The following is a 912,066-nucleotide window of genomic DNA, read 5'->3' on the forward strand; positions in this document are numbered from 1 at the left end:
AGCACGGCATGGAGTCCGGTTTCGAGCTGGCGGCGCGGGACTTCGCGAGTCGCCAGGGGCACCCGCTGCACCGGGTGCTGGCGCCCCGGCCGGCGGCGCTGAGCGCCGGGGTCGCCGACCTGTACCGGAGGTGGCTGCGGACCGCGGGCAAGACGGGTGACCGGTTGGTGGTGGAGTGCGGCCGGCTGCTCGATCCGTGGCAGGTGATACGGGCGGGGCTGGTGCCGTACTGGTGTGAGAACGCCACCCGGCGAAGCGTCGACGAGGCCGAGTGGTGGCTGGCCGGCAGCGAGGCGTTCAGCTCGGTGGACGTCCTGCCCGAGCCGCCCGGGATGCGCTCACCCGCCCTGGCCGGGCTGCCGCAGTGGTTGGCCGTCGCGGGCTTCGGCAGGCGGCGGCGGGCGCTGGACCGGACCTCCGCCCGGGGCTATCCGGTGACGTCCGTGCCGACCCGCCGGGCCACCGAGGTCCTGCGCGCCCAGCCGTACGACCTGCCCGCTCCGCCCCCGCTGGGGGCCGCTGAGGCCCTGTCGGTGCTCCGCGACAGTGGCGGCCACCAGGGGTTGCTCGTCTCCTGAGGGGAGCACGCCGAAACTTCCTCGCGAACCCGGGGTCCCGTGATTGAGTACCTACGGAGCGGGAACATCGCTGGCTGCGACGGCTTGATTGCGCCGCGTAGAGGCGTTGTCGCCCGCTGGCATCCCAGTCACTGACCCACTTTCCGGCCCGGTGCGTGGCCCGACCACGCGCACGACCGGTTTCCCGATCCGGGCGGGGGACCTTCCTGAGGGAGGCGCGGATGTTCGGACAGACGAGCACGACCACGACCACACCACCACCCACCGAGCGCGGTCTGGAGGACCTGGACGCGGCGGCTCTGGCGTACGCGGCCCGGATCGCGGGGCTGCCGCCGGAGCGGCGGGGGGAGGCCCGGGACGACCTGGTGCGCTTCGCGCTGCCGTTCGCCGGGCGACTGGCCCGCCGCTACCGGGGCCGTGGGGAGCCGCTGGAGGACCTGGAGCAGGTGGCCCGCCTCGGGCTGGTCAACGCCGTCGACAGGTACGACCCGGAACGGGGCTCGTTCACCGCGTACGCGGCGATCACCATCGTCGGCGAGATCAAACGGCACTTCCGGGACCGTACCTGGGGCGTGCACGTGCCCCGGCGGCTGCGCGACCTGATCCTCGAAGTGGGGCAGGCCACCGCCGCGCTGACGAGCGAGCTGTCCCGGGCGCCGTCGGTGGCCGAGCTGTCGGCCCGCCTGGAGACGCCGCAGGAGGAGATCCTCGCGGCGCTTGAGTCGGCGGCCGGCTACAGCCCGGCGTCCCTGAACGCGCCGGTCGGCGGGGAGAGCTCCGCCGAGTTCGGTGACCTGGTCGGCGAGTCGGACAACGCACTCGAATCGGTCGACGACCGGGTGACGGTGAGCGGCCTGCTGCACCGGCTGCCCTGGCGCGAACGCCGCATCCTCGCCATGCGCTTCTACGGCAACCAGACCCAGGCGGAGATCGCCGCCCGGTTCGGCATCTCGCAGATGCACGTGTCCCGGCTGCTGTCGCGGGCGCTGACCTGGCTGCGGCAGGCAATGCTCGCCGACGCGCCGCCGCCGTGGCAGAACGGGGCCGCCGAACCGGACCCGGGCAAGACCCGCATCTCGGTGCGGCAGAACGGCGACGGGGTCGTCGTCGAGGTCGGCGGCGAGGTGGACCGGGACGGCGCGGACCAACTGCGCCGCGCGATGCTGGAGGCCGTCAACTGCCAGCCGAGCGAGGTCGTCGTCGACCTGGTCGGCGCGGGCGGCTTCGACGCCGGCGGAATCGCCGCGCTGATGGCGGGGCGGGACGCGGCGGAGCGTACCGGCGTGCCCTTGCGGCTGACCCGGGTGCAGCCCGCGGTGCGCCGCTCGCTCACCGCCGCCGGCCTGGCGCCGGCGCGGGACTGACCGCACACGGACGAACGAAGGGCCGACACCCCGCGGGGTGCCGGCCCTTGCGCGCGTACCGCAGGTCAGTGCTCTTCGGTCTCGCCGTCGCTGTGCGGGTGCCGCCAGCGTTCGTGCGGCTTCGGCGCGTCCTCGGCGTCCTTCGGCGCGTCGCTCTGCTCGAAGCTGGGCCGGCGGACGCCCTCGGGCTCCGGCACGTCGACCGGACGGGCGCCGGACTCCGGCGCCGGCTGGTACGCGACCGCGTCCCGGGCGCCGTGCGCGCCTTCGGCGGCCGGTGACTCCGGCGCGTGGTGCTCCATGTGTATCTCGTCGCCGAAGTGCTGCGGCGGCTTCGTGGTGCGCTGCGGCAGATCCCGGCCCAGGTCGGCGACGAGGGGGCCGTACTTCAGGTCGAACGCCGGGCGCTCCGAGCGGATGCGGGGCATCTTGTCGAAGTTGCGCAGCGGCGGCGGGCAGGTGGTAGCCCATTCGAGGGAGTTGCCGAAGCCCCACGGGTCGTCGACCGTGACGATCGCCCCGTACCGCCAGGACTTCCACGCGTTGTAGATGAAGAAGAGCGTGGACAGGCCGAGGATGAAGGCGAAGATGCTGGAGATGGTGTTCAGCGTGGTGAAGCCGTCGGAGGGCAGATAGTCGGCGTACCGGCGGGGCATGCCCTCGGCGCCCAGCCAGTGGTGCACGAGGAAGGTGCCGTGGAAGCCGATGAACATCGTCCAGAAGTGCGCCTTGCCGAGCCGCTCGTCGAGCAGTCGGCCGGTCATCTTCGGCCACCAGAAGTAGTAGCCGCCGAAGAGCGCGAAGACCACGGTGCCGAACACGACGTAGTGGAAGTGCGCCACCACGAAGTAGCTGTCGTGGGTGTGCCAGTCGACCGGAGGGCTGGCCAGCAGCACGCCGGTGAGGCCGCCGAGCAGGAAGGTGACCAGGAAGCCGATGGCGAACAGCATCGGCGTCTCGAAGGTGAGCTGCCCCTTCCACATGGTGCCGATCCAGTTGAAGAACTTCACTCCGGTGGGCACCGCGATCAGGTAGCTCAGGATGCTGAAGAACGGCAGCAGCACCTGGCCGGTGGCGAACATGTGGTGCGCCCAGACCGTCATGGACAGCACGGTGATCGCGATGGTGGCCAGCACGATTCCGGTGTAGCCGAACAGTGGCTTGCGGGAGAACACCGGGATGATCTCGGTGATGATGCCGAAGAACGGCAACGCGATGATGTAGACCTCGGGATGGCCGAAGAACCAGAACAGGTGTTGCCAGAGCATCGGTCCGCCGGTGGCGGCGTCGTAGACGTGCGCGTTGAGCAGGCGGTCGGCCGAGAGGGCCAGCAGCGCGGCGGCCAGCAGCGGGAACACCAGGATCACCAGCACGCTTGTGAACAGCATGTTCCAGGTGAAGATCGGCATCCGGAACATGGTCATGCCTGGCGCGCGCAGGGTGAGGATCGTGGTGATCAGGTTGACCGCGCCGAGGATGGTGCCCAGTCCGGAGAGGACCAGGCCGACGACCCACATGTTCGCGCCCACGCCGGGGCTGTTCTCGACACTGCTCAACGGGTTGTACGCGGTCCAGCCGAAGTCCGCCGAGCCGCCTGGCGCGAGGAACCCGCCGACCACCATGAGGCCGCCGAACAGGTACAGCCAGTAGGCAAGCGCGTTGAGCCGGGGGAACGACACGTCCGGCGCGCCGATCTGGATCGGCACGATGAAGTTGGCGAACCCGAAGGCCGCGGGCGTGGCGAACAGCAGCAGCATCACCGCGCCGTGCGAGGTGAAGAGCTGGTTGTACTGCTCGGAGGAGAGGAACTGCAGGCCCGGTCGGGCCAGCTCGGCGCGCATCACCATCGCCTGCAGGCCGGCCACCAGGAAGAACCCGAAGGACGTCAGCAGGTACAGCAGGCCGATCTGCTTGTGGTCGGTCGTGGCGAGGAACTTGATCAGGGAGTTGCCGGGGACCGGTGCCCGCAGGGCTCCGGGGAAGCCCCCGAAGCGGGCCGGTGCCAGGATCGCCGGGCCCCGATCGCGACCGGGTTCCGTGGTTACCCGCTTGGGCATGGCTGCTCACCCCGTCGTTACGGCAGAAAGGACGGGCGTGCCTACCCGACCCTCGCACCATGTAACCAGGCTGAAGCGGTAATTTCGGTCAGATCGCCGGTACCGGTCGAAGCCGCCCCGCGCGCTCAGGTCGCCGGCAGCATCGCCCAGACGGCCTTGCCCTGCCCCGCGGGCACGCTGCCCCACCGCTGCGCCAGCTCGCGGACCAGCAGCAGCCCCCGGCCGCCCTCGGCCCGCAGATCCAGTCCGGCGGGCTGGGCGGCCTCCCGGCTGCCGTCCACCACCGCCAGGTGCAGGTACGGCCTGCGCAGCGTCACAGTCACCTGCATGGGGGTTCCGGCGTGCCGGACCACGTTGCCGACCAGTTCGCTGAGCACCAGCGCGGCCGGGCCGGCCGCGTCGGGCAGGTTCCACCTGGCGCACGCGTCGCCGACAAGCTCCCGGGCCCGCCTGCAGGCCCCGGCCACCGGCTCCAGCCGGGCCCGCATCCGCAGCGCCCCGGCCGCGCCTGCCACCCGGGTCGCCTCCGCGCAGTCCTGCGACACAGGCACCACCCGGCAGGTCGTCGACTCGGCCAGCCAGCGCGCCGCGGCCGGCGGCGGCGCGCACAGCACCACAGGCACGGCAGGCCACTCCTCGGCCCGCCGGGCCGTCGCCGCGAACACCGACAGCGCCAGCCGGTCGCGCACGGTCACCCGCGCGAGGTCGACCACAAGCGCCTCCGGCTGGGCGGCCAGGGCCCCGTCAAGCGCCTGGTGCACCGAGCGCATCGTGCCCAGGTCGAGGGCGCCGGTGAGCTGGACGACCGCCACCGGTGCGGCCTCGCGCACCTCGCAGGTGATCCGGCTGGCCATCGGCGTGCCCTCGATTCGCTGGTCGGTCGGGATCTGCCCACTACCCGGGGCCCCGCGACACCAAACCGGACCGGTCCGCCGGGGGACGCAGGTCACGCCTCGAGGCGCAGGTCAGCGGCGTGCCCGCCCGGTCAGCAGACCCAGCGCGATCAGGCCCAGCCCGAGGCCGAGGTGCAGCCAGCCGTCGGCGACGTTCACCGGCAGGACGTTCGCCCCGGTGTCGTGGTCGACCGCCAGCCCGTACAGCCAGAGCACCAGGTAGACGGCGCCGCCGCCGATGAGGAAGGTCCGCGCGCCGCTCACCGTCCGCGCCAGCGCCAGGCCGACCACCCCGAACAGCAGGTGTACGAGGTTGTGCAGCACCGAGACCTGGAAGACGCCGAACAGGAACGCGCCCGAGCCGTGCCCGGCGAAGCGCAGACTGTCCGTACCGCTGGTGATCCCCGGGACGAAGCCGAGCACACCGACCAGCAGGAACAGCACGGACGCGGCGCTCGCCGCTCGGCGTACCGGCGGCTTGCCGTCGGCCGGGTTGGCCCGGGCCCGGGAGTGCGCCATCGGTCCGACCATCACCGGCTCCTCGCTGCGCGACGGGCGTGAGCGGTGCGCCTACCCGTTGCCGCCGACGGCAAACGCGCCGGCGGCAACGGGTGGGCGCTCAGACCGGTTGCAGGCGGGGCGTGGTGGCCAGCTCGCGGACCCGCTGGTACAGCTCGACGTAGCGCTGGGCCATCACCGCGGGCGTGAACCGCTGCGCGGCCACCCGCCGGCACTCGTCCGGGTCGAGCAGGTCGGCGGCGAGCACGAGGTCGTCCAGCTCGGCCTCGTCGGCGGTCAACAGGCCGGTGCGGCCGTGCTCGATCAACTCCGGCAGGCAGCCCCGGGACGTGGCCACCACAGGCGTGCCCAGGGCCAGCGACTCGACCACCGCCGTGCCGCCCGGCTCCTCCCAGCGCAGCGGGAACAGCGACGCGCGGGCGCCTGCCAGCAGGTCGTCACGCTTCTGGCCGGCCACGGTGCCGATCCAGCGCACCAGGTCACCGTCGACGTGCGGCGCCACCTCGTCGAGGAAGAACCGCACGTCCGGGTTCTGCCGGGCCTCGTCGCCGGCAGCGGCCAGGTCGGCCGGGCGATGGTACGGGCCCACCGGCCCGGCCAGCACCAGTGGCACCCCGATCCGCTGCGCGAGCCGCGCGCCCACGTCCTGCCCCTTGCCCGGGTTGATCCGCCCGAGGATGAGCAGGTGCTCGCCCTTCTCCGGGCGGGGCCTGCGGTCGGCGTCCACGGCCAGGGGAGTGGACAGGTGCACGTGACCCACTGAGTGCTCGCGCAACGCCAGCGGCGCCCGGGCCAGCTGCGACGCCGAGACGCCGTTGACCCGGACCCGGTCGCCGCCGTCCAGGCTGCCGTACAGCGCGGGGTGCTTGGCCAGGTCCCAGTGCAGGGTGTGCAGGGTCGGCGGCCCGGACGGCCCCATCGCGGTGAGGGTGGCCAGCCCGACGGCCTCCACGTGGTCGTGGACCAGGTCGATGTCGTCGCGGGAGTGCAGCTCGCGGACCACCCCGGCCAGGTGCGCCTGGGCGATCCCGCAGACCTGGTTGTACGGCCGTTGCAGCGCCGCGAACTGCCCGTCGGCGAACACCGACACCTTCTCGTCCACCGGCAGGCTGCTGCTCTCCACCGAGGCGAGCACCACCCGCACGCCGAGTCGCCGCAGCTCCGGCACCAGGGTGGCGATCACGTTCTCGATGCCGCCGTAGCCGGGCGGGGGCACCGACAGCCACGGGCCGGCGTTCATCAGCACGGTGAGGCTCATCGGCTGCCCTCCCGCGCCGTGGCGGTCCGCGGCCGTGCCTCGGCGCTCACGCGGCGGCCACCCGTCGGCGGGGGACCCGGTGGCGCAGCTCGGCCAGCGGCGGGCGCTCCTCGATGGACACGTCGCTGACCACGATCTCCCGGTCCAGGTGCGGCAGCGTGTCCGACCCGCCCCGGCGGAACTGCGTGAGCAGCGTCTCCGGCATCATGCCGGGGCTGGCCCAGCCGCGTCGTTGCAGCCGGGACCAGGCGGTCAGCATGATCTGCGCGGACATCCGGCCGAGCGCCGCCGTGTCCTGGTGGCGGTGCTTGCGCTCGCCCAGGTCGACCTGCGCCAACGCGTCCAGGCCGACCAGGTCCAGCAGGTCGATCATCATCGCCGTCTCCACGCCGTACCCGGAGACGAACGGCACCTGGGACAGCACGTCGCGGCGGCCGGCGTACTCACCGGCGAGCGGCTGCACGAAGCCGGCCAGCTCGGGCCAGAAGAGGTTGAGCAGCGGTCGGGCCATCAACTCGGTCACCCGGCCACCGCCGTCCTGCTCCACGCTGGCGGTGCCCACCAGGGGCCGGTGATAGAAGCCCTTCACGAAGTCCACCGACGGGTCGGTGAGCAGCGGCCCGAGCAGACCGGTGACGAAGTGCGGGCGGAACTCCCGCAGGTCGGCGTCGATGAACGCCACCACGTCGCCCTCCGCGGCGGCGAGCCCGGCCCAGAGCGCGTCGCCCTTTCCGGTGAGTCGGGGCAGGCCCCGGGTCATCGCGTCCTGGCTGACCACCTCCGCGCCGGCGGCGCGGGCCACCTGGGCGGTGCGGTCGGTCGACCGTGAATCCACCACGATCAGTTCGTCGACGAGAGCGACCCGATCCATCAGGTGTTCCCGGATGGTCGACACGATCGCGCCGACAGTCGCCTCCTCGTTGCGTGCCGGCAGCACCACGCTCACCCGGTTGTCTCCCTTGGCGCGCAGCAGCCGGCGTGCCGGCCAGTCCGCCGCCGAGGTGGTCCGGTACGTGGCCCACGCCTCCACCACCGGTGACACGGTCGTATCCCGCACGGGCACCCCTCCGTTTCGTGCGTGGAACAAGCGGGGTCTCTAGTTCCCACTCGCCACCTCGCGCTAACCGTTCCCAGCGCAACAGCTTGATCACGATGGTGACATCGCCGCGTTCCCAGGTGATGAACGTTTGATTGCGCACACCCCAGGGGACTGCTCCCACCGAAGTCGAAACGTTCTCGAAAGAGGTTGTCGAATGGTTGGATGCCGGGTGGGTCTCGTGGGCGCCGGCGGGGTGGCACAACGTCATGCGCGGGTGCTGTCCGGGTTCGACGACGTCGAACTGGTCGGTGTGACCGACGTGGTGCCGGAGGCGGCGTCCGCGCTCGCCGCCCAGCACGGCGGGCAAGCCTTCCGTGACGTCGCCGAGCTGCTGGCCGCCGCCCCGGACGCGGTGTACGTCTGCGTGCCGCCCTTCGCCCACGGCCCCGCCGAGGAGACGGTGATCGACGCCGGGGTGCCGATGTTCGTGGAGAAGCCCGTCGCCGTCGACCTGGTCACCGCCGAGCGCGTCGCCGACCTCGTCGCCAGGCGCGGGCTGCGCACCGCTGTCGGGCACCACTGGCGCTACCTGAGCGTGCTCGACCAGGCCCGCGAGCTGCTCGCCGACCGTCCGGTGCGGATGGTCAGCGGCGCCTGGCTGGACAAGGTGCCGCCGGTCGCCTGGTGGTCGCGCCGCGACCGCTCCGGAGGCCCCGTGGTCGAGCAGGCCGCCCACGTGCTGGACCTGATCCGGGTGCTGGCCGGCGAGGTGACCGAGGTCACCGCGTACGGCAACGGCACGCCCCCGCCTGTCGACGGCGCCGACATCGACTCGGTGACCACCGCCACGCTGCGCTTCGCCGACGGAGCGGTCGGCACGCTCAGCGCGGCCTGCGTGCTGGGCTGGAAGCACCGGGCCGGGCTGGAGATCCTCGCCGACGGGCTGGCCCTGGCGCTGACCGAGGACGGTCTGCTGATCCGCGACGCCGACGGCGAGCGACACGTCCCCGCCGATCCGGAGGCCGCCCGGGTGGCAGTGGACCGCGCCTTCGTCGACGCGGTACGCGGCGTCGGCGACGACGTCCGCGTTCCGTACGCCGAGGCGCTGCTGACCCAGCGACTGGCCCTCGCGGTGGCCGACTCGGCCCGCACCGGCCAGACGGTGCGGCTCGCCACGCCGGCCGAGCCGGTCGCGCTGGTCAGCGGGGTGAGCGTCGATGCGTGATCGGGTGGTCACGGTCGCCGCCCCCGGCCGGGTGGAGCTGGTCGAGCAGGAGGCCGCGGCGCTGCGCCCCGGCACCTTCCGCGTCGAGACCCTCTACAGCGGCGTCTCGGCCGGCACCGAACTGAGTTACGTCAAGGGCACGAATCCCTACCTGAATGTCACCTGGAACGCCGACCTGGGGCTCTTCCAGCCCGGGGAGGCCAGCACCCCGTACCCGGTGACCCGACTGGGTTACATGCAGGTCGGCCGGGTGGTGGAGAGCGCCACGCAGGCGGTCCCGGTCGGCGCCGTCGGCGCGATGACCTACGGGCACCGCACCGGCTGGCTGGCCGACCCGGTCGCCGAGCGGTTCGTGCCGCTGCCCGACAACCTGGATCCGCTGCTCGGCGTCTACGTCGCGCACATGGGCCCGATCTGCGCCAACGGCCTGCTGCACGCTGCCGCCGACCTGCACGGCGCGGACGTCCGCTCGCTCGGCGACGGCGTACGCGGCCGGCGGGTCGCCGTGGTCGGCGCCGGCGTGGTGGGTCTGCTGACCGCCCTGCTGGCCCGGCGACACGGGGCCGCCTCGGTGGTGGTCCTCGACCCCACCCCGCGCCGCCGCGAGGTCGCCGAGGCGCTCGGCCTGGAAACCCTCGACCCGGACGCGGACGACCCGGCCGTGGTGCTCAAGACCCGGTGGGCCCACACCGCCGGCGACCGGGGCGCCGATGTGGTGTTCCAGTGCCGGGGGCAGGCGTGGGCGTTGCAACTCGCCCTGCGGACGCTGCGTCCGCAGGCCACCGTGATCGACCTGGCGTTCTACCAGGGCGGCGCGGACGCGGTCCGTCTCGGTGAGGAGTTCCACCACAACGGGCTGGCGCTGCGCTGCGCGCAGATCGGGCGGGTGCCGCGCGGGCTCGCGCCCACCTGGGACCGGGAACGGCTCTCCGCCGAGACCATCGACCTGCTGGGGGCGTACGGAGATGTGATCCGCAAGCACCTCGTCTCGGCGGTGGTGCCGTTCGACGAGGCGCCCACCCTGCTCACCGACCTGGCCGAGCGCCGCCGCCAGGAGTTGCAGGTGGTCCTGGCAGTGTGACCTGCCGGAGCGCGCTCGCCGGGTGACACGGCGGGTTACCGTTCCCGGCATGAGCACCCCGAAGGACGGGCCGGTCGGCGACGCCTCCGCGAGCCGGCCGGTCGGTCTGGCCGCTCTGCTGCCGTACCTGCGGGAGCACCGCGGCACCCTCGTCGCGGTGGGCGCGCTGTCGCTGCTCGGCTCGGCGACGTCGCTGGCCCAGCCGCTGCTCACCCGATCGGTGCTCGACCGGATCGGCGCGCAGCACCCGGTGTCCGCGCTGGTGGCGGTGCTGGTGGCGCTCGTGGTGCTCGGGGCGGCGATCGGCGGGCTGCGCGACTACCTGCTGCAACGCACCGCCGAGGGGCTGGTTCTGAGCACCCGGCGGCGGCTGGCCGGTCACCTGCTGCGGCTGCCCATCGCCGAGTACGACAAGCGGCGCACCGGCGACCTGCTCTCCCGGGTGGGGTCGGACACCACCCTGCTGCGGGCGGTCGTCACCTCCGGGCTGTTCGAGACGGTCACCGGGGCGGTGATGGTGCTCGGCGCCGGCACCGCGATGGTGCTGCTCGACCCGCTGCTGTTCGGCGTCACCCTGCTCGGGGTGGCGCTGGGGCTCGGCTTCGCCGCCACCTTCGCCCGCCGGGTCCGGGCGCTGGCCCGCCTTGCCCAGGAGCGGATCGGCGAGATGACCTCGGCGGTGGAGCGGGCCATCTCGGCGTCCCGGACCATCCGGGCCAGCCGCGCCGAGAGCCGGGAGACGGAGACCGTCACCGGCAGCGCCCGGCAGGCGTACGCGGCGGGGCTGCGGGTGGCCCGGGTGCAGGCGCTGATCGGCCCGATCGGCTCGGTCACCGTGCAGGGGGCGTTCCTGCTGGTGCTGGGGATCGGCGGGGCGCGGGTCGCCGCCGGGGCGATCTCCGTCGGCGACCTGGTCGCCTTCGTCATGTACCTGTTCCTCCTGGCCGTGCCGCTGGGCCAGGTGCTGCGCGCGTACACCCAGTTGCAGTCCGGTCTGGGCGCGTTGCAGCGGATCGAGGAGATCCTGGCCGTACCGGCGGAGGGCGCGGTGGACCGGCCGGCGGCCCCGACCGCCACGACGGCCCCACGCCGGCCCGCCCCGATGATCGAGTTCGACCGGGTCGGGTTCGGCTATCCGGGCGGCGCGCCGGTGCTGCACGACGTCAGCTTCGCGGTGCCGGCCGGCACCCGTACCGCACTGGTCGGCCCCTCGGGCGCCGGCAAGTCGACGCTGCTGGCCCTGGTCGAGCGCTTCTACGAGGTGAGCGCCGGCGCGGTCCGCGTCGACGGGGCCGACGTGCGGGAGGTGCCCCGCGACGCGCTGCGCGCCCGGCTCGGGTACGTCGAGCAGGAGGCTCCCGTGCTGGCCGGCACGCTGCGCGAGAACCTGCTGATCACCGCGCCGGACGCCACCGACGACCGGCTCCGGGAGGTCCTCGCCGAGGTGAACCTGAGCCACCTGGTCGAGCGCACCGCGCAGGGCCTGGACGTGCAGGTGGGGGAGGGCGGGGTGCTGCTCTCCGGTGGTGAGCGGCAGCGGCTGGCCATCGGGCGGGCGCTGCTGGCCGGCCCGCCGGTGCTGCTGCTCGACGAGCCGACAAGCAACCTCGACGCCCGCAACGAGGCCGCGCTACGCCGGGCCATCGACGCGGTGGCCGTCCGCCGGACACTGCTGATCGTGGCGCATCGACTCGCCACCGTGGTGGACGCCGACCAGATCGTGGTGCTCGACGGCGGCCGGGTGGTGGCGGTGGGAACCCACTCCGAGCTGACCGCCACCGACCCTCTCTACCGGGAGCTGGCCACCCACCAACTGCTTGTCGCCTGAGCCGACGACGAGGCGGAATCGACATGCCGGCGGATACCCGACCGGCCGGGCCGCGCAAGGCGGCCGGAATCGCGTACCGTTGCCGCTCATGGGTGTGTCGCAACGGTTCAAGAGCAAGTTCCGGCGGTTCCTCCAGCGCCCGGGATCAACCGTGGATCTTGCTCCGCTGGAGAAGCTGCTGCCGGCGATCGAGGCGCGCGAGGATGACCTCGCCGCGCTCGACGACGCCGAGCTGACCGAGGCCGCCGGCGCCGCCTCCGGCTACGAGGAGATCTGCGCCGTCGGCCGCGAGGCCGCCCGTCGGGGCCTCGACCAGCGACCGTACGACGTGCAGCTGCTCGGAGCGATGGCGCTGCTGTCCGGCAAGGTCGCCGAGATGGCCACCGGTGAGGGCAAGACGCTTACCGCGGCCGTCGCCGCGTACGGGCACGTCCGACTCGGCAACGGGCCGGTGCACGTGCTCACCGTCAACGACTACCTGGCCCGCCGCGACGCCCAGTGGATGGAGCCCATCTACACGCTGCTCGGCCTGACCGTCGGTTGGGTCAACGAGGCGTCCACGCCGCAGGAGCGGCGCGACGCCTACGGCTGCGACGTCACCTACGTCTCGGTCAGCGAGGCGGGCTTCGACTACCTGCGCGACCAGCTCGTCACCGACGTGGCCGACCGGGTGCAGCCCGCGCTGACCACCGCGATCATCGACGAGGCCGACTCGATCATGATCGACGAGGCCCGGGTGCCGATGGTCCTGGCCGGCGCGGTGCCGGGCGAGCAGGACCCGGTGCACGCCGCCGCCGCGCTTGTGCGCGGCCTGCGCAAGGGCAAGCACTACACGGTCGCCGAGGACGGGCGCAGCGTCGCCTTCACCTCCGCCGGCCTGGTCGCCGTCGAGGCCAAGCTCGGCATCGACCTGTACGACGAGGAGCACGTCGAGCAGCTCTCCGCGGTCCACGTGGCGCTGCACGCCCAGGCCCTGTTGCACCGCGACGTGGACTACATCGTCCGGGACGGCTCGGTCGAGCTGATCGACGAGATGCGCGGCCGGGTGGCCCAGCGCCGCCGCTGGCCCGACGGGCTCCAGGCGGCGGTCGAGGCCAAGGAGGGCCTGGACGCCACCGCCGAGGGCGAGGTGCTGGGCACGATCGCCGTGCAGGCGTTCATCGCGCTCTACCCGAAGGTGTGCGGCATGACCGCCACCGCGGTGCTTGTCGGCGACCAGTTGCGGGAGTTCTTCGGCCTGGAGGTCGCGGTGATCCCGCCGAACACCCCGTGTGTCCGCGAGGACGAGCCCGACCGGATCTACGCGACCCGCGCCGAGAAGGACGAGGCGCTTATCGACGAGATTCAGCGCTGGCACGCCAAGGGGCGTCCGGTGCTGGTCGGCACCCTGGACGTCAAGGAGTCCGAGGGGCTGGCGGCCGGGCTCAACGCGGCAGGCGTGGCCTGCGTCGTGCTGAACGCCAAGAACGACGACGAGGAAGCGGCGATCATCGCCGAGGCCGGCGCGCAGGGCGCGGTGACCGTCTCCACCCAGATGGCCGGCCGGGGCGTCGACATCAGGCTCGGCGGCAGCGACCAGACCGACCAGGAGCGGGTTGCCGAGCTGGGTGGCCTCTACGTGATCGGCAGCGGCCGGCACGACAGCCGCCGCGTCGACGACCAGCTGCGCGGCCGCGCCGGCCGGCAGGGCGACCCGGGTGGCTCGGTCTTCTTCGTCAGCCTGGAGGACGACCTGGTCGTCAGGCACGCCGCCGACGCGGTGCCGGCGTCGCCGCGGATGAACGCGGACGGCCTCGTCACCGACGAGCAGGTCGACTACGCGGTCGAGCACGCCCAGCGCGTCGCCGAGGGCGTCAACCACGAGATCCACCGCAACACCTGGCGCTACAGCGTGGTGATCGAGCAGCAGCGCATCGCCCTCGCCGCCCGCCGGGAGCGGCTGCTGACAAGCGACGTGGCCGCGCTGATGCTGCTGGACAAGGTGCCCGATAAGGCCGGCGAGATGGACGAGGACCTGCTCGCCCGGGTGGCCCGCTCGATCGCGCTCTTCCACCTGGACCGGCTCTGGGCCGAGCACCTCGCCGAGCTGTCGGAGGTCCGCGAGGGCGTGCACCTGCGCGCGCTGGGCCGGCTCGACCCGCTGGACGAGTTCCACCGGGCGGCGGTGCCGGCGTTCAACAACCTCGTCCCGGAGATCGAGGCCCGCACCATCGCCACGTTCACCGAGACCGAGTTCGACGAGGACTGGACGCCCGAGGACGGCACCCTGATCCGGCCGACCGCCACCTGGACGTACCTGGTGCACGACAACCCGTTCGGCTCCGAGCTCGACCGGCTGATCGCCTCGATCGGGCGGCGGCTCAGCGGCGCGTCGCGCTGACCTGGCCTTCGGGGCCTCTGTCACACCTCTGCGGTGTGGCAGAGGCCCCGCCTTACGCCGTTTCGATCCCGGTTTGCGAGGGTAGTAGGGCGGGTCGGTCACGGCGGAGAAGAGAGCAGACCATGGCACAGGTGACGATGTCGGCGGGATGCGCGCGAGGGCGTACGAGGGCAGTGGAACGGTGAACGTGGACACGCGGGAACCGGTGGTCGAACGACTCGGTGTGCTGGAGACCGCCGCGCTGTTGCGGGAGTTGACCGCCGGCCTGATCGCGTTGACCGACTTCGACGAGGCGCTGCTGGCGCTGGTCCGGGTCACCCGCGACGCGGTGGCCGGGGTGCGCTGGTGTGGCTTCACCGCCCTGCGGGCCGGCGAACCGGCAGGCGTGGCCGCCTCCGACGAGCGGCTGGCAAGCCTCGACGACCTGCGCCACGGCCCCGACTCGCCGGCGATGAGCGCGATCCGACGTCGCGAGATGATCCTCGCGGTGGACCTGGCCGGCGAGTCACGCTGGCCGGCCTGGACGCCCCACGCCCGCGACCTGGGCGTGCGTGGGGTCATCTCCGCGCCGGTGGACATCGACGACCACGTCATCGGGGCGATCAACCTGTACGCCGCCGCTCCCGACGTCCTCACCCCGCAGCACCAGTTGACGGCGATGCTGCTCGCCGAGCACGCCGGCCTGCTGTTGGCCGCCGTCCGCGACCGACGCCGCCAGCAGGCGCTCGTCGGTGAGCGGGACGCCTCGCTCCTGCACGACGGTGTCGTCGGGCAGGCCATCGGCGTGATCATGACGCAGCGCGGGTGCCCACCAGCCGAGGCCCTCGACGTGCTGCGGACCGCCGCCTCGTCCCTGGACATCCCGCTTCGCGAGGTGGCCGAACGCCTCGTCCGAACGGTCTCCCGCCCCCGCGAGTCCTGACCGGCCCGTCGCCGTGGCGCGCGCGGTGATCAACGGCAGACCGCCGCGAGTGCGGTCCGCTCCCCGCACACCGCCACCTCGGCGAAACGGTGTCGATCTCGCGGGAGCACTCCCCGCCGGGCCTCGATGGCGCGGCCGGGGTGCCCGTTCTCCCGGTCGGCGGCGAGTCGGGCGGCGTCGTTTCGTGCGACGGGGGGTCGGGTAGCACCCTGGTACTGGTGAGCTGCGCCGACCCTGGGGAGGACCGATGCAGAGCCGGCTGCGCGTGCAGGGGCATCCCATCCAACCGATGCTTGTGACGTTCCCGCTCGGGCTCTTCGTCAGCGCCACCGTCTTCGACCTCACCGACCTCGCCGGCGGGCCTACCTTCCTCGGCGAGGTCGGCTACTGGACCGGCGTCGCCGCCCTGTTCGCCGCCGCGATGACGGCGGTCGCCGGCATGGTCGACCTGTGGGACGTGCCCGTCGACGGCACCCGCCGTACCGCAATCGCCTTCAACCTCGTCAACGCGGCCATGGCCGGCCTGTTCCTGGTCACCTGCCTGGTGCGCGCCCACTCACCGCACCGCGGCGCGACAGTCGCGATCCTTGCCACCGAACTGGTCGCGCTCACCGCCGGTGGCGTGGGTGTGCACCTGGGCGCGCGGCTCATGCGCCAGTTCGACCCCGGCCGGGCCGAGACCGGCAGCCTGGACGCCCTCGCCGGCGGCACCGTCGAGATCGCCCGCCCCCGCCCCTGACGGCCCGGCGCACGCACCGGCAAATCGGTTGCCCACCGACCGGCCAGCCGGCGAAGCTGACCGCCATGACCGCCGAACGGAACGTCGAGGAGTTGATCAGGGAGGCGGCCGCCGCGCCTGTCGACGGCTGGGGCTTCGACTGGCTGGCCGGCCGGGCCACCGAGGAACGCCCACCCTGGGGGTACGCCCGACTTGTCGCCGAACGGATGGCGCGCGCCGACGCCGCCCTGGACGTGGACACCGGCGGCGGTGAGGTGCTCGCCGAGATCCCGTACCCGCCGAAGGTGTTGACGGCCACCGAGGCGTGGCCGCCGAACGTCGAGGTCGCCCGGCGGACCCTGCGCCGGATCGGCGCGACTGTCGTGGCGGTCGCCCCCGACTCGGCGCTGCCGTTTCGGGACGGGTCGTTCGACCTGGTGGTCAGCCGGCATCCGGTGCGCACCGACTGGGCCCAGACGGCCCGGGTGCTGCGCCCCGGCGGCACGTACCTGTCCCAGCAGATCGGGCCGGGCACCATGCGCGAGCTGAGCGAGGCGATCCTCGGCCCGCTGCCCCCGCCGGACGGGCGGCACCCCGAGGCCGCGGTCGCCGCCGCCGAGGCCGCCGGGCTGCGGGTGGTCGACCTGCGCAGGGCCACGCTGCGCGCGGTCTTTCACGACATCGGCGCTGTTGTCTGGTTCCTGCGCAAGGTGGTGTGGACGGTGCCCGGCTTCACGGTGGACCGCTACCGTCGCGAACTGCTCGCCCTGCACCGCCACATCGCCGCCGAGGGTCCCTTCGTCGCCCACGCTCGACGGTTTCTCATCGAGGCCACCCGCCCCACCTCGTGAGCCGCACCGACCGTCGCGGTGGTGTCAGTGCCTGTGGGCCTGGCGGTGGGTTGCCAGGATGTCGGCGCCGAAGTCGCTGGCGGGGCGGCGGAGCACGGTGTGCGCGTGGTTGCCGTCGTCGCTCGTGTTGTCGTACTCGATCAGCAGGTCGTCGCCCTGCACCCGGTAGTAGTGCCGCTGGCCGGGCCTCGTCGGGCCGGCCCAGGCGAAGTGGAGCTGGCCGCCCTCGACGCGGGCCGCCTCGGCGACCGCCAGCTCGGGAGGCAGCCGGTCCAGGTAGAGCGCGACGACCTGGTGGAGCAGCGCGCGGCCGGTCGGGCCGAGCCGGTCGGCCGGCACGCCGAGCGGTTCGAGGGGTCCGTCGACCCGCCCGCGGGTGGCGCTGACGATGTCCGCCGGCGCCTCGTCGGCGATGATCGCGGCGGCCCGGCCGGCCGGGCCGAGCGCGTCGAGCAGGGCGCGGGCCAGGTCCTCCTCGACGCCGAGTGGCCGGGAGACGGCGTGCCCGGCGTAGCGCACCGCAGCCGGGTTGGCGCCGAAGAAGATCGGCGCGGGGGAGACCCGGTCGTCGACCACGGTCATGGTCACCGACAGGTGGTGTCCTTCGAGCCGCCACGCCCAGCGGTCGTCGCGCGCCGGGTCACCGAACACGGCGATCCAGTAGTCGCCGCTGTGCCGTCCGCGGTGCCAGTCCTCGGCCCGGTCCAGCACCTCCTCCAGCGCGATGATCGCCATGGCCTGCGCGTACGCCGATGGGCTGAGCGCGGTGGCCAGCAGCCGGTGCGCGGCCTTGCGTCCGGCGACGTCCAGCTCGGCGAGGCAGACGCCGGGGCGGGGGCGGGGCCGGTACTCCAGCCAGCGTCGGGCCGACTCGTCGTCGAACGGGTACACGGCGCCGATGCGGGTCGCGGGATCGAGCGCGGCCAGCAGCGCGGTGCCGGCGGCACGCATCTGTTCGGGCAGGGGATCTTCCACGGACCCTGTATACCGGCCCGTCGGGGGTCGCGTCAGCCGGCCCGCAGCAGCTCGGCCATCTCCGGCAGGTCGAAGAACTGCGCGGTCTCGGCCGCCGACGGTGTGCCGTGCGCCGGGTCGGCCCCGGCGGCGAGAAGCGCGCGGACGGCGTCGGCGCTGCTGCGGAAGACCGCGGCGGCGAGCGCGGTCTGCCCCCGGTCGTTGGCGCGGGTGTGGTCCGCGCCGCGCGCCAGCAGGGCGGCCACCGTGTCCGGGTGGGCGTGGTAGGCGGCCAGGATCAGCAGCGTGTCGCCCCTGTCGTTGGTCAGGTTGACCGGCAGGCCGGCGTCGACCTGGGCGACCAGCTCCTCGGTGGAGCCGGCGCGGGCCAGGTCGAACATCCGGTGCGCGAACGCCAGCGTCTCGGCGTCAAGGTCATCGGTCACCGGTCCAGGGTAGTCGCCGAGGTCCTGATAGGTTGCTCGGCCGGCGTGGGGGAGGGGGAGGGCTCCGATGGGTGAGACGGTCTACGTGGGCAACGCGGGCGTCGACGGCGTCGGCAACGGCGGCTGGCTGCTCGGGCACTTCGCGCCGCCGGACGAGATCCGGCACAGCACCGACGTCGAGGTGAAGTGGGGCGTGCACCCGCCCGGGGAGGCCCGCTCGCGGTGGGCGACAGGTGAGCGCCGGACCACCCTGCTGGTGCTCGTCGACGGGTGCTTCCGGGTGGAGCTGCCGGACCGGACGGTGCGGCTGGCCGCCCCCGGTGACTACGTGGTGTGGGCGCGGGGAGTGGATCACTCCTGGTACGCGGAGCGGGCCTCGGTGGTGCTGACCGTGCGGTGGCCGTCGCTGCCCGGCTACCGGGTGGATCCACCGGTCCTGCGCTGAGCCCGAGCGGGCCGCGGAATCGCCTCCCGGCATGTGGAATTACCTACTAAACCTATAGGGTTTGCCGGCTAGAGTACGGGGGCACCCCGCCGAACGACCCGCTGAGGAACCACCGATGACCCACGATCGCCCGGCCACCGACCTGCGCGCCGTCGCCGCCCGGTGGACCGACCCGGCCGTCTGGCCTGTCACGCTGCGCTTCGATCCCACCGAGCGGTGGTACGCCCGGCTCGCCACCGCCGACGACCACGAGGTGTGGGCCCTGAGCTGGCTGCCCGGCCAGGGCACCGACCTGCACGACCACGGCGGCTCGGCGGGCGCGTTCCGGGTGGTCGCCGGCGCCCTCACCGAGGAGACGGTCAGCCGGGGAGAGCTGCGCCCCCGTCTGCTGCCCGCCGGCGCCGCCCGCAGCTTCGGCCCCCGCCACGTCCACCAGGTCACCAACCGTGGCCCGGCGCCTGCGGTCAGCGTGCACGTCTACCGCCCGGCGCTGCGCCGGATGACCCGCTACGACCTCCTCGACGGGCGCCTGCGGGTCGCCGAGGTCGCCGAGGCCGGGCGGTCCTGGTGAGCCTCTCGTTCGCACCGCCCTCTCGTCACCGGAAGGAATCGATAATGCAGGTCACCGCCGAGCACTGTCCGGCACCCGTGCCACCGCCGGGCTCCCGGGGCATCGACGACATCCTGGCCGCCGCGCGCGCCCGTCTCGACCGGCTCGACCCGGAGCGGGCGCACCTCGCGGTCCGGGCCGGCGCGTTGCTCGTCGACATCCGGCCGGCCGCCCAGCGCGCCGCGCACGGCGTCGTGCCCGGCTCGCTCACGATCGAGCGCAACGTGCTGGAGTGGCGCTTCGACCCGCGTTGCCCGGCCCGGCTGCCCGAGGCCGTCGACTACGACGTGCCCGTGGTGATCATCTGCCAGGAGGGCTACACCTCGTCGCTCGCCGCCGCCGCGTTGCAGGACATCGGCCTGCGGAGGGCCACCGACGTCGACGGCGGGTTCGCCGCCTGGCGCATCGCCGGCCTGCCGGCGCTCGGCCCCACCCCGCTGCACCGCGCATCCCCCCTCGCGCCCCCGGTCACCGCCGGGTGGGCGCGCCGCTGACCCCCACGCCGCACCCGGCGTGGCGGGCGTACCGCCATCTCAGGAGGCACGATGTCCGTCGTCGCGATCCCCACCCGTCCCTACTCGCCGGGTCACCCGGGCCGGGCCGCCGTCCGCCCCCGCACCGGCCCGACCCTGACCATCACCCTCGACCTGGCCCCCGGGCCGATGAGCCCCCGGCTGGCTCGGCTCGTGCAGCTGCTCGGCGAGCTGGCCGAGTCCGGGGAGGGTCGACTGCGCCCCGCCGACGACGTGCCGCCGACGCCGCTTCCGCTGCCCCGCCCCGCCATCGCGGAGGCGCCCGCCGTCGACGCCGACGGGGCCGACGTGCGCATCCTGGCCGGCACCCGGGTGGTCCGCCGCGGCGACCGGGTGGTCGCGCTGACCCGCATCGAGTACGACCTGCTGCTCTTCCTCGCCGAGCGCCCGCACCGGGTCTTCACCCGTCTCCAGCTGCTGTCGAACGTCTGGGGCTACGAACACGCCGTGGCCCGCACCGTGGACGTGCACGTGCGACGCCTGCGCGCCAAGCTGCCCGGGGCGGAGGTGGTCACGACCGTCTACGGGGTGGGTTACCGGCTGGGCGACGAGGCGCGGATCAGCGTCGACCACACCCGCTGAGCGGCGCTCCGGCGGCGGTCCGCAGGCGATGCGCGACGGCATGGTGAACAGGACGGGGACCCCCGTAACGGGCCATCCCGGCGGCTCTGCTGTAATCATCTGGCTTCGTACGCAGAGCGAGCGTCTGGCTCCGATGTGTTCGTCAATTGTCACATTCATGCAACGCAGCCGCCTCTTGACCCTCGCCCGGGCGCCCGGAAGCATCGATGAAGCGGCGTCCCGGGCCGTGGGGAGATACCCGGACCAGCCCAAGGAGGACCATGTCGGTCAGCCCCGCCTCGTCGCGCGCCGGATGGCATACGTCCCAACCCGCGGTGCCCGGTCGACCCCCCGGCGGTCAACGCCGCCCGGCGAACACCGCCGCGCCCATGCTCACCGTGACGCTGTCCATCCCGCTGGCGTGTGAGGAGTCGCTGACCCCGCCGGCCCGACGGCTGCTCGAAGCCGCCCGGGAGATGCTTGAGGGGGGCGAGGGCGTGATCACCAGCTCCGTTCCGGCCGAGCGTCGCGCCGACGGGGTGCCTGCCAACCGGGCGCCCGCCCGGGCCCTCACCCCGACGATCCCCGCCCTGCACATCCTCGCGTCGTCCCGCTCGGTGCTGCGCGACGACGAGCCGCTGCCGCTGACCCGGCTGGAGTTCGACCTCCTGCTGCACCTGGTCGCCCACCCCCGTCGGGTGTTCACCCGGCTGCAACTGCTCAACGCGGTCTGGGGCTACGAGCACGCAGGCGTCCGCACCGTCGACGTGCACGTGCGCCGGCTGCGCGGCAAGGTCGGCGTGGACGTCCCCCTGGTCACCACCGTATACGGCGTCGGCTACCGGCTGGCCGACGACGCCCGCGTCACGGTCGACCGCACCGGCTGACCGTCCGACGACCGCCCGCCCGCGCGGGGCAGGATGGTTCGGTGCGCATCCGTCCCATCTCGCCCGACCTGCTCGTCGCCGAACTGACCGGCCGGCTCGACGACGCCTCCCGCACCGTCGAGCCCGCCCGGCTGCGCGTGGCGGTCGACGGCGCTCCCGCCGCCGGCCCGGACGAGCTGGCCGCCGCGCTTGTCGATCCGCTGCGCGCCCGCGGCCGCCCGGTCCTGCACGTCCGCGCCGCCGACTTCCTCCGCCCCGCGTCGCTGCGCTTCGAACTCGGCCGCACCAACCCGGACGCCTACTACGAGGGCTGGAACGACGAGGCCGGCCTGCGCCGTGAGGTGCTCGACCCGGCCGGCGCCGGCGGTGACGGGCGGGTGCTGCCGTCGCTGTGGGACGCCGCCGCCGACCGGGCCAGCCGCGCCCGGTACGTCGACCTGCCACCCGGCGGCGTGGTCCTGGTCAGCGGCACGCTCCTGCTCGGTGGGGCGCTGCCCTTCGACGTGACAGTCCACCTTCAGCTCTCCCCGGCGGCGCTGCGCCGCCGCACCGACCCGGCCGACGAGTGGACCCTGCCGGCCTTCGACCGTTACGCGCAGGAGGTCGTCCCCGCCAGCTTCGCCGACGTGGTGGTACGCGCCGACGACCCCCGTCACCCCGCGCTCGTGGAGGCCGGCGACAGCTGAGAAATCGCCGGTTTGCGTGACGCATCCGACGGGTACTCGCCCGGCTCACAGAGCGCGGGTGACCGCCCGCGTACCGGATGCGACCGTTGACCGGGGCCCACGCCGCCGGCACCCGGTTCACCTTGAGCCACCAGGCCAGGAAGGCAGGCAGCGATGCTCGTCCACGACACGGTCGGTACGGGCCGATCCCAGACGGAGATCGACCAGATCCGGCACTCCCTGCAGGCGCGCTACGACGAGCTGACCGCCGAGTACGAGCAGGCCGTGCTGCAGAGTCAGGTGCTGCGTCTGGTGGAGGTCGGCGACACCGCCGGCGACGACCAGGCCGACAGCGGCACCAAGACCGCCGAGCGGGACACCGCGCAGTCCCTGCTGCGGACCATCCTCGACCGGCGCACCCAGTACGAGCACGCCCTGGGCCGCCTCGCCGAGGGCACGTACGGCTGGTGCGAGGGCTGCTCGGCGGCGATCCCGGTGGAACGGCTGGAGATCTTCCCGGCCGCCACCACGTGCGTGACCTGCAAGCAGACCCGCGAGCGGCGGGCGGCCTGAGCGACGGCAGCGGTTGCCGGTCGGTCCACGACACGATGGACTTTCCCCATGGGTGACATTCTGGTGGGCACCGCGTCGTGGACCGACCGCACACTGCTCGACTCGGGCTGGTACCCGCAGACCGCGGACAACCCGGAGAAGCGCCTGGCGTACTACGCCCGGCAGTTTCCGCTGGTCGAGGTGGACGCGACCTACTACTCACCGCCCGCCGAGGCGACCGCGCGGCTCTGGGCCGAACGCACCCCGGCCGGCTTCACGTTCAACATCAAGGCGTTCAGCCTGCTCACCGGGCATCCCACCCGGGTCAGCGCGCTCTACAAGGACCTGCGCCCGGAGACGGACAAGAAGAACGTCTACCCCGACGACCTGCCCGCGCAGGCGTACGAGGAGGTGTGGACGCGCTTCCTGTCCGCGCTGGACCCGCTTGTCGAGGCGGACAAGCTCGGGGCGCTGCTGTTCCAGTTCCCGCCCTGGTTCACGATCAAGCGGGCCAACAAGCAGTACCTGCTGGAGGTGGCGAAGCGCTGCGCGCCGCTGCGCCCGGTCTACGAGTTTCGCCACGCGTCCTGGTTCGACGGCGACAACGCCGACGAGACCCTCGCCTTCCTCCGCGAGCACCGGCTGCCGTACGTCTGCGTGGACATGCCGCAGGGCCACCGCTCGTCGGTGCCGCCGGTGCTGGCCGCCACCGGGGACCTCGCGGTCATGCGCTTCCACGGCCACAGTGACAAGTGGACAAGCAAGGACATCCACGAGAAGTTCGGCTACCACTACTCGAAGCGGGAGCTTGCCGACTGGGCGCCGAAGCTGCGCGAGCTGGCCGACTCCGCCGGGCAGACCCACGTCCTCATGAACAACTGCTACCGCGACTACGCCCAGACGAACGCGAAGACCCTCGTTGGCTTGCTGAACAGGTAAGACCTATCCGATCCGCCGTGCTGGGCGTCTAGCATGTCGCTCCTAGTTCCGATAACGCACGCCTCACGACCTCACCCCCGCGACCGCGCGTGGAATGTGATGTCCGGGCAGGGCGGGGCGTCGCAGCTACAGCAGGGCGCCACTGGTGGGCCTGTTCGTGTGTCGGCCCGGCAGCGGGGAAGCGTGACGGGTGGGCACACCGGCGGTACCGTCGGTGATGGCGGCCCGTCGGTGTAGAAGCCAGCGGTGCCGCCGCCCAGTCCTCTACCTGGGGTGGCAGCTGTGACCGAACCATCGTTTCCTGGCCGGATGCTCAAGCTCCGCAGGGAGCGAGGTCTGTCCCTGCGCGACCTGGCCAAGCTCACCTACCACGGCAAGACGTACTTGCACGAGCTGGAGACAGGCACCAAGATCCCCACCCCGCAGGCCGCCCAACGCGTCGACGATGCTCTTCAAGCCGGCGGCGAGTTGGCCGCGCTCGCCGCCGTACGTCCGGGTGTCCGACGCCGCGAGTTCGTCGCTGCCGCCGGATTGGCCGCTGCTCTCCCACACACCTTGCTCGCCCACGGCCGCCACGTCGGCACTGCCATTCCCGGACGGCTCGCTGATCGCACTGCCCGTCTGCGGCGGCTCGACAACTATCTCGGCGGTGCCGACACCCACCAGATGTACACAGCTGAGGTTGCTTCCACGACACGGCTGCTTCACGACGGTTCTTACAGCGAGGCCACCGGCCGGCAGCTGCTGGCGATTCTTGCCGAACAGGCGCAGTTGGCCGGGTGGGCGGCGTTCGATGCTGGTGATCATTCGGACGCCGAGCGGCTCTACCGGGTCAGCCTCGCCGCAGCCCGCGACGCCGAGGACCAGGCACTCACGGGCAACGGACTGGCGTTCCTGGCCTATCAGCAGCTTGGCAGCGGTGGCAAGGCGACCGACACCGCCAGCGCGGCCTGCGCTGCTGCTGGTACCACCGCTACTCCGGGAGTACAGGCACTTCTGCATCTGCGGGCCGCGTGGGCATTCGCTGTCACGGGTGACGCGACGGCTGCGGACCGGCACCTCGGCATCGGCATGACCTTCCTCGCCGAGCACGACGACCGGCCAGAGCCAGATTGGGTGTACTGGGTCGATGGCCTCGAAGGCGAGATCATGACGGGTCGGTGCTGGACGGTACTTCGCCGGCCGATTCGCGCGATTCCCGTACTGGAGCGCGCTCTGGGCACCTATTGCGACACGCAGGCCCGCGACAAGGCGCTCTACCTGTCGTGGCTTGCCGACGCCTACCTCGACGCGAACGAGATCGAGCAGGCCTGCGAAGCTGCCGGTAGCGCGGTTCGCCTCGCCGGCGGTGTCGGGTCCATCCGGCCGGGCCAACGCCTCGACGCGTTCCTGCACCGCCTGGAGCCGCACGCCGCGATGCCTTGCGTCGTCGAACTGCAGGCCCTCGCGGCAGCCGCGTCTAGACGTCCTCGACTGAGCGGCTCAACCACGTCAGGTACGTCGTAGAGCCCCGCACGATTGGCACTGCGCTGAGTTGCGGGTTCGTCCAAGGATGCTCATCGAGAACGAACCGCTCTAGCTGCGGATACCGCTCTGCCGTGGTGTAGAGCAGTACCTGCCACTCTTCGCCCGAACCCTGTTTTCCGTGGTGCCAGAACACGCTCGTGACCGGTCCGATGACTTGCGCGCTGGCGGCGAGCCGGGCGCTGACCGCCCGTTCAGCAAGCCGGACGCCGATGTCGCGCGTCTCGGTGGCCGTTGACACCTGCAGGTAGTCGCTCACGTGCCACACCCTAGCGGCGTGGTTGTCCGCGGACAGCGCGGACAACAGGCGGACACCGCGCGTCTGGATCACCCCGGCCGCCGGGGAGACGCTGTCTGCGCAGGCAACCTGCGTTTCGGCACGGCGTGGGGTGCCTGTTGAACGGGGGTTGCTCGCACAGCCCGTCCCAGGGCCTTGACCGCCGCTAGGAGGCGTACCCAGTGAACGAAGCTACGCGGCCCGCGGCTGGGCCAACACCTCGCGCGTACCCGGTGCCCCGCGCCGAGGAATTCTGCGAGCAGCCCTACCTGACGTATGGCTGCCTTCGCACCATCGCCGAGGTGCTAATCGACCACGGCTTCCCACGTCCGCAGGGCCACGACTTCGTGGCGCTGCGCAACGCGGCGGAATGGTTCCTGTACGACTCGTGGGACTCCGACAGCGGGGTGCGCGACCAGGTGACGGCCGAAGGTCCGCCGCCGCTTCCGCCGGGCCGCGACGGCTACCCGGTGGGCGTCCGGCAACCGCGCAAACGGGGCAGGGGGTGCGGCGATGCCCGGAAGTGATGAGGGTGGCACCGGGCCTGCCAGCATCGCGATGGTGACGCCAGAGGAGCGCACAGCGATGATCGACGCCCTGCAAGGCGCCCTCGACGCGTACGCCGAGACGGGCGACCACGGCGCAGCGTCGGCGTCACCTACCGAGCGGGAGGTCGGCCGCTGGGCCGACGCCCGCGCGCAGGTAATCCGCGACCTACTGATCAAACTAGGTGTGCCCGACGAGGAGTACTACCCGAAGGCACCAGACCGGCTACCCGACAGCGTCTAGCCCTCGGGGTACCTGCTGCCCTCACGATCCCCCTCCTGGCCGACTCACCCGATCCGGGTGGGGCCGGCTCACCCGCCCGACCGGCACGGTGGACACGGTGGGTACGGCCGCGTGGAGGCGGTCGACGCCGGAGACGACACGGAGGTGACGGGCGATGACGGTTCGAGTGGTGACGGATCGACGGCGGGGCGCCGTCCTGCACGTGGTCGGCACGGCCGACAACACCAGGCGGGCGCCGCAGGGCACCCCGGTACGGGCTCGGCGCGGCCCGGTGGGACCGCCGCGACGCGCCGACGACCGACGGTGGGACACCGCGGAACGGGGGTCGACCGATGGCTGACGCGATGATCTCCGCCTTCGAGAGCTCGCTGGACAAGACGAACCTGATCCTCAAGGACATCGAGGCCGCCTACGGGTGGCCGAAGGAGCGGCGCAACCAGTCGTACGCGGCGCTGCGCACGGTGCTGCACCTGCTGCGCGACCGGTTGGCTGTCAACGAGAGCGTCGAGTTCGCCCAGCAGTTGCCGGTGCTGGTCCGGGGGATCTACTTCGACGGCTGGAACCCGTCGGACGTGCCGATCAAGCTCAACCGCGACGACTTCCTCTACGAGGTCCGGCAGGGCTTCCCGTACGACGCCGAGGGTGGCGCGGAGCGGGTGACCCAGGTGGTGCTGGACACGCTGCGTCGGCACGTCACCCAGGGCGAGTGGCAGGACGTGAAGGCGACCATGCCGAAGGATCTCGCCACGTTCATGCCGTGAGACCGTGAGCCCGTCCGGCGACGTCGTCGGGCGGGCTCAGCGCTGGGACGCGTCGGCCTCGGCCGGGGACGGCACCCGCGACACCTGACGACCGGCCCCACGGGCCAGCGCCGCGAAGGCGACCGCGTCGGTGACGGCCGCGCCGCCGGGGTCGTTGTTGAAATAGACGTACGCCGGCTCGTCCGCGCCGAACGCGTCAGCGAGCCGGCGGACCCACGAGCCGAGCGCGGTACGCCCGTAGTGCGGCCACGGTCGGGCCCGGCCCTCGTGCAGCCGCAGGTAGCCGAAATCGGTCGTACGCCAGCGGGGCGCCACCGGACGACCGAGACGATCCGCCCAGACCAGCGCCGCCCGCCGCCGTTCCAGGACGGCACGGGTGGCGTCGGTCCACCACGACGGGTGCCGCGGCTCGACCGCCACCCGCACCTCGGCCGGGAACAGCCGCAGCGTCGCGTCGAGCGCGTCGACGTCCGCCCGCAGGTTCGGTGGCAGTTGCAGCAGCACCGGCCCGAGCCGGTCACCGAGGGCCGTGGCCCGGCCGAGGAACCGCGCCACCGGCTCGGCCGGATCCCGCAGACGCTTGATGTGGGTGAGGTAGCGGCTCATCTTCACCGCCACGCAGAAGTCCGCAGGTGTCCGCGCCCGCCACGCCGCGAACGTCTCCCGCTCCGGCAGCCGGTAGAACGCGTTGTTGACCTCGACGGTGGCGAAGCCCGCCGCGAAGTGCTCCAACCAGAGTCGCTGCGGCAGCCGCTGCGGGTAGAACCGGCCCCGCCAGTCCCGATACTGCCAACCGGAGGTGCCCACCAGGATCACCTCCCCATCCTGACACCGACCGCCACCGCCCGCGAACCGCCCGTGTCGCCCCGGTTCGGCGTCTACGGTGTGGGTTAGAGAAGATCGCGCGTGGGGTACCACCCGCAGCACGACGGACCCCGGCGTACGGCGGGGCGGCACACCCGAGGGAGTACCGATGGCACTCAACGACGATGACATGCAGACCACTGGCGGCGGCGGCCTGGAGGGTCCGGCCGATGGTGGCGCGACCCCGGGTCACCAGGACGGCGGCGCCGATGGCGGCGCGGAGGGTCCGGCCGACGGCGGCGCGACCCCGGGTCACCAGGACGGCGGCGCCGATGGCGGCGCGGAGGGTCCGGCCGACGGCGGCGCGACCCCGGGTCACCAGGACGGCGGCGCGGACGGTGGCGCGGAGGGTCCGGCCGACGGCGGCGCGACCCCCGGCCAGCAGGACGGCGGCGCCGACGGCAGCGCCCGGTAACGGACCGTCATGACGCACCTCGACCCGCCGGGCGGCCACGGCCGCCCGGCGGTTCCGTCCGCGAGCGCCGCCGCCGCGCTGGCCCGCTGTGTCTCGGTCGAGCCGGCCAAGTTCGCCGCCGCGCACTGGGGGCACACACCGCTGCTGTCCCGCGCCGCCGAGCTGCCCGATCCGACCGGCTTCACTGACCTGTTCAGCCCCGCCGACGCCGACGAGCTGCTCAGTCGGCGCGGTCTGCGTACCCCGTTCCTGCGGGTCGCCAAGGACGGCCAGCTCGTCCCGGCGGCGCGCTGGACCGGCGGCGGCGGCGCGGGCGCGGAGATCGGCGACCAGGTGCTCGACGAGCGGGTCCTGGAGCAGTACGCCGCCGGCGCCACCCTGGTCCTGCAGGGCCTGCACCGGATCTGGCCGCCGCTCGTCGACTTCGCCCGTGACCTGGGCCTAGCGCTGAACCAGCCGCTGCAGATCAACGCCTACCTCACCCCGGCGGGCAGCCAGGGCTTCGCCACCCACTACGACACGCACGACGTGTTCGTGCTCCAGGTCGACGGGCGCAAGCACTGGCGGATCCACCCACCGGTGCTGCCCGACCCGCTGGAGAAGCAGACGTGGGGCGGTCGGGCCGACGAGGTCTCCGCCACCGCGCAGGGTCCCGCCGCGCTGGACGTGGTGCTCGCCCCCGGCGACGCCCTCTACCTGCCACGAGGCTGGCTGCACAGCGCGCAGGCCCAGGACGCCAGCTCGCTGCACCTGACCGTGGGCATCCGCGCGTTGACCCGCTACGCCCTGGTCGAGGAGCTGCTCGCGCTGGCCGCCGAGGACCGGCGGCTGCGTGCCAGCCTGCCGTTCGGCACCGACGTGGCCGACCCGGACGCGATCGAGCCGGAGCTGACCGAGACGGTAGAGGCGCTGCGGGACTGGCTGCTGCGCGCCGACCCGGCCGCCGTCGCGGCGCGACTGCGTCAGCGCGTCTGGCCGGCCGCCCGACCGGCGCCGATCCGGCCGCTCGCCCAGGCCGGCGCCGTGGCCGCGCTGGACGCCGACTCCCGGGTCATCCTGCGGCCGGGCCTGCGCTGGCAGCTCGTGCCGCACGGGTCGGCCCAGGTGGCGCTGCGCCTGTTCGACCGCACCATCACCCTGCCGGCGGAGTGCGAGCCGGCGGCCCGCGCCCTGCTGAGCGGCACGGTCACCCGGGTCGGTGACCTGCCCGGCCTGCCCGACGACGCCGACCGGGTCACCCTGGCCCGCCGCCTGCTGCGCGAGGCCGTCCTGGTCCCGGCCTGAAGCTGCCCGCCGGTGTGCGCCAGCGGGGCGTGCGCTCGTCGGCGTTGATCGACTCGGTTTTCAGGAAGTCGCGGCGTCTCAAGGGCTCGGATACCGCGGTTTCCTGGAAACCGAGTCGACCACGCTGCCGGTGCGCCCCGTCTGGCGGGGGCGGCGGGAGCGCCCGGCCTGGCGTGAACCGCCAGGCGGAGGGGTCAGCGGCCGAGGACCAGTAGCAGCGCGGTGGCCACCAGGCCGGCGCCGAGCACCACTGTGATCGGGCGCGGGCCGAGCAGCGCGTGCCGGCGGTCGGCCAGCACCCGTGCCGGCACGAGGCCGATCAAGGGTCCGAGCAGTGTCACCACCAGCGCCAGCACCGGCAGTCCGACCGCCAGGTCCCCGCCGTACCCGACGCCGAGCGCCCGCGCGCCGGAGCCCAGCGCGTACGCCACCACCGCGCCGACCACCCCGCAGAGCGCCAACAGCGGGTTGACCGAGCCCGGCAGCTCACCCGGTTGCCCGGCCCGGTCGAGCAGGTCCCGGGCCCGGCCGAGCAGCGCCACCGGCTCGCCTGCCGCACTGCCGTTGGTAGGCGTCGGCGGGGCGCCGAGACGGCGGACGCCGAGGCGGGCCCGCACCTGCTGCCACAGGTGCGCCACCTCGGCGTCGACGTGTTCCTGCTCCTCGCGAGCCGCGACCAGCTCCTCCTCGGCGCGACGTACCTCGTCGGCGGCGTCGGTGACGGCCCGCTCGGCCGCCGCGCACTGCCGCTCGTACCACGTCTGCGCCTCGGCGCGCTGCTCGCGGACCCGGGCGGTCAGCTCGGCCAGTCGCCGCAGCTGCGCCGTGTACGTCTCACTGCTCACCGGCTGGTTCATCGCGACGGTCCATAGGGGATGAGCACCTGGCCGGTGCGGTGCACCGCCCGGTCGAAGAAGAGCCCGCGCCACGGTCGGGGATACCAGTCCGGGCCGCCGGTGCCCGGGTAGAGCGAGGCGCCCAGCTCGCCGCCGTGCGCGTCGAGCGCCACCCAGGCGCCGATCTGGTCGGTGCGGGCGGCCGGGCCGCCCAGGTCCGCGCGCATCCGCGCCACGCCCCGCCACCAGGCCAGCACGTGGGTACGCCGCTCCGGCCCGTCGTGCAGGATCCGACGAAGCTGCTCCAGGCCGGTACGCCCACTCGTCCGCGCGGCGAGGGCGCCGGCCGCCGCGTCGACAGCGAACAGCAGCAGGTAGTGCGGGGTGCCGGGGCCGGACAGTCCGTTGACCGTCTCGCTCATCAACTCGCCGACGGTCTCCTCGTCGTACCAGGCGGCGTCGTCGGCCAGGTCGTCGTAGAGCGCGCGGGCGATCGGATCGGCGTCCGGGTCGAGGCACGCGATGGAGAACCGGGCGGTGCCCGGCGGGTGCTGGCGGGCCAGCGACCGGGCGGCGGAGTCGAGCACCGCGCACGCCTCGTCCACCCGCGTGCCCAGCACCGCCAGGTTGCGGCCGGGCGCGCGCGGCAGCCGCAGCGCCGCCGAGCGGGACTGCACGTCGATGATCTCGCCGAGCAGGGCCACCGGGTTGCGCGGCGCGCGGCCGTCCGTCGGGGCGGCGAGCGCCCGGAAGTCCGGGGCCTCGTCGAGCCGGGGGATCGCGTCACCGTCGAAGAGCCGGGCCGGCGCGGCGTCCGGCGGGCGCATCCGCCACAGCCGGTGTTGCAGGCCGCTCCACGTCTCCCAGTCGCTGGCCGACGGGATCCGGGCGACCTCGTTGCCCTCCACCATGCCCGACTCGGCGTTGACCACCGCGTGCCAGCGGGGCAGCGACTGCGCGGCGTCGTTGCGCTCGGCCAGGATCCGCAGCGCCTTGGGCAGCGCGATCCGCAACGTGAACTGGGCGACAAGCGCCGGACGGCCCCACAGCGCCTCGATGCCCCGCACGTCCTGCGAGGCGAGCACCAGGTGGATGCCCTGCGACCGGCCGCGGCGGGCCAGGTCCTCCAGCAGGTCGGCGGCCTCCCGGGCGACCACGTCCCGGCCGGCCAGCAGCATCTGGAACTCGTCGACCACGGCGACGATCCGGGGCCAGTGCCCGGTCGGGTCGACCGCGCGCAGCTCGGCCAGCTTGGTCACCTCGTGCTTCTTGGCGGCGTCGGCGCGGCGACGCAGCTCGTCGGTGAGGAACCGCAGCAGCGCCAACCCGAACTCCCGGTCGGTGTTGACGTTGATGCCGACCAGGCGCATGTGCGGCAGCCAGCTCGGGTCGCGTCGGCCCTGCGCGAACCGGGCGAAGGACACCCCCTCCTTGAAGTCCAGGAGATAGAACTCCAGTTCGGCGGGGGAGTAGCGGGCGGCGAGGGCGCCGATCCACGCGAAGATCAGGTTGGTCTTGCCGGTGCCGGACGGGCCGCCGATAAGCGCGTGCGGTGGATAGTCGCCAAGGGTCAGGCGCACCGGTCGGCCCTGCGGCCCCTCGCCGATCGGGGCGGTCAGGCCGCTTGCCGAGTCCTCCCGCCACATCTGCTCCGGTGGGGGCAGCAGGTCGGCGAACGGGGTCGGTGGCGGGCCGGCGTTGACCTGGGCCGCGATGTCCCGGCAGGTCTCGGTGACAAGCGTCGCCGGTGGCGGCGGATCCAGTCGGACCGACAGGCCGGACGGGCCGCCGATCCACGCTCCGGACGACTCGGTCACCACCCGCGTCACCGTCGGGTCGTCCGGCAGGGGGATGCCCCGGACCACCAGGTGCACCCCGCAGGCGGCGCCGGCGCGGACCACCCGTTCGAGCTGTCCGCGCTCGTGCCGGTTCAGCTCGTCGCCGCCGAGTAGTACCGCCACCCGCCAGGGCTCGGGCCGACGGCCGGTCGCCGAGGCCAGCTCCCGCAGTGAGCCGTGTTCGCCGGCCAGCACCGTCTCGTTGATGCGGCGGATCTGCTCGACCAGGTCGTCGAGCAGCGGACCCAACCCGCCGGGGCCGACGAAGGTGAGCAGCCCCGCGGTGCCCAGGGGCGCGAAACCGGCCAGGCCGCCGCCGAGGTGCTCCGGGTCGTACCCGACGAGTCGTACCCCACCCGGGTCGGCGCGACCGACGGCCCGCAACAGCAACGCGGACACGACCGCGTCGCAGCCGGCGCGGTCGTCCCCGGACAGGTGAACGTGCCCGGCGTCGAGTAGCGGCACCAGCGCGGGCACCGGGTCGACGTCGTCGATCCGGACCGTGCCGACCCGCAGCGCGCCGGGCGGCTCGGCCCGGCGGGTGGGCGTCGGCGTCCAGCCTTGCCAGTCGGCGCCGGCGCAGCCGGGCGCCTCCCGGCGGGCGGCGTCGGCGGCGTGGCGGGCCAGCTCGGCGATCCGGGTGGCGTGCCGGGCGTCGATCTCGGCGAGGCGACGGTCGCGTTGGACGCCCACCCGCTGCGGTACGACGGCTGCCGCTCGCCGGACCCGGGTCAGCCGTTCGCGGCCCGTGGTCAGCTCGGCCTGGGCTGCCGACAGCCGGGTACGCGTGGCGCCCAGCGCCTCCCCGAGGGTGTCCCGGATCCTGGTGGCCAACTGGCCGCGCCGGTCAGCCATCGGAACCCCGCCGGGCCGGCGCGTCTCGCCACGGGCTGCCCGTTCGCGGCGGCGGCCCGGCGCTCCGCTGCGGCACGGCGCCGCCGGACGCCTGCCCGGTGCGACCGCGCGCACCCGCGCCGCCGGAGGGTGTGTCGGCGGCCGCTTTCCCGGAGCGTTGCTCGGCGGGGCGCGGACTCGCGCCGGCGGAGTCCTGGCCACCGGTGGCCTGCGGCGTGCCGGTGGCGACGGTCAGGTCCCGGCCGAGGCGGGCGAGCAGCAGCCCGGTCGCCACGCCGGCGGTGACCGCGGAGTCGGCGGCGTGTGTCGGCTCCCCCGACGCGCGGGGTGGCGGCATCCGGCACACCCGGGTCAGCAGCGTCTCCAGCACCGGCGGCGGCAACCCGGGCAGCAGGTCCCGGACCCGCCCGTCCAGTTCGCCGCGCAGCCGGCCGAGGTCGGCGGCGCGGGGCGGATGCCCCAGCAGCTCGCCGGCCAGCTCCCGCAGCAGCGGCGGCGCGAGCGCGGCCATTCCGAGCCCCACGTCGGCCGACGCCCGGCGCAGCTCGCTGCGCAGCCGGTCCCGGTCACCGGCGCGTACCCCGCCGACGACCCGGCGCAGCAGCTCCTGCGAGTCGCGCAGCCGCTCGTCGGGCTCGTCGGGGCCGCCGTCGCGTCCGCCTGTCAACTCCGCCACCCGCACCGACCACCAGCGGCGCATCCGCACCTGCTCGGCCTGCTCCGGCGCCACGGTGGTCGGCCCGTCCGGCGGGGCCGCGTCGTGGCGCGGGTCGCGTTGCTGGGGACGCGGCGCCGGGGCGCCGTCGCCGGCCAGCCCGATCGCGGCCAGGTACGCCGACAGCTGCTCCTGCGCCACCCGCAGCGCGAAGTTGGCGCTCTCGGCGTGCTCGGTCGCGGCGGACAGCTCGGGCACCCCCATCGGGTTGGCCGACTCCTGTCGGACCCAGCGCAGCCGTTCGGCGGCCAGGCCGAACTTCTCCAGGGCCTGCCCGAGCAGGCCGACCGGGAACTCCTCGCTGGCCGCGCGGACCTGGCCGCCGATGTCCTCGATGATGGACACGGTGGCCTACAGGGTGGAGACGTAGAGCTGCGCCTGCTCGACCGCGACAAGTGTCGCGGCGAGACACTCCTCCAGCTCCTGGCTGGCCTGGGTCAGCGACGCCTGGGCCGCCTCGACAGTCTCGTGGCCGCTGCCCTCCAGCGCGCCGGCCAGGGTCTGCTGCGCCTCGGCGAGCTTCTCACCGGCCGCCTGGACGGCTGTCTGCCCGTCGCCGATCTGTTGGAGGGCGACATCGATGGCAGCCTTCAGCTCGGCGACGCTCGCCACGGCGGAACCTCCTGGGGGCGGGGAGATCTCCATTAGAGCCTACTGGCGTCCGTGGGAGAACATCCGCCCTGTCGGTGTTCCTGCCCGGCTGACCGTTAACCCCCCGGAAGTGCTGGGAGTCCGTTCTGTGGGATCTCCCGGCATGAGAATGTCTCAACTATCGCGGAGCCAGCGCGGGCCGTACACCTCGGCGCCCAGGGCGGTGACCCGCTCGCGCAGCTCCCGGTCGGCGGTGACCACCAGCCGACGGCGCTGCGGCGCCGCCTGCACCAGCTCGACCACCGTGTCGTCGCCCGAGCCGGGGGCGGAGACCACGCGGACGTCGTCGGTGCCGGGCACGTCCCGGGCGGCGCCCTCGACCACGAGCACCACCTCGACCGGGGCGGTCAGACGGGCGGGCAGACCGGTGGCGGCCACCGGGGCCAGGGAGTCCCGCAGCCGCGCGGCGGCCCCGGCCCGGTCCCGCCACCACCCGTTCGGGCGGGAGCCCACCACGTTGGCGCCGTCCACGATCAGCAGCGGGTTCTCAGTCATGCCGCAAGCCTGCCACCCGGGGCCGGCGTCGGCCGGACGCCACTCCACAACGCGGGGTGCGCCGCCCCGTGCGGCGTTTGTCGGGCCGAGCGCCGGGTAGCCCCTGGCGACCGTGCCGCGCCCGACTGCGGAGGACAGACATGATGGGACCCGGTGACATCGGCTCCGACCCGTGGGACGAATTCCTGGCCCGGTACTTCGGCCGGGGTGAGGGAGGACGCCGACCGCCGCACCGGGTCGACATCACCCGACTGATGACCGCCGACGCCCGGGAGATGCTTGCCGACGCGGCCCGCCGCGCCGCGCAACGGCAGAGCAACGACCTGGACACCGACCACCTGCTCTGGGCGGCCCTGCAACGTGAACCCCTGCGCGACCTGGTACGCCGGGCCGGCGCCGACCCGGACACGCTGCTCAACGCGTTGGGCGGCAAGGGCGACGGCGCTCCGCGCGGGGAGGTGCCACCCAACCTGTCGCTGACCCCGGCGGCCAAGCGGGCGCTGCTCGACGCCCACCAGCTGTCGCGGGCGATGGGTGCCAACTACATCGGCCCCGAGCACATCCTGATGGCCCTGCCGCTCAACCCGGAGTCGCCGGCCGGGCGGATGCTGGCCGCCGGCCGGATCCAACCCGAGTCGTTGCAGGCCGCCAATGCCGAACGTGGCCCGATGACCGGGCCGAAACCGGACCGCGGCACCCCGACCCTGGACCAGTACGGGCAGGACCTCACCGACCTGGCCCGCGCCGACCAGATCGACCCGGTGATCGGTCGGGCGGACGAGATCGAGCAGGCCGTGGAGATCCTGTCCCGGCGGACCAAGAACAACCCGGTGCTGATCGGCGAGGCCGGTGTCGGCAAGACAGCCATCGTCGAGGGCCTGGCCGAGCGGATCTGCGACGGCGACGTGCCGCAGACCCTGCTCGGCAAGCGCGTGGTGCAGCTCGACCTCGCCGGCCTGGTCGCGGGCACTCGCTACCGGGGCGACTTCGAGGAGCGCCTCAAGAAGGTGATCGACGAGATCCGGGCGCACCGGGACGAGCTGATCATCTTCCTGGACGAGATCCACACCCTGGTCGGCGCCGGCGGGGCCGGCAGTGAGGGCGGAATGGACGCGTCCAACATGCTCAAGCCCGCCCTCGCACGCGGCGAGCTGCGGGTGATCGGCGCTACCACGCTCGACGAGTACCGCAAGAGCATCGAGAAGGACGCCGCCCTGGCCCGGCGGTTCCAGCCGGTGCTGGTGCCCGAGCCCAGCGTCGACGACACGATCGCCATCCTGCGCGGCCTGCGCGACAGGTACGAGGCCCACCACCAGGTGCGCTTCGCCGACGAGGCGCTGGTCGCCGCCGCCGAGCTGTCCGACCGGTACGTCACCGACCGGTTCCTGCCGGACAAGGCCATCGACCTGATCGACCAGGCCGGCGCCCGGGTCCGGCTGCGCACCCGCACCCCGGCCTCCGACGTGCGGGAGCTGGAACAGCAGCTCGACGACGTACGCCGGGACAAGGAGCAGGCCGTCACCGACGAGCAGTACGAGCGGGCGTCGGCGCTGCGCGACCGCATCTCCGAGCTGGAGGAGGAGATGCGCCGCGCGAACGGGGCCGACGGCCCGACCTCCCAGGTGCCCGAGGTGGGCCCGCAGGAGATCGCCGAGGTGGTCTCCCGAGCTACCGGCATCCCGGTCAGCCAGCTCACCGAGGAGGAACGCGACCGGCTGCTGCGTCTGGAGGGCCACCTGCACGAGAAGGTGGTCGGGCAGGACGACGCGGTCACCGCGGTGGCCGAGGCGGTGCGTCGCTCCCGCGCCGGGCTGGCCGACCCGGAACGGCCGATGGGCAGCTTCCTGTTCCTCGGGCCCACCGGCGTCGGCAAGACCGAGCTGGCCCGGGCCCTGGCCGAGGCGTTGTTCGGCGAGGCGGACCGGATGGTCCGGGTGGACATGAGCGAGTTCCAGGAGCGGCACACGGTCAGCCGGCTGGTCGGCGCCCCACCCGGGTACGTCGGCTACGAGGAGGCCGGTCAGCTCACCGAGGCGGTGCGCCGTCGCCCGTACGCGGTGGTGCTGCTCGACGAGATCGAGAAGGCGCACCCGGACGTGTTCAACATCCTGCTCCAGGTGCTCGACGACGGGCGGCTCACCGACAGTCAGGGCCGCACGGTGAACTTCAAGAACACCGTGCTGATCATGACGAGCAACCTCGGCTCCGAGTTGATCACCGGCGCGCAGCGGGCCGTCGGTTTCGGCACCGGGGACGTGGGCAGCGAGCAGGAGAACGACGAGCTGCGCGAACGGCTGATGCGCCGCCTCCAGGAGAACTTCCGGCCGGAGTTCCTCAACCGCATCGACGAGGTCATCATCTTCCGCCGCCTGGAGGCCGAGCAGTTGCGCGACATCACCGCGCTGCTGTTGGAGGAGACCCGCCGTCGGCTGCACGCCCAGGACATCCAGGTGGAGTTCACCACCGCAGGCATCGACTGGCTCGCCGAGCACGGCTACCAGCCGGAGTTCGGCGCCCGCCCGCTGCGCCGGGTCATCCAACGGGAGGTGGACAACCACCTGTCGCGGATGCTGCTGGAGTCGGCGATCTCGCCCGGACAGAAGGTCACCGTGGACGCCCGCGACGGGCAGCTCACCTTCGACGTGACCGCGGGCGAGCGGGGGTACACCGCCGCCACGACAACACACCCGCGATGACTCCGCCCGCGCGACGAGACGACCACGAGAACCCGCACGAGGACGCGGAGTCCGCGAAACACCGGGACGAGGACGACGACCATCCCGACCCGATCCTGGCGCCCCCGACCGCGAACCCGCGCCGCACGCGGGTGCCCGCCGAGGGCCTGCATCCGAAGACCGACCAGGACGACCCGGAGACGTCGGGTCACCATCGTCGAGAGGAGACCTGATGGTACGCGACACGCGGCTCGACCCCGAGGTGGAAGTGCTCTGGGAGGACTTCCACGCCGAGGTCAACGTCCCGTCGGAGCAGCTGCGTACCTGGCTGCTGACCCGGGGCTCCGGCGAGGAGTCGTTCAGCCCGAACCCGGACCTCGACCTGCCCCAGCCGGGACGGGAGATCCTCAAGGTGCTCAACAAGCGCAAGGTCGACCTGACCCCGGAGGACATCGAGGTGATGCGGGAGGCGGTCGAGCGCATCCGCGAGCTGACGGACGCCAAGCCCCGGCGCGGCAACGCCGACGACGAGTGGCGGCACTCCCTGCTCGACCTCGGCCACGACCCTCTCGTCGAACGCTGAGCGCTGCCGTACGCGACGGTGCCGTCCCGGTCCGGGGCGGCACCGTCGCCTGTCGCTACTGGCCCTGGTCGGGTTCCAGGCTGCCGATGGTCAGCCCCGCCGCGTCGGCGGCGGCGTCGCGCTCGCCCCGGGTCTGGTCCTCCCGGGTGAGCAGGTTGGCGTACTCGGTGACGTCGGCCGGGTCGGGCACCTCCGGCAGCCGGCGCAGGAACGCCTCCACCTGGCGGGTGGCGGCGGTGTGCGCGGCGGCGGCCTGGCGGAGCAGCTCCCGGTCGTCGGCGGGCGGGTAGAGATCGGTCATGTCCGCCAGATACCCGGACAGCGGCCGTTCGCACCGCCACCGAGCAGCCAGAAGCCCTCGTCCCGGTCGCGGCCCGGCAGACCCTGCGCGGCTCGCCGGGGGTCAGACCCCGCTGGGCTGCCGGACGCCGAAGCCCGGGTTGCGCACCAGCCAGTCCAGGTAGGTGGGGTGCGGGGCCAACGAGTCGGTGTACGCCGCCTTCGCCGTCGCCAGCAGCAGCTCCGCGTCCCCGGCGGCGGGCGAGTCCGGGTGCCACCCCAGCAGCAGCCGCCAGCGTAGCGGGACACCGGCCAGCCGTCGGGTGACCAGGCCGGCGACCGGGCGGAACGTCGCCTGGCAGAGGGCCACCGCAACGCCCGCCTCCACCAGGTCGACGCAGCCGCGGATGTCGGTCTCGTACACCTTGCGCGGGGTGAAGCCGGCGCGGGCGCACGCGGCGGCGAAACAGTCGCCGAAGCAGCCGTCGCCCGGCGCGGCCACCCACTGCTCGTGACCCAGGTCCGCCAGGCGCACCTCGGCCCGCTCCGCGAGCGGGTGGCTCTCCGGCAGCAGCACCAGCACCGGGTCGATGGCCACCTCGCGCCAGCTCAACCCGAACGCGGCCGACGGGGTGGCGTCGCCGCACACGCCGGTGAGGGCGAAGTCCAACCGCCCGCCGGCCACCAGCTGCGCCAGCTCGTCCACCGACCACGAGGCGTACGTGGTGATCTGGGCGGGGGGCTGCTCGGCGGCCAGCCGGTGCACCAACCGGCCCAGGATCGGGCTGTTCACGCCGCCGAGGCGGTAGCAGCGGGGCGCCGCGCCCGCGCCGGCGAGCCGTGCCGCCTCGTCCTGCAGGCCCTTCATCGCCGGCAGCAGCACCCGGGCTCGGGCGAGCACCAGCTCACCGAGCGCGGTGGGCCGGGCGCCGCGCCGGTCCCGGTCGAACAGCGGCCCGCCAAGCGTCCGCTCGATCCGCTGGAGCTGGGCGGTGAGCGCCGGCTGGGCGAGCCCGAGCGTCGACGCCGCCTTGGTCACACTCCCTGTCTCCGCGATCGCGCAGACCACCCGCAGGTGTCGCAGCTCCAGGTTCATACGGTGACGGTAGGACTACGCCGCAGCCTGCGGAAGGGGCCGAGCGGATCGGTGACATTGAATGCATTACGGGGCGCGGCCCGCGCTCTCAGTCGCGCGGCGGCTCCGGCAGGTCCGCCAGGTACGTCGGCCGTCGCGTCACCGCGTCGCGGACCTTGTCCACCACACCCACCGCCGGCTCGACGATCCGGTTCCACGGCGGCGTCGCCGGAGTGCCCGGGTGTGGTCGGGTCGGCGCGGCCTCCTCGGCGATCTCCAACCGGTTGCCCAGCCGGATCAGCTCCTCGGAGGTGGCCACCGCGCGCAACTCGGTCACGAGCGCGCCCACCCCGTCGACGTGGCGGCGGACTCGCTCCGCGACCTCGGTCAGGGTCTCGTCGGACAGCCCCTGCAGAGCGGCCAGCAGCGCCGCGTCGGCGTCGATCTCGGCGTCCACCCGGGCGGACTCCGCCGGCAGCGCCGCCCGCACCGCCGGCAGCAGGTACTGCTCCTCGGCGGAGACGTGCCGCGACAGCGCGGCGGTGAGCACCGCCAGCCCCTCCTGCGGCGTGGCGTCCGGGCCGGTCAGCTGGTCCACGAGAGCCAGCAACTGCCGGTGTTCCCGGTCCACGATGTCGGCGACGCTGCGGCCGCCGGGCCGGTAACCCGCCTCGGGCGCGGGCGCGGGCGGCAACGGGGGCAGGGGAACGGCGGACATGATGCCCTCCTCGACTGGCGGGCGGAAGCGCCGGCAGGGGGATGTGCGGTCGTTGGCGGCGGTACCCGAACGCGGACGCCGCGAAACCGGCAGGGGGATCCGCCGACCTGTTCGCCCGGCCCCGTCACGTCGGTGCGCCGGCTCGCCGGTCACCCCGGGCTGGTATGAAGGGGCGATGACGAGCGACGCCTCCTCCGCCCGACCGGACCCCACCGCGGAGGTCGTGGACCTCTGCCGCGACCTGCTGCGCATCGACACCACGAACACGGGGGACAACGACACAAGCGTCGGCGAGCGCCGGGCAGCCGAGTACGTGGCGGAGAAACTCGCCGAGGTGGGCGTCGAATCGGTCCTGCACGAGTCCGCGCCCGGCCGGGCCAACGTGGTGGCCCGCATCCCCGGCGCCGACCCGAGCCGGGGCGCGCTGCTGGTGCACGGCCACCTGGACGTGGTGCCCGCCGACGCCGACGAGTGGTCAGTACACCCGTTCTCCGGCGAGGAGCGCGACGGCTACCTGTGGGGCCGCGGCGCCATCGACATGAAGGACTTCGACGCGATGGTGCTCGCCGTGGTGCGGCACTGGCAGCGCACCGGCGTACGGCCCCCGCGCGACATCGTGCTCGCGTACACCGCCGACGAGGAGGCGGGCAGCGACTACGGCGCGCGTTTCCTGGTGGACAACCACCGTGACCTCTTCGACGGCTGCACCGAGGCGATCGGCGAGGTCGGCGGCTTCTCCTACTCGGTCAACGACAGCCAGCGGCTCTACCTCATCGAGACCGCCGAGAAGGGCATCGACTGGCTGCGCCTGCACGCCAAGGGTCGCCCCGGGCACGGGTCGATGGTGCACGACGACAACGCGGTAACCGCCCTCGCCGAGGCCGTGGCCCGCATCGGCCGGCACCGCTTCCCGGTGGTGGTCACCGACACCGTACGGGCGTTCCTCGAGGAGGTCTCCGACCTGCTCGGCATCGAGCTGGACCCGAACGACCCGGAGACGGCCATCGCCAAGCTCGGCCCGATCGCCAACATCATCGGGGCGACCATCCGCAACACGGCCAACCCGACCCGCCTCAGCGCCGGCTACAAGGACAACGTCATCCCCGGCCGCGCCACCGCCACCATCGACTGCCGCAGCCTGCCCGGCCAGTCCGAGCTGCTGGAACGACAGCTGCGCGAGCTGGTCGGCCCGGACATCACCATCGAGTACGTCCAGCGACAGCCGGCGCTGGAGACGACCTTCGACGGTGACCTGGTCGAGGCCATGTCGGCGGCGCTGCGCGCCGAGGACCCGGGCGCCCGGCCGGTGCCGTACATGCTCTCCGGCGGCACCGACGCCAAGGCGTTCTCGCAGCTCGGCATCCGCTGCTTCGGGTTCGCGCCGCTGCGGCTGCCCGCCGACCTGAACTTCTCGGCGTTGTTCCATGGCATCGACGAGCGCGTTCCGGTCGACGGACTACAGTTCGGCGTGCGGGTTCTCGACCGGTTCCTCCGCAGCTGCTAGCCGTTCTCCATCGTGAAGGGACTGCCCCACATGACCGACCAGCACGGTGAGCTGGACGCCGCTCTCGAGCGGGTGATCGAAGCGGCCCGCCACCACCTGGCCGCCGTTCGCGCCGCCCAGGGCCGCGTCGACGACGACGACGTCTGGCAGGCGTACGTGGCGTTGAACAACGCGTCCTTCGCCTACGACGAGCAACTGCTCGACGCCTTCGGCGAGGTGACCCCGTGGGACGTCGACTCGATCGACCCGGACGAGGCCGACGAGCGCTTCGGCGGCGAGGGCGCCGAGGCCAGCGACCCCCATCCGCGAGTGATCTCGGTGCGTCAACGCCGCGACTACCGGGTGCCGAGCATCTCCGCGCTGCTGCGGGCGGCCGAGGCCGCTCGGCGCGAGGGCACCCCGGAGGACGACGAGCCGGCGCCGGTGGAGGGTGTCGGCGAGGCGGTGCTGGAGCTGCTGCAGAGCGGCGACGGCTCGCTCGGCGCGCTTGACGTGCCCGAGCTGGAGCCCCTCGACGGGGTTGTCATGGTCAGCGAGGTGGGCACACCAGTGGATCTGGAGTCGTTCGACGACGACGACGCGGTCGGCCCGTTCCAGCCGGCGAGCGACGACAGGCTCGTCGGTCGACTCGACGAGCATCCGTTCCTGGAGCTCGACGACGACCACGACCACGCCGGACACCAGCACTAGAGCCGGCGTCCCCGGCACCACGCCACGCGAGGCCGGGGCCCGAACCGTTCGCGGTTCGGGCCCCGGGCGTGTCACCGCCCGTCCGGCCCGGCGTCAGTACGACAGGCCCGGCTGCGGCTGGTTGACCCGCCGACGGCGCAGCATGACCTGCCGCGTTCCGTCGCGGAACAGCCGCACCCGGGCCAACTCCCATCCGGAGAACTCCGCCTGGATCGCCAACTGCGCCGCGGCGGTCAACCGGTCGACGTTCGGCGGCAGCCGTAGCGGCGCGTACTCGTAGTCCATGCCCTCCATGCTGCCCAGCCCAGCGGCCGTTCGCCACCCCCTCCGGGGTGACCAACGCCGCTGCCGTGCGTGGTTCCTGCCGTCCCGGGCGCCCGCGGGTGGTCTTCGCCGCGCGGAGGCCGCCCACGATTCGGAAGACGCCCCGGTCAGCGCGATCCGATGAGCGCCCCGGTCAGCGCCGCCCCGGACAGGGCCCGGGGTCAGCCGTCGCGCTCGGGGTAGCCGATCGGCACCGACGAGACGTCGTCAAGCGCGGTGGTGATCTCCTCGGGCAGTGTGATCCGCTCCACCTGCAGCGCGCCGAGCAGCTGCCCGACGGTCCGGGCGCCGAGGATCGGCGCTGTCACCCCCGGCCGGTCCCGGATCCACGCCAGCGCCACCTCCAGCGGCGACACCCCCAGGCCGCCGGCCGCGGTCGCCACCGCCTCCACGATGCTGGAGCAGCGCGGCTCCAGGTACGTGGAGACGAACCGCTCGAAGTGCGGCGAGGCGGCCCGCGAGTCCGCCGGCCGGCCGTGCCGGTACTTGCCGGTGAGCACGCCCCGACCCAGCGGCGACCAGGGCAGCACGCCGAGGCCCAGCGCGTCGCACGCCGGCAGCACCTCCCGCTCCACGCCCCGCTCCAGCAGCGAGTACTCCACCTGGGCGGCGACCACAGGCGCCCGGCCCGGCCAGGCCGTCTGCCACGCGGCGGCACGCGCGGTCTGCCAGCCGGAGAAGTTCGACACCCCCACGTAGCGGACCTTCCCGCTGGCCACCGCGTGGTCAAGCGCCGCGAGGGTCTCTTCGAGGGGGGTGTCCGGGTCGTACCCGTGCACCTGGAACAGGTCGACGTGGTCCGTGCCGAGCCGGCGCAGCGACGCCTCCAGGGTGCGCAGCAGGTGGCCCCGGGAGCCGTCGCGACGCCTGCCGCTGCCCGGGCGCAATCCCGCCTTCGTGGCGATCAACAGCTCGTCGCGCGGTACGAGGCCGCCCAGCAGCGACCCGATCACCGACTCGGCGTCGCCGTCGCCGTACACGTCGGCGGTGTCGATCAGGTTGCCGCCCGCGTCCAGGTAACTCTTCAGCTGGGCGGCCGCATCGTCGGCGTCGGTGTCCCGGCCCCAGGTCATGGTGCCGAGCGCGAGCCGCGAAACCGCCAGCCCGCTTCGGCCGAGCGGTCGCTGTTGCATGGGTGAACCTTATTTCGAACCCGCCGCCACCGATATCCTCGCTCCCGTCATCTCTGCCGGTTCTGCCGGTTCCGCCTCCGCCGGACACCGCGACGGACGGGGGATCATTGGCGGTGAGCCGGTGATCGAGTCCGTTTTCGGCATTGCGTAACCTGGTGCGACCTGTGCCACGGATGGGGGAGGACCAGTGCGACTCGGGCTCAACCTTGGATACCAGACGGCGTGGAGCACACCGGCCGACCACCTGGCGCTGGCCCAGGAGGCGGATCGCCTCGGCTACTCGGTGGTGTGGGCGGCGGAAGCCTACGGCTCCGACTCGCCCAGCATGCTCGCCTGGATGGCCGGCCAGACGCAACGGATCGACGTGGGTGCCGCGGTGATGCAGATCCCCGCCCGTACGCCGGCGGCCACCGCGATGACCGCCGCCACCATCGACGCGCTCTCCGGCGGCCGGTTCCGGCTGGGCCTCGGCGTCTCCGGCCCGCAGGTCTCCGAGGGGTGGCACGGTGTGCGGTTCGCCAAGCCCCTCGGCCGGACGCGCGAGTTCGTCGACATCGTCAAGCTGGCCGTCGCCCGTAAGGAGGTGGCGTACGACGGCGAGCACTACACACTGCCGCTGCCCGACGGCCCCGGCAAGGCGCTCCGGTTGAGCTTCCACCCACCCCGCGAGCACATCCCGATCTACCTGGCCGCGGTCGGTCCGAAGAACCTGGAGCTGGCGGGCGAGATCGCCGACGGCTGGCTGGCCGTGTTCTACGCCCCGGAGTTCGCCGACGAGCACCTCGCCGCCGTGGCCGCCGGGCGGGCCACGGCCGGCAAGGAGCTGGCCGGCTTCGACGTGGTGCCCTCCGTGCCTGTCGTCATCGGCGACGACGTGGCCTCCTGCGCCGAGCTGGTGCGCTGGTACGCCGCGCTCTACGTCGGCGGGATGGGCAGCCGGACGCAGAACTTCTACAACCAGCTCGCCACCCGGATGGGTTACGGCGATGCCGCCCGCGAGGTCCAGGACCTGTACCTGGCCAAGCGGCAGCGCGACGCGGCCGCCGCGGTGCCGATGGAGTTCATCGACCGCACCTCACTGCTCGGCCCGAAGGAGCGCATCGCCGAACGGATGCGGGAGTACGCCGCCTCCGGCGTCACCACGCTGTCGGTGACCCTGTTCGTGGCCGACCGGGACAGCGGCGTGCAGACCCTGCGTACCGTCGCCGAGGCGCTCGACCTCTCCGGAGTCGGCGAGTGACCTGGATCGAGGCCATCGTCCTGGGCATCGTCCAGGGGCTTACCGAGTTCCTGCCGGTCAGCTCGTCGGGGCATCTGCGGATCACCTCGGCGATCTTTTTCGAGCGCGACGCCGGCGCGTCGTTCACCGCCGTCACCCAGCTCGGCACCGAGGCGGCCGTGCTGATCTACTTCGCGAAGGACATCTGGCGGATCACCCGTACCTGGCTGGTGGGTCTGCGCGACCGTTCGGTGCGCTCCAGCCTCGACTACCGGATGGGCTGGTACGTGATCGTCGGCTCGATCCCGATCGGGCTGTTCGGGTTCCTCTTCAAGGACCAGATCAAGACCGCCGGGCGCAACCTGTGGGTGGTGGCGACGACCCTGATCGTGTTCGCGTTCGTGCTGGCGTTCGCCGAGTACTGGGGCCGGCAGACGCGCACGCTTGAGAACTTCCGCATGAAAGACGGCGTGGTCATGGGCTTCGCCCAGGCCATGGCGCTGGTCCCCGGAGTGTCCCGCTCCGGCGGCACGCTCACCGCCGGCCTGCTGCTCAACCTGACCCGGGAGGCGGCGGCGCGCTACTCGTTCCTGCTGGCCATCCCGGCGGTGGTGATGTCCGGGGTCTTCAGCCTCGGCGACGTCTTCGAACCGTCCGCCCCGGGCACGTCCGTGCCCACCGTGGCCCAGACGATCGTGGCCACCGCCATCGCCTTCGGCATCGGGTACGCGGCAATCGCCTGGCTGCTGCGCTACGTCGCCCACCACACCCTGTACGTCTTCGTGCTGTACCGGGTCGCGCTTGGCACCCTGGTCCTGGCCCTCCTGCTGACCGGCACGATCACCGCCACCTGACCACCCGGAACACGCCGATGGCCGGCACCCGGGTTCGGGTGCCGGCCATCCGTGCTGTGCGGGTCAGCTGTTCCAGTGCTGGGTGACGAGGTCGGTGGCCTGCTGCTCCCACTGGGCGTAGGCGTCGGGGTAGGCGGAGACCTGGACGGTCTGCGCGGCGTCGGTCAGGGGCATGTCCTGCCAGCCGTCGACCTGACGCAGGCCCTTGAGGAACGCTGTGGTGGAGTACTCCGGGTTGGTGATCTGCTCGGGGGTGCCCCAACCACTGGACGGGCGCTGCTGGAACAGGCCCAGCGAGTCGTGGTCGTTGGCGTCGCCGAGGTGACCCAGGTTGTCGAGCTTCGACTCCTGCAGGCTCGTCGCGATGGAGATGACCGCGGCGCGTTCGGGCAGGCCGGCCTTCTTCGTGGCGGCGATGATCGCCTTGGCGTTGGCCGTCTGCTCACCGTTGAGGTCGATGTGCGACTGGTCGCCCTGCGGCTTCGGCGCCGCGGTGTGCACGGCGACCGCGACCGGCTTGCCGTCGACGGGGTTGGCGTGGGCGGCGATCGGGCCGGCGAAGACACCACCGGCGAACGCGAGACCAGCAACCGACAGCATGCTCTTACGGAAGATCGTGTTCATCAGGGGTAGCTCCTTCGGGGGTAGGAACACCCACGCGACCGACGGGGGTCGGCACGGCGGGGGTGTGAGCACCTCGTCCGGCGCTGCAGATTCAGAGGGGGGAAAGTCTCAGGGTCGGCGGCCTGCGAGCGGGGGCTCGTGGCGCCGGGACCGTGTGTAACGACCGTCGGGCCGGGGTGATTCCCGGAGCCGGGCTGCCGGGCTGCCGGGGTGCCGGATCGGGCCGGTGCGCTCGGCGGCCTGTGGTCGTTCGGGGATCGGCAACGGCCCGAACCGGCCGGCCATTCCCGCCCTCACGACGGGGGCGGGCGGCGGTGGCCGTGGTCGTGGTCCTGCGATCGTCAGGGTGTGTAACGACCCCAGGCCCGCCACGATTCCGGCCCACGAGTGCCGCCGGTCACACCTTGGCGGCCCCAGAAACGGACATCCGACCCAGCCGGCCCCGAACCTAGCAGGTCCCGCAGAACACCCCGGGATGATCGACTCCGGATCGGCGATATCGCGGCATCCGGTTAGCGGGACAGCCCCACATCGCCGATATCGTGTCGATCACCCCCCTCCGACCCGTGATACCTCAGCAATCGGGACATCGGACCCGAGGGTGGTGCGGAGCCCGTGGCGATCGGGGGCGTGGCGCAGGCCCTAGGGTGGTCGGTGTGGCGACCCTTCTGCTTCTGCGACACGGCCGTACCACGGCGAACGCCGACGGCGGCCTGGCCGGTCGGCAACCGGTCGAGCTGGACGACACCGGGCGCGCCCAGGCCGCCGCGGTGGGCGAACGGCTGCGCGCGGTGCCACTGGCCGCGGTCGTCACCAGTCCGTTGATCCGCTGCCGGCAGACCCTGGAGCTGGCGTTGCCGCAGGCCACGCCAGTGGTCGAGGACGGGCTGATCGAGTGCGACTACGGCAGCTGGGAGGGGCAGCCGCTGAAGAAGCTCGCCAAGGAGCCCCTCTGGCCGGTGGTCCAGCAGCACCCGAGCGCGGCGGTCTTCCCGCAGGGGGAGGCGATGGCGGCGATGGCGGCCCGTGCGGTGGCGGCGGTCCGCGCGTGGGACGCCCGGGTGAGCGCGGAGCACGGGTCCGAGGCGGTCTGGTTGGCGTGCAGCCACGGTGATGTGATCAAGGCCATCGTGGCGGACGCGCTCGGCGTACACCTGGATGCCTTTCAGCGGATCGTGGCCGACCCGGCGTCGGTGACGGCGATCCGGTTCACGCCGCTGCGACCGTTCCTGGTCCGGCTCAATGACACAGGCGGTGACCTCGCCGCGCTGGTTCCGGCGCCGCGAAAGCGGCGGCGGCGGACGGCCCGGGCGGCCGACTCGGACGCCGCCGTCGGTGGCGGGGCGGGTGCGTCGCGGTGAGACGCACGCGGACAGCGTCCCCGGTCACGGCGGCGTCGGCGGACGTCCGGAAGGCCGCCACGCCCGGGTGTGGCGCCCGCTACACCGGGCGCGCCGCCCCTGCGGCGATTCGGGTCGGTGGGGTGCGCGACGCCATGGTGGGCCGGATAGGGTCGTGGGTATGACCCACCAGGTGCACGCCTTCGAACCGCCGGAGCGGTTCGTCGCCGGGACTGTCGGGGCGCCGGGGGAGCGCACGTTCTTCCTGCAGGCCCGCGGCGGCGGCAGGCTCGTCAGCGTCGCGCTGGAGAAGGTCCAGGTGTCCCTGCTCGCCGAGAAGCTGGAGGAGCTGCTCACCGAGGCGCAGCGTCGCTTCGGGGTGGACCTGCCCGAGCTGGCGCCGGTGGTCGGCGACAACGAGCCGCTTGACACTCCGGTCGACGAGGAGTTCCGGGTCGGCACCCTCGGGCTGGCCTTCGACGTGGACACCGCGACCGTGGTGATCGAGGCGATCGCCGCCGGCGAGGTGGAGCCCGAGGTCGAGCTGGGCGACGAGGACGACGAAGACGACGAGGACGAGGACGAGGAGCCGGACGAGGACCTGGACCGGCTGCGGGTCCGGCTCACCCCGCAGGCCACCCGCCAGTTCATCGAGCGGGCCCGGCGCGTCGTCAACGCGGGCCGGCCGCCGTGCCCCCTGTGCGGCCAGCCGTTGGATCCCGCCGGGCACCTGTGCCCGCGGCACAACGGTTACCACAGGTGACCTTGCCCGGCATCGAGCCCCTGCGCGACGGTGACGCCGCGCTGCGGCTGCTGCGCGACGGCACGCTCGACCTGGAGGGTCGGCTGGTCGACGCGTCGAACACCACCCTGCGGGGCATCCTGACCCTCGACGGCGTCACGGCCCGCTGCGTCTACAAGCCGGTGCGGGGCGAGCGCCCGCTGTGGGACTTCCCGGACGGCACCCTCGCCGGGCGGGAGGTGTCGGCGTTCCTGGTCTCCGCTGCCACCGGTTGGGGTCTGGTGCCACCTACCGTGCTGCGCGACGGGCCGTTCGGTCCCGGCTCCTGCCAGCTCTGGATCGACGAGCCGGACGACGCCGAGCCGCTCGTCGGGTTCGTGCCGGCCGACGAGCTGCCGCCACGCTGGTTCCCGATCGCCGCCGCGCGGGACGACGACGGCGTCGCGTACGCCCTCGCGCACGCCGATGACCCCCGGCTGGCCCGTCTCGCGGTGCTCGACGCAGTGATCAACAACGCGGACCGCAAGGGCGGCCACGTGCTGGTCGGCGCGGACGACCGGATCTACGGCGTGGACCACGGGGTGAGCTTCCACGTCGAGGGCAAGCTGCGGACGGTGCTCTGGGGTTGGGCTGGCAAGCAGTTGCCGCCGGACGCCGTGGAGATGCTCGACGGGCTCGCCGGGCAGGTCTCCGGTGCGCTCGGCGACGAGCTGGCCGATCACCTGACGATCAGCGAGGTCGCCGAGCTGGCCGCCCGCATCGACGTCCTGCGGCAGACCTGTCGCTTCCCGCAGCCGCCGGAGGACTGGCCGGCGGTGCCCTGGCCGCCCATGTGAGCGCTGTCATCTTGATCACCCGTGGGGCGGCCCGGTGCCGCCTGAGGGCTGGTTAGGCTGAGGTCATGGAGTCTTGGGCGGGACACGAGGTGCCACGGCTGCCGGGCAGGGGCGAGCCGTTGGCGTTGTACGACTCGGCGCGGCAAAGTGTCCACCCGAGCGAGCCGGATGACGCGGGAAGCATGTACGTCTGCGGCATCACCCCGTACGACGCGACCCACCTCGGCCACGCCGCCACCATGATCACGTTCGACCTGGTGCAGCGGATGTGGCGTGACGCCGGCCGCCCGGTGCGCTATGTGCAGAACGTCACCGACATCGACGACCCGCTGCTGGAGCGGGCCGCCCGCGACGGCGAGGACTGGGTGGTCCTGGCCATGCGGGAGACGGCGCTGTTCCGCGAGGACATGGAGGCGCTGCGGATCATCCCGCCGGAGCACTACGTGGGCGCCGTCGAGTCGATCCCGGACATCGCCGACAAGGTCGAGGTGCTGCTCAAGGACGGTGCCGCGTACCGGCTCGACGACGGCACCGGCGACGTCTACTTCGACATCTCCGCCACCGGCCGGTTCGGCTACGAGTCGAACCTGACCCGCGAGCAGATGCTGGAGATCTTCCCCGAGCGCGGCGGCGACCCGGACCGGGCCGGCAAGCGGGACCCTCTCGATCCGCTGCTGTGGCGCGGCGCCCGCGAGGGCGAGCCGTCCTGGCCGGGCGGGGAGCTGGGTCCCGGCCGCCCGGGTTGGCACATCGAGTGCGCGGTCATCGCGCTGAACCTGCTCGGCGACCGGATCGACGTGCAGGGCGGCGGCAACGACCTGCTGTTCCCGCACCACGAGGCGTCCGCGGCGCACGCCGAGAGGTTGACCGGGCAGGCGCCGTTCGCCGAGCACTACGTGCACGCCGGGATGATCGGCCTGGACGGCGAGAAGATGTCCAAGTCCCGCGGAAACCTGGTCTTCGTGTCCCGGCTGCGCGCCGACAAGGTCGACCCGATGGCGATTCGGCTGGCGTTGATCTCCGGGCACTACCGCGGTGACCGCACGTGGACCGACGAGCTGCTCACGGCCGCGCAGGAGCGCCTGGACCGCTGGCGGCGGGCCGCCGCCGCGCCCGCCGGGCCGTCCGGAGCCGAGCTGCTGGCCGGGGTACGCGAACGCCTGGCCGACGACCTGGACACCCCGGGCGCCCTGGCCGTGGCGGACCGTTGGGCCGACGCGGCGCTGTCGGGCGCTGCCGATGACGCCGACGCCCCGGCGCTCTTCGCCCGGACGGTGGACGCCCTCCTGGGCATCCGCCTCTGACCCGGGCGCGTTGATCGACTCGGTTTCCCGGAAGTCGCGGTGTCCGGACGCCTGCGACGCACCGCTTTCCAGGAAGCCGAGTTGACCAATCGCTCAGCCCGGAACCAGGCCGGGGTCGGGGGTCGCGGCGCGCGCCCTCGCGGCGTCGACGATCGGGCTACGGAATGATCCTCACCTCGGGGAAGGCCCGGCTCGGCCCGCTCAGGAGGTGGCCGCCCCGGTGCCGCAGGTGCAGGTCGAAGAAGGCCAGCGGGTACGCCTGCCCGATGCGGACCGCGCGGGCGGGGTCGAGATTGCCGATCCAGCCGACGAGTTCCTCGTCGCTCATTCCGATGACCCGTGCCAGTTGCGGAATCAGCCACTGGTTGTCGCCGTAGGACGAGTGGACCGCCCCGGCGGCTTGGACGTTGAGTCGCCACCCGCGTAGGTGTGTGAAGAACTCGGCGACGGCGGGCTCCGTGGCCCGGGTGAACTCCGCCGTCATCAGCATGAACGGCCGGTACAGGTCGGTGGTGGGCAGCGGCTGCGACTGCATCGGGCCGTCCAGGCTCAGCCCCGCTCGGATCCGCCGGTCGGTGCCCATGGTCAGGGCCGTCGCCGTGCCGCCCTTCGACCAGCCGAACATGCCGATCCGGCTCAGGTCGAGGGCGGCGCCCAGCCCGGCCGGCAGCGGTGCGTGGTCGACGTCGGGGTTGCCCCCGGCCGCGAGTTCGGCGATCTGTTCGAGGACGAACCGGACGTCCCGCGTGTAGGTCCACGGGGTGGCGTGGAAGTCTCCCTCCTCGACGGTGACGCGGCCGTCGGGAAATTCGCTGAACCCGTCATAGGTGTGGTCCACCGTGACGACCACGTAACCGTGGCTGGCGAGTTCCTGCACCACGATTGTGGTGTCCGAGCGGTGGCTGCCGGCGCCGTGCGAGTACAGGATCACCGGCAGTCGCCGGCCCGGGTGCCGCAACACCGGAGCGCCCTCGTGCCCGGCGGTCAGGGGCGCCAGCGCGGCGTCGGGGTCGAATCCGGCGGAGTCCAGCAGCACGCGCATCGACCCGGGGGTCATCCACGGGGCGAGCGGGTGCCGCCGCACGTCCCGGGCGGGGTACCACAGGCTGACCATCAGTTCCCGGTACCGTTCCGGCCCGGCCAGCGGGTCCGGCTGCGACCGGTCGAGCAGGTGCAGCGGCACCGTGCCCACGCGGTACGGCCCGGTCGGCGCGGGCAGGGTGAGCCGGACCAGACCCGGGTCGGCGGTGGCTGCCGTGGCCCGGCCGGCGATGCCCAGCGGCACGCTGACCCCGGTCGCCAGCGCCGCTCCGACAAGGCCGCGGCGCGTTATTACCCGTCCACCCACCGGCTGCACGGTTTCCATTCGTCCTCCCCTGGGTTTCTCGACGGTCACCGGTCACCGGTCACCGGTCACCGGTCACCGGTCACCGGTCGACGGTCGGTGCCGTCTCCGCTTGTTCGACCTGCTGGATGAGTTGCTTGAGGTGGGCGATCTCATCGCGCATGGCTGCCTGACCGGCAGCGGTGAGAGTCACCCAGGTACGTGGGCGCTTGCCCTCGTAGCCCTTCTCGATCTGGATCAGCTCGGCCTTCTCCAGGACGGTCAGGTGCTGCCCGAGGTTGCCTGCGGTCAGCTGCAGGGTCGTGCGCAGGAAGCCGAACTCGACCTGGCGGGCCTGGTGAGCGATGGCCAGGATGCCCAGTCGGACGCGCTGGTGGACCACGTCGTCGAGGCCGTTGGTGGGATGGTCGGTCATCGCCCCGGAACCTCGGTGGTCGGCCGGAACAGGGCGAAGGCGGCACTGCCGAGCAGCAGCAGCGCCGCCGGGACGAGCAGGTGCGGCAGGAAGAACCACGGCGAGGTCGAGTGGATGACCTGGCCGCCCTGCACCATCACGATCGCCAGGTAGACGAGGCTGTACGCCAGCAGCGCCCAGTTGCGTTCGACCCGCGCGAGCACCAGCAGCGCCAGTGCGATGACCGCTGTGGGACTGGCCAGCCCGTTGATGAGCCACGCCGCCGGCCCGACCTCGATCTCGACCGGGTCGGTGGAGAAGGGGTCGGCGGGGACGGGAAGGAGCGGGTGGAACGTCAGCCAGATCGACACGGCCGCCATCAGAACGGCCAATGCGACGCCGACGACGACGTAGGGGCGGATCGGGGTGCCCACGCCACGCCGTCGGGACTGCCGTACGTAGAAGCCTGCGATCGCCACATAGGCGAGGACCAGCGCGACCGTCCAGTACCCGAGCTGCGTCGGGTTGGGCCCCGTGCAGACCGTTTGCTGCGGGCGGGATCGGCAGGTGTCGAACAGGTCGAGGTAGGGGGCGTACCGGTAGACGGGTATCGCGACCACAGTGATCACCGCGAAGACCAGCAGCGGAAACCAGGTGCCGCGCTGGGCGACGAGGACCTGGCGTGTCAGGTCGCGCACGGTCGTCAACAGCTCGTGCGGCCCGTCTGCCTGGGGAACGGACTCGTGTGTCATGAAGTTAGCTTTGCATTACAGACCTTTCTTCGCAAGAGATTCTGACCGCCTGTCACGGGCCGTGCCAACTGTGACCGTGCCGCCTACCGCGAACGCAGGACCGAGCCGCCCTCCACCGCGTCGTGGCGCTGGACTGGCTACGCGCCATGCCCGACGGACATGATCGGCGGGGGCGGGGTCAGCCCAGGACCAGGCCGGGGTCGGGTTCCGGGTCGGGGGTCGGCCCGGGGATCTTGTACTCCTCGGTGAGGGTGGTCATCGGGCCGGGCCAGGTTGCCTGGGCCACCTCGATGGGCTTGCGGTTCGCGTCGTACGCCACGTGCAGCAGGTGCAGCACGGGGGTGTCCGGCCGGATCTGGAGGGTCTCGGCCTCCTCCCGGCTGGGCTGGCGGGCGCTTATCGTGTCGGTGGCCGAGACGTACCGCCGGCCGGTGGCCTCCTCGGCCTCCTGGTAGAGCGGCCGGCCGAACGCCTCGGCGCGCTCCAGCGAGGTGCCGGCGGTGTCGGCGGGCAGGAACCAGGAGGCGCCCACCTCGACGGGGGAATCGTCGGTGCGGACGAGGTGGCGGCGGCAGAGCAGGTCGGTGCCGTCGGAGACACCGAACGCGTCGGCGACCTCGGCGGGGGCGGGGGAGCGGCCGACCGAGACGAGCTGCTGGCGGTACCGGGCGGCCAGGTCGGTGTGGTAACCGCGGAAGCCGCCGTACCGGCCCCGGGAGAGCCGGTTGAGTCGGCGTCGGGTGCCCCGGACGTACGTACCGGAGCCGGGTTTGGTGATCAGGATGCCCTCGACCCGCAGCTGGTCGACGGCGCGCTGCACGGTCTGCTTGGCGACGCCGAACATCTCGGCGATGGCCGGGATGGACGGCAGTCGCTCGCCGGGACCCCAGTCGCCGCGGCGGACCTGGGCCTTGAGCTGCGTGGCGATCTGCCGGTGAGGGAACTCGGCCGCGCCGGGGTTGATCTGCACACCCGCCTCCTTGATCACATCTAGGTTCCTAGGATGCCCCAGAGGGTGTGACGGCGCCACCCCTGACACGCGAAAACGGGCCCCCGCAACCGAAAAGGTCCGGAGGCCCGTGGCGGAACAGTGTTACCAGGAGCCGGCGGTGGGGCCGGCCGAGCCGCCCCGACGCCGTAGGTACTTCTCGAACTCCTGGGCGATCTCGTCGCCGGTCAACGGGGTGATGCCCTCGTCGCCGACTCGTTCCTCCAGCTCGCGGACGTACTCACCCAGCTCGGCGTCCTGCTCGGCGGCGCTGCGCACCCGCTGCTCCCACTCGGCGGACTCCTCGGCCAGGTCTGCCATCGGCACCGGCAGGTCGACGACCTCCTCGACCCGGTGCAGCAGCGCGAGGGTGGCCTTGGGGCAGGGCGGGTTGTTGGCGTAGTGCGGCACGTGCACCCAGAACGACACGGCGTCGACCTCGGCGCGGGCGCAGGCGTCGTGAAGCACGCCGACGATGCCTGTCGGCCCGTCGTAGCGGGTCGGGGTGAGCTGGTAGCGCTCCGCTGCCTGCGCGTCGGAGGCGCTGCCGCTGATCGGCAACGGCCGGGTGTACGGCACGTCGGCCAGCAACGCGCCGAGCAGCACCACCCGTTCCACCTCCAGGCTGTGGCAGATCTCCAGAACCTGCTCGCAGAACGTCCGCCACCGCATGCTCGGTTCGATGCCCCGGATCAGCACCACGTCGCGCTCGGTGCCCTCGGGGCTCGCCACCATGAACCGGGTCGTCGGCCACTCCACCCGGCGGGTCTCCCCGTCGGCCATCGTGATGGTGGGCCGGCTGACCTGGAAGTCGTAGAAGTCCTCCGGATCCAGCTCGGCGATCTGCCGCGCGTTCCAGACCTGCTCCAGGTGCTCGACTGCCGCTGTGGACGCGTCGGCGGCGTCGTTCCAGCCCTCGAATGCGGCAATGGCCACGGGGGACCGCAGTACCGGCAGTCCGTCGAACTCGGTCACGCCGTCACCTCACCCTGCTCGTCGCGGCCGACACCGGGACCGCGCCCGGTCGTCGGGCCGTGGTGCGCGGTGGCGTCCCTGTTGTCCTTCACGTCCGCCAGCCTACGTGCCAGGCAGGGATGCGGCCCGTCGGCCGCGCCGGTCCGCTCGGTCCACGACCGGGCATACGGCAGCGAACCGGACAGCGTGATCCGCCCGACACAATATGGGATCGGGCGCGGAGGGCGCTCGGGTTCACGCAGGACCGCACTAACCTGAACGGGTGCGGACTTCGTTGCTGGATGTGCTGGCCGATCGGATCCTCATCGCCGACGGGGCGATGGGCACGATGTTGCAGGCCGCTGACCTCACGCTCGACGACTTCGACGGGCTCGAAGGGTGCAACGAGATCCTCAACGTGACCCGTCCCGACGTGGTGCGGGGGGTGCACGACGCCTACCTGGCCGCCGGCGCGGACTGCGTGGAGACCAACACCTTCGGCGCCAACCTGGCCAACCTCGCCGAGTACGACATCCCGCAGCGCATCCGGGAGTTGTCCGAGGCGGGCGCGCGGATCGCCAGGGAGGCGGCCGACGCGGCCAGCACGGCGGAGCGGCCCCGCTTCGTGCTGGGCTCGATCGGCCCGGGAACCAAGCTGCCCACCCTCGGCCACGCCGCCTACTCGACCCTGCGCGACGCCTACCAGGAGAACGCCGCCGGTCTGATCGCCGGTGGCGCGGACGCGTTGATCATCGAGACCTCCCAGGACCTGCTCCAGGTCAAGGCGGCGGTGGTCGGGTCGCGGCGGGCGATGACCGAGCTGGGCCAGTCGGTGCCGATCATCTGTCACGTGGCGGTGGAGACCACGGGCACGATGCTGGTGGGCAGCGAGATCGGCGCGGCCCTCGCCGCCATCGAGCCGCTCGGGGTGGACCTGATCGGGCTCAACTGCTCCACCGGCCCGGCCGAGATGAGCGAGCACCTGCGCTACCTGTCGCAGCACTCCCGCATCCCGCTGTCGGTGATGCCGAACGCCGGCCTGCCGGTGCTGACCGCCGACGGGGCGTACTTCCCGCTGACTCCCGTGGAGCTGGCCGAGGCCCTGGAACGGTTTATCACCGAGTACGGCGTGGGGCTCGTCGGCGGCTGTTGCGGCACCACGCCGGAGCACATCCGGGTGCTGTCCGAGCGGCTGCACGGCCGCACCGCCCCGGCCCGCGAGCCGCGGCACGAGGCGGGTGTCTCGTCGGTCTACCACCCGGTGCCGTTCGCCCAGGACGCGTCGGTGCTGATGGTGGGTGAGCGGACCAACGCCAACGGCTCCAAGGCGTTCCGGGAGGCGATGCTCGCCGGTGACTTCCGCGCCTGCGTGGAGATCGCCCGCAGTCAGGCCCGCGACGGCTCGCACCTGCTCGACCTCTGCGTGGACTACGTCGGCCGGGACGGCACGCGCGACATGCGGGAGCTGGCCGGCCGGTTCGCCACCGCGTCGACGCTGCCGATCATGTTGGACTCCACCGAGCCGAACGTGGTGGAGGCCGGGCTGGAGATGCTCGGTGGTCGGTGCGTGGTCAACTCGGTGAACTTCGAGGACGGCGACGGCCCCGACTCCCGGTACGCGCGGGTGATGCCCGTTGTCCGCGAGCACGGTGCCGCCGTGGTGGCGCTGCTCATCGACGAGGAGGGGCAGGCGCGTACCCAGGAGTGGAAGGTGCGGGTCGCGGCGCGTCTGATCGACGACCTGACCGGCCGCTGGGGGATGGACCGCGCGGACATCCTGATCGACGCGCTGACCTTCCCCATCGCCACCGGTCAGGAGGAGACCCGCCGCGACGGCATCGAGACGATCGAGGCGATCCGTGAGATCTCCCGCCGCTATCCGGGGGTCAACTTCACCCTGGGCATCTCGAACATCTCCTTCGGGCTCAACCCGGCGGCCCGCCAGGTGCTCAACTCGGTGTTCCTGCACGAGTGCGTGCAGGCCGGCCTGACCTCGGCCATCGTGCACGCCAGCAAGATCCTGCCGATGTCGAAGATCCCCGACGAGCAGCGCGAGGTCGCGCTCGATCTGGTCTACGACAGGCGTCGCGAGGGCTACGACCCGGTGCAGCGCTTCCTGGAGCTCTTCGAGGGCGTCGACGTGACGAGCGCGCGGGCCACCCGCGCGCAGGAGCTGGCGGCGCTGCCCCTGGACGAGCGGCTCAAGCGGCGCATCGTCGACGGCGAGCGCAACGGCCTGGAGGCCGACCTGGACGAGGCGATGGCCGGCGGCCGGTCCCCGCTGTCGATCATCAACGACATCCTGCTGGACGGCATGAAGGTCGTCGGCGAGCTGTTCGGCTCCGGGCAGATGCAGTTGCCGTTCGTGCTCCAGTCCGCCGAGGTGATGAAGACCGCGGTGGCCTACCTGGAGCCGCACATGGAGACCACCGACGACGGTGGCAAGGGTCGCATCGTGCTGGCCACCGTGCGCGGCGACGTGCACGATATCGGCAAGAACCTCGTCGACATCATCCTTTCCAACAACGGCTACGAGGTCGTCAACATCGGCATCAAGCAGCCGATCAGCGCCATCCTGGACGCCGCCGAGCAGCACCGCGCCGACGCGATCGGGATGTCCGGGCTGCTGGTCAAGAGCACTGTCATCATGAAGGAAAACCTGGCCGAGATGGCCACGCGCGGCGTCGCGGAGCGCTGGCCCGTGCTGCTGGGTGGGGCGGCGCTGACCCGGGCGTACGTCGAGGACGACCTGCGGTCGATGTTCCCCGGCCAGGTGCACTACGCGCGGGACGCGTTCGAGGGGCTGTCCCTCATGGACAAGGTGATGACCGCCAAGCGCGGTGGCGCCCCGGTCATCGACCCGGAGCGGGAGGCGGCCCTCGCGACCCGGCGAGCGCGCCGCGAGCGGCAGCGTTCGGTGGTCACCGAGTCGCTGCCGGAGCTGCACGACTCGTCGGTGCGCTCCGACGTGGCCGCCGACGTGGCCGTGCCCACTCCGCCGTTCTTCGGCACCCGCGTGGTCAAGGGCGTGCCGATGGCCGACTACGCGGCGCTGCTCGACGAGCGGGCCACCTTCCGCGGGCAGTGGGGGTTGAACGGCGCCCGGGGCGGCAACGGCCCGTCCTACGACGAGCTTGTCGAGACCGAGGGTCGGCCGCGCCTGCGCTACTGGCTGGACCGGCTGATCGCCGACCAGGTCCTTGAGGCAGCCGTGGTGTACGGCTACTTCCCGGCGTACTCCGAAGGCAATGACCTGGTGGTGCTCGACGAGAACGGGCACGCGGAGCGCGCCCGGTTCTCGTTCCCCCGCCAGCGCCAGGAGCGACGGCTCTGCCTGGCCGACTTCTTCCGGCCCAAGGGCGACCAGCTCGATGTGGTCGCGCTGCAACTGGTCACCGTCGGCCAACCCGTCAGCGAGTACGCGGCGAAGCTGTTCGCCCGCAACGAGTACCGCGACTACCTGGAGGTGCACGGTCTGTCCGTGCAGCTCACCGAGGCCCTCGCCGAGTACTGGCACCGGCGCATCCGCGCCGAGCTGACGCTGCCCGACGGGCGTCCGCTGGGCCACGACGACCCGACGGACCTGGCCGGCATCCTGCGCAACGACTACCGGGGCTGCCGGTACGCGTTCGGCTACCCGGCGTGCCCCGACCTGGAGGACCGGGCCAAGATCGTGGACCTGCTGGGGTCGGAGCGGATCGGTGTGGAGCTGTCCGAGGAGTTCCAGTTGATGCCGGAGCAGGCCACCGACGCCATCGTGGTCCACCACCCCGAGGCGAGCTACTTCAACGCCAAGTAACTGGCGCAGCGTCGTTGGCCTGCCGTGACGGCCGTCCGTAGGCCACCGCGACATGATCATGCCGTCAGCGGGTCCGGGCCGTCATCTGCGGTCGTAGAACTCGGTCTTCGGCCAGGGCGGCGTCTCGGATGCGCCTTTCCAGGTGAGATGGATGAGTGCGAAGCGTCCCGCTGGCAGTCCGACGACGATGTCGTCCGAGACCTCGGACTTGGCGATGACCGTGATGGGTTGGCCGTGCAGAGGATGACCCGCGGCCAACTCGGTGAGGAGTTCGGCGAGCAGGGCCTGCTGTAGCTGGCGTTCGGCGGCGCCGCCTCGGCGTAGGTCCCACCATCTGTCGCCGAATACGGGTTGCTCATCCACGGCCTCATCCTCGCTCAGGTCGTGGGGGTGAGGGTTTGACGGTCGACAGGGACCCGGGGCCGTCCCGTCGGGCAGGGTTCCGGCGGGTGTAGAACGGGAGCGTGGAGATCGCGCAGCTCAGCCAGGCGTTGGAGGACATCTTCGACGGTGCTGTCGTGCATCACGGGTACACCGACTACATCCGCGACTACGAAGTCATCGTCTACGTCACCGCAGACCCGCGTACCGGCATCCCACCGGTCCACCTCCGCTACCTCTTCACGTACTGCGTCTTCTCCGAAGTGCGGACGGTGGTGAGTCCCGACATCTGGCGTCGTTCGCTCGACGAGCGGCTGACGGATCGGGAGATCGGTCCGGACCTGGACGGCTTCGTGTGGGCAGTGCGCTGGCAGCCGCTCTACCCAGGAGCGGAGGTGGTGGCCGACTCCGAGCGTGCGCGGTCGTGGGCTGACAAGATCGGCGTCCCCTTTCACGAGGTTCGCTTCGAGATGAACGCCCATGCCATCACTCTCGTCTTCAGCGAGCTTGAGGTGACGGAGGTGGGGGAGGGCTACGCGCCCTTCACCGTCACCGAGGACTGATGCAGAGGTCCTGCCGCTGTTCTTCATCGACGGGACACTTCAGTCCGAGTTCGGCCTGGTCAGCTGGAGTGGCCTGTTGTTCACGCTCAGCGTCTTCCCGATGGCACTACTCACCGGCTACGCCTACGAACTCGCCGGGGTCGCGGCATCGGTCGCGGTCCACTTCGGTGTGAACACCACAATCGCGCTGCTCACCGTCACGGCACCCGCCGCCCAGGCGCTCGTCCTGGTGGTACAGATCATCGTGGCGGCCGCGCTCCTCGCCCCACAACGCAACCGTGGGCAGGACCGACCGGCGCCGGACCACCGCGAAATGGCCGATCTGCGGTGAACGGGTGGCTGATCGCGGGTGACGTCCAGCGGTAAGACGGGCCGTGGACGGTGCTGGTGCAGCACCACAACCTGGGACTGCGGTGGCCCCTGGTCCTCGCTGTTGTGCCGGCCCTCCTTCGGATCGCCGGTCTCGTCGATGACCAGCACCGCTCCGGTGTCGTCACCCAACGTGTCGGCTCCCCCAAGGTCAACATCCCCGGCTGGAGCACTAGACTCGGGGAATGTTCGAGCACCGCCCCCTTCCGTTGTGGGCGGGGCGCACGGCGGCGCTGCTGGGCATCGTGCTCGTCGCATTCACCCTGCGTCAGGCGGTTGCGACGATATCGCCGATCCTCGGCGACATCCGGGCGGACATCGCGATATCGAACATCGGCGTCGGGCTGCTCGGCACGTTGCCACCGATCCTGTTGGCGGCATCCGGGTTCATCGCGCCGCGCGTCGCCCGTGGCTTCGGCCTCGACGGCGGCATCGTGCTCGCGCTGCTGCTCATGACCCTCGGCCATCTCGTGCGCGCGTCTGCCCCGGGCTTCGCGGTGCTGCTCGTCGGCAGTGTCGTCGCGCTCGCCGGCACGGGCATCGGCAATGTGCTGCTGCCGCCGATCGTGCGGCGCTACTTCCCCGACCGGGTAGCGCTGCTGACCGCCGTCTACGTCTGCATCGTGGGCGTGGGCACGGCCGTGCCCGCCGCGGTCGCCGCACCGGTCGCCGAGCAGATCGGCTGGCGGTTCCTGCTCGGCATCTGGTCGGTGAACTCGGCAGTCGCGCTCGTCCCCTGGTTCATCATCATCGCGCGGGAGCGCCGCCAACGACTCGCGGATGCCGTCCCCGTCGAGGCCCCGCCCTCCACCCGCGTCACGCGACTGTGGCGGTCACGGGTGGCCCTGTCGATCACCGTCGTATTCTCGACCAGCACGATCTGCACCTACGCGGCTTTCGCGTGGCTGCCCGAGATCCTCGGCGACATCGCCGGCTCGACGCCGACCGAGGCAGGTGTGCTGCTCGCCGTCACCGGCATCATCAGCGTCCCCGGCGCATTCATCGCGCCCCTACTCGTCGCGCGGCTGCGCAATGTCGGCTGGCTGATCGCCGCCGGTGTCGCGAGCTTCTTGTTCGGCTACCTCGGCCTGCTGTTCACGCCCGCGACACTCACACTGCTCTGGGTGCTGCTCATCGGCTCGGGGTCGATCCTGTTCCCGGTCTGCCTCGTGCTCATCAACGTTCGCACCCGGACCCACGGCGGCACCGTCGCGCTGAGCGGCTTCGCCCAGGGGGTCGCGTACGCGCTCGGCGCGCTCGGTCCGCTGCTCGTCGGGCTGCTGCACGACGCGAGCGGCGGGTGGACCCTGCCGCTGCTGTTCCTGCTCGCCGTCGCGCTCGTGGCGACCATCCCGGCGATCACGCTTGCACGGCCCGCGTTCGTCGAGGACGAACTCGCCCGCTGACGTACCGCTGGACCACCCTGGCGATCCTCGCCCACACCTTCCTCGCCGCCGCCCACCGCGACCAGCCCGAACCGGCCGGGCTGATCGCGCCTACAGGTGCTACTCGGTTCGGTGAGAGGCGACGGGCGACGTGTCGGTTCCGGTCACGGGCCGTGAACCGGGCCACCTGCGCGGCTGTGGTGCGTGTGGTCTCGGTGAGGAGCGGGTCGCCGTCGTCAAACCCGGAAGGTGGTGTCGGCTTGCTCAGTGACGGAGCGACCGGGTGGCCGATGCCGACATGGATGTGTTGACCGACGGAAACCAGGGTTACTCGATGTCCGGCGAGCATTCTCGGATGCCTTCGCCTGGCCCGAATGTCAGACTGCGGTGGTGGATGGCTTTCGGTGCGCGAGCTGCGGGAACACGCTGAGCGTCCCGGTCCGGTTGGTGGAGCTGCCGGTGGGACCGCACTTGTCGCTCCTGGATTGTCATCACGTGAACCCGCCGCTCCTGGACCCGGGCACCTATGCGATCGACGGGGCGGCGTATGGGCGTGATCAGGTCGTGGCAACCTTCGTCCTCTCGCCCGGCGACGTACGTGGGACTCGCTTCGTGCATGAGCTTGTTCAGACGGGCTGCTGGTCGATGGTGGGGTGGAACCCGTCCGTGGCGTGCGAAGACTGTGGTGCCCTGGTCGCCTCCCGAACGGATGACTGCGGAGTGGCTCAGGAGACGCGCTTCTACCCAGCGACGGTTGTCCGGGAGCCGCGTGACGATGAGCCTGGGCGCGACACGGATCCTTTTTCGATGATCGCGGACTGGGACAGCCCTGCGCCCGACACCAGACGACACGGCTGGGTCCCCAAGCCGACCCGCCCTCGTCCCGAACTCGTTGCAACCCGCTGGGGGCCAGGTGTGAAAGGGCACCTCTTTCGGGATGATCCGCCAGCCTGACCAGGCGCCCACGGGCCGCTGGCTGGCACGCCGACACTGCCACGCTCGCGTCTCTGCCGGACCCTCCGTAAGGACTCGCAGAACGACAAGCGGTGCGTGTTCGGATCTGCCGCGCAGCGGGTAGCGGCAGCGGGTAGCGGCAGCGGGTAGCTACCTACCGCGAACCGAGCGCAACGCAGTGTCGCCGCCGGGTGCGTTGGTGTGTGTCCCCAGTGTCACGTCCCGGCCCGGACTGTCAGAATCGTCTATCAGGGTTGGTTCGCGGAGGCGAGGAGAAGGCATGAGCGACTGGAACGTTAAGATCATCGAAGAGTTTCGCGCCAATGGTGGGCAGGTCGGCGGTCAGTTCGCTGGCGCGCCGCTGCTGCTGTTGCACACGGTCGGCGCCAAGAGCGGCGAGCCTCGTGTGCACCCGATGATGTACCAGAAGGTGGACGGCGGCTACGCCGTGTTCGCGTCCAAGGGCGGCGCGCCCACCAACCCCGACTGGTATCACAACCTGCTGGCTCACCCACAGACCCACGCGGAGATCGGTACGGACAAGGTCGAGTTGGTAGCCCGAGTTGCCACCGGGAACGAGCGGGAACGGATCTGGAGCGCGCAGAAGGCCGCATATCCAGGCTTTGCCGACTACGAGCGGAAGACCAGCCGCCAGATCCCGGTCGTCGTACTGGAACCTGCGCCGTAGGCATTTGTCGGCGAGGTCGAGCGACAACTGCCGACCCGGCCGCCCGTCAGTGATCGTGTCTCTGCCTGGTTCGGCGACAAGCCGAACCAGGCGGCGGAAGTGGGCGGGCTGAAACCCGGTGAACGGGAAGATCCACTCCGGTCGGGCCGCCGAGATCACCCGCACCCCGACGCGATCCACAATGGACCGACCAGGAGTTCTCCAGGGCCCGGTCCTGCCGGCGATCGCGCTGCTGCGCCGTGGCCGCGCCCTGCGCGGCCTGCAGCGGTCCAGCTTGGCCGTCGGCCTCGGCGGCGGCCTCGTCTCTCTCCTCGCGTACGGGCTGGTGCTGGTCGCGCAGACGAGCGGCGCGACGGCCGCGGTAGCGGCGTTGCGGGAGACCAGCGTTGTCTTCGCTGCGGTGATCGGCGCGGTGTTCTTCAAGGAAAGCCTCGGGGTGCACCGGGTCGTGAAGGCCGGCATCGCCGCCGCCGGCATCGTCCTGGTGAGCCTGTGAAGGTGGCGAGCGCGCCACGTCGCCAAGCGGCGCGACTCACCATGATTGCTTGACGAGTCAGCTGACGGACCTACCCGAGCAGCGCCGCCGCCGCGGCCAGGGTGGCCAGCGACAGCGTCGTGGTCACCACCACCGCCCGGTTGGCCACCGCCTCGCCGACGCCGTACTCCTGGCCGAAGATGAACGTGTTCTGCGCTGTCGGCAGGCCCGCGCACACCACCACGGCGAGCAACTGCGGCGCGGACAGGTGCAAGGCCAGCCCGGCCGCGTACGCGATGACAGGTTGGGCGACGAGCTTCAGCGCGGTGATCACGGCCAGCTCGCCCAGCGTGGCCGGTTCGGCCCGCGACGGCGTCGTGGCGTGCAGCGACGCGCCGAGCGCGACCAGGGCGGCCGGGACCGCGGCGCCCGACAGCAGGGTGAGTGACGCGCCGGCCGCCGACGGCAGATGCAGGCCGGCAGCCGAGCACGCGACACCGAGCAGCGACGCCAGGATCACAGGGTTGCGTACCGGCAGGGTGGCGATACGGCCGACCCGTACCCGCCCGGCCGGATCGCTGTGCCGGTCCAGGGCGACCAGGATCACGGGCGTCACCACCAGCACCTGCAGCAGCACCACCTCCGCCAGGAACGCAACGTTGCCGATAACCTGGGTTGCGATCGGAATGCCGAGGTTCGCCGAGTTCACGTACCCGGCGGCCATGCCCCAGATCGGCCGTTCGCCTGGCCTACGACCGAACAGCCAGCTCGCGCCAACCCACCCGAACCCGACGACCGCGGCCGTGCTCACCCCGAAGGCGAGCAGCGAGCGGCCGGCGAACCCGGAAAGTGGCATTCGGGACAGGACTAGGAACAGGGCAGACGGCATCGCAAGATGGAACACGAATCGGCCGAGCACCGACGCCACCGCCTCGCCAAGCAGGCCCGTACGACAGGCCGCGTAGCCGACCGCGGTAAGGATCCAGATCGGTGCGAACGCCGACACCAAGCTCATACGGGCGTCACCGGCCGGCGGGCGTCGCGTCGGCCCAGGGGCTGGCGGGCGTCGGGGCGTACGAGTCGAGAAACCCGGCGACAATCTCCACCTGGGCGAGGACGTCATCGACCTGCGCAGGATGAGCCCAGGTCCGCAACACCCCGCCGTTGATCAATACAATGCCAACGGGCACGGCGGCGAGGGGCGCTCGGCACGATCGCTGCGCGGGCCATCACTCGTAGCGATACTTCAGCGAGTCAACCTCCGCCTGTTCGATGTCGGCGATCGTCAGCTCCGGCATCCGTAGCTGGGCCAGCGTCACCTCGGCGGAGGTGGGCTGGGCGTCCGCCGGCAGCCACCGCTCCGGGTCCCAGACGCCGGTGCGCAGGAGCGACTTGGGGCAGTGCGGGTAGACCTCCTCGATTCCCACCACAAGCGCGCTGGCCGGTGGCTTGCCCACGGCGGTGAGCTGCGACAGCAGGTCGGGGCGTGTGGAGACGCAGGCCCGACCGTTCACCCTGAGTGTCGTGGTGCGCCCCGGGATGATGAACAGCAGCCCGGCCCGTCCGGTGGCGATGACGTTCTGCAGGGTGTCCAGGCGCTTGTTGCCGGTCGCGTCCGGTATCGCCACCGTCCGCGCGTCCAGGACAGCCACGAACCCGGCGGGGCCACCGCGTGGGGAGACGTCGCAGTTGCCGTCGGCATCGACGCTGGCGACCAGGACCAACGACGAGCAGCCGATCAACCGTCGGGCCTGTTCGGTGAGTTCGGTCATCTGTTTGCGCACGGCCGCCTCGCTGGGGAGTTCGTAGGCCCGGCGCAGCGTTTCCTGGTCCGGCACGGCGTCGAGGCGCAGCGAGTCGAATGCGGTGGCAGCAGGGGCTGGCGTCATGCCGCCGACCCTATGGGGCGCACCGCAGCCGTGGGGGACCATGATGGCGGCGGGTGCGCGGAGCCGCGGCTCAGACCGTCCCGGCTGCTCCGACATCGCGGCCTACCCAGGTGGCGACGCACACCTCGTTGCCCTCGGCGTCGGCCAGAACCCACCACATCGGCGCGTGCGTGTCGGACACCAACCGGCCGCCGGCGGCCAGGGCGGCGGCGATGCGCGCCTCGGCCTGGTCGTGCGGGACGGCGACATCGAGATGCATGCGGTTGCGTTGCGAGCGCGGCACCTCCATCTGCTGCAACCCGAAGCCGGGACCGCGGCGCGACGGGTCGTAGAGGTAGTCGTCGCCGATCTGGGAGTAGCCGAGCACCGCACGCCAGAACGGCAGCACGTCCGCGCTGACGTGCGCGTCGAGGGTGAGGTTGATGACCTGCACGGCGGTCGGGTCGGCGGTAAGTCCCCGCTCCGTGGCGGCGGCCGAGATCCGCCGGGCCAGCCCGGCGTCGCGGCGGGACAGGGACACCGTGACGCCGGCGCCGCGCAGGTCGATGGTCAGAATCTGCTGCTCGGTCTCGTCGGCGAGTCGGCCGATCTCATCGACGAGAGCAATGCCGTCGGTGAGCGAACCGGTGGGGAAGTGGGCGGAGACCAGGTGATACAGAGAGCGCCAGTCCTCGACACCCTCGGCTGCGTGAAACTCCCTCGCCGTGATCTGCCGACTCATGCCGCGAACCTAACATCGGACGCCCCACCGGTGAGCGTGGACGGCCAGGCCCTGTGTCCACCCAGCGGTTAGACAAGCAGGGGTGATGGTCAAGTCCGAGGGGGCGCGGGCTGGAGAATTTTGTCGGGTGTGCCTGGGACATCAGGGGGCCTGGAACCACGGCATGACATCCGCAGCAGGTGGGCGTCGGGGTGCCGCCAGAGGCCCTGCTTCGACAAGGCGACAAGCGTCGGGGGTAGTGGAAGCCCGCGAACCGTCCAATCCTGGGGGTCGACGGTTCCGTCGGCTTCGTGCATCCTCACTGCACCGCCGCAGCCAGCAGCTCGTACGTCTCGTCGTCGAAGGCGACCAGGCGGACGTGCTCGACTTCGGTGGGGGTTGCTCTGATGGTCGAGATCGCGATCTTCGCTGCTTCCGTGGGCGGGAAGCCGTACACGCCGGTGGCGATAGCGGGGAAGGCGACGCTGCGGGCCCCGACCTCGTCGGCGACGCCGAGGCTGCGCCGATAGCACGACGCGAGGATGTCCGCCTCGCCGTGGCCACCGCCTTCCCATACGGGGCCGACGGTATGGATGACATGGCGTACCGGCGGGTTGAGGTCGAACGCCGGTGTGGCGACCGCGTCGCCGGCCGCGCAGGGGGCGAGCCCGGCACCCGCCTGGGCCAGGCGCGGTCCTGCCGCACGATGAATCGCCCCGTCGACACCGCCGCCACCCAACAAAGACTCGTTTGCCGCGGTGACGATGGCGTCGACGTCCTCGCTGGTGATGTCACCGAGCACAACCTCAATCGCGGGCATTGCCCGATGATGTCACTCCGGCAGTCCGAGCCGGCGGAGCCTGCGTCGGCGATCGGTGAGGTTCGAATCATGGCTGTCCGGATGGTGGAGCTGATCGCCTTGAGCGACGGGCACCTCCGTGGTGTGGGCGACCACCCGGGTCAGTCCGTGATCGGCCGCGACGTTCAGCAGGGCCACGAGTGCCTCCGCCGGGTAGTCGTGACCACGGGTCGCGTCGAACAACCACCGCGTCACGGTCTCCTTCGAGAAGATGATCCGGACAATGTCGAGAACCCGCCGGCGGCTCCGTCTCAGGGAAGGATGCGACCACGGTGGCCGCAGCAGAGCGAGGAGATCCGGTATGGCGATCCAACGGATGGACAACGTCCTCATTGTTGTCAACGACCTTGACGCGGTCATCGCGTTCTTCGTCGAACTCGGCATGGAGCTGGAGGGCAGAGGGCCTGTCGAGGGACGGTGGGTGGAGCGTGTCATCGGCCTCGACGACGTCCGCCAGGAGGTCGCGATGCTGCGGACCCCGGACGGTCACGGCAAGGTCGAGCTGGCGATGTTCCACACGCCGAAGGCGATCCGTCACGAACCGGAGAACGCGCCGACGAACACCCTGGGGATTCGTCGGATCATGTTCGCCGTCGACGACATCGAGGACGTCATCGCCAGGTTGCGTGCCCGTGGGGCTGAGCTGGTCGGGGAGGTGGAGCGGTACGAGGACATCTTCCGGCTCTGCTACCTGCGCGGCCCGGAGGGCATCATCGTCGGGCTTGCCGAACAGCTCACCTGAGTGTCAGGGACCGATCTCGGCGACCATCGTGTCCGCGTCCGTGAACGACTCGACGGTGCGGAACCCTTCGGACGCGTAGAGGCGGGCGGCGACGTTGGCCCGCTCGACGCTCAGCGACACCGTATGGATGCCGCCGTTCCGTGCGGCGTCCAGGACAGCGCGCAGCAGCGCCCGGCCCACACCCCGGCCCCGCCAGGCGTCCACGACGCCTATGGTCAGCTCCGGCACGTCGTCGGCGACGTACCCGTAGCCGGGATCATCGGCGCCCAGGTGTCGGAACCAGGCGGCCCCGACCGGTCGGTCGGCCGGGTCCACCGCGACCACGCCGACGTCGTCCCGCCGCATCCACCCCGCCACGTAGTGCGCCAGCGCGGGGTCGGCCAGGATCCGCTCGCGAGGCCAGTCGCGCTCGGGCAGCCAGTTCACGGCTTCGACGAGCATGTCCACCAGGAAGTCGGCGTCGGCCGGGGTGGCCGCGCGGATGCCGAAGTCGGTCACCGCGCAAGCCTCGCACGCGAGCGGATGCGGGAGCCGGCCGGCGCCACCACAACGGTAACCCCTTCTGCGTGTTCGGCGGCTGAGCGACGTTGCCTGCGCCGGGTCGATCGGCCCGGAGAGGCGTATACCTCTGAGTCATCCTTGTGACTCAGAGGTATACCGCTCAAGGGCGATACGCCCCCGGCTCACGGCGGTGGTGACGGTCGCTGCGGGAGCGAGCCGACAGGCATGAACGTGCCGCCGAGAGCGAACATGCGGTACGCCGGAGCGTGCGGTCCCTACGATGTCCGAAGAGGTGACCGCTGTGGACGGGGATGAACATGCCGGAACCGCGCGCTTTCTGGATCGACGAGCACTTCGACCGGGAACACGACGTCGACGGCCGTGGCCGGTACGAGGCCGAGGTGCTGACGCGGATCGACGAGTTCGCCCCCAGTTGGGACGACATCGCGCCGGTGAGCTTCGCGGCGACCGCGTGGCGCATCGCGTGTGAGCTGTCGCCCGGCTACGTCCGCTGGCACCGGCGGATCCTGTCGGCGTCCTGCACGCGCAGTCCGTGGGACGGGGGAATGGTCTGCGCGGTGACGGTGATCTCGCGCTGGCCGGCGGAGCTGACCTGGACGAAGCAGTGGCAACGCGACAGGGGCTGGCAGGACTGGCCGCAGATGTTCGGTCAGTACACGACCCCGTCGGAGCAGGACGTGACGCGCCGTCCACACCTGCGTGCGCTGCTTCAGGTCGAGGCGCCGGTCCCGCTCGGTGAGCTGCCGCCGGCGCCCGCCGGGCCGCAGGACCAGGTGGCGTCCGCGGCGCGCAGGGCGGTCGCGGTGCTGACTCGGGAGCTCAACGACCTCCTCGCCCCGATGATCGGCCAGCTCGAGGCCGGAGTGCCGGCCGACTCCTGAAAGCCGCCCACCCCGCCGGCAGCCACCCCGCCGGCAGCCACGCCGCCGAGGGCGACGCCGCCGACCCGTCGGCAGCGAACGCGAGGGCCGGCGGCACGACCAGGGAGTCCGGGGCGACGGTGGCCGCCCCGGACTCCGCAGGTCACGCGGTCCGGTAGGCCCGCAGCACCGTCTGCGTCACCGTGTTGCCGGCGGTGTCGGTGGCCGTCACGCGCAGCGACACGAAACCGGCTCGCCGTGGGTGCGCGATGAGCGCGACGCCGCGCACCACGGGCAGCGCGATCCACGTCCTGCCGTCGTCGAACGACGCGGCGACGCCGAGCTTCCGGTTGGGCGCGGCCGACGAGCCGGCCTGCCGGTCCAGGCCGACCGGGATCGCCATGATCCGGCCCGCCCGGGCGGTGTTGGTGTCGTCGAGCGTCGGCGTCGTGCGGGCCGTCGTCAGGGGCAGCCGCTGCGGCGACGACGTGTGCGCCGAGCTGAACGTCCAGGCCACCGAGACCGACGTCGACAGGGTGTCCGGGGCGCCGCGCCTGACGGTGGCCTCCAGCCGGTAGTCGGCCCTGTCGGCGGGCACCGTGAACTCCGCCCACGAGCTGTCCGAGGTGCCGATCCGCGTGCCGTTGCGGAACAGCCGGAACTCGACAGGCAGATCGTCGCGGCTGGCGGGACGGCCGGTGGCGTCACCGAACAGCGGCAGCGCCGCGATCGAGATGGTGTCGCCGTCGCGGCCCGCGTACCCCAGGGGGTTCAGGGTTGGCGCCTGGGCCACCGACGGGCCGAACGGGGCCGCGTTCCAGGTCTGGGTGTACGCCCGCCCCGGCTGGAAGGTCGACTCCTGGATGGTGGAGTTGTCGCCCTCGACGAACGTGGACGTCCAGGTGAGGCCGCCGTCGGTGTTGTAGTACTCGGTGCCGTGAAACGGCAGGTCGATGGGCGTGTTCGACCCGATCGAGCCGGACCCGCCGGCCGCCGCCGCGCGGTGGAACCGGACGGCCGTCGCCGTGGTGGACTGGCGGCGGTACGTCGCGGTGACGGTGGCGAGGTTCTTCGGCGTCAGCTTCGTCGACAGGCCGGTGAACATGTCGCCCTGGCGGACGTAGGCGAGGTCGTACGTGTAGGGACTGTTGCGGAAGGTTCCGTCCCGGCCGGGGCGGGCGAGCCCGACGCCGAGCGTCGCGGCGAACTCCGGGGCGGCGACGGCGGGCCCGATCCGGCCGAAGAACACGTCCGCGAACGACACGCCGCTGAGCTGCACTCCCGGGTAGCGGAAGCCGTCGTTCCAGTTCGCGCTCACGTTGATCGCGGTGGGCGCGGCGTCGCGCTGCGGCACGGTCAGCGCGACGGGCTTGGCGGTACGGGCGTCGACGGCCTCGGTGACCGGGCCGTGGACGTCAAGGACCGGCTGGACGAGCAGCGTCGAGGCGCTGCCCTCGTGGATGGTGCTGTAGAGCGCGTAGCGACCCGTGGGCAGCCGCAGGGTGCCGCCGCCCGGCGCGGAGGTGAGGGTGCTGAACTCGCCGGTGGCGAGGTTCGCCGCGACTGTCGTGTACTCGGTGGCCGGCTTCCCGTCCCGGCCGGTGTGGGGGAGCGCGACGTCGTAGCTCTCGATCTCGCGGTTGAGGGCGAACGGCGTGCGTACCCGCAGGTCGCCCGCGCCGGTGGCGACGACCGCGCCCTGGTAGACGCCGTCGGCGGCGTCCACCCGGGTGTCCACGGTGATCGTGGCCTCGGCCCGGCCGCCGGCCGGCACGACGAGCGTGCTCGGGCTGACGGTGAGCATGCCGGCCGGCGCGGGGGCGACGGTCAGCGACAGGGTGACCGGCGACGTGCCGGTGTTGCGGTAGCCGACGACCCGGGTGACGGGGGTGTCGTCGGCGTGCGGCCAACGCTGGACCGGGAAGTCGATGGCGGCCACGTCGGCGGCGACCGGCTGGGCGACCGCGCGGGCGATGTCGACCCGGCCCGCGCCCTGCTCGTAGAGGGTGTCCGCGCCTGTCGGCTTGGCCGAGTCCATCAGCGCGGCCTTGAGCTGCGCTCCGGTCCAGTCCGGGTGCTGGCCGGCGAGGATCGCGGCGCTGCCCGCCACGTGTGGGGTGGCCATCGACGTGCCCGCCATGGTGGCGTAGTCGCCGCCGGGGGCGGCCGCGACGATGTCGACGCCCGGCGCGCTGATCTCGGGCTTGATGTGGTTGTCGCCGACGCGGGGGCCCCGACTGGAGAAGTACGCCCGCTGGTCGTCGGCGTCGACGGCCGCGACGGCGAGCGCGTCGTCGGCGGACGCCGGGGAGGACACGGACTTCGGCTTGCCCTCGTTGCCGGCGGCGACCACGAACAGCGTGCCGTACTCCCGGCTGAGGTCCTGGACCGCCGTCTCCAGGGGGTCGAGTCCGGGCGCGTCGTCGCCGCCCACGCTCAGGTTGACCACCCGGGTCTGCGGGGCGAGCCACTGCATGCCTGTGATGATGTCCGAGTCCTGGCACTCGGTGGTGGCGCAGACCTTGCCGACGAGCAGCTTCGCGCCCGGAGCGACACCCCGGTACCGGCCACCGGAGGCGGCGCCGCTCCCCATGATCGTCGACGCCACGTGGGTGCCGTGACCAACCGCGTCGGAGGGGTCGCCGCCGCCGGTGAAGTCCCGGACCTCGGTGAGGTGCCCGGCGAAGTCGGGGTGGGCGGCGTCGATGCCGGTGTCCAGCACGCCGACGGTGACGCCGGTGCCGTCGAAGCCGGCCTGCCAGGCCGCCGGGGCGCCGATCTGCGGCACGCTGCGGTCAAGCGTCACCCGCCGCTTGCCGTCGAGCCAGACGGCGCTGACCCCGTCGGCGAGGGTGCGCGCCATCGACGTGCCCCGGGTGAGCGACGACCACAGCGTCACCCGCTCGTCGCGGCCCGCCCGCACCGCAAGGGCGTGGGCGGCGGGCAGGTCGGCCCGCACGCGCCCGTCGCCCCCGACCGTCGCGGTCCGCGCCCCCGCCGCGTTCTTTCCGGGGTACGCGACCAGCAGCGGCAGGTCGGCCGCCCGGTCGTCGTAGCCGAACCCGGCCAGCGTGGTGAGGTCGAACAGTCGCCGGTCGAGCCGCCCGTCGCGCAGCAGCGGCAGGGCGTCCACCGGAACGACGAACTGGTGGCCACCCTCCCGGCTGATCACGAAGCGCATCGCGGTCCGTCCCGGCCCCCGCTCGATCGCCGGGCGGCCGGCCCCGTCGATGGACACCCGGTCGCCGGTGATCAGCGTGAAGGTGCCGGGCGTGCCGGGCCTGCCGGAGACGGTGGCCGCCGGCCGCACCTGCGCGCTCGCCGGGTTGGCCGCCAGCCCCGCCGCGACAAGTGCTGTCGCGAGCACCCCGGCCGTCAGGGCGCGTCGTTGACGTCGTCGCACATCGTCCTCTCCGCCACGGGCGTCTCCCGGGACGGCACGATGACGTCTGGGCTCGCCACCCGGTTGATCTTTGGCAGTGTGACCGTGATCACAAACTGACCGGGTGCGGGGAGGCAAGGTCGGCGCGGCGAGTTCGATGCGCGGTGACCAGGGGGACGAGGCTCGAAAGGCGCAGGTCGGATGCGTGACGCTGAGGAGTTCGACGCCCTCTACGCCGCCTGCGCCGGGCGGATCGTGGGTCACGTCTACGCGCTGACAGGCAACCGCAGCGAGGCCGAGGACGCGGTCGCGGAGGCGTTCATGCGGGCGTGGCAGCGCTGGCACACCGTCCGGGAGGCGGACAGCCCGGAGGCGTGGGTCCGCGCGGTCGCCTCCCGAGCGGCGGTGAGCAGCTGGCGCAAGACGTTCAACCGGATTCGCGCCCACCACCGGGCCGCCGTCGACCAGAGTGTGCCCGGCCTCAGCGAGGACCACGTCGCGCTGATCCAGGCGCTGCAACGGCTCGGCGCCAACGAGCGCCGTGCCGTCGTGCTGCACCACCTGAACGATCTCAGCGTCGCCGAGGTGGCAGCCGAGATGCGGGCCCCCGTCGGGACCGTCAAGACGTACCTCGCCCGTGGTCGTCGGGCGATGGCCGGGCTGCTGACCGAGGTGAACCAGGAGGGGACCTCCCATGCCTGATCCGCACGACGACCTGCGGGCGATCGTCGACGAGGTCCGACGCGTCACGACCCTGCCCCCGGCGGGGGCGCTGCGGGGGCGCAGCGACCGGCGGCGGCGACGCCGTGCGGCAGTCACCGGCGTGGGGCTGGCCGTGCTGGTCGCGGCCGTCGGCGCCACAGTGCTGCGGGCACGCGTCGACGACACGACGCCGACCGCGGGCCCGGCGGGCGTGACCTCCCCGCCGGCCGTCCCGTCGTCGCTCGCCCCGACCCAGACCTCCCCGAGCCAGACCTCCCCGGCGGGGCCGCAGGACATTCTCGGCGGTCGCCGGCAGGTCCGGATCGTGGTTCCCGGCCTGGCCGGGGCGGCGTTGGCGAGCGGCCCCGACGACGACCGGGTACGGGCCACCGCCGGGCCGGGCGTCGACGACCGGGCGCTGTGGGTCCTGCGGCCGGCGGGCAAGGCGTTCCGGATCGTGGCGGCCAACCCCGCCGGCGCCGGCCAGGTCTGCATGACAGTTGTGCACGACGCCGCGCCGGGCAGCGTCCGTGCCCGCGCCTGCGACCCGACCGCGGCGACGCAGCTCTTCATCATCGACCGGGTCGCCGACGGCAGCTACTCGATCCTGCAGGGCAGGCGCTACGTGCAGGTCGTCGACGGCACGTTCGCCCTCGTCCCCGACCTGCCGGAGGCCCTGACCACCACCTACGAGTTCGAGGACCGAGGCCCGTCGGGCCCCTGACCGCCACAGTCGTGCACCACCGCCACACCGATCCCTGGCTACGCTCGAGGCATGTTCCGTGCGGCCCGGCCCGACGACTTCGCGCAGATCATCGACCTCTACCGGCAACTCAACCCGGACGATCCGGTGCTTGACGACGGCGCCGACGAGGCGGCCTTCCAGCGGATCCTGGGCTCGCCGGGGCTGCATCTGTTCGTCCTCGAATCCGACGGGATCGTCGTCGCCACGACGTACCTCAACGTGATCCCGAACATCAGCCGGTCGGCTTCGCCGTACGCCGTCATCGAGAACGTCGTCGTCGAGCGCGCGCGACGCGGCACCGGTCTGGGTCGGCAGATCATGGCCGGCACGCTCCAGGCCGCGTGGGACGCCGGCTGCTACAAGGCGATGCTGATGACGGGCTCGCGCGACGCGGCAACCCACGGCTTCTACCGCGCCTGCGGTTTCTCGGCCGACGTCAAGACCGCGTACCACGCGCGCCCCACCAACGCTCGGTCGAACACTCAGGACAGCTGAGTACCCGCCATCAAGTGGCCGGCTCGACAGGCCAATAGTGTTGCCGCGTGGTGACATTCCTCCGTCGGTGGACCCTGCGGGCCGCAAGTTTCGCCCTGACCTGGCTCTACACCCTCTACCGGATCCATCCGGCGGTGTGGCGACTCACGGCACGTCAGTACCGTCCCCACCTGGGGCGCTTCGCCCGGCTGCACGCCTGGATGACCTGCCAGTTCGCCGCGATCGACGTGCCCGCGTACGGCGATTTCCTCCGCCGCCACAATTGGCGGTTCCGCTGGTTCGATCTGTCGTCCTACCCGCCCACCGACAAGCGGTCGTACGTGCAGGCGTACCCGGAGGCACAGCGTTGTCGGCACGGGGAGATCGAGATCGCCGGCAGCGTGGTCGACGAGTCGTCGGGCTCGTCCGGCCAGCCGTTCAACTGGATCCGCAGCCGCCGCGAGCTGCGCTCGGTGCACAAGAACCTGGCCGGCTACGCGACAATGGTGTTCCCGTCGAAGCGGCGGTTCGTCATCAACGCGTACTCGATGGGCGCCTGGGCGACCGGGACCAACACCGGCATCGCCATGTCGGCGATCGCGATGGTCAAGAACACGGGGCCCGACCTGCGGAAGATCGCCGACACGCTGTCGTACTTCGGCCCCGGGTTCGACTACATCGTCACCGCCTACCCACCGTTTCTGAAGCACCTGCGCGACAAGCTCGACGCCGAGGACTTCCCCTGGGCCGAGTACCGCATCAGCGGACTTGTCGGCGGTGAGGGAATGACCGAGGCGCTGCGCGACTACCTGGAGGAGCGCTTCGTCAAGGTGCGCTCCGGCTACGGGGCCAGCGACCTCACCATCGGGATGGCCGGGGAGAGCGACTTCAGCGTCTGGGTCCGCCGACGACTGCGGACCGACGTCGCACTGCGGACCGCCCTGCTCGGCGCCGACGAGCACCGGCTGCCGATGGTCTTCCAGTACAACCCGCTGGAGACGTACCTGGAGACCACTCCGGACCACGAGGTGCTCTGCACGATCAACTCGACGGCGGTGCTCAATCCGCGGGTCCGCTACAACATCGGCGACGAGGGCCTGCTGATCTCGTACCCGGATGTCCTGGCCGCGATCGCCGACCCCGCGGCGCGGGCCGCCGCGGACCGCGCCTGGCAGGTCGACCGGATGCGTCTACCACTGCTGTTCCTGTACGGCCGCAAGGACAGCACGATCTCGTACATGGGCGCCAACATCTACCCGCAGGACGTCGAGTACGGCCTCTATGCCGGCAATCCCCAGGCGCACCTGCTGCAGAGCTTCTGCCTCGCGGTGACCGAACAGGCCGACCTGGAGAGCCGGCCGGTCGTCAACCTGCAACTCCGCGAGGGCCTGACGCTCGACCCGGCGCAGCGGCGAACCCTTACCGACACCTGCCGCGCGGGAGTGGTGCGCCACCTCGCCGAGGTCAGCAGGGACTTCGCCGAGTCCCTCGCCGAGGACCCGTCCGCGGCGGACCTGCGGGTGGCGGTCCACGAGTACGGCACCGGCCCGTTCGCCGACGCGGCATCCACGATCAAGAACGTGTACCTGGTGAAGGGCATCCCGGCATGAGGACCACCGACTTCTCCGCCGCGCCCCCGGTGGGCCAGGCGTCAGCCATGTTCGTCGGCGCCACCCGTTACCGGGGGCCGCGCTCGATCCTCACGCTCACCAGGACCTGGTTCCGAATGGTCCGGCAGATGAGACGAATGGACGGATACCTGTGGCACACCGTCTACTACCAGTTCCCGTTCACACTCGGCACCATCGCCTTCTTCAGCGACCGTGACGCGCTGTTGACGTTCGCCCGCAGCCGCCATCACCGTGACCTCATGTGCTGGGTGACCGATCACGGCACGAAGAACGCGACAGGCGGCTACATCCGCCTCTACAACGCCGAGCCCGAGGGCTACAGCAACGGCATCTGGCGTGCCGAGTCCGACGGGATGGCGCACATACCGACCTTCACCCCGCTCTCGCGTGAGACGTCCGGCCCGCCGGTGCACCGCGCATGAGACTGGATCCCGTGCAGTCGCGGGCCGACCTGCGGGCATTCGTCGACTTTCCGCTCCGGCTCCACCCGACCGACAGGTACGTACCCCTGGTGTCATCGGTCATCGCGGCCCACCGCGGCGCCGCCGAGCTGTTCGTGGTCCGCGACCGACGCGGCGAGGTCGTGGGACGCACAAGCATGCACCGCAGTGCGGCCTTCGACGCCAAGGTCGGCCCGCGGCAGCTGTTCGGGCACACCGAGTTCGTCGATGACGACGCCGTCTTCGCCGCGATCATGGATGCGGTCGGTAGCCGGGCCGACGGTCGACACCTGTTCGGGCCGGTGGCCCTGCTGCCCAACCAGACCGGCGGGGTGATCACCTCCGGCTTCGCCGACCGTGGGTTCGTGGACTCGGCGTGGAACCCGGCCTACTACCCGGACATGTACGAGCGGCACGGCTTCCACAGTCGCTTCGAGGCCGACACCTGGCGCGTCGACCTCGCCGCTACGGCGACGGGTGCGCCGCCGGCCGCGGACGTCGACCACGGGTTCGCCTTCGACGATGCCCGGATGGCCGCCGAACGGCTCGTCATCCGGCACGGCTCCCGGTGGCGCCTGCGCAGTCAACTGCCGATCCTGCGCCGGATGCTCAACGCCAGCTTCGCGCAGCTCGGCTACTACACCGACATCTCCGCCGAGCAGTTGGCGGAGCAGACCGACGGTCTGGCGTTCCTGCTCGACGAGGGGCTGCTCCTCTGGCTGGAGAAGGCCGGCCGTCCCGTCGCGTTCGTCGTCACCGTGCCGGACATCTCCGAATACCTCATGAGCGTCGGCGGTCGGCTCGGCGTCCTCAATCAGCTCCGGCTTCTCGCCACCCGCGGCCGGTACCGGCGGGACGCGGTCCTCATCATCAAGGGCACCGTTCCCGATGAGCAGGGCAACGGGTACCTGACGTTGCTGTCCCGGGAGTTGCACCGCAACCTCGCCCGCAACGGCTACCGGACGTTGCGCAGCACCTTCGTCGAGCGGACGAACGTCGCCTCGGCCGCCCAGTACCGGCGCGCGGGTGGGCGGCCACTGCACGGGTACACCTTCTACGAGCGAGGAGCCGCGTGAGCTGGGTCGAGCAGTTGCGGGCCACCGAGGCGATCTGCCGCCGGGCGCCGAGCGCACACAACACGCAGCCGTGGCGACCGGGCTACCACGCCGACGAGATCACCATCGACGTCGATCCCGCCTGCCGCCTGCCCGACTCCGACCCGACCGGGCGCGACCTGACCCTCGGCATCGGCGCGTTCGTCGAGACCTGCCTCATCGTCTCCGCCGAACTCGGCCTCACCGTCACCGTGGCGCCCGGTCCACGACTGGTCCCCGCGGCACATCGGTACGCGACTCCGTTCACGATCGCCGACATCGAGGCCCGCCGGGTCGCCCGTGGCCCATACGCACCCGGGTACGTCGACGACGCCGTCCTCGCCGATCTCGAGCCGGGTGTCGCACACGTCCCGACCCGGGAACTCGTATCGGACCTGGTCGTCGCCGACAGGTGGATGTTCGGCACACCCGCCGTCGCTGTCGAGTTGCGGGACTGGCTGCGCCTGAGCCCACGCCATCCTCGCTATCATCTCGACGGACTCACGGACCGAGCGCTCGGCCTGTCCCGGATCGAAGCGGGCGTCCTGTCCGCCGCGCTGCGCGCGTACCCGGTCACCCGCCGCCTGGGCCTGCCGGCGCTGCTGGCCGCCAGCGGCCGCGGCCTGTTGCGCTACGACGGCAGCGTCCTGGTCCTCCTCGCCGCCGACGACGACGACCGGATCAGCGCGGGCCGACGTCTGCTGCGTACGTGGCTGGCTCTGGCCCGGCACGGCCTGGCGGTCCATCCGCTCAGCCAGCTCATCGACTGCCCCACGACCGCCGGGCGGCTCGCCGAACGGGTCGCAGGCCTTCCGCTCGCGGTGTTTCGGGTCGGCCGACCCCGCATCGCCCCGGTCCGGTCAGCCCGACGCGGCGGCCAGCGGCCGGAATAGCCCCTCCTTCGCTCCGGCGCAGCTACTCAGGTCAGGCGGGGAAGGTCTCGCGCAGCGCGGAGTCCAGCGACCGGCCGGTCGTCGGCTCGACGAACAGCTCGGCGAGCAGCAGGTCCGCGAGGTGGGTGGGATTGATGCCCGACTCCTTGCCGCCGAGACCCTGCGCCGCGCCGCCGAGTCGCAGGGCGGCCTTCGCCACGCCGGTCGGCAGTCGGCCGACCCGGCGGCGTCGGCCCACCGCCTCGGCGATGCGCCCGAGCATGTCGTGCCAGGTGAGGTTCTCGTCGGCGACCGGGATGTCCGCGCCGCTGGCCTGCTCCAAAGCGTCCGCCGTCATCTCGGCGACGCTGCGCGCCGAGGCCGCGGCGCTCCCGCCGGTCGGGGCCACCAGAGGGGTACGGGAGCGCGCCCACCGGTCCAGCGGCCCGGCCCAGTTCGGCAGCCGGTCGCCGGAACGACCGAAGACGAACGGCAGTTCGAGGACGGCGATCGGCAGATCCGGGCCGGCCGCCGCGCGTCCCTCCCGGGCCTGCTCGACCCGGCACCTGATGTACGTGTGGCGCTCGGCGAGCCGCCACTGCGGATGCCGCCTGTCGAAGTAGGTGTAGTACGAGCCCATCACGACGCCGCGGGTGAGGCCCTCCAGGCGGGCGGCCGTGAACAGGCGCACCACCGGCTCGACGTTGTCGTCGCGGAACTGCGGATAGATCGGCTTGGGCAGCGGCCGCTGCTCGTCGGTGCGGGTGGCGTACACGACACCGTCGTGACCGGCGAGCAGCGGCCGCAGTTGCTCGATCGAGGCGGACCCGACGTCGAGCAGGTGGTCGACGCCCGGCTGGGCGGTCCGCGCCACAGTGGTGGTGGCATGGCCGCGCTCGCGCAGCACGTCCACGACATGAGCGCCGATCAGGCCACTGCCACCCACCACGAGAATCCGCACGCTGCATCGTCCACTCTGGAACCCGGTGCTTGTCAAGCCACGGCGCCTGTCACTGCTTGTTCTTCGCCACGTTGTAGATGTCCAGCACGTCGTCGTCGAAGTAGGGGCCGTACATGTTGCCGGAGTACTTGTACGACATCACCGAGTTGACGTACCCGAACCGGAGGTCGTTGTCCCAGGCGCGCAGGAACGGGCCTCCGCTGGAGCCGTGGTTGAGCGGGCAGTCCTTCAGCTTGACCCGCTGCGCCCCGGCGGCCTTGATGCCACCCTGGGCGTAGTACTGCGACTGACCGTCGTACGGGGCCTCGCCGGGGTAGCCGAGCAGCATCGCCGTCAGTGTCTTGGACTTGTTGACGCTGAGCCCCTGCCCGCCGGTGACGTGCACGAGCCGGTCGCCGTTGCGGGGGTGCATGGTGACGAACGCGAAGTCCCACCAGAGGTAACCCCAGTCGACCCAGCCCTGCACCGAGGTGAACTCCTTGGCGAACCAGAGGCCGTGCAGCGCGACACCGTCGGTGAACTCCGGGGCGTACGCCCAGTTGTCGAACCAGACCGACCCGCCGTCACCGGGATGGACGCAGTGCCCGGCGGTGGACACCATGTTGGCCTGCGGGTTGTTGATGGTCGCGCCGGAGCAGAAGAAGTCCTCGTCGTTGTGGGTGAAGAAGACGCGCCCGACTCCGGGTGAGGCGTTCACCGACTGGGTGCCCTGGCTGGCGCCGCCCGCGAACGCGCGCACACCGGCCGTCGACGATCGTGGGGCCGCAGGGTTCGCCACGTCACGGGCCGCGCCGATGCGGCCGGGACGGTCGGCGGCCTCCCCGTCGAAGGTGTCGACCCCGTCGGGCATGGGGGCGGGGCGGGCAGCGCGCATGCGCTCCGGTGTCCAGTAGGCGTTTCCCGCCGACGCCGCGGTGTCCGCCTCGGTGGACGGCCGACCGTGGATGGTGGCGCGTGCCTCGGCCACTGTCGCCGAGGCGCTTGGCGCGTCCGCCGCCGCGGCGCCCGCCGCAGCCGGCGTCTGTGCGACGGCGAGAGTGGCCACCAGCATGACGCCCACCGGGACGAATCCGAGTTTCCTGCGCACGAGACCCCCTGAGGTTGACTGTCGAAGTCACTACGCTCCGACGTCGCACCGCCCACGCTAGGCGCGGGCGGCCGATCCACAGTGGTCCTGTCGCGTACGGTCGGTGACGGTTGCCTGACTGCGGAACCCGCCCCGCCATGTCTGAGAATCCTTCACCAAACTGTCCCGGGCTCCTGGGTCGCGCCGCTCCGGGACGACTGCCAGAAAGAAGCCGGGGCGGACGGTTTGCACCGTCCGCCCCGGACTCCCGCCGTTTCACGGCCCGGCCGCCGACCAGGCCGGGTAGCGCCGCCTAGCTGCTGGTCAGGACGAACTTCTCCCAGGACCCGACGGACGTGCGGTTGGCGATCAACGAGCCCGCCCCGGCGTTCTCGGCGGCCACGATCTGGTTGTTGGCCAGCGCCCGCAGGCCGACAGTCCCGTCCGAGTTGGTGATGATCTGGAAGGTCTCCCACGGGCCGATCGTCGTACGGTTCGCGATCAACGGACTCGCGCCCGCGTTGTCAGCGCAGACGTACAGCCCGTTGGCGCGCGAACGCAGGGCGATGTTGCCGTTGCCGGCGTCCACCCGGTCGAACTGCTCGGTCGTCGACACGCTCGCCTTGTTGGCGATCAGCGGGTTGGTGCCGACGGCCGACACGTACTGGCTGTTGACCTGCGCCCGCAGCGTGATCCCACCGCTGGGGGTGGTGGTGCCTGTGGTGAAGGTGAACGCGTCGACGTCGAACAGGTTGCCCGAGCCGCCCTTGAACACCAGGTACAGCGTGGTCGACGCGGTCGGCGGGTTGCTGATGGCGGTGGAGACGTCGACGAAGGTCTCCCAGTCACCGGTCACCGGCACCGTGGCGGTGCCGAGCAGGGTGCCGGTGGCGGACCCGGTACGGACCTCGATGGTGCCGCCGGCGCCTGCCGACGAGACCCGCGCGGTGAACCGGGTCGCGTTGGCCAGGTTGTACGGCTGGTACGAGATCCAGTCGTTGTTCTCGATGAACCCGGCCGTCCGGCCACCCTCGGCGTTGGTGTGGTCGGTCGCCTGCACACCGGACTGGGCGGTGAAGTGCTCACCCTGTCGGTGCTTCGGCTGAAGGGTCCTGATGCTGTGCGTGGTGAGCCCACCGTTGTCGGTGTAGGCCGCGTCGAAGACTCCGTAGATGTTGGCCGCGGAGTCGTGCTCCCCGTCGGTCGGGACGGCGATGGAGCCACTGCACCCGGTCTTCGAGGTGATCTGGTGCGCGTGGCTGTCGTGGCCCAGCGCGTAGGTCAGGCTCACCTTGGAGCAGTCGATCGTGCCGTCCTGCGGGTCGCTCACCGAGATCTGGTAGGACACCGTGTCACCGAAGCTGAACAGCTGCCCGTCGACGGGCGAGGTCAGCGTCACCGTCGGCGCGGTGTTCCCCACGGTGACGACCAGGCTCGCCGTGCCGGACAGGCCGGTCGGGTCGGTGACCTTCAGCGTGGGGGCGTAGGTGCCGTTGGTGGTGTACGTCTTGGTGGGGTTGGCCGCCGTCGACGTGGTGCCGTCGCCGAACGTCCACAGGTAGCTCAGCGTCCCACCCTCCGGGTCGGAACTGCCGGCCGACGAGAAGTTGACGGTCAGCGGGTTCGACCCCGAGGTCGGGTTGGCCGAGGCCACGGCGATCGGGTTGCGGTTGCCGCCACCGATGTACTCGATCCGGAAGAGCGCCTGGTTGTTCGAGCCGGTGCCGTAGTCAAGCACGTAGAGCGCGCCGTCCGGACCGAAGGCCATGTCCATGACCTGCGTGCCGCTCCACGGGAAGCTGGAGATCTCCCCGCGCGAGCCGTCGGAGTTGATCGCGATCGGCTTGATCCAGCGACGGCCGTACTCGCCGGCGAAGAACTGGCCGTTGAGCGACGACGGGAACTTGACGCTGGAGTTGAGCGACGCGTCGTACCGGTAGACCGGCCCGGCCATCGGCGACTCGGAGCCGCTGCCGAACTCCGACGGGGAACCGGAGTCACCGGCGTACTTGATCCAGGCCGGCTTCGCCGCGGGCAGCGTGCCGAGACCGGTGTTGCGGAACGAGTTGTTCGTCGGCCCGCCCGAGCAGTTGTACTTCGACTGCGACGGCCCGGACGGGAAGGTGTATTCATTGTATGTTTCCGTGCTGGTGTTGCTGCCGGTGCAGTACGGCCAGCCGAAGTTGCCGGGTGCCGTGATCCGGTTGAACTCCACCTGACCGGAGGGGCCGCGGCTGGAGTTCGTGGACCCGGAGTCGGGGCCGTAGTCGCCGACGTAGACCACGCCCGTCGCCTTGTCGACGCTCATCCGGAACGGGTTGCGCAGACCCATCGCGTAGATCTCCGGACGGGTGTTGGCCGTACCGGGCGCGAACAGGTTGCCGGACGGGATCGTGTACGTCCCGTCCGACTGCGGCTTGATCCGCAGCACCTTGCCCCGCAGGTCGTTGGTGTTGCCCGCCGAGCGCTGGGCGTCGAACTGCGGGTTGCGGTTGGTCTGCTCGTCAAGCGGCGCGTACCCGGAGGACTCGAACGGGTTGGTGTCGTCACCGGTGGTCAGGTACAGGTTGCCGGCGCCGTCGAAGTCCAGGTCACCGCCGACGTGGCAGCACTGCCCGCGGTCGTTGTTGACCTGGAGCACGACCTTCTCGCTGCTCAGGTTCACCGTGTCGTCGCTGTTGAGGGTGAACCGGGACAGGTTGAGGTGCCCCTTCCACCGGTCCCAGTCCGACTGCGACCCGGTGGTCGGGGCGTCCCCGGACGGCGTGCTCAACGTGGGCGAGTAGTACAGGTAGATCCACCTGTTGGTGGCGAAGTTGGGGTCCACGGCGACGCCCTGCAACCCCTCCTCGTCGTGGGTGTAGACGGACAGGGTGCCGGAGGTCTTGGTGTTGCCGGCCACGTCGGTGACCCGCAGGACGCCGTTGCGGGCGGTGTGCAGCACCGATCGGTTGGGCAGGACGGCCAGGGACATGGCCTCGCCCAGCTCGGCCGAGCCGGTGGCGAGTTTGATCTGTTGATAGTCGGAGGCCGGGATGACCACCGCCTGAGCGGTGGAGGGCGCGGCCACGGCCAGGCTCACGCTCGCGACGGTGGTGACCGCCGCGACGAGTGCCCGGGACCAGCGCCGGGGGTTCGAAAGCATGATCGTCCTTTCTCGACGACCAGGGCCGGGCGTGCGAGGGCGCACCACGGCCGGGTGGGGGTGGCGAAGGGCGCGTCGAGACGCGATCAGTTGGTGGTGACGAGGTCGAACTTCTCCCACTGACCGATGGCGGTCCGGTTGGCGATCAGCGGCGAGGCGCCCCCGTTGTCGGCAGCCACGTAGCGGCTGTTGACGGTGGCCCGCAGGCTGACCGTGCCGTCGGAGTTACGGATCAGCTGGAACGTCTCCCAGGCGCCGGCGCTGGCCCGGTTGGCGATCAGAGCGGCGGCCCCGGCGTTCTCCGCCGCGACGTACTGCCCGTTGCTCTTGGCGCGCAACGCGACGTTGCCGTTGGCGAGGTTGACCAGCTCGAACCGCTCGCTCGTCCCGGCAGTGCTCTTGTTCGCGATCAGCGGGGTGGTGGAGTTGGGCGCGCTGACGTACTGGTTGTTGGCGCGGGCCCGCAGGGTGGAACCGGTGGCGGCGGGCGGCGGGGTGGTCGGCGGAGCCGTCGTCGGCGGGGCCGTGGTCGGCGGGGCCGTGGTAGGCGGGGCCGTCGTCGGCGGCGGGGTCGTCGGGTTCGTCGTCCCCGGCGAGCAGTTGGCGCTGACCGAACCCGCGGCGACCTGGAGGCCACCGAGCAGCATCTTGGTGAAGTTCGGGTCGGTGTACGACGCCTCGGTGTGCCCGAGGCCCGTGTACCAGGCCCGACCGCCGCCGAACGCCTTGCACCAGGTGATCGGGTGGTCGCCGTTCATGTTGCCGCCGCTGTAGGACGACTCGTCGAGGCTGGCCAGGACCCGCGCGGTGGACCGGGGGTTGGTGCGGTAGTTGTACCACTCGTCGGAGCGGACCCAGGTGGCGCCGAGGTGCGCGGTCGACGGGTTGGTCCGGTCCTCGATCTTCACGGTCGCGGTCTGGATCGCCGGGTGCGAGTCGAACCACGCGCCGACCAACTGGCCGTACCACGGCCAGCTGTACTCGGTGTCGGCGGCGGCGTGCACGCCGACGTACCCGCCGCCGGAGCCGATGTACGACTCGAAGGCCGCCTGCTGGCTGGAGTCGAGGACGTCGCCGGTCGTCGACATGAAGACCACCGCCTGGTACTGGGCCAGGTTGGAGGTGGTGAACTGGCTGGCATCCTCGGTCGCGGTCACGCTGAAGCCGTTGGCGGAGCCGAGCTGCTGGATCGCGGCGATGCCGTTGGGGATGGCCGAGTGGCGGAAGCCGGCGGTCTTGCTGAACACCAGGACCTTGGTCAGCGGTGCTGCCGAGGCCTGCGTGGGGATTGCTATCAGGCCGGCCATCAACACGGCCAGGCCGGTGACGAGCGCCAAGAGGCGGGGACGGGAACGCATGGTCTTGCTCCTCTGCTGAGCGTCGACCCCGAGAGGGTGCACGAGGGCACGCCCGGGGCCATGGTGGCGGTGGTGCGGAAGCCGGGCCGCCGATGCTCGGCTGAGATGGTGCGGTGATGTGGAGCGGTGATGTGGAGCGGTGGTGAGCGTGCGATTGGCCAGCCGATGACCCCGACCAACCTCAGTGGACGGTCGGCGCGCATCGACTCGCATCGCTGACGCAGTAAACCTCCGATGTCTGGGCCCCGTCAAGCCCACCCGCTCCGGCCAGGGACGCACCGTGGCACGGTCAGCGCCGGCGTCGGCGCGGCACGTAGGGTCGGCCGTATGTCCACCGACGAAGATCGCGAGCGCCTCGCCGGGCACCTCGCGGCGCTGCCGGTCCGTGAGCTGGTCGACGTCCTGCGGCGTGTCCTACCGCAGTTCGAGCAGGAGGCGTACGGCATGCGAACGGTGCTGACCCTGGCCAACGTCACCTGGTACGAGGACGATGTCGACCCCGGCCTCGACGTCGAGCTGGTCGCCTGGCCCGATCGCGACCACTACGGCGGGGAACTCGGCATCGACCAGGGCCTGTGGGAGAACGGCAGGTGCCCACGCTGCGACGTCGAGGTCACCTCGAACGCCAAGCGGGCGCACTGCCCGTACTGCGGCACCGCGTGCAGGCTGACCTGACGGTGGGCGCGGGCGTCGTGGTGGTCAGCCCCGGCTGTCCGCGACGGGACCGCGAGTGCCCCTGGTCGCCATGAGGATGAGGTCGGCGATCGTCTCGGGGTGCGTGACCATGGCGAGGTGCGAGGAGTCGACCTCGATCGTCGTCGCGTTCATCCGCTCGGCCAGGAACCGCTCCAGCTCGGGCGCGGTGGTCCGGTCGGCCGTGGAGACGGAGTAGTAGCAGGGGCGGTTCCGCCAGGCCGCGACTGTCGTCCGGCCCGCGAACAGGTCCCCTGCGATCGGCCCCTGTACGGCGTAGAGGGAACGCGCACGGGTCGCCTCGACGCCGCCCGCGAAGTCGTCGAGGAAGGCCTGCTCGCTGAGTTGCGCGAAGCCGTCGCTGTGGACGAGCCCGGCGTTCGCCGGCGGGGTGGGGAACCGCGCCGCGAGGGCCGTGAAGTCCTCTCCGGCGTCCGGCGCGCGGGCGGCGACGTACACCAGGGCGGCGACCGCGGGATGGTTGCCGGCCTCGCTGATGACCGTGCCCGCCCAGGAATGTCCCACCAGCACCGTCGGCCCGTCCTGCCGGTCGAGAGCGCGGTTGGTGGCCGCCACGTCGTCGGCCAGGGAGGTAAGCGGGTTCTGCACCGCGGTGACCGTGATTCCGGCCCGGTGCAGGAGGGGAATGACGTCGGACCAGGAGGAGCCGTCGGCGTACGCGCCGTGCACCAGGACGACGTTGCTGACGGGCCCGGTCGGGGTCGTGCCGCTCATCCGCACCTCCGCACGTCACGACGCCGTGCCACCGCCCGGCCGTCGACGACAGTTCTCGTCAGCACTCTTCCCCATCGGTGTGGGGTCGGTGGGCCGAACGGGCGGGCTTCCGCCGGAGGCGTCAGCGACCGAGAACGAGGTACGCGAGGCCGAGGACGCCGCGGTAGCCGCCCACGTACTGGCGCAGCCGGTCGTCGAGCTCCGCGCGGACGTCGGCCGCGCGGGGATCCTCGGGGTACGTCAGCAGCCACTCCTGCCGCCCGGCGAGCCAGGTGGACTCGAAGTCGTCCCACTCCCGCTGGTCGGCGGTGCTCAGGTGCAGCAGCCGCCAGCCCCGCTCGCGGGCGGCCTCGACGAGGCCCGCGAGATCGGTGACCTCCGTGCCGAAGATCCGCGTGGCCTCGGTGGTCGGGTCGGACTGCCAGTACCCCTCGCCGAACAGCAGCCGTCCACCGGGACGGACCACGCCGGCGAGCGCGTCGAGAGCCGCCCCGGTGTCACCGAAGGCGTGCGCGGAGCCGACGCACAGGACCCGGTCGGCCGGCTCCTGCCAGGCCGCCGCCTCGCCCATCACGAACGCGACGTGCCTGTTCAGCGACCTCTCGGCGGCGAGCCTGCGCCCGCGGGCGAGGGCGGTCTCGTCGGTGTCCACACCGACGCCCCTCGTCGCGACCGGGCCCGCCACGCCGCCCGCGGCGACGGCGCGGAGCAGCAGCTCGCCCCAGCCGCAGCCCAGGTCGAGCACGCGCGCGCCGGGGCGCACGTCGAGTCGTCGCAGCAGCAGGTCCGCGTGCTCCTCCGACAGCGGCGTGTTCCAGCGCATCCGCGCGGAGCGGCTGGCGGCGAGGTGGTCGGCGCTGTCCATCCGTTCAGGGTGTCAAGGCGTGATCATCGGCGCGCATCGGGTGGGGTGCGTTCGGGTTGCGCGCAGGTCGGGACGGGCGGCGGGGCGTACGGCAGGATCGGTGGAATGGACGCGGGCGCGGCGCAGCCCTGGCGGCCGCCGACCCGGCAGGAGGTCGCGGCCGCGGCCGGTCGCGGCCTGGTGGACGTGATCGGCCCCGGCCTGCGGGTGCTCTTCTGCGGCTTCAACCCGGGCCTCTACTCGGCGGCGGTGGGGGCGCACTTCGCCCGCCGGGGCAGCCGCTTCTGGCCGGCCCTGCACGGCGCCGGCTTCACCGACCGGGAGCTGCGCCCGTGGGAGCGCGCCGAGCTGCTGCGCCAGGGGTTGGGCCTCACCAGCCTGAGCAACCGGGCCACCGCCCGCGCCGACGAGCTGACCTCCGCCGAGCTGGTGGCCGGCGTGACCGGGCTGGCGGTCAAGGCCGAGCGGCACCTGCCGCGGTGGGTGGCGGTTCTCGGGGTGACGGCGTACCGGATCGCGTTCGTCCGGCCGAAGGCCGGGCTGGGCCCGCAGCCGGAGCGGCTGGGCCCCGCCCGCGTGTGGGTGCTGCCCAACCCCAGCGGCCTGAACGCGCACTTCCCGCTGCCGGCGCTGACCGCCGAGTTCGCCAAGCTGCGCCGGGAGACCGGCCCCCTGGGCGGAGCCGCCAGGGGCGCCTTCGGCGCCGGCGGGGATGAGCGCTGACGCAACCCCGCAGGCCGCCGGCTCGTTGGTAGCACCGGGCGGACGGAGGCTGACGATGGCGGCGGGGCGGGGCGCCGAGCTGCTGCGCCCTCCAAGGAGTTCGGGTCGGGCGACGTTCCTGGAGCTGTTCTTCGATCTGGCCTTCGTCGTGGCCCTCACCCGGGTCTCGCAACGATTCGCCGGGTTGGGCGACGACACCGGCTGGACGCTCGTCACGGGGTTCGGGCGTACCCTGCTGCTCTTTCTGGCGCTCTGGTTGATCTGGTCGCACACCGCCTGGATCACCAGTCGGTACGAACCAGAGCACCCGATCATCCAGGCCGTCGTGGTCGGCACGATGTTCGCCGGCCTGATCATGGCGGTGACGCTGCCCCGCGCCATGGAGGAGCGGGCGCTGCCATTCACTGTCGCGTACCTGATGGTGATGGTGCTGCGGCCGCTGGTGGTCGCCGCCGCGTTGCGTGGGCACCCGCGACGGCTGGTGCCGCTCCGGCTTGTCGTGTGGGCTCTGGCGAGCGCGCCGCTGTGGTTGGCCGGCGCGTTGGGTCCGGATGACCTCCGCCTGCCGCTGTGGGTCGTCGCCCTCGCTGTCGACTACCTCGCCTGGGCGTTGGGTTGGCCGCTGCCATGGCTCGGGGTCTCGAAGGTAGGTCGGTGGCGGATCGCGGGGGCCCATCTCGCGGACCGTTATCAGCAGATGTTTCTCATCGCACTCGGTGAGTCGATTCTGGTTATCGGCGTGGTCTTCAGCGGCGCGGACTATTCCGCGGAGCGGGCAGCCGCTTTCGCTGTCGCGTTCGCCACCAGCGCGCTGCTCTGGCGGATCTACTTCTACCACGCCGGTCTGCTGTTGTCGGAGGCGTTCGGCCGGGTGGGTATGCCCGGCCGGTTGGGCACCGCGTCGGAACGGACGCATCTGGTGATCGTGCTCAGCGTGCTCGTCACGGCGGTCGGCTACGAGTTGGTCATCGACCACCCGTTCGGGCAGCCGCGGCCCAGTTGGCTGCTGTTCGTGGTGGGCGGCCCGATGCTGTTCCTCGTCGCCCGCATCCGGTTGGAGTACGAGATTCTCGGGCAGGTCTCCCGAGCGCAGATCATCGGCCTGGCGGCCCTGGTGCTGTGCACGCCGGTGTTGGCCCGTTCGGCGCCGATGGCCGGGTTGACCGCGGTGGCCGGAGTGCTGGCAGTGGTCGCGCTCCTCGGCGCCCTGCGAAGGCGGGGCCAACCGTCGGAGGTTTCCGCCTCGCCGATCGGACGGGGAGAGTCCGGAGATCGCGACTCCGAGGCGTGACGTCGCGGCCGTGCGTGGTGTTGACGGGGCACTCCATCTTCTTCGATCTCGCTGACAGTCGCCTCATCGGGGCGGGATTCTGGATGGTGCAACCCACCGGAGCCGCGATCACAGGTTGACGCGTGCTGCCAGGGAATGCTCCGCGACCGTCCTCGTCGATCCGGTCTGCGCACCGCAGCCAGCGGGCGGCGAGGCCCCTCGAAAGGAACTCCGATGAGCACTGCTCCGGACATGTCTGCCCAGGAGATGCCGACAATCGTGCTGGTCCATGGGGCGTTCGCCGGCTCGTCGAGTTGGAACGGCGTGATCGCCAATCTCAAACATCGGGGTTTTCCGGTCATTGCCGTCGCCAACCCGCTGCGCGGTGTGCAGAAGGACGCCGCCTACGTTCGGGCGCTTCTGGACAGCTTGCCCGGACCGGTCGTGATGGCCGCCCACTCCTACGGCGGGCTGGTCATGACCGAGGCCGCGGCTGGTGCCTCCAACGTCAAGGCCCTGGTGTACGTCGCAAGCGTGAGCCCGGACGTCGGCGAAAGTGTGGTCGGGTTGCTCACCAAGTACCCCGGAAGTCAGCTCACCTCCAGCATCACCATGGTCCCGATCCCCTCCGACGACGGCGGCATGACCATGGATCAGTACATCGTGCAGGAAAAGTTCCACGAGGTGTTCGCCGCCGACGTCGACCCCGGCACCGCCGAACTCATGGCGGCAACGCAGCGGCCCGCCTCCGCGAGCGCCCAGGAGGAGAGCGTGACCAAGGCCGCCTGGAAGACGATTCCCTCCTGGACCCTGATCAGCGCCCAGGACCAGGGCATTCCCCCAGACCTGCAGCGCTTCCTGGCCGAGAGGGCGGGGTCCACGACAATGGAGATCGCCGCCTCCCACGCGGTGGCGGTCTCGCAACCCGGCCCGGTCGCGGACTTCATCGAGAGCGCCGCCCGCGCCACCGCACCCTCGTCGCAGATGTCCAAGAGTCGTCAGAGGTGACGAGGGCTCGCCGGGGGCGGGCGACTCTCCGAGGCGACAGACGCCCTAACCCCTGAGGCCCTGGTAGTAGGACTGCATGGCGGGGTGGTACTCGTCGAACTCGGGCCGGGCCGAACCGTCCCGCGAGGCGACAAGCATGTCCAGGTAGTACTCCCAGCCGGCACCCACCTCGGCGATGCCCTCCACGCTGCCGAGGTGCTGTACGAACCGCAGCTCGGTGGAGCCGTCGGTCTCGGTCAGCGCGAACTCCAGCAGCCAGGCGCCGTAGCTGTCGATCATCGATACGGCGAGCCGCTGCAACGGTTCGCAGGCGTCGATGCGTACCTCGCACCAGGGCTGCTGCTCCTCGTACGCCATCTGGACCCGGATGGTCCGTCCGGGCCCGGCGTCGCCCTCCCACGGGCCGAACCAGCGGGCCGTGCGCTCCGACTCGGTCAGGCTCGCCCACACGTCCGCCGCCGGGGCGCGGAACGTGCGGGTGAGGACGAGATCGTGGCCGGTGGCGGTGCGGAACAGCCGTCCGGCGGGTGTACGCGTCATGCGATGTGCTCCGTTCGATGCTCTGCCGGGCCGCGGGCGCGGCGTTCCCGGCGGGTGCGGTGGACCTCGGTCTCCAGCGCGTCGAGGCGCTGCTCCCACCTCTGCGGTGCGCTGAACTCGGCGAGCCAGTCGGCAAGCGCGACGAGTGGGCCGCTGTCGAGCCGGTAGATCCTGCGGCGGCCGACCAGCTCGTCGCGGACCAGTCCGCTCTCCCGCAGCACCCGCAGGTGGCGGCTGACGGCGGGTCGGCTGATGGCGAACCGCTCGGCGATCTCGCCGGCGGCCAGCGGCGCGTCGCGCAGCATGGTCAGGATGCGCCGCCGCACCGGGTCCGCGATCGCGGTGGCCACCTCGTCCACACCGGAAGCGTAACCTACGGGTTACGGGTTCCGGTGCCCGCGCTGCGTCGATGGTGGGCACATGATCACGTGACCTGGCACTCTTGACGGCATGCCAGCCCAGCTTCGATCCCGCCTGCTCGATTGGACCGTCGCCGTACCCGTGCTCGCCGTGCTGGTGTTGCTCGTGACGTGGGGGCGAGACCTTCCCGCCCCCGTCGTCGTGGTGGTCGCCGCGTTGCTGGGCGGCGCCGTGCTCGCCGCCGTGCACCACGCCGAGGTGGTCGCCCACCGGGTGGGGGAGCCGTACGGCTCGCTGGTGCTCGCCGTCGCGGTCACCGTCATCGAGGTGGCCCTGATCGTCACGCTGATGATCAGCGGGCCGGAGAAGACCCAGTCGCTCGCCCGCGACACCGTCTTCGCCGCCGTCATGATCACCTGCAACGGGATTCTCGGCCTGTCCCTGCTGCTCGGGGCGCTGCGCCGACGCGTGGCCGTGTTCAATCCCGAGGGCACCGGCGGGGCCCTCGCGACCGTGGTCACCCTGGCCACGTTGAGTCTGGTCATCCCGACCTTCACCACGGCCCGCCCCGGGCCGGAGTTCAGCCCGCCGCAACTCGCCTTCGCCGCGGTCGCGTCGCTCGCCCTGTACGGGCTGTTCGTGCTGGTGCAGACCGGCCGGCACCGCGACTACTTCCTGCCCGTCGACACCGAGGGTCGGGTCATCGACGCCGAGGAGCACGCCAGGCCGCCGACCACCCGCGCGGCGCTGATCAGCCTCGGGCTGCTGCTGGTGGCGCTTGTCGCGGTGGTCGGCGACGCCAAGACCGTCTCACCGACCATCGAGGCCGGCGTGGCGGCGGCGAACCTGCCGCACGCCTTCGTCGGCGTGATCATCGCCCTGCTGGTCCTGCTTCCGGAGACCCTGGCCGCCGCCCGCGCCGCCCGCCGTGACCGGGTACAGATCAGCCTCAACCTCGCCCTCGGCTCGGCGATGGCCAGCATCGGCCTGACCATCCCGGCCATCGCCATCGCCTCGATCTGGCTGGACGGCCCGCTGCTGCTCGGCCTCGGCGGCACCCAGCTCGCGCTGCTCGCCCTCACCGCAGTGACCGCCGTGCTGACGGTGGTGCCGGGCCGGGCCAACGTGTTGCAGGGCGGCGTGCACCTGGTGCTGCTTGCCGCGTTCGTCTTCCTGGCCGCCAGCCCCTGACAACGTCTCCGTGCGCCGGCGCGTGGCCGCGATCTGCTCGACGAGGTGGGGCGGGGATCGCGCGCGCCGATGTGCAACTCGCGGACGGGATCGGGCTGCCGGGGTCTGATCAACTCCGTTACGCCGAAATCGCGGTATCCCGGCGTTCGGACACCCCGATATCGCCGACCTGGAGTGGTGGTTCTTCGGTCCTAGGGTGGCGGACATGACGGTGGTGTGGGTGGTTGCCGGCGTTTTCGTTGCGGTGGCGGGGCTGGCGGTCGGAGTCGTGGCGCGGCGGGGACGGGGACGGCTGGGCGCGGGTGACGACCGCGCGGCTGGGCGGGACGCTCGCGCACGGCAGCAGCGGTACGAGGCTGAGCGGCAGGGGGACCAGGGCGCGACGTGGCAGCGTGGCCGCGAGTCGGGCGGGTGACGGGTTACTGGCCGTAGGAGAGGCGGAGACGGTTGTTGATCAGGTAGTTGAGGCGGTGGCGCAGGTAGCCGACTGTGCTCTCGCTCGGCAGGTCGGCCTCGGTGGTCAGGGTCCAGCGCAGCGCGCACTCCCCGCCGGGCAACACGGGTGTCACGTCGAAGCGGATCCGGTCCAGCGGCCGGTGCGGCCACAGCGACGACCACACCAGCAGCACCGGCGCGTAGCCCGCCACCACCCGGGGCGGCGCCTCGTCGTCGCGCAACTCCAGCCAGGGGCGAGCGCCCACCGCGTACGGGTCACGCAGCGATCGCCACACGACGTGCGCCGGGGCCGGCTGGCTTCGTCGGCGGCTGCCCAACACGTGCACGTCGCGCCTCCTCGCCGGACGGCCACATCCGCCCCCGGGCCATTGTGGCGGCCCCGCACCGGCCCCGTGAACCGCCCGTCCGGCCCGAGGATGCGCGAGTCCGCGCGCGTGAACCGTCCGGCCCGGTCGTGCGTGAATCCGGTGGGCGTGGCGGTCGTACCGTCGGGGTAACGCACAGCGCGAGCGCCGATGTCTGGGGAGGCACCGTGGGGGCATGGTCAGGACGCGACGCCCGAGGGCCACTGGCGGGCCTGGTGGTCGCCGCGCTGGTGTCGCTCGCCTGTGCCGGTGGTGGGCTGGCCGAGCCGGAGGGCGAACGCCCGGGCGCGAACCCGTCGGCCGCCTCGCCGGGGCCGAGCACCACCCGCGCCGACAGCACCACGAGCGTTGCCGAGTTCAAGCAGGACGTCGCCGACGCGCAGGCGGTCGCCGAGCGCTACTGGGCGGCCCAGTTCAAGGCGTCCGGGAAACGCTTCCAACCCGTCCGGCGGGTCACCCCGTACCAGCGGGACGGCGAGGTCTCCTGCGGCGGGCAGCCGCTGCCCCGCAACAACGCCGTCTACTGCTCGCAGGGCGACTTCATCGCGTACGACGTCGCCTGGTCGGTCGCGGCGTTCCGCGAGGTCGGTGACGCGTTCGTGTTCTACCTGCTCGGCCACGAGTACGCCCACGGCATCCAGGTGCGTCTCGGCATCAACTACAGCTTCACCATCCAGCAGGAGTTGCAGGCCGACTGCATGGCCGGGGCGTACCTCGGCGATTCGGTGCGCTCCGGCGACCTGAGCCTCGCCGAGGGCGACCTGGACGAGTTCCGGGAGGGGGTGGCGGCCGTCGGCGACGACCCCGACCAGCCGTGGTTCGCCGAGGGCGCGCACGGCACCGCCGAGCAGCGCACCGACATGTTCTTCCGGGGCTACGAGCGTTCGCTGAAGGAGTGTGACCTGGGCTGAGCGGGGTTGCCCGGATCACCCTGGCGCCCGTTGCCGCCACCGGCGACAGCCCGTGCTGGCAGGATCGCCGGTGTCGGCCACGACCCTGGAGGATCCGCTGAGCAGCCATCACCCCGCCGCCGTGCTCTTCGACATGGACGGCACCCTGGTCGACAGCGAGAAGCTGTGGGACGTCGCGTTGCAGGAGCTGGCGCGCGAGTACGGCGGTGACCTCTCCGCCGACGCCCGCCGGGCGATCATCGGCACCGCCATGGCCGAGTCGATGCGCATCCTGCACGACGATCTGGGGCAGCCGGAACGGGATCCGGCCCTCAGCGCGGCGTGGATCAACGCCCGGATCCTGGAGCTGTTCCGCACCGGTCTGCGCTGGCGGCCGGGGGCGTTCGACCTGTTGCGCGCGGTCCGCGCGGCGGGAACCCCCACCGCGCTTGTCACCTCCAGCCCGCGGGCGCTCGTCGAGATCGCCCTGGACACCCTGGGGCGGGACAACTTCGACGTGGTGGTAGCCGGTGACGAGGTGGTCGCCGCGAAGCCCCATCCGGAGCCCTACCTGACCGCCGCGCGGCTGCTCGGCGTGGCGATCGAGCGGTGTGTGGCGATCGAGGACTCACCGACCGGGGTGGCCAGCGCGCGTGCCTCCGGCGCGGCCGTGCTGGCCGTACCCGCCGAGGTGCCGCTGCCCAGCCTGACCGGCGTACACCAGGTGGAGAGCCTGACCGGTGTGGGCCTGGAGCTGCTCGCGGCCCTGGCGGCCGAGCGAGCCGGCGCGACCGGCTGAGCGCGGCCGACGGCGTCCGACCTCGACGGACGCGACCCCCGGCGCCGCGAGTGGCGCCGGGGGTCGCTGCGTGAGCCGGTCAGTCGTGGGCGATCGCGCCCAGGACGTTGATCCGGGCCGCCCGCACGGCGGGGAGCACCGCGGCGACCACCCCGATGATCGCGGCGAGACCGAGGAAGACGCCCATCTGCCCCCAGGGCAGGATCAGGTCGGTGATGCCCTCGTCCTTGAGCGCCTCGACCACTGCGGCGCCGAGGCCGCTGCCGACCGCCACGCCCAGCAGCGCGCCGAACACGGAGATCACCACCGCCTCGACCGTGATCATGCCCATGGTCTGCCCACGGCGCAGACCGATGGCCCGCAGCAGGCCCAGTTCCCGGGTCCGCTCCAGCACCGACAGCGCCAGGGTGTTGATGATGCCCAGGACGGCGATCACGATGGCCAGGGCCAACAGGATCTGGATCATCGTGAGCAGCCCGTCGAGCGAACTCGTCTGCTGCTTGATGAACGCGTCCCGGTCGGCCACCGACACCTCGGGGCTGTCCGCGAGCAGCGCCTCCACCTGCGGCTGCACGTCTGCCACCTGAGTGCCGGGCGCCAGTTGGATGAAACCCTGGATGGGCTGCGGGATGGCGAAGTCCTTCGCCGCTGTCGCCGGCAGCGTCACCGGGTTGGTCAGCTGCGACGACTCGTAGATGCCGCTGATCGTGTACGTCAGGGCCTCGCCCCGGGTCAGCTGCACCTTCACTGTCGAGCCCACCGACCAGCCCCGGCCCTTGGCCGTGTCGGAGCTGGCGAGCATCTGGGTCGGCCCGAGCCGGTCGATGTCACCGGCGGTGGCCTTCGCGCCGAAGATCTGCCGCAGCGACGCGATGTCGCTGCTCGCCGCCGCCCACGTGCTCTCGCCGTCGATCCTGGCCATGTCGCCGTACTCGCCGTCGACCATCCGCACGCCGGGCAGGGCCTTGGCCTTGTCCAGGACGCCCGGGTCGAAGCTCGGCGGACGCGGCCCACCCTGCTGGCCGGAGATCACCAGCTCGGCCTTGATGGTGTCCTGGGCGAGGGCGCTGATGCTGCCCTTGGCCGAGTCGAGGATCACCGTGACGCCAGTGACCAGCGCGATGCCGACCATCAGCGCGGCCGCGGTGATCGCGGTGCGGCGGGGGTTGCGCCCCGAGTTCAGCCGCCCCAGCTTGCCCGGCACCGACCAGGAGAAGATCGCCCCGAGCAGGCTCACCACCGGCCGACTGATAAGCGGCGTGAGCAGCGCCACGCCGATGAAGGCGAACAGCACCCCGCCCAGGATGGTGGCCAGGGTCTGACCATGGGCGTTGCCGCTGAGCCCCAGGAAGAGCAGCACCGCGCCGATGCCGGTGACCACCGCCCCGGCCACCGTGACCTTGGTCAGCGGCCTGTCCGGGGTGGCCACGTCCTGCATGGCGGCGATCGGCGGGATCCGGGACGCCCGCAGCGCCGGCAGCAACGCCGCCACCACGGTGATCACCAGACCGACGCCGAACGACCCGATCACCGCGGCCGCCGGCACGCCGATCCCGGCCAGGGTCAGCCCACCGGCCAGCTTGCCGAACAGGAACGCCAGCAGCGCCCCCACCCCGATGCCGGCCGCCAGGCCGAGCACCGACGCGATCAACCCGACCGCGATGGCCTCCAGCACCACCGAACCGATGATCTGCCGACCGCTGGCCCCGATGGCGCGCATCAGCGCCAACTCGCGGGTGCGCTGCGCCACGATGATCGAGAAGGTGTTGAGGATCAGGAAGGTGCCCACCAGCAGCGCCACCGCGGCGAAGCCGAGCAGGATCTTGTTGAAGAAGGACAGGCCCTCCTTCAGGCTGGCCGAGGCGTCCGCAGCCACCTGTTCGCCGGTCTTCACGTCGAAGTCCGCGCCCAGGGTACGGGCCACGTCGTCGCGCAGCGTCTCGTCCGAGACGCCGTCGGCGGCGCGCAGCGTGATGCTGCTGAACGTGTCCGGCTGACCCAACATCAGCCGCTGCGCCACAGGCGTGGTGAAGAAGACCTCGTTGACACCACCGATCGAGTCCCGGTCACCGCTGTAGCCCATGATGCCGACAAGCGTGAAGTCCCGCTTCTTCGACTCGAACGCGGTGAGCACGCCTACCTTCTGACCGACCTGCACCTTCGCCGTGGTGGCCAACGCCTTGTTGAGGACGATCTCGTCCTCGGTCTGCGGCGCGCGCCCCTCCCGCAGCTGCATCAGGTCGCTCTCGCCGATCCAGTTCTCGCCCAGCTGCGGCGGACCGAACGACGTGACCACCTTGCCGTTGCTGCCGATCACCCGGGCGCCGTCGGCGTTGACGATGCCGGTCGCCCCGGCCACCCCCGGCACCTGCTTGACCCGGTCCACCACTGCGGCCGGCAGCGGAGAGGCGGTCTGCTCGCCCTCCATCTCGTTGACCTCGAGCTTCGGCTTCGCCGCGACGTTCACGTCGATCTCGGAGAAGCCGTCGGCGAAGACCGAGTCGAAGGAGCGGCCCAGCGTGTCGGTCAACACGAACGCGCCGGAGACGAACATGACCCCGAGCACGACCGCCAGCCCCGACAGGATCAGCCGGACCTTGCGGGCCAGCAGACTCTTGAGTGTCGCCCGGAACATCAGTTGCCCACCTCGGCCGGAGTGTCCAGCTTCTTCATGGTGTCCAGCACCGTCTCGGCGGTCGGCTCGATCAACTCCGAGACGATCTGCCCGTCGGCGAGGAAGACCACCCGGTCGGCGTACGCCGCGGCGGTCGGGTCGTGGGTGACCATGACGATGGTCTGTCCGTGCTCACGTACCGAGTTGCGCAGGAAGCCGAGCACCTCCGCGCCGGAGCGCGAGTCCAGGTTGCCTGTCGGCTCGTCCGCGAAGATCACCTCGGGGCGGGAGACGAGCGCCCGCGCGCACGCCACCCGCTGCTGCTGACCGCCGGAGAGCTGCGCCGGCCGGTGATCCAACCGGTCCTGCAGGCCCACCGTCTTGATCACCGTGTCGTACCAGGCCGGGTCCGGCTTGCGCCCGGCGATCGACAACGGCAGCAGGATGTTCTCCTTCGCGGTGAGCGTCGGCAGCAGGTTGAACTGCTGGAAGATGAAGCCCACCTTGTCCCGGCGCAGCTTCGTCAGCCCCGAGTCGCCCAGCCCGGTGACAGTCGTCGCACCGATCGACACCGTCCCGCGGGTCACCGAGTCCAGCCCGGCCAGGCAGTGCATGAGCGTCGACTTGCCGGAACCCGACGGGCCCATGATCGCGGTGAAGCGGCCACGTTCGAACTCCGCGCTGACCCCCCGCAGCGCGATGACCTGAGCCTCGCCGCTGCCGTACACCTTCCACACGTCGTTCGCCCGGGCCGCGGCCTGCGCCTGCTGGCCTACCGTCGCGGTCACGTCATCTACCTCTTCCGTCTGTCCGAATCTCACGCCGCCCCCCGATGGTCCGGCGCGACTGTTCCATCATCGGCGCTGCTCGCGCCCGCCCCGTCCGCCCACGGGGGGACCCGGCGCGGATTTCCCGCTGCGGGTGCACCCCCATGCCGCATCAGGGTTGCCCCTGACCCGACGGCCGATCGACAGGTTTCCCGACCGGCGAAACACCGCCGGGCACGACACTTCCCCCTCACGCCACAGGAGGGTCAACCGCGCCGAGCCACCTACGGTCACGGTAGGTGACCGCGGCAACAGGGCCGTCCCCCCACGGAGGGATCTTCGAGTACGCCAGGTGGGGTACCCGCCGCGCGGCCACTACGCCCGGGGGCGGACCAGACCCGACTCGTACGCCAGCACGACCGCCTGCACCCGGTCGCGCAGCCGCAGCTTGGTCAGCAGGTGCCCGACGTGGGTCTTGACCGTGGTCTCGCTCACCGAGAGCACCGCGGCGATCTCGGCGTTGGACAACCCCCGGGCCACCTGCACCAGCACCTCGCGTTCCCGGTCGGTGAGCGCGCTGAGCGCCTGCGACGGCGTCGCCGCCGGGTCCGGCAGCAGGTCGGCGAAGCGCTCCAGCAGCCGCCGCAGGATCCGCGGCGCGACCACCGCGTCCCCACCGGCCACCGTGCGGATCGCCGCGATCAGCTCCTCGGCCGGCACGTCCTTGGCCAGGAACCCGCTGGCGCCCGCCCGCAGCGCCCCCACCACGTACTCGTCGAGGTCGAACGTGGTGAGCACCAGCACCCGCACCGGCAGTCGGGCGTCGACGATCGCCCGGGTCGCGGCCACCCCGTCCATGCGGGGCATCCGGATGTCCATCAGCACGACGTCGGGCAGCAGCCGGCGGGACAGCTCCACCGCCTCCACGCCGTCGCCGGCCTCCGCCACCACGTCCAGGTCGCCCTCGGCGCCCAGCACCATCCGGAAGCCCGTGCGCAGCAGCGGCTGGTCGTCGGCGAGCAGGATCCGCACCGGCCGCGCCGAGGGCGCCTGATCGCTCATCTCGTCTCCCGTCCCGCCGACGTCGTGGCGCGCACCGGTCATCCTCGCGTACCGGAGCCGGTGCGTCGCGGATCACCGTAGAGGCCGGCCCGTCGCCCTGTCCCGACCGCGGCGGCACCGCTGCGGTCGGGCCCCCGGCGCCGGCACGCGATCCGGGCGGCCCGGGTCGCCGCGCCGGGCGGACGCGTCGCTCAGGTCGGGTCAGTCGTCGGCGCCGGGCACCACCGGAGCGGATCGGGCGTCGCGCAGCGGGTCGGCGTTCGCCGCCGCGACCGGGAACGGCGGCGGGGTCCCGCCGAAGGTGGGGCAGAGGGCCTGGTGACTGCACCAGTCGCACAGCTTGCTCGGACGGGGCCGGAAGTCCTGCCGGGCGGTGGCCTGCTCGATCGCCCGCCACAGCGCCACCACCGTGCGCTCGAAGCGGACCAGCTCGTCGGCGTCGGGGGTGTAATCCAACACCTCGGCGTCGCGCAGGTAGAGCAGGCGCAACACCCGGGGCACCACCCCCCGGGTGCGCCACAGCACCAGCGCGTAGAACTTCAGCTGGAACAGCGCACGCGCCTCGAACGCCTCCCGGGGAGCGCCGCCGGTCTTGTAGTCGACCACCCGCAGCGCGCCGTCCGGGGCGACGTCGAGCCGGTCGAGATAGCCCCGGATCAGCAGCTCCTCGTCGACGACCGCGGAGATCAGGCTCTCCCGCTCGGCCGGCTCCAGCCGGGTCGGATCCTCCACGGCGAAGTAGCCCTCCAGCAGCCCCGCCGCGGAGCGCAGGAACTCCACCGGGCCGGCCGGCTCGGCGCCGTCGAAGATCCCGGCCAGCTCCGGCTGCTCGGTGACCAGCCGGTCCCACTGGGGGGCCACCAGGTCACCGGCCGCGGTCGGTGTGCGGCCCTGCGCGGGCAGGTCGAACAGCCGCTCCAGCACCGCGTGCACAAGCGTGCCCCGCGCCTGCTCGACTGTCGTCCGCTCCGGCAGCCGGTCGATGCTGCGGAACCGGTAGAGCAGCGGGCAGGTCTTGAAATCCGCCGCCCGCGACGGGGACAGCGAGGCCCGCACCGTCGGCGGCGTGTGCGCCGGGGAGGAGGACTGGGGGGTGGTGACCGGTTCCGCCGTCATGTCCGCAAAGGTTAGGGCACCGGTGTGACACCGCCCGCCGCCCGCCCCACGCCGGGCCGGTCCGTAGCATCGGTGCGATGGAGCAGAGATCCCGGCCGCCACGTCGGTCCGACCGGCGACCCGGTCTGAGCGTGGGTCGGGTGCTCGGCGTGCCGCTGCACCTCAACGCCTCGATGCTCCTGCTCGCCGTGCTTGTCGCCGTGCTCTACGCCGAGTTCGCCCGCCGGCAACTGGACCTGCCACAGGTCAGCGGCTACCTGATCGGTTTCGGGTTCGTGGTGTCACTGCTCGGCTCGGTGCTGCTGCACGAGCTGGGTCACGCGCTCACCGCCCGCCGCTACGGCATCGGTGTGCGCGGGATCACCCTGGAACTGCTCGGCGGGTACACCGAGATGGACCGGGACGCCCCGACGCCCAAGGTCGACCTGCTGGTGTCGCTCGCCGGCCCGGCGGTCTCCGCGGTGCTCGGCGTCCTCGCGGTCGCCGCCACCCTGGCCCTGCCCCAGGGCACCGTGGCCCACCAGCTCGCCTTCCAGCTCGCGCTGAGCAACGTCATCGTCGCGGTGTTCAACATCCTCCCCGGGCTGCCGCTGGACGGTGGGCGTGCCCTGCGCGCCGCCGTGTGGGGGCTCACCCGCGACCGGCACCGCGGCACCGAGGTCGCCGGCTGGGCGGGCCGCGTCGTCGCCGTGGGCACCGCCGCCCTGGTCGGACTGCTGACCCTGGCCGACCACCTGGCGCCTGTGGCGCTGCCGTTGATGCTGCTGGTCGCCGTCACGCTCTGGCGCGGCGCCGGGCAGTCGATCCGGGCCGCGCGGGTCAGCCGCCGGTTCCCGCTCATCGACCTGTCCCGGCTGGCGCGGCCGATCTGGCCGGTGCCCACCGGCACACCACTGTCCGAGGCCCAGCGCCGCCGCGCCGAGGGCGGGCAACCCGCCGCCGCGCTGCTGGTCACCGACTCCACAGGTCACCCCGTGGCGCTCGTCGACCCGGCCGCCGCCGCGGCCGTCCCCGCCGAGCGTCGACCCTGGCTGGCGGTGGACGCCGTCGCCCGTGCGCTGGCCGGGCTCCCCACCCTGCCGGTCGGGCTCGACGGCGAACGGGTGATGGAGGCCGTGCAGACCCACCCGGGCGCGCAGTACGTGGTGACGTCAGGCGAAGATGTCGTCGGCATTCTGCACATCGGGGACCTGGCACAGCTCCTCGAACCCAACCGGAAGATGACATCGTGACCGCAACTCCCTCCACCGTCGCCGCCGACACCGCCCCCGGAGCGTTGACACCCGTGCACCGTGGCCCGTTCCGGCCCGGCGACCGGGTGCAGCTGACCGACCCCAAGGGGCGGATGCACACAGTGACGCTGGAGCCCGGCAAGGAGTTCCACACCCACCGCGGCATCCTGGCGCACGACGCGCTGATCGGGCTGCCCGACGGCAGCGTGGTGACCACCTCCGGCGGCGGCACCGCCTTCCTGGCGCTGCGCCCGCTGCTCTCGGACTACGTGCTGTCCATGCCGCGCGGCGCCCAGGTGATCTACCCGAAGGACTCGGCGCAGATCGTCGCGATGGGCGACATCTTCCCCGGCGCGAAGGTCCTCGAGGCCGGCGCCGGCTCCGGCGCGCTCAGCTGCTCGCTGCTGCGCGCCGTCGGCACCGAGGGGGAACTGCACTCGTTCGAGCTGCGCGACGACTTCGCCCAGATCGCCAGGCGCAACGTCGAGGCGTTCTTCAACGGGCCGCACCCCTCCTGGAACCTGCACGTCGGCGACGTCGCGCAGTGCCAGGAGACCGGCTTCGACCGGATCATCCTGGACATGCTCACACCCTGGGAGACCCTCGACATGGTCGAGCGGGCGCTGGTGCCCGGCGGCGTGTTCATCGGCTACGTCGCCACCACGCCCCAACTCTCCGAGCTCGTCGAGGCGCTGCGCGAGCGCGGCGGCTGGACCGAGCCCCGCGCCTGGGAGTCGCTGGTGCGCGACTGGCACGCCGAGGGCCTCGCCGTCCGTCCCGACCACCGGATGATCGCGCACACCGCGTTCCTGGTCTCCGCGCGCAAGCTCGCCCCGGGCGTCACCGCCCCACCGCGCCGTCGCAAGCCCAGCAAGGGCACCGAGGCGTACGTGCAGCGCCGGCAGGACCTGCGCGACGCCGAGGCGGCCCGGCAGGCGGCCGCCGCCAGGGCCGCCGGCGCGCAGCCCGACGCGACGGGGGAGATGGACAGGCCGTGACCATCGGCGAGCGGGGGGAGGCGGCGGCATGAGCCGACCGGGTTACGGCGGCGGCGACCTGCCCGCCGTGTTTCCGGACTGGTCGCCCTATCAGGACCTGGAGTCGGCGGCGCGCGCCTATCTCCGCGACCCGGACGTCGCCCTGGAGGCGCTCGGCGGGGTGCTGCGCGGGGCCTCGGTGCTCGGCTTCACCCTGGAACGCTTCGTCAACGAGGTGAACGGCGTGTGGCAGGAGGTCGTCGTCTGCGACGGCAGCCGGCTGATCCTCTGGCACGGTGAGGACGTGCCGCCGGGGGAGGGGCCGCCGGGCTCGATGACGTCGTCACTGCGGGTCGTGCCGGTCTCCACGGTCACCGAGGTGGGCTGCCGGCGGCGGCTCAACCGCCTGGACAGCGGCGAGATCCGGGTCGACAGCATCGACGTCTACCTGCTGCTCACCTCGCTGGACGAGGCCCCGCCGAGCGAGGAGATGGTCGGTACGCCCCGGCACGACGCGCTGCGCTTCGGCAAGACCCTCGACGACGGCGGCGCCGGGCAGATCGCCCGGCTGGAGGAGTTCGCCCGGCTCGTGGCGTCGGTGGTCGGCCGCCCGATGCTCTGAGGCGTACACCGGACGGGTGGAGCCGGCGCCGCGCGGACAGCGCGGCGTCGGCGCCCGTCGGGCTCAGTCGTCCTCGGCGTCCGGCCCGGCGACCTCGACACCGTCGCCGCGCACCACGTGGATGCAGTCGCCCGGGCACTCCTTCGCGGAGTCGATCACCTCGAGGCGCAGGTGCGCGGGCACGTCCACCCGGCTGCCCGGCGCCATCCGCAGCTCACCGTCGACGCCCTTGACGTACGCCAGGCCGTCGATGTCGAACTCGAAAACCTCAGGCGCGTACTGCACGCAGAGCCCGTCACCCGTGCAGAGATCCTGGTCCACCCAGACCTGCAGCTCGTCGGTCGCGACCTCGGCCACCGGTGCACCCCCCATGTTCTCCCGTACCAGCCTCCGACGGTACCCGAACGCCCGTACCGGCCCGCCAGGCCACCCGTAGCGATCAAGGTTCGGTGACGAGGGTGTTGCGTGGGACCGAATCGGGCTCATAGCGGCTAGTGTTAGCTCAGAACGTTCAAGCCCCCCGGGGAGGTGGGACGTGGCAGCACGCAGCGACGACGCGGACTCGCGCGCCGCACGGTGGGAGAAGGAAGCCCACGATCTCTCCACGCAGGTCGCGTTCCTTCAGGAGGAACTCGCCCTGGTGCGGCGCAAGTTGACCGAAAGCCCCCGACACGTCCGGCAGCTCGAAGAGCGGCTGGCGGCCACCCAGGCACAGTTGGCGCGGCTGACCGAGAACAACGACCGGCTGGTGAGCACCCTCAAGGAGGCTCGCACGCAGATCGTCACGCTCAAGGAGGAGATCGACCGGCTCGCGCAGCCGCCGAGTGGCTACGGAGTCTTCCTGGCCAAGCACGACGACGGGACGGTGGACGTCTTCACCGGCGGCCGCAAGCTGCGGGTAGCCGTCTCGCCCTCACTGGACGTGGACGAGTTGCGCCGTGGCCAGGAGGTCCTGCTCAACGACGCGCTCAACATCGTCGACGCGTTCGGGTACGAGCGGGTCGGTGAGGTCGTGATGCTCAAGGAGATCCTGGAGGGACCCAACGGCGGGCCGGGCGACCGGGCGCTCGTGGTCTCCCACTCCGACGAGGAGCGCATCGTGCACCTCGCCGAGACGCTCATCGGCTCGGCGATCAGGGCCGGCGACTCGCTCATGATCGAGCCCCGCTCGGCGTACGCGTACGAGCGGATCCCGAAGAGCGAGGTCGAGGAGCTTGTCCTGGAGGAGGTGCCCGACGTCGACTACGGCGACATCGGTGGCCTCCAGTCGCAGATCGAGCAGATCCGCGACGCGGTGGAGTTGCCGTTCCTGCACGCGGACCTGTTCCGCGAGCACCAGCTCCGCCCGCCCAAGGGCATCCTGCTCTACGGCCCGCCCGGCTGCGGCAAGACGCTCATCGCCAAGGCGGTGGCCAACTCGCTGGCCAAGAAGATCGCCGAGCGGCAGGGCAAGGAGAAGCACACAAGCTTCTTCCTCAACATCAAGGGTCCGGAGCTGCTCAACAAGTACGTCGGCGAGACCGAGCGGCACATCCGGCTGATCTTCCAGCGGGCTCGGGAGAAGGCCGGCGAGGGCACCCCGGTGATCGTGTTCTTCGACGAGATGGACTCGATCTTCCGGACCCGCGGCTCCGGCGTCTCCTCCGACGTGGAGAACACGATCGTCCCGCAGCTGCTCAGCGAGATCGACGGCGTGGAGGGCCTGGAGAACGTCATCGTCATCGGCGCCTCCAACCGGGAAGACATGATCGACCCGGCGATCCTGCGCCCCGGCCGGCTCGACGTGAAAATCAAGATCGAGCGACCGGACGCCGAAGCGGCGAAGGACATCTTCTCCAAGTACATCCTCTCCGGGCTACCGCTGCACCCGGACGACCTCGCCGAACACGGAGCCGACCCCCAGGCCACCGTCGCCGCGATGATCGACGCCGTGGTGCTGCGGATGTACTCCGAAACCGAGGAGAACCGCTTCCTCGAAGTCACCTACGCCAACGGTGACAAGGAAGTCCTCTACTTCAAGGACTTCAACTCCGGCGCGATGATCCAGAACATCGTCGACCGGAGCAAGAAGATGGCCATCAAGGAATTCCTCACCTCCGGTCGCAAGGGCCTGCGCCTGCAGCACCTGCTCGACGCCTGCGTCGACGAGTTCCGCGAGAACGAGGACCTCCCCAACACCACAAACCCCGACGACTGGGCCCGCATCTCCGGCAAGAAGGGCGAGCGGATCGTCTACATCCGCACGCTCGTCTCCGGCGGCAAGGGCGCCGAGGCCGGCCGGTCCATCGAGACCGCCAGCAACACCGGCCAGTACCTCTGAGCAAACGGTGACACCAGCGGGCCCGGGACGCGACGCGTCCCGGGCCCCACCCGTCACGCCGGCCCCCCACACGCTCGACCGCACCGGTACGCTGTGGCGCCCCCCTCAATCGACCCGTCGAGGATCCGCGTGCCGTCCGAGCTCACCGTCACCGTCCCGCCGGCACGCGCCGCGGTCGACCCGGGCACCCCGCCGCCCGCCCGCACCTACCGTTCGCTGCTCATCGCACTCGCGGCAGCCTGGCTGATCCCCGCCGCGGCGTACCCCCTGCACCTGGCCTGGCTGCTGCCCCCGCTCGTGCTGCTGGCCACAGCCAGCCTGCTGCGCGGCGGCCGGACCCTGCTCGACCGCCTCCTGCTCGGCGCCCTGCTGCTCGTCGGCGCCACCACAGTCGCCGGTCTGCTCTTCACGCTCTGGCCGTGGGGGCTGCACCCGGTCGCGGTCAGCGGCGCCGCGCTGACAGCGCTCACAGTCGTCGCGGCGGCCACCGGTCGACGCCCCACCCTGCCGCGTCCGGCTTGGACCGACCTGTTGCCGATCGCCGCCACCGCCGCCACCGTCGGCTATCTCGCCCAGCCCTGGCTGCGCGCCGGCACCCTCGCCGGGCGTCTCAGCCTGCTCGCCCTCGGCGAGGACAACTTTCGCCACGTCGCCCTCGTCGACGCCATCGGCCGGCTCGGCGGGTACGTCTTCCTCGACCCGGCCGGCTCCCGCGACCACATCGTCTCGTTGCTCGTCCGCTACCCGCAGGGCTGGCACCTCACCACGGCGCTCCTCGACACGCACCTGCGCTCGGCCACCGGCACGCCCAGCGGAGTCAGCAGCCTCACCCACTACGGATGGTGGTGCCTCGCCACCTTCGGCCTGCTCACGCTCACCCTGTTCTGGGCCGCCCAACGACTGCCCGGCCCCCTGCACCCCTTGCACCGCGGCGTCCTGACCATCGTCGTCGGGGCGCTCGTCCTCGGCAGCCAGATGCCCCGCCTGCTGATCGCCGGCTACCCCAGCGAGGTGCTCGGCCTCGCCCTCGCCGTCGCGCTGGCCGCACTTGTCGTCCGCCCCCTCGCGGGCAACCGCGAACAACTCGTGCTGCTGGCCGCCCTGCTCATCGGCATCGGCTTCACCTACTACCTCTTCCTCCCACCGGCCGGGCTGCTCGTCCTCGGCTGGCTCATCGCCCACCGCCGCGAGCTGACCCAGAACCGCCGGGCACTGCTCGCCGTCGGCCTGGTCACCGCACTGCTCGCCCCGCTGCCTCTGCTGCTCGGCGTGCTCGGCGACAGCCAGACCGAGGCGCTCGACGCCAAGGCCGGCCCCGAACTCGCCGAGGCGTGGCGTGCGCTGCTCGGCCTCACCCCGATCGTGCTGATCGCCCTCGTGATCCAGGCCCGCCGCGCCGACCGGGCCTGGCGCCGCCACCTCGCCGCCGTGCTGGTGGCGGTCGGGTTCGCCCTCGCCATCGCCCTCGCCAACATCCTCGCCGGCGTCCAGCCCGCCTACTACTTCATGAAGGGCACCCACCTCGCCACCGGCCTGCTCATCGTCGGCACCGCCGCCCTGGTCCGGCTGCTGCCCGTGCCGTCCGGCGCCGACAGTCGCGACCGGATCCGCGCCGCCGCGGCACCCGTGCTCGCCGCCGCCGTGGCCGTGCTCACCGTCGTGACGCTCTGCGGACTGACCGGCTGGCGCAGCAGCCTGCTCGTGGTCGACAAGCAGAGCTGGACCCAGCTCTGGGTCCGGCACAGCGTCGACAAGCCGTCCAGGGTGGCGCAGGTCTGCGCGGCCGCGTACCACCGTCACCCCGCCCAGCAGGGCACCATCACCGTCGTGCTGGACCGCACCGCCTACCGCGGCTACGTCGAATCCATCTGCCTGTCCGCGCTGCAGGCCAGCACCGCGCAGACCGAACCGGCCATCTACCTGCCCGTGTTCGAGGAACCCGAGCGCACCCGCAAGATGCTGCGCGAAACGTCCGGCCCGATCCGGCTGCTGATCAGCGACCCGGCCGCGCAGCGACGCGTCGACGGTCTGCTCACCAGGTACCCCGAACTGCGCTCCCGGGTCACCACCGTGCCAATGATCATCAAGTACTGAGCGCGCCGCCACCGGCACGACACCCGTAACCCGCCCGCACCGGCGTGCCCCCGTCCCCGAACAGTCGGACTACGCTCGACATGACGGGGGACCGGGTCGGGCGAGCGAAGCGGGTAGGTCGATGAGCGTAAGACGGATCATGGGCACCGAGGTCGAGTACGGCATCTCCGTTCCCGGCCAGGCCGGAGCCAACCCGATGGTCACCTCGTCCCAGGTGGTCAACGCCTACGGGGCCCGGCCGGAGCTCAACCGGGGCGGACGCGCCCGCTGGGACTACGAGGAGGAGTCGCCGCTGCGCGACGCCCGCGGCTTCACCTACTCCGGGGCCGCCTACGACCCCGCCGAAGCCCTCGCCGACGAGGACCTGGGCCTGGCCAACGTGATACTCACCAACGGCGCACGCCTCTACGTGGACCACGCCCACCCCGAATACTCCACCCCCGAGGTCACCACACCCCGCGACATCGTCCGTTGGGACAAGGCCGGCGAGCGGGTCATGGCCGAGGCGTCCCGCCGCGCCGCCACCATCCCCGGCAGCCAGCCGATCCACCTCTACAAGAACAACACCGACAACAAGGGCGCCAGCTACGGCGCCCACGAGAACTACCTGATGCGCCGGCAGACCCCGTTCGCCGACATCGTGGCGTACCTGACGCCGTTCTTCGTGACCCGCCAGATCGTCTGCGGCGCCGGCCGCGTCGGCATCGGGCAGGACGGCGGGCAGAGCGGCTTCCAGATCTCCCAGCGCGCCGACTTCTTCGAGGTCGAGGTCGGCCTGGAGACCACCCTCAAGCGGCCGATCATCAACACCCGCGACGAGCCGCACGCCGACGCCGACAAGTACCGCCGGCTGCACGTCATCATCGGCGACGCCAACCTCTCCGAGATCTCCACCTACCTCAAGGTGGGCACCACCGCGCTGATCCTCACCATGATCGAGGAGAAGGCGCTCGGCGCCGACCTCGGCATCGCCGACCCGGTCAGCGAACTCCGCGCGGTCAGCCACGACCCGTCCCTGTCGCACCTCATGAGGCTGCGCGACGGCCGCCGACTGACAGCCCTCGACGTGCAGTGGGCGTACCTGGAGCGGGTGCGGTCCTTTGTCGACGACCGCTACGGCACCGACGTCGACGAGCAGACCGCCGACGTGTTGGACCGGTGGGAGGACGTGCTGGATCGGCTCGGCCGCGACCCGATGCTCTGCGCCGACGAGCTGGACTGGGTGGCCAAGCTGCGGCTGCTGGAGGGCTACCGGGATCGGGAGAAGCTCGGCTGGGGCTCGCACAAGCTCCAACTCGTCGACCTGCAGTACTCCGACGTACGCCCGGAGAAGGGCCTCTACAACCGGCTGGTCTCCCGGGGGGCGATGAAGACACTGCTCACCGACGAGGAGACCCGCAGCGCCATGACCGAGCCCCCGGAGGACACCCGGGCCTACTTCCGTGGCCGCTGCCTCGCCCAGTACGCCTCGGAGGTGGTCGCCGCGAGCTGGGACTCGGTGATCTTCGACGTGGGTCGGGAGTCGCTGGTCCGGGTGCCGATGATGGAGCCGGAGCGGGGCACCCGCGCCCACGTCGGCGCCCTGTTCGACCGCTGCGCCAGCGCCAAGGACCTGTTGGAGACGCTTACCGGCGGCTGAACGCGCCCCCGGATGCCCGCTGTGCGCCGCAAGCCGGCGCGCGGCGGGCTTTTCGTCGTCCGAGCGAGGTAAGTTCATCGCAGACGATCGTGGAGGAGGCAGCAATGGCCACTCATGACAGCGGCGGCCAGTCGCAGTCCGGCAAGTCCCGCCAGGGCGAGGAGATCGAGGACGTCACCACGGAGGCCAACCCCGAGGTGGCCGAGCGGCACGCCGAGATCACCGAGGACGTCGACGACCTGCTCGACGAGATCGACTCCGTCCTGGAAGAAAACGCGGAGGAGTTCGTGAGGGGTTACGTGCAAAAAGGGGGCGAGTAGGGTATAGCGGTCAAACCGGGCATGCCTCGACCTCTGGACGACCGGGATGGCCACCGCCGCTGCCGCGACTGCGGCGAGTGGCTGCCCCTCGAGCAGTTCTGCGCCAGCAGCAAGCGGCCGGACTGTCGCGGCAGCTACTGCAAGCCGTGCTTCAACAAGCGGTCGAAGGCCAGCTACGCCAAACGCGTGCGGGAGCAACACGGCCGCGAGGTCCGGAAGGCGCGCGAGGTCCCGGAGGGACATCGGTTCTGCGCGGACTGCCACGCGGCCAAGCCCCTGGCCGACTTCCCCCGTAACCGCTCGGACAGCACGGGCTACGGCACATACTGCAAGCCGTGCCACAACGTCCGAACCCGCGAAACAAAGCAACGGCTCTACGGCGGGACGCGCGAGTACCACCTGCGGCGGCGGTACGGCGTTGGTGAGAAGGAGTTTCAGGAGCTCCTCGCCGAGCAGGGCGGGGTCTGCGCGATCTGCGGCGGCGCGGACCCGCAACATCTGGACCACGATCATCGCACCGGATGGGTGCGCGGGATACTCTGCTTCAACTGCAACGGTGGTCCTGGCCAGTTCCGTGACAGTCCTACGAGGCTGGCCAGGGCGATCACGTACCTGAGAGGAACCACGTGGCAGCGGGCTTTGATCCATCCGGGCGTCTACCAGATGTGTTCACCAACGCGGGGACGTCCTCCTTCACCACGTTTCTGAGCCGGGTGGCGCCCGAGATGCTGCCCGGTCGTCGGCCGTTGCCGCCGGGCATGGCCGCCGATCTGGCGCCGCACGCGACCACCATCGTGGCGATCTCGGCCGCCGGCGGTGTGGTGATGGCCGGCGACCGACGGGCCACCATGGGCAACCTGATCGCGCAGCGCGACATCGAGAAGGTGCACCCCGCCGACGCGTACTCGCTTGTCGGCATCGCGGGCACCGCGGGCATCGGCATCGAGCTGATGCGACTGTTCCAGGTGGAGCTTGAGCACTACGAGAAGATCGAGGGCGCGATGCTCTCGCTCGACGGCAAGGCCAACCGGTTGGCGTCGATGATCCGGGGCAACCTGGGCGCGGCGATGCAGGGCCTGGCCGTGGTGCCGCTGTTCGCCGGCTTCGACCTGGCCGCCGCCGACCCGTCGCGGGCGGGGCGGATCTTCAGCTTCGACGTGACAGGTGGCCCGTACGAGGAGACCGGGTACGACGCGATCGGCTCCGGCTCGCTCTTCGCGAAGTCGGCGCTGAAGAAGCGTTTCCGGACCGGCGTGTCCCTCGACGACGCGACCCGGCTCGCGGTCGAGGCGCTCTACGACGCGGCCGACGACGACACCGCGACCGGTGGGCCGGACCTGACCCGCCGGATCTATCCGGTGGTGATGACCGCTACCGCCGAGGGCACCCGCCGGTTGACCGACACCGAGACGGCGGCGATCGCCGAGGGTGTGGTCGCCGGCCGGATGGAGAATCCGGGCGGTTGAGCCCCGTCCACCCCCACCAGTCAGCAGTCGTCAGCACAGTGCCGTAAGGAGAACCGCCGCCGTGGCCATGCAGTTCTACGCCTCGCCCGAACAGATCATGCGCGACCGCTCCGAGCTGGCCCGCAAGGGCATCGCCCGGGGTCGCAGCGCGGTGGTCCTGAGCTACTCCGGCGGGGTGCTCTTCGTCGCGGAGAACCTCTCCAGCGCCCTGCACAAGGTCAGTGAGATCTACGACCGGATCGGCTTCGCCGCCGTCGGTCGCTACAACGAGTTCGAGAATCTGCGCCGGGCCGGCGTGCGGATGGCCGACCTGAACGGCCTGAGCTACGACAGGCGTGACGTCACCGGGCGGGCGCTCGCCAACGCGTTCGCGCAGACGCTCGGTGCGATCTTCACCGAGCAGTCGAAGCCGTTCGAGGTGGAGATCTGCGTGGCCGAGGTCGGGGCGACTCCGGACGACGACGAGCTGTACCGGCTCACCTATGACGGGTCGGTCAACGACGAGCCGGGGCGGATGGCCATGGGTGGTCAGGCCGAGGCGATCACCGGTGTGTTGAAGTCGCAGCATCGGGCGGACATGTCCCTGGGCGAGGCGGCCCGGGTGGCGGTGCAGGCGTTGAGCACCGTCGGCGGTGAGGGCGGCGCGGCCCGCACGATCGCCGCCAACCAGCTCGAGGTGGCGGTGCTGGACCGCCAGCGGGTGGGTCGGACGTTCCGCCGGATCACGGGCGCGGCGCTGACGTCGCTGCTCGACGGTGATGTCGCGGACGCGGAGCAGCCGGCCGAGGCGGGTGGCCCGGACACGCCGGCGCAGCCGACCACGGAGGCGCACAAGCCGACGACGTCGGCGGGTTCCGCCGACCTGGAGGACAAGCCGGCGGACGGCAAGTAGCACCGAACATGTCGGCGGGCGGCCCGGTTTCCCGGGCCGCCCGCCGTTTCGTGTCTGCCGGATCCCCGCCGCATGTCTCCTGCGAGGGGTCCCTCCGGTCACCCCTGGGTGACGGCCTCGCGGTGCGGGGCGGCAACGGGTGTGGTGCCGGCGGTGCGGGTGCCGCGCAGCAGGGCGGCCATGGTGGCGGCGACCACCACCGAGCCGATGGCGTAGCCGAGCTCGACCCGTAGCGCGGTGGCGACCGGGGCGAGGGTGGCGACGACGAGCGCGGCCACGCCGACGGCCCAGGCCATGGCCTGCGCCCGGTGCCGGTCGAGGGCGAGCAGCGCCTGGCCGAGGACCATCGCCCAGAGGTAGGCGAGGGTGGCCGCGGCGAGCCAGGCGAAGTCGCCGTGGCCGAGGACGTCGGGCGCGTCGAACAGGGTCTGCACCAGCCACGGGCCGAGCAGGACGGCGAGCACTGCGCCGGTGAGGCCGAGCGCCGTGACGACGCCCAGGGCCCGGCGTAGGAGGCCGTTGAAGGCGGCGCGGTCGCCTGTGGTGGCGGAGGTGGCGAGGCCGGGAAGCAGGGACGCCTGCAGCGACGCGAAGACGAACAGCGGGATGCGGACCAGCACCAGAGCGGAGAGCAGGGCGCCGGCGGTGGCCACGTCGGACGGGTCCAGCACCTTGACGTTGATCACGCCGATGTTGACGACGACCTGGGAGAGCAGGCTGGACGCGGTGAGCAGGCCGAGGCCGCGCAGCAGCGGTGCCCAGGCGGCGGCGACGCCGCCGCCGACGGCCCGCAGGATCGGCGGGGCGGTGACGGCCACGCTGATCAGCGGCGCGACGATGAGCACCGCGCCGAACCAGACGGGATTGGTGACGCCGGTCAGGCCCAGCAGGGCGACGAGGGCGATGCGCAGGCCGCCGTCGACGCCGAGCTGGGTGCCGTACCAGGGGAACAGTTGCAGGCCGGAGAGGAGGCCGCGGGTGGTGTGCGCGACGGCGAGTGCGGCGAGCGACCCGATGAGGACGGTGACCATGGTGCCGTCGCCGCCGAAGAACCTGTCGGCGAGCGGGCCTCGGGCAGCGATGATCAGCGCGACCACGGCGGCGAGCAGGCCGGCCGCCAGGGCCGCCCCGCGGGCCAGTACCGGCCCCGGGGGTAGGCCCTGGCTGTGCCGGCCGGCGACGAGGCGGGCGACCTCCTGCTCGACGGGCATGAACAGGCCGATGCCGAGCGTGAAGACGATCGTCCAGAGCACCGAGAGGGAGCCGTAGTCCGCCACGCTGAGGCTGTGTCCGGCGACGGCCAGGTGGACGTAGGAGGCGAGCCCCAGCAGGGCCAGGCCGGCGCCGACGGCGACGGTGCCCGGTGGGACCAGACTCAGGAGCCGGCGGATCACCGGCGAATGAGCGCCAACGTGAGCACGGCGAAGGCGCGGCCGAGGTAGATCATGGCCTTGGCCGGGGAGTGGCTGGGGGTGCCGGCCATCCGCTTGCGCATGGCCACCGGCACCTGGCGGATGGTGTATCCGCGTCGGGCCGTGTGCACGAGCGTCTCGACCGTGTCGCCCAGGTACTCCACCGGGTACCAGGTGGCGAACATGTCGATGACCCGGCGGTTGGCGGCCCGGAACCCGGAGGTGGTGTCGGTGAGCTTGGTGCGGGCGACGCGGGAGAGGACGCCGGAGAGCATGACCATGGCCCAGCGGCGGGGGCCGCGGACGCTGTAGTCGCCCTCGCCGGCGAACCGGGCGCCGATCACCAGGTCGGTCTCGTCGAGCAGGTCGACGAGCTTCGGCACGTACCGGGGGTCGTGCTGCCCGTCGGCGTCGATCTGGATGGCCACGTCGTAGTCGTGGTCGCGGGCGTACCGGTAGCCGAGGCGCATGGCGCCGCCGACGCCGAGGTTGTACGGCAGTTTGGCGACCCGGGCGCCGGCCGCGGCGGCGACGGCGGCGGTGCGGTCGGTGGAGCCGTCGTCGACGACGAGCACGTCGACGCCGGGCAGTTCACCGCGGACCTCTCCGACGACGTCGGCGATCGAGCCGGACTCGTTGAGCGCGGGGATGATGATCAGGACCCGCTTGCCGTTAACCATCGTGCGACACCAGTTCGTCTCGGGCCGCCCGGTCCGCGTCGATCTCGGCGCGCAGCAGGGCGAAGTCTTCTGCCAGGGTGCGGGTCTCTTCCTCCAAGGCGCTGACCTCCCAGCTGAGGTGCACACAGACCAGCAGCAGGAAGACGATGCCGAGGAAGAGCACGAGGCTCACGCCGGACTGGACGCCGAGCAGTTCGGCGACGTTGTCCAGCAGGCGGGGGAAGAGCGACAGCGGGATGACGATCACCAGGACGCAGAGCCAGAGCATGCCGTACTTCTCGCGGAGCTGCCGGCGGCGCAGCAGCTCGACGATCGTGGCCAGCAATATCAGGCCGGTCAAGCCGGTGACGAGGGTGAGCTTCATGCGACCTTCCACGGGGCGGGTGGAGCGGCGGAGGCGAACGCGGCGGCCAGGGTGGTGTGCCAGCCGGTGAGGGGTGGCAGACCCGCGGCGGCCCAACGGCCGTGCCCTAGCACACTGTACGCCGGTCGGGGGATGGAACGGGGGGACCGAACGGTGGGATCGCCCGGGGTCATGCGGTCGGCGCCGCCTTCAGCGGCTCCCACCAGGCGCGGTTGTCGCGGTACCACTGCACGGTCTGCGCCAGACCGTCGGTGAGGTCGATGCTCGGGGCGTACCCCAGCTCTCGGTTGATCTTGGTGATGTCCAGCGAGTAGCGGCGGTCGTGGCCCTTGCGGTCGGTCACCGGGACGACCCGGTCCCAGCCGGCGCCGCAGGCCTCCAGGAGCAGGCCGGTCAGCTCCTTGTTGGTCAGCTCGGTGCCGCCGCCGATGTTGTAGACCTCGCCGGCGCGGCCCTTCTGCGCAACAAGCGCGATGCCCCGGCAGTGGTCGTGCACGTGCAGCCAGTCGCGGATGTTGCCGCCGTCGCCGTAGAGCGGAACCGTCCCGCCGTCGAGCAGGTTGGAGACGAACAGCGGGATGACCTTCTCGGGGAACTGGTACGGCCCGTAGTTGTTGGAGCAGCGGGTGACCACCACGTCCATGCCGTGGGTGCGGTGGTAGGACAGGGCGAGCAGGTCGGAGCCCGCCTTCGAGGCCGAGTACGGCGAGTTCGGCGCGAGGGGCCAGGTCTCCGTCCACGAGCCCTCGTCGATCGACCCGTACACCTCGTCGGTCGACACGTGCACGAAGCGGCCGGTGCCGTGGCGCAGCGCGGCGTCCAGCAGCGTCTGGGTGCCGAGCACGTTCGTGGTGACGAACGGCGCGGCGCCGGCGATCGAGCGGTCGACGTGCGACTCGGCCGCGAAGTGCACGATCACGTCGTGCCCGGCAACCACCTCGTCGACCACTTCGGGGTCGCAGATGTCGCCCTGCACGAAGCGCAGCCGGGGGTCGTCGCGCACCGGGTCGAGGTTCGCCAGGTTGCCCGAGTAGGTGAGCTTGTCGAGCACGGTCACGCCCGCGGGGTCGACCGCGGGCACGCCCGAGGCGGTGCCACCAGGCACGCCCAGCAGCATGCGGACGTACTCTGAACCGATAAATCCGGCACCGCCGGTGACGAGGATCCTCACGGGTCCAGGAGTGTACGCGAAGCGACGGGCCGACCGTCGGCGGCGACCACCGACATGCCGGCCGGGTGGTTGCGGCTAAACTCCCACGGTGCGCGGAATCCTACTCGCCGGCGGCACCGGCTCCCGGCTCTGGCCGATCACCCGGGCAGTGTCCAAGCAGCTGATGCCGGTCTTCGACAAGCCGATGATCTACTACCCCCTCTCCACCCTGGTGATGTCCGGGGTGCGGGAGATCCTGATGATCACCACTCCGGAGGACCAGGACCAGTTCCGCCGGTTGCTCGGCGACGGCAGCCAGTTCGGGCTGCGGCTGGAGTACGTGACGCAGGCCCGGCCGGAGGGCATCGCCCAGGCGTTCATCCTCGGCGCGGACTTCATCGGCGACGAGTCGGTGGCGCTGATCCTCGGCGACAACATCTTCCACGGCGTCGGCCTGGGTCGGCAGCTGGCCGCCCACAGCGACCTGGTCGGCGGCCGGGTGTTCGCGTACCCGGTGGCCAACCCGCAGGAGTACGGCGTGGTGGACTTCGACGCCGCGGGTCGGGTGCTCTCGATCGAGGAGAAGCCGGCCCGGCCGAAGTCGCGCTACGCGGTGCCGGGCCTGTACTTCTACGACAACCGCGTGGTGGACATCGCCGCCAAGATCACCCCCAGCGCCCGGGGCGAGCTGGAGATCACGGCTGTCAACGAGGTGTACCGGGAGACCGGTGAGCTGTCCGTCACCCTGCTGGACCGGGGCACGGCCTGGCTGGACACCGGCACGTTCGCCTCGATGATGCAGGCCGGCGAGTTCGTCCGGGTGATCGAGGAGCGGCAGGGGCTGAAGATCGGCTGTGTCGAGGAGGTGGCCTGGCGGGCCGGCCTGATCGACGACGACCAGCTGCGTGCCCTCGCCGAGCCGCTGGTCAAGAGCGGCTACGGCGACTACCTGTTCGGTCTGCTGGCCGAGAAGAACGACGCGCAGGTGACTCGATGAAGATCCGCGAGCTGGGCATCGAGGGCGCCTGGGAGATCTCGCCGCAGCAGCACGGCGACCCGCGCGGCATGTTCATGGAGTGGTACCGCTTCGACAAGCTCGCCGAGGTGGTGGGGCACCCGCTGCGGCTGGCCCAGGCCAACCTGTCGGTCTCCGCGCGCGGCGTGGTGCGCGGCGTGCACTTCGCCGACGTCCCGCCCGGGCAGGCCAAGTACGTCACCTGTGTACGCGGCGCGGTCCTCGACGTGATCGTGGACCTGCGGGTGGGCTCGCCGACCTTCGGCCGCTGGGAGGGCGTCCGCCTCGACGACACCGACCGGCGGGCGGTCTACCTCAGCGAGGGCCTGGGGCACGGGTTCTGCGCGCTTACCGACGACGCGACGCTGAGCTACCTCTGCTCGGCCACGTACAACCCGACGGGCGAGCACGCGGTGCACCCGCTGGACGAGGAGCTGGGCATCGAGTGGCCCGCCGACGTTCCGCTGCTGTCCGCCCGCGACGACGCCGCGCCGACCCTGGCGCAGGCGCGCGAGCGCGGTCTGCTGCCGGAGTACGACGCCTGCCGGCGGTTCGTGGCGAGCCTCGGGCCGGACGGAATGTCGCACTCAACCGGTATGTGACCACCCCCGGGGCACGACCTGTGGTGTGACAGTGACGAACCGGGCCTCCGGGCGGCTAATGTCACACCATGGAGCGGCGAATCTTCGGCCTCGAGACCGAGTACGGCGTCACCTGCACCTATCGCGGGCAGCGGCGGCTGTCCCCGGACGAGGTCGCGCGGTATCTGTTCCGTCGCGTCGTGTCCTGGGGTCGGTCGAGCAACGTGTTCCTGCGCAACGGGGCCCGACTCTATCTGGACGTCGGGTCGCATCCGGAGTACGCGACGCCGGAGTGCGACTCGGTGACCGACCTGGTGGCCCACGACCGGGCCGGCGAGCGGATCCTGGAGGGGCTGCTCGTCGACGCGGAGAAGCGGCTGCACGACGAGGGCATCGCAGGTGAGATCTACCTGTTCAAGAACAACACCGACTCGGCCGGCAACTCGTACGGCTGCCACGAGAACTACCTGGTCTCGCGGCACGGCGAGTTCGGCCGGCTCGCTGACGTGCTCATCCCGTTCCTGGTCACCAGGCAGTTGATCTGTGGGGCCGGCAAGGTCCTGCAGACCCCGCGCGGCGCGGTCTACTGCCTGTCGCAGCGGGCCGAGCACATCTGGGAGGGCGTCTCCTCGGCGACGACCCGCAGCCGACCGATCATCAACACCCGCGACGAGCCGCACGCCGACGCCGAGCGCTACAGGCGCCTGCACGTCATCGTCGGCGACTCGAACATGAACGAGGTCACCACGCTGCTCAAGGTCGGCACCGCCGACATCGTGCTGCGGATGATCGAGGCCGGGGTCGTCATGCGGGACCTGTCGCTGGAGAACCCGATCCGGGCGATCCGCGAGGTCTCGCACGACATCACCGGCCGCCGCAAGGTGCGACTGGCCTCCGGCAAGGAGGTCAGCGCTCTCGACATCCAGCAGGAATACCTGGCCAAGGCCACCGAGTTCGTCGAGCGCCGCGGCGGCGACCAGGCCGCCAAGCGGGTCGTCGAGTTGTGGGGGCGGGTGCTCAACGCGGTGGAGAGCGGTGACCTGGAACCGGTCTCGCGCGAGATCGACTGGGTCAGCAAGCTGCGGCTGATCGAGCGCTACCAGCGCAAGCACGACCTTCCCCTGTCGCACCCCCGGGTGGCGCAGATGGACCTGGCGTACCACGACGTGCGCCGTGGGCGTGGCCTCTACGGGCTGCTGGAGCGTCGCGGCGAGGTGGACCGGGTGGCCACCGACCCGGAGATCTTCGAGGCCAAGGAGACCCCGCCGCAGACCACGCGGGCGCGGCTGCGCGGCGAGTTCATCAGGCACGCCCAGGAGAAGCGGCGCGACTTCACAGTCGACTGGGTGCACCTGAAGCTCAACGACCAGGCGCAGCGCACCGTGCTCTGCAAGGACCCGTTCCGGGCGTACGACGAGCGGGTGGAGCGGTTGATCGCCAGCATGTGACGGGTGTGCCGGCCCCGGCGGTGGTGTGCGCCGACGGGGCCGGCCGGCCCGGTAGGCTGGGCGCGCCATGACGACTTCTGGACCATCCGACCGCTCCGAGCGCTCCGAGCGCGGCACCGAGCGGCAGAACTGGGTCGAACGCCGGCGGGAGAAGATCCGCGCCGAGATCGACCGCAACCGGCGCGGTGACTACACCGTGCCGACGTGGGTGCTGGCCCTGGCGCTGGTGCTCATCGTGGGCGGCTGGCTCGCCCTGATCTTCCTCTCCTGACCCCGCCGGCTGACCCCGCCGTCCCCGCCGGCTGACCCCGTTGGTGACCCACCGGGGCCAGAGGTTGGCCCGGCCGGGTCGCGTCGACGGGTACCCGTTCGCCGTCGCCGACGCGGGCGGGGTTCGCCCGCCCACCACGTCGACGACACCGGGAAGCCGACGACGCGGGAGGCGATCATGGACGACGACCGGACGGTGCCGCAGCCGGAACGTGGCGGGGGAGGCTGGGAGGACCCCGGGCCGCGCGACGTGGTCCGGGACCGGCAGAACCCCGACCTGCTGACCCCGCCGAGCACGGACGCGGGGACGCTGCCCAACCTGCGGTTCTCCTTCTCCGACGCGCACAACCGGGTGCAGCGCGGCGGTTGGACCCGCGAGGTGACAGTACGCGAGCTGCCGATCGCCACCGAGCTCAGCGGCGTGGACATGGCGCTGGAACCGGGCGGCTACCGGGAGATGCACTGGCACAAGCAGTCCGAGTGGGCGTACGTGTCGCGCGGCAGCGCCCGGATCAGCGCGGTCGACCAGGAGGGCCGCAACTTCCTCGACGACGTACGCGCCGGAGACCTGTGGTTCTTTCCGCAGGGGGTGCCGCACCACATCCAGGCGCTCGACGAGGGCGTGGAGTTCCTGCTGGTCTTCGACGACGGGGCGTTCACCGAGAACGGCACGTTCCTGATCAGCGACTTCTTCGCGCACACCCCGAAGGACGTGCTGGCCAAGAACTTCGGGTGGCGACCCGAGCAGCTCGACTCCATCCCGGAGCGGGAGAAGTACATCTTCGCGGGGCAGGTGCCGCCGCCGCTGGACCGCGACCGGGTGGTCAGCCCTACCGGGGACGTGCCCCGCAGCCTGAGCCACCGGCTGCTCGCGCAGAAGCCGCAGCGGTTCGCGGGCGGCCAGGTCCGCATCGCCGACATCACCCAGTTCCCGGCGGCCACCACGATCTGCGCCGCGCTTGTCGAGGTCGACCCGGGCGGTATGCGCGAGCTGCACTGGCACCCGACCGACGACGAGTGGCAGTACTACCTCTCCGGCCACGGCCGGATGGGCGTGTTCGCCAGTCAGGGCGTGGCCGGCACCTTCGACATGCGCTCGGGTGACGTCGGGTACGTGCCGTTCGCCTACGGCCACTACATCGAGAACCTCGGCACCGAGCCGCTGGTCTTCCTGGAGATGTTCCGCAAGCCCCGGTTCGAGTCCGTCTCGCTGACCCAGTGGATGGCGAACACCCCGGCCCAGGTCAGCGCGGACACCCTCAACCTGCCCCGAGAGTTGATCGAGGCCCTGCCCCGCGACCAACGCCCGGTGATCCGCTGACCCCGATCCTCAAGAGGTGATCAAGAGATTTGCGTCAATGTCAGGCCGCATTCTGACCCCAACCTCTTGATCACGGGGGTGGGGTGGCGCGGGTCAGGGGGTGAGGAGGGTTGTGGCGTGGCGGCCGGCTGCGGCGGCGGCCAGGAAGTAGGCGTGGTCGGCGTCGAGGTTGCGGCCCATCGTGGACAGCGGCACGGCGCTGGCGCGCAACGCGGCGTCGAGGCCGGCGGTGGGCACCCGCACGATCCGGTGCCGGGCCGTCAGCGGCGCCAGCGCCGTGTCGACCTCGGTGGCCAGCGCCGGGTCCAGGTCGTCGGGCACCACCAGCTCCGCCGGTGCGAGCGCCACCCGGCCGTACGCGGTGAGGCTGTGATGCGACACGCCGCGGTGCCGGGGGCGGGGGTCGGCGTCGGAGATGCGCAGTGAGCCGACCGGCCGGCCGCCGAGCGTGGCGACCGCGTTGACGGCCTCGCCGACGGCGACGCCGGAGAAGCCCCACCGGGTGCCGGTGCCCAGGTTGCCGGGCCCCTGGGCCACGATCGCCACGTCCGCGTCCAGCACGTGGCGGGCGGCGAGGAGGCCGCCGTGCAGGGTGGTGGCCTCCAGGTCGCCGCCGAACGCCTGCCCGACGGTGATCGTCCCGGCCAGCTCGTCCCGCAGCCCGGCGAGGGTGCGGGAGAACCAGGCGGGCAACGCCCCGCCGTCGGTGAGCAGGTACGCCACGCGGGCGTGTGGGGCGTCGGCCCGGACGCCGGCCAGGATCGCCGGCAGCGCCGAGTGCAGGTCGGCGGTGACCACGGGCATCCCGCCCAGGTCGTCGGCGTCGGCGAGGACGGCGCGGTGTGGGCTGGCCTCCTCGTCGACGCCGAGCAGGATCGGCTGCAACGGGGTGTAGCGGGCCTTGACGAGGTGCCCGGCGTCGCGCGTGTCGGCGGCGTCCGGCGGGTCCGGGGGCAGCCGGTCCGGCAGGGCCACCACGAGGGCGTACCCGCCGGTGCCCAGCCCCATCAGCAGCGCGCCGGCGTTGAGCAGCACCCGGTCACCCGGCTCGGGCGTGCCGACCAGCTCGGGGTAGGCCAGCGCCCGCATGCGCGTGCCGTCGGGCAGGTCGACGTCGAGTTCCACCGCCCCGGTCCACTGCCGCCGCAGCGCCGCCACCGTCCCCGCCCGCCATCGCACCATGACGGGCACGCTAGCCGCGCGGACCGGCCGGCCCGCGCCCGGGTCGGCCCGCCCCTCAGCGGGCGTCGGGTTCGCCGCCGGCGTCGACGTTGGGCCGGGCCTGGGTGGGGTCGGCATCGCCGCCGGCGCCGGGCCGGTCCCGGGTGGGCTCGGGTTCGCCGCCGACGTCGATGTTGGGCCGGGCCTGGGTGGGGTCGGGTGTACTCCCGGCGTTGGGCCGGGCCTGGCCGGCGTCGGGTTCGCCGCCGGCGTCGGCGTTGGGCCGGGCCTGGGTGTGGCGGGCCCTTCCGGCGGCCCCGGGCACCGAACGGGTGGGGTCGAGGAAGACGTAGCGGATCTCCGGGTACCGGTCGGTGAGCCGCCGCTCGGCCTCGTCGGCGGTCGCCTCGATGGCCGCCCCGGTGGCCTCGTCGCGGAAGTCGACCTTCGCGGCCACGAGGATGTCGTCCGGGCCGAGCTGCATCGTCAGCAGGGTGTCGATCCGCTCCACCTCCGGCAGCCCGGCCAGGTCGTGCTCGATCTCGCGGCGCAGCCGCTCCGGGACGGCCCGGCCGACCAGCAGCGACAGGTTGTTACCGGCCAGGACCCCGGCGACGGCCAGCAGCAGCAGCCCGATCAGGATCGACGCGACGCCGTCCCACACCTCGTCGCCGGTGGCCTGGGACAGGCCGACGCCGAGCGCGGCCAGCAGCAGGCCGATCAGGGCCGCGCTGTCCTCCAGGAAGACCGCCTTGACCGTGGTGTCGGCGGTCAGTCGCAGGAACCGGCGAGGTGTCGTCTGCCAGCGCGCGGACTCGCGGCGGACCTGCCGCACGGCCCGGGCCAGCGAGATCGACTCGATGACGAACGACACCGCCAGCACGACGTACGAGATCAGGTACTCGCCGCTGTGCTCGTGCACCAGGATGGTGGTGACGCCGTGGGTGACGGCGAAGCCGGCGCCGGCCACGAAGGTGAACATGGCGGCGAAGAACGCCCAGACGTAGCTCTCCTTGCCGTACCCGAAGGGGTGTCGTTTGTCGGCCGGGCGGGCCCCGCGGCGCAGCGCCTGGAACAGCAGCACCTCGGTGGTCGTGTCGGCGACCGAGTGCGCCGCCTCGGAGAGCATCGCGGCCGACCCGGAGATCAGCCCGGCGACCAGCTTGGCGATCGCGATGGCGAGGTTGGCGGCGCCCGCGACGACCACCGTGCCGACGCTCTCGCTCTCGGTCTTCATCCCGGCTTCCGACATGAGGGCAACCCTATGACCGGCGCCGTCGCCGTGCCCGGCGGGTGGCGCGACACCCCGGATCCGAACAGATGTGCGGCACGCCCGCGTGGGTGCACGCCTGCGGCGCGTCGGCTGCTAGCGTCTACACGTGTCGCGGACCCGCACCGAACGCCTGGTCAACCTGGTGATCTGCCTCCTGTCCACGCGACGGTTCCTGACCGCCGCGCAGATCGCCGCGACCGTGCCCGGCTACGAGCACGACCCTGACGACGCGCGCGACCACGAGGCGTTCCAGCGCAAGTTCGAACGGGACAAGGCCGAGCTGCGCGAGCTGGGCGTTCCGCTGGAGACCGGCACCGCGAGCGTCTTCGACGCCGAGCCCGGCTACCGCATCGCCCACCGTGAGTACGCGCTGCCCGACATCCCCCTGGAGCCGGACGAGGCCGCCGCGGTCGGCATCGCCGCCCGCCTGTGGCAGCACGCCGGGCTGGCCGCCGCCGCGTCGTCCGGGCTGGCCAAGCTGCGCGCCGCAGGGGTGGACGTCGACCCGCAGGCCACCCTCGGCCTGGAACCGATGGTCACCGTCGATCCCGCGTTCGCGCCGCTGACCGCCGCCGCGCGGGACCGCCGCGAGGTCGGATTCGACTACCGGGTGCCCGACCGGGACGCGCCCACCCGCCGCCGGCTCCAACCGTGGGGCGTGGTCTGCTGGCGAGGTCGGTGGTACGTGGTCGGCCACGACCTGGACCGTTCGGCGACCCGCTGCTTCCGCCTGTCCCGGGTGGTCGGCGCGGTCCGGGTGACAGGGGCGCCCGGCGCGTACGAGCCGCCGGCCGGCGTCGACCTGATCAGCCACGTGGCCCGCTGGTCCGGGCCTGTGGAGCGCACCGGCCGGGCCACCGTGCTGGCCGCGCCCGGGCGGGCCGCCGGCCTGCGCCGCTGGGCGGTGGAGGTGACCGCCGGGCCGGACGGCGACCACCTCGTCCTGCCGTACGCCGACCCGGACGGGCTGGCCGGCCAACTCGTCGGGTACGGCCCGGACGTGCGGGTGCTCGACCCGCCGGAGGTCCGCGAGGCGGTCATCCAGCGGCTCAAGGAGATCGCCGTCCGGCACGACGAGCTGGCCGTCTCCGGGGGTGCCCGGTGACCCGCCCGGCCGCCCGCGGCGGTTCCCGGGCCTCGGCCGACCGACTGGCGCGGCTGCTCAACCTGGTGCCCTACCTGCTGGCCCGACCCGGCATCGAGATCGCCGAGGCGGCCGGTGACCTGGGCATCACCGAACGGCAGCTCCGGGAGGACCTGGAGCTGCTGTGGGTGTGCGGGCTGCCCGGTTACGGCCCCGGTGACCTGATCGACATGGCGTTCGACGGCGACCGGGTGACAATCACCTACGACGCCGGGATCGACAGGCCGCTGCGGCTCACCCCCGACGAGGCCCTCGCGCTCGTGGTGGCGCTGCGGATGCTCGCCGAGACCCCGGGCGTGGCCAACCGGGAGGCCATCGAGCGGGCCCTCGCCAAGATCGAGGACGCCGCCGGTGACCTGGTGGGCGCACCGGTCGCGGTCCGGCTGCCCGGCGACACCCGACAGGTCGAGGCGCTGCGCGCCGCCGTGGAGGGCGGCAGGGCGCTGCGGATCACCTACTACACGGCTGCCCGGGACGAGACGACCGAGCGCGTCGTCGACCCGCTGCGGATGCTGATGGTCGGCGGTCGGGCGTACGTGGAGGCGTGGTGCCGGCGTGCGGAGGCGGTCCGGCTGTTCCGGGCCGACCGGATCGACGCGATCACCGAACTGGACGAGCCGGCAGCCGTTCCGCCGCAGGCCGTCCCGCACGACCGCACCGAGGGTGTCTTCCGGCCGTCGTCCGACCTGCCGCTGATCACCCTGCGGGTCGGTCGGAGCGAGCGGTGGATCACCGAGTACTACCCGTGCGAGCGGGTCGAGGCCGGCGACGGCGACCAGTGGCTCGTCTCGCTGCGGGTGACCGACCTGGGGTGGGCGCGGCGGTTCGTGCTGGGCCTCGGCGCGGATGTCACAGTTGTCGCCCCGGTCGAGCTTGCCGAACAGGTCCGGGCGACAGCCGCCGCCGCGCTCGACGCGTACGCCGTGCCCGTGGCCACTGTCCGGCGGGCCCCTGCCGATTCCGTGCCGCCCGGGGTGCCGTCGGGCGATCCGGCGGTGGCCGCCGGCACCCAGTAGGCTGACCGGCGTGCTGATCTGGATCGTGCTCGCGGTGGTGCTGCTCCCGCTCGTGGCGCTCGCGCTTGCCGTACGCCCGGTGCTGAGCCGGCTGCCCCAGCTGCGCCGCGCCGCCGTGGCGTTGCAGCGACGGGCCACCGAGGCGGAGGCGCTGCGGGAGACCGCCGAGGCGTTGCAGCAGCGCGCCGAGGGTGTCCAACGCCAGCTCGACACCGCCCAGCAGCGACTCGCCGTGATCCAGGCCAAGCGGGGCTGACCGGCAGCCGCCGGCAACCGCCGTCACCCGGCCGGGTGGCGATGGTTGACTGATCATCGCGGTTGGTCAAGACTTCACCGGCCGGGCGCTGACCGTCATCCCCGGCCTGTGGCATTCGGCCCATCCGCACGTACGATGGGCTGCGTACCACCCCCGGACACAGAGCGACTGGAGCTTCTCATGGGTGCCCTCAAGCCGTGGCACATCGCCGTTCTCGTGGTTGTGCTGATCCTGCTCTTCGGTGCGAAGCGGCTCCCCGACGCGGCCCGCTCGCTGGGCCGCTCGCTGCGGATCATCAAGGCCGAGACCAAGAGCCTGCAGGACGACGACCGCGACCTCGCCGAGAAGGCCGACGCGCAGGCCGGCTACCAGCCGCTGCCGCCGCACGCCGGCCAGCAGGCGCCGTACGCCGGGCAGCCGCAGCAGGCGCCGTACGCCGGGCAGCCGCAGCAGGCGCCGTACCAGCAGGCGCCGGCGCAGCAGCCGGTCGTCGACCCGGTGCACCGCGTCCGCGACAACTGACCGAAGGGCCCCACCACCGTGGCCTTCGCACTGCGTAAGCGCGGCCCGAGCACATTCGAACGGGCCGCCGACGGCTCGATGACGCTCATCGAGCACGTCCGTGAGCTGCGCAATCGTCTCTTCCGCGCCTCGCTGGCGATCATGATCGGCTTCGGCTTCGGCATCTGGCTGGCCGAGCCGGTCCGGCACCTGCTGTCGCAGCCGTACTGCGACCTGCCGGGGTCGAAGGACGCGTCCGGCAAGTGCCTGTTCGTCCAGCTCGGCCCGGCGGACCTCTTCCTGTTGAACCTGAAGATCGGCCTGTGGGTGGGCCTGATCATCGCGGCGCCGATCTGGCTCTACCAGCTCTGGGCGTTCATCGCGCCCGGGCTGCACAGGCACGAGCGGCGCTACGCGTACGCCTTCACGGCCCTGGCGGCGCCGCTCTTCGCCGCAGGCGCGGTGCTGGCGTTCTTCGTCACCGCCAAGGGCCTCGAGTTCCTGATGAACGTGTCGGGCGACGACATCTCGACCACCCTTGAGGTCACCCGGTACATCTCGTTCGTCACCAACCTGATCCTGCTGTTCGGGGTGGCGTTCGAGTTCCCGCTGATCGTGCTGATGCTCAACTTCGTGGGCATCGCCAGCGCGAAGCGGTTGCTCAGTTGGTGGCGGGTGGCGATCTTCGTGTTCTTCGCGTTCTCCGCGGTGGTCACCCCCACGCCGGATCCGTTCGGGATGACCGCCCTGGCGGCCTGCCTGTCCACGCTCTACTTCGCGGCGGTCGGGGTGGCGTTCATCAACGACAGGCGGCGCGGGCGGGGCAAGGAGGTCTACGCCGGTCTCGACGACGACGAGGTCTCACCGTTGGAGTTCGACACGGACCCGGTCGTGGCCGGGCAGCGGGTCGACGCGACCGCCCCGGTGGGCGCTCCCGAGCCGATCGCCAGGCCGGCGCCCATCGAACGCCGCTACGACGACATGACCTGACGGCCCCGCGCCGTCGGAGTTCACCGACGCCGTCCCCGCCTGCCGGGGGCGGCGTCGTCGCGTCAGCGGGCCACCCCTGAGGCGTTCACCCGACGCGTCGACGGCGGGACTGATCGTGACGTCGTCCGCCCCGGGTGAACGGCGGGTGTCCGACAGGTACGGTGCTGCCCGTGACCGCAGACGATCACCTGCCCGGCCCTGTCGACAGTGCCCCGCTCGCCGATGGCCCCGTGGCCGTGCTCGCCAACCCGACCGCCGGCCGGGGCCGGCACCGGGCCCTGCTTCCTCGGCTGCTGGACGGGCTGGCCGCCGCCGGCCGGCCGCTCCGACTGCTGTCGGCGTCCACCCCGGGCGAGGCGGAGGCGGCGTGCCGGAGCGCGGTCGCCGAGGGCGTCGGCGCGCTGATCGCGGTCGGCGGCGACGGCACCGTGCACCGGGCGATGCAGGCCGTCGCCGGCACCGACGTGCCGTTCGGTCCGGTACCGGCGGGAACCGGCAACGACTTCGCCCTCGACACGGGCTTCCCGGCCGATCCCGTCGCCGCCGTGGCGGTGATCGCCGAGGCGCTGCGCGCGGGCCGGACCCGCGTCGTCGACCTGGCCCGGATGACAGGCGCCGACGGGGCCGCGCGCTGGTACGGGGCGGTCCTCGCGGCGGGCTTCGACGCGATAGTCAACGAGCGCGCCAACCGGATGCGCTGGCCGCGCGGCCCCCGCCGGTACGACCTGGCGATCGTGGTCGAGCTGGCCCGGCTCCGGCCACGCCGCTACACGATGCGCCTCGACGGGGTGCCCCACGAGCTGGACGCGGTGCTGGTGGCGGTGGGCAACTGCCCCACGTACGGCGGTGGGATGCGGATCTGCCCCGACGCCGACCCGACCGACGGGCTGCTCGACGTGGTGGTCGCCGGCCGGGTCGACAGGCGGACGCTCATCCGGGTCAAGCCGCGCATCTACCAGGGCACCCACGTGAGCCACCCCCTGGTGAGCAGCTACCGGGCGCGCACTGTGGAGCTGGCCGCCGACGACATCGTCACGTACGCCGACGGGGAACGCTCGCTGCGCCTGCCGGTGACGATCACTGCCGTGCCGGGCGCTCTGCGGCTGCTGCTCTGACCCGTACCGCGCCGATGCTGGCCGCGATGACAAGCACGATGGCGGCGCACTCCAGCAGCGTCAGCGCCTGCCGGAGCACCAGCCAGCCGGCGAGGGTGGCGATGGCCGGGCCGAGGCTCATCAGCACCGCGAAGGTCGCCGTGGGCATCCGGCGCAGAGCCAGCAGCTCCAGGGTGTACGGCAGTCCGGAGGCCAGCACCGCGAGGGCCGTGCCGAGCGCCAGGATCGTCGGGTCGAGCAGGACGGCGCCGCCGTCGACGATGCCCAGCGGCAGGGTGACGAGCGCGGCGAGGGTCAGGGCCAGGGCCAGGCCGTCCGCGCCCGGGAACCGTCCGCCGACCCGCGCGCTGAGCACGATGTACGCCGCCCACATGGCGCCCGCGCCGAACGCGAAGGCCACTCCGGCCGGGTTGAGCCTGTCGAAGCCGCCCTGCCCGAGCAGCGCCACCCCGGCCAGCGCCAGCCCCGCCCAGCACCAGCTCGCCAGCCGGCGGGCGGTGAAGACGGACAGCGCGAGCGGGCCGAGCACCTCCAGGGTCACCGTCGGGCCGAGCGGGATCCGTTCGATGGCCTGGTAGAACAGCGAGTTCATGCCGGCCAGCGCCAGCCCGAACGCGCCGGCCGCGAGCCAGGCCGACCGGTCGTGCCCGCGCAGCCGAGGCCGGCACACGACGAGCAGCAGCACCGCCGAGATCGTCAACCGCAGGGTGACCGCCCCGGCCACCCCGGTACGCGGAAAGAGCAGCGCGGCCAGGGCGGAGCCGAACTGCACCGACAGCGCCCCGCCGAGCACCAGCCCCACGGCGACGACGCCACCACGGCGTTCCGGGGGCGCGTCGGCCGGGCGCGGGGCGGGCAGCAGGGTCTCCGTCACGAGCACGACGCTAGGCGGTCGCCCGAGGCAACCCTGCGGCGGTGTCCACGAGAGGGTCCGCCCGCGAGTGTGGGGGTCAGGCGGGCAGGGCCAGGTCCAGGACCGCGCCGAGACCGTTCTCCCGGCCCGGGTCGGCCGCCGGGAGCACCAGCACCGCGCAGCCGGCGGCGACGGCGCCCGCGTCCGCAGGTGTGTCGCCGACCATCAGCGTCTGCTCGGGGTCGACGCCGAGCATCCCGCAGGCACGCCAGAAGATCGCCGGGTCGGGCTTGCAGCGCCCCACCTCGTACGACAGCACGAACGCGTCGACGAGGTCGGTCAACCCCCAGGCGTCGAAGTGCGGGCGCAGGTCGAAGCCGATGTTGCTCACCACCGCCACCCGCACACCGGCGTCGCGCAGCGCGGCGAGGGTGGGGGCGGTGTCCGGGTACGGCAGCCAGCCCTCGGCGACGAGCAGCCGCTCGTAGAGCGCGTCGGCGAAGCCCTCGATGCCCGCGTCGACGGTCTCGGCGAGCCCCGTGTACGCCCCCCGGTGCGCGTGCGCGTAGAGGTCCCGGTCGGCCCACAGCTCGGCCAGCCGGGGCGGCACCCGGGCCGGCAGCGGGCCGCCTGCACGCCCGGCGGTCAGCAGCCGGTCGGCAAGGGAGGTGGCGCGAACCCGGTCGAGGGTGACCCCGCACCTGGCGGCGGCCTCCATGACCCACTGCCGGGGCTCCTCCACCTGGGCCAGGGTGCCGTGGAAGTCGAAGAGCACCGCCTTGACGGGCCGTCGGGACGCCCGCGGGGCGCTGGCGTCCGCGACGCTGCCCGGCGGACTGGTCTGGGGCGGTTCGGCATGGTCCGGCACGCCGTGCACCCTACCGACCGCCGCCGACGGCCCCTCCGGACGGCCTTGTCGGGTGTCGTGTCCCGGCACGCACTAATCTTGGTGCCATGTCGAGCCCCGCCGAGCGGTATGCAGCGGCGCGCCGCCGGGCCGCGCAGGTCGCACAGTTCCCGGCGCTGGACGAGTTCGCCCTCGACCTGGGGTTCGATCTCGACGACTTCCAGCGGGAGGCGTGTCAGTCGTTGGAGCGGGGCAGCGGCGTGCTGGTCTGTGCCCCCACCGGCGCCGGCAAGACAGTTGTCGGCGAGTTCGCCGTACACCTGGCGTTGCGGGGGCGGCCCGACGACCCGGCGGCGGCCGACGACGCCGCGACGCCACCGACCCGGCGCAAGTGCTTCTACACGACGCCGATCAAGGCGTTGTCCAACCAGAAGTACCACGATCTGGTCGCCCGGTACGGCGCCGAGCAGGTCGGCCTGCTCACCGGCGACAACGCGATAAACGGTGACGCGCCCGTGATCGTGATGACCACCGAGGTGCTGCGCAACATGCTGTACGCGGGGTCCAGCACCCTGCAGGGGCTGGCGTACGTGGTGATGGACGAGGTGCACTACCTCGCCGACAGGTTCCGCGGCGGCGTGTGGGAAGAGGTGATCATCCACCTGCCCGCCTCGGTCACCCTGGTCTCGCTGTCGGCGACCGTGTCCAACGCCGAGGAGTTCGCCGACTGGCTGGTCACCGTGCGCGGCGAGACCGCCGTGGTGGTCAGCGAGCACCGGCCGGTCCCGCTGTGGCAGCACATGCTTGTCGGCAAGCGGATGTTCGACCTGTTCCACGACGCCGACGCCGCCCGCAAGCACGACGTGCACCCGGAGCTGCTGCGCTACACCCGCGACCAGATGCGCCGTCTGGAGTTGGGGGAGGGGCGCAGCGCGGGGCCGGGCTCCGGTCGGCGCGGCCCCCGCTGGCGTGGGCCGATGCGCCCGGACATCGTCGACCGGCTCGACCGCGAGGGGCTGCTGCCGGCGATCCTGTTCATCTTCAGCCGGGCCGGCTGCGCCGCGGCGGTGCAGCAGTGCCTGGCCGCCGGGCTGCGGCTCACCTCACCAGAGGAGCGGGCCGAGATCCGCCGCGTCGTCGAGTCCCGGGTCACCGCAATCCCCGGCGAGGACCTGACGGTGCTCGGCTACTGGGAGTGGCTCGACGGCCTCGAACGTGGCCTCGCGGCCCACCACGCCGGAATGCTTCCGGTGTTCAAGGAGATCGTCGAGGAGCTGTTCGTCCGAGGGCTGGTCAAGGCGGTCTTCGCCACCGAGACCCTGGCGTTGGGCATCAACATGCCGGCCCGCTGCGTCGTCCTGGAACGCCTCGTCAAGTACAACGGCGAGGCGCACGTCGACCTGACCCCGGGGGAGTACACCCAGCTCACCGGGCGGGCCGGCCGGCGCGGCATCGACGTCGAGGGGCACGCCGTCGTGGTGTGGTCCCCGGAGACCGACCCGCGGCACGTGGCCGGGCTCGCCTCCACCCGCACGTATCCGCTGCGGTCCAGCTTCCGGCCCTCGTACAACATGGCGGTGAACCTCGTCGGTACGGTCGGCGCGGAGCCCGCCCGGGCGTTGCTGGAGTCCTCGTTCGCCCAGTTCCAGGCCGACCGGTCGGTGGTCGGCCTGGCCCGGCAGGTGCAGCGCAACACCGAGACCATCGAGGCGTACGGCGCTGAGGCCGCCTGCCACCACGGCGACTTCGACGAGTACTTCGCGCTGCGGGTGGCGATCGCCGACCGGGAGAAGGCAATCGCCCGGCAGGGGCAGACCCAGCGCAAGGCCGCCGCCGTGGCGTCGCTGGAGCGCCTGCGGGTCGGTGACGTGATCCGCGTGCCGTCGGGTCGGCGGGCCGGCCTGGCGGTCGTGCTGGACCCGGCGACAGGCGGTTTCGGCGAACCCCGTCCGCTTGTGCTCACGCAGGACCGCTGGGCGGGGCGGGTCAGCCCCGGCGACTTCACCACCCCGGCCGAGGTGCTGGCCCGCATCCGCGTGCCCAAGCACTTCAACCACCGCTCGCCGGGTGCCCGGCGGGATCTGGCCGCCGAGGTCAGCGGCACCGGCCTGGACCGGCACGGCGGCCGGCGCGGTGGCCGCTCCCGGCAGACGCCCGGTGAGGACCACCGGCTCAGCCAGCTCCGCACCGAGCTACGCAACCATCCCTGCCACGCCTGCCCCGAGCGCGAGGACCACGCCCGGTGGGCGGAGCGTCGCCGTCGCCTGGAGCGGGACACCGAGGAGCTGCGCGAGCGGGTGTCCGGGCGCACCGGGTCCCTCGCGCGGACCTTCGACCGGATCGTCGCCCTGCTGACCGACCGTGGCTACCTCGCCCGCGACGGCGCGGTCACCGACGCCGGTCGGATGCTCGGCCGGATCTGGACCGAGGCCGACCTGCTGGTCGCCGAGTGTCTGCGCCGACGTGTGTGGGACGGTCTCTCCCCGGCCGAGTTGGCCGCCGCGGTGTCCGTGGTGGTCTTCGAGGCGCGTCGCGACGTCGACGAGCGGGCGTCGCTGCCGCGTGGCCCGGTGGCCGACGCGGTGGACGAGACGTTGAAGCTGTGGGGTGAGATCGAGGCCGACGAAGCGGCGCGCGGTCTGTCCGCGACCCGGGAGCCGGATCTGGGCTTCGCCTGGCCGGTCTACCGGTGGGCGCGGGGTGAGGCCCTGGCCAAGGTGCTCGGCAGCGGGCACGAGATCGACGGGGAGATGCCCGCCGGTGACTTCGTCCGGTGGGCGCGGCAGGTGGTCGACCTGCTCGGTCAACTTGCCGACTCCGGTGGCGCCTCGCCGGAGCTGCGCTCCACCGCCCGGCAGGCGATAGCGGCCATCAACCGGGGTGTGCTGGCGTACCACACCTCCGCCTGATCATCACTTTCGGTCAGCACCACCCCGGACCGACGCATCGGACGGTCACCGCGACGGCACCCCCCGCATCCTCCGGGGGGCGCTGTCGCGCCTGGTCGGGGCACCCCTGATCATTGCCCGAGCGTCGTGTTTACGCGCCGGTAACGAATGGGGAGAGAACCGCCGTGGCGGACATCAATCACTTTGAGTACGGGTGGATCACGCCCGCGCTGAGCTACGCGCTGTCCGTACTCGGTTCGGTCCTCGGGCTCGTCTGTGCCGGCCGCATCCGGACCGCCCGCACCGCCGGTCAGCGCGCCTGGTGGGGTCTGTTGGCCGCCTGGGCGCTCGGTGGCACCGCCATCTGGGCGATGCACTTCATGGCCATGCTCGGCTTCGCCGTCGACGGCGCCCGCATCCGGTACGACGTGCCCCTCACCGCCGCCAGCACCGCCATCGCGGTGGTCGCGGTCGGCATCGGCCTGGCCATCGTCGGCACCGGCCGGCTGAATCCGGTACGCCTCGTCGCCGGCGGCGTCTTCACCGGCGCCGGCGTCGCCGCGATGCACTACACAGGCATGGCGGCGATGCGCCTCAACGGCAGCCTCGGCTACGACAGCACGCGCGTCATCCTCTCGGTGGTCATCGCGGTGGTCGCCGCGACCGTCGCCCTGTGGCTCGCGATGACAGTCCGGCGCGGCCTGGCGATCTTCGCGTCCGCGCTGGTCATGGGCGTCGCCGTGAACGGCATGCACTTCACCGGCATGAGCGCGCTGTCGGTGCACCTGCACGAACGCGCGGGAGGGGTGAGTGGCGCCGGAGTGAGCGCGCTTCTGGTGCCGATCGTCGTTGCGGTGATCTTCGGCGTGGTGGGGCTGCTCTACGCCCTGCTCGCCGCGCCCACCGACGACGACCTGGCCGCCGCCGCGTACCTCGACGCGCGCCGGGGACCGGAGCCGGCCCCGGCCGCGCCGGTGGCCGCCCCGGACCCGGTCGGGTTGCGCGCCCGGTCCACCCTCGGACAGCCCGGCACCCCGTTCCCGTCGCGCCGGGAAACCCCTACGCGCCGGGACACCCCGTCGCGCTGACGCCGAGAGTCCGGGGGCCGATCAGGCCCCCGGGACCCGGTCCAGGAAGCCGAGCACCTGGCTCAACCGCCCGTTGCCGTCCAGCACGGCGACGTCGAAGCCCACGATCGGCGCCTCGACGCCGTCGGGCCCCAGCTCCCAGGTGAACCGGACCTGGTCGTGGTGGCCGTCGACCGGGCCGTCCAGCCGGAACGTCATGCCGGGGAACTGGCCCTGCACGGCCGCGATCGTCGCGTCGACCGCCTCCCGGCCCTCGGCGACCGCCAGCGGGTCGACGTAGCGGGCGTCGGGGGCCCACACGTCGTCGATCGCCGCGCGGCGACGGGCCGGGTCGGTCTCGTTCCAGATCGCGATGTACCGCTCGGCCAGCGCGTCGAAGCTCGTACCCATGGCTCTCTCCTCATCCTCGGGCGACGGGCGGCGGTGTGCGCCGCCCTCGGGAGAGATGCTCGCAACCGGCCCGGGACGCTGTCGATTACGTCGGAGGTAATGGTCCGTGCGCCGACGCGGTCACTAGGGTCGGTCGCGTGACGACGACGACCAGGCCGGTGCGACGGGTCGGAGAGCTGCTGCGCGACTGGCGCCAGAGCCGCCGGATGAGCCAACTGGACCTGTCGATCGAGACGGGGATCTCCGCCCGACACCTGAGCTTCGTGGAGACCGGCCGGTCCCGGCCGAGCCCCGAGCTGATCCTGCGCCTGGCCGAGCAGCTCGACGTACCGCTGGCGGACCGCAACACGATCCTGCTCGCCGGCGGGTACGCGCCCGCCTACCCCCGCCACGAGCTGGACGACCCGGAGCTGGCGCCGGTGCGTGCCGCCGTACGGCGGATCCTCGACGGCCACGGACCGTTCCCGGCGGTGCTCATCGACGGGCGCTGGCAGCTCGTCGAGGCCAACCCCGCGGTGGCGTTGTTCACAGACGGCGCGGCGCCGCACCTGCTCGCCCCTCCGGTCAACGTCCTGCGGCTCAGCCTGCACCCCGACGGCATGGCCCCGCGCATCGGCAACCTGCCCGAGTGGCGTACGCACCTGCTCGCCCGGCTGCGCCAGACGGCCGTCACCACCGGCGACGCGGCCCTGCACGACCTGCACGAGGAGCTGTGCGGCTATCCCGGCGACAACGGCCACCTGCCGGCAACTGACGACCCCGTCTCGCGGGTCGCCGTCGCACTCCGGTACCGCCACCACGGCCGGGAGTTGTCCTTCCTCAGCACCACCACCGTGTTCGGCACCCCGCTCGACGTCACAGTCGCCGGACTGGCCGTCGAGTCGTTCTTCCCCGCCGACGCGGCGACGCTGCGCGCCCTCGGCGTACCTGGCGGCGGCGCGGTCCCACCGAGCTGACCGAGGTGATCCCGCCGTGCCGGGCGCGGGACGTGTCGGTGTTGAATGCGGGGGTGTCCGCCACCCCCGGTCAGCCCGGACACGGAGGAGAGTGAGATGAACTTCCAGCGCCTCGGCCCGAGCGGCCAGGAGATCCCTGTCGTCCAGCGCGACGGTACGACCTTCGACCTGCGGCCGCTCACCGCCGATCTGGACGGGGCGTTCTGGGCGTCGGACGGGATCGCGCGGACGCGGGTCGCGCTCGACGGTGGCGAGCTGGCCGAGTTGCCCGACGCGGACAACCTGCGGGTGGGCGCGCCCGTCGCCCGGCCCAACAAGATCGTCTGCATTGGACTCAACTACCGCGACCACGCGGCGGAGACGGGTGCGGCGCTGCCCGCCGAGCCGGTGGTCTTCATGAAGGACCCGATGACAGTCGTCGGGCCGTACGACGACGTTCTCGTTCCGCGCGGCTCGACGCAGACCGACTGGGAGGTCGAACTCGCTGTCGTCGTCGGCACGACAGTCCGCTACGCCGACTCCCCGGACGAGGCCATGCGGCACATCGCGGGGTACGCGGTGTCGCACGACGTCTCCGAGCGCGGGTTCCAGTTGGAGCGCGGGGGCCAGTGGGACAAGGGCAAGAGCTGCGAGACCTTCAACCCGCTGGGGCCGAGCCTCGTGCCCGCCGACGAGGTCGACGACCCGCAGTCGCTGCCGCTGCGGTTGTGGGTGAACGGGGTTCTGCGTCAGGACGGGTCCACCAAGGACATGATCTTCCCGGTCGCGCACGTCGTCTGGTACCTCAGCCAGTTCATGGTCCTGTACCCCGGCGACGTCATCAACACGGGCACCCCGGCCGGGGTGGCCCTGGGCCTGCCGGATCACCCGTACCTGCGCGCCGGCGACGTGGTGGAGTTGGAGGTCGCCGGCCTGGGCCGGGCACGCCAGACGCTGGTGCCGGCGTGAGCGCGGAGTTCGCCGGGCTGGCCGCGCTCGTCACTGGTGGCTCCTCCGGGATCGGCCGCGCCACCGCCGTGGAGTTGCATGAGCGGGGTGCCCGGGTGGCCGTCCTCGACCTCGACCCGAGCGGTCTGCCGGAGGGCGTCGCCGGCTTCGCCGCCGACGTGTCGAGCCGCCCGTCGGTGCAGGAGGCGGTCACCGCTGCCGCCGACGCGCTCGGCGGCATCGACGTGGTGGTCAACAACGCCGGGATCGGCGCGACCGGAACAGTCGCCGACCAGACCGACGACGAGTGGCACCGCGTGCTCGACGTCAACGTGGTCGGCATGGCGCGCGTCGTCAGCGCGGCCCTGCCCTGGCTGCGCCGCTCGGCGCACGCGTCGGTCGTCAACATCTCGTCCATCGCCGCGCTCAACGGTCTGCCCGGCCGGGCGCTCTACTCGGCCAGCAAGGGCGCCGTGCTGTCGCTGACCCTCGCCATGGCCACCGACCACGTCCGCGAGGGCATCAGGTTCAACTGCGTCTGCCCCGGCACGGCCGACACGCCCTGGGTGGGACGGCTGCTGGCGCAGGCGGACGACCCGGCCGCCGAACGCGTGGCGCTACAGGCCCGCCAGCCCATCGGACGACTTGTCACACCGAAGGAGGTCGCGAACGCGATCGTCTACCTCGCGTCGCCGCTCTCGGCGTCGACCACGGGTACGGTGTTGGACGTCGACGGTGGGGTCACCCATCTGCGGGTCCGACCGTGACGACGGGCGGGGGTGTGCGGTGCGGATCGCGCTGTTCGTGACCTGCCTGGCCGACACCATGTTCCCGCAGGCGGCCACCGCGACCGTGCGGCTGCTGGAACGGCTCGGCCACGAGGTGGTCTTCCCGACCGAGCAGACCTGCTGCGGGCAGATGCACGTCAACACCGGCTACCAGCGCGAGGCCGTTCCCCTGGTACGCCGGCACGTGCGGGTCTTCGACCCCTACGACGTGATCGTCGCGCCGTCGGGCTCCTGCGTCGGGTCGGTGCGCCACCAGCACGCGACGGTGGCCCGGCGGGCGGGCGACGTACGGCTGGCCAGCCGGGCCGAGTCGGTGGCCGAGCGGACGTACGAGCTGTCCGAGCTGCTCGTCGACGTGCTCGGGGTGACCGACGTGGGCGCGTACTACCCGCACCGGGTCACCTACCATCCGACCTGCCACTCCCTGCGGATGCTGCGGGTGGGGGACCGGCCGCGACAGTTGCTGGGCGCGGTGCGCGGGCTCGACCTGGTCGAGTTGCCGGCGGCGGAGCAGTGCTGCGGGTTCGGCGGCACGTTCGCCGTGAAGAACCCGGAGACGTCCACGGCGATGCTTGCGGACAAGATGCGCCACGTGCTCTCCACCGGGGCCGACGTGTGCGCCGCCGGAGACGTCTCGTGTCTCATGCACATCGGCGGCGGGCTGTCGCGGCTGCGGACCGGGGTGCGCACCGTGCACCTCGCCGAGATCCTGGCCTCGACCGAGCAGAGCGGCACGGTCAGCGTCGCGTCGGCGGGCCGGTCGTGACCCGCCGGACGTTCCTCGGCATGCCGACGACCACGCCACCGGTGACCGCCCCGACGGGAGTGGGGCACCTGCGCGGCGACGAGTCGTTCCCGACCGCCGCGCGGCGCAGCCTGGCCGACCCGCAACTGCGGCGCAACCTCCGCCACGCCACGACGACGATCCGCGCCAAGTCCGCGGGGGTGATCGCCGAACAGTCGGACTGGGAGCAGTTGCGCACGGCGGGCGCGGCCATCAAGGCCGACACCCTGCGCCGCCTGCCGGACCTGCTGGAACAGCTCGAAGAGAAGGTCACCGGGGCCGGCGGGGTCGTGCACTGGGCCGCGGACGCCGTCGAGGCCAACCGCGTCGTCACCGACCTCGTCCGGGCGACCGGCGCGGACCGGGTCATCAAGGTCAAGTCCATGGCGACCCAGGAGATCGGCCTCAACGAGGCCCTCGAAGCGGCCGGGATCACCGCCGTCGAGACCGACCTCGCGGAGCTGATCGTGCAGCTCGGCGACGACCGGCCGAGCCACATCCTGGTGCCCGCGATCCACCGCAACCGGGCCGAGATCCGGGAGATCTTCCTCCGCGAGATGCCCGGCGTCGACCCCGCGCTCACCGACGACCCGACGGCCCTCGCGGCCGCCGCGCGCCGGTTCCTGCGCGAAACCTTCCTGAGTACGCCTGTGGCCGTGTCCGGCGCGAACTTCGCCGTCGCCGAGACGGGCACCCTGGCCGTGGTGGAGTCCGAGGGCAACGGCCGGATGTGCCTGACCCTGCCGGAAACCCTCATCACCGTGATGGGCGTGGAGAAGGTGGTGCCGACCTGGCGCGACCTGGAGGTCTTCCTCCAACTACTGCCCCGGGCGTCGACCGGGGAGCGAATGAACCCGTACACCTCGATGTGGACGGGCGTGACCCCGGGCGACGGGCCGCAGACGTTCCACCTCGTGCTGCTCGACAACGGGCGCAGCGCGGTCCTCGCCGACGAGGTCGGCCGGCAGGCGCTGCGGTGCATCCGCTGCTCGGCGTGCCTCAACGTGTGCCCGGTCTACGAGCGCGCCGGCGGCCACGCCTACGGGTCGGTGTACCCGGGGCCCATCGGGGCGGTGCTGTCGCCCCAGCTCACCGGCATCGAGGACAACGCGTCCCTGCCGTACGCGTCGACGCTCTGCGGCGCCTGCTACGACGCCTGCCCGGTCAAAATCAACATCCCGGAGCTGCTGGTGCACCTGCGTGCCGAGGCCGTCGAGTCGCGACCGCGGCCCACCGCCGAGTCGATCGCGATGGCGGCGGCCGCGTACACGATGGACCGTCCCCGGCTGTACGCGGCCGGACAGCGCGCCGCCCGGCTGAGCCGGCTCGCCGGCCGGCGTGGTCGAGGGCTGCCCCCACCGCTGAACGGCTGGACCGCCAGCCGGGACCTGCCGGAGCCGCCGGCGCAGACGTTCCGCGAATGGTGGGCCGGGCGGTGACCTCCCGGGACCTCGTCCTCGGCCGGCTGCGGGCCGCGCTCGCCGCCGACACCGCCGCGCCTGTCGACGTGCCCCGCGACTACCGCCAGGCCGCCGCCGTGGACCTCGACCAGTTGGCGCAGCGGCTTGCCGACTACCGGGCCCACGTGCACCGGGTCGCCGAGGGCGCCGTGGCCGACACGATCGCCGACCTCCTGCCGGCGGGCGGCACCGTCGTCGTACCGCCGGGTCTGCCGCCGGCCTGGCTGCCGCCGACGGTGACCGCGCTGCCCGACGACGGCCTCGACCACGCGCGGATCGGCGCCGCCGACGCCGTCGTCACCGCAGCGGCCGTCGCCATCGCCCAGACCGGAACTGTCGTCCTCGACGCCTCGCCCGACCAGGGACGCCGGGTGCTCAGCCTCCTGCCGGACCGGCACGTGTGCGTGGTCCGCGCCGACCAGGTGGTGGCCACCGTGCCCGAGGCCCTCGCCCGACTGACGCCACACCGCCCGCTGACCTGGATCAGCGGGCCGTCGGCGACAAGCGACATCGAGCTGATCCGCGTCGAGGGAGTGCACGGCCCGCGCCAACTGCACATCATCCTGCTGCCCTGACCAGCGTCTCCTACTCGGTCATTCGCCGACCCGTCCGAGCGCGCCGCCCTGGACGGGTAGGTCCTGACTCGGGCTGGGGCTGGGGCTGGGGTGGGGTTGCGGCGAAGGGCGCTGGCCATCCGCTGTGGCTGCCCGCCGTGTCGATGTGCTGGTGAGCGGTATACCTCAGAGGTATGAATATGACTCTGAGGTATACCGCTCACGCCCGCGTCCGCCCCCACTGAGGTGACCGACGGTCACCCGCCGGCCCCGCGCGACGCCACCGCCTCAGCTTTCCGGCACCGGGGGTCGCAGCGACGATTGCCGTGCGCGGCGCGTGGGGATATCCGGACGCCTGGCGTGGCGCCGTCGCCGCAGTGGCGGTGGCCCGCGCCAGCAGGTCCGTCGCCTCCTCGTCGTCTTCCCGCGACAACGCCCAGACCAGCCCGCGCAGAAGGCGGTCCGAGTCGTCGTGGACCGTATGGTGGATCAGTGATCACCTGCGTCGTGCACTACACCATCGACCCCGCGCAGATCGATGCGTTCGAACGGTTCGCCCGCGCGTGGATGCGGCTCGTGGCCCGGCACGGCGGCGTGCACCACGGCTACTTCCTGCCCGCCGAGGGCGCCAGCGACCGGGCCGAGGCGCTGTTCAGCTTCGAGAGCCTTGCCTCCTACGAGCGGTACCGGACCCGGTTCGGCACCGACCCGGAGTTCGTCGCGGCCGACCGCATCCGCGACGAGTCGGGTTGTGTGGTGCGCTACGAGCGGACGTTCATGCGCCCGCTCCTGCCCACCGACTGAGCACACGCGCCGCGCTGAACACGGGCCGTGCGGGGAGGGTGGACCCCGCACGACCCGTGCCCGTTCAGCGGTGCGGCCTGGGCGCGACGCGCGGCAGGACGTACGGCGGGCCAGCGAAGATCAGGTCGGACTTCAATTCCTGGTACGCCCGCTTGGGCTGGTAGTTCTCGTCGTAGATGGTGGCCAGGCCCTCGGGCGGGTCGTTGAACCACTCCGGCACCCAGGAGTACTTGTCGCTGAAACCCCAGACGGTGTACGACAGGCAGGTGCGTACGGCGAGGCACGCCTTCATCAGCACGCTGAAGTTGGCGGCCGATGCCTGCAACCGGGGGTTGATCTCGGCGGAGTTGCCGGCCCGGACGGCCTCGGTCATCTCGCTGCGGACGTCGACCTCGGTGAACGCGGTGGCCAGACCGAGCCCGGCGAACCGCTTCAGGGCGGCGGTCACCTGGAGGGTGTCGAAGTTGCCGTACTGGGTGCCCAGGTGGCCCTGCGAGCCGACGCCGTCGATCGGGACGCCCTGCGCGCGTAGCCCCTTGGCCATGTCGTAGACGAACTGCGTCTTGTCGTCGGCGGGGTTGCCGGAGCCGAACGCCTCGATGTTGTAGTCGTTGTAGAACAGCAGCGCCTTGGGATCGGCGGCGCGGGCCCAGCGGAACGCGTCGGCGATGTAGTCGGGGCCGAGGTTCTGCGCCCAGAACCCCTTGTAGTGCAGCGTGGAAGGGGTGTCCCAGGGGTCGCTGACGGCCTCGTTGACGACGTCCCACTGCCAGATCCTGCCCTGGTAGCGCTTGACGACTGTGGTGATGTGCTTGCGCAGCAGCTCGCGCAGCTCCTGCTTGCTGATGCTGCCGTCGGCGACGCCGCTGGTCAGCCAGGCGGGCAGCTGGCTGTGCCAGACCAGCACGTGGCCGCGTACGGCCTGCCTGTTGCGCGCGGCGAACTCGACGAGCTGGTCGGCGGCCGCCCAGTCGTAGGTGCCCCGGGTGGGCTCCAGGCTCTCCCACTTCATCGCGTTCTCGGCGGTGACCGAGGAGAACTCGGAGGCGGCGAGCCGGCGGTACTGCGGGTCGCTGGCGTCGTTGAGGGCTGTCGCGTTCACCGCGGTGCCGATCTTCAGCCCGTGGCGCTGGCCGAGGGTCGCGAGGCTCTGCGCGGTCGGGTCGTACGGCCGGCTGGCGGTGGCCGGTAGCGCGTTCAACGCCGCAGCGGTCGCGACGGCGACGACGCCGGCGCTGATCCACCGTCTTGGCTTCATCTGCCTTCCTTTCGGTGATGATCGACAAATGTCGATCAATGAAGGGAGGGTGCGGCCCGGGATGAGGACCGGAAACTCGTTCGAAACGTTATGGCCGTCGATGGGCACCGTCAACTCTGAAAACTTCCGGAAAAGAGTCGGGTGAGCTGCACGACTGTGGACAGTCATCGGATGAAAGTTTCGACGGCGGGCCCGCTCACGACAGGGGGGACGGCACCGACCGCGATGAGTCGGTGCCGTCCCCCTGCCCGGACGAGGGCCCTACCGCAGACGCGCCTCGATGGCCTCGATGACGCGCGGACGCAGCTCGGCGGCGCGGATGACGGCGTCCACCGAGCCGACCTCGACGGCACGTTGGATGTTGTGCACGCGGTCGAACTCCGTGGCCACCTCGCCGAGCTTCTCCGCCCGCACCGACGAACGCAGCTCGTCGAGTTCGGCGGCCAGCGCCGCGCGCTCGGTGCCGGCCGCGGCGGCGACGCGGGCCTCCATGGCCCGCACCCGCTCGTCGGCGGCCGTACGGGCGTTGACGTCGGCGGAGAACACCACCGCCGCGGCGGGAGCGCCGCCGAGCACCGAGGCGAACGACCCCTCCAGCGCGAGCACGGTCATGCTGGGGTTCAGCGCCTTCGAGAACACCACGAACGCGCCGCCGTGGTAGCGCGAGATCACGCAGAAGACGATGGGACCGCTGAAGTTCACGATCGCCCGGCCGATCTCCGCGCCGTACTCCAGTTGCAGCTTTCGCATCGACTCGGGCGAGCCGTCGAAGCCGGACAGGTTCGCCAGCACGACCAGGGGCCTGTTGCCGCTTGCCGCGTTGATGGCCCGCGCGGCCTTCTTCGACGAGCGGGGGAACAGCGTGCCCGCCGTGTAGGTGTCCGGGCCGTCGGTGGGCGGGAAGCCGCGCCGCGGCACCGACCGGGACTCGATGCCCAGCAGGCACACCGGGATGCCGCCGAGGTGGGCGTCCTGCACGACAGCCGTGTCGGCGTCGGCCATGCCCGCCCACCGCTCCAGCACCGGGTGGTCCTGGTCGGCGAGGGCCCGCAGCACCGTCCGGATGTCGAACGGCTTCTTGCGGTCCGGGTTGGCCTCGGCGGAGAAGATCTCACCGACCGTGCGGAAGGGGCTGCCCGCCACGTCGTGCGGGAACGCCGAGACGTCACGGTCCACCGGGTCGGTGGTGGTCGCCCGCCGCGGCGCGTCCTCGCCGGGCGCGACGTACGTGTGCTCGTAGTGGGCCATCAGCACGTCCCGCGCGGCGGTCAGGTTCGGCGCCCAGTACTGCGCCTGCCCGTTCGGCCCCATCACCCGGTCGTAGCCGCCGATGCCGAAGTTGTCCTCGGCGGACACTCCGCCGGAGAAGTCGAGCGACTGCTTGCCGGTGAGCACCATCGCCGAGTCGGGCGTCATCACCAGGACGCCCTTGGTGTGCATGAGCATCGTGGCCTCGGCGTTCCAGTACGGCTGCGCGCCGACGTTGATACCCGCCACCACGATGTTGATCTCGCCGCCGGCCTGGGTGAACTCGACGATCCGCTTGAGCGCGGCGGCCACCCAGTCCATGTTCTCCGTACCCGAGGTCATCGAGATCCGGGCTCCGGCGGACAGCGCCCACCACTCCAGCGGCACCCGCATCTGCTCCGCCAGGTCCAGCGCGGCGATCACGCGCCGGCACTCCGGCTCGGACAGGGCGCCCAACGACTTCGTCGGGTCGCCGAGCAGCACGACCCGGGTGACACCGTCCGGGTGCAGGGCGGCAGGCGTGGTGACGACACCTGCGACGATCGCGGCACGGTTGCGCCCCTTCGGCCGGTCCACCGGCACCAGCGCGTGCGTGTCGTCGAGGTCGTGCTCGACGAAGTCACCGAGCCGGCCGGTCAACTCGTACGGGTACACCGTGTTGCGGCTGCTGGCCCTCAGCACCTTGAGCCGGTACTCGTCAAGCGGCTCCACCGGCTCGACCGGCGGCTCGCCCACGGTCAGCTCGGCGCCGCCCGCGGCGTCGAACGAGATCCGTACGGCGATCTTGGTCAGCTCGCCGGTGCGACGGTCGCGCTGCCGCGCGATGAACAGGATCTCCTCCAGGCCGGCGCCCACTGTCGTCGGGCGCACGCGCCCGGCGATCATCTCCATCTCCTCGCGGGTCAGCTCGCTGGGCGGCCAGACGTAGACCACGATCCGGTTGGTGGTGAAGCGCGTCTTCGACGGCCGCCGCGACTGCGCCCGGCGGATCGAGTCGAGGCACGCCGCGACCGCGTCCTCGGCGGTCGGCAGCGCCACCAGCCGGCCGTCCTGCTCGCGCAGCTCGGTCAGGTCACGGACCTGGGCGAACGCGACGAGGCGATCGTCGGCCGGGTTCTCCCGCGCCACGCACTGGAAGAGGTAGACCTCCTCGTCGGACGACGGCAGCCGGGTCAGGTCGAACTTGTGCAGCCGCTCCAACTGCATCCGCTGCGCGATGTACGGGTGCAGACCGCGGATCAGCCGGTCCTCCACCATTCCGCCGTCCGACGGGCGGAAGGTGAAGTGGTGGTGCATGACCGCCCCGCCGCGACCCGCGACCGTGGCGGTGAGCCGACGGACCTGCGCCGGCAACGGATGTGCGGCGATCACCTGGAGCAGCGCGGCGGCCATGGCGTCGAAGTCCTCCGGCTGGTTCTCCCAGCCGAGGTAGATGTCGGCGTCGACGGAGTCCTCGTCGCCGGCCAGCTCGGCGAGCCCACGCAACGCGCCACCCAGCGCGTCGAAGCTCACCGCCGCGGAGACCACACTGGAGTCCGCGCGTTCGGCGACCACGAAGGCGCAGCCGGCGACCTCGCGGGTCCGCACCCGGGTGAGGGCCTTGTTGCCGTAGTAGCGGCGGGTGAGCACCTCCAGCATGACCGTGTTGTCCAGGTGGTCACGGACCAGGCGCTGGCCGAGCAGACGTACCAGCGGCTCGGTGCTGCGGACCATCTCGGCGACGCGCTCGGCACGGTCGGAGGCGTCCGGGTGCGCGTCCAGGTGCCGCAGGTGCGCCCGGACCTGGGCGTAGACACGGGCCCGGTTACGGCGCAGCAGCGGCTGCGCGAACCAGGCGAACACCACGCCCCGGGCCAGGTCGGCGATGGCGGGGAAGCGGACCTGCGTCGCGGCGATCAGCCGCTCCAACGCCAGACCGGCGGGCTCGCGCAGCGACTCGTCCGGAGGGGTCTCCCGCAGCCACTCGCGCAGCAGCGACGCCACGACTGTGGCGTCGGCGGACGCGCGCTGCTGGGCCAGGAAGATCCGGAAGACGGCGGCTTCCAGGCCGGGGGAGCGCTCCAGGTCGGTGACGCCGTAGTGGCTGAGCGCCTTGGCGAGCCTGGCCTGGAAGGCGTCGGGCAGTCCGGCCCGCTCCACGTCGAGGCTCTGCAGGTAGGTGTGGAAGTACTCCCGGGCGCTGCGGACGTGGGCGCCGCCGTCCTCGCCTGTCGGCCTGTTGCGGCTCAACTCGGCCAGGTCGGCGAACACCTCGACGAGGTCCACCTCCGCGGCCAGCGGCCGCTGCCCGTCCTCGGCGGCCAACCGCCGCACCACGAGGTAGTCGTCGAGCACCCGGCGGTCGTCGTGCGGGTCGACGTCGAAACCGAGCAGCAGGCCGCGCAGATCCTCCTGGCCGCGCCTGCTGCGCTCGTACGCCCCCGCGTTGTCGTCGGCGGTCGGCAGGTCGAGCTCGACGCTGGCGACGCTCGGGCCGGCGGCGGCCTCGGTGGCCTCGTCGGCGAGCGGCTCCAGCCGCAGCAGCGGGGCACCCGCCTCCACCTGGCTGCCCACCGAGACGGCGCACTCCTTGAGCCGGGCCCGGAACGGCGCGCGCAGCACCGTCTCCATCTTCATGGCCTCCAGCACCAGCACCGGCGCGCCCGCCTCCACCTCGGCGCCGACCTCCAGCGGAGTGGCGACGACAAGCGCGGGCATGGGGGAGCGCAGGACGCCGCCCTCGTCGCGGCTGACCCGGTGCGTCACGCCGTCCACCTCGACGAGGTGGGTCGGCCCGTGCGTGCCGGTGAGCAGGCGGTACCGGATGCCGTTGACGACGATCTGGCCGGTGTGCCTGTCGAAGCGGTCCAGCTCGACGTCGGCGGTGCGCACGGCGCCGCCCGCCTCGATGCCGACGCGGAACCGGTGCGCCCCGATCCGCGCCACCCGCATCCGGTAGGTGGCGCCGCGCAGCTTGAGGTCCAGCGGCCGGCCGCTGGCGTGCTGCACCTGCGGGCGGCCACCGGCGGCGGTCGACAGCAGCCGCTGCCGCTCGGCGCGCTCCTCCTCCTCGTACGACTCGATGGCGGCGGCGGCCAGGGCGACCGCGGAGTGCCGGTGCGTCACGAGTCGGCCCTCGCCCCGGACCCGGTCGATCCAGCCCGTGTCGGCGCTGGCGTCGATGATCTCGGGCTGGTCGAGCAGATCGAGCACGAAGCTCTTGTTCGTCGCGCCACCCTCGATGATCACCGTGGTGTTGGCCATCGCCCGCCGCAGCTTGCCGAGCGCCTCGTCGCGGTCCCGCCCGTACGCGATGATCTTCGCGATCATCGAGTCGAAGTCGGCCGGGATGGTGTCGCCCTCGCTGACGCCGGTGTCCACCCGGATGCCCGGGCCGGCGGGCAGGTCCAGCCGCGCGATGCGCCCCGGTGACGGTGCGAAGTCGCGGTCGGGGTCCTCGGCGTTGAGCCGGGCCTCGATGGCGTGCCCGCGCTCGGCCGGCGGCTCACCGACCAGCCGGCCGCCGGAGGCGACGTGCAGCTGCGCCTTGACCAGGTCGAATCCGGTGGTCAGCTCGGTGATCGGGTGCTCGACCTGGAGGCGGGTGTTGACCTCCAGGAAGGCGAACAGCCGGTCGCCGGGGTGGTAGAGGAACTCGACAGTCGCCGCGCCCCGGTAGCCGACCGCCACGGCGAGCCGCTCCGCCGAGGTCTTCAGCTCGGCGGCCTGGGACGCGTCGAGCACCGGCGAGGCCGACTCCTCGATGACCTTCTGGTTGCGCCGCTGCACCGAGCAGTCGCGTACGCCGAGCGCCCACGCGGTGCCCTGGCCGTCGGCGATCACCTGGACCTCGACGTGCCGGGCGCCGGTGACCAGGCGCTCCAGGAACACGATGCCGCTGCCGAACGCCCGCGCCGCCTCCTGGCTGGTGCGCTCGTACGCGTCGGCGAGTTCGGCCTCGTTCGTGATCACGCGGATGCCGCGCCCGCCGCCGCCGGCCGTCGCCTTCAGCATCAGCGGGTAGCCGATCTCGGTCGCCGCCGTCCGGGCGGCGTCCAGGGTCTCGACGGCGCCGCGGCTCCACGGCGCGACAGGCACGCCCACCTCCTCGGCGATCAGCTTCGCGCCGATCTTGTCGCCGAGCTGCCGCATGGCCTCGGGGCTCGGCCCGACGAACGTGACGCCGATCTTCTCGCACAGCTCCGCGAACGCCGGATCCTCGGCGACGAAGCCCCAGCCGACCCACGCCGCGTCGGCACCGGTCTCGGTCAGGGCGCGCTCAAGCGTCGCCAGGTTCAGGTACGGGCGGGCGGACGCCGGACCCAGGTCGTACGCGATGTCCGCCTCGCGCACGAAGGTGGCAGTGCGGTCGACGTCGGTGTGGAGGGCGACCGTCTCGATCCGGCTGCCCGTCTCCGCGGCCAGCTCTCGGACCGCGTGGATGAGCCGCATGGCGGCTTCACCACGGTTGACGATGGCGACACGGTTGAACACCCGACTGACCCCTTTGGTAGACCATATGTGCGTGCCGCGAGACGACGGCTCCCGGCAGCGATCACTTTTCCGTCTGCAGGCGGGCAGCGCCATGGCGCAACCGCCGAACCCGCCGCCGCTCAGTTGTAGAAACTGAACAAAACTTTTTGGCTGTCGCGCCCCGAACGCCCGGATCTCCGCCCGATCCTCGGCCTGGATGCCCGGATGTCATCGTCCGCCCCTTTTTCCGGGAACGGGTGACGAGCGGCCCCGCCACCCGAGATGAAGAGGTCAACTCCGGTACGCGGGCTGTCCGTCAGGTATTCACATGTCTCGTACCGATCGTCCCTACGCTGTCGCATGCCCAGCTCAACGGGCCTGCGGCGTCGAGAGGATGAGCGTGGTTTGCAGAGGATCCAGATCCGTGTTCGTCGGGATGGTCGTGGCGACTGTGGTCGCGGCGGCGGGCGGAGCGCTTGCCGCCGGTACGGCAAGCGCCGCCGAGCCCTCCCCGTTCACAGTCGTCGACGGCGCGATCCGCACGGCGACCGGCACCCCGACACCCCCCTCCGGCACGCACGCCTCGCTCTGGGGCAACTCCAGCTACGCGCAGACAAGCGTCACCGGCGCGGGGCGGGTGCTGATCGGCGCCATCGGTGACAACTGCCAGGGGTGGCCTACCGTACGGGTGACTGTCGACGGCGTCAGCGTCGGCCAGACCACGATCGTCAGCGCGACCGCCTACGGCACCTATCCCGTCGGCGCGGCGGTGGGCGCCGGTCAGCACACCGTACGGATCCAGTTCGTCAACGACTTCCGGGACGAGTCCTGCGACCGCAACGTCCACATCGGGTACGCGCGGATGGAGACCCCGGGCGCCACCGACACGACGTTCAGCTTCGCGATCCTGCCGGACACCCAGCAGGAGGTGCTCAACAGCGGCGACACCCGGTTCCGCAACCGCACCGACTGGCTGGTGCGCAACCGGTCCGCGTTGGACCTGCGCTTCGTGGCCTCGTCCGGTGACGTCGTCAACTGGGACACTCCCGACCACTCGCAGTACGTCGTCGCCCGCGAGGCGATGCGCCCGATCGAGACCGCCGGCATCCCGTACGCCCTGGCGATCGGCAACCACGACACCCAGGCGACAGGTGTCGGCGGCTCGGCCCGCGACCCCGCGCACACAAGGGAACTCGTCCGGGACACGACCGTGTTCAACCAGTTCTTCACAGTCGGCCAGTACGGCGCGGTGCAGGGGCAGTTCGAGAGCGGCAAGGTCGACAACTCGTACTCGACCTTCGCGGCCGGCGGCACGCAGTGGCTGGTGCTGACCCTCGAACTCTGGCCCCGGGCCGAGGCCGTCGCCTGGGCCCGCAGCGTCGTCGCCGCCCATCCCCGGCACACGGTCATCGTCGTCACCCACGACTACATCGACGGCAACGGCGCCATCGAGCAGAGCGCCTCGTACGGGGCGACCAGCCCGCAGTACCTCTTCGACAACCTGGTCAAGCAGTACGCCAACATCCGGTTCGTCTTCTCCGGGCACGTCGGCGTCGCCGCCAACCGGGTCGACACCGGCGTCAACGGGAACAAGATCTACTCGTTCCTCCAGACGTTCCACTCCAACACCACGAACCCGGTACGCCTCGTCGAGATCGACACGGCCGCCAACTCGCTGCGTACCTGGATCCACGCGCCGTACACCAACCAGTCGTTCCCCGAGTACGACAGGTCGTTCACAGGCATCGGCGTGGTCCGCTGATCCGGACACCGTCCATCCGGGGGCGCGCGACAGCTGTCGCGCGCCCCCGGTCGTCGGCAGTTGATCAAGAAGGTGCGGGCGGTTCACGTCGAACGTCTTCGGCGTTCACCCCCGGGTGATCGGCTGGCCCGGGAACCGCACACGACGAAAGGAGCGGCGATGAGGGCATCGCACCTCGTACGCCCCAGTCTGGCGCTGCTGCTCGCCGCGGGGCTGAGCACGCTCGCGACCCCGGCCGGCGCCGCCCAGGCCGCCTCCGCGACGACGTCCGCGTCGGCGGCGGACTCCGCGCTCACCGTCACCTCGACCGAGCAGCTCGCCCCCGGCGTCACGTACGACTCGTTCCGGGTGGACACCCCGCGCGGCGCCACCGTCGGCTACCTGCTCACCGCCGACCTGCGCAGGAACAAGGTATCGCTTGACCTCCTGCACCCGGACACCGTGGCGCAGCGCCAGGTCGTCTCGGCGATGACCAACGCGCAGGGCGCCATCGCCGGCGTGAACGGGGACTTCTTCAACATCAGCGAGACGCACGCCGGGGTCGCGCCGACCGGCTCGTCCTCCGGCCCGGAGATCGCCGACGGGGAGCAGCTCAAGTTCGCCGTACCGACCGCCCAGCGTTTCGGCCCCGGCCTCGCCCCCGGCACCTCGACCCGGGACGTGTTCGGCGTGGGCGCGAACGGCAGGGCCCGCGTCGACACCCTGAGCCTGGCCGGCGAGGTCCGCAGCCGCAAGGGCACTGTCACCCTCAGTGGCCTCAACCAGTACGCGCTCCCGGTCGGCGGCGTCGGGCTGTTCACCGCCGCGTGGGGCGCGGCCTCCCGGGTACGGTCGACCTGCGGCAGCGACACCAACCGCAACGACCCGTGCAGCACCCACACCTATGAGGTGACGGTCCGCCGCGGTGTGGTGACCGCTGTGGGCCAGACGCCCGGCGCGGGCGCGATCCCCGCCGACACCGAGGTGCTCGTCGGCCGCGAGGGTGGCGCCGACGCGCTCGACGACCTGGCCGTCGGCGACCGGGTGCAGGTGCGCGAGAGGCTCGCCTCCGCCGGCGCGCCCAAGCTGACGTTCGCGGTCGGCGGCGCGCCGATCCTGCGCGACGGCGCGCCCCTCGCGGGCCTCGACGCCACGACCGCCGCCGTGCGCAGCGCGGCCGGCGTCAGCCCGGACGGCAGGACTGTGTACCTCGTCGCGCTGGCCGGCCGTGCCCCCGCCAGCGTCGGCCTCACCATCGCCGAACTCGCCGATCTGATGCGGACGCTCGGCGCGCACGCCGCCGTCAACCTCGACGGCGGAGGCTCGACCACTGTCGCCGTCCGTGAGCCGGGCCAGGCCGCGGCCACCGCCCGCAACAGTCCCTCCGACGGTACGGAGCGCGCGGTCGCCAACGGCATCGGCATCTTCGTCGGCCGCCACTGATCGATCCGTCGAGTCCCGCCCCGCCCGGTCAGCACACCGGGGGGGCGGGTGCCGTTGTGGTGACCGCGCACCGACGGTGAGCGAAGGGGTCTCGGCGCAGCGACACATGTGCAACTCTGGCTACGCTCCGCATCTCGCGTACCCCGTCAGGCGCCGGCACACCGCGCGACGCCGGTCTGCCGTCGTCCCCTCGGAGGAACCCGTGCCGCATCCATCTCCCCCACGACGCCTGTTGGCCGGGATCGCCGTGGTCGGCCTGCTCGCCACCGCGTCCGCCGGCGTCCGACCCGTCGCGGCCGTCGGCGCCCCCGCCCCACCCGTCGCGGCCCTCGGCCTCTACGCCAACAGCGCGATCGTGGCCCCGGGCGGCCCGCAGAAGTGGGTGGCGCTGCACTCGCTGGCCCCGCAGTCCCTCGGCACCTACACGGTGCGGGTGGACCGCAGCGCGGTCACCGCGTTCGCCGACGTCCGCGAGGGCGAGGGGCGCAGCACCTGCACGACCCAGGGCCCCGTCATCACCTGCACCGTGGACGGCGCCAACGAGCCGGATCAGGACCTGCTCACCCTGGGTGTGACCGCGCGCGCCGGCGCTGAGGTGGGCCGAAGCGGCGAGCTGGCGTTGACTGTCACCGCCCCGGGGGTGGGCACCGCGACCTACCGCTCGACGGTCAGCATCGGCGAGGGGGTGGACCTCGCCACCGCGTCCGACCTGGAGCTGAACGGCACTCTCGGGTCCACCGTCGGCGTGCCGCTCTCGGTGACGAACCGGGGCGCGACGACGGCGCGGGGCCTGGTGCTCTACCTGTACGGCTTCAACGGGATGGCCCCGGGCAAACGCTACGAGAACTGTGAGTACACCGACCTCGACCTGGACAACAGCGCCTTCGCCTGCACGTTCGACAACTCGCTCGCGCCCGGCGAGACGCTCGGCGTCGACCCCACGTTCGCCGGCACTGTCGGCGCCGACACGTGGGCGCCCAACCTGTACTACAACTTCGCCTACTGGTTCACCCCGGCCGACTGGGCGGAGTTCCAGTCGCAGTACCGGCCGGCCGCGCCGCTGGGCCCCAAGGGCTCCGACCCGGCGCTGACGCTGGTGCCGGCCACCGGCACGTCTGCCCGCGCGCTCGGGCAGACCGACACCCGCTTCGTGAACAACGACACCACGATCACGCTGAGCGTGGCCGGTGACCAGCGCGCAGACGTCGCCGCCGTCGGCGCCACCGTCACCGGCGCCGTCGGCGCCACCGCCGCGATGACTGTCGGCTTCGCCAACAACGGCCCGGCCCGTGCCGGGGACCCCGGCCAGCAGGGGCTCGTGGTCGTGACCACTGTGACCCTGCCCGCCGGCGTCACCGCGGTCAGCGTGTCGACGTCCTGTGTCGACCCGACTGACGAGCAGTGGCGTCCGGGCAAGCCCGGCGCGCGGCTCTACGAGTGCTCCGCCCTCGGTGGCGTCGCCCGGGGCGAGCGGATGGGCTTCGAATTCGGGCTACGGATCGACCGGGCCGGCAGCCAGACCGGCGGCGTCGCGCTGGGGACCCGCTCCGGGTCGGGCCCGATCGCGGACCTGAAGCCCGCCAACGACACCGCCAAGATCCTGATCAATCCGCGCGGCAACGGTGGTGGTAGCGGCAACGGCAACGGCGGCGGCGGTGGGGGAGACGGCGGTTCGCTGCCGATCACCGGGGCCTCCACCGGCGTGATCGCGGGCCTCGGCGTTCTCCTGGTAGTCCTCGGGATGGCCGGCTACCTGCTGGCCCGCCGCACCCGCTTCGACGCCTGAGGTCGGCGCGGCCGGCGCCCTGCTCGGGCACCGGCCGCGCCACACTTTCTTCCTAGGATGCTGTAGGGGGTGTGCGACCCCCCACCGACACCCACCACGGCCCGGGGAGTGGCCTACCTGGCCCGCCGACCCCGTGTCGACACGAAGTGGTACGACATGACGGCGAACGAAGGGTCGCGCACCAGTCGCCGGAAGGCGGTGAGCTGCTGGGGCGACAGCCCCGCCGCCAGCAGGTCCGGCTCCAGCTGACGGGAGTTCGTCTCGTAGAGCGACGTGCCTGTCGACCCGCCGGCCCAGCTCTGCGAGTGGGTGCAGGTGTCCACGTCGGTGAGGCCGGCGAGGATCATCTCGGTGTGCACGTCCTGCGCCCACCCCAGGTCGGCGCCGTGGTCCTGCAGCACACCCATCATGGTGTCCATCACCTGCGCGAACAGCTTCGCGGCGTCGTCGCTCGGCGCGTGCAGCACCCGCACCGGCGTCGTGCAGTCGAACTCCTCGACGAGCAGCCAGCCGCCGGGCGTCAGCGCGCCGGCGAGGGTGCGCAGGACCCGTCGGCGCTCGGGCAGGTGCAGCAGCACGAGACGGGCGTGGACCAGGTCGAACGCGTCCCCGGGCGGCAGGTCGGTGCGGACGTCGTGTCGGCGTACTGTCACGTTGCCGTCCGCCCGCAGGTGCGTGGGGTCGATGTCGGTGGCCAGCACGCCGCCGTCCGGGCCGACCGCGCGGGCGATCCGCCGGGCCATCGAGCCGCCACCGGCCCCGACCTCCCAGCAGGTCGACCCGAGGCGCAGCACCGGGCGAGCCAGGCGACGCATCGTGATCGGGTCCAGGAAGGACTCCAGCGCCCGCATCTGCGGGACCGCGTCCGGTGCGCCGTTGTCGAAGGTGTACGCGCCATCGCTTGTGGGAGTCGCCATCGTCTTCTGCCTCTCCGTGGGGAAACGGGGGACCTACGGGGTGTCGGCCCAGAGCCGAGGGGTCGATCGGTGGGCCGGGGGCGGCGGCGTGGCGGCGATGCTGACGATCGCCTCCAGCGAGCCCGGGTCGCTGCGCGCCTCGGCGGTCGGCCTGTCGTAGACGACCCGGCCGTACTCCAGCACCGCCACCCGGTCGGCGATCTCGATCGCGTGGCGGAGCTGCTGTTCGACGAGCAGCACTGTCAACCCGCCGGCGGCCAGGTGCCCGATGAGGTCGCGGACCCGCGCGGCCAGGTCGGGGGCGAGCCCCTCACAGGGCTCGTCGAGCAGCAGCACCAGTGGTTGTCCGAGCAGCGCGCGGGCGATGGCCAGCATCTGCTGCTCACCGCCGGAGAGTTCGCAGCCGCGGTGCCGCAGCCGTGCCGCGAGCCGGGGCAGCAGTTCGAGGATCCGGGGCACCGTCCAGCCCTCACCGCCGGGTGTCGCGGCCCGCCACGGCGACGCCGCCAGGACGAGGTGCTCGGCCACCGTCAACCGGGAGAAGACCCGCCGGCCCTGCGGGACGAGTCCGACACCGGACTGGGCGACCCGGTGGGGTTGCCGCCCGGCCACGTGGACGCCGCCGATCTCGATGCGTCCACTGGAGGCGCGTACCAGCCCGGCGATCGTGTGCACGAGGGTGCTCTTGCCAGCCCCGTTGCGGCCCACCACGGCCTGGATGCTGCCCGGGTGCACCCGGAGGTCCACCTCGTGCAGCACGATCCCTCCGGCGTAGCCGGCGCAGAGCCGCTCGACGTACAGCATCAGGACACCCCGTCGGCGTAGGCCCGCCGCACCAGGGGCGAGGTACGGATCTCGTCAGGTGTGCCGGCGGCCACCGTCCGGCCGTCGCGCAGCACGGTGACGGTGTCGCAGAGGGCGTACACCAGGTCCAGGTGGTGCTCGACGAGCAGCACGGCGACCTGCCGGGGCAGCGCCGCCAGCAGCTCGGCCAGCCGGGCGACCTCGGTGGCCGACAGCCCGGCCGCGGGTTCGTCGAGCAGCAGCAGGCGGGGACGGCCGGCGAGGGCCATCGCGATCTCCAACTGCCGGCGCTGCCCGTGCGCGAGGTGACCGGCGGGCACCGTCGCGAGATCGGACAGGCCCAGTTGGTCGAGCAGCCCGGCGGCGAGCCGGCGGGCCGCGCCCCGGGTTCCACCGGGCCACCACCTGCGGTGTCGGACGGTTCGGGGCAGGGCGGCGACCTCGACGTTCTCGATCGCGGTGAGGGTCGCGAAGACCGCCGGTCGCTGGTGGGTCCGGTTGATGCCGCGCCGCGCCCGTGCCGCCGGGCCGAGCCGGCTGACATCGCGTCCGGCGAAGCGGACCGTGCCGCGCTGCGGCCGTGTCGTCGCGCCGAGCACGTTGAGCAGAGTGGTCTTGCCGGCCCCGTTGGGCCCGATCAGGGCGTGTCGCTGACCGTCGTGCACGCACAGGTCGACGTCGGTGAGCGCGGCGAGCGAGCCGTACCGCACGCTGATCTTCTCGGCGCTCAGCAGGCAGTTCATACGCGCAGCTCCGGCGTCACGTCGCGGTCGCGGGTGGGCGTCGCGTCCGGTGGGCGCGGCGCGGGGATCGGTCGCGGACGGCGGGCCCGGGTGACGCCTGTGGGCAGCAGGTAGACAGTCGCCACGAACAGCGCGCCCAGCACCAGCGGCGCGTGACCGGGCAGCACCCCGAACAACCAGTCGCGTACGGCGATGACGAGGACCGCGCCGACCAGCGCGCCGCCGACCGAGGCGGTGCCGCCGATGACGACGCCGAGCAGGAGCAGCGCGGAGGTGTCGAAGCCGAAGTCGGCGGGGGAGATGTACTGCTGGGCGACGACGAGCAGGGAGCCGGCGGCGCCGGCGATCGCCCCGGCGGCGACGTGCGCGCCGGACAGGTACAACGGCACACGGTGCCCGCTGGCCCGCAGCCGCATCTCGTCGTCCCGGCCGGCGCGCAGCAGCACCCCCGCCCGGGTCCGCAGCAGAAGCAGGACCGCGCCGACGAGTGTCGCCACGACGACGAGCGTGTAGAGATAGCGGGCCTGGTCGGTGACCAGTACCGGCAGTCCCCAGAAGGGACGGACCCCGGCGATGCCGGCCAGGCCGTCCGTGCCGCCGGTCACCGACCGCCAGCGCCCGAGGACTGTCACGGCGAGTTCGCCGACGGCCAGGGTGATCATCAGGACGATGACGCCCCGGGCCGGGACGACAAGCGGCAGGGTCACGGCGGCGAGCGTCGCGCCGGCCAGGGCCGCCACGGCGACCTGCACGACGCCGACGTCGGAGACCTGGCTGCCGAGCACCGCGCTGGCGTACGCGCCGGCCGCGTACGGCGCGGTCTGGCCCAGGGTGGGCATGCCGGCGACGCCGGTGAGCAGCGCCACGCTCACCCCGACCAGGCCCAGCGCCAGCGTCCGGGCCAGGATCGCCGCGGTGTAGTCGTCCACCACCCACGGCGCCACCAGCAGGCCGGCCAGGACGAGCGTCGCGACGGCGGCGCGTACCCGGCGCAGCACCTCGTCCCTCACGTCGCCACCCAGCGCAGGGCCAGACCGCGTGCCCGCACGGCGAGCACGGCGGCCATGGCGGCGAACAGCAGGAACGGGGCGGCGGACGGCAGCAGCGCCACGCCCAGGGTCTGGATCTCGCCGATCGCCAGCGCCGCGAGCAGGGTGCCCACCATGGACCCGAGGCCGCCGAGGACGACGACCACGAGCGACAGCAGCAGCACCGTGTCCGCGGTGTCCGCGCCGGGGCCGATGATGGGCGCGCCCAGGACCCCGGCCGCGCCGGCCAGCGCGCCACCCGCGGCGAGCACACCCACCCTGATCCGCGTCGGGCTCACGCCCAGGCACGCGACCATCTCCGGGTCGTCCACGGCGGCGCGGACAAGCATCCCGGCCCGGGTCCGCCGCACCGTCAGGTAGAGCCCGGCGGCGAGCGCGGCGGCCACCACGATGAACACCAGCCGGTACGCGGCGTAGCGGTGCCCGGCGACCTGCACCGACCCGTCGAGGGCGGCGGGCACCAGGACCTGCGGATCGTCGGGGCCGAAGCCGGCGACGAGCAGGCTGCCGCCGGCCAGCGCCACCCCGAAGGTCAGCAGCGCCTGGGTGAGATGGTTGCCGGTGGCGACAGGCGTGAGCAGGCCGGCGAGCAGCACACCCGCCGCGGCGGCGGCCAGCACGCCGACGCCCAGCGCCAGGGCCAGGCTCGTCCAGCCGCCGTCGAGCACCGCCGCGGCGGTGTAGCCGCCGATCGCGTAGAGCATGCCGTGCGCCAGGTTGAGGATGTTGGCGACGCCGAAACAGAAGACCAGGCCCGCCGCCGCCACGAAGACGAGCAGCCCGTAGGCGACACCGTCCAGCGCCGGGATGACGTACGGGTCGATCCGGTTCGGGCCGGCCGCCACCGCGATCACCGGCCGATGGTCGCGAGGTCACCCACGACTGTGTTGGACAGCGCCCGGCCGTCCTGACGGACCTGACGCAGGTACCACTTCTGCACGGGCGAGTGCGTGACGGTGGAGAACTGCCACGCGCCGCGCGGGCTGGCGATCTGCCCGAGCGTGCCGATCTGCGCGTTGATCGCCTCCGGCGTCGGGTCGCTCCCGGCGGCCTCGATGGCCCGGTCGAGCACCGCGGCCGCGTCGTACGACGCCAGGGCGTACGTGGTCGGCGACCCGTCGTGCTTGGCCTTCCACGCCGCGACGAAGCCACGGTTCTCGGCGTTGTCGAGGTCGGGGGAGTAGTTGAGCACCGAGAAGATGTCCCGGGCCGCCTCGCCCTGCGCGTTGAGCACGCCGCCCTCGGTGAGGAACCCCGCCGCGTACAGGGGAATGTCCTTGATCTCGGACTGCGCGTACTGCTTGACGAAGTCGACGGCGGCGCTGCCGGCGTAGAAGGTGTAGACCGCCTGCGCGCCGGACGCCTTGATCCGGGCGAAGTACGGCGTGAAGTTGGTGGTGGCCGGGAACGGGGTGAAGGTGGTCTTGCCGTCGGGGTTGGCGAGCGTCCCGCCGGCCTTGGCGAACGCCTCGGTGAAGCCGCGCAGCTCGTCCCAGCCGCCCTGGTAGTCGGGGCCGATGGCGTACACCGAGCCCTTGACGTTGTCGCGGACGTGCTGGGCGATGGCGGCGCCCGGCTCGTCGGAGAGGTACGAGGTGTGCCAGACCCGGGAGACGTCCTTGATCTCCGGCCGGCCGTTGGAGCCGACGAGCGGGACCTTGGTCTCCTGGAGCAGGGGGTAGACGCCGGCGACCGAGCCGCCGCCGACGATGCCGGTGAGCGCGGCCACCCGGTCCTGTTTGAGCAGCTTGGTCGCCGCGGGCACGGCGGTCGCGGCGCCGTTGCCCTCGTCGGCGACGACCAGGTCGACCTGTCGGCCGCCGAGCTTGCCGTCGTGCGTGTCCAGGTACAGCTCGAAGCCGTCGCGGATCTCCTTGCCGACGGACTGGTACGTCCCGGACAGCGAGGCGAGCAGACCGATCTTGATGGTTCCGCCGCCGGTCGTGCCGGGCTCGTCGGCGGCGCAGGCTGTGCTCGCGGTGAGCACGAGCGCCAGCAGCCCGGCGGCGAGGGCACGGCTGCGCGCGGGGGTGGTGAGGGACATGTCGTCTCCAGGGGAAGGGGAGGGTCTGTCGGTGGGGGTCAACGGCTGCGGGCGAGCGCCGCACGGGCCGCGGGGGTCAGGGCGTCGCCGATCCGGTTGGCAAGCTCGGTCATCTCGTAGGAGACCTTGCCCACGTCGCACTCGGGCGCGGCGAGCACCAGCAGCGACGCCCCGTCGTTGAAGGCCATGGAGAACATGAAACCGCCTTCGAGCTGGGTGACGTTGGAGATCACCGCCCCGGCGTCGAAGAACGCCGCCGCGCCCCGCAGCAGGCTGACCAGGCCGCTGCCGGTCGCGGCGAGCTGGTCGGCCCGGTCCGGTGGCAGGTCGCGGGTGGCGGCCACCATCAGGCCGTCGCTGGAGATGGCGATCGCATGGCTGACCTCGGTCGCGCGTTCGGCGAAGCTGTCCAGCAGCCAGCCGAGATCCTGGTGGTCGGTCACGTGCTCTCCCTGTCGGTCATGAGTTGCCGAGGTTGATCGGGGTACGCCGGCGGGCCGCCACTCCCCGGGCGTACGCGGCCATCGCGGTGGCGACCTGGGCCGGGTCCCGGTATTCGGAGCGTTGCTGTTGCTGGGGAACGGTCACGCCGCCGGGCACCAGGTGCCGCTGCGGCTGTCGTTTGGGCAGGCCGGAGTTGGTGGTCGCGGCCACGTCGGGCGTGTGCGCCTGCGCTGCGGTACGCCAGGCGTCGTCGGCGGGGCTGGACCACTGCCGGCCGTCGGAGGCGTCGACGACATCGGCGTGGAACCAGTGGTTGACCTGTTCGAAGATGAGCAGCTCCTCGGTCGGCGCGTCACCGGGGTCCACGCTGGGCGTCGGGCGGAACACGGGCGCCGCCGGCAGGGTCCGCGCCGCGGGGGCGTGCCCGGCGGTCGGCTCCGGCCGCGGCCGGTACGGCGGGGGCGTGGACGTGCGGGCGGCCCGGCGTGAGAGCCGGCCGGGTGCCAGCAGGTACTCCTCCGGCGGCAACGACCGGATGATCGCCGCGGGCAGCGTCGCCTCGGCGAGGGTGCCGCGGCGGGGGCCGCGACGCAGTTGGACGCTGGCGCCCAGGCGGGCCGCGAGCTGTCCCACGACGACCAGCCCCATCGCCCGCACGGCGGCGACGTCGATGGCGGGTGGCCGGGCCAGCAACTCGTTGAGCTGCTGCAACCGCTGTGGGGGCAGGCCCACGCCCTCGTCGCTGATCTGGATGATGACCCGGTCGCCGAGGCTGCGGCCGCTCACCCAGGTCTCGCTGCCCGGCGGCGAGTACGCGGTCGCGTTGTCCATGAGTTCGGCGAGCAGGTGCACGACCTCGTCGACGGACTTGGCGGCCACGGCGACGTCGCCGTCGACCATGCCGAGGCGGATCCGCGCGTAGTGCTCGATCTGGGACAGGGCCGCCTGGAGCACCTGCTGCAGCGGCACGTCGTGTTGGCGTACCCGGCCCACGCCGACGCCGCCGAGCACGAGCAGGCTGGCGTTGATGCGGCCCATCCGGGTCGCCAGGTTGTCCAGGGTGTAGAGCTGGTGCAGGCGGTCGGGGTCGGTCTCGTCCCGTTCGACCCGGTCGACCTGGGCGAGGACGGCGTCGACAAGCCGCTGTTCGCGCCGGCTGAGGTGGATGAAGATGTCGGCGGTGTTGGCGCGCATGACGGCCTGTTCGGCGGCGGTTCGCACGGCGGCCTGGTGCACGGCGCTGAACGCCTGACCCAGCTCGCCGATCTCGTCGTCGCTGGAGGGTTCGAGGGCGGCCGTGGACTGTTGACGGGCCAGCTCGTCGGGATCGACGCTGGCGCTGTCGGGGCGTTGCAGCCGGGCCACCACGGCGGGCAGCTGTTCGAACGCGACGGCGTTTGCGGCGTCGCGAAGGCGTCGCAGCCGGCGGGTGATCTGCCGGGCGACAGCCCAGGTCACAAGCGCGGTCAGCAGCAGCGCCAGCAGCACGCCTACCGCCTCGGCCACGGCCCTGCGGCGCTGGTCGGCGTGGGCGGCCCGAACGTCGTCGAGCACCGCGACGTCGACGCGCCCCCGCAGGTCGGCGAGGCGGGAGGCGCGCTGCTGTGTCGTGGACACCCAGTCGGTGGTCTCCAGGCGCAGTCGCGCGCCCGGCTGGGCGCGGGACACCTCGTCCTGCATCCGTTGCAGGGCGAGCGCCTCCTTGCCGGTGCCGGCCTGCTCCCACCAGATGCTCCACTCGGCCGGGGCGAGGGCCAGGAACGACAGGCTGGCCTCGGTGTAGCTGGTGCGGGCCGCGGTGATGTCCTGTTGGGTGGCGGGGGTCAACTCGCCGGCCGCGACGGCGCGGAGCACGGCGACCTGCTGTTGGCCGATCGCCTCGGCGGTCTTCGACAGCGCGGCCGAGGCCCGGATCCCGTCGGCGAGCTGGGCGTTGACGACGCCGTGCGAGACGTTCTCCCGGAAGGTGATCAGATCGGCGATCGCGATGCGGTAGCTGAAGGTCATCGCGGACACCGAGGCGTGCTCGGCCGTGCGGACCTGGGTGCGCAGCGGGGACAGGCCGTCCAACGCCGCGTCGACACGGCGCAGGAGCGCCGCGTTGGCGTCGGTGGGCACCCGGTCGCGCTGTCGGCGGTACCGCTCGACGGCGGCGTCGGTGGCGGCCAGCTCCACGCCGAAGGCGTCCTGCTGCTGTCCGTCGGGGTGGGTGAGCAGGTCGGCGGCGGCGACCCGTTCGCGTTGCAGCCGGTACGCCAGGTCACCGGCCTCGGCGCCGAGGCGTGCCACGACCTCCAGGTCGCTGGCTCGGGTCGTCTGACGCGCGCTCTCGGTAAGCGCGAGGCCGGCGAACCCGATGACGGCCACCAGGGGCGCCGCCACGATGAGCCGCATCCGCCCGGCGATCTTCCAGGCGCGTCGACTCCTCGGGTAGGGTCGGGCCGCGTGGGACCTCGTGCTCGACGCCAAGATTGACTCCCACGACTCGTCGATGACGGTCTATACGCACCTTGCCGAATGCAAGTCCCATTCCGCCGGAACCCGCGCTCGGAGGCCAGACCTGGCCGTGGTACAAACTGGCCGTACCAGCATCTGTACCCAGAGTCAGCGGCCGGTGGCGCACCACCGTCGGTCGTGGACGCCCGCGCTCAGCGCTTGTCGTCGAGGTGCTCGGGCGCGTGGCGCGGCCCGGAGTCGTCCGCTTCGGGTTGGCTGCTGAGCACCTGGCCGATCAGCTCGCGCAGCTCGTCGATGGCGTCCACCACTGCGCCCGGGTCGCGCGCGTCGCGCCGACCCCGCTGGCGTGGCACGGGCGGATCGAGTCGTGCCTGCTCCGCCGATCGGGGGCCACGCCGGCCGTCGGCGGCCAACTGCTCGGCCGCGACCTGCGGCCACAGGGAGGCCAGCAGGCCGCCGGTGTCGAGCACGTCGTCGCAGCGCACCGCGAACTCGTGGCTGCCGAAGCGGCGGCCCGACTCCACCGCGGCGACCGTCTCACGGCTGAACCGCACCAGGTCCGCCAGGGCCCGCTGGGTCAGTCCCCGTCGGATACGGCAGCTGCGCAGCTCCCAGCGGAACTGTTGACTGGCCGCGGAGTGAGCGGCGCTCGGCGGGGGCGTGTGCTCCATGCGCTCACCTTCGTGGCACCGGTGAAATCAGCAGCAGGTGCCAGATCGAGATTGGCCGATGGGCTGAACATTCATAGGGGGCAATTCTTAACCCTGGACACGATGGGTGTGAAGACGTGCGCCGCGATGGATCGCCGCGCAATGCGCACGAGGCCACGTGCCCGACGCGCCCCGAGGCGCCGGGGGCACGTCGCGCCGGGTCCACAGGGGTCGCGTCGGTCGGCCCGCAGGTCAGCGCCACCGACCTCCTCGTCGTCAGGCGGCCCGCGCCTCGGTGGCGGCGGCCGGGGCTGCCGTCGGGCCGTCGGCGGGCGCGAGAACATCGATTGTCGCGACGAGTGTGTGGTGTGCGCGAAACGAAACACTGGGCTTGAACGAACGACGATTCTCGGATTCCAGTCGGAGGCCGGGAATGGCCTCGGCGAGTCGGGCGAGAGCCACGCCGGCCTCCAGTCGCGCCAATGCCGCGCCGATGCAGAAATGCGGGCCGTGGCCGAACGACAGGTGGTCGGCGGCGTCGAGGCGGCGCGGGTCGAACCGGTCCGGGTGGGCGAACACCGCGGGGTCCCGGTTCGCCGCCCCGATCATCAGCAGACACCGCGCGCCCGCCGGAATGGTGGCCCCGCCCACTGTGACGTCGCGGCGCGTCACCCGCAGCCAGCCGTCGATGGCGGGCGCGAACCGGAGGGTCTCGGTCACGAAGTCGGGCACGGATCGCGGGTCGGCGACGAGCGCGCGCCATCGCTGCGGGCGGGACAGGGCCTGGTCGAGCGCGTGGGCGAGCAGGCCGGCGGTCGTCTCGTGCCCGGCGACCAGGAGGTTGAAGGCGAGGCTCGCCACCTCGGTCACCGTCAGCACCGTGTCGTCGTCGTCGCGGTAGGCCAGCGCCCGGCTGATGAAGTCGGCGCCGTCGCGTCCACCGTCGAGCCGCTGCCGCACCAGGTTCTGGCAGTAGTGCCAGAACTCCAGCAGACCCCGGGCCAGGCGTACCTGCTCGGCCGGGTCGGGCTGACCCCAGATCAGGGCGACCTGACCGTCCGCCCACCGCCGGATCTGGTCGACGTCGGCATCGGGCACTCCCAGGATGTCCAGGATGACAAGCAGCGGAAGCTCGGTGGTGAACGCACCGACCAGATCCGCCCGCTGGCCCGCTCGGGCGACGAGCCGGGACACCAGTTCGTCGACGCGGCGACGGATGATCGCGCCGTACTCGGCCTCGGCCCGGTCGGCGGTGTTGGCGAAGGTGGCCCGCAGGGCGCGGCGGGTACGGGGGTGCGTCGGCGGGTCGGCCGCGGCAGTCGTGGGTGGCGCGTCGATCTGCATGATGACGCTCATCGCCTCCGGGCAGACCTCGTAGATCGGGGCGAGGGTGAGGGCGTTGCCGAACGTCGCGGCGTCGGCGAGGGCGTGCCGGACGTCGGCGTGCCGGCTGATCAGCCACAGGTCCAGATCCTCGGCGTAGGGCACCCGGTCGGGATCGTCGAGAATGCGTCGCCAGGCGCTGGCGGGGTCGGTGAGATAGACCCCGGAGAACGGATTCAACTGCATGGAACGCCTCCTGTCACACCGCGCGAAACCAGCGGCGCTCGCATTCCGTACGTCGCCGAAGGCGGGCCGACAATGGTGCGCATCTGCCGGGTTCTCCTCACGGTGCGCCGACCCGATGCGCAAGTCAAGATTGGTCACTATCTATTTGCGGGTCGCGACAATTGCCTATTGCGGACCCGTTCCGGCTCTGGCCGGCTGCACCTTGCACCCGGGTGCTTGCCGGATCCATCGCCTCCGGGCAAGGCCGATCGCGACACTCGCGATCCCGGTCGGACGTTGGGATTGCCCGCTTGCGCTCTTCTCATTCCGAGGCAACGATTCCGTGGAACGCAGGTGACGCCGCGGCGCCTGTCACACCGCCGGTGCCGGCTCAGGCGCCGACGCGGCGGCCTCCGTTGCTACCGTGACCACATGGGACCGGAGGCACAGCTGACCCTCGATGCGATGGCTGCGGACTTCGTGGTCGACCTGTCAAACGTCATGCGCGACGACCGACTCTGCGGCGCCCGCCCGGTGGATCTGCGACGCTTCCTCGACCTGCTCGCCGCGCTCGTCACGTACACGGGCGACGAGGCGGTGCAGGTCTACGCCGTGGCGGACTGGTCACTGCTGCGCCAGCCGGGTCTGACCGCGGACGAGAAGGCGACGCTGCACAAGTGGTATCACCGCGGCCGGATCGAGGTCAGGCCGGGCGCCGACGACCGGCTCATCGAGCTGGCCGAGACCGCCGAGCTGCGGGTGATCAGTCGGGACAACTTCGAGGACGCCTACCGCGCCCATCCGTGGATCCCCGGCAACCGCGACCGGTTCCTGCATGCCGCGCCCGGCCCGGGCGGCGCGAACGTCGTGGTCGTGCCCCGCATCATGCCGACACCGCCGGAGTGGCACATCTCCCGTAAGGAAGAGGAGAGTCTCCTGCTGCGGGCGGGGATGTACGACAGGCGCCGCGGCACGGGCGCTCGGCGCGACCTGCTGACCCGGCAGTGGCGCTGCCCCCGCCACGACTGCCCGATGTTCGGCGACACCGCCGCCGTCGACCAGCCGGTTCCCGTCCACCGCCAGGGAGTCGTGCGCTGCCCCACGCATCACGAGCCGATGGTCGACATCGGGCCGAGCACTCCACGGGTCCAGCTGAAGGTGCGCATCGACGGCGTGCCGCAGGCCCGCTTCATGGTCCGCGCGGGCGCGGCAGTCGTGGTGGGTCGGGCCCCGGTCGAGCCGGGTGGGGTGGCTCTCGCCCCCTGGTTGACGCCGGCGGCCCGCCACTGGATCAGCCGCAGACACGTGGATTTGAGCTGGGACGGGACCGCGCTCACGGTCCGCGACCTGAGCGCCAACGGCACCCGGATCCGTCGCGAGGGCACCTCTGAGACCGGTCGGCGGATCGGGGCGGGGCGTCCGTGGCGCCTGCGCAAGGGCGAGGTCATCGTGCTGCACGACGGTGTGGAGTTGGTCGTGAGCGGGCGCGCGTTCGTGTTCGACACGCCGGCGCAGCCGCCGACACCGCGCGGCACGGTGGCCGAGGAGGCGGCGACCCCCACCATGATCCACCGGCCGAAACCGCGATGAGCATCGAGGGAACCCGGCTCGCCGGCCGGTACCGGGTCACCGCACGGCTCGGCGCGGGTGGCCACGGGACGGTGTACGCGGCCCAGGACGAGCGGTTGCGCCGGCTCGTCGCGGTCAAGCTGCTGACCGAGAACGCTGATCCCGAGTTGCTGGCCCGGTTCCAGCGTGAGGCCGAGATCCTCGCCATGATCAAACACCCGAACGTCGTGGCGATCTTCGACGTGGGGCGGCATGACGACGGCGCGGCGTTCGTGGTCATGGAACACCTGGCCGGGCCGAACCTCGCACACGTCCAGTTCGACGCCGGCTGCCTGAGCGTCGCGCAGACGCTGCGATACGCCGTCCCGGTCGCCGACGCGCTGGTCTGTCTGCACGAGCATCCGACGCCGGTGATCCACCGTGACCTCAAACCGCAGAACCTCGTGCTCGACGCCGACGGGACGGTCAAAATCTGCGACTTCGGTGTCTCCACAGTGCCGGAGGCGATGCTGACCCGGCTCACCCGACCGGGCATGGTGCTGGGCACCGCCGCGTACATGTCGCCGGAGCAGTGGCGGGGCGACGACCCGGACCGCGCCACGGACATCTACTCCCTCGGCGCCGTGCTGTACGCGTTGCTCGCCGGCGGACCACCGCTGCGCATGCAGGGCGGCCCCGCCACCTGCGCGCGGCGCGTCGAGCGGGAGGCCCCGGAGCCGATCGTCGACCGTTGCCCCTCGGTGCCGCCGGCACTGGCCGACCTGATCCACGCCATGCTCGCCAAGTCAGCCGCCGCTAGGCCGACCGCGCGAGCCGTGCGCGACGCCCTGCGCGCGACCGCGACCGCCGACGCGGCCCGGTCTCCGGCCGGCGACGTCGACCCCGCCGTGCAGGAGGGTGACCTGCTGCTCGCCGCGGGCCGGTACGCCGAGGCCGCCCGGCACTTCACCGACCTGGCCCACCGGCTGCGCGACGTCGGCGACGTCGACCCGGTGACGCGTGTCGCCGCCGAGTTCGGCCGGGTGCGCAGCAGGTTCGGCCTCGGCGAGGAGGCCGTCGCGTCGCTGCGCCTGGTCCGGCTCGCGGCCCGCGCCCGGGCCGCGCTGGGCGACGACCACCCGTTGGTCCGCCAGATCGACGCCTACCTGGACGTCAAGAGTCGCTAGCGCGGTCCCACACGGTGGCCGTGGCCCCGATCCCGACCGCTCTGTCGCTGCCGACCGAGTCGATGACGAGCAGCACCATCCGGGCCTGGTCGGTCTTCAGGCAGACGACGTCCTTCCTGGCCACTCGCAGCTCGGTCGTGCCCTGGGTCGAGACCAGTTCCCGGCACTGCTGGAAGGTCGGCGGGGCGCCGCCGGTCCACCTCGCCATCGTGCTCGTGTCGCCATATTGGATCACCGGGCCGGGCAGTGGCATCGTGGCGTCCATCTCGGCCGCTTCCGGATCGACGGCCGGCGGCACCGGATCCAGGTCGATACCACGTCCGCTGATCCGGACGGGACCCGTCCACTGGATCGCTGGTGTTCTCGGTGCGGTGGCCACCGGGGCGGTCGGTGTCGGCGAGCCACCTGTGGTGGGGGCGCTGGCCGACGGACCGGCGGCCGGGGCGCTGGTGGACGCGCCGGTGTCCGCCGAGCCGGTGCGGTCCCCGGTCGAGTCGGGCCGCGTCGCGATGCCGATCGCCACCCCGCCGGCGAGCAGGACGACGCCGAGCGTCGCGGCGAGCAGGACGCGGCGTGCGTTTCGTGGACGGGACGGGCCGGGCACGGCGGCCGACGGCGGGGCAGTGGACACCTGCGGGCGGCCGCCCGGAGGGTCGGCGACGATCGAGGCCAGCGCCGCGCCGTGGGCCGCGACCGTCGCGGCGACCGGCTTCGGCAGCCAGTTCGCGCGGAAACGGGGAATGCCGCCGCACGCCTCGATGATGTGGGCCGTGGTCGGTCGGGCCGCGGGGTCCCGCACCAGGCAGGTCTCGAACAGCGCCCGCAGCTCCGACGGGCAGTCGGTCAGGTCCGCCTCGGCCTCGGAGACGCGCCGTAGCACGCTCAGGTAGTTGCCGTCGCCGAAGGCGGTTCGGCCGGTGGCGGCGAAGAAGCCGACCGCGGCGAGCGTGAAGACGTCGGAGGCCGGCGTCACCGGAGTGCCGTTCGCCTGCTCGGGCGACATGAAGGAGGGCGTGCCGATGGGCGTCTGACTCATCGTGAGGTGGGTCGCGTCGACGGCGCGGGCGATGCCGAAGTCGATGACCCGTGGCCCGTCGGCGGCGAGCAGGATGTTGCGGGGGGTCAGGTCCCGGTGCACCACGTCGGCGGCGTGGATCGCCTGCAGTGACTGCGCGACGCCGGCGAGCATCGCCCGCACCGTGCCGACCGGCAGCGGACCGTTGTCCCGGACGGCCGCGAGCAGCGTGGGCCCGGGCACGTAGGCGCTGGCCAGCCAGGGCGTACCGGCATCGATGCCGGCATCGATCACCTGGGCGGTATGGACGCCGTGGACACGCTGTGCGGCCTGGACCTCCTGGGCGAAGCGCTGCCGGAACCCGGCGTCCTCGGCGTACTCCCGGCGCACGACCTTGAGTGCGACGGCCCGGCCACCGGGGGTGAACGACAGGTACACCTGGCCCATCCCGCCGGCGCCCAGTCGCGCACGCAGCAGATAGCCGCTGATCTGGCGGGGATCGTCGCTCGTCAGGGGTGTGAACACGGATGATCCCCTCCTCGGGTGGTGCCGCGGGGCCACCGCCATGAGCGCCGCACCGAGCGCGCCCATGGTAGCGCCGACTGCGCGCCACGCGGGGGCACGACCCTGGGGAGGCCGTTTCAGCCGTCGGCGTTCTGGCTCGCCGGCGTGGTCAGGTGGGCCAGCCAGCCGCGCAGGCGCCGCAGCGTGCCCGCCGATTCGAGCAACGAGAGTCCGCCGCCCACCATCGCCACGCCGGCCGTGGCGGCGACCATCCCGACCGGGTACTCCCGGGCCTGGAACGCCAGCAGGCCCAGCACGGTGACCGCCGCACCACTGAGCGCCAGCAGCGCCCCGGCGAGGGCGTCGAGCCGCTCGGCGAACACGAAGACGAGCGTCACGCCCAGCCAGCACAGGCCGGCCACCGCGACCACGACGGCGGTCACCACCGAGCCTTCGCGGGCCAGGCTGACGCTTGCGGGAACGCTGAGCACGCCCAGCGCGCCGGCCCGGGACCACGACACGCGGGCCTGGCGCAGCAGGGCGAGGCCGGCGCTGTCCGCGCCGAAGAGGTGCCGGCGCAGGCGCAGAACGAGAAGGCCCAGCAGCACGGCGAAGGTCCCCAGGACGACCCCGAGGAACCGGCCGCCGGTCCGCTCGACGCGCACGGCATCGGTGACGACGAACAGACCCGCGGTGCAGACGCTGATCCCCGCGAGCGAGGTCAGGGCTGTCGCCCGCTCCCGCGCGACAAGCGCGGCGCAGGCGATCGCCACGACCGCCGCCAGGGTGAGCGGCCCCGCCCACGACGACGGTGTCGTCACGGCCAGCGCGACACCGGCGACCGCGACGGCGAGCAGGATCCGGGGCAGCGCCTCGGCCAGCGGGGCGCGCTCGTCGAGTCGGTTGTGGCCGTACACCACCGCCACCACCAGGATCATCGCGCCGACGGCGACCGGTGGGAGGACTGTGGCCAGCTGGTTCAGGGCCACGGCCGCGCCCGCCGGGCCGAGCCACCCGACCAACCGCAGCCGCCACCGCCCCGTCCCGGCCCGCGGCGGGGAGGGCTGCGGTTCGCGTACGGACGACATGCCGCAAGCCTCGCACCCGGGCACCAGTCCGCGGCGAGTGCTCGCCGCCGGCCGGAGCGCGGTCGGCGGCGAGCGTGGAGCCACGGATCAGGAGTACGGAAGGCGCAGCACGGACTGGTTGCCGACGCCCAGCGTGGTCGGGTTGTTGCCGATGGCCGACCAGACCTCCACCCGGACCGTGCCGTTGCTCAACGTGCCCAACGAACCGGTCGCCGAGGCGAGGCCGGCGGCCTGGGTGTAGTGCTCGTAGCCGGCGACCGGGTCGGTGGCGAAGTAGCGCCACGTCTCCGTCCGGTCCCAGCTGCCGTTGCCGGTCAGGTCGTAGGACACGCGCACCTGCACGCCGTTGCCGACTGCCGCGCCGGCGTCGAGGAACAGGTCGAACGTGGTCTGCGCCCCGGAGTAGGCGAGGTTGAGGCCTGTCGCCGTGAAGACCTGCGGGTTGGTCGGCGTACCGTCGTGGTTTCCGTTGGCGGCCGCGACGGTGGTCGTGGCCGCGCTGCCGGCGGCGCCCAGCCCGCCGCCGGCCAGCAGGTAGCGCGTCGGCGAGCCCGAGTTCGGTGGCGGCGTGGTCGGTGCGGCAGTGGTGGGCGGGGGAGTCGTCGGCGGGGCCGTGGTGGGCGGGGCCGTGGTGGGTGGCGCGGTGGTCGGCGGGGTCGTGCTCGGCGGCACGCCGCCGGAGGCGTTGCCACCGCTCCAGGTGTACGCCCCGGTGGTGGCCGTCCGGCCGGCCGCCACGGTGAGTCGGGTGCCTGTGGAGAACGTGACGGTGATCGGGCTCGCCGTCGGGTTCGACGCCACGTAGGTGCGTGCCCCGTTGCGGGAGAAGACCGCGCTCAGTGGGTGGTTGGCGGTGACAGTCGTGTCGACGGTGCCCAGCGCCGCCAGGTTGCGGATCCAGTGGAAGGTGTGCGCGCGGCTCTCCCCCTCCTCGGGCGTGTAGCCGGGGTTGGCGCGCAGGTTCGCCAGGGCCGCGTCCGGATCGCCGAGGGCCTGGAACTGCCAGAGGATGTCCTGCCACACCGTCGGCGGTCCACCGTTGTTGCGGACCAGCTCGGCGTAGTTGGTGCGCATGTACGCCGGGTTGTTGCCCAGGTAGAGGTGCCCACCGGTGACCGGCAGCAGGTTGATGCCCTGGATCATCTCCGGCTCGCCGCTGAACCAGGTGGCGTACGCGCCGCCGTCGCCCCAGACCATCCCGACGGTCGAGTGCCCGAAGGCGGCGGGGAAGTTCTGGTCGCTGGCGTCGAACCAGTACTCCTGGATGGCGGCGGCCTGCGTCGTGTACAGGAAGATGCCGGCGTCGCGCACGGCGGTGTCCCCGGTGACCTGTCCCCACTGGATGAGGGCGTTGGCGAAGTTCATCCCCTCGGAGGACGACTCCTGGTTGTTGCCGGAGCCGAACGAGCCGTGCCCGGAGGCCCAGTCGTGGCCGGCGTAGATGTCGAAGTCGCGCAGGTAGGGAAAGCGGGTGTCGTCGCGGCGGTAGTTGTTGGCGTCGCGGATCAGCAGGTCCACCATGCCGCCGTAGCGGCTGGTCGCGGCCCACGACGGGTCGAACTTGGCGAGCGTCGCGGCGGCGGCGATGAAGTAGCCGTAGTGGAAGTGGTGGTCGTTGAGTTCCTGGTCGGAGCCGTACGACGCCGGGTAGCCGATCAGGGTGCCCCAGTTGGCGTCGTAGTAGAAGAGCCTCTGGGTCTTGCCACTGGAGGCGGTGAACCAGTCGGTGAGGGTGCTGCGGATCGCGTTCAGGGCGCTGTCGCGGGTGGCCGTGTCGTTGACCAGGTCGGCGACCTCGGCGAGCCGGGCGGCCCGGCCGAGCCCCTTGCCGGTCCAGTACGTGTCGTTGCCCCGCTGGTCCATCGGGTTGCTGCGGGTGGCGGCCAGTTGGCTGGTGAGCGTGGCCAGGTCCGTGCCGCTGCCGTCGCCGACGGCCGGCAGTTCGGGCAGGACCCCCTGGAACGCCATGGCGGTCCGGAACTGGTTGACGCCGGTGAGGACCTTCATCCGGCCCCGCGCCGACGGGTAGGTGGGCGTGATCGGCGTCGAGCCGGCAAGCGACTTCCACTGGTGCGGGTAGAGGCTGACCACTGTCTGCGTGGCGGTGCCCTCCCGGGCGGTGGTGGTGAACGCGTACGTCGTGCTCAGGCCGTTGGTCGTCGGGTCGTAGGCGTAGGAGACCCGGGTGCCGGTGACGTGGGCGTGCGCGTACCTGCCGTAGGTGGTGGCCAGGTCGGCGCGCTCGGTGGCGTTGGCCGTCGGGGGCAGCAGGGCGACGGAGAAGTAGCCGCGACCGGCGAGGGTGGAGGAGATGCGGCCACCGCTGACGGTCCAGGTCGCGCCGCTGGGGGCGTACGCCACGTAGTCGTGGCCGTTGACCCGGAAGCCGATGGTGGCGCCGCCTGTGGACCAGACGTCGGGGGTGCCGGACGTGCCGATCACCGCGTCGCCGCCGCTGGCCTGGAAGTACGCGAACGGTAGGCCGTGGCCGATGGTGGCGCGCAGGGTGCGGGTCCCGTCGCTCCAGTACGGACTGACCGTCCAGTCGGTCCAGCCGTCCACAGTGACCTGGGGCGCGGCGAGCCCGGCCACGCCGACGCGGATGTCCTGCACGTACGGGTAGTGGTACTCCCCGACGCCGGTGGCCGTGCCGCTGATGGCGGGCGTGGAGTTGGCCGAGAAACCGAGACCGTCGGTGAACGTGTCGTACGAGGTCGGGTGGGCGTGCAGGGGCTCGCTGAAGGCGCAGTCGGTGCGCTTCCACAGCAGCGAGGACCACCAGTCGTTGGTGGGCACGGCGCCGGCGGGCGCGTTGGCGGTGGCGTACTGCCGGGGGTTGCCCGACATCGCGCCGCAGCCGGTGGGGAGCGCGCCGACGGGAGTGGTGGTGTAGCTGCCGGCGCCCACGGGCGCGGCCTCGGCGGCGCGGGTGACGGGGATCGTGAGGCCACCGACGACCAGGGCCAGGGCGGTGGCGGCTGCCAGGGCCCAGCGGCGGTGGGGGACGGGAGGTTTCATGGTGCCTCCATCGCGCGTCCCGGTACGGACCGTGCCGACCCGGGCGCGTAGCGTCTGAATTGTGGAAAACGTCGATCGAGAGAGCGCTCTCTCAGCCGGCACGGTAATCGACCGTCGAGATCCCCGTCAATGTGTCGGTCCGGTTGCGTGCTGATGTCGCAAACTGATCGCCCGCCGCGCGGCGGCTAGCCCTCCACCGCGCCGATCCCGTCCAGCTCGGCGTGCAGCGCGTCCGGCGCACGCATCCGCCACGCGTCGGTCACGAGTTCGCTCAGGCGGTCGACGTCGACTGCCGCCAGGCGCAGCAACACCAGCGGGAGCCCCTCGTACCCGGAGGTCGTGAAGAAGACCTCGGGTTCGCCGAGCAGGAGGGCCTGCTTCTCCGCCTCGTCACCGACGAACAGCACCGCGATGTCGCGCCGGATCACCCGCGACCTGCCCGGACTGCGCTCGGGATAGGACCAGACGAAACCCTTGTCGGCCACCCGGAAGTCGAAGCCGTCGCTCTCGATCTCGACAGTGTGGGGCAGGGCCAGGGCCAGGCGGCGTACGTCGTCGGCGTCAGCCACCGAAACCCCGCACCGCGCGTGCCGTAAGCATGTGCCGAGGTTACGCACCGGGACCGACAGCCGTCGGGCGGGCCGCCCGACGTGGCGTCAGCCCGCCGCGACGGACAGGTCGACGGCCGTCGCGCCGAGGACCGCCCGGTCGCCCTCGCGCTGGACGTAGCCGATCACCGTCGCTCGGCGGGGGTCGAGATCCGGCGGAGTGGTCAGCTCCACCCGGCCCTGCTCGGCGTCCAGGGGCACCGACGCGAAGGCGCGCACCACGTTGTCCTGCCGCAGCGTCCGGCCGGCGTTCTCGCCGCGGGCGATCGCGCTGTCCAGGCCGCGCTGCACGACAGCCACGTTCACCACGGCGCGCTGCGGCGGCCGCCGCACGCGAAAGTCCAGCGCCACCCCCTGTCCGCCGTCCGCGACCTCCGACACGGAAAGCGTGAGGGGCGCGGTGACGGCCGAGGTCAGGGCCGACGCGATGGCGCTCGCCGCCCGACGCCTGTCCGAGCCGACGAACTCCAGGGTGCCGTTGACGATCATCTGCGGCGTGTAGAGCCCTCCGGTGCCGAACCTCCGCGCGTACGCCTCCTGCCGCGCCGTGTGCGACGCGTCCGCGAACTGGTCGGGCCAGCCCAGGTCGTCCCAGTAGTCGACGTGGAAGCCGAGGGCGAAGACCGGCTCGCCCCGCGTCCGGGCGTCGTGGTCGATCTCGGTCAGCAGCTCCTCGGCCGGAGGGCAGCTGTTGCAGCCCTGCGAGGTGAACAGCTCCACGACGGCGACGCCGCCGCCCGTCGCCGAGGGCGGCGGATCCGGCGAACGGGCAGGGTCCGACCCGTGGGGCGACGGGTTCGTCATGGCGTCTCCTCCCAGAGCTGCTGACGCCCCTGCGATTCCCGTTACCGCACCGACAACGCCTGGTCACCGGGGTCGCGAGGGCCGATGGGTGCGTCCACGGCCGGCAGGTGCCGCACTACCACGAATCCGCCGTTGCGCCCGCCAGTGTCACTTACGGGTAAACGCCATCTAAACGGCGTCATCCTTCGATAGCTTGCCAATGAGAGGAAACCTCGTATTTCTTCCACAATGCGGCTAAGGAGTCAGTAATGAAGCGCAGCGTAGCGCTAGCGGCGGCCCTCCTGGTGGGTCTGACAAGTGCCGGAACGCTCCCCGGAGCTGCCTTCGCCGACGGCGGCGGCCCAGCGGGCAACCACGAAGAGCGCGGGGGAGGTGGAAACCACCACGACAGCGAGGGCGCGGTCTTCGTCCAGACCAACAAGGCCGAGGGCAACACCATCAAGGTGTACGACCGTGACGAGGACGGCCGCCTCACCAAGGCGGGTGAGTACGAGACCGGCGGGCTGGGCGGCTTCACCATCGGCGCGCCGCTGGACGCGCTGGCCTCGCAGGGCTCCCTGGTCTACCACAAGGGGCTGCTCTTCGCCGTCAACGCCGGCAGCAACACGGTGACCGTCTTCCGCGTCGACGGCACCCGGCTGCACAAGCTCCAGGTCATCTGGTCCGGCGGTCTGCTGCCGGTCAGCATCGCGGCCCGCGGTGACCTCGTCTACGTCCTCAACGCCGCCGGCGAGGGCTCGGTGCAGGGCTTCGAGCTGCACAAGGGACGCCTGTCGCGGATCGAGGACGCCAACCGGTCGCTCGGCCTGCACAACGGCAACCCGCCCGCGTTCGGGACGGCCCCGGCCCAGGTCAAGATCGACCCGGACAGCGAGTTCGTCCTGGTGTCGACGAAGATGGCCAACGTCATGTTCAGCTACGAGATCGGTCGCCACGGCGAGCTGGCCCGTAACCCCGTCGTCAGCGACGCGGGGAACACGCCGTTCGGCTTCACGTTCGACACCAGGGACTCGCTGCTGGTCACCGAGTCGGGTGCGAACGCGGTGAGCCGGTTCGAGCTGGAGGACGACGGCGCGCTCGACCAGGTCGGGCCGTCGGTGCCCAACGGTCAGCAGGCGCCCTGCTGGATCCAGCGCGTGGGCGACTACTTCTTCGTCGCGAACGCCGGTAGCTCCACCATCAGCTCCTACCGGGTCGACGACGACGGCAAACTCCAAATCGTCAAGGAGGTGGCCGCCGACACCGGTGGCGGGTCGATCGACATGACCACAAGCGACGGCTTCCTGTACGTCCAGAACGCCACCGCCGGCAACGTGCAGGGCTACGAGGTGCACGACGACGGCTCCCTGAGCCTCGTCACCACAGTCGAGGGCCTGCCGAAGTTCACCGACGGCATCGGCATGGAGGGCATCGCCGCCTCCTGACTGTCGGCACACCGCTGGTCCCGGTCGATCCCGACCGGGACCAGCGCGCGTTCCCTCCCCGGACCGGCTGGTTTCGGCGGTGCCCCGTCCGGGGCAGAAGAGCGTCGCTGACGACAACACCTTCGAAGGGACGGCCCCCGTGGAAATCCAGGGCTTCTTCACCGCGATCATCATCGGCCTGGTCATCGGCGCCCTCGGCAGGCTCGTGGTGCCCGGCAAGCAGAACATCTCGATCGTGCTCACCCTGGCGATCGGCGTGCTCGCCGCGATCCTCGGCACCCTCGTGGCCGGTGGGCTCGGCGTCGACGAGACCGGCGGCATCGACTGGATCGAACTGCTCCTGCAGGTCGTGTTCGCCGCGATCGGCGTGGCCGTCACCGCCGCCGCGTACGGCCGCCGACGCCTCTGACGTCCCCGTGCCGGCCCGCTCCGCCCGGCGCGGAGCGGGCCCGCCCCCGTACGGTGCCGACCGCGGGTGGCTGCCACGGGCGCTGTGCTTGGATGGTCCGGTGCAGTTCACAGTGACAGAAGCGCCGACGCGGGAGCGGTTCGAGGCGCGCGACGAGACGGGCGCGGTCGCCGGGGTCGTCACCTACCAGCTGACCGGCGCCATCATCGCCTACACCCACACCGAGGTCGATCCCGCGTACGAGGGTCGCGGTGTCGGGTCGACCCTGGCCCGCGCCGTCATGGACGACGCGCGGGCCAGGGGACGCACAGTGGTGCCGATCTGCCCGTTCCTCGCCGAGTGGCTGGTCAAACACCCGGAGTACGAGGACATCGTCGTGCGGTCCACCCGAAAGGTGAAGTAGCGCCGGGCTCAGTGCCAGTCGCTGATCGCGACGTCGTCCGGCGCCGGCCTGCCGCGCCCGGTCTCCACCAGCTCCTTGAGGCTCATCAGGAACGTCGCCCACTTGGTGCTGCAGTGGTGCATGAACTCGCCCGGCTCGCGCCAGCCCTCGTGGGTGAACAGGACGACTGTGTAATCGCCCCGCTGGTCGAGGCGCCAGTCGACCTCGGTGCCGACCCATTCCTCGGGGCCCTCGACGACCCGCCAGCGGATGTGGCCGGAGGGGTCCAGCGTCAGGACCTCCATGTCGAAGCCACCGGCGGCGCCGAACCGGAAGGCCACCTGCTCGCCGACCGCGCTCTTGCCGACGGTGTCGGTAGTCCACCAACCGGCGAGGCCCTCCGGGGTGGCCACCGCGCGGTAGACGTCGTCGAGCGGGGCGACCACGCCGACCCGGTGCAGGATGTCGACCATCTCATTCTCCCTGATTGTCGGTGCGGTGGCGTTCGATCGTCTCGGCGATCCGCTTGATCCGGCGGAGTCGGGCGTCCCAGGCGTCGCCGACGGCGGTCAGTTGGGCTACCGCGCGGGCGAGCTGCGCCTCGTCGACCCGGTAGTGACGCTCACGACCGGCCGGCGCGGAGTGGATCAGGCCGACCCGGTCCAGGACGGCAAGGTGCTTCGAGACGGCCTGGCGGGTGACGGGCAGCCGCTCGCTCAGCGACGTGGCGGTGCCGGGCCCACCGGCGAGCAGCAGGTCGATCATGCTGCGCCGGATCGGGTCGCCGATCGCCGACCACAGGGCGTCGTCGACTGCCGTGGTCATGACGCGGCGACCAGCTTCGCGACGTACGCGCCCAGGGTGGGGATGTAGTGGTTCCACCCGCTGACGTGGTCCTGGTACTGCTTCTCCAGGACGGCGACCTCCCAGCCCATCTCGCGGAAACCGGTCTCCGTCATGCGGATGCGGGTCCCCGCTGCGATCGGGACCAGGTCGAACGTGACGAACAGCGACTGCCCGCCACGGTCGGGCTCGGTGAAGCACCACCGGAACGAGAACCGCTTCGGCGGGTCGACGTCCACGACGGCGAGGTCGACTGTCGTCGTCTCGCCGGTCTGCGCGTCGCGCCACACCAGCTCGCCGGGGGCGCCCTCGACCGGTTCGAACCGGGCGTCGTCGGGCCACCACTCCCGCACGTGCTCGGGCTGGCTGATCACCTCGAAGACCACCTCGGGTGAGGCGTCCACGTCGATGTCACGTTCGATGACTCCGTACTCCATGCGTACCACCCTTTCGCAACCTTTGGTTGCGTCAGGCTATGGCACCCCGGCGCCTCGCGCAACCCTTTGTTGCGCTTTCGGGGGCGGTTCCGGTCCGACGCACAGGGAGTGCGACGACGGTACGGTCCATGATGAGTAGCCTGTCCGGCCCACAACGTCCCACGGGGAGATCCGAACGATGACAGCGTCCTCCTTCCGCGCCCTGCACCACGACCGCGCTGCCGGTGATCCGCTCGTCCTGCCCGGGCCCTGGGACGCGGGCAGCGCCCGGGTCTTCGCCGACGCGGGCTTCCCGGCGCTCGCCACCCCGAGCGCCGGTGTCGCCGCCTCCCTCGGCTACCAGGACGGCGCCACCCCGCCCGCCGAGATGTTCGCCGCGGTGGCGCGCATCGTGCGGGCCGTCTCCGTGCCGGTGTCCGCCGACGTGGAGGGCGGCTACGGGCTCGCGCCCAGCGAGCTGGTCGAGCGGCTGCTGGAGGCGGGCGTCGTCGGCTGCAACCTGGAGGACTCCGAGGGACAGGCCACGCTCAAGGACCCGCAGCGGCACGCGGACTGGCTGGCCGAGGTGCGAGCGGCGGCGGGTGACGCGCTTGTCATCAACGCGCGCGTCGACACCTTCCTGTTCGGCTCGGGCGACCCGGCCGACGCCATCGCCCGGGCGAAGCGGTACGTCGCGGCGGGCGCCGACTGCGTGTACCCGATCCGGGTGCCCACCGAGGTCCTCCCGACCCTGCGCGAAGGCATCACCGGCCCCCTCAACATGGCCGCCGGCCCGAGTCCGGAGTCCGTGGCCGAGCTGGCCCGGCACGGCGCCACCCGCATCACGTTCGGCCCGGGCATGCAGCGGTACGCGATGGGCGCGGTCGGGGACCTCGCGGCCACCCTGCGCGCCTGAGGTCGCGCCCAACGTGCGCGCCGCCTGGCCGCGCGGTCGCCGCGCCCAAAGCGCTGTCGGCCGCGCGTCTCGCGTGTGCGCCGCGCCCCGCGCCTGCGGCCGCGCGTGCACCCCACGCCTGCGCACCGCGCGTGCACCCCACGCGTGCGCCCCACGCCTGCGGCCCGCGCGTGCGGCCCACGCCTAAGCACCGCGCGTGCGGCCCGCGCGTGCGCGTCCCGGGTCGGCGGTCAGGCGTCGGCGCGGGCGGCCAGGGCGTCGACGAGGCGACGGGCGGAGCCGGCCAGGTTCCACCGGCCGGCCAGTTCGAGCAGCCGCTCCGGGTCGGCGGGGGCGGTCGGCAGCGCGGTGGGTAGCTCCGGCAGGGCCACATCCAGGGCGACCCGGACGACTGTCGGCGCGACGGCCAGGTAGTCGCGGGCACCTGCCAGCTTGGTGCGCAGCCCCGGTGCGAAGGACGAGTCGGAGTCGTCAAGCGCGGCAAGGATGCCGTCGATGCTGCCGTACCGCTCGATGAGCCGCGCGGCGGTCTTCTCGCCGACCCCCGGCACCCCGGGCAGGCCGTCGCTGGGGTCGCCGCGCAGGGCGGCGAAGTCGGCGTACCGGTCGGCCGGCACGCCGTAGCGGGCGCGCACCGCAGCGTCGTCGCAGTCGTCGAGCTTGGCCACGCCGCGCCCGACGTAGAGCAGCCGCACGTCGCGGGTGTCGTCGATGAGCTGGAACAGGTCTCGGTCGCCGGAGACCACCTCGACCGGGCCGGGCTGGGTCACCGAGAGCGTGCCGAGCACGTCGTCGGCCTCGTAGCCGGTCGCGCCGACGGCGGAGATGCCGACGGCGTCGAGGACCTCCAGGATCATCGGCACCTGCGGGGAGAGCGTGTCGGGCACGACCTCGCCCCCCTGCGGGGCCACCCGGTGCGCCTTGTACGACGGCAGCAGGTCGACGCGCCACGCCGGCCGCCAGTCGTAGTCCAGTGCGCACACCATCCGGTCGGCGCCGCGACCGCGGATGAGCGTGGCGAGCATGTCGAGGAAGCCGCGCACCGCGTTGACGGGCGTGCCGTCCTCGGCCCGCGCGGCGGACTCGGGGATGCCGAAGTAGGCCCGGAAGTAGAGGCTGGGTGCGTCGATCAGCAGGATCGGGGATCGGTGTGCCACGCCCGACAGCCTGGCACAGCCCCCCGACGATCAGCGGTACGCCCGGCCGCCCGGCGGCGGCGGTTCGCCGCCGCAGATCTTGGACAGTTTCCGTCATCGGCTGACGGAAACTGTCCAAGATCTGCATGGCTCTGGCGGTCGAGGTCAGGTTCAGGCGGGGAGGGTCCAGCGCTGGTTGGCGCCGGCGAAGCAGTCCCAGATCTGGAGCCGGGCGCCGTCGGCGGAGCTGTTGTCGGTGACGTCCAGGCACTTGTTGGACTGCGGGTTGCGCAGCGTGCCGTTGGACTGTGCCTGCCAGACCTGGGCGCCGCTGCCGTTGCAGTCGTACAGCTGCACCTTGGCGCCGTTGGCGGTGGAGCCGCTGGCGATGTCGGCGCACTTGCCGAGGGCGCGCAGCGTGCCGTCGCTGGCGACGGTCCAGGTCTGCGCGTTGGTGCCGTTGCAGCCCCAGAGCTGGATGGCGGCGCCGTTGGCGGTGCTCGCCGACGCCACATCGATGCACTTGCCGCCGAGGCCGGTGATCTGGCCGGTACGACCGGACGGCGGCGGGGTGGTGCCGCCCATGATGGTGTCGTACATGGCGCTGACGAGCGAGGTGGAGCCGGTGGTGTCCTGCGACAGCTCCCAGTTCATGACGCCGCCGGCGTTGTCAAGCGCCCACTGCGTCTTGCGCTTGACGGTCGGGACGCCGTTGTAGCACTGCTGCGCGCCGCCGGCGGTGGTGCAGTCCCGGTTGGCGTTGGCCGGGTCCAGGGCGACGAGCGCCGAGTACGTGTAGTAGCCGGGGCGGCTGTAGAACGGGATGCCGAGGACTGCCTTGCTGGCCGGCAGGCCGCGGGACTTCCACAGGTTGATGCTGTTGATCGACCAGTCGTAGTTGGAGTGCGGGCTGCCGCCGTCGTACGCCATGATGTTGAGCCAGTCGACCTGGCCGAACACGGCCGTCGGCACGCCGTCGAGGTAGTAGCCCTCGGAGACGACGGCCGCGGTGAGCAGCTTGCCGCGGCTGTGCATGGCGCTGCCGAGCTGCGTCATGAGCTGGCTGTAGTTGTTCGCCGAGGCGCCCGGGTCCGGGTACTCCCAGTCGATGTCGACGCCGTCGAGGTTGTACTGGTTGACGAAGTTGACCAGGTTGTTGACGAAGGCGCTCCGGCTGCCGGAGTTGGCCGCGAGGGCCTCGAAGGCCGAGTCGTTGCCGTCGTTCCAGCCGCCGACGGCGATCGAGACCCTGACGTTGTTGGCGTGTGCCTGGGAGACCAGCGAGGAGAGCTTGCTCGGGTTCTCCACCGCGCGCAGGCTGCCGTCGTTGTTGGGCAGTACGAAGGCGTAGTTGATGTGGGTGAGCTTGTTGTACTGGATGGTGTTGACGTTGCCAGCCCACGAGGGCATGTAGCCGACGCTCTTGAAGTTGTTCGGCAGCACCACCGCCTGCGCGGCGGTGGGGACGAGGGTGACGGTGGCGGCTGCGGAAGCCAGGGCGAGCAGGCCGGCGGCGAGGGCGCGGCGCAGGGGTGAGGACATCGGGGGCCTTCCCGTGGGCGGGGGACGACGCCCGCCCGCGCAGGGTTGTCGCGGGCGGGGAATTGCGGGTGCAGGAACGGGTGGGCCTCGAGGCAGCCAAATCTTAAAGAGTGTTAACTGTCGGCGTCAATCAACGCCTGTAGATTTCCTTCCCCGGTCGGATGCGGGCTTCTGGGGATGCCCAAACGACCGTTAAGCTGACGGTGTGGGAATCGATGAGCTGTACCCGCCGGACCGGCTGATCGCCGCGCAGCGCGCCACCGCCGCCGCCGGCCTGGACGCGCTGCTGCTCACGCCCGGCTCCGACCTGCGCTACCTGACCGGGTACGACGCCCACGTGGGGGAGCGGCTGACCTGCCTGGTGCTGCCCGCCGAGGGTGCGCCCACGCTCATCGTGCCCAGGCTGGAACGTCCGGCCGCGGAGGCGGCGCCGAACACAGGCGTGCGCATCGTCGACCATCCCGACGGCGTCGATCCGTACCCCCTGGTCGTCGCCGCCCTCGACGGCCCGCCGGCGGCGGTGGGGCTCGCCGACCGGATGTGGGCCGAACAGGTCCTCGCCCTGCGCGCGGCGCTGCCCGGCGCCGCGCAGCGGCTCGCCGGCGAGGTGCTGCGCGAGCTGCGGATCCGCAAGTCCCCGGCGGAGGTGGCGGCACTGGCGGAGGCCGGCGCGGCCATCGACGAGGTGCACAGGCGGATGGACCGGTGGCTGCGGCCCGGCCGCACCGAGGCCGAGGTGGCCGCCGACATCGCGGCGGCGATCCGCGACGCCGGACACGTCAGCGTCGACTTCGTCATCGTGGCCGCCGGCCCCAACGGGGCCAGCCCGCACCACGGCACCTCGGACCGGCCGATCGGCGTCGGCGAGCCGGTGGTGGTCGACATCGGCGGCACGATGCCGTCGGGCTACCGCTCGGACTGCACCCGCACCTACGTGGCGGGCGGGCCGGCGCCTGCCGACTTCGTCGACTACTACGCGGTGCTGCACGCCGCCCAACAGGCGGCGGTGGCGGCGGTACGCCCCGGGATCACCGGCGCGGCGGCCGACGCGGCGGCCCGGGAGCCGATCGCCGCCGCCGGTTACGGCGACGCGTTCCTGCACCGCACCGGGCACGGCATCGGCCTGGACGGTCACGAGGAGCCCTACCTGGTGGCCGGCAACGACCGGCCCCTGGAGGCCGGCATGGCGTTCTCCATCGAACCGGGCATCTACCTGGCGGGCCGGCACGGCGCCCGCATCGAGGACATCGTCGTCTGCACGACGGACGGCGTGCAGCGGCTCAACACCACCCCCACGGAGCTCATCGCGCTATGACTGTCGACCGGATCCTCCCCACCGACGAGGCCCACGACCTGCTGGACCTGGCCACCGAGCTGGCCGACCGCGAGCTGGCGCCGAAGGCCGCCGGCTTCGAGGAGCGCGCCGAGTTCCCCCGCGAGGTGCTGCGCACCATCGGCCGCGCCGGCCTGCTCGGCCTGCCCTACCCGGAGGAGCACGGCGGCGCGGCGCAGCCGTACGAGGTGTACCTGCAGGTGCTGGAGATCCTGGCCAGCCGGTGGCTCGCGGTCGCCGAGGCGGTAAGCGTGCACACCCTGAGCTGCTACCCGGTCGCCGCGTTCGGCACCGCCGAGCAGCGCAAACTCCTTCCGGACATGCTCGGCGGGGAGCTGCTCGGCGCGTACTGCCTCTCCGAGCCGCAGGGCGGCTCCGACGCGGCGGCGCTGAGCACCCGCGCGGTCCGCGACGGCGACGCGTACGTCGTCTCCGGCACCAAGGCGTGGATCACCCACGCCCAGGTGGCCGACTTCTACAACGTCTTCTGCCGGACCGGCGGGCCCGGCCCGAAGGGCATCTCCTGCCTGGTCGCCGACGCGGGCACCGCAGGCATCGCGCCGCAGGCCGCCGAGCGGACCATGGGACTGCGCTCCTCGCCGGTGGCGCAGATCGCCTTCGAGGAGGCGCGGGTGCCTGCCGACCGGCTGGTCGGCGGCGAGGGCGCGGGCTTCACCATCGCGATGTCCGCGCTGGACTCGGGCCGACTGGGCATCGCGGCGTGTGCGGTCGGGCTGGCCCAGGCCGCGCTCGACTACGCGGTCGGCTACGCCCGGGAGCGTCAGCAGTTCGGGCGGTCCATCATCGACTTCCAGGGACTCGGCTTCCTCCTCGCCGACGCGGCCACCCAGATCTCCGCCGCCCGCGCGTTGACGCTCGCGGCGGCCCGGCTGCGCGACGCCGGGCGGCCGTACTCGATCGAGGCGGCGAAGGCGAAGCTCTTCGCCACCGACATGGCGATGCGGGTGACCACCGACGCCGTCCAGGTGCTCGGCGGCGCGGGCTACGTCAGTGACCACCCGGTCGAGCGGTACATGCGGGAGGCGAAGGTGCTCCAGATCGTGGAGGGCACCAACCAGATCCAGCGATTGGTGATCTCCCGCGCGCTCGCCAACAGCTGAGACGGCGGGCCAGCGCGGCTTCGTCGTCGCCGTCGCGCCGATTTCCCGGTAGGTTGCACGCCGTGGAGGAGATCGACCGCGCCATCGTCGCCGCGCTGACCGCTGACGGCCGTCTGTCGTACACCGACCTGGCCGAGAAGGTGGGGCTGTCGGTGTCCGCCGTGCACCAGCGGGTGCGCCGGCTGGAGCAACGCGGGGTGCTCAAGGGGTACGCCGCCCGGGTGTCGTTCGAGGCGCTGGACCTGCCGTTGACGGCGTTCGTGGCGATCCGGCCGTTCGACCCGTCGCAGCCGGACGACGCGCCGGAGCGGCTGGCCCACCTGCCGGAGATCGACTCGTGCTACTCGGTCGCGGGGGAGGACTTCTACCTGCTGCTGGTGCGGGTGGCCAGCCCGGCGGACCTGGAGCGGGTGCTCCAGGAGATCCGCACCTCGGCGAACGTGACCACCCGGACGACTGTGGTGCTGTCCACGCCGTACGAGAACCGTCCGCCGAAGATCAGTGCCGGGGCGCCGAGTCGGTCGCGGTCCCGGGCGCCGGAGGAGCCGGCTGGTTCCACCGCAGGATGACCTGTCGGCCGTGCTCGTGACCGAGCACGCTGACGGTGGCGGTGTCCAGGCGCAGCCGTCCCCCGGCGGACGGGGGCAGCCCGATCCAGCGGGCGCCGAGCACCCGCAGGCTGTGGGCGTGGCCGACAAGCGCCACGGTGCCTCGGTCGAGCAGTGGGGTGACGCGGGCCAGCACGCGGTCGAGCCGGTCGCCCACCTGCGCGGGTGACTCCCCGCCGGGGCAGCCGTCGGTCCAGATGTTCCAGTGCGGATCGTCGTCGTGGATGTCGACAGTGGTGCGGCCCTCGTACTCGCCGTAGTTCCACTCGCTGAGATCCTCGTCGACCGCGTCGACGGCGAGCCCGGCGAGCTGCGCGGTGTGCAGCGCCCGGGAGCGGGGGCTGGTCAGCACGGTGACGAACCGCCGGCCGGCCAGGAACGCGGCGAGGGTGCGGGCCTGTCGCTCGCCGTCGGGGGTCAGCTCCAGGTCGGTGTACGAGGTGTGCCGCAGGCTGGCGCTCCAGGTGGTCTCGCCGTGCCTGATCAGCAGGAGCTCTCCCATGCGGCCAGTTAACCATCGCGGCGGGGCCGGCAGTGCCGCCCTCCCTCAACCTATCTTCCTAGGATGCCTTAGCGGGTGTGCGCCGCCCGGCACCACCGGTTTCGGCACCGGGAGAGCGGGCAAGCGAGCGGCGACAACCGCCAGACCGAGGAGGCGCGATGAGCTTCACCGAGAAGGCAAAGAACAAGGTCGAGCAGATGGCCGGCGCCGCGAAGGAGCGGGTCGGTGACATGACCGACAACGAGCGGATGCGTGGCGATGGCGCCAGTGAGCAGGGTGACGCGCGCGCCAAGCAGGCCGGTCAGAACATGAAGGACGCGGGCCGCAACGCGAAGGACTCGTTCACGAAGTGACCTGAGCGGTCTGCGGGTCCCCGGGCGCACCGTCGCCCGGGGATTCGCCGTCTGTGGCGGTTAGGGTCGCGGCGTGACAGTGCTCCGTTCCCTGGTGTTGTTCGTGCTGGCTGCCCTGGCCGAGATCGGTGGCGCCTGGCTGGTCTGGCAGGGGTGGCGGGAGCAGCGCGGACTGTGGTGGATCGCCGCCGGAGTGGTCGCGCTGGGCTGTTACGGCTTCGTGGCCACGTTCCAGCCGGACGCGAACTTCGGCCGGATCCTGGCCGCGTACGGCGGGGTGTTCGTGGCGGGCTCGTTGGGCTGGGCGATGGTGGTGGACGGCTTCCGGCCGGACCGCTGGGACCTCGCCGGCGCCGCGCTCTGCCTGCTGGGCGTCGCGGTCATCATGTACGCCCCGCGCGGAGGACTCGAGGGGCAGTGAGCGTTCCTCGCGTCTGCGATGATTCGCGGCGTGATCCGACCCCGGCTCCGCCCGTTGTGGTGTGGCGTACTGGTTGTGGCGGCCGTCGTCGTCGGTGCCGGGTGCACGGCCTCCCGGGTGCCACCGCCGGAGCAACCGGTGTTCGTCGGCTCGTCCGCCTCGCCGGCAGTGCCGTCGGCCAACGCCACCGCATCGCCGGCGACGCCGACGGTCTCCGGCAGGCCGCAGGGCGCCCCGACGTCGACGGGCCCGCGCACGCCGCCGGTGGTGCCGACGCCGACCGTCCCCGGGGCGTCGCGGGTGGGGACCAGGGCTCCGGTGGTCGACCACGGGCCGCGTACGGGTGACAGGGTCGCGTTGACGTTCGACGCGGACATGACCGACGGGATGCTGGCCAACCTGCGCGCCGGTCGGGTGCGGTCGTACGCGAACCTGCGCATCCTGGACCTGCTGGAGCGGGAGCAGGTGCCCGCGACGTTCTTCCTGACCGGCAAGTGGGTGCAGCGGTATCCGGAGGTGACCCGGCGGATCGCCGGCAACCCGCGCTTCGAGCTGGCCAACCACACGTACGGACACGCGGCGTTCACCGCCGACTGTTACGACCTGCCGCGGTTGCCGGTCGACGAGTTGGCCGCCGACGTGGCGAAGACGTTCGAGGTGATCGCGCCGTACGGTGGCCGGCAGACCCGGTACTTCCGCTTTCCGGGGCTCTGCCACGACGCGGCGGCGCTGGACGCGCTGGCGCCGCTGGGCGTGACTGTCGTCGACGGGGACGTGGTGAGCGGTGATCCGTTCGCGAAGGCGTGGAAGCCGTTGGTGCGCGCGGTGCTGGACCACGTACGCCCGGGGTCGGTGGTGATCATGCATGTGACCGAGGCGAACGCGGCGATGACGGATGAGGCGTTGCCGCACATCCTGGCCGGGCTACGCGAGCGCGGGCTGACGCCTGCCCCGCTGTCCGAGGTGCTGGCCGAGAGCTGAGGTTCAGCTTTCCCGCACGTCGTCGACGGTCAGGACGATCTTGCCGCGGCGGGATCCGCGCTCGGTCGTCCGGTGCGCGTCGGCCGCCTTCGCAAGGGGGAAGGCGGCTTCGATCGGCACCCTGAACCGGCCCTCGGTGAACAGTTCGGCTGCGGCGGGCAGTCCGTGGCGGCCGTCGGGTTCGCCGGCCAGTTGCCCCATGGAGAGGCGGACGCCGTGGGTGGGGGCGGTGAAGTCGGCCAGGGTGAGCACCGCTGTCGGGTCGCCGGTGAGGTGGAGCAGTTCGGTCAGGGATCCGGCGCCGGCGACGTCGAGGGCGCGGTCGATCCGGGTCGCTCCCACGGCGTCGAGGCGGTTCGCGAGGTCGGGGCCGTAGGTGACGGGTGTCGCCCCGATCTGGCGGAGGAGGTCGTGGTTGTCGGCGCGGGCGGTGCCGATGACGTGGACGCCGCGGGCGGCGGCGAGTTGGACGGCGATGCTGCCGACACCGCCGGCGGCACCGTCGACGAGGAGTGTCATGCCGGGCCGTAGGTCCAGCAGGTCGAGGGCCCGGGTGGCGGTTTCGATGCTGGTGCCGGCCGCGCCTGCCTGGGTCCACGGCATGGTGGTGGGCTTGTGCGTCCAGAGCTGCAGGACCGCGAACTGTGCGCTCGCGCCGCCGAGTCTGGACAGCTCGACGATGCCGAAGACGTGGTCGCCGAGGCGCACGCCGTCGACGTTGTCGCCGATCTCGTCGACGGTGCCGGCGGCGTCGACGCCGGGGATGTGTGGCAGCGGCAGGTGGGCGCTCATCGGGGTGCGGCCGGAGCGGAGGCCGATGTCGACGGGGGAGACGCCGGCGGCGTGGACGCGGATGCGGATCTGGCCGGCCCGGGGGCGTGGCGCGTCGGTGGTGCCGAGGTGGAGTACCTCGGGACCGCCGAACCGGTCGTACTGCACGGCGAACATCAGGGGCTCCTCTGCCTGGGTGACGGGGTGGTGGTCGTACCGTAGGCAGGAAATGGAGCAGCTGTTCCGCTGTGGGGTCAAGTGAGAGGGAGGCCGGCCAAAGATGTCTCAGATGCGGCGTGCCGATGCCCGGTCCAACCGTGATCGGGTGGTGGCGGCGGCACGGGAGGCGTTCGCGTCGGCGGGGCTCGAGGTGCCCATGCGGGAGGTGGCGCGACGGGCGGGGGTGGGTGTGGCGACCCTGTACCGGCATTTCCCGACGCGTACGGAGTTGGTGGCGACGGTCCTGGCCGAGCGTGTGGAGGATTGCAGTGTGCAGGTGCGCCGCGCGCTCGACGACCCGGACCCGTGGCGGGCGCTGTCCGGCGTGGTGCGCGAGTTCGCCGAGCGGCAGAGCCATGACCGGGCGCTCAACGAGGCGTTGTTGGGGCCGGGTGAGGTGAGTGCGGCGTTTCAGCGGGAGCGGCGGGAGCACGCGCAGGCGTTGAACGTGCTGGTGGTGCGGGCCCGGGCGGCGGGGGTGCTGCGCGACGGCGTCGACGCGGACGACGTCCGGGCCGGCCTGTTGGCCATCGCGTCGCTTCGGCGGTTGCCGGCGGCGACGAGCGCCCGGGTGATCGGTAGGGTCGCCGATCTGGTGCTCGCCGGTATCCGCGCCTGACCGGTGCGGGCTGTCACGGTTGTGGTCGCACCGGACATGGACTGGACGTGAGCTCAGGGATAGAGCATGGCGAGGACCGCTTCCGGCGGGTCTACGCCGAGACCTTCGAGTCGTTGTTGGCGTACGCGCTGCGGCGGGTCGCGCACCCGGAGGACGCGGCGGACGTCGTCGCGGAGACCTTCTTGGTGGCGTGGCGGCGCCGTCGGGACCTTCCGGCCGACGGGGAGGCGCGGTTGTGGCTGTACGGGGTGGCCCGGCGGGTGTTGGCCAACCAGCACCGTGGGGGTGTTCGCCGGCAGCGTCTTGGTGAGCGGTTGCGTCAGCAGATCGTCGCGTCGGTCGTCGATCCGGGGAGTGAGGTGCCGGAGCGGCTTGCCGTTCGGGCGGCGTTGGCAGGCCTGGCCGAGGTGGACCGGGAGGTGCTGATGCTCAATGTGTGGGAGGGTCTGCGGCCGCACGAGGTGGCTGCGGTGCTGGGGGTGACTCCTGCCGCGGTCCGGACCCGGCTGTCGCGGGCGAGGGCGAGGTTGCGGGGGCTGGTCGGTGACGATCCGGGGCCGCCCGGACATGTGCTCGACGTGCTGACCGCATTCATCGGGAAGGGGGACTGATGAGCGTCGAGGAGCAGTTTGACCGGCTGGTTCGGGATGCCGACCCGGGTCGGCTCGGTGTGCTGGGAGAACTCGGCGGGGTGAAGCAGGACCTGCTGGAGGAGATCATGTCCGAGTCGAAGCTCGATCGTGTCGTCGAGGTGCCGCGGCAGCGGTTGCGGGTGCGTGGTTTCGCCGGCGTCGTCGCGGCGGCAGCCGTCCTCGTCAGCGTCGTGCCGGTGTCCATCGTGGTGCGTGGGCAGTCCGAGGACCGAGGGGTCTCGCCGATAGCCACTGTCGACCCGGGTGTGGTCTTTTCGCCTGTGGCGATGGCGGCGGCGCAGCGGAACCCGCGGCTGCTGATCGACCGGTCTGGTTGGAGGGTGACGGAGCTGTCGGGGTTCACCGAGGAGCTGGGCATGATCCGTTTTCGCCGGGGTGGGCGGGAGTTGGAGATGAACTGGTATCCGGCGTCCGGTTATGCGGGTCGTTATGCCGATCGGCTCCAGGTGAATCGGCCGAAGTCGGTGCGGGTCGATGGCTGGCCGGGTGACCTGTTCGAGTATTCCGGCAGTGATTTTGCGGTGCTGACGCGTCCCCGCGAGGACGTGTTCGTGGAGATGAGGACCGACGGGGACTGGTCGCGTAAGGAATTCGCTCGGGTTCTCGCGGACATCGTCCGGGTGGACGCGCGGACGTGGTTGGCCGCGCTTCCGGCGGAGATGGTCATGCCGGTGGGGGAGAGGGCGGCGAAGGTGCTCGTCGATGTGCCGCTGCCGCCCGGGTTCGACGTCGTGGCGCTGGAGGACATCGGCGTGAGTGACTCATACCATTTCGGTGTGGATGTCACGTCCCGGGTCGGCTGCGGGTGGATCGCGGAGTGGCAGCGGGCGCGGGCGAGCGGCGACGAGGCCGCGGTGCGGCGGGCCGCGGACGCGTTGCGGGGCAGCCACGGGTGGCGGGTGCTGCGGGATCTGGACCGGGCCGGTGACTGGGCGGAGGTTTTCTGGGAGTACGCCGACGAGGTCGCGGCGGGGACGGTGCGGACCGGGTACGTGGGGGCCCTGGGCTGCCGGTGATGGGGGACGGCGGCACCCCGGGGGGATCCGGGGCGCCGCCGTCGGTGGGTCAGTCGTCGCGGTGGTCGTGCCACCACTGCTGGCCGTCGGCGGGGAGGGTGTCGATCGGGTCGTAGTAGGCGTAGCGCTTGTTGAGCGCCTCCAGGTCGGCGGACTCGATGGAGGTGCGGTAGTTCTTGGTCCAGTAGGAGATGCCGCGCTCACGGTCGTAGTCGGTGAGCATGTGCACCCAGCGTTTGCCGACGAAGGGCACGTCGCAGACGATGCGGGGGGTGGCGTAGCCGGGGAGGTAGCCCATGATGTCGTGCTGGAGCTGCTGGGCGTGCCAGACGGGGACGCGCCAGTGTTCGGCGTTGGGGATCATGTCGCACATGTAGAAGTAGTACGGCAGGATCCCGGCTTCGCCCTGCAGCGCGAAGCAGAGGTCGAGCAGTTCCGGGGTGGTGGCGTTGACGCCGCGCATGAGGACGCCCTGGTTGCGGACGTCGCGGACGCCGACGTCGAGGGCGGTCTGGGCGGCCTTGGCGACAAGTGGGGTGAGTGACTGGGCGTGGTTGACGTGGGTGTGGATGGCGAGGTTGACGCCTCGTCGTCCGGCGCTGCGGGCGACGCGTTCCAGGCCTTCGACGACGTCGGGTTGCAGCCAGTGCTGGGGGAGGCCCATGAGGGCCTTGGTGGCGAGGCGGATGTCGCGGACCGTCTCCAGTTCCAGCAGGCGCATGAGGTACGACTCGAGGTTGCGCCAGGGGACGTTGGCGACGTCACCGCCGGAGACGACGACGTCGCGGACGCCGGGGTGGGCCTTGAGGTAGGCGATGTGCGCGTCGTAGCGGTCGACGGGTTTGAGGGTGAGTTTGAGTTTGTCGACGGCGGGGGTGGAGTTGCCGACGAGGTCCATGCGGGTGCAGTGGCCGCAGTACTGGGGGCAGGTGGAGAGCAGTTCGGCGAGGACCTTGGTGGGGTAGCGGTGGGTGAGGCCTTCGGCGACCCACATGTCGTGTTCGTGGAGGCTGTCGCGGCTGGCGTAGGGGTGTGAGGGCCAGTCGGTGCGGCGGTCGGAGGCGACCGGGATCATGTAGCGGCGGATGGGGTCGGCGAGCAGCGCCTCGGTGGTCAGCGGCGCGAACGGCACCATCGTGTTGATCATTTGTGGCGGCACCAGCATGGACATGGTGGCCAGGGCCGACTGGTCGGCCTCGAGGTCGGCGTAGAAGGTGTCGTCGATGAGGTCGCCGAAGACGGCGCGGAGCTGCTTGACGTTCTTGACGCAGTTGACGCGTTGCCACTGGGCGGATTCCCACTGGTCGCGGGTGACGTGGCGCCAGCCGGGGAAGCGGGTCCAGTCCGGTTCGACCAGGGGGCGGCGGTGGTATTCGTAGGGCTGCCCGGCGGTCGGTGCGGCGACCGGGGCGTGACTGGGGTGCGGGATGGTGTGGGTCACGGCCCCTCCTCGGTGGTGCGGTGGATCGAAGCCCGAAGGCTACTGGAAAATATTCGGTACAGAAACTAGTCTGCCGTAAGTTTTCCCGTTACGCGAGCCCTGGCCGGGGCTTCGGGCGGCTGGACAGGGGAGGTCGGCGTGACGTCACCGGTGGGACTGCACCGCGTCGTGCAACCGGCGGGGGTGCTGCCGCAGGCGGCGTGGCGGCTGGACGCGTCCGCCGCGATCGCGCCGAACGAGGTGCGGATCCGGTTGCAGCGGCTGAACCTGGACGCGGCGAGTTTCCGGCAGTTGTCGGAGAAGCACGGCGGCGACGGGGATGCCGTGCGCGCCGAGGTGCTGGAGATCATCTCCACGCGGGGGAAGATGCAGAACCCGGTGACCGGCTCCGGTGGGATGTTGATCGGCACTGTGGAGGAGGCCGGTCGGCGGTCTCCGCTGGGGCTCAAGGCCGGGGAGCGGGTCGCCACGCTCGTGTCGTTGACGTTGACGCCGCTGGTGATCACCGATGGGCTGGCCCGCTGGGACGGGCGCAGCGAGCAGGTGCCGTGCGACGGGTGGGCGATCCTGTTCGCGCGGTCCATCGCCGCGGTGCTGCCCGACGACGAGGACCCGCAGTTGTCCCTCGCCGTGCTGGACGTGTGCGGGGCACCCGCGCTGACCGCCCGGGTGGTGTCGCGCTACGTCGCGGAGCGCGGGCGTGTGGGTGATCCGACGCCGGTGCGGGTCGCGGTGATCGGTGGGGCCGGCAAGAGCGGGTCGCTGTCCCTGGCGGCGGCGCGACGCGCTGGCGCCGCCCGTACCGTCGGGGTGGTTCCGGTGGCGGCGGAGCGCGACGCGCTGACGGCCGCCGGGCTGGCGTCGGTGGTGGCGTTGGCCGACGCGCGCGACCCGGTGGGGTTGTCGACGGCGGTGACCACGGCGCTCGGCGCGCCGGCGGACGTGACAGTGGTGTGCGTGGACGTGCCGGGGTGCGAGCACGGGGCGGTGCTGGCCACCGCGGACGGCGGCACGGTGATCTTCTTTTCGATGGCGACGAGCTTCTCCGCGGCGGCGTTGGGCGCGGAGGGGTTGGCGGCGGACGTGACGATGCTCGTGGGCAACGGGTACGTGCCGGGGCACGCGGAGTTGGCGTTGGGGCTGCTGCGGGCCGAGCCGGGGGTGCGTCGGCTGTTCGCGGCGCGGATCGCGGCAGACTGAGGTCATGACGAACCCCTCGACGTTGTACCGCGGCGGCGTGCTGCACTGCCCCGCCGACCCGAGCGCCACCGCGCTGCTGGTGTCCGGTGGGCGGATTGCCTGGTTGGGGACCGACGGTGACGCGCCGCCGGCTGACCGGGTGGTGGACCTGGGCGGGGCGCTGGTGACGCCGGCGTTCGTCGACGCGCACGTACACGCCACCGACACCGGGTTGGCGTTGTCCGGGCTGGAGTTGTCCGGGGTGCGCTCGGCGGGTCAGTTGCTCGATGCGGTGGCCGGGTTCGCGGCGGGGTTGCCGGCGGACGCGGTGGTGCTGGGGCACGGCTGGGACGAGTCGGGTTGGGCGGATGCGACGTTGCCGGACGCGGCGGCGTTGGACCGGGCGGCAGGTGGTCGGCGGGTGTACCTGTCGCAGGCGTCGATCCACTCGGCGTTGGTGTCGTCGGCGTTGCTGGCGGCGTGTCCGCAGGCGGAGCAGGCGGCCGGGTACGACGCGTCGGGTTGGTTGCGGCGCGACGCGCACCACGTGGTGCGGGCGGCGGCGCAGGGGTCGGTGACGCGGGCGCAGCGGGTCGCCGCGCAGCGGGTGGCCCTGGCGCACGCGGCGTCGTTGGGTATCGCGGCGGTGCACGAGTGCGGCGGTCCGGAGATCTCCGACGAGGAGGACTTCACCGGCCTGCTGGGCATCTCCGGGGCGGGCCTGCCGGAGGTGTACGGGTACTGGGGTGAGCTGGGTGGCGCCGCCCGTGCCCGGGAGTTGGGCGCGGTGGGCGCCGGTGGTGACCTGTTCGCCGACGGGGCGTTGGGGTCGCGTACGGCGCACGTGTCGCAGCCGTACGGCGACGGTGACGACTGCGGGCACGGGTACCTCAGCGCGGAGCAGGTGCGTGATCACCTGGTGGACTGTGCGGCGCACGGCCTGCAGGGCGGGTTCCACGCGATCGGGGACGCGGCGATCGGCACGGTCCTGGACGGGTTCGCGGCGGCGGCGTCGACGCTGGGTGTGGAGCGGCTGCGCGCGGCGCGGCACCGCATCGAACACGCGGAGATCATCAACAAGCGGATGATCGCGCGGTTCGTGGAGTACGGGATCGTGGCGAGCATGCAGCCGGCGTTCGACAGGTTGTGGGGCGGCGCGGGCCGGATGTACGAGGCGCGGCTGGGGTTGGACCGCTCGTTGGAGTCGAATCCGATGGGCGCGATGCACTCGGTGGGTGTGGCGTTGGCGTTCGGGTCGGATTCGCCGGTGACGCCCCTGGACCCGTGGGGGTCGGTGCGGGCGGCGGCGTCGCACCACAACCCGGCGCAGCGCATGGGGGTGCGTTCGGCGTTCGCGGCGCACACCCGGGGTGGGTGGCGGGCGGTGCACCTGGACGTCGAGGGTGTCCTGGCCCTGGGCGCCCCGGCGACGTTCGCGGTGTGGTCGACGCCCGCAGGGGTGGAGCGGGGCCTGCCGGTGCTGCTGGCCGAGGACCCGGAGGCGCGGGGTCCGGACGACCCGACGCCGCTGCCGGTGTGCCGGCGGCTGGTGCTGCGCGGTGAGGTCATCTACGAGGAAGGGTCGCCGTGAGCGAGCGTTTCAATGATGTGGCGGGGGCGACGGCGTGACCGGGAAACTTGACCTTGATCCGGTGTTGGTGGCGCGGGCGCGGGAGTTGGCGCGTCGCGCCGGGCAGCCGGTGGTCGACCTGGCCCGCAGCCACACGACGGTGTCGGTGGAGCGGGCGGTGCTGCGGTTGGCCGGGGTGAGCGGCGCCGACCCGGATGGCATTCCGTGGGTGAACCGGCTCGTGGACGCGGTCGTCGCGGACGTGGGGTTGGGGCACGGGGTGGCGGTGCCGGTGTTCGACGCCCTCGCCCGCGAGGGGATCACGGATGTGACGTTGCTGGCGCAGAAGGCCGCCGCCGGGTCGGTGCGGTTCGCGCTGCCCGGCGGTCGGTCGGCGACGGCGGCCCGGTCGGCGGCGCGCAGGGCGGTCGGCGCGGGTATCCGGCGCATCGACAGGCGGCGCGCGGAGCGGGACCGGCTCGTCAAGCGGCACGGTGACCCGGTGCAGCGGCCGTGGATCTACCTGATCGTGGCGACGGGGGACATCTACGAGGACATTCCGCAGGCGCAGGCCGCGGCGCGGGCCGGCGCGGACGTCATCGCGGTGATCCGCTCGACCGGGCAGTCGCTGCTGGACTACGTGCCCGAGGGCGCGACACGTGAGGGCTTCGCCGGGACGTACGCCACGCAGGAGAACTTCCGGCTGATGCGGGCGGCCCTCGACGAGTCGTCGAAGGAGTTGGGCCGCTACGTGCGGTTGACCAACTACGCGTCCGGGCTGTGCATGCCGGAGATGGCGACCCTGGCCGGGTTGGAACGTCTCGACATGATGCTCAACGACTCGATGTACGGGATCCTGTTCCGCGACATCAACCCGGTGCGCACGTTCGTCGACCAGCGGTTCTCCCGGCAGGTCCACGCCCGCGCGGGGATCATCATCAACACCGGTGAGGACAACTACCTGACCACCGCCGACGCGGTCGACGAGGCGCACACGGTGACGGTGTCGCAGCTGCTCAACGAGTTCTTCGCGCACGAGGCGGGTCTGGCGGACTGGCAGCTGGGCCTGGGGCACGCGTTCGAGATCAACCCGGAGGTGCCGGAGTCGTTCCGCCTGGAGTTGGCGCACGCCCTGCTGGCGCGGGAGTTGTTCCCCGACGCGCCGTTGAAGTGGATGCCGCCGACGAAACACATGACCGGTGACGTGTTCCGGGGCAACCTGCTCGACGGGTTCTTCAACCTGGCCGGAGCGCTGACCGGGCAGGGCATCCTGCTGGTGGGGATGATGACCGAGGCCGTGGTGACGCCGTGGCTGTCGGACCGCGACATCGCGCTGCAGAACGTGCGCTACGTCCTCGGCGCGGCCGGTGGGCTGCACGAGGACTTCGTGCCCGCGCCGGGCGGGTTCATCCGCCGCCGCGCCAACCAGGTCCTCGGCGAGGCCCTGGACCTGTTGGAGCGCATCGGGGAGCAGACGCTGCTCACGGCCATCGCGCAGGGCACCTTCGGGATCATGAAGCGGCCCGCGGACCGCGGCAAGGGCCTGTCCGGGGTCGCCGCGCACGAGGCCGACTACTGCAACCCGGCCACCGACATCCTGGAGGCAGGGGCGTGAGTACGCAGATCGTGCGGCCGTACGGGGACACCACCGGCGACGGGATGGTGCAGGTGTCGTTCACCCTGCCCGTGGCGCACGACAAGCGGGCCGAGGGCGCGGCGGTGCAGTTGGCCAACAAGATGGGCATCGACCCGGCGATGGTGGTGCACGCCAAGCCAATGGGTGACGGGTTCACGTTCTTCGTCGTGTACGGGCGGGTCAACCACCTCATCGACGTGGGCGCGGTGCAGGTGGTGGAGCGGGACTTCGCGCTGCTGTCGGCCAAGGAGGTCAACACGGTGGTCAAGCAGCGGCTGCGGCGCAAGCTGTCGGTGGTCGGGGCGTGCATCGGCACCGACGCGCACACCGTGGGCATCGACGCGATCCTCAACGTCAAGGGCATCGCGGGGGAGAAGGGCCTGGAGTACTACCGGGAGTTGAAGGTCACCAACCTGGGCGCGCAGGTGAGCGTGCCGGAGCTGGTGGAGGCAGCCCGGGTGGAGAAGGCCGACGCGGTGCTCGTGTCGCAGGTCGTCACCCAACGTGACGCGCACCTGCACAACACGCGGGAGATGTCCGCGGCGTTCCGGGAGGCGATGCCGGCGGGCCGCCGGCCCCTGTTGATCGTCGGCGGTCCCCGGTTCGACGAGTCGATGACCGACGAGTTGGGCGTGGACCGCATCTTCGGTCGCGGGACCACGCCCGGCGAGGTGGCCAGCTACCTCGTGCACGCCCTGATCACGCAGCGGAAGGCGAACGCATGACCGACACCAGGCTCGGGTTGACGGTGACGCACCGGCGGTACGTGCCGTACTCGCACGCCCACTACGCCGGCAACCTCGTCGACGGGGCGTACGCCCTGGCGTTGTTCGGCGACGTCGCCACTGAGGTGTGCATCCGCACCGACGGCGACGAGGGCCTGTTCGCCGGCTACTCCGACGTGCGGTTCACCGCGCCGATCCGCGCCGGTGACGTGGTGGAGGTGACCGCCCAGGTGTCGCGGGTGGGCAGCCGCAGCCGGACCCTGGAGTTGAGCTGCGCGGTGGTGTGCCGGGGCCGCCCGGACCGGTCCGCGTCCGCCGCCGAGGTCCTCGACCCGCCGATCGTGGCGGTCACGGCGACCGGCACCGTGGTCGTACCCGCCGCCAGAGTGAGTCGCGAGGAGTAGGCCGGTGACCCTGGCGGTCTGCGCGGACGTCGGCTCCACGTACACCAAGGCGGCGGTGGTGGACCTGGCCGCGGGTGTCCTCGTCGGCGCGGCGGCCGCGCCCACCACTGTGGGCAGCGACGTGCTGCACGGCCTGGACGCCGCCGTCGCGGCGGCCACCGCCGGGCTCGGGGTGCGCGACGTGCCGTGGTACGTCTGCTCGTCCGCCGGTGGTGGGCTGCGGCTGGCAGTGCTCGGCTACGAGGCCCTCGTCACCGCGCAGGCGGGCCGGCGGGTCGGGTTGTCCGCCGGCGCGCACGTGGTGCACGTGGCGGCCGGGCGGCTCGGCGCGGCGGACCTGACGGCGTTGCGGGCGGCCCGGCCGGACGTGGTGCTGCTCGTCGGCGGCACCGACGGCGGTGACGCCGACACGATCACCCACAACGCGACCCGCCTGGCCCGTGCCCGCTGGCGGATACCTGTCGTCCTGGCCGGCAACACCGACGTACGCGTGGAGCTGACCGGGCTGCTGGAGGCCGCCGGGGTGCCGGTGACCGGCGCGGACAACGTGTTGCCGCGCATCGGGGTGCTCGCCCCGGCGTCGGCGCGCGCGGCGATCCGCGCGGTGTTCCTGCGCCACGTCATCGGCGGCAAACGACTGTCGAGGGGCGCCCGGTTCGCGCGGCTGGTGCGGGCCGCCACGCCCGACGCGGTCCTCACCGGCGTGGAGGTGCTCGCCGACACCCTCGGTGGGGACCTCGCCGTCGTCGACGTGGGTGGGGCCACCACCGACGTGTACTCGGTGCTCACGCCCGACGAGCGGGCCACCGGGCCGGGTCGGGAGGTCGCGGGCAGCCTGTGGCGGGCCCGCACCGTCGAAGGTGACCTGGGTATGCGGTGGAGCGCCCCCGGTGTCGTGCGCGCCGCCGCCGAGGAGCGGCTGCTCAGCCCCGACGAGGCCGGCGACCTGGGCGCCGCCGCCGACAGGCGGGCCGCCGACCCCGCGTTCCTGGCCGCCGACGACGGCGAGCGGGCCGTGGACCGGCGCATCGCCACGCTCGCGGCGACTGTCGCGCTGCGCCGGCACGCCCGGGGGGCCGCCACCGGCGAGCGGGCCGGGCGGGACCTGCGCGACGTGCGGCTGCTGGTGGGCTCCGGTGGGGTGCTGCGGCACGCCCCCGGGGCCGCGTCCGGGCAGGTCCTGGCGGCGGTCCTGGCCGATCACGCGGGCGGGTGGGCGCTGCCGCGCGCCGCCCGCGCGGTCGTCGACGTCGACTACGTGCTGGCCGCCGGTGGGCTGCTCGCCGAGGAGCACCGGACGGCGGCGGCGGCGCTGCTGCGCCACCATCTGGGCACGCAGTGAGACACGCCGACCCGACACGCCGTGGCGCAACACACGACAGGCCGGGGGTGGGTTGACAGGAGACGGGGTGCAGCACGTACCGTCTTTGAGTCCTACCACGGGAAGCGGCTGTTGTTCGCTTCGTCCCTTCGTCCGCTGGCCGAGCGACATTTTTGAGCGTCATCGTCGCGGCGGCCAGGTCCAGCGGGCGGGGGTCGGCGGGGCGGCGCGAACCGGTCGCGGTTACCGGTGTACGGGCAGGGTGAGGTGCACGGCCAGTAGACAACGGCCCGGCGGGGGCAGCCAGTCCACCGCCTGGTCGGTCCGAAGGTCGGCGTGCTTCATCCTCGCCGCACCGGCCGGGGAGGGCCTGGGAGCATCGGGGCGCGGCGCGAGCCGCGCCCCGATTTCATGCCCGCCGGGCGCTTCATCCCCGGCCAGCCCGATGGGGTCGCCGGGCTCGCCGGCCAGGTAGCCTTCGCCAGGTGATCGAGGGGACGCTGCGGTGACGACGCTGGACCGGGACGAGACCCACACCCCGGCGGCGCCGCCGAACCCGGCCGCCGCCGGGCGGCCGCTGCCGCTGCGGGTCGCCGCGCCGATGGCCGTCGCCGCCGGGCTGGCCCTGCTGCTGGCGTTCCCGCCGTACGGGGTGTGGCCACTCGCGCCCGTCGGTGTGGCGCTGCTGGCCGCCGCCGCGCACCGGCGACGGTTGCGCGCCGGCGCCGGCGTGGGCTTCCTCACCGGGGTGGCCCTGTTCGCGCCGCTGCTGGCCTGGACGAACCTGCACACCGGCTACCTGCCGTGGGTGCTGCTGTCGCTGTTGCAGGCCGGCTACCTGGCGCTGCTCGGCGCCGCCACCGCCTGGGTGTCACCGCTGGCCGACCGTGGCCGCTGGCAGTGGCCGGCGCTGACCGGCCTGCTGTGGGTCGGGCAGGAGGCGCTGCGCGACCGCGCCCCCTTCGGCGGGTTCCCGTGGGGCCGGCTCGCGTTCACCCAGGACGACTCGCCGCTGCTGCGCCTGGCCGCGCTCGGCGGCGCACCGCTTGTCACCTTCGCCGTGGCCCTCGTCGGTGGTCTGCTCGTCACCGCCGTCTGGCGGGGCTGGGCGGCCCGCCGCGCCGGCCGCCCCGAGTGGTGGACGGCCGCGGCCGTGCCGGCCGCCGTGGCCGTGGCGGTGGGCGCGGTGAGCCTGCTGACGCCCGTCGCCTCCGCAGGCGGCGGCTCGGCCGTCACCGTGGCGATCGTGCAGGGCAACGTGCCGCGCCTCGGGCTGGACTTCAACGCCCAACGCCAGGCGGTGCTCAACAACCACGTCGACGCCACCCTGGAGCTGGCCGCGCGGGTCGCCTCCGGCGCGCAACGCCAACCCGACATGGTGGTGTGGCCGGAGAACTCCAGTGACATCGACCCGCTGCGCAACCCCACCGCCGGCGCCCGCATCTCGCAGGCCGCCGACGCGATCCGCGCCCCGATCCTGGTCGGCGCGGTGCTGCTCGGCCCCGGCCCCGGGCAGGTCCGCAACGCGGGCATCCTGTGGCGACCCGGCACCGGCGCGGACATGGCGCAGCTGTACACCAAACGCCACCCGGTGCCGTTCGCCGAGTACGTGCCGCTGCGCGACATCGCCCGCATGGTCAGCGACCAGGTCGACCTGATCCGCAACGACTTCGTGCCCGGCAGCACCCCGGGCGTGGTACGCGCCGGCCCGGCCGTGCTCGGCGACGTCATCTGCTTCGAGGTCGCCTACGACGGGCTGGTCCGCGACACCGTCACCGGCGGCGCGCAGCTGCTCGTGGTGCAGACCAACAACGCGACCTTCAACGCGGCGGAGGCCCGCCAGCAACTGGCCATGGTGCGGCTGCGGGCGGTCGAGCACGGCCGGCCGGCGTTGATGGCCTCCACGGTCGGGGTGTCCGGGTTCGTCGCCCCCGACGGGCGGGTAAGCGACGCCACCGGGTTCAACACCCGGGAGGTCGTGGTGCGGCAGCTCCGGCTCGACAGCGGGCGCACCCTCGCCACCCGCCTCGGCTGGTGGCCGGAGGTCGCCCTCGCCGGGTTGGCCGTGGCCGCCCTGGTCGGCGCGGGCGTTCTGCGCCGCCGCCAGCGGGTGGTCCCCGGATAGCAGCAGCCGGTACGCCGGCGGGAGCGGAGGAACCGTGATCCAGGCGACCGATACGATCCGGCGTCCGGACGAGGTGCCCGGCGTGGGCCGGGTGCTGGTGGTGATCCCCACCTACAACGAGGCCGACAACATCGCGGCGATCGTGGGCCGGGTCCGGCGGGCCGCCCCCGCCGTGCAGATCCTCGTCGCCGACGACAACAGCCCCGACGGCACCGGCGCGATCGCCGACGCCCTCGCCGACGGCGACGCGCACGTGCAGGTGCTGCACCGCGAGGGCAAGCAGGGCCTCGGCGCGGCGTACCTGGCCGGGTTCGGGTGGGCGCGTGAGCGCGGCTACCACGCGGTGGTGGAGATGGACGCCGACGGCTCACACGCCCCGGAGGACCTGCCGGCGCTGCTCACCGCCGCCCGCGACGCCGACGTGGTCATCGGGTCCCGGTGGACCAGCGGCGCGCGTGTCGTGAACTGGCCGCTGCGGCGGCTGCTGCTGTCGCGCTGCGGCAACCTGTACGCGCGCCTGGCGCTGGGCATGCCCGTGTCCGACGCCACCGGCGGGTACCGGGTGTACCGGATCAGCGCCCTGGACGCCATCGACCTGGGCTCGGTGTGCTCGCAGGGCTACTCGTTCCAGGTGGAGCTGTCGCGGCTCGCCCACCGGGCCGGGGTGCGGATCGTGGAGGTGCCGATCACGTTCGCCGAGCGGGAACACGGGGACAGCAAGATGAGCCCGCGCATCGTCGCCGAGGCGCTGTGGCGGATCACCCGCTGGGGTGTGCAGGACCGGCGGCAGGCCGTACGCCGTGGCCTGCACGGCACCCCCACGGGTCAGGTGCGGTGGCCGTGAGCGCGGCCGTGTCATGCTGGATGTGCGGTACGTGTCGGTGTGCCGCGGGATGGCGATGAGGTGAGATGCGCCGAGGACTGAGGTTCGTGCCGGTCGCCCTGCTGCTGGCGGTGCTGCTGGAGTTGGCGGTGTTCGTCGGTGTCGGGCGGGCCGTGGGGTTCGGCGCGGCGGTGCTGCTGGTGTTCGCCGCGTCGCTGCTGGGGCTGGTGCTGCTGCGCCGCGAGGGGATGCGCGCGTGGCGGGGGTTCCGTACCGCCGCGCAGGCCGGGCAGCCACCGGGGCAGCAGGTGACCGACGGGCTCGTCGGGTTGGCCGGTGCGCTGCTGCTGGCGGCGCCCGGTCTGGTCAGCGGGCTGGTCGGGTTGTTGCTGATGGTGCCGCCGGTGCGTCGTCTGGCCCGCTCCGGGGTGCAACGCACCGCCGAGCGGCGGGTGTCGTCGATGGTCGCCGGTGACCTGTTCGGGCCGCGTACGGTGCGGGTGCGCCAGGGCGCGCCGCAGCCGCCGCCGCGTCCGGAGCCGGAGCAGCCGGTGGTCGTCGACGGTGGCCGGGCCATCGAGGGTGAGATCGTCGAGCCGGGCCGCAACTGAACCGCACGCACACACGACGGCGCCCCCGGGAAGACCCGGGGGCGCCGTGTCGTGCGATGCGGCTCAGGCGCGGCCGCGGCGGGTCCGAACCTCCTGGAGGCGTTCGGCGAGGATGTCCTCGAGCTCGGCGATCGAGCGCCGCTCCAGCAGCATGTCCCAGTGGGTACGCGGCGGCTTGGCCTTCTTCTGCTCCGGCTCGCTGCCGTCGACGAGTCGGGCGACGCTGCCGTCGAACTTGCATTCCCAGGTCGTCGGGACCTCGGCGTCGACGGCGAACGGCACCTCGAACTGGTGGCCCTTGGCGCAGAGGTACTCGCGGGTCTGACGCGGCGCGAGCTCCGTGTTGCGGTCGGATTCGTAGCTGACCGCGCCGAGTCGGCTTCCGCGCAGCATACGCTCGCCCATGATCGACTTCCCCTCGTTCGTGGTGCTGGTCTTCTGGGTGTAACGGTGCGTTCCCGTCGCCCCATTCCCGCCCGAGGGCGCGAGGCGTCCACGGGTGAGCCGGACCCAAGGGTAGCCGGCCGGAACGATGACGCCACGTCGGTGGCGTGTTGCGACCGCCACCGGGGATGTTAACCGCCCGAACGCGGTCAAGGTTGCGCCGGCGTCGCACCCGGTTCGGAAGCGCCCGCCGCGGCGGGGGCCGCGGCGCCCAGCCGCGCCAGCGCCAACGCCAGGTCGCTGACCTGGTCGCCGAGCTGCGCCACCCGCCGCTGCGCCACGTCACGGTCGGCCTCGGCGGCGTCGAGACGTACCGTCAGGGCGGTGAGCCGGCCCTCGGCGGTGGCCGCGGCCTGCCGGGCGGCGGTCAGGTCGGCGGCGAGGGAGTCGCGCTGCGTGGCCGTGGCGGTCAGCTCCGCCCGCAGCCGGACGGCAAGCTCGGCGGCCTGCTGCCGGGCATCGTCGGCTTCGGCGGCGGCGACCTGGGCGCGGTCGCGGGCCCGGTCGGCCTGTTCCCGGGCCCGGGCCGCGTCGGCGGCCTCGGCGCGGGTCCGGGAGGCGTCGGCGCGTGCCTGGTCGATCTGGCGGCGCACGTCCTGCACCTCGGTCTGCCACCGCCCGGCCCGCTCGGTCGCCTCCGCGGCGGCCCGGGTGGCCCGCTCGGCGTCGGCGCGCGCCGCGTCCCGCTCGACGGTCAGGTCGGCCCCGCGCTGCCGCTCGACGTCCCGCTGCGAACGCAGGTCCCGCACCTCGGCGCGGGCCTGGTCCCGGTCCCGCTCGGCCTGGGCGCGCAGCGCCTCGGCGGCGCTGACGTCGTGGCGGGCCTGGTCGGCGGCGGTCTCGGCGCGCTGCGCCCGCTCGTCGGCCGCGGCGGCCTGACCCACCGCCTGCTCGGCGCGCTGGCGGGCATCGTCGGCCTCCGCGCGGGCGGCGCGGGCCTGCTCCCGGGCGCGCGCCGCGTCGGCCGCCGCGGACTCGGCATCGTCGCGGGCCTCGTCGCGTTCGGTCTGCGCGGCCGCGACCTCGGTGGCGGCCTCCGCGCGGGCCTGCGCGAGCTGCCGCTGCACACCCACCGGGGACAGTTCGGCGTGCAACGCCTCGGTCAACGTCTCGACGATCTGGTCGAGGCGGTCCACCGCCTCCCAGGTGCGGGCCACCTGGCCGGGCAGGCCGGGCGCGTTGCGGTGGCGCATCCGGCTGTTGCGCGAGGCGCGCTGGCAGGCGCCGTCGTTGTCGCGGCAGTAGCGAAACGGGCGGCCCGCGCCGACACGCTGCGGCACCGGCGCTCCACAGTGGGCGCACGGGCGGGTTTCGGTGGGGGTGAGCGGGGCGTCCATCGAGGGCGAAGTCTAGTGCCGGCCGCTCAGCTCGCGGCCCGGGCGGTCGTGTCCAGGGTGTAGCGGCGTTGCAGCAGCAGCGCGGCGAGCATCGCCACCGCCGGCAGCAGTCCGAAGCCGTAGCGGACCGCCGCGAGCGCCGCGTCGGGCTGCGTCGGCGACTCGCCGGCCGTCGAGGCCACGAAACCGCCGACGGTCAGGCACAGGGCGTACGCGTACGGGCCCAGGGCCGCGCCGAGGGCCTCGGTGGCCGTCCACACCCCGGTGTAGGTGCCCGCGCCCGTCGCGCGGGCCGCGCGGATGACGTCGGGCAGCATCGAGAACGGCAGCAGCTGCATGCCGGCGAACGCCACCCCGAGCACCGCCACCGCGGCCACCAGCAGCGGCAGGCCGGCCGGGCGGCCCACCGCCAGCACCAGCGAGCCGAGCGCGAACGCGCCCTGCGCGCCGAGCAGCGCCCGCTGCTTGCCGACGCGGCGGGCCAGCAGCAGCCACCCCGGGGTGACCAGCAGCGCGGGCGCGACGAACGCGGCCACCAGCACCGTGGTCAGGCCGGGGGCGCGCAGCTCGTACTCGGCGTAGTAGGGCACCCCGGCGAGGACCAGGTGGGTGCTCGTGGACATGGCCAGGTACGCGGCGACCAGCCAGCGGAACTGCCTGTCGCGCAGGGCGGTGCGCAGCGCCCGCCACCCGCCGTGCCCCGCCGTCGGGGCGCCCGCCGCGACGCCGCGCAGGCGGGCGGTCCCGGCGACGCCGACGAGCATGGCGGCCAGCATTCCGACGGCCAGGACCACGCCCATCCGCTGGTAGCCGCCGCGGCTCGCCGCGTCGCCGCCGGTCAGCAGCGGGGCCACCAGCCCGGAGGCCAGGATGCCGAGGGTCAGCACCACCATCCGGAACGCCATCAGCCGGGTGCGTTCGTCGTAGCCGATGCGCAGATCGGCCGGGGTGGCCAGGTAGGGGACCTGGTAGGCGGCGAAGAGCAGGTTGCCGGCGACGAAGAACACCGCCACCCACGCGGCGGCCGGCGCGCCGGTCAGACCGCCGGGCACCGCGAACAGCGCGGCGAACGCCACCGGCAGGGCGCAGCCGAGCAGCAGCAGCCGGCGCCTGTCGCCCCGGCGGGCCTGCTCGACGTCGGCGCGGTGCCCCACCCACGGGTGCAGCAGCACGTCGGCGACCTTCGGCAGCAGCAGCGCGAGGCCGGCCAGCCACGGCCCGACGGCCAGCACGTCGGTGAGGAAGTAGAGCAGCAGCAGGCCGGGCACCGTCACCCAGACACCCATGCCGAGCGAGCCGGCCGCGAAGCCGGCGAGGGGGCCGCGGGGCAGTGTCGCGTCGCTGGCGGCCGCGGGCCGCCGGTCGAGCCCGGTCATCGCCGCATCCTCTCCGCAATCCAACAGTTGCTGGATTCTAGGGGCACAATGGCGGCCATGACCATGCCCCGACGCCGTCCGGGTCGGCCCCGGCGCGACGAGACCCGACCGACGCGGGAGGTGGTGCTCACCGCCGCCACCGCGCTGTTCGCCGAGCGCGGCTTCGACGCCGTCGGGCTGCGGGAGGTCGCCGCCGCCGCCGGGGTGGACGTCGCCACGGTCGCCCACCACACGGGTACGAAGGCGGCGCTCTACGAGGCCTGTTTCGCGCGGGTGTTCGCCGTCGAGCGGGAGGTCCTCACCGCCGCCGCCGAGCGGGCCCGGGTCGCCCTCGACGCCGGCCCGGACGCGGCGCGGCGGGCGCTGCACGACCTGGTCGACGTGTTCGTCGACTTCCTTGAGGACCACCCGGAGACCACCGCGCTGTGGCTGCGGCGCTGGTTGGAGCCGCAGCGGCACGCCGAGCTGGACCAGCGCTACGCCGAGCCGCTCTACCGGCTGGTGGCGGAGTTGCTGACCGCCGCCGCGGCGACCGGCGCCCTGGCCGAGCCGACACCGCACATCACCGTGCGCAGCCTGGTCTGGGCGACACACGGGCACGTCGTGGCGTTGGCCGCGGGGGGCGCGCCGGGCGCCCGGGAGCGGCGCGAGTTCCGGGCGTTCGTCCACCGCCTCCTGGACGGGCTGTACGGACCGGCGGCCCCTTGACGGGCCGCCGTCACCCGACGATTATCCATCGGACGTTGGATTAATGGGGGCAGTGATGCAGGCACGACCCAGGGTGGCGGTGATCGGCGCCGGCGCGGCCGGACTCGCCGCCGTCAAGGCACTGCGCGACGAGGCCGTCGCCGTGGTCTGCTTCGAGGCGGCCGACCAGGTCGGCGGCCTGTGGGTGTACGGGGCGCCCGACTCGCCCGCGTACCGCACGCTGCACCTGAACACCAGCCGTGGCCGCACCGAGTTCGCCGACCATCCGATGCCCGCCGACTGGCCCGACTACCCGGACCACACACGCGTCGCCGGCTACCTGGGCGAGTACGCCGACCGGTTCGGGCTGCGCGACGACATCCGCCTGCGGCACACGGTCGAGCGGGTCACCAGGGAACCCGACGGCACCTGGACGGTCGCCGCCAGCGGGCCGGACGGCCCGGTCGAGGTCGCCGTCGACGCCGTGGTGGTCGCCAACGGCCACAACCGGGTGCCCCGGCTGCCCAGCCCGCCGTATCCGGGCGCCAGCACCGCCGAGCAGCTGCACAGCCACGACTACCGGGGCCCGGAGCAGTTGGCCGGCAAACGCGTCCTGGTCGTCGGGGGCGGCAACTCCGCGATGGACATCGCTGTGGACGCGTCGTACGCCGCCGAGCACACCCTGCTGTCGCTGCGTCGGGGCGTGTGGGTGGTGCCCAAGTACCTGCTGGGCCGCCCGTCGGACACCCTCAACGGCGCGTTGGCCCGCCGGCTGCCGTGGCGGCTGCGTCAGCGCATCAGCCAGACGATGCTCACCGCCACCGTCGGCAGCCCCGCCCGCTACGGGCTTCCCGCGCCGACGCACGGCTTCCTGCAGGACCATCCGACGCTCTCCGACGGGCTGCTGTCCCGGCTGACCCACGGCGACATCGAGGCGCGCCCCGGCGTCGCCGCCCTCGACGGCGACCGGGTCGCGTTCACTGACGGCCGCGCCGACCACGTCGACCTGATCGTCTGGTGCACCGGCTACCGGGTGGAGATCGGCTTTCTCGACCCCGAGCTGCTCGGCGGCGGCGCGGACACCCTGCCGCTGTACCGGCACGTCTTCCACCCCGAGGCCCCCGGCCTGACGTTCGTCGGGCTGATGCAGTCCACCGGCTCCGCGTTCCCCCTGGTCGAGGCGCAGGCCAAGCTGATCGCCGCGCAGCTTGCCGGCCGGTACACGCTGCCCGACCCGCAACGGCAGCGGGCCGCCTGCCGGGCCGAACTGCGGGCGGCGACGGCCCGCTGGGGTCAGCGCCGCCCGGCGATGCGTGTGGACTTCGACGCCTACCTGGCCGAGCTGACCCGGGAGCTGACCTCGGTCGCCCGCCGCGCCACGCCGGCCGGAGCGGGCCGGTGACGCTTACCGGCCGGCGGGTCCTCGTCACCGGCGCCAACGGGACCTTCGGCCGGCACCTCGGCGCCGCGCTGCACGCCGCCGGCGCCCGGGTGGTCGGGCTCGACCTGCACGCGCGAGGAGACGTCGACCTGCCGGTGCTCGGCTGCGACCTGACCGACCCGGCGGCCGTCCCGACGGCGGTACGGGCCGCCGTCGACCACCTCGGCGGTCTCGACCTGCTGATCAACAACGCCGGGGTCGGTGGCCCCGCCCCGGCCGAGCTGCCGCCCGACGAGGTGGTCCGCCAGCAACTGGAGGTCAACCTGCTCGCCGCGTGGCGGACCACCGCCGCCGCGCTGCCCCCGCTGCTCACCGCGCGTGGCCGGGTGATCTTCGTGGCCAGCCGGATGGCGGTGCTGCCACTGCCGCTCGCCGCCGCGTACGGGGTCAGCAAGCGGGCCCTCGTCGCGTACGCCGACGCGCTGCGCCACGAGGTGGGCAGCCACGTCGGGGTGAGCGTCGTCTACCCGAGCATGGTGGCCTCACCGATCCACGACAGCACCGCCGAGGCCGGGCTGTCCCTGCGGGGAGTGTCCCGCCCGGAGCCCGTCGAGGGTGTCGTCGCCGCGATCCTGCGCGCCGCCACCGCCCGGCGGGCGCCCCGGGACGTGGCGACCACCCGACGCGGCCGGCTGGAGATGGCCGTCGGCAGGCACGCGCCCGCGCTTGCCGACCGGCTGGTACGCCGTACCCTCGCCGCCCGGCTCGCCGCCGGCGACCTGGACGCCGCGCCGCTGGCCGCGGCGATGCTCCGCCGCCACCGGGAGCGCTGACCGGCCGGGTCAGGGCCCGGCGACCGCCGCGCGGGACCTGTCGGTGGCGATGCGGACGGCAAGCGCGGCCAGAGCCGTCCCCGCCACCCACCGCTGCACCCGCAGCCACACCGGCCGGCGGGCGAAGAACCCGGCCAGCGCCCCGGCGCTGAGCACGATCAGCGCGTTGACGCTCAGCGCGACGGCGATCTGGGTCAGGCCGAGCAGCAGGCTCTGCGCGGCCACGTGCCCGCGCGCCGGGTCGACGAACTGCGGCAGCAGCGACACGTACAGGATGGCGATCTTCGGGTTGAGCAGGTTGGTGACCAGACCCATGGTGAACAGCCGCCGCGGCGGGTCCGGTGGCAGCGGCGCGGGCGTGAACGGTGAGCCGCCGCCCGGCCGCAGCGTGCGCCACGCCAACCACAGCAGGTAGCCGGCGCCGGCCAGTTTCACCACCGCGTACAGCGTCGGGACCAGGACGAACACGGCGGCCAGGCCGGCGGCCGCCGTGGCCAGGTAGACGCCGAAGCCGGCGGCCACCCCGAGCAGTGAGATCAGCCCGGCGCGGCGGCCCTGCGCCACCGAGCGGGAGACCAGGTAGACCATGTTCGGGCCGGGCGTGAGCACCAGCCCCAACGCCACAAGCGCGACACCCACAAGCGCACCCGTGCCGATCATGACGTTCGCCCCCGTTCGCCGTCCCGTGCACCGAACCTAGACCGACAGACGACCCCGGCCCAGGACCACCCGAGCGATGGTGGCCTGGAATGCGGTCACCCGGGCGGAAACCACCTCGGCGGGAATGGTCAGCGGTGTGGAGGCGCTGACCCGGTGCGAGCGCGTGTCGTCGGCCGGAGGCGGCGCGTTACGGTGGCCAGGGGAGGTGCCGCAGGGTGACCGAGGCGTGGGACGCGGCCGTGGAGGCGCAGATCCGGGGAGCCGTGCAACGCGGCGAGTTCGACAACCTGCCCGGCATGGGCAAGCCGATCCCCGGGCGCGGAATGCCGTACGACGAGTCGTGGTGGATCAAGAGTTTCCTGGAGCGCGAGAAGCTGCCCAGCGACCTGCTGCTGCCCACCCCGCTGCAACTGCGCCGGCGCATCGAGCAGGTCCCCGACGAGGTCCGCGACCTGCCCACCGAGCAGGCCGTGCGGGACTTCGTGGGGCAGCTCAACACGCAGATCGTCGCCTGGCTGCGCAACCCCGAGGGACCCCGGGTGGCCGTCCGGCCGGTGAACGCCGACGAGGTCGTCCGTCGCTGGCGTACCGAGCGCGCCCGACCCGAGGTCCGGGCCGCCGCCACCGAGCCCGCCACCGCCGGCGAGGCGGGCCGGCGCGTCCGCCGGGGCTGGTGGCTGCGCTGGCGTCGCCGGGGCTGACCCCCGCAGGTAGCCGGCCGTTCGAACGGATCCGAACCGTTCCGAACGCCCGGTCGCGTCCCCGCAGACGGCCGCGTCGCTACGGTCGGGACCCAGCGCCCTGAGGATCAGGCGCGGGGACGGGACGGGGGCGACGTGAGCGAGCGCGCCGCGACGTACGCCGAGGTGTTCGCGGTGCGCGAGTACCGCCACCTGTTCGCCGCGTACCTGCTGTCCCTGGCCGGCGACCAGCTCACGGCGGTCACCGTGGCGTACCTCGTCTACACCGCGACCGGCTCGGCGGCGCTGGCGGCCACGGCGTACGCCAGCTCCTATCTGGCCTGGCTCACCGGCGGACCGTTGCTGTCCGGCCTCGCCGACCGGTTCCCCCGGCGGCGGGTCCTGATCGTGTGCGACCTGGCCCGCGCGGCGCTCGTGCCGGTGGCGGCGCTGCCGGGCCTGCCCGCGCCCGCCCTGGTGGCGCTGCTCTTCGCGGTCAACCTGATGCGGCCGCCGTTCGTGGCCGCGCGGGCGGCGTTGCTGCCGGACGTGCTCGACGGCGACCGCTACGCGGTGTCCAACGGGGTGGACAACATCTGCGCCCAGGTCGTGCAGGTGGTCGGCTTCGCCGTCGGCGGCAGTCTGGTGGCGGTGTTGTCGCTGCGCGGGGCGCTGTTGGTGGACGCCGGTACGTTCGGTGTCTCCGCGCTGCTGATCGCCGTCGGCGTGCGGGCCCGCCCCGCGCCCCGGGCGCCGCTGAGCCCGGCCGGCCGCGGCCGGGCGACAGGTCTGCGGGTGATCGTCGCCGACCCCCGGCTGCGCGCCTACGTCCTCGTCCTGTGGACGGCGAGCGCCTTCACCTATGCCGCCGAGGGGTTGATGGCGCCGCTGGCCCGGCAGTACGGCGGCGGCGCCGCCACCGTGGGACTGTTGCTGGCTGCCGCGCCGACGGGAATGGCCCTCGGCGGGGTGGCCCTCACCCGGTTCTGCCCGCCGACGGCCCGCCCGCGACTGATCCTGCCCCTTGCCGCGTTGGCGGCCGGGGTGCTGACGGCGGCGTGGCTCGTCCCCGCGCTGTGGGTGGTGCTCCTGCTGCTGGGACTGGCCGGCGCCGCGAGCGCCTTCGCCATTCCGCTGAACGCGTTGTTCGGGCGGGCGGTGCCGGCGGAATACCGGGGACGCGCGTTCGGGGTGGCCATCACCGGCCTGAGTGGGTCGCAGGGCGCCGCGATGGTCGTGGCGGGTCTGGCCGCCGACCGTTGGCCGGCCACCACTGTCATCGGGTTCAGCGGACTGGCGGGCGCGGTGGCAGTGCTCGCCCTCGGACCGCTGTGGCGGCGTGCCACCGCGCCGGTGACGTTCGCCGGACCCGTCGAACAAGGCCGAACGACTCCGAACGCCCACAGCCCTACCGCAGACGTGGGCGGCGACCGACGCTGAGGTCACCGGGCGGGCACGGGGCCGCCTCCAGGGGGAGAGGAGAAGCGTATGCGCAACGTCGGCACGCGTGGCATCAGCTGGACCTGACGGTGACGCTCCACCCGTCGGCGTCGCTCCGTCGCGGAGGGACGCCGGCGGCGCACGGGGGGAGGCGCGGGCGGTGGGTGGTCGCCGGGGCGACGACCACCCACCGCCGCGATCGGCTGAGTGACGGATCAGTCCACCGCGGCATGCCACCTCCAGGAGGTACGCCGTGCCCGACCGGGCAGCTCGCCGCGACCGGTCATCCACCGCAGCACGTCGGGCGCGGGGCCGGCCGGGGCGTCCGGAAAGAGCCGCCGCAGCACCAGCGCGCTCAGCCGGTCCGGTGGCTGCCACGGCACGCCGAGGCCGACTGTGATGTCGTGGGTGTGCAGCAGCGTCTCGGCCACCCCCATCGCGGCGAAGCCGGTCGGGTCGCAGGGCCCGAAGTGCCAGGCCCGCGCGTCCGGTGCGGCGCTGTCGACCGCGACGGCGAGCAGTCCGGCGCAGGCCCGCACCACGGTGAGGGTCTGCGCCGGGCTCGCGGTGGGGGAGACCCGCAGGTCGTACGGCAGGTAGCCGTCCCGCGGCAGGCCACTGACCTGGCCGGCGTACGCCAGCAGGTCGTGTGCGATGTGCGCGACGGTGGTCCAGCAGCTCCAGGTGAGCGTGCCGGCGGGCACCGACCAGTCGCGGTCGCGGTGCGGATGCAGCACCCGTGTCGTCTCGTCGGCCGCCTGGAGCAGGTCGGCGCCGGTCACCGTCGACATTGCTCGACCCTCGCAGGGGTGATCGGCGGACGCAACCGGCCACGGTGGGCTATGGCGACCAGCGCACGGAAAATTACAATGCCCTGTTAATTTCTTGCAGTTGCCTGTTAAAATTCCGTAGGCTGCCGTGGTGATCGAAGATCCCCTGGTTCAGGCGCGAAAGCTGACGAAGATTTATCCGCCGCGAGGGTCCAGTGCGGAGTTCCACGCGGTCGACGGCATCGACTTCGACGTCCAGCGGGGGGAATCGTTCGGGCTTCTCGGCCCCAACGGCGCCGGCAAGTCCACCACCATGCGGATGATCGCCGCGACGTCACCGATCAGCGGCGGCAGTCTGCGCGTGCTCGGCCTGGACCCGATGAGGCAGGGGCCGGAGATCCGTGCCCGGCTGGGTGTCGTGACGCAGGACGACCACCTGGACAACGAACTCACCGTCCGGGAGAACCTGCACATCTACGGGCGGTACTTCAGCCTGCCCCGGGCCCTCATCCGGGAGCGCACGACCCGGCTGCTGGACTTCGCCCAGCTTCAGGACAAGGCCGGCGACCAGGTCGAGACGCTCTCCGGCGGTATGCGTCGACGGCTGACCATCGCCCGCTCCCTGATCAACGAGCCCGACATCCTGCTCCTCGACGAGCCGACCACGGGCCTCGACCCGCAGGCCCGGCACGTCCTGTGGGACCGCCTCTTCCAGCTCAAGCAGGAGGGCGTCACGCTCATCCTCACCACCCACTACATGGACGAGGCCGAACAGCTCTGCGACCGGCTCATCGTCGTCGACCACGGCCGGATCGTCGCGCAGGGATCGCCTCGGGAACTGATCACCAGGTACGCCACGCGCGAGGTCCTGGAACTGCGTTTTCGCCTCGACGAGCGGGACACCGTCGCGGAGAAGCTGCGCACCTCGGCACTGGCCACCGGCGGCAACGACACTGACGGCCGCGTCGAGCTGCTTCCCGACCGGGTGCTCGTCTACACCGCCGACGGCGAGGCCGCCCTCGCCGCGGTGCACGCCATGGCGCTCACGCCGCTCACCGCACTGGTCCGCCGCGCCACGTTGGAGGACGTGTTCCTCACGCTCACCGGCCGATCGCTCATCGAGTAGCAGGAGAGGAGACCACTGATGCTGCGCGCATTCGGATACTGGGTCACGCGCTACCGGCGCACCTGGCGTGGCTCGATCGTGATCAACGTACTGAACCCGTTGCTGTTCCTCATCGGTATCGGCGCCGGCCTCGGGACTCTCGTCGACGGCAACGCGCCGGCCCAGATCGCCGGCGTCTCCTACGCGGCGTTCTTCGCCCCGGGCATGCTCGCCGCGGCCGCGATGCAGAACGCGTTTCTGGAGGGTGCCGCGGGAGTTGCCCGGGCAGCGGGTTTCGGGGCCTACCGGGGCGCCACCCCGACGCCACTCGACCCGGAGCAGCTCGCCGCCGGGCACCTGCTGTTCATCGCTTTCCGGGTGCTCATCGCCAGCGGCGCCTTCATCGTGGTGATGGCCGCGTTCGGGTTGATCCGAGGTTGGGGGGCGCTCGGCGCCCTGCTCGGCGCCACGTTGACCGGGGTCGCGTTCGCGGCGCCGGCCGCGGCGTGGGCGGTCGGTGTGCGCAAGATGCGCCAGATCGACACGGTGTTCCGCTTCGTCATCATGCCGCTCTACCTGTTCTCCGGCACCTTCTTCGCGGTCTCGCAGCTACCCGAGTGGATCCGACCGGTGTCCTATCTGCTGCCGCTGTGGCACGGGGTGGAGCTGTGCCGCACCCTCAGCCTCGGCACGGCGACGATCACCGGCAGCTCCGTCCATATCGCTTACCTGTTGGTGCTCGCAGTTGGCGGCTTCCTGGTCGCCCGGGTCACCTATCGCCGGCGGTTGCACCCGTGACGGCCCACGTTCGGAGTCCAGGCATGACCACCGTCGTCGTACCCGCCTGGACGAGACGCCGAGCCTTCGCGCTCATCGAACGCAATTTCATGATCTACCGTCGGTCGGTCACGCCGCTGCTCAACGCGCTCGTCGAACCGATCCTGTACCTGGTGTCGATCGGTGTCGGCGTCGGGATGCTCGTCGGCACGGTCCCCGGGGTCGATGTCCCGTACGCCGCCTACGTGGCCCCGGCGATCCTGGCCACGACCGCGATGAACACCGCGTTCAACCAGACCAGCTTCGGCGTCTTCATCCGCATGAGGGTCGACAAGACCTACCAGGCGATCCTGCCGACACCGCTCTCCGTCACCGACATCGCCGTCGGCGAGGTCACCAGCGCAATGATCAACGCGTTGCTGACGTCGATCGGGTTCCTCGCCCTCATGGCGGTCGGCGGGCTGGTCACCTCGCCCTGGGCGCTGCTGGCCCTGCCGGCCTCGGTGCTGATCTCGTTCGCGTTCGCCGCGGGCGGGCTGGCCGTCACGACGTACCTGCGTGACTTCCCCGACTTCCAGTACATCCAGCTGTTCATGCTGCCGATGTACCTGTTCGCGACGACGTTCTATCCCCTGTCGATCTACCCGGAGGCCGTGCAGCCCCTGATCCGGGCGCTGCCGCTCTACCACAGCATCGAGCTGGTTCGGGAGCCGGCGTTGGGCCGCCTCCACTGGGACCTGCTGATCCCGGTGGTCTACCTCGTCGCGTTCGGCTCGATCGCGATGTACGTCGCCACCCGTCGAATGACCCGGGCGATGCTGAACTGAAAGCGTCTCCGCGCTGCCCGTGCGTGGGGGAGCGGACGCCGCCGCCGTCGGCCCCCCACGCACGCGACGCTGCCGCCGCAGGTCGGCTCGATCGTCGACGGCGAAGTCGCGGACGGAGGTGCGGACGGCTCGGCCGACCTGCACCGCCTCGCCGATGCGGGTCATGGTCGGGGCGGGCGACGTCTGGTCGTTCATGGCGCAGATGCTCGGGCCTTGACCCGGTCGACGGTCAACTCGCCGTGGCGGGTCCGGCGGCGGCGAGCCCGACGAGGTGTCCTTCCGGGTCGGTGAAGAAGCCGACGACCAACGTACCCGCGGGGTTGGGGTGCGGCCCCGACACCCGGGCGCCGCCGAGGCGTTCGGCCTGCCGCAACGCCTCCTCCACGTCCGGTACGCCGACGTAGAACAACGTCCGAGGGGCATACTCCGTGCCACCACCGACGCCGCCGGGGACACCGCCGCCGTCGGGCTGGACGAATCCGTACTGTCCCGGCGCCGAAACCACCTCGGCGGCGTCGCTCGTGACGTCGAACCGCCAGTCGAAGAGGTCGCCGTAGTAGCTGCGCAACCGCTGCGGGTCGGTGCCGATGATCTCGAAGTGCACCACTGGGCTTTCCATGACTGTGCTCCCTCCCGCAGCCCACCGACGCCAGTGGGCCTGGTCAATCTGTCTGCCGAGACGGTAGTCCTCGTGGTTGTTTAAAACAACCAACGAGGAGCGATTAGCATCTAGCATGTCCGAGGAAGGGGTACCGACATGCCGACCAGTCGCACCTACGGCGACGCCTGCGGGATCGCCCGAGCCCTCGACGTCGTCGGGGAACGCTGGGCGCTGCTCGTCGTCCGCGAACTCCTCCTCGGGCCGCAGCGCTTCTCCGACCTGCGCCGGGCACTGCCGGCGGTCAGCTCCAACATGCTCACCGACCGGTTGCGCGAGCTGGAGAGCCACGGCGTGGTCCGCCAGCGCCGGCTTCCGCCGCCGGCGGCCTCGATGGTGTACGACCTCACCGACTCCGGCCGCGAGCTGGAGCCGATCGTGCTGGCCCTCGGCGGGTGGGGCCTGCGTGTACCGCTGCCCCCGGCGCCCGTCCACCTGAACGCGACCTCGGTGCTGCTGTTCCTGCGTGGCGCACTGCACCCGAGCCCGCAGGCGCCGCCGGCCAGGTACCGGATCGAACTCGCCGGCCAGATCTGGACGATCCATACCCGCGACGGCCGGGTGCACATCGAACCCGGCGAGCCGGACCAGGTGGACGCCGGCCTCCGCACCGATCCCGCGACCCTCAACGCCCTGCTCGACGGCTCCGCCTCGCTGACCGCCGCTCGGGCCTCCGGCCTGGCCGACGTCAGCGGAGACGAGGCCGCGCTGCGCCGGCTCCTGGAAACCGCCACGTCGGGCGCGCCGTAAGAAGATCGGCCGTTCGAGAGCGTCAGCCCCGGGCGACGATGGCCTCGAGCACCGAGCGGGCGGACGTCGGGGGGTGACCGATGACGCCCCCCAGGGTCGGGTCGGTGACGGCGAACTCTCCCCGTCGCGCCGCCCGGTAGAGGCCGAGGGTGAAGTCGGCGGCCGGGGCCAGCATGCCTCCTTCGATGGCGGACGCCCGCCACTCCTCGTCGGTGACGACGACGCGTCTGATGCTGCGGCCCGTGATGTCGGTCAGCACGGCGGCCACCGCCTCGAGGTCGAGAGCCTCGGACGCGGTCAGGGCGGGCGTGATGCCGTCGAGGACGCCGTCGTCGGTAACGGCGATCGCCGCCGCCTCGGCCAGGTCGGTGTGTGCGGTCCACGACACGGGGCCGTCCACGGGCGCGACGAGCTGGCCGGTCTCCAGCGCCGCGCCGACGGAGTAGCTGAGCGTGCTCGCGTAGAAGCCGTTGCGCAGGGCGGTGAAGGGGACGCCCAGCCCGGCCAGGTACTCCTCGGTCTCGGCGTGCGTGAGTTGGGCGGGGAACAGCGAGTGCCGGGAGGCGGCCTGGTGGCTGGTGTAGAGGATGCGCGTGGCCCCCGCGGCGTGGGCGGCGTCGATGGCGACGCGGTTGGCGACGACGGCACCGGGGCCGCGGATGGCGGCGGAGACGATGAGGATCGTGTCGCCGCCCTCGAAGGCGTGCGCCAACGTGGTGGCGTCGGTGAAGTCGCCGGCGCGGACGCGTACGCCACGCTGGGCGAGGCCGGTGGCCTTGTCGACATCGCGCACACTCACGGCCACGGTGCTGGCGGGGACCCGCTCGAGCAGCCGGTCGACGATCAGGGATCCGAGCTGACCTGTGGCGCCGGTTACGACGATCATGAAGAACTCCCTCGTTATCAACGATATAGCCGATACGTTAGCAGCGATAATTCGGAGTTAACAAGATGCTGTTAGCATTGGTTCATGGTGGGGGCGCAGGAGGCGGCATCGCGAGACGACGTCCGGGCCGGCATCGTCGCGGCAGCCGCAAAGGTGCTGCGCGAGCAGGGGGCGGGCGCGGTGACGACGCGCGCCGTCGCCCAGGCGGCCAGCGTGCAGGCGCCGACCATCTACCGCCTGTTCGGTGACAAGGACGGCCTCATCGACGCCGTCGCCGAACACGTCATGGCCGTCTACGTCGGCGGCAAGTCGGCAAGCGCGGACGAGGCGACGGGTGACCCCATCGCGGACCTGCGCTCCGGATGGCGTACGCACATCGGGTTCGGCCTGGCGAACCCGGAGCTGTACGCGCTCATGGCCACGCGTGGACGCGGCAGGCCCTCACCGGCGACGCTCGCGGGGATCGAGGTGCTGCGCGCCCGGGTACGGCGGCTCGCCGCGGCCGGCCTCCTGCGTGTCGACGAGCAGCGGGCCCTCATGATGATCCACGCCGCGGGCAACGGAACCATCCTCGCCCTGCTGGGAACACCCGACGACGAGCGCGACAACGGTCTGGCCGACGCCATGTTCGACACCGTGCTCAGCGGCATCGTCGCGGACGCTCCGGCGGCGCCCGACACGGCCACGAACGCGGTGACGGTGACGTTCGCGACGGTCCTGCCCGAACTCCCGGGACTCACCGACGCCGAACGCGCGCTGATGTCCGAGTGGCTGCACAGGTCGTTGACTCACCCCCCGCACCCCGGCGGATAAAGGACTGGACGGGTTGCTCGGCGGGCTTGTAGCGTCCTGCTGACCGTGACACCGCCCGAGGAGGTGAGACCCATGACCGTCGTATCGAAGTGGGTGCTCCCCCCTGCCGTCACGGCCGGGCGACTGACGTAGGTGTCGCCGGGAGCGCCTCGCCACCGTGGCACTCCCGAAGGGCAACACCTGTGCACTCTCCACGACACACCACCGCGCAGCCGTCGTACGACGCCGCCGAACCCCCGGCCACCGGCGTGGCCCGCACGCCCCCCGTGTTCGATGTCATCATCGCCGGCGGCGGGCCGACCGGCGCGATGCTCGCCGCCGAGCTGCGGCTGCACGACGTGCGGGTACTCGTACTCGAGAAGGAGACCGAGCCCGTCTCGTTCGTCCGGATCGTCGGTCTGCACATCCGCAGTCTCGAGCTGATGGCGATGCGCGGACTGTTGGATCGCATCCTCGCGGTGGGAAGGCGGCGTCCGGCGGCCGGATTCTTCGCCGCCATCGCCAAACCCGCGCCCAAGAACCTGGACTCCGCGTACGCCTATCTGCTGGGCATCCCGCAGCCGGTCATCGTCCGCCTGCTCGAAGAGCATGCGATCGAGCGGGGCGCGCAGGTCCGGCGCGGTCGCACAGTCGTCGGCGTCGAGCAGGACGAGGAGGGTGTGACAGTCGAGCTGGCCGACGGGGAACGGCTGCGGGCGCGCTACCTCGTCGGCTGTGACGGCGGGCGCAGCACGGTACGCAAGCTCCTCGGCGTCGACTTCCCCGGCGAGCCCACGCGGACCCAGACGCTCATGGGCGAGATGGAAGCGGGTGTGCCGCCCGAGGAGATCGCCGCCACCGTCGCCGGGATCCGCGATGCCCCGCACCCCTTCTGGCTGCGTCCGTTCGGGGGCGGCGTCTACAGCGTCGTGGTCCCGGCGGCGGGAGTCCGGGACCGCGCGGCACCGCCGACGATCGAGGATTTCCGCGAACAACTGCGGGCCGTCGCCGGGACCGACTTCGGCGTGCACTCTCCGCGCTGGATGTCCCGCTTCGGAGACGCCACCCGGCTGGCCGAACGGTATCGGGTCGGGCGGGTGTTGCTGGCCGGCGACGCGGCGCACATTCATCCACCCATCGGCGGGCAGGGCCTCAACCTGGGTGTTCAGGACGCGTTCAACCTCGGCTGGAAACTGGCCGCGCAGGTCCGCGGCTGGGCGCCGGAGACACTGCTGGACACCTACCAGGCCGAACGTCACCCGGTCGCCGCGGACGTGCTGGACAACACCCGCGCCCAGGCCGTACTGCTGTCCACCGAGGCGGGCCCGCGGGCGCTGCGCCGGCTGTTCGCCGAACTGATGGACGTCGACGAGGTGAACCGCCACCTGATCGAGAAGATCGCCGGGCTCGGCATCCGCTACGACGTCGGCGCCGGCCCGGACCTGCTCGGCCGCCGCCTGCGCGACGTCAACGTGCGCCAGGGCCACCTCTACGACCTGCTGCATCGCGGGCGCGGCCTGCTGCTGGACCGCACCGAACGCCTGAGCGTCGGCGGCTGGTCGGATCGGGTCGACCACCTCGCGGACCCCACGGCGGAACTGGACGTCCCGTGCGTCCTGGTACGCCCCGACGGCCACGTCGCCTGGATCGGCGACGACCAGCGGGACCTGGACGACCACCTCTCCCGCTGGTTCGGCGAGCCCGCCCACTGAACCGCGTACACCTCGGGCCTGTCACGTAAGGACGGGCGGAGTCCGGGCGGCGATCGGGCGCGGCAACGCCGCTGATCGTCGTCCGGGCCCGCCGCAGGCCGGCCAGTTCCTGTTGCCCTAGCCGTGGACCTGTTCGAAGAGGGCGAGGGCTTCGGCCGGGTCCGGGCTCACGAGACGTTCCAGACCGGCCGTCGTGATCGCCGCCCACCTGCCGGCCCGCACCCACATCCGTTCCTCGAAGGCGCGGACGGCCTCGTCCAGATCTTCCGGGTCGGCAGCGATTGACTCCGCGAGCTCGGCGCCGTCGAGCATCGCGAGGTTCGCGCCCGCCCCCAACGGCGGCATCAGGTGGGCGGCGTCGCCCAGCAGCGTCACACCGCGCACGTGGGCCCAGGTGTGGGACACGGGCAGGACATGAATGGGACGGCGGACGAAAGCGGTGCCGTGGCCGAGCAGGTCCAGGACAGGAGTGGCCCATCCGTCGAACAGAGCCCGCAGGTGCGATCGTGTGGCCTCGACGTCGGTCAGGTCCAGGTCCGCGTGCCAGTCCAGCGGCGCGCGGAACGTGGTGTAGACCTTGACATGACCGCCGCTGTTGCGCTGGGCGACGAGGGATCGGTTCACGCCGTAGACGGCCACCGAGCCGTCGCCGACCAACTGGGCGAGGTTGGGGTGGCGGCTGTCGATGTCGTCGATGGCGGTCTCGACCGAGGTGACGCCTGCGTACTGCGGCGTCACCGGCGAGACCGCCGGGCGGACCCGCGACCAGGCGCCGTCTGCGCCCACCACGAGATCGAACGTCTCCTGCCGCCCGTCCGCGAAATGGACCAGTACGCCCTCCCCGGTCCCCGGCACCACCTGGGCCACCTCGCGCCCCCACTGCACGTCGAGAGAGCCGAGCAGCAGGTCACGGAGCTGTCCGCGGTCGATCTCCGGATTGGCCTGCTCATCCGGACGGGGTCGCCAGTCCCGGAGAACGGTCCCTGCGGTGTCCAGGATGCGCATGGCCTGCCCCTCGGGACGAGACAGCGCCTGGAACTCGGCCAGCAGCCCCGCCTTGTCCAGTGCGAGCTGGCCCAGCCCCTGGTGCAGGTCCAGCGTGCCGCCCGGGGGACGGGCGTCGGGCGCGGAATCGCGTTCGAGGACGGTGACGGGACAGCCGTGGTGGTGCAGGACACGGGCGAAGGCGAGGCCGCCGGGGCCGCCCCCGACGACGGCGATACGGTGTCTCATGGCGAGACACTGTATCGCCGCCGTACAATGCACCGCAACAGCAGGGAGTGACCATGACCGTGTGGGACCGGCCGGAGCCGCGGAATCCCCCCGTGCCGCTCGACCGGGAGCAGATCATCGCCGCCGCCATCGCGCTTGCCGACGAGGGCGGGCTGGAGGCGGTGTCGTTGCGCAAGGTCGCCGCCCGGCTGAACGCCGGCCCGATGCGGCTGTACGGGTACATCTCCACAAAGGACGAGTTGTTCGACCTCATGGTGGACGAGGTCCACGCCGAGATCCTCCCCGGGGAGCAGCCCGGTGACTGGCGGGAGGCGCTGCGCGTCCTCGCCCAGCGCACCAGGCAGGCCGCTCTGCGCCACGTTTGGCTGGCTGACCTGCTCGGCGGCCGTCCGACCCTCGGCCCGAACGGCATGGCCGTGACCGAGGCCAAGCTGGCCGCCCTCGACGGCCTCGCCGACATCGACACCGTCCTGCGGGCAGCGGAAACCGTCAGCTCCTACCTCATCGGCGCGATCAGGCGCGAGATCGCGAACCTGCGCGCCGAGCGCGCCACGGGCCTGTCCAAACGCGAGTGGCAGCGCGCCTCCGGCCCGCACGTGACGAAGATGTTGGCCACCGGCCGCTTCCCGACGCTTGCCAAGGCCGTGTACGACGGCAGCGAAACGAACGCCGAGGCGTCCTTCGCGACCGGCCTGGACTGGGTCCTCGACGCCGTGGCCGCCAAACTCACCCGACCGCCGGCGTAACGCCGCACGGTCGTCGGGTCCTTCGCCCGCGTCGCGCCGCCTCGGCGATGCGCGTCATGGTCGGGTCAGGTGTGGGCCGGTCCGGATCAGCGGCGGGGGCCGGCTGCCCCCGTTGACGGAGCGCCGAACTCCGGCTCGTCCACAGCGTTTGTGACACGAGACCTCTGCAGACGCGGTGGCGCAGCAGTGGGACGCCTCTTCACGAATTAATGCGTTACCGGTAACGATAATCCGCTAATTAGCCACCACAAACCGAGCATATCGGTCAAGCACCATAATGACAGTTATTGTGCGTAAGGCTTCAGGATGGTGTGTCGCTTCATCAACAGCGCTGTCCTGGACCCGAGAACCTGATGCGGCCCGCAGAACTTGATGCAGCGTTCCGATGAACCTGATTCCGGCCTAGCGAATCTGATGCAGCAAGCCCCGAACCATCGCCATCAGGGGGTGCCTGCAGCTTCCAGCGAAATCAGCATCTTTCGTGGGAGGTCGAGGCTCGCACCGTTGCCAGCTCGCCCTCCGGTCTCAGTGTTCATCCCGAAGTTCTGTCGTCGACGTCCGAGTCACCCAGCTCGGCGTCCAGGTTCCGGGGCTGTCGTGGCTGGCCGTCGTGCCGGCGAGGTGGTCGCGGAGGGCAGCCAGCGCTGGGTGGAGATTGTCGCGGTGCCAGAGGAGCGAGTGCGGGTAGACCGGGGTAGGGCCGACCACCGGGATGCGGCGCAGGCCGTGACTGGCAGGCCAGACAAGGCGGGTCTGCTCACCTATGAAGGTGGCAAGTGCCGGGATGTCGGCGACAGTGTCGAGGAGCGCGTCGGCGCCGAGGTTAGGGCCGGTTGCCTCGATGGTGAGACCGAACTCGGCGATGAGGTCGTCGTAGTAGGCGGCCCACTCGGTGCCGGGGGTGATGCCGGGCATCCAAATCCGGTGCCCGACGAGCTGTGCCACGGTTACCGACCGGGCCGACGCCAGCGTGTGGGCGGGGCCGGTGAGCAGTTGGAGCGGCTCGTCGAGCACCCGGACGGTCTCGATGTCCTCGGGCAAGGGCCGGCCGGGCATGGCGACCGCGCGGAAGGACGCGTCGATCGCGCCGGACCGGAGGGCGGCGACGGCCGTCTCGACGTCGAACAGTTTCATCACGTCGAGATCGATCTCGGGGTGTGCCTGGTGGAAGCCGCGGATCAGGCCGGACGTGGCGAGGCGTGAGGCGATCACGTCGACGCGCAACGGACGGCTGCCGGGGCGCACCGCCGCGGCCGCGCGCTCGGCGGCGCGTAGCAGTTCCCGGGCATGGGGCAGGAATGCCTGCCCGTCGATGGTGAGTTCAGCGCCGCGCGGCGTGCGGGTGAACAGCCGTACGTCGAGGTTGCGCTCCAGCGCGGCGATGCGTTTGGAGACGGCCTGCTGGGTGATCGACAGCTCGGCGGCGGTCTCCTGGAACTGGCCCGCCTCGGCGACGGCGACGAAGGTGCGCACGGCATCAAAGTCCATGCCGACAGACCCTACAGACACAACTCTAGGTTGTGCAGGCTCGGCGTGGCGGTTGTTTGATACGCAGTTGGACTGCCTGATTGGATCTCAGCCATCAACTACAGGTTGTTCTTCTGAGATTGCGAGGCCACTGGGGTGGTGACTGAAAGATCGCTGGGGCGGCAGTTCAGGTGGCTCTGGACGGCGTACACGGCGAGCACGTTCGGCACGTGGCTCGGGTTCGGCGCGTTCCCCCTGATCGCGATCCTGGTGCTACACGTCGGCCCGATCGAGGTGTCGCTGCTGTCGGCGGCGGGACTGGCCATCGGTGCGGTCGTCGCGGTGCCGCTCGGCCCGTGGGTGGAGTTTCGCCGGAAGCGGCCGGTGATGGTGACGATGGACCTGATCCGGTTCGCCGCACTGATGAGCGTTCCCGCCGCGTTCGCGCTCGGCTGGTTGACCTTCACTCAACTCGTGGTCGTATCGATTGTTGCCGCCGCGTCCGACATCACCTTCAAAGCGGCCAGCGGCGCCTACCTGAAGACCCTGATCCCGCGGGCGGACCTGCTCGTCGCGAACGGCCGGTTCGAGGCCACCACCTGGACCGCCACTGTGGTGGGGCCGCCGCTCGGCAATGCCGCGATCGGGCTGTTCGGTCCGGTGACAACCGTGGCGGTTGATGCGGTCAGCTACCTGCTCTCGGCACTGAGTATCCGGGCGATCGGAGGACGGGAGCCGCGTCCCGACCGATCCGGCGGCCCACGGCTGCGAGCCGGCGATCTGCTCGACGGATGGCGCTACATCCTGACCCACCCGGCGCTGCGCCCGCTGTTCTTCAACACGGTCCTGGTCAACGGCCTGATCATGGCGACCTCACCGCTGCTTGCCATCCTCATGCTCGACCGGCTCGGGTTCGCGCCCTGGCAGTACGGCCTCGCCTTCGGCGCACCGTGCATCGGCGGGCTGATCGGCTCACGCCTGGCCCAGCCGCTCGTCAGCCGGTTCGGCCAACACAAGATCCTGCTCACCGCCGGCGCACTACGCGCCTGCTGGCCGCTCGGGCTCACCTTCGTCGGCCCCGGCACCGCCGGGCTTGTTCTCGTCATCGCCGTCCAGTTCGGTCTGGTCGCCTGCATGGGCGTGTTCAACCCGGTGTTCGCCACCTACCGACTTGAGCAGACCCGAACGGACAGAGTCGCCCGCGCCCTGTCCGCGTGGTCGGTCACCAGCAACGCCACCATCGCCGCCCTGACTGCCATGTGGGGCTTGCTGGCCACCGTCACCAGCCCGCGCACCGCGATCGCGATCGCCGGTCTTCTGATGCTGACCACTCCACTCCTGCTTCCCCGACGCGACCGCACCAAAAAGCACCAGCCGGAACCGGCCCCGAGCCACGCATGAGACTCCACAGTTGAGTCGCCCGACCCAGAAAGGTGCCGTTCATGCCCGTCACTGCCTTCGACTCGTCCTGCGCACTTGTCATCATCGACTTGCAAAACGCCCTCGTCAGTGCTCCTACGACCCCATACTCCGGCACCGAAGTGGTGGGCCGTGCTGTCGAACTGGCCCGCGCTTTCCACGAACACGGCGCCCCGGTCGCCCTGGTACGCGTCACAGCCCGTGCGGACGGATCGGATGCCGCTCCAGGCCGGACCGAGGCACCCAATCACCGCGGCTCGTTGCCCGAAGGCTGGGATGACATCGTCGATGACCTGGCCGGCCACCCAGACGACATCACAGTCACCAAGCGCACGTGGAGCGCCTTCCACGGAACCGACCTCGACCTGCAACTCCGCCGCCGCGGCGTCACACAAATCGTGCTGGCCGGGCTCACCACCAGCATCGGCGTGGAATCAACAGCCCGTGCCGCCTACGAACACGGTTACCACGTCACGCTGGCGACCGACGCCATGGCCGATCTTGCTATAGAGGCGCACCGCAACAGCGTCGAACGCATCTTCCCGCTCCTCGGCCAGACCGGCTCCACCACCGCAATCGTCGAGATGCTCGCCAAAGGTCGAACCTGATGGTTCGACAGGATCAACAACTACGGTCGGACGCCAAGGTCGGCCTTCGGGGGCCTTGACTAACGATCTTGGGAAAACTAGCGGCAAGGCTGGTCAGAGGGCCAGTCGCGGCGTCGGCGGGCGGCGCGGATCTCGGCGTCGGCTACCTTGTCGTCGAGCAGGGTGTACAGCTGGGTGGTCTCGGTGGAGGCGTGCCGAGGCGGCGGCGGACGGCCTCGATGGACACTCCGGCGCTGGTCACTTCGGTGGTGTGGGCGTGGCGCAGCTGGTGGATGTCGAGGTCGACACCGGCGGCGGTGCAGTAGCCGGTCCAGCGGTGCTGGGCGGCGTCGTAGGACAGCGGCCCGCTTGCGCTTACGGGGGGCCGGAGCCAGCCCGGCGGTCTCGGCCAGGTACGCGCGCACCGGTGCGGTGGTCAGCTCGCCGGGGCCGGCGTCGTGGTGGGCGGCGAACGCGAGCAGGTCGCCCCGGTAGGCGCTGCTGTTGCGCAGGGAGCGGAACAAAGCCGGAGCAGCCAGGTCCTGTCGACCGTTCAGGGGTGCCGGTAACGGCACCTTGAGCCCCGATGGATCGGTGATCCGGGCGTTGACGGGCCCGGCGGCGATAAGTGTCTCGATGACGGTGGTCCCGGCTCCCCGCCACACCGCAGAGTGCAGGGGCGTCACCCCCGCCGTTGTGCGCGGGTCGGGGTCGTCGGCGCTACCGTCCGCTACGCCGGAGGTGGGGGCTGTGGTGTGGCCCGCCGGGAATATCGGCCCGGCTCGTAGAGCAGAATGACTGCCATGCCAAGCCTTCGCATCGCGCTCGCCAACGTCGAGATTCCGGAGAGCCCAGAGGACTCGGTGGTGCAGGCCGAACGCACGGTGCGGGCCGCCGCCGAGGCGGGCGCGCGCATCGTGTGCTTTCCGGAGGCGTACGTGCCGGGTTACCCCTGGCCGCCGCAGATGCGTAAGCCGGTGACCGCCGAGTTCCTGGCGGCCGCGCACGGGCGCATCGCCCGGGTTGCGGGCGAGAGCCGGATCCACGTGGTGCTCGGCACCGAGCGGTACGTGTCGGACAAGCGGCGGCTGACCGTGCTCGTGCTGGGGCCGGATGGCAATGTGGTGGGGCACCAGGACAAGGAGCAGCTTGATCCGGACGAGGATGCCACCTACGAACCGGGCAACGGGCGGCGGGTGTTCGACGTCGACGGCGTCCGCTTCGGCATCACGATCTGCCACGAAGGCTTCCGCTACCCGGAGACCGTGCGCTGGGCGGTACGCAACGGAGCGCAGTTGGTGTTCCACCCGCACTACAGCGAAGCCGAGCCCGGATCGTTCCAGCCCACCGAGTTCGCCGACCCGAGGAACTCCTTCCACGAGAAGGCATTCCTCTGTCGCGCCGCGGAGAACGGCTGTTACTTCGCCGCTGTCAACTGCGCGAGCCCCGGCTCACCCACGACATCCGCCGTCGTACGGCCGGACGGCACGCTGCTCGACTTCCAGCCGTACGGCAAGCCCGGTCTGTTGGTCTGCGACATCGATCCCGCCGCAGCCAGCCCACTGCTCGCACAGCGGCTGCGAACCGGTCTTTGAAGCCCGAACCCCAACCGGTTGACCGCGCCGCGTCCCGCCCGCACCAGCTTGCGGTCTACGTCGTCGAGAAAGAAGAATCGCTCCAGGCTCTCGACGGCAGGCGGGCCGATGAAACGGCCGTACGCCCCGACCCTCGCTACACTCTCCACCCCGGCAATCGCTTCCACAGGCCCTCTGACCAGCCTTACCGCTAGTTTTCGCAAGATCGTCAGTCAAGAGCCGTCTTCTGAAGGTCTGGTAGCTGTTCGGGGCAGGACCAGGAGGTCCAGGGCGTCAACCACCGGCCCGGTTTCGGTGTGCGCTACCCCGTGCAATCGGGCGAGGGCGGCCGCTGTGGCGAAGCCAAATCAGCCTGGGACGCACGCCGAGCGGGCCTGCGCCACCTCGACGGCCTGGCGCTCGCGCCACCGGCGCTGGCTGTCCCGGTTGCAGGCGCGACACGTCCGGCGGTAGCGACCCGTCGACTCGTCGATCTCGCGGTCGTGCCCGTTGCGGCAGGTCGACCCCTGCGCCCGGTCGCAGCAGTTCTCGGCGTGGCTGACCTGGCGCAGGTGGGTGGGCTCCACGCAGTCCTTCGCCGGGCAGAGGTGGTCGACCTCCAGACCGGGGTCGTACCCGCCGACGAAGACTGCGTACGCCGCGATGTGCGCCCAGGCCCTGCCCGCGACCTTCTGGTGGACGCCGCGCCGCGTGCCGTAGCCGCGGATGATGAGGCAGCCGTCGTCCTGCCGGACGGAACGTCGCAGGAGATAGTCGCGCAGGCTGTCCTCAGTGAAGTGTCGGGACAGCCCGGTGACCCTGCTGAGCACGAGGTCACCCTAGCCGGGCAGGCGGGCCGCCTGTTCGGGCAGGTCGACGTCGCTGTCGTCGGCGACGTCGGCGCAGGGGACCAGCCGTACGGTTTCGCCGTGGGCTCGCAGGTAGTCGCGTGCGCCCCGGTCCCCGACCGCCGCTGCGGTCACGCCGGTCCAGTGGTCCCGGCCGAGCAGCACCGGATGCCCGCGTCGACCGTCCTCGTAGGTGGCCATGGCGAGGGCGTCGGCGGTGGCGTCGCGGGCGACCCGGCGTACCGCAGCGGGGGTGAGGCCGGGCATGTCGACAAGGGTGACCACGACTGCCACGGCCGCGCTGGACGTCAGGGCGGCCAGCCCGGCCCGCAGGGAGGAGCCCATCCCCGTCGCCCAGTCCTCGTTGAGCACCACGTCGGGTAGCCGCGACCGGGCGCGGACCTGGTCGGCCTGCGCGCCGAGCACCACCACGACCGGCTGGCAGCCGGCGGCCGTGAGGATCGCCGCCGCGTGCTCCACCAGGAGCCGCCCCCGGTAGGGCAGGAGTGCCTTCGGCCTGCCGAGCCGGCGGCCGGCCCCGGCCGCGAGCAGCAGTCCCGCCGTCACCATGGGCCCGAGCGTAACCCGATCTCGTTTTCGGTTCCGGGCTTCTCCGGGCTGGTCGGGCGCGTTCGAACGCCGATAGGGCGTGCTTCGGGGGGTGATCCGGCCGGCCCCGACCGCTAACATGCATCTCGTATCTGCTGTCACGTATTTACGGTGAGGTGCCGGATGACACCGGACGAGACGTCGGCGTGGCAACGACTCTGCCCACGGCCGATGGCCCAGATCCACCCGCTGCCGGCCATCGCCCGGCACCTGGAGCGCCCCGACACCGCGCGCCGGCTCGCGGCGGCCGACGCCAGCCGCACCCCACCGGACGATGTCCTGGCCGACCTGCGGGAGATCGGCGTGGCCTGCGTGTACGACCCGGACAGTGCCACCGCCGTGCACGTCAACGCCCTCAACGCGGTGGCCGCGGGGCACAGCGGCAGCCTCGCCATCACCCTTGGCGTCAACGCGCTGGCCCTGCTGCCGCTCTGCATCGCCGGCACCCGCGAGCAGCGCGAGCGGGCCGGCACGGTGCTGCGCGGCGGAGGCGCTGCCGCCATGCTGCTCACCGAGCTGGAACACGGCAGCAACCTGGCTCGCACGAACACCCGCGCCGACCCCGACGGCGAGGGGTACCGGCTGACCGGGGAGAAACACCTGATCAACGGTGGCAGCCGGCACGACCTGCTGGTCACCCTGGCCCGGCTCGGCGACAGCGACCGCTTCGGCCTGTTCCTCGCCGAGCGGGACGACACGGTGACGGCCCTGCCCCGGTGGCGGACGCTGCCCGCAGCCGCCGCGGACATCTCCGGCGTACGGTTCGCCGGAACGCCGGCCCAGCCGGTCGGCGCGCCCGGCGACGGTCTGACCATCCTGCAGCTGACCCTGGCGCTGTCGCGGGGCGGCATCGGTTCGCTCGCCTCCGGCGCCGCCAGCGGCGCGCTCGCCCAGGCCCTGCGGTACGCCCGCGAGCGCGACGTCTACGGCCAGCCGATCGTCCACCTCGGGGCGATAGCCGAACACCTCGCGCGGGCGGCGGCCCTCGACGTGCTGGTCGCGGCGACCGCAGTGAAGGCCACCTTCCTCATCAACGCGCTCGGGCCGGCCGCCGCGTACGCCGCAGCCGTGGCCAAGTACGCCTGCTGCGAGCTGGCCGAGCAGGCCGTCAGCGAGGGGCGCGCGGTGCTGGGATCCCGGGCGTTGGTCGAGGAGTTCGGCTACGCCGCGCGGGTACGTGACGTGCTGCTCTACGGCGTGTTCGACGGCACCCGGCACATCCTGCTCGACCAGTTGCAGTGGCGGCTTGAACGCTTCGCCGCCGGCGGCGACCGCTCCGGCGACGGCTATCCGGTGCTGGCCGAGGCGTACTCCCGTCCACCGCAACCGTTGGTGCGCATCGCCCGGCTGCGGCTGCGTCCGTACGCCCCGGCCCCGGCGGCCCGCGCCGCGACGCTTGCCGCCCGCACCGACCGTCCGGCGGTGGCCGCGCTCGGCACGCTCCTCACCCGCCTCGTCGACCTGGTCGGCGCGGCTCGCCGGCACGGTCGGTGGGCCGCCGACCAGGCCTGGCGGTTCGCCGCCGCCGCCATTCTCGCCGAGGTCGAGGCGCTGCTCGCCACCGTCGAGCTGATCGACAGACGTTGCCGTGTCGTCGCCGGTCTGCCCGGGCGGGCGAGCGCCGCGGACGAGGCGGCGCTCGGCTACGCGCTGGGCTGGCGTGGCGCCGAGCTGGCCACCCGGGTGGAGGTGCTCGCCGCCGACCTGCGCGCCGACGGCGGGGCCGCCCCTGCGTCCGGCCGGCCGGAGCACTGTGACCTGGTCGCCGCCTTCGCAGGCGAGCTGCCACCGGCCCGTGCCGCACTACGCCACTGGCTGACAACACCGCCGAACGACGGCGCGGACCGCGACAGCTCGGGCCACGACAGCGTGGGCCGCGACGGCGTGGACCGCGACGGCGTGGACCGCGACGGCGTGGGCCGCGACGGTTCGGGCCGTGACGGTTCGGGCCGCGACGGTTCGGTCGTGGACGCTGCTGCCGGGGCGTCCGTGGCGGGGGACCGGCTCGGCGTCGGGACGCGGTGATGACGCGCCAGGGTGAGTCACCGGACCGGCGGCTGCGGGTGGCCGTCGACGTGGCCGGCGCGGACCTCGGGCCGGAGCCCGTCGTCGCCGGCGCGCTGGCCGCGGCCACCACGGTGGACATCGCGCTGGTCGGCCCGCAGGCGCTCATCAGGTCGCTGCTGCCCGGCGGCGTCGCGCCGGCGGGCGTACGACTGGTGCACGCCCCGGACGTGGTCGGGATGGGCGAGGATCCGGTGGCCGCGACGTACGCCAAGCGGCGCTCCTCGCTCCTGGTCGCCGCCGGGGAGGTCGCGGCGGGCCGGGCCGATGCCATGGTGACACCGGGCAACACCGGGGCGGCGGTGCTCGCGGCCGCCGTCCGGCTGGGTCGGGTGCCGGGGGTGAGCAACCCGGCCCTGGCCACGGTGCTGCCGGTGCCGGGCGCCGGCCCGACAGTGCTGCTGGACATCGGCGCGACGGCGGCTGCCGTACCGGAGTGGCTTGTCGAGTTCGCGGTGCTGGGCGCGGAGTACGCGCGTGGGCGGCTGGGGCTGCTCCGACCGCGGATCGGCCTGCTGTCCAACGGGCACGAGGCGGTCAAGGGCGGGCCGGTACGCCGCGACGCGCACCTCCTGCTGGCCACGATGCCCGGTTACAGCGGCCAGATCGAGGCGTACGACGTGCTCGGAGGCCGGGTCGACGTGGCGGTGACCGACGGGTTCACCGGCGACGTGGCGTTGAAGATGTACGAGCGGACGTTGGACGCCACGGTCGGCCTGGCGCTGGACGCGGTACGCGAGTTCTCGCCCATCGGCGCGCTGGCCCGTGAGCGGCGGCGGCGGGTGACCCGGGCGGTGCGCGACGGGCTCGCGGCCGAGCCGGGGGGAGCGCTGCTCGGGGTACGCGGTGTGTGCGTGATCTGCCACGGGACGGCCACGGCGGCCGACGTCGAGGCGAGCGTGCGCATCGCCGGGGAGTGTGTCGGATCGGGTGTGGTCGGGCGGATCTCCGCCGCCTTCGCGGCATCGTCGCGCCAGCGGCTGCGCAGCAGGCGCAGCGCCGTCGAGGGGTGAGATATCCGTTCTCGTATCTGGCTTTACCAAGACAAGCGTTGATATGGTTCCGGGATTCCTGGCATGAGGGTGGTGCGATGTCACAACAGTTGATCCAGGTCAGCGATCTGCGCCGGTCGTTCGGCGCGACGGCGGCGGTCGACGGGGTGAGCTTCGAGGTGGCCGCGGGTGAGGTGGTCGGCCTGCTCGGACCCAACGGCGCGGGCAAGACCACCACGATCCACTGTCTCACCACGCTGCTGAAGCCGGATTCCGGCACCGCCCGCGTCGCCGGCTTCGACGTCGTGACCCAGGGCGCCGAGGTACGCCGCAGCATCGCTGTCACCGGGCAGTTCGCGGCACTCGACGAGTTGCTGACCGGCCGGGAGAACCTGGTGCTGTTCGGCAGGCTGCTCGGGCTGGGCCGGCAACCGGCCGCCGCCCGGGCGGACGAACTGATCGACCGCTTCGACCTGGGCGAGGTGGCGGGCAAGGCGGTGCGGACGTACTCCGGTGGTCTGCGCCGGCGCCTCGACCTGGCCGCGAGCCTGGTGGTCGACAGGCCCGTGCTGATCCTCGACGAGCCGACCACAGGCCTGGACCCGCGCAGCCGGCGGGCCCTGTGGGAGGTCGTCCGGGAGTTGCGCGACGGCGGCACTGCCGTGCTGCTCACCACGCAGTATCTGGAGGAGGCCGACCAGTTGGCCGGGCGGGTCCTGCTCATCGACCGCGGCCGGGTCGCCGCCGAGGGCACCCCCGACCAGCTCAAGCGTCAGCTCGGTGGCGCGGTCTGCGAGGTGCGTGTCGAGGACCCGCGGGCGCGGGCGGTCGCGGCGGAGCAGCTACGGGCGGCGTTCGAGGGGCTGACCGAGGACGAGGACGTGCTGCGGCTGGCCGCCGGCTCCGGCACGCTGACCGAGGTGGTGCGGCGGTTGGAGTCGGCGGGTGTGGAGGCCGACGACGTCACCGTGCGGCGGCCCACCCTGGACGAGGTGTTCCTCTCCCTGACCGGGTCCGTCGACGCGGAAAAGGCCGTCGACGCGGACGCGGACGCGGCGGGGGCCGGCCGGTGAGCACCACCACGGCGGTGGCGGCCAGCGGGCTGCGGCAGTTCGCCGTCCTGGCCGCCCGCAACCTGCGGCAGGCGCGCGCGGGCAGGTCGGTCGGCCTCACCGTCGTGTTCCCGCTGACGTTCTTCGCCGGCTTCATGGTGGTCTTTCATCGGCTGATGTCCGACTACGGGATCGCCTACGAGCAGTTCCTCCCGCCCGCGATCGTCGTACAGACCACCGCCCTGGTCGCCATGTCGGCCTGCTACATGATCGCCGGCGACGCCCGCAGCGGCCTGATCTCCCGGTACCGGACACTGCCGATGAGCGCGGTCGTGGTGCCGCTGGCCCGGCTCGTCGTGGACGCGGCCCGCGCCGCCGTCGCGGTGGTGGTGATCCTCGTCGCCGCGGTGCTCGTCGGTTTCCGGTTCACCGCCGGTGCGGCGGGCGCCGCGGGCTTCGTCGCGCTGGCCGTCGGGTTCGCGGTGGTGCTCGCGGCCGGCTGCGCGGCCCTGGGGCTGGGCGCCCGCGACCCCGAGCAGGTGTACTCGGCGCTGACCCTGCCGTACCTGGTGCTCACCACGGTCTCCACCGCCTTCGTGCCTGTCGACGCGTTTCCGGGCTGGCTGCAACCGGTGGTCGAGCTGTCGCCGTTCTCCGCCCAGGTCGACGCGTTGCGCGCGCTGTCCACCGAGGGCGCCGACGAGAGGGTGTGGCCGGCCCTCGTCTGGCTGCTGGTCCTGGGGCTGCTGTTCGGGTTGGCGGCGGCACGTTCGTTTCGGAGGAGCCGATGAGTACCGTCACGCAGGCCTCGCTGTTCGCTGGGCGTAACCTTCGCCGGTTCTTCCGGACGCCGCCCGCGCTCGTCTACGCGTTCGCGTTCCCGGTGCTGCTCCTGCTCACCCAGTACGTGGTCTTCGGCCGGATCGTCGGTGACGGCGACCGGCAGCACTACCTGGAGCGGTTGGCCCCGCTTGTGGTGCTGTCCACCGCCGCGTTCGGCTCGCCGTCGAGCGCCGTCGGTTTCCTGCGCGACCTGCGCGGCGGGCTTGTCGACAGGCTGCGCACCATGCCTGTGGCGCCGGGGGCGCTGCTGGCCGGTCGGGTCGCCGGTGACGTGCTGCGCATCGTGGCGATCGGAGCGCTCACCACGGGTGTGGCGATGCTGTTGGGCTTCCGGTTCCGGGAGGGGCCGCTCGCTGTCGTCGGCTTCTTCGCGGTGATCGCGCTGTTCGGCCTGCTGTGGGCGGCGATCGCGCTGTGGCGTGGCTCCGGTCCCGGTGACGAGGAGTCGCTGCCGCCGTCGCTTACCGGCCCGGCGACCCTGCTGTTCATCTTCTCCTCGGGGTTCGTGCCGGTGTCGGCGTTCCCCTCGGTGGTGCAGCCGGTGGTGCGGGCCAACCCGTTCTCGGTCGCCACCGAGGCGCTTGTCGGCCTGTCCAGCGGCGGGCCGGTGCTGTGGCCGGTGGTGCAGACCCTCGCGTGGGTGCTCGGGTTGGGCACGATCTGCCTGCTGGTGGCGGTGCGCCGCTTCGGCCGCCGCGCTGACCGCTGACGGGCGGCGCGGGTTGCTGACGGGCCGCGCCGATCGCTGAGGGGCGGCGCGGGTTGCTGACGGGCCGCGCGATTCGCTGACGGGTCGGTCAGACCGGGCTGGCCATCCGGTAGAGCATCTGCTGCCCGCCGGTGGCCAGCAACAGCCCGCTGTCGGACCAGACGCGGGCGCGCGCGCCGAGCACCCCACCGGTGGCGGCTGCGGCCTCGCCCTCCACCAGCAGCCAGCCGACGCCGTCGTCGCCGCCCTGGAAGCCCACGTACAGGTCCATGCTCGGCGCCATGAACGTGGTTCGCTCGAACGCCTGCACCACGGCCGGGAACTGCACCACGTCGACGGCGAAGACCAGTCGGGCCGCCGCCAGCCAGGGGCCCGCGTCGGCGGGCAGCTCCTCGTGCAGCCGCAGCCAGCCCCGGATGGTCGGCACGCCGTCGCGTTGCGGCTGCCAGCCGTCGGCGGGCCAACCGGCCAGCCGTACCTCGTAGCACCGCTCCCAGATGGGCAGCACCGGCAGGCCGTCGCGGCGCATCAACTCGACAAGGGTGGGCAGCTCGTCGGGCTTGGGCAGGTCCGGTGGCGGCATCCAGCGCCGTTCGGGGCCGAGCAGGCCGGCGGCGATGGTCCAGACCTGCGCGGTGAGCAGGATCCGGCCGCGCTGGCGCAGTGTGACGTGCAGCGCGGCCGCGCGGCGGGTGCCGTGTACCCGGGCGACCTCGACGTCGACGTCGCCGTAGCGCGGCGGTGCGAGGAACTGGCAGCTCAGGCTCACCGGCAGCATGGTCCCGGCCTCCTCGCCCGCCGCGCGCAGCGCGATCGCCGCCAGGTAACCGCCGTTGGGCCCCCAGACCGACCAGTCCTCGGACAGGTGGGCCCGGTACTGGCCGGGCGCGGTCTGCCGTACGGCGGCGTCGTCCGCGAGACTGGCCATCGAGGACCCCTTCCGGCGTTGGGACGCGTGAAAACAAGATACTGCAGATCAAAACCAGATACGAGTACGATGCGGCGCATGGATCTGCGTGACAGCGCCGAGGAGGCCGAGTTCCGGGCGGGCCTGCGCGCCTGGTTGGCGGGCGCGGTGCCGGTGAGCACCGGCCCGGACGGAGCGCCGCCGCAGGGGCGGTGGGGCGACATCGAGGCGGTGCGGTCGTACACCCACGCACTGCACGCCGCCGGGTACGCGGGCCTGACCTGGCCGGCCGAGCACGGCGGGCGCGGCCTGTCCCCGGCCTACCAGGCGATCTACCTGGAGGAGACGGCCCGGGCCGAGGCCACCGAGCACATCGGAGTCATCGGCCTGGGCATGGTCGGGCCGACCATCATCGCCTGCGGGTCGCCCGACCAGCGTGCCTGGTACCTGCCCCGCATCCTCACCGGGGAGATCATCTTCTGTCAGGGCTTCTCCGAGCCGGAGGCCGGCAGCGACCTGTCCGCCGTGCGGACCGTCGCACGACGCGACGGCGACGAGCTGGTGGTGACCGGGCGCAAGGTGTGGTCGTCGTACGCGCACCTCGCCGACCACTGCCTGCTGCTGGCGCGCACCGACCCCGAGCAACGCCGCCACCGAGGGCTGTCCTGCTTGCTGGTGGACCTGCGCTCGGCAGGCGTCACGGTACGCCCGATCCGCCAGCTGACCGGCGAGGCGGAGTTCGCCGAGATCGAGTTCGACGAGGTGCGGGTGCCGCTCGACGCGGTGGTCGGCGCGGTCGACGACGGATGGCGGGTCGCGATGACCACCCTCGCCCACGAGCGGGGCACCTTCGGGTTCACCCTCACCGCCCGGCTGGACGTGGCGTTCCGCCGGCTCGTCGCGACCGCGAAGGCCCGAGGCCGGGACACCGACCCTCTGGTACGCGACCAGATCGCCGCCCGCTACGTCGAGCTTGAGGGTCTGCGCTGGACCAACCGGCGGGGGCTGGCCGCGCTGGCGCGTACCGGGGTGCCCGGCCCGGAGACGTCGGTGATCAAACTGCGGTGGTCGCAGGCGCACCAGCGGCTCACCACCCTCGCGGTGCAGTTGCTGGGCGGCGACGCCGAACCCGACGGCTGGGACCCCTACTGGCGGCACCAGATGCTGCGCAGCCGGGCCAACAGCATCGAGGGCGGCACCTCCGAGGTGCTGCGCAACCTGGTAGCCGAGCGCGTACTGGGCCTGCCCCGGTCGTACTGACCGCCGACTCGCCCACGACGAGGGGAGACCTGATGGACTTCGCACTGACAGGTGAGCAGGAGGCGCTGCGGGACACCGCGGCGAAGTACCTCGCCGACGACCGGGGCGTCGACGACAGGCGACCCTGGACCGAGGTCACCAACCTGGGCTGGCTCGACGAGGAACTCGGCACTGTCGAGTTGGCGTTGCTCGCCGAGCAGCTCGGCTGGGCGCGCAGCCCGTCACCCTGGTGGGCCACAGTGGCGCTGGCCGGCCCGGCGCTGCGGGCGGCGGGCCGGCCGGTCGCCGCTCCCGCGACGCTGGTCTGGGCCTGGGAGAACGGCCCCGACACCCTCGCCGAGGCGGTGGCCGCCGCCCGTCGCCCGTCGGGCATCGACCCCGCCGCGACGGCAGCTCGCCCGTCGGGTGACGGCGCTCGCGGCGGGACGACGTCGACGGGCGCCCCCGGTGTCGGCTGCGCCGTCGCCGCCGACGGGACGCTTACCGGACGCGCCATCCGCGTGCCGCACGCGGTCGACGCGGTGGACCTTGTGGTGGCCGTGCCCGGGCCGTACGGCGTGGAGTTGCGCCTGGTCGACGCGTCCGCCGTGCGGGCGACACCGGCCGGTGCCGGCGGGCAGGCGCTCGACCCGAGCCGCCCCGTCTCGACAGTTGACCTGACTGGCGTACCCTCGACGATCCTCGTGGCCGCGGACGCCGCCGCCGACGTGCTGGCGCTGACCCGGCGGCGGGCCCTGGCGCTGCTCGCCGCCGAGGCCGTCGGGGTGGCGGCGAGGGCCCTGGCCTGGGCCAGCGGGTACGCAGCCACTCGCACCCAGTTCGGAGCGCCGATCGGCGCCAACCAGGCGGTCGCGCACCCCCTCGCGGAGTGCTACGGCCAGGTCGAGACGGCCCGGTCACTTGCCTACCGGGCGGCGTGGACGGTCGACGAGGAGACGGGCCGGGTCGCCGACCAGGCGGTGCTCACGGCCAACGTCGCCGCCCGGGAGGCCGCGCTGGCCGCCTGCGAGGTGGCCATCCAGACCTACGGAGGCAGCGGCTTCACCTGGGAGCAGCCGCTGCACCACTGGTACCGCAGGGCATGGTGGCTGGCGACCTTCGACGGCACGGTCGGCGACGCCCGGGCCGAACTGGCCGGTCTGTTGCTGGACGACTGACCCCGCCGAACGCGCGGGCTGAGCCGGCTGCACGCGGCGGGCGGGCGTGGGTTCGGCCCAGCGCGCGCGGACGCCGACCGTGTGGCGGGTCAGCCGTCGGCGGTCAGGACGAGCCGGGTCGGTAGGAGCCGAAGCTCCACAGGTTGCCCTCGGCGTCGCGGACCGAGTAGCCCTGGCCGCCGTAGTCCTCGTCGCGGAGCTTCTGCACGACCTCGGCGCCCGCGGCGACGACCCGTTCGTAGTGTGCCGCCACGTCGTCGAGCACCACATAGGTCGCGGCGGGCCCGGTGTCCAGAACGAGCCGACCGTCGCTGCCGTCCGTCTGGGAGGCGAGCATGACCATGCCGTTGCCCCAGGTCAGTTGCGCGTGACTGATGGAGTCGTCCGGGCCGGGGACGACCAGCTCCGCGCGGAAACCGACGACGTCGACAAGCCACTTGACGGCGGCCGGCGCGTCGCGGTAGCGCAGGGTGGGGATGACTTCCGGGCCTCTGCTCATACACGAGAGTCTAATGAAGAATCGCGGATAGCACATGTGATGCGTCCTGGCATGTCGCGTATTCGGCTACGCTGAGCCCATGCTTCGCTACGATTTCGTGGTCGTCGGCGCGGGCGCGGCCGGCGCGGTGCTCGCGGCCCGCCTGAGCGAGGATCCGGGCCGTTCCGTGTTGCTTGTGGAGGCCGGTCCCGACCTCGTCGGGGCGGCGGCGCCCGAGGCGCTGCGGACCGGCTCGGTGGAGGCCGAGGACGGTTTCGACTGGGACCTGCGGGCGACAGTCGTCGCCGGTCGGGAGGCGCCGCTGCGCCGCGGTCGGGTGGTCGGCGGTTCGACGCAGATCAACGACCGGGGCGCGATGCGGGCGCCGGCCGCCGACTTCGTCTCCTGGGGCGCGCGCGGCCTGCCGGAGTGGGACTGGCCGGCGGTGCTTCCCGCGTTTCGCCTCCTCGAGGCCGACCAGCAGTTCGGCGACCGGGACCACCACGGTGCCGACGGGCCCGTCCCGATCACCAGGTGGCCGCGCGGTGAGCTGACACCCGCGATGGACGGCTTCCTGCAGGCCACGCTCGGCCTGGGCCACGACTACCAGGAGGACATGAACGCCCCCGACGCCGTAGGCATCGGGATGTATCCGCAGAACCGGCGCGATCGGCTGCGGATGTCCACAGCACTCACCCACCTCGACCCCGCCCGCTCGCGGTCCAATCTGGTCGTTCGCGGCGACGCCGAGGTCGAGCGCGTGCTGCTCGACGGCGGGCGGGCGGTGGGTGTGCAGGTCGCGGGGGAGCGGATCGACGCGGGCGAGGTGATCCTCTGCGCCGGCTCGCCGTACAGCCCGGCCCTGCTGCTGCGCTCGGGGATCGGCCCGGCCGACGAGCTGCGCGCCGCAGGCGTCACGCCGCTCGTCGACCTGCCCGGCGTGGGCGCGGACGTGATCGACCAGCCCGGCGCGATCATCCTGGTCGTTCCCGAGCCGGAGACGATCGGCGGCGACTGGCCGCGTACGCAACTCATCGCGCGGCTCGCCGGCATTCCGGGTCACGAGGTCGACCAGGCGTTCTACCTGAGCCTGTTCACAGGCATGAGCACGTCGCGGGGCCCCGGCGCGGGTCTGGACCGGATCATCGGCGTCGACCAGGTCAACACCGTGATGATCGGCGACATGGCGATGGCCTCGCGCGGACGGATCTCGGTGCGGGACGCCGACGGGGCGAGTCCACCCGTGGTCGACCTCGGGTTCTACACCGCCGAGGGTGACCTCGCCCGGATGCGTGACGCGTACCGGCACGCGTGGGAGATCGCCAACCAGGCCGCGTTCACCAAGACTGTTGCCCGGTTCGCGCTCGTCGACGACACGGTCGTGGGCGACGACGAGCAGCTCGACCACCTGCTGCGCGCCACCACGTACAGCCGGTTGAACCTGGTCGGCGGCGCGCGGATGGGCGCGGCGGACGACAGGGGCGCGGTCGTCGACGGGCGGTGCCGGGTGCGTGGGGTGGCCAACCTGCGGGTCGTCGACGCCAGCATCGTTCCGGTGCCCCTGCGCGCGCCGGCCGCGTTGACCAGCATCATGATCGGCGAACGCGGGGCCGAGCTGATCGCGGGCTAGCGCGGCGAAGGGCGCTGGTCATCCGCCCCACCGAGGTGACCGACGGTCACCGCCGGCCCAGCCAGGGTCAGGGATTACTCGTCTGGCGGCGCAGCAGCGCCGACAGCGACGCGGAGGGGTTGCCCACGATCGTCCGCGCCACGGCGACGTAGCCGTCGAGCAGGCGTACGGCGTCGGCCGGTGCCAGCCGTGGCGTGTGGAACAGCACCACCCGCAGGCCGTCGCCGCGCGGGGCTATCGCCAGCTCGGTGCCGAAGCGACTGCCGATCGCCTCGGGGACGAGCAACTCGAACTCGGTGTCGCCGACGCGTACGCGGTGGGACAGTTCGGCCATCATCTGGAACACCACGTCGTCGACCCGGCCGCCGAGGTTGGCGCTGCCGGTGGCGACGGCCTGGTAGGGCTGCTCCTGGTTGGCGAAGGCGGCGGCTGTCGTCGTGTGGGTCGCCTGGAGCAGGGCCGCGAAGGTGGCGAACGGCGGCAGCCGGGTGCGCAGCACCACCATGTTGGCGCAGAACCCGACGGTGCGTTGACTCTCCGGCCGGGCGCGGTTGGCGAACAGCGAGGCGACGGCGAGGTCGCCCTGCCCGGTGACGCGGTGCAGGACGGCGTAGTAGACGGCCAGGGCCACTGTGAACAGCGTCGTGCGGTGTCGCCGCGCCAGGGCGCGCAGCCCGTCGGCGACAGTGGCGTCGAGGTCGCGGGCCAGCACGCCCGGGGCGGCGTCCGGGGGTGGCTCGCGGTACGGCAGGCGCGGCAGCCGCAGCCCGGTCAGCTGATCGCGCCAGAACTCGCGTTGCCGGTCCAGCTCGGTGCCGGCCAGCCGGTCCTCCTGCCAGGCCACGAACTGCGGGTACTGCCAACCCACCGGGGGCAGCTCGGCCGACGCGTCGGCGTAGAGGGCGCGTAGCTCCTCGAACAGCAGCCCGCACGACCACGCGTCGGTGACCAGGTGGTGCATGGTGAAGCACACGATCACCTCGTGGTCGCCGAGCCGCCAGGCGGTGGCTCGGGTCGGCCATTGTGTGACGTCCACCCGGGTGGCCAGCTCGGTGGTGACGGCGGCGTCGGCGGCGGCGTGTGGATCCGGTTCGCCGCGCAGGTCGACCACCCGCAGCTCGACGGGTCGCGGATCGTGCACGAGCTGGGACACCCGTGGTCCGCGTCCCACGACTGTGGTCCGCAGCGCCTCGTGTCGCGCGGTCAGGGCGGTGAGCGCCCGCTCCAGCGCGCGCAGGTCGACAGTGCCGGTGAGGCGGCACAGCAGCGGGCAGTTCAACGCGCCGTGGTCCGCCCGGTAGTGCTCGATGATGCCGAGCAGCCGCTGTCCCACGGAGGCCGGTACGGGTCGGGGGGCCACGCCACGACGGTACCGCTCGTCGTTGTATCTGTCATCAAGGGTCTGGCATCTTGTGTTCTCTCTCGGTACCTTGGGCGCATGTCTGGTCTGTCGGTGACCACCCCCGTGCACGCGCAGCTGACGTGGCACTACGAGTCCGAGATGCCCCGGGTGCTGTCCCTCTACGAGCGGGCCAAGAGCGCGCAGTGGAACGCCAGCACCGACGTCGACTGGTCGATCGAGGTGCCGTTCGGTGAGCCGTTGCCCGACGACTCCGCGTTCGCCATGGCGTCGTTCGAGGCATCCCCGCTGGCGCGGCGCGGCCGTCCGATGTGGGACACGTTCCGCTGGGAGCTGCAGTCGTGGATGGTGAGCCAGTTCCTGCACGGTGAGCAGGGCGCGCTCGTCGTCGCCGCGCGCCTGGTCGAGGTCGTGCCCGACATCGACAGCAAGTACTACGCCGCGAGTCAGGCCGCCGACGAGGCCCGACACGTCGAGGCGTTCTCCCGCTACCTGCGCGAGAAGGTGCCCCACCCGTACCCGATCAACCCGGCGCTGTCCGAACTGATCGAGGATCTGCTCTCCGACTCCCGGTGGGACATCACCGCGCTGGGCATGCAGATCGTGGTCGAGGCCCTGGCGATGGCGGCGTTCCGGCTGGCCAACAGCACCTTCCACGACCGCCTCATCTGCGACATCACCCGCCTCGTCGCCCGCGACGAGGCCCGGCACGTGTCGTTCGGGATCCTGTCGCTGGAGGGCATCTACCGGGAGATGACAAGCGCCGAGCTGGCCGACCGCGAGGACATGGTGCTCGACTCGGCGAGCCTCATGCGACGCCGGTTCCTGCTGGAGGACGTCTGGGACCGCATCGAGGTGGACCGGAGCGAGGGCGTCGACTTCGCTGCGCACAACGAGCTGATGATCAAGTATCGGCAGGCCATCTTCGCCCGCGTGGTCACCGCGCTGTCCAACATCGGCCTGCTGACTCCCCGGGTCCGCGAGGGCCTGGAGCGGCTGGACCTCATCGGGTTCGCCGACCGCTCGATCCGCGTTCCGCGCGCCTGAGGAGTCGGGAGGAGACATGCCAGTGCTCACCACGCTGACCCTCGACGGCATGTGCGACGACGTCGCGTCGCTGCTCGACGAGCAGGTGTCACCCGACGAGGATCTGCTGGAGCGCGGCCTCGACTCGATCGGGCTCATGCGGCTCGCCGCCCGCTGGGCCGGCGCGGGTCTCACCTTCGCCCAGCTCATCGAGCTGCGCACCGTCCGGCAGTGGCACGCGCTGGCCCACCCGCAGGGCGCGGCGACGACCCCCGCCGCCGGGCCCGCCGTAGACGAGGACGAGGCGACTGTCGACCCGGACGAGCCGTTCGCCCTGGCGACCATGCAGCACGCGTACTGGGTCGGGCGGGCCGGGGAGCAGGCCCTCGGTGGCGTGGGGGCGCACTTCTACAACGAGTTCGACGGCCGGCAGGTGGACCCCGACCGGCTGGAGGGGGCCATCCGGGCCCTGGTGCGCCGCCACGACATGCTGCGGGCCCGCTTCCTCGACGACGGCCGGCAGCAGATCACCCCGGACGGCGCCTGGGCCGGCCTGACCGTGCACGACCTGCGGGACCTGCCGGCGCACGAGCGGGACCGGCGGCTGGCCGACCTGCGCGCCACCCTGTCGCACCGCACCCTGCGGGTGGACCGGGGTGAGGTGTTCGACGTCCAGCTCTGCCTGCTGCCCGACGGGGCGAGCCGGGTGCACGTGGAGATCGAGATGCTGGTCGCCGACGCGCACAGCTTTCGGGTGCTCCTCGCCGACCTCGCCCACCTCTACCGCCGGCCCGACGAGCCGCTGCCGCCCATCGACTACAGCTATCCCCGCTACCTGGCCACCCACGAGCGGCGGCGGGCCGACGCCCGCGAGGCCGCCGCCGGCTACTGGCGTCAGCGGGTGCCCGACCTGCCCGGCGGGCCCGACCTGCCGGTGGCCGTGGCCCCCGAGCGGGTCAGCGGGCACCGGGTCATCCGTCACCACCACTGGCTCTCCGGCGCCGACCGGGACCGGCTCGCCGTCCGCGCGCGCGAGCACGGCGTCACCCTGTCGATGGTGTTCCTGACGGCCTTCGCCGAGGTCCTGGCCGCCTGGAGCAGCCGGCAACGCTTCCTGCTCAACCTGCCGCTGTACGACCGGACGCCGTACCACCCGGACGTGCCGTCGCTCAGCGGGGACTTCACCAACCTGCTGCTGCTGGAGGTCGACGCCACCGACGAGGTGCCGTTCGTCGACCGCGCCCGCCGCCTGGGCGAGCAGTTCGCCCGGGACGTGGCGCACAGCGCGTACTCCGGAGTGGACGTGCTGCGCGACCTGGCCCGCGCCCGCTCCGACCGGGCCGTGCTCGCGCCTGTGGTGTTCACCAGCGCGCTCAGCCTCGGCGACCTCTTCGGCGCCGACGTGCGGGAGTGCTTCGGCGACCCGGTGTGGACGTCGTCGCAGACCCCGCAGGTGTGGCTGGACAACCAGGTCACCGAGCGCGAGGGCGGTCTGTACCTCAACTGGGACGTGGTGGCGGAGCTGTTTCCGCCGGGTGTGTCGGAGGCGATGTTCGCCGCGTACGTCCGGCTGCTCGCCGGGCTGGTCGACGGCGACTGGACCGCGTCGCCGGGTGACCTGCTGCCGCGGAAGCAGCGGGCGGTCCGGCGGCGGGCCAACGACACCGTGGCGACGCTGCCGGTGGGTCGACTGCACGACGGGTTCTTCGACCGGGCGGCCCGGGATCCCGCTCGGGTGGCGCTGCTCGGCGACGAGGTGTCGGTGTCCTACGGCGAGCTGGCGGGAAAGGCGTTGACGCTTGCCGGCGCGCTGGCGCGGGCCGGGGTCGCGCCGGGGGACGCGGTGGGGGTGTGCCTGCCCAAGGGCGTCGACCAGGTCGTCGCGGTGCTGGGTGTGCTCGCCGTCGGTGGCGTGTACGTGCCGGTGGGCGTGGACCAGCCGGCCGCCCGACGCGACCGGATCTGGCAACGGGCCGGCGTGCGGACGGTGATCGGCGCGGACGGGCTCGACCCGGCCGGCGACGGGGGCCCGGCCCTGGACGGCTGCGTGCCAGGCGACCCGGCGTCGGTGGCGTACGTCATCTTCACCTCGGGCTCCACGGGTGAGCCCAAGGGCGTCGAGGTGCCGCACTCGGCCGCCGGCACCACGATCGAGGCCATTCGCCGGCGGTTCGACATCGACGCGGACGACCGGGTCCTCGCCGTGTCGGCGCTGGACTTCGATCTGTCGGTGTTCGACATCTTCGCGCTGCTCGGCGTCGGCGGGGCGGTGGTGCTGATCGGCGAGGAGCAGCGACGCGACGCGAGCGCCTGGCGTCGGCTCGTCGACGCGCACCGGGTCACGGTCTGGCAGTCGGTCCCCGCGCTGCTGGACATGCTGCTGACCGCCGCCGAGGCCGAGGGCGGCCTGGACCATCTGCGACTGGCGCTGCTCGGCGGCGACTGGGTCGGCCTGGACCTGCGCGACCGCCTGGTGGCGCTGCGCCCCGACGCCCGGCTCGTCGCCCTGGGCGGCACCACAGAGACCGCCATCCACTCGACGGTCTTCGAGGTGGGTGAGGTGCCGGCGCACTGGCGGTCCATCCCGTACGGGCTTCCACTGCCGAACCAGCGCTGTCGCGTGGTGGACGGGCGGGGACGGGACTGCCCCGACTGGGTGGTCGGCGAGCTGTGGATCGGCGGGGCGGGGGTGGCGGCCGGCTACCGGGGGGATCCGGAGCGCACCGCGCAGCGGTTCGTGACACACGACGGGATGCGCTGGTACCGCACCGGTGACCTGGGCCGCTACTGGCCGGACGGCACGCTGGAATTCTTGGGGCGGGCGGATTTCCAGGTGAAAATCCGCGGGCACCGCATCGAGCTGGGCGAGGTCGAGGCCGCTCTGACCGACTGCCCAGGCGTGCGGGAGGGCGTGGTGGTGGCAGTGGGTACCAGCGCGCGCCGGCTCGCCGCCGCCGTCGTACCGTCGGTGTCCGGGGTGGACCCGGAGACCGTACGGGCGTTCGTCGGCGAGCGGCTGCCCGCGTACATGGTGCCCGAGCACGTCGCCGTGCTCGACGCGTTGCCGCTGAGCGGCAACGGCAAGATCGACCGGCCGGCGCTGGCACGACGGCTCGCCGAGGGCGCCGGCCGCTCCACCGAGGTCGAGCCACCCGCCGGACCGGTCGAGACGGCGCTGGCCACCCTGTGGGCCGACCTGCTCGGCGTGCCTACCGTCGGCCGCGCCGACAGCTTCTTCACCCTCGGCGGGGACAGCCTGCTCGCCACCCGCCTGCTCGGGCGGATGCGCTCGGCCGGGCTGGCCGGCGGGCAACTGCGCCACCTCTTCGCCGAGCCGACCCTCGCCGGGTTCGCCGCCGGCGTACGCATCGACACCGGCGCCGCGCTGACCGGGACCTTCGTCGCCGACCCGGCGAACCGCCACGAGCCGTTCCCCGCGACCGACGTGCAGCGGGCGTACTGGATGGGCCGCAGCGGCGACTTCGCCCTCGGTGAGGTCGGCTCCCACTGGTACTGGGAGTTCGACGGCCAGGACGTGGACCTCGACCGGCTCACCACGGCCTGGAACCGGCTGGTCCGCCGGCACGAGATGCTGCGGGCCGTCTTCGACACCGACGGCCGTCAACGCGTCCAACCCGAGGTGCCCGAGGTGGCCATTGCGGTCGGCGAGGGTGAGGCCGCGCTCGTCGACCTGCGCGACCGGCTGTCACACCGGGTCGCCGACCCGACCCGCTGGCCGTTGGTGGCCATCGAGGCCGTCCGGTACGGCGAGCGTCGCGTCCGGCTGGCGTTCAGCTTCGACTACATCGTGCTCGACGCGCTCAGCATCGTGACCGTCTTCGCCGAACTGTCCGCCCTCTACGTCGATCTCGACGCGCCGCTGCGCCCGATCGGAGTGTCGTTTCGCGACTACGTGCTCACCGCCCGGCCGGACGAGGCGACAGTCGAGGGCGACGAGCGCTACTGGTCGGCGCAGGCCGCGGAGATGCCCCCCGCGCCGCAGTTGCCGCTCGCCGTCGACCCCGACCGCGTACGCGCCCCCCGCTTCGTCCGCCACGCGGCGCGGCTCGACCCCGCCGAGTGGACCGCCCTCGTCGACGCCGCCCGCGCCCACGGGGTGAGCCCGGCCGCCGTGCTCGCCACCGCGTACGCCGAGGTGCTCTCGGCCTTCAGCGCGCGGCCGGACCTCACCCTCAACCTGACCCTCTTCGACCGCCGCGAGGTGCACCCCGACATCGACCACGTGCTCGGCGACTTCACCTCGCTGCTGCTCGTCGGCCACCGCCCCGGCGCGGGCGACGACTTCCTGACCCTGGTGCGTCGCCTTCAGGAGCGCATGTGGGACGGCATGGAGCACAACGCCGTCTCCGCCATCTGGGTGCTGCGGGAGATCGCGCGGCGCACCGGCGCCCCCGCCGCCGCGATGCCTGTGGTCTTCACCAGCGCGCTGGGCATCAGCGACGAACTGGTGAGCATGTCCCTGCCGTTCGGCGAGCAGATCTGGGGCGCCTCGCAGACCCCGCAGGTGTGGCTGGACAACCAGGTCATGGAACGCGACGGTGGCCTGAGCATCAACTGGGACGTGGTGGCGGAGCTGTTCCCGCCCGACGTGGTGCAGACGATGTTCGCCGCGTACGTCGAGCTGCTGACCACCCTCGCGGCCGGCAACTGGGCGCGGACCGTGCCGGTCGGGCTCCCCGCCGGGCAGCGGGCCGTGCGCGAGCGGGTCAACGCGACAGCCGCGCCGATCCCGCCCGGCCTGTTGCACGAGGGGTTCTTCGGGTGGGCGGCGCGGGAGCCCGCTCGGGTGGCGCTGCTCGGCGACGGGGTGTCGGTGTCCTACGGGGACCTGGCCGAGAGGGCGTTGACGCTTGCCGGGGCGCTGGCGCGGGCCGGGGTCGCGCCGGGGGACGCGGTGGGGGTGTGCCTGCCCAAGGGCGTCGACCAGGTCGTCGCGGTGCTGGGTGTGCTCGCCGCCGGTGGCGTGTACGTGCCGGTAGGCGTGGACCAGCCGGTGGTGCGCCGGGAGCGGATCCTCACCCGGGCCGACGTGAAGACTGTCGTCGGCGCGGACGGGCTCGATCCCGCCGGCGACGGCGGCCCGGCCCTGGACGAGTGCGTGCCGGTGGACCCGGGTTCGTTGGCGTACGTCATCTTCACCTCCGGCTCCACGGGCGAGCCCAAGGGCGTCGAGGTGTCCCACGCGGCGGCCGGAAACACCATCGCGGCGGTCAACGACCGGCTGCGTCTCGGCCCGGACGACCGGGTCCTCGCCGTGTCGGCGCTGGACTTCGACCTGTCGGTGTACGACATCTTCGCCCTGCTCGGCGTCGGCGGCGCGGTGGTGCTCGTCGAGGAGGGGCAGCGCCGCGACGCCCGCACCTGGCTGCGGCTCGTGCGCGAGCACGACGTCACCATCTGGAACACCGTGCCCGCCCTGCTCGACATGCTGCTCACCGCGGCCGGCGACGAACCGCTCGGCGCGTTGCGGCACGCAGTGGTCTCCGGCGACTGGGTCGGCCTGGACCTGCGCGACAGGCTTGTCGCCCGCCGACCCGACGCCCGGCTCACCGCACTCGGCGGCGCCACCGAGGCGGGCATCTGGTCCAACGCGTTCGAGGTGGGCGAGGTGCCGGCGCACTGGCGGTCCATCCCGTACGGCTTCCCGCTGCCCAACCAGCGCTACCGCGTGGTGGACGGGCGGGGACGGGACTGCCCCGACTGGGTGATCGGCGAGCTGTGGATCGGCGGGGCGGGGGTGGCGGCCGGCTACCGGGGGGATCCGGAGCGCACCGCGCAGCGGTTCGTGACACACGACGGGATGCGCTGGTACCGCACCGGTGACCTGGGCCGCTACTGGCCGGACGGCACGCTGGAATTCTTGGGGCGGGCGGACTTCCAGGTCAAGATCCGCGGGCACCGCATCGAGCTGGGCGAGGTCGAGGCCGCCCTGACCGACTGCCCAGGCGTGCGGGAGGCCGTGGTGGTGGCAGTGGGCGCCAGCACGCGCCGGCTCGCCGCCGCCGTCGTACCGGAGGCGGGCGTCACCCTCGACCCGGACGCCACAGGCGCGTTCGTCGTCGACAGGCTGCCCGCGTACATGGTGCCCGAGCACGTCGCAGTGCTCGACGCGCTGCCGCTGAGCGGCAACGGCAAGATCGACCGGGGCGCGGTGGCCGCCCTGCTCGCCAGCGGAGACAGCGCACCGGCCGACGAGCCACCCCACGCCGGCCTGGAGAGCGACCTCGGCGCCCTCTGGGCGGAGTTGCTGAACGGCCCCGTCCCCGGCCGCACCCGCAACTTCTTCAGCCTCGGCGGGGACAGCCTGCTCGCCACCCGGCTGCTGGCCGTGCTGCGGGAACGCTACGGCGTCGACCTGCCGATGCGGGGGCTGCTCGACCGACCGACCATCGCGGACCTGGCCACCGCCGTGCAGCACGCCGTTGGCACGTACGAGGAGGGAAGCGTATGAACGGGCAGGACCTCATCGCCGAGCTGGCGCAGGTAGGCGTCCACCTCTGGGAGGAGGACGGCCAGCTCCGCTTCCGGGCGCCCACAGGCGTTCTCACCGACAAGCGCCGCGCCGCCCTACGCCAGCACAAGGAGCAGGTGCTTGCCGTGCTGCGCGACGCCGCCGCGCCCACCGCGGTGGCGCACCCCGAGCAGCGGTACGAGCCGTTCCCGCTCACCGACGTGCAGAGCGCGTACCTGCTCGGGCGTGGCGACAGCTTCGCCTACGGCGGGGTCGGCTGCCACGGCTACGGCGAGCTGACCTTTCCCGAGCTGGACGTGGACCGGCTGGAACGCGCCTGGCACCAGATCGTCGCCCGGCACGACATGCTGCGGGCCGTCGTCAACCGCGACGGCTCCCAGCAGGTACGACCCGACGTGCCGGCGTACCGCGTCGAGGTGCGCGACGCCGACGCGGCCGGCTTCGCCGACGCGGTGGCCGCCACCCGGGAGGAGCTGGACCACCGTCGCTACGACCCGCAGCAGTGGCCGCTGTTCGCGCTGCGGGTCACCCGTGGCCCGCACCAGTGCGTCCTGCACTTCTCGATCGACTTCCTGATCTGCGACTTCGTCAGCATCAACATCCTGCTCGACGAGCTGGGCCGCCGCTACGCAGGCGACCCGCCCCGCGACGAGCTGACGCTGACGTTCCGTGACCACCTGCTGGCCACCGAACCGCTGCGCGGCGGACCCCGCCACGACGCCGACCGGGACTGGTGGCTGGCCCGGCTCGACGACCTGCCCCCGGCGCCTGAGCTGCCCCTGCGCGGTGACGCCACGGCCGCGCCGCCCCGCTTCCGCCGCCTCGACCTGCGGCTCGACCCGACCGAGTGGGCCGGGTTGCGCCAACGCGCCGGGCAGCACGGCATCAGCCCGTCGGGGGCGGTGCTCGCCGCGTACGTCGAGGTGATCGCCGCGTGGAGCGTGCACCCGCGCTTCACAGTCGACGTCACGCTGCTCAACCGGACGCCTACGCACCCGCAGGTGGACCGGATCGTCGGCGACTTCACCTCGGTCAGCCTGCTCGCCGTGGAGCAGAGCCCGGACGCGCCGGTGCAGGAGCGGGCCAAGCGCATCCAGGCGCAGCTCTGGTCCGACCTGGACCACCGCCGGTTCTCCGGCGTCGACGTCGTCCGCGAGCTGGCCCGTCGTCGGGGCGCCGACGCCGCGCTGATGCCCATCGTCTTCACAAGCGCCATCGGGCTGGGCGGCGACACAGGCGTGGAGGGCTTCGGTGAGCTGGGCTACGGCATCAGCCAGACCCCGCAGGTGTGGATCGACTGTCAGAACATCGAGCGCTCCGGTGGGCTGGCCACCAACTGGGACGTCCGCGAGGGCGTCCTCCCCGACGGTGTCATCGACGAGATGTTCGCCGCGTACGCCACGCTGCTGCGCCGGCTGGCGGGCACCGACGAGGCGTGGGAGGAACTGGCCCCGGTGACGTTGCCGGAGGCGAGCGCCCGCCGCCGCGCCGAGGTCAACGACACCGCCGCGCCGCTGCCCGACGGGCTGCTGCACGAGGGGGTGCTCGCCCAGGCGCTGCGGACCCCGGACCGGGTGGCAGTGGTCGCCGACGACGGCACCCTCACCTACCGGCAGCTCACCGGCCGTGCCACGGCGGTGGCCGCGCGACTCGCCGAGGCCGGCTGCCGGCCCGGGGACCTGGTCGCGGTGGTCGCCGAGAAGGGCTGGCGGCAGGTGGTCGCGGTGTTCGGTGTCCTGCTGGCCGGTGGGGCGTACGTGCCTGTCGACACCAACCAGCCGCCCGTTCGCCGTGACCTGATCCTCGACGGCGCGGGGATCCGGCACGTCCTCACCGAGGCCGACCGGGTGGCCGGCGACTGGCCGGAGCGGGTGACGCCGATCGCGGTGGACGACTGCGACGGACCGGCGCCGACGGCCCTGCCGACCCGGGCGGTCAGCCCGGACGACCGCGCGTACGTCATCCACACCTCCGGGTCGACGGGCACCCCGAAGGGGGTGGTGATCACCCACCGGGCGGCCCTGAACACCGTGGCGGACATCAACGCACGGTTCGACGTGACGCCCGACGACCGCGTCCTCGGCCTGGCCAGTCTGGGCTTCGACCTGTCCGTCTACGACCTGTTCGGCCCGCCGGCGGTCGGCGCGGCGCTGGTGCTGCCCGCGCCGCAGCGGCGTGGCGACCCCACCCACTGGGCGGAGCTGGTCGCCGACAACGAGGTGACCCTCTGGAACTCGGTGCCGGCGCAGGTGCAGATGCTCGCCGACTACCTCGCGGCCGCGCCGATGGTCCGGATCCCCTCGCTGCGGCTGGCCCTGCTCAGCGGCGACTGGATCCCGGTCACCCTGCCGGACCAGATCCGCGATCTCGTCCCCGGTCTGGCCGTGGTCAGCCTCGGCGGCGCGACCGAGGCCGCCATCTGGTCGATCATCCACCCGATCGGGCCTGTCGATCCGTCCTGGCGCAGCATCCCGTACGGGGTGCCGCTGACCAACCAGAGCTGGCACGTCCGCGACGCGGCGCTGCGGCCCCGCCCGGACTGGGTCGCCGGGGAGCTGTACATCGGCGGCGCCGGACTGGCGCTCGGCTACCTCGGCGACGAGGCCCGCACCGCCGAGCGGTTCGTCACCGACCCGTCCACCGGTGAGCGGTTGTACCGCACCGGTGACCTGGGCCGCTACCGGCCCGACGGCACCATCGAGTTCCTCGGCCGGGAGGACTTCCAGGTCAAGATCCGCGGCCATCGGATCGAGCTGGCCGAGGTCGAGTCGGCGCTGCTGGCGCACCCGGCGGTGGGCGGGGCGACAGCGGTGGTCGACGGGGACCGTCCACTGGAGAGGCGGCTGGCCGCCGTCGTGCAGCCCGCCGCGGTCGAGCCCGGCCCCGGGCAGCCGGTCGACCCGGCCGGACCCACAGCGGCCGGGGCCGCGCTGGTGGCCGGCACCGATCTGGGCGCGTACGAGGCGTACCTGCACGAGCTGGACTCTCTCGGTCTCGCCGCCATGCTGGACACCCTGCGCGCCGCGGGCCTCGCGCTCGACGACCGCCCGCACAGCCTCGCCGAGGTGTACGCCGCCACCCGCGTCGCGCCCCGGCACCGCCGGCTGCTGCGCCGCTGGCTGCGGGCGCTCACCGACAGCGGGGTGCTGCGCCACGACGACGACGGCTACCGGCTGGCCGGTGCGCCACCACCTGCCGCGCGGGCCTGGGACGCGGTGGCCGAGCGGGCGGCCGCGGTCGGCGAGTCCCCCGAGCTGGTCCGCTACTTCCAGGCCAGCGCCACCGCGCTGCCGGCGCTGCTGCGCGGCGACGAGGACCCCCTCGCGCTGCTGTTCCCCGGCGGTGAGCTGGCCGTGTCGGACAACCTTTACGCCGACGCCCTGTTCAACAGGTGGGCCAACGCGGTCGCGGCGGCGACCGTCAGGTCGCTGGCCGAGCGGCTCGACGGGCCGGTGCGCATCGTCGAGGTCGGCGCCGGGTCCGGCGGTACGACAGCGGCGGTGCTCGACGCGCTTGACGGCCTCGACGTCGACTACCTCTACACCGACCTGTCCGCGTTCTTCCTCGGCGCCGGCCGGCAGCGCTTCGCCGACCGGCCGGGGCTGCGTTTCGCGCAGCTCGACCTCGACGCCGACCTGGCCGGGCAGGGCATGGCCCCGAACAGCGCCGACATCGTGATCGCCGGCGACGTCCTGCACGCCACCCGGGACGTGCCGGCCACGCTGGCCCGGCTGCGCGGCCTGCTCGCCCCCGGTGGGCACCTGGTGCTGCTGGAGATGACCCGGGAGCACTACCAGATCATGACGTCGCTTGAGCTGTTGGTGCGGCTAGACGACGACCTCGGTGACTTCGCCGACCTGCGCCAGGGCACCGACCGTACGTTCCTCACCGCTGACGAGTGGCGGGGCCTGCTCGGTGCCGCCGGTGCGTCGCCCGTGCTCGACCTGCCGCCTGCCGCCGACCCGATGGCCGGGCTCGGCATGCGGATCATCGCCGCGCGGGTGAAGGCCGACCGGCGGCGGGTGGTGCCCGACGAGGTGCGGGCGCACCTGGCCGACCGGCTGCCCGACTACATGATCCCGGGCGTGTTGCAGGTCGTCGACGACCTGCCCCGCACGGCCAACGGCAAACTGGACCGGGCGGCCGTACGCCGGCTGGTGGCGGCCACGACCGCCGGTCCCGAGGCGAGCGCCACGGCCCCGCTCACCGAGCTTGAGGAGCAGATCGCTGCCGTCTGGGCCGACGTGCTGCGGGTGGAGCGGGTCGGTCGGGACGCGGACTTCTTCGCCCTCGGCGGTGACTCGCTGCTCGCCGCGAAACTCGCCGGCCAACTCGCCGAGCGGGTGCCGGCCGCCGCCGACGTCTTCTTCGACGAGCTGCTGCGCCGGATCCTGGAGCACCCGACGGTCGCGGACCTGGCCGATCACCTGGCCGCCGTGGGCAGCGTCCGACCCGACGAGGAGCCGGCCGTCAGCGACACCGGCGAGGTGGTGGCGCTGGCCGGTGAGGGCCCGCCCCGCTACGTGCTTGTGCACGACGGCAGCGGCAGCCTCGACGGGTACGCCGGGCTGGCCGAGCGGCTGGCCGCCACCGGGGCGGTGTGCGGGATCGTGGACGGTGGGCTGCACCGCTACGCGGGTCTCGACCCGGCGCCGCTTGTGCAACGCCTCGCCGCCGACTACACGGCCGCGCTTGCCGCGCACGTGTCGGCGGGGGAGTTGGTGCTTGTGGGCCGGGGCGCGGCCGGCGTGCTGGCGTTGGAGCTGGCCCGGCAGCTCACCGAGTCCGGGGTGGACGTCGCCAACCTGGTGATCGCCGACCCGGTCGACGGCGACGGCTACGGCAGTTCCCCGTACGCGGGCGACGTCACGCTGCTGTGCCCGGACGAGCCGGACCCGACGAGCGTCGACTGGTGGCGTGACGTGTGCCTGGGCGAGCTGACCGTGCGACGGGTGCCCGACGATCCGGGCGAGTGGGCCGGCCCGGTCGCCGAGGACCGTTGACATGGCAGCGACTGTCGCCCTGGTCGGCGCCAGCGGCGGGGTGGGCCGGCACGCCCTGGCGCACCTGCTGGCCTGGGGCGTGGACGACGTACGCGCCGGCGCCCGTGACCCGGCCCGACTCGGGCCGGACCACCCGCGGGTCCAGGCGCGCGCCGTGGACGTCACCGACCCGGCGAGCCTGGACGCGTTCTGCGCCGGCTGCCACACAGTCGTCAACTGCGCCGGGCCGGCGGCCTCGATCGGCGACACGGTGGCCCGCGCGGCCGCCCGCAGCGGCGCCGGCTACGTCGACGCGGCCGGCGACGACCCGCTGCACGCGGTGGTGTCCGCCCTGCCCGGGGCCGCCGACCGGGTCGCGGTGCTCTCCGCCGGGCTGATGCCCGGCCTGTCCGGGCTGCTCCCCGCCCACCTCGCGGCGCAGACGCCGGGGGCTCGGCGGATGACCGGGTACGTCGGCGGTCGCGACGGGTTCACGCCCGGCGCCGCCCTGGACTTCCTCGCCGTCGGCACCGCCGAGTACGGCGAGCCGTCGGCCGCGTGGCGTGACGGCGCGCGACGCAGCCGCGCCCTCGCGGCCAGGGCGGAGGCGCCGGTGCCGTTCTTCGACGAGCCGGTGCTGTTGCAGCCGTACCTCAGCACCGAGACCGAGCGACTCGCCCGCCGGCTGGGCCTGACCGACGTCGACTGGTGGTCGGCGTTCGCCGGCAGCCGGTTGCCGGCGGCGCTCGCCGCGGGGGCCCGCCGAGCGGGCGACGGCGCGACGGCGGCGCAACTCGCCGACGCGGCCGCGCAGGTGTGCCGGGCGGCCGAGCTGGACACCTTCGGGCGGCCCCGCTACCAGCTGCTGGTCGTCGAGCTGACCGGCCCGGCGGGCGCCCGTGTGCTGGTCTGTCGGGGGACCGGCGCGAACGCGCTCACCGGCGCGGCGGTAGCCCTCGGCGCCCTCGCGGTCGCCGCCGGCGACGTGCCACCCGGTGTGCACCACCTGGCCGACGCGGTGGATCCCGGGTGGGCGGTGGACCTGCTGCGCACCAGCCCGGCGGTCACGTCACTGCGCGTCGAGGACGGCCCGTTGGGGTCGTACGACCTGATCGAGGAGGGGGTGGCGTGAAACCGAGAGTGCTTGTCGCCGGCACCAAGTTCGGCCAGGTGTACCTGCAGGCGTTCCGGCAGCCGGACTTCCCGTTCGAGCTGGCCGGGATCCTCGCCGGGGGCAGCGCCCGGTCCGCGGCCTGCGCCCGGCACTACGGGGTGCCGCTGTGGACCGACGTCGCCGAGGTGCCCGAGGACGTGACGCTCGCCTGCGTGGTCATCCGTGGTGGCCTGCTGGGCGGGCAGGGCGGCGAGGTGGCCCGGGCGCTGATGCAGCGCGGCCTGCACGTGTTGCAGGAGCATCCGCTGCACCACGACGAACTGGTCGAGTGCCTGCGCACCGCCGGCCGGGCCGGGGTCGTCTACCACCTGAACTCGTTCTACGTGCACACCGCCCCGGTACGCCGGTTCCTCGCCGCCGCCCGGGCGCTGCTGGCTCGACAGCCGGCCCGCTACGTCGACGCGGCCTGCGGGTTCCAGGTCGCGTACGCGCTGCTGGACATCCTCGGCCAGGCCCTCGGCGGCGTCCGACCGTGGGGTCTGGCCCCGGCGGTCGAGCTTCCCGAACAGGTACGCCGGCTGTCCCGGGTGGACGTGCCGTTCCGCAGCCTCGACGGGGTGCTCGCCGGTGTGCCGTTGACGCTGCGGGTGCAGAACCAGATGGACCCGGCGGACCCGGACAACTACGCGCACCTGCTGCACCGGGTGACAATCGGCACCGAGGCCGGCAACCTGACCCTGGTCAGCACGCACGGGCCCACGGTGTGGAGCCCTCGGCCGGACTTCCCGCAGCAGGTGCAGGACCGGGGGGTGGGCCGACCGCACTTCGCCGGCGGCGAGAGCGACGACGCGGACCACCTGGACGTGCCGAGCGCGCAGCCGCTGGCCGACACGGTCGCGCCCAGCTACCGCAAGGTGTTCGACGAGGTCTGGCCGGCCGGTGTCGGGTATGCGCTGGGCAATCTGCACGCCGCGGCGCTGGGTGGGCGGAAGCTGGCCCGCCACGGCCAGTACCACCTGAGCCTGTGCCAACTGTGGCAGGACGTCACCGCCCGGCTCGGGCCACCCGAGCTGGTGCACTCCGTACCGCCGCGGATGTTCGGGGCGTCCGACGTGGCCGACCTGGCCGACGCGGCGGCGAGGGCTGTCGATCCGCCGGCCGGCCCGTCGCCGGCGGGGTCGTCGCAGGTCGGCTCGTCGCAGGTCGGCTCGTCGCCGGCCGCCGAACAGCAGGCCGCCGAACAGCCGGCCGCCGAACAGCCGGCCGGCGATCCGCCGGGCGGCGTGCGGCCGCAGCGGATCGGAGCGCGCTCGTGAACCCCCTCGCGCGGACATGGCTGCGCTGCTTCCGGCCGCTGCGCTGGCCCGCGCTGCGGCTCGTCTGCTTCCCGCACGCCGGAGGCAACGCCGCGTTCTACCGGACCTGGTCGGCGCAGGTGCCCGACGACGTCGAGGTGCACGGCGTGCAGTATCCGGGCCGGATGGACCGGTCGGCGGAGCCGTTCGCGGCCGACCTGCCGAGCCTCGCCGAGGGCGTCGCGCAGGCGGTGCGGGCGCTGCCTGCCGACGCGCCCGTCGTCCTGTTCGGGCACAGCCTCGGCGCGTCGGTGGCGTACGAAACGGCACGCCTGTTGGACGGGCCGGGCAGCGTGCTGCGGGCGCTCGTCGTCTCCGGTCGCCCCGGGCCGGGCCGGCTGCGCGCCACAAGCGTGCACCTGGCCGACGACGACACGCTGTGGGCGGAGACCGGACGCCTCGGCGGCACCGGCCGCGAGGCCCTCGACCACGAGGGGGTACGCGCCATCGCCCTGCCGGTGCTGCGCGCCGACTACCGGATCGCCGAGACGTACCGCCCGGGGCCACCCGTGCCGCTGCGCGCGCCGGTGCTGGCCTGCGTCGGCGCGGACGACCCCGAGGTCACCGCCGACGAGGCCGGCGACTGGGCGCTGCGCACACGCGGCGGATTCACGGTGCACACCTTCCCCGGCGGGCACTTCTACCTGCTGGCACGCCGCAACCAGCTCATCGACACCATCCTGCGGACCACGCACCGCAGCCCGGTGCCCACCTGGTCGGCGGCCGGCCCGTGATCCCGGCGAGCCTGCACTACCACCGGGCCCGGGACCTCACCGAGGCGCTGGAGCTGCGCCAGGCGTACGGGGACCAGCTGCGGCCACTTGCCGGCGGGCAGTCGCTGCTGCCGGCGCTCAAGCTGCGCCGGGACCGGGTCGACACAGTGCTCGACCTCGGCCGGGTCACCGAACTGTCGTACGTGGCGCACCGCGACGACCACCTGGCCGTCGGCGCGCTGACCCGCTACCACCGGCTGCTCGGCGACCCCCTGATCGACAGGTACGCCCCGCTGCTGGCGGTCGCGGCCGCGGCTGTCGGTGATCCGCAGGTGCGGCGCCTCGGCACCGTCGGCGGGGCGCTCGCCCAGGCCGATCCGGCCGCCGACCTGCCCCTGGCCCTGGTCGCGTTGGACGCCGTGGTGGTGTTCCGCAGCGCTACCGGAGCACGACAGGTGCCCGCCGCCGAGCTGGCAGTCGCGCCTGGCGTGACGGTGTGCCGGCCCGACGAGCTGGTCACCGAGGTACGGGTGCCGCTGCCCGGCCCGGCGCGGTGGCGCTACCGGACGTTCGCCCGCCCGGCGTTGGAGTGGTCGGTGGTGGCCGTGGCCGTCGCCGACTCCCGGGTGGCGCTGGCCGGGATGGGTCCGACCATCCGGCGGGCGTACGGGGTCGAGGCGGCACTCGCCGAGGGCGCCGGTGTCACGGTCGCGGCGGCGCGCGCCGACGAGGGGTGCGACCCGCCCGACGACGTACGGGCCTCGGCGGCGTACCGGCGGCACCTCAGCCGGGTGCTTGTGGCCCGCGCCCTGACCGATTCCGGCGCCACCGCGGAGGAACCACGATGAGCATCGACGCCCGGCCCGGTACGACGACAGTCGCCGTCACCGCCACTGTCAACGGCCGCCCGGAGAGCCGTCGGGTGTCGGCGCGCACCCTGCTGGTCCACCTGCTGCGCGAGGAGTTGGGGCTCACCGCCGCGACGGTGGGCTGTGACACCAGCTCCTGTGGCGCCTGCACGGTGCTGCTCGACGGGCGGTCGGTCAAGTCGTGCACCCTGCTTGCCGCGCAGGCCGACGGCGCCGACATCCGCACCGCCGAGGGGCTCGCCGACGGCGACCGGCTGCACCCGGTGCAGGAGGCGTTCCGGGAGCACCACGCGCTGCAGTGCGGCTTCTGCACCCCGGGGATGGTCCTCGCGGTGGTGAGCCTGTTGGAGGAGAACCCGGGGCCGCTCACCGAGCACGACGTGCGGCACGCCCTCAAGGGCAACCTGTGCCGCTGCACCGGCTACCACAACATCGTCCGTGCCGTGCTCGCCCTCGACGGGGCCCGACAGGCCGGATGACCGCCAGACACCGGAAGGGAGGCCGACCATGTCGGCGCGTTACGTACTCGGGGTGAACATCGGCTTCCACGACTCCAGCGCAGCTCTGGTCCGCGACGGCGCGCTGTGCGCTCTGGTCGAGCAGGAGCGGGTCAGCCGCCGCAAGCACGCGGTGGGCCAGCCGCCCGCCGAGGCGATCGCCGCGTGCCTGGCGATGGCGGGCATCGGCGCGCGGGAGGTGGACACCGTCGCCATCGGCTGGGACTTCCGGGACATCCCGCTGGGCCGCAACCGACGGTTCACCACCGAGGGGCTGCGGGCCATGCTCTTCCCCGACGACGAGGACCTGACCATGCCCGCGGTCCGCTGGGTGCCGCACCACGTCGCGCACGCGGCCAGCGCCGTGTACAGCTACGACTGCGACGAGGCCGCCGTCCTGGTCCTCGACGGTGCCGGCGAGACGCAGTCGACCTCGTTCGGCAGGTACGCCGACGGCGAGATCGAGATCCTGCGGGAGTGGCCCGTGGAGCAGTCCCTGGGCTTCTACTACAACGCCGCCGCCGAGTGGGCCGGGCTGGGCTACTGGGGCACCGGCAAGCTGATGGGCCTCGCCGCCTACGGCAGACCGGGTCCGGGAGCGCCTGTGCGACCGGTTCAGGGCGGGTACGAGCTGGTCCGCGGCACGCCCACCGCCGAGGTCCCCAGCCGACGGGCCGCGACGCTCGGCCCGCTGATGGCGTACTACCCGGCCGTCGCCGAGTCGCTCAAACCCGAGTTCGGCAAGCTGTTCCCGTACGCGCCGCGCACCGGCGAGGAGCCCATCGCGTACGCGGACTTCGCCGCGACGATCCAGCAGGGGCTGGAGGAGACGGTGCTGTCCCTGGCGGCCGAGCTGCGTCGGCGGGTCGACACCCCGGTGCTGGCGCTCGCCGGCGGGGTGGCGATGAACTGCACCATGATCGGTGTGCTGGTCCGCAGTGGACTCTTCGATCAGGTATACGTTCCGCCGGTGCCCACCGACGCGGGGGTGTCCCTGGGGGCGGCGCTCGTCGCGGCGCGCGAGTGCGGGGAGTTCACGCCCACCCGCATCGACCACGCGTACTGGGGTCAGCCGATCACCACTGAGGCCGGTGAGGCGGCCGCCGCGCGCGCCGGCATGGTGCACCGCCGCCTCGGCGACGACGAGTTGGCCCGCTCCGTGGCAGGTGAACTCGCCCGCGGCCGGATCGTGGGCTGGGCGCGCGGCCGGGCGGAGATCGGGCAACGGGCGCTCGGCGCACGCAGTCTGCTTGCCGATCCGCGGTCCCGACGCAACCTGGAGCGCCTCAACGTGCTCAAGGGCCGGGAGATGTGGCGTCCGGTCGCGCCGAGCATTCTCGCCGAGCACGTGTCGGAGCTGATCGAGGGGCCGGTCGGCGAACCGTCGCGGTTCATGCTGGCCGCCGCGTCGCTGCGCCCGGACGCCCGGCTGCGGGTCCCGGCGGTGGCCCACGTGGACGGCTCGGCCCGCCCGCAGACCGTGCACCGCGACACCAACCCCGGCTACTGGGCGCTCATCGAGCAGTTCCGGCAGCTCACCGGCGTCCCGGCGGTGGTCAACACGTCGTTCAACCTGGCCGGTGACCCGATCGTGAACTCGGCCGCCGACGCGGTCGACACCTTCGTACGCGCCAAGGAGATCGACCTGCTGGTGCTCGGCGACGCGGTGGTGGCCCGCAGCGAGGCGGACCTGCCGGCCTGACGTGCGACGGGGCCGCCCGACCGGGCGGCCCCAACGGGTCGAGCGGGCTCAGACGCGGGTCGACTGGCGTTTGTTGCGCCACACCTGGCGGAGCCGGTCGACGAAGAAGTCCCGGTTCACCCAGTAGAACTCCAGCCAGATGTTGTCCGGGTCGCGCAGCCAGATCTGCGACCCCGCCTCGTGCTTCGACGTCGTGATGCCGGAGTGCGCGACGCCGACGGTGTCCAGGTGGGCCACCCACTCGTCCAGGTCGCCGCGTTCGGGCACGTGGTAGGCCAGGTGGTGCAGCCCGGGGCGCCGCTCGTCGAAACGGTCGCCATTGGCGCCGGTGGGGCCGTCGGCGCCGGTCTCGGGTGGGTCCTCGACGCAGCCCAGCACCACCGAGGCGAACGACGCCGTGTGCAGCAGGGTGCGGAAGCGGAAGCCGGACTCCTGTGGGGTGACGTCGTTGACCACCACCATCTCGAACACCGAGCAGTAGAACGCGGTGCTGCGCTCCAGGTCGACGACTGTGAGGTTGATGTGGTTACGACCGTCCAGGCGTGGCATCGCCGGCCTCCTCAGGCCGTCCGGCCGGCCGCCGCGACGGCCGGTCTGCCGGTGGTCCCGTCGCCGGCTGGCGCGGGCACCGCCGGCACGGCCTCCAGGACCGACATCGACGACGTCGGCGTGATCCGCGCCAGCCGGAACCCGGCGTCGTCGAGCAGCGCGCGGAACTCCGGCTCGGTGCGGGTCCGCCCGCCGAAGAGGGCGAGCGCCTTGACGTCCATCACCTTGCCGGTGTCGTCGTGGTTGCCGTAGCGGCTCACCGACTCGACGATCACCACTCGGCTGTCGGGCCGGGCGGCGGCGCGTACGTTGCGCAGGATCGTGGCGGCCCGCTCGTCCGGCCAGTCGTGGATGATCGTCTTGAGCAGGTACACGTCGGCGCCCTCGGGAAGCCTGTCGAAGAAGCTGCCGCCGCGCACCTCGCACCGCTCGGCGACACCCGCGCCTGCCAGCACGTCCGGCGCCTCGGCGACCACGTGCGGAAGGTCGAGCAGGATCGCGCGCAACTCGCGGTGGCGGGCGAGCAGGCCGGCGACGAAGGTGCCGTGGCCGCTGCCCACGTCCACAAGGGTCCGGGCCGTGCCCAGGTCCAGCGCCGGCGCCACGGTTCGCAGCACGAACGGGTTGACGCTCTCGGCCGACCGCTCGAACCGGACGCACTCGTACGGGTGGTCGGCGAAGTGGTCGTAGTAGCGGGTCCCGCCGTGCACGTGCCCGAACGCGGTCTCGCCGGTGCGCAGGCTGTGCGTCAGGCGGGCCCACGAGTAGATGTCAGGTGGCATGAGGGGGAAGCACTCGCGTACCGAGAACGGGTGGTCGCTGCGCAGCGGCTCGGCCAGCGGGGTGAGGCCGAAGACCTCGGGCGTGACCTCGGTGAAGATGCCCCGGCCGGCGAGCGCCCGCAGGCCACGGGTCAACGCGGCGGGGTCGGCGCCGACGCGCCCGGCCAGCACGTCCACAGGCATCGGACCCTCGACGAGCTGGTCGGCGACCGCGAGGTCACACATGACCCGGATGGTGAACGGAACGATGTAGTCGGCCAGTTCGGTGAGGCGGGTGACCGACGCGAGGTCGATGCGAGGCGTCACGGGCATGTCCGTACCGTATCCGGTCGAGCGTTGCGATACCAGATAGCATACGAGACACTTGATACGTGCATCTGAACCTGTTCACCCAGTGCTCGCCGTCGCCGCAGTTCAAGGGGTTCTGGCGGCACCCCGCCGACCGCAGCGCCACCGGCTACCGCGATCTCGGCTACTGGGTCGAGCTGGGTCGCCGGCTGGAGGCCGCCTGCCTGGACGCGCTCTTCTTCGCCGACGTGCACGGCACGTACGACGTCTACCAGGGCTCCTGGCGGGCAGCCGTCCGGCATGCCGTGCAGATCCCGTCGATCGACCCGCTGCTCGTGTTGCCGGCGATCGCGGCCACCACCTCCCGGCTGGGCCTCGCCGTCACCTACTCCACGACGTACCACGCCCCGTACGAGTGCGCCCGGGTGTTCAGCTCGCTGGACCACCTCACCGGCGGGCGGGTCGCCTGGAACATCGTCACCTCGTATCTGCGGTCCGCGTCGGCGAACGGGCTGGGGTCGTACCTGGACCACGACGAGCGCTACGACCGGGCCGACGAGTACGTCGAGGTGGCCCGCCGGCTCTGGGAGGAGAGCTGGGACGACGACGCGGTCCTGCGCGACGCCGCCGCGAACGTCTTCACCGACCCGGACCGGGTGCGCGAGATCGGCCACGACGGCCGCTGGTTCTCCGTACGAGGCCCGCACCAGTGCGAGCCGTCGCCGCAGCGCACCCCGGTGCTCTACCAGGCCGGCGCGTCCGGACGGGGAATGACGTTCGCGGCCCGGCACGCCGAGGTCGTCTTCCTGACCATGGCCGACCCGGCCAGCGGCGCGTCGCAGGTGGCCCGGCTGCGCGCCGAGGTTGCCGCTCACGGGCGCGACCCTCGCGCGGTCAAGGCGTTGCAGGGCAGCATGGTCATGGTCGCCCCGACCAAGGCGGAGGCACGCCGGCGGGCCGAGGAGTACGTGGCGCTGTGGAGCGGCGAGGGCCAGCTCGCCAAGTGGTGCGGCTGGATGGACGTGGACCTCGCGGCGTACCCGGACGAGACGCCGGTGGCGGAGATCGCCGGGCAGGGCAGCCAGAGCTTCGTGGGCTTCCTGCGCCGACTCGGACCCGAGCGCACCTGGACTGTCGGCGACGTGCGCTACCTGGTGGCGACAGCCCGCCGGCCCCGCACCGGAGCGCCGGTGACCCTCTTCGGCACTGTCGAGCAGGTCGCCGACCGGATGGAGGAGTGGTGCGCGGTGGCCGACGTGGACGGTTTCAACCTCATCCCCTGCCCGACGACCCAGGGCATCGACGACATCTGCGACCTGCTGGTGCCGGAGTTGCAGCGGCGCGGCCTGTTCCGCACCGCGTACGACCCGGCCGAGCGGACCCTGCGGGAGCGCTACTTCGGCGCCGGCGCGACAGTGCCGGCCCGGGTGCCGGCACGGGACACGCAGGCGCCGGCCGAACCCGCCACGACCCGCGGCTGACCGTCGAGCGAGCCGCCTGGGCCGCTCGCTGCTCGCGCGCCGCGGCCTGAACAGCGCCGCGCTCAGAACATCTGCGCTCAGAGCGGCGCCGCGGCCTGCACAGCGCCGCGCTCAGAACATCTGCGCTCAGAGCGGGGCCGCGGCCTGCACAGCGCCGCGCTCGGAACAATGCCGTACTCAGAGCGGCGCCGGGTCAGAACATCGTCGTGTCGACGTCCGCGCCGGAGAGCAGGGCGCCGACGGTGGCGTAGCTGTCGCGGCTGTTGACGAAGTGCTGCGTCGCGGTGTTGATGTCGCGCAGCCGACGTTGCAGCGGCGAGGAGTCGAACACTGTCGACGCGCCGGCCAGCGCGTACGCCGTCTGCACGGCCTGGAGCGCGGTGGCCGTGACCTGCGTGGCGGTGGCGCGCAGGCAGGCGCGGTCCAGCGCGCTGAGCACCTCGCCGCGCCGCGCGGTCTCCCAGGCCCCGGCCGCCTCGCGGTGCAGCAACGCCCGGGCCGCGCGCAGGGCCACGTGGGCCTCGCCGAGGCGGTCGTGGAAAACCGGGGAGTCGGCAAGCGACCGGGTGCTGAACGTCCGGCGGCGGCCGGCGGCGGCGTGCGCCGCCGCGTCGTGCACGGCCCCCTGCGCGATGCCGAGGTCGACAGCCGCGATGAGCAGCCCGGCCTGGGCGATCCGGAAGACGGTACGGCGCACGTCGTCGCCGTCGCCGACGAGGCTGAAGCCGCGGTGCTCGGGGCAGGTGCGGCCGGCCGCCCGCACGTCCTGGCTGGCCGTGCCGCGCAGGCCCAGCACCTGCCAGGTGTCGACAGGCTCCAGCTCCCCTGCGGGGAAGAGCACCATCCGGGTCAGCGGTGCCCCGTTGGGCAGGGTCCGGGGGGTCCGCCCGTCGAGCACGATGCAGTTCAGGTAGATCCAGCTCGCCTGCGGGCTGCCGGTCACGAACGGCCACTGGCCGCTGACCCGCCAGCCGCCCGCCCCGTCCGGGGCCGCCCGGCCCTTGGGCGCCACCGCGCCGGCGCCCAACACGTCCGGGCCGTGCGCGTAGATCTCGTCGCGGGCGGCGTCGGGAAAGCAGGCGAACAGCAGGTGCGCCAGGCCGACCTGGCCGATCAGCCAGCCGGTGGAGGCGTCCGCCGTGGACAGCTGCTCGATGACGCGCAGCGCCTCGACCAGCGGCAGGTCGGCGCCACCGTACGCGGCAGGCACCAGCATCCGCAGGCAGCCCGCCGCGCTCAGCTCGGCGAGAACGTCCTCGGGGACCCGACCCGCCCGGTCAATCTCCGCCGCGCGCTCGGCGAGCGCGGGGAGCAGTCCGTCGACGCGGGGAAGCGTACTGGTCACGGTTGGACTCTATCGCCTTCCTCGTATCTTGTTTAGCCTTGTATCTGCTATCAATCTCGGATAGACGTACTGGGGGAGGAGGTGACGGGCCGATGACCGTACGCGCCGTGTCGGAATCGCCGCTGCTGAGCTGGCTGGAGCGTCCCCGGCAGGACCGGGGTGTGCACTTCGCCGCCGGCGGCGACGACTGGACCTTCCTGTCGTACGCCGAGCTGGCCGACCGGACCCGGGTGATCCTGGCCGGCCTGCGGGCGGTCGGGGTGACGCCTGGCGACGTGGTGTCCATCGTCGAGCCCGCCGGCCCCGACTTCGTCGCCACGCTGTTCGCCGCGATGGCCGCCGGTGCGGCGCCCTCGCCGATCGCCCCACCGCTGAACTTCCAGGACCGCGCGGTCTACGGGGAGCACGTGTCGGGTCTCCTGCGCGCCGCCGCGCCGCGGGTGGTGGTCTGCGCGGCCACCCTCACCGCAGCCATCGCGCCGCTTGCCGAAAGCGCCGGGGTCCCGCGCGTGCTGAGCGCCGACGAGCTGGCCGACGCCGCCGGCGGATCCCGGGGGGCGGTCGCGGATCCCGGCCCGCTGGCCCTGCTGCAGTTCACGTCCGGCTCCAGCGGCCGCGCCCGCGGCGTGCAGGTGCCGCACGCCGCGCTTGCCGCGAACGTCGCGGCGATCCGGCGGTGGCTCGCGATGACCCCCGACGACCCGACCGCGTCCTGGCTGCCGGTGCACCACGACATGGGTCTCATCGGCTGCCTGGTCACTCCGGTGGTCAACACCAGCGACCTGTGGCTGATGCCGCCGGAGGAGTTCGTCCGCAACCCCGGGCGCTACCTGCGCTGCTTCGGGGCGCACGGCGCGCGGCTGACCTCGATGCCGAACTTCGGGCTGGAGTACATCGCCCGCCGCGTTCGTCCCGAGGCGCTCACCGGGCTGGACTTCTCCGCCTGGCGCGCGGTCATCATCGGCGCCGAACGCGTCGACGCCGAGGCGCTGCGCCGCTTCTGCGCGCTGCTCGGCCCGCACGGCTTCGACACGCGCGCGCTGCTGCCCGCGTACGGGCTGGCCGAGGCGACCCTTGCCGTCACCGGGCTGCCGCTCGACGAGCTGTACCACGCCGTCGAGCTGCGCCCCGACCGGCTGCGGCTGGGCGCGCGGGCCGTCGATGACCCGGCCGAACCGGTCGACGGCGGCGTCGAGGCGTACCCGGTGGTGGGTTGCGGACGACCGCTGACCGGGGTGCGGGTGCGGATCGTGGACGAGGCGGGCACGCCGCTGCCGGACGGGGTGGTCGGCGAGATCGAGGTGCACGGTCCGTCGGTCGCCCAGGGGTACGTCAACGAGGCCGACTCGGCGTCGCAGACCGCGCTGGGCGGCGGGGTGCTGCGCACCGCCGACGCCGGGTTCCTGCACGACGGGCAGTTGCACGTGCTGGGCCGGCTCGGCGACAGCATGAAGGTACGCGGCCGGGCGGTCTTCGCCGAGGATCTCGAGTGGGCCATCTGCCGCCCCGGGGTGCCGGCGCAGCGGATGGCCGCGCTGCTTGGCCACCGCGCCGGCACCGCGACAGTGGTGGCCGTCTTCGAACAGGCCCAGCCGGAGTGGCTGGCGCAGGCGGAGCGCGAGCTGCGCCGCCGGGCGGAGGGCGCGCAGGTGGTCATCGTGGACGCGCCACGCGGCACCATCACCCGCACCTCAAGCGGCAAACCCAAACGACGCCAGCTGTGGCAGGCGTTCGTCGATGACCGGCTGCCCGGCACCGTGGTCACCACGGGACCGGGAGGTCAGCGGGACCAGACCGAGCAGAAGACGACGGCGTCCTGAGGGACGTTCGGACAGGAGGCGGGAATGACCGACGCGACCAGGTCGACGACAGCCGAGGTGCGGACCGAGGCGGAGGTGCGGGACTCGGTGACGGCGATCGTCACCGAACTGGCGCCCAACCCGGAGCAGACCGAGGGGGCGGGTGACTCGCGGCTGGTCGAGGACCTCGGCTTCCACTCCCTCGCGCTGCTTGAGTTGGCCTTCACCCTTGAGGACGAGTTCGAGCTGCCGCCCATCGACGAGACGACGGCCCGCAAGATCGTCACGATCGACGCGGTGGTGGAGCACGTGAAGGACATCCTGCGCTCGCGCGGCGAGCTGGCCAGTTGACCGGCCGCCCGGGGCACGCGCCGGGCACGGCGACACTGCGCCCGCCGGTGCCCGGCGAGCCGGACCAGCGGGCCCGGGCGTTGTCGCTGCGGCTGTTCCTGGCCATGCTGCACACCCAGGAGCTGCTGGCCGGCTACCTGGGCGCCCGGCTGGGGCTGTACGAGGCGCTGGACCGTGGCCCGGCCGACGTGGCCGAGCTGTGCGCGCGTACCGGGATCGACAGCCGGTACGCGCGCGAGTGGCTGGAACAGCAGGCGGTCGCCGGGTTCGTCGACGTGGACGACGTGACGGCCGCCCCCGAGCGGCGGGTCTACCGGCTGCCGCCGGGGCACGCCGAGGTGCTGCTCGCCTCGGACAGCCCGCTGTCACTTGTGTCGCTGACCATGCTGCCGCTGGGCGGGGTGGCCGCCGCGTTGCCGGCGCTGCTGGAGGCGTACCGCACCGGCGGCGGTGTGCCCGACGAGGTGTACGGCGACGACTGGCGGCACGGGCACTCGGGCGCCAACCGCGCGCTGTTCACGTACTCCCTGCCGGGGTGGCTCTCCTCGGCGCTGCCGCAGCTCCACGAGCGGCTCGCCGCCGCGCCGAGCCGGATCGCCGACATCGGCTGCGGCGCGGGCTGGGCGGCGGTCGCGCTGGCCCGGGCGTACCCCCTCGCCGAGGTCGACGGCTACGACCTGGACGCGCCGACGGTGGCCGCGGCGCAGGCGAACGCCGCGTCCGCAGGCGTCGCCGACCGCGTGCGGTTCCATCGGCGCGACGCCGCGGATCCGGAGCTGGCCGGCCGGTACGACCTGGTCTGCGTCTTCGACGCGCTGCACGAGATGAGCCAGCCGGTGTCGGTGCTGGCGGCCTGTCGGCGGCTGCGCGCCGACGGTGGCGCGGTGGTGGTGCTCGACGCCAAGGTGGCGCACCGGTTCGTCGCGCCCGGCGACGAGGTCGAGCGTTTCCAGTACGCCACGAGCGTGCTGCACTGTCTGCCGGCCGGTCTGGCCGCGCCCGGCTCGACGGCCAGCGGCACGGTCCTGCGGCCCGCGCAGGTCCGCCGGTTCGCCACCGAGGCCGGCTTCGCCGACATGCAGATCGTGCCCGTGGACGACCGGTTCCACAGGCTGTACCACCTGACCGGCTGAAGCGGGCGGGGGAGGGCGGCGACGCCTTCCCCCGCGTCGGCTTCAGCCCGCCAGCTCGACGCCGAGCGCCCGCTTGTCCACCTTGCCCACAGCGGTGTGCGGCAGCGCCGTGCGCAGCTCCAACCGGTCGGGCAGCTTGTACGCGGCGAGCCCCCGGTCGGTGAGGAAGTCACGCAGTTGCCCAAGCGTGGGGGCGTCGGCGCGGGGGACGACCACCGCGCAGGTCTTCTCGCCCAGGACCCGGTCGGGGACGGCGAGCACGGCGACCTCGCGGACCGCCGGGTGGGCGAGCAGATGCTCCTCGACCTCGCCGGCCGGGACCTTCTCGCCGCCCCGGTTGACGACCTCCTTGATCCGGCCGACCACGACCAGCTCACCCGTCGGCGTCCACCGGACCAGGTCCCCGGTGCGCAGGAAGCCGTCCGGGGTGAAGGTGTGCGCGTTGTACTCCGGCACCCGGTAGTAGCCGCGCAGGGTGGTCGGCCCGCGCACGGTCAGCTCACCCACCTCGCCGGCCGCGACCTGCCGGCCGTCCTCGTCGACGATCCGGAACTCGTCGGCGGCCGACAGCGGACGGCCCTGGGTGTGCGCGGCCAGCTCCGGCGGGTCGTCCGGGCGGGTGCAGCAGATCGGGCCCTCGGCCATGCCGAAGAAGTGCGCCAGGCGGATCCCCAGCTCCCGGGTCACCCGGTCGGCCACCGCGGGACTGAGGTTGGCGCCGCCGACCTCCACCACCAGGCCGCTCAGGTCGGCGCCGAGCACCGGCGCGAGGTCGGCCCACAGCGGCAGGAAGGGCGGCATCAGCGTGGTCAGGGTGACCCGCTCGCGGGCGATCAGCCGGAACGCCTCGTCGGGGCTGGGACTGCCGGCCAGCACGGCCGTGGCGCCGACCCGCAGCGCGCCGAGGACGCCGGGGCAGCCGAGCGCCGCGTTGTGGGCGACCGGCAGCGCCGCGAGATAGACCCCGTCCGGCCCGAAACCCATCGCCGCCGCCGTCGCCCGAAGCTGGTACGCGTAGTCGTCGTGGGTGCGGGGGATCAGCTTCGGCAGACCTGTCGAGCCGCCGGAGAGCAGGAAGAACGCGACGTCCGACGGGTCCGGGGCGGGCAGCGGCACCGGCTCGGCGTCCACCTCGGACAGGGCGGTGAACTCGCCGGGGTCGCCGACGACGAACACCTCCCGCAGCGACGGCGTCTCGGCGCGTACGTCGGCGGCGAGCTTGCGCAGGTCGTACCCCTGGACCTGGTCGACGGTCACGTACGCGACCGCCTCGGTGTGCGCGCACAGGTGACCGATCTCGGCACGCCGGTGCGCCGGCAGGGCCAGCACGGGCAGCGCACCCAGGCGGAACAGCGCCAGGCACAGCACCACGAACTCGACGCTGTTGGGCAGTTGGACCACCACCCGGTCGTGCCGGCCGATGCCGTGGGCCCGCAGCCCGGCGGCCATCCGTTCGGCCCGGCGGTCGAGGTCGCCGTAGGACACCCGCCGGTCGCCGGTGACAAGCGCGACGCGCTCCGGGTCTGTCCGCGCCCAATCCCGGCCCAGGTCGGCGAGGGACTCGCCGCGCCAGTAGCCCTGCGCGCGGTAACGCTCGGCCAGCTCCCGCGGCCAGCTCACACATCCGTCCAGCATCCCGTGCCTCCCGTGACGACGGTGACAGCGACCCGCTCACAAGCTAGTGTGCAGATACACGAGATACAAGACACGTGATAGTGGAGGCGGTTGATGCTGGCGGCGCGGCCCCGTACCGACCTCGGTGCGCTGACCCGGCTCACCGAACTCGCCGACTACATCGTGCCGTTCACCATCCGGGTGATCGCCCACCTGGGCGTCGCCGACCAGCTCGTCGACGGGCCACGGCCGGTCACCGAGCTGGCCGAGGCCACCGGCGCGCACGCCCCGTCGCTGCTGCGCGCCCTGCGCGCACTCGCCGGCAAGGGCATCTTCACCGAGGTCGAACCCGAGGTGTTCGGCCTGACGAAACTCGCCGAGCCGCTGCGCACCGACCACCCACTGTCGCTGCGCGACGCGTACCCCCTGATGGCCGCGGACGTGCGCGCCTGGGCCGGGCTCGGCGAGTGCCTGCGCACCGGCGAGGCCGCCTTTCCCCGGATCCACCGCGCCGACTACTGGTCCTACCTGGCCGGGCATCCCGCCGACAGCCTCGCCGTCGACCGCTGGATGTCAAGCCTGACCCGGCTGCACCTGCGGACCGTACTGCCCGCGTGGCCGTGGGCGCGGGCCCGGCAGCTCGTCGACGTGGGCGGCGGCGACGGCGCGTTCCTTGCCGGCCTGCTGCGCCGCTGCCCGCACCTGCACGGCACCCTGCTCGACCTGCCCCACGTGGTGGCCGCCGCGCCGGCGCTGCTCGCCGAGGCCGGGGTGGCCGACAGGTGCCGGATCGTGGCGGGCAGCTTCTTCGACCCGCTGCCGGCCGACGCCGACCTGTACGTGCTCAAGACGATCCTGCCCGGCTGGGACGACGCCGACGCCACGGCCATCCTGCGCCGGATCGCCGCGGCCATGGGTCCGCAGAGCCGGCTGTTGCTGCTGGAAGCGATCATCCCCACCGGCGACGTCTTCGACGTCGCCAAACTCGTCGACCTGCACACCCTGGTGCTCACCGGCGGTCGGCACCGCACCCGTGACGACCTCGTCGACCTGTTGGCCGGCGCCGGCCTGCGGCTGGACCGGGTCGTCGCCACGCCCACCCTCACCGTGATCGCCGCCGGTCCCGCCGGGCCGCAGCTGACATCCCCCTAGGAGGAATCGATGGCCCCGAGCCGACCCCGGATCGACATCGAGTCGGTGTTCCGACTGACCGAGCTGGCCGACTACATCGTGCCGTTCACCGTGCGCGCGGTCGCCGAGTTGGGTGTCGCCGACCAGCTCGTCGACGGGCCACGGCCGGTCACCGAGCTGGCCGAGGCCACCGGCGCGCACGCCCCGTCGCTGCTGCGCGCCCTGCGCGCGCTCGCCGGCAAGGGCATCTTCACCGAGGTCGAACCCGAGGTGTTCGGCCTGACGAAACTCGCCGAGCCGCTGCGCACCGACCACCCGCTGTCCCTGCGCGACGCGTACCCGCTGCTGGAGCCGGACATCGAGGCGTGGGCCCACTTCGACCACAGCATCCGCACCGGGCAGGCGTCGTTCGACCAGGTCCACCCCGAGGGCTACTGGCCGTACATGGCCGCCCACCCGCACGACAGTGCCCGCTTCGACGCCTCCCAACAGGCGGCCACCCGGCTGGAGCTGCGGGCAGCGCTGCCCGCGTACCCCTGGGGTGAGCTGACAACAGTTGTCGACGTCGGCGGCGGCAACGGCGCCTTCCTCGGCGGCATCATGGCCCGCTTCCCGCAGCTGCAAGGCACCCTGTTCGACCTGCCGCACGTCGTCGCCGAGGCCGAACCGGTGCTGCAGAAGCTCGGCGTGGCGCAGCGGTGCACGGTGACCGGCGGCAGCTTCTTCGAGACCATCCCGGCCGGCGCGGACGCGTACCTGCTCAAGCGGATCCTCTACGGCTGGGACGACGACAACGCCGTACGGCTGTTGACGGCCGTGCGGGCGGCGATGCGGCCGGACAGCCGGCTGCTCGTGCTGGAGCCCGTGGTCGAGGCCGGCGACCGCTTCGACGTGGGACGCCTCTACGACCTGCTCCTGCTGGCCATGGTCGGCGGCGGCGCCCGCTCGCGCGAGCACATCGAACGGCTGCTGGACGCCGCCGACCTGCGGTTGGGGCGCAGCGTGCCCACCATGATGTTCCCCATCCTCGAGATCGTCCCGAAGGAGGCGTGAGCGATGCGACTGGTCGTGGACTTCTCCCGCTGTGAGAGCAACGCGGTCTGCGTGGGGCAGGCGCCGGAGGTGTTCGACGTCGCCGACGACGACCGGCTGCACATCACCGAACAGCCGCTGGAAGGGTCGCTTGCCAACCGGGTACGCGAGGCCGCGCGCCGCTGCCCCAAGCAGGCGCTGTCCGTGGTGGACGACTGACGGGGGACCCGCTCCCCGGATGGACGGGGAGCGGGTGCGAGCCGGGCTACTCGTAGTACTCGACGTACGTGATCAGTGAACACCGGTCCTCGGACCCGTACCCCGGACGTGCGTTACCGAGGCACACCCACACCTCCGCCTGGTCCACGTCCTCGACGGGCCATCCGTAGTTCGGAATCTCGGCGCCGGTCGAGGTGGAGGTGTCATCGGCCACGAACGGCCCGCTCGTGGCCCAGTAGCCGCCGGCGCCTCCGGTGGCGCTGCCGGTGCTGCACCTGCTGGCGGCCTGGGCCGGGGCAGGGGCGACGAGCGTCACCGTGGCCAACGTGAGGACGCCGACGAGGATTCCGAGCAGTCTCGGATACCGCACGGGTTGCCTTCCGACACGGTGGCCCGGCTGGCCACCCACATCGGGCTTACTCGCTGACCCAGGGCCGTGGGTGCGGACAGATCCACTCCAGGTCGCCGATATCGCTGCATCACAGCGCCCGGATAACGCGACATCGGCGATCTGGAGTGGATCAACCCACCGTCGCCGCCTGGATGGCCGTCCAGACCCGTTCCGCGGTCACCGGCATGTCGATGTGCCGCACGCCCAGGTGGCGGACGGCGTCGACCACCGCGTTCTGCACCGCCGGCGGGAACCCGACCGCCCCCGACTCGCCCAGGCCCTTGGCGCCCAGCGCGTTCACCGGAGTCGGGGTCTGCATCGCGACAGTCTCGAAGGAGGGCAGCTCCGCCGCGCCCACCATGGCGTAGCGGTGCAGGTCACCGTGCAGGGGCGTGCCGTCGGCGGCGAAGCGGACCTCCTCCACCAGCGCCTGACCGGCGCCCTGCGCGAGGCCGCCGTGCACCTGCCCCTCGGCCAGCAGCGGGTTGAGCAGCACGCCCGCGTCGTCCACGGCCACCACCCGCCGCAGCGTCACCTGCCCGGTCTCGGTGTCCACGAGCACCACCGCCAGGTGCGCGCCGAACGGGCAGGTCGCCGCCGTCGGCTGGAAGTTCGCCTCCGCGGACAACCCGTCGGCGGCGGCCAGCTCGGTCCAGTAGACGACGTGCCCGGCGGTCGAGCGGAACCGCCCCGACGCGTACTCCACGTCGTCGCGGGGCACACCCAGGTGGACGGCCGCCGCGTCCCGCCCCCGCTCCACCAGGGCCAGGGCCGCCTCACGGACCGCCATGCCGCCGGTCTGCAACGACCGGGACCCGCCGGTGCCGCCGCCCGCGGCGACCGTCGCGGTGTCGGAGTGGCGTACGTCGACGCGGTCCAGCGCCACGGCGAGCACGTCGGCGGCGAGCATCGCCCACGCGGTGACGTGCCCTTGCCCGTGCGGGCAGGTGCCCGAGTGAACGGTGAACCGGCCGGTGTCGTCGACGCGGATCGAGGCGTACTCGCTGCGGGTGTCCGCGCCGGTGATCTCCACGAAGGTGGACAGTCCGATGCCGAGCTGTTCGACGTCGCCGCGCTCGCGGCGGGCCGCCTGCTCGGCGCGCAACGCCTGGTAGTCGGCCTCGGCGAGCACCCGCTCGAGCGCCGCCGGGTAGTCGCCGGTGTCGTAGCGGGCACGCGTCACGGTCGTCACCGGGAAGCTCTCCGGGGGCAGCAGGTTGCGCCGGCGTACCTCGGCCGGGTCCAGGCCGATCTCCGCCGCGTACAGGTCGACCATCCGCTCCAGCGCGGCGACGGCCTCCGGCTGCCCGGCGCCCCGGTACGACACCACGGGCGTGGTCGTGGTGGTGACGCTTGACGAGCTGAACTTCGCCCGGCTGATCGCGTAGGGGCCGGTGAGCATCGTGCGGGTCCAGAACGGCAGGATCGCGCCGATGCGCGGGTACGCCCCGGCGTCCTGCACGATCTCCAGCGCGTACGACACGATCCGCCCGTCGCGGGTGCCGCCCAGCTCGGCGCTCTGGTGCTGGGCCCGGCCGTGCCCGGCGGCGGTCATGCTCTCGCTGCGGGTCTCCGCCCAGCGCACCGGGCGACCGAGTCGACGGCTGGCCCAGGCGACGAGGACGTCCTCCCGGCTGGCGAACGCCTTGGAGCCGAACGCCCCACCGACGTCGCCGTTGACCACCTGGACCCGGTCCTCCGGCTCACCGAGGGCTGCCGCGAGCTGGTTGCGCCACAGGTGCACGGCCTGGCTGCCGGCGCGGTAGCGCAGCCCGCCCGGTCCCCACTCGGCCTGCCCGGCGCGGGCTTCCAGGGGGCACGGCGCGACCCGGGGGTTGCGCATCCGCTGCCGAACGATCACCTCGGCGCCCTCGTGCAGCTCGGCACGCCCGGCCGGCCGCCGGAAGCCCAGCTTGAGCACCATGTTCGTGCCGGCCTCGGGGTGCAGCACCAGGTCGTCGGCGAGCGCCTCCTCGACGTCGACAAGCACCGGCAGTGCCTCGATGTCGGTTTCGACGAGCGCGGCGGCGTCGACGGCCTCGGCGCGGCTGGTCGCCAGCACCGCGGCGACGGGTTCGCCGACGAAGCGCACCACGCCGTCGGCGAGCACCGGGGTGGTCATCTTCTGGTTGAGCACCCCGGCCTCGGGCGGCAGCGGCGGCAGGTCCACGTCCGCCGCCGTGAACACCGCGACCACTCCTGGCGCCCGGCGGGCGGCGTCGGTGTCCACGCCCCGCAGCCGGCCGTGGGCCACCGTCGAGCGGACCACGACCAGCTCCAGCGAGCCGGGCACCCGTACGTCGTCGACGTAGGTGCCGCCGGTGGTGAGCAGGGCGCGGTCCTCGGTGCGCCGGACCGGTCGGCCGATCAATGACATCTGCGACTCCTGGTTGCTGCGGCCCGGCGCCCGCTCAGGCGGGGGCGACGGCGAGCGGGATCGACGCGTACGACCGGAAGAGGGCGCTGGGCTCGCGCACCGGATCCGCGGCCAGGTCGAGGCCGGTGAGCCGCCGCGCGAGCCGCTCGAAGACCACCGCTCCCTCGATGCGGGCCAGCGCGGCGCCGAGGCAGCCGCGCACGCCGCCGCCGAAGCCGACGTGCGGGTTGGGATGGCGGCCGATGTCGACGCGACCCGGGTCTGGAAAGACGTCCTCGTCGTGGTTGGCGCAGCCGAGCAGGAGGAAGACCGACCGACCGGGACGGATCACCCGGTCGCCGACCGGGATCGGCTCCAGTGCCAGCCGCGCCGTGTACTGGATCGGGGAGTCGAACCTGACGAACTCCTCGGCCGCGGTGGCGGAGAGCGACGGGTCGGCGCGCAGCCGACGCCACTCGTCGGGCCGGTCGGCCAGGGCGATGCTGCCGGTGCAGACCATGTTCATCGTCGTCTCGTAGCCGGTGAAGCAGAGGAAGACGATGTTGTCGACGACCTCCTCGATCCCCTCGGCCGGGTCGGCCACGGCGAGCATCCGGTCGAGCAGGTCGCCGCCGAGGTCGGCGTGCCGGTCGGCGAGCAGGTCGCGGACGTACCCGCGCAGCCACGCGAGGGCCTCGTCGGCCGCCGCGCGGTCGGCCTCGGGAAGGAACGGGGTGAAGGCCCGGCCCAGCGCCGCCGAGCGGGGCCAGACCTCGGCCCGGGTCCGCGCCGCCGGCAGGCCGATGAGTTCGCACACGACTGTCGCGGCGACCGGGAACGCCAGGTCGGCCACGGCGTCCATTCGGCGGGTGTCCAGCGCCGGGGTGAGCAGCTCGTCGACGAGGTCGCCGACGCGGCTCGCGGTGCGTCGGGCCACGCCGGGGCTGAACGCGCGAACGACCTGCTGGTGCAGGCGGCTGTGGTCGTCCGGGTCGCGGGTGGGGATGATGCGGCGGAAGACCTCGCGGGAGAGGTCCTGTGCCATCCGGAACTGCGGGTCGTCCTGCGGGAAGGTGTTGCTCAGCCGGCGGTCGCGCAGCAGCGCGGCCACGTCCCGGTGCCGGGTCACACCCCAGCTCGCCGGCCCGAAGCGACACAGCGGGCCGGCCGCCCGCATCCGCGCGTACGTCGGGTAGGGGTCGGCGACGACCTCGGGCGCGAGCGGGTCCATCCGCGCCGGCAGGACGCGGCCGGGGGGGCTCACGGCCGCACCGCCACGGGCACACTGGCGTACGAGCGCAGCGTCCCGTCGGTCTGCCGACGGGCCGGGCCGGCCGGGGTCAGCGTGCCGAACGTGCGCAGCAGGGTCTCGAACGCGACCTGCGCCTCCACCCGGGCCAGGTAGCCGCCGAGGCAGTGGTGGATGCCGCCGCCGAAGGACAGGTGCGGGTTCTCCGCCCGGGTGATGTCGAGGCGGTCCGGCGCGGCGAACTGGTCGGGGTCGCGGTTGGCGCTGCCGAGCAGCAGGATCAGCACCCGCCCGGCGCGGATGGTGCGGTCGCCGACGTCCAGGTCCTCCCGGGCGAGGCGGGCGACGCCCTGGATCGGGGCGTCGTAGCGCAGGAACTCCTCCACCGCCTGTGGGGTCAGGGTCGGGTCCGACCGGAGCAGGGCGAGCTGGTCGGGGTGGTCGAGCAGGGCGGCCACCCCGGTGGCGATGAGGTTGGTGGTGGTCTCGAAGCCGGCGAAGAAGGCGAAGACCGCGTTGTCCACGATCTCGTCGTGGTCGAGCACGGCGCCGTCGTCGTCGGTCGCGGCGAGCATCCGCGACAGCAGGTCCTCGCCGGGTTCGGCGCGACGCCTGTCGAGGATGTCGCCGAGGTAGCCGCGCAGCCACTCGACGGCCCGGTCGGCGGCCGGGCGGTCGTCGTCGGGCACGATCGCGGCGAACGCCTTGCTCAAATCCAGCGCGTACGGGCGGATGCGCTCGTGGTCGGCCGGTGGGATGCCCATCAGGGCGCAGACCACCATCACCGGCAGGGGAAAAGCGAGATCCGAGACCGCGTCGAAGCCTCCGGTGCGGGTCGCCGGGGCGAGCAGCTCGGTGACCATCTGCTCGATCCGGGGGCGTAGCCGGCGGACCAGGGCGGGGCTGAACGCCTTGGCCATCAGTCGGCGCAGTCGGCCGTGCTCGGGCGGGTCGCGGTAGAGGATGATGCTGCCGAAGAAGTCGCCGGCCGCGCCGTCGCCTGCCGACATCCGGTGGTAGGTAGCGGGGAACTCGCTGCCCAGGCGCGGGTCGCGGACCAGCCGGGCGACGTCGGCGTAGCGGGTGACGCCCCAGCTTCCCGGGCCCATCCGGCACAACGGGCCGGCCGCCCGCAGCGCCGCGTAGGTGGGGTAGGGGTCGGCCAGCACGGCCGGGTCACGGGCGTCGAATCTCGGCGGCAAGCCGGTACGGGCCGAGGTCATGCCCGCCAGTATGCTCAACCAAAGATACAAGAAACAAGTACTTCCGAGATACGCGAAACACTATTAGGCTTCCGAGCCATGACCGAGACCGTGGTGAGCGCTGACCCCCGGATCATCGCGATGGAGTTGCTGATGAAGGCTCCGGCCACCGTCAGCAGCCCGTACCCGCACTACCACGCGCTGCGAACCGCGGCGGCGAAGTACCGGATGGAACAGCCCGGTCAGGGTGTGGGTTGGGTGCTCACCGCGTACGACGACTGCAGGGCCGCGCTGCGCAACCCGTCGCTGGACAAGTCGGCCCAGCGCCCCCGGATGGGCGACTCCCGCGGCCGCGAGGGCGCCCGCACCCTGCTGTTCCTCGACGGGCCGGAGCACACCCGGCTGCGTGGGCTGGTCAGCCGGGTGTTCACCCCGCGCCGCACCGAGACCCTGCGTCCCCGACTGGCCGCCTTCGTCGACGGCCTGCTCGACGACATCACCGCCCGCATCGGCCCCGGTGGCGGCGAGGTCGACATCGTCGGCTCGTTCGGCTTCCCGCTGCCGGTCATGGTGATCGGTGAGCTGGTCGGCGTGCCGCCGGAGGACTGGCCGCTGCTGCGCCGGCTCACCCGCGCCGCGTCCGGCGGGCTGGAGATCTTCGCCCCGGAGGAGGTGCTCAAGGCATCCGACCAGGCGCTCGGCGAGATGGAGGAGTACTTCGCCGACCTGGTCCGCAAGCGCCGCGAGGACCCCCGCGACGACCTCGCGTCCGCGCTCGGCCAGGTCGAGATCGACGGCGACCGGCTGTCGGTCGACGAGCTGATCCAGGTGATCGTGCTGCTGTTCGGCGCGGGATTCCAGACCATGACCGACCTGATCGGCCTCGGCACGCACGCGCTGTGCCGCAACCCGGACCAGTTGCAGCGGCTGCGCGCCGAACCGGAGCTGACCCGCTCCGCGGTCGAGGAGCTGCTGCGCTTCGACTCCCCGGTGCACGTGCTGGGGCGTGCCGCGTTCGAGGACACCACATTCGTCGACGGCACCCCGCTCAGAAGCGGCGAACACGTGATCACCCTGATCGGCGCGGCCAACCGTGACCCGGCCCGCTACGCCGACCCGGACCGGCTCGACATCGCCCGTTTCGCCGGCGCCGAACCGCCGGAGACGCCGCTGTCGTTCGCCTGGGGCCCCCACCACTGCCTCGGCGCGCAGCTCGCCCGCGCCGAGGGGCAGATCGCCTTCCGCCGCCTGCTCGACCGGTTCGCGGTGATCGAGCTGGCCGACCCGGACGCCGACGAGATCGACCTCGAGTGGCGGCACAGCAGCACGTTCCGGGGCCTGGAGGAGCTGCGCGTCCGGCTCGTCCCGGCCTGAGCACCCGCGAACCACCACGCGTCGACCAGGAGGGGGAGTCCATGCCGGAGGCGGTGATCGTCGAGGCGGTGCGGACGCCGATCGGCCGGCGCGACGGTGTGCTGTCCGGCCTGAAGGCCGTGCAGTTACTGCGACACGTCCAGGTCGAGGTGCTCCACCGGGCCGGCGTCGAACCCGGCGAGGTGGAGCAGATCATCGGCGGTTGCGTCACGCAGGTCGGCGAACAGAGTCTCAACGTCACCCGCAACGCCTGGCTCGACAGTGGGCTCGACTACGAGGTCGGGGCGAGCACCGTCGACACCTCGTGCGGCTCCGCGCAGCAGGCCAACCACCTGATCGCGGCGCTCATCACCGCAGGCGCCATCGACGTGGGCATCGCCTGCGGCGTGGAGTCGATGAGCCGGGTGCCCGTCGGCACCAACCTCTACCAGGGGCCGGGGCACTACAAGACACCCGACTACCCGTACGACGATCCGCCGAAGGCGCAGTTCGGCGGCGCCGAGCGGATCGCGGCCCGGCAGGGGCTGACCCGCGCGGACGCCGACGCCTACGGGCTGCGCTCGCAGCAGCGCGCGGCGCGGGCCCGTGACGAGGGCCGCTTCGGGCGGGAGATCACAGCGGTGCCGCTGCCCGACGGCACGTGCGTCGACACCGACCAGGGCATCCGCGAGACCACAGCGGAAGGGCTGGCGGCGCTGCGTCCGGTGCTCCCGGACGGCATCCACACCGCCGGCACCACCTCGCAGATCTCCGACGGCGCCGCGGCGATCCTGTGGATGTCGCGGGAGCGGGCCACCGCGCACGGCCTACGGCCCCGGGCCCGGCTCGCGCAGCAGGTCGTCACCGGCGCCGACCCCTACTACCTGCTCGACGGTCCGACGGTGGCCACCCGCAAGCTGCTCAAGCGCGCGGGCATGACCCTCGCCGACATCGACGTCGTCGAGGTCAACGAGGCGTTCGCCGCGGTCGTGCTGTCCTGGGCGGCGCACCACGACGCCGACCTGGACCGGGTGAACGTCAACGGCGGCGCCATCTCGCTCGGGCATCCGCTGGGCAGCAGCGGCACCCGGTTGCTGGTGACCGCCCTGCACGAGCTGGAACGCGCCGACGGCGAGGCGGCAATGGTCACCATGTGCTGCGGCGGCTCGCTCGGCACGGCGTCGCTGCTGGTGCGGGAGTAGGCGGCATGGACACCGAGACGCGTACCGCGCCCACCCGCGACGCCGCGGACTTCTACGCCGACGCCCGGCACGACCTGACCGGGCCGTTGCACGGCGTACGGGTCCTGGACGTCACGAAGGTCTGGTCCGGCCCGATCGCCAGTTGCGTCCTGGCCGACCTCGGCGCGGACGTCCTGCGGGTGGAGATGCCCGGCAACCGGGAGGGGTTGATGCCCCCGGACATCCCCGGCACCGGCCTGTCCTGGTTCCGGCAGAGCGTGCACCGCAACAAACGCAGCATCGGGCTGGACCTGCGCCGCCCCGGCGCGGCCGAGGTGTTCCTGCGACTCGTCGCCACTGCCGACGTGGTGGTGGAGAACTACAAGCCCGGGACGCTCGACGCCTGGGGCGTCGGCTACGCGCAGTGCCGGGAGGTCCGGCCGGACGTGGTGCTGGTCTCCGTCTCCGGCTACGGCCAGTACGGCCCCGACGCGCAGCGACCCGGGTACGACCCGACCACCCAGGCCGCAGCCGGCTGGATGGCCCTCAACGGCGAACCCGACGGCGCGCCGCTGAAGTCGCCCACCTTCCTCGCCGACGACCTCGCCGGCCTGCACGCGGTGATCGGTGCGCTCGCCGCGCTGCGCCACCGCGACCGCACCGGCGAGGGTCAGCACGTCGACGTGAGCATGCTCGACTCGCTGCTGTTCTCCAGCAACGGCTACCTGACCCTCGGCGCGACCGGGGTGCCGTTGCGCCGCTGGGGCGACCAGGCCGACTTCGTGGTGCCGGCCGGCTGCTTCCGCTGCGCCGACGGCCACGTCTACGTGGCAGTCGCCCTGGACCGCTCCTGGCGTCGACTGGCCGAGGTCGTCGGCCGCCCGGAACTGGCCCGCGCACCCGGGTACGCGACGAACGAGGAACGCCGCGGCAACCGCCCCACCGTCAACGCGGTACTCGCCGACTGGTGCGCCGGGCGGACCTGCGCCGAGGTGGTCGACACCCTCGACGCCAACGGGATCACCGCCGAGCGGGTGCGGACCTTCGCCGAGGCAGCGACCGACCCGCAGGTCCACGCGCGCGCCATGGTGCAGGAGACGGTGCTGTCCAACGGCAGCACCGCGCCGCTGACCGGGCCGGCGGTCAAGTTCTCCCGGACACCGACAGCCGTCCGCTCCGGCGCCCCCGAGCCCGGCGCGGACACCGACCGGGTTCTCGACGAGGTGGGCGTCGACGCGGCCACGCGGGAACGGCTGCGCGCGCAACGGGCCATCGGATGAGCAGGGGGTGACATGACAACGGCAGGTGACGCGCCGCGTTGCGCGCTGGTGACCGGGGTGTCCCGCGGAATCGGCCGGGCCGTCGCGCTGCGGCTCGCCGCGCAGGGGTACGCGGTGGCGGGCTGCTACAGCGCGCCCAGCGAGGCCGCCGAGAAGACCCGGGCGGAGGTCGAGGCGTACGGGGTCGGGTCGTGGTTCGGGCCGTGCGACGTGACCGACCCGACCGCCGTCGACGCGTTCGTCACCGCCGCCGAGCGGCACCTCGGGCCGCTCACCGCGCTTGTCAACAACGCCGGCATCACCCGGGACCGACCGCTGGTGCTGATGGCCCCGGACGAGTGGCACGACGTGATCGGCACCAACCTCACCGGCACCTGGAACACCTGCCGGACCGTCGCGTTCCGCTTCCTCAAGCGACGCCGCGGCGCGATCGTCAACCTGTCCTCGGTCGCCGGGGTCACCGGCAACACCGGGCAGACCAACTACGCCGCCAGCAAGGCCGGCATCATCGGACTCAGCCTGTCGCTGGCAAAGGAGGTCGCCGGCTACGGCGTACGGGTGAACGTGGTTGCCCCCGGCTTCATCGAGACCGACATGACCGCCGCGCTGCCGGCCAAGCTGCGCGAACAGGCGCTGGGACAGATCCCGCTGGGCCGCTTCGGCGCACCCGCCGACGTCGCCGACCTGGTCGAGTTCCTGCTCTCCGAACGCGCCACCTACATCACCGGCCAGGTGATCCGCGTGGACGGGGGGATCGTGCTGTGACCGCCGCACCCGCGTTCAGCGCCGCGACCCGCCCCGTCGACACGTACGAGGCCGCGGCGGCGCCCCTGCCGGCGATCGAGTGGGTCGAGGTGTCGGCCGGGCCGCGCGGCGGGATCGGCCTGCGCGCCGGCACCACAGTCGACGCCACAGACGTCTACCTGGCCGGGCACTTCCCCGAGCTGACCGTCTATCCGGGGGTGTTCACCCTGGAGACGATCGGGCAGGCCGTGACGGCGGCCGTCGGCTACTGCGCCGGGCGGCTGCCCGACCTGCACCTGCTGCGCTCCGCCCGGTTCCTGGCGCCGCTGCTGGCCGGCGACACGCTCACCGTCGAGGCGTCGGTCGGCCCGGTCGGCGAGGACCAGTCCTTCGACGTCACCGCCAGGTGCGTACGCGGCGACGGGGTCCACGCGGCCACGGTGCGTGCCGTCTACCGCTGGCCGGGCGCGGACGGCGGAAACGCCTGATGAGACTCGGCCACGGCGAGCTACGGGCCCTGCTGCCGCACCGGTACCCGATGCTGCTGCTCGACCGGGTCGACAGCGTCGAGCCGGGAGTGAGCCTGGAGGCGGTCAAGGCGGTCACCGGCTGCGAGCCCTGCTACCGGGGGATCGCCGAGGGACAGGGCCCCGACAGGTACGCGTACCCGGCGTCGCTGCTGATCGAGTCGTTCGGTCAGGGCGCTGCGGTGCTCTGGCTGCTGTCGCGGGGACCGGGCACGACCGGGCTGCCGATGTTCACCGCGGCCCGTGACTGCGCGCTGCTGCGCCCGGTGTACCCGGGCGACGTGATCCGGCACCGGGTGCGACTGGAACAGGTCGTGCACGGCGCCGCGTTCGCCACCGGATCCAGCTGGGTCGGGACCGACCAGGTGGCGGAGTTCGGCTCGATGATGGCGGTCGTCCGACCGGCCGACGCCGTCGCGGAGCGGAAACGATGAGAGGAAGAGGGAACCGGAATGAGTGAACGCGACACGCACGTGGCGGAGCTGCGGGAGATCGTGGCGGAGGTGCTCGAGTTGGAGCCCGAGGAGGTCGCCGACACCGCCGACTTCGTCGAGGAGTACGAGGCGGACTCGTTGCGGGCGATCGAGATCCTGGCCCGGATCGAGAAGAAGTACAAGGTGGAGATCCCGCAGGCCGAGTTGAACGAGATGCGCAGCCTCAAGGCCGTCCACGAGGTCGTGGCGCGACACGCCGGCTGGCAGGACTGACCGTGCACCGCGTGGTCGTCACCGGGCTCGGGCCGGTGTCCGGCATCGGCATCGGCGTGAACGAGTTCACGGCCGGGCTGCGGTCCGGCCGGTCGGCCGCCGCGCCCATCACGAGCTTCGACGCGAGCGGGTTCCCGCACCACTGGGCAGGCGAGGTGCCCGCGTTCCGACCGGAGGCGCTGCTGCGCCGGCTGCGGGTCGCCGACTGGGGCCGCTCGGCGCTGTTCGCGGCGGCCGCTGCCCGGCTGGCGGCGATGGACGCGGGTCTGTCGCTGCCGGCCACCGACCCGGCGCGTGTCGGCGCGGTCGTCGGCACCACGAGTGGCGAGTCCACGGTGGTGGAACAGCTCACCGCCGAACTGGTGGCCGGCGGCTACCCGGCCATGTCCGCCGAGGCGCTGCGGCAGGCGCCGGCCGAGCGGCTGTCCTACGCGGTGAGCGCGGAGCTGGGGCTGGCCGGGGAGTCGGTCACCCTCACCACCGCCTGCTCGGCGAGCAACTACGCCATCGGGTACGCGTACGACCTGTTGTGCTGGGGTGAGGCGGACGTGATGGTGGCCGGCGGCGCCGACTCGGTGTGCCGGTGGGCGCACGCGGGCTTCTACCGCCTCGGCGCGCTCACCGAGCGTGCCTGCCGGCCGTTCGACCGGGACCGGTCCGGCATCCTCACCGGCGAGGGCGGCGCGGCCCTGGTGCTGGAGACCCTAAAGCACGCGCAGGACCGGGGCGCCCGGATCTACGCCGAGGTGCTCGGGTACGGCGTCAACTGCGACGCCCACCACATGGTCGCGCCCAACGAGGAGAGCGTCGCGGCGTGCATGCGACTGGCCCAGGAGAACGCCGGGGTCAAACCGGAGGACATCGACTACATCAGCACCCACGGCACCGGCACGCCCGCCAACGACCTGTGCGAGGCGCGGGCCATCCGGGCGGTGTTCGGCGACCGGGTGCCGCCGGTCAGCTCGATCAAGTCGATGCTCGGCCACACGATGGGCGCGGCGAGCGGGTTCGGCGCGATCGCCACCACGCTTGGCATCCGGCACGGGTTCCTGCCCCCCACCATCAACTGGGCCAACCCCGACCCGGAGCTGTCGTGGATCGACCCGGTGCCGAACACGGCCCGACCGGCCACGGTGCGGGTGGCGCAGAACAACGGCTTCGCGTTCGGCGGCAACAACGCCATCACGATCTTCGGAGCGATCCGGTGACCGGCCTGGTGACCGGTTGGGGAGTGCTCAGCGCGGCCGGGGACTCGGTCACCGAGCTGCTGGCCGCCGTACGCGCCGGCGCCGTCGTCGGTGTCGACGTGCGTGACCGTTTCGACGAGCCGCTGCCCACGGCGCAGGCGCCGGCGATAGCCGACTTCGACGTACGCCGGCTGCTGGGCCGCAAGGGCACCAGTTTCCTGGACCGGGCGACAGCGCTGGCGATGGTGGCCTGCGGGCGGGCGCTGGCCGACGGCGGGCTCACCCCCGACGACGACAACCGGCACCGCGTCGGCGTGGTGCTGGGCACCACCACCGGCAGCCTGAAGTCCACGATGGACTTCTCGCGGGAGACGCTCGTGCAGGACAAGCCGTACCTGGTCAACCCGGTGTTGTTCCCGAACACGGTGATGAACTGCGCCAGCGGCCAGGCCGCGATCCGCTACGGGCTGCGCGGCGTCAACGCCACAGTGGCCGGCGGCCCGCTCGCGTTCCTGTACGCGCTGCGTTACGCGCTCAACGCCCTGCGCCGGGGCTACGTCGACGCCCTGCTGGTCGGCGGGGTGGAGGAGTACACGCCGAACACGGCCTGGGCGGCGGAGCTGACCGGCGCCGGCCCGGCCGGTGAGGCCGCCGCGGTCTACCTGCTGCGCCGACCGACGCCCGGCCTCACCGAGGCGCCACGCGCCCAGGTGCTCGCGGTGGCCACCGGATTCCAGCCGGAGCCCAGCGCCGACGGGCTCGCCGGCTGCGTCCGTCGGGCGCTGGCCACGGCGAAGGTCCGCCCGGCCGACGTGTGGGCCGTCGCGAGCGGCGATCTCGACGCCGACAGCCTGTCCGAGGTGGTGCCGGCGGCCGCGCAGCGGTGGTCGGTGCGGCCGGCGCTCGGCGACTGCCAGTCCGTCACCGGCGCGCTGGCGTTGGGCGTGCTGCTGGGCCGCTACGCCGAGGACCCGGACGCACGCGGCCGGCCCGCGCTCATCGTCGGGCGGTCGCGCGACGGCGCCGTCGCCGCGGCAGTGGTGCGGGGGTAGGACATGTCCGCGACCATCACCGCCACCGCGGTCCGTACCTGCTTCGGCGACGGCGCGGCCACAGTCGCGGCCCTGCTGCGGGGCGCGTGCGGCGTCGCCGGGCTGCGCAGGTCGGACCCGGCCCGGGTGGGGGTCGGTCATGGCTACCCGATCGACGACGACAGGCCGTTCGGCCCGAGCCGCTGGCTGAGCGACTGCGTGGCCGAGGCCCTCGCCGCCGCCGACCTCGACCCACGTCGACAGCGGGTGGTCAGTCTCGTCGGCACCGGGCTGCGCGAGTCGGCCGAGGTGGAACGGGCGGCCCTCGCCGGCTCGGTGGACTTCCCCGCCGAGCGGCTGCACTTCGCCGACGCCGTCGCCGGCGCGGCGCCAGGTGTGCAGCGGGTGGTCACCCTTGCCAACGCGTGCAGCGCCGGCGGTTCCGCCCTCGCCCTGGCGCAGGACCTGGTGGAGACCGGCGAGGCGGACGCCGTGCTTGTCGGCGGCACCGACGGCAGCAGCGCCTCCATGCTGGCGATGATCGGCCGGGTGGCCAGCCGCCCGACCAGCCGGGTGCAGCCCTTCGACGCCGACCGGGCCGGCGTGCTGCTCGGCGACGGCGCGGCAGTCCTGGTGGTCCAGCCGGAACGACCCGACGGGCTGGCCCGGCTGCTCGCCACAGGGCTGTCCTGCGACGCCGGGCACGAGACGGCACCCGACCCGGCGGGCATCCTGCGGGCGGTCCACGACGCCCACCACCGCGCCGACCGCCGGCCCGACCAGGTCGACCTGGTGCTGGCGCACGGCACCGGCACGACGCTCAACGACGAGACCGAGGCGCGCGTCATCGCCCAGGTGTTCGCCGGTTGCGAGCCCGGCCCCCTGGTCACCGCCCTGAAGGGCGCCGTGGGCCACACGTCGGGAGGGTCGGCGCTGCTCAGCGTCGCAGTCGCCGTCGAGATCCTGCGCGCCGGCCGGGTGCCGCCGGTGGTCGGGCTGACCCGGCCGGCGCCCGAGGCGGCCACGCTGCGGCTGGTCCGCGACGAGGCCGTACGGGCCGACGTGCGGGTGGCGCAGGTGGACGCGTTCGGCTTCGGCGGTCTCAACGCCGTCACCCTCCTGGAGGCGCTGTAATGGCCGGCCGCGTCCACGCCGGACACCTCGCGGCGACACCGGACCGCACCGTGCCGCCGGCCGCGTCCCGCCGTCCGGGCGAGGTGACCCGCCCGGGTCGGTCCGCGGCGGACGACCCGACCGCGACCGATCCGTGTCGCACCGCCGGGGCCGACCCGGATCGCCCGGTGGCAGCCGTCCTCGCGGCGGCACTGCACCTGCCGGGACTCGACAGGCGCGGAGTCGACGGGCGCGGACTCGACGGGCGTGGAGTCGACGGGCGCGGACTCGACGGGCGTGGAGTCGACGGGCGCGGAGTCGACGGGCCGGCCGGTGTCGCCGGGGCGTGGACCGCCGACGAGGAACCCGACTGCCCGCCGGAGCGTGCCGCCGACCTGCTCGGCCGCAAGGGTCTGCTGGCCAAGGAGCCGGCCACCCGGCTCGCCCTCTGCGCCGTGCACCGGGCGCTGGGCCTCGCGCCGAAGGCGCCCCGCCCGAGCGGGCCCGCGGATCCGCGTACCGCAGTGGTGGTCAGCTCCAACCTGGGCAACGTCGCCACCGTCGGCGACATCGCCCGCCGGCTGCGTGAAGGCGGCCCGCGCGAGGTCGGCCCGCTGGAGGCGCCGAACGCGTCAAGCAACGTCATCGCCGGCGCGGTCGCCATCTGGTTCCGCTTCGGCGGACCCAACCTCACCGTCTGCTCCGGGGCCACCGCCGGCCTGGACGCGATCTGGCTCGCCTGCCTGCTGCTACGCGCCGGCCGCGCCGACCGGGTCGTCGTGGTCGGCGCCGAACCGGACGACCCGCAGGCCCAGGCCCTGCACTCCGCCCGGGACGGCGCCACCGCCGGTGTGCCGCTGCGCGCCGGGGCGGCCTGCCTGCTGCTCGGCCGGGCCGACGCCGCGCCGCACCCGTTGGCCCTGCTGGGACCGGTCCGGGCGGGCGTGCCCGTCGACGGCGCACCGCGCGGCCCGCTTGTCGACGAGGCCGCCGTGGCGGCTGACCACTACGGCGCCGCAGGCGTCGTGCACACGGCGCTTGCCGTACGCCTGGTCGGCGCCACCCCGACCGTCACGGTCCGCTGCGGCGATGCCGTCGACGGCGTGCGCGAACTCGACGTCCGGGCGGCGCGGCGATGAACGGCACGCCACCCCCGGTCGCCGTGCACCGGCTCGCCGGCCCGGACACCGGGACGCCCACCGTGCTGCTCGCGCACGGCATGTCCGACACCTGGCGCAGTTGGCGGCCCCTGGCCCAGCGGCTGCCCACCGGCTGGCGGCTGCTCGCGGCCGAGCTGCCCTGGAAGGCCGGCACCGACCACCGCTGGCGGCGTCGGGGCACCCCCGGCGCCTGGCTCGCCGCCGCCGTCCGCGCCCTGGCCACGCCACCGGACGTCGTGGTCGGCCACTCGCTCGGCGCGAACGCGGTGCTGGAGATGCTCGCCACCGAACCGGACGTCGCGCCGCGCGCGGCGATGCTCATCGCGCCGTTCTACTGCCCGCCCGACCTGTCGATCACCTGGGCCGTGCACGAGCGGGCGCAGGCCAACTTCGTGCAGATCATCGACGAGGGGCTGCGCCACCGTCTCGGCTCCCGCCTGGCCGACCTGGACCCGGAGACCCTGGCCGCGATGCGCGACATCATGGTGGACCGGATCGGACCGGTCGGCTTCACCACGCTGTTCGACCACTTCACCGCGACCGCCGGCCTGCCGCTGCACGCGGTGACCGTGCCGACCATGGTCCTCACCGGTGGCCGCGACCCCGGCCTCGACGGCCCGCGCGTCGGCGCGCTGCGGGCCGAACTGCCCGACGCGCACGTCGTCGTGGAGCCGGACTTCCACCACTTCTGTCATCTCGACCGGGCGGCCGAGGTGGCCCGACACGTCGCGGGCTTCGTCGAGAAGGTCTGCCCCGATCCCGCGATCCGAGGAGGTACGCCGTGACCACGGCTGTGGAGAACGCATCAGTGACGCTGTCCGCCCGACCCGGGTTCGAGGGCGCGAACATCCGCACCTGGATCGGGTTCAAACACTTCGCGTACCTGGTGGACGAGGGCGTGCTGCAGTGGTTCCGGGAGCGGGGCCACGGCCCCGGCCGGCTCTACCACGAGCACGGGGTGGGGCTGTCGATCCGGGACTGCTCGCTGCTGCTGCCCGCCGTCCTCGACGTCGACGACACCGCGACTGTGGTGGCGACCCCCGCCGCCAACGGACGGTTCGCGGTGCGGATGGGCGTACGCCGCGACGCCGACGTCACCGTGTGCCGGGCCCGGGTGCGGGTGGCCCTGGTGCGGGAGGCGGACGTACCGCAGGCGACGCCGCTGCCGGTGGAGCTGGCGGGCCTCGCGGAGGAGCCGGCCCTCGGCGAGCCTGGGCCGGCGGTGGGCGATGACCCGGTCGACTCGTTGCGCGCCGCCGGCGCGGGCTTCGTGTGGCCGTGGCGGGTGCCCTACTTCTACTGCCAGTACTCGCAGCGGATGCAGCACTCCGGGTACGTCCGGCTGCTGGAGGAGGTGGTGGACCGCTACCTCGCCGACCGGGGCGTGTCGGTGGGCCGGATGCTGCGTGAGCGGGGCTGGATCCCGGTGGTCTCCCGCGCCCGCATCGAGGTGCTCGGCGACGCCCACCTCGACGAGCAGATGTGGGTCAGCTTCACCGTCACCGACGTGCTCAAGGACGTCACGTACGACGCGCGCATGGACTGCCACGTCGTCCGCGACGGCCGCCTGGTCCGAGTGGCGACGGCAGGCATCCTGCACGGGTACGCCGTCAGCCGCGGCCCCGAGGCGGGCCGGCTCGCCACCCTCGACGAGGACACCGTGGCGGCGCTGACCGGCGGGCAGCGGTGATGGCCGCCAAGCAGCCCCGGCTGTACTTCTCCTTCCGCAGCCCGTACAGCTGGCTGGCCGTGGAGCGGCTGACCCGGGCGCTGGGCCGGCCGCAGGAGACGCTTGAGTTCATCCCCTACTGGGATCCGGACGCGCGGACCGAGGCGGCGTTGACAGCCCGCGGCGGCACCTTCCACTACGTGCAGATGAGCAAGCCAAAGCACCTGTACCTGCTCCAGGACGCCAAGCGCCAGGCCCAGCGGCTGGGCCTGGCGATGCGCTGGCCGATCGACATCGACCCCTGGTGGGAGGTCCCGCACCTGGGCTGGCTGGCCGCCCGGGAACAGGGCGCGGGGGAGGCGTTCTACCGGGAGGTGATCGCCGCCCGCTGGCAGCGCGGCGAGGACGTGTGCACCCCGCGGGTGATCTCCGAGGTGGCCGAGCGGGCCGGGGTGGACCCGGCGGTGGTGCTCGGCGCGGTGGACGACGAGACGGTCCGGGCCGCCGGGGCGCACTGCCTGCTGCGGGCGTACGAGGAGGACATCTTCGGCATCCCCTACCTGCGGCTGGGCCCGCACCGGTTCTGGGGCGTGGACCGGGTCGACGACTTCCTCGCCGCGTACGCCCAACGGACCGGCACGCCCGTCGCGCCCCCGGCGGTGCCGGCGGGCGTGGGCGGGTACGACACCGACACCGGAGGCGGCTGTGGCTGAGCGACGAAACCCCGAGCAGGAGCGTGCCCACCGCCGTCGGCAGTTGGTCCTCACGCTGCGCGCCTTCGCCCTCGCGGGATTCGATGAGGGCGCGGGTGGCCACGTCACGGCCCGGGATCCGATCGACCCGGACACCTTCTGGATCAACCCGTTCGGCAGGCACTTCGCCCACGTGCGCGACGACGACCTGCTGCGCGTCGACCACACCGGCGACGTGGTCGACGGCGCCGGCCGGATCAACCCCGCCGGGTACGCCATCCACTCGGCCATCCACAAGGCCCGACCGGATGTGGTGGCCGCCGCGCACACCCACTCGATCAACGGTCGGGCGTTCTCGGCGCTCGACCGGCCGCTCGCGCCGATCACCCAGGACGCGTGCGCCTTCTTCGAGGACCACGAGGTCCACGACGAGTACGGCGGCGTCGTCCTCGACGGCGCGGAGGGCGACCGCATCGCGGCGACGCTGGGCACCGGCAAGGCAGTCGTCCTGCGCAACCACGGGCTGCTCACGGTCGGCGGCTCGGTGGCCGAGGCGGCGTGGTGGTTCCTGGCGATGGACCGCTGCTGCCAGGTGCAGTTGCTCGCCCAGGCGGCGGGCGACCTGGTGGTGATCCCCGCCGACGCGGCCCGGGCCGCGCGGGCGGACATCGGCACCGCGCAGATCGCCCGACTGAACTTCCGGCCGGTCGCGGAGCACGTCCTGGCCGTCAGCCCCGACCTCACGCACGGCACGACGCCCAGACAGGAGTGACGAGTGGCCGAGCTGCTGAAGACGATGGTCCGGGACCGGGCCGGCGACGTCGCGCTGACCGACGAGCGGACCACCCGGACGTGGGCGGAGCTGGACCGGTCGGTGGACCGGTGGATCGGTGTGCTGCGCGGGGCCGGCCTGGACGTCGGTGACCGGGTGGCGTTCGTGCTCGGCAACCGGCACGAGACCTTCGAGGCGCTGCTCGCCTGCGTGCACGCGGGACTTGTGGCGGTGCCCGTCAACTGGCACCTCACCGCGCCGGAGATCGCCCACATCCTGGCCGACTGCGGCGCCCGGGCGGTGCTCACCGAGGCGGCGTACGCGCCGGCGGTGCGCGACGCGGTGGCGCGTACACCGGACGGCCCCGACCTGCTGGTGACAGTCGACGGCGGGGACGGGTGCACGGCGGTGGACGACCTGCCGGCGGGCCCGCCCGTCGCGGCGCTCTCCGGTGGTGTGCTGCTCTACACCTCGGGCACCAGCGGACGCCCCAAGGGCGTGGTCAACCCGCTGCTCAAGGTCGGCGCGCCGATCGATCGGGTGGCCGCCACCACCGAGGCGCTCGGCGGGGGGCTGGGCATCCCGACGCAGGGGCAGGCGTTGCTTGTCGGTCCCTGGTACCACTCGGCGCAGTTGTTCTTCGCCCAGTTCCCGCTGCTGCGCGGCTGTGGGCTGGTGCTGCGCCGCGGGTTCGACCCGGTCGAGGTGCTGCGGGTGATCGACGACGAGAAGATCACGATCAGTCATCTGGTGCCGACCCAGTTCATCCGCCTGCTCCGGGTCGACGCGGCGACCCGGGCGGCGTTCTCCGGCGCCAGCCTGGCCCGGATCTGGCACGGCGGGGGCCCCTGTCCGCCGGAGACCAAGCGGGCGATGATCGAATGGTGGGGGCCGGTGTTCGTGGAGTACTACGCCGCGACCGAGGCCGGCATCGTCACCCTCGCCGACTCGCACACCTGGCTGGCCCGGCCGGGCACTGTGGGCCGGCCGGCGCCGCCGACCGAGGTGGTGGTGGTCGACGACGAGGGCCGGCCGGTGCCCGCCGGGCAGGAGGGCCGGGTGGCCGTGCGGCGGCCCCCGGGCCGGGGTTTCCACTACCACAACGCCCCGGAGCAGACCGAGCAGGCGCACGTCGCCCCGGACACCTTCACCGTCGGCGACCTGGGCCACCTGGACGCCGACGGCTACCTGTTCCTCACCGGCCGCTCGGCGGAGCTGATCGTCACCGGCGGCGTCAACGTCTATCCCGCCGAGGTGGAGGCGGTGCTGTCGACGCACCCCGCGGTGCAGGACAGCGTGGTCATCGGTGTGCCGGACGAGGAGTTCGGCGAGCAGGTCCGGGCGGTGGTGCAACTCGACCCGGCGTGGCAGGCCCGGGGCGTCGAGCAGGTCCTCGACGCGCACTGCCGGACCAGCCTGGCAGGCTTCAAGGTGCCGCGCTCGTACGAGGTGGTCGACCGGATCCCCCGCGAGCCCACCGGCAAGCTGCCCCGCGGGGCGTTGCGGGACCGCTACCGGCCGGCCTCGGTGTCGCCGGGTCTGCTCGCCGACCCGGCGAGCTACCTGAGCGGCGTGCCGCACGACGAGTTCGCCCGTCGCCGGCGGGACGCGCCGGTGGCGTGGGTCGAGGAGGTCGAGCTGACCCGTACCGACCAGGACCGTTCGGTGCGGTCCCGGGGCCGGGGTTTTTGGGCCGTCACCCGCCACGCCGCGGTGTCCGAGGTGTCCCGTGACGCGGCGACGTTCTCGTCGGCGGCCGGCGGGGCGTTCCTCGCCGACCCCCGGACACCTGAGGATCTGCACCGCAACCGGCAGCTTCTGATCAACATGGACGCCCCGGAGCACGCCTGGGTGCGGCGGCTGGTGGCGGGGGCGTTCACGCCCCGCGCGGTGGGCCGGCTGGGCGAGCTGGTGACCCGGCACGCCGAGGAGGTGGTCGCCCGGGCGGTGGCCGCGCGCGACATCGACGTGGTGGCGGACCTCGCGGCCGAGCTGCCGCTGCTCGTCCTCACCGACCTGCTCGGCGTGCCACGGGAGGACCGCCGGTTGCTGTTCGACTGGAGCAACAACCTGGTCGGGTTCGACGATCCCCGCTACGGCGGCGGCAGCGTGCAGCGCTACCGGGACACCTTCGCGGCGGCGTTCTCCTACGTCCGGGAGCTGGCGGCCCAGCGACGGGCCGCGCCCACCGACGACCTGCTCAGCCTCCTCGTGCACGCCGAGGCCGACGGTCGGGGCCTGACCGACGCGCAGCTGTGCCAGTTGTGGCTGCTGCTTGTCATCGCCGGCAACGAGACCACCCGGCACCTGATCTCCAACGGGGTGCAGGCGTTGCTGGAGCACCCCGAGCAGCGGGACCGGCTGATCGCCGAGCCCGACCTGACCGCGAGCGCGGTCGAGGAGCTGCTGCGCTGGGTCACGCCGATCATGCAGTTCCGGCGTACCGCCACCCGCGACACAGTCCTCGACGGCACCCGCATCGCCGCCGGGGACAAGGTCGTCATCTACTACGCCTCGGCCAACCGGGACCCGGCCGCGTTCACCGACCCCGATCGGCTGGACCTCGCCCGCGATCCGAACCCGCACCTGGCGTTCGGTGTCGGCCCGCACTTCTGCCTGGGCGCGCACCTGGCCCGGCTGGAGATGGCGGCCTTCCTCACCGCGATCCGTCCGCAGCTGGCCCGGCTCCGACTGACCGGGCCGGTACTCCGGATGCGGACCAACTTCATGAACGCCGTCACCGCGATGCCCGCGCGCTTCGACGTCGCGCCGGAAGGGGAGTGACCCCATGCCACTGGACCTGCACTGGTTCCTGCCGACGCACGGAGACGGCCGTGACCTGGCCGAGCCTGCCCGCGGTCGCGGGGCCCGGCCGGCCCGGATCACCCGTCGCCCGCCGGACATCGGCTATCTGGCGCAGGTGGCGCGCGCCGCCGACCGGTTGGGTTTCGCAAGTGTGCTCACGCCCGCCGGGCTGTTCTGCGAGGACCCGTGGGTGGTGGCGTCCGCGCTCGCCGCGCAGACCGAACGACTGAAGTTCATGATCGCGTTACGGCCGGGGCTGGCCTCGCCCACGCTCGTCGCCCAGATGGCCGCGTCGCTGCAACGCGTCTCGGGGGGCCGGGTGCTGCTCAACATCGTGGCCGGCAGCGATCCGGACGAGCAGCGCCGCTACGGCGACTGGCTGGACCACGACGCCCGATACGCCCGCGCCGAGGAGTTCCTCACCATCCTGGGTGGACTGTGGGCCGGCGAACCGGTCGACCACAGCGGCGAGCACTACCGGGTGAAGGCCGCTCTGCTGGCCCGGCCGCCGGCCACCGCGCCGGCCGTGTTCCTGGGCGGATCCTCGCCGGCGGCGCAGCGGGCGGCCGCCCGGCACGCGGACGTGTATCTGGCCTGGGGTGAGACGCCTGCCCAGCTCGGCGAGCTGCTGGGTCGAGCACGCGACCAGGCGGCGGAGGTCGGCCGCACACTGCGCACCGGGAGTCGGCTGCACGTGATCACCAGGGACACCGCGCGGGAGGCGTGGGCGGAGGCGGACCGGCTCCTGGCCGGCGTCGACGAGGCGCGGATCGCCGCCGCTCGGCAGCGCTTCGGCCGTACCGACTCGGAGGGCCAGCGGCGGGCGGCGGCGCTGCACGCCGACGGCAACGCCCGGATGGAGGTGTACCCGAACGTCTGGGCGGGCTACTCGCTGATCCGGCCCGGCGCCGGCGCGGCGCTGGTGGGCAGCCACGAGGAGGTCGCCGAGCGGATCGCCGAGTACCACGCCGCCGGGGTGGACCATCTGATCCTGTCCGGGCAGCCGCACCTCGAAGAGGCGTACTGGTTCGGCGAGGGAGTGGTGCCGCTGCTGCGCCACGACGGGCTCCTCGATCCCGCGACCGACGCGCACGCCGGCCCTCGCCGGACCCCGGAGCTGGCGGTGGGCCGATGACCCGGCCCGCCGCGGAGTTGCCGATGACCGCGCTGATCGGCAACCCCAAACCCCATTCCCGTACGCGGACAGTCGCGCTTGCCACCGCGGCGGCCCTGCACTCCCGACTGACCCACTGCCCGACCCCGGTCGCGGCGCCCACGGTGATCGACCTGGCCGAGCTGACGGCCGAGCTGGTCGGTCAGGGCAGCCGGCCGGAGACCCTCGACGAGGTGCTGGAGGCGGTACGCCGGCCCGGGTTGCTGCTGGTTGCCAGCCCCACGTTCAAGGCGGCGTACAGCGGCCTGTTGAAGCTCTTCGTCGACGTGCTGCCCCGGGGCGCGCTCACCGGGGTGGTGGCGCTGCCGTTGATGACCGCCGCCCGGTCCGGTCACCGGCACGTCGTGGACACCTACCTGGGCGCCCTGCTGGCCGAGGTGGGCGCGTGCGTGCCCACGGCCGGCCTGTGCCTGCTGGAGCGCGAGTTCGACACGGCGGAGGTCGGCATCGGGCGCTGGCTGGACCGGGCGGCGCCGGCGGTGGTGGATGCCCTCGCCGTGGTGCCCGGCGTGCCGGCCGAGCCCGGAGTCAGCCGGCGTTGACCTCGGTGTCGTGCTTGCGGCGCATACGGCTGATCCAGCCCTGTGCCGTGTGCACCGGGACGTCGAAGTGCTCGGCGACGCGGCTGATCGTGCCGACCTGCTCGTAGACTGCCTCCAGGTCCGCCGGGTCGGGCGCCCGGCGGTACGCGCGACCGGCCTTGAGCCGGCTGAGCCGGTCCGGCTCGCCGGCGCGGCGTGCCGGTCGAGGCGGCTGCGGCCGGGGCGCGGTGGCGGTGGTCGCGGGGACCGGCCCGACAGTCACGGCCGGACGGGGTGCGACCTCGGCGCGACTTCTGTCCCGGTCCTGTGGGGGGATGAAGGCGCGCAGCAGGGCATCGAAGTCGACGTACGGCAGCTCTCCGGTCAGACCGGCGCTCTGCGGCGCGCGGACGGTCAACTCCCGCACGACCGGGTGGCCGTTGCCGGTCTCCAGACGCACGACGGTCTGGGCCACCGGGCCAGTGATCTCCTCACCGTCGTCCTCAACGGGCACGATGGTGATGATGTATTGACTCACGACGATGCCTTTCCTGCGCATCTCCGGGCGAGCCAGTGCGGCTTCCGGCCCCCCGGTCAACCCTGTCGGGTTTGACCTGTGGTGGGAGACAAGATATCAGATTCCCGCAGGCAGAAGGCGAGATATCCGACACTCGCCACGGGACGCCTATCCTTCATCTCCGTTTGATTGTGGGCATCAACGATCAAATCGGGCTCTCCGGGTCGCAGACCCGCGATCCTCTGTCGAGGTTCGCGGGTCGACAGCCCGGGACACCAGCAACGCGGCCAGCCCGGCCCGTGACGACACCCCCGTCTTGCGGAAGATGCGGGTCAGGTGAGCCTCCACCGTCTTGACTGTCACGTACACCTGGTCCGCCGCCTCGGCGTTGCTCGCGCCGGCCGCCACCAGCCGGGCGATGTCCCACTCCCGCCGCGTCAGGGTCAGCTCCCCGCCCGCCGCCGCGGCCGGCAGACGGCCCGCGGCCCCGGCGGCGCGGCTCTGCTCGCCTGCCACCGAGCGTCGCAGCGGCGGGGAGTCGACAAGCTCCGCGATGCGGCGGGTCTCGGCGAGTTCGACCTCCGCCGCCGACCACTCCCGGGCCTCGCACAGAGCGCGCGCCCGCACCAACCGCGCCGACGCCTCCTCCAGTCTCCACCCCAGACTCGCGAACGAGTCCGCCGCCGCGGCGGCCAGCTCCGCGGCACAGCGCGGATCGACCTCCAGGGTCAGCCGCGCCCGGGTGGTCCGGGTCAACGCGCTCTGCCCCCGCAGCCCCAACCGCTCGGCGTACCCCTCCGCCACTGCCAACCAGCGCGCGGCCTCGTCGCACCGACCGGCCTTGTGGGCCATCTCGGCCAGGGCCGAGGCCCAGCAGGCCCGGTTGGTCACCTCGACCTGGTCGAGACCGTCACCGCCGCAGGCGCGCAGCAACGTCGACGTCGAGCCGGCCCGGTCCCCGGCGAGGAACCGCAGACGCACCGACACCCGCTGACTCGCCCCGTCGTACCAGTTCTCGCGGCGGGTGCCGGCGTCCAGCACGGCGGCGTCGGCCAGGTGGCGGGCCGCCGCCGGGCCGCTGCGCCACGCCACCGCGATGGCCCGGTACGCCCGTGCCAGCGCCACCATCGGGTCGATGCCCATGGCGACGGCCACCTCCTCGGCGTCCTCACCCTCGATCCGGGCCCGGTCCAGGCTGCCCAGTCGGGCGGTCACCGCGCTCCGGCCGAGCAGCAGCCAGGGGGTCAGCGCCACGAGACCCGCGCGGCAGCAGATGTCCAGCGCACGGTCGAAGTGGTGCAGGGCCGAGCGCTCCCGCTCGTGGAAGTACTCGGCCCAACCCAGCAGGGCCAACAGGTCCGGATACCGAGCGAGGTCGGTGTCGGCGAACGCGTCCACCTCGGACGACGCCCGGTCCAGCGTCTCCTGCACCCGGATCCCGCAGTCGGTGTACGCGGCCACGAACGACTGCACCACCGCCGCTGTGGTCGCGCAGACCGCCGAGCCGGTGCGCTCGGCCAACGCGCTCAGAGTCCGGGCGTGCTCCGCCGTGTCCGGCGCTCCGCAGAGGGCGCCGGCGATCGCCGCCTCGACTGTCAGCAGGAACCCACCGTGCGGCTCCTCCGGCCCGTCCCGGTACGGCAGCAGCAGCGCGTACGCGTCGAACGGGCGGCCCAGCAACCGCTCCACCCGCGCCCGTGCGGCAACCGCCCGCAGCCGCTGGTCGCGGGTGGCGAGCGGACGGCGGGTCAGCTCCTGGAGCAGGGTGCGGGCCTGGCGCAGTTGACCCGCGCCGACAAGCGCGTCAGCCATCGCGAACTCCAGCCGCGTACGGCGTGGCTCGGTGACCTCGGCGGCGGGCAGCAGCCGCTGGACGTTTGTCATCCACCGGATCGCGGCGAGCCGGGGCACGAGACCGCTCTCCGCGGCCTCGATGAGCGCGTCGGCGGTCGCCGGTTCGGCGCACTGCCCGCTCGCCGACAGGTGCTCGGCGTACCGGCTGACCGGATGCCCCAGCTCGCGCAGCACGCGGGCCGCCGTCGCGTGCAGGCGTCGCCGTCGGCCGGGGGACAGCGCGCGGTACACCACCGTGCGGTCCACCTCGTGGCGGAACCGCAGCGTCGACGCCTCGGTGGGGTCGGTCCGCAGCAGGTCCGCGGCCACCAGCGCGTCGAGCAGGTCGCTGGTGACCTCCGGGCCACGATCGGCGAGCGCCGCGGCGAGCGCGGGCTCGAATCCGTCCGGGCGCACCGAGACGGCCTCCAGCATCTCCCGCTGCTCGTCGGTGAGCGCGTCGAGGTCGAGCTGGACCGCGCCCGTGACATCGACGGGCAGCTCGGCGGGCAGGCCACGCAGGGCGGCGACCGGGCCGTCCAGGGCGCCCGGGCGATAGGCCAGGACGTAGCGGGGCACGCCGCCGGAGAGCACGTGGACCCGCTGCGCCGCGCGTCCCTCCGTCAGGCCGAGCAGCGTGGCGACGCTGGCCCGGTCCAACGGTGTCAGGGTGACCGCCCGCCGGCTCAGGTAGGTGCCCGCGGCGAGCGCGGTGGTCACGCGCGAGGGCATCTGCCGCGGCCGGTACGCGCTGACCCACAGCAGACCCGGGGGCGGGGCCTGCGCGAGCCGACGCAGCAGCGTGGCCGTCTCGGGTGACGCGCTGTGCAGGTCGTCCAGGAGCAGCAGCGGCGGCCCACCGGCGCGTACCGCAGCGCAGGACTCGTCCGTCAGCGCGGTGATCACCTGCCCGACCTGCTGGCCGTCGCGGCCGGCCGCGGCGAGCACCGGCACCCCGGCTCGTCGGGCTCGCGCGGCGACCTCACGCAGCAGCCGCGTCTTGCCGGTGCCGGGGTCACCCACGAACTCGATCATTGCGGGTTGGCCGTCGCGGACCCCGGCCAGGGCGCGGTCGAACAGGTCGAGCGCACAGTTACGCCCGACCAGGGGGTCGAGAGGGTCGCCCGACGGTGGCGGGGCGAACTCCTCCTCGCTGATGTTCATCGGCCCCCCACGACGGACATCCGCGCGGCGCGGCCCATCGGCGTACGCCATCGGGTCGGACGCCTGTTGTGCGGTGCGCCGACGGCCTGACGGCCTGGTCGGACGCGGTGGTGCGGCGCGCGTTGGCCCAGCTTCAACTGCCACCCCCAGGATCTGTCCCGTTCGGGCCTCTCGGCGTGCCCGATACCGGCGGTGCCAATTGCCGGCGCTCGGGCGAGCGGCAGATGCAACTCTAGGTCCGCGTGCCAAGAACTGCGATGGCGGGACAGGTTGGTCCTATCGCCGAAGAGAGCAAATGTTGATGCCCATAAACCGAAATAGCGGACTTGGTTCTTGACACAGCGCACACTGGCGGTTGCGGTGAGTTCACGACAATGTGGGGTTTCCCCTACTGTCGCATCGTTCCCCGTCGCTTAATGTCGACCCCGGCGGTGCGACGCCTTCTGGGGGGACTTCGGATGACCGTTCATTATCGATCCTATCTGGACAATTCGTCAGATGCGGAGGTGATGCCGAGCGAGTCGGAACGATGGCACGCATTTCAGTGTCTTTTGCCGCCACGCGCCGCAGTGGCCGACGCGTTCCTCACCCGGGGCATCAGCCCGCTGCTGCACGGCCTTCAGGCCACCGGCGAGCTGTCCGCCTGGTCGTTCACCCGGCAGTCGCCACGGGTGGTCTGTCTGCACCTGCTCGGCAGCGCGCCTCGACTGCTGGCGGCGCGACTGGCGGGGCTCTGCGCGGCGGTCGGGGCGGAGGGGCCCGTGCACGTGCCGCACCTCGCCGCTCCGCCGGCGCGCGATCCACGGCTCGTCGACGTGGCGGTCGACCTGATCGGGATGACCCCGGGGCGGCAGGCCCGTCTCGGCGCCGCCGTGGACCTGGCGATGGTGGCGGCCATGCGCAGCTGCCCCGCCCTGCGTGGCGACAGCGAGTTCGTCACGTCCGAGGCCGCGCTGCCGAGCGTGCGCTGGCGGCGGATCGCCACCGCACTCAAGACCGAACGTCACCCGCTGACCTGCTGGTCACACCTGCTGGAGGCGTTCCGCCGCGCACCCGGCTACGAGAGCACGATGACGTTCGACCTGGTGCACCTGCTGCACAATCAGCTCGGGCTCAGCACCCGTGACGAGCAGCGGGTGCACGCCGGCCTGATCCGTTCGCTGTCGCGGCGTCGGGCCGGCGCGCGCCGGTCGCCCCGCTCGCACCTGAGCGTTCCGCATCCCGGGCCGGTCCGTCCGAAGAGGTGACCGGCACGCGCGGCGCCCCGCCGACAGGTGAGGAATCGACGTGGTCGCGCAGCGGCTGCGGGTCGCCGCAGCGCGACCTGCCGCCCGGCGGCCACGTGCCGCCGATCGTGACGCAGCTTCTGCGGCGCCGAGGTGGGTGTGGTGTTCCGGCGCGGAGGCTATGCGCCGGAACACCACTGGTGAGGGTCAGCGCGCCAGCCACTCCCGGTAGGACGTCGGCGCGTTGACGGCGTCCTCCTTGGCGATCAGCACGTCGCCCGGGACGGCGGCGAACATGCCGGCGCTGTCGTCGGTGGTGACGGTGCGCTGGTCGCCGTGCGCGGCGAGTGTGATCCGGCCCAGTTCGTCGAGCGGGAACACGTCGGGGCCGGCGACGTTGCGTACGCCCCGCAGGGGTGCGCCCACGCTGACGTCGGCGACGGCCTGGGCCACGTCGGCCGCGGCCATCGGCTGCACGGGGGTGCGGGGCAGGCGGACGGTGTTCTCGTCGGCGGTCCAGGAAAGGACCGCGTCGACGAACTCGAAGAACTGGGTGGCGCGGACGATCGAGTACGGCACCGCGCTGGCCTTGAGGATGTCCTCCTGGAGCACCTTCGCGCGGTAGTAGGCCAGGTCGGGCACCTGGTCGACGCCGACGATGGACAGGATCACCGCGTGGCCGACGCCGGCCCGCTCGGCGGCCGTCAGGAGGTTGTCCATGGTCGTCTGGAAGAAGGCGGGGGAGGCGTCGTCGAAGGTCGGCGAGTTCGTCAGGTTGACGACGACCTCGGCGTCCTTGAGCGCCTCGGGCAGACCCTGTCCGCTGAGGAGGTCGACCCCGGTCGACTGCGAGTGCGCAACCGCGTCGTGCCCGGCCGCCTGCAGGATCCGGACGACCTGGGACCCGATCAGTCCGGTCCCGCCCATCACGGCGATCCTCATGTCCGTACCACCTTTCCTGTCCGTTTTGTCCGCCATGCCGCTACGACACTTAACTCGGACTTCCTATGTCCGAGAACTATACTCGGACAGGTAGGGTCCGAGTATCGGGGTGGCTAGGGTGAGACGATGAAGATGTCCGGCGGGGTCGAGTGGGCGCTGCACTGCTGTGTCGTGCTCACGGCCAGCAGCAGGCCCGTCCCGGCCGCCCGGCTCGCGGAGCTGCACGACGTCTCCGGCAGCTACCTCGCCAAACAGCTCCAGGCGCTTGCCCGCGCCGGGCTCATTCATTCCGTGCAGGGCAAGGCGGGCGGCTACGCGCTGACCCGCGCTCCGGAGAGCATCAGCCTGCTCGACGTGGTCCACGCCGTCGACGGGCCGGGGCCCGCCTTCGTCTGCACCGAGATCCGTCAGCGCGGCCCCCTGGCCACCCCACCCGACGCCTGCACCCGCGCGTGCCCGATAGCGCGTGCCATGGCGAGCGCCGAGAAGGCGTGGCGCGCGGCCCTGGCCGAGGTCACGATCGCCGACCTCGCCCGCGACGTCGACGTCGACTCCGGCCCCGAGGCCCTGGCCGGCGTCAGCGCCTGGCTCACCGGCGGCAGCGCCGGCTGACCGCGCTCAGCCGGCGCGGCGGACCTCGGTGTCCCAGATCTGCGCCCACGGACGCCGCAGCCCTCGACACACGAAGATCGGGCCGCCGTTCTCGTCGTTGTCCACCTCGACCCGCTGATCCACCCGCCCGGCGAGCACGCAGTCGTCGAACCAGGCGTTCAGCGCGTCGGGACGCTCCCAGCCGACCGCGACGACCACGTCCGCCTCGGCGGGTGGACGACCGAAATCGATCATGCTGTTGTGCCCGGAGTACGCCCGGGGGAGCCCACGGGCCGGCCCGTAGCGGGCGAGTGCCCCGGCCTCCCCGTAGTTGCCGGTGAGGATGACCGCCCGTGCGCGCTCCTGCGGCGGCAGGCCACGATGGACGGCGGCGACCGAGTCGGCGAACGCCGGCCAGCCGATGGTCTCGCCGGCGTCGTAGTTGACGTCGACCACGAAAGCGGGCAGCCGCTCGGCAGGCAGCACCGGCAGCAGCAGCACCACGGTGGGCAGGAGGAACGGCACCGCGCCCGCCGCGAGCACCCCCCGCCGCAGCCACACCGACCCCCGCGACGCCCAGGCGACTGTCACCACCGCGCCCGCGGCGGCGAGCACGAGCAGCAGAGGCGCGTCGTAGTAACCCTTGCCGCCGGCGACAAGGACGATGCCGACCACGACGACCCAGGCCCAACCCACCGCGCGGTACGCCCGCCACGCCGGCCGGCGCAGCAACGCGACGAGGCCGGCGATCCAGATCGGCACGGCGTACGGGCTGATGATGAGGAACTGCAGAGTGAAGGCGTCGATGCGCCCGCTGTAGGAGCCGTCACCGTCGGCGATGGAGGCGGCGACGCCGAGCTGCGGAAAACCGTGCGCGGCCTGCCAGATCAGGTTCGGGGCGGCCAGCAGTACGGCGATCCCGGCGGCGGCGAGCACCCCTCTGTCGCGGAGCAGTCGACGCGGCCCGGCGATCAGCACCCCGGCGAGCAGACCCACGGCCAGCAGCGCGGGCAGCAGCTTGTTGAGCATGCCCACGCCGAGCACCAGCCCGAGCGCGAGCGCCCACCGGCTGTCCCCGGTGCGCAGCAACCGCACCGCGCACCACGCCACGGCGAGCCAGACCAGCAGGTCGACGGTCGTGGTGCTGAGCAGGTGCCCGCCGGCGAGCACGATGCCGGACAGCGCGGCCAGCACCGCCGCGAAGCTCTGCCCGCTGCGGCCACCGCCCAGCTCGCGGGCGATGGCGGCGACGAGCAGGACGGCGACGCCGGCCAGCAGCGCCGACGGCGTCCGCAGCACCACCAGGTTGCCCGGCGCGATCGTGTCGAGCAGCCGGGCCAACGCCGGGACGAGCGGGCCCTGGTCGACGTAGCCCCAGGCCAGGTGCCGGCCGCAGAGCAAGAAGTAGAGCTCGTCGCGGTGGTAGCCGTAACGGCCGGAGAGCAGCAGCAGCGTCACGCTCGTCGCCGCGGCCAGCAGCCACGGGCCCCGTGCACGTGGACCGGGCTGCGGCAGGTGCTCCGGCTCGGACGACGGCCCCGGCCGGTGCGGTCGATCGGTGTCGATGACGGGCTCGGTCACCGACCCATCATCGCCGGTGCGGCCGCCGAGTGGGTGCCCGTACGCCTGCGGGTGCGGGTGCCCTGAGCAGGTGCGAAGATCAGCTTGGTAACTCGGACCGAGAGGACGACATGCGATACCGCACTCTGGGCGCCACCGGCACGGTGGTGTCGACCCTGTGTCTGGGCACGATGACCTTCGGCGCGGAGACCGACGAGGAGGGCAGCTTCGCGCAGCTGGACCGGTTCGTCGAGGCCGGCGGCACCTTCCTCGACACCGCCGACGTCTACTCCACAGGCATCTCCGAGGAGATCGTCGGCCGTTGGCTGCGGGCACGCCCCGACGTGCGTGACCGCCTCGTCATCGCCACCAAGGGCCGGTTCCCGATGGGCCCGGGGGCGAACGACGCCGGCCTGTCCCGGGTGCACCTCACCCGGGCCCTGGACGCCAGCCTCCGGCGGCTCGGCGTCGAGGCCGTCGACCTGTACCAGGCGCACGCCTGGGATCCGCTGACCCCGCTGCCGGAGACCCTGCGCTTCTTCGACGACGCCGTCCGCGCCGGCAAGATCCGCTACGCGGGGGTCAGCAACTTCACCGGGTGGCAGTTGCAGAAGGCAGCCCTGCTCACCCAGCACCTCAACCTGACCCCGATCGTGACCCTCCAGCCGCAGTACAACCTGCTGGCGCGGGAGATCGAGTTCGAGCTGGTGCCGGTCTGCGAGAACGAGGGCATCGGCATCCTGCCGTGGTCGCCGCTGGGTGGCGGCTGGCTGACCGGCAAGTACCAGCGCGACAGCGCGCCCACCGGCGCCACCCGGCTCGGCGAGAACCCGCAGCGCGGCGTCGAGGCGTACGCGGGTCGCAACGCCGAGGAGCGCACCTGGCGGGTGCTCGACGCCGTCGGCCAGGTCGCCCGGGAGCGTGGCGTGTCCATGTCGGCGGTGTCGTTGGCCTGGCTGGCGGCCCGACCGGCGGTCACCTCGGTGATCCTCGGCGCGCGGACCACCGAGCAGCTCGACGACAACCTGACCGCCGCCGACCTGGTCCTCGACGCCGAGCAGATGCGGCTACTGGACGAGGCGAGCGCCCCGCTGGTAGGCGACTACCCGTACGGCGGCGCCGGCGTGCGTCAGCGTGGCCGCGACCTGCCGACCGGGTCATGATTCCCTTTCCCGAGCCCACCAGCCCGGCCGGCAGCCGCTCCGAGGTGTTCCTGCGCTACCTCGACTACTTCCGGGAGTCCGCGGTGACCAAGGTGTCGGCGCTGGCGGAGCCGGAGCTGCGGCAGAGTCGCCTGCCGTCCGGGTGGACCCCGTTGGAGCTGCTCAAACACCTGCGCCACGTCGAGCTGCGCTGGATCGAGTGGGGTTTCCAGGGCCGGGCGGTCGCCGAGCCGTGGGGCGACCGTCGCGACGACCGCTGGTACGTCGCTCCCGACGAGACCCGCTCCGACCTGGTGGCGGCGCTGCGGGCGCAGGGCGCGCACACCACCGCCGTGGTCTCGGCGCACGACCTGGCGGACATCGGCGCGCCGGGCCCGCGCTGGAACGACGCCGATCCGGCGTCGCTGGAGCGGGTGCTGTTCCACCTCGTCCAGGAGTACGCCCGCCACGTCGGCCACCTCGACGTGGTCGCCGAGCTGGCGGGCGGCCCGACCGGAGAGTGACGCCGTCCAGTCGATAATGGCCCGATGCCGCTGCTCGTCGCGCCCGCGCTGCCCGTGGGCACCCTCGCCGCCCAGGAGCAACCCCACCTTCCGGTACGCCCCGGACTGACGCTGCGGCCGTGGCACGACGGGGACGCTCCGGTCGTCCGGGCGGCGTTCGACTGTCCGGCGATCCAGCGCTGGCATGTGCTCCGGTTGGACGACGAGGCCGAGGCCAGGGCGTGGACTGCGCAGTGGATCGGCCGTTGGCGTGCCGAGACGGCCGCCAGTTGGGCGATCGTCGACGCCGACGACCGACCGGTCGGTCAGGTGGGCCTGCGGCAGGTGTCGCTTGTGGAGGCGTCGGCGGACGCGTCGTACTGGGTGCTGCCCACCGCGCGGGGCAGGGGGATCGCCGCCGCGGCGCTGCGGGCGCTGACCCGGTGGAGCTTCGCGGCGGGGTTGCACCGGCTGGCCGTGGAGCACTCGACAGCCAACGCGGCGTCGTGCCGGGTGGCCACAGGTGCGGGCTTCACCCCGGAGGGTGTGGTACGGGGATCGGCGCGGCACGCCGACGGCTGGCACGACATGCACCTGCACGCACGGCTGCGCACCGACGGTCCTCGTACGTACAACCCGTGAGGTCGGCATCGACGTCACGGCCGCGATAATCCTCTGCGCCGGACGCCGGCTTCGTTGATCATGAGTAGGTGACACGCGCCGTGAGCTACGTGCTGGCCGGGTTCGTTGCCGGCTTTCGCTGGACTCCCGCCAGCGAGGACTGGACCGCCGACCTGCCGCGCGCCGTGCCCACTGTCAGCGACTGCCTCACCGATTTTCTCCCCGCCGACCAGGACATCGAGCCGTGGCAACAGCCGCTTTTCGCGCCCTGGCACCGGTCCTTGCACCAGGCCGCCACCGCCGTCAGGCACGCGCCTCCGGAACCTCGCACCGCTCACGTGCTCAGCATGAGCGTGCCGGCGACAGGGGCCACCGGGTTGGCGACACTGATCGAGGAGTGGATCGGCGACCTCCCGCATCCCATCCGGATGAACCTCGCGCGACCCACGGCCGCCCCACCAGGTACGGTCCACGGATTCGAGGTGCTCGGTTTCGATATCGGCCTCCGCCTGCACAGCTGGCTCTGCTACCGCCTGGACACCCAGGCCCTCGCCAAGCTCGGCATCCGGCCGGGAGATTCAGCGCTGCTGACCACCCTCGACGATGCACAGCGAGTCGCGGACATGGCAAACGACAATCACGGCACCCACGACGGCACCCCCGAAGACATCACCTGGATTCCCGCGCTCATCACCGAGCACGACATCGACGAGGTTCCATCAGCGGGCTTGCGCCCAGCCGACGAAACGCGGTGTCAGGTCGGGTAGCGCCACACCGGGGTGGAGCACGGTGAGGTCGGCTTCGGCCTGCTTCCGGACTGTCTCCAGGTGGGTCAACAGACCCGGGCGATCCTCGCGGTACTCGCCGAGCAGACGCAGCTTCGCGGTCGAGCACGGCCAGAGGAGGCCGCAGACCGGGCAGCGCCACGACGGGCGCAACGGGGAGTGCGTCGACTTCCTGGCCTTTCCTTCGGCGTGTGGCACGGGTTCTCCTCCTGGGTCGGCTGCTGGAAGCGGGGCCGTTTCTGGTCGCGGAAGCGGCCCCGCCACGAACGCGTCCGCCGGGCTCGGATCCCTGCCGGCCGCGCCGTCTATACCGCACTTTCCCGGGAGTCTCTGGACAAGCAAACAGCGTTACGAAAGATCGCGACGGCGCGACGCTCACGATCAGCCCGCAGGCGTGGCGGAGCTTCGTCGCCATGGCACTCGACGCCCGCTGACCGTCCACATCACGCGCACCGCACGGCCGGCCCGAGGTGATCAGCGCACGCCGGCGGGTTCGGCCGGTTGCGGTGGCACGCCCGTCGGCCAGGTGAGCCGACGTACGCCGGGCACCAGCGAGGTGCCGGCGCAGGAGGCCAGGACCAGCAGGCCGGCGACCGCCAGGGGTACGGGCGCACCGAACGCCTCGGCGGCCAGGGGCGCCAGCGCGTAGCCCAGCGGCATCGCGCCCAGCGACACCAGCCAGTCGTACGAGGTGACCCGGGCCAGGACCTCGGGGGGAAACTGGTGCTGCACCACTGTCTCCCAGACCGGGTTGAGATAGCCGAGGGCGGTCAGCGCCACGGCGTACGTGACGATCACGGCCGGGGCGGGCGCGGCGGCGGCGAGCAGGAACAGCGGCACGGCGTAGGTGGCGAGCCCGAGGTTGGCCAGCAGCACCGGTCGGCGCAGTCGGACCCGCCCGGCCAGCAGTGAGCCGGCGAGCATGCCGACCGCGCCGGCCTGTAACAACAGGACCCAGGTCGCCTCGCCGCCGAGACGGTCGATGGCGATGGCCGGCCCGAGGGTCATCAGCACGGCGGCGGCGCCGTTCCACACGCCGTGCCCGAGCAGGCTGGTCCAGAACCAGTCGCGAGCGCGGACCTCGCCGAAGCCGTGGCGCAGGTCGGTGAGGATCGAGCGGCGGGGCGCCGGCACGTGGCGGACCCGGACCAGCGCGAGCAGGACGGCGCTGAGCGCGAACGACGCGCTGTCGATGACGAACGCCCAGCCGGGCCCGGCGGCCCAGATCAGCACGCCCGCAAGCGCCGGGCCGAGCAGCCGGCTGGTGTTGGCGGTGACTCCCATCAGGGCGTTGGCCCGCTGCCGGTCGGCCGGCTCGACGGTCCCGGCGACCAGGGGCGCCGCTGTCGGGATGGCGAACGCCGACGCGGTGCCGCCGAGCGCGGAGGCCACCACGACTGTGGTCAGCGACGGGTCGCCGCCGAGCAGCTGGACGCCTACCGCCAGTTGGGTCGCGCAGCGGACCAGGTCGGCCAGCAGGGCGACGCGGCGGGCGGCGAACCGGTCGGCGACGACGCCGCCGAGCGGCAGGAGAAGCAGCCGGGGCACCATCGCCGCGGCGAGGACGACTGCCAACGCCCCGGTCGACCCGGTCGCGCGCAGCACGGCCAGGGCGAGCGCGGCGGGCACCACCGCGTCCCCGACGGCCGAGACGGTGCGGCCGAGGAACAGCAGCCGGAAGGGGCGGGTGCGCAGGGGGTGAGCCATGCCGGCAATGTACTTCGACGCTGAACCTTTCGGCAATGAATATTTCGTTGGTGAGCTAAGCTGGCCGCGTGACCGACACTCCGGACGCCGTCGACAGGCACGTCGAACGCTGGCTGCCCGTGGTGCCCGACCTCGATGTGGACGTCGAGGGCGCGGTGACCCGGATGATCCACCTGACCCGGCACCTGCGGGCGGTCAAGGAGCGGGTCCTGGCCGACTTCGACCTGCCGCCACACGAGTACGACACCCTGCACGCCCTAGCCGGCAGGCGTGGCCGGGCGGCTCCCTCGGATCTAGCCTCGGACATGTCCGTGGCGCCCGCCTCCATCACCGCCCGCGTCGACACCCTGCTTCGGCGGGGCTTCGTGCGCCGCATTCCGTCCACGGTCGACCGTCGTCGGGTGGACGTGGAACTCACCGACGAGGGCGAGGCCGCGTGGCGCGGGGCGATGGAGGTCCAGGGCGCCGAGGAGCACCGGTTGCTCGGCGCCCTGACGCCGGCCGAGCGGCGGGTGCTGTCCGACCTGCTGCGTCGCGTGCTCCTCGTCAGCGAGCAACCCGTCGACGCGCCGTAGACCTGCCACCGAGCGGGCGCGCCCGAGTACGGGGTCAACCAGCGGATCGCTGCGGAAAAGCCGTTGACCGGGCACTGATGATCGACAGGTGACCACCACCGTTCGGCCCGCCTGGGTAACCGCCACCGTCCGTCCCGACCATCCCGACGCGACAGAGCTGCTGCGTGAGTACATGACGGAGATGGTGGTGCGCTACCACTGCCGCCCGGCGCGAGCGGGCGAGGTCGACGAGGCGCTGGCCGAGCTGCCCAGCGACGACCTGGCGCACCCCGGGGGTCTGCTCCTGCTGGCCTACCGCGACGGGGCCCTGGCCGGCTGCGCCGGGCTGCGGTGGCATCCCGACTGGGCCGAGCTGACGCGCGTGTTCGTTCGCCCCACGTACCGGGGCGCGGGTGGGGGCGCCGCCCTGCTGGCCGCCGTCGAGCAGCGGGCGCGGGCAGCCGGGGCGGACCGCATCCGCCTCGACACCCGCTCCGACCTGGTCGAGGCCCGCGCCCTGTACACCCGGCACGGCTACGCCGAGATCCCGGCGTACTCGCAGGGCCCGTACGCCGAGCACTGGTTCGAGAAACGACTGAGCTGACCGCTTGACGGCCGCCGCGGCAGCCGACGGGGTGCTGACGCCGCGCATCCCCGTCGCCGAGCGGGCCAAGCCCCGCCGCGCCACCATCACCGCCAACGGCGACGCGCGCCGGCAGATCAACGCCTGATCGTGACGACGGCCTCGACGGCCGGCACCTGCACCGAGGTGCCGGCCGTCGGCGTTTCGGGCGCCGCGACGCCAGCTTGCGGCTCCGAGAGCGGCGCCGCGACGCCGGCTTGCGTGCCGCCCGACGGCGCGGCGTCCCCGGGCGGTGGGTAGAGCGCGGCGAGGGCGTGGGCGGTGCCGGCGAGCAGCTCCCGCAACTCGGGCGGGGCGAGCACCTCCGCCTGCGCGCCGAGCTTGAGCAATTCGACGCAGCCGTGTCGGATCGACTCGATCGGCACGGTCGTCGTGACCCAGCCGTCCGCGTCCGGGGCGTCGGCGCGGTCCTGCGCGGCCCGGCTCATCGCGGGCGGAAACAGGTAGGTCGTCTGCGCCAGCGCCGCCACGGTCATCCGCACCCGAGCCTCGGCGCGATACACCCCCCGCTCGTAGCGGGCGGCGTGCTCCTGCCAGCAGCCCGCCAGGTCGAAACCGGCCGGCCGCCCGGCGGGTTCGTCGAGCACGGTCAGGTCCAGGATCGCCCCCACCCGGTAGGTGCGCACCTGCCCGGACGCGGCGGCGACCAGGTACCAACGGCCGGCCTTGAGCACCACCCCGAGCGGGTCGAGGGTTCGGGTCACCTCGCGGGGCGCCTGCCACCGCCGGTAGCGCACGTTGACCCGACGGTCCTCCCACACCGCCGTCGCCAGCGCGGCCAGGTGTGGTGTCGGCTCGGGTTCGCGAAACCAGCTCGGCGCGTCCAGGTGGAACCGCTGGCGGATCCGGGCGCCCCGGTCGGCGAGGTCCGTCGGCAGCGCGGCGCTCAGCTTCAGCTCCGCTGTGGCCAGCACCGAGCCCAGGCCCAGCTCGGCGGCCGGGCCGGGCATGCCGGCCAGGAACAACGCCTCGGCCTCACCGGCGGTCAGGCCGGTGAGCCGGGTGCGGTAGCCGTCGAGCAGGCGGTAACCACCGGCCGGGCCACGCTCGGCGTACACGGGCACACCGGCGGCCCCCAGCGACTCCACGTCGCGGTACACCGTGCGAACCGACACCTCCAGGGCGTCGGCCAGTTCGGTGGCGGTCATCCGCCCCCGGGCCTGCAGGAGCAGCAGCAGGGAGACCAGCCGGCTGGCACGCACCGTGCGACCGTAGCCGACACCGTCCGCGCCGCCGCGCGCGCCGGCGTCGGCGCGCCTGCGTGGCAATCCCATCCGCTGCTGAGAACCTTTTTCACATGGTGTCCTCCGACGCTCCCGTGCTCGCCCGCCCCACCGCCCGACCGGCCCTGCCGAGCGGGCCGGTCGACGTCACCGAGGCGTGGCTGCGTAACCGTCGGTTGTCCGACCACACCCGCGACGCCTACCGCCGCGACGTCACCGCGTGGCTCGGCTGGTGCGCCGGCCGTGACCTGGACCCGCTGCGGGCCACCTTCCTGCACGTCAACGAGTACGCCCGCACGCTGGAGTCCACTCTCGTCGCCCGCAGCGGACGACCGTTGACCCCGGCGACCGTGGCACGTCGGTTGTCGGCGCTGTCCAGCTGGTACGACTTCCTCGTCAAGCTCGGCGGCGTGCCCGCCAACCCGGTCTCCGGCGCGGACCGGCCCCGCGTCGACCGGGACCACTCCGCCACCGTCGGGCTCACCCCGGAGGAGGTGGACGCGCTGCTCACCGCCGCCGACGCGGAGACCGGCCCGACGGCGGCCCGCAACCGCGCGGCGATCGCGCTGCTTGCCGATCTGGGCCTGCGGGTCGGGGAGCTGGTCTCGCTGAACCTGGCCGATCTCGGCACCGAACGCGGCCACCGTAGCGTGCGCTTCGTCGGCAAGGGCGGCAAACAGCGTCGCCGCGCCCTCACCCCGGGCACCGCGTACGCGGTGGACGCGTACCTGGCCCAGCGGGCCGCCACCGCCGGCGTGCCGGTGACACACCTGACCGGACCCCTGCTGGTCACCGCCAGCGGCGCCCGGCTCGACAGGCACTCGGTGTTCCGGATGGTCCGCCGACTGGCCCGGGCCGCCGGCATCCCGGCCTGGGCGCGACTGTCCCCGCACTCGCTGCGACACGCGTTCGCCACCACCGCCCGCTCCGAGGGTGTTCCCCTCGAAGACGTGCAGGACGCCATGGGGCACGCCGACCCGCGGACCACCCGCCGCTACGACCGGGACCGGCACAACCTCGACCGCGACCCGGCGTACGCGGTGTGGGCCGCCCGGTCCCGCCGCCGCGGCTGACTGTCTGACCCCCGGCCTACGGTCGGCGGATGCGATACGGACTGGAGATTCCCTGCGGTGGCGGCACCGTTGCGGTGTCCACCCTGGTCGAGCTGGGTGAGCTTGCCGAGAGCGCCGGGTGGGACGGGGTGTTCCTGGAGGATTACGTGATCCACTACTCCGGCGACGACCCGTTCACCTACGACCCGTGGTTGGTGCTCACCGCGATCGCCGGGCGCACCGACCGGGTGCGCCTGGGCACCACTGTCACCGCGCTGCCCCGCCGCCGCCCCGCGAAGCTGGCCCGCGAGGTGCTGACCCTCGACCACCTGAGCGCGGGCCGGGCCACCGTGGCGGTCGGTGTCGGCGACCCCGGCGACCGGGGCCTGGCCGCGTTCGGTGAGCCGACCGAGGTGGCCGTGCGCGCCGCGATGCTCGACGAGGGCCTCGACCTGCTCACCGGCCTGCTCGCCGGTGAGCAGGTCGACCATCGCGGCACCCACTACCGCGCCGAGAAGGTGGCGCTGCGGCCACCGCCCGTGCAGTCACCTCGCGTGCCGGTCTGGGTCGGCGGCAGCACCCAGGCCGGGGCGGTGCGACGTCGTGCGGCCCGCGCCGACGGCATCGTGCCGTACAAGCTCACCGACACCGACGGCTGGGCCGACTTCACCCCCGACGAGGTCCGCGACCTCGTCGCCGCCCTGCCCCCGACCCGGGCCGACGGCCAGCCGTTCGACGTGGCGATCGGCGGGCGACGCCGCCGCCCGGACGAGCGCGCCGAGCGGACCTACCACCGTGAGCTGGCCGCCGCCGGGGCAACCTGGTGGTTGGAGTACGTCCCGGTCGGCGACCCGGCCGCGATGCGCGCCGCGGTGGCCCGAGGCCCGCTGCGCTGAGCGTCGCGCCCGCGGGTCAGCCCTGCGGCCGGGGGCAGATGCAGAACGGCTGCCCGATCGGGTCTAGCAGCACCACCCACCGGTCGCCGCCAGGTTGGAACTCCGGCTTCGACGCGCCGACGGCGACGAACTCCTTCGTGGCCACGGCCAGGTCGTCGACGTAGAGGTCGAGGTGGTAGCGCTTCTGCCCGGCCGGGTCCGGCCAGGACGGCGGCTGGTAGCCCTCGACCAGACCGAAGCCGATGGACGCGCCACCGCCGCTGATCATCGCGTACTCGGCTTCGCTGTGGGTGATCTCCCAGCCCAGCGCCCGGTGGTAGAAGGCGGCGTGTGCGGCGGGGTCGGAGCTGTCCAGGTTGACCATCGCGAGGTCGGCGGTTGTCGTCATGTGGGCAGTCTGCCCCGGCGTACCTGCCAACCGATGTCAGGTACGCCGGGTTTTCTCGACACTCGTCACGGTGTCGCCTCAGCGCCAGGCCCCGGCAGCAGCTCGATGTCCGTAGCTCGCATGGGTCTGTCGCAAACGGAGCACCGCAGCTCCACATGGCTGATCTTGCCGCAGGCCGGAGGGTTGGCCGCAGACCCAGCCCTACCAATGGTGGCGGCTGCGCGACGAGTACGACACGTCGGAGGATCCGTCACGGTGAGCCCGGGTGTCGCCCCTGCTCGTGCCGACTGGTCAGCAGAGCAGGTCCAGGTGGTGGTGGGCGTCCTCGGCGATGTCCTCGTGCCGCAGCCACCGTCGCGCCCACAGTCGAGCGGCCAGCTCCGCCTGCTCGTCACCCCATGCGGCGTGCTCCACGAGCAGGGCGGCGGTCAACGCGTACGCCAGGCGCAGCGCCAGGCCGCGGGCGCCCGCGACCACCGCCGCCGCGCCCGGTTCGGCCGTCACCGACGTGATGGTGTCGCCCAACTGCGCGGCAGCGGCGGCCAGGGTGTCGGCCAGCGCGGGCGACAGCGGCCGGGCCAGGTCGACGGCGGCGGCGAGCCGGCTCAGTAGTGGCGCCCCGGCGTCCTCCCGGGTCAGCGCGCGCAGCACGTCGAGGGCCAGCACGTTTGTGGTGCCCTCCCAGATCGGCAGCACCTGCGCGTCGCGCAGCAGACGGGGCACGCCGGTGTCCTCCACGTAGCCGGCGCCGCCGAAGCTCTCCACGTACTCGCTGGCGGAGCTGACGGCGAGCCGCCCGGTGGCCAGCTTCGCCAGCGGCGCCACGATGCGCAGCTCCGCCGCGGCCTCCGGGTCGGCGCCGACCTCGACCCGCCCGAGCAGCGCGAACGCGTGCCCGGCGAGGGCGAACGCGCCCGCCGCGTCGACCGCGAGGGTGCCCAGCGTGGCACGGTGCAACGGCGAGGACGCCAACGCGCCACCCGCCACGTGCCGTGCGTCGGCGTACGCGCGGGCGTAGGCGAGCCCCCGTCGCATTCCGCCGGCCGCGGCGGAGGCGTTGTGCACCCGGGTCACCACGACCAGGGTCATCGCCCGGACCAGACCGGGCACCGCCGGGTCACCCAGCGGCATCGCGTACGCGTCGCGCAGGCCGATCTCGGCGGTCGGCAACGCCCGGGTGCCGAGCTTGTCCTTGAGCCGGTGCACGATGACACCGGGGGCGGGCGCGTCCGGTGCCGAGCCGGTGGTCAGCGGCGAGTCGACCGCGTAACGGGGAACGAGGAACGGGGCGAGCACCCGGCTGCCCCGTCCGGCACCCTCGGGGCGGGCCAGCGCCACCGCCATCGCGGCGTCGGCGGCGGAGCAGAACCACTTCTCCCCGGTCAGTCGCCACGAACCGTCGGCGGCGGGACGGCCGACGGTGCCGGAGCGGCCCAGGTCGGAGCCGCCCTGCGACTCGGTCATCCACTGCCCGCTGGTGATCGCCGTGGCCGGGTCGGTGGAGGTCAGCCGGGGCAGCCACGCGTCGCGGACACCGGCGTCGACGTCGGGGAGGCTGAGTAGCGCCGCCGCCCCGTCGGCCATCGCCACCGGGCAGGAGAACGTCGCCGACTCCGGCCCGTACACATGCAGCAGCGCGTGTTGCACGACCCGCGCGGCGGCCCCCCAGGTGCCGCGCGCGTCGGGCAGGTAGGGCAGCGCGACCACTGCGTGGCGGGCGGCGGCGGCACGCTGCGCCTGCCAGCCGGCGGACGTCTCGATGCGGTCGATCCGGGCGCCCCACGGGTCGTAGCGGACAAGCGTCGGCGGGTGCGCCTCGGCATCGGCGTGCGCCGCGCGCAGCGGCCCGGTGACGTCGGCGGCCAGCTCGGCGAGGCGACCCTTGGCGGCCGCGTGTCCGGCCGGGCCGAGGTGACGCTCCAGCCAGGACCGCAGCAGGGCATCACCGGTGTACGGGTCGGCGGGCGGTGGTACCGGCTGCACGAAGCGGCTCATCGATCGACTCCCTGGCGCTGCGGGGGGATGTGCGCCGACGGTAGACGATGCGTGGCCGCACCGAAAAGGGGCCCAGTTTCCGGCTTGTCACGCCTGGGTGCGACGGTCTTCTCTACGGTCGGTAGTCGTGGGTGCCGGCCAGTCGTGGAGCCGACCGGCCCGGCGGCACCGCCCGATGCGCACCGGGCTGGCCTTCGCCGGGTTCGGCATGGCGCTGTGCTGCGTCGGGGTGGCCGGCCTGGGGGCGTGGAACCTGCAGACGGTGCGGCAGGCCGCCGGCCCGATCCGGGAGACCGCCGACGGTTTCCTCAGCGAGGTGACCCTCGGCGACAGCGACCAGGCGTACGAGCGGCTCTGCGCGGACGCGCGTACCCGGTGGAGCACGATCGGCTTCACCAGTTGGGTGCGGACCCCACCGATGGTGACCGACTACGAGATCACCGACGTGTCGGTGTCCACCAAGGGCGGGCGTCCGCGCGGCACGGTGACGGTGAAGGTGACACGCGACGGCGGCATCAGCGAGGAACGCCGCCTGCCGGTGGTCCGCGAGGACGGCGACTGGCGGGTGTGCGGTGACCCGTTCTGAGCCGCCGGCCGTCGCCGCGACGCGTCCCGGGTTGCTGCGCAAGCGTCAGGGGGTCGAGCCGACGACCTCGACCGAGCTGTTCTTCGACCTGGTCTTCATCTTCACGATCACCCAGTTGTCGCACTACCTGATCGAGCACCCGGACTGGCGCGGCGCCGGACGCACCGCGCTGCTGCTGGCGCTGGTCTGGTTCGTCTGGGTCTACACCACGTGGCTCACCAACTGGCTGCACCCGGACCGGGGTCCGGTGCGCGCGATGCTGATCGCGGTGGCGCTGGGCAGTCTGCTGTTGTCGGCGGCGATCCCGCAGGCGTTCGCCGACACCGGCCTGCTCTTCGCGGTGGTCTACGTGACCGTCCAGGTGGGCCGCACCGTGTTCTCGTTGTGGGCGGTGCAGGGCACCCCGTGGCTGGTCGACGGCTTTCAGAAGTCGCTGCCGTGGATAGCCGGGACGTCGGGGCTCCTGGTGGTCGGCGGCCTGGTCGGCGGGGCCGCCCGGGAGGTGGTGTGGTCGGCGGCGGTCGTGCTCGACGTGGTCGGCCTGCTGATCGGCTACCCGCTGCCCGGGCGGGGGCGTAGTCGCCCCGAGCGGTGGATGGTGGAGGGCGGACACCTGGCCGAGCGGTGCGGGGCGTTCGTGCTGATCGCGTTGGGCGAGTCGATCCTGGTCACCGGCACGACCCTCACGTCGCACGTCGACCGGGTGACGTCCGGGGCGTTCCTGCTGGCGTTCGCCGGATCGGTGGCCCTGTGGTGGGTGTACTTCGCCCGTTCGGCCCCGGCCGCGACGGAGGTCATCGCCCGCGCCGGCGAACGCACCGGCGCGTTGAGCCGGCTGGCGTTCAACTACCTGCACCCGGTGATCGTCGCCGGCGTCATCGTGACCTCGGCGGGCGACGAGCAACTCCTGCGCGAGCCCGGCGCACCCGCCACCATGACCGCCGCGCTGTTCACCCTGGTCGGCCCGGCGCTGTTCCTCGCCGGGCACGGGGCCTACATGGCGGTGCTGTGGCGGACCGTGCCGACCAGCCGGATCGTCGCGGTGGTGGTGCTGCTGGCGCTCGTGCCGATCGGTGTGTGGCTCGGGGCGACAGTCGCGGCGTGCTCCGTCATGGCGCTTGCGGTGATCGTCGGGGTCATCGTCACCGACCGGTTCCGGGTGCGGCGGGGCGCGCGGTGACCGGGCCCGGACCGGACGGTGGGCCGGTCCACCCGCAGTTGCTGCGCCCGCGGCGCGGTGTGGAGCGGACCACCTCCACCGAGCTGTTCTTCGACCTGGTCTACGTCTTCACGATCACCCAGCTGTCGCACTACCTGAGCGAGGATCTGAGCTGGCGGGGCGCCGGGCGGACCGCGGTGCTGCTGGGCCTGGTCTGGCTGGTCTGGATCTACACCGTCTGGATGGGCAACTGGCTGCACCCGGACCGGGCGCCGGTGCGCGCCACGTTGCTGGTGGTGACGCTGGGCAGCCTGCTGCTGGCCGCCGCGTTGCCGACCGCGTTCGGCGACGACGGCCTGCTCTTCGCCGGGGCGTACGCGGCGGTGCAGGTGGGGCGCACGCTCTTCGTCCTGTGGGCGATCCGTGGGCAGCCCTGGCTCGGTGACAGTTTCCGCCAGTGCGTCGTCTGGATCTCGGGCACCGGGGCGCTGGCGGTGGTTGGTGGGCTTGTGGACAGCCCGGTCCGGGAGCTGATCTGGATCGGGGTGATCGTCGTCGACGCCGTCGGGCTGGCGACCGGGTTTCCGGTGCCCGGCATGGGGCGCAGCAAGCCGGAGCACTGGAGGGTGGAGGGTGGACACCTGGCCGAACGGTGTCAGGCGTTCATCCTCATCGCGCTGGGGGAGTCGATCCTGATCACCGGGGGGACGCTGACGCAGCGGCTGGACCGGGTGACGATCGGGGCGTTTCTGCTCGCCTTCGCGGGCTCGGTGGCCCTGTGGTGGGTGTACTTCGACCGGGCGCAGGCCGGCACGGCGGTGTTGGCCGGCGCGGGTGAGCGGGCCGGCGGGCTCTCGCGGCTGCTGTTCAACTATCTGCACCCGGTGATGGTGGCCGGCATCGTCGTCACCGCGGTCGGCGACGAGCGGCTGCTGCACGCGCCGGGTGAATCGGTCGATCGGGCGAGCGCGCTTGTCGTGCTTGGCGGTCCCGCGCTGTTCCTCGCCGGGCACGCCGCGTACCAGATGGTGCTCGGTTACGCCGGGGTGACCGCTCGGGTCGCGGCGGCGCTGCTGCTGCTCGCGCTGTCCCCGGCGGCGGTCGCGGTGCGGGTTCCGGTCGCGGTGGCCGCCGGCGGGGCGCTGCTGATCACGGTCGCGGTGATCGCGGCCGACTGGGTGTCGGGCCGGCGGGCGCCGTCGCGGGGGCCTCAGTCGCGGGGGCCGAGGTCGCCGCTGCGGTAGTGCCGGCGGCACAGCACCTGGTAGCGCACGTCGGCGGTGTCGACGGTGTCGCCGATGACGACCTGCGCGCCCTCGCGGACCACCCGACCGTCGACGACCCGCGCGTTGAGCAGGCCCTCACGGCCGCACCAGCAGAGCACCTCGACCTGGATGCGTGCCACCTCGTCGGCCAACTCGAACAGGCGCTGCGCGGCGGGGAACAGGCAGGACCGGAAGTCGGTGGCGAGGCCGAACGCGAACACGTCCACGTCGTAGCTGTCGACCAGCTCGGCCATCTGCTCGACGTGCTCGACGGTGTAGAAGCACGCCTCGTCGCAGATCAGGTAGTCGACGCGGACCCCGTCGGCCCACCGGCCCCGGACCAGGGCTCGCAGGTCCAGGTCGTCGGTGACCTCGATGGCCTCGTGGGCCAGGCCGATGCGGGTGGTGACCTGCGGGCCGAGCGACCTGTCGATGCGTGTGGTGACCAGCCCGCGCCGGCCCTGCCGGGCGTGGTTGTAGTTCATCTGCAACGCCATCGTGGACTTGCCGCAGTCCATCGGCCCCCAGAAGAACTTCAACGCCGCGGCGTGCACCGGCCGCCCGTCGAGCCCGCGTGCGGCCACGCAGCCGGCCGGTGCGTGCGGCTGGCCGGGGAAGGGGTGGGCCAGGCAGGTCGGGGCGGCAGTGGCGTCGTCGGTCACGGTCGGGCAGCCTAGCCGATCGGCCGGCCCCGATCTGTCGGGTGCGGGATGCGTGCTCAGAGCACCCGGGGTGGGGTGTTGCCGGCGGCGACGATGGCCCGGCGGATCGGCACGGCGGCGAGGAGCAGGAACCCGACCACGAAGAAGATCAGCAGTGAGACCAGGCCCACCCGGTAGGAGGCGGTGAGTTGGAACACGAGGCCGAACGCGAGCGGGCCGAGCCAGCTGGTGCCCTTGTCGCTGATCTCGTAGAAGCCGTAGTACTCGCCCTCCTTGCCGGCGGGGATGAGCTGGCTGAACAGGGACCGGCTCAGCGCCTGGCTGCCGCCGAGGACCAGTCCGATGGCGGCGCCGAGCACCATGAACGGCACCGGCGCCTCGGCGGGCAGCCGGAACGCGCCGAGGATCACACCAGTCCACAGCACCAGGCTGAGCAGCACCGTCTTCCACGCGCCGATACGCCGAGCGAGAGCGCCGAGACTCAGCGCGCCTCCGAAGGCGAGGAACTGCACCAGCAGGATGGTGACGATCAGGGTGCTCTGCTCCAGCCGCAGCTCCTCCGTGCCGTACTGGCTGGCGAGGGTGATGACGGTCTGGATGCCGTCGTTGTAGACCAGGAACGCGAGCAGGAAGAACAACGTCAGCGGGTACGCCTTGACCTCGCGCAGGGTGTGGCCGAGCTGCCGGAACCCGTCGGTGAGCACGTTGCCGCGCGCCGCCAGGGCCGCCGCGGCGGGCCGTTCGCGCAGCCAGCGCAGTGGCACCAGCGTGAACGCGGCCCACCACACCCCGGCGGAGACGATCGACCAGCGGGCCAGGTCAAGGGTGCGTTGCGGGTTGTCGTCCTCGCTGAGCAGAGTGACCGCGACCAGGTTCAGCGCCAGCAGCACGCCACCGCCGAGGTAGCCCAGCGCCCAGCCACGGCTGGAGATGCCGTCGCGTTCGTCGGGGCCGCCGAGCTGCGGCAGGAACGAGTTGTAGACCACGATCGCGGCGCCGAACGAGATGTTGGCGATCAGGAACAGCGCCCCGCCGAGCAGGTAACGGTCGCCGGTCACGAAGGCCATCGCGATGGTCGCGGCCGCGCCGGTGAACGCGGCCCCGCCGAGCAACCGCTTCTTGTGCGCCGACCGGTCGGCGATCGCCCCGATGACCGGCAGCACGAACACGGTGAGGAACACCGACAGCGAGATGAGGTACGGGTAGTACGAGCCGGCCGCGACGCGGATGCCCAGCGGGTGCACGTACCCGTCGCAGGTGTCGGCGCCCAGCTCGCAGCCGGCGGCCAGTTCGGCGACGGTGGTCAGGAACGGGCCGAGGAACACGGTGATCACCGTGGTCTGGAACGCGGAGTTCGCCCAGTCGTAGATGTACCAGCCGCTGCGCTCGCGGCGGGTGCTCGCCGGGGGCGGGGTGTCGTCCACCGTGGGGGTCACGGTCTCGGCCATCGGGGGTCCTTCGATGATGGTCAGGCGGCCCAGTGGCCGCGGCTGCGGTAGACGTCGCGCAGCACGCCGACGTGATCGGTCATGATGCCATCCACACCACGATCAAGTAAGTCGTGCATCTGGGCCGGTTCGTCGATCGTCCAGACGTGCACCTGCAACCCCAGGCGGTGGCAGTAGTCGAGGAACCGCCGGTCGACCACGGGCACCCGCCCGTAGCGGGGCGGCACCTGCGCGGCGACCACCGACGGCGGCAGCCGCAGCGGGCGTCCGTGCAGGGAGGCGAGCCGCAGCCGGGCGACCCCCCGCATGCCCAGGCTGGTGGCGACGCGCCCCTGCGTGAGCGCCCGCAGTCGGGTCAGCCGGGCGTCGCTGAACGAGGCGAGCAGCACCCGGTCGGCGGCGCCGGCCCGGGTCACCGTCGCGACCGTCGGCGCGACGCCGCCGTCGGCCTTCACGTCGATGTTGAAGCGGACCTGCGGCCAGGCGTCCAACACCTCGTCGAGCCGGGGTACGACGGCGGCGCCGCCGACGCGTACCGAGGCGAGGTCGGCCCAGCGCAGGTCGGCGATGCGCCCCGCCTCGCCGGTGACCCGCGCGAGCGTCGGGTCGTGGAAGATCACCGCCACCCCGTCGGCGGTGGCGTGCACGTCGGTCTCCACGTACCGGTAGCCGAGGCCGACGGCCCGGGCGAACGCCTCGGTGGTGTTCTCGTCGCCCTCGGCGGCGCCGCCCCGGTGGGCAAACGCCAGGGGCGCGGGCGCGTCCAGGTAGCCGAATCGGTTCAGCACGCAGGGCAGTATGCCCGCCGTCGGTGGCGTGTGGGTGGCCTGCCGGCGAAGATCATGCTCGTGACGCCGACGCGCTGCCGAGCTCGTCGCGCACCCGCTGTTCGTCGACCGGCGGGTGCGGTTCCGGTCCGGGTCGGTGACCCAGCCCGCAGTGACGGCAGGCGCCGCGCCGACGCAGGTGGTAGGCGATCGTGGCGGCGCCGAGCGCCACTCCCCAGACCGGCCAGAAGAGGCTCGGGACATACAGGGCCCAGGTGCCGCGCGCTTCGCTGGTCCAGAGGAACATCAGACCAGCCGGGATGATCGTCACCGCGACGATCGACGCCGGGACGACGGCCAGGGCGGGCGGGACGCGTTTGCCGGCGGAGAACCAGATCCAGCGGGGGTAGACCTCTCCCCACCGGGCTACCAGGCCGTGGGTGAGCACACCTCCCAGCGTCGACGCGATCGCGCAGCCCAGCCCGACCTCGAGCATTCCCGGCGTGTCCTGCATCATCCGCAGGAAGTCGCGGCTGATGCCGAGTGGCCAGCCGAGGTACCAGGCGATCCTGGTGACCTCGTAGGGCAGAGGCGCGAGGCAGGCGATCGCGACTGCCCACCTGCCGCGGCGCAGCAGCGTCTGCCGGGCCGGACCGGGATCAGCGCCGTGGCGGCGGCCGCAGTACGCGCAGGCGCCCCGGACCCGCCGGCGGTAGGCGACTGTGGCGGCGGCCCAGAGCAGACCGACGAGGAACAAAATGATCAAATTTGTCCGGTGCCAGTACAGGATGTCGCCGACACCGCCCTGGTCGCCCGGTACGCCGGTGACGGCGAAGACCAGCAGCAGCGGCGCGAACGCCACCAGCATGATCAGGGTGTAGTCGGGGATGATCAGGGTCAACCCGACCGCCACCGCCCCTCCGACGACCACAAGCGCCGTCGACAGGCGACCGGGCCGAGTACGCCGCGTCATCACCCACGCGACGACCGCGCCGAGTAGCCCGAGCACGGCGATGATCGGGGCGACGACCTCGGCGCGGCTGCCCTCCAGGATCGACCCCGACGCGCGTGCCGGGTCGACAGGCGCGAACGGGAACCCGTCCCCACCGGCCGTCCAGTACACACCCAGCCCGCCGTAGATCAGCGCGAGGCCCGCGGCCGCGTACCCGGTCCAGGTTGGCCAGTGCCCCCACCAACGCCGCAGCGTGCTCACGACCCGGCCTGGTGTCCGGCGACGGCTCGGCTCGGTCCGGCGCTGCGCACGAGGTATCCGCCGGCAAGAATCGGGTACCGGGGCCGCGGGGGGACGTCCGCGGGAACCTCCGTCTCGGGGTCGATGCAGCGGGTGGGCGGCCGGGTGGCGCCGTTCTGCGCCTGGGCGTCGACGATCACGTCAGGCTCCGGTCCACCGTCGATGATCTTCACGTAGAAGCCGTGGTTCTGCGCCGTCCCCTCGCCCACCGGCACGATCGCGGTGAAGACCGCGACGTTTCCGGTGACCTTCAGACATGTCACGTCGGCCCGTCCCTGCGCGACCAGGGTGCCGTCCGGCCACTCGTGCCGGTAGAGGAACTGGCCGCGCGCCGTCCCGTCGGGGGTCGACACCGCCGAGACACCGAACCAGATCCGGTGCCCCACCACGTTGGGCTCGTCGTAGACGAAATGGCCCATCCCGGCGAGGGCCGAGAGGCCGGCGGCGGGCCTCGTCTCGGGCTGTTGCGCCCAGGCCGCCGAGGGCCCGGCCGCGACCACCACGGCCGCCACTACGCCCCACGTCGTCGCCCGCGAACCAGAGATGAACATGTCACTCCTTCGACCGATGGCCTGCTGACGTGTCCCAGCATCACCAGCGGTGCAGGTGACCTCATCCCCCTTCCGAGCCAGTCGCGCCCCCCGGCCAGGGGAAACCACGCCTCGCCCGCCGGTCGGGGTCGGCGCGCGGGCGGGTGGTCGTCGCGGCTCGTGCCCGCTGTCAGGCCAGCCAGCCGCCCGTCATCCGGGCGACGGCGTTCCCGTCGAGGTCGGCGAGCTTGACTCCGACGAACTGCCGGGCCCCGTCGGAGGTCTGTACCCGCACCGGCGGCGTCGGGTCGGCCAGCACGGCGAGCACCGCCGCCGCGGCGTCGGCGGGGGACTGCGCGGCGGCGAACGCCTGCCCGGTGCGGGCCAGGTACGCGCGCAGCGCCGGCCCGTACACCCCGGCGGCGTCGATGGCGGCGTCGGCGTCGATGGCGATGTTGGTGACGAACTCGCTGGCCACCGCGCCCGGCTCGACGACTGTGACCCGTACGCCTGTGGTCGCGGCGAGCGGGGCGAGGGATTCCAGGTACCCCTCGACGGCGAACTTCGCCGCGCAGTACGCCTCGTTGAACGGCTGTCCGACGATCCCGCCGACGCTGGAGACGGTGACCAGCCGGCCCCGGCTGGCCCGCAGGTGGGGAAGGGCGGCGCGGCTGACGTGCAGGACGCCGAAGAAGTTGACCTCCATGACGGCCCGGACGTCGTCGATGCTGTCCTGTTCGAGGGTGCCCACGTGCCCGGCGCCGGCGTTGTTGACCACCGCGTCCAGCCGCCCGTACGCGCCGATCACGTCCTCGACGCAGCCGTCGACCGCGTCCGGGTCGGTGACGTCGAGGGGGCGTACGTCGATCAGGTCACTGACGCCCGCGCTGTCGGCGGCGGCGCGCAGCCGGTCGGCGCGGGCGACGTCGCGCATGGTGGCGACGGTCCGCCAGCCGGCCCCCGCGCAGCCCAGCGCGATCTCCAGGCCGATGCCTGTGGACGTTCCGGTGATCAGCACGGTCTGCTCGCTCATGATCTCCTCTTTCGTGGTGGTCGCTGGGTGATCGACTCGGTTTCCGGCCGGGGCGCGGGTATACCCCGCTTTCCAGGAAACCGACTTGATCTCGGTGTCGGCGTCAGGCTGAGCGCCGGCGGTGGGCGCGGCTGGTGTCGGCGGGGCGGCCGGGGTCGACGTGCCGGGGCCCGTCCGGTTCGTCGGGGCGCAGCGGGGCGAGGGTGTCGGTGAGCGCGTCGACGATCCGGTCGGTGGCCCGGCGGGCGGCGCCGGGGGTGGCGGCCGCGGTCTCACCCAGGTCGACGGGCGTGCCGAAGCGCACCCGGATCACCGGGCGGCGCCACAGGGCGCGGGCGATGCCGCGCAGCATCCCCCTGGGCGCCCGGTAGGGGAGCACCTCGTGCGCGCCCCACTGGGCGACCGGGATGACGGGGGCGCCGCAGGCCAGGGCGAGTCGGGCGGCGCCGGTCTTGCCGCGTTCGGGCCACATGCCGGGGTCCAGGCCGATGCGTCCCTCGGGGTAGATGAGGATCACCGAGCCCGCGGCGACGGCGGTGGCGGCGTCGTCGAGGGCCCGGTGTACGGCGCTGGTGCCCCGGTCGACACGGATGTGCCCGGCGTGACGCATGGCGGCGCCGAGCACCGGGACGCGGAACAGCCCGGCGGTCGCCATGATCCGCGGGGCGATGCCGCGGGTCTGGCAGGCGGCGATCATCACCACGGGGTCGAAGGGGCTGATGTGGTTGGCGGCAAGCACCAGCGGGCCGCGGCGCAGGTGCGCGGGGACGTCGCCGGTGACCTCGATGCGGGCGAGCAGCCCGACCAGGGCCCGGGCCAGCAGGAGGGCGGCGCGCCAGATCAGGGGCGGTTGCCAGGTCGTCGTGTCCATCAGCGCGCCATCGTCGCACGACGTGGCGGGGCCGGCCCCCGGATGCCCAGGGTGATCAGGGTCATTGGTCCCGGGCCGGTTCGGGTCGCCCGACCCTGCCGCATTCTCTACGACGAGCAGTAGTATTTACTACGTCTCGTAGTACGGATGGCAGGGGGTTCTCAGGTGGACGCGTTGGACGTTGCCCGCTGGCAGTTCGGTGTCACCACCGTCTACCACTTTCTCTTCGTGCCGCTGACGATCGGCCTGTCGGTGCTGGTGGCCATCCTGCAGACGATGTGGCACCGCACCGGCAACGAGCGCTACCTCAAGCTCACCAAGTTCTACGGCAAGCTCTTCCTGATCAACTTCGCCATGGGAGTGGTCACCGGCATCGTGCAGGAGTTCCAGTTCGGCATGAACTGGAGCGACTACTCCCGCTTCGTCGGCGACATCTTCGGCGCGCCCCTGGCCATCGAGGCGCTCGTCGCGTTCTTCCTCGAATCCACATTCATCGGCCTGTGGATCTTCGGCTGGGACCGGCTGCCCAAGCGGGCCCACCTGGCCAGCATCTGGGCCGCCGCGATCGGCACCAACCTGTCCGCGTACTTCATCCTCGCGGCCAACTCGTTCATGCAGAACCCGGTCGGCTTCCGGATCAACCCGGACAGCGGGCGCGCCGAGTTGACCGACTTCCCGGCCGTGCTGACCAACAAGGTCGCCCTGATCACCTTCCCGCACACCCTGGCCGGCTCGTTCCTGGTCGCCGGGTCGCTGATCGTCGCGGTCGGCCTGTGGCACGTCATCCGCAACCGCGACTCCGCCGACGCCGGCGCGTACCGCTTCGCCACGAAGTTCGGCTCCTGGGTGGTCCTTGTCGCCTCCGCGGCCGTGCTGTTCACCGGCGACATCCAAGGCAAGATCATGACGGATGTGCAGCCGATGAAGATGGCCGCCGCCGAGGGCCTCTACACCACCGAGAGCCCCGCGTCGTTCTCCGTGCTGACCATCGGCAGCCTCGACGGCAGTCGCGAGGTGTTCGCCCTCAAGATCCCGTACCTGTTGTCGTACCTGGGCACCGGCGACCCACACGGCACCGTGCGCGGCATCAACGACCTGCAGGCCCAGTACGCCACCCAGTACGGCGCGGGCAGCTACACCCCGATCATCCCGGTCACCTACTGGAGCTTCCGGTTCATGGTCGCCTTCGGGATGGCCGCGGGCGCGATCGCCCTGCTGGTCCTCTGGAGCCAGCGCAAGGGCCGCACCCCGAGCAGCAGGTGGCTGCTGCGCGCCGGGCTGGCCATGCCGGTGCTGCCGTTGCTTGCCAACTCCTTCGGCTGGATCTTCACCGAGATGGGCCGCCAGCCGTGGATCGTCTTCGGCGAGATGCTCACCCGCAACGGCGTGTCCCGCAGCGTCTCGCTGGCCGAGGTGCTCACCTCGTTCACCGCCTTCACGCTGATCTACGCCACCCTCGCCGTGATCGAGGTCAAGCTCCTGCTGCGCTACGCCAGAGCCGGCGTGCCCGACGTCAGCGAGGAGCACCCCATCGACGACACCCTCGACGACGCCGAGCGCCCGCTCGCCTTCGCCTACTGATCCCGGAGCCCATCGTGGACCTGACCACCATCTGGTTTCTCCTCGTCGCCGTGCTGTTCACCGGGTACTTCATCCTGGAGGGCTTCGACTTCGGCGTCGGCATGCTGCTGCCCGTCCTGGGCCGCGACGACCGGGAACGCCGCGTTCTGATCAACACCATCGGCCCGGTCTGGGACGGCAACGAGGTGTGGCTGATCACCGCCGGCGGCGCCATGTTCGCCGCGTTCCCCGAGTGGTACGCCACCCTGTTCTCCGGCTTCTACCTGCCGCTGCTGCTGATCCTGCTGGCCCTGATCGCCCGGGGCGTCGCCTTCGAGTACCGGCACAAGCGTCCCGAGGCGTCCTGGAAGCGCCGCTGGGACACCGCGATCGTGGTCGGCTCGGTGGTGCCGGCGATCCTGTGGGGCGTCGCCTTCGCCAACATCCTGCGCGGTGTGCCGCTGGACGCCGACCACGAGTACGTCGGCGGCCTGCTGGACCTGCTCAACCCGTACGCCCTGCTGGGTGGCGCGACCACCCTCGCGCTGTTCGCCACCCACGGCGCGGTGTTCCTGGCCCTGAAGACCACAGGCGACATCCGCGAACGCGCGGGCGCCCTCGCGGTGCGTCTGGGCGTCGGCGCCGCAGTGCTCGCGGTCGGGTTCCTCACCTGGACGTTGAGCATCCGCTCCAGCGCGGGCGCCGTCGTGCTCGCCGTCGGCGCGGCCCTCGCCCTGCTCGGCGCGCTGGCCGCCGCCCGGGTACGCCGGGAGGGCTGGGCGTTCACCGGCACCGCCGTGGCGATCGGCCTGGCCGTGGCGACCCTGTTCGCGGCGCTGTTCCCGAATGTGCTGCCGTCCACCCTGGACGCGGCGGGCACGCTCACGGCGACCAACGCCGCCTCCACCCCGTACACCCTGAAGATCATGACCTGGGTGGCGGTGATCTTCACTCCGGTCGTGTTGGGCTACCAGGCCTGGACGTACTGGGTGTTCCGCAAGCGCATCGGCGTGGCCAACATCCCGCAGCACTGACCGGGGGCGTCACATCGCCGACGTCGCGGTATCCGCCCCCGGGGATACCGCAACGTCGGCGATATTGCGTCGATCACCCCGCCGCGTTCTCGCTAGGGTGTGCCGATGCCCGCCCCCGTACACGTTCGTGAACTCCACCTCGCCGACCTCGATGCCGCCTGGGAGTTGGGCCGGTTCGCGTTCGGCTCGACCTCCGAACGCCCGGCGTCGACGACAGTCGAGGTGCCCGGCATGACCCGCTACGGCGCGTTCGACGACGCCGGTCGGCTCGTCGGCAAGGCCGTCGACCTGAGCCACGACCAGTGGTGGTCGGGCCGGGCGGTGCCGGCCGCCGACGTCGCCGGGGTGGCGGTCGCCCCCGAGGCCCGTGGTCGGGGCGTGGCCCGTGCCCTGCTCACCGCCCTGCTGCGAGGCGCCCAAGAGCGCGGCGCGGCGGTCAGCGCCCTCTACCCGACCGTCGCCGCCCCGTACCGCGCCTGCGGGTGGGAGACCGCCGGTGTGCTGCGTACCGTCGACCTGGCCACCGCCGCGCTGCCCCGGCACCGACCCTCGCCGGACCTGACCGTGCGGGCCGGCGCACCCGCCGACCTGCCCGTCGTCGCCGCCCTCTACGAGCGGGTCGCCCGGCACCGCAACGGCATGCTGACGCGCCGGGGTGAGCTGTTCGACCACTTCGCCGCCGACGGGGGCCTGCCCGGCGACGGGCTCACGCTCGTCGAGGCCGACGGTGACCTGGTCGGCTACGCCACCTGGCAGCGGGGCCGCGGCTACGGCGCCGACTCGGTGCTCACCGTCGACGAGGCCCTGGCCACCACCGCCGAGGCGGCCCGGGAACTCGTCGGGGTGCTCGCCAGCTGGGCAAGCGTCGCGCCGACGGTACGGCTGTGCCCCCTCGACGGCGACGCCGTCAGCACCGTCCTGCCGCTGGAGGCGGCGCGCGACCACGAGCGGGACCTGTGGATGCACCGGCCGGTGGACGTGGTCGCGGCGGTGGCCGCGCGCGGGTGGCCCGCCCACGCCCGGGGCGTCGTCGACTTCACCCTCAGCGACACGCTCGCCGAGTGGAACACCGGCACGTGGCGGTTGACAGTCGCCGACGGCGCCGCCGAGCTGACCCGGATCGACGGCGAGACGGACCTGCGCCTGGACGTACGCGGGTTCGCCCTGCTCTACGCCGGAGCGGCGCGCGCCCGGTCGGTCGCGCAGGCCGGGCTGCTGCACCACGGCGCCGGTGTGGATCCGGCCGCCCTCGACCTTCTGGGCGTCGGCGGCCCGGCGCAGCTGCTCGACTACTTCTGACCGGCCGCCACCCGGGCCCGCCGCCGGGTGCGGTGCGCCCGGCCCGGAGGTGGCGTGCGGTCAGGCCGGTGTCGCCGCCAGTTCGGCGTCGACGACGCTGGCGATCACCTCGCGCACGGCCGGCTCGTCGACCTTGCGGGTGCCGGTGATCCGGCGCACGAGGTGAGCTGGCTCGACGGGGCCGGAGGCGAGGACGTTGAGCGCGAGGACCTGGCCCAAGCTGACGCCGAGGGATTCGCCGCCCACGACCTGCGCGGCTACCACTACCGACCGCTCGCCGCGCTGGCCGAGGTCGGCCCCGCCAGCCAGGCCGACCTCGGCCGCCGCTGCGGCGTCGACCGCAGCGGCGTCGTGGCCGCCGTCAACGACCTGGCCGGTCGGGGACTCGTCGTCCGCGCCCCCGACCCGGCCGACCGCCGCCGCACCGTCATAAGCCTCGCCGCCGCCGGCGCCGACGAGGCCCATCGGATGGCCGAGACCCTCACCCGCGTACAGGACGACCTGCTCGCCCCCTGTCCACCGCCGAACGCGCCGAGCTGACCCGACTGCTCACCCGGCTGCTGGACCATCACACCCGGGGCTGAACACCGCTCAGCGGGCCTCGCGCAGCTCCGCCAGCCGGGCCTCGATCTCGGCCAACTCCGCGCGCAGCTTGTCGGCCTGCTGCTCCGCCTCGGCCCGCTCGGTGCCGAGGATCTGCTCCACCGCCTCCTGCACACCGGGCACGTCGACGAGCGCCACCATCTTCAACGCCTCCGCCGGCTTCACCACGTACGGCTTCGCCAGGGCCTTGCTGCCCTGCTGCGCGGCGACCGTCCACTCGCCGTCGGCGTACGCCAGCGTCACCGTCAGGCCGGCGGGGCTCTTCGGCTTGACGGCCTTGACCGCCCGCCGCGCCGGCGGCTTCTCGGTCTGCTCCACCTTCGGCTCCTCCTGTCGCTGCGCCGGCACCCGCGGCGTGTCCAACACGAACTCCGGCTCCGCCACCACCGGCAGCGCCGGCGGCTCGGGCTCCGCTTTCGGCTCCGCCACCCGACGACCCGCGCCCTTGGGCGCCACCGCCAGATCGGCGGGGGAGAACGGCAACTCGTCGCGGCCGAAACGCACCACCACGAACTCGTCGGACACCTCGGGGTCGGTCAGCTCGACGACCTGACCGACCTGACCGGCGATCTGACCCGCCGACGCGGTGAACACCACCCGCGGCTTACGACCGGCCGCCAACGCCTCCCGGATGCTCTGCACCTCGTCAGTGGACAAACCCTGGCCGGCATCCATCACAACCCTCTTCCGTACACCTGTTTGATTGCTGTCTTGATACCAGTCCACTGCGACACCCGCCGCAAGGGGGTCAGGCCCTAGCCGCCCAGCGCCCGCAGCGCCCGGTCCGCGTGGTCGTTCATGCTGACCTCACTGTGGATCACCTCGATGACCCGCCGGTCGGCGCCGATGACGAACGTCATCCGCTTCGTGCTCAGCGGCCCCAGCGGCACCCGCCGCTTGACCCCGAACGCCTGCGCCACGGACCCGTCGGGATCCGACAGCAACGGATAGTCGAAACCGTGCAGCGTCGAGAACTCCGCCTGCTTCGCCACCGGATCACGGCTGATGCCCACCCGCGACGCGCCCAACGCCGTGAACTCCGCGCCCAGGTCCCGGAAGTGACAGCTCTCCGCCGTGCACCCCCGGGTCATCGCCGCCGGATAGAAGAACAGCACCACCGGACCCGCCGCCAGGAACTCCGACAGCCGCCGCGGCGTACCCGTCTCATCCGGCAGCTCGAAATCCTCCACGACATCGCCGACACCCACACCCGCCACCGCGCACCTCCGTTGTCCGATCGAACGCGCGGTGAGCGTAAGCGATCACACCCAGAGCGCCAGCACCTCGTCGGCCACCGTCGCCGCCTGCGCCCACCCGGCCCGCGCCGCGCCGGCACGCCGCGCCGGGTCCAGCACGTTGCGGCCGATCACGGCACGCGCCGCCGCATCCGGCGTCACCACCACCACCCGCGACCCGCCCGCCCGCAGCTCGGCCACCTGCGCCGCCAGCCGCGGCATCGGCCCGAACGACGCCGACGTCGGCGCGAGGACCAGCACCCGCTGCGCGCCCGCCGCCAGATCCGCGTTCACGCTCGAGCGCATCCCACCGTCGACGAAACGACGCGCCCCGATCGTCACCGGCGGCCACACCCCGGGCACCGCGCAGCTCGCACCCACCGCGTCCACCAACGACACCCCGTCGGCGCCGTCGAACACCACGAACTCACCCGACGCCGCGTCGACAGCCGTCACCAGCAGCCGCCGCGCCGGCCAGTCCCGGACCGGCAACCGGGCCTCGATCACCGCCCGCTGCGACGCCTCCGACGGAGTACGCGCCGCCACCGCCATCGCCCCGATCCGCGCCCTCGACCGCACCTCGTCCCGCGTACGGCCACCGGCCCACAGCAGCCGCGCCACCGCCCACCACCCCAACCGCGCCGCCACCGCACCCGTCGGCGGCGCCAACTGCTCCTCGTACAACCCCCGCAGCGGCACCCCGGAGCGCACCTGCGCGCCGACCACCGAACCCGCCGACGTGCCCACCACCAGGTCAGCCTCGGTGACCGCCACACCCCGCTCGGCCAACGCGGCAAGCATCCCCAGCTCCCACGCCACCCCGGTCACCCCGCCACCACCGAGCACCAACGCTCGCCGCATGTGACCCTCCTCTCGACGACCGACCCGCGCCGGTCACGGTAACGTCGGCTCACCCCACCCGACAGCCCCGGAGGCATCGTGGCACCCGTCACCGTCATCACCGGCGGCGGTCGCGGCATCGGCGCGGCCACCGCCCGCCGACTCGCCACCACCGGGCACCACCTCGCCCTGTGCTACCGCCGCGACGACGCCGCCGCCGCAACGGTCCTGGCCGAGCTGCACGACACCGGCGCGCAGGCCATCGCCGTCCGCGCCGACACCACCGACCCCGACCAGGTCACCGCCCTGTTCGACGCCGCCGCGCAGCTCGGCCCACTCACCGGGCTGGTCAACAACGCCGGCGTCACCAGCCTCATCGGCCCGTTCACCGAACTGCGCGTCGACGACCTGCGCCGCGTCGTCGACGTCAACCTCATCGGGTACGTCCTCTGCGCCCAACAGGCCGCCCGCCGCCTCACCGACGGCGGCGCCATCGTCAACGTGTCCTCGGCCGCCGCGACCCTCGGCAGCCCGGGGGAGTACGTGCACTACGCCGCAGTGAAGGCCGCCACCGACACCCTCACCGTCGGCCTGGCCAAGGAACTCGCCCCGCGCGGCATCCGGGTCAACGCCGTCGCCCCCGGCCTCGTGCGCACCGACATCCACGCCGACTCCGGCGTACCCGACCGCGCCGACAGCGCCGCCGGCCGCATCCCGATGGGCCGCGCCGGCGAACCCGACGAGATCGCCGCCGCCATCGCCTGGCTGCTCGGCCCGGACGCCTCCTACGCCACCGGCACCGTCCTGCGCGTCTCCGGCGGCCTGTGAGCCGGGACGCGCACCACGCCCCGGCTCACACCCCCCTCAGTGCGTGAACAGCTTCGCCGCCGTGATCACCGTCTGCACGACCCCATAGCCGAGCAGCACCGCCACCACCAGCCAGGACATCCACAACCGGGCCTGCTGCCCGTGCCGACCGTCGTCACTCATCGCGTACCACTCCTCTGCGCCACCTCGTCCTCGTCCACGCCCTGCTGCTCCGCCGGCTCGTGGTAACGCTCGGGCACCGGCCGCACCAGCAGATTCGCCACGAACCCCACCGCGAGCACACCCACCATCGTGAACAGCGCCGGCCGGTACGCCGCCGCCGTCAACGTGCCCGGCTTACCCTGCGCGTCGAGGAACCCGTTCACGATCAGCGGCCCGGCGACCCCCGCCGCCGACCACGCGGTCAGCAACCGCCCGTGGATCGCACCCACCTGGTACGTGCCGAACAGGTCCCGCAGATACGCCGGCACCGTGGCGAACCCACCACCGTAGAACGACAGGATCACGCAGGCGAACAACACGAACAACGCCGTCGCCGTCTGCCCGAACACGGCCAGCAACGCGTACAACACCATGCCCACACCCAAGTACACCAGGTAGATCGGCTTGCGACCGATGACGTCCGACGTCGACGACCAGACGAACCGGCCCGCCATGTTGAACAGCGACAGCAGACCCACGAACCCGCCGGCCGCCGCGACCGACACCGCCGACGTGCCGTTGTCCCGGAAGAAATCCTGGATCATCGGACTTGCCTGCTCCAGGATGCCGATACCTGCCGTCACGTTGCAGAACAGCACCACCCACAGCAGCCAGAACGAGCGCGTCCTCACCGCGTTGGCCGCCGACACGTTCGCCGTCGTGACAAGCGGCTTCGCCGCCACCGCCGCCGGGTCGAAGCCCGCCGGACGCCACCCGTCGGCCGGCACCCGCACGTTCGCCACCCCGAACATCATGATCACGAAGTAGCCCAGGCCGAGCGTCACGAACAGCCACACCAGCGCGCTGCCCGACGCCGTCGAACCCGCGTTGGACGGGTCGTAACCGCTGTCGTAGAACGACAGAAGCTGGCGCGACAGGGGAGAGGCCACCATCGCGCCACCACCGAACCCCATGATCGCCAGACCGGTGGCCAGACCCGGCCGGTCCGGGAACCACTTGATCAGCGTCGAGACGGGGGAGATGTACCCGATGCCCAGACCGATGCCGCCGAGCAGGCCGTAGCCCACGTACAACAGCCACAACTGCTTCGTGGCGATGCCCAGCGAACCGACCAGGAAACCCACCGCCCAGAAACACGCCGAGACGAACATGGCCTTACGCGGCCCGTTCGCCTCCACCCAGGTCCCCGCCACCGCGGCGGACAACCCCAGCATCACTATCGCGATGCTGAAGATCACCCCGATCGCCGTCTGACCGGTGTCGAAATGCGCGATCAACGAGTTCTTGTAGACGCTTGTGGCGTACACCTGGCCGATGCAGAGATGGATGGCCAACGCCGCCGGGGGAATGAGCCACCGGCTGTAGCCGGGCGGCGCGACGGTGTGCCGACGATCGAGTGCGGAAAGCATGCGCTGCTTCCTCTCCGACGAGGACGTGAGACACACCCACATGCCCACACCTCCCGCACGCGACAAACCCCACCGTCGCCGGACGGTCCCTCCGGTGAGCTGAGCGGTCACTCAGCCCACCCCCGCCGCCTACCCCAGGTCGGGCACGTGCCAACCGCCGGCCAACGCGTCGGCCTCCGCCGGACCCCAACTACCCCTGTCGTACGCCCGCACCGGCGTCGACAGATCCAGGATCGGCTCCACGATCCGCCACTCCTGCCGAATCGTCTCCGCGCGGGCGAAACGCAGATGCTGCCCGTCCATCGCGTCGTCGAGCAACCGCTCGTACGCCTCCTGACGGCGACCCAACGCCGCCCCGAAGTCCACCGACAGGTCAACCGGACGACTCGCCACCTCCGCACCCGGACTCTTCGCCTGGATCGACATCGTGATGCCGTCCCCACGACCCAACCGGAACCGCAGCAGATTCGCCGACGCCGCCGCCCCACCCGCGGCAGGGATCAACGGACGCTGCGGCTGCTTGAACTCGACCACCACCTCCGTCGCCGTCCCCGGCAACGACTTGCCCGTCCGCAGATAGAACGGCACACCCGCCCACCGCGCAGAATCGACAGTCAACCGGGTCGCCACGAACGTCTCCGTGTTCGAATCCGACGCGACACCCGGCTCGTCGCGGTAGCCCGCGTACTGCCCCCGCACCGTGGACTCCGGCGACAACGGCTCGATCTGCCGCAACACCGCCGCCTCCGCCTCCCGAAACGCGTCCGTGTCGTCACCCTCCGGCGCGTCCATCGCGATCAACGCCACCACCTGAAGAATGTGGTTCTGCAACACGTCACGAGTAGCGCCCACCGTGTCGTAGAACCCGGCACGGCCCTGCGTACCGAACCCCTCGGCGAGAGTGACCTGCACATTGTCGATGTGCTCGCTGTTCCACAATGGCTCGAACAACCGATTCGCGAACCGGAACGCGTACAGGCCCTCCACGGCCTCCTTGCCCAGGTAGTGATCGATCCGGAACACCCGCGCCGGATCGAAGGCCCCCTGCAACGTCCGATCCAACTCCGCAGACGACGCCAGGTCCCGCCCGAACGGCTTCTCCACGATCACCCGACCACGATCGGCCAGCCCGACCGCCGCCAACCCCTGCACCACCGAACCGAACACCATCGGCGGAATCGCCAGATAGAACACCGGCCGCTCGGCGTCGCGCAGACGCTCCGCCAGCCGCTGATACGTCACCGGATCCGCGTAGTCGCCGGAGATCATCGACAGGTTGCCCGCCAGGGCGTCGAACGCCTCGTCATCCACCTCGTCAGTCGCCTCGGCCACCGACTTACGGGCCGTCGCGACCAACTGCTGATCATCCCAGGGGGAGCGGGCCACCCCGATCACCGGGACATCGAGACGCCCACGCCGGGTCAACTCGAACAGCGCCGGAAAGAGCTTCTTCGAGACGAGATCACCTGTCACGCCGAACAGCACTACCGCGTCTGAGCGCACGTGCATGGCACTTCCATCCGATCATGTGGAAACCTGATCTTCCGAACGGACAACCGCGCGCGCCACTTGAGGAATTCCCCGGCAACGACGCACGTGAGGTCGGCGACAGCGACGGCGCATACCTTGAAGAAGGCTCGCCGATCAGGCGTGACGCGGGCAACACCCCCACCTGATCGACTAATCTCGATCATCCTAAGGCCCGCAAACCCCGCTGCTCCACCCCGTCCCGCCGATACGCCACGACCGAAGACGCACAGCGACGCTCCACCCGACAGGGGAGAACCCCGCAATGAACCTGGCAGCCGACCGATCCACCGCAGCCGGCCCCGAGGTGGTGTGCCTGCCGATGTTCGCCACGACCCGCGCCGCCACGGCCACCGCCTTCGGCCCCGCCCTCGCCGGCGCCGACCTGCGCGAGACATACCTGGACCTACCCGGGCACGGCGACAGCCCGCCCACCTGCCCGCCCACCTCCCAGGCGCTGCTGGACACCGTCTGCGCCTGGCTCGACCATCACGTCGACGCACCAGTCCTGCTCGCCGGCGCCTCCTACGGCGCCTACCTCGCCGCCGGCATCGCGCGCCAACGACCCGACCTGGTCCGCGGCCTGCTCCTCGTCTGCCCGGGCATCACCATCGCACCGGCCAGCCGCACCCTGCCCGACCACCGCCCACCCCCCGGACCCGCCGGCTGGCTGGACGACGCCCCTACCGACCTGCGCACCCATCTCGACACCGCGCTCGGCCATCGCACCCCGAGCGTCGTCGCCACAGTGCTCGCCGCCCTGCGCTCCGGCGGCCCCGGCGACGACACCTTCCAACAGGCCCTGCGCACCGGCCCCGGATACGCGCTCCCCGACGAGATGACCGACACCCCCTACGACGGCCCCGTCAGCGTGCTCACCGGCCGACAGGACCACATCGTCGGCTACACCGACCAGTTCCACGCCATGCGCCGCTACCCCCGGGGCGCCTACACCGCGCTCGACCAGGCCGGGCACTACCTGCCCTACGAACAACCGGCGCTGCTGCGCGCGCTCACCCAGGACTGGCTGCGCCGGGCGCTGACCTCGCCGCCACGGCACGCGACGGCACGGCGCCCGCGCGACAATGGCGGGCATGACTGACCTGGGCGACACGAAAGCCGCGCTGCACCACTACCTCCGAAGGGCGCGCAACGGCCTGCTCTGGAAGCTCGACGGCCTCAGCGAACGCGAGGCCAGAACGCCGCGCACCGCGACCGGCAACAACCTGCTCGGAGTCGTCAAACACTGCCTCAACGTCGAAGCCGGCTACTTCGGGCCTACCTTCGGCCGGCAGTTCCCGACCCCTGCGGAACTGGTTCCCCTGGAGGCGTTCGACGACGACCCGCAGGCCGACTGGTACGCCCGCGAGGACGAGACGAAGGACGGCCTGATCGACCTGTACCGCCGCGTCGCGGTGTTCGCCGACGAGACGATCGACAAGCTCCCGCTCGACGCCCCCGGGCAGGTGCCCTGGTGGCGGCCGGGCCACCAGGACGCGACGCTGGCCCGGATCATCATCCACGTGACCTACGACCTCGCCCGACACGCCGGTCACGCCGACATCATGCGCGAGCAGTACGACGGCGCGATCGGTTGGCAGCAGGACAGCACCGCCGTCCCCGACGGGCAGGACTGGCCGGGGTACGTCAGCAAGCTGCGAAAGCTGGCCGACCACTTCGGATGACCACCCGCGTACCGCCCCCGAAACGGCGATCATGGCCTTCCGTACAGGTTCGATAATGTACATTATGTAAAGTAGCCTGGGTAGGAGGGTCCCCTCGCCGTCCCTGGCACGGCCACCGTCCGTGATGCCGCCGGCGAAGCGGGATGGACGCTCAGGAGGCCAACAGGTCGAAGTGCATACCCGCGAGGAAAAGCAAGAGCGCCATCCAGCGGAACACGTGTCCCGGCGACATCTCGACCAGCCTGCTGTTTCGAGCCGGCGCGCGGCTGCGGCGCCGTACTAGTCGCGCGTCAGGCCCGGCGGGCAGGCATCCTCGTCGGGTCGGACGAGGCGCACGTTGAGAAGCGGATTGAGGCGCAGGCCCGCGAGCACGAGCGCGCTGCCGCCGACGTCGGTCCAGGTGTCGTCCCAGAGGGCAGAGACGAGCCAGGAGTGATCCGCCGGAAAGAAGAGGTCGGGCAGCGCTCCGTCACCGCGCAGGTGACCGGTCCGCCAGGTGAGGGCCTGCTCGGGTCCGGCTTCGACGAGCACGTAGGACCAGCCTCCGTAGAGGCTGACCTTCGCCGCGCGCGGGAAGACGATGTCGTGGGCGCCGGTGTCGAGATAGCCAAGCCACCAGGGCTGGTCGGGAGTGGTCGCGGCGAGTTCACGGACGACGGCGTGTTCGTGGGCCTCCAGGCTGACGCCGTCGGGTGGATGGAACGTGGCGTACGCGCCGAAGACCGGCGGGATCGCCGCGGTGACCGCGAGGCCAGGTGTGGTGTGGCCGGCGATCCAGTCGACGTCGCGGGTCGTGCCGATCCGCCAGGTGCGCCCGTCGCCGGTACGTACGGAGTCCACGCCGGTCGCCGGGGCGCGTTCGTCGTGACCGTCGGGGACGACACCTGGTACCGCTTCTGGATCCCCGCCGGCCCGCCACTCGTGTCGCTCCGAGCAGCGTTCGGTGTAGGTGATCGGCAGGTGGGGCCGACCGCAGGTGGGGCAGTTCGCGGCTGGCGACGTCACGGTGGCCACGATACGTGCCTCTCGATCACCGCGACCCGTTTCCACGGCGGTCCGGCCGGCACGTCCACGAGATGGTGTCCGTACTCTTCGTACACCTGCTTGTGCACCTGCGCGAAGGTCAACGCATCGGCGCAGCTGAGCCGGCGTGCGGCGGTGTCGGATGAAGCCCGGCGGACCGATGACGTAGCGCCTGGGTTCGGGCATCGCTCCCCTCCTCCACTCTTCCCGGAAACGTGAAAATGCTGCATAATATCCCTTATGCATGACAAAAAGGACGAATCGCTCATGGTGTTGATCGAGGAGTTCCTGACCGCTCGGGCGACCCGCAAGCCCTCCCCGCACACCCTGGCGGCCTACCGGCGGGATCTGCACGCGGTGGCCGCGCTGGTGGCCGGGGACGACACCACTCCCCTCCCCCTCGACGCGCTGTCGATCAGCGACCTCTCCCCCCGTGTGCTGCGGGCGGCCTTCGCCCGGTTCGCCGCACCCCGGGCGCCCGCGTCGGTGCACCGCGCCTGGTCCACCTGGAACAGCTTCTTCACGTTCCTGGTCGCCGATCAGGTGGTGGCGGGCAATCCGATGCCGGCGGTCGGCCGGCCCCGGGCGCTGCTCCCCCAGCCGAAGCCGCTGCGCGGTGCGGACACTCCCGAGATGCTGCTCGCGTCGGTTGCCCGCGACGACGGTCGGCAGCGTGATCCGTGGCCGGAGCGGGACGTGGCGGTGGTGGCGGTGGCGTTGTGCGCGGGGTTGCGCCTGTCGGAGTTGTTGGCGCTGCGGGTCGGTTCGTTGGCGGGTCGACCGGGTGAGCGGCGGATCGAGGTCGCCGGCAAGGGCGGGCGTCCGCGGGTGGTGCCGATCGAGGCTGATCTGGACCGGGTGGTGGCGGACTACCTGGACAGTCGCCGTCGGCGTTTCGGGTCGCGGTCGGTACGCCCCGACTCGGCGTTGCTGGTGGACCGGCACGGTGAGCCGCTGCGCCGCGGTGGTCTGCAGTATCTGGTGGAGTCGTGTTATCGGCGGGCGGGGATCGGTGACCGGGTGCCGCGTGGGGCGCGGTTGCACGCGCTGCGGCACACGTTCGCGACGCGGTTGGCGGAGGACGGGGCGAGCGCCGCGGAGATCATGCGGTTGTTGGGGCACGCGTCGTTGGCGTCGTCGCAGACGTACATCGAGGTGACGGCCGGGCAGCAGCGGGATGCGATCCGTGCCAGCCGGACCAACCGGGCGTTGGCGGCTCTGCCCCCGGTGCGGGGCGCCACAGGGTGACCGGAAGTCAGCTGGCGCAGGCCCGCGGGTCAGCCGAGGTCGACGAGCAGGGGGCGGTGGTCGGAGATGGTGGACGGTGGGGCGGTGACGGCCCGTACGGGTGGGAGCTGGGTGAGGGCGTGCCGGTCGGCGAGGATGTGGTCGAGTTGGACGCGGGGTTGCCCGGAGGGGTAGGTGGGGCGTCGGCCCAGGGGTTGCCAGCGGGAGATGAGGCGGGCGGGGCCGGCGGGCAGGTTGAGGTCGCCGAGCAGGATGCGGGGGCCGGGTAGCGCGCGGAGGGCGCGCACGGTCTGGCGGAGTTGGCGGGCGTTCCAGCCGGGCACGAACGACAGGTGGGTCGCTGCGGCGGTGAGGGGGCCGTGTGGGGTGTCGAGGACGGCGGCGAGGACGACGCGGGGTTCGTCGTGCAGCAGGATGAGGCCGCCGCCGGGGCCGGGGACGTAGACAGGTGAGCGGACGGGCGCGGGTGTGAGTCGGGTGATGTGCCAGCTGCGGACGGGGTGTCGGCTGATGAGGCCGATGCCGTAGCAGGGTTCGCCGTGGCCGTCGTCGTCGTGGCGCAGGGGGCGGAACTGTTCGCCGGGGGTGCCGACGACGGCGGCCGCGAAGCGGTGGTGTGGCGCGTCGAGGGCGTGGGCGGCGATGGCGGTGAGGTCGTGGTTGCCGCTGCGGCGTTGGTCGCGGTCGACTTCCTGTAGGGCGAGTACGTCGGCGTCGAGGGCGGCTATGGCGGCGGCGAGTCGGTCGGGGTCGACGAGTCCGTCGGTGAGGGATCGTCCGTGCAGCAGGTTGAAGGTGGCCAGGCGCACTCCTGCACCCTACGTCCCCGTGGCAGGGTTGCCGTGTGGTGAAGGTGCTGCTGTGTTCGATGCTGGTGTTCGTGGCGGTCGGCGCGTTGGGGGTGTGGTTGCGGCGTTCGCGGGGCCGTTGAGGTGAGGCTTGCCACTTGGGGTCGGTCGGCCCTGACCCGGTAGGGAGAATTGCCGGCCGTGGACGCCGTATCGCTGAGTACGTTGCTTGTCGCCGCCGCGGCGGCCGGGTGGGTGGACGCTGTGGTCGGCGGCGGCGGGTTGCTGTTGTTGCCGGCGTTGCTGGTGGCCGCGCCGGGGTTGCCGGTGGCCACGGCGTTGGGCACGAACAAGTTGGCGGCGATCTTCGGTACGGCGACGGCGGCGGCGACGTATGCGCGGCGTACGACTGTCGACTGGCGGGTGGCGGGGCCGGCGGCGGGGTTGGCGGTGTGCGGCGCGGGGGTGGGTGCGGCGTTGGCCGGTGCGGTGCCGGCGTCGGCGTACCGGCCGGTGGTGTTGGTGGTGTTGGTGTCGGTGGCGGTGTTCGTGCTGCTGCGGCCGCGCCTGGGGGTGGTGGCGGCGCCGGAGCGGCGGACGCCGGTGCGGGTGGCGACGGTGGTGGCGGTGGCCGGGGTGGGCATCGCGTTGTACGACGGGTTGATCGGTCCGGGTACGGGGACGTTCCTGGTGGTGGCGTTCACGGCCCTGGTGGGTGCGGATTTCGTGCACGGGTCGGCGATGGCGAAGGTGGTCAACGCGGGGACGAACCTGGGTGCGTTGGTGGTGTTCGGGGTGACCGGGCACGTGTGGTGGTTGCTGGGCGCGGGGATGGCGGTGTGCAACATCGCGGGCGCGGTGGTGGGGGCGCGGATGGCGTTGCGTCGTGGTTCGGGGTTCGTGCGGGTGGTGCTGCTGGTGGTGGTGCTGGCGTTGGTCGCGAAGTTGGGTTACGACCAGTGGGTGGCCCGCTGACGCAGGCCCTAGGGCCTGTTTCATAAGAACTGGCCGGCCTGCGGCGGGCCCGGACGACGACCGGCGGCGTTGCGGTTTCGTCCGGATACAACACCGGTATCCGAACGAAACCGCGCCTTGCCGGATCGCCGCCCGGACTCCGCCTCGGCTCGACCGCCCTTATGAAACAGGCCCTAGGCGCGGCGGCTGGGTGAGTCGAAGCGGCCGGCGCGGATTTCGCGTAGGGCCCGGCGGCGGGTGTCTCCGCGCAGGGTGTCGACGTAGAGGGTGCCGCGCAGGTGGTCGGTTTCGTGTTGCAGGGCGCGGGCGAGGAAACCGGTGCCGGTGATGGTGAGGGGTTCGCCGTGCTGGTCGACGCCGTGGGCGGTGGCGTGCAGGGCGCGGGGGGTCGGGAAGTACAGCCCGGGGATGGACAGGCAGCCTTCCTCGTCGTCGGAGAGCTCGTCGGAGAGTTCGAGTGTGGGGTTGACGAGGTGGCCGCGGTGTCCGTCGGCGTCGTAGACGAAGACCTGGGCGTTGACGCCGATCTGTGGTGCGGCGACGCCGGCGCGGCCGGGTTCGCCGAGCAGGGTGTCCATCAGGTCGGTGACCAGGGCGCGCAGGTCGGCGTCGAAGGTGGTGACCGGGTCGCATTCGGTGCGCAGGACGGGGTCGCCGATGATCCGGATGGGCCGCATGGTCATGGGGGTCAGCGTATCGCCGTCGGTGGTGGGGTCAGTGTCCGGCCAGGGTGGCGCGGACGGGTGTGGTCTTCGCGGCGGCTTCGGCGACTTCGGCGTGGGCGTCGCTGTCCCAGGTGATGCCGCCGCCGGCCCAGGTGTGCAGGTGCTCGCCGTCGGCGGCGGCGGTGCGGATGGTCAGGCCGAGGTCGATGTGGCCGGGGGTGACCCAGCCGAGGGCGCCCATGCTGGCGCCGCGGCCGACGGGTTCTGCGGCGGCGATGTGGGTGAGGGCGGCGAGTTTGGGTGCGCCGGTGACGGAGCCGCCGGGGCAGGTGGCGCGTAGCAGGTCGGCGAGGCCGAGGCCGTCGGCGGGGGTGGCGCGGACTGTGGATTCGGCCTGCCAGAGGTCGCACCAGCGGCGCACGGCGAACAGGTCGTCGACGGTGACGGTGCCGGTGCGGGCGATGCGGGCGAGGTCGTTGCGTTCCAGGTCGACGATCATGATGTGTTCGGCGCGTTCCTTGGCGCTGGTGAGCAGTTCGGCGCGGCCGGTGGGGGTGGCGGGGCGGGTGCCTTTGATGGGTCGGGTGATGAGGTGTCCGTCGCGGAGCGCGATGAGGGTTTCCGGGGAGGCGCAGCCGATGGCCCAGTCGTCGCCGGTGAGGACGCCGCCGTAGCGGGCGCCGGGGAGCGCGCCGAGGCGGCGCAGGGCGGGCAGCGGGTCGCCGGTGTAGGGGGCGGCGGCGTGGCCGACGAGGTTGGCCTGGTAGAGGTCGCCGCGGGCGATGGCGTCGCGGACGGCGTCGACGGCGGTGGCGTGTTGCCGCGGTGTCCAGCTCTCGGTCCATTCGCCGAGCCACCAGGGTGTGGGTGGGGCGGGTGGTGTGGCGTGGGTGGGGCGGTGGTCGTAGACGACGACGGCGAGGTCGGGCAGGGTCGGTGCGGGTTCGGGCGCGGCGGTGGGGGCGCCGGCGAGGTGTGCTCCGGCGGCGGCGGAGAGGTAGAGGGCGGCGCCGCAGGGCCCGGTGGTGTCGTGGTGGTCGGTGGTGGGTCGGGTGAGGTCGCGCAGGTTCAGGCCGTGTGCGGCGAGGAACTCCTCGGCGAGCGCGGCGGGGTCGCCGCCGTCGGTGCGGCGCCAGTGCAGGCGTGCGCGTTCGGCGAGCGTGTCGCGACAGGCGGTGGGTGCTGCCGGCACATCGACCAGCACCTGTGGGAGCGTTTCCACGCCGTATGGTCCGACCTTCCTCATCCGTTCAGTGGATTTCCCGTACGCCAGGCCGACACCTGCTCGATGCTGGACACTTTCGCTTGGTACTGTGCGTCACTGGTCATGTGAACCATGACACAGTGCCCCCACAGTCCGGAGAACCCGATGTGCCAGCACCAACCGACCTGCCCCTCCGCTGAAGCCACCGACCGGGAAGCCGCACGAGTCCTCGCCTGCTTCCGTGAGCAGGGCTGGAGCCTGCTCTGCAACGGTGTCATAGTCTTCGAGGACACCGGCGAGCTACTCCCCGACGGCAGCAGCATCGCACCGCACCGCGGCCCCGCCCGCCACGCTCTCGTGGCCTGAACGACCACCCAGCGTCACCAATCGCCGCCGTCGACCCAGGCTGGTCCCCCGGTACGGGACATCGGAGCCCAGGTCGGCGCGGCTACCGGGGCGGCAGGACAACCGCCCCGGCGACACCGTCGTCAGTCCTCGAACGCCTCGGGCGACGGACACGAGCAGACCAGGTTCCGGTCGCCGTACGCGCCGTCGATGCGCCGCACCGGCGGCCAGTACTTCCCGGCCCGGTCCACCCCGGCCGGGTACGCGCCCACCGACCGCGGGTACGGGTGCGGCCACTCGTCGCCGCTGACCATCGCCGCGGTGTGCGGCGCGTTGGCCAGGGGGTTGTCCCCCGCCGGCCACTGCCCCGAACCCACCTGCTCGATCTCCGCCCGGATCGCGATCATCGCGTCGCAGAACCGGTCCAGCTCGGCCAGGTCCTCGCTCTCGGTCGGCTCCACCATCAGCGTCCCGGCGACGGGGAACGACATCGTCGGCGCGTGGAAGCCGTAGTCGATCAGCCGCTTCGCCACGTCGTCGACGCTCACGCCTGTCGCCTTCGTCAACGGCCGCAGGTCGAGGATGCACTCGTGCGCGACCAGGCCCTTGTTGCCGGCGTACAGCACCGGGAAGTGTCCCCGCAGCCGCGCGGCCACGTAGTTCGCCGCGAGGACTGCCACGCCTGTCGCCCGGGTCAGGCCCTCCGCGCCCATCATCCGCAGGTACGCCCACGGGATCGGCAGGATGCCCGCCGACCCGTACTTCGCCGCCGAGATCGCCGGCGTCGCGTCGGCGTGCGCGCCCAGCGGGTCGCCGGGCAGGAACGGCGCGAGGTGCGCGCGGACCGCCACCGGGCCGACGCCGGGGCCGCCGCCGCCGTGCGGGATGCAGAACGTCTTGTGCAGGTTCAGGTGCGACACGTCCGCGCCGAACTTCCCGGGCTTGGCGAACCCGACGAGGGCGTTGAGGTTCGCGCCGTCGACGTACACCTGCCCGCCGGCGTCGTGGACCTTCGCGCACAGCGACGCGATGCCCGTCTCGTAGACGCCGTGCGTCGACGGGTACGTCACCATGATCGCGGCGAGCGCGTCGCGGTGCTTGTCGATCTTCGCGTCCAGGTCGACGAGGTCGACGTTGCCGTCGTCGTCGCAGGCCACCACGACGACCCGCATGCCGGCCATCACGGCCGACGCGGCGTTCGTGCCGTGCGCCGACGACGGGATCAGGCACACGTCGCGGTGCGTGTCACCCCGCGACGCGTGGTACGAGCGGATGGCCAGCAGGCCGGCCAGTTCACCCTGCGACCCGGCGTTGGGTTGCACGCTCACCGCGTCGTAGCCGGTCACCTCGGCCAGCCACGACTCCAGCTGCCCGATCATCTCCCGGTACCCGGCGGTCTGCGCGTCCGGCGCGAACGGGTGGATGTTTGCGAACTCCGCCCAACTGACCGGCTCCATCTCGGTGGTCGCGTTCAGCTTCATCGTGCACGACCCCAGCGGGATCATGCCCCGGTCCAGGGCGTAGTCGAAGTCCGACAGCCGCCGCAGGTAGCGCAGCATCGCCGTCTCCGAGTGGTGGCTGCGGAACACCGGGTGGGTGAGGAAGTCACTCGTGCGGGTCAACGCCGCGGGCAGGGCCCGGTCGCCGTCGCCGTCGAGGGCGTCCACGCCGAACGCCGCCCACACCGCGCGCAGGTGCGCCACGGTGGTCGTCTCGTCGCAGGACATCCCCACCCGGTCGGCGTCGACCAGCCGCAGGTTCACGCCACGCTCGGCGGCGGCCGCGACGACCTGCGCCGCCGCGCCCGGCACGGTCGCGGTGACGGTGTCGAAGAACGCGACGTCCGCGACGTCGACGCCGCCGGCGCGCAGCCCGGCCGCGAGCCGCGCCGCCATGGCATGGGTACGCGTCGCGATGTCCCGCAGCCCGTCCGGGCCGTGGTAGACGGCGTACATGCCGGCCATCACGGCGAGGAGCACCTGCGCGGTGCAGATGTTGCTTGTCGCCTTCTCCCGCCGGATGTGCTGCTCGCGGGTCTGCAACGCCAACCGGTACGCCGGGTTGCCGTCGGCGTCGCGGGACACCCCGACGAGACGGCCGGGCAGCATCCGCTCCAGGCCGGCGCGTACCGCCAGGTAGCCGGCGTGCGGCCCACCGAAGCCCATGGGTACGCCGAAGCGTTGGGTGGTGCCCGCGGCGATGTCCGCGCCGATCTCCCCCGGCGCGCGCAGCAGCGTCAACGCCAGCAGGTCCGCCGCGACGGTGACCAGGGCCCCGACGGTGTGCGCCGCCTCGACGAGACCCGTGTGGTCGCGCACCGCCCCGGACGCCCCCGGGTACTGCAGGTGCAGGCCGAAGAACTCGGCGGGCAGCTCGTCGCCCTCGACGTCGACGACCCGCACGTCGATGCCGAGCGGCTCGGCCCGGCTGGTGATCACCGCGATGGTCTGCGGCAGGGCGTCGGCGTCGACGACGTACACCGGGCTCTTGCTCTTCGACGCGCGGCGGGCGAGGGTCATGGCCTCCGCGGCGGCGGTGCCCTCGTCGAGCATCGAGGCGTTCGCGGTGGTCAGGCCGGTCAGGTCGGTGACCATCGTCTGGAAGTTCAGCAGCGCCTCCAGGCGGCCCTGGCTGATCTCCGGCTGGTACGGCGTGTACGCCGTGTACCAGGCCGGGTCCTCCAGCACGTTGCGGCGGATCACCGCCGGGGTGTGCGTGCCGTGGTAGCCCATGCCGATCATCGACACGGCGACGCTGTTACGCGCGGCGAGGGCCCGCAGCTCGGCGAGCGCCTCGGCCTCGGTGGCCGCCTCCGGCAGGTCGAGGGTGCCGTGCCAGCGGATCACCTCGGGGATCGCGGCGTCCATCAACTCGTCGATCGAGTCGTGGCCGACGACCTCCAGCATGCGGCGCTCGTCGTCCGCTCCGGGACCGATGTGACGGGTGGCGAACTGCTCTACGGACATCAGGGGCGCTCCCGGGCGAGGTCGACGGATCGGCCTCCCCCTCTGTCGCGCCCGCACAGCGCTCCACAGTGCCTGCCCACGAGGTCCTTTTGCCTGAGAGGTTCCGGGGAGGATTTGCCCCTTCGGCGCCGCCCCTGGTGCTGTCGGGCGGTCTCTCCCACGTGGGTGGTACCGGCATGGTCAACGCTACCAGCGCCGGTGTTTCCGGCAGATGTCCTACCCCTGTGACGTCACACGCCGGCCGGCGCGGCCAGCGGCGCGGCCCCACCGGCCACCCGGTCGGCCAGCGCCGGCAGCACCGCCCCCAGCGGCGCGTCGACGCACACCGTGGCGTACCCGTCACCCCGGGTCGGCCCCTGGTTGACGATCGCCACCGCAATGCCCCGTTTCGCCGCCCGGATCACGAACCGCCGCCCCGACATGACAGTCAACGACGACCCGAGCACCACCACCGCCCGCGCCTGCTCCACAAGCGTGAAACACCGCGCCACCCGCTGCGGTGGCACCGTCTCGCCGAAGAACACCACGTCCGGTTTCAGCATCCCCGTCCCGCAGATCCCGCAGTCCACCGGCCGGAAACCGGCCACCTGCCCGTCGGGGAGATCCACATCACCGTCCGGGTTGACCGCGGCCACGCGAGCCACGAAATCCGGGTTGGCCTCGCGCAGCCGCCGGTCCACCTCCTCCCGGGAGGTCAGGTTGCCGCAGTCCAGGCACACCACCTCGTCGAGACGGCCGTGCAACTCGACCACCCGGTCGCTGCCGGCGGCGCCGTGCAGCCCGTCGACGTTCTGCGTGATCACCGCGTCGACCAGACCGGCGCGTTGCAGCCGCGCCACCGCCCGGTGCCCGTCGTTCGGCGCCGCCCGCGCGATCAACCGCCACCCCAGGTGGCTACGCGCCCAGTACCGCCGCCGCGCGAGGGGATCCCTGGTGAACGCCTGGAACGTCATCGGCGTGTGCCGGCGGGCCACCCCGCTGGGCCCCCGATAGTCCGGAATACCCGATTCGGTGGACAGGCCCGCACCGCTGAGCACCACCACCCCACCACCGGCCACCAGCGAGGTCAACGCCTCCAGGCTGTTCGTCACCCCTCCATGCTGCCTCAGCGCACCCGCCGACGCCGAACACCCGCCGCCGACTACACCGCGACGACGTCCGCGACGACGCAGGCGATGTTGTCCGGCGCCCCCGCGGCCCGCGCCGCGGCGATCAGGTCCCGCACCGCCCGCTCCGGATCGGCCGCCGCGCGCAGCGTCGCGAACAGGTCACCCCGGTCCACGACAGCCCACAGCCCGTCGGAGCACAACAGGTACCGGTCACCGGGCAACGCCGTGCGCAGCGCCAGGTCGGCCTCGACCTGCGTACCGCCGCCGAGCGCGCGCACCAGCAACGCCCGCTGCGGATGCGCGCCCGCCTCGTCGCGGTCGAGCCGACCCTGATCCACCTGGGCCTGCACCCACGTGTGGTCCTGCGTCAGCAGGGACAGCTCACCGTCGCGCAGCAGGTACGCCCGGGTGTCACCGACGTGCACCACCGCCAGGTGGGTGCCGCTGCGCAGCAGCGCGGTGAGCGTCGTCGCCGGCTGGTGCTCGTCGGTAGCCAGCCGCCGCACCACACGGTCGGCGTCGGTGACCGCCCCCGCCAGCATCGTCAACAGGTCGACGGCCGACCCGTCGACGAGATCCACAACTGTGAGGGCATCGACGGCGGCGGCGCTGGCGACCGCGCCCCCGGGCCCCCGCACCCCGTCGGCGACCGCCAGCAACCGGTCACTGGCGTACGCGACGTCCTCGTTGCTGTCCCGCACGATCCCGCTGTCACAGCCGGCGGCACAGCGGACGGCGACGGCACTGTTCGTTCTCGACGACATGGTGGCGCTCCCTTCGGACAGGTGATCCACGAGAAGGCCCGCGAGCCGCGCCCGCGCCGCCGTGTCGACCGACACCTGCCGCCAGTACGCGGTGACCGCCTCCGCCGCCGCCGCTGGCTCCAGGTCGCACACGGCGCGGATCCGCGCCAGCGGCATGCCGATGCGCCGCAACTGGGCCACCAGCCGCGCCAGCGGCACCTGCCGCGGGTCATAGAGCCGGTAGCCCGACTCGGGATCCACCGCTGCCGGCGCCAGCACCCCCACCCGCGCGTACAGGCGCAACGCCTTCGGCGTCAGGCCCGCCGCCCGGGCGAAAGCCCCGATGGTCAGCAACCCCACGACGGCAACCTCCTCGCACCGGCCACCGTGACCGGCAGACACCACCCTGGGGGTTGCCCGCAGGTCAAGGTCAAGCCCGCCGGCCACGCCGGTAGGTTGAGCACATGCGTGTCGTCATCGCCGGAGGCCACGGCAAGATCGCCCTGCTGCTGGAACGTCACCTCACCGACCGCGGCGACACCGCCGTCGGCCTCATCCGCAACCCCGACCAAGCCGACGCCCTACGCGCCGTCGGCGCCACCCCTGTCGTCTGCGACCTGGAACACGCCGACGTCGACGAGGTCGCCGCGCACCTGCGCCACGCCGACGCGGTCATCTTCGCCGCAGGCGCCGGCCCCGGCAGCGGCGCCGACCGCAAGGACACCGTCGACCGGGCCGCCGCCGCGCTGCTCGCCGACGCCGCCACCCGCGCCGGCGTCCACCGCTACCTGCTGGTCTCCTCCATGGGCGTCGACACGCCACCCGCCGCCGGCACCGACGACGTGTGGGCCGCCTACCTGCGCGCCAAACGAGCCGCCGAGGACGACCTACGCGCCCGCGACCTGACCTGGACGGTGCTGCGCCCCGGCCGGCTCACCGACGACGAACCCACCGGGCAGGTCACCCTCACCCGACACGCCGACCGGGGCGCCGTCAGCCGCGCCGACGTCGCCCTGGTCCTCGCCGCGCTCCTCGACGAACCCCGCACCGCCGGCGCGACCCTCGAACTCGTGAACGGACCGACACCGATCGCCGACGCCGTCCGCGCCACCACGACCTGACCCGGGGTTGGGGGACGCCCCAACCCCGGGTCGGTCACCGCTGGTGGTGACGCGGCAACGCCGCCTGCCCCGCCGCACCACCCACGAAGGGCGCCCCCGGCGTCTCCTTCGCGATCCGGTCCATCGTGCGGGCCAACTGCTCACTGCCGTCGTCGAGATGCCGCGCCGCCGCCTGCATGTGCGACACCATCATCTCCCCGAAGATCCGCAACGCCTCCCGGGTCGCGACCGTGTCGTCGAAGCTCGACCCGGCCGAACTGCGGTACTCCGCCACCGCCCGCTCAGCCTCCTGCTTCGCCTCCTCCGCCGCCGCCCGCATGTAACTCTCGTACTGCACCCGGGCGTACTCGGCGACCCGCCGCGCATAGTCGTGCGCTTGCGCGATGATCTGCTCGGCCTCCCGCTGCGCCGCCGACAGCAGATTCACCTCCTTCGCCGCCGGCACCTTCGCCGCCGCCGGAGTGCTCGGGATCACCCCATGCCTGTGCAACTCCACCCGATCGGTGAGCCGCTCGTTCTCCGCCCGCAAATTCGCGATCTGCGTCGCCAACAGATCCAACTCGTCGGCGACCTGCACCCGGAACCGGTCCACGTCCGCGTTGTCGTAGCCACGCCGCGCGAACGGCGCCGACCCGAACTCCCACCGCCGAACCCGGTCGGAGGTCATCCGCACCTGCACACCGCCGGTCACCTGCATCCCGTCGTACCGGCTGATCGGGGTCGCGCTCACCGCTCACGCCTCTCGTTCGCGACTACGGGGCCCGCGAGGCCCTCACTCGACTGCTGGACCGCCGTACGCCACGCCGGGCCGTACCACTGCTTGCCCAGACCCTCGTGATGCACCTGACCCTCGTGGTAACCCGCCCGCGCCAACGTCTGCACCGCGTGCGACACCATCTCGTCCGACCCGCACACGTACACGTGCCGCGAACGCCAGTCACCATCGGCCAACGCCCGGTCCACCGCGTACACGAACTCACCCGGCCGGTTCACGTCCGCGCCCACCACGTACGTCACCGTCAACCACGGAAACGACGACGCCACCTTGTCGATCGCGTCGCTGTCGTAGAACTCGCTTGGCGACCGCGCACCCACATACAGATCCACGCGACGACGGGAACCCTCCGCGGCGACCTGCTCCACCAACGCCTTCACCGGCGCCCAGCCGGTACCCGACGCCAACAGCAACAGATCACTTGAACCCGCCGACCACAACGCCAGGCGCTCCCCCACCGGCGCGGCCAGATGCACACGGTCCCCCACCGCCGACCCGTACACCAACCGCGACGACACCGCGCCACCCGGAGCGGCCCGCACATGCAACTCCAGCGTGCCGTCCGCCCGCGGCGCGTTCGCCGGCGAGTAGTACCGCCACGACCGCACCGACGGATGCGACACCCCGATCGACTGACCCGGAGTGAACGGCAAGAGGTACTGCGGGCGCACCGTCAACACCGCCACGTCGAACGCCCGCCGCTCATGGGCCACGATCTCCGCCACCCACCACGGCGGGTTCACCGCCTCCGCGGCCTGCGCCGCCTCCACCATCACCTGCGCGATCAGCCCGTACGCCGCCGCCCAGTCCTGAGCCAGCTCATCGGTCCACTGGTCGCCGAGGAAATGCTGCAACGTCGCCAACAGCGCCTCACCGACCGCCGGATAGTGCTCCGCGCGGACCGCGAACTTCCGGTGATCCGCGCCCAGGTCCTGCAGGAAACCCACAAGCCGATCGACCTGATCCACATGGGACACGATGTGCCCCAACGCGGTGACCAGACGGTCACGCTGCCCCGCCATGTTCGTGGGGAACATCTGCCGCGTCTCGGGATGCGACAGAAACAACGTCGAATAGAAGTAGAGCGGCACCTCGTCGCCGTGACCGGCGACGAGAGACCAACTCTGCTTGAGCCGGGCCTCGTCCACGCTCAGACGCCCGGACGCTCTCCGGCGGCCACCACCTGGTCCTGCACCTGCGCCAGCACCGCCCGCACGTCGTCCTGCACGTCGGCCGGAACACCCAACTCGCCAAGCGTCGCGATCAGGTACTCACCCACCTTGGCGTAGTGCGCCACCGGAATGCCCAACGGCTGATGCGCCTCGGCCAACCCGCGACCCGTGTACTCGTTCGGACCGCCCAACACCACAGTCAACATCAACGCCAGGTGCCGACGCTGACCCGCCATGTCCACAGTGGCGAAATAACCCGCCAACTCCGGATCGGCGAGCACCTTGTCGTAGAACAGCTCCACGGCCGCCTTCACCGAACTCGCGCCGCCGATGCGGTCGTAATTCGAGGGGGGAGCGGTCTCTTCCGTAACCGTCACGGTCGTTCCTTCCGGGGTGACAGGTCGCGCGCGCGGTGACGCGCAGGGGCAACGGCCACCGACGTCACACCGCCAAGCCACGGCGCCGCACCGGGGACCGTGACGGACCATAGCGTGCCCGCGACCTCCGGTCAGGGCCCCCCTATCGGTTTCCCGACAGTTGACGCACACACACCGTCACCACAGTCGACCCCGAAGATCCACCGTCGGCGACCAGGAGAACACCCACCGTATCCACTGTGGAATCGACCACCCGGGGAATCGTCACCCGGACCCCACGACCTGACCCACAGTCACCAGACGGCCGCAGCCAAAAAAGTCACAAGAGTTGACGGGACGCGCACCAGCAGACGCGCAGCGCGACTCAGCCGGCCCGCCGCCGTGCCCGCCGCGCCGCCAACTCGTCACCCACCGGATCCGACGCGGACCCCACCACCGGCTCCACTGGGCCGCTCACCGCCGGCTCCGCCGGCAGATGCGACAACGACCCCTGAATCTCCTTGAACGCCCCGCCGATCGCGATCCCGAAGACGCCCTGCCCACCCTGCAACAGGTCGACCACCTCCTCCGGCGACCGACACTCGTACACGGTCGTCCCGTCGGAGATCAGCGTGATACCCGCCAGATCCTCCACACCACGCGACCGCAACGCCTCGATCGCCTTACGGATGTTCTGCAGGGACACCCCCGCGTCCAACAACCGCTTCACGACCTTCAACACCACCAGATCCCGGAACGAGTACAACCGCTGCGTCCCCGAACCCGACGCGTCCCGCACGCTCGGCACCACAAGCGTCGTCCGCGCCCAGTAATCCAACTGCCGATAACTGATGCCCACCGCGTGGCAGGCCGTCACACCCCGGTAGCCAACCGCACCCTCACCCTCAGCCACCCCATGAGGCGACGAGGCACCAGGCTCGTCGAACTGTCCACCCGGATCGGAATCCCGCGGCTCGTGCATCCGGACAACCTCCCCGTCAGTGTGGCGACGCGCCGTTTCCTCCGACGCGCACCCCTCGACACGGCAACCCTAACGCCACCGTCAGGGGTTACCACGGAGGAACCGACGCGACACGCCGCGCAGCCACCGAGAAAGATCACCCACCACGCGACGACGTCACCCACCGTGACACCAGCGCGGGAACCACGCCACTCAGCCCGCGAAATCCTCCGGACGCACCTGCTCCAGGAACTCGCGGAACTTCTCCACCTCGTCCTCCTGCTCATCGGGGATAACGATCCCCGCCTCGCTGAGGACCTGCTCCGCACAACGAATCGGCGCACCGACCCGCAACGCCAACGCGATCGAATCGCTCGGCCGCGCCGACACCCGCACCCCATCGCCGATCAACAGATCCGCGTAGAACACGTTCTCCTTCAGCTCGGTGATCTCCACCGCCTGCAACGGCGCCTGCAACGCCGCCAACACATCCCGCAAAAGATCATGCGTCAACGGACGGGCCGGCTTGACCCCCTGCTGCTCATAAGCGATAGCCGTAGCCTCGACCGCGCCGATCCAGATCGGCAGATAGCGGTCGCCCTCGACCTCCCTGAGCAGGACGATCGGCTGGTTGCTGGGCAGCTCCACCCGAACTCCGACCACGCTCAGCTCGCGCACCGCCGCCTCCGTGTCGTTGTCACCTATGCCGCACCGCGCCCTTCCCTGCACGGTACACGGACCGCAACACGGCCGTCCGATGCGCTTCAGCACCACGCCCGCGCCAGAAAGGGGTTACCCCGGCAAGCCTACGGCACGCTTCGGAGAAGAGATCTTTCCGCTCCACCGCCACCTGCCGGGCACCCTCACCGACCCAACGTCGACCGCAGCCCCACCCGCACCAACGCCGCGTGCAACTGCTCCGACAACGCCACCAACTCCCGCGCCGTCTCCGCCGCCCGCGCCCGCGCCGCCGGATCACTCTGCCGCGCCAACGGCGCCACCAACTGCGCGAACAACCCGACCTCACGATCGGCCGCACTCCGGTAACCCCGCAGATGCCGCGGCTCCAACCCGTACGCCGCCAAACCCGCCACCGCCGACGCGATGATCAACGCATCCGCGTCATACCACCCCGGCGGATCCGACACCAGCACACCGAGCCGCTCCAACTCCACCAGAGTCGACTCGTCGATCCCACTACGGGCCACCAGCTCAGCCCGGCCGAGCCGCACCTGCGACGACTCGGCCGGCTCCGCCGACTCCCGACCCGGCACCGCACCATCGGGCCCCACCGCGACCAACGCCGGCCGTGACCGCTCCGGCTGCTCGCCTGACGAATCCCACTGGGCCAACTGCTCACGGATCACCCGCAACGGCAGGTACCGGTCCCGCTGCGCGGTCAACACGAACCGCAGCCGCGCCACATCGTCCCAGCTGTACTTCCGGTAACCCGCCGCCGTCCGCTGCGGCTCCACAAGCCCCTCGGCCTCGAGGAACCGCAGCTTCGAAATGGTCGTGTCCGGGAAATCCACCCGCAACTGCCCCAGCACCTCACCGATGCTCATCAGCGGCTGGGACCGGGCCGCCCCGGGTGGCGTGGAGGCCGCAGGCTCGTTCACCCCCGGCCGGCCTCCTCCTCCGGGCGCGGACCGGCGATGAACACCACCCGGAACTTACCGATCTGAACCTCGTCACCATTGCTCAACGTGGCCGCCTCGACCCGCTCACGATTCACGTACGTGCCGTTCAGGCTACCCACGTCCCGCACCGTGAACGTCCCACCATCCCGGTGGAACTCCGCGTGCCGGCGCGACACCGTCACATCGTCGAGGAAGATGTCACTGTCCGGATGCCGGCCACTCGTCGTCACATCGTGGTCCAACAGGAACCGGGCACCCGCATTCGGGCCGCGACGAACCACCAGCAGCGCCATGCCCGGCGGCAACGAACCGGACATCCGGCTCGGCACCACATCGGTGTCCGGCCCTTCCAGCACTTCGTCGAGCGAGCCGAGATTGAGCGTCGAGGTGACGTCGAGTGGGGGGAACTCGTCGTCTGGGCGCGTCATGGGACCACCTCACGGATCTGTTCGGTCGGCGTCGGGTAATGGCGGGTCTGGCCGCCGGGCGTTCGTTCACCCGGCGGCTGGCTCCCCGTGCCCGGGAAGGCAATTCCACAACGCTCAACTAATGGGTTCTTCTCGGTCGACTGGGCGAGCCTAGCCAGCGCCGAAATGCAGGGCAACCGGACGCGCGCAGACATCTCGCACACCGGATCGAGCACACTCAGCCTTCGGTGATCTTCTGGTACGCGCCCGCCGTCAGCAACCCGTCCGTCGCCGTCGGATCGTTCGGCGTGATCTCCACCAACCAACCCGCACCGTACGGATCCGTGTTGATCAGCTCAGGAGTGTCACCAAGCGCGTCATTGCGCGCCGCCACCGTGCCCGCGACCGGCGCGTAGATCTCCGACACACTCTTGGTCGACTCGATCTCACCAAGCGAATCACCGGCCGCGACGACCGCACCCGCCTCCGGCAACTGCACGTACACGATGTCACCCAACGCGTCCTGCGCGAAGTGCGTAATGCCGACCCGGACCGAGCCGGTACCGTCACCCGCCACCCACTCATGCTCGGCGGTGTATCGCAGATCCTCGGGAATCACCAGACGCGTCCTCATCCATCGGTGCCCCGGACCACCCGGGCCCGGCGCGGCCGCGCCGGTCAGGAGACCGGACGGGCGTGTTCCTACTTGGTCGGCACGTGCAGCGCCGAAACCTCGGCAACCTCACGCTCCCCAAACGTCACGTTACCGCCGTCACCCCGGACCGACGCGACCACCCCACCAGGAATGTTCAACGCCGTACGCATCGTCGCCGGATCACCGATCACCGTGATCGTGAACGGCCCCGTCAACCGACGCCCCTCCACCATCAACGACCCGTTGTCCCCATCCAGGAAGTACGTCGATGCGATCACCCGCACCGTCGCCCGGTCACCGCCGGAGATCTGCATCGCCTCCGCGCCCGCGCCCCGCAACTCCTGCACCGCGTCCAACACCCGGTCCGCCGTGATCGGCTTGACCCCGTTGCTGGTGAACTGCACAGTCAACCCCGGCCCCACCGCCGGCAACGTACCCGCCAGAATCCCCAGCTCGTCCGCCCGACGAGTCGCCTCGTCCAACGCCGCCTGCCGACCCTGCGCACCCGACGCCAACTGCCGCTGACTGTCCTCCAACCCCCGAATGTCCTGCTGCAGACGATTCTCACGCGCATCCAGATCCGACAGGATCCGCACCAGGTCCTCCTGACGCGTCGCCCCCAACGTCGGATCCGTCGACGTCGTCCGCAACTGCACCACCAGGGTGAACCCCAGCAACGCCAACAACACCGCGATCATCACCCCGGCCGCGCTGAACCGCGACCGACCCGCCGCCACCGGCGCCGCCGACTCCACCACCGGCTCGTCCACGGCCTCGCCCACCGGCTCACCCGCCCGCGACACCGCGCTCAGATCCACAGTCGCGCCATCATCGGCAGGCGTCACCCCGGGCTCCGCAGCCGGTGACTCCGGCTCCTCCGTCGGACCCTGCGGCGCCAACGGACTCAACTCGTCCGGATCCGGCGCGTCCGGCCGAGGATCCGGCTCACCCGCCGGACCACCCGGCCGCCCCGGCCCCGCCGGCTGCGGCCAACCCGTCCCCGTCTCCGCCTGCTCGTCGCTCATCGCCCTCAAACCTACGCCCGGAACAGGTGCCGACGGATCGCCGCCACATTCCCGAAGATCCGCACGCCCAGAACGACCACCACACCTGTGGACAACTGCCCGCCCACCCCCAACTGGTCACCCAGATACACGATCAGACCCGCCACCAGCACGTTCGAGATGAACGACACCACGAACTGCTTGTCGTCGAAAATGCGGTCCAACTTCGCCCGGACCCCACCGAACACCGCGTCCAACGCGGCAACCACCGCGATCGGCAGGTACGGCTGCAACGCCGCCGGCACCGTGGGATCAAGCAACACACCCAGCGCCACACCGGCGAGCAACGCCAGCACCGCGATCATCCGCCACCTCCGGAAGGGCTAGCGGTCCCCGGTGAACCCGACGACCCAGGACTGCCGGACCGGACACCCGACCCGGAAGGGCTCGGACTGACCGACGGCTTGGCGTAGCGTAGCTGCGGCTCCGGAGCCGCCGGCAGAGTGAGGTCCTCCGCCTTACGCACACCGAACGACAGACCCGTCTTCTGCGCGACCTCCCGCATCACCGCCGCGTTCCGACTGTCCTCGAACTTGCGCCGCATCGACCCCGGCCCGATCGCCGACACCTCGTACGGCCCCGTCACCGGCCGGAAATCCACCAGGATCGCCTCACCCGCCGTACGGATCGTCGACGTCGACGTCAACCGCTGACCGTTGATCGAGATCGCCTCCGCGCCGGCGCTCCACAACGCGTTCGCCACACCCTGCAGATCGCTGTACAGCACCTGCGACGGCCCCGCGCCCTTACCGGTCACCGCATCCGCGTTGCCCGGAGCGTCCGCCAGGCGCACCACCACACCGTCACCCCGCACCCGACCCAACCCGGTGACCGCCTCCAGGTCCCGCAGACGCGCCGCCGTCGACCCGCTCAACGCCGCGTCCCGCTGCCGGCTGACCTCCTCACGCAACTGGTCCGCGCGCGTCGACAACCTGTCGGTCTGGCTCTCCCGCTCCTTGATCTGCGCCACCAACCCGGAGCGGGCCTGGGCACGCCCCGGCTCGTCCGCCATCGTCTGGCGATACGCCACCGCGAACAGGAAACCCAGCACCACCACTACGACCAGGCCGACCGACCGCGCCAGCCAACCCCGCGACGCGTCAGGCGACGACGCCACCCGCCGACGCGCGGCCGCCGCATCGGCGTACCCCGGATCCAGGGGGTTGCGGAACAGTTCGGTCAGGAAGTCCGGGGCGTACACCCGATCCGGCCGGGGGCGCTCCGGCGGCGTCGCGCTCACGTGGCCGCTCCCGAGCCGCGCGTCGCGCGCACCAACCGCGACGCCTGCACCACGTACATCGCGCCGGCCACCCAGTAGAGCACCAGCCCCCACCAGGCCAACCCCCAGCCGATCGCGGCCGTCGCCGTCGCCGCGCCGCTCCACTCGGTGGCCAACAGCAGCACCGGGAACGCCGCGAGCAGCAGGAAGGTGGCGGTCTTGCCCACGTAGTGCACAGGCGGCGGCCCGTACCCGTAGCGGCGCAACACCGCCAGCGAGCCGAGCAGCAGCGCCTCCCGGGCCAGCAGCGCCGCCGTGAACTGCCACGGCACCACCTCCCGGGCGGTGAACGCGAGCAGCGTGGCGAGGATGTACAGCCGGTCGGCGAGGGGGTCGAGCAGCTCCCCGAGCCGGCTCACCTGACGCAGCCGGCGGGCGATCCAGCCGTCGACCCAGTCGGTGGTGCCGCCGATGGCCAGCACCACCACCGCCGCCACGTCCGCGCGGGCCACCAGGAACAGATAGAGGAACAGGGGTACGCCCAGCAGGCGCCCGAAGCTGATGAGGTTGGGCAGGGTGAGCACCTGGTCGCCGGGGGTCTGGTCACCGGTGTCCCGCGGATGCTCTGCCCGAGCCGGCCGACGCGACACCGAACCTCCTCCACCGCACGCCCCGACGCCAGACCGAGATCGGGCGCGGCGGAGGTCGTACGCGCTGTCGGGCCGGCAACCGCCGGCTCCCCTGCGGCCCCGGGATGGGACCTCTGCCCTGATGCGGCCCGTGATCATCGAGATCACGGGCCGGGTGAGTGCGCTGCCACTATATCGGGCCCCGCCGCCGGCCTCGGCCGCCGCCGCGCGTCGTTGGCGCGGTAGTGCCGCACTGTGGTGTGGATCACCACGCGTAGAGCGTCCTAGGATACTGGTGGAAAGGGAGACGGCGGCTCAGGCCGTCTGGACCGCCTGATCGGTCTGCTGCTCCGGCACCGTCTGCGTCGCCGCCCGACCGAAGGCGAGCAACGACACCAACAGATCGTGCTGCATCCGTGGCGGCATCCTGTCCAGCACGGCCTGCACCGCGCGCTGCCGCCGCTCCGCCAACTCCCCCAGCAGGGTCAGGGCGGCGGCGGTCGGCACCAGCCGCACCTCCCGCCGGTCGCGCGGGTCGGCCACCCGGCGCAACAGACCTGTCGCCTCCAGCCGGTCGCAGAGGCGGCTCGCCGAGGAGGGCACCACGTCCAGCAGCTCCGCGAGGCCGTTGACGTTTGTCTCCCGCCGAGCGCTGATCAGCATCAGCACCCGCAGCTGGGTCGGCGGCACCTGGTGCCGCGACGCCGCCGAGTCGAGCACGGCGATCAGCGTCTCGGCGGCCGCGTCGATCGCCGAGGCGAGATCCGCAGGTCGCTCCACCCGATGTCCCCTGCCGTCGTCGCGCTGGTGCCCGCCCGGCACGGCGGCGGCGACCCTCATCCGCCGTCCCGCTCACGCGGACCATGCCAGTCGAGGCAGACGACGACGGCGTCGTCGCGCAAATCGGAATCCGCGTGGTAGGCGTGCAGTTCGCGCATCACCGTACCAACCGCCTCGGTCGCCGGCTGCAACCGCGTGGCCCGCAGGGATCGGGCCATCATCCGCTGCCCGTACGGCTCCCGCCCCGCCGGCTCGGCCGCCCACACGCCGTCGCTGACGACGAAGACGCGGTCACCCGGGGCGAGCGGGAACTCCTGCAGCTCGTAGCGGGTCTCGGCGAACATGCCCAGCGGCAGCTGCTGCTCCAGCTTCATCGGCTCGACAGTCGCGCCCCGCATCCGCAGCAGGTGCGGCGAACCGGCGTCGACAGCCCGCACCCGCCCGGTGCGGATGTCCAGCTCAAGCAGCAGCGTGGCCACGTGCCGGCGACCCCGGTGCTGGTAGTAGACCGTGTCCGAGGCCAGCTCCGCCTGCTCCACGAGGCCACCGCCGGAACGGCGGGCGTTGCGCATCGCGTTCACGGTGACCGCCGTCAGCAGCGACGCGGCCAGACCACTGCCCTCGCCGTTGAGCACCGTCAGGGTGAGCCGGTCACCGTCCAACGACCAGTCGAAGTGGTCCCCACCGACCGTGTACGCCGGTTCCAACTGCCCGGCCAGGTGAAAGGCGTGGTGCGCCACGCTTCGACCGGGCAGCAGGTCCCACTGCATCTCGGCGGCCATGCTGAGCCGCTCCCGGCGACGTGCCCGCCGGTAACGGTCGGTCTCCCGGTCCGCGGCACGCATCGCCACCGCCAGGTCCCCGGCCATGTCCGTGGCACGGCCGGTGACGGCCGCGCCCGGCACCGTCGGCAGCTCGATGAGCAGCACACCCAGCCGCTCCCCCCACACCGTCAGCGGCAGGTAGAGCCGGCACGCGCCGTCCTCGAGCCCGTCGCGCACCGGCTGCTGGCTGGAGAAGCAGCGCTGCGCCACGGTGTGCTGGGCCAGGGCGCCGGCCGCCGGCAGGTCCGGATCCAGCACCGGCCAGAGCCCGCTGATGCGGTAGTCGGCGACGAACACGTCGGTGCGCAACGCGCCCAACGCCGACCGGATCGCCCGGTCCGCCGCCTCCGCCAACTGGTCGGGCGCGGCCTCACGCAGCGCGCGCGACACCCCGTCCGGCGCGTCCACCATGGTTGGTCGTCCCTCCAGAAACTTGCTACAGGGCAAGCATCATACGGACGCCGCCGGAGCACCGGTCGCCGCGGGTCAGTCGGCGCCCCGCGTCGCCAGTACGCCATGGAAGGCGTCCGGCACGTCGGCGGGCGGGCCTGCGGGCCGCCACCGGTGGACTCCGACGATCCCGTCCGACGTCGGCGTCCACCGGCCCAGCAGCGGAGCGAACGCGGCCGGGGGACGCATCCGAAACGCCGGGCCCATCATCGCCAACGCCTGCGGATGCGCGGCCAACTCCTCGGTGTCGAAGTCCACCGCCAACAGGCTGCCCGGGGCCGCGGCCGCGTACACCTCGTCGAGGGTGCGCGTGAGCGTGACGTCGTCGAGGAACGCGGCAAGCCCGAGGAAGACCACCCCCACCGGCCGCCGCCCCCACCCGGGGACGAATCGGTGCAGCTGAGCCGGGTCGATCGTGCCGATGTCGGTGGCGTCGCCGTAGCCGTAGCCCGCGCGGTCGCTGTCGGCGAGGATCCGCTGCCCCAGCCGGATGGTGACCGGGTCGACGTCGGTGTAGAGCACTGTGGCCTCGGCGGCGACCTCGTGCACGTTGCCCCTCGTGGGCACGCCCGCGCCGAACACCAGGAACCCGTCCACGCCCTGCTCGACCATCGCCCGCACCGCCCGGCCGAGAAAAGCCCGCAGCTCCCGGAAGACCGGCGCGCACGGCCCGTACGCCTGCTCGAAGGCGCCCGCGGCGGCCACGTCGACGTCGAAGTGGTGCTCCCCGCCGAGCCAAAAGTCGATCATGCGAGCGGTGCTCGGCTCGTCCGGTTCACCCATCGACGACGCTCCTCCCGTCCGGTCGCCGCCAGCGTACCGACCGGGGCCCGACCGGCGGTATCGCTCCGCCGCGCCGCCACGCCCGCGATACTGGCCCGGCGGGAGGTGGGCGGTGAACTCGGCGGACAGCGCGGCGGTGGTGGTCGGCGTGGACGGCTCGGAGCCGTCCCTGCGCGCGGTGCGCCTGGCCGCCACCGAAGCCGTCCGTCGCCATCGGCCGCTGCGGGTGGTGCACGGGTTCATCTGGCCGCTGCTGCACGTGCCCGTCTCCCCCGCGCCCGACGCGCTGCCCGGCGCCGGACTGCGCCCGCAGGCCCAGGAGCTCGTCGACGCCGCGGTGGCCGAGGCCGAGGCGACCGCGCCCGGGCTGACGGTCTCCGGCGAGATCATCGACGGTGCGGCGGCCGCGGTGCTGATCGGTGAGTCCCCCACCGCCGCTCTCGTCGTCCTCGGCGACCGCGGACTGGGCGGCTTCTCCGCACTTGTCGTCGGCTCGGTGGCGGTGCAGGTCTGCGCGTACGCCGACTGCCCGGTGCTGGTGGCCCGCGGCGACGAACGGCCCGACGAGCCGGTGGGGGTGGCGATGGACGGCTCGGCGGCGTCCCGGCTCGCCGCCGACTTCGCCGCCGAGACCGCGCTGGCGCGCGGCGTGCCGCTGCGCGCCGTGCACGCCTACCGGCACCCGGGCAGCAGCGGCCCCGGTGACATGCAACCCCTGGTGTACGACGAGGCGCAGCTGCACGGCGAGCAGGAACGGATGCTCACCGACTGGCTGGACGGGCTGACCGAGCGCCACCCGGGGCTGCGGCTGACCTGGCGGGCGACGCGCGGCCGCGTCGGCGCGGTCCTGGCGGAGGCGTCGGGCGACGCCCAACTGATTGTCGTCGGGGGGCAGGGGCGCGGCGAGGTGACCGGGTTGCTGCTGGGGTCGGTGAGCCAGTCGGTGCTGCACCACGCCCGCTGCCCGGTCGTCGTGGTCCGCGGGCCCCGCTGACCGGGCGGGGTTGGCCCGCCGCCAGACGGGTAGACGGCCGCGGTACGCCAACGGCGACGAAGGAGGCAGCAGATGCCAGGACCACGGCCGGGAAGCAACGCGTACGACAAGCAGCGAGCGCGGATCCGCAACGCGATCGACGACTCCGGACGCCGGGTGCCCGACGGCAAGGCCAACCAGGTCGCGAACCGGATCCTGCAGGAGGATCGCGGCCAACGGGGCGTCGTGCGCGGCGAGCGCACCTACGGCCCCAAGAGTGAACGCGAACCAGGCGACCCGAAGTGAGGGCTGTCGACCTGGCCGACGGCGCCATCGCGGGCGCCGTCGGCAGCACCGCGCTCAACGTTGTCGGCTACCTGGACATCGCCCTGCGGGCGCGGCCGGCGAGCAGCACACCCGAGCAGACCGTCGACCGGCTGGCCGGCATCGCGCACCTGGACCTGGGGTCGGGGCCCCGGGCGGCGAACCGCCGCTCGGGGCTCGGGCCCCTCATCGGCTACGGGCTGGGCATCGCCGCGGGCGTGGCGTTCGCGCTGTACGCCGGCGGTCGGCGCCAGCCCCTGCCGATGGCCACCGGCGTGCTCGGCGCCGGCGTGATGGCGATGACCGACGGGTCCATCACCGTGCTGGGGATCAGCGACCCGCGCACCTGGCGGCGCTCCGACTGGATCTCCGACATCATCCCGCACCTGGCGTACGGACTGACGGCCGCCGCCACCTGGAACAGGTTGCGGCGGCCGTCAGGTCGCGCCAGTTAGGCCCGGGTGTCGCTGTCGTCCTCGGCGACCGGCTCACCCGCCGGGCCGTACGGCGACACCTGCCCCTTGGGCACCGGCCGACCCTGGTCACCTCGCGAGGTGCCACGGTTGGCCGGGTGCGCGCCCGGGGCGGGGCCCTTGTTGTCCTGGCTGGTCCCACCGAGTGCGTTGCGCCGGAACTCCTGCTGCTGCGGGTTCGTCACGAGGTGTCTCCCCTCCGGGTACGGCAGACGGCATCGACCGCCTCCACCGTGCGCATACCCGCCCCACCCGAGGGCATTCCGGCCCCGCTCACGCGCGGGAGGGCTAGCCGGTCGCCAGACGGGTACCCATGGGGTGTGGGTGACGATCGAGCGGTGGTGCGGGTCCTGCTGGACCGGCGCGGCAACACGTACGCCGAGGAGGCCGGCATCCGGCTCGCCGACCGCCCCGGACCGCTGTACCAGTTGCTGGTGCTCGCCACCCTGCTGAGCACCCGGATCCGGGCGTGCGTGGCCGTCGACGCCGCGCGGGAGCTGTTCGCGGCCGGCTACCGCACACCGCAGGCGATGGAGGCGGCTACCTGGCAGCAGCGGGTCGACGCGCTGGGCCGCGGACACTACCGCCGCTACGACGAGCGCACCGCCACCATGCTCGGCACCGGCGCCCGGCTGTGTCTGGACCGCTGGCACGGCGACCTGCGGCGGCTGCACCGCGACGCCCAGGGCGACCCGGCCGGGCTGCGCCGCCGACTCACCGAGTTCCCCGGCATCGGACCCACCGGCGCGGACATCTACCTGCGTGAGGCCCAGACGGTGTGGTCCGACCTGCGCCCGTACGCCGATCGTCGGGCCCTCGCCGGCGCGAAGCGGCTGGGCCTGCCGGGCTCACCGGACCGGCTGGCCGGGCTGGTCGACGAACCGGACTTCGGGCGGCTCGCCTCGGCGCTGGTCCGGGTGGCGCTCGGCGAGGAGTCCGCCGGCGAGGTCACCCGTGCCGCCGCCGGGTGAGCCGCTCACTTGACGGTCTTGTCTCCCGGTCGGGTCAGGTGCCACACGCCGAGCGCGGCGAGCAGCGCCAGGACGACCACCCCGCCGGAGATGCCACGGCCCTCCTCGGGGCTGCGGCCGGCGCTACCGAAGTAGATCACCGCGAGGCCGGCGAGCACTGTGACGAACGTACGCAACCCTCGGTCCTTCACGTACCGCACGGTAGGCGGCACGCAACCACCCGGCGGCTCTTCGGGCGTCCTGTCCCCCGTCCGGGCGACGCGGTCAGCGGTCCGCGACGAACCCGCGCAGCCGCACCCGCCGCACCGCCCGGTCGGCGACCTCCACCACCTCGATGGTCAGGCCGGGCAACCGCACCGTCTCACCCGGCCCGTCCGGCAGGTGACCCAGGCGTGCCAGCACCAGCCCGGCCACCGTCGTGTACTCCCGCGACAGCGGGAAGCTCAGTCGCACACCCAGATCGGGCAGGTCGTGCAGGGGGAAGTCACCGGACACCAGCAGCGACCCGTCCGGCTCCCGGGTCGCGCCGCGCACGTCGCGGTCGGTCTCGTCGTACAGCTCGCCGACGACCTCGGCCAGCAGGTCCTCAAGCGTGACGATGCCGTCGATGCCGCCGTGCTCGTCGACGACGAGGGCCAGTTGCTGGTGTTCCTGGCGCAGCCGGCGCAGCGCGTCGGCGACCGGCAGGGTGACCGGCAGCAGCAACGGCGACCGGACGCGCTCCCCCACCGTCCCGGCGTCGGCCCGCACCAGATCGCGGATGTGCACCACGCCGACCACCTCGTCCAGACCTCCGGGGCCGGTCACCGGGGCGCGGGACCGGCCCGCGACGGCCAGCAGGCGTACTCCCTCGTCGGCGGCCAGGTCGGTCGGCAGCGTGGTCACCTCCCGGCGGGCCACCAGGATCTCGCGCAGCGTCCGACCGGCGATGTCGAACGCGCCGGTCAGGATCTCCCGCTGCTGCGCCGACAGGCCACGCTGACTGACAAGCATCTCCCGCAGCTCCTCCTCGGTCATCTCCTCCCGGCTGGCCCGGGGGTCCCCACCGGCCAGCCGGACCACCCGGTCGGTGGCCCAACTGAGCAGCCACACCGCCGGGCGCGACACCCGGGCGAGCAGATCCAGCGGGCCGGCGCTGAGCAGCGCCCACCGCTCGGCGCGCTGCATGGCCAGCCGCTTGGGCGCCAACTCGCCCAGCACCAACGTGACGAAGGTGAGCACCACAGTCACCAGCAGCACCGCGGCCGGGCGGGCCGCCGCGCCGAGGAAGCCCAGCGGGCCGACAAGCGGCTGGGCGAGCGACACCGCCGCGGCCGCCGAGGCGAGGAATCCGGCCAGGGTGATGCCGAGCTGGACGGTGGCCAGATAGCGGTTGGGATCCCGGGAGAGTCGGACCAGCCGGTCACCGGCGCGGGTCCGCCGCCCCAACCGCCGCAGCTGCCCCTCCCGCAGCGTCACCAACGCCATCTCGCTGCCGGAGAGCGCGGCGTTGACAAGCACCAGCACGGCCACCAGCGCCACCTGCCCCAGCTGACCGCCCACCGCGCACCCCCGTTGACCGCCTCAGGTCACCTAACCGCAGCGCGCCCGGCTCCGGGTCCGGTTCCGGCCGTCCGAGGGCTCAGTCGACTTCCAGGTCGTCGAGCGAGATGGCGTGGGTCATCAACCACCGGGCCAACGCCGACATGCCGAACAGCCACAGCGGCACCGACTCGGTGGGGCCGTTTGTCGCGTAGATGGCGAAGCGCAGATCCGGCGCCCGGTACGCCTCGATCCGCCACTGGTGCTGCCGGTCCCGCCAGACCGCCGAAGGGTCCATGGCGTCACCGTAGGTGACCGACGACGGTCGGGGGGCCGGTTGGCCGCCCACGAACGCGGGCGGGCCGCCGGAACGCCACAGGCACCGCGATGAGCGTGCGAACACGGCAGGTTCGCCTGCCGCCGCGTGCTCAGGTGACGACGACCCGGGCGTCGTCGGGCAGGCGGCGGGTGGCGCCGCGACGGTCCAGCAACTCCAGCAGCGGCACCGCCACCCGGCGGGTGGTGTCCAACGCCTGTCGGGCCGCCGACAGGGTGAACGGCTGGGGCAGCCCGGCCAGCACGGTCACCGCCGCGTCGAGCGCGTCGGGCAGCAGCACCACGGTGTCGGCCAGCCGCAGCAGCGCGCCGGCGCGTACCGCCGCGCCGATCTCCCGGGGGCCCAGGCCCAGGTCGACGAGGCGGTCCGCCTCGGGGGCGCGAAAGGGACTGTCGGCGAACTCGGCGCGGACCCGCTGCACGGCCCGCGCCACCGGCTCCGGCAGGGTGTCGACGGCGGCCGTGCCGATTCGCCCGCCGTGGACCCGCAGCGGCGGGCGGATCAGCGCCTCGACGAGCGCCCGGTCGGGCAGGGCGAGGCGTTGACGCAGCGCGTCCACAGGCATGCCCGGCTCCAACGGGTACTCGCGGGCGTACCGGCCGACCTCCTCGGTGAGCTGCTCGCCGAGCCGCTGCCAGTGGCCGGGGTCGGCCAGCCAGTCACCGGCCACCGGCGTGGCCTGCACCGGCACGCCCATCCGTCGCAGCGCGCCGACCCGGACCAGCCGACGGCGGCGCAGCTCACCGGCCAGGTCGGGTCGACCGTCGAGGTCGGCGAGGACCGTCGCGCGGGCGGCGGCGGCACCTCGCCGCGACAGCGGCGGCGGCGCCACGTCGAGGACCCGTACGCCGCCGGTCACGTGGTGTCGGCCGGGGTCGCGCAGCAGCGCCCGGTCGCCCACCAGCAGCGGCAGCGGGCGGGCCAGCCGCAACCGGACGGTGTCCGCGCCGAGCGGGCGCACGCGGACCGGCACCGCCGCCGACCCCACGTGCAGGGTGAGGGTGGCCGGCAGGTCGGCGGCCGGGTCGCCGGTGAGCCGTACGTCGATGACGTCGGTGCGGTGGAACCGGCCGGGGGTGAGCAGCGCGTCGCCGCGGCCGAGCCGGTCGCGGGGCGTACCGCGCAGGTTGACCGCGACCCGGGCCACGGCCGCCGCCTCGGTACGGGCCTCGCCCAGGCAGTGCAGGCCACGAACCCGGACCGTCTCCTCGGCCCCGGCCAGCTCCAGCACGTCGCCGACGCCCAACCGGCCGGCGCCCAGGGTGCCGGTGACGACTGTGCCGCTGCCCCGAACGGTGAAGCTGCGGTCCACCCAGAGACGCACCGGGGCGTCCACGGTGGGGTCGGGCAGCCGGGCGGCGAGCCGGTCCAGCGCGGCCCGCAGCTCCGGCAGGCCGGCGCCGGTCAGCCCACTGACCGCCACCGTCTCCACCGCGCCGAGGCTGCTCGCCGCGATCTCGGCGCGGGCGCGCTCCGCGGCCGGCGCGGGGTCGGCCAGGTCCGCGCGGGTCACCACCAGCAGGCCGTGCCCGACGCCGAGCGCGTGGAGCGCGGCCAGGTGCTCGGCGGACTGCGGCATCCACCCCTCGTCGGCGGCGACGACGAGCAGCGCGGCCGGCACCGGGCCGACGCCCGCGAGCATGTTCGGCACGAACCGCTCGTGCCCGGGCACGTCGACGAAGGCGATGGTGGCGCCGGAGGGCAACGTCGTCCAGGCGAAACCCAGGTCGATGGTCATGCCCCGGCGGCGCTCCTCGGCCCACCTGTCGGGTTCCATCCCGGTCAACGCCCGAACCAGTGTCGACTTGCCGTGGTCGACGTGCCCGGCGGTGGCGACGACGATCATGCTCAGTCGTCCCCGGGAACGCGCAGCACGGCCGCCAGGACCGCCTCGTCGGCGTCGACGGGCACACAGCGCAGGTCGAGCAGGAGGCGGCCCCGCACCACCCGGCCGAGCACCGGCTGGTCCCCGGTGCGCAGCGGCACGGCGTACCGCTCGGGCAGGCTCAGCGCCCACGAGTCCAGCTCGACGCCGGGGGCGCCGCCTCCGCCGACCACGGCGACCGCCGGGACGACCTCCGCCTTGCGGCCGTCCGCGCCGAGCCGGTCGCGCAGCAGCTCCACCCGGCGGCGCAGGGCGGCCGGGTCGGCGTGCAGCGCGGTCCGCGTCGGAGTGTCCGGGCGGTGCAGGGTGGCGGCCAGCGCGGCCAGGGTCAGCTTGTCCACGCGCAGCGCCCGGGCCAGCGGGTGGCGGCGCAGCCGTTCGACGAGGGCGGCGTCGCCGAGCAGCAGGCCGGCCTGGGGGCCGCCGAGCAGCTTGTCGCCGCTCGCGGTGACCAGGGTCGCGCCGGCGCGCAGGGTGCCGGTGGCGTCCGGCTCGTCGGGCAGCAGCGGGTCCGGGGCGAGCAGCCCGGAGCCGATGTCGGCGACCACCGGCACGTCGAGCGTGGCCAGTTGGCGTACCGGTGTGGCCGAGGTGAAGCCGGTGATCTGGAAGTTCGACGGGTGCACCTTGAGCACGAACCCGGTCTGCGGGCCGACGGCAGCCGCGTAGTCGTCGAGCGTGGTGCGGTTGGTGGTGCCCACCTCGCGCAGGCGGGCGCCGGTGCTCTCCAGCAGGTCCGGCAGGCGGAAACCGTCGCCGATCTCGACCAGCTCGCCGCGGCTGACCACGATCTCCCGGCCGGCGGCCAGCGCGGTGGCCGCCAGCACCAGCGCGGCGGCGCCGTTGTTGACCACGTGCACGGCGGCGGCGGCCGGCACGGCGGCGGCCAGCGCGTCGAGCGCGTCCCGGCCGCGACGCGCCCGCCGGCCCGTGCGCAGGTCCAGCTCGACGTCGGTGTGCCCGGCTGCCGCCGCGACGGCGGCGACGGCGGCGGGTGACAGCGGCGCCCGACCCAGATTGGTGTGCAGGACGACGCCTGTGGCGTTGAGGACCGTGCGCGGACCCGGGGCGGGCAGTCCGGCGAGCGCGGCGTCGCGGACCTCGTCGGGCTCGATCTCACCGCGACGAGCCCGCTCCTGGGCCTGGACGACGGCGGCCTTGACCCGGTCCCGGCCGAGGGTCGCGACGGCCGCGGCAAGCCGCGGGTCGCCGAGCAGCGTGTCGGTGCGGGGCACCCGACGTCGCGGGTCCGCGCTGCCGTCGCCCATCACGTCACTCCTGCCGCCGTTGGCGGAGACGGACGGGAATCGAACCCGCCTGGCCCGGGTCCCGGACCACACCGGTTTTGAAGACCGGGAGGGGCACCAGCCGCCTGAACGCCTCCGTCGGACATTCGATCACAACGGCGGAGCCGCCGCTCAGTCAGCCGCCGGATCCGCCCCGGTCCGCCGAGCGTTCACCCGCTCGCGCTGCGGCACGACTGTGTAGCGCGGGTCGCGCGCCGACGCGACGCCGCCGTAGAAGATGCCGAACCGGGTGGCGACCGAAGCGCCGAGCAACGCGGCCCCGGCGACCGCGCCCGCCGCGCGGCTGCGCCGCCCGAGCAGCGCCCCGGCCACGCCGGCGGCGGTGAGCAGCCGGCCGGCGCGCAGCAGTCGGCCGGGTCGCCCCGACCGGTAGGGCTGGCTGAGCAACCCCAGGCGGGTCTCCACCCGGTGCGCGCCGAACAGTTCCAGGGCCGCGCCGGCCACCGCCATCCGCCGGGCCGGCCCGGCCTGCGCCGGCGGCGCGGCGAGCAGCCCCACGGCGGCGCCGCTGGCCAGCGCGCTGCCCGCGAAGATGACAGGCAGCTCGGGGTACGCCTCGTGCCACGACGGCACCGCGGTGTCGGCGAGCAGCACCCCGGTGTACGTGGCAAGCGCCGGCGCGGTGGCGGCGGCGACCAGGCCGGCGGCGTGCCCGGCCGGCGGCAGCGCCCGGCCGACCAACCCGAGCAGACCGCGCCGGGGCAGCCAGCCGGCGGCCTCGGCGACCGCCGCGACTCCGGCGGCCGGCCCGAACACGGTGAGGATCCAGGTGCCCACCGACATGGGCGAGGTCGGCTTCGCGACCCGCAGCATGTGGTGGAACCGCTCCGGCCGGCCCAGGTCCCGGATCAGGAAGACGGCGCTGGCGCTGACGGCGCCCAGCGCGGTGACCCGTCCGGCGCGGCGCAGCACCTGCCGGCCGGTGAGCTGCCCTCCCGCGGCGAGCAGCGACGATCCGGCGGCCAGCCCACCGGTGAACAGGTACGCGGCGATGTCCCACTTCCACACCGGCGCCTTGAGGATGGGCCGGCCGTAGTACGAGGTGAACGTCGCCTCCGGCACCCGAAGCTCCTCGCCGCCACCACCACGGCGACCGCCCCGACGACGGGACCGTCGGCGGTCCGGTTCGACGGTTCCCGCCTGGCGGCCGCTGCCGTCGCGCGACGCCAGGCCGGGCGCGGCGTCGGCCGGGCCACCGCTCGTCGCGGCGTCGTGGCCGCCAGAGGTCGCGGCGTCGTGGCCGCTGTTCGTCGCGGCGTCGTGGCCGCTGTTCGTCGGCAGCAGTGGATCGTGTGCGGCCAGCCGGTCGCGGAACCGGCGGAACCGGTCGCCCACCTCGGGGCGCTGTGGACTCACGAGGATCCGCCGACGACGAACGCGGCGACTGTCGCGGCCGTCATGGCCAGCGCGGCGAGGCCCGCGCGTTTCCACATCGCCGGCAGGTCCCGCGTCGTCACCACCGGATCCGGCGGCAACCCGTACACCTCCGGCTCGTCCAGCAACAGGAAGAACGCCCCGTCACCACCCACACCATCATTCGGATCGTGCCCGTACAGACGCGCCTCCGGAACACCCCGCTCCCGCAACGCCTCCACCCGCGCCGCCGCCCGCTCCCGCAACTCGTCCAGGGGCCCGTACTGAATCGACTCCGTCGGACACGCCTGCGCACACGCAGGCGTCATCCCCACACCCAACCGGTCATAACACAGCGTGCACTTCCACGCCCGACCATCATCCCTACGCTGATCGATCACCCCGTACGGACACGCCGAAATGCAATACCCACACCCGTTACAGATGTCCTCCTGCACCACCACAGTCCCGAACTCCGTCCGGAACAACGACCCCGTCGGACACACATCCAGACAAGCCGCATGAGTGCAGTGCTTACACACATCCGACATCATCAACCACCGAAAATCCGACCGCTGCTCCACACCCGTCCCCCGCCCCGGCGGCTGCCCACCCGGCATCCCCAGGAACTGCGGACCCGCGCCGCCGTTGGTCCCGGCCGAACCGGGCCGGCCGTCGGGCGTGACGGTGGGATGCCTGCCGGTGGGGTGTGCCGCGACCGGGTCGCCGAGCACGTCGAGCCGGCCATCGTGGCCGGTGACGGGTCGGGTGGCGTCGGGCGGGGAGCCGTCGGCCATTCGCGCGGCGGCCGCCGGTGACCCGGCCGGCAGGCCCGGATCGGTGCCGGTCGGGCCGGTGGCGCCGGCGGCGACCGCCGCCGACGTCGCGCTGACCGTCGCGCCGGTCGGCGTGCCCGCGAACGCCGCGCTGCCGTGCCCCGTCGGTCGCGGCTGCTCGATGAACGCGACGTGCCGCCACGAGTTCGCGGTCAACGCCCCCGTGTTGTCGTACGACATCCCCAGCAGATCCAGGCCACTGCCCGGAACGCCGTTCCACTCCTTGCAGGCCACCTCGCACGCCTTGCACCCGATGCACACGCTCGTGTCGGTGAAGAACCCCATCCGCGGCGGCGCATCCTCGTAGCCGGCGTCCGGCGCCGGATCGAGCGGCCCGTAGAGGCTGTTCGGGTCAGGAACCATCGCGCCCCTCCACGTCCTGGTCGGTGGTGACTGCAGGCGCGTGTCCGCCCGGTGTGATCCCGGCACGCCGCTGGTAGTCGGCGACCAGGTCGAGCAGCGCCTTTCCGGTGGGCCGGCGGCCCGACCGGACGTCACAGGTACCGATCTTGCTCTCCTGGATGAGGACGTTGGGGTCGAGGGTGATGCCGAACAGGTCGTTCGCCGAGTCGCCGGTCACCAGACCCTCGTAACCGAAGTGGTACGGCAACCAGAGCTGGTGGATGATCCGGCCGTCCACCCGCAGCGGGGTGATCCGGTCGGTCACCAGGACCTTCGCCTCGATGACCGCGCGCCCGCTGATCAGGTGCGCCCAGCCCAGATGCGCCAGCCCGGCCTCGGCGGCCAACTCCGGCGACACCTCGACGAACATCTCCGGCTGCAGCTCGGCCAATGGGCGCACCGTGCGGCTCATGCCGCCGGCGGTGTGGTGCTCGGTGAGTCGGCTGACCGTGAACACGTACGGGAACACCTGGCTGTGCTCCTGCGGCGGGCTCGGGTTGACCGAGTTCACCGGGTGCGCGTACGACTTGCGGGTCGGGTTGGCCTGCTGCCGGTAGAGCGGGTTGCGCACCGGCGACTCCACCGGCTCGTAGTGCGTCGGCAGCGGCCCGTCCAGCACGCCGCTGGGCGCGTACAGCCAGCCCTTGCCATCGCCCTGCATGACGAACGGATCGTCACCGGCGATGCCCTCCGGCCCGGACGCGCCGGCCGGCGGCCGGTACGACGGCGGTTTGGTCTTCTCGAAGTCCGGCACGTCGTAGCCTGTCCACTCGGCCTTCTCCGCGTCCCACCACACGTAGCGTTTGCGCTCGCTCCACGGGTTGCCGTCCGGGTCGGCCGAGGCACGGTTGTAGAGGATGCGGCGGTTCGCCGGCCAGGCCCAGCCCCACTCGGCGGCCACCCAGTCCTGCTCGTGGCGGGATTTGCGCCGGGCGGCCTGGTTGACGCCGTCGGCGTACACGCCTGTGTAGATCCAGCAGCCGATCGCTGTCGAGCCGTCCGCGCGGGCCTCGGCGAAACTGGACAGCGGGCGGCCGGTCGTCACGTCGTACCCGTTGATCTCGCGAAGGACCGACTCGGCGCTCGGCTCCGCGTGCGGACCGTGCGTGGGGTAGTCCCAGGTGAGGTCGAGCAGCGCCCGGTCGCGCGGCAGCGGCGAGGCGGCCAGCTTCTCGCGCAGCCTGCGGCCGAGGTGGTAGAAGAACCACAGCTCGGAGCGGGCGTCGCCTGGCGGCTCGACGGCCTTTTCCCGCCACTGCAACAACCGCTGCGTCTGCGTGAACGTGCCCTCCTTCTCCACGTGCGAGGCCGCCGGCAGGAAGAACACCTCGGTCCGGCACTCCTCGGGCACGATCTCGCGGGTGGCCACCTCGGGACCGTTCTGCCAGAACGTGGCGCTCTCGATCATGAACAGGTCCCGGACGACAAGCCAGTCCAGGTTCGCCATCCCCAACCGCTGCGCGCGGCCGTGCGCCGAGCCGACCGCGGGGTTCTGCCCGAGCAGGAAGTACCCCTTGATCTTCCCGTCGATCATGTTGAGCACCTGCTGGTAGGTGCCGTGGTCACCGGTCAGTCGCGGCAGGTACCCGTAGCAGTAGTCGTTCTCCGGTGTCGCCGCGTCACCCCAGTACGCCTTGAGCAGGCTGGCCGCGAACGACCGGGCGTTGCCCCAGAAGCCCTTCTGGCCGGGGTGCCGGATGCTGTCCACCCACTCGTCGAAGGTGGGGTGGTCGGCGTGGTGCGGCATCGGCAGGTAGCCGGGCAGCAGATTGAACAGCGTCGGGATGTCCGTGGAGCCCTGGATGCTCGCGTGTCCGCGCAGGGCCATGACGCCACCGCCCGGGCGGCCCATGTTGCCCAGTAGCAACTGGATGATCGCCCCGGTACGGATGTACTGCACGCCCACGCTGTGCTGCGTCCAGCCCACCGAGTAGATGAGCATGCCGGTGCGGTCCCGCCCGGAGTTGGCCGTCCACGCCTGGGCCAGTTCGAGGAACTTGTCCTGCGGGATGCCGCAGACCCGCTCCACCATCTCCGGCGTGTAGCGGGAGAAGTGCCGCTTGAGGATCTGGTAGACGCAGCGCGGATGCTGCAACGTCTCGTCCCGCTGAGTCTGACCGCCCACCTGCGCGCCGTGCGACTCGTGCGTCAGCCCCGCGGCGTTGTCACGCTCTTGGGCGGTGTGCCCGCTGCCGGAGGAGCCCTCGTGACCCTCGTACTGCCAACTGTCCTGCACGTAGCTGCCGGTCTCCGCGTCGAAGCCGGAGAAGAAGCCGTCGCCGTCCTCGGTGTCGCTGAACTGCTCGCTGACGATCGTCGCCGCGTTGGTGTAGGCAAGCACGTACTCGCGGAAGTCCAGCTCGTTGTCCAGGATGTAGCGCACCACGCCGCCGAGCAGGGCGATGTCGGTGCCCGCCCGGATCGGCAGGTACGCGTCCGCCACCGCGCTCGTCCGCGTGAACCGCGGGTCGACGTGGAACACCTTCGCCCCACGGCGCTTGGCCTCCATCACCCACTGGAAACCCACCGGATGCGCTTCCGCCATGTTCGAACCCTGGATGACGATGACGTCAGCGTTGGCGATGTCCTGCTGGAAATCCGTCGCACCGCCACGACCGAAGCTGGCCCCCAGACCGGGGACTGTGGCGGAGTGTCAAATACGGGCCTGGTTCTCGATCTGCAACGCCCCCATCGCGGTGAACAACTTCTTGATGAGGTAGTTCTCCTCGTTGTCGAGCGTCGCCCCACCCAGACTGGCGAAACCAAGCGTCCGGTGGAGCGGCCGACCCTGCTCGTCGGTGTCCTCCCAGGTCTGCTCGCGGGCGGCGAGCATCCGGTCGGCGATCATGTCGAGCGCGGTGTCGAGGTCCAGGTCTTCCCACTGGGTCGAATACGGCCGCCGGTAGCGGACCGTCGTCTGCCGCAACGGACTGGTCACCAGACTCTTGCTCGCCGCGCCCTTCGGACACAACCGACCCCGCGAGATCGGACTGTCCGGATCACCCTCGATCTGCGTGACCTGCCCGTCGGCCACGTACACCCGCTGGCCACACCCCACCGCGCAGTACGGACAGACGGACCGGGCCACGCTCTCGGCGGACTCGGTGCGGGCGGTCAGACCGGCCGAGCGCGCCGACTTGGCCGCCGCGCCCCGGCCCAACGGATCGGTGCCGGTGAGCTGCCGATACACCGGCCAACCCTCGATGAACGTCCGCAGACCCATCCCCGACACCCCCTCCCACGCGAGCGACCCCACGAACATAGGTCAGGCGAGGAGTCTTCGCGAATCGAGGGGGCGTCGGGTGCGGGTGGTCAGTCGACGTGGGCGCGCAGGCTCCACGCCACGGCCGGGACCAGCACCGCCGCGGCGACGAGGTGCAGCCCGACGAGGGCGGCGACGGTGGCGGTGTTCGCCCCGCAGACCAGCGGCGGGACCAGCGAGATCGCGGTCAGCGACACCGCCGTCCACACCCACCGCGCGGCGGGACGCGCGCTCCACCGCAGCAGAGCGGCGGCGATGACGACGCCCACGACCGAGAAGAAGCCGGTCACCACGGCGAACCCGGGCAGCGGGATCGCCTCCCCACCAGCGGGGACCTCGAAGTCGACCCCAACGGCCTGGGCCAACGCGGCGGCGACGGTCGTGACCACCATCGCCGCGAGCGTGGCGAGGACGCCGGTGCCGGCGAGCCCCCGGAGTAGGCCGGCGCGGCGGGTCCGGCCCGCGACCGTCACTGTGCGCCGTCCGCAGGCAGGCGCTGCGGCAGCCCGAGCAGCGGAAACTGGTCGTCGTGGAAGATGACGATCTCGGCGACCGCCCCGCCGGTGATGCGCAGGACGTCGATGGTCAGCGGCAGGTACGCGTTCTCCTGCTCGCGCCACAGGTAGAAGGCGACGGCGGGCTGCCGGTTCACGGCGGTCGGGACGCCACGCAGGCGCCCCAGGTCCGCGAAGCCATCCGCGACCCAGTCGTGCACGACCGCGTCGCGGCCGACGTGGACGCCGGGGGTGGGCGGCATCGAGTAGCGGACGTCGTCGCGCAGCATCGCGGCCAGCCCGTCGATGTCCTTGGCCACGCTCGCGTCGGTGAAGCGGCGCACCAGCTCGCGCGTCTGCGCGTCCTCGTCACCGCCGGTCCAGTCCTGCCGCTCGGCGGGCAGGTGCTCGCGCATGCCGGCGCGGGCCCGTTGCAGCGCGCTGTTCACCGAGTTGACGGAGTCTCCGAGCAACTCCGCGACGTCCCTCGCCGGCCAGCCGAGCACGTCCCGCAGGATCAGCACGGCCCGTGGGCGCGGCGCGAGGTGCTGAACCGCCACCAGGTACGCCAGCTCGATCGTCTCCCGCGCGACCGCGAGGCTCTCCGGCTCGTCCGCGCCGCCCGCCGGCACCTCGTCGAGCAGCCGGTCCGGATACGGCTGCAACCACCGCACCTCGCCACCCGTCGCGGGCTCCGGACGGCACCTGGCGAGCAGGTCCAGGCAGGCGTTCGTGGCGATCCGGTACAGCCAGGCCCGCAACGACGAACGCCCCGCGAAGGTCTCCCGGCGCCGCCACGCACGAAGCAACGTCTCCTGCACGGCGTCCTCGGCGTCCTCGAACGACCCGAGCATCCGATAACAGTGCACGTGCAGCTCCCGCCGGTGCCGAGCCGTCAGCCCCGCGAACGCCGACTCGTCGACCCCAACCAGACCACCCACGTCCACATGCTCCCGCGTGTCCGCACTCGTCACGTCATGCTCCCGTCTCGTCGTGTCCCGTCGTAGGTATGACGGGTGCCGGCGCGAGAACTCATCACCGGGCCGAACGATCGCCCGCCCTACCCGACGCCGGGTGGCCTCGGCTGGTCGTTGCGGTGCCGCCCGTCCGACAGCGGCGACGTGCGCACCTCGACCGCACCCCGGCGCTGGTAGTCGTCGGCCAGGATCGCGACCAGCGGCGGGATGGCGGGACGCGAGACCTCGGGGGCCAACTTGGAGAGGTCCTTGATCTGCTGGATGGAGACCTCGCGCAGCCGGCCCCGCTGCTTGTTGACGAGTTGGCCGATCACGTCCTTGAACGCCTGCGCCTCGCTACCCTGCCAGACGACCAGGCCGACCCGCATCGCGGCGAACACCTCGGCCACCTCGCGGGCGTCGACGAGGTCACGCTCGTAGATCGTGAACAGCCGGGGAAACTCGACGAACAGGTTCGGGTGCTGCGCCAGCACCGGGGCGAGCCGCACCGCCGCCTCGGTGCCCTTCGACCACAGCACCAGTTGGGTGAGCTTCCGGACGTCCTCGTACTCGAGGCGACCGGCGTGGTGGACGAGATATTCGATGAGCAGGCTGACGATCTCCTGCGCCGGCGGCAGGGCCGCAGCGTCCATGATGATCTCGTGGTCGCCGGGGCGTTCGTCGCGGTGAACAAGGGACGACACCACCTTCATGCACACGTCGCCGCGCTCGTCGTGCCACTGCGCGACCCGGCGGCCGTGCAGGGCGGTCGCGCCGAGGAGGAGCTGCAACTCCCGCCGGGAATCTCCGGCGAGCCGGGCCTCGTGGGCGTGTCGCAGCAGCCTGTCGATCGGCACGCGCCGCTTGGACACCACCGGCTCGTCAGCACCGGAGAAATCGATCGCGGAGAGGAGCATCGCCCAGCCGTTGTCGTCGAGACCGGCGTGCAGGAACCGGATTGTCGACTGCCACCAGGGCAGCGGCTCGCGATCGTCGGGCACGAGGTCGCTCAGCGCGACAGGCGTGTCGGTGAGTTCGACGAGCAGCGTGAGCAGGTTGCCGAGGTAGGCGGCGACACGACCGAGCAGGTTACGCCCGGACGGGTTGTAGGCACGGAACCGGCCGAACGTCTCGCGCTCCTGGCTGGAACGGATCAGCGTCTTCAACTCGGCGACGATCACCGCCCGCTGCCCGCTCGACCGGGTCTCGAACAGTTCCCGCACGAAGGGCATGATCGCGCCGCCGACCGACAACTGCTGGTGCGACAGCAGCGCGAAGAACTGGTCATCGGTCAACTCCTGACCGAACGCGAGGTCTCGTCGCGCCCTGGCGAGGCCGTCGAGCTGGTGCAACGCGTGGTAGGCGATCAGGTATTCACCGAACGTGGCGTGCAGGAACTCGTAGCTGCTGCCGGTGACGAGACTGCTGTTGACCTGCGCGGCGTGGATGAAGAAGAACCGAGCGATCGTCCGCATCGCCGGGTCCAGCGGGCGGGACAGGCGTGTGCGGCTTCCGCTGTGGCCGGCCGACGACAGCAGCATCGGCGCCAGGTCCGCGTCCAGGTCCTGGCCACTCACCGACTGCTGTCCCCGGTTGAACATGGCGAAGGCCGCGATTCCGAGTTGCCACAGCTCGCGGTCCGCCTGGGCGGCGGCCTCGTCGCCCTCCACCGGTCGACCCGCCGGCCGGAGCGCCTTGGTGACCTCACGACTCACGTAGCCGTTGAGCAGCCACTGGTAGAGCTGCCCCTGCGTGACGTGACCCTCGCCGTCCACCGGCGGGTCGTCCGTCGCCCCGAAGATCGCCAGCATGAGCAGGAGCAGCGGCTGACGGGCCAGCTCACCCATCGACCACACGGTGTCCGCGGCGAGCGGCTTGACAGTCGCGTTGGCGATCGGCTCCCGATTGACCTCGTTCCACATGTCGACCCACGCGCCGACCTGCTCCCGGTCGAAATCGCGCAACTTGATCACCAGCGAGCCGACCGGGATGTTGGCTATGTTGGCGACGACGGTACGGGAGGTCACCACGACGGCGACCGGCGAACCGATCGATGACTCCTTCTCCTGGAACTCCTGGACCTCGTGCAGGAAGCCGGACTCGGTCGCGCCGGTGGCCTGCATCAGCTCGTCCAGGCCGTCCAGGAGCACCACTCTCGTGACGTCCTGACTGGCGTCCGACAGTTGACGCCACCGCACACCGAGATGGGTGTCGTCGTCCAGGAACTCCTGAATCTGCTGGTAGATCTTTCCCGCCGGATTCTTCACCTCACGAAGCGGCACCCGGACGGCGGTGAAATGCTCGACCGGCAGCCTCCCCGCCGTGATCTTGGTGAGCAGGGACTTTCCGGCCCCCGGATGACCGAGGATCACCAGCGGGCGCTCCGCGCTGCGGGCCGAGGCGAAGTACGCGGCGAGAAAATGATCCAGACGGCGCCCGTTGCGCTGCTGCTTCCACCACTCCTCCTCCCAGGTTCGGGACTGACCGTCGGTGACTGCCCACTGGAAGTGCGGGTTCACATAACCCGACTCGATGCTCGGCATCTGCAGGCCCGACATCTGATCCATCTCGGTGACCTGGGCGATCGGCTCCGACAGAAGATGGCGGTTACGCTGCCCCATGATCATCCGGTCGGGTTCGTGCTGCTTGTTCAGAAGGGACGGCAGCTCGCTGAGGAGCTGCTCCATGAGCGCGAGCGACCGTTGCTGAAACTCCATTGACGTCCGGTGCGCGGCCTCCTGCGTCGCCCCCACGAACCCGATCTGGTCAAGCAACGCCCACATGCCGAATTCCGGCACGTCGGCCGCCAGCCGCCGGTAGTCGCCGCGGTAGGTCGTGACCGCGGTCGTGATGATGCTCGCCCGCATCGACTGCCCCAACTGCCAGCCCGCGTCGGCCTCGATCTTCTTCCAGGCGTCGAGGCCCCGGAAGAAACCCAGACAGCGGTCCGTCATGACCTCGTAGAACGGGGCTACCGAGTTCTCCAGGTTGGTCTCGAACCCACAGCCCGCCCAGGGCAGCGGCAGTTCCACACCCAGCAGGTACGACACGATGGTGTCGTGCGTGACGGCACCACCCCCCGGGACCATCTTCTGTTTCTCGACCTCGGTGAGACGAAGACTCGCGTAGCCCTCGCCCACCACCGTGCTCAGGGCAGTGAAGAACGCGCCCGCGACAACAGCGGTGTGCGCGGCCGCGATGAGCTGGTGCCGCTCCCGACCCTTAGCGCCGAGGCTGCGTTCCCGGAAACGCTCGACGGCCATCGAGATCTGCTGGACCAGCTCGTTCTTCTGGTCGATCCATCCCCACGCCGCATTGATCGCCGGCAGCAGGGCGCCGGCACCACCGCTGCCCAGAGCCGCCAACCCCAGCAGGGCGCCGAGCCGGTCACTCCACCCCTGATCGTGCTTGCCGAGAATACGACGGGCGGCCTCGAACGACATTGACGAACCGCTCAACGCGAGTCCCTTCAGACAACCACCGGAAAGCGGCCACCTTAGCCTCGTGGAACCGGGCGAGCAGTCGGTTATCCGGCAGCTTCCGCGCGCAATTCCCGCAGCGGCGCGAAGGTGGAGGAAGCACGCTGAGCGACACCGGGACCGGCGGGCGTTACCCTGACAGCATGCAGGCCGTCTCGCCCACCGCGACCGGCGTGGCCTTCCTGGCCCGTCCGGGTCGTCCGGCCGTCGTGGCGCGCACCCTCACCGAGCTGACCGGTCCCACCCGCGGCATCGTGGAGCTGCCGGTGCGGTTGATGTGGAACGCCGAGCGCACCTTCGACCTCGCCGACCCCGACCAGCTGCTCTGGATGTACGAGAACGTGCTGCGCGAGACCGCCAGCGCCGACGACCTGCGCAACCTCATCAACGGGCGGACACTGCGCCGGGTCTGGCGGTTGCTCAACCTGCCCCGGGGCGTCCGCCTCGCCTGGGAGAGCCGGCACCGCGGCCTGCGCGCGGCGTGATCGCACCACACCTGCACGAGTTCTACCGGGAGGTGGCCCGGGTGGCGCTGACCGCCGCCGGGCCGTACCGGTTCGTGCTGGGTGGCGGGGTGGCCTGGGCCGCGCACGGCCTGGTCGCCAGGCCGACCGAGGACGTGGACCTCTTCGCCGACGTCGAGGGTGCTGCCGCGGCGGCCACCGCCGGGGTGCGCGTCGCACTCGAGCGGGCCGGGTTCACCGTCACCGACGCCGACCCGGACAGCGAGCTCGCCGACCTGTTCGACGGCTACGGCCAGGACATGAAGGACTTCGTGGTGGGCCGCGACGGGCGACAGATCCGGCTCAGCCTCGCCCGCCTCGATCGGCAGCAGAGCCCTGTGGTGATGGACCTCGGCCCGGTGATGGACGTGCGCGACCTCGTCGCCAACAAGATCGCCGCGCTTGTCAACCGGCGGGAGGTCCGAGACTTCATCGACGTGGCCGCGGCCCTGGAGCACTACGACGTGACGCAGCTGCTGGTGCTCGCCCGGCAGGTCGACCCCGCACTTGACCCGGACGACGTGCGAGCCGCCGGGCGCTACCTGGACCGGCTCTCCGACACGCGTTTCGGCCGCTACGGCCTGGGCGTCGACGACGTCGCGCGGGTGCGGCAACGCTTCGCCACCTGGCCCCGCTGACCCCACGGCCGGGGCACAGGCACCGCACCACGCGGCGCCCGCCCCCGGGGGAAACCGGTGCGAACATCGGGGCTGGCGTGGCGGGAGTGACTTCCGCTCGTTATGGTGCGCGAGGCGCTCACGAGGCGCGTCCACCCCCATGGAAAGGCACGGCATGACCTCTCCCTCCGGTCCGTCACGTCGCCAGGTGCTCGTTGCCGCCGCCGCGGCGGCGACCGCCCCGCTGATCGCCGCCGCCCCCGCGCAGGCGGCGGGTCCGGCCCGGTCGCGCACCTGGGACCTCACGCTGCTCGGCACGTCGGACACCCACGGCAACGTCTACAACTGGGACTACTACCGCGACGCCGAGTACGACGACAGCAAGCACAACGACATCGGCGTCGCGAAGCTGGCGACCCTGATCAACCAGATCCGTCGGGAGCGGCGCGGCAAGGCCACGCTGGTGCTCGACGCCGGCGACACCATCCAGGGCACCCCCCTCGCCACGTACTACGCCAAGCAGGAGCCGATCACCGCCACCGGCGCGAAGCACCCGATGGCCCGGGCCATGAACGTCATCGACTACGACGCCGTGACGCTGGGCAACCACGAGTTCAACTACGGCCTGCCGCTGCTGGACCTGTGGATCCGCCAGCTCGGTTTCCCGGCCCTCGCCGCTAACGCGATCAACGCGAAGACCGGCAAGCCCGCCTTCCTGCCGTACGTCATCAAGAAGGTCTCCCTCGGCTTCGCCGCGCCGACCCTGCGGGTCGGCATCCTCGGCCTGACCAACCCCGGCGTGGCCATCTGGGACCGGGGCAACGTCGAGGGCAGGCTGCGCTTCGACGACATGATCGCGACCGCCGCGAAGTGGGTGCCGATCATGCGGGCCCGCGGCGCGGACCTCGTGCTGATCTCCGCGCACGGCGGCGACAGCGGCACCTCCAGCTACGGCCCGGAGCTGCCGAACGAGAACCCGGTGGCGCTCATCGCCCAGCAGGTGCCGGGGATCGACGCGATCCTCTTCGGCCACGCCCACAACGAGGTGGTCGAGCGGTTCGTCACCAACGAGCGGACCGGCGCGCAGGTGCTGCTCTCCGAGCCGTCGAAGTGGGGCCAGCGGCTGACCCGGATGGACTTCACCCTCGCCCGCGAGCGTGGCCGGTGGACGATCACCAAGAAGGCCGCCAGCATGCTGAACACCAACACGGTGGTCGAGGACCCGTCGGTGCTCGCCGCCGTGCGGGCGCAACACCAGAAGACCATCGCGTACGTCAACCAGGTGGTGGCCCAGGCCACCGTGGAGATGTCCGCTGTGGAGTCCCGCTACAAGGACACCCCCATCCTGGACTTCATCAACCACGTCCAGGCCGAGACCGTCACGAAGGCGCTGGCCGGCACGCCGTACGCCGACCTGCCGGTGCTGTCGCAGGCCTCGCCGTTCAGCCGCACCGCGGTCTTCCCCTCCGGCGACGTCAAGATCCGCGACGTGGCCGGGCTCTACGTGTACGACAACACCCTCGAAGCCGTCGTGCTCAGCGGCGCCGAGGTGCGCGCGTACCTGGAGTACTCGGCGAAGTACTTCCGGACCCTCGCCCCGGGCGCCCCCGTGGACACCGAGCAGATCAACGACTCGACGGTGCCGGACTACAACTACGACGTGATCTCCGGCCTGGACTACGACATCGACATCTCGAAGCCTGTCGGTCAACGGATCACCCGACTGGTGCTGCCCGGCACCGACACCCCAGTCGCGGACGACGCGCAGTTCGTGGTGGCGGTGAACAACTACCGGCGCAGCGGCGGCGGCAACTTCCCCGGCATCGTGAAGACCCAGGTCTACAACGAGCAGCAGGAGATCCGCCAACTGCTCATCGACTGGGCCCAGGCCAAGGGGACGATCAACCCGGCCGACTTCTTCCAGCCCAACTGGCGACTGGTACGCGAGGGCGTCCCGGTCTTCTGATCGCGCGACGTCGGCGGGCCGTGGGTGGCGACACCCCGGCCCGCCTGCTCGTCTCTCAGCCCTGCACGTTCCAGCGGACCGGGTCCTCGGCCTTCTCCGGCCGGTCCCGCCCGGGATCGGTCTCGGTCAGCGCGACGCGCTCGTCCGGGCGAACGGCGGGCGGCAGCTCCCCGAACCGGATGTGGCGCAGGAACGCGTACTCGTCCTCGGTGAACTGTTGCTCAGCCATCGGCACCCCCTCCTACTCCGCCATTGTCCGCCAGCGGGCGCTCCCTGGCACCGGTCTGTCAGCTGACAGCGCCTCGACCTTCGTGTGCGGTGGCCGGCACACCGCGTAGACCATCCTAGGATCCTGGGTGTATGGCCAGAAGCGGCGTGGGCAATCGGCATCGGCGCGGCGTGGGCAGGCGGGCAGGCGGGCAGGCGGGCAGGCGGGCAGGCGGGCAGGCGAGTGCAGACCCGCAGGCGAGGCGGCCGGGCAGGCGGGGGGCAGCCTCGCCCGCTTCAGGGGTGGACGTTGGCAGCCGGTCGACGCGGCGCTGGCAGGCGGTCCAGCACCGCGAGCGCCGCCCGGATCGGCCGACGTCGCAGCATGTCGTCGAAGCTCGCCCGGCCCTGACAGAAACGGACGAACATCCGCCAACCAGGCGGAGTCGCCAACAGCGCGTGGAACACCTCCGGGCGACGGGTGAACAGGTCGAGCAGCCGGAACCCGGCCCGCATCTCCGGCGTCAGGCGCTCGCTGACCGCCCGCTCGTACCCGGCCAGATCACCGTCGGCGACCGCCGCGCCGGCCAGTTCCCCGGAGCGCAGCGCGAAGCTGATGCCCTCGCGGCTCCACGGCTCCAGCAGCCCCGCGGCGTCCCCCACCACCAGCACGCGGCCGTTGCGCAACGGGGAGTCCTCCTCGCGGCAGCGGGTCAGGTGACCCGAGTCGTGCTCCGCGGGCAGCCCGGTCAGGCCCAACCGGTCGACGAACTGCCGCAGGTAGGCGCGCGTCCCCTCCCCCGCGCCCCGACCAGCGATCACACCGACGGTCAGCCGGTCGCCCTTGGGGAACACCCAGGCGTACGAGCCCGGCATCGCCCCCCAGTCCAGCAGCAGTCGCCCACGCCAACGCTCCTGCTCGGCGGGCGGCACCGGCACCTCCAACTCCAGCCCCAGATCCACCTGCCGGTAGCGCACACCCACGTGCCGGGCTGTCACCCCCGACGAGCCGTCCGCGCCGATCACCGTGCGAGCCGCGATCGTCGTACCGTCGGCCAGTCGCAGACGTACCCCCTCGGGGTCCTGCTCGATCGCGCGGACCGCGACCTGCTCCCGCATCTGCGCGCCGGCGGCCACCGCCGCCGCGCGCAGCCGGTCGTCGAACTCCTCGCGGCGCACCATGGTCACCACCGGACTCCCGTTGCGGCGGGTGAACTCCCGCCGGCCGTCGCGGGTGAACGTCACCCGGTCCACGCGGTCGTGCGCGGGCACCTCGATGCGGCCGCGCACGGCCGCCAGCGACGTGCCGATCAGGCCACCACCGCACGTCTTGTAGCGCGGATGCGCGGCCCGCTCGACAACAAGCGTACGAACGCCGGCGCGGGCCGCGGCATGTGCAGCGGAGAGGCCGGCGGGGCCGGCGCCGACGACGACGAGATCCCAGACGATCACGGTTGCAGCCTAGGGCACCCCCCGCCGCGCGGCCCGAGCACGCCGCGCTGCCAACCGCCCGATCGAGTGGGCATCTTCGGTCAGGCAGGGGGTAACCGACCCGGCGCGACCGTCCGCGCGGAGCGGACGAGCAAAGGAGGAGATCATGCAGCAGGTGCAGCTGTCGGAGATCGAGCAGCGGGTGTACCAGGCGGTCACCGCCCTCGAAGCACGTGGCCAGGTGCCCTATCCCGACCTGATCGCCGAAGAATCCGGACTGACCGACGAGCAGGTGCACACGCCACTGCACCACCTCACCGAGAAGGGCCTGCTGCACCGCGAGGACTCGCCGATGGCCGGCCTCGACTTCGGCCCCCGGTTCTGCGCCCGCCAGATGGCGTGACCCGCGGCACCACCCGCGACGATTCGCCCCCCGTTGACCGGGGTAGCGGTCAAGAATGCATGATCGACGGTCAATGGGGGGCACGATGAGCGCGGCGCACGAGCCGCAGCCGGTCGACGCGGCCGAGAACCGCCGGCGCTGGCAGGCCGTCGGGGTCGGGCTGGTCGCCGCGTTCATGACGCTGCTCGACGTGAGCATCGTCAACGTCGCGGTGCCCTCCATCGACCGCGCGCTGCACGCCTCCCCCAGCGACCTGCAGTGGATCCTCTCCGGGTACGCGCTCACCTTCGGGCTGGTGCTCGTACCGGCCGGCCGCTTCGGTGACTTCCGCGGAAGACGCAACGCGTTCGTCTTCGGCATCGCGCTGTTCACCCTGACGAGCGCGCTCGCCGGCCTGGCCCCCTCCCCCACCTGGCTTGTCGCCACCCGGCTACTTCAGGGCGCCGCCGCCGGCATCATCAACCCGCAGGTGATCGGGTTGATCCAACAACTCTTCCGCGGGCCGGAACGAGCCCGCCCGTTCGGGTTGCTCGGCGCGACAATCGGCATCTCCACCGCCGTCGGGCCGCTGCTCGGCGGACTGCTCATCGCCCTGGGCGGTGAGGAGCACGGTTGGCGGTGGGTCTTCTTCGTCAACGTGCCCGTCGGCATCGTCGCGGTGATCCTCGGGTGGCGACTGCTGCCCGGCCGACCCGAAGGCCAACCCGGTCGGCGCCGCCTCGACCCGGTCGGTGTGCTGCTGCTCGGCGTCGGCGTGGTGCTGGTCCTGCTGCCACTCGTACAGGAACAACAGTGGCGCACGCCGTGGAAGTGGGCGCTCATCCCGGCTGGCCTGGCGGTGCTCGTGGCCTTCGGACTGTGGGAACGGTGGTACGCGCGGCACCACGAGCCACTGTTCAACCTGCGTCTGTTCACCTTTCAGTCGTACACACTCGGATCTCTCATCGCGCTGATCTACTTCGGTGGATTCACCGCGATCTTCTTCATCTTCACCCTGTTCCTGCAGAACGGGCTCGGCTACAGCGCGCTCGTCTCCGGTCTCGCCATCACCCCGTTCGCCCTCGGGTCCGCCGCCGCGTCCGCGCTGGGCGGACGCATCGTCAACCGCTTCGGCCGCCCCCTGGTCGCCATCGGACTGCTCGGCGTGGTGATCGGCCTGGCCGCGACAGTGCTCGCGCTACACCTCGCACCGGACGCCCCGGCACCCTGGGTCACCGCCGCCCCGCTGCTCATCGCCGGTATCGGCAGCGGGCTGGTCATCGCCCCCAATCAGACGCTCACCCTCGCCCAGGTACCGGTCCCCCAGGCGGGCAGCGGGGCCGGCATGCTCCAGACCGGCCAGCGCATCGGCGCGGCGGCCGGCATCGCCGCGGTCGGCTCGATGTTCTTCTCCTCGCTCGCCGACAGCCACGGCAACTGGACGTCGGCCTTCGAGAAATCGCTACTGCTCGCCACGGGAATCATCGCGCTCGCGCTGGTCGCCGCCCTGATCGACATCCTCCGCGGAAACCACGACTGAGATCCCCAGGGGTACGACCAAGAAAAAGCTGTTCGGACGAGCCGCGGCCGTAGATGTGCTGGCTGGCGTCTCCGGCTTGGGGTGGCCGCCGGGTCGGGCTGGGCTGGGTGTGCCGCTGGCCGGCATCCCGGGGTTCAGGGTGCCGGCCAGTCGGTCGGGTCGTGCGGTGGGTCAGCTGTTCCAGTGCTGGGCGACCAGGTCGGTGGCCTGCTGCTCCCACTGGGCGTAGGCGTCGGGGTACGCCGACACCTGCACGGTCTGCGCGGCGTCGGTCAGGGGCATGTCCTGCCAGCCGTCGACCTGACGCAGGCCCTTGAGGAACGCGGTCGTCGAGTACTCCGGGTTGGTGATCTGCTCCGGGGTGCCCCAACCACTGGACGGGCGCTGCTGGAACAGGCCCAGCGAGTCGTGGTCGTTGGCGTCGCCGAGGTGACCCAGGTTGTCCAGCTTCGACTCCTGCAGGCTCGTCGCGATCGAGATGACCGCGGCGCGTTCGGGCAGGCCGGCCTTCTTCGTGGCGGCGATGATGGCCTTGGCGTTGGCGGTCTGCTCGTCGTTGAGGGTGATGTGCGACTGGTCGCCCTGCGGCTTCGGCGCCGCGGTGTGCACGGCGACCGCGACCGGCTTGGCGTCGACGGGGTTGGCGTGGGCGGCGATCGGGCCGGCGAAGACACCACCGGCGAACGCGAGACCAGCAACCGACAGCATGCTCTTACGGAAGATCGTGTTCATCAGGGGTAGCTCCTTCGGGGGTAGGAACACCCACGCGACCGACGGGGGTCGGCACGGCGGGGTGTGAGCACCTCGTCCGGCGCTGCAGATTCAGAGGGGGGAAAGTCTCAGGGTCGGCGGCCTGCGAGCGGGGGCTCGTGGCGCCGGGTTTCGGCGGCCTGCGAGCGGGGGGGGCTCGTGGCGCCGGGACCGTGTGTAACGACCGTCGGGCCGGGGTGATTCCCGGGGCCGGGCTGCCGGGGTGCCGGATCGGGCCGGTGCGCTCGGCGGCCTGTGGTCGTTCGGGGGTCTGCAACGACCCGGCCGGGCCGGCCATTCCCACCCCCATGACGGGGGCGTGGCGCGGGCGGGTGGCCGTGGTCCTGCGATCGTCAGGGTGTGTAACGACCCCCGGCCCGCCACGATTCCGGCCCACGGATGCACCCGGTCACACCCCACGGCCCCCACTAACGGACATACCGCCCAGCCGAGCGCGCGACCCGACAACTCCCCAGGGCACCGGGGTGATCGACTCCAGATCGGCGACATCGGGGTATCCAGCCGGCGGGACACCCCCACCTCGCCGATACCGTGTCGATCACGCCCGGCGCCCGACTGTGCCGGATGTGCGCGTCGGGACGCGCCACGGGCCAGGGTGGTCGACGGGTTTCGTGGGAGGGGTGACATGGGCTGGCGCCCGTCGGAAAGATCCGACGGGCACCAGCCTGAGGTGCGATGCGATCCGGGCAGTGCCCGCTTGATGGTGCGCGGTCAGTGCGCGGCCCCGCCGAAGCGCTGGCGGCGACGCCAGGCCAGGGTCAGCAGCAGCATGATCGCGCCGGCGCCGACGAGGCCGCCGCCGAGCTTGATGGGCGTACCGATGCTGTCACCGGTGACCGGCAGCGGCTGCTTCTTGTGCAGCACCCGCAGCTCGGTGGTGGCGGTCCGGCCGGACTCCCGGCCCGTGGCGGTGAAGGTCAGGTGACCGGTCACCGACGGCTTGTAGCTCTTGGTGAAGCGGCCCTGGGCGTCGGTGTACGCCGTGAAGTTGAGCGGAGCGCTCGCCTGGAACGCTACCGGCGCCATGGCCACGGTGCTGCCGTCGCTGCGACGCGCCGGTTCTTGACCGGCTGCCGGAGCGGCGAGCGGGGCCACCGTCACCGCGATGTCGACGGTCTCGTTGGGGCCGAAGCCCGTGCCGGTCAGGATGACCGTCTCGCCGAGGAAGATCGTCGGCCGGTTGACGGTCAGGTTCGGTCCGGTGGGCGGGTACGGCGGCGGCTGGGGCGGGTCGGCGGTCGCGCTCGGCTGCGGCTGCGGCGCAGCCGCCCCCGCTGCCGTCGGCACGGCCACCACGGCCAGGCCGACCGTGAGCGCCATGATGATGCGGGATAGCCGCATGATTGGTTCCCTCCTACTGGTCACAGCTTGGTGCGGAATGAACTTGGGTGGTCCATGGGCTGGCGGTGGGGGTCAGCCACAGCTCGGCCTGCCCGACGCCGGTCTTGGCCGTCAGGACGGTGACGTCCAGCGCTCTCTCGGCGCCGGGGCCGATGTCGACGTTTGCCGTCGCCACCTGGCGGCGGCGTTCGGTGCCGCTGCCAAGTGCCGTTTCGGCCCCGTCTAGCCGGGCCTCAACGACAGCGCCGCCGGCCGGGCTGAAGATCGACACCAGAGTGCGAACGGTGTACGGATCACCGGCCAGGCCGAGGCCGAGGACCGACTTGCTGAGGCCGGACGTCGGCGCTGTCGAGCGCAGGGTCACCCGCAGCCGGAGCTCGCGGCGGCCGTCGGGTAGGCATTCGCCGACCGTGAGGCTCGCCGTCGGCCGCAGGTAGTAGCCGAGCTTCGCGCCGCTGCCGTCGTTGAGAAACACGCCGACCGTCGGCACGGTGTCCTGTTCCGGGAGCGTCCCGGCCATCCGGCTGTCACCGAACGTCCGCTGTTCTTCCGGTCGAGCACTCCAGAACAATATCCGGCGTTCCGTGATAGCACGGTCAAATGCGGACAACAACACTCTCGGGTTGACATTCTTCTTGAAGAAGGCGTCAAACACCGCGGCGGCGGAGGTTGCGAAATATTCGTCCTGCTGAGCGGTGTCCAGCCTCTGGTAGGTCTCGTTGAGCAGCGTCTGCACGACCTTTTCGCTGGCCAGCGGCACACCACCGGGCACCAGCACCGGCCCGGTCGCCTTGAGCAGGTAGGACAGCACCACCGGGTCGACGGCGAGCACGCCGTCGACAGTGGTCCCGGTCTTGCGCCGGAACATCTCGCGGTACAGCGAAGCGGCGGTCGGGAAGTGCGGAGTGAGGTTGACGTCGGCGGGATAGATGCCCGGCAGGTCGGTCCAGACCGCCCGGGTCTCGGCGGGCAGCTTCAGCGCCGGCGTGAACCGGCCGAGGGAGGCGCTGCTGCCCTGCTGGCCCATCCGGACCCGACCGTTCTCCGCCTCGATCATCGCGTACGCGCCGAACATGCCGCCGGTGGCGCGCAGCTCGGCGAGGTTCTGCGAGACGAGCAAATAGCGTCGCGGGCCATTCGCGCCGAGCAGCGGCGGCAGAAGCCGAGCGCCCTGGTCCGCCGCCGCGGTGAGGCTGGCCAGTCGGTCGATCTCACCGCGCAGGTCGGTCAACGCCTGGCGGACCTGGCTGACCAGCCGGTCGGCGGGTACGGCGCCCAGGTCCCGGCGGGTGCCCTGCACCGCGTCGTTCACCCGGGTCAGCTCGGCGGAGACCGATGTGAGTCGGGCCAGGTCCAGCCGGCCCTCGGCCGGCACCAGGCTGGTCAGGTCCGTCCGCAGCAGGGACGGAAACGCCCGCCGGGCCAGGTCGTCGATGGCCACGGCGATCTGCCGGACCGCGTCGAGGTCGTCGCCGGCGACCGGGGTACGCCGACCGAGCTTCCAACTCGGGTCGGAGGTGGCGGCCCGGGCGGCGCCGGACTGCTCCTGCAGGGCGGACAGGGTCCGCAGGGCCCGATCGGTGTCGCCGCCGACCACCTGCGCGCTCAGTTCACGGGCCAGGCCGGCGGCGTTGAGCAGGTGGGCGCGCGCCTGCCAACCGCGGAAACCGACCCATCCCCCGGCGGCCAGCAGCAGCGATCCGACGACCAGAGCGCCGAGCAGGGCCCGTCGCAGTCGGGCCCGCCGGCGACGCCGGGATCGGCTTCGCCGTCGATGCGGCCGTTCGCTCTCCGTCACACCCACACTCCCGTTAAGCGGAACCGGACAGTCCATCGGATTCCCTGACGTTCTTAGCACGTCTCAGGGAATATCGTACCGTTATGGCGTTTCTCGTCCTTTACGCGAGGTTTTCTCGCAGCTCCCCCACCGACTGCGGATTCCGGCCGGCGGCCTCGTGCAGCAGCCACTCGATCCGGTCCACCCCGGCCGGCAACGACATCTCCCGCAGGTACGTCTGTCGACCCCGGCGGCCCATCTCGGTACGCGCTGGCGGCGGGATGGTGGCGGCCAACCAGAACCGGTCGGCCAGCGCGGCCCAGTCCTCCGGCGGGCAGGACAGCCCGGCTCGGGCGCGCTCGACCAGCTCGGCGGTGTCCCCACCGGCCGACGCCACCACAGGTGCGGCGCAGGAGAGCGCGGCCTGCAACTTGCCGGGCACCATGCCGCGAAGTTCCGGCAGGTCGCGCAGCATGATCAGCTGGTAGTCGGCGGCGGCGTACAGCTCGGGCATGTCGACAGGTGACCGCCGCTCAAGGAAGCGGACGTTCTCCGCCTTCAGGTCGGCGGCGAGCCCTCGCACCCGTCGCTCGTCCGCGCCCGACCCGACCAGGACCAGGTCCATGGTGCGGTCCAGCGCGGCCGCGGCCCGTACCGCCGTCTCCAGCCCCTGGCGTGCGCCGATCGTCCCGGCGTGCATGACCACGCACCGACGATCCCGGCGGACCATCTGCCGGGCCGCAGCGCCGGGCGTCGCCGGATAGAAGATGCGCTCGTCGGTCCAGTTCAGCACCAGCTGGACCCGGGCCGGGTCGGCCCCGGCGGCGACCACCAGATCCCGCATCGACGGCGCGGCCACCGCGACCCGCGCGGCCGTCCGGTAGATGCGGGTCATCGCCGCGCCCATCCGTGCCGACCAGCGGCCGTCGCCTGCCGCGTCCGCGCCGTCGCGTGCCCAGACATCCTGTACGTGCAGCACGGCCGGCACCTTCGGAAGCAGCCGGAACACCGCGGCGGTGGCGAACGTGGTGGCCGGGAGCTGGAAGACGTAGAGCGCGTCCACGTCGCCGAGGAACCGACGTGCCGCAAGCGACACGCTGCCGGCGAACGACAGGTAGCTGGCCACTCGCGCGCCCGTGGAGCTGGCCCCGCCGGAGTAGCGCGGCACCCGCCGGACCGCCAGCCGTTGACTGTGCGTCTCGTGGTTCCAGCGCTGTCGCCACCCCGGATAGACGTGGCCGCCGGGGTAGTCCGGGAAACCGGTGAGCACGCGGACGTCGTGCCCGCGGGCGGCCAGCTCCTCGGCGAGGCTGCCGGGGATGAAGGCGGGCTCGGGTGGGAAGTGGTACGACAGGATGCCGATCTTCACCGGGGCACCGCCGACGACCACGGATCGGGCCCGGCCGGCGCGGCACCGCGTCCGGCGGGCGATCGGCCCGCGTACGATGCCGTCAACCCCTCCCCGCGCGGCCACCGGCGTTGACGCACCGCCCTCGCGGTGTGGCGACCCCTGTCCGCACCCACGAGAGGGCTCCCGATGGCCGACCGCGTGTTGTTCGTCTGCCACGCCAACCTGTGTCGCTCGCCGATGGCCGAGTTCCTGGCCCGCCGGCTGCTGGCCGACCGGCCTGTGCTGGTGTCCAGCGCCGGCACCGACGCGCTGGACGGGATGGCGATGCACCCGTACGCCGCGGAGGTCGCGGCCGAGGGCGGCGGCGACCCGGCGGCGTTCGCCAGCCGGACGCTGCGACCCGAATACCTTGCCGAAGCGACGCTCGTGCTGACCGCGACGCGGCGGCAGCGTTCGGTCTGCACCGCGCTGGCACCCGGCGCGCTGCACCGGACGTTCACCCTGCGCCAGTTCGGCCGACTGGCGGCGGCGGCCGAGCCGCCCGCCGAGTCGCTCGACGACCCGCTGACCGCCGCCATCGCCGCCGCCGCCGACGCCCGGGGGCGGTTGCAACCCGCCGCCCCGGACGCGGACGACCTGCGGGACCCGATCGGTGGAACGATCGCCGACTTCCGTCGCTGCGCTGAGGAGATCGAACGTTCGCTACGACCCCTCGCCGCGCTCATCGGGGCAACCGGCTGAGTTCCTGGGTGCGGTCGCTGACGCCGTTGACCCCGGCGCCCTCGCTGTGCCTGGCGGCGGTGGCCCGATCGGTGGGCACCGAGGGCGTGGCCTGCGAGGCGACCACCCGGTATGCCTCGTACTGGTACGCCTCGGCCTTGGCCACCTTGGCCATGTTCAGCACGCAACCGAGCAACCGCACCGAGACCGAGTGCAGCGCGCGGGCCGCTGCGGCCGCCTGGGCCCGCGACGTGCGGCCCTGCTGAGTCACCAGCAGCGCGCCGTCGGCCTGCACGGCCACCACGACGCCGTCGGTCACCGCGAGCAGCGGCGCGGTATCGATGATCACGATGTCCGCCGACTCGCGTAGCGCGAGCAGCAGGTCCGCCATCGCCTTGGAGCCGAGCAGTTCACTCGGGTTCGGCGGGGCGGAGCCGCTGGGCAGCACCAGCAGGGACTTGTCGCCCCAGCGCTGCACCACGTCACCGACCTGCACGTCGCCGACAAGCACGTCGGTGAGACCGACGCCCGCGTCCAGGCCCAGGTACTCGTCGACCTTCGGGCGACGCAGGTCCGCGTCGACAAGCAGCACCCGCCAGCCCGCCTCGGCAAGCGCGATGGCCAGGTTGCAGGAGAGCGTCGTCTTGCCCTCGCCCTGCAGGGCGCTGGTCACGGCGATGACGCGGGCCGGCTCGTGCACGTCCACGAAGCGCAGGTTGGTCCGCAGCTTGCGGATCGCCTCGGCACGGGCCGAACTCGCGGCCTCACCGATGATCAACGGCGCGGTGCGGGCGCTGCTCTCGAAGGGAATGTCGCCGAGCAGCGGGCTGCCGGTGGCGCGTTGCAGGCCGGCGGCGTCTCGCAGGCGGATGTCGGCGACACCGCGCAGGATCGCCAGGCCGACGCCGAGCACCAGACCGATAAGACCGCCGAGCATGAGGTTGCGCGTCGGTTGCGGCGAGACGGGGCTGGCGCTGACCCGGGGGCCGCTCACCACCTCGATCTTGATCGGCGCCTTGCCCTCGGGTGGCGTCTCTACCTTCTGGACGAGTTCGACGAATTTCGTGGCGAGGGTCTCGGTCACCCGCAGCGCCCGAGCCTGGTCGGTGTCGGTGACGGAGGCGCGCAGCAGGACCGTGCCCGTCTCCGTGGAGGTGGTCACCCGGTGCTGAACCTCGTCCGCGGTGAGCCCGACCGGGGTGTCGGCCACCACGCTCTGCGCGAGGCGGTCGCTGCTGAGCAGGTCGGCGTACGACTTGACCCGCTGCTGAAGGAACAGTCCACCCTGGTAGGCGTCGGTGACGCCCTGGTTGGGGGTGGTGACGAAGAAGGTCACCGAAGCGACGTACCGGGGCTGGGCCCGTACGGTCAGGAACGCCGAGACGCCCAGGGTCACCATGACCGTGACCAGCACGACCCACCAGTGCCGACGCACGTGCCGCAATTGGCGGAGCAGGTCCATCAGGAGTGCCTCCGTGCGGGTCCGGTTACGCCAAAGAACTTCACGAAAACCCCCAAGGTCGTCTGCCAACTCGTGAAACCATTAAAGCCGTTCATAGGGCTTATGTCCGGAGTTACGTAGTTTCGGGGGCGAACAAGTGCGCCCGCATGACCAACCCGGCAAGGGGCCATTCGGCAGCGGCGACATCCGGGAAAAGTCCAGGACCAATCGGTGGCACCTCGACCCGCGCCTCGGCTCCCGGGCCGCCGACGGCCCTTCTTCAGGGCGGAGCTGGCCTCGGGCGCGAGTTCGTGGTCGACGACCTGCGTCCTCACTCACAATGGGGCTGGGTTGCGGCGAAGGGCACTGCCATCCGCTGTGGCTGGCTGCCCGCCGTGCTGTTCGGTTGAGCGGTATACCTCAGAGGTATGAATATGACTCTGAGGTATACCGCTCACGACAGAATCCGCGCCCACGGAGGTCACCGACGGTAACCGCCGGCTGCGCCATTCCGAGCGCCACCGCCAGCGCCCGCGTGCCGGCTGTGCTCCGCGATGGTCAACCCACACCTGGCTGCGGCCGGCAGAAACTGGCGGTCACGGACAGCGAGCGCGCCGGCCGTAAACCGGCCGGCGCGGGCGGCCGCCCGCACGGGGCGACCGCCGGAGTGCGTGACGCGTCAGCGGCGGCGCTCGCTGGGCCGACGCTCCTCGGTCTCGTCGGCCAGCGCGTCGGTCGCGGGCGCGGTGAGATCGTCGCCGGGCACCGCCACCTCCTCCGCGAGGTCCTGCTCGTCGGGCTTGCCGCCGGGCTCTGGCTCGGGAGCGGTCGCGCCACCGGCATAGCCGTACTCGTTGGGTTCGTCGTGCCGGCCCATGTGGTTATCCTCCCGCTTTTTCCTGTTTCGCTGCTACCGCCCACGGTAGGTGGTGATCGTCCTCGGCGCAGCGTGGCGGAGATTGTCGGCGCGACCACGGCGGAGGGAGACTCAACGCCGCCGCGAGCAGTTGGCGCAGCGCGACGATCGCCGCCGTGGTGGCCAGGCCACCCCAGTGCGGATCTCCGGCGAGGCGGAGCAGGCCCGCCGCCGTGAGCAGGTCCAACAGCACCCGGACGGCGACCCGGACGGCGCCGGTGCACAGGGCGGTGACCACGCCGGCGACCAGAGCCAGGGCCGTCACCACGTCGACAAGCGCACCGATCACGGCCGCCGCTGCCCGTCGGTGACCTGCCGCTGCTCCTGCCGGATCTCCCGGCCCAGGAAGTAGTTGAGCGCCGTCCGGATCGTGGCGATCGCCGCCAGCTGGCCGATCTGGGTGAACGACGGTGACACCGCCGTGCGCAGGACGTCGGCCGCCAGCTGGAACTCCAGACCGAGCGTCAGAAACCGGCCCAGGGACAGTCGGATCGGCGTGAAGACGGCGGCGGTGCGGTGCCGCAGCCCCTCGACCGCGAACCGCACCGCCGCCCACAGGGCGCCCACGAAGATCACCAGGGCCCCGGCCACCTCCACCACGGCGACCAGCACCTCGTCGCCGTGGCGCAGCAGCTCCGCCGGCTCCACCCGGAGCCGTTACCCGCCAACGGGGCAGCTAGTCGGTGCTCAGGTCAGCTCGTTGACGGCCTCCAGGATCAGCCAGAGGCCACTGATGGCGAAGAGCACCGCGGCGCCGTACTTGATGGTCTTCTCCGGCAGGCGGCGGCCGAGCATCCGGCCGACCAGGATGGCCAACGCGTCCGCGGCCACCATGCCGACGGTGGAGCCGAGCCAGGTGCCGAACCAGCCGTACTTGGTGGCCAGGGTGATCGTCGCGAGCATCGTCTTGTCGCCCAGCTCGGCCAGGAAGAACGCCACCGACACCGCGACGATCGCTCTCTTGCTGGTCTTCTCGGCCTTGCGCTTCTCCTCCTCGGTGAGCGCGTCACCGCGCAGGGTCCACGCGCCGAAGCCGAGGAACGCCACACCGGCCACCAGGGAGATCCACTCGGTGGGCAGCACGGCGCCGAGACCCGAACCGATGGCTACCGACGCCAGGTGCACCACCGCCGTGGCGGCGGTGATGCCGATCAGCACCGGAAGCGGTTTGAACCGCGTGGCGAACGTCAGCGCCATCAACTGGGACTTGTCTCCCAGCTCGGCCACGAAAATGACACCGAAGCTGACGATCAGCGCGGCGAGGAATCCCTCCATGACATCCTTCCCGTTCACGCCGGGAGGAGGTACGGGGGCGCCCTCGACCCGGCTGCAACAGCCTGAGTCGAAGGTCTCGCCCGCCCCGGAGACCGGGGCCGCGTGGCCGGGTGCGGAACGCACCAGTATGTCGACCACGACATTGAGGGCTACTCCCCTTCGCGCGACAAGCCTAACCGATCACCGACCGGGCCGGACGTCGTGGGTGAACAGCCTCACCCGGCCCGGGCCAACGTCACTCCGAAGAGCCCGTGCGGGTCGGTCCAGAAGTGTGCCGCCGCGAAGCCGGCGTCGCGCAGCTCGGCGGCCACCCCCTCCGGGCGGAACTTCGCCGACACCTCCGTGCGCAGCTCCTCCCCCGCGGCGAACTGGACCGTCAGGTCCAGCACCCGGACCCGCATCGGCCGCGTCGCCCGCAGCCGCATCTCGATCCACTCGTGGTCCGGATCCCAGCGGGCGACGTGCGCGAACGCCTCCGGGTCGAAGTCGGCGCCCAACTCCCGGTTGATCACGTACAGCACGTTGCGGTTGAACTCGGCCGTGACCCCCGCCGCGTCGTCGTACGCGGGCACGATCACCGACGGGTCCTTCACCAGGTCGGTGCCGAGCAGCAGCCAGTCACCCACCTCCAGCGCAGCCCGCATCGCCGCCAGGAAGTCGGCCCGCTCGGCCGGCAGCAGGTTGCCGATCGTGCCGCCCAGGAACACCACCAACCGCCCACCGCCGGTCGGCAGCCGGTCGAGCTGGCGGGTGAAGTCCCCCACGATGCCCCGGACCCGCAGGCCCGGATAGTCGGCGGCGATCTGCGCGGTCGACCCCAGCAGGGCACTGACCGACACGTCCAGCGGCACGAACGTGCCCAGGCCGCCCCGACGGGTGAACGCGTCCAGCAGCAACCGGGTCTTCTCCGACGAGCCGGAGCCCAACTCGATCAGGGTCTTGGCCCCGGTCAGCGACGCCACGTCCGGAGCATGCTCGGCCAGCACCGCCCGCTCCGCCCGGGTCGGGTAGTACTCGGGCAGCCGGGTGATCTCCTCGAACAGCTCGCTGCCCCGCGAGTCGTAGAACCACTTCGGCGGCAGCCACTTCGCCTCGGCGGTCAACCCGGCGCGGACGTCCTGACGCAGACCATGCTCCAGGTCCTGCGGCTCAAGGTAGATCTCCAACGGTTCCGCGGTCATCGGTCCTGCCTCTCTGCTCCGTCACACACCTCGCGTTGCCCGACCGGTGCGGCTCACCGGGTCGGCAGTGGCCTCATCCGCACCTCGTCCACGGTGGCCGTGACCAGGTGCCCCTCCGGCACCGGCCGCCACCCGGGGTCGTCGTCGTGCGGCTCGGACGCCAGCAGCACCGAGCCCGCCGCCGCACGCACCGACAGCGCGTGGCCGAACGTGGTGGCCACCACCCGCCGCCCGTCGGTGAGCAGCACGTTCAGCCGCGACCCCGGGGCGGCCGCGGCGACCTCGGCCACCGTCGCGGCCACCGCCTCCGCCGGGTCGTCGCCGGCGCGCAGCCGGTGCCGCACCAGCGCCCACAGCAGCGCCGAGTCGGTGGCCGCGTCCAGGGTCAGCAGGTCACGCACCGGCAGGCCGGCGGCGAGCGGCACCACCGCGTCCGGCCAACCCCGGACCACACCGTTGTGGCTGAACAGCCACCGCCCCTCGCCGAACGGCGCGGCCGCGCCGTCGAGCACCACCATCCCGACGGTCGCCGAACGAACCGCGGCCAGCACCGCGCCGGCGCGGGTCACCGCCGCCAGCTCGGCGATCGTCGGGTCACTCCAGATCGGTTGGGCACGCCGGTAGCGCACCGGATCGCCGTCGTCCGGATACCAGCCGACGCCGAACCCGTCGGCGTTGATCGTGCCGCCGCCGCGCATGTCGCGTGGCGCCCAGGACTGGCGTACGAGCGCGTGCGCCGGCTCGAAGAGCAACTCGGCAAGCGTGACCGGCGGTCCCAGATAGGCCAGATGACGGCACATCAGCGCAGTCCGGCCGCCGCCGCACCGGCCCCGTCGGGCGTCACCGGCGCGACTCGTCCGGGCCGGCGTCGCGGGCGCAGCGGAAGCCGCTGAAGATCTGCCGCCGGATCGGATAGTCCCAGTTGCGGAACGTCCCCCGGCAGGCCGACCGGTCCGTGCCGAACGAGCCGCCGCGCAGCACCCGGTGGTCCTCGCCGAAGAAGACCTCCGAGTATTCGCGGTACGGGAACGCGGTGAAGCCGGGATGTCCGCGGAACGTGGTCGACGTCCACTCCCAGACGTCCCCGATCAACTGGTGCACGCCCAGCGGCGACGCACCGGCCGGGTACGCGCCCACCGGCGCCGGCCGCAGGTGACGCTGGTCGAGGTTGGCGTGCGCCTCGGTCGGGTCCCCGTCGCCCCACGGGTAACGGCGCGACCGCCCGGTCGCCGGGTCCCACCGGGCGGCCTTCTCCCACTCCGCCTCGGTCGGCAGACGCTTGCCGGCCCACGCGGCGTACGCCTGCGCCTCGTGGAAACACACGTGCACCACCGGCTCGTCGGCGCGCACCGGATCCCACCGGCCGAAACGCCGGTACGCCCAACCGTCGCCGTCCCGGCGCCAGTGCATCGGCGCGACGAGCTGCTCCCGGACCCGGTGCTCCCAGCCCGCCGCGCTCCACCAACGCCGGTCCGCGTAGCCGCCGTCGGCGATGAACGCCTCGTACGCGCCGTTGGTCACCGGCGCGGCGTCGATGACGTACGCGGGCAGGTCGACACGGTGCGCGGGACGTTCGTTGTCCAGGGCCCACGGATCGGTGTCGGTGCCCATCGTGAACTCCCCGGCCGGCACCAGCACCTCGCCGCCGACCCGCACGGCCGGCTCGGGAGGCGGCGGGGCGTGCAGGACCGCCGCACCCGCACGCAGCTGGTGGGTCGCGAGCATCGTCTCGTCGTGCTGCTGCTCGTGCTGCACGATCATGCCGAAGGCGAACCCGTCAGCGACCAACGGCCGGTCGGTGAAACTCACGGCGTCCAGCAGGTCGTGCACCTTGTCCCGGACCGTGCCCAGATAGGCACGCGCCTCCGCCGGTGGCAACAGCGGCAGCGCGGGCCGGTCGCGGCGGGGCTGCTTGAACGCGTCATACAGCTCGTCGATGTCGCAGCGGACCGGCTCACGACCACCCACGTCGCGGACCAGCCACAGCTCCTCCTGATTGCCGACGTGCGCCAGATCCCACACCAACGGCGACATCAACGGAGAGTGCTGGCGCATCAGGTCGTCCTCGTCGACCGTCTCGGTCAACAGGGCCGTGCGGGACCGGGCGCGCGCCAACTCCTCCGCGATCCGCCCCCGCAACCGCTCACCCTCCGGATGGTCCGTCATGCGCACACCCACCGCCTCGCCCCTCACCGGTCCGCCCTCCGCTCGCGACTGCGGGGCTCGCAACCCCGGCTCACTCCTCGCGCTCACCGGTCCGCCCTCCGCTCGCGACTGCGGGGCTCGCAACCCCGGCTCACTCCTCGCGCTCACCGGTCCGCCCTCCGCTCGCGACTGCGGGGCTCGCAACCCCGGCTCACTCCTCGCGCTCACCGGTCTCCCCTCTGTGCGGCAGCCAGCCGCCGTCGTACGCCTCGTTGGATGTCGTCGTGGGTGCCGGCCGGCAGCTCCAGGCGGGGCAGTGCGGCCAGGGCCAGGTCGAGCAGCGCGGCCGCGGCGGCGGCCAGCGTCGGGTCGGACAGGCCGTGCCGGGCGGCGGCCGACCAGCGGTGCGCCACCGGCGCGCCGATCGTGTACGCCGCGCGCACGGTGCCCGCGTCGGTGAACAGCGCGCTCAGCACCGCCAGCGGGAGACGCCAGTCCCGGTCGGGCTGGGCGTCCAGATAGCGCAGTTCCAGGTAGCCGCGCGGCCGCACCGGTGGAAAGAGGGTGCTGACGTGGTAGTCGAGATCGTCGGTGGTGGGCGGGCGGGGCAGCGCGCCGTCCAGCCAGTCGGCGAAGGTGACACCCGGCGGCGGAGCCCAGTCCGGGCCGCGTCGGCGCAGGCAGAGCAGCGGCGCGGCGAGCACGTACCGGATCCAGGTGGCCGTCGGGTCCTCGTTGGCGTTGCCGGGCACCCACACCGGGCGGGTGCGGGCCGGGTCGATGGCCAGCCAGGCGGCCATCCGCGCGGACGCCCAACCGGTGCGCCGCCCGGCGTGCCGGCCGGCCGAGGCGAACGCCGCGAGCAACGGCGGCCCCACCGCGTGGGCCGCTGCCCAGCGCGCCCCGACCTGGTCCGGCTCGCCGATGTCGAGGCAGACCTGCAGGCCGGCGGTGCTGTACATCATCGTGCGGCCGGCCGGGCCCCGCCTGTCGAAGGCCCGGCGCATGGCGCGGTAGCGAGGGGTGTCCACCACCGGGCGGGGCCGACGGTGTGGGTCGATTCCGCTGCGGCCGAGGGTCAGCCCGGCGGCGTTAAGCAGGCCGGTGACCTGGGCGATGTCGGCCTCAGTGGCCTGGATCAGCGCACCGGCCGAGGAGCGCGGCGGGGTGGAGATCTCCAGCTGGCCGCCCGGTTCGAGGGTCACCGTGCCGCCGTGTCGCAGCGGCTCGGCGGGGCTCGTCGGGTCCAGTGTGACGGGGCTGTGACGCCCCAGCGCCGCCCGCAGCCGCACCGGGTCGACCGGTCGGGCAGGATCGGCGGCGTCGTGCACGGTCCATTCCAGTTCGACGCCTGTGTATGTCGGGGGGCCGGTCTTGAAGCAGATGCGGGCGAGATGTCTGCCTGCGGCGGCGGACTCCCGCAGGATCGCGCTGCGATCCAGCTCGGGCGACGTCACCATCGGTGCAGCCTCCTTCGTCGTGCGCCAGGTCCGGAACACTGTGCCACCGTAAACCCACCCACCGACACTCCCGGCGGCGTCGCCGGTGCCACCAACCTCTGTCTAACAGACGAATTTCCCAGTGCAGGCCAGAACGAACCGCGCCGTACGGACGCTCAGTTCGCTGCCGGCCCGGCCGGGTGGGAGGGCTTGACCCGCGCCGATCCGGGCGGCGTCGGCGCCGCGGACGGTTCGCCGGGGGAAGGGGGCCGCGCCGGAGCGGACGGCGTCGTCGGGGACGGTGGCGGCGAAGCCGACGGCTTCGCGTCGGGCACCAGTCGCTGGCAGTACGCCTCGACGGCGGCGACGCCACCGGCGGCCGTCACCAGCCGCTGGAAGGCCGGCGTGCGCAGCGCCTTCTCCCGCTGCTCAGGCTTCTTGGCCAGCCAGGCGCGGCACAGTCCGTGCACCTGACCGTTCGGCGTCGGACCGACTGACGGAGTGCCCGCCGAGGAGGGCGGGCCAGACGGCGTCGACCGGCTCGGCGCAGCCGACGTGGTCGCCGCGGGATGACCGGCGGTCGGTGGCGCGCTGCTCGGCGCGCTGCTCGGCGCCGGCGGCACCGGGTCGGGTGCCAGGTCCAGGCCGGCCGCGGCGAACGCGGCGCCCGCGGTGGCCGTGGCGGCCAGCGCGCCGATCCAGGCCAACGCGCCGGTGGTGAGCCGGCGGCGGCGCGGTCGTCGGGCCACGGAGGGCTCCGGGGCGGCGACCCGGGCGGCCCGGAACGCGGCCAGGGCGGCCTCCTCGCCCGCCAGCTCCCCCGGCCGGGCCGGACCGGCTGCGGCGGCGAGCAGCCGCGCCAACGGGTCGGCCTCCGACGCCTGCGCGGCGGCCGACGCGCTGGGCCGCTCGGCCGCGTCGAGGTCGAGGGTCACCTCGGGGTCGGCGGGCACGTCGATGCGGGCGGCGTCGAGCAGCCGTTCGGTCTCGGCACGGCCGGCCTGCCGGTCCGGCCGGTACGGGTTCATCCGGAATCCCCTCACGTCAGCCATCCGCCTGCTCGGCGTGTGACGTCCGCCGGGATCGGCCGGTCCGCCCGCGAGGTGGCGGGACCACGTCGGCGCCGACCGACGGTGCGACGCCGTCGGCGCCGAGGGTCGGCGCCGGGGTCGCGTCCTGCGGAGTCGGCGCGGACACCGGGCCCTGCGCGCCGGGCGCAGGCGCGGGCAGCGTGGTCGGCATCGGCGCAGGCCGCATGGCCGGCGTGGTCGGCGCGGACACCGGGCCCGGAACGCCGGGCGCAGACACAGGCTCGGGCCGCGTGGTCGGCGCGGACACCGGGCCCGGAACGCCGGGCGCAGACACTGGCTCGGGCCGCGTGCTCGGCGCGGACACCGGGCCCGGGACGCCCGGCGCCCGGGTCGGGACGGTGCCGTCGGATGGCGGCGCGGTCGCCGTCTGCCGGTCCAGGAGGGTGGCCAGCCGCCGCAGCCCACGGTGGGCGGCGGTCCGGACGGCTCCGGCCCGACGCCCCAGCACCCGACCGGCCGACTCCGCGTCCAACCCGATCACGGCCCGCAGCAGGACGGCCTCAGCCTCACGCGGCGGCAGCGTGGCGATCAACGCCAGGGCCGCCTCGGTGCTTATCGTCTCGCCGGCCCGCTCGGCGGTGTCGCCGTCGCCTGCCAACTCGGTGAGCGCCTGCACGGGGACCGGCAGCGACGGTCGTCGACGCAGCCGGCGCAGATGGTCCATGGCCCGGTTACGGGCGATGGTGACCGTCCAGGCGCGGAACTCACCGCCGGTGAAGTGGGGCAGGTCGCGGGAGATCTGCAACCAGGTCTCCGACGCGACGTCCTCGGCGTCCGCGCCGACCAGGGCGGTCAGGTAGCGCAGCAGACCCGGCTGGAGACTGCGGTAGAGGAAGCGGAAGGCGTCCTCGTCACCGGCCTGCGCGGCGGTGACCGCCTCGGACAGTTCGCCGGTCATCCGCGGCCCACGGGTCGCCCACGGCGGCGGCCCGGTACGACGTGCCGCGCCGACGACGTCCGCGCGCGAACCGTCGCCCCCACCGGCTCCCGCACTCGCACCGCCTCCACCGAATCCGCTTCGCGCCCGCGTCCGGGCCGGCCGGGGCGTCCGCGCCGGCGCGAGGGCTCGCGACGCACGGTCCGCCGGGCGGCCCCGAGCCGGGCTAACGGTAGGAGGGGACCCTCGGAGCGACAAGTCGGGATCGCGTCACGGAAGAGTGACAATTATCAAGCCGTCCGTCCGGCGTGCCGCCGTAACAGGTGTGAACCACCCGACGCTCCCCGGGCCGGGAGACGGCCCGCGGCGACGATCCGGCAAGCGTACGCCGGGATGTGTCGGGTTTTGTCACGCGCCGTCGTCAATCCGTCACAGATCGGGCCGCGTCCACACAGGTCAGACCGGACGGACCGCCCGAGGCGACCACCTGGCGGATCAACCGCGACGCGCCGATGCCGGCCACTCTGGGTACGGTAATGCTGTGTTGTCATCGGAGGTCGTGCTCAGCGGGCGGTACCGCCTGGACGAACGTGTCGCCACCGGCGGCATGGGCGACGTCTGGCGTGCCTCGGACCTGGTCCTCGGCCGACAGGTCGCGGTCAAGGTCCTGCTGCCGGCGCTGGTCTCCGACCCGGACTTCATCGCCCGTTTCCGGGCCGAGGCACGGATCATGGCAGCTCTGCGGCACCCCGGCATCGTGCAGGTGTACGACTGCGGCGAGGACGACCTGCCCGACGGCGGTCGGGCGGACTACCTGGTCATGGAGTTCGTCGAGGGTGAGCCGCTGTCCAAGCGGATCGAGGCGGCCGGTCGGCTCGACGTGGCCGAGACGATGTCGATCGTGGCCCAGGCGGCGCACGCCCTGAGCGCGGCGCACCGCGGCGGCATCGTGCACCGCGACGTCAAGCCGAGCAACCTGCTGGTCCAGGAGGACGGCACTGTCGTCCTGGTCGATTTCGGTGTCGCCAGGTCCACGAACGTGACGAGCATCACCAGCACCAACGCGGTGCCCGGCACCGCTCTCTACATGGCGCCGGAGCAGGCCGCCGGTCGTCCGGTCAGCGGCGCCACCGACATCTACGCGCTCGGCGCGGTCGCGTACTGCTGCCTCACCGGCGGTCCGCCGTTCACCGGGGACAACCCGCTCCAGGTCGCCATCCGGCACCTGGACGACGAGCCGCCGGAGATGCCGCACGACATCCCGGAGGCGGTCCGCGCCCTGGTGTCGCGGGCCCTCGCGAAGGATCCGCTGGACCGCTTCACCAGCGGCTCGGCGATGGCCGAGGCCGCCCGCACCGCGGTCACCGGCGGCGAGCCGCCCACGGCGATGGCGACGGCGGCGTCGGTCCCGCTGCGGGAGGCCGGGCCGGGCACCCGCACCGACGTGCCGGCCGGCGCGGCGGTGGCGGGCACGGCGGACGGCGGACGGCAACGACGTCGCGGGCCACTTGTCGGCGCGGCGGCCGCGATGCTTGTCGCCCTGATCGGCCTGGGGGCGGCACTGGGCGCGGCGCGCAACACAGGCGACGAGGAGCCGGCCGTCAACCTGCCGACGACCTCCGCGACGCAGGGGCCGACCGGGCAGCCGGAGCTGCCGGCAGCGAACGAGCAGGTCACCGACGACCCACAGCGCCCCAACCGGCCGACAGTCCCGGACGCCACCGTGTCGGCGTCGGCAAGCGTCACGCCGAGCGTGCAGCCCTCCCAGTCGTCCAGCCCGCCGTCGGCGTCGCCGAGCGCCACCACCGCGCCGCCGCCAAGTGACCCGCCGAAGACCGACCCGCCGAAGACCGACCCGCCCCCGACCGATCCGCCCCCCACGACGTCGCCGCCGACGGTTCCGGAGGACCCGGTGGGCGGCTGACCCGTCGGCCCCACCAGCACCGATATCCCCAAAACGGACTTACGCCGCCGAAGACCCCTCTAGGCTCTCAGCAGGTCATTTCACCATCTGCCGTGGGAGCCCGGGTGAGCGCTGAGAAGCTGGTCGTGATCGGCCAGGGGTACGTCGGACTGCCGCTGGCCATGCGCGCCGTCGAGGCGGGCCTGGACGTCGTCGGCCTCGACGTCGACGCCGACCGGGTGAAGCGGCTCGCGTCCGGTGAGTCCTTCGTGGAGGACATCCCCACCGACCGGCTGGGCCGCGCGCTGGGCAGCGGTCGGTACCGCCCCAGCACGGAGTACACCGACGCCGAGGGTTTCGACATCTGCGTCATCACCGTGCCCACCCCGCTGCGCGACGGCACCCCGGACCTGAGCTTCGTCGAGCAGGCAGGCGTCGGCATCGGCCCGTACGTGCGGCCGGAAAGCACGGTGATCCTGGAGTCGACCACCTATCCGGGGACGACTGAGGAGCTGCTCCGACCGCTGCTGGAGTTGGCCAGCGGACTGACCAGCCCCGGTGACTTCCACCTCGGCTACAGCCCGGAGCGGATCGACCCGGGGAACCCGACCTGGCGACTGGAGAACACCCCGAAGGTGGTGTCCGGTGTCGACTCGGTGTCGCTGGCCCGGGTGCAGGGGTTCTACCAGCGCCTCGTGGAGCGCACAGTCGCGGTGGACTCCACGAGGGTCGCCGAGCTGACCAAGCTGATCGAGAACACGTTCCGCCAGGTCAACATCGCGCTGATCAACGAGCTGACGATGCTCTCGCACCACCTGGACATCGACGTCTGGCAGGCGATCGACGCCGCCGAGACCAAGCCGTTCGGGTTCCTGCCGTTCCGGCCCGGCCCCGGCGTCGGCGGGCACTGCCTGCCGATCGACCCGTGCTACCTGTCCTGGCAGGTCAAACGGCGTCTCGGCAGGCAGTTCCGGTTCATCGAGCTGGCCAACGACATCAACCACGAGATGCCCGAGCACGTGGCGCAGCGGATCATGGCGGGCCTGAACCGGGCCGGCCGGGCGGTGAGCGGCGCCCGACTGCTGCTGCTCGGGCTCGCGTACAAGAAGAACACGGGCGACATGCGGGACTCCCCCGCCGTCGACGTGGCCCGCCGGTTGCAGGCCCTCGGCGCCGAGGTCCACGCGGTCGAACCGTACGCGGAGGCCCACCAGATCCCCGCCGGGGTGACAGTCGTCGGGCTCACCGAGCGGGAGGTGCGGGCCGCGGACGCGGTGGTGGTGGTCACCGACCACGACAGCTTCGACTACGACCTGGTGGTCCGGCACGCCCGCTACGTCTTCGACACCCGCAACCGGTGCGTCGGCGAGATGGTGGAGCGCCTCTAGACCCGGCACCGCTGGCCGGTCCCGCCGCCGGGGTAGACGGCGGGACCGGCCGGCGGATGTCCGTCCGAGAGCCGCAGGCCCGGGATCACGTTTCGGCGAGCGCCTCGACGACGGGCCGCGACAATGCCCGGCGGGCCGGCAGCACCGAGGCGACCAGGGCTGCCAGCACGGCCACGCCGAGGATCAGCCCGAGCTGGCCGAGCGGCAGCACCACGTGGAAGTCCCCACCGAGGCGGGCCAGCAGGGCCATCGCCGCGGCGCTGACGCCGGTGCCCAGCCCGATGCCGAGCACCGCGCCGACGAGCGCCATCAGGATCGCCTCGACCGCGAGCATGGCCCGCATCCGGGCCCGGGTCAGACCGACCGCCCGCAGCACCGCGTTCTCCCGGGTGCGCTCGACGACCGACAGGCTCAGCGTGTTCGCCACGCCGACCAGGGCGATCACCACGGCCAGGCCGAGCAGCGCGGTGACGAAGGCCAGCAGCATGTCGACAGTGCCGGTGAGCATCTTCTTGTACGCGCCCTGGTCCATCAGGTTCACCGTCGGATAGCGGGCGAGCACGGCCTCGATCGCGGCGCGGGCCTGTTCGGCGCTGACGCCGTCGGCGGGGTCGATCTCGGCCAGGAAGCCCCGCTCGCGGGGGAAGAGCGCGGTGAAGTCGGCGTCGTCCAGGTCGATGACGTGCCCCTCGGGCGCCGAGGTGGCGACCATTGCCGGCGCGTCGTCGGCGACCACCGCCGCCACCCGGAACTGCCGCCCCGCGATGGTGACCGGGGAGCCGACCTGCCAGTCGCGCGCCCGCGCCAGCTCCCGGTGCACCAGGACCTGCCCCGGCCCGAGCCGTCCGACGTCGCCGGCGAGCACCGCGGTAAGCGTCCGACCGACAAGCGCCGGGTGGGCGGCTCGGACCTCGATGTCGCCGGTGACGGTGCTTCGCTGCTCGTGCACCACACCCAGCTCGGGCCGCGCGGCCAACTCCCCGGCGAGCGCGGCGGGCAGGTTCTGACCGATGCCGCTGACCACGAAGTCCGTTCCGATCTCGGCGTCGACGCTGCGTTCGATGCCGTCCTTGGTGCTGCGCGCGCCTACCACGAACGCCGACACCAGTCCGATCCCGATCACCAGGGCGGTCGCCGTGGCGGCGATCCGGCGCGGATTGCGGACCGCGTTGGCCACCGCCAGGCCGACTGTCATGCCGAACAGCAGGCGGGCCGGCCACCCGATCACCCGGACCAGCGCCGGAACGAGCACCGGCCCGAACAGCACGATCCCGAAGAACGCCAGCACGCCGCCGACGGCCACGAGCAGCACCTGACCGGCGCTGGCCGCGCCGGCGAGGGCCGCGACGCCGGCGCCGAGCACCACCGCGCCGACGATCAGGCGTAGCCGACCGGCGCCCCGACTGGGCTGCACCGCCGCGTCGGTGAGCGCGGCCACCGGGGCGATCCGGGTCCCCCGCCAGGCCGGCAGCAGGGCGGCGGCCACGGTGAGCGCGGTGCCGAGCAGCAGGCTGGTCAGCACCGTCGAGCCGGCGACGGTAAGCCCACCGGAGAACGGCACGTCCAGCCGGGACATCAGCAGCCGCATGCCGGCGGCGAGGGCCACCCCGAGCAGCACCCCCAGCACGGAGGCGACGAACCCGACGAGCGCGGACTCCAGCAGGGCGGCCCGGAAGACCTGCCCCCGGGTGGCGCCCACCAGGCGCAGCAGCGCGGTGCGCCTGGTGCGCTGCGCCAGCACGATCGCGAAGGTGTTGGCGATCACGAAGCCGGCCACCACCACCGCGACCCCGACGAAGATGAGCAGCAGCATCATGAACTGGTTCAGGTCTCGGACCGCGTCGTCGACGGCCTCGTCGAGGATCTGCTGACGGCCCTTCACGGTGGCGTCGGCGCCACCGACGGCCGCGTGCAGCCGGTCGGTAAGCACCGTCTCGGAGGTGCCCGGCCGGGCCGCCACCATGATCCGGTCGTACCCGCGCACGCCGCTGACCGTGATCGCGTCCGGCCCGACCAGGCCGATGAACGGTCCGCCGATGTCGCGGACGGTGCCTGCCACGTCGACGGTGCCGACCAGGGTGTACGGGCGGGCCGCGCCGCCGGTGCCGCCGATCTGGACCGGGGCGCCGAGGGTGAAACCCTCCTCGGCCACGGTGGGCGCGTCGAGCACCACCTCGCCCGCGCGGTCGGGCAGGTGGCCGGACACCACGTCGTACGAGCGCAGGGCCGTTTCGGTGGGGATGGCGGCGAGCACGGCGTAGCCGAGCACCGGCCGGCCGTCGGCGCCGAGAACTCCGCCGGTGGCGGTCAGCTCCCCGGCCGCGGCGGCCACGCCGTCGACGGCGCGGACCCGCTCGACAAGGCTCGCCGGCAGCGCCTTGCCGCCGCCGGGGTAGACGCCGAGGTCGGTGTGCCTGTCGAACGTGCCGGCCCGGTCGTACGCGCCTGCGCGCATCCCGTCGACGAAGATCAGGGTGCCGGCGATGAACGCGACGCCGAGCACGACGGCCAGCGCGGAGAGCAGCATGCGCAGCGCCTCGGCGCGCAGCGAGCGCAGGGTCAATCGGATCATGTGCGGGCTCCCGGTGCAGGCGCGGATCGGACCCCTCCGACGCTATGGCCGGTCCACCGGGATTGATCTCCACCTGCACGCTCGACACGTGTACGCCGCAGGTAGCGCCAGATCCGTCGGCCGTACGACCCGGGTCGTACGGCGGGTCACCGGCCGGGCGTGACCAGGCCGCTCTCGTACGCCAGCACGACCGCCTGGACCCGGTCGCGCAGGTGCAGCTTCGCCAGGATCCGCCCGACGTGGGTCTTCACCGTGGCCTCGGCCACGTGCGCCTTGGCGGCGATCTCGGCGTTGGACAGGCCCTGCGCGACAAGCAGCAGCACCTCCCGCTCCCGCTCGGTGAGCTGGGCCAGCCGGGGGTCGGCGGTCGGGCCGGCGCCGAGCTGGCCGGCGAAGCGGTCCAGCAGCCGTCGCGTGATCGACGGGGCGACCACCGAGTCGCCGGCCGCCACCACCCGGATCGCGTCCAGCAGCTCCTCCGGCGGGACGTTCTTGAGCAGGAAGCCGCTGGCGCCGGCCTGTAGCGCGGCGAACGCGTCCGCCTCGGTGTCGAAGGTGGTCAGCACCAGCACCCGGGGCGGACCTGACGGTCGGTCGGCGCAGAGCCGGCGGGTCGCCTCCACCCCGTCCATTGTCGGCATCCGGATGTCCATCACCACCACGTCGGCCTCGGTGCGGGCCAGCACCCGCAGGGCGTCCGCGCCGTCGATGGCCTCCCCGACCACCTCCAGGTCGGGCTGCGAACTCAGCACCATCCGGAAACCGGCGCGCACCAGCGCCTGGTCGTCCACGATCACCACCCGGACCGTCATGCCGCGATCACCTCCGTTGCGGGTTCCGACGGTAGCGGTAGCTGGACCTCGACCTGCCAACCCCCGGTCGGCTGAGCGCCGGCGGTGAGGCTGCCGTCGTACACCGCCACCCTCTCGCGCATGCCGAGCAGACCGTGACCGCCGGGCGGCGCCGGGCTGACCGCCGGGCGGCCCCGGCCGTCGTCGACGACCCGGACCACGACGGTGTCGGCGGTGTACGTCAGCGTGACGTCGACGGTGGCCCCGACGCCCGCGTGTTTGAGCGCGTTGGTGAGCGCCTCCTGCACCACGCGGTAGACGGTCAGTTCCAGGCCCGGTGGCAGGGCCGGCTGCGCGCCGGTGGCGGCGTCGTGGACGCGCAGCCCGGCGTCGCGGAAGCGGGCCAGCAGGTCGGGCAGCTCGGCCAGGGCCAGCCGCCGGTGCTCCGGGTCGGCGGCCACCACCGACCCGGCGGAGGGGCCGGCGTCGCGCAGGACGCCTACCAGCCGGCGCATCTCCTCCAGGGCCGCGCGGCCGGTGTCGGCGACCACCTTCACGGCGGTGCGGGCCTGCTCGGGGTCGCGGTCGAGCATGAACCGCGCCCCGTCCGCCTGGACGATCATCACGGCCATGCTGTGCGCCACCACGTCGTGCAGCTCCCGGGCGATGCGGGTGCGCTCCTCGGCGACGGCGGCCCGGGACTCGGCCTCCCGCTCGCGCTCCAGGGTGGTGGCGCGCTCCTCCAGGCTGAGCACGTAGAGGCGGCGGGTCCGGACGTTCAGCGCGACGAGCCAGACCGCGCCGGTGACGAGCGCGTACCACAGCGCGCTCACCCACCAGTTGATGACGCCGGGGGTCTGCGCGGCGGCGAGCAGCACGCCCACGGCGGCGACCGCGCCGGCGAGCACGCCGTCGCGCAGGCGTTTGCCGTACTTGACGACGCTGTAGAGCGCGATGAGCGCGGCGACGTCGAAAGCGAGCGGACCCCACCTGGCGATCACCTGGACCAGGGCGAGCGCCGCGACGACGACTGTCACGGCGCTCGGGTGGGTGCGGCGGAACAGCAGCGCCACCGCCATGCCCACGCCGACGCCTGTGGCGGCCCACCCGCCGGGCTGGGCCACCGCCGAGGCGAGGCCGACGAACGCCACCATGGCGGAGACGGCCACGTCGAAGGCGACGCCGCGCAGGGGGCGGCCGAACAGCGTGCGTCTCACGGTCACCAAGCGTACGTGTCGTGGCTGGTGGCGGCCGGCCGCCAGCGGGTCAGGGCGGGGTCAGCTCACGCAGGCGGGCGATCTCGATGGCCTGTTCGGTGGCGAGTGAGGTGGCCAGTTCGTTGAGGGTCGCATCGACGCCTACCGACAGCAGGTCGGTGGCCATGGTGACCGCGCCCTGGTGGTGGTCGGTCATCATCGCGATGAAGAGCCTGTCGAACTCGACGCCCCGGGCGGCGGTCAGCCGCTTCATCGCCTCGGGTGACTGCATCCCCCGCATCCCGGCGTGGTCGTGGCCGGGCGCCGTCTCGGGCAGGCCGCGGGTGGCGAGCCAGCCGCGCAGGACCTTGATCTCCGGGCCCTGGCCGGCGCGGATCCGGTCGGCGTAGGCGCGGATCCGGGGATCGGCGGCCCGCTCCTGGGCGAGGGCGCTCATCTCCAACGCCTGCTGGTGGTGCGGGATCATCATCTGGACGTAGACGGTGTCCAGGCCGTTGTAGCGGGGCGGGCTGTCGTCGCGCACCTCCTGGGCGGACCGGGCGACCGCCGGCTCGCCGGGGCGGCCCGGCACGAGCACCGGCGGGGGCGGCGGGCCGGTCGGGCTGGCCGCCGTCGGGCTGGGCGACGCCGAGCGGGTCGAGGCCGCCGGCCGGCCGGGGTCGCCGGTGGCGCGGACAGCCAGCACCGCCAGCACCACAATGAGGGCCGCCGTTATGACGACGGCCAGTAACCGACCACGTCGGACGGTCATGCCGCACCCCCCTCAGGTCGAGGTCGCAGCGATCCTATCCATTGACGAGTCGACGCGGATGTGACCCGGGTCACATCGATGATCTCCGACGGTCGGTAAGGTACCGACCATCGCCATCCCCCTTTCGAAGGGCGCCGCCGATGATCCGACTGGCCACCGCACGGCTCCGACAACTCCGCATCGTCAGCCTGGCCGCAACAGGTCTGCTGCTGACAAGCGTCGCCGTGGCGACGCCGAGCAGCGCCCAGGAGGCCGCACCAGCGGCGGCACCACAGGCCGCCGCCAGCGACATCCCGGGCGTCGACGAGATCCGCAGCAGCCCCAACCTGCGGCAGATCGCCAACCTCCCCAAGCAGGCGCCGTTCGACACGACAGCCGCGCTCAACAGCGACATGGCGTTCCAGGGCAAGTACGCCTTCGCCGGCAACTACAACGGGTTCGTCGTCTACGACATCTCCCGGCCCAGCGCGCCCAAGATCACCGCGCAGGTGTCCTGCCCGGGATCGCAGAACGACATCTCGGTCTACGGCAACCTGCTGTTCGTCTCCACCGACTCGTCGCGCAGTGACGACTCGTGCGCGAGCGTCGCCCAGCCCGCCTCCGTGAAGGAGTCGTGGGAGGGCATCAAGGTCTTCGACATCAGTGACAAGGCCAACCCGCGCTACATCAAGTCCGTGGAGACCGCCTGCGGGTCGCACACCCACACGCTGGTGCCGGGCAAGGACCGCAAGAACGTCTACCTGTACGTCTCGTCGTACAGCCCGCGGGCCGAGTTCCCCGACTGCCAGCCGCCGCACGACTCCATCTCCATCGTCAAGGTGCCGGTGAAGAAGCCGACCGAGGCGGCCGTCATCTCGACGCCGAACCTCTTCCCGGACGGCGGTTTCCCGGGCAGCGAGACCGGCTCGGCGACCACCGGCTGCCACGACATCACCGCGTACCCGGCGAAGGACATCGCGGCGGGCGCCTGCATGGGTGACGGCATCCTGCTCGACATCAAGAACCGGGAAGCTCCTCGCCTGATCACCCAGGTCCGGGACACGGTCAACTTCGCCTTCTGGCACTCGGCCACCTTCAACAACGCCGGCACCAAGGTCGTCTTCACCGACGAGCTGGGCGGCGGCGGGGCGGCCACCTGCAACGAGACCGTCGGCCCCAACCGGGGAGCGGACGCCATCTACGACATCACCGGTCGCGGTGACGCCCGGACGCTTGCGTTCCGCAGCTACTACAAGATCCCCCGCACGAACGCCGAGACCGAGAACTGCGTGGCGCACAACGGCTCGCTGGTCCCGGTGCTCGGGCGGGACATCATGGTGCAGGCGTGGTACCAGGGCGGCATCTCCGTCTGGGACTTCACCGACTCGCGCCACCCCAAGGAGATCGCGTACTGGGAGCGGGGGCCGCTCTCCGCCACCGAGCCCGTCACCGGTGGCGCGTGGTCGACGTACTACTACAACGGCAACATCTACTCCAACGACATCCAGAAGGGCCTGGACGTCCTGGAGCTGAACGACTGGCGGACCTGGACGGCGAACCTGACCCGGTTCAACGAGCTGAACGTGCAGACCCAGCCCGGTTACCTGAGCTGGTAGCACCGACCGCGCGACCCGGGCCCGGCCTCTCGTCGAGGGGCCGGGCCCGGCCACGTCAGCCCGCCCGGACCAGGCCCGCCGCCCCGATCGGGGGGCGCCACGGTGGGGCCGGTCACCTGAGCGGGGGTTGGCGATCGGCCGGCCGGCCCCTGTGCCAACGTGGTCAGATGTGAAGTCTGCCGCCGGCACGCCGCCGGCCCCGCCCGAACCGACCGCGCGCTGGCGTCCCCACCCGCTCGACGTGGTGGCGGTCGTCCTCGCGGTGGCCGGTGCGGCCTGCGCGCTGAGCGGGCTACTGTCCCGCGCCGAGACCACTGCCACCCTGCACCGCATCCTGCCGCTGCTGCTCTTCCTCGGCACCGTGATCGTGCTGGCCGAGCTGACCGCCGTGGCGGGCGTCTTCGACGTGCTGGCCAGCCGGCTCGCCATCGCCTCCCGGGGCCGCTGGGCGGCGCTGTTCCTGCTCTGCGGCGGCCTCGCCACGGTGACCACCCTCGTGCTCAACCTCGACACGACTGCCGTGCTGCTCACCCCGGTGCTGCTCGCGCTGGCCCGCGGCCTGCGCGTCCCGGCCGGACCGCTCGCGGTCACCACGGTCTGGCTGGCGAACACCGCAAGCCTGCTGCTGCCGGTGTCCAACCTGACGAACCTGCTGGCCGCCGACCGGGTCGGGCTCACGCCACTGGCGTACGCCGAACGGATGGCGCTGCCGCAGCTCGCCGCCGTGACGGTGACCATGGTGCTGCTCTGGTACTGCTGGTGGCGGCGGGAACGACCGGCCGGCGGACGCTTCGTCCCGCCGGCCCCACACGTGCCGGCCGACCCGGTGCTGCACCGCGTCGCGCTCGCCGGCTGCCTACTCTTCGTCGCCGGCATCCTCGCCGGGGTGGAGATCGGGCTCGCCTCAAGCGTCGCGCTCGCGCTGGTGCTGCTCGGCTTCGTGGTCCGCTCCCCCACCACGCTGCGGGCCGGGTTGGTGCCCGTACGGCTGCTGCTCTTCGTCGTCGGCCTGTTCCTGGTGGTGCAGACCCTCGGCCGGCACGGGCTGGACGACCTGGTCGCCGACCTGGTCGGCGCCGACGGCGGTGCGGCCGGCGCGCTGCGCGCCGGCGGCACGGGGGCGCTGCTGGCCAACGCGGTGAACAACCTGCCGGCCTACCTGGCCGGTGAGGCGGTGCTGCCCGGCGCCGACCACACCCGCCTGCTGGCCCTGCTGATCGGCACGAACGTCGGCCCACTCGCCGCGCCGTGGGCGTCGCTCGCCACCCTGCTCTGGTTCGAACGGTGCCGGGCGGCCGGGGTGGCGGTGCCGGTACGACGGTTCGTGCTGACCAGCACCCTGCTCGCCGTCGCCGGCACGCTCGCCGCGGTCGGCGCGCTGCTGCTGGTCAGCTGAGGGCCGTCAGCCGGCGGCCCGCTCCACGATGAACATGAAGCAGCCGTAGACCACGTTGCGGCTGTGTAGCTGGCGCACCCGCGGGTCGGCGAACAGCTCCGCGATCACCGCCTCCGGGTCGGTGCCGTCGTGCAGCCGGCCGCCGCAGATCCGTCCCTGCCGGTCGTACGCCCGCAGCACCTGGGGACGCCCCCGCCAGGCCGGCGGGTGGCCACCGGCGTGGTCCGGGCCCGGGCAGGCGGCGGCGTGCGCGAAGACCGGCCCGATCTCCCGGTACGCGGCGGCGTCGATCGGTGGGGCGTAGCCGAACAGCAGCAGCGCCTCCCCCGCCTCGGCGTCGCGCAGGCAACAGCGCAGCGGTTCCCCGCCGCCGGCCAGGCACGCTTCGACGGGGTGGCCTGCGGCGTCGCGGCCGGTACGACGGACGAGGTCGAGGGCCGAGGCCGGTACGGCGTGGACGCGGAAGGTGGCGGTGGTCGTCATGCGTCCAGCCTGGTCCGGTGGCGGCGGCGATGCTGGCGGCGATCGGACCTGGCGCTGGTGCGCGTTTTCGGCCTTGTCGTCGTGTTGTCGCCATACTGTGCCGGATGACCGTTTATCCTGGTCAGGACCCATACGAGTAGGGAGTACCCATGACAGCGCACCGCGAGCTGGAGACCACCGAGACGGCAGTGCCGGACTACCGGCCGCCGACGATCCGGCGCCTCGGCACCCTCGCCGAGCTGACCAAGGGCGGCACGGTGGGCCCGGACGACGGGCTGGGCGGCGGAGGCGACGGCTCGCTCTGACCGGTCCTCGGCAGTGGGAACACCGCCGATGCTCACCGTCCGTCGGGCCCAGCGTCGGTTCGGCCGTCGGGTGATCTTCACGGACCTCGACCTCGACGTGGCCTCGGGCGCGCGCGTCTTTCTGGGCGGCAGCAACGGATCCGGCAAGACCACATTGCTGCGGTGCCTGTCCGGCACGCTGACCCTCAGCGCCGGGCAGGCCACCGTCGGCGGCCACCCCGTCGGATCGCTGCCCGCGAGACGTCTGACAGGTGTGTGTCTCGCACCCGAGCAGGGCCTGTACGAGAAACTGTCGGCGCGGGAGAATCTGGCCCTCGTCGCCCGGCTCCGCCTGCCCCGGCGGGCCGTCGCCCCGGCCGTCGCCGGCCTTGAGCAGGAACTCGACCTGACCGGCTACGCCACAGTTCCGGTGGAGCGCTGTTCGGCGGGAATGCGGGCCCGGGTGAGCATCGCGCGGGCCCTCGTGGGCGCGCCCGCCCTGCTGCTGCTCGACGAGCCCAGCCGGTCGCTCGACGACCCCTCCCGGCTGCTGCTCTGGCAGGCGCTGGACCGGCGACCCGAGCTGACCTGCGTGATCGCCTCGCACCACGCCGACGACCGACGCCGGTGCGGGACCGCCCTGACGCTCGCGGCGGCGGCATGACGCCGACCGCCGCCACCGCCACCCGCGCCAGCGGCCGCCGGGCGGGCGGAGCCGGCGGGAGGGGTGGGGCCACCGCGGTAGGCATGGTCCTCGCGCTGGTCCGTCGCGATCTCGGCGACCCGCGTCAGTTTCGGCTGCCGCTGCTGTTGGACGTCGCCTTCGGCGTCGTGAACCTTGTCGTCTTCCTGTTCATCTCCCGGGTGCTGACGCCTGCCACCGGCACCGACCTGACCCGCTCGCCCAGCTACTTCGACTTCGTGGCTGTCGGCATCACCTTCCTGCTCGTCCTGCAGGCGGCCAGCACCCAACTGACCGGCCGTGTGATCCGGGAACAGCGCAGTGGAACCCTTGAGCTGCTGGCGGCGCAGCCCGTCCCGGTTCCCGCGCTGGCCATCGGGACCGCGGGCTACCCGTTCCTGTTCGTGCTGCTGCGCTCCGGCGTCTACCTGGCGATCCTCGCCACGGTGCTCGGCCTGCGCACCGAACACGCCGACTGGTGGGGTGTGACTGTGGTGCTTGTCGCCGGCAGCGCGGCCATGATGGGCGTCGGTATCGTGCTGGCGGCGTTCACCATCGCGGTCGGGCACGGCGACGGCGCCGCCCGGCTCGTCGTCGTCGGGCTGTCCTTCGTGTCCGGCACGTACTTCCCGGTGTCCGAGCTTCCCGGCCCACTGCCGGCGCTGACCGCGGTGCTGCCCAGCCGGATCGCCCTGGACGGCCTGCGCGCCGCCCTCACCGGTGGTCACTGGACGTGGTCGGCCGGAGCGCTGCTCGGGGCCACCGCGCTGCTGCTGCCGGCATCGAGTTGGGCCTTCGGCCGGGCGCTGCGCGTCGCCGCGCGCCGGGGCGCCCTGAAACGCGATTGAGGTGACAGTGCTCCGTCCGACCTCGTTCGACATCGCCACCGGAACGGTGCTGGGTGTCGCCCCGGTATCGCCGCGTCGACCCACGCCGACCGGCCTGCCGGGCCCGCTCGGTGCGCTCGACGCGGCAGTGCTGCCCGGCCTGGCCCGGCCGCCATGCCTGGTCAGCTTCTCCGGCGGGTTGGACTCGTCGCTGGTCCTGGCGGTCGCCGTCCGCGCCGCCCGCCGGGAGGGCCTGCCCGACCCGGTGCCGGTCACCTGGCGGTTCGCCGGGGCGCCCCGGGCCAACGAGTCCGACTGGCAGGAACGGGTGATCCGGGCGCTGCGGCTCGACGGTTCCTGGCAGATCCTGCGGGCCGACGACGAGCTGGATCTGGTGGGGCCTGTCGCCCGCCGACTGCTGCGCCGCTACGGGGTGGTCCATCCGGTAAACCTGCACCTGCACCTACCCCTCGCCGAGCTGGCCGGCGGCGGCTCGCTGCTCACCGGGGGCGGCGGGGACCAGATCCTGGCCGGGTGGCGCCGTCCACAGGCGACCTCGCTGCGCGCCCGCCTGTGGTGGCTGCGCCACGACGTGCGGACGCGGCAGGGGCCGGTGGAGCAGTTCGGGTGGCTGCGCCCGGAGGTGGCCCGCGACGTGCAGCGGGCGTACCGGGCCGAGGAACGCGCCGAGCCGCGCCTGCTGCGACACCGGATCGCCTGGCACGCCCGCCGTCGAGACCTGCTGCTGACCTGCTCGGCGCTGTCCCGAATGGCGGGCGATCATCAGGCCGTGGCGATCCAGCCGCTGCTCGACGAGGGGTTCCTGGCCGCGGTGGCCCACTCCGGCGGCGACCGGCGGGGGGTGGGGCGAGATGCCCTGCTCGCGGAGATCGTCGGGGACGCCCTGCCGGCCGAGGTCATCGCACCGCGCCGCAAGGCACGGTTCCGTGAGGTGTTCCTCCGGGAGCCGACGCGGGAGTTCGTCCGTACGTGGGACGGCGCCGGCGCCGACACCGACCTGGTGGACCCGGACCGGCTGCGGGACCTCTGGTCGCGCTGGCCGATCCCCGGCGGCACTGCCAGCCTGGTGCAACAGCTCTGGCTGGCCGCGTACCCCGCCGAGCGGGCGGGCGGCACCGGGCCCACGAATCCGCCCACGGGGTCCGACGTCGGCGTGGAGGTGCGGCCCTGACGCAGGGAGGCCGGTCAGCCGCGGTTGCGGCGTCGCGCCTCGCGCACCTCGGCAAGCGTGCCAGGGAGCCGGCCGGCGTTGCGGGCCAGCCGGGTGAGGTGCGCTACCAGCAGCCCGGCCCGGCCGCGCCGGGCCAGCGGACTGGCGTGGCGCATCGACGCCGGCGTCGGGAACAGGCGCGGGCCGAGGTGCCGCAACCGGCCGCGCAGCGTGGGCAGCTCGGCGAGCTGGGCCAGCGCCACCGCGCCGGGCGACGCGCGGTGGGCCCGCAGCCACAGCGCCGCCGAGCGGTGCCCGGGCAGGGCCAGCGTGGCGGCCAGGGCAGCGCCGGCCGGGATCAGCCGCAGGCCGAGCGCGAACGACGCGACGGCCCCGGTCCTCTCGGCGAGGTCGGCCGCCGCCCGCCAGGTCTCGGTGGGGAAGACCTCCACGGCCCGCGTCAGGTCGGCACGCGGTCGGTCGGACAACCCCGGCGCGGCGGCGTGCAGCGCCACCAGCAGAGCCGCTCCCGCCTCGTCGGGTACGGCGAGCGTGCCGCCGGCAAGCGCGATGCGCTCCGCCGAGGCGGACAGCACCGTCCAGAGCGCGTCGGGGTCGCTCACCCCGTGGAAGCCGCGATGCAGGTCGACGGTGCGCGGCAGCGGGCCGGGCAGCAGCCACGGTCGCTCGTACCAGTGCGAACGGTGGTCGGGGCGACCCTCGGGGAGGGCGCTGCGGCAGCCGAGGTCGGCAAGTGCCGCCTGCGCCCGGTCGAACGACGCCGGGGCGACAAGCAGGTCGACGTCGGTGTAGACGCGGTGCCGCTCCTGGCCCAGCCGCCGGGCCAGCCCTGGGCCCTTGAGCAGGACGGTGTCGACGCCGCGCTCGGCCAGCGCCGCGCTGAGGGTCACGGCGGCCGTGTCGAGGCTCAGGCAGCGCACCGCCTCCGACATGCCGGTCACCGGGCCGACCCCACGGCCCGGCCGGCGGCGATCGTCTCGGCGACCAACCGGTGGGTGTCGTCGAGGACGGCCCAGTCGCGTGGTCGGGTGAGGTCCCATCCCGGCAGAGCCGCGATCGACAGCAGCGCCACCGGATCGGACGGCAACTCGCCGAACGACCGCAGGCCGGCGAGCCGGGCCAGCAGGACCGTCTGCGGCAGCCGGGTCAGGCCCACCGCGGCGCCCCAGCGCAGGAACAGCCAGCCACCGAGCGGGACGCGAGGCGCGATCGGGGGCAGCCCGACCCGCAGCCGGTCACCGGCGCGCACCCGCCGGGTGGGCAGCGTGACCCCCGGCACGGGCTGCCGCAGGTCGACGCAGCGCGGGCCGGCGAACGCGGCGACGCCGTCGGTCACGAGGATGTCGTCGGCCAGCACCGGCACACTCCGCGCGGCCAGGGCCGCGAGCAGGCTGCTCTTTCCTGCGGTACGCGGGCCGAGCACCGCCCAGGCGCGACCGGCCAGGACGAAGGCGCCACTGTGGAACGCCTCCCGCCCGGCCCACCTGTTGACTGTGGTCGCCACCGGCGCGAGGTAGGGGTGGGCCAGGACGTCCGGGGTGAGCGGCGGGCCGTAGAAGGTCGCGGTGCCGTGCTCCCGGTCGACGGCGAGGGTACGCCCGTCCGCGAGGACTCTCGTGCCCCGCCGGTCGTCCAACGGCACCGGCGGTGGTGGGGGTGTGTCGCACTGGCGGATCCGTACCGCGGGCCAGCCGGGTGCGGCGGCGTCGGCGGGCGGGAGGTCGGCGACCTCGTCCAACCCGTGCACCCGCAGCCCGTAGGCCGCTCGACCGGATGTGGGCATGGTTCCCCCGTTCATGCGCTGGTCAACGACCTTTGGCGGTGCGACGGTGCGGGTGGCGCTCGTGGTGACGCGCCACCCGCACCCTCATCTTTTGAACGTCAGCGCAGCGTGCCGCGCTCGACTGTCAGCTTCTGCGACTCCTTCAGCCGCTCGGCTTCCGCCGCGCGCTGCTTGGCCGCCTTCTCGCCCTTCGCCGACGCCGCGACAGTGGGGACGACGCCCCCGCCGAGCGCGTCCACGTCGTACGCAAGCCACCACGATCCGGGTGTGTCCACCGCGAGGGTCAGCGCGATGTGGATCGACGCGCCCGGCGCGAGCCCACCCAGGTCGATGGGGATCGTCAGGGTGGTGCCCAGCCCTCCGCCCGGCGGGCTGGTCGCCGGCGTGTCCATGGACAGGTTGCGCACCAGCAGCGTCCGGCCGTCGCTGATGGTTATCGAGGTGGTCGCGTTGGTCGGGTTGACCAACCGCAGGTTGGAGTGCACCTGCGGCGACGACCCACCGGGGTACGGTGCGCCGTTCTCCGCGCTCAGCGACGTGATCCGGATGCGGGCCTGGGTGATCGGCGCGGACGACCTGTTGGTGAGCGTCCGCCGGATCACCAGGCTGGTCGCGGTGCGGACCCGGTTCGGCGGGGCCGACACGGCCACGTTCGGGTCGAACAGCGTCGACTGCACCGCCGCGTTCTGCTGGTAGGTGCCGAGCGTGTTCTGCGGTGAGGGACTACCGAGGGTGGACGGTACCCCGTTGATCGGCCCGATCACGGTGGCGACCAGCCGGAAGTCGGCCACGTTGTTGGCGGTGTCCTTCAGGTTGCCCCCGATGCGCAGACGGTTCCAGGCGTAGGGGACGAACGGCGGCGAGTTGAAGGCGGGCAGGGGCGGACCCTCGGAGAAGCCCGCCGTCGACCCGGCCCGGTCGGTGACCGTGTGCGCCGCGTCCGGTGCGACGAGCCGGAAACCGCCCTGACCGAGGCTGGGGACGATGAGGTCGGGTTGGATGTTGAACAGGGAGTAGTTGGTGGCCGCGATCAGGTAGCCCCGCTTGGGCGGCAGCGGCCGCGCGCTGCCCGGGATGGTGATGGACAGTCCGCCGGGCGCCTCGACCTTGAACCCGGCGATCGGCAGGTTGATCGCCGTGCCGTTGACGATCGAGACGAACTGGTCGGCGATGCCGCTGATGCCGGACTGCGCGAACTGGTCGATGACCACTTGGCGCGGTGCGGCCGAGACCTCGATGGCGACCTCGTTGGACACCGCCTCGCCGAGCGGCCCGGTCCCGTCGTACTGCGCCCGGAACTGGTTGTGCCCGAACGCCGGCACGTAGACCTGGAAGGTGGCCACGTTCAGGTTCAGCGGGAAGGTGCCCAGTGGGGTCTCCACCCCGTTTGGCAGTTCGTCGATGAGGGTGACGCTGCCCTCGGCGACGCCGGGGCCGACGATGACCTGGAACTGCACCGAGCTGCCGAAGTTGATGGCATTTGTGGACACGCTCAGCGTGGCCACGCTCTTGGGCTGGATCAGGATCCGGATCGCCCGGTTGGCGGCGAAGCCGTTGGCGTCGGTCACCCGGACCGTCGACGGGTACGCGCCGACAGTTGTCGGCCGGCCGGACAGCAGGCCGGTCGTCGGTTCGAGGGTCAGGCCGGGCGGAAGCGTCCCGGAGGGCAGGGACCAGGTGAACGGCCCGGTGCCGCCGATCACGTTGAGCTGCTCGGAGTAGGGCGCGTCGACCTCACCGAGTGGCGGCGCCGGGAAGCTCAGGATCGGCGCCTTGTTGACCACCAGGGTGATCAGCCTGGTGCCGGTCTCGCCGTCCGCGTCGACGACCCGGATCACCACCGGGTAGACGCCCGCGGTGGTCGGCACGCCGGAGATGCCGTTGGTGACGGGATTGAGCGAGATGCCGGGCGGCAGGGTGCCCGAGTCGACGCTCCAGGTGTAGGGCGGCACGCCGTGCGTGATGTTCAGGGTGGCGGTGTACGCGATGCCGACCGTCGCGTCGTTCGGGTGGTCGAACAGCAGCGTCGGCGAGACGTTGGCGATCACCTCGTCCGAAAGGACGGACTCGGGGCCGACGCCCTCGGCGGTGCGGGCCGCCACCGTGAACCGGTAGGCGGTGGTGGGGAACAGGCCGGTGACCGTGTTGGTGGTGGACGCCCCGAAGGTCTGGGCCGGCTGCCGTACGCCGTTGACCCAGGGGGTGACGATGTAGTTGGTGATCGGTGACCCGCCGTTCGGGCCGGGCTTCCAGCTAATCAGTGCCGTGGCGGTGTCGGCGGTGACCGCGATGATGGTCGGCGCGCCCGGCAACGCCATGATCTTGGCACCCTTGGACGCCTTGCTGGCCGGGCCGGTGCCCTCGGCGTTCTTCGCGGCGACGGTGAAGGTGTAGGTGCCCTTCGCGGTCAGACCCTCGACCTTCTGGCTGGTCTTCGACGCGTCGAAGGTCGCCGTCTTCACCTTCTTGGCGTTGCGGTAGGCGGTGACCACGTAGCCGGTGAGGGCCGAGCCGCGGTCGGCCGGCGCCTTCCAGTGCACAGTCGCGGTGCCGGCCCGCCAGGACGCGGTGGGCGTCGCCGGAGCGGCAGGTGGTTGCGCCGGGGCGGCTGCCACGGCGACCCGCTCCAGTGCGGCGGCCGGCGCGGTGACCGGCGCGGACGCGGTTGTGGGTGTGCGACTCGGGGCACGGGCCGAGGCTGCCGTCGGGGCGACGAGCAGGCTGACGAGCAGCGCCAGGATTGCGGCGCACGCGGTGACGACCCGTGGACGGGCGCGGAGCAGTGGGGACATCGATGTTCTCCCTCTCCGGGGGACGAGGCCCACAACGGATGGAGGAAGAAGGCGGGCGACCGGATCTGTCCACGGTGGCCACGCGCCTGGTGCCCCCGGCCGCAGGGCGACTGGTGAAATCGACCGTCACTCGCGAAATGACTTTCGCGTATTGAGCGACGCATCTCTATTTCAGTTTTACCAGTTTTCCCAGCTCAGGGGCCATATGTGTGGTGGGAAAATCTACCCGTGGACGCGGGGCTGTCCAAAACCCGACTGCCGTACGCGCCGTCAGATAGACGGCGCGACGGCAGCCTGCGGTCAGGCGCGGTCGACGGTGAGCTGGAGTTCGGTGACGCCCTGCTCCGGGGAGTCCTGGCAGTACTCCAGGTACACCTCGCGGGCGAATCCGTCGGTGCGGTAGCCGTTCGCCTCGATCCAGCGGGCGAGCACCTCGATGCTCTGCTCGACGTCGTCCATCGCGCCATGGTGGACGATCGTCGCGGCGGTGCCCACCGCGGGCAGCTCGCGTACCACCAGGTCGGGGCCTGCCGAGACGCCGGCGCCGACGGTCACCCCGGCGTGCACGACTACCTCGTCGCCGTCGTCGTCGGCGGCGGGTTCGTACCAGGCGATGGCCGGGCCTGTCGGCGTGATCCCGGTCTCGGCCAGCCGGCGGAACAGCTCCGGGTAGAGCGGCTGGATCACCGGACCGATGTCCTGGCTCTGGTAGCTGGGCGCGACGGCGGTCAGCTCCGCGACGCGAACCGGCGCGATCTCCTTGAGTACGACGTCCTGGGTGGTCATCCGACCCTCCGATTCGATCATGCGGAGCCTCGCCTCGACGGCCGCGAGCCGGGCAGTGTCGGCGGCCAGTTGCGCGGTCAGCTGGCTGCGACGCAACCGCAGCATGCCCCGCAACTCGGCCACGTCGACGGCGTCGTCCAGGATCGCCCGCACCTGGTCCAGGGTGAGACCCAGGTCCTTGAGGGCGATCACCCGGTTGAGCCGACGCAGCTGGTCCGCCCGGTAGGAGCGGTAGCCGCTGTGCGCGTCGACGCTTGCCGGGCGGAGCAGGCCGATGCTGTCGTAGTGGCGCAGCATCCGCACCGACACGCGGCCCAGTCGGGCGAAGTCTCCGATGGTGAACATGGTCCCCTCACGCTCGTCCCTGACACGGTGTCAGAGTCAAGCGTGTTCGAGAGGGTTCAGCGGCGGGGCGGGCGCGGGCCGACCAGCCGGCGGACCATCGGCGCGGCGTTCCACTTCGCCGCCCCGACCAGGTCGCGGGCGTGTTCCAGGACCGTGTAGTCGGGCCGGTTCATCCCGTCGGCGATGGCCCGGTCCAGGTCGTTGCCGCAGCGGCTCAGGACGGTGTCGAAGTCCCGGCGGACCGGTTCCAGCAGGTCGTAGCCGAACGACCTGTGCATCCGGGCGAAGAGCGGCTTGTAGAGCCGGACCCGTTCGTGCAGCCCGGTGGAGTACGACATGGGGTTCTTCGGCCGGCGCAGGACGTAGTCGGGCAGCACGTCGGCGAACGCCCGCCGCACGATCCATTTCTCCTGGCCGTCGCGCACCTTCAGGTCCAGGGGCAGCCGCATCGCCAACTCCACCACGCTGAGGTCGAGGAACGGCACCCGCGCCTCCACGCCGTGCGCCATGGCGGTCCGGTCGACCCGCTGCAACTCCGTACGACAGAGGTTGCGGATGCGGTGCAGGAACAGCCGGCGCGACGCGATCGGGTCGACCTGGCGGTACATGGGGTACCCGCCGAACAGCTCGTCGGAGCCGTCGCCGGTGAGCACCACCTTGACGCCCAGGTCGCGCAGTCGCCGGAAGATCGGCACCGAGACGACGGCGTTGATGATGTCGCCGTACTCGGTCAGCTCGGAGATCCGGATGGCCTCGCGCACGTCGGCCAGCCGGATGTCGCGGGGGCGCAGCTCGACCACCACGTGCGGCACGTCGAGGTCGGCGGCGAGCCGCCGGGCGTACGCCACGTCGGGGCTGTCCGGCACGCCGACGGTCACGGCGACGCAGTCCGGGTGGATGTCGCGCACCTGCCGCAGCGTCAACGAGCTGTCCAGCCCGCCGGAGAGCACCACCCCGACGGTCAGGTCGGTCTCCACACGCATCCGGATGGCGTCGGTCAGGGCGGCCCGGACGAGCACTGTGGCCTCGTCCGGGTCGTCGATGACCGGCAGACCCGCGCCGATGGTGAGCAGGTCGACGTACGGGCGCAGCCGCACCGGCCCGTCCGGCTCGGCCCAGCCGTGGTGTCCGGGCGGCACCTCGGCGACCGGGGCGTGGTGCCCGACGAGCGCCTTCACCTCGGAGGCGAGGTACAGGCAGCCGGGTCGCCGGGACCAGTACAGCGGTTTCACCCCGAGCGGGTCGCGGGCCAGGTACGCCCGGCCGGTGGCGCGTTCGACGATCGCGAAGGCGTACTCGCCGCGCAGCCGCGTCACGGCTGACTCGCCCCACTGTTGGAACGCGGCCAGCAGCACCTCGGTGTCGCTGTCGGTGCGAAACACCAGCCCGAGCCGGGTGAGCTGCGCGCGCAACTCCCGGTGGTTGAAGATCTCGCCGTTGAAGCAGAGCAGCCAGCGCTCGTCGGTCGAGGTCCAGGGCTGCACCGCCCGGTCCCGGTCGACGACGCGCAGCCGACGGGTGCCGGCGAGCAGCCCCCGCTCGGAGCGGGTCTCGGTGACCTCGCCGCGCGGGGCGAGGACGGCGAGCATCCGCCGGAAGGTCGCCGGGTCGGCCTCGGGGCCGAGGCTCAACGCGATGCCGCACACGGGCTCAGACCCCCATCTCGGCCTCGTACGCCCGGCGCAGACGCCGCCGGGCGGTGGGTGCGAGACACAGGTGCCAGGCCTGCCCCTCGTCGATCACGTTCAGCTCGCCGGCGTTCTGGCGGGCCAGCAGCAGCTCCGCGAGGGTGTCGCGCGCGCCGAACCGGTCGAACCAGGTCAGCTCGACGTCTGCCGAGTAGCCGAGGCAGTGTCCGCTGGGCAGCATCGCGGCGTAGCCCAGGCGGCGCAGCCGGTACTGGTGCTCGGTGCTGCGCACGAGGCTTGTCACCCACAGCGGCGGCGTGGCCGGCGGCGCGGCTGCGGCGAACTCGCGGCCCAGCTCGTTGAGCAGGGCCACCACCTCCCGGCGGGCCCGACGGAACAGCAGGCCGGCGGTGTGCGGGCTCGCGTCGGGGCGCAGTCGCCGACGCAGTCCGCGCACGGCGCGGCCCAGGACGGTGGCGGGTTGCTCCTGGTACCGGAAGCGCAGCAGGTCCCGGCGGCGCAGCCACTCCAGGTCGACGAGGTCGGTGCTGCAGTTCACCTGGTCGTCGGTGACGAAGATCGGGGCGTCCTGCCACCACAGCACGTCGATGCGGGAGAGCAGGTAGATCCGTACCAGCGCGGTGAGGTCCCGCGCGGAGGTGCGCTCGTTCGGCTGGTAGCGGGCCATCTCCAGCAGCAGCGTCTCGCGCGCGCCGAGCAGGCCCTGCGGGGTGGCGTCGAGCACGGCCGCCAGGGCCGGCTCACGCAGCCGTTCGTCGATGAGCACCTGCCGGGCCCGGGTGCTTGTGGCGTCGGCCAGGGCCCCCACCTCGACCAGCAGGTCGGCCACGGCCGCCCGGTAGGCGGCGAGGTCGGGCGCGGCGGTGGCCGGCCGGCGGGCGGTGGCGCTGGGTGGCCGGCGGCGGGCGGGGGCGGTGGGCGACGCGGGCGGTCCGGGCTGCTGGCCCGGACTACGGCTGGGCACTCGCATGACGGGGTCCCTTCTCCGGTCACGGCGCTGGGTGGATCGCCCTGAACACACCGTAATCATCGGGACCGGGCACAGACCGAACAATCCTCCGATTCACCCCGGAAGGGCGCTCCCGCGTGGGGACGCCCTCGACGGGAGCCGGAGGCGAGGGGTGGCCCTGTGGAGCTGATGCCGTCGGTGCATCAGCTCCGCAGCGCACCGAGCGCCCAGCACTCTTTACAACGTTGTATCTAACGTTGTAAGAACGGAGGGCACACCGCCCACTCCCCCGAGGCAGGTCCACATGCGACATCTCCGCCGCGGCGGCGCGCTCGCCGCCGCGTTCGGTCTGCTCCTGGCCGTGCCCCCGTCCACGTCGGCCGCCGGATCCGACGGCCCGTCCCGCTACCGCAACCCGGTCTCCGTCGGTGTCGGCGACACCTTCGCCGACCCGGTCGTCGTCCGGGGCGACGACGGCCTCTGGTACGCCTACGGCACCACCGACCCGCTGCACGAGGGCGAGGGCGTGTTCCACCGGGTGCCCACCGCCCGCTCGGCCGACCTGGTCGACTGGACGTACGTCGGCGACGCGTTCGGCCCCGACCAGCGCCCGTCCTACGCGGCGCCCGGCGCGGCGTACTGGGCGCCCGACGTGCGCCGCCTGGGCGACCGCTGGGTCATGTACGTGACGGTCACCGACACCACAGTCTCCACCGAGGGCAACGACTACGCCATCGGCGCGGCCACCGCCCCCACTCCGACCGGGCCGTGGACCTTCGCCGACGAGCCGGTCGTCGCCCCGCGCCCCGGCGGCGGTGGCGGCTGGCTGTGGACCATCGACCCGAGCCAGTTCACCGACGTCGACGGCCGCAGCTACCTCTACTACGGCAGCTACTACGGCGGCATCTCGGTCACCGAACTCAGCCCGGACGGGCTGCGCGCGGTCGGCACGCCGACGCCGGTGGCGATCGACAACAAGTTCGAGGGCAGCTACGTGCTGCGCCACGACGGTTGGTACTACCTGTTCGCGTCCACGGCGAACTGCTGCGCCGGCCCGGCCACCGGCTACTCCGTCCAGGTCGGTCGTGCGCGCAGCCCCCGCGGCCCGTTCACCGACCGCGAGGGCGTCGCCCTGACCGCGTCCCGGGCGGGCGGCACGCCGGTGCTCACCCAGAACGGCAACCGCTGGATCGGCACCGGTCACAACGGGTTCCTCACCGACCTGTCCGGTCAGGACTGGATGGTCTACCACGCCCTCGACCGCGCCGACCCGTACCTCGACGAGCCCTTCGGCATCAACGAGCGGCCGATGCTGCTCGACCGGCTGGACTGGATCGACGGCTGGCCGGCGGTGAACGCCGGCGCCGGCCCGTCCGAGGGCACCCGGCCCGCACCTGTCACGACCGGTCGCGTCGACGAGCGCTTCGACACGGCGAGCCTCGCCGGCTGGCAGCGCGCCGGCCAGTGGCGGGTCGCCGACGGCAGGCTCGACGGCAGCGGCACGCTCACCAGCCGTACCACAGTGGGTCCGGACGTGCGCGCGGAGGCCGACCTGCGGTTCACCGGCGCGACAAGCGCCGGGGTCACCCTCGGTGACCGGGTCGAGGCCCGGGTGGACGCGACAGCCGGCCGGCTGGTCGCCCGCGACGGCCGCCGCCAGGCCAGCACGCCGCTACCCGCCGGGCTCGACCTGGGCAACCGACACAACCTGGCCATCGAGGTACGCGGACAGCAGCTCACCGCCGAGCTGAGCCCCGCCCGCCTCGGTGACCAACTCGCCGTGGTGTCGCTGCGGCTGGACCGCCCGGTCGCCGGCCGACCCGGGTTGACTGCCGGCGGCGGCACGGCCGAGTTCGACAACGTCAGCGTGGCGCGGCTGTACCAACAGGCGAAGCGGGCCGTGCCCGAGCCCCGGGTCGGCCCACGCCTCACCGCGTACTCCGACGAGTTCGGCGACGGGCTCGACGACCGCTGGCAGTGGGTGCGCGCGGACCCGGCGGCAACAGTCGTCGGCGGGGCGCTGCGCTGGCCCGTGCAGTCCGCCGACCTGACCGGCACCGGCAACACGGCGGGCGTGCTGCTGCGCGATGCCCCGAGCGGCGACTACGTCGCCGAGACGAAGCTGACGTTGGACCTGGGAGAGGAGACCGTCCGCAACTACCAGCAGGCCGGCCTGGTCGCCTACGTCGACGACGACCGGTTCGCCCGGCTGGCCCAGGTGGCGATCTGGAACACCCGGCAGGTCGAGTACGGCTACGAGCTGCCCTTCGCCGGCCAGCCCGTGTACGGCGGCAGCATCGTCGGCACGCCGGCCACCATCACCTGGCTCCGGTTGGCGCACCACATCGACCGGGCCACCGGGGAGCACGAGTTCCGGGCCGGGTCCAGCCGCGACGGACGTACCTGGACGTGGGGTGCGGTGTGGACGTTCCCGGCCGACACCACCCCCCGGATCGGGCTCGTCGCGCACGGCGGCGCCGACCCGGCGGTCACCGCGGAGTTCGACTACCTGCGCTTCTACCGCTGATCCCGGGGGGTTCCGGACGGCCCGGGGGCGCCGGGGCGGCGATGGCGGCGGGAGCAGCTAGCCGAGTAATTCCTCAGCCTGGCTGGGGCGGTGGGCGCAGCCGGCGGCCGGCGGTGACAGTCGGTGTCCTCCGTGGGGGCGGACGCGGTCGTCAGCGGTATACCTCAGAGTCATATTCATACCTCTGAGGTATACCGCTCACCAGCACATCGACACGACAGGCAGCCACCGGAAGCACGGCCTAGGCGAGCGCCACGACGAGGCCCACCACCGTGGCGGCGACGGTCAGCCCGCCGACCAGGTAGATCCAGCCGGCGTTGAGCCCGACCCCCTTGCCCTCGATCTTGTCGAGTCGACTGGCCAGATCGGCGATCTGCCTGGCGTGGCCGTCCCGCACCACCTCGAACTCGACCCTCGCGATGAAGGTCTTTGTCTGGTCGGAGAGGGTCTGCCGGAACTCGTTGACACTTTCGAAGCGTTTCTCGGTGGCGGCCTCCGCCTTGGTGACCGCCTTGTCGGCCGACACAAGGGCCATCCCGACCTGCGCCGCCTGCGCATCGATCTTGGTGGTGAGGTTCACCAGCTTGGCGTCGATCAACCGTTCGAGGGCATTGAGACGCTGCTCCATCCGCCACTCCACCACGTGCTGCAGGTCCTCGGCCGAGTCGAGGCTCCGCGGGGTCGGCTGTTCGCTGTTCACTGTCACAGCTCCTTCCTTCCGACCGCACGGTCCAACCCGTCGAACCAGTGCCGGCGGGCGGAAGAAGCAGTCCCGTCAACGCCTCGACGGCCCGGAAGAATGCATGTGCGCTCAGGTCAACGCGAAACGAGAACAGCATCCACGCCGCGACGCTGAGGCACGCCCACCATAAGCCGTACAGCGAACAAAAGACCAGGTCAGCGCCGGTATGCGACAGCACCGACTCCCGCAACACCTCCATCGCGCGGCTGAACGTCGTGGCTGCCCCTCACCACTTTTCGGCCATCCGCCCAGGCTGTTGGCGGGTCAGTGGGGTCACCGTCCGGCCCGTGCCGTCGTAGCTGCGAGCCGCGTCGAACGAGCCCGTCGGGCGCTGGCCACCGGTCACGGCGCGGGCCAGCCGCAGGTCCGCGTCGCGGAACCGCAGCGCCAGGCTGAGGTGCGGCACCCACGCTCCCGGGGCGTGCCAGGGGCGCTGCCCCGCGGCCTCGGCGAGGACGTCCCAGACCGCGGCGTGCAGCGCGGTCAGCGCCGGTGTGGGTCGCACGAGCCAGACCAGCGGGGCGCTGCCGTCGAGGACGACGACCCGGTCGAGCGTGACAGGCACCGGCAGCGCGGCGTCGAGCACCTCGACCAGGCGGTGTTCGACGCCTGCCGGAAACTCGTCGACGGCGGCAAGGGTGAGATGAGGCCGGTTTGTCGGATGGATGTTGCGGGCGAGGCTGGGCAACCTGGCGGCCGCCAACCGACTCCAGGCCGTCCGGATCGCGGTGTCCAACCCGGCTGAGCAGACCAGTTCCACCGTACGCACCCCGACACGCTAGCGGGAACGCGTCACCGACCCCGGCGGTACGGGGTGACTGGCCCCGCCACCGCACTGAGAATCAGGCAGCCCACCACCGCCGTGAGGCAGTATCTGGTCAACTGGCGACGTTGATCTTCACGGCGAGGCCTGGCGCCGACCGACGGAGATCAGCTTCCGGAGAGCAGGAGGACGTCGGATCAGCGCCGCTCGTCAAGGCGGTTGCGCAGAGACCTGCCAGCTCCCCGCGCTCGGCGGGGCAGCCAGATCGCGCCGATCACCAGCAGGACGATCACAAGGATGAGCAACCAGCGCATCACGACCTCCGTGTCCGGGGACGCCTCACCACGTCCCAGGTGCAGGGCTGCTTGCCCCGCCGCCGGTCTCCGTCAAACCAGTCCAGAGCAGATCGCCGACGGCTGCCCGGTGCACCGACCCGAGGCCGGCCTGAGCGCTGACGGGCTTGAGGCAGTCGTGGGCACGTGGCAGGCTCACGATCCGTGATCGACGACTTTGCGAAGACGTACCTGCACAGCGATCTGCGGGATATACGCGAGGCGGTCCTCTGGAAACTCGAAGGGCTCGACGAGTACGACATCCGCCGTCCCCTGACCTCGACCGGCACCAATCTTCTCGGCCTGGTCAAACACCTGTCGGCTTGGGAGGCCCGATACTTCGGTGAAGTCTTCGGGCGGCCGTTTCCTGAACCACTGGCCCGCTGGGACGACACCGACGCCAATGACCACGACATGTGGGCCACCGAGCACGAGATTCGCGAGGAGATCATCGGCCACTACCGCCGCGTGTGGGCCCACTCGGACGCGACGATCGACGCCCTTCCCCTCGATGCGACCGGCCACGTGCCCTGGTGGCCACGCCCGCAGGTCACGCTGTTCGCCATCATGGTGCACATTCTCACCGAGACGAGCCGGCATGCCGGACACGCCGACATCCTGCGCGAACAGCTCGACGGTTCGACAGGGATAGCGGTCTGGGATCCCAACGCTCAGCGCGACCCGGCCATCGGGGCAGCCCGACGTGCGCAGATCGAACGGGCCGCCCGGGCAGCCGCTGGCCCTACGCACCGTGAAGCGTGGTCGGAGAGCCGGTGACCGTCGCCCTCATCGGCTGACACTGCCCAGACCGAAGGCGGGCACATCCAGTGGAGGTGCGATACGTGGCCCGGGCGAGTAAGTCCGAACTGCTGGTGAGCGACTCCATCTCGGCGACGTGGCGGTATCCACGGCCCGGAACAGCCCCACATCGGCGACCTGGAGTGGATCAAGGCCCCGGAGACAAAAGAGGACAGTCGAAGGGTCATAGCCAGCCGCTGTCGCGGGCGGTACGCACCGCTTCGGCCCGGTCCGTCGCGCCGAGCTTCTGCACGGCCGCGGACAGGTGGTTGCGGACGGTGCCGGTGGACAGGTGCACCCGGCGGGCGATCACCGCGACCGGTGCGCCGAACTCGGCCAGCCGCAACGTCTCCAGTTCCCGAGGGGTCAGCGGGCACGGCGGCAGGGTCAGCGCGTCGGCGGCCAGCGATGGGTCCACGTACCGGCCGCCGGCGTGCACCCGCCGGATCACGTCGGCGAGCGCGCTACCCGGCGCTCCCTTGGGCAGGAATCCTCGCGCGCCGGCGGTCAGCGCCTGCCGCAGGTGGCCCGGCCGGCCGTGTCCGGTGAGGACCACCACCGCGCAGTCGGGTCGGACGCGGGTCAGCTCGGCGGCCACCGCGATGCCGTCCAGGCCGGGCATCTCCAGGTCCACGACTGCCACGTCCGGGCGGTGCGCGAGCGTCGCGGTGACCGCCGAGGGCCCGTCCGCGGCCTGGGCCACGACGTCGATGTCCGGTTCCAGGTCGAGCAGCGCGGCGACGGCGACCCGGATCAGGTCCTCGTCGTCGGCGAGCAGGACGCGGATCACGACGGCCACGGAACGGTGATGTCGAGTGTGAACACCGCGTCCTCACGGTGCACCCGCAGCTCGCCTCCGACCGCGGCGATCCGGTCGGCGACGCCGCGCAGGCCGTGGCTGTGTTCGTCCGGGCCCCGGTCGTCGGCGCCGTCGTTGGTGACAGTCATTCTGGCCACGCTGCCCTCCCGGTCGATGTGGATGCGACACCATTGGGCCTGGCTGTGCCTCAGCACGTTGGTGCCCGCCTCGCGCAGCACCGCCGCCAGCTCGGTGGCGGCCGACTGTGGCAGGTCGACAGGTGGTGGCTGCACGGTGCAGCGCACCCCGCAGGATCGCAGCACCCCCGCGACGGCGGCCAACTGCTCACCGAGGTCGACCGCGCGGTACCCGTGGACGGTCTCGCGGACCTCGGCCAGGGCGGAGGCAGCGAGTCGCTGCGTCTCGGCGGCTTCCCGGCCGGCCCGCTCCGGGTCGACAGGCGCCAGTCGGGCGGCGAGTTCGGCTTTCCACGCGATCACGGTGAGGTGGTGCCCCAGCACGTCGTGCACGTCACGGGCGAAGCGCAGCCGCTCCTCGGCGGCGGCCAGTCGAGCCTGGGCGGCCTGGCCCTGCCGGGCCTCCACGAGCAGACCCCAGAACCAGACCTGGAACCAGTTGACCGCCGCCACGCCCACCCCGATCCCGCCCGTCACGGCCAGGTTCCGGCCCACGGAGCCACCGGTCCACCAGGCCACGGCCGCCGACACGAGCAGGGTGCCCGCGGTGACCGCCAGTGCGCCCGGGAGGCGGACCAGTAACGGGGCCATCCCCACCAGGGCGGCCCCGATCCAGGCCCAGGTGGGCCAGACACCGGCCGCGACCGGGGCGACCAGCGGCACGGTCAGCGCCGCCACGACGATCAGACCGAGTTGGGCGCGGAGTCGCCACCGCTGCGCGAGCCACGGGGTGACCGCCGCGTACAGCACTGCGGTCTGCGCGACCACGAACGCGAGGATGCCGACCGCGCCGAGCGCGACGCGGCTGCGGTCCGGCTCCCGGGTCAGGCCGACCGCGGGCAGCAGCACAGTCGCCCACACACCTGTGGCCAGCGACAGCAGCGTCGCCTGCCGGGCCCTGTGCAGCCGGCGGTCCGCCCGGGATGTCACCGCCTCGCTCGCCACGCGTCGATCCTAGGGCCGGCCCGCGCACGGCCCACCCGTGCGAGTTGTCACGGTCGGACCGTGCGCCCCGCACAGCTTTCCCGTGACGGACGCGCCTGCCCCTCACGCCGGAACGCCGGCAGGGTCAACGGCATGGAGAAGACACCGATGTACGCCGACACCACCACCTCCGTACGGCAGCACGGGTCACTGGCCACCGCGCAGCCGGCGCCCTCCCACGGCACCCGGCGGCGGCTGCTGTGGCATCTCGCCGAGATGGCCCTGGCGATGGTCGCCGGGATGGTGCTGCTCGGGCCGCTCTGGGAGGTGGCCGGCACGGTCCTGGGTGTTGCCGGCGCACTGGCCCGGCCGGAGGTGGCCGCCCTGGTGATGGCCACGAACATGACAGTCGGAATGACGATGTGGATGCGCTACCGGGCGCACCACTGGCGCGGGGTGGCCGAGATGGCCGCCGCGATGTACGTCCCGTTCCTGCTGCTGGTCGTACCGTTCTGGGCCGGTCTGCTGGACGGTGACGCCCTGCTGCTCGGCGGTCATCTGCTGATGGTGCCGGCCATGGTGCTGGTGGCGCTGCGCCACCGGCACGAACCACAGGCGGTGATACGCCGACACCCGGCAGTGGTGGCGCTCGCCCGCCGCTGGCCGGCCGGACTCGCGCTGCTGCTGACCGCGGACCTGTGGGTCGACCCGACGGTGCTCAGCCCGTGGACGATGCTGGTGCTGCCCGGCGGGTACCTGCTGATCGGCGTGGCCCGGCGGACGCTGCGCGGGCCGGGCGTGCTCGCCATCCAGCTCGCCGGCCTGGCCGCCTGGGTGACCCTGACGCTTGTCGCGGTCGCGGCCGGCGGGCGGGCTGCCGCGTGGCTGGTGGTGTTCGGGTGGCTGGCGCACTCAGGGTGGGACCTGGTCAACCACCGCACCGGCCGGGTGGCGCCGCGCGGGTACGCCGAGTTCTGCGGAGTGCTCGACGCCGCCCTCGGCGGGATGATGATCCTGGCGATCATGACCACCACCTGACCCGGACCGTGCTCTTGTGCCGGTCGGCGCAGCGGCCCCGACGGGGTAATGAAAGGCTTGGCACATGAGTTCCGCACCTGCACAGCACGACGCACCGATCGACGCACCGATCGACTCCGCCCCCGCCGACACCGAAGAGGTGTACGCCTTCACCGAGCTCGGGCTGCGTCCCGAGCTGCTGGGCGCGCTGTCCGCCCTCGGCTACGAGGAGCCGACCCCGATCCAGCGGGAGGCCATCCCGCCGCTGCTCGACGGTCGGGATCTGCTGGGTCAGGCGGCCACCGGCACCGGCAAGACGGCGGCGTTCGCGCTGCCGCTGCTGAACCGGATGTCGGCGCACCGCGACGGTGGAGACCCGGTGGCGCTGGTGCTGGTGCCGACGCGCGAGCTGGCGGTGCAGGTGTCCGAGGCGTTCCACCGCTACGGCAAGGACCTGGGCGCGCGGGTGCTGCCGATCTACGGTGGGCAGCCGATCGGGCGGCAGTTGCGGGCGCTGGACAGCGGGGTCGACGTGGTGGTGGCCACCCCGGGGCGAGCCCTCGACCACATCGCCCGGGGCACCCTGCGCCTCGGCGGCCTGGCCACGGTGGTGCTCGACGAGGCCGACGAGATGCTCGACATGGGCTTCGCCGAGGACATCGAGGCGATCCTGGAGCACGCTCCGGCGCAGCGTCAGACGGTGCTCTTCTCGGCCACCATGCCCTCGCGGATCGACGGGATGGCCCGCCAGCACCTGCGCGAGCCGGTCCGGATCGAGATCGGCCGGGAGCAGACGGTGGCCGGCGAGGCGCCCCGGGTGCGGCAGAGCGCGTACATCGTGACGCGCGCGCACAAGCCGGCGGCGCTGGGCCGGGTCCTCGACGTGGAGTCGCCCACGGCGGCGATCGTGTTCTGCCGCAGCCGCGAGGAGGTGGACCGGCTGACCGAGACGATGAACGGCCGGGGCTACCGCTCCGAGGCGCTGCACGGCGGCATGAGCCAGGAGCAGCGGGACCGGGTGATGGGCCGGCTGCGGGCGGGCACCGCCGACCTGCTGGTGGCCACCGACGTGGCGGCCCGTGGGCTCGACGTCGAGCAGCTCACCCACGTGGTCAACTACGACGTGCCGTCGGCGCCGGAGTCGTACGTGCACCGGATCGGCCGGGTGGGTCGGGCCGGCCGGGAGGGCGTGGCGATCACCCTCGCCGAGCCCCGCGAGCACCGGATGCTCAAGACCATCGAGCGGGTGACCGGCCAGCGGATCACCATCGACAAGATCCCCACCGTGGCCGACATGCGTACGCGGCGACTGGAGTTGACCCAGGCGGCGCTGCGGGAGAGCCTGCTGGAGGACGACCTCGACCCGTTCCGGGTGATCGTGGAGACGCTTACCGACGAGTTCGACCTGATGGAGGTCGCGCTCGCCGCGGTGAAGCTGGCGCACGAGGTGACGTCCCCGGGCTCCGACGACGAGGAGGAGATCCCGCAGGCGCCGGTACGCGGCCCGCGCGAGGGTCGGCCGGAGGCCGGTGGCCGGGGCGGCGACCGGCGCGGTGGGGGCCGGCCCCGCTCAGGCGGCGGCAACACCGTCCAGGTCTTCGTCGGTCTGGGCCGGCGCGCGGGGGTCCGTCCGCAGGATCTGGTCGGCGCCATCACCGGCGAGACCGGGATCCGCGGCCGGGACATCGGCTCGATCGAGATCGCCGACCGCTTCTCCCTGGTGGAGGTGCCGCAGGGGGTTGCCGACGAGGTGATCTCCGGGCTGCGCTCAAGCACCATCAAGGGCCGCAAGGCCACGGTTCGTCGCGACCGCGGGGGCGAGGGACGCTGAGCGCGCCGCCGGCGACCGCCGGGGTACGACGGTCGCCGGCGTTCAGGCTCAGAAGGAGTACGGCCCGAAGCGACCCCAGGCGACCACCGCGGCGAGGACGAGCAGCACCGCGCAGGTGATCGCGCCCTGGATCTCCCTACGACGCTCGGCCGCCGTGTCGCGCTTCTTCCGGTCGCGCAGGTGCACCAGGATTCCGCCGATCATGACGATGACCAGCCCGACGGCGGCCAGCGGGGTGAGCACGGTGGCGATGCCTGTCAGCGCCGGCAGCACCAGCCCGACGGCGGCCAGGATCTCGACCGCGCCCAGCGCCTTGACCTGGGTCGGCGGGACCGGGTCCACCCACCGCATCATGTCGCGCAGCTTGTCCTTGGGCCGGGTCAGCTTGGTCAGGCCGGCGCCGGCGAAGACGACGGCCAGCAGGATCTGGATGATCCAGAGCACCAGGTTCACGGGGGTTACCTCCGGGGGCACCGCCTCGCGGCGGAGAGGTGGTTGAGGGTTCCCGCGGACTCTAGCCCCCCATGCGCCACCATCAATGACCCCCGCCGTCAGAGGACGGCGGGGGTCATCGGGCTCGGAACGTCAGACCGCGAAGAGCGCCGGACCGTCCAGCGCCTGGACGTCGGCCGGGCGCAGCGCCAGGGCGAGCACGTCGGCCACGTCGGCCAGGGTGTGCACGGTCAGCGCCTCGCGCACCTCGGTCGGCAGGTCGTCCAGGTCCGGCTCGTTACGCGCCGGGATGATCACCTCGGTAAGGCCGGCCCGGTGCGCGGCGAGCAGCTTCTGCTTGACCCCACCGATCGGCAGCACCCGACCGGAGAGCGTCACCTCACCGGTCATCCCGAACTCGGGGCGGACCGGCCGGCCGGTGACCAGCGACGCCAGGGCCGTGACCATGGTGATGCCGGCGCTGGGGCCGTCCTTGGGCACCGCGCCCGCCGGGACGTGCAGGTGGATCCGGCGTCCCGCCAGGGCGTTCGGGTCGATGCCGAGCCGACGCCCGTTGGAGCGCAGGTACGACAGGGCGATGTGCGCCGACTCCTTCATGACGTCGCCGAGCTGGCCGGTCAGGGTCAGCCCCGGCTCGCCCTCCATGCTCGTCGCCTCGATGAAGAGCACGTCCCCGCCGGCGCCGGTGACGGCGAGGCCGGTCGCCACGCCGGGCACGGCGGTGCGCTCGGCCGACTCCGGGGTGAACTTCGGCCGCCCCAGGTAGCCGGTGAGGTTGTCGGTGTCGACGCGTACCGGCGACGGGTCGGTCGCCAGCGTCACCGCCACCTTGCGCAGGATCTTGGCGAGGCCACGTTCGAGCTGCCGGACACCGGCCTCCCGGGTGTACTCCCCCGCGATCAGCGCCAACGCCTCGTCGGCGACGCTCACCTCGTCGGCGGTCAGACCGGCCCGCTCCCGCTGCCGGGGCAGCAGGTGGTCGCGGGCGATGGCGACCTTCTCGTCCTCGGTGTAGCCGTCCAGGGTGACCAGCTCCATCCGGTCCAGCAGCGGGCCGGGGATGGACTCCACCACGTTGGCGGTGGCCAGGAACAGCACGTCGGACAGGTCCAGGTCGACCTCCAGGTAGTGATCCCGGAAGGTGTGGTTCTGCGCCGGGTCGAGCACCTCCAGCAGGGCGGCGGCCGGGTCGCCGGCGTAACCGGCGGAGACCTTGTCCACCTCGTCGAGGAGCACGACCGGGTTCATCGAGCCGGCCTCGCGAAGCGCCCGCACGATCCGGCCGGGCAGCGCGCCCACGTACGTGCGCCGGTGACCGCGGATCTCCGCCTCGTCGCGGACGCCGCCGAGCGACACCCGGACGAAGTTGCGCCCGAGCGCCCGCGCCACGGACTCGCCGAGGCTGGTCTTGCCGACCCCGGGAGGACCGGCGAGGGCCAGCACCGCGCCGGAGCCGCGACCGCCGACCACGCCGAGGTTGCGCTCGGCCCGGCGGTTGCGCACCGCGAGGTACTCCAGGATGCGGTCCTTCACGTCGGCCAGGCCGGCGTGGTCGGCGTCGAGCACCGCCCGGGCCGCGGCCAGGTCGGTGTTGTCCTGGGTACGCGTACCCCACGGCATTTCCAGCACGGTGTCGAGCCAGGTGCGGATCCAGCCCGCCTCCGGTGAGGCGTCGCTGGCCCGCTCCAGCTTGCCGACCTCGCGGATGGCCGCCTCGCGGACCTTGTCCGGCAGGTCGGCGCTCTCCACCCGGGAGCGGTAGTCGGCCGAGCCGTCCGGCTCGTCCTCGCCCAGCTCCTTGCGGATCGCGGCGAGCTGCTGGCGCAGCAGGAACTCCCGCTGCGACTTCTCCAGGCCCTCGCGGACGTCACTGTTGATCTGCTCGGTGACCTCCTGCTCGGCCAGGTGGTCCTTCACCCAGCCGACCAGCAGCTCCAGCCGGGCGGTGACGTCCGGCGCGGCGAGCAGTTCGGTCTTCTGCTCCAGGGTCAGCCAGGGCGCGTAGCCGGCCGAGTCGGCGAGCTCGGACAGGTCTGTCATCCGCTCCACCGCGTCGATGACCTGCCAGGCGCCTCGCTGCTGGAGCACTGAGGTCACCAGGGCGCGGTACTCGCGGGCGAGTTCCCGAGCCTTGCCGGCGGGAGCGGGTTCGTCGAGTTCGGTCGCCTCGACCCAGAGAGCCGCGCCGGGGCCGGGCACGCCGGAGCCGATCCGGGCCCGGGACAGGCCACGGACCACGGCGGCGGGCTCACCGTCGGGCAGCCGGCCGACCTTCTCGATGGTGGCGACCACGCCGACCGGGCCGTACTCGCCGTCGATGCGCGGCACGGCCAGCAGCTTGCGGTCGCCGGTCGCCCGGGCCGCGTCGATTGCGGCCTGGGTGGTCGGGTCGAGGGTCACCGGGATGACCATGCCGGGCAGCAGCACGGCGTCGGTCAGGGGAAGTACCGGAAGAGTTGCCATCGAACACCTGCTATCGCGTTGAGTTGAGCGTGTCTCACTCAAGTAACAAAGCGTTCCCCTTGTTCCGAGGTGTGACCCACACCACTACCCGACGCTCGTCGACGGACCGGCAACAGCAGGTCCCGGACCGCCCGGCGCCCGCCGGCCAGGGCCACGGCGACCGGAATGGCCAGGCCTGTCAACGCGAGGGCGAGCACCACCCGGGCGGGCAGCCCGACGCCGACGGCGAGCGCGGTCAGCACCGTGCAGACCGCCAGCTTCACCCGGGTACCCGACAGGCTCGAGACCGTGTTCACGACGCGGCCGCGTTCGTGCCGTACAGCCGCGGGTCGCCCGGCGGCAGCACCGGTTCGGGGGCGTTCGCACGCGGGTGGTCGTCGTAGCGGAACTCCCCCCTGCCGTCCGGCGCGGGCCCGGACGCCCAGCGCCCCTGCGCGGAGTCCGTGCCGGAGGAGAAGCCCAGGCAGGCGTAGCCGAACTCGTCGGTGAACTCCCCGGAGTCCGGGAAGGCGTCCGGCACCGGCATGTCCTCCAGGCCGTCCTCCCTGAGCTGCTCGATGGCGGCCAGCCACATGTTCTGGTGCATGGTGTCGCGGGCCAGCAGGAAGCGCAGCATCTGCTTGACGCCCGGGTCGTCGGTCATGTGGAACAGTCGGGAGACCTGCAGGCGGCCCTGCGCCTCGGCGGTCACGTTGAGCTGGAAGTCGGCAAGCAGGTTGCCGCTGGCGGTGACGAACGCGCCGCTCCAGGGCACCCCGTTGCTGTCGGCGGGCAGCGCCCCGGCCCCGCCGTGGATGAAGTGCGCCGGGTTCGACCCGGCGTAGACCGCCCCACCCCCGGGGTTGTCCGCGAGGGCCTCCGACAGCGACAGCGGGGCGTTGTCCAGCAGGCGGGTGATCATCGTGACGATCATCTCGACGTGCCCGACCTCCTCGGTGCCGACGTCGAGCAGCAGGTCCTTGTACTTGCCGGGCAGCCGGCAGTTCCACCCCTGGAACAGGTACTGGTTGGCGACTGTCAGCTCGCCCCACTTGCCGCCCAGGACCTCCTGCAGGCGGCGGGCGAACGCGGCGTCCGGAGCGTCCGGCTTGGCCTCGAACTGCAGGTCCTTGACGTGGCTGAACATTCGACCTCCTCGGTGCCGGAAGGCTGGCACCGAGGACGATTCCCATCCCGCTGACCCGGCCGGGCCAACCCGTGTCCCGGTCGGGTCAGCGCAGCGGGTGGACCACCGGCAGCAGCACCTCCAGAGCCACGCCCCGGGGCCGCAGCCGGTGCGCGCGCAGCACTCCCCCGTCGACGGCCACCAGGTGTCGCACGATCCACAGCCCCAGCCCGGACATCCCGACCGCCGGCGCCGGACGGCGCAGCGCCACCAGCAGCGCCTCGTCCACCCGCCCCTCGTCGGTGACCACGATGCTCAGGCCGGGCCCGCGCAGCGCCGCGTAGATGCCGACGTGCCCTCCGGCCGGCCCGTGGCGCAACGCGTTCTCGACGAGGTTCACCACCACCTGCCGGGTCCGGCCCGCCGGCACCGGCCAGGAACCCGCCCGCCGGGTGGCGCGGGCCCGCCGCCGGCCCGCCGGCACCAGCGCGGCGACCTCCCGCAGGATCCCGGCCAGCGGCACGGTGGCCTCCGGTGGAGCCGTCGGCGCCAGCACGCCCGCGCCGGCTGTCGCGTCGCGCAGCAGGCCCTGCAAGTGGACTGCCTGGTCGCGGGCCAGTTCGATGATCGCCCGCTGGTCCGCGCCGGTGAGCGTCCGGCGCTCATCGGCCAACGCCCGGGTCAACGAGGTCAGGGCGCTGACCGGGGTACGGAACTCGTGGCACAACACCCGCAGCAGCAGGTCCGCGTCGACACCCGCCGGCGGCTCGGCCCCCGCTCCCGGCCCGCTCCGACGCAACCCTCGCAACAAACCCTGCCAGCCCCGGCGTGCCCGCATGCATCCGACTCCCCCCGTTCGGTGCGTACCCGCATGATCGGTACCCGCTGGGGAACGGCGCAGACATGCCGGACGCCCCCACCCTCAGACTCGCTGTCGTGGACGACCACCCCCTCTTCGTCCGCGGCCTCGAGCTGCTGCTTCCGGTGACTACCGACGGACGCGCCGAGGTGGTCGGCTCGACCGGCGACGCCGCCGCGGCGGCCACCCTGGTCAGCCGCTGCCACCCCGACCTGGCGCTCGTCGACCTGCACATGCCACCGCCCGGGGGCATCCGGGCGGTGGCTGCCATCCGGCGCACCACGCCACGCGTACGGGTGGTCGCGATGTCCGGTTCCACCGACCCGGCACCCGCGCTGGAGGCGTTGCGGGCCGGCGCCGAGGGGTTCCTGCCGAAGACCAGCGAACCGGAGGAGCTGCTACCCCCGTTGCTGGCAATCCTCGACGGCTGGGCGGTCCTGCCGGCGGAGCTGCTGCGCGCCCTGCTGGGCCCCTCCCGCGCCGCGTCGGTAGACCTGGACGCCGAGGAACGCCGCCTGCTGCGGGCGATCGCCGCCGGCCGCAGCACCGTCGACGTCGCCGAGGAACTGCACGTCTCGGAACGGACGGTGAAACGGATGACCGCCGCGCTGCTGCGCAAGCTGCGGGTTTCCAACCGCGCGGAGGCGGCGGCCATCGCCGGACACGCCGGCCTGCTTACCGATTGACACGGCCCCGCCGCCTGCGATTCCGGGGCGGTTCCCGGTTTTGTACGCCACTCAATCGCGACGCGCCGAAATGAATGGGACGCATATTGTTGCGGATTCCCCGGTTGATAGGTCAGACTTTGGACACATCCCGCCACCTACAGGGAGTAATCGGCAATGGCGAGAAAAGTAATCACGGTGCTGACCGACGACCTCGACGGCGGGAAGGCCGACCGGACGGTCGAGTTCAGTCTCGACGGCGTGGCCTACACGATCGACGTCTCGGACGAGAATGCCGGCGTCCTGCGTAAGGCGCTGGACCCGTACATCAATGCGGGTCGGCGGATCGGTCGAGGCCCGGCAGAGAACACGCGGACAGTTCGGCGGCCGGGGCGACCCAGCGGCGCCGGAATGGATCGCGAGCAGAACCGGGCGATCCGGGAATGGGCCGTCAAGAACGGCTACAAGATTTCCGAGCGGGGCCGGATCCCGGTCGAGGTCGTCGAGGCGTACAAGGGCCGCTGACACACGGCACAGCGAAGGGGTCCCGCCGAAACGGCGGGACCCCTTCGCTGTGTGCGCGGCCGGTCACCCGGGGCTGCGCACCCCGGCTGACCGGCCGACAGTCGACTCAGTTGACGTTGATGCGGATCGAATCGAACGCGGGGGTCTGGTTCGCCCGCTCCATCATCGGCAGACGGTGCGAGCCGTCACCGGCCCAGACCGAGCACTGCGCCGTACCCGACTCCGGCAGGCCCGGAATCTGGATGGTCACGTCGTCCGGCTGGGCGCCACCGCGACCGTCCTCGGTGGCGACGAAGAACGCCGGCACCTCCTGCGGCTCCGGCGGCGCGGTCAGGCTGTCGAGCATCCGGCAGGCGGTGTGGAAGTGACCCCGGACCAGGCCCTGGGCGTTGAGCAGCGAGCTCTCCACGTAGTACCCGCCCTGACCGGCCGCGAGGAAGCGGTCACGGACCAGGTTCTTGGTGCTGACCCGCAGGGTGAAGGGCTGGTTGCGGCCGACCTGCTGCGGGAACTGGGTGATCAGCAGCGACGGGTTGTTGGCGGCGGCGCCGACCTCACCGAACTCGGTGCTCACGCAGCGGTTGCCCTTCTGGAAACCGTCGTGCGCCTCCAACTTGCTCTCGTCGCAGTCGTTGGCAAGCACGCCGAGTCCCGCGCCGGGAGCGGTGCCGCCATTGTTTCCGCCGTTGTTGCCACCACCGTTGTTTCCGCCACCGGTGTTCCCACCGTTGTTGTTGCCACCGCCGGTGTTCCCACCGTTGTTGTTCCCGCCACCGTTGTTGTTACCTGTGGGCTGCACCTGGCACTCGGCGAGCTGCGCCAAACCCTGCGGGCGCGGACCGACCCGGTCGATAGCCGTCGTGATCCGGTCCAGCACCGCCTTACGCTTGCCGGCCAGCGGCTGCAGGATCGCATTGCGGATGAACGCGGCGCCCTTGTTGCCCTCGGCGGCCAGCCGACGATCGGCCTCCGCGATCTGGGTCTGCAACTGCGCGAGATTACGGTCGACCTCGGCGCGCGCCCGATCCGGCACCTGCGGCAGCTTGGCAGCCACATCGGGACAGGCGACCGCCGAGCCGCTGCCCACCGTGCCGTCCTTGCCGTCCTCGCACTCCGCCACCGACTCCTGACCGTCACCCCAGTGGTTGCGCACCCATCGACCGTTCTGCCAGGTACGGCTGGTCGAGGCGCCACTCGGCGCGGTCGATCCCGGGCTCGGCTCCACGCACTGGCCGGCGACCGGCCGAGGCTTGTTCGTCCGCCGGTCCTGGGCCGACGAGATCTGGGTGACGGCGACTACTCCGCCGAAGACCACGAGCGTGCCGACAACTGCCAGCAGACGCTTGCTCCGCGCGATGCCGGGTGACCGGCGCGCCCGAGTGGACCTGCGCATCGAATTGCTCTCCTTCTCGATCCGGTAGTGGATTCCTGCCCTCGGCGGACCGACGGATGTGAGATGGCACGCCACGGCGGCGACCACCGCGACCTACCCGGTAACGTGTCGATGGCCGACGATGCCCTTTCCGCACCGTCTCCCGCGTCCGGTCGACGCGGTTGGGGAGATCCTCTTCGTTCGCGCAGGAGTACGGGACGGCGACGGGGAAGGTTCAACAGACGCACAGAAAATTGCTCCGCCCCCGAGCGAATCGGGTGCGGAGCAGGGCTCAGCAGGGAAAGTGGCCGGTCAGTCCGCGCAGAGGTGGTCGAACGCGAAGCCACCCACCAGCTCGTCGCGGCGTCGGCTCAACGCGACGATCTGCGTGGTGAGGTCCACGCGCGCCAGCAGGTCCGGGCCGTCCGACCGCACGGCGCGCAGCCGTTCGCCGACAGCGACTGTCGCCAGGTCCTCGGCCAGCCGGGCCACGTCGACGCCGCAGGAGAAGCGCTGCGCGGTCACCGAGACCCGTTCGACGAGGCACGCGTCCGGGCGCACCTGGACCCAGCTCCAGCCCTGCGCCGGGCCCTCGGCCCAGCGCACGTGCAGCCCGCGCACGATCGGGTCGGCCAGCCGCCCGGCCACGTACGCCTCGACAGCCGCCGCACGGGTCAACGCGCCGAGGTCGTTCACCGGGCCGGTCCGGCCGTCCGGAAGCCGCCCGAGGATGTCGCGGAAGCCCACCGGAGCGGACTCGTCCTCGCCGCCGGCGACGGCGGAGCCCGCCGCGTAGGCGCGCGCGTCGACCACGTACTCCACGAGCCGTCGGCCGTGCTCCGCGGCGCGCAGCGTCGGTGAGCCGATGCGCAGCACGGGCAGCCCGACGGCCGCGCTCACGGCGTCGGTGAGGCGCTCGGCGCGCTGCTCGGCAGACCCGGCCGGCGGGACCGGCCCGATCGCCACGGCGACGACCGGCCGTCCGGTTCCGGCGGCGCAGACCACGAGGTCGAACGCCGCCCGGCTGGCCGAACCCCACTGACTGCCCGTGACGCCAGGCGGCCGCCCCTGCACCAGCTCGCTGAGCCGGCGCGTCCCGTACACCCGGTGGCCGGCGCGGTCGAACAGCGCGTCGCGTCCACCATCGGCGGGCATCGCCCGCAGCCAGCCGCGATCGTCGCTGCTCGTCATCTGCCTGATCCATCCGCCGGTCGCTCGAACCGCGCCGAGTCTAGGCGGTCGATCACCCGTTCCGGTGGAGCGGCCCGGCCGGCCGCCGCAGCGCCGCGCCAGGTGCGCGAACGGCAGGCCGCCGCAACGACGGAGCGCGGCCAGCCAGCCGCATGCCGACCGCCGGGTGGCCGAGCGCGGCGCACGGGGTTGGCCGGCGAGGCCGGCACTCGACGGCTACTGTGACCTGGATCACATCCGATTCGTGTTCCAGGGCACCCGACGGGGTGTATCCAGCGAGGTCGCCCGCAACGGACCGGCTGGGAGGTCAGAGCATGTCGCGTCAGCAGTTCGGCACCCACGCCGCCAGCGGGCCGGCGGGCGAGAGCGGCGCGGCGGCGGAGGTCGGGCGGATCGCTACCGACGCGGCAGGTCGCGTGCCCGGCGTCTCCGACGTCCGCCCGGCAACCGTCCGCGTGGGCGACCGGTCCGTGGGCCTCGACCTGCACCTCGTCATCGAGTACGGCCACAGCGTGCCCGCCGTCGCCGACGCGATCCGCCAGACGGTCGCCGAGCAGGTGTGCGCCGGCACCGGCCACTCGGTGGCCACGGCGACGATCACGGTGCGGGACCTGGCGGTGCCCGGTTCCGACGACGACACCGCGCCGCGCCGACCTGTCGCACGCCCCGAGCTGACCACCGCGACCGCCAACCGGGTGGCCACCGGGCTGCTGGCCGTCGTCCTGCTCGTCGGCGGCGTCCTGTTGGCCGCGCAGGCGCTGCTGGTCACGCTGGGTCGCCCGACACCGCTGCTCATTCGCCCCGGCTGGTACGACGCGCTGACCACCACCCGGTGGCACGATCCGGCCGTGCGGCGAACGGCCGGCGCCGCCGTCCTGCTGGGTCTGCTCGTCCTGGCCGCCCAACTGCGCCGATGGACGCCGGTCCGGCTGCGCCTGGACGAGCACGACGGCTGGCACCTGCGCCGGCGGTGCGTGGAACGTCGGCTGACCGACGCGGCGGACACCGTGCCCGGCGTACGCGCAACCCGGGTGCGGGTGCGGCGCCACGGTGACAGGTGGCGGCCCCGATTGCGCGCCACAGGCGACCCGGCGGCCCGTGGCGAGGTCGAGTTCGCCGTGCGTCAGGAGCTGCGTCAGCTCGCCTCGCCACCCGCCGAGCGCGTCGAGATCCGACTGTCGCCCCGCAGGCGGCCGGCATGACCGATGCCGCGCACCGCCTGCTGTGGACAATCGTCGCGCTGCTGCTGGTGGCCGTCGGAGTGACGGCGCTGGCGGCCGGCGCCGGCACGCTGCCGGGCGGCCACCCCGACGCGGTCCTGCTCGGCGGCGGCATGGTGGAGACGTGGCGGCTCGCGACCCCCTGGAGCACCCTGGCCGCGGCGGTCGCCGGGCTGCTGACCGCCGTCGCCGGGCAGCGTCTGCTGCACCGGGCGCTGCGCCGACCCGACCGGGCGCTGCGGGGCACGCTGAGCCGGCCCGGCAGTCACCCCGGTCGCACCCGACTGGCCACCGAGGTCCTCGTCCGCGCGCTGGAACGGGACCTGCTCCGCGTACCCGGGGTGGACCGGGCCCGGGTGGTGCTCACCGGCACGCCACCGCGCCCCGACGTCTGGATCCGGGTGGACCTGACCAGCGACGCCCGCGCCGCCGGAGTCCGCGAGCACGTCCACGACGCGGTCCGCCGGTTCGCCACGACGACCGGCTGCCAACCGGCGCACCTCGACGTGACGGCCCGGATCGGGCCGGTCCGACCCTGACCCGACAGTCGGGAAGTCGGGGGTCGAAGGTCCCGGACCGGGGCGGTCCGCCGGCCCTGCCGCCGGCGCGGCCGAGAGCGTCCACTGGAGGTGCAACCGGGAAGCGCGGTGCGAGGCAGAGAAGGGACGTGGACACCATGACCGCGACGATCGAGCGGACCACCGCCGAGACCACCGCTCCGACGGCCGGCGCCACCCGAGAGAGGGCCACCCGCTATGTCCTGGCCGGCATCCGGATGGCACTCGGCTGGATCTTCGTCTGGGCCTTCCTCGACAAGCTGTTCGGCCTCGGCCACGAGACCGAGTCGAAGAACGCCTGGATCAACGGGGGCAGCCCCACCAAGGGCTTCCTCACCTTCGGGGTCGCCGGGCCGTTCAAGGACGTCTACACAGGCATCGCCGGCGCCGCCTGGGCCGACTGGCTGTTCATGGCCGGTCTCGCCGGAATCGGCATCGCGCTCCTGCTCGGCGTGGGCATGCGGGTCGCGGCCGTGGCCGGTGGGCTGCTGCTGGTCCTCATGTGGACCGCCGTCCTGCCTCCGGAGAACAACCTCTTCATGGATGACCACCTGATCTACGCCGCGGTGCTCGCGGTCCTGGCGCTTGTCAACGCCGGCGACACCTGGGGCCTCGGGAAGGTCTGGGCGCAACTGCCGATCGTCCGGCAGACGCCCTGGCTGCGGTGACGCCACCGCACCGTCGCACGGCGGGCGTCACCACCTGTGACGCCCGCCGCGACGCGTACCCGCCGGTCCCCCCGCATCGGCGCTCCGGTGGGCGTGTCGGGGCAGGTGGCGGGTCCGCCGCACATTGGTGAAGCGCTATCCGGCAGGATCGACGGTGACCGGACACATCACCCAACACGGCAGGAGATCCCCGCATGAACCAGGCAGCAGGCGCCCGATCGGGCAAGCCCGAGGTGGGTCCGATCGAGGGTGCGCCGCCGGCCGACCTCGTGACCGAGGACATCACCGTGGGCGACGGCCCGCAGGCCGAGGCGGGTCAGTTGGTTAGCGTGCACTACGTAGGCGTGTCGCACTCCACGGGCGGCGAGTTCGACTCGTCCTGGAACCGGGGCGAGGCGTTCGAGTTCCCGCTCGGCGGCGGTCAGGTCATCGCCGGCTGGGACCAGGGCGTGGTGGGGATGCGCGTCGGCGGCCGTCGCCGCCTCACCATCCCGCCGCACCTGGGGTACGGCGACCGCGGCGCCGGCGGCGTCATCAAGCCGGGCGAGACCCTGGTCTTCGTCGTCGACCTGCTCGGCGTGCGCTGATCGAACGTGACGGGGGCCGTTCGGCTCGACGCCGGGCGGCCCCCGAGCGTGCCCGCTGTCGGCGTCAGGCGACCGCTCGGCGCTCCCGCTGTCGGCGGCAGGCGACCGGCATCACGCCGATGCCGGCGTCGGGTCGGCCCCTGCTGACGCGCGGTCAGCCTCAGGCGGCCAGCACCAGGCCGCCGGGCGCGGCCGGCGGCCGACGAGCGGCCTCGACCAGGTCGGCTGGCGCGGGGCGTCGAGCGGCCTCGACCAGGTCGGCTGGCGCGGGGCGTCGAGCGGCCTCGACCAGGTCGGCTGGCGCCGGCCGACGAGCGGCCTCGACGACCCGGGCGGGCTCGATGATCGGCATCACCCGGTGCAGGCCGGTGGCGCGCAGCACCCGGGCCACCACCGGGGTGGGATCGACAAGGACCAGCTCGCCGCCCCGGGCCCGGACGCGCAGATGCGCGGCGAGCAGCGCGCGCACGCCTGCCGCGGAGAGCAGGCGCAGCCCGGACAGCTCCAACTGCACGACCGGCCGCGCCGGCGCGGACCACAGAGCGGACCGGAACGCGGCGACAGTGGCGATGTCGACCTCGCCGGCCACCCGCACCTGGACCACCTTGTCCCCCACGCTGACCTGCACGTCGATCCGGTCGCTGCGCTCTACCATGAGGTGAAATCTAGCCCCCACCACCGACAGTTTCGCCCCTCGGCGGAGTGATTCCGGGTACGCCCAGGGTCATCCCCCGAGATGCCGCTCATCCCCCTAAGGGACCAGGCCAGGGGCCTCGCGGTCGCCCGAACGGCCAGGTGGCACGCCGCGTACACGACGCTTCGGGCGCGCCAGGCATCGGCGGTGGAGAATGACCCGATGGTGATCCCCCGGCCCCGGCCGCCCCGGCTGATCCGGCCCGTCCGCGAAACGGCCACCGTTCCGCCTCCGCTCACCGGCGTGTGGGCGGCTACCGACCGCCGGCTCGACCGGGTCGACCTCCTGCCCCTCCCCGAGGGGGCCGTCGGGCCGGAGGACGTACTTGTCGACCCCAGCGGCCGCGTCGTCAGCGGCGACGAGGACGGCAACCTCTGGTGGTGGCCTGTCGACGCGCCGGCCGGCACCCGACCCCGGCTGCTGGCCGAGACCGGCGGCCGGCCGCTCGGCATCGAGGCGGACCCGTCCGCGGAGGCGCTCATCGTCTGCGACGCGTACCGCGGGTTGCTGCGGGTCACGCCGGACGGGACGGTCCGCCAGCTGACCGGGACGGCACCGCCGGTGCACCTTGCCAACAACGCGACGGTGGCCCGCGACGGCACCGTCTACTTCACCGACTCGTCGGACCGGTTCCCGGTCTCGCACTGGAAGCGGGACCTGCTGGAACACCGCCCCAACGGCCGGGTGCTCGCCCACCACCCGGGCAGCGGACGCACCGAGGTGGTGGCCGACGGGCTCTACTTCCCCAACGGGATCGCGCTGACCCCCGACGAGTCGGCGCTGATGCTCGTCGAGACCACCACCCACCGGCTGCTCCGCGTGGAGTTGCGCGGCGGGGTGCGGGTGCTCGCCGACCTGCCCGCATACCCGGACAATCTCTCCGCGGTGGGCGACGGGACGTACTGGATCGCCCTGCCCAGCCCTCGGGTGCCCATCGCCGAACGGCTGCTGCCGCATCCGCGGCTGCGCCAGCTCGCCGCGCTGCTGCCCGACGCGATGCAGCCGCAGCCGCGCCGCTACGGGTTGGTCGCGCTCGTCGACGGCGAGGGCACGGTCCGTCGTACGCTGCACGGCCCGGCCGGCAACTACTGGATGATCACCGGGGTACGACAGCACGGCGACCAACTCTGGCTGGGCAGCCTCATCGGGCCCGGCGTGGCCCGCGTACCCCTGGCGTGAACGCCTGACGCCCACCCGGCGCGTGTCGGGCGGTGGCCGACCCCGACGCGGCCCGGGTGCTTCCACCAACGGGCCGACCCACCGCGATGGTGGGTCGGCCGTCGTCTCCTGCGCCCGTCGAGTCGTGCGCCCGGTGCGCTTGTGTACCGGTGGCCCAGCGCCTTACGCCTGACGTCAGCGGCCGCTGACCGAGGGCGCCGGAGCGGGTGACCCGCCGGCCACCGCTCCCGGGTGCGCCGGGGCGACCGGCGCGGGCTTCAGCCCGGACGGCACCGGCAGGGCGCTGCCCTTGACGAACTCGTCCCAACTCACGTTCCACGCCGTCCAGCCGTTGCCGGGTTGCAGGTCGACCTCGGTGCCCTTGACGGTGACCAGATCGCCGACCTGGGTCACCCCCATCAGCCAGTCCGCGGCGGTGGCGGAGACGTTCGCGCAGCCGTGCGAGGTGTTGGTGTAGCCCTGCTCGCCCTCCGACCAGGGGGCCGAGTGGATGAACTCACCACCCCACGTGAGCCGCTGGGCGTCGTCGACGTCGACCACGTAGCCGCCGTTCGGCTCACCCCGGGTGTCGAAGGTGGTCCGCTCGTGCTTCTCCATGATCACCATCTTGCCGCTGGAACTGGGCGTGCTCGGCTTGCCCAGGCTCACCGGGATGCGGCGGACCTGCTTGCCGTCGCGCAGCACGGTCATCTGCTTCGTGGCGTTGTCGATCTCCAGCGAGACCTGTTTCCCGATCTTCGAGGTCGCGGTCCGCTCGGCGTCACCGACCAGGTTCTTGCCGATCGGCAGGCCCTCCAGCCCCGCGCGGACGCTGATCGACGTCCCCGGCCGCCAGAAATCGGGCGCCCGGTAATAGACCTGACTTCCGTCGTCCAGCCACGACCAGGCGCCCGGCTGCGGCGGATTCGTCTTCACGAACAACCGGCGCTGCACATCCGCCCTGGCCTCTTTCGGAATTGCCGGGTCGAACGCCACGGTTACCGGCATCGCCGTGCCGTACGTCCGGTTGCCGACGAAATAGAGGGTGCTGGTGATCTGCGGCTTCGTGGACTTGGCCATCGTGGTGAACGTGGTGGTCCGCGTCGTGGTCGCACCCGAGTCGCCGGTCGCGGTCACCTCCGCCGTGTACGTACGCCGAGGTTGCAGCGGCGCGCTGGGCACCCAACCCGAGCCGTCCTCACGCGGTTCCGCCTTGACCTGCGCGCCCTTGTCGTCGGTGAGCCGGACGGCGGTGACCCGTCCGCCCTTGACCACCGCGCCGACCTCGGCGCTGACCGGAATGTCCCGGGCCTTGTCCCCCGGCGTCACGGTCAGCTCCGGCGCCGCCACGTGTCCCTTGCCGGGCCCGGCCGCCGAGTCCCGGTCGGCGGTGCACCCGGCCAGCACGAGCGGTGCGGCTGCGATAGTTACCGCCAACAGCGTCAATCGCCGCCTAGACGTCATGTTCAGTCCCCCCGTTTTCGGCTTCCCTCTGCCACATTCTGTCGGCCCCGACTGGAGTATCCAGGGCATTCGGAAATAATCGGCGGCGCATTTATCGGCGCATTTTCCGACCCTGCGTCACATGACGAGAAAAGCGCACAACTGCCGTCTCTCGGCACGGTCCGCACTCCGGCACGTCACCCGAGCCGCAACGTCCGGTCCCACCCCGACGCCGCCACGTCCGCACCTATCGCCGCCGTTGCACGACTCGCGCGCCCCGCAGCCCACGCGCCCGCGTCCCCCACCCGCGCGGCCCCCGCGCCCGCGCGGCCCCCGCGCCCCGCGCCCCGCGCCCCGCGCCCCGCGCCCCGCGCCCCGCGCCCCGCGCCCCGCGCCCAAGATCTACGCAACATCGGGGATGTTGCTGCCTCCGGCGTGCGCGAGGCAGCAACATCCCCGATGTTGTGGGGATCTCCGCGAGGACCCCGTCCTCGGCCCACCGGCGGGTAGGGCGTCAACGCCTGCGACCCCTCAAGGTCACGCTCGATCCGAGATGTAGGGGCCTCGCCGACGCGCCAATACCACTACATCCTGGATCGAGCGCGATCACGGGCCCGCAGGGCGGGCGGGCACGGGGCGGACGGACGCGTGGGCGCGGGGCGCGGGCGCGGACGCGCGGGCGCGGGGCGCGGGCGCGCGGGCGCGGGGCGCGGGCGCGCGGGCGCGGGGCGCGGGCGCGGGCGCGGGGCGCGGGCGCGGCGGACGCGCGGGCGCGGGGCGCGGGCGCGGCGGACGCGCGGGCGCGGGGCGCGGGCGCGGCGGACGCGCGGGCGCGGGGCGGGCGCGGGGGCGCGCGGCGGACGCGCGGGCGCGGGGCGCGCGGGCGCGGGGCGCGGGGCGGACGCGTGGGCGTGGGCGCGGGGCGGGGGTGTGGGCGGCTGCCGCACCTGCTGGGAGGACTTTTGTCATTTGGAGCGAAACTTCTGCTCATCGAGACGGAGCTTTGCCTTTGTCCGGAGGCAAGGGTAGGGTCGGGTTTCAGATAGAAGGTTGCCCATTCGTCGATCAGCCTGCCCGCCTCCCTTGCCGGGTCGGCCGCGGTCCCCCTCAGGGGCGTCGACCGCGCCCACGCGTCGTCCTCACCGTCCAGCCGGAGCGTTGCCTTCGGCCGGTTCGGCGCGCCCCGGCGAAGGCAGCCGGTCGACAGTTGCCGACGGCACACCAGCCGTCAGGAAGGGACCACCACCATGGATCACCAGACCAACCCCTCGGAGCCGACAGCGACCTCCGAGCCGGTCAGCCGACGCGGGCTGCTCCGCGCCGCGACCGTCTCCGCCGCCGCCGTCGGCGCCGCCGGGCTCCTCACCGGCCCGGCCAACGCCGCGCCCGCCGGTGACACCGCCGCCCGGGGTCAGTCCCACGGCCGACGTCGGGTGCCTGTGGACCGCATCAGCATCCAGCTCTACACGCTGCGCGACCAGCTCGCCGCTGACCTGCCGGGCACCCTGACCGCCCTGCGGCGCATCGGCTACCGGCGGGTGGAGCACGCCGGCTTCGTGGGGCGTACGGCCGCGGAGTTCCGGGCCGCGCTTGACGCGGCCGGGCTGCGCGCCACGTCCGGGCACACAGGCATCCCGCAGCCGTTCGACGCCGCCACCTGGGAACGTGCCCTCGCGGACGCCAACACGGTGGGCTCCAAGAAGATCGTCCACCCGTACTTCGGTCGGGATGCCGAGGGGCGTCCGTACCGGGACCCTGCCGTCTACCGTGCCCTGGCCCGGGACCTCAACCAGGCGGGCCGGCTGGCCGAGCGCGCCGGGCTCGATTTCGGCTACCACAACCACCAGTTGGAGTTCGTGCCGCTGACCGACGGCTCGACAGGCTTCGAGATCCTCACCGGGCAGACCGACCCCCGGCTGGTCCACTTCGAACTCGACCTCTACTGGACCTGGCGGGGGGCACACGACCCGGTCGACGTGATCCAGGCCAACCGTGGCCGGATCCGCCAGGTGCACGTCAAGGACCTGGACGTCGAGGGTGGCTTCGCGGATCTCGGCGACGGCGTCATCGACTTCGGCCGGATCTTCGCCCACGAGCGCGAGGCGGACATCGAGGAGTACATCGTGGAGCGCGACGACGCGGGCACCTCGCCGCGCGTCCCCGCCGACGCCCTGGACACCGCCCGGGTCGGCTTCGACTACCTCGCCGCCCTGCGGTACTGACCACCTCGGGGGACTACCTGATGACGAACAGGACCGCTTTCGTGTCCGCCCTGCTCCTGGTGTCGGCCGGCCTGGTCGCGCCGACGACGGCAGCGGCCGCCGCACCGGCGGCCGCGCCGCCGGACAGCAGCTTCCAGAAGGTGACGCTCAACGACTTCCCCGGCGAGCCGATGAGCCTCGCCGTCCTGCCCGACCTGCGGGTGCTGCACACCTCACGTACCGGCGAGGTCCGCATCCACGACCCGCGCACCGGGCTGAACACCCTCGCCGCCGACATCGACGTGTACGAGCACGACGAGGAGGGGTTGCAGGGGGTCGCCATCGACCCGAACTTCGCCCAGAACAAGTGGGTGTACCTGTACTACTCGCCACCGCTGGACACGCCAGTGGACGACCCGGCGACCCCCGACGTCAACGAGGGGGACGCGCCGGCGGTCGGCACCGAAGCCGACTGGCAGCGGTTCAAGGGCGCGCTACGGCTGTCCCGGTTCAAGCTGGACGGGATGAAGCTCAACCTCGCCAGCGAGCAGCAGATCATCGACGTGCCGACCGACCGGGGCATCTGCTGCCACGTCGGCGGCCAGATCGACTTCGACAGTAAGGGCAACCTGTACCTGTCGACGGGCGACGACACCAATCCGTTCGCCTCCGACGGCTACGTGCCGATCGACGAGCGGGCCGACCGCAACCCGGCGTACGACGCCCAGCGCACCGCGGCCAACACCAACGACCTGCGCGGCAAGCTGCTGCGCATCAAGGTGAAGGCCGGTGGTGGCTACACGGTGCCGGCCGGCAACCTGTTCAAGCCGGGCACGGCGCAGACCCGTCCGGAGATCTACGCTATGGGGCTGCGCAACGCGTTCCGGTTCGCCGTCGACAGGCGTACCGACAACGTGTACCTGGGCGACTACTCCCCGGACGCCTCCACGGCGAACCCGGAACGCGGGCCGGCCGGCCACGGCCGGTGGATGGTCGTCGACAAGCCGGCGAACTACGGCTGGCCGTACTGCGTGACGCCGACGATCGCCTACCGCGACTACGACTTCGCCACCGGCGAGTCCGGTCCGAAGTTCAACTGCAAGCGCCCGGTCAACGACTCACCGCACAACACCGGCAAGCGGGTGCTGCCGCCGGTCGAGGCACCGCAGGTCTGGTATTCGGCCGCCGCATCGGCCGAGTTCCCGCAGTTGGGCACGGGCGGCATCGCCCCGATGGGCGGCCCGGCGTACGACTACGACGGCACCAGCACGTCGCGTACCCGGTGGCCTGCCTACTACGACGGCGTGCCGCTGTTCTACGAGTGGACCCGGGACTACATCAAGGAGTTCCGCCTCGACTCCGACGGGGACGTGCAGGACATCCGGCCGGTGGCGCCGTCGCTTGTGGTGGACAACCCGATGGACATGGAGTTCGGTCCGGACGGCGCGCTCTACGTGCTGGAGTACGGGGACGGCTACTTCGCCGAGAACCCGGACGCCCAGCTGTCCCGGATCGACTTCGTCCGAGGCAACCGGACGCCGATCCCGAAGATCAGCGGTACGCCGACGGTCGGGCAGGCCCCGCTGACCGTCGCGTTCTCCAGCGCCGGCACAACCGACCCGGACGGTGACAAGCTGAGCTACGCGTGGGACTTCGACGCGGACGGCTCGGTGGACAGCACCGACCCGAACCCGACGTGGACGTTCGAGGAGAACGGCTCGTACACGCCGACGCTGAAGGTGACCGACCGCACCGGGCGGTCCGCCTCGGCGACCCTGCCGCTGCTGGTCGGGCCGACCGCGCCGGTCATCGAGTTCGTCGCACCGGTGGCCGGGCAGCCGTTCCAGTTCGGCCAGACGGTCGCGTACGAGGTGAAGGTCACCGACGACCTGCCGGTGGACTGCTCCCGGGTGACTGTCACCTACGTGCTCGGGCACGACGAGCACGGGCACCCGCTCTCCACGGCGACCGGGTGCTCCGGGACGATCCCCACCTTCGTGGACGGCGGGCACAGCGGCGCGGACAACCTGACAGCGGTGTTCGTCGCCGAGTACACCGACGCGCCGACGGAGCCTGGTGTGCCGCCGCAGTCCGCCTCGGCGACTGTCGTGCTGGATCCCACCCCGGTGGCCGGCCTGGCCGGCTGACCCACGCACGACGAGCGGCGGCGACCGGGGAGCACCCCGGCCGCCGCCGCTTCGCCGTCCGCCCCGGCCGGTCAGGCCCGAGCCGTCGCCGTCGACCGCCGACTCTCGCCGGTCAGGCCCGAGCCGCCGCCGCCGACCGCCGGCCTCGGCGGGTCAGCTCCAGTCGCTGTCGACGTGGTTGTCGCGCCAGCGTCCGCCCACCGGCGGAGTGTCCAGGCGCATCCCGTCGTCGGCGTTGCCGGCGAGGTCGTTGTCCTCGACCCGGCAGTCCACGCAGCTACCCCGCTCGGTGATCCACAGCCCGTGGGTCTGGGTGCTGTTCTCGTGGTTGTCCCAGACCCGGTTGCCGCGGATGGTGGCCGAGTCGAACGCGGCGTCGATGGTGATGCCGGCCCGCCGCTCGGGTGCCGCGGACAACTCGTACCCGCAGCCCGGGGGTGGCACGTCCCCGCTCCACGCGCTGATGCCGTCGGGCCGGACCGGCGCCAGGACGAGTTCGTCGCCTGTGTTCGCGGCGACCATGGCCACGGCCCGTCCCACCCGCAGGACCTTGCCCCGGTGCCCGTCGTGCGGCCAGTTCGCGGAACGGTCCACCATGGACCGCTCGGCGTAGCGGACGGTCTCGCCGCCACCGCTTGCGGCCTGCGCGTACTGTCGCCCGTTGTTGCGGATCCGGTTGTTCAGCAGCACCGCGTCGGTCATCTGGTGGTCCATCCGGACGGCGTCCAGCCCGTTGCCCCAGAACTCGTTGCTCTCCACCACCACGTCCCGTACCGGGCCCTGGTAGCCCCGTCCGAGGTCGTGCCCGTGGTAGCCGTGCTGGCCGTTCCCGCTGATCCGGTTGCCCCGGATGGTGTACGGGCCCGGGCTGTTGCCGACGCTGACCCCGTCGCGGATGTTGCCGTCGATCACGCAGTCGGTGAGCAACCCACCCCGTCCGGCGACCGCCGCGGTCCCCTGCGCGGAGATGTCGAAGCCTGCCTCCAGGTTGCCGGTCATCGTGCAGGCGGAGACGATGAGACCGTCGGCGCCCCAGTCGGAGATGCCGAACCGGTTGCCCTGGCTGTGACAACCGATGATGCGGTAGCCGCGCGGCGGGATCCAGTAGTCCTTCTGCAGCTCCAGGAAGATGCCGTTGGTGCCGTTGGCGAGCGTGGTGCAGTTGGCGATTGTCAACCGCTCCACCGCGCCCCAGCCGCCGATGCCCACGCCGATGCCGGCGCCGCCGATCTGCTCGCCGTTGTCGAGGCGGCCACAGCCGACCACCACCACGCCGTCGATGAGCGAGTCCTGGAGGAAGTCGCAGCCCAGCCCGGTGGCCGCGGTGTGGTGGATGTAGAGGTTGCGAAACACCCCGCGCACGACGTACTGCAGGCCCAGGCCCTTGGCGAGGTAGTTGTACTCGGCCATCGCCACGCCGGAGCCGTCGATCTGGAAGTCGGCGAAGGTGCAGTCGGCGATGTGCCGGTCCCGGTCGGCGCCGTGCTGCACGGTGGTCCAGAAGGCAAGCGGGGTCGGGTCGGCGCGGTTGCCCTCGTTGCTGAGCATGAACCGGGTCGCCGCCGGGCCGGCGCCGACAAGCGAGACGCCGCTGCGCCACACCGTGCCGGCGTCACGGATCGAGTAGATGCCCGGCGGGCAGTAGATGACGCGGGCCCGGCCGTCCGAGGCGTACCCGGCGCCGAGGCGGTCCACGAGGGCGGCCAGCGCCGGCTGGTCGTTCGTCGCGCCGTCACCGGTCAGCCCGTACTCCAGCGCGTCGCAGTAGAGGGGGGCACCGGCAGCGGCGGGCCGCCGTACCCGTACCGAGTTCAACAGCAGCTCGTTCGCCACGGCCACGGGCGGGCTCCCTTCGACGCGTCCGGTGCGCTCCGGCGGGGCCGACTTCCCGATGACGCGACGGGGAAACCCCGGGACGCATGCCGGCCCCGGCGCCGCGTGGGCGGTGCCGGGGCCGGGGGTACGCGTCAGACGGCGGCGATCAGCAGCGCCGGGCGCTCCACGCAGTCGGCGACGTGGCGCAGGAAGCCACCTGCCACCCCACCGTCGCACACCCGGTGGTCGAACGTGAGGCTCAACTGGGTCACCTTGCGCACGGCCAACTGCCCGTCGACGACCCACGGCTTGTCCACGATCCGCCCCACCCCGAGCAGGGCCGCCTCCGGGTGGTTGATGATCGGGGTGGAGCCGTCCACGCCGAACACCCCGTAGTTGTTGAGGGTGAAGGTGCCGCCGGTGAGCCGGGCCGGCGCGAGCGTCCCGGCACGTGCGGCGGCGGTTGTCGCCGTCAGCTCGGCGGCCAGCTCGGCAGTGGTGAGCCGCTGGGCGTCGCGCAGCACCGGCACCAGCAGGCCCCGGTCGGTCTGCGCGGCGATGCCCAGGTGCACCCCGGCGGACTGGACGATCCGCTGACCCTCGGTGTCGACGCGGGAGTTGAGCTGCGGGAAGCGGCGCAGGCCGCTGAGGCAGATCCGGGCCAGCAGGGCCAGGATGCTCACGGGGGCGTCGGGCGTCGCCGCGTTGATCGCCGCGCGGGTCTCCAGCAGGCCGGTGGCGTCGACGTCGACCCAGATGGTCACCTCGGGGATCTCCCGCCGGCTGCGGGAGAGCTTGTCGGCGATCACCTTCCGCACGCCTGTGAGCGGGACGATCACGTCGCCGTCGACCTCCGGGGTCGGCGCGACCTGCGGGTCCGGCACGGCGGCGAGCCGGGCGACGGGGACGACCAGCGCCGCCTCGACGTCGGCGCGGCGGATCACCCCGCCGGGCCCGCTGCCCCGGACCGTGCCCAGGTCGACGCCGCGCTCGCGGGCGAGCCGGCGCACGATCGGCGAGATGACCAGGGCCGCCGGCCGAGCGGCTGCCGCACTCCCGGCCAGGCCGCCGCCCGCAACCGGGCCACCGGCCGTGGTCGGGCCACCGGCCGCACGCGGGCCGGGGCCCGGAGTCGGACCAGCCGCAGTCGGGGCATCGGCCGCACGCGGGCCGGGGGCAGCGATGGGACCGGCGCCGCCGGTGTCGCCGCCGTCGGCCGGACCGGCGTCGGCCGGTTCCGGGGCCACCGCGAGGCGCGGTCGACGCCGGCGGCGGGTCGCGCCGCCGTGCCCGGTGCCGTACCCGATCAGCACATTGCCGGAGCCGGCCCGCTCCTCCTCGCGGTAGGTGGCGTGCCCGGCGGGCTCGTCGCCGCCGTCCAGGGGCGCGATGGTGATCAACGGCTGGCCGACCGGGCGGACCTCACCCGCCGCGCCGTGCAGGGTCACGACCCGGCCGGCGTACGGGCAGGGCACGTCGACGACGGCCTTGGCGGTCTCCACCTCGACCACGCTCTGGTCGACGGTGACGATGTCACCCACGGCGACCCGCCACTGGACGATCTCGGCCTCGCTCAGCCCCTCGCCCAGGTCGGGCAGGAGGAAGACCTGTGTCCGCTCGACTGTGGTCATGCCGCCGCCCAACGCGCGTCCGGCTGGTCGTCCCACTGCAACCGGGCCACCGCGTCGAGCACCCGGTCCACACCGGGCAGGTGGGTGTGCTCAAGCATCGGCGCCGGGTAGGGGATGTCCAGCCCGGCGACCCGCAGCACCGGGGCGTGCAGCGCGTGGAAGCAGCGCTCCTGCACCCGGGCGGCGATCTCCGCGCCGACGCCCGCGAAGCCGGGCGCCTCCTGGATCACCACGCACCGGCCGGTGCGCCGGACCGACGCGGTGATGGTGGCGTCGTCGAACGGCACGATGGTCCGCACGTCGACGACCTCCAGATCCCAGCCCTCCTCACGGGCGGCCTCGGCGGCCTCCAGCGCGACAGGCACCGCCGGCCCGTACGCCACAAGGGTGGCGTCGCGGCCGGGACGACGCACGACGGCCCGCCCGAACGGCTCGGTACGCGCCGGCAGCTCCGCGTCGGCGCTGCCGAAGTAGAGCTTCTTGGGCTCCATGAAGACCACCGGGTCGGGGTCGTCGATCGCCTCACGCAGCAGCGAGTACGCGTCCTCGACCGTCGCCGGGGTGACGACCTTCAGGCCGGGGGTGTGCGCGTAGTACGCCTCGGACGAGTCGCAGTGGTGCTCCACCCCGCCGATGCCGCCGGCGTACGGCACCCGGATGACGATGGGCACGCTGAGCTTGCCCCGGGTGCGGTTGCGCAGCTTCGCCACGTGCGAGGCGATCTGCTCGAACGCCGGGTACGCGAACGCGTCGAACTGCATCTCGACCACCGGCCGCAGCCCGGACATGGCCAGACCGACGGCGAAGCCGACGATGCCGGCCTCCGCGAGCGGGGTGTCGAAGCAGCGCTTCTCGCCGAAGCGGGCCTGCAAGCCGTCGGTGATCCGGAAGACGCCGCCGAGCGCGCCGACGTCCTCGCCGAAGACGACCACCCGGTCGTCGGCCGCGAGGGCGTCGGCGAGCGCGGAGTTGAGCGCCTTCGCCATGGTGGTGGCCATCAGGCGTCACCCTCCTCGTCCTGCGCGGCGGCCAGCTCGGCGCGGACCTGCTCACGCTGCTCGACGAGCTGCGGTGTGGGCTCGGCGTAGACGTGGTCGAAGAGGCTCAGCGGGTCGACGCTCGGCTGCTCGTTCATCCGGGCGCGCAGGTCCGCCGCGTACGCCTCGGCCTGCTCGGCGACCTCGGCGACCGCCGCGTCGTCGAGCACGCCACGAGCGCGCAGGTACGTCTCCAGGCGGGCCAGCGGGTCGCGGTCGCGCCAGGCGTCGACCTCGGCGCCGTCGCGGTAGCGGCTGGCGTCGTCGGCGTTCGTGTGCGGTTCCATCCGGTAGGTGTGCGCCTCCACCAGGAAGGGTCCCTTGCCGGCGCGGGCGTGCGCGACCGCGCGGGTCAGCACGGCGAGCACCGCGACCGGGTCGTTGCCGTCGACCTGCTCGCTGGGCACCCCGTAGCCGACGCCCTTGTACGCAAGCGACGGCGCGGCGGTCTGCCGGGACAGCGGGACGCTGATGGCGTACCTGTTGTTCTGCACGAAGTAGACGACAGGCGCTTTGAACACGGCGGCGAAGTTGATGCCCTCGTGGAAGTCGCCCTCGCTTGTCGCCCCGTCGCCGATGAACGCCAGCGCCACCGTGTCGCGTCCCTGGTACGCCTCACCGTGCGCGAGACCGGCCGCGTGCACGCACTGCGTGGCGAGCGGGGTGCACTGCGGGGCGGTGTGCACGGCGGTGGGGTCGTATCCGCAGTGCCAGTCGCCGCGCAGCAGGGTGAGCACCTCGACCGGGTCGATGCCTCGGGCAACCAGCGCCATCGATTCGCGGTAGGTGGGGAACACCCAGTCGGTGTCGCGGACGGCGAGCACGGCGGCCACCTGGCACGCCTCCTGGCCCCGCGACGACGGGTAGACGGCCAACCGACCCTGCTTGGTCAGCGCGGTCGCCTGGGTGTCGAACCGGCGGCCGAGCACCATCCGGCGGTACAGCTCACGCAGCGCCTCGACGGGCGGCTCCGGGTAGTCGGTGCGGGCCGGCAGCGGCGTACCTGTCGGATCGAGCAGGCGGACCGGTTCGGCGTCCGGCAGCAGCGGGCGTGCCGGGTCGGGCGGGGTGACCGTCCGACGGGCGCGCGGGGATGCCCTGCGGACCGCCTGGGGTGTGGTCGTCACGGCGGGACCTCCTGGGACGTGTGGTGAGCCTATGCTTCCGCCTGACGGATGATTGACTCAAGATCCACGCAGAAGGCGGGACGTCTGGCATGTGGGAGGCACGTCGGTGAGCCAGGAGACCCGGGACGGAGCGAGCCGGGCAACCGGATCGGGACGATCGGCCCGAGCCATGGACGAGGTCGATCGGCGGATCGTCGACGAGCTGGTCCGCGACGGACGCACGTCGGTGCGCACCCTCGCCGAACGGATCCACATCTCGCGCACCAACGCGTACGCCCGGGTGGAGCGGCTGGTGCGCGACGGTGTGATCACGGGCTTCCGGGCGCAGGTGTCGCCCGAGGCCGCCGGGTTGGGCACGTCGGCGTACATGGCGTTGACGATCGAGCAGAACACCTGGCGGGAGGTGTCGGCCGAGCTGGCCCAGGTGCGCTACGTCGAGCACGTCGCGCTCCTCAGCGGCGAGCACGACGTGCTGGCCCTGGTCCGCGCTCCGGACAACGCCGCCCTACGCGACGTGGTGCTCGACCGGGTGCAGCGCATCGCCGGGGTGCTGTCGACGCGGTCGTGGCTGGTCTTCGAGGAGTTCGACGGGACGCAGAGCCCGTGGCAGTAGCGCCATAACACGAACCAGATGACAAATAGCGCGATTGGCCGGTTTAGGGAATAAATCCCCGTACGCTCCGCGGCGTGGCTATCGCAAACGAGTTGTGGACACAGGCGAGGGTCGTCGCCACCCCGCCGCCACCGCAGGCGCCGGCGTCGAGGCCGGCCGGCCCGCGCTCCTTCCGCGGGGACATCGAAGGCATGCGAGCCGTGGCCGTGCTGCTTGTGCTTCTCGGCCACGCCGGAGTCCCGCACCTGCCCGCCGGCTTCGTCGGCGTGGACGTGTTCTTCGTGATCTCCGGCTTCCTCATCACCGGTCTGCTGCTCGAAGAGCTCGACCAGCGGGGACGGCTCTCGCTCGCCACCTTCTACGCGCGACGGGCGAAACGCCTCCTCCCGGCCGCCGCGACGGTGCTCGTCGCCACCCTGGTGCTCACCTACTTCTTCCTGCCTCGCGGCCGCTGGTCCACGACTGCCTGGGACGTCGTCGCCAGCGCCTGCTACGCCATGAACTGGCGCATGGCCGGGCAGTCCGTCGACTACGTCGCCGCCAACAGCGCCCCGAGCATCGCCCAGCACTTCTGGTCCCTCGCCGTCGAGGAGCAGTTCTACCTCGTCTGGCCACTGCTGCTGCTCGCCCTCGGCTGGTTCGCCCGCCGTCGGGGACGCGGCCACCGTGGCCTCTACCTGCTCGGGCTCGCCCTGATCGCGGTCCCGTCGTTCGCCTGGGCGCTGTACGTCTCTCCTACCGACCCGTCGGCGTACTACGTCACCACCACGCGGATGTGGGAGTTGGCCCTCGGCGGCGCCATCGCCGTCACGGCAGCCCGGTCGAGCCGGTCACCACGCCTGGTGGCCGTACCCCTGGCCTGGGCCGGACTGCTCGCCGTCGGCGCGTCGGCCGTGCTGATCGGGTCGACGGCGGGCTTCCCCGGGTACGCCGCGCTCGGCCCCACCCTCGGCACCGCCGCCGTCATCGCGTTCGGACCGGCGGCCGGCCGCGCCGGGCCCGCCCTCCTGCTGGGCAGACAACCACTGCGCTACGTCGGCGGGATCTCCTACTCGCTCTACCTGTGGCACTGGCCGGTGCTGATCGCCGCGCAGGCGCAGTTCGGCGACCTCGGCGTCGGCGCCGCGCTCGCTGTCGTCGCCGTCTCGGCGATCCCCGCCGCGTTGACGTACCACCTCGTCGAGAATCCAGTACGCCGCTCGCCGACCCTCACCGACCAGCCGGCCGTCGCCCTGCGCGTCGGCGCGGTGTGCACCGGCGCCGCCGCGCTGGCCGGCCTGGCGTTCCAGCTGGCCATCCCCTCGGCGGACAGCCCGACGCCCGCCTCGTCGGTCATCATGGGTCAGGTGCCCGGCGCCAGCACGCAGGCGTCGCCACCGGCGGCGCCCGGCGCCGCGGCTCTCGGCGCCTCGCCGCGCACCAGCCGGGCCGGAGTGCCGGTCGACCGGGCCGACTCGATCACCCCCAACCCCGCGACGGCGGCTCGGGACGCGCCGCTGTTCCAGACGACGAAGAGTTGCCACGTGTCGCTGGAATCCGCGACCCCGCAGGTGTGCGTCTACGGCAAGGAGAACTCGAAGACCAGGATCGCGCTCGTCGGCGACTCGCACGCCGACCACTGGGTCCCCGCCATGCTGCGCGCCGCGGACACGAACGGCTGGCGCCTCGCCACCTACACCAAGTCCGGCTGCCCGTTCCTGACGGCCGAGATCCTTGAGAACGACAGGCCCTACACGACCTGCACCGAGTGGAACCGGAAGGTGCGGGAGGGACTGCTCGGCGGGAACCGCCCCGATCTCCTGATCGTCACCAACGCCGAGTACCCGGTCCGCGGCGAGCCGGGCCGGGCCGCGATGGCCCGCGAGATGCGCAGGACGTGGAGCGGCATGGTCGCGGAGAAGATTCCGGTGGTGGTGCTGCGGGACACGCCGCTGCACCTCACCGACATCGCCGAGTGCGTGTCCAAGAACCCGAAACGCCTGACGAAGTGCGCCAGTCCCCGGGAGGAGGTCCTCGGCCGCGGGGGCGGCCCCGCCCAGGAGGAGGCGGCCGACGGCCTTGCCGGCGTCCGCCTGATCGACCTGAACGACTGGATCTGCCCCGCGGACCGCTGCGCCCCCGTCATCGGAGGCGTCCTCGTCTGGCGCGACGCGCACCACCTGACCGCCACCTACTCGGCGACCCTCGCACCTCGGGTGGGCGCCGCGCTCAAGCCGATAATCGCCGGGCTGTGACAGCTACGACCGGCGGGAGGCTCACCGCTCCGGCGGGGCGTCCAGGCCCTCTCGGTCGGCCAGCTCCAGCAGCGGCTCCAGCGAGTGCCGATCACCGTCGAGGCCGGCGTGCGGGTCGCCGCGCTCGGCGAACCGCGCCGGCACGGTGAGCACGTCGAAGTCCTCCGGACGGGCGTCCTCCAACTCCGCCCAGTCCAGCGGCGCCGACACCAGCGCCCGGGGCGTCGGCCGGATCGAGTACGCCGAGGCCATGGTGTGGTCGCGCGACATCTGGTTGTAGTCGACGAAGACCGGCCGGTCCCGCTGCTCCCGCCACCAGGTGGTGGTGACCAGCTCCGGCAGCCGGCGCTGCATCTCCCGGCCCAGCGCGAGCACCGCCCGACGACAGTCGCCGAAACTCCACCTCGGTTCGATCGACAGGTAGACGTGCAGGCCCCGCCCGCCGGTGGTCTTCGGATAGCCGGTCATGCCCAGCTCGGCGAGGAACGCCCGCACCTCACGGGCCACCGGCACCACCTGCTCGAAGCCGACGCCTGGCATCGGGTCGAGGTCGATGCGCAGCTGGTCGGGCCGCTCCACGTCGGCGGCGGACACCGGCCACGGGTGGAAGCGCAGGGTGCCCAGGTTGGCCGCCCAGATCACCACGGCCAGCTCGCTCGGCGCGACCTCGTCGGCGGTACGGCCGCTGGGGAACGTGATGTGCGCGGTCCGCACCCACTCGGGCGCGCCCGCCGGCAGCCGCTTCTGGTAGAACGCGTCACCGCGGTTGGTCTGCCTGGTGGCGATAGTCGCGCCCTCGAAGACGCCGCGCGGCCAGCGTTCCAGCATGGTCGGCCTGTCGCGCAGCGCCCGCAGGATGCCGTCGCCGACCGCCAGGAAGTAGCGGACCACGTCCAGCTTGGTCAGCCCGCGCTCCGGGAAGTACGGCTTGTCGGGGCTGGAGACGCGGACCAGCCGCTCCCCCACCCGGATCTCCTCCGCCGCCGCCGCCACGCCCCCGAGGGTACGACGTGGAGGCGGGCCCGGTGGGCTACCGCCCGTGGACCAGCGTGGCGGGCTGCTGCGGCAACTCCTCCGTCGGGCCGCCGACCACGACCGGCTGCGTCCCGGTCGGCTCCTCGGCCACCGCGGTCTGCTGCTCGACAGGGACCGTCTGCGCCGTCCGGCGGGCCACGAAGCCAGGCGTCCAGTCCTTCAACCGCAGCGCCGGCCGCTCGACAAGCTTCCACGACACGAACGCGGCGGCGAAGGCGACAGCTACCGACATCGCCGCGAACGGCACGTACCCCCAGCGGCTCCAGCCCAGGCTCGCCATCACCTGCTGGAAGACGAACCCGTAGATGTAGATGCCGTACGAGTAGTCGTTCTTGCGCCCCACCCAGTGCAGCTGGCGCGGCATCCGCACCGACAGCCACACCAGCAGGTACGCGAACGCCGGCAGCCCGATGACGAAGAAGCCGCCGAACAGCAGCGACAGCCCCAGCGCCACGGCCGAGCCGATGCCGAGCGCGTCGTTGATCGGCACCCGCTCCCGGTAGAGATCAAGGGTCGCGCCGAACGCGAACAGGAAGCCCAGGTAGACGATGTAGTGGAAGCTCATCACGCCCACCAGGGGCGAGTCGAAGGACCAGCTCGCCGTGGACGCGGGCCCGCTGAACTGCCCGGAGCTGACCCAGTCCTGCAGGATGCTCAGGTAGAGCGCGACGGTCAGGAACAGCACGAACCGGCGGGCGTTGCGCAGCACCGCCGTCACCGCCAGCACACCCACCACGACGTAGCAGAACATCTCGTACTTGAGCGACCACAGGGCGCCGTTGAAGACGCTGGAGCCGCTCTTCGCACCCCACGGGGTGGTCGGCTTGAGCAGGTCGTGAATGCCGTACTGACGGACACCCGTCCACCAGTTGGCCTGCAGGTAGGCCAGGGGGCCGCCCCGGTCCCAGGCGTTGTCGAAGAACCCGGCGGTGGTGCCGTGCTCGCGCAACGTCACAAGCGGGGCCACCACAAGCGCGGTGATCAGCAGGCAGACCCAGAGCCCGGGGAAGATGCGCAGGGCCCGGTGCCAGGCGTAGCGGATGATGCCGGTACGCCTGGCGCTGCGGGTGATGAGCAGGCCGGAGAGCACGAAGAAGCCGTACACGGCCATCGTGCCGACGTTTGTCTGCCGACCGGTGAGGTGGTAGCCGAGGTCGTTGGCCCCGAAGCCAAGCGGCTTGGAGTGCGACAGGACGACGCCCACCGCGAGGCAGAGCCGGATCAGCCCGATGCCGTTGCTGCGGCCGGAGAGCAGATCGGCAAGCGTGCCACGGGAGCGGACGAGGGCGGGGGTAGTCATGCGGTCAGGAACCTCTCGACCATCAGGCGGGCACCTCGGCGCCGGCGTGCTCCCACAACTGCTTCATCTCGGTGTGCAGATCCTCGCTCGGCGACCAGCCGAGCACCTCGGCGGCCAGCCCGACGTCCAGGCGCTGCCAGCGCGTCTCGGCCGGGCCGGTGGGGTCGGCCTCGACCAGGTCGGTCGGCACCTCACTCACGTCGATGAGGAGGTGGACCATATCACGCGCGCTGGCGGCCACCCCCCGCCCGATGTTGATCACGTGGCCGGCCGCTGCGGGGCGCGTCGCGGCCAGCAGCACGGCGGCGACGACGTCGCTGAGGCCGACGAAGTCACGCCGCGAGCCCAGCGGCGCCAGCTCCAGCCGGGCCCGCTCACCGGCGCGCTGGGCGGCGTGCAGCCGACCCGCGACCACGCCGAGCAGGCTGTGCCCGGGCTGGCCGGCGCCGATGACGTTGCCTACCCGCAGCGTGACGCCCTCGATCAGGCCCTGCCGGTCGGCCTCGGCGACCGCCGTGGTGCAGCGCAGCTTGAACTCGCCGTACGGCATCACCGGGGCGGGCGGCAGTGCCTCGGGCATCGAGGTGTCGACCGGAACCAGCCCGTACTCGTGCACGCTGCCCAACTGGATCACCCGGACCCGCCCGGGCAACCGGCCGGCGGCCTCGATCAGCCGCTCGACGAGGGTGACGTTGACCGCGAGCATCTGCGCGTCGGTGAGCCCCCACATGCCGCCCGCGGCGTTGATCACCACGTCCGGGTCGAGGTCGCGCAGCACGGCGGTGATCTCGTCGACGTCGGCGGCGGCCAGGTCCAGCGCGCGGACGTCGACGCCCGGCCCGACGTCGCGGGCGGTGCGGGCCACGGCGATGACCGTGTGCCCCTGGTCGGCAAGCGCCCGGCAGATGGGGCGGCCGAGGAAACCGGTGCCACCGAGCACGGCCACCCTCCGCCGCTGTCCGGCGTCCTCCGCCGGGTGCCGTGGTTCGACGATCATGGCGTTGGCGTCTCCCTGGCTGCGGTCGGTCATCGGCCCGGCCCGAACGCGTGCCGCGACAGGCTCTTCACGCCTGTCATCCGGCCGGCGAGGACCGCCGTCGGCAGCAGCGTGATGGCGTGCAGCCGCGACGACAGGTAGCGGCGGGCGGCCCGTGCCGCCCGAGGCCAGCCCTGCTCGTCCATCCGGCGGGCGACCTCGACGAAGTACGCCCGCGCCTCGGTGAACCGAGAGCCGGTGATCGCGTCGGCGGCGGACTTGCTGACCGCGTGCCGCCGGTACTGGAAGCACAGGGTGCTGTCGACGGCCATCTGCTCGCCCCGCTGGATCAGGTCGATCACCAGGGCCAGGTCCTGGATGACCTGGAACTCGTCGCGGAAGTCGACGGCCTTGAGCGCGTCCGTGCGCCAGCAGATCGACGGGAAGTAGAACCAGCAGCCGCGCAGCAGGCTGGCCGCCAGGTCCTCCCCGCCCATCAGCTCCCGGGACTCGATCCGCGGGGCGTAGAGCCGCCGCTTGACCTCGTCGGCCAAGGTGTTGACCACCGTGCCGGTGGCGTCGATGATCTCGACCCCCGGCTGGACCATTCCGACGCCCGGGTACTGCTCGATCACCGACCGCACGGTGGCGACGTAGTTGGGGTGCATGATGTCGTCCGTGCCCATCATCACCAGGTACTCGTGCTCGGCCAGGCCGACGCACTTGCGGTAGTTGCCGGTGACCCCGAGGTTGCGCTCGTTGCGCTGGTAGCGGACCCGCTCGTCGGTGATCTGGGCGAACCATTCCGGCACGCCCGGCTCGGTGCCGTCGTCGACAACTGTCAGACGCCAACCCGGGTCACTCTGCGCCATCACGCTGCGTACTGCCGCCTGCATGAGGGGCACACTCCCGTAGTACGGCAGCATGATGTCGACAATCATGGGTTCCGCGGGCCTCACTGTGTGTGGTGATGGTGCTCGAAGGGCGCGGCCACATTATCAGGCATCACGTCCGTTTCCCGCATCGGCGAGCCGGCCCGACGGCCGTCGCGACGCCACCCCCGGTGACCGTTCGACGGGTCCGACGGCGAGGGCGGCGGGGGCTATCATCGTCGCGCCCGCACCGCACGCCCCCCCGATCGGACGCCGATGCCAGACCGCGCCGTCACCACGGACGCGCCCCCCGCGCCCACCGACGCGGGGCCGCCCCCGCCCGCCACCGAGCCGGCCCGACGGCGACTCCCCCTCGCCCGTCGACTCGTGCTCAGCGTCTGGTTCTGGCCCACGGCGTTCGCCGCGCTCGCGGTCGGCTGGCGCCTCGGCAGCCCGGAGATGTGGCACGACGAGCTGGTGACAGTCGACGTGGCGACCCGCTCCACAGGGCAGATCCTGGGCATGCTGGCGAACGTCGACGCCGTGCACGGGACGTACTACCTCTTCATGCACGGCTGGACGACCCTGTTCGGCACCGGCCCGGCCGTCGTACGGCTGCCGTCGGCGCTGGCCATGGTCCTGGCCACCGCGTGCGTGGCGCTGGTCGGGCGACGGGTCTTCGACCAGACGGCGGGGATCGCCGCCGGCTTCGTCTTCGCCCTCGTGCCCACCGTCACCCGTTTCGGGCAGGAGACCCGGTCGTACGCCTTCGTCGTCCTGGCGGCGGCGGCGGCCACCCTGTTCCTGCTGCGCGCGCTGCAGCGGCCGGGGTGGCTGCGCTGGGCGGCGTACGTGCTCGCCGTGGCCGGCATCGGCCTGGTGAACGTGGTGGCGCTCACGCTGCTGCTCGGGCACGGCGTGGCCGTGTTGATCCACTGCTGGCGGGAGCGCCGCTGGTGGTCGGTGGCGTGGTTCGCGCTCGCCGCCGCCGCCGGAGTGGGGATCGCCGCGCCGGTGATCCTGCGGGGCATGAAGCAGGCCGGACGGCAGATCAGCTGGATCCCGGACAGCGCGCCCTGGACGGTCTGGGAGCAGGTTTTCGGCTCGGTGCTGCTCGCCGCCGCGATCACCGCGCTGGCCGTGGTGGGTGTGCTGACCCACCTGCCCCGCGACGCGGTCGCGCGGACCGCCGCGGCGGCCGTGATCGCCGCCCTGCCGCTGCCGGTGATCCTGCTGGCCTCCACCGGCGACATCAACTACTTCTTCTCCAAGTACCTGCTGTTCCTCCTGCCGGCGTGGGCGGTGCTCGCCGGCGCGGGCGTCGCCGCGGCGCGCCGCGCCCCGCTGGTCGCGGTGGGGCTGGTGGCGCTCGCCGCCCTGAGCGTGCCCGGTCAGCTCGCGCTGCGCGGGGAGTACTCGCACGGCTGGTACACGTATCCGCAGGCGCGGGCGTTCAAGCCGCTGTCCTACTCCGAGGCGGCGCGGGTGATCGAGGCCGGCTACCAGCCCGGCGACGGCCTCGTCGCGGGCGGACCCTGGTGGTGGATGCACGAGCCCGGGGTGCGCTACTACCTTCCGGCGGACGTGTCGCCGCGCAACGTCTTCCAACAGCAATCGGCGGCCCAGCGCAACGAGCTGTTCGGCGCGGACTGCGCCAATCCGGCCCGCTGCCTGCGCGACGAACCCCGGCTGTGGGTGCTGCTGCCGACGGTCACCGACGCGCCGCTGACGGGCCTGCCGAAGAAGCAGTCCGCGGTGCTCGCCCAGCGCTACGACGTGGTACGCGTCACGCACGTGACCGGGCTGACCGTCGCCCTGCTGCAACGGCGCGGCTGAGTCGACGCGCCGGCCGCACGCCGTGGCGTCGGGCGCGGTTACCCGGCACGACGCCCGGGTAGGGGGTCGGCATGGCGGAACTGTCGACGCTCTGGATCATCCGGCACGGGGAGAGCACCGCGAACGTGGCGGCCACCCGGGCCGAGGCGACCGGCTCCGAGGTGATCGGGCTCAGCCACCGCGACGCCGACGTGCCGCTCTCCCCCACAGGTGAGGAGCAGGCGCGGGCGACCGGCCGCTGGCTCGCCGGGCTGCCCGAGGACCGACGCCCGGACGTGGCTGTCGTCTCGCCGTACCTGCGGGCGGTGTCCACGGCCGAGCTGGCGCTGCACGGCACCGGGGTGCCGGTGAGCCGGGACGAGCGGCTGCGCGACCGGGAGCTGGGCATCCTCGACGGCCTCACCGGCCACGGGGTGCGCAGCCGGTTTCCGGACGAGGCCGAGCGCCGCGACCGGCTGGGCAAGTTCTACTACCGGCCGCCCGGCGGTGAGGGCTGGACCGACGTGGCGCTGCGACTGCGGACGCTGCTCGGCGACCTGCGCCGCGACCACGAGGGCCAGCGGGTGCTGCTCTTCGGCCACGACGCGCTTGTCTTCCTGCTCCGCTACCTGGTGGAGGGGCTGACCGAGCCGGAGCTGATGGCGCTGACCCGCGAACACGTGATCGCCAACTGCTCCATCACCGACTGGTCCGCCGACGCGCAGGGCCGGCTGACGCTCGGTGGATTCAACGAGATCGGCCACCTGCACCGGCAGGGCGCCGAGTCGACCAGGGAGGACGAGATCCATGCCGAACCGGTCTGAGGTGAAGGTGATCACCCCGGGGCTGTTGCGGGACTGGGCGCTGCCGGTGCCTGTCGGCGGCAAGGAGAGCCGGGGCACCGTGCTCGTGATCGGCGGGTCCCGCTTCACCCCCGGGGCGGTCCTGCTCGCCGGGGTGGCCGCGCTGCGCGCCGGCGCCGGGGTGCTCCAGCTCGCCGCCGCCGAGTCCACCGCCGCCACGCTGAGCATCCAGGTGCCCGAGGCGCTTGTGGTCGGGCTCCCGGAGACCGCCGACGGCGCCGTCGCCGCCGACCAGGCAGGCCAACTCGGCGAGCTGGTGGGCGCCGCCGACGTGGTGGCCCTGGGCCCCGGCCTGAAGGGCATCGACGAGACCGGTCGGCTGCTGGAGCTCGTCCTGGAGGCGGCGGGCCCGCGCACCCCGCTGGTCCTCGACGCGTACGCCCTGGGCGCGCTCAGCCACGACCCGAAGCTGCTTGTCGGCTCGGGCCGCCCGGTGGTCCTCACCCCAAACGTCACCGAGGCCGGGCACCTGCTCGGGCGCGATCCGGGCGACGACCTGGGCGCCGAGGCCGCCGAGCTGGCCGAACGGTACGAGGCCGTGGTCTCCCTCTACGGGCATGTGGCCGCCCCGGACGGGCGTGGCTGGCGGGAGGAGAGCGGGGACGCGGGTCTCGGCACGTCCGGCAGCGGAGACGTGCTCGCCGGCCTGCTGGCCGGGCTGCTCTCCCGGGGCGCCGAGCCGGCGCAGGCCGCCTGCTGGGGGGCGTTCGCGCACGCCGTGAGCGGCCAGCGGCTGATCCCCCGCTACGGCCGGATCGGTTTCCTGGCCCGGGAACTGCTCGACGAGATCCCGCGCACCCTGGCGACCGTCTGATCGGGCGACTTCGGCCATATTCACCCGTTTCCCCAGCTCACCCTCGGGGTACCGAACCGACACCAGACGAGCTACCAAGGGGGTCATGCCGGTGTCGACAGATGCCATCGTCCTGCTCAAAGAGGACCACAAGGAGATGCGCCGCCTGTTCAAGGCCTTCCAGGACGCCGAAGAGGGGCCGGCGAGCAAGCGGCAGAAGCTCGTGGACCAGATCCTGGAGGCCCTCACGGTGCACACCTACCTGGAGAACGAGGTGATGTACCCGGAGGTCCGCCGGCTCCTGCCCGACCTGGAGGACGACATCCTCGAGTCGTACGAGGAACACCACGTCGCCGACGTGCTCTGCCTCGAACTGGCCGCCATGGACGCCGACGACGAGCGCTTCAACGCCAAGACGACCGTGTTGATCGAGAACGTCACCCACCACGTCGAGGAGGAAGAGGAGGAGTGGTTCCCCAAGGTCCGCGAGGCGTTGGGCCGTAAGCAACTCCAGGAGATCGGCGAGAAGATGATCGCGCTGCGCGCGGACGCGCCGCGTACCCCCACCCAGCCGAAGGCGATCAAGAAGGCACGCGACGCGGTGACGGCCTGAGCCCACCACCCTCCGACGAGGGGCCCGGCGCGATGCCGGGTCCCTCGTCGCGTACCGCGGATCAGTCGCCCGATCCCGGCTCGGCCATCGGACGTCGGTAGGTCGGCCGGGTCTGCCCCGGCCGGCCCCGGTAGGATCGGCGCGGGCCGTTACTGGCGCGTGGGGATGGAGAACCATCGGGGAGCGGCCCCGTCACACGGACGTTTGCCGAGCGCCTGGGCCTTCCCGCACGTCTGTTGGAGGTCGCATGTCGCACAACGCCGAGTCCACCGCATTCCGGAGCGCCCTCGAGGTGATCCGGGCTGTCGAGCCGCGGGTGGCCGACGCCATCGGCGCCGAGCTGACCGACCAGCGGGAGTCGCTCAAGCTCATCGCCAGCGAGAACTACGCCTCCCCGGCGACCCTGCTGGCCATGGGCAACTGGTTCAGCGACAAGTACGCCGAGGGCACCGTCGGCCGTCGCTTCTACGCCGGCTGCCAGAACGTCGACACCGTCGAGGCGCTCGCCGCCGAGCACGCCCGTGAGCTGTTCGGCGCGGCGCACGCGTACGTGCAGCCGCACTCGGGCATCGACGCCAACCTCGTCGCGTTCTGGGCGGTGCTCGCCGATCGGGTGGAGTCGCCCGCCCTGAAGAAGGCCCAGGTCCGCCAGGTCAACGACCTCACCGAGGCGGACTGGTTCGCGCTGCGCCGCGAGCTGGGCAACCAGCGGATGCTCGGCATGTCGCTGGACGCCGGCGGTCACCTCACCCACGGTTTCCGGCCGAACATCTCCGGCAAGATGTTCGACCAGCGCAGCTACGGCACCGACCTGGCGACCGGTCTGATCGACTACGACCGGGTCGCCGAGGCGGCCCGCGAGTTCAAGCCGCTGATCCTTGTCGGTGGCTACTCGGCGTACCCCCGCAAGGTGAACTTCCGGATCCTGCGGGAGATCGCCGACTCGGTCGGCGCCACCTTCATGGTCGACATGGCGCACTTCGCGGGCCTGGTGGCCGGCAAGGTCTTCACCGGCGACTTCGACCCGGTGCCGCACGCGCACATCGTCACCACCACCACCCACAAGTCGCTGCGCGGCCCGCGCGGCGGCATGGTGCTCTGCCAGCCGGAGCTGGCCGACCAGGTGGACCGGGGCTGCCCGATGGTGCTCGGCGGTCCGCTGCCGCACGTGATGGCCGCCAAGGCCGTCGCCCTCGCCGAGGCCCGCCGCCCCGACTTCGCCGACTACGCCCAGCGGATCGTGGACAACGCGCAGGCCCTCGCCGAGGGGCTGCTCCGCCGGGGCGCGACGCTTGTCACCGGCGGCACCGACAACCACCTGGTGCTCATCGACGTGTCCGGTTACGGGCTCACCGGCCGGCAGGCCGAGCAGGCCCTGCTGGACTCGGGCATCGTCACCAACCGCAACTCGGTCCCGCAGGACCCGAACGGCGCCTGGTACACGTCAGGCATCCGGATCGGCACCCCGGCGCTCACCACCCGGGGGCTGGGCACGGCCGAGATGGACCAGACCGCCGAGCTGATCCACACCGTGCTGACCCACACCACGGCCGGCGCCAACGCCGACGGCACCCCGTCCAAGGCGAAGTACACGCTCGACGCCGACCTGGCCGACAAGATCGCCCGCCAGGCCACCGACCTGCTGGCCCCCCACCCGCTCTACCCGGCCATCGACCTGGCCTGACGGTCGCGCCGGCCGGGCGGCCGGTGGCACTCGCCCCGACGAGCGGTATACCGCAGAGTCATAGTTATGACTCTGCGGTATACCGCTCACCTGTGTGACCGCCCCGGCGGGCGGTGGGGTCAGTTCAGGGGACGCTTGAGGTGATAGCGGTGGACCTCGGTGCTGCCCTGGACGTTGTTCACGTCCTCGGCGGCCGAGACCAGCTCCCAACCCTCCCGGCCAGCGCGGTTGAGGTGCGCGATGGCCGTGTCGCCGTAGGCGGTGATGTCCTTGCGCGACCCGTCCGGGCCGTACCAGACGAACGAGACGGTGAAATTGCGGCCCTGTCCCTGATAGCGGCGGACGAGCAAGGCGTACTCCCAGGCAACCATGCGGCCCATTATGACCGTCCACGCAGGAGCTCGTCGGTGATGAGGGCGGCGAGCCGGTCCAACCCCCTGTCGATCTGCTCGGGCGTCACCGCGCTCACCGACAACCGCAGCGCGCACACCGGCGCCGTGTCGTCGTAGAAGTGCGCCATCGGCGTCCAGAGCACCCCGTAGTCCCGCGCCGAGCGGTCCAGCAGCGCGTCGTCGACAGCGAACGGCACTGTCACCACCACGAAGAACCCGCCGGCCGGCACCGTCCACCGCACCGCCGCCGGCCGGCCCGGCCGGTCCGGGAAACGCCGGGCCAGCCCGGCGACCAGATGACGCAGATTGCGGGCGTACGCGGCCCGCTCCCGGGAGTTCGCGGGCACCAGGCTGCACCCGTGCTCCAACAGCCGCCCACCGATCACCGCCTGCGCGATCGGCGAGGTGTTCACAGTGACCATGCTCTTGATCATCGCAAGCTGGTCGGCCAGCGGGCCGACCCGGCCGTCCGGCCCGGCCACCCGCTGGTCGGCGACCACGTAACCGACCCGCGCCCCGGGCAGCACGGTCTTGGCGAACGAGCCGAGGTAGACCACCCGACGCTCGGTGTCCAGCGCCTTGAGGGTCGGTGGACGCGGCCCGTCGTCGACCGGGAACAGCCCGTACGGGTTGTCCTCCAGCAGCAGCAGGTCCTCCTCGGCGGCCAGCGCCAACAGCCGCCGCCGATCGGCGACGTCGATGCTGACCCCGGACGGGTTGGCGAAGTCCGGCAGCACGTAGCAGGCGCGCGGCCGGCGACCCGACGCCCGGGCCCTCCGCGCCTGCGCCCGCAGGTCGGCCAGGTCCACCCCGGACGGTCCACCGGCGACCGGCCACACCGGCAGGTCCACCAGCCGGGCCGCCCCGGTCAGCCCGACGTAGGTCGGGGCGACCGCCAGCAACACGTCCGCCGGGCCGGCCCGCAACGCCCGCAGCACCAGGAACATTGCCTCCTGGCAGCCGACGGTCACCACGACGGCCTCCGGGTCGACAGTGATCCCCTCGTCGACCGCGAGGTTGCGGGCGACGAGGTGGTGCACGATGCCCTTGGTCCGGCCGTACTGCAGCAGCAGCCGCCGCGCCTGCTCGGGCGTGTGCCCCCGCTCGTCGACGAGGTGCCTGTGGAACGTGTCCAGGTGCCGGTGCACCGCCGCGACGTCGAAGAACTCCTCGTACGGCCGCCCGGCCGCGAGCGACACCGCCGCCGGATAGCGTTCGGACACCTCGTTGAGGAAGTTCATCGAGGTCAGCGCCGGGTCGCCAAGCGCGGGGTGCAGGTCGGCGACGCTCAGGTCGACCGGCTCGGTAGCGGTCACGACTCAGCCCACCGCGAGCGTACGCAGCTCGGCCGCCGCCGCCGGGTCGGCGCAGCCGGCCAGTGTGAGGGCGTCGCGTACCTCGTCGGCGAGCAACGCCAACGCGTCCCGCGCGCCGCGCTGCCCGCCGACTGCCAGCGCCCAGAGCAACGGACGACCCACCAGGACGCCCGCCGCGCCCAACGCCAGCGCCCGTAGCACGTCGGTGCCCCCACGGATGCCGCTGTCCAGCAGCACCTGAGCAGCGTCGCCGACGGCGTCCACGACCTCCGGCAGCATGGTGACGCTTGCCGGCGCCCCGTCCAACTGACGCCCACCGTGGTTGGACACCACCACCGCGTCCGCCCCGATCCGCACCGCCTCGACCGCGTCGCGGGGATCCAGCACGCCCTTGACGACGAGCGGCAGGTCGACGTGTTCCCGCAGCCAGGCCAGATCCGTCCAGCGCAGGGCCGACTCGAACGACGCGTCGGTGTGCGCGGCGATCCCGGACACACCGGGGGCGCCGGCGTGCGCCAGCGCGTCCCGGCCGTGCGGCAGGTTGGCGGCGACCACGTCGGCCGGGAGGCGGAACGCGTTGCGCAGGTCGCGTGGGCGTCGACCGAGCACCGGAACGTCCACGGTGACCACCAGCGCGTGGCAGCCCGCCGCGACGACCCGGTCCAGCAGATCGCGGACCAGCGCCCGCTCCCGCAGCCAGTAGAGCTGGAACCAGACCTCCGCGCCGGCCGCGGTGATCTCCTCGATCGGCGTGCTGCTCAACGTGCTCGCCAGATACGGCACGCCTGCCGCGCCCGCCGCCGCCGCGAGGCCCAGTTCCCCGTCCGGGTGCACGAGCCGCTGGTACGCCATCGGCGCCACCCCGACCGGCATCGCGTACGGCCGGCCGAGCAGCCGGGCGTCGAGGTCCACGGTGTGGCTGCCGCGCAGCACCCGGGGCAGCACTGCCACCCGGTCCAACGCGGCACGGTTGGCGGCCAGGGTCACCTCGGCCGCGCTGCCGCCGGCGACGTAGTCCCACACGTCCGGGGCCAGCACCGCCCTCGCCCGCTGTGCGTAGTCGGCGAACGTCACGGCAGGCGCCCCGGTCGGCAGGTCGGCCAGCACCGGCTCAGCCACCGCGCACCCCCGCGTCGGCCGACGCGGCACCCGGACCAGCGCCGGCCGGGCCAGCGCCAGCCGGGCCGGCGGGCGGTTCGTTCCGCAGCGGCGGGAGCCCGAAGCGTTCCCGCAGGAACGCCGCCGCGCGGTGCTGTGCCCGCCGGCCGTCGGTGAAGACGCCGGGCATCGCGAAGAACCCGTGGATCATCTGCGGATAGTGGTCGAGGCGGGTGGGCACACCGGCGGCGCGCAGCCGCTGCGCGTAGCGCTGCCCCTCGGCGCACAGCGGGTCCAGCTCGGCGGTGACCACAAGCGCCGGAGGCAGGCCGGCCAGGTCGTCGGCGAGCAGCGGCGACGCCAGCGGATCCCGGGAGTGCTCCGCGTCGGCCAGGTAGTGCGTGCGGTACCACGCCACCGACCGGCGGTTGAACAGCGCGGGGTCGTCGTCGACCGGGCCGGACGGCTCGCCGCTGACGTCGGTGTTCGGATAGACCAGGAGCTGCGCCACGAGCGCGGGCCCGTCCGAGCGGCAGAGCAGGCTCACCGCCGCGGCGAGGTTCCCGCCCGCGCTGTCACCGCCCACCGCCAGCCGGGTCGGGTCCACCCCGAACAGGTGGGCGTTCCCGGCGATCCACACGGTGGCGGCGTGGCAGTCGTCCACCGCGGCGGGAAAGGGGTGCTCCGGGGCCAGTCGGTAGCCGACGGTCACCACCTGGCATCCCACCGCGTTGGCGAGTCGTCGGCAGATGCCGTCGGCGGTGTCGATGCTGCCGAGCGTCCACCCGCCGCCGAAGAAGTACAGCAGGGTGGGCAGCGGCCCCGGCCCGGCCGGCCGGTACACCCGGATCGGCAGGTCTCCGTCGGGGCCGGGGATGCGCTCGTCGCGTACCTCGGCGACCTGCTCGACCGCGCCGCCACCGGCGCGGATCGCGACCAGGTCCGCGGCGCGCGCCTCGGTCAGGGTCTGCGTGTACAGCGGCGGCGTGCCGGCCGCGGCGCGGGCCGCGCGGTAGGCCGCCACCTCCGGGTGCAGGGCCATGCGGGTCTCCCTATCCGCCGGTGCTGACCAGCAGCTTGTCGATGCCGCGCAGGAAGAGACTGCCGCTGTACGTCGGGGTCTCGGTGACCGCGAGCCGGGGGAACCTGGCGAACAGGCGGGGCAGGGCGAGGCGGCCCTCCAGCCGGGACACCGCCGCGCCGAGGCAGAAGTGCAGGCCCACCCCGAACGCCAGCGACGGTGGGCCGGGGCGGGTGGGGTCGAAGACGTCCGGGTCGGGGAACCGCGCCGGGTCCCGGTTGGCGGCCCCGATGATGATGAGCACGTTGTCGTCCCGGGCGACAGGCACGCCGGCCAGCACGGTGTCCTCCGGCGCGGCCCGGGCGAGGAAGTGCACGGGGCTCTGCAGCCGCAGCACCTCGTCGACGCAGCCCCGGGCGAGGTCGTCGTCGGTGGGCAGCGCGGTGACCGCCCCCGGATGGTCCAGCAGCAGGGGCAGGCCGTTGCTGAACATGTAGACGGTGGTGACGAAGCTGGCGTTGAACAGGACGATCAGGTTGCTGATCAGCTCCTCCTCGGTCAGCTCCACCTCACCCGAGCCGACGGCCTCCACCAGGCCGCTGATCAGGTCCTCCCCGGGCGTACGGCGGCGGTGGGCCAGCAACTCCCGGTAGAACGCCCGCAGCTCCTGCGCCGCCGTGTTCGCGGCGGCCAGCCGCTGCGGGGTCTTCCCGGCCACGTCCAGGAACTCGTCGATCCGCTCCACCCGGTCCCGGTACCAGGGCAGCTCCCCCGCCGGGATGCCGATGAACTCCGCCATCACCAGGGCGGGAATGGGGTACGCGAAGTCGGCCACGAAGTCGACGACACCGTCACCGGCGTCGGCCATCCGGTCCAGCAGCTCGTCGACGACCCGTAGGATCACCGGCTCCAACGCGCCGAGGCGGCGCGGGGTAAAGGTGCGGGAGAAGACGTGCCGCATCCGGGTGTGGTCGGGCGGGTTGATGAACATCATCGAGGTCTGGAAGGTCTGCAGGATCTCGTGGTCCTCCCAGCCCGGCGGGGGCTGCTTGGTCCACTGCGGATCGCGCAGCAGCCCGTCGATCAGGTCGTAGCCGACCGCAACCGCCGCCACCGTACGGTGCTCGGCACGCGGGGGCACGGCGCTGACCGGCCCGAGCCTGTGCAACTCGGCGTACCACGGGTACGGATTCTGGCGGCCCTCTTCGCTGTACAGGCCGGTGAGCAGGTCCTGCACCGTCACGACGTTCTCCTCCCCAGGATGTCGGCGCCCGGGGGCAGCGGGATCGTCCGCCGCCCCCGGGCCGGTGTCACAGGCCGAGCAACCGCAACGGCACGGCGTCGGCCATCGCCTGGTTGCCGGCGTCGTTCGGGTGGATGTGGTCCCCCGAGTCGTACGCGGGCAGCAACTGGCTGGGCCTGGCCGGGTCCCGCACCACCCGGTCGAAGTCGAGCAGCCCGTCGAACTCCCGGCTGCCGCGCAGGTACGCGTTCACGGCCTGCCGGGTGGCCTCCTTCTCCGGCGTCCACACACCGGGAGCGCCGTGCCCCTCGTACGGGGTCAGGGTGGCCACCAGGCTGGTCAGCCCACGCTGCTGGAGTTGCTGGTTGATCTGCCGCAGGGTGGCGATGATGGCCTCCGGCGGGTCGTTGGACATCCAGATGTCGTTGATGCCCAGGTGCGTGACGACAGTACGGACCCCGGTCTGCGGGAAGACGTCCTCGTTGAGGCGGGCCGCCGCGTTCGGGCCGAGTTGGAAGTAGCCGGGGTAGTCGCCGGCGCCCGGCTCGGTGCCCTCGTGGTTGAGGCGGTTGCCGGCGAGGCTCAGGTTGAGCACGCCGGGGGTGCGCTTGTCCGGCCGGTCGGTGAGCAGCCGGTCGGAGAGCAGGTCGGGCCAGCGGCGGTTGGCGTTGACGGTGCTGCCGTTGCCGTCACCGATGGAGTCGCTGAGCACGACAAGCGCGCCGGGGCTGGCCTTGCGCTGCACGTCCACCCCGGACAGGAAGAACCAGCAGCAGGCGGGTCGAATGGTGAATCCCGCGCCGTCGGCGGCGCCGGTCAGGTCCCCGGCGCCGATGAAGTTGGTCTGCTGGGACTGCCCGTGGAAGGTGGTCGGTCCGGTGGGCGTCGGGAAGTGCAGGGTGACCACCAGGTCGCTGTCGTCCGCGACGGTGAAGGTCAGCGGGTCGCTGAGCAGCTCGGCGCCCCGGTTCATGGTGGCCGAGGCGGCGCCGGTGAACGTCAGCGCGCGCAGCGAGGCCGGGTCGATGTCGGAGACGTCGTCGACTGTCGCGGTGTTCGGCCTGGCGACTGTGGCGCGGCCCACCCGGACCGCCTGCTCGCCGTAGAGGTTGCTCAGCCGTACGCGCAGCGCCGGGCCACCCACCGAGACGTGCACGACCATCCGGACGCTCTGGTCGTTCAGGCCGGTGTTTGTCAACCCGACCGAGTTGCCCCGGGTCACCGCGGCGGCCCAGCTGCCCGCCCACTCGCCCCGGTCCGGCCGGGCGGCGACGGTCGAGGATCCGCCGGCGCTGGCGACGACGGCGGGTGTTGCCGTGACCAGCAGCGCCGCGGCCGCGGCGACGACATGCCATCTCTTCGGGGTCGACATTGAACCTCCATCGTGTGGCAGCCCAGGGCCGTCCGCTGACGGCTCCCGCCTGGACGATGGTCCAGAAACCTAGCCGCCGCCGATGACGGGCGTCAATCAACCTGATCGACGCGATCAAATGTCCACCGGGCCTGCCGGATCGCCCTTCGGCCCGGTCCCGTCTCGCCCTCGCCGGCCTAGGCTCGCAGGCGGCGGCGGTGCGGTCGTCTCGTCACCGGGAAGCGGCCCGGGGCCGCCGCTTTCTCGGATGGGGGCTGCCGGATGACTGACGGACCCGCGCACACGACGACGTACGTGGACAGGGCACTGGATCTCTTCGCCGACTTCGGCGACCGGGAGGCGCTTGTCGGCGGTGACCGCCGCATCACGTACACCGAGGCCGCCGCGCTGGTGCGTGCGATGGCCGGGGCCCTGACCCGGCACGGCGTACGGCCCGGCGCGGCGGTGCTGGTGACCGTGGCGAACGCCGTGGAGGGGCCGTTGCTCCAGCTCGCCCTGCACCTGCTCGGCTGCCGGACGATGTGGGTGGCCCCGGTCACCGCCCGCCGGGAGGTCGACGAGTTCATCCGGCTGGCCCGCCCCGACGCCCTGGTCTACGACGCCCGCGACCCGGCCAGCCTGGGGCCGGAGCTGGCCGCCGCGCTGCCCGGCGTGCCGGTCTGCTGCCTGGGCGCAGGCGGCGCCGGCCCGGACGTCACCGCCGACACCGAGTCGACGGACCTGCCGGCGTCCGTGCCGTCGCCGGAGTCGTTCCTGCAGACCAGCGGCACCACGGGCGCTCCCAAGCTGGTGCACCACACCGAGAGCTTCTACGCCCAGATCCTCACCCTCGCGGCCGACTTCCGGGCCGCCGGGTTCCCGCTGTTGCGGCACCTGTCGCACTCGCCGATGTGGCTGGCGAGCGGCCAGATCACCACCCTGTTCAACCTGTTCACCGGCGGGGTGCTGTTCCTGCGCGACGACTGGGACCCGGTGGCGTTCGTGGCCACCGTGCAGCGGGAGCGGATCAACTCCACATTCGTCACCCCGCCGATGCTCTACGAGCTGCTCGACCATCCGGCGCTGGTGGGCGCCGACTTCTCGGCCATGTTCATGTTCAACGTGGGCGCCGGGCCCGCCGCGCCCGCCCGGCTGCGCCAGGCCATCGCGCGGTTCGGTCCGGTGCTGCGCATCGTGTACGGCCTCAGCGAGGCCGTGGTCATCACCGCGCTGCCGGGGCTGACCGACGATCCGGAGCACCCGGAGCGGCTGCGCTCCTGCGGGCGGCCCTACGGGGACGTCCGCATCGAGATCCGCGACGACGGCGGCACGGTGCTGCCGGCGGGCCGCGACGGCGAGGTGTGGGTGCACACCCGGCTGAGCTTCGCCGGCTACCACGGCCAGCCCGAGTTGACCGCGCAGACCCTCGTCGACGGCTGGGTGCGTACCCGCGACATCGGCCACCTCGACGACGATGGTTTCCTCTATCTTGTCGACCGGGCGCACGACATGATCGTCACGCACCGGCGGAACTGGGCGATCTTCTGCCGGCCCATCGAGGACGTGCTGGCCGGGCACCCGCAGGTACGGGCCGCCGCCGTGATCGGCGTGCCGGACGAGACGGTCGGCGAGGTGCCGTACGCGTACGTGGTGCCCGCGCCGGGCGCGACGGTCACCGGGGCGGAGCTGATCGACCTGGTGACCGCCGAACTCAACGAGATGTGGGCGCCGGCCGGCGTGGAGTTCGTCGACCGGTTGCCGGTGAACCGGTCGGTGAAGGTGGACAAGCGGGCGCTGCGCGAGCGGTACGCCGCGCGCCGGGCGGCGGCGGTCGGGGCGTGACACCCCGCCGGCAACTGGTCGTCCTGGTCGGCGCGGACCTGGTCTCCAACCTGGGCACCCGCATCTCGGTGGTGACCATCCCCTGGCTGGTGCTGGTCACCACCGGCAGTCCGACCAAGATGGGTCTGGTCGCGTTCGCCGAGACGCTGCCGTACCTGCTGTCCAGCGCCCTGGGCACGCCCTGGGCGGACCGGATCGGCCTACGCCGCACCTCCATCCTGTGTGACGCGGGCAGCGCGGTGGCCATGGTGGTCGTCGCGTTGACCCCGTGGCTGGGCTTCGCGCCCCTGGTGGCGCTTGTCGCGGTGGCCGGCGCGCTGCGCGGCATCGGCGACCGCGTCAAGCACGTCATGTTCCGGCCGGCCGCCGAGGCCGCCGGGGTGCCGCTGATCCGCCTGACCTCGGCGTACGACGGGTTGAGCCGGGTGGTGACGTTGTTCGGCGCGGCCGTGGGCGGCCTGTTGATCGCCGCGTTCGGGGTGAGCCAGGCGATCCTCATCGACGCGGCAAGCTTCGCGATCTGCGCGCTGCTCATCGGTCTGCTGGTCCGGCCCCCGACCGCCCCTGCGCAGCCCACCGCGCCGGTCGGCTACCTGCGCGCGCTGCGTGACGGGTTCGGCTACCTCGGGCGGGACCGGCCGCTGCTGGGCATGCTTGTGGTCGTCTCCGCGCTGAACATGGTCGCCAACGCCAGCGTGGCCGTCTACATCCCGTTCTGGGTCGCCCGGGAACTGCACGGCCCGCGCGGGCTCGGCCTCGTGCTCGCGGCGTTCTCGGCGGGCGCGCTGCTGGGCAACGTGCTGTTCACCGCGCTCGGCCCTCGGCTGCCCGGCCGGTTGACGTTCCTGCTCGGAGCGACGGTCGCCGGGACGCCTCGACTTGTCGCCCTGGCGATCAGCGACGAGTTGCCGGTCGTGCTCGTCGTGACGTTCCTGTCCGGCATCGGCATCGCGGCGGTCAACCCGCTGCTCGGGGTGGCGCTCTACGAGCGGGTGCCGCCGGATCTGCAGACCCGGGTGCTCGGCATCGCCGGCTCGCTGGCCTTCGTCGGCCTGCCGGTCGGCGCGCTGCTCGGCGGCTGGTCGGTGGACGCGCTCGGACTCACCCCGGCGCTGCTGGCCATGGCCGTGGCGTGCCTGCTCGTCACCGCGTTCCCGCTGGTGGCCAGGGCGTCCGACCCGCCGAAGGCGCCGACGCGGCCCACACCTGCCGCCACCGCCTGACGTCCCACTCCCCTGCGGGTCGCGACCGCCTCGTGCGCCTCCGCGCCTCCCCTGTCTTTCATGCCTCCCGCACGCCTGTCCCGCAGCGTTGGGCCGCCGGTCCCACCGTCGGCGCAAATCGGTTGCAGGTGCCCGGCGGAGCCCGCAGGCTCGGGCGGATGAGCGCACAGCCCGCACCCGACGTGCCGCACACCGACGAGGTGACGGCCACTGGCATCGACGCGGGCCTGGTCCGCCGACTTGTCGCCGAGCAGTTTCCCCGGTGGGCCGAGCTGCCGGTGCGCCCGGTCGAGGTCGGCGGCTGGGACAACCGCACCTTCCACCTGGGCGACGAGATGACCGTGCGGCTGCCCAGCGGCGAGGGGTACGCGTTGCAGGTCGCCAAGGAGCAGCGCTGGCTGCCGTGGCTCGGCGCGCGGCTGCCGCTGGAGATCCCCACCCCGCTGGCCCACGGGCGACCCGGCGCCGGCTACCCGTACCCGTGGTCGGTCTACGGTTGGATCGACGGCCGGACCGCACGTCCCGAACGGATCGACGACCTGCCCCGGTTCGCCACCGACCTCGCCGCCTTCCTACGTGCCCTGCGCGCCGTCGACACCACCGACGGCCCGGCGGCCGGCCCGCACAGCGCCTGGCGCGGTGGCCCACTGTCCACGTACGACAGGGAGACCCGGGCGGCGATCGAGGCGCACCGCGACCGGCTGCCCGTCGACGTGGTCACCGACATCTGGCAGGCCGCTCTCGACGCCACCTGCTCCGGGCCGCCGGTCTGGTTCCACGGCGACGTCGCGGACGGCAACCTGCTGGTCCGCGACGGCCGGCTCGCCGCAGTCATCGACTTCGGCTGCTGCGGCGTCGGCGACCCCGCCTGCGACACCGTGATCGCCTGGACCCTGCTGCGCGGCGCGGCCCGGGCGGCGTTCCGCGACGCGCTCGACGTCGACGCGGCCACCTGGGCGCGCGGGCGCGGGTGGGCGTTGTGGAAGGCGCTCATCACGCTCGACGCCCCGGCGCCGGCAACGGCGGCCTGGGCCCGGCAGGTGCTCGACGAACTTCTCGCCGAGCACGCCGTGTCCCGCTGATCCCCATCGCGCGCAGGGGTGCCGGCCGCCGACGCCGACACGTGAGCGACCGGTCCGGGCCGGGCCGCGTCGGTCGCCGGGAGCGGACCCGTCAGCGGCCGGTTCGGGCCGGGGTGGCGTGTTCGGTCTTGCAACTCGGGCAGCGCAGCGTCACCCCGGCGGCGGCCGGCACGCGCAGGCGCTGCCCGCAGCCGCAGGTGAACACCCGGGCCGAGCGCAGGTATTCGGCGCGGTCGCGGCGTGGCCAGCGGCCGTGGCAGCGGGCACACCACTTCGGCGGGTAGCTGTGATACCAGGCCAGCCCGAACGCTCCGGAGACCAGCAGCGCGCCGGGGACCAGCAGGCCCAGTGGCGCGAGCAGGGCGGGCCACAGGCCGCCGACGCCGTCCGACAGCAGCGCGCCCACCACTGCCAACACGACCACCGGCACGCCGAGCACCGTGAACCCGAAGCCCCAACCGAAGGCCAGCAGCGACAGCAGGAACACCACCCCCATGCCGCCGGGCGCCCACCGACGGACGCCGTACCCGCCGCAGCGTGGACAGGTCGGCGAGGCGCGATGGGGTACGGCCCGCAGCGCCTTCGGCGCGAGCCACTCGGTCAGTTTGCCGAGGATCGCCTCGACCAACTTGCTCGCCAGGGCCTGAAGAAAGGAGCTGAGCACCGACACCTCCCTCGGACCGACACGCCAACCCCGGGCAGGGCTGACCCACAGTCATCGTGGCTGGCCCGTGCCAGCGCACGGCACCACCGCGCCGACGCCGCCTCGACGACGCCAATCCGACACTGCCAACTGACAGCTTCGTTCGTCGTCCGTTCGCCTGATGGCCGCGCGGGCGTCGGCCGGGACGGCTAGCGTCGGCCCGTCCCCCAGGAGGCCGCCGCGCATGACGTCGTCGTCACCCACCCACCGCCGAACCGCGGAGGTCACCGCCGTACACCGGATCGGCGACAGCGCGCCGCACAGCGCGTTCACCGACCTCGTCCGGTACGCCGGGACGTGGTTCTGCGCCTTCCGGGAGGCGCGGACCCACCTCTCCGACGACGGGGTGCTGCGGGTGCTGACCTCGGCGGACGGTCGGGCGTGGACCTCCGCGGCCGTTCTCCGGCAGGACGGCGTCGACCTGCGCGACCCACGGTTCGTCGCGCGGCCCGACGGGCGCCTGCAACTGTTCGCGGCGGCGGCGACCGGGGAGACCAGCAAGACGTTCGACACGGTGACCTGGCTCTCCGGGGACGGGCACACCTGGGGCGACCCGATTCCGGTGGGTGAACCGGGTGTCTGGGTCTGGCGGGCCGCCTGGCACGACGACGCGATGTACGGCGTCGGCTATGCCACCCGTGGGCCGCGGTTCGCCCGGCTCTACCGCAGCGTCGACGGCGTCGACCTACGGCCGTGGGTGCCGACGTTGTTCGAGGGCGGCTACCCCAACGAGTCGGGGCTGGCCTTCGATCCGGACGGTACGGCCCACTGCCTGCTGCGCCGCGACGGCGACAGCGCCAGCGCGCAGCTCGGTCGGGCCCGACCGCCGTACCGGGAGTGGACCTGGACCGACCTCGGGGTGCGGGTGGGCGGGCCGGCACTGCTCCGGCTGCCCGACGGGCGGCTGCTGGCCGGCGTACGGCTGCTCGACGGCGACGTCCGCACCGCGATCTGCGCCGTCGACCCGCAGCGCGGCGCGCTTACCGAACTGGTCGCGCTGCCCTCCGGCGGCGACACCAGCTACCCGGGCCTGGTCTGGCACGACGACCTGCTCTGGGTCAGCTACTACTCCTCCCACGAGGGACGTACGTGCGTCTACCTGGCCGAGGTCGGCCTGGCCGACTGACCGGGTCTGGCCGCGCGACGCGGCTGTCGGTTAGCGTGCCGGCATGCCATCGACGCTCGACGAATCGACGGACCCGTACTGCCTTCGTCCCGGGGAGGCCGCCGAGCTGCTGCGCGGGCACCCGTGGCGGCGGTTCGTGGCGATCGGCGACAGCGTCGTGGAGGGCATGTGCGAGCCGACCCCGGGCTACCCGGACGTGCAGTGGGTCGATCGGGTCGCCGCCGAGCTGACCGCCGCCCGCCCCGGCCTGGCGTACCGGAATCTGGGTCGGCGGGGGCTGCGCGCGCACCAGGTGCGCGCCGAGCAGCTCGCTCCGGCGCTGGCCTTCGCGCCGGACCTCGCGCTCGTGGTCTGCGGCGGCAACGACGCCTTCCACCCGAAGTACGACGCCGACGCGGTGGACGCCGAGCTGACCGCGATGATCGGCGCGCTGCGGGATGCCGGCGCGGACGTGCTCACGGTGGGCATGTTCGACGTGTCGCACAGCCCGGCGGTGCCCGACGTGCTGCGGCCAGGACTGGCCGGACGAATGCGCCAACTGTCGGCACACACGGCCAGCCTGGCCCAACGCCACCACACCATCCACGTGCACCTGACGGACCACCCGCTGACAACCGACCCCACCCTGTACAGCACCGACGGCCGCCACGGCAGCGCCCGCAGCGACGCCATAGCGACAGCGGAGACCCTCCGCGCCCTCTCTCGCCGCCTCCAAGCCCCCTCCGCGCCCCCGGTTAACCCCCGCCAACCCGTCGATCATGAAGTTATTGCCACGACACGCCGCCGCGGAGGGCAATAACTTCATGATCGACGAGGCAGAAGGTGGGGGTTAGTCGGTGAGGAGGATTCCGGTGAGGAGTACTCCGTGGGCCAGGTTGAGGATTCCGTCGCCGCCCGGGTAGCCGACCCGCGCCAGGCCGCCGGAGGCCGTCCGGCCGAACAGGTACGGCGCCAGGGAGTACGGGACGTCGGCCGTCACCGTCTCGCCGGTCTCGATCTGCACGAAGTCCATCGGCACCCGGTCGGCGGGCAGGTACCGCTGCAGGATCGCGCCGCCCCGGTCGACTGCCGCGCGCAGACCCTCGGCCCAGTCCGTCGGGCTCAGGTCGGGGCCGATCAGCACGCCGTGCCCGGCTGAGCCGTCCGCCGGTTTCGCCACCAGCTCGGCCTGCTCGGCGAGCGCGCGGTCGAGCACCGCGACGGTCAACGGCACCGTGTACGGCACGTGCCGGCGGATCAGCGTCTGGTCGTCGGCGGGCAGGGCGTCCACGTCCTCCCACAGCCAGGCGAAGGTGGTCTTGTTGCCGAGCAGCCAGGCCGCCGCCGACACGTACATCGGCAGCGTGCCGGCGGCAAGCGCGCCGGCCACCGCGTCCAGGCCGGCGGTCGGGGTGACCCGGTTGGGCACGAAGAGCCGGAAGAGCGCGTCGACAGGCGCGCCGTCGACCACGAGCCGTTCGTCGGCGTCGAGTGTGGCAGTGGACAGGGGCGCGATGACCAGGTCGATGCCGAAGTCGCGGGCCCGTACGGCGAGGGGGTCGAGGATCCGGATGAACGTCTCGGGATCGTCCAGGCCCGGGTAGTCGGCGTCGAAGTCCATCAGCAGCGCCAGCCGGGCGCCCTCGGGCAACCCCAGCTCCTCGCGGATCGCCACGAAGCGCTGGTCCAGCAGCGACGGCGCGGCGCGTACCGGCAGCTCGTCGAGGATGCCGTGCTCGGCGTAGAGCTGCGCGAACCGCTGGATGACTGTGTCGGCGTCGAATCCGCCGCCGAGGCTGCTGTCGATGTTGTACTCGACGAACTTCGGCACGCCCTCGGTGAAGATCACGTCCGGCCGGTACGCGGCCAGCAGCGCCTCGGTCAGCGGCTCCGACTCGTCCAGCAGCCGGGTCTCCCCCGCCGGGACGCCGAGCAGCCGGCGCAGCTCACCGGCCGTGTCCACACGCCGCCGGCAGGCGTCCAGGACGAGTTGGGCCAGCCGGTCGCAGACCTCGTTGAGCTCCCGCCAGGCGTCGGCGGTCAGGACCGGGGGTCGGGCCAGCCGCCACTGCTTGTTGTAGGTGGCCCGGCCGTGGAAGACGCGTTCCCAGGCGGCCGCGCCGCTGGCCACCATGGCCCGGCGGGCCGGCTCCGGCAGGTCGGTCCAGGCCCCGTCGGCAGACGGCCACGAGTAGTTCGGGTCGATCATGATGAGTCCTTCATGGTCAGGTGGATGGCGGTGGCGAGCTGCTCCCGGGAGGGCTGCACAGCCCGGTCCAGGGCGGGGGCGAACGGCAGCACGGCCCCGTCCGGGCGGGTGACCCGGCGCGGCGGGGCGAGCAGCCGGATCCGCTCCACCACCGAGGCGATGATCTCGGCGGCGATGCCGCAGGACCGGTTGCCGTCGTCGAGCACCACGAGCCGCCCGGTGCGGGCCACCGACTCGGTCAACCCGTCGATGTCGAAGGGGTACAGGGTGCGCGGGTCGAACACCTCGACCGAGACCTGGCCGGCCAACTCCTCGGCCACGGCCAGCGCGTCGTGCACGAGATGCCCGATCGCGACGACTGTCACGTCGTCGCCGTAACGGTGGACGCGGCCCCGGCCCAGCGGCACCGGCTCCAGGTCGACCACGTCGTCGCGCACGTCCATCGCGCCGGCCGGTGCGAACACCACCACCGGGTCGTCGTGGCGGATCGCGGTGACCAGCAGCCCGTACGCGTCGGCCGGGGTGGCCGGCACGACGGTGACCACTCCGACGTGTGCGAAGAGGCTGTACGGGTGGTCGGAGTGCTGCCCGGCCCAACCGGTGCGCGACCCGGAGCCGGGCACCAGGTAGGTGACGGGGACACTGCACTGCCCGCCGGTCATCAGCGGGAACTTGTGCGCGTGGTTGACGATCTGCTCGAAGACCAGGAACAGCAGCGACGGGATCTGGAACTCGATCACCGGCCGCAGTCCGGCCAGCGCCGCCCCGGTGGCGAAGCTGGTGAACGCCTGCTCCGACAGCGGCGTGTCGCGGACCCGCTCGGTCCCGAACCGCTTCGCCAGCCCGGTGGTCACCAGTGACGCCCCGACCTGGACGTCCTCGCCGAGCAGGAAAACCGTCTCGTCGCGCGCCAGCTCGTCGGCGAGTGCCCGGGTCAGCGCCCGGCGGTACGACAGTCGCGGCACCTCAGCCACCTCCGGTGCGGACGGTCAGGCCGCTGGCGTACAGGTAGGTCAACGCGTCGGCCGGGTCAGGCTCCGGGCTTTCCAGGGCGAAGCGCACCGCCGCGTCGAGCGTCGCCTCGACCTCGGCGTCCACTGCGGCACGGTCGGCGTCGGGAAGCCGCTCGCCCTGGATGCGCACCGGGTCCCGGGCCCGGCCCCGGCTCACCTCGTCGGGCGGGCGGTAGTCGAGGCGTACCGCGTGTTCGAAGGTGTGGTGGGCGTCGAAGCGGTAGGTCCGGGCCTCGATCAGCTCCGGGCCGCCGCCGGAGCGCATCCGGCCGACGGCGGCGGCCGACGCGTCGCGTACCGCCTCGGGGTCCTGGCCGTCGACCTCGACGGCCCGGATGCCGAAGGCGGCGGCGCGGCCGGCGATGCTGCCGGCCACCGCTCCGGCGACAGGCATGGTGGTGGCGTAGCCGTTGTTCTCGCAGACGAACAGCACCGGCACCCGCCACAGCGCGGCCAGGTTGAACGCCTCCAGAAGCATCCCCTCGTTGACCGCGCCGTCGCCGAAGAAGCTCACCCCTACGGTGTCGTGGCCCTGCCGTCGCCGGGCCCACACCGCGCCGGTGATGATCGCCCCGGAGGCGCCGACGATGGCGTTCGCGCCGAGCACGCCGATGCTGAAATCGGCCGCGTGCATCGAGCCGCCCCGCCCGGAGTTGAGACCGGTCAGCCGGCCGCACAGCTCGGCGAGCATCCGGGCCGGGTCGGCCCCGCGCGCCAGCACGTGCCCGTGGCCGCGGTGGGTGCCGGCGAGCACGTCGTCGACACCCAGGGCGGCGCAGACGCCTGCGGCGATCCCCTCCTGACCGAGGTACGGGTGGATGCCGCCGACGATCTGCCCACCGTGGACCAGCTCCACCGCACGTTGCTCGAACCGGCGGATCAGCCGGACCGTGCGGTAGAGCCGGACCGGGTCGGCGTCGGTCACGCCGGCCCCTTGACCGCGGCGAGGATGTCGTCCCAGAGCCGGGCGCGGGCGGCGAGGGCGGTGTTGACCGTGTCGGCGCACTCCTGCCACTTGGTGTCGTCGTCGCCGCACAGGTCGGCGAGCATCTGCATGGCCATCGGGGTGTGCTGCTCGCCGTCGACCTCGATGTGCCGCTCCAGGTAGTCGACGAACGTGTGCAGCCGGTTGCTGCGTTCGTTGACCGCGACGACCTGCGTGAACATGTCCGGGATGAGGTCCTCCCGGCCGAACGCGAAGGCCGCCGCCTGGCAGTGCACAGGGGTGGACTCGATGATGTGCCAGGTGGTCGCGGCGAACGTCGCGGACGCGGCCGGCGCCCCCGCCTCGGCGAGCGCGTCGGTCACCGGCCGGCCGGCGCGCAGCAGATCGACGAGGGAGTTGACGGCTGTGGTGTCCGCTCCCGCCTCGGCCATACCCCCCACGTACAGCTCGAAGTGGCTGATGTAGCCCTCGCCCAGCTCGTCGCTCTCCTCCACCATGACGATGTCGTTGATGAGGCGGCGGCTGCCCGTCGGACCGGTCGGGATCCACGGGACGGTCACGCAGGTGAGCTGCCGCTGCAACGACTTCAGCAGGGACATGAAGTCCCACACCGCGAAGACGTGGTGCTCCATGAACGTGACGAGCGCCTCGTGGGTGTCCAGATTGGCGTAGAGCGGGTGCTTCACCACGGCGTCGCGTCGCTCGGTCACCGCCCGTTCCAGCCGCTCGATGCCCGGGTGCGTCCTACCCCAGTCGTAACGTGACATGTCAGCCTCCCTGCGGGGCGCGGTGGCGCCAGATGACGGGGCAGTAGTCGGGGTCCGCGTAGTCCGGCCGCCCGTCGTGGGTGCGGCGGACCAGCACGTCGTGGTTGTACGCGGCGAGCGTGCCGTCGGAGAGCGGATACTCCCGCCAGGCGTTGTCGCCGTCCTGCAGGTGCAGCGAGATCGCCTGTCGGGGGCGACCGCTGACGTTGGGGCCGCTGCCGTGGTAGGTGCGGCAGTGGTGGAAACTCACGTGCCCCTTGGGGATCACCATCGGGATCTTGCGGATCTCCGCGTCGTTGTGCGCGGCGTTCTCGGCGAGCATCTCCTCGAGCTGGCTGCGGTCGCGGTCGGCGAAGTGCCGCACCACTGTGTCGTCGGCGCCGATCTCCTTCCACAGGTGCGAGCCGTCGACCATCGTGATGGTGCCCATCTCCTCCCCGCAGTCGTGGAAGGGGATGAACGCGGTGAGCATCTTCTCCGACGACGACGACGCCCAGTAGTGCTTGTCGAAGTGCCAGGGCACGATGTTGCTCGGCTCGCCGGAGATCGGCGGCTTGTAGATCAGCGTGGACTGGAAGACGCGGATCTCGTCGGCCTCGGCGAGCCGGGCGGCGACCGCGCCGATGAGCGGTTTGCGCAGGATCGCGCCGAGCCCGTCGTGCTCGTGGTGGACGTAGTCGTTGTGCCGCTGCACCGACCCCAACGACGGCTCCCAGTAGGCGAGCTTCGGTGGCCGCACCGGCAGCCGGCGGTCCCGTTCGCCGTCGTAGTAGCGCTGCGTGGCGGCGGCGAGGATGTCCACCTCGTCGTCGGTGAAGATTTTCTTCGACAGGTACCAGCCGTGCTCGGCGTAGTGCCGCACGTCGTCGTCGGAGGGCAGCAGCGCCTGCTCCTCGGCGGTCAGCGCGGGCTCGAACTCGGTAGCGGTCATGCCCCCACCCCCTGTGGCGCGGCCGCCGCGGCGGCCAGTTCCCGCTCCTTGGCCTCGTACAGCGCCTTGATGTTGCCGCTGCCGAAGCCGCTCGCCCCGCGCCGCTCGATCAGTTCCAGGAAGAGCGTGCGGCGCACGTGCATCGACTCGGCGAAGATCTGCAACAACTGGCCGCCGTGATCGGAGTCGACCAGAACCCCCAGCTCGCGCAGCCGCTCCAGCGGCGCGTCCACCCGGCCGACCCGCGCCTCCAGGGCGTCGTAGTAGCTGGCGGGGGTGCCGGCGAAGCGGACCCCGCGCCGGCCCAGCGACTCCACGGCGGCGACGATGTCGTCGGTACGCAGCCCCAGGTGCTGCACTCCCCCACCGGCGTGCTGGTCGAGGAACGCGTCGATCTGCCCCGGCCGGCGGGCCCGGTCGGGTTCCAGCAGCACCACGGTGACCTGGCCGGACGGGCTCTGCACCACCTTGGAGTTCATGCCCTGCCCGTCGACCTCGATGTGCTCCTCGAAGATCTGCGCGAAGTCGAACAGCCCCTCGAAGTGCCGGACCGTCGCGTCCAGCTCACCGGGCGGCACGCAGACCGCCAGGTGGTCGACCTCGGCGAGGACCGGCTTGCCCTCGTCCGCCGTGAACGGCGTCGGTGCGATCACGCCGGGCAGGAAGTCCGAGCGGCGCCCGGTGCGCTGCACCAGGCGGTGCCGCACGTCGGCGAAGCCCTCCACCTCGGCGGTCACCACCTCGGCGTCCGCGCCGGTGAGCGTGGCCGGTGGCGTCACGCCCGTCGCACCCCGGCCCACCAGCTCGGCGTACGCCTCGGCGACGTCGCCGACCTCGACGGCGACGACCGCGATGCCGTCGCCGTGGCGCTGCACGTACCGGGCGGCCGGATGCTCGGCGCTCAGCCCGGAGGTGAGCAGCAGGCGGATGTCGCCGTGGCAGAGCAGCAGTGAGCGCTGCCCGGTCAGCCCGGTCTCCGGGCCACCCTGGCCGCAGATCTGGAAACCGACTGCGGTGCTGAAGTAGAAGGCCGCCTGCCGGGCGTCGCCTACGTAGAGTTCGATGTGGTCGATCCCACGGATGTCCATCTTCTCAGTGCCCTTCCCCATGCTTCCCCCCGTGTTGCCGTCCGGACGCCCCCCGTCCGGGATGCCGCGTCGCTCACCTCCTCGGCTCGGCGACCCGCGCGAGCAGCAGGCTCACGTTCTGGCCGCCGAACCCGAACGAGTTGGTGAGCGCGTACTCCGGGTCGGCCTTGCGGGGCGTGCCACGGATGTGGTCCGCCGGGCAGGCCGGGTCCGGATCGTCGAGGTGGTACGTCGGTGGCAGCAGCCCTCGACCGAGCGCCAGCGCGGTCACCGCCACCTCCAGCGCCCCGGAGGCGCCGAGCAGGTGGCCGGTGAGCGCCTTGGTGGAGCTGACCGGCACGCCGCCGTCGCCGAAGACGTCCACGAGGGCGGTGGTCTCGGCGATGTCGCCGAGCTTCGTGCCGGTGCCGTGCGCGTTGACGTAGCCGACCGCCGCCGCGGGCACGCCCGAGCTGCGCAGCGCGCCGCGGATGCACGCGGCCGCGCCGGCGCCGTCCGGGCGGGGCGCGGTCGGGTGGTACGCGTCGGTGGTCGCGCCGTAGCCGGCCACCTCGGCGTACCCGGTCACGCCGCGGGCGGCGGCGTGCTCGGCGCTCTCCAGCACCAGCAGCGCCGCCCCCTCGGAGAGCACGAACCCGGAGCGGGACGTGTCGAACGGCCGGCTCGCCCGGGACGGGTCGTCCCCGGCGCGGGCCAGCGCCCGCGCGTTGCCGAAGGTGTCGGCGAAGGTGGGGAACAGCGGCGCCTCGCTGGCACCGCAGACCACCACGTCGGCCTCACCCGCCCGGATCAACCGGACCGCGTCGGCGACCGCCTGCGCGCCGGACGCGCAGGCCGTGCCGACCGACGAGCTGTAGCCCCGGATGCCGTGCGCGATGGCGATCCGCGCCGCCGGCATGTTCGGCAGGATGCCGGTGAGCAGGTACGGGCTGACCGCCGCGCGTCCCCGGGCGGCACGGGCGAGCACCTGGGTCTCCAGGGTGGCCATCCCGCCGACGCCGCCGACGATCACGCCGATCCGGGACCTGTCGACGTCGCGGCCCACCTCGATGCCGGCGTCGGCGAGCGCGTCGGCTGCGGCGAGCAGCGCGAGCACGACGATCCGGTCCAGCACGCGGCTCTCCGGCCCGGACACGACGCTGCGCGGGTCGATGTCCGGCAGCAGGCCGGCGACGTCAAGCGACGCGTGCGCCGGATGACCGTCGGGCGGCCGGGTCAGCCCGGACCGGCCGGTGGTCAGCGCGTCGAAGGTCTCCTCGACGCCGCGCCCGACCGGGGTGAACAGGCCCATCCCGGTGATCAGGGCCGTCACGACGGCCCCCCGGATCGGGGGCTCACGACGACGCCTCGCTCAGGTAGCGCTCGCGCAGGGCCACCTTGCGGACCTTGCCGGTCACGGTGACCGGTATGTCGTCGGAGCGCACCGGCACCACCCGGCGCAGCGTGGCGCCGACGTCGGGGCCGAGCGCGGCGCGGACCCGTTCGGTGCGGTCCTCGGTCTCGTCGGCCCCGGCGGCCAGCTCCAGCAGCACGTCGGTGACCACGCCGCCGGCCTCGGCGACGATCACCACAGTGCAGTCGGTGACGTCCGGGCAGGTGGCGAGGATCTGTTCCTCGGACAGGGCGGTGAAGAACCGCCTGCCGTCTCCGGCGTCGACCGAGTCGACAGCCCGGTCCAGGTGGTAGTAGCGGCCGTCGGCGTCGGCGCGGACCAGGTCGCCGGTGAGGTACCAGCCGCGTTGGCGGAACCGGTAGGTGGTCACCGCGTCGTTCCAGTAGCCCCGGAACAGCGACGGCGAGTCGACGCCCAGGAAACCCACCTCGCCGACCGGCACCGGCTCGCCCTCGGCGTCGAGCACCGCCACCCGGGCGAACTCGTACGGCCGGCCGATGCAGCGGCCGTACCTGTCGGTGTCGGCGCGGTGGGTGATGTGGAACATGGAGTGCCCCATCTCGCTGGATCCCAGCCCGTCGATGAAGACCGAGCCGGGCACCCGGGCCACCCCGTCGCGGGTGACGGTGTCCCGGCAGCCGACCGCGACGAGCCGGCGGATGTGCGGCTCGTGCGAACAGTCGCCGGTGTTGAACCACAACCGCACCGAGTCCAGGTCGTACCCGGACAGGTCGAAGCGGGCCAGCTCGGCCCAGGTGACCGAGAAACCGAACACCCCGTCGGGACGCCAGCGTTGGATGGCGTCGAGCACCCGCTCGCCGCCCTGCTCGGACAGGAGGAACATCTCCGCGCGGTTGCCCAGCGCCTGGTTGACCATCAGCACGGTGGCGGTGTGCGGCGCGGGCAGCGCGTTGAGGATCCGGCGGGTGCCCTGCGCCTGCGGCATGGTGAGCAGGTGCCGGGTGGCGGCGAAGAGACTGGCGTGCGAGTGCAGCACCGCCTTGGGCACCCCTGTCGTCCCGGAGGTGTGGGTGATCACGATCGGGTCGTCGCTGTGGTGCCGGTAGTGCGCCGGGGCCTGCGCCGGGTCGCCCGTGCCGGCCTGCGCGGGCGTGCCCAGCAGCGGTACGCCCAGGTCGTGCCCGGAAAGCAGCGCGGTGTGCGCGTCGTCGGCGAGCACACCGACGCCCCGCAGCCGGCGGATGTACTCGGCGGCGATCTCCGGACGGAGCTTGCCGTTCATCAGCGCCGGGATCGCCCCGAGCCGGGCCAGCGCCAGGAAGCTCAGCACCATGTCGGCGGCTGCGGTCGCCCAGACGGCGACCGGGTCGCGGGGGCGTACCCCACGCTCGTGCAGCCAGGCGACGCGGGCCGCGACCCGCTCGTCGAGCTGGCCCAGCGTGAGCGGCGCCTCGGCCGGGTGCCCGTCGACGGCGGTGTCGAAGGTCAGGCCGGGGCCGTCCGGATCGGCGCCGTGCGCCAGCACCCGGGCCAGCATGTTGCCCGCGCCCAACTCGGTGTCGGCGGCCAACACGCCGCGCAGTCCCCTCGTCCTCATGGTCGTGCTCCTCCCCCCAGCAGCACCGCGACCGCCTCGGTGGGCGTGTCGGGCGCCTGTTCGATCAGGACCAGCAACACCTCGTCGGCGTCGCCGTCGTCGTGCAGCAGGGTCGCCTCGGCGGTGCCGTCGGCGTACGGGTCGCCGGTCGGGCTGAGGCAGACCACCGGGCCGCGCAGCCCCCAGCGGGCGGCGATGTGCCCGGCGACGCTGTTGGGCACGGACTGGTAGAAGAACAGCGGGCCAACCCGCCCGCCGGCCTCGACAGTGGCCCGCACGTGCTCGGCGCTCGCCCGGTCGCCGCTGGCGCTGACAAGCACGATCGCCGTCCGCGTCCCGGCGGGCACCGGACCCGTCCCGTAACGCCGCCGCAGACACCGTTCGGCCACCGCCACCACCACCGGAGCGAACCCCGAGTACACGAAACCCGGGACCCCCGGCGCGTCCCCGTCCCCGTCCTCGGGCCAGCGGGCCCGCGCAAGCTCCCGCACGCTGACCCGCTGCGGTCGCGCGGTCTGTGTAGTCGTCTCGCGTTCCTGGTCGGATCCGTCCGGACCGACGGTGCGCGTTCGCGGGGTGGTCACGGGGCGCCGACCAGGAGGGCGGTGTTGGCGCCACCGAAGGCGGCGTTGAGGGTCAGGGCGTGGGTTGCGGTCGTCCGGCGCGGACGGTCGGTGATGACGTCCAGGGGGCACGCCTCGTCCGGCGCCCGCCAGCCGGCGTTGACGGGCAGTTCGCCCTGGCGCAGCGCCAGCGCGGTGACCACCAGTTCGAGCAGCCCGGACGCCTCCAACGCGTGCCCGTGCAGCGCCTTCGTGGAGCTGACCGGCACCTGAGTGGCGTACCCGTCGAGGGCCTGGCGCAGCGCCGCCGCCTCGGCGGCGTCGCTCTGCGCGGTGCCTGTGGCGTTGGCGTTGACGTAGCCGACTGCCTGCGGCGGCAGTCCGGCCCGGCGCAGCGCGGCACGCACCGCCTGCGCCAGCCCGGTGCCGGACGGGTCAGGCTGGCAGGGGTGGAACGCGTCACCGGCCCGCCCCCAACCGACAACTGTGGCCACCGGGTCACCGCCATGTCGACGAGCCACCAGGCTGGACTCGAGCACCACGGCGGCCACGCCGTCGCCGAGCAGCAACCCGCGCCGACCCGCGCTGAACGGGCGTACCGCCCCGTCGTCGGCGAGGGCCCTGCCGGCGTCGAAGAGCGCGAACTGGTCCGGCTCCACCAGATAACCGGCGGCCACCACCGCCCGGTCCAGGTCACCCCGGGCGATGAGGGAGGCGGCGTCGGCCACCGCCGTGCTCGCCGACACGCAGGCGCTCGTGTAGACACGGGTCGGACCGGACAGTCCGGCGCGCAGCGCGAGCTGGCCGGCGAGCGCCGCCGGGGCGGGCCCCGCGCCCGGCACCGGGCCTCCGTGCACGGCGAGCAGCAACGCGCACCCCGCCCGGCGTACGCCGTCCAGGCCGGCCGCCGCGCAGGCCGCGTCGATCGCGGCGGCCAGTTCCTCGGCGAGCGTGCCGACGTCGGGCAGGGTGGCGGCCACGGCGACCCGGCGGGCGGTGGTGTCGAAGCGGCGTACCGGGCCGAACGCCGGCGCACCGGCCAGGACGCCGGCGAGCTGCGCGTCCGCGCCGCGACCCAGGGCGCTTACCGCGTGCACACCGGTGAGCTGGGCGACGGGCGGCTCAGCCATCTGCGGAAGCGGCAAGCGACGCCCGGAAGACCACCAGGGCGTCGTCGACGGTACGGATGCCGGCCAGGTCGTCGTCGGTGAGGTCGAGCCGACGTTCGTAGCGCTGCTCGATGAGGTGCACGAGCCAGGCGAGTTCCATCGAGCCGATCCGGTCGGGGACCTCGGCGGCGGGTTTCGCGGTGAGTTCGGCGAGCATGGTCAGCAGGTCAGCTCGCCCCAGGTCGGGCTGACCGGGCATCAGGAGTTGTCGCTCGTCGCCTCGGCGACGCGGTCGGCGACCATTGTGGTGAACTCGCCGACCGTCATCAGGGCCAGCTTCTCCGACTCGTCGTCGGCGAACGTCAGGCCGTAGCGGTCCTCGACGCGGACGGACAGGTCGGCCAGGGCAAGCGATTCCAGGTCGACGCCGGACGGGCCGAGCGTGGTGTCGTCGTCGAGCCCCTCGACGTCGTAGTTCATGTCGGCGAGCTGCTCGACGACGAAGGCACGGACCTCGGCTCTCATGGATACCCTCTCTGCGTGGGCCAACTGACGGCGTCCGATCGGGACACCGCGTACGTGTGGGTCGGTCGGGACACCGGCGGTCGGCCGGGCCCCGCCCTGCGGTTGCTGCGGCGGGCGGGCGCGGCGCTGCTCGGTAGCGCCGAGGCGGAGGTGGTGCTGGCACACGGCCCCGCCGGCAACCCGGTCGTACGTGTCGCCGGGCCGGCGAACGCCGGGCCCGTCGAGCTGCCGGTCAGCGTCAGCCGTGCCGGTCGGATCGTGGTGGTCGCCGCCCGCGCGGCCGGGCCGGTCGGCGTCGACGTGGAGGAGGTCCGTCCGCTGCCCGCGCTCGCGCTGGCCCGCCGCTGGTTCGCGCCGGCCGAGGTGGCCTGGCTGGCCTGTCGACCCGAGGCCGGCCGGGCGGCGGACTTCCTGCGGTTGTGGACCGCCAAGGAGGCGGTCGGCAAGACGCTCGGCCTGGGGCTGCGCGGCGGCGGGCTGCTCCGGGAGATGCCTCCGCCGGTCGGGCCCGGGCTGCCGCTGCGCCCGGTGCCCGGCGGTGAGCCCCTGCGGGTCGGTCATCCGGAGCTGGGTGGCGGTCTCGTCCTGGCGGTCGCCGTGCGGGCGGAGGACGAGGACGAGGTCGACGTCGAGGTCGTGCAGCGGGCCGCTCACGGCGTCGCCGCCGAGCGCAGCGCGTCGGTCGAGCGGACCAGCTTGCCAGTGGTGGTGCGGGGCAACTGGTCGAGCAGGCGCAGCACCCGGGGTCGCTTGTAGCCGGCCAACCGCTCGGCGAGGAGCTTGTCCAGCATCTCCTCCGACAGCGGGCCGTCCGGCTGGACGTACGCGGTGATGCCGTCGTCCCACACCACGACGGCGGCGGCCACGCCGGGCAGCTCGGCGACGGTGGCCTCCACCTCGGTGAGGTCCACCTTCATCCCGCCCACCGAGACCTGCGAGTCGAGCCGGCCGCGCACGGTGACCAGGCCCGAGTCGGCGTCGACGGTGCCGGCGTCGCGGGTGTGCAGCCAGCCGTCGGCCCAGCGGGTCGGATCACTCAGTCCGACGTACGGCGACGCCGGGCAGGACACCCACAGCTCACCGCCGGACGCGCGGACCTCGATGCCGGGCGCCGGGGCGATCGACGGCCGGTGGGATCCGTGCAGGTCGGTGCCGATCACCCCGACCTCGGTCATCCCGTACATGTTGCCCAGGGGCACCCCGTACCGGTCGGTGAACGCCTGGGCCACCGCGGCCGGCACCAGCTCGCCGCCTGTGGTCATCCGCCGCAGTTGCGGCAGGGGGCCGGACGGTCGCGTGGAGGCGAGCAGACCGATGTGGAACGGCACGCCGAGCACGGTGGCCGGCGTCGGGTCGGCGGTGATCGCGGCGAGCACGGCGTCGCCGCTGAGCCGCTGCGGCGGCACCAGCTCGACCCCGGCGTGCAGCCCGTAGAGCAGGCCGCCGACGAGCCCGAGCACGTGCACCATGGAGGGCAGCAGGATGATGCGCTCGCCGGGCAGCGCCACGCCGTCGATGCGGGTGTAGCGGCCCACCTCGGCGACCAGGTCGGCGGCGGTACGGCCGATCACCTTGGACGGTCCGGTGGAGCCGGAGCTGAGTTGGATCACGGCGTGTCCGCTGACCGCCTGGCGGTCGGCGTAGCGGGTGACGCTCTCGGTGACGTCGACGAAGACCTTCAGCGCGCCGCCGGAGGTCCGCAGCGGCGCGATCACCACCTGCGGGGTGAGCCGGGTCAGCGCCCGGTCCACCTCGTGGTCGGTCAGCCGGTGGTCGAGCAGGATCGCCTGCCCGCCTGTCCGCCAGGTGGCCAGCAGGTTCACCACGTACGCCAGCGAGGGCGGCAGCCGCAGCGCGGCGGCGCCACCGGGTCGTAGGCCGGCAGCGGTGAGGCGGTCCTGCGCGGCGGTCACCAGCCGGTGCAGGGTGACCCGGTCGATCGGTTCCGGAAGGCGGAGACAAACATCTGTCGGACGGCCGGAGAACAGGACGTCGTCCACCCATCCGGGGTTTTCAGCCGTAAGGTTTCCTGTCGATTGATCCATCGCCCTCGCCGTTCAACCCGCAGCACAAATTAGGGCATAATCCCCGTTTGTGAACATCTTTCGGGGTGCTGACGGAACCCTACGACAGCCGCGCGGAGCATCGCTAGATGCAAATGGCTAGATCAAAACAGCGCCCGGACCGATTGCCACATACCGCCGCCGACCACGCCCAGGCGGCCCGCCGACCCGGTGACCCGGCGGCCCACACGCCCGGCGACCCGGCGGCTCGCTCAAGATCGACTCGGCTTCACGGAATCCGGGGTGTCCGACGCGATCGGATACCGCAGTCTGCGGGAATCCGAGTCGATCATGGACGGGCCGCCGCTCCCGCGCCGCGCTCGCAGCCGTACCGATCGGGATTCGTCTCGGCGGAGTGGACGATCCCCGAGATGCCTTCCAGGTCCACCGAGATCAGCACCTTCATCGGTCCAGGACCTACGCGCTCCGGGGCTCCACCGATGCCGGCGCAGGCGCGGTCAGGCTCTGGAAGCATGGGCGCAGCAGGTCGATGATCTGCTCGGGTGAGGCGTCCGCGAGGTGCGTGAGGCGCAGCAGGTACCGCTCGGCAAGAACGCCGTGGATGATGGCGCTGAGGAGGCTGGCGCGCAGGTTGGCGTCGGGTGCCGGAATCGCCTCGGTGATCTGGTTGAGCCGGGGTTCCCCGGCGGCCCGGTAGCGGTCGGCGGCGTCGGCGTTCGTGAGCATGGAGCGCAGCACCGCCAGGGAGGCCACCGGCTCACCGGTCAGGCGCCGGCCCAGCGACGTGAGCAGCGCCTCGGCCACCTCGCCTGCGGCGCCGGTGGGCACCTCGTCGGCGGGCACCTCGACGGCCCGGGCGAAGAGCAGGTCCTTGCTGCCGAAGTCCCCTGCACCAGACAATCATTGCCGTTTTTCGGATCAGAGACGGCCTGGTCGTCTCGTACCGCGACTACCTCAACCCCCTGGTGCTGGCTGAGGCCCTGGCCGGCGTCAACTCCGACACGATGGGTGTGTAGCCATGTTGATCTACGCGATGAGCGTCTCGGTGGACGGCTACGTCGCCGACCGGCACGGCGAGTTCGGGTGGGGGGCTCCCAGCGAGGAGCTGTTCGGCTTCCACCTCGAACGGGTACGCGGGCTCGGCGGCTATCTGTTGGGCCGTCGGCTCTACGAGGACATGCTGGTGTGGGAGACAGATCCGTCGATGCGCGACACCGACCTGAAGGCCGCGTTCGCCGACGTCTGGTCCGCTCTCCCGAAGGTCGTCTTCAGCCGTACGCTCGACACGGTGCAGGGCAACGCCCGGCTCGCCGAGGCGTCGGTGGCCGAGGAGGTCGCCGCGACACTGGGCGCGACCGACCGGGACGTCGAGATCGGCGGCCCCGGCCTGGCCTCGGCGGCGTTCGAGCTGGGCCTCGTCGACGAGCTGCGCATGTTCCGCCATCCGGTCGTCGTCGGTGGCGGCACGCCCTACCTGCCACCCGTCACCGAGGACGTACGGCTGGACCTGATCGAGACGAGGACGTTCGACTCCCGGGTGATCTACGAGCGTTACCGCCGCGTCCGGGACGACTCGGACCGACAACCATGATCAGCGCGGGCGGTCAGGCCAGCGCCGGCGTCTGCGCGTGGATGTGGAACCGCAGCGAACGGGCGTCGGTGAAGCACTCCCGCATCGGACGCACCAGGTCCCGGTGCTCGGGGGTGCGCTCCCAGTTCTCGAAGTCGGCCAGGCTCGCCCACTCGCTGGTGATCAGCCACTGTTCCGGGTCGGTCGACGAGCGGCAGACCTGGTCGACCAGGTGACCCGGCACGCCGTCGGCGACGAGATGCCGCACCTCCTCGTACGCGGCGAGGAACCGCTCGGTGCGCGGCGCCGGCACCCGCACCAGGAAGACCACTCGGGCCCGCTGCTCGCTCATGGCGTCTCTCCCCTCGTCGGCGCGGCCCCCCGCAGGACCAGCGCGCTGTTGAACCCGTCGAAGCCCCGCGCGCAGACCAGCGCGAGCCGGCTGCGCGGCCGACGGTGCTCCCGCAGAAAGTCCAGCTCGCACCCGTCGGCCACCCGGTCCGGGCCGGCGGACGCGGGCAGCGTGTCGTGCGCGAACGCGAGCAGGGCGGTGGCCACGTCCAACGCCGAGCCGCCCTGGTGCGCCCGGCCGGTCAGCGGCTTCTGGGTGGTCACCGGCGGCGGCCGGTCGGCGAACACGGCGCGCAGCGCCTCGGCCTCGCTGCGGTCGTAGCGGGGCACACCGAGAGCGTCCGGCAGCACCACGTCGATTCCGGCCGCCGCGACGCCCGCCCGGTCCAGGGCCAGTCGCATCGCGCGGGCGTACTGGGCCGGGTCGCCGGCGCTGTCGGCAGTGGTGTGCGCGGCGTCGTGGGTGGCGCCCCAGCCGCTCACCTCGCCGTAGATCCGGGCGCCCCGCGCCAGGGCGTGCCCCAGCTCCTCCACCACGAACACCGCTCCCCCCTCGGCCGGCAGGTAGCCGCTTGCCGACGCGTCGAACGGCCGGTACGCGCGCTCCGGGTCGGCGACGTCGCTGAGCAGACCGGAGCGCAGTTGACAGGCCAGGGCGTACGGGCTCAGCGGACACTCGGTCGCCCCGGCGATCACCACGGGCGTGCCCCGGCGTACCGCGCGGGCGGCGTGCGCGAGGCTGTCCAGCCCGCCGGCCGTCTCCGCGACAAGCACCCCGCTCGGTCCCTTGAACTGGTGGTGGATGGACAGCTGTCCGACGCTTGCCGCGTAGAACCAGGCGATCGACTGGTACGCCCCGACGGTCCGCGACGTCCCGCTCCACAGCCGTTGCAGCTCCCGCTGGCCGAACAGGTTGCCCCCGGACGAGCTGGCCAGGGTCATGGCGTAGCCGTACGGGTCGGGCGCCCGCTCGGGCAGGCCGGCGTCGGTGAGCGCCAGCCGGGTGGCGGCGAAGCCGAGGTGCGTCCACCTGTCGGTCTGCACCAGTTGCCGGCTGTCGGCGTACGAGCCGGCGGTGAAGTCGGGGACCTCGCCGCCGAAGCGGGTCGGGTAGCCGGACGGGTCGAAAAGGGTGATCGGCCCGGTGCGCCGGGTGCCGGCCAGCACGGTACGCCAGTGCGCGTCCACGCCCACGCCGCTGGGCGCGACCACACCGATGCCGGTGACGACCGCCCGGGGGCCGCTCACGCCGCCACCGTCGGGGGCAGCCGGCGGAACACCATCGCCGACTGGAAGCCGCCGAACCCGCTGCCCACCGACAGGGCCACGTTGACGGGCACCTCCCGCGCCTCGTTGGGCACGTAGTCCAGGTCGCACTCCGGGTCGCGGGTGCTCCAGTTGGCAGTGGGCGGCACCACGCCGAACTCGATCGCGAGGGCGCAGGCCGCCATCTCGATCGACCCGATCGCCCCGAGCGAGTGCCCCACCATCGACTTGATCGAGCTGATCGGCACCCGGTACGCGGCCTGGCCCAGCGCCCGTTTGAACGCGGCCGTCTCGTGCCTGTCGTTCTGCCGGGTGCCCGAGCCGTGGGCGCTGATGTAGGAGACCTGCTCGGGGGCGACGCGGCCCTGCCGCAGCGCGTCGGTGACGGCGAGGCCCATCTCCAGCCCGTCCGGGCGCAGCCCCGTCATGTGGTAGCCGTTGCTGCGGCTGGCGTACCCGGCGACCTCGCAGTAGACGTGGGCGCCGCGCCGCCGGGCGTGCTCGGCCTCCTCCAACACCAGCACCGCCGCGCCCTCGGCAAGCACGAACCCGTGCCGGTCGGCGTCGAAGGGACGGGAGGCGTGCGCGGGATCGTCGTTGTCGGGGCTGGTCGCCTTGATCGCGTCGAACGAGGCGACGGTGACCGGTGAGATCGGCGAGTCGGCCGCGCCGGCCAGCACGATGTCCGCCTCGCCGTCCACGATGAGCTGGTGGGCGTACCCGATGGCGTCGATGCCCGACGTGCAGCCGGTGGAGACCACAAGCGCCGGGCCGTGCAGCCCGTGCCGGCACGCCACGTCGGCGGCCAGGCTGCTGGGCACCAGCGCCTGGTACAGGTACGGGCCGCCGAGCGCCGCGTCGACCAGCCACCGCCGGCCGTTGTCGCTGACCCGCACGTACTCCTGTTCCAGTGCCATCGTGCCGCCCACGGCGGTGCCGAGCACCACCCCGGCGCGGTCCCGCTCGGCGTCGCCGAGCACCAGGCCGGCGTCGGCAATCGCCTCGGTGGAGCAGGCGAGCGCGAACTGCACGTACCGGTCGGCGCGGCGGCGCTCGGCGTCGGTGAGCCCGGCGGCGATCGGGTCGAAGTCGCACTCGGCGGCGATCTGCGAGCGGAACGGCGACGGGTCGAAGAAGCTGATCCGTCGGGTGGCAGTTCGTCCCTCGGTGATGGTCTTCCAGAAGCGGTCCCGGCTGGCCCCGCCAGGCGCGACCACCCCGATGCCTGTCACCACCGTGCGTCGCCCGGTCATCGCGCCACCTCCGTTCGCGACTGCGGGGCTCGCAGACCCGGCTCACTCCTCGCGCTCACGACCCACCCCGTTGCTCGACAAGCTCCGTGTCGACGTGTCCCAGCTCCGGGCGCGGGGCCAGCGGACCCAGGTGGAAGACCACCTCGGCCGGCTCGGTTCCGGTGTTGCGCAGCCGGTGCCGCACGTTGACCGGTACGAACAGCGCCTCGCCTGCGGACAGCGCCTGCGGCTGGTCGTCCAGGTCGACGGTTATCGCTCCGCGCGTCAGGTACAGAAACTCCTCGCTGTACGGGTGGTAGTGCTCGGCGATCCGCTCGCCCGGCGCGAGGGTGGCCACCCCGAGGAAGCCGGAGGTGCTGCCGACGGTGCGGGGCCCGAGCAGCACCCGCAACTCGCCGCCGCGCCTCCGGTCGGCAGGTACGTCCGCCGCGGCGATCGGCCGGGTGCCCAGGTCACTCATCGCCGGCCCCCGTCGACGCATCGCCGGCCACAGCGCGGTCCTGCGCATCGCCGGCCACAGCGCGGTCCTGCGCATCGCCGGCCACAGCGCGGTCCTGCGCGCCGGCATCCAGGCGGTCCTGCTCCTCGCGCTGCCGGGCGATCCGCTCCACCCGGTCCTTGATCACCGCGAGTTGGATGACGCTGTTGGTGTTGATCCGCTCGGTCATCGCGGCGTTGTCGACAGGCGCGGTCGGCTTCATCGCGAAGTCCTGCGTCCAGGCCATCCGGGTGCCGTCGGCCTCCTCGGCGTAGCGCCAGTGGATCCGCATGTACTCGAACGGCCCGGTCTCCACGCGGTGCGCCCGCACCTGCCGGCTGACCGGGTCGGCGGTGCGTTCACTGACCCAGCTCCACGCCACGCCGTTCTCGTCGGGGTACATGGTGAGCCGGAACCGCACGGTGTGCCCGTCGCGGTGCAGGATCTCCACCACGGCGTACTCGGTGAACAGCTCGGTCCAGTTCGTCACGTCGTTGGTGACGTCCCAGACCAGCGCGAGCGGTGCGTCGATGACCACGGAGTTCTCGGTGTGCCCGGGCGGGTCGGTGCGGCGGGCGACCAGGTCGGCCACCGCCGGGATGCTCAGCTGCCCGGCCTGCTCGGGGATGCTCACCTGCCACCGGTCGGCGACGACGGCGGAGAGTTCGAGCAGGGCGAGCGAGTCCATGCCCAGCTCCTCGAGCGACGCGGCGGGCGCTCGCGCCGCGGCGTCGGCGTCCAGCCCGCAGTGTGCCACCAGGATGTCAGTGATCTCGGCGGTCATCGGGCGACCATGGGTGACGGTCATCGGGTCCTCCGGTTGGATACGTCGGGCTCCGCGGCGGGCGCGGCGCGGGGTGTGGGGGTGGTCGTCGACCGCTGCGCGGGCGTCGGCGACGGCAGTGGCGACGGCGCCGTCGACGGCAGTGGCGACGGCGGGGCGAGCAGGCGGTCGACCAGACCGGTCGTGTAGCGGCCCTTGCGGAACGCCGCGTCGTCGAGTACCCGCCGGACGAACGGGATCGTGGTGTGCACACCCGGCCCGGCGATGTCGAACTCCTCCAGGGCACGCTCCAGCCGGTTGAGCGCCAACTCCCGGTCCGGCGCCCAGACGATCACCTTGGCCAGCAGGGAGTCGTACCAGGGGCCGACCAGGTAGCCGGCGCTGGCGTGGGTGTCCACGCGGGTGAACGGGCCGCCGGGCGGGGTGAACCGCTCCAGGCGGCCGGGCGTGGGCGCGAAGTCACGCTCCGGGTCCTCGGTGTTGACGCGGCACTCCACGGCGACGCCGTGCAGCCGGATCTCCTCCTGCCGCCACCGCAGCGGCACTCCGGCCGCGATGTGCAGTTGCTCGTGCACCAGGTCGATTCCGGTGACCATCTCGGTGACGGGGTGTTCCACCTGGATCCGACAGTTGATCTCCAGGAAGTGGAAGCGTTCCTCGGCGTCCACAAGGAACTCAAGCGTGCCCGCGCCGACGAAGCCGACCTCCAGAGCACCCCGTAGGGCGGTCTCGGCGATGCCGTCGAGCGTGGCGGCGGACAGCGCGGGAGCGGGCGCCTCCTCGACGAGTTTCTGGTGCCGGCGCTGCACCGAGCAGTCCCGGGTGCCCAGATGCACGCCGTTGCCGTGGGAGTCGCAGAGCACCTGCACCTCGACGTGCCGGGCCTCGGTGAGGTACCGCTCGACGTACACCCGGTCGTCGCCGAAGGCGGCCTGCGCGGCGGCCCGCGTCCGCGCGTACGCCCGGGCCAGCTCGGCCGGGTGGCGCACCACAGTCATCCCCCGGCCACCGCCCCCGGCGGCGGCCTTCACGATCACCGGGTAGCCGACGGCGTCGGCGACCTCGGCCGCCGCGGCGGCGGTCGCCACAGGCGCGACGCTGCCCGCCGGCAACGGCAGCCCGGCCCGGCTCATCAGGGCCCGCGCCGAGGACTTGTCCGCCAGCGCCGCCATCACCGCCGGTGGCGGGCCGATGAACGTCAGTCCGTTGTCGGCGCAGATCTCGGCGAAATCGGCGTCCTCGGAGAGGAACCCGTACCCGGGATGCACGGCCTGCGCGCCCACCTGCCGGGCCGCCTCCACGATCGCGGCGGCGTTGAGGTAGCTGCGCCGGCTCGACGCCGGCCCGATCCGGACGGCCTGGTCGGCGAGGCGCACGGCCGCGGAGTCCGCGTCCGCGGCGGAGTAGACCACCGCCGTCCGCACGCCAAGCTCCTTGCAGGCCCGCAGCACGCGCAGCGCGATCTCACCCCGGTTGGCGATCAGCACGGTCTCGAACATTGCTCACCCATCCCCGCCGTCAGGCCGGATCCAGCTCGACCAGTGGCTGGTCGTACTCCACCGGCTGGCCGTCCCCGACGAGGATCGCGACCACCCGCCCGGCCCGGTCGGCGGTCACCTCGTTCATCAGCTTCATCGCCTCGACGATCGCGACCGGCTGGCCGGGGCGGACCAGGTCGCCCACCGCGACGAACGGCCCGGCGCCGGGCTCCGGAGCGCGGTAGAACGTGCCGACGATGGGTGCCCGGACCGTGGCGCGTCCGGGGACCGGCGGCCGGATCAGCGCGATGGGCGGGCCGGGCACGGCCGCGCCGGCCGGCGGGGTGGCACCGGCCGGCGGCGGGGTCGGCGGTACGGGTGACCGCCCGGCCGCCTCGTCCGGATGCCACTGGACCTCCAGCACGGTCGTCCCGCTGCAGAGCCGGATCCGGCGCACCGGCCCGGGGAGTTCGGCGAGCAGGTGCCGCGCCTGCCGACGCAGTCCGACGAGCACCTCCTCGCCGTCGGCGTCGGTCTCCCCGTGCCCGTCCGCCGGGTGGCGCCCGTCCGGGCGGACGTCGTCTCGACCGTCGGCCGCCACGGCGGTCTGCGCCGCAGGTCGGCCGTCACCGTCGAGCCGGGCGTCACCGTCGGGTCGGCCGTTCTGGCCGTCCATGGTGGACACGGTGGGGGCGGCGGTCATCGGGCGCCCGCCCGGACGCCGGCGCGGGTGGCGCCGAACCGGCGGAACCGCTGCCGGCGCAGGCGCACAAGCATCGCGGGCGGCACGTCCAGCAGCGGCAGCAGGTTCGCCAGCAACGCGGCGCGCAGCCGTCGGGCGGTCTCCGCGGGGTCTTCGTGCGCGGCCGTCGCCGGTTCGGGGACGATCTCGTCGACGACGCCGAGGCGACACAGGTCGGGTGCGGTCAGCCTCAGCGCGCGGGCGGCCTGCGGCGCGGCGGAGCGGTCCGGCCAGAGGATGGCGGCGCAGCCCTCCGGGCTGATCACCGAATAGACGGCGTGTTGGAGCATCAGCACCCGGTCGGCGACGGCGAGGGCCAGCGCGCCACCACTGCCGCCCTCACCGGTGATCACCGCGAGGACGGGGGTGGGCAGCACGGTGAGGGTGAGGATGTTCTCGGCGATGGCGGCCGCCTGGCCCTGCTCCTCGGCGCTGACACCCGGGTCGGCGCCGGGGGTGTCGACGAGGGTGACCACCGGCAGGCCGAGGCGGGCGGCGAGACGCATCAGTCGCAGCGCCTTGCGGTGCCCGGCGGGACTGGCCATCCCGAAGTTGCGGGCGACCAGGTCGGCTGTGGTGTGCCCCTTCTGGTGACCGATGACCATGACGTGCCGGCCGGCCAGCCGCGCGACACCGCCGACGATGGCGGGACAGTCCCCACCGAGCCGGTCGCCGTGCAGCTCGAGAAACCCGTCGAACACCGAGTCGAGGTAGTCAAGTGTGGTCGGTCGGCCCGGGTGGCGGGCCGTGCGCACGGTGTCCCACGCGTCGCGTACCGCAGGGGTCTGGTCGTCGGCCGGCCGCTCCCCGACCGCGCGGTGGCCGTCGGCCACCGCCGGCGGGACGGTCGGGGTCGCCAGGCGCTCGTGGTGTGGCGCCGGCTCCTGACGGGGTACGGGCGGACGCGCCGGACGGCCGGTGCGGGCCGCCGCGAGCAGCGCGGCCAGTCGACCCCGCAGTGATCGGCGCTGCACCACCATGTCCACCTGACCGTGGCGCAGCAGGAAGTCGGCGGTCTGGAAGCCCTCCGGCAACGCCCGGCCGGTGACCTGGCGGATCACCCGTGGCCCGGCGAACCCCATCCGGGCGCCACTCTCGGCGAGCACCAGGTCGGTGTTGGTCGCGAACGACGCCGCCACCCCGCCGTAGGTCGGGTCGGTGAGCACGCTGACGGTGAGCAGACCCGCCTCGCGCAGCGCGGCGATGGCCTGGCTGACGGTTGCCATCTGCATCAGCGACAGGGCGCCCTCCTGCATCCGTGCCCCACCGGACGCGGTGACGAGGATGAGCGGCACACGGTCGTCAAGCGCCCGCTCGGCGGTGCGGGTGATCAGCTCACCCACCGCGCAGCCGAGGCTGCCGCCGAGGAAGCGGAAGTCCATCACGGCCAGGGCGGCCGGCTGTCCGCCGATGGTGGCGGTGGCGCAGAGGACCGCCTCGGCCAGGCCCGTGCTGATCCGCGCGGCGCTGAGCCGGTGCGGGTAGGGCAGGACGTCGACGAAGTCGAGCGGGTCGGCCTCGGGCAACTGGTCGGGCAGGAGGCGCAGGGAGCCCGGGTCCACGAGCTGCCGCAGTCGTTCCGGGGCACCGAGCCGGGTGTGTTCCCCACACTCCGGGCAGACGTCCAGGTTGCGGTGCAGCCGCTTGCGATAGAGCAGGCTCGCACAGCCGGCGCAGCGGGACCAGAGCTGCTCCGCGGGCCCGGCGGCGGCGGTCACGAGCGCCTCCCGGCGTCCGGGGCGTCGAACCGGTAGAAGCAGTGCGCCATCGCGTCGCGGGGCGAGCGCCAGGTCGGCAGGTACGGCGAGACGTACGGCCGCAGCCGGTCGCTGACCCGGACGAACTCGGGGTGACCACGGGCGGCCTCCACCGCCTCCTGGGCCGGCTGCTCGGTGTCGAGCAGGTGCACGTAGAGGTCGTGCAGTCGGTACAGCGAGCGGTGCCGGACGCCGACCAGACGCGGCAGCTCGGTCGCGTCCGACTCGGCGAAGATGTCGGCCACCTGTTCCTCGGCGGTCGGTACGACCTTCGCGACGATAAGCGATCGGTCCATGGCTGGGCCTCCCCCCACGGCGTCCGGGCCGGCCGGTGAACCTCCGGACGCGCTGGACGACTGCGGCCACGATGCGGCAGTAGTCGTCACGGCGGCGTCACCGCGGCAGGCCGACAGGCGACGCTGCACGGTGACGCTGCGTTGACGCAACCTGTGCATCAGCTATGCGTCTCATGTGCACGGCGCGATCGGCGAGAATGACGTTTCAGCACTTCAGAACCGATCTCATGGTTGGCCGCCCCGACAGCCTGCCAACGCCGCCGTTGACTCAACGTGACCATTATTGATAATCTTCACGGTGGACAGCCCGGCCGCTCAGACGGGCGGTGCCGCGCCTTCACAGCCGTGGTCGCATGCCATCGTCGGGGTCGACACGGCAGCCGATCCGGGACACAGCAGACAGTCGGGACGAGCGTTCCGCAGGGGGTGCCGCCGTGGCCGCTGAGCCGTCCGTGCCGACCGCCACAGGTCCCGGCGAGGCCGACCTCGCACTGCACCTGCTCGGCGGCTTCCGGCTCCTGGACGCCACCGCGCACATCGTGGTGCCGCGCGGGCTGCAACGGGTGATCGCGCTGATCGGGCTGCGTCCCGGCGCCACCCGCAGCCAACTGGCCGGGCTGCTCTGGCCCGACGTGTCGGAGGAGCGGGCGCTGTCGTCGCTGCGCACCGCGCTGTGGCGGCTGCGGCAGGACCCGTGCTGCCCGATGGTCGTGGCCGGCGACACGGTCCGACTGGACCCGGCGGTGCGGCTCGACGTGGACGACCTCGTGCAGACGGCCGCCCGCGTCCGCAACGGCGACGACCCGCGCACCACCGCCGGGGCGCTCGCCGCCGGCCGGCACGACCTGCTCCCCGGCTGGTACGACGACTGGGTGCTGCTGGACCGGGAACGGCTGCGACAGTTGCGCCTGCACATGCTGGAGCAGGTGGCCGCACAGCACCTCGCGGCGGGGCGGCACGGCGAGGCCCTCGAAGCCGCGTTGGAGGCGATGGCCGCCGAGCCGCTGCGCGAGACGCCGCACCGGCTGGTGGTACGCATCCACCTCGCCGAGGGCAACGCCTTCGAGGCCGTCCACGCCTTCTACGTCTACCGGGATCTGTTACGCCGGGAGCTACGCCTGGAGCCCAGCCCGGCGATGAGCGCCCTGCTCGACGACACGCTCGCCCCGATCCGGGCGGCCACCCGCGCCGCCACCCCCGGCCAGCAGGCCGCCGCCCGACCGTCACCGGCCGGACGGAACACGTGACGGTGACGTGACACACCCTGCGGCACGGTGTGCGCAACGAGCACGTGACCACCGGCCTCCGGGTCGGGATCGGCCACCGGCGGAAGGGTTCCCATGAGTCGACTACTGATCGTCAGCCGGATCATCCCGGGCGCGGAGGAGCGGGTCGCCCAGATCTTCGCCGAGTCCGACGCCACCGAACTGCCCGGTCTCACAGGCGTCACGCACCGGTCCCTGTACTGCCTGCACGACGTGTACGTGCATCTCATCGAGACCTCGGACGTCAACCCGGGCGCGCTCGCCGCCGCCCGCAACCACCCACTCTTCCAGCAGGTGAACGAGCGGCTCGCCGCCCACACCTCGCCGTACCTGCCGACCTGGCGATCCCCCCGCGACGCCATCGCCGACTGCTTCTACCGCTGGGACGCGGCCGACGCGGCAGCGCCCCACCCGGCCGGCTGACGTGTCCACCGCCCCGCCGCACGTCCTGATCATCGGCGCCGGCACCGGCGGACTGTGCCTCGCGCACGGGCTGCGTCGCGCCGGGATCAGCGTCACCGTCTACGAACGCCACCACCACAGCGCCGAAGGGCTGCTCGGTTACCGGGTGGGCATCGGCCCCACCGGTAGCCGGGCGCTACGCGACTGTCTGCCGCCGAAGCTGTTCGCCACGTTCCTGGCCACCTGCGCCCGACCGCCGAGCTACTTCAACGTCGTCACCCAACGGCTGCGCCAGACCGCCTCGTTCGAGCTGCGGCCGACCACCGACCCGGTGCACACCGAACACTCGGTGGCCCGGATGGTGCTGCGCCAGGTGCTGCTGACCGACCTGGGCGACGTGGTGCGCTTCGACAAGACCTTCGTCCGGTACGAGCAGCACGACGACGGCGCGGTCACCGCGCACTTCGCCGACGGGACCAGCGCCACCGGCGACCTGCTGGTGGCGGCGGACGGCACCCACTCGGCGGTACGCCGCCAGTACCTGCCACACGCGGTCACCCGCGACGCCGGCACCATCAACATCGCCACCCGCATTCCGCTGACCGCGCAGACCCGCGACCTCGTGCCCGAACGGGTCCGCAAGGGCATCTCGCTGATCTTCGGCGCCGGCGGCACCATGGGCGTGCTGCACGTCATGGAGTTCAAGTGGAACGCCGACCGGGCGATCAAGCCGGGGGTCAGCGACGACGACGCCGCCCTCCTGCGCGGCTGGCCCGGCCTGTCGGTGGACACCAGCGCCGACTACATCAACCTCATCATCTGGAGCACGGCCCGCCGTTTCCCGACCGACGTGCTGCAACGCCGAGGAGAGGACCTGATACGCGTCGCCCTGGACCTCACCCCCAACTGGCATCCGCACCTGCGGGAACTGTTACGGATGAGCGATCCGGGCAGCGCCCTGCCGATCAAGGTGAGCACGTCCGAGCCGACGCCGCCCTGGAAGAGCAGTACCGTCACCCTGCTCGGCGACGCCATCCACACCATGACCCCGGGGCGCGGGGTGGGCGCGAACACCGCGCTGCGCGACGCCCGCCTGCTCTGCGAGCACCTCACCCGGGCCGCCGCCGGAGACAAGACCCTGGTGCAGGCGGTGGCTGACTACGAAGCCGCCATGGTGCCGTACGGCTTCGCACGGGTCGCCGAGTCGCTCAACCGCAGCGGCACCAGCGGCGACGACCGGATGTACCGGCCGGTGGTGGGCCGGCTCGCCCTGCTCGGCGCGCGCGGCTACTTCGGAGTGACAAGCCGGGTGCCTCCGCTGCGGCGCCGCTTCGTCGACGACTTCCACACCTACGAGGGCGACCAGGACTGACCGCTCACCACGGACCCGGGCACGGCGACAAGGCGCCGGCCCGGGTCGTTCCGTGTCCGGCATCGAGGAAGGGCGGTACGGAGGTCCGTCGTCGCGTCCTATTCCGGCTCCCAGGCGATCAGCTGGTCGAAGACGCGTCGGTCACCGTCGAGCCGCAGCGAGTCCATCTGGATGCGGCCGTAGCAGAACATGACCAGTTCATTGGCCGTGCCCCGGGCGGAGACGTAGGCCACCTCCGGGCCCACGTCGGCGGCCGGCGTCGAGAGGCGGGCGGTCCGGGCGCCGTCGGCGGAGAACCAGAGCCGCCAGGAACGGCCCTCGGTGGCGTGGTAGTCGACGACCGCGGGCTCGTGCGGCCACGCCGACGTCGTCGCGACGCAGGTGGTCAGGAACTCGTCGACACCGTCGAGGGCCACCTCCTCCGGCAGCGGCTGCGGGGCGCCCACGGTGACCTGTGCGTCATAGGTGTGCACCGCGACCTGCTGGAGCTGGTGCCGGGCGACGGCACCTGTCGTCTGCGGCGACTGCGAGTCACCCCACCACGTCCAGCAACCACGATCCGGGCCGGCCTGCCGCAGCGCGTCCCGCAGTTCCCCGGTCGACGCGGCGAACCAGGACAGCAGGGCCTCGCGCTCCCGGGGCACCACCGGGGCGGACAACGCCGGCGGAGCATCGGCGGGCCCCGCCGCCACGATGGCGGCCCACCTGTGACGCCCCTCGCCCAGGTGCTGCACCAGGTCGAACAACGTCCACTCGGGGCAGGTCGGCACCTGCACGTCGAGGCTGGGCGCCGCGGCGACAGCCGCCCGGAAAGCGGTCGATCGTTCGTCCATCAGCCGCAACAGCTCAGCGAACTCCAGAGTCTCTTCCACCGCGGCTTTGTAGCACCGCCCCTCCGACAACCGACAGCGAATTTACCTGCCCCCGGGCGACGTGCTCGCCGCGGTTGCGACGCTGCGTCACCCGCCGCGCACCCCGCGAGGTGACCGTCCCGACCATGGCACCGATGACCGGTCCTCTCTGTCGTCGGCAAAGCGCGTGTGCGAAGCTGCGGCGAGTTTTTCTCGTGACTTTTTCGACGAGCAGAGAGGGAGGTTCGCCGTGGAGTGGTCTATCGGACACTCGCTGATAGTGGTGCTGGCGTTGTTGCTGGGCCTGGCCGCCGGATGGTTGCTGCGCGGCCGGCAGGACGCACGGGCCAGCGGGCCGGGCCGGTCCATCGTGGATGGTGACCCGGTCGCCGGCCTGGCCGTGATCGACGCTCCGGTGCCGCCTGCCGCCACCGACGAGTCCGCCCCGGTGGCGTCCGTGGACGCTCCCCCGGCCGCGGTCGCCGACGAGCCGACCCCGGTGGACACGGTGAGCGCACCGGCCGCCGTGACGACGCCGGACGACTCCGCTGCGGACGCCGTCGACACGAGCGACATGGCCCTCACCGACGCCCCGCCGCCCGCCCCCGCCCCCGAGCGGACCGACGCGGTCGACGACGCGCCCGCGTTCGCGGCCGACCCGGAGCCGGTCGCGGTCGACGAGCAGCCGGCGCCGGTGATCGCCCCGCGCCAGCCGATGGACGACAACACCGACACCGTGCCGTCCGAGGCGCCCCACGCCGAGGCAACCCCGGCCGAGACCACCCCGGCCGAGGCAACCCTGGCCGAGGACACCCCGGCCGAGACCACCCCGGCCACGGCAACGCCGGCCGGGACCGGCCCGACCGAGACCACCGACGCCGAGGCCACCCCGGCCGAGGTCACGCACGCCGAGACCACCGACGCCGAGGTCACCCCGGCCGAGACCCCGCGGGCCGAGGTCACCCCGGCCGAGTTCACCCCGGCCGAGACCCCGCACGCCGACGCTCCGTACACCGAGGTCACCCCGGTCGAGGCGACGCCGACGGTTGCGGCGGGCGCGACCTCGGCGGACGTCGCGGACGCCGAGCCGGTGCGGGCCGCCCCGCCGGTCCGCGTGGCCGACAGCACGCCGACGCAGGCGGACACCGATCCCACCGGCCCGGCGGACGACTTCCGCCGGATCCAGGGGGTCGGGCCGAAGATGGCGGCCGCGTTGCAGGCGGCAGGCGTACGCACCTACGCCCAGCTCGGCGAGCTGGACGAGCCGGCGCTGCGCGACCTGATCCGGGCCGCCGGTCTGCGTGCGGCGCCCGCGTTGGCCACCTGGCCCCAGCAGGCACGGGTGTTGGCCGGCGCCGGTGACCAGGCGACCGCGGTGCTGCCCGGCGGCAGCCAGGGCTGAGTGCCGACAGCGAACCCCCGGGCGCCCGTCTTCCCGACGGTCGGCCCGGGGGTTCCGTCGTTTCGGCGAAGCGATCCGGGCCGGGCGCCGGGGCCGTGACAGACCCGGCGTCCCGGAAACCGCACCGCGCGGGCCCACCCGGACACACTCGCGTCAGGAGAGCCGAGCCGATCGACAGCCTCCCCGGTCGGGGGACGACCGTCCGAAGCCGCGGTGGCGGCCGCGACCGCTGGCTAGCGTCGGTCGCGGTGGGCCGGACGGCCCGCCGAGTCCACCGGCACCGCAGGAGCAATCGTGCACCTCTCCGCGCCGGAGCCCGGGCACCGCACGTCCCGACCGCCGGTGCGCGACCCGGATTCGCCCCGCCGGGTGACGCTGCTCGAACTCTTCTTCGACCTGGTGTACGTGGTCGCGCTCGCCCTCATCTCGCGGGGCATGGTCGACCAGCTCGACTGGCATCGGGCCGCGCAGGCGCTGATCCTGCTGGCCGCCGTCTGGTGGACGTGGGCGATCACCACACTCGTCACCGACCTGTACGACCCGGAACGCACCGAGATCAAGCTGCTGATCAGCGCCGTGATGTTCGGCGCCCTGTTGATGACCACCGCGATCCCGGAGGCGTTCGGCTCACGGGGAATCGTCTTCGCCGCCGCGTACGTGGCCATCCACCTCGGGCGCGGACTGTTCCTGATGCCTGCCGTGCGCCGCGAACCGCAGACCCAGCGCAGGGCCGTCCGCATCTTCGTCTGGTTCGCCGTGTCGGCGATCCCCTGGATCATCGGCGCGTTCGTCAGCGGCGACGCCCGGTTGGCATGCTGGGCCATCGCCCTCACCATCGACTACGGCGGCTTCCGGCTCGCGTACCCGGTGCCCGGGTTGGGGGTGGTGCCCGAGCCGCAGCGCAACGTCACTGCCGAACACCTCTCCGAGCGGTACCAGCAGTTCTTCATCATCGCCCTCGGCGACGCCATCCTGACCATCGGCACCATGTTCAACCTGGCCCACTCCGAGGGGGAGAACATCGCCGCGTTCGCCGTGGCGTTCGCGACCACGCTGCTGCTCTGGCGGATCTACGTCCACAAGTCCGGCCAACTTCTGCCGACTGCCATCAAGATGTCCGGAGCGCCGGGCAAGTTCCTGTTCACCGCGCCGTACACCCACCTGTTGATGATCGCCGGGGTGGTGGTCACGGCCTCGGGGTTCGACCTGGTGCTGCACGAGCACGTAGGCCGTACGCCGCCGGCCTGGGTGGCGGTGATCCTCGGCGGCCCGGCGCTGTTCCTGGTCGGCCGGTCCTCGTTCGAGTACGAGGTGTTCAGCCGGGTGTCGCCGTCGCGGGCCGGCGGCCTCCTGGCGTTGCTGACGATCGCACCGGCGGCGATGTACCTGCCGCCGATCTTCGCCTCCCTCGGCGCCCTGCTGGTGTTGGTAGGCGTCGCGTACGCCGACTATCGCCGCAGTCGCGGCAAACCGCCGGAGGCCCCCGCTCCGCCGCACTGAACCCCCGTGCCGGCCAGCAGTCGACCCGCCTCCGGCACGAACGGCTCGACACCGAGCACCGTCAGCACCTGGTGCACGGTGGCGGTGGCGGCGGTGAGCACCGGACGGCCGAGGCGGGCCTCCACCAGCGGCACCGCGGCCAGCGACGGCAGCTGCACGCAGGCGGAGAGGACCACCGCGTCCACGTCTGTCACGTCCAGCCGGTCGGCAAGCTCCACAAGCCGCGCCGTCGGGATGCGGCCGACCGCGACGTTGTCCGGCTCGCCGAGGCTCACCGCCTCGGTGACCCGCACGCCGTACCCGGCGAGGTAGTCGACGACCGTCGCGGTCAACGGCGGCAGGTACGGCGCGATCAGCGCCACCCGGCGCGCGCCCAACGCCCGCAGTCCGGCCACCAGCGCGCCCGCGCTCGTCACCACCGGCATGGCGTGCCCGGCCCGCACGGCCGCCCGGCCCAACCGCCGCTCGGCGTGTTCGTGCGCGCCGGCGCCCTCGCACATCACCGCCACCAGGCAGGCGTACGCGAGCACGTCGCACCGGGCGTCGGCCAGCTCGGCCGCGCAGCGGACCGACGAGCGGTTCATCCGGGCCAGCTCGTCGGGAGTCACCTGGTGCAGCCGCACCCGGCTGGCGTGGGTGGTGAAACGGGTCGTCGGGTCGACTGCCTCCCGCCGACGCAACAGCGCCGGGATCTCGGTCTCCATCGTGGTGTTCGAGCTGGGCACCACCAGGCCGACCCGGTAGTGGCTCACACCAGCGCTCCCGCGTACCCCCGGACCTGCAACCGCCGCCCGGCGGTGTCGCCGAGGCGCACCTGGAGACCCAGCGGCGCGGCGGCCCGACGGACGTCGTCCAGGTGCAGCGAACCGTGCCGGTCCACGGTCAGCACCGGCGGCTCCTCCCACTCACCCTCCGGCGCGTGGAACGAGAGCAGGGTCACCGACGTGGTGAGGTAGCCGGGGTAGGCGGCGCGGGCGGCCGCCTCGTCCGGGTGGGCGAGCACCACCAGGTCGTCGAGGTGGGTGAAGTCGGCGACGAGCGCGCCGGCCTTCCAGTGCGCCGGCTCCTCGGCCGCCCCGGTGTGGTGTCGGGACCGGTTGGCCGACGTGATGTAGAGGTGATCGGTGCCGGTCTCCGCGAGCGCCCGCTCGAAGAACGCGTTGGACGGACAGGTCAGACCGGGGGCGATGACCTGGGTGGTACGCAGGCCCCTGTCGATCTGGGTGAGGTGCTCGGGCAGCCGGTCGGCGGCAGGCCCCCGGAATCCGAACGGCCCGGCGCCGTAGAGGGCGTCCATCAGCGCCCGCACCCGGCCGATCGGCAACCGGGGTGAGATCCGGGACCAGTCGAACATTCCCGGGATCCGCCCGACGGCGGTGGTGATGCTGCCGACCTGGTGGACCGGGCGGCCCTTGGCCAGGTTGACCCGGCGTACGGTCTCCGCGTCCGGCCGGGTGACGATGACGTAGAAGTTGGCGAACGCCGCCGCGACGACCGCGCCGCGGGCGAGCGCGCGGGCCGCGACCGCGACGTCCTCGGGGCGGTCGATGTACAGGGATGGGGTGGGGGCGTTCATGGGTCCTCCTCGGCGGGGCCGTGAGGCAGTTCTACGTCCGGTGGCCCGCGCGGCGGCCGGGTCGGTCGGCGATCCGATAGCCGACCGTCGGGACACGATGCGGGCGGCCGATGCCGGTGCGGTACCGACGGCGAACGGCATCGGCCGGACGGAGGATCCGGCGGGCGTCCCGCACGCTCACCGTTAGCCGCGCGACCCGATTGGGTACAACGCCTGCACCTCAGATCCACCACATACCTTCAGGAGGCAGCGATGCGCGGCACCTCGATACTCGGAGTCATCGTCGTGATCTGGCTGGTGATCGGCGCCATCGCCGGCGGCCAGCGGGGTTACTACAGCGGCGACGACACCAACTGCGCCGAGGCCGGCACGATCCTGGTCACGATCGTGGCCGGACCGCTGAACTACATCGGGGCCAACCCCAAGGTCGACTGCAAGCTGCCCGAGCCGTCCAAGTAGGACGAACACGGTCCACCGGCCCGCGCCCGACCCAGGGCGCGGGCCGTTCTGCTGCCCCGGTCACGGCCGTCACACCGCGCATGCCGTCCTAGGAGGCTGGTTCGGGCCCGTCGGGCCGCGTTGTCGATGCCCAGGCCGAGGCGGTTGATCCACTCGATATCGGTGACATGGGGTCGTCCGGGGTTCTGGATGCCCCCACTCCGGCGACCTGGAGTCGATCAGAACGAAGCACGCCCGCCCGGACGGATCGTCCGGGCGGGCGGCTGCGCTCAGGATGGATGCGCGTGGGAAGACGTGCGCGGATCGACGCCTCAGCGGAAGCAGTGCGCGATCGGCACCGTGCTGCCCTCGCAGTTGGTCGGCTCGTTCTCGACGACCACGCTCTCATCGTCGATCTTGACCTGGGCGTGCTCGGCGAAGATGCCGCCGGGCTTCACCGTGGCCGCGTTGTGGGCGACCTTGCTCGTGTAGAGCGCCACCGAGCCAGCGGTGGCGTAGATGCCGCCACCCTTGGACGTCGCGCCGACCGCCTCGTTGCCTGTCACGTCGCTGCCGCGTACGAGCAGGTTGGACTTCTCGGTGTAGATGCCCGCCCCGATGCCGTGCGTGGTGTTGCCGTCGACCACGCTGTCGTCGAGGGGCAGCAGGCCCTTGACTGTGGAGATGGCCCCGCCGTTGACGGTGGAGGTGTTGCCGCGGATGGTCATCCTGCGCATCACCAGCACCGCGTCGGAGTTGGCGGCGCCACCGCCGACCTGGGCGGTGTTGTTCAGCAACTCGGTGTCGTACACCTTGGTCCGGGCCGAGAAGCTGGCCAGTCCGCCGCCCTGCCCGGCGCTGTTCTCGGCGAGCGTGGAGGTGTCCACGTCCGCCGCGCCCCGGTAGTTGCCGAGCCCGCCGCCGTAGCCGTTGGCGCTGTTGTGGCGGAACTCCGAGCGCTTCAGCGTCAGCACGCCGCCGTTGAGCAGGCCCCCGCCCTTGCCCGCGGCGCCGGATGCGCTGTTGCCGACGAATGTGGAGTCGGTCACCACCATGTTGCCGTCGTTGAAGATCCCACCGCCGCCGCCCTCGGGCGAGAGCGAGGTGCTCTGGGTGACAGTGACCCGCTCCACCACTGCCGTCGCGCCGTGCACGACGTGCACGCTGCCGCCCTCGATCGCCGAACGGCCGTTGTGCAGCTCGAGGTCGCGCAGGGTCAGCTCGCCGCCGTCGCGGACGGTGAAGAAGCGGAACGGCGCGGCCTGGGCGTCGCGGGCGATTGTCGCGCCGGCGCCGTCGATGGTGATGGCCTGGTAGATCACCGGCAGGCCGGACGTGTCGTCGGCCGGGTCGTGCGGCGGGGCGTCGGCGTCGCCGGGGGTCTCCGCGGCGTCGGCCTGCTCCCGCGCGTCGCGGATCCCACCGTCGTACTGGTCGGTCTCGTGGAACGCCTCGGTGAGCGTGTACCGGCACCGGGGCGCGAGCCGCAGTTCCCCGCCGCCCTCCGCGTTGGCAGTCACCAGCGCCGCCACCAGCTTCGCGGCGTCGCACGGCACCTCGACCACGCCATGCTTGCCGGTGCCCGGCGCGTGCGGTCGGGCCCGCTCGGCGTCGTCGCCGTCCCGCTCCGGCGCGGACCTGTCGCCGCCCTGCCGGTCGTCGTCGCGGCCGGCCGCGGTGGTCAACCTGTCCAGGCCCGGGAGGGAGAGGTCACGGTCGGCCGCCGCGGCGGCGCCGGCCGCCCCCACCACCAGACTTCCGGCCAGGAGCCCGCCGGCTAAGAACCATCGGGACCGCCGTCGGGGTCGGGCCGGGCGTTCTCCTCCTCGGTACGTGGACATCAGGTGCCTGCCTTCCTGGGTACGTGACGTGACCGCGCCGATCGGGGCGTGGGGTGCTCGACGTGCCGCCGACCACCAAAGGTCACCATAAAACCGCAATACGGACAGGAAGGTGTGAACGTGAATAGTGCTGCCATTCATCTTTTACGACACCAGACGGTGCGGTCTCACCCGCCGACGTGGATGCCGGGCCGGCGCAGCGGGTCCGGCTCGGTACGACGAATGATCTCCCGCACCACAGGCGGGGTGTCCCCCCGGCCGAGGATCAGGTAGCGCAGCAGGTGCGCGATCGGGCTGCCCTCGGACCACTCGAAGTGCGCGTGCGGGCGTACCCCGGTGGCGTCGCGCAGCGCGAGCAGGATCGCGGCTATCGCGTTCGGCGCGGCGGGGCTGCTGGCCCGCAGCACCCGGAAGCCGGCCACCTCGACACCGTGCACCCGCAGCACCTGGCTGAACTCCGACGGATCCACCACGTCGATCTCCAGGAACAGCACGTCCGCGGCCCCGGGCACCGGGTTCATGCCCCGCTGCGCCCGCTCCTTGATCGTGTATTCCTTCACCGAGCCGCTCTGCCGCTTGTTCGCGATGAGGTGCAACTGCCCGTCGTGAGCCAGCGACTCGGCGACGAACCGGCGGGCCGGCTCGTCGAACTCGATCCGCTCGGCGCGCAGCTCAGTCGTCCGGGTGACCCGGGAGATCAGCGACACCACGATGATGCCGAGAATGAACAGCGCCGAGATGGTGATCCCGTCCGGCTGCTCGACGACGTTCTCCAACAGCGCGTACAGCAGCACCAGGGTCAGCACCGTGAAGCCGACGCCGGCGACGCGCTGGCGGCGCCGCACCGCGGCGATGGTCACCGCCACCGCCCCGGAGACCATCATCGCCAGGATGCCTGTCGCGTACGCCCCGGCCTGGGCGTTGACGTCGGCCCGGAAGGCGATCGTGATGGCGACGCTGACGACTGTGTAGACGATCACCACCGGGCGTACCGCGCGCGCCCACTCCGGGGCCATGCCGTACGAGGGCAGGTAACGGGGCACGATGTTGATCAGCCCGGCCATTGCCGACGCGCCGGCGAACCAGAGGATGAACACACTGCTCACGTCGTAGACGGTGCCGAACACCTCGCCGAGATAGGTGTGCGCCAGGAAGGCCAACGCCCGACCGTTCGCGGGACCACCCGGGCGGAACTCGGCGGCGGGAATGAGCGCGGTGGTCACGAAGGTCGTCGAGATCAGGTACACCGACATGATCAACGCGGCGGTGGTGAGCAGCCGGCGGGTGTTGCGGATCCGGGCGGCCAGCCGGGCCTCCCGGTCCGGCCCGTCGGCCGACACCAGCGGCATCATGCTGACGCCCGTCTCGAAGCCGGACAGCCCCAGCACCAGCAGCGGGAACGCCAGCACGGCGGTGAGCAGGACGTGACCCGCCCCGCCGCCCGCGGTCACCGCTGTGGTCCAGTCCGACACGATGGCGGGGTCCTCGACGATCCGGGCGACCGCGACCACCACGATCACCGCGTTGAGGACGAGGAAGACCGCCACCAGCGGAATGGCCACCACCACGGCCTCACGGAAGCCGAGCAGGAACACGCCGCCGAGGACGAGCAGCAGCGCCACGGTGACCACCACCGGCACCGCCGGGCCGTGCAGGGCGTCGGGCAGGTACGGGTTCTCCAGCAGGTGCACGGTGGCGTCGGCCGAGGACAGGGTGATCGTGATGATCCACGAGGTGGCCACGAACCCGAGCAGCACGAGCACGAAGATCTTGCCCCGCCAGAACGGCAACAGCCGTTCCAGCATCGCCACCGAGCCCTGCCCGTGCGGACTCTCCTGAGCCACCCGGCGATACATGGGCAGCATGCCGAACAGGGTCAGCGCGACGATCAGCAGAGTCGCCAGCGGGGACAGCGCGCCGGCGGCCACAGCCGCGATGCCCGGCAGGTACGAGAGGGTCGAGAAGTAGTCCACGCCGGTCAGGCACATCACCTGCCACCAGGCGTGCCTGCGGTTCTGCCCCTCGCCCGCCTCCGGGCCCGGCGGCTGCACCTGGTGCTGGAAGAGCCACCGGCGCAGCGGACTGGCCGGGGGCGCCGACCGGGCCGGGCTGGCGACCCGCTCGGGCACCACGACGCCCTGCCTGCCCCCTGAGTGCGGGCGGGCCGGGTCGCGGGCGGCGCGCAGGGCCGGGTCCGGCCCTGTCGGCGTGTGGCGTCGTCCGCTCCAGCGTCGCGGTTTCGCCCGGTGCTCGTCAGCCATCGCCCGTCCCACCCTCGCAGGTCCTGATCCGACGGTAGGTGGTCGCCGGCGCTGCGACAGGCGGAACCGGGCACGCGGATGGCCTGCTCAGGACAGGTCCGGTCCGGCGAGCAGCCGAGCCAGGGCCGGCGGGTCGGCGACGGTGACAGTGGCCGCGGGATGCCGGGGCCAGCCGCCGGGCGCCAGGGCCGGCACCGGCACGCCGAAGCGCAGACAGACACCGCCCGCCGTGCTGCTGCCGAAGCTCACGCCGCCGTCGACCAGCGACAGGTGGGGGCCGATCACCCGCCACCAGCGGTACGGGCCGGCCGCCTCGGCGCCGATCACGTTGTCCCGACCGGTGCGCAGCCGCCACGGCCCGTACCGGATCAGGAGGTCCTGGTCGGTGACGGCGACCCAGGCCGTCGCCGGGCGGACGCCCAGCAGCGCCAGCGCCGGACGGAACGCCGGGTCGAAGCGGAACGGGAACCGGGCCGGAGCGGTGGTCATCGCGCACCGGGACGGGCGGCGGGTCGCGGCACCGGGCCACCCGGCCGCAGCGGGCCGGGCCGCGCGGGGCGGGGTCGGGCGGCGGGCCGGCGCCGGGCCAGGACGGTCATGGCGCGGGCGTACCCCGTACGGGCCGACCGACACCCCCGGCCGGCGACCCGTCGACGGCCGGGCGCCACGCCGGCGGCCCGGACCCCCGCCACCGTGCGGTGACCCGCCCCAACGCGTGGCCACCGCGCCGGCCGGCGGTCCGTCCCGTCACCGCCGGCCGGCGCAGCGAGCCCGGCCCGCACCGGCTCCCCCGCCGCCGGCCGGCACCCCCCGGGCCGGCCGACGACGGCAGACGGTCGACACCCCCCGAGCCGACCGGCTGACTCCCCGTCGCCGCCCGGAGAACACCGGTCGACGAGCGGGTGGGTGGAGCTGGTGGGGCGAACGCGCCCCCGCGCTCCGCCGCCCCCACACGGGCGGAGCGCGGGGACCCCCCGTCCCGGCTACTGCAGGAACGCCCCGAGGGGCGAGAGCAGCAACCGGCCGAGCGCGGCGGCGTTGTCGTCCAACCGCGTGCGCTCACACTCGCGGGCGTCCGGATCGTGCCGGCACCGCCAGATCTTCTGCGCGTTGCGCCAGGCGACATCGCGTGTGTACTCGACCAGTTCCCCCTGGTACCAGTCGTCGATGTCGCCGTTGAGCATGTCGATGAGCAGCTGCCACCGCTCCAGATAGCCTCGGCGCAGGCCGGGGATCTTGTCCGCGAAGATGTTGTTGATCTCGAGGTAGTCGTGGTGCTGGTCGGTGCCGTCGACAGGCTCCGACTCCAGATGGTCGAACGTCGTCACCAACGCGAACGGCAGGTCGAAGTTGATGTGCGCGTTCACACCGGCCGCCGCCGACGGCAACGGTCGGGCGTCCGGCCCACGCATCCGCGAGAACAGACACGACCACGCCTTCGGCGTGCCCGGGCTGGAGTCGGTCCACAACCGCAGGGCGTCGAAGTAGCGGGCCGCGAACTCGACGTCCAGCCGGGAGAGGAACGCCGGGTCGACGAAACGGTCGTCGTACAGGCCGTCCAGCACGCTGCTGGTGATCGTCAGGTAGAGCCTGTTGAAGTCGGCGAGCGGGCAGCTCGCCTCCAGCGGCGGCAGCCGCACCAGCATGTCCTGGAGCTTGGTGAGGTGATCGACCACCGCCGGCACGTCCGCCGGGTGATCGGCGAGCAGGTCGACGATGTCCCGGTGCACGGGCCCCCAGACGGGTTCGGTCATCTCTCCTCCATAGTGGTCGTGACGCCCCCGGGACGCCGTCGACGGGGCTCAGCCTCTCAGCCGAGGCCCGCCGTCGGGATCAGTAGAACGACGTATCCCGGCGCACACACACGCCGGGATACGTACCCGCGCCGTCAGCCGCGGGAGTTGCGCAGCATGATCGCGCTGGCCTGGACGCGGGTGCGGACCTGGAGTTTGTCGAAGATGTGCGACACGTGCACACCGATGGTCCGCTCGCTGATGAACAGCCGCTGCCCGATCTCCCGGTTGGTCAGCCCCTCCGCGACGAGCGCCAGCACCTCGCGCTCCCGGACGGTGAGAGCCGCCAACTCGTCGTCGACCGGCTCGGCCGACGCGGCGGGGCGCGCGCCGTCGGCGGCGTGCTCCTCCAGCGACACCCGAGCCCGCCCCGCCAACTCCCGGATCTCCGAGGTCAACGGCACCGCGCCCAACCCCTGCGCCACCCGGTACGCCTCCCGCAGCAGCTTGCCCGCGGTGGCCACCCGACTGCGTCGGGCCAGCAAAGCCTCGGCCTGCCGCAGCCGGGAGTACGCCGCCGGATAGGGGTGGTTACGGCGGTCCCACTCGGCGACCGAGGTCGCCCACAGTTCCGGGTCGCTGCCATCGAGGCGGCTCACCTCGGCGGCACACAGCGCCAGGAAGCCCTCCACCACCGACCGCACCGGTCGGGCCGCTCCGGCGCTCTTGCGGGCCATCCGATCGGCGACGTCGCGCAGCCGGCGTACGGCCGTCGGGTCCACGTCCACGGTGCGGCTGGCGTGCGCCTCCGCCTCGGCGCGCAGCCCGTGCCAGACCAGGGCGGACAGGATCATCACGTCGTCGGAGCGGCTCTCGGTGAGGCCGCGCTGGACCGCCAGCCGCGCCACGTCGTGCCTGCCCTCCCACATCGCCAACCCGGAGCGCAGGGTGAGCAGCGGAATGACGTGGCGTGCCCCACCGCCGGCGAGCAGGGTCGCCACCGCGTCGAGGTCCCGACCGGCGGCCTCGATGTCGCCGTAGCCCACCGAGAGCCGGCAGCGGGCCAGCAGCAGCTCGACAGCGTCCGCCCCGGACGGTCGGTGTCGCAGCGCCGCCGCGACCACCTTCTCCGCCTCGGCCCACTGCCCCACCCGGAACAGCCCGTTGATGGCGATGGCCAGCAGCCGGGTGCCCCAGGTGCGGCCCAGCCCCAGCTCGGCCACCCGCTCGGCGCCCCGCCGGGCCACCACCACGCCCTCTTCGAGGATGTTCAGCGGCCCGGTCAGCAGCTCCGCCAGGTGCAGGTAGGCGCAGGCGACGTCCTCGGGCTGGCCGGCGCGCTCGGCGGTGTCGAGGGCGTCGCGCATGACCGCCAGACCGGCGTCCGGGTCCTCCAGAAAGGCGTCGCTGAAGCCCAGCGCCGAGCTGGCCAGCACGACCTCGGTAGCGGAACCCTCCACGTCCGCGGCCAGCGCCAGCGCCTCCCGCGCCCGCTCGCCGGCGTCGGCGTAGCGGCCCAGGTGCAGCAGCAGCTCGGCCAGCCGCGCGGCGGCGGCGGCCCGATCCCGCGGCGAGCAGTCAGCGGTCTCCAGCGCCCGCTCGTACTCCTCCTCGGCAAGCGCCGACCGCCCCGCGGCGGCCAGATACCGTGCCCGGCGGATGTGCAGCGCGCAGGTCGGCGCACCGCCGCGCACCGCGGCCAGCTCCTCCAGCAGCGCCAACGCGCGGGCGTGCTCCCCGCAGTGGTGAGCCGCCTCCGCCGCGTTGCCGAGCAGCTCGATCCGGTCGCCCTCGAGCGAACCGGAGTCGCCGGCCAGGTGCAGGGCCGCCGTCCAGTGGCGGTGCGCCTCGGCGTAACCGTGCAGCCGCTCGGCCTCCTGCGCGGCGGCCACCGCCGCCGGCAACGCCCGCGCCGGCTCACCGGCCAACCGCCAGTGATGCGCCAGCCGGGCCTGGTGCAGTTCGCCCGGCGCCGCGGTCAGCGCCTCGGCGTAGCGGCGGTGCAGCCCGGAGCGCTCGGCCGGCAGCAGCTCGTGCGCCAGCACCTCGGCGACCAGGCGGTGCCGCAGCCGGTAGCCGTCGTCGTCGCCGACCAGCAGCCGGTGCGCGACCGCGGCACGCGCGGCGTCGATCAGCTCGTCCTCCGGCAGCCGCAACACCTCGGCCAACAGCCAGTGCTGCACGGGCTCGACGCCCGCCGCCACGGCGTGCACCACGGCGTGCGCGTGCTGCGGCAACGCGTCGACCCGGTCGAGGAAGATCTCCCGCAGCGTCTCGGACAGCCCGTCCCGCCCGTCGCGCAGGTCGCGGGCCAACTCCTCGATGACGAACGGGTTGCCGCCGCTGCGCTGCCACACCTGCTCGGCCGCGTCGGCCGGGAGCGCCCGGCCGACCACCGCGGCGGCGAGCTGCTCGGTGCCGGCGCGGTCCAGCGGGGACAGGTCGAGCACGCGGACCGTCCGCAGCCGGCGCAGCTCGGTGAGCACCCGACGCAGCGGATGCGCGCCCTGCAACGACTCGGCCCGCACCGCGGCCAGCACCGAGAGCTGGAGGTCACCGAGCCCGGCCAGCAGATAGAGCAGGAGCTGCCGGGTGCTGCGGTCGACCCACTGGAGGTCGTCCAGGATCAGCACCAGCGGTCGCCCCTCGGCGATCAGGTGCAGGCCCCTGGAGACGCGTTCCAGCAGGGCGCCCGCGCCGTCCGGGCTGCCCGTCTCGTCCGCGAACATCTGCAACAGCCCGCGCACCGCCGAGGAGGTGCGCGCCTGCGCGGCGGACAGGTCCGCGTCGAAACGCCGCAGCGCCTGCAGCAACGGGTGCAGCGGCGAGGCGTCGCCGATGTCCAGGCAACTGCCGGTCAGCACCAATGCGCCCTGGTCGCGCAATCGGGCACCGATCTCACCGAGGAGGCGCGTCTTGCCCACACCGCTCTCACCGGTCAGGAAGACGGCGGCCGTCTGCCCCTGTGCCACGTCACCGAGCAGCGCCGACCGAACCGTCTGCACCAGCTCGGCCCGGCCCACGAGCGGTGCGGTGTCCACATCGCTGGCCATGGGACGCAGCCTAATCACACGCCCCCGTACCGTTCTACGGCCATCTGCCGCTTGTGGTACTCCTCGCGTCGACATTGCGACTAATGGTTGCGAGTGGCCGACATACGTCGTTCTGCCGATCCCCCGTCAGCCCAGGAGTGCCAATCTCCGAGGGTCGTCAGCCATCAGCGGGGGAAGGACCGGTGCGTACCCATGATCACTAGCGTCGCCGACACGCAGCGGGCCGACCGCCCACACTGGCCGGTGCCCGAGGAGCGACGGACCGTCACCGTGCTGTTCGCCGACATCGTCGGCTCCACCGCACTTGTCGACCGGCTCGACCCGGAGGACGTCCGCGCGTTGCAACGGGCGTACTTCGACACGGTCGCCGACGTGCTGCGCCGCTGGCACGGCGTGGTCGAGAAGTACGTCGGCGACGCGGTGATGGCGCTGTTCGGCGCGCGGCACTCCGACGGCTTCGACGCGTACCGGGCGGTGCGGGCAGGGCTGGAGATCCAGGCCGCGCTGGATCGCCGGCCGATCCTCGGCGACATCACCCTGCGGGTCCGCGTCGGGGTCGCCACCGGTGAGGCGGTGGTGGACCTGGGCGGCGCGGTCAGCGGCGGCCACGGCGTGGCCAGCGGCGCGGTGATCACCACCGCGGCCCGGCTGCAGGAGTACGCCGCACCCGGCGCCGTCGCGCTCTGCGCCACCACCGCGCGGGCCACCGCCGGCCTCATCGTGCAGCGTCAACTGGCGCCGGTGCCGGTCGCCGGCCGGGTGCCGCCGATGGCCGTGTGGCACGCCGCCGGCCTTGCCCGACCGGGCGCCGACCGGCACGACGGCCCGCTGATCGGACGTCGCCGCGAACTGGCCGGCATCACCGACCAGGTGACCCGGGCGCTGCGCGAGCGTGACCCGCGCTGGTTGTCCCTGGTCGGCCCGAGCGGCAGCGGCCGCAGCCGCCTGCTGCACGAGCTGGCCCGCGCGCTGCGCACGGTGGACGGGATACCTGTGCGCTGGTGCCTGGTGGGCTGCCCGCCGTACCCCGACCAGGTGCTCGCGCCGGTCGCCGACCTGGTCCGTGGCGTCGCAGGCATCCGCCGCGGCGACGGCCCGGCGACGGTCCGCGACCGCCTGACCGACGCCCTGACACCGCTGTACCCGCCGGGCCGGAGCGCGGCGGCGGTGGCGGCGCTGCACGCGCTGTTGACCACCCCGGACGGTTCGGCCGAGGCGCTGGCCGCCGCGGCGATCTGCCGGGACGCGCTGCTGCGCCTGGCCGCCCACCGACCGCTCGTCGTGGCCGTCGACGACGTGGACCGTGCCGCGCCCGCCGTGAGCCAGTTCCTGCACGCGCTGTTCACCGCGGCGGCGGCGCGGAAGCTGCCGCTGGCGGTGCTCACCGTGCACCAGCCGCAGTGGGCCGACAGCCGCCCCGGGCCGGCCCGCCGGGTGCCTGTCCGTCCCCTGGCCACGGTGCAGTCCGGGCGGCTGCTGCGCCACCTCCTGACCCGCGCCGGGCAGACGGTGACCCTGATCGATCGGCTGCTGCCGCTGGTGGGCGGCCGACCCGGGCACGCCGCCGCCTACGTGGCGTCGATAGCGGCGGGCGCGGACCCGACGGCACTCCCCGACTCGGTCCGTCGCCACACCAACGCCGAGCTGGACCGGCTCGACGGCGAGCGGCGGGCGGTCCTGATGGCCGCCGGCACCCTCCCCGGCACCCTCGCCAGCGTGCTCTCCGACGCGGCCATCGACCGGGCGCTCGGGTGGACGCCGGGGCGGTCCGCTCCGCTGCTGCGCGCCCTCGTCGCCGCCGGGCTGCTGCGCCAGGACCACGCCCGCGGGTACGCGTTCGTCGCACCGGCGCTGCGCCAGGTCGCCGCCGAGAGGCTCCCGCGCGCGATGCGCGCCGTGTTCGTCCGGCGGGCGGCCGCGTCCCCGACCGGCGTCGCCCACCCCGCCGCCGACCGACGCACCCTGGTTCGGGGCAACGCCGGCCCGTCCACCGTCCGCGCTGCCGCCGACCGCGCGGCCGCCAACCGTGCCGCCACTGTTCACGATGGCGCCGTAGCGGTCGCCGCCGTAGCGATCGGTGCCACAGCCGTCGGCGCCGATGCGATCAGTGCCGTAGCCGTCGGCGCCGGTGCGATCAGTGCCGTCGCGGTCGGCACCGGCGCGGTCGGCGCCGGTGGTGGCTTGTCGGCGGGACACGCCGAGGTCGTCCGCCTCGACACGGTTCGCACCCGGGCCGGCGGCCTCGACACCCGCTTCGCGGCGCCGCCCTCCGGCTCCACCGGCCCGGCCTGGCGACAGCGACGCGTCCGCACTCCCACGATGGCCACCCCACCAGCCGCGCCGACGCGCCCGATCGACAGTCCACCCGTCCCGCGCCGACTCCAAGCGGTCGCGCCGACCGGCGACGTCCCGTCGACCGCGACGAGCGATCGGCCGCCTACGGTCGTCGACCGGTCGCTGCCGTCGATCCGCCCGAGCGGCGCGCGTGTCGTTCCCCGTCCACCGTCGGCACGCCAGCCGGACGGCCTGGCCGTCTCGGCCTGACGCTGAGGGCGCGGGCCGGGCAGGCACGGTGGTGCCGGCGGGCGCTACGGCAGGGCCGCCGAGGCGTCGGCCGCGACGGTGACGACCGGGCCGAGCAGGCCAGCAGCGCGCGGCGGGCTCGGCATCGACGACGGCCGCGCCGGGCGGGCTCGGTGGAGCCCGGCCCCCGGCCCGCTACGGCACGGCCGCCGAGGCCAGCAGCGCGGCGGTGGGTAGTGCGAGCAGGCCGTCCGCGCCACGGTAGGCGGCGGTCAGCTCGTCGTACGAAGCACGAATGCGGGCGATCACCGCCGGCGGCTGGGTCTCCATCAGCAGGCCGGGTCTGCTGATGCCGTTCGCCGGGCCGCTCCACCATGCCTCGGGGTCGGTCCGATGCACCCAGGTGATCGTCTCGCACCGCACGTCGTCGAGGCCGGCGGCGTCGAGCAGGCCGGCCAGCCCGTCGGCGGTACGGGGGAAGTCCCGGTCCGTGTCCACGGCCGGCACGGTGGTGGGAGGATCGACCCCGGCGGCGTCGAAGACCTCGCCCCAGAGACGCTGCGCCCGCGGCGGCGGGTGCGGCCACGTCGTCACGGCGATGCGACCGGTGGACCGCACCACCCGTCGGAGTTCGGTGATCGCGGCCGCCGGATCTCCCACATGGTTGATCACGAAGTTCGCCACGGCCGCGTCGAACCGCCCGGAGTCGAACGGGAGCTGGGGCAGGGTCGCGAGGCGAACCTCGTCGGCGGACGGGACCCGGCTGCGCGCCAGGTCGACCATGCTGGGCTCCGCGTCGACGGCCACCACACGGGCGCCGCGCGCGCACGCCAGTCCGGCGACAGTCCCGGAACCGGTGCCGACGTCGAGCAGGCGGGTTCCGGCGTCGACGGCGGCGGCGTCCAACAGCGCTGCGGCGGGATGGGCGCACAGCAGCGCGAAGCTGCGGTCGTACGCGGTCGCCCGCCCGGCCCAGCGCGACCGCTCGTGGTCATCGAAGGCCGTGGTGGTCATCGCCGCACCCCCGCGAGGATCATGATGGTGACGCCACGATATCGCCACGCCAGGGGTTCGGCGGGAGAGGGAAGCCGCCCGGCGCGGGTGACTAGGATTGGCGCAGTCATGTTGCTACGGGTGCTCGGGCCGCTCGAGGTCGAGGTCGACACGGGCGGACCTGTCGACCTCGGCGGCCCCCGCCAACGCGCCGTGCTCGCGCTGCTGCTGGCGGCGCGCGGCGAGGTCGTCTCCGTCGGCCGGATGATCGAGGAACTGTGGCGGGGTGACGCGCCGCCCCGGGCGATCGTCTCCCTTCAGGCGTACGTCTCGCACCTGCGCCGTGTGGTCGAGCCGGCCCGCGAGCGCCGCGCGCCGGCGCGGGTCCTGGTCACCGTGCCGCCCGGGTACGCGCTCAGGGTGCCCTCCGACGCCCTGGACGCCAGTCGGTTCGAGGCGCTGCTGGCCGAGGCCCGCTCGGTGAGCATCGCCGACCCGGAGCGCGCACGCCCGCTGCTACGCGCCGCGCTCGACCTGTGGCGCGGTCCCGCGTACGCCGAGTTCGCCGCCGAGCCGTGGGCGCAGTCGGAGGTGATGCGGCTGGAGGAGTTGCGTCTCGTCGCCCGGGTGCTGCTGCTCGACGTGACCGTGCGCTGCGGCGACGCGGCCGAGGCGGTGCCCGAGGCGGAGCTGCTGACCCGGCAGGCGCCGCTGCGGGAGGAGACCTGGCGGCTGCTGGCGTTGGCGTTGTGGCGTACCGGTCGGCAGGGCGACGCGCTCGCCGCGCTGCGCAGGGCACGGGCGACCCTGGCGGACCAGCTCGGCCTGGACCCGGGCCCGGCGTTGGTCGAGGTGGAGTCCGCGATCCTGGGCCAGCGCCTCGACCTGCTCCCACCGGTGGCCGCGACGGCGCGCGTCGATGCCGAGCGACAGGCGCCGGAGCGGGTGTTCGTGGGGCGGGAGGCCGAGCTGGCGACTCTTCGGCGGGCAGCCGCCGAGGCGGAGGTGAGCGGGCCGCGCGTCGCGCTGCTCAGCGGGGAGGCCGGCGCCGGCAAGACCAGTCTGCTCTCCCGGTTCCGGGAGGAGCTGGACGCGCGCGGCTGGCTGGTCACCCTCGGCCGCTGCCCGGAGGTGGAGGGCGCCCCGCCGGCCTGGGCGTGGGTCGAGGCCCTGCGGCAGCTCGCCGCGCAGGCGCCGCCTGGTGATCTCGCGCCGGCGCTCGCCCCGCTGCTCGCCGAGGCCGCCGGCGAGGCGGGCGGCGACGTCACCGCCGGCCGGTTCCGGCTGCACCGCGCCGTCGCCGCCTGGTTGGACGCCGCGGCGGTCGGCAGACCCGTCGCCGTCGTCCTCGACGACCTGCACGCCGCGGACGCGGAGACGCTGCTGCTGTTGCAGAGCGTGACCGAGGCGACCGCCGGCGCCGTGCTGTTCGTCGCGGCGCTGCGGCCCGCCGACAATCCCGAACGGCTCGCCGACACCATGGCCGTCCTGGCCCGCCGGTCCCCCCACCGGATCCAGCTGGGCGGCCTGACGACGTCCGAGGTCGAACGGCTGCTCGGCGCGCTGGCCCGGACCACAGTCGACCCGCAGACGGTCACCGCGCTCACCGAACGCACCGGCGGCAACCCGTTCTACGTCCGGGAGTCGGCGCGGCTGCTCGCCGCCGAGGGCACCCTCGTCGCCACCTCCGAGGTGCCCGAGGGCGTACGCGACGTGCTGCGTCGACGACTCTCCCGTCTGCCGTCGACGGCTGTCTCGGTGCTGCGTCTCACCGCGACCGCCGGACGGGAGGCGGACGTGCGGACACTCGTCGACGCCGCCGGCACCGACGAGGGCGCCGTCCTGCACGCGCTGGAAGCCGGGTTGAGCGCCGGCCTGCTCACCGAACCGGCGCCGGGGCGGGTGCGGTTCGTGCACGGCCTGGTCTGCGACACCATCTACACCGATCTGCCGCAGCTACGCCGCACCGGCCTGCACGCCCGCATCGCCGCCGCCACCCGCCGGCTGAGCCCCGACGACTACCCGGCCCTGGCCCACCACTACGCCCGCGCCGCGTCGGCCGACACCGCGCCGCTCGCCGTCGACTACGCCGTCCGCGCCGCGGAGCTGGCGGAGCGGCGGTACGCGTACGACGCCGCGATCGAGCTGCTCGGCAACGCCGTCGAAGCCGCCGAGACGGTCGGCGGGGACCGCGACGCGCTGCGGGTCGACCTGCTGGGCCGGCTGCTGCGCGCCCAGGCGCGGGCCGGCGCGGTGGCCGCCGCCCAGCAGACCCGGACCCGGGCCGTCGACATCGCCGTCGCGTCGAACCGGGACGAGCTGCTGGTGGCGGCGTTCACCGCGTGGACCGTCCCCAGCCCGTGGCTGCGACACGAGTACGGCGCGGTGGACCACCGGGTCGTCGAGCTGCTCACCCGGCTGCTGCGCGCGGACGACCTCGATCCGGTGACCCGCTGTCGGCTGCTCGACGCGCTCGCCACCGAGCTGGACGGCGAGGCGGACCCCCTCGGTGCGGCGGCCGGGCGGGAGGCGCTGACGATCTCCCGGGGGCTCGACGATCCCGAGTTGCGCGCGCTCGGGCTGGCGGCCCGGCTCCGCACCATGAGCTACGAGTCGGAGGCGCCGCAGCGCCGGGAGCTGGCGCTGGAGCTGCGTGACCTCGCCGACGAGCACGGGCTGGTGAGCTACCAGTGGGTCGCCGAGCAGGTGCTCGGTCACGCCGCCGCCGCGCTCAACGAGCCGGCGGAGCTGCGGGCCAGTGTCACCCGGCAGGGGCGGCTGGCCCAGACGTACCAGCTGAACGAGGCCCAGGTGCTCCACCTGTGCTCACTCGCCGCGCTCGCGCACATCGCCGGCGACTTCGACGCCGCGCGGCGGCACTACGACGAGGTGGCCGCGCAGATGCGGCGACAGGGCTCGCTGCACGCCGAGGCCTTTCACTACTTCGCCGTGGGGACGCTGCTGATCAGCCAGGGGCGCTTCGGCGAGCACGTGGAGGCGACCCGACGGGTACGCCGGCTGTTGGGCCCGATCGTGGACGACCTGCTGGCGTTGGCACTGATCAGAAACGGACGGGCGGACGAGGCGCGGACGCTGCCGTTCGGCCGGCACACCTACCGCCCGGACTACTTCGAGTCGGCGCTGCTGAGCGTGCGCGCGATGGTCATCGTGGCGCTGGGTCGCCGGGACCTGGCCCAGCCCGTGATCGACGCGTTGCTCCCGGTTCGTGACCAACTGGCCGGTTTCTCCACCACGGCTGCCGTGGTGCGGCCGGTCGCGCTGACGCTCGGGGAGCTGTTCCGCCTGGTCGGCCAGCCCGAGGAGGCGGCGCGGCACTTCCGACTGGCGGCAAGCGTGGCCTGCCGGTGGGAGTCGCCGCACTGGCTGGCCGAGGCCACGGCGGCGCTTGCCGACTGAGCGACACTCCGGTTCCAAGCCGCTTCCAAGTGCCGACACACATGATCGACGTGTTGACCCACTAGACCCTTGGAAAGGTCACCGTGAACCAGAACCACCAGGAAGCAATGGCCGACGTCCGCGACATGTACATGGTGCACATCCTGTTCCGTCGTGAGTTCGGTCTGCTTCCGCAGCTCGTCCGGGGCGTACGTCCGGGTGACGTGAAGCGCGCGGAGGTCGTCGGCGCCCACGCCGCGCTCATGTGCCAGCAACTGCACCTGCACCACGAGGGCGAGGACATCTTCCTGTGGCCGCTGCTCGCCGAGCGCGGTGGGGCCGAGGCGGCCGCCGTCGTGCCGACGATGCAGGCACAGCACCACGCCATCGAGCAGGCGTACGAGGCAGTGGTCGCCCTGCTGCCCGACTGGCGTCGGACCGCACGCGACGGCGCCGAGGTGGCCGACGCGCTGGAGCGTCTCCGCGCCGCGGCGACCGAGCACATGGCCATGGAGGAGGCCGAGATCCTGCCGCTGGCGCAGAGGTACGTCACCGCTGCGGAGTGGGCGAAGCTCGGTGAGCACGGGTTGCGCGACACCCCGAAGAAGCATCTGCCGCTGACCTTCGGCATGGCGATGTACGAGGGCGACCCCGAGGTGATCAAGGCGGTGCTCGCGCACGCCCCGCTGCCGGCGCGGCTGCTCATGCCGGTCCTGGCGCCCCGGCTGTACGCGACGCACGCCAAGCGCGTCCACGGCACCGCCACTCCCCCGCGCATCGGCGCCACCCGCTGAGGTGGAGAGATCGTGGACAGTTTCCGTTCACGCTTGACGGAAACTGTCCACGATCTCGGAGATCTACCGCGCCGTCGGGTCGGTGGCGAGGAAGGTGAGCACACGCGCCCAGGCCGCCTCGGCGGCGTCCGGAGCGTACTCGGCGAGGTCCGGGTCGGTGAACAGGTGCCCGACGCCTGGATAGCGGAACACCGTCAGGTCGACGCCCGCGTCGGTCATCGCCGCGTGCCAGTCGTCCACCTCCTCCGGCGCGTCGTACGGGTCGGGGTCGGCGACATGCAGGTGCACCGGCAGGCCGACCCGGGCCGTGTCCGGCGCTCCCCCGGTGCCGTGCAGCAGGAGCAGGCCGGCGGCGTCGGGGCGCTCGGCGAGCAGCGCCCCGGCGACGCCCGCGCCCATCGAGAAACCGGCGAGGACCGTCTGCGGCGGCAGGTCGCGCAGCGCCGCCCGGGCCCGGTCGAGCACCACGTCGTGGCCGATCTTGTCGAGCAGCGCGAAGCCCTCCTCGACGGTGTCGGCGGCCGGAACCCCGTACAGATCGGGGGCGGTGACCCGGTGCCCGGCGGCGCGCAACCGGTCGGCGGCGGCACGAACGGCGGGCCGCAGCCCGTACACGGAGTGGAACAGCACGACGTGTCGCATCAGGCCATCCTGCCGCAGCCGGGCGCGGACCCGGTTGTGGCACGCGGGCGGGCGTCAGACCAGCTCCGCCAGCCGGGCCACCAGGGCTGTCGGCGGCGGCATCGCGGCGATCTCCTGGCTGACCTGCGCGGCGGCCGCGCGCAGGCTGTCGTCGGTGAGCAGCCGGGTAAGCGTCCGCGCGGTGATGTCGGCCGGCCGCAGGGCGAGGCCGGCGCCCCGGCGGGCCACCAGCTCGGCGTTGTGCCGCCGGTCCCCCGGACCCACAGTGGCCAGTTGCGGCAGGCCGGCGGCGAGGGCGCCGAGAACGCTGCCCGCCCCGCCGTGGTGCACAAGCGCGGCGCTCGCCGGCAGCGCCTCGTCGAGCGGAATCCAGTCGACCACCCGGACGTTGCCGGGCAGCGAACGAGCCGAGCGCTCATCGGGCCGCACCAGCACGATCTCGGCGTCCACCTGGGCCGCGGCGGCCACCACGGCGGGCATCGGGCCTCGGTCGCCGGGGCCGGTCAGGGTGCTGCGGGTGACCAGGATCCGGGGGCGTTCGCCCGGCTCGCGCAGCCAGGCCGGCAGCTCACCGCCGCCCACGTAGGACGTGTAGCGCATCGGCCAGCCGTGCTGGGCGGCCACGCTTGGCGGGGCCACGGCGAGGGCGGCGGCGGGTGGTGGCAGCTCCGCGAGGCCGTGCCGGCGCAGCGCGGCACCGAGCCGCGCGGTGGTCGCGCCGACCAGGGCCCGGCCGTCGAAGAGGGCGTTCTCCTGGCGTACGGCCGGAACGTCGAGCCGCGCCGCCGCCACCGCGCCGGCGACCGCGAACGGCTCGTGCACCACCAGATCCGGTCGCCACTCGGTGGCCAGCGCGACGACGGGATCGGTGAGCTGGTCGTTGAGCGCGCCGAAGAGCAGCCCGGCGCCCCGGGTGCCGGCGGTGCCGGCCATCTCGGCGCGCGCGATCAGCGGGTGGCGGGCGAAGACCCGCCGCGCGATCCGGCCGAACTCGAAGCCCGGCGCGACGTCGTGCACGGCCAGCCCGGCGTCGGCGGCGGCCATCGCCCCACCGCCGGTGGCGACCAGCACGTCGTGGCCGGCGTCGCGCAACGCGACCGCGAGCGGCACCAGGGGGAAGACGTGCCCGACGAGCGGGGCGGAGACCACCAGCACGCGCATGACGCGGATCCTATGTCGACGCTGCGGGGCGCGTTGACCCGTCGACAGTGCGTCGAGGGCGCCTCAGCCGGCCAGCCGCTCGTCGACGATGCGGCGCATCTTGCCCATCGACCGTTCCACCGAGTCCGGGTCGAGCACGTCCACAGCGACGCTCACCCCGATGGTGTTCTTCACCAGCTCGACCAGAGTCGCGCCGGCCCGCTCGGCGGTGTCCGCGGCGACCCCGACGCGCCGCTCCACCCGTACGGTGAGGGTGTCCAGCCGGCCCTGCCGGCCGAGGACGCACTGGAAGTGCGGCGACAGCTGCGGCGTACGCAGGATCAGCTCCTCGATCTGCGTGGGAAAGACGTTCACCCCGCGCACGATCATCATGTCGTCCGTCCGGCCGGTGATCTTCTCGATCCGGCGCATCGGCCGCGCGGTGCCGGGGAGCAGGCGGGTGAGGTCCCGGGTGCGGTAGCGCACCACGGGCATCGCCTCCTTCGTGAGCGAGGTGAGCACCAGCTCGCCCCGCTCACCGTCGGGCAGCACCGCCCCGGTGACCGGGTCGATGATCTCCGGGTAGAAGTGGTCCTCCCAGAGGTGCAGCCCGTCCTTGGTCTCGACGCACTCGGTGGCCACGCCGGGGCCCATCACCTCGGAGAGCCCGTAGATGTCGACCGCGTGGATGTCCAGCCGCCGTTCCATCTCGCGGCGCATGTCCTCGGTCCACGGCTCCGCGCCGAAGATGCCGACCCGAAGTGAGGTGGTGCGGGGGTCGACGCCCTGGCGCTGCATCTCGTCGACGATGGCGAGCATGTAGCTGGGCGTGACCATGATGACCTCGGGTTCGAAGTCGCGGATCAGCAGCACCTGCCGTTCGGTCATGCCGCCCGAGACCGGGATGACGGTGCAGCCCAACTCCTCGGCCCCGTAGTGGGCGCCCAGGCCGCCGGTGAAGAGCCCGTAGCCGTACGCGACGTGCACCCGGTCGCCGGGACGGCCGCCGGAGGCGCGGATGGACCTGGCCATCAGCCGGGCCCAGGTCCGCAGGTCGTCGCGGGTGTAGCCGACCACCGTGGGTCGGCCTGTGGTGCCGGAGGAGGCGTGCAGGCGGGCGACCTGTTCCCGGGGTACGGCGAACATGCCGAACGGGTAGTTGTCGCGCAGCTCCGCCTTGCCGGTGAACGGGAAGCGGGCCAGGTCGTCGAGGTCCCGGCAGTCGTCGGGGTGCACCCCGGCGGCGTCGAACGCCAGGCGGTAGTGCGGCACGTGGTCGTACGCGTGCCGCAACGACCAGCGCAGCCGTTCGCGTTGCAGGGCGCGCAGCTCGTCGATGTCGGCGCGCTCGATCGGCTCCAGCTCTTCCGGACGAGGGGTGCGGTCCTGCATCGCCTGCCTCCTTGCGCGACGGTCCCGGTGCGGGCTGCGGGTACCGTACGCCGGCCGTCGGCCGAGGGCGCGAGGTGAGGGGCGCCGGGTCGGGCGGGATGCCCGACCCGGCGTCGCTCCGATCATCGCCTCGCCATCATCCTGCAATTGCAAAAGATGTGCAACAAGGTCTGGACCCGGCCCATTCGAGTAACTAGCCTGATCGGCATGAGTCCTTACACCTTGGATCCGTCGGCATGGCAGGAAAGCTGGGACCGCCAGCAGGAGGCCTACCTGCCGGACCGGGAACACCGCCTCGCCGCCATGCTCGACGCCGTCGACGCGGTCCTCGACGGCCGACCGCCGCGCCTGCTCGACCTGGCCGGCGGCACCGGCACCATCTCGCTGCGGACGCTGGCGCGCTTCCCCGACGCCGAGGTGACGTTGGTGGACCTCGACCCGGCGCTGCTCGCCATCGCCGGCGCCTCGCTGGCCGGCCGGGCCACCATCGTCACCGCCGACCTCACCACACCCGACTGGCGCTCGGCACTGCCCCACCAGGAGTACGACGCCGTCCTCACCGCCACCGCTCTGCACTGGCTGCCCGCCGACCGGCTCCGCGCGCTCTACGCCGACCTACGCGACGTGCTGCGGCCGGGCGGGATCTTCGTCAACGCCGACCACATGCCCGACGACACGCTGCCGGAGCTGACCAAACGACTGCTGGACCGGGCGCGGAACCGACGCGACGCCCGCTACGCCGCCGGCTCGGTGCTGTCCTGGTCGGACTGGTGGGAGCGAGCCGCCGCCGACCCGACGCTCGCCCCGCTGGTCGCCCAGCGGCACGCCATCTACCCGACCGGGCACAGCCCGGAGTGGAACCCGCCGGTCTCCTGGCATCTGGCGGCGCTCACCGAGGCCGGGTTCGGCGAGGTCGGCACGGTGTGGCGCGGCGGACCGGACGCCGCCGTCGCGGCGGTACGCTGACCAGCGCCCCTGCTGGTAGGAAGGACTCGTGCCAGAGCCCTTCGAGCCACGTACCGACCCCGACGTCGACCTGCGCGTCCCCGCCGACCGGCGGGAGTTGACAGCCCGTCCCGCGACGGTGCTGGCCACGATCGCGGCCGGCGGGGTCCTCGGCGCGCTGGGCCGGGCCGGTCTGCAACACGCCGCCCCGCACACGCCTACCGGTTTTCCCTGGGCGACGTTCGGCATCAACGTGTCCGGCTGCCTGCTGATCGGCGTGCTGATGGCGACGCTCGGGCACCTCGGCGGTGGTCACCCGCTGGTCCGCCCCTTCCTCGGGGTCGGCCTGCTCGGCGGGTTCACCACCTTCTCCACCTACGCCGTGGACGTCCAGCAGGCCCTCGCCGCGGGCGCACCGGCTGTCGCGCTGGCGTACCTGGCCGCGACGGTGCTCGGGGCGCTCGTCGCGGTCGGGCTGGGCGACACCGTCACCACCGCACTGCTGCGGCACCTGGCGGCGGTCCGATGAACGTGCTGCTGATCGCCCTGGGAGCGGCAGTCGGCGCACCACTGCGCTATCTCACCGACCGGGCCGTGCAGTCCCGGCACGACTCGGCGTTTCCCTGGGGCACGCTCACCGTCAACGTGCTCGGCTCACTGCTGCTCGGCGTGCTGGTCGGATGGCCGGCCAGCCCGGTGGTCACCGCGCTGCTCGGCACCGGGTTCTGCGGTGCGCTGACCACCTACTCCACGTTCAGCTACGAGACGCTGCGGCTGACGCGGGGCGACCACCACCTCCTCGCGCTGGCCAACGTCGTGGGCAGCGTCGCCGCCGGGCTCGCGGCGGCCACCGTCGGGTACGCCCTGGCCCGTGCCCTGCTGGGCTGATCTCCGAAGACCACGCACTGATCACGCACCTCACCACACTCTGAGGGTATATACGCGAGGTATACCCTCAGGGTAGTCTGCTGCCATGAGCGTCCCACTGACTCTTCTCGGCCTCCTCGAACGCGAGCCCAGCCACGGCTACGACCTGAAGCGCGACTACGACGCCTTCTTCGGCCGGGGCAAGCCACTGCCGTTCGGCCAGGTCTACTCCACCCTCAGCCGACTGGCCCGCGACGGCAAGGTCGTGATCGGCGACGTCGCGCCCGGCTCCGGCCCCGACCGCAAGCGCTACATCATCACCGACGTCGGCGCCACCGAGGTCGAGCAGTGGCTGACGCAGCCGGTCGACCCGGAGCCGCACCTGCAGACGGTGCTCTTCGCCAAGGTCGTGCTCGCGCTGATGCTGGACCGGCCGGCCGCCGACTACCTCGACACCCAGCGCAGCGCGCACCTGCAGCGGATGCGTGAGCTGACCGAGATCAAGCGCGCCGGCAGCCTCGTCGACGCGCTGCTCGCCGACCACGGGCTGTACCACCTGGAGGCTGACCTCCGATGGATCGAGATGACCGGCGCCCGACTGGACGCCCTGCGCAAGGAGGTGCGGCGATGAGCGTCGTGATCGAGGCACGCGACGTGGAGTTCGCCTTCGGCCGGACGCCCGCCCTGCGCGGCGCGAGCGTCGCCGTGGACGCCGGCGAGATCCTCGCCATCATGGGCCCCAGCGGGTCGGGCAAGTCCACCCTGCTGCACTGCCTGGCAGGCATTCTCGTGCCGGATTCCGGCGAGATCGTCTTCGACGGCGCCCGGGTCGACGCCATGCCCGAGACCCAGCGCAGCAGCCTGCGCCGGGACCGGTTCGGCTTCGTGTTCCAGTTCGGCCAGCTCGTCCCCGAGCTGACCGCCCTGGAGAACGTCGCCCTGCCCCTGCTGCTCAGCGGCGTACACCGCAAGCAGGCGCTGCCGAAGGCGAGTGCCTGGTTCGCGCGCCTCGGCCTGGACGGCCTGGAGCAGCGGCGCTCGGGTGAGCTGTCCGGCGGGCAGGCACAACGCGTCGCTCTCGCCCGGGGCCTGGTCGCCGAGCCGCAGGTGCTCTTCGCCGACGAGCCGACCGGCGCGCTCGACTCGCTCACCGGCGAGCAGGTGATGGACCTGCTGGTCGGCGCCGCCCGCGAGCAGGGCACCACTGTCATCCTGGTGACCCACGAACCCCGGATCGCGGCGTACGCCGACCGTGAGGTCATGGTCCGCGACGGTCGCGTGAACGCGCCGGACCGGATCGCCTCATGATCCGCTTCGGGCTCCGCCTCGCCGTGGCCGGCGGTCGTGAGGCGCTCACCCGCCTGCTCGTCATCGCCGCCGCCGTCGCGATCGGCAGCGGGCTGCTGCTGACCACCCTCGCCGGGGTCAACGCGGTAAACGCTCAGCTCACCCGGTACGCGTCGATCTATCCCCAGGCCTCGGCCGGCGGCGACGTCGACCCGCTGGCGTGGTCGACCCGGCAGGACTACTTCCACGGTGAGCAGATCATTCGAATCGACGTCGCCGCGACCGGGCCGACCGCGCCCACCCCGGTTGGCATCCCGGCAACTCCGGACCCGGGTGAGTACTACGCCTCGCCCGCGTTGCGGGCACTGCTGGCCGCCCACCCGGCCGACCAACTGGGGGACCGGTTCCCGGGGCGGGACCTCGGCACAGTTGGGCCGGCCGCCCTGACCTCGCCGGACACCCTGCTCGTCGTCGTGGGCGGCACCCCCGACGACATCGCCAAACTGCCCCAGGCCAGGCAGGTCACAAACGTCGGCGACGCACCCGCCCTGCCCGAGACCACGGTGAACCTCATCCTGGGCGTCATCGCCGGCGGACTGCTGTTTCCAGTGCTGATCTTCATCGGCACCGCCACCCGGCTCAGCGCCGCCCGCCGAGAGCAGCGCTTCGCCGCGATGCGCCTGGTCGGCGCGACACCCCGGCAGATCGCGATCGTCGCCGCGGTGGAGGCGGCCGCCGCCGCCGTCGCCGGCACCGCCGTTGGTTTCGGGCTGTTCTACGCCTTCCGCGACCCGCTGGCGGGCATCCCGTTCACCGGCATGCCGTTCTTCCCCAGCGACATGTCGCTGGGCGTGCTGGACACCCTGCTCGTGGCGCTCGGCGTCCCGGCCGGCGCGGCGGTGGCCGCACAGATTTCGCTGCGCCGCGTACGGATCTCGCCGCTGGGTGTCACCCGTCGGGTCACGCCACGGGCACCGCGCGCGTACCGGCTGATCCCGATGGTGCTCGGCGTCGCCGTGCTGGTGTTCGCGCTCGGCTACCGACCCGAGTCGTCCGACGGCCAGACCGCGATCTTCCTGCCCGGTCTGCTGCTCATCATGGCCGGCCTGGTCCTCGCCGGCCCGTGGCTGACGATGGTCGGCGCCCGGGTGATGGCCCGGTACGCCGGTCGCCCGGCCACGCTCATCGCCGCCCGACGCCTCGCCGACAACCCGAAGGCCGGGTTCCGGGCGATCAGCGGCATCATGCTCGCCCTCTTCGTCACAAGCGTGGCCATCGGCGTGATCACCACGATCATCGCCAACCGTGGCCCGGCGCCGGTCGGCTCGACCGACGCGGGAACGGTGACCACGGTCTTCGACGAGAAGGCCCCGTCGGTGCCCGACACGCTCTTCGCCGAGCTGCACGCGATCAGCGGCGTGCGGTCCGCGACCGCGATCCGGGAAGCCCCGGACGTGAACAGCGGCGGCGAGGGCGGGGTGATCGCCTGCGCCGACCTCCCGAGCGCGTACGGCCGGTGCGCCCAGGGCGCCGCGGTCATCGAGGTGCCGATTGGTCTCAGCCGCTGGCAGGAGTCGGTGTCGTCCACAACGGAGTGGCGCGCGGCGTCGATCACGCTCGACGACCTTCAGCGGCTGCCGGTGATCTCGGTCGTCGTGGGCACGGACGGGTCCGCCGCCGCCGTCGAGCGCACCCGCACGTTGCTGGAGGTCGCCTTCCCGACCTTCTGGGTGGGGCCGAACGTGCCCGGCGACTTCGAGTCGGACTTCGCCGACACGCTGCGCGGCTGGGAGCAACTGGCAAACGTCATCATCATCGCCAGCCTCGCGCTCGGCGGGTGCAGCCTCGCGGTAAGCGTCATCGGCGGCCTCACCGAACGCCGCCGCCCGTTCAGCCTGCTGCGCCTCGGCGGCGCTCCGGTGCGGGTCCTGCGTCGGGTGGTGGCGCTGGAGAGCGCCGTGCCGATGCTCGCCGTCGCCGCCGTCGCCATCGGGATGGGCCTGCTCGCCGCGCACCTGTTCCTGCGAGCGCAGATGCACTACACGCTCGTCGCGCCGGAGCCGCGCTTCTACGTGATCGTCGTCGTCGGGCTTGTCGCCTGCCTCGGCGTCATCGCCTCCACGCTGCCGCTGTTGGAACGCATCACCGGGCCGGAGACCGCCCGCAGCGAGTAGTCGTCAGGTGCTCGGCCCGGTGGTGGCGAGGGCAACCACCGGGCCGAGCACGAAGACGGCGGGCGGGCCGATGCCCTCCCGGGCGGCGACCGCGCCGATCTCGTCCAGTCGGGCCGGCACGGACCGCTGGCCGGGCAGCCCGGCGTCCTGCACGGCCAGCACCGGGGTCTCCGGGGCCCGGCCGTGCTCAACCAGCACGGCCGCGATCTTGGCGATGGTGTCCACGGCCATCAGCAGCACGACTGTCCCCCGGGCGCGGGCCAGCGCCGACCAGTCGACGAGCGAGTCGGGATGCCCGGGCGGCAGGTGCCCCGAGACCACTGTGACGTCGTGCGCCACGCCCCGGTGCGTGACCGGCACGCCGGCGAGCGCCGGCGCGGCGAGGGCGCTGCTCACCCCGGGGACCACTGTCACCGGCACCCCTGCCGCCACACAGGCCTGGACCTCCTCGTGGCCGCGTCCGAAGACGTACGGGTCGCCGCCCTTGAGCCGCACCACCCGACGACCGGCGCGGGCGTGCGACACCAGGGCCGCGTTGATCGCCTCCTGGGCCATCGACGGGCCACGGGGCACCTTCGCGGCGTCGACCACGAGCACGTCGGGGCGCAGTCCGGCGAGCAGCCCCTGCGGGGCGAGCCTGTCGACCACCACCACGTCCGCGGCGTCGAGCAGGGCCTTGCCACGTACCGTGATCAGGTCGTCGGGTCCGGGCCCGCCGCCGACCACGGCGACCGAGCCGTGGTCGTGGTGGTGCTGGTCGTGGTGGTCGTGCCCGTGGTGATGGTGGTGGCCGACCGGGTCGTCGGGGTGGTCGTGCGGGCGCTGCGGGCGGCCCACCTTGTCGGCGAAGCCGGGCATCAGCACCCGGTACGCGCAGGTGTCGCAGTTCATCCGGATGTCCCCACCCAGCGCCTCGGCGTAGCGCTCCCGCACGAGGTCGGCGAGGGCGTCGCAGTCGCCGATCACCTCGGCGACCCGGACGTCCAGGTCGGGGTGGGCGGCGGCGAACTCCGCCGACTGGGCGACGATCCGGTCCGGCAGCACACCGGCGAACAGGAAGTACGGCGCCACGACGATCCGCCGCGCGCCGAGGCGACGCAACCGGTCCAGCACCTCCGGCACCGACGGAGACGCCAGCGAGATGAACCCCGGCTCGACGCCGGCGTAGCCGCGTCCCTCCCACAACAGCCGGGCGACCTTGGCCACCTCGGCGTTGGCGTCCGGGTCCGTGGAGCCCCGCCCGATCAACGCCACCCACGTACCGGCCCGATCGGCGTCGGCCGGCGAAGGGGCGGCCAGCGCCGCGTCGATGCGCTGTTCGAGGGCGTCGTGCAGCAGCGGGTGCGGGCCGAGCGGACGACCGTAGCGGTAGGTCAGCCCGGGATGGCGCTGCTGCTCGCGTCCCATGGCGGCGGGGATGTCGCCCTTGCCGTGCCCGGCGGCGGTGAGCACCAGCGGCAACGCCACAAGCGCCCGGTGCCCGCGCGCGACGAGCGCGCCGACGGCGTCGGTGAGCGGCGGGCGGGACAGCTCGATGAAGCCGCCCTCGACGTCGCCGATGTCACCGCGGCGGCGGACCCGCTCGACGAGCGCGGCGAACTGGTCGACCCCGGCCGCGCTGCGCGTGCCGTGCCCGACGATGACCAGACCGGTCATGACTTCTCCTCGGTGTAGAGCAGGGCGTTGAGGGCGGCGGCGGCGACCGCCGAGCCGCCCTTCTCGCCCACGTTGGACACGCCGGGCAGGCCGCTGGCCCGCAACGCCGCCTTCGACTCGGCGGCGCCCACGAAGCCGACCGGCAGGCCGACGACGAGCGCGGGCGCGGCGTCCAGGGTGAGCAGTTCGACGAGCGCTGTGGGCGCGCAACCGACCACCCACACCGCGCCGGGGCCGACCCGGTCCAGCGCGATCCGCACGGCGGCCGCCGAGCGGGTGATGCCGGCCGCGCGGCCCAGCTCGGCGGCGGCCGGCTCGGCGACCGGGCAGACCAGCTCCAGACCGGCCCGGGTGATGCCGGCGGCGACCATCGCCACGTCGGTGACCACGGGAGACCCGGCGCGCAACGCCGCCAGCCCCGATTCCAGGGCAGGCTCGTCGCAGACCAGGTCGTCGACGTACGCGAGGTCGGCGCTGGCGTGCACGACCCGTTCGGTCACCGCCCGGGTCAGCGGCGGCAGGTGCGACAGGTCGACGCGCTCGCGCAGGATGCGGTACGACTCGACCTCGATGGGATGCGCCACGCGGCTCATCGGGCTCCTTCGCGGGGGTCGGGCTCGACGACGCGGATCGCGTCGACCGGGCAGATCTCCAGGCACTCCAGGCAGCCGGTGCAGCGGTCCGCGCGTACCGTCAGGCCGCCGGCGACCGGCCGGATCGCGTGCGTGGGGCAGGTGCGCAGGCAGGCGCCGCAGCCCTGGCAGGCGTCGATGGTCACGAGCGCCACCGGTACCCCCGGGGTGTGACCATCCGGCCGGCGACCAGCCGGGTGTCGCTGCTGCCGACGACCACCACGCTGTACATGTCGACGACCGTCGGGTCAAGGGTGGCCAGGGTCGCCAGGTGCACCCGCTCGTCGGGGCGGCTGGCGTTGCGCACCACACCGACCGGGGTGTCCGGGGGCCGGTGCGCGGCGAGGATGCCGAGCGCCTTGCCGAGCTGCCAGTCGCGCGCCCGGCTGCGCGGGTTGTAGAACAGCGCCACGAAGTCACCCTCGGCGACGGCTGTCACCCGCCGCTCGATGACCTCCCACGGAGTGTGCAGGTCGGACAGGCTCACATAGGCGTGGTCGTGGCCGAGCGGAGCACCGAGCAGCGCCCCGGCGGCGAGCGCGGCGGTCACCCCGGGCACGCCGACCACGTCGATCCGCTCGTCGGCGTACTCCAGGGCGGGGCTGGCCATCGCGTACACCCCGGCGTCGCCGGAGCCGACAAGCGCGACCGCCCGGCCGGCGGCGGCCTCCGCGACGGCCGCGCGAGCCCGGGCCTCCTCCGCGCCCAGCCCGCTGGACAGCACCCGGGTGCCCGGCCGCAGGACGTCGCGGACCTGGTCGAGGTACTGGTCGAGGCCGACCACCACCGCCGCGCGACGCAGCTCCGCCACCGCGCGGGGGGTCCGCAGGTCGGCGGCGCCCGGCCCGAGGCCGACGACTGCCAGCCGGCCGCGCGGCGCGTGCCGGGCCACCGCCACTGTCGCCATCGCCGTCGCCGTCTTCCCGACCAGCAGCGTGGCGTCGCCCGGCCTACCGTCCGGGCCGAGCAGCGCCGCGGCCTCCGCGACGCTCGGCGTGCCGACCGCGGCGCGGACCACCTCGCTGGGATGCGGCACGTCGACAGTTGCCAGCCGCGTCGCCGGCCAGGTCACCAGGGGTACGCCGAGCGCGTCGACGGTGCTCAGGATGCCCACCTCGTCAGCTTTGACGTCGGCGCTGGCCAGGCAGCGCAGGCTCGCCGGGTCGAGGCCGGCCTCGGCCAGCACCCGGTGCAGCAGCTCGGTCACCTCGGCGGCCGGTACGCCCCGACTCGCGCCGACGCCGGCGACGAGCGACGGGGGCCGCAGCACCGCGGTCCGCTCGTCGAGGGGCACCACCCGATCGGTGACCAGCAGGCGGTATCCGGCGGCCCCGCTGCCGCCGGCGTCGCTGTCAGCGGGGGCGTTGTCGGCGGCGGAGTTGTCGGCGGCGGCGACGGCCTTGCCGGCGGCGTTGTCGACTCCGGACTCGTCGTGGGCGCCGGCGTGGACGTTCGGGGGCAGGGCGGGCAGCGGCCAGGCGGCGTCGGCGATCAGCTCGACCGGTTCGCCGTCCAGGATGGCCCGGGACACGGCGGCGACCGCGCCCTGGACGGGCCAGCCGAGGGTGTCCAGGCCGGGCAGTCCGACCGCGTCGGTGGCGGTGGTGATCACCGGTCGGGCGTCCAGCAGGACGCCGACGGCCTCGGCGAGGTCGTTGCCGCCGCCGGCGTGACCGCCGAGCAGCGCCACGGCGTGTCGGGCCGCCTCGTCGACGACCACCACTGCCGGGTCGGTGCGCTTGTCACCGAGCAGCGGCGCGAGGATGCGCACCACCGCGCCGGTGGCCAGGAACGCCACCACGGCGTCGTACCGCGCCCAGGCGGTCCGCAGCGCGTCGGCGACGCTGTCTCCCTCGACAAGCCGGGCGTGCGGCCACGCGGCGGTCAGGGTATCGGCGTGCCGGCGGCCGGCGGCGGTCGCCGCCACCAGGCCGATCCGGGCGGACGGATTCCTGTCGGTCACGGGCGCTCCCCGGTGAGGACGACCACCGGGTTGGTGGCCGCGAGGCGGATCGACCCGCCGGGCAGGGCGGCGAGGCGGGCGGCGGAGAGCTGGCTGCCCTCGACTGTGTAGCCGGCGGCGCGCAGCAGGCCCACGGCCGGCGCGACGCGGTCCAGCGCGGCGAGGGTGAGCACCACCCGCTCGGGTCGGCGGGCCACCACCGCGGGCAGGACGTCGGTGCCGCCACCGCCGACGAATACCGCGTCCGGCTCGGGCAGCCCGGCCAGTGCCGCCGGGGCCCGCCCGACGACGAGCCGGACGGTGACGGCGTGCGCCGCGGCGTTGGCCCGGATGGTCGCGGCACTGGCGACGTCCTGCTCGACGGCGAGCACTGCCGCGCCGAGCAGCGCGCACTCGATGCCGACCGAGCCGCTGCCCGCGCCGACGTCCCAGACCAGCCGGCCCAGGCGGGGCCGCAGTCGGGCGAGGACGAGGGCACGCACCTCCGACTTGGTGATCATCGAGTCGCGGTGGGCGTACCGGCCCTCCGGCAGCGCCCAGCCACCGGCCGGCGCGGCGGCCGGCTGGTTGTCGCAGCGCATCCCACCGAGCACGACCGGACCGGGCGCGGCGTCACCGGGCGCAGCGTCGGCAGGGTCGGCGTCGGCGTCGGCGAGGCTGAGCAGGACGTGTGGGTCGGACCAGGTCTCGGTGGCTGCCTGCTCGGGGGTCACCATGCGGACCCGTTCGACGTCGGTGCCCAGGTGCTCGGCGACCAGCAGGCGGCGGGACCAGCCGACCAGGCCGGCGCCCAGCTCGGCGGCGCCGGCGCCGGGCGCGGTGAGCACCGCGACCAGCGGCAGCGCCCGACAGGCGTTCAGGGCGGGGCGCGGGTCGCGGCCGTGCGCGGTGACCACTGCCGCGCCGTCCCAGGGCAGCCCGACGCGGGCGAACGCGGCGGCCACACTGGACACCGCCGGCACCACCCGCAGCGGCAGTCCGGCCGCCCGCAGCCGCCGGACGATGCCGAACAGGCCGGGATCCCCGCTGGCCAGCACCACGGCCGGCACCCCGGCCGCGACGGCGGCGCTCAGCCGTCCGACGGCCGGGGCGAGCGGCCCGAGGACGACGGTGTCCGCGCCGGGCGGCACGGGAACGGCGGCCAGGTGCCGGGCCGCCCCGACGACGAGCCCGGCGCCGGCCAGCGCGGGCGCGAGCGCGGGATGCGCCGGGGCACCCACCGCGTCCAGCCCGACCACCGTCACCAGCGGATCCGAGGGCGTACGGCTCATCGGGGCCACCGCCCCGACGAGGCGACCACGTGCGCTCCGGCGAAGTCGACCATCGCCACGTCCACCGTGACAGTCGGCCCGGCGAAGCGTCGCAGCACCTGGCCGACCCGCTGGCAGAGCAGGTCCCCGGCCGGGCCGAGCAGCCCGGCGGCCTCCCACAGCTCGTACGCGTGCCGACCGGTGTTCGCCTCGGTCACGGCGGCGACGAGCGCCGGATCGCCACCGGCGTCGGCCGTCACCGCGCCGAGCAGGGACAGGTCCACCGTGGAGCGGGTGTAGTGGGTCATCAGGATCCCGGCGGCGAGTTTGGCGAGCTTGCCGGCCATGCCGACGAAGACCACCCCGGTCATCTCGTCGCCCACGGCGGCGGTGACGGCGGCCCCGGTGAAGTCACCCACCTCGACGAAGCACACCTCGGGCAGGTCGGGCAGGAGCGCGCGAGCGGCCCGCTCGGTACGTCCGCCTGTGCACAGCACCACGGTCCGCTCGCCCTGGGCGGCCATCACGTGTACGGCCTGCACGACGCTGGCCCGCCAGGAGGCGGTGGAGAAGGGCCGGACGATGCCGGTGGTGCCGAGGATCGAGATGCCGCCGAGGATGCCGAGCCGGCGGTTGGTGGTCTTGCGGGCCATGATCTCGCCCCGGGGCACGCTGATCACCACGCGGACGCCGACCTCGCTGAGGTCGACCACCTCGGCCACCGCCTCGCCGATCATCCGGCGGGGGGTGTCGTTGATGGCCGGGCCACCGACCGCGAGCCCGAGGCCGGGCTTGGTGACGGTGCCGACGCCGGGACCGCCGGCCAGGCGCAGCCCGGGGGCGTCGGTCCAGTCCACGGTGGCGGTCAGCTCGGCGCCGTGGGTGACGTCCGGGTCGTCACCGGCGTCCTTGACGACCACCGCCTCGGCCCGCACGGGTGGGCTGCCGGTCACCTCGCAGCGTTCCACTCCGAAGCGCACGCGCCGACCCGCGGGCAGGCCGATCTCCACGTCCGGCTGAATCTCTCCGGTGACCAGGGCGGTGACCGCCGCCTTCGCCGCCGCCGTGGCGCAGGCGCCGGTGGTCCACCCCGTCCGCAGGGCTGTGGGCCGGACCTTCGCCGTACGGGGCAGGTCCGGCTCGCGCAGCGGCGGCTCGGCGTACGTCACGGTGTGCCTGTTCCTCCGGCGCGGCCGCCGGTCTGGCGGCGCAGCTCGGCGCGGGCGGCCGGCTCGGCGCGACGGAAGGTGTGGAAGTGCCCGGGGTGGTACAGGTGTGAGCGGGTGCCCTCGGCGGCGAGGGCCGGTCCGACCAGGAACAGGGTGTGCTTCCACAGCTTGTGCTGCTTGACGGTGGCCTCCAGGGTGCCGACCGTGCAGCGCACCACCAGTTCGTCGGGCCAGGTCGCCTGGTACGCCACCACGGCCGGGGTGTCCTCGGGGTAGCCGCCGGCCAGCAGCTCGGCCTGCACCTGGCCGGAGCGGGCGGCGGAGAGGAACAGCGCCATGGTCGTGCCGTGCCGGGCGAAGTCGCGGACCCGCTCGCCGGGCGGCATCGGGGTCTTGCCGCCTTCGAGGCGGGTGAGGATCACCGACTGGGCGACCTCGGGGACTGTCAGCTCCCGCCCGACGAGCGCCGCGACGGCGGTGAACGAGGACACCCCGGGCACGATCTCGACGGCCAGGTCGAGCGTCCGGCACAGGTCCAGTTGCTCCTGCACCGCGCCCCAGAGCGCCGGGTCGCCGGAGTGGATGCGGGCCACGGTGAGCCCGTGCGCGGCGGCGCGCTCGTACAGCGGCAGCACGCCCTCGATGGGTAGCTGCGACGAGTCGACGATCTCCGCGTCGGGGCGGGCGTGGTCGAGGACGTCGGCGTGCACCAGGCTGGCCGCCCAGATGACGATGTCCGCGGCGGCGATCACCCGGGCGGCCCGCAGGGTCAGCAGGTCCGCCGCACCCGGGCCGGCCCCGACGAACCACACCTTGCCGTTGCTCGTCACAGCTTTCCTCCTCGGTGCTCGCGGCGGGCCGGAACCAGCAGCGTCGACAGGTACGGCAGGTCGTGGTCGGTGTCGTCGACAGGTCCGATCCGTTCACCGGGCAGCCCGAGGCTGCGTCCGAGCACCGCGTCGGCGAGGCGGCCCTGCCGGCGCAGCTCGGCGAGCAGCTCCGGGTGCCGCCGCCAGCCCTTGTAGGCGACCACGGTGCCCGGCCCGGCGAGGGCGTCGGCGAACAGCGCCAGACCGGCGGTGGCCGGCAGCAGGGTCAGCGGTTCGCGTCCCTCGCAGAGCGGGGTGCCGCTGCGGGCGGCCAGCTCCTGCATGGCTGTCACGCCCGGCACGGTCGCCACCCGCACGGCGGACCGCAGCGCGCGGACGCTCTGCGCCAGGTAGCCGAATGTGGAGTAGACGTTGGGGTCGCCGATGGTGGCGAACGCGAGGGACCGCGCGCCCGCGTCGACCGCGTCGACCACCGTCCGGGCGGCGTCGTCCCAGGCCGCCGCCCGGCGGGCGGTCACCCCACCCCTGTCGTCGAGGGCGAACGGCAGCCGGCGCAGCCGGTCCGCCGGCACGTACTCCCGGACGGTCGCCTCGGCCCGCCCGGCGTCCGCGCCCGGCAGCGTGGCACCGGCCGTCGCGGCCGGCTCGTCCCGGTCCGCCATCACGGGTACGAAGACCACGTCGGCCTCGCGCAGGATCCGCACGGCCTTGACGGTGAGCAGTTCGGGGTCACCCGGTCCGACACCGACGCCGGTCAGCGTGGCGTCGGCGCCCTGCCGCGCGTCGGCGTTCATCGGCACGCCTCGACCAGCCGGCGGGCCGCCGCGGGGTGGCCGGCCCAGTGGGTGTGCAGGTAGGAGGCGTGCACACGGCCGGCGACGAAGCCGTGGTCCGTGCCGTTCCAGCGCCACGCCGGCCGCTCGCCGTGCCCGGGGTCGGTGGTGGTGCGGTGGAACTCGTGGCCGCGTACCGGATCGCCGGCGCGGGCCACCGGGCTGTCGGTGACCGCGGTCGCCTCGCGGTAGCCGAGGGTGAGCCGGCCGGTCATCCGGGCGGTCAGGTCCAGCCGACCGCACATCGGTACGCCGTCCAGGGTCCGCCCGAGGTAGAGCAGCCCGGCGCACTCGGCGACGACCGGCCCGTCGAAGTCGGCCAGCTCGGCGCGGAGCGTGCCGTTGCCCGCGAGGGCCTCCGCGTACGCCTCGGGGAAGCCGCCACCGATCACGACCGCGCGCGTGCCGGCGGGCAGGGCCGGGTCGCGCAGCGGGTCCACTGTGACGACGTCCGCGCCTGCGGCGGTGAGCAGTTCGGCGGTCTCCGCGTACGAGAAGGTGAACGCCGGACCACCGGCGAGCGCGACGCGTGGCCGCTCGACGCCGGCCGGCCCGCCGACGGCGGTGATCGGGTCCCACGCCGGGGTGGTCAGCGGCGGGGCGCTGCGTGCCAGGTCGAGGACGGCGTCGAGGTCCACCGTGGCCTCGACCAGTTCGGCGAGGGCGGTGACGATCGCGACCGACTCGGGTGCCCGCTCGGCGACCGGGACCAGCCCGAGGTGCCGGGCCGGCGCGGCGACCTCGGCGGCGCGGGTGACCGCCCCCAGCACCGGTACGCCCACCTCGGCGAGGGCGTCGCGCAGCAGCGTCTCGTGCCGGGGCGAGCCGACCCGGTTGAGGATCACCCCGCCGATGCGTACCGCCGGATCGAAGGCCGCCATGCCCAGCGTCAGCGCGGCGGCCGAGCGGCCCTGCGCGGTGGTGTCCAGCACCAGCACCACGGGCGCGTCGATCAGCCGGGCGACGTGCGCCGTGGAGGCGAAGTCGCGGCGGCCCACCGCGCCGTCGTGCAGGCCCATCACCCCTTCCACGACGGCGATGTCGGCGGGCGTCGGGACGCTCGCGCCGTGGCGCAGCAGGGCGACGATCCGCTCGGGCCCGACCAGGAACGGGTCGAGGTTGCGGCCGGGCCGCCCGGCGGCGAGGGCGTGGTAGCCGGGGTCGATGTAGTCCGGGCCTACCTTGTGCGGGCTGACCGTCAGGCCGCGACGGCGCAGCGCGGCGAGCAGCCCGGTGGCGACAGTCGTCTTGCCGTGGCCGCTGGCCGGCGCGGCGACGACCAGCCGGGGCAGCGCCCAGGTCGCGCTCACCACTCGATGCCCTTCTGGCCCTTCTGGCCGGCGTCCATCGGGTGCTTGACCTTGGTCAGCTCGGCCACCAGGTCGGCGGCGGCGACGAGGCGCGGGTCGGCGTCCCGGCCGGTGATGACGACGTGCTGGAAGCCGGGGCGGTCGGCAAGGGTGGCGACGACCTCGTCGACGTCCACCCAGCCCCACTTCATCGGGTAGGTGAACTCGTCCAGGACGTACAGCCCGTACCGCTCGGCGGCCAGGTCGCGCTGGATCTGCCGCCAGCCCTCCAGGGCGTCGGCGGCGTGGTCGGCCTCGCCGCCGCGCTGGATCCAGGACCAGCCCTCGCCCATCTTGTGCCAGGCCACCGGCGCGCCCTGGCCGGTACGCTCGTGCACCTCGCCGAGCGCCCGGAAGGCGTTCTCCTCCCCCACCCGCCACTTGGCGCTCTTGACGAACTGGAAAACCCCGACCGGCAGGCCGGCCGTCCAGGCCCGCAACGCCAGCCCGAAGGCGGCCGTGGACTTGCCCTTCATCTGTCCGGTGTGGACGATCAGCAGTGGCCGGTGCCGCCGCTGCCGGGTCGTCAACCCGTCGGCAGGCACGTGATTCGGCTGTCCCTGCGGCATCAGGCGGCGCTCCTGTCCGGCGAGGTGGCAGGGCCGGTCGAGACCTGGGCCACGTCGTTCAGTTGGTGGTGGGGGGCTTGCAGTTGAGTTGCCAGGCGGGCGGCCAGGTGCAGGCGGACGGGGCCTGTTTCGCAGTCGACGACCACGCAGGGCGCAGCCGTCGCGGCCAGCACCTTCGCCGCTGCCGCCGCCCGGTCCAGCGGGCGGGTGCCGGCGGTGGCCCGGCCGTCGGTGACGACGAGGACCAGAGGGCGGCGCTTCGGGTCGCGCAGGCGCTCCACCCGCAGCAGATCCACGGCGGCGAGCAGGCCCTCGGCCAGCGGCGTACGCCCACCCGTCGGCAGCTCGGCCAGCCGGGTCGAGGCGGCCAGCACCGACGAGGTGGCCGGCAGCAGCGTCCGCGCACCGGCACCCCGGAAGGCGATCACCGCGACCTTGTCCCGCCGCTGGTACGCGTCGGTGAGCAGGGCGAGGACCGCGTCCTTGACGGCTGTCATCCGCTGCCGGGCGCCCATCGAGCCGCTGGCGTCCACCACGAACAGCACCAGGTTTCCCTCGCGTCCCTCGCGAACCGCCTCCCGCACGTCGTCCGGGCGCAACCGCAGCGGACCGGCCAACCGTCCCCGCAACGCCTGGTGCGGCGCGGCGGCGCGGATCGTGGCCGGCAGGTGCAACGCGCCGACCCGGCCCGCCGGCACCCGGGCGCCTGTGGTGCGCCCCCGCCCGGTGCGGGCACGCGAACGCCGGCCGGGCACGCCGTCACCGACGCCGGGCGCGGTGAGCAGCCGGGCCTTCAACCCACCCCGGGGTACGGCCGCCGGCTGGGACTCCCCGCCGCGGGTCGGGTCGTCGTCACCGGTCGCCGATTCCCGGCCCCCGCGCGGACGCGAGTTCTGCCCGTCGTCGCCCCGGTCGCCCGGCTGGCGCCGCGACCAGCCATCGTCGTCGCCCGGCTGTCGCTGCGGCCACCCGTCGGCACCGTCGGGGCCGTCGGTGCGCCCGTCTGGGCCACTGCCGTCGCGCGCCGCCGAGGGCCCGGCCGACCCGGGTGCACCCCGCTCGGCCCCGTCGCCGCTGCCGTCGCCACTCGGGCCGCCGTCACTCGGGCCGCCGTCACTCGGGCCGCCACCACTCGGGCCGCCGCCACTCGGGCCGTCACCGCCGGCCGGGCCACCGCCCTGCGGGCCCCCGTCGTCCGGGCCACCGTCGTGCGGGCCGCCGTTGTCGTCCGAGTCGTCGGGGTGCGCGTCCTGGGCGCGCTGCAACGCCTCGTCGAGGCGCTTGGAGTCCAGGCCCGGGGTGTCGAACGGGTCGCGGCGGCGGCGGTGCGGCAGGGCGAGGCGGGCGGCGACCCGGACGTCGTCGATGGTGACCCGGTCCCGGCCGTGCCACGCGGCGTGCGCGAGGGCGGTCCGTGCCGTGACGATGTCGGCGCGCATGCCGTCCACGTCGAACTCGGCGCACACCTCGGCGATCTGCCGCAGCGCGGCGTCCGGCAGGCGTACCCCGGGAAGCCTGCGGCGGGCGGCGGCCACCTGCGCGGCGATCTCCGCGTCGGCGTCGGCCCAGCGGGCGGCGAAGCCGGCCGGGTCGGCGTCGGCGGCGAGCCGGCGACGCACCACCTCGACCCGGACCGCAGGATCCCGGCTGGCGCCTACCTCGACGGTCAACCCGAAACGGTCGAGCAGCTGCGGGCGCAACTCCCCCTCCTCCGGGTTCATGGTGCCGACCAGCAGGAACCGGGCCGCGTGGCTGACCGAGACACCCTCACGCTCGACGTGGCTGCGGCCCATCGCCGCCGCGTCGAGCAGCAGGTCGACGAGGTGGTCGTGCAGCAGGTTGACCTCGTCGACGTAGAGCACCCCCCGGTGGGCGGCGGCGAGCAGACCCGGCTCGAAGGCGCGTACGCCCTCGCCGAGGGCCTTCTCCAGGTCGAGCGATCCGACGACCCGGTCCTCGGCGGCGCCGACCGGCAGCTCCACGAGCCGGGCCGGGCGGGTCTCGGTGGCGGCGTCGGCCGGATGCGGACCGTCCGGGCAGGCCGGGTCCGGCTCGGCCGGGTCACAGCCGAAGCGGCAGCCGGCGACCCGGCGCACCGGGGGTAGCAGCGCGGCGAGGGCCCGCACGGCTGTGGACTTGGCGGTCCCCTTCTCACCCCGCACGAGGACCCCGCCGATCGCCGGGGACACCGCGTTGAGCAGCAGCGCCAACCGCATGTCGGCCATGCCGAGCACCGCGCTGAACGGGTAGGTGACGCTCATGCCCGGTCCTCCAGGTCGCCCTCGCTGGCCAGGTACGTGTCCCGGAGCCGGTCCAGCGTGGCCGGCTCCGGTTTGGCCCACAGCCCCCGGTCGGCGGCCTCCAACAGACGCTCGGTGATGCCACGCAGCGCCCACGGGTTGGACTGCTCCAGGAACTCCCGGGTCGTGTCGTCGAACAGGTACGCGGCGGCCAGGTGCTCGTACATCCAGTCGTCGACCACGCCGGCGGTGGCGTCGTAGCCGAACAGGTAGTCCACGGTGGCCGCCAGCTCGAACGCGCCCTTGTAGCCGTGCCGGCGCATCGCGGCGATCCACTTCGGGTTGACCACCCGCGCCCGGAACACCCGCCGGGTCTCCTCACCCAGCGTGCGGGTCCGCACGTCGTGCGGCATGGCCGAGTCACCCACGTACGCCTGCGGTGACGAGCCGGTGAGGTGCCGGACCATCGCCACCATCCCGCCGTGGTACTGGAAGTAGTCGTCGGAGTCGACGATGTCGTGCTCCCTGGTGTCCTGGTTCTTCACCGCCACGGCGATACGGGCGAAGGAGCGCTCCATGTCGGCGCGCGCCTCACGCCCGTCCAGGCCCCGGCCGTACGCGTAGCCGCCCCACACCGCGTACACCTCGGCCAGGTCGGCGTCACTGCGCCAGGTCCGGGCGTCGATCAGCGGCAGCAGGCCCGCGCCGTACGCCCCGGGCTTGGAGCCGAAGATCCGGGCGGTGGCCCGCCGCTCGTCGCCGTGCTCGGCGAGGTCGGCGGCGACGTGCGCCCGCAGGTAGTTCTGATCGTCCGGCTCATCGAGCGCGGCGACCCGCCGCACGGCGTCGTCCAGCAGCGCCACGACGTGCGGGAACGCGTCGCGGAAGAAGCCGGAGATGCGCACGGTCACGTCGACGCGCGGGCGGCCCAGCTCGGCGGTCGGCACCACCTCGACGCCGGTGACCCGCCGGGACCGCTCGTCCCAGACCGGGCGGCAGCCCAGCAGCGCGAGCACCTCGGCGATGTCGTCGCCCTGGGTGCGCATCGCGCTGGTGCCCCACACGGTCAACCCCACCGAGCGGGGGTACGTGCCGGTGTCGGCGAGGTGCCGGGCCAGCAGCGAGTCCGCGAGGGCCACTCCGACGTCCCAGGCGTTGCGGCTCGGGATGGCCTTGGGGTCGACGGAGTAGAAGTTGCGGCCGGTGGGCAGCACGTTGACCAGGCCCCGGGTGGGTGAGCCGGACGGGCCGGGCGGCACGAACCGGCCGTCGAGCGCGCCGAGGGTGTTGGTCAGCTCGTCGGTGGTGCGCGCCAGTCGGGGCACCAGTTCGGTGGCCGCGAAGCGCAGCACGGCGGCGGCGTCCGGGATCGGCTGCCCGGTCACCTCCACGACCACCGCGTCGACGACGCCGGCATCCCAGTCCAGGGTCTCCATGCCGGTGACCAGCCGTCGCGCGAGGGCCTCGATCAGGTCGACGGCGTCGGCGGCGGTGCCGGCCGGCCCGTCGACCGCGTCGGTCAGCGCGACCGGCAGGGCGATCCGCTGCCCGGGCGACGCGAGCAACTCCTGCTCGTCGAGGCCGTACGCGGCGGCGAGGGCCTGCCGCAGGCCGGGCAGGGCGTGTTTGCCGCCCCAGATCTGAGGGGCGCGCAGCACGGCGAGCACCAGGTTGATCCGGGGCTCGCCGGTCGGCGCGTCGGCCAGGATGTGCAGCCCGTCGCGGATCTGCACGTCCTTGACCTCGCACAGGTACCCGTCGAGGTGCAGCACGAAGTCGTCGAAGTCGTCGGCGTCGGGCATCGCCTCGGCGTGCAGGTCGTGGTGCAACTCGGCGGCGCGGACGAGATCCCAGATCTGGGCCCGCACGGTGGGCACCTTGGCCGGGTCGAGCGCCTGCACGGTCGCGTACTCGTCGAGCAGTTGCTCCAGCTTGGCCAGGTCGCCGTACGTCTCGGCGCGGGCCATCGGCGGCACCAGGTGGTCGATGACCACGGCGTGCGCGCGGCGCTTGGCCTGGGTGCCCTCGCCGGGGTCGTTGACGATGAACGGGTAGACAAGCGGCAGGTCCGCGAGGACCGCGTCGGGCGCGCAGTCGGCGGCCAGGCCGAGGCCCTTGCCGGGCAGCCACTCCAGGGTGCCGTGCTTGCCCAGGTGCACCACGGCGTCCGCGCCGAAGCCGCCGTCGGTGACCGGCGCGGCCAGCCAGCGGTACGCGGCCAGATAGTGGTGACTGGGCGGCAGGTCCGGGTCGTGGTAGATGGCGATCGGGTTCTCCCCGAAGCCGCGGGGCGGTTGGATCAGCAGCACCACGTTGCCGAAGCGCAGCCCGGCGAGCACGATGTCGCCGCCCTCGGTGTACAGCTCGCCGGGCGGCTCACCCCAGTGCTCCCGCATGCGCTCGCGCAGCTCGGTCGGGACCTGGTCGAACCAGCGCCGGTACGTCTGCCCCGGTATCCGTGCCTCGGCGGCGGCCAACTGCTCCGGGGTGAGCCACTCCACGTCGTGACCACCGGCGGCGATCAGCGCGTGGATCAGCGCGTCGCCGTCCTCGGGCGGCGGCGCGTCACCCAGGTCGTAACCCGCCTCGGCGAGCGCGGCGAACAGCCGGACCGCCGAGACCGGGGTGTCCAGCCCGACGGCGTTGCCGACCCGGGAGTGCTTGGTGGGGTACGAGCTGAGGACGACGGCGACCCGCTTGTCGGCGTTGGGCACGTACCGCAGCCGGGCGTGGCGCACCGCGATGCCGGCCACCCGGGCGGCCCGCTCGGCGTCGGCGGCGTACACCGAGAGGCCGTCCGCGTCGATCCGCTTGAACGAGAACGGCACCGTGACGATCCGGCCGTCGAACTCGGGGATGGCCACCTGCATCGCCGCGTCCAACGGGGACAGCCCGGCGTCGCTGCCGGCCCACTGCTCGCGGGTGCTGGTCAGGCAGAGCGCCTGAATGACTGGCACGTCCAGGGCGGCGAGCGCGCCGACGTCCCACGCGTCCTCGTCGCCGCCCCCGGACGCGTCGGCGGCGACCGCGCCGCCGGCGGCGAGCACGGTGACCAGCAGCGCGTCACAGCGGGCGAACAGCCCGAGCGGGCCGGCGCCGGCGGTCAGGCCCCGCAGCGAGCCGCAGAAGATCGGCAGCGGGTTGCCCCCGGCCTCCCGCACGGCGTCGGCCAGGACGTCGACGAACGCGGTGTTGCCGGCGAGGGCGTGCGCCCGGTAGAAGACGATGCCCACGGTGGGCCGGTCCGGGTCGGTCGGGTGCTCGCCGTGCACCCCGTAGGCCGGGGTGGGCGCGGGCGGGGCGAACCCCTCGCCGGTGAGCAGCACGGTGTCACCGAGGAACCGGGCGAGGTGCCCGAGGTTGTCCGGCCCGCCCTCCACCAGGTACGCCAGCGCCTGGGTGACAACTCCGGACGGCACGGTGGAGACGGCCATCAGCTCCGCGTCGGGCACCGTCTCGCCGCCGAGCACGACAGTCGGCACGCCGGTGGCGAGCACCGCGGCGAGGCCGTCCGGCCACGCCTGCCGACCCCCGAGCAGGCGTACGACGGCGAGGTCGACCCCGTCGAGCAGGGCGGGCACCTCGTCGGCCGCCACCCGTGCCGGGTTGGCGAGCCGGTAGTCGGCGTCACTGGCGCGGGCGGCCAGCAGGTCGGTGTCGGCGGTGGAGAGCAGCAGAACGCGCACGGCAGGCTCCGGACGGTAACGTCGGCGCGCTCGCGGGAGCGGCCTGGCGACGTGGGATGGGCGCAGGGTTCAGCGGAGGCCGCGATCCGGCCCGCTCACCGGCGAGCGGCCGGGGACGACGGGCGGCGCGGTCCGGAACTCAGCGGTGAACGGAGTCGATGCCGATCGCGGCGACGACACGGCCGCCGTGCGGGAAACGGCAACCGCCGTCGATGATGGAGACGCCAAGCGTCATCGGGTCCTCCTCGGGTGTCCACGCCCTGGGGTACGTCCCGACGGCCGAAGTATCCTGGCTTCCGGATCGACGCTCTCCCCCGGCCTTCCAACCGCAGACACACGGCCGTGACTCGCGAGGGGGGATCGCTCCCCGGTGACAGTGGCGGGACCGCGTCGGATTCGCACCGACTTCCTTCACTGCCGTCAGGCCGCGAATGCTGCCACACCCGTCCACCGCCGGTCAACGCAGGTCCCGGCGTCGCCGGCCGCGCTCACCTGCTCCGGAGCGGCAGCGCGACGAGCCGCACGCCACGAGCCCCACGCCACGCGCCGCACGCCTTGAGTCGCACGCCACGCGCCGCACACCATGAGTCGCACGCCATGCGGCGCGTGCACACGTTGCCACGCGGAGGCTCGGCGATGCCGACGGTGCGGGGGAAGTCGACCGGCGGCAGGACGCTCCCGCAGCGGGGAGGGTGAGGGTCACTCGGCCCCTGTGGAGCTGATGTCGTAGACGACATCGCCCTAACTCTCCCTCGCTGACCCCGCTCCCTGACTCCCGCTCCCTCACCCCCGCTCCCTGACCCCGCTCCCTCACCTCCGCTCCCTGACCCCGCTCCCTCACTCCGCTCCCTGACCCCGCTCCCTCACCTCCGCTCCCTGACCCCGCTCCCTCACTCCGCTCCCTGACCCCGCTCCCTCACTCCGCTCCCTGACCCCGCTCCCTCACTCCGCTCCCTGACCCCGCTCCCTCACTCCGCTCTCTCACTCCCGCTCCCTCACCCCCCCTGACCCCCGCTCCCTCACTCCCGCTCCCTCACTCCCGCCCCTGATCCCCGCTCCCTGATCCCCGCTCCCTCACTCCCGCTCCCTCACCTCCGCTCCCTGACCCCGCTCCCTCACCTCCGCCCCCTGACTCCACTCCCTGACCTCCGCTCCTCACTCCCGCTCCCTGCCGTGAGCCCCGATCACCTTGACTCCCGCTTCCCGACTCACGCCCGCTGCCGCGAGCCCACCCGCTTCCTGACCCGCCCATCGCACCCGACACGTCCACCGCACCCGAGCCTTTCTGAGGCGCACGCCAGTCGGTCGGTTCGCTTCCACGGCGATGTCGTCAACCGCATCAACTCCAAAGGCATCGACCACCACCCGCCACCCGCAAAGGGCCGAGCGGTGCTCGCCTGCGCGCAGGGCAGCCGGCTCCGGGCGCCACCCCGATCAGCGGGCATGGCCGCTCCAGCCGATCAGCGAGCGCGGCCGCTCCAGCCGATCAGCGGGCGTGGCGCTCCAGCCGATCAGCGGGCGTGGCGCTCCGGGTGGGCGCGGTTCCACACCCGCATCCGCTCCGGGTAGCCGGTGCGGGCCGCCTCGTACAGCGGCACCGCGTGCTTGCGGGCGATGGCGCCAGCCGCGCGGGGGGTGCCGGTGCGGCGGCGGATCCACTCGCCGTCGTGGGCGATCGCCACCACGGTGGTGTCGGTCGCGGTGGTCTCCGGTTCCAGGTAGAACTCCACTCCCCGCCGGCTGGCGACGAACGCCTCCAGCGCGGCGAGGTCGTCCCGGGTGGCCTCGCGGTCCAGCTTGGTCGGGGTCGCCCCGGCGCCCCTTGACCGCCTGTTGAACCAGCTCATGCCCAGCCCCTCTCCTCGGACGCCCCTCCAGTTCAGCACCGATTCCTGGCAATACGCTGCACGCCGGGTGGGAGAAATCTGACTCGCCGGACCCGGTGGGCGGAACCCGCGGCACGTGGGCGGTGTCAGCACTGTGAGGAACCGGAGGTCTCCCTGGACGACGACGTGCTCGTCACCCGCGCTCGGGCCGGTGACCTGGAGGCGTACGACCTCCTGGTCGCCCGGCACACCGCGTCCGCGCACCGGACGGCGGTGCTGCTCGGCGCGGGCTCCGACTCCGAGGACGTCATCCAGGAGGCGTTTGTGAAGGGCTACCGCAAGCTGTCCCGTTATCGGGGAGAGTCGTCCTTCCGATCCTGGCTGCTGGCGATCGTCGCCAACGAGACCCGCAACCTGCATCGTTCCCGCACGCGCCGCGACGGCCTGGCCCTGCGGGCGGCGGCGTACCCGGCGTCGGAGGTCGTCGAGGACGACGCGGTAGGCACCGTCCTCGCCGGTGAGCGCCGCGCCGCGCTGGTGGCGGCCCTGCGTCAACTTCCGGTACGCGACCGAGAAGTGATCGTCTGCCGGTTCTTCCTCGACCTCAGCGAGGACGAGACGGTGGCGACTCTGGGTTGGCCCCGGGGCACGGTGAAGTCGCGGACCTCGCGGGCCCTGGCGAAGCTGCGCGCCCTGCTCGCCGACGAGGGGGTGCGCCATGGGTGACCCCGACCGGGGCGCGGACGGCCTCGAAGCGGAGCTGCGCGACCTGTCCGCCTGGCTGGAGACGCCCGACGCGCCGGACGTGACCGCAGGCGTACGCGCCCGCCTCGTCAGGGGCGTACCCCGGCGTCGCCGTTGGCGCTCCTTCGCCGCGGCGGCGCTCGTGGCCCTGCTGGTCGCGGCGCTCCCGCCGACGCGCGCCGCCATCGCGAACGCCGTCGGGGAGGTGCTGCGCTTCGCCGGCGTCAGCATCGCCACGTCGCCCACGCCGTCGCTGCCCGCGGGCGAGCCGTCGCCGTTGCCGTCGCAGCGGACGGTCGGGTTGGACGAGGCGCGACGGGCGGTGCGCTTCCCGATCCGGATGCCGTCCGCGCTGGGTCCACCCGAGCGGGCGTTGGTCGCCGACCCGGACGGCGCCGGCGCGCATCGGGTGGCGACGCTGCTCTACGACGGCGGCGCGCTGCGCCTCGACGCGTTCGACGGTCGCCTCGACCTGACCTTCCACAAGCAGATCGACCGACCGGAGGCGGAGTGGACGGAGGTCAACGGCAACTTCGCCATCTGGGTCGATGGTCCCCACGTGGTGTCCTACGTGGACCGTTCGGGGCAGGTCCGGCGGGAGACCGCCCGGCTCGCGGCCTCGACCCTCATCTGGGAACAGGCCGACGTGACCTACCGCCTGGAGGGTGCGCTCACCAGGGCCGAGGCGCTCGAGATCGCCCGGTCGCTCCCCTGACGACCTTGCGGACGGTTGCCGGAAGGCGGCCAGATGCTCAGAGCGGCAGCAGGTCGAGCCGCTGGACGACCTGCAACGCTTCGGCCGCGCGGCCCTGTACGCGCAACAGGACGACCAACCGCTGCCAGGAGTCGTGGGCCTCCCGGTACTGCCCGAGGCTCTCGTGCAGCCCACCCAGGCTGTTTAGGCAGTCCGCCTCACCCCGGGTGTTGCCGACCTCGTGGTAGACCGCAAGCGCCTGCCGGTAGTAGGCCAACGCCGAGTGCTGCTGACCGGTGCCGTGCGCGATCAGGCCAAGGCTGTGCAGCGTGTCGGCTTCACCGTCGGGATGCCCGTGCTGCCGAAACAGGGTCAGGGCGCGCGTGCAACTGTCCTGCGCCTCTTCGTAGCGTTCCAACTGGGCGCACTCCCAGCCGACCGCGTTGAGCGCCCGGGCTATCTCCACCGTGTCGGCGAGATCCTGGAACTCGGCCAACGCCTCACGGGAGTGCAGCAGCGCCTGTCGAAGGTCTCCAGCGTGATCTGCGGCGACACCCAGCGCGTAGTGACACCGTGCCAGCTCGGCGGCGTCGCCGGCCTCGTGGGCACGGTCGACGGCCAGCCGCAGATGACGCAAACCCTCCTCCTGCTCGCCATTCTGGCTGTGGGCCTGACCCAGATAGCGGTGCGCCATGGCTCGTGCCGAGATGCTCGCCCCCTGCTCGGCGGCGGCCAGGCCCATTCGCCACACGGCCAACTGTTCGACGGCCTGGCGACGTCGGGCGTGGAACGTGACCAACGTCCGGGCCAGTTGCCACACCTGGGGAAACCACAGCCGTTGCATGGCCAGGCGCTGACTCTCCAGCACCCGTTCCTGCTCGGCGTCGAACCACGACATCGCCACACTCGCATCCGTCAACACCGCTGGGGTGCAGCCGGGTGCCGGCTCGCCGAGTATGAGTGGATGGCGGCGCGGGTCGAGCAACCGGTCCGCCGCGCAGGCGGTGTGCAGATAGAAGTCGACAAGCCGCCGGACCGCCTCCCGGTCCTCGCCACCCTGCTGGTTCCGGCCGCGCTGGGCACTGTAGAGATGAACCAGGTCGTGCATCCGGAAGCGGCCCGGCGCGTGCTGGCGGACCAGTGCCGTGTCTTCCAGCTCCCGCAACAGCTCCTGTGCCCGCGGCGTCGACGTGCCCGCCAGGCTGGCCACGGCGGGCAGGCTGATGTCGACGACCGGAACCAGACCGAGAAGATCGACGACCTTGCCGGCCTGCGGGGTCAGGGCCCGCCAGGACCAGGAGAAGACCGCACGTAGGTCGGCCCGCAATTCTCCGGTGGTGAGGGCGTCGAGTCGGACGGTGGTGTCGCGTAGTTCGCGGACCAGGCCGTCGAGCGGGTGGTCGGGATGCGTGGCGGCCCGGGCTGCCACGATGGCCAGCGCCAGCGGTAGACCGCCGCAGTGTCGCACCAACGCGTCGAGAGCTGAGCGGTGCTGGAGCGCCCGCGCCGGGCCGAGGCGGGTGGCAAGCAACTCCCGCGCCTCCGTCTCGGAGAGCCTGTCCAGTGTGAGCGTCCTGGCGCCATGGGTGACGGTCAGGCCGCGTAGCCGGTGACGGCTGGTGATCAGGACCGTGCAGGTGGGAGTGCCGGGCAGAAGGGGAATGACATGGTCGGTGTCGCGGACGTTGTCGAGGAGCACGAGCATGCGCCGCCTGGCGACCAGACTGCGAAACAGCGCCGACTGGGCATCCACCGGGTGCGGTACCGACGCGGGTGGAACGCCAAGAGCCTGCAGAAAGCCGCGCAGCGTCACCGCGACCGGCAGCGGGGTGGGTTCGGGTCCGAAGCCGCGAAGATCGGCGTAGAGCTGCCCGTCCGGGAACTGGTCGGCGTGCATGTGGGCCCACTGCAACACCAATGAGGTCTTCCCGATCCCGCCCGCACCGCCGACGGCCGAGATCAGGACCGTCCTGCTCAGGGGATCTGGTTGGCCGACGGCGGCATCGAGGAGGCGCAGCTCGTCGGCTCGTCCGATGAACAGGGCCGGCGGGGCGGGCAGCTGTCGCGGCACCGGTGCCGCCGCGTTGGCGCTGCCGGTGTCGAAAGTCGGGGTGGTGGCCGCGGCCAGACGATTGCGGGCCGCCAGCCAGGTACGGGCGTCCTGGGCCGGCGCACAGGCACGGACAAAGGCGATCAGTGTATCCGCCCGGGGAAGTGAGTCGCGGCGCAGCATATCGGCGATGGTGCTGCGGGCCAGCACATCACCGCGCCGAGCCGCTCGCTGCTCCAGCTGCCGGTAGGTGTAGCCCGAATCTTCCTTCAACCGGCCCAGAAGAGTCACGAACTCCGCTACGTCGCGTGCTCCGTCGGGTCCCCCGCCTGCCGCAACCATTCTCCTCATGTTCCGGGTCGTGCAATTCACGTGCAACCCCGCTCGGTCCCTGTCCGGTCCGGTGATCGGAACAGACCGGGACACGGCTGACAGTTTCCTGACGCCGGCGGTGCGCCGGACCGGGTGTCGGCCGGCCGACGGCCCGGCGGCTGGACTCGCGCCGTCGTCGGACTGTCAGGCCTCGCCGCGACGCAGAGCGAGACGTCGCTGAGGAACCTGTTCGACACGACAGGTGTCTCTCTGGTGCGGGGCACACGTTCGACGGAGGAGGCGCGATGGTCACCTGGGGCAGAGTCCTGCTGGGGGCGGTTCTCCTGCTGGCGGGCTGCGCGGCCGCTGACCCGGCCACGACGCCGGCCAGCGGCCCGGCAGCGACGCCCGCCGCACCGCCGTCGGTGCGGGCGACGACCGGCTGCGCGTCGAGGGTCGAGACGGGATCGCTGCCCGACTGGGCGGACGAGGGGTTCCACGGGGACACCCGGATGCCGCACGTCTTCGGCGCGCGGGGCGACATCGTGGCGGTGCTGTTCACCCACCCGCTGGCGCAGGTCCGGACGGACGGGTCGACCAACAAGATCCTGTGGGTGTCCCGTCCGGTCAGCACGTCGCCCGCCACGTACTCGCCCGCCACGCTGGTGATCACCGCGACGCTGGACGGCACCGACACCCGGGTCACCCATGAGGTCGCCGGCGGGCCGGGCCCGTCGATCATCGACATGCCGAGCGCGGGCTGCTGGCACCTCGACCTGCGCTGGGGCGGGCGCACCGACACGATGGATCTCGTCTACGCGGAACGGAAGCCCTGACCGGGAGCGGCGGCCGGGAGGGGCGACACACCTCCCGCCATATCCAACATATACCGCATGGGGGGACTTGCGGCAAGGCCCCAGGTGTACCGCAGAATTGCCCGTCCAAGGCCAGGACCTGCGGAAACGGGAGCCAGCACATGCACAAGTCGTCGGCGGCGCACGCCGTGTTCGACCTTCCCGGCAACCTCGCCGCCAAGGCCGATCCGGCGCTCATCGCCCGTGACGAGCAGCACTTCGCCGTCATCGCGGCGAGCCTGGAGCGGTCGATCGCGGACCTGTCCGACCGTCTCGACGCGGAGCGCCGGGCACCCGCCGGCAAGGGCCGCCAGGCGGTCGCCCGGGACGAGGAGGTCCGTCGGCTGACCGGTCGCCTGCGCGCCCTGCGTCGCTTCGGCCTGGACCTGTGCCTCGGACGCATCGTCGGCACGGACGACCCGGCGCCCGTCTACATCGGGCGCTTCGGCCTCACCGACGGCAGCGGTCGTCGCCTGCTGCTCGACTGGCGTTCCCCGGCCGCCGAGCCGTTCTTCGGGGCCACCCACGCCAACCCGATGGGTCTGGCCAGCCGCCGCCGGTACCGCTGGGCCCTCGGCCGGATCCGCGACTACTGGGACGAGGTGTTCACCCCGGACGGGTTCGAGGGGCACGCGGCGCTCGACGACCAGTCCGCGTTCATCGCCAGCCTCGGCGGCAACCGGTCGGCCCGGATGCGCGACGTGCTCGGCACCATCCAGGCCGACCAGGACGCCATCATCCGAGCCGGATCGCGGGGCGCTCTCGTCGTCGACGGCGGTCCGGGCACCGGCAAGACCGTCGTGGCCCTGCACCGCACCGCGTACCTGCTCTACTCCGACCCGCGCCTCGGCCAGCGCCGCGGCGGGGTGCTGTTCGTCGGACCACACCAGCCCTACCTGGCGTACGTCGCCGACGTCCTGCCCAGCCTCGGCGAGGAGGACGTGCAGACCTGCACCCTGCGCGACCTCGTGCCGGAGGGCGCGGCGGCGGCCGTCGAGGCCGACCCGGATGTGGCCCGTCTGAAGTCCTCCGCCGACCTGGTGCGGGCGATCGAGGCGGCCGTACGGTTCTACGAGGAGCCGCCGACCACGGCGATGACTGTCACGGCCGGCGACACCGACGTGCGGCTGAGCGCGGACGACTGGGCCCAGGCGTTCGAGGCGCCCGGACCCGGCACCCCGCACAACGAGGCGCGGGACGAGGTCTGGGAGGAGCTGCTGGCGATCCTGCTCGGGAGGTACGACGGCGACGAGTCGGACGACCTGGTACGCCTGTCGCTGCTGCGCAACCGGGACCTGCGCGCGGCGTTCAACCGCGCCTGGCCGCTGCTCGACGCGAACGACATCGTCGCGGACCTGTGGTCGGTGCCCGCCTACCTGCGCCGGTGCGCCCCCTGGCTCGGCCCCGACGACATCCGCCGGCTACGCCGCGTCGACGCCGACGCCTGGACGGTGTCCGACCTGCCGCTGCTCGACGCCGCACGGCAGCGCCTCGGCGACCCGGAGACGTCCCGGCGTACCCGCCGCCACGAGGCCACCATCGCCGCCGAACGGGCGCGCATGGCGACAGTCGTCGACGAGCTGATCGAGGCCCACGCCTACGACGACGGCGAGGGCGTGCTGTCGAGCCTGCGTCAACTGGATCTGCAGGATGCGCTCGTCGACGAGGCAGTCCTGCCCAGCGCCGACCCGGATCTGCTGGCCGGCCCGTTCGCGCACATCGTCGTGGACGAGGCGCAGGAGCTGACCGACGCGCAGTGGCAGATGCTGCTGTCGCGCTGCCCGTCGCGCAGCTTCACCATCGTCGGGGACCGCGCCCAGGCCCGGCACGGCTTCACGGAGTCGTGGCAGGAACGGCTGAGGCGCATCGGGCTCGACCGGGTCACCGTGGCCTCGCTGAGCATCAACTACCGGACGCCGCAGGAGGTCATGGCGCAGGCCGAACCGGTCATCCGGGCCGTGCTCCCGGACGCGAACGTGCCGACCTCGATCCGTGGCAACGGGATCCCGGTGGCCCACGGATCGGTCCGCGACCTGGACAGGATCGTCGACGACTGGCTCGCGGAGCACGCCGACGGGATCGCCTGCGTCATCGGCGAGCCCACGTACCGACCGACGACGGATCGCGTCCGGTCGCTGACCCCGGAACTGACCAAGGGGCTGGAGTTCGACCTGGTCGTCCTCGTCAACCCGGAGACGTTCGGCGAGGGCGTCCGGGGGGCGGTGGACAGATACGTCGCGATGACCCGCGCGACCCAGCGACTCGTCGTCCTCACCGGGTCCTGACCTCGTACGCTGGCGGACGTGTCGACGGACGTGCGGGAGGCGGCGGCGCACGACAACGCGCGATGGTGCGCCGCCGTGTGCGCCAGCCACGGACTGACCGGCCGGATCGACGCCGACGCGTGGTCGGTACCCCGCCGCTCCCCACAGTGGTATCCGGACGCGGTCACGCTGCGCTCCGGCGTCGACCCCGCGGCGCTGCTGGCGCGGATCGACGCCGGTGCCGGCGCGTCGGTGAAGGACAGCTTCGCCGACCTCGACCTCTCGGCGTACGGATTCCGGGTGCTCTTCGAAGCGCAGTGGATCCACCGCCCGCCGGCCGACCCGCCGACCGACCCGCCGCTCACCCCGGTCACCACTCCGGAAGGGTTGGCGGCCTGGGCGAGCGCGCACGGCGGCGGAGAGCTGTTCCACCCGCAGCTGCTGGCCGACCCGCGCATTCGCGTGCTGGCCCGCCACGACGAGCGGGGCGCGGTCGTCGGCGGGGCGGTGGTCAGCGGCGACGACCCGGCCGGCGTCTCCAACCTGTTCACCCACGGCGGCGACCCGGGCGAGATCTGGCGTGGGGTCGTCGCCACCCGACCCGGCGTATCCCTGGTCGGCTACGAAACCACCCCCGACCTACCACCCGCCCGCCGAGCCGGCTTCCTCCCTGCGGGCCCCCTCCAGGTCTGGCTCCGGTGATCATGAGTTATGGGCGCGACACGCCGGCATCGGCGGCAACAACTTCATGATCACCGGGGACGGGGCTCAGGCCAGGCGGGTCAGGTCTTCGGGGGTCAGGCGCAGGTCGGCGGCCGCTACGTTCTCCTCCAGGTGGGCCGGGTCGCCGGTGCCGGGGATCGCGAGGACGTGCGGGCCCTGGTGCAGCGTCCAGGCCAGGCGTACCTGCTGGGGCGTGACGCCGTGGGCCCGGGCGACCGCCTCGACGGCCGCGCCCTGCGCGGCGCTCGCGCCCGCCTCCCGATTCGTACCAGCCAGCGCGAAGAAGGGCACGTAGGCGATGCCCCGCTCGCCGCAGGCGCGGACGAAGGCGTCCTGCTCCCGGTACGCGTCCACGCCGTAGTTGTTCTGCACGCAGACCACGGGCGCGATGTCCGCCACCTCGTCCAGGTGCTCGGGCCGGGCGCCGGACAGCCCGAGGTGCCGGATCAGCCCGGCGGCGCGCAGCTCGGCCAGGGCGCCGAACCGCTCGACAAGCGGCGCCGGGCCCGACCCCCGACCGAGCCGCAGGTTCACCACGTCCAGCCGGTCGCGGCCGAGGCGGCGCAGGTTCTCCTCGACCTGGGCGCGTAGCTGCGCCGCGGTGGCCGCCTCGCTGAATCCGGTCGCCGGGTCGTAGCCGAAGCCGACCTTGGTGGCGATGACCAGCTCCTCGGGGTACGGGGCGAGCGCCGCCCGGATCAGCTCGGTGGCGTACCGGGCGGGGCCGGTGCCGACCCGCAGGGTGCCGCCGGGCGACACGTAGAAGGCGGCCGTGTCGATGTGGTTGACGCCCAGCTCCACGGCGCGGCGCAGCACCGCGATCGCCCGTTCACGGTCCGGGTTGGCGGTGATCCGCATCGAGCCGAAGCCCATCCGGTGCACGGTACGGTCGCCCAGGGTCCAGCTGCCCGCCGCGGCGGCGGTGATCTCGTCGGTTGGCATCGGGCGACCGTAGCCAGCGCGGGCACGCGGCGCACTCGGCCGCGCACCCGATACCGCCGAACCCCGATCCGGGTTAGCTTTGGTGTGCTGCCGGAGCCGACTCGTCGGCCGCTTCCCGCGCTGCCGGCGCCGACTCCTCGGCCCCTTCCCGCGCTGCCGGCGCCGACTCGTCGGTCCGGGGCGGGCGCAGCGCCGGCACCAGCGCCAGCGTCGGCAGGAGCAGCAGCGGCACCACAAGCAGCGCCCGCAGGGTGCCGACGTGGTCACCGAGCAGGCCCAGCAGCGGCGGCCCGCCCAGGAAGGCCGTGTAACCGATCACCGCGACCACGCTTACCCGCACCGCCGCGTGCGTCTCCTCGTCGGCCGCCGCGCTCATGCCGACCGGGAACCCCAGCGACGCGCCGAGGCCCCACAGCGCGACGCCGACGATTGCCACCGGCCCCGAGCCGGCCAGCACGGCCAGAGCGGCGCCGGCAGCGGCGAGCAGGAGGGTGCCGCTGAGCACCGGCACCCGACCCCAGCGGTCCAGCGCGATGGTGCCCGCGGTGCGTCCCAGGGTCATGCCGACGACGAAGACGCCGAAGACCGCCGCTCCGGCCGCCTCGCTCAGGTCGCGACCGTCGACGAAGGCGACCGCCAGCCAGTCGTTGGCGCTGCCCTCGGCGAACGCCGCCACCAGCACGAACAGGCCGATGAGCAGGGTGCGCGGCTCACGCCAGGCGGCGAGTTGGGCACGGCGGCGGCCGGCCGGGCTGGTGTCCGCCGTCTGGTTGGCCGGGTCGACGGCCGGTTGGGGCAGGAACATCCGGGAGGCGAGCACGGTGCCGACGAGCACCACCACCGCCACCGCGGCGAGGTGCGCGCCGACCGGCACGCCCAGGCGGGCGGCCCCGGCGCCGAGGCCCGCGCCGGCCACCGACCCGAGACTCCAGGCCGCGTGGAAACGGGGCATGACGGTACGCCCCAGCCGCCGCTCCACAGTCGCGCCCTCGACGTTCATGGCCACGTCGCACGCGCCGGAGCCGTAGCCGAAGGCCACCAACCCCAGCCCGACGACGACTGCCGACCCGGCGACCGTCGCGCCCAGACCGGCCACGACGAGGCCGACAGCGACAAGCACGGTGGCGATCGTCACGCTGCGGGCCGAGCCGAGGCGCTGGGCGAGCAGCCCGGAGGTCGGCATGGCGAGCAGCGCGCCCACGCTCATCGCCAGCAGCAGGAGCCCGAGACGCCCGGCGGAGAGGTCCAGCGCCTCCCGCACGGCCGGCACCCGGGAGAACCAGCTGCCGACGGCCAGGCCGTTCAGGGTGAAGGTGACGGCGACGCCGTTGCGGGCGAGCCGGACGATCCGTGCCGGAACTGTGCTGTCCGGGGCGACGGCCGGGCTGGTGGGGGCGCTCACAGCTGTGGGTCCTCTTCCTCGGGGTGATCTCCTGGCACGATCGCACACCTGAGAGCGCTACCACCACAAGCGGGCCACCACCCCTTACCGCCGACACGCAGGTCGGGGGATGATTCCTGAAGGCGTACGCCCGCTCCGGGCGGGCGCCGGGGGGAGGGCACGATGACGGCAGCGGCACACCGGCCGGCCACTCTGGAGGACGTCGCCCGGGCCGCCGGGGTCTCCCGGTCCACCGCCTCGCGGGTGATCGCCGGAACGGGGTTCGCCTCGCCGGACGCCCGGGAGCGGGTGGTGACGGCCGCCGACCAGCTCGGTTACGTGCCCAACCCGGCCGCCCGGGCGCTGGTTCGGGGCGGCGGCGTACGGCTGGTGGTGGCCGCGGCGGGGACCAGCGCCGCGGTGTTGGACGACCCGTACGTCCACCGGGTGGTCGGCTCGGCCGCCCGGGTGTGCGCGCCGGCCGGCGTCGGGGTGGCGCTGCACTGGCTGCCGCTGGGCGACCCCCGCGGCCTGGAGCAGCTCGCCGCCGACCGCAGCGTGTGTGGCGTCGTGCTCGTCAACACCACCGAGGCCCTGCTGGACGCCGTGCCCCGGTCGCTGCACGGTCGGGTCGCCTCGATCGGAATCGGCTCGGCCGAGGTGCCGTCGTTCGACGTCGACAACACCGCCGGGGCCGGCGCGGTGCTGCGCCACCTGTACGCGACGGGCCGCCGCCGGATCGCCATGGTGACAGGCCCGGCGTGGCTGCCGTGCTCGCAGCGCCCCGTGCAGGCGTACCGGCACCTGATGCGCCAGGCCGGCCTGCCGGAGCGGGTGGTGGACGGCGACTTCACGGCGGCGCGTGGCCGGGCGGCGGCCGGCGAGGCGCTGCGCCGCTGGCCGGACGTGGACGCGATCTACGCGATAAGCGACGAGACCGCGTTCGGAGTCATCGCGGCGCTGCGCGACGGCGGTGTGCGGGTGCCAGGTGACGTCGCGGTGGCCGGTTTCGACGACATCCCGCTGGCCGGCATGAGCGCGCCGGCGCTGACCACCGCGAGCCACCCGGTGGGCCGGATCGCCACCGCGGCGGCCAGCGCCGTGCTGGCCGGCCGCCCGGCCGCGCCTGTCACACTCTTCCCGTCCGCCCTGGTGACCCGCGACAGCGCCTGAACGGCGACCGCCCGGCCCCGGTCCGGTGACCCACGACAGCGCCCGAGCGCCGACCGCCCGCGCCACAGCGCCCGAGCCGACCGCTGGTTAACCGGCGGTCGGCCGGGTAACCGCCTCGCACCTTTCGTCGACCGCGAGGAGTGGTGGCCCGTGTCCGACTCCGCGCCGGATCCTCGGCACGGCCGGTTGACCACACGCCCGCACCCGCCGGTGGTGTCGGGTCCCTCCGGACTCGTGCCGCTGCCCGGCGGGGACGGCGGTCGGCCGGCGATGGCGTACGTGCCGGAGCCGGCCGCCGACGGCGCCACGTACCGGCTGGTGGTGCTGCTGCACGGGGCGGGCGGCTCCGCGCGGCAGGGACTGGACCTGCTGCTGCCGCTGGCGGACGCGCACCACCTGCTGCTTGTCGCACCGCAGTCGTCGGCGGCGAGTTGGGACCTGATCGCCGGCGGCTTCGGGGTGGACGTGCAGCACATCGACGCGCTGCTGGCCAGCGCCTTCGACGGCTATCCCGTTCGCGACGTGACTGTGGGCGGCTTCTCCGACGGCGCCTCGTACGCCCTCTCGCTGGGCCTGGCCAACGGCGACCTGGTGGACGCGGTGCTGGCCTTCTCCCCCGGCTTCGCCGCGCCGCCGCTCATCCGCGGCCGGCCGCGGGTCTTCGTCTCGCACGGGGTGGACGACACTGTCCTGCCGATCGACGTGTGCAGCCGCCGCTTCGTGCCGCACCTGCGCAGCCTCGGCTACGACGTCACCTACGAGGAGTTCCCCGGCGGCCACGACGTCCCCGCCCCGATCCGCGCGAGCGCCACCGGGTGGCTCATCGGATGACGCGGTGACGGGTCAGACGGCGGGCAGGCCGAGGGCCTCGTCCACGCGGGCCAGGACGGCGGCGTCGTCGTCGGGGTGCACGCCCCGCAGCAGGTCGATGGCGGTCGCCCGGATCTGACCGATGATCATGGCGAGTGGGAGGGTCTGGGTCGACCCGAAGAGCTGCCCGGCCGTGTGGACGGCGGCGAGCGCCGCCGCGTCCGCCCTGGCGGCGTGCCGGTCGGCAGCCTCCTCCCGCCCGTCCAGGTCGGCGGCGAGCGCCGCGCCGGCCTCCCGGACCGCCTCGACCAGGCAGCGCAGCGCCTCGCCCAGCTCCGGCGGCGTGGGGGTCCGCAGTCGACTGAGCGTCACACCGGCGCGGGCCAGCACCCGGACGTTGCGGACCACGTAGTCGGTCTGCCGGATCGACTCGTCCACCGACCGCAGCCGGCCGATGTGCCGGCGGCGGCGCACGTTGAGCCGCAGCGCCTCACCGGCGGCGAGCACGCCCTCGCGCAGCCCGCCGACCCGGACGTCCATGCCCCGGGCCTGCGTCAGCGCGGCCAGCGCCGCCGACTCGTCGCGCCCGTCCAGCGCGTCGGCGATGCCGTCCACCAGACCGGCCAGCTCGTCGAAGGTCCGCCGCACCTCGGCGACGAGTGGGGCGAGCGGGTGCCGGGCGTCGACGAGGAGGCTGACGGCGAGCGCGACCGTGCCGCCGACAAGCGCGTCGACGAAGCGGAACGGGACCAGCGACCCGTCCGGTGGCGCGACCACCACCAGGTAGAGGGCGGACACCGCGGCCTGGACCAGGGTCACGCCTGTAGCGCCGAAGGCGACCGCGAGCAGGACGGTGAGCAGGATGACGGTGCCTACCGTCCACGTGCTGCCGGGGCCGAGCGCCTGCACGACCAGGTCCGCGACGAGCACCCCGGCGGCCACTCCGAGCACGACCTCGACGGCACGCCGGATCCGCTGTCCGCGGGCCTGACCGAGCACGATCAGCGCGGCGGCCGGCGCGAAGAAGGGCTGCGGATGCCCGAGCAGGCGGGTGGCGAGCAGCCAGGCCACTGTCGCCGCGACTGTCGCCTCCAGCACCGGCCGCCAGCCCTGCCGCAGCCGGTGACCGGCGACCCGCAGGCCCCCGAACCACGCCATCTCCCTCACCTCCCGCCACCTCGACCACGCGCCGGGCCGTCCACGAGCACGGCGGCCCGGAGCGTCCCTCGCGATCGTCTACCATCGCGCGATGGACCCGCTCACCGGGCTGCTCGACGGTCCCCGCGCCCGGGGCGCCTTCCTGCTGCGCTCGGTGTTCGACCCGCCGTACGCGCTGCGGATCGAGGACCGGGCACCCCTGACCGTGGTGGCGCTTGTGCGCGGCGCCGCCTGGTTGGTGCCGGACGACGCTCCCGCCGCGACGCTGCGCCCCGGCGACGTGGCGGTGCTGCGCGGGCCGGACGGCTACCTCGTCGCGGACGATCCGGGCACCCCACCGCAGGTGGTCATCCACCCCGGTCAGCGCTGCACCACGCTGCGCGGCGAGCCGCTCACCGAGTCGATGGCGCTGGGGGTGCGCACCTGGGGCACCGGGCCGCACGGGTCGACGGTGCTGCTGACCGGGACGTACCAGCTGCCCGGCGCGGTGAGCCGGCGGTTGCTCGGCGCGCTGCCGCCGCTGCTTGTGGTCCCCGCCGACGAGGGGCGCGGCCCTCTCGTGCCGCTGCTCGCGCAGGAGGTGACCCGGGACGCGCCCGGCCAGGCGGCGGTGCTGGACCGGCTGCTGGACCTGCTTCTCATCGACGCGCTGCGCACGTGGTTCGGCCGGCCGGACGCCGCGCCGGGCTGGTACCGGGCTGCCGGCGACCCGGTGGTCGGCCCGGCCCTGCGGCTGCTGGAGGACGACCCGGCCCGGGGGTGGACTGTCGCGGCGCTCGCCGCCGAGGTGGGCGTCTCCCGGGCGGTGCTGGCCCGCCGCTTCACCGAGCTGGTCGGCGAGCCGCCGATGGCGTACCTGACCGGATGGCGGCTGGCGCTCGCCGCCGACCTGCTGCGCGAACCGGACGCCACGTTGGGCGCGGTGGCCCGCCGGGTCGGCTACGCCAGCCCGTACGCGCTGAGCACGGCGTTTCGTCGGGTCCGGGGAATCAGTCCGCGCGAGCACCGGATCGGCGCCCCGACGGGCTGACCCCCGGCCGGAGGCTCAGCTCCCGGTCAGGGCGCGCAGCAGCGTGCGGACGGCGCCCGCGAGGTCGGCGCGGCTGGCCGGGCCGCCGGGGGGCGGGGCGGTGAGCGCGCCGGTGCCTACCAGACGGTCGAAGAGCAGCCCGTCGACGAAGGCGACGAACTGGTCGCCCTGCCGGTCGGGGTCGGTGGCCCCGGCCCGGGTCAGCAGGTCGCGTGCCTGCGCCCGCATGCCGGTGCCGTGTTGCAGGATGCCGCGCAGCTCGGGGCGGTGGACCGCCTCCAGCTGACAGGCGTAGCGGGCCAACGTCCGGCTGCGTCCGGTGCTGAGCCAGCGGTCGAGCACCTCGGCCACCCCGGTGGCGAGCCGGTCGAGGTCGTCGCCGTCGAGCCGGGGGCCGGGCGTCGGGGAGGGCGGGTCGGTGGGCAGGTCGTACGCGGCCAGGTCGGTCCGGTCCCGCTCGGCGAGGCGTCCCACCACCGCCTCGATGAGCGCCTGCCGGGTGCGCAGGTACGCCGAGGTGGTGCCGGCCGGCAGCCCGGCGCGACCGTCGACGGCCCGGTGGGTCAGTGCCCGCATGCCGCCGTCGGCGATCAGCTCGATGGCCGCGTCGGTCAACAACGCGACCCGGTTGGCGCGGGCCGTCACGGGTCTCCTTCCGGTCGAGGTCCGCCTGTAGTATCGCTCTTCTACAGGTGTAGAAGGGTGGATGACATGGACGAACCGCACGCGGTCGTGGTCGGCGGCGGCATCGGCGGGCTGAGCGCGGCGCTCGCCCTGCACCGGCGCGGATGGCGGGTCACCGTGCTGGAACGCGCCCCCGAACTGCGCGAGGTCGGCGCCGGGCTGACCCTGATGGCCAACGCGCTGCGCGCCCTGGACGCCCTCGGCCTGAGCCCGGCCCTGCGGTCCAGCACGCATGCCGAGGCCCCCGGCGGGGTCCGCGACCGGCGGGGCCGGTGGCTGTCCCGGGTGGACGCGGCGGAGATGATCAGGCAGCTCGGCACCAGCGCGCTCGGCATCCACCGGGCCACCCTGCACCGCCTCCTGCGCGAGGCGCTGCCCGCGTCGTCACTGCACACCGGGGCCGAGGTCGAGCACGTCGAGTCCGAAACCGACCATGCCACTGTGCGCTACCGCGGCCCCGACGGCCCGCGAACCCTCGACGCCGACCTGGTCGTCGGCGCCGACGGCTTGCGCAGCCGACTGCGCGCCCAACTCTGGCCGGAGATCCCCGCCCCGGTGTACGCGGGCTCGACGACCTGGAGGGCCGCCATCGCGTTCCCCGACCCGATCCCGACGGCGATCACCTGGGGGCCGGCCGCCGAGTTCGGCATGGTGCCGATCGGCGAGGGCCAGCTCTACTGGTACGCGGCGATCACCGCCCCGCCCGGCGGCCACGCCCCGGACGAGCTGGCGGCCGTACGGGACCACTTCGGCGCGTGGCACGAGCCCATTCCCGCGCTGCTGGCGGCGACCCCACCCGGAGTGGTCCTGCGCAACGACATCCACCACCTCGCCACGCCACTGCCCTCGTACGTGCGCGGGCGGGTGGCGCTGCTCGGCGACGCGGCCCACGCCATGACGCCGAACCTCGGACAGGGCGCCGGACAGGCGATCGAGGACGCGGTGGTGCTCGGCGCGGTCTGCTCCGGCGGCGCGCACGCGTTGCCGGCCGCGCTGGCGGCGTACGACGAGCAGCGCCGCCCCCGCAGTCAGTCCATCGCCCGCGCCTCCCTGCGCGCGGGGCGGTACGGGCAGCAACTGCGCAACCCGCTCGCCCTCGCCGTCCGCACCGCCGCGCTGCGCCTCACCCCGCCCAGCGCCACGCTGCGAAGCATGACGTGGTGCGCCGACTGGCGACCCCCGGAGGGCTGAAATCGGGCCCGCAAAGATCAGAGTCGGGAACGGTGGACGCAAAACCCCAGTCTATTCTTTTGCACCGCTCACCGCCCCGGTCCTATACGACAGCAGGCCGGTACAATCGGCGACTGCGATGTGACCGATCGCTGACTGCTGATGATGAAAGCGATCACACACACTGGCCCCATGAACAGGAGAGTTAACCGCGGCAGGGCACTCCGCGTCGCGGTGTGTCTCCTTCTTCTCGCCGTCCTGAGCGGCTGCATGCAGCTCAACATGGGGCTCACCGTCAACGCCGACGACACGGTCGACGGACAGTTGCTGCTGACCGCCCAGAAGTCCGTGCTCAGCGCCCGGAACAAGAACATCTCGGCGGCGTTCGCGGAGCTACGGCAGAACATTCCCGCGCTGCCGCCGGGCGAGGAGACAGGCTACGAGGACGCCAAACTCTTCGGCAGCCAGATCAATTACCGCAAGGCACCGCTGGCGGGCTTCGACAGCGAGAGCGTCAAACTGGTGCGGGACGGCGATTTCTACCGCTTCACATTGCCGCTGGACCCCAAGAAATACGGCGGAAAAGTAGCCCAACAGAATCCGCAGCAGCAGCAGGCGTTCCTCACACTGATGTCATTCGAGATCTCGGTGACATTTCCCGGTCGGGTGGTCGACACCAATGGCACCGTCAACGGTCGGTCGGTGACCTGGAAGGTGGACTCCAACCAACCCAAGCCGACCGAGCTGCGCGCCGTCGCCGAGGCGCCGCCCCGACCCTCGGCCTCGCCGGCAGCCGTCGACTCCGACTCCGGCGGCTTTCCGTGGCTGCTTGTCGTCGGCGGCGTACTCCTGCTGCTGGTGCTCGCCGTGGTGGGCGTACTCCTGCTGCGTCGCCGTCGCCCGACGGCGCCTGCCGCACCCGGGCCGAGCGCACCCGGGCCGACCTCGCCGGGCCCGCCCGCCGGCACGCCCGGGCCCGGCTGATCCATCCGGTGGCCGGCCCCGCCGGCCACGTCCGGCCCCGGCCGCCCCGCGACGACGGCGACCGGCACCGGTGCTCCCCCGCGGAGCACCGGACCTCACCACCACCACATCCCGGTCGCACCATCGCAGAAAAGGGGGATCGCCATGAACGATCTCTTCACCTGGGCCGCTCTGGGGACCATCGCCGGCGCGAGCGCCGCCACCCTGCTGGCCACAAACGTCATCGGCGCGCTGATCGGCCCGAGCGGCGACAAGCTCCGCAAGTGGATAGCCATCGCCATCGCGCTGCTGCTGTCGTACCTGACCGCGGCGTTCGCCGACGAGGCCGGCGGCGAGAAGTGGGTCATCGCGTTCTTCAACGCGCTGGTGATCTTCTCCGCCGCGCTCGGCGTCAGCCAGTTCCCGCCCGGCAACCGGCAGGCGACGCCCACCCAGCTCGCGAGCGGTCGCGAGCCCCGTGTCTTCCGCTCGTGGGTCTGAGGAGCGACGTCATGATCTTCGGAATTCTCAGCGCGGCGATCCAGGTGGCTCTCGGCGCCGTCCTCGGTCTCCTGGCCGGCGGCCCGGTCGGCCTGCTCATCGGCGCCGTCGTGGGCCTGCTGGTCGGCGCGGTGTTCGGCTGGGCGGTCACCTCCGCCGGGGTGTACGCGCCGGACGCCCGCGGCATCTTCCTCTTCGTCGTCGATCACACGTGGAGCCTGCTCAACACGCTCGTCGGAGCCATCTACCTGGCCGTGCACCTGATCTTCGGGCACTCGCTGGACCGGCCCACCTCGTCGGGCAGCGGCCGGGTCAGCGTGGTGGAGGGCGTCTCACCCCGCTACGCCACCACCATCGGCACCGTCTGCGCCGGCTCCAGCTCGGGCATCCAGCGCCACGAGGACGTGCACATCTTCCAGGGACGTCTGCTCGGCCCGCTCTACATCCCGCTGGTGCTCGCGAACTACGTGCTGTTCACCATCGCGCCGATCTGGCTGCTCTACCACGACCACACCAACGCGCCGATCAACCGGTTCACCCGCTACTTCGAGATCGGCGTCTACCCGCACGTGTGGAACGAGGCCATCGCGTACCGGATCCAGGGGACGCCGCCGCGATGACCACCGACGGGCGCGGACCGATCGAGACGGCCACCGCCGAGCTGGCCGCATGGCTGACCAGCGCCGCGGGGACCCCCGTCCCGGTCGGCCCGCCCCGCGCGTACGGCGACGCCGACGGCTTGACGCTGTGGCCGTTGGAGCTGCGCCCGGCCCGACAGACGCGCTCCAGCGGCGCGGTCCGCGAGCCGTACCGGTTCACGGTCCGCTACCTGCTCTGCGTCGCCGGGCCGGCCGGGCTTGCCGTCCTGGACCGCGTGCTCACCGCCGCCACAAGCGACGGCAGCTACCCGGTCGTGCTGGAGGCCGGCGCGGCGCCACTGTGGAGCGCGTTCGGCGCCGCGCCCCGCCCGGCGCTGCTTATCGACGTGCCGGCGCAGGTGGACCACCCGACGCCGGCCGCGCCGCCGGTCCTGCAACCGCTGCGACTGCGTCAACTCTCCATGCGCACCCTCAGAGGCCGGGTCCTCGGTCCCGAGGACCAGCCGCTCGCCGAGATGCGTGTCGAAATCCCCGGCATGATGTCCGCCACCCGTACCGGCCCGGACGGCCGGTTCCTGATCGTCGGGGTTCCACACGACCCCGAACACCCCGGTCCGGTACGGCTGCGGCTGACCGGGCGCGGCCTCGTGCTCACCGCCGACGTCGACGCAGGTGAGAACGACATCGTCATCGTCTGCGCGCCACCGACCCACTGACGCCCACCCGCACAGGAGGACCGATGCCCAGCTACTTCTCCCCCGGCATCTACGTCGAGGAGGTCCCCAGCGGCGCCCGACCGATCGGACCGGCGAGCACCAGCATCGCCGCGTTCGTCGGCGTCGCCCCGAACCGCGGCGCCCACCTGGGCAAGGCGGTACCGGTCAACAACTGGACCGAGTTCCTGCGGCTCTTCGCCGAGGGGGACGACATCGAGAGCACCCCGCTGGCCCGGGCCGTGTTCGGTTTCCTGGACAACGGGGGCGCCCGCTGCTGGGTCGTCAACGTCGGCGAGGGCGGCGCCATCACCGGCGCCGGCCAGCGACGCGGTGGTCTGCAACTGCTGGAGGCCATCGACGAGATCTCCATCATCGCCGCTCCCGGCTTCCACGACGTGGTGTCCCACGAGGCGCTGCTCAGCATGGCCGAGCGCACCCGCACCATGGTGGCGATCTGTGACCCGGCGCCGGACATCGACGACATCTCCGCGCTGACCCGTGTCGCCACCCCGTCCTCCGGCAAGCCACCCAAGCCGAGCGAGGGCCCGGGCGGCGGCGCTGGTTCCGGCGGCGCTGGTTCCGGAAGCGCTGGCGGCGGTGGCGCTGGTCCGGGCGGCTCGGGTGGGCCCGAGGGGCCGGCGTACCGACCCCGCCAGTCCGAGTACGGCACGCTCTACTACCCGTGGCTCCAGGTGCGCGACCCGATCAGCGGGGAGCTGGAACTCACCCCGCCCAGCGGGCACCTCGCCGGCATCTGGGCCCGCACCGACGCCCTGCGCGGCGTGCACAAGGCGCCGGCCAACGAACCCGTCCGCGGCGCGGTCAACCTCGGCTACCTGGTCACCCGATCGGAGCACGACGTGCTCAACCCCAAGGGCGTCAACGTGATCCGCTACTTCGCCGGCGAGGGCATCCGCGTCTGGGGCGCCCGTACGCTCGCCGCCGAGGCCAGCGAATGGCGCTACCTCAACGTACGACGCCTCAGCATCTCCATCGAGCAGGCCATCGCCAACGGCACCCGCTGGATGGTCTTCGAGCCGAACGACTTCACCCTCTGGCGTTCGATCCGGCGCGACATCGGGGCGTTCCTCACCCGGGTGTGGCGCGACGGGGCGCTGCTCGGGCGCACCCCCGAGGAGGCGTTCTTCGTCAAGTGCGACGAGGAGACCAACCCGGTGGACGTCCGCGACGCCGGCATGGTGATCGCCCACATCGGCATCGCCGTCGTCAAGCCCGCCGAGTTCGTGGTGTTCAAGCTGAGCCAGTGGGCCGGCGGCACCGAGACCGAGACGATCGGAGGCTGACACATGCCCCCCACCACAGCCACCCCGCAGCCGGGCGCCCCGGTCGACCCGTACCGGGCGTACAACTTCCGGCTCCTCATCAACGGCGTCACCAACGGCCACTTCACCGAGATGAGCGGACTGGAGGTGAACATCCCCGGGCAGCCGTACCGCGAGCACGGCCCCGGACCGACGCGGATGGTCCCCGGCCAGGCCGAGTACGAGCCTGTGACGCTGCACTTCGGCCTCACCGCGTCCCGCGAGCTGTGGGACTGGGTGAACGCCACCGCCCAGGGCACCCTCAATCGCCGCAACGTGTCGGTGGTGCTGCTGGACTCCGTGGGAACCGCCGAGGTGCTGCGCTGGAACCTGATCGACGCGTGGCCCACCCGGTGGCGCGGGGCGCACCTCAACACGGTCAGCCACGAGATCGCCATCGCGTCGCTGACGCTGCGCTACGAGGGCCTGGAGTTGGAGACCGGCGGTGCCGCCGCGCCGACGCCCGCGTAGGTGGCTGGCCGGTCGGCTCCGCTCGGCGGCCGACGCGGTGCAGCGCCTCGCCGGCCGTGTCGAGACCACAGGTGTGCCTGCGGAGGCGCCGCGTCGTCTCGGGGAGCCGCCTGCGCACTGGCTGAACCTGGTCGCCGCACACGCCCCCGGCCTGCTGCGCGAACTGGACCTCGATCCGTCCCGTCCCCCCGCCGACCGGGCAGGCGGCCGTGACGACCGCCCGGGTGGGTCCGACGCCGACAACACCGCGTCAACCGCCGCTGCGCCGTTAGCAGTCGAGGATGGGCTCGGTTCGGTCGGGGAGGCATCCTGGTCCCCCGGCGACCGGGACGGACTCCGTGCGCCGGGGACGGCCACGCAACCCGGCGGTCGCGGCGGTAGTGGCGGTCGGACCGGTGAAGGCGGTAGTGGCGGTCGGAGCGGTAAGGGCGAGCGTGACGGTAAAGGCGGTCGTGGCGGTGTGGGCGGGCGTGGCGGTCGCAATGGTCGTGGCGGTCGCGGTGGCCGAGGCCCGGGGAGGGCGGGCCTCGACACGACAGACGGCCTCGGCACGGCAGGTGCGCCCTTCGCAGCGGACGGGCTCGGCACGGCAGGTGGGCCCTTCGCAGCGGACGGGCTCGGCACGGCAGGTGGGCCCTTCGCAGCGGACGGGCTCGGCACGGCAGGTGCGCCCTTCGCAGCGGACGGGCTCGGCACGGCCGAGAGCCGCAGCAGAGCAGGCGACCTCAGCGCGCCGGACGGGCTCAGCGTGGCAGGCGGCTTCCCGACGGTCCGCGGAGCGGACGCCGCCGGCAGGGCGGACGCCAGTCGGGACGGATGGCAGGACGGGTGGCGGGACGGACAGCAGGACGGGTGGCCGACGGGTGAGGTCGGGAGGTGGGGCCGGGCGTTCGGCGCGACCGGCCGACCAGGCCGTTCGGGGATCGGCGGCACCAACCCGAGCGGCGCCAGCCCCAGCGACGCCAACCCGAGCGGCGGAGACCCGAGCGGCGGCAACCCCACCGACGCCGATGGCGCGATTCGGGCTTCGGGTGGGCGTGGCCCGTTGGGAGTCTCCTCGGATGGGAGCCGGCTCCTGCCGGGCCGGCGCTGGGATGGTTGGCGGCGTCGCTCACCGTCTCGGCGGGACGCGGCGCCGCGGGCGGCGGTGTCGGCGACGTCCGCCCCTGCGGTGGCAGGGACACGGCGAGACGACACCGCTTCCGTACCCGGGCTCTCACCTGGCACGCCCTCCCACCGGGAGGCGCTCCCCCGCGAGATCTTGGAAGATTCGGGCCCCTCCCGGGGCGCCTTTCATCCAAGATCTACCACTGCCGACGGCGGCGACCGTGCAACAGGGGGTGGGTGGTGGCCCGCCCTGCCGGGCGAACCGGCGCGGCCGGGCGGCCAGCGGGGTACGCGGCACACCGAACACCAAAGGCACGAACACCACAGGCACGGCCACCGTGATCCGCGCGCGACGAGTGACGGGCAGTGGTCGGTCGGCACGGCGTTCGGGGCGTCGACTGTCGAGGCGGCAGCCGTCGACAGGTGGCCCGAGCTGCCGGATGACGGGCCGCTGTGGACGGTGCCCGGGGCGGGACTGGACGCGTCGCACGTGTACCGCCTGGATCAGGAACAGGCGGGCGGCTGATGGAACGCGTCGCCTTCCTCATCGACTCCTCCGGAGAGCGGGTGGACTGCCTGCTCAACCCGGAGACCGTGCAGGTGACCCGGCTCGCCGGCGTACGCCATCGGGGTGCGGGTGGCGGGCAGCTCACCGGGTCCGGGCTGGCCGACGACCCGCTGGTCTTCACCGGCGGCGGTCGTACGGAGCTGGTGCTGGACCTGCTGTTCGACGTCGACTTCGTCCAGGCGCAGGTGCGCCCCGCCGACGTACGGGTGCTCACCCGACCGCTGTGGATGCTTGCCGAGAACTCCACAGCCGAGCACGGGTGGCTGCGTCCGCCGCTGGTCCGGCTGGTGTGGGGCAAGACGTGGAACGTGCCAGGTGTGATCGTCGCGGTGGCCGAGCGGTTCGACGCGTTCACCGGGACGGGCTCGCCGCGGCGGTCCTGGCTGCGGTTGAAGCTGGTCCGCGCCGCCGAGACGGCAGACCAGGCGCAGGCGGGTTTCGAGGAGGAACTGGCCGCGGTGAGCACCCCGGCCGCCGCCCCGGGCAGCGCCGTGGTCGCCGCCGGTGACGGCGCCGCCGAGCCGGGCCGCTCCGGGGTGCGCTTCGACCTGCTCGCCAACGACGCGCTCGGGTCGCCGCTGCGGTGGCGGTTGCTGGCCGAGCACAACCGGATCACCGACCCCCTCGCGGTGCCCGCCGGCACGACCCTCGCGGTCCCCCCCGGCGCCTCGGGCGGTGGCGGACCGGAGTCGACACTGGCCGGGGTGGCGCGGGCGGTGGCGGGCGCGGTCGGTGCCGGCGCGTCGTTCGTGGGCGCCTCGATCGCCACCGCGAGCTGGGCCACACCGACCGGTACGACCTCCGCCAGCACCAACCCGGGCGGCACGCAGCTCGGCGCCGGCTCGGGGAGTACGCCATGACAAGCGTCGCGCCCCGCGCGCTGACAGTCCTGCTGGACGGCGTGGAACTCACCGCCACGGCCCGTCAGCGGATCCGCTCGCTGCGGGTGGCCGCACGGCTCGACCAGCCCACCCAGGCGGAGCTGGTGCTCGCCACCGCCGCCGGGGGTGGCGCTCTCGACCCGGCAGCACGGCCCGGCACGACCCTCGACGTCCGGCTCGCCGAGCACTCCGACGCGCTGTTCACCGGGGAGGTCACCGCAGTGGAGGTGGAGTACGCCGCCGACGGCGCGGCGGTGCTGCGCCTGCGGGCGTACGACGCGCTGCACCGGCTGCGCAAGCGGCAGGACCTGCGGGTGTTCACCTCGGTGACGGCGGCGGAGCTGGCCCGTGAGCTGTGCGGCGAGGTGGGATTGACCGTGACGGCGGAGAGCGACGGGCCGCGGCTGGACCGGCTGCTCCAGCACCGGCACAGCGACCTGGAGCTGCTGCGGGAGGTCACCGGCCGGGCCGGGCTGCACCTGGCCGCCGACGGCGACGACGTCCGGCTGGTCACCCTCGCCGGCTACGGGGAGCCCGTCGCGCTGACCCTTGGCGCGGGTGTGCACACCCTGCGGCTGTCCACGAACGCGGACCGGGCCGGCGGCCCCAGCGCCGCGCTGGGTTGGCATCCGCAGCGGGCCGAGCCGATCAGCCAGCAGGCCGACGAGGCGCGCTGCGGCCGGCCGGCCGGCGACCGGCCGGACCCGGCCGACGTGGGCGCCGACGGGGTACGCACCGCCGTCGACCAGCCGGGGCGCAGTGACGACGAGTTGGCGGCCCTCGCTCAGGCGCGACTGGACCTGCGCGCCGCCGCGCTGGCCACCGCCGAGGGAGTCGCGGAGGGTGATCCGGCGCTGCGGCCGGGCCGGCGGATCGACCTGACGGGTGTGCCAGACCCGCTCGCCGGGGCGTACGTGCTGACCGAGGTGGTGCACACGGTGGACGGCGACGGGCACCTGACCCGGTTCTCCACAGTGCCACCGGACGCGCCCCCCGGCACGGCGGGCGGCGCCGTGGTCACCCTCGGCACCGTCACCGACGTGGCCGACCCCGACGGGCTGGGCCGGGTACGGCTGACGCTTCCGGCGTACGGGGACCTGGACGCCGGCTGGCTCGGCGTGCTCTGTCCCGGTGCGGGTCGCGGCAAGGGGCTGGTGGCGCTCCCCGATCCGGACGACACCGTGCTGGTGGTGCTGCCCGGCGGCGAGCCCGCCTCGGGCATCGTGCTGGGCTCGCTGTTCGGCGCCGTCGAGCCGTACGACGCGGGTGTCGACGACGGAAAGACCCGCCGCTGGTCGCTGCGGACGGCCGGCGGGCAGTCGATAGTCGTGGACGACGTCCAGCGCAGCCTGCGGCTCGCCACCGAGGGCGGCAGTTGGCTGGAACTCACCCCCGACCTGGCCACCCTGCACGCGGCGAGCGATCTGGTGATCTCCGCGCCGGGGCACGCCATGGTGATCCGCGCCCGCAGCGTGGACTTCCTGCACGCCGAGGCGACCGAGGACCCGACCACCGCGGCGCAGCAGGCCCGTTCGCTCGCCCGCGCCCACCACGAAGGAGGCGGCTGATGCGCTGGATCCACCGCGACTCGGTGATCACCTGCGACCACGACGGCCGGGTCGAGAACCGACCGTCGCAGCAGTGGGTGACCGTGACCGCCGTACCCGTGCTGGTGGACGACGACCCGGAGGGACGCAATATCGTCGCCTGCCCGAACTACGGACCGACCATCAAGCCGTGCGGCAAGACGTTGACGGTCCGGGTCGGCTACAGCGACTGGCTGCGCGTCGACGGCCACCGGGTGGTGCTGTCGCACCTGGAGGGATTCACCGACGGCACACCACCGGGGATGGTCCACCACACCGTCCGCGACCCCCGGCAGCGGTTTCTGGGGGCGGACCGATGAGGGCGTTCCGTTTCGTCGGCGCGGGCTTCGACGCCGGCCGTGGCGGCGGGCTGGCGCTCACCGCGGCCGGCGGCCTGGCCATGACCGAGGGCGACGAGAGCGTACGCCAGGCGTTGTTCCTGTTGTTGTCCACGACGCCGGGTGAGCGGTTGATGCGACCGGGGTACGGGTCCCGGCTGCACCGGCTGATCTTCGCGCCCAACGACGACACGACCGCCGGGCTGGCCATCCACTACGTCCGGCAGGCCATCGCGCGGTGGGAGCCCCGGGTCGAGGTCATCGACACCGACGCGGGGCCGGATCCGGACGACGCGTGGCGGCTGGTGATCCGACTGGACTACCGGGTCCGGGCCAGCCTGACGCCCGGGCAGTTGGTGTTCTCCGTGGACCTGCTCCCCGCCGACGATTCGGGAGGACAGTCATGACGCTGCCCGTTCCGCACCTGGACGACCGTGGGTTCCTCGACCTCGTCACCGAGGCCCGCGAGCGGATCCAGCAGTCCTGCCCCGCGTGGACCGACCTGTCGGCGCACGACCCGGGCATGGCCTTGGTGGAGGCGTTCGCGCACCTGACCGAGGTGATGATCTACCGGCTGAACCAGTTGCCGGAGAAGGCGTACGTCTCGTTTCTGAACCTGCTCGGGGTGGCGCGGCACGCGCCCACCGCGGCCTGGGCGGACGTCGTGTTCACCCGCGCCGGCGCCGACCGGGGCGCGGTGCGGATTCCGGCCGGTCTGCGGGTCGCTGCGGCGCGCGGCGCCGATCCGCGACCTGTCGTGTTCGTCACCACCGAACCGGCGGTGCTGGCCGCCGGGGAGGCGTCGGTGACGGTGCGGATGCACCACTGCGAGCCCGTCGCGGCGGAACTGCTGGGTGTCGGCACCGGCCAACCGGGCCAGGTGCTGCGGGCGGCCCGCGCCCCGCTCGCGCACACCGGCGAACCACTGGACCTGTTGCTGGGCGTGGAGGTGCCGGCCGGCTCGGTGGAGCTGGGGGCGGCGGCCCGCGAGCACGACGGCCGCACGTTCGAGATCTGGCAGCCGGTGGACAGCTTCGCCGGGCTCGGCCCGCAGGCCAAGGCGTACCTCGTCGACCGTTGCTCGGGCACCGTCACCTTCGCCCCGGCCCTCGACCTGCGACCGCCCATCGGTCCCGGCGAGGCCGCCGCTTCCGGCGGGCCGGCGGCGGTGACGGTGGCGGCGGTGCCGCCGGCCGGGCGGCAGGTCCGGCTCTGGTACCGGGCCGGCGGCGGTCCGACCGGCAACGTGGCGGCCGGCACGCTGACAAGCATGCGCGATCCACTGCCCGGCGTACGGGTCGACAACCCCGCGCCCGCTGCCGGCGGCCGGGAGATGGAGGCGCTGGAATCGGTGCTGCTGCGCGGCCCGTACGAGTTCTTCGCCCAGCAGCGCGCCGTCACCGCCCGCGACTTCGAGGTGCTGGCCACCAGCTCCGGCGCGGTGGCGCGGGCTCGCGCGTTCACCCGCTCGGCGGTGTACAGCTTCGCCCGCCCGGGTGAGGTCGAGGTGGTGCTGGTGCCGTACGTGCCGCCGACTGCCCGCCCGGGTGGCCGGCTGCCGGTGGCGGTGCTGCGCGAGCACGAGGTGCCCGAGGCACGCCACCGCGTGGAGGGGGACCTGGAGCAGCGCCGGATGGTCGGCATCCGCTCCCGGGCCACCTGGGCCCGGTTCAAGGCGGTGTCGGTGCGGGCCCGGGTGGTGGTGCGCCGCGAGGAGGACGTCGACGCGGTCCGGCGGCGCATCCACGACCGGCTGCACCAGACGCTCAGCCCACTGCCCACCGCGCTCAACCCGACCGGGTGGCCGTTCGGTGAGCCGCTGCGCGCGTCGAACGTGTACCGGTTGTTGGAGCACGCCGAGCCGGGCGTGCGCTACGTCGAGTCGGTGCGGTTCGTTGTCGACGAGGCGCCCGACGCCGGCGTGCGCGCCCTCGCCGTCGACCAGTACCAGCCGCGCACCTGGTACGCCGGACGCGGCGCGGTGCTGTTCCGCTCCAGCAACGGCGGCGCCGGCTGGGAGCCGGCCGGCCGGTTCGACGACGAGACGGTGCTGCGGGTCGCGCCCGCTCCCGCGCCGGTGCGACCGGGCATCGTCCCGCGTCCCGGCTCGGTGGCAGTGGTGACGCTGCGCGCCTCGGGCGGCTCCCGGGTGCACCTCAGCACCGACCTGGGTGAGACGTGGTCGCTGCTGACCGACCTGGACTCCCGCATCTCCGACGTGGCGTGGCTGGACCGCGACGGCGCGGGCGCGCTGCTGGTGGCGACCGACACCGGGCTGTACGAGGTGTCGCTGCTGCCCGGGGCGGTGCCGTTGCAGATCCTCGTCGACCCGTCCGACGCCGACCGGGGCTTCTACGCCGTCCGCGCGTTCGTCTCCGAGCGGGGCGCGCCCGGTGTGGCGGTCGCGGCGCAGGCAGGCTTCGGGGTGTACCTGTCGACGGCCGGCGGCCGGCCGGGCAGCTTCGCACACGTAGGTCTCTCCAACGTGGACAACCGGGTCCTCGCCGTGCAGTACGACGGCCCGGCCACCCTGCTGTGGAGCGGCGCGGGAGAGCCGGACCCGAAGAAGCCCGGCCAGGGCTGCCACCGCACCCGGCTGTTCGAGTCCGACGTGCAGTGGCAGACCGTGCAGGCCGGCTGGATCGGCGGGACCTGCCGGGACCTGGCGTTCGCGGGCGGTCAGGCGCTTGCCGCCACGCAGAGCGGCGGGGTGCTGCGGCTGGACACCCTCGCGGCCCAGCCGCAGTGGCAGCCGGTGTCGGTCAACTGCGGGCTGCCGCTGCGCGACCGGACCCGGTTCGTGCCTGTGGACGCCGTCGCCGTGAGCGGCCCGGCGACCGTCGGCGCGAGCGGTCCCACGGCGGCGGACCGCCTGGTCCTGGCCTGCGGTGAGCGCGGCGTGTACCGCAGCGCCGACGCGGTCAACTGGACCGCCAGCGCCAACCAGGCCACCGCCGACGTGGTGACCGTCCCGGACACGTGGCTGCTCTGCTCCGGCGAGCACGACATCGAGGTGGTGCGCCAGGATGCGACGCTCGGCGATTGAGCGGCTGCTGCCCGCCGCCTACCAGCGGGCCTGCGTGCCGGGCAGCGTGCTCTGGGCGCTGCTGGAGGTCATGGAGGGGCTGCACGCTCCGGACGAGGCGATCCTCGCCGAGGTGGACGCCCTGTTCGACCCGTACCGGGCGCCCGACCACCTGGTCGTGCGGCTCACCCGCTGGGTGGCGATGGACCACGTGGTGGCCTCGCCCCGACCGGACGCCCCGCTGCCGCTGCCGGTGGGCAGGCTGCGTGACCTGGTGGCCAACGCCGCGCTGCTGGCCCGGTGGCGCGGCACCCCGTACGGGCTGCGCCGAGCCCTGGAGCTGGCCACCGGGTTGCCGGGCTTCGTCATCGACGAACCCGACGAGCGGCCCTTCCACATCGTGGTGCGGGTGCCGGCGGCCGCCGCCGGTCAGCTCGCCGTGATCACCCGCATCGTCGAGGCGGAGAAGCCCGCGTCGACCACCGCCGAGATCGTCGTCGCCGCTTCGCCGTCATCCACCACGCCGAGCGCGGCGCCGGCCGCAGAGGAGCCGTCATGACCACCGAATGGACAGTTGTCGCCGCCGCTTCGCAGTTCACACTTGACGCCGCCAACCACGGCGAGTTGACCTTCACCGTCTCCAATCCGGGGATGGCGCCGGACACCGTGGTCTTCGACGTGGCCCCCGGCGAGGGCAGCCAGCGGGCCTGGTTCACGGTCACCGAGCCGCAACGGGTCGTGCCCGGGCAGGGCTCGGTCTCCTTCCTGGTCCGCCTCGCCGTACCCGCGGGCACCGCGCCGCGCCGCTACGACATGACCGGGTTCGCGTACTCGGCGAACACCGCGCCGGAGGAGAGTTCCCGCTCCAGCGGGCGGGTGACGTACGAGGTCCGCGCGGTGGCCGCGCCGAAGCGGACGCCCTGGCCGTGGATCGCCGCCGCGGTGGCGCTGGTGCTCGTGGTCGGCGGTGTGGTCGGCTACCTGCTGACCCGACCCGACGGCACGCCGTCGCCCGGTAAGCCACGGGTGGTGACGCTGGAGGCGGAGAGCCTTGTCGACGGCGCCCGGGTGGAGTCCCCGGCCAAGACCGCCGCGGCGGTCGGGGCGCAGCCGAACTGCTGCGCGGTGACCTGGTCGGGCGACAAGCAACTGTTCTTCACGGGCCTGGCGCCCGGCGACCGGGTGAGTCTCACGGTCGACCTGCCCGCCGACGCCGTCTGGCGCTTCTCCACCACCCGCACCACGTCGTTCGACTACGCCAACACGATCTGGCAGGTCGACGGCACGCAGCTCGGCGGGACCTTCTTCGGCTTCACGTCGACTGTCGTCCTGCAGGACTTCACCGACGTGGGCGTCGTCCGGCTCGGGTCGGGTCGGCACACGCTCACGCTTGTCGCGGTGGGTAAGACCCAGGGCGTCGACAGGTACTTCGCCGGCGTGGACCAGATCCGGTTCACCGAGGTGACCGGGGCGGTCGCGCAGCGATGAGCGGTCGGCAGAAGGTGGTGCTGGTGACAGTGGCGGCGCTGCTGGTGGCGTTCTTCGTGCTCGCCGTCGGCGCCTCCGGCGGCGACCGGGGCCGCGCGGATGATCCACCGGGGGTGGTGCAGCGGCTGGGCCGGCTCGCCGGTGGCAGCACGAGCGTCGATCCGGCGACCGTGCAGGCCGACTGTGACCGTACCGGCGACGTGCTCAGCTTCGTCGGCGGCTGCGCGGTGCGGGTCGCCGACCCGGGCGAGCTACGGACGCTTGTGCTGCGCAGTGGCCGCCCGTTCGTGGTGCGCGCGCCGGCGCCCCGCGACGCCGACCTCACCGTGCGCTCCGAGGTCGAGCCGGACGACGGCGGCGAGGCGGTCGCCCGGATCGCCGTCGACAGTGCAGTCACCGTGCTGCTGAGCTGCCCGGGAGGTGTCGGATGCACGGTGACCGTCGCCGCGGACTGACCCGTCCACACCACACGGCGGCCACCCCGCGACCCGCCGGCCGCGCGCCCGTCGCCCGGCACGAGCACGAGGAGACCCGGCATGGGTGACCTGCGCAAGCCCTTCCTGCTGCTCGCGCTGGTCGCGGTCACGCTTGTGGTCCTCGTCGAGGTCGGCTCGTCGCTGCTCACCGGCGGCGGGGACGCCACCGGCGCCCTGCTGGCCAACGCGGCCGACCTCGGCGTGGAGGTGGACGGCGGCGGGATCAGCGAGCCCTCCGGGCGGGGTACGAGCTACCTGGCGCTCATCGACGTGGTGGCGCTGTGGACCACAGGCCTGTTCTGCCTGAGCCTGGTCGTGCCCGAGCGGGTGCAGGGCCGGGTCCAGGGCGTCGCGACGCTGATCTTCTCGATCCTGCTCATCCTGGGCTCGCTCGTGCTGCTGATCATCGCCTTCGTGGAGCTGACCATCATGGTGTCGCTGTTCCTGGCGGTGCCGTTCGGCACCCTGGCGTACCTGGCGTTGTGGGGTTTCTTCCCGGTGGGCGAGGCGAGCCTGCTGCTCGGGCTGGCGCTGCTGCTGAAGCTGGTCTGGGTGGTGCTGCTGCTGCTCGCCCAGCCACGCTTCGCGCAGAACAAGGGCCTCGTGCTGCTGGCGCTCACCACGCTGCTCTGCACGGTCGTGCTGGAGTTCCTGCACGGGCTCGTCCCGGTCATCGTGGTGAGCATCCTCGACGACGTGGGCGCGCTTGTCTTCGCCATCGTGGCCATCATCTGGGGCCTGGTCCTGCTCATCGGCTCGATCCCCGCCATCGCGAAGTCCATCCGGGTAACGGCCGCCCTCACCCGTCGATCATGAAGTCATCGCCATTCCGTACGGCGTGTGATGACAACAACGTCATGGTCGACGCCCGCTGGCGAGGGCCGCGCACCGGTTTCGGTCTACGCGGCCGTCTGCTATCCACACCCGGTAGCGGCCCTTCCGGGTCGCACCGGCCGACACCACGGCCGGCACGTCGAACGCGAACGCCACACACACCCCCGGGTACATCGCCGTCCGCACGAACCACCTGTCGCCGGGCCCCAGACCATCGAAGACCAGGGTGTACGCCCCGCCGCCCGGCCCGACGCCGGTCAGCGCGAGCCATGGCGCCGCACTGCCGTTGACCGCCCCCTCCCCGGCGGCGTCGGCCGTGAACACCGCCGGCTCACCGTCGGCGAGTGCCCGCCAGAAGAACCCGCCGTAACCTGCCCCACCGGGGCGGCCGTTGGTGGCCGGGCTGCCCAGACGCACCTCCCGATCGGGTGGGGCGGTGAGCGCCGAGTCCACATCGAGCCGCCAGACGTCCGGCGCGACCGCCGAGGCGGCGAGCCGCCGCTGCTCCGTGAGCAGCACCGACCCGTCTCGGTCACGCCACTGCAACCGGTGCGCCGACCTGTCGGCGGCCCGCTCGGACCAGCCGGTGTGCGCGATGACGCCATGGTCGTCGCGCCACGTGTAGCCGACGTCGCGCACGTAGGTGCGCCCGCCCCAGAGGTTGGCGCCGTTGACGTCCTGCACCGCGAGGGACGCGCCGAGGTGCCAGACGTGGTCGGCGGGCAGCGCGTCGGTGACCACCGTGCCGCCCAGGGTGCGGACCGGGTGCAGGTACGGCCGGGGACCGTGCCGCCGGTCCAGCGCCGGGTCGACCACGTACCGGGCCACCTCCGTGCCGCCGACCAGCATCCGCGCCGGCTTCTCACCTGCCGTCCCGATCCGCTCGGGGCCCGTCGCGTCACTGCCGGGCGCGGGGCCCGCCAGGTCGCCGCCGGGCGCGGGGCCCGCCGTGTCACCGCCGGCGGCGGCCGGGCCGGCGCTCACGGCAGCTCCGGCTGAGCGGAAACCGGCCGGCGGCCCGCAGCGGACTCCGGCCGGCCGGGGTCCCCGCCCGCGGGAGCCGGTCGGCGGCCGGCGGCGGACTCCGGCCGCCCGTCCTCGACGCCTGTGCGATTCGGTCGGCGGCCCGCCACGGCGTGCAGGGCGGCCACCGTGTAGCCGGCGAGGATCGGCACGACGACCGGGGTGACCAGGACGGCGAGCAGCCCGGCCACCGCGACGACCCCGGTGAGCGCGGCCCAGCGGGCGGGCGCGTCGAGGCAGGCGCGGGCGGCGGAGCGGGCCGCGACCCGCCACCGCCCGCCCCCGTCGCCGCCCACCTCGACGACCACCAGCCCGGCGTACCCGGCCAGGCCGGCCGCGACAAGCGCGGTCATCGCCAGCGCCGGCGGGCCGCCCGGCACCCGGCCGGCGGCCAGCGCCGCCAGGTCGGCGGCGAGCAGCCCCGCCACGGCGAGCGCGAGCAGGCTGACCGGCACGCCGGGCAGCACCGCGCGGCCGAACCGGCGCGCGGTGGACCGCGCCGACGGCCAACTGCCGGTACGCGTCCAGTCGTGCACGGCCGCGCTGGCCACGCCCGCCGCCGCGGCGGCGGTGAGCACCGGTGCCGCAGCGAGGGTCAGCAGGATGCCGAGCAACGCGAGGTCGGCGGCGTCGCGGGCGACGTCGCGCCAGTCCCGCCGCCCGCCGGTGTCGACTGGTTCAGCCCTCGATGCCGGTTCAGCCCTTGATGCCACTGGTGTTGATCCCCTCGACGAGCATCCGCTGGAACGCGACGAAGAACAGGAAGACGGGCAGCAGGGACAGCACCGACATGGCGAACATCGGCCCGACCGCGCTCTGGCTGGTCGAGTCGATGAACAGGGTCAGCGCGACCGGCACTGTGTAGTCCTCCAGTTGGGACAGGAAGACCAACTGGCGGAAGAAGTCGTTCCAGGTCCAGATGAACGAGAAGATCGCCGTGGTGACCAGCGCCGGTCGGCTCAGCGGCAGGATGATGTGCCGGAAGATGCCGTACGGGCCGGCGCCGTCGATCCGGGCCGCCTCGTCCAACTCGCGCGGGACGCCGCGCATGAACTGCACCATGAGGAAGACGAAGAACGCCTCGGTGGCCAGGAACTGTGGGATGAGCAGCGGCAGGTACGGCCAGTCGCCGCCGACCAGTCCGAGTGTGCGGAACAGGATGTACTGCGGCACGATCAGCACGTGCTGGGGTAGCAGCAGCGTGCCGATCATCACGGCGAACCACATGCCGCGCAGCCGGAACCGCAGCCGGGCGAAGGCGTACGCGGCCAGCAGGCAGGAGAGCCCGTTGCCGACGACGGTGAGCAGGCTGACCAGGGCGCTGTTGACGAAGAACCGGCCGAAGCTGACGTCGAAGTTGGACCAGCCGGCGGTGTAGTTGCCGGGGGTGAACCGCTCGGGCAGCAGCCCGATGTTGTTGACGATCTCCTCCTGCGACTTCACCGAGGTGCCGACCATCCAGATCAGCGGGTAGAGCACCACGGCGACGATCACCACAAGGATCAGCAGTCGCAGCACCGGCCGCCCGGTCGGACGTCGCCGAGCGAGCGGCGTCGGGGTCGCCGTCACCATCACCGGTCCTCCCCGTCGGAGTAGTGCACCCAGAACCGCCCGGTGCTGAAGAAGATCGCGGTGATGGCCGCGATGGCGAGCAGGAACACCCAGGCCATCGCCGACGCGTAGCCCATCTGGAGTTCGGTGAAGCCGGTGATGTAGAGGTTCAGCGTGTACATCAGTGTGGAGTCGACCGGGCCGCCGGTGCCGTTGCTGAGCACGAACGCGGCGGTGAAGCCCTGGAAGCCGTTTATCGTCTCCAGCACCAGGTTGAAGAAGATGACCGGGGAGAGCATCGGCAGGGTGACGTTGCGGAACTGCCGGAACCGGCCGGCCCCGTCGACCGACGCGGCCTCGTACAACTCGGTGGGCACCTGCTTGAGCCCGGCCAGGAAGATCACCATCGGTGCGCCGAACTGCCAGATGGCAAGCACCATGAGCGTTTCGAGGGCCCAGTCGGGGTCGTTGACCCAGGGCCTGCCCTCGATGCCGACCAGGCTCAGCAGCGAGTTGAACGCGCCGTCGCGGTTGAACATGTTGACCCAGACGATGGCCAGCGCGACGCTGCCGCCGAGCAGCGACGGCAGGTAGAACAGCCCACGGAACAGCCCCACCCCACGCCAGGCACGGTTGAGCAGCAGCGCCACGCCGAGCGCGGCGGCCAGCTTCAGCGGTACGGCGATCAGCGCGAACGTGAGAGTGACCCGCACGGCGTGCCAGTACGACGGGTCGGCGGTGAACATGCGTTCGTAGTTGGCCAGCCCCACCCACTCCACCTCGGAGAACGGGGTGAGGATGTCGTAGTTGGTGAAGCTCAGGTAGAGCGACAGCAGCATGGGGATTGCCGTGACACCCATCAGGCCGATGAGCCACGGCGACAGGAAGACGTACGCCGCCAGACCTTCGCGGTGCCGGATGGTGCCGGGCCCACGCCTCGCGGGGTGGGCCCGGCCGGATCCGGGGCCGCGTCGGGTCGGGTCGGGCGCCGTGGTCAACGCCACGAACTGCTCCTCTCCTCGCCTGGTGCGGCGGTCAGGCGATGGCGGACTTGCACGCCTCGACGAACTGGGCGGCGGCCTGCGCCGGAGTGGCCCGGCCGTACTGGGCGTTCTCGGCGGCCTTGATCAGCTCAGACTTGACCTTGCTGTGACCCTTGATCGGCACCTGCGGGGACGGGCCGAACTTCTGGGTCAACTCCGCCTCGACGGCGATGGACTGCTTCATCGCCGGGTCGGTGGTGCCGTCGCTGACCAGCCGACGCAGGTCCAGGTTGGACGGCAGGCCGCGGTCGGTGCCGAGCAGCTTGACCGCCTCCGGGTCGTTGTTCAGGAAGTTGATCACGTCGACCGCGACGTCCCTGTTCTTGCTGCCCTTGAACACCGACCAGTACATCGAGGCCCGGGCCCACTGCGCGCTCGGGTCACCGGGGTAGGCGATCACGCCCAGCTCGTCCTTGGTGTTCTTCTTCAGGTCCGGCATCTGGTTGGCCCAGACCCAGGAGGTGGCCGCCTTGCCGGTGACCACCAGCTGCTTGGTGACGTCGCTGGAGTTGCCCTCGTGGATGACGTCGGCGCTCGGGGTGGCCCTGCGGTCCCGGGCGCCCTTCCACAGCTCGAACCACTTGGCCACGTCCTCCGCGCTGAAGCCCAGTTCCTTGCCCTTGTAGAGGTCCTTGCCCTGCTGACGCAGCCACACCCAGAGCGCCTTGTAGTCGGCGCTCGGGTCCTGCGTGCCGGGCATCCTGGTCGCGGCGGTGACCTGCTCGGCCCAGGCGATGTGCTGCTCCCACGTCATCCCGGTGGTGGGCTCGGGCAGGTTGTTCTTGATCAGCAACGTCTTGTTGTAGACCAGGCCCTGGGTGTTCTCCCCGGCGGCCAGGCCGGCGAGCTTGCCGTCGACCACGCCGTACTGCCAGAGGCTCTCGGGGAACTTCGAGGTGTCCAGCTTGGCGGACTTCTGGTAGGGGGTCAGATCGAGCGTGGTGCTGCGGGCCGCGTACTCGGCCAGGTAGTTGTCGTCGATCTGGAACAGGTCCGGCGGGTTGCCGCCGGCGGTGAGCGTCGCCAGCTTGTCGAAGTAGCCCTGGTTGGCCTGCCAGGTCGTCTCGAAGGTCACGTTCGGGTGCTTGGCGGTGTAGAGGGCCAGGGCGTCCTCGGTCAGCTTGGCCCGGGCGTCGCCGCCCCACCAGAAGATCGAGAGCTTGACCGGGTCGCTCGGGTCGGCGGCGCCGCCGTCGTCTCCGCAGGCGGCGGCGCCGAACATCAGCGGCGCGGCGACGGTCACGGCGAGCAGGCCACTCAGGAGTCGCCGCCGGGGCAGGGGGGCACCGTGACGGCGCCCGGCGGACGTGTCAGTGGTGGGGGGCGTTGCGGGTTGCATGTGCGCTCACTCCTCGGCATTAGGAGGCGACGGCGTCACCGGTGGCCGCGGTCGGGACGCCCGGCCCGCAGGGCTGTGCGGGTCCGGGCCACGCGATGCGGCCAGGAGACGTGCCGGTCGGGCGTGCGGGCCCGGGCCGGTCGAGTCGCGGATGACCAGGTCGGTCTGCAGCATTACCTGTGCGGTGGTACGACGGACGCCGAGCGCCGTGCCGGCACCGGGGCTCCGCGCGCCGCGCGGTGACTCGATGTCCTGTTGCAGCAGCATGTCGACGGCCGTCCGGCCAGCGGCCCCGGTGGGTGTGGCCACCGTCGTCAGTTTGGGGCGGGTGAGCCGGCTCAGGGCGATGTCGTCGACCCCGACGACACTCACCTCCTGCGGCACCCGGACCCCGAGCGCGTCCAGCCCCTCGATGAGGCCGATCGCCATCAGGTCGTTGTAGGCGAGCACTGCCGACACGCCACTGCGCCGTACCTGCTCGGCGACGGCGAGGCCGCCGGTCTCGGTGGGCGCGTTGGGGCCGAGCAGGGTCAGCTCCGCGCCGCCGCTGCGGGCGGCCGTGGCGGCGGCGCGGCGCATCTCCCGGTTGGTCCACGAGCTGCGGGGGCCGCCGAGCAGTGCGATGCCGCGGTGACCGAGACCGATCAGGTGCTCGATCGCCGCCCGGGCGCCCTGCCCGACGTCCATCAGCACGCAGGGCAGGCCGGTCACCTGGCGGTTCACCACCACCAGCGGCACCTCCCGGCTGAGCTGCTCGATCAGGCTGTTGCTCATCCGCGGACTGCACAGCAGCACCCCGTCGACCTGCTTGGCGAGCGCGTGGACCAGCTCCTCCTCGGCGGTCGGGTCCTCGTTGGTGTCGGCCACGAAGACGTGGTAGTCGCGGTGGCGGGCCTGGCTCTCCGCCGCCTTGATCAGCGGCGGGAAGAACGGGTTCGCGATGTCGGCGATGATCAGCCCGATGTTGTGCGTCCGCCCGGTGATCAGGGCCCGGGCCGCGCGGTTCGGCCGGTAGCCCAGGTCCTCCGCGCAGGCCAGCACCCGGACCCGGGTCTCCGGGTTGACCAGGTGCGGGGCGGAGAAGGTGCGGGACACGGTGGAGATGTGCACCCCGGAGGCGCGGGCGACGTCCCGGATGGTGACTGGCACGGCGGGCCCTTCGTCCGATGTGGCGACGGTCACGTGGGTGCCGCCAATTAATGCAAACGGTTGCTCCACTGTCAACGGTCAATGGTTGCGGTTCTGTTGCGTCGACACTCCTCGTGGTGACTTCCTACGCCGCAAATACTGACATTTCTCGCCGATTGCGTCGCCGTCGTTGACGTCGTCGCATTGATCGTGATTACTTCACTGCAAACCTTTGCAGGGATCACCTGGGGGCGATCGCATGTCACCGAGATCCGACGGGCGAGTCCGGTACGCAGTCGTGGGCACCGGCGCACGGGCGGAGATGTTCGTCCGGGCCCTGGTGCTCGACCACGCCGACACCACCGAGCTGGCCGCCTTCGCCGACGTCAACCAGGCACGGATGGACGCGCACAACCGTTGGCTCGCCGAGCTGGGCCACCGCCCGGCGCCGGCCTACCCGGCCGGTGAGTTCGGCGCCATGCTCGACGCCGAGCGCGTCGACGTCGTGCTGGTGACAAGCGTGGACGTCACCCACGACGAGTACGTGGTGGCCGCGCTGCGCGCCGGCCGGGACGTGGTCACCGAGAAACCGATGACAGTGGACGCCGCGCGCTGCCGGCGCATCCTGGACGCGGTGACCGAGACCGGCGGCCGGGTCACCGTCGCCTTCAACTACCGCTACAACCCGCTGCACGAGCAGGTCCGCCGCCTGCTCGCCGACGGCGCGGTAGGCGAGATCGGCTCGGTGCACTTCGAGTGGCTGCTCGACGTGCGGCACGGCGCCGACTACTTCCGTCGCTGGCACCGCGACAAGGCCACCTCCGGCGGGCTGATGGTGCACAAGGCCAGCCACCACTTCGACCTGGTCAACTGGTGGCTGGGTGCCACCCCGGTCGAGGTGTACGCCGCCGGCCGCCTGTTCTTCTACGGCGAGGACGGCCGACGGCACGGCTACGCCCGCGACTACGAGCGGGCGTACGGCTCCCCCGCCGCCGCCGACGACCCGTTCGCCCTGCGCCTCGACGCGCACCCCCGGCTGCGCGAGCTGTACCTCGACGCCGAGGCCGAGGACGGCTACCAGCGCGACCGCAACGTCTTCGCCCCGGGCGTGAGCATCGAGGACGACATGGCGGTGCTCGCCCGCTACTCCACCGGGGCCACGATGACCTACCACCTCACCGCGTACGCCCCCTGGGAGGGTTACCGGGTGATGGTCAACGGCAGCCGGGGTCGGTTGGAGCTGGAGGTGACCGAGAACGACTTCGTCGACAGGGGCACCGCCGGCGCGGTCAAGGGCGCCGCGCTGCACGGTGTCGAGGCGGCGGCCGAGGGCGGCGGCGCGACGCTCACCCTGCGCCCGTTCTGGGAACCACCCCGGCAGATCCCCGTCGAGGGTCGTACCCGGCACGGGCACGGCGGCGCCGACGCCCGGATGACCCGGGTGCTCCTCGGGGGCGAGCCCGATCCGCTGGACCGCGCCGCGACCGCCGACGACGGCGCGCTGGCCCTGCTCACCGGCCTGGCCGCCAACCGGTCCTTCGAGACCGGGCAACCCGTCCGGGTCGCCGACCTGCTCACCCCCCGCTGATCCAGGAGACGAGGAGCCCGACCCCGTGCCGACGCCCGACCACACCGACCTGCTCCTGCCCTCCGAACCGGGCCAGCGCGCGCTCGCCCGGGAGCTGTACGCCCTCGCCGCGAGGCAGCCGATCATCTCGCCGCACGGGCACGTCGACCCGGCCCTGCTCGCCGAGGACCTGCCCTTTCCCGACCCGGCGCAACTGCTCATCGTGCCCGACCACTACCTGACCCGGATGCTGCTCAGTCAGGGCGTACCCCCCTCGGAGCTGGGGGTGCCGACCCGCGACGGCAGCCCCGTAGAGACCGACGGTCGGGTGATCTGGCGGCGCTTCGCCGCGCACTGGCACCTGTTCCGGGGCACCCCGTCGCGGCTCTGGCTGGAGCAGACCTTCCGCACCGTGTTCGGGGTGCACACCCCGCTCGGCCCGACCACCGCCGACGCCGTCTACGACGAGATCGCGGCCCGGCTCGCCGAACCGGACTTTCGGCCCCGGGCGCTGTTCGAGCGGTTCACCATCGAGGTCCTGGCGACCACCGAGTCGCCGCTGGACGACCTCGCGCAGCACGCCAAGCTGGCCGCCGACGGGTGGGGCGGGCCGGGCGGCCGGGTGGTCACCACGTTCCGCCCGGACGACGTGGTGGACATGGAACACGAGGGCTGGGCGTCCAACGTGGCGCGGCTCGGCGTGCTGGCCGGTGAGGACACCGGCACGTACACCGGCTATCTGGCCGCCCTGCGGGCCCGGCGGGCCGCGTTCATCGCCGCCGGAGCGACCTCGTCGGACCACGGCCACCCCACGGCCCGCACCCTGGACCTGACCCCGGCCGAGGCCGCCCGGCTGTACGACAGGGGTCTGCGCGGCGCGGCCGACGCGGCGGACGCGGAGGCGTTCCGCGCGCACATGCTCATGGAGTTCGCCCGGATGTCGCTCGACGACGGCCTGGTCCTGCAACTACACCCCGGAGCGGTGCGCAACCACAACCGCTGGCTGTACGCCCGGCACGGCCGCGACGTGGGCGGCGACGTCCCGCAGGCCACCGAGTACGTGCACGCGCTCGCCCCGCTGCTGGAGCGCCACGGCAACGATCCCCGTCTGCGAGTGGTGCTCTACACCCTCGACGAGGACACGTTCACCCGTGAGCTGGCGCCCCTCGCGGGTGGCTACGCGGCGCTGCTGCTCGGCGCTCCCTGGTGGTTCCTGGACTCCCCCGAGGTGCTGCGCCGGTTCCGGGAGACGGTCACCGAGAGCGCCGGCTTCTACAACACCACCGGGTTCGTCGACGACACCCGGGCGTTCTGCTCCATCCCGGTACGCCACGACGTGGCCCGCCGCGTCGACGCCGGCTTCCTGGCCCGACTGGTCGCCGAGCACCGGCTGCCGCTGGACGAGGCCGCCGAGACGATCGTGGACCTGGCGTACCGGCTGCCCAAGCGGGTCTTCAACTTCGGCGGGGACGACAGGTGAGCGCGAGGAGCGCAACGCAGCGGAGCCCCGCAGTCACGAACGAAAGGCAGGCTCAGTGAGTGTCACCATCACCTCCGTCGAGGTGCACGACGTGCGGTTCCCCACCGCCGCGCGGGGCGACGGCTCCGACGCGGTCAACCGCGGCGACTACTCGGCGACGTATGTGCAGCTGGGCACCGACGCCGGGCCGACAGGCGCGGGGTTCACCTTCACCAACGGGCGGGGCAACGAGATCACCTGCGCGGCGGTGCGGGCACTTGCCCACCACGTGCGGGGGCGCACGATCGCCGAGATCGCCGCCGAGCCGGTGGCGTTCTGGCGCTCGCTCAGCGCCGACGTGCAGTTGCGCTGGCTGGGCCCGGAGAAGGGCGTCATCCACATGGCGACTGGCGCGCTTGTCAACGCCGTGTGGGACCTGCGGGCCGGGATGGCCGGCAAACCGATGTGGCGGTTCCTCGCCGACCTGCCCACCGACGAGCTGGTCGCCAGCGTCGACTTCCACCACATCACCGACGCGCTCACGCCGGACGACGCGGCGGCGATCCTCGACAAGGGACGCGACGGCCTGACCGACCGGTTGGCGACGCTCGAACGTGACGGCTTCCCCTCGTACACCACCTCGGTCGGCTGGCTCGGCTACCCCGACGACAAGGTACGGGCGCTGACCCGCCGGGCGTACGAGGACGGGTGGCGGGCGATGAAGATGAAGGTGGGCGGCCCGCTCGCCGACGACGTGCGCCGGGCCCGCATCATCCGGGAGGAGATCGGCCCGGACGCGCTGCTGATGATGGACGCCAACCAGGTGTGGGACGTCGACGAGGCGATCACCGCGATGACCGCTCTGGCGGAGGTGGACCCCTACTGGATCGAGGAGCCGACCCACGCCGACGACATCCTCGGCCACGCGCGGATCGCCCGCGCCGTCGACGAGCTGACCGGGGGCCGGTGCCGGGTGGCCACCGGCGAGGTCGCCGCCAACCGGGTGATCTTCAAGCAGTTGCTCCAGGCCGAGGCGATTGGCGTGATGCAGATCGACGCGTGCCGGGTCGGCGGCGTCAACGAGGTCCTGGCCGAGCTGCTGCTGGCGGCGAAGTTCGGGGTGCCGGTCTGCCCGCACGCCGGCGGCGTCGGCCTCTGCGAGTACGTCCAGCACCTGGCGATCTTCGACTACCTGCGGGTGGGCGCCAGCCTGGACGGGCGGATGATCGAGTACGTCGACCACCTGCACGAACACTTCGTCGACCCGGTCCGCACCCGCGGCGGCCGGTACCTGCTGCCCGACCGGCCCGGCTACAGCGCCGCCCTGAAACCGGAGTCGATCGCCGAGTTCCGCTTCCCGGACGGTCCGGCATGGCGGTGACAGTCGGCGCCTCCCGCCTCGGCCTGGGCGTGCTGCGCCACCTGCCCGTCGAGTCCCGTCCACTGATCCGGCCGGGCACGGTGCCGGTCGGCGTCGTACACCTGGGGTTGGGCGCCTTTCACCGCGCGCACCAGGCCGTCTACACCGAGGCGGCGGTCGGCGCGGCAGGCGGCGACTGGGGTATCGTGGCCGTCGCCCCGCGCAGCACCGCACTGGTCGAGGCGCTCGCCGCCCAGGACAACCTGTTCAGCGTCAGCACCCTCTCCGCCGCCGGCAGCACCACAAGGGTGGTGGGGGCGCTGAGCGGGGTACGCCACGCTCCCAGCGACCCGGACGCCGTGGTCGCGTTGCTCGCCGACCCGGCGGTACGCGTGGTGACGCTCACCGTCACCGAGAAGGCGTACCAACTCGATCCGGTCACCGGCCGACTGTCCCCGGACGCCGCGCTCGCCGCGGACCTCGCCGGCGGTCAGGCGCCGACGACAGTGCCGGGGCTGCTGCTGCGCGGGTTGGCCGCCCGCGCCGCCGCCGACGCCGGGCCGCTGGCGCTGGTGAGCTGCGACAACCTGCCCGCCAACGGCCGGCGGCTGCGCGGCCTTGTCGACCAGGCGGTCGAGCGGGCCGCCGGGGTGCCCGCCGGGCTCGTCGACTGGGTGGCCACCAACGTGACCTGCCCCGGCACCATGGTGGACCGCATCGTGCCGGCAAGCACCCCGGAGACGATCGACGCGGCCCGTCGGGCGCTCGGCGTGACCGACCTGGCCGCGGTGGCCGCCGAACCGTACGCGCAGTGGGTCATCGAGGACGACTTCCCCGGCGGGCGACCGGGCTGGGAGCACGCCGGCGCCGTGCTCACCGACGACGCCGGGCCGTGGGAGCGGTTGAAGCTGCGCAGCCTCAACGGCGTGCACTCGGCCGTGGCGTACCTCGGCGCGCTGGCCGGCCGGGAGACCATCGCCGACGCCCTGGAGATCCCGCACCTGACCGACGTGCTGCGCCGGCTGATCGCCGAGGACGTCGCGGCAAGCTTCACACCGCCCGACGGGGTGCGCGTGGTCGACTACGGCGAGCAGGTCCTCGCCCGGTTCGCCAACCCGGCGATCCGGCACCGCACCCTCCAGGTCGCGGTGGACGGCTCCCAGAAGTTGCCGCAGCGCATCCTGCACACCATCGCCGACCTGCGCGCGGGCGGCCGGTCCGCGCGCTGGGGCGCGCTCGTCGTGGCGTCCTGGTTGCGCTTCGCGCTGGGGTACGCCGACGACGGCTCACCGCTGCCGTTGCAGGACCCGCTCGCCGGGCCGATCCGAGCCGCCCTGGACGCCGGCACGCAGAGCCCGGCCGGCGCGGTGGATGCCGTCTTCGCGCTGCGCGAGGTGATCCCGGCCGAGGTCGCCGACGACGACGAGGTACGCGCCGACGTGACCGCCTGGCTGACCGCGCTCGGCCGACACGGCGTCGAGGCGACCCTGGCCGGCGCCAGGTGAGCGGTGCCGCGGTGGCCGGCGCACCGACGGCGGTGGCCGGCGTTCCGGTGACCGTGGCGACGCCTGTCGACGCCTCGTGAACGGGTCGGTGCCGCCGGTGACGGTGGCGGTGATCGGGGCGAACGGGCACGGCCGCTGGCACCGGCGGGTGATCGCGCCGCTGCACGCCGACGGCCGGCTGCGGCTGGTAGCCCTTGTCGACGTCCAGCCGGTGCGCGACGAACCGGGGGCGCCGGTGCCGCCCGGGGTCGAGGTGTTCACCGACCATCGGGCGATGCTCGCCGCCACCCGGCCGGAGGTGGTGGTGATCTGCACCCCACCGCACACGCACCTGCCGATCGCCCGCGACGCTCTCGCGGCCGGCGCGGACCTGCTGCTGGAGAAGCCGCCGGTGCTGTCGCTTGCCGAACACGAGGAGCTGACCGGCGCGCTGGCGGCGGCCGGCCGGGTGGCCCAGGTCGGTTTCCAGGCGCTCGGCTCGGCGGCGCTCACCGCGCTTACCGACGCGCTGGCAGCCGGCCGACTCGGCGCGGTCACCCGAATCGCGACAGTCGCGGCCTGGCAGCGGCCGGACGCCTACTACGCCCGCTCCCCGTGGGCCGGTCGACGGGTCCTGCACGGCCGTCCCGTGCTGGACGGCGCGCTTGTCAACCCGCTCGCGCACGCGGTGATGCAGTGCCTGGCCGTCGCCGAGGCGTTGGGCGGGGCTCCGCCGTGGCCGGCCGCCATCGAGGTGGAGCGCTACCGGGTGCGGCCGATCGAGGTGGAGGACACGGCGGTGCTGCGGGTCCGGTTCCGTGCCGGCCCACCGGTGCTGGCGGCGGTCACCCTCATCGCCGAGGAGTTCGTGGCGGGCGAGGTGGTGGTGACAGGTACGACGGGACAGGCGGTGCTGGAGTACCCGACGGACCGGTTGCGCCTGCCCGGCGACGTGGTGACCCGTCGGGTCCCCGGGCGGCGAGGGTTGCTGGAGAACCTACTCGCCCATCGGGCCGATCCGGCCGGGGTGCCGCTGATCGCCCCGCTGGCCCGTACCGCGCCGTTCACCGCCCTGCTGGACGCGCTGCGCGCCGCGCCGGAGCCTCGGCTGCTCGACGGCGACCTGGTCGACGTGGTGGGCGAGGGTGGGGAGCGCGTCCGTCATCTGCGCGGCGTGGTCGACGTGCTGCGCCTGTCGGCCGAGCAGGGAGCCCTGCCGAGCGAGTGGGGCGTGCCGTGGGCCGCGCCGCCGTACCGGGCCGAGCTGACCGCCTAGCTCGCCGTGCCCCAGGCGGGTGCGGCGAGCCGGAAGATCAGGTGATGAAAAGTAGGTCGGAATCGGTGTTGCTGGCGGCCACCCGTCGACGGCCTGGGTGGCCGCCAGTTCGCAGCGCAGTGACCGGTAGCCGACCCCGACAGCTGCCGGGGCCGCCTTGACGAAGACAGTCGCGTCCGGACCGACGACGGCCGAGGCGATCTCGGCATGATCGCCGCTCGATGCCGGGATCACCTCATGGGCACCCCCGACCCGTTCGGCGATCCCTGTCGTGACCGTCGCCGGCACGGCGGTCCAGTCGGCACGCATCGGCTGTCTTCTCTGCCTGCCCGGTCGTCCACCCTGGGTTGAGGCGGGCGCGGGATTCGGCCTCGTCGCTCCAGAATTCCACGTCGACCTGACCGACGACGCGGTCCAGGGCAGTTGACCAGGCTTTTCCTGTCAGCCGACCATGACTCGCGCTTCCACTGCAACATTCCTGCAAACAATAGATATTGACCGGAATAAAAGCGTGAATCTACCGTTCCTGGTGGACGCCGAACCGTCACCAGTGAACGGAAACAATCAATGCGTACACCCCTCGTGGGCGCGATGGCGCTTGCCCTCCTGCTGGTCGGCACACCTGCCGCCCCTTCCCGCTTCGACTCCGCCTCCGCCGACCGGCTGTCCTGGTCGGCCCGTCAGCTCGGCCGGCAGGCCCTGCCCGAGCGGGACGGATGGGCGGCCGAGGGCGTCGGCACCACAGGCGGTTCGGCGGCAACGCCCGAGCGGACGCGTGTGGTGCACGACCGCGTCGGGCTGGTCGCCGCGCTCGGCGGTGACAACGCCAGCAACGCCACCGACGCCACTCCGAAGCTGATCTATGTGGCGGGCACGGTCGACGGCTTCGAGGGGCCGGACGGCACCGCGCTGAGCTGCGCCGACCTGGCGGACCCGGCGTACCGGCTGGACGCCTACCTGGCCGCGTACGACCCGGCGGTCTGGGGTCGGGTGCCGCCGGCCGGGCCGCTGGAGGACGCGCGGGTGCGCTCGGTGGCCAACCAGACCGGCCAGACGCAGGTCAACGTCGGCCCCAACACCACGATCGTCGGGCTGCGCGGCGCCCGGCTGACCGGCCTCACCCTCATGATCGACCGGGCGTCGAACGCCATCGTGCGCAACCTGACCTTCGTGGACGCCCGCGACTGCTTTCCCGCGTGGTCCCCCACCGACGGCGACGCCGGCAACTGGAACAGCCAGTACGACCAGATCTCGGTACGCCGCAGCGAGCACGTCTGGGTCGACCACAACACGTTCACCGACGGCGACAACCCGGACAGCGCTCAGCCTGTCTACTTCGGACGGCCGTACCAGGTGCACGACGGGTCGTTGGACGTCACGCACACCGCGAGCGGTGTCACCGCCTCCTGGAACCGCTTCACCGGACGGGACAAGCTGATGCTGATCGGCTCGTCGAACACCGTCGGCCCGGACGTGGGCCGGCTGAGGGTGACAGTGCACCACAACCTCTTCGACGGCGTCCTGCAACGGCTGCCCCGGGTGCGGTTCGGGCAGGTCGACGTCTACAACAACCTGTACCGGCTCGGCGGTGACGGCTTCCAGTACGCGCTGGGCGTCGGCGTGCAGTCGGCGATCTACGCGGAGAACAACTTCTTCGCCCTCGACGCGGGCGTCGACCCGGCCGACCTGCTCTACGACTGGGGCGGCACGGCGCTGACCGAGCGGGGCTCCTGGGTGCGCCAGGGCGGCGGCCCGGCCCGGCCGGTCGACGTGCTGGCGGCGTACAACGCGACCCACGATCCCGACCTGGGCGCCGACGCCGGCTGGACGCCCACCCTGCGCCGCGACCCGGTCCTGCCGACTCCGCTGGTGCCACTCGTGGTGGGCCCGCTCGCCGGTGCCGATCGACTGCCGCTCTGAACGACCGGCTGCGGTGATCGACTCCGTTTCCGTGCTATCGGGGTGTCCGAGCGCTCCGGACACCCCGATTACCGGGAGACCGAGTCGATCACCGCGGGATCGCGTGGTCGGGTCGGCGACGAACCGGGCCATCGACGGGGGGAAGATCGGCTATAAGTGACGCATGGACTTCCCGCCGCACCTGGGCAGCATGCCGATGCACGCGATCACCGAGATCCACGGCGAACCGGGCCTGCTGGAGCGCTTCCGGCTGGAGGTCGAGCGCTTCGACGACGCCGAACGAGCCCGCCTGACCGCCGCGCTCGACCTGGCCGCCGAGCTGCACCGCGACGACAGGCGGGTCCGCGAGCCGTACCTCAACCACCTGCTGCGGGTGGCCATCCGGCTGATGCACCACTACCAGGTCCGCGACGTCGACGTGATCGTCGCCGGCCTGCTGCACGACGCGGTGGAGGACCATCCGGCCGAGCTGGCCGACCTGGCCGACCTGGCCGACGACGGCAACGACCCGACCGGGGCGGCGCTGGCCGCGCTCGCCGCGCGGTTCGGGCCGCGGGTGGCCACCCTGGTCGCCGCCGTCACCAATCCGGTGTACGACCCGCAGCGCGACCGCAACGTCCAGTACCGGGAGCACCTGGCGGTCAGCCTGGACCGGGAACCCTGGGCGCGAGTGATCAAGGTGTCGGACTTCACCGACAACGGCGTCGGGGTGATCCACACGATCGGGCCGAAGGTCGTCTCGTCGGCCAAGAAGTACCGGCCGCTGGTGCCGCTCTTCCGGGATCTGATCGGCCGTCCGGACACCCCGCTGTCGCCGAAGGTGAAGGCGCACATCTTCGGCCAGCTCGACCTTGCCGAGGAGCGGTTCAGCGCCATCCTCGACCGGCCGGCCCACTCACGCTGACCCGCCGGGCTCGGCGCGGCGTTCACGCGCGGGAGAGCACCGCGACGCGGGCCGCGTGGACGCTCGGCCGCACCACCTCGTCGGCCACGGCGCGGGCGTACTCGTCGTACGTCAAGGTGGTTGTCGCCTGCTCGCGGCTGAGGGGTTCGGCGACCAGCCGGTACGCCTGCCCCGCCGCCGGCCCGTCCGGCGTCCCGAACCCGGCCGGCGGGGTCAGCACCGCCCAGTCGAGCGTCGTGGCGGCGAGCGCGGGCAGGTGCCGGGCGTGCGCCTGGGCGAACGGCGTCAGCGCGGGCGGGAACAGCGTCTCATCGTCCATCAACACGGTGCCGGAGTCGAGCGTCAGTGTGGCGGCCAGCCCCACCGCCACGAGGCGTCGACGGGGCGCCCGCCAGGTCGCGTCGATGCCGGCGACGATTGCGGCGTAGTAGTCGAGGTCGAAGTCGTCGAACGACTGTGGCGGGGCGGAGAACGGCGTGACGGCCAGCACCAGGGCGTCGACGGCCCGCAGCGTCGACGCCAGCTCCGCCGGGCGCTGGGCGTCGCCGGGCACGACGCGCAGCCTCGGGTGGGGCGGCAGGTCGTGGCGGTCGGGTTGACGGAGCACGGCCTCGACGTGCAGGCCGTGTGGGAGCAGCGCGGCCGTGACCGCACGGCCGACCCGGCCGCCGGCACCGAGGACCGCGACCCGTCGCGCTGGTGAGGTGGTGGACATGGGCACGACGGTAGGTCCCGCACCTGTGGTTACCGCAACGTGACCACCTACGCTGGATCGGTGACCCAGTCGGTCGGGCCGTTGCCCTCCTTCGACCCCACGTGCCCGATGAGCACGTTTCCGATCCAGATCGGCGGCAAGTGGACCGCGATGATCATGCTGTGTCTCCAGGACGGGCCGCGCCGGTTCGGCGTCCTGCGCCGCCATCTACGCCCGATCAGCACGAAGGTGCTCACCGAGACCCTCGCCCTGATGAGGCGCGATGGCCTGGTGCGCCGCCGCCCGGTGGCAGGCGCCGACGACTGTGGTGTCGAGTACGAGCTGACAGCGCTCGGCCGTTCGCTGCTCGGCGTCGTCGAGCACGCGCGCGCCTGGGCCCGCGACCACGCCGAGGAGCTGGCGCACGCCAGGGATGCCGCCCAGCGGGCCGGCTGAGCCGCGCCGCTCCAGACGCCGCCCACCGGGCCGGCTGAGCCGCGCCCGAAACGCCCCCAGCGGGCCGGCTGAGCCGCGTCCGGTGATCACAGCGGCACACCGCCACCGGCTCCCGGCGCGAACGCCGGTGCGTGTACGCCCGCGCGGACCAGGTGCTCCAGCCAGGGCGTCGGAGCGACACCCAGTTCCCGACCCAGGTCGGCGCGGAACAGCTCCAACCGGCGTACGGCCTCGTTGATGTTGCGTTCGGCCAGGTGCACGGCGATCAGCACGCGGGTGGCGCTCTCCCGCAGCGGCTCCAAGTGCACGGCTGTCAACGCCACCTGCACCGCCTCGCTGAAGCGACCCTGCGTGGTGAGCCGTTCGGCGAGCGCCTCCAGCGCGTACAGCTGGGTCTGGCGCAGCCGCTCCCGCTCGGTCAGCACCCAGTCCTCGTACCAGCCGGGCAGCAGCTCGCCCGTGGCCAGGGCGGGCACCCCCGCGCCGACGCCCGCCGGCACCCCGCCGGCCAGCAGGGCGGCGGACGCCGCACCGAGGGTGGCGACGTCGCTTGTCACACAGGCGGCCAGGGCCAGCCGGTCGTCCTCCTCGACGAGGGGCTCGGGGGTGACCCGGTGCAGCCGCCAGAGCATGGTGCGCAGGTTGGCGCGGGCCCGTTCCTCGTGCGAGCCGGGCCAGAGGGTGCCGGCCGCCTCCCAGCGGGCGCACCACTGGCGTACGCCGAGGTAGGCGAGCAGCCGGCGGGCGCCCTGCGGCACCGTGACGGACCTGCCGTCGCGTTCCAGCCCGAAGCCGCCGAGCAGACGCAGCGTGTACCGGGTCGTCCGCTCCGCGCCGGCCTCGTGCGCCCCGGAGCGCAGGTCCTGTGTCACCTCGTGAACTGGCATTCCCGCGTCCTTCGCACCCGATCGCCGGTGTGGGAGTTCCACGCTCGGGTGTGGACGATCGGCACGCCAGCGCAGTGTCGTCACACCGACCCGGCGAACGACGGGGATCAGCCGTTCGCCGGAGTCGCCGCCGACCGTTCAGCGAAGCTTGCTCAGCGTCCGGGCATACGAGGTCCACTCGGCGGCGTCGCCGACCTCGGCGCGTACCCCTGCCTCCTTCATGATGGAGAGCACCCGCTCGGCGGGCGCCTCGGCAAGCTTGCCGAGCGTGCCGATCCCGGCGCGGGTCAGCGCCGCGCGGGCCTTGGTCGGCACCCCGGCGAGCATCGCGATGTCGGCGTCGCCCACGTTCTCCAGCTCCGACTCGATGCCGAGGGCGGCGGCGACCGCCGACTGGGCGCCGACGGTGGTCCGGACGATCGCCGCCTCCCGTTCGCTGACCTCGGCGAACATGGCGTCGAGGCTGGGGTAACTGCTGTCCGCCGGCAGCACCTTGAGCACGTCGCGGACCGTCCGGCCGTCGGCCACCTCGTCCTCGCCGAAGAAGCGGACGAACTCGACGAGCTTCACCTCCTGCGGGAAGCGCTGCCGGACGTCCGGGGTCTCGACGGCGTACCGGTCCAGGTAGGCGGCGCCGCGGACCTTCGGCCCGGCGACCACGTCCACGCCGAGGGTCTCCACGGCGGGCAGCACGATGGTGCCGGCCTTGGTCTGCCAGATGCTCACCTTCTTGTCCAGGAACATCGTGGTGCCCATGTACTTTCCGAAGTCCAGGGCGCCGATGTAGTTCGGGATCTGCTCGATCGTGTACGGGCCGGGAACGATCTTGTTCTCGTGGACGGTGGAGTGCAGCCGGTTGATCTCGGCGCGGATCTCGTCGAGCAGGTGGCGCAGGCTCACCCGCATGGCGGCCATGCAGGAGAACGCCTTGGCCAGGTCGGTGCCGAGGTGGTCGAGGTCGTGCTCGATGCGGTGGAACCGTTCGTTGAAGCCCTGCTCGCCGGGAGTCTGCCCGGCCTGCACGACGTCCTCGCCGTCGACCCAGTCGCTGTGCGCGAAGGTGCGGGCGAACGGCGGCGGCGCGCAGCCCGGCTCCACCGCGGCAAACGGCTCTGCGTAGGTGAACACCCGCTTCGCCGTGCCCACGTTCTCGTAGATCCAGGAGGAGACCAGCACGCTGGCGTCCGACTGCGGGATGCCGTGTTTGGTGAACGCCTCGTACAACTCGGTGACGGTCACCCCGTCGTAGTTGATCTCGTTCGCCATGATGATGTCCCTCTCAGAGCTGGTCGTACACGCCGCGGTGCCGGCGCTGCTGGAAGGTGCGGAAGGTACGGGCGACCGCCGGGCGCAGCGGCTCGGCGTCGCCGTCGGCGTCGAGGTCGACGTGGTCACGCCGGATCCCGAAAGTGTTGATCTCCACGCCGAGCGGGCAGACCCTCGTCAACGTGTTCATCAGCCGCTCGTACTGGGCCAGGGTCAACGCCACCCCGTCGGGCAACTCCACCCGGAACTCGTACGGGTCGGTGAGGCCGGTCCGCACGTAGGACAGCGCCACCACCGCGACCAGCCCGGCGTGGGTGGGCCGCAGCGTGGTCCGCGCGCCGACCGCCTTGACGTCCGCGGTGCCGCCGCCGAGCCCCACTGTGTACCAGCGGAACCCGGTGGCCCGCCGCTCGGCCAGGTTGACCCCGGCCTGGGGCAGCCCGATCACGCTGCACACCAGCAGTACCCGGTTGCCGCTGTCGACGAGCGGCAACGCGGCGGCGAGGTGCCTGTCGCGCAGCAGACCGACAAGCCGTGCCAGCCGGTCGGCGGCGGCCGGCTGCCCGGCGATCAGCGCGGACGCCAGCGCCGCCGGCAGCTCGATGGTCTCCACCAGCTCGTCGGGTAGCCGGTTCAGCGCGGCCACCACCGGCGCCGGGTCGCGTACCGCGGGCAGGCCGGCGGCGGCCAGCACCTCGTCGACCGGCTGCCCGGCCGGCCGGGTGGGTACGCCCGCCCACCGGGTCCGGGCCGCCGCGTCGGTCAGCGGCGACCACGCCGGCTCCCCCGTGCCCGTCCAGGCCGTCGCGGCGGCGGCCAGGCCGGCCAGCAGCAGCGCGTTGCCACCCGGGTCGCCCGGCGCGTGGAACTGCGCCTCGACTGCCACGTCGGCGCCGACCGTGGCGGCCGTCGGCGCGGTCACCGCCAGCCCACGGGTGGGCAGGTGCGACAGGTACATCCTGGTGGTGCTGATCCGGTGCGTGGTCTGCACGCCGCACACCCGCCACAGCCAGGCCACCTCGCCGTCGGAGGCCACCGTTGGCACACCTGCGGCGCGGGCGGCGGCGATCAGGGCCTCGGCGGTCCGGTCGGCGGTGACCGTCCGGCCGGTGTCCAGCACCCGGTTGCGCAGGTCGGTGGCCTGCGCGGGGGTCGGCCAGCCGACGTCCACGCCGAGACCCAGCTCGTAGCGGCTGCCGCCGGCGTCGTCCTGGGCCCGGGTCACCTGCCACACGAGCGTCGAGCCGAGCGCCCGGCACACCCGCCCGGCCCGGTCCAGGGCGGTGGCCAGCGGCGGCGCGAGGGCGTGCGCGTTGTCGAAGGCGTACGACTGGCGCAGGCTGGCGCGCAGCGCGGTGATCTCGGCCAGCCGGCCGGACGGCAGCGCCCGGCCGGCGTGCGTCGTGTTGTTCGGCGGGGTGTTGGCGGGCAGCACGAGGCGGTCGCGGCGCAGTTGGGCGAGGAAGTTGGTGCGGTGCTGCGGGTCGCCGGCGGCGACCAGTCGGATCGCCACCGCGAACCGGTCGTCGTCCTCGCGCAGCGTGAACCGGGCGCCGCCGGGCAGGTCGGCGAAGAGCCCGGCGTTCGGCTCGGTGTCCGCGCCGGGGCCGTTGAGCAGCCGGCGCACCGCGCCCGGGGTGGGCAGCAGGAACCTCCGGTAGAGCCCCAACCGGTGGGCGTACGCCCCGTCCGGCTCGCGGGCCGGCGGGGCCAGCCGGCGCGCGTACACGTCGCCGCTCGCCGGCTCGTGCACCAACTCGTCGACGAAGCGTGCCACCCCGACGTCCGCGCCGATGCGGTCCAGCGCGTCGCGTCGGGCGTGCGCCAGGGTCCGGTACGCGTGCACCTCCCGCGCCGCGCGGCGCAGCCGGTGCTTCTCGTGCGACACCAGGTAGAGCAGCCGGCCGAGGTTGCCCTCGACCACGGCCAGCTCGATCAGGGCGGTGAGCGCCGCGCCGGTGACCGCCGTCGCGGCGGCGGCGTCGACGGCCCGCTCGGCCGTCACGGTGACGGAGAACGGCGCGACAAGCGGTTCGTCGGCGCTGTCCGGCGCGTACGCCGGCACCGACGCGCCGGCGGCCGACCAGGGCGCGAACACCACAGACGGCAGCACCCGCTCGTCCGCGCCGCCCGGGTCGACTGTGACTGTCACCCGGACGGTCTCCTCGACGAGGTCCCGGCGCAGGACCACGGTGAGCACCGGGTGCCGGCTGGTCCAGTCCACCGCGGCGGCGCCGCCGGTGGCGAGCGGCACGACCACCCGCCGGACGGTGCCCGGGTACGGGCCCTCCAACTGGTCGACGAGGTTGCGTTCGACGGACGGGTCGGCGCCGTCCACGGGCACCCGGATGTCGGTCATCGCGTCCCCCGCTCAGACGATCCGGAACGGCCGGGGATCGTCCCGGTCGACGTAGACGGGCACCTGGTTCGCGGCGAGCACCGCGTTGTCACCGACCGGCAGCCGCTGCACCCCGTCGCCGGTGGGCGCGCTGCCGGTCACCACCACCGCCGAGTCGGCCGGAAAGCGGACGAGCCGCAGCCCGCGTACGTCGGCGACGCCCGGCTCGTTCATCAGGGTCCAGATCACCTCGGCGGCACGGACCGGCTCACCGAAGGGCAGCTCGTCGACGTAGCGGCGCAGTCGCGCGTGCAGCCGGGCGCGCAGCTCGGTGGCGGCGGTGGACGCGTTCACCGTCTCCTTGGAGCCGGTGGGCAGTGGGAGGCCCCGGATCACGAGATCGGCCTCGACGCCGATGCCTACCTCGTCGGCCCGGTCCACCGAGGCGAAGATGCCCACCGGGCGCAGGTCCTCGATGACCGACTCGACGGAGGCGTGCAGCCCGTCCGGGCCGTCCCAGATGGCGGCGGCGGTGGGCGCGACGAGCACTGTGACGTAGTACGGGTTGCCCAGGTCGCGTTCGGTGCTGAAGACCCGTTCGATGAAGTTGAAGTTGCCGAAGATGGACTGGTTGAGGTCCAGCCCGCCCCGACCGTCGAAGACCTGCACCTGCCGTACGCCGGGCACGGTCGCCACGGCCAGGCCGATCGCCTCGGCCGTCCAGATCGAGCGGGGCGCGGCCAGCAGGAGCTGCCGGTAGCGGGCGTCGGAGACCTGCTGCTCACCTCCGGTCAGCGCCACGGTGTGGGTGATCTCCACCAGCTCCGCGCCGGCGGCCTGCTCGGCGTCGTCAAGGTCGGCCAGCAGGGTGTCCGCCCGGTTCCACCTGTCGATCTTCTGGTTGGGTTGGGTGGGGTCGAGGTTGTGCGCCGGGCCGGGATAGAACGCGGCGACTGCCGGTTCGCGCTCGCCGACGGCGGCGGAGAGCACCACCGTCTCGTCCAGGGCGACGTGGTGCCCGCCGGGTGTGGAGAGCCGGGCGCCCCGGGGCAGCGTGAGCGGACTGTGGCCGCTGGGCAGCGCGGCCTTCAACGTCAGCTTCACGGTCCCCCGCGCTTGCAGGTACGGCCGGGCGATGCCCAGCTCCTCGCCCAGGCGGCTCAGCGCGTCGGCGGTCGCGGACACCACGAACGAGTTGTCGTAGACCGCGCCGAGCGCCGCCCACAGTCGGGCGTCCTCCAGGGCTGCCAGTTCGAGGACCTTGCGCAGCACCGCGCCGCTGGTCAGGTCGACGTCCTCGCCGAAGAGCAGCCGGGCGGTGGCAAGCTTCTCGGCGAGCAGCCGGGCGAAGGATTTCGGCACGAAGCCGGTCTCGACGATGCCGAAGCCCGTCGAGCCGGTGGCCCGCAGCGCGGCGGCGTCGACGGCCAGGACGTCGGCCAGCTCGGCCGGGAGGGTCGGATCAGACACTGGGCAGCTCCCCGAGGCGCACCGAGAGCCGGTCGTCGGTGATGGTTTCGAACTGGACCTGCACCTGGAGGGTGCGGGAGGAGCGCAGCGCGGCCGCCGCGGCGTCGTCGGCACGGCCCGCGCCGAGCCGACCGTCGTCGAGGTTCACGTCGACGATCTTGCGGACCCGGGGATCGCGGTCGAGCAGCGTGATGATGCCGATGCGGACCTGCTCGCGGATGAGGTTCGGCTCGATCTGCTCGGCGAGCGCGTTGAGCCCGTCGAAGCCGAAGGTGGCGTCGAAGACGTTCGAGCCGCGCAGCGTGGTCAGCGCCACCGCGAGGCTCTGCGCCACGTTGCCGGTGCCTTCGACGAGGGCCAGCGCCCGGCCGTTCGGACCGTCGTCGAAGACGATGTCGCGCGCCAGGTCCACCCCCGGCATGGTGGGTTCGAAGGCGAGGCCCCAGCCGAGGTAGCGGCGCTGGGCGGCCTGCCGTTCCCGCTCGGTACGGTCCACCTCAGACCGCCTTCAGCTTGGTCTGCCCGGCGGTGGCCGACAGGCCGGGGGTGCTGCCGTCGGTGGCGCCGCTGAGGGTGGCCAGCGCCACCCCGACCCCGCCGACGTGCAGCTTCTGGGCGGCGCCTGTCGCCGACACCACCTTCTTGCACTGCACGGTGGAGCTGCTGTCGGTGATCGCGCACCCGGTCACCGACTTGCCGGTGATGCCGTCGAGGCGTGTCACCTGGGCGCCTGCCACGACAAGCTTCGCCTGCCCGGCCGGGGTGACAGTGCCCTGACTCGGGCAGTGCACGTCGCTCGACGTGGTGAGCACGAAGGCCATCTCGATCTCCTCAGTGGATGTTCATCGCGTTGTCGACCTGGACGTCGACGTCGGCGGCGGCGATGCTGACCGTGCCGCCGCTGATGTTCACCGCGCCGTTGCCCGCGTCCAGGTCGATCCGGGTGCCGGTGATGGTGATCGAGCCGTCCTGCTTCATGACGATCGACGAGCCGCCGGCGGCGTGCTCGATGGTGATGCTGTCGGCCTCGTCGGCGCGGGCCGGGCGCTGACCGCGCCCCTGCAACTGGGCACGGCCCACCCGCACGGTCAGCTCACCCAGCTCGATGACCCGGTTGCCGTCGCCGTCGGTGAGGTCGTGCGCCACCTTGCCGTCGTGGTCGGCGGGCACGACCGTGTCGCCGATCGACGAGCGGCTGTTGGTGGCCACCCCGACCGGCAGGGACAGCCACCAGTCCCCCGGCTGGGACACCGGGGCGTGCCCGGTCGGCCAGAGCGCGCCCACCTCGACCGGGTCGTCGGGTGCGCCGTTGCGGTAGGCGAGCGCCACCCGGGTGCCCGGGTAACGGGGCAGGATGAGCCCGCAGCCGCCCCACGCGAACGGGGTCAGGTAGGTCACCCCGGGCAGCGGCGCGGGCTGATCCCTGCGTACCGGCAGGCGACGGGCCGCGTTGGGCCTGCCGTCCGGGCGGACCAGGCCCTCCCACACCGTCTCGGTCTGGGCCGGCGGCTCGACCGCGCCGCTGGCGTTTGTGGCCGCCGCGCGGACCTCGCCGATCTCCAGGCCGCGCGTCTCGCCCCGGGCCGCGCGGGCCACCCTGCGGACCGCCTCGGCGGCGGCCACCCCTGGCGAGGATGCCGGGCCGGCCGGCTCGGCGGCGGCCACACCTGACGCGTCGCTCCAGGTGTCCCACGCCTGGGCGCCGGAGGTGACCTCGACGCCCTGCACGACAGTCACGAACCCGGCGGTACGCGACAGGGTGTGCCGGGCGGCGCTGAGGTAGAGCAGCTTCGCGCCCGCGCCCAGCTCACCCGTCGACGGGGCGAACGGGGCCGCGAACGAGCCGAGCAGCGCCGCGCCCACACTGCCAAGCGTGGTGGCCTCGTCCACCGCCGGCGGATCGAAGCACACCAGGTCACCGGGCTTCAGGTCGGGGCGGCCCTTGAGGGTGAGCGTCCACGCGCGACGGCGCGGCGCGGCGGTGCCGCCGGCCTCGGTGGCCGCGTACGGGTCGGTGTCCTGGGTGCCGTTCTCGGTGCACTCCAGCAGGCCGGTGGCGAGGGTGAGCGGCTTCGGCTCCCCCTCCGGGTACGGGATCGGCCGCTTGCCCACGTGCACGGTGCCGTCGCGGATCAGCAGCATCCCCCGCCCGTACGCGTTGAGCGACTGCTGCACCGCGCCGCCGATGCGCTCCAGGGCGGCGCGGTAGAGCAGGCCGGCCCCGAAGGCGACCCGCTCGTCGCCGGCCGCCTCGGTGGCGCCGGAGGTCATCGTGCCGTCCGGGTTGGCGCCCCACCCGGTCACGTCGACCCTTGTCCGCTCGCCGATGGCCCGGATCGCGGCCGTGAAGGTGGTCGCCTCGAACCGTTCGGCGATGCGCTGCCCGAGCCGGGCGTACGCCTGCTCGACGAGTGTCAGTTCGGTGTCGTACGTCCGCTCGCCGGTGAGCCGACGCACCTTTGTCACCCGCAGCACGGCGACGAGCGCCTGGGTCAGCTCGGCCGGGGTCGGGCCGGCGTTCACGCCGACCAGGTTGGTGAAGAACGCGCCGACCGAGGTGTTGGCGTCACGCCAGTACAGGTGCAGTTTCGCCACCAGCGGCGGTTGCCCCTCGGCGGTGCGCAGCGCCGCGAAGTGCTCGTCGATCAGCCCCTGCACGGTGATCGTGTACGCGCCGGGGCCCAGCCCGTCGGGCAGCGCGGCGTCGATGGCCGCGTAGTAGTCGGCGCTGGACAGGGTGAGCGCGACGTCCGGGCTGAGCCCGGTCGGGGTCTCCCGGTGAAACGTGAGGGTCCAGCCGGCGTCGTTGCCGACCGCACCCTGGCGTACCTGGCCGGTCTGGAACGGCGTGAGCGTCACCGCAGCACCCTCCGCATCTTCTTGTCGAGCAGGTAGCGGTAGCGCAGCCTGCCGGGGCCCAGCTCGGATTCGACGCGCTGAGCGGGTGGGCGGCGACGCCAGACGAACTCGTTGATCGGCGGCGGCCCGAAGGTGTCGACCGCGCGGTCGGCGGGCCGCCAGGCCAGCGTCAGAGACGAGCCGTAGTCGCCGGAGCCGCGTACCGTCCCGGCGTGCAGCAGCCAGGCGAGCACGACCACCTCGACGGCGACCGGGGCGGCGGCGCGAGCGGGCGGCGCGGTGACGTCGACAGGCGGGCCGGCGTCGGGGCAGACCCGGCGCAGGCCGGCGGCGAGCGGCACCGAGCCGAGGATCCGGGTGCCCTGGCGGACGACCAGGCGCAGCGGCACCCGGCCGACCAGGGCCGGCGTCCGGGGCGTGGCGGGCGGCGCGGGTCGGGGCGTCAGGTCGTCGGCGGAGGTGCTGACCACGGCGAGGGGGTCGGTGGCGAGCCACTGCCGGGCCAGCCCGGTGGGCAGGATCAGCACCGCGTGCACGCCGCCGCCCAGCTCGACGCGGTGCGGCAGGCCGGCGGTGAGGCTCTGCCGGACCTCGGTGAACCCGGCGGGAACCTCGACGGGTGTCTCCGGCAGCAGGTAGCGGTCGATCGGGAACGGTGGCATCAGTTGCCCAACCCGTCGGCGAGCGCGCCGACTCCGATGCTGGCCACGTCGAGCAGCTTGCCGAGCAGGCTGGGACGGGGCACGTGGACGAGGGTGATTGTGGTGTCCAGGACGTCGCGGCGGGCGGCCGAGGCGTTGAAGGTCAACGACTGCACCTGCATGTCGGTGCGGATGGTCATCGACGTGACGAGGATGAGCCCGCCGAACTTCCCCCCGGAGTACGCCGCCAGGGCGGTGCCGCGTTTGCTGGCCTCGGCCATCGTCTCCAGGGCGAACTTCCAGCCGTAGCGCTCGGGACCGACGAGCACCCCGGTCAGCGTGATGGTGTCGTCGTGGGTGGCCACGATGGCCTTGTGCGCGGTGGAGCCGATCGGTGGCAGGTGGTAGGTCTCGGCCAGCGAGATGGCGGTGACCGCCCAGATCGGGATGGGCAGGATCCCGTCGCTGATGATCGCGGACGGGACCGTGCCGTACCGCATGAAGCTGGTGGTGGCCATGGTCAGCGCCCTCCGGTTGGTGGCAGCGGCACCGGCGTGCCGGTGGGTTCGACGGCCAGGCCCAGGTCGCGCAGCGCCTGGGTGATCTCGCGGACCTCGCCCGCGGCGCTTGTCACCCGCAGCCGCAGTCGCCGCGCCTCCAGGGCCGCGCTGATCCGCGCGGGTCGGGTGGACGCGGAGCCGCGCCTGTTGATCCGGTCGATCTCGGCGGCGGCGTCCTCCATCCGGGAGATCGCGTCGAGGATCCGTGGGTCGGGTGTGAAGCCGGGGTCGTCGCGTTGCAGACGGGCGATGGCGTCGCGGAAGTCGGCGGCGTCGCGGCGCAGGTTGGTGACCAGGTTGTCGGTGAGCGCGCTGACCCCGCCGACGCTCGGGGCGCGGTGCGACTTGTCGTCGATCAGCCACACCCAGCCGTCGTGGCCGATGCCGACGAGGTCGGTGCCGGCGACCTTGACGTTGGCGTCCGGTCCCTTGAGGAACAGCTCGATGCTGCTCAGCGAGAACGCCGCGCTGTACTCACCGAGGACGCCCCGGCCGTAGGTGACCATGTCGTGGCGCAGGTAGGCGCGGAAGCCGGGGCCGTCGTCGGCGCGGCCGCCCCGGTCCCGGAAGCGCCGCCACAGGGTCGCCAGGGCCTCCGGGTTGTGCACGGCGAGCTGCTGGGTGAGCCAGACGTCGCCGCCGGCCACCACGGCCCGCAGCTCCGGGTCACCGATGCGGGCCAGGGCCTCGGCGAGACGGGCGTCGCTCATCTGCAGACCGCGCGAGCGCGCCCGACCGAGGTCGTCGACGGCGGTACGCAGACGGGCCACCTCGTCGGGGGTGAGCCGGCCGCCCAGGCGGGTCTCCAGGTCGGCGACGGCCGCCCGCTTGCCGCCCTCGCTCTCGGCGGCCACCGCACGCCACAGCGCGGCCGGTTCCAGCTCGGCGGCGCGGCGCAGCGCGGCCTGCCGGTCCGCCGGCATGGCCCGGAACGCGTCACCGACGATCGCGGCCGGCTCGGCGTGCCGACCGGCCGCGCCGCCGCCGTCGAACTCGCGCAGCAGCGAGTCGGCGTACGCGGCGGAGTCGTCGGCCAGCCGCAGCGGCGCGTCGCCCACGATGCCGTCGCGGGGTCGGCTCAGCTCGCGCATCTCGGTGTTGAGCTGGTCGAAGTACTCCCCGAGAGTCGCCACCCGCACCCCCTCGGGCAGGGTGCCGCCCTCCAACACGTGGTCGAGGATCGCGGCGATGTTGTCCCGCAGCACTGTGATGCGTTCCAGCCGGTTGAGCGCATTGCCCAGGTGCAGGTCACCGACGTCGTCGACGATGCGGCGGATGAGGTGTTCCAGCAGGCGGCGGGAGCGCACCTCGCCGGCCTCGCTGTGCGCGGCGATGGTCCGCATGAACTGGCGCAGCCGGGGGTTCGCGTCGGCGGCGGCGTGCACGGCGGCGGCGTCGAGGAACCGGCCGGCGCGGAACCGGCGCGGCCCGGTCACGGCCGCACCGCCGGCACGCGCGGGCCGGACGCGGCGGTGTGCGGCGAGTCGAGCACCATGAGGATGAACCGGGCGCCCTCCGGGCCGCCGACCGCGCCGCTGAGCATCGCCTCCCGCTCCACGTACGCGAGCACCGGCTCCATCAGCTTCTGCACGACCCGTTCCAGCACCTCGTTGAGCAGGATCTCGGTGAGGAACCCCTGCAGCAGGTCGCGGGAGGCGGCCTCGACGATCTGCCGGGTGACCCGGCGTACCACGTACCCCCGGGCGGCGCGCAGCCCCGCGCGGACGCCGAAGCGCAGCGCGACCCGGCCGCCGCGCACGGCCGCGCCGCCGATGGTGCCGGCCTCGGGGATCAGCGACAGGGCCAGCCCGAGGTACGCGGCGAACAGCTCGACCTCGACCTCGGTGCGGGTCAGCACCAGCTCCGGGTCGAGCATGGACTCGTAGAGGCGCTCGCGCTGGTGGGCGTGCGCCACGTCGACGGCGGCGACTGCCACCCCGACCACGAAGCCCAGCGGCGGGCAGAGCAGCGACAACGCGATGATCCCCACCATGATGGCGAACGCGCTCAGCGCCTCCCGGCCCAGCTCGGTGCCGAACAGGTCGTCGACGCCCGTGGCGTAGTAGAGGTTGCCGCCGAAAAACTCGCCGAGCTGCTGGTGGGTGACCAGGTGGACCCCCTGCAACGCGAAGCGTCCACCGGGGATTGTCGCCGACGGGATGTGCTCGCTGATCCGGCTGGACCGGAAGGCGAACCGCGCGTCGGTGCGGGCGCGGCCCAGCATCTCGGTGTTGTTGCGCCGCATGTCCTGTAGCACCCGCCACAGCTCGCCGCGGATCGCCGACCGGTCACCGGCGAAGCGGGCCAGCACGTCGGGTAGGTCGGTGATCTGCTTGACCAGCGGGTCGATTCCCTCGGCCTCGCCGCGTTGGATGACCAACGCCTGCTCGATCTCGGCGAGGGTCCACAGCACCGCGTGGGAGTCGCGGATCCGCGTGGCGCCGTCGCGTTCGACGACCTCGCCGGCCGCGCCGGGGCTGGTCAGGGTGGCCTCGGCGGCGAGGAACGCGCTGGAGATGGCGCGGGCCGCCCCGTACCAGGCGGTGGACGGGTTGGCCACGCTGACCGTGGCGAGAACGCCACCGCCGGCGTCGGTGTGCGCAGCCGTCCACCGCGCGGCCTCGTGGCGGCGCAGCCGATCGCGCAGCCCCTGCAGCTCGGCGTAGTCGGTGAGCTGGGAGACGATCAACCGCTCGAAGATCGGCGCGTACTGGTCGAAGCGGGCGATCCGCGCGTCGATGCCGGTGCGTGAGCTGAGCAGCAGTTGCACAAGCATTGCCTGGCTGCCGACGACGAACAGTTGCCCGACCGCGGCGTTGACGGCCGGGCTGAGCGCCTGGACGAAGTGCAGGTTCCAGGAGGCCGACGTGTCGATCCAGCCACCCTGGACGCGGGCGAAGTGCTCGGGCTGGCTGTAGCGGCGCATGACGAGCTGGGCGAGGTGGTCCAGGCGGGGCACCACGCCGGCCAGGTGGCGCAGGAACTGCACGGCGGGCGAGGCGACCGGCCGGAAGTCCAACGGGCCCAGCCCTCCGGTGCCCTGGGGTACGGGCCTGGTGAACGCCTCGCGCTCGGCCGCCCCGACCAACAGGCTGATGGCCGCGGCCCGGCCGCGCAGCACGGCGGCTGCCTGGAGGCAGAAGTTCGCCGGGTAGCGGCACGGCTCACCCATCTGCAGCCGGAACGCGATGTCGTCCATCAGTCGGCGCAGCTCGTCGCCGTCCGCGCCGAGCGCGGCAAGCTCCGGTTCGCCGTTGAACGACGCACAGGCAGGCATCGCCGAGTGCCCCGCGCCGACGACGGGGAACCGGCTGCCCTCGGTGCCGGCCGGCGCGCTCGGGCTGCTCGGGTCGAAGACGAACCCGCCCCGGCGGCCGCCGCTGCCGTCACCGGTGCCGCCACCCGGGCTGGAGCCCGTGCCGGTGCCCGTGCCGCTGCCGCCGGTGCCGGTGCCCGTGCCGGCGCCGCCGGTGCCGCTCGGCCCGCTGCCGGACCCGGTGCCCGTGCCGGCGCCGCCCGGGCCCGGACCCGTGCCGTCGCCGATGCCGCCGCCGGGTGGCGCGTTCGGGTCCGGCGGGGCGGCCGGGTGCTGCTCGACGGTGATCGGCAGCAGGTTGGCCGTGCCGGTCCAGTGCATCGTGGCGTCGGTCTCCTCGGTGCCGACAAGCAGCAGGGACACCCCGCCGATGCTGACCACCACCAGGCAGGTAGGCGTCGCCCCGCCCACCGAGGCGAGGATCGCGTCGACCCGCCGGGTCACCTCGGCGTCGACGGCCCGCTCGATCTGCGCCTGGTACTCGTCCACGCTTGTGGTCTCGCCGCGCGGTGACGCGGTCCGCAGCCGCTGCCGGATGTCGGCGCTCAGCTCCTCGTCCACCATGGCGACCAGGGCGTTCCGGTCGGCGACCGGTCGCCGCTGCACAGTCCCGGGCTGCGGGCTGGGCACCCGCTCCTCCACCTCGAAGTGCGGCTGCGGCGTGGCCCGGAACACCGTCTCACCGAACCGCTCGAACGTGAGGACCGACAGCGGGGTCGTGGTCACCATGATCGCCCAGACGGGTCGCCCGTCCGAGCCGACGACGCGGGCGATCACACCCTGCGGCGTGCCCGAGGGCAGACCACCGTGCTGGCGTACCGCCTCGCGGGCCAGCTCGGCGAAGTGGCCCGCCAGGTAGGTGGCCGGGCGCAGCAGCCACTGGTAGGTGACGCCGGGCGGCTCGTCGCCGTCCACAGGCACCTCGGCCGCGTCCCCACCGTCGTCGTAGGACGGCACCCGGTAGACGGCCAGCAGGTGCCGCATCCGAGACGCGTCGAACAGCTCGGTCGCCGGTCGGCTCAGCGGCGCGGCCACCCCTGCGGGCAGCCCCGGGTCGAGCCGCGCCGCGCCGATCACCTCGTCGATGCGCCGGCGCAGCCGGGCCTCGAAGGCCCGCCTGTCGTCCGGGGACACCCGTTCGGCGGCGGCGCCGGTCCAGCGGAAGTCCGGCGCTGCGGCGCGTACCTCCAGATAGCCGCCGCGCGGCGCGACGACCTCCTGCCGGGAGCGTTCCAGGGCGCGGGCCAGGGCCGCGGCGAGCGCGTCGGTCACGACCGCCGGCCGCTCGGTCACCGACCGGGCGTCCAGCCGGATCCGCAGCGGCACGTGCACCGAGATGGCCACCGTCAGAACCGCCCGTCCAGGTGCTCGGCGAGGCGGGCCAGCGCGAGGTCGGCGAGCGCGTCGGCATCGAGGGCGCCGCCGGCAGCGACCACCTCGATCTCCACCGGGAAGTGGTACGCGATGACGGCGCGATCGTCCTCGGCCACCTGCTCGGCCTCCGCCTCGCTGCCGGCAGCCGGCAGCACCAGCTCACCCGCGTGCACCAGGGCCAGCCCGGTACGGGTGACCCGGGCGGCGCGGCCCGCTCCGGTCGCCATCTGCTACCTCCGGTTCCTCGTCGCTCGGTTACGGCAGGACGGACGGGTCGCCGGTCTTCGGGTCGACCGAGGCGGCCAGGCTGAAGCCGCTGAAGGTCGCCGCCGGGGCGCCGGAGATGGTGGCTGTCGTCGGTGTGGCGCTGGTGATCAGGCAGTCCCGCAACACGAAGGACGAGAACGCCCAGTCGTCGCCTGTGTGCTCCAGCAGCGCGATGTCGAACAGCTCGCCGTCGAGGGCCAGCTTGGTGAGCCGCCCGGCGACGTCCCCGATGGCCTTGACTGTCATCGTGAAGTTCATCGACACCGGCGCGTGGATGACGCCCATGTGGGTCACCTCGCACGAGTGCAGCGCCTCGACGTTGAGCGAGAAGGACGGGCTGAACGAGTCGATCGGGCTGATCAACACCGTCTCGGTGCCCTTGGTGTACTGCACCGCGAGGCGGGTCTTCCACTCCATGGTCTGGTTCCTCCGGGTCAGAACTTGGCCACGAGCGTGACCAGCAGGCGGCTCACGGCAGGGCCGTACGTGACGGTGACGACCAGGTCGACAGTGCGGTCGGCCCGGGCGGCGGTGACGATCGAGGTGTCGGTTGCGGTACGGGCCACCTCGGGGATGGTGAGGATGTCCAGCACCGGGATCTCGATCTGGTAGTCGTCGATCACGGCCTGCCGCTTGAGCGGGCCGAGGATGCCGTCCACCTGGGTCTTGAGCAGGGTCATGCCCGGCTTGGTGATCCGCGCGTCGCCGACCAGGCCGATCAGGCCGGCGCGGAGCATGAACTCGATCTGGTCGAGGGTGCGGACCAGGTCGACGTGCAGGAGGCTCGCGTCGGAGGTGAACAGCCGCCCGTCGGCGAAGTGCAGGCTCTCGCCGGTGATCAGTGTCGGGTCGATGATGGGCGTGAGGTTCGCCTCGGAGAGGCCCTTGATCTCGGCCGGGCTGTACTGCTTGGCGACCGGGATGGCCACCCCGCGGATCTTCTTCAGCACGATGCTGTGGTGCACCGGCAGGCCGGCCACGGCCGCCATCGCGGCGGTGGCCGCGTCGCCGTCCGCGCCGCGGGCCGCGATCATCACCATCCGGCTGGTGCTGCTCTTGAGCGGGTTCGCGGCGGTGGTGATGTCCGCGACGTAGGTGGGGCCCTTCTCGGTGGCCGGGTTGACCATGGCGAAGCCGATCCGCCGCTGGCCGGCGGCCGACATCGTCTCCACGTGCGCCTTGAGCGCCTGCAACCCGGTGGGCGCCCCCGCCCCGGCCGGGTTGCCGACGCCCGACTCGTTGGCCAGCGACACCATGGTCACGTCGTCGGCGGCCTCCAGACCGCCGAGCGCGGCGGCGTAGTCGTCGCCGGCCACCTTGACCCCGTACACCTTGGCCGGGCGCGGGTCCTGCAGGAACGCCAGTTCGAGGGAGTTGTAGAGAGCGTTGCGGACCACGTTGCCGGCCTGCCGGCGGGCGAAGTTGGTGACCGCGTCGTCGAGGGTCTCGATCCGGACCGGCGTGTTCGCCGGCGCGGAACCGCCGTCGGCAGTGGACGGCGCCTTGCCCACCACGGCGACGACGCCCGGCGAGCGCTGGGCCAGCGGCGCCGGTGGCGGCACGATTCGGACCTCGATGAACGGAAATGCTGCTGTCGGTGCCACGGGTCCTCCCGGACGAAGTTGCTGCTGCGGTCGTTGTGCGGCTGCCTGCCGCTGGTGCTGCCAGCGGCCGGGAGTCTCAGGTCGTCAGGGCGGCCAGGCCGATGCCGCTGCGGGCGAGCCACTGGCCGGCCCGGGCGAACCGTGCTGCCCGCTTCTGCACGTCGGTGCCGGCGTCGCCGCCGGGCCAGCCGTCGTCGTCGAACGTCTCGATGGGGACCACCCAGACGGCGACCACCTTGTGCCGGCGCCGGACGTCGTCGGGCGCGGGCGTCTCCAACCCCAACTCCTCGGCGCGGGCCCGGACCAGCCGCGTCTCGACGAGCAGGTCGGCGAGGGAGAAACCCCGGTCACGGATCAGCACGGCGGCGGCGAACGGCAGCGGACGCGGCGTGGGCGGCGCGGCCGGCGGGTCCGCGTAGCGCAGCCGCACGGTGGCGCCCGCGGTCTGCCCGCGCATCCGCGCCACCAGGTCACCGGCATTCGCGGCGCCCACGCCCGCGAGCAGCCGATCCAGGTGCGCGTCGGTGAAGGCGGCCGGCTGGTGCAGGCCCGCCCGCAGCCGGGCGACCAGTCGGGTACGACGCTCGGTCTCCAACAGCGCCGGGTCGGTCGGCAACGCGCCGAGGTCGGCGATGATCTGCGGGTCGACGTCGAAGGCCGGCACCGCCACGTCGAGGTCCTCGACCCGGTCCCGGGCGAGGCTCGCGCGGACTACCAGGCTGCCCCGCCAGAGCGCGTCGATGCGCAGCGCCGACCCGCCGAGGCCGTGCAGGCGAACCCGCAGCTCGGTACGGCTGGTGCCGCCGGAGCCCAGCCACTCCCCCTCCGCAAGTGTCACAGGCGCGGCGGCGAAGCCGAGGGTCAGCTCGTCGAAGACCGCCGCGTACGGGGGCGCGACAGGCATCGCCTCGGTGTCGTACGCGGCCTCGACCAGGTGGGCAAGCGACGCGTCGTCGAAGACGGCAGCGCGGGTGCCCGGATCGGCCAACCGCACCAGCACCTGATCGACGAAGTCCACCGCACCGGCCTCCCCACTGCCCCCGCCGGGGCACGCCGCCCGGCTGGGCACGAGGATCGCTAAGGGGCCGTCACCCGAGCGTCACCACCACCGTCACCGCGCCCGGAGGCGGCCCGGACTGTCGGGAACTGAGCACCGACACAGCGATCCGCCGTCCCCGGCCTGGTGTCCTGCCCTCAGCCGGCTGCCCTCGGCCCAACGGGCGGCGGAGGCGCGAGGCGTGCCCTCTGGGGAGCGCTATACCTCACAGTCATATTCACACCTGAGAGTCATGGCGCTCATCGACGTAACGGCCCCGGGTTGCCCGTCACTCGTCGTGAGGTGTCGGCCCCCTACCGCTGAGGGCGCGACCGGGAAGCGGTCAGGAGGGCGCGGCCTCGTCGAGGGTGACGCGCAGCGGGTGCGGGGCGTTGGTGGCGAGGTCGTCGAGCACGGTGAGCAGCAGGGCGTGCTGATCGGTCGGCTCGTCGACGAGCAGTTGCCCCGCGTCGGTGATCAATAGTGTGAGCGGGCCGGCGTCGAGCCGGTCGGCGAGCACGTCGGAGAGGGCATCCCAGGTGTCCCCCAGGTACGTCGGCAGGGCCAGCGCGGTGGCGAGCGCGGCGAACAGGCCGACCCTGGTCCGGGTCGCCGCCCCGACCAGCACCACCGCGTCGGACACGTCAGGGGTGTCGTCGCGGCGCACGGTCAGCCAGTCGGGTGTCCGACCCACGTTCTCATCGACCATCGTGTACCTCCTGATCAGGCCGGGCGGCATCGGACCGGGGGACGTCCGACCGGGGCTACGACGCGGGCCGGCCGACCGCTGCCGGCCGGCCCGGGTCGGTCAGAGCCGGTAGAAGTCGGTGTAGTGGTTGGGCGAGAACCAGGTGGCCCCGGTGCTGCGGTTCACCACGATCCGGTACGCGTCGCGGGCGGCGCCCTGGGTACGCGGATACACGTCGTACTCGTAGTAGGTGGCGTTGGTGGGCAGTTGACCCTCGTAGTTGTAGAACCGGCCGCCGGCGAAGTTGGACAGCCCGCCGCTCCACGAGTACCAGCCGCGGCTGGTCGGGAAGCCCTTGGCGGACCAGCCGGAGCGGGCGGTACGCGCGTCCGCGCAGCGGCTGACGGTGCAGGAGCCGTAGACGGCCGCCGAGGCGGAGTCGGTCAGGCGAGGGGCCACCACGGACGGGCCGACAAGCGCGGCGGCGACCATGGTGAGGAGCAGGGCGAGGGTGGTGGTACGCCGGCGGATCGCGCCGAGCGTGGCCAGCGGGGACACGAGGGTGGACACAGGCTGCCTCCAGACCATCCGATCCATCGATCCGCTTCGTTTGCGGATCGGAGTCAGTCTCGCTGTTGCCGGCCGTCGGCGACAGCCCACGCCACCCCAACTGCTCCACAATGCTCGGTGAACCCCGGACGGTCGGCACCACACCGAGCGGGGGCAGCGCGAGCGTCCCGACGCCGGCCCCACCTGGGGCCATCGGCGCGGCTACCGGCATATCGGTCATCGGTTGTTAGCGTGACATGCGGATCGGTGACCGTGGAGGGGTGCCATGACGGACGCTCCCGAGGAGAGGCCGAGGCCCGCGGACCTGTGGCGTCGGCGGGGCATCCGTGGGCTTACCATCGCCCGGGACGTGAGTCTCCGGGGTTGGCGGTGGTGGGCCCGGACGTGGGATCGGCTGGTGGCCGCGCTCCAGGACGAGGCGCCCGTCGGGTCCGGCGCCGGCCCGTCCCCACCGGGTCCGCTCATCGAACAGCGCGACGCGCCCCGGCTGATCGCGGTCCCCGCCCGGGGGTACGTGTACGCGTTCTACGTCCGCGCCACGTTCGCCTGGTCGTCACAGGCGAGCCTGCGCGCCGAGGTGTTGAGCTGGTACGTGCAGTACTTCCAGCCGAACGCGATCCAACGGCTGACCCGGCTCGCCGCCGACGCCGCCCGGGACCTGCCGCCGCATCGGGCAGGTGATCTGGAGGTGGTGTTGCAACGGGCGCTCGCCGACGAGCCCGAGTGGCGCTACCAGCGCGGCGACGTCCTCATCACGTGCCGGCCCGACGCCGCCGTCCGGCTCGACGAGCGGATCATGCCGGCGCTCCAGCCGCACGTGGACCGGATGGTGAAGCTGGAGTACCAGTTCGACGAGCAGTTGCGCAGGGCGACGTACGCCGAGGAGTTGAGCCGACGGTGGACGGCGATCCTGGGCGACCACCTCGACGCGGACGCCGACCAGGAGGTGGCGGACGCCCGTCAGCACCTGCTCGACGCCCAGAGGAAGGCCGCGCGGTGGATCGGCGAACTCCTTCACCTCCGCGCTACCAAATCTTGATCAGTTCGGCACGGGCCTTCATGCCGGTTGTTCCTGATCCGCGCGTTCTGCCATGATCGCCAACGCTGGCCGGGCTGGCTAGCATCCTCCCGTCCTTCCGCTCGGGAAGGCACGGGGGAGGACCGTACGCCATGGAACTGGAACGCAACTGGAAGCCGTACGCCAAGGGCCCGGCGCTGCTCGTGCTGGCGGTGGTCCTGGTGTTCTCGCCGGAGATCCTGTCGGCGACGGGCCGGGAGTTCACGTTCGGCAACTGGGTCGGCTACGTGATGGCGCTGCTCGCCCTGATCGGCGGCCTGGGCGCGGTGCGGGAGAGCCGCCAGGCGTTCGCCGTCCGGATCGGTGCGCAGGGAATCAGCTGGACCAGGGGCGAGGCGACAGTGGACTTCGCCTGGTCGGATGTGAGCCGGGTCGCGGTCGAGAAGAAGCCCAACGCCGGCAAGTTGGAGAAGCCGAGCATCCTGACCGTCTGGGTCGCCGACCAGACCGAGCGGGCGCTGTCGCCAGACGTCGAGCTGACCGGCCTGCGTGGCTACCACGTCGCCGACCTGAAGAGCACCAAGCAGTCGCGCGACCAGGTCGAGGCGGCCCTGCGCCAGTACGGCGGAGACCGCTACCCCGCACCGGCCAACTGACCCGTCGCCCCTCGGAGCCCACCATGTCGACGATTCCCACGCCCGGAGCCGTGCCGCCCCCGGCCCTCCGCCCGCCCGCCGACGGGGAGTGCCAGTTCTGCGGCAGCCATCCCGCCGCCCACGTGTCCTTCCAGTCGATGACAAGCATCGTGATCCTGTACGTCGTCTCCGCACAACGCGGCTGGATGTGCCGCAACTGCGGCCTCTCGCTGTACCGCCACCACGCGAACAAGACCATGCTCGCCGCGTGGTGGGGAGTCGGCGTCATCGGCATTCCGATCTTTCTCGGCGTCGACCGCTTCCGGTTGCGTCGCATCCTGCGGCTCGCCCCACCCCAGCCCACACCTGGCGTCGCGGCATCGTTGCCGGCGCCCCTGGACCCCGGCAAACCGCTGATCCAACGCCCGGGTGCCATCCTGAGCATCGTCCTGGTGACAGCGCTCGTCCTGGTGATCGGCTGCGGCGCCCTGGCCTTCGGCATCGACAGCTAGCCCACTCACCGCCCATGATCACTTGATGCCCTGATCCTGCGTGATACGGCCCGTCGGGTCCCTGGAAAGAGCATGAATGAAGAACGACTCTCGGCGGACGGGATGAGATCGTGGCTGCGCGGCGACTGTCACGCCGCCCCGCACGGGCAGCCCCGCCGCAAGAGGCGCTGTCCGGTCGGGCCGCGGTTCACGGCTGGAGGGCAGATCACCATGGCGCACATCGATCTCGGGATCGACGAGAAGGAGTTTCCCGGCGTCACCGGCCCGATGCGGTACCGCCCGGAGACGGCGAAGCCGCTCAACGAGTTGGCCGAGGTGCTGCTGCGGGCCCCGCACTCGCTCCCGGCCGGCGAGCGTGAGCTGATCGCCGCGTACGTCTCCGGGCGCAACGAGTGCACCTTCTGCTGCGCGTCGCACTCGGCGTTCGCCGCCGCGCAGCTCGACGAGGGCATGAGCCTCGTCGACCAGGTACGCGCGGATCTCGACAGCGCCCCGATCTCGGCCAAGCTGCGGGCGCTGCTGCGGATCGCCGGCGCGGTGCAGATCAGCGGCCGCGCCGTCACCACCGATCTGGTGGCCGACGCCCGCGCCGAGGGCGCCACCGACCTGGAGATCCACGACACCGTGCTGATCGCCGCCGCGTTCTGCATGTTCAACAGGTACGTCGACGGGCTGGGCACCTTCGCGCCCGAGGGCCAGGAGGCGTACGCCGGGATGGCGCACCGGATCGTCGACTTCGGCTACGGGTCGGCGGCCAACACTCCGGCAGTCTGAGCACAACCACGGGTGACCGCACCCCGATCCCCCTGCGATTGTCGACTGGCACGCCTGATGAAGCCCGTCGGCCGTGCGGTTGGAGGGATCGATGGACAGTCCCCGCTTCCTGCTCGACGCCGCCCAGCGGCTCCGAGCCGACATGGTCGACCGGCTGAGCACGCTCGTCTCCCGCGAGTCGGCGCCGGGTTCGCTGCCCCAGCTCGAATCCTGCGCCGACCTGCTCGCCGCCTGGGGGCAGGACGTGCTCGGCCGGCCCGCCCACCGGGTCGTGATCGACGGTCTGCCGCACCTGCTGTGGCCGGCCGTACACCAGCGTGTGCTGCTGCTCGGCCACTTCGACACCGTCTTCCCGGTGGGCACCATCGTGTCCCGACCGTTCACCGTGCGCGGGGACGTGGCGACCGGGCCCGGCGTGTGCGACATGAAGGCCGGCATCGTGCAGATGTTCACGGCCCTGAGCCTGCTCGAGGACACCTCGACGGTCGGCGTGCTGCTCACCTGCGACGAGGAGACCGGGTCCGGCACGTCGCGGCACCTGATCGAACGTGAGGCGCGGCGCTCGGGCGCGGTTCTGGTCTGCGAGGCGGCCACCCCGGACGGGCAGTTGAAGGTGGCCCGCAAGGGTGGCTCGGTCTACCGCGTCACCGTGTCGGGTCGGGCGGCCCACGCGGGCGTCGAGCCACAGCGCGGGGTCAACGCCACTGTCGAGGTGGCCCACCAGGTTCTCACGCTGGGCAGGATCGGCGCGGCCGACAGCGACGGCACCTCGGTCACGCCGACCCTGCTGTCCGCGGGCACCACGACGAACACGGTGCCCGAGCGCGCCAGCCTGGCCGTCGACGTCCGGGCCTGGACGAGGGACGAGCTCGAACGCGTCGACCACGCCATCCGTGGGCTCGTCCCGTTCCTGCCCGAGGCGACGCTCGCCGTGCAGGGTGGCATCAACCGCTACCCGATGTCCGCGGAGCTGGCGCGGCCACTGCTGCAGGTGGCCCAGTCGATCGGCCGTCGGCTGCGCATTCCACGCCTGACCGGCGCGTACGCCGCAGGCGCGTCCGACGGCAACTTCACCGCCGCGCTGGGCGTGCCGACGCTTGACGGCCTGGGCGCGGTGGGCGGCGGAGCGCACGCCGCCGACGAGTACGTCTGCCTCGACCGGATGCCCGAACGGACGGCGCTGCTGGCCGGTCTCGTCGATGCGCTGTCCACGATGGAGCGTTTCGGACCGCGACCCGCCGACGACATCCCGTAACGTGCTCGGTGCCGGAAGACGACCGGCAGCGAGGACGCGACATGACGACGGGACAGCATTCGGGCCCACCTCCGCTCGGCGTCGAGGAGGAGTTCCTCGTCGTCGACGCCGAGCGGGGCGAGGTCGTACCGCTGGCGGCCACGGTCGTCGACGGCGCGCGACCGACGCTCGGCCCTCGGGTGGGCGGCGAGATCACCACCCTGCAGATCGAGACGCGCACCGACCCGTTCCAGAGCGTCGACGACCTCGCCGCCCAGCTCGTCGAGGGCCGGGCCGCCATTCAGGCCGCCGCCCGCTCGGCGGGCCTGCGGGTGATCGCCAGCGGCTCGCCGGTGCTGGGCCGTGCCGTGCCGCCGCCCCTCACCCAGGGGCCACGGCAGGATCGGGGCATCGCGACCTTCCGGGGGCTGCACGACGAGCTGGCGATCTGCGCCGTCCACGTCCACGTGGAGCAGCCCGACCGGGACCGGGCCGTGCTGATCGGCAACCACCTGCGCGCGCACCTGCCGGTGCTCCTCGCCCTGACCGCCAACTCGCCCTACTGGGCGGAGCGCGACACCGGCTACGCGAGTTGGCGCAGCGTCACCTGGGGCCGCTGGCCGGTGGCCGGCCCACCGCCGTACCTGACGTCCGCCCGGCAGTACGACGACCACGTGGACATGCTGCTCGACGCGGGCGCAATCGTCGACCACGGCACGATCTTCTGGGATCTCCGCCTGTCCACACACCACCCCACGCTCGAGGTGCGGGTCGCCGACGTCCCCGTCACCGCCGCCGAGTCCGCAGCACTCGCCGCCCTGGTGCGGGCCCTGGTGGTCGTCGCCGGGGAGGCCGTCGACCGGGGCGACGAGGGACCGCGGCTGGTCCCCGAGCTGCTGCGGCTCGCCTACTGGCGGGCCGCCCGCGACGGCATGGGCGGCCACGGCGTCGACGTCGCCACGGGCCGGCTGCTGCCTGCGGCGACCCTCGCCGAGCGGCTGGTCGAGCGCGCCCGACCGGCGCTGGACGCCGCGGGCGACCGCGAACGGGTGGACGGCTGGCTGACCTGGCTCGCCGCGGACGGCGACGGCGCGACCCGTCAGCGGGCCGCCCACGCGGTACGCGGACGACTGACCGACGTGGTCGACGAGATCGTCAGCCGGACCGCGCCGGAAGAGGGCACATCTGCGTAACGACAAGCCGTCCCGCCCCCGCGATGCTGAAGGAACCGGATGTCGGCGGCAGGCAGATCCTCCCCGCGCAGACCGGCACAGTGAGGCAGGGGAGGCCACGTGAACGACACCGACCTGACACCCAGGGTCCCCGTCCAGCACCACCGCAGGCCGCCGGCCGACATGGTGCACGAGGCCGAGGCGTTCGCACAGCGGATGGCGCAGCGCCGATCGGTGCGCGACTTCGCCGGCGACCCCCTGCCCGACGGGGTGGTCGAGGCCGCCATCCGGGCCGCGTCGACTGCGCCCAGCGGCGCCAACGTGCAGCCGTGGCGGTTCGTCGTCCTGACCGACCCGGCCCGCAAACGCCGGCTGCGCGAGGCCGCCGAGGCCGAAGAACGCGCGTTCTACGACCGTCGGGCCTCCGCAGAGTGGCTGGGTGCGATCGCCGGGCTCGGCACCGACTGGCGCAAGCCGTTCCTGGAGACCGCACCGGCCGTCATCGTCGTGTTCGAGGTGCACCAGGGGCCGCGCAGCCCGAAGCCGTACTACGTCAAGGAGTCCGTCGGCATCGCGGTCGGCCTGCTGATCACCGCGCTGCACCACGCCGGCCTGGTCACGCTTACCCACACGCCAAGCCCGATGCGGTTCCTCAACGAGGTGTGCGAGCGGCCACCCGAGGAGCGCCCGTACGTCGTGATGCCCGTCGGTTATCCCACAGCGGACGCCCACGTCCCCGACCTGCCCCGCAAACCCCTCGACGAGATCATGGTCCGCTGGTGAGGTCCTCGGTCAGGAACTCGACCAACGGCTCCACGTGTCGGTCCGGACGTCGCCACTCGGCGAGCAGATCCTCCAGCAGATGCTGCTCGGCGACGAGTTCCGCGCCACGGTATCGCCTGATCACCGGGTGGATGAACGCGCTCTCCCGCGCGCGATCGGGGGTCGGGTGGCGGTCGATGGCGAAGACGTCGCCGTAGTCGTCGCGGCCCCACCGCAGCGCGAGCGTGTACCACTGGGTGGCGTCCGCGAAGCGCTCCACGGCGTAGTCCTCCGGCAGGTCCTCGTAGTGGTGGATGTAGCCGGTGGCCTCGTCGCGGACGAAGACGTCACACAGGTACTCGAACTGCGTCCACAGCGCCGAGGACCAGTTGACGCGGTCGAGCATCAGCTTCGTCAGCGACACGGCGTCGGCAGGCGTCGTCGCGTACGACAGCGGCACGCCGTCGTAGCGCTCCCGCAGGATCCGGGTGAACGTCCGCAGGTTGTAGCGGAATCCGTCGATGAACGGCGACGACGCGTGCTTGGCGTCGCGGGCCTGGGCGATGGTGCCGGCGAAGTACATGTCGTCGACGTTGCTCGACTGCCAGTCGGGGCGCAGACCGGGCATGCGGCCGTCGCGCACCAGGTCGGGTCGGGACGTCTCGTCGAACAGCGCCGTGTCCATCCGGAAGCCCGTGCACCGCAGCACCGTGTGGTAGTCCAGCTCGGCGGTCTCCCCCTGGGCATGGGTGTACGTGATCGACACCCGGAACCGCCCGTCGACGGGCCGGATCTCGTCGATGGTGCAGTCCAGCACCGAGTGCAGCGTCTTGAACTGGTAGCTGTCGAGGATCGCGCCGTACTGACCGCGTACGTCGCCTGGGTGTTTGGTGTTCCACGCCAGTCGCAGGGGCTGCCGGCTGGCGAGGTGCACCATCGACGCCCGGCCGAGGATGGCCGACGCGGTCTCGAAGGCGGAGTTGCCCTTGCCGATGACGAGGACCCGCTGACCGTCGTACGCCGTGGGGTCGACGACCATGTCCTCGTACCCGATAGCGTGTTCGATGCCCTTGATGGCCGGCACGAAGGGCCGGCCCCAGCCGGTCGCGACGACCAGGCAGCGCGCACGCACGTCCCCCCGGTCGGTGCGCACCGTGAAACCGTCACCGGTCCGCGTGATCCGCTCGACAGTCGTGCCGAAGCGGATGTTGAGCTGGTGGACCCGCTGGAACTCGGCGAGGTAGCGCACCAGGTCGTCGGCCGCCGGCAGGTACTCCTCGCTGAAGCGCGGAAACAGCAGGTCCGGTGAGTCGTTGAGCAGCGAGTTCCAGTCCCAGCGCAGGCGAATCTCCGGATCGGCGCTGTCGGTGTGCACCTTGTTCAACGAGATGAGCCGACGGTGGCGCGGAAACCGCCGGAAGAAGCCGCCGGGCTCGTCGCCGCTCTCCAGTGTCAGGTAGTCGGCACCGTGTTGCTGCAGGTAGTAGCTCAGTTGGAGGCCGGCGGGTCCCGCACCGACGATGACGTACCGGTGTTCGCTGCTGACCATCCTGCGGCCCTTCGACGGAGGAACGAATCCATCGACCATGGGATGCGAAGCGAAAAGTGTCAATGCCCGTCACTGCCGGTCATTTCGACGGGATCGGTTGGCGGCGAGGCCGGCGAGTGTGGTGACGATTGCCGCGACGGCCACCACCGCAGCGGTCGCCGTGCCCTCAGGGGCTGGTCATCGCGCCACCAGAAGCACGGCGCTGGTCCCCGCGCCGACCGCCAGGGTTCGCTGCGGGAGGGCGAGCGGCGATAGCCAGTCTCGTGCCGTCAGGGGGAGCCGTCGAGATCAGCGACGGCGCGTAGGCCATCGCTGTCCCGGATGACAATTTCGCGATAGCCCGTGGCGATGATTCCAGCCCCGCGCAAGCTCCCGAGCGCCTTTTGCAGGCTGATCTCTGCAGCTCCACACAGAGTGGCCAGTTCACTCTGTGTGAGGCGCACGTTGATGACGAGCCCCTCGCAGCTTCGTCGGCCGTATGCCGCAGCAATCTCCCACAGCACACGCGCCAAGCGGACCTTGACCGAATAGGAGGCGAAATCCACCCGTCGTCGGTTGGCCCAGCGCAACCTGTCGGCCACGATGCCGGCGACCTCCATGGCGGCGTCCGGATTGGCTCGGAGAAAGGCGCGGAACTCACTGCGGTGGACGATCCGAACGATCGAAGATCGGCAGGCGGTGACCGTCGCGGTCCTCGGCGTTCCGTTCAGCGCCGAGATCTCGCCGACGAGATCACCAGACATCCGGATCGCCAGCAGTGCCTGTCGACCGTCGGCCATCTCGACGGTGACCTTGGCGAGTGCATCGTCTAGCAGGATGACGTGCGATTCGAGGGCGCCCTCTCGCAGCACGACTTGGGACTCCTTAACGGAACGACGGATCGCAACGGCCAAAAGACGATCCCTGGCGGTCTTCTCGAGTCGGCCAAGGAAGGTCCCGGGCAACCATGTGGTGTTGTCCACGTACCGCCTCCGTCCCGCCTTGGAGATCATCCTTCACGTTCCGCTCCATGATCGCTACCGACGGCGGCCCCGTTTAGGGCATCAGCCGTGTCGAGAAGGTCGAGAAGAGCATCAGTCCCGCAGACGACGCCATCGCCACCATGAGCCATGGCATGCTCCGGCGTACCCGTAGGTGCTTCGCCATAGCGATGCGGGCGAGCACGGTGACGAGGTCCCACACCTCGTCCCTGTGACGTCTGATCGACGCCGCAGAAGGGCTTTCCCCTCCTCGGACGAGGTTCGGAAAGGCGAATCGGTTGGCGCTTCTGGCACCGTCGAGACGAGGTCGAAGCGCCAGGACCAGCAGCCAGGCGGCCGACGCAATACCGACGACGAAGAGGATCACCAGAAGCACAGCCAGCAAGACGATGATGATCGGGGCATCTCCAACCACGTATGGCACGACTCTGTCCACTACCGCGGTGGCCACTCCACCCTCGATCGCCAGCAGAGCAAAGGCCTTGGTGTCCGCGTGACGAATCGAGGTTTGGAGTGAGGCTACCGTGGCCAGGCCAACCTGGAGATCGCGCCACGGATCGAGGTGAGGCTGTCTGGCGGTGCGCCGAGCGTTTCCCATGCTCCCAGTGAAGGCCGGCACCCAGACGAATTTGGAGTCGAAGTACGGGTTGTCGTCCACCCGACGGTGTATCCACAACCCCTATTTCTATGGAATTTCCAGCGCGCCGAGCCGCTAGAGATGACGTTGACCGGCTCACCGTCATCACTGGAAGGGTGGATCGCGTGCCTGACTTCGCCGATCCGGACCGTCGCATGCTTGTCGCCGTGGATATGGAGCGCTACAGCGGGCGGGACAACATCCTGCAGCACCGGGCTCAACTGGCTTTTCAGACGATCATGGCGGAAGCGTGTGAGGAACTGGGCTTCGACCGGACCAACTGGCTCATACAGCAGGGAGGCGATGGAGAACTGGCGATCTTGCCATCTGGAACGAGCGAGCGGGCCGTGGTGACGCGGCTGACACCCACCGTTGATCGCCTCCTGCGCGAGCACAATCGCGGCCTCGCTCCGGAGGCACGGATCCGGCTACGCATCGGCGTCCACGAAGGGCTGGTCCATCTTGACGGTGCAAACGGCTACCCAGGGGACGCGGTCGTGACCGTTTGTCGGTTGATCGACTCACCGCAGCTCAAGGACGCGCTGCGACAGTTCCCCGGCGCTGCGGTTGCTCTGATCGTCTCGGACCGGATTCATCAGGACATCGTCCGCCATTACCAAGACCTGAGACCGGAGCATTTTCAGCGGGTGTCGGCGGAGGTGCCGGGGAAGAACTTCCAAGCCGTTGCTTGGATCTACGTGCCCGGTGAAAACATCGCCGATGCGGTCACGCACGCCGGCGAGAGGGGCTTCTCTCCTCGTAATGATCCGAAAGAGGATGGTGGGGGCGTCGGCCGGCGCAGCCGCGCCTCCTCTCCACAGCCCTCACCTGGCGGACAGACCTTCCAGAACATCACCTCCCACGGGGTCAACGCCTTCGGCAACGGCAACATCATCTCCACATCAGGCAGGCCTGACGACGCGGAGTCTTGGCGGTTGGACTCGTGAACGGATCGCAGCCCGTAGACGCTACCGCCGTGCCGGGCGCCCCAGAGGACGGCAGTGGACGCAAGGCAGTCGTCCCGCTACAGGTTCCGGTGGAGGACTCGTCTGTGCAGGTGGGGGCTCGCAGTCAATCGGACAGCGGTCAGGAGGAGAACATCCCTCCAGATTCACTCCGGCTGGACCCCCATGTAGGCGAAGAGCTGTACGGCACCAGCTTCGAGGCCAACTACTCCCGCGTTCACGCCCGCGGGGCGAACGCCTTCGGCAACCACAACACGATCCACTACATCACTTATCAAGGTCAACCAGCCGCCAAGCCCTTCATTCGGGATGCCGTCGAAGTGCCGGACCTCCTCATGGTCTACACCGGGACGGATTCGGACAGCGAGCTCACCGCCTTGCTCGACCAACGCTCTACCGCCTGTTTGACCGGCCGACCCAACACAGGCCGATTCAGCGCAGCATGCGCCGCGCTGGCGCGACGCCACGATGCGAAGCGTGTGCGCGAGGTGCTGCTGCCCGAGGAGATCAAGGCGGAGGCTCTCCATCACGCGGCTGACAACCTAATGGCAGATCACGGTTACGTCCTCCGACTACCCGGCAACGGACATGTCGAGGCAATGCGTGTGCTGGCTGACGTCTTCCGGCAACGCTCGGCCAGCCTGCTCCTGATCCGGGATGACGAGTCGCGCGCCCGCAACAGGCACAGCGCGGAGGTCGCGCATCGCGGTCCCGACCCGGTGGCTGTGTTCCGCAGACACCTGCAGCACCAGCTCTGCAATCGTGCGGACCTCAGCGAGGAGGAGAGCGGGCGCCACGTCGAGACCTACCTCCAGCACCCAGGTCTCACTGCGTCGATCGAGAGGACGTACAGGCCCATCGAGGTGGTACGGCTCGCGAAGGATGTCGCGAATCGCCATCCCGCTGACCAAAACGCACTCGCCGACATCATCGGGATGTCCCAGCCGAGCCGTAGGGCACGCGCAGCCGAAATCCTTCGTTCCGAGGCCACCGGCGGAGATCGACGTCCGCGTCGAGCCGACCAGCACGAAAGAGCCTTTCGCATTGCGTACGCCGTCTTCGCCCAGCAACCCCTGCACTACGTCTTCGAGGCCGCGAGCCTGCTGCTAGAGGAGATCGACGGACAGGCCAATCGGCCGGACTGGGGCCGGATGGCGTTGCAGCACCCCGTGTCCGAGCTGCTCGGACCACTCGATGTCGACTGGCGGGAGGGCCAAGAGGCCGTGCGGGCACGCGGTGGCGTGTCCCGGTCAGCATGGCTACGTGACGCCGCCCTGCGTGGTGCCATCATCGATGAGGCGTGGCACGAATTCGACAGCACCAGACCCGCGATACTCAAGTGGCTCGACACCCTGGTCGCTTTCGACGAAGAGCTGGTGCGCCGCGCGGCCGCCGAAGTGGCGGGGTTGCTCGCCCACCATGACTTCGACCGGGTCTGCACAGACCTGATAGACGGCTGGGCGGCCTCGTCCAGGCCTCGAACCCGTCAAGCCGCAGCCCGGGCGATCGTCGCGGCGGACATGGGCGGCCAGGTGCACCACCTCGTCCGTCGGAAGGTGCAGGACTGGACCGGCGGTCGCCGCAACTACCAGCGGGACGCGGCCGCTCTCGTCTACGCCAGCGGACTACAGCAACCGGACCTGAGCTGGAGCCTGGCAGATCTGGGCCGCATCGCAACCGATCGGATGCAGCAGCACACCTCCGCAGTGGCGGAAGGTATCCAGCAGCTCTTCAACCACTTTCCCGACCGCGTGGACGAGGTCGTCTCCGAGCTGGCGCGGTGGTCGGACGACCACCAGTTGCGGCGGCACGCCGGCAACGCGCTCCTCAGCCTGGCGCAACGGACAGTTGAGGATCTTCCAAGCGCCCCGTTTGACCTGATGACGAAGCTGGCGGCAAGCCAGGTTGACGCCGACGACCTCGCTCGACTTTGGCGTGTATCGCTGCTCGCCTCACGCACTTCCCAGCAGGCATGGCCGATCTTCGGCCAGTGGCTGCACAAGGCCGATTCCGATGAAACGTTCCGTAAGTCGATCTGTGCGTTGGTGACGGACCTGGCGGCCGATCCGGCCCTACGGCGTCGACTGCAGTTCCATCTCATACGCCTGACCGAGTTCCAGAGCGGCTTGCCCACGTGGCTCGAGAACGCGATGAGGGAGTGGTGACATGACAGACACCCCCAGGGCAGAAGATCCGCGGACGGCACTGTGGCGTCGATTCGGTGCATGGTTGCTGAAGCTCTGGCGTCGTCTGCTACTCGCGCTTCAGGGGCCGGAGCCGATTCCGGTGCCGTTTATGCCACCACCGCCACCCCCCGGCCGGTTGACAGAACGTCGCGACGTGTCAGCGCCGATCGTCGTGCCGGCCCGTGGGTACGTCTTCACCTTTCACGTCCGCGCCGCGTTCGTCTGGTCCTCCGAGGGATTGATGCGGGAGACGCTGAGCGGCTCGGCACAGTACTTCATGCCGTACGCCATTCGCGCGCTGACCCGCCTGGCCGCTGCCCGCGCCCGCAACTTCGCCGCCCACCGGGCAAGGGATTTCGAGGTGGAGTTGCAGCGGGCGCTGGCCGAAACCACACCGTGGCGTTACGAGCGCGGTGGTGTGCAGGTCACCTGCCAGCCGTACGTGTGGGTTGAGCTCGACGAGAGTGTCAAACGTGCCGTCCGCCCCTACTGGGAGCAACTCATCAAGCTCGACTGCGAGTACGACGTCGACGTAAAGCGCGCTCAGTATGCCGATCGGCTCAGCCGGCAGTGGTTGTCGATTCTGGAGAAACTGGCCGAGAATCCGGTCGCCGGGGGCGCAGCGAAGATGACCAACGAGAGCCTTGCCGCCGTCGTGCAGGAACTCATCGCTCAGCAGCAGGCAGCCAAGCAGCGACTGGACGACCTGCTCGCCGAGGGCCTGCGTAGCGACGACGCCTACGAAAAAGCCACCTCGTTCGACTACCTCTTTGAACGGCTCAAGGCGCAGGGAAGGCCGGGGTCCGCAGAGCAGAGACAGCAGGCTCGGAACGGTTCCGCACCCGATCCCGGCGGAGCCTGAGAGCCTGAGCCACACACTTGACGTTCGGGTGTCCCTGACCCGCCCTCTCGAAGGGGCCGGGCCAGGGGCCAAGAGCCGCCGATCGCTCAGTTGTCAGGAGTCCCATCGGGAGCCTAGATGGCTGGCGGTCGACGTCCACTCGATCTTCCTCGTCGTCCCAGCGCCAGCGGAGTGTTCGCTCGGCGATTCTGTCGACGGCGGGACGATCGGCGTCGTCCAGGTCTTCGACCTGCTTCTGCAACTGGGACAAGAGCAGGTCTCGGTCGATCACGCGCCGACTCTAGTCGTCCTGCGAACGGGACCGGGGGTGGCCCAGAAGGGCTCGTTTAGGTAGCCGGCCCGCTGCCTACGGCTCGCGCATCCAGGTCTTCGGGTCCGTCACGAAGATCCCCTTGCCCTGATGCCGCCGGATCACTCGGAGCGCTTCCAGCCGGACGTAGACCATTTGAATCGTGGATGAACTGACCTCGAAGCGGTCAGACATGTCGGCGATCGAGGGCAGCTTGTCCCCCGGCTTGACCTTCCCGCTGCGCAGGTCCGCGATGATCTCGTCTGAGATCCGGATGTAGTCCGGTGTCTGTGGCATGGCACTCCTTGCGTGGCACGCCAATTTGATCACGACACGCACCGGCGAGACAACTAAGCGTTGCGGGTGGCAACTTAGGCATATATGGTTGATCGCGAGCTGCTCCTCGCGTGGCAACGAGTTCGGCTCACCCCCTGGTCGGGGCGGGTGCGTGTGCCCGTCCCGACCCAACGGACTGCTCTGCTGTCGTACCGCCGAATGGGGCTGCGGCGGCAGAGCGGGCGGGTCGCCCGCTGCCCCCGCGCGGACGGCCCGCCCTTCCCACCCACCACAGGGACCTTCCGCGCTCCCGCCTGTCCCCAGAAAGGACGATCGTGGTTCAGGTGTACGGCTACCCGGCCCGGTTGACGCCGCACGAGGTGCGGACCCGGGCGTTCGCCGCGCATGAGCGCGGCGTCGACCCCGATGAGGTACGCGAGTTCCAGGCCCGGGTGGCCGATGAGCTGGCCATGCTCAACGAGACGGTACGGCTGCTCGGTCAGGAGAACGACCGGATCGGGCGGGCGCTGCGTGACTGGCAGATCATGCACGCGCAGGAGTGCCGGCCACCGCAGGAGCACGGGCGCAACTCCGGCCACTGGTGACCGGGCACCCCTCCCCCGGCGACCTGCTCGTCGTCGACGGTCACGCCTCGGTGCAGTTCGCCGGGGACCGCGCGCTGACCTTCCGCGTCGTCTCCGTGTCGGACCAGCCGACCTACCAGGGGTGGATCTGGTTGACCGGCTACGTCATCGATCGCCGGGGCGAAGCGACTGCCAAACGCGAGGTATTCGTCCGCGTCGCCGGCCTCCGATCCGCCGCCGCGTCCGCCTCGCCACCTCAGGGCGGCCGAATTGCTCGACCCCAGGCCGCTCACCAGGTCGAGCCATCCCGACTACTCACATGAGCCTCCTTCGCGCCGACGCGTCAACAGCCCCAGAAGATGCCCGTCGGGTCACGGCTGATCTCTTCGAGCAGAAGGTTGACCGCAGCGGACGGCGGGGCATGGTCGTAGCGGTGGAAGCGGAGGTTCCGACTCGGTAGTACAGGGCCCAGGTGCCGGTTGTCGTCGTGTATCGCAGCCGCGCGATCCTCGGGAAGCGCACCCAAGGCAACAGCCTCTCATCGGCTCGACGGTGGGGTCGCCCTGCGCGTAGCCAAGATGGCAAGCGTTTCCCGACGTACGTCGTCGGCCTCGTGAACCAGGCGGCGGTGGGCGAAGCGGACCACCAGGACTCCCACGGTCGCCAGGAGGGCGTCCCGGCGCAGGTCGATCTCCCGCTGGCGTGGGTCGCCGTGCGTGGTGGCCCCGTCGAGTTCGATGTTGACTCGTTCGCGCTCGGCGAACATGTCGAGGTACACGGTGCGCCGCCCGACGCGCATCGGTACCTGCCGACGGAACGCCGGCATGGCCGGGCCGGTGAAGACGTGCTCGTGCCCCCATATCTCCAACGGGCTGCGGCATCCGTCGGCGAGCCTCGTCAGCAGTGTCCGGAGCGGTGCCCTGTCGATCAGCTTCGGCGCGCTGTCCAGTGCCTCAGCCAGCCGTTCGGGTGTGGTCAGCCAGTCGTTGACCGCCCGGATCACCGGTGCCCGCCGCTCGACGGGCGGCAACATCGGCCACGAGTCGACGAGCGCCTGGTCGAGCCGGGTGACAGTCAGCCCCCTGCGGACGACGACGTGGGGCGGTTCGATGCGAAGGCGCCGGCGTCGATGCACGACCAGTCCGGGTCGGGTGCGAAGGCTGCCGCCCACCGGTGTGCTCACGTGGACCGGTTCACCAGCCGTCTGCGGGCGCAGCCCCCAGGCGCTGAGGGCGCTCAGATGACTGAGAGCCCCGCGGCCGTCGGCCCAGGCGAGAGCGACTCGCTGGCCCAGCGCCGGGTCGAGCCGGCTGAGGAGTGGGGCACCCGACCGGCCGTCCAGCAGTCGCGTCGCCACGAATACCTGAGGCAGCACCCGCACCAGATCGCCGTTGACGCAAGCCTGCCGCAGCGTCCACGGCGGCACCACCTGCTGGGCAGCCCCGACTGTCACCAGCCCTCCGCCAAGTTCCACCAACTCCCGAAGCACGACGTTCACACGGATAACCGTGAATCCCCACCAGGGGCCCCCGCAACCACGCCACAGGCCCCCTGTGGACAGCCACCGACCTGTGGATCGTCCCGCGGGAGCGCGCGATTTCTGCTACCGCATCGATCGGTGGCAGCTCAGCAGGGCGGGGCGCGGCGTGTCGAGTTGCTCAGCTGCCAACGATCGCAGGGCTGCAGCCATTCGAATCGCGCGCACGCCGCTCAGCTGCCAACGATCGCAGGGCTGCAGCCATTCGAATCGCGCGCACACTGCTCAGCTGCGTGCCGTCGGGATCCGTCCCTCGGTTGGACGTCGAAACTGCTCGACGGTCCCGCCCCGCACGCCGAGGCCGTCGCGGGCCGCCCGGTAGAAGTCGTCGCGGGCCTCGTCGGCCTGCCACACCATGGCATCGAGGTCGTCAGGTAGATCCGGCAGACTCCGCGCCGCCTGCTCCAGGTTCCGTACCGCGCGCCGCCAGGTGGAGGCCGCCCGTACCGTGGGGGCGTCGCCGAGCAGCAGGACCGCCTCCCAGGTCAGGGTGTGACGTACGTCCGCCTCGGCCAGCCGGGCCATCCCGTCCTCGCGGTCCACTGCGGGGGTACGGGCGCCGGGGCGGTGGCGGCTCAGCATTCCCATCGAGACCAGGTGGATTTCCTTCACGGCACGTGTGAAATCGGCGTACGCGTCCAGCCGCCGCTCGTCCCAGCGGACCGTCTGGCTACGTCGCCACCGGCCACGCTCGGTCACCGTGGTGGCGACCATCGTGCCGATGGTGCCGACCAGCACGCCGAGCAGGGCGGGCAACTGCGTCAGAACGCTCTCCATGTGGCCGAGCCTGTCATCTCTACGCTGCGACCCGCCACAGTGGTCGCGCCGCGCCGGGAGTTGCCGGCTACGCGGCCAGCGTGGCGTAGCGGCCGTTGCGGTCGAGCAGGCTGGCGTGGTCGCCGGACTCGACGATGCGGCCGTGATCGAGCACCGCGATCTGGTCGGCGTCGCGGACTGTGGACAGGCGGTGGGCGATGGTGATCGTGGTCCGCCCCTGCGCGAGCACGTCGAACGCCTTCTGCACGGCGCGTTCGGTCTCCGTGTCCAGCGCGCTGGTGGCCTCGTCGAGGACCAGGATGCGAGGGTCGCGCAGCAGCGTACGGGCGATGGCGAGCCGTTGCTTCTCGCCGCCGGAGAACCGGTGCCCGCGGGAGCCGACCATCGTGTCGTATCCGTCGGGCAGGCCGGCGATGAGGTCGTGGATCTGGGCGGCGCGCGCGGCGGCCTCGATCTCGGCGTCGGTGGCGTCCGGCCGGGCGTAGCGCAGGTTCTCCCGGACGGTGGTGTGCAGCAGGTACGTCTCCTGGCTGACCACCCCGACGATCGCGGCCAGGTCGGCGAGGCGCAGGTCGCGCAGGTCGACGCCGTCGATGGTGATCTGGCCGGCGGTCGGGTCGTGCAGGCGGCTGACCAGGCCGGCGAGGGTGCTCTTGCCGGAGCCGGTCTCGCCGACGAGGGCGAGGCTGGTGCCGGCGGGCACGTCGAGGGTGATCCCGGCGAGGGCTGCCGTGTCGCTGCCGGGGTAGCCGAAGGTGACGTCGGACAGGCGCAGGTGCCCGCGGACCCGGGCAGGGTCGAGGCGGACCGGTTCGGCGGGGTCGGCCACGTCGATCGGCAGGTCGAGGTATTCGAAGATGCGGGCGAACAGCGCCAGCGAGGCGGTCAGCGACACGCCCACGTTGAGCAGGCCCATCAGGGGTCGGAACAGGCCGCCCTGCAACGCGGTGAAGGCGACCAGGGTGCCGATGCTCAGCGTGCCGGCGGTGCCGGGCAGGCCGGCGGCGAGGTAGATGACTGCCGGTACGGCGGCGAAGATGATGCTCATCGAGGCCATCCGCCAGCGGCCGGCCAGTTCGCTGCGCAGCTCCAGGTCGACGAGGCGGGCCGAGGAGGCGGTGAACCGCTCGATGAGGGCGGGGCCGGTGCCGAGGGTCTTGGCGAGCTGCACCCCGCTTATCGACAGACCCTCCTCGACTGTGACGTTGAGGTCGGCGAGTTCGCGCTGGCGCTGGTCGGTGATCTCGCGGCGCATCCGGGCGACCCGGCGGGTCAGCCAGATGGCCGGCGGCAGCACCACGACCGAGACCAGGGAGAGCTGCCAGGAGAGGGCGACCATGGCGACGGCGGTGGCGACCACCGTGGTGAGGTTGGCCGCGACGGCGGTGGCGGTGGAGGTGACCACCGACTGCATGCCGCCGATGTCGTTGGTGATGCGGGACTGCACCTCGCCGGTGCGGGTGCGGGTGAAGAAGCCGAGCGACTGCCGCTGAAGGTGGCTGAACACGTCGGTGCGCAGCCGGTGCATGACCCGCTGCCCGACCTGGGTGGAGATCCAGGTCTGGACGACGCCGAGGGCGGCGGTCACGGCGGCGACGGCGACCATGCCGAGCACCAGCCAGACCAGCAGGGTCACGTCACCCTGCGGGAGGGCACTGTCGATGACGGTACGCAGCAGGAACGGGCTGGCCATCGCGACGATCGAGGAGAGCACGATGATCGCGGTGACGATGACGAGCGCGGGTCGGTGTGGGGTGAACAGGCGTCCGATGCGACGCAGGGACACCTGGCGGGCCTGCGTCTTCTCTTCGGGGCTGACGGTCCGGTGGCCGCGGTCGCGGCGCATGGGGGTGGGTTCCAAGGGGCACTGCCTTCCGTTCGGGATATGCTGAGGTTACCTCAACATGAGGTAACAACGGTATCGGCTGCTACCGTATTCCGGTGACCGAGGACACCACCGACAGCGGCGACGAGAGCCTGGCCGAGACGTTCTGGGCGGTCGCGTCCCGTCTGCGCCGACAGACCCGGGAGTCGTTGGCGCCCTGGGACGTCACCCCCAGCCAGTCCCGGGCGCTCGGGGTGCTCGGTCGCCACGGAGAGGTACGCCCCGGCACGCTCGCCGAGCACCTGCGCATCGCGCCCCGCTCGGCCACCGAGGTCATCGACGACCTCCAGGCCCGCGGGCTCGTCGAGCGCAGACCCGACCCGGCCGACCGCCGGGCGACACTTGTCGCGCTCACGGCCGAGGGCACCCGGATCAGCGCCGCCATCCGGGCCGCCCGCCGCGCCGAGGCGGACCGCTTCTTCGGCCACCTCGACGACAGCGACCGCGCCGAGCTGGCCCGCATCCTGCGCACCCTGCGCGCATAACCGCCGCGCACCCGGGTAGCCAGCGGCCCCGTCCGGTCGGCGGGGCCGGCCGGCACCGGTCGGGGCGAGGTGACGGGAGGCCCGGCTGATGTGCGGGATCAGCGGGGAGGCGCGCTTCGACGGCCGGCCGCCCGACGCGGCTGCCGTCACCCGGATGACCGAGGCGATGCGCTCACGCGGCCCGGACGACGAGGGCCTGTGCGCCGACGACTGGGTGATCCTCGGGCACCGCCGGCTGACCATCATCGACCTGTCCGAGGCCGGCGGCCAGCCGATGGTGCGCGACGACCTGGGCCTGGCGCTGGTCTTCAACGGCTGCGTCTACAACTACCCGGAGCTGCGCGAGGAGCTGCACAACGCCGGGTACGAGTTCCACTCCACAAGCGACACCGAAGTGATCCTGGTGGCGTACGCCCACTGGGGTGAACGGTTCGTCGACCACCTGGTCGGCATGTTCGCGATCGGGCTGGTCGACCGGACCCGGCGGCGGCTCGTCCTGGCCCGCGACCGGCTCGGCATCAAACCGCTCTATCTCGCCGAGACCCCCGGGCGGCTCCGGTTCGCCTCCACCCTACCCGCGCTGCTGCGGGCCGGCGACGTGGACACCGGCATCGATCCGGTGGCGCTGCACCACTACCTGTCCTGGCACTCCATCGTGCCGGCGCCCCGGACCGTGCTGCGCGGCGTCCGCAAGCTGCCGCCCGCCACGGTACGGGTGATCGAGGCCGACGGGCGCAGCCGGGAGCAGGTGTACTGGCGGCCCGACTACGTGCGCGAGCCGGCCGACGCGGGCATGGACGCCGCCGACTGGCAGGCCGCGATCGGCGACGCGCTGCGCACTGCCGTACGCCGACGGCTGGTCGCCGACGTCCCGGTCGGGGTGCTGCTCTCCGGCGGCCTGGACTCCAGCCTCATCGTGGCGCTGCTCGCCGAGGCGGGCCAGGAGCACCTGCGCACGTTCAGCATCGGCTTCGACAGCCGGGGCGACGAGTCCGGCAACGAGTTCCACTACTCCGATCTGGTGGCCCGCGCGTACGGCACCGACCACCACCGGATCCGGCTCGCCGACGACGACCTGGCGCCCGCCGTACGACGGGCCGTGCTGGCCATGACCGAGCCGATGGGCAGCCACGACGTGGTCGCCTTCCACCTGCTGTCGGAGCAGGTGGCGCGGCACGTGAAGGTGGCACAGTCCGGGCAGGGCGCCGACGAGGTGTTCGCCGGGTACGGCTACCACCAGCCACTGACCGAGGCGCCCCGCCACGGCGCGGTCGAGACGTTCGCCGCCGCCTTCTTCGACCGTGGCCACGACGAGCTGCGCGCCATCGTCGGCCCGGCGTACGCGCTGGAGCACGACGCCAGCCGCGACCTGCTCACCGACCACCTCGCCGCGCCCGGGGCGCAGACCGCGCTGGACGCCGTGCTGCGCCTGGACACCCACCTGATGCTCCCCGACGACCCGGTCAAACGGGTGGACAGCATGAGCATGGCGTGGGGGCTGGAGGTGCGCACGCCGTTCCTCGACCAGGATCTGGTCACCCTCGCCGCGCACTGCCCGCCGGAGCACAAGGCGGCCCAGGGCGGCAAGGGCGTGCTCAAGGAGGTCGCCCGGGAGGTGCTGCCCGCCGAGGTGATCGACAGGCCGAAGGGCTACTTCCCGGTGCCGGCGCTGCGTAACGTGGACGGGCCGGTGCGCGAGCTGGTCGCAGAGGCGTTGCAGGCCCCGGTCGCGCGCGAGCGGGGCCTGTTCCGCCCCGAGTACGTGGCGCGGCTGCTCGCCGAGCCGGACCGGGCCGAGGCGGCGGCCGGCAGCAACAAGCTGTGGCAGCTCGGCCTGCTGGAACTGTGGTTGCAGACCCACGACATCCGCTGAGTGCCGCCCGTCAGCCGGCGGCGGTCTGGGTGGCGAGGTCGTCGATGACCGCGCGCAGGTCGCCGGTGTGCTCCAGCACCCGTCGCTGTCGGGTCGCGCCGGTGCCGTCACGACGCAGCCGGGCCAGTTGGGCCAGCACGTGACCGAGGTCGCCGTGGCGCAGCAACGCCGGGGCGACAGCCGCCATCAGCTCGTCGACCAGGTCCCAGGCCGGTCGGGTGCCGCCGGCCCGCAGGTCGATCAGCTCGCCGTCCAGTCCGTCGTGGGCCGCCCGCCAGTGCGCCGCGGCGACGAGGCAGTCGCGCACCGGCGGGGCGAGAACACCAGCGCGTACGTCGTCGGCGAGTGTCGCGACCAGGCTGCGGACCAGGGCGGCGACAAGCACGGCGTCGTCCACGGTCGGGCAGACGTCACCGACACGGACCTCCACCGTCGGGTACGCCGACGACGGCCGGGCGTACCAGTAGACCATCGCCGCGTCCAGCATGATGCCTGCGGCGATCAGCTCGTCGACGGTGCGGTCGTAGTCGGCGGCGGAGTCGAAGTACGGCGTGGGGCCGATGCTGGGCCAGCGCTCCAACTGCATCGACCGCCAGCTGGCGTGGCCGGTGTCGTGCCCTTCGTGCAGCGGCGAGTTGGTGGTGATCGCCTGCACCACCGGCAGCCACACCCGCAGGTGGTTGCAGACCTGCACGGCCAACTCCCGGTCCGGCAGACCGACGTGCACGTGACAACCGCAGACCGCCGGATCGTGCGCCACCGGCCCGTACCGGCGTGACATGGCGTGGTAGCGCGGCCGGTCGGGCACCGTCCGGTGCGACTCGGCCACCGGGGTGGCGCCGACCGCCACGAGCCGGGCCCCGGCCGCGGCGGCGGCCTCGACGGCGGATCGGCGCAGCGCGACGAGGTGGGTACGCAGCTCGCTGAGGTCGGCGCAGACCGGCGTGACCATCTCCACCATGCTGTGCCGGAACTCCTGGCGACTCTGGTCGCGGGCCGGACCGCGCAGCGCGGCCAGCACCTCGTCGGCCACCGGCAGGTTCCGGCCGCCGTCCGGGTCGAGGAGCAGGAACTCCTCCTCGACGCCGAGGGTGAGAGTGCCGAGGTCGGGAACGGTGTCGACGGTCGTCGGACGGTACGCCACGGCCGCCTCCATCCGCTGCTGCGGCCACGGGTGGACACCCCGGCCGACGGGCGGCTCGGTTTCCCGGCCCGGACGGCTGGCAAACGCGCGCTCAGCCCGGCGCGCAGCCGGCCCCGTTCGGCCGTTCTGTCCGTGCCTGCGGCGGCCGTCCGGTACGTCCCATGCCTCGGTGGCCGGCGGGACGTCAGGGTGCGACGTCCACCAGCACCTTGCCGACCGCGCCGCTCTCCACCGCCCGGTGCGCGTCGGCGGTGCGGTGCAGCGGGAAGCGCAGCAGTGGCAGGCCGTGCTGCGCGCCGACCGGCAGGGCGCCGGCGCGGATCGCGGCGGAGACGTCCTCGACGGCTGCGGCGCGCGCGTGGGGGCCCGCCGTGTAGAGCACCAGGAACTGCAGGCGCGCGTTCAGCACCATGCTCTGCCCGACGGGGAACTCGACGGCCTGTCCGCCCTGGTTGGCGTACGTCGCGATCGTGCCGCGCGTACGCAGCACGGCCAGGTCCAGAGCGAGGTTGGAGCCCAGCGCCACCTCGGCGACGATGTCGACACCGTCGGGGGCGATGGCACGGATGGCGGCGGCCGGGTCACCCTCGCGGTAGTTGACGGTGTGGTGGGCTCCGGCGGCGGTGGCCAGCGTGGCCTTCTCCGGGCCACTGACCGTGGTGATGACGGTGGCACCAGCCCAGCGGGCGAGCTGGATCACCGCGTGGCCGACCGCTCCGGCTCCGCCGGCGGCGAGCACCACCGTGCCGTCGAGCGCGCCGGGGTGCAGGCGGCGTGGCCCGTCCTCGGCGACGGTCAGCGCACGGTGGGCGGTGAGCGCGGGCACGCCGAGCGAGGCGCCGACGTCGAACCCGGCCTCGTCGGGCAGCGGCACGGCCTGCTCGGCGGGTACGACTGTGAACTCGGCGGCGGTGCCGGTGGGCCGCCCGGCGGCGGCCATGAACAGCCACACCCGCTGACCGACGCGGCCCGGATCGATCCCGTCGCCGACGGCGTCGATGACACCGGCACCGTCGAGGTGCGGGGTGATCTCGGGGAACAGCTTGCGGTGCGCGACGCCGGAGCGGGCCTGCCAGTCGGTCGGGTTGACCCCGGACACGGCGACCCGGACACGGACGTCGCCGGGCCCGGGCGCGGGCCGGTCCCGCTCGACGAGCTGGAGGACGTCGGGGCCGCCGTTGTCGCGGTAGATGATCGCCTTCATGATCCATCCAATGTTCGATGTGCGTCGTACCGTTCGATCTGGCTCGAACAGTACGATGAGAGTCGTACTTTCTGCAACATCTGGCTAGGCTTCGTCTCGTGACCGAGGTGATCGAACCCGCCATCGAGACCGTGACGATCGACGTCGTGCTCAGCGCGCTCGCCGACCCCGTGCGGCTCACGCTCGTGCGCGCCCTCGACGCCGCCGGGGACTGGACGTGCGGCAGCGACGCCCTCAGGGACACCGGCGTCACCATCGGCAAGTCGACGCTGTCGCACCACATCAAGGTGTTGCGCCATGCCGGCCTGATCCGCACGCGCGTCGACGGCATCCGCCGACTCGTCACGCTGCGCCACGACGAGGTGGAACAACGGTTTCCCGGGCTGCTGGCCATGCTTCGCGACCGAGACACCGCCCGCGCGTCGGCCTCGACCGCCTGACGCCGACCACGGCGGCGGCCCGTTTCGACGGGCCGGCGGGCACAATCGCGGGGTTCCGGCCGCGGGCGTGCGCGGGCCGCCGGACGACCCCGGTGGTACGCCAGGTAACGGCACGGTGGCCAGCGCGTACGGGCTGCGGTGTCGCGCCGTCCGGGGCCGGGTGCGATGGTGTAGAAAGGCGGAGTGAGCGCAGCGGTGACGCAGGTGCCGGTCTTCGACCGAAGGACGGTCCACGGTGGCTGACCACGACCAGCCGCCCATCCCCCGCACTGTCGGCACCGCTCTGGTGCAGCTCGGCGACGTACCCCTGGCAGACCTGCTGGCCGGCGCCGGTGACGGCGTACTGGCCCACGTGCTGGGCACGTTGGCCGCCGAGGATGAGCCGGGCCGGCCCGGCGACGTGTCGGCGTTCGAGTCGAGCTTCTGACCGTGCCGGCCGACGCCCCGCCGTCGGCCACCCGACACCGCCCTGTCGTGGCCGCGCCCCGCATCCGCCAGGTGGTGCTGAAGGTCCACTCGCGATGCAACCTGGCCTGCGACCACTGCTACGTCTACCGCAACGCCGACCAGGACTGGCGGGCCCGACCACGGGTCATGGGCCCCGGCACCGTGCGCCGGGTCGCCGACCGGCTCGCCACGCACGTGGCCCGGCACGGCACCGACCGGATCCGGGTGGTGCTGCACGGCGGGGAGCCGCTGCTCGCCGGCCTCGCCGTGCTCGACCGGACGGTACGCACGCTGCGCGCCGCGATGCCCTCCGACGTCGCCCTCGACGTGGCGATGCAGACCAACGGACTGCTGCTCGACGAGGCGGCGCTCGATTTGTGTCACACGCACGGCATCGACGTCGGGGTGAGCGTGGACGGCGACCGCGCCGCCAACGACCGGCACCGCCGCCACGCCGACGGGCGGGGCAGCTTCGACGAGGTGGCCGCCGCGCTGCGTCTGCTGGCCCGGCCCGAACATCGGGCCCGCTACGCCGGTCTGCTCTGCACCGTCGACCTGGCCAACGACCCGATCGCCGTCTACGAGGGCCTGCGGGAGTTCGACCCGCCCCGACTGGATCTGCTGCTGCCGCACGGCAACTGGAGCGCTCCCCCACCCGGACGCCACCCCGACGACCCCGCCACCCCGTACGCGGACTGGCTGATCGCCGTCTTCGACCGCTGGTACGCCGAGACGCCCCGGCGTACCGGCATCCGGCTGTTCGAGTCGCTGATCGCGCTGCTGCTGGGCGGGCGCAGCGGCACCCAGGCACTGGGCGCCGCCGAGCCGGACGTCATGACGATCGAGACCGACGGCACCATCGAGGGCACCGACACGCTCAAGACGACCACCGCATCGGCGATGCGGACCGGCTTCGACGTCTTCCGGCACAGTATCGACGACGCGCTGCGGCACCCGTCGCTGGCCGGGCGTCCCACCGGAACCGCAGCGCTGGCGCCTGCCTGCCGGGCCTGCCCTGTCGTCGACGTCTGCGGCGGCGGCCTGTACGCGCACCGCTTCCGCGACGGCGCCGGCTTCGTCCACCCGTCGGTCTACTGTGTCGACCTGCTGCGGCTGATCGGGCACGTGCGGACAGTGGTGACAGCCGACCTGGACGCGCTACGTCGTCGCGTCACCGCGGCGAACGTGCCGACGCCTGTGGCGCAGCCGTGACGGCCCCGCTGTCGGCGGCGCAGCTCACCGGGCTGGCCGGCGGCCACGGGGACGCCGCCACTGTCGCGGTGTTGCGCGGCGGGCAGCTCGGTCGTCGTCGCCTGCTGACCGTCGCCGCGGCCCGCGCCTGCCACGGCGAGCCACTGGTCCGGCAGAGTCTGGACCTGCTCACCCGGGCCGAGCACGCCGACCGGGCGGCGGTGGCCGCGGTGCTGGCGCACCCACCCGTCACCGGATGGGCTCGCGCCGCGCTCGACGGCGCCGCCGGCCCCGCCTACCTGGCCGCGCTCGCGGCGGCGGCGGCGACCCGCGCCGGCCTGACGTTCACGCTGACGCTGCCCCGCCCGGCCGACGGTGTGCTGCCGCTGCCCACCGTCGGCGCGGCGACCGGCCTGCCCCTGCACAGCCCGGTGCGGTTGTGCGGGGAGGCGGGCACGCTACGGATCGACGCCGGCCGGGGCGGCGCGCACGACGACGGCGTACGGATCGAGGCGGGCGGTGGCCGGCTGCTCGACGCGGGCGTCGGCGGGATCGGCTGGCTGCCGGTGCGCAGGACCACGCCGTTTCACGCGGTCGAGGTGCTGGTGGACGACCAGGATCCGTGGCGCGACTGCTACCACAGGCCGTCCGCGGCCCGACTGGACGACGTGTCGGCCGACCGACTGGACCGGCTCACCGTCGAGGCCGGGCAGTGGCTGCGGGCCCACCTTCCGGCGCACGCCGATGCCCTGGCCGGGCTGCTGCGCACACTCGTGCCGCTGCGACCGCCGCCCTCGGGCAACCCGGTGAGCGCCACCAGCAGGGACGCGCTGGGCGCCATCGCGCTCTCGGTGCCGGCCGACGCGCGGACCCTCGCGCTGCTGCTCGTCCACGAGTTGCAGCACACCAAACTCGGCGCGCTGCTCGACCTGGTCCCGCTGCACCGCGCTGGTGGGCCGGCCCGCTACCGGGCGCCCTGGCGACTGGACCCGCGCCCGGTCGGCGCGCTGCTGCAGGGCGCGTACGCGCACCTGGGGGTTGCCGAGGTGTGGCGCTGCCGACGGCACGAGGGCACCGCCGCCGCGTTCGAGTACGCGTACTGGCGGGAGCAGACCATCCGCGCGGTCCGGCAGCTCGCCGACGCGGCCGAGCTGACCGCGGCCGGCCGGGCGTTCGTGGCCGACATGGCGAACACCCTGCGCGGCTGGCGTGACGCGGTCGACGGCGCGGTCGAGGCGGCGGTACGCGACGTGGCGGACGCCGGCGCGGTGCGCTGGGGCCTTGCCAACCTGGTCCCCGATCCGGACGAGGTGGAGCGCCTTGCGTACGCGTGGCGACAGGGGGTGCCGCCGGATGTCTGCCGCTCGGTGTCGACAGTCGTCCCGGCCGCGGCCCGCCCCGCCCTCACCGTGGGCAGCGGCCCCGAGGGCGCCGTCCGCCATCGGCTCCTGGGCTCGGGCGGGCTGCCCGGGTCGACCCCGAGCGACCAGGCGTACGCGGCGGGCAAGCGGGAGGACGCGTTGGCCGGGTACCGCCGACGTGTCGCGGCCGACTGCGGGGACGTCGACGCCTGGGTGGGCTTGGCGCTGAGCGCCCACCACACCGGGCAGCCGGCCGCGGCGGGGGTGCTGACCAGCCGGCCCGAGCTGGTGCGGGCGCTGGGTCACACGCTGCCCGACGCCGACCCGCTCGCGCTCGCGGCCTGGCTGGCACCACCCACCCCGCCAATCGGCCGCGGACAGTGACGCAACCCGGCCCCCGGATGCGACGCGAGGGTCAGAGCAGCGCCGGTTCGATGTAGGCGTTGGAGCGTTCTCGCTGGCGGGCCTGCATCACCCGGGGGTTGTCACCGCCGAAGAGCTGCACCAACTGACCGAACGCCTCGTCGTAGAGGGCCCGGCCCGCGTCCGCCTCGCTCTCGGTGGCCTGCCGGCTCAACGCCAGGTTGACCGAGGCGGAGAGCGTGTCCGGGTGCTCGGCGCCAAGCGCCCGGGTCAGCTCGACGTACGCGGTGGTGTCCAGCAGCAGGGCGTTCTCCCGGTCGCCGAGGGCGAACAGGTCGTTGGCCAGGTTGAGGGTGGCCAGCAGGGTGTGCGGGTGTCGCTCGCCGAGGCTGGTCAGCAACTGGTCGCGGACCCGCTGGGACAGCTCCCGGGCCTGGACGTGGTCGCCCTGCTTGCGCAGCAGCACACCGAGGTTGTTCAGGCAGGCCAGCGTGATGGCGTGCGACTCGCCGAGCACCTCGTTGTAGCCGTCGCGCAGGCGGCGTGCCACCCGCAGGGCGGTCTGGTTGTCGCCCACCGCCGACCAGGTGGTGGCCAGGGCCATCTCGGCGGAGAGCGTGTCGGCGTGCTCACCGCCGAGGGTGCGTTGGTAGCGGACCACGGTCCGCTCGATCAGCCGGTGCGCGTCGGTGAAGCGTCCGAGCTGACGCAGGGTGAGCGCCAGCTCCTTCGCCGTGCGCAGGGTCTCCGGATGGTCCGCGCCGATCACCTTCTGCTGGGTGGTGTAGGTGCGTTGCAGCACGCTGTGCGAGCGCCACAGCTCACCGGTGTCGCGCAGACCGCGCCCGTAGTTGCTGGCCGAGGCGAGGGTGGACGGGTCCTCCTCCCCGAAGCGGTCCCGCCGGCGCTCCTGGATGTGCTGGTCGAGCGCGGCGGCGCCGCGGAAGTCGCCGACCAGGCGCAGCGACACGGCGAGGTTGTTCTCCGCGGTCAGCGTACGGCCGCTGTCGTCGCCGAAACTGCGCACGCTCAGCTCCAGGGTGCGCCGGTCCTGCGCCTCGGCCTCGTGGTAGAGGCCCTGGGCGCGCAGGTCCGCACCGAGGCTGCGGGCGGTCATCAGGGTGTAGAGGTGCTCCTCGCCGAAGATCCGCCGCTGCCTGTCGTAGACGTCCCGGTCGATCTCGAACGCACCGTCGAAGTGGCTCTGTGCGCGCAGGACGTTCGCCAGGTGGAAGCGCATCCGCAGCTTGGTGGGGTCGTCCTCGTCGGTGTCGCGCCACGCGGCAAGCGACTCCTCGGCCAGGGCGCGGCTGGTGTCGTAGTCGCCCCGGCGGTAGAGGTAGCGCACGATGTCCGCGACCAGTTGCCGCGCCTCGTCGATCGTGGACAGGTGCAGACCGCTGGGGCGTACGTGCGGCCACAGCTCGGCGTAGCGCGGCCAGTTGACCGGCTTGTCGGGGTCGCGTGGGCTGGCGGCGGCGAGGAGCAGTTGGGCCTCCCGGCGGGCTTCCTCGGGGTCGGCCAGCTGGTCCTGGATGACGAGCTGGACCAGCCGGTGGATCCGCACCGAGTTGTTCTCCGCGTCGACCTGGGCGAGGCCGTAGCGGCCCAGCTCGGCGGTGACCAGGCCCTGCAGGATCGGGTCGGTGAGCGTCGGGTCGATCGGGGCCATGAAGCTGGCGAAGCGGTCACCGGTGAGCATCGCGACCGGGATCGGCTCCGGCGCGTAGAACGAGCACAGCTCCAGCAGCCGGGCCGCCGCCGGCTTCTCCTCGCGCAACTGGCCGAGGGTGAACAGCCAGGTGGCGGCGAGCGCCTTGGAGTAGCCGGCGGACTGCCGGCCGTCGAGGATGCGCAGCAGGCCGGGGGTGTCCAGCGAGCTGAGATACTTCTCCACCTGCATGGCGCTGGCCCGCAGGTACGCCGCGCCCTGCTCGACAGCGAGCGGCAGGTCGCCGAGCTTCTCGGCCACCTGGGCGGCCTCGTCCTCGGTGAGCCCGCGGACCCGGTCGCGCAACAGTTGGACGCTCTCGGCGCGGTCGAAGACGCTCAGCTCGGTCGCGGTGGCGTACTCGCTCCAGCTCTGGTCTCGGGTCGTGAGCAGGACGTGGCCGGGGCCCTGCGGCAGCAGCGCCCGGGTGGCGCGGGTGGGCTTGTCGGCGTTGTCCAGGATGATCAGCCAGCGCCGGTCGGGGCCGGCTCGGCGCAGCGTGTCGAGCACCCGGCGGGCCGCCTCGGCGCCGCCGCCCGTGCCCAACCCCATCGCCTGGCCGAGGTCGCCGAGGCCGCCCCGGATGCGGTCCTCGCTGTCCGCCGGGATCCACCACACCAGGTCGTAGTCGCGGCCGAAACGCAGCGCGTACTCGGCGGCGAGCTGGGTCTTGCCGACACCGCCGAGGCCGTGCACGACCTGCGTGGCCGAGTCCGGTGAGGTGGTGAGCCGGTCGCGCAGCGCCTCGATCTGGGCCGCGCGGCCGACGAAAGGCGTCCCGTGCTGGCGGACGTTGGAGATCGTCGGGAATGGGCCGGGGAACCGGCCGACCGTGCGACCGCCGACCGGGGCCGTCGGGGTTCCGGCCGCCTCCAGCAGCCGGGTCCGCGCGGTGGACGCGTCGGCGTCGGTGAGGTCCACCGGGCTGTGATCGCTGTACGGGACTGTCAGCCTCGACTCGTCGACCCGCAACGGCACCAGCACTCCCCCGCCGCCGAGCTGGTCGCGGCCGGTGGCGGTCTTCCACACCTCACCCGCGAGCGGGGTGCTCGCGTAGTGCCGCGTGAGCACGGCGAGCACCCGGCTGGCGCCGCCGACGGCCCTGTCGAACTCGGCCCGTCCGCCCGCGAGCAGCGGCACGTCGAGCGCACGACGATCCACCCGCAGTCCGGCGTCCTCCAACTGGTCGGTGATCCACTCGGCCCAGAGCCGATCGGCGGAGGCGTAGCTGAGTAGCACGGCCTGCTCGGCGGTGAGCCGGCTGCGTTCGAACTCGGCCAGCGAGCGGCGTCGGTCCGGTTCGCGCATCGGGTCCAGCTGGGTGATCCGCCCGTCGGTGATCACCGAGGCGAGTTGCTCGTACGCGGCCAGCAGGGTGCCGACCTGCTCGGGCCGGTCGCCGAACGCGGCGAGGATCTCCTCGTAGGCGTAGAACGTGCGGTACGGCACCTCGATGGTGTTCCAGTAGCGGGCGGCAGCCGCGTCGGACAGGTGGTCGAGGAACGGGGCGAACTCGGCGCGGACCAGGTCGCGGCCGGTCTCCAGCTTGCGCAGTTCGGCGTCCTCCACGCGCATCGGCACCGGCAGGAGCAGCGGCGGGTCGTCCGGGCGCTGGCTGCGGATGGAGCGGGCCACCGCCGCCGCGCCGCGGATGCTCTGCGTGGACATGGTGAAGCAGTTGACGACCAGGTCGGGCAGTTGCACGGTGCAGATGCCGGCGACGTCGCTGAGGCCGGTGCGGCTGTCGATCAGCACGACGTCGTACTCGGCGCGCATCTGCGCCCGGACGGCGTCGATGAACGACGCGCCGCCCTGCCGCTCGTAGAAGTTGGCCCAGTCGAAGGTGCTCACCAGCCGGGAGTACGCCGAGTCCTGCTGCCCGGCGGCCACGAAGTCGATCACGCCGCCGTGGCTGAAGTCCCAGTTCAGCGAGACCGCGCGACGTTGGATCTTGGCGTGGCCGCTGAGGAGTTCCTGGGAGTCCTCGTCACGGTTGCGCTGCATGGTGGCGATCGAGTAATCCCAGATCATCTCGATGACGCCGGGGGTGGCGCGCAGCTCCTTGTCGCGCAGGAACGGATGGAAGTAGCGGTGCAGGCCGGGAGACTCCAGGTCCCAGTCGACGACAAGCACCTGCAGGCCCTGGCTGGCCAGGATCCAGGCGACGTTGGCCAGCGCCATCGTGCGGCCGGTGCCGCCCTTGTACGAGTAGAAGGTCACGATCTGGCCGTGTGCCGTCTCGTTCACCGCCATGGCGTGCCTCCCCTAGGGACCTTCGAGGATCGGGCGAAGACCTGAGCCGTCGGTGGGCGGCTCCTGGTAGACCGTGCCCGTGCGGTAGATCCGGCCCTGCTCGACCACAAGCACGTCCTCCAGTTCCTCCTGGAAGCGTGCGGAGGTCGCGATCTCGGTGCGCCACACATCGCGGGTGTTGTGCAGCACGTGGTGCGGGAGCACCCGGGCCAGGGTGTCCCACATCTTCCGGTTGCCGCCGGCAGCCGCGTCGTCGGCGGCCGTCCACGGCACCAGCACCGGCGCCCGCGGCGAGTCCACGTCGCGGTCGTGGCGAATCAGGCTGACCTGGTAGCGCGGCAGGTCGGCGGACCAGACGTCGACCACGAGCACGACGATCTGGTTGTGCGCCCGCGCCCACTCGCGGACCGCCGCCAGCTCCTCGGCGTCCTCCACCGTCCAGCCGTAGCTCTTGGTGGTGGCGATGGCCCCGGCCCAGCTGCCGATGGGCACCTCCAGCTCGGGCCGGTACGGCCGCCAGTCCCGCGAGACCGCGCCGTAGCGGTCCTCGGCGCCGGGCCGGCTGCCGGCCAGCTCGGCGGAGCTGCCGGCGACCAGCACGATGTGCACGTGCCGGGCACTGGTGGCCCGCTGCACCGCCGTCGACGCGCTCGGACCGTGGTGTGCCTGCGGCCTGGGCGGCCGGTCGAAGGCGCTTGTCACCTTGGACAGCACGGGGCGCTGCACCGGCCGGTGCAGGGTGTGGTCGCGGGCGGTCTGCACGATGTGCCGGGCGAGCGCGTCGACGAAGTCCTTGTAGTCGTCCTCGTGACGTTTGCGCTGCTTGAGGGTGAGCAGGCCGTCCTGGGCGTAGGCGGTGCCGGTCTGGAAGTTGCGGTACTGAAAGCCGGCGACCGCCTTGGGCAGCTGGTCGCACGGGATCCACTGCACAGGCACGATCGCGGGCGGGCGAACGCGGAACTGCCGCTCGTGCTCGTCGATCCGGTCGGCGAAGACCTGGAACTCCCGACCGCAGTAGTCGCTGACGACGTACCGGGGCGAGGTGAGCGCGATGAGACAGGCGCTTGTGGACAACGCATCGGACAGCGTGTCCGGCCAGGTGCTGCCGAGCAGGATGTGCCCGTCGATGAACCCCGCCTCGTCCCAGTGCAGGGCAGCCAGCCCGGCCACCGCCTCACTGAGATCGACGAAGAACTCCTGTATCTGGCTGTTGCGGTTGTCCTCCTGGGCGTAACTCAGGAAAAAGAGTGGCACGCCCGCCTCCGCTCACGGGTTCCACGACCGGTAGGCACAGTATAGGACCGTCGATGCCAACCCACCCGGACCGCGATCATCGGCGTGAGCGCGCGAAGAGTCATATGCCCGACGCTTTCGGGTAGACGGGGCCGTGTCCGACGGAATTCGGGTGGTCGTGGTCGGTGCCGGGATGTCCGGTCTCGCCGCGGCGACAGCGCTGTGTCGGGCCGGCGCGCGGGTGCGGGTGGTGGAGGCCCGCGGCCGCGTCGGGGGGCGGGCGCTGACCCGGTGGTTGCCCGACGGCACCCAGCTCGATCTGGGCGCCCAGTGGATCGGCCCGACCCAGGACCGGATGTACGGGCTTGTCGCCGAGCACGGGCTGGTCACCTTCACCTCGGCGGCCGTCGGCGCGTCCACCCTGCTGTGGGGCGGCGCGCGGCGGCGCGAACCGCCGACGCCTGTCGCGCGGGTGCTCGGCGTGCTCGACGAGTACGCCGCCGCGGTCGACCCCGCCGCGCCGTGGGAGGCGCCGGAGGCGGCGCGGTGGGACGCGACGACGCTCGGTTGCTGGTTGCGCGCCACGGCCGGCGACACCGACACCGCCGACTACCTGGGGCGACTGCTCGCCGGTGGGCTGCTGGCCACCGGGGCGGACGAGGTGTCCCTGCTGCACCTGCTGTTCTACCTGCGCGGCGCGGGGGGCACCGGACCGCTGCTGGGCATGGCCGGGGGCGCGCAGCAGGACCGGATCGTGGGCGGGCCCCCGGCGCTTGCCGAGCGGATGGCTGCCGGACTACCGCCGGGGACGCTACGACTGGGCGCCGCCGTGCACGCCATCGCGCAGGATTCCCACGGCGTGACGGTGTGCACCGACTCCGGACGCGTCGAGGGTGACGCGGTGGTGGTCGCGCTGCCGCCGGCGCTCGCCGGCCGGATCCGGTACGACCCGCCACTGCCGCCGCTGCGCGACGGCCTGACGCAGCGGATGCCGATGGGGTCGGCGTGGAAGGTGCACGCCGTCTACCGCGAGCCGTTCTGGCGAGCCGACGGGCGCTCCGGCGTGTCCACAAGCAGTTCCGGCCCGCTCACCGAGACCGTGGACAACTCCACGCCGACCTCGCCGCGCGGCGTGCTGACCGGATTCAGCTACGCCTCGGACGCCACGTCGCTGCGGGAGATGTCCCCCGACGGGCGACGCCGGCGCGTGCTGGAGGCGTTCGCCGCAGTGGTCGGGCCGCGGGCGGCCGATCCGATCGCGCTCGTCGAGTACGACTGGTCGGCCGACGAGTGGACGCGGGGTTGTTTCGGCGGAGTGCTCACCCCCGGGGCCTGGCGCGCGTACGGGCCGCGGCTGCGGACGCCGGTCGGGCGGGTGCACTGGGCGGGCACCGAGACGGCTACCCGCTGGGCCGGCTACCTGGAGGGCGCGGTGCGTGCCGGGGAGCGCGCGGCGGCCGAGGTGCTGGCGTCCTGAGGGTGTGACCGTGGCCGGCCCGGTCTTCGGCGGGACCGGGCCGGCCTCGGCCCTGGGTGCTACCCGCGCCGGCCCGGTCCGATGAGTCGACCGGGCCGGCGCGGGCGCCCCGGTCAGGGGTAGGTGGTCAGGTACACCGTCTGGTTGGCGGCGTTCGCGGTGCCACCGGCGTTGTTGATCACCCGGTTGATGGTGCCGACGCCACCGAGCGAGACGGTGACCATGTTCGTGAAGCGCACGTTCGAGGTGACCGGCACCTCGAAGGACCGTTCCTCGACCACCGCGGGGTTGACGTTGAAGTAGCTGTAGCTGCCCAGCCCGAACGCCTGGTGACTGGTCACCGAGTCGGCGACCTTGTACGCGGCGTAGCCCCGGGTCGACCCGTTCATCCAGGCCGCCTGGTTCGGTACGTCGTAGGGCAGCTCGTTCTGGTAGAAGTACGTCCGGCCGCCGTTGCCGTTCCAGAGGGTCTGGTACTTCTGGTAGTGCTCGACGAAGAGGCCGTACATGGTGACGTCGTCGCCGTTGACGGTGAGCCCGGTGTCGGCGGTGTTCAGCGTCCACCCGGTCGGTACGCCCGAGGCGGCGTGGTCGGCCCGCCACAGCCACATGTGGTCACCGATCACGTTGTCACTGTTGACGGTGAGCGTGTTGGTGGCCTTGCCGACGTGCGGCCCGCCGATGCGGAAGAACACGTCGTGCAGCGAGGTCGGGTTCGTGGCGTGGCTCGCGGACGAGCCGGACGGCCCGACCTCCATGAGCACCGGCGAGTTGGTCGTGCCGGCCTCGAACATGAGGCCGGCGACCTTGACGCCGTCCACGTCTGCCACCCGCATGCCCACGCTGCCGTTGTCCGCCTGGATGGTGGCCAGGCCGAGGCCGAGGACGACCGTGTCGGCCCGGTTGATCTGGATCGGCTCGGTGACGTGGTGCACGCCCGGGGTGAAGAGCAGGTGCTTACCCTGCGCGACGGCCGCGTTGATCGTCGCCGCGCTGGTGCCGGGCTGGACGACGTAGAACTGCGACAGCGAGATCGACGAGCCGGCCGGGGTCTTGTTGTACCAGCTCGTGCCTGTCGAGTTGGTGCGCAGCGCGGGCACGAAGACCCGGTACTCACCGGTGCCGTCGACGTACAGGAACGGCTTCTCCCGCACCTGCGGGGTCTGCGCGATGACCGTGTGCGACGGGTTGGGGAAGCTCGGCGCCGGGGCGCCGACGACGCCCTGGAAGACCATGTTCCACACCGAGCCGGTCCAGCCGTTGCCGAACTCGCTGTTGCGGGAGTACCACTGCTGCTGCGAGCCGGAGACGACCAGGCCGTCGATGCGGGTGTCGGCCAGCAGGCCACCGCTGGACCAGCCGTCGCCGCCGTTCCAGAGCTGGATCTGGTTCTGCGCGCCGCGCAGGTGCATTCGCCGGTACGGCGCGGCCTGCGACACCGCCCAGCGCTCCACGGTCTGCCCGGCCGGCAGGGTCACCGAGAGGTTCTCGGCGGCCCGCCAGAAGTTCTGCGTGGCGTTGCCGCCCATCCAGAACGCCTCGGTGCGGACGTGACCGTTGAGGTTGACGTCGTCGGGGCTCAGGCCGAGGCCGGCGACCTGGGTGAAGAAGCCGAGGTTGACGTCGGCGGTGTAGGTGCCCGGCTTGAACAGCACGGCGTAGCGCTGCGGGCCGAACTGGTTGGTCTCCTGCTGGGTGAAGAGGGTGTTCAGTCGACTCTGGATGGTCGACGTGGGCGTGCTGGGGTCGAAGACGTACGTGTTCGATCCGAGGTTGGGGTTGTACGGGTCGGTGGTGCCGACCGGGGGTTCGGTGGTGCCGCCGCCTGTCGTGTTCACCGCCAGCTCCCAGAGCGAGTAGCCGTAGGCGGTGCCCCGGGCGGTGCCGTACACCCGCAGGTAGCGTCCGCTGCCGGCGACGGTGAGGTTCTGCGTGCCGCCGGTACCGGTGGTGGTGGAGTAGACGGTGGTCCAGGTGGCCCCGTCGGCCGAGGTCTGGAGCTGGAAGGCCCGGGCGTACGCGGCCTCCCAGGTGAGCGTCACCCGGCAGATCGTGCGGGTGCTGCCGAGGTCGACGCGTAGCCACTGCGGGTCGCTGGCGGCGCTGGCCCAGCGCGTGCCGGTGTTGCCGTCGACGGCGGCGGACGCCGGGGTGCCGGCGTTCTCGGTCGACGAGGCGGTCACCGGGCTGCCCTGCGCGACGTTGGCGCTGCCACAGGTGGACGTGCCGCCGCCGGTCTCGCCGTAGACCTGGAACTCCCAGAGCGAGTAGCCGTAGCCGGTGCCCCGGGCGGTGCCGTACATGCGCACGTACCGGCCGGTGCCGGTGACGGTGAGGTTCTGGGTGCCGCCGGCGCCTGTGGTGGTCGAGTAGATGGTGGTCCAGGTGGCGGCGTCGTCGGAGGTCTGGATCTGGAAGGCGCGGCCGTAGGCGCCCTCCCAGAGGAGGTTGACCTGGCTGATTGTCGCCTGCGCGCCCAGGTCGACCTGGAGCCACTGGGGGTCGCTGAACGCGCTGGCCCAGCGGGTGCCGGTGTTGCCGTCGACGGCTGCCGACGCGGGGGTGCCGGCGTTCTCGGAGGACGAGGCGGTCGCCGGGCGACCCTGCGACAGCAGGGTGGGGGCGGCCTGCGCCGGGGCGGTGGCGACGGCCGGGGTCAGGGCCGCGACAAGTGTCACGGCGAGTCCGACGAGGAGGTGCCGGACGGCCCGCCGGGGACGCGGGCGTACGGATGTAGCACGAGATGTCATGACATCGCCTGTCGATAGGGCGTTACGGACGCCGCGCGGGTGGGGGATCGGATTTCGCCCGTGGTGCCATGGGTGGAGCCGCCGATGCGGCGCCGCGGGTCGGAGAGCGCTCTCGTAGGAGTGTTGCGGCGAGATTGCGGCGGCGTCAAGACATCGATCTATAACTTCGTTATTTATCCCGAGGATTCTTTTTGTGTAATTCGCCGCACCCGCCGCCGGTCGCGCCCACCCCGCGCGGTGATCAAGAGCTTTGCGTCACGACACGCGCGATCCCTGACGCAAACCTCTTGATCGACAAGGGGGTCAGCGGCGCACGCCGCCCTCGGTGAGGAAGCGGGCTATCGGGAGGGTCGCCGCTCCCAGGGCGACCGCGTCCACGCCGAGGCGGCACAGCTCGATCGACGCCTGCTCGTACGGCTGGCGCAGCGCCTGCCGACCGGCGGCCTCGCGGACTGCAGGCAGCAGGTCGCCCAGCACCATCGCCGCCCAGCCACCGAGGACCACCCGCTCCGGGTTGAACAGGTTGATCAGGTTGGCCACACCGGCGCCGAGGTAGCCCGCGGTGTCGTCAAGCACCCGGCGGGCGGTGGCCGACGAGTCGGCGGCGGTGACAAGCGCGGAGAGCTGCGACTCCTCGTCCACGCCCGGCACCTGGCGACCCCGACGCGCCTCGCGGTAGCGGTCGATGATCGCCTCCGCGCCCACGTACGCCTCCAGGCAGCCGCGCGCGCCGCAGCGGCAGGCCCGGCCGCCGTACACGAGCGTGGTGTGGCCCCACTCCCCCGCGCTGCTGGACGCGCCCCGGTAGGTGGCGCCGTTGGTGACCACGGCCGCGCCCACGCCGGAGCCGACGAGCGCGAAGACTGCGTGCCGGGCGCCGCGCCCGGCGCCGAACCACATCTCGGCCTGGCCGAGGGTCTTCGCGCCGTTGTCGATGTGCAGCGGCAGGTCGGTGCCCGCGCCGATGAGGCGTTCCAGCGGCACCCGGTCCCAGCCGAGGGCCTGGGCGTGCACGACTGCCTCGACGCCCTGTTCGACCACGCCGGAGACGCCGATGCCGACGCCGAGCACGTCGGCGGTGGCCACCCGGGCCTGGCCGGTGACCGCCTCGATGCCGGCCAGCACGTGCCCGGCGACCACGCCGGGCTCGGTGCGCGCCGGGTCGAGCGGGTACTCGATGCTGGCGAGCAGGCTCATCGCGAAGTCGAACAGCTCGACCCGGACCCGGGTCTCGCCGACGTCCACGCCGATCACGAAGGCGTACCGGGGGGCGACCCGCAGCAGCATGCTGGGGCGGCCACCGTCGGACTCGGCGGCGCCGGCCTCGGCCACGATGCCCTCGTCGATCAGGTCGGCCACCACGTTGCTCACCGCCGGCTGGCTCAGGCCGGTGCTGCGCACCAGGTCCTGCCGGGTGAGCGGGGCGTCGAGGAAGAGCTTCGTCAGCAGGGCGGACCTGTTGCGCAGCCGGACGCTCCGGTTGGTGGCTCGTGCCAGCTCCACTCGTCACCTCGTTCCCGTCGGCCGTTGGTGGCGACTGTAACCGCACCGTGCTTGACGACCCACCTGCCAGCAACTTTAATGACGACATTCATTAAGCCGTGATGTAACTCCCGGGAAACGCCGACGGACCCCCGACGGCGCATCCGGAGAAACCCCGTCCGCAGCCGGCCACCGTCGCCGCCCCTATCGACGACGACGGCCGGCGGACCCCCACCACGCACCGGAAGGGCTGACCGTGTCGAGACGACACCTCGGGATATTCACCGCCGCCGTACTGGCCGCCGCATCGCTCACCGCCTGCGGCGGCTCCGGCGACGACTCCGCCGCATCGCCCAAGACCCTCACCTACTGGGCCAGCAACCAGGGCGCCAGCCTGGAGGCCGACAAGACCACCCTCCAGCCGGAGCTGGACAAGTTCGAGAAGCAGACCGGCATCAAGGTCAACCTCGAGGTGGTCCCCTGGTCGGACCTGCTCAACCGGCTGCTCGCCGCCGCCGCCTCGGGCAAGGGCCCGGACGTGGTGAACATCGGCAACACCTGGTCGGCGTCGCTGCAGGCCACCGGCGCGCTTGTCGAGTTCGACGACGCCACCCTGCAGGCCGTCGGCGGCAAGGACCGCATCGTGCCCGCCGCGCTCGCCGCCGCCGGCGCCCCCGGCAAGCCGCCGGCCGCCGTGCCGCTCTACAGCATGGCGTACAGCCTGTACTACAACAAGAAGGCGTTCGCCGACGCCGGCATCACCGCGCCGCCGACCACCTGGGAGCAGCTCGCCGAGGACGGCAAGAAGCTCACCAAGGGCGGCAAGTGGGGCCTCGCGATCGAGGGCGCCAACCCGTCGGAGAACGCGCACCACGCCTTCACCTTCGGCCAGCAGTACGGCGGCGACTGGTTCGACTCGGCCGGCAAGCCGACCTTCGACACCCCGCAGAACGTCTCGGCCATCAAGCGCTACATCGACTTCATGGCCGCTGACAAGATCACCAACCCGAGCAACGCCGAGTACGCGCAGAACCAGTCGGTCTCCGACTTCGCCAACGGCAAGGCCGCCATGCTGCTCTGGCAGTCCGCAGGCTCGAACCTGAAGACGCAGAACATGGCCGCCGACGCGTACGGGGTGGCCCCGGTGCCGTTCCTGGCCAGCCCGCCGGCCGGCGGCAAGAAGGTCAACAGCATGGTCGCCGGCATCAACATGGCGGTCTTCAAGCACACCAAGAACAAGGACGGCGCGCTGAGCTTCGTCAAGTTCATGACCAGCGACGAGGAGCAGACGCTCCTCAACAAGACGTACGGCTCGCTGCCTGCGGTGAAGACCGCGGGTGCCGACCCGGCGTTCAGCGCCCCGGAGCAGAAGAGCATCCAGGAGACGCTTGTCACCACCGCCGCCCCGCTGCCGCAGGTGCCCGACGAGAGCACCTTCGAGACCCTGGTCGGCACCGCGATGAAGGAGTTGTTCGCCGACGCGGCGAGCGGCAAGCCGGTCACCGAGCAGTCGGTGAAGGCGAAGCTGACCGACGCGCAGCAGAAGATGCGCTGACCCACGCAGCGCCGGTGGCCGTGGTCGGGTGACGAGCCCGGCCACGGCCACCGCCTCCGAGAGGACCCCGATGGCAACCAGCACCACCGCGCCGAACGCCGACCGGCGCGTACCCCGGGCCGGGTCACCCGCCCGGGGGGCCGCCCGCCGGCCGCGCGGCCCCCGCCGCTCGCTCCTGCCGTACCTGCTGCTCGCCCCGGCCATCGTGCTGGAACTCGCCATCCACGTGATCCCGATGGTGGTCGGGGTCTGGATGAGCCTGCTGGAGCTGACCCAGTTCCACATCCGGGACTGGTCCACCGCGCCCTTCGTCGGGCTGGAGAACTACCGCGCCACGCTCGACCTGAACAGCGCCGCCGGCAAGGAGCTGCTGCACTCGTTCTGGGTGACGCTCATCTACAGCGTGCTCTCGGTCGGGTTCGCCTGGCTGCTCGGCATCGCGGCGGCCGTCGTGCTGCAGAAGCCGTTTCGCGGGCGGGCCATCCTGCGGGCGCTGTTCCTCACCCCGTACGCCCTTCCGGTCTACACCGCCGTGATCACGTGGAGCTTCCTGCTGCAACGCGACACCGGCCTGGTCAACCACGTGCTCGTCGACCAGCTCGGGCTGCTGAACGAGCGGCCGTTCTGGCTGATCGGCGACAACAGCTTCTGGTCGCTGCTTGTGGTGTCGGTCTGGCGCAACTGGCCGTTCGCCTTCCTGTGCCTGATGGCCGGCCTACAGAACGTGCCCGGCGAGCTGTACGAGGCCGCCGCGATCGACGGCGCGGGATTCTGGCGCCGACTGCGCTCGGTCACCCTGCCCATGCTGCGGCCGGTGAACCTGGTGCTGCTGCTGGTGCTGTTCCTGTGGACCTTCAACGACTTCAACACCCCGTACGTGCTCTTCGGCGGCTCCGCGCCCGAACAGGCCGACCTCATCTCCATCCACATCTACCGCAGCTCCTTCAAGACCTGGGACTTCGGGTCGGGCTCGGCGATGTCGGTGGCGCTGCTGCTGTTCCTGCTCGTCGTCTCGGCCGCGTACCTGCTGATCACCAACCGCCGGAGGGACGACCATGCGTGAGACCGCCGGTGAGCGCTGGGGCCGGCGCATCGTGCTGACCCTGCTCACCCTCTTCGTCGCCATTCCGCTCTACGTGATGGTCACCTCGGCGGCGAAACCGTTGCGGGACGTGCAGAACGGGTTCACCTGGTGGCCCAGCCGGCCCACCCTGCAACCGTTCGTCGACATGTGGAGCACCGTGCCGCTGGCCCGCTACCTGGTCAACAGCCTGGTGGTGTCGAGCGTCGCGGCGGTCTGCTCGGTGGCCGTGGCGATCTTCGCGGCGTTCGCGGTCAGCCGGTACCGGTTCCGCGGCCGGGGCGTCTTCTCGGTGACCGTGCTGTCCACCCAGATGTTCCCCGGCATCCTGTTCCTGCTGCCGCTGTTCCTCATCTACGTCAACCTGGGCAACGCCACGGGCATCGAGCTGTACGCCAGCCGCACCGGCCTGATCATCACGTACCTCACCTTCTCGCTGCCGTTCTCGATCTGGATGCTCGTCGGCTACTTCGACTCGATCCCCCGCGGGCTGGACGAGGCCGCGCAGGTCGACGGGGCCGGGCCGCTGCGCATCCTGTTCCGGGTCATCCTGCCGGCCGCCGTGCCCGGCGTCGTCGCGGTGACCGTGTACGCGTTCATGACGGCCTGGGGTGAGGTGCTGTTCGCCTCCGTGATGACCGACGAGGGCAGCCGCACCCTGGCCGTCGGCCTGCAGGGCTACTCCACCCAGTTCAACGTCTACTGGAACCAGATCATGGCGGCCTCGCTGGTGGTCAGCATCCCCGTCGTCGCCGGGTTCCTGGCCCTGCAGCGCTACTTCGTCGCGGGCCTCACCGCCGGCGCCGTCAAGTGACTCACCCACACCCAGAGGAGAACCGACCCGTGCCCGACCTGTCCAAGCTGCCACCCGACTTCCTCTGGGGCGTCGCCACGGCGGCGTACCAGATCGAGGGGGCCGTCGACGTCGACGGCCGGGCGCCGTCCATCTGGGACACCTTCTCGGCGACCCCCGGCAAGGTCGACAACGGCGACACCGGCGCGGTGGCCTGCGACCACTACCACAGGTGGCCGGAGGACCTCGCGCTGCTGCGTCGGCTCGGCGTGGACGCGTACCGATTCTCGGTGGCCTGGCCCCGGGTGATGCCCGACGGCGTCGGCCGGGTCAACCCGGCCGGGCTGGACTTCTACGACAAGCTCGTCGACACGCTCCTCGCCGACGGGGTCCGACCGTTCGTCACGCTCTACCACTGGGATCTGCCGCAGGTGCTCCAGGACTCCGGCGGCTGGCCGGAGCGGGCCACGGCCGAGGCGTTCGCCGAGTACGCGGCGGTGGTCGCCGCCCGCCTCGGCGACCGGGTGGCCGACTGGAACACGGTGAACGAGCCGCTCTGCGTGTGCTGGATCGGTCACCTGGACGGGAACATGGCCCCCGGCGAGCGGGATCTGACCCGCGCCGTGCACGCCTCGCACCACGCGCTGCTCGGGCACGGCCTGGCCACCCAGGCGATCCGGGCCAACGCCGCCCGGGAGGCGTCGGTCGGTCTGGTGCTCAACCTCAGCCCGATCGAGCCGGCGACCGACCGACCCGAGGACGTCGCTGCGGCCCGGCGGGCCGACGGGCACGTCAACCGGTGGTGGCTGGACCCGATCCACGGGCGCGGCTACCCGGCCGACATGATCGCCACGTACGGCGTCGAGCCGCCGGTGCGCGGTGACGACCTGACGGTGATCGCCACGCCCACCGACTTCCTCGGGGTGAACTACTACTTCCGCCAACTGGTCGTCGACGACCCGACCGGCCCGGCGCCGTACGCGAAGCAGGTGCCGGTGCCCGGCTCGGTGGAGACCGCCATGGGCTGGGAGATGTACCCGGCGGGGCTGGAGCGGCTGCTCGTCGACGTGCACGAGGAGTACCGGCCGGGCCGGATCATCGTCACCGAGAGCGGCTCGGCGTGGCCGGACGAGGTCACCGCCGAGGGCACGGTCGAGGACAAGGAGCGCACCGACCACCTGGAGCAGCACCTGGCGGCGTGCGCGGCGGCGGTGGCCCGGGGCGTGCCGCTGGACGGCTACTTCGTGTGGTCGCTGCTGGACAACTTCGAGTGGGCGTACGGCTACGACAAGCGCTTCGGGCTGGTGCACGTCGACTACGCGACCCAGCGGCGGACCGTGAAGGCGAGCGGCCTGCGCTACGCGGAGCTGATCCGCGCCCACCAACGCCTCGCCCGAACCACCGACGCGACAGCGCCGGTGGCCTGAGACGGGGGCCGGCGGGGATCCCCGGGCGCCACATCCGGTGGCGCCCGGGGCACGTCCGGCCGGCTCTATGCGTAATTCGCCCGCTTATGTGCCACTGCCGCTAGTCTGGGCCGGTGCGGGGCGGACCGGAGAACGAGACGACGACCGACGAGCGTCACTCGTCCCGGGTGGCGTTCGAGGTCAACGGTGACCGGCGGGAGCTGACACTCGACAACCGCACGACCCTGCTCGACGCGCTGCGCGAGCACCTGGGCCTGACCGGGGCGAAGAAGGGCTGCGACCACGGCCAGTGCGGCTCCTGCACGGTGCTGCTGGACGGCCGCCGGGCGAAGAGCTGCCTCGTCCTCACGGCCACGGTGGACGGCCTGTCGGTGCTGACAGTCGAAGGGCTCGCCGGCCCCGACGACCTGTCCCCGATGCAGGCTGCGTTCGTCGCCCACGACGCGTTCCAGTGCGGCTACTGCACCCCCGGGCAGCTCTGCTCCGCCCGGGGCATGCTCGACGAGGTCGCCCAGGGCTGGCCCAGCGCGGTCACCGACGACCTCGACTCGCCGCCCGAGCTGACCGACGCCGAGATCCGCGAACGGATGGCCGGGAACCTCTGCCGCTGCGCCGCGTACCCGCACATCGTCGCGGCCATCCGCGAGACGGCGACCACGCCGTGAGGCCGTTCCGCTACCACCGCCCGGCCGACGTGGCCGACGCCGTCGCCGTGCTCGGCGGCGAGCCGCACGCGGCGTACCTGGGTGGCGGGACCAACCTGGTGGACCTCATGAAGCTCGGCGTGCAGCGGCCCGAGCTGCTGGTGGACGTCACCCGGCTGCCCCTGGACGCGGTCCAGGAGCTGCCCGACGGCGGGCTGCGGATCGGCGCGACAGTGCGCAACAGCGACCTCGCCGCCCACCCCGCGGTCCGCCGCGACTACCCGGTGCTGGCCCGCGCCCTGCTCGCCGCCGCGTCCGGCCAGCTGCGCAACCTGGCCACCACCGGCGGCAACCTGTTGCAGCGCACCCGCTGCGTCTACTTCCAGGACACCGGCAAGGCGTGCAACAAGCGCGACCCGGGCAGCGGCTGCGCCGCCCTGCACGGGCAGAACCGCGACCTGGCCGTGCTGGACTGGTCCGAGCAGTGCGTCGCCACCCACCCGTCGGACCTGGCGGTCGCCCTCGCCGCGCTGGACGCCGTGGTGGAGGTGCACGACGCCGACGGCGCCCGGGACGTCCCGCTCGCCACGCTGTACCGCTCCCCCGGCACGCATCCGGAGCGGGAGACCACACTGGCGCGTGGCACGTTGATCACCGCCGTACGGCTGCCGGCGCTGCCGGCCGCGCGCCGCTCGGCGTACCTCAAGGTGCGCGACAGGGCCTCGTTCGCCTTCGCGGCCGGCTCGGTGGCCGCGGTCCTCGACCTCGACGGCGACGTGGTCCGCGACGTCCGCCTGGCGTACGGGGCGGTGGCGCACCGACCGTGGCGGGCGTACCGGGCCGAGGAGGAGTTGCGAGGTCGACAGTTCAGCCCGGAGCTGGCGGCGCGGGCCGCGGACGCCGAGCTGGCCGAGGCGCGACCGCTGCGGCACAACGGCTTCAAGCTGCCGCTGACCCGGGCCATCACGGTGCGGGTGCTCAGCGGGCTGGCCGAGCGGGCGACGACGTGAGCGGCGGCGCGGTCGGCCGGGCGTACCCCCGGCTGGAGGGTCGGGAAAAGGTCACCGGCACGGCCCGGTACGCGGTGGAGTACCCGACCGACGGCGTCACCTACGGCTGGGTGGTGCCGGCGGCAGTGGTCCGAGGTCGGATCACACGCGTCGACACGGACGAGGCGCTCGCGTCGCCAGGCGTGCTGGCGGTGCTGCACCACGGCAACGCGCCCCGGATCGCGCCCGGCCCGCAGCCGGAGCTGTGGCTGTTGCAGGAGCCCGCGGTGCACTACCGGGGGCAGTTCGTGGCGGTGGTGGTGGCCACCAGCCTGGAGGCGGCCCGCGAGGGCGCCCGACTGGTACGGATCGACTACGACACCGGCCCGCACAGCACCGTGCTCACCGATGACCACCCAGGTCTGTACAAACCGGAGCACGTCAACCCCAGCTACCCGACGGACACCGTCGAGGGCGACTTCGACGCCGGGTACGCGGCGGCGCCGGTGCGGGTGGACGCCACGTACCGGACACCGGCGTACCACAACAACCCGATGGAGCCGCACGCGACGACGGCACGGTGGCAGGACGGGCGGCTGCTGGTGCACGACTCCACCCAGGGCGCCGCGCCGGTGCAGGCGACGCTCGCCGAGCTGTTCGAGCTGCCTCGGGAGTCGATCCGGGTCATCGCCGAGCACGTCGGCGGCGGCTTCGGCAGCAAGGGGTACGCCAAGGCGGCGGTCGTGCTCGCCGCGCTCGCCGCGCGGCACGTGGACCGCCCGGTCAAGCTGGCGCTGACGCGTCAGCAACTGTTCGGGCCGATCGGCTACCGCACCCCCACCATCCAACGGGTCCGCCTCGCCGCCGACGCCGACGGGCGGCTCACCGCCGTCTGCCACGACGCGATCAGCCAGACGTCGACGATCCGGGAGTTCGCCGAGCAGACAGCCGTCTACACCCGCAGCATGTACGCGGCGCCGCACCGGCGCACCACCCACCGACTGGTACGCCTCGACGTGCCCACGCCGTTCTGGATGCGCGCTCCCGGCGAGTGCCCCGGCGCGTACGCCCTGGAGTCGGCGATGGACGAGCTGGCGATCGCGGCCGGCGTCGACCCGGTGGACCTGCGGATCCGCAACGACGCGGCGGTCGACCCCGATCAGGGGCAACGGTTCACCAGCCGCAACCTGGTGGCCTGCCTGCGCGAGGGGGCGCAGCGGTTCGGCTGGACCGGCCGGGATCCGACCCCCCGGGCCCGGCGCGACGGACGGTGGCTGATCGGCACCGGGGTGGCCGGGTCGAGCTACCCGGCCCGGGCGCGACCGTCCTCGGCGGCGGTGACCGCCCGGCCCGACGGCACTTTCCTGGCCCGGATCGACGCCACCGACATCGGCACCGGCGCCCGGACGGCCCTCTGGCAGGTGGCCGCCGACGCGCTCGGGGTGCCGCCCGAGCGGGTCGAGATCCGCATCGGCGACACCGACCTGCCGGTGGCTCCGCTGGCCGGTGGCTCGATGGGCACGGCGAGCTGGAGTTGGGCGGTGGTGCGGGCCTGCGAGGCACTGCGGGGCAAGCTGCGCGAGGGCGCACCGCCGGGTACCGAGGTCAGCGCCGAGGCGGACACCACCGACGAGGTGGGCGGGCAGCCCCAGCGGCCCCGGTACGCGTACGGGGCGCAGTTCGTCGAGGTGCGGGTGGACGCGGACACCGGGGAGGTCCGGGTGAACCGGATGCTCGGCGTGTTCGCCGCCGGCCGGGTGGTGAACCCGACGACGGCGCGCAGTCAGCTGATCGGCGGCATGACGATGGGGCTGTCGATGGCGCTGCACGAGGAGGGCCTGCTCGACGAGCGCTACGGCGACTGGGTGAACCACGACCTGGCCACGTACCACATCACCGGCTGCGCGGACGTCGAGTCCATCGAGGCGTACTGGCTGGACGAGCGGGACGACGAGCTGAACCCGGCCGGCGTGAAGGGCCTCGGCGAGATCGGCATCGTCGGCGCCGCGGCGGCGGTCGCCAACGCGGTGCACCACGCCACCGGCGTACGCGTGCGGGACCTGCCGATCCGCCTCGACAAGCTGGTCGGGGTTTCAGGCTTGGCTTAATTAAGCCAGCGGTGATATAACTGTCGCCGTGCACGCCTTCGACGTGCTGGGCGATCCGGTCCGGCGCCGCATCCTGGAGCTGCTCGCCGACGGCGAGCAGACCGCGGGCGCGGTCAGCGCGGTCATCCGCGACGAGTTCGGCATCTCCCAGCCCGCCGTGTCACAGCACCTCAAAGTGTTGCGCGACAACGGATTCGCCACCGTGCGGCCGGAGGGCGCCCGCCGCCTGTACGCGGTCGACCCGCGCCCGCTGCGCGAGGTCGACGGCTGGTTGGAGCACTTCCGCCGGTTCTGGGCGCCACCCCTGGCGGCACTCGCCACCGAGCTGGCCCGGGGCCGACGCGAGCGTCGGCTGCGCGGGCCCGCCGACCCACCCGACGAGAGGAACACCTGATGTTCGACGCGACCGAGCAGATCAACGCCGTCCGGCGGCAGGTCGGCAGCCGCACCCTGGAGGCCGGCGAGGCGCGGGTGACCACGATCAGCCAGACCTACCAGGCGACGGCCGAGGATCTGTGGGACGCCTGCACCAACGCCGAGCGCATCCCGCGCTGGTTCCTGCCGATCAGCGGCGACCTGCGGTTGGGCGGCACGTACCAGCTCCAGGGCAACGCCGGCGGCACCGTCGAGAGCTGCGAGCCGCCGCACCGCTTCACCGCCACCTGGGAGATGGGCGGCGAGGTGAGCTGGATCGAGGTGCGGGTCACGCCTGTCGGCGACGAGCAGGCCCGCCTCGACCTGGACCACATCGCGCACGTGGACCAGGACCGGTGGGCGCAGTTCGGGCCGGGCGCCGTCGGCGTCGGCTGGGACCTGGGCCTGCTCGGCCTCTCCACGTACCTCTCCGGCGACGGCAGCGGTGTCCGGCCGGAGGACAGCGCCGAGTGGGTCGCCTCCGCCGAGGGCCGACGCGCCATGGAGTTGAGCAGCCAGCTCTGGTGCGAGGCGAGCATCGCCGCCGGCACCGACGCCGACGAGGCCAAGGCCGCCGCCGAGCGCACCACCGCCTTCTACACGGGGGCCCCGCAAGCCTGAGCAGCCCCGACGACGGCGGTCCGGGTAACGTGCTGCGCCATGACCGGTACGCCGTACTCGCACTGCTCCTACTGCGGCGCCGCCTACCCGACGGCGGCCGGGTGGCCGCGGGTCTGCGCGGTCTGCGGCGAGACCGTCTGGCGAAACCCGCTGCCCGTCGCGGTGGCGGTGCTCCCGGTCCGCACCGCCGAGGGCCTGGGCGTCGTGGTGGTCCGGCGGGACATCGAACCGGCCCGCGGGCAGCTCGCGCTTCCCGGCGGCTTCATCGAGTACGGCGAGGAGTGGTCCGACGCGCTCGTGCGTGAGCTGCGGGAGGAGACCGGGCTTGTCGCGGCGGCCGAGGATGCCCGGCTCCTCGCCGTGCGCGGCGCCCCCGCGGGCGGCACCATGATGGTGTTCGGGGTGCTGCCCGAGCGGGCCGTCGATGACCTGCCGCCGTCGGCGCCCACCGAAGAGGCGACCGAGTGGCTGGTGCTCACCGACCCGGTCGAGCTGGCGTTCTCCACCCACACCAAGGTCCTGGCCGACTTCCTCGACGGCTGACGCAGGGCCCGCGTGGGGCGGGGTCAGTGGCTCGCGGCGTCGGTGGCGCCGGCCCGGTAGCCGCTGGCCTGCAACTCGAACAGCTCGCGGTAGAGGCCGCCGGCCGCCATCAACTCGTCGTGGTTGCCCTCCTGGACGAGGCGACCCCGGTCCATGACGAAGATCCGGTCCGCGTGCCGGACGTTTGCCAGCCGGTGGGTGATCAGGACGACCGCCCGGTCGGGTCGACGGCGCAGGTGCTGGAACAGGGCGTGTTCGGCGCGGGCGTCCAGAGCGGCCGACGGCTCGTCGCAGATCAGCAGCGCGGCGTCGCGGTAGAGGCCGCGGGCCGCGACCAGCCGCTGCCACTGCCCGCCGGACAGCTCATGACCGTTCTTGAACTCCCGGTCGAGCAGGGTGTCGTAGCCGTGCGGCAGACCGACGATCATGTCGTGGGCGGCGGCCGCGGCGGCGGCCTCCTGCACGTCGGGGCCGGGGTGGTCGGGCGTACGGTCGTGCCGGCCCACGCGGATGTTCTGCCCGGCGGTGAACGGGAACTTCCAGTACTCCTGCGTCATCACGGCCACCTGCGCGCCGAGCGTGCGCGGATCCAGCTCGGCGGCGTCGACGTCGTCCCAGCGGATCGTCCCACCGGTGGGCTGGTAGAGCCCGGCGATCAGCTTGGCCAGGGTGGTCTTGCCGGAGCCGTTCTCGCCGACAAGCGCGATCACCTCACCGCGCCGGATCGTCAGGCTGACCCGGTCCACCGCCGGCGCGCCGGTGTCGGGGTAGCGCAGGCTCACCTCGTCGACGTCGATCGTCTCGACGCCGTCGACCGTGCGGTCGCCGCCGACGGGCACCCGGCCCTGCGCGCGGGTCAGGAAATCCCGATAGTCCTGGTAGTAGAGGGCGTCCTCGTACAGCGAGTTGGTGGCGACGACCGCGACGCCCAGGCTGGTCCGGGCGGACTGCAGGGCGAGCAGGGCGGTGGCCGCGGCGGCGAGGGCGACCATGCCGGCCAGGAGCAGCCCGCCGAGCACGGCGTACACCCCGAAGGTGGCCAGGCCCGCCACTGTCGCGCCGGCCACGCGGGTGCCGGTCTGCGAACGGACCAGCCGCAGTTGGGCGCGGGTCTCGACGGCCATCACGCCCCGGTACTCGGCGAGCAGGAAGTCGCGCATCTGGTAGGCGCGCACCTCGGCGGCGGTGTGCCTGTTGGCCATCAGGTGGGCGAGCATCCACATCCGTCGCCGGCGGGTGATCCGCGCCAGCATGGCCAGGTACTCCCGGCGGGCCATCCGCACCGCCGTGATCGCCTGGGGCACTGCGGCGAGCAGCAGGCACGGCAGCAGCAGCGGCTGGATGACTGTCACCGCCACGGCGGTGGCGAGCATCCCGACCACGCCGGTGACCAGGTTGACCGTGTGGTCGACGATCCACGCCGCCTCGCCCATCCCCCGGTCGCGCACCCGGTCCATCTCCTCGGCGAACCCGGCGTCGTCGAACGCGGCCAGGTCCACGGCGGTGGTGGCCTCGAACAACCGCAGCTCCACCTGGTAGTTGATCTGCGGGGTGAGCCGCGCCTGGGCCCAACCGGCCGCGATCGTCAGACCGCCGCGCGCCGAGACCGCGGCCGCGGCCACGACAAGCGCCGGCAGGGCGGAGCGCACCCGGTCCGGGGTGGGCCCGGCGGCGAAGAGCTCCCGCAGCACGGTGGTCGTGGCGAGCAGGCCGAAGGTGGTCATCACCCCGGCGGCGACGTTCAGGCCGATGGAGGCGACGGCGTCCATGCGGTTGGTGGCCCAGGCCAGCGCCACCGCCTCCCGCACGAGCCGGGGCAGCCGTCGGGCCACGGCCCAGAAGCTGGTGTGCGCGAACGTCGTCGCATGGTGCATCCAGGCGGCGTCCTCCAGCTCCGGCAGCATGGAGGTGTCCTCGGGTGGGCCGATCGGCTGGTCGTCGTCGTGGGGCGCGGTACGCGGGCGGGCCATCGAGTCCACGGACGCTCCTCGGGGGGCGGGAAGCACGAACGCCGCCCGAGACTACTGCCCGCGACTAGCCGATGTCGCTAGGTAGTCGGCGCGTCGTACGGGTGTTTCACACAGTGGGCGTCACCTCCTCGGTGATCGGCAGCAGCACCCGGAACGTGGTGTTCCCGGGCTCGGTCTCCACCCGGATGTCGCCGTGGTGCTTGTTGACCACGATCCGGTACGAGATGTCCAGCCCCAGACCCGTGCCCGCCCCGACCGGCTTGGTGGTGAAGAACGGCTCGAAGATGCGCGGGCGCACCTCGGGCGGGATACCGGGACCGGTGTCGGTGATCTCCACCGACAGCAGGTCGCCGACCTGTCCGGTGCGGACGGTCAACACGCCCTTTTCCCCCATCGCGCCGAGCGCGTTGTCGATCAGGTTCGTCCACACCTGGTTCAGCTCGGCCGCGTACGCCGGGATCGACGGGAGCGAGCGGTCGTACTCGCGGACGAGCTTGACCTCGGCGGGGATCTTGCCCTTGAACATGACAAGCGTGGCGTCGAGCAGATCGTGCACGTCCACCACCAGGTGCGGGGCGCGGTCCAACTGGGAGTACTGCTTGGCCGCGCCGACGAGGCCGGAGATCCGGGTGACCGAGTCGCCGATCTCGCGCATCAGCAGCTCGGTGTCGACGGTGTACGAGAGCCACCGCACCGCGGCCTCCAGGTCCGCCGGGCCGACGGCCGCCTTCACCTGCCCGAGCCAGGCCGCGTCGAGACCCCCGCCGACCAGGATCGGCGCCAGGTCCCAGGCGCCGCCCACCCCGTGCTCCTCCAACCAGTCGGTGAGGATGTCCTCGGCGTCGGCGGTGGCCATCGGGGTCAGCTTCGGCGCGGTGGCCACCCGGGCCACCGCCTCCTCCTGCAACGCGACAAGCCCCTGCAACGCCCGGCCGTCGAGCCGACCGTCGGCGACCATCGCGAGCTTGTGCCGCATGCCCGCGACCCGGTCGCGCAGCACCGAGGTGGCCCGCACCGCCGCCGCGGCCGGGTTGTTCAACTCGTGGGTCAGCCCCGCCGAGAGCGAGCCGAGCGCCAGCAGCCGCTCCCGTTCGCCGACGATGGTCTGGCTGTTCCGCAGGCCGAGGAACAGCCCCTCCAACAGGTGCATGGGCATCGGGAACCAGGACCGCAGGGCGTACGCGAAGTCCTCCGCCGGCAGCACGAAGAAGTCCGAGTCGACAAGCGCCCGCATGCTGTTGCGGTAGATCTGGTCGACCTGGTCACCCAGGTACGCCTGGACCGCCCCGCCGTACACCCCGCGCTGGTCGGTGCGGCTGACCTCGATGTCGTCGCCGCGCACCTGCCGGCTCAGCGCGACAGCGCCGCGCAGCAGCACGAAGAAGCAGGTGCCGGGCTCACCCTCGGCGTACACCAGGGTGCCGCCCGCACGTTGCTCGACGCGCCCGCGTTCCGCCAGCCAGGCGCGCTGGGAGTCGTCGAGCGCCTCGAACAGGAACAGGTCACGCAGCTGCGCGGGCGTCAACCGCTCCGACGGGGTGGTCATTGGGCCTCCAGGTAGCGGTGCACGAGCGAGACGGCCATCGCGCCCTCGCCGACGGCCGAGGCGACCCGCTTGACCGACTCGGCCCGGACGTCCCCGGCGGCGAACACCCCGGGCACGCTCGTCTCCAGGTGGTACGGGTCGCGCGACAGCGACCACCCGGCCGGACGCCGACCACCGCTCAACAGGTCCGGGCCGGTGACGATGAAGCCGCGCCCGTCGCGGACGAGCACCCCGTCCAGCCAGTCCGTGCGGGGCTCGGCGCCGATGAAGATGAACAGCCAGGACGTGTCGACCCAGCGGGCCTGCCCGGTGCGGGTGTCGCAGAGGGTGAGCTGTTGCAGGTGGTCCTGCCCGGTGGCGCCGACCACGGCCGTGTGCGGGTGCACGGTGATCGCGTCGATCCGTTCCAGCTGGTCGATCAGGTAGCGCGACATCGACGCCGTGAGGTCCGCGCCGCGGATCAGCAGGTGAACGCGGGCCGCGTACCGGGAGAAGTGCACGGCGGCCTGGCCGGCCGAATTGGCCCCGCCCACGATGTAGACGTCCTGGTCGGCGCAACTGGGCGCCTCGGTGGCGGCGGCGCCGTAGAACACCCCCCGGCCGGTGAAGTCGGCCAACCCCGGTGCGTCGAGCACCCGGTAGGAGACCCCGGTGGCCAGCACCACTGTGTGCGCGGCGATCTCGCTGCCGTCGCCGAACCGCAGCAGCCGGGCCCCACCGGCCTCGCTCAGGCCGACCACCTCCCGGGCGCTGAGCAGCTCGGCGCCGAACTTGACCGCCTGCCGTCGGGCCCGGTCGGTCAACTGCGCGCCGGAGACACCGTCGGGAAAGCCCAGGTAGTTCTCGATCCGGCTGCTCTGCCCGGCCTGCCCGCCCGTCGCCCGCCGCTCCACGAGGACTGTGCGCAGTCCCTCCGACGCGCCGTACACGGCCGAGCCCAGGCCCGCCGGACCACCGCCGATCACCACGAGGTCGTAGAAGTCGGACGCCGGCACCACTGTCAACCCGGCCAGCGCCGCCAGCTCCGTCTCGTTGGGGGCCACCAGGGCCTTGCCCTCGGCGGTCACCACCAGGGGTACGTCCGCCTCGGTGGCCCCGGCCGCGTCGAGCAGACGGGCGCCCTCCGGGTCGTCGGACAACAACCAGCGGTACGGCACGAGGTTGCGGGCCAGGAAGTCACGGACCTTGAACGACGGCGCCGACCAGCGGTGCCCGACGACCCGGATCTCGATGCTCGTCGCGTCCGGGGTGACCGACCACGCCTCCAGCAGGCCGTCGACCACCGGATACAGCTTCTCCTCCGGCGGGTGCCAGGGTTTGAGCAGGTAGTGGTCCAGGTCGACCACGTTTATCGCCTCGATCGCCGCGTCGGTGTCGGCGTACGCGGTGAGCAGCACCCGGCGGGCGGCGGGGAAGATGTCCATGGCGGCCTCGAGGAACTCGACGCCTGTCATCTCCGGCATCCGGTGGTCGGCAAGCAGCAGCGCGACCTGCTCGCCGCGCAGCTTGACCTCCCGCAGCGCGTCCAGCGCCTCCGGCCCCGAGGCGGCGCGCAGCACCCGGTAACGGTCGCCGTAGCGGCGCCGGATGTCCCGGGCCACCGCCCGGGACACCGCGGGATCGTCGTCGACGGTCAGGATCACCGGGTTTGCCATGGCGCCAATAGAACCACCCTGCGGGGCTCGGCCGCACCACCACGTGGTCGCCGCCGCATGGTTGACCCGGCCCGGGACGGGTAAGCCGCACCGCCGCGCGGGCGGCCAGCACCGCCGACCGGCCGGTGGTCGCACACCTCGGGGGGCCCATGGCGGACGCGTCGCCGACCGAACCCACGATGTCGGGTCGGGTCGTGGAGCTGCGGGTGCACGGCGTCTCCGGGGCGAGCGCCGACCAGGTGCTCAACCGGCCGTACGTGCACCAGGTCGCCGGGGACCGCAGCGGAGGGTTCTACCGCCCGCGTCCGGGTTACCCGGACTCGACAGGCACGGACGGGATCACGCTGGAGGCGTACCGCTGGAGCGATCTGCCGTCCGGCACGGCCGTGCGGACGCTGTCGCTGGTGTTCCTGTTGCCGTTCATGCTCTGCAACGTGGCGCTCTGGATGCGCCCGGCGAGCCTCTCGGGGAAGCACGTCATCGTCGCGCTGTGCCGGGTCCTCGCGCTCACCCTCACGATGCTCTACGTGCTCTCCATCGTCGGGATGGCGGTGGACCTCATCGCCTGGCGCTGCATGGGCAGCCCGACCTGCACGGCCGGACGGAGCTGGCTCTCCTGGCTCGCCGGTCGTCCGCCGGGGATACGGCTGGGTGTGTCGGCCCTGGTGCCCGTCGCCGCAATCGGGATCGTGTGGTGGCTCGGCGCGCGGCCGAGCCACTCGTTCGACGCCTTCCGCACCGGGGTGACTCAGGAAACCTCCGTCCAGCACCTGAGCGCTGTCGGTCAGTGGGACGGCACCCCGATGGTGGGGCGGCTGCGCTCGGTGCACGTAGCGGCCGCGTTCGCCACGCTTGACGGCAGCCTGCTGGCCGCCTGGGACAGCCAGAACGAGTCGGCGGTGCGGGCGGCGCTGGCGGTGGCCACCGGGGCCGTGCTGCTCACCTGCGTGGTGATGCTGACGAAGGTACGGGGCATGGACCAGCCCACCCCGGTGCCCCGGCTGGAGGCGGTCACGCGGGGGCTCCGCACGATCGCCTGCGGCCTGACGATCCTGGTGATCGCGTACACCCTGACCAGCCCCGAGCCGTGGCCGCGAAGCAGGATGCTGCCCGGATACAGCGCCACCGTGGCCTGGTTGTTCGTCAGCCAGACCGTGCTGCTGGTGATCCTCGCGGCGGTGGTGATCTGGGGCCGCGGCCGCGGGCGACGCGCCGACGGGCAGCGGCTCCCGCGGCTGCGCGCGTTGGGCGCTCCGGTCTTCGTCACCATCGGCGCCGGGCTCGCGGTGGCGTTCTCCGCCGAGTTGGTGTACCGGGTGGCCGACGTGTTGGACCGCGACGGCGGGAACAGCGCGCAGCAGGCGTTCGGGCCGCCGCTGGCGTACAAGTGGGCGATTTTCGGGTTTTTCCTGGCGGTGCTGGCCGCGCTGCTGGTGGGCGCGCTTGTCACCGTGGCCACCCGCCGCAGCCGGTGGCGGGCCGCGCGGGCGATCGTGGCCGCCGACTTCCCGCACGCGCCGCCGGAGGCGGCGGGGCGGCTGCGCCGGGTCGAGCAGGCGGTCGCCCGGGCCCGGTTCACCGAACGGCTGGAACCCCTCACCGTGGTCTACGCCGGGTCCGCCGCGCTCGGACTGGCCACCAGCCTGCTCGGCCTGCTCCAGCTCTATCCCGGGGACGTGTTCCAGAGGTACGTCGGCGTGCCCGAGAGCCTCGTCAACTTTCTCATCGGAGCGGGCAGCTACGCGATCGCCGCGATCCTGGTCGGGCTCGTGATCGGCGGCATCTTCGCGTACCGGACGGCCGGCTTCCGGCGGTACGTGGGCGTCCTGTGGGATCTGGGCACCTTCTGGCCCCGGGGGGCGCATCCCTTCGCCCCGCCCTGCTACGCCGAACGGGCCGTTCCGGAGCTGACCAAGCGGATCACCTACCTCGTGGACCAGGGCGCGGGAGTGCTGCTGGCGGGGCACAGCCACGGCTCGGTGCTGCTCGCGGCCACGCTGCTGCAACTGCCGGCCCGGGTCACCGACCGGGTGGCCCTGCTCACCTACGGGTCGCCGCTGAGCCGGCTGTACGCACGACTGTTCCCCGCGTACGTCGACGAGTCGTCGTTGCGGGAGATCGGCGAGCGGGTCGGCTGGCGCTGGGTGAACCTGTGGCGCGACACCGACCCGATCGGTGGGTGGATGTTCGCCGGACGCCGGCCCGGGGACACCGAAACGCCGACCGGGCCGGAGGCGGCGGTGGATCGCCGGTTGACGGACCCGCAGGGCGTGCTGCCGCCGCCGAGCGACAGCGTGCCGCCGCCGATCCTGGGCCACTGGCCGTGCGAGGCGCAGGACGAGTTCGCGCAGGCGGTGCGGGACCTCACCGCGCGGCTGCGCGCCGAGCGTCGGAGGCCCTGAGCCGGCGGCCGGATATCGTCGTCGGGTGAGCCCGTCCAAACCGCCAGAGCGTCGACTGATCGCCTCGAACAAGAAGGCCCGGCACGAGTACACCGTGCTGCGCACGTACGAGGCGGGCATCGTGCTTGTCGGCACCGAGGTGAAGTCGCTGCGCGAGGGACGGGCGTCGCTTGTCGACGCGTTCGCGCACGAGCGCGACGGCGAGATCGTGCTGTACGGGCTGCACATCGCCGAGTACAGCTACGGCACGTGGACCAACCACGCGCCGCGCCGCAACCGCAAGCTGCTGCTGCACCGCTCCGAGATCGGCCGGATCCTGGAGAAGGTGCGCGAGGGCGGCGTGACGCTCGTGCCGTTGTCGATGTACTTCGACAACGGCTGGGCCAAGGTCGAGCTGGCCCTGGCCAAGGGCAAGCGCGCGTACGACAAGCGGCAGACCCTCGCCGAGCGCGACGCCAACCGCGAGATCGCCCGGGAGCTGGGCCGGCACCTCAAGGGCCACCCTCGCCGCCCCTGACCGCATCTGCGGCTGCTTGACCGCCAGCGCGACGCAGAAGCTAGACGTTGCACCCTTCCCTGCTCGCAGATGCGAGGGCTAGGGTGACCCGGTGACGATGTTTCGCATCGGCGAGGCCGCCGACCTGCTCGGCGTCAGCGCCGACACGATCCGCCGCTGGGTGGACGCCGGGCGACTGCCCGCCGGGCGCGACGAGCACGGCCACCGCGTCATCGACGGCGTCGACCTGGCCGCGTTCGCCCGCGCGCAGGCCGCCGACCCGGACGCGGGCGCGGAGTTCTCCTCCGCCCGCAACCGGCTGCGCGGCATCGTCGTCGACGTCCGTAAGGACACGGTGATGGCCCAGGTCGACATCCAGGCCGGCCCGTTCCGGGTGGTGTCGCTGATGAGCCGCGAGGCGGTGGACGACCTCGACCTGCGGGTCGGGTCGATGGCCGTCGCGGTGATCAAGTCGACGACGGTGGTGGTGGAGCGGGCCGCACCCACCTCCACCCGCACGAGGGTCGGCGCATGAGCCGCCGGAGCGCGCTGGCGAGCCTGACGGCAATCGCGGTGCTGGCAGTGGCCGGCTGCGGCGGGGGCGACGACCCGGCGACCGGCGGCGACGACGACCAGGTCACCGGCACGGTGACCGTGTTCGCCGCCGCCTCACTCACCGAGTCGTTCACCCGGATCGCCGACGACTTCGAGGCCGCCCACCCGGGCACCACAGTCACCCTCAACCTCGCCGGCAGCTCCGCCCTTGCCAACCAGATCAACCAGGGCGCACCGGCGGACGTCTTCGCCTCGGCCGCGCCGAAGAACATGGCTACGGTGACCGAGGCCGGCAACGCCGAGGGCACGGCGGAGGTCTTCGCCCGCAACCAACTGGTGATCGCGGTGCCCAGCGGCAATCCGGGGGGCGTGACCGGGCTGGCGGATCTGGCCCGTCCGGGGGTGAAGGTGGCGCTCTGCGCCGACCAGGTGCCCTGCGGCGCGGCGGCACGTACCGCCCTGACCGCGGCCGGCGTCGCGTTGACACCTGTCACCTTGGAGCAGGACGTCAAGGGCGCGCTCGCCAAGGTGAAGCTCGGCGAGGTCGACGCGGCCCTCGTCTACCGCACGGACGCCCGCGCGGCGAGCGCCGACGTGACAGGCGTCGAGTTTCCCGAGTCGGCACGGGCGATAAACGACTACCCGATCGTCGCGCTGAAGGACGCGCCGAATCCGGCCGGCGCGCGGGCCTTCGTCGCGTACGTCCGCTCGGCGCCGGCACAGGCGGTCCTCGCCGGGGCCGGTTTCCAGTCGCCGTGAGCAATGCCCTTCCCGGCGTCGCACCGCGCCGACGGGGGCGGGTGCCCGCGGCGTTGCTGATCCCAGCCGGGCTGGGCCTGCTCTTCCTCGTCCTGCCGCTGGCCGGGCTGGTGGTCCGGGCACCGTGGACGACGCTGCCGCAGCGGCTCACCGCGCCGGGGGCGCTGACCGCGCTGCGGCTGTCGGTGCAGACCGCGACCCTGGCCACCCTGTTCTGCCTGCTGCTCGGCGTGCCGCTGGCCTGGCTGCTGGCCCGGGTCGAGTTCCCCGGCCGCCGGCTGGTCCGCGCCCTGGTCACCGTGCCGCTGGTGCTGCCACCGGTGGTCGGCGGCGTGGCGCTGCTGCTGGTCTTCGGCCGGCGCGGGCTGCTCGGCGGTTGGCTCGACGCCACGTTCGGCGTCACCCTGCCGTTCACGACCGCGGGCGTGGTGCTGGCCGAGGCGTTCGTCGCCATGCCGTTCCTCGTCATCGCCGTGGAGGGTGCGCTGCGTGCCGCCGACAACCGCTATGAGGAGGCCGCCGCGACGCTCGGCGCCGGGCGGTGGACCACCTTCACCCACGTCACCCTGCCCCTGGTGACACCGGGACTGGCCGCCGGGGCGGTGCTGTGCTGGGCGCGGGCGCTCGGCGAGTTCGGCGCCACCATCACCTTCGCCGGCAACTATCCCGGGCGTACGCAGACGATGCCGCTGGCCGTCTACCTGGCTCTGGAGACCGACCTGGAGTCCGCGATCGTGCTCAGCCTGGTGCTGCTGATCGTCTCGGTGGGCATCCTGGCCGCGCTGCGGGACCGCTGGATGGCCAGCCCGTGACCGGCGAGACCGGACCCGCGCCGCTGGACGACGAGGCCGGACCCGCGCCGCTGGACGACGAGGCCGGACCCGCGCCGCTGCTCGACGCCCGGCTCGTCGTCGATCGGGGCGCCTTCCGACTTGACGTGCCCCTGCGGGTCGCGTCCGGCGAGGTCGTCGCGCTGCTCGGGCCGAACGGCGCCGGCAAGACCACCGCGTTACGCGCGCTGGCCGGGCTGCACCCGCTCACCGCCGGGCACGTCACCCTCGGCGGCGTCGACCTGGATCGGCCGGCGGGCCGGAGCTGGGTGCCCACCGAGCGCCGGCCGATCGGCGTGGTCTTCCAGGACTACCTGCTCTTCCCGCACCTCGACGCGCTGGACAACGTGGCCTTCGGGCCGCGCCGCCACGGCGTCGACAGGCGGGCGGCGCGGGCCACGGCCCGCGACTGGCTCGACCGGGTGGGCCTGGCCGGCCAGGCGCACCGCCGGCCCCGGCAGCTCTCCGGCGGGCAGGCGCAACGCGTGGCGCTGGCCCGCGCGCTTGCCGTCGGGCCGTCGCTGCTGCTGCTCGACGAGCCGCTCGCCGCCCTGGACGCCCGCACCCGACTGGACACCCGTGCGGAGCTGCACCGCCACCTGACCGCCCACCCGGGCGCCACGGTGCTCGTCACCCACGATCCGCTGGACGCGTTGGCGCTTGCCGACCGCCTGGTCATCGTCGAGGGTGGGCGGGTGGTGCAGGAGGGCGACGGCCCGAGCGTCACGGCCCGCCCGCGCACCGACTACGTGGCCCGCCTGGTCGGGCTGAACCTCTATCGGGGCCGGGCCGAGGGTCACGGGGTACGCGTCGCGCCGGAGTTGACCCTCAGCGTGGCCGACCGGCTCGACGGGGACGCGTTCGTCGCGTTCCGCCCGGCGGCGGTGGCCCTGCACCCGTCCCGGCCGGACGGCAGCCCTCGCAACACCTGGGCGGGCACGGTGGCCGGCGTGCAGCGCCACGGCGACAACGTGCGCGTGCAGGTGGACGGGCCGATCGGCGTGGCCGCCGACGTCACGCCGGCCGCCGCGGCGCACCTGCGGCTGATCCCCGGCCAGCGGGTCTGGGTGGCGGTCAAGGCGACCGAGACCCACGCCTACCCGGCCGCGACCTGACGCCTGCACGGCGCGAGCGCTCGGGGTCCGCCGCCTGCGCGGCTCGTGCCGAGACGGCGGCGAAGGCCGAGGCGAAGGCGGCTCGGGCGGCCGGCGACGAGCGGGGGTCAGTCGGTGAGCAGGTCGGCGTGCGCGGCGCGCAGCCGGGACAGGGCCGGGTCGCTGCCCGGAACGACGCGGCGGTCCAGCTCGGCCCACACCTCGGCGAGCGCCGCGCGGACCGCTGCCAGCTCGGCGGCGTGTCGCTGGCCGCTGCGCCGGTGCTGCTCCTCGAGGCGGCGGGCCCAACCGGCGGTGACCGCGGCGAGCCGGTCGGCGTCGGCGCGGGCCTGCGCGCCACTGCGGGCCGCGGCGGCGGGGACGATCGCGGCGACCGGGCGGGGATCGCCGTCGCGGGTGACGACTGTGACGGCGTCGGTCAGCTCGGCCAGCGCGACGAGCTGGCTGAACCGGGTGCGCGCCTCACGCAGCGGCACGGAACGCGGCGGGTCGGAATGCGGGGTGAGCGCGGGGACGGCCATGAATGCATGGTGCCGCCGGGGTACGACAGAAATCCGCAGTCGTCAGTGGACGGTGAGCGGCTACGGCGTGGGCTGGGCCAGCCACTCGTCGGCCAGCACCGACCAGACCTCCAGGTCGACGCGCCCGCGCGGGCTCGGGTAGAGCTGACGCAGGGTGCCGTCGTGGCGCAGGCCGAGCCGACGGGCCAGGGCGATGCTGCGGGTGTTCGCCGCGTTGGTGCGCCACTCGACGCGCTTGATGCCGCGCTCGCGGACCGCCCAGTCGACGATCCGGCGCACGGCGGGAGCGATCATGCCCCGGCCCTGCGCCGCCGGTTCCAGCCAGCAGCCGACCTCGCAGACGCCGAGCGTGACGTCGAACGAGACGAACATGACCCCGCCGACAAGGGTGCCGTGCCACCACAGCCCCCAGATGCCGCCCGCGTCGGTGGCCCAGCGGTCGGCGTAGCGCTGCAACACCGCGCGGGCCGACGGCAGGTCCGTGGCGACGAAGGACGGCGACACCCAGGGGCGGATGTGCTCGCGGGCCCGGTCCAGGTGGGCGAGGAACTCCTCGGCCCGCCACGGGTCCAGCGGGCGCAGCTCGACGTCCTCGGTCAGCGGCAGGGCGAACACCGGGCCTCCCCCGACGGTTGGGTCCCACGACGACGGGTAGCAGGCTCGCACAGGTCCGCCGGTCCCATCAAATGATCATGTGGGTCCAGTAGGTGAGCCAGAGCACGAACAGCGCCCCCTGCACGACGGCGAGGGCCGCCGTCAGCCACACGTCGACACCGGCGCGACGAGCCCAGCGGGCCAGCACCAGCGCCACCGGGAACGCGGCGAGCAGGTAGCGCAGCAGGCTCTTGTAGACCGCCGGGCCCATCGACAGCGGCACCGCCACCATGAGCACGCCGTAGACCAGGTACGGCAGTTCCCGGCGGCGGAACCCGGCGACAAGCACGGCCAGCACGATCAGCGCGAAGAGCACCCGTCCGGCGTCGCGCGGCTCCCCGGCCAGACCGTCCAGCAGCACCGGCACCGGGTTCTGCACCTTGATCCCCCACCCGACCTGTTGGGCGTGCTGGTAGGCGAACCAGTCCCCGCCCCGCCACCGGCAGAACGCCATGAAGGTGAGCCATCCGGCGGGCAGCAGCAGCAACGGCCAGCCGATCCGCAGGTAGCCGAGCAGGGCGCGTGGGCCGAGCTGCCAGTCGTGCTGGCGCAGCAGCACCAGAGCCAGCGGCAGCGCGACGAGCAGCCCGACCGACCGGCTCATCGCCAGGAAGTACCCGAGCACGCCGACAAGCAGCCACCGACGCCGCTCGGCGTAGAAGAACGCGGCCAGCGCGAGGCAGACGAACAGTGACTCGGTAAGCGCGGCCTGGAACAGGAAGGCAGTCGGCAGCAGCACCAGGTAGCGGGTGAAGCGGCGGGCCGCGTCGGCGTCGCCGAGCAGCAGCTCGGCCAGCCGGTAGCCGTACCCGAGGGCACCCAGGAACGCGACGTTGCTGATCAGCAGCAGGGCCAGCGCGTTGTCGCCGCCGAGCAGCGCGCCGACCGGCCGGGCCAGGAACGGGTAGAGCAGTGGGAAGCCGAAGTCCCCCCACGGCCGCCCGGTCAGCGGCAGCTCACTCAGCCGCAGGTAGAGCAGCGCGTCCCAGGCGAACCAGAAGGAGATCCACCGGTGGCCGGAGACCTCCCGCTGCTGCGCCCACATCAGCGCCTCGTCCGGCGGCGGCGCACCCGGGATGCCGTCCCAGGCGTGCAGGACCAGCAGGCCGAGCAGGGTCAGCAACAGCTTCGCGCCGAGAAAGAGCCCGATGAGGTACGGCCAGGGCGTCGGCACGCGGCGGGCCAGCCGCGCGCCGGCGTCGGCCGCCCCGGCGAGCCGGGCCGCCACCGCCACCACGGCGGGCCGGGCAGCCAGCATGGCCGCGTGCCGCCGGCCGCTTCGCCACCGGTGCATCCGCCCCGCTCCCCCGGTCCGCCGACCCACCCGCCGCGTGAGGGTGCCGCCCCTTTCGTTGTACGCCCCGACGCGCCCCTGCGAAGCGAAACGACCACGACCAGCGAGGTGACATCCCGGTCATAACGGGTACGCGCCGCGCCTCACCCATCGGCAGAAGGTACGGGGGCATGAGCGAGCAGCACGGCACGGTGGTCATCGGCGCGGGGCCGGCGGGTCTCACGGCCGCGTACGAGCTGCTCCGGCACGGGCGGCCGGTCCGGGTCTTCGAGGCCGACGAGGTGGTCGGGGGAATCAGCCGGACCGTGGAGCGCGACGGGTGGCGCTTCGACATCGGCGGGCACCGGTTCTTCACCAAGGTGCCCCGGGTGGAGGCGTTCTGGCACGAGATCCTGCCGGACGAGGACTTCCTGACCCGACCCCGGATGAGCCGGATCTTCTACCGGGGCGCCCTGTTCAACTACCCGTTGAGCGCGACGAACGCGCTGCGCAACCTGGGACTGCCGGAGGCGGTGCGCTGCCTGGGCTCGTACGCCCGCGCTCGCCTGCGCCCGCCGAAGGACCAGTCGCACTTCGAGGGCTGGGTGTCGGCCCGGTTCGGCTGGCGGCTGTACTCGATCTTCTTCAAGACGTACACCGAGAAGGTCTGGGGCATGCCGGCGGATCGCCTGCAGGCCGACTGGGCCGCGCAGCGGATCAAGAACCTGTCGCTTGCCACGGCCATCCGCAACGCGGTGCTGCCCCGACGCCGCCGCACCGACGTGACGAGCCTGATCGAGGAGTTCCAGTACCCGAAGTACGGGCCCGGGATGATGTGGGAACGTTGCGCCGAGCAGGTGCGCCAGCGCGGCGGCGAGGTGTCGACAGGCGCCTGGGTGACCGCCGTGCACCGCGACCCGAAACGACGGCGGGCGATAAGCGTGACGCTCAACGGCGCGGGCGGGCAGCGCACCGAGCCGGCCGACGACGTGATCTCCTCGATGCCGATCTCGGAGCTGGTCGCCGCGCTGCGCCCGCCGGCGCCCCCGGAGGTGCTGGCCTGTGCCGCCGACCTGCGCTACCGCGACTTCCTGACGGTGGCGCTCGTGGTGCCGGCCGAGTTCTCGTTCCCCGACAACTGGATCTACGTGCACGACCCGGCGGTGCGGGTGGGCCGGATCCAGAACTTCGGCTCCTGGTCGCCGTACCTCGTCAAGGACGGTCGCACCTGCCTGGGCCTGGAGTACTTCGTGTTCGAGGACGACGAGATGTGGCGTACCCCGGATGTCGGCCTCGTGGCCCTCGCCACCGCGGAGCTGGAGCGGTTGGGGTTGGTCCGCCCCGGCGTGGTGGAGGCCGGCCACGTCGTGCGCATGCCCAAGGCCTACCCGGTGTACGACGAGCGCTACCAGCACAACGTGGACGTGATCAGGGCCTGGCTGGCCGAGGCCGTGCCGAACGTGCACCCGGTGGGACGCAACGGCATGCACCGCTACAACAACCAGGACCACTCGATGCTGACCGCGATGCTCACCGTCGAGAACATCGCCACAGGCAGTACGCACGACGTCTGGTCGGTGAACGTGGAGCAGGACTACCACGAGCAGTCGACCGGGAACGGTGGACGGGGCACGGGCCGCGACGCGCCGGTGCTGCCCCGCCGGATCATCACCGCCCCGATCGCCGCTGCGGAGGGTGCCCGCGCAGCCGGCGACGGTGGCCGATCCGCGCAGGCGCCGTTGGTCTGACGCGCCGGTGCACAGCGCTACGGATCGGGCAGGATGACGGCGTGCTGAACCCCGTCACCCTCCGGTCGATCCTGCCCGATGACGAGTCGCTCGTGGAGCGGCTGTGGCAGCTGTACCGGCACGACCTGTCCGAGTTCCGCGGCTCGCTGCCGGACGACGAGGGCCTGTTCACCCGTGGCCGCTTGCCGACCTACCGCACCGACCCGAACAGCTCTGGCTACCTCATCTGCCGGGGCGGGCGGCCCGTGGGCTTCGCGTTCGTCTCCGGCGTGGAGATCCAGCCGCTGCGCATCGCCGAGTTCTTCGTCGTGCGAGCCGTACGCCGCTCGGGTGTGGGTCGTCTTGCCGCCCGGCAACTCCTCACCAGGCACCCGGGCGCCTGGGAGATTCCCTTTCAGGAGGAGAACCCTGGCGCCGCCCGCTTCTGGCGCCGGCTCGCCGTCGAGGTCTGCCCGAAGGGCCACCGCGAGGAACGGCGTGCCGTACCCGGCAAGCCGCACATCCCCGCGGACACGTGGCTACTGCTAGACGACGTCGAGGTGCCCGACGACGGCGAGCCTCGGCGCGTGGATGACGACCTTCTTCGCCGACTTCGCACCGAGCAGGCGCGGGCACTGCTCGACGACGCCGACCCGCACCTCGCGGTGATGCTGGCCTGCGACCTGCTGGTGGCAGGCGTCGACGGCGACGCCGTGGTGGCGCTCGCGTCCGAGTCAGCTCGGACACTGCCCGCGCACGAAGCGAATCGGCGACTCGCGGCGGTCACCGACGAACTCGGACTCCCGGAGCCGGACCTGCCCACCGCGGTGGCGCTTGTCGCGGCCGACACCTGCGAGCGGATCCTCGATCGCAGCATCGCCGCCGAGGTGGGTACGCACGGCCTCTACGTGGTGGGATACGAGGGCAGCCCGCTGCACGACCTGCTCCCGACGGTCGCCGCCCTGGCCGCGCATCTCGAAGACGACCTCGGTGGACGGGCCGACGACGACCTACGGGCCCGGCTCGCCGCGCTGGCCCAGACCATCCTGGCCCGCCTGACACCCGGCAATCAGGAGTGAACCTGTCCTGCCTGCGAGCCCGGGCGGGAGCCCAGCATCAGATCGGGCCGCTGGTGTAGATCTCCGTGCTGCTCTCGTTGCCGATGAACGGGTTGTTGACGGCCCACAGCAGGCCCTCGTCGTACTCCGGCACGTCGAAGTTGCACAGGACCCAGCCGGCGTCCGCTCCGCTGCTGTTGATGCACTGCCGACTCCAGTCCGGTCCCTGGATCGTGCCGGCGGCGGACGCGCCGTTCGCCTTGGTGTCCTTCACCCAGACCCGGTCTCCGTACGCGGCGAAGCACGCCTTCGCACCTGTCGTCGACACGCACCACACATCGACACCGTTGGCCGCCGGTGGCGCACCGCTGGGCGTACCCGTGGTCGCCGACGCCGCCGAGGCGGTGCCGACCAGAACGAGGGCCACTGTCGTCGGCACCATGATCAGCGCACCGACCCGTCGTGCATTCGGCTTCCTACGCATCCGCGTCAACTCCCAGCGTTCACCATGATCGTCATTCCGGTGGACGACGGTAGCAGCCGGCTTGCCGCTGCACGAAGCCGATGTGGACGGTGGCCCATCATGGGCCTGCCACCGACCAGGCTCTGCGTCGCGGCACGACGCCAGCGGCACGACTACGATCCCCTCGTGATCGAGGATCTGATCAGACGGGCCGCCGTCGAGGACGACGACGCGATCGAGGAGCTGTCCACGATCGCGGACGCCGACCCCGCACGGCTGACGCCGCATCTGGGTCGCCTGCTCGACCTCGACGTGCTGTGTCCGGCAAAGCTGTACCGCGCGGCGGATGCCGACCTGGTCCGCCGGGTCATCGAGCAGATCGACGGCGGCCAGACACCCGATCAGCTGAACGACCTGCTCATGATCCTGGCGCACAGTGCTCACCCGTCCGCCGAGAGCGCCCTGCGTCGCTTGTCGACGCAGCCGCCGGCCGGTTCGGACGAGCTGTACGTCAATCCGCTCCGCTACGCCCACGAGGGCGGCTGGGCGGTCGGCTCGGACGGCCGGCGACGGGACCTGTGCGGGGACACCGCGTACCGGTGGATCATGCGCGAAGCAGCGCCACACGCCGATCGGCCCGGCTGCCCTTGGTGTGCCTCGCCGCTGTGGGTTGCCGCGGACCTCGACACCACTGATGCCGACATCGCTGCCGCGCTTGCCCACACGGGGTGGTCCGGGCGGTTGGTGATCGAGACCTGCCACTTCTGCGCCTGCTACACGACGTTGTACAGCCACGTCACTCCGGCCGGTGGGACCACCTGGTGGGCCGGCAACACCCGCCCGGACTACCTGCCGGATGCCGACGAACCGGAGGACCCCCCGACGCTGGCGCCGGTCGTCGGAGAGGCTTTGGCGAGCCCGTATCAGGTCAGCGCCTGGAACCAGGGCGGATCGACGCTTGGCGGTTGGCCAGAGTGGATCCAGGACGCCGAGCACGCCGACTGCCCCGGTTGTGGCGAACCGATGGACTACGTGGGTCTGATCGCCGGCGCGGACCTGGACGACTACGGCGAGGGCGCCTACTACCTGCACCTGCACCAGCCGTGCGGGTTCGCCGGAGTGAACTACCAGCAGAGCTGACCCGTCGAAAGGGTCCCACGACTCAGAACCACGTCCATGGGCGGACCCGCCGTCCGCGTAGGCGCGCGACGCGGGTGGAGTAAGAGCTCTCTCCAGTCCCCGTCGAGAGCAGTTGAAGGCAGGAGGCGGCGGTGTTTGTCTGGGCGTAGGTTCACCGGGTGACCGTGTACGACATCGCCTCCACACTGCCCTCCATCGAGGTGCTGCGGGAGCGCGGCAAGGCACTCGCCGTGCTCGAGCGCATCATCGACTGTGGAGAGCCCCGTTACGCCTACACCCGCCAGTGGGGTGACGACGAGGCGGCGGTGATGGACAACGGTAGCGGCGATGAGTGGACGGTTGTGTTCACCGCCGCGGGCGCGTTCATCCGCGCTTTCGCCCACGAGTCGGCGATGAGTCCCTACCGCGATCCGGACCACGAGCTGTGGGCCGGACTGCTCGACGGCATTCCAGCGGTGTTCCGACCGCTGATCGAGGAACCAGCGTTCGGCGATGAGGAGGGCCGGTTCGTCGCCACCGCCGTCCTGTGGCGGCTCTCCGACGATGACCGTTGGCACGTAGGCGAAGGCATCACGTTCCCCTCTCCCCCGGGACCGCACGGTGACAACGCGCCGGACGGCACCGACCTGCTCGGGATCCTGCTCGACGACATCGTCGACCGGTACGTCGAGTTCGCCGAGGACTACTACGAGATCGAGGTGGATCCGGGGGTGATTGAGCACGTCGTCACGCACCGTCCGCTCACTGACGTCGTCGTACGGGCTCTCAATCCGGAAGCGACAGTTGCCCGGTTACGCGAGGACACCGCCGCGATTGGATATCCGATCCTGGCGGTATGACGTCAGGCCCGAAGGCGACGAGTTGGTTACCGTGACCCGGCAGCAGACCTGGTCCGAAGGAGCTATCCGTGGCACTTGGCAGCGAGCAACGTCGTCGAGAACGCAGGCCGCGCGTCGAAGGGCTCTTCGCCGGCCGGCAGGTTGACGCCGCGCTCGACCTCCTGCACCTCATGGACATGGCGTGGCACGACTGCTACGGCCCCCGGGAGCTGGAGGTGCCGCCCGCTGTGCTCGACGATGTCCTGCTGCTGGCAGACGGTGACCTCGCGGTCCTGATCACTGTTGCTCGCGAGGCGGTCATCGACTTCCGTGATGTGCGGGTCGCTGCCGACGCAAGACGTACGAAGAGCAGGTAGCGGTACGAGTGGATGCCCCACCGCCACTAGCGTGGGTGTGGTGGCAGCAGTTGCAGCGGGAGCCTTTCGTCGGACGGCGATCGAGCGGTCGGACCAGCGGGTCGCCTGGGAACGGGCGGACCAGGCCTTCTTCGCTGCCGGAGCGTGTCACGTCCTCGCCTGGGTCTGTCGAGAGTCGTATCCGGAGCTGTCGATCGAGGTGGCGGCGGTGCGCGGGACAGGCGAGCGACAGGTCTTCCACGCCTACGCCGTCTGGGACGGCTGGGCGTTCGACCATTCGGGCTGGAACCGGGAGGTGGAGTTGCTGACAGTCAACGCAGAGTTCGAGAGCCGCCCACTGGAACGGGTCGGCATCACTGTCGACCTCGCCGAGTTCTGCGCGGAGCACCACCACCGTATGCCGGACCAGTATTGGGCCGACCCGCTCCCCCGCGCTCGCGGTTATGTGGGCCGGCACACCCCGCCGTGGGCCTAGGTAGCGGGTTCACGGGCGGCGGCTGCGGCGACGGTTGCCAGGTCTTCACCGGAGAAGCCGGCCCGGCTCAGCACCGCCAGTGACTTGTTCGTTGCCAGCGTGCACAACGCCAGCTCCGCCGCCTCCTGCTCGTCGGCCCCCGCCGCCAGCAACGCCTGCCGCAGCATCGCCCGCAAACCGTCGATCATGCCGCGGACCATCGCCTGGCTCTCCCCGTCGAGGGCGGGGAACTGCGTTGCCGACACCGTGAGCAGGCAGCCATCCGGGACCGTCGGGTCGGCGATGCGGTTCAGGGTGACCTGCAGGTAGGCGGCGACGACGGCGCTCGGGCTCGGGTGGGGGCCGGACAGTGCCTGCTCGTACAGCGGGTGGTAGGTCTGCGCGTACCGCTCGAGGCTTCTGCGGAAGAGGGTGCTCTTGTCGCCGAAGGTGCCGTAGAGCGAGCCCCGGCCCAGGCCCGTGCCCTCGGTCAGCCGGTCGATGGAGGCCTCCGACCAGCCCCAGCGCCAGAAGACGTGCATCGCGCGCCGGAGCGCCTCGTCCACGTCGAATTGCTTGCGGCCCGCCATGGTTCGTCAGTCTACACATCTTGTAACGATCGTTCCAGGAGTCTTGTACCGATCGTTCCAGCATGCGTATGGTGACCGGCATGACACACCTGAGTTCGCTACGGTTGCCCGACGGGTTCACCGACGTCTTCACGAGCCGGCTCGTGGAGGTGAACGAGCTGCGGTTGCACGCGGTCACCGGCGGGGACGGTCCGCCGCTGCTGCTGATCAACGGCTGGCCCCAGACCTGGTACGCCTGGCGGGACGTGATGCCCGCGCTCGCCCGCGAGCACACAGTCGTCGCCGTCGACCCGCGCGGGGCCGGGCTGTCCGACAAGCCCGACGACGGTTACGACGCCGGCGCACTCGCCGCCGATCTGGTCGCTCTGATGGCCGCGCTCGGACACGAGCGCTTCGACGTGGTCGGCCACGACATCGGCATGTGGACCGGTTACGCCCTCGCGGCCGATCACCCCGAGCGGGTGGGCCGGCTCGCCGTCGTCGACGCCATCATCCCCGGTGTCACGCCGACCCCGCCGTTCTTCAGCCCGGCCGCGGTCAGCCAGCGGTTCTGGCACTTCGGCTTCAATCAGCTCACCGACCTCAACGAGGAGCTGGTCCGAGGCCGGGAGCGACTCTTCTTCGGCTACCAGTTCGCCAAGAAGGCTGCCACCCCGGACGCGATCCCGGAGTACGCCGTCGACGCCTACGTCGATGCGATCGTCGCGGACCCGCGCGGGCTGCCGGCGAGCTTCGCGTACTACCGGGCTCTGGACGAGACGAGCGCGCAGAACGAGCAGCGCAAGAAGACCCGGCTGACGCTGCCGGTGCTCGCCGTCGGCGGCGCGCGGTACACCGGCGCGGCTGCCGCCGCGACGATGCGGCTGGTGGCCGACGACGTCACCGAGGTGATCATCGACGACTGCGGCCACTACGTGGCCGAGGAGCGGCCCGCCCAGTTCGCCGAGATCCTTGAGGACTTCCTGCGATGATCGCGGCGCTTCTGCGCCGGTGCCGCCCTGGCCGGGTCACCGCCGGCCAGGGCGGCGGTCGCCACCCTGGTGTCATCCGACCCGAACGTCCCGGTCGGACGCGGCGGGCTCGGTGGCCGACGACGGTGCCCGCCCGGGCAGCAGGAGCGGGGTGGCGAGCAGAAGAACACCGGAGCTGGTGATCGCCGCGAGAGGGCTGGCGAGTGCAGCACGCGAACCGCGATGAGCGGAAACGCGCCGAAGGCGAACCACGTGCCGTACGTGCTGACGGCGTAGGCCGACCACAACCAACCGAAGCGGGACCCCAACCGCGCGCGCATCCGCCCCCTCGTGACAACCGACGTCCGGGCAGCACACCAGCGCCGGCGACGTCGGCGCAAACAACCGGTGCTCGGGCGTGTCACAACCATCGGTTGTACTCCCCGGCATCGCGCCGCTCAGCGAGTGGTCGGACTTCTACGATCAGCTCGCCACCGACTTCGACCTGCGCATCGACGCTGCGGGGCCCCACTTCGGCGACGAGGTGCTGCTCGACATCCTCGCGGACTCCGCCGACGTGGCGACCCTCGTCGGCGCGCGCGACAGGTACGTCTGGCCGACGCGCCACGACCTGCGCCGCATCCCGATCGGGAAGCCCACGCTCGCGTACCCGCTCTCGCTCATCCTGCCGCGAGCGAACCCGCACCCGGGGTTGCGGGCGGTCATCGACCACTGCGCGAGCCTGACGCCGCTGCCCGCCACGACCTGGCGGCCGTCCTGGGTGCCGACGCGGTGATACCGGCCCTCAGCAGGACTACCTGATGTCCAGGCCGACCGGGACGCTCTGCCTGACGGTGCCGCCCATGGCGCGGAGCTGCGACAATGCGCGTTCGGGACGGTCCGGCGGCGAACGCGGCGGGGCTCGCGTCGACTGCGGCGCGACGAAAAGTATTGTCCGGGGCCGTGTCGATGCGCCGGCCGCCCGTTCGACGTGGGGGTGCGCGGGTCGAGAGGCGGCCCGCCGGAGGAGGAGAACGCGATGTCGACGTACATGCTGATCTTGCGAGGCACCGACGAGTCGAACGCGGCCCTGATGGCCTCGATCGGCGAGGCGATGGCCGCGACCCGTACGTTCATCGAGGAGATGGTCACGGCGGGCGTCCTCCTCGCGGCCGAGGGGCTGGACGATCCGGCCCGGGGTGTCGTCGTCGACTTCGGCGGCGCGGCCCCGGTCGTCACTGACGGGCCGTACGGCGAGACCAAGGAGCTGTTCGGGGGCTACTTCCTGCTCGATGTCGCCTCACAGGAGGAGGCCGTGGAGTGGGCCAGGAGGTTCCCGGCGGTGCGTGGATCCAAGATCGAGGTCCGGCGGGTGGCCGGGACGGACGAGGTCCCGGGCGACGGCCTTTCCTGATGGGTACGGCCGACGTCGAGGCCGTCTGGCGGATCGAGTCGGCGCGGATCGTGGCCGCGCTGACCCGGTTCACGGGCGACTTCGGGCTGGCCGAGGACGCCGCCCAGGAAGCGGTGGCCGAGGCGCTGGTGTCGTGGCGGCGTTCCTCCCCGGCCAATCCGGCCGGATGGCTGATGGCCACGGCCCGACGGCGGGCCATCGACGCGATCCGCCGCCGAAGCGCGCTCCGGGAGCGATACGCCCTGCTGGCGGCCGATGCCGCGGTCGACCCGGTCGCCGGCTCGCTGGTCGACGAGGACATCGACACCGACCGGATCGACGACGACGTGCTGGCCCTGATGTTCGTCAGCTGCCATCCGGTGCTCTCCCCCGAGGCCCGGGTGGCGCTGACCCTGCGCGTGGTCGGCGGCCTGTCCAGCGAGGAGATCGCCCGCGCGTTCCTCGTGCCCGTGCCGACCGTGCAGGCCCGCATCACCCGCGCCAAGAAGACCATCGCGGCGGCCCGGGTGCCGTTCGAGCTGCCACCGGCCGCCGAGCGTCGGGAACGGCTGGGAGGCGTGCTCAGCGTCCTGTACGTGATCTTCACCGAGGGGTCGACGGCCACGTCTGGCGACCGGCTGCTGCGCCCCGACGTCGCGTACGAGGCGATCCGGCTGGCCCGGACGCTTGCCGCGCTCGCGCCGGACGAGCCGGAGGCGCACGGTCTGCTCGCGTTGTGCGAGCTGACGGCCGCGCGCTTCCCGGCCCGGACCGGCCCGGACGGCGCGCCGGTGCTGCTTGAGGACCAGGACAGGCAACGGTGGGACCTCTCCGCGATCCGTCGCGGGCTGGCCGCGCTTGCCAGGGCGTCGACCCGCGGGCTCGGCCCGTACGGCCTGCAGGCCGCGATCGCCGCCACCCACGCGGCGGCGCCCTCGGTCGAGGCGACCGACTGGGACCGGATCGTCGGGCTCTACGAGGCGCTCGGCCGGGTCGCGCCCTCACCTGTGGTCGACCTCAACCGGGCCGTCGCCGTGGCCATGGCCTCGGGCCCGGCGCGGGCTCTGGCCATCGTGGACGAGCTGATCGCCGCGAACCGGCTCCCCGGATCGCACCTGGTCCCGACAGTACGCGGCGAGCTGCTGGCCCGGCTCGGACGGCGACCAGAGGCGCGCGCCGAGCTGGAGCTGGCCGCCCGCCTGTGCGCCAACCAGCGCGAACGCTCGGTGCTGCTGCGCAAGGCCGCCACGCTCGGCTGACGTTATATTGACACTTTTCGTTACGACAGTGATAGTAACTGCGTACCGCTCCCATCGGATCGCCTGTGGGGACCCCGCCGGGTGGTCGACGTGTTCGCCTCGACCTGGCCCGTGGCCTGCGCTGACCACTGCTGTCGCAGCGCGAACGACAAGCCGCCACCGTCGCCGCAGGGAGCCCCACCGTGACATCCGCTGGAGGGGTGCATGAGAAGGAGATCGAAGATCTACGCCGGGATGGTGACAGTCGTCGTCCCGGCCGCCTCGGTGATCATGATGCTCGGCGCGACACCTGCCGACGCCGCCGTCGGCGGGTCCGGGCCCTATCCCGCCGACTACGAGACCTCGGCAAGCCTGGCCAACCACACCATCTTCCGACCCCAGACGCTCCCGTCCGAACGCCTGCCCATCTTCGTCTGGGGCAACGGCGGGTGCTCCGCCAACGGCCTCTCCCAGGGCAACTTCCTGCGCGAGATCGCCTCCCACGGCTTCCTCGCCATCGCCAACGGCGCCCCGAACGGATCGGGCTCCACCACCTCCCAGATGCTCACCCAGTCCATCGACTGGGCCGTCGCGGAGAACTCCCGGCAGGGCAGCAAGTACTTCAACAAGATCGACACGACAAAGGTCGCCGTCGCGGGCTTCTCCTGCGGAGGGCTTGAGGCGTACGCCGTCTCCAACGACCCGCGCGTCACCACGACGGGCATCTTCAGCAGCGGCCTGCTCAACGACGCCGACGACTACCAGCTCCGGAGGCTGACCAAGCCGATCGCCTACTTCGTCGGCGGTCCCAGCGACATCGCCTACCCGAACGCCATCGACGACTGGGGCAAGCTACCGGCCGGGCTGCCCGCCTTCATGGGCAACCTCAACGTCGGTCACGGCGGCACCTACGACCAGGCCAACGGCGGGGAGTTCGGCCGGGTGGCGGTGCTCTACCTCAAGTGGCGTCTCAAGGGTGACACCACTGCCGGCGCCAACTTCGTCGGCTCCGACTGCGGCCTGTGCCACAGCCAGTGGACCGTCCAACAGAAGAACCTGACACTCGACGACGGCACGCCGCCCACCACGCCTCCGCCGACCACTCCCCCACCCACCACGCCCCCACCGACCACACCGCCACCGACCACACCCCCGCCCACCACACCCCCGCCGACCGGCACCCCGGCCTGCACCGCCGTCTACTCCGTGCAGGACCAGTGGAACGGCGGATTCGTGGCCACCGTGACCGTCACCGCGGGGACCTCCGCGCTCACCGGCTGGCGGGTCACCCTCACCCTGCCGAGTGGGGCTTCGGTCAGCTCGCTGTGGAACGGCGTTGCCAGTGGCACCAGCGGCACCATCACCGTCGCCAACCAGAGCTACAACGGACGACTGGCGGCGGGCCAGACCACCAGTTTCGGGTTCCAGGGCACCGGCAACGGCAGCGGCGCCACCGCCGCCTGCACCGGTAGCTGACGCTGGTTGGCTCGGCGCGGGGGCGCCGGCCCGCCGAGATCCACTCGACTTCCCGGAAGTCGAGGTGTCCGCTGACCGGGATGGACCGGTTTCACGGAAGTCGAGTGGATCATGCGGCGGGACAGGTCAGGTCTGTCGCCACACCTGGAACGTCTGCTGAACGCGCCACGTGCCGTCGGACTGCCGTGCCTCGTTGCGCCAGCGGAACGCGTCGACTGCGATGTCGGAGAAGGTCCACCGCAGATCGCCGCCGTCGAGCACGATCTGCTCGCCGACGCGAGCCGCCCGGAAGGTGTGCGTCCGCTGCCGTCCCGGCCCCACCCACGTCGAGCGCCAGATCCCCGGGCCGGCCGCGGGATCGGGGAAGCGCACGCTCACGCCGTGTTCGACTCCGGGCAGGATCCAGACATCGGTCGTCGCCCGACCGGCCAACGCGTACCCGAAGTGCCACTCGCCGCGGCGGACGGTCGAGGACCCGTCGGGGTCGTACTCCGTGCAGTCAAGCGTCCAGGAGCCCGTGAACTGTCCGAACAGGCTAAGGTCGACGCCGTCGGCCGGGCCTTCCGCGAGGAAGGCGGCGCCGACGGCAAGGGATGAGGGGCGCGGCATGCCAGAACGATAGCCAGCGGGGCGGCCACCCGCCCGCCGACGCGGGCACGCTCTCAGGAGGGCTTCGGGGCCTCGTACGGCGGGGCCACACCCCAACCCCAACGGGGTACGGGCGCCTGCCGGACCGGGTCCGCGTCCGGCTGTGAATTGTGTACGGCCAGCCGAGTGCCCCACTCGAGGTAGCTCGTGAAGGCGGCCCGGAACTCCGGATCATCGGGCAGGTCGACCTCGTCGGCGGCGTCCATCATGAGGTTTACCCACCGTCGACGCTGCGGCTCGCTTATCGCCCTGCCCAGGTGCTTGCCGACCATGTGGCGGTAGCCGCCCCGCCGGCCGGTGTAGGCAGCCGGCCCACCGAAGACCTCGGCGAGCCAGACCGCCACGTACCGGGCGTGGTCGGGGTCCATGGTCGCGAACATCGGCGCGAGGAGGTCGTCCGAGCGAACCAGGCGATAGAACGCGTCGCAGAGCTTCGTGAACGCGTCGATTCCACCTGCCCACTCGTACAGGCTCGGCGGCGCGGCGCCACCAGGGCCGGCAACCGACGTTCGGGCGTAGTGCCGCATCTCCTCGATGTCCTCGACGTACGGCTTGACGGCGGCGAAGAACCGCCCGAACACCGGGCCGCCCCGGAACCCGTTCAGGTGCCCGTCGACAGATGTCCAGGTGATGCGCAGCACGTGGCAGGCGGGGTCGTCCAGGCAGCGGCTCAACTCGTAGTCCACACACTCCGGCGCAGCCCTCAGCTCGCCGGCGGCCCGCTCGTACGCCGCCTCGAAGCCCTCCAGCCGCTCCGGCGGCACGCGGTACCTGATGTACTCGATGACCATGGGTACAGCCCAACACCCGCGCCGCTGATGATCAAGTACGCACCATCTGGTGCGTACCGGAGGAGACCACGATGGCCAAGCGTTACCACTGCCCGGTGGAGTTCGCCGTCGACGTCATCGGCGGCAAGTGGCGGCCGGTGATCCTGGCCCACCTCAAGGAGGGCGTACACCGCTACGGCGAGCTGCGCCGCCGGATGCCCGGGGTCAGCGAGAAGATGCTTACCCAGCGGCTGCGGGAGCTGGAGGCCGACGGGCTGATCCTGCGACACGACCACGGGACCACTCCCCCGCACGTGGAGTACCGCCTCACCGAGGAGGGCCACAGTCTGGCCCCGGTGTTGCAGGCCCTCTACGACTGGGGGGCCGCGCGGGCGGCACGTACCGGCACCACAATCGAGGAGACCGGCTGAACGGTCCCCACCGGCCCTGCCCTGCTGCCGTGTCCAACGAGCGCACGTTCGAAGAAGTCGCCGCCCAGCGATTGGCCGATACTGCTCGACGTGAGTGAGACGGCAGGTCTGGGCCGCTGGAGTGTGGCCAACACGGCACTGCGGGCCGCTGCCGACCGGTTCGCCGACATGGTTGCCACGGCCCCGTCGCCCACGGTCAAGGTCACCGCCGACTGGACTCTGGCCGACACCGTCGCGCACGTGGTGTCGATCGCGGTGCTGTACGTGTCCCGACTGGAGGGCACCGAGGTCCCCATCCGGGTGCCGGGCCTGGAGGACATGCTCGCCGTCACGAACGTCGACACGGTGACCGACGTCAACAACCACGTCCTCGCCCACTTCGCCGAGCGGGATCCGCGAGTCCTGCTGTCGCAGCTCGACACCGCGGTCGCTCACCTCCTGGCCACGACTGTGCATCCGCGGACGGCGGTGAGTTGGCTGGGCAACGCGCGCGTGACGGTCGGCGGTCTGTTCGCCCATCTGACAAACGAGCTGCTCGTGCACGGCTGGGACATCGCGCGGACGCTGCGGCGTCCGTGGCCGATGCCGGACGAGCACGCAGCGCTCTACTGGGACCTGTTCATGTTCGACATGCTGCGCGACTCGTACGGGGTGCTGCTGAACACCGCGCTGCCGATGCCTCGCCACCACGTGTCGGTGCAGTTCCGATCCCGGTTCACGCCGCCCACGACGCTGACGCTCGGCGACCGCAGGGTGTGGATCGCACCGCCCGACGGCCCGTTCGACGTGCGCGTACGGTTCGAGCCCGCCCGGTTCAACCTGATGATGTTCGGCCGGATCAGCGTCGCTCAGGCGGTGCTGCGGCGCGACGTCGTCATCGGCGGGCCGAGGCCGTGGCGGCTGCCCGCCTTCCTCCGGGTCGTGCACATGCCCAACGGTCGGCTCGCGCCGGGGCCAGGGCGACCGAAGGCATGATCGCTGGCGGCCGGCCGTCAGCTGGCCCGGTAGGTGAGGCAGCGGCCCTCCGGCCAGCTGTGGAGGCTGTTGAGCTCGGTCGCCGGGGAGCGTCCCTCCGGGACGGCGTTTAGGGAGCGGCTCGAAACCCGACTCAATCCAGAATGAGGGTGACACACGTCGATACGTCAGGCCGTCCGGAAGACCTTACGGATCACGCCGGACGAGCCGTTACACTGCACGGCCATGCGCTCCGGCGAGATTCTCGACCAGCTCGACACCGCGGCCGGAGACTTCAGTTTCCCGGACCTGGGCAACGGCTACTACTACGCGGTCGATGCGCGGCTGCACGCCTACCGTGACGCGCACCGGTGGGCGCTCATCGTCGAGGCGGTGGGTTACTCGCCGAGGGCCGGCAACCTCATCGACATCCTGCACGTCTTCGGCAACTGTCTCACCGAGGGGCAGCCGGGCTACGACAACGAGGACTTCCTGAATCGCGTCGACAACCCCGACGAGATCGAGGACGTCGACGAGCCCGAGATCTACTGCGGAGACTCGATAGTGGTACGAGGCCGGCGGATCCCGGTAGCAGCCGAGCCGGGCGAGGAACTTGTCGACGTGCTTCGCCGGCTCGTTCCCGACCACCGGGAGCTGCTCCTGGCCGACGAGGTCGAGCTGCGGCGGCGGATTCCTGCCGACCTCCCGGAGATCCTGCGGTTGGATCAGTGGCACCACCCAGACGTCGCCCAGGACACCCTTCCCAGTCAGTCAGTGACCTTCCGCCAGCTCGCCGACGTGCTGACGACAGGGGACGCGAGTCGGTACGCACCGGACCTGCCACCCAACACACACTGGTCCCACTGGCCGGAGTCCGGGAGCCTGTAGCGCCCCAGGGCCGTGCGGCACGGGCGACGTGCCAGCGTGCCCGACACCAGCTCGACTGGTACGACTGAGTCGGCAGATCAGTGCCCAGAGTCGGGGGACGCCGGCTCGGGAAGGCTCGCGACGACGAGCTCCACGGCTTCCGCCGCTGTTGTGGCCTCACCGACAAGCTGTTCATAGCCTGGGGTGAAACCCGGTAGGGAGGGCCGCCGCAGACGATGAAGGGCAGCTCCTCCCTCGGGCCAGCTGGGTACGGTTGCCGCGCGGTCCTGAAGAACTTCAGCGTCCCGTGTGTGGGAAGCGGGAAGAGCGTTCGCAGGGTCGGGTCTTCGTAGGCGGCTTTCACGACCGGATCGCCTGACCACCAGCCAGGTGTGTCGTCAAGGAGCTCGCGCCACGATTGGGCGGCCTCAATCTTTTCGTCCATCGGGGCATCCTCTCCCGCGGCGTCGCGCCCGCTTACCATGGCGTGCTCACAGATCTGGGGAGCGTGTGGAGTGAGCCTCGATATCTTCGTGTGGACACCTGACGACGACGCCCACGCCGGTCGGAATGTCCTCGCGGACCCGCCTGACACCAGCACTGCCGTAGGAGCTGAAGCCTTTCGTCACACGTTGTGGGGTTCCGCGGCCGCTCGGCGTCTCGGTGCGACGCTCCTGCCGCAGCTCGCCGACATCACTGTCGAGAACCGTGGGAATCTCCAGGTCTCTCCGGGCCAGCTCGACGCCTTCGAGCGGGAGTGCGGGCTCTTGGCGGACAACGTCGAGCGCCTGTCCGCCGCGACTGGTTACGACGGGGAACGCATCCTCCGATACCTGGCCAACATGCGTCACGCCGTGGAGCGCGCCAGGGCGGTGGGCGGCGGCGTCATCATCTGGTAGTGGCATCAGGGGTGTGCAGGGCGTCGGGCGTGACATCAGGGGCGGGCCGCGCCCTCGTTGGTGGTGCTCGGCTGCGGCCGGAGCGCGGTCAACAGACTGTCGAGTTGACCCCAGGCCCGCGCGCTGGCGACGTGGTCGATGTAGTCGCGGGACTCGATGATGAGTCCATCGCGGATCCGCATCACGAAGACGCACGGCACCGTGAATGCCTCGCCCGTCTCGGCGACCCGCCCCTGATAGGCGAACTCGGCGACAATCACCTCCGGGTCCGCCGTTTCATGGATCGTCACGCCGACCGGCTTGCGGTTCAGCGTCCGGCTGACCGGAGGCGACGCGGTGAAGTGCTCGTGCAGTTCGCGGCGGCTCCGCAGCGGCGGCGGGTTGAGCGGGTGGAACGGATGCGTGACATGGGTCTGCTCGGCGTACAGGTCGGCCAGGTCCTCGAACGGACCGTCGCAGACGCCGTTCACCAGTCGGAGGAAGGTCTCGCGTGGGCTGCTCATTCCGGGCTTCCTTCTGATTTGTCGATGGCGATGACGGGAAAGGCCCGGCGCACGTCCGCCAGGAACTCGTTCCGCCGCGCGGCGTAGGTGCTGACCGCCGCCCAGAGCGCCTCCAACGCGGCCTGGAGCGGGTCCGACTCACCGGCGGCCACGACTGCCGGCAGCGCCATCGCGATCGGGTTCACCGGGGCGTCGAGAACCGCGCCGAGCGGGTCGGCCGGGCCGTGGCCCGCCGGGCGCAGCGAGACGAGGGAGAACGTGACGGGCGGCTCGCCCAGGACCCGCGTCCACAGCGCTCGGGGGTCGGCGAACTCGGCGGGTAGCGGCAGCCCTCGGTCAAGTGCCGTCCACGCCGGCGTCATCCAGTCGAGGTCGGCGATGCCGGCGAGGGTGAGCGCCCGTCGTGCCGCCCAGATCGCGATCTGCCGCTGCACGGCGGCCTCGGCAGCGGCCACCCCGTCGACCAGGTCCCGGTCCAGCAGAACGATGCCGTGAACGTTGCCGCGAACCTGTCGGAGCCGCTCGGTCGGCAGACGTCCACCCCAGCGCCGCAGCTCATCCCGCCTGCGGTACTCCTCGTCGCGACGTTCCCGCTCCGACCGCCTGAGCTGCTCGGCTTCGACCTGCTCCCACAGGCTCGGCGCGGGCGGTAGCCCGGCTGCCCAGCCGTGCCAGTAGGCAGCGGCTTGGCTGGTCTGGCGCAGGATCGCGTCGGCGCGCGCCACGGCGTCGCTCGGGTCGCCGCCTGGCGAGCCCTCCGGCCAGAAGCACAGCAGGTAGCGGTCCGGCCGCCGATCCATGTACGTGTAGTCGCCGTCGTCCAGCTCGTCGGGGTCGAGCCCGCCGAACGGGTCGCTCCCCTCGTCCATGCCCGTGGCGCAGTACCGCACGCGGTAGGCCGGCAGCAGGCCGGTGTCCTGTCCTTCGGGGATCAGCGGCAGCTTGGCGAGTGACCCGTCGCCCCAGGGAACCAGGTCGACCACCGCGTCCCTCGGCCGAAACGACACCTCCACCACCTCCTCCCACTCCTCCGCCGCGGCCGACGGCTCACCGTCGTACACCTCGATCCGGAAGTGGACCCGCCCGGAGTGCGTGCCGGTCATCAGGAACAGTGCGTCCGGCTCGCCGGCCCCGCAGAGGCCGTTCGCCTGCCCGGCGAACGCCCCCTCCATGTTCGGCAGCTCGCGACTCGTCACGTAGATCTGCCCGTAGTCGACCGGAGCCGGGCCGTCGAAGAGAACGCGCATCGGCAGATCCTGCCACCGACCGGCGGGCGTCCGCTGCCCCCGTCGGCCGTCCCAGCTGTCTCACCCTCGGTGGTGTGGCAGGTCCGTCCAGTGGGCCACTGTGGCATCGTCCGGGACCTGAGCGTCAGGCCCAGGGTCCCTCTGGGCTTCGATCTGCCGGACACGGTCGATGACGCCGGACGGGCCGTGGCTGGTGAGCAGCTCCAGTACGCCGGGCCAGTCGGTCAACCCGTACGGGCTGACGATCCGGCTGGCGCCGTTGCTGAGCAACGCGATCCCGTTGAGGTCGTCAAGGGCGTGGCTGCCGGTCACCGCCTCCCGCGCCGCGCGTGGGTCGTCCTTGGCGATCCAGTAGCCGCCCGGCCGGTTACGGCGCGCGCGCAGGGCCACGGCGCAGGAGGCGCGGACGCGGTCGTACGCGGGTGTTCCGGGTGTGACGCCGCTCAGCGGCGCTGAGCACCCCCGCCTGGCGATCACCTCGCGTTCGTCGGTGACCACCTGCGGGCCACCGCCGACATGGTCGAGGACCAGAAACGAGTCCGCGAGCAGGAGATGGTCCAGGCGTCCCCGGTGGGCGCGGACCATCAGGACGGTGGCCTGCGGGCTGCTGGGGTTCGCGATGTCGCACGTGGCACTGTGCGCGACGGCGATCTCGCCGATGGCGCTGGCGAGGATGTCCGCGAGGTCCCGTCCGTCGTCTCGCGACAGGCCACCGAGCAGCGTGCTGCTGAGACGGTGGGTGTACCAGGCGACTCCGTGCGCGCAGAGCCCTTCGGCGCCCGGAATGCCGGCGCCGTCCAGCAGCACGACCGCGCCCGGAACAGCCCCGATGAAGTCCTCGTTCGGCCGACCGGCCCCACCGGCGCTCGTGGCCAGGCTGACGTGCACTCGTGGGCTCCTCGCTCAGAGTCGTAGCGCGAGCTTGCCCACGGTAGCCCGTGCTTCCAGGTCCGCGAGTGCCTTGGGCCCCTCGGCGAGCTCATAGGTGGTGGGCTGCCCGGGCCCGAGCACCCCGGCGGCGATGAGGCCGAACAGCTCACCCATGAGCTCACCGAAGATGTGCGGTGCGGCCTGGATGAGAATGCCGATATTGAGGCCGATGACGTGGACCTGGTGCTTGTAGACCAGATCCCAGTTGGTGATCGCGGCTTCTCCGCCAGCCAGGCCGTAGACGACGACCCGACCGGTGACCCGCTTGGCCGCGGCCAAACTGACGTCAAGGGTGGCTCCACCCACCGACTCCAGCACCACATCGACGCCTGCGCCTCCGGTCAGTCGCAGGACGTCGGCGGCCAGGTCGCTGCTACGGGAGTCGACGACGTGGTCGGCGCCCAGGGCTCGTACCGCCTCGTGTTTGCCGAGTGAGGCAGTGGCAATCACTGTCGCGCCGTAGTGCTTGGCGATCGTCACCGCAGCTTGACCGGTTCCGCCGGCAGCAGCGTGGATCAACACGGTCTGCCCCGCGACGACCCCGCCCAGGGGCTTGAGCGCAGCCAGTGCGGTAGGCCAGTTCACGAGCAGGCCCAGCGCCTGCTCGTCGGTCCAGCCCGGCGGGACGGGGACCGCCGCGGCTGCGGGCAGCAGCATGTACTCGGCGAATGCGCCACCTCCGATCGAGACACCGACGACGTGAGTGCCGACTTCCAGACCGGTCACTCCCTCGCCGACGGCGGTGACTTCACCGGCGCCTTCGATGCCGGCGAGATACGGCGGCTGCGGGCCGCCCGCGAACGTGCCGTGAGCCTGTGAAATGTCGACGAAGTTGACGCCGGCGGCGACGACTCGGATCACGGCCTCGCCGGGGCCTGGCTTCGGTACGGGCGCGTCGGTGATCAGGCGCAGGTCTCCAGGGCCCGTCAGAGAACTCTGCTGCAGGGCGCGCATGGTCGAGGGAGTACTCACGGCAACCGACTCCTTATTGGTCGAACGACCAACAAATCCTGCATGGCTGCGTGATGGAGGTCAAGGTAATCTTGGTCGGTCGACAAAGAAATATGGAGAACCGTCTGATGGCAGCACGCGGCAGGCCGCGCACCTTCGACCCGAACACGGCTCTGCACCGGGCGCTTGAGGTGTTCTGGGAACGGGGTTACGAAGGCACCTCACTGAGCGACCTGGCGCAGGCCATGGGAATCGCCTCGGGGAGCATCTACGCCTGCTTCGGCAGCAAGGAAGACCTGTTTCGTAAGGTCATGGCGCTCTACGGCACGACCTCAGGCGAGCCGCCCCGACGCGCGCTGCGGGAGCAGCCGACCGCCCGGGCCGCGATCAACGCCATGCTGCGCGCCACCGCAGATGAAATCACCCGCGCGGGGAAGCCGCACTACTGCATGCTCGTCCTGGCTGCGCCCACCGGAGCGGCGGAGAACCATGCGGTCCGGGAGTTCCTCGCCGACGGACGGCGCGGCCAGCACAGTGCCATCAAGGAGCGGCTTGCGCGCGGTGTTGCCGACGGTGAGTTCACCACGTCGTCCGTCGCGCTCGACGCCCTCGCCCGCTACTACGCCACAGTGGTGCAGGGCCTGTCCGTGCAGGCGCGCGACGGCGCCACACGAGCGGAGTTGGAACCGGTCATCACCTGCGCGATGGCGGCGTGGGATGCACTGACCTCCACCCACCCGTAGCGCGTCACCCGCGCAAGGGGTCCTTCACCGCCCGAGTCACGACCACCTACACCAGCGGGGAGACCCGCTCGCTCAACCTGACCGTCACGGTTCCCCCCGGCCAGTCAGGTCCGCACACGACCTCAACTCGCTCGATATCACCGCGAACCGTCCCACGTTCGACCAGGCTCGCGAGGGGCGCCGACAGGCGGGCCCTGCGGCTGCGCGCGGCTTGTCGGCAACCGTTTCTGGACTTGCCGGTCCATTATTTACGCGCCACAGTCCGTGACAGCGCCGAGCAGCGGCTCGACCGTTTCCGGAGATGACGGGGGAAGACAATGGATCTGCAGCTTGCCGGCAAGCGCGCTCTGGTTACCGGCGCGAGCAGCGGTCTCGGCGCCGAGATCGCGGCGGTCCTGGCCGGCGAAGGCGTTGCCGTGGTGGTGCACGGCCGGGACCAGGCCCGTACGGAGCAGACCGCCCAGAAGGTAGGCGGGCAGGCCGTGATCGGCGACCTCACGACCGATGTCGGCGCCGAGGCCGTGGCTACCCAGGCCGGCGAGGTGGACATTCTGGTCAACAACGCCGGCAGCTACGATCCCGAATCAGGGTGGTCCGACCTGAACGCGGACGCGTGGGCCGACATGTACAACCTCAACGTGCTCAGCTCGGTCCGCCTGATCCGACACCTGGTCCCCGCGATGCGGGCCAAGGGGTGGGGGCGTGTCATCCAGATCGGCAGCGTGACCGGTGAGACGCCGTCGGCGGGGCAGCCGCACTACGCAGCCAGCAACGCCGCCCGACTCAACCTCGCCCGGTCGCTGTCCCGTGACCTCAAGCACACGGGAGTGACCTCCAACGCCATCGCGGCCGGCGCCATCCTGGTTCCCACCACCCGCGAGTACCTCCTGGAACTCGGCCGCGAGAACGGGTGGGGTGAGACGTGGGAGGAGGTGGAGCGCAACGCTACCCCGATTCGCGCCGGCACCGACGTCGGCCGCATCGGAGAGCCCCGCGAGTACGCCGACCTCGTCGCCTACCTCGCCAGCCCAATCTCCGGCTACCTGACCGGCGCCACCCTCCGAATGGACGGTGGCAGGTACGACAGGTAGCCGCGGAGGGAGCCGCCCAGCACCGACATGTCGTCGACGACGGCGGGGCGGTGCGGGTCAGAGGTCTTGCCTGACCTTCGCGATGTCCAGATCCAGCAAGGGGCCGAAGAACCTGGTGAAGTCCTCCAGGGAGTCCGATCGGAAGATTTCCCCCGTACCGTCCAGGACGGCCATCGTGCCCGACGGAAGGTCGAACAGGTATCCGACAACCTCCTCGTCCCTGAGAAGGACGAAGACCTGTGGCACCTCCGCCACGACGACCGGCGGGATCCCCGGCATCGACGGCTTGCTCGCGGGACGCAGTTCTTCTGGCTCGCCACATCTTCCACTCACGGACACCCTCCTCCGAAGGAACCCCGACGCACCGGTCTCGTCGGGTGACCCAGCCCGCAGACCTCACCCGCACCACATTGTCTGGGGACAATACCCACACGATAGTGTGGGGACAATCTGAACCAGAGTCAAGGATTGTCTTGGGACAACCGGGGAGGGCGTGGACGTGCCGCTGCACTCGCGCTACCTGAACATCGCGTCCATGATCCGCGAGCGGATCGAAGCCGGGGAATGGGAGCCGGGTAAGCGGCTTCCGACCCTCAACGATCTCGCTGCCGAGTACGACGCCAACCGCGACACCGTCGGGCGGGCCATCGCCCTGCTGGAGACCGAGGGCTACGTGTGGGCCGTCCAGGGGCGGGGCATTGCCGTTCGATACGGCACGATGCGCCCACGACGGCCCCGCGGCGATCTGGTCAAGCGCAACGAGCAGGCAACCGGATACTCGTTCCCTTCAGCGAGCGGCCAGGAGGTGTGGGTTCGTCACGGGACGGCCGTCAACGCTCCGGCCTCATTGGACGATCCCCGCATCGCCAAGCTCCTCGGGGTTGAGCCGGGCACCGAAGTGCTCCGCCGGTTTCGGGTCACCGGGCCAGCGTCCGAGGCTCCATTCCAGATCAACATCTCGTGGATTCACCCACGCGTCGCCGACATCGCCGCCGATCTGGACGCGAACCCGGCGGCGGGCGAGTGGCTGTACCACATCGAGAACGCCGGCCACTGGCCGATCAGTTGGATGGAGATTCACCGCGCCCGGATGCCCAGCAGAGACGAAGCAACCCTCCTGGAAATCCCCACCAACCTTCCCGTACTGGAGATCGTGCGGGTCGGCACCTCGGGAGGCGACAAGAAGCCGGTCGAGGTGACCGAGTACGTCGTGGCGAGCGACCGAGTCGAAACTGTTCACGTCCTGCACCGCGACACGAACGCCAAGGAGCCGTGGCCCGACGTCGATCCGAGGAAGGGGTCATGACCGTGGCCCTCAGCATCGAAGCCGCCGGCCGGACCCACCAGGGCCTCGTTCGCAGACGAAACGAGGACTCCCACAGCCAAGGACAATGGCTCTACGTCGTTGCAGACGGTCTCGGCGGCCACGTCGCCGGTGACGTCGCGAGCAGCACAGCCATCGCTGCCGTGCAGGCGTACGACCGCGCGGCGGATCCGGATAATCTTGCTGACTTCTTGGGGCGGGCCATCCACCAAGCGAGCTTGGCGTTACGCCGGAAAGTCCGCGAGGACCCGAAGCTGGCGGGGATGGGAACCACCTTTGTCGCTCTGCTGCGCTCCGGCAGTCATGCGGTCGTGGCGAATGTCGGAGACTCCCGCGCCTACCTGATCCGACGCCACGGCTCCCACGACAGTGCCCTGGTCCAGATCAGCGAGGACCACACCTACGAAAACCTCGTCGCCGGCGCTGAGGAGGTGCCCAACCTCCCCGAGAAGCTGACCCGCTTCCTCGACGGGCGGGACGACGGCCGTTCGGCTGACCTCACGCCGCTCCGCCTCGAGCCCGGCGACCGAGTCCTGTTGTGCTCCGACGGACTGAGTTCGTACGTGCCACACGAGCAGATACGAGCCGCGCTCGACTCCGACGGTGGCCCCGGGGAGATCGCCGACCAACTCGTGGCCCTGGCGATCGACACAGGTGGGCACGACAACGTCACCGTAATCGTCATTGACGTGGCTCAGGGCTGACGAACCCGGCCCGACGACGATTCGCCTACCGCCCTTGCGGAACTAGGCTTTCGCCATGCTGGTCATCGAGGGCGCGGGGCGGTGGACCGCACCCGCCGGAGCCGCCAACGACTGGGTCGAACAGCTCAGAACGCCGGACCTGTCGGTGGGAACGTACTGCATCCCGGCGGGCGGTCTCGACGATCAGAGCCCGCACACCGAGGACGAGATCTACGTGGTCACCGCGGGGCGGGCCCGGATCGTGACTCCGGACGGCGGGGCCGAGGTGGGGCCGGGTTCGGTGATCTTCGTGCCGGCCGGCGAGGAGCACCGGTTCGTCGAGGTGACCGAGGATCTGGCGCTGCTTGTGGTGTTCGGCCCGGCGTACGGCTCGCGCGCTCCGGTTCGGCGGGCCGAGTAGGCGGCCGAGATCGCCGAACCCGCGGCGCCTACGTCGAGACGGGTGCTGGGCCGTGTTTCGGAGTTGCTCGTGTTGGGCCTGCTCGACACGATGGGTAGCCTGCCGGCATGGCAAAGGTTGTCAGCTACCTGGAGATGAACAACGCCACGGACCTGCGACCCGGGAAGGTAGTGCCGGACCTTCTCCTACGGCGCGTTGACGGTGGCCTGCCGCTCGTGCGTGCCACAAATGCTCAGGTCGGGTCCCCCTACGGGTGGCGGAGTGCCTCTCGGACGAACGACGAGTGGCAGGAGCTGGTGCTGTCTCGTCCGCTGCGCCAGTACTGGTTCATCGCCCTGCGGGACGAGACCGTGGGGGTTGCGAACGTGGAACCCCAACCCGGCGGCGATGTGGAGATCACCGCCTTTGGGCTGTTGCCGGAACATGTCGGGACGGGTCTCGGTGGCCATGCGTTGACGCTGACCATCAGGCAAGCCTGGGCCAGTGCGGCCGTGGAGTCCCCGGCGGTGCGCAGGGTTTGGCTGCACACCTGCTCGTTCGACCATCCGAATGCGCTAGGCAACTATCAGCGGCGCGGCATGACTGTCTATCGCACCGAGATCGAAGCCGAGTGATGGTGGCTCGGGCCGAATCTGGAGCGTGCCCGGGTGCCGCGCCGCTGCCCTACTGGCGGTAGGTGGAGAGGAACGTGCGGATCCGGGAGACGGCGTCGTCGAGGACGTCGGTGGCGGCCAGGAAGACCAGGCGGAGGTGGTCTGGTGTGTCGAGGTTGAAGCCGGTGCCGTGGGAGATCAGGAGGTGCTGCTGCTCCAAGAGGTCGATCACCAGGCGCTCGTCATCGTGGATCTTGTGAACCTGGGGGTCGAGACGGGCGAAGAGGTAGAGGGCGCCGGCCGGCTTGACGCAGTCGACGCCGGGGATGTCGACGAGGGACTGCCAGGCGTGGTCGCGCTGCTCCAGCAGCCGGCCTCCGGGGCGGGTCAACTCCTCGATGCTCTGGTAGCCGCCGAGCGCGGTCTGGATGGCGTGCTGGGCAGGCACGTTCGGGCAGACGCGCATGTTGGCGAGCAGTTGGAGCCCATCCAGGTAGTCGGAGTCGTCGCTGCTGAAGCCGCTGGTGGCGAGCCAGCCGGAGCGGAAGCCCGCGGCCCGGTAGACCTTGGACAGGCCGCCCATGCTGACCACCGGCACATCCGGCGCGAGGGCGGCGAGCGTGTGGTGCGTCGCTCCGTCGTACACGATCTTGTCGTAGATCTCGTCGGCGAAGATCAGCAGATCGTGCTTGCGGGCAAGCTCGATCATGCCGAGCAGCACCTCTCGGGAGTAGACCGCGCCGGTCGGGTTGTTCGGGTTGATCACCACGAGCGCGCGGGTGCGGTCGGTGATCCGGGACGCCATGTGCTCCAGGTCCGGTGCCCAAGCCGCGCTCTCGTCGCAGCGGTAGTGCACCGCGCGACCGCTGCACAGGTTCACCGCGCCGGTCCAGAGCGGGTAGTCCGGGCTCGGCACCAGCACCTCGTCGCCCGTGTCCAGCAGTGCCTGGAGCACCATCACGATCAGCTCGGAGACCCCGTTGCCGAGCAGCACGTCGTCCGGCTGCACGCCTGGCACGCCGAGGGTCTGATAGTGCTGGGCCACCGCGACGCGGGCGGAGTAGATGCCCCGCGCGTCGCTGTACCCCTGAGCGGCCACGATGTTCTGCACGACGTCGGCGACGATCGGCTCCGGCGTGGGCAGCCCCCACGGCGCCGGGTTGCCCAGGTTCAGCTTGAGGATCCGGTGCCCGGCAGCCTCCAACTCCTGCGCCCGGCGCAGCACCGGGCCGCGGATGTCGTACCGGACACTCTTCAGCCGCTGCGCCTGCCGCATCGGACCCCCTCCGCGAAACGCCGTGTCTCCGATGATCGATGCTAGGGCGTCGTCCAGAAATGTTCACCGCTGAGGAGACTCGCCCTAGTCGGACAGGCCCGCCGGCACGGGCGCCTGGAGGTACGCCAGGAGGGCGGCGACCTCACGGTCGAGGTCCACGCCCACCTCGTGGATCGCGTCCACTCCCAAGGAGCTGAACGCGCGGCTGGGCTGCTCGATGACGAACCGCGCTCCGCCGTCGGGTCGGTCGCTGATCATCGTGCGCAGCGGCGCGTACAGCATGGCCGCCGGGTCGTGGCGGAACATCCGCTCGGCCGTGGTGTGGTTGCCCATCAGGTATTCGACGCAGTGCCTGGGGTCGCCCGCGAGCCTCATCATCGGCCGCAGGTCGCCGCTGCTCCAGTAGATGAGGAAGTCGTGCGGCGCCCGGTCACGCATGAGGGCGAGCACGTCGTCCCAGGGCGCGTTCCGGGCGACCAGCGCGTTGAACGCCTCGGCGTCGTAGGGCGGAACGGCCTGCTCGTACTGCCGTCGGAAGTCCTCGAAGGAGCGATCGATGCTGATGTCCAGGCACCGCGCGTGGTAGCCACGTTCGGTCCATCCACGTTCCATCGGGCTCCCCCACCTACCGGATTACTTACGCCAAGCTAGCAGTATTTGTCCTGAATGCGGGTTTAGTATCGCAGCACCGAGGATGATCCCGCTGGCGGCGAGGTGACGTGTGAACGGCGCAGAAGCACTGCTGCGGACGCTTGTCGACGGCGGGGTCGAGGTGCTCTTCACGAACCCCGGCACCACCGAGCTGCACCTGGTCGGAGCGCTGGAATCGGTCCCCGAGCTGCGCGGCGTACTCGCGCTCTTCGAGGGCGTGGTCACCGGCGCTGCCGACGGCTACGCCCGGATCGCCGGCAAGCCGGCCGCGACCCTGCTGCATCTCGGGCCGGGACTCGCCTACGGCCTCACGAATCTGCACAACAGCCGACGCGCCAACTCGCCAGTGGTCAACATCGTCGGGGACCACGCGACGTTCCACACCGCCTTCGATCCCCCGTTGAACTCGGACATCGCCGCCCTGGCCGGATGGCTGCGTGGCCCGGTCCGCCGCCCCGAGGACGCGGCCGGGGCCGGACCCGACGGCGCGGCGACGCTCGCCGCCGTACTGGAGCCTCCCGGCCAGATCGCCACCGTGATCATGCCGGCGGACGTGTCGTGGTCGGACGGGGGCGCGGCGGCTTCGCCAGTACGGCCCCGCTCGGCGCCGACCGTCGGCCAGGAGGTGCTCACGCAGGTCGCGGACGTCCTGCGGGGCGGGGAGACGACCGCCCTGGTGATCGGCGGAACCGCGCTGCGCGAGGCGGGCCTGCTGGCCGCGGGACGCATCGGCGCGGCGACCGGCGCACGGGTGTTCCAGGAGCTGTACTCCAACCGGGTGGAACGGGGCGCGGGCCTGCCCGCGTTTCCCCGGCTCGGCTTCTACCCGGATCAGGTGCTCGACCAACTGCACGGGGTACGGCACGTCATCGTCGCGGGCACCAAGGCCCCGGTCTCCTTCTTCGCCTACTCCGACCAGCCGAGCCTGCTCGTGCCCGAGGGTGCGCGGACGCACGTCCTGGCCGAGGTCGGCCAGGACGCCGTCGCCGCGCTCGATCGACTCGCCGAGCTGGTGGCGCCGGACACCACCGCCCCGGTCACCGAGCCGCATCGACCGGCGCTGCCGACGGGGGCGCTCACCGTGCAGAACTGGGCCGACGTCGTCGCGGCGTTGCTGCCGGAACACGCCATCGTCATCGACGAGAGCGTCAGCTCCGGCACCGCCCTGGCGACCGCCACCGCCGGCGCTCCCCGCCACGACGTGCTGATGCAGACCGGTGGGGCGATGGGCGACGGCCTGCCCCTGGCCGTCGGCGCCGCAGTCGCCGCACCCGATCGACAGGTGCTGGCGCTGGTGGCCGACGGCTGCGTCATGTACACGGTCAGCGCGCTGTGGACGCAGGTCCGTGAGCAGTTGAACATCACCAACGTGGTCCTCAACAACCACGCGTACGCGATCCTGCGGCAGGAGTGGAAGTACTTCAGCGATCGTCCGGGCCGTACCGATCCGGACCGCAATCAGTTGTTCGACCTGGCGAACCCAGAGATCGATTTCGTGGGACTGGCGAGCGCGTTCGGCATGCCGGCCAGCCGCGCCACCACAGCCGAGCAACTCGCCGAACAACTCTCCCAGGCGCTGGCCCAGCCCGGCCCGCACCTCATCGACGCCGCCATCCCGGCCGCCGCGTAGGCGACAGCCTCGCCGGCGCCGGTCGACCGGACGGTATTGATCGTTTCCGCTGACGTGGCGCGGGGAACTGCGTGCGTAACGAGGGGGAGAACATGAGCCGATACGCACTGCCACCAACCGCCCGAGCGCTGATCCTGCCGTTGCTCGGCACCGTCGCGTTGACCACGGCCTGCACGTCGGGCGGGGACGAGTCCGATCCGGTGTCGTCGGCCGCGTCACCGACGACCGCCTCGGCCGGCACGAGCCCGGCCGACCCGCCGTCCGCGAGCGCCAGCGCCAGCGCCCCGACGACCATTCCGACGTCGGCCTTCGTCGAGCTGCCGACAGAGCTGCGGAAATCGCCCCGACGGACGACGCCCGTCGAAGAGGCCCTGCCGAAGCTGTGCGGCAACGAGTTCGGCACCGGAGGCCGACAGGTCACCGCGAGCGCGGCGATGACAGTCACCTACAAGAAGCCCGGTGACCCGGTCAGCAACACGCCGCAGGGGTTGATCTATCAGACGATCTTCACCTTCGAGGGTGAGGGCGCCGCCGACTACATGCGGCGTCTGCGCAGTGCCGTCGAGGCGTGCCCCTCGTACGATCGGGGCGGCAACCCGGTCAAGGTCGCGAGCAAGCCGTTGTCTGGCGTCGGGGACGAGGCGGTGCTGGTGTCGCTCACCCGGGCGGCGACGGACCTGAACGGCGACCGCAACGGCGGCACCACGTCCACCCAGATCGCCGTGGCACGTGTCGACGGCGCGGTGACCGTGTTCAACGACCAGGGCTGGGAGGGCAGCAGCGGCAACCCCGCCATCCTGGACCAGACCGTGCGCGACGGTGTGCGGACCATCGACGCCTGGCAGCGCTGATGGAATGCGGGGCGGTGCCCGACGGCACCGCCCCGCGCTCCGTCACGACCTACTGCCAGGCACTCTGCTGGGTGTAGACGAGGTTGCCCGGGACGGCCGTCCCGTTGGTGCTCCACTCGGTGTACGCCCAGAAGTCGCCCTCGGCCAGCGGCTTGTTCGGCTTCAACGTGAAGTTGACGCTCTGACCGCGCTCCGTCGTGGACGGCAGCGTCAACGTGGCAGGCGAATACCTGGCGTTGCGACCGATGATGGCGTGCCGCAGTTCGAAGTCGACGACCGGGCCACCGGGCACCTGCGCGAACACGTACGCGGTGTAGCGCCCCGGCTCGGGCAGGAACTTGTACACCTGCTCCGCGCTGGTCCAGTACCTGTCACTGCTGTAGACAAGCGTGTCGCCCTTGTAGAGGTAGAGGTCGAGGTTCGTGTTCGGGTCCTCGGTGTTGGCCTCGACGACGATGCCCGCCGTGTTCGCCGGCACGGTGAAGTCGACAGCCTTCACGCCGGACGCCTTCGGGTCGAACACGCCGCCGTAGACGCCGGCCGGTATCGAGTAGGACGTGCGCTGCACAGGCGTGTAACCGGTGCTGCGACCCGCGAGCGGCCCGGTGAAGCCCGGCTGGATCATCCCGAAGGAGCCGCTGGTCATCCGGCCGAACTCCTCGCCGTCGTCACCGTACGGCCGGGGGCTGATCCCCCACGGGCGGGCGGCGACCGGGATCCGGACGCTGTGTGCCTTGGCCTTCCAGGTGATCGATCCGGTCACGTACCGGTCCCAGGGTGCGTTGCCCCGGCGCAGCGTGATGGTCACCTTGGCGGACTTCCCCGGCGCCAGCGTCACCGACGCCGGCGTGACGGTGACCTTCATGCCGGGCACTCCGGACACCGACGACCGGTACGTCTCCCGCGCCGTGCCCACGTTTGTCAGCGTGCGGGTGAGGGTCACCGGGCGGGTGCCGTCGTACTCGCGCAGCGAGATGGCCGGCAGGTTGAGTTCCTTACCGTCGGGCTGGGCCGTCTCGCTGAAGGCGACAAGTTCCGCCGCCGTCGGCTCGATGACCAGTCCCGGGTCGGTGGCCCGGGCCAGGTTGATGAAGCCGCTGCCCTGGTCCAGGGGGTTGCTGGTGCCGACGGTGTCGGTCGCGGTGGTCCGCAGTGCCGAGGCGACCCGGCCCGGCGTCCAGTCCGGGTGCGTGGCACGCAGGACAGCTGCCGCGCCGGCCACGTACGGCGAGGCCATCGAGGTGCCCGAGTACGCGTCGTACTGCCGCCCGAAGTTGCCGGCCGGTGACACCGCGGCGATGATGTCCGACCCCGGGGCGACCAGGTCCGGCTTGAAGACGCCGTAGGTCACCTTGTCCGGGCCGGTGGAGGAGAAGTCCGCGACGCTTGGGACGCCCGGCACGCTGGAGCCGTCACCGCCGGTGCGCAGGGACACCTTCGCGTCGGTGGGGTGGCGCATCAGGTAGTTGAACAAGGTGCCGGCCTGCTTCTCGGTCGGCAGGTACACCACCGGGAAGTTGTAGATCGAGTTGACCCGGTAGTTGCCGACCGGGTCGAACAGCACCATCGCCGCCCCGCCCTTGTCCTTGACCTCGGCCGCGGAGCCGAACGTGTCGGACAGCGCGCAGGCGACCACCTTGCCCTTGATCTTGGCAGAGTCGAGGCTGCCCGGTTCGCAGTAGACGGCGCCCAGCTCCGGAGATCCGGCCTGGTCGCCGAAGACCATCGTCCGCGCGCCGCCGCCGGGCAGCGCGTCCAGCGAGCCGCCGACGAGCTTCGTGCCGTCGCCCAGCTTGAGCGTCGCCTCGTCGAGGTTGGTCACCGCCGCGCCGACAGTTGTCACCCAGGGCGCCGCGTTGCTGATGGCGCCGCTCACGATGCCTGTGTTCCCCGCCGACGCCGCCACGAAGACCCCGGACAGCGTGGCGTTGAGGAAGGCGACGCCGATGGGGGTGTTGGCCTCCCAGTCGCCGAGCTGCGAGCCGATCGAGAAGTTCAGGACCTGCACGCCGTCGGCGACTGCCGCGTCGATGCCGGCGATGATGTCGGCGTCGAAGCCCATCCCGGCCCAGAGCACCTTGTAGACGGCGATCTGGGCGTCCGGCGCGACCCCGGAGATCGGGTCGAAACGCCGGCCGTCGATCGTGACGTCCGAGACCGGCAGACCGGCGGCCGTCGAGGCGGTGTGCGTGCCGTGGCCCTCCATGTCGCGGGGAGACAGCAGCTCACCCTCGGGCACCGAGCCACCGTCCGCGAGCCAGGTGTCGGCGAAGTACCGGGCACCGACGATCTTGCCGTTGCAGTGCTCGGTCACGAAGCCCACGCCGGTCTGGCACGTGCCGTGCCAGGTCGGGGGCGCGGGCATCTTCTTGGCGAACGAGGCGCTCTCCGGCCAGATGCCGGTGTCCAGGACGCCGATCACCATGCCCTTGCCGGTGGCGGGACCAGGCTTGACCGGCTTGGTGGTGTGGCCGGCAGCGGACGCGACCGGCTCACCAGCGGTGGCGGCGGTCGGGGTGGCGGCCGTCGTGGTGGTCGCGAGCGGCGACGCCGACCGGTTGCCGAGCGCGCGTGCGGCGGTGACGGCGCGCACGCGCTTGTCCGCCCGCAACGCGGTCGCCTGCTGGGCGGTCAGCTTCGCCGAGAAGCCGTTGAAGGCCGCGGTGTAGGCCGCCTTGACCTGGACACCGGCCTTGGAGGCGACGGCGGCACGCTGCGTGTCGAGGTGCCGGCGGTACGCCTGCGACGGCGCGGTCGTCACGTCCAGCCGGCCACCCGGGGCCGGGCGGGTCCGCGCCAGCCCCGACGTTCCGCCGACGTACGTGGTCAGCGGGGCCTCGGCCAGCTCGACGATGTAGACGCCTGAACCGGTCGCGTCCACGGCGGCCTTCGGGCTGGTCTCGTTGTCGCCGGAGCGACGGTCGGCCCCGTCGGTCAGGGTGGTGCGCCGGTCGGACCCGGTGGAGAAATAACCCGGACCGCTGGTGGCGGGCCGGTCCCCCGGGGCCGCCGACGCCGTTCCCGCAGCACCGGTTGTGCCGGTGATCATCGCGAGGACCAGCGTCGGTAGCGCCAGTCTTCGCAGCCTGTTCCCGCTCGTGCGTGAAGACACGAGACTCCTCTCCATCGCTCCCTTGTGGAGCTGTCTCATCGTTCGCGATCCGCTCATGGGAGCGCTCCCCCACCTAAGCCCGCGACGGTTAATCGAGGGTTTGCTCGGTGTTACGGATCGCTGGTGCACATAAGATCACGATGGGTCGGCCGTGCCTAGATCATGTTTTCCGGAGCGAGCCCGCCCGCTACGGCCAGAACCGCACCACGGCGACGACACCGGCGATGACGATGGCGGGCAGCACGACGTAGATCACCAGAAGCACCCACGGCAGCAGCCGGAACGCCCTGGCCATCGGGCTCTCCGGCGGGGTGTAACGGACGGGCGACTGCAGGCCCGACCGCTCCCAGACCAGCCCTGCCGCGTCCGTGAACCGGATCCTCGCCCGCCCGAGGTGTGCCGCGTGACCGGTCAGCTCGAAGCTCGCGGTCTCGGACCTCTCCACGACGGCGAAGCGGCGGCCGCCGTGTGCCGTCACCATCGCCACCGCCTCTCGGCGACGGCCCGGCCAGCGGTGGGTCTCCTCCCAGACGACGTCGACATGGACGTCGAAGATCGGCGCGGCGCTGTGGTTGACAAGCGTCACCGTCGCCGGGTTCGTCGCGTCGTAGACCCGGACGCCGTCGCTGTCGTCGCGGTCGAGAGTCAGGACGGGAATGACCAGGCGGGCCTGCGCCGCCTCGCGGCTCTCCTGCTCCTCGCGACGGACCCGGGTCTCGTGACGGAACAGCAGACCTGTGAAGATGACGGCGAATGTCGACATGACCAGCCCGGCCAAGCTCCCCCACGCCTGCATCCAGTCGGTGATCTTCGGGGCTTCGGCGGCTAGCACCGGATCAGGGTAGGTACGAAACGCCACTCTGCCTATGGGCCGGCTCAGATCGGGAAGCGGCCCTGACGCCACTGCCAGTGGCGACCGGCCGCCAGGTGGTCGACGATCGCCCGTTGCAGGGCGGTGCGGCGCGGCAGCTCGTCGAGCGGCGTGCTCAGGGTGCGGAACACGAACCGCCGCACCTCGATGTCGGCGTCCGGTCCGTCCGACTCCGCGTAGGGCTCCAGCTCGAACCGTCGCTGGAAGCGGATGATGTTGGAATCCTCGGGCAGGTAGTCCCGCAACTGCGGATCGAGCAGCCACGAGCCGCAGGAGAATGCCGTGTAGGGCTCGTCCGGAAAGTGCCGCGCAAAGAAGGCGCGGGCCTCGTCGAGCGACGCCGAGACCGCCGCCGGGGTCAGCGGCCCCGAGTCGGGGACGTGCAGACCGATCGCGCCGTCGCCCCTGTGGTGCTGCAACCGCCCCAGCTCGTAGACGGCGCCCCGCACGTGCAGCGTCAACCAGCTCTGTATGACGGGCCAACCCTCGCGGCGCATCCGTCTGTCGATGGCGAGATTGCGGCCCACGTCCGCGAGGGTCACCCAGGACACGGCGTCGGGGACGCCGTGGTCGCCGTGGTACGCCCGGACGACGTCGACGAGGGCTAGGTACGCGTACACGTAGAGATGCCGCCAGGCGGGCCCCCTGTCGCGCGGCAGCTCCGGGCCGGGCGGCAGCCAGACGTAGCCGCCGAGATCGGCGCGGACCAGGGCGGTGGAGCGGTCGAGGAGCCAGCGCAGCTCCGGAGTCCACAGTGGTGACCCAGCCTCGGGCCAACCGGCCATGATCTCGTCGGCGTCGTCCGGGCGGACCGCGAGCCGGTCGAGGAGCGCGGGCGCGTCGGCCCTGGCGGGCAGCGGCGCCGACGGCGAGTCCCCCGCGAGCCGGTGCACACGCTCGACGTCCTCGACGGGCACCCCGAGCCGGGTGGCGATGTCGTGCAGATCCACGCGGACGAACCTACCGCCGGCCGGCGCCTTACCGAAGCCCGTGACTAAACGTTTCCGGGCAGCGTCCCGGCAGGGTTCGCGCCGGCGAGGTACACCGCGAGCGGTCGGCGCAACACAGTCATGTCGCTCGTCGGGTCGCCGCGAACGACGAGCAGGTCGGCGTCGAAACCGGGGCCGACGCGGCCCTTGCTCCGCCCCAGGCCACACACCTCTGCGCCGACGGAGGTCGCCGCGGCGAGGGCTGCTGTGGCGGGGATGCCACTCGCGACGTACTCGACGAGCGTCTCCGGCAGGATCCCGTGCGGCTTCGCGGGGCCGAGGCCCGCGTCCGAACCAGCGACCAGGCGGACCCCGGCCCGGTGCAGGGTGGCGGCGCCGGCACGCAGCGCGGCCTCGCTGAGCCCGGCCCGCGCCGCCATCTCCACCACCTCCGGCGGCGTGATCACGGCGGGGTCGGTGCCGAGCGTGGCACAGACCGCCACCCCTGACGTGGCCAGTCGATCCGCGAGTTCCTCCGGGACGTGGGCGCCTGTCGCGGTCACGCACGTGCAGTGCTCGATGCCGTCGACACCGACGCGCAGCGCCTGCTCGACGGCGCTGAGCGCGTGCGCGTGCGCGGTCACCGGCAGGCCGAGATCGTGCGCCCGGGTCACCGCGGCGGTCAGTTCCTGGTCGGTGAACTGCGGCCGGGTGGTATCGGTGCCGGGGGTGAACACTCCGCCGCTGGCCATGACCTTCAGCAGGTCGGCGCCGGCCGCCGCCTGCCGACGCACGGCCTCGCGGATCCCGTCGACGCCACTCGCCTCGCCCCCCATCCACCAGCAGTGCCCGCCGACGCTTGTGATCGGCGTGCCCGACCCGACCACCGTGGGTAGGTCGTCGCGCACCTCCCGGTCCCGCCATCGGAGCACGGCGCCACGGCGGTCGCCCAGGTCACGCACTGTCGTGACGCCGGCCGCCAGGTGGGCGCCAAGTGACGCCTCGACGACCGCGTCGAGGTCAGTCTCCGGACGTTCGGCGAGCCGGCCGAGCGCGTCCGGCCCGGCATCGGCGCACAGGTGCACGTGCGCGTCGATCAAGCCGGGAAGCAGGGTGTCGTCCGGATGCTCGCGCACCGGCCAACCCTCCGGCGCCTGCGCCCAACCCCTGCGCACCTCGGCGATACGACTGCCGTCCAGCAGGACCAGCACCCCGCCGTCCACGAGCCGCTCGCCGTCGAACATCCGCGCCGCCCGGATGGCGTGCCTCGTCATCGGTCCTCCACTGTCGATGGAGCCACCATCCGCGCCGTCGAACCCGCTCACCTCCCCACCGGAGATGAGCCCTGTCCCTCGCGAGAGGGATCCTCAGACAACGTGGCGCAGGTAGCCGGCGATCGCCGCGTCCAGCACCTGTGGGCCGGGACGCGCCCACACCTCGGCGGAGAAGACCTCCACCTCGATCGGGCCGCCGTAGCCGGCGGCGTCGACCGCCTCGCGCAGCCGGCGCAGCTCGATACACCCGTCACCGGGCAGCGCCCGGCCGAGCAGCACCCCCTCCGGCAGCGGGGTCACCCAGTCGCAGACCTGGAACGCGGCGATCCGCGCGCCGGCCCGCGCGATCTGCGCGTACACCGTGTCGTCCCACCACACGTGGTACGCGTCGACGACCACGCCGACCACGGCCGGGTCGAAACGCTCGGCGATGTCCAGCGCCTGGCCGAGGCTGGCGATCACGCACCGGTCGGCGGCGAACATCGGGTGCAGCGGCTCGATGGCCAGCCGGACGCCTGCCGCCGCCGCGTGCGGGGCCAGCTCGCCTATCGCGTCGGCGACCCGACGCCGGGCGCCGTCGACGTCCCGGCTGCCGGCCGGCAGACCGCCGGAGACCAGCACCAGCTCGGGCGCGCCAAGCGTGGCGGCTTCCTCGACGGCCCGCAGGTTCTCCGCACGCCAGTCGTCGGCGGAGAAGAAGCCGCCCCGGCACAGGGACGTGACGGCGAGACCGGCGTCGCGGACCAGTTTCGCCGAGCGGGCCAGCCCGTACCCGGCCACCGGCTCCCGCCACAGCCCGATGCCCGGCACACCGGCCGCCACACACCCGGCGACCACCTCGGGCAGCGCCCAGTGCTGGGCGGTGGCCTGGTTGAACGAGAAACGCGCGAGGCTCACTGCGCCACGCCCGCGACGGTGAAGAACGCGCGGGCGCGGGCGGCGGCCAGGTCGGCGTCGGGCAGCAGACCGGCCGCGTCGGCGAGGGTGAGCAGGGTCGCCAGGTGCGCCGGAGACCGCCCGGACTGCGCGCCGCCGACCATGGTGAAGTGGTCCTGGTGACCGGCCAGCCAGGCCAGGAACACGATCCCCGTCTTGTAGTGCCAGGTCGGCGCCGCGAACAGGTGCCGGGCCAGCGGCACGGTCGGCGCGAAGATCTCGTCGTACGCCGTCGGATCGCCCCGGTCGAGGGCGGCCAGCGCGGCGGCGGCGGCCGGCGCGATGGCCGCGAACACCCCGAGCAGCGCGTCGGAGTGGCCCACCTCGTCGCCCCGGATCAGCTCCGGGTAGTGGAAGTCGTCGCCGGTGTAGAGGCGTACCCCCGCCGGTAGCCGACGGCGTAGCGCCACCTCCCGGCCGGCATCGAGCAGCGACACCTTGACACCGTCCACCGTCGACCGATGCGCCTTGATCAGCTCGACGACCGTGTCGGCGGCCAGGTCCAGGTCGGGCGATCCCCAGTAGCCGGTCAGCGCCGGGTCGAACATCGGGCCCAGCCAGTGCAGCACCACCGGTTCCCCGGCGGCGCTCAACAGCCCGTCGTACACCCGAAGGTAGTCCTCGGGGCCGCGGGCTGCGGCGGCCAGGTGTCGGCTGCACATCAGCACCGGCCGGGCGCCTGCCGCGCGGACGTCGTCGAGCTGTTCGCGGTACGCGGCGGTGACCGCCGCCAGGGTGGCCGGGCCGGCCGGCAGCTGGTCGGTGCCGACACCGGCGACGATCCGGCCGCCCACCGCGCGGGCCTCGGCGGCGCTGCGCCGGATCAGCTCCCGGGTCGCCGGATAGTCCAGGCCCATCCCCCGCTGGGCGGTGTCCATCGCCTCGGCGACCCCCAGCCCGTACGACCACAGGTGCCGCCGGAACGCGAGGGTGGTGTCCCAGTCCACCGCCGCCGGGGCCCCCGGCACGTTCTCCGCGCCCGCGGCGGCGACCACGTGCGCGGCGGCGTACGCGATCCGACAGGCCGCCGGGGCGGCCGGGCGGGCGAACCCGCTCCCCCCGGCCAACCGGTGTCGCCGCCCGCCCGGCAGCACCACGTCGGCGGCGCTCACCGCTGCAGCTTTGGAACCGGGACGCGGACGCCCTCTCGGGCCGCGCGCAGCCCCAGTTCGGCGAGCTGCACGCCGCGCGCGCCGGCCAGGAAGTCCCACGGGAACGGCTCGCCGGCCACGACGTGCCGGAGGAACGCCTCCCACTGCACCTTGAAGCCGTTGTCGAACTCCTCGTTGTCGGGCACCTCGGCCCACTGGGCGCGGAAGTCCTCGGTGGCCGGCAGATCCGGGTTCCACACCGGTTTCGGGGTGACCGCCCGATGCTGCACACGGCAGTTGCGCAACCCGGCGACGGCGCTGCCCTCGGTGCCGTCGACCTGGAACTCCACCAGCTCGTCGCGGTACACCCGCACACCCCACGACGAGTTGATCTGCGCGATGACCCCGCCGTCGAGTTCGAAGATGGCGTACGCGGCGTCGTCGGCGGTCGCCGCGTAGGCGCGACCGTCCTCGTCGACCCGCTCGGGCACGTGGGTGGCGGTCACGCAGGAGACCGCGTTGACCCGGCCGAACAGCTCCTCCAACACGTAGTGCCAGTGCGGGAACATGTCGGACGTGATCCCGCCGCCGTCCTCGGCGCGGTAGTTCCACGACGGGCGCTGGGCCGGCTGCCAGTCGCCCTCGAAGACCCAGTAACCGAACTCGCCGCGCACCGAGAGGATCCGGCCGAAGAACCCACAGTCGACGAGCCGCTTGAGCTTGCGCAGCCCCGGCAGGAACAGCTTGTCCTGTACGACGCCGGTGCGGACCCCGGCGGCGTCGGCGGCCCGGGCCAGGTCGAGCGCGCCGGCGGTGTCCTCGGCGAGGGGCTTCTCGGTGTAGATGTGCTTGCCGGCCTCGATGGCCTGCCGGATCGCCTTCTCCCGCTGCTGGGTGACCAGGGCGTCGAAGTAGATCTCGACGTCGTCGCGGGCCAGCGCCGAGGTCAGGTCGGTGGTCCAGTCGGTGAGGCCGTGTCGTGCGGCGAGCTCGCGGAGCTTCGTCTCGTTGCGCCCGACCAGGACGGGTTCCGGCCAGATGGTCGTGCCGTCGGCCACTGCCACACCACCGGACTCGCGGATGGCCAGCAGGGACCGGACGAGGTGCTGACGATAGCCCATCCGTCCGGTCACGCCGTTGACGATGATGCCGATGGACCTGCGGGTCATGGTGATCCTTCCGTCGTGCGGGGCCCGGCACGGCAGTCGAGGAGCGGGCCGGTCGGCGGATCAGGCAAACGCTTTCCTGGGAGCGTAGGCGGGTTCCCGCACGCCGGGCAAGGCCTTTCCTCGATCTATTCGCCGATCGCGGACCCCACAGGCGCCGGGCCACTCCGAGATCGACTCGGCTTCCTGAAAATCGGGCCGTCCCGATGCCTCGGACACCGCGAATTAAGGGAAACCGAGTGGATCACAACGGTCCAACCCCCTGCGGGAAAGGGCTTTCTCTGCGGTACGGTGACGCTAGCCGGCGCGGCGAAACGCCGTCAACAGACCGAGGGGGCGGGCCATGGCGACCCTGTCCGACGTGGCGCGGCGCGCGGGCGTCTCACCCGCCACCGCCTCCCGCGTCATCAACGGCAGCAGCAAACCGGTCACCGACGAGCTGCGCGAGCGGGTGCTCGCCGCCGTCGCCGAGTTGCAGTACGTGCCGAACGCGCACGCCCAACTGCTCGCCCGCTCGCACCGCAGCGCGGTCGGCGTGATCGTGCACGACGTCTCCGACCCGTACTTCGCCGAGATCACCCGAGGGCTGCAACGGGTCGCCACTGACCAGGGCCGGCTGCTGATGATCTGCAACAGCTACCGCGACCCGGACCGCGAACTGGAGTATGTGGAGCTGCTGCGCGGTCACCAGGTGGCGGCCCTGATCCTGGCGGGCTCCGGCTACCACGACGACGCGTTCACCCGGCAGCTCAACGAGAAGCTCGCCGCGTACGAGGCCACCGGCGGGCGGGTCGCTGTCATCGGCCGCCACGAGCACTCCGGCGACGCCGTCATGCCGGACAACCGGGCCGGCGGTCACCTCGCCGGTCGCCAACTGTGCGAGCTGGGGCACCGGGCGATCGGCGTGGTCGCGGGTCCACGCATCCTCACCACCACCACCGATCGGCTGGCAGGGCTCCGGCAGGCCCTCACCGAGCAGGGCCGCGAGCTACCCGAGCGCCGCATCCGGTACGCCGAGTTCGACCGCGACGGCGGCGCCGAGGCCACCGCGCGGCTGCTCGACGCCGACCCCGGGCTGACCGCGATCGTGGCCCTCAACGACTCGATGGCCATCGGCGCCCTCGCCACCCTGCGGGCCCGCTCGCTGGCGGTGCCGCAGCAGGTCTCCGTGGTCGGCTTCGACGACATGCCGATCGCCCGGGACGTGACACCCGCGCTGACCACCGTGCGGCTGCCGCTCGTCGACATGGGAATCCGGGCGATGTCGCTGGTGCTGGGCGCCGGGACGCCGACGCCCCGGGTCGAGGTGCTCCCCGCCGAGCTGATCCGCCGGGACACGGCCGGGCCAGTGCCTGCGCAGCGGCGCGAGACGGCCGCCACGGCGTAGCCTGCGCCGGTGCTGATCCGTGAATTCGACGACCAGGACTGGTCGCAGGTGTGGCCGATCATCGAGGACGTGGTCCGGGCCGAGGAGACCTTTCCCTTCGACCCGGAGATGACCGCGGACGCGGCGTACGGCATCTGGGTGGAGGCCCCGCCCGGGCGGACCGTCGTCGCGGTCGACGGCGGCCGGGTCCTCGGCAGCGCGAAGATGGGCACCAACCGGCCCGGACCGGGCGCGCACGTGTCCACCGCGAGTTTCCTGGTCGCCGCCGACGCGCGCGGCCGGGGCGTGGGCACCGCGCTGTGCCGCGACGCCCTGACCTGGGCACGCCTGCGGGGGTACGCCGGGATGCAGTTCAACGCCGTGGTGGAGAGCAACCGGTCGGCGGTCGAGCTGTACCGGCGGGAGGGCTTCGAGGTGGTCGGCACGGTGCCGGGCGCGTTCCGCCACCCCACCCTCGGCCGGGTCGGCCTGCACGTCATGTACCAGGAGTTCTGACCCGCTCGCGCTGCCACCGGCCGAGCCCTCGGGGCTGATCCGCTGGGGATGCCGTGGTGTGACTGGGTGCCTTTGGAGCTGATGTCGACAACGAATCGGTCGTGCACGACGCCGGTAATCACCGTGCGCGCCGATCGCCGTGCGCGGCGATCACCGTGCGCGACTAGCAGCGTGCGCGACGATCACCGTGCGCGGTGATCAGCGCGTGCGCGGCGATCACCGTGCCTGCCTGATTCGTTGACGACATCAGCTCCATAGCGTCTCAGCCACTGATGGTTCCCCCGGCCGGGGCCGGTTGGAGTCCGGGCGGCCGGAGAGCCGGCTCGGCGCCGGCGCGGCGGATCGGGGTGAACAGCCCGCCGACCGCGACCAGCAGGCAGCCCGCGCCGGCCACGAGCGCGACCGCCGGCACGCCGTACCGGCCGGCGGTCCAGGTCAGGATGACGGCGCCGGCCGGCCCGAGGGCGTAGTGCGTGCTCCAGAACGCCGAGGTGACCCGGCCGAGCAGATGGTCGGGGGTGATCTCCTGGCGTAGCGACATCGAGCAGATCCCGCCGATGCTGAGACAGCACAGGTACACGGCGGTCAGCGCGGTGACCGCGGGCACGGACGTCACCAGGCCGACGCCCGCGACCGCGAATCCGCAGACCGCGTGCGCGCCGATCCAGGTGGCGCCGAAGCCGCGCCGGCGACGCAGCGGAGCCACCAGCAGCGCCCCGGCGACCGTGCCCAGCGCCGCCAGGCCGAGCACCGTGCCGACCGTGCCGTCGGTGCCGCCGAGGTCGTGCCTGACGTGGTAGATCAGCACGTCGGTGAAGCCGTAGGTCAGGAAGATGAACACCGAGAGCAGGACGGTCAGCGCGCGGAGCACGGGCTGTCGCCACAGAAACCGCGCCCCGGCCAGGAACTCGGCCACCGGACGCTGCCGGGTCACCGGCGCGGCGTCGGCGGCCTGGACGGGGCGCAGCCGGATCAGCCGCAGGCCGGCCGCCGAGAGCGCGAAGCTCGCCGCGTTGACGGCGATGGCGACCGACGGGCCGAAGCGTGCCGACACCACACCGGCGAGCAGCGGCCCGAGAACGGCGGCCGCCGCGAACGTCGCCTGGAGTCGGCCGTTGGCCTCGGTGAGCCGGTCGGAGTCGACGAGGTTGCGCACCGCGGTCACCGCCGCGACCTGGAACAGCATGCCGGCCGCCTCGCAGATCGGCAGCACGACGAAGAGCAGCCAGACCTGCGGGCCCGCGAGCCAGGCCAGCGGCACCAGGGCGTAGAGGACGAGACGGGCCAGGTCCGCGATGATCATCAGCGTGCGGCGGTCGTACCTGTCGACAAGCACCCCGCCGAAGACCCCGGCGAGCACTGACGCCGCGCCCGCGACGGCGGTGAGCAGGCCCATCTGCGCCACCGACCCGGTCGCCTGCAACACCAGCAGCGGCACCGCCAGGTAGGCGAACGCGTCGCCGGCCGCGGAGAGCGACTGCGCGATCCAGTACGTGCCGAAGGCGCGGTCGCGCCAGAGCGGCGTCCGATGAGGGCTGGCAGCTCGGCTCATCCCGCCGAGGGTAACGGTCCCCGGAGCACCGTGCTGGCCGTCACACCGCGCCGAACGGCCCCGGGAGTCCCTCCCGGGGCCGTTTCAGGGCGTACGCGAAGGGGGTCAGCCCTGGCGCAGCGGCGCGAGCGCGGCGCTCCAGGCGACGACCTGGTCGAGGGTCGCGTTGAGCGCGTCCCGCTGGTGGTCGTTGGGCTTGAAGACGCTGAAGTTCTCGAAGTCGGTGAAGAGCGAGAGGGCGACCTGCGCGCGCACGTCGGCCATCTGCAGCTCACCGGCGATGAGGCGCAGGTGCTCGACGGCCCGGGTACCGCCGACCGAGCCGTAGCTGACGAAGCCGACGGCCTTGTTGTTCCACTCGCCGTAGAGGAAGTCGATGGCGTTCTTCAGGGCACCCGAGGTCGAGTGGTTGTATTCGGGCGTTACCATCACGAACCCGTCAAACGACGCGATGGTCTCGGCCCAACGCAGCGTGTGCGGCTGGCTGTACTGGCCCATCGAGGGCGGGTACGCCTCGTCGAGGTGCGGCAGCTTGTAGTCGAGCAGGTCGATCAGCTCGAACTGCGCATCGGAGCGCTGCTGGGCGATCTCGTGGACCCAACGGGCGACGGCTTCGCCGTTACGCCCCGGGCGGGTGCTTCCGAGGATGATCCCGATCCTGGTCATGGCTGCGCCTTTCAATAGTCCTAACCTGGCGCCGGAACGCTATCCGCTCCTTGCTTCGTCAAGCAAATGACGGTGCTATGGCTGTCATCACACGCTGCGTGAGCAATTGCTCAATCAAGCAACTATGCTGAGAGCATGCCCGACCCCAGTTCCGAGCCGCTGCGACCCCTCGATTCCGACGAGGAGGCGCTGATCCGCGCCCTGGGCCGGGTGATGTACGTGGTGCCGCGCACCATCGACGCCGACATGGTCAGCGACAGGCAGATGCCGCTCACCGAGTACACCGCTCTGATGAATCTCTCCGAGGCGCCGGACCGGCGGATGCGCATGCACGAACTCGCGACGGCCTGCTATCTCTCGCTGAGCGGCATGACCCGGACGATCATCCGGTTGGAGACGCAGGGCCTGGTCAAGCGGGAACGGTGCGAGGAGGACGCCCGCGGTTGGAACGCGGTGCTCACCGACGCGGGCTTCGCCCGCCTGGAGGAGTCCTGGCCGAGCCATCTCGCCGCCGTACGTCGGCGGTTCCTCCGGCACTTCGAGGGGCTCGACCTGGCCCAGCTGGCCCGCGCGTTCGGGCGCGCGGGAACAGCCGACTGAGCCAGATCGAGCCCTCGACGTGGTGGCGTGAGCCCTAGGCGTTCGCCACGAGCCGCCAGCGGTTGTCCGCGCTGCCGTTGTCCGGGTCCTGCACGGCCTGCGCGCCGTACGCGGTGGACCCGTTGAGGATGCCGAGCAGCTTGCCGCTGTTGACGTTGCGGATCTTGTAGGTGCCGTCGCCGTTGTCCACCAGGGTCCACCGGTGGTCGGCGGTGCCGTTGTCGGACCACTGGAGCACGCGGGCGTTGTCGGCGGTGGACATGTTCTCCACGCCGAGGACCTTGCCGCTGTTGACGTTGCGGAACCGGACCGCGTTGCCGTCGGTCACCACTACCCAGTTGTGGTCGGCGGTGCCGGTGTCACCCCACTGCACGGCGAGCCCGCCGTCGGCGGTGGACATGTTCTGCACGCCGAGCACCAGGCCGGTGCCCACGTTCACCAGTCGGTGGCTGCCGCCACCGCTGCTGCCGCTGGTGTTCCAGTAGACGGTGTAGTTGAAGCCGTGGGCGTCCTGGAACGGCCCGAGGTTGACTGTGGACCCGTTGGCGGTGGCGGTGAACGCCAGCGAGCTGGTGCTGGTCCGGGCGATTGACGAGACGTTGAGTGCCGGCGGCGCGCTCAGCGTGCTGTTGCCGTAGTTGCCGCAGAGCACACTCGGGCCGTAGGTGACGGCGGCGATGCTCGAGTTGTCGTTCGTCGGCTGCACGACGACACGCATCGGCACACGCACGGTGATGGTGTCCCCGGCGGCCCAGGTACGCGTGACAGTGGCGTAGCTGCCGGGCGTCGTGGCGACGGCCTGCTCCACACCGTTGACGCTTATCGTCGCGCCGCTGGTCCACGCCGGAATGCGGACGCGGACGCTCCACGACCCGCTCATCGTGCCGCCGAGGGTGAGCGTGGTGGTGTCGCTCACCGGGTACGTCGTGCTCTGGGTGACCGTGATGCCCCGCTGCGACCAGTTCAGCTCCGAGGGCACGAACAGGTTCACGGTGAGCGTGGTGCCGCTGTAGAAGTAGATGGAGTCCATCAACTTCGTGTTGATCTCCACGCCGGTGCCCTGGCAGCACCAGAACGAGTTGTAGTCGGTGCTCCAGGTGCCGCCGCCCCACGCCGGGCCCACGCCCCGCCGGCCACCCGGCTTGAGCGGGGTGAAGTAGGTGATGTGGCCCCGGCTGTCGGCCGGATTCTGCGCGCCGATCAGGTGGTTGATCGTGGCGCGCTCGTAGTAGTCGAAGTAGTCGGTCCGGCTCGGGTCGAGCAGCCACAGCTCCCGCGTCAGCTTGAGCATGTTGTAGGTGTTGCACTGCTCGCAGGTGTCGTTGCTGAGGTACCCGGCGATCGCGTTTGGCGCCCGGAAGTGCTCGGCCTGGCTGTTGCCGCCGATGACGTAGGTGTGCGCGCGGACGGTGATGTTCCACGCGTTGCTGGCGATGTCCCGGTAGCGGGTCGTCCCGGTGGCCTTGAACTCGCGGGCGGCGCCGACCCACTTGGGCACCTGCGTGTTGGCGTGCAGGCCGTTGAGCTGGTCGGAGTTGGAGGCCAGCGGGTTGAACACGGAGGCGTGGTCGAACCGCTGGGCGGTGGTGAGCCACCGCGAGTCGCCGGTCATCTGGTAGATGTCGGTCAGCACGTCGTTCATGCCGCCGAACTCGGTGCCGAGCATCGACTGCATCTGGCTGCTGCTCAGGCGGGACGTGCGGGTGTCGACCCAACCGGCGAGGGCCAGCAGCACCGTGCGCGCCTGCGTGTTGCCGGTGTAGCGCCAGACGTCGAGCAGGCCGGCGAGCGTCTTGTGGATGCAGTAGTAGGGCACGTTGCCGTTGGACAGCGTGCGTGCCTCAAGAGCGGAGAAGTCGGACTCCGGGAAACCGGACAGGTATCCCGACCCGAACCCGGCCGCGCCGTTGTTGGCCTGGCACTTGGCCAGCTCGGCGACCATGTAGTTCGCCTTGTCCCGGCAGGTGGTGTCACCCAGCACCGCGTATGCCTGGGCCCACGCGGTCAGGAGGTGCCCCTGCATGTGGGTCCGGAACGGGAAGTTCGGCGCGTCCCAGCCACCGTTGGTGGCAGCGCCGTTCGTGGACAGCCGGTGGTTGGCGCGGAAGTTGTAGAGCATGCGGTCGACGTCGACGAAGCGCAGGTAGTTCAGGGTGCGGTTCTGGTTGTCCAGCCAGCGGCCGGTGGTCAGTCGCACCTGGCCGAGGTCGAAGGCATAGGCGCCGACGCCGATGTCCGGCCGCGCCGGCGGGACCACTGCAGCGGCGGCGGGGCCCGCGCCGAGCGTCGTGGCTCCGGTCGCGGAGAGCACGGCGGTGGCGCCGGCGGCTTGCAGCACGCGGCGTCGGCTGAGGGGCAGGGACGACATGGGACCTCCAGGTGAGCGCTACCGGCGACGGGACGACAACCGGGCGGGACGGGCTCGGCGGGGATGCAGGGGTCCGAACGTTAGCGTTCACATCCGTGTCCGGCATGTTACGGCCCGAGGCCCCTTCAATTCAAGATGGTAACTGTCGAAGCTGGTCCCGCACCTGTGGAAGACCTGTGCGCCGCCGTACCACCAAGCGTGTGGGGTAGGGCGTGCCCGCTCGTGTTATCGATAACACGAGCGGGTTCAGCCGACCGGCCGGCCGGCGGCCGCCAGGGCCCACGCGAGCAGCCCGAACGCGCCGGTCGAGGCGACGGCCCGCACGACGTTTCCGCGCACCCAGGCCACCTCGAAGCGCTCGCGCAGGGCGGCGAGGTCGGTGATCCGGTCGACGTCGCCGGCCTGGGCCAGCACGGTGTTGAGGGGGACGTTGACGACAGCTGTCACGCCGAGCACCACCAGGTAGAGCAGCAACGCGGCCACGATCCAGGGCAGCACCGCGCGACGCCCGGCGCCCAGGTGCAGCGCCGCCGCCAGCAGCGTGCACACCAGCGCGCCACCGAAGCAGACGGCGAACCATCCGTTGAGAATGGACTCGTTGATCCGCTGCATGGCCAGCACAAGCGTCCGGTCGTCGGTCCGGCTCAGACCCGGCATGACCGCGTAGGCGAACGCGGCGAACAGCCCGGCGGTCAGGCCGGTGGTCACGGTGGCGGCGAGCAGGCTCGCGCTGCGCAGGAAACCCATGCCCTCCATTGCACAGGCCGTCGGACGCCCCGGCCATGCGCGACAGCGTCCGGCGCATACGCGTGCGTCTCACCCCGCCCGCGCCCGCCGGGGGGGCCGTGTCAGCGGGCCGGGGCGTGGGCCGCGAGGGGGTTGACGAGGGTGCCGACGAACTGCAGGGCGGCCGACGGGTCGGCCAGGTCGACCATCTGCTGGTTGTCGCGCAGCTGGAGCCGGTTGAGGCAGGACAGCGCGAACTCCGGGGCGAACAGGTCGTAGTGGCGCACCCGCTCGGCCAGGTGCGGCACCCGGTCGAAGTAGTCGGCGGCACAGGCCGCGACCGTGCCCCAGAAGGCGTCCTCGGTGAGCGCACCGGCCTCGACCAGCACCGCGCCGAGGTGGCGCAGGAAGCAGTCCACCACGTCGGTGAAGATGCTCAGCAGCTTGGTGTCGTCGGGCACCTCGACCTGGATCCGCCGCACCTCCGGCGGCAGCTCCGCGTCGGTGTTCAGCACCGCGATCTCCTCGGCGATGTCCTTGAAGATCACTCGCTCGACGGTGTCGTGCTCGTCGAGGACCAGGATGACGTTCTCGCCGTGCGGCATGAAGGCCAGGTCGTGGGCGTAGAAGCTGTGCAGCAACGGGGTCAGGTAGGCGTCCAGGTAGCGGCGCAGCCACACCTCGGGCGTCAGGCCGGACCTGTCGATCAGGGCCGCCGCAAGCGAGCCGCCGTCGTCGTCGGTGTGCAGCAGCGCGGCCATCGTGGACAGCCGCCGCCCCGGGGCCAGGCCGGGCACCGGGCTCTCCCGCCACAACGCCGCAAACATCTTGCGGTACGGGGAGGTGCGCTCGGTGGCCGCCTCGTACTGCCGGTGCCGGTAGCCGACCGCGGCCCGCTCCCGGATGATCGTCAACCCGGTGCCGGCGAGCACCTCGTCGCCGGCGATCAGGTCGGCCAGCCAGTCGTTGATGGCCGGGGTGGCCGCCATGTACGCGGCCGACAGCCCGCGCATGAACCCCATGTTCAGCACCGACAGCGCGGTCTTGACGTAGTGCCGGCGCGGCTCGGTGACGTTGAAGAACGTCCGGATCGACTGCTGCGCGAGGTACGAGTCCGGACCGGGGCCGAGGTGCACCAGACGACGCTCGGCCAACTCCCCCGCGAAGGTGACAGCCAGCTTGTTCCACCACTGCCACGGGTGCGCCGGAATGAGGTGGTAGTCGGCGAGGTCAAGCCCCAGCTCGGCCATCGTGGCGGCGAAGCGGGCCAGTGTCTCCGGGGCCAGCTCGCCGGCGATCAGGGCGTCGTAGTCCAGGTCGGGGGCGCTGCTGAACGTCGAGTGGTCCCGGTGCGCGGCCAGCCACTCCAGGCGTACGGGGGCGGCGGCCTCCGGGGCGTAGCTATGGTACTCGTCGACGCCGAAGCCGAGCCGGCCGTTGTTGGCCACGAAGCAGGGGTGCCCCTCGGTCATCGACGTCTCGATGGTCTGGAAGTCCGCCTCGGCCAGCTCGGCCGCGCTCGGCAGGGACTGGGCCAGCTTGTACGCCGTACCGGCCAGAGTGGACGTGATCTCCTCCAGGTAGACCGGGAGCACCCGCGCGGACAGCCCGAGGGCGCCGCGCAGCTCGACGATCAGGTCCACGGCGTCGGGCGGCACCTCGACGCCGTCCCGGTGCCGGGTGATGCTGTCGGCGTCGATCTGCCAGTGCGCCAGCGCGAGCACCCGGGCGACGAAGCGGTAGGTGACGGTGCCGTCGTCGCTGCGGACCTCGTACCACTGCCTGTCGTCCGGGCCCGGCACGGGCTGCGGGGTGAGCAGCCGTTCGTGGGTGAACTCGGCAAGCGCCTTGCGGACAAGCATCCGGTTGGCCCGGGCCCAGCGCTGCGGGGTGAGATGCCCGACCGGGTCGCCGGCAGCGGTGTGCGCGGCGGATGCGGTGTGCGCGGCGGGTGCCGCGGTCGTCTGGGCGGGGACGGCGGTGGAGGTCACGCCGGGGCTCCTTCGGTTCGGGTGGCGGCGGCAGGCTCGGCGGCGGTCTGCCCGGCGTGCGCGGCGGGTCCGGTCGCGACCTGACCGGCCTCGACGGGTCCGGTCGCGGCCTGGAACTGGGCTCGGGTGCAGACGCTGAGCAGCGCGTCCTTCTCCGGCTTGGCGATCGGGCCGACGACCGCGAAGCCGACTGCCGCGTTCAGCGCGTGCACTGCGGTGTTGCGGACGTCCGGCTCGACCACCACCCGCTCGGTCGCCGGGTCGGCGAAGAGCCAGGCCATGACTGTGGTGATCACCGCCCGGGTGAAGCCGTGCACGGGGTCGCCGGCGGGCGCGCACAGGAAGTGCATGCCCACGTCGCCGGGTCGGGCGTCGTACAGGCCGACCAGCTCGACCCGGGCCGGGTCGTAGCGCTCGGCCAGGAAGGCGGGCTCCCCCCGCCACAGCCCAAGGTACGCGTCATGGTGCGGATGCGCGGCGATGCGTCGGTACTCCTCGACCACCTGTGCCTCGTCGGCGTCCTGCATCAGCCAGAACGCCGCCTTCGGGTGGGTCACCCAGCCGTGCAGCAGCGGGGCGTCGGCCTCCGGTTCGAGGGTACGCAGGACGAACGCGCCGAGTCTGTCGTCGGCGCGGGTGAAGACGATGGTCACGACGACACCCCGAACTCCTGGAATGTGATGCCCTTCTCGATCGGGTAGTGCTCCCGGCCGAGCAGCTCGCGGATGATCCAGGAGTTGCGGTACGCGCCCATGCCCAGGTCGGGTGAGGTGATGCTGTGCGTGTGGGTGCCCGCGTTCTGCAGGAAGATGCCCCGCCCACTGTGGTCGATGCTGTAGTTGCGGGCCACGTCGAACCGACCGTGCGCGTCCCAGCGGATCCGCTCCCGCACCGGGGCGAGGAACTCCGGCACCCGGTAGTGGTAGCCGGTGGCCAGCACCAGCCCCTCGGTACGCAGTGTGAAGTCCCGTTCCTGCTCCACGTGCCGCAACCCGAGCCGGTACTCCCCGTCGTGGTGGGCGGCGTCGACAAGCTCGGTGTTCGTCAGCAGCCTGGTGCGCACCGGGCCGTCCACGCTGTGCGCGTAGAGAAGGTCGAAGATGTCGTTGATCAGGTCGGCGTTGATCCCCTTGAACAGGCCCTTCTGCTCGGCCTCCAGCCGGTAGCGGGTCGCCTCGGGCAGCGCGTGGAAGTAGTCCACGTAGTCCGGTGACGTCATCTCCAACGTCAGCTTGGTGTATTCCAGCGGGAAGAACCGGGGCGAGCGGGTGACCCAGTTGAGCTGGTAGCCGTACCGGTCGAGGTCGCCGAGCAGGTCGTGGTAGATCTCGGCGGCGCTCTGCCCGCTGCCGACCACTGTGATGCTGCGCTTGGCGCGCAGCGCGTCCCGGTGTTCCAGGTACCGCGAGTTGTGCACGGCGTCGCCGGGCAGCCCGGTGACGGCGGCGGGCAGGTGCGGCGGGGTGCCGGTGCCGAGCACCAGGTGCCGGCCCCGGTACTCGACGCTCTCCCCCTCGCCGGTGGTGGCCCGCACCACGTACCGCTCGTCGGCGTCGTCGTACTCGACTGTGGTCACCGTCCGGCCGAAGCGCACGTTCGGCAGCTTCGCCGCCGCCCACCTGCAGTACGCGTCGTACTCGCTGCGCAGGGGGTAGAAGCTCTCCCGGATGTAGAACGGGTAGAGCCGGCCGATCTCCTTGAGGTAGTTGAGGAAGGAGTACGGCGACGTCGGGTCGGCGAGGCTGACCAGGTCGGCGATGAACGGGGTCTGCAGGCGGGCCGACTCCAGCAGCATGCCGGGGTGCCAGGCGAGGCTCGGTCGGGCCTCCAGGAACACCCCGTCCAGCTCGTCGATCGGGGCGGTGAGGCAGGCCAGGCCCAGGTTGTACGGGCCGAGCCCGATGGCGATGAAGTCGTGGGTGGACATCGGGGTCTCCAGGCGCGGGTTCGGGGTCACCGGCATCAGCCGACGGGGCAGGTCAGTCGGCATCAGCCGACGGGGCAGGTCAGGTCGGCGGCGGCGCGCTCACGCACGTACCGGCCGGCGTGACCGGCGATCAGTTCGAGCACGTGGCCGACGTCGTCGACGGTGGTGGCCGGGTTGAGCAGGGTGAACTTGAGGAAGTGTCGACCGTCCACCCGGGTCCCGGCGACCACGGCGAGGCCGGAGGCTGCCAGCGCCTCCCGGGCGTGGAGGTTCGCCGCGTCGGCGAACTCCCGCCCCGCGCCGGTGGGCAGGTAGCGGAAGACCACTGTGCTCAACTGCGAGCGGGTCACCACCTCGAAGCGGGGGTCCTCGCTGACGAGCTGCCAGGCGTCGGTGGCCCGGTCGACCACCTCGTCGAAGAGCGCGCCGAGCGCGTCCGGGCCCATCACCCGCAGAGTCAGCCAGAGCTTCAGCGCGTCGAACCGGCGGGTGGTCTGCAGGCTCTTGTCGACCTGGTTGGGGATCTGCTGCTCCACCATGCGCGCCGGGTTGAGGTAGTCGGCGTGGTACGTGGCGTGCCGCAGGACCCGCCGGTCGCGGACCAGCAGCGCGCTGGAGCTGACCGGCTGGAAGAACGACTTGTGGTAGTCGACGGTCACCGAGTCGGCCCGTTCGATGCCGTCGAGCAGGTGCCGGCGCGTCGGCGAGACGAGCAGGCCGCAGCCGTACGCGGCGTCCACGTGCAGCCAGACGCCGGCCGCCGCGCAGATCCCGGCCAGGTCGGTGAGCGGGTCGATGGAGCCGAAGTCGGTGGTGCCCGCGGTGCCGACGACAGCCATCACGACCTGCCCGGCCTGCCGGCACCGCGCGATCTCGTCGCGGACGGCGGCGGGCCGGATCCGCCGCTGCGCGTCGGTGGGCACCGCGATCACCGCGTCCGGGGCGAGCCCGAGCAGCTTGGCGGACTTCTGCACGCTGAAGTGCCCGGCGGCGGACGTGAGAACCCGTAGCCGGGGCAGCAGCTCGGCGCGTGCCGCCGGGGTGGTCGCGTCGGCGCACGCCTCCTCCCGGGCCAGCAGCAACGCCTGGAGGTTGGACTGGCTGCCCCCGCTTGTGAACACGCCGTCCGCGTCCGGGCCGAACCCGATCCGCCTGGCGGTCCAGTCGATCAGCCGCCGCTCGATGAGGGTCGCCCCGGCGCTCTGGTCCCAGGTGTCCAGGGAGGAGTTGACCGCGCTGAGGACCGCCTCGCCGAGCAGCGCCGGAATGACCACCGGGCAGTTGAGGTGGGCCAGGTAGCGGGGGTGGTGGAACCAGACGGCGTCGCGCAGGTAGACGTCCTCCAGCTCGTCCAGGGCCGCGCCGGCGTCCCCCAGGGGCCGGTCCAGGTCGACGCGGTCCACCAGGGGAGCCAACTCGGCCGGGGTGACGCCGGTGGTGGGCCGGTCCACCGCGGCGACCTGGCGGGCGACCCGGTCGACGCCTGCGGCGATGGCCCGCCGGTACTCCTCGACCGAGCCGTCGTGCAGCAGCTGCGCCCGTCCGGCGGCCTTTCCGGCGGCCACCGCCGGCGGCAGCACGGCGGCCGACGCCGGCGGCAGCACGGCGGCCGAGGCCGACGCAGGGGCGGCCAGCGCGCCGGCCGGCACGGGCGGGTCGGGCTCAACGGGGTACGTCGGCACGGTCACGGGATGTCCTCCACGTTCTCGACGATGGGCAGCCGGAACCCTCCCCCGGCGCGTTGGTGCGCCGGGGGCCGTGCTGCGTTTTCCTGTGGGTCGCTGGTCAGGCGGTGGCGCCGGCCAGCGCCTCGGCGCGCAGGTCCTCCTCGGAGAGCCCGCGCCGCCAGTAGCCGGCGAAGGTCACCCGGCGGCGGTCGATGCCGCGCTCGCCGACCAGGTGCCGGCGCAGCGCCCGCACCACGCCGGACTCGCCGGCGATCCAGGCGTACGGCTTGTCGGCGGGCAGGCGGGCGGCGCGCAGCGCGCTGACCAGCAGGTCACTCCCGGGCGGGGTGCTGCCCCGCACGATCCAGCGGATCTCCGCGGCGGCCTCGGTGGGCAGCTCGGTGATGTCCGCGGCGTCCGGGACCTCGATCCAGGCGCGGACCCGGGCTCCGGCGGGCAGCCAGGCCAGGATGCCGGCGGTGGCCGGCAGCGCGGTCTCGTCGGCGACCAGCACCACGAGGTCGGTGTCGTCCGGCGGGCGGAAGCAGACGCTGCGATTGTCGTACACCGCAGGGCCGAGCAGCAGCACCCGGTCGCCGAACCCCGCCAGGCTGGCCCAGCGCGAGGCGGGACCGGTGCCGCCGTGGCCGACGAAGTCGATGTCCACCTCGCCGGCCTCCGGGCGGTGCTCCCGGATCGTGTACGAGCGCATGACCGCGCGGACGTCCGACGGGAGGGCCCGCCAGGCGCCGAACCAGTCCTCGCCCCGCTCGACAGGGACGACAGGGGTGTCCTGCCCGGGGTGCGGCAGGAACAGCGAGACACTCTGGTCCCGGCCGCCGCCGGCGAAGTCGACAAGCTCCGCGCCACCGAAGGTGACCCGGATCAGCGAGGCGCCGACCTGGCGGGCCCGTACGACGTGCGCGGCGAAGAAGCGGTACTGGAGGGCGACGGGTTCGACGGTGCTCGTGCTCATGACGTCAGCTGACCTTCTTCGCGTTCCGGATGGCGGTCGCGAGGTTCTCCAGCAACGGCGCGGAGCCGGCGTACGAGAAGCGGGGCACCGCGTCCCACGGCGTCACCTGGTTGGCCTTGACCGCCGGCAGTTGCTGCCAGGTCGGCTTGGCGGCGAGGTCCTTGGGCTGCAGGGCGGTGCTGCGGTTGTCCAACAGGATCAGGTCGGCGGGGAACTTGCCGGCGTTCTCCCAGCTGAGCGCCTCGAAGTAGTCGCCGGCCTCGAGCTTGGTGGGCACCACGATGTCGACGCCCAGCTCGGCGAAGTACATGAGGTCGGTGCTGACCTTCGGGTTGGAGACGTAGAACAGGTCGGGGCTGCCGGAGCAGGCCATCACCTTGATGCCGGGGTTGGCCTTGACCGCCTGCCGGACGGCGTCCGCGGCGGCGTCGAAGCGCGCCTTCGCGTCGGTGACCTTCTTGGCGGAGAGGTCGGCGCCGAGCGACTCGGCCAGCGCGGCGTACCGCTCGATGGGCTTGGTCATCGGCACCCGGGCCGTGGTGATCGCCACGCTTGGCGCGAGCGGCAGGATCTTGTCCTTGCTCTCGTCCGGCACGTACCAGAGGGCGTCCGGGTCGTACATGTGGGTGACCAGCAGCTCGGGGCGCAGGGCCGCGTACTTCTCCAGGCTGAACTCACCCCACACGTTGCCGAGGATCTCGACGGCCTCGACGTTCAGGGCACCGGCCTGCGGGTCGGCCGTACCGTCGGCGCGCTTGGTCTCGCCGAACACGCCGACGAGCTGCTTGTCGAGACCGAAATCGACCAGTGCTGCCGCCACTCCGGTGAAGGCCACCACGCGCGCCGGACGGGTCGCCGCCTCGATCTTCTTGTTGCGGTCGTCGGTGAACGACCAGGGGCCACTGGCGTTACCACTGCCAGCGGGCTTGGCCGCATCGTCCTTGCCGCAGCCGGCGAGGAGCGCGGCCAGCGTGGCGGCGCCGCCGGCGGCCAGCAGGCCACGACGAGAGAGGCGACGGGCGGACAGTGCATCGGGCATGGTGTCGTCTTTCGATCAAGGGAAGGTCGGGTCGACCGGGACAGCGGAGTTAGGTTAGCCTAACCTCGGTCATTGTCAACAGCGGTTCGCCGTGTCGCCACACTCCCGGAGCCCACACTGGACGCCACACCCACCGTCACCACCTCGGCACCTACCGTGCCGGACCTGTCGACGGCCCCTCCCCCGAAGCGACGCCTGGCGGCCCGTGCCGTCGGCCTGCTCGGCGCCGTGGCGCTGCTCGTCGTGATCCTGGTGCTCAGCATCGCGGTCGGCGCGAAGTCGTTGCCGCTCGCCGACGTCTGGTCCGGGTTGCTGCACCACGACGCAGGGGAGTACGCGGTGGTGCACCGGATGCGCCTCCCCCGCACCCTGCTCGGGCTGCTCGCCGGCACGGCGCTCGGAGTGGCCGGCGCCGTGATGCAGGCCCTCACCCGCAACCCCCTCGCCGATCCCGGGCTGCTCGGCATCAACGCCGGCGCGTCCGCCGCCGTGGCCGTCGCCGCCACCTTCCTGGGCGTCACCGCCATCGGCGGGTACGTCTGGTTCGCGCTGCTCGGCGCCGCGCTCGTCACCGCGCTCGTGTACGCCGTGGGCGGCGGGCGCGGCGCGACCCCGGCCCGCCTCGCGCTGGCCGGCGCGGCGCTCAACGCCACCCTGTACTCCTTCGTGAGCGCGGTCATGCTGCTCGACACCGCCTCGCTGGACCGGCTGCGGTTCTGGACTGTCGGCTCGCTTGCCAGCGCGGACTCCGCGACCGTGACCCGGGTCGCGCCGTTCATCCTGGTCGGCCTGCTGGTCGCCCTCGCCGCCGCCCGCCCGCTGAACGCCCTCGCGCTCGGCGACGACGCGGCCCGCGCCCTGGGCGCTCGACCGGCCCTCATCCGGGGCGCCGTGATCGTCGCCGTCACCCTGCTCTGCGGCGCGGCGACCGCCGCCTGCGGCCCGATCGTCTTCGTCGGCCTGCTGGTGCCGCACCTGGTGCGCGCGCTGACCGGGCCCGACCTGCGCTGGCTGCTGCCGTACTGCGCGGTGCTCGCGCCGGCGCTGCTGCTCGGCGCCGACGTGCTGGGCCGGGTGCTCGGCCGGCCCGGTGAACTCCAGGTCGGCATGGTCACCGCCGTGCTGGGCGGCCCGCTCTTCCTCTGGCTTGTCAGCCGGGGACGGGTGGCGCACCCGTGAGCGCGCGCACCAGCGGGCTCAGCACCATGACCGTCCTCCGTACCCCCGGTGGGTTGTCGGTGCGGTTCCGCCCCCGCGCCCTGGCCGTCGGCCTCGGCGCGACGGTGCTCGCCGCCGGGCTCGGACTTGTCGCGTTGGGCAGCGGCGACTACCCGATGGGCCCGACCGACGTACTGCGCGCCCTGACCGGCGGCGGCAGCGTGGCCGAGCAGTTCATCGTGACCGAGCTGCGACTGCCCCGGCTGGTCACCGCCCTGCTCGTCGGCGCCGCGCTGGCGCTGGGCGGCGCGGTGTTCCAGTCACTGGTCCGCAACCCGCTGGGCAGCCCCGACATCCTCGGCTTCACCCAGGGCGCGTCGACAGGCGCGCTTGTGGTGGTCGTCGTGGGCGGCGGCAGCCTGGCCCTGGCCGGCGCCGCGGTCGTCGGCGGACTCGCCACCGGCCTGCTGATCTACGCGCTGGCCTGGCGGCGGGGCGTGCACGGCTACCGACTCGTCCTGGTCGGCATCGGCGTCTCCGCGATCCTCACCGGCGTCAACGGCTACCTGCTGACCCGGGCCCCGCTGATGGACGCCGCCCGCGCGGTGCTCTGGCTCACCGGCAGCCTGGACGGGCGGGGCTGGGCCAACGCCGGGCCGCTGCTCGCCGTCACCGCCGTGCTCGCGCCGCTCGTGCTCGTCGGCTGCGCCCCGGCGCTGCGAATGATGGAGCTGGGCGACGACACCGCGAGCGCGCTCGGCGTGCCGCTACGCCGGCTGCGCCTGGTGCTGCTCGCCTCGGCGGTGCTGCTTGTCTCCTTCGCGGCGGCGGCCGCCGGCCCGGTGTCGTTCGTGGCGCTCGTCGCGCCGCACGTGGCCAGGCGGCTGACCCGGGCGCCCGGCCCGAACCTGCTGCCGTCGATGGCGCTCGGCGCGGCGCTGCTCGTCGGCGCCGACCTGGTGGCCCAGCGCGCGTTTCCCGGGCACCAGCTTCCGGTCGGCGTGGTGACCGGAGTGCTCGGCGGCGGCTACCTGGTCTGGCTGCTTGCCGTCGAACGCCGGGCGGGTCGACTGTGAACACCCCTGACGCGATTCAAGGAGCATCCATGACGTCCCGCCTCGGCGGCACCGCGCTGACCCTCGCCTACGATCGACGCACCATCTCCGAGGACCTGACGGTGGCCGTGCCCGACCGGTCGTTCACGGTGATCATCGGGCCGAACGCGTGCGGCAAGTCGACGCTGCTGCGCGCGCTGTCGCGGATGCTGCGCCCCAGCGCCGGCACGGTGCTGCTCGACGGTCGGGACATCCACGACCTGCCCGCCCGCAAGGTGGCCCGCACACTCGGCCTGCTGCCGCAGTCGTCGATCGCGCCGGACGGGATCGGCGTCGCCGAGCTGGTCGCCCGGGGCCGCTACCCCCACCAGGGTCTGCTGCGGCAGTGGTCACGTGAGGACGAGCGGATCGTCGACGAGTCGATGGCCGCCACCGGGGTCGCCGACCTCGCCGACCGGCCGGTGGACGAGCTGTCCGGCGGCCAGCGGCAGCGCGTCTGGATCGCCATGGCGCTGGCCCAGCAGACCCCGCTGCTGCTCCTCGACGAACCGACGACGTACCTCGACATCGCCCACCAGATCGAGATCCTCGACCTGTGCGCCCGGCTGCACGAGGAGCAGGGCCGCACGCTCGTCGCGGTGCTGCACGACCTCAACCACGCCGCCAGGTACGCCACCCACCTCATCGCGATGCGCGACGGACGGGTGGTCGCCGCCGGGGACCCCCGCGAGATCGTCACCGCCGACCTGGTCGCCGAGGTGTTCGGGCTGCCCTGCCGGGTGATCGACGACCCGGAGACCGGCACCCCGCTTGTCGTCCCGGCCGCCCGCCGTCGCACGAGCGAGCCGGCATGAGGCCGGGGACCTTCCGCGACCCGTGGGGCGTCCCGCACGTACGCGCCGCCGACCCGCTCGCCCTCGCGGCGGCGCAGGGCCGGGTGACCGCGTACGACCGAACGTGGCAGATCGAGGTCGAACGACACCGGTCGGCGGGCACCAGCGCGGCCTTCCTCGGCGTCGACGCGCTCGACTGGGACCGCTTCGCGCGCCAGGTCCGGCTCGACGACACCGCCCGCCGCTGCCACGCCAACCTCGACGAGGCGACAGCCGAGTGGGTGGGCGCGTACGTGGACGGGGTGAACGCCGGCCTCGCCGCCGGGGCGGCCCGATCACCGGAGTTCGCCGCCACCGGGCTGGCCCCGGGCCGGTGGGAGCCGTGGACGCCCCTCGCCGTGTGGCTGGGGCACCACATCCTGTTCGCCGGGTTCCCCGGCAAGCTGTGGCGCGAGCACGTCGCGCAGCGTCTCGGCCCGTCGGCGATCGAGGCGTTCGCCACCGACGGGCCGGCCGTCGCCGGCAGCAACGGGTGGCTGCTGGCCGCCGAGCGCACCGGCACGGGCGGCGCGCTGCTCGCCGGCGACCCGCACCGGTTCATCGAGGATCCGGGCGTCTACCAGCAGATCCGGCTGGCCTGCCCGGAGTACGACGTGGTCGGGCTTGCCGTGCCCGGCGTGCCGGGCATCGCGCACTTCGGGCACACCGGAACGGTGGCGTGGGCGATCACCAACGCGATGGCCGACTACCAGGACGTCTACGCCGAGCGGTTGCGCCGGCACGGCACGCGGGTGCAGGCGCTCGGCCCGGACGGCTGGCGGGAGGCGCACGTCCACGTCGAGACGATCGAGGTGGCCGGCGCGGACCCGGTCCGGGTGGAGGTGGTGGAGACCGGCCGGGGGCCGGTGATCGCCCGTGGACCGGACGACGAGACCGCGGTGAGCCTGCGCTACCCGCCCCGGGTCCGCGGCGAGTTGGGCTTCGCGGCGTTACCGGAACTGCTGCGCGCCCGTAGGGTGTCCGATGTGGACGAGGCGTTGCGGCACTGGGTGGAGCCGGTCAACGTCGTGCAGGCGGCGGACACCGGCGGCGGGCTGCTGCACCGGGTCGCCGGAGTGGTGCCGCGGCGGCACTCCGACAACGGCCGACGGGTGGTCCCCGCCTGGGAGGCCGCGTACGCCTGGCGTGGTTGGCACGCCCCGCTGCCCCGCGCGGAGGTGACCGGCCGGGCGGTGATGGCCAACGAGCGCGGGCTGGCGGCGCCGCTCGGCGTCGAGTTCGCCCCGCCGCACCGGGCCCGCCGGATCACCGAGCTGCTCGACGCCGGCCGGAACTGGACGGCCGAACAGATGGCAGTCGTGCACACCGACACGCACCTCGGCTCGGCCGGGCCGCTGCTGACGGTGCTGGGCGGGCTGACCGGGCTCGGCCCGGCCGCCGCCGCGCTGCGCGACCGTCTGCTGCTCTGGGACCGGCGGATGACCGCCGACAGCACCGACGCGGCCGACTTCGCCCTCCTGCGGGCAGCCGTCGTACGACGGATCGCCTCCCACCCGGCCCTCGCCGCGCTGGCCGAGCCGCCCGCGTACCCCGAGGTGTTCGCGCCCTGGTTGGCGCTGACGCCGCGGGTCGGTTACGCGCTGGAGCACCTGCTCGGCGGCACGTCGCTGCCCGGCCTCGACGCGGCGGCGGCGGTCCGCGCGGCGGCCGAGGAGGTCGCGGACGCGGCGGACAGCCCGGTGCGCTGGGGTGACCTGCACCGGCTGGCCCCGTGGCGGGCGCTGCCCGACCCGGACGCCGCGCCCGGTCCCCGCCTCGACGGCGACCACGACTGCGTGCTGGCCACCTCAGGCGTGGCCGGCGTCACCCACCGGTGCTTCCGAGGGCCTGCGGCGCGGTTCGTCTGGGACCTGGCCCGACGCCAGGACAGCCGGTGGGTGGTCCCGCTGGGCGCCTGCGGCGTGCCCGGCGACCCGCACCACGACGACCAGCAGGCCGCGTGGCTGGCCGGCGACCTGTTGCCGGTGACCACCGACTGGGACCGCCTCACCGAGGAGTCGGATGAGCACTGACGAACCGCACTACCGGCGCGACGTCACCGGTTTCGGGGTGGTCACCGTGCGCCCGGTGCGCCCGGACGAGGACGCCGACCTGCTGCACGGCTGGGTCACTGCCGAACGCGCCCGGTTCTGGGGGATGCGCGGGGCCAGCCGCGAGCGGGTGCGCGAGATCTACGCGTACCTGGACTCGCTCGCCACCCACCACGCGTACCTGGCACACCGCGACGGCGTGCCGGTGGCGCTCGTGCAGACGTACGAGCCCGGGGCCGATCCGGTCGGCGGGTGCTACGAGGTGCTCCCCGGCGACGTGGGCGTCCACCTGCTCATCGGGCCGCCGGTGACCGCCGAGCGGGGTTTCACGGGCGCGCTGTTCGGCGCGATCCTGGCGTTCGTCTTCGCCGACCCGGGCCGGCTGCGGGTCGTCATGGAACCGGACGTCCGCAACGACCGGATGCTCCGACGGCTGCGGCGCAGCGGGTTCCGGGCCGGCCCGGTGATCGACCTGCCGGAGAAGCGCGCGCTCCTGCACTTCCTCGACCGGCCGGCGGTCGCCGGCTGACGCCGCGACGGCACCGGCCGCCAGCCGGGGCGCGTGGGGCACCCCGACCGGCGGCCGGCCGTCAGCAGGTCACCGCAGGCCGAACGCCCTGGTGATGCTCTGGCTCACGGTGTTGCCTGCCGCGTCCCGCGCGGTGGTGCGCAGGCTCACGAAGCCGGCCTTCGCCGGCGCGTCAAGCGCGGTGCGCCAGCCGTCGCCGTGCCGGGTCAGCCGCTGCTTCTGCCAGGTCTTCCCGTCGTCGTAGGAGACCTCCACGGTGACCGGGCCGATCGTGCCCGTGACGCCCGGCAGGTGGGAGGCGACAACTGTCATCGGCGCCCGCCGCGACGCCCGACCGGCGGGGTCGATGGCCACCTGGTAGTCCAGCTGGATCATCGGCAGCACCGCCGACGACTCCGTGCCGGTGGCCGCCGAACTGAAGCCCCACTCGGTGCGTGTGTGCCGGGAGTACGGGTTGGTCCAGGTCCCCCTGTCGTTCTCCACCACCAGCCGGTACGGCAGGCGCTGCGCGGCCAGGCCGGAGACCTGGAGGTACTCGGCGTTGCCCCAGTTCAGCTCCGTGTCGCCCTGGTAGAGGGTGGTCCGGTTGACCATGTCGTAGTTCGCGTACGCCTCACCGATGTGGCCACCTCCGTCGCCCCAACCCGGCGCGGGCAGGTAGACGGTGTCCAGGTAGCGCACGGGCACGTAGCCGCCGCCCATCCGGGGCCGCTGGATCGGCCCGAACCACTCCACGCCGCTCGGCCGGTTGGCCGGATAGGTGGCCACCTCCATCAGGTGCTGGCCCGTCTCGCCGGCGATGTACGCGTCGTCGATCCACCGCTCGCCTGCGGTCACCCAGTCGGTGCGCCGGCCCTGCGCCGGAACGGTCTCCTGGTTGCCCGAGGCCATGCCCTTCCACACGTCGGTGCGGAACTCCAACGCCTTGCCCTGCCGGTAGTTGCGGAACTCCACGTCGACCCGGGCGAGTTGCCGCTTCGTCGGCCGGTAGGTGGGGTCGGCGGGCGTCGCGCCGGTCCAGTGGTGCGCCACGTCGTACAGGTAGGTGGTCTCCGGGTGCGGGTCGACTGTCAGCCGCACCGGGCCGCGCCCGAGCGCCGCGATGAGCTGGCCGCCCTCGTCGGCGCCGAGCGTCGCCACGGTCACCGGGGCCGGGCTCTCCGGGCTCCACGGCGACTCGTCCCACGGCTGGAGCCGGCCGACGCCGTCGTTGACCACAAGCAGCAGCTTCGCGCCGGCCGCCGCTGCGGCCTGCGCCTGTGCGGCGATGTCCATGGTGTCGCTGCGCCGGACCACCACCGCCCGGTCACGGACCGGCCGCCTGGCCAGCCCCGCCGCCGAGGCGTCGGCGACGTAGACCGCGTCCAGCTGGCGACGACCCGCCGGCAGCGCCGGGGTCGCCCTCTTGACCAGCAGGTCGTACGACCGGCCGCCGGCCGCCACGGTCAGCGCCGGCTGTTCCAGACGCCACCGCGCCCCGAACTCGAACTCGCCGTCGGTGACGGCGCGGCCCGTCGGCAGCGTCCACATGCTGTCGTACGAGTCGTCGGGCAGCACCTGGCTCTCGGTGAGCCCGTTCGCCGTGGCCCGGTGGATGTCCATCCGCAGCGAGGTGGCGGTGGCCTCCTGCGGCACCTCGGCGCGTACCTGTCGGGCGGCCCGCGCGTCAAGGGTGACGGTGCGGTCGGCGGTCAGGTCGACGTCGGTGAAGCCGAGCAGGGCCATGCCCTTGGAGTGTGGCCCGTGCGCGCCGCGCACGTCGGCGGAGAGCCAGCCGCTCCAACTCGCCACCGGCAGCCGCAGCGTGGCGGTGCCGCTCTCGGGCAGGTCCACGGCGGTGAACAGGCCGTCGGTGGTGAGGATGACCTTGCCGGCGAGCGGCTTGCCGTCCCGGTCCCTGGCGACAAGCGTCAGGTTCTGCCGCTGCCCCTCCTTGGCCGCCCCGATCAGGGTGCGACCACGAACCGTACCGGCGTCGTCGGTGGCGACGATCGCGCCACTTACCTGCTTCTCGGCCGGCAGCTTGTCGTACGCGGCGGTGAGCGTCACGGTCGCGGTGCCGGCGGCGGGCACGGTGACCGTGCCGGCGGACAGGGCGAAGAGGCCGGCCGGCGCGGTCGGCGCGTCGAGGGCCAGCCGCAGGGTGACAGGCGCGCTGCCGACGTTCGTGTAGGTGACGGTCCGGTCGACTGTCGCGCCGGGCTGCTGCGGCCACGCCTGGAAGCCTGAGTAGGCGCTCGGGCTGGCGAAGACAGTGGCGTGCACGGCGGCGACCGCGTCCACCCGGCCGGCGCCGGCCTGGTACGGCGTGTAGCCCGGGGTGGCCTTGACGGTGCTGACAAGCGCCTCCTTGATGCGCTGACCGGTCCAGTCGGGGTGCGCGGCGGCGACAAGCGCGGCCGTGCCGGCCACGTGCGGCGTCGCCATCGACGTGCCGCTCATCAGCGTGTAGTCCCCGGAGCCGCGTACCTGGTGGGAGCGGGCGGCGAGGATGTCCACACCGGGCGCGGTGATCTCGGGCTTCAGCCCACCGTCACCGGCGCGCGGGCCCTGACTGGAGAAGTCGGCGAGGTGGTCGGCGGAGTCGACGGCTCCCACGGTGAGCGCGGAGTTCGCCGCCCCCGGGCTGCCGATGCTGTTCGGCCCGCCGTTGCCGGCGGCGATCACGAAGAGCGCGCCGGTCTCGGCGCTGAGCCGGTCGACGGCCTGGCTCATCGGGTCGCTGCCGTCGGTGGCCTCGCCACCCAGGCTCATGCTGACGACCCGGGCCTTCTGCTCGCGGGCGGCCCACTCCATGCCGGCGATGATCCACGAGTCCTGCCCGCTGCCCTCGCTGTTGAGCACCTTGCCGATGTGCAGGCGGGCGCCGGGGGCGACGCCCCGCTCGACACCACCGGACGCGGCGCCCGTCCCGGCGATCGTCGAGGCCACGTGCGTGCCGTGTCCCTTGTAGTCGAGGATGTCGGGCTCCTCGGGCACGAAGCTGCTCGACTCGGCGATCTGCCCGGCGAGGTCCGGGTGCTCGGCGTCCGCGCCGGAGTCGAGCACCGCGACGTCGACACCGGCGGCGGTGTTGCCCTCGGCCCAGACGGCCGGGGCGCCGATCTGCGCGGTGGACTCGGCGAGGTCGCCGTGCACCCGGCCGTCCAGCCACACCTTGGCGATGCCGTTCGCCAGTGTCGGGGCGTCACCGGCGCGGCGGGCGGTGCCGGTGGTGAGCGCGCCCCAGAACCGGTCGGCGGTGCCACGCGGGCGGGCCAGCGCGGCGCCCCGCACGCTGTCCAGCGGCCGGACCAGCTCGGCGCCGTCCACAGTGGGGCGGGTGCGGGCACGCGCCGCGGCGTCGGTGAGCGTGACGATCAGCGGCAGCGCGTCGGTGTGCGCGTCGTCGTACCCGTCGGCGATGAGGTCGGTGACGTTGAACAGCTGCCGGTCCAGCAGGCCGCCTGTGACGTACGGCAGCGCCGCGTCCGGGTAGACGTACGTGTCGCCGTCGAGCACCGTACGGTGGAAGGTCGGCGTGCTGCCGTCCGGCCGACGGACTGTCGAGACGGTGCTGCCGTCGGCCGCGGTGGTGACGGTGACCGTGTCCCCGGTGATGAGGGTGACGGTCGACGCGCGGCCCGGGGCCGCCGGCGGCTGGCCGGTGCGGTGATCCGGGGTGCCCGGCGGGGCGGCGGAGGCCCCCGTGCCGGGTGGGGTGAACCCGGCGGCCAGAGTGAGGGCGGTGCCGAGGGCGATCAGCCCGGATCGGCGGCGCCTGGAAGACAGAGCCACGATGACCTCTTTGTGTCGAGGAGGGGTACGCAGCACAGCATCACGGCAACGCCCATCCCTCGTACCCCGCCGCCCCACGGCGCACATACGCCATGGCGCAAGCGCGCCACCCGGTCAGCGTTTGTGGGTTGCCAGCTCGGCCAGCTGGTCCAGCTGGGTCGGGTCGGAGAGGGCCGAGCCGACGGCTGCCACCCGTACGCCCGCGTCGAGGAAGGCGGCGGCGTTGCCCGCGTCCAGGCCGCCCGTGGCGACGAAGCGCAGCTGCGGCAGGGGGCCGGCCATGGCCCGGAACCAGGCCGGCCCGAGGGAGATCGCGGGGAACGCCTTGAGCCAGGTCAGGCCGTGCCGCAGCGCCTGCTGCGCCTCGGTGGGGGTGGCCACGCCGGGCAGGTGCGGCAGGCCACGCGCGGCGGCGGCGTCGGCGACCGCGAGGTCCAGACCGGGCGCGACGGTGAACGCGGCGCCCGCGTCGGCGGCCGCCGCGACCTGCTCGACGTCGAGCACGGTGCCCGCGCCGACGATCCGGTCGCGCGCCGCGCCCGCCTCCACGGCGGCGCGCAGGGCGGGCACCGCGTCGGGGGTGGCCACCGGCACCTCCACCACGTCGATGCCCAGGTCCCAGGCGCGCTCGGCGAGGCGGACGGTCTCGGCGACCGGCAGGCCGCGCAGGATCGCCATCACCCGGGCGCCGCCGAAGATGTGCTCGAAGTCCGCTGTGGTCATGGTCCACTCCATCCGAGGTCGCGGGAGATCTGCTGGGTGGTGGCCAGCAGTCGGGGTAGTAGGTGGCGCAGGTCGGCGAGTGTGGCCACCACCGTCGGAGCGGTCACCGACACCGCCGCGGTGACCGACCCGTCGGCGTGGCGCACCGGCGCGGCCACACAGGTGATCAGCGGCTCGAACTCACCGTCGTCGGCGGCCCAGCCCTGCTCGGCGACGGCCGCCAGCTCCGCGCGCAGCGCAGCCGGGTCGTGGATGGTTGCCGGGGTGTACGCCGGCAGCGCGCCGTCCTCGACCAGCCGGGCCAACTCCGGGCGGTACGCGAGGACCGCCTTGCCGACGCCGCTGGCGTGCAGCGGCGCGGTGCGGCCGATCCGGGAGTACATCCGCACCTGGCCACGGGCCTCGATCTTGTCCACGTAGACGAGGTCGTCGTCGACGAGCTGTGCCAGGTGGATGGTGTGCCCGCAGTCGCGGCCGAGCGCGGCCAGGTGGGGTCGGGCCACCGCGCGTACGTCCAGGGAGTCGAGCGCCTGCTGCGCGAGGTCGATAAGCCGCAGGCCCACCGTCCAGCCGCCGTCGGTGCGGCGGGCGAAGCCACCCGACTCGAGGGTCTGCAACAGCCGCAGCGCGGTGGACTTGTGCACTCCCAGGTCGGCGGCCACACCACCGAGCTGCGCGGGCGCGCGCGCCAGCAGTTCGAGCACGCGCATCGCCCGGTCCACGCCCTCGGACACCCCTCAGCCCTCCGTCGGTGCGGTGGTCAGGTCGGGTGGTGACCAGGGTCCGTCGAGCAGCCGTCGGAACCAGGACCACGCCGGCAGCGGGGCGTTGTCGCCGGCGCTGCCCAGCGCCTGCGCGGCGACGAGGTGACCGAGGCGCAGCCGCCGCGCCGGGTCGAGGTCGCGCAGCAGCCCGGCCAGGTAGCCGGCGGCGAACGCGTCACCGGCGCCGACCGGCTCCACCACCGACACGCGGGGCGCCGGAACGACGACAGGCGCGGCGTCGCGGCTCAGGGCGGTGGCGCACACCGCGCCGTCCTTGACGACAACCGTCTGCGGGCCGGGCAGCAGCCGGCGTACCGCCGCCGCGTCGGCGGCACCCCAGAGGGCGTACGCCTCGTCCTGGCCGACGAAGACCAGGTCGCTGCGGTCGGCGAGGTCACGCAGCACCGGCGCGGCCCGCTCGGCGGGCCAGAGCCGGGCCCGGTGGTTGACGTCGAAGCTGACAAGCGCGCCCGGCAACGGCCTGTCGGTCACCGCGTGCTCGACAAGCGCCCGGCAGGACGCGGAGAGCGCCGGGGTGATCCCGGACAGGTGCAGCACCCGCGCGCCGGCCAGCCGTGGGTCGGCCAACGCGCCGGGGTCCATCCGGGATGCGGCCGAGCCCGCCCGGTAGTAGTGCACGGCGGTGGCCGTCGGGCCCGGATCCTTGAGGTAGAGGCCGGTGGGGGCGGCCGGGTCCACACCGACCAGGTCGACGCGGACGCCGGCGTCGGCGACGTGCCGGACGACGGCCCGGCCGAAGGGGTCGTCGCCGACCCGGCTCACCCAGGCCGTCGGGTGGTCGAGGCGGGCCAGGTAGCCGGCCACGTTGGATTCCGCGCCGCCGACCGAGACGGCGACCCGCTCGGCGTGCTCCAGCGGCTCACCAGGCGGTGGGCACAGCACGACCATGGTCTCCCCCACCGTGACCACCTCGGCCGGCGGGGAGCCGGCCGGGGTGGCAGCGTGGTCGGGTCGGGTCTTGCTCGACATGGCGGCACACGTCCTCGGGGAGGGGTCCGGGCGCCGCCGAGCCTAAGCGCGTTGTGCCAGACGAGCAACCCGTTGCGCTCAGCGCAACAGGCGTCAGGGCAGGGTCAGTCCGTACGCGGCCAGCACCTCCCCGATCGGCTGGTAGTAGGTAGTGCCGCCGGCGGTGCAGTTGCCGGTGCCACCGGAGAGGATGCCGAGGATCGTGCCCGTGGACGCCACGTAGAGCGGCCCGCCGCTGTCCCCCGGCTCGGCGCAGATGTTGGTGCGGATCAGGCCGTAGATCACGCCGGTGGCGTAGTTGACCGTCTGGTTCAGTCCGGTCACGGTGCCGCAGCGCACCCCTGTGGTGCTGCCGCTGCGACAGACCGCCTGACCCACGTACGCGGTGCCGGCGCCGTAGATGGTGAGCAGCCCGGGATACGTGTAGACCGCGCTCGGATGGGCGATCCGGCCGGTGTAGCGGATCAGCCCGTAGTCGTTGCCGGGATAGCTGGTGGCGGTGCGGGTGCCCAGGACCGTGGTCTGCGCGCTGTCGGCGTACCAGGCGCTGACGGCCGCGGTGCAGTGGCCGGCGGTGATCACGTAGTAGGTGCTGCCGCTGCGCACGTTCGCGCCCAGCGAGCAGCGACTCCCGCCGCCGTAGATGCCCTGCCCGGCGGCGATCAGGGTGCGCAGGGTGCCGGGTTCGCGGCGCAGCAGCGCGCCGGCCCGGTCGGCTGCCGCCCGCAGCGCGGCCAGGTCGGCGGCGGCCACGGTGTCGTCGACGGTGAGAGTCATCCGGCCGGTTGCGGGGTCGAGCCCCCAGGCGGTGCCCGGTGTGCGTACCCCGGTCAGCACGGCGGCCGGGTCGGCGGCGGCCCGGTCGGGGACGGCTGCCTGCGCGGCGCCCGGCGCGACGAGCAGGAGGGCGGTCAGGACGAGGGCGACGAGCGGGGAGCGGCGCATCCGAACCTCCGGTGGAGATCGAGATCGATGGATGTCGACAAGCGTCGCCCTCGGTGGAACGTCCTGGCAACCTCCGGTCGCCCTCTTCCCCGATCGGCGGGAATCGCCGATCCGGGGACGGCCCGCTGCGACGCCGCCGATAATCCTCGGGAGACACCGCGGGAGGCCGGGCATGACCACCGGAGGCACCGGGGCGCTGGTACGCCGGCTGGACGGGTCGACCCGGGCCACGCTGCTGGAGCTGCTCTTCGACGTGGTGTTCGTGGCCGCGCTCGCGCAGACCTCGAAGCTCCTCGCCGACCAGGAGTCCTGGGCGCGCAGCGCGGCGGTGTTGCTGATGCTGACAGCGATCTGGTGGACCTGGTCGGTCACCACCACCACGACCGAGTTCTACGACCCGCAGCAGCGCCCCATCCAGGCCATCCTGATGGTGGCGATGGTCGGATCGGTGGGGATGGCGGCATCGCTGCCGATGATCACCACTGGGCAGGCCACGGCCTTCGCGCTCGCCTACGTCGGCACCCACGTGGTGCGCGGCATCGTCCTGGTCGGCACGTTGTACCGGCAGCAGCACCACGCGGCCATGGCGCGAGCCACCCGATTCCTGTTCTGGTTCCTGGTGTCCGGCGTCCTCTGGATCGTCGGAGCGCTGGCCGACACCGCGCGGTGGTGGATCTGGATCATCGCGATCGCGATCGACCTGATCTCCGCGGCGGCGCGCTACCCCACACCGCGGCTCGGGCGGGTGCCGCTCGACCAGTACGCCCGGACCACTGCGCACCTGGGCGAGCGGTACCAGCAGTTCGTCATCCTGGCCCTCGGCGACATCATCCTGGTGCCCACCCTGGAGGTCAGTCGCAGCGCATTCGACCACCTCCGAGTCGCCGCCCTGCTCAGCGCGTTCGCCATCATGCTGCTGCTCTGGCAGATCTACGTCTTCCGAGCCGGCGAGTTGCTCGAGACCTCGGCCGCGTCAGTGCCCGGCCGGTCCACCCGGATCGCTCCGTACACCCACCTGGTGCTGCTTGTCGGCGTGGCCGTCACGGCGGCCTCCTTCGACCTGGTCGTCGACCGACCGACCGGAACGACCCCGGTGCGGTGGCTGATGCTGATCATCGGCGGACCGCTGGTGTTCGTGCTCGGCCGGATACTGTTCGCCTACCTGCTGTCCTCCCGCGTGCCGTGGCGGCGAGCGGCGACGCAACTGCTGCCCCTGCTGGTGCTGCCCTGGGCCGGCGGCTGGCCACCGGTGCTGGTCACCGCGATCGTGGCCGTCGCCCTGGCCGGGCACGTCCTGGTCCCCCACCACGGCAACCTGGAGACCACGCGGGGGCTTCGACCACGTGGGCCCACCGGATGACAGTCGACGCTCAGGCGAGGTGCCGGGCTGTCCAGTCCGCGAGGTCGCGGGCGCAGTCGTCGACCGACTCCCGCCACGTCCGGGCCGCGCCCTCCCCCGCCTCGTCGCTCACCTGCTTGACCAGGCGGCACGGCACACCGGCCTGCGCGGCGGCCCAGGCCACCGCGTACCCCTCCATGTCGACCAGGTCGGCGCGCTGCGCCAGGCGCTCCCGGGCGTCGTCGTCGGCCACGAACGTGTCGCCGGTGGCCAGCACCGCGCCCTCGGCGGCAAGCGCCAGCGGCGCGCCGTAGGTCTGGCCGGTGAGCGTACGCAGCAGGTCGGTGTCCAGGTCGTGCTGGAGCACCGTGGCGACCTCGTGGATGCCCGTCCAGCCGGGGCGCAGCGCACCCGCCGTGCCCAGGTTGAGCAGCAGGCTGGGGCGGGGCCCGACGGCCAGCACGGCGGCGACCGCGCTGGCGGCGTTCACCTTGCCCATTCCGGTGAGCAGCACCGGCAGCTCAGCGGGCAGGTAGCGGGCCTCCTCCCCGACGGCGAGCACCACAAGCGGACGATCGACGCGGACCGTACCCCGAAGAATCACCGCAGCATCCTAAGGGCCGTCGTCGGCGGGTCGCGGGGCACCCAGCCGCCATCCAGGCTCGTCCCAACGCGCGTCCAGCCAGGTGCGGCAGGCTGGGCCCCGCGACCATCGGCCCCACCCGCCCACGCCGCCGAGCACCGGCGGCGACGCCCGGGGCCCGGTCCGCCGACAAAAGAGGAGACGACGGTGTACGACGGACAGGAGTTCCTCCGCGACAAGCGCTGGTGCCTGAGCAGGCGATCGTTGCTGGCCGGAGCCGGCGCGGTGGGCGCGGCCGGGCTGTTGAGCGCCTGCGGTGGCGGCGACAGCTCCGCGGGCCCGGCGGCCGCCGCCCCCGGCACCGTGCTGGCGCACACCGGCGACGTGCCGGTCGGCGGCGGCACGGTGGTCGACGGCGTCCTTGTCGTCCAACCCGAGGAGGGCACCTTCAGGGCGTACGACGCGACCTGCCCGCACCAGGGCGTACGGGTCGGCGCACCGCGCGACGGAGTGATCACCTGCCCGGCGCACAACTCCACCTTCGCGCTCGTCGATGGCGCCCGCCTGGGCGGCCCGGCCCCGAAGGGCCTGACGGAGATCCCGATCACGGTGGACGGCACAACGATCACCCGAGCCTGACCAGTGCCCGCACCCCCGCGATCTTGGCGATTTCGGCCGCCGTTGGGACCCCTGTTCGCACGCCCAGCAGGTGCCAGATCGCGGGTGGTCAGTCGTTGGTGAACCCGTACAGGACGAAGTCGCGGTCCGCGCCGCAGGCGATGATCCGGGTGTTCCACGAGCAGGACGCGCTGCGGACGTCGACGAGCTGGCCCAGCTCGTCGACCTCACCCGACTCGGCCCACACGCCCGCCACGCTGCGGTTGTCCGCCACCGCGCTTGTCGGCTCGGCGAAGACGAGCAGGTTGCCGGCGTCCAGTCGGGCCGCCACGCCGGGGCGGTCGACAAGCACCGGCTTGCCGGCGGCGTCGAAGAGGGTGACAGTCGCCTTCGGGTACTCCCGCTCGGCGAGCAGCTGGTCGCCGACCGGGACCAGGCGGGTCGCGCCCGGCGCCGACCAGGAGACCGGCGCCTTGCCCTCGGTCGCCGCGACCACCTCGGTGCGCTCGGAGTCGCTGTTGCGCACCTGCAACAGACAGGCCCGCCGCTCCCCGCACGCCACCAGCGCCTTCAGCCGGTACTCCGCGTTCTCGGCCCGGTAGAGGACCACCGGGGCCGCGTCGGAGCCCAGGTCGTACGCCAGCACCTGGTACCCGCCGTCGGCGGGGGCCACGTAGAGCCGGTCCTCGTGCGCCACCATCAGGTCGTCGAGGTCGGCGACGTTACCCCACTCCCGCAGCACCGAGCCGGAGGACATGTCGAGCAGCCGCACCGACCGGTCCGCGCCGAGCTGCACGAGTCGCCGACCCTTGCCCGTCCACGAGTCGCGGGCGGCGCCGTCGAGGAACGCCGGTCCGCCCGCCGCCTCGTCGGTGCCCACCGGCCGGACGACGGTACGGATGCCGCCGTACTGGTCGCGCGGGTTGGGCCTGCTCCACTTGTCGGTGCCGTCGCCCAGCTTCAGGCCGACCAGCCGGCCGGCGGACCTGTCCACCACAACCGCCGTGTCGTCGGAGAAGTAGACGTCGTCGTCGCCACGGATCGCCCGGTGCCAGCGCTGGGCGCCGGAGCGGGCGTCCAGGAGGATCAGTTCCCGAGGGGTGCTGTCGCCCGGAGCGTCGGCGAGAACCGCGACCGCCCCCGGTACGGCGATCAGCCGCGACCAGTCGTACGCGGCGACGTCGGTCTGCCTGCGCCACAGCTCGTCACCGGTGCCGGTGTCGACGGCCACCACCTCCAGGCGGTCGTCCGGCAGCGCATACCCGAGGTAGGCCCGATCGTCGAGCACCGCCGTCCACATCCCGCTGGGCCGTTCGGCGCCGGCCGGCAGCCGCGACACCTCGCGCAGCGACCCGAACTCCAGGTCCGGATAGCGGTCCCGCAGCAGGTAGAGCGTCGCCGCGGTGGCCACCCCGGCCAGGGCGAGCACCGCGCCGAGCACCACCCAGCGGGCTCGCCGCCAGGTCGTACCGCCGGGTGGGGTGGGCGAAGTGGGCGTCGGGGTTGCGCCTGCCGCGCCGACCAGAGTGCCCGCGACGCCGGGCGGCCCCGGCACGGTCGACCCGGGCGACGGCCAACCCGGCCCGCCCAACCCCGGCCCGGGTTGCGACGGCACGGTCGGCGCGTTCGACGCCACGGTCTGCGCGGGGGCCGGCGCGGTCGGCACGGTCGACGGCGCGGTCTGCGCGGGCGCTGGCGCGGTCGGCGCGGACGGCACCGCAGCCGGCGCGGACGGGCCGGCCGGAGGCGGCGCGGACGGGCCGGCCGGAGCCGGGCCGGCCGGCGCGGCCTGCGGTCCCGCGTACGCCGGCAGGGCTCGGCGCAGCGGAAGGTCCGTCAACGCGCCCTCGGCCACCGGCATCTCCGGCTGGTCCAGCACCGTCGGCGCCACTCCCAGCTCGGCGTGCAGCATCCGTGCCACAAGCGGAATCCGCGACGAACCGCCGACCAGGAACAGCCCGGCGAGCTGGTCGGGCCGGAGACCGGCGGCGGCGATCACCTCCCGGGCCCGCTCCACGGCACGACGCAGCAGCGGCGTGGCCACCCGCTCGACGTCGTCGCGCGTCAACCGCACCGCCTCGGCGACCCCGGCACCGCGACCGGGGCCACTGTGGAGCGGGACAGCGTCTCCTTCGCGCCGCGTACCTCGTCCCACAGCCGGACCTGGTCGCGGCGCTGGGCCGCATCCGAGGGCCGGACCAGCCGCGCCCACCGCCGGGCGTGCCGCTCGCCAAGCAGTTCGCCGACCCGCTGCACCAGCGCCGCGTCCAGGTCGAGGCCGCCCAGGTCGGGCAGGCCGCCGTCCGCGACCACCCGGAAGCCTGAGTCACCCCACGGGTCGGCACCCTCGTTGCGCAGCACCGCGACGTCGAGCGTCCCGCCGCCGAAGTCGAACACCGCGATCGCGTCGCCGACCGGCACCGGCCGGTGCAGCACCTGCGTGTAGTAGCGGGCGGCGGCCACCGGCTCGCGCAGCAGACGCGTGCCCGGCGGCGTCGGCCCGGCGAGGGTGTGCTCGGCCGCCTGCGGCCACCCGGCCCGCAGTAGCGCGTCGGCGAGCACCTGCCGGCGCGTCTCGTCCCAGGCCGCCGGGCAGGTGAGCACGGCCGGAGGCAGGAAGCCGACCGCGTCCACAGCGGCCCGCCCGACCGCTGCCAGCACCGCGGCGAGCAGCTCCGCCGGGAGGTACGAGCGCTCACCGAGCCGTACCGTCGGCTCGTCCACCCGACGCTTCGGGTTCGGCTCGAACCGGGCCGGGTCGGCCTGCGCCAACCGTCGGGCGTCGGTGCCGACGTGCAGGGTGCCGTCCGGGTCGGCGTACACGGCCGACGGGCTGACCGGCTGACCGTCCATCAGCACGGGACGGGTCCGACCGTCAGGCCACCGCAGCACGGCGACCGTGTTGGACGTACCGAGGTCGACGCCGAGGGCGAAGCCCTCGTGCTGGCCTGCCATCTGCCCGATACCTCCGCCGCGACGAGGGGAAACCCAGCCCCGCATCGTACGCAGCCCGCACCGCCCCGCTGATCACTCGGTCAGCCGGCGGTCGGCTGCGTTCGGGATGGTCCCGAACGGGCGTCACCGTTGCCGCGACAGTCGGCCTCGCGAAGGCTCGGTGGAGTCCGGCGATTCGCGGAAGTGACGACACGTCACGCGGCGGTCGCACCCGCTTCCCACATCGAGGATGAATCTTGTGCTCAAGCGCCTGCTCGTCTCACTGACCCTCGCCGCGACGGCCACCACCCTGGTGGTGAGCCCGGCCGCGGCTGCCCCGAAATATCCCGGGCAGGTCACCTGCCCCACCGGCGACTACCAGCTCTGCATCAACGGCGGCCCGGGCAACTTCACCATCAGCGGCCGGACGTTCTCCGGGCACCAGAACGCGATTCTGCTCACGAACGTCTCGAAGGTCACGATCAGCGGCAACACGTTCACGCGGCTCAGTGGCCCCAAGGGCTTCGCCGGAGTCCACGTCAAGAACTCGTCCGGCATCGTGATCAAGAAGAACGTCTTCTCCCGGCTCAGCAACAAGGGGAACATGCACGGGGTCTACCTCGTCAACACCTCGGGCAGCAGCATCACCGGCAACACGTTCTCCTCCATCACGGGTGACCCCGTACGGATCCGCGACGGCAGCAACAACACCACGGTCAGCGGCAACACCTTCGCCAAGTCCGGCACCTACGCCGTCTTCAGCGAGTGGAGCGACCCGACAAAGGGCGACACGGTGTGCAGTCGGGGAAGCGTCTTCAAGAACAACAAGTACGGGACCTCCTACTCGGGCAGGTCGATCAAACTGGTCCGCTGGGGCGGCAAGGGCAGCGGTAAGAGCCTGACCTGGAGCAACTGCACGAGGGCGAGCATCACCAACAAGGGCGGCAACACGAAGGGCTGAGCCCTCCCGAGGAGGCACCGGCGCGGCTCGCGCGGCACTGGCGACCCGCGCCGGATCGGCCGGCAGGCCGACGACCGCCGTCGCGGCGGTAAGCAAACCGCAAGATCTGCGCGATCGCCGAGCGCATCCGTGCTGGCTAGGCTGGCCGCGGGGAGGTGGCCGGTGGCGCAGCGGGTGCTCGTGGTCGACGACGACAGGACCGTCAGCGACGTGGTCTGCCGCTACCTGGAGCACGCCGGGTACGAGGTGAGCCACGTCGGCGACGGATTGGCCGCTCTGGAGGCCGTCCAGGACCGGCAGCCGCACCTGGTCGTGCTGGACCTGATGCTCCCCGGGCTGGACGGGTTGCAGGTGTGCCGGCGGCTACGGGAGCGGCCGGACGGCGTACCCATCATCATGCTGACGGCGCGCGGCGACGAGGCGGACCGGGTGCTCGGCCTGCAACTGGGCGCCGACGACTACCTGGGCAAGCCGTTCTCGCCGCGCGAGCTGGTGCTGCGGGTCGGGTCGGTGCTGCGTCGGGCCGGTGAGCCGGCCGCGCCGGCGGCCGAACTGCTTGCCGACGCGGGCCTGGAGGTGGCGACCGGGCCGCGGATCGCCCGACTGCACGGCCGCGAGCTGGCCCTGACGTTGCGCGAGTTCGACCTGCTGGCGCACCTGATGCGGCACCCGACGCGAGCCTTCAAACGCACCGAGCTGCTGGAGCGGGTGTGGGGGTGGAACTTCGGCGACCAGTCCACGGTGACCGTGCACGTGCGGCGGCTGCGGGAGAAGATCGAGGACGACCCGGCCGAACCGCGACGGATCGTCACGGTCTGGGGCGTCGGCTACCGGTACGAGCCGGCCGATGCGTGACCTGGCGCTGATCTTCGCGGCGGCGCTCGCGGCCGCGCTCGGCGTGGGCCTGCTTGGCGCGGTGACCCTGCGGCTGCTGCGCCACCGGTCGATCACCGTGCACGTGTGCGTCCTGCTCACCGTCACCGTGGCCGCCGTGGTGGCCGGGGTGGTGGTGGTCGCCCGGGCGATGTTCCTGTCTCCGCACGACCTCCAGGTAGTCCTGCTCACCGTCGCCGCGGCGGCGGTCGTGAGCCTCGGCGTCGGCTGGTACTTCGGGCGTCGACTGGCCGCGGCCGCGGTCTGGGCGGCCCAGGCCCGGGAGCGGGAACGGCGGCTCGAGAAGGGTCGCCGGGACCTGGTGGCGTGGGTGTCGCACGACCTGCGGACGCCGCTGGCCGGCCTGCGGGCGATGGCCGAGGCGCTTGAGGACCGGGTGGTCGACGACCCGGCGACGGTCGCCGAGTACCACAGGCGGATCCGCCTGCAGACCGACCGGATGACCCGGCTCGTCGACGACCTGTTCGAGCTGTCCCGGATCAACGCCGGGGCGCTGCGCCTGACACTGTCTGCGGTGCCGCTCGGCGAGGTGGTCTCCGACGCGTTGGCCGGCACCGCGCCGCTGGCCAGGGCCCGCCGCATCCGCCTGGTGGCCGCCGAGTCGGGCTGGCCCACGGTGCTGGCCAGCGAGCCCGAGCTGGCCCGGGTGGTGGGCAATCTGCTGCTCAACGCGGTGCACTACACGCCGAGCGACGGCACGGTGCGGGTGGACGCCGGATGGGAGAGCGACGCTGCCTGGCTGGCGATCGCCGACACCTGCGGCGGTATTCCCGAAGACGACTTGCCCCGACTGTTCGACGTGGCGTTCCGTGGTGAGCCGGCCCGTACGCCGCGCTCCGGCGGCGAGGGCTCCGGCGGGCTGGGGCTGGCGATCGTGCGCGGGCTGATCGAGGCGCACGGCGGCCGGGTGGACGTGCAGAACGTCGTCGGGGGCTGCCGGTTCGTGGTCCGCCTCCCGACAGCCTGACACCCGGGGGCGCCCGAGGCGTCAGCGGCTCGCTGTCAGCTCGCCGAACCAGCGTCGCCCTCGTCGGAACACGTCCCGCACCGCCAGCCCGGCGGCGTCGGCGACCGGGTGCACGGCGCGCGCGTCCAGCCGGGCCCAGCGGAACGCCGGACCGAGCAGCAGACGGCCGGGCCGCTGCTCGGCGGCCACCCGGGCCTGGCCCTGCCACAGCCCCGCGCCGGGCGGCTCCAGCTCCACCAGCACCGTGCCGCCGGGGGCGAGCAGGTCCCGGCAGCGGCGCAGCAGCGCGACCGGCTCGCCACCGATGCCGATGTTGCCGTCGATGAGCACGGCGTGCGCCCACCGACCCTCGCCGGGCAGCGGTTCGAACAGGTCACGGTGTACCGCCACCGCGCCCCGAGCCCGCGTCAGCCGCACCGCCGTCGCGGAGACGTCCACGCCGACCGCCGTCCGTCCGGCCCGGGCCAGCGCCACGGTGAGCCGGCCCGGCCCGCATCCCAGGTCGAGTGTCGGCCCGGCGCACCGCTCGACCAGCCCGGCGACCGCCGGCTCGGCCGGTCCGTGCCAACGGTCCACAGGCAGCCGGCTGCGGACACCGTCGCCGTGCACCAGCCACCGGCCCCGGGCCGCACGGTCGGCGAGCGCGGCGGCGAACGGGTCCGTTCCCGCCGACGCCGTGAGCGGCCCGGACGACGCCCTCACCGCCACAGCCTCAACCTGCGCGGCCTTGAGCGGTGCGGTGTCGAGCGGTGCGGTGTCGACGGGGTTCACCGCAGGCCTCCCGGTAACAGGGCGAGGCGGACCGCCGCGACCTGCCGGGCGAACCGGCCCTCAGGCACCTCGACGGCCACCGCGAGGGCGTCGGACCACTCGTCGACGTCGCGCAGCACCGGCAGCGGCGCGGTACGCAGGCCGCACCCGGTCAGGGCCGCCCACGTGTCACGGCCGGTGTCGGGCGTCGACATCGGCACGTCGCGCAGCACCCGGGCGTGCCGGGGGTCGCGCAGCCCGAGCGACCACCAGCCGCCGTCACGCGCCCGGCCGAGCACCGCGTCGGCGGCGCGCAGCCGCAGCACCGCCGCGGCCAGCCCGGTAGGCGTGACCTGCGGGGTGTCCATCCCGATCTGCAGCACCGGCTGCCCCGGGTACGCCGCCGCGACCTCGGCGTACGCGTTGGCGAGCCGATCGCCCAGGCCGACGCCACGCTGGTCGAGCACCGACCAGCCGGCAAGCGCGGCGGTCAGCGCGGCGGAGTCCTCCGCCTCGGTCAGCCGACCCGACCAGGCCAGCACCGGTGTGACGCCGGGCGTGGCGCGGACGGCGTCGAGGGTGTCGCGCAGCGCGGCGGCGGCGATGCGGGCAGCCTGCGCCGGCGTGGCCGGTGGGCAGAGCCGCGTCTTCACCGCCCCCGCGACCGGCGCCTTGGCGACCACCAGCAGAACGGTCACCGGGGGCCGTCCATGGTACGCAGCACGCCGGCGAAGTCCCGGGTCGCGCGCAGGGTGCCGCGCACCGAACCGGACACCTTGGACCGGGTGCCGGCGGCCCGGGGCGCGTAGGTGACGTCCAACTCGTGGATCCGCCAACCGGCGGCGGCGGCCCGGATCAGCAGTTCGAGGGGGTAGCCGAAGGCCCGGTCGGTGACTCCGAGGTCGAGCAGCGCCTCGCGGCGGGCCACCCGGATCGGGCTGAGGTCCCGCAGCGGTACGCCCCGACGGCGCAGCAGGGCGGCGACAAGCGCCGTACCGACGCGGGCGTGCCAGGGCCACACCCCGGCCCCGACCGGTCGTCGACGGCCCACGCTGAGGTCGGCAGTGCCCGCCAGCACCGGCGCGACCAGGGCCGGCAGCTCGGTGGGGTCGAACGACCCGTCGGCGTCGAGGACGCACACCACGTCTCCGTTGGCGGCCTCCAGGCCGGCGTGCACGGCCGCGCCGTAGCCGCGCCGGGGCTCGTGCACCACCCGGGCACCGTGCCGGGCGGCCACCTCGGGTGAGCCGTCCCGGGAGCCGTTGTCCACCACGATGGCCCGGTAGCCGGGCGGCAGCGCGGTGAGCACGCCCGGCAGGGCGGCCGCTTCGTCCAGGCAGGGCAGCACCACGTCGATCTCAGTCGGCATACCGCCGACGCTAGGACGGCGCCTCGGCGACGGAGGCCGAAATGTGCTTACCGAACCCTTACCACCTGGGCATTTCTTACCGTCCGGTGACGGGCCGCCGATTCGGGAGCGCGAGGTCGAGCTGTCGCCGTACCGTCCGGTGGTCATGGCCTCGACCACCACTCTCGCCGCCGCCCCCGGACGGACCCCGCCCCGCCGCCACGCCAGGGACCTCCTGGTGGTGGGCGTGGAGGTGGCGCTGCTCGCCATCGCCGTCCTGGTGGGGGCACTGCTCAACGCGCGCGGCGCCGGGCTGCACGCCGACGCGGCGCCGCTGTACGCGACGTGGCGGCCGCACGTCGGCTGGGGTAGCCCGGCCGCGCTTGCGGTCGCGGTCGCGGTGGTGGGCTGGGGAGCGCGGTGGGCCCGTACCGCCCGGTGGGGCGTCCTGCTGACCGTCGCGTGGCTGACGGCCGTGGCCTGGACGTTGTCGCTCGCCCTGGTGGACGGCTGGACGGCGGGGCTGACCCGGCGGCTCACCCCGCAGGCCGAGTACCTGCACGAGGTTCCCCGGGTGACGGACATCCCCGCGATGCTTGCCGGATTCGCCGCCCGGATCGTCGACTTCCAGCCCGACTCGTGGTCCACCCACACCGCCGGCCACCCGCCGGGCGCGCTGCTCATCTTCGTCTGGCTGGACCGCATCGGCCTCGGTGGAGGCGCCGCCGCCGGGTTGGCCTGCGTGCTGGTCGGGGCCACGGTCGCGGTGTCGGTGCCGGTGACCCTGCGGGCCCTCGGCGCTCCCGAGGCGGCCCGCGCGGTGCTCCCGTTCCTGGTGCTGCTGCCGGGAGCGGTCTGGGTGGGCGCCTCGGCCGACGGCATCTTCGCCGCCGTGGTCGCGGCTGGCCTGGCGCTGCTGGCGGTCCGTGGCCGCGTCGCCGCTCTGGCCGGCGGAGCCGTGCTCGGGTTCGCGCTGTACCTGTCGTACGGGTTCCTCCTGGTAGGTGTGCTCGCGCTGGCCGTGCTGGCGCTGCGCCGTACGCACCGCCGGGGCGCGCTGCTCGCCGCCGCCGTCGGGGTCGCGGCCGTGGCGGTGGCCTTCAGCGCGGCGGGCTTCCACTGGTGGGTCGGCTACCACCTGGTGGTCGAGCGGTACTACCAGGGCTGGGCCGCCGACCGCCCGTTCGCCTACTGGGTGTGGGCCAACCTGGCCGCGCTGCTGCTCAGCGCCGGGCCCGTGCTCGGGCCGGCGCTGCGCCGCGTGCTGTCGGCCGCCCGGTCGCCGTGGCCGGGGCTGCGCGCGGCGCTGCCGACCCGCGCCCCCACCCCGCCCGGCGGGCCGGGCTTCGGGCCGGGCTTCGGGCCGGGCTTCGGGCCGGGCTTCGGGCCGGGCTTCGGGCCGGGCGCACCCGTGCCGGGCGGACCGCGCTTCGGGCCGGGCGCGGCCGCGCGCGGGTGGCGGGCAGTCGGCCGGCTGGCCACGCCTGCGGCAGCAGCGGTACGCGCAGCCGGGCCCACCGTGCTGCTACCGCTTGCCGCCCTCGTCGCTGTCCTCGGCGCGGACCTGTCCGGGCTGAGCAAGGCGGAGGTGGAGCGGATCTGGCTGCCGTTCGTCGTCTGGCTGCTGGTGGCCACCGCCCGCCTACCGGAGGGTTCGCGACGCTGGTGGCTGGCCGGACAGGCGCTCACCGCGCTGGCCGTCAACCACCTCGTCTGGACGGTCTCCTAGTCACCCGGTCGCCTCGTCGCTTCGTCGCCTCGTCGCCTCGTCGCCTCGTCGCCCGCGACCCAACCACACTGCACATACCGCCTCGGCGCGGCCTCGACCATCGCGTGATCACCGCATGACCACCGCGACCGGGCACCGCGGGCGCGTCGACGGGTCAGCCCGCGACGGCTGCTGGTTCGCGTAGCGGGTCGGTGGCGAAGCCGGCCACGCCCTCGGCGAAGCCGACCCGGGCCGTGTAGCCGAGCAGCTCCACAGCGCGGCGGGGGTCGGCGACCACGTGCCGCACGTCGGCGGCGCGGGCCCCACCCACCACCTGCGGGGCCGGCCCGCCCATCGCCTCGGCCAGGGTGACCGCCAACTCTCCGACCGTGTGCGGCTCGCCCGAGCAGACGTTCACCGGCACCAGCGTGGCCGGCGGCGCGCTGCTGGTGAGGGCCAGCAGGTTGGCCCGCGCCACGTCGGTGACGTGCACGAAGTCCCGCCGCTGCCGGCCGTCCTCCAACACGCGGGGCGCCACGCCGGCCGCCAGCGCCGACCGGAAGATCGACGCCACTCCGGCGTACGGGGTGTCGCGGGGCATCCGGGGGCCGTAGACGTTGTGGTACCGCAGCGCCCACACCGCGCCGCCGGTCTGCCGAGCCCACGCGGCGGCCAGGTGTTCCTGGGCGAGCTTGCTCGCGGCGTACGTGCTGCGGGGTTCCAGCGGCGCGTCCTCCGGCACGAGCACCGGGTCGAGTCCGCGGCCGCAGTGGGGGCAGGTCGGGTCGTACCGGCCGGCCGTCACGTCCTCGGACCGGCGGGGCGCGGGACGCACAGTGGCGTGCTCGGGGCAGGCGTAGCGCCCCTCGCCGTAGACCACCATCGAGCTGGCCAGCACCAACCGCCCGATTCCCGCCCGGTGCAGCGCCGCTAGCAGCACCGCCGTGCCGTAGTCGTTGTGCGTGACGTAGTCGGGGGCGTCCGACGGGTCGAGGCCGTGGCCGACCATCGCCGCCTGGTGACAGACCACGTCCACACCTGTCAGCAGCCGGTTCAGCAGGGGGCCGTCGCGGACGTCGCCACGGACCACGTGGTGTCGGCGGGACCAGGCGGGCAGTTCGCCTCCGTGTGCCTGGGGCAGCAGCGCGTCCAGCGCCACCACCTCGTGGCCCTGCTCGACGAGCAGGTCGACGACCTGCGACCCGATGAACCCGGCCGCGCCGGTGACCAGTACGCGCATGCCGGTCACGGTAGGGCGGACCGGGCGCCCGGCGGGCCGGTTCGGCGGACCCGTAAGGAGTTCGCAACAGCTCGACGCGTGCCGGCGGCCCGGTAAGCGTTCGGTAATGCGGTAAACCCGGTCCCGCCGTACCCCTGCGGTCTAACCTGCCGGCAGTGCCCGCCGCCGGTCCACGCGCCCGGTCGGGCCAACCGGTGTGGACGTACGGCGCGGGACGGCGAGGAAGGAGCAGCGGGTGCCGGTAAGCAGACCCGGCCCGAACGGCAGCGGGACGAGGGCGCCGGAGGCGGACGGCTACGGGGCGCCGCGCCGGCTCTGGCGCGGGCTGGCGCAGCATCGTCCACCGGGTGTGGACGCCGTCGAACGGAGTTGGCGCAGCCCGTTGCGCGGCCCCTGGCTCACCGCCGTGTACGGGTCCGTGCTGCTGGTGGCCCTGCCCCTGGTGATCATTACCGGGCTGCTCGACTACGCCGCCTACGGCCCGCAGTTCGACCAGGCGTTTCCGACGAACGTGGGCTGGCTGCGGCTGCCCGCCTTCGACTGGCCGACTCGGCCGTCGTGGCTGTTCCGGGTCACCCAGGGGCTGCACGTGACGCTCGGCATCGTGCTCGTCCCGGTGGTGCTGGGCAAGCTGTGGTCGGTGCTGCCGAAGCTGTTCGACTGGCCGCCGGCCCGCTCCCTCGCCCAGGTGCTGGAACGGCTCACCCTGCTGCTGCTGGTCGGCGGGATCCTGTTCCAGATCGCCACCGGCCTGCTCAACATCCAGTACTCGTACGTGTTCGGTTTCGACTTCTACACCGCCCACTACTTCGGGGCCTGGATCTTCACGGGCGCCTTCGTGGCGCACGTGATCATCAAGTTTCCCCGGTTGGTGACCGCGCTACGGTCCCGCCCCCTGGGCGCGGAGCTGCGGACCCCGCGCGACGCGACGCGACCCGAGCCGCCGGACCCGGACGGCCTGGTCGCCGTCGAGCCCGGTCCGGCCACGGTCAGCAGGCGCGGCGCGGTCGGCCTGGTCGGCGGCGGGGCGCTGCTGCTGGCCGTCCTCACCGTCGGGCAGAGCCTGGAGGGCCCGCTGCGGCGCACCGCGCTGCTGCTGCCCCGGGGGCGACAGCCCGGCACCGGGCCGAACGGCTTTCCGGTCAACCGCACAGTCGCGGCCGCCGGTATCCGCCCCGAACAGACCGACGCGAGCTGGCGGCTGACCCTGCGCGGCGGCGGCCGGACCGTGACCCTGGACCGACAGGCCCTGCTGGCCATGGCGCAGCACACCGCCGCGCTGCCCATCTCCTGCGTGGAGGGTTGGTCGACCCGGCAGACCTGGACCGGAGTCCGTCTTCGGGACCTGGCCGGGCTCGCCGGAGTCGCGGACCCGGCCTCGGCGCGGGTGTCGTCGCTGGAGCAGGGCGGCCTGTTCCGCACCGCGGTGCTCGCCGCCAACCAGGTCCTCGATCCGGATTCGCTGCTCGCCCTGCGGGTCAACGGCGTCGACCTCGCCCCCGACCACGGCTACCCGGCTCGGGTCATCGTGCCGGCCCTGCCCGGGGTGCACTGCACGAAGTGGGTCGCCGAGATCGACTTCCGGGTGCGGGCCGATGGTTGAGCGGGACGAGCCGGTGGCGGGACGGGACGAGCCGACGACGGGACCGGACGAGCCGACGACGGGACGGGACAGGCCGACGGCGGGACGGGCCGGGCGGCTGCGGGCCGACTACGGCGCGGCGCCGTGGCATCTGCTCCTGGTGACGGCGGTCATCGTGCTCGCCGGCTGGGTGGCGCTGCGGCTGGCGCAGGAGGCGACGTTCGGCCGGATGCTGCTCTGGTTCGTCGGCGCGGTCGTCGCCCACGACCTGGTGCTGTTCCCGGTGTACGCCAGCGCCGACCGGGCGCTGCGCGCGGTGGTCCGCGCTCGTGTCACGCTGCTCAACCACCTGCGTGTGCCGGCGCTCGGCACGGCGCTGCTGTTCCTGGTCTACTCCCCCGGCATCCTGCGCTGGGGCGAGACGACCCACGAGGCGGCCACCGGCCTGACCCAGCGGCCGTACCTGGTGCGCTGGCTTCTGCTCAGCGCGGGGCTCTTCCTGCTCAGCGGGCTCGCGTACCTGCTGCGTCGTCGTCAGCCGTCGCGGCAGCGGTCGGAGAGCGCGTAGCGGAGCAGCACCACGTCGCCGATCTGGCGGGTCTCGGCCAGCCGGGCGGGGCGTCCCGGGCGCCAGGGGAAGCTCCCCTCGCCGACGAAGCGCGGCGCCCGGCGGTCGCCGACGAAGAACGGGGCGACCACCAGGTGCAGCTCGTCGGCGAGGCCGGCGGTGAGGAACTGGGCGTGCACCGTCCCGCCTCCCTCCACCATCAGCCGACGCACACCCCGCGCCGACAGGTCGGCGAGGACCCGATCGAGGTCGACGGGTTCCCCCCCGTCCACCACGGTGGCCACCCGACCGACCCGCTCCCGGGCCTTGTCCAGCGCCCCGCTCGCGCAGTAGACAAGCCTTGCCGAGTCACCCGCGGTGAAGAATCGGGCGGTCGGGTCGAGGTCCCCCCGGGCCGTCAGGGTCACCTTGGTGGGCGACGCGGGCCGGCCGTGTGCCGTCCGCTCGGCCCGGCGCGACGCGGACCGCACCAGCAGTCGCGGATCGTCGCGGCGGACCGTGGCGGCGCCGACCAGGATCGCGTCGCAGCTGGCCCGGACCGCGTCGACACGGTCGAGGTCGTCCTCGTTGGACAGCATCAGCCGCTGCTCGGAGGCGTCGTCGATGTACCCGTCGATACTTGTGGCGCAGCTCAGCAGCACGTACGGCCGCGCCGACGCCGGCCGGCAGCTCACCGGGAGACGGGCCGGTCGGGGGTACGACCCGACTCCGACTCCGGCTCCGCCGCCTCGGTCTGCGCCGCCTTGGCGGCCTTCGCGGCGAGGTACTCGGCGTTGGCCGGGGAGAGGAAGATGCTTGTGGGTACGCGTTCGACGACGTCCACGCCCAGCCGGGTCAACTGCTCGGCCTTGTCCGGGTTGCTGCTGAGCAGGCGGACGCGCGGCACGCCGAGGGTGGTCAGCATCTGCGCGGCGGCGCCGTAGTCGCGTTCGTCCTCGCCCCGACCCAGCGCCACGTTTGCCTGGTAGGTGTCCAGCCCGGCGTCCTGCAGGGCGTACGCGTCGAGCTTGGCGTACAGGCCGATGCCCCGGCCCTCCTGGCGAAGGTAGAGCAGGAAACCGCCGGTCTCGGTGATCCGCTGCACCGCCTCGCGCAGTTGCGGCCCGCAGTCGCAGCGCTGGCTGCCGAACACGTCGCCGGTGAGGCACTCGCTGTGCGGGCGGACCAGCGGCGGCTCGCCGCCGGCGGCGAGCCGGTCCAGCGCGCCGGCCCAGTCACCCAGGCCGAGAGCGAGGTGTTCCCGGCCGTCCACCAGGCCCTTGAACGTGAACACCCGGACGGTGGTGGTGTAGCCGTCGGGAAACGCCAGCGGAACCGTGACCTGCGTACGGACCGTGGCGACCGGCAGTGCTTCGGGCATGGAACTCCTTTGTCCGGCGCCGCCCTCGGGCGACGGCGCGTACCGTCCTGACCACTGACTCAACAGCCGCCGCCGGATGCGGCTTCCCGAGTGGTGGTGGGATTGCGGGCCCGTCGGGCGAGCAGCACGGCCGCGCCGGGCAGGCTGGCCACCAGCACGAGGGCGCCGTAGACGGTGGCGGTGGCGACACCCTCGGCCGCGCTGAGCCCGGCCGCGCCGAACACCCAGGCGGCCACGCCCTCGCGGGGTCCGAAGCCGGCCACGTTCAGGGGCAGGCCCATGGCGAGCAGAGCGAGCAGCGTCAGGGGCAGCAGCCGCGTCAGCGGGGCGTCGGAGCCGGCGGTCCGTGCCGCCACCAGAAAGGTGGCCAGGTGACCCGCGACCATCACGGCGGAGGCGACAAGCACGCCGAGCCAGGTCCGCCGGGCCAACAGCCCGGCCCGGACGTCCGCCACGGCGGTCCGTACGCCGCGGGCCCACCGGGAGCGGCCGCCGCCGGGCCGGAGCCGCGCCAGCAGCACGACGACCAGGCCAGCCGCGAGCAGCAGGGCGGCGGCGGCCGGCAGGTACTGCCGCACCGGGGACGGGAACGCCGCGAGCACCACGAGCGCGACACCCACCAGGACCACCTGACCGGCCGTACGCTCCCAGACCACCGCGCGGATGCCCCGGCTGACATCGCCGGCGTCGCGGCCGTGGCGCACCGCCCGGTGCACGTCCCCGAGCACACCGCCGGGCAACGTGGCGTTGAGGAACACCGCCCGGTAGCAGTGCGCCACCGCGGTCGCCAACGGCAGCCGGACGCCGAGGCCACCGGCGACGAGGCTCCACCGCCAGGCCGCGCAGACAGTGGTGAGCACACCGATGAGCAGGGCCGCGGCCAGCGCCGGCGCGTTGATCAGCCGTACGCCGTCGAGGAACGGGCCGCCGCCCACCTGCCACAGCAGGACGGCGAGCAGGCCCACCCCGCCGACCACTCGTGCCCAGGCCCACAGCATCGACGCCGGTCCTCCCTGAAGATCGTCCACTCTCCCTAGAGCACGTACCCAGGGCGTGGACGGTTCATCCGCCGGCCAGGAGGTCCCGGTGTTCGACACGCACGCCCAGCCGGCCGGCGGCCGCGTCGGCCAGCCGGCGCTTGGCGTACACCCGGGCCGGGCCGACCAGGTCGGGGCGTTGCTCGCAGGCGGCGCCCAGCCACCCGCGGAACCACTCGGCGGCCAGGTCGGCCTGCTCCGGGCCGAGCCGCCACGGGCTGGGCCGCTCCCGCACGCGCACGCCCCGCCTGGCGAACGCGGCGGCGGTGGCGGCGGGGGCGTCCGGACCGAGCAGCCGGCGGCCGTCGACGGTACGCCGCTGGTGCGCGTTGAACGCCTCCTGGACCTCGCCGTCGAGCGGGTCGGCCGGGGTGAGCCGGACCCGGCCGGTCACCGAGACCGCGAACAGGGCGGGACGGTCGGCGTCGACGCAGGCGGCCACCACCCGTTCGACCTCCTCGGCGGTCAACATGTCCAGCAGCGCGGACGCGGTGACAAGCGCGCCGTCGGACAGGTCGGCGGCGCCCAGCCGGGTCAGGTCGCCGCAGCGGGTGTCGACGGTGACCGGCGCTCCGTCGGCGGCGGTCACGCCGGCCATGCTGTCGGCGGCGCGGGCCAGCAGGTCGGCGTCCCGGTCGTGCAGCACCCAGTGCTGCGGACCACTGAGCCGGGCCGCCAGCCAGCGACTCATCGATCCGGTGCCGCTGCCCAAATCGTGGATCAGAATCGGGTCGCCGGTCAGCCGGGGTCGGACGGCGTCCACCAGGTCCTCGGCGCGGGCCGCCGCGTCGACCGGCTCGCGCAGACGTAGCCAGTCGGCGAACGGCATGGTCTCCTCGGCGGTCACTCCGCCACCTCCTTCAGCACGGCGGCCAGGCGCGCGGTCGTCGCCGGCCAGTCGGTCAGGGTGTCGCGGCGGGCGAGGGCGGCACGCCGGAGCCGGACCCGTAGCTCCTCGTCACCCCACCACCAGCTCAGGGCGCCGGCCAGGGCTGCCGGGTCGTCCGGCGGGACCAGCAGGCCGGGCAGGTCACCGTCGGGGGCACGCCCGAGCGCCTCCGGCAGGCCGCCCACCTGGGTGCCGAGCACGGGCAGACCGCGGGCCAGCGCCTCGGTGACGACCATCCCGTACGTCTCGCCCCGCGACGGCAGCACGAGCAGGTCGGCGGCGGCGTACGCGGCGTCGAGCGCCGCACCGGTCAGCGGACCGGCCAGCCGTACCCGTTCCGCCAGCCCGGCGCCGGCGAGCCGGTCGCGCAGCCGGCGCACCAGCTCGGGTTCCCTGGTCAGCGTGCCGGCGCAGACGAGCGTCCAGGGCATCTCAGCCAGTACGCACAGGGCGTCGACGAGCACGTCGTGGCCCTTGTGGCGGGTGACCGCGGCGACGCAGAGCAGCCGGCCACCGGCTGCGCTGCCGGGGGGCGCCGGTGGTGCGGGCGTCACCCCCGGAGGCGCGACCCGGACGCGGTCGGCGGACAACCAGTGGCGGGCCAGCAGGCGGCGGCGGGTCCACTCGCTCGTGGTGACGACGGCTCGCGCGGTGGCCAGCGCCCGGCCCTCGGCCTCGTCGTTGAGCGGCATGTGCACAAGCACCACGAGGCGCAGCCGGTGAGCCTGCGGGGCGAGCAGGTCCGGCACGGTCGAGGCGATGAGGCCGTCGACGAGCACGACGGCGTCGTCCGGCAGGGCGGCCAGCAGCCGGGCCAGCGCCGCCCTGTCGACCGGGTCGGGCTGCGGCCACGCTCCGGGCGTCGGGTGCTCCCGCACCACCCAACCGCTCTCGCCTAGACCGGCGCAGACCCGCCGGTCGTAGGTGTTGCCGCCGCTGGGCGTGGCCGGATCGTCGATGTCGCCGGGCAGGACGACGTGCACCGTACGGCGGCGTGGACCGGCGACCGCGACGGACGCCGCCTGCCGAGGGGACGACCCGACGCCGGCGGCGCTTCCGGTCGGCGTGACGCCGGCGGCGCTTCCGGTCGGCGTGACGTCGGCGGCCGTTCCGGTCGGCGTGACGTCGGCGGGGTCCGGCCGGCCCGGCCGCTGGGCCGGCGTCGGCCGGCCCGCGTCGGTCACAGCGACCGCTCGTAGCTGGCCCAGGCGACGTGTGACTCGTGCAGGGTGACGGTGATGCCTGCCAGCTCACGCGCCCCGGGGCCCAGCTCACCGGCGTGCACGCGCTCGGCCAGCCGGTCGGCGACGGTGCGGGCCAGCACCTCGGTGGTGGTGTTCATGCCGGCGAACGCGGGCTCGTCGTCGAGGTTGCGGTACGACAGTTCGCCGACCACGGTCCGCAACTGCTCGGTGGCCAGGCCGATGTCCACGACGATGCCGTCGGCGTCCAGGTCGGGGCGGCGGAACGTCGCGTCCACCACGAACGTCGCACCGTGCAGGCGCTGGGCCGGGCCGAACACGTCGCCCCGGAAACTGTGGGCGATCATCATGTGATCCCGAACTGTCACGCTGAACACTGTCACTCCCCGTCGTCGTAGGTGATGAGGTGGCAGAGCGCGGGCAGGTCACCCGTGCTCAGTCGGGCGAGTACGTCGGGCAGCTCCGCGAACCGGGACGCGCCGGTGATCAGCGCGTCGAAGGCCGGGTCGTCGAGCAGGTCCAGGGCCAGGGCCAACCGGTCGGTGTAACTGCGGCGGCCCCGCCGCGCGGGCGCGACCATGCCGACCTGGCTGCTGCGCACGGTCAACCGCCCGGAGTGGAACGCCCCGCCCAGAGACACCTGCACCGGCCGGTCGCCGTACCAGCTCAGCTCGATCACCGTGCCCTCGGGCGCGAGCAGGTCAAGCGCGTGTTGCAGGCCTGCGGAGGTGGCGCTGGCGTGCACGACCAGGTCCCGGTCGCCTGTCGCGTCGCTGGGCTGGGCGAACCCGACCCCGAGGGCGCCGGCGATCCCGGCCCGGCGGGCGTCGGTGTCGACAAGCTCGACCTGCACGCCGGGGAACCGGGCGAGCAGCGCCGCGACACAGCAGCCCACCATGCCCGCGCCGACCACGCTGACCCGGTCGCCGACCAGGGGCGCGGCGTCCCACAGGGCGTTCACGGCGGTCTCCACGGTGCCGGCGAGCACGGCCCGGGCGGGCGGCACGTCGTCCGGCACCGGCACCACGGCGGTCGCCGGCACGACGTACGCGCTCTGGTGCGGGTGCAGGCAGAACACCGTACGCCCGAGCAGGTCCGGTGGGCCCTGCTCGACCACGCCGACACTGAGATAGCCGTACTTCACCGGGCCCGGGAAGTCGCCCTCCTGGAACGGGGCGCGCATCGCCGCGTGCTGGTCGGCGGGCACCCGGCCGGCGAACACAAGCGTCTCGGTGCCCCGGCTGACGCCGGAGTAGCGGGCACGCACAAGCACCTCGTCGGGCCCCGGGACGGGCAGCGACACCGGCCGGATCTCCGCCGCGCCGGGCTCGCGCACCCAGCAGGCGTACGCCTCGCGGATCACCCTCGCACACCTCACCTTTTGTCCCGGTCGAACCGAACGGCCCTGATTTCCGTGTTCCCTGTCGGGGTCGTCGATCATAAACACGGAGGTACGGTGCCCACAGTTCGAAGCGGTCCGGTGATCGGGCTGAGCGCGCAGTTGGTCGTGCTGGCGGCGCTTGCCGCCTCCGTGGGTCTGGGCCCGGCGGGTTGGCTGGCCGGGGCCGGCTACGCGGCGCTCACCTGCCTCGCGTTGAGCCGGGGCCTGCACCTGGCCGGCGCGTCCCGTCTCGGTCCCGCCGACCGGGTGACACTGGCCCGGGCAGTCCTGGTCGGCGCGGTCACCGCGCTGGTGGTGGACTCGTTCGGCAGTCCGACGCCGGTCGGGCTGCTTGTCGCGCTGAGCGCGGTGGCCCTGCTGCTGGACGCGGTGGACGGTCGGGTCGCCCGGCGCACCGGCACGGTGAGCGCGCTCGGGGCCCGCTTCGACATGGAGGTCGACGCGTTCCTCATCCTGGTCCTCAGCGTGTACGTCGCCCCGGCGGCCGGGAGTTGGGTGCTGGCCATCGGCGCGATGCGGTACGTCTTCGTCGCGGCGAGCGCCGTGCTGCCCTGGCTGGGCGGCTCGTTGCCGCCGCGCTACTGGCGCAAGGTGGTGGCCGCCGCGCAGGGGGTGCTGTTGGCGGTCGCCGCCGCGCGGGTGCTGCCGGAGTCGTGGACCACTGTGATTCTGGTGGCGGCGCTGGCGCTACTTGTCGAGTCGTTCGGCCGGGACGTGGCCTGGCTGTGGCGTCGCCGCCCGGCCGCCGCGACGGTCACGGTGCCGACGGTCACCGCGCCGACGACCGCCGAGCCGGCGGTCACCGCGCCGATCGCGGTCGCGCCACCGCTCGGCACGCCCGCGCCCGCCGCACCCGTGGCGCTGCCCCTGCTTCCGCTGGGTCGACACGCGCCGCTCGTCGTGCCGCCGCTGCTGCCCGTCCCCGGCCCGCTGCCCGCGCTGGCGGCCCGCTCGGGCGGTACGGTCCACTCCGACTGGAGGCCGTGATGACCCTTCCCGCCCGGCTGCGCCGGCTGACCGGCCGGCGACGTCCGCGCCCCGCCCCGACCGGCGATGCTTCGGCGCGTACCCAAGTGGTGTCGCCCGTGCGGCGCGGTCGTGCGCGGCGGACGTGGGCGGCGGCCGGCGGCGTGCTGGCGGTCCTGCTGGTGTACGCGGCCCTGGTCGGCCCGGACCGGCTCGGCGAGCTGACACCCGGCGCGTTCCTGCGCATCCCGCTGGAGGGTCTGCTGGTCGCGGCGCTGCTGCTGGCGTTGCCACCGCGACCACGGCGGGTGGTGGTGGCAGTGGTGGGGCCACTGCTCGGCCTGCTGGCCATCGTGAGACTCGCCGACCTGGGTTTCCGCACGACCCTCGACAGGCCCTTCGACCTGGTGCTGGACTGGCTGTTGCTGGACGACGCGTACGGGTTCGTGCGGGACTCGGCCGGGCGGCCCGGCGCGGTCGGCGCGGTGGTGGGCGTCGCGCTGCTGGTCGGTGCGCTGCTGCTGGTGATGACAGTGGCGTTGCGGCGGCTGGCGTCGCTGCTGGTCGGCCACGAGCGGGTGGCGACACGGACGGTCGCCGCGTTGACTGTCGCCTGGGTGGTCTGCGCGGTCGTCGGGGTGCGGATCGTCCCGGGCGTGCCGGTGGCCGACGCCGGGACCACCGCGCTTGTCGGCGCGCACGCCGAGCAGGTGGACGCGCGGCTGCGCGACAGCGGCCGGTTCACCGCCCAGATCGATGCCGACCCGTTCCAGGACGTCCCGGGTGACCAACTGTTGACCGGGCTGCGCGGCAAGGACGTCGTTCTCGCCTTCGTGGAGAGCTACGGGCGCGACGCCGTCGAGGACCCGGAGTTGGCGCCGCAGGTCAACGCGGTGCTGGACACCGGGACCGAGCGGCTGCGCGCGGCCGGGTACGGCGCGCGCAGCGGCTTCCTCACCTCCCCGACGTTCGGTGGTGGCAGTTGGCTGGCCCACGACACGCTGCTGTCAGGTCTGTGGACGGACAACGAGCAGCGCCACCGCAGCCTGCTGGCCAGCGACCGGCTCACCCTGAACGGCGCGTTCCGCCGGGCCGGCTGGCAGACGGTCGGGGTGCTGCCGGCGGCCACCCAGCCCTGGCCGGAGCGGGGCTTCTTCTCCTACGACAGCTACTACGACGCCGCGGCGCTCGGCTACCGGGGTCCGAAGTTCAGCTACGCGCCGATGCCCGACCAGTACACGCTGTCGTTCTTCCAGCGGCGGGTCCGCGCCGGCGCGGACCGCCCGATCATGGCGGAGATCCCGTTGATCTCCAGCCACTCGCCGTGGACGGCGGTGCCCCGCATGATCGGCTGGGACGAGGTGGGCGACGGTTCGATCTACCACGGCGACGCCGGCGCGACTGACGACGGCGCCTCCGACGACCGGGACACCGGCCGGATCCGGGCCGGCTACCGGCAGGCCGTGGCCTACTCGCTGGAGAGCCTGATCTCCTACGTACGGACCTACGGCGACGACGATCTGGTGCTCGTCTTCCTCGGCGATCACCAACCGGCCCCGGTGGTGACGGGCGAGGGCGCGAGCCGGGACGTGCCGATCACCATCGTCGCCCGGGACCCGGCGGTGCTGAACCGGGTCGCGGGGTGGGGCTGGCAGGACGGCCTGCGGCCCGGCCCGCAGGCGCCGGTGTGGCCGATGGACACGTTCCGGGACCGGTTCCTGACCACCTTCGGGCCGTCGTCGCCGCCGCTGGCCGCGCCACGCTGACCTTCCGTCCGCCGGCTATTTCGGACAAATAGCTCATAGCTTGACATTTGCCTCGCTACGCTCCCCTGGCACATCGGACACAACGGGGGACGTGATGAGGATTTCTTCGTGGGGCACCCGCAGGACCCGCGCGGCGGCGCTGACCGCCGTCGGCGCCATCCTGGCGGTCAACGCTCTCCTGGCGCCGGCGCCTGCCGAGCCCCCGCCGAATCGGGTGCTGACCGCTGCCGAGGACATCGGGCCGGTGGACCCGGTCGCCGAGGCGCTGAGCTTCGGGGTCATGACCGAGGGCAACGCCAACCTCGTCAACGACGAGAACGAAGGCACCCTCGCCGTCGGCGGAGACCTCACCTTCGGCAACTACCAACTGGCCACCGTGACCGCCGGGTCGTTCGTCGTGCCGGGCGACGCCCGACCGAGCGCCCTCGTCGTCGGCGGGCGCGTCAACTTCGCCGGCAGCGTCGGTGGCACCCGTCTGCAGGTGCTCTCCAGCGGATACGCGAAGGTCGGCGACCTGACCGGCACCGTCGTACGCGACACCGACAACAACGGCGCCCAGGTCAACACCCGGATCCTGCCGTCGGACAACTACGACGCGTCGCCCCGGGTGGAGCTTGTCACCCGGCAGCCCGTCGGCAGCGTCGGACCCACCTCGCCGATCAACTTCGCGGGCGCCTTCGCCGCCTTCCGCAGCACGACCGCCGGCCTCGCCACCTGCGACAACACGGTGGTGCTCCGGACTCCGAACGGCGACGTGCTCCCCCGGCCGATCCCCGCCGGCAGCAACGCCGTGGTCACCCTCACCCCGGGCGTGACGAACGTGCTGAACCTGACCGCCGCCGACCTGGCCAACATCCAGACGCTTACCTTCGCCAGCCAGCCCACCGCCAGCACCCCGCTGCTGGTAAACGTGGACACCACTGGCGTCGGCAACACGTTCGACTGGACCGCCCCGAACTTCTCCGGCATCGGCGGCCCGCAGGCGCGCTACGTCCTGTTCAACTTCCCGACCGCCACCGCGCTCACCCTGACGACGGGCGCCGCCACGGTCGAGGGCACCATCTACGCCCCCAACGCCAGCCTTACCGACCTCTCGGCCAGCAACACCGAGGGCAGCGTGATCACCCGTACGCTTGACCACCGCGGCGGTGAGATCCACTACTTCCCGTTCAGCACCACGCTGTCCTGCGCGGGCGCGAGTCCGGCCGGCATCGACCTGATCAAGGCGTCGACCACCGCGGTGATCACGGCCGTCGGCCAGCAGGTGCCGTACTCGTTCCACGTGGTCAACACCGGCGGCGTCCCGCTCACCGCCATCTCGGTCACCGACCAGCAGACCCCGCCCTCGTCGAACGCCAACCTCGGCCCGATCACCTGCGCCGCCACCACCCTCGCCCCCGGCACCCGGACGGCGTGCACCGCCACCTACACGGTCACCCAGGCGGACCTCGACAACGGCGGCGTCACAAACGTCGGCACCGCCCAGGGCTCCCCACCCACCGGCCCGCCGGTGGTGTCCGATCCGGACACCCTGACCATTCCGGCACAGTCGCTCGCCGCCTCCGTCACAGTCGTGAAGTCGTCGACCACCACGTCCATCACCTCGGTGGGTCAGCAGGTGCCCTACCGCTACCTTGTCGCCAACACCGGCGGCCTGACCCTCACCAACGTCGGCGTCACGGACGTGCAGACACCGCCCTCGTCAAACGCCAACCTCGGCCCGATCACCTGCGTCGCCACCACCCTCGCGCCGGGCGCGACCACCACCTGCGCCGCCACCTACACAGTCACCCAGGCCGACCTCGACAACCACCGGGTCGCCGACACCGCCACCGCCCGGGGTACGCCACCCACCGGCACGCCGGTCACCTCGCCGCCGTCGACGCTGACCATCCCGGCCGCGGGGCTGACCCCGTCCATCACGGTCACGAAGACCTCCACCACCGCGTCGATCACCACTGTCGGGCAGCAGGTGCCGTACTCGTTCCACGTGGTCAACACCGGCGGGCTCACCCTGACCAACGTCACCGTCACCGACGAGCAGGCGCCGCCCTCGTCAAACGCCAACCTCGGCCCGATCACCTGCGCCGCCACCACCCTCGCACCCGGCGCGCGGACCGGGTGCACCGCGACCTACACCGTCACCCAGGCCGACCTCGACAACGACGGGGTTACCAACACCGCCGTCGCACACGGCACGCCACCCGGCGGCGGCACGCCGGTGAACTCGCCACCCTCGACGCTGACCCTGCCGGAGACCGACCTGGTCGCCTCGATCGCGGTCGTGAAGACGTCCACGACCACCACGATCAGTGTGATCGGGCAGCAGGTGCCGTACTCGTTCCACGTGGTCAACACCGGCGGGCTCACCCTGACCAACGTCGGCGTCACCGACGTGCAGGCGCCGCCGTCGTCGAACGCCAACCTCGGCCCGATCACCTGCGCGGCCACCACCCTCGCCCCCGGTGCCAGGACCTCGTGCACGGCCAGGTACCTGGTCACCCAGGCGGACCTGGACGCGGGCCTGGTGCGTGACACCGCAACCGCGCACGGCAACCCTCCCGGCGGAGCTACTCCTGTGCAGTCGCCGCCGTCGACGCTGACCATCCCGACCGGTGACGTGTTTCCGGCCATCGCGATGGTGAAGTTCTCCACCACCGAGACGATCAGCTCCGTGGGGCAGCAGGTGCCCTACCAGTTCCTGGTCGCCAACACCGGCGGCGTCACGCTTAACAACGTCAACGTCACCGATGTGCAGGACCCGCCGTCGTCGAACGCCAACCTCGGCCCGCTCAACTGCCCACAGACCACGCTCGTCCCCGGCCAGACAACGACGTGCACCGCGACCTACACCGTCACCCAGGCCGACCTCGACCATGACGAACTGACCGACATCGCCACCGCGCACGGCACCCCGACGGGGACCGAGGAGCCGGTGGACTCGGACCAGGTCGTGCTGACCATCCCGGCGGCCGACGTCACGCCGTCACTCTCGGTCGTCAAGTCGTCCACCACGACGACGATCACCACGGTCGGGCAGCAGGTCCCCTACCAGTTCCTCGCGATCAACACCGGTGGCGTCACGCTTACCAACGTCACCGTCACCGACGTGCAGGCGTCGCCCTCGTCAAACGCCAACCTCGGCCCGATCACCTGCCCGCAGACCACCCTCGCGCCGGGTGCGGTGACCGCCTGCACGGCCACCTACACCGTCACCCAGGCCGACCTGGACAACAACGCGGTCGTCGACACCGCCACCGCGCACGGCACGCCGCCGGGCACCGAGACGCCTGTGAACTCGCCGCCGTCCACACTGACGATCCCCGAGTCCGGACTGGTCGCCGCGATCTCGGTGGTCAAGGTCTCCGACGTCACCACGATCGGCGTCGTCGGGCAGCAGGTGCCGTACCGGTTCCACGTGGTCAACACCGGCGGGCTGACCCTGACCGGTGTCACCGTCACCGACGTGCAGGCGCCGCCCTCGTCGAACGCCGACCTCGGCCCGATCACCTGCGCGACGACCACACTCGCGCCGGGTGGGTCCACCGCCTGCACGGCCACCTACACCGTCACCCAGGCCGACCTGGACAACAACGGGGTCACCGACACCGCCACCGCGCACGGCACCCCACCCGGGGGTACGCCCGTGGACTCGCCGCCGTCGACGCTGACGATTCCCCAGGCGGGGCTCGTGGCCGACATCGACGTGATCAAGTCGTCGACCACCGTGGCGATCACCGCGGCCGGCCAGCAGGTGCCGTACACCTTCCTGGTGGTCAACAGCGGCGGCCTGACGCTGACCGGGGTGACTGTCAACGACACCGTGCTGCCGCCGTCCGAGCGGGACGGGCTCGGGCCGATCACCTGCGGCCCGCAGGACACCCCGAACGGGGAGGTGACCCTGACGCCGGGCGGGTCGATCCAGTGCCGCGCGACGTACACAGTGACCGAGGAGGAGTTCGCCGGCTCGTCGCTGCGCAACGTCGCCACCGTCACCGGCACGCCACCGGTCGGGCCGCCGCCGGTCTCGCCGCCCTCCCCGTTGGACATCCCGATCCCGCACCCGGCGATCACCATCGCCAAGTCGGTCACGCCCACAGTGGTGTCGACGGCCGGTGACGTGGTCACGTACCGGTTCGTGGTGGCAAACACCGGCAACACCCCGCTGAGCGCGGTGACTGTCGACGAGACGGAGTTCTCCGGCACCGGCACGCCGGGGGCGATCACCTGCGGCACTCCGCCGGTCGCCAATGGCAGCGTCACCCTGCCCGCCGGGGCGAGCACCACCTGCACGTCGACCTACGCCGTCACCGCGGCGGACATCGACGCCGGCACGATCACGAACACGGCGGTGGCGGCCGGCACGCCGCCGACCATCCCCGGCCAACAACCACCGACGCCGGTACGCTCCGGACCGGCCACCGCCGAGGTCACGGCCACCCGGGGCGCCGCCATCACCGTGGTGAAGTCCAGCAGCACCGAGAAGATCACCCGCCCGGGTCAGCAGGTGCCGTTCCAGTTCGTGGTCACCAACACCGGACGTGTAGGGCTTACCGACGTGAGAGTCACCGACACCCTCACGGCGCCGGCGGCACCTGCCGACCTCGGCCCGATCACCTGCGGCCCGGACCGGACGCCCAACGGCGCTGTCACCCTGGCCGCCGGTGCCGCCGTGACCTGTGCGGCGACGTACACGGTCAGCAAGGCCGACTACCACCACGGTTCGGTGCGCAACAGCGCGACGGCGACCGGTACCCCGCCGGAGGGCCCCGCGCCGGTGGCGCCGGAGTCCACCATCACCATCAGAGTGAAGGGGAAGCTGCCGGTGACCGGCACATCGTTCCCGATCGGCGGCTGGATGTCGGCCGGAGTGCTGGCAGTGCTCCTCGGCGCCGCGTTGCTGCTTGTCGTCCGGCAGCGCAGGCTCCGCGCCTAGCGCGCAACGATCACGGGGGTCGGACCGGAGGGGAACCGGTCCGGCCCTCGCGGCACGTCAGCACCAACCGGTCCGCTCGCGGTCCACGCCCACCGTGTCGCCCTTCCGGCGAAGCCAGCGCACCGCCGGACCGCCGGGCGGCAGTTGGCCTGGGCAGACCCAAGCGGCACGTCACCATCCACCGCCGCGAGCAGCCGTCGTCTGCTCTGATTGGTGCGTCACCAGTGGCTGACAACGATGCCCGTACGACCTCCAAGTCCAGCGCGGATCTCGGTGACCAGTACGGGTGACAACTGAGGCCAGTTGAGGAACGGCGTCAAACCAGTCGACCGGCTCGACGACTGCCGTACGCGCGGCCGGTCCCGGCTTCCACTCGCTGGGCTGCCACCACGCGTCACGACGGTCGTTCGGAAGGATCACTCCACGGGCCAGCAGCAGGCCCTGTAGGCCGAGGACGATCTCCTCGCACTCGGCGGACGAGGTGTGGTCCAGCCGGACCACGGAAACGCTGTGCTCACTCACTGTCGAACTACTCCTTGTCGGACGCGGCGGGGCGGGCGCGAACGTGCAGCCGTTCCCCCTGTGGCCCGAACAGGCTGAGGGCCTCGGCGGTACCCGGGCCGGGGTTGAACACCCGGTGCGGGACGCGGGTGTCGAACTCGGCGACCTCTCCCGGGGTCAGCGTCAGGTCGTGTTCGCCGAGCAGCAGGCGCAGCCGGCCGGAGAGCACGTAGAGCCACTCGTACCCCTCGTGGGTCTGCTGGGTTCGCTCCCCGGCGGGCGTGTCCGGCGGGAAGATCTGCTTGAACGCCTGCAGACCGCCCGGTCGGCGGGTCAGCGGCAGGAACGTCACGCCGTGCATGACGATCGGTTTGGGGCGTACGCGAGGGTCACCGGTGGCCGGGGCGTCCACCAGCTCGTCAAGCGCCACCTGGTACGCCCGCGCGAGCGGGAGCAGCAGTTCCAGGGTGGGCCGACGGGTGCCGGACTCCAGCCGGGACAGGGTGCTCACCGAGATGCCGGTCAGCTCGGCGAGCTGGGTCAGCGTGGTGCCGCGCCTGTGGCGCAGGGCGCGCAGCCGGGGGCCGACGGCCGCCAGCGCGGCACTGTCATCGTTTGCCATAACGGCAAGGATAGTTGCCACCTGAGCGACAGCGACGGATGGTGGGCTCAGCCGACAACTAGGGGGACACTCCGGTGGACGAGACATACGACGTGGTGGTGGTGGGCGGCGGCGCGGCCGGGCTCGGCGGGGCCCTGGCGCTGAGCCGGGCCCGGCGGTCGGTGCTGGTGATCGACTCCGGCGAACCGCGCAACGCGCCGGCCGACCACGTGCACAACTACCTGGGGCGGGAGGGGACGCCGCCGGGCGAGCTGCTCGCGGCCGGGCGCGCGGAGGTGGCCGGGTACGGCGGGCAGTTCCGCGCCGGCCGGGTCGAGGCCGCCAGCCGCGACGACGACGGGTTCCGGCTCGCCCTCGATGACGGGAGCACGGTGCGGGCCCGCCGCCTTCTGGTGGCGACCGGGCTGATCGACGAGCTGCCCGACGTGCCCGGGGTGGCCCAGCGGTGGGGTCGCGACGTGCTGCACTGCCCGTACTGCCACGGCTGGGAGGTCCAGGACCGGCGCATCGGTGTGCTGGCGACCGGGCCGATGGCCGTGCACCAGGCCGAGATGTGGCGGCAGTGGAGCTCGGACGTGCTGCTCCTGCTGCACGACGCCCCGACCCCGGACGAGGAGACGGCCGAACGGCTGGCCGCCCGGGGCATCGCCGTGGTGCCGGGCCCGGTCGCGGAGCTGGAGGTGACCGGGGACGCGCTGACCGGCGTACGGCTCGCCGACGGCCGGGTGGTGGCGCTGGACGCGGTCGTCGTGGCGGCCCGCGCGGTTCCCCGCGCCGAGATGCTTGTGGGGCTGGGCCTGGCGCCGGAGGAGGTGACGGTGGGCGGGCACGTCATCGGCACCCAGATCCCGGCCGACGCCACCGGGGCGACGACAGTGCCGGGCGTCTGGGTGGCCGGCAACGTGGCCGACATGCGCGGCCAGGTGATCACGTCCGCCGCGGCCGGGCTGATGGCCGGTGCGGCGATCAACGGCGACCTGATCGCGGAGGACACCCGCGACGCGGTGGGCGCGTACCGGCAATTGGTGGCCACGACCTTCGAGGAGCCGGCGTGGGAGGAGCGGTACCAGGCCAAGCCTGCGGTGTGGAGTGGCCGCCCGAACCCGCAGCTCGTCACCGAGGCCGCCGACCTGACCCCGGGGCGGGCGCTGGACGTGGGCAGCGGTGAGGGCGCCGACGCGGTGTGGCTGGCGGAGCGTGGTTGGCAGGTGACGGCTGTGGACATCTCGACCACCGCCCTGACCCGGGCCGCCGAGCACGCAGAGGCCGCGGGTGTGGGCGACCGGATCGAGTTCACGCACGCCGACCTGCGCGACAAGCCGCCGGCCGAGGGGGCGTACGACCTGGTGTCGGCGCAGTTCATGCACCTGCCCCCGGCACCGCGGCGGGAGTTGTTCGCCCGCCTGGCCGACGCGGTCGCACCGGGGGGCGTGCTGCTGATCGTCGGGCACCACCCGTCGGACCTGTGGACGTCGGGGCACCGGCTGCACATGCCGGACATGATGTACACGGCCGAGGACGTGGCCTCCTCGTTGGACCCGGCCCGATGGGACGTCCGCACGACCGAGACCCGCCCCCGCCCCGGCCCCCACGACGTCGTCCACCACGACGCGGTCCTGGTAGCCGTCCGTCGGTGAGCGGTGCTGCCGGTGGCGGGCCGCCCGCCACCGGCACGCACAGTCACGGCCAGCCGACGGTGCCAGGGCCCTGAACAGCGTTTCGTCGATGAAACGCTGCGTTGCGTTTACGCTGCGTAGTGCGTTGTCACTACCGCGTCAGCCCCCCGCCACCTGATCTCCCCCCAACGGACGTACGGGCTGTGCAGGCTGCCCGACGTGACAGCTCCGACTCTGCTCGCGGCCGGACCCGCCGCGCGTACCGACCGGCCGCCTGGCCTGACCCGCCGGGGCGCCGCGCCAGCGCGGGCACGGGAGACGGCACTCGGCCTGCTCTTCGTCCTGCCCGGTCTCGCGGGCCTGGGCGTCTTCGTGATCTTCCCGCTGTTCCAGGCGGTCTTCCTGGCCACCCGGGGCAACGACATCCTCGGCAACCCGACCCGGTCGGTGGGACTCGCGCACTTCCAGGAGCTCCTCACGCCGGCATTCGGCACGGTGCTCTGGCAGACGCTGCTCTTCACCGTGCTGGTGGTGGTGCCCGGCGTACTGCTGCCGCTGGCGCTCGCCGCTCCGCTGACCCAGCGACTGCCCGGCATGCGGATCTTCCGGACCGCCTTCGCCCTCCCGTTCGCCTACTCGGTCTCGGCGGCCAGCGTGGTCTGGTTGATCATGCTGAACCCCGGTGTCTCGCCGGTCAACTGGGCGCTGGGCCTGATCGGCGTTCCCGCGCCGAACTGGACCACCGAGCCGGGTTGGGCGACAGCCACTGTCGTCGGTGTCACCGTGTGGATGGTGTCCGGTTTCAACCTGCTCGTGCTCGCGGCCGGCCTCGCCGGCGTCGACGAGGAGGTGTTGGAGGCGGCCCGAATGGATGGCGCCAGCGGTCCCCGACAGTTCGTCAGCATCGTGCTGCCGATGATCTCGCCGAGCCTGTTCTTCGCCGTGGTGACCACCACGTTGGCCGCGCTCCAGGCGCTCGGCCAGGTGCAGATCATGACGGACGGCGGACCGAACGGACACACCCGCACGCTTGTCTATTCGATCTTCGACAACGCGTTCCACAACAACAACAGCAACTTCGGGCTGGCCAGCGCGCAGGGCCTGGTGCTGCTGGTCATCGGCGTGCTGATCGCCGTGGTGCAGTTCGGCGTCCTCGAGAGGCGGGTGCACTACAGGTGAGCAGGAGCGTGAACCGACCCGGTCCCGTGCCGACCGTCCTGACCTACCTCTGGCTGGGCATCGCCGCGGTGGTCCTGCTCTTCCCCGTGCTGCTCACCGTGATCGGGGGCTTCCTGCCGTCGAACGCGCTGCTGCACCAGCCGCCGCAACTCCTCGACGGGCACTGGACGCTGGAGAACTACCGGGCTGCCTGGCGGCAACCGGTGGTGCCGCTGGCCCCGGCCTTCCTCAACTCGCTCTTCGTCGGTCTGAGCGTGATGCTCGGACACCTGGTCACGTCGTGTCTTGCCGCGTACGCCCTGGTCTTCCTGCGCAGCCCGCTGCGGCGGCCGATCTTCTGGCTGTTCCTGGCCACGATCATGGTGCCGTACGAGTCGATCGTCGTGCCGAACGCGCTGTTCATCCGCTCACTGGGCATCAACGACAGCCGACTCAGCCTGGTCCTGCCGTTCTTGGCCAGCGGTTTCGGCGTGTTCATGCTGCGTCAGGCGTTCGCCCAGTTCCCCCGGGAGCTGCGCGAGGCCGCCGTCATCGACGGCTGCGGCCACCTGCGGTTCCTGGTCACCATCCTGCTGCCGGCGAGCCGGCCGGCACTTATCGGCATCGCCGTCTGGTCGTTTCTCCAGGGCTGGAACATGTACTTCTGGCCCTTGATCATCTCGTCCAGCAACAACTCCCTGAACACCCTGCAGACCGCGGTCTTCGCCCTGAAGGACAACGAGGGCGGCAGCCCCGCCGTGCTCCTGGCCGGCATCACCATCACGTTGGTGCCGACGCTGCTGCTTGTCATTTTCGGCCAGCGCTGGCTCGTTCGGGGCTTCACGGCCGGCGCGGTCAAGTAGTTCTCAACCCAGTAGTAGGAGGAAACAGTGCGTACCACTCTGCGCCGGATGGCGATCGGGCTCTCGCTCGCCGCCCTCACGGCTGCCGCCGGGGCCTGTAGCTCCGCGACGGCGAACAACGCCGACGCCGGCGGCGGCACGGACGCCCCGGCCGCCAGCGCCCTGGACGGCAAGGGCGAGGTGTCGATCGACTTCTGGCACGCGATGACCGGCAAGAACGGCGAGGCGCTCACCCAGCTCGCCGACCAGTTCAACGCGAAGAACAAGGGCCGGGTCAAGGTCAACCTCCAGTTCAAGAACACGTACGACGACACGCTGTCGGCGTACAAGGCCGCGCTGAACAGCGGCCAGGCGCCGGACGTGGTGCAGGTGTACGACATCGGCACCCGCTTCATGATCGACTCCAAGTCGACAGTTCCGGTCCAGTCCTTCGTGGACGCGGACAAGAGCACCACGTCGGACATCCAGCCGAACATCGCCGGCTACTACTCGGTCGACAACAAGCTCAACTCGATGCCGTTCAACACCTCGATGCCGCTGCTCTACCTCAACAAGACGGCGTTCACCAAGGCCGGCCTCGACCCGGCGAACCCGCCGAAGACGCTCGACGAGATCACCGCGGCGGCCCGCAAACTGACAGTCAAGGACGCCAACGGCCGGGTCACCCAGTACGGGTTTGGTGCCGCGCTCTACGGCTGGTTCCTGGAGCAGTGGACCGCCGCCGGCAACCAGGAGTACTGCGACCAGGGCAACGGCCGCGACGGCCGGGGCACCACGGTCAAGCTCGCCACCGACGACCACGTCAAGCTGCTCACCTGGTGGAAGAAGATGGTGGACGAGGGTCTCGCGCCCAAACTGGACAGCAACACCACCACCGCGGACAACGCGTTCACCGCCGGCACGGTGGCGATAACACTGGAGTCGACCGGTTCACTCGGCGGCTTCCTGAAGAGCTCCGAGGGCAAGTTCGAGATCGCCACCGGCAACTACCCGAAGATCAACGCCACCGACGCGGGCGGCCCGATCATCGGCGGCGCGTCCCTGTGGGTGGTCGGCAAGGGCAAGGACGACGCGCACAAGCGTGCGTCCTGGGAGTTCGTCAAGTTCCTGTCCGACAAGGACTCGCAGGCCACCTGGCACACGTCGACCGGGTACTTCCCGATCAGCAAGGGCGCTCTGGAGACCGACGTCGACAAGCAGTGGGTGGCCCAGCGGCCGCAGTTCCAGACCGCGATCACGCAGCTGCAGAACACCCCGTTGAGCAAGGCCACCCAGGGCTGCCTGCTCGGCGCGATGCCGCAGGCCCGGAAGGCCGCCGAGCAGGCCATGCAGGCCGCCGTGCTCAGCGGCACCGACCCGCGTGCCGCGCTGGAGCAGCAGCAGGAGGCCCTGGCCGGCCCGATCAAGGACTACAACCAGTCCGTAGCGGGCTGAGCCGAACCTCAGCCACGCCGGCCGGTCGCCACCCCGCGACCGGCCGGCGCCGTCTGCACCCACCCCGTTCCTCGGCGGGGTAGCAAAGGTCGTGGATCACCACCTTTCCGGCACCACGACTCCATGTTCGACCGGGGAGGTGAGAGGTGGTGGGGCGGGCCTTCGCAGGAGGCGGGCTCGGCGGTAGCGTTGCGCCACACTCACGGCCCGCAGGGGCGGTTGACCGCCGGCCCTGACGCCCCCGATCGTACGGAGGATGGTGCATGTCCATCGGCGCTGAGCCGCTCGCAGCACGCGACGACGCGGCCTCGCGGCCGAGCTTCGAGCTCGCCCTGCGCGGCTACGACAAACGCCAGGTGGACCGGCACCTGGAGCAGCTCGACGGCCAGATCACGATGCTCAGCGGCGAGCACGGGCGCTCCGCCGTGCGGGTTCGTGAGCTGACCGCCGAGGTGCAGCGGCTGCGCGCCGAGCTGGCCGAGCTGCACGAGCAGCCGGTGCAGGTGGACCGCGCCTCATTCCAGGACCTGGGCCCGATGGTCGGTGAGATCCTGACCCTCGCCGAGAAGCAGGCCGCCCTCATCACCGAGTCGGCGAGCGACAGGGCCAACGAGCTGCGCACCGAGGCGGAGCGCATCCTCGTCGACACCCGCGAGCGGGCCGCGCAGGCACGCCAGGACCTGTCGGAGGAGCTGGCCGCGCGGCGCGCCGAGCAGGAGCAGGCGTACGAGGAGCGGCGCGCGGTGGCCGAGGCGGAGCTGACCGCGATCCGGGAGCGCGCCGAGCAGTTGCGCGCCGACGGCGAGGCCGCGCACGAGCGCGCCCAGCACGAGGCGAAGCGCATCACCGAGCAGAGCGCACAGCAGCTCAACCAGACCCGGGTGGCCGCCGACGCCCTGATGAAGTCGGCCCGCACCCAGATCCAGCAGGAGGTCCAGGCGGCCCGGGCCAAGAACCAGCAGGAGATGGCCCAGTGGCAGGCCGGGGTGGAGCGCGAGGTCGCCGAGCGGCGCAGCGCCGCCGAGCAGGAGATCGCCGAATTGCAGGCGGCGGCCGAGGAGGAGCTGGCCGAGCAGCGCAGCTCCACCGAGCAGCAGATCGCCGCGCTGCTGGCCGAGGCGCAGCAGCACGTGACCGAGCTGCGTAACCGGGCCGACGAGCAGGCGGCCAGTCACCGGGAGCAGCTCACCGCGCTCCAGCGGGACATCGAGGAACGCCGGCAGGAGTCGGCGCAACTGCACGCCGAGTTGGAGACCGCCCAGCAGCAGCTCGCCGAGGTCCGCCAGGAGGGCGAGACCCTGGAGAACGAGCTGTCCCGCGTCCAGCAGCGGCTGGGCGAGGTGCGCCGGGACCTGACCGCCGAGGCGACCCGGCTGGACGAGGCCCGACGGGCCGGGGACTCCGCCGAGCGGCACGCCAAGGAGGTGCGCGCCCGGGTGCAGCGGGAGGCGAAGCGGGTGGCCGACCTGGCCGCCGCCGCGGTGATGGCCGCGGCGGCCGGCGGTACGGAGACCGCCGAGTACCCGATGGTCGGTCCCCGGTCGAGCGCCGCCCGCGCCGGTGTCGACCTGCTCCCCGTCGACCGCAACACGGGCGACCGCGCCGACGCCGACCGCGCCGACGCCGACCGGGCTGAGGCCGCCCGCGCCGACGCCGTCCGGGCTGATGCCGTCCGGGCCGACGCCGACCGGGCCGACGCCGACCGCGCCGACGCCGTCCGGGCTGATGCCGACCGCGCCGACGCCGACCCCGGCGATGCCGACGACACCCGGGCCGACCACGCCCGGGCTGAGGCCGAGCACGCCGAGGCCGAACACGCCGGCAGCCACTATGCCGATGCCGAGCGCGTCAGTGGTGAGCACGGCGGTGCTGACCCGGCCGTTGGCGACCAGGCCGACGGCGAGCGCCCGGGTGTGCCCCTGCGGTACCCGGTGGAGGCGGCCGATCGGACGGCCACGTCGCCGATCCCCAGCATCGACGCCGAGCGGATCTTTCCACGGCCCGACGCCCCGACGCCCGTACCGTTCCTGGCCTTCGGGCAGCCGGTGAGCGACAACGGCACCGCCCGGCACTGACCTCGCCGGTGGCCGCCCCGGGCCCGGCGCACGCGCGCCGGCCCGGGCCACGGTCTGGTCGGCACGACGGCGGCGGGCGGCGGGGCGGCCTCCACCGAATCTGCGCACCATCTTCGCGGTATGCCCACGATCAGCTGTTTGGATGGGCTGATGAGCCAGCCCACGCGCACGACCTCAATCGCCGCCGACCAGATCGCGTACCTGGACACGGCGGCGGCCACCGCAGTCGGTCGCGACTACAAGGGGCGTGCCGTCGACGCTCTCGACCTGCGGCCGGGGCATGCGGTGGTGGACATCGGCTGCGGCCCCGGGACCGACCTCGGGCGGCTGGCCGACGCGGTCCGAGCAGGCGGCCTGGTCGTCGGCGTGGACCGTGACGCGCGGATGCTGGCGGAGGCCGCCCGGCGGCTGGCCGACCGGCCGGAGATCGACCTGCGCGCGGGGGATGCCCACGCGCTTCCACTTGACGACACGAGCATGGACCGGGCCAGGATCGATCGGGTCCTCATGCACGTCGCGGATCCGGCGACGGTGCTGACGGAGGTTCGTCGGGTGCTCCGGCCGGGCGGCTTGGTCGCGATGGCCGAGCCGGACTGGGACACCCTCGCGGTCGCGGACGAGGACGTACGGACGAGCCGCAGCTTCGCCCGGTTCGTCGCGGCGCGGGTGCGGAACCCGACGATCGGGCGGGAGCTGGTCCGGCTGTCGGCGCAGGCGGGCCTGCGGGTGAGAGCGGTCGAGGCGATCGCCGTCGTCTTCCGGGACTTCGACACGGCGGACCGGATCCTGGGGCTGCGGCGCAATTCGGCCCGCGCCGTGGCGGCCGGCGAGCTGACCGACGCGGACGTTCAGCCATGGCTGCGGCGTCTCACGGACGGTCCCCTGCTGGCCGGCTTCACCCTGTACCTGGTCACGGCCGAAGCCTGAGCTCGCCCGGCGGGCCGGTCCCGACTGCGCGCCGATCGTGGGGGCTGCGTACCCCGGGGCGATTCTGCGCGGAACCTCCCCGAACGTCCGTTCGGAGCTGGCAGGCTGGGTTGGCCGGCACGCGCCGACGGCGGCCGGCCCGACCGGCGGCCCGGGAGCGGCGCGCGGCCGAGAGGAGCGCCCGTGACCGACCAACCGGAGGACTACGACCTGCTCGTCGTGGGTGGCGGCAAGGCCGGCAAGACGCTGGGCATGGACGTCGCCCGCTCCGGCCGCCGGGTGGCGATGGTGGAACGCGGCATGATCGGCGGCAGCTGCATAAACGTCGCGTGCATCCCCACGAAGGCGCTGGTGACGAGCGCGCGGGCGGCCCGCCAACTGCGCCACGCCGCCGCGCTCGGCCTCGTGGTCGACGGTGGTCGCGTCGACGTGGACCTGCTGCGGGCGCACAAGCAGGACGTCGTCGAGGGGATGGTCGCCGCCAACCGGCAGCAGTTCCTCGACTCGGGTCTGCACCTGGTGATCGGCGAGGCCCGGTTCGTTGCCGCGCGGACCGTGCGGGTGTCGCTGGCCGACGGCGGCGAACGACTGCTGCGCGGCGACGACGTGGTCATCAACACGGGCACCCGACCGTACCTGCCGTCCGTCCCCGGGATGACCGGGGCCGGGGTGCTGACAAGCGACGACCTGCTGCGCCTGGACCGGGTTCCGGCACGGCTGGTGGTGCTCGGCGGGGGCACAGTCGGGGTGGAGTTCGCGCAGATGTTCGCGTCGTTCGGCAGCGCGGTGACGGTGATCGAGGGCGGTCCCCAACTGCTCACCCGCGAGGACCCCGACATCGCCGACGCGATGATGCGTGTCTTCCTCGACGACGGCATCGACGTACGCGTCGGCGTTACTGTCGCCCGCGTCGACCGCGACGCCGACGGTACGGCCCGGATCACCCTCGACGACGGCAGCGTGGTGACAGGCGACGAGGTGCTCGTGGCGGCCGGCCGGGCGCCGGTCACCGACGGGCTCGGGCTGGACACGGCAGGTGTCCGACTCAACGACCGCGGTTTCGTGGTGGTCGACGAGTACCTGCGCACCAGCGCCGAGCGGACGTGGGCGGCAGGTGACGTCGCCGGCAGCCCGCAGTTCACCCACGCGTCGCTCGACGACTATCGGATCATCCGGGCGAACCTGGCCGGTGGGCAGCGCAGCACGGCGGGCCGGCTCATCCCGTACACCGTCTTCACCACCCCGGAGCTGGCACGGGTCGGTCTCAGCGAGAGCGACGCGCGCCACGCCGGGTACGACGTCCAGGTGGCCCATCTGCCCGTCGCCGCGATCCCCCGGGCCCGCACCCTGCGCCAGACGCAGGGCATGTGGAAGGCGGTCATCGACGCCCGCACCGACCAGATCCTGGGCGCGGCGCTGCTGGGACCGGAGGCGGGTGAGGTGATCACCTCGGTGCAGTTGGCCATGCTCGCCTCGATGCCGTGGACCGCGCTGCGGGACGCGGTCATCACGCATCCGACGATGACCGAGGGCCTCAACCTGCTCTTCGCGTCGCTGAAGTCCCGCCCGGTGCGCTGAGCACGTCCCGCCGGGTGGGGTCAGGAGGCGATCTCGGCGCGTACCCGTTCCTGGAAGGCGCGGGCCTCGCGGCCGGTGGGCGGTGGCCCGCCGTGCCGCGCCGCGATCGCCCGGCGGATCACCTCGGCCGGGTCGCCGGTGTCGACGAGCCGCCGGCCGGCGGCCACCTTGGACAGCCACTCGCCGTCGCGGTGGCGCACCAGGGAACGGCAGGCGCCGAGCACCGCGTCCTCCGCGCCGGGCGCGGGCCGGTCGCCCGGCGGCGTCGGCAGGGCCAGCCACCAGGTCAGCGCCTCGATCAGCAGGCGGCGCAGGTCCGCCGGGGTGAGATCGGCGAAGACCTCCGCCGCCGGTGGTCCGAGCAGCGCCATCCCGCCGTGGTGCAGGATGCTGCGGTCCAGCCCGTACCAGAACCGGCCGTCGGCCGGCGGGCGGTCGGCCGGGTCGAGGGTGCGGCGGAACGGCATCGCCTGCCCGGTGTTCAGCTCGACCTCGAAGCCGGGCTCGGGGCTGCCGGCGGAGGCCACCGCCCGCTGGTACACGACCAGTTCCAGCCCGCGCGCCGGGCAGGGCAGCGCCTCGTGCCGAAGCCGTGCCACAAGCGTCACCTTGGCGGCCTCGGTCAGCGGGCCGGCGCAGACCAGCGCCACGTCCACGTCGCTGCGGCCGGCCTGGTACGCGCCGAGCCCCACCGAGCCGGCCGCGTACGCGCCGACGAGGTCGCCGTCGAGCACGTCCCGGGCGGTGTCCACGAGGTCGGCGAGGTAGCGCCGAAGAGCGGAGTCCACGCCCCATCCTCACCCGTGGGCGCGGGCGCGTCGGCACCGGGCGGCCCCTGACCGGCACCCGGCCGGCGGGCGGCCCTAACCGGCGTAGAGCAGCAGGAGGCCGGCGACGGTGTACGCGACCATCAGCGCGAGCAGCGGGAGCTGACCGGCCACCGCCCGCGCCCGGGGGAACAGGTACAGGGCGCGGTCGTGGGCGAGCAGGGTGCCGAGCAGGTGCCCGACGATGATGACGGTGATCTGCAGGTTGGCCACCCCGGACGGGGTGACGAGCGTGGTGTGCGGTTGCCAACCCGCCGTGCCGAACCAGTCCGCTCCGGTGTCGCGGGGGTCGGACAGCAGGGCGACGGTGCGCTGACCCTCCAGGATCAGCAGCGAGTAGTAGTGCGCCACCACGTAACCCACGGCGATCGGCACGATCGAGTGCGCGAGTTCGCCAGGCACCCGCCGGGACTCGACGCCACCCGCCGGATCCCCGGCACCGGCCGGTCCCGCGCGGCCGACGCGGGCGGCGGCGCCGGTGGCGACGAGGTACGCCACGGCGACGACACCGATGACCGCGACCAGTCCGGCGCTGCCGGTGACCGCCGGGGGCAGGCCGTTCTCCTGGGAGAAACGCAGCCAGGCCGGCGCGTTGGAGAGGCTGTCGAACATGGTCGAGCCGAGCAGCACGATCACCACGGCGACGAGTCCGGGACGGGATCGCAGGCCGGCGATCCCGTCGAGCGGGTTGCGCCAGACCAGCACACCGTCGGCGGCTCTGCCGATCGGGGCGAGCCGGCCGACGAGCGCGCTGTAGACCTCGAACGGGTCGGCCCTGTCGAACCAGCCCGCGCCGAACAGCGCGGCGCCGCCCAGCACGACCACTGCGTACCCGGCCAACCACGCGGTGATGACCGGCAGGGTGGCCCGGTCCGGCGCGACAAGCTCCAGCCAGACGAACCCGAACAGGGTGAGCGCGGCCGGCCAGAGTCCCAGACCGGCGGGCAGCTCCCGAACGCCGCGCGCCGGGTCGCGCCGCGCCGCCAGGGCGACGAGCAGGTGCACCGTACGCAGCGGGTTGACCGCCCGCCAGACCGGGCCGAACAGCAGCGAGACGGGTACCAGCCCGACCCAGAGGAGCACGTAGAGCGCGCCGGCCGTCGGATTGTCCGGGGTGTCCGGCCCGGCGAACAGGCCCACGCAGAACCAGCCGGCGGCGAGCAGTCCCAGTGCGCGTAGCGCCCACCGGAACGCGGGGGCGTCCACGAGGCCGGCCAGCCGCTCGGGCACCGGCCGGCCACCGGCGGCGTCCCGGTCCAGGCGTGGCTCGCGCCAGAGCAGGCCCAGCGCGACGAACGTGACGACAAGGGTCAGGGCGGCGGCGACGACCAGGTCGGCAAGCGTGATCGGCAGGTCCTGACGGCCGCCGACGCCGTGCGCCAGCAGCGCGGGATCGCCGGCCATCGGGCTCAGCGGACGACGAGCTGGAACAGCACCAGCTCGGTCTCGTGCGTCTCCACCTCGAACAGTCCGGTCTTCTCGGCCCGGAACTCCACCGAGCCGGGCGTACCGGCCGGCAGTCGGGCGCCCAGGTCGTAGCCGTGCACGTGCAGTTCGTCGGCGACGTCCGAGGTGACGGTGATCCGGACCAGTTGACCCTTGGCCACTGTCACCCGGCCGGTCGGCGGGTTGATCCGTCGCTTGGCGATGGTCACGGTGATCTCCCGGTCGACACCTGGCGTGCTGGCGGCGGGAGTGGGACTGTCCGCCGAGGCCGACGCGGCGGCGGAGGTCGGTGCGGCGGCCGACGTCGGCGGCGCCGAGGGGCCGGCCACGGACGGGTCGTCGTCGTGCCCGCAGCCGGCGGTGAGCAGGACGCTGAGCAGACAGGTGACGAGCAGGGTGGTGGGGATGGCGGTGCGACGGGCACCGGGGGCGCGGACGAACACGGGCGGACTCCGAACGACGCGGGGGGACGGGGTGTCGAGCTGATCGTCGGAGGGTGAACTCTACGTCTTGTTCGGCGGTGGGGAAATGACCATGATGAACGAATGCGATCGAGGCTGGTCACTGTGTGTCACGTTGTGTGCCGTACCGTCGCCGTGCTGGCGGCGCTGCTGGTGGTGTCGCTGGCGCTGCCCGCCGCTCCGGCGTCGGCGCACGGGCAGTTGGCGACCTCCACGCCGCTGACCGGCACCGTGGTCCGCAAGCCGCTGGCCCAGATCGGGTTGTACTTCACCGAGAAGCCGGCAGCCAACGCGCACTTCACAGTCACCGGCCCGAACGGGTCACGGGTGGACAGCGGCTGGTCGCACGGCGAGCCGAAGCGGCTGGACAAGCCGGTCCAGGAATATTTCATGGTCAACGGCGTCTTCGAACCGCGGCTCTACCACACCGGCTTCCCCGCCATGGTCACCGTCGCACACTGGCCGGCGAAGGGCCGCTACACCGCCACCTATCTCACGGTCGCCTCGGACGGCGAAGCGGTGCGGGGCACCGTCGCGTTCGACTACCAGGGTCCGAGCACCGCGGCCCCGGCCGGCTGGACGGCACCGACGAACGGCCCCGATCCCGCCCTGCTGGCCCAGGCCGAGGGCACCCCCTCGGCCTCGGCCGTGCCGTTGGCGACACTCCCTTCGGACGCCACCCCCGCTGCCGCGCCGCCGGCGTCCCCACCCGCCGGAGGGCTTCCGCCCTGGGTGGTGCCCGCCGGCGTCGTGCTTGTGGTCGGCACGCTCGTCGTCGTGGCGGCCCGCCGCCGACCGGCGGCACGCCCGTCCGGCGGCGCCGCCGCCCGCCCACGCGGCGCAGCCCCGCGTCCACGCAACGGCGCCTCTCGTCAGCGCGGCGGAACGGAGCGCCGACCGGCGCGGCGCGGCCGCCGCTGAGTCTCATCGGCGCGAGCACATTTCCGACATCCGAGGATGAGTGCCGCGATCTTTCGCACGGACATCGGGAACTTTTGATGTATCGATGCAAAGGCATGGACAGCATCATCGAAACCCCTTAATGTCTCGACCCATCAACCCGGTGTTTCCGGATCGTCACTCGTCGGCGTCGAGGACGTTACGGACCGGGCCGGCGGCCACCGCCTCACCAAAGCTGCACGCCGGCCGTCGGTCACTCCTATCCTCTGTGGAGGAACGATGGGCACACCGCTGCTGCGCCGATTCCGCAGTCCCGTCCTGGGCGCGCTCGCGCTCGTCCTCGCCGTCGGCTTCTGGGCCGCCCCGGCCGACGCCGCCCCCGAACAGGAACCCGGCGTCACGCTGCGCGTCTACGACGTCCAGGTGCCGCTCTCCGAGATCTGCACGCTCAAGCCCGCGCAGACCCCGAACGTGGACAAGCTGATGTCCACGATCAACTGGACCTCGGCGGCCGACTTCGGTTTCGAGGACAACTTCGTCTCGCAGGTGCTCGGCAACATCACCATCACCCAGGCCGGGAGCTACACCTTCCGGCTCAGCAGCGACGACGGGTCCAAGCTGACGATCGACAACACAGTCGTCATCAACCACGACGGCCTGCACGGCGCCACACCGCCCAAGGAGGGCGGCGTCACCCTCGCCGCCGGTCTGCACCCCCTGCGCATCGACCACTTCGAGCGCGCCGGTGGCCAGCAGATCACCCTGGAGTGGCGTACGCCCGGCTCGTCGTCCTTCGTGGTCGTGCCGACCTCGGCGCTGAGCACCGACGCCGGGGTGGTGCGAGTGACCGCACCGGGGCGCAAGGAGTGCGAGGGCGTCACCGACTCCCCCGGCGACGGGCTGCCGCTCATCGGCGTGCATCCCGGCTACACGCTCACGAACCTGCGGCCCTCGGGCTTCCAGCCGAAGGTCACCGGGATGGACTGGTTGGCCGACGGCCGGTTGGTTATCAGCACCTGGGGCGGCAGCGACCAGTCCGGCACCTCCCAGGACGGCGAGGTGTACGTCATGGGCAACACCGGCGGCGCGACAGCTCCCGGGTCGGTTACCACCAAGAAGATCGCCGGTGGTCTCAAGGAGCCGATGGGGCTCAAGGTCGTCGACGGTGTGGTCTACGTGTCGGAGAAGCAGCGGCTGACCCGGCTCGTGGACACCAACTCAGACGAGGTGGCCGACCGCCTCGACACGGTCGCCACCTGGCCGTACGGGGGCAAGTTCCACGAGTTCGCGTTCGGTCTGCTCTACCAGGACGGCTTCTTCTACGTGAACCTGTCGGTGTCGATCGACTACGGCGGCGCGACCACCGTGCCGCAGCCCGCCGCCAACCGGGGAACCACCATCAAGGTCAACAAGGACACCGGCGCGGTCAGCTACGTCGCCGGCGGTCTGCGCACGCCGCACGGCATCGGCTGGGGTCCGGAGGGCGGCATCTTCGTCACCGACAACCAGGGCGGCTGGCTGCCGTCGTCGAAGCTTGTGCACATCAAGCAGGGCCGCTTCTTCAACCACTACACGACCCCGGCGGGCCCGTTCGACGCCAACCCGGTCACCCCACCGGTGCTCTGGATGCCGCAGAACGAGATCGCCAACTCCCCCAGCACGCCGCTCTACCTCACCACCGGGCGGTACGCGGGCCAGTTCGTCATCGGCGACGTCACCTACGGCGGCCTCCAGCGCGCGTCGGTGGAGAAGGTCAACGGCGAGTACCAGGGCGCGCTGTTCCGGCTCACCCAGGGCCTCGAGGCGGGCGTCTCCGAGGTCAACCTCGGCCCGGACGGCGCGATCTACGTCGGCGGGCTCGGCGCGGGCGGCAACTGGGGGCAGACCGGCAAGCTGACGTACGGGCTGCAGAAGCTCACCCCGAACAGCGCCAGCACCTTCGAGATGCTGGCGATGCGGGCCACCACGGCCGGTTTCGAGGTGGAGTACACCCAGCCGGTCTCGGCGGAGACCGCCGCCAACCTGGCCGCCCACTACAAGGTCAAGCAGTGGCGGTACGAGGCGACGTCCAACTACGGCGGCCCGAAGATCGACGAGGAGACGTTGACAGTCAGCGGGGCCACCCTCTCGGCGGACGGCAGGAAGGTCACCCTCGCCGTCGACGGCCGCAAGGCAGGCCGGGTGGTCTACCTGCGGTCACCGCAACCGTTCACCTCCACCAGCGGCCAGTCGCTGTGGAGCACCGAGGCGTGGTACACGCTCAACGCCATCCCGGGCGTCACCGGCGGGACCAACCTGGCGCTCAACAAGCCGGCCACCGCGGACAGCTCCTGCTCGACGACCGAGGCGCCGGCCAAGGCCGTCAACGGCAGCGTCACCGGCGGCAACGGCGACAAGTGGTGCTCGAAGGGCACGTCGAAGTATCTCCAGGTGGACCTGGGTGGCAGCTACGCGGTGAACCGCGTGGTGGTGAAGCACGCCGGCGCCGGCGGTGAGGACACCGCCTGGAACACCCGGGACTTCACGCTCGCGTCCAGTCCCGACGGCACGAACTGGACCACCCGGGCCACGGTGACCGGCAACACGGCGAGCACCACCACCCACGACGTCAGCGCGCCCGGCGCCCGCTACGTCCGCCTGACCGTCACCGCGCCGACAAGCACCAGCGACACCGCGGCGCGCATCTACGAGTTGGAGGTGTACGGCAGCGCCACAAGCGGGTCGGGCAGCATCACCGGCGTCGGCGGCAAGTGCCTGGACGTGGACAACGCGGGCACCGCCGACGGCACGAAGGTGCAGCTGTGGACCTGCAACGGCACCGGCGCGCAGTCGTGGAGCCGCAACGGCGACACGTACCGGGCGCTGGGCAAGTGCCTGGACGTGGACAACGCCGGCACCGCCGACGGCACGAAGGTGCAGTTGTGGACCTGCAACGGCACCGGCTCGCAGGTGTGGCAGCCGCAGTCCGACGGGTCGATCCGCAACCCACAGTCGGGCAAGGTGCTACAGGCCGCCGGGGGCGGCACGGCCGACGGCACCCAGATCCAGATCGGCACGTACGCCGGTGGCGCGCACCAGAAGTGGGTGGTCACCGCCGGCTGACACCAGCCGGGGCGCGGTCTGACCGACTGCCGGTCGGACCGCGCCCCGCGCCGGTCAGCGGAACAGGAGTGGCCGCCCCTCCCGGCCGCCCACCAGCCGGCCCTGGCTGTTGATGTCCTCGATCGAGTCGTTCACCCGTGCGCCCCGGTAGGTGAGGTCGGTCAGCACCCCGTCGCGCCACAGGAACGGGTGCCCCTCCTCGTTCGGGACGCCGCTGAGGCCCACCACCACGCCCCGGTCGTTGATCGCCGTGGCCCAGCTCCGGCTGCCGCCGAGGGTGCCCAGATCGGTGAGCCTCCCGTTCTGCCACCGGAACGCGTGACCGTTGGCCTCGCCCACCACCTGGCCGCGGTTGTTGATCCCGAGGGCCGCGCTGCCGATCTGGGTGAACACCCCGTCGCGCAGCCGGCCGCCCACGCAGGTGCAGGGGTAGTCCCGCGGTGGCACGTTGAACCCGCCCACCACGTCGCCCCGGTTGTTGACGTCGGTGGTGAACTCGTAGAAGTACTCCTGTCCCAGGTCGGTGAAGACGCCGTCGCGCCAGAGGAAGCGGTGCCGCATGTCATCGGCGGGATCACTGGTGCCGAGGACCTGCCGCCGGTCGTTGACGCCTATCGCCTCGCTGTTCTCCCCGCCCAGGGTGCCCAGGTCGATGAGCCGTCCGTCGCGCCAGAGCACCGCTCGGGTGAGGTAGTCCGAGCCGTACGAGGTGATCGCCACGTCCCCGAACTCGTTGACGTCCACGGCGGCGGAGTCGGTGTCGCCGGGCAGCACGCCGAGGTCGGTGATGACACCGTTGCGCCACCGCACGGCGTGCCGGGCGCCGCTGGCGACGGTGCTCCACCCGACGATGTCGCCACGGTCGTTCATCGCGGTCGCGGCGCCGGCCCCACCGCTCAGGGTGCCGAGGTCGACGACCCGGTAGGAGGGCGGGGACGCGAGGGCGGGAATCGGGGTGAGGGCTGTCGACGCGACGATGGCAGTCGTCGCGGCGGTCAGCAGGGTGCGCGGGGACACCAGGGACGTCAAGGGGGCGCTCCTCGGCTCGGAGCGGCGGAGCTCCGGCGGACAGGAGCGGCCGGTCGCCACCACTGCGCGTTCGATCGGTCACGCACAGTAGATACGCCGGCACACCGGGACGCCAGGGACCGAACGGCCAGCGATGCCGGGCGTCCGGGCGGCGGGGGGGACCGACCGACGGCGGGGTGGACCGGCGTCGGGTGGACCGGCGTCGGTCAGGGGCCGTGCGGCAGGGGCTGGGCCAGTGCGCGCAGGTCCGCCGGGAGCTGGGACAGAGCGTCGGTGAACTCGCGGTGCCCGACCACCCGGTGCATGGTCTGGAGAACCGCCCGCACGCCCCGTTCGGCCCCGGGGCGGTCCGTCCCGGCGCGGTCGGCCACGCGGCGCAGGAACTCGTCGTACCCGAACGCTTCCGGCGGTTCGGCGGCCTTGACCAGCAGTGGGCTCAGCTCGTCGGCCAGGTGGGGAGCGAGGGCGGCGGCCTCGCCGCCGCTGAGGCGCTCGGTGAGCGTCCGCAGCACGGCCTCGGTCAGCGGGCGTGCCTGCGTCGGCGGAATGCCCGCCCGTGCTGCGACCTTGTCGACGAATCCGAGATCGGCCATGGTCCCGCCCTTCCGTTGCCGAGACGGGTGGCTACCCCTGCCCACCGGCGGCAAACCCGGGCGTCGACGGCTGCCGGGCCCTGACCGACCCCCGCCGGGATGGCCGCCGCCGTGATCGAGGCTGGTTCTGTCGGTTGCCCCGCGCCCGGCCGCCCCCGTCTCGTACGGTGGGTCGGACCGGGTACACGCCCGCCGCCCGACGGCGGCCCGTGCCGCAGGAGGAGCAGATGGCGGTCGACCTTCCCGACGTGATCGACCGGTACTTCCGGGCCGTCGGCGACGGCGATGTCGACGCCCTCGTCGCCTGCTTCGCGGACACCGCGAGCGTGGCCGACGAGGATCGGCTGTACGACGGCAGGCCCTCGATCCGCTCCTGGGCGCAGCGGACGATGGCGGCCACCTCGTACACCGCCGAACCCGTGGAGGCCACGCCCCAGGCGGGCGACTCGTACCTGGTCCGCACAAGGGTGTCCGGCGAGTTCCCGGGCAGCCCGGTCGAGCTGCGGCACCGGTTCACCCTGCGCGACGACCTGATCGGCGCGCTGGACATCCGCCCGTAGTGACCACCATCGGCAGCGACCACGCGGGCCGCCCGTCAGGAGGAGACGTCGTGCCTAGAGTCTGGCTCGTCACCGGTTGCTCCCGAGGGCTCGGCCGGGCGCTCGCCGAGGCCGTGCTGTCCGACGGCGACCGGCTCGTCGCCACCGCCCGCGATCCGGCGCAGCTCGCCTACCTCACCGACCGGCACGGCGACCAGGTCCGGGCGGTCGCGCTCGATGTCACCGACCCCACCGCCGCCCGGAGCGCCGTACGCGGGGCGGTGGACGCGTTCGGGGGCCTGGACGTCCTGGTCAACAACGCCGGGTACGCCGACGTGGCAGCGATCGAGGACATGTCCGAGGACGCCTTCCGAGCGCAGATCGAGGCCAACTTCTTCGGGGTGGTCAACCTGACCCGCGCCGCCCTGCCGGTGCTGCGGGAGCAGGGCCGTGGGCACATCGTGCAGATCTCCAGCGTCGGCGACCGGGTCGCCAGCACCGGCCTGGGCGCGTACCAGTCCGCCAAGTGGGCGGTCGCGGGTTTCTCGGCGGTGCTCGCCACGGAGGTCGCGCCGTTCGGGATCCGGATCACCACTGTCGAGCCGGGCGCGCTGCGCACCGACTGGGCGGGCGCCTCGATGAGCATGTTGCCGGTGAGCGAGCCGTACCGGCCGGTCATCGAGCCGGTGGTGGAACGGATGCGCCGCACCAGCGGGAACCAGCCCGGCGATCCCGCCCGGGCCGCCCAGGCGATCATCCGGATCACACGCGTCGACGATCCGCCCGCACGGCTGCTCCTCGGCGCCGACGCCGTGGCGGCCGCCTCGACCGTCGGCGAGGCGCTCGCGGCGTCCGACGCGCGGTGGCGTGAGCTGAGCGAGTCCGTCGCGTTCGAGGCGACGCCCTGACCCGTCGCGCCCACCGGTCCCGCACGCGTCGCGGCGTCCGGGCCCGACGAGGCGGCGGAACGGCTTTTCGTGATCACCCGCCGAACGGACGACGTGGTCCGTCGGCCGACGGATGACATGATGTGTGCCGACAACAGCCGACGCTACGAGGAAGGTGCTGCTGTCCGATGGCGCACTTCGAGGCCCGCACGTCCACGACACCCGGGCGGATCGTGGTCACGCTGACCGGTGAGTGCGACCTGGCGGCCCAGCCTGAGCTGACGGGCGTGCTGACCGCGGCGGTGCGCGCCGCGCCGGTGGTGGTGGTCGACGTCGGCGGGTTGCGGTTCCTCGACTCCACCGGCCTGCACGGCCTGGTGACCGCCCACCAGGAGGCACGCGCCAGCGGCCGCCACCTGTACGCGGTGAACGCCGCCGGCGCGGTGGCGACAGTCCTCGACATCACCGGCATCGGAAACCTGCTGCGCCCGCCCGCCGACGACCCGCGGCTGGCGGGCTGATGGCGGCCAACCAGCGGGAGACCCGCGCCGTGGCCGAGCAGCCCTCGCCCGCCCTGCGGACGGACACCATGGCGTACGAGGTGGCGACCGATCTGCGGGAGCTGCGCGTGTTCGTCTGCGCCGGCGCCACCGCCCGGGGCCTGCCGCCCGAGCGGGTGGAGCTGCTGGCGTTGGCGGTCAGTGAGCTGGCGACCAACACGTTGCAGCACACCGCCGGCGGTGGCCGGGTCCGGCTCTGGGCCGAGGGTGACCAGTTGTTCTGCGACGTCGTCGACCAGGGCCCGGCGCGGGCGTTCGGCCGGGGAATGCCGGCCGCCGACGCGGTACGGGGCCGCGGGCTGGCCATCGTCGAGCAGATCTGTGACGAGGTGGCCGTGCTGGCCGCCGGTGAGGGCACCGTGGTCCGGATCCGGCTGGCGCTGTGAACGGGGCGGCTCAGGGCAGCACGCGCACGGCCAGGGTGCACGTGTCGTCGTCCGGGCTGCGACGGTTGAGCAGGTCACGCAGCCGGGCGAGGCTCTGCTCCCCCGGTGTCGCGCTCAGCGCCGAGAGGGTCGCGCGCACCTGCCGCGACAGGTCCTGCTCGGGCGCGCGTCGCTCGACCAGGCCGTCGGTGTAGAACAGCACGAGGTCGCCGGGGCGCAGGCGCGGGGCGAGCACCGGGTACGCGGCGTCGTCACCGGCGCCCAGCAGCAGACCCGAGGGGCGGTCGAGCGGGCCGGTCTCGCCGGCACGGGACAGCAGCGGCGCCATGTGCCCGGCGCGGCCCCAGCAGAGCACCCGGGTCGCCGGGTCGTACACCGCGACCACAGCGGTTCCGGTGATCGAGAGCTGGCCGCAGAGCCGGTTGAGGTGCCCCAGCAGCACCGACGGGTCCCGGATACCGATCGACAACCAGGCCACCAGGGCGAAGCGCAGGTGCGCCATTCCGCTTGCCGCCTCCAGGCCGTGACCGGCGACGTCGCCGACGGCGAGCACGACCTTTCCGTCCGGCAGGGTCTGCGCGTGGTACCAGTCGCCGCCGACCCGCGCGGCGCTCTCGGCCGGCAGATAGTTGACCACCGCCTCCAGCCCGGCCAGCGGAAACGGGTCGCGGGGCACCGGCTGGATGAGGTTCTGCAACTGCCCGGCCAGCCGGTGCTCGGCCAGGGCGGTCATCTCCCGCGTCCGCAGTTGGTCGCTGAGCCGCTCGATTGCCGTCCGGGAGTCCACCCGGGCGGTCACGTCCTGCACCACGGCGTGGATCTTCAGGGGTACGCCTTCCGCGTCCCGGGAGACGTCGGAGAGGACCCGCAGATACCGTAGGGCGCCGGCCGCCTGGAACCGGACCGTCACGTCCGAGGACGCCCCGCTGTCGAGGGTCTGCCAGGCCGCCTCGCGCAGCATGTAGTCGTCGGGGACCAGGGCGGCGGCCTGCTCGGCGCGGGACAGCGGGCCGAGGGCCGGGTCGCGCTCGAAGATCCGGTACATCCCGGGTGACCACTGGCTGACACCGCTGGCCAGGTCGTACTCCGCCCAGCCGAGGCTGCCCAGCAGCTCGGTGCGGTCCATGCGCCGGCGGTCCTCGTCGAGGCGCTGCCAGGACACCAGCAGACCGCCGAGGACGCGGTGCACGTGAACGTCGAACAGCGAGTCGGCGACGACGCCCGTGCGCTTCTCCACGTACCTGAAGTCGGCCAGGCGGCCGGACGAGCCGGTGGCGAGCACCTCCTGGTAGAGCCGCCAGAGAGGGCCGCCGACCATGCTGGGGTACAACTCGCTGAGCCGGGCGCCCACCCGGTCGACGCCCCGGCCGTAGATGTCCTGGCTCTGGCCGCTGGTGGCCGCGACCCGGAAGTCGGCGACCGGTCGGTGGTCGTCGGGCACGGGCAGCAGCCACGTACACCCGGCCGGGACGACCGCCAGGATCTCCCGGACGACCGCCTCGACCGGCCGAGTCGCTGCGGCGACGTGCGCGCCGGGACCACCGTGGTCCGCCATACCGGGAAGCCTAGTCACCGACAGGCGTACGGCACACGGCCGGCGCGGGGCGGCGCTCCGACCGGGCGGCGCCCACGGCGGACGGGACGCGCCGCCGCGCCGATGCGTTCACGTCGGGGCCATCCCGACTGCCACAATCGGTCAGTCCGGACGGTGGCGCCGGGCGGAGGAGACCAGGAGGACGGCCCATGCCGGACAGCGCACGCGAGGCGGAGCTGCTCGACGCCGAACGCACCCTGCAGGCCGCGCAGCGGGCCGGTGACGTCGCGGCCCTCGACCAGTTGCTTGTCGACCAGCTCATCGCGATCGGCCCCGACGGCCGCCAACACGGCAAGGCCGAGGACCTGGCCGCGCACCGGGACCGCACCTCGGTCATCGAGGAGCTAGTCGAGGAGGAGCTGGACCTGCTCGTCGTCGGGCGGACGGGTGTGACGTTCTTCCTGGGCCGGGTGGCCGGGGTGTTCGACGGTCAGCCGTTCGACGCCCGCCTGCGCTACACGCGGACCTGGGTCCACGACGACCCGCACGGCTGGCGGATCCTCGCCGCCCACATCAGCCCGGTCTGACAGGCTCCTCACCCAGCCGGGCCGCCACCACCAGCTCGTGGAGTTCGGCCGAACCCGCCGGCTGGTCGGGCAGCGGACTGTCCTGCTGCGCCCGGTCGAGGCGGGCGGCCAACTCGGCCAGGTCACGCTCGATGGTGGCGCCGGGGACGAGTTCGTCAAGTGCGCCGTGCTCGGCTTCCCGCTTCGCGGCGATCAGGTCGGGCACGTACGCCGGCGCAGGCTCGGCGTCGAGCAGGGTCGGCAGGTGCGCCTGCATCCGGCCGGTCCGCAGCAGGTGGACTCCGGTGAGCAGCGACCGGAACGTGTACAGCAGGGGCTTCAGCTCCCCCGTCGTGTCGAAGAGCCGCCGCTGGCTCGCCGCGAAGCCACGGTAGTGGTGACCGTGGTGCCGGGTGACCGTCAGCGGCGCCAGCTCGACCAACGCCGCGTGCGCCGCCGTGGTGTGCACGACGAGCGGGGACAGCAGTTGCTCGAGGACGTAGCCGTTTCGACGCAGCATCAGCCGGACGAACTTGCGCAGGTCGTGCGTCACCAGGTCCAGCTCCACCCCGTCACGGTCGGCCATCACCGTGCGGGTTTCCGCAGGCGCGACCAGCCCGATCAGGTCGGCGACCGGCAGCAGGTGCGCGCCGCGCAGGTCGACGTCGGAGTCCGTGGACGGGAACCCGTACAGGTGGGCGCCGGAGACCGTGGCGAAGACCAGCGGGTACGGCTGCTCGGCCACGATGGCCGCCAGGTCGACGCCGGCCGGCAGACCGACGTCCTCCCAGGCGGTCACGCGGCCCACCGCAGGGAGCGGTCGCGGACCGAGGTCAGCCACTGCTCGACCCGCGCTTCGTCGGGCCGGTCGGGCAACGGACTGGTGGGCAGGTCCGCCGTCATGCGGGCGACCAGCCGGTCCCGCCAGGCGACGATGTCGTCCCAGGGCACGGCGCCGGCCTTGACCGCGAGCAGGCGGTGCCGGTCGGCGCCGACGTCGAGCACCAACCGTCCGGTACGGACGAGGTGACCGCCGGCGGTCAGCAGCCGGATCAGGTGCATCACGTGCCGCCAGATCGGGGCGCCGGATCGGGCGATGCCGCGCTCGGCCTTCCCGAACTGGGCGGTGGCGTAGCGCAGGTAGGTGTCGGCCACCCGCCGGGACAGGAACGCCGGAGTGAGCGCCCGCAGTTCCGCGCCCAGCGGGGTGCACGTCTCGACGAGGGGAGAGTGCAGCACCTCAAGGACTGTGGGGTTCGCCGCCAGCCCGAGCACGCAGACCCGCTCGACCTCCCAGCGCACCTGTTCGGGCAGCGGGCCGTCGTGGTGCCACGCCGGTTTGCGCAGTCCCCAGAACGCCGAGGCCGGCATGGCGTACACCCCGCGTCGGTCGGTGTCCGACGAGGCGTCGGACAGGCCGAACGCACGGGAGCCGACGACGACCTGCAGGATCGTGCGGTCGTCGACCTGCTGATCCGTCAATGCGTGCTGCATCGCCGCCTCCCCCCGAGCGCCGCGCCGGCACCCGCCGACGTCCGGTGCACACCATGCCTGGTGCGGGACGGGTCGTCGAATCCGTTTCGCTCAGCTCACGGTGGCGTCGATCGGGCCGATGCGCAGCACGCCGTCGTCGAGGGGCGTACAGCGGATGCCGCCCGTGGTGCGCAGCGCCTTCCAGGCACCCGGCCCCACCGTGACGTCCATCCAGGCGCACGGGCGGGCCGCGCGGTTGACCCGCAGGCTGACCGGGCCGTCGCCGGAGTCCAGGATCAGGACCCTGCCGATCAGCTCGTCCACGGCGATGCCTGTGGTGAGGATGTTGCGGCGGACCTGCGCCAGGCCGATGCCGGCCGGCAGGGACTCCTGGGCGATCACCGTCACGCTGGCGTCGCGGTGCGCCGGTTTGCCGAAGTAGCGGTCGCCGACGATGCCGAGACCGGCCCGGATCTGGACGGTGTCGACCAGCTCGCCGGGCGGGGCCGGCGTCGGACCGTCGGAGGGCCGGCCCCGGAAGCGGTGCACGGGCGAGGCCAGCAACTCGACGATCTGCGCCATGGCAGGGATTCTACGAACCGCAGGACGCCGCCGGGCCGCCCTCGGCGGACCGGGCCGCGTACCCGGCGGCGGGGCGCGGTCAGACCGCCAGGGCCGCCCGGACGTCCCGTTCCGCGGTGACGCCGCCGTCGCCGTCCGAGGTGACCCGGCCGGACTCCAGCACGTGGTAGCGGTCCGCCACCCGCAGCGCGAAACCCAGGTGCTGCTCGACAAGCAGCACACTGAACCCGGACTGCCGGGTCAGCTCGACGATCCGCTCCTGGATCTCCGCCACCACCGACGGCTGGATGCCCTCGGTCGGCTCGTCGAGCATCAGCAGCCGCGGCCGGGTGATGAGCGCACGGGCGATTGCCAACTGCTGGCGCTGGCCGCCGGAGAGCAGCCCGGCCCGCCGGCGCAGCAGCGGGCGCAGCGCCGGAAACAGGTCGAGCACCTCCGCCGTGGCCACCGCGCCGTCGCGCCGCCCGTCGGCGACCAGGCGCAGGTTCTCCGCGGCGGTCAGGTGCGGAAAGCACTGCTGGCCCTGCGGGACGTACGCCATCCCGCGCTGGACCCGCTCGTGCGGCGCGAGGCGGGTGACGTCCTCGCCGTCCAGCTCGACGGTGCCGGCGCTCGGTCGCAGCAGGCCCGCCGCGACCCGCAGCAGGGTGCTCTTGCCGGCGCCGTTGTGCCCGAGCACCGCGGCCACCCCGTCGGGCGGGACGGCGAGGTCCACCCCGTGCAGCACCCTCGAACGCCCGTATCCGGCGTGCACCCCGCGCAGGGTCAGCATCATGCCTCCAGACCGCTGGGGGCCGACCCGGCGTCGACCGGGTGGCCAAGGTAGACCTCCTGCACGCGCGGGTCCGCCTGGACCTGCGCCACCGTGCCCTCACTGAGCACCCGACCGGCGTGCAGCACCGTGACGCTGCGCGCGAACCGACGCAGGAAGTCCATGTCATGCTCGATCACCACCACCGTGCGGTCCCGGCTCACCGTCTCCAGCAGCGCCCCGGTCGCGTCGCGCTCCTCGTGGCTCATCCCGGCGACCGGCTCGTCGAGCAGCAGCAGCCGCGCGTCCTGCACCAGCAGCATGCCGATTTCCAGCCACTGCTTCTGGCCGTGCGCGAGCGTCCCGGCGAGCTGGTCGGCCCGCCCGGTCAGGCCGATGGTCTCCAACGCCGCCGCCACCTCGTCGGGGATCCCGCGCCGACGTCGGGCCAGGGTCACCCAGCTGCGCCGGGCACCGGCCGCGATGTCGAGGTTCTGCAGAACCGACAGCTCCTCGAAGATCGTCGACGTCTGGAAGGTCCGCCCGATGCCGAGCCTGCTGATCCGGTGCACCGGCCGACCGAGCAACTCCTGGTCACCGAACCGCACCGAGCCGGTGGCCCGCACCAGGCCGGTGATCGCGTCGACGAGTGTCGTCTTCCCGGCGCCGTTCGGGCCGATCAGGAACCGGATGTCGCCGGCCGGCACCTCAAGCGAGACGCCGTCGACGGCGGTGAAACCGTCGAAGCTGACCCGCACGTCACGGACGGACAGGCCGTCCAGCCGTTCGCCGCTCATGCCGTGCCGGCTGGGCATGCGCTCACGGCCCTCGCTGCGCTCGGTGCGTTCGCTCATGCCGTGCTGGCTGGGCATGCGCTCACGGCCCTCGCTGCGCTCGGTGCGTTCGCTCATGCCGCCGGCACCTCCGTCCGTTCGGCGCGACGTCGACCCAGCGGCAACCACCCGCGCCGCGCCGGCTGCGCGCCGGCGTCTCGGCGGCGGGTCAGCGCCCACAGCGACGCCAGGCCGCCGGGGAGGAACGCCACCACGACAACGAAGAGCAGACCCTGCAGGTACGTCCAGGTGCCCGGGAAACGCTCCGACAGGGCGGTACGCGCCCAGGCCACCGCCACCGCGCCGAGCACCGGGCCGAGCAGCGTGGCCCGGCCACCCACGGCGACCCCGATGACGAACTCGATCGACGGGACGATTCCGATCAGCGCCGGCGAGATGATGCCCACCGCCGGCACGAACAGCGCCCCGGCAAGCCCCGCCATACCGGCCGCGACCACGTACGCCACGAGCTTGACCGACGCCGGGTCGTAGCCGAGGAAGCGGACCCGCTCCTCACCGTCGCGGACCGCCACCAGCAGCTCGCCGTAGCGGCTCTGGATGAGCTGACGGGTCAGGGCGAGCAACGCCAGCAGGACGCCGGCGATGATGAAGTACACCATCCGCTGGTTGACCGGGTCGTCCAGGTCGTACCCGAAGAAGCCCTTGATGTCGGTGAGCCCGTTGGTGCCGCCAGTGGTGCCCTGCTGCCCGATCAGCAGGATCACCATCGCCGCGGCGAGGGCCTGACTGAGGATGGCGAAGTACGCGCCCCGGACCCGGCGGCGGAACACGAGCGAACCGAGCCCGAAGGCGACAGCCATCGGCAGCAGCACCGTGGCGGGCAACGCGAACCAGGGGCTGGCGAACGGCCGCCACCACAGCGGCAACTCGTCGAGCTGCCCGTACAGCTGCATGAAGTCGGGCATCCCACCGGGACCCGCGTCGGCGAGCTTGAGGTGCATGGCCATCGCGTAGCCGCCCAGGCCGAAGAAGACACCCTGGCCGAGGGTGAGCATGCCGCCCCGGCCCCAGGCGATCCCGATGCCGACCGCGACCATGGCGACGCAGAGGTACTTGGCGAGCAACGCCAGCCGGAAGTCCGACAGCAGCAGCGGCGCCACGGCGAACAGCAGCGCCGCGCCGAACGCGAAGCCGGCCACCGTCCGCAGCCGCGAGCGGCCGCCGGACCGGCTCGGGGGCGCGGCGCCGGCCGAGGCCGAGGCCGGTGCGGTGGCGGCGCTCGGAGGCGCGGGCGTCACGGCGGTCATGCGAGGCTCCTCGTCCGCAGGGTGAACAGGCCCTGTGGCCGCCACTGGAGAAACGCGACGATCGCCACGAACACGATCACCTTGGCGACGCTGAGGGTCGTCAGGTACTCCCCGGTGGCCTGGAGCACGCCGAGGGCGAAGGCGACGATCACGCTGCCCTTGAGCTGGCCGATCCCGCCGACCACGACCACCAGGAAGGCGTCGATGATCAGGTTGGTGCCCATGGTCGGGCCGATCGGGCCGAGGAGGGTGAGCGCCACCCCGGCGAGCCCGGCCAGGCCGGAGCCGAGGAAGAACGTCGTCCGGTCGACCCGGGCGGTGGGGATGCCGGACACCGCGGCGAGGTCGCGGTTCTGCACCACCGCGCGGATCCGGCGACCGAGCGGGGTGAGCCGCAGCGCCAGGGTGAGCGCCGCCACGGCGGCCAGGGCCAGGGCCAGGATGAACAGCCGGTTGTTGGCGATCGTCAGCCCGCCGGGCAACGCCACGTTGCCGGTGAGCAGGTCGGGCGCGCGGGTCTGCACGTTCGGGCTGCCGAAGACGTCGCGGGCGAGCTGTTGCAGCATCAGCGACACGCCCCAGGTGACCAGGAGGGTGTCAAGCGGGCGGGCGTAGAGCCGGCGGATCAGCAGGACCTCCAGCAGCACACCCATCGTGCCGGCGACCACGAACGCCACAGGCAGCGCGACCACGAGCGACAGGCCCGCGCCGGTGATGCTCTGTTGCAGGACGTACGTGGTGTACGCGCCGGCCATGATGAACTCGCCGTGCGCCATGTTGATGACGTTCATCTGGCCGAAGGTCAGCGCCAGCCCGAGCGCGATGAGCAGCAGCACCGCGCCGATACTGATGCCTGTGAAGAGTTGACCGAAGAGGACTGTCACGGTGGGTACTCCGTACTGCTGGTCGGGTGGCCCGGGCGGGCCGCGAGGCACGCGCCGCCCGGGCCGGCGTCGTCAGCTCAGGCCGCTCGCCCACGGGTAGGTCTTGAGGTACGGGTCCGGCGCGACGGGCTTGCCGGAGTTCCACACCTCGGTGATCAGACCGTCGGCGCCGACCTTGCCGATGCGGGCGGTCTTGGCGATGTGCTGGGTCTTCCCGTCGACGGTGACCAGGCCCTCCGGCGCGTCGAAGGTGATCCCGTCGGAGGCGGTGCGGACCTTCTCGACGTCGAACGCGCCCGCCTTCTCGACCATCGCCTTCCACAGGTACACGCTGACGTAGGCGGCCTCCATCGGGTCGCTCGTCGGCTTGTCCGCGCCGTACTTCGCCTTGTACGCGGCCACGAACTTCGTGTTCGCCGCGCCGGGCGTGGTCTGGTAGTAGTTCCAGGCGGTCAGCTGGCCCTCCAGGTACTGGGTGCCGATGCCCTTGACCTCCTCCTCGGCGATCGACACCGACACCACAGGCATCGCCGTGGCGGTGAGGCCGGCCGACTTGTACTCCTTGAAGAAGGCCACGTTGCTGTCACCGTTGAGGGTGTTGAACACGGCGTCCGCACCTGACGACTTGACCTTGTTGACGATCGTGCCGAATTCGGTGGACCCCAGCGGCGCGTAGTCCTCGCCGAGCACCTTCATCCCGTTGGCGGCCGCGTACGCCTTGATGATTTTGTTCGCGGTGCGGGGAAAGACGTAGTCACTGCCGACCAGATAGACCGACTTCGCCCCCTCGGCCTTGAGGTAGTCGAGCCCGGGAACGATCTGCTGGTTGGTCGTCGCCCCCGTGTAGAAGATGTAGGGCGACTGTTCCAGACCCTCATACTGCACCGGGTAGAACAGCAGCGCCTTGTTCTTCTCGAACACCGGCTTGACCGCCTTGCGGCTCGCCGACGTCCAGCAGCCGAAGACGGCGGCGACCCGGTCCTCGGAGATGAGCTTCTCGGCCTTCTCCGCGAACGTCGGCCAGTCCGAGGCGCCGTCCTCGCCGACCGGCTGGATCTTCTTGCCGAGCACGCCGCCAGCCGCGTTGATCTCCTCGACGGCGAGCATGATGGAGTCGCGGACGGTGACCTCGCTGATCGCCATGGTGCCGGAGAGCGAGTTGAGCAGGCCCACCTTGACGGTGTCGCCGGAGACGTCGGCGGTGACGCCGGCCGCGCCGCCCTCGTCACTGGTCTTGCTGCCGCACGCGGTAAGCGCTGCCGCGGCGACGAGGGTCATGGCGCCCGCCAGGATGCGGCGGCTCCAAAGAAGTGACATCTATTCTCCCTGCGGTGCACTCAAGTGGCGAATGGACGGTCGGTGCGGTCCGGTGGAGCTGAGTCGGCGATGCCGAGGTCGACGGGTGGACGTCACCTGAGGTCATCGCATCCGGGTACGGGCAGGGAAAGCGTCGACCGGCTTGATTGCGTAAGTGTTTCCCAGTCCTTAATTGACTGTTTCCCACGAGCCCGGCAGAGGGCACACCACAATGGCCGGCGCCGTCAGTCAAAGACGGGGCCGGGCCGGGAGAATTCTGCGGGAGAATTGCCACCACAATGGTCGGCGAACAGCTTCCGCCGACGGTGGACACACATTCGCGGCATCCGGCCCTCGGCCAGATCCTTCACGCAGGAAGTATCTTAGGGTCGAGCCGGGTGGGGCTGTCAAGGCCCGGAGTCGGCGGTCAGAGCTGGGCGAGCACCGTGAAGTCGAGGCCATCGGCCTCGGCAAGGTAGATCCGCTGCCGCACGTGCCGCCGCCGCAGACGCAGCCGACCGCGCGGACCGTGGTACGCCACCGTGTCGGCGGCCGTCTCGATCGCCCGCACGTCGAGGGTGCGGGCCTGCCCGATCAGGGCGGCGAGCAGCATCACGCCCTCGTAGCAGGACTCCCCCAGGCTGCCCAACGGCGGCGCCTCCACCCCGAACCGGCGGGCGAACTCACCGTGGAAGTCGAGGTTCTCCTGCGTCACGAGGCCGGCGAAGAAGCCCGCCGTGCTGTAGAGCCGCCGCGTCGCGCCGACACCGCTGGCCAGCAGCATGTTCTCGTCCATGAGGGTGCTCAGCCGCAGGCAGCGCTGGTCCATCCCGGCGCGGGCGAACGCCCTGTTGAACCGCACCGCGTCGGCGCCGACGAGCAGCATCACCACCGCGTCGGCCTCGCTGCGCTCGATGTGGCGCAGCACCTCGTCGAAGTCGTGCGCCTCCAACGGCAGGAACGCCTGCCCCACCACCCGCCCACCGCCGCGCAACGCGTACCGCTGGGCCGCCCGCGCGGTGCGGCGCGGCCACACGTAGTCGTTGCCGACCACGAACCAGCGCCGTACCCCCTGCTCCCCGGCGAGGAGCCGCATCGCGGGCCACAGCTGGGCATCCGGCGTCTCGCTGGTCAGGAAGACCCCCTCGGTACGCTCACCGCCCTCGTAGAGTGCGGTGTAGACGTACGGCACCCGGTGCGCCACCCGGGGCGCCAACGCCTGCCGCACCGAGGAGATGTGCCAACCGGTCACGCCCTGCACCGCGCCCACCGACACCAGCGCCTCGACCTCGGCGGCCACCTCGGCCGGCGGAGCGCCACCATCGACCGGCACCAGCCGCACCTCGCGGCCCAGCACCCCACCACACCCGTTGATCTCCTCGACCGCGAGCTGGGCGCAGAGTTCGCACGTCGGGCCGAACATTCCCGCCGGCCCGCGCATCGGATACACAAGCGCGATGCTGACCACGGCCCGATCGACGGTGAGCCACGGCGGTGCCGGCGCGGACATGAGCACATGATTGCCCGGCCCACGTCGGAAGACCAGAGCTCACCACGGACCGGGACGACTCGGTAACATGGCAGGGCCACCGGACCAGGGAGATCCATGTCAGATGTGCCCGGGGCGCCAGCCGACCTGCTGCGCTCGCTCACCCGCGCCGAACGGCTGCTCTCCCGCCGGCTGGGCGCCGTCCTGGCCGACGAAGAGCTGACCACCGAGGCGTGGCGGGTGCTCTGCCTGCTCGCCGACGGCCAGGGTCATCCGATGAGCGAGGTGTCCGCCGAGGCGTCGCTGCCGCCGGGCACCCTCACCAAGCTGGTCGACCAACTCGTCGACCGTAACCTCGTCTTCCGGCGGATCGACCCCCTGGACCGCCGACGGATCCGCGCCTACCTGACCGCCCGTGGCCGCCGCGAACACGCCCGCCTCGACGAGCGGGTCCGGGCCAGCCTCGCCGACCTGGGCGTACCGGCCGACCCCGCCCTCATCGGCCAGCTCGACGACCTGATCGACCGCCTCGACCCGGCCCGCCGCCGCGACCACGCCGAAGCAACGGGCCCGCACCGCTGATCCAACGCCCGACCCGGCCGCGCCTGCGCTCCCCGGTGCGAGGAGGCCAGCGGCCGCGGTCCGGGATGCCGCCGGTCGCTGACCTGCTCCCGCCACGCCCGAGTGCGCTGTCACTGGGGCACGGGCACGAGGCGCTGGCTGCTCTACTTCGACGAGCCGACAATTGACCCCATCGCCGATAGTGGAATCCACGATGTTCCGGCGGCGACCGTTGAGATGGCATGGGGTGATATGGGGTGAACGAGGAAGAGGCACCGCAGGGTACTCCACCTGGCAGCTCAGCTGGTGCCTCCGACAAGGACGCGCCGCCCCCGGCCACCGGAGGTACCGAAGGGCGGCAACCCCGCTCTCCGTCGCGGCTGTGGGAAGCCGTGGCCGGAGTCTCCACCGCCGCCGGGGTGATCGTGGCGCTCGCCGTCGGCCTGCCGAGTCTTCTGTCGGACGGGTCCGCCGAGTCCGACCGCCTCCCGGCGTCCGCGCCCCCGGCGTCGCCTCCGGCGCCCGCGTCGTCGCCAAGCCCTCCACCACCTGTCATGATCCTCACGCCAACGTCAACAGGTGGCGCAACCGTGACGTGTGTAAAAGACGCCTGCGCCATCGAGGTGCGCGGCAGGACGGGCGCTGCGACTGGGCTGCATCCGTATGTGCTGATCGCGCGCGAATGCTGCCCCGGAGACCCGCCGCGGTACTACGTCCAGTGGGATTCCACGAAAGAGGTCCCCGGTGGAGACTGGGTCGCTCTGGCCTACGTCCTAAAGCCGCCCGTCAACGCTACGTTCCAGATCAAGGCGATTCTCACGACCTCCGCCGTGCGGCCGACGCCCGGCGTCGACGACCTCGTCGTCTGGTCCGACGACGTGGCGAAGGCCAGCGGACTCGTCGCGGAGACGCCGACGGTTACCGTGAAAGTCGCGGGCATCGTCCAGGCGACCGCGTTCTGCGACTGCTCGTAGCGAGGGTTACGTGCTCGATCCGGCCGCCGCCCACGGCTTCTCACGTCCCGGGTAATCAATCCGCGCGCGTCCGCCCAGCCCTGCAACCCGGCCAGGATCACGGCCAGACGCTGAGGTGTGCGCGCAGGGTGTGCGCGTCAGGCGCGGTCGCGGTCCACAGTGTCGCCGGGCCTCCGGCGAGTGGCAGACGGGCGACGGTCCCGCCGGCGCGTACCTCGGCTGGCTCGGCGGGTCGCAACGGGTCGACCACCAGCAACGAGCCGGTGGCCGGGGCCCCGCCGAGAACGGCCGGTCCGGCCCAGCCGGGTGCCTGCGGTCCCACGGCCAGCGACTGACGCAGCAGCGGTCGACCGTCGTAGTCGACCCGGGTGTGTACGACGGCGCACCCGGGCATTTCGCCGTACCGGCCGCAGATCAACTCGTCCCGCCAGCTCAGCCTCGCCCCGGCGGCCAGCTCGATCCGGGATTCGGCGAGGTGGGCGCAGCCGGCCGCCGCGACCAGTTGCTCGGGCAGCCAGTGCAGGGCCGCGCCGTCGTGCACCACCGCCCGCACCGCCATCCGCGACACCGCCCCGGGCCGGCCGGGCAGGGCGACCGACGCGGCGACGCTGTGCACCCGTACCGCCGCTCCCGGCCCCACGTCGATCTCCAGGCGGAGGTCGTCGCCGGCGAGCGGGCCGGCGGCGCCGCCCACGACGTGCACTGTCGCGACGCCGCCGTCGCCAGGCGTCTGCCGTAACAACAGCGGCGTCTCGCCGTGCACCTCGGTCAGGACCGTGCCGCCCCGGCCGTCGGCGCGAGCCACCAGCCGGGCGAACGCTCGCATCAGGCCGGGCCGGCCGGCGCGGTGACGGGGTGCAGGGCCGCGTGGTGGGCCAGCTCGTGCCGGATCCAGTCGGCGACCCGACCCGCCGTCGGGTCGCCGACGATCGACAGGAAGAGGGTGGGGAGGTCCCCGCGGCGGGCCCGCGCGTCCCGGTCCATCACCGCGAGGTCGGCGCCCACCATGGGCGCCAGATCGGTCTTGTTGATCACGAGCAGGTCCGCGGACGTGACCCCGGGACCGCCCTTGCGCGGCACCTTGTCCCCGCCGGCCACGTCGACCACGAAGATCTGCCGGTCGACCAGGCCCCGGCTGAATGTGGCTGTCAGGTTGTCTCCGCCGCTCTCCACCAGCACCAGGTCCAGCGGGCCGAGCGCCTCGGCCAGCTCGTCCACGGCGTCGAGGTTGGCGCCGATGTCGTCGCGGATGGCGGTGTGCGGGCAGCAGCCGGTCTCCACGGCGCGGATCCGGCTCGGGTCCAGGACGCCGGCCCGCTTGAGGAAGTCGGCGTCCTCGGTCGTGTAGATGTCGTTGGTCACCACGCCGAGCCGCAACTCGTCGGCGAACGCCCGGCAGAGGGCGGCCACCAGGGCGGTCTTACCTGATCCGACCGGCCCGCCGATGCCGACCCGCAGCGCGCGGCCCGACCGCGCCAGCGGCGGGTGCGGGTCCACCCCCGGTTCGGGATGGGTGTGCGGAACGGTCTCGTCGTGCGGCGGGATCGGCCCGGCGGCGGGCACAACGGCGGGTACAGCGGTCGGCTCAACAGTGTCAGGACGCAAAGAGACGCACCTCCCAGGTGGCGTGGGCTTCGGCATGGATGTCGGCGAGCGGGGCGGCGGCGGCCGGCAGCCGCTCGGGTGGATCGTCGGCGGCACGTGCCGCGTCGGCGGCGGTGCCGTCGCAGAGGTCGGCGAGGCCGACGAGTACTGCCTGGACCTGGTAGGGGTCGAGGCCGAGCAGACGTACGCCGGCACTGGCCGCACCGGTCACCGTCCCGTACGCGGCGACCGTGGCGGTCTCGGTGCGGCTCAACCCGGCGGCGGCGCAGAGCAGCCCGAGCACCAGCGGCTGGTGCGCTCCCCCGGGTGTGGCGGGCAGGTCACCGAACGACGCCTGCGGCCAGATGGCCCGTCCGGCGCGCAGCAGCGCCCGCCCCTGGCGGCGGGACACCGCGCGCAGCGCCGGCGCGGCGGTCCGCGCGTCCAACTCCGCGTCGAGCTGGGCCAACGCACGCGACCGCGCGGCAGAACCGTCCGGCGCACCCGACCGCACGCCGTTCTCGGTGAACGCGTCGCGCGCCGCGCCGACCCCGGCAGGATCGGCCGGCGCACCCGACCGCCCGGCCGGATGGCCCCGTCCGAGCGGTCGCGCGCTGGGCTGGGCCGGGGCGGCGGTGGCGGCGCCGACCGGCAGTGCCACCCGGTGTGCCGCCGCCGCGAACGCGGCCCCGACCAGCCCGGCGGTGGTAAGCCGGCCGACCAGGAACGACTCCAACGAGGCCAGGTCGGTGACCCGGCCGGCGGCGACGGCCGCCTCCAGGCCGCCGGAGTGCGCGTGCGCGCCGGCCGGGAAGCGTCCGTCGGCCAGCAACAGGAGCAGGCTCGACGTCGCCATCAGAACAGGAAGTACCGCTGGGCCATCGGCAGCTGGGGCACCGGGTCCGGCTCCACCACCTGGCCGTCGATCCGCACGGTGAAGGTGTCCGGGTCCACCTCGATGTGCGGCATGGCGTTGTTCTCCGGCAGGTCGGCCTTGCCCCTGGACCGCACGTCGGCGACCGGCACCACCCGCCGCCGCACGTCCAGACGCAGACCGGCGTCCAGGGCGGCCGGCGCCACGAACGTCAGACTGGTGGCGGCCGCCGCGGCCCCGTACGCCCCGAACATCGGCCGCGGCAGCATCGGCTGCGGCGTCGGGATCGACGCGTTGGCGTCACCCATCTGGGCGTACGCGATCATGCCGCCCTTGAGCACGAGGTGCGGTCGTACGCCGAAGAACGCCGGATCCCAGAGCACCAGGTCGGCGAGCTTGCCGGGCTCGACCGAGCCGATCTCCCGCTCCAGCCCGTTGGCCATCGCCGCGCAGATGGTGTACTTCGCCACGTACCGTCGCGCACGGTGGTTGTCTGCCGCGCCGTCGCCCGGCAGCGCGCCCACCCGTTCCTTCATGACGTGGGCGCTCTGCCAGGTCCGCAGGATCACCTCGCCCACCCGGCCCATCGCCTGCGCGTCGGAGCCGATGATGGAGATCGCGCCGAGGTCGTGCAGCAGGTCCTCGGCGGCCATTGTGGATGGTCGGATCCGGCTCTCGGCGAAGGCCAGGTCCTCCGGTACGGACGGGTTGAGATGGTGGCAGACCATCAGCATGTCCAGGTGCTCGGCGAGGGTGTTCCGGGTGTACGGGCGGGTCGGGTTGGTCGACGACGGCAGCACGTTCGGCTCGCTGGCCACCGTGATGATGTCCGGCGCGTGCCCGCCTCCCGCTCCCTCGGTGTGGTACGAGTGGATCGCCCGTCCACCGATCGCGCGCAGCGTGTCGGCCACGAACCCGGCCTCGTTGAGGGTGTCGGTGTGGATCGACACCTGCACCCCGGAGGCGTCCGCCACCCGCAGGCAGGCGTCGATCGCCGCCGGAGTGGTGCCCCAGTCCTCGTGCAGTTTGAAACCGCCCGCGCCCGCCCGAAGCTGCTCCCAGAGCGCCTCGGTGGAGACGGTGTTGCCCTTGCCGAGCAGCAGCACGTTTACCGGCAGCGTGTCCAGCGCCTCGTGCATCCGGGCCAGGTGCCAGGCGTTCGGGGTGACAGTGGTGGCCCGGGTGCCCTCGGCGGGTCCGGTGCCGCCGCCCACGAGCGTGGTGATGCCGCTGGCAAGCGCCTCGGTGACGATCTGCGGGCAGATGAAGTGCACGTGGGTGTCGACGGCACCGGCGGTGAGGATCCGGCCGTTGCCGGCGATCACCTCGGTGGCCGGGCCGATGACCAGGTCGGGGTGCACGCCGGGCATGGTGTCCGGGTTGCCGGCCCGGCCGAGGGCGACGATCCGCCCGTCCCGCAGCCCCACGTCGGCCTTGACCACACCCCAGTGGTCGAGCACGACGGCGCCGGTGATGACGGTGTCGAGGGCGCCTTCGGCGCGGGTGGCCCGCGACTGCCCCATCGACTCGCGGATCACCTTCCCACCACCGAAGACGGCCTCGTCGCCGCCGACGCAGTGGTCGGTCTCCACCTCGATCAGCAGGCTCGTGTCGGCAAGGCGGATGCGGTCGCCGGTGGTGGGCCCGTACAGGTCGATGTAGCGGTCCCGCCGCACGGCGCTCACCGCGCCGGCCCGTCGGCCGCCGCCACGTCGGTCGCCGGCGCGTCGGTTCCTCGCGCGCCGCTCGTCGGCGTGGCCGGGGGTGCCTCGTCCAGCGGTCCGGCGCACTCCCCGCGCAGGCCCGGCACGATGCGCGCGCCACCGAGCGGGACCAGGTCAACGCTGCGACTGACGCCCGGCTCGAAACGGACCGAGGTGCCCGCCGGTACGGCGAGGCGCTGCCCCCAGGCGGCACCCCTATCGAAGGCCAGGGCGGGGTTGGTCTCCGCGAAGTGGTAGTGCGAACCCACCTGCACCGGCCGGTCGGCGGTGTTGACCACGACCACTGTGGTAACCGGCCGACCCACGTTGATCTCGACCGGGCTGGCCGCCGGCAGGATCTCTCCCGGGATCACGGGATCGGGTGGTGCACCGTCACGAGCTTGGTGCCGTCCGGGAACGTCGCCTCCACCTGCACCTCCCTCAGCAGCTCGGCGATGCCGTCCTGGACGTCGTCGCGGCCGAGCACGGTCCGGCCGGCCGACATGAGGTCGACCACCGACCGGCCGTCGCGGGCCCCTTCGAGCAGGAAGGCGGTGATCATCGCAACGGCTTCGGGATAGTTGAGGCGCAGGCCGCGTTCGCGGCGGCGGCGGGCGACATCGGCCGCGACGTGGACGAGCAGGCGGTCCTGCTCGTGCGGGCTGAGGAACACGGCACTCTCCGGTGGTGATCGGCGTGTCCGGCTCGCCGTCGGCTCCGCAGGGAGCCGCGCCGGGCAGCAGTCACCCGGGGTACGAGCTGGAGTCACACGACCGCCGGAACCACCGCCGAGGGGCTGGCCCGGGACTCCACCATCCCGGCCCGCACGACGGGCATCCGGCGGTGTCCGGTCGGATGCGGACCGCACCGCCCACCGCTTCAGCAGACCGTAGAGGATCGTCACGGGCCGGGGCAACAGTCCGTTCGGGATCAGCGGCGTCGGCGTGGCCCCGTCGGATAGCCGACTGACCCCCGCACATCGTGCACGACACCTGGCGCACGAGCGCGCCGATGGAATCATGACAGGGCGGGTCCGTCCCGTCGTCCGATCGTGCGAAATCCACAGTGGAGGTATGCGTTGGGAGAGTCGGCCACGCCGCCCGAAACGAGCGGCAGCGGCAGCGGCAGCGGCAGCGGCAGCGGCAGCGGCAGCGGCAGCGGCGATCATCGGATCCGGACGCTCGCCGTGATCGGCGTGGCGGCCAACATTCTCGGTGTGGTGACCGCCGTGGAGAGCGTGCTGCGCCGGGACGTGCTGCTGTTCGTCCTCACCCTCACCGCGGTCCTGCTGCTCGCCGGGTTCTGGCTGTGGTACCGGCGGACCCGTCTCGCGGTCGCGCTGCTGGCGCTGGGCTGCCTGCTGCTGGGTGGTGTCGTGGCGACCCAGCTCAGCCGCCACTCGACGGCGCCGCCCACCGCAGGCTCCTCGACGGCCACGCCGCCGACGTCGGCCGCCGCGCCCCCGCCGACCACAGGCGCCGCCGCGCCGCTCAGCTCTACGCCCACGGCCACCCCGACCAGCGGGGGTACGACGGCGACGGACCCGGACGCGCCCCGCACGCTCGTGGACCGGAGCGTGGTGCTGCCCCGCTTCGCCGCGGTCGACGTCGACCGGCCCGATCAGCAGGTCGTCGCGAAACACTCCGACGGTGCGACAGACGGGCTCGACCTCTACCACGACTGGGGACAGGTGAGGGCGGACAACGTCCAGGTCGCCAACGGGCCGAACGTCTACCCGTACTCCGGGGGCAACCCCGCCCAGGCGTACGCGGGCTGCGTCGCGTCGGCCACCGGGTCGGCGCTCCCCTCGTTCACGGACGGCGCGGACTTCTGCTTCCGTACCTCGGAGGGTCGGCTGGGGTTCGCGACGATCACGAACACACGCGCGGATCAGGCGTTCGTCGTCCACGTGCTGGTCTGGGACGCCACCGGCGCATAGCCGGGCCGCCCCCGGGACGGCGAAGGGGCACGGCGATCGGTGGCAGCTCAGCAGGGCGGTGCGCGGCGTGTCGAGTCGCTCAGCTGCCACCGATCAAGGAAGCGCGGCTCAGCGCCGGTGGGTGAACGCGCGCCCGGCCAGCGCGAACAACGACAGGCTGATACCGGCGACGAACACGCGCATCGTCGGGTCGAAGGTCAGCGCCGAGCCGAGGTCTCGGGAGACGTGCCCGCCGATGAAGGTCGGCACAGCGCTCCAGATGGTGACCGCGAGCAGGAGCAGCGCGGCGCTCGCGATGACTGTGGCGAGCAGGCACTGGCGCACGTACCGACCGGACTGCCTGCCGCGTACCCACAGCCGGGCGATCGCTGACGTCGGCGGCCGGCGCCAGCTCCCGTGGCGTACCCAGCCATCCTCGTGGTCGTCGAGGGGGAAGCGGTTGACGATCGCCTGGATGAGCAGGTAGGTGCGCAAGAGCAGGGAGAGCTTCGATGGAACGCCGATGGCGTACCAGCGCTGCAGCTCGCGCGTCTCCGCGCGGATCCGGCTGGCCCACCCACGCAATTGCCGATCGGCGATGTCGACCCCGGTCCGGTGCACGCGATGCCACGCGAACTCGAACGTGGTGGCGGCGCGGTCCAGCGCCTGCACGGCGTGGCGCCGGTCCTGCGTTGCCGGATTGAACTCGACCCAGACGGCAAAGTCCAGGAGAGCGGCGATCAGGGCCACGTCGGGACGCGTCCAGTGGTCCCGCTCGACGCGCCGCTCCCGCATGATCGGCCACAGCGCGACGGCGAGCAGCCCCGCACCCGCGAACGCGAGCCCTACCAGGACGTCGTACCAGCGAGTCCCGTGGATCGTCGGGACGGTCGACACCACGACGCACGCCGCGGCCACGGCGCCGCCGCCGACGGCCACGACGCGACACTGGATGACGAGGCGCGAGACGACAAGCGCGAAGGTGACCCCGAAGAGCAGGCTCGTGGCGAGGGCCACCAGCCGGTGAGCCAGTGGCCCGTTGACGATGCCGAACGCCGCGATGGCGGCCACCCCCACGCCGAGCATGAGCGGTGGCAGCCTCGGCGTCCACAGTGAGCGCAGCGCGACGTACCGCCGGTCCAGTGCGAGCTCGACGGCTCGTAGCGTGGGGACCACCGACACCGGGTCATCGTCGACGTGGTCCCAGAATGTGTCGTAGCCGATGGCAAAACCGTGCAGCCTGTGCCCACGCTCCCTCTTGTGGTTGGACAGCGTCGTCTCGCTTATGTGTTCCCCCTGGGTGACCCACCACGGCACCGTATCCGGCCTGTCGGCGACATCGTCCGGGGCGCCGGCTTCCGACCGGTCGACGTCGGCCGGAGTGCCGTCGGGCTCTTCGTCAGCGAGCGGCAGGTAATCGTCGGTGGGTGGTTCAGACCACCGACGTTGATACGGCGCGCGTTCGTCGGCAACCTCGACCAGGTCGTCGTCGAACCCGTCCGCCAGCCGCCTCCGGGCGCGTCGAGGCAGCGGCCAGCCCTCGGGTTCGGGCGGGTCGGCTGCCCAGTCGTCGCCCACGCGATCACCACCAGTTCGCGGATGTGCCTCAGTGGTAGCACCCCACGACAAGTCAGACGGTGTCCGCCGGCACGGGTGGGCCGGTCAGCGGGCCGCGGCGGGCTCCGGTGCCGGGCGGGGTGTGGACGTGCCGGCGAAGGGGACGTCGACCGCGTCCGTCGGCCCCGGCTGACCGTCGGGGTGCCGCCACAGTCCGCGCTCGCGCAGGATCGGCAGGACGCCCTCGCCGAACCAGTACGCCTCCTCCAGGTGCGGATAGCCGGAGAGGATGAACTCGTCGATGCCGAGCGCGTGGTACTCGGCGATCCGGTCGGCGATCTCGCGGTGGCTGCCGACGAGTGCGGTGCCCGCGCCACCCCGGACCAGCCCGACGCCTGCCCACAGGTTGGGCGAGACCTCCAGGCTGTCGCGGGAGCCACCGTGCAGGTCGAGCATCCGGCGCTGCCCCTCGGACTCGCTGCGGCGCAGCCCGTCCTGCACGGCCCGGATGTCGGCCTCGGAGATGCCGCTGAGCAGGCGGCGAGCCTGTGCCCACGCCTCGTCGGCGGTGTCCCGGGCGATGACGTGCAGTCGGATGCCGAACCGCAGGGACCGGCCGGCCTCGGCGGCCAGCGCCCGCACCCGGTCCAGTTTGTCGGCGACCTGGGCGGGCGGCTCGCCCCAGGTGAGGTAGACGTCGCTGTGCAGCACCGCCACCGGCAGGGCGGCGGCGGACGAGCCGCCGAAGTAGACAGGCGGCGCCGGGTCGGGCAGCCGGTGCAGCCGGGCCTGCTCGACGCGCAGGTGGGCGCCGTGGTGGTCGACCGTCTCACCCCGCCAGAGCGCGCGCACGACGTGCAGGAACTCGTCGGCCCGCGCGTACCGGGCGTCCTTGTCCAGGAAGTCGCCGTACGCCCGCTGCTCCGATGACTCGCCGCCGGTGACCACGTTGAGCAGCAGGCGGCCCCGGGACAGCCGCTGGAACGTCGAGGCCATCTGGGCGGCGAGGGTGGGTGAGGTCAGGCCGGGCCGGAAGGCCACCAGGAACTTGAGGCGTTCGGTGACCTCGGTGAGCATCGCCGTGCTCAACCAGGCGTCCTCGCACCACGCGCCGGTGGGGGTGAGCGCGCCGACGAAGCCGAGCTGTTCGGCGGTGCGGGCGATCTGCCCCAGGTACGCCACGCTTGCCGGTCGGGCGCCTCCGGCGGCCCCGGTCGGCACGCCGTGGCCGCCGCCGACGACGTCCCGGCTGTCGCCGTTGGTGGGCAGGAACCAGTGGAAGGTGAGGGTCATCGGGGCTCTTTCCTCCAGTGCGCGGCGGAGCGGGTGCGGGTGGCGCGCGCGGTGAGGCGGGCACCTCCTGAGGGGTGGGACGATCCCGCCGACAGCCTACCCATAAAACCTATCGGGTTAGTAGGCTACCGCCCACGCCGCCCCACGCCTGTCGATGCGGCCCGGCACACCCGTCCGACCCAAGGAGCCGCCATGCGTACCCCCTCGCCGAGTCATAGCCGACGTCGCCGCCTGCTGACGGCCGCGTTCACCGCCGTGGTCCTGCTCGCCGCAGCCGCCGTGAGCGCCTGCGGCGGGACTGCCGACGCCGGAGGCAGCGCGGCCAAGCTGCGGATCGGCTACCAGCGCTTCGGGGGGCTGAGCCTGGTCAAGGCGCGCGGCGAGACCCCGGGCGTCGAGTGGTCGCTGTTCGAGAGCGGTCCGGCGCTCACCGAGGCGCTCAAGGCTGGGTCGATCGACATCGGGCAGGTCGGGGAGGCCCCACCCGTCTTCGCCGCCGCCGGGAAGATCCCGTTCTCCATCATCGGCACCTCGGTGCCGATCCCGCAGGGTGAGGCGGTGCTGGTCAAGGCCGACAGCGGCTACCGCAGCTTCGCCGACCTCAAGGGCAAGACGATCGCCCTCAACAAGGGCTCCAACGTGCACTGGCTGCTGGTCCGGCTGCTGGAGGCCAACAAGATGACGTTGAAGGACATCGAGGTCAAGTACCTCAAGCCGGCCGAGGGGCGGCCCGCGTTCGACAGCGGGCAGGTCGACGCCTGGGTGATCTGGGACCCGTACTTCGCGCTCGCCGAGCAGCCGGGCGTGCGGGTGCTCGCCGACGCGACCGGCCTGGCCAGCAACCGTGAGTACGTGCTGGCCGCCCCCGACGCGGTCGCCAAGCGCTCGGACGACATCCGGGCGTTCCTGCAGCGCTACCGCGAGGTGACCGACTGGGGCATCGCCAACCCGCAGGAGCGGGCCCGCACGCTCGCCCCGGAGTTGAAGATCCCGGAGGACGTCACCAGCCGCGCCCTGGACCGCAGCGCCAAGCCGCTCGCCCCGGTCACCCCGGCCATCGGCGACGAACTCCAGGCCATCACGGACAGCTTCATCGCGCTGGACCTCATTCCGGGCCCGGTCGACATCAGGAGCCGGGTGGACGACCGCTTCAGCGCGGTGTTCCAGTGAGTCGTACACCATTGTTGGAAACGCCGCCGGAGGCCGCGGCCGTCGCGGCGCCCGACCCGCGACGGCCCCGGCCGGCCCGGCGGTGGCGACGGCTGGTGAGCCCGGTCGTGCTGGTGCTGGGCTGGGAACTGGCCGCCCGCACCGGGGTGCTGGCGCCGGAGAAGCTGCCCGCGCCGAGCGACGTGCTCGCCACCGGCTGGCGACTGTCCCGCGACGGTACGCTCGCCGTCCACCTCCTGGACTCCCTGACCCGGGCCGGCGCGGGTCTGCTCATCGGCGGCGTCCTGGCGCTGGTCCTGGGCACGGTGGCCGGGCTGTTGCGCCTCGGCGACGACCTGGTCGACCCGCCGGTGCAGATGGCCCGGATGCTGCCGCACCTGGGCCTCGTGCCGCTGCTGATCATCTGGGTCGGCATCGGCGAGTCGTTGAAGATCAGCCTGGTGGCCCTTGGCGCGTTCTTCCCCATCTACTTCAACACGTACGCCGGCATCCGGGACATCGACGAACGGTTGGTGGAGGCGGCCCGCGCCTGCGGGCTCGGGCAGGCCGCCCGGCTGCGCCACGTGGTGCTGCCCGGCGCGCTGCCGTCGCTCTTCCTCGGCCTGCGCCTCGCGATCGGGGCGGCCTGGCTCAGCCTCGTCGTCGGCGAGCAGGTGAACGCCCAGACCGGCATCGGCTTCCTGATGATGGAGGCGCGGGAGTTCAGTCAGACCGACGTCGTGGTCCTCGGCCTGCTCGTCTACGCGCTGCTCGGGCTGATATCCGACCTTGCCCTGCGCGTTGCGGAGAGGAGGATGTTGACATGGCGACGCGGACTGCGAGCCAGCTGACCGGCGCGACGCCGGTGCTGACCGCCCACGCGATCCACCGGGCCTTCGGGTCGGCGGTCGTGCTGGCCGGGGTCGACCTGACCATCGCGCGGGGCGAGGTGGTGGCCCTGCTGGGCGGCAGCGGCTCCGGCAAGAGCACCCTCCTGCGGATCCTCGCCGGGCTGGACGGCGACGCCAGCGGCGAGACAGTCGTGCACGGCACCGCCGCCGTGGTCTTCCAGGAACACCGGCTCCTGCCCTGGAAGCGGGTGGCGGCGAACGTCGGGCTCGGCCTGTCCGGCCCGGACACCGTCGGGCGCATCGATCGGGCGTTGCGGGAGGTGGGGCTCGCCGAGCGGCACCGCGCCTGGCCGGCCGAGCTGTCCGGCGGGCAGGCGCAGCGGGTGGCTGTGGCGCGCGCCCTGGTCCGCGAACCGGATCTGCTGCTGCTCGACGAACCGTTCGGGGCCCTGGACGCGCTCACCAGGCTGCGGATGCAGGTGCTGCTGCGCCGGCTGCGCGCCGAACACGGCTTCGCCGCCCTGCTTGTCACCCACGACGTGGAGGAGGCACTGCTGCTCGCCGACCGGATCCTGCTCCTCGACGACTGCCGCATCGCCGCGGAGTTGCCCGTCGACCTCGGCCCCACCCGTACGCCTGACGACCCGGGCTTCGGCGCGCTGCGCCGCCACCTGCTCGACCGACTCGGCGTTCCCACCACCTGAACGAGCGGAGACCCGATGACCCGCTGGACGCCCGACCCCACCTTCTACCCGTCACCGTCGCAGGCGGCGACCGCGCCGGCGGAGAAGCTCGCCTACGTGGCGGCCTTCGACCGCAGCGCCAGCCGCCCGGACGCCATCGCGGTGCTGGACACCGACCCCGACTCCCCCGACTACGGCCGGGTCGTCGGCTGGACCGACCTGCCGCACCTCGGCGACGAGGTGCACCACTTCGGGTGGAACGCGTGCAGCAGCGCGCTCTGCCCGACCGCCCCGCACCCGCACGTCGAGCGGCGCTACCTGATCGTGCCCGGCCTGCGCTCGTCGCGCATCCACGTGCTCGACACCCAGCCCGACCCGCGCCAACCGCAGGTCGTCAAGGTGATCGGGCCGGAGGAGTTGTCGAAGCGGGCCGGCTACTCCCGACCGCACACCGTGCACTGCGGCCCGGACGGCATCTACCTGTCCGCGCTCGGTGGCGCGGACGGCGCGGAGGGTCCGGGTGGCATCGCGATCCTGGACCACACCACGTTCGACGTCCGTGGGGCGTGGGAGGCCGACCGGGGCCCGCAGTTCCTGGCGTACGACGTGTGGTGGCACCTCACCCAGGACGTGCTCGTCACAAGCGAGTGGGGCACCCCGTCGATGATCGAGGACGGGATCATCGGCGAGCTGCTGCTGGGCCGGCGCTACGGCCACGCCATCCACTTCTGGGACCTCGCGAAACGTCGGCACGTGCAGCGGGTCGACCTGGGTGATCAGTACCAGATGCCGCTGGAGCTACGCCCGGCACACGATCCGCGGAAGTCGTACGGCTTCGTCGGGGTGGTGATCAGCGTCGAGGACCTGTCCGCCTCGGTCTGGCTGTGGCACCGCGACGGAGACGCCTGGGCGGTCACCAAGGTGATCGACATCCCGGCCGAGCCGGCCGACCCGGCGGACCTGCCCGACCTGCTCAAGCCGTTCGGCGCGGTGCCGCCGCTGGTGACCGACATCGACCTGTCGGTGGACGACAAGTTCCTCTACGTCTCCTGCTGGGGCACCGGCGAGCTGCGCCAGTACGACGTCAGCGACCCGCTGCACCCCGTGCAGACCGGCTCGGTGCACCTCGGCGGGATCGTCCGCCGCACCGCGCACCCGTCCGCGCCCGACGAGGCCCTCGCCGGTGGGCCGCAGATGGTCGAGGTGAGCCGGGACGGGCGGCGGGTCTACGTCAGCAACTCCCTCTACGGCTCGTGGGACGACCAGTTCTATCCGGACGGGGTGGGGGCCTGGCTGGCGAAGCTCGACGTCGACGTGGACGCCGGCGGGCTCACGCCCGACGAGAGGTTCTTCCCGCACGGCGAGGAGTTCCGGGGCCGGCGGGTGCACCAGACCCGCCTCCAGGGCGGGGACGCGTCCTCCGACTCGTACTGCTTTCCGTGACCGTCCGGACCCTCGCGACGCTCGCGGCGCTCGGCGCGTTCCACGGCCTGAACCCGGCCATGGGCTGGCTGTTCGCGGTGGCCCGGGGCCTGCAGGAGCGCGACCGGGCGGCGCTGCTGCGCGCTCTGCCGCCGATCGCGGCCGGGCATCTCGCATCCGTGGCGATCGTCGCCGCCCTGGTCACCGCGACCAGGTCGGTGACGGCGAGCACCGCCCTGGCGGTGGTCGGCGGCGTGCTGCTTGTCGGGTTCGGGCTGTGGCGGCTGCTCTCCGAGCGGCACTTCCGCTGGGCCGGGATGCGGCTGTCCTCGGCACAGCTCGCCGGCTGGTCGTTCCTCATGTCGTCGGCCCACGGCGCGGGGCTGATGCTGCTGCCGGTGCTTGTCGCCGAGCCGGTGTCCGGAGGTCACTCCGGGCACCTGGCCGCCGCGCCGGTCGGCGCGCTGACCGGGTTGGCCGCGGCGGGTGTGCACACCGTGGCGATGCTCGGCACCGCACTGGTCGTGGCGGTGCTTGTCTACCAGGTGCTCGGGGTCGGGGTGCTGCGTCGGGCCTGGTTCAACGTCGACAGGCTCTGGGCCGGGGTGCTGGTGGCCGCCGGCCTGGTGACGCTGATCCGGGCGTGAACGTCCATCGTGGAAACGTGTGATGTGTGATCTCATGTCGCCATGGTCACTCCGACTCCCCTCATGCAGCTCGTGGCCGGCGTGTGGGGGTTCAAGACCCTCGCGGCCGGCGTCGACCTCGGTCTGTTCACCCGGCTCGCCGGGGGGCGGACGATGACAGTCGAGCAGGCCGCGGCCGAGTTCGGGCTGCCCGACCGGCCGGCGGACCTGCTGCTCGCCGCATGCGCCTCGCTCGGTCTGCTGGAGAAGGCCGGCGACGGCTACCGCAATACCGAGCTGGCCGAGCAGTTCCTGGTCGAGGGTCGCCCCTACTACTTCGGCGCCCAGATCCGCTACTCCGACCTGCGCACCTACCTGCCGTGGCACCGCATCGGCGAGGCGCTGCGCACGGATCGACCGTTGACCTGGGACCCGGAGTCGCAGCAGTCCATGTTCGACACCGAGGATCCGTTGATGCTGGCGCAGTTCTGGGACGCCATGTATTCGACGTCAAGCTTCACGGCAAGCGCGCTCGCCGAGGCGTACGACTTCTCCGCGTACCGTCGGCTGCTCGACGTGGGCGGCGGGGCCGGCGCGTTCCCGATCGAGTTCTGCCGCCGCCTACCCGAGCTGCGGGCGACGGTCCTGGACCTGCCGCACGTGTGCGTACGGGCGCGGGAGCGGATCGCGGAGGCGGGGCTGACCGATCGGATCGACGCGGTACCCGGCGACTTCCTCGCCGATCCCGCGTTGCCGGACGGGCACGACGTCATCCTGCTCAGCATGATCCTGCACGACTGGGACGAGCCGACGAACCGGGCGCTGTTGGCCCGCTGTCGTGAGGCGCTGCCGCCCGGTGGGGCGATAGTCGTCTGCGAGCTGCTGCTCAACGACGAGCGCACCGGGCCACCGGAGGCGGCCCTGATGGGCATGAACATGCTCGTCGAGACCGAGGGCGGCCGGAACTACTCGGCCGCCGAGTACGGCGCGTGGCTGACCGACGCCGGGTTCGTCGACGTGCGTACCGTGCCGTTCGACGCCCCCGGCGCGAACGGCGCGGTGGTGGCCCACCGGCCGTGAAACGCCGACGGCACCCGACCCGGGAAGGGGTCGGGTGCCGCAGCGTCATCGGGACGCTGGCGTCCGATCGGCTACCGGGACGGGTCAGGCGCGAGCCTTCGCGGGCTGCTTCATGAAGTCCATGATCGCCTTGTTGACCTCGTCGGCGTGCGTCCACGGGATGCCGTGCGGCGCGCCCTTGAGCGTGATCAGATTGGCGGTCGGCATCATCGGCCCGAGCCGCTGGCCGGTCACCGGATAGGGCAGGACCCGGTCCTGGTCACCCTGCATAATCAAGATCGGCACGTCGATCTTCGGCAGGTCGGGGCGGAAGTCCTCCTGCCAGGCGTCCACGCTGTCGTGGGTGGCCCTGGCTGAGGCCATCGCGCCGATCTGCCAGTGCGCCCGGTACGCGTCCTCGCTGACCCGCTTGCCCATGTTCTGGTCCGGGTTGAAGAACGCGTCGCAGAACGACGTCAGATAGGCGTAGCGATCCTTGATGATGGCCTGCTGGAAACCCTTGAAGAGGTTCGTGTCGACGCCCTCCGGGTTGTCCTTCGCCTTGGCCAGCATGGGTTGCAGCGGGCTGAGCAGCACGCCGCGACTCACTCGCTGGGAGCCGTAGTTGGCCAGGTAGCGGACCACCTCGCCGGTGCCCATCGAGTGACCCACGAGTGTCGCGTCGCTCAGGTCAAGTTCGGTCATCAGCACGTCCAGGTCCGCCGCGAACGTGTTGTAGTCGTACCCGAACGCCGGTTGGGCGGAGTTGCCGTAGCCGCGTCGATCGTAGGTGATCGTCCGGTATCCGGCGTTGAGCAGCGCGTTTGTCGCCTTCTCGAAGGTTGCCCCGTTGAACGGGAAACCTGCGATCAGCACGACCGGCTTACCGGATCCGTGGTCCTCGTAGTACAGGTCGATGGGTGCGGAGTTTTCCGTCCCCACGGTGATGAAAGGCATGTTTTTTCTCCTGCTCCGGTGTGGGCTGTCGGACGCCCCGCGCTTTCCCGTCGGGTCGCCGGATATGCGGCCGACCGGCGTTGCCCAGGTCAGGCCCGAAACCCGCGCCCCACATCGACATTTATCAACACCTTCGGTAGGGTCGCCGGTAGGAAAGTTTCGGCATACCGGAGGTGGGCATGCTTCGAAGAATTTCCGCGGCGCTGGCCGTCGGGGCGGTCGTGGCCGCCCTGGGCGCCACGCCCGCCCAGGCCGACCCGGTGGTGCCACGGCACGCCATAGTGGTCTGCCAGAGCGCCAGCTTCTACGCCAACTACGACTCCGCAGGCGGCCCCACCGGCCTGAAGCGCACGTTGGAGTACGGCAACAAGATCGGCCACACCCCGGGCGCGCACCCGGTCTACAACGGGTGGGCCGCGTCCTTCGACTTCGGCCCGAACGACTGGGGTTACCTGCGCGCCGAGTGCATCGGCGGGTACGACTCATGGTGAGCACCCGGGTGGCCGCCGGCCTGCTGGCCGGGGTCGTCGCCGCGACGCTCGCCGCGCCGACGCCCGCCCTTGCCGCCAACGGCACGATCGGCCAGCGGGAGACGGTCTGCGCGAGTGACCTGTTCGTCCGCACGCAGCCCAACGGCGCCTGGATGGGCACCCTCTACCAGGGTCAGACATTTCTGGTCGAGGGTCCCCGCAGCGGCGGTTACGTCTACGGCTTCGCCTACGGGTACATCAACAGACGCGGCTGGGTGCAGGACGGCTGGTTCTGCTGACCGGCCGGCCGGCGCCGCGACCGGATCGGGGTGTACCGATCCGGTCGCGGCGGCCTAGCCTCGAACGGTGAGCCTCTCTCCCCGGTTGCGGGCCGTCAGCGACCTGCACATCAGCTACGCGGAGAACCGCGCCTTCGTCGAGGAGCTGCGGCCGGACCATCCCGGCGACTGGCTGCTCGTCGCCGGCGACGTGGCCGATCGCCTCGCCGACATCGAGTGGGCACTTGACCTGCTGAGCAGCCGGTTCGCGAAAGTCGTCTGGGCGCCCGGCAACCACGAGCTGTGGACGCCTCCCGGCGACCCGGAGCACCTGCGCGGCGAGGCCCGCTACCGCGCGCTTGTGGACCTGTGCCGGCGACTGGGTGTCGTCACGCCCGAGGACCCGTACCCGGTGTGGGACGGCGAGGGCGGCCCGGCAACCATCGCCCCGCTCTTCGTCCTGTACGACTACACGTTCCGGGTGCCGCAGGCGAGCACCAAGGAGGAGTCGCTGGCCCTGGCGTACGCGGCCGGGGTGGTGTGCACCGACGAGGCGCTGTTGCACCCCGACCCGTACCCGAGCCGGGAGGCGTGGTGCGACGCCCGCGTCACCGAGACCGAACGCCGGCTGGCCGAGCGTGACCCCGCGCTGCCGACAGTGCTCGTCAACCACTACCCGCTGGTGCGCGAACCCACCGACGTGCTGTGGTTCCCGGAGTTCGCCCAGTGGTGCGGCACCGTCCGCACCCGCGACTGGCACCTGCGCTTCGGCGCGTCCACGATGGTCTACGGGCACCTGCACATCCCCCGGACGACCTTCTACGACGGCGTGCGGTTCGAGGAGGTCTCGCTCGGCTACCCGCGCGAGTGGCGGCGACGCGGGCCCGTCCCCGACCCGGTGCGCACCATCCACCCGGCCGACGACCTCCGGGGCGCTACCGGTCCACGGCATCGGTGAACGCTCGAAGGTTCAGGCGCGGTGCCAGCGTCCTGGCAAGCCAGGTGACGCGCTGATCACCAGCGGCCAGCCCGGCGCGGGCTACCGTGCACCAGTCGTCGCGATCCAAGACGGCGAGGTAACCGCCCAGGACTCGCTCTCGTCCACCCTCGGGCCAGGCCATTCGTCGCGCCGCTGTCTGGTTCAGATAATCAGCCAGTTCGGCAGCGACGAGGTACCGCTCCACCGACGGATCGAGCTGGCCGGCGTGCGCGCAGTGGGCCTGTAGGACGGCTGGGGCGGGCGGATAGTGGTCGAGCGTGACGCCCACGCCGGCACTGTCGGCCATCATGGTCAGCAGCAGGCCGGTATGGTCGATCACCTCGCGGTCGGGGTTCGCCGCGGTGATCGCCTCGTGCAGGTGTGCGGCGGTGGCGACCTCTCCGGCGAAGTAGCGGTTGAGGTAGTCGCCGTCGCACGCACGCCGCAGCATCCACGATCGCGATCCGGTGCTGCCGACCTTGCACAGGGACTCCACCACATACACCCGTCCCCAGCCCGTGACCCGCTCGGCCAGCCACAGCAGGGCGTCCGAGCCCCCACGCCGCCGTTCCATCGCATGGGCGGCCAGTGGGCCGAAGTGGTTCGACAACAGCCCGATCGTCTTGATCAGCGGAATGTCGTCCTCATCCCACACGGTGCCCAGCAGTGCCAGGCCAACAGTCGCAGCGCAGCGATCGGTGGCGTGCTGGACAAGCCAGCGACCGGTCTGCCGGACACGTTCAGCACCGACCCGACAGGCCGCGGCCGCGATGTGGTCGTTGCGATGGATCGGAACATCGAGGTCGTGAACCGCCCCGACGAGGTCGCCCGGAACGCTTGACGGATCAGCGAAATGCGCATCCAGCACGGCAGCGACATCAGCACCGCTGCGGCGTCGATCATCCGGTCCTTGAGAACGAGACTTCCGACCTCGATGCTGCGCGTCGTCCGGATAGGGCGCACCATCACGGAACAGAGGCGAGTCGGGGTCCTCGCGATGCAACCGCAACGCGTGGTCGAACAACGACATCTGGGATCCGAGCAGTCCAGGCTCGGGGGTCACGCTCAACGGCGGACGGAGGACTCAATTCTTTCGATCATGCCCAGATGATGCCAGCGCCCCGGCCCACCAGCAACCCCGTCCAGGATCGGGTGGCCTTCAAGCCACACGCAGGTCCGCACCGACCGGACCGGTTTTTTAGTCGGGTGCGGCCGACGAGCGTCGCCAGTCGCGCCACGCCGGCCGGCGCCGGCTGCGCCCGGGCGACATCGGCGATGAGAGTACGCGCCAACGGCCGACACCGAACCTCAGCAGGCGCGACACTGTCCGCGTCGACGAGGGCGCGTGCCGCCCCACGCAGGTCACCCACCTGGAGATACGCCCGAGCGGCGTCGAGCAGGTAGGCGCCCCGATACTCGGCCGGCAACCGCCGCCACCCGTCCCGCCGAACGACGCTCACATGCCGTCGCACCGCCACCAGCACCCGCGCCACCTCGACGGCGACCGGCCCGAAGCTGGTGCGGTGCTGATCGTCGTACCCCCACGGCCCACTCCCCCGCGCATCCACCCCTGCCCCGCCCCCATCCCCGCCCCCATCCCGGTAGCGTTTTGCGGCGCGTAGCGCCTGGCCCACGGACACCGTCGCCGACGCCGTAAGGACCCCCACTCAGCGACTACGGTGACCGGATGCCGATCAGTCGACGCCGAATCCTTCAGTTGGTGGCCGCCGGCAGCGGCGTCACCGCGCTCGGCGCGGCCGGCATCGCCCTGGTCGACGCCGAGGTGCTGCCCGGCCGGTCGGTGCTCGACCGCGCGCTGGGCCGCTGCGACGCCGCACCGCCGACCGCGCCGCAGGGCACGCCCCAGCCGCTGGTCACCGGCACCTTCCGCTCGACGGCACGCCGCCGGGAGGTCGGCTTCGCCATCTCCTACCCACCCGGGTACGCCCCGGGCGCGCGGCTGCCCGTCTGCCTGGCCCTGCACGGGTATGCGGCCGACGCCCGCTCCGCCGTCACCGCCGCCAGGTATCCGGAGTTCCTGGCCGGCGCGCTCGCGGCAGGGGTGCCCCCGTTCGCGCTGGCCGCACCGGACGGCGGCGACGGCTACTGGCATCCGCACGCCACCGACGACCCGCTCGGCATGCTCGTCGACGAGTTCCTGCCGCTGCTGGCCGGGCGTGGCCTGCGCACCGACCGGGTCGCGGTGGCCGGCTGGTCGATGGGCGGGTACGGCGCGCTGCTCGCCGCGCTGACCCATCCGGACCGGTTCCGGGCGGTGGTTGCCACCTCACCGGCGATCTTCCGCTCGTACGCCGACGCGGAGCGGGTCAACGCCGGCGCGTTCGACGATCCCGACGAGTGGGCCAGGTACGACGTGACGACCCGCGCCGCGCAGTTCGCCGGCCTACCGGTGCGGATCGCGATCGGCGCGGCCGACCCGTTCGCGGGCGCGGTCGAGACACTGCGGGACCGGCTGCCCGACCCGGGGGTGGTGACCATCGGGGTGGGCTGCCACGACGGCGACTACTGGGCGTCGGTCGCCCCGGCGCAGGTGCGGGCGATCGGCGCGGCGCTGGCCGGCTGACCCGTAGCTGACGTGTTCAGAAGGGCTCGAAGAATCGAACGGACCAGGTCGCATCATTCGTCGAGCCGAACACCCAACCGTTGGGCCCGTCGTAAGGCGCGGAGAGGATGTGCTCTGGGACGAGGAGGTAGTCGAGCCCGTCGAGTGCCTCCTCGATACGTGCGCGGTCGTCCGGGTGCAGGTGAGGTTTGTGGCCCCACGGAGCGGAAGATCCGCACGCGGCAAGGCCACCAAAATTGCTTACGCTCACAGTCAGCGACAGTGGGATTCGGGTACGTTTCGTGCGGCTGCGACTGACCTCGGAGGGAATCCAGATGCTGCCGAAACATGCGGAGTCCTGGGCCAGCCAGACGTCACATCGGCAACCGTAGGCCTCGCTCAATCGCTCCGCGAGCCGGTCGAACCGACCCTGGGTCGCCGCGAGGTCGAAGTGCCGTGGTACCTCCAGACCATCACCTGCGAATGGCTCGACCCGCTCGTTCGATGCCGCCCGCACCGATTGCGGCAGTGAGCCTTCCACCATGGCCCGCAGGAGCAACTCCGGACTGAGGCCGTGCCCTACCGGCGCGACCGGCTCGTCCAACTCCCGGAGCAACGACCACCAATCCGCGTCTGACATGGTCACGCGAGGAACCGTAGCCAGCGGGTGACAGCGCCAACAACCGATTTGAGCCGGGTCGGCAGGGCACCTGGCCCGGCACTGCTCGACGGCCCGGCGCGTCCGTCAGCGGGTGAGGCCGACGAGCGTCGCCAGCCGCGCCACGCCGGCCGGCGCCGGCTGCGCCCGGGCGACATCGGCGATGAGAGTACGCGCCAACGGCCGACACCGAACCTCAGCAGGCGCGACACTGTCCGCGTCGACAAGCGCACGCGCCGCCCCACGCAGGTCACCCACCTGGAGATACGCCCGAGCGGCGTCGAGCAGGTAGGGCGCCCCGATACTCGGCCGGCAACCGCCGCCACCCGTCTCGCCGAACGACGCTCACATGCCGTCGCACCGCCTCGGCGGCGTCACCCCGATGCGCCGCCACCAGCACCCGCGCCACCTCGACGGCGACCGGCCCGAAGCTGGTGCGGTGCTGATCGTCGTACCCCCGAAGGTGTGCGGCGACGTCCGCGGCTCGGTCGGACGATCGGGTGGTTCCGCGGGCAGGTGCCCACAGCAGGGTCGCGGGCGGCGACCCCTAGCGGCCGCGAAGCATGTCGGCGAGGCCGGCGGGATAGAGCGGGCGGCCTGCGGTGAAGCTGCTCAAGGAACGCCACATGACTTGCGTGCCCGGATTGTCGAGGATCTCGCCGACCGTGTCCCGCTCGTAGAGCGACTGGTCGGTGAGCCGGCAGTCGTAGACGAAGACAATCTCATGCCCGTCGCGGCCGAATCCCTGAAAGAGGTTTTCCAGAACGCCCAGTAGGCGTACGTCGAGGAGTTCGACGTCGAGTTCCTCGCGCAGTTCGCGACGTACGGCGGCCTCGGCCGTCTCGCCGAATTCGATCCCCCCGCCCAGGGGACGGTAGAAGGTCTCGTCGTTCGTGGAGTCGTGGTGCTCGAATACGAGCAGGTCCTCACCACGACGTGGCACGGCAAGGGCGACCGGGCGGATTGACGACATCAGTCGAGGCTAATGCTCCAACCCGGGATCGTGAGGCAGGCCGAGGTGACCTCGATCGCGGTCGTAGGTGCCTAGATCGTTGACCGGTAATTCTGGGCGGGTCATCAATGGTCGTAGGCGATCAAGGAGCGTTTGACGGGTGCGTCGATGGTCCAGTTGTGCCAGATCGCGGCGTTGAGGGGGGAGCAGGCGTTGCAGGACACGGTCCATAGGCCGGCCGGTACCCGCCCGCCGTGTTGTTCCAGGCCGAGTTGGTTCTTCAACGTCCAGATGATCGCTTCATGCGTTGGCGTAAGCAGTTCGGGGCGGGTCTGGGAGGTTTCTCGTCCTTGCGGGCCGGGTGGATCAGTAACAGGCCCAGGTCGGTGAACAGTTGCTCGCTGCCGCCGGACAAGCCCTTGTCGGTGACCACGGTGGTGCCCGGGGCGGGCTGGTTAGCGGGCTGGCGGGTCAGGATCTGGCGGGTCGCTTGGCGATCGCCGAGCATCACGAATACTCCTGTTCCAGGATAGCCAGGTCGCGGTCGGCGAACTGCACGTGCGCCCACTGGTCGCTGAAGATGACTTGCAGGCACTTGACCGCCGTACGTTCGGCGGGCGGCGGGCAGCCGATCGCGGTGTTCGGCCCCCGCACGCGGTCCAGCTCCTCCTGCGTGACCTGCGCCAGATATGCGCGCAGATCGGCGATCCGCTCGGCGCGCACGGCGAGGATTTCGCCGAGGGTGGGCGCGGCCGACTCGTCGATGCCGAACTCGGTGCCGTTGGTGGTGAACGATGCGGGTACGCCGATCGGATGGAACGGGTTCGGGCGAAGGGCCGCCGCGTGGCCATACCAGGCGTCCACGACGAAGATCGTGTGTCGCAGGGTTTGGGCGAGCGACCATTCGTCGTTCACTGATCTGTGGACGGCTTCCTCTGGCAGCACGCTTACGCGTCGCAGCGTCGCTTGCCACAGCTCCTCGATGACATCCACCGCATCGCGCATCGTCTCGGGTGTGGTTGGCTGCAGTCGAAGCCGTTCGGGGTGCAGGCGATCCAGCTCGGCCTCGATCAATGGCATGACCTCCACGCCGTTGACGCGCAGGCCGTTGATCGCCCCGTCGATGTCGGCGTCCAACAGCAGCACGCCACGCATCCGGGCGCCGCTGAGATCCACCTCGCGGAAGGTTGCGCCGGCCATTGACAGGTCGATGAACTCCGTACCCTCGTAGTCGGGATGCTGCACGAATCGCGTCATCGGCACATCGTAGGGGCCCGGTACGACAAGACCACCAAATCAAGATCCCAGCATTGGGCTGCCCGGAGGTTTCCGGACAGGGTTCCATTCGGGACCATTGACCGGGAGCGGAGGAGATAGTAATGGCACAAGTGAAGAGAAGAAATACCGGTCAACGATCTAGATGTGTGTTCTTGCCTGCTCGATGTGCCGCACGATGGCATGGGCGCCGTGGGCTTGGGCGATGGCGTTCGCCTCGTCGAGTGTAGTGAGCGCATCCGAACGGCGGTCCTGGGCAGCGGCGATGTAGGCTAGGCCGACCATGTTGGCGGCCACGCCCGGCAGGGCCCCCACTTCTCGGCGCAGCCGTGACGACTCCTCCAGCCGCTCGCGCGCTTCGTCCAGTCGACCCGCCGTGTGCGCCGCGATGCCCAGGTGGCGAAGTGCCTCGGCCTCGGTCGCCTTGTCGCCGACCTGCGCCGCCATTTGGTAGGACCGTGTCAGGTGCGGAACCCCGGTCTCGTTGTCGCGCCGGATCACCTGATGCAGGCAGCCGATCCAGAACAGCGTCTCGGCCTGGCCGCGCGTGTCGCCCAGCGCCTGGTACAGCTCCATCGCACGCTCGAACAACTGCAGTTCAGCCGAGTCCTCGACGGGCGACGCACCGCTGATGGCGCGTTCGTTGAGGAATCGCGCATGCAGGATCCGCCCCCGGGCCAGCGCGGTGTCGGCCTCCAGCGCGTCCAGGTCTCGTTCGGCGTCGGCCAGCACGCCAGCATCGCCGCTGAACACGGCGTGTTCATAGAGGGCCCTGGCCCGTTCGATGCGATCTTCGGCGTTCATCGCCGCCCCCGTCCCGGCATCGCCACTGCGCGCCGGCTCAGCAGCTTAGTGGTGCGCCCGTTCGTCGGGTGGGTGGCGGCCGCCGGTCGGCGTCCGGCGGCCGCCACCACAACCGGTCAGCTGGCGTACACCTCAAGTGCCGCCAGTTGCCCGGCCGGCCAGCCGGTGTTACCGGTCACGGTGATACGCACGTAGCGGGTCTGCGCGGCGCTGAAGGTCAGCGCCACCTGGTTGCCCGTCGAAGGGTCGAACGTCCGCGCCGCCGCCCCAACAAGCGTCCCGAAGCTCCCCCCGTCGGTGCTGCCCTGCACGGCCAGAGTCTGCGTCCGCGTCGCCCAGGCCGACGACGGCGGCAGCTTCAGCACCACCCGCCCGACCGTGCGCGAAGCGCCCAGGTCGACCTGCACCCACTGCGGGAACGCGTTGTTGGCGCTCTCCCAGTAGCTGTTCGCGTCGCCGTCCACCACGTTGCCCGACCCGTAGGTCTGGACGTGGCTGCTCTCGCTCGTGGATCGACCGCGGGCGAGGTCGGAGTTGGCCGGGGCGTCGGTGGTCACGGTGACCGCGTTCGAGGCCGCCGAGGTGTTGCCGGCGGCGTCGCGGGCGGTGACCGTGAAGGTGTACGCGGTGGAGGCGCTGAGCCCACTCACGGTCGCCGTGGTGCCCGTGACCGTGCTGACCACAGTGCCGCCCTGGCGCACCTGGTAGCCGGTCACGCCGTTGTCGTCGGTGGACGCCGTCCAGGCCAGGGACACACTCGTCGCCGTCTTGCCAGTCGACGTGAGGCCGCTCGGCGCGGTCGGCGGGTTGTCGGTGGTGCCGCTTGAGGCGTACACCTCGACCTGGGAGAGCTGGCCCGCCGCCAAGCCGGTGTTGCCGGCGATGCTCAGCCGGACGTAGCGGGCCGTGGTGGTCGTCAGCGTGCGCGTGACGGTGTTGCCGGTCGCCGGGTCGAAGGCGAACGCGGAGGCCCCGGCGATTGTCGAGAAGGAGCTGCCGTCGACGCTGCCCTGCACGGTGATGGTCTGGGTGCGCGCGCCCCAGCCGGCGGGCAGCCGCACCACGAGCTTGTTGACCGGGTAGCTGGCGCCCAGGTCGACCTGCCACCAGTGCGGGAAGGACCCGCTGCCGCTCTCCCAGTAGCTGCCGGCGTCGGAGTCCACCGCGTTGGACGCCGCGAACGAGCCGTTCTGGCTGCTCGCCGAGGTGGACCGGCCGGCCGCGAGGTTTCCGGTGGCCGGCGGCGGGGTGCCGACAGTCGGCGGCGTCGGGCGTACGGCGGTGAGCGCGAGTTGGCCCTTGAGCATCCGGCCGCCGTCGCCGGTAATGCGCAGGTAGTAGTCGGAGGAGCAGGCGACGCCGTCCTCGTCCAGAGCCCGGATGTTCGCGCCGGCCGGGGTGGTGGCCTGCGTCTCGGACGTCTTGGCGATCTGGTTGCCCTCGTTGTACTCGTCGAACATCGACACGTACAGGCCCTGGGAGCCGAGCCGGACCATGTTGTAGATGTGCCGCCAGTAGAAGTCGCCGTGCTTGCGGTGCCCACCGGCCAGGTCACCGGGCATCACGCAGGGCAGGTAGTCGATGCCACGCGCCGCGCAGTCCGCCATGTCGCCGACGTTGACGTTGTTGTAGTACGAGTCGAGCTCCTCCACGGTCCGGGCCCGGTAGACCATCCACGGCGAGATGGCGTGGAAGGCGTGGTAGACGTCGAGGAAGCCGGCGCGGGAGTCCTCGATGCCCTGCCGCCACCAGGTGGGCACGCCACCGATGACGTAGCAGCCCTGCGCCTTGAACCAGTTGATGACCTCCAGGCAGGGCCCCGGGGTGAAGGGTCGGCTCGACTCGCTGAAGCCGAAGCCCCAGATGCAGACGACAGGCTTGCCGTTCTGGCGGGCGTACGCGCTGGACGCGGTGTGCGCCGACATCTTCGTCGTCCAGTCGGTCTTGATGTCCGTCTGCATGGTCAACCAGTCGGTGACGTCGTACATGATGTAGAACTTGCGGCTGTAGCGCTCGGCCGCCGAGCGGACCTTCTGCGTCATCGCGTCGCGGGTCGGCCCCTCGTCGCCCGTCGGGTTGAACCGTTGCAGCGCGGCGGTGTCGCAGCCGTACTCCTGCATCCAGCGGAAGTGGGTGTCCACCGTCTGCTGGTCGTAGGAGGAGAAGAGGGTGGCAGGCGATCCGTTGCCGAGGTTGGGGTACGCGGTGGGATAGCTGCGCGTGTACTCGCGCATGTCCGGCCAGGACACGATCGTGGTGTTGGACGGCGACGGCGGCTGGAAGCGGTCGCGGCTCCAGTGCCACCAGCCGCCGATGGGCGCCGAGTCGCCGGGTGCGCTGAACCAGCCCTGGTAGCCGACAGTCACCTTGCCGACCACGTCCCCCACCGGGCTCGCGGCGGAGGCCGGTGTCGCCAGTGTGGTGAGCAGTTCGGTGGTGGAGGTGGCGGCGAGGGCGGACCCCGCTAGTACGGACGTGACGAACCTGCGGCGGGATACCGCCATGAGGACCACTCCTTCGGGACGGAAGGCATTGACGGCCATCGTGGCAGCAGTCGATGCTATCCCGCAAGAGTGCGACGGATCGATGAAAAATCAAAGCAGGCCGCCGGCAGGAGCCGGGTGCCAGCGGGGGCCGGAACCACGTCGGTTCCGGCCCCCGTCGGTACGCTCGAACCGCTACGGCGTCGGGTACTGCGCGACGTATACCGGCGCACCGACCTTCGTCATGTCGGCCGCGTCGCCGACGCCGTTGACCACGTGGTCGATCGTGCCGGCACTGAGGTTGACGGTCATGATGTGGTGCAGCCGCACTCCCGGCGTGACAGGCGCCTCGAAGCCGTTCTCCGTGTGGATCGACGGGTTGTTCTGGTTGAAGACGTACACCCCGCCGCCGTAGAGGTCGTGGTGGCGGACCCGGTCGCCGACCTTGTAGCCGGCAAAGCCCTCGACCGTGCCGTTCATCCAGTCGGCCTGCGTCGGCGGGTCGTACGGCAGCTCGTTCTGGTAGAGGATCGTGGTGCCGTGCTCGCCGTTCCAGACCGTGTTGTAGCGCTGGAAGTGCTCGACGAACAGCCCGGTGGCGGTCACGTGGTCGCCGTTGATGACGGCGCCGTAGCGGCCGGTGTTGGTGCGCCAGCGGTCGGTGTCGCCGTTGACGCCCTCGGTGAAGCCCTCCACGCCGTGGTCACCGCGCCACACCCAGGTGTGGTCGATGAGGACGTTGTCGCTGTTGACCTCCAGCGCGGTGTTGGTCCGGCCGATGTGCGGGCCGCCGACGCGGAAGTACACGTCGGACAGCGTGGTCGGGTTGGCCGGGCTGCTGTGGCCGTGCCCGTGCGAGCGGCCCACCCGGAGCAGGGCCGGCGACTCGACGGTGCCGGCGTCGATCGTGACGCCGGCGACGATCACACCGGGCACGTCGGCGACGTCCAGCGGGACCGCGCCGTTCACCGCGGTGAGGGTGGCGTGGCCGATGCCGAGGACCACCGTGTCGGCCCGCCGGATCTCGATGCTGCGGGCGATGTCGTAGACGCCGGGGGTGAGCAGCAGATTCTTGCCGCGCGCGAGCTGGCTGTTGATGACGCGTACCGGGTCGGACGGCTTGGCGACGAAGAAGTCGTCGATCCCGATGGTCCGCCCCGGGGTGATGCCGTCGGCCCAGGAGACGCCCCGGCTGTCGCGCTGCGCCGCCGGCACCCGCACGTTGTAGCGGCCCCTGCCGTCGACGTACAGGTAGGGCTTCTCGCGGCTCAGCGGGGTGGTGTCGAGCGTGGTGTACGGCGGGTCCGGGAACGTGGCGTCGTCCGGTGCGCCCTCGACGCCCGCGAAGACCTGGTTCCACACGGCGTTGGACCACCCGGCGACCTCGCTGTTGCGGGTGAGCCACTGCTGCTGGGAGCCGTTCGTGGTGGCCGGCAGCCGCGAGTCGGCGATGAAGCCGCCGCTGGCGTACTGCGGGCCGGCCGTGCAGTAGTCCATCAGGGACAGCCCGCCGCCGGTGATGTTGAGTCGGCGCATCGAGACCGCCTGGGACACCGCCCAGAAGTTCGCCGTCGCCCGGCAGCCGTCCTGCCCGGCGCCGTTGACGGTGAGCGAGAGGTTGGACAGGGTGCGCCAGAAGTTGACGAGCGCGAGGCAGTTGCCGGTGCCGCCGTCGGCCAGGCAGCGGTTGTAGACCTCGAGCTTGCCGTTGACGGCGACGTCGGTGGGTGCGGCGCCGAGGCCGGCGACCTCGGTGTAGTAGCCGACCTTGGCCTGCAACGGCTGCTCGGCCGTGCCGTACGCGCCCGGCTTGAACAGGTAGGCGTGCCGCTCGGTGCCCATCTCGTTGTCGACCTGTCGGGCGTGGGCGGCGTCGAGGGTCTGCTGGATCTCGCTGACCGGCATGCTCGGGTCGAAGATCGTCACGTTCGGCCCGAAGTCGGGTGCGCCGTGCGTCGGGCGGCCGGCGGTGGCGGCGGTGCCGCTGGTGGCGAGGGCGGTGGTGACCAGAAGGGCGAGGATCAGGGTACGTCGGGACGGGCTTGTCATGTGGTTCGTCCTCTCCGCTGGCCAGGGGGCGTGCTCCCGGCACAGCTGGGGGCGTGAGAGCGCTCTCTGATGTTTCTACCCGTTAATGCGGCCACACGCCACGAGCGGCGCACCACGAATCTCGGCGGGCCGGGTGCGCGCGGTACGGCGACGGTACGGAAAGGGAACACCGCGCTGGTCTGCTCGGCTCATGCGAGTACGCGGAACACCCGGACCACTCCGGCCCGGACGGCGGGCGACAGTCGTCATCGTCACCCTCGCCGTGGCACTACCGCTGGCCGCGTCGTCGATCGCCGCAGCCCGGCCCGGCCCGCCGTCGGCGGGAACGGCGTCGACGAGCACGTCCTCGGCCGATCCGGGCGGACCCGTCCCGGCCGAGGATCGGCAGATCCTGGCGCGCGCCGAGTCACTTCTGACCCGGGACTGCATGGCCCGCGCGGGCTTCCAGCTGTGGCTGGGCACGCCACCACCGGCAGACGAGTTGCTCTCCTTCCCGTACGTCGTCGACGACGTCGAGTGGGCGCGTAGACACGGCTTCGGCTCGGACCTGGTGGCGACTGTCGACGCCCGCCGGCGGGCCGACCCCAACCAGCGCTACGTCAGCGGCCTGCCCCCCGAGCGCCGGGAGGCGTTCCTGTCCGCGCTCAACGGCGCCCGCCCGGCGGGCTTGGAGGCGCGGCTCCCCTCCGGCGGCGTGATGCGACGCAGCGCCGACGGATGCACGTCCGACGCCCAGCGTCGGCTCTACGGCGACCTGGCCGAGTGGTACCGGTCGAGCAAGGTGGTCGCCGACCTGACGTACCTGCGGCAGCGGCAGGTCCTCGCCGATCCGGCCTGGACGGCAGCGCTCCAACCGTGGGCGCGGTGCCTGCGGCAGCAGGGGTACACCGCGGACACCCCCGAGCGGCTGCGGGAGAGCGTCAGCACCCGTGGGCGGGCGGATGAGATCGCCGCGGCGGTCGCCGAGGCGCGGTGTGCCCAGAACGGCCTCGCCGCGACGACACGGGCGCTGGACGCCCGCCACGGCGACGAACTGACGGCGGCGTACCACCAGGACGTGGCGACCAGGAACCGGCTGGAGCACGGAGCGATCGTCCGGGCCCGGGCCGTGGTGGCCGCCGAGCACGAATGAACGCCGAGGCGATGGTCGCCCGGCGAGAAGGAGGACGAGATGAGACGTATCCACCTGGTCATGGCGGGGGGCGCGATGCTCGCCACGCTGCTGGCCGGCGCACCGGCGGCCGCATCCCCGGCGCAACCCGGGCTGGTCGGGTCGGCCGACCAGGCCGCGCTGTCCCACCGCGACGGCCGGGCCGAGCGGGTCGACCTGCCCCGGAGAACCCCGCAGGACGGGGCGCGGGCCGCGGCGGCCGCCGACGGCTACTTCTACGCCTACGAGCACGCCTGGTGGGGTGGCCGCTGGTGCGCCTGGGCGGGCAACGCGAGCAACTGGGTCAACCCGGGCGGCCCCGCCACGACCGGCCAGTGGGGCTGCGGCGGCGACTACAGCTTCGACAACATCGCCACATCGGTCTGGAACAACGGGTTCTACCAGGACTACGACGCGGTGAAGATGCGCACCGGGGCGTTCCTCACCGGTGGCAGCATGTGCCTGTCGCGCGGCGACTACTGGGCCGACTTCACCCTCGGCTACCAGGCGTTCGACGACGGCACCCCCGCCGACAACCAGATCAGCTCGCACTACTGGGGCTTCGCCTGCTCGTGACGACGAGCCGGGCGGGGGCCCACCGCCCCCGCCCGGCACCACCACGCTCAGCAGCGGACATCCCCACCGAGCAGCGCGCGGTGCAGGTCCCGCAGCTCCCGCCCCGGCTCGATGGCGAGCTGCGCCGACAGTTCGGCCCGCCAGTCCCGATAGACACCAAGCCCATCGGCGGTACGTCCACTGTGGTGCAGAGCCAGCATCAACTGCCCGCGCAGCCGCTCCCGGAACGGGTGCCGGCGTACCAACGTGATCAGCTCACCGATCACCTGCGGGTGCTGGCCCAGGTCCAACCGCACGGCAACCCGCTGCTCGATCGCGGCGAGCCGCGCCTCCTCCAGTTGCGGCGCCTCCGCGTCGGTCAGCTCGTCGGTGCCGTCGGCCAGCGCCGGCCCGCGCCACCAGCCGAGACCCGCGGCCAGAGCGGCTGACGCCTCCGCCGGCCGGCAGGCGTCGCGCAGCACCCCGGCTCGCCGCACCTCGTCGAGGAACCGGTCGAGGTCCAGCTCGCCCGCCTCCAACCGGACCGCGTAACCGTCGCGCCAGGAGCGGATCCGGTCGGCCCCGAGCGCCGCGCGCAACTCGGAGATCCGCTTGCGCAGTTGGGTACGCGCGGTCGCCGGCGGCTGCTCGGCCCAGAGCAGGCGTACCAGCCGATCCACCGACACCATCCGGCCGCGTGCCAGCAGCAGCGCGGCCAGCACCGAGCGCTGCTGCGGGCCGGCCAGGCGTACCGGCTGACCGGTACGGACGGCCTCGATCGGCCCCAGAATGCGGAAGTCCATCTGCGTCATCTGCTCCTCCTCGTCGCCGGCCGAACGGTCGCAGCCGGCGTCGCCGAAGCGCTGTCATCGCGCTGTCACGAGCCGCGTACCGGCGCGGTCACCGTGTGTCGCGCTCAGGGCCGTCCTGTCGGACCGTCGTGCTACCGTCGCCCTCGGTCGATGTCGCAGGGCGTCCGGTCGGCCGGTGCTGGGGGCTGTCGTGGAGTGGGATTTCGCCGTGCTCGGCGCGCTGCGCGTCGCCCGGCACGGCCGCACGATCGACGTCCCGGCCAACCGGCAGCGGGCGTTGCTGGCCACACTGTTGCTCAACCGGGGTGAGACGGTGAGCGTCCCGGCTCTCGTCGACCGGGTCTGGGGCACCCGGGTGCCCACCCACGCGCGGGCCGCGCTGCACTCGCTGGTCCGGCGGCTGCGCAGCACCCTGACCATCGAGGACCATCCGGGCGAGCTGATCGCGACGAGGATCAGCGGCTACGTCCTGGAGGTGCCCCCGGCCGCCCTCGACCTCTCCCGCTTCGACGCTCTCGTGGCTGCCGGCCTCGCCGCCGACCCGCAACGACGCGCCGACCTGCTTCGGCAGGCCCTCGCTCTCTGGCGCGGCGACCCGCTGGGAGACGTCGATTCCGAGGTGCTGCACCGCGAGGACGTGCCGGCGCTCACCGAGCGGTGGGCACGGGCCACCGAGGTCTACTTCGACGCCGAGCTGATCCTCGGCCGGCACACCGACATCGTCGCGGCGCTGCGGCGGACGACCCGGCACAGCCCGCTGCGCGAGGGGCTCTGGGCGCAACTGATGCTCGCGCTGTATCGCAGCGGGCGGCAGGCCGAAGCCCTCGACGCCTTCCAGCAGCTCGCCGCGATCCTCGCCGACGAGCTGGGCGTCGACCCCGGGCCGGCGATCCGCGAGCTGCGCGACCGCCTGCTGCGCGCCGACCCGACGCTGAGCTGGCGCCCGACCGCGGCGAACACGACAGTCGCGCCGGCGGCGGCACCGATGTTCCAGCTCCCGGCCGACGCGGGTGTGCTGCACGGCCGCGCCGACGCGATCGACGCCATCCGGCGGTCCATCGTCACGGCCACCAACGAGGGGCGCCTGCCCCTGGTGTCCATCTCGGGCGCCCCGGGCGTCGGCAAGACGGCCCTCGCCGTCCACCTGGGTCACCAGCTCGCCGACGAGTTCCCCGACGGCCAGTGGTACGTCCGGTTGCGCGGCCAGCAGGAACAGGCCCGCCCTCTCGACGTCCTGTCCGAGCTGCTCACCTACTCCGGGGTGCGCGGTGCGGCCCAACCCGCCTCGGCCGACGCCCGCGCCGCCGCGCTGCGAGCGGCCCTCGCCGACCGCCGCATCCTCGTCGTCCTGGACGATGCCGCCTCGGCGGAGCAGGTCGAGCCGCTGCTGCCCGGCGGCGGCGGTTGCGCGGTGCTCGTGACCAGCCGCAGCACGCTCGGCGCCCTGGTGGCGCTGCACGGTGGCCGGGCCGTCGATCTCGATCCGCTCAGCCCGCAGGCCGCCGTCGACCTGCTCACCGCTGTGTTCCGCGATCACGCGATCACCGTCGCGCCGGACGTCGTGCGCGACCTGGCCGCGCTCTGCGGCTACCTCCCGCTGGCGCTACGGATCGCGGCCGCCAACCTGGCCACGGCCGGCCCGACCGACGACCGCGCGTACGTGCGGCGACTGCGCGACGGCGACCGGTTGGGCGAGCTGTCGGTGCCCGGCGACCCACGTGTGGCGCTGCGCGCGGCGATCGCACCGTCCTATCAGGGGCTCGCCGACGCCGAGCGGCGAGCGCTGAGGCTGCTCGGGTCGACGCCCACCGACTGCTTCACCACAGCTGACCTCGCGGCGCTCACCGACGTCGACTGGCCCACAGCGGACGCGGTGCTGCGCACCCTGACCAGCAGCCATCTGGTCCGCCCCTCCCGGGATGGCCGATTCGTCACCCATGACCTGATCCGTCGGTACGCGGCCGAGCAGTCAGGCGCGGAGGACACCGCCGACGAGCGCGGCGCGGCCCTGACTCGGCTGTTCCACAGCTACCTGGCCACGGCCGACGCGCTCGCGCGGCGCAGCTACCCCCGGATGGCGTTCCTCCCTCGACCCGCCGGGCCGGTCCGGCCCAGCACGGAGGCCGGGCAACCCGAGCCGCCGAACTGGTTCCAGGCCGAGTACGCCAATCTGCTCGCCGCGATCAGGCACGCGGCACAGCACGGCCCCCGCGAGATCGCCTGGCATCTCGCCGACCGGATGCGCGGCTACCTGCAGGAGACCGGGGCGCACGGCGAATGGCGTTCGATAGTCGAGCTGGGTCTGGCCCAGGCCCAGCTCGCGGGCGACGACCAGGGGGTCGCCGCCATGCAGTCGAGCCTCGCGACGCTGAGCGCCAGCCGGGCCGACTACAGCGACGCCCGGCGGCGGTTCCACACCGCGCTGACCATCCAGGTGCGGCTGGGCAACCGTGCCGGGCAGGCCGCCGTTCTCAACAATCTCGGCATCGTGCACCGGGAGGAGGGCAGGCTTTCCGAGGCGGGCGAGTGTTACGCGCAGGCGCTGCGGCTCTACCGCGAGATGGCCAACCGGCACGCCGAGTGGAGCTGCCTCGTCAACCTCGGTGTCGTGCAGCTCGAGCTGGACCAGGTCCACGACGCGGTCCGGGCCCAGGAGGCGGCGATGCGGGGTTACACGTCCCTCGCCGTCGCCGAACAGCCGCTCAACGACATCGCCAACGTCCTGCACAACCTCGCCGTCGGCCTGCGCGCGCTCGGCCGACCCAGCCTGGCGGTGCTGCACCTGACCCGGGCCGTGGTGATCCGGCGGCAGGTGGGCAACAGCTACGGCGTCGCGACGGACCTCGACCAGCTCGCCGCCGCGTACGTCGACCTCGGCTACCACGTCAAAGCGCGGGGCCTCGCCCAGGAGTGTCTCACCATCGCCCGCGCGATAGGTCGACGCCGGGTCGAGGCCGAGGCTCTGGCCACCCTGGGTACCGCCATGCTCGGCCTGCACGGCCCGGAGTCGGCGCTCGACCTGCTGCACCAGGCGTTGCGGCTGGGCCGGGAGATCGGTTACCGCCGTGCCGAGGTCAACGCCCACCTCGGCCTCGCGAGCGCCTACCGGGCGGCCAACCGGCAGCAGGAGGCAGCGCGCCACGCCCGGATGGGCGAACAACTCGCCCGCGCGGCCCAGCACCACCTGCTCGCCCGGCAGGCGCGGGAACTGATCGGTGATGCCGATCCCGCGCCGCTGCTACGGCCGGCCTGCTAGGGATCTGCCTGAAGCGTCGGCAGTCCGCCAGGAGCAGGGACGGCGCACGTCGGCCCGGGTGGGTGAGAATGGACTGTGACGCGGGGAGGCGCCGATGCAGATCGACCCGCTGCCTCACCTGGACGAACATGCCACGCTCATCGCGGCGGAGACCGACCAGGTCTGGCCGCACCTCACCGACGTCGTCGAGCGGACCTTCTCGCGGCCCGGCACGAGCGGGTACGCCCGCCTGGTGGGCGCCGCCGACCCGGTCACGTCCGGGCCCCGGCCACTCGTCGAGGGCTCGACGATCCCCGGCTTCCACGTGGCGACCGCGCTCCCCGGTCAGGAGTTGGCGTTGCGGGGCAGCCATCGATTCTCGACGTACGCGCTGATCTTCCGCCTGGACGCGGACGGTCCCGGTCGGTCCCGGCTGCGAGCCGAGACGAGGGCCGTCTTCCCCGGCCTGGCCGGCCGCCTCTACCGACAGATCCTGCTGACCTCGGGTGGCCACGTGCTCGGCGTACGCCGAATGCTTGCGGCGGTCCGGCGCAGATCCGAACACTCCTGACGGGCAAGGCCGCGGTCCACGCACCGGAAACCCCCACATCGCCGACCTGGAGCGGCTCTCGCTCGCCGGCCCCGGTTCTCCGGCCGCACGCCAGCACCACGGGGCGGCGAACTTCCCCTCGGACCGGTCAGAATGGACGCTGGCGCGCAACGGGGAGGCGACGACAGTGGGTGGCACGTTGGCCGATGTCCTGGACGCGGCGGCACGTGGGCACTTCCCGCCCCCGGACGGCGGGACCACGATCGTGGCGCAGCACAGCCGTCGGGACGCCGGAGTCATCGCCTTCACCGCGCATTCCGTGGTGTTCACGGACGAGGACCCCGACTGGGTCCGCGACACCCTGGCCGCACTCGACTGCGACGGTCTGGCGGCCACGATGAATCCGCGTTTCCTGGGCGCGCTGCTCGACCGCACCGGACGGTCGACGGACACGATCGACCTGCTGACCGTCGCGTCCCCGCTCACCGGCGCTCCCCCGCTCGCGCTGCGCGAGCTTTCCGACGCCGACCATCCCCGGGAGGCGCGGGCGCGCAAACGCCGTGACGACGTCCGCGTCTGGGCGGCCGACGGCGGCGTGGTCGTTCTCGGCCGTGGGGTGGCGGGTCGCTGGGAGGCGGCGATCGAGGTCGACGAGGACGTGCGCCACCGGGGCCTCGGCCGGGCGCTGGCGACGGCCGCCAGACATCTGGTGCCCGAGGGTCAGCCGGTCTGGGCGCAGCAGGCCGCCGGCAACGCGCGCAGTGTGCGGGCCTTCCAGGCGGCCGGTTTTCGACCGGTGGGCGCCGAGGCGCTGCTCCTGGAGAGGTAGCCACCTCAGGCACCCACCGCCCACGGCCGGCGTCACCCGTCGCTCAGGAACTCGTCGATCATCGGGGCCAGCCAGTCGGCGCGCTGCGGGATCGTCGTGTGGGTGGTGCCGGGCAGGATGGCCAGCCGGCAGGCCGGCAGACCGGTCAGGTCGCCGGGCACCGCGCCGCCGAGCAGCCGGAACATCAGCACCGCGTGCTCGGGCTGGACGATGTCCGAGTCGGCCAGCACGATCATGGTGGGCGCGGCCAGGGCCCGGATCTGCTCGGGCGTCCACCGCGGCAGGTTCGCGTCCAGCACCTTCATCTTGGTGACCAGGGTGGCCCAGCCCGCCGGGTCCGGCGCGGTCCGCAGGTACTCCTCGTGGAACTCCGAGCCGTGCAGGTGCTCCGGTTGCAGATCCTGGATCCCGTCGAGCAGCCCCGGGTGCAGGCCGGCGTCCTCGAAGCTCACCGAGGCGAGGACCAGCCGCCCGACCCGCTCGGCGTGGTCGGTGCCCAGGCGCAGCGCCACCGCCGCGCCCATGCTCCAGCCGTACACGTCCGCCCGCTCGACACCCAGCCGGTCGAGCAGCTCGACCACGTCGGCGGCGAAGTGCTCCACTGTCAGCGGCCGGTCGACGTCCGGGGTGTGGCCGTGCGCCTGCAACTCCACGGCGATCACCCGCCGGGACTTCGCCAGGTCCGGCAGGATCGTGCCGAACGAGGTGCCGATGCCGGAGAGCGCGCCGTGGATGAGCACCAGCGGTCGGCCCTCGTCACTGCCATGTGTCTCGTGATAGATCTCCATGCCCACACGGTGCGCCGGCGCGCTTACGGAATGCTTCAGGTCGCCTTACCGGCGCTAGGATGTCCGCCGTGCAGTTCGGGGTGCTCGGGCCGCTCGCCGTCACCACGGACGCCGGCGAGCCGGTGGTGGTGCCCGGCACCAAGGTGCGCGCCCTCCTGGCCGACCTGCTGACCAACCGCAACCAGGTCGTCTCCGCCGACCGGCTCATCGACGACCTGTGGGGCGACGACTCCCCCGCCAACCCCTCCGGCGCCCTCCAGGTGCGGGTGTCGCAGCTCCGCAAGGCGCTCAACGACGCCGAGCCGGGCGCCCGCGACCTGGTCGAGTCCCGCGCACCCGGCTACCTGCTGCGGGCCGGCACCGTCGACGCCGACCGGTTCGCCGAGCTGGCCCGGCACACCGACGTCGACAGGTTGACCGAGGCCCTCGCGCTGTGGCGCGGCGAGGCGTACGCCGACGTGGCCGACGCCGAGTTCGTCCGCGCGGAGGCCACCCGCCTCGCCGAGCAGCGACTCGCCGTGCACGAGCGGCTCGCCGAGGCCCGGGTGGCCCGGGGCGAGCACGACCTCGTCGCCGCCGACCTGGCCGAGCTGGTCGCCCGGCACCCGCTGCGCGAGGGACTGCGGGCGGTGCAGCTCCGCGCGCTGTACGCGGCCGGTCGCCAGTCCGAGGCCCTGGACAGTTACGCCGACCTGCGGGACCGGCTCGCCGACGAGCTGGGCCTCGACCCCGGCCCCGAGCTTGTCGCCCTGCACCGCCGGATCCTCGAACAGGACGCCGGCCTGAGCGCGCCGCCGAAGGCCGCGATCATCCGCAACAGTCTGCCCGCCCAGCTCGACGAGCTGGTCGGCCGGGCCGAGGCGCTCACCGAGCTGCGGGCCTTGCTGCCCGCGCAGCGCCTGGTCACGCTTATCGGGCCGGGCGGTGTCGGCAAGACCCGGCTGGCCACCGAGACCGCCCGTACCCAGTCGCTCCCCGACGGCGTCCTGCTGGTCGAGCTGGCGCCGCTGCCGGCCGGCGATCCGGGCGTCGCCGAGCAGGTGCTCGGCGCGCTGGACGCCCGCGAGGCCGCCGGCACGAGCCAGTCGGCCACCGACCGACTCGTCGCGGCGCTGCGGCAGCGACACCTGCTGCTCGTGCTTGACAACTGCGAACACGTCATCGAGCCGGTCGCCGCGCTGGTGGCCCGGCTGCTGCGCGACGCGCCAGGGGTGCGCGTGCTGGCCACCAGTCGGGAGTCACTCGGCCTGACCGGGGAGCTGCTCTGGGAGGTACCCCCGTTGTCGCTGCCGCAGGACAGCGACCCGGACGCGGTCCGGCGCTCGGCGGCGGCCCGGTTGTTCGCCGCCCGCGCCGCCGCCCAGCACCGCGGTTTCCGTCTCGACGAGCACACCGCGCCGGCGGTCGCCCAGCTCTGCCGTCGCCTGGACGGCCTGCCGCTGGCGTTGGAGCTGGCCGCGACCCGGGTCCGCGCGCTGGGCCTGCGGGGTGTGGTGGACCGGCTCGACGACAGGTTCCGGCTGCTCACCACGTCCCAGCGTGACGCGCCGCCGCGGCAGCGGACACTGACGGCGGTGATCGGCTGGAGTTGGGACCTGCTCGACGAGGCCGACCGGGAGGTGCTCGCCCGGCTCGCGGTGTTTCGCGACGGCTGCACGCCGGAGGCCGCCGAACAGGTCTGCCAGACCGACCTGGAAGCCCTCGCCCGGCTGGTGGACAGGTCGCTCGTGGTGCTTGACGACTCCCCGGCGGGTCCGCGTTACCGGCTGCTCGAATCGGTCGCCGCGTTCTGCCTGGACCGGCTGGCCGACGCCGACGAGGTCCGGACGCGGCACGCCGCCTACTACACGGAGCTGGCCGAACGCGCCGACCCGGAGTTGCGCGGGGCGGAGCAGCGGCGGTGGCTGGCGCTGCTGGACACCGAGACGGCGAACCTGCGGGCGGCGCTTACCCACGGCGGTGGGCTGCGGCTGGCAGTCGCGCTGAGCTGGTACTGGTATCTGCGCGGCCGGCTCACCGAGGCACGACGGGCCCTCGCGGTGGCGGGCGAGCCGGCGCAGGAGTTCCGCGCGGCGCCGTGGCGGGTCGGCTTCGCGCTGCTGCGGGGCGAGGCGGTCGCGCCCGGGGACATCCGCGCCGCGCTGGCACACGACCCGGACGGCCGAGGCGCCTGGTTCGCGGCGCACGCGGTGATCACGCACAGCGAACTGGCCCTGGCCGCGGAGTTGCTGCCCAGCGCTCCGGCCGACGCGTGGACCGAGGCGGCGGTGCTCGCCTCCCGGGCCATGCTCGCGCACGCCGCCGGCGACCAGAGCACCCTTGAGTACGCCTCGACGCGCAGCGCCGCGCTGTTCGCCGACCTCGGCGACCGGTGGGGACGGCTCCAGGCGACCGAGTGGGTGGGTGGGCTGGCCGAGATGCGCGGCGAGCACGAACGCGCGGTCGAGCTGCACCGCGAGGGGCTGCGCTGGGCCGAGGAGTTGGAGCTGTGGCCGCAGGTCGGCACCGAACTGTCCTGGCTGGCCTGGCTGGCGGTGCAGACCCGCGACTACCCGCAGGGGCGTGAGTTGGCCGAGCGCGCGTACCGGCTGGCCGTCGAGCAGGACGCGCCGGGCGCGCTGGTCTTCGCCGAGATGAGCCTCGGGTTCGCCGCTCGCCGCGACGGCAAGCTCGACCTGGCCCTCACCCACCTCACCCACCTCGCCGAGCGGGGGCGCGGCGAGACGCGGCCCGCGCTCTATTTGCCGATGGTCCTGGTGGAGCTGGGGTACGCCGTCGAGCAGGCCGGCGACCCGGACGCCGCGCTGGCCCTGCACGTCGAGGCGTACGAGGCCGCCGAGGCGATGGCCTCGCCCCGCGACGGCGTCGCCGCGCTTGAGGGGATGGCGTCGGCGGTGCGCGCGCCGGAGGCCGCCGCCCGGTTGCTCGGCGTGGCGGCGGCCGCCCGGCTGGCCCTGGATGCCCCGGCCGCCCCCGCCGAACGCGACGAGGTCGACCGGGTGACCGGACGCGTCCGGGCCGCCCTCGGGCCGGAGCGCTTCGACGCGCTCGTCGACGAGGGTACGAAGCTGAGCCCGGGCGAGGCCCGGGCTCAGCTCTGAGGCGACGGCGAGGCGGTGGTCAGGCGGTGGTCAGGCGGCGGTCTTCGGCCGGTACGAGGCGACGATCACGCCGCTCTTGTGCACCCGGGTGTCGACGAGGTCGAACGCCGTCTGGAAGTCCGTCAGCGGCACCGTGAGGCTGGGCGTGCCCTGCAACACCGGGTGGATCCAGAAGCGGACCTCGTCCACCAGGCCCGCGGTGATCAGTTGGGCGGTGACCGAGCCGAAGCCGTACTGGATGATGTTCTTGCCGTCCTGGGCCTTGAGCGCCGTGACTGCCTCGACCAGGTCGCCCTGGAGCACCTCCGTGTTGTTCCAGGTGGGGTTGGTGAGGGTGGTCGAGGCGACGTACTTCTTGACGTTGTTGAAGTAGGCAGCCCCGGTCATCGGGTCGCTCTCGTCCTGCTGCGGCCAGGCGACGGACATGCCGTCGTAGGTGGCCCGACCCATCAGCATCGCGTCCGCGGCGTCGGTCAGCCCGCCGGCCACGACGATCGACTCCTCGTCGAAGTACGGGCCGGTCCACACCGGGTTCTCGATGACGCCGTCGAGGGTGATGTAGGTCGAGTTGATGAGCTTGCGCATCGGAATCTCCTGGGTGTCTGTCGTGTCCTGCTGACACCCGGAACACTGCCGGCCTCCGCTTACGATTCGCTTCAGGTGCCCTTACCCGCGTCCTCGGCCGCGCCCGAAACCGGCTCGGTCAGCGGAATCGGCAGCGCCTGTGGGGCCGCCGTGCCGCCACCTGTCGAGTGCGCCGGCGCGGGCCGGTCGTCGGTGCGGCTGTGCAGGCGTCCACGCCCGGCGGGCCCGGCGCGGCGGGTCACCTCGACTGTCACCATCCGCACCGGCGGTGGCGGCGCGGTGAAGCGGCCGACGCCCCAGCGCACCCAGATCGGGATCCGGCCGGCGTCCGCCTCGGCGGTCAGCTTCTGCACCGTCCGCGCCCGGTCGGTGTGGTCGACCTCGATCACCACAGGCGGGCCGTCCGGGCGGGCACACGCCACGTCGAGGACGGAGTGCCGTTGCTGCATCGGCGGCGGCAGCGGTACGACGCTTGGCGCGCGCCGGTAGACCCGCCAGCCCTGCGCCTGCGCCCACCGCGCCACCGCGTCGATGATCCGCGTGGTCACCTCGTCGGTGTCCAGGTCGACGAATGTCACCTCGGCCAGCCACCGGCCCAGGTCGGCGGCCAGCCGCTCACCCTGCGCCGCAACGTCCACGGGCGCAGGATAACGCCTCAGCCGACGGGGGCCGCCGTCACGGCGAGGTGCCGGGAGAGCCAGGCGGTGGTGGCCGTACGCGCCGTCTCGGCGTTGTCGCGGGCCAGGAAGTCGTGCCCCTCGCCGGTGAGCACGAGGTGCCCGTGCGGGACGTCCCGCGCGGCGAGGGCCTGCGCCACCTGGGCCGACTCACCGGCCGGCACGTTCGTGTCGTTGGCGCCGTGGATCAGCAGCACCGGTACGTCGAGCTGGTCGATGCGGGTCATCGGCGACAGGTCCCGCAGCAGGTCGGCGTCGCGCACCGGGTCGCCGTACTTGCTGACGGCGGCGGCGGCGATCCACGGCTCGGTGCCGGCGTAGAAGGTGCGGAAGTCGGAGATGCCGCACTCGGCCACACCCGCGGCGAACAGGCCGGGGAAGTTCACAAGCACCGCGAGGACGAGGTAGCCGCCGTAGGAGCGGCCCAGGCAGCCGAGCCGACCCGGGATCGCGACACCGCTGTCGACCAGGTGGTCGGCGCACGCGGCCACGTCCGCGATGGCCCCGTACCGGCCGGCGAGGTTGTCGGCGGCGACGAAGGTGCGGCCGAAGCCGGACGAGCCGCGCACGTTGGGCGCGAACACCGCGACGCCCTGCGCCACGAGGGCCTGGAACAGCGGGTTGTAGCCGGGACGCTCCTGCGCCTCGGGACCGCCGTGCAGGCTGATCGCCGTCGGCCAGGGGCCCGGACCGGGCGGGCGGTAGAGCCAGCCGGACAGCGGCAACCCGTCGCGGGCGCGCAGGTCGACGAGCTGCGGGGCGACACCGCTGTCGCCCGTACGCGCGGCGCCGGTGTCCGGCCGCAGCGGGCGGGGCGTCCCGGTCGCCACATCGACGAGCCAGACCTCCCGGGGCTGCACCGGCCCCTGCGCGGTGACGCAGAGCAGGTCGGCGGCGGCGGCGAAGACGGCGCCGTCGATCACCTCCCCCGGGGCGGCGACGGCCCGCTGCACGCCGCTGGTGAGGTCGAGCAGGCTCAGCTCGCTGCGCCCGCCGTAGGTGTTCCAGAGCAGCGCGGCACGCCGCCGGTCGGCGCTGGGCGCGACGTGCTCCAACTCGGCGTCCGGACGCGCGGCCAACCGCGTCGGGGGCAGCGCCGGGCGCGTGAGGTCGACGCGCACAAGCGCGGCCAGCTCCGAGAACGCGTCGGTACGCGCCAGCACGCTCGTCCCGTCGGGGCCGAACCAGCCCTGGTCCGTGCTGCCCCGGCCGGTGTCCGGCAGCAGGCGTACCCGCTCGCCGGTGGCCACGTCCAGCAGCTCCAGCCAGCGGGCGTTGCGCGGACCGCGCCGCAGCAGGGCCGACCCGCCGTCCGGGCTGACGTCCAGGAGAGTGAGCAGGTCGTCCTCGGCGAGCACCCGCCGGTGCCCGGTGCCGGCGTCGACGAGCACGGCGGCACCCCGCTCGGCGGTCTCGGTGACAGCCATCAGCGCGCCGCCGGGCAGCCAACCGGACAGGGCCGCGCTGCGCCTGCCGAACCCGGCGACCTGGCGGCGCTGCCTGCCGTCCGGGCGCAGCACCCACAGCTCGGTGCGGGGAGCGCCACCGGGCGCGACGACGCAGGCCAGCCACTGCCCGTTCGGGGACCAGCTCACCGCAAGCACCGGCTCGTCGCCGCTGGGCAGCGCGACGGCCTCGGCGGCGTCGACGTCGCGCACCCAGACGGCAGGGGTGCCGGCCCGGTCGGACAGGTACGCCACCCGTCGGCCGTCAGGTGACGGCGCGGGCGCGAAGTCCTCGCCGGCCGGCAGCGGCGGCACCGACCGGTGCGCGGTCAGGTGGGCCAGGAGGGTGGTGCGTGGCGCCTGCGTGCGTACGCTCATCTAAACCCCGATCCGCTGCAACCAGAGCTCCAGCAGCCCGAGCTGCCAGAGCGCGTTGGAGCCCAACGTGGTCCGCCGGGCGTTCGGCGCGTCCAGCAACTCCTCCAGGTAGTCCTTGCGGAACAGGCCGCGCTCACGCGCCGGGCGCGCGGTCAACGCGTCCCGGACGTCGTCGAGCAGCGGGCCGGACAGGTGCCGGATGGCGGGCACCGGGAAGTAGCCCTTCGGCCGGTCGATCACCTCGTCGGGCACGATGCCCCGACTCGCGGCCTTCAGCACGCCCTTGCCGCCCTGGGCCAGCTTGAGCGCCGGTGGGCAGGCGGCGGCCAGCTCGACGACCTCGTGGTCGAGGAACGGCACCCGCGCCTCCAACCCCCACGCCATAGTCATGTTGTCGACACGCTTGACCGGGTCGTCGACGAGCATGACCAGGCTGTCCTGGCGCAGCGCCGCGTCGAGCGCGGTGTCCGCGCCCGCCGCGCCGAAGTGGGCGGTGACGAACTCCAGGCTCGCGTCGTGGTCGAGCATCCACTCGGGCGCCAGGTGCCCGGCGAGCGCGTCGTGCCGACGATCGAAGAACACCCGGGCGTACGCCTCGACGGCGTCCGCGCGGGCCACGTTCGCCATCGGCGGGTACCAGTCGTAGCCGGCGAAGATCTCGTCGGCGCCCTGGCCGGACTGGACCACTGTGATGCGCTGCGACACCTCCTCGGAGAGCAGGTGGAACGCGACGCAGTCGTGGCTGACCATCGGCTCGCTCATCGCCGCGATGGCCTCGTGCACCGCCGGCACGAACCGGGCCGCGCCGATGCGGATCTGGTGGTGGTCGGTGCCGTACTCGCGGGCCACCAGGTCGGAGTAGTGGAACTCGTCGCCGCTCTCCCCCGCCGCCGCCTCGAAGCCGATGCTGAAGGTGGCCAGCCCGGTCTGGCCCTGCTCGGCGAGCAGAGCGACGATCAGGCTGGAGTCGAGGCCCCCGGAGAGCAGCACGCCCACCGGCACGTCGGCGACCATCCGGCGACGTACGGCGGTCCGCAGCGCCGCCATGATCCGTTCCTGCCACTCGTCGGCGGACATGGCAGGCGCGGCGGCGCGGGTGAACTCCGGCCGCCAGTACACGGTGTCGGTGCTGCGGCCGTCGGCGGTGACGACACGCACGGTGGCCGGGGGCAGCTTGCGGACGCCCGCCAGGATGGTGCGCGGCGGCGGCACCACCGAGTGGAAGCTCATGTAGTGGTGCAGCGCCACCGGGTCGAGGTCGGTGTCCACGTCACCGGCGGCGAGCAGCGCCGGCAGGGTCGACGCGAAGCGGATCCGGCCCGGCGTCTCGGCCAGGTAGAGCGGCTTGATGCCGAGCCTGTCGCGCGCCAGCACCAGCGTGTGCGTGGCCAGCTCCACCAGGGCGAACGCGAACATCCCGTAGAAGCGTTCGACGCAGGCCGTCCCCCACCTGTGGTACGCCTTGAGGATCACCTCCGTGTCGGAGGTGGACCGGAAGGAGTAGCCGGCGGCGGTCAGCTCGTCGCGCAGCTCCCGGTAGTTGTAGATGCAGCCGTTGAAGACCAGGGCGAGGCCCAGCTCGGGATCGACCATCGGCTGCGCGCCGGTGTCGGACAGGTCGATGATGCGCAGCCGGCGGTGCACGAGCGCCGCCGGGCCGTGCTGCCAGCTCCCCTCACCGTCCGGGCCCCGGGAGGACAGGACGGGCAGCATCCGCGCCAGCGCCGCCAGGTCCGGTGGCGCCCCGTCGAGGCGGAACTCGCCTCCGATACCGCACATGGCACACACCTCTCATCGGCTCGGTCCGCTCGGGCCGCTGACCGGTCCAGGCTTGGCGGACCGGGTTGCGTCCCGATGACATCTGCGTCAAGCGTGAGTTACACCGGGGGTCGACCGGCTCCACCGAGCAGCCAGGTGTCCTTCGACCCACCGCCCCGCGACGAGTTGACGATCATGCTGCCGGCCGGCGCGACCCGGGTCAGCGCCACCGGCGCCACCTCCGCAGTCTCGCCGAGGAACACGAACGCCCGCAGGTCAACGTGGCGCGGCGCGAGGGCCGTACCGTCGAAGACCGGGTGGGTGGTCAGCGCCACCACCTCCTGGGCGATCCACCGGTGCGGCGCGGCGAGGATCTGCTCCCGGACGGCGTCCAGCTCCTCCGCCTCGGCGCGCGGGCCGATCACCACCCGGTCCCCGCCGTACCCGTCGACAGGCTTGAGCACCAGCTCGTCGAGCCGGCCCAACACCTCGGCGCGCTGCTCGGGCAGCCCGCACAGGTACGTCGGCACGTCCCCGAGCAGCGCCTTCTCCCCCAGGTAGTACTCGATGAGCCGGGGCACGTACGCGTACAGCGCCTTGTCGTCGCCCACGCCGTTGCCAAGCGCGTTGGCAAGCGTGAGCCGCCCGGCGTGCACCGCCGCCAGCAGCGGCCAGCCCAGCGGCACGCCGTCGGCGCCCGGGGCGTGCAGCAACGCCTCCTCGTCCATCCGCAGGTAGAGCACGTCGACCTGGCTGCGGCGGCCCGCCCGGACGAGGTGGACGCGGCCGTCGGACACCAGCAGGTCGCTGCTCTCGGTAAGGGGCACGCCCATCTCGTCGGCGAGCAGCCGGTGCTCGAACCAGGCCGGGTCGCTCGGGCCGCTGCTGAGCACCACCACTGCGGGGTCGGCGGCGGCGGCGGGCGCGGCGGCGAGCAGCGCCCGGTGCAGCATCGCTGGTGTCTCATCGGCGGACAGCAGGTCGTCGGGCACCGGCAGCTCGGGCAGCACCGCTCGGGTGAGCCGGCGGTTCTGCACGGCGTAGCCGATACCCGAGGGCACCCGCAGGTTGTCCTCCAGTACGAACCAGCCGCCATCCGGGTCACGGACGAGATCGGTTCCGGACACCTGGGCGCGTGTGCCGCGCCGGCCCATCAGCGCACCGGTCGGGCGCAGCCCCGGCGAGGACTCCACCACCCAGGCCGGCACGACCCCGTCGGCCACCACAGCCCGGTCGGCGTACACGTCGCGCAGGAACGCGTCGAGCGCGCGGGCGCGCTGCACCAGGCCGGTCCGCAGCGCCCGCCAGTCGTCGGCAGGCACCACCCGGGGCACCAGGTCGACAGGGAAGAGCCGCGTGCTGGCCTCACCTGCCACGCTGAAGGTCACGCCCCGAGCGCGCTGCTCCTCGTCCCGGTCGTGCTCGCGTTGGCGCAGGCCGGCGGCGCCGAGGGTGCGCAGGGCGGCGAGCAGCGGACGGAACGCCGGCTCCGGCCCGTCCAGGCCGAAGACCTCGTCACCCGCGTCGGCGTACGTGGCCAGCGCCGGCGGCGGGGACGTGCCGGGCAGGGGCGTACGCACCCGACCCCGGGTCTCGTCGAGCAGCAGGTCGACCACGTCGGCAAGCCGGCCCCGCCGCTCGTACGCCCGCCGCTGCCGCGCTGCCGAGCTGCCGCGTTCCAGCGCGTACCGGGTCAGCTCCCGGACCTGCTCCCAGTCACCTGTCGCCTCCAACTGTGGGCGCAGGTCGGTCACCAGGCGGCGCACCGCCTCGGCGGCCGGCACCGGCCGGGCCGAGCGGGGCAGGTCGAGCAGGTCGCCTTCCAGCCCGGAGCGGGCCGCCCGCCACACGGCGGCGCGCAGCACCGGCGGCCGGACGGCGGTGCGCTCGACTCCTGCGCGCAGGGCGGCGACCTCCCGGCGCACAAGCGCCCGGAACAGCCCGGTGAGCAGGACGATTGTCTCCACGTCGGCGTTGGCGTCGGTGATGCGCAGCTCCACGGTGGGGACGTGCGCCGACGGCCGGACATCGAAGTAGATCATGGCGGGATCGGTGATGGTCTCCGAGGAGATCAGCTCGGCGACAAGCGCCTCGTGGTCGGCGGCGCTGGTCACCTCGCCCGGGTCACCGGCCGTGGGCCACCGCTGCCAGACCAGCGAGCGGACGCTTGCGTAGCCGCTGTCCTGACCCATCCAGTACGGCGAGCTGGTGGACAGGGCGAGCAGCACCGGCAGCCACGGCTGGACCCGCCTGGTGACGGCCACCGCCAGATCCCGGTCGGAGACGCCGACGTGCACCTGGGCGCCGCAGATCAACTGCTCCCGGGCGAGCATCTGGTACTCGTCGAGCATCCGCCGGTAGCGGGAGGTGGGGGTGACGCTCGGGTCGCCGTCGGCGCGCAGCGGCACCGTGCCGGCCGCCACGATGCCCAGCCCGGCCCGGTCGGCGACCTGGACCGCCGACTGGCGCAGCCGGGTCAGCTCGGCGCGGATCTCGTCCAGGGTGCGGCAGACCGCGGTGTTGGTCTCCACCACACTGCGGTGCAGCTCGGCGGTGAACGACGTGGCCGGCAGCCGGTCGAGCAGCTCCCCGGCCCGGGGCACCAGCTCCCGGGTGTGCAGGTCGACGACGTGGAACTCCTCCTCCACGCCGATGGTGGCGAGGTCGGCCGGGTCGTCCTGCACCGCCGTCGCCGGTGCGGGACGGGACGTCGGCACGGCCCGGCCGTTGCCGGACCGGCCCACCGGCCCGTCGAATGTCGCCGCGTTCGTGGTGTTGTCGGCCATGGTCACCCCGGTTCGCGTGTCGGTGGTCTCGACTGTCCGACGAGCGTTCCCAGGCTTGGTACCGGGGGTGTTTCCGGCGCGTTAAGGTGACGCACCGTTCTGCCGGCCAGAGGGTTGACTGTGCGAGTGACCGCTGATCCCCTTCGGACAACCAGCCGTCAGCCTCAGGCCCGCGCGTACTCGATGGTCGCGGCGACACGGTCGGCGGTGGCGGCGCCGAGTTCCCGTCCGGTGAGCCACAGTCCCAGATCGAGCCCGGCCGCGAGCGCGCCAGCCGTGACACGGTCGCCGTCGTCGACCACGCGCTCGTCGAGGACTGTCACGTCGTAGGCGCGCAGTTCGTCGTACGCGTCGCGGTTGGTGGTCGCCCGGCGGCCGGTCAGCAGGCCGGCGGCCGCGAGGACCACCCACTGGGCGCACGCCGAGGCGCTTGCCCGCGAACACCCCCGGGTGCTCGTGGACGCCACTGCGCTGTACGTCGACGAGGGTCAGGTGGTCACCAGCGCCGGCCTCGCCGCGGGCCTCGACATGTGCCTCCACCTCGTCGGCCGCGACCACGGACAGGCGGTCGCCATCGAGCGGGCCCGTCACCTGGTCACCCCACTGCACCGAGCGGGCGGCCAGGCCCAGTTCATTCCGGCCGCCGTGGCGGTCGAGGACGACGAGCTGGCCGTTGTCACGGCCTGGGCGAGCGACAACCTGCATCGCCCGATCACCGTCGCGGACCTCTCCCGGCAGGCGGTGATGTCCAGTCGGACGTTGCACCGCGCCTTCCGGAACCGGTTCCAGATGGGCCCGCGTGCCTGGCTGATCCAGCAACGGATGCGCGCCGCCTGCACGCTGCTCGAAGACGGCGGGATCAGCGTCGACGAGATCGCTCGGCGAACCGGGTTGGGCACTGCCACCAACCTGCGTGCGCATTTCCAGCGGGCCTTCGCCACCACCCCTACCGCGTACCGGCGGGCCTTCACACCCTGAACCGACGCTCGGTCCGCCGAAGTGAGCATTCCCGGCGAGGGTCGCGGGTGGGTGATCGACACGAAATCGGCGATGTCGGGGTGTCCGGGCCAGCGAGACACCCCGACATCGGCGATCTGGAGTTGATCAAACGGGCGGGGCCGGGTTATCGCATGTTGGCGACCACGAACGGCGCGTGGCCGTGCAGGTAGTTGTTCCACCCGCCGGTCACCGGCGCACCGGGGTTGAGCAGGTTTGTGGTGTCGGTGCCGACGTCGAGCTTCCAGGCCGTCCAGGAGATCCCGTTGGCCTTCATCCAGTCGATCCAGGACTGCGCCTCCGACAGACAGGCCCGACCGTCGAGCCCGCCGTCGGCGTTGCTGGCGCCCCACTCGGTGACGAACAGCGCCAGGCCGGCCCGGATCGCCGCGTCGCCCTTGGCCCGCAGTGACGCGCCGTGTGTGCACGAGTAGAAGTGCAGCGTGTACATGAGGTTGGTGCCGGAGACCGGGCTTGCCGCCGCGGCGTCCACGTCCTGCGACCAGGTCGGCGTCCCGAGCACGACGATGTTGTCCGGGTCGGCGGCGCGGATCGCGGACACGACAGCCTGGTGGTACGGCTTGATGACGCCGGTCCAGCTGAACTGCAACGGCTCGTTCCACGTCTCCCAGATGACGTTGGGCAGGTGACCGTAGCGGCGTGCCAGGTCGCCGAAGAACGCCACCGCCTGGGACTGGTTGTTCTGCGCCTCGTGCGCGTGCCAGTCGACGATCACGTACACCCCGGCGGTGACCGCGTTGTTGATGATCGTCTCCACCTGCGCCCGCGCCCTACCCGGATCGCTGAGGTACGCCCCGGCCGGCTCCACGCCCATCGCCGCGCGGATCACCTGGAGGTTCCAGTTGTCGCGCATCCAGGTCAGCGCAGACAGATTCTCGGCGTAGGGAGCGGTTTCCCAGTTGAGCCACATGCTGCTGACGCCGCGCAACTGCACCCGCGCACCGGACCTGTCGCACATCGTCGTGCCGCAGACCCGCAGTTGCCCGTACCGCTGCACGGGCGTGCCTGTCGTCGGCGGCGGAGTGGTGGGGGGCGGGGTCGTCGGGGGCGGAGTCGTGGGCGGCGGAGTGGTGGGGGGCGGAGTGGTCGGCGGTGGGGTCGTGGGCGGTGGGGTCGTGGGCGGCGTGCCGCCTGTGCAGGACACGCTGGCGCCGTTGACTGTGCAGTTCACCGGAGTGCCGGAGCCGTTGACGAGGAAGCCGAACGACGTCGACGCACCGGCGCCGAGGGTGCCGTTCCACGACACGTTGCTGAAGGTGTGGTGGTTGCCCGAGGTCACCTGCTGGGCGTTCCACGACTGGCTGATGGTCGACCCGGCCGGCAGGTCGAACTCGACCCGCCAACCGCTGATCGGCGCGGAGGTGTCGTTGGTGACCGTGACCTGGCCCTGATAGCCACTGCCCCAGCTGTTCGTCACGGAGAACACGGCAGTTGCCGCGCTGGCCGGCGTGGCAATGATCGCCACCGCCCCGGCGAGCAGGCCGGCGACGGCCAGCGACGTGACAAGTCTCAGTGTGCGCATGCGGAACCCGCTTCGGATCGACTGTGGTGGTCTGCGGCGGGGGCGGCGCCTGCACGCACAGTATCGATCGACGACGATGTCATGCAAGCCGGGACGGTCGGAGGCCCGCCGATCGGCAGGTCACCCCCGCCGCCAGCCCCAACGACGCGAGCCGGCCGCGCCGCCCGACCCGCCCTTCTCCCGGGCCAGCATCTCGGCCGCGACCCGCAGCTTCTGGGCGGGCTCCTCGGCGGCCGGGCCCAGCGTCCCCACGAAGCGGTTGCCCATCGCCAGCACCACGGCCGCCCGGTCGAGGTCGCCGATCAGGATCAGGCACTGGGCGTACACCCCGTAGGTGTTGGCCATCTCCCAGAAGGTCAGCGGACGTGCCAGGTCGAGCAGCCCCTGCCGCAGCTCGCAGGCCCGCGACGCCGCCAGCGCCGCCTCCTGGGCGCCGTCCCCCGACGACGGCCGGGTGAGGTGCCGGTGCAGCAGCGCCGTCGCCTGGTTGTGGTAGGCCGTGCCCATCGCCTCCCGGGTCCGGGGCCCGGCGGACGGCGGAGACCCGGCGGAGGTCAGGCCCACTGTCACGGCCCGTTCCAGCAGGTCCCGCCGCGTGGCGGGCTGACCGGCGGCGAACGAGACCTCGGCCAGGTCCACAAGTGCGGTGATCAGCTCGGCGAGGGCGTCGTCTCGGGGCGCGACCGCCACGTTGCCACCCTCGGCCGCCACGGCGTCGTACACCCGCTCGAAGACGACCACCGCCTCACCGCCGGGAGCCATCCCGTCGGCGGCCCTGCCGAGCGCCGACAGCAGCATGCCGTGCCGCCACAGCGCCCGGGCCAACTGCTGCTGGTCCTGCAGGGCCACCCGACCCGGACCCCGCACGGCCTCCCGGTACGCCTCGATCACCCGGGCCCACAGCCGGTCGGCCTCCGCCCGGGTGTCCTGTCGCGTCGCGCGCTCCCGCGCCTGCTCGAACAACCGTCGCCGCTCGTCTGGTCCCATGTCCCGCACCGCCTTTCCCGGTAGCCCCCCAGCCCGCACCACCGAAGGCAGTGAGGTCAATCGATTCTAGGGCCGCCTTCGGGCCGTCTCACCGGGTGGCGATGACGATGCAGCGGCGCAGCTCGGCATCGACGCGGTGGATGACGGTCCCCTGCGCCATCCGGCGGATCCAGAAGCCGACGCGTGCGGCCGAGGGGCCGGGGGCCGGCCCGTGCGGGCCGGCCCCGGACGCGTCAGGCCGCCGGGCGTACGCGGTAGGCCAGGTGCGTGACGCCGTCGCCCTCGACGACACGGAAGGGGCCGTCGAGCTGCAGTGGCGCGATCGTCAGGCCGGCGAAGAACGGTATGCCGGCCCCGAGCACGACCGGGACGAGGTCGACGTGCACCTCGTCGAGCAGGCCGGCCTCGGCGACCTGGGCCGCGATGGTGCCACCGTTCACGCCGACCTCCTTGTCACCGGCGAGCGCCTTCGCACGGTCGATGGCGCTGGCGATACCGTCGGTGACGAAGACGAAGGAGTCGCTCTCCGGCTCCCAGCCCTCCGGCACGGTGTGCGTGACGACCACGACGGGCACGTCCATCGGGTGCCGGCCGCCCCACCCACTCGTCATGTCGAACAGCCGCCGGCCGACGACAAGCGCGCCGGTGCGCTCGTTGAGGTCCCGCAGGTGCGTGGCGCTCGCGGCGGACGTCCGGAACGTCATCTCGGGGTTGGCCGTCGGTGTCTCGACGTCGCCGCTGCCGTACCACTGGAAGAGGTGCTCGAAGCCGCCGTGGGAGGCGTTCGCGATGTAGCCGTCCAACGACATCGTCGCCCCGGTCGTCACCTTCGTCATCGGTCCACTCCTTGGTGTGTGCGGTGTCAGCCTGCCGGTGGGGCCGGTCGTGCCCGGCCCTCACCCCGAGGTCGAAGCAGGCGCTGCCGTCCTCGACACGTCCGCCGAACTTTTTCCGGCCACGTTCGGACCGCCACCGGTCACCCCCGGTCGAGCTGCACTGTCCTGGTGGAGGTGGTCGCACTCTCGTGCGGTGACGACTGTTCAAGGGATCTGGGCGGCGACGGCGGCGAGGACTTGCGCTCAGCCGGGCCCTCGGGCCGTCACCGGTGCGCCGAACCGGACCCCGACGCCTGGCGAGTGGAGCACGCTGACCGGCGGTCCGACAGGCGCCGGCAGCCCGGCGGCGGCGACCAGTTCGTCGTCCAGGTGCAGCAGCTCGGCCCGGTGCAGCGGCCAGCGGGGATGCCAGTTAGGCAGGTGCAGCGTGCGCCCCCACGCCCGGGTGTGCAGCCCCCACCGGGCGGTGAGGAAGTGTTCCAGGGGCGTGGGATCGGCGATCGGCTCCCCCACCCGGACCGCCATCCGGCTCGTCGTACCCGCCGGGCCGGGCCAGCGACGCCGGCACCGGTAGGTGAGTCGGTCGCCGTCGCGGTCCAACCGCATCCACGACCAGAGGTACGGCAGACGCAGCGTCGCCCGCGCCACCAGCACCGGCACCAGGCGGGACGCGTCGAGCGAGCGGAACACGACGGCCCGTCGGCCGGTGTCGTCGACCGAGTAGAGCCGGACGTTCGTCTCGGCGAAGGTGCCGAAGTACGGCACACCGGGACCACGGCCGAAGCCCAACCCGACCATGCGGAAGCCGATCAGGCCGACGAAGCTCACGCCGTCGATCAAATCCGGACGGGTGCCGGCGGGAAGCAGCGGCGCGACGATCTCGGGGTCGACGGCCCAGTGCAGGAAGGTGAGGTCCTCCCAGCGCTGGCGCAGGATCGCCCAGGGGAACGCCTGCCGGGGCGCATGGTCGACCGGTTCGATGTCCACACCTCTCATCGTGCCCCCGCTCACCCCGACTGGCCGGTGTGGCGGCAGACCGACCGCCGTACCCTTGATCGCGATACCGAAAATGTCTCTAATGCCACCCTTCGGGAGGAACTGAGCGTGACGCAGGGTGACGCGGAGCTGGTGGCACTCGCGCGGTCGGGCGACGCGGGCGCGCTCGGCGTGCTGCTGGCCCGCCACGAGGCCGGGATGCGGGCCGTCGCGCTGAGCATGCTCGGCTACGGACCGGACGCCGAGGACGCGGTGCAGGACGCCCTGGTGACGGCGCTGCGGCGCATCGGCGAGGTCCGCGATCCGGCCGCCGTCGGCCCCTGGCTGAAGACGATCGTCCGCAACAACGCGCGGATGGCCCTGCGCGGGCCGCGCCCCGTCCCGGTCGCCGAGCCGGACTGGTTCGGCAAGCCCGCCACCAGCCCCACCCCCGAGGAGGCCCTGGACCGGGTCGCGATGCGCGACTGGGTGTGGCACGCCCTCGGGGAGCTGTCCGAGCCCGACCGGCTGGTCACCCTGCTGCGCTACTTCAGCGACGCCTCGTCGTACGAGCAGATCGCGGCCGTGTGCGGCGTGCCGGTCGGCACCGTCCGCAGCCGCCTCAGCCACGCCCGCCGGGCCCTCGCCGGTGGCCTGCGGACGGCGGCGACCACCGCGCACGCCGACGTCCGCGCGGCCGGGGACGCCCGCTGGCGCGAGGGCCGCGACATGATCGACACGGCGATGCGCGGCGACTTCGACCGGGTCGTGCGGGAGAGCTGGTGGTCGGACGCCGAGATGGTGGTGCCGGGCGGGCTACGCGGTGGCCCCGACCTGGCGATCCGCGGCATGACAAGCGACCTGGAGGCAGGGATACGCCAGCGGCTGCGCAACGTGGTCGCCAGCGGCGACGTGCTGATCTGGGAGACCGACCTGATCAGCCCTCCGGACGATCCGGAGCACTGCCCGCCGGCGGCGCTGTGGTTGCAGCAGCTGCACGAGGGGCGGGTGCGCCGATTCACCCTCTTCCACCCCGTCGCGGCGCCGCTCTGAGAAAACGTCGCCGACCGAGCGAACTTTCTCCTCGACCCGTGCATCTGGCTCGTGTCAGTCACCAGCCACGCGGCGGACACCCCGCCGCGCGGGTCACGAATCGGGAGATTGTTCATGGGTTCCACAGGCCACGACGTCGACGCCCTCGCACCGGGCACGCACACCCTCACAGTTGCTGGCGTCCGGCAGGTCTACCACGTCGCCGGCTCCGGCCCGGTGTGCGTGGCGCACTCCGGCGGCCCCGGCATCGAGTGGGCCTACCTGCGGGCGCCGGGCCTCGAGGAGCACTTCACGATGGTGTACGTCGAGCCGGTGGGCACGGGCGCGTCGGGGCGACTCGACAATGCCGACGACTACCGCCTCGTCACGTATGTCCGGTTCCTCGACGCCGTCGTCGCGCACCTCGGCGAGCCGCGGGTGTACCTCCTCGGCCACTCGTACGGCGGCTTCGTCATCCAGCGGTACGCCCTGGACCACCCGGACCGGGTCGCCGGCCTCGCCCTGTACGACACGTCACCCGTCACCGGCGCCGACTTCTGGGCCGAGGCGATGGCCAACCTCGCCGCGTACCCGCAGCGGCACCCGGACCGGCCGGAGGCGGCGGCGATCCCGGCCGCCCTCGGGCAGGCGCTGTCCGCCACCGACGACGAGACGTTGACGGCCGGCCTGAGCGCCGCGCTGCCGGTGTACTTCGCGGACTTCTGGTCCCGGCAGGCCGAGTTCGCCCCGTTGCAGGCGGGCCTGCGGGCCTGGGCGGCGCCGGCCGGCGCGCAGGATCCGACGCCCTTCGACGTGCGCGACCGGCTCGGCGAGATCACCGCGCCGGCCGTGGTGATCGTGGGGGCGTACGACTTCATCTGCGGCCCCCGCTACGCCGAGGAGTTGCACGCGGGCCTCAAGGACTCGCGCCTGGTGGTGCTGGCGGACAGCGGGCACTTCGCGCACATCGAGCAGCCGACGCAGTTCACCGAGGCCGTCGTGGAGCTGCTGAAGCGGTGACGATCGCGCCGCCCCCGAGGTCCATTCGTCACAACGGGCAGGCCTCGGGGGCCGGCGGCGTTGCACGGTCTTAGGCTTGGCACTTCGCTGCGCCGTGACGAAGGAGAAACAGCCGTGAGCCAGACGGATTCCGTCGACGAGTGGAACGTGGCCGAGGACGACGGTGTGCTGGACGCCTCCGACACCCTCGACGACGACCGCGTCGGCGACCCCCTCGACACCGGCATCATCGCCGCGGACCACTGGACGGCGGCGAACCGGTTCGGCACCACCCCCGCCGAGGAGCGGGCGGGCGAGTCGTTGGATCAGTACCTCGCCCAGGAGGAGCCGGACGTCGACCCGTACGCCGAGGGCGGCGACGACGAGGACGAGCTGACCCGCCGAGGGTACGAGACCGAGGCGCGCGCGGGCCGTCTCGTCGAGTTCGACGAGGGCGTCCGCGAGGACGACGAGGCAGAGTCGGTGGCGTGGGACGCCGGGATCGACGCGGGCGCCGCAAGCGCCGAGGAGGCGGCGGTCCACGTGGTCGAGGACCCCGACGGGCCCGGTGACGGTCCCCTGCGCTGACAAGCGCACCGCCGCGCTCGACACCACGAGGGGCGTCGAGCGCGGCGGGTGGTCGAGCGCGTCGGTCAGTGGATGACGACTGGCGTCTTGGGCAGGTCGGCCTGCTCGTCGCCGAGCGGCTGCGCGGGCGTGCGTCGGCGTGGCAGCAGGGCGGCCGGGATGAACGTGGCCACTACCAGCGCGAACGCCACCCAGAACGTGTGGGCGAACGACCTCGCGGCGAAGTCGAGGCCACGCTCGATGATCGACGGGTCCACCGACATCTGCTGGAGGATCTCCGGCCGCTGCTGGGCGGCGATGGCCAGCCCGGCCTCGCTGATCGGCTTGCCGCTCGGGTCCACCGCGCCAGGGATCAACCGGGAGCCGTTCAGCTCGTTGGTGAGGATCACCGACATCACGGCTGCACCGACCGAGCCGCCGATCTGCTGGAGGATGTTGACGAGTGTCGAGCCGCGCGCCACCTCCTGCGCCTGCAACGTCCGCAGCGCCGACGTCATGATCGGCATCATCGTGCCGCCCATGCCCAGGCCCATCACGAACAGCGAGCCCTCCAGCAGCCAGTACGAGGTCTGCGGGTCGACCTGGGTGAATCCGAAGAATCCGACGACGATCAGCGCCAGCGCGAACGGAACGGTACGACCGATCGGCACCCGGTCGGCCAGAATGCCGGCGATCGGCATGGTGATCACCGCGCCGATACCCTGGGGCGCCATGAGCAGACCGGCGACCAGCGTGGTCTCGCCGCGCACCTGCAGGAAGTAGCTCGGGAACAGCAGGCCGGCGCCCATGAACGCGATGATGAACACGAACAGCGTCACCGAGGCGATGGTCAGGCTGCGATTACGGAACAGCCGCAGGTCGAGCAGCGGGTGCCGGGGCTTGAACGAGTAGAGCACGAACGCGACCACCAGGACCCCGCCGACAAGCATCGGGACCCACACCTTGGCCGCGGAGAAGGTGCCCGCCTCCGGCAGCGACGAGACGCCGTAGAGGAAGAGCGCGAGACCCGGGGAGAGCATCAGCATGCCGAGGAAGTCGAAGGACTCCGACGGCTCGGGGGCGTCCTTCGGAAGCGCCATCTGCGCGTAGATCAGGGCGACGACACCGATGGGCAGGTTGATCAGGAAGATCCAGTGCCAGCTCGCCGTGTCGATCAGCCAGCCGCCGAGGATCGGGCCGCCGATCGGGCCGAGCAGCATCGGGACGCCGAGGACGGCCATCAGCCGGCCGATCCGGTGCGGCCCCGCCGCCCGGGTCATGATCGTCATGCCCAGCGGCATGAGCATGCCGCCACCGAGGCCCTGCAGAACGCGGTAGCCGATCAGCTCGCCGATCGAGTCGGCGGTGGCGCAGAGCCCGGACCCGATCGTGAACAGGGCGAGGGCCACCATGTAGAGGCGCTTGGTGCCGAACCGGTCGGCAGCCCATCCGCTGAGCGGGATCACCGTGGCCAGGGCGAGCGTGTAGCCCGTCATCGTCCAGGCCACGCGGGCGTAGGACGCGTCGAACTCGGTCTGGAACGTGGGCAGCGCGACGCTGACCACCGTCACGTCGAGGATCGACATGATCGCGCCAAGGACGACGACACCCGCCACCTTGAGCACCGCGGCGTCGAGCTTGTCCGATGTCGCGACGGATTGCTGTGTCACTAACTCTCCTGAGGTCGGTTGATCCGGCGGATGGTGGGCGGTGGCGTATGCCGCGCCGACCAGGCGCGGGACGCGACGTGCCGGAGCGACGACGCGCGGAGGCAGACTATCCGTGGACTGTGACGGTCTGCCGCCGGATTTCGTGACGACCGCGTGGCGGAACCGATCGGCCAACCGATGGGAACCGGTCGTCGGGGTGTCGATCAGCCGACGGACCGACTCGGCACATGCGCGTCCGTGTCGGTCGCCGCCACGCTCCGGCGAGGGGCCCCGGAACATCGCGGCCGGGGCCGTCTGTTGCATTCGATGTGCCGATCCACCTGCGGGTGGAAAGAGGAGTCACCGTGAACCGCGCCCAACTCGCCAGCTTCCTCCGCACCCGACGCGAGGCGCTGCAACCCGAGGATGTCGGTCTGCCCCGGGGGCCTCGTCGACGCACCGGTGGGTTGCGACGCGAGGAGGTCGCCGCGTTGAGCGGTATGTCCACCGACTACTACAGCCGGTTGGAGCAGCAGCGAGGGCCGCACCCGTCTGAGCAGATGCTCGCCGCGCTGGCCCGTGGCCTGCGACTCTCCCTGGCTGAGCGGGACCACCTCTTCCAGCTCGCCGGTCAGGCCGTCCCGCACCGCGCTGTCCGGGCCGATCACGTCAACCCCGGCATGATGCGCATCCTCGACCGGATGCACGACACCCCCGCCCAGGTGGTGAACCACCTCGGCGAGACCCTGGCGCAGACCGGGCCGGCCATCGCGCTGCTCGGCGACGAGACCCGGCACACCGGGCTGGCGCGCAGCGCGCACTACCGCTGGTTCACCGACCCGGCAGCGCGACAGCGGCACCCCGCCGAGGACCACGAGACGCAGAGTCGACTCCTCGTGGCGCACCTGCACGCGTCGTACACCCGGGACGGCCGGGGCTCGCGGGCGGCGACGCTCGTCGACGACCTGCTGGCCCGCAGCCCGGAGTTCGTCCGCCTGTGGCAGGAGCACCCGGTGCCCGGCGGTTACTGCCCGCCGAAGCACTTCCTGCATCCGGAGGTGGGGCCGCTTGAGTTGCACTGCCAGACCCTTGTCGACCCCGACGAGTCCCAGACGCTGCTGGTCTTCACCGCCGTGCCCGGCTCGGAGAGTGACGAGAAGCTGCGGCTGCTCTCCGTCATCGGCGGCCAGGTCGTCTGACCGCGCGGGGCGCCAGCACTCGTGAGCGCATCCGCGGCGGCGAAGACATTGATATTGATGGGTGCGACTGTAATGATTAACACACTTTACAGTTGTCTTCGCCGCCCGGAAGGACCCCCACATGGCGCGACGATTGGCCGGGCCCACGCCCCGCCGCCCCCTCATCAGGTTGACCGCCACGCTCGCCGCGGCCCTGCTCGCCGTGCCGACCGGCCTGTTCGTCGGCGCCTCCGCCGCGACGGCCGCCGCCACCGGCGCCATCACGGGGTACGGCGGCAAGTGCGTCGACGTGGCCGCCGCGAACCCGGCCAACTCCACCCCGGTGCAGCTCTACGCCTGCAACGGCTCCACCGCCCAGCAGTGGACGGTGGGCGACGACGGCACCATCCGGGCCCTGGGCAGGTGCCTCGACATCGCCGCCGCCAGCACCACAAACGGCGCCCGCGTGCAGATCTACGACTGCAACGGCACCGGCGCGCAGCAGTGGTCGTCGAGCGCCGGGCAGGTGGTCAACCCGACCTCGGGCAAGTGCCTCGACGCGACAGGCCCCAGCTCGGCCGACGGCACACCGTTGCAGATCTGGAGCTGCACCGGAAGCGCCAACCAGCTCTGGACCCTGCCCAGCGGTGGCACCACTCCCCCGCCCTCGAACGGCTTCACCCACCCCGGGGTGCTGGTCAGCAGCGGCCAGCTCGACTTCGTCCGGGGACGGGTGCAGGCCGGCGCCCAGCCGTGGGCGGCGGCGTACAGCCAGATGATGAGCAGCAGGTACGCCTCGCTGTCGCGCACCCCGGCACCCCGTGCCGTCGTCGAGTGCGGCTCCTACTCCAACCCGAACAACGGCTGCACCGACGAGCGCGAGGACGCCATCGCGGCGTACACCGACGCGCTCGCCTGGTACCTGACAGGTGACTCCCGGTACGCCCAGAAGGCGATCCAGATCATGGACGCCTGGTCCGCGACGATCACCTCGCACACCGGCAGCAACGGGCCGCTGCAGACCGGCTGGGCGGCCTCGACCTGGCCCCGGGCCGCCGAGATCATCAAGTACACCTACGGGAGCTGGCCCAACGCCAACCGGTTCGCCACCATGCTGCGCAACGTCTACCTCCCGGTGGTCCGCAACGGCTCGAACAGCAACGGCAACTGGGAACTGACCATGATGGAGGCCGCTGTCGGCATCGCCGTCTTCCTGGAGGACCGCACCGCCTACGACGCGGCTGTCACCCGCTTCCTCAACCGCGCCCGCGCCTTCATCTACCTGCCCAGCGACGGCGCGCTGCCGTACACGGTGCCCGGCAGCGGCCTGGACACCAGCTCGGAGATCATCGGCTACTGGCAGGGCCAGTCCACATTCGTCGCCGGCCTCGCGCAGGAGACCTGCCGGGACTTCGTCCACACCGGGTACGGGATCTCCGCCATCTCGCACGTCGCGGAGACCTCCCGCATCCAGGGCCGCGACCTGTACCCGCAGGTCGGTGAGCGGCTGCGGCAGGCGCTCGGGTTCCACTCGCGCTACCAGCTCGGCGAGGCGGCACCGTCCTGGCTCTGCGGCGGCACCCTCACCCGGGGCATCGGCCCGATCACGGAGGTCGGCTTCAACGCGATGGCCAACCGCCTGGGCAACGTCATGACAAACACGCAGACCCTCACGCTGCAACAGCGACCCGCCGGCACCAACAACCTCTTCGTCGCCTGGGAGACGCTTACCCACGCCAGCAACCCCAACTGACCGCGCCGGCCCGGCGACCCGCCTGCGCGGGTCGCCGGGCCAGGGCGTTCTCAGCCCTCGGTCCCCAACGCCACCACCGGGCTGACCCGCGACGCCCGCCGCGCCGGCAGCACGCCGGCCAGCGCGGTCAGCGCGACCAGCGCCGCGAACAGCCCGACAAGCGACAGCACCGGCAGCGACAGCGGCGCGTTGAGCCCGAGCGCCCGCACGACCAGCCAGGCGTACGGGACGCCGAGCAGCAGACCGAAGCTCGCACCGATCACCCCGTACAGGCCGGATTCGACGGTAAGCATCGCGCGCAGACCCGCCCGGGACAGGCCGACGGCGCGCAGCAGCCCTGACTCGCGTACCCGCTCGACCACCGACAGCGCGGTCGTGGACCCCACACCTACCACCGCGATCAGCACGGTCAGGCTGACCAGACCGGCGGTGATCCAGACCAGGGCGTTCAGCATGGCGTCGTTGCGATCCCGCTCGTCGGCGAGCACCCCGATGCCGAGCCCGGCACCGTTCCCGATCGCCTGCCGCAGCGCCCGCAACCCGGCGGTGCGACCGTCCTCGCCGGCCCCGGCCGCGTCGGCCAGCAGACCGGTGTACGCCGTCGGCCCGCCGATCCGGTCCAGGTCGGCCCGGTCGGCGAGGATGCCCGCGTACAGGGGGCCACGGTCGGGCAGGACCGCCGCCACCCGTACGTCGACAGTCCGCCCGCCGCGGGCGAGGGTGACTGCGTCGCCGGCGTGCAGCCCGGCGTTGCGGGCCACCCAGTCGCCGAGCACGATCCGGCCGGGTCCACGGTCGGCGAGGTTGCCCTGCGCCACGTCCAGGTCGGCGATCCTCGGCAACGCCGACATGTCGAGGTCGGTCGTCGAGTACCCGGACTCGGCGTCGCCGAGCCGTTGGGCGCCCCGCATCAGCACGACGTCGTAGACCATCCGGTACGGCACCACACGGGTCAGCGCGCCGTGCGCCGCCCGCGCCCGCGTCACGACTGCGACAGGCACGGTCGCGCCCTCGCTGGCCGACACCTCGAAGTCGGCAGGCGCGGAGAGGGCCATGTCGCGATCGGCGACGACACGCATCGACGCGCCGCCGATGAGCACGCCGGAGATCAGGGTCACGCCGAGCGCGACCACGACGGAGACGGCGGCGGCCCGCCGTGGCGTCCCACCGATCCCGCCGACCGCCAACCGCCCCAGCGGTCCGACCTGGCGCAACGGCCAACCGGCCACGGCCAGCACCGGGCGCACCAGCAGCGGCCCGAGGGCGACCAGGGCGAAGAACGCAAGCGCCCCCGAGGTGACGAGCAGCAGCAACGCCGCGGTCGGGTCGTAGGACTCCTGATCCGGCGTCGGCAACCGTCGCACCGCCGCGACGCCGGCCAGCAGCGCGCCGAGGACCAGCAGCGCTCCGGACACCAGACGCGGGACTCCGATGCCGCGCCGCCCGGCGGTGACGCTTGCCGCCCGCAGCGCCTCCAGGGGCGAGACCCGGGCGGCGGAGAACGCCGGCGCCAGGACCGCCACCACGGTGACGACGACCGCGCCGAGCACCACCGCGACCGCCGCCGCCAGCGACAGTCCTGGCGACGAGATCGCCAGCCCCGAGGCCCGTAGCGCCATGGGGAGGACCTGGCCCACGGCGAGGGCGCCGACGACTCCCACGACGCCCGCGACCAGCCCGGTCAGTGCCCCCTCGGCGGTCAGCGCGCCCACCAGCGCGCCCCGCCCCGCGCCCACCGCCCGCAGCAGCGCGAGGTGCTGCATCCGCTGGGCGAAGACGATGCGGAACGTGGAGGTGACCACAAGCGCCGCGGCGACCACCGCGACCGCGACGAACATTCCGACGAGCGCGAACAGCCTGCCCACCTGCTCGGCCGCCGCGTCGGCCTCGGCGTCGCGCACCTCGGCGCCGGAGCGGATCGGCTGATCGGCCGGGACCGCCGCGGTCACCCGCTGGCGAACCATCTCTGCCGCGCCGGCAGCAGTCCGCACGTCGATCCGCTCGACGGTGCTCACCTGACCCCACGCGGCCACGGCGTCGTCCGGGGCGTACGCGTTGAAGCCACCGTCGTCGAGGGTGTCGACAACGCCGGTGACGGTGAGCGGCGCCCCGGTGGTGCGTTCGCCGCCCGTACCGGTGGTCACGGTGCCGACCGCCAGTCCCAGCCGCTCGACGGTACGCCGGGTCACCGCGATCTCGCCGGGCTGCTCCGGGTAGCGGCCCTCGACCAGGCGGACCGTCGCCAGCGGGCCCGTGCCCGGGTCGGCCCGTAGGTTGAGGTAGCCCTCCGCGAGGGAGACGCCGACGGTCATCCGGCCCACCGCCTCGGTGACACCGGGCAGGGCACGGACGTCACGCAGGGCCGCCACGGTGGGCGGCTGCTGCTCCGGGTCACCGATGACCAGGTCGGTGGCGGCCGGCGTGCCGCTGAGGTTGTCCCGCGCGGTCCGTTCGGTGATGTCCTGCGCCAGGACGGTGCCGAAGACGACGAACGACGCGACGAGGATCGCCAGACCGGTCAGGATCAGTCGACCCGGGCGTCGGGCCGCGGCGCTCACCTGGGTACGCAGCACCGTCGCCCTCATGCCGGGACCGCCAGCTCGCGCAGCGCGTCGGTGACCGAGCCCTGGTTCGGCGCGTCGATCTCGCCGGCGACCCGCCCGTCGGCGAGCAGCACCACCCGGTCGGCGTACGCGGCGGCGATCGGATCGTGGGTGACCATGACGACCGTCTGGCCCAGGTCGCGTACCGAGTCGCGCAGGATGGCGAGGACCTCCGCTCCGGAGCGGGAGTCGAGGTTGCCGGTCGGCTCGTCGGCGAAGACGACCTCGGGCCGCGACACCAGTGCCCGGGCCAGCGCCACCCGCTGTTGCTGGCCGCCGGAGAGTTCGCTGGGTCGGTGCCCGAGCCGTTGTCCGAGGCCCAGCACGTCGACGAGGTGCGCGAGCAGGTCACGGTCGGGCTCCCGGCCGGCGAGGTCCAGCGGCAGCGTGATGTTCTGCGCGGCGGTGAGCTGTGGCAGCAGGTTGAACGCCTGGAAGACGAAGCCGATCCGGTCGCGGCGTACGCGGGTCAGGGTGCGGTCGGACTGACCTGTCAGTTCGGTGCCGCCGAGCAGGACCCGGCCGGAGGTGGCCGTGTCCAGGCCGGCCAGGCAGTGCATGAGCGTCGACTTGCCGGACCCGGACGAGCCCATGATCGCGGTGAACTCGGCCCGGCCGAAGCCGACCGAGACGCCATCCAGGGCGCGGACCGCGGTGTCGCCGCTGCCGTACACCTTCACCAGGTCGACCGCGGCGACGGCGGCCTGCCCGATCGGCGGCGGGGCGTGGGTTGTCATGGGTTCCTCCAGTGGCTGCGATGTGACCCGGGAAGCCTCGCCCGCGCCGGGCGGGTGCCACATCGGCCCGCGGTCGGGAACCGAGGCCGCCGGGTCTGTCTTTCGGCCGATCTGCCCGCGCCGCCCGCCTGGCTACGCTGGGTCACGATGAACGCGCCGGGATTCTCGACATGGTGGGTACGCCTGGGTCAGCTCGCCGGTCTGGCGGCGCTGGCCCTGCTCGGTGCCTTCGACCTGCGCTACGGCCTCTACACCGGGGCGAGCGCGGTCGAAGCCCTGCGTGCCCTGGTGCAGGTGGGGTTGGCGGTGCTGACCGCTGTGGTCTGGCTGCCCGTGCACCGGCAGGGGTCCCGGTCGTTGCCGCTCGCCGCGCTGGTGCTCGGCGCGATCTCACTCGCCGTCACCTTCGGCTTCGTGCTGCTCAGCGCGAGCGGAAGGTATCTGTTCGGCGGCAGCTGGGGGCTTGCCGAGTCCGCCGGGATGATCGCTGTGGTGTTCGTGGTGACCAGGTGGGGCGCGGCACGGCTCGCTCCGTGGGCGGCGGTGCTCGCCGCGCTCGCCGCCGCCGCGCTGCCGCTGCGTGCCGGCACCGAATACGTCTACGTGATCTTCGGGCTGCTCCAGGCGCTCGGCGCCGTCGGCGCCGCCGCCGTCGGGATCTACCTGCGCGTCGTCGCCGCCGGGAGGGAGCGGGCCATCGCGCTGGTACGGGCCGAGCAACGCGCCGAGTTCGCGCGTGACCTGCACGACTTCATCGCCCACCATGTGACGGGCATCGTGGTGCAGGCGCAGGGCGCCCGGTTCGTCGCCGAGCAGGACCCGCAACGGGTGATCGTCGCGCTGGAACAGATCGAGCGGGCCGGCGCGGAGACGATGGCCTCGATGCGGCGGATGGTCGGCGTCCTGCGCAATCCGGACGCCCCACCGGACGCACCGCTGGCACCGCTGGCCGGCGTGGCCGATCTCGCGCCGCTGCTTGAGGGACACAACGGCACCACGAACACACCCGCCCTGCTGTACGTCGACGGCCCGCTCGACGGGCTGCCGGTGGAGGTGTCGACGTCGGCGTACCGGGTGGTGATGGAGGGACTGACAAACGCCCGTCAGCATGCCCCGGACGCTCGCTCGGTGGCCGTGTCCGTACGTCGTACACCGGACTGGCTTCTGGTCCGGGTCGCCGACGACGGCGCGACCCCGCGTTCCGCGCCCGCCCGGGGGCACGGTTTCGGCCTGCTCGGCCTCACCGAGCGGGTACGCGCCCTCGGCGGCACGATCACCGCCGGGCCGGGCATCTCCGGCGGCTGGGTGCTCGACGCCGCGTTCCCGCTGCGCTCGGCGGTGGCCCGATGATAAGGGTGCTGATCGCCGACGACCAGGCGATGGTCCGGACCGGCTTCAGCATGATCATTGGGGCGCAGCCGGACATGGCGGTGGTCGGCGAGGCCGCCGACGGGGTCGCCGCCGTCGAGATGGCCCGGCGACTGCGTCCGGACGTGGTGTTGCTGGACATCCGCATGCCCCGCCTCGACGGCCTGGAGGCGTTGCGGCTGCTCGCCGGGCCGGGCGTCGCCGACCCGGTGCGGGTGGTCGTGGTGACGACCTTCGACCTCGACGAGTACGTGCACACCGCACTGTCCAACGGCGCCTGCGGCTTCCTCTTGAAGGACTCCGGCCCGGCGCTGCTCGTCGAGGCGGTCCGCGCGGCCGTCTCCGGCGACGCGCTGATCAGCCCGTCCATCACCGTACGGCTGCTGGAGCACCTCAGCCCGCCCACTGCGCCGCGGGACGACGCCGGCCTGTCCCCGCGGGAACTCGACGTCGTGAAGCTCGTCGCGCGGGGCCTGACCAACGCCGAGATCGCCGGTCAACTCTTCATCGCTGTCGGCACCGTCAAGACCCACCTCGCCAGCGTGCAGACGAAGCTCCCGGCCCGCAACCGCGTCGAGATCGCCGCCTGGGCCTGGGAACGCCGCCTCGTCGGCTAGACGACGGTCCGACCGACAGCCGACGGAGACTCGGCGGCGAGCGGCGGCACGGCGGCGAGCGGGCGGCACGGCGGCGACCCGGCGGCGGGCGGCGGGCGGCGGCGGGCCGGCATGGCCGGGTCGCCCGGCAGCGATGCGGCGGCGGCCCAGGAGCAGGTCGAAGGTGTGGTTCGGAGCCTTTGGAGCTGATGTCGTCAACGCACCAGCGGCAAGCCCGTCGCCCGCGAGCAACCCGAGCCATCCCGACCGCACAGGCCCCGGCCCGCCCGTCGCACGACGTGTCCGCCCACCCTTGATGGCGACGTGGTGAACGCACCAGCGGCAAGCCCGTCGCCTGCGAGCAAGCCGAGTCGTCCCGACCGCACAGGCCCCGGCCCGCCCGTCCGTCGCACGACGTGTCCGTCCGCCGTCGATGGCGATGTCGTGAACGAATCAGCTCGAAAGGGAGCGACCACACACTGCCCACCCGCGCCATCGGCAGCCGAGAAGCCACGCGACCAGGCGAGCCCGTCGACGGGGCATCCTTCCGCTCGTCGGCGACCCGGCATTGACAGCCGCGAGTCGCCGGCCCGCTGCGGACAAATTCATCGTGCGAGACCAATCCGCAGCAGGCGCCGGCCGAGAGCCGTGCGTGGTGGCAGACAAGTAACGCTCGCGTCCGAGGTCTGGCGTCGACGGCGACATCTTGCGACGCTAACGATCGTGTATGACTACGACCTGTTGGTGCTGGGCTCCGGACCCAGCGGTCAGAAGGCCGCGATCGCCGCCGCCAAGCTCGGCAGGCGGGTCGGCATCGTGGACCGCCGCGACATGATCGGTGGGGTGTGCATCAACACCGGCACCGTCCCGTCCAAGACGCTGCGCGAGGCGGTGCTCTATCTGACCGGCCTGAGCCAGCGCGACCTGTACGGCAGCAGCTACCGGGTCAAGGAGGACATCACGGTCAGCGACCTGGCCGCCCGTACCCAGCACGTGATCACCCGACAGACCGACGTCATCCGCAACCAGCTCGCCCGCAACCGGGTCGCGATGATCACCGGGACCGGGCGTTTCGCGGACGCACACTCCATCTGGGTCGACGCCGGCTCTGGGCGCGAGTCGAAGGTGACGTTCGACAAGGCCATCATCGCGGCCGGCACCCGCCCGGCCCGCCCGGACAGCGTCGACTTCGACGACCGAACCATCGTGGACTCCGACGGCGTCATCAACCTCCAGGCCGTCCCCCGCAGCATGGTCGTGGTCGGCGCCGGCGTGATCGGCATGGAGTACGCGTCGATGTTCGCCGCCCTCGGCACCAAGGTGACAGTCGTGGAGCGCCGCGAGCGGATGCTCGAGTTCTGCGACGACGAGGTCGTCGAGTCGCTGAAGTACCACCTGCGCGACCTGTCGGTGGCGTTCCGCTTCGGCGAGGAGGTCGCTGCGGTGGAGAAGCACCAGACGGCGGCGCTGTGCATCCTCAAGAGCGGCAAGAAGATCGTCGCCGACACCGTCATGTACTCGGCCGGCAGGCAGGGCCAGACCGACGACCTGGCGTTGCAGGCGGCCGGCCTGGAGGCGGACCGGCGCGGCCGGATCGCCGTCGACGCCAACTACCGCACCCCTGTCGACAACATCTACGCGGTGGGCGACGTGATCGGCTTCCCGGCGTTGGCGTCCACCTCGATGGAGCAGGGCCGGCTTGCCGCGCAGCACGCCTGCGGCGAGCCGATCCGGGAGATGCACGGTCTGCAACCGATCGGCATCTACACCATTCCGGAGATCAGTTTTGTCGGTCAGACCGAGGCCGAGCTGACCGAGGCGTCGACGCCGTTCGAGGTGGGCATCGCGCGCTACCGCGAGCTGGCCCGCGGTCAGATCGTGGGCGACTCGTACGGGATGCTGAAGCTGCTCGTCTCCCCCGAGGACGGCCGGCTGCTCGGGGTGCACGTGTTCGGCACCGCGGCGACCGAGATCGTCCACATCGGTCAGGCGGTGATCGGCTGCGGCGGCACGATCGACTACCTGGTCGACGCCGTGTTCAACTACCCGACCCTGGCCGAGGCGTACAAGGTGGCCGCCTTGGACGCGTCCAACAAGATCCGCAACATCACCCGCATCGACGGCTGAGCAACGATTCCCCTCCTCGCGGCTGTCGGTGGCCTCCGCTACGGTGCCGGCACTGTTGACATGTGGGAGGAAGAGGCAGTCGTGGGCGCATCCGGGTGGAGTTACTTCGTCGCGTACCAGCCAGACCTGGACGAGGCGTTGGACGCCCTGCGGGACAAGGTCTTCGCCGAGGGCGACTACTGGTGGGCCCATGGCGAAATCCCCAGTTCGGCGAGCGACTATCCCAACCGTCCCGCCACCATGCCGGAACTCTTCAACGACGAGTTGGTGCAGGAGTGCGGCACCCACTCGATCCTCGACGTCTACCGGGTGCTGGGCGAGGGCGAGCGGCCCGACTTCGGCACGGTTCAGCCGGTGAGCGCCGCCGAGGCACTGCGCCATGCCGGCACCGAACGGCTGACCCGTGAGCATGTGGACGCGATCGAAGGGCTTGCCGAGCGGAACTGGTACGGCCGCTGCGCCGTCCTGCACGACGCGCAGGGCAAGCCGGAGGAAATCTACTTCTGGGGCTTCTCGGGCGACTGACGCCCGGGCCGGCCGGTGCGGAGGGTCCGGGCCGACCTCCGCACCGGCCGGGGTTCTGTCAGCCCGCGGCGCAGGTCGGGGTGAGGCTGCCGGCGGTGCCGTTGCCCTGGAAGCCGAACTCGGTGGATTGTCCGGCCGCGACCTGACCGTTGTACGACACGTTTCGCCAGGTCGTCGTGCCGGTGCTACCGCTGTTGGTGGCACTCCAGGCGTTGGTGACCGTCGCGCCGGACGGCAGCGCGATCGTCACGGTCCAACCGTTGAGAGCCGACGAGCCGGCCGTCACCCGTACGTTCGCCACGAAGCCGCCGGTCCACTGGTTCACCGTCACCGTCGCGGTGCAGCCACCCTGCCCCGGAGGCGGGGTCGTGGGCGGCGGGGTGGTCGGCGGAGGCGTGGTGGGCGGCGGGTCGCTGGGTGGCGGGGTGGTCGGCGGAGGCGTGGTGGGCGGCGGGGTGCCGTTGTTCAGCGCCGCGAGGACCGCGTCGTACGCGGCCTTCTTCGAGCCGTTGCCGTTGAACAGCAGCGGGGTCTGCGACGACCGCCACGAGTCGCTGTCGCGGATGCCCCACACGGTGATCCCGTTGCACCGGGCCACGGCCAGGCAGTCCTCCACGACACTGCGGTAGGTGTTCGCCGGAGCGCCCTGGATGTCCAGCTCGGTGATCTGCACGTCCACACCCAGTGCCGCGAAGCTCGACAGCGTGGTGCGGTAGTTGCTGACGTACGGCGAGTCGCTGTTGAAGTGCGACTGGAAGCCCACGCAGTCGATCGGCACACCACGGGACTTGAAGTCCCGCACCATGTTGTAGACGCCCTGGGTCTTGGCCCAGGTCCAGTTGTCGATGTTGTAGTCGTTGTAGCAGAGCTTCGCGCCCGGGTCGGCGGCGCGGGCGGCGCGGAACGCGGCCTCGATCCAGTCGTTGCCGGTGCGCTGCAGGTTCGAGTCCCGACGGCCACCGGAGTTGCCGTCGGCGAACGCCTCGTTCACCACGTCCCAGGAATAGATCTGTCCCCGGTAGTGGGTCGTCACCTGCGTCACGTGGTTGAGCATCGCGTTGCGCAGCGCGGTGCCCTCCATGCCCTGCATCCACCCCGGCTGCTGGCCGTGCCAGGCCAGGGTGTGACCGCGTACCTGCATTCCGTGGCTGCGTGCGTGGTTGACGATCGGATCCGCCTGGGTGTAGCGGAACTGACCCTGCTGCGGCTCGGTGGCGTCGATCTTCATCTCGTTCTCGGCCGTCACCATGTTGAATTCACGGTTCAAGATCGTGGTGTACGCGCTGTCCGAGAGCTTGTTCGCGGCCACCGCCGTGCCGAAGTAGCGACCCTTCTCGGCGGCGGACGCGCCCAGCGTGGTGCCGGCGGAGGCGGGTGCCGTCAGGACCAGCGCCATGCCGGCGGCGAGAGCGCCCGCGCCGGTCAGCGTGATCGCGGCTCTCGATGCCGCCTTCCATCTCGTTCTCATCGTGCGACTCCGTTCCTCGATGGTGGTGCTCGGTCAGGAGACCGCGCAGGTGGCGCCGTTGAGCGTGAACGACGAGGGTTTGCCGGTGCCGCCGGTGTGGGTGGCCTGGAACCCGATCTCGACCGACGCGTTCGGGGCGATGGTGGCGTTGTAGGAGACGTTGCGGGCGGTGACCGCTCCGCTCGTCGGGGAGTAGGTGGCGTTCCAGCCGTTGGTGATGGCCTGGCCGCTGGGCAGCGTGAAGGTAAGCGCCCATCCGTTCACGGCGGCGGTACCGGTGTTGGTGATGGTCACGCTCGCGGTGAGGCCCGAGTTCCAGGCGTTGACCGTGTACCCGACCCGGCAGGCACCCGCGGTGGGCGGAGGCGTCGTCGGAGGCGGGGTCGTCGGAGGAGGCGTCGTCGGCGGCGGGGTCGTCGGAGGCGGGGTCGTCGGAGGAGGCGTGGTCGGCGGCGGGGTCGTCGGCGGCGGCGTCGTCGGCGGCGTGGTGCCGTCCAGGCCGAAGAAGCGGATCACCTGGGCGGCGTCGACAGGGATGTTGTGCGTGACGCCCTGCATGCTGATCGCCTCGACCGGGGCCATCGGGCCGCTGCTGCCGTACCGGGTGCGGGTGTACCCGGACTGCGGGGAGTCGGTGTACGTCGGGGTCTGGCTCAGACCGTGCACGTTCGTCCACTGCTTGATCTGCTCGCCGAAGTTCGGGTAGCGCAGCGTCTCGTCGCTGGTGCCGTGCCAGATCTGCATCCGCGGTCGCCGGCCCGTGTAGCCGGGGTACGCCCCGCGGACCAGGTCACCCCACTGCTGCGCGGTCTTGATGGACTGACCGTTCGCGCACTCGCTGTTCCACTCCGAGCTGCCCCCGGTGGCGAAGCAGGCGAACGGCACCCCGGCGAAGGACGCGCCGGCCGCGAACACGTCCGGGTAGTCGCCGAGCATGACGTTGGTCATCATCGCGCCCGACGAGGTGCCGGTGGCGAAGACGCGGTCCGGGTCGGCGGCGTACCGCTGCTTCACGTAGTCGATCATCGAAATGAGCCCGACCGGGTCGCTGCCGCCACCTCGGCGCAGCGCCTGCGGCGAGGCCACGTCCCAGCACTTGCTGCTACGCGTCGCCGACGGGTAGATGACGATGAATCCGTACCGGTCGGCGAGGGACGCGTACTGCGTGCCGGAGTAGAAGGCGGGGCCCGTTCCGGTGCAGTAGTGCAGAGCGAGCAGGATGCCCGGCCGGGACGCCACCCGGTCCGGGACGTACAGGTGCATCTGGAGGTTTGTGGGGTTGGCGCCGAAGCCGGTCACCTGGGTGAGCGTCGCCGCCGACGCCGGGGTGGCGAACGTCAGCGCAGCGGCGGCGACTGTCACGACCGCCGTGAGGACGCCGAGAAGCCTTGTCTTCAGTGTCATGGTTCGCGATTCCTCGGGAGAATGGCGCATGGAAGGGGGGTGAGTCGAGGACTGCCCTTCGCCCGACCGTGACCGCGGCTCGCGTGACCGTTGTCAGCTTCGATCGAGCACACTCGATTGTCAAGGTTTCCGGAAACCTTTCGGCGCAAGGGATTGGGCGGCCACCTGCACACGAGCACGCGCCAGCGGGACCATGCACCACCGACCGTCGGCGGGATATTATCGGCGCGTTCCCGATAAGCAAACCGTCCTCGCGTGACCCCCCTGCGAGCGTCCTCACCCGACTCCCGTGGGCACGAAGGAGATCGAGTGAAGATCGTCGACGCCCGGGTCATCGTGACCTGTCCGGGCCGCAACTTCGTCACCCTCAAGATCGTCACTGACGAGGGCGTCACAGGCGTCGGGGACGCCACCCTCAACGGTCGGGAGCTGGCCGTCGCGTCGTACCTGCGCGACCACGTGGCGCCGCTGCTGATCGGCCGGGACCCCGCCCGGATCGAAGACACCTGGCAGTACCTGTACCAGGGCGCGTACTGGCGGCGGGGGCCGGTCACGATGAGCGCGATCGCCGCGGTGGACACCGCGCTGTGGGACATCAAGGGCAAGGTCGCGGGCCTGCCGGTCTACCAGTTGCTGGGCGGCCGGTCCCGTGAGGGCGTCACCGTGTACGGCCACGCCAACGGCGAGACCGTCGAGGAGGTGCTGGTCGAGGTTGCCCGCTACGTCGACCTCGGCTACCGGGCGGTCCGTGTGCAGTGCGGCGTGCCGGGCCTGCCCAAGACGTACGGGGTCAGCGCCGACAAGCTCTTCTACGAGCCGGCCGACGCGGCGCTGCCCAGCGAGGCCACCTGGTCGACGCCGCGCTACCTGTCGCACGTGCCAAGCGTGTTCGCCCGGGTCCGCGACGAGTTCGGCCCCACCCTGCGGCTGCTGCACGACGTGCACCACCGGCTCACGCCCATCGAGGCGGCCCGGCTCGGCCAGAGTCTGGAGCCCTACGCGTTGACCTGGATGGAGGATCCGGTCCCCGCCGACCTGCAGGAGGGCTTCCGGCTGATCCGGCAGCACACCACCACCCCGATCGCCGTGGGCGAGGTCTTCAACAGCGTCTTCGACGCGGCGCAGCTCATCCGGGAACAGCTCATCGACTACATCCGGGCGACAGTGGTGCACGCGGGCGGCATCACCCACCTGCGTCGCATCTTCGACCTCGCCGCGCTGCACCACGTCCGCAGCGGCTCACACGGCGCCACCGACCTGTCGCCCGTCTGCATGGCCGCCGCGCTCCAGCTCGACATCTCGATCCCCAACTTCGGGCTACAGGAGTACATGCGACACACCGCGCAGACCGACGAGGTGTTCCCGCACGGCTACCACTACGCCGACGGCTACCTGCATCCCGCCGAGGCCCCCGGGCTGGGCGTCGACATCGACGAGGAGGCGGCGGCCCGCTACCCGTACGCGCCCGCGTACCTGCCGGTGAACCGGTTGGAGGACGGGACGGTGCACCCCTGGTGAGCGGTCAGTGGATGCGCCGCCCCCGCGCATCGGGTATCCCGGACTTGCGGAAGAAGTACGTGTTGATCTGATCCCGCCACTCGGTGGCGCTGCGCACCTGCTCGTCGAGGCGTTCGGCCACCCGCTCGTACACGCTCGGGTCGATCATCCCGTTCAGGGTCTGCCACCGTCGCCGCATCACCGTCACCTCCTCGACGCCCGCGAAGTGGGTGTCGTAGATGTGCTGGATGACTGTGGACCCACTGTGCAGAACGTGCGTGTACGGGACGTGGTGGAAGAAGAGCAGCAGCTCGTCCGGGCACGCCTGCGGAGACTCGTACACGTCGGCCCAGTAGGGCGGGTACTGGCCGGCGAAGCCGGTGCCCGAGGCGCGACTGCGGTCCACGCCGACGCCGTCGCGGTCGGCGAAGTGGTAGGTGCCCCACCGCGAGTACTCGTACCCGTCGACGTCGGGGCCGTAGTGGTCGCCGGGATGGACCATGAAGCCGACGCCCAGCGGGGCGGTGTAGCGCTCGTAGGTCCGCCAGGAGTCGTCCATGATCTCGTGCAGCGTCCGCCGCACCAGTTCCGGCTCCGCGGTCGCCGACGGCGGGAACGTCAACGTCATCCACTCGTCGAGGAGCGCCGTCGCGTCGAGGCGCGGGTCCCAGGCGAGCCGGCCGAACGTGTAGAGGTTGGCCTGTGCCAGCGGGTGCCCCGTCCAGAAGAGGTCGTCGCCGGTGTTGGCGACGGCGACCAGGCCGCCGCCCGTGCCGGCCTCCCCGGTGGCCACGTCGGCGATCGTCCGCCCGCCGGGGCCCCAGGGCGCGAAACGCAGCACCTCGCCCCAGCACGGCCCGAGGTGGCAGACGTGCCGCTGCTGACCCGTGTACTCCTGGGTGACCTGCAACTCGACGGCGATCCGGGTGGCCGGCATGGCGGCGAGCACCGGCGAGACCGGCTCACGCGTCTGGAAGTCCACCGGGCCGAACTTCACCTGGAGGACGACGTTGGTGCGGAACCGCCCGTCGAGCGGGGCGAAGTGGTCGTACGCGGCCCGCGCCCGGTCGGTGGACCGGTCCCGCCAGTCCTGGTGGTGGTTGTAGACGAACGCCCGCCAGTGCACCACTCCCCCGTACGGGGCGAGGGCCTCGGCGAGCAGGTTCGCCCCGTCGGCGTGGTCGCGCCCGTACGTGAACGGACCGGGTTGCCCCTCGGAGTCGGCCTTCACCACGTAGCCGCCGAAGTCGTCGATGCGCTCGTACACCCGCCGGGTGGTGGCCGCCCACCAGGCGCGTACGTCCTCGTCGAACGGATCGGCGCTGGACAGTCCACCGAGAACCACGGGCGCGGCGAACGTGACTGACAGGTGCACCCGGATGCCGTACGGGCGCAGCACGTCCGCGATCTCGGCCACGTCGCCGAGCCGGTCGGTGAGCAGCATCGCCTCGGCGCGACCCACGTTGACGTTGTTCACCGAGATCGCGTTGATGCCGCTGGCGGCCAGCAGCCGTCCGTACTCCCGGATCCGCGCCAGGTCCCCGCGCGGACGGCCACCGGCCCAGAAGATCGAGCCGCCCGCGTACCCCCGTTCGACCTGGCCCATCACCGGGTGCACGGCCACGTTGTCCCAGTGGTTCAGCATCCGCCGACGCAGCGCCGGCCGGTGCAGCTCGGGTGGACGGGCCGGGTCGAACGCCCCCGCGCAGAGCCGTACGACGTGGAACAGCCCGTACAGCAGACCGGCGGGCGCGTCGGCAAGCACCACGGTCAGCTCGCCGGAGCGAGCCAGCAGGAACCCCTCGTCGCCGAGCGTCGCACCGTCGGCGACGTCGACCAGCGCCGCCTCCGCCACCGACCGCGCCGCCTCGACTGCGGAGCCGGGCAGCTCGTCGGCGTCGCGCAGGGTGAGCACCAGGTCGACCTCGACGTCCCAGGAGGGGGAATGCCAGACCCGCCCGCCGTAGCGGGTGCAGGCGCGCGTCACCTCGTCGAGGACTGTGTCGACGAGCAGTCCGTCGCCGTGCACGAGGACGCGGCGCGCGCCGAGCGCGCGGAACGCCTCCGGTGGGAGCCAGGCGGGATGCACGCGCGGGTCCTCGACGCCCAGTGGCTCTGCCACGAACATCGACTCCTCCAGGTCCGTCGACTCGTGCGCGTTCACACGTCCTCCCGGTCGACGCGCACCTCGGCGGTCGCGGACAGGCTCATGTGGTGAACTCCTTCCGGATCAGGTGGATCATCGGGTCGCCGACGCGCAGGACCGCCAGGACCACGACCGAGGCGAGCAGCGCCAGGACCGCCTCGGAGAAGACCGCGGTGACCCCGGCCGCCGCGGCGAGCAGCAGGGCGTTGCCGACGGTGACCCCTGGGGTACGGACGAGGAAGTGCACGGCCAGGCGCAGGACGTCGCGGGTGCGGAACTCGAACAGCGAGGTGATCACCAGCGCGTTGGCCGCGCAGAGGGTCACCCCGACCGCGATGAGCACCAGCGGCGCCACCCACCACCTCGGGAGGCCGATCGCGCCACGGTAGGCGAGGTTCAGCGCGAGCACTGTCAGCCACAGCACCGTCGGGGCCCAGACCCGCAGCGCGCCCCCGACGTTGAGCCGGTAGCCCCGCCAGAACAGGGCGGCGGGTCGCAGGTCCGTCAGATCGGGCGGCTGGTGGCGCAGGGCGTACAGGGCGGCGCTGACCGCCGGCCCGACCGGCAGCAGTAGGAGCGCGGCAAGCGGCAGGTTGCTGGGGTCGCGGCCGAGCAGCAGCAGCGGGAGCAGGCCGGGCAGCGTGGTGACGAGGAGTAGCGCCTCGACCACGACCAGGATGTAGACGCGGGACGCGATCCGGGACAGGGGCCCGTCGCCGAACTGCCGCCAGGCCTGGGCGGTGCTACGCGTCATCTCGTCCTCTTCGGTGCGGGTGCGCGGCTGACGGTGTTCGGCCGGTCCGGTCGTGACGGGCACCACCGGACCGGCCGACGGTCAGCCGTGGTCCTTCTGGTACCTGTCGTACGCCTTGTTGACCATGGTCAGGTAGGCGTCCATGTTCTTGCCCTTCAACTCGGCCACGTAGGCGTCCCACTGGGAGAAGTCGCGCTGGCCGAGCGCGAACTGCAGGGTCGCCTGGTAGACGGCGTCCTTCAGCGGCGTCTCCCACAGTGACGCCTGCTCCCGCTCCTCGTCGTTGAGAGGGTGCGGCGGGGGCACCGCGACCGGCGGACGGGCGTTGAGCACCTTCTGGAACTCCTGCTCCTCGGGGGCGAAGAAGCCCTGCACCAGCTCCGGCTTACCGCCGTAGGCGAAGACGCCGTTGTAGAAGCCGAAGTCCTTCTGCAGATGCTTGGGCGCCTTGGGGTTCAGGCCGATGACGTTGACGTCGGGCGCCAGCTTGGGCTTGCCGGCGGCGTCCCGGACGAACGTCGTTCCCTCGACGCCCCACTTGGCGAACTCCTGGCCGGCGTCGGAATACCAGAGCCAGTCGATGAACTGCATCATCGCCACGAAGTTCTTGCTCTCGCGGGCCTTCGAGGAGATCATCACGCCGTTCTCCAACCGACTGGCGGGGTTGATCTCACCGGCCGGCCCGATCGGCAGCGGAATCTTGGAGATCTTCGCCTTGGGGTTGGTCTTGGCGAGGTCGGGTCGGTAGTCGTTCACGACTGCCTGCGCGTTGGCGCTGATCACGAACGACTTGCCGTTGGCGAGCTTCTGCCGGGCCTGCTCATCGGTCTGGGTGAAGCTCTCCGGGTCGAGCAGCTTCTCCGACACCAGCTTGTTGAGGTACTGGAGCATCTGCTTGTACTGCTCGGTGGCGCCGGTGTAGACGAACTTCTTGGCGTTCGCGTCCCACGAGGTGTGCTGGAAGTTCCAGCCCGCGCCCTGGAGCCCGTACGACACGGCAAGGATGTTGAGCAGGTTGCCGGCCGGGTTGGGCTTGCTCCACCTGTCGGAGAACGGATACACGTCCGGGTACCTGGCCTTCATGGCCTTGAGCACCGTGTACAGCTCGTCCCAGGTCTTCGGGACCGCCAGGTTCAACTCGTCGAGGATGTCGGTCCGGATCGCCACCGAATAGTCCTGCCAGGGCTTCTCGTGCAACCCCGGCAGCAGGTAGAACTTGCCGTCCTCCTGGCGACGCTGGTCGATCTCGGGCTTGAGGTTCCACCGCGAGATCTTGTCCTGGAGGTTCGGCATCAGGTCGAGGTAGTCGCTGACCGGCAGGACGGCCCCGGAGGAGACGTAGGCGTCCTCCTGGCCGGGGTACGTCTTCGGAATGATCAACGGAGCGTCGCCGGCGCCGATCAGCAGGCTGCGCTTCTGCTCGTAGTCGCTCAGCGGCACGGCGACCGGCGTGAGGGTGACGTTGGCCCGCGACTTCAGCTCGTTCCAGAACAGCCAGTCGTCGCGCAGCGGGTAGTTCGGATGGTTGTTGTAGAGGATGGAGAAGGAGACCGGCTCGCTCGCCTTGAACTGCTTGCCGATGCCGTAGTCGGCCATCGCACCGGCCCGGTTCTCCGACAGGTCCTTCGCGTCGGACGGGTCGTCGCTACAGGCGGCGATGCTGGTGGCCGCGAGCAGAGCGGCTACTGCCGCTGTCGCGGCGCGGCGCCACGATCGGTGGAGCATGGCGGTCCTTTCGGGTTCGGTGGAGGGGATTGGTGGACGTGCCGGTCAGCCCTTGACGGCGCCGAGCATCACGCCGCGGACGAAGTACCGCTGGACGAACGGGTAGACGAGGAGGATGGGCAGAGTCGTGAGCACGATCGTCACGGCCCTGATCGTCGCGTCGGCCTGCACCTCGTCGGCCTCGGCGATCACGCCGACGTTCTCCGCGCCGGTGGCCCCTGCGATCAGGTTGCGCAGATAGACGGTCACCGGCCACAGCTCCTGCTGGTCCATGTAGAGGAAGGCGGCGAACCAGGAGTTCCAGAAGGCGACGGCGTAGAACAGCACCATCGTGGCGACGATCGCCTTCGACAGCGGCAGCACGATGCGCAGCAGGATCCCGTACGTGTTGAGCCCGTCGACGGCCGCGGCCTCCTCCAGGTCGGTGGGCAGGCTCTCGAAGAACGCCTTCATCACCAGCAGGTTGAACACGTTTATCGCGTTGGGCACCGCGATGGCCCAGACGGTGTTCTTCATGCCCAGGCTGGTGACCAGCACGTAGTTCGGGATCAGGCCGCCGGTGAAGAACATGGTGAAGACCGCGATACCGACAAGCGCCGTACGTCCCCGCAGGTTCTTCTTGGACAGCACGTACGCGTAGCAGGTGGTCAGCACGATCGAGATGGCCGTGGCGACGACCGTGTAGAAGAGGGTGTTGCGGTAGTTCGTCCAGAACAGCGAGTCGTTGAGCACGAGCCGGTAGGTGTCCAGGTTGAACCCGAGCGGCACGAGGTTGACCTGACCGCCGATGATGTACCGCTCGTCGCTGAGTGAGCGGGCCACGACGTTGACGAACGGGTACAGCGTCACCACCACGACGACGGTGAGCACTATCGCGTTGCAGGCCTGGAAGACGCGGTAACCCCGGCTCGGACGGATGCCGCGCGGCCGCGCGGGGGCCGGCAGGCCGCTCCCGGTGGCGGTGTCGGTGGCGTCGACTGTCACCACAGGCTCGTCCCCACGGTGCGACGGGCGATCAGATTCGCCGTCAGGACCAGCGTGAGCCCGATGACCGCCTCGAACAGCCCGATGGCGGCGGCGTAGCTGAAGTTGCTGGACCCGAAGCCCATCCGGAACAGGTACGTGGAGAGCACGTCAGCGGTCGGATAGGTCAGCGGGTTGTAGAGCAGCAGGATCTTCTCGAACCCGACAGCCATGAAGTTGCCGATGTTGAGGATCAGCAACGTCACCATTGTCGGGCGGATGCCCGGGAGCGTGACGTGCCAGGTCTGCCGCCACCGGTTGGCGCCGTCGATCCGGGCCGCCTCGTACAGGTCGTCGTCGACTGTGGTGAGCGCGGCGAGGTAGAGGATGGTGCCCCAGCCGACCGTCTGCCAGACCTCTGACGACACGTAGATGGTCCGGAACCACTCGGCCCGTTGCAGGAACGGCACGGCCTCGCCGCCGGTGGCCTGCACGACCTGGTTGATGGTGCCGTCGACCGAGGTGAGCTGCATGACCATGGCCGCCACGATCACGATCGACAGGAAGTGCGGCAGGTAGGACACCGACTGGACGAACCGCCGCAGGCGGCGGGCGCGCACCTCGTTGAGCAGCAGCGCCAGGACGATCGGCAGTGGGAAGCAGAACAGCAGGGTGAGCGTCCCGAGCACAAGCGTGTTGGTGAAGACGTCCCAGAACGTCGGGTCGGTGAGGAACATCCGGAAGTACCGCAGCCCCACCCAGTACTCGCCGAAGATGCTCCCGCCCGGCTTGAACCGGCGGAAGGCGATGACGTTGCCGATCATCGGGAGATACCGGAAGACCAGGAAGAACAGCAGCGGCAGGACGGCCAGCGAGTAGAGCTGCCAGTCCCGGCGCAGCGACTGCCGCCAGGTGCGGCGCCGACGCGGCGCCCGCGGGGCGGGGACGGTGGCCTCCGCCGGAGCACCGGGCGACGCCGGTGGCGGTGGCCGTAACGTCTCGGATGTCATCCTCGGCCCTCCTGTGCGGAGTGCGCAACGGCCACGAGGGGCTCGATCCGCACCGACGTGAGTAGTTCCCGCTGGTGGCCGACCTCGCGCTCGGCCCCGGTGAGCCGCAGCGGCAGGGCCGCCGCCATCTCCCCGCTGGACCGCCCGAACCGCAGCTCCACCGCGCCGGGTTCGACGATGCGCCGACCGGACCGACCGGTGAACGACGCGATGTCGGCCGGTACGCCGAACGTCACGTGCGCCGCCGCGCCGGGCTCCAGCGGCACCCGGGTGTAACCGACGAGCCGGATCACCGGGCGGGTGGTCTGTGCCACCGGGTCGTGCAGGTAGAGCTGCACCACCTCGGTGCCGGCCCGGTCACCCGTGTTCGCAACGGTGATCCGCACCCGCGCCTCGCCGTCGACAGGCCACGCCGCCGCCTCGGACGCCGTCCCACCCGCCGGTTCCACGACCGTGGCGTCGGACCACTCGAATGTCGTGTAGCTCAGGCCGTGACCGAACGGGTACGCCGGGGTCGGGTCGATCGAGGACACCTTGCTGCGGCGCCCGAGCGGCGGCGACAGATAGGTGCCCGGCAGCCCACCGGCGTCGCGGGGGACGCTTACCGGCAACCGCCCGGACGGGTTCACCGCGCCGGTCAGCACCTCGGCGAGCGCCTGCCCGCCGAGCTGGCCGAGGAAGAACGCCTGCACGACGGCCGCCGCGGCGTCGAACTCCGGGCCGAGCGCGTACGGCCGGCCGGTCATCAGCACCAGCACGACCGGGGTGCCGGTGGCGAGGACGGCCCGGACCAGGTCGGCCTGCACCCCGGGCAGCCGCAGGTCGGCGGCGTCGCAGCCCTCGCCGGAGGTGCCCCGGCCGAACATGCCGGCCCGGTCGCCGACGGCGAGCACACACACGTCGGCGGCGGTGGCCGCGGCGACCGCCGCCGGGATGCCCGAGGTGTCCTCGCCGGTGATGGTGCAGCCCGGCTCGTAGGTGAGCAGGGGGATGCGGCGGGCCAGTTCCTCGCGCAGCGAGGCGATGTCCAGGCCGAGGCCGTGGTCGCTGTGGTTGACGCCGACGTGGTTGGGGAAGGAGTAGCAGCCGAGCATGGCCATCGGATCGTCGGCGACCGGCCCGACCAGGGCGACGCGGCTCGCGACGGGCAGCGGCAGGGCGCCGCCGTTGCGCAGCAGGACGACGGACTCGCGGGCCAGGCGTACGGCGACGTCCCGGCTGGCCTCGTCGTCGAGGCGCAGGTCAGCGACGTCGTCGGGCAACTCGCGCCAGTCCTCGTCGAGCAGGCCGAGTTCGATCTTCTGGATCAGCACCCGACGCAGCGCCCGGTCGATGAGCGCCTCGTCGACCTCACCGGCGCGGACCGCCTCGACCAACTGGCCGCCGAAGGCGTCCACTGTGGGCAGCTCGACGTCGATCCCGGCGCGCAGGGCGAGGTGGGCGGCGTCGGCGGAGCGTTCGGCGACACCGTGCAGGGTCTGCAGGAACCGGACGGCGAAGTAGTCGGCGACCACGGTCCCGGTGAAACCCCACTCGTCGCGCAGCAGCCCGGTCAGGAGCTGCTCGTCGGCGGCGGCCGGCACACCGTCGATCTCGGCGTACGAGTTCATCACCGATCGTGCTCCGCCGAGACGCAGGGCCATCTCGAACGGCGGCAGGATGACGTCGGCCAGCTCGCGGCGCCCCATCGACACCGGGGCGAGATTGCGGCCACCCCGGGAGGCGGAGTAGCCGGCGAAGTGCTTGAGGGTGGCCACCACGCCGGCGTTCTCCAGGCCCCGCACGTATGCCGCGCCGGTGGTCCCCACCAGGTACGGGTCCTCCCCGATCGTCTCCTCGGTGCGGCCCCAGCGGTAGTCGCGGGTGACGTCGACGACGGGCGCGAGCCCCTGGTGTACGCCCGCGGCGCGCATCGAACGGCCGATCCGGTCGGCCATCTCCTGCACCAGGGCGGGGTCGAACGACGCGCCCCAGCCCAGCGGGGTCGGGTAGACGGTGGCCCGCCAGGCGGCGAACCCGGTGAGGCACTCCTCGTGCACCTGGGCGGGGATACCGAAGCGGCTGGCGGCGACGATCTGCGCCTGGGAGGCGGCCAGCGAGCGGGCGCCGAGCACCGGGTCGACAGGCGCGGTGCCGAACGGGCGGGTGAGCTGGCCCAGCCCGTGGGCGATGACGCTGTCCCAGGCCGGTGTCTCGGCGACCATGTCGGACTGGTGGGGGGCGACGCCCTCGCCGGAGGCGTCGGCGCCGACCCAGACGCCGACGAGCTGGGCGATCTTCTCCCGCACCGACATCAGCGGGAGCAGCGCCTCGGCCCGCTCGGCCGGTGACAGCCGCGTGTCACGCCACGGTGTGCCGTCGCGGGACACCGGTTCGCCGTCGGCGGGCAGCTGACTTCTCATGCCGAGACCCCTTAGCTCCGGCCACGTTCCCGCACCCTCGTGGGACCGGTCCGCGGCGGACGGTGTGCGATCCGAAACTTTCCGGAAACCCAAGCAACCTTTTCGGCAACCTAAGTCCACCGCCCGGATGTAGTCAAGAGGCTCGATCGATCGCCGGACGACTCCTTCGTACGGCCAGTGGCACCGGCCATCGCGCTCAGTCATCAACGAGCCCGGGAACCGCCCGGACCACGCCCGAACCACTGCCGCATCGACGGCCATGACCGGCCGATCGTGTTAAGGTCTCCCGAAAATTTCGACGCTGCATGAGGCTGCGATGACAGAGCACCGCCCGCTCGGCCCACCCGCCTCCACCACCATCGCGACGATCGCCAACGACGTCGGCGTGTCGGTAGCCACGGTGTCCAAGGTCCTCAACGGCCACGAGGATGTCGCCCCCGGCACCAGGGCACGGGTCGAGGAGAGTCTCGACCGTCACAGGTACCAGCGCCGTGCGCGACGGTCGCCCGGCGCGGGGCGGATCGATCTCGTGTTCCACGAGTTCGACACCGGCTGGGCGATGGAGGTCCTGCGCGGCGCGGAGGCGGTGACAAGCCTCGCCGGAGTCGGGCTCGCGGTCTCCCAACTCGACGGCGCGCACCGCCCGCCGCAACGGTGGCTCGACACGCTGCTCAGCCAACGCCCGTCAGGTGTGCTGCTCGTCCTCTGTCACCTGGCCGAGACGCAGCAACAGCAGCTGCGACGACAGGGCGTCCCGTTCGTCGTGATCGACACCGACAGCGCGACCTCGGCCTCCGTACCCACGGTCGGGTCGAACAACTGGAACGGCGGCCTGCTCGCCGCTCGACACCTGCTGGACCTGGGCCACAGGCGAAACGCCGTCATCTCCGGGCCGCCCGACGTGCTGTGCAGCCGGGCCCGGGCCGCGGGCTTCCAGCACGCGCACGAGGAGATCGGGTTGACGGTCGACCAGGAGCTGGTCCGCTACGGCAGCTTCTCCGCCGGCGCCGGCCACGCCCACGGGCTCCAACTGCTGAATCGACCGGACCGACCCACGGCGATCTTCGCCGGCTCGGACACGCAGGCCATGGGGGTGCTCCGGGCCGCCCGCCAGTGCGGCCTGCGGGTCCCCGAGGACCTCTCGGTGATCGGGTACGACAACCTGCCTGTCGCCACCTGGACCGACCCGGCTCTCACCACAATCAACCAGCCGCTGCGTGACATGGCGGGCATCGCCACCCAGATGCTTCTCGACCTGGTGGGCGGCACCGGCCCGGCGACGAGCCGGATCGACCTGGTGACCGAGTTGGTCGTCCGGGAGAGCACCGCACCCCCCGCCCAGCAGCTCTGACCCTGCGAGGAACCGTGCCGCACTTCGACCCCGCCCTCGACGAGCTTGAGCGATACGTGCCGGCCGTCGCGGAGCCCGAGGACTTCGACAGGTTCTGGCGTGCCACCCTGGCCGAGGCCGCCACCCGTCCGGTGCTCGTGGACGTCCGTCCCGAACCCACCGATCTGCGCCTGCTCGACACCTGGGACGTCACGTTCGTCGGCTTCGGCGGTGACCCGGTACGGGCCTGGTACACACGCCCGGCGGGTGCGCGTGGGCCACTGCCCGCGGTGGTGGAGTACGCCGGCTACGGGCGCGGGCGTGGCCTGCCACACGAGCGGCTGACCTGGCCGGTCGCCGGGTACGCGCACCTGTTGATGGACAACCGCGGCCAGGCGGGGCTGTACGGCGCCGGTGACACCGCCGACCCGCACGGCAGGCTCGGCGGCCCCTGGCCGGCCACCTGGGGAATCCTCGACCCGCACGACTACCACTACCGGCGTCTGATCACCGACGCGGTCCGGGCCGTCGAGGTGGTTCGCGCCCTGCCCGGGGTCGACGCGGGCCGGGTCGCCGTGCTCGGCAACAGTCAGGGCGGCGGTATGGCCCTGGCGGTAGCCGGCCTCGTCGACGACCTCGCGGCGGTGCTGGTGACAGCCCCGTTCCTCTGCGACGTCCAGCGCGCGATCACGCTCAGCGACGTGTCACCGTACGGCGAGATCGGCCGGTACCTGGCGGTGCACCGGGAGGCCGAGGCAGCGGTCCGGCACACGCTGTCCTACGTCGACGGGGTGACCTTCGCCCGGCGGGCGACCGCGCCGACGCACTTCGGCATCGGCCTGCGTGACACCGTCTGCCCGCCGAGCACCGGCTTCGCCGCCTACAACCAGTACGGCGCGGCGACCGGACGGCCCGTCCCGCCGCAGCGGGAGATGCACGTCTACCCGTTCAACGGTCACGAGAGTGGCGAGGCCGTGCACGCCCGGCGGCAGTTGCGCTGGCTCGCCGCGACGCTCGGGCCGACCGAAACGGCAAGCGAGGGCTGACCTCTTCGTCCACTCCCGACCATCGCCGACGTTCGTTCCATTGCCGGCGTTCGATCCATTGCCGGTGTTAGCGATAACAAGCTATGGTGCGTCCAGGCGGGGTGCAGGGCACATCCCGGCCCTGGGCTCATCGATCGGTCGTCTCCGAGCGTCGATGACCAGAGCGTTCGACCAGCGGTGCTGACGTCCGGGTTCCTGGTCCTCGCGCAGCTCACTCTCACGTACCGTGCGGTTCCGCCTCGTCGGGGGGCCGCCGTTGTCGTGCCCCCACCACCCGAGGAAGCCCCATGAGCAGAGCGATTCCTGGCACCTCCGTCCCCCCAGCGCCCGTCTCCACCGCGACGACGCCGCGGCCCCGCCGGGCCCGACTGTGGTGGGCGGCCCTGGCCGCCGTCGCGGCCATGACCGCCGCCGTCCCGCTGGCTACCGCGCCCGCGAGCGCCGAGTCCAACGGCGGCGTACGCGTCATGCCCCTCGGCGACTCCATCACCGACGGCTTCAACGTCGCCGGTGGCTACCGGATCGAACTCTGGCAGCGGTTCGCTTCCGGCGGCTATCGGATCGACTTCGTCGGTTCCGGGTTCAACGGCCCGGCCAGCCTCGGCGACCACGACCACGAGGGCCACTCCGGGTGGACGATCGCCCAGATCGACGCCAACGTCGTCAACTGGCTGCGCGCCACCAACCCGCGCACCGTGCTGCTGCACATCGGCACCAACGACATGTACGGGGACACGTCCGGGGCGCCGGCTCGCCTGGCCACCCTTGTCGATCGCATCACCAACACCGCGCCGAACGCGGACGTGTTCGTCGCGACGATCATCCCGAAGTCCGGCGCGGACAGTCAGGTTCGCGGCTACAACGCGGCGATCCCGGGGATCGTGCAGACCAGGGCCGCCGCCGGCAAGCGCGTCCACCTGGTCGACATGTACCGCGCGCTGACGCTCAGCGACCTGGCCGACGGCGTCCACCCCAACGCCACGGGTTACCGCAAGATGGCAGTCGCCTGGTACGACGCCCTGCGCACGGTGCCCGGCAGCATCGGGGGCGACACGCCACCCACCACCGCGCCACCCACCACCGCGCCGCCGACCACCGCACCCCCCACCACCGCACCCCCCACCACCGCACCCCCCACCACCGCGCCGCCGACCACGCCGCCGCCGTCGGGGGGATGCCGGGTGACGTACACGGTCAACGCCTGGAACAACGGGCTCACCGCGGCCGTCTCGGTGACCAACACGGGCAGCAGCGCGGTAAACGGTTGGGCCCTGGAGTTCACGCTTCCGGGCGGCCAGACCATCACCGGCGGCTGGAACGCCAGCTACTCCCCGTCGAGCGGGGCGGTGACCGCGCGCAACGTCTCCTACAACGGCACCATCGCCCCGAACACGTCTGTCGACATCGGCTTCCAGGCCACGCACACCGGCAACGCCGGAGAACCGTCAGCCTTCACGCTCAACGGCGCCGCCTGCACTGTCGCCTGACACACGCCTTGGACACTGAACGCGGGGGCGGCGAGGCATCTTCTCGCGCCCCCGCAGATAGGGTGGCGCAGAACGCGTAACGGTCGGACGCCGAGCGACGCGCCGCTCGGCGTCCGGATCTGCCGACGGTCGGGTGTCGCCAACGGACGTTCACCACCCCTAGTACTCCAGCCGTAGATCGTGATCTTCATGCCTGAGCGGCCTGTCGCCGGTAATGGCTGGCCTGGGAGCGGGCCTGGTGGCGGCGTCGCCAGTCGGACCACCCGAGCCGGTGGGCGGTGGCGTGGGCGGGCCGCACGATCAGCGAGATGAACAGGTGCGCGACCTCGTTGCAGGTCAACGGGATCAGCCCGTCCGGTGCGGGCGGATGCGTGCGTTCATCTGCGGTGGCAACGGCGAGAAAGGCATGCCCGAGCATCGCGAGGGTGACCCATCGGTACCAGAGCGTCCACCTGCGGACCTGGTGCTCGTCGAGTCCGGCCAGCCCTTTGCCCGACTGAAATGTCTCCTCGACCGTCCACCTGCGCCCGGCGAGACGTACGAGCGTGGACAGTGGCACGGCCGTGGATGAATAGCAGCGGTAGAAGGCGAGTTCGCCTGTGCGCCGGTTTCGGCGGACCAAGAGCTGGTGGTGTCCGAGGCGGTCGTCGGCAATGTGGGCGATTGCCCAGTCGTAGAAGCGGTGGCCCTTCGCCCCGGTCCCGGCTGGGAGCATCTGCCAGGCTCGCTTGGGCGCTCTCCTGGCGAGGGCATCCGCCCGCACTTCTCCCGCCTTCGTGGCGATCTGGTGGTCGCAGGCGACTGCGAGGACATAGCCGACGTTGCGTTGCTCCAGCACGGTGCGAAGAGCGGGATTGCCACCGTAGACCTCGTCGCCGGCTACCCATCGCGCCAGGACGCCGGAGTCCAGGGCGCGGGTGATCATCCGTGCCGCCAGGGCGGGCTTGGTAGCGAAGCCGATCTGTTCGGGGATGCCAGCCGACGCGCACCGCTGACGGTCCTCGGTCCAGGAGCGCGGGACGTACAACTCCGGTCGATGCGGCGTGCCGGCCTTCGCGGAGTAGACCAGATAGACCGCGACCTGGGCGTTCTCGATCCTGCCCGCCGTGCCGGTGTACTGGCGCTGGACTCCCACCGTCGCGGTGCCCTTCTTCAGGTCGCCGGTTTCGTCCACGACCAGGACAGCCTCCTCGTCCCCGAGGTGGTCCACCACGTAGGTGCGGATGTCGTCGCGGACCGCGTCGGCGTCCCACTTGGCACGGCCCAGCAGGTGCTGCATTCCGTCCGGTGTGGCATCTCCGGCGTGCTCGGCGATGGTCCAGCAGTTCTTGCGGGGCAGGTCCGAGAGCAGCCCCAGCACCAGCGAGCGTGCCGTGCGGCGGGGCTCGACCCGACGGAACCGACCCGCGACACGGCTCATCAGGCCCTCGAACATCGCCTGCCATCGTTCCGCGTCTACGCTGTGACCTGCGGCCACCGTTTGATCATTCGTTGTCTTCACAAACCACGATGATCTTCGGTGGCCACGCTCGTGCCTAAATCGGCAAGATCACGTTCACCGCCGGAGCGTGTGGGCTCCGCCCGAAGGGGAGAGTTTCGATGAGCCGCTATTCGATTGACGAGCGCGAGGCCTTCGTGGCCATGTCCCGGTTCGTGTGGCAGTTCACGAACCGCGCCGGGGACGACTTGCTCACGCTCCTGGGAGACATCGGCATCGAGGCAGACGGCGGGACAACGGATCCCGCCGCGTGGAACGACTGGCTGGCCTGCGTTCGCTCCGTAGTAGACGGCGCAGAGAACCCGGCCGGCGGCTCGGCCGGATAGAGACCAGCCCAGCGAGCATCAACTCCACCAGGAAAAGAGCTTCCGACGGGCCCCGACAGCAAGATCACGATCTACGGCTGGAGTATCAGCGCCTGGCACCGGTCAGAAGGTCTGACCGGCCTGCACGCTGGCAATGAACGTCGACCACTCGTGCTCGTCGAACGTCACCTGCTCGCCCGGCCGCTGCGAGTTCCGCACGATTCGGTTGAGGTCGGCGTCGATGGCGACCTCCACGCAGTTCGGGCCGGAGTTGTCGCATCGGTTCGGGCGCACAAACGTGAGTTGCTTCAAGGTTGATCCCTTCCACAGCCGGCCGTCGGATGCGGCCGGTCGTCGGTGAGGGGTGGTCCGAGGTGCCACAGGTCGTGGGCGACCAACTGGCCGAAGGCGTCCGACCACGACCAGCACCGACCCCGGGTGCCGCAGCGGGGACAGCGGCCGTTAACGGGGCGATGCGCGGTGATGGTCTGCCACCAGCGGCGCGCGGGCAACGCCGAGGGGGTGAGGGCAGCGCTCACGGTCGCTGCCCGGCGGCGGTGGCGGCCAGGACGTCGACGCTGACCAGCAGCTCCCAGCAGAACGGCACGGCGCAGTCCGCCGTGGACCAGCTGCACTCGGGGCCGTGGCCGTACACCCAGGCGAACCGGGGGTCATGCGACTCGTGGACCTTGACGATGACGATGGTGTGGTGCGTCTGGCCCTCAATGCCGGGGCTGGACTGCCACTCGCCGGGCTGCACAGACACCCGCGCGCCGGGCTCGGGCATCTGCCGGAAGCTCACCGGGTCGGCCCGCCGGGGCGGCTGGCGCGGCGGTGCGCGGCCGTGACGGATCGAGCGTGAGCCAGGAGCAGCTGCTTGGCCTTTTCCTGCTCGGCGGCCTGGATGCTCTTGCCGGTGCCCATCGCGCCGGGCGAGCCACCCCGAGCGGCCATCCGACCCTTCACGGCGGATATGAGTCTGCGGATCATCTGCACGCCCCTCGCCTCGGGAGCGAAGACGGCCGGCTCTCTCCAGCGCGACCGCCCCCGCCCTTCCTGGCGGGACTGCGGCAGTTGGTCGACCATCACGTCGGGTTCGGATGCTCACCACCGCCGTCCCGTAGACGGGACGTTACGGGCCGTCAACGTTGGTCTGAACTCGCCGGCTGTCCGCTGTCTGCCGAACCTGTCCGCTACTCGGTCCGGGCTGGACCGAACTCCTCCAGCACGTCCCGTAGGTCGGCGGCCTCTGGTGCGCCCGTCTGCTCAACGCGGCGCAACACCTCCCGCGCCCGCCACCAATTGGAGGGCACCACTCGCCCAGAGGTGACGGCCGCGGCGGCGAACGCTGACGCCTCATCGGGGCGGCCCGCGGTGGCCAGTGCGAGGCCGAGGTCAAGGCGGGCCGACGCCGATCGTCGAGGTCGTTCACCGCCGTCTCCGCGTGGATCCAAGTTGGCCAGCACCTGCCGGGCGACCTGCTCCGCGCCCGGGTCACCCGCCCACGCCAGGGTCGTAGCCGTATACGCGTCAGCTTTCGCGGGGTCGTATCGGTAGTGGTGCTCAGCCCGGTCCGGGACAGGCATGTTCGCCGTCAACCGTTCCACCCGGTCGAGCGCCCGGCGCGTCTCGCGGACAGCACCCATCCGGGCCCACGCTCGCGCCTCCTGCGCTGTCGCCTGGATGTGGGCGGAACTACCGACGGGCGCCACCTGCTGCGCCTGCTGCGACAGGGCGAGAGCGGCCCGGTAGTCGCCGAGCGTCAGCACCTCCCACGCGCGGGTTTCCAAGCACCACCCCTGAATCTCCGGGTGCTCTGCATGTTCTGCCAGTCCGGACGCGGCGGCGAGGTGGGCGGATGCGGCGCGCGGCTGTTGCAGGTCGATGTGCACGGTGGCCCGCAGAACGGCCAGCCATCCACCGGCGACGACCAGGCGCCGCTGCTGGGTGAGGGTGACCCGCCCGTCGAGCAAGCGGGTGACGTAGGCCAGATGCCGGCGCACCATCGGCAGCAGGTCGGCCGGGGCGGTCGTCGGGTACAGGATGGCGAGTTCGTCAACGGCCTGCTCGATGCGGGCGAGAGTCTCGGCGCTGACGTCGCTGGCCGACACACGTTGAAGCAGGTCGTCCGCTTCGGCTTCGTGGTCGACGGGAGCGGCGACCAGGCGGGCGAGCCTGCCGCCTGCGCTGAGCGCCTGGTCGAGGTGGCGGGCGGTCTCGAAGGTGGCTGCCTTGCTGCCATTCTCCAGTTCGTGGAGGTGGCTCTTGCCGCGGTGAGTGAGCTGGGCGAGCGCCCGCAGGGACAGGCCGGCCTGCTCACGAAGTTGCCGGAGTGTGGTGCCGAAGCGTGGGTCGACGTGGGCCGTCATGGCGGTGCTCCCGGTAGAGGACGGGAATGGCGGCACCGCCGGCCTCTACACCGGCGGGCCGCCATGTCGAAGGTACCGTCCTTGTGCGTAGCCCGTCACGCTCCGCTCCCGGAGATGCATCCTCAGCGCCTGACAGCTACGCCGTCGGACGGTCGCTCAGCCGTCCGCCTTGCCGTAGAGGCGGCTCACCGTCTCGGCGACGCACACGGGCTTACCGCCGCCGTCACTTTCCACTGTCACCGCCGTCACCATCTGCACTCCGCCGCTGACCGGCGACACGTCCGCGATGACGGCGGTGGCCCGCACGGCCGCGCCGACCCGCAGCGGCGCGGGGAAGCGCACCCGGTTCAGCCCGTAGTTGACTCCCATCGCGACCCCCTCGACGCGGTAGAGCTGGCCGGCCAGCGCCGGCAACAGCGACAGGGTCAGGTAGCCGTGCGCGATCGTGGCGCCGAACGGTCCGGCCGCCGCGCGTACCGGGTCGATGTGGATCCACTGGTGGTCGTCGGTGGCGTCGGCGAAGAGGTTCACGCGGTCCTGCTCGATCCGCTGCCAGGGGCCGGGCCCGAGGGTCTCGCCGACCGCGGTGGTCAGCTCGTCGACGGAGGTGAAGACTCGCATCGGGGTGTCCTTATGACTAGAAGGCGTTGACGCCGGTGAGCGCGCGTCCGATCAGGAGCTGTTGGATCTGGCTGGTGCCCTCGTAGAGGGTGGCGACCCGGGCGTCGCGCAGGTATTTGCCGACCGGGTACTCGTCGATGTAGCCGTACCCGCCGAAGACCTGGACCGCGTTGTTGGCCGCGCGGACGGCGGCCTCACTGGCGAAGAGCTTCGCCACCGACGCCTCGGTGGCGAACGGTTGGTCGCGGTCGATCAGGTCGGCGACCTGCCAGACCAGCAGGCGGGCGGCCGCCGTGTCGACGGCGATGGCCGCGAGCAGTTGCTGGACGAGCTGGTGCCCGGCGATCGGCCTGCCGAACTGCGTCCGCTGCCCGGCGTAGCCGACCGCCGCGTCGAGGCACCCCTGGGCGATGCCGACGCAGCCGGCCGCCACCGACATTCGCCCCTTGGCCAGGGTGGCCAACGCCAGCCGGAAGCCGGCGCCCTCGGCCCCGAGGCGGGCGGCGTCGGGCACCCGCACCTCGTCGAGACTTAGCTCACCGGTGGCCTGACCGCGCAGGCCGAGCTTGCCGTGGATCTCGCGGCGCGTCAGGCCCGGACTGTCGGTGGGCACCAGGAACGCGGTGATGCCCCGGTGGCCGGGGCCGCCGGTGCGGGCGAAGATCAGGGCGACGTCGGCGGTCGTGCCGTTGGTGATGAACGTCTTCGTGCCGGTGAGTAGCCAGTCGTCGCCGTCGCGGACCGCGCGGGTGCGCAGCGCGGCCGCGTCCGAACCGCTGTCCGGCTCGGTCAGCCCGAAACAGCCGAGCGCGGCGCCGGAGCAGAGCCGGGGCAGCCACTCGGCCCGCTGCGCGGCCGACCCGTGGGCGGCGATCGACTTGGCGACCAGGCCGAGCGAGACGGAGACGATGCCGCGCACTGCCGAATCGCCCCGACCGAGCTCCTCCAGGACCAGGCAGTACGCGAGGTGGTCGCCGCCGGAGCCGCCGTCGGACTCGGCGATGGTGAGCCCGAGGAAGCCCAGGTCGCCGAGCTTGCCGACGATGGCCGGGTCGACCGACTCGCGCCTGTCCCACTCGGCCGCGTGCGGCGTCAACTCCCGGTCGGCGAACTCGGCGGCGAGCTGACGGACCGCCGTCTGCTCGGCGGACAGGGTGAGCTCCATGACGCCTAAACTAGCGGTGATAGTTTACGTCGTCCAGACCGGACGACCCCGGGGCTGCGCTCACCTGTCGGAGGCCAGACCGGCGTGCGGCTCGGCGGCGAAGGTACGCGCCAATTCGGTACGGGAGCGGATGCCCAGCCGATGGAAGACGTTGCGCAGGTGGTGGTCGACAGTGCGGGTGGACAGGAACATCCGGGCGGCGATCTCCCGGTTGGTGGCGCCCTCGGCGACCAGTTGCGCGATCCGCAGTTGCTGGCCGGTCAGCAACCGCGCCGCCGGCAGGTCCGGCGGACCGACCGACTCCCCGGCGGCGCGCAGCTCGGCAGTGGCCTGCTCGGCCCAGCGATCCGCGCCGAGCAGCGTGAACGTCTCCCGGGCCTGGTGCAGGTGCCCCCGGGCGTCCCGCGGACGTCGGCTGCGCCGCAGCTCCTGACCGAAGAGCAGCTCGGTGCGCGCCCTCTCGAAGGCGCCGTCCTCCGTCGGGTGCAGCCGCAGCGCGGTCCGGAACTCCCGCTCCGCCTCGACGCCGCCCCGGGGTGCGAGCAGCGCGTGACACCGGGCCGAGAGCGCGCGACGCAGCGGGCTCGCGGTGCTGCTCGCCCACCTGTCGAACGCCGCGAGCGCGGCCGTGGCCGCCGGTCGGTGCGGCAGGTGGGCCGCCGCCTCCACCAGGTACGGGGTGGCCATCACCTGGACGAGCACCTGGCCCCGGCCGGTGCCGAGCCGGGCCAGTGACGCCAGTCGGGCCGCTGCCTCGGCGTGCCGGCCGTCGACGAGGTCGAGCACGGCCAGCGCCCACCCGGCGAGCGCGTGTGGTCGGCTGCCCGGCGTCGGCGTCGGGCCGATCTCGCGGATCCGCCGCAGGCTGGTCTCCCGGTCGGCCCGAACGGCGGCCAGCACGGCGAGCATGCCCAGGTGGACGTTGGCGCAGTTGAACTGCCCGGTGACGCGGGCGACCCGCAGCCCGTCGCGGGAGGTCTCCGCCGCCGCCTCGTGCCGCCCCAGCCAGTACTCGGCGACCGCGCGCAGCTCCAACGCCCGGGACAGCATGGACAGCTCGCCCCGCTCCCGCGCCAACCCGACGGCACGCTCGGCGAGCCGGTGCGCGGCGCCGTCCACGGCCACCACCAGCCCGGCCGCCGCCGCGCAGGTCAGCGCCGTCGGGGTCAGCGCCGGCCCGGCCAACCGGCCGCCCAGTACGACGGCTCGGCGCAGAGCGGGCCCGGCCCGCTCGTGATCACCCCGCAGCGTGGCCGCCACCCCGGTGACGAGGCAACCCGTCAGCTCCACCGCCGGCGGATCGTTCGGCAGCCGCAGGGCCGCGGCCCGGCGGCCGACCTCCGCGTACCGGTACTGGTCACCCGCGAAGCACACGGCTTCGCCGGCCCGCGCCAGCGCCTCCATGGCCACGGCGCGGTCGGCCCCGGCCACCGTACGCGCCGCGGACAGCAGCGTGGCCGCCGCGCCGGCGGCGTCGTCGCAGCGCAGTTGCAGCTCACCGCGCAGCAGCCCGGCGTGCCCGGCGACGGTCGGGTCCGCGCAGGTCGCGCGGAGGCGGTCGAGCAGGAGTTGAGCCTGGCCGGGCTGCCCGGCCGTCCAGGCGTAACGGGCGGCGGCGAGCAGGCGGGCGGCGGCGACGCTCGGGCGGTCGCTGAGCGCGGCGGCCCGGCACAGCGCCGCCGATGCCACGGCCCAGCCGTCGCGCCCACCTGCCGCCGCCCGCTCCAACTCGTCGGCGAGGGCCGGATCGGCGCCCGCCGTCGCGGCGGCGAGGTGCATCGCCCGCAGCAGACGCTGCCCGTCCGGGTCGAGAACCTCGGCGAGCAGCCGGTGCGCCGCCCGCCGCTTGGCGAGCGGCGCACCGGCGGCGACCATCGTGCGGGCCAGCGGCTGCGTGAACGTCACGCCCCCCGGCTCGACGCGGACGAGGCCTGCGGCTTCGGCCGGGGTGAGCGCCTCGACGGCAAGGCCGGCGGCATCTGCCGCGCGAACGAATGTCGCCGGATCGTCCGACTCGTCGAGGGCGGCGAGCAGCAGCATCCGGCGGGTGTCCGGCGGCAACCGGTCGAGGCGGGCCCGGTAGGCGCGGGCGAGCGCGCCGTCGGCAGGCGGCGCGGCCGGCAGCGGCTCCTCCCCGCGCCACTGCCCCGGGCTCAGCACCTCGGTGAGGTCCACGAGGGCCTGCGGGTTGCCGCCACCGACCGCGGCGAGGGTGGACGCGACAGGCGCGGCGGGTCGCTCGGGCAGCCGGTCGGTGAGGACGGCGATGCTGTCCCGCTCGCCCAATGGCGCAAGCCGGTGCGCCGCGATGCCGTCGACGGTAGCGGTGGCGTCCGCGGTGAGCAGGATGGCGGCCGGGAGGTGCCGCAGCCGGCGGGCGACGATCGCCAACACCTGGGCGGTCTGCGGGTCACCCCTGTCGACGTCGTCCATGGTGGCGAGCAGCGGGCGTTCCCGGGCGGCCGCGGCGAGCAGACCGAGGACGGCCACCGACAGGGCCAGCCGACGCTCGGGCGGGCAGCTCTCGCCGTCCATCGCCCGACGCAGCAGCTGCCGTCGGGGCTCGGGCAGGTCGGCGACCCGGTCGAGCACCGGATCGAGCAGGCGTTGCAGTCCGGCGTACGGGAGGGTCGCCTCCTCGGGCAGCCCGGCCCCGCCGAGGACTGTGCAGTCCTTCGCGTACCTGTGGGCGTAGGAGAGCAGGGCCGACCGGCCCGACCCCGGCTCGCCGTGCAGCAGCAGAGCCCCGCCGCCGCCGTCGCGCACGCCGTCGAGCAGAGCCCGGACGGCCCGGCACTGGTCGTCCCGGCCGCGCAACACGGTTATTTGCACTGAGTATGCAGTAACCATGTGTCCCAGTGTTACCCATCGGTCACCGGATGGAAAGAGGGACGAGCCGGGATCAGCCGGTCGTGACCTCGGCCAGCAGCGCGCCCACCGTTCGGGACATCACCGCGCGGGCCTGGTCCACGCCCAGCCCGAGGCCGTAGCGCAACATCGACCAGGCCGGCCACATACTCGCCGCCACCAAGGCGTTCAGCAGCTGCTCACGCCCCCGCCCGGCGTGTGCCAGCTCGGCGGCGAAGAGGTCTTCGACCTCGTCGCGTACCCGGTCGATGTGCTTGAGGCGGTTGCGGTGCAGTTGGTCGGAGACCGGCTCGCGCATCTGCGCGGCCCGCGCCGACGGCGCGATGAGCTGGAGCAGCCGGGCCCGCTGCCGGCAGTACGCGTCGACCCGCTTGGCCAGCGGCAACGCGGGCGAGATCGGCCGGTACGCGGCGTCCTGCTGACGCAGCACCTCGGCGCCGCTCGCCTCGAAGAGCGTCTCCATGTCCTTGAAGTTGGTCCAGAGCGTGCGCAGGGAGATGCCTGCCCGTTCGGCGATGCGTTCCCCGGTCGGCCGCAGGTCGCCCTCGGCGATGAGCGCCAGGTGCGCCTCGACGATTGCTGCCCTGGTGCGCTCGGCCCGGGCCGTCCGCCCGTCGACCCGCACCGGGGCCTCGACCCTGTTCATCCGCCCCCGCCCCTTTACCGCCACGACGTCGCCCGGCTCCCCGCCGAGTCTAGACAGGCGATGATCAGCCAGCTCCCGGCGTGCACGGGCGGCGTCATCCGGGCCGGCCGGCCAGCGTGACGCCACCGTCGCAGACGATGGTCTGTCCGGTGATCCAGGCGGCGTCGGGACCGGCCAGGAAGGCGACCGCGCCCGCCACGTCCTGCGGGACGCCGAGCCGGCCGAGGGGGTACCGCGCAGCGACCTCGTCCTCGCGGCCCTCGTAGAGCGTCGCGGCGAAGCGGGTCTTGACCACGCCGGGGGCGACGGCGTTGACCCGGATCGTCGGTCCCAGCTCCACGGCGAGACTGGCGGTGAGGTGGTTGAGCGCGGCCTTGCTCACGCCGTAGAAGGCGATGCCCGGCGACGGCGCGAGGCCGGCGATCGACGAGACGTTCACCACGCAGCCGCCCCGCTCGGTCATGCCTGCGGCGCAGACCTCCTGCACCCAGCCCAGCGCCGCGACGAGGTTGACGTCGAGGATCTTGCGGGCCGCCGCCAGGTCAAGCTCGGCCAGCGGGCCGTGCACAGGGTTGATGCCCGTGTTGTTGACCAGGAGGTCCACCGGCCCGAACGCCGCGCCGACCTGCCGTACCGCCTCGGCCCGGTGCGCGGGGTCGTCGGCTCGACCGGGCACGGCCACGGCGTATGCGGGGCCGCCGAGGGCGGCGACCGCCTCGGCGAGTGCCTCGGGACGACGGGCGGTCAGACCCACCCGGGCGCCCTCGGCGACGAGGCGTCGGGCGATGGCCAGGCCGATCCCCCGACTGGCCCCGGTGACGATGGCGACCCGATCCGCGAGCCGACCTGAAATTGCATTCACGATGCAGATAGTAGGAGGACCGATCGGTGTCGGTCAACGTCCCGCGCCGGCCGTGCCGCGCCCGACGTCCGAGCACTGTCGTACGACCCGGAGGCGGTGACCCCCGGGTCGTACGACCGGTCGGCAGGCTCGTCAGGAGACGGTCGGCACCCCGTTCGCCGGCGGCGCGACAGGCGCGGCGGTGTACTCGTTGACCGGCCCATCCGCCTCGTCGGTCTCGTACGCGGGCCCGAAGTAGGTCTGCACTCCCCCGCTCACCCGACTCAGCCGCTGGCCGCCGTAGCCGGAGTGGTCCTTGGCGGAGAAGCGCAGCGGCACCAGTCCGGGGCCCTGGAAGCCGCCCTTCTGGACCGCGTCCAGCACCTTCTCGCGGGTGACGTCCTTGCCGGCGGCGAGGAGCACCTGCACGAAGAGGTAACCGACCGACATGCCGTAGACGGTGTTGCCGTCGAACGGCGCGTCACCGTTGTGCGTCTTGTTGATCTTTGTGAAGAGCTGGATCCACGGGTTCGCCGTGTCGTTCTGCATCGGCAGGTAGTTGGTGCCGACCATGCCCTCCAGCAGCGGTGCGGCGGCGCCGAGCTGCTTGGCCAGGGTCGGGTGGTCGGCGCCGACGTTGGAGACCAGCCACTGCGGCTTGAAGCCCAGCCGCGCGGCGGTGCCGACGGAGAGCGCTGTGAAACCGGGCACCGTCGCCAGCATGACGACCTGGCAGCCGGCCGCCTTGAACGCGCCGATCTGCGGCGCCACGTTGGTGTTGCTGGTGACGTACGTCTGCTTGACGGCCACGGCCCCGGCGCCGAGCACCTTCTCCACGCCGGCCAGGCTGTCGCGGCCGAAGTCGTCGTCCTGGCCGAGGAAGCAGACCTTCTTGCCGGCCAGGTTCGCCTTCGCGTAGTTGGCCAGGATCTTGCCCTCGATCGTGTAGTCCGGGTTGAAGCCGAACGTGCCGGGATATTTGTCGGGCTGGTCCCAACTGCGGCTGCCGGACGCGACGAAGAGGTCAGGCACCCGGTTGGTCTTGAGGAAGTCGAGCACCCCGGTGTGCGTCGGCGTGCCCAGGCCGTTGAGCACGGCGAAGACCTTGTCCTGCAACACGAGCTGGCGTACCACCTGCTGGGTGTTCGCCGGGTTGTAGCCGTCGTCCATGACCTTGTAGGTGATCTTCCGGCCGTGCACGCCGCCGTTGGCGTTGACGTAGTCGAAGTACGCCTTCGTCGCCGGGGCGATCTTGGAGTAGCCGGCCGAGGCCGGC

840 protein-coding genes, 1 tRNA gene, 7 pseudogenes and 3 riboswitches (2 of these 851 cut by a window edge) are annotated in these 912,066 nt (G+C 72.6%); of the genes and pseudogenes, 414 read left to right on the plus strand and 434 right to left on the minus strand.

Annotated elements, in window-relative coordinates:
• On the plus strand, positions 1-578 hold the 3' end of the coding sequence (locus OOJ91_RS02315) for a hypothetical protein (RefSeq protein ID WP_439117006.1). 835 nt of this gene lie to the left of the window's left edge; the window shows 578 of its 1,413 coding nt (coding positions 836-1,413); the start codon falls outside the window, past its left edge; its stop codon occupies positions 576-578.
• 221 nt (positions 579-799) lie between these two features.
• Entirely contained in the window at positions 800-1,942 is a 1,143-nt protein-coding gene (locus tag OOJ91_RS02320) for a SigB/SigF/SigG family RNA polymerase sigma factor (protein ID WP_266241858.1), read from the plus strand.
• A 65-nt stretch (positions 1,943-2,007) separates the two neighbouring features.
• Here the strand turns inward: OOJ91_RS02320 and ctaD are convergent, their stop codons facing one another.
• The 5 genes from ctaD to OOJ91_RS02345 form a co-directional block, all read right to left on the minus strand.
• Positions 2,008-3,999: an aa3-type cytochrome oxidase subunit I gene (gene ctaD / locus OOJ91_RS02325; protein ID WP_266241860.1), complete on the minus strand. Its 1,992-nt coding sequence runs from the start codon at positions 3,997-3,999 to the stop codon at positions 2,008-2,010.
• Positions 4,000-4,124: 125 nt separating this feature from the next.
• Complete coding sequence (locus OOJ91_RS02330; protein WP_266241862.1) at positions 4,125-4,853, minus strand: ATP-binding protein; 729 nt, start codon at positions 4,851-4,853, stop codon at positions 4,125-4,127.
• Positions 4,854-4,964: 111 nt separating this feature from the next.
• Positions 4,965-5,423: a DUF4383 domain-containing protein gene (locus tag OOJ91_RS02335; RefSeq protein WP_439117007.1), complete on the minus strand. Its 459-nt coding sequence runs from the start codon at positions 5,421-5,423 to the stop codon at positions 4,965-4,967.
• 88 nt (positions 5,424-5,511) lie between these two features.
• Positions 5,512-6,669 carry a glycosyltransferase gene (locus OOJ91_RS02340; RefSeq protein ID WP_266241864.1) on the minus strand — a complete coding sequence of 386 codons (1,158 nt, stop codon included), beginning with the start codon at positions 6,667-6,669 and terminating at the stop codon, positions 5,512-5,514.
• A gap of 46 nt (positions 6,670-6,715) precedes the next feature.
• A complete protein-coding gene (locus OOJ91_RS02345; RefSeq protein WP_266245235.1) occupies positions 6,716-7,699 on the minus strand; it encodes a glucosyl-3-phosphoglycerate synthase in 984 nt (327 codons plus the stop codon).
• 223 nt (positions 7,700-7,922) lie between these two features.
• On the opposite strand from OOJ91_RS02345, the gene OOJ91_RS02350 reads away from it, so the two are divergent.
• The 7 genes from OOJ91_RS02350 to OOJ91_RS02380 all read left to right on the plus strand — a co-directional run bounded on the left by OOJ91_RS02350 (position 7,923) and on the right by OOJ91_RS02380 (position 16,713).
• Positions 7,923-8,933 (plus strand): Gfo/Idh/MocA family protein, encoded by a 1,011-nt coding sequence (locus OOJ91_RS02350; RefSeq protein ID WP_266241866.1) that lies wholly within the window; start codon positions 7,923-7,925, stop codon positions 8,931-8,933.
• On the plus strand, positions 8,926-10,014 hold the full coding sequence (locus tag OOJ91_RS02355) for a zinc-dependent alcohol dehydrogenase (protein WP_266241869.1): 1,089 nt from the start codon (positions 8,926-8,928) through the stop codon (positions 10,012-10,014). The genes OOJ91_RS02350 and OOJ91_RS02355 overlap by 8 nt, the downstream gene beginning before the upstream one ends.
• A gap of 49 nt (positions 10,015-10,063) precedes the next feature.
• Positions 10,064-11,842 (plus strand): ABC transporter ATP-binding protein, encoded by a 1,779-nt coding sequence (locus OOJ91_RS02360; protein WP_266241872.1) that lies wholly within the window; start codon positions 10,064-10,066, stop codon positions 11,840-11,842.
• An 88-nt stretch (positions 11,843-11,930) separates the two neighbouring features.
• Positions 11,931-14,222 carry an accessory Sec system translocase SecA2 gene (gene secA2, locus OOJ91_RS02365; RefSeq protein ID WP_266241875.1) on the plus strand — a complete coding sequence of 764 codons (2,292 nt, stop codon included), beginning with the start codon at positions 11,931-11,933 and terminating at the stop codon, positions 14,220-14,222.
• A gap of 181 nt (positions 14,223-14,403) precedes the next feature.
• Positions 14,404-15,144 (plus strand): GAF and ANTAR domain-containing protein, encoded by a 741-nt coding sequence (locus OOJ91_RS02370; protein ID WP_266245236.1) that lies wholly within the window; start codon positions 14,404-14,406, stop codon positions 15,142-15,144.
• Between the two features lie 247 nt (positions 15,145-15,391).
• A complete protein-coding gene (locus OOJ91_RS02375; protein WP_266241878.1) occupies positions 15,392-15,883 on the plus strand; it encodes a DUF2231 domain-containing protein in 492 nt (163 codons plus the stop codon).
• A gap of 65 nt (positions 15,884-15,948) precedes the next feature.
• Positions 15,949-16,713: a class I SAM-dependent methyltransferase gene (locus tag OOJ91_RS02380; RefSeq protein ID WP_266241881.1), complete on the plus strand. Its 765-nt coding sequence runs from the start codon at positions 15,949-15,951 to the stop codon at positions 16,711-16,713.
• A gap of 24 nt (positions 16,714-16,737) precedes the next feature.
• Here OOJ91_RS02380 and OOJ91_RS02385 read toward each other — a convergent pair whose 3' ends face one another.
• Entirely contained in the window at positions 16,738-17,688 is a 951-nt protein-coding gene (locus OOJ91_RS02385; RefSeq protein WP_266241882.1) for a DUF3500 domain-containing protein, read from the minus strand.
• A 32-nt stretch (positions 17,689-17,720) separates the two neighbouring features.
• Positions 17,721-18,113: an ankyrin repeat domain-containing protein gene (locus tag OOJ91_RS02390; protein ID WP_266241884.1), complete on the minus strand. Its 393-nt coding sequence runs from the start codon at positions 18,111-18,113 to the stop codon at positions 17,721-17,723.
• Between the two features lie 67 nt (positions 18,114-18,180).
• Here OOJ91_RS02390 and OOJ91_RS02395 point away from each other — a divergent pair, with 67 nt between their 5' ends.
• From OOJ91_RS02395 to OOJ91_RS02435, 9 genes are all read left to right on the plus strand, one after another.
• On the plus strand, positions 18,181-18,558 hold the full coding sequence (locus tag OOJ91_RS02395; protein ID WP_266241886.1) for a signal peptidase I: 378 nt from the start codon (positions 18,181-18,183) through the stop codon (positions 18,556-18,558).
• A gap of 115 nt (positions 18,559-18,673) precedes the next feature.
• A complete protein-coding gene (locus OOJ91_RS02400; protein ID WP_266241888.1) occupies positions 18,674-19,129 on the plus strand; it encodes a cysteine dioxygenase in 456 nt (151 codons plus the stop codon).
• A 44-nt stretch (positions 19,130-19,173) separates the two neighbouring features.
• Positions 19,174-19,662: a rhodanese-like domain-containing protein gene (locus tag OOJ91_RS02405; protein ID WP_266241890.1), complete on the plus strand. Its 489-nt coding sequence runs from the start codon at positions 19,174-19,176 to the stop codon at positions 19,660-19,662.
• A gap of 51 nt (positions 19,663-19,713) precedes the next feature.
• Complete coding sequence (locus OOJ91_RS02410) at positions 19,714-20,283, plus strand: winged helix-turn-helix domain-containing protein (protein WP_266241891.1); 570 nt, start codon at positions 19,714-19,716, stop codon at positions 20,281-20,283.
• A gap of 260 nt (positions 20,284-20,543) precedes the next feature.
• A complete protein-coding gene (locus tag OOJ91_RS02415; protein ID WP_266241892.1) occupies positions 20,544-21,149 on the plus strand; it encodes a winged helix-turn-helix domain-containing protein in 606 nt (201 codons plus the stop codon).
• Between the two features lie 41 nt (positions 21,150-21,190).
• A complete protein-coding gene (locus OOJ91_RS02420; RefSeq protein ID WP_266241893.1) occupies positions 21,191-21,835 on the plus strand; it encodes a uridine kinase in 645 nt (214 codons plus the stop codon).
• 153 nt (positions 21,836-21,988) lie between these two features.
• On the plus strand, positions 21,989-22,387 hold the full coding sequence (locus tag OOJ91_RS02425) for a TraR/DksA family transcriptional regulator (protein ID WP_007459738.1): 399 nt from the start codon (positions 21,989-21,991) through the stop codon (positions 22,385-22,387).
• Between the two features lie 48 nt (positions 22,388-22,435).
• Positions 22,436-23,305, plus strand: a complete 870-nt coding sequence (locus OOJ91_RS02430) for a DUF72 domain-containing protein (RefSeq protein WP_266241895.1) — start codon at positions 22,436-22,438, stop codon at positions 23,303-23,305.
• Positions 23,306-23,587: 282 nt separating this feature from the next.
• Positions 23,588-24,811: a helix-turn-helix domain-containing protein gene (locus OOJ91_RS02435; RefSeq protein ID WP_266241897.1), complete on the plus strand. Its 1,224-nt coding sequence runs from the start codon at positions 23,588-23,590 to the stop codon at positions 24,809-24,811.
• Here the strand turns inward: OOJ91_RS02435 and cutA are convergent.
• Entirely contained in the window at positions 24,765-25,097 is a 333-nt protein-coding gene (cutA, locus tag OOJ91_RS02440; RefSeq protein WP_323178465.1) for a divalent-cation tolerance protein CutA, read from the minus strand. The two genes, OOJ91_RS02435 and cutA, sit on opposite strands and share 47 nt — an antisense overlap.
• A 191-nt stretch (positions 25,098-25,288) precedes the next feature.
• Here cutA and OOJ91_RS02445 point away from each other — a divergent pair, with 191 nt between their 5' ends.
• From OOJ91_RS02445 to OOJ91_RS02460, 4 genes are all read left to right on the plus strand, one after another.
• Positions 25,289-25,633, plus strand: a complete 345-nt coding sequence (locus OOJ91_RS02445; RefSeq protein WP_266241901.1) for a hypothetical protein — start codon at positions 25,289-25,291, stop codon at positions 25,631-25,633.
• Between the two features lie 58 nt (positions 25,634-25,691).
• On the plus strand, positions 25,692-25,895 hold the full coding sequence (locus OOJ91_RS02450) for a hypothetical protein (RefSeq protein WP_266241902.1): 204 nt from the start codon (positions 25,692-25,694) through the stop codon (positions 25,893-25,895).
• A 154-nt stretch (positions 25,896-26,049) separates the two neighbouring features.
• A complete protein-coding gene (locus tag OOJ91_RS02455) occupies positions 26,050-26,235 on the plus strand; it encodes a hypothetical protein (protein WP_266241903.1) in 186 nt (61 codons plus the stop codon).
• Positions 26,228-26,656: a DUF2267 domain-containing protein gene (locus OOJ91_RS02460; RefSeq protein ID WP_266241905.1), complete on the plus strand. Its 429-nt coding sequence runs from the start codon at positions 26,228-26,230 to the stop codon at positions 26,654-26,656. Before OOJ91_RS02455 ends, OOJ91_RS02460 begins: the two co-directional genes overlap by 8 nt.
• Before the next feature lie 36 nt (positions 26,657-26,692).
• On the opposite strand, the gene OOJ91_RS02465 is transcribed toward OOJ91_RS02460, so the two are convergent.
• The gene (locus tag OOJ91_RS02465) at positions 26,693-27,472 is read right to left on the minus strand and encodes a DUF72 domain-containing protein (RefSeq protein WP_266241907.1); all 780 of its coding nucleotides are present in this window, start codon (positions 27,470-27,472) and stop codon (positions 26,693-26,695) included.
• Positions 27,473-27,629: 157 nt separating this feature from the next.
• Here OOJ91_RS02465 and OOJ91_RS02470 point away from each other — a divergent pair, with 157 nt between their 5' ends.
• Positions 27,630-27,935, plus strand: a complete 306-nt coding sequence (locus OOJ91_RS02470) for a hypothetical protein (protein WP_007459745.1) — start codon at positions 27,630-27,632, stop codon at positions 27,933-27,935.
• A 9-nt stretch (positions 27,936-27,944) separates the two neighbouring features.
• A complete protein-coding gene (locus OOJ91_RS02475) occupies positions 27,945-29,219 on the plus strand; it encodes a cupin domain-containing protein (protein WP_266241909.1) in 1,275 nt (424 codons plus the stop codon).
• Between the two features lie 194 nt (positions 29,220-29,413).
• Here OOJ91_RS02475 and OOJ91_RS02480 read toward each other — a convergent pair whose 3' ends face one another.
• The 5 genes from OOJ91_RS02480 to OOJ91_RS02500 form a co-directional block, all read right to left on the minus strand.
• Positions 29,414-30,076 carry a hypothetical protein gene (locus OOJ91_RS02480; RefSeq protein WP_266241911.1) on the minus strand — a complete coding sequence of 221 codons (663 nt, stop codon included), beginning with the start codon at positions 30,074-30,076 and terminating at the stop codon, positions 29,414-29,416.
• Positions 30,073-32,748 (minus strand): FtsK/SpoIIIE domain-containing protein, encoded by a 2,676-nt coding sequence (locus tag OOJ91_RS02485; protein ID WP_266241913.1) that lies wholly within the window; start codon positions 32,746-32,748, stop codon positions 30,073-30,075. Before OOJ91_RS02485 ends, OOJ91_RS02480 begins: the two co-directional genes overlap by 4 nt.
• Positions 32,741-33,808, minus strand: a complete 1,068-nt coding sequence (locus tag OOJ91_RS02490; protein ID WP_266241915.1) for a hypothetical protein — start codon at positions 33,806-33,808, stop codon at positions 32,741-32,743. Before OOJ91_RS02490 ends, OOJ91_RS02485 begins: the two co-directional genes overlap by 8 nt.
• A 6-nt stretch (positions 33,809-33,814) precedes the next feature.
• Positions 33,815-34,075, minus strand: a complete 261-nt coding sequence (locus tag OOJ91_RS02495) for a hypothetical protein (RefSeq protein ID WP_007076395.1) — start codon at positions 34,073-34,075, stop codon at positions 33,815-33,817.
• A 153-nt stretch (positions 34,076-34,228) separates the two neighbouring features.
• Positions 34,229-34,609, minus strand: a complete 381-nt coding sequence (locus tag OOJ91_RS02500; protein ID WP_266241921.1) for a hypothetical protein — start codon at positions 34,607-34,609, stop codon at positions 34,229-34,231.
• 140 nt (positions 34,610-34,749) lie between these two features.
• Between OOJ91_RS02500 and OOJ91_RS02505 the strand changes: the two genes are divergently transcribed.
• Genes OOJ91_RS02505 through OOJ91_RS02515 form a run of 3 tightly spaced genes read left to right on the plus strand, consistent with a single transcriptional unit; the run spans position 34,750 to position 37,867 of the window.
• Positions 34,750-37,305 (plus strand): ATP-dependent Clp protease ATP-binding subunit, encoded by a 2,556-nt coding sequence (locus OOJ91_RS02505; RefSeq protein ID WP_266241922.1) that lies wholly within the window; start codon positions 34,750-34,752, stop codon positions 37,303-37,305.
• On the plus strand, positions 37,302-37,517 hold the full coding sequence (locus OOJ91_RS02510; protein ID WP_266241924.1) for a hypothetical protein: 216 nt from the start codon (positions 37,302-37,304) through the stop codon (positions 37,515-37,517). The genes OOJ91_RS02505 and OOJ91_RS02510 overlap by 4 nt, the downstream gene beginning before the upstream one ends.
• Positions 37,517-37,867 (plus strand): DUF3140 domain-containing protein, encoded by a 351-nt coding sequence (locus OOJ91_RS02515; protein WP_266241926.1) that lies wholly within the window; start codon positions 37,517-37,519, stop codon positions 37,865-37,867. Before OOJ91_RS02510 ends, OOJ91_RS02515 begins: the two co-directional genes overlap by 1 nt.
• A 55-nt stretch (positions 37,868-37,922) precedes the next feature.
• On the opposite strand, the gene OOJ91_RS02520 is transcribed toward OOJ91_RS02515, so the two are convergent.
• The 3 genes from OOJ91_RS02520 to OOJ91_RS02530 all read right to left on the minus strand — a co-directional run bounded on the left by OOJ91_RS02520 (position 37,923) and on the right by OOJ91_RS02530 (position 39,939).
• A complete protein-coding gene (locus OOJ91_RS02520; RefSeq protein ID WP_266241928.1) occupies positions 37,923-38,168 on the minus strand; it encodes a hypothetical protein in 246 nt (81 codons plus the stop codon).
• 102 nt (positions 38,169-38,270) lie between these two features.
• Positions 38,271-39,242 carry a LysR family transcriptional regulator gene (locus OOJ91_RS02525; protein ID WP_266241929.1) on the minus strand — a complete coding sequence of 324 codons (972 nt, stop codon included), beginning with the start codon at positions 39,240-39,242 and terminating at the stop codon, positions 38,271-38,273.
• Positions 39,243-39,330: 88 nt separating this feature from the next.
• Positions 39,331-39,939, minus strand: coding sequence for a hemerythrin domain-containing protein (locus OOJ91_RS02530; protein ID WP_266241930.1), 609 nt, complete (start codon positions 39,937-39,939; stop codon positions 39,331-39,333).
• A 175-nt stretch (positions 39,940-40,114) separates the two neighbouring features.
• Here OOJ91_RS02530 and OOJ91_RS02535 point away from each other — a divergent pair, with 175 nt between their 5' ends.
• Both OOJ91_RS02535 and OOJ91_RS02540 read left to right on the plus strand, forming a co-directional pair.
• The gene (locus OOJ91_RS02535) at positions 40,115-41,443 is read left to right on the plus strand and encodes a M20/M25/M40 family metallo-hydrolase (RefSeq protein WP_266241931.1); all 1,329 of its coding nucleotides are present in this window, start codon (positions 40,115-40,117) and stop codon (positions 41,441-41,443) included.
• Positions 41,444-41,473: 30 nt separating this feature from the next.
• The gene (locus tag OOJ91_RS02540) at positions 41,474-42,133 is read left to right on the plus strand and encodes a hypothetical protein (protein ID WP_266241932.1); all 660 of its coding nucleotides are present in this window, start codon (positions 41,474-41,476) and stop codon (positions 42,131-42,133) included.
• 93 nt (positions 42,134-42,226) lie between these two features.
• Here OOJ91_RS02540 and OOJ91_RS02545 read toward each other — a convergent pair whose 3' ends face one another.
• Both OOJ91_RS02545 and OOJ91_RS02550 read right to left on the minus strand, forming a co-directional pair.
• Positions 42,227-42,418, minus strand: a complete 192-nt coding sequence (locus OOJ91_RS02545; RefSeq protein ID WP_039906151.1) for a DUF5703 family protein — start codon at positions 42,416-42,418, stop codon at positions 42,227-42,229.
• Positions 42,419-42,618: 200 nt separating this feature from the next.
• Complete coding sequence (locus tag OOJ91_RS02550) at positions 42,619-43,590, minus strand: aldo/keto reductase (protein ID WP_266241939.1); 972 nt, start codon at positions 43,588-43,590, stop codon at positions 42,619-42,621.
• Between the two features lie 187 nt (positions 43,591-43,777).
• On the opposite strand from OOJ91_RS02550, the gene OOJ91_RS02555 reads away from it, so the two are divergent.
• Both OOJ91_RS02555 and OOJ91_RS02560 read left to right on the plus strand, forming a co-directional pair.
• Positions 43,778-44,830, plus strand: coding sequence for an LLM class F420-dependent oxidoreductase (locus OOJ91_RS02555; RefSeq protein ID WP_266241940.1), 1,053 nt, complete (start codon positions 43,778-43,780; stop codon positions 44,828-44,830).
• Positions 44,827-45,663: an undecaprenyl-diphosphate phosphatase gene (locus tag OOJ91_RS02560; protein WP_266241942.1), complete on the plus strand. Its 837-nt coding sequence runs from the start codon at positions 44,827-44,829 to the stop codon at positions 45,661-45,663. The genes OOJ91_RS02555 and OOJ91_RS02560 overlap by 4 nt, the downstream gene beginning before the upstream one ends.
• Positions 45,664-45,726: 63 nt before the next feature.
• Here the strand turns inward: OOJ91_RS02560 and OOJ91_RS02565 are convergent, their stop codons facing one another.
• Positions 45,727-46,287, minus strand: a complete 561-nt coding sequence (locus tag OOJ91_RS02565) for a hypothetical protein (protein WP_266241944.1) — start codon at positions 46,285-46,287, stop codon at positions 45,727-45,729.
• Positions 46,288-46,934: 647 nt separating this feature from the next.
• Here OOJ91_RS02565 and OOJ91_RS02570 point away from each other — a divergent pair.
• From OOJ91_RS02570 to mshC, 4 genes are all read left to right on the plus strand, one after another.
• On the plus strand, positions 46,935-47,648 hold the full coding sequence (locus OOJ91_RS02570) for an MSMEG_4193 family putative phosphomutase (protein ID WP_266241946.1): 714 nt from the start codon (positions 46,935-46,937) through the stop codon (positions 47,646-47,648).
• 160 nt (positions 47,649-47,808) lie between these two features.
• Positions 47,809-48,390 (plus strand): DUF3090 domain-containing protein, encoded by a 582-nt coding sequence (locus OOJ91_RS02575; protein ID WP_266241948.1) that lies wholly within the window; start codon positions 47,809-47,811, stop codon positions 48,388-48,390.
• A complete protein-coding gene (locus OOJ91_RS02580) occupies positions 48,387-49,205 on the plus strand; it encodes an SCO1664 family protein (protein WP_266241950.1) in 819 nt (272 codons plus the stop codon). The genes OOJ91_RS02575 and OOJ91_RS02580 overlap by 4 nt, the downstream gene beginning before the upstream one ends.
• Before the next feature lie 65 nt (positions 49,206-49,270).
• A complete protein-coding gene (gene mshC, locus OOJ91_RS02585; RefSeq protein ID WP_266241952.1) occupies positions 49,271-50,509 on the plus strand; it encodes a cysteine--1-D-myo-inosityl 2-amino-2-deoxy-alpha-D-glucopyranoside ligase in 1,239 nt (412 codons plus the stop codon).
• Between the two features lie 157 nt (positions 50,510-50,666).
• Here the strand turns inward: mshC and OOJ91_RS02590 are convergent, their stop codons facing one another.
• The 5 genes from OOJ91_RS02590 to OOJ91_RS02610 form a co-directional block, all read right to left on the minus strand.
• On the minus strand, positions 50,667-51,875 hold the full coding sequence (locus OOJ91_RS02590) for an alpha/beta hydrolase family protein (RefSeq protein ID WP_266241954.1): 1,209 nt from the start codon (positions 51,873-51,875) through the stop codon (positions 50,667-50,669).
• 61 nt (positions 51,876-51,936) lie between these two features.
• Entirely contained in the window at positions 51,937-52,269 is a 333-nt protein-coding gene (locus OOJ91_RS02595; protein WP_266241957.1) for a winged helix-turn-helix domain-containing protein, read from the minus strand.
• Positions 52,266-53,000: a hypothetical protein gene (locus OOJ91_RS02600; RefSeq protein WP_266241959.1), complete on the minus strand. Its 735-nt coding sequence runs from the start codon at positions 52,998-53,000 to the stop codon at positions 52,266-52,268. The genes OOJ91_RS02595 and OOJ91_RS02600 overlap by 4 nt, the downstream gene beginning before the upstream one ends.
• A gap of 178 nt (positions 53,001-53,178) precedes the next feature.
• Positions 53,179-53,970, minus strand: a complete 792-nt coding sequence (locus OOJ91_RS02605; RefSeq protein ID WP_039908197.1) for a GntR family transcriptional regulator — start codon at positions 53,968-53,970, stop codon at positions 53,179-53,181.
• A 123-nt stretch (positions 53,971-54,093) separates the two neighbouring features.
• Complete coding sequence (locus tag OOJ91_RS02610; RefSeq protein ID WP_007459801.1) at positions 54,094-54,963, minus strand: PAC2 family protein; 870 nt, start codon at positions 54,961-54,963, stop codon at positions 54,094-54,096.
• A 262-nt stretch (positions 54,964-55,225) separates the two neighbouring features.
• Here OOJ91_RS02610 and metH point away from each other — a divergent pair, with 262 nt between their 5' ends.
• Positions 55,226-58,741: a methionine synthase gene (gene metH / locus OOJ91_RS02615; protein ID WP_266241968.1), complete on the plus strand. Its 3,516-nt coding sequence runs from the start codon at positions 55,226-55,228 to the stop codon at positions 58,739-58,741.
• A gap of 81 nt (positions 58,742-58,822) precedes the next feature.
• On the opposite strand, the gene OOJ91_RS02620 is transcribed toward metH, so the two are convergent.
• On the minus strand, positions 58,823-59,104 hold the full coding sequence (locus tag OOJ91_RS02620; protein WP_266241970.1) for a hypothetical protein: 282 nt from the start codon (positions 59,102-59,104) through the stop codon (positions 58,823-58,825).
• A gap of 101 nt (positions 59,105-59,205) precedes the next feature.
• Between OOJ91_RS02620 and OOJ91_RS02625 the strand changes: the two genes are divergently transcribed.
• The 4 genes from OOJ91_RS02625 to OOJ91_RS02640 all read left to right on the plus strand — a co-directional run bounded on the left by OOJ91_RS02625 (position 59,206) and on the right by OOJ91_RS02640 (position 63,081).
• On the plus strand, positions 59,206-59,685 hold the full coding sequence (locus OOJ91_RS02625; protein ID WP_266241972.1) for a YxiG-like protein: 480 nt from the start codon (positions 59,206-59,208) through the stop codon (positions 59,683-59,685).
• A 100-nt stretch (positions 59,686-59,785) separates the two neighbouring features.
• Positions 59,786-60,016, plus strand: a complete 231-nt coding sequence (locus OOJ91_RS02630; RefSeq protein WP_266241973.1) for a hypothetical protein — start codon at positions 59,786-59,788, stop codon at positions 60,014-60,016.
• 223 nt (positions 60,017-60,239) lie between these two features.
• The gene (locus OOJ91_RS02635; protein WP_266241974.1) at positions 60,240-61,460 is read left to right on the plus strand and encodes an MFS transporter; all 1,221 of its coding nucleotides are present in this window, start codon (positions 60,240-60,242) and stop codon (positions 61,458-61,460) included.
• Between the two features lie 1,213 nt (positions 61,461-62,673).
• On the plus strand, positions 62,674-63,081 hold the full coding sequence (locus tag OOJ91_RS02640; RefSeq protein ID WP_266241975.1) for a nitroreductase family deazaflavin-dependent oxidoreductase: 408 nt from the start codon (positions 62,674-62,676) through the stop codon (positions 63,079-63,081).
• Here OOJ91_RS02640 and OOJ91_RS02645 read toward each other — a convergent pair.
• A pseudogene (locus OOJ91_RS02645) lies at positions 63,079-63,246 on the minus strand (IS5/IS1182 family transposase); the annotation flags it as partial. The gene OOJ91_RS02640 and the pseudogene OOJ91_RS02645 overlap by 3 nt on opposite strands.
• Here OOJ91_RS02645 and OOJ91_RS02650 point away from each other — a divergent pair.
• On the plus strand, positions 63,200-63,577 hold the full coding sequence (locus OOJ91_RS02650; RefSeq protein WP_266241976.1) for an EamA family transporter: 378 nt from the start codon (positions 63,200-63,202) through the stop codon (positions 63,575-63,577). The pseudogene OOJ91_RS02645 and the gene OOJ91_RS02650 sit on opposite strands and share 47 nt — an antisense overlap.
• A gap of 70 nt (positions 63,578-63,647) precedes the next feature.
• Here OOJ91_RS02650 and OOJ91_RS02655 read toward each other — a convergent pair whose 3' ends face one another.
• From OOJ91_RS02655 to OOJ91_RS02680, 6 genes are all read right to left on the minus strand, one after another.
• Complete coding sequence (locus tag OOJ91_RS02655; protein WP_266241977.1) at positions 63,648-64,571, minus strand: AEC family transporter; 924 nt, start codon at positions 64,569-64,571, stop codon at positions 63,648-63,650.
• A gap of 7 nt (positions 64,572-64,578) precedes the next feature.
• Positions 64,579-64,746: a hypothetical protein gene (locus OOJ91_RS02660; protein ID WP_266241978.1), complete on the minus strand. Its 168-nt coding sequence runs from the start codon at positions 64,744-64,746 to the stop codon at positions 64,579-64,581.
• A gap of 39 nt (positions 64,747-64,785) precedes the next feature.
• Positions 64,786-65,445 (minus strand): MSMEG_1061 family FMN-dependent PPOX-type flavoprotein, encoded by a 660-nt coding sequence (locus OOJ91_RS02665; protein ID WP_266241979.1) that lies wholly within the window; start codon positions 65,443-65,445, stop codon positions 64,786-64,788.
• Positions 65,446-65,515: 70 nt separating this feature from the next.
• A complete protein-coding gene (locus OOJ91_RS02670; RefSeq protein ID WP_266241981.1) occupies positions 65,516-66,166 on the minus strand; it encodes a VOC family protein in 651 nt (216 codons plus the stop codon).
• A 298-nt stretch (positions 66,167-66,464) separates the two neighbouring features.
• Positions 66,465-66,965 carry an O-acetyl-ADP-ribose deacetylase gene (locus tag OOJ91_RS02675; protein ID WP_266241983.1) on the minus strand — a complete coding sequence of 167 codons (501 nt, stop codon included), beginning with the start codon at positions 66,963-66,965 and terminating at the stop codon, positions 66,465-66,467.
• 12 nt (positions 66,966-66,977) lie between these two features.
• On the minus strand, positions 66,978-67,199 hold the full coding sequence (locus OOJ91_RS02680; protein ID WP_266241984.1) for a hypothetical protein: 222 nt from the start codon (positions 67,197-67,199) through the stop codon (positions 66,978-66,980).
• A gap of 106 nt (positions 67,200-67,305) precedes the next feature.
• Between OOJ91_RS02680 and OOJ91_RS02685 the strand changes: the two genes are divergently transcribed.
• The gene (locus OOJ91_RS02685) at positions 67,306-67,746 is read left to right on the plus strand and encodes a VOC family protein (protein ID WP_266241986.1); all 441 of its coding nucleotides are present in this window, start codon (positions 67,306-67,308) and stop codon (positions 67,744-67,746) included.
• A gap of 3 nt (positions 67,747-67,749) precedes the next feature.
• On the opposite strand, the gene OOJ91_RS02690 is transcribed toward OOJ91_RS02685, so the two are convergent.
• Complete coding sequence (locus tag OOJ91_RS02690) at positions 67,750-68,244, minus strand: GNAT family N-acetyltransferase (protein ID WP_266241987.1); 495 nt, start codon at positions 68,242-68,244, stop codon at positions 67,750-67,752.
• A gap of 320 nt (positions 68,245-68,564) precedes the next feature.
• On the opposite strand from OOJ91_RS02690, the gene OOJ91_RS02695 reads away from it, so the two are divergent.
• Positions 68,565-69,149 carry a hypothetical protein gene (locus OOJ91_RS02695; RefSeq protein WP_266241988.1) on the plus strand — a complete coding sequence of 195 codons (585 nt, stop codon included), beginning with the start codon at positions 68,565-68,567 and terminating at the stop codon, positions 69,147-69,149.
• Positions 69,150-69,291: 142 nt separating this feature from the next.
• Here OOJ91_RS02695 and OOJ91_RS02700 read toward each other — a convergent pair whose 3' ends face one another.
• Positions 69,292-72,531 (minus strand): S8 family peptidase, encoded by a 3,240-nt coding sequence (locus OOJ91_RS02700; protein WP_266241989.1) that lies wholly within the window; start codon positions 72,529-72,531, stop codon positions 69,292-69,294.
• 180 nt (positions 72,532-72,711) lie between these two features.
• Here OOJ91_RS02700 and OOJ91_RS02705 point away from each other — a divergent pair, with 180 nt between their 5' ends.
• Genes OOJ91_RS02705 through OOJ91_RS02735 form a run of 7 tightly spaced genes read left to right on the plus strand, consistent with a single transcriptional unit; the run spans position 72,712 to position 78,489 of the window.
• On the plus strand, positions 72,712-73,212 hold the full coding sequence (locus OOJ91_RS02705) for a SigE family RNA polymerase sigma factor (protein ID WP_266241990.1): 501 nt from the start codon (positions 72,712-72,714) through the stop codon (positions 73,210-73,212).
• Positions 73,205-73,936 (plus strand): hypothetical protein, encoded by a 732-nt coding sequence (locus tag OOJ91_RS02710; protein WP_266241992.1) that lies wholly within the window; start codon positions 73,205-73,207, stop codon positions 73,934-73,936. The genes OOJ91_RS02705 and OOJ91_RS02710 overlap by 8 nt, the downstream gene beginning before the upstream one ends.
• Before the next feature lie 51 nt (positions 73,937-73,987).
• Complete coding sequence (locus OOJ91_RS02715; protein WP_266241994.1) at positions 73,988-74,452, plus strand: GNAT family N-acetyltransferase; 465 nt, start codon at positions 73,988-73,990, stop codon at positions 74,450-74,452.
• 47 nt (positions 74,453-74,499) lie between these two features.
• Positions 74,500-76,041, plus strand: a complete 1,542-nt coding sequence (locus OOJ91_RS02720) for a phenylacetate--CoA ligase family protein (protein WP_266241996.1) — start codon at positions 74,500-74,502, stop codon at positions 76,039-76,041.
• Positions 76,038-76,484 carry a monooxygenase family protein gene (locus OOJ91_RS02725; RefSeq protein ID WP_266241998.1) on the plus strand — a complete coding sequence of 149 codons (447 nt, stop codon included), beginning with the start codon at positions 76,038-76,040 and terminating at the stop codon, positions 76,482-76,484. Before OOJ91_RS02720 ends, OOJ91_RS02725 begins: the two co-directional genes overlap by 4 nt.
• A complete protein-coding gene (locus OOJ91_RS02730; protein WP_266242000.1) occupies positions 76,481-77,578 on the plus strand; it encodes a hypothetical protein in 1,098 nt (365 codons plus the stop codon). Before OOJ91_RS02725 ends, OOJ91_RS02730 begins: the two co-directional genes overlap by 4 nt.
• Entirely contained in the window at positions 77,575-78,489 is a 915-nt protein-coding gene (locus OOJ91_RS02735; protein ID WP_266242002.1) for a hypothetical protein, read from the plus strand. The genes OOJ91_RS02730 and OOJ91_RS02735 overlap by 4 nt, the downstream gene beginning before the upstream one ends.
• A 31-nt stretch (positions 78,490-78,520) precedes the next feature.
• Here the strand turns inward: OOJ91_RS02735 and OOJ91_RS02740 are convergent, their stop codons facing one another.
• The 4 genes from OOJ91_RS02740 to OOJ91_RS34540 all read right to left on the minus strand — a co-directional run bounded on the left by OOJ91_RS02740 (position 78,521) and on the right by OOJ91_RS34540 (position 84,998).
• Positions 78,521-79,429, minus strand: a complete 909-nt coding sequence (locus tag OOJ91_RS02740; RefSeq protein WP_266242003.1) for an NAD-dependent epimerase/dehydratase family protein — start codon at positions 79,427-79,429, stop codon at positions 78,521-78,523.
• Positions 79,430-79,478: 49 nt separating this feature from the next.
• Entirely contained in the window at positions 79,479-80,516 is a 1,038-nt protein-coding gene (locus OOJ91_RS02745; RefSeq protein WP_266242004.1) for a trypsin-like serine peptidase, read from the minus strand.
• 292 nt (positions 80,517-80,808) lie between these two features.
• Positions 80,809-83,640, minus strand: coding sequence for a PQQ-dependent sugar dehydrogenase (locus OOJ91_RS02750; RefSeq protein WP_266242006.1), 2,832 nt, complete (start codon positions 83,638-83,640; stop codon positions 80,809-80,811).
• A gap of 86 nt (positions 83,641-83,726) precedes the next feature.
• Entirely contained in the window at positions 83,727-84,998 is a 1,272-nt protein-coding gene (locus OOJ91_RS34540) for a ThuA domain-containing protein (protein ID WP_439117008.1), read from the minus strand.
• A gap of 327 nt (positions 84,999-85,325) precedes the next feature.
• On the opposite strand from OOJ91_RS34540, the gene OOJ91_RS02765 reads away from it, so the two are divergent.
• Complete coding sequence (locus tag OOJ91_RS02765; protein WP_266242008.1) at positions 85,326-85,673, plus strand: hypothetical protein; 348 nt, start codon at positions 85,326-85,328, stop codon at positions 85,671-85,673.
• 24 nt (positions 85,674-85,697) lie between these two features.
• On the opposite strand, the gene OOJ91_RS02770 is transcribed toward OOJ91_RS02765, so the two are convergent.
• Both OOJ91_RS02770 and OOJ91_RS02775 read right to left on the minus strand, forming a co-directional pair.
• Positions 85,698-86,426 carry an alpha/beta fold hydrolase gene (locus OOJ91_RS02770; RefSeq protein WP_266242009.1) on the minus strand — a complete coding sequence of 243 codons (729 nt, stop codon included), beginning with the start codon at positions 86,424-86,426 and terminating at the stop codon, positions 85,698-85,700.
• A 121-nt stretch (positions 86,427-86,547) separates the two neighbouring features.
• Complete coding sequence (locus OOJ91_RS02775) at positions 86,548-87,291, minus strand: SAM-dependent methyltransferase (RefSeq protein ID WP_266242011.1); 744 nt, start codon at positions 87,289-87,291, stop codon at positions 86,548-86,550.
• Positions 87,292-87,396: 105 nt separating this feature from the next.
• Between OOJ91_RS02775 and mug the strand changes: the two genes are divergently transcribed.
• The 3 genes from mug (at position 87,397) to OOJ91_RS02790 (ending at position 90,292) form a co-directional block, all read left to right on the plus strand.
• Positions 87,397-88,014, plus strand: a complete 618-nt coding sequence (mug, locus tag OOJ91_RS02780) for a G/U mismatch-specific DNA glycosylase (RefSeq protein WP_266242013.1) — start codon at positions 87,397-87,399, stop codon at positions 88,012-88,014.
• A gap of 55 nt (positions 88,015-88,069) precedes the next feature.
• The gene (locus OOJ91_RS02785) at positions 88,070-89,305 is read left to right on the plus strand and encodes a low temperature requirement protein A (RefSeq protein WP_266242015.1); all 1,236 of its coding nucleotides are present in this window, start codon (positions 88,070-88,072) and stop codon (positions 89,303-89,305) included.
• A 213-nt stretch (positions 89,306-89,518) separates the two neighbouring features.
• Positions 89,519-90,292, plus strand: coding sequence for an alpha/beta fold hydrolase (locus OOJ91_RS02790; protein ID WP_266242017.1), 774 nt, complete (start codon positions 89,519-89,521; stop codon positions 90,290-90,292).
• A gap of 45 nt (positions 90,293-90,337) precedes the next feature.
• On the opposite strand, the gene OOJ91_RS02795 is transcribed toward OOJ91_RS02790, so the two are convergent.
• Both OOJ91_RS02795 and OOJ91_RS02800 read right to left on the minus strand, forming a co-directional pair.
• Complete coding sequence (locus OOJ91_RS02795) at positions 90,338-90,832, minus strand: SRPBCC family protein (RefSeq protein WP_266242019.1); 495 nt, start codon at positions 90,830-90,832, stop codon at positions 90,338-90,340.
• Positions 90,829-91,191 (minus strand): metalloregulator ArsR/SmtB family transcription factor, encoded by a 363-nt coding sequence (locus tag OOJ91_RS02800; protein WP_266242021.1) that lies wholly within the window; start codon positions 91,189-91,191, stop codon positions 90,829-90,831. Before OOJ91_RS02800 ends, OOJ91_RS02795 begins: the two co-directional genes overlap by 4 nt.
• 91 nt (positions 91,192-91,282) lie before the next feature.
• Here OOJ91_RS02800 and OOJ91_RS02805 point away from each other — a divergent pair, with 91 nt between their 5' ends.
• Together OOJ91_RS02805 and OOJ91_RS02810 are read left to right on the plus strand one after the other, a co-directional pair.
• Positions 91,283-92,383 (plus strand): calcium:proton antiporter, encoded by a 1,101-nt coding sequence (locus OOJ91_RS02805; RefSeq protein WP_266242023.1) that lies wholly within the window; start codon positions 91,283-91,285, stop codon positions 92,381-92,383.
• Between the two features lie 205 nt (positions 92,384-92,588).
• On the plus strand, positions 92,589-92,798 hold the full coding sequence (locus OOJ91_RS02810) for a hypothetical protein (protein ID WP_266242025.1): 210 nt from the start codon (positions 92,589-92,591) through the stop codon (positions 92,796-92,798).
• A 4-nt stretch (positions 92,799-92,802) separates the two neighbouring features.
• On the opposite strand, the gene OOJ91_RS02815 is transcribed toward OOJ91_RS02810, so the two are convergent.
• Entirely contained in the window at positions 92,803-93,165 is a 363-nt protein-coding gene (locus tag OOJ91_RS02815; protein WP_266242027.1) for a hypothetical protein, read from the minus strand.
• A gap of 206 nt (positions 93,166-93,371) precedes the next feature.
• Here OOJ91_RS02815 and OOJ91_RS02820 point away from each other — a divergent pair, with 206 nt between their 5' ends.
• Positions 93,372-94,115, plus strand: coding sequence for a neutral zinc metallopeptidase (locus OOJ91_RS02820; RefSeq protein WP_266242029.1), 744 nt, complete (start codon positions 93,372-93,374; stop codon positions 94,113-94,115).
• 121 nt (positions 94,116-94,236) lie between these two features.
• The gene (locus OOJ91_RS02825) at positions 94,237-94,893 is read left to right on the plus strand and encodes an HAD family hydrolase (protein ID WP_266245238.1); all 657 of its coding nucleotides are present in this window, start codon (positions 94,237-94,239) and stop codon (positions 94,891-94,893) included.
• 79 nt (positions 94,894-94,972) lie between these two features.
• On the opposite strand, the gene OOJ91_RS02830 is transcribed toward OOJ91_RS02825, so the two are convergent.
• The 4 genes from OOJ91_RS02830 to OOJ91_RS02845 all read right to left on the minus strand — a co-directional run bounded on the left by OOJ91_RS02830 (position 94,973) and on the right by OOJ91_RS02845 (position 100,452).
• A complete protein-coding gene (locus OOJ91_RS02830) occupies positions 94,973-97,528 on the minus strand; it encodes an ABC transporter permease (protein WP_266242031.1) in 2,556 nt (851 codons plus the stop codon).
• A complete protein-coding gene (locus tag OOJ91_RS02835; RefSeq protein ID WP_266242033.1) occupies positions 97,528-98,295 on the minus strand; it encodes an ABC transporter ATP-binding protein in 768 nt (255 codons plus the stop codon). The genes OOJ91_RS02830 and OOJ91_RS02835 overlap by 1 nt, the downstream gene beginning before the upstream one ends.
• Positions 98,296-98,649: 354 nt before the next feature.
• Positions 98,650-99,336, minus strand: coding sequence for a response regulator (locus tag OOJ91_RS02840; RefSeq protein WP_266242035.1), 687 nt, complete (start codon positions 99,334-99,336; stop codon positions 98,650-98,652).
• A 201-nt stretch (positions 99,337-99,537) separates the two neighbouring features.
• A complete protein-coding gene (locus OOJ91_RS02845) occupies positions 99,538-100,452 on the minus strand; it encodes a RecB family exonuclease (RefSeq protein ID WP_266242036.1) in 915 nt (304 codons plus the stop codon).
• 173 nt (positions 100,453-100,625) lie between these two features.
• Here OOJ91_RS02845 and OOJ91_RS02850 point away from each other — a divergent pair, with 173 nt between their 5' ends.
• Genes OOJ91_RS02850 through OOJ91_RS02860 form a run of 3 tightly spaced genes read left to right on the plus strand, consistent with a single transcriptional unit; the run spans position 100,626 to position 103,283 of the window.
• A complete protein-coding gene (locus tag OOJ91_RS02850; RefSeq protein ID WP_439117045.1) occupies positions 100,626-101,684 on the plus strand; it encodes a site-2 protease family protein in 1,059 nt (352 codons plus the stop codon).
• Entirely contained in the window at positions 101,681-102,682 is a 1,002-nt protein-coding gene (locus OOJ91_RS02855; RefSeq protein WP_439117009.1) for a tRNA (adenine-N1)-methyltransferase, read from the plus strand. Before OOJ91_RS02850 ends, OOJ91_RS02855 begins: the two co-directional genes overlap by 4 nt.
• A gap of 28 nt (positions 102,683-102,710) precedes the next feature.
• On the plus strand, positions 102,711-103,283 hold the full coding sequence (locus OOJ91_RS02860) for a hypothetical protein (protein WP_266242040.1): 573 nt from the start codon (positions 102,711-102,713) through the stop codon (positions 103,281-103,283).
• A 63-nt stretch (positions 103,284-103,346) separates the two neighbouring features.
• Here OOJ91_RS02860 and OOJ91_RS02865 read toward each other — a convergent pair whose 3' ends face one another.
• Entirely contained in the window at positions 103,347-103,640 is a 294-nt protein-coding gene (locus tag OOJ91_RS02865; protein WP_266242041.1) for a ferredoxin, read from the minus strand.
• Between the two features lie 178 nt (positions 103,641-103,818).
• Between OOJ91_RS02865 and arc the strand changes: the two genes are divergently transcribed.
• The 7 genes from arc (at position 103,819) to prcA (ending at position 112,014) form a co-directional block, all read left to right on the plus strand.
• Positions 103,819-105,603: a proteasome ATPase gene (arc, locus tag OOJ91_RS02870; RefSeq protein ID WP_266242043.1), complete on the plus strand. Its 1,785-nt coding sequence runs from the start codon at positions 103,819-103,821 to the stop codon at positions 105,601-105,603.
• Positions 105,604-105,732: 129 nt separating this feature from the next.
• Positions 105,733-107,697 (plus strand): hypothetical protein, encoded by a 1,965-nt coding sequence (locus tag OOJ91_RS02875; protein WP_266242045.1) that lies wholly within the window; start codon positions 105,733-105,735, stop codon positions 107,695-107,697.
• Positions 107,698-107,818: 121 nt separating this feature from the next.
• Positions 107,819-109,336, plus strand: a complete 1,518-nt coding sequence (gene dop, locus OOJ91_RS02880) for a depupylase/deamidase Dop (RefSeq protein WP_353962105.1) — start codon at positions 107,819-107,821, stop codon at positions 109,334-109,336.
• Positions 109,337-109,440: 104 nt separating this feature from the next.
• Positions 109,441-109,656: a ubiquitin-like protein Pup gene (locus OOJ91_RS02885; protein WP_088948111.1), complete on the plus strand. Its 216-nt coding sequence runs from the start codon at positions 109,441-109,443 to the stop codon at positions 109,654-109,656.
• A gap of 21 nt (positions 109,657-109,677) precedes the next feature.
• On the plus strand, positions 109,678-110,364 hold the full coding sequence (locus tag OOJ91_RS02890; protein ID WP_266242052.1) for an endonuclease VII domain-containing protein: 687 nt from the start codon (positions 109,678-109,680) through the stop codon (positions 110,362-110,364).
• The gene (gene prcB, locus OOJ91_RS02895) at positions 110,283-111,122 is read left to right on the plus strand and encodes a proteasome subunit beta (RefSeq protein WP_266242053.1); all 840 of its coding nucleotides are present in this window, start codon (positions 110,283-110,285) and stop codon (positions 111,120-111,122) included. Before OOJ91_RS02890 ends, prcB begins: the two co-directional genes overlap by 82 nt.
• 61 nt (positions 111,123-111,183) lie before the next feature.
• Positions 111,184-112,014: a proteasome subunit alpha gene (prcA, locus tag OOJ91_RS02900; protein WP_266242054.1), complete on the plus strand. Its 831-nt coding sequence runs from the start codon at positions 111,184-111,186 to the stop codon at positions 112,012-112,014.
• Positions 112,015-112,112: 98 nt separating this feature from the next.
• On the opposite strand, the gene OOJ91_RS02905 is transcribed toward prcA, so the two are convergent.
• The 4 genes from OOJ91_RS02905 to rfbB form a co-directional block, all read right to left on the minus strand.
• Positions 112,113-113,408: a polysaccharide biosynthesis protein gene (locus OOJ91_RS02905; RefSeq protein ID WP_266242056.1), complete on the minus strand. Its 1,296-nt coding sequence runs from the start codon at positions 113,406-113,408 to the stop codon at positions 112,113-112,115.
• A complete protein-coding gene (locus OOJ91_RS02910) occupies positions 113,405-114,106 on the minus strand; it encodes a glycosyltransferase family 2 protein (RefSeq protein ID WP_007459917.1) in 702 nt (233 codons plus the stop codon). The genes OOJ91_RS02905 and OOJ91_RS02910 overlap by 4 nt, the downstream gene beginning before the upstream one ends.
• The gene (locus tag OOJ91_RS02915; protein WP_007459918.1) at positions 114,099-114,470 is read right to left on the minus strand and encodes a DUF2304 domain-containing protein; all 372 of its coding nucleotides are present in this window, start codon (positions 114,468-114,470) and stop codon (positions 114,099-114,101) included. The genes OOJ91_RS02910 and OOJ91_RS02915 overlap by 8 nt, the downstream gene beginning before the upstream one ends.
• A gap of 169 nt (positions 114,471-114,639) precedes the next feature.
• On the minus strand, positions 114,640-115,641 hold the full coding sequence (rfbB, locus tag OOJ91_RS02920) for a dTDP-glucose 4,6-dehydratase (protein ID WP_266242060.1): 1,002 nt from the start codon (positions 115,639-115,641) through the stop codon (positions 114,640-114,642).
• Positions 115,642-115,729: 88 nt separating this feature from the next.
• On the opposite strand from rfbB, the gene rfbA reads away from it, so the two are divergent.
• From rfbA to OOJ91_RS02945, 5 genes are all read left to right on the plus strand, one after another.
• Positions 115,730-116,617 (plus strand): glucose-1-phosphate thymidylyltransferase RfbA, encoded by an 888-nt coding sequence (gene rfbA, locus OOJ91_RS02925; protein WP_266242062.1) that lies wholly within the window; start codon positions 115,730-115,732, stop codon positions 116,615-116,617.
• Entirely contained in the window at positions 116,614-117,237 is a 624-nt protein-coding gene (rfbC, locus tag OOJ91_RS02930; RefSeq protein WP_266242064.1) for a dTDP-4-dehydrorhamnose 3,5-epimerase, read from the plus strand. Before rfbA ends, rfbC begins: the two co-directional genes overlap by 4 nt.
• 68 nt (positions 117,238-117,305) lie before the next feature.
• On the plus strand, positions 117,306-118,664 hold the full coding sequence (gene pafA / locus OOJ91_RS02935; RefSeq protein ID WP_234581936.1) for a Pup--protein ligase: 1,359 nt from the start codon (positions 117,306-117,308) through the stop codon (positions 118,662-118,664).
• Between the two features lie 67 nt (positions 118,665-118,731).
• Entirely contained in the window at positions 118,732-118,935 is a 204-nt protein-coding gene (locus tag OOJ91_RS02940) for a hypothetical protein (RefSeq protein WP_266242068.1), read from the plus strand.
• Between the two features lie 177 nt (positions 118,936-119,112).
• Positions 119,113-120,255: an oxalate decarboxylase family bicupin gene (locus OOJ91_RS02945; protein WP_266242070.1), complete on the plus strand. Its 1,143-nt coding sequence runs from the start codon at positions 119,113-119,115 to the stop codon at positions 120,253-120,255.
• A 93-nt stretch (positions 120,256-120,348) separates the two neighbouring features.
• On the opposite strand, the gene OOJ91_RS02950 is transcribed toward OOJ91_RS02945, so the two are convergent.
• Together OOJ91_RS02950 and OOJ91_RS02955 are read right to left on the minus strand one after the other, a co-directional pair.
• On the minus strand, positions 120,349-121,437 hold the full coding sequence (locus tag OOJ91_RS02950) for a DUF3866 family protein (protein WP_266242072.1): 1,089 nt from the start codon (positions 121,435-121,437) through the stop codon (positions 120,349-120,351).
• A 55-nt stretch (positions 121,438-121,492) separates the two neighbouring features.
• Positions 121,493-122,668 (minus strand): cation diffusion facilitator family transporter, encoded by a 1,176-nt coding sequence (locus tag OOJ91_RS02955; RefSeq protein ID WP_266242074.1) that lies wholly within the window; start codon positions 122,666-122,668, stop codon positions 121,493-121,495.
• A gap of 127 nt (positions 122,669-122,795) precedes the next feature.
• Here OOJ91_RS02955 and OOJ91_RS02960 point away from each other — a divergent pair, with 127 nt between their 5' ends.
• The 6 genes from OOJ91_RS02960 to OOJ91_RS02985 all read left to right on the plus strand — a co-directional run bounded on the left by OOJ91_RS02960 (position 122,796) and on the right by OOJ91_RS02985 (position 127,711).
• Complete coding sequence (locus tag OOJ91_RS02960; RefSeq protein WP_266242076.1) at positions 122,796-123,794, plus strand: helix-turn-helix transcriptional regulator; 999 nt, start codon at positions 122,796-122,798, stop codon at positions 123,792-123,794.
• On the plus strand, positions 123,791-124,849 hold the full coding sequence (locus OOJ91_RS02965; protein ID WP_266242078.1) for a helix-turn-helix transcriptional regulator: 1,059 nt from the start codon (positions 123,791-123,793) through the stop codon (positions 124,847-124,849). Before OOJ91_RS02960 ends, OOJ91_RS02965 begins: the two co-directional genes overlap by 4 nt.
• Before the next feature lie 10 nt (positions 124,850-124,859).
• Positions 124,860-125,105, plus strand: coding sequence for a hypothetical protein (locus OOJ91_RS02970; RefSeq protein ID WP_266242080.1), 246 nt, complete (start codon positions 124,860-124,862; stop codon positions 125,103-125,105).
• Positions 125,106-125,285: 180 nt separating this feature from the next.
• Entirely contained in the window at positions 125,286-125,627 is a 342-nt protein-coding gene (gene tatA, locus OOJ91_RS02975; RefSeq protein ID WP_266242082.1) for a Sec-independent protein translocase subunit TatA, read from the plus strand.
• Positions 125,628-125,645: 18 nt separating this feature from the next.
• Entirely contained in the window at positions 125,646-126,596 is a 951-nt protein-coding gene (gene tatC / locus OOJ91_RS02980; RefSeq protein ID WP_266242084.1) for a twin-arginine translocase subunit TatC, read from the plus strand.
• 170 nt (positions 126,597-126,766) lie between these two features.
• Positions 126,767-127,711 (plus strand): diacylglycerol/lipid kinase family protein, encoded by a 945-nt coding sequence (locus tag OOJ91_RS02985; protein ID WP_439117010.1) that lies wholly within the window; start codon positions 126,767-126,769, stop codon positions 127,709-127,711.
• Here OOJ91_RS02985 and OOJ91_RS02990 read toward each other — a convergent pair.
• Positions 127,674-128,585, minus strand: coding sequence for an EamA family transporter (locus OOJ91_RS02990; RefSeq protein WP_439117011.1), 912 nt, complete (start codon positions 128,583-128,585; stop codon positions 127,674-127,676). The genes OOJ91_RS02985 and OOJ91_RS02990 overlap by 38 nt on opposite strands.
• Before the next feature lie 76 nt (positions 128,586-128,661).
• On the minus strand, positions 128,662-129,432 hold the full coding sequence (locus OOJ91_RS02995) for an HAD family hydrolase (protein ID WP_266242088.1): 771 nt from the start codon (positions 129,430-129,432) through the stop codon (positions 128,662-128,664).
• A gap of 86 nt (positions 129,433-129,518) precedes the next feature.
• On the opposite strand from OOJ91_RS02995, the gene OOJ91_RS03000 reads away from it, so the two are divergent.
• Both OOJ91_RS03000 and OOJ91_RS03005 read left to right on the plus strand, forming a co-directional pair.
• On the plus strand, positions 129,519-132,320 hold the full coding sequence (locus OOJ91_RS03000) for a DEAD/DEAH box helicase (protein ID WP_266242090.1): 2,802 nt from the start codon (positions 129,519-129,521) through the stop codon (positions 132,318-132,320).
• Positions 132,321-132,484: 164 nt separating this feature from the next.
• The gene (locus OOJ91_RS03005; protein WP_266242092.1) at positions 132,485-133,387 is read left to right on the plus strand and encodes an MHYT domain-containing protein; all 903 of its coding nucleotides are present in this window, start codon (positions 132,485-132,487) and stop codon (positions 133,385-133,387) included.
• Positions 133,388-133,408: 21 nt separating this feature from the next.
• On the opposite strand, the gene OOJ91_RS03010 is transcribed toward OOJ91_RS03005, so the two are convergent.
• Entirely contained in the window at positions 133,409-133,777 is a 369-nt protein-coding gene (locus OOJ91_RS03010) for a nuclear transport factor 2 family protein (protein WP_266242094.1), read from the minus strand.
• Positions 133,778-133,914: 137 nt separating this feature from the next.
• On the opposite strand from OOJ91_RS03010, the gene OOJ91_RS03015 reads away from it, so the two are divergent.
• From OOJ91_RS03015 to OOJ91_RS03045, 7 genes are all read left to right on the plus strand, one after another.
• Positions 133,915-134,733, plus strand: a complete 819-nt coding sequence (locus tag OOJ91_RS03015) for a helix-turn-helix domain-containing protein (protein ID WP_266242096.1) — start codon at positions 133,915-133,917, stop codon at positions 134,731-134,733.
• A 96-nt stretch (positions 134,734-134,829) separates the two neighbouring features.
• Positions 134,830-135,681, plus strand: a complete 852-nt coding sequence (locus OOJ91_RS03020) for a fumarylacetoacetate hydrolase family protein (RefSeq protein ID WP_266242098.1) — start codon at positions 134,830-134,832, stop codon at positions 135,679-135,681.
• The gene (locus OOJ91_RS03025) at positions 135,678-136,427 is read left to right on the plus strand and encodes an SDR family NAD(P)-dependent oxidoreductase (RefSeq protein ID WP_266242100.1); all 750 of its coding nucleotides are present in this window, start codon (positions 135,678-135,680) and stop codon (positions 136,425-136,427) included. Before OOJ91_RS03020 ends, OOJ91_RS03025 begins: the two co-directional genes overlap by 4 nt.
• A 19-nt stretch (positions 136,428-136,446) precedes the next feature.
• Positions 136,447-137,214, plus strand: coding sequence for a (Fe-S)-binding protein (locus tag OOJ91_RS03030; protein WP_266242101.1), 768 nt, complete (start codon positions 136,447-136,449; stop codon positions 137,212-137,214).
• A gap of 20 nt (positions 137,215-137,234) precedes the next feature.
• Positions 137,235-138,671 (plus strand): LutB/LldF family L-lactate oxidation iron-sulfur protein, encoded by a 1,437-nt coding sequence (locus tag OOJ91_RS03035; protein WP_266242103.1) that lies wholly within the window; start codon positions 137,235-137,237, stop codon positions 138,669-138,671.
• Positions 138,653-139,267: a LutC/YkgG family protein gene (locus OOJ91_RS03040; RefSeq protein ID WP_266242105.1), complete on the plus strand. Its 615-nt coding sequence runs from the start codon at positions 138,653-138,655 to the stop codon at positions 139,265-139,267. The genes OOJ91_RS03035 and OOJ91_RS03040 overlap by 19 nt, the downstream gene beginning before the upstream one ends.
• A 471-nt stretch (positions 139,268-139,738) precedes the next feature.
• A complete protein-coding gene (locus OOJ91_RS03045; RefSeq protein WP_266242107.1) occupies positions 139,739-140,050 on the plus strand; it encodes an NIPSNAP family protein in 312 nt (103 codons plus the stop codon).
• A 64-nt stretch (positions 140,051-140,114) separates the two neighbouring features.
• Here OOJ91_RS03045 and OOJ91_RS03050 read toward each other — a convergent pair whose 3' ends face one another.
• Positions 140,115-141,308: an endo-1,4-beta-xylanase gene (locus OOJ91_RS03050; protein WP_266242109.1), complete on the minus strand. Its 1,194-nt coding sequence runs from the start codon at positions 141,306-141,308 to the stop codon at positions 140,115-140,117.
• A gap of 261 nt (positions 141,309-141,569) precedes the next feature.
• A complete protein-coding gene (locus tag OOJ91_RS03055; protein WP_266242110.1) occupies positions 141,570-147,029 on the minus strand; it encodes an ATP-binding protein in 5,460 nt (1,819 codons plus the stop codon).
• A gap of 403 nt (positions 147,030-147,432) precedes the next feature.
• Here OOJ91_RS03055 and OOJ91_RS03060 point away from each other — a divergent pair, with 403 nt between their 5' ends.
• From OOJ91_RS03060 to OOJ91_RS03070, 3 genes are all read left to right on the plus strand, one after another.
• Positions 147,433-148,770, plus strand: coding sequence for a carbohydrate-binding domain-containing protein (locus OOJ91_RS03060; RefSeq protein ID WP_266242112.1), 1,338 nt, complete (start codon positions 147,433-147,435; stop codon positions 148,768-148,770).
• A gap of 159 nt (positions 148,771-148,929) precedes the next feature.
• Complete coding sequence (locus OOJ91_RS03065) at positions 148,930-150,192, plus strand: phosphodiester glycosidase family protein (protein WP_266242114.1); 1,263 nt, start codon at positions 148,930-148,932, stop codon at positions 150,190-150,192.
• A gap of 202 nt (positions 150,193-150,394) precedes the next feature.
• Positions 150,395-151,978, plus strand: a complete 1,584-nt coding sequence (locus OOJ91_RS03070) for a cell wall anchor protein (RefSeq protein ID WP_266242116.1) — start codon at positions 150,395-150,397, stop codon at positions 151,976-151,978.
• Positions 151,979-152,091: 113 nt separating this feature from the next.
• Here OOJ91_RS03070 and OOJ91_RS03075 read toward each other — a convergent pair whose 3' ends face one another.
• The 10 genes from OOJ91_RS03075 to OOJ91_RS03120 all read right to left on the minus strand — a co-directional run bounded on the left by OOJ91_RS03075 (position 152,092) and on the right by OOJ91_RS03120 (position 162,655).
• Positions 152,092-152,895: a methyltransferase gene (locus OOJ91_RS03075; protein WP_266242118.1), complete on the minus strand. Its 804-nt coding sequence runs from the start codon at positions 152,893-152,895 to the stop codon at positions 152,092-152,094.
• A gap of 33 nt (positions 152,896-152,928) precedes the next feature.
• Positions 152,929-153,699 carry an ABC transporter ATP-binding protein gene (locus OOJ91_RS03080; RefSeq protein WP_266242120.1) on the minus strand — a complete coding sequence of 257 codons (771 nt, stop codon included), beginning with the start codon at positions 153,697-153,699 and terminating at the stop codon, positions 152,929-152,931.
• Positions 153,699-154,442 carry an ABC transporter ATP-binding protein gene (locus OOJ91_RS03085; protein ID WP_266242122.1) on the minus strand — a complete coding sequence of 248 codons (744 nt, stop codon included), beginning with the start codon at positions 154,440-154,442 and terminating at the stop codon, positions 153,699-153,701. The genes OOJ91_RS03080 and OOJ91_RS03085 overlap by 1 nt, the downstream gene beginning before the upstream one ends.
• A complete protein-coding gene (locus tag OOJ91_RS03090) occupies positions 154,439-155,452 on the minus strand; it encodes a branched-chain amino acid ABC transporter permease (protein WP_266242123.1) in 1,014 nt (337 codons plus the stop codon). Before OOJ91_RS03090 ends, OOJ91_RS03085 begins: the two co-directional genes overlap by 4 nt.
• The gene (locus tag OOJ91_RS03095) at positions 155,449-156,345 is read right to left on the minus strand and encodes a branched-chain amino acid ABC transporter permease (RefSeq protein WP_266242125.1); all 897 of its coding nucleotides are present in this window, start codon (positions 156,343-156,345) and stop codon (positions 155,449-155,451) included. The genes OOJ91_RS03090 and OOJ91_RS03095 overlap by 4 nt, the downstream gene beginning before the upstream one ends.
• Entirely contained in the window at positions 156,342-157,535 is a 1,194-nt protein-coding gene (locus tag OOJ91_RS03100) for an ABC transporter substrate-binding protein (protein ID WP_266242127.1), read from the minus strand. The genes OOJ91_RS03095 and OOJ91_RS03100 overlap by 4 nt, the downstream gene beginning before the upstream one ends.
• 38 nt (positions 157,536-157,573) lie before the next feature.
• The gene (locus OOJ91_RS03105; protein ID WP_007460021.1) at positions 157,574-157,978 is read right to left on the minus strand and encodes a roadblock/LC7 domain-containing protein; all 405 of its coding nucleotides are present in this window, start codon (positions 157,976-157,978) and stop codon (positions 157,574-157,576) included.
• Positions 157,979-157,994: 16 nt separating this feature from the next.
• Positions 157,995-160,373, minus strand: coding sequence for a sensor histidine kinase (locus OOJ91_RS03110; RefSeq protein WP_266242131.1), 2,379 nt, complete (start codon positions 160,371-160,373; stop codon positions 157,995-157,997).
• Between the two features lie 254 nt (positions 160,374-160,627).
• Positions 160,628-161,107, minus strand: coding sequence for a helix-turn-helix transcriptional regulator (locus tag OOJ91_RS03115; protein WP_266242133.1), 480 nt, complete (start codon positions 161,105-161,107; stop codon positions 160,628-160,630).
• 255 nt (positions 161,108-161,362) lie between these two features.
• Positions 161,363-162,655 carry a cytochrome P450 gene (locus OOJ91_RS03120; protein ID WP_266242135.1) on the minus strand — a complete coding sequence of 431 codons (1,293 nt, stop codon included), beginning with the start codon at positions 162,653-162,655 and terminating at the stop codon, positions 161,363-161,365.
• 411 nt (positions 162,656-163,066) lie between these two features.
• Between OOJ91_RS03120 and OOJ91_RS03125 the strand changes: the two genes are divergently transcribed.
• Positions 163,067-164,224 carry an FHA domain-containing protein gene (locus OOJ91_RS03125; protein ID WP_266242137.1) on the plus strand — a complete coding sequence of 386 codons (1,158 nt, stop codon included), beginning with the start codon at positions 163,067-163,069 and terminating at the stop codon, positions 164,222-164,224.
• Positions 164,221-165,369 carry a serine/threonine-protein kinase gene (locus tag OOJ91_RS03130; RefSeq protein WP_266242139.1) on the plus strand — a complete coding sequence of 383 codons (1,149 nt, stop codon included), beginning with the start codon at positions 164,221-164,223 and terminating at the stop codon, positions 165,367-165,369. Before OOJ91_RS03125 ends, OOJ91_RS03130 begins: the two co-directional genes overlap by 4 nt.
• On the opposite strand, the gene OOJ91_RS03135 is transcribed toward OOJ91_RS03130, so the two are convergent.
• From OOJ91_RS03135 to OOJ91_RS03155, 5 genes are all read right to left on the minus strand, one after another.
• A complete protein-coding gene (locus OOJ91_RS03135; protein ID WP_266242141.1) occupies positions 165,356-166,909 on the minus strand; it encodes a serine/threonine-protein kinase in 1,554 nt (517 codons plus the stop codon). The two genes, OOJ91_RS03130 and OOJ91_RS03135, sit on opposite strands and share 14 nt — an antisense overlap.
• Before the next feature lie 116 nt (positions 166,910-167,025).
• The gene (locus OOJ91_RS03140) at positions 167,026-167,976 is read right to left on the minus strand and encodes a hypothetical protein (protein ID WP_266242143.1); all 951 of its coding nucleotides are present in this window, start codon (positions 167,974-167,976) and stop codon (positions 167,026-167,028) included.
• An 87-nt stretch (positions 167,977-168,063) separates the two neighbouring features.
• Positions 168,064-170,994: a glycosyl hydrolase gene (locus OOJ91_RS03145; RefSeq protein WP_266242145.1), complete on the minus strand. Its 2,931-nt coding sequence runs from the start codon at positions 170,992-170,994 to the stop codon at positions 168,064-168,066.
• Between the two features lie 185 nt (positions 170,995-171,179).
• On the minus strand, positions 171,180-171,563 hold the full coding sequence (locus OOJ91_RS03150) for an MmcQ/YjbR family DNA-binding protein (protein ID WP_266242147.1): 384 nt from the start codon (positions 171,561-171,563) through the stop codon (positions 171,180-171,182).
• A gap of 87 nt (positions 171,564-171,650) precedes the next feature.
• Complete coding sequence (locus OOJ91_RS03155; RefSeq protein ID WP_266242149.1) at positions 171,651-172,406, minus strand: DUF1223 domain-containing protein; 756 nt, start codon at positions 172,404-172,406, stop codon at positions 171,651-171,653.
• A 248-nt stretch (positions 172,407-172,654) separates the two neighbouring features.
• On the opposite strand from OOJ91_RS03155, the gene OOJ91_RS03160 reads away from it, so the two are divergent.
• The 3 genes from OOJ91_RS03160 (at position 172,655) to OOJ91_RS03170 (ending at position 174,642) form a co-directional block, all read left to right on the plus strand.
• Positions 172,655-173,830, plus strand: a complete 1,176-nt coding sequence (locus tag OOJ91_RS03160; protein WP_266242151.1) for a lactonase family protein — start codon at positions 172,655-172,657, stop codon at positions 173,828-173,830.
• Positions 173,831-173,969: 139 nt separating this feature from the next.
• Complete coding sequence (locus OOJ91_RS03165) at positions 173,970-174,239, plus strand: GlsB/YeaQ/YmgE family stress response membrane protein (protein ID WP_266242153.1); 270 nt, start codon at positions 173,970-173,972, stop codon at positions 174,237-174,239.
• A gap of 100 nt (positions 174,240-174,339) precedes the next feature.
• Complete coding sequence (locus OOJ91_RS03170; protein ID WP_266242155.1) at positions 174,340-174,642, plus strand: GNAT family N-acetyltransferase; 303 nt, start codon at positions 174,340-174,342, stop codon at positions 174,640-174,642.
• 8 nt (positions 174,643-174,650) lie between these two features.
• On the opposite strand, the gene OOJ91_RS03175 is transcribed toward OOJ91_RS03170, so the two are convergent.
• The 3 genes from OOJ91_RS03175 to OOJ91_RS03185 are packed head-to-tail and all read right to left on the minus strand — an operon-like array spanning position 174,651 to position 175,901.
• Positions 174,651-175,094, minus strand: a complete 444-nt coding sequence (locus tag OOJ91_RS03175) for an SRPBCC family protein (RefSeq protein ID WP_266242157.1) — start codon at positions 175,092-175,094, stop codon at positions 174,651-174,653.
• A gap of 1 nt (position 175,095) precedes the next feature.
• Positions 175,096-175,446 (minus strand): ArsR/SmtB family transcription factor, encoded by a 351-nt coding sequence (locus OOJ91_RS03180; RefSeq protein ID WP_266242159.1) that lies wholly within the window; start codon positions 175,444-175,446, stop codon positions 175,096-175,098.
• Positions 175,443-175,901 (minus strand): SRPBCC domain-containing protein, encoded by a 459-nt coding sequence (locus OOJ91_RS03185; RefSeq protein WP_266242161.1) that lies wholly within the window; start codon positions 175,899-175,901, stop codon positions 175,443-175,445. Before OOJ91_RS03185 ends, OOJ91_RS03180 begins: the two co-directional genes overlap by 4 nt.
• A 178-nt stretch (positions 175,902-176,079) precedes the next feature.
• Here OOJ91_RS03185 and OOJ91_RS03190 point away from each other — a divergent pair, with 178 nt between their 5' ends.
• Entirely contained in the window at positions 176,080-176,796 is a 717-nt protein-coding gene (locus tag OOJ91_RS03190) for an isocitrate lyase/PEP mutase family protein (protein WP_266242163.1), read from the plus strand.
• A gap of 230 nt (positions 176,797-177,026) precedes the next feature.
• Here OOJ91_RS03190 and OOJ91_RS03195 read toward each other — a convergent pair whose 3' ends face one another.
• The gene (locus OOJ91_RS03195) at positions 177,027-177,953 is read right to left on the minus strand and encodes a 5'-3' exonuclease (protein ID WP_266242165.1); all 927 of its coding nucleotides are present in this window, start codon (positions 177,951-177,953) and stop codon (positions 177,027-177,029) included.
• Positions 177,954-178,103: 150 nt separating this feature from the next.
• Positions 178,104-179,474 carry a glycosyl hydrolase family 18 protein gene (locus tag OOJ91_RS03200; protein WP_266242167.1) on the minus strand — a complete coding sequence of 457 codons (1,371 nt, stop codon included), beginning with the start codon at positions 179,472-179,474 and terminating at the stop codon, positions 178,104-178,106.
• Positions 179,475-179,679: 205 nt separating this feature from the next.
• Here OOJ91_RS03200 and OOJ91_RS03205 point away from each other — a divergent pair, with 205 nt between their 5' ends.
• The 3 genes from OOJ91_RS03205 to OOJ91_RS03215 all read left to right on the plus strand — a co-directional run bounded on the left by OOJ91_RS03205 (position 179,680) and on the right by OOJ91_RS03215 (position 182,497).
• Complete coding sequence (locus OOJ91_RS03205) at positions 179,680-180,789, plus strand: M24 family metallopeptidase (RefSeq protein WP_266242169.1); 1,110 nt, start codon at positions 179,680-179,682, stop codon at positions 180,787-180,789.
• Positions 180,786-181,928 carry an acyl-CoA dehydrogenase family protein gene (locus OOJ91_RS03210; protein WP_266242171.1) on the plus strand — a complete coding sequence of 381 codons (1,143 nt, stop codon included), beginning with the start codon at positions 180,786-180,788 and terminating at the stop codon, positions 181,926-181,928. Before OOJ91_RS03205 ends, OOJ91_RS03210 begins: the two co-directional genes overlap by 4 nt.
• A gap of 62 nt (positions 181,929-181,990) precedes the next feature.
• Entirely contained in the window at positions 181,991-182,497 is a 507-nt protein-coding gene (locus tag OOJ91_RS03215) for an Lrp/AsnC family transcriptional regulator (protein WP_007460055.1), read from the plus strand.
• On the opposite strand, the gene OOJ91_RS03220 is transcribed toward OOJ91_RS03215, so the two are convergent.
• A complete protein-coding gene (locus tag OOJ91_RS03220) occupies positions 182,427-183,038 on the minus strand; it encodes a histidine phosphatase family protein (RefSeq protein ID WP_266242174.1) in 612 nt (203 codons plus the stop codon). The genes OOJ91_RS03215 and OOJ91_RS03220 overlap by 71 nt on opposite strands.
• A gap of 158 nt (positions 183,039-183,196) precedes the next feature.
• On the opposite strand from OOJ91_RS03220, the gene OOJ91_RS03225 reads away from it, so the two are divergent.
• The 3 genes from OOJ91_RS03225 (at position 183,197) to OOJ91_RS03235 (ending at position 184,793) form a co-directional block, all read left to right on the plus strand.
• Positions 183,197-183,391 carry a CsbD family protein gene (locus OOJ91_RS03225; protein WP_266242176.1) on the plus strand — a complete coding sequence of 65 codons (195 nt, stop codon included), beginning with the start codon at positions 183,197-183,199 and terminating at the stop codon, positions 183,389-183,391.
• 73 nt (positions 183,392-183,464) lie between these two features.
• Positions 183,465-183,812 (plus strand): YnfA family protein, encoded by a 348-nt coding sequence (locus tag OOJ91_RS03230; protein ID WP_266242178.1) that lies wholly within the window; start codon positions 183,465-183,467, stop codon positions 183,810-183,812.
• A 30-nt stretch (positions 183,813-183,842) separates the two neighbouring features.
• Positions 183,843-184,793, plus strand: a complete 951-nt coding sequence (locus tag OOJ91_RS03235) for a polysaccharide deacetylase family protein (RefSeq protein WP_266242180.1) — start codon at positions 183,843-183,845, stop codon at positions 184,791-184,793.
• A 3-nt stretch (positions 184,794-184,796) separates the two neighbouring features.
• On the opposite strand, the gene OOJ91_RS03240 is transcribed toward OOJ91_RS03235, so the two are convergent.
• On the minus strand, positions 184,797-185,741 hold the full coding sequence (locus OOJ91_RS03240) for an NADP-dependent oxidoreductase (RefSeq protein WP_266242182.1): 945 nt from the start codon (positions 185,739-185,741) through the stop codon (positions 184,797-184,799).
• 112 nt (positions 185,742-185,853) lie between these two features.
• On the opposite strand from OOJ91_RS03240, the gene OOJ91_RS03245 reads away from it, so the two are divergent.
• From OOJ91_RS03245 to OOJ91_RS03255, 3 genes are read left to right on the plus strand one after another with little or no spacing between them, the layout of a single operon-like run.
• Entirely contained in the window at positions 185,854-186,402 is a 549-nt protein-coding gene (locus tag OOJ91_RS03245) for a TetR/AcrR family transcriptional regulator (protein WP_266242184.1), read from the plus strand.
• Positions 186,403-186,449: 47 nt separating this feature from the next.
• Positions 186,450-187,013, plus strand: coding sequence for an RNA polymerase sigma factor (locus tag OOJ91_RS03250; protein ID WP_266242186.1), 564 nt, complete (start codon positions 186,450-186,452; stop codon positions 187,011-187,013).
• Positions 187,013-188,071, plus strand: a complete 1,059-nt coding sequence (locus tag OOJ91_RS03255; protein WP_266242188.1) for a hypothetical protein — start codon at positions 187,013-187,015, stop codon at positions 188,069-188,071. The genes OOJ91_RS03250 and OOJ91_RS03255 overlap by 1 nt, the downstream gene beginning before the upstream one ends.
• Positions 188,072-188,120: 49 nt before the next feature.
• On the opposite strand, the gene OOJ91_RS03260 is transcribed toward OOJ91_RS03255, so the two are convergent.
• Complete coding sequence (locus tag OOJ91_RS03260; RefSeq protein ID WP_266242190.1) at positions 188,121-189,512, minus strand: KamA family radical SAM protein; 1,392 nt, start codon at positions 189,510-189,512, stop codon at positions 188,121-188,123.
• 150 nt (positions 189,513-189,662) lie between these two features.
• Between OOJ91_RS03260 and OOJ91_RS03265 the strand changes: the two genes are divergently transcribed.
• The 9 genes from OOJ91_RS03265 to OOJ91_RS03305 all read left to right on the plus strand — a co-directional run bounded on the left by OOJ91_RS03265 (position 189,663) and on the right by OOJ91_RS03305 (position 199,906).
• Entirely contained in the window at positions 189,663-190,712 is a 1,050-nt protein-coding gene (locus OOJ91_RS03265) for a zinc-binding alcohol dehydrogenase (protein WP_266245243.1), read from the plus strand.
• 4 nt (positions 190,713-190,716) lie between these two features.
• Positions 190,717-192,282, plus strand: coding sequence for an amidohydrolase (locus OOJ91_RS03270; RefSeq protein ID WP_266242192.1), 1,566 nt, complete (start codon positions 190,717-190,719; stop codon positions 192,280-192,282).
• Positions 192,283-192,316: 34 nt separating this feature from the next.
• Positions 192,317-193,876, plus strand: a complete 1,560-nt coding sequence (locus OOJ91_RS03275) for a lysine 5,6-aminomutase subunit alpha (protein WP_266242194.1) — start codon at positions 192,317-192,319, stop codon at positions 193,874-193,876.
• Positions 193,873-194,622, plus strand: coding sequence for an OAM dimerization domain-containing protein (locus OOJ91_RS03280; protein WP_266242196.1), 750 nt, complete (start codon positions 193,873-193,875; stop codon positions 194,620-194,622). The genes OOJ91_RS03275 and OOJ91_RS03280 overlap by 4 nt, the downstream gene beginning before the upstream one ends.
• Positions 194,619-195,026 carry a hotdog domain-containing protein gene (locus OOJ91_RS03285; RefSeq protein ID WP_266242198.1) on the plus strand — a complete coding sequence of 136 codons (408 nt, stop codon included), beginning with the start codon at positions 194,619-194,621 and terminating at the stop codon, positions 195,024-195,026. The genes OOJ91_RS03280 and OOJ91_RS03285 overlap by 4 nt, the downstream gene beginning before the upstream one ends.
• Positions 195,027-195,030: 4 nt before the next feature.
• Complete coding sequence (locus tag OOJ91_RS03290; protein WP_266242200.1) at positions 195,031-196,368, plus strand: glutamate mutase L; 1,338 nt, start codon at positions 195,031-195,033, stop codon at positions 196,366-196,368.
• Positions 196,369-196,852: 484 nt separating this feature from the next.
• Positions 196,853-198,472: an apolipoprotein N-acyltransferase gene (gene lnt / locus OOJ91_RS03295; protein ID WP_439117012.1), complete on the plus strand. Its 1,620-nt coding sequence runs from the start codon at positions 196,853-196,855 to the stop codon at positions 198,470-198,472.
• Positions 198,473-198,506: 34 nt separating this feature from the next.
• Positions 198,507-199,316 (plus strand): polyprenol monophosphomannose synthase, encoded by an 810-nt coding sequence (locus OOJ91_RS03300; protein ID WP_266242202.1) that lies wholly within the window; start codon positions 198,507-198,509, stop codon positions 199,314-199,316.
• A 65-nt stretch (positions 199,317-199,381) separates the two neighbouring features.
• Positions 199,382-199,906 carry an FxsA family protein gene (locus OOJ91_RS03305; RefSeq protein ID WP_266242204.1) on the plus strand — a complete coding sequence of 175 codons (525 nt, stop codon included), beginning with the start codon at positions 199,382-199,384 and terminating at the stop codon, positions 199,904-199,906.
• A gap of 63 nt (positions 199,907-199,969) precedes the next feature.
• Here the strand turns inward: OOJ91_RS03305 and OOJ91_RS03310 are convergent, their stop codons facing one another.
• From OOJ91_RS03310 to OOJ91_RS03320, 3 genes are all read right to left on the minus strand, one after another.
• Positions 199,970-200,311 (minus strand): RNA polymerase-binding protein RbpA, encoded by a 342-nt coding sequence (locus OOJ91_RS03310; protein WP_046564157.1) that lies wholly within the window; start codon positions 200,309-200,311, stop codon positions 199,970-199,972.
• 188 nt (positions 200,312-200,499) lie between these two features.
• On the minus strand, positions 200,500-201,687 hold the full coding sequence (locus OOJ91_RS03315) for a hypothetical protein (protein ID WP_266242250.1): 1,188 nt from the start codon (positions 201,685-201,687) through the stop codon (positions 200,500-200,502).
• Positions 201,688-201,713: 26 nt separating this feature from the next.
• A complete protein-coding gene (locus OOJ91_RS03320; protein WP_266242251.1) occupies positions 201,714-203,063 on the minus strand; it encodes an MFS transporter in 1,350 nt (449 codons plus the stop codon).
• A 57-nt stretch (positions 203,064-203,120) separates the two neighbouring features.
• Here OOJ91_RS03320 and OOJ91_RS03325 point away from each other — a divergent pair, with 57 nt between their 5' ends.
• The 3 genes from OOJ91_RS03325 to OOJ91_RS03335 are packed head-to-tail and all read left to right on the plus strand — an operon-like array spanning position 203,121 to position 205,964.
• Entirely contained in the window at positions 203,121-203,771 is a 651-nt protein-coding gene (locus tag OOJ91_RS03325) for a TetR/AcrR family transcriptional regulator (protein ID WP_266242252.1), read from the plus strand.
• A gap of 55 nt (positions 203,772-203,826) precedes the next feature.
• Positions 203,827-205,152 (plus strand): flavin-containing monooxygenase, encoded by a 1,326-nt coding sequence (locus OOJ91_RS03330; RefSeq protein ID WP_266242253.1) that lies wholly within the window; start codon positions 203,827-203,829, stop codon positions 205,150-205,152.
• Positions 205,149-205,964 carry an SDR family NAD(P)-dependent oxidoreductase gene (locus OOJ91_RS03335; RefSeq protein WP_266242255.1) on the plus strand — a complete coding sequence of 272 codons (816 nt, stop codon included), beginning with the start codon at positions 205,149-205,151 and terminating at the stop codon, positions 205,962-205,964. Before OOJ91_RS03330 ends, OOJ91_RS03335 begins: the two co-directional genes overlap by 4 nt.
• Before the next feature lie 9 nt (positions 205,965-205,973).
• Here the strand turns inward: OOJ91_RS03335 and OOJ91_RS03340 are convergent, their stop codons facing one another.
• Positions 205,974-206,624 carry a LysE family translocator gene (locus tag OOJ91_RS03340; protein WP_266242258.1) on the minus strand — a complete coding sequence of 217 codons (651 nt, stop codon included), beginning with the start codon at positions 206,622-206,624 and terminating at the stop codon, positions 205,974-205,976.
• 215 nt (positions 206,625-206,839) lie between these two features.
• Between OOJ91_RS03340 and OOJ91_RS03345 the strand changes: the two genes are divergently transcribed.
• Positions 206,840-207,325 carry a DUF1992 domain-containing protein gene (locus OOJ91_RS03345; protein WP_266242260.1) on the plus strand — a complete coding sequence of 162 codons (486 nt, stop codon included), beginning with the start codon at positions 206,840-206,842 and terminating at the stop codon, positions 207,323-207,325.
• Positions 207,326-207,460: 135 nt separating this feature from the next.
• Positions 207,461-208,744, plus strand: coding sequence for an MFS transporter (locus tag OOJ91_RS03350; protein ID WP_266242262.1), 1,284 nt, complete (start codon positions 207,461-207,463; stop codon positions 208,742-208,744).
• A gap of 215 nt (positions 208,745-208,959) precedes the next feature.
• On the opposite strand, the gene OOJ91_RS03355 is transcribed toward OOJ91_RS03350, so the two are convergent.
• Entirely contained in the window at positions 208,960-209,535 is a 576-nt protein-coding gene (locus OOJ91_RS03355) for a maleylpyruvate isomerase N-terminal domain-containing protein (protein ID WP_266242265.1), read from the minus strand.
• A gap of 127 nt (positions 209,536-209,662) precedes the next feature.
• On the opposite strand from OOJ91_RS03355, the gene OOJ91_RS03360 reads away from it, so the two are divergent.
• The 3 genes from OOJ91_RS03360 to OOJ91_RS03370 are packed head-to-tail and all read left to right on the plus strand — an operon-like array spanning position 209,663 to position 212,223.
• Positions 209,663-210,640, plus strand: coding sequence for an ABC transporter ATP-binding protein (locus OOJ91_RS03360; RefSeq protein WP_439117013.1), 978 nt, complete (start codon positions 209,663-209,665; stop codon positions 210,638-210,640).
• Positions 210,641-210,658: 18 nt separating this feature from the next.
• A complete protein-coding gene (locus tag OOJ91_RS03365; RefSeq protein ID WP_266242267.1) occupies positions 210,659-211,417 on the plus strand; it encodes an ABC transporter permease in 759 nt (252 codons plus the stop codon).
• 23 nt (positions 211,418-211,440) lie between these two features.
• Positions 211,441-212,223 carry an ABC transporter permease gene (locus OOJ91_RS03370; RefSeq protein WP_266242270.1) on the plus strand — a complete coding sequence of 261 codons (783 nt, stop codon included), beginning with the start codon at positions 211,441-211,443 and terminating at the stop codon, positions 212,221-212,223.
• Between the two features lie 229 nt (positions 212,224-212,452).
• Here the strand turns inward: OOJ91_RS03370 and OOJ91_RS03375 are convergent, their stop codons facing one another.
• Complete coding sequence (locus OOJ91_RS03375; RefSeq protein ID WP_266242273.1) at positions 212,453-212,842, minus strand: VOC family protein; 390 nt, start codon at positions 212,840-212,842, stop codon at positions 212,453-212,455.
• 138 nt (positions 212,843-212,980) lie between these two features.
• Between OOJ91_RS03375 and OOJ91_RS03380 the strand changes: the two genes are divergently transcribed.
• On the plus strand, positions 212,981-213,631 hold the full coding sequence (locus OOJ91_RS03380) for a winged helix-turn-helix transcriptional regulator (protein ID WP_266242276.1): 651 nt from the start codon (positions 212,981-212,983) through the stop codon (positions 213,629-213,631).
• 22 nt (positions 213,632-213,653) lie between these two features.
• On the opposite strand, the gene OOJ91_RS03385 is transcribed toward OOJ91_RS03380, so the two are convergent.
• Positions 213,654-214,517, minus strand: coding sequence for an NmrA family NAD(P)-binding protein (locus tag OOJ91_RS03385; RefSeq protein WP_266242279.1), 864 nt, complete (start codon positions 214,515-214,517; stop codon positions 213,654-213,656).
• A gap of 84 nt (positions 214,518-214,601) precedes the next feature.
• Here OOJ91_RS03385 and OOJ91_RS03390 point away from each other — a divergent pair, with 84 nt between their 5' ends.
• Together OOJ91_RS03390 and rox are read left to right on the plus strand one after the other, a co-directional pair.
• Positions 214,602-215,330, plus strand: a complete 729-nt coding sequence (locus tag OOJ91_RS03390) for a TetR/AcrR family transcriptional regulator (RefSeq protein ID WP_266242281.1) — start codon at positions 214,602-214,604, stop codon at positions 215,328-215,330.
• A gap of 266 nt (positions 215,331-215,596) precedes the next feature.
• Positions 215,597-217,021 (plus strand): rifampin monooxygenase, encoded by a 1,425-nt coding sequence (gene rox, locus OOJ91_RS03395; RefSeq protein ID WP_266245246.1) that lies wholly within the window; start codon positions 215,597-215,599, stop codon positions 217,019-217,021.
• A gap of 117 nt (positions 217,022-217,138) precedes the next feature.
• Here the strand turns inward: rox and OOJ91_RS03400 are convergent, their stop codons facing one another.
• Positions 217,139-218,254, minus strand: coding sequence for an FAD-dependent oxidoreductase (locus OOJ91_RS03400; protein ID WP_266242283.1), 1,116 nt, complete (start codon positions 218,252-218,254; stop codon positions 217,139-217,141).
• A 53-nt stretch (positions 218,255-218,307) separates the two neighbouring features.
• Between OOJ91_RS03400 and OOJ91_RS03405 the strand changes: the two genes are divergently transcribed.
• Positions 218,308-219,000 carry a TetR/AcrR family transcriptional regulator C-terminal domain-containing protein gene (locus tag OOJ91_RS03405; protein ID WP_266242285.1) on the plus strand — a complete coding sequence of 231 codons (693 nt, stop codon included), beginning with the start codon at positions 218,308-218,310 and terminating at the stop codon, positions 218,998-219,000.
• Positions 219,001-219,525: 525 nt separating this feature from the next.
• Here OOJ91_RS03405 and OOJ91_RS03410 read toward each other — a convergent pair.
• Positions 219,526-220,488 carry a LysR family transcriptional regulator gene (locus OOJ91_RS03410; protein ID WP_266242288.1) on the minus strand — a complete coding sequence of 321 codons (963 nt, stop codon included), beginning with the start codon at positions 220,486-220,488 and terminating at the stop codon, positions 219,526-219,528.
• Positions 220,489-220,626: 138 nt separating this feature from the next.
• Between OOJ91_RS03410 and OOJ91_RS03415 the strand changes: the two genes are divergently transcribed.
• Positions 220,627-221,868, plus strand: a complete 1,242-nt coding sequence (locus OOJ91_RS03415) for an MFS transporter (protein WP_266242291.1) — start codon at positions 220,627-220,629, stop codon at positions 221,866-221,868.
• 41 nt (positions 221,869-221,909) lie between these two features.
• Complete coding sequence (locus OOJ91_RS03420; protein ID WP_266242293.1) at positions 221,910-222,494, plus strand: isochorismatase family protein; 585 nt, start codon at positions 221,910-221,912, stop codon at positions 222,492-222,494.
• Between the two features lie 77 nt (positions 222,495-222,571).
• Here the strand turns inward: OOJ91_RS03420 and OOJ91_RS03425 are convergent, their stop codons facing one another.
• Complete coding sequence (locus tag OOJ91_RS03425; protein ID WP_266242295.1) at positions 222,572-223,159, minus strand: hypothetical protein; 588 nt, start codon at positions 223,157-223,159, stop codon at positions 222,572-222,574.
• A 117-nt stretch (positions 223,160-223,276) separates the two neighbouring features.
• Here OOJ91_RS03425 and OOJ91_RS03430 point away from each other — a divergent pair, with 117 nt between their 5' ends.
• On the plus strand, positions 223,277-224,068 hold the full coding sequence (locus OOJ91_RS03430; protein WP_266242297.1) for a carbon-nitrogen hydrolase family protein: 792 nt from the start codon (positions 223,277-223,279) through the stop codon (positions 224,066-224,068).
• A 347-nt stretch (positions 224,069-224,415) separates the two neighbouring features.
• Here OOJ91_RS03430 and OOJ91_RS03435 read toward each other — a convergent pair whose 3' ends face one another.
• Both OOJ91_RS03435 and OOJ91_RS03440 read right to left on the minus strand, forming a co-directional pair.
• Positions 224,416-224,877: an HNH endonuclease gene (locus tag OOJ91_RS03435; RefSeq protein WP_266242300.1), complete on the minus strand. Its 462-nt coding sequence runs from the start codon at positions 224,875-224,877 to the stop codon at positions 224,416-224,418.
• 9 nt (positions 224,878-224,886) lie between these two features.
• Positions 224,887-225,465 carry a nucleotidyltransferase family protein gene (locus OOJ91_RS03440; RefSeq protein WP_266242302.1) on the minus strand — a complete coding sequence of 193 codons (579 nt, stop codon included), beginning with the start codon at positions 225,463-225,465 and terminating at the stop codon, positions 224,887-224,889.
• Positions 225,466-225,627: 162 nt separating this feature from the next.
• Between OOJ91_RS03440 and OOJ91_RS03445 the strand changes: the two genes are divergently transcribed.
• The 5 genes from OOJ91_RS03445 to OOJ91_RS03465 all read left to right on the plus strand — a co-directional run bounded on the left by OOJ91_RS03445 (position 225,628) and on the right by OOJ91_RS03465 (position 231,164).
• Entirely contained in the window at positions 225,628-227,529 is a 1,902-nt protein-coding gene (locus OOJ91_RS03445) for an acyl-CoA dehydrogenase family protein (protein ID WP_266242305.1), read from the plus strand.
• On the plus strand, positions 227,529-228,581 hold the full coding sequence (locus OOJ91_RS03450; protein ID WP_266242308.1) for a phosphate acyltransferase PlsX: 1,053 nt from the start codon (positions 227,529-227,531) through the stop codon (positions 228,579-228,581). The genes OOJ91_RS03445 and OOJ91_RS03450 overlap by 1 nt, the downstream gene beginning before the upstream one ends.
• Positions 228,582-228,658: 77 nt before the next feature.
• Entirely contained in the window at positions 228,659-229,633 is a 975-nt protein-coding gene (locus OOJ91_RS03455; protein WP_266242311.1) for an ATP-binding cassette domain-containing protein, read from the plus strand.
• Positions 229,630-230,403 carry an ABC transporter permease gene (locus tag OOJ91_RS03460; RefSeq protein ID WP_266242314.1) on the plus strand — a complete coding sequence of 258 codons (774 nt, stop codon included), beginning with the start codon at positions 229,630-229,632 and terminating at the stop codon, positions 230,401-230,403. The genes OOJ91_RS03455 and OOJ91_RS03460 overlap by 4 nt, the downstream gene beginning before the upstream one ends.
• Positions 230,400-231,164 carry an ABC transporter permease gene (locus tag OOJ91_RS03465; RefSeq protein ID WP_266242317.1) on the plus strand — a complete coding sequence of 255 codons (765 nt, stop codon included), beginning with the start codon at positions 230,400-230,402 and terminating at the stop codon, positions 231,162-231,164. The genes OOJ91_RS03460 and OOJ91_RS03465 overlap by 4 nt, the downstream gene beginning before the upstream one ends.
• Before the next feature lie 88 nt (positions 231,165-231,252).
• Here OOJ91_RS03465 and OOJ91_RS03470 read toward each other — a convergent pair whose 3' ends face one another.
• Positions 231,253-232,092 carry an acyl-CoA thioesterase gene (locus tag OOJ91_RS03470; protein WP_266242320.1) on the minus strand — a complete coding sequence of 280 codons (840 nt, stop codon included), beginning with the start codon at positions 232,090-232,092 and terminating at the stop codon, positions 231,253-231,255.
• 78 nt (positions 232,093-232,170) lie between these two features.
• Here OOJ91_RS03470 and OOJ91_RS03475 point away from each other — a divergent pair, with 78 nt between their 5' ends.
• Positions 232,171-233,331, plus strand: a complete 1,161-nt coding sequence (locus OOJ91_RS03475; protein ID WP_266242322.1) for an acyl-CoA dehydrogenase family protein — start codon at positions 232,171-232,173, stop codon at positions 233,329-233,331.
• A gap of 32 nt (positions 233,332-233,363) precedes the next feature.
• The gene (locus OOJ91_RS03480; protein ID WP_266242323.1) at positions 233,364-234,488 is read left to right on the plus strand and encodes an acyl-CoA dehydrogenase; all 1,125 of its coding nucleotides are present in this window, start codon (positions 233,364-233,366) and stop codon (positions 234,486-234,488) included.
• A gap of 103 nt (positions 234,489-234,591) precedes the next feature.
• Here OOJ91_RS03480 and OOJ91_RS03485 read toward each other — a convergent pair whose 3' ends face one another.
• The gene (locus OOJ91_RS03485; RefSeq protein ID WP_266242324.1) at positions 234,592-234,987 is read right to left on the minus strand and encodes a VOC family protein; all 396 of its coding nucleotides are present in this window, start codon (positions 234,985-234,987) and stop codon (positions 234,592-234,594) included.
• A gap of 79 nt (positions 234,988-235,066) precedes the next feature.
• Here OOJ91_RS03485 and OOJ91_RS03490 point away from each other — a divergent pair, with 79 nt between their 5' ends.
• Complete coding sequence (locus OOJ91_RS03490; RefSeq protein ID WP_266242325.1) at positions 235,067-236,596, plus strand: GMC family oxidoreductase; 1,530 nt, start codon at positions 235,067-235,069, stop codon at positions 236,594-236,596.
• Positions 236,597-236,663: 67 nt separating this feature from the next.
• Here the strand turns inward: OOJ91_RS03490 and OOJ91_RS03495 are convergent, their stop codons facing one another.
• Entirely contained in the window at positions 236,664-237,956 is a 1,293-nt protein-coding gene (locus OOJ91_RS03495) for a condensation domain-containing protein (RefSeq protein ID WP_266242326.1), read from the minus strand.
• A gap of 78 nt (positions 237,957-238,034) precedes the next feature.
• Between OOJ91_RS03495 and OOJ91_RS03500 the strand changes: the two genes are divergently transcribed.
• From OOJ91_RS03500 to OOJ91_RS03540, 9 genes are read left to right on the plus strand one after another with little or no spacing between them, the layout of a single operon-like run.
• Positions 238,035-239,003 carry a ferritin-like domain-containing protein gene (locus OOJ91_RS03500; protein ID WP_266242327.1) on the plus strand — a complete coding sequence of 323 codons (969 nt, stop codon included), beginning with the start codon at positions 238,035-238,037 and terminating at the stop codon, positions 239,001-239,003.
• A gap of 16 nt (positions 239,004-239,019) precedes the next feature.
• Positions 239,020-245,454, plus strand: a complete 6,435-nt coding sequence (locus OOJ91_RS03505) for a non-ribosomal peptide synthetase (protein WP_266242329.1) — start codon at positions 239,020-239,022, stop codon at positions 245,452-245,454.
• Positions 245,451-250,478 carry a non-ribosomal peptide synthetase gene (locus OOJ91_RS03510; RefSeq protein ID WP_266242331.1) on the plus strand — a complete coding sequence of 1,676 codons (5,028 nt, stop codon included), beginning with the start codon at positions 245,451-245,453 and terminating at the stop codon, positions 250,476-250,478. Before OOJ91_RS03505 ends, OOJ91_RS03510 begins: the two co-directional genes overlap by 4 nt.
• 1 nt (position 250,479) lies before the next feature.
• Entirely contained in the window at positions 250,480-251,589 is a 1,110-nt protein-coding gene (locus tag OOJ91_RS03515) for an NAD(P)H-binding protein (RefSeq protein WP_266242333.1), read from the plus strand.
• Entirely contained in the window at positions 251,586-252,887 is a 1,302-nt protein-coding gene (locus tag OOJ91_RS03520) for a Gfo/Idh/MocA family oxidoreductase (RefSeq protein WP_266242364.1), read from the plus strand. The genes OOJ91_RS03515 and OOJ91_RS03520 overlap by 4 nt, the downstream gene beginning before the upstream one ends.
• On the plus strand, positions 252,884-253,660 hold the full coding sequence (locus OOJ91_RS03525; protein WP_266242366.1) for a thioesterase II family protein: 777 nt from the start codon (positions 252,884-252,886) through the stop codon (positions 253,658-253,660). The genes OOJ91_RS03520 and OOJ91_RS03525 overlap by 4 nt, the downstream gene beginning before the upstream one ends.
• Complete coding sequence (locus OOJ91_RS03530; protein WP_266242369.1) at positions 253,657-254,487, plus strand: FAD binding domain-containing protein; 831 nt, start codon at positions 253,657-253,659, stop codon at positions 254,485-254,487. Before OOJ91_RS03525 ends, OOJ91_RS03530 begins: the two co-directional genes overlap by 4 nt.
• Entirely contained in the window at positions 254,484-254,987 is a 504-nt protein-coding gene (locus OOJ91_RS03535) for a (2Fe-2S)-binding protein (protein ID WP_266242371.1), read from the plus strand. The genes OOJ91_RS03530 and OOJ91_RS03535 overlap by 4 nt, the downstream gene beginning before the upstream one ends.
• 28 nt (positions 254,988-255,015) lie before the next feature.
• Positions 255,016-256,707 (plus strand): carbamoyltransferase family protein, encoded by a 1,692-nt coding sequence (locus OOJ91_RS03540; protein ID WP_266242373.1) that lies wholly within the window; start codon positions 255,016-255,018, stop codon positions 256,705-256,707.
• A 48-nt stretch (positions 256,708-256,755) separates the two neighbouring features.
• Here OOJ91_RS03540 and OOJ91_RS03545 read toward each other — a convergent pair whose 3' ends face one another.
• Complete coding sequence (locus tag OOJ91_RS03545; protein WP_266242375.1) at positions 256,756-257,256, minus strand: VOC family protein; 501 nt, start codon at positions 257,254-257,256, stop codon at positions 256,756-256,758.
• An 11-nt stretch (positions 257,257-257,267) separates the two neighbouring features.
• Positions 257,268-258,350 (minus strand): methyltransferase, encoded by a 1,083-nt coding sequence (locus OOJ91_RS03550; RefSeq protein WP_266242377.1) that lies wholly within the window; start codon positions 258,348-258,350, stop codon positions 257,268-257,270.
• A gap of 59 nt (positions 258,351-258,409) precedes the next feature.
• Between OOJ91_RS03550 and OOJ91_RS03555 the strand changes: the two genes are divergently transcribed.
• Positions 258,410-259,807 carry an LLM class flavin-dependent oxidoreductase gene (locus OOJ91_RS03555; RefSeq protein WP_266242379.1) on the plus strand — a complete coding sequence of 466 codons (1,398 nt, stop codon included), beginning with the start codon at positions 258,410-258,412 and terminating at the stop codon, positions 259,805-259,807.
• Between the two features lie 193 nt (positions 259,808-260,000).
• Here OOJ91_RS03555 and OOJ91_RS03560 read toward each other — a convergent pair whose 3' ends face one another.
• Entirely contained in the window at positions 260,001-261,152 is a 1,152-nt protein-coding gene (locus tag OOJ91_RS03560; RefSeq protein ID WP_266242380.1) for an acyl-CoA dehydrogenase family protein, read from the minus strand.
• Positions 261,153-261,244: 92 nt separating this feature from the next.
• On the opposite strand from OOJ91_RS03560, the gene OOJ91_RS03565 reads away from it, so the two are divergent.
• From OOJ91_RS03565 to OOJ91_RS03575, 3 genes are read left to right on the plus strand one after another with little or no spacing between them, the layout of a single operon-like run.
• Positions 261,245-262,972, plus strand: a complete 1,728-nt coding sequence (locus OOJ91_RS03565; RefSeq protein ID WP_266242382.1) for an AMP-binding protein — start codon at positions 261,245-261,247, stop codon at positions 262,970-262,972.
• Positions 262,973-262,996: 24 nt separating this feature from the next.
• On the plus strand, positions 262,997-263,302 hold the full coding sequence (locus tag OOJ91_RS03570; RefSeq protein ID WP_007460186.1) for an acyl carrier protein: 306 nt from the start codon (positions 262,997-262,999) through the stop codon (positions 263,300-263,302).
• Positions 263,299-264,435 (plus strand): class I SAM-dependent methyltransferase, encoded by a 1,137-nt coding sequence (locus OOJ91_RS03575; RefSeq protein WP_266242385.1) that lies wholly within the window; start codon positions 263,299-263,301, stop codon positions 264,433-264,435. The genes OOJ91_RS03570 and OOJ91_RS03575 overlap by 4 nt, the downstream gene beginning before the upstream one ends.
• A 42-nt stretch (positions 264,436-264,477) precedes the next feature.
• Here OOJ91_RS03575 and OOJ91_RS03580 read toward each other — a convergent pair whose 3' ends face one another.
• Positions 264,478-266,070: a (2,3-dihydroxybenzoyl)adenylate synthase gene (locus OOJ91_RS03580; protein ID WP_266242387.1), complete on the minus strand. Its 1,593-nt coding sequence runs from the start codon at positions 266,068-266,070 to the stop codon at positions 264,478-264,480.
• 93 nt (positions 266,071-266,163) lie between these two features.
• Between OOJ91_RS03580 and OOJ91_RS03585 the strand changes: the two genes are divergently transcribed.
• The 3 genes from OOJ91_RS03585 to OOJ91_RS03595 are packed head-to-tail and all read left to right on the plus strand — an operon-like array spanning position 266,164 to position 268,431.
• Positions 266,164-267,201 (plus strand): methyltransferase, encoded by a 1,038-nt coding sequence (locus tag OOJ91_RS03585; RefSeq protein WP_266242389.1) that lies wholly within the window; start codon positions 266,164-266,166, stop codon positions 267,199-267,201.
• A 9-nt stretch (positions 267,202-267,210) separates the two neighbouring features.
• The gene (locus OOJ91_RS03590; RefSeq protein WP_266242391.1) at positions 267,211-268,233 is read left to right on the plus strand and encodes a methyltransferase; all 1,023 of its coding nucleotides are present in this window, start codon (positions 267,211-267,213) and stop codon (positions 268,231-268,233) included.
• 3 nt (positions 268,234-268,236) lie between these two features.
• Positions 268,237-268,431 (plus strand): ferredoxin, encoded by a 195-nt coding sequence (locus OOJ91_RS03595; protein WP_266242393.1) that lies wholly within the window; start codon positions 268,237-268,239, stop codon positions 268,429-268,431.
• A gap of 46 nt (positions 268,432-268,477) precedes the next feature.
• On the opposite strand, the gene OOJ91_RS03600 is transcribed toward OOJ91_RS03595, so the two are convergent.
• The 4 genes from OOJ91_RS03600 to OOJ91_RS03615 form a co-directional block, all read right to left on the minus strand.
• Positions 268,478-268,801, minus strand: coding sequence for a hypothetical protein (locus tag OOJ91_RS03600; RefSeq protein WP_266242395.1), 324 nt, complete (start codon positions 268,799-268,801; stop codon positions 268,478-268,480).
• 151 nt (positions 268,802-268,952) lie between these two features.
• A complete protein-coding gene (locus tag OOJ91_RS03605; RefSeq protein ID WP_266242398.1) occupies positions 268,953-271,199 on the minus strand; it encodes a xanthine dehydrogenase family protein molybdopterin-binding subunit in 2,247 nt (748 codons plus the stop codon).
• Between the two features lie 34 nt (positions 271,200-271,233).
• Positions 271,234-272,442: a cytochrome P450 gene (locus OOJ91_RS03610; RefSeq protein ID WP_266242399.1), complete on the minus strand. Its 1,209-nt coding sequence runs from the start codon at positions 272,440-272,442 to the stop codon at positions 271,234-271,236.
• Positions 272,439-273,650: a cytochrome P450 gene (locus OOJ91_RS03615; RefSeq protein WP_266242401.1), complete on the minus strand. Its 1,212-nt coding sequence runs from the start codon at positions 273,648-273,650 to the stop codon at positions 272,439-272,441. Before OOJ91_RS03615 ends, OOJ91_RS03610 begins: the two co-directional genes overlap by 4 nt.
• A gap of 78 nt (positions 273,651-273,728) precedes the next feature.
• Here OOJ91_RS03615 and OOJ91_RS03620 point away from each other — a divergent pair, with 78 nt between their 5' ends.
• Genes OOJ91_RS03620 through OOJ91_RS03705 form a run of 18 tightly spaced genes read left to right on the plus strand, consistent with a single transcriptional unit; the run spans position 273,729 to position 291,566 of the window.
• Complete coding sequence (locus OOJ91_RS03620) at positions 273,729-275,003, plus strand: cytochrome P450 (protein ID WP_266242402.1); 1,275 nt, start codon at positions 273,729-273,731, stop codon at positions 275,001-275,003.
• 41 nt (positions 275,004-275,044) lie between these two features.
• Entirely contained in the window at positions 275,045-276,184 is a 1,140-nt protein-coding gene (locus OOJ91_RS03625; RefSeq protein ID WP_266242404.1) for a steroid 3-ketoacyl-CoA thiolase, read from the plus strand.
• A 5-nt stretch (positions 276,185-276,189) separates the two neighbouring features.
• Positions 276,190-277,443, plus strand: coding sequence for a CaiB/BaiF CoA transferase family protein (locus OOJ91_RS03630; protein ID WP_266242406.1), 1,254 nt, complete (start codon positions 276,190-276,192; stop codon positions 277,441-277,443).
• A gap of 12 nt (positions 277,444-277,455) precedes the next feature.
• On the plus strand, positions 277,456-278,208 hold the full coding sequence (fabG, locus tag OOJ91_RS03635) for a 3-oxoacyl-[acyl-carrier-protein] reductase (RefSeq protein WP_266242408.1): 753 nt from the start codon (positions 277,456-277,458) through the stop codon (positions 278,206-278,208).
• Entirely contained in the window at positions 278,205-278,675 is a 471-nt protein-coding gene (locus OOJ91_RS03640) for a hypothetical protein (protein WP_266242410.1), read from the plus strand. Before fabG ends, OOJ91_RS03640 begins: the two co-directional genes overlap by 4 nt.
• Positions 278,675-279,148: a 3-hydroxyacyl-ACP dehydratase FabZ family protein gene (locus OOJ91_RS03645; protein ID WP_266242413.1), complete on the plus strand. Its 474-nt coding sequence runs from the start codon at positions 278,675-278,677 to the stop codon at positions 279,146-279,148. Before OOJ91_RS03640 ends, OOJ91_RS03645 begins: the two co-directional genes overlap by 1 nt.
• Before the next feature lie 18 nt (positions 279,149-279,166).
• A complete protein-coding gene (locus OOJ91_RS03650; protein WP_266242414.1) occupies positions 279,167-279,421 on the plus strand; it encodes an acyl carrier protein in 255 nt (84 codons plus the stop codon).
• Between the two features lie 2 nt (positions 279,422-279,423).
• Positions 279,424-280,629, plus strand: a complete 1,206-nt coding sequence (locus OOJ91_RS03655) for a beta-ketoacyl-[acyl-carrier-protein] synthase family protein (RefSeq protein WP_266242417.1) — start codon at positions 279,424-279,426, stop codon at positions 280,627-280,629.
• Positions 280,626-281,660: a beta-ketoacyl synthase N-terminal-like domain-containing protein gene (locus OOJ91_RS03660; protein ID WP_266242420.1), complete on the plus strand. Its 1,035-nt coding sequence runs from the start codon at positions 280,626-280,628 to the stop codon at positions 281,658-281,660. The genes OOJ91_RS03655 and OOJ91_RS03660 overlap by 4 nt, the downstream gene beginning before the upstream one ends.
• A gap of 3 nt (positions 281,661-281,663) precedes the next feature.
• Positions 281,664-282,773: a beta-ketoacyl synthase N-terminal-like domain-containing protein gene (locus OOJ91_RS03665; RefSeq protein ID WP_266242423.1), complete on the plus strand. Its 1,110-nt coding sequence runs from the start codon at positions 281,664-281,666 to the stop codon at positions 282,771-282,773.
• Positions 282,773-283,891 carry a beta-ketoacyl synthase N-terminal-like domain-containing protein gene (locus OOJ91_RS03670; RefSeq protein WP_266242425.1) on the plus strand — a complete coding sequence of 373 codons (1,119 nt, stop codon included), beginning with the start codon at positions 282,773-282,775 and terminating at the stop codon, positions 283,889-283,891. Before OOJ91_RS03665 ends, OOJ91_RS03670 begins: the two co-directional genes overlap by 1 nt.
• A complete protein-coding gene (locus OOJ91_RS03675) occupies positions 283,888-284,697 on the plus strand; it encodes an alpha/beta fold hydrolase (protein ID WP_266242426.1) in 810 nt (269 codons plus the stop codon). Before OOJ91_RS03670 ends, OOJ91_RS03675 begins: the two co-directional genes overlap by 4 nt.
• Positions 284,694-285,602 carry an acyl-CoA thioesterase gene (locus OOJ91_RS03680; RefSeq protein ID WP_266242429.1) on the plus strand — a complete coding sequence of 303 codons (909 nt, stop codon included), beginning with the start codon at positions 284,694-284,696 and terminating at the stop codon, positions 285,600-285,602. The genes OOJ91_RS03675 and OOJ91_RS03680 overlap by 4 nt, the downstream gene beginning before the upstream one ends.
• Positions 285,602-286,294 carry a 2-hydroxychromene-2-carboxylate isomerase gene (locus tag OOJ91_RS03685; RefSeq protein ID WP_266242431.1) on the plus strand — a complete coding sequence of 231 codons (693 nt, stop codon included), beginning with the start codon at positions 285,602-285,604 and terminating at the stop codon, positions 286,292-286,294. The genes OOJ91_RS03680 and OOJ91_RS03685 overlap by 1 nt, the downstream gene beginning before the upstream one ends.
• Positions 286,287-287,045, plus strand: coding sequence for a class II aldolase/adducin family protein (locus OOJ91_RS03690; protein ID WP_266242433.1), 759 nt, complete (start codon positions 286,287-286,289; stop codon positions 287,043-287,045). Before OOJ91_RS03685 ends, OOJ91_RS03690 begins: the two co-directional genes overlap by 8 nt.
• 3 nt (positions 287,046-287,048) lie before the next feature.
• On the plus strand, positions 287,049-289,829 hold the full coding sequence (locus OOJ91_RS03695; protein WP_266242435.1) for a cytochrome P450: 2,781 nt from the start codon (positions 287,049-287,051) through the stop codon (positions 289,827-289,829).
• A 4-nt stretch (positions 289,830-289,833) separates the two neighbouring features.
• Positions 289,834-290,985: an LLM class flavin-dependent oxidoreductase gene (locus OOJ91_RS03700; RefSeq protein WP_266242438.1), complete on the plus strand. Its 1,152-nt coding sequence runs from the start codon at positions 289,834-289,836 to the stop codon at positions 290,983-290,985.
• Positions 290,982-291,566 carry an NAD(P)H-dependent oxidoreductase gene (locus OOJ91_RS03705; RefSeq protein ID WP_266242440.1) on the plus strand — a complete coding sequence of 195 codons (585 nt, stop codon included), beginning with the start codon at positions 290,982-290,984 and terminating at the stop codon, positions 291,564-291,566. The genes OOJ91_RS03700 and OOJ91_RS03705 overlap by 4 nt, the downstream gene beginning before the upstream one ends.
• Here OOJ91_RS03705 and OOJ91_RS03710 read toward each other — a convergent pair.
• Both OOJ91_RS03710 and OOJ91_RS03715 read right to left on the minus strand, forming a co-directional pair.
• Positions 291,553-292,059, minus strand: a complete 507-nt coding sequence (locus OOJ91_RS03710) for a hypothetical protein (RefSeq protein ID WP_266242442.1) — start codon at positions 292,057-292,059, stop codon at positions 291,553-291,555. The genes OOJ91_RS03705 and OOJ91_RS03710 overlap by 14 nt on opposite strands.
• Positions 292,060-292,260: 201 nt before the next feature.
• Entirely contained in the window at positions 292,261-295,059 is a 2,799-nt protein-coding gene (locus OOJ91_RS03715) for a helix-turn-helix transcriptional regulator (RefSeq protein WP_266242444.1), read from the minus strand.
• 569 nt (positions 295,060-295,628) lie between these two features.
• Between OOJ91_RS03715 and OOJ91_RS03720 the strand changes: the two genes are divergently transcribed.
• Positions 295,629-296,306, plus strand: a complete 678-nt coding sequence (locus OOJ91_RS03720; RefSeq protein ID WP_266242447.1) for a hypothetical protein — start codon at positions 295,629-295,631, stop codon at positions 296,304-296,306.
• Positions 296,307-296,492: 186 nt separating this feature from the next.
• Here the strand turns inward: OOJ91_RS03720 and OOJ91_RS03725 are convergent, their stop codons facing one another.
• Complete coding sequence (locus OOJ91_RS03725) at positions 296,493-297,227, minus strand: SDR family oxidoreductase (protein ID WP_266242449.1); 735 nt, start codon at positions 297,225-297,227, stop codon at positions 296,493-296,495.
• A gap of 126 nt (positions 297,228-297,353) precedes the next feature.
• On the opposite strand from OOJ91_RS03725, the gene OOJ91_RS03730 reads away from it, so the two are divergent.
• The gene (locus tag OOJ91_RS03730) at positions 297,354-297,839 is read left to right on the plus strand and encodes an RrF2 family transcriptional regulator (RefSeq protein WP_266242451.1); all 486 of its coding nucleotides are present in this window, start codon (positions 297,354-297,356) and stop codon (positions 297,837-297,839) included.
• Positions 297,840-297,845: 6 nt separating this feature from the next.
• Here OOJ91_RS03730 and OOJ91_RS03735 read toward each other — a convergent pair whose 3' ends face one another.
• Complete coding sequence (locus OOJ91_RS03735) at positions 297,846-299,399, minus strand: glycosyltransferase family 39 protein (RefSeq protein WP_266242453.1); 1,554 nt, start codon at positions 299,397-299,399, stop codon at positions 297,846-297,848.
• Between the two features lie 110 nt (positions 299,400-299,509).
• Here OOJ91_RS03735 and OOJ91_RS03740 point away from each other — a divergent pair, with 110 nt between their 5' ends.
• The 4 genes from OOJ91_RS03740 (at position 299,510) to OOJ91_RS03755 (ending at position 302,411) form a co-directional block, all read left to right on the plus strand.
• On the plus strand, positions 299,510-300,541 hold the full coding sequence (locus tag OOJ91_RS03740; protein WP_266242455.1) for an aldo/keto reductase: 1,032 nt from the start codon (positions 299,510-299,512) through the stop codon (positions 300,539-300,541).
• The gene (locus OOJ91_RS03745) at positions 300,538-301,044 is read left to right on the plus strand and encodes a mycothiol transferase (protein ID WP_266242457.1); all 507 of its coding nucleotides are present in this window, start codon (positions 300,538-300,540) and stop codon (positions 301,042-301,044) included. Before OOJ91_RS03740 ends, OOJ91_RS03745 begins: the two co-directional genes overlap by 4 nt.
• 24 nt (positions 301,045-301,068) lie before the next feature.
• Positions 301,069-301,665, plus strand: coding sequence for a GNAT family N-acetyltransferase (locus OOJ91_RS03750; RefSeq protein ID WP_266242459.1), 597 nt, complete (start codon positions 301,069-301,071; stop codon positions 301,663-301,665).
• Positions 301,666-301,745: 80 nt separating this feature from the next.
• Positions 301,746-302,411, plus strand: coding sequence for a hypothetical protein (locus tag OOJ91_RS03755; protein WP_266242462.1), 666 nt, complete (start codon positions 301,746-301,748; stop codon positions 302,409-302,411).
• Here OOJ91_RS03755 and OOJ91_RS03760 read toward each other — a convergent pair.
• The gene (locus OOJ91_RS03760) at positions 302,364-302,627 is read right to left on the minus strand and encodes a flavin reductase (protein ID WP_266242466.1); all 264 of its coding nucleotides are present in this window, start codon (positions 302,625-302,627) and stop codon (positions 302,364-302,366) included. The two genes, OOJ91_RS03755 and OOJ91_RS03760, sit on opposite strands and share 48 nt — an antisense overlap.
• Positions 302,628-302,903: 276 nt before the next feature.
• Entirely contained in the window at positions 302,904-304,136 is a 1,233-nt protein-coding gene (locus OOJ91_RS03765) for an MFS transporter (RefSeq protein WP_266242468.1), read from the minus strand.
• A 68-nt stretch (positions 304,137-304,204) separates the two neighbouring features.
• On the opposite strand from OOJ91_RS03765, the gene OOJ91_RS03770 reads away from it, so the two are divergent.
• The 3 genes from OOJ91_RS03770 (at position 304,205) to OOJ91_RS03780 (ending at position 305,421) form a co-directional block, all read left to right on the plus strand.
• Positions 304,205-304,711 carry a MarR family winged helix-turn-helix transcriptional regulator gene (locus OOJ91_RS03770; RefSeq protein ID WP_266242470.1) on the plus strand — a complete coding sequence of 169 codons (507 nt, stop codon included), beginning with the start codon at positions 304,205-304,207 and terminating at the stop codon, positions 304,709-304,711.
• A gap of 88 nt (positions 304,712-304,799) precedes the next feature.
• The gene (locus OOJ91_RS03775; protein WP_266242472.1) at positions 304,800-305,294 is read left to right on the plus strand and encodes a GNAT family N-acetyltransferase; all 495 of its coding nucleotides are present in this window, start codon (positions 304,800-304,802) and stop codon (positions 305,292-305,294) included.
• Positions 305,295-305,298: 4 nt separating this feature from the next.
• The gene (locus OOJ91_RS03780) at positions 305,299-305,421 is read left to right on the plus strand and encodes a hypothetical protein (RefSeq protein WP_266242474.1); all 123 of its coding nucleotides are present in this window, start codon (positions 305,299-305,301) and stop codon (positions 305,419-305,421) included.
• Here OOJ91_RS03780 and OOJ91_RS03785 read toward each other — a convergent pair.
• Entirely contained in the window at positions 305,411-306,607 is a 1,197-nt protein-coding gene (locus OOJ91_RS03785; protein ID WP_266242476.1) for a helix-turn-helix transcriptional regulator, read from the minus strand. The two genes, OOJ91_RS03780 and OOJ91_RS03785, sit on opposite strands and share 11 nt — an antisense overlap.
• Before the next feature lie 23 nt (positions 306,608-306,630).
• On the opposite strand from OOJ91_RS03785, the gene OOJ91_RS03790 reads away from it, so the two are divergent.
• Together OOJ91_RS03790 and OOJ91_RS03795 are read left to right on the plus strand one after the other, a co-directional pair.
• Positions 306,631-307,629, plus strand: coding sequence for a tyrosine-type recombinase/integrase (locus OOJ91_RS03790; protein ID WP_266242478.1), 999 nt, complete (start codon positions 306,631-306,633; stop codon positions 307,627-307,629).
• A 29-nt stretch (positions 307,630-307,658) separates the two neighbouring features.
• Positions 307,659-308,504 (plus strand): LLM class flavin-dependent oxidoreductase, encoded by an 846-nt coding sequence (locus OOJ91_RS03795; protein ID WP_266242480.1) that lies wholly within the window; start codon positions 307,659-307,661, stop codon positions 308,502-308,504.
• A gap of 16 nt (positions 308,505-308,520) precedes the next feature.
• Here the strand turns inward: OOJ91_RS03795 and OOJ91_RS03800 are convergent, their stop codons facing one another.
• Together OOJ91_RS03800 and OOJ91_RS03805 are read right to left on the minus strand one after the other, a co-directional pair.
• Entirely contained in the window at positions 308,521-308,892 is a 372-nt protein-coding gene (locus OOJ91_RS03800; protein WP_266242482.1) for a VOC family protein, read from the minus strand.
• Between the two features lie 291 nt (positions 308,893-309,183).
• Complete coding sequence (locus OOJ91_RS03805) at positions 309,184-310,887, minus strand: acyl-CoA dehydrogenase family protein (protein WP_266242483.1); 1,704 nt, start codon at positions 310,885-310,887, stop codon at positions 309,184-309,186.
• Between the two features lie 127 nt (positions 310,888-311,014).
• Here OOJ91_RS03805 and OOJ91_RS03810 point away from each other — a divergent pair, with 127 nt between their 5' ends.
• The 3 genes from OOJ91_RS03810 to OOJ91_RS03820 are packed head-to-tail and all read left to right on the plus strand — an operon-like array spanning position 311,015 to position 313,876.
• A complete protein-coding gene (locus OOJ91_RS03810; RefSeq protein ID WP_439117014.1) occupies positions 311,015-311,473 on the plus strand; it encodes an Rv0361 family membrane protein in 459 nt (152 codons plus the stop codon).
• Positions 311,460-312,653, plus strand: a complete 1,194-nt coding sequence (locus tag OOJ91_RS03815; protein WP_266242486.1) for a low temperature requirement protein A — start codon at positions 311,460-311,462, stop codon at positions 312,651-312,653. Before OOJ91_RS03810 ends, OOJ91_RS03815 begins: the two co-directional genes overlap by 14 nt.
• Entirely contained in the window at positions 312,650-313,876 is a 1,227-nt protein-coding gene (locus OOJ91_RS03820; RefSeq protein WP_266242488.1) for a low temperature requirement protein A, read from the plus strand. Before OOJ91_RS03815 ends, OOJ91_RS03820 begins: the two co-directional genes overlap by 4 nt.
• On the opposite strand, the gene OOJ91_RS03825 is transcribed toward OOJ91_RS03820, so the two are convergent.
• The 7 genes from OOJ91_RS03825 to OOJ91_RS03855 all read right to left on the minus strand — a co-directional run bounded on the left by OOJ91_RS03825 (position 313,843) and on the right by OOJ91_RS03855 (position 320,460).
• Positions 313,843-314,559, minus strand: a complete 717-nt coding sequence (locus tag OOJ91_RS03825) for a thymidine kinase (protein WP_439117015.1) — start codon at positions 314,557-314,559, stop codon at positions 313,843-313,845. The genes OOJ91_RS03820 and OOJ91_RS03825 overlap by 34 nt on opposite strands.
• 56 nt (positions 314,560-314,615) lie before the next feature.
• Entirely contained in the window at positions 314,616-316,007 is a 1,392-nt protein-coding gene (locus OOJ91_RS03830; RefSeq protein WP_266242490.1) for an MFS transporter, read from the minus strand.
• Between the two features lie 20 nt (positions 316,008-316,027).
• A complete protein-coding gene (locus tag OOJ91_RS03835; protein ID WP_266242493.1) occupies positions 316,028-316,795 on the minus strand; it encodes a glycerophosphodiester phosphodiesterase in 768 nt (255 codons plus the stop codon).
• A gap of 52 nt (positions 316,796-316,847) precedes the next feature.
• Complete coding sequence (locus OOJ91_RS03840; protein WP_266242495.1) at positions 316,848-317,987, minus strand: NYN domain-containing protein; 1,140 nt, start codon at positions 317,985-317,987, stop codon at positions 316,848-316,850.
• Positions 317,984-318,577 carry a hypothetical protein gene (locus OOJ91_RS03845; protein ID WP_266242497.1) on the minus strand — a complete coding sequence of 198 codons (594 nt, stop codon included), beginning with the start codon at positions 318,575-318,577 and terminating at the stop codon, positions 317,984-317,986. Before OOJ91_RS03845 ends, OOJ91_RS03840 begins: the two co-directional genes overlap by 4 nt.
• Positions 318,578-318,746: 169 nt before the next feature.
• Complete coding sequence (locus OOJ91_RS03850; RefSeq protein WP_266242499.1) at positions 318,747-319,589, minus strand: SDR family NAD(P)-dependent oxidoreductase; 843 nt, start codon at positions 319,587-319,589, stop codon at positions 318,747-318,749.
• 103 nt (positions 319,590-319,692) lie between these two features.
• Entirely contained in the window at positions 319,693-320,460 is a 768-nt protein-coding gene (locus OOJ91_RS03855) for a lysophospholipid acyltransferase family protein (protein WP_266242501.1), read from the minus strand.
• Positions 320,461-320,625: 165 nt separating this feature from the next.
• Here OOJ91_RS03855 and OOJ91_RS03860 point away from each other — a divergent pair, with 165 nt between their 5' ends.
• The 4 genes from OOJ91_RS03860 to OOJ91_RS03875 all read left to right on the plus strand — a co-directional run bounded on the left by OOJ91_RS03860 (position 320,626) and on the right by OOJ91_RS03875 (position 324,893).
• Positions 320,626-322,041, plus strand: a complete 1,416-nt coding sequence (locus tag OOJ91_RS03860; RefSeq protein WP_266242503.1) for a cytochrome ubiquinol oxidase subunit I — start codon at positions 320,626-320,628, stop codon at positions 322,039-322,041.
• 14 nt (positions 322,042-322,055) lie between these two features.
• On the plus strand, positions 322,056-323,054 hold the full coding sequence (gene cydB, locus OOJ91_RS03865) for a cytochrome d ubiquinol oxidase subunit II (RefSeq protein ID WP_266242506.1): 999 nt from the start codon (positions 322,056-322,058) through the stop codon (positions 323,052-323,054).
• A gap of 105 nt (positions 323,055-323,159) precedes the next feature.
• Positions 323,160-324,353: a GNAT family N-acetyltransferase gene (locus tag OOJ91_RS03870; RefSeq protein WP_266242508.1), complete on the plus strand. Its 1,194-nt coding sequence runs from the start codon at positions 323,160-323,162 to the stop codon at positions 324,351-324,353.
• A gap of 162 nt (positions 324,354-324,515) precedes the next feature.
• Positions 324,516-324,893 carry a MarR family winged helix-turn-helix transcriptional regulator gene (locus OOJ91_RS03875; RefSeq protein WP_266242510.1) on the plus strand — a complete coding sequence of 126 codons (378 nt, stop codon included), beginning with the start codon at positions 324,516-324,518 and terminating at the stop codon, positions 324,891-324,893.
• Positions 324,894-324,944: 51 nt separating this feature from the next.
• Here the strand turns inward: OOJ91_RS03875 and OOJ91_RS03880 are convergent, their stop codons facing one another.
• From OOJ91_RS03880 to OOJ91_RS03890, 3 genes are all read right to left on the minus strand, one after another.
• Positions 324,945-325,631, minus strand: coding sequence for a hypothetical protein (locus OOJ91_RS03880; RefSeq protein WP_266242512.1), 687 nt, complete (start codon positions 325,629-325,631; stop codon positions 324,945-324,947).
• 80 nt (positions 325,632-325,711) lie between these two features.
• A complete protein-coding gene (locus OOJ91_RS03885) occupies positions 325,712-326,173 on the minus strand; it encodes a peroxiredoxin (RefSeq protein ID WP_323178406.1) in 462 nt (153 codons plus the stop codon).
• A gap of 45 nt (positions 326,174-326,218) precedes the next feature.
• Entirely contained in the window at positions 326,219-327,052 is an 834-nt protein-coding gene (locus OOJ91_RS03890) for a patatin-like phospholipase family protein (RefSeq protein WP_266242514.1), read from the minus strand.
• A gap of 78 nt (positions 327,053-327,130) precedes the next feature.
• On the opposite strand from OOJ91_RS03890, the gene OOJ91_RS03895 reads away from it, so the two are divergent.
• Positions 327,131-327,859 carry an SDR family NAD(P)-dependent oxidoreductase gene (locus tag OOJ91_RS03895; protein ID WP_266242516.1) on the plus strand — a complete coding sequence of 243 codons (729 nt, stop codon included), beginning with the start codon at positions 327,131-327,133 and terminating at the stop codon, positions 327,857-327,859.
• 36 nt (positions 327,860-327,895) lie between these two features.
• On the opposite strand, the gene OOJ91_RS03900 is transcribed toward OOJ91_RS03895, so the two are convergent.
• The 3 genes from OOJ91_RS03900 to zwf all read right to left on the minus strand — a co-directional run bounded on the left by OOJ91_RS03900 (position 327,896) and on the right by zwf (position 330,939).
• The gene (locus OOJ91_RS03900; protein ID WP_266242518.1) at positions 327,896-328,021 is read right to left on the minus strand and encodes an MFS transporter small subunit; all 126 of its coding nucleotides are present in this window, start codon (positions 328,019-328,021) and stop codon (positions 327,896-327,898) included.
• Positions 328,018-329,430: an OFA family MFS transporter gene (locus OOJ91_RS03905; RefSeq protein ID WP_266242520.1), complete on the minus strand. Its 1,413-nt coding sequence runs from the start codon at positions 329,428-329,430 to the stop codon at positions 328,018-328,020. The genes OOJ91_RS03900 and OOJ91_RS03905 overlap by 4 nt, the downstream gene beginning before the upstream one ends.
• A 129-nt stretch (positions 329,431-329,559) precedes the next feature.
• Positions 329,560-330,939, minus strand: a complete 1,380-nt coding sequence (gene zwf / locus OOJ91_RS03910; RefSeq protein ID WP_266242522.1) for a glucose-6-phosphate dehydrogenase — start codon at positions 330,937-330,939, stop codon at positions 329,560-329,562.
• 283 nt (positions 330,940-331,222) lie between these two features.
• On the opposite strand from zwf, the gene OOJ91_RS03915 reads away from it, so the two are divergent.
• Together OOJ91_RS03915 and OOJ91_RS03920 are read left to right on the plus strand one after the other, a co-directional pair.
• The gene (locus tag OOJ91_RS03915; RefSeq protein ID WP_266242525.1) at positions 331,223-332,059 is read left to right on the plus strand and encodes an alpha/beta fold hydrolase; all 837 of its coding nucleotides are present in this window, start codon (positions 331,223-331,225) and stop codon (positions 332,057-332,059) included.
• Positions 332,052-332,642, plus strand: coding sequence for a DinB family protein (locus tag OOJ91_RS03920; protein WP_266242527.1), 591 nt, complete (start codon positions 332,052-332,054; stop codon positions 332,640-332,642). Before OOJ91_RS03915 ends, OOJ91_RS03920 begins: the two co-directional genes overlap by 8 nt.
• Positions 332,643-332,921: 279 nt before the next feature.
• Here the strand turns inward: OOJ91_RS03920 and OOJ91_RS03925 are convergent, their stop codons facing one another.
• Complete coding sequence (locus tag OOJ91_RS03925) at positions 332,922-333,647, minus strand: hypothetical protein (protein WP_266242529.1); 726 nt, start codon at positions 333,645-333,647, stop codon at positions 332,922-332,924.
• 258 nt (positions 333,648-333,905) lie between these two features.
• On the opposite strand from OOJ91_RS03925, the gene OOJ91_RS03930 reads away from it, so the two are divergent.
• Entirely contained in the window at positions 333,906-334,913 is a 1,008-nt protein-coding gene (locus OOJ91_RS03930; protein ID WP_266242531.1) for a tyrosine-type recombinase/integrase, read from the plus strand.
• Positions 334,914-334,942: 29 nt separating this feature from the next.
• On the opposite strand, the gene OOJ91_RS03935 is transcribed toward OOJ91_RS03930, so the two are convergent.
• Entirely contained in the window at positions 334,943-335,722 is a 780-nt protein-coding gene (locus OOJ91_RS03935) for an endonuclease/exonuclease/phosphatase family protein (RefSeq protein ID WP_266242533.1), read from the minus strand.
• A 180-nt stretch (positions 335,723-335,902) separates the two neighbouring features.
• On the opposite strand from OOJ91_RS03935, the gene OOJ91_RS03940 reads away from it, so the two are divergent.
• Complete coding sequence (locus OOJ91_RS03940; RefSeq protein WP_266242536.1) at positions 335,903-336,676, plus strand: sulfite exporter TauE/SafE family protein; 774 nt, start codon at positions 335,903-335,905, stop codon at positions 336,674-336,676.
• A gap of 173 nt (positions 336,677-336,849) precedes the next feature.
• Here OOJ91_RS03940 and def read toward each other — a convergent pair whose 3' ends face one another.
• Positions 336,850-337,359, minus strand: a complete 510-nt coding sequence (gene def / locus OOJ91_RS03945) for a peptide deformylase (protein WP_266242539.1) — start codon at positions 337,357-337,359, stop codon at positions 336,850-336,852.
• Positions 337,360-337,390: 31 nt separating this feature from the next.
• Positions 337,391-338,587, minus strand: coding sequence for a chorismate-binding protein (locus tag OOJ91_RS03950; RefSeq protein ID WP_439117016.1), 1,197 nt, complete (start codon positions 338,585-338,587; stop codon positions 337,391-337,393).
• 123 nt (positions 338,588-338,710) lie between these two features.
• Between OOJ91_RS03950 and OOJ91_RS03955 the strand changes: the two genes are divergently transcribed.
• Positions 338,711-338,911 (plus strand): DUF5999 family protein, encoded by a 201-nt coding sequence (locus OOJ91_RS03955; RefSeq protein ID WP_007460326.1) that lies wholly within the window; start codon positions 338,711-338,713, stop codon positions 338,909-338,911.
• 122 nt (positions 338,912-339,033) lie between these two features.
• Here the strand turns inward: OOJ91_RS03955 and gcvP are convergent, their stop codons facing one another.
• The 3 genes from gcvP to OOJ91_RS03970 form a co-directional block, all read right to left on the minus strand.
• Positions 339,034-341,856, minus strand: coding sequence for an aminomethyl-transferring glycine dehydrogenase (gene gcvP / locus OOJ91_RS03960; protein WP_266242563.1), 2,823 nt, complete (start codon positions 341,854-341,856; stop codon positions 339,034-339,036).
• A gap of 71 nt (positions 341,857-341,927) precedes the next feature.
• Positions 341,928-342,026, minus strand: a riboswitch (glycine riboswitch).
• 60 nt (positions 342,027-342,086) lie between these two features.
• Positions 342,087-342,947, minus strand: a complete 861-nt coding sequence (locus tag OOJ91_RS03965) for an NAD-dependent protein deacetylase (RefSeq protein WP_266242565.1) — start codon at positions 342,945-342,947, stop codon at positions 342,087-342,089.
• A 50-nt stretch (positions 342,948-342,997) separates the two neighbouring features.
• The gene (locus OOJ91_RS03970; protein ID WP_266242567.1) at positions 342,998-344,068 is read right to left on the minus strand and encodes a MerR family transcriptional regulator; all 1,071 of its coding nucleotides are present in this window, start codon (positions 344,066-344,068) and stop codon (positions 342,998-343,000) included.
• A gap of 104 nt (positions 344,069-344,172) precedes the next feature.
• Between OOJ91_RS03970 and OOJ91_RS03975 the strand changes: the two genes are divergently transcribed.
• Positions 344,173-344,829 (plus strand): NAD(P)H-binding protein, encoded by a 657-nt coding sequence (locus tag OOJ91_RS03975; protein ID WP_266242569.1) that lies wholly within the window; start codon positions 344,173-344,175, stop codon positions 344,827-344,829.
• A gap of 34 nt (positions 344,830-344,863) precedes the next feature.
• Here OOJ91_RS03975 and OOJ91_RS03980 read toward each other — a convergent pair whose 3' ends face one another.
• The 15 genes from OOJ91_RS03980 to OOJ91_RS04050 all read right to left on the minus strand — a co-directional run bounded on the left by OOJ91_RS03980 (position 344,864) and on the right by OOJ91_RS04050 (position 356,544).
• A complete protein-coding gene (locus tag OOJ91_RS03980; protein ID WP_266242572.1) occupies positions 344,864-345,559 on the minus strand; it encodes a DivIVA domain-containing protein in 696 nt (231 codons plus the stop codon).
• Positions 345,556-346,752, minus strand: a complete 1,197-nt coding sequence (locus OOJ91_RS03985) for a globin domain-containing protein (protein WP_266242573.1) — start codon at positions 346,750-346,752, stop codon at positions 345,556-345,558. Before OOJ91_RS03985 ends, OOJ91_RS03980 begins: the two co-directional genes overlap by 4 nt.
• A 2-nt stretch (positions 346,753-346,754) precedes the next feature.
• Complete coding sequence (locus tag OOJ91_RS03990) at positions 346,755-347,153, minus strand: group I truncated hemoglobin (protein ID WP_266242574.1); 399 nt, start codon at positions 347,151-347,153, stop codon at positions 346,755-346,757.
• 364 nt (positions 347,154-347,517) lie between these two features.
• Positions 347,518-348,114 (minus strand): MerR family transcriptional regulator, encoded by a 597-nt coding sequence (locus OOJ91_RS03995; RefSeq protein WP_266242576.1) that lies wholly within the window; start codon positions 348,112-348,114, stop codon positions 347,518-347,520.
• Positions 348,115-348,306: 192 nt separating this feature from the next.
• Positions 348,307-348,771, minus strand: a complete 465-nt coding sequence (locus OOJ91_RS04000) for a bifunctional nuclease family protein (RefSeq protein WP_007460347.1) — start codon at positions 348,769-348,771, stop codon at positions 348,307-348,309.
• 185 nt (positions 348,772-348,956) lie between these two features.
• Complete coding sequence (gene ftsR / locus OOJ91_RS04005; protein WP_193376631.1) at positions 348,957-349,658, minus strand: transcriptional regulator FtsR; 702 nt, start codon at positions 349,656-349,658, stop codon at positions 348,957-348,959.
• Positions 349,659-349,708: 50 nt separating this feature from the next.
• Positions 349,709-350,161, minus strand: coding sequence for an oxoglutarate dehydrogenase inhibitor Odhl (odhI, locus tag OOJ91_RS04010; protein WP_007071101.1), 453 nt, complete (start codon positions 350,159-350,161; stop codon positions 349,709-349,711).
• 217 nt (positions 350,162-350,378) lie between these two features.
• Positions 350,379-350,759, minus strand: coding sequence for a glycine cleavage system protein GcvH (gene gcvH / locus OOJ91_RS04015; RefSeq protein WP_007460354.1), 381 nt, complete (start codon positions 350,757-350,759; stop codon positions 350,379-350,381).
• Between the two features lie 83 nt (positions 350,760-350,842).
• Positions 350,843-351,820, minus strand: coding sequence for a DUF881 domain-containing protein (locus tag OOJ91_RS04020; protein WP_266242621.1), 978 nt, complete (start codon positions 351,818-351,820; stop codon positions 350,843-350,845).
• 11 nt (positions 351,821-351,831) lie between these two features.
• Complete coding sequence (locus OOJ91_RS04025; RefSeq protein ID WP_266242623.1) at positions 351,832-352,164, minus strand: small basic family protein; 333 nt, start codon at positions 352,162-352,164, stop codon at positions 351,832-351,834.
• Positions 352,161-353,099: a DUF881 domain-containing protein gene (locus OOJ91_RS04030; protein WP_266242625.1), complete on the minus strand. Its 939-nt coding sequence runs from the start codon at positions 353,097-353,099 to the stop codon at positions 352,161-352,163. The genes OOJ91_RS04025 and OOJ91_RS04030 overlap by 4 nt, the downstream gene beginning before the upstream one ends.
• Complete coding sequence (locus OOJ91_RS04035) at positions 353,096-353,728, minus strand: CDP-alcohol phosphatidyltransferase family protein (protein WP_266242626.1); 633 nt, start codon at positions 353,726-353,728, stop codon at positions 353,096-353,098. Before OOJ91_RS04035 ends, OOJ91_RS04030 begins: the two co-directional genes overlap by 4 nt.
• A 294-nt stretch (positions 353,729-354,022) precedes the next feature.
• Complete coding sequence (locus tag OOJ91_RS04040) at positions 354,023-354,487, minus strand: MarR family winged helix-turn-helix transcriptional regulator (RefSeq protein WP_266245253.1); 465 nt, start codon at positions 354,485-354,487, stop codon at positions 354,023-354,025.
• Between the two features lie 56 nt (positions 354,488-354,543).
• Positions 354,544-355,722, minus strand: coding sequence for a PP2C family protein-serine/threonine phosphatase (locus OOJ91_RS04045; RefSeq protein ID WP_266242627.1), 1,179 nt, complete (start codon positions 355,720-355,722; stop codon positions 354,544-354,546).
• A gap of 75 nt (positions 355,723-355,797) precedes the next feature.
• Entirely contained in the window at positions 355,798-356,544 is a 747-nt protein-coding gene (locus OOJ91_RS04050) for an SAM-dependent methyltransferase (protein ID WP_266242628.1), read from the minus strand.
• Positions 356,545-356,656: 112 nt separating this feature from the next.
• Here OOJ91_RS04050 and OOJ91_RS04055 point away from each other — a divergent pair, with 112 nt between their 5' ends.
• From OOJ91_RS04055 to OOJ91_RS04065, 3 genes are all read left to right on the plus strand, one after another.
• Entirely contained in the window at positions 356,657-357,538 is an 882-nt protein-coding gene (locus OOJ91_RS04055) for a universal stress protein (protein WP_266242630.1), read from the plus strand.
• 72 nt (positions 357,539-357,610) lie between these two features.
• Positions 357,611-357,823, plus strand: coding sequence for a phosphatidylethanolamine-binding protein (locus OOJ91_RS04060; RefSeq protein ID WP_266242631.1), 213 nt, complete (start codon positions 357,611-357,613; stop codon positions 357,821-357,823).
• Positions 357,820-358,296 (plus strand): hypothetical protein, encoded by a 477-nt coding sequence (locus OOJ91_RS04065; RefSeq protein ID WP_266242632.1) that lies wholly within the window; start codon positions 357,820-357,822, stop codon positions 358,294-358,296. The genes OOJ91_RS04060 and OOJ91_RS04065 overlap by 4 nt, the downstream gene beginning before the upstream one ends.
• Here OOJ91_RS04065 and OOJ91_RS04070 read toward each other — a convergent pair.
• The gene (locus OOJ91_RS04070; RefSeq protein WP_266242634.1) at positions 358,293-358,499 is read right to left on the minus strand and encodes a hypothetical protein; all 207 of its coding nucleotides are present in this window, start codon (positions 358,497-358,499) and stop codon (positions 358,293-358,295) included. The genes OOJ91_RS04065 and OOJ91_RS04070 overlap by 4 nt on opposite strands.
• Before the next feature lie 135 nt (positions 358,500-358,634).
• Between OOJ91_RS04070 and OOJ91_RS04075 the strand changes: the two genes are divergently transcribed.
• Positions 358,635-359,285: a hypothetical protein gene (locus tag OOJ91_RS04075; protein WP_266242636.1), complete on the plus strand. Its 651-nt coding sequence runs from the start codon at positions 358,635-358,637 to the stop codon at positions 359,283-359,285.
• A gap of 5 nt (positions 359,286-359,290) precedes the next feature.
• On the opposite strand, the gene OOJ91_RS04080 is transcribed toward OOJ91_RS04075, so the two are convergent.
• The 12 genes from OOJ91_RS04080 to OOJ91_RS04135 all read right to left on the minus strand — a co-directional run bounded on the left by OOJ91_RS04080 (position 359,291) and on the right by OOJ91_RS04135 (position 375,081).
• Complete coding sequence (locus tag OOJ91_RS04080; RefSeq protein ID WP_266245401.1) at positions 359,291-359,476, minus strand: hypothetical protein; 186 nt, start codon at positions 359,474-359,476, stop codon at positions 359,291-359,293.
• 73 nt (positions 359,477-359,549) lie between these two features.
• Positions 359,550-360,827 carry a hemolysin family protein gene (locus OOJ91_RS04085; RefSeq protein WP_266242637.1) on the minus strand — a complete coding sequence of 426 codons (1,278 nt, stop codon included), beginning with the start codon at positions 360,825-360,827 and terminating at the stop codon, positions 359,550-359,552.
• A gap of 79 nt (positions 360,828-360,906) precedes the next feature.
• A complete protein-coding gene (locus tag OOJ91_RS04090; protein WP_266242638.1) occupies positions 360,907-361,104 on the minus strand; it encodes a hypothetical protein in 198 nt (65 codons plus the stop codon).
• Between the two features lie 130 nt (positions 361,105-361,234).
• Positions 361,235-362,989, minus strand: coding sequence for a selenocysteine-specific translation elongation factor (selB, locus tag OOJ91_RS04095; protein WP_266242639.1), 1,755 nt, complete (start codon positions 362,987-362,989; stop codon positions 361,235-361,237).
• 2 nt (positions 362,990-362,991) lie between these two features.
• On the minus strand, positions 362,992-364,296 hold the full coding sequence (gene selA / locus OOJ91_RS04100; protein WP_266242640.1) for an L-seryl-tRNA(Sec) selenium transferase: 1,305 nt from the start codon (positions 364,294-364,296) through the stop codon (positions 362,992-362,994).
• Between the two features lie 20 nt (positions 364,297-364,316).
• Positions 364,317-364,412, minus strand: a tRNA-Sec gene (locus tag OOJ91_RS04105).
• Between the two features lie 34 nt (positions 364,413-364,446).
• The gene (gene nrfD / locus OOJ91_RS04110) at positions 364,447-365,691 is read right to left on the minus strand and encodes an NrfD/PsrC family molybdoenzyme membrane anchor subunit (protein WP_266242641.1); all 1,245 of its coding nucleotides are present in this window, start codon (positions 365,689-365,691) and stop codon (positions 364,447-364,449) included.
• Entirely contained in the window at positions 365,688-366,887 is a 1,200-nt protein-coding gene (locus OOJ91_RS04115) for a 4Fe-4S dicluster domain-containing protein (RefSeq protein ID WP_266242642.1), read from the minus strand. The genes nrfD and OOJ91_RS04115 overlap by 4 nt, the downstream gene beginning before the upstream one ends.
• Complete coding sequence (gene fdh / locus OOJ91_RS04120; protein WP_266242643.1) at positions 366,877-370,149, minus strand: formate dehydrogenase; 3,273 nt, start codon at positions 370,147-370,149, stop codon at positions 366,877-366,879. Before fdh ends, OOJ91_RS04115 begins: the two co-directional genes overlap by 11 nt.
• Positions 370,150-370,238: 89 nt before the next feature.
• On the minus strand, positions 370,239-370,661 hold the full coding sequence (locus OOJ91_RS04125) for a DUF6069 family protein (RefSeq protein ID WP_266242644.1): 423 nt from the start codon (positions 370,659-370,661) through the stop codon (positions 370,239-370,241).
• Positions 370,658-371,656, minus strand: coding sequence for an RNA polymerase subunit sigma-70 (locus tag OOJ91_RS04130; RefSeq protein ID WP_266242645.1), 999 nt, complete (start codon positions 371,654-371,656; stop codon positions 370,658-370,660). Before OOJ91_RS04130 ends, OOJ91_RS04125 begins: the two co-directional genes overlap by 4 nt.
• Positions 371,657-371,742: 86 nt before the next feature.
• Positions 371,743-375,081: an NACHT domain-containing protein gene (locus OOJ91_RS04135; protein ID WP_266242647.1), complete on the minus strand. Its 3,339-nt coding sequence runs from the start codon at positions 375,079-375,081 to the stop codon at positions 371,743-371,745.
• 179 nt (positions 375,082-375,260) lie between these two features.
• Here OOJ91_RS04135 and OOJ91_RS04140 point away from each other — a divergent pair, with 179 nt between their 5' ends.
• The 3 genes from OOJ91_RS04140 to OOJ91_RS04150 all read left to right on the plus strand — a co-directional run bounded on the left by OOJ91_RS04140 (position 375,261) and on the right by OOJ91_RS04150 (position 378,203).
• Positions 375,261-375,602: a hypothetical protein gene (locus OOJ91_RS04140; RefSeq protein WP_266242648.1), complete on the plus strand. Its 342-nt coding sequence runs from the start codon at positions 375,261-375,263 to the stop codon at positions 375,600-375,602.
• The gene (locus OOJ91_RS04145) at positions 375,599-376,258 is read left to right on the plus strand and encodes a nucleotidyl transferase AbiEii/AbiGii toxin family protein (protein ID WP_266242650.1); all 660 of its coding nucleotides are present in this window, start codon (positions 375,599-375,601) and stop codon (positions 376,256-376,258) included. The genes OOJ91_RS04140 and OOJ91_RS04145 overlap by 4 nt, the downstream gene beginning before the upstream one ends.
• A gap of 154 nt (positions 376,259-376,412) precedes the next feature.
• Positions 376,413-378,203, plus strand: a complete 1,791-nt coding sequence (locus OOJ91_RS04150) for a bifunctional metallophosphatase/5'-nucleotidase (protein ID WP_266242651.1) — start codon at positions 376,413-376,415, stop codon at positions 378,201-378,203.
• 55 nt (positions 378,204-378,258) lie between these two features.
• Here the strand turns inward: OOJ91_RS04150 and OOJ91_RS04155 are convergent, their stop codons facing one another.
• Entirely contained in the window at positions 378,259-378,432 is a 174-nt protein-coding gene (locus OOJ91_RS04155; RefSeq protein ID WP_266242653.1) for a hypothetical protein, read from the minus strand.
• Between the two features lie 275 nt (positions 378,433-378,707).
• On the minus strand, positions 378,708-379,862 hold the full coding sequence (locus OOJ91_RS04160; RefSeq protein WP_266242656.1) for a geranylgeranyl reductase family protein: 1,155 nt from the start codon (positions 379,860-379,862) through the stop codon (positions 378,708-378,710).
• Between the two features lie 145 nt (positions 379,863-380,007).
• Between OOJ91_RS04160 and OOJ91_RS04165 the strand changes: the two genes are divergently transcribed.
• Together OOJ91_RS04165 and OOJ91_RS04170 are read left to right on the plus strand one after the other, a co-directional pair.
• Complete coding sequence (locus OOJ91_RS04165) at positions 380,008-380,244, plus strand: hypothetical protein (RefSeq protein WP_266242658.1); 237 nt, start codon at positions 380,008-380,010, stop codon at positions 380,242-380,244.
• Between the two features lie 85 nt (positions 380,245-380,329).
• Entirely contained in the window at positions 380,330-381,763 is a 1,434-nt protein-coding gene (locus tag OOJ91_RS04170; RefSeq protein ID WP_439117017.1) for an MFS transporter, read from the plus strand.
• 171 nt (positions 381,764-381,934) lie between these two features.
• On the opposite strand, the gene OOJ91_RS04175 is transcribed toward OOJ91_RS04170, so the two are convergent.
• The 4 genes from OOJ91_RS04175 to OOJ91_RS04190 form a co-directional block, all read right to left on the minus strand.
• Entirely contained in the window at positions 381,935-382,495 is a 561-nt protein-coding gene (locus OOJ91_RS04175; protein ID WP_266242662.1) for a hypothetical protein, read from the minus strand.
• A gap of 750 nt (positions 382,496-383,245) precedes the next feature.
• Entirely contained in the window at positions 383,246-383,875 is a 630-nt protein-coding gene (locus tag OOJ91_RS04180) for a hypothetical protein (protein WP_266242664.1), read from the minus strand.
• 13 nt (positions 383,876-383,888) lie between these two features.
• Positions 383,889-385,673 carry a DUF4012 domain-containing protein gene (locus tag OOJ91_RS04185; protein WP_266242666.1) on the minus strand — a complete coding sequence of 595 codons (1,785 nt, stop codon included), beginning with the start codon at positions 385,671-385,673 and terminating at the stop codon, positions 383,889-383,891.
• A gap of 100 nt (positions 385,674-385,773) precedes the next feature.
• Complete coding sequence (locus OOJ91_RS04190; protein WP_266242668.1) at positions 385,774-387,021, minus strand: glycosyltransferase family 4 protein; 1,248 nt, start codon at positions 387,019-387,021, stop codon at positions 385,774-385,776.
• 168 nt (positions 387,022-387,189) lie between these two features.
• Between OOJ91_RS04190 and OOJ91_RS04195 the strand changes: the two genes are divergently transcribed.
• Positions 387,190-387,744 carry an arsenate reductase/protein-tyrosine-phosphatase family protein gene (locus OOJ91_RS04195; protein WP_266242670.1) on the plus strand — a complete coding sequence of 185 codons (555 nt, stop codon included), beginning with the start codon at positions 387,190-387,192 and terminating at the stop codon, positions 387,742-387,744.
• Here OOJ91_RS04195 and OOJ91_RS04200 read toward each other — a convergent pair.
• From OOJ91_RS04200 to OOJ91_RS34545, 11 genes are all read right to left on the minus strand, one after another.
• Positions 387,725-389,185 (minus strand): polysaccharide biosynthesis tyrosine autokinase, encoded by a 1,461-nt coding sequence (locus tag OOJ91_RS04200; protein ID WP_266242672.1) that lies wholly within the window; start codon positions 389,183-389,185, stop codon positions 387,725-387,727. The genes OOJ91_RS04195 and OOJ91_RS04200 overlap by 20 nt on opposite strands.
• Positions 389,186-389,843: 658 nt before the next feature.
• Positions 389,844-390,041, minus strand: a complete 198-nt coding sequence (locus OOJ91_RS04205) for a hypothetical protein (protein WP_266242674.1) — start codon at positions 390,039-390,041, stop codon at positions 389,844-389,846.
• A gap of 4 nt (positions 390,042-390,045) precedes the next feature.
• The gene (locus OOJ91_RS04210; protein ID WP_266242676.1) at positions 390,046-390,369 is read right to left on the minus strand and encodes a hypothetical protein; all 324 of its coding nucleotides are present in this window, start codon (positions 390,367-390,369) and stop codon (positions 390,046-390,048) included.
• Positions 390,366-390,728, minus strand: coding sequence for a DUF1622 domain-containing protein (locus tag OOJ91_RS04215; protein WP_266242677.1), 363 nt, complete (start codon positions 390,726-390,728; stop codon positions 390,366-390,368). Before OOJ91_RS04215 ends, OOJ91_RS04210 begins: the two co-directional genes overlap by 4 nt.
• A gap of 39 nt (positions 390,729-390,767) precedes the next feature.
• Complete coding sequence (locus OOJ91_RS04220) at positions 390,768-391,355, minus strand: TMEM165/GDT1 family protein (RefSeq protein ID WP_266242678.1); 588 nt, start codon at positions 391,353-391,355, stop codon at positions 390,768-390,770.
• A 215-nt stretch (positions 391,356-391,570) separates the two neighbouring features.
• Entirely contained in the window at positions 391,571-392,536 is a 966-nt protein-coding gene (egtD, locus tag OOJ91_RS04225; protein WP_266242681.1) for an L-histidine N(alpha)-methyltransferase, read from the minus strand.
• Between the two features lie 53 nt (positions 392,537-392,589).
• Positions 392,590-393,336 carry an ergothioneine biosynthesis protein EgtC gene (egtC, locus tag OOJ91_RS04230; RefSeq protein ID WP_266242684.1) on the minus strand — a complete coding sequence of 249 codons (747 nt, stop codon included), beginning with the start codon at positions 393,334-393,336 and terminating at the stop codon, positions 392,590-392,592.
• A gap of 40 nt (positions 393,337-393,376) precedes the next feature.
• Positions 393,377-394,702 carry an ergothioneine biosynthesis protein EgtB gene (egtB, locus tag OOJ91_RS04235; protein WP_266242687.1) on the minus strand — a complete coding sequence of 442 codons (1,326 nt, stop codon included), beginning with the start codon at positions 394,700-394,702 and terminating at the stop codon, positions 393,377-393,379.
• Between the two features lie 203 nt (positions 394,703-394,905).
• A complete protein-coding gene (gene egtA, locus OOJ91_RS04240; protein ID WP_266242690.1) occupies positions 394,906-396,141 on the minus strand; it encodes an ergothioneine biosynthesis glutamate--cysteine ligase EgtA in 1,236 nt (411 codons plus the stop codon).
• A 155-nt stretch (positions 396,142-396,296) separates the two neighbouring features.
• A complete protein-coding gene (locus tag OOJ91_RS04245; protein WP_266242691.1) occupies positions 396,297-397,172 on the minus strand; it encodes a hypothetical protein in 876 nt (291 codons plus the stop codon).
• Positions 397,165-398,109, minus strand: coding sequence for a sigma-70 family RNA polymerase sigma factor (locus OOJ91_RS34545; RefSeq protein ID WP_439117018.1), 945 nt, complete (start codon positions 398,107-398,109; stop codon positions 397,165-397,167). The genes OOJ91_RS04245 and OOJ91_RS34545 overlap by 8 nt, the downstream gene beginning before the upstream one ends.
• Before the next feature lie 520 nt (positions 398,110-398,629).
• Between OOJ91_RS34545 and OOJ91_RS04255 the strand changes: the two genes are divergently transcribed.
• Together OOJ91_RS04255 and OOJ91_RS04260 are read left to right on the plus strand one after the other, a co-directional pair.
• Positions 398,630-400,012, plus strand: coding sequence for a serine/threonine-protein kinase (locus OOJ91_RS04255; RefSeq protein ID WP_266242692.1), 1,383 nt, complete (start codon positions 398,630-398,632; stop codon positions 400,010-400,012).
• Positions 400,013-400,116: 104 nt separating this feature from the next.
• Positions 400,117-401,379, plus strand: a complete 1,263-nt coding sequence (locus OOJ91_RS04260; protein WP_266242695.1) for a nucleotide sugar dehydrogenase — start codon at positions 400,117-400,119, stop codon at positions 401,377-401,379.
• An 85-nt stretch (positions 401,380-401,464) separates the two neighbouring features.
• Here OOJ91_RS04260 and OOJ91_RS04265 read toward each other — a convergent pair whose 3' ends face one another.
• From OOJ91_RS04265 to OOJ91_RS04280, 4 genes are all read right to left on the minus strand, one after another.
• The gene (locus OOJ91_RS04265) at positions 401,465-403,951 is read right to left on the minus strand and encodes an ABC transporter permease (protein WP_266242697.1); all 2,487 of its coding nucleotides are present in this window, start codon (positions 403,949-403,951) and stop codon (positions 401,465-401,467) included.
• Between the two features lie 146 nt (positions 403,952-404,097).
• Positions 404,098-404,763 carry a response regulator gene (locus tag OOJ91_RS04270; RefSeq protein WP_266242699.1) on the minus strand — a complete coding sequence of 222 codons (666 nt, stop codon included), beginning with the start codon at positions 404,761-404,763 and terminating at the stop codon, positions 404,098-404,100.
• Positions 404,760-405,965, minus strand: coding sequence for a sensor histidine kinase (locus OOJ91_RS04275; protein WP_266242701.1), 1,206 nt, complete (start codon positions 405,963-405,965; stop codon positions 404,760-404,762). The genes OOJ91_RS04270 and OOJ91_RS04275 overlap by 4 nt, the downstream gene beginning before the upstream one ends.
• Positions 405,966-406,008: 43 nt before the next feature.
• On the minus strand, positions 406,009-406,710 hold the full coding sequence (locus OOJ91_RS04280; RefSeq protein WP_266242703.1) for a DUF305 domain-containing protein: 702 nt from the start codon (positions 406,708-406,710) through the stop codon (positions 406,009-406,011).
• 140 nt (positions 406,711-406,850) lie between these two features.
• Between OOJ91_RS04280 and OOJ91_RS04285 the strand changes: the two genes are divergently transcribed.
• Both OOJ91_RS04285 and OOJ91_RS04290 read left to right on the plus strand, forming a co-directional pair.
• A complete protein-coding gene (locus tag OOJ91_RS04285; protein ID WP_266242706.1) occupies positions 406,851-408,305 on the plus strand; it encodes an LVIVD repeat-containing protein in 1,455 nt (484 codons plus the stop codon).
• Positions 408,306-408,474: 169 nt separating this feature from the next.
• Positions 408,475-409,701: an SLC13 family permease gene (locus OOJ91_RS04290; protein WP_266242707.1), complete on the plus strand. Its 1,227-nt coding sequence runs from the start codon at positions 408,475-408,477 to the stop codon at positions 409,699-409,701.
• A gap of 6 nt (positions 409,702-409,707) precedes the next feature.
• On the opposite strand, the gene OOJ91_RS04295 is transcribed toward OOJ91_RS04290, so the two are convergent.
• Entirely contained in the window at positions 409,708-410,184 is a 477-nt protein-coding gene (locus OOJ91_RS04295; RefSeq protein WP_266242709.1) for a DUF1203 domain-containing protein, read from the minus strand.
• Between the two features lie 149 nt (positions 410,185-410,333).
• Between OOJ91_RS04295 and OOJ91_RS04300 the strand changes: the two genes are divergently transcribed.
• The 4 genes from OOJ91_RS04300 to OOJ91_RS04315 are packed head-to-tail and all read left to right on the plus strand — an operon-like array spanning position 410,334 to position 413,169.
• Positions 410,334-410,489, plus strand: a complete 156-nt coding sequence (locus OOJ91_RS04300) for a lasso RiPP family leader peptide-containing protein (protein ID WP_266242711.1) — start codon at positions 410,334-410,336, stop codon at positions 410,487-410,489.
• A 28-nt stretch (positions 410,490-410,517) separates the two neighbouring features.
• The gene (locus OOJ91_RS04305) at positions 410,518-411,132 is read left to right on the plus strand and encodes an ABC transporter ATP-binding protein (RefSeq protein ID WP_266242713.1); all 615 of its coding nucleotides are present in this window, start codon (positions 410,518-410,520) and stop codon (positions 411,130-411,132) included.
• Positions 411,129-411,998, plus strand: coding sequence for an ABC transporter permease (locus OOJ91_RS04310; protein ID WP_266242716.1), 870 nt, complete (start codon positions 411,129-411,131; stop codon positions 411,996-411,998). The genes OOJ91_RS04305 and OOJ91_RS04310 overlap by 4 nt, the downstream gene beginning before the upstream one ends.
• Before the next feature lie 7 nt (positions 411,999-412,005).
• Positions 412,006-413,169, plus strand: coding sequence for an asparagine synthase-related protein (locus tag OOJ91_RS04315; RefSeq protein WP_266242718.1), 1,164 nt, complete (start codon positions 412,006-412,008; stop codon positions 413,167-413,169).
• A 14-nt stretch (positions 413,170-413,183) separates the two neighbouring features.
• Here the strand turns inward: OOJ91_RS04315 and OOJ91_RS04320 are convergent, their stop codons facing one another.
• From OOJ91_RS04320 to OOJ91_RS04345, 6 genes are all read right to left on the minus strand, one after another.
• Positions 413,184-414,101 carry a nucleotidyltransferase family protein gene (locus OOJ91_RS04320; protein WP_266245254.1) on the minus strand — a complete coding sequence of 306 codons (918 nt, stop codon included), beginning with the start codon at positions 414,099-414,101 and terminating at the stop codon, positions 413,184-413,186.
• A 5-nt stretch (positions 414,102-414,106) separates the two neighbouring features.
• Positions 414,107-414,952: a hypothetical protein gene (locus tag OOJ91_RS04325; protein ID WP_266242720.1), complete on the minus strand. Its 846-nt coding sequence runs from the start codon at positions 414,950-414,952 to the stop codon at positions 414,107-414,109.
• Between the two features lie 98 nt (positions 414,953-415,050).
• Positions 415,051-417,744: a fibronectin type III domain-containing protein gene (locus OOJ91_RS04330; RefSeq protein ID WP_266242722.1), complete on the minus strand. Its 2,694-nt coding sequence runs from the start codon at positions 417,742-417,744 to the stop codon at positions 415,051-415,053.
• A 300-nt stretch (positions 417,745-418,044) separates the two neighbouring features.
• On the minus strand, positions 418,045-418,875 hold the full coding sequence (locus tag OOJ91_RS04335) for a MerR family transcriptional regulator (protein WP_266242724.1): 831 nt from the start codon (positions 418,873-418,875) through the stop codon (positions 418,045-418,047).
• Between the two features lie 56 nt (positions 418,876-418,931).
• The gene (locus OOJ91_RS04340) at positions 418,932-420,521 is read right to left on the minus strand and encodes an asparagine synthetase B family protein (protein WP_266242726.1); all 1,590 of its coding nucleotides are present in this window, start codon (positions 420,519-420,521) and stop codon (positions 418,932-418,934) included.
• A gap of 4 nt (positions 420,522-420,525) precedes the next feature.
• Positions 420,526-421,494, minus strand: a complete 969-nt coding sequence (locus OOJ91_RS04345; protein WP_266242729.1) for a hypothetical protein — start codon at positions 421,492-421,494, stop codon at positions 420,526-420,528.
• 283 nt (positions 421,495-421,777) lie between these two features.
• Between OOJ91_RS04345 and OOJ91_RS04350 the strand changes: the two genes are divergently transcribed.
• The gene (locus OOJ91_RS04350) at positions 421,778-424,000 is read left to right on the plus strand and encodes a family 43 glycosylhydrolase (RefSeq protein WP_266242732.1); all 2,223 of its coding nucleotides are present in this window, start codon (positions 421,778-421,780) and stop codon (positions 423,998-424,000) included.
• Positions 424,001-424,241: 241 nt separating this feature from the next.
• On the opposite strand, the gene OOJ91_RS04355 is transcribed toward OOJ91_RS04350, so the two are convergent.
• The 3 genes from OOJ91_RS04355 to OOJ91_RS04365 all read right to left on the minus strand — a co-directional run bounded on the left by OOJ91_RS04355 (position 424,242) and on the right by OOJ91_RS04365 (position 425,819).
• Entirely contained in the window at positions 424,242-424,700 is a 459-nt protein-coding gene (locus tag OOJ91_RS04355; RefSeq protein WP_266242735.1) for a hypothetical protein, read from the minus strand.
• Positions 424,701-424,968: 268 nt separating this feature from the next.
• Positions 424,969-425,511: a 2'-5' RNA ligase family protein gene (locus tag OOJ91_RS04360; RefSeq protein WP_266242738.1), complete on the minus strand. Its 543-nt coding sequence runs from the start codon at positions 425,509-425,511 to the stop codon at positions 424,969-424,971.
• Between the two features lie 191 nt (positions 425,512-425,702).
• On the minus strand, positions 425,703-425,819 hold the full coding sequence (locus OOJ91_RS04365; protein WP_266242740.1) for a twin-arginine translocase TatA/TatE family subunit: 117 nt from the start codon (positions 425,817-425,819) through the stop codon (positions 425,703-425,705).
• A gap of 183 nt (positions 425,820-426,002) precedes the next feature.
• Here OOJ91_RS04365 and OOJ91_RS04370 point away from each other — a divergent pair, with 183 nt between their 5' ends.
• Entirely contained in the window at positions 426,003-426,614 is a 612-nt protein-coding gene (locus tag OOJ91_RS04370) for a DinB family protein (protein WP_266242742.1), read from the plus strand.
• A 205-nt stretch (positions 426,615-426,819) separates the two neighbouring features.
• Here the strand turns inward: OOJ91_RS04370 and OOJ91_RS04375 are convergent, their stop codons facing one another.
• Complete coding sequence (locus OOJ91_RS04375) at positions 426,820-427,425, minus strand: response regulator transcription factor (RefSeq protein WP_266245255.1); 606 nt, start codon at positions 427,423-427,425, stop codon at positions 426,820-426,822.
• Entirely contained in the window at positions 427,422-428,576 is a 1,155-nt protein-coding gene (locus tag OOJ91_RS04380) for a histidine kinase (RefSeq protein ID WP_266242744.1), read from the minus strand. Before OOJ91_RS04380 ends, OOJ91_RS04375 begins: the two co-directional genes overlap by 4 nt.
• Positions 428,577-428,708: 132 nt before the next feature.
• On the opposite strand from OOJ91_RS04380, the gene OOJ91_RS04385 reads away from it, so the two are divergent.
• Both OOJ91_RS04385 and OOJ91_RS04390 read left to right on the plus strand, forming a co-directional pair.
• Positions 428,709-429,593 carry a hypothetical protein gene (locus OOJ91_RS04385; RefSeq protein ID WP_266242746.1) on the plus strand — a complete coding sequence of 295 codons (885 nt, stop codon included), beginning with the start codon at positions 428,709-428,711 and terminating at the stop codon, positions 429,591-429,593.
• Positions 429,594-429,657: 64 nt separating this feature from the next.
• Positions 429,658-431,403, plus strand: a complete 1,746-nt coding sequence (locus tag OOJ91_RS04390) for a DEAD/DEAH box helicase (RefSeq protein ID WP_266242748.1) — start codon at positions 429,658-429,660, stop codon at positions 431,401-431,403.
• A gap of 48 nt (positions 431,404-431,451) precedes the next feature.
• On the opposite strand, the gene OOJ91_RS04395 is transcribed toward OOJ91_RS04390, so the two are convergent.
• The 5 genes from OOJ91_RS04395 to OOJ91_RS04415 form a co-directional block, all read right to left on the minus strand.
• Positions 431,452-431,856 carry a DoxX family protein gene (locus OOJ91_RS04395; protein WP_266242750.1) on the minus strand — a complete coding sequence of 135 codons (405 nt, stop codon included), beginning with the start codon at positions 431,854-431,856 and terminating at the stop codon, positions 431,452-431,454.
• Positions 431,857-431,988: 132 nt separating this feature from the next.
• The gene (gene lon, locus OOJ91_RS04400) at positions 431,989-434,319 is read right to left on the minus strand and encodes an endopeptidase La (protein WP_266242753.1); all 2,331 of its coding nucleotides are present in this window, start codon (positions 434,317-434,319) and stop codon (positions 431,989-431,991) included.
• Between the two features lie 38 nt (positions 434,320-434,357).
• Complete coding sequence (locus tag OOJ91_RS04405) at positions 434,358-434,615, minus strand: hypothetical protein (protein WP_266242755.1); 258 nt, start codon at positions 434,613-434,615, stop codon at positions 434,358-434,360.
• Complete coding sequence (locus OOJ91_RS04410; RefSeq protein ID WP_266242756.1) at positions 434,612-435,445, minus strand: manganese catalase family protein; 834 nt, start codon at positions 435,443-435,445, stop codon at positions 434,612-434,614. The genes OOJ91_RS04405 and OOJ91_RS04410 overlap by 4 nt, the downstream gene beginning before the upstream one ends.
• 85 nt (positions 435,446-435,530) lie before the next feature.
• Positions 435,531-436,262: a sensor histidine kinase gene (locus tag OOJ91_RS04415; RefSeq protein ID WP_266242758.1), complete on the minus strand. Its 732-nt coding sequence runs from the start codon at positions 436,260-436,262 to the stop codon at positions 435,531-435,533.
• Between the two features lie 98 nt (positions 436,263-436,360).
• Between OOJ91_RS04415 and OOJ91_RS04420 the strand changes: the two genes are divergently transcribed.
• Entirely contained in the window at positions 436,361-436,969 is a 609-nt protein-coding gene (locus OOJ91_RS04420) for a response regulator (protein ID WP_266242760.1), read from the plus strand.
• 156 nt (positions 436,970-437,125) lie between these two features.
• Positions 437,126-437,473, plus strand: a complete 348-nt coding sequence (locus OOJ91_RS04425; RefSeq protein ID WP_266242762.1) for a histone-like nucleoid-structuring protein Lsr2 — start codon at positions 437,126-437,128, stop codon at positions 437,471-437,473.
• A 106-nt stretch (positions 437,474-437,579) separates the two neighbouring features.
• On the opposite strand, the gene OOJ91_RS04430 is transcribed toward OOJ91_RS04425, so the two are convergent.
• Positions 437,580-438,866, minus strand: coding sequence for a hypothetical protein (locus OOJ91_RS04430; protein ID WP_266242764.1), 1,287 nt, complete (start codon positions 438,864-438,866; stop codon positions 437,580-437,582).
• Positions 438,867-439,157: 291 nt separating this feature from the next.
• The gene (locus OOJ91_RS04435; protein ID WP_266242765.1) at positions 439,158-440,036 is read right to left on the minus strand and encodes a hypothetical protein; all 879 of its coding nucleotides are present in this window, start codon (positions 440,034-440,036) and stop codon (positions 439,158-439,160) included.
• 314 nt (positions 440,037-440,350) lie between these two features.
• Here OOJ91_RS04435 and OOJ91_RS04440 point away from each other — a divergent pair, with 314 nt between their 5' ends.
• The 4 genes from OOJ91_RS04440 to OOJ91_RS04455 all read left to right on the plus strand — a co-directional run bounded on the left by OOJ91_RS04440 (position 440,351) and on the right by OOJ91_RS04455 (position 443,068).
• Positions 440,351-441,238, plus strand: coding sequence for an Asp23/Gls24 family envelope stress response protein (locus OOJ91_RS04440; RefSeq protein ID WP_266242767.1), 888 nt, complete (start codon positions 440,351-440,353; stop codon positions 441,236-441,238).
• Entirely contained in the window at positions 441,235-441,795 is a 561-nt protein-coding gene (locus OOJ91_RS04445; protein ID WP_266242768.1) for a hypothetical protein, read from the plus strand. The genes OOJ91_RS04440 and OOJ91_RS04445 overlap by 4 nt, the downstream gene beginning before the upstream one ends.
• Positions 441,796-441,923: 128 nt before the next feature.
• Positions 441,924-442,481 carry a DoxX family membrane protein gene (locus OOJ91_RS04450; protein ID WP_266242769.1) on the plus strand — a complete coding sequence of 186 codons (558 nt, stop codon included), beginning with the start codon at positions 441,924-441,926 and terminating at the stop codon, positions 442,479-442,481.
• 194 nt (positions 442,482-442,675) lie between these two features.
• Positions 442,676-443,068, plus strand: coding sequence for an FKBP-type peptidyl-prolyl cis-trans isomerase (locus OOJ91_RS04455; protein WP_266242771.1), 393 nt, complete (start codon positions 442,676-442,678; stop codon positions 443,066-443,068).
• 331 nt (positions 443,069-443,399) lie between these two features.
• Here OOJ91_RS04455 and OOJ91_RS04460 read toward each other — a convergent pair.
• Positions 443,400-443,723 (minus strand): annotated as a pseudogene (locus OOJ91_RS04460) (STAS domain-containing protein); the annotation flags it as partial.
• A 201-nt stretch (positions 443,724-443,924) separates the two neighbouring features.
• On the opposite strand from OOJ91_RS04460, the gene OOJ91_RS04465 reads away from it, so the two are divergent.
• Positions 443,925-444,941, plus strand: coding sequence for an SMP-30/gluconolactonase/LRE family protein (locus OOJ91_RS04465; RefSeq protein WP_266242775.1), 1,017 nt, complete (start codon positions 443,925-443,927; stop codon positions 444,939-444,941).
• Positions 444,942-445,115: 174 nt separating this feature from the next.
• On the opposite strand, the gene OOJ91_RS04470 is transcribed toward OOJ91_RS04465, so the two are convergent.
• Positions 445,116-446,384, minus strand: a complete 1,269-nt coding sequence (locus OOJ91_RS04470; protein ID WP_266242778.1) for a L,D-transpeptidase — start codon at positions 446,382-446,384, stop codon at positions 445,116-445,118.
• A gap of 1,226 nt (positions 446,385-447,610) precedes the next feature.
• Here OOJ91_RS04470 and OOJ91_RS04475 point away from each other — a divergent pair.
• Both OOJ91_RS04475 and OOJ91_RS04480 read left to right on the plus strand, forming a co-directional pair.
• On the plus strand, positions 447,611-448,585 hold the full coding sequence (locus tag OOJ91_RS04475; RefSeq protein WP_266242779.1) for a sugar phosphate isomerase/epimerase family protein: 975 nt from the start codon (positions 447,611-447,613) through the stop codon (positions 448,583-448,585).
• Positions 448,586-448,605: 20 nt separating this feature from the next.
• A complete protein-coding gene (locus OOJ91_RS04480; protein ID WP_266242782.1) occupies positions 448,606-450,711 on the plus strand; it encodes a PQQ-dependent sugar dehydrogenase in 2,106 nt (701 codons plus the stop codon).
• A 153-nt stretch (positions 450,712-450,864) separates the two neighbouring features.
• Here the strand turns inward: OOJ91_RS04480 and OOJ91_RS04485 are convergent, their stop codons facing one another.
• The 4 genes from OOJ91_RS04485 to pdhA form a co-directional block, all read right to left on the minus strand.
• Positions 450,865-452,550, minus strand: coding sequence for a right-handed parallel beta-helix repeat-containing protein (locus OOJ91_RS04485; RefSeq protein ID WP_439117019.1), 1,686 nt, complete (start codon positions 452,548-452,550; stop codon positions 450,865-450,867).
• A 128-nt stretch (positions 452,551-452,678) separates the two neighbouring features.
• Complete coding sequence (locus tag OOJ91_RS04490) at positions 452,679-454,169, minus strand: dihydrolipoamide acetyltransferase family protein (RefSeq protein ID WP_439117046.1); 1,491 nt, start codon at positions 454,167-454,169, stop codon at positions 452,679-452,681.
• Positions 454,154-455,158 (minus strand): alpha-ketoacid dehydrogenase subunit beta, encoded by a 1,005-nt coding sequence (locus OOJ91_RS04495; protein WP_266245258.1) that lies wholly within the window; start codon positions 455,156-455,158, stop codon positions 454,154-454,156. The genes OOJ91_RS04490 and OOJ91_RS04495 overlap by 16 nt, the downstream gene beginning before the upstream one ends.
• Positions 455,155-456,321, minus strand: a complete 1,167-nt coding sequence (gene pdhA, locus OOJ91_RS04500) for a pyruvate dehydrogenase (acetyl-transferring) E1 component subunit alpha (protein ID WP_439117020.1) — start codon at positions 456,319-456,321, stop codon at positions 455,155-455,157. The genes OOJ91_RS04495 and pdhA overlap by 4 nt, the downstream gene beginning before the upstream one ends.
• A gap of 169 nt (positions 456,322-456,490) precedes the next feature.
• Here pdhA and OOJ91_RS04505 point away from each other — a divergent pair, with 169 nt between their 5' ends.
• Positions 456,491-456,934: an Lrp/AsnC family transcriptional regulator gene (locus OOJ91_RS04505; protein ID WP_266242788.1), complete on the plus strand. Its 444-nt coding sequence runs from the start codon at positions 456,491-456,493 to the stop codon at positions 456,932-456,934.
• Positions 456,935-457,008: 74 nt separating this feature from the next.
• Positions 457,009-459,168, plus strand: a complete 2,160-nt coding sequence (locus OOJ91_RS04510) for an acyltransferase family protein (RefSeq protein ID WP_266242791.1) — start codon at positions 457,009-457,011, stop codon at positions 459,166-459,168.
• 21 nt (positions 459,169-459,189) lie between these two features.
• On the opposite strand, the gene OOJ91_RS04515 is transcribed toward OOJ91_RS04510, so the two are convergent.
• Genes OOJ91_RS04515 through OOJ91_RS04530 form a run of 4 tightly spaced genes read right to left on the minus strand, consistent with a single transcriptional unit; the run spans position 459,190 to position 463,420 of the window.
• Positions 459,190-460,161, minus strand: a complete 972-nt coding sequence (locus OOJ91_RS04515; RefSeq protein ID WP_266242794.1) for a DNA polymerase domain-containing protein — start codon at positions 460,159-460,161, stop codon at positions 459,190-459,192.
• A gap of 37 nt (positions 460,162-460,198) precedes the next feature.
• Positions 460,199-461,503 (minus strand): acyltransferase family protein, encoded by a 1,305-nt coding sequence (locus OOJ91_RS04520; RefSeq protein ID WP_266242797.1) that lies wholly within the window; start codon positions 461,501-461,503, stop codon positions 460,199-460,201.
• Positions 461,504-461,525: 22 nt separating this feature from the next.
• Positions 461,526-462,500 carry an NAD-dependent epimerase/dehydratase family protein gene (locus tag OOJ91_RS04525; RefSeq protein ID WP_266242799.1) on the minus strand — a complete coding sequence of 325 codons (975 nt, stop codon included), beginning with the start codon at positions 462,498-462,500 and terminating at the stop codon, positions 461,526-461,528.
• A 29-nt stretch (positions 462,501-462,529) separates the two neighbouring features.
• Complete coding sequence (locus tag OOJ91_RS04530; RefSeq protein WP_266242801.1) at positions 462,530-463,420, minus strand: glycosyltransferase family 2 protein; 891 nt, start codon at positions 463,418-463,420, stop codon at positions 462,530-462,532.
• 207 nt (positions 463,421-463,627) lie between these two features.
• On the opposite strand from OOJ91_RS04530, the gene OOJ91_RS04535 reads away from it, so the two are divergent.
• The 5 genes from OOJ91_RS04535 to OOJ91_RS04555 all read left to right on the plus strand — a co-directional run bounded on the left by OOJ91_RS04535 (position 463,628) and on the right by OOJ91_RS04555 (position 469,119).
• On the plus strand, positions 463,628-465,187 hold the full coding sequence (locus OOJ91_RS04535; RefSeq protein WP_266242803.1) for a glycosyltransferase family 39 protein: 1,560 nt from the start codon (positions 463,628-463,630) through the stop codon (positions 465,185-465,187).
• Between the two features lie 71 nt (positions 465,188-465,258).
• Positions 465,259-465,990 carry a histidine phosphatase family protein gene (locus tag OOJ91_RS04540; RefSeq protein ID WP_266242805.1) on the plus strand — a complete coding sequence of 244 codons (732 nt, stop codon included), beginning with the start codon at positions 465,259-465,261 and terminating at the stop codon, positions 465,988-465,990.
• Positions 465,974-466,843, plus strand: a complete 870-nt coding sequence (locus OOJ91_RS04545) for an NAD(P)H-hydrate dehydratase (RefSeq protein WP_266242807.1) — start codon at positions 465,974-465,976, stop codon at positions 466,841-466,843. Before OOJ91_RS04540 ends, OOJ91_RS04545 begins: the two co-directional genes overlap by 17 nt.
• Positions 466,844-466,934: 91 nt before the next feature.
• Positions 466,935-467,435, plus strand: coding sequence for a hemerythrin domain-containing protein (locus OOJ91_RS04550; protein WP_323178466.1), 501 nt, complete (start codon positions 466,935-466,937; stop codon positions 467,433-467,435).
• 138 nt (positions 467,436-467,573) lie between these two features.
• A riboswitch (ZMP/ZTP riboswitch) is annotated at positions 467,574-467,663 on the plus strand.
• A 19-nt stretch (positions 467,664-467,682) separates the two neighbouring features.
• Positions 467,683-469,119: a glycine hydroxymethyltransferase gene (locus tag OOJ91_RS04555; RefSeq protein WP_266242812.1), complete on the plus strand. Its 1,437-nt coding sequence runs from the start codon at positions 467,683-467,685 to the stop codon at positions 469,117-469,119.
• 119 nt (positions 469,120-469,238) lie between these two features.
• On the opposite strand, the gene OOJ91_RS04560 is transcribed toward OOJ91_RS04555, so the two are convergent.
• The 6 genes and pseudogenes from OOJ91_RS04560 to OOJ91_RS04585 form a co-directional block, all read right to left on the minus strand.
• Positions 469,239-469,499 carry a hypothetical protein gene (locus tag OOJ91_RS04560; RefSeq protein WP_007460594.1) on the minus strand — a complete coding sequence of 87 codons (261 nt, stop codon included), beginning with the start codon at positions 469,497-469,499 and terminating at the stop codon, positions 469,239-469,241.
• Complete coding sequence (locus OOJ91_RS04565) at positions 469,499-470,827, minus strand: aminotransferase class I/II-fold pyridoxal phosphate-dependent enzyme (protein WP_266242819.1); 1,329 nt, start codon at positions 470,825-470,827, stop codon at positions 469,499-469,501. Before OOJ91_RS04565 ends, OOJ91_RS04560 begins: the two co-directional genes overlap by 1 nt.
• Positions 470,828-470,830: 3 nt before the next feature.
• Entirely contained in the window at positions 470,831-471,946 is a 1,116-nt protein-coding gene (locus tag OOJ91_RS04570; RefSeq protein WP_266242822.1) for an alpha-hydroxy acid oxidase, read from the minus strand.
• 100 nt (positions 471,947-472,046) lie between these two features.
• Positions 472,047-472,967: pseudogene (locus OOJ91_RS04575) on the minus strand (alpha/beta hydrolase); the annotation flags it as partial.
• Positions 472,968-472,977: 10 nt separating this feature from the next.
• Entirely contained in the window at positions 472,978-474,189 is a 1,212-nt protein-coding gene (locus OOJ91_RS04580) for a cytochrome P450 (protein ID WP_266242825.1), read from the minus strand.
• A gap of 67 nt (positions 474,190-474,256) precedes the next feature.
• The gene (locus OOJ91_RS04585) at positions 474,257-475,561 is read right to left on the minus strand and encodes an SGNH/GDSL hydrolase family protein (RefSeq protein WP_266242828.1); all 1,305 of its coding nucleotides are present in this window, start codon (positions 475,559-475,561) and stop codon (positions 474,257-474,259) included.
• Positions 475,562-475,822: 261 nt separating this feature from the next.
• Between OOJ91_RS04585 and OOJ91_RS04590 the strand changes: the two genes are divergently transcribed.
• The 3 genes from OOJ91_RS04590 to OOJ91_RS04600 all read left to right on the plus strand — a co-directional run bounded on the left by OOJ91_RS04590 (position 475,823) and on the right by OOJ91_RS04600 (position 479,687).
• Positions 475,823-477,382: an AMP-binding protein gene (locus tag OOJ91_RS04590; protein WP_266242831.1), complete on the plus strand. Its 1,560-nt coding sequence runs from the start codon at positions 475,823-475,825 to the stop codon at positions 477,380-477,382.
• Positions 477,379-478,605 (plus strand): MFS transporter, encoded by a 1,227-nt coding sequence (locus OOJ91_RS04595; protein ID WP_266242833.1) that lies wholly within the window; start codon positions 477,379-477,381, stop codon positions 478,603-478,605. The genes OOJ91_RS04590 and OOJ91_RS04595 overlap by 4 nt, the downstream gene beginning before the upstream one ends.
• A gap of 158 nt (positions 478,606-478,763) precedes the next feature.
• The gene (locus OOJ91_RS04600) at positions 478,764-479,687 is read left to right on the plus strand and encodes an aminoglycoside phosphotransferase family protein (RefSeq protein WP_266242835.1); all 924 of its coding nucleotides are present in this window, start codon (positions 478,764-478,766) and stop codon (positions 479,685-479,687) included.
• Positions 479,688-479,778: 91 nt separating this feature from the next.
• On the opposite strand, the gene OOJ91_RS04605 is transcribed toward OOJ91_RS04600, so the two are convergent.
• Positions 479,779-480,351 carry a hypothetical protein gene (locus tag OOJ91_RS04605; RefSeq protein WP_266242838.1) on the minus strand — a complete coding sequence of 191 codons (573 nt, stop codon included), beginning with the start codon at positions 480,349-480,351 and terminating at the stop codon, positions 479,779-479,781.
• A 223-nt stretch (positions 480,352-480,574) separates the two neighbouring features.
• Here OOJ91_RS04605 and OOJ91_RS04610 point away from each other — a divergent pair, with 223 nt between their 5' ends.
• Complete coding sequence (locus tag OOJ91_RS04610) at positions 480,575-481,516, plus strand: exo-alpha-sialidase (RefSeq protein WP_266242841.1); 942 nt, start codon at positions 480,575-480,577, stop codon at positions 481,514-481,516.
• 43 nt (positions 481,517-481,559) lie between these two features.
• Positions 481,560-482,315, plus strand: coding sequence for an SGNH/GDSL hydrolase family protein (locus OOJ91_RS04615; RefSeq protein WP_266242843.1), 756 nt, complete (start codon positions 481,560-481,562; stop codon positions 482,313-482,315).
• 30 nt (positions 482,316-482,345) lie between these two features.
• Here OOJ91_RS04615 and OOJ91_RS04620 read toward each other — a convergent pair whose 3' ends face one another.
• The 12 genes from OOJ91_RS04620 to OOJ91_RS04675 form a co-directional block, all read right to left on the minus strand.
• Positions 482,346-483,704 (minus strand): hypothetical protein, encoded by a 1,359-nt coding sequence (locus OOJ91_RS04620; protein WP_266242846.1) that lies wholly within the window; start codon positions 483,702-483,704, stop codon positions 482,346-482,348.
• Complete coding sequence (locus tag OOJ91_RS04625) at positions 483,701-484,669, minus strand: alpha-ketoacid dehydrogenase subunit beta (protein ID WP_266242848.1); 969 nt, start codon at positions 484,667-484,669, stop codon at positions 483,701-483,703. Before OOJ91_RS04625 ends, OOJ91_RS04620 begins: the two co-directional genes overlap by 4 nt.
• A 1-nt stretch (position 484,670) precedes the next feature.
• Complete coding sequence (locus tag OOJ91_RS04630) at positions 484,671-485,642, minus strand: thiamine pyrophosphate-dependent dehydrogenase E1 component subunit alpha (RefSeq protein ID WP_266242850.1); 972 nt, start codon at positions 485,640-485,642, stop codon at positions 484,671-484,673.
• Positions 485,639-486,430 carry a DUF3050 domain-containing protein gene (locus tag OOJ91_RS04635; RefSeq protein WP_266242853.1) on the minus strand — a complete coding sequence of 264 codons (792 nt, stop codon included), beginning with the start codon at positions 486,428-486,430 and terminating at the stop codon, positions 485,639-485,641. The genes OOJ91_RS04630 and OOJ91_RS04635 overlap by 4 nt, the downstream gene beginning before the upstream one ends.
• A gap of 1 nt (position 486,431) precedes the next feature.
• Positions 486,432-487,361, minus strand: coding sequence for a phytanoyl-CoA dioxygenase family protein (locus OOJ91_RS04640; protein ID WP_266242856.1), 930 nt, complete (start codon positions 487,359-487,361; stop codon positions 486,432-486,434).
• The gene (hppD, locus tag OOJ91_RS04645; protein WP_266245262.1) at positions 487,358-488,449 is read right to left on the minus strand and encodes a 4-hydroxyphenylpyruvate dioxygenase; all 1,092 of its coding nucleotides are present in this window, start codon (positions 488,447-488,449) and stop codon (positions 487,358-487,360) included. Before hppD ends, OOJ91_RS04640 begins: the two co-directional genes overlap by 4 nt.
• 73 nt (positions 488,450-488,522) lie before the next feature.
• Positions 488,523-489,761, minus strand: a complete 1,239-nt coding sequence (locus OOJ91_RS04650; protein WP_266242858.1) for a beta-ketoacyl-[acyl-carrier-protein] synthase family protein — start codon at positions 489,759-489,761, stop codon at positions 488,523-488,525.
• A gap of 22 nt (positions 489,762-489,783) precedes the next feature.
• Complete coding sequence (locus OOJ91_RS04655; RefSeq protein ID WP_266242861.1) at positions 489,784-491,400, minus strand: class I adenylate-forming enzyme family protein; 1,617 nt, start codon at positions 491,398-491,400, stop codon at positions 489,784-489,786.
• A complete protein-coding gene (locus OOJ91_RS04660; RefSeq protein ID WP_266245264.1) occupies positions 491,397-491,891 on the minus strand; it encodes a beta-ketoacyl synthase chain length factor in 495 nt (164 codons plus the stop codon). Before OOJ91_RS04660 ends, OOJ91_RS04655 begins: the two co-directional genes overlap by 4 nt.
• A gap of 89 nt (positions 491,892-491,980) precedes the next feature.
• Positions 491,981-493,093 (minus strand): beta-ketoacyl-[acyl-carrier-protein] synthase family protein, encoded by a 1,113-nt coding sequence (locus OOJ91_RS04665; RefSeq protein WP_266242864.1) that lies wholly within the window; start codon positions 493,091-493,093, stop codon positions 491,981-491,983.
• A complete protein-coding gene (locus OOJ91_RS04670; protein WP_266242866.1) occupies positions 493,086-493,331 on the minus strand; it encodes an acyl carrier protein in 246 nt (81 codons plus the stop codon). Before OOJ91_RS04670 ends, OOJ91_RS04665 begins: the two co-directional genes overlap by 8 nt.
• On the minus strand, positions 493,331-493,597 hold the full coding sequence (locus tag OOJ91_RS04675) for an acyl carrier protein (protein ID WP_266242869.1): 267 nt from the start codon (positions 493,595-493,597) through the stop codon (positions 493,331-493,333). Before OOJ91_RS04675 ends, OOJ91_RS04670 begins: the two co-directional genes overlap by 1 nt.
• A 15-nt stretch (positions 493,598-493,612) precedes the next feature.
• Between OOJ91_RS04675 and OOJ91_RS04680 the strand changes: the two genes are divergently transcribed.
• Positions 493,613-494,353: a 4'-phosphopantetheinyl transferase family protein gene (locus OOJ91_RS04680; protein WP_266242871.1), complete on the plus strand. Its 741-nt coding sequence runs from the start codon at positions 493,613-493,615 to the stop codon at positions 494,351-494,353.
• Here the strand turns inward: OOJ91_RS04680 and OOJ91_RS04685 are convergent.
• The 3 genes from OOJ91_RS04685 to OOJ91_RS04695 all read right to left on the minus strand — a co-directional run bounded on the left by OOJ91_RS04685 (position 494,248) and on the right by OOJ91_RS04695 (position 496,521).
• On the minus strand, positions 494,248-495,642 hold the full coding sequence (locus OOJ91_RS04685) for a class I adenylate-forming enzyme family protein (RefSeq protein WP_266242874.1): 1,395 nt from the start codon (positions 495,640-495,642) through the stop codon (positions 494,248-494,250). The two genes, OOJ91_RS04680 and OOJ91_RS04685, sit on opposite strands and share 106 nt — an antisense overlap.
• Before the next feature lie 307 nt (positions 495,643-495,949).
• The gene (locus OOJ91_RS04690; RefSeq protein WP_266242876.1) at positions 495,950-496,066 is read right to left on the minus strand and encodes a M55 family metallopeptidase; all 117 of its coding nucleotides are present in this window, start codon (positions 496,064-496,066) and stop codon (positions 495,950-495,952) included.
• 11 nt (positions 496,067-496,077) lie between these two features.
• Positions 496,078-496,521 carry a TetR/AcrR family transcriptional regulator gene (locus OOJ91_RS04695; RefSeq protein WP_266242878.1) on the minus strand — a complete coding sequence of 148 codons (444 nt, stop codon included), beginning with the start codon at positions 496,519-496,521 and terminating at the stop codon, positions 496,078-496,080.
• A gap of 118 nt (positions 496,522-496,639) precedes the next feature.
• Between OOJ91_RS04695 and OOJ91_RS04700 the strand changes: the two genes are divergently transcribed.
• Complete coding sequence (locus OOJ91_RS04700; protein ID WP_266242881.1) at positions 496,640-497,212, plus strand: dihydrofolate reductase family protein; 573 nt, start codon at positions 496,640-496,642, stop codon at positions 497,210-497,212.
• Positions 497,213-497,225: 13 nt separating this feature from the next.
• Here OOJ91_RS04700 and OOJ91_RS04705 read toward each other — a convergent pair whose 3' ends face one another.
• The 9 genes and pseudogenes from OOJ91_RS04705 to OOJ91_RS04745 all read right to left on the minus strand — a co-directional run bounded on the left by OOJ91_RS04705 (position 497,226) and on the right by OOJ91_RS04745 (position 505,596).
• The gene (locus tag OOJ91_RS04705; protein ID WP_007460635.1) at positions 497,226-497,543 is read right to left on the minus strand and encodes an antibiotic biosynthesis monooxygenase family protein; all 318 of its coding nucleotides are present in this window, start codon (positions 497,541-497,543) and stop codon (positions 497,226-497,228) included.
• The gene (locus OOJ91_RS04710) at positions 497,540-498,790 is read right to left on the minus strand and encodes a beta-ketoacyl synthase N-terminal-like domain-containing protein (RefSeq protein ID WP_266242885.1); all 1,251 of its coding nucleotides are present in this window, start codon (positions 498,788-498,790) and stop codon (positions 497,540-497,542) included. The genes OOJ91_RS04705 and OOJ91_RS04710 overlap by 4 nt, the downstream gene beginning before the upstream one ends.
• A complete protein-coding gene (locus OOJ91_RS04715; RefSeq protein WP_266242888.1) occupies positions 498,787-500,061 on the minus strand; it encodes a beta-ketoacyl-[acyl-carrier-protein] synthase family protein in 1,275 nt (424 codons plus the stop codon). Before OOJ91_RS04715 ends, OOJ91_RS04710 begins: the two co-directional genes overlap by 4 nt.
• A 55-nt stretch (positions 500,062-500,116) precedes the next feature.
• The gene (locus OOJ91_RS04720) at positions 500,117-500,521 is read right to left on the minus strand and encodes a cupin domain-containing protein (RefSeq protein WP_266242891.1); all 405 of its coding nucleotides are present in this window, start codon (positions 500,519-500,521) and stop codon (positions 500,117-500,119) included.
• Positions 500,522-500,651: 130 nt separating this feature from the next.
• Positions 500,652-501,347, minus strand: a pseudogene (locus tag OOJ91_RS04725) (SRPBCC family protein); the annotation flags it as partial.
• Positions 501,344-502,822 (minus strand): acetyl-CoA carboxylase biotin carboxylase subunit, encoded by a 1,479-nt coding sequence (locus OOJ91_RS04730; protein ID WP_266242893.1) that lies wholly within the window; start codon positions 502,820-502,822, stop codon positions 501,344-501,346. The gene OOJ91_RS04730 and the pseudogene OOJ91_RS04725, both read right to left, overlap by 4 nt.
• A gap of 19 nt (positions 502,823-502,841) precedes the next feature.
• Positions 502,842-503,477 carry an acetyl-CoA carboxylase biotin carboxyl carrier protein gene (locus tag OOJ91_RS04735; protein ID WP_266242895.1) on the minus strand — a complete coding sequence of 212 codons (636 nt, stop codon included), beginning with the start codon at positions 503,475-503,477 and terminating at the stop codon, positions 502,842-502,844.
• Between the two features lie 23 nt (positions 503,478-503,500).
• On the minus strand, positions 503,501-505,261 hold the full coding sequence (locus OOJ91_RS04740; RefSeq protein WP_266242898.1) for an acetyl-CoA carboxylase carboxyltransferase subunit alpha: 1,761 nt from the start codon (positions 505,259-505,261) through the stop codon (positions 503,501-503,503).
• Complete coding sequence (locus OOJ91_RS04745; protein WP_266242900.1) at positions 505,258-505,596, minus strand: TcmI family type II polyketide cyclase; 339 nt, start codon at positions 505,594-505,596, stop codon at positions 505,258-505,260. Before OOJ91_RS04745 ends, OOJ91_RS04740 begins: the two co-directional genes overlap by 4 nt.
• Positions 505,597-506,030: 434 nt before the next feature.
• On the opposite strand from OOJ91_RS04745, the gene OOJ91_RS04750 reads away from it, so the two are divergent.
• The 3 genes from OOJ91_RS04750 to OOJ91_RS04760 all read left to right on the plus strand — a co-directional run bounded on the left by OOJ91_RS04750 (position 506,031) and on the right by OOJ91_RS04760 (position 508,635).
• Positions 506,031-506,843: an AfsR/SARP family transcriptional regulator gene (locus OOJ91_RS04750; RefSeq protein ID WP_266242902.1), complete on the plus strand. Its 813-nt coding sequence runs from the start codon at positions 506,031-506,033 to the stop codon at positions 506,841-506,843.
• Between the two features lie 93 nt (positions 506,844-506,936).
• Positions 506,937-507,284, plus strand: a complete 348-nt coding sequence (locus OOJ91_RS04755) for a TcmI family type II polyketide cyclase (RefSeq protein ID WP_266242903.1) — start codon at positions 506,937-506,939, stop codon at positions 507,282-507,284.
• A gap of 1 nt (position 507,285) precedes the next feature.
• Positions 507,286-508,635: an FAD-dependent oxidoreductase gene (locus tag OOJ91_RS04760; RefSeq protein WP_266242905.1), complete on the plus strand. Its 1,350-nt coding sequence runs from the start codon at positions 507,286-507,288 to the stop codon at positions 508,633-508,635.
• Positions 508,636-508,733: 98 nt separating this feature from the next.
• Here OOJ91_RS04760 and OOJ91_RS04765 read toward each other — a convergent pair whose 3' ends face one another.
• Entirely contained in the window at positions 508,734-509,507 is a 774-nt protein-coding gene (locus OOJ91_RS04765; protein WP_266242907.1) for a maleylpyruvate isomerase family mycothiol-dependent enzyme, read from the minus strand.
• A 229-nt stretch (positions 509,508-509,736) separates the two neighbouring features.
• Between OOJ91_RS04765 and OOJ91_RS34550 the strand changes: the two genes are divergently transcribed.
• Positions 509,737-510,888: a hypothetical protein gene (locus OOJ91_RS34550; RefSeq protein WP_439117021.1), complete on the plus strand. Its 1,152-nt coding sequence runs from the start codon at positions 509,737-509,739 to the stop codon at positions 510,886-510,888.
• A gap of 294 nt (positions 510,889-511,182) precedes the next feature.
• The gene (locus tag OOJ91_RS04775; RefSeq protein WP_266242910.1) at positions 511,183-512,388 is read left to right on the plus strand and encodes a low temperature requirement protein A; all 1,206 of its coding nucleotides are present in this window, start codon (positions 511,183-511,185) and stop codon (positions 512,386-512,388) included.
• Here the strand turns inward: OOJ91_RS04775 and OOJ91_RS04780 are convergent.
• Positions 512,337-513,140, minus strand: a complete 804-nt coding sequence (locus OOJ91_RS04780) for a maleate cis-trans isomerase family protein (protein ID WP_323178410.1) — start codon at positions 513,138-513,140, stop codon at positions 512,337-512,339. The genes OOJ91_RS04775 and OOJ91_RS04780 overlap by 52 nt on opposite strands.
• Positions 513,137-513,964, minus strand: coding sequence for a hypothetical protein (locus OOJ91_RS04785; RefSeq protein WP_266242911.1), 828 nt, complete (start codon positions 513,962-513,964; stop codon positions 513,137-513,139). Before OOJ91_RS04785 ends, OOJ91_RS04780 begins: the two co-directional genes overlap by 4 nt.
• Positions 513,965-514,216: 252 nt before the next feature.
• On the opposite strand from OOJ91_RS04785, the gene OOJ91_RS04790 reads away from it, so the two are divergent.
• The gene (locus OOJ91_RS04790; protein ID WP_007460667.1) at positions 514,217-514,423 is read left to right on the plus strand and encodes a hypothetical protein; all 207 of its coding nucleotides are present in this window, start codon (positions 514,217-514,219) and stop codon (positions 514,421-514,423) included.
• Positions 514,424-514,734: 311 nt separating this feature from the next.
• Here the strand turns inward: OOJ91_RS04790 and OOJ91_RS04795 are convergent, their stop codons facing one another.
• The 5 genes from OOJ91_RS04795 to OOJ91_RS04815 all read right to left on the minus strand — a co-directional run bounded on the left by OOJ91_RS04795 (position 514,735) and on the right by OOJ91_RS04815 (position 523,290).
• Positions 514,735-516,243 (minus strand): hypothetical protein, encoded by a 1,509-nt coding sequence (locus OOJ91_RS04795; protein ID WP_266242932.1) that lies wholly within the window; start codon positions 516,241-516,243, stop codon positions 514,735-514,737.
• A 167-nt stretch (positions 516,244-516,410) separates the two neighbouring features.
• The gene (locus OOJ91_RS04800; RefSeq protein WP_266242935.1) at positions 516,411-518,504 is read right to left on the minus strand and encodes an amino acid transporter; all 2,094 of its coding nucleotides are present in this window, start codon (positions 518,502-518,504) and stop codon (positions 516,411-516,413) included.
• Positions 518,505-518,591: 87 nt separating this feature from the next.
• On the minus strand, positions 518,592-518,993 hold the full coding sequence (locus OOJ91_RS04805; protein ID WP_266242937.1) for a hypothetical protein: 402 nt from the start codon (positions 518,991-518,993) through the stop codon (positions 518,592-518,594).
• A 494-nt stretch (positions 518,994-519,487) separates the two neighbouring features.
• On the minus strand, positions 519,488-520,258 hold the full coding sequence (locus tag OOJ91_RS04810) for a DUF5995 family protein (protein ID WP_266242939.1): 771 nt from the start codon (positions 520,256-520,258) through the stop codon (positions 519,488-519,490).
• Positions 520,259-520,392: 134 nt separating this feature from the next.
• A complete protein-coding gene (locus tag OOJ91_RS04815; RefSeq protein WP_266242941.1) occupies positions 520,393-523,290 on the minus strand; it encodes a helix-turn-helix transcriptional regulator in 2,898 nt (965 codons plus the stop codon).
• 192 nt (positions 523,291-523,482) lie between these two features.
• Here OOJ91_RS04815 and OOJ91_RS04820 point away from each other — a divergent pair, with 192 nt between their 5' ends.
• On the plus strand, positions 523,483-525,834 hold the full coding sequence (locus OOJ91_RS04820) for an AAA family ATPase (RefSeq protein WP_266242943.1): 2,352 nt from the start codon (positions 523,483-523,485) through the stop codon (positions 525,832-525,834).
• A gap of 174 nt (positions 525,835-526,008) precedes the next feature.
• Here OOJ91_RS04820 and OOJ91_RS04825 read toward each other — a convergent pair whose 3' ends face one another.
• On the minus strand, positions 526,009-526,827 hold the full coding sequence (locus OOJ91_RS04825; protein WP_266242945.1) for a class I SAM-dependent methyltransferase: 819 nt from the start codon (positions 526,825-526,827) through the stop codon (positions 526,009-526,011).
• Between the two features lie 108 nt (positions 526,828-526,935).
• Between OOJ91_RS04825 and OOJ91_RS04830 the strand changes: the two genes are divergently transcribed.
• Together OOJ91_RS04830 and OOJ91_RS04835 are read left to right on the plus strand one after the other, a co-directional pair.
• Positions 526,936-530,223 (plus strand): ATP-binding protein, encoded by a 3,288-nt coding sequence (locus OOJ91_RS04830; protein WP_266242947.1) that lies wholly within the window; start codon positions 526,936-526,938, stop codon positions 530,221-530,223.
• A gap of 83 nt (positions 530,224-530,306) precedes the next feature.
• On the plus strand, positions 530,307-530,996 hold the full coding sequence (locus tag OOJ91_RS04835; protein WP_266242949.1) for a hemerythrin domain-containing protein: 690 nt from the start codon (positions 530,307-530,309) through the stop codon (positions 530,994-530,996).
• 63 nt (positions 530,997-531,059) lie between these two features.
• Here the strand turns inward: OOJ91_RS04835 and OOJ91_RS04840 are convergent, their stop codons facing one another.
• From OOJ91_RS04840 to paaK, 3 genes are all read right to left on the minus strand, one after another.
• On the minus strand, positions 531,060-531,638 hold the full coding sequence (locus tag OOJ91_RS04840) for a dienelactone hydrolase family protein (protein ID WP_266242952.1): 579 nt from the start codon (positions 531,636-531,638) through the stop codon (positions 531,060-531,062).
• Positions 531,639-531,692: 54 nt separating this feature from the next.
• Positions 531,693-532,799, minus strand: a complete 1,107-nt coding sequence (locus OOJ91_RS04845) for a nucleotide disphospho-sugar-binding domain-containing protein (RefSeq protein ID WP_266242954.1) — start codon at positions 532,797-532,799, stop codon at positions 531,693-531,695.
• A 63-nt stretch (positions 532,800-532,862) separates the two neighbouring features.
• A complete protein-coding gene (gene paaK, locus OOJ91_RS04850) occupies positions 532,863-534,170 on the minus strand; it encodes a phenylacetate--CoA ligase PaaK (RefSeq protein ID WP_266242956.1) in 1,308 nt (435 codons plus the stop codon).
• 207 nt (positions 534,171-534,377) lie between these two features.
• Between paaK and OOJ91_RS04855 the strand changes: the two genes are divergently transcribed.
• The 6 genes from OOJ91_RS04855 to OOJ91_RS04880 all read left to right on the plus strand — a co-directional run bounded on the left by OOJ91_RS04855 (position 534,378) and on the right by OOJ91_RS04880 (position 539,443).
• A complete protein-coding gene (locus OOJ91_RS04855) occupies positions 534,378-535,136 on the plus strand; it encodes a class I SAM-dependent methyltransferase (protein WP_266242959.1) in 759 nt (252 codons plus the stop codon).
• A 28-nt stretch (positions 535,137-535,164) separates the two neighbouring features.
• Entirely contained in the window at positions 535,165-535,644 is a 480-nt protein-coding gene (locus OOJ91_RS04860) for a fluoride efflux transporter FluC (RefSeq protein WP_266242961.1), read from the plus strand.
• On the plus strand, positions 535,641-536,003 hold the full coding sequence (gene crcB, locus OOJ91_RS04865; RefSeq protein WP_266242963.1) for a fluoride efflux transporter CrcB: 363 nt from the start codon (positions 535,641-535,643) through the stop codon (positions 536,001-536,003). Before OOJ91_RS04860 ends, crcB begins: the two co-directional genes overlap by 4 nt.
• Positions 536,004-536,088: 85 nt before the next feature.
• Entirely contained in the window at positions 536,089-536,613 is a 525-nt protein-coding gene (locus OOJ91_RS04870) for a PadR family transcriptional regulator (protein WP_266242965.1), read from the plus strand.
• The gene (locus OOJ91_RS04875) at positions 536,610-537,290 is read left to right on the plus strand and encodes an ABC transporter ATP-binding protein (RefSeq protein WP_266242966.1); all 681 of its coding nucleotides are present in this window, start codon (positions 536,610-536,612) and stop codon (positions 537,288-537,290) included. Before OOJ91_RS04870 ends, OOJ91_RS04875 begins: the two co-directional genes overlap by 4 nt.
• Positions 537,287-539,443, plus strand: coding sequence for an ABC transporter permease (locus tag OOJ91_RS04880; protein ID WP_266242969.1), 2,157 nt, complete (start codon positions 537,287-537,289; stop codon positions 539,441-539,443). The genes OOJ91_RS04875 and OOJ91_RS04880 overlap by 4 nt, the downstream gene beginning before the upstream one ends.
• A gap of 3 nt (positions 539,444-539,446) precedes the next feature.
• Here the strand turns inward: OOJ91_RS04880 and cobA are convergent, their stop codons facing one another.
• From cobA to OOJ91_RS04945, 13 genes are all read right to left on the minus strand, one after another.
• A complete protein-coding gene (gene cobA, locus OOJ91_RS04885) occupies positions 539,447-541,099 on the minus strand; it encodes a uroporphyrinogen-III C-methyltransferase (protein WP_266242971.1) in 1,653 nt (550 codons plus the stop codon).
• Entirely contained in the window at positions 541,096-541,692 is a 597-nt protein-coding gene (locus OOJ91_RS04890; RefSeq protein ID WP_266242973.1) for a precorrin-8X methylmutase, read from the minus strand. Before OOJ91_RS04890 ends, cobA begins: the two co-directional genes overlap by 4 nt.
• Positions 541,689-541,886 (minus strand): DUF362 domain-containing protein, encoded by a 198-nt coding sequence (locus OOJ91_RS04895; RefSeq protein ID WP_266242976.1) that lies wholly within the window; start codon positions 541,884-541,886, stop codon positions 541,689-541,691. Before OOJ91_RS04895 ends, OOJ91_RS04890 begins: the two co-directional genes overlap by 4 nt.
• Positions 541,874-543,694 (minus strand): precorrin-3B C(17)-methyltransferase, encoded by a 1,821-nt coding sequence (gene cobJ, locus OOJ91_RS04900; RefSeq protein ID WP_266242978.1) that lies wholly within the window; start codon positions 543,692-543,694, stop codon positions 541,874-541,876. The genes OOJ91_RS04895 and cobJ overlap by 13 nt, the downstream gene beginning before the upstream one ends.
• A complete protein-coding gene (cbiE, locus tag OOJ91_RS04905; RefSeq protein WP_439117022.1) occupies positions 543,691-544,974 on the minus strand; it encodes a precorrin-6y C5,15-methyltransferase (decarboxylating) subunit CbiE in 1,284 nt (427 codons plus the stop codon). Before cbiE ends, cobJ begins: the two co-directional genes overlap by 4 nt.
• Complete coding sequence (locus OOJ91_RS04910) at positions 544,962-546,113, minus strand: cobalt-precorrin-5B (C(1))-methyltransferase (protein WP_266242980.1); 1,152 nt, start codon at positions 546,111-546,113, stop codon at positions 544,962-544,964. Before OOJ91_RS04910 ends, cbiE begins: the two co-directional genes overlap by 13 nt.
• Positions 546,110-546,943, minus strand: coding sequence for a precorrin-4 C(11)-methyltransferase (cobM, locus tag OOJ91_RS04915; RefSeq protein WP_266242982.1), 834 nt, complete (start codon positions 546,941-546,943; stop codon positions 546,110-546,112). Before cobM ends, OOJ91_RS04910 begins: the two co-directional genes overlap by 4 nt.
• On the minus strand, positions 546,940-547,737 hold the full coding sequence (gene cobI / locus OOJ91_RS04920) for a precorrin-2 C(20)-methyltransferase (RefSeq protein WP_266242984.1): 798 nt from the start codon (positions 547,735-547,737) through the stop codon (positions 546,940-546,942). The genes cobM and cobI overlap by 4 nt, the downstream gene beginning before the upstream one ends.
• Positions 547,734-549,089, minus strand: a complete 1,356-nt coding sequence (locus OOJ91_RS04925; RefSeq protein WP_266242986.1) for a cobyrinate a,c-diamide synthase — start codon at positions 549,087-549,089, stop codon at positions 547,734-547,736. The genes cobI and OOJ91_RS04925 overlap by 4 nt, the downstream gene beginning before the upstream one ends.
• Positions 549,083-549,694: a cob(I)yrinic acid a,c-diamide adenosyltransferase gene (gene cobO / locus OOJ91_RS04930; RefSeq protein ID WP_266242988.1), complete on the minus strand. Its 612-nt coding sequence runs from the start codon at positions 549,692-549,694 to the stop codon at positions 549,083-549,085. Before cobO ends, OOJ91_RS04925 begins: the two co-directional genes overlap by 7 nt.
• A complete protein-coding gene (locus OOJ91_RS04935) occupies positions 549,694-551,955 on the minus strand; it encodes a VWA domain-containing protein (protein ID WP_323178413.1) in 2,262 nt (753 codons plus the stop codon). The genes cobO and OOJ91_RS04935 overlap by 1 nt, the downstream gene beginning before the upstream one ends.
• Complete coding sequence (cobN, locus tag OOJ91_RS04940; RefSeq protein ID WP_266242990.1) at positions 551,952-555,620, minus strand: cobaltochelatase subunit CobN; 3,669 nt, start codon at positions 555,618-555,620, stop codon at positions 551,952-551,954. The genes OOJ91_RS04935 and cobN overlap by 4 nt, the downstream gene beginning before the upstream one ends.
• Positions 555,621-555,880: 260 nt before the next feature.
• Positions 555,881-556,057, minus strand: a riboswitch (cobalamin riboswitch).
• Between the two features lie 1,074 nt (positions 556,058-557,131).
• Positions 557,132-557,467, minus strand: coding sequence for a hypothetical protein (locus OOJ91_RS04945; RefSeq protein ID WP_266242992.1), 336 nt, complete (start codon positions 557,465-557,467; stop codon positions 557,132-557,134).
• 165 nt (positions 557,468-557,632) lie between these two features.
• On the opposite strand from OOJ91_RS04945, the gene OOJ91_RS04950 reads away from it, so the two are divergent.
• Both OOJ91_RS04950 and OOJ91_RS04955 read left to right on the plus strand, forming a co-directional pair.
• Entirely contained in the window at positions 557,633-558,172 is a 540-nt protein-coding gene (locus OOJ91_RS04950) for an RNA polymerase sigma factor (protein WP_266242994.1), read from the plus strand.
• Positions 558,165-558,905 carry a hypothetical protein gene (locus OOJ91_RS04955; protein ID WP_266242996.1) on the plus strand — a complete coding sequence of 247 codons (741 nt, stop codon included), beginning with the start codon at positions 558,165-558,167 and terminating at the stop codon, positions 558,903-558,905. Before OOJ91_RS04950 ends, OOJ91_RS04955 begins: the two co-directional genes overlap by 8 nt.
• 37 nt (positions 558,906-558,942) lie before the next feature.
• Here the strand turns inward: OOJ91_RS04955 and OOJ91_RS04960 are convergent, their stop codons facing one another.
• On the minus strand, positions 558,943-561,225 hold the full coding sequence (locus OOJ91_RS04960; RefSeq protein ID WP_266242998.1) for an ATP-binding protein: 2,283 nt from the start codon (positions 561,223-561,225) through the stop codon (positions 558,943-558,945).
• A gap of 326 nt (positions 561,226-561,551) precedes the next feature.
• Between OOJ91_RS04960 and OOJ91_RS04965 the strand changes: the two genes are divergently transcribed.
• The 3 genes from OOJ91_RS04965 (at position 561,552) to OOJ91_RS04975 (ending at position 565,066) form a co-directional block, all read left to right on the plus strand.
• Positions 561,552-562,082: a hypothetical protein gene (locus tag OOJ91_RS04965; protein ID WP_266243000.1), complete on the plus strand. Its 531-nt coding sequence runs from the start codon at positions 561,552-561,554 to the stop codon at positions 562,080-562,082.
• Positions 562,083-562,222: 140 nt separating this feature from the next.
• Complete coding sequence (gene helR, locus OOJ91_RS04970) at positions 562,223-564,385, plus strand: RNA polymerase recycling motor ATPase HelR (protein ID WP_266243002.1); 2,163 nt, start codon at positions 562,223-562,225, stop codon at positions 564,383-564,385.
• 18 nt (positions 564,386-564,403) lie between these two features.
• The gene (locus tag OOJ91_RS04975; RefSeq protein WP_266243004.1) at positions 564,404-565,066 is read left to right on the plus strand and encodes a hypothetical protein; all 663 of its coding nucleotides are present in this window, start codon (positions 564,404-564,406) and stop codon (positions 565,064-565,066) included.
• Positions 565,067-565,132: 66 nt separating this feature from the next.
• On the opposite strand, the gene OOJ91_RS04980 is transcribed toward OOJ91_RS04975, so the two are convergent.
• Both OOJ91_RS04980 and OOJ91_RS04985 read right to left on the minus strand, forming a co-directional pair.
• Entirely contained in the window at positions 565,133-566,029 is an 897-nt protein-coding gene (locus OOJ91_RS04980; RefSeq protein ID WP_266243006.1) for an aldo/keto reductase, read from the minus strand.
• Between the two features lie 73 nt (positions 566,030-566,102).
• The gene (locus tag OOJ91_RS04985) at positions 566,103-567,431 is read right to left on the minus strand and encodes an MFS transporter (protein ID WP_266243008.1); all 1,329 of its coding nucleotides are present in this window, start codon (positions 567,429-567,431) and stop codon (positions 566,103-566,105) included.
• 162 nt (positions 567,432-567,593) lie between these two features.
• Between OOJ91_RS04985 and OOJ91_RS04990 the strand changes: the two genes are divergently transcribed.
• Together OOJ91_RS04990 and OOJ91_RS04995 are read left to right on the plus strand one after the other, a co-directional pair.
• Positions 567,594-568,583: a LacI family DNA-binding transcriptional regulator gene (locus tag OOJ91_RS04990; RefSeq protein WP_266243010.1), complete on the plus strand. Its 990-nt coding sequence runs from the start codon at positions 567,594-567,596 to the stop codon at positions 568,581-568,583.
• Between the two features lie 150 nt (positions 568,584-568,733).
• Entirely contained in the window at positions 568,734-569,414 is a 681-nt protein-coding gene (locus OOJ91_RS04995; RefSeq protein WP_266243012.1) for an alpha/beta hydrolase, read from the plus strand.
• A 12-nt stretch (positions 569,415-569,426) separates the two neighbouring features.
• Here the strand turns inward: OOJ91_RS04995 and OOJ91_RS05000 are convergent, their stop codons facing one another.
• Positions 569,427-570,551: an FUSC family protein gene (locus OOJ91_RS05000; protein WP_266243014.1), complete on the minus strand. Its 1,125-nt coding sequence runs from the start codon at positions 570,549-570,551 to the stop codon at positions 569,427-569,429.
• A 91-nt stretch (positions 570,552-570,642) separates the two neighbouring features.
• On the opposite strand from OOJ91_RS05000, the gene OOJ91_RS05005 reads away from it, so the two are divergent.
• Positions 570,643-571,581, plus strand: coding sequence for an AraC family transcriptional regulator (locus tag OOJ91_RS05005; RefSeq protein WP_039908371.1), 939 nt, complete (start codon positions 570,643-570,645; stop codon positions 571,579-571,581).
• Between the two features lie 15 nt (positions 571,582-571,596).
• Here OOJ91_RS05005 and OOJ91_RS05010 read toward each other — a convergent pair whose 3' ends face one another.
• A complete protein-coding gene (locus OOJ91_RS05010; protein ID WP_266243018.1) occupies positions 571,597-572,226 on the minus strand; it encodes a TetR/AcrR family transcriptional regulator in 630 nt (209 codons plus the stop codon).
• Between the two features lie 66 nt (positions 572,227-572,292).
• On the opposite strand from OOJ91_RS05010, the gene OOJ91_RS05015 reads away from it, so the two are divergent.
• From OOJ91_RS05015 to OOJ91_RS05090, 16 genes are all read left to right on the plus strand, one after another.
• Complete coding sequence (locus tag OOJ91_RS05015) at positions 572,293-573,456, plus strand: FAD-dependent oxidoreductase (RefSeq protein WP_266243019.1); 1,164 nt, start codon at positions 572,293-572,295, stop codon at positions 573,454-573,456.
• A gap of 171 nt (positions 573,457-573,627) precedes the next feature.
• Positions 573,628-574,419: an LppM family (lipo)protein gene (locus OOJ91_RS05020; protein ID WP_266243020.1), complete on the plus strand. Its 792-nt coding sequence runs from the start codon at positions 573,628-573,630 to the stop codon at positions 574,417-574,419.
• A gap of 144 nt (positions 574,420-574,563) precedes the next feature.
• A complete protein-coding gene (locus OOJ91_RS05025; protein WP_266243021.1) occupies positions 574,564-574,899 on the plus strand; it encodes a hypothetical protein in 336 nt (111 codons plus the stop codon).
• An 11-nt stretch (positions 574,900-574,910) separates the two neighbouring features.
• Entirely contained in the window at positions 574,911-575,519 is a 609-nt protein-coding gene (locus OOJ91_RS05030; RefSeq protein ID WP_266243022.1) for a glycine zipper family protein, read from the plus strand.
• Positions 575,516-576,214, plus strand: coding sequence for a carboxypeptidase-like regulatory domain-containing protein (locus OOJ91_RS05035; RefSeq protein WP_266243023.1), 699 nt, complete (start codon positions 575,516-575,518; stop codon positions 576,212-576,214). Before OOJ91_RS05030 ends, OOJ91_RS05035 begins: the two co-directional genes overlap by 4 nt.
• A 23-nt stretch (positions 576,215-576,237) precedes the next feature.
• Positions 576,238-577,518 (plus strand): phage tail sheath family protein, encoded by a 1,281-nt coding sequence (locus OOJ91_RS05040; RefSeq protein WP_266243024.1) that lies wholly within the window; start codon positions 576,238-576,240, stop codon positions 577,516-577,518.
• Between the two features lie 3 nt (positions 577,519-577,521).
• Complete coding sequence (locus tag OOJ91_RS05045) at positions 577,522-578,007, plus strand: phage tail protein (protein WP_266243025.1); 486 nt, start codon at positions 577,522-577,524, stop codon at positions 578,005-578,007.
• A gap of 1,632 nt (positions 578,008-579,639) precedes the next feature.
• Entirely contained in the window at positions 579,640-580,542 is a 903-nt protein-coding gene (locus tag OOJ91_RS05050; RefSeq protein ID WP_266243026.1) for a CIS tube protein, read from the plus strand.
• Positions 580,539-582,131: a contractile injection system protein, VgrG/Pvc8 family gene (locus tag OOJ91_RS05055; RefSeq protein WP_266243027.1), complete on the plus strand. Its 1,593-nt coding sequence runs from the start codon at positions 580,539-580,541 to the stop codon at positions 582,129-582,131. The genes OOJ91_RS05050 and OOJ91_RS05055 overlap by 4 nt, the downstream gene beginning before the upstream one ends.
• A complete protein-coding gene (locus OOJ91_RS05060; RefSeq protein ID WP_266243028.1) occupies positions 582,131-582,469 on the plus strand; it encodes a hypothetical protein in 339 nt (112 codons plus the stop codon). The genes OOJ91_RS05055 and OOJ91_RS05060 overlap by 1 nt, the downstream gene beginning before the upstream one ends.
• Positions 582,466-582,894, plus strand: coding sequence for a GPW/gp25 family protein (locus OOJ91_RS05065; protein ID WP_266243029.1), 429 nt, complete (start codon positions 582,466-582,468; stop codon positions 582,892-582,894). Before OOJ91_RS05060 ends, OOJ91_RS05065 begins: the two co-directional genes overlap by 4 nt.
• The gene (locus OOJ91_RS05070; RefSeq protein ID WP_266243030.1) at positions 582,891-585,533 is read left to right on the plus strand and encodes a putative baseplate assembly protein; all 2,643 of its coding nucleotides are present in this window, start codon (positions 582,891-582,893) and stop codon (positions 585,531-585,533) included. The genes OOJ91_RS05065 and OOJ91_RS05070 overlap by 4 nt, the downstream gene beginning before the upstream one ends.
• A complete protein-coding gene (locus OOJ91_RS05075) occupies positions 585,514-586,071 on the plus strand; it encodes a phage tail protein (RefSeq protein WP_266243031.1) in 558 nt (185 codons plus the stop codon). Before OOJ91_RS05070 ends, OOJ91_RS05075 begins: the two co-directional genes overlap by 20 nt.
• Positions 586,068-587,000 (plus strand): hypothetical protein, encoded by a 933-nt coding sequence (locus OOJ91_RS05080; RefSeq protein WP_266243032.1) that lies wholly within the window; start codon positions 586,068-586,070, stop codon positions 586,998-587,000. Before OOJ91_RS05075 ends, OOJ91_RS05080 begins: the two co-directional genes overlap by 4 nt.
• A complete protein-coding gene (locus tag OOJ91_RS05085) occupies positions 586,997-587,455 on the plus strand; it encodes a hypothetical protein (RefSeq protein WP_266243034.1) in 459 nt (152 codons plus the stop codon). The genes OOJ91_RS05080 and OOJ91_RS05085 overlap by 4 nt, the downstream gene beginning before the upstream one ends.
• A gap of 81 nt (positions 587,456-587,536) precedes the next feature.
• Positions 587,537-588,292, plus strand: coding sequence for a hypothetical protein (locus OOJ91_RS05090; RefSeq protein WP_266243035.1), 756 nt, complete (start codon positions 587,537-587,539; stop codon positions 588,290-588,292).
• 39 nt (positions 588,293-588,331) lie between these two features.
• Here the strand turns inward: OOJ91_RS05090 and OOJ91_RS05095 are convergent, their stop codons facing one another.
• Genes OOJ91_RS05095 through OOJ91_RS05120 form a run of 6 tightly spaced genes read right to left on the minus strand, consistent with a single transcriptional unit; the run spans position 588,332 to position 594,415 of the window.
• A complete protein-coding gene (locus OOJ91_RS05095; protein ID WP_266243036.1) occupies positions 588,332-589,294 on the minus strand; it encodes a PmoA family protein in 963 nt (320 codons plus the stop codon).
• Positions 589,291-590,046: a hypothetical protein gene (locus OOJ91_RS05100; protein WP_266243037.1), complete on the minus strand. Its 756-nt coding sequence runs from the start codon at positions 590,044-590,046 to the stop codon at positions 589,291-589,293. The genes OOJ91_RS05095 and OOJ91_RS05100 overlap by 4 nt, the downstream gene beginning before the upstream one ends.
• Entirely contained in the window at positions 590,030-590,905 is an 876-nt protein-coding gene (locus OOJ91_RS05105) for a carbohydrate ABC transporter permease (protein ID WP_266243039.1), read from the minus strand. Before OOJ91_RS05105 ends, OOJ91_RS05100 begins: the two co-directional genes overlap by 17 nt.
• Positions 590,905-591,888 (minus strand): carbohydrate ABC transporter permease, encoded by a 984-nt coding sequence (locus OOJ91_RS05110; RefSeq protein ID WP_266243040.1) that lies wholly within the window; start codon positions 591,886-591,888, stop codon positions 590,905-590,907. The genes OOJ91_RS05105 and OOJ91_RS05110 overlap by 1 nt, the downstream gene beginning before the upstream one ends.
• 31 nt (positions 591,889-591,919) lie before the next feature.
• On the minus strand, positions 591,920-593,266 hold the full coding sequence (locus OOJ91_RS05115; RefSeq protein ID WP_266243041.1) for an ABC transporter substrate-binding protein: 1,347 nt from the start codon (positions 593,264-593,266) through the stop codon (positions 591,920-591,922).
• Positions 593,267-593,272: 6 nt separating this feature from the next.
• The gene (locus OOJ91_RS05120; protein WP_266243042.1) at positions 593,273-594,415 is read right to left on the minus strand and encodes a LacI family DNA-binding transcriptional regulator; all 1,143 of its coding nucleotides are present in this window, start codon (positions 594,413-594,415) and stop codon (positions 593,273-593,275) included.
• 238 nt (positions 594,416-594,653) lie between these two features.
• Here OOJ91_RS05120 and OOJ91_RS05125 point away from each other — a divergent pair, with 238 nt between their 5' ends.
• The 7 genes from OOJ91_RS05125 to OOJ91_RS05155 all read left to right on the plus strand — a co-directional run bounded on the left by OOJ91_RS05125 (position 594,654) and on the right by OOJ91_RS05155 (position 604,364).
• On the plus strand, positions 594,654-595,982 hold the full coding sequence (locus OOJ91_RS05125; RefSeq protein WP_266243043.1) for a Gfo/Idh/MocA family protein: 1,329 nt from the start codon (positions 594,654-594,656) through the stop codon (positions 595,980-595,982).
• A gap of 25 nt (positions 595,983-596,007) precedes the next feature.
• The gene (uxaC, locus tag OOJ91_RS05130) at positions 596,008-597,441 is read left to right on the plus strand and encodes a glucuronate isomerase (RefSeq protein ID WP_266243044.1); all 1,434 of its coding nucleotides are present in this window, start codon (positions 596,008-596,010) and stop codon (positions 597,439-597,441) included.
• A 55-nt stretch (positions 597,442-597,496) separates the two neighbouring features.
• On the plus strand, positions 597,497-598,801 hold the full coding sequence (locus OOJ91_RS05135; protein WP_266243046.1) for an enolase C-terminal domain-like protein: 1,305 nt from the start codon (positions 597,497-597,499) through the stop codon (positions 598,799-598,801).
• Complete coding sequence (locus tag OOJ91_RS05140) at positions 598,792-600,285, plus strand: mannitol dehydrogenase family protein (RefSeq protein ID WP_266243048.1); 1,494 nt, start codon at positions 598,792-598,794, stop codon at positions 600,283-600,285. The genes OOJ91_RS05135 and OOJ91_RS05140 overlap by 10 nt, the downstream gene beginning before the upstream one ends.
• Positions 600,286-600,382: 97 nt before the next feature.
• Entirely contained in the window at positions 600,383-601,540 is a 1,158-nt protein-coding gene (locus tag OOJ91_RS05145) for a Gfo/Idh/MocA family protein (protein WP_266243050.1), read from the plus strand.
• Between the two features lie 567 nt (positions 601,541-602,107).
• Positions 602,108-603,460 (plus strand): pectate lyase family protein, encoded by a 1,353-nt coding sequence (locus OOJ91_RS05150; RefSeq protein ID WP_266243052.1) that lies wholly within the window; start codon positions 602,108-602,110, stop codon positions 603,458-603,460.
• A 163-nt stretch (positions 603,461-603,623) separates the two neighbouring features.
• On the plus strand, positions 603,624-604,364 hold the full coding sequence (locus tag OOJ91_RS05155; RefSeq protein ID WP_266243054.1) for an HD domain-containing protein: 741 nt from the start codon (positions 603,624-603,626) through the stop codon (positions 604,362-604,364).
• A 22-nt stretch (positions 604,365-604,386) separates the two neighbouring features.
• Here the strand turns inward: OOJ91_RS05155 and OOJ91_RS05160 are convergent, their stop codons facing one another.
• Positions 604,387-605,079 (minus strand): NAD(P)-dependent oxidoreductase, encoded by a 693-nt coding sequence (locus OOJ91_RS05160; protein WP_266243056.1) that lies wholly within the window; start codon positions 605,077-605,079, stop codon positions 604,387-604,389.
• A 60-nt stretch (positions 605,080-605,139) separates the two neighbouring features.
• On the opposite strand from OOJ91_RS05160, the gene OOJ91_RS05165 reads away from it, so the two are divergent.
• Entirely contained in the window at positions 605,140-605,514 is a 375-nt protein-coding gene (locus OOJ91_RS05165) for a winged helix-turn-helix transcriptional regulator (protein WP_266243058.1), read from the plus strand.
• Positions 605,515-605,600: 86 nt separating this feature from the next.
• Here the strand turns inward: OOJ91_RS05165 and OOJ91_RS05170 are convergent, their stop codons facing one another.
• From OOJ91_RS05170 to OOJ91_RS05250, 17 genes are all read right to left on the minus strand, one after another.
• Positions 605,601-606,401: an AfsR/SARP family transcriptional regulator gene (locus OOJ91_RS05170; protein ID WP_266243060.1), complete on the minus strand. Its 801-nt coding sequence runs from the start codon at positions 606,399-606,401 to the stop codon at positions 605,601-605,603.
• Positions 606,402-606,539: 138 nt separating this feature from the next.
• Entirely contained in the window at positions 606,540-607,667 is a 1,128-nt protein-coding gene (locus OOJ91_RS05175; RefSeq protein ID WP_266243061.1) for a hypothetical protein, read from the minus strand.
• Between the two features lie 13 nt (positions 607,668-607,680).
• Entirely contained in the window at positions 607,681-610,026 is a 2,346-nt protein-coding gene (locus tag OOJ91_RS05180; RefSeq protein WP_266243063.1) for a hypothetical protein, read from the minus strand.
• A 12-nt stretch (positions 610,027-610,038) separates the two neighbouring features.
• Positions 610,039-611,475, minus strand: coding sequence for a baseplate J/gp47 family protein (locus OOJ91_RS05185; protein WP_266243065.1), 1,437 nt, complete (start codon positions 611,473-611,475; stop codon positions 610,039-610,041).
• Complete coding sequence (locus OOJ91_RS05190) at positions 611,468-611,971, minus strand: hypothetical protein (RefSeq protein ID WP_266243066.1); 504 nt, start codon at positions 611,969-611,971, stop codon at positions 611,468-611,470. Before OOJ91_RS05190 ends, OOJ91_RS05185 begins: the two co-directional genes overlap by 8 nt.
• A 1-nt stretch (position 611,972) precedes the next feature.
• Entirely contained in the window at positions 611,973-612,296 is a 324-nt protein-coding gene (locus OOJ91_RS05195; protein ID WP_266243068.1) for a hypothetical protein, read from the minus strand.
• A 10-nt stretch (positions 612,297-612,306) separates the two neighbouring features.
• Positions 612,307-614,334: a hypothetical protein gene (locus tag OOJ91_RS05200; RefSeq protein WP_266243070.1), complete on the minus strand. Its 2,028-nt coding sequence runs from the start codon at positions 614,332-614,334 to the stop codon at positions 612,307-612,309.
• On the minus strand, positions 614,331-614,996 hold the full coding sequence (locus OOJ91_RS05205; RefSeq protein WP_266243072.1) for a hypothetical protein: 666 nt from the start codon (positions 614,994-614,996) through the stop codon (positions 614,331-614,333). The genes OOJ91_RS05200 and OOJ91_RS05205 overlap by 4 nt, the downstream gene beginning before the upstream one ends.
• A complete protein-coding gene (locus OOJ91_RS05210; RefSeq protein WP_266243073.1) occupies positions 614,996-615,493 on the minus strand; it encodes a hypothetical protein in 498 nt (165 codons plus the stop codon). Before OOJ91_RS05210 ends, OOJ91_RS05205 begins: the two co-directional genes overlap by 1 nt.
• A gap of 2 nt (positions 615,494-615,495) precedes the next feature.
• Positions 615,496-616,971 carry a hypothetical protein gene (locus tag OOJ91_RS05215; RefSeq protein WP_266243074.1) on the minus strand — a complete coding sequence of 492 codons (1,476 nt, stop codon included), beginning with the start codon at positions 616,969-616,971 and terminating at the stop codon, positions 615,496-615,498.
• Complete coding sequence (locus tag OOJ91_RS05220) at positions 616,968-620,195, minus strand: hypothetical protein (RefSeq protein WP_266243075.1); 3,228 nt, start codon at positions 620,193-620,195, stop codon at positions 616,968-616,970. The genes OOJ91_RS05215 and OOJ91_RS05220 overlap by 4 nt, the downstream gene beginning before the upstream one ends.
• A 2-nt stretch (positions 620,196-620,197) precedes the next feature.
• Positions 620,198-620,452 (minus strand): hypothetical protein, encoded by a 255-nt coding sequence (locus tag OOJ91_RS05225; protein WP_088989350.1) that lies wholly within the window; start codon positions 620,450-620,452, stop codon positions 620,198-620,200.
• 28 nt (positions 620,453-620,480) lie between these two features.
• Complete coding sequence (locus OOJ91_RS05230; protein ID WP_234582446.1) at positions 620,481-620,909, minus strand: hypothetical protein; 429 nt, start codon at positions 620,907-620,909, stop codon at positions 620,481-620,483.
• Between the two features lie 17 nt (positions 620,910-620,926).
• Positions 620,927-622,096 (minus strand): hypothetical protein, encoded by a 1,170-nt coding sequence (locus OOJ91_RS05235; protein WP_266243089.1) that lies wholly within the window; start codon positions 622,094-622,096, stop codon positions 620,927-620,929.
• A gap of 76 nt (positions 622,097-622,172) precedes the next feature.
• Entirely contained in the window at positions 622,173-623,114 is a 942-nt protein-coding gene (locus OOJ91_RS05240) for a hypothetical protein (protein WP_266243092.1), read from the minus strand.
• 361 nt (positions 623,115-623,475) lie between these two features.
• Positions 623,476-623,841, minus strand: coding sequence for a barstar family protein (locus OOJ91_RS05245; RefSeq protein WP_266243094.1), 366 nt, complete (start codon positions 623,839-623,841; stop codon positions 623,476-623,478).
• A gap of 99 nt (positions 623,842-623,940) precedes the next feature.
• On the minus strand, positions 623,941-624,312 hold the full coding sequence (locus tag OOJ91_RS05250) for a ribonuclease domain-containing protein (protein ID WP_377556929.1): 372 nt from the start codon (positions 624,310-624,312) through the stop codon (positions 623,941-623,943).
• Positions 624,313-624,655: 343 nt separating this feature from the next.
• On the opposite strand from OOJ91_RS05250, the gene OOJ91_RS05255 reads away from it, so the two are divergent.
• The 7 genes from OOJ91_RS05255 to OOJ91_RS05285 all read left to right on the plus strand — a co-directional run bounded on the left by OOJ91_RS05255 (position 624,656) and on the right by OOJ91_RS05285 (position 630,518).
• A complete protein-coding gene (locus tag OOJ91_RS05255) occupies positions 624,656-625,429 on the plus strand; it encodes a hypothetical protein (RefSeq protein ID WP_266243099.1) in 774 nt (257 codons plus the stop codon).
• A gap of 131 nt (positions 625,430-625,560) precedes the next feature.
• Positions 625,561-626,064, plus strand: a complete 504-nt coding sequence (locus OOJ91_RS05260) for a hypothetical protein (RefSeq protein WP_266243102.1) — start codon at positions 625,561-625,563, stop codon at positions 626,062-626,064.
• A 23-nt stretch (positions 626,065-626,087) separates the two neighbouring features.
• Complete coding sequence (locus OOJ91_RS05265; protein WP_266243104.1) at positions 626,088-626,555, plus strand: hypothetical protein; 468 nt, start codon at positions 626,088-626,090, stop codon at positions 626,553-626,555.
• A gap of 210 nt (positions 626,556-626,765) precedes the next feature.
• Positions 626,766-627,329: a carboxymuconolactone decarboxylase family protein gene (locus OOJ91_RS05270; RefSeq protein ID WP_266243106.1), complete on the plus strand. Its 564-nt coding sequence runs from the start codon at positions 626,766-626,768 to the stop codon at positions 627,327-627,329.
• A 91-nt stretch (positions 627,330-627,420) separates the two neighbouring features.
• Positions 627,421-628,584 carry a M20/M25/M40 family metallo-hydrolase gene (locus tag OOJ91_RS05275; RefSeq protein ID WP_266243108.1) on the plus strand — a complete coding sequence of 388 codons (1,164 nt, stop codon included), beginning with the start codon at positions 627,421-627,423 and terminating at the stop codon, positions 628,582-628,584.
• Between the two features lie 41 nt (positions 628,585-628,625).
• Complete coding sequence (locus tag OOJ91_RS05280) at positions 628,626-629,756, plus strand: carboxylate-amine ligase (protein ID WP_266243110.1); 1,131 nt, start codon at positions 628,626-628,628, stop codon at positions 629,754-629,756.
• A gap of 162 nt (positions 629,757-629,918) precedes the next feature.
• Positions 629,919-630,518, plus strand: coding sequence for a nitroreductase family protein (locus OOJ91_RS05285; RefSeq protein ID WP_266245266.1), 600 nt, complete (start codon positions 629,919-629,921; stop codon positions 630,516-630,518).
• Here the strand turns inward: OOJ91_RS05285 and OOJ91_RS05290 are convergent.
• From OOJ91_RS05290 to OOJ91_RS05300, 3 genes are all read right to left on the minus strand, one after another.
• Positions 630,502-632,046, minus strand: coding sequence for an NAD(P)-binding domain-containing protein (locus OOJ91_RS05290; RefSeq protein ID WP_266243112.1), 1,545 nt, complete (start codon positions 632,044-632,046; stop codon positions 630,502-630,504). The genes OOJ91_RS05285 and OOJ91_RS05290 overlap by 17 nt on opposite strands.
• A 269-nt stretch (positions 632,047-632,315) precedes the next feature.
• Entirely contained in the window at positions 632,316-633,008 is a 693-nt protein-coding gene (locus OOJ91_RS05295) for a Crp/Fnr family transcriptional regulator (RefSeq protein ID WP_266243115.1), read from the minus strand.
• Between the two features lie 73 nt (positions 633,009-633,081).
• Positions 633,082-633,684 carry a Pycsar system effector family protein gene (locus tag OOJ91_RS05300; RefSeq protein WP_266243116.1) on the minus strand — a complete coding sequence of 201 codons (603 nt, stop codon included), beginning with the start codon at positions 633,682-633,684 and terminating at the stop codon, positions 633,082-633,084.
• Between the two features lie 134 nt (positions 633,685-633,818).
• Between OOJ91_RS05300 and OOJ91_RS05305 the strand changes: the two genes are divergently transcribed.
• The 3 genes from OOJ91_RS05305 to OOJ91_RS05315 all read left to right on the plus strand — a co-directional run bounded on the left by OOJ91_RS05305 (position 633,819) and on the right by OOJ91_RS05315 (position 637,676).
• Positions 633,819-634,610, plus strand: coding sequence for a hypothetical protein (locus tag OOJ91_RS05305; RefSeq protein ID WP_323178467.1), 792 nt, complete (start codon positions 633,819-633,821; stop codon positions 634,608-634,610).
• 104 nt (positions 634,611-634,714) lie between these two features.
• Positions 634,715-636,793 carry a hypothetical protein gene (locus OOJ91_RS05310; RefSeq protein WP_266243119.1) on the plus strand — a complete coding sequence of 693 codons (2,079 nt, stop codon included), beginning with the start codon at positions 634,715-634,717 and terminating at the stop codon, positions 636,791-636,793.
• Between the two features lies 1 nt (position 636,794).
• On the plus strand, positions 636,795-637,676 hold the full coding sequence (locus tag OOJ91_RS05315; RefSeq protein WP_266243121.1) for a hypothetical protein: 882 nt from the start codon (positions 636,795-636,797) through the stop codon (positions 637,674-637,676).
• A gap of 346 nt (positions 637,677-638,022) precedes the next feature.
• Here the strand turns inward: OOJ91_RS05315 and OOJ91_RS05320 are convergent, their stop codons facing one another.
• Entirely contained in the window at positions 638,023-638,262 is a 240-nt protein-coding gene (locus tag OOJ91_RS05320) for a winged helix-turn-helix domain-containing protein (protein WP_266243125.1), read from the minus strand.
• 314 nt (positions 638,263-638,576) lie between these two features.
• Between OOJ91_RS05320 and OOJ91_RS05325 the strand changes: the two genes are divergently transcribed.
• Positions 638,577-638,846, plus strand: a complete 270-nt coding sequence (locus tag OOJ91_RS05325) for a DivIVA domain-containing protein (protein ID WP_439117023.1) — start codon at positions 638,577-638,579, stop codon at positions 638,844-638,846.
• 322 nt (positions 638,847-639,168) lie between these two features.
• Here the strand turns inward: OOJ91_RS05325 and OOJ91_RS34455 are convergent, their stop codons facing one another.
• The 4 genes from OOJ91_RS34455 to OOJ91_RS05345 all read right to left on the minus strand — a co-directional run bounded on the left by OOJ91_RS34455 (position 639,169) and on the right by OOJ91_RS05345 (position 642,985).
• Complete coding sequence (locus OOJ91_RS34455; protein WP_353962106.1) at positions 639,169-639,351, minus strand: DUF3024 domain-containing protein; 183 nt, start codon at positions 639,349-639,351, stop codon at positions 639,169-639,171.
• A 12-nt stretch (positions 639,352-639,363) separates the two neighbouring features.
• Positions 639,364-640,323 carry an endonuclease domain-containing protein gene (locus OOJ91_RS05335; RefSeq protein WP_266243126.1) on the minus strand — a complete coding sequence of 320 codons (960 nt, stop codon included), beginning with the start codon at positions 640,321-640,323 and terminating at the stop codon, positions 639,364-639,366.
• 264 nt (positions 640,324-640,587) lie between these two features.
• Positions 640,588-641,139 carry a hypothetical protein gene (locus OOJ91_RS05340; RefSeq protein WP_266243129.1) on the minus strand — a complete coding sequence of 184 codons (552 nt, stop codon included), beginning with the start codon at positions 641,137-641,139 and terminating at the stop codon, positions 640,588-640,590.
• 67 nt (positions 641,140-641,206) lie between these two features.
• Complete coding sequence (locus OOJ91_RS05345) at positions 641,207-642,985, minus strand: ABC transporter ATP-binding protein (RefSeq protein ID WP_266245271.1); 1,779 nt, start codon at positions 642,983-642,985, stop codon at positions 641,207-641,209.
• A gap of 95 nt (positions 642,986-643,080) precedes the next feature.
• Between OOJ91_RS05345 and OOJ91_RS05350 the strand changes: the two genes are divergently transcribed.
• On the plus strand, positions 643,081-643,509 hold the full coding sequence (locus tag OOJ91_RS05350) for a MarR family winged helix-turn-helix transcriptional regulator (protein WP_266243131.1): 429 nt from the start codon (positions 643,081-643,083) through the stop codon (positions 643,507-643,509).
• Between the two features lie 88 nt (positions 643,510-643,597).
• A complete protein-coding gene (locus tag OOJ91_RS05355; protein WP_266243133.1) occupies positions 643,598-645,382 on the plus strand; it encodes an N-acetylglutaminylglutamine amidotransferase in 1,785 nt (594 codons plus the stop codon).
• A gap of 10 nt (positions 645,383-645,392) precedes the next feature.
• Here the strand turns inward: OOJ91_RS05355 and OOJ91_RS05360 are convergent, their stop codons facing one another.
• Both OOJ91_RS05360 and OOJ91_RS05365 read right to left on the minus strand, forming a co-directional pair.
• Entirely contained in the window at positions 645,393-646,526 is a 1,134-nt protein-coding gene (locus OOJ91_RS05360) for a carboxylate-amine ligase (protein ID WP_439117024.1), read from the minus strand.
• 184 nt (positions 646,527-646,710) lie between these two features.
• The gene (locus OOJ91_RS05365) at positions 646,711-647,730 is read right to left on the minus strand and encodes an NADPH:quinone reductase (protein ID WP_266243139.1); all 1,020 of its coding nucleotides are present in this window, start codon (positions 647,728-647,730) and stop codon (positions 646,711-646,713) included.
• 98 nt (positions 647,731-647,828) lie between these two features.
• Here OOJ91_RS05365 and OOJ91_RS05370 point away from each other — a divergent pair, with 98 nt between their 5' ends.
• The 4 genes from OOJ91_RS05370 (at position 647,829) to OOJ91_RS05385 (ending at position 651,553) form a co-directional block, all read left to right on the plus strand.
• On the plus strand, positions 647,829-648,170 hold the full coding sequence (locus tag OOJ91_RS05370) for an ArsR/SmtB family transcription factor (protein WP_266243142.1): 342 nt from the start codon (positions 647,829-647,831) through the stop codon (positions 648,168-648,170).
• 235 nt (positions 648,171-648,405) lie between these two features.
• Complete coding sequence (gene fxsA / locus OOJ91_RS05375) at positions 648,406-648,597, plus strand: FxSxx-COOH cyclophane-containing RiPP peptide (RefSeq protein WP_266243145.1); 192 nt, start codon at positions 648,406-648,408, stop codon at positions 648,595-648,597.
• Positions 648,598-648,599: 2 nt separating this feature from the next.
• Positions 648,600-649,829, plus strand: coding sequence for an FxsB family cyclophane-forming radical SAM/SPASM peptide maturase (locus tag OOJ91_RS05380; protein ID WP_266243148.1), 1,230 nt, complete (start codon positions 648,600-648,602; stop codon positions 649,827-649,829).
• Positions 649,826-651,553: an aKG-HExxH-type peptide beta-hydroxylase gene (locus OOJ91_RS05385; RefSeq protein ID WP_266243150.1), complete on the plus strand. Its 1,728-nt coding sequence runs from the start codon at positions 649,826-649,828 to the stop codon at positions 651,551-651,553. Before OOJ91_RS05380 ends, OOJ91_RS05385 begins: the two co-directional genes overlap by 4 nt.
• A gap of 31 nt (positions 651,554-651,584) precedes the next feature.
• Here OOJ91_RS05385 and fxsT read toward each other — a convergent pair whose 3' ends face one another.
• Positions 651,585-655,496 carry an FxSxx-COOH system tetratricopeptide repeat protein gene (gene fxsT, locus OOJ91_RS05390; RefSeq protein WP_266243152.1) on the minus strand — a complete coding sequence of 1,304 codons (3,912 nt, stop codon included), beginning with the start codon at positions 655,494-655,496 and terminating at the stop codon, positions 651,585-651,587.
• 12 nt (positions 655,497-655,508) lie between these two features.
• Positions 655,509-656,750, minus strand: a complete 1,242-nt coding sequence (locus OOJ91_RS05395) for a TIR-like protein FxsC (RefSeq protein WP_266243153.1) — start codon at positions 656,748-656,750, stop codon at positions 655,509-655,511.
• A gap of 133 nt (positions 656,751-656,883) precedes the next feature.
• Here OOJ91_RS05395 and OOJ91_RS05400 point away from each other — a divergent pair, with 133 nt between their 5' ends.
• A complete protein-coding gene (locus tag OOJ91_RS05400) occupies positions 656,884-658,206 on the plus strand; it encodes a flavin monoamine oxidase family protein (RefSeq protein WP_266243154.1) in 1,323 nt (440 codons plus the stop codon).
• A 113-nt stretch (positions 658,207-658,319) separates the two neighbouring features.
• Here OOJ91_RS05400 and OOJ91_RS05405 read toward each other — a convergent pair whose 3' ends face one another.
• Together OOJ91_RS05405 and OOJ91_RS05410 are read right to left on the minus strand one after the other, a co-directional pair.
• Positions 658,320-660,956: a discoidin domain-containing protein gene (locus OOJ91_RS05405; RefSeq protein ID WP_266243155.1), complete on the minus strand. Its 2,637-nt coding sequence runs from the start codon at positions 660,954-660,956 to the stop codon at positions 658,320-658,322.
• Between the two features lie 303 nt (positions 660,957-661,259).
• Positions 661,260-662,459, minus strand: a complete 1,200-nt coding sequence (locus OOJ91_RS05410) for an ROK family transcriptional regulator (protein ID WP_266243157.1) — start codon at positions 662,457-662,459, stop codon at positions 661,260-661,262.
• A gap of 235 nt (positions 662,460-662,694) precedes the next feature.
• Between OOJ91_RS05410 and OOJ91_RS05415 the strand changes: the two genes are divergently transcribed.
• The 10 genes from OOJ91_RS05415 to OOJ91_RS05460 all read left to right on the plus strand — a co-directional run bounded on the left by OOJ91_RS05415 (position 662,695) and on the right by OOJ91_RS05460 (position 672,613).
• Positions 662,695-663,993: an ABC transporter substrate-binding protein gene (locus OOJ91_RS05415; RefSeq protein ID WP_266243159.1), complete on the plus strand. Its 1,299-nt coding sequence runs from the start codon at positions 662,695-662,697 to the stop codon at positions 663,991-663,993.
• 70 nt (positions 663,994-664,063) lie between these two features.
• Positions 664,064-665,056, plus strand: coding sequence for a carbohydrate ABC transporter permease (locus tag OOJ91_RS05420; RefSeq protein WP_007460898.1), 993 nt, complete (start codon positions 664,064-664,066; stop codon positions 665,054-665,056).
• Positions 665,049-665,888, plus strand: a complete 840-nt coding sequence (locus OOJ91_RS05425) for a carbohydrate ABC transporter permease (protein WP_266243161.1) — start codon at positions 665,049-665,051, stop codon at positions 665,886-665,888. The genes OOJ91_RS05420 and OOJ91_RS05425 overlap by 8 nt, the downstream gene beginning before the upstream one ends.
• A gap of 29 nt (positions 665,889-665,917) precedes the next feature.
• Complete coding sequence (locus OOJ91_RS05430) at positions 665,918-667,294, plus strand: GH1 family beta-glucosidase (RefSeq protein ID WP_266243164.1); 1,377 nt, start codon at positions 665,918-665,920, stop codon at positions 667,292-667,294.
• 167 nt (positions 667,295-667,461) lie between these two features.
• A complete protein-coding gene (locus OOJ91_RS05435) occupies positions 667,462-667,959 on the plus strand; it encodes a 2Fe-2S iron-sulfur cluster-binding protein (RefSeq protein WP_266245272.1) in 498 nt (165 codons plus the stop codon).
• Positions 667,956-668,948: an FAD binding domain-containing protein gene (locus OOJ91_RS05440; protein WP_266243166.1), complete on the plus strand. Its 993-nt coding sequence runs from the start codon at positions 667,956-667,958 to the stop codon at positions 668,946-668,948. Before OOJ91_RS05435 ends, OOJ91_RS05440 begins: the two co-directional genes overlap by 4 nt.
• Positions 668,945-671,035, plus strand: coding sequence for a xanthine dehydrogenase family protein molybdopterin-binding subunit (locus OOJ91_RS05445; RefSeq protein ID WP_266243168.1), 2,091 nt, complete (start codon positions 668,945-668,947; stop codon positions 671,033-671,035). The genes OOJ91_RS05440 and OOJ91_RS05445 overlap by 4 nt, the downstream gene beginning before the upstream one ends.
• Positions 671,036-671,063: 28 nt before the next feature.
• The gene (locus OOJ91_RS05450) at positions 671,064-671,429 is read left to right on the plus strand and encodes an ArsR/SmtB family transcription factor (protein WP_007460905.1); all 366 of its coding nucleotides are present in this window, start codon (positions 671,064-671,066) and stop codon (positions 671,427-671,429) included.
• Positions 671,429-672,070, plus strand: coding sequence for an SRPBCC family protein (locus OOJ91_RS05455; protein ID WP_266243170.1), 642 nt, complete (start codon positions 671,429-671,431; stop codon positions 672,068-672,070). Before OOJ91_RS05450 ends, OOJ91_RS05455 begins: the two co-directional genes overlap by 1 nt.
• A 39-nt stretch (positions 672,071-672,109) precedes the next feature.
• Entirely contained in the window at positions 672,110-672,613 is a 504-nt protein-coding gene (locus tag OOJ91_RS05460; RefSeq protein WP_266243172.1) for an NUDIX domain-containing protein, read from the plus strand.
• A gap of 23 nt (positions 672,614-672,636) precedes the next feature.
• Here OOJ91_RS05460 and OOJ91_RS05465 read toward each other — a convergent pair whose 3' ends face one another.
• The 3 genes from OOJ91_RS05465 to OOJ91_RS05475 all read right to left on the minus strand — a co-directional run bounded on the left by OOJ91_RS05465 (position 672,637) and on the right by OOJ91_RS05475 (position 677,784).
• Complete coding sequence (locus OOJ91_RS05465) at positions 672,637-674,583, minus strand: ABC transporter ATP-binding protein (RefSeq protein ID WP_266245273.1); 1,947 nt, start codon at positions 674,581-674,583, stop codon at positions 672,637-672,639.
• A 106-nt stretch (positions 674,584-674,689) separates the two neighbouring features.
• A complete protein-coding gene (locus tag OOJ91_RS05470; RefSeq protein ID WP_266243174.1) occupies positions 674,690-676,129 on the minus strand; it encodes an ATP-binding protein in 1,440 nt (479 codons plus the stop codon).
• Positions 676,126-677,784, minus strand: coding sequence for an FAD-dependent oxidoreductase (locus OOJ91_RS05475; RefSeq protein ID WP_266243176.1), 1,659 nt, complete (start codon positions 677,782-677,784; stop codon positions 676,126-676,128). The genes OOJ91_RS05470 and OOJ91_RS05475 overlap by 4 nt, the downstream gene beginning before the upstream one ends.
• Before the next feature lie 149 nt (positions 677,785-677,933).
• Between OOJ91_RS05475 and OOJ91_RS05480 the strand changes: the two genes are divergently transcribed.
• The 6 genes from OOJ91_RS05480 to OOJ91_RS05505 all read left to right on the plus strand — a co-directional run bounded on the left by OOJ91_RS05480 (position 677,934) and on the right by OOJ91_RS05505 (position 683,941).
• On the plus strand, positions 677,934-680,186 hold the full coding sequence (locus OOJ91_RS05480) for a hypothetical protein (RefSeq protein WP_266243178.1): 2,253 nt from the start codon (positions 677,934-677,936) through the stop codon (positions 680,184-680,186).
• Positions 680,187-680,211: 25 nt separating this feature from the next.
• Positions 680,212-680,703, plus strand: a complete 492-nt coding sequence (gene smpB / locus OOJ91_RS05485) for an SsrA-binding protein SmpB (protein ID WP_266243180.1) — start codon at positions 680,212-680,214, stop codon at positions 680,701-680,703.
• Between the two features lie 91 nt (positions 680,704-680,794).
• Positions 680,795-681,217: a TOBE domain-containing protein gene (locus OOJ91_RS05490; protein ID WP_266243182.1), complete on the plus strand. Its 423-nt coding sequence runs from the start codon at positions 680,795-680,797 to the stop codon at positions 681,215-681,217.
• Complete coding sequence (gene modA / locus OOJ91_RS05495) at positions 681,214-681,996, plus strand: molybdate ABC transporter substrate-binding protein (RefSeq protein ID WP_266243185.1); 783 nt, start codon at positions 681,214-681,216, stop codon at positions 681,994-681,996. The genes OOJ91_RS05490 and modA overlap by 4 nt, the downstream gene beginning before the upstream one ends.
• Positions 681,993-682,808, plus strand: a complete 816-nt coding sequence (locus OOJ91_RS05500) for an ABC transporter permease (protein ID WP_266243186.1) — start codon at positions 681,993-681,995, stop codon at positions 682,806-682,808. Before modA ends, OOJ91_RS05500 begins: the two co-directional genes overlap by 4 nt.
• Before the next feature lie 50 nt (positions 682,809-682,858).
• The gene (locus tag OOJ91_RS05505; protein ID WP_266245275.1) at positions 682,859-683,941 is read left to right on the plus strand and encodes an ABC transporter ATP-binding protein; all 1,083 of its coding nucleotides are present in this window, start codon (positions 682,859-682,861) and stop codon (positions 683,939-683,941) included.
• A 107-nt stretch (positions 683,942-684,048) separates the two neighbouring features.
• Here the strand turns inward: OOJ91_RS05505 and OOJ91_RS05510 are convergent, their stop codons facing one another.
• The 3 genes from OOJ91_RS05510 to OOJ91_RS05520 all read right to left on the minus strand — a co-directional run bounded on the left by OOJ91_RS05510 (position 684,049) and on the right by OOJ91_RS05520 (position 686,410).
• Positions 684,049-684,462, minus strand: coding sequence for a type II toxin-antitoxin system Phd/YefM family antitoxin (locus OOJ91_RS05510; RefSeq protein WP_266243187.1), 414 nt, complete (start codon positions 684,460-684,462; stop codon positions 684,049-684,051).
• Positions 684,463-684,522: 60 nt separating this feature from the next.
• Complete coding sequence (locus OOJ91_RS05515; protein WP_266243189.1) at positions 684,523-685,077, minus strand: GNAT family N-acetyltransferase; 555 nt, start codon at positions 685,075-685,077, stop codon at positions 684,523-684,525.
• Between the two features lie 67 nt (positions 685,078-685,144).
• Positions 685,145-686,410 carry a hypothetical protein gene (locus tag OOJ91_RS05520; protein ID WP_266243191.1) on the minus strand — a complete coding sequence of 422 codons (1,266 nt, stop codon included), beginning with the start codon at positions 686,408-686,410 and terminating at the stop codon, positions 685,145-685,147.
• 170 nt (positions 686,411-686,580) lie between these two features.
• Between OOJ91_RS05520 and OOJ91_RS05525 the strand changes: the two genes are divergently transcribed.
• Together OOJ91_RS05525 and OOJ91_RS05530 are read left to right on the plus strand one after the other, a co-directional pair.
• Positions 686,581-688,137: an NAD(P)/FAD-dependent oxidoreductase gene (locus tag OOJ91_RS05525; protein ID WP_266243193.1), complete on the plus strand. Its 1,557-nt coding sequence runs from the start codon at positions 686,581-686,583 to the stop codon at positions 688,135-688,137.
• A gap of 41 nt (positions 688,138-688,178) precedes the next feature.
• Positions 688,179-689,195, plus strand: coding sequence for a GNAT family N-acetyltransferase (locus tag OOJ91_RS05530; RefSeq protein WP_266243195.1), 1,017 nt, complete (start codon positions 688,179-688,181; stop codon positions 689,193-689,195).
• A gap of 37 nt (positions 689,196-689,232) precedes the next feature.
• Here the strand turns inward: OOJ91_RS05530 and OOJ91_RS05535 are convergent, their stop codons facing one another.
• Positions 689,233-689,658 (minus strand): hypothetical protein, encoded by a 426-nt coding sequence (locus OOJ91_RS05535; protein ID WP_266243197.1) that lies wholly within the window; start codon positions 689,656-689,658, stop codon positions 689,233-689,235.
• A 99-nt stretch (positions 689,659-689,757) separates the two neighbouring features.
• On the opposite strand from OOJ91_RS05535, the gene OOJ91_RS05540 reads away from it, so the two are divergent.
• The 4 genes from OOJ91_RS05540 to OOJ91_RS05555 all read left to right on the plus strand — a co-directional run bounded on the left by OOJ91_RS05540 (position 689,758) and on the right by OOJ91_RS05555 (position 692,447).
• Positions 689,758-690,777, plus strand: coding sequence for a hypothetical protein (locus tag OOJ91_RS05540; protein ID WP_266243200.1), 1,020 nt, complete (start codon positions 689,758-689,760; stop codon positions 690,775-690,777).
• Positions 690,778-690,935: 158 nt separating this feature from the next.
• Positions 690,936-691,616 (plus strand): hypothetical protein, encoded by a 681-nt coding sequence (locus OOJ91_RS05545; RefSeq protein WP_266243202.1) that lies wholly within the window; start codon positions 690,936-690,938, stop codon positions 691,614-691,616.
• Positions 691,617-691,684: 68 nt separating this feature from the next.
• Complete coding sequence (locus OOJ91_RS05550; protein WP_266243205.1) at positions 691,685-691,972, plus strand: hypothetical protein; 288 nt, start codon at positions 691,685-691,687, stop codon at positions 691,970-691,972.
• 40 nt (positions 691,973-692,012) lie between these two features.
• Entirely contained in the window at positions 692,013-692,447 is a 435-nt protein-coding gene (locus OOJ91_RS05555; RefSeq protein WP_266243207.1) for a hypothetical protein, read from the plus strand.
• Here OOJ91_RS05555 and OOJ91_RS05560 read toward each other — a convergent pair.
• Entirely contained in the window at positions 692,444-693,016 is a 573-nt protein-coding gene (locus tag OOJ91_RS05560) for a TetR/AcrR family transcriptional regulator (RefSeq protein WP_266243210.1), read from the minus strand. The two genes, OOJ91_RS05555 and OOJ91_RS05560, sit on opposite strands and share 4 nt — an antisense overlap.
• A gap of 80 nt (positions 693,017-693,096) precedes the next feature.
• Here OOJ91_RS05560 and OOJ91_RS05565 point away from each other — a divergent pair, with 80 nt between their 5' ends.
• From OOJ91_RS05565 to OOJ91_RS05585, 5 genes are all read left to right on the plus strand, one after another.
• Positions 693,097-693,987 (plus strand): alpha/beta fold hydrolase, encoded by an 891-nt coding sequence (locus OOJ91_RS05565; protein WP_266243213.1) that lies wholly within the window; start codon positions 693,097-693,099, stop codon positions 693,985-693,987.
• Positions 693,988-694,384: 397 nt separating this feature from the next.
• On the plus strand, positions 694,385-694,762 hold the full coding sequence (locus OOJ91_RS05570; RefSeq protein ID WP_266243214.1) for a hypothetical protein: 378 nt from the start codon (positions 694,385-694,387) through the stop codon (positions 694,760-694,762).
• Between the two features lie 243 nt (positions 694,763-695,005).
• Positions 695,006-695,380: a YciI family protein gene (locus tag OOJ91_RS05575; RefSeq protein WP_266243216.1), complete on the plus strand. Its 375-nt coding sequence runs from the start codon at positions 695,006-695,008 to the stop codon at positions 695,378-695,380.
• Positions 695,380-696,618, plus strand: a complete 1,239-nt coding sequence (locus tag OOJ91_RS05580) for an RNA polymerase sigma factor (protein ID WP_266243218.1) — start codon at positions 695,380-695,382, stop codon at positions 696,616-696,618. Before OOJ91_RS05575 ends, OOJ91_RS05580 begins: the two co-directional genes overlap by 1 nt.
• Before the next feature lie 204 nt (positions 696,619-696,822).
• Positions 696,823-698,073, plus strand: coding sequence for a cellulose binding domain-containing protein (locus tag OOJ91_RS05585; protein WP_266243220.1), 1,251 nt, complete (start codon positions 696,823-696,825; stop codon positions 698,071-698,073).
• Between the two features lie 126 nt (positions 698,074-698,199).
• Here OOJ91_RS05585 and OOJ91_RS05590 read toward each other — a convergent pair whose 3' ends face one another.
• Together OOJ91_RS05590 and OOJ91_RS05595 are read right to left on the minus strand one after the other, a co-directional pair.
• Entirely contained in the window at positions 698,200-698,682 is a 483-nt protein-coding gene (locus OOJ91_RS05590) for a hypothetical protein (protein WP_266243223.1), read from the minus strand.
• 53 nt (positions 698,683-698,735) lie between these two features.
• The gene (locus tag OOJ91_RS05595) at positions 698,736-699,512 is read right to left on the minus strand and encodes a group II truncated hemoglobin (protein ID WP_266243225.1); all 777 of its coding nucleotides are present in this window, start codon (positions 699,510-699,512) and stop codon (positions 698,736-698,738) included.
• A 71-nt stretch (positions 699,513-699,583) separates the two neighbouring features.
• Between OOJ91_RS05595 and OOJ91_RS05600 the strand changes: the two genes are divergently transcribed.
• The 3 genes from OOJ91_RS05600 (at position 699,584) to OOJ91_RS05610 (ending at position 701,764) form a co-directional block, all read left to right on the plus strand.
• A complete protein-coding gene (locus OOJ91_RS05600) occupies positions 699,584-699,922 on the plus strand; it encodes a winged helix-turn-helix transcriptional regulator (RefSeq protein ID WP_266243228.1) in 339 nt (112 codons plus the stop codon).
• 90 nt (positions 699,923-700,012) lie between these two features.
• On the plus strand, positions 700,013-700,897 hold the full coding sequence (locus tag OOJ91_RS05605; RefSeq protein WP_266243230.1) for a maleylpyruvate isomerase N-terminal domain-containing protein: 885 nt from the start codon (positions 700,013-700,015) through the stop codon (positions 700,895-700,897).
• A 225-nt stretch (positions 700,898-701,122) separates the two neighbouring features.
• Positions 701,123-701,764, plus strand: a complete 642-nt coding sequence (locus tag OOJ91_RS05610) for a DUF7003 family protein (RefSeq protein WP_266243233.1) — start codon at positions 701,123-701,125, stop codon at positions 701,762-701,764.
• Positions 701,765-701,957: 193 nt separating this feature from the next.
• Here the strand turns inward: OOJ91_RS05610 and OOJ91_RS34460 are convergent.
• Positions 701,958-702,227, minus strand: a pseudogene (locus OOJ91_RS34460) (DUF6193 family natural product biosynthesis protein); the annotation flags it as partial.
• Positions 702,228-702,258: 31 nt separating this feature from the next.
• On the opposite strand from OOJ91_RS34460, the gene OOJ91_RS05615 reads away from it, so the two are divergent.
• On the plus strand, positions 702,259-702,642 hold the full coding sequence (locus tag OOJ91_RS05615; protein ID WP_266243236.1) for a hypothetical protein: 384 nt from the start codon (positions 702,259-702,261) through the stop codon (positions 702,640-702,642).
• Between the two features lie 35 nt (positions 702,643-702,677).
• Here the strand turns inward: OOJ91_RS05615 and OOJ91_RS05620 are convergent, their stop codons facing one another.
• Genes OOJ91_RS05620 through OOJ91_RS05635 form a run of 4 tightly spaced genes read right to left on the minus strand, consistent with a single transcriptional unit; the run spans position 702,678 to position 706,276 of the window.
• Complete coding sequence (locus tag OOJ91_RS05620) at positions 702,678-703,145, minus strand: nuclear transport factor 2 family protein (RefSeq protein ID WP_266243238.1); 468 nt, start codon at positions 703,143-703,145, stop codon at positions 702,678-702,680.
• Entirely contained in the window at positions 703,142-704,392 is a 1,251-nt protein-coding gene (locus OOJ91_RS05625; protein ID WP_266243240.1) for a hypothetical protein, read from the minus strand. Before OOJ91_RS05625 ends, OOJ91_RS05620 begins: the two co-directional genes overlap by 4 nt.
• Positions 704,393-704,452: 60 nt before the next feature.
• The gene (locus tag OOJ91_RS05630; RefSeq protein WP_266243243.1) at positions 704,453-705,280 is read right to left on the minus strand and encodes a hypothetical protein; all 828 of its coding nucleotides are present in this window, start codon (positions 705,278-705,280) and stop codon (positions 704,453-704,455) included.
• Positions 705,281-705,295: 15 nt separating this feature from the next.
• Complete coding sequence (locus OOJ91_RS05635) at positions 705,296-706,276, minus strand: NADPH:quinone oxidoreductase family protein (protein WP_266243244.1); 981 nt, start codon at positions 706,274-706,276, stop codon at positions 705,296-705,298.
• A gap of 110 nt (positions 706,277-706,386) precedes the next feature.
• Between OOJ91_RS05635 and OOJ91_RS05640 the strand changes: the two genes are divergently transcribed.
• Complete coding sequence (locus tag OOJ91_RS05640; protein ID WP_266243246.1) at positions 706,387-707,016, plus strand: TetR/AcrR family transcriptional regulator; 630 nt, start codon at positions 706,387-706,389, stop codon at positions 707,014-707,016.
• A 317-nt stretch (positions 707,017-707,333) separates the two neighbouring features.
• Entirely contained in the window at positions 707,334-708,107 is a 774-nt protein-coding gene (locus OOJ91_RS05645; RefSeq protein ID WP_266243248.1) for an SDR family NAD(P)-dependent oxidoreductase, read from the plus strand.
• Positions 708,108-708,164: 57 nt separating this feature from the next.
• Here OOJ91_RS05645 and OOJ91_RS05650 read toward each other — a convergent pair whose 3' ends face one another.
• Positions 708,165-708,440, minus strand: coding sequence for a hypothetical protein (locus tag OOJ91_RS05650; protein WP_266243250.1), 276 nt, complete (start codon positions 708,438-708,440; stop codon positions 708,165-708,167).
• 166 nt (positions 708,441-708,606) lie between these two features.
• On the opposite strand from OOJ91_RS05650, the gene OOJ91_RS05655 reads away from it, so the two are divergent.
• From OOJ91_RS05655 to OOJ91_RS05670, 4 genes are all read left to right on the plus strand, one after another.
• Complete coding sequence (locus OOJ91_RS05655; RefSeq protein ID WP_266245277.1) at positions 708,607-709,413, plus strand: GntR family transcriptional regulator; 807 nt, start codon at positions 708,607-708,609, stop codon at positions 709,411-709,413.
• A gap of 2 nt (positions 709,414-709,415) precedes the next feature.
• Positions 709,416-710,135 (plus strand): PP2C family protein-serine/threonine phosphatase, encoded by a 720-nt coding sequence (locus OOJ91_RS05660; protein WP_266245278.1) that lies wholly within the window; start codon positions 709,416-709,418, stop codon positions 710,133-710,135.
• Between the two features lie 55 nt (positions 710,136-710,190).
• Positions 710,191-710,535 carry a cupin domain-containing protein gene (locus OOJ91_RS05665; protein ID WP_266243253.1) on the plus strand — a complete coding sequence of 115 codons (345 nt, stop codon included), beginning with the start codon at positions 710,191-710,193 and terminating at the stop codon, positions 710,533-710,535.
• 107 nt (positions 710,536-710,642) lie between these two features.
• Entirely contained in the window at positions 710,643-711,149 is a 507-nt protein-coding gene (locus tag OOJ91_RS05670) for a GNAT family N-acetyltransferase (protein WP_266243255.1), read from the plus strand.
• Positions 711,150-711,198: 49 nt separating this feature from the next.
• Here the strand turns inward: OOJ91_RS05670 and OOJ91_RS05675 are convergent, their stop codons facing one another.
• Both OOJ91_RS05675 and OOJ91_RS05680 read right to left on the minus strand, forming a co-directional pair.
• Complete coding sequence (locus OOJ91_RS05675; RefSeq protein ID WP_266243257.1) at positions 711,199-712,404, minus strand: pyridoxal phosphate-dependent aminotransferase; 1,206 nt, start codon at positions 712,402-712,404, stop codon at positions 711,199-711,201.
• An 84-nt stretch (positions 712,405-712,488) separates the two neighbouring features.
• A complete protein-coding gene (locus tag OOJ91_RS05680; protein ID WP_266243259.1) occupies positions 712,489-713,016 on the minus strand; it encodes a hypothetical protein in 528 nt (175 codons plus the stop codon).
• Between the two features lie 109 nt (positions 713,017-713,125).
• Here OOJ91_RS05680 and OOJ91_RS05685 point away from each other — a divergent pair, with 109 nt between their 5' ends.
• A complete protein-coding gene (locus tag OOJ91_RS05685) occupies positions 713,126-714,685 on the plus strand; it encodes an acetolactate synthase large subunit (RefSeq protein ID WP_266243262.1) in 1,560 nt (519 codons plus the stop codon).
• A gap of 92 nt (positions 714,686-714,777) precedes the next feature.
• Positions 714,778-715,536 carry a hypothetical protein gene (locus OOJ91_RS05690; RefSeq protein WP_266243264.1) on the plus strand — a complete coding sequence of 253 codons (759 nt, stop codon included), beginning with the start codon at positions 714,778-714,780 and terminating at the stop codon, positions 715,534-715,536.
• A 49-nt stretch (positions 715,537-715,585) separates the two neighbouring features.
• On the opposite strand, the gene OOJ91_RS05695 is transcribed toward OOJ91_RS05690, so the two are convergent.
• The 7 genes from OOJ91_RS05695 to OOJ91_RS05725 all read right to left on the minus strand — a co-directional run bounded on the left by OOJ91_RS05695 (position 715,586) and on the right by OOJ91_RS05725 (position 724,918).
• The gene (locus tag OOJ91_RS05695) at positions 715,586-718,585 is read right to left on the minus strand and encodes a S8 family serine peptidase (RefSeq protein ID WP_266243265.1); all 3,000 of its coding nucleotides are present in this window, start codon (positions 718,583-718,585) and stop codon (positions 715,586-715,588) included.
• A 250-nt stretch (positions 718,586-718,835) separates the two neighbouring features.
• Positions 718,836-719,480, minus strand: coding sequence for a hypothetical protein (locus tag OOJ91_RS05700; RefSeq protein ID WP_266243267.1), 645 nt, complete (start codon positions 719,478-719,480; stop codon positions 718,836-718,838).
• Positions 719,481-719,524: 44 nt separating this feature from the next.
• On the minus strand, positions 719,525-720,469 hold the full coding sequence (locus OOJ91_RS05705) for an acyltransferase domain-containing protein (RefSeq protein ID WP_266243269.1): 945 nt from the start codon (positions 720,467-720,469) through the stop codon (positions 719,525-719,527).
• Between the two features lie 44 nt (positions 720,470-720,513).
• Complete coding sequence (locus OOJ91_RS05710) at positions 720,514-721,722, minus strand: amidohydrolase family protein (protein ID WP_266243270.1); 1,209 nt, start codon at positions 721,720-721,722, stop codon at positions 720,514-720,516.
• Between the two features lie 93 nt (positions 721,723-721,815).
• Positions 721,816-722,619 carry a sugar phosphate isomerase/epimerase family protein gene (locus tag OOJ91_RS05715; protein WP_266243272.1) on the minus strand — a complete coding sequence of 268 codons (804 nt, stop codon included), beginning with the start codon at positions 722,617-722,619 and terminating at the stop codon, positions 721,816-721,818.
• Entirely contained in the window at positions 722,616-723,770 is a 1,155-nt protein-coding gene (locus OOJ91_RS05720) for a dihydrodipicolinate synthase family protein (protein ID WP_266243273.1), read from the minus strand. Before OOJ91_RS05720 ends, OOJ91_RS05715 begins: the two co-directional genes overlap by 4 nt.
• Positions 723,767-724,918 (minus strand): Gfo/Idh/MocA family protein, encoded by a 1,152-nt coding sequence (locus tag OOJ91_RS05725; protein WP_266243275.1) that lies wholly within the window; start codon positions 724,916-724,918, stop codon positions 723,767-723,769. Before OOJ91_RS05725 ends, OOJ91_RS05720 begins: the two co-directional genes overlap by 4 nt.
• A gap of 340 nt (positions 724,919-725,258) precedes the next feature.
• Between OOJ91_RS05725 and OOJ91_RS05730 the strand changes: the two genes are divergently transcribed.
• Both OOJ91_RS05730 and OOJ91_RS05735 read left to right on the plus strand, forming a co-directional pair.
• Positions 725,259-726,302 carry a LacI family DNA-binding transcriptional regulator gene (locus OOJ91_RS05730; RefSeq protein ID WP_266243276.1) on the plus strand — a complete coding sequence of 348 codons (1,044 nt, stop codon included), beginning with the start codon at positions 725,259-725,261 and terminating at the stop codon, positions 726,300-726,302.
• A gap of 9 nt (positions 726,303-726,311) precedes the next feature.
• Positions 726,312-726,797, plus strand: a complete 486-nt coding sequence (locus OOJ91_RS05735; protein ID WP_266243278.1) for a GNAT family N-acetyltransferase — start codon at positions 726,312-726,314, stop codon at positions 726,795-726,797.
• Between the two features lie 262 nt (positions 726,798-727,059).
• Here OOJ91_RS05735 and OOJ91_RS05740 read toward each other — a convergent pair whose 3' ends face one another.
• Both OOJ91_RS05740 and OOJ91_RS05745 read right to left on the minus strand, forming a co-directional pair.
• Positions 727,060-728,349 carry an MFS transporter gene (locus OOJ91_RS05740; RefSeq protein ID WP_266243280.1) on the minus strand — a complete coding sequence of 430 codons (1,290 nt, stop codon included), beginning with the start codon at positions 728,347-728,349 and terminating at the stop codon, positions 727,060-727,062.
• A 105-nt stretch (positions 728,350-728,454) separates the two neighbouring features.
• Complete coding sequence (locus OOJ91_RS05745) at positions 728,455-729,015, minus strand: NADPH-dependent FMN reductase (protein WP_266243282.1); 561 nt, start codon at positions 729,013-729,015, stop codon at positions 728,455-728,457.
• Positions 729,016-729,150: 135 nt separating this feature from the next.
• Between OOJ91_RS05745 and OOJ91_RS05750 the strand changes: the two genes are divergently transcribed.
• Positions 729,151-729,615, plus strand: a complete 465-nt coding sequence (locus OOJ91_RS05750) for a MarR family winged helix-turn-helix transcriptional regulator (protein ID WP_266243285.1) — start codon at positions 729,151-729,153, stop codon at positions 729,613-729,615.
• A 34-nt stretch (positions 729,616-729,649) separates the two neighbouring features.
• On the opposite strand, the gene OOJ91_RS05755 is transcribed toward OOJ91_RS05750, so the two are convergent.
• The 8 genes from OOJ91_RS05755 to OOJ91_RS05790 all read right to left on the minus strand — a co-directional run bounded on the left by OOJ91_RS05755 (position 729,650) and on the right by OOJ91_RS05790 (position 740,309).
• A complete protein-coding gene (locus OOJ91_RS05755; protein ID WP_266243287.1) occupies positions 729,650-731,983 on the minus strand; it encodes a beta-L-arabinofuranosidase domain-containing protein in 2,334 nt (777 codons plus the stop codon).
• A 246-nt stretch (positions 731,984-732,229) separates the two neighbouring features.
• Positions 732,230-732,730: an anthrone oxygenase family protein gene (locus tag OOJ91_RS05760; RefSeq protein ID WP_323178416.1), complete on the minus strand. Its 501-nt coding sequence runs from the start codon at positions 732,728-732,730 to the stop codon at positions 732,230-732,232.
• Between the two features lie 101 nt (positions 732,731-732,831).
• Complete coding sequence (locus OOJ91_RS05765) at positions 732,832-734,571, minus strand: IucA/IucC family protein (protein WP_266245279.1); 1,740 nt, start codon at positions 734,569-734,571, stop codon at positions 732,832-732,834.
• Positions 734,572-734,696: 125 nt separating this feature from the next.
• On the minus strand, positions 734,697-735,353 hold the full coding sequence (locus tag OOJ91_RS05770; protein ID WP_439117025.1) for a GNAT family N-acetyltransferase: 657 nt from the start codon (positions 735,351-735,353) through the stop codon (positions 734,697-734,699).
• Positions 735,350-736,627, minus strand: a complete 1,278-nt coding sequence (locus OOJ91_RS05775; protein ID WP_266245280.1) for a lysine N(6)-hydroxylase/L-ornithine N(5)-oxygenase family protein — start codon at positions 736,625-736,627, stop codon at positions 735,350-735,352. Before OOJ91_RS05775 ends, OOJ91_RS05770 begins: the two co-directional genes overlap by 4 nt.
• A gap of 62 nt (positions 736,628-736,689) precedes the next feature.
• Positions 736,690-738,231, minus strand: a complete 1,542-nt coding sequence (locus OOJ91_RS05780; RefSeq protein WP_439117047.1) for a pyridoxal phosphate-dependent decarboxylase family protein — start codon at positions 738,229-738,231, stop codon at positions 736,690-736,692.
• Positions 738,232-738,412: 181 nt separating this feature from the next.
• Positions 738,413-739,270 (minus strand): siderophore-interacting protein, encoded by an 858-nt coding sequence (locus tag OOJ91_RS05785; protein WP_266243290.1) that lies wholly within the window; start codon positions 739,268-739,270, stop codon positions 738,413-738,415.
• A 4-nt stretch (positions 739,271-739,274) separates the two neighbouring features.
• Positions 739,275-740,309 carry an ABC transporter substrate-binding protein gene (locus OOJ91_RS05790; protein ID WP_266243293.1) on the minus strand — a complete coding sequence of 345 codons (1,035 nt, stop codon included), beginning with the start codon at positions 740,307-740,309 and terminating at the stop codon, positions 739,275-739,277.
• A gap of 72 nt (positions 740,310-740,381) precedes the next feature.
• Here OOJ91_RS05790 and OOJ91_RS05795 point away from each other — a divergent pair, with 72 nt between their 5' ends.
• Genes OOJ91_RS05795 through OOJ91_RS05815 form a run of 5 tightly spaced genes read left to right on the plus strand, consistent with a single transcriptional unit; the run spans position 740,382 to position 745,974 of the window.
• A complete protein-coding gene (locus OOJ91_RS05795; RefSeq protein WP_439117026.1) occupies positions 740,382-741,488 on the plus strand; it encodes a FecCD family ABC transporter permease in 1,107 nt (368 codons plus the stop codon).
• Positions 741,489-741,514: 26 nt separating this feature from the next.
• Positions 741,515-742,543 (plus strand): FecCD family ABC transporter permease, encoded by a 1,029-nt coding sequence (locus tag OOJ91_RS05800; protein ID WP_266245283.1) that lies wholly within the window; start codon positions 741,515-741,517, stop codon positions 742,541-742,543.
• 29 nt (positions 742,544-742,572) lie between these two features.
• Positions 742,573-743,376: an ABC transporter ATP-binding protein gene (locus OOJ91_RS05805; RefSeq protein ID WP_266243296.1), complete on the plus strand. Its 804-nt coding sequence runs from the start codon at positions 742,573-742,575 to the stop codon at positions 743,374-743,376.
• The gene (locus OOJ91_RS05810; protein ID WP_266243297.1) at positions 743,373-745,427 is read left to right on the plus strand and encodes a penicillin acylase family protein; all 2,055 of its coding nucleotides are present in this window, start codon (positions 743,373-743,375) and stop codon (positions 745,425-745,427) included. The genes OOJ91_RS05805 and OOJ91_RS05810 overlap by 4 nt, the downstream gene beginning before the upstream one ends.
• Positions 745,417-745,974 (plus strand): GNAT family N-acetyltransferase, encoded by a 558-nt coding sequence (locus tag OOJ91_RS05815; RefSeq protein WP_266243300.1) that lies wholly within the window; start codon positions 745,417-745,419, stop codon positions 745,972-745,974. Before OOJ91_RS05810 ends, OOJ91_RS05815 begins: the two co-directional genes overlap by 11 nt.
• Before the next feature lie 69 nt (positions 745,975-746,043).
• Here OOJ91_RS05815 and OOJ91_RS05820 read toward each other — a convergent pair whose 3' ends face one another.
• The 5 genes from OOJ91_RS05820 to OOJ91_RS05840 all read right to left on the minus strand — a co-directional run bounded on the left by OOJ91_RS05820 (position 746,044) and on the right by OOJ91_RS05840 (position 753,173).
• Positions 746,044-749,751, minus strand: a complete 3,708-nt coding sequence (locus OOJ91_RS05820; RefSeq protein ID WP_266243302.1) for a S8 family serine peptidase — start codon at positions 749,749-749,751, stop codon at positions 746,044-746,046.
• A gap of 114 nt (positions 749,752-749,865) precedes the next feature.
• On the minus strand, positions 749,866-750,474 hold the full coding sequence (locus OOJ91_RS05825) for a bifunctional 4-hydroxy-2-oxoglutarate aldolase/2-dehydro-3-deoxy-phosphogluconate aldolase (RefSeq protein WP_266243304.1): 609 nt from the start codon (positions 750,472-750,474) through the stop codon (positions 749,866-749,868).
• On the minus strand, positions 750,471-751,208 hold the full coding sequence (locus OOJ91_RS05830; protein ID WP_266243305.1) for an IclR family transcriptional regulator: 738 nt from the start codon (positions 751,206-751,208) through the stop codon (positions 750,471-750,473). The genes OOJ91_RS05825 and OOJ91_RS05830 overlap by 4 nt, the downstream gene beginning before the upstream one ends.
• Positions 751,209-751,211: 3 nt before the next feature.
• Positions 751,212-752,228 carry a sugar kinase gene (locus tag OOJ91_RS05835; protein ID WP_266243306.1) on the minus strand — a complete coding sequence of 339 codons (1,017 nt, stop codon included), beginning with the start codon at positions 752,226-752,228 and terminating at the stop codon, positions 751,212-751,214.
• A gap of 93 nt (positions 752,229-752,321) precedes the next feature.
• Positions 752,322-753,173 carry a S1 family peptidase gene (locus OOJ91_RS05840; RefSeq protein WP_266243307.1) on the minus strand — a complete coding sequence of 284 codons (852 nt, stop codon included), beginning with the start codon at positions 753,171-753,173 and terminating at the stop codon, positions 752,322-752,324.
• A 172-nt stretch (positions 753,174-753,345) separates the two neighbouring features.
• On the opposite strand from OOJ91_RS05840, the gene OOJ91_RS05845 reads away from it, so the two are divergent.
• The gene (locus OOJ91_RS05845; RefSeq protein WP_266243309.1) at positions 753,346-754,533 is read left to right on the plus strand and encodes a low temperature requirement protein A; all 1,188 of its coding nucleotides are present in this window, start codon (positions 753,346-753,348) and stop codon (positions 754,531-754,533) included.
• A 10-nt stretch (positions 754,534-754,543) separates the two neighbouring features.
• Here OOJ91_RS05845 and OOJ91_RS05850 read toward each other — a convergent pair whose 3' ends face one another.
• The gene (locus OOJ91_RS05850; RefSeq protein WP_266243310.1) at positions 754,544-755,116 is read right to left on the minus strand and encodes a nucleosidase; all 573 of its coding nucleotides are present in this window, start codon (positions 755,114-755,116) and stop codon (positions 754,544-754,546) included.
• A 186-nt stretch (positions 755,117-755,302) separates the two neighbouring features.
• Here OOJ91_RS05850 and OOJ91_RS05855 point away from each other — a divergent pair, with 186 nt between their 5' ends.
• On the plus strand, positions 755,303-755,734 hold the full coding sequence (locus OOJ91_RS05855; protein ID WP_266243311.1) for a Rieske (2Fe-2S) protein: 432 nt from the start codon (positions 755,303-755,305) through the stop codon (positions 755,732-755,734).
• 88 nt (positions 755,735-755,822) lie between these two features.
• Here the strand turns inward: OOJ91_RS05855 and OOJ91_RS05860 are convergent, their stop codons facing one another.
• Entirely contained in the window at positions 755,823-757,781 is a 1,959-nt protein-coding gene (locus tag OOJ91_RS05860) for an outer membrane protein assembly factor BamB family protein (protein WP_266243312.1), read from the minus strand.
• Positions 757,778-758,668: an Hsp70 family protein gene (locus tag OOJ91_RS05865; RefSeq protein WP_266243314.1), complete on the minus strand. Its 891-nt coding sequence runs from the start codon at positions 758,666-758,668 to the stop codon at positions 757,778-757,780. The genes OOJ91_RS05860 and OOJ91_RS05865 overlap by 4 nt, the downstream gene beginning before the upstream one ends.
• A 229-nt stretch (positions 758,669-758,897) precedes the next feature.
• On the opposite strand from OOJ91_RS05865, the gene OOJ91_RS05870 reads away from it, so the two are divergent.
• The 3 genes from OOJ91_RS05870 to OOJ91_RS05880 all read left to right on the plus strand — a co-directional run bounded on the left by OOJ91_RS05870 (position 758,898) and on the right by OOJ91_RS05880 (position 761,469).
• A complete protein-coding gene (locus OOJ91_RS05870) occupies positions 758,898-759,608 on the plus strand; it encodes a right-handed parallel beta-helix repeat-containing protein (RefSeq protein ID WP_266243316.1) in 711 nt (236 codons plus the stop codon).
• 162 nt (positions 759,609-759,770) lie between these two features.
• Complete coding sequence (locus OOJ91_RS05875; RefSeq protein WP_266243318.1) at positions 759,771-760,463, plus strand: response regulator transcription factor; 693 nt, start codon at positions 759,771-759,773, stop codon at positions 760,461-760,463.
• A complete protein-coding gene (locus OOJ91_RS05880) occupies positions 760,456-761,469 on the plus strand; it encodes a sensor histidine kinase (protein WP_266243320.1) in 1,014 nt (337 codons plus the stop codon). The genes OOJ91_RS05875 and OOJ91_RS05880 overlap by 8 nt, the downstream gene beginning before the upstream one ends.
• Before the next feature lie 21 nt (positions 761,470-761,490).
• Here OOJ91_RS05880 and OOJ91_RS05885 read toward each other — a convergent pair whose 3' ends face one another.
• The 3 genes from OOJ91_RS05885 to OOJ91_RS05895 are packed head-to-tail and all read right to left on the minus strand — an operon-like array spanning position 761,491 to position 763,588.
• Positions 761,491-762,177, minus strand: coding sequence for a class I SAM-dependent methyltransferase (locus OOJ91_RS05885; protein WP_439117048.1), 687 nt, complete (start codon positions 762,175-762,177; stop codon positions 761,491-761,493).
• A gap of 59 nt (positions 762,178-762,236) precedes the next feature.
• The gene (locus OOJ91_RS05890; protein ID WP_266243322.1) at positions 762,237-762,917 is read right to left on the minus strand and encodes a TIGR04282 family arsenosugar biosynthesis glycosyltransferase; all 681 of its coding nucleotides are present in this window, start codon (positions 762,915-762,917) and stop codon (positions 762,237-762,239) included.
• Positions 762,914-763,588: a glycosyltransferase family 2 protein gene (locus tag OOJ91_RS05895; RefSeq protein WP_266243324.1), complete on the minus strand. Its 675-nt coding sequence runs from the start codon at positions 763,586-763,588 to the stop codon at positions 762,914-762,916. Before OOJ91_RS05895 ends, OOJ91_RS05890 begins: the two co-directional genes overlap by 4 nt.
• Positions 763,589-763,733: 145 nt before the next feature.
• Here OOJ91_RS05895 and OOJ91_RS05900 point away from each other — a divergent pair, with 145 nt between their 5' ends.
• Complete coding sequence (locus OOJ91_RS05900; RefSeq protein WP_266243327.1) at positions 763,734-765,296, plus strand: hypothetical protein; 1,563 nt, start codon at positions 763,734-763,736, stop codon at positions 765,294-765,296.
• 154 nt (positions 765,297-765,450) lie between these two features.
• Here the strand turns inward: OOJ91_RS05900 and OOJ91_RS05905 are convergent, their stop codons facing one another.
• Positions 765,451-766,515, minus strand: coding sequence for an NAD-dependent epimerase/dehydratase family protein (locus OOJ91_RS05905; protein ID WP_266243329.1), 1,065 nt, complete (start codon positions 766,513-766,515; stop codon positions 765,451-765,453).
• 235 nt (positions 766,516-766,750) lie between these two features.
• Between OOJ91_RS05905 and OOJ91_RS05910 the strand changes: the two genes are divergently transcribed.
• Together OOJ91_RS05910 and OOJ91_RS05915 are read left to right on the plus strand one after the other, a co-directional pair.
• Entirely contained in the window at positions 766,751-768,118 is a 1,368-nt protein-coding gene (locus OOJ91_RS05910; protein ID WP_266243331.1) for a molybdopterin-dependent oxidoreductase, read from the plus strand.
• Complete coding sequence (locus OOJ91_RS05915; RefSeq protein ID WP_266243333.1) at positions 768,111-768,665, plus strand: hypothetical protein; 555 nt, start codon at positions 768,111-768,113, stop codon at positions 768,663-768,665. The genes OOJ91_RS05910 and OOJ91_RS05915 overlap by 8 nt, the downstream gene beginning before the upstream one ends.
• Here the strand turns inward: OOJ91_RS05915 and OOJ91_RS05920 are convergent.
• From OOJ91_RS05920 to OOJ91_RS05950, 7 genes are all read right to left on the minus strand, one after another.
• On the minus strand, positions 768,632-769,339 hold the full coding sequence (locus tag OOJ91_RS05920) for a RibD family protein (protein WP_266243336.1): 708 nt from the start codon (positions 769,337-769,339) through the stop codon (positions 768,632-768,634). The genes OOJ91_RS05915 and OOJ91_RS05920 overlap by 34 nt on opposite strands.
• Positions 769,336-770,025, minus strand: a complete 690-nt coding sequence (locus OOJ91_RS05925; protein ID WP_266243338.1) for a GTP cyclohydrolase II — start codon at positions 770,023-770,025, stop codon at positions 769,336-769,338. Before OOJ91_RS05925 ends, OOJ91_RS05920 begins: the two co-directional genes overlap by 4 nt.
• Positions 770,026-770,084: 59 nt before the next feature.
• Entirely contained in the window at positions 770,085-771,023 is a 939-nt protein-coding gene (locus OOJ91_RS05930) for a lysylphosphatidylglycerol synthase transmembrane domain-containing protein (RefSeq protein ID WP_266243340.1), read from the minus strand.
• A gap of 64 nt (positions 771,024-771,087) precedes the next feature.
• On the minus strand, positions 771,088-771,891 hold the full coding sequence (locus tag OOJ91_RS05935; RefSeq protein ID WP_266245287.1) for a class I SAM-dependent methyltransferase: 804 nt from the start codon (positions 771,889-771,891) through the stop codon (positions 771,088-771,090).
• Between the two features lie 14 nt (positions 771,892-771,905).
• Positions 771,906-772,934 (minus strand): glycosyltransferase family 4 protein, encoded by a 1,029-nt coding sequence (locus OOJ91_RS05940; RefSeq protein ID WP_266245288.1) that lies wholly within the window; start codon positions 772,932-772,934, stop codon positions 771,906-771,908.
• A gap of 197 nt (positions 772,935-773,131) precedes the next feature.
• Positions 773,132-773,530 carry a 6-pyruvoyl trahydropterin synthase family protein gene (locus tag OOJ91_RS05945; protein ID WP_266243342.1) on the minus strand — a complete coding sequence of 133 codons (399 nt, stop codon included), beginning with the start codon at positions 773,528-773,530 and terminating at the stop codon, positions 773,132-773,134.
• Between the two features lie 2 nt (positions 773,531-773,532).
• Positions 773,533-774,516, minus strand: coding sequence for a zinc-dependent alcohol dehydrogenase (locus OOJ91_RS05950; protein ID WP_266243344.1), 984 nt, complete (start codon positions 774,514-774,516; stop codon positions 773,533-773,535).
• Between the two features lie 93 nt (positions 774,517-774,609).
• Between OOJ91_RS05950 and OOJ91_RS05955 the strand changes: the two genes are divergently transcribed.
• The 4 genes and pseudogenes from OOJ91_RS05955 to OOJ91_RS05970 all read left to right on the plus strand — a co-directional run bounded on the left by OOJ91_RS05955 (position 774,610) and on the right by OOJ91_RS05970 (position 782,223).
• Positions 774,610-775,542 (plus strand): CDP-alcohol phosphatidyltransferase family protein, encoded by a 933-nt coding sequence (locus tag OOJ91_RS05955; protein ID WP_439117027.1) that lies wholly within the window; start codon positions 774,610-774,612, stop codon positions 775,540-775,542.
• Positions 775,542-777,287 carry a sulfatase-like hydrolase/transferase gene (locus OOJ91_RS05960; protein ID WP_323178418.1) on the plus strand — a complete coding sequence of 582 codons (1,746 nt, stop codon included), beginning with the start codon at positions 775,542-775,544 and terminating at the stop codon, positions 777,285-777,287. Before OOJ91_RS05955 ends, OOJ91_RS05960 begins: the two co-directional genes overlap by 1 nt.
• Before the next feature lie 94 nt (positions 777,288-777,381).
• A pseudogene (locus tag OOJ91_RS05965) lies at positions 777,382-778,749 on the plus strand (choice-of-anchor A family protein); the annotation flags it as partial.
• 51 nt (positions 778,750-778,800) lie between these two features.
• Positions 778,801-782,223: a DUF7507 domain-containing protein gene (locus tag OOJ91_RS05970; RefSeq protein WP_439117049.1), complete on the plus strand. Its 3,423-nt coding sequence runs from the start codon at positions 778,801-778,803 to the stop codon at positions 782,221-782,223.
• A gap of 529 nt (positions 782,224-782,752) precedes the next feature.
• Here the strand turns inward: OOJ91_RS05970 and OOJ91_RS05975 are convergent.
• On the minus strand, positions 782,753-783,346 hold the full coding sequence (locus OOJ91_RS05975; RefSeq protein ID WP_266243346.1) for a helix-turn-helix domain-containing protein: 594 nt from the start codon (positions 783,344-783,346) through the stop codon (positions 782,753-782,755).
• 74 nt (positions 783,347-783,420) lie between these two features.
• Between OOJ91_RS05975 and OOJ91_RS05980 the strand changes: the two genes are divergently transcribed.
• The 7 genes and pseudogenes from OOJ91_RS05980 to OOJ91_RS06010 all read left to right on the plus strand — a co-directional run bounded on the left by OOJ91_RS05980 (position 783,421) and on the right by OOJ91_RS06010 (position 792,997).
• On the plus strand, positions 783,421-784,983 hold the full coding sequence (locus OOJ91_RS05980; RefSeq protein WP_266243348.1) for an FAD-dependent oxidoreductase: 1,563 nt from the start codon (positions 783,421-783,423) through the stop codon (positions 784,981-784,983).
• A 198-nt stretch (positions 784,984-785,181) separates the two neighbouring features.
• Entirely contained in the window at positions 785,182-786,141 is a 960-nt protein-coding gene (locus OOJ91_RS05985; protein WP_266243350.1) for a carbohydrate ABC transporter permease, read from the plus strand.
• An 8-nt stretch (positions 786,142-786,149) separates the two neighbouring features.
• Positions 786,150-786,983 (plus strand): carbohydrate ABC transporter permease, encoded by an 834-nt coding sequence (locus tag OOJ91_RS05990; RefSeq protein ID WP_266243352.1) that lies wholly within the window; start codon positions 786,150-786,152, stop codon positions 786,981-786,983.
• A 27-nt stretch (positions 786,984-787,010) separates the two neighbouring features.
• The gene (locus OOJ91_RS05995; RefSeq protein ID WP_266243354.1) at positions 787,011-788,417 is read left to right on the plus strand and encodes an ABC transporter substrate-binding protein; all 1,407 of its coding nucleotides are present in this window, start codon (positions 787,011-787,013) and stop codon (positions 788,415-788,417) included.
• 263 nt (positions 788,418-788,680) lie between these two features.
• A pseudogene (locus OOJ91_RS06000) lies at positions 788,681-790,202 on the plus strand (hypothetical protein); the annotation flags it as partial.
• Positions 790,203-790,642: 440 nt separating this feature from the next.
• On the plus strand, positions 790,643-791,419 hold the full coding sequence (locus OOJ91_RS06005; RefSeq protein WP_266243359.1) for a methyltransferase domain-containing protein: 777 nt from the start codon (positions 790,643-790,645) through the stop codon (positions 791,417-791,419).
• A gap of 183 nt (positions 791,420-791,602) precedes the next feature.
• Complete coding sequence (locus OOJ91_RS06010) at positions 791,603-792,997, plus strand: dihydrolipoyl dehydrogenase family protein (RefSeq protein WP_266243361.1); 1,395 nt, start codon at positions 791,603-791,605, stop codon at positions 792,995-792,997.
• 20 nt (positions 792,998-793,017) lie between these two features.
• On the opposite strand, the gene OOJ91_RS06015 is transcribed toward OOJ91_RS06010, so the two are convergent.
• The 3 genes from OOJ91_RS06015 to OOJ91_RS06025 all read right to left on the minus strand — a co-directional run bounded on the left by OOJ91_RS06015 (position 793,018) and on the right by OOJ91_RS06025 (position 795,713).
• On the minus strand, positions 793,018-793,785 hold the full coding sequence (locus tag OOJ91_RS06015) for a nucleotidyltransferase domain-containing protein (protein ID WP_266243363.1): 768 nt from the start codon (positions 793,783-793,785) through the stop codon (positions 793,018-793,020).
• A 75-nt stretch (positions 793,786-793,860) separates the two neighbouring features.
• The gene (locus OOJ91_RS06020) at positions 793,861-795,228 is read right to left on the minus strand and encodes a hypothetical protein (RefSeq protein ID WP_266243366.1); all 1,368 of its coding nucleotides are present in this window, start codon (positions 795,226-795,228) and stop codon (positions 793,861-793,863) included.
• Positions 795,229-795,233: 5 nt separating this feature from the next.
• Positions 795,234-795,713 carry a hypothetical protein gene (locus OOJ91_RS06025; protein WP_266243369.1) on the minus strand — a complete coding sequence of 160 codons (480 nt, stop codon included), beginning with the start codon at positions 795,711-795,713 and terminating at the stop codon, positions 795,234-795,236.
• 123 nt (positions 795,714-795,836) lie between these two features.
• On the opposite strand from OOJ91_RS06025, the gene OOJ91_RS06030 reads away from it, so the two are divergent.
• Positions 795,837-796,652, plus strand: a complete 816-nt coding sequence (locus OOJ91_RS06030) for a copper resistance protein CopC (RefSeq protein WP_266243371.1) — start codon at positions 795,837-795,839, stop codon at positions 796,650-796,652.
• 258 nt (positions 796,653-796,910) lie between these two features.
• Positions 796,911-799,733, plus strand: coding sequence for a ricin-type beta-trefoil lectin domain protein (locus OOJ91_RS06035; RefSeq protein ID WP_266243373.1), 2,823 nt, complete (start codon positions 796,911-796,913; stop codon positions 799,731-799,733).
• A 54-nt stretch (positions 799,734-799,787) separates the two neighbouring features.
• On the opposite strand, the gene OOJ91_RS06040 is transcribed toward OOJ91_RS06035, so the two are convergent.
• Positions 799,788-800,762, minus strand: coding sequence for a hypothetical protein (locus OOJ91_RS06040; protein ID WP_266243376.1), 975 nt, complete (start codon positions 800,760-800,762; stop codon positions 799,788-799,790).
• A gap of 206 nt (positions 800,763-800,968) precedes the next feature.
• Positions 800,969-801,355, minus strand: a complete 387-nt coding sequence (locus tag OOJ91_RS06045; protein ID WP_266243379.1) for a DUF2267 domain-containing protein — start codon at positions 801,353-801,355, stop codon at positions 800,969-800,971.
• 227 nt (positions 801,356-801,582) lie between these two features.
• On the opposite strand from OOJ91_RS06045, the gene OOJ91_RS06050 reads away from it, so the two are divergent.
• From OOJ91_RS06050 to OOJ91_RS06065, 4 genes are all read left to right on the plus strand, one after another.
• Positions 801,583-801,915 (plus strand): nuclear transport factor 2 family protein, encoded by a 333-nt coding sequence (locus tag OOJ91_RS06050; RefSeq protein WP_266243381.1) that lies wholly within the window; start codon positions 801,583-801,585, stop codon positions 801,913-801,915.
• 50 nt (positions 801,916-801,965) lie between these two features.
• On the plus strand, positions 801,966-802,802 hold the full coding sequence (locus OOJ91_RS06055; RefSeq protein WP_266243383.1) for an oxidoreductase: 837 nt from the start codon (positions 801,966-801,968) through the stop codon (positions 802,800-802,802).
• Between the two features lie 167 nt (positions 802,803-802,969).
• Positions 802,970-803,302: an STAS domain-containing protein gene (locus OOJ91_RS06060; RefSeq protein ID WP_266243385.1), complete on the plus strand. Its 333-nt coding sequence runs from the start codon at positions 802,970-802,972 to the stop codon at positions 803,300-803,302.
• On the plus strand, positions 803,302-803,727 hold the full coding sequence (locus tag OOJ91_RS06065) for an ATP-binding protein (RefSeq protein WP_266243388.1): 426 nt from the start codon (positions 803,302-803,304) through the stop codon (positions 803,725-803,727). The genes OOJ91_RS06060 and OOJ91_RS06065 overlap by 1 nt, the downstream gene beginning before the upstream one ends.
• Before the next feature lie 10 nt (positions 803,728-803,737).
• Here OOJ91_RS06065 and OOJ91_RS06070 read toward each other — a convergent pair whose 3' ends face one another.
• Positions 803,738-805,282: a PP2C family protein-serine/threonine phosphatase gene (locus OOJ91_RS06070; RefSeq protein WP_266243391.1), complete on the minus strand. Its 1,545-nt coding sequence runs from the start codon at positions 805,280-805,282 to the stop codon at positions 803,738-803,740.
• A 188-nt stretch (positions 805,283-805,470) separates the two neighbouring features.
• Between OOJ91_RS06070 and OOJ91_RS06075 the strand changes: the two genes are divergently transcribed.
• Positions 805,471-805,848, plus strand: coding sequence for a nuclear transport factor 2 family protein (locus OOJ91_RS06075; RefSeq protein WP_266243393.1), 378 nt, complete (start codon positions 805,471-805,473; stop codon positions 805,846-805,848).
• On the opposite strand, the gene OOJ91_RS06080 is transcribed toward OOJ91_RS06075, so the two are convergent.
• The 9 genes from OOJ91_RS06080 to OOJ91_RS06120 form a co-directional block, all read right to left on the minus strand.
• Positions 805,835-806,602 carry a nucleotidyltransferase domain-containing protein gene (locus OOJ91_RS06080; RefSeq protein ID WP_439117050.1) on the minus strand — a complete coding sequence of 256 codons (768 nt, stop codon included), beginning with the start codon at positions 806,600-806,602 and terminating at the stop codon, positions 805,835-805,837. The genes OOJ91_RS06075 and OOJ91_RS06080 overlap by 14 nt on opposite strands.
• A 20-nt stretch (positions 806,603-806,622) precedes the next feature.
• On the minus strand, positions 806,623-807,321 hold the full coding sequence (locus tag OOJ91_RS06085; protein WP_266243397.1) for a nucleotidyltransferase domain-containing protein: 699 nt from the start codon (positions 807,319-807,321) through the stop codon (positions 806,623-806,625).
• A gap of 90 nt (positions 807,322-807,411) precedes the next feature.
• Positions 807,412-807,882, minus strand: coding sequence for a molybdenum cofactor biosysynthesis protein (locus OOJ91_RS06090; protein ID WP_266243399.1), 471 nt, complete (start codon positions 807,880-807,882; stop codon positions 807,412-807,414).
• A 79-nt stretch (positions 807,883-807,961) separates the two neighbouring features.
• The gene (urtE, locus tag OOJ91_RS06095) at positions 807,962-808,657 is read right to left on the minus strand and encodes an urea ABC transporter ATP-binding subunit UrtE (protein WP_266243402.1); all 696 of its coding nucleotides are present in this window, start codon (positions 808,655-808,657) and stop codon (positions 807,962-807,964) included.
• Positions 808,654-809,544, minus strand: coding sequence for an urea ABC transporter ATP-binding protein UrtD (gene urtD / locus OOJ91_RS06100; protein ID WP_266243404.1), 891 nt, complete (start codon positions 809,542-809,544; stop codon positions 808,654-808,656). The genes urtE and urtD overlap by 4 nt, the downstream gene beginning before the upstream one ends.
• Positions 809,541-810,734, minus strand: coding sequence for an urea ABC transporter permease subunit UrtC (gene urtC, locus OOJ91_RS06105; RefSeq protein WP_266243406.1), 1,194 nt, complete (start codon positions 810,732-810,734; stop codon positions 809,541-809,543). Before urtC ends, urtD begins: the two co-directional genes overlap by 4 nt.
• Positions 810,731-811,618 (minus strand): urea ABC transporter permease subunit UrtB, encoded by an 888-nt coding sequence (urtB, locus tag OOJ91_RS06110; protein WP_007461159.1) that lies wholly within the window; start codon positions 811,616-811,618, stop codon positions 810,731-810,733. Before urtB ends, urtC begins: the two co-directional genes overlap by 4 nt.
• A 72-nt stretch (positions 811,619-811,690) precedes the next feature.
• The gene (gene urtA / locus OOJ91_RS06115) at positions 811,691-812,935 is read right to left on the minus strand and encodes an urea ABC transporter substrate-binding protein (protein WP_266243409.1); all 1,245 of its coding nucleotides are present in this window, start codon (positions 812,933-812,935) and stop codon (positions 811,691-811,693) included.
• 406 nt (positions 812,936-813,341) lie between these two features.
• Entirely contained in the window at positions 813,342-814,424 is a 1,083-nt protein-coding gene (locus OOJ91_RS06120) for a substrate-binding domain-containing protein (protein ID WP_266243412.1), read from the minus strand.
• Positions 814,425-814,520: 96 nt separating this feature from the next.
• Between OOJ91_RS06120 and OOJ91_RS06125 the strand changes: the two genes are divergently transcribed.
• Complete coding sequence (locus tag OOJ91_RS06125; protein WP_266243414.1) at positions 814,521-814,985, plus strand: MarR family winged helix-turn-helix transcriptional regulator; 465 nt, start codon at positions 814,521-814,523, stop codon at positions 814,983-814,985.
• Positions 814,986-815,518: 533 nt separating this feature from the next.
• A complete protein-coding gene (locus OOJ91_RS06130; protein WP_266243416.1) occupies positions 815,519-815,938 on the plus strand; it encodes a hypothetical protein in 420 nt (139 codons plus the stop codon).
• Positions 815,939-816,035: 97 nt separating this feature from the next.
• Here OOJ91_RS06130 and OOJ91_RS06135 read toward each other — a convergent pair whose 3' ends face one another.
• Genes OOJ91_RS06135 through OOJ91_RS06160 form a run of 6 tightly spaced genes read right to left on the minus strand, consistent with a single transcriptional unit; the run spans position 816,036 to position 820,772 of the window.
• Positions 816,036-816,764: an urease accessory protein UreD gene (locus OOJ91_RS06135; protein WP_266243418.1), complete on the minus strand. Its 729-nt coding sequence runs from the start codon at positions 816,762-816,764 to the stop codon at positions 816,036-816,038.
• Positions 816,764-817,543: an urease accessory protein UreG gene (ureG, locus tag OOJ91_RS06140; RefSeq protein ID WP_266243420.1), complete on the minus strand. Its 780-nt coding sequence runs from the start codon at positions 817,541-817,543 to the stop codon at positions 816,764-816,766. Before ureG ends, OOJ91_RS06135 begins: the two co-directional genes overlap by 1 nt.
• The gene (locus tag OOJ91_RS06145) at positions 817,533-818,378 is read right to left on the minus strand and encodes an urease accessory protein UreF (protein ID WP_266243422.1); all 846 of its coding nucleotides are present in this window, start codon (positions 818,376-818,378) and stop codon (positions 817,533-817,535) included. The genes ureG and OOJ91_RS06145 overlap by 11 nt, the downstream gene beginning before the upstream one ends.
• Complete coding sequence (locus OOJ91_RS06150; protein WP_266243423.1) at positions 818,378-820,081, minus strand: urease subunit alpha; 1,704 nt, start codon at positions 820,079-820,081, stop codon at positions 818,378-818,380. The genes OOJ91_RS06145 and OOJ91_RS06150 overlap by 1 nt, the downstream gene beginning before the upstream one ends.
• A complete protein-coding gene (locus OOJ91_RS06155) occupies positions 820,078-820,473 on the minus strand; it encodes an urease subunit beta (RefSeq protein WP_323178419.1) in 396 nt (131 codons plus the stop codon). The genes OOJ91_RS06150 and OOJ91_RS06155 overlap by 4 nt, the downstream gene beginning before the upstream one ends.
• Positions 820,470-820,772 (minus strand): urease subunit gamma, encoded by a 303-nt coding sequence (locus tag OOJ91_RS06160; RefSeq protein ID WP_266243425.1) that lies wholly within the window; start codon positions 820,770-820,772, stop codon positions 820,470-820,472. Before OOJ91_RS06160 ends, OOJ91_RS06155 begins: the two co-directional genes overlap by 4 nt.
• Before the next feature lie 405 nt (positions 820,773-821,177).
• On the opposite strand from OOJ91_RS06160, the gene OOJ91_RS06165 reads away from it, so the two are divergent.
• Entirely contained in the window at positions 821,178-822,038 is an 861-nt protein-coding gene (locus tag OOJ91_RS06165) for a hypothetical protein (RefSeq protein ID WP_266243427.1), read from the plus strand.
• 108 nt (positions 822,039-822,146) lie between these two features.
• Here OOJ91_RS06165 and OOJ91_RS06170 read toward each other — a convergent pair whose 3' ends face one another.
• Complete coding sequence (locus OOJ91_RS06170; RefSeq protein WP_266243429.1) at positions 822,147-823,595, minus strand: hypothetical protein; 1,449 nt, start codon at positions 823,593-823,595, stop codon at positions 822,147-822,149.
• Between the two features lie 84 nt (positions 823,596-823,679).
• Complete coding sequence (locus tag OOJ91_RS06175) at positions 823,680-824,867, minus strand: LLM class flavin-dependent oxidoreductase (RefSeq protein WP_266243431.1); 1,188 nt, start codon at positions 824,865-824,867, stop codon at positions 823,680-823,682.
• A gap of 192 nt (positions 824,868-825,059) precedes the next feature.
• On the opposite strand from OOJ91_RS06175, the gene OOJ91_RS06180 reads away from it, so the two are divergent.
• Genes OOJ91_RS06180 through OOJ91_RS06205 form a run of 6 tightly spaced genes read left to right on the plus strand, consistent with a single transcriptional unit; the run spans position 825,060 to position 830,678 of the window.
• Complete coding sequence (locus tag OOJ91_RS06180; RefSeq protein WP_266243434.1) at positions 825,060-826,037, plus strand: aliphatic sulfonate ABC transporter substrate-binding protein; 978 nt, start codon at positions 825,060-825,062, stop codon at positions 826,035-826,037.
• Positions 826,034-826,867: an ABC transporter permease gene (locus OOJ91_RS06185; protein WP_266243436.1), complete on the plus strand. Its 834-nt coding sequence runs from the start codon at positions 826,034-826,036 to the stop codon at positions 826,865-826,867. Before OOJ91_RS06180 ends, OOJ91_RS06185 begins: the two co-directional genes overlap by 4 nt.
• The gene (locus tag OOJ91_RS06190) at positions 826,840-827,571 is read left to right on the plus strand and encodes an ABC transporter ATP-binding protein (RefSeq protein WP_266243438.1); all 732 of its coding nucleotides are present in this window, start codon (positions 826,840-826,842) and stop codon (positions 827,569-827,571) included. Before OOJ91_RS06185 ends, OOJ91_RS06190 begins: the two co-directional genes overlap by 28 nt.
• A gap of 15 nt (positions 827,572-827,586) precedes the next feature.
• On the plus strand, positions 827,587-828,993 hold the full coding sequence (locus tag OOJ91_RS06195; RefSeq protein ID WP_266243440.1) for a selenium-binding family protein: 1,407 nt from the start codon (positions 827,587-827,589) through the stop codon (positions 828,991-828,993).
• On the plus strand, positions 828,990-829,619 hold the full coding sequence (locus tag OOJ91_RS06200) for a hypothetical protein (protein ID WP_266243442.1): 630 nt from the start codon (positions 828,990-828,992) through the stop codon (positions 829,617-829,619). The genes OOJ91_RS06195 and OOJ91_RS06200 overlap by 4 nt, the downstream gene beginning before the upstream one ends.
• Positions 829,620-829,661: 42 nt before the next feature.
• Positions 829,662-830,678 carry a methyltransferase gene (locus OOJ91_RS06205; RefSeq protein ID WP_266243443.1) on the plus strand — a complete coding sequence of 339 codons (1,017 nt, stop codon included), beginning with the start codon at positions 829,662-829,664 and terminating at the stop codon, positions 830,676-830,678.
• Positions 830,679-830,762: 84 nt separating this feature from the next.
• Here the strand turns inward: OOJ91_RS06205 and OOJ91_RS06210 are convergent, their stop codons facing one another.
• The gene (locus OOJ91_RS06210; protein ID WP_266243445.1) at positions 830,763-831,614 is read right to left on the minus strand and encodes an alpha/beta fold hydrolase; all 852 of its coding nucleotides are present in this window, start codon (positions 831,612-831,614) and stop codon (positions 830,763-830,765) included.
• Between the two features lie 179 nt (positions 831,615-831,793).
• On the opposite strand from OOJ91_RS06210, the gene OOJ91_RS06215 reads away from it, so the two are divergent.
• The 3 genes from OOJ91_RS06215 (at position 831,794) to OOJ91_RS06225 (ending at position 833,320) form a co-directional block, all read left to right on the plus strand.
• Positions 831,794-832,105: a hypothetical protein gene (locus tag OOJ91_RS06215; protein WP_266243447.1), complete on the plus strand. Its 312-nt coding sequence runs from the start codon at positions 831,794-831,796 to the stop codon at positions 832,103-832,105.
• Entirely contained in the window at positions 832,099-832,383 is a 285-nt protein-coding gene (locus OOJ91_RS06220; RefSeq protein WP_266243449.1) for a hypothetical protein, read from the plus strand. The genes OOJ91_RS06215 and OOJ91_RS06220 overlap by 7 nt, the downstream gene beginning before the upstream one ends.
• A 67-nt stretch (positions 832,384-832,450) precedes the next feature.
• Positions 832,451-833,320 (plus strand): metallophosphoesterase family protein, encoded by an 870-nt coding sequence (locus OOJ91_RS06225; protein ID WP_266243451.1) that lies wholly within the window; start codon positions 832,451-832,453, stop codon positions 833,318-833,320.
• On the opposite strand, the gene OOJ91_RS06230 is transcribed toward OOJ91_RS06225, so the two are convergent.
• Positions 833,298-834,371 (minus strand): hypothetical protein, encoded by a 1,074-nt coding sequence (locus tag OOJ91_RS06230; protein WP_266243453.1) that lies wholly within the window; start codon positions 834,369-834,371, stop codon positions 833,298-833,300. The genes OOJ91_RS06225 and OOJ91_RS06230 overlap by 23 nt on opposite strands.
• Before the next feature lie 657 nt (positions 834,372-835,028).
• On the opposite strand from OOJ91_RS06230, the gene OOJ91_RS06235 reads away from it, so the two are divergent.
• Positions 835,029-835,925 (plus strand): alpha/beta hydrolase, encoded by an 897-nt coding sequence (locus tag OOJ91_RS06235; protein WP_266243455.1) that lies wholly within the window; start codon positions 835,029-835,031, stop codon positions 835,923-835,925.
• 16 nt (positions 835,926-835,941) lie between these two features.
• Here the strand turns inward: OOJ91_RS06235 and OOJ91_RS06240 are convergent, their stop codons facing one another.
• The 8 genes from OOJ91_RS06240 to OOJ91_RS06275 all read right to left on the minus strand — a co-directional run bounded on the left by OOJ91_RS06240 (position 835,942) and on the right by OOJ91_RS06275 (position 844,125).
• Complete coding sequence (locus tag OOJ91_RS06240) at positions 835,942-836,550, minus strand: hypothetical protein (RefSeq protein WP_266243457.1); 609 nt, start codon at positions 836,548-836,550, stop codon at positions 835,942-835,944.
• A gap of 559 nt (positions 836,551-837,109) precedes the next feature.
• The gene (locus tag OOJ91_RS06245) at positions 837,110-837,535 is read right to left on the minus strand and encodes an NUDIX hydrolase (protein ID WP_266243459.1); all 426 of its coding nucleotides are present in this window, start codon (positions 837,533-837,535) and stop codon (positions 837,110-837,112) included.
• Positions 837,536-837,639: 104 nt separating this feature from the next.
• Positions 837,640-837,798: a hypothetical protein gene (locus OOJ91_RS06250; RefSeq protein ID WP_266243461.1), complete on the minus strand. Its 159-nt coding sequence runs from the start codon at positions 837,796-837,798 to the stop codon at positions 837,640-837,642.
• Positions 837,795-838,025, minus strand: coding sequence for a hypothetical protein (locus OOJ91_RS06255; RefSeq protein ID WP_266243463.1), 231 nt, complete (start codon positions 838,023-838,025; stop codon positions 837,795-837,797). The genes OOJ91_RS06250 and OOJ91_RS06255 overlap by 4 nt, the downstream gene beginning before the upstream one ends.
• A complete protein-coding gene (locus OOJ91_RS06260) occupies positions 838,022-838,771 on the minus strand; it encodes a DinB family protein (protein WP_266243465.1) in 750 nt (249 codons plus the stop codon). Before OOJ91_RS06260 ends, OOJ91_RS06255 begins: the two co-directional genes overlap by 4 nt.
• A gap of 159 nt (positions 838,772-838,930) precedes the next feature.
• Positions 838,931-839,593, minus strand: a complete 663-nt coding sequence (locus OOJ91_RS06265; RefSeq protein WP_266243467.1) for a tetratricopeptide repeat protein — start codon at positions 839,591-839,593, stop codon at positions 838,931-838,933.
• A gap of 116 nt (positions 839,594-839,709) precedes the next feature.
• Positions 839,710-842,097, minus strand: coding sequence for a galactose-binding domain-containing protein (locus tag OOJ91_RS06270; RefSeq protein WP_266243469.1), 2,388 nt, complete (start codon positions 842,095-842,097; stop codon positions 839,710-839,712).
• A 174-nt stretch (positions 842,098-842,271) separates the two neighbouring features.
• Entirely contained in the window at positions 842,272-844,125 is a 1,854-nt protein-coding gene (locus OOJ91_RS06275; protein WP_266243472.1) for an adenylyl cyclase, read from the minus strand.
• Between the two features lie 190 nt (positions 844,126-844,315).
• On the opposite strand from OOJ91_RS06275, the gene OOJ91_RS06280 reads away from it, so the two are divergent.
• Entirely contained in the window at positions 844,316-845,257 is a 942-nt protein-coding gene (locus OOJ91_RS06280) for a hypothetical protein (RefSeq protein ID WP_266243474.1), read from the plus strand.
• Positions 845,258-845,296: 39 nt separating this feature from the next.
• Complete coding sequence (locus OOJ91_RS06285; RefSeq protein ID WP_266243476.1) at positions 845,297-845,851, plus strand: hypothetical protein; 555 nt, start codon at positions 845,297-845,299, stop codon at positions 845,849-845,851.
• 47 nt (positions 845,852-845,898) lie between these two features.
• On the opposite strand, the gene OOJ91_RS06290 is transcribed toward OOJ91_RS06285, so the two are convergent.
• The gene (locus tag OOJ91_RS06290; RefSeq protein ID WP_266243478.1) at positions 845,899-846,642 is read right to left on the minus strand and encodes an AfsR/SARP family transcriptional regulator; all 744 of its coding nucleotides are present in this window, start codon (positions 846,640-846,642) and stop codon (positions 845,899-845,901) included.
• Between the two features lie 175 nt (positions 846,643-846,817).
• Here OOJ91_RS06290 and OOJ91_RS06295 point away from each other — a divergent pair, with 175 nt between their 5' ends.
• The 3 genes from OOJ91_RS06295 to OOJ91_RS06305 all read left to right on the plus strand — a co-directional run bounded on the left by OOJ91_RS06295 (position 846,818) and on the right by OOJ91_RS06305 (position 851,256).
• A complete protein-coding gene (locus OOJ91_RS06295) occupies positions 846,818-849,898 on the plus strand; it encodes an AfsR/SARP family transcriptional regulator (RefSeq protein WP_266243480.1) in 3,081 nt (1,026 codons plus the stop codon).
• A gap of 94 nt (positions 849,899-849,992) precedes the next feature.
• Complete coding sequence (locus OOJ91_RS06300; protein ID WP_266243482.1) at positions 849,993-850,448, plus strand: hypothetical protein; 456 nt, start codon at positions 849,993-849,995, stop codon at positions 850,446-850,448.
• 166 nt (positions 850,449-850,614) lie between these two features.
• Positions 850,615-851,256, plus strand: coding sequence for a GNAT family N-acetyltransferase (locus OOJ91_RS06305; protein WP_266243485.1), 642 nt, complete (start codon positions 850,615-850,617; stop codon positions 851,254-851,256).
• A gap of 32 nt (positions 851,257-851,288) precedes the next feature.
• On the opposite strand, the gene OOJ91_RS06310 is transcribed toward OOJ91_RS06305, so the two are convergent.
• Positions 851,289-852,044, minus strand: a complete 756-nt coding sequence (locus tag OOJ91_RS06310; protein WP_266243487.1) for an alpha/beta fold hydrolase — start codon at positions 852,042-852,044, stop codon at positions 851,289-851,291.
• Positions 852,045-852,103: 59 nt separating this feature from the next.
• Here OOJ91_RS06310 and OOJ91_RS06315 point away from each other — a divergent pair, with 59 nt between their 5' ends.
• Entirely contained in the window at positions 852,104-855,145 is a 3,042-nt protein-coding gene (locus tag OOJ91_RS06315; protein ID WP_266243490.1) for a BTAD domain-containing putative transcriptional regulator, read from the plus strand.
• A gap of 30 nt (positions 855,146-855,175) precedes the next feature.
• On the opposite strand, the gene OOJ91_RS06320 is transcribed toward OOJ91_RS06315, so the two are convergent.
• The 6 genes from OOJ91_RS06320 to OOJ91_RS06345 form a co-directional block, all read right to left on the minus strand.
• Positions 855,176-855,730 carry a dihydrofolate reductase family protein gene (locus OOJ91_RS06320; RefSeq protein WP_266243492.1) on the minus strand — a complete coding sequence of 185 codons (555 nt, stop codon included), beginning with the start codon at positions 855,728-855,730 and terminating at the stop codon, positions 855,176-855,178.
• 71 nt (positions 855,731-855,801) lie between these two features.
• Positions 855,802-856,368: a hypothetical protein gene (locus OOJ91_RS06325; RefSeq protein ID WP_266243494.1), complete on the minus strand. Its 567-nt coding sequence runs from the start codon at positions 856,366-856,368 to the stop codon at positions 855,802-855,804.
• 17 nt (positions 856,369-856,385) lie between these two features.
• Positions 856,386-858,230, minus strand: coding sequence for a S9 family peptidase (locus OOJ91_RS06330; RefSeq protein ID WP_266243497.1), 1,845 nt, complete (start codon positions 858,228-858,230; stop codon positions 856,386-856,388).
• Positions 858,231-860,009, minus strand: a complete 1,779-nt coding sequence (locus OOJ91_RS06335; protein WP_266243499.1) for an N-acetylglutaminylglutamine amidotransferase — start codon at positions 860,007-860,009, stop codon at positions 858,231-858,233.
• A gap of 98 nt (positions 860,010-860,107) precedes the next feature.
• Complete coding sequence (locus OOJ91_RS06340; protein ID WP_266243501.1) at positions 860,108-862,774, minus strand: carboxylate--amine ligase/circularly permuted type 2 ATP-grasp protein; 2,667 nt, start codon at positions 862,772-862,774, stop codon at positions 860,108-860,110.
• A gap of 164 nt (positions 862,775-862,938) precedes the next feature.
• Positions 862,939-863,241 (minus strand): DJ-1/PfpI family protein, encoded by a 303-nt coding sequence (locus OOJ91_RS06345; RefSeq protein WP_266243503.1) that lies wholly within the window; start codon positions 863,239-863,241, stop codon positions 862,939-862,941.
• On the opposite strand from OOJ91_RS06345, the gene OOJ91_RS06350 reads away from it, so the two are divergent.
• Complete coding sequence (locus OOJ91_RS06350; RefSeq protein WP_266243505.1) at positions 863,231-863,752, plus strand: helix-turn-helix domain-containing protein; 522 nt, start codon at positions 863,231-863,233, stop codon at positions 863,750-863,752. The two genes, OOJ91_RS06345 and OOJ91_RS06350, sit on opposite strands and share 11 nt — an antisense overlap.
• Before the next feature lie 145 nt (positions 863,753-863,897).
• Here the strand turns inward: OOJ91_RS06350 and OOJ91_RS06355 are convergent, their stop codons facing one another.
• The 4 genes from OOJ91_RS06355 to OOJ91_RS06370 all read right to left on the minus strand — a co-directional run bounded on the left by OOJ91_RS06355 (position 863,898) and on the right by OOJ91_RS06370 (position 868,123).
• Positions 863,898-865,313, minus strand: a complete 1,416-nt coding sequence (locus OOJ91_RS06355) for a cellulase family glycosylhydrolase (RefSeq protein ID WP_266243507.1) — start codon at positions 865,311-865,313, stop codon at positions 863,898-863,900.
• Positions 865,314-865,433: 120 nt separating this feature from the next.
• The gene (locus OOJ91_RS06360) at positions 865,434-866,300 is read right to left on the minus strand and encodes a hypothetical protein (RefSeq protein ID WP_266243509.1); all 867 of its coding nucleotides are present in this window, start codon (positions 866,298-866,300) and stop codon (positions 865,434-865,436) included.
• 233 nt (positions 866,301-866,533) lie between these two features.
• Complete coding sequence (locus tag OOJ91_RS06365) at positions 866,534-867,136, minus strand: dihydrofolate reductase family protein (RefSeq protein ID WP_266243511.1); 603 nt, start codon at positions 867,134-867,136, stop codon at positions 866,534-866,536.
• A 243-nt stretch (positions 867,137-867,379) separates the two neighbouring features.
• Positions 867,380-868,123, minus strand: a complete 744-nt coding sequence (locus OOJ91_RS06370) for a YqjF family protein (RefSeq protein ID WP_266243513.1) — start codon at positions 868,121-868,123, stop codon at positions 867,380-867,382.
• A gap of 117 nt (positions 868,124-868,240) precedes the next feature.
• On the opposite strand from OOJ91_RS06370, the gene OOJ91_RS06375 reads away from it, so the two are divergent.
• From OOJ91_RS06375 to OOJ91_RS06385, 3 genes are all read left to right on the plus strand, one after another.
• Positions 868,241-869,164: an RNA polymerase sigma factor gene (locus OOJ91_RS06375; RefSeq protein ID WP_266243516.1), complete on the plus strand. Its 924-nt coding sequence runs from the start codon at positions 868,241-868,243 to the stop codon at positions 869,162-869,164.
• A 114-nt stretch (positions 869,165-869,278) separates the two neighbouring features.
• Positions 869,279-870,163 carry an alpha/beta fold hydrolase gene (locus OOJ91_RS06380; protein ID WP_266243518.1) on the plus strand — a complete coding sequence of 295 codons (885 nt, stop codon included), beginning with the start codon at positions 869,279-869,281 and terminating at the stop codon, positions 870,161-870,163.
• Between the two features lie 114 nt (positions 870,164-870,277).
• Positions 870,278-870,730, plus strand: a complete 453-nt coding sequence (locus tag OOJ91_RS06385; protein WP_266243519.1) for a DUF5709 domain-containing protein — start codon at positions 870,278-870,280, stop codon at positions 870,728-870,730.
• A gap of 65 nt (positions 870,731-870,795) precedes the next feature.
• Here OOJ91_RS06385 and OOJ91_RS06390 read toward each other — a convergent pair whose 3' ends face one another.
• A complete protein-coding gene (locus tag OOJ91_RS06390; protein WP_266243520.1) occupies positions 870,796-872,379 on the minus strand; it encodes a DHA2 family efflux MFS transporter permease subunit in 1,584 nt (527 codons plus the stop codon).
• A 344-nt stretch (positions 872,380-872,723) separates the two neighbouring features.
• On the opposite strand from OOJ91_RS06390, the gene OOJ91_RS06395 reads away from it, so the two are divergent.
• Together OOJ91_RS06395 and OOJ91_RS06400 are read left to right on the plus strand one after the other, a co-directional pair.
• Positions 872,724-873,557: a helix-turn-helix transcriptional regulator gene (locus OOJ91_RS06395; protein ID WP_266243521.1), complete on the plus strand. Its 834-nt coding sequence runs from the start codon at positions 872,724-872,726 to the stop codon at positions 873,555-873,557.
• Positions 873,558-873,678: 121 nt separating this feature from the next.
• A complete protein-coding gene (locus OOJ91_RS06400; protein WP_266243522.1) occupies positions 873,679-875,289 on the plus strand; it encodes a ricin-type beta-trefoil lectin domain protein in 1,611 nt (536 codons plus the stop codon).
• 50 nt (positions 875,290-875,339) lie between these two features.
• On the opposite strand, the gene OOJ91_RS06405 is transcribed toward OOJ91_RS06400, so the two are convergent.
• Both OOJ91_RS06405 and OOJ91_RS06410 read right to left on the minus strand, forming a co-directional pair.
• Positions 875,340-877,874, minus strand: a complete 2,535-nt coding sequence (locus tag OOJ91_RS06405; RefSeq protein WP_266243523.1) for an FtsX-like permease family protein — start codon at positions 877,872-877,874, stop codon at positions 875,340-875,342.
• Positions 877,871-878,629: an ABC transporter ATP-binding protein gene (locus OOJ91_RS06410; protein ID WP_266243524.1), complete on the minus strand. Its 759-nt coding sequence runs from the start codon at positions 878,627-878,629 to the stop codon at positions 877,871-877,873. The genes OOJ91_RS06405 and OOJ91_RS06410 overlap by 4 nt, the downstream gene beginning before the upstream one ends.
• Positions 878,630-878,776: 147 nt before the next feature.
• Here OOJ91_RS06410 and OOJ91_RS06415 point away from each other — a divergent pair, with 147 nt between their 5' ends.
• From OOJ91_RS06415 to OOJ91_RS06430, 4 genes are all read left to right on the plus strand, one after another.
• Positions 878,777-879,979 (plus strand): sensor histidine kinase, encoded by a 1,203-nt coding sequence (locus OOJ91_RS06415; RefSeq protein ID WP_266243525.1) that lies wholly within the window; start codon positions 878,777-878,779, stop codon positions 879,977-879,979.
• Positions 879,976-880,614 carry a response regulator gene (locus OOJ91_RS06420; protein ID WP_266243526.1) on the plus strand — a complete coding sequence of 213 codons (639 nt, stop codon included), beginning with the start codon at positions 879,976-879,978 and terminating at the stop codon, positions 880,612-880,614. The genes OOJ91_RS06415 and OOJ91_RS06420 overlap by 4 nt, the downstream gene beginning before the upstream one ends.
• 702 nt (positions 880,615-881,316) lie before the next feature.
• Positions 881,317-882,720, plus strand: a complete 1,404-nt coding sequence (gene sthA / locus OOJ91_RS06425; RefSeq protein WP_266243527.1) for a Si-specific NAD(P)(+) transhydrogenase — start codon at positions 881,317-881,319, stop codon at positions 882,718-882,720.
• An 81-nt stretch (positions 882,721-882,801) separates the two neighbouring features.
• Complete coding sequence (locus OOJ91_RS06430; protein ID WP_266243528.1) at positions 882,802-883,245, plus strand: hypothetical protein; 444 nt, start codon at positions 882,802-882,804, stop codon at positions 883,243-883,245.
• Positions 883,246-883,303: 58 nt separating this feature from the next.
• On the opposite strand, the gene OOJ91_RS06435 is transcribed toward OOJ91_RS06430, so the two are convergent.
• Complete coding sequence (locus OOJ91_RS06435; protein WP_439117028.1) at positions 883,304-884,713, minus strand: endo-1,4-beta-xylanase; 1,410 nt, start codon at positions 884,711-884,713, stop codon at positions 883,304-883,306.
• A 33-nt stretch (positions 884,714-884,746) separates the two neighbouring features.
• Positions 884,747-886,117: an extracellular catalytic domain type 1 short-chain-length polyhydroxyalkanoate depolymerase gene (locus OOJ91_RS06440; protein WP_266243529.1), complete on the minus strand. Its 1,371-nt coding sequence runs from the start codon at positions 886,115-886,117 to the stop codon at positions 884,747-884,749.
• Positions 886,118-886,426: 309 nt separating this feature from the next.
• Here OOJ91_RS06440 and manD point away from each other — a divergent pair, with 309 nt between their 5' ends.
• Complete coding sequence (manD, locus tag OOJ91_RS06445; RefSeq protein WP_266243531.1) at positions 886,427-887,635, plus strand: D-mannonate dehydratase ManD; 1,209 nt, start codon at positions 886,427-886,429, stop codon at positions 887,633-887,635.
• A gap of 4 nt (positions 887,636-887,639) precedes the next feature.
• Here the strand turns inward: manD and OOJ91_RS06450 are convergent, their stop codons facing one another.
• From OOJ91_RS06450 to OOJ91_RS06475, 6 genes are all read right to left on the minus strand, one after another.
• The gene (locus OOJ91_RS06450) at positions 887,640-889,778 is read right to left on the minus strand and encodes an alpha-glucuronidase (RefSeq protein ID WP_266243533.1); all 2,139 of its coding nucleotides are present in this window, start codon (positions 889,776-889,778) and stop codon (positions 887,640-887,642) included.
• Between the two features lie 43 nt (positions 889,779-889,821).
• Positions 889,822-890,514, minus strand: a complete 693-nt coding sequence (locus OOJ91_RS06455) for a DUF624 domain-containing protein (RefSeq protein WP_266243535.1) — start codon at positions 890,512-890,514, stop codon at positions 889,822-889,824.
• Positions 890,515-890,595: 81 nt separating this feature from the next.
• Positions 890,596-892,239, minus strand: a complete 1,644-nt coding sequence (locus OOJ91_RS06460) for an ABC transporter substrate-binding protein (protein ID WP_266243537.1) — start codon at positions 892,237-892,239, stop codon at positions 890,596-890,598.
• Positions 892,240-892,284: 45 nt separating this feature from the next.
• Positions 892,285-893,223: a carbohydrate ABC transporter permease gene (locus tag OOJ91_RS06465; protein ID WP_266243539.1), complete on the minus strand. Its 939-nt coding sequence runs from the start codon at positions 893,221-893,223 to the stop codon at positions 892,285-892,287.
• Complete coding sequence (locus tag OOJ91_RS06470) at positions 893,220-894,212, minus strand: ABC transporter permease (protein WP_266243541.1); 993 nt, start codon at positions 894,210-894,212, stop codon at positions 893,220-893,222. The genes OOJ91_RS06465 and OOJ91_RS06470 overlap by 4 nt, the downstream gene beginning before the upstream one ends.
• Entirely contained in the window at positions 894,209-896,614 is a 2,406-nt protein-coding gene (locus OOJ91_RS06475; RefSeq protein WP_266243543.1) for a glycoside hydrolase family 3 N-terminal domain-containing protein, read from the minus strand. The genes OOJ91_RS06470 and OOJ91_RS06475 overlap by 4 nt, the downstream gene beginning before the upstream one ends.
• Positions 896,615-896,930: 316 nt before the next feature.
• On the opposite strand from OOJ91_RS06475, the gene OOJ91_RS06480 reads away from it, so the two are divergent.
• The 3 genes from OOJ91_RS06480 (at position 896,931) to OOJ91_RS06490 (ending at position 900,477) form a co-directional block, all read left to right on the plus strand.
• On the plus strand, positions 896,931-897,965 hold the full coding sequence (locus OOJ91_RS06480; protein ID WP_266243545.1) for a LacI family DNA-binding transcriptional regulator: 1,035 nt from the start codon (positions 896,931-896,933) through the stop codon (positions 897,963-897,965).
• A gap of 14 nt (positions 897,966-897,979) precedes the next feature.
• Positions 897,980-898,990, plus strand: coding sequence for an acetylxylan esterase (locus OOJ91_RS06485; protein ID WP_266243547.1), 1,011 nt, complete (start codon positions 897,980-897,982; stop codon positions 898,988-898,990).
• 287 nt (positions 898,991-899,277) lie between these two features.
• A complete protein-coding gene (locus tag OOJ91_RS06490) occupies positions 899,278-900,477 on the plus strand; it encodes a cellulose binding domain-containing protein (RefSeq protein WP_266243549.1) in 1,200 nt (399 codons plus the stop codon).
• Between the two features lie 187 nt (positions 900,478-900,664).
• Here the strand turns inward: OOJ91_RS06490 and OOJ91_RS06495 are convergent, their stop codons facing one another.
• Positions 900,665-901,897 (minus strand): IS701 family transposase, encoded by a 1,233-nt coding sequence (locus OOJ91_RS06495; protein ID WP_266245294.1) that lies wholly within the window; start codon positions 901,895-901,897, stop codon positions 900,665-900,667.
• A gap of 179 nt (positions 901,898-902,076) precedes the next feature.
• On the opposite strand from OOJ91_RS06495, the gene OOJ91_RS06500 reads away from it, so the two are divergent.
• Positions 902,077-902,301: a hypothetical protein gene (locus tag OOJ91_RS06500; protein ID WP_266243551.1), complete on the plus strand. Its 225-nt coding sequence runs from the start codon at positions 902,077-902,079 to the stop codon at positions 902,299-902,301.
• 102 nt (positions 902,302-902,403) lie between these two features.
• On the opposite strand, the gene OOJ91_RS06505 is transcribed toward OOJ91_RS06500, so the two are convergent.
• The 10 genes from OOJ91_RS06505 to OOJ91_RS06550 form a co-directional block, all read right to left on the minus strand.
• Positions 902,404-902,574: a DUF397 domain-containing protein gene (locus OOJ91_RS06505; RefSeq protein ID WP_266243552.1), complete on the minus strand. Its 171-nt coding sequence runs from the start codon at positions 902,572-902,574 to the stop codon at positions 902,404-902,406.
• A 241-nt stretch (positions 902,575-902,815) separates the two neighbouring features.
• The gene (locus OOJ91_RS06510; RefSeq protein WP_266243553.1) at positions 902,816-903,067 is read right to left on the minus strand and encodes a hypothetical protein; all 252 of its coding nucleotides are present in this window, start codon (positions 903,065-903,067) and stop codon (positions 902,816-902,818) included.
• Positions 903,068-903,078: 11 nt separating this feature from the next.
• Positions 903,079-903,270, minus strand: coding sequence for a hypothetical protein (locus OOJ91_RS06515; protein ID WP_266243555.1), 192 nt, complete (start codon positions 903,268-903,270; stop codon positions 903,079-903,081).
• 203 nt (positions 903,271-903,473) lie between these two features.
• Positions 903,474-904,649, minus strand: coding sequence for a helix-turn-helix transcriptional regulator (locus OOJ91_RS06520; protein WP_266243557.1), 1,176 nt, complete (start codon positions 904,647-904,649; stop codon positions 903,474-903,476).
• Positions 904,650-904,805: 156 nt separating this feature from the next.
• Positions 904,806-905,270, minus strand: coding sequence for a MaoC family dehydratase (locus tag OOJ91_RS06525; RefSeq protein ID WP_266243559.1), 465 nt, complete (start codon positions 905,268-905,270; stop codon positions 904,806-904,808).
• A 16-nt stretch (positions 905,271-905,286) separates the two neighbouring features.
• Positions 905,287-906,435, minus strand: a complete 1,149-nt coding sequence (locus tag OOJ91_RS06530; protein ID WP_266243561.1) for an acyl-CoA dehydrogenase family protein — start codon at positions 906,433-906,435, stop codon at positions 905,287-905,289.
• 60 nt (positions 906,436-906,495) lie between these two features.
• Positions 906,496-909,285, minus strand: a complete 2,790-nt coding sequence (locus tag OOJ91_RS06535) for a helix-turn-helix transcriptional regulator (protein WP_266243564.1) — start codon at positions 909,283-909,285, stop codon at positions 906,496-906,498.
• Between the two features lie 52 nt (positions 909,286-909,337).
• On the minus strand, positions 909,338-909,949 hold the full coding sequence (locus OOJ91_RS06540; RefSeq protein ID WP_266243566.1) for a TetR/AcrR family transcriptional regulator: 612 nt from the start codon (positions 909,947-909,949) through the stop codon (positions 909,338-909,340).
• 94 nt (positions 909,950-910,043) lie between these two features.
• Positions 910,044-910,811 (minus strand): SDR family oxidoreductase, encoded by a 768-nt coding sequence (locus tag OOJ91_RS06545; RefSeq protein WP_266243569.1) that lies wholly within the window; start codon positions 910,809-910,811, stop codon positions 910,044-910,046.
• Between the two features lie 132 nt (positions 910,812-910,943).
• Positions 910,944-912,066 carry the 3' portion of an ABC transporter substrate-binding protein gene (locus tag OOJ91_RS06550; RefSeq protein ID WP_266243571.1) on the minus strand. The gene runs 164 nt beyond the window's last position, so 1,123 of the gene's 1,287 nt are visible here — the last part of the coding sequence; its start codon lies beyond the right edge, outside the window; its stop codon occupies positions 910,944-910,946.

Source organism: Micromonospora lupini (assembly GCF_026342015.1).
Taxonomy (GTDB): domain Bacteria; phylum Actinomycetota; class Actinomycetes; order Mycobacteriales; family Micromonosporaceae; genus Micromonospora; species Micromonospora lupini_B.

Excerpts from the sequence above, each read along its gene's own strand:
- OOJ91_RS02320 (WP_266241858.1), top strand. The coding sequence starts at position 800 with ATGTTCGGACAGACGAGCACGACCACGACCACACCACCACCCACCGAG.
- ctaD (WP_266241860.1), bottom strand. The coding sequence starts at position 3,999 with ATGCCCAAGCGGGTAACCACGGAACCCGGTCGCGATCGGGGCCCGGCG.
- OOJ91_RS02330 (WP_266241862.1), bottom strand. The coding sequence starts at position 4,853 with ATGGCCAGCCGGATCACCTGCGAGGTGCGCGAGGCCGCACCGGTGGCG.
- OOJ91_RS02335 (WP_439117007.1), bottom strand. The coding sequence starts at position 5,423 with ATGGTCGGACCGATGGCGCACTCCCGGGCCCGGGCCAACCCGGCCGAC.
- OOJ91_RS02340 (WP_266241864.1), bottom strand. The coding sequence starts at position 6,669 with ATGAGCCTCACCGTGCTGATGAACGCCGGCCCGTGGCTGTCGGTGCCC.
- OOJ91_RS02350 (WP_266241866.1), top strand. The coding sequence starts at position 7,923 with ATGGTTGGATGCCGGGTGGGTCTCGTGGGCGCCGGCGGGGTGGCACAA.
- OOJ91_RS02355 (WP_266241869.1), top strand. The coding sequence starts at position 8,926 with ATGCGTGATCGGGTGGTCACGGTCGCCGCCCCCGGCCGGGTGGAGCTG.
- OOJ91_RS02360 (WP_266241872.1), top strand. The coding sequence starts at position 10,064 with ATGAGCACCCCGAAGGACGGGCCGGTCGGCGACGCCTCCGCGAGCCGG.
- secA2 (WP_266241875.1), top strand. The coding sequence starts at position 11,931 with ATGGGTGTGTCGCAACGGTTCAAGAGCAAGTTCCGGCGGTTCCTCCAG.
- OOJ91_RS02375 (WP_266241878.1), top strand. The coding sequence starts at position 15,392 with ATGCAGAGCCGGCTGCGCGTGCAGGGGCATCCCATCCAACCGATGCTT.
- OOJ91_RS02380 (WP_266241881.1), top strand. The coding sequence starts at position 15,949 with ATGACCGCCGAACGGAACGTCGAGGAGTTGATCAGGGAGGCGGCCGCC.
- OOJ91_RS02395 (WP_266241886.1), top strand. The coding sequence starts at position 18,181 with ATGGGTGAGACGGTCTACGTGGGCAACGCGGGCGTCGACGGCGTCGGC.
- OOJ91_RS02400 (WP_266241888.1), top strand. The coding sequence starts at position 18,674 with ATGACCCACGATCGCCCGGCCACCGACCTGCGCGCCGTCGCCGCCCGG.
- OOJ91_RS02405 (WP_266241890.1), top strand. The coding sequence starts at position 19,174 with ATGCAGGTCACCGCCGAGCACTGTCCGGCACCCGTGCCACCGCCGGGC.
- OOJ91_RS02410 (WP_266241891.1), top strand. The coding sequence starts at position 19,714 with ATGTCCGTCGTCGCGATCCCCACCCGTCCCTACTCGCCGGGTCACCCG.
- OOJ91_RS02415 (WP_266241892.1), top strand. The coding sequence starts at position 20,544 with ATGTCGGTCAGCCCCGCCTCGTCGCGCGCCGGATGGCATACGTCCCAA.
- OOJ91_RS02425 (WP_007459738.1), top strand. The coding sequence starts at position 21,989 with ATGCTCGTCCACGACACGGTCGGTACGGGCCGATCCCAGACGGAGATC.
- OOJ91_RS02430 (WP_266241895.1), top strand. The coding sequence starts at position 22,436 with ATGGGTGACATTCTGGTGGGCACCGCGTCGTGGACCGACCGCACACTG.
- OOJ91_RS02450 (WP_266241902.1), top strand. The coding sequence starts at position 25,692 with ATGATCGACGCCCTGCAAGGCGCCCTCGACGCGTACGCCGAGACGGGC.
- OOJ91_RS02455 (WP_266241903.1), top strand. The coding sequence starts at position 26,050 with ATGACGGTTCGAGTGGTGACGGATCGACGGCGGGGCGCCGTCCTGCAC.
- OOJ91_RS02460 (WP_266241905.1), top strand. The coding sequence starts at position 26,228 with ATGGCTGACGCGATGATCTCCGCCTTCGAGAGCTCGCTGGACAAGACG.
- OOJ91_RS02470 (WP_007459745.1), top strand. The coding sequence starts at position 27,630 with ATGGCACTCAACGACGATGACATGCAGACCACTGGCGGCGGCGGCCTG.
- OOJ91_RS02475 (WP_266241909.1), top strand. The coding sequence starts at position 27,945 with ATGACGCACCTCGACCCGCCGGGCGGCCACGGCCGCCCGGCGGTTCCG.
- OOJ91_RS02480 (WP_266241911.1), bottom strand. The coding sequence starts at position 30,076 with ATGAACCAGCCGGTGAGCAGTGAGACGTACACGGCGCAGCTGCGGCGA.
- OOJ91_RS02485 (WP_266241913.1), bottom strand. The coding sequence starts at position 32,748 with ATGGCTGACCGGCGCGGCCAGTTGGCCACCAGGATCCGGGACACCCTC.
- OOJ91_RS02500 (WP_266241921.1), bottom strand. The coding sequence starts at position 34,609 with ATGACTGAGAACCCGCTGCTGATCGTGGACGGCGCCAACGTGGTGGGC.
- OOJ91_RS02505 (WP_266241922.1), top strand. The coding sequence starts at position 34,750 with ATGATGGGACCCGGTGACATCGGCTCCGACCCGTGGGACGAATTCCTG.
- OOJ91_RS02510 (WP_266241924.1), top strand. The coding sequence starts at position 37,302 with ATGACTCCGCCCGCGCGACGAGACGACCACGAGAACCCGCACGAGGAC.
- OOJ91_RS02515 (WP_266241926.1), top strand. The coding sequence starts at position 37,517 with ATGGTACGCGACACGCGGCTCGACCCCGAGGTGGAAGTGCTCTGGGAG.
- OOJ91_RS02520 (WP_266241928.1), bottom strand. The coding sequence starts at position 38,168 with ATGACCGATCTCTACCCGCCCGCCGACGACCGGGAGCTGCTCCGCCAG.
- OOJ91_RS02525 (WP_266241929.1), bottom strand. The coding sequence starts at position 39,242 with ATGAACCTGGAGCTGCGACACCTGCGGGTGGTCTGCGCGATCGCGGAG.
- OOJ91_RS02530 (WP_266241930.1), bottom strand. The coding sequence starts at position 39,939 with ATGTCCGCCGTTCCCCTGCCCCCGTTGCCGCCCGCGCCCGCGCCCGAG.
- OOJ91_RS02535 (WP_266241931.1), top strand. The coding sequence starts at position 40,115 with ATGACGAGCGACGCCTCCTCCGCCCGACCGGACCCCACCGCGGAGGTC.
- OOJ91_RS02540 (WP_266241932.1), top strand. The coding sequence starts at position 41,474 with ATGACCGACCAGCACGGTGAGCTGGACGCCGCTCTCGAGCGGGTGATC.
- OOJ91_RS02545 (WP_039906151.1), bottom strand. The coding sequence starts at position 42,418 with ATGGACTACGAGTACGCGCCGCTACGGCTGCCGCCGAACGTCGACCGG.
- OOJ91_RS02550 (WP_266241939.1), bottom strand. The coding sequence starts at position 43,590 with ATGCAACAGCGACCGCTCGGCCGAAGCGGGCTGGCGGTTTCGCGGCTC.
- OOJ91_RS02565 (WP_266241944.1), bottom strand. The coding sequence starts at position 46,287 with ATGAACACGATCTTCCGTAAGAGCATGCTGTCGGTTGCTGGTCTCGCG.
- OOJ91_RS02575 (WP_266241948.1), top strand. The coding sequence starts at position 47,809 with ATGACCCACCAGGTGCACGCCTTCGAACCGCCGGAGCGGTTCGTCGCC.
- mshC (WP_266241952.1), top strand. The coding sequence starts at position 49,271 with ATGGAGTCTTGGGCGGGACACGAGGTGCCACGGCTGCCGGGCAGGGGC.
- OOJ91_RS02590 (WP_266241954.1), bottom strand. The coding sequence starts at position 51,875 with ATGGAAACCGTGCAGCCGGTGGGTGGACGGGTAATAACGCGCCGCGGC.
- OOJ91_RS02595 (WP_266241957.1), bottom strand. The coding sequence starts at position 52,269 with ATGACCGACCATCCCACCAACGGCCTCGACGACGTGGTCCACCAGCGC.
- OOJ91_RS02600 (WP_266241959.1), bottom strand. The coding sequence starts at position 53,000 with ATGACACACGAGTCCGTTCCCCAGGCAGACGGGCCGCACGAGCTGTTG.
- OOJ91_RS02630 (WP_266241973.1), top strand. The coding sequence starts at position 59,786 with ATGGCACTACTCACCGGCTACGCCTACGAACTCGCCGGGGTCGCGGCA.
- OOJ91_RS02635 (WP_266241974.1), top strand. The coding sequence starts at position 60,240 with ATGTTCGAGCACCGCCCCCTTCCGTTGTGGGCGGGGCGCACGGCGGCG.
- OOJ91_RS02640 (WP_266241975.1), top strand. The coding sequence starts at position 62,674 with ATGAGCGACTGGAACGTTAAGATCATCGAAGAGTTTCGCGCCAATGGT.
- OOJ91_RS02655 (WP_266241977.1), bottom strand. The coding sequence starts at position 64,571 with ATGAGCTTGGTGTCGGCGTTCGCACCGATCTGGATCCTTACCGCGGTC.
- OOJ91_RS02665 (WP_266241979.1), bottom strand. The coding sequence starts at position 65,445 with ATGACGCCAGCCCCTGCTGCCACCGCATTCGACTCGCTGCGCCTCGAC.
- OOJ91_RS02670 (WP_266241981.1), bottom strand. The coding sequence starts at position 66,166 with ATGAGTCGGCAGATCACGGCGAGGGAGTTTCACGCAGCCGAGGGTGTC.
- OOJ91_RS02675 (WP_266241983.1), bottom strand. The coding sequence starts at position 66,965 with ATGCCCGCGATTGAGGTTGTGCTCGGTGACATCACCAGCGAGGACGTC.
- OOJ91_RS02685 (WP_266241986.1), top strand. The coding sequence starts at position 67,306 with ATGGCGATCCAACGGATGGACAACGTCCTCATTGTTGTCAACGACCTT.
- OOJ91_RS02695 (WP_266241988.1), top strand. The coding sequence starts at position 68,565 with ATGCCGGAACCGCGCGCTTTCTGGATCGACGAGCACTTCGACCGGGAA.
- OOJ91_RS02705 (WP_266241990.1), top strand. The coding sequence starts at position 72,712 with ATGCGTGACGCTGAGGAGTTCGACGCCCTCTACGCCGCCTGCGCCGGG.
- OOJ91_RS02710 (WP_266241992.1), top strand. The coding sequence starts at position 73,205 with ATGCCTGATCCGCACGACGACCTGCGGGCGATCGTCGACGAGGTCCGA.
- OOJ91_RS02715 (WP_266241994.1), top strand. The coding sequence starts at position 73,988 with ATGTTCCGTGCGGCCCGGCCCGACGACTTCGCGCAGATCATCGACCTC.
- OOJ91_RS02725 (WP_266241998.1), top strand. The coding sequence starts at position 76,038 with ATGAGGACCACCGACTTCTCCGCCGCGCCCCCGGTGGGCCAGGCGTCA.
- OOJ91_RS02730 (WP_266242000.1), top strand. The coding sequence starts at position 76,481 with ATGAGACTGGATCCCGTGCAGTCGCGGGCCGACCTGCGGGCATTCGTC.
- OOJ91_RS02750 (WP_266242006.1), bottom strand. The coding sequence starts at position 83,640 with ATGCTTTCGAACCCCCGGCGCTGGTCCCGGGCACTCGTCGCGGCGGTC.
- OOJ91_RS34540 (WP_439117008.1), bottom strand. The coding sequence starts at position 84,998 with ATGCGTTCCCGTCCCCGCCTCTTGGCGCTCGTCACCGGCCTGGCCGTG.
- OOJ91_RS02765 (WP_266242008.1), top strand. The coding sequence starts at position 85,326 with ATGTCCACCGACGAAGATCGCGAGCGCCTCGCCGGGCACCTCGCGGCG.
- OOJ91_RS02770 (WP_266242009.1), bottom strand. The coding sequence starts at position 86,426 with ATGAGCGGCACGACCCCGACCGGGCCCGTCAGCAACGTCGTCCTGGTG.
- OOJ91_RS02775 (WP_266242011.1), bottom strand. The coding sequence starts at position 87,291 with ATGGACAGCGCCGACCACCTCGCCGCCAGCCGCTCCGCGCGGATGCGC.
- mug (WP_266242013.1), top strand. The coding sequence starts at position 87,397 with ATGGACGCGGGCGCGGCGCAGCCCTGGCGGCCGCCGACCCGGCAGGAG.
- OOJ91_RS02785 (WP_266242015.1), top strand. The coding sequence starts at position 88,070 with ATGGCGGCGGGGCGGGGCGCCGAGCTGCTGCGCCCTCCAAGGAGTTCG.
- OOJ91_RS02790 (WP_266242017.1), top strand. The coding sequence starts at position 89,519 with ATGAGCACTGCTCCGGACATGTCTGCCCAGGAGATGCCGACAATCGTG.
- OOJ91_RS02795 (WP_266242019.1), bottom strand. The coding sequence starts at position 90,832 with ATGACGCGTACACCCGCCGGACGGCTGTTCCGCACCGCCACCGGCCAC.
- OOJ91_RS02805 (WP_266242023.1), top strand. The coding sequence starts at position 91,283 with ATGCCAGCCCAGCTTCGATCCCGCCTGCTCGATTGGACCGTCGCCGTA.
- OOJ91_RS02810 (WP_266242025.1), top strand. The coding sequence starts at position 92,589 with ATGACGGTGGTGTGGGTGGTTGCCGGCGTTTTCGTTGCGGTGGCGGGG.
- OOJ91_RS02830 (WP_266242031.1), bottom strand. The coding sequence starts at position 97,528 with ATGTTCCGGGCGACACTCAAGAGTCTGCTGGCCCGCAAGGTCCGGCTG.
- OOJ91_RS02840 (WP_266242035.1), bottom strand. The coding sequence starts at position 99,336 with ATGAGCGATCAGGCGCCCTCGGCGCGGCCGGTGCGGATCCTGCTCGCC.
- OOJ91_RS02845 (WP_266242036.1), bottom strand. The coding sequence starts at position 100,452 with ATGACGGCGGAACCGGTCACCACCCCCCAGTCCTCCTCCCCGGCGCAC.
- OOJ91_RS02850 (WP_439117045.1), top strand. The coding sequence starts at position 100,626 with ATGCTCCTGCTCGCCGTGCTTGTCGCCGTGCTCTACGCCGAGTTCGCC.
- OOJ91_RS02860 (WP_266242040.1), top strand. The coding sequence starts at position 102,711 with ATGAGCCGACCGGGTTACGGCGGCGGCGACCTGCCCGCCGTGTTTCCG.
- dop (WP_353962105.1), top strand. The coding sequence starts at position 107,819 with ATGAGCGTAAGACGGATCATGGGCACCGAGGTCGAGTACGGCATCTCC.
- OOJ91_RS02885 (WP_088948111.1), top strand. The coding sequence starts at position 109,441 with ATGGCCACTCATGACAGCGGCGGCCAGTCGCAGTCCGGCAAGTCCCGC.
- OOJ91_RS02890 (WP_266242052.1), top strand. The coding sequence starts at position 109,678 with ATGCCTCGACCTCTGGACGACCGGGATGGCCACCGCCGCTGCCGCGAC.
- OOJ91_RS02910 (WP_007459917.1), bottom strand. The coding sequence starts at position 114,106 with ATGGTTAACGGCAAGCGGGTCCTGATCATCATCCCCGCGCTCAACGAG.
- OOJ91_RS02915 (WP_007459918.1), bottom strand. The coding sequence starts at position 114,470 with ATGAAGCTCACCCTCGTCACCGGCTTGACCGGCCTGATATTGCTGGCC.
- rfbC (WP_266242064.1), top strand. The coding sequence starts at position 116,614 with ATGAAGATCCGCGAGCTGGGCATCGAGGGCGCCTGGGAGATCTCGCCG.
- pafA (WP_234581936.1), top strand. The coding sequence starts at position 117,306 with ATGGAGCGGCGAATCTTCGGCCTCGAGACCGAGTACGGCGTCACCTGC.
- OOJ91_RS02940 (WP_266242068.1), top strand. The coding sequence starts at position 118,732 with ATGACGACTTCTGGACCATCCGACCGCTCCGAGCGCTCCGAGCGCGGC.
- OOJ91_RS02945 (WP_266242070.1), top strand. The coding sequence starts at position 119,113 with ATGGACGACGACCGGACGGTGCCGCAGCCGGAACGTGGCGGGGGAGGC.
- OOJ91_RS02950 (WP_266242072.1), bottom strand. The coding sequence starts at position 121,437 with ATGGTGCGATGGCGGGCGGGGACGGTGGCGGCGCTGCGGCGGCAGTGG.
- OOJ91_RS02955 (WP_266242074.1), bottom strand. The coding sequence starts at position 122,668 with ATGTCGGAAGCCGGGATGAAGACCGAGAGCGAGAGCGTCGGCACGGTG.
- tatA (WP_266242082.1), top strand. The coding sequence starts at position 125,286 with ATGGGTGCCCTCAAGCCGTGGCACATCGCCGTTCTCGTGGTTGTGCTG.
- OOJ91_RS03000 (WP_266242090.1), top strand. The coding sequence starts at position 129,519 with ATGTCGAGCCCCGCCGAGCGGTATGCAGCGGCGCGCCGCCGGGCCGCG.
- OOJ91_RS03010 (WP_266242094.1), bottom strand. The coding sequence starts at position 133,777 with ATGGGTACGAGCTTCGACGCGCTGGCCGAGCGGTACATCGCGATCTGG.
- OOJ91_RS03020 (WP_266242098.1), top strand. The coding sequence starts at position 134,830 with ATGAACTTCCAGCGCCTCGGCCCGAGCGGCCAGGAGATCCCTGTCGTC.
- OOJ91_RS03035 (WP_266242103.1), top strand. The coding sequence starts at position 137,235 with ATGCCGACGACCACGCCACCGGTGACCGCCCCGACGGGAGTGGGGCAC.
- OOJ91_RS03040 (WP_266242105.1), top strand. The coding sequence starts at position 138,653 with ATGGTGGGCCGGGCGGTGACCTCCCGGGACCTCGTCCTCGGCCGGCTG.
- OOJ91_RS03050 (WP_266242109.1), bottom strand. The coding sequence starts at position 141,308 with ATGAAGCCAAGACGGTGGATCAGCGCCGGCGTCGTCGCCGTCGCGACC.
- OOJ91_RS03065 (WP_266242114.1), top strand. The coding sequence starts at position 148,930 with ATGAGGGCATCGCACCTCGTACGCCCCAGTCTGGCGCTGCTGCTCGCC.
- OOJ91_RS03075 (WP_266242118.1), bottom strand. The coding sequence starts at position 152,895 with ATGGCGACTCCCACAAGCGATGGCGCGTACACCTTCGACAACGGCGCA.
- OOJ91_RS03080 (WP_266242120.1), bottom strand. The coding sequence starts at position 153,699 with ATGCTGTACGTCGAGCGGCTCTGCGCCGGCTACGCCGGAGGGATCGTG.
- OOJ91_RS03085 (WP_266242122.1), bottom strand. The coding sequence starts at position 154,442 with ATGAACTGCCTGCTGAGCGCCGAGAAGATCAGCGTGCGGTACGGCTCG.
- OOJ91_RS03100 (WP_266242127.1), bottom strand. The coding sequence starts at position 157,535 with ATGTCCCTCACCACCCCCGCGCGCAGCCGTGCCCTCGCCGCCGGGCTG.
- OOJ91_RS03110 (WP_266242131.1), bottom strand. The coding sequence starts at position 160,373 with ATGCGGCTCATCGTGGCGGCGCCCCTGGTGGCCGTCATCGGGTTCGCC.
- OOJ91_RS03115 (WP_266242133.1), bottom strand. The coding sequence starts at position 161,107 with ATGGAGCACACGCCCCCGCCGAGCGCCGCTCACTCCGCGGCCAGTCAA.
- OOJ91_RS03120 (WP_266242135.1), bottom strand. The coding sequence starts at position 162,655 with ATGCAGTTGAATCCGTTCTCCGGGGTCTATCTCACCGACCCCGCCAGC.
- OOJ91_RS03125 (WP_266242137.1), top strand. The coding sequence starts at position 163,067 with ATGGGACCGGAGGCACAGCTGACCCTCGATGCGATGGCTGCGGACTTC.
- OOJ91_RS03130 (WP_266242139.1), top strand. The coding sequence starts at position 164,221 with ATGAGCATCGAGGGAACCCGGCTCGCCGGCCGGTACCGGGTCACCGCA.
- OOJ91_RS03140 (WP_266242143.1), bottom strand. The coding sequence starts at position 167,976 with ATGTCGTCCGTACGCGAACCGCAGCCCTCCCCGCCGCGGGCCGGGACG.
- OOJ91_RS03145 (WP_266242145.1), bottom strand. The coding sequence starts at position 170,994 with ATGAAACCTCCCGTCCCCCACCGCCGCTGGGCCCTGGCAGCCGCCACC.
- OOJ91_RS03155 (WP_266242149.1), bottom strand. The coding sequence starts at position 172,406 with ATGACGAACCCGTCGCCCCACGGGTCGGACCCTGCCCGTTCGCCGGAT.
- OOJ91_RS03160 (WP_266242151.1), top strand. The coding sequence starts at position 172,655 with ATGAAGCGCAGCGTAGCGCTAGCGGCGGCCCTCCTGGTGGGTCTGACA.
- OOJ91_RS03175 (WP_266242157.1), bottom strand. The coding sequence starts at position 175,094 with ATGGTCGACATCCTGCACCGGGTCGGCGTGGTCGCCCCGCTCGACGAC.
- OOJ91_RS03180 (WP_266242159.1), bottom strand. The coding sequence starts at position 175,446 with ATGACCACGGCAGTCGACGACGCCCTGTGGTCGGCGATCGGCGACCCG.
- OOJ91_RS03185 (WP_266242161.1), bottom strand. The coding sequence starts at position 175,901 with ATGGAGTACGGAGTCATCGAACGTGACATCGACGTGGACGCCTCACCC.
- OOJ91_RS03190 (WP_266242163.1), top strand. The coding sequence starts at position 176,080 with ATGACAGCGTCCTCCTTCCGCGCCCTGCACCACGACCGCGCTGCCGGT.
- OOJ91_RS03200 (WP_266242167.1), bottom strand. The coding sequence starts at position 179,474 with ATGTCCTCACCCCTGCGCCGCGCCCTCGCCGCCGGCCTGCTCGCCCTG.
- OOJ91_RS03210 (WP_266242171.1), top strand. The coding sequence starts at position 180,786 with ATGACTGTCGACCGGATCCTCCCCACCGACGAGGCCCACGACCTGCTG.
- OOJ91_RS03220 (WP_266242174.1), bottom strand. The coding sequence starts at position 183,038 with ATGGGAGAGCTCCTGCTGATCAGGCACGGCGAGACCACCTGGAGCGCC.
- OOJ91_RS03225 (WP_266242176.1), top strand. The coding sequence starts at position 183,197 with ATGAGCTTCACCGAGAAGGCAAAGAACAAGGTCGAGCAGATGGCCGGC.
- OOJ91_RS03240 (WP_266242182.1), bottom strand. The coding sequence starts at position 185,741 with ATGTTCGCCGTGCAGTACGACCGGTTCGGCGGTCCCGAGGTACTCCAC.
- OOJ91_RS03245 (WP_266242184.1), top strand. The coding sequence starts at position 185,854 with ATGCGGCGTGCCGATGCCCGGTCCAACCGTGATCGGGTGGTGGCGGCG.
- OOJ91_RS03255 (WP_266242188.1), top strand. The coding sequence starts at position 187,013 with ATGAGCGTCGAGGAGCAGTTTGACCGGCTGGTTCGGGATGCCGACCCG.
- OOJ91_RS03270 (WP_266242192.1), top strand. The coding sequence starts at position 190,717 with ATGACGAACCCCTCGACGTTGTACCGCGGCGGCGTGCTGCACTGCCCC.
- OOJ91_RS03285 (WP_266242198.1), top strand. The coding sequence starts at position 194,619 with ATGACCGACACCAGGCTCGGGTTGACGGTGACGCACCGGCGGTACGTG.
- OOJ91_RS03305 (WP_266242204.1), top strand. The coding sequence starts at position 199,382 with ATGCGCCGAGGACTGAGGTTCGTGCCGGTCGCCCTGCTGCTGGCGGTG.
- OOJ91_RS03310 (WP_046564157.1), bottom strand. The coding sequence starts at position 200,311 with ATGGGCGAGCGTATGCTGCGCGGAAGCCGACTCGGCGCGGTCAGCTAC.
- OOJ91_RS03315 (WP_266242250.1), bottom strand. The coding sequence starts at position 201,687 with ATGGACGCCCCGCTCACCCCCACCGAAACCCGCCCGTGCGCCCACTGT.
- OOJ91_RS03320 (WP_266242251.1), bottom strand. The coding sequence starts at position 203,063 with ATGACCGGGCTCGACCGGCGGCCCGCGGCCGCCAGCGACGCGACACTG.
- OOJ91_RS03325 (WP_266242252.1), top strand. The coding sequence starts at position 203,121 with ATGACCATGCCCCGACGCCGTCCGGGTCGGCCCCGGCGCGACGAGACC.
- OOJ91_RS03330 (WP_266242253.1), top strand. The coding sequence starts at position 203,827 with ATGCAGGCACGACCCAGGGTGGCGGTGATCGGCGCCGGCGCGGCCGGA.
- OOJ91_RS03340 (WP_266242258.1), bottom strand. The coding sequence starts at position 206,624 with ATGATCGGCACGGGTGCGCTTGTGGGTGTCGCGCTTGTGGCGTTGGGG.
- OOJ91_RS03355 (WP_266242265.1), bottom strand. The coding sequence starts at position 209,535 with ATGTCGACGGTGACCGGCGCCGACCTGCTCCAGGCGGCCGACGAGACG.
- OOJ91_RS03365 (WP_266242267.1), top strand. The coding sequence starts at position 210,659 with ATGCTGCGCGCATTCGGATACTGGGTCACGCGCTACCGGCGCACCTGG.
- OOJ91_RS03370 (WP_266242270.1), top strand. The coding sequence starts at position 211,441 with ATGACCACCGTCGTCGTACCCGCCTGGACGAGACGCCGAGCCTTCGCG.
- OOJ91_RS03375 (WP_266242273.1), bottom strand. The coding sequence starts at position 212,842 with ATGGAAAGCCCAGTGGTGCACTTCGAGATCATCGGCACCGACCCGCAG.
- OOJ91_RS03380 (WP_266242276.1), top strand. The coding sequence starts at position 212,981 with ATGCCGACCAGTCGCACCTACGGCGACGCCTGCGGGATCGCCCGAGCC.
- OOJ91_RS03385 (WP_266242279.1), bottom strand. The coding sequence starts at position 214,517 with ATGATCGTCGTAACCGGCGCCACAGGTCAGCTCGGATCCCTGATCGTC.
- OOJ91_RS03390 (WP_266242281.1), top strand. The coding sequence starts at position 214,602 with ATGGTGGGGGCGCAGGAGGCGGCATCGCGAGACGACGTCCGGGCCGGC.
- OOJ91_RS03400 (WP_266242283.1), bottom strand. The coding sequence starts at position 218,254 with ATGAGACACCGTATCGCCGTCGTCGGGGGCGGCCCCGGCGGCCTCGCC.
- OOJ91_RS03405 (WP_266242285.1), top strand. The coding sequence starts at position 218,308 with ATGACCGTGTGGGACCGGCCGGAGCCGCGGAATCCCCCCGTGCCGCTC.
- OOJ91_RS03410 (WP_266242288.1), bottom strand. The coding sequence starts at position 220,488 with ATGGACTTTGATGCCGTGCGCACCTTCGTCGCCGTCGCCGAGGCGGGC.
- OOJ91_RS03420 (WP_266242293.1), top strand. The coding sequence starts at position 221,910 with ATGCCCGTCACTGCCTTCGACTCGTCCTGCGCACTTGTCATCATCGAC.
- OOJ91_RS03430 (WP_266242297.1), top strand. The coding sequence starts at position 223,277 with ATGCCAAGCCTTCGCATCGCGCTCGCCAACGTCGAGATTCCGGAGAGC.
- OOJ91_RS03440 (WP_266242302.1), bottom strand. The coding sequence starts at position 225,465 with ATGGTGACGGCGGGACTGCTGCTCGCGGCCGGGGCCGGCCGCCGGCTC.
- OOJ91_RS03445 (WP_266242305.1), top strand. The coding sequence starts at position 225,628 with ATGACACCGGACGAGACGTCGGCGTGGCAACGACTCTGCCCACGGCCG.
- OOJ91_RS03450 (WP_266242308.1), top strand. The coding sequence starts at position 227,529 with ATGACGCGCCAGGGTGAGTCACCGGACCGGCGGCTGCGGGTGGCCGTC.
- OOJ91_RS03455 (WP_266242311.1), top strand. The coding sequence starts at position 228,659 with ATGTCACAACAGTTGATCCAGGTCAGCGATCTGCGCCGGTCGTTCGGC.
- OOJ91_RS03465 (WP_266242317.1), top strand. The coding sequence starts at position 230,400 with ATGAGTACCGTCACGCAGGCCTCGCTGTTCGCTGGGCGTAACCTTCGC.
- OOJ91_RS03470 (WP_266242320.1), bottom strand. The coding sequence starts at position 232,092 with ATGGCCAGTCTCGCGGACGACGCCGCCGTACGGCAGACCGCGCCCGGC.
- OOJ91_RS03475 (WP_266242322.1), top strand. The coding sequence starts at position 232,171 with ATGGATCTGCGTGACAGCGCCGAGGAGGCCGAGTTCCGGGCGGGCCTG.
- OOJ91_RS03480 (WP_266242323.1), top strand. The coding sequence starts at position 233,364 with ATGGACTTCGCACTGACAGGTGAGCAGGAGGCGCTGCGGGACACCGCG.
- OOJ91_RS03485 (WP_266242324.1), bottom strand. The coding sequence starts at position 234,987 with ATGAGCAGAGGCCCGGAAGTCATCCCCACCCTGCGCTACCGCGACGCG.
- OOJ91_RS03490 (WP_266242325.1), top strand. The coding sequence starts at position 235,067 with ATGCTTCGCTACGATTTCGTGGTCGTCGGCGCGGGCGCGGCCGGCGCG.
- OOJ91_RS03500 (WP_266242327.1), top strand. The coding sequence starts at position 238,035 with ATGTCTGGTCTGTCGGTGACCACCCCCGTGCACGCGCAGCTGACGTGG.
- OOJ91_RS03505 (WP_266242329.1), top strand. The coding sequence starts at position 239,020 with ATGCCAGTGCTCACCACGCTGACCCTCGACGGCATGTGCGACGACGTC.
- OOJ91_RS03510 (WP_266242331.1), top strand. The coding sequence starts at position 245,451 with ATGAACGGGCAGGACCTCATCGCCGAGCTGGCGCAGGTAGGCGTCCAC.
- OOJ91_RS03515 (WP_266242333.1), top strand. The coding sequence starts at position 250,480 with ATGGCAGCGACTGTCGCCCTGGTCGGCGCCAGCGGCGGGGTGGGCCGG.
- OOJ91_RS03535 (WP_266242371.1), top strand. The coding sequence starts at position 254,484 with ATGAGCATCGACGCCCGGCCCGGTACGACGACAGTCGCCGTCACCGCC.
- OOJ91_RS03540 (WP_266242373.1), top strand. The coding sequence starts at position 255,016 with ATGTCGGCGCGTTACGTACTCGGGGTGAACATCGGCTTCCACGACTCC.
- OOJ91_RS03545 (WP_266242375.1), bottom strand. The coding sequence starts at position 257,256 with ATGCCACGCCTGGACGGTCGTAACCACATCAACCTCACAGTCGTCGAC.
- OOJ91_RS03550 (WP_266242377.1), bottom strand. The coding sequence starts at position 258,350 with ATGCCCGTGACGCCTCGCATCGACCTCGCGTCGGTCACCCGCCTCACC.
- OOJ91_RS03565 (WP_266242382.1), top strand. The coding sequence starts at position 261,245 with ATGACCGTACGCGCCGTGTCGGAATCGCCGCTGCTGAGCTGGCTGGAG.
- OOJ91_RS03570 (WP_007460186.1), top strand. The coding sequence starts at position 262,997 with ATGACCGACGCGACCAGGTCGACGACAGCCGAGGTGCGGACCGAGGCG.
- OOJ91_RS03580 (WP_266242387.1), bottom strand. The coding sequence starts at position 266,070 with ATGCTGGACGGATGTGTGAGCTGGCCGCGGGAGCTGGCCGAGCGTTAC.
- OOJ91_RS03585 (WP_266242389.1), top strand. The coding sequence starts at position 266,164 with ATGCTGGCGGCGCGGCCCCGTACCGACCTCGGTGCGCTGACCCGGCTC.
- OOJ91_RS03590 (WP_266242391.1), top strand. The coding sequence starts at position 267,211 with ATGGCCCCGAGCCGACCCCGGATCGACATCGAGTCGGTGTTCCGACTG.
- OOJ91_RS03595 (WP_266242393.1), top strand. The coding sequence starts at position 268,237 with ATGCGACTGGTCGTGGACTTCTCCCGCTGTGAGAGCAACGCGGTCTGC.
- OOJ91_RS03605 (WP_266242398.1), bottom strand. The coding sequence starts at position 271,199 with ATGTCATTGATCGGCCGACCGGTCCGGCGCACCGAGGACCGCGCCCTG.
- OOJ91_RS03615 (WP_266242401.1), bottom strand. The coding sequence starts at position 273,650 with ATGACCTCGGCCCGTACCGGCTTGCCGCCGAGATTCGACGCCCGTGAC.
- OOJ91_RS03620 (WP_266242402.1), top strand. The coding sequence starts at position 273,729 with ATGACCGAGACCGTGGTGAGCGCTGACCCCCGGATCATCGCGATGGAG.
- OOJ91_RS03625 (WP_266242404.1), top strand. The coding sequence starts at position 275,045 with ATGCCGGAGGCGGTGATCGTCGAGGCGGTGCGGACGCCGATCGGCCGG.
- OOJ91_RS03630 (WP_266242406.1), top strand. The coding sequence starts at position 276,190 with ATGGACACCGAGACGCGTACCGCGCCCACCCGCGACGCCGCGGACTTC.
- fabG (WP_266242408.1), top strand. The coding sequence starts at position 277,456 with ATGACAACGGCAGGTGACGCGCCGCGTTGCGCGCTGGTGACCGGGGTG.
- OOJ91_RS03645 (WP_266242413.1), top strand. The coding sequence starts at position 278,675 with ATGAGACTCGGCCACGGCGAGCTACGGGCCCTGCTGCCGCACCGGTAC.
- OOJ91_RS03650 (WP_266242414.1), top strand. The coding sequence starts at position 279,167 with ATGAGTGAACGCGACACGCACGTGGCGGAGCTGCGGGAGATCGTGGCG.
- OOJ91_RS03665 (WP_266242423.1), top strand. The coding sequence starts at position 281,664 with ATGTCCGCGACCATCACCGCCACCGCGGTCCGTACCTGCTTCGGCGAC.
- OOJ91_RS03670 (WP_266242425.1), top strand. The coding sequence starts at position 282,773 with ATGGCCGGCCGCGTCCACGCCGGACACCTCGCGGCGACACCGGACCGC.
- OOJ91_RS03675 (WP_266242426.1), top strand. The coding sequence starts at position 283,888 with ATGAACGGCACGCCACCCCCGGTCGCCGTGCACCGGCTCGCCGGCCCG.
- OOJ91_RS03685 (WP_266242431.1), top strand. The coding sequence starts at position 285,602 with ATGGCCGCCAAGCAGCCCCGGCTGTACTTCTCCTTCCGCAGCCCGTAC.
- OOJ91_RS03700 (WP_266242438.1), top strand. The coding sequence starts at position 289,834 with ATGCCACTGGACCTGCACTGGTTCCTGCCGACGCACGGAGACGGCCGT.
- OOJ91_RS03705 (WP_266242440.1), top strand. The coding sequence starts at position 290,982 with ATGACCCGGCCCGCCGCGGAGTTGCCGATGACCGCGCTGATCGGCAAC.
- OOJ91_RS03715 (WP_266242444.1), bottom strand. The coding sequence starts at position 295,059 with ATGAACATCAGCGAGGAGGAGTTCGCCCCGCCACCGTCGGGCGACCCT.
- OOJ91_RS03725 (WP_266242449.1), bottom strand. The coding sequence starts at position 297,227 with ATGAGGATCGCCGTGATGGGCGGGACCGGACTGATCGGGTCCCAGGTC.
- OOJ91_RS03730 (WP_266242451.1), top strand. The coding sequence starts at position 297,354 with ATGAAGATGTCCGGCGGGGTCGAGTGGGCGCTGCACTGCTGTGTCGTG.
- OOJ91_RS03740 (WP_266242455.1), top strand. The coding sequence starts at position 299,510 with ATGCGATACCGCACTCTGGGCGCCACCGGCACGGTGGTGTCGACCCTG.
- OOJ91_RS03745 (WP_266242457.1), top strand. The coding sequence starts at position 300,538 with ATGATTCCCTTTCCCGAGCCCACCAGCCCGGCCGGCAGCCGCTCCGAG.
- OOJ91_RS03750 (WP_266242459.1), top strand. The coding sequence starts at position 301,069 with ATGCCGCTGCTCGTCGCGCCCGCGCTGCCCGTGGGCACCCTCGCCGCC.
- OOJ91_RS03765 (WP_266242468.1), bottom strand. The coding sequence starts at position 304,136 with ATGGCTCACCCCCTGCGCACCCGCCCCTTCCGGCTGCTGTTCCTCGGC.
- OOJ91_RS03785 (WP_266242476.1), bottom strand. The coding sequence starts at position 306,607 with ATGGGATTGCCACGCAGGCGCGCCGACGCCGGCGCGCGCGGCGGCGCG.
- OOJ91_RS03790 (WP_266242478.1), top strand. The coding sequence starts at position 306,631 with ATGGTGTCCTCCGACGCTCCCGTGCTCGCCCGCCCCACCGCCCGACCG.
- OOJ91_RS03795 (WP_266242480.1), top strand. The coding sequence starts at position 307,659 with ATGCGATACGGACTGGAGATTCCCTGCGGTGGCGGCACCGTTGCGGTG.
- OOJ91_RS03800 (WP_266242482.1), bottom strand. The coding sequence starts at position 308,892 with ATGACGACAACCGCCGACCTCGCGATGGTCAACCTGGACAGCTCCGAC.
- OOJ91_RS03805 (WP_266242483.1), bottom strand. The coding sequence starts at position 310,887 with ATGAGCCGCTTCGTGCAGCCGGTACCACCGCCCGCCGACCCGTACACC.
- OOJ91_RS03830 (WP_266242490.1), bottom strand. The coding sequence starts at position 316,007 with ATGGCCGAGACCGTGACCCCCACGGTGGACGACACCCCGCCCCCGGCG.
- OOJ91_RS03845 (WP_266242497.1), bottom strand. The coding sequence starts at position 318,577 with ATGTTCATCTCTGGTTCGCGGGCGACGACGTGGGGCGTAGTGGCGGCC.
- OOJ91_RS03850 (WP_266242499.1), bottom strand. The coding sequence starts at position 319,589 with ATGAGCGAGCAGACCGTGCTGATCACCGGAACGTCCACAGGCATCGGC.
- OOJ91_RS03855 (WP_266242501.1), bottom strand. The coding sequence starts at position 320,460 with ATGGACACGACGACCTGGCAACCGCCCCTGATCTGGCGCGCCGCCCTC.
- OOJ91_RS03870 (WP_266242508.1), top strand. The coding sequence starts at position 323,160 with ATGCCCGCCCCCGTACACGTTCGTGAACTCCACCTCGCCGACCTCGAT.
- OOJ91_RS03880 (WP_266242512.1), bottom strand. The coding sequence starts at position 325,631 with ATGGATGCCGGCCAGGGTTTGTCCACTGACGAGGTGCAGAGCATCCGG.
- OOJ91_RS03890 (WP_266242514.1), bottom strand. The coding sequence starts at position 327,052 with ATGCGGCGAGCGTTGGTGCTCGGTGGTGGCGGGGTGACCGGGGTGGCG.
- OOJ91_RS03900 (WP_266242518.1), bottom strand. The coding sequence starts at position 328,021 with ATGAGTGACGACGGTCGGCACGGGCAGCAGGCCCGGTTGTGGATGTCC.
- OOJ91_RS03905 (WP_266242520.1), bottom strand. The coding sequence starts at position 329,430 with ATGCTTTCCGCACTCGATCGTCGGCACACCGTCGCGCCGCCCGGCTAC.
- zwf (WP_266242522.1), bottom strand. The coding sequence starts at position 330,939 with ATGCACGTGCGCTCAGACGCGGTAGTGCTGTTCGGCGTGACAGGTGAT.
- OOJ91_RS03915 (WP_266242525.1), top strand. The coding sequence starts at position 331,223 with ATGAACCTGGCAGCCGACCGATCCACCGCAGCCGGCCCCGAGGTGGTG.
- OOJ91_RS03920 (WP_266242527.1), top strand. The coding sequence starts at position 332,052 with ATGACTGACCTGGGCGACACGAAAGCCGCGCTGCACCACTACCTCCGA.
- OOJ91_RS03930 (WP_266242531.1), top strand. The coding sequence starts at position 333,906 with ATGCATGACAAAAAGGACGAATCGCTCATGGTGTTGATCGAGGAGTTC.
- def (WP_266242539.1), bottom strand. The coding sequence starts at position 337,359 with ATGACCATGCGGCCCATCCGGATCATCGGCGACCCCGTCCTGCGCACC.
- OOJ91_RS03950 (WP_439117016.1), bottom strand. The coding sequence starts at position 338,587 with ATGAGGAAGGTCGGACCATACGGCGTGGAAACGCTCCCACAGGTGCTG.
- OOJ91_RS03955 (WP_007460326.1), top strand. The coding sequence starts at position 338,711 with ATGTGCCAGCACCAACCGACCTGCCCCTCCGCTGAAGCCACCGACCGG.
- gcvP (WP_266242563.1), bottom strand. The coding sequence starts at position 341,856 with ATGTCCGTAGAGCAGTTCGCCACCCGTCACATCGGTCCCGGAGCGGAC.
- OOJ91_RS03975 (WP_266242569.1), top strand. The coding sequence starts at position 344,173 with ATGCGTGTCGTCATCGCCGGAGGCCACGGCAAGATCGCCCTGCTGCTG.
- OOJ91_RS03995 (WP_266242576.1), bottom strand. The coding sequence starts at position 348,114 with ATGCACGAGCCGCGGGATTCCGATCCGGGTGGACAGTTCGACGAGCCT.
- ftsR (WP_193376631.1), bottom strand. The coding sequence starts at position 349,658 with ATGAGCATCGGTGAGGTGCTGGGGCAGTTGCGGGTGGATTTCCCGGAC.
- odhI (WP_007071101.1), bottom strand. The coding sequence starts at position 350,161 with ATGACGCGCCCAGACGACGAGTTCCCCCCACTCGACGTCACCTCGACG.
- OOJ91_RS04020 (WP_266242621.1), bottom strand. The coding sequence starts at position 351,820 with ATGAGCGACGAGCAGGCGGAGACGGGGACGGGTTGGCCGCAGCCGGCG.
- OOJ91_RS04025 (WP_266242623.1), bottom strand. The coding sequence starts at position 352,164 with ATGATCGCGGTGCTGGCGTTGCTCGCCGGTGTGGCGCTGGGTGTGTTG.
- OOJ91_RS04045 (WP_266242627.1), bottom strand. The coding sequence starts at position 355,722 with ATGGTGGACGCGCCGGACGGGGTGTCGCGCGCGCTGCGTGAGGCCGCG.
- OOJ91_RS04050 (WP_266242628.1), bottom strand. The coding sequence starts at position 356,544 with ATGGGTGAACCGGACGAGCCGAGCACCGCTCGCATGATCGACTTTTGG.
- OOJ91_RS04060 (WP_266242631.1), top strand. The coding sequence starts at position 357,611 with ATGCCAGGACCACGGCCGGGAAGCAACGCGTACGACAAGCAGCGAGCG.
- OOJ91_RS04090 (WP_266242638.1), bottom strand. The coding sequence starts at position 361,104 with ATGGACCCTTCGGCGGTCTGGCGGGACCGGCAGCACCAGTGGCGGATC.
- selB (WP_266242639.1), bottom strand. The coding sequence starts at position 362,989 with ATGATCGTCGTCGCCACCGCCGGGCACGTCGACCACGGCAAGTCGACA.
- selA (WP_266242640.1), bottom strand. The coding sequence starts at position 364,296 with ATGGGCGACGGCAGCGCGGACCCGCGACGTCGGGTGCCCCGCACCGAC.
- OOJ91_RS04115 (WP_266242642.1), bottom strand. The coding sequence starts at position 366,887 with ATGGTTCCTGACCCGAACAGCCTCTACGGGCCGCTCGATCCGGCGCCG.
- OOJ91_RS04135 (WP_266242647.1), bottom strand. The coding sequence starts at position 375,081 with ATGTCGTTCGAGGCCGCCCGTCGTATTCTCGGCAAGCACGATCAGGGG.
- OOJ91_RS04140 (WP_266242648.1), top strand. The coding sequence starts at position 375,261 with ATGCAGGCCGTCTCGCCCACCGCGACCGGCGTGGCCTTCCTGGCCCGT.
- OOJ91_RS04150 (WP_266242651.1), top strand. The coding sequence starts at position 376,413 with ATGACCTCTCCCTCCGGTCCGTCACGTCGCCAGGTGCTCGTTGCCGCC.
- OOJ91_RS04155 (WP_266242653.1), bottom strand. The coding sequence starts at position 378,432 with ATGGCTGAGCAACAGTTCACCGAGGACGAGTACGCGTTCCTGCGCCAC.
- OOJ91_RS04165 (WP_266242658.1), top strand. The coding sequence starts at position 380,008 with ATGCAGCAGGTGCAGCTGTCGGAGATCGAGCAGCGGGTGTACCAGGCG.
- OOJ91_RS04170 (WP_439117017.1), top strand. The coding sequence starts at position 380,330 with ATGAGCGCGGCGCACGAGCCGCAGCCGGTCGACGCGGCCGAGAACCGC.
- OOJ91_RS04175 (WP_266242662.1), bottom strand. The coding sequence starts at position 382,495 with ATGAACACGATCTTCCGTAAGAGCATGCTGTCGGTTGCTGGTCTCGCG.
- OOJ91_RS04180 (WP_266242664.1), bottom strand. The coding sequence starts at position 383,875 with ATGCGGCTATCCCGCATCATCATGGCGCTCACGGTCGGCCTGGCCGTG.
- OOJ91_RS04195 (WP_266242670.1), top strand. The coding sequence starts at position 387,190 with ATGGCCGACCGCGTGTTGTTCGTCTGCCACGCCAACCTGTGTCGCTCG.
- OOJ91_RS04200 (WP_266242672.1), bottom strand. The coding sequence starts at position 389,185 with ATGGACCTGCTCCGCCAATTGCGGCACGTGCGTCGGCACTGGTGGGTC.
- OOJ91_RS04205 (WP_266242674.1), bottom strand. The coding sequence starts at position 390,041 with ATGGGCCGGCACGACGAACCCAACGAGTACGGCTATGCCGGTGGCGCG.
- OOJ91_RS04220 (WP_266242678.1), bottom strand. The coding sequence starts at position 391,355 with ATGGAGGGATTCCTCGCCGCGCTGATCGTCAGCTTCGGTGTCATTTTC.
- egtD (WP_266242681.1), bottom strand. The coding sequence starts at position 392,536 with ATGACCGCGGAACCGTTGGAGATCTACCTTGAGCCGCAGGACCTGGAG.
- egtC (WP_266242684.1), bottom strand. The coding sequence starts at position 393,336 with ATGTGCCGTCATCTGGCCTATCTGGGACCGCCGGTCACGCTTGCCGAG.
- egtB (WP_266242687.1), bottom strand. The coding sequence starts at position 394,702 with ATGACGGACCATCCGGAGGGTGAGCGGTTGCGGGGGCGGATCGCGGAG.
- egtA (WP_266242690.1), bottom strand. The coding sequence starts at position 396,141 with ATGGTGACGTCGCCCGAGCTGGATCGCAGCGCGATCCTGCGGGAGTCC.
- OOJ91_RS04245 (WP_266242691.1), bottom strand. The coding sequence starts at position 397,172 with ATGGCTGACGTGAGGGGATTCCGGATGAACCCGTACCGGCCGGACCGG.
- OOJ91_RS34545 (WP_439117018.1), bottom strand. The coding sequence starts at position 398,109 with ATGACCGGCGAACTGTCCGAGGCGGTCACCGCCGCGCAGGCCGGTGAC.
- OOJ91_RS04265 (WP_266242697.1), bottom strand. The coding sequence starts at position 403,951 with ATGATCCGATTGACCCTGCGCTCGCTGCGCGCCGAGGCGCTGCGCATG.
- OOJ91_RS04270 (WP_266242699.1), bottom strand. The coding sequence starts at position 404,763 with ATGACGGTCCGGGTGGTGATCGTGGACGACCAGGCGCTGGTGCGCGCC.
- OOJ91_RS04280 (WP_266242703.1), bottom strand. The coding sequence starts at position 406,710 with ATGACCGTCCGACGTGGTCGGTTACTGGCCGTCGTCATAACGGCGGCC.
- OOJ91_RS04285 (WP_266242706.1), top strand. The coding sequence starts at position 406,851 with ATGATCCGACTGGCCACCGCACGGCTCCGACAACTCCGCATCGTCAGC.
- OOJ91_RS04295 (WP_266242709.1), bottom strand. The coding sequence starts at position 410,184 with ATGACGACCACCGCCACCTTCCGCGTCCACGCCGTACCGGCCTCGGCC.
- OOJ91_RS04300 (WP_266242711.1), top strand. The coding sequence starts at position 410,334 with ATGACAGCGCACCGCGAGCTGGAGACCACCGAGACGGCAGTGCCGGAC.
- OOJ91_RS04305 (WP_266242713.1), top strand. The coding sequence starts at position 410,518 with ATGCTCACCGTCCGTCGGGCCCAGCGTCGGTTCGGCCGTCGGGTGATC.
- OOJ91_RS04310 (WP_266242716.1), top strand. The coding sequence starts at position 411,129 with ATGACGCCGACCGCCGCCACCGCCACCCGCGCCAGCGGCCGCCGGGCG.
- OOJ91_RS04320 (WP_266245254.1), bottom strand. The coding sequence starts at position 414,101 with ATGTCGGAGGCGGTGCGCTGCCTGAGCCTCGACACGGCCGCCGTGACC.
- OOJ91_RS04325 (WP_266242720.1), bottom strand. The coding sequence starts at position 414,952 with ATGCCCACATCCGGTCGAGCGGCCTACGGGCTGCGGGTGCACGGGTTG.
- OOJ91_RS04330 (WP_266242722.1), bottom strand. The coding sequence starts at position 417,744 with ATGTCCCCACTGCTCCGCGCCCGTCCACGGGTCGTCACCGCGTGCGCC.
- OOJ91_RS04335 (WP_266242724.1), bottom strand. The coding sequence starts at position 418,875 with ATGTTCACCATCGGAGACTTCGCCCGACTGGGCCGCGTGTCGGTGCGG.
- OOJ91_RS04345 (WP_266242729.1), bottom strand. The coding sequence starts at position 421,494 with ATGCGAGTGCCCAGCCGTAGTCCGGGCCAGCAGCCCGGACCGCCCGCG.
- OOJ91_RS04350 (WP_266242732.1), top strand. The coding sequence starts at position 421,778 with ATGCGACATCTCCGCCGCGGCGGCGCGCTCGCCGCCGCGTTCGGTCTG.
- OOJ91_RS04365 (WP_266242740.1), bottom strand. The coding sequence starts at position 425,819 with ATGCGCTGGTTGCTCATCCTTGTGATCGTCCTGCTGGTGATCGGCGCG.
- OOJ91_RS04385 (WP_266242746.1), top strand. The coding sequence starts at position 428,709 with ATGGAGAAGACACCGATGTACGCCGACACCACCACCTCCGTACGGCAG.
- OOJ91_RS04390 (WP_266242748.1), top strand. The coding sequence starts at position 429,658 with ATGAGTTCCGCACCTGCACAGCACGACGCACCGATCGACGCACCGATC.
- lon (WP_266242753.1), bottom strand. The coding sequence starts at position 434,319 with ATGGCAACTCTTCCGGTACTTCCCCTGACCGACGCCGTGCTGCTGCCC.
- OOJ91_RS04410 (WP_266242756.1), bottom strand. The coding sequence starts at position 435,445 with ATGTTCAGCCACGTCAAGGACCTGCAGTTCGAGGCCAAGCCGGACGCT.
- OOJ91_RS04415 (WP_266242758.1), bottom strand. The coding sequence starts at position 436,262 with ATGCGGGCACGCCGGGGCTGGCAGGGTTTGTTGCGAGGGTTGCGTCGG.
- OOJ91_RS04425 (WP_266242762.1), top strand. The coding sequence starts at position 437,126 with ATGGCGAGAAAAGTAATCACGGTGCTGACCGACGACCTCGACGGCGGG.
- OOJ91_RS04430 (WP_266242764.1), bottom strand. The coding sequence starts at position 438,866 with ATGCGCAGGTCCACTCGGGCGCGCCGGTCACCCGGCATCGCGCGGAGC.
- OOJ91_RS04435 (WP_266242765.1), bottom strand. The coding sequence starts at position 440,036 with ATGACGAGCAGCGACGATCGCGGCTGGCTGCGGGCGATGCCCGCCGAT.
- OOJ91_RS04440 (WP_266242767.1), top strand. The coding sequence starts at position 440,351 with ATGTCGCGTCAGCAGTTCGGCACCCACGCCGCCAGCGGGCCGGCGGGC.
- OOJ91_RS04445 (WP_266242768.1), top strand. The coding sequence starts at position 441,235 with ATGACCGATGCCGCGCACCGCCTGCTGTGGACAATCGTCGCGCTGCTG.
- OOJ91_RS04455 (WP_266242771.1), top strand. The coding sequence starts at position 442,676 with ATGAACCAGGCAGCAGGCGCCCGATCGGGCAAGCCCGAGGTGGGTCCG.
- OOJ91_RS04465 (WP_266242775.1), top strand. The coding sequence starts at position 443,925 with ATGGTGATCCCCCGGCCCCGGCCGCCCCGGCTGATCCGGCCCGTCCGC.
- OOJ91_RS04470 (WP_266242778.1), bottom strand. The coding sequence starts at position 446,384 with ATGACGTCTAGGCGGCGATTGACGCTGTTGGCGGTAACTATCGCAGCC.
- OOJ91_RS04475 (WP_266242779.1), top strand. The coding sequence starts at position 447,611 with ATGGATCACCAGACCAACCCCTCGGAGCCGACAGCGACCTCCGAGCCG.
- OOJ91_RS04480 (WP_266242782.1), top strand. The coding sequence starts at position 448,606 with ATGACGAACAGGACCGCTTTCGTGTCCGCCCTGCTCCTGGTGTCGGCC.
- OOJ91_RS04505 (WP_266242788.1), top strand. The coding sequence starts at position 456,491 with ATGGACGAGGTCGATCGGCGGATCGTCGACGAGCTGGTCCGCGACGGA.
- OOJ91_RS04520 (WP_266242797.1), bottom strand. The coding sequence starts at position 461,503 with ATGACTACCCCCGCCCTCGTCCGCTCCCGTGGCACGCTTGCCGATCTG.
- OOJ91_RS04525 (WP_266242799.1), bottom strand. The coding sequence starts at position 462,500 with ATGATCGTCGAACCACGGCACCCGGCGGAGGACGCCGGACAGCGGCGG.
- OOJ91_RS04530 (WP_266242801.1), bottom strand. The coding sequence starts at position 463,420 with ATGATTGTCGACATCATGCTGCCGTACTACGGGAGTGTGCCCCTCATG.
- OOJ91_RS04535 (WP_266242803.1), top strand. The coding sequence starts at position 463,628 with ATGCCAGACCGCGCCGTCACCACGGACGCGCCCCCCGCGCCCACCGAC.
- OOJ91_RS04540 (WP_266242805.1), top strand. The coding sequence starts at position 465,259 with ATGGCGGAACTGTCGACGCTCTGGATCATCCGGCACGGGGAGAGCACC.
- OOJ91_RS04545 (WP_266242807.1), top strand. The coding sequence starts at position 465,974 with ATGCCGAACCGGTCTGAGGTGAAGGTGATCACCCCGGGGCTGTTGCGG.
- OOJ91_RS04555 (WP_266242812.1), top strand. The coding sequence starts at position 467,683 with ATGTCGCACAACGCCGAGTCCACCGCATTCCGGAGCGCCCTCGAGGTG.
- OOJ91_RS04560 (WP_007460594.1), bottom strand. The coding sequence starts at position 469,499 with ATGGGCCGCATGGTTGCCTGGGAGTACGCCTTGCTCGTCCGCCGCTAT.
- OOJ91_RS04585 (WP_266242828.1), bottom strand. The coding sequence starts at position 475,561 with ATGTCGACCCCGAAGAGATGGCATGTCGTCGCCGCGGCCGCGGCGCTG.
- OOJ91_RS04590 (WP_266242831.1), top strand. The coding sequence starts at position 475,823 with ATGACTGACGGACCCGCGCACACGACGACGTACGTGGACAGGGCACTG.
- OOJ91_RS04600 (WP_266242835.1), top strand. The coding sequence starts at position 478,764 with ATGAGCGCACAGCCCGCACCCGACGTGCCGCACACCGACGAGGTGACG.
- OOJ91_RS04610 (WP_266242841.1), top strand. The coding sequence starts at position 480,575 with ATGACGTCGTCGTCACCCACCCACCGCCGAACCGCGGAGGTCACCGCC.
- OOJ91_RS04615 (WP_266242843.1), top strand. The coding sequence starts at position 481,560 with ATGCCATCGACGCTCGACGAATCGACGGACCCGTACTGCCTTCGTCCC.
- OOJ91_RS04620 (WP_266242846.1), bottom strand. The coding sequence starts at position 483,704 with ATGATCGACCCGAACTACTCGTGGCCGTCTGCCGACGGGGCCTGGACC.
- OOJ91_RS04635 (WP_266242853.1), bottom strand. The coding sequence starts at position 486,430 with ATGTCACGTTACGACTGGGGTAGGACGCACCCGGGCATCGAGCGGCTG.
- OOJ91_RS04640 (WP_266242856.1), bottom strand. The coding sequence starts at position 487,361 with ATGACCGCTACCGAGTTCGAGCCCGCGCTGACCGCCGAGGAGCAGGCG.
- hppD (WP_266245262.1), bottom strand. The coding sequence starts at position 488,449 with ATGGACATCCGTGGGATCGACCACATCGAACTCTACGTAGGCGACGCC.
- OOJ91_RS04655 (WP_266242861.1), bottom strand. The coding sequence starts at position 491,400 with ATGAGGACGAGGGGACTGCGCGGCGTGTTGGCCGCCGACACCGAGTTG.
- OOJ91_RS04665 (WP_266242864.1), bottom strand. The coding sequence starts at position 493,093 with ATGGCTGAGCCGCCCGTCGCCCAGCTCACCGGTGTGCACGCGGTAAGC.
- OOJ91_RS04670 (WP_266242866.1), bottom strand. The coding sequence starts at position 493,331 with ATGCCCGGTCAGCCCGACCTGGGGCGAGCTGACCTGCTGACCATGCTC.
- OOJ91_RS04675 (WP_266242869.1), bottom strand. The coding sequence starts at position 493,597 with ATGAGAGCCGAGGTCCGTGCCTTCGTCGTCGAGCAGCTCGCCGACATG.
- OOJ91_RS04685 (WP_266242874.1), bottom strand. The coding sequence starts at position 495,642 with ATGGATCAATCGACAGGAAACCTTACGGCTGAAAACCCCGGATGGGTG.
- OOJ91_RS04690 (WP_266242876.1), bottom strand. The coding sequence starts at position 496,066 with ATGAAGGTGCTGATCTCGGTGGACCTGGAAGGCATCTCGGGGATCGTC.
- OOJ91_RS04700 (WP_266242881.1), top strand. The coding sequence starts at position 496,640 with ATGTTGATCTACGCGATGAGCGTCTCGGTGGACGGCTACGTCGCCGAC.
- OOJ91_RS04705 (WP_007460635.1), bottom strand. The coding sequence starts at position 497,543 with ATGAGCGAGCAGCGGGCCCGAGTGGTCTTCCTGGTGCGGGTGCCGGCG.
- OOJ91_RS04715 (WP_266242888.1), bottom strand. The coding sequence starts at position 500,061 with ATGACCGGGCGACGCACGGTGGTGACAGGCATCGGGGTGGTCGCGCCT.
- OOJ91_RS04720 (WP_266242891.1), bottom strand. The coding sequence starts at position 500,521 with ATGAGTGACCTGGGCACCCGGCCGATCGCCGCGGCGGACGTACCTGCC.
- OOJ91_RS04730 (WP_266242893.1), bottom strand. The coding sequence starts at position 502,822 with ATGTTCGAGACCGTGCTGATCGCCAACCGGGGTGAGATCGCGCTGCGC.
- OOJ91_RS04735 (WP_266242895.1), bottom strand. The coding sequence starts at position 503,477 with ATGGACGGCCAGAACGGCCGACCCGACGGTGACGCCCGGCTCGACGGT.
- OOJ91_RS04745 (WP_266242900.1), bottom strand. The coding sequence starts at position 505,596 with ATGGACCGATCGCTTATCGTCGCGAAGGTCGTACCGACCGCCGAGGAA.
- OOJ91_RS04755 (WP_266242903.1), top strand. The coding sequence starts at position 506,937 with ATGAGTCGACTACTGATCGTCAGCCGGATCATCCCGGGCGCGGAGGAG.
- OOJ91_RS04785 (WP_266242911.1), bottom strand. The coding sequence starts at position 513,964 with ATGAACGCCCCCACCCCATCCCTGTACATCGACCGCCCCGAGGACGTC.
- OOJ91_RS04790 (WP_007460667.1), top strand. The coding sequence starts at position 514,217 with ATGCGCGGCACCTCGATACTCGGAGTCATCGTCGTGATCTGGCTGGTG.
- OOJ91_RS04795 (WP_266242932.1), bottom strand. The coding sequence starts at position 516,243 with ATGTCCACGTACCGAGGAGGAGAACGCCCGGCCCGACCCCGACGGCGG.
- OOJ91_RS04800 (WP_266242935.1), bottom strand. The coding sequence starts at position 518,504 with ATGGCTGACGAGCACCGGGCGAAACCGCGACGCTGGAGCGGACGACGC.
- OOJ91_RS04805 (WP_266242937.1), bottom strand. The coding sequence starts at position 518,993 with ATGACCACCGCTCCGGCCCGGTTCCCGTTCCGCTTCGACCCGGCGTTC.
- OOJ91_RS04810 (WP_266242939.1), bottom strand. The coding sequence starts at position 520,258 with ATGACCGAACCCGTCTGGGGGCCCGTGCACCGGGACATCGTCGACCTG.
- OOJ91_RS04815 (WP_266242941.1), bottom strand. The coding sequence starts at position 523,290 with ATGGCCAGCGATGTGGACACCGCACCGCTCGTGGGCCGGGCCGAGCTG.
- OOJ91_RS04820 (WP_266242943.1), top strand. The coding sequence starts at position 523,483 with ATGATCACTAGCGTCGCCGACACGCAGCGGGCCGACCGCCCACACTGG.
- OOJ91_RS04825 (WP_266242945.1), bottom strand. The coding sequence starts at position 526,827 with ATGACCACCACGGCCTTCGATGACCACGAGCGGTCGCGCTGGGCCGGG.
- OOJ91_RS04830 (WP_266242947.1), top strand. The coding sequence starts at position 526,936 with ATGTTGCTACGGGTGCTCGGGCCGCTCGAGGTCGAGGTCGACACGGGC.
- OOJ91_RS04840 (WP_266242952.1), bottom strand. The coding sequence starts at position 531,638 with ATGCGACACGTCGTGCTGTTCCACTCCGTGTACGGGCTGCGGCCCGCC.
- OOJ91_RS04845 (WP_266242954.1), bottom strand. The coding sequence starts at position 532,799 with ATGCGCGTGCTGGTGGTCTCCGCCCCGCTCGTCGGGCACGTCTTCCCC.
- paaK (WP_266242956.1), bottom strand. The coding sequence starts at position 534,170 with ATGCAGGACCGCACCCCTCGTCCGGAAGAGCTGGAGCCGATCGAGCGC.
- OOJ91_RS04855 (WP_266242959.1), top strand. The coding sequence starts at position 534,378 with ATGAGTCCTTACACCTTGGATCCGTCGGCATGGCAGGAAAGCTGGGAC.
- crcB (WP_266242963.1), top strand. The coding sequence starts at position 535,641 with ATGAACGTGCTGCTGATCGCCCTGGGAGCGGCAGTCGGCGCACCACTG.
- OOJ91_RS04870 (WP_266242965.1), top strand. The coding sequence starts at position 536,089 with ATGAGCGTCCCACTGACTCTTCTCGGCCTCCTCGAACGCGAGCCCAGC.
- OOJ91_RS04875 (WP_266242966.1), top strand. The coding sequence starts at position 536,610 with ATGAGCGTCGTGATCGAGGCACGCGACGTGGAGTTCGCCTTCGGCCGG.
- OOJ91_RS04880 (WP_266242969.1), top strand. The coding sequence starts at position 537,287 with ATGATCCGCTTCGGGCTCCGCCTCGCCGTGGCCGGCGGTCGTGAGGCG.
- cobA (WP_266242971.1), bottom strand. The coding sequence starts at position 541,099 with ATGACCGGTCTGGTCATCGTCGGGCACGGCACGCGCAGCGCGGCCGGG.
- OOJ91_RS04890 (WP_266242973.1), bottom strand. The coding sequence starts at position 541,692 with ATGAGCCGCGTGGCGCATCCCATCGAGGTCGAGTCGTACCGCATCCTG.
- cobI (WP_266242984.1), bottom strand. The coding sequence starts at position 547,737 with ATGAACGCCGACGCGCGGCAGGGCGCCGACGCCACGCTGACCGGCGTC.
- cobO (WP_266242988.1), bottom strand. The coding sequence starts at position 549,694 with ATGCCGCAGGGACAGCCGAATCACGTGCCTGCCGACGGGTTGACGACC.
- OOJ91_RS04935 (WP_323178413.1), bottom strand. The coding sequence starts at position 551,955 with ATGAGCGTCACCTACCCGTTCAGCGCGGTGCTCGGCATGGCCGACATG.
- OOJ91_RS04945 (WP_266242992.1), bottom strand. The coding sequence starts at position 557,467 with ATGAGCTGGTTCAACAGGCGGTCAAGGGGCGCCGGGGCGACCCCGACC.
- OOJ91_RS04955 (WP_266242996.1), top strand. The coding sequence starts at position 558,165 with ATGGGTGACCCCGACCGGGGCGCGGACGGCCTCGAAGCGGAGCTGCGC.
- OOJ91_RS04965 (WP_266243000.1), top strand. The coding sequence starts at position 561,552 with ATGGTCACCTGGGGCAGAGTCCTGCTGGGGGCGGTTCTCCTGCTGGCG.
- helR (WP_266243002.1), top strand. The coding sequence starts at position 562,223 with ATGCACAAGTCGTCGGCGGCGCACGCCGTGTTCGACCTTCCCGGCAAC.
- OOJ91_RS04980 (WP_266243006.1), bottom strand. The coding sequence starts at position 566,029 with ATGCCAACCGACGAGATCACCGCCGCCGCGGCGGGCAGCTGGACCCTG.
- OOJ91_RS04990 (WP_266243010.1), top strand. The coding sequence starts at position 567,594 with ATGACGGCAGCGGCACACCGGCCGGCCACTCTGGAGGACGTCGCCCGG.
- OOJ91_RS05000 (WP_266243014.1), bottom strand. The coding sequence starts at position 570,551 with ATGGCGTGGTTCGGGGGCCTGCGGGTCGCCGGTCACCGGCTGCGGCAG.
- OOJ91_RS05005 (WP_039908371.1), top strand. The coding sequence starts at position 570,643 with ATGGACCCGCTCACCGGGCTGCTCGACGGTCCCCGCGCCCGGGGCGCC.
- OOJ91_RS05015 (WP_266243019.1), top strand. The coding sequence starts at position 572,293 with ATGGACGAACCGCACGCGGTCGTGGTCGGCGGCGGCATCGGCGGGCTG.
- OOJ91_RS05020 (WP_266243020.1), top strand. The coding sequence starts at position 573,628 with ATGAACAGGAGAGTTAACCGCGGCAGGGCACTCCGCGTCGCGGTGTGT.
- OOJ91_RS05025 (WP_266243021.1), top strand. The coding sequence starts at position 574,564 with ATGAACGATCTCTTCACCTGGGCCGCTCTGGGGACCATCGCCGGCGCG.
- OOJ91_RS05030 (WP_266243022.1), top strand. The coding sequence starts at position 574,911 with ATGATCTTCGGAATTCTCAGCGCGGCGATCCAGGTGGCTCTCGGCGCC.
- OOJ91_RS05035 (WP_266243023.1), top strand. The coding sequence starts at position 575,516 with ATGACCACCGACGGGCGCGGACCGATCGAGACGGCCACCGCCGAGCTG.
- OOJ91_RS05040 (WP_266243024.1), top strand. The coding sequence starts at position 576,238 with ATGCCCAGCTACTTCTCCCCCGGCATCTACGTCGAGGAGGTCCCCAGC.
- OOJ91_RS05045 (WP_266243025.1), top strand. The coding sequence starts at position 577,522 with ATGCCCCCCACCACAGCCACCCCGCAGCCGGGCGCCCCGGTCGACCCG.
- OOJ91_RS05050 (WP_266243026.1), top strand. The coding sequence starts at position 579,640 with ATGGAACGCGTCGCCTTCCTCATCGACTCCTCCGGAGAGCGGGTGGAC.
- OOJ91_RS05055 (WP_266243027.1), top strand. The coding sequence starts at position 580,539 with ATGACAAGCGTCGCGCCCCGCGCGCTGACAGTCCTGCTGGACGGCGTG.
- OOJ91_RS05060 (WP_266243028.1), top strand. The coding sequence starts at position 582,131 with ATGCGCTGGATCCACCGCGACTCGGTGATCACCTGCGACCACGACGGC.
- OOJ91_RS05065 (WP_266243029.1), top strand. The coding sequence starts at position 582,466 with ATGAGGGCGTTCCGTTTCGTCGGCGCGGGCTTCGACGCCGGCCGTGGC.
- OOJ91_RS05070 (WP_266243030.1), top strand. The coding sequence starts at position 582,891 with ATGACGCTGCCCGTTCCGCACCTGGACGACCGTGGGTTCCTCGACCTC.
- OOJ91_RS05075 (WP_266243031.1), top strand. The coding sequence starts at position 585,514 with ATGCGACGCTCGGCGATTGAGCGGCTGCTGCCCGCCGCCTACCAGCGG.
- OOJ91_RS05080 (WP_266243032.1), top strand. The coding sequence starts at position 586,068 with ATGACCACCGAATGGACAGTTGTCGCCGCCGCTTCGCAGTTCACACTT.
- OOJ91_RS05085 (WP_266243034.1), top strand. The coding sequence starts at position 586,997 with ATGAGCGGTCGGCAGAAGGTGGTGCTGGTGACAGTGGCGGCGCTGCTG.
- OOJ91_RS05090 (WP_266243035.1), top strand. The coding sequence starts at position 587,537 with ATGGGTGACCTGCGCAAGCCCTTCCTGCTGCTCGCGCTGGTCGCGGTC.
- OOJ91_RS05105 (WP_266243039.1), bottom strand. The coding sequence starts at position 590,905 with ATGGTGACGGCGACCCCGACGCCGCTCGCTCGGCGACGTCCGACCGGG.
- OOJ91_RS05115 (WP_266243041.1), bottom strand. The coding sequence starts at position 593,266 with ATGCAACCCGCAACGCCCCCCACCACTGACACGTCCGCCGGGCGCCGT.
- OOJ91_RS05125 (WP_266243043.1), top strand. The coding sequence starts at position 594,654 with ATGTCACCGAGATCCGACGGGCGAGTCCGGTACGCAGTCGTGGGCACC.
- OOJ91_RS05140 (WP_266243048.1), top strand. The coding sequence starts at position 598,792 with ATGGCGGTGACAGTCGGCGCCTCCCGCCTCGGCCTGGGCGTGCTGCGC.
- OOJ91_RS05150 (WP_266243052.1), top strand. The coding sequence starts at position 602,108 with ATGCGTACACCCCTCGTGGGCGCGATGGCGCTTGCCCTCCTGCTGGTC.
- OOJ91_RS05155 (WP_266243054.1), top strand. The coding sequence starts at position 603,624 with ATGGACTTCCCGCCGCACCTGGGCAGCATGCCGATGCACGCGATCACC.
- OOJ91_RS05160 (WP_266243056.1), bottom strand. The coding sequence starts at position 605,079 with ATGTCCACCACCTCACCAGCGCGACGGGTCGCGGTCCTCGGTGCCGGC.
- OOJ91_RS05170 (WP_266243060.1), bottom strand. The coding sequence starts at position 606,401 with ATGCCAGTTCACGAGGTGACACAGGACCTGCGCTCCGGGGCGCACGAG.
- OOJ91_RS05175 (WP_266243061.1), bottom strand. The coding sequence starts at position 607,667 with ATGGCGAACGAGATCAACTACGACGGGGTGACCGTCACCGAGTTGTAC.
- OOJ91_RS05180 (WP_266243063.1), bottom strand. The coding sequence starts at position 610,026 with ATGACCGACATCCGGGTGCCCGTGGACGGCGCCGACCCGTCCGTCGAA.
- OOJ91_RS05195 (WP_266243068.1), bottom strand. The coding sequence starts at position 612,296 with ATGGCCTTCGTGCTCACCACGTCGAGCGACGTGCACTGCCCGAGTCAG.
- OOJ91_RS05205 (WP_266243072.1), bottom strand. The coding sequence starts at position 614,996 with ATGCCACCGTTCCCGATCGACCGCTACCTGCTGCCGGAGACACCCGTC.
- OOJ91_RS05210 (WP_266243073.1), bottom strand. The coding sequence starts at position 615,493 with ATGGCCACCACCAGCTTCATGCGGTACGGCACGGTCCCGTCCGCGATC.
- OOJ91_RS05225 (WP_088989350.1), bottom strand. The coding sequence starts at position 620,452 with ATGGCGACCGGAGCGGGCCGCGCCGCCCGGGTCACCCGTACCGGGCTG.
- OOJ91_RS05230 (WP_234582446.1), bottom strand. The coding sequence starts at position 620,909 with ATGGAGTGGAAGACCCGCCTCGCGGTGCAGTACACCAAGGGCACCGAG.
- OOJ91_RS05245 (WP_266243094.1), bottom strand. The coding sequence starts at position 623,841 with ATGGTCGATGAGAACGTGGGTCGGACACCCGACTGGCTGACCGTGCGC.
- OOJ91_RS05250 (WP_377556929.1), bottom strand. The coding sequence starts at position 624,312 with ATGGTCGCCGCCGCGCTTGTCGGCCCGTCCGTGGTGGCCCCTCGCCTG.
- OOJ91_RS05255 (WP_266243099.1), top strand. The coding sequence starts at position 624,656 with ATGACGGACGCTCCCGAGGAGAGGCCGAGGCCCGCGGACCTGTGGCGT.
- OOJ91_RS05260 (WP_266243102.1), top strand. The coding sequence starts at position 625,561 with ATGGAACTGGAACGCAACTGGAAGCCGTACGCCAAGGGCCCGGCGCTG.
- OOJ91_RS05265 (WP_266243104.1), top strand. The coding sequence starts at position 626,088 with ATGTCGACGATTCCCACGCCCGGAGCCGTGCCGCCCCCGGCCCTCCGC.
- OOJ91_RS05270 (WP_266243106.1), top strand. The coding sequence starts at position 626,766 with ATGGCGCACATCGATCTCGGGATCGACGAGAAGGAGTTTCCCGGCGTC.
- OOJ91_RS05275 (WP_266243108.1), top strand. The coding sequence starts at position 627,421 with ATGGACAGTCCCCGCTTCCTGCTCGACGCCGCCCAGCGGCTCCGAGCC.
- OOJ91_RS05280 (WP_266243110.1), top strand. The coding sequence starts at position 628,626 with ATGACGACGGGACAGCATTCGGGCCCACCTCCGCTCGGCGTCGAGGAG.
- OOJ91_RS05285 (WP_266245266.1), top strand. The coding sequence starts at position 629,919 with ATGGTGCACGAGGCCGAGGCGTTCGCACAGCGGATGGCGCAGCGCCGA.
- OOJ91_RS05290 (WP_266243112.1), bottom strand. The coding sequence starts at position 632,046 with ATGGTCAGCAGCGAACACCGGTACGTCATCGTCGGTGCGGGACCCGCC.
- OOJ91_RS05305 (WP_323178467.1), top strand. The coding sequence starts at position 633,819 with ATGCTTGTCGCCGTGGATATGGAGCGCTACAGCGGGCGGGACAACATC.
- OOJ91_RS05315 (WP_266243121.1), top strand. The coding sequence starts at position 636,795 with ATGACAGACACCCCCAGGGCAGAAGATCCGCGGACGGCACTGTGGCGT.
- OOJ91_RS05320 (WP_266243125.1), bottom strand. The coding sequence starts at position 638,262 with ATGCCACAGACACCGGACTACATCCGGATCTCAGACGAGATCATCGCG.
- OOJ91_RS05340 (WP_266243129.1), bottom strand. The coding sequence starts at position 641,139 with ATGGAGAGCGTTCTGACGCAGTTGCCCGCCCTGCTCGGCGTGCTGGTC.
- OOJ91_RS05345 (WP_266245271.1), bottom strand. The coding sequence starts at position 642,985 with ATGCGCCGCGACCGCGGCCACCGGACCGTCAGCCCCGAAGAGAAGACG.
- OOJ91_RS05355 (WP_266243133.1), top strand. The coding sequence starts at position 643,598 with ATGTGCGGGATCAGCGGGGAGGCGCGCTTCGACGGCCGGCCGCCCGAC.
- OOJ91_RS05365 (WP_266243139.1), bottom strand. The coding sequence starts at position 647,730 with ATGAAGGCGATCATCTACCGCGACAACGGCGGCCCCGACGTCCTCCAG.
- fxsT (WP_266243152.1), bottom strand. The coding sequence starts at position 655,496 with ATGGCGGTGAACGAGACGGCACACGGCCAGATCGTGACCTTCTACTCG.
- OOJ91_RS05405 (WP_266243155.1), bottom strand. The coding sequence starts at position 660,956 with ATGACATCTCGTGCTACATCCGTACGCCCGCGTCCCCGGCGGGCCGTC.
- OOJ91_RS05420 (WP_007460898.1), top strand. The coding sequence starts at position 664,064 with ATGGCAACCAGCACCACCGCGCCGAACGCCGACCGGCGCGTACCCCGG.
- OOJ91_RS05425 (WP_266243161.1), top strand. The coding sequence starts at position 665,049 with ATGCGTGAGACCGCCGGTGAGCGCTGGGGCCGGCGCATCGTGCTGACC.
- OOJ91_RS05455 (WP_266243170.1), top strand. The coding sequence starts at position 671,429 with ATGTTCGACGCGACCGAGCAGATCAACGCCGTCCGGCGGCAGGTCGGC.
- OOJ91_RS05460 (WP_266243172.1), top strand. The coding sequence starts at position 672,110 with ATGACCGGTACGCCGTACTCGCACTGCTCCTACTGCGGCGCCGCCTAC.
- OOJ91_RS05465 (WP_266245273.1), bottom strand. The coding sequence starts at position 674,583 with ATGGCCCGCCCGCGTACCGCGCCCCACGACGACGACCAGCCGATCGGC.
- OOJ91_RS05470 (WP_266243174.1), bottom strand. The coding sequence starts at position 676,129 with ATGACCACCCCGTCGGAGCGGTTGACGCCCGCGCAGCTGCGTGACCTG.
- OOJ91_RS05475 (WP_266243176.1), bottom strand. The coding sequence starts at position 677,784 with ATGGCAAACCCGGTGATCCTGACCGTCGACGACGATCCCGCGGTGTCC.
- OOJ91_RS05480 (WP_266243178.1), top strand. The coding sequence starts at position 677,934 with ATGGCGGACGCGTCGCCGACCGAACCCACGATGTCGGGTCGGGTCGTG.
- modA (WP_266243185.1), top strand. The coding sequence starts at position 681,214 with ATGAGCCGCCGGAGCGCGCTGGCGAGCCTGACGGCAATCGCGGTGCTG.
- OOJ91_RS05510 (WP_266243187.1), bottom strand. The coding sequence starts at position 684,462 with ATGGCCGTCCCCGCGCTCACCCCGCATTCCGACCCGCCGCGTTCCGTG.
- OOJ91_RS05520 (WP_266243191.1), bottom strand. The coding sequence starts at position 686,410 with ATGCACCGGTGGCGAAGCGGCCGGCGGCACGCGGCCATGCTGGCTGCC.
- OOJ91_RS05525 (WP_266243193.1), top strand. The coding sequence starts at position 686,581 with ATGAGCGAGCAGCACGGCACGGTGGTCATCGGCGCGGGGCCGGCGGGT.
- OOJ91_RS05535 (WP_266243197.1), bottom strand. The coding sequence starts at position 689,658 with ATGCGTAGGAAGCCGAATGCACGACGGGTCGGTGCGCTGATCATGGTG.
- OOJ91_RS05540 (WP_266243200.1), top strand. The coding sequence starts at position 689,758 with ATGGGCCTGCCACCGACCAGGCTCTGCGTCGCGGCACGACGCCAGCGG.
- OOJ91_RS05560 (WP_266243210.1), bottom strand. The coding sequence starts at position 693,016 with ATGGCGGGCCGCAAGCAATTCGACGTGGACGAGGCGCTCCGGCGCGCG.
- OOJ91_RS05565 (WP_266243213.1), top strand. The coding sequence starts at position 693,097 with ATGACACACCTGAGTTCGCTACGGTTGCCCGACGGGTTCACCGACGTC.
- OOJ91_RS05575 (WP_266243216.1), top strand. The coding sequence starts at position 695,006 with ATGTCGACGTACATGCTGATCTTGCGAGGCACCGACGAGTCGAACGCG.
- OOJ91_RS05580 (WP_266243218.1), top strand. The coding sequence starts at position 695,380 with ATGGGTACGGCCGACGTCGAGGCCGTCTGGCGGATCGAGTCGGCGCGG.
- OOJ91_RS05585 (WP_266243220.1), top strand. The coding sequence starts at position 696,823 with ATGAGAAGGAGATCGAAGATCTACGCCGGGATGGTGACAGTCGTCGTC.
- OOJ91_RS05590 (WP_266243223.1), bottom strand. The coding sequence starts at position 698,682 with ATGCCGCGCCCCTCATCCCTTGCCGTCGGCGCCGCCTTCCTCGCGGAA.
- OOJ91_RS05595 (WP_266243225.1), bottom strand. The coding sequence starts at position 699,512 with ATGGTCATCGAGTACATCAGGTACCGCGTGCCGCCGGAGCGGCTGGAG.
- OOJ91_RS05600 (WP_266243228.1), top strand. The coding sequence starts at position 699,584 with ATGGCCAAGCGTTACCACTGCCCGGTGGAGTTCGCCGTCGACGTCATC.
- OOJ91_RS05610 (WP_266243233.1), top strand. The coding sequence starts at position 701,123 with ATGCGCTCCGGCGAGATTCTCGACCAGCTCGACACCGCGGCCGGAGAC.
- OOJ91_RS05620 (WP_266243238.1), bottom strand. The coding sequence starts at position 703,145 with ATGAGCAGCCCACGCGAGACCTTCCTCCGACTGGTGAACGGCGTCTGC.
- OOJ91_RS05625 (WP_266243240.1), bottom strand. The coding sequence starts at position 704,392 with ATGCGCGTTCTCTTCGACGGCCCGGCTCCGGTCGACTACGGGCAGATC.
- OOJ91_RS05635 (WP_266243244.1), bottom strand. The coding sequence starts at position 706,276 with ATGCGCGCCCTGCAGCAGAGTTCTCTGACGGGCCCTGGAGACCTGCGC.
- OOJ91_RS05640 (WP_266243246.1), top strand. The coding sequence starts at position 706,387 with ATGGAGAACCGTCTGATGGCAGCACGCGGCAGGCCGCGCACCTTCGAC.
- OOJ91_RS05645 (WP_266243248.1), top strand. The coding sequence starts at position 707,334 with ATGGATCTGCAGCTTGCCGGCAAGCGCGCTCTGGTTACCGGCGCGAGC.
- OOJ91_RS05665 (WP_266243253.1), top strand. The coding sequence starts at position 710,191 with ATGCTGGTCATCGAGGGCGCGGGGCGGTGGACCGCACCCGCCGGAGCC.
- OOJ91_RS05670 (WP_266243255.1), top strand. The coding sequence starts at position 710,643 with ATGGCAAAGGTTGTCAGCTACCTGGAGATGAACAACGCCACGGACCTG.
- OOJ91_RS05675 (WP_266243257.1), bottom strand. The coding sequence starts at position 712,404 with ATGCGGCAGGCGCAGCGGCTGAAGAGTGTCCGGTACGACATCCGCGGC.
- OOJ91_RS05680 (WP_266243259.1), bottom strand. The coding sequence starts at position 713,016 with ATGGAACGTGGATGGACCGAACGTGGCTACCACGCGCGGTGCCTGGAC.
- OOJ91_RS05690 (WP_266243264.1), top strand. The coding sequence starts at position 714,778 with ATGAGCCGATACGCACTGCCACCAACCGCCCGAGCGCTGATCCTGCCG.
- OOJ91_RS05695 (WP_266243265.1), bottom strand. The coding sequence starts at position 718,585 with ATGATCACCGGCACAACCGGTGCTGCGGGAACGGCGTCGGCGGCCCCG.
- OOJ91_RS05710 (WP_266243270.1), bottom strand. The coding sequence starts at position 721,722 with ATGACGAGGCACGCCATCCGGGCGGCGCGGATGTTCGACGGCGAGCGG.
- OOJ91_RS05725 (WP_266243275.1), bottom strand. The coding sequence starts at position 724,918 with ATGACCCGCAGGTCCATCGGCATCATCGTCAACGGCGTGACCGGACGG.
- OOJ91_RS05730 (WP_266243276.1), top strand. The coding sequence starts at position 725,259 with ATGGCGACCCTGTCCGACGTGGCGCGGCGCGCGGGCGTCTCACCCGCC.
- OOJ91_RS05740 (WP_266243280.1), bottom strand. The coding sequence starts at position 728,349 with ATGAGCCGAGCTGCCAGCCCTCATCGGACGCCGCTCTGGCGCGACCGC.
- OOJ91_RS05745 (WP_266243282.1), bottom strand. The coding sequence starts at position 729,015 with ATGACCAGGATCGGGATCATCCTCGGAAGCACCCGCCCGGGGCGTAAC.
- OOJ91_RS05750 (WP_266243285.1), top strand. The coding sequence starts at position 729,151 with ATGCCCGACCCCAGTTCCGAGCCGCTGCGACCCCTCGATTCCGACGAG.
- OOJ91_RS05755 (WP_266243287.1), bottom strand. The coding sequence starts at position 731,983 with ATGTCGTCCCTGCCCCTCAGCCGACGCCGCGTGCTGCAAGCCGCCGGC.
- OOJ91_RS05760 (WP_323178416.1), bottom strand. The coding sequence starts at position 732,730 with ATGGGTTTCCTGCGCAGCGCGAGCCTGCTCGCCGCCACCGTGACCACC.
- OOJ91_RS05765 (WP_266245279.1), bottom strand. The coding sequence starts at position 734,571 with ATGCTTGTCCGCAAGGCGCTTGCCGAGTTCACCCACGAACGGCTGCTC.
- OOJ91_RS05775 (WP_266245280.1), bottom strand. The coding sequence starts at position 736,627 with ATGTCCACCCACGACTTCATCGCCATCGGGCTCGGCCCGTACAACCTG.
- OOJ91_RS05785 (WP_266243290.1), bottom strand. The coding sequence starts at position 739,270 with ATGAGCACGAGCACCGTCGAACCCGTCGCCCTCCAGTACCGCTTCTTC.
- OOJ91_RS05790 (WP_266243293.1), bottom strand. The coding sequence starts at position 740,309 with ATGCCCGATGCACTGTCCGCCCGTCGCCTCTCTCGTCGTGGCCTGCTG.
- OOJ91_RS05800 (WP_266245283.1), top strand. The coding sequence starts at position 741,515 with ATGACCGTCCTCCGTACCCCCGGTGGGTTGTCGGTGCGGTTCCGCCCC.
- OOJ91_RS05805 (WP_266243296.1), top strand. The coding sequence starts at position 742,573 with ATGACGTCCCGCCTCGGCGGCACCGCGCTGACCCTCGCCTACGATCGA.
- OOJ91_RS05810 (WP_266243297.1), top strand. The coding sequence starts at position 743,373 with ATGAGGCCGGGGACCTTCCGCGACCCGTGGGGCGTCCCGCACGTACGC.
- OOJ91_RS05815 (WP_266243300.1), top strand. The coding sequence starts at position 745,417 with ATGAGCACTGACGAACCGCACTACCGGCGCGACGTCACCGGTTTCGGG.
- OOJ91_RS05825 (WP_266243304.1), bottom strand. The coding sequence starts at position 750,474 with ATGACCACAGCGGACTTCGAGCACATCTTCGGCGGCGCCCGGGTGATG.
- OOJ91_RS05835 (WP_266243306.1), bottom strand. The coding sequence starts at position 752,228 with ATGTCGAGCAAGACCCGACCCGACCACGCTGCCACCCCGGCCGGCTCC.
- OOJ91_RS05840 (WP_266243307.1), bottom strand. The coding sequence starts at position 753,173 with ATGCGCCGCTCCCCGCTCGTCGCCCTCGTCCTGACCGCCCTCCTGCTC.
- OOJ91_RS05845 (WP_266243309.1), top strand. The coding sequence starts at position 753,346 with ATGACCACCGGAGGCACCGGGGCGCTGGTACGCCGGCTGGACGGGTCG.
- OOJ91_RS05865 (WP_266243314.1), bottom strand. The coding sequence starts at position 758,668 with ATGGCAGGCCAGCACGAGGGCTTCGCCCTCGGCGTCGACCTCGGTACG.
- OOJ91_RS05870 (WP_266243316.1), top strand. The coding sequence starts at position 758,898 with ATGAATCTTGTGCTCAAGCGCCTGCTCGTCTCACTGACCCTCGCCGCG.
- OOJ91_RS05880 (WP_266243320.1), top strand. The coding sequence starts at position 760,456 with ATGCGTGACCTGGCGCTGATCTTCGCGGCGGCGCTCGCGGCCGCGCTC.
- OOJ91_RS05895 (WP_266243324.1), bottom strand. The coding sequence starts at position 763,588 with ATGCCGACTGAGATCGACGTGGTGCTGCCCTGCCTGGACGAAGCGGCC.
- OOJ91_RS05900 (WP_266243327.1), top strand. The coding sequence starts at position 763,734 with ATGGCCTCGACCACCACTCTCGCCGCCGCCCCCGGACGGACCCCGCCC.
- OOJ91_RS05905 (WP_266243329.1), bottom strand. The coding sequence starts at position 766,515 with ATGCGCGTACTGGTCACCGGCGCGGCCGGGTTCATCGGGTCGCAGGTC.
- OOJ91_RS05915 (WP_266243333.1), top strand. The coding sequence starts at position 768,111 with ATGGTTGAGCGGGACGAGCCGGTGGCGGGACGGGACGAGCCGACGACG.
- OOJ91_RS05925 (WP_266243338.1), bottom strand. The coding sequence starts at position 770,025 with ATGCCCGAAGCACTGCCGGTCGCCACGGTCCGTACGCAGGTCACGGTT.
- OOJ91_RS05930 (WP_266243340.1), bottom strand. The coding sequence starts at position 771,023 with ATGCTGTGGGCCTGGGCACGAGTGGTCGGCGGGGTGGGCCTGCTCGCC.
- OOJ91_RS05935 (WP_266245287.1), bottom strand. The coding sequence starts at position 771,891 with ATGCCGTTCGCCGACTGGCTACGTCTGCGCGAGCCGGTCGACGCGGCG.
- OOJ91_RS05960 (WP_323178418.1), top strand. The coding sequence starts at position 775,542 with ATGACCCTTCCCGCCCGGCTGCGCCGGCTGACCGGCCGGCGACGTCCG.
- OOJ91_RS05975 (WP_266243346.1), bottom strand. The coding sequence starts at position 783,346 with ATGGCAAACGATGACAGTGCCGCGCTGGCGGCCGTCGGCCCCCGGCTG.
- OOJ91_RS06005 (WP_266243359.1), top strand. The coding sequence starts at position 790,643 with ATGAGCCAGCCCACGCGCACGACCTCAATCGCCGCCGACCAGATCGCG.
- OOJ91_RS06020 (WP_266243366.1), bottom strand. The coding sequence starts at position 795,228 with ATGGCCGGCGATCCCGCGCTGCTGGCGCACGGCGTCGGCGGCCGTCAG.
- OOJ91_RS06035 (WP_266243373.1), top strand. The coding sequence starts at position 796,911 with ATGGGCACACCGCTGCTGCGCCGATTCCGCAGTCCCGTCCTGGGCGCG.
- OOJ91_RS06045 (WP_266243379.1), bottom strand. The coding sequence starts at position 801,355 with ATGGCCGATCTCGGATTCGTCGACAAGGTCGCAGCACGGGCGGGCATT.
- OOJ91_RS06050 (WP_266243381.1), top strand. The coding sequence starts at position 801,583 with ATGGCGGTCGACCTTCCCGACGTGATCGACCGGTACTTCCGGGCCGTC.
- OOJ91_RS06060 (WP_266243385.1), top strand. The coding sequence starts at position 802,970 with ATGGCGCACTTCGAGGCCCGCACGTCCACGACACCCGGGCGGATCGTG.
- OOJ91_RS06065 (WP_266243388.1), top strand. The coding sequence starts at position 803,302 with ATGGCGGCCAACCAGCGGGAGACCCGCGCCGTGGCCGAGCAGCCCTCG.
- OOJ91_RS06070 (WP_266243391.1), bottom strand. The coding sequence starts at position 805,282 with ATGGCGGACCACGGTGGTCCCGGCGCGCACGTCGCCGCAGCGACTCGG.
- OOJ91_RS06075 (WP_266243393.1), top strand. The coding sequence starts at position 805,471 with ATGCCGGACAGCGCACGCGAGGCGGAGCTGCTCGACGCCGAACGCACC.
- OOJ91_RS06085 (WP_266243397.1), bottom strand. The coding sequence starts at position 807,321 with ATGCAGCACGCATTGACGGATCAGCAGGTCGACGACCGCACGATCCTG.
- OOJ91_RS06090 (WP_266243399.1), bottom strand. The coding sequence starts at position 807,882 with ATGGCGCAGATCGTCGAGTTGCTGGCCTCGCCCGTGCACCGCTTCCGG.
- urtE (WP_266243402.1), bottom strand. The coding sequence starts at position 808,657 with ATGATGCTGACCCTGCGCGGGGTGCACGCCGGATACGGGCGTTCGAGG.
- urtD (WP_266243404.1), bottom strand. The coding sequence starts at position 809,544 with ATGAGCGAACGCACCGAGCGCAGCGAGGGCCGTGAGCGCATGCCCAGC.
- urtC (WP_266243406.1), bottom strand. The coding sequence starts at position 810,734 with ATGACCGCCGTGACGCCCGCGCCTCCGAGCGCCGCCACCGCACCGGCC.
- urtA (WP_266243409.1), bottom strand. The coding sequence starts at position 812,935 with ATGTCACTTCTTTGGAGCCGCCGCATCCTGGCGGGCGCCATGACCCTC.
- OOJ91_RS06120 (WP_266243412.1), bottom strand. The coding sequence starts at position 814,424 with ATGTCCGCGCCGGCACCGCCGTGGCTCACCGTCGATCGGGCCGTGGTC.
- OOJ91_RS06125 (WP_266243414.1), top strand. The coding sequence starts at position 814,521 with ATGTCAGATGTGCCCGGGGCGCCAGCCGACCTGCTGCGCTCGCTCACC.
- OOJ91_RS06130 (WP_266243416.1), top strand. The coding sequence starts at position 815,519 with ATGATCCTCACGCCAACGTCAACAGGTGGCGCAACCGTGACGTGTGTA.
- OOJ91_RS06135 (WP_266243418.1), bottom strand. The coding sequence starts at position 816,764 with ATGCGAGCGTTCGCCCGGCTGGTGGCTCGCGCCGACGGCCGGGGCGGC.
- OOJ91_RS06145 (WP_266243422.1), bottom strand. The coding sequence starts at position 818,378 with ATGGCGACGTCGAGCCTGCTCCTGTTGCTGGCCGACGGACGCTTCCCG.
- OOJ91_RS06175 (WP_266243431.1), bottom strand. The coding sequence starts at position 824,867 with ATGACCCTCACCTTCCACTGGTTCCTGCCCACCAACGGCGACAGCCGG.
- OOJ91_RS06180 (WP_266243434.1), top strand. The coding sequence starts at position 825,060 with ATGCGTACCCCCTCGCCGAGTCATAGCCGACGTCGCCGCCTGCTGACG.
- OOJ91_RS06190 (WP_266243438.1), top strand. The coding sequence starts at position 826,840 with ATGGCGACGCGGACTGCGAGCCAGCTGACCGGCGCGACGCCGGTGCTG.
- OOJ91_RS06195 (WP_266243440.1), top strand. The coding sequence starts at position 827,587 with ATGACCCGCTGGACGCCCGACCCCACCTTCTACCCGTCACCGTCGCAG.
- OOJ91_RS06205 (WP_266243443.1), top strand. The coding sequence starts at position 829,662 with ATGGTCACTCCGACTCCCCTCATGCAGCTCGTGGCCGGCGTGTGGGGG.
- OOJ91_RS06210 (WP_266243445.1), bottom strand. The coding sequence starts at position 831,614 with ATGCCTTTCATCACCGTGGGGACGGAAAACTCCGCACCCATCGACCTG.
- OOJ91_RS06215 (WP_266243447.1), top strand. The coding sequence starts at position 831,794 with ATGCTTCGAAGAATTTCCGCGGCGCTGGCCGTCGGGGCGGTCGTGGCC.
- OOJ91_RS06220 (WP_266243449.1), top strand. The coding sequence starts at position 832,099 with ATGGTGAGCACCCGGGTGGCCGCCGGCCTGCTGGCCGGGGTCGTCGCC.
- OOJ91_RS06230 (WP_266243453.1), bottom strand. The coding sequence starts at position 834,371 with ATGTCGTTGTTCGACCACGCGTTGCGGTTGCATCGCGAGGACCCCGAC.
- OOJ91_RS06235 (WP_266243455.1), top strand. The coding sequence starts at position 835,029 with ATGCCGATCAGTCGACGCCGAATCCTTCAGTTGGTGGCCGCCGGCAGC.
- OOJ91_RS06245 (WP_266243459.1), bottom strand. The coding sequence starts at position 837,535 with ATGTCGTCAATCCGCCCGGTCGCCCTTGCCGTGCCACGTCGTGGTGAG.
- OOJ91_RS06260 (WP_266243465.1), bottom strand. The coding sequence starts at position 838,771 with ATGACGCGATTCGTGCAGCATCCCGACTACGAGGGTACGGAGTTCATC.
- OOJ91_RS06265 (WP_266243467.1), bottom strand. The coding sequence starts at position 839,593 with ATGAACGCCGAAGATCGCATCGAACGGGCCAGGGCCCTCTATGAACAC.
- OOJ91_RS06270 (WP_266243469.1), bottom strand. The coding sequence starts at position 842,097 with ATGGCGGTATCCCGCCGCAGGTTCGTCACGTCCGTACTAGCGGGGTCC.
- OOJ91_RS06275 (WP_266243472.1), bottom strand. The coding sequence starts at position 844,125 with ATGACAAGCCCGTCCCGACGTACCCTGATCCTCGCCCTTCTGGTCACC.
- OOJ91_RS06280 (WP_266243474.1), top strand. The coding sequence starts at position 844,316 with ATGCGAGTACGCGGAACACCCGGACCACTCCGGCCCGGACGGCGGGCG.
- OOJ91_RS06285 (WP_266243476.1), top strand. The coding sequence starts at position 845,297 with ATGAGACGTATCCACCTGGTCATGGCGGGGGGCGCGATGCTCGCCACG.
- OOJ91_RS06290 (WP_266243478.1), bottom strand. The coding sequence starts at position 846,642 with ATGACGCAGATGGACTTCCGCATTCTGGGGCCGATCGAGGCCGTCCGT.
- OOJ91_RS06300 (WP_266243482.1), top strand. The coding sequence starts at position 849,993 with ATGCAGATCGACCCGCTGCCTCACCTGGACGAACATGCCACGCTCATC.
- OOJ91_RS06310 (WP_266243487.1), bottom strand. The coding sequence starts at position 852,044 with ATGGAGATCTATCACGAGACACATGGCAGTGACGAGGGCCGACCGCTG.
- OOJ91_RS06315 (WP_266243490.1), top strand. The coding sequence starts at position 852,104 with ATGTCCGCCGTGCAGTTCGGGGTGCTCGGGCCGCTCGCCGTCACCACG.
- OOJ91_RS06320 (WP_266243492.1), bottom strand. The coding sequence starts at position 855,730 with ATGCGCAAGCTCATCAACTCGACCTACATCACCCTCGACGGCGTCATC.
- OOJ91_RS06330 (WP_266243497.1), bottom strand. The coding sequence starts at position 858,230 with ATGAGCGTACGCACGCAGGCGCCACGCACCACCCTCCTGGCCCACCTG.
- OOJ91_RS06335 (WP_266243499.1), bottom strand. The coding sequence starts at position 860,009 with ATGTGCGGTATCGGAGGCGAGTTCCGCCTCGACGGGGCGCCACCGGAC.
- OOJ91_RS06340 (WP_266243501.1), bottom strand. The coding sequence starts at position 862,774 with ATGGCCGACAACACCACGAACGCGGCGACATTCGACGGGCCGGTGGGC.
- OOJ91_RS06355 (WP_266243507.1), bottom strand. The coding sequence starts at position 865,313 with ATGCGCACACTGAGACTTGTCACGTCGCTGGCCGTCGCCGGCCTGCTC.
- OOJ91_RS06360 (WP_266243509.1), bottom strand. The coding sequence starts at position 866,300 with ATGGGACCAGACGAGCGGCGACGGTTGTTCGAGCAGGCGCGGGAGCGC.
- OOJ91_RS06365 (WP_266243511.1), bottom strand. The coding sequence starts at position 867,136 with ATGACGAAGGTGACGACCGGGGCGACGATGTCGTTGGACGGCTACATC.
- OOJ91_RS06380 (WP_266243518.1), top strand. The coding sequence starts at position 869,279 with ATGGGTTCCACAGGCCACGACGTCGACGCCCTCGCACCGGGCACGCAC.
- OOJ91_RS06400 (WP_266243522.1), top strand. The coding sequence starts at position 873,679 with ATGGCGCGACGATTGGCCGGGCCCACGCCCCGCCGCCCCCTCATCAGG.
- OOJ91_RS06405 (WP_266243523.1), bottom strand. The coding sequence starts at position 877,874 with ATGAGGGCGACGGTGCTGCGTACCCAGGTGAGCGCCGCGGCCCGACGC.
- OOJ91_RS06410 (WP_266243524.1), bottom strand. The coding sequence starts at position 878,629 with ATGACAACCCACGCCCCGCCGCCGATCGGGCAGGCCGCCGTCGCCGCG.
- OOJ91_RS06415 (WP_266243525.1), top strand. The coding sequence starts at position 878,777 with ATGAACGCGCCGGGATTCTCGACATGGTGGGTACGCCTGGGTCAGCTC.
- OOJ91_RS06420 (WP_266243526.1), top strand. The coding sequence starts at position 879,976 with ATGATAAGGGTGCTGATCGCCGACGACCAGGCGATGGTCCGGACCGGC.
- OOJ91_RS06435 (WP_439117028.1), bottom strand. The coding sequence starts at position 884,713 with ATGAGAACGAGATGGAAGGCGGCATCGAGAGCCGCGATCACGCTGACC.
- OOJ91_RS06440 (WP_266243529.1), bottom strand. The coding sequence starts at position 886,117 with ATGACACTGAAGACAAGGCTTCTCGGCGTCCTCACGGCGGTCGTGACA.
- OOJ91_RS06455 (WP_266243535.1), bottom strand. The coding sequence starts at position 890,514 with ATGACGCGTAGCACCGCCCAGGCCTGGCGGCAGTTCGGCGACGGGCCC.
- OOJ91_RS06460 (WP_266243537.1), bottom strand. The coding sequence starts at position 892,239 with ATGCTCCACCGATCGTGGCGCCGCGCCGCGACAGCGGCAGTAGCCGCT.
- OOJ91_RS06470 (WP_266243541.1), bottom strand. The coding sequence starts at position 894,212 with ATGACATCCGAGACGTTACGGCCACCGCCACCGGCGTCGCCCGGTGCT.
- OOJ91_RS06475 (WP_266243543.1), bottom strand. The coding sequence starts at position 896,614 with ATGAGAAGTCAGCTGCCCGCCGACGGCGAACCGGTGTCCCGCGACGGC.
- OOJ91_RS06480 (WP_266243545.1), top strand. The coding sequence starts at position 896,931 with ATGACAGAGCACCGCCCGCTCGGCCCACCCGCCTCCACCACCATCGCG.
- OOJ91_RS06490 (WP_266243549.1), top strand. The coding sequence starts at position 899,278 with ATGAGCAGAGCGATTCCTGGCACCTCCGTCCCCCCAGCGCCCGTCTCC.
- OOJ91_RS06495 (WP_266245294.1), bottom strand. The coding sequence starts at position 901,897 with ATGAGCCGTGTCGCGGGTCGGTTCCGTCGGGTCGAGCCCCGCCGCACG.
- OOJ91_RS06500 (WP_266243551.1), top strand. The coding sequence starts at position 902,077 with ATGAGCCGCTATTCGATTGACGAGCGCGAGGCCTTCGTGGCCATGTCC.
- OOJ91_RS06510 (WP_266243553.1), bottom strand. The coding sequence starts at position 903,067 with ATGCCCGAGCCCGGCGCGCGGGTGTCTGTGCAGCCCGGCGAGTGGCAG.
- OOJ91_RS06515 (WP_266243555.1), bottom strand. The coding sequence starts at position 903,270 with ATGATCCGCAGACTCATATCCGCCGTGAAGGGTCGGATGGCCGCTCGG.
- OOJ91_RS06520 (WP_266243557.1), bottom strand. The coding sequence starts at position 904,649 with ATGACGGCCCACGTCGACCCACGCTTCGGCACCACACTCCGGCAACTT.
- OOJ91_RS06525 (WP_266243559.1), bottom strand. The coding sequence starts at position 905,270 with ATGCGAGTCTTCACCTCCGTCGACGAGCTGACCACCGCGGTCGGCGAG.
- OOJ91_RS06530 (WP_266243561.1), bottom strand. The coding sequence starts at position 906,435 with ATGGAGCTCACCCTGTCCGCCGAGCAGACGGCGGTCCGTCAGCTCGCC.
- OOJ91_RS06535 (WP_266243564.1), bottom strand. The coding sequence starts at position 909,285 with ATGGTTACTGCATACTCAGTGCAAATAACCGTGTTGCGCGGCCGGGAC.
- OOJ91_RS06540 (WP_266243566.1), bottom strand. The coding sequence starts at position 909,949 with ATGAACAGGGTCGAGGCCCCGGTGCGGGTCGACGGGCGGACGGCCCGG.